The following is a 906,427-nucleotide window of genomic DNA, read 5'->3' as shown; positions in this document are numbered from 1 at the left end:
CTCCTCGTCCAGCCGCATCGCCGGGTACATGCCCTCGGAGTACCAGTCCAGGTGCCCGGAGGTCTCGAACAGGTGGCCCTTGGTGATGTGCGGGGTGTTGACGAAGGAGTAGCCGGCCTGCTCGTGCCGGCGGCGGCTGTAGTCCTCCAGCTCGCGGCGGATGACCCCGCCCTTCGGGTGGAAGACGGCCAGGCCCGAGCCGATCTCGTCGGGGAAGCTGAACAGGTCGAGCTCCGAGCCGAGCTTGCGGTGGTCGCGCCGCTCGGCCTCGGCCTGCTGCTCCTGGTACGCCTTGAGGGCGTCCTTGCTCTCCCACGCGGTGCCGTAGACCCGCTGCAGCTGCGGGTTCTTCTCGCTCCCCCGCCAGTAGGCGGCGGCGCTGCGGGTGAGCGCGAACGCCGGGATGTTCGAGGTGCGCGGCAGGTGCGGGCCGCGGCACAGGTCGGTCCAGACCCGGTCGCCGGTGCGCGCGTCGACGTTGTCGTACATGGTGAGCTGGGCGCCGCCGACCTCGACGTCCGCGCCGTCGGCGGCCTCGCCGGCACCGCCCTTGAGCCCGATCAGCTCGAGCTTGTACGGCTCGTGCGCGAGCTCGGCGCGGGCGTCGTCGTCGCTGATCTCCCGGCGGCGGAAGTGCTGCCCGGCCCGGACGATCTCGGTCATCTTCTTCTCGAGCGCCGCGAGGTCCTCGGGGGTGAAGGGCCGCTGCGGGTCGAAGTCGTAGTAGAAGCCGTTCTCGACCGGCGGGCCGATGCCCAGCCGGGTGCCGGGGAACAGCTCCTGCACGGCCTGGGCGAGCACGTGCGCGGCGGAGTGCCGGATCACCGCGCGGCCCTCGGCGCTCGCGGCGGCCACCAGCTCGACGTCGGTGTCGACGTCGGGGGTCCAGGCGAGGTCCTTGAGGTCACCGGTGGCCAGCTCGCGGACGACGACCGCGCCGTCGGGGCCCTTCAGCGGCAGCCCGGCGTCCTTGAGCGCCTGCAGGGCCGTCGTCCCGGCCGGCACCCGGACGGGGTCGGCAGCGGTGGGCGAGGGCGCGGTGGACACGAGGTCTCCTGAGGGGATCGGGTCGGGCCCCGGCCGGACGACCGGGCCCTGAGCAGACTAGTGCGCGTCCGGGGCGGGGCGGGTCAGCCGGGGACGACGCCCAGCCCGGCGGCGACCGCGCCGCGGGCGTCCAGCACGGCGCCCACCCGCCCGGCGGTGGCCGGGTCGGCGGGCAGCAGCCGGACGGCGTCGGCGCCCAGCTCGATCTGGACCGGGACCGCCTCGGCCCGGCTGACGGCGAACCGGCCGTCGGGCCCCTCGGTGAAGGTGAACCGGGCGATCACCGAGTCCTCGGTGTCGTGACCGCGGGTCGCGTGCTCGGCCAGCGCGTTGCCCAGCCCGTAGGCCACCCACTCCCCCTCGACCCGCTCGAAGGGCTGGACGACGTGCGCGTGGTGGCCGAGCACCAGGTCGACGTCGGGCGAGGCGAGCAGGGTGCGCACCGCCTCGACCTGGCCGGCGGTGGGCTCGTGGTCGTACTCGGCGCAGCAGTGCACGCTGGCCACCACCACCTCGGCGCCGGCGGCCCGGGCGGCGGCCGCGTCGGCCAGCACGCCGCTGACGTCGGGCACGGCGAAGGTGTCCACGGCGAAGGGCCGACCGGCCGGCAGCGGCACGCCGTTGAGCGAGAACGTCGTGGCCACGTGCCCGACCCGCACGCCGGCGACGTCGACCACCCGCGGGGTGTCGGCCTCGGCCTGGCTGCGGTACGTGCCGGTGTGCGCGATGCCCGCGGCGTCGAGGGTGTCCAGCGTGCGCACCAGTCCGTCGAAGCCGTCGTCGAGGGAGTGGTTGGAGGCCGTGGAGCACAGGTCGTACCCGGCGCCGGCGAGCGCGTCGACGACCTCGGGCTGGACGGCGAAGGCCGGGTACCCCGAGTACGGGCCGCCGGGCGGGGCGACCGGTGTCTCCAGGTGGCAGACGGCGAGGTCGGCGGCCTGCACCACCGGGGCGACGCCGGCGAACACGGCGGCGAAGTCGTAGGAGCCGTCGGGCTGCCGGGCCCCCTCGGTCAGCGAGCGGCCCTGGTGCACCAGGACGTCGCCGGTGGCCACCAGCGTGAACGACCGCGGCGGGAGCGCGGCCGACGTCGCCGGCCCGGCCGCGGTCGACGGGGCGGGAGCGGCGTCGGGAGGTGCCGGCTCGCTGCTGCAGCCGGCCAGGCTGAGGACGGTGAGCAGCCCCGCCACGCGGTTCCGGGCCCGCACGGGCCGGGTCAGCCCAGGAGCCGGACGGCGTCGCCGGCGGCGACCCGGCCGGGGGTGCGCACCTCGGCGTAGACGCCCAGGCAGTGCTTGGGGGTGCGGACGACCTGGAGCTCGGCCGCCCCCACCTGCAGCCGCCGGCCCACCCAGCCGCGCTCGTCCCCGGCGCCGGTGAGGTGCAGCAGCAGGTTGGCCCGCGGGTCGTCGGCCGAGCAGCCCTCGGGGACGTCACCGGCGGCCGCGCGGTCGATGGCCTCCCGGGACACCAGGTGGACGGCCGCGGCATCGACCTGCGGCCCGCCGGCGGAGGGCGCCAGCCGCACCGGACGGCCGAGGACCCCGGTGACGGTCGTCGTGTCGGCCTCGGTGTCGCCGGTGGGCACGATCGCGTGCAGCTGCGGGGTGGTCTTCAGCGTGACGCGCTCACCGGAGTCGGCGTCCACCACCGTGTACGCCCGGTCCCCGCGCAGCCCGGCGTCCTCGACCTCGACGGCGGCCACCGTGCGGCCGGCCAGGGACTTCACCGGGTAGACGGAGATCTGCTCGACGACACCCACGACGTCCCCACCCGCCTCGTGCCGGCCCGCCACGTCCGTGCCCCCGTCGTCGCTCACGGACCGCACGCTACCGGCAGGGGCACGCAGGCCATCTGCACCAAGTCGATCGGGTTTGCGACACTTGCGCCGTGACGGGAGCAGGGACCGCCGGCGGCGCGCTGACCCGCCGGCGCCACGTCGACCTGCTCCGGGTGGGCAGCGCGGCGTGTCCGCGCCCCCGCACCACGCTGCGCTGACGCCCCGCGCCCCTCCCGACCGCCCGTCGGTCACCTCTCCCCCGACCGCCCGCCTCCCCGGCGAGCGGTCCCGTCCGCCCTGGAGCCCTCATGACCGGAGCCCCTGCGCTCACCTCCCCCGTGGACCCGATCGCCGCGGACGACGCCGCCGCCCGCCCGCCGCTGGTCGCGCACTGGTTCCTGCCCACCTACGGCGACTCCCGCGGACTGGTCGGCGGTGGGCACGGCATGGCCGCCACCGCCGCGGGCGGCTCCCGCCCGGCCTCGCTGGGCTACCTGACCCAGGTCGTGCGCGCCGCCGAGACCGTGGGCTTCAAGGCCGCCCTGACCCCGGCCGGGCTGTGGTGCGAGGACGCCTGGCTGACCACGGCCATGCTCGCCGGCGCCAGCGAGCGGCTGGAGTTCCTCGTCGCCTTCCGGCCCGGGCTGCTGTCGCCCACCCTCGCCGCCCAGATGGCCGCCACCTTCCAGCGGCACTCCGGTGGCCGGCTGCTGCTCAACGTCGTCACCGGCGGCGAGCCGGCCGAGCAGCGCGCCTACGGCGACTTCCTGGGCAAGGACGACCGGTACCGCCGGTGCGGGGAGTTCCTGCAGGTGGTGCGCGGGCTGTGGCGCGGGGAGACCGTCGACCTGGTCGGCGAGCACGTGCAGGTCGAGGGCGCGAGGCTCGAGACGGTGCCCGACCCGGTGCCGCCGGTGTACTTCGGCGGCTCCTCCCCGCTGGCCGGCGAGGTCGCCGCCGAGCACTGCGACGTGTACCTGACCTGGGGCGAGCCGCCGGCCCAGGTGGCCGAGAAGATCGCGTGGATCCGCGGCCTGGCGGCCGCCCGCGGGCGCACCGTGCGCTTCGGCATCCGGCTGCACGTCATCGCCCGGGACACCTCCGACGCCGCCTGGGCCCAGGCGGAGACCCTGCTGGCCGGCATCCCGCAGGGGATGGTCGACCGCGTCCAGGCCAACCTGGCCCGCAGCGAGTCCGAGGGCCAGCGCCGCATGCGGGCGCTGCACGCCGGCGGCACCGCCCGCGCCGCCGACCTCGAGGTCTCCCCCAACCTGTGGGCCGGCGTCGGCCTGGTCCGCGGCGGCGCCGGCACGGCCCTGGTGGGCAGCCACACCGAGGTCGCCGACCGGATCGCCGAGTACCACGCGCTGGGCATCGACGAGTTCGTGCTCTCCGGCCACCCGCACCTGGAGGAGGCGTACTGGGTCGGCGAGGGCGTGCTGCCGCAGCTGCAGCGCCGCGGTCTGTGGACGCCTCCGGCCGGCTCGCCGGCCGGAGGCCCGGCACCGGCCTCGATCCCGTTCACCGGCCGGTGACCCGGCCTCAGCCGGCCCGCTGCCCCGTCGGACCACCCCGGCGGCGCAGCCGGCGCAGCTGGGCGTCGAGGTAGGGCCGGGCGCGGCGCTGGCCGCCGCGCTCGGCGATCGCCCCGTCCAGCGCGGTGAGCACCCGCAGCAGCCGCGGCTCGTCGGGGTGCCAGCCGCGGCGCTCGCACTCCTCCAGCCACTCCACCGGCGCGACGTGGCCGCGGGCGGCGTTGCACCGGCGGCAGGCGGCCACCTCGTTCTCCAGCCACGAGGGCCCGCCCTTCACCCGCGGGACGACGTGCTCGGTGCTGGGCTCGACGTGCTCGCCGAACGCGCGGGCGCACCAGATGCAGGTGGGCCCGTCGCGGTCGACGGCGACCCGCAGGCGGGCGGCGCGGTCCAGTGCCATCGCCGTCCATGGTGCGCCCGCCCGGGCTCCCCGGCACGGGAACGAGACGAGGGCCAGGTCACCCGTTCCCGGGTGGACCTGGCCCTCGCGCACGGTGGGCGATACTGGGATCGAACCAGTGACCTCTTCGGTGTGAACGAAGCGCTCTACCGCTGAGCCAATCGCCCGTGCTGCGGAAGATTGTGCCAGACGCTCAGTGCCACAGCGGCACCCACCCCGGCACCCAGTCCGGCACCCCCGTCAGGTGCAGGGTCAGCACGACCACGCCGTAGACGAAGGCCGCGGTCAGCAGGGCCACCGCGACCCGGACGGCGACCGGCTGGCGGCCCAGCCAGTCGGTCCAGCCCTGCACCTGACGGCGGGCGTAGGCGAGCAGCCGCTCGGCCCACAGGAACTCCGTGGCCAGCACGAAGAGGCCGGCGAAGACGATGAGCCAGCCCGGGCCGGGCAGCGGGATCGCCACGACGCCCACGGCCACGACCAGCCCGCCGACGATGCCGACGCCCAGCCGGTAGGGCGCCTCGACGCTCTTGCGGGCAGCGATCCGCCGGCGCCAGCCGGTCTCGGCGACGCGCTCGCGCAGGCTGCGGTCCTTCTCGTGCCCGGCGCGCACCGCGTGGCTCCGTCCCGAGGGGACGTGCTCCCCCGGTGCGGTCCGGATGTCCTGTCCGCTCAGCTGGTCACCTGCCCGGTCGCGACGATCTCCGACGGGGTCGTCGGAGCCTGCCGGCCGGGCTCGATGCTGATGGCATACGTGGAGTAGTCGTCCAGCCCGGTCGCCGCCGAGCGTACGGTCCGCAGGTCCATCTGAGGAGAGGCCACGTCGAACGTCCCGATGGCCACCGGGGAACCGTCCCGTATCCCCCAGACGACGTAGGTCCGGGCGCTCGCGTCGTTGACCGGCAGCCCCTCGGCGAGCACCTGCACCTGCCCGTCCCGGGCGACCACCGAGGCGACCTGCTGACCGTCCTCCTCGGTCAGCGGGGCGATCGCGGCCCGGCCGGGCTGCAACAGCAGGTCGATCACGCGGCTCTGCTCGGCCGCCTCGGCGCGGGCGGCGTCCCGGTCGCTGGTGACCACGACGTTCCACGCCCCCAGCGCCAGGACGGCGGCCACGGCGGCGGCGACCAGCGCGGTCGGCAGCACCCGCCGCCAGCCCGGCCGCGGGTCGACGTCCCGGATGGGCAGCGGCGCACGGACGTTGCCGTAGGCGCTCGCGCCCCCCAGCGGGACGGGTCGGGGCCGCTCGACCGGCGCGCGGGCGACCGGCGGCTCGGGGACCTCGGCCGGCCGGACCTGCTCGGTCTCCTCCACGGCGGCACGCAGCCGGTCGCGCAGCGCGTCGGAGGGCTCCGCCGGGGGCAGGTCGCCGGCGAGGGCGGCCATCACCCCGGCGGTGTCGGCGACGGTCTGCGCGCAGCGGTCGCACGTGCGCAGGTGGGCGGCGAAGAGCGTCTCGTCCTCGGGCTCGAGGGCGTGCAGCGCCCAGCCCACGGCGAGCTCGTCCCAGCTCCGGTGCTCGTCGTCGCGGCCGGGCTGCGCTCCGGGCGCGGTCATCGGGGACCTCCGTCGGCCGGGGTGGCACCGGGGACGCCGGTGCCCAGCGTGTCCTTCAGCCGGCGCATCCCGGCGAGCATGCGGGTCTTCACCGTGCCCAGCGGTGTGCCGGTCAGGGCCGCCACCTCCCGCTGGGTGTAGCCGCCGTAGTAGGCCAACGTCAGCGCCTCCCGCTGCGGTTCGGGCAGGGCACGCAGCGCCTCGCGCACCCGGCCGGCCTCCATCCGCTCCCACGCGTCGTCCTCGACGTCGCTGATCTGGACGGGCGCGGACAGGGCGAGGTCCTCCTCGGCGCGGGTCGTGCGCCGGCGGTGGGACTCCTCGCGCCGCACGGCGTCGACGGCCTTGTGGTGGACCATCGTCAGCAGCCAGGAGGCCACGCTGCCGCGGGCGCCGTCGAAGGCGCCCGGGTCGCGCCAGATGCCGACGAACACGTCCTGCAGCACGTCCTCGGCCAGGACGTCGTCGGCGAGCACGCGGCGCGCCAGGGCGAAGGCCGGACGGCGGAAGCGCTGGTAGAGGTCGTCGACGGCACCCCGGTCGCCGGCAGCGACACGGCGCAGCAGCTCGAGGTCGGCGGCGCCGTCCTCCGTGCTGCGCGCAGGTCGAGTCACGAGGCCCATGGTCACACGACGCCTTCGTCGCCTGGCCCCGTATCGGTTCACTCCCCGACGGCCGGGCGACACGTGTGACGGGTGTGACTCAGGAGGCGCCAGAGGCGCGACACGCCGAGAGCATGCGTGACCGGGCCCGGTTCTGGGTCGTTACAGGGCATGGCGCGCTACCCGAGGTCTGGCTGCACTGCACGAACCACCCTCCACCTGGTCGGTCCGCAGTCGTGGACGGCCGTGCCCGCGGCACTGGTCTACGACGCGCGGGACCCCTTCGCGGTGCGGGTCCGGTTCGGCGACGGCGGCGAGGACGAGTTCGACCGCGGCACGGACGACGTCGCCCTGCAGGGCCCGGCGTTCGGCGAGGACGTCCCCGACGAGGACGGCGGCGTGGAGTGGCTGCTGAGCCGCGACCTGCTGCGCGCCGGGCTCACCAGCCCGGCCGGCGAGGGCGACGTGCGGCTGTGGCCGGCCCGCGGCGGGCTCGACGTCCTGTTCCTGCAGCTGCGCGCCCCCTCGGGCGAGGCGCTGTTCGAGCTGTCGGCCGCCGTCGTCGGCGACTTCCTGCGCGAGAGCGAGCAGCTCGTGGCCGTCGGGCACGAGAGCGAGGCGCTCCAGGTGGACGACGAGCTGTCGGCGCTCCTGCAGGGCGGCTCGGACCCCTCGGGCCACTGACCCGGCTCCTGCAGGTCCGCGCACGCTGCTGACCTGCAGGAACAGCCTCCGGGACACCCCGGGTACCCCCCCGGTTCAACCCCCTGGAGAGGGTCCGCTAGAGTTCTCCACGCACCGCGAGAGCGGGGCACTGCGGATGTGGCTCAGTGGTAGAGCATCACCTTGCCAAGGTGAGGGTCGCGGGTTCGAATCCCGTCATCCGCTCGGAAGCCCGGGCGCTGGTCTCTGGACCGGTGCCCGGCGTGCGGTGGAGTGGCCGAGAGGCGAGGCAACGGCCTGCAAAGCCGTCTACACGGGTTCAAATCCCGTCTCCACCTCCGTCTCCGCCACGGAGCACGGGCGTGGAGGAGGGACCGGTCGCGAGACCGGCACGGGCGATTGGCGCAGCGGTAGCGCGCTTCCCTGACACGGAAGAGGTCACTGGTTCGATCCCAGTATCGCCCACCACGAGAAGGCCCCAGGTCACCGACCTGGGGCCTTTCGCTGTTCCAGGCACATCACTCGCCCCCGGTGCGGGCGGTCGGACCGCTGGCGTGATCCTCGCCACGGCTGGTCAGCCGACCGCCGGCGTCACCCACTCGGCCCAGAACCGGTCGACCTGGGCGGCGAGGGAGGCCCGGTCGCCGTCGTTGCGCAGCACCACGTCGGCCACCGCCCGGCGCTGCTCGTCGGTCGCCTGACTGGCCATCCGGGCCCGGGCGTCGTCGGCGGACAGGCCCCGGCCCACCAGCCGCTCCACCCGGGTGTCGGGGTCCGCCTCCACGACGAGCACCAGGTCGTGGCCGCCCGCCTGACCGGTCTCCACCAGCAGGGGCACGTCCTGGACCACGACGGCGTCCGCCGGGGCGGCAGCGACGAGCTCAGCGGCCCGGGCGCGCACCAGCGGGTGCACGATGCCGTCCAGCCGGGCGCGGGCAGCCGGGTCGCCGAACACGATCGCCGCCAGGGCGGCCCGGTCCAGCGCACCGTCCGGGCCGACCACGCCGTCGCCGAACTCCCCGACCACGGCGGCGAGCCCCGGCGTGCCGGGTTCGAGCACCGCGCGGGCGATCCGGTCGGCGTCGACCACCCGCGCCCCGCGCTCGGCCAGCAGCGCGGCCACCGTGCTCTTGCCCGACCCGATCCCACCGGTCAACCCGATCCTCAACACCCCGCGGACCTTAGACCGGCTCCCGCGCAGGGGCCCGCCACGAACCTGCGAGTGGTGGGGGCACGGGGGTCCTTCGTATCGAGATGGTCACGGCGCGTCGCGTCCGGCGCGTCGTCCGCGAGTCACACCCGTCACAGGACTTACCTTTCGTCCCGGTGGACCTCCCCCGCCACAGCAGAGAGGCAGCGACCATGTCCCGTTCCACGAGCACTGGCACACCGTCGGCTGTCGGCACCCTCCCCCGCGGCCGGCACCGGATCGAGAACCCCGCCGGGCTGCGGGTCGCCGACCTGCCCGGCGTGCGGGAGCTCCCGCGGGCGCGGCGCGGGACGGCGTTCTTCCGGGCGTTCGTGCCCAGCGTCTCCGCAGGCCGGCACACCTGGGCCTTCCTGGCCAACGCCGGCGGCCGCCCGCGCACCGCGTTCGCGATCATCCTCAGCCTCTGACCCGGGCGCGTCCTCGTCCGGGCCGCCAGACGCCGCTCAGCGGGCGGATCAGCCGGTCGGTGAGGCCGGGCCCAGCGTTGCCGAGGTGTCCGGCTGGGCCGGTGCGTCGGCGGTGAGCACGTCGCCCATGAGCGACTGCAGTGCGGTCTGCGTGCCGGTGGCGTCGAGGACGCCGGGCACGAGGGACAGCGAGTAGGTGCGGGACCCGAGGGTCGCGATGAGCGTCGTCTCGTCGGGGCCGCTCAGCAGGACGGCGGAGGCGCCGGGCACCACCGCCTGGTCGTAGCGGACGCCCTGGGCCTGCTGCGCGTCGACCGTCGCGTCGACCCGGTCCGCGGCGGCCTGCTCGTCGGTGTAGGTGAAGACAGACAGCTGCAGCAGCGGATCGGCGGCGGCGGCGTCCTCGGTGGCCGGGACGACCCCGAACCCACACGTGATGCGACCGGTGCGGCCGATCTCGGGCTGCGCGGTGCCGACGGTGAACGTCGTCTGGCCCGGCAGCGGCGTCCCGAGCGCGACGTCGATCTGCCGCAGCGTCAGCAGCCCTGAACAGCCGTCGGGGAGCGTGTAGACCGGCGCCGCCGTCGTGGCGGGGGCCGACGTCGTCGGCGGTGGGGTGCTGCTGGTCGGGGTGGCCACGGGCGCGGCCGCCGGGCTGCTGCAGCCCACGAGCACCACCGACCCCACCAGCCCCACGAACGACCGTGCGCCGCCCACCCGGGTGGGTGGACGGCGCACGGTCATGTGCTGCTCAGGTCAGCCGCGAGGTCACTCGCCGCCGGCGAGCTTGGCCCGCAGGGCCGCCAGCGCCTCGTCGGAGGCCAGGGTGCCGCCGGTCGAGGTGGTCTCGTCCTCGGCCTCGGCGGCGCTGGAGTAGCTGCCGCCGGCAGCTGCCTCGGCGTCGGCCGCCTTGGCCTCGGCGATCTGCTTGCGGTGCGCCTCGAAGCGGGCCTGGGCGTCGGCGTACTGCTTCTCCCAGGTCTCGCGAGCCGCCTCGTAGCCCTCGAGCCACTCGCCGGTCTCCGGGTCGAAGCCCTCCGGGTAGATGTAGTTGCCCTGCTCGTCGTAGGACGCGGACATGCCGTAGGCGGCGGGGTCGAACTGCTCCTCGTCGCCGATGACGCCCTCGTTGGCCTGCTTGAGCGACAGCGAGATGCGGCGGCGGTCCAGGTCGATGTCGATGACCTTGACCAGGATCTCGTCGCCGACCTGCACAACCTGCTCCGGGATCTCCACGTGGCGCTCGGCCAGCTCGGAGATGTGCACCAGGCCCTCGATGCCCTCGTCGACGCGCACGAACGCACCGAAGGGGACCAGCTTGGTGACCTTGCCGGGGACGACCTGCCCGATCTGGTGCGTGCGGGCGAACTGACGCCACGGGTCCTCCTGCGTCGCCTTCAGCGACAGGGAGACCCGCTCACGGTCCAGGTCGACGTCGAGGACCTCGACGGTGACCTCCTGGCCGACCTCGACGACCTCGGACGGGTGGTCGATGTGCTTCCAGGACAGCTCGGAGACGTGCACCAGGCCGTCGACGCCACCCAGGTCCACGAAGGCACCGAAGTTGACGATCGAGGAGACGACGCCCGTGCGGACCTGGCCCTTGGCGAGCTTGTTGAGGAACTCGCTGCGGACCTCGGACTGGGTCTGCTCCAGCCACTGGCGACGGGAGAGGACGACGTTGTTGCGGTTCTTGTCGAGCTCGATGATCTTGGCCTCGAGCTCGCGGCCCACGTAGGGCTGCAGGTCGCGGACGCGACGCATCTCGACCAGCGAGGCGGGGAGGAAGCCGCGCAGGCCGATGTCGAGGATGAGACCGCCCTTGACGACCTCGATGACGGTGCCGGTGACGACCTCGTCGGCCTCCTTCTTGGCCTCGATCGTGCCCCAGGCGCGCTCGTACTGCGCGCGCTTCTTGGACAGGATCAGCCGGCCCTCCTTGTCCTCCTTCTGGAGGACGAGGGCTTCCACCTCGTCGCCGACCTTGACGACCTCGGTCGGGTCGACGTCGTGCTTGATGGACAGCTCACGCGAGGGGATGACGCCCTCGGTCTTGTAGCCGATGTCCAGCAGCACCTCGTCCCGGTCGACCTTGACGATCACGCCTTCGACGATGTCGCCGTCGTTGAAGTACTTGATGGTCTGGTCGATGGCGGCGAGGAAGTCCTCGGCGGTGCCGATGTCGTTCACCGCGACCTGGGGGGTGCTGTCGGGACGGACCTGGGTGGAGGTCATGAAGTCGAGTGCTCCGGACGGGGGATGCGAAGGGACAGGACACCCGCGGCCCAGGTGGGACGCGGGGAAGTTCACGGGAGAGGGCTGTGCCGAGCACCCCGGACAGGGGTCGTCGCCACAGACCTCAGGCGTGGTCCTCCATGGTACGTACCTCCGGCGGACGGGTCCATCCGGGTCCGGACCGCGATCGACGCCGTCGGCGTGTCACGATCGCCGGGCCATGGACCCCACCCCCGGCGGCCTGCCCGCGACCTCCCTGCCCCTCGCCGAGGACGGCTACCCCGCCGCCGGCGGGGTCACCCGGCGCCCCACCGGCCCGGCCGAGTCCGCCCGCGCCAACCGCGGCTGGTGGGACGCCGCAGCACCCGCGTACCTGGCCGAGCACGGCTCGGACCTGGGCGACAGCGACTTCCTCTGGTGCCCGGAGGGCCTGCGCGAGGCCGACGCCCACCTGCTCGGGGACGTCGCCGGCCGGCGGGTGCTGGAGATCGGCTGCGGTTCGGCGCCCTGCTCGCGCTGGCTGCGGCTGGCCGGGGCCTCCCCCCTGGCGCTGGACGTCTCCGGCGGCATGCTCGCCCGGGCCGCGGAGCTCAACCGCAGCACCGGCGTCGACGTCCCGCTGCTGCAGGCCGACGCGGGCGCCCTGCCGCTGGCCGACGCCAGCGTCGACCTGGCCTGCTCGGCCTTCGGCGGGCTGCCCTTCGTCAGTGACGCCCGCGCGGTGCTCACCGAGGTGGCCCGGGTGCTCGTGCCCGGTGGCCGGCTGGTCGCCTCGGTCAACCACCCCATGCGCTGGCCGATGCCGGACTCCCCCGACCCCGACGACCTGCGCGTGGTGTCCTCCTACTTCGACCGCACGCCCTACGTCGAGACCGACGACCGCGGCCGCACCGTCTACGTCGAGCACCACCGGACGGTCGGCGACTGGGTGCGGGCGGTGGTGGGCGCGGGGTTCGTGCTCACCGACCTGGTCGAGCCGGAGTGGACGCCGGGGCGCACCGAGACCTGGGGCCAGTGGTCCCCCGAGCGGGGTGCGCTCGTGCCCGGCACGCTGGTCCTGGTCTGCGACCTGCCGGCCCGCTCCTAGGGCAGCAGCACCAACCGGGCACCCGACCCGGCCGCGGTGCGCTCCCAGGCCGTCCGGACGTCGGCCAGCGGCAGCGTCTCGTGCGCGACGGACAGCTCCCCCGCCGCGGCGACGGCGAGGACGGCGTGCAGCGCGTCGGCCCGCTGCCCGGCGGTGAGCGCGTTGTTCGTGTAGCCGAGCACCGAGGCGCCGCGGCTGCGCAGGACCGCGGAGGACAGCTCCGCGGTGTCCCCGGCCGCGCTGCCCAGGTTGACCAGCCGCCCGCCCGGGGCGAGGGCCCGGCTCGCGGCGGTGGCCACCGGGCCGAACACCGGGTCGACGACGACGTCGGCCGCGCCACCGCAGGCCTCGGTCAGCTGCGCGGCCAGCTCGTCGACGCCGGCGCCCAGCTCGACGACGACGTCGGCACCGGCCGCCCGGGACCGTTCCGCCGAGGACCCCGGCCGGGCCACGGCGACGACCCGGCCCGCGCCCAGCGCCCGCGCCGCCCCGACGGCCGCCTGACCGACCGCCCCGCCCGCGCCCAGCACGAGCACCCGCTCCCCCGGCCGCAGCTGCGCCCGCCAGGTCAGCGCCATCCACGCCGCCACCCCGGACAGCCCGATCGCGGCCACCGCGGCGTCGGTCACCCCGTCGCCGTCGGCCAGCAGGACGACGTCGCCGTCCGGGACGCTGCACCACGGCGCCTGGCTGCCGTCACCGGGAGCCATCCCCGCGGCCGTGGCGACGAACGCCCGCCCGCCCACGGGGTGCACCGTGGAGTCGGCCACCACGCCGACGCCCTGCACCCCGGGCACGTACGGGACGGCGGGCCGGCCGAAGTACGACGTCCCGGAGGCGCACAGCAGGTCGAGCGGGACGACGGGGGCGGCCGTCACCCGGACCAGGGTCCGGCCCGGCTGCGACTCCGGTGGCGGGTGCTCGGTCACCTCGGGCGGCTGCCCGGGCGAGCTCAGGACGGCGGCGCGCACCGGATCAGGTGCTGATGTCGGGGTAGGGCATGGTCACGTGCTCCATGGCCTTCCCGTAGGCCCGCTGGTACTCCAGCGGCCCGTGGTCGCGCTCGAACATCGCGATGAACAGGGTGAGGGTGAGGAACGGGTGCGCGCCCATCCCGAACAGCGTCACGTGGTCGTGCTCGGCCAGCGCGCGCCGTTCCTCGTCGGTGAAGGCCAGCCACGTCGTCCGCTCGGCCGGGGTGCAGTTGAGCAGGGTGTTGGCCATCTCGGCCTCCCACCAGCGCACCGTGCCGGCCGGGTCCTCCCGGTAGCGCTCGGTGAGCTCCGGGTCGCGGTCGACGGTGAACAGGAACTTGTCCAGCAGGTACTTGCTCACGAGTCCTCCTCGCTGGCGCTCGTCGGCCGCGTTCGCGGAGCTGCTGTGCTCATGGGCGAGCTCGCACGCTCGCTCACCTGGGGTCTCCCTGCGGGTACCAGGTGAAGTAGGCCTCCATCGTGTGGAACAGGTCCAGGGTGTCGACGTGGTCGGCCTTCTGCCCAGCGCCGGCCACGCCCATCATCAGCATGAAGTCCATGAACCCGTGGGTGGCGTTGCCCGGGTGGTGGAGGCTGTCGAGGGTCACCTCGGCCAGGCAGCCCTCGATGTCGCCGTTGGCGATCCACTCGACCGCCTTGCGGTCGAACTCCGGGTCGGGCCCGTGCTCGCCGAACTGGCGCGGGCCGCCGAGCTCGAGGCTCAGGTGGCCGGTGCCGATGACCGCCACCCGCTTGTCGCTGGGCCAGGACTCCACCATCTCCCGCAGCGCCTGCCCGAGCTGGACGAAGCGGGAGGGCCGCGGCATCGGCGGGGCGAAGATGTTGGTGTAGACCGGCACGATCGGCAGGTCGGCCTCGGGCCGCAGCGTGATGATCGGGCAGGTGATGCTGTGGTCGATCCGCAGCTCGTTGCTGAACGCCAGGTCGAAGTCCCGGTCCAGCCCGTCGCGCAGGATGTGCGCCGCCAGCTCCTCCTCGCCGCGCAGCGTCATCCGCGGCAGGCCGAACTCGCGCTCCTCGTTGTGCCAGTTGGCGTCGAAGAACGGCGCCTTGCCCACGAGGAACTGCGGCATGTTGTCCAGCCACAGCTGGTGGAAGTGGTCGCTGCCGACCATCACCAGGACGTCGGGTGCGGCGGCGGTCAGCGTCTCCCGGAACCGCTCGATCTTCGCGACCCACTCGTCGGCGAACGGCGGGCGGTCCGCGCCGGTCGCGGTGCTGGCGCGGTAGTAGAACGGGTGGTGGGTGGACGCGACGACCGCGACCAGTTCAGCCATGGGGACCTCCGGTGGTCTCGGCGGACGGCAGCGCAGCGGGGACGTAGGGGTCCGGGTCGACGGACCGGTTGTTGAGGTCGACGGAGAGGAAGACCTCGTTGGCGACCGGGTGGCGGATCTCCTCGGCCAGCTGACCGATGAGGCCGGCGGTGCGGGCCAGCAGCGCGAAGCCGCGCAGCAGCTCCAGCGGCAGGCCGAGGTCGGCCAGCGCGGCGCCGCACACGCCGGCGCCGTTGAGCGGCAGGGTCCGGCCGAGCACCTGGGGGTGGACCCGGCCGATCGCGGCGAACAGCGACAGGTGCGGGCCGACCAGCCCCTCCTCGCCGGCGATCTCGAACAGCCGCGGCGTGCGCGGGTCGCCGTCCTTGTGCACGTGGTGGCCCAGCCCCGGCACGAACCGGCGGGCCGCGCGCTGGGCGGTGACGGTCTCCAGGGCCAGGGCGTCCCAGCCGGCGTCGTCGACGGGCAGGCCGCCCTCGACGCCGGTGAGGACGTCGTGCAGGAACCGGCCGCAGTCCTCGGTGACGCCGAGGAAGCGGCTGCCCCCGCCCAGCAGGCCGGCGGCGAGCGCGCCCTGCACCGAGTCCGGCGCCGACAGGTAGGTCAGCCGCGTGACGATCGCGGTGGGCGTGAAACCGTGGTCGGCCAGGGCGGCCAGCACCGCCTCGAAGACCCGGGTCTCCCCCGGGCCCGGACGGCGCTGGGTGGCCAGCCAGAAGGCCAGCTCGCCGAACCCGACGGTGCCCATGACGTCGCGGGCGAGGTCGGCGCCGAGCAGGGTGATCGACTCCCGGCTCGAGGCACCCAGCGCGGTCGGGTAGGCGGGGGTGGTCATGCGCGCTCCTCCTCGGGGGTGGCCAGCCAGCGGCGGACCTCGGCGCCGTGCTCGTCGAGCCCGGGCGGCGGCAGCCGGTAGCCGACCGGCGTCCCGGAGAAGGTGATCGGGTTCCGGACCATCGGGACGGCGTCGTCACCCTCCCCCACCTCGACCACCGGGTCCAGGCCGATGCCCGCGGCGAAGGCGACGCCCTGGTCGACGGTGTTGATCGGCCCGCAGGGCACGCCCGCGGCGATGATGTCGGTGAACCAGTCGAGCTTGGAGCGGGTCCGCAGCCGCTCGACCAGCAGCGGGCGCAGCTGGTCGCGGTTCGCCGTCCGGTCCTCGTTGCGGGCGAAGCGCGGGTCGTCGGCGAGCTCGGGGACGCCGAGCACCTCGGCCAGCTTGCGGAACTGGCCGTTGTTGCCCGCGGTGATGATCAGGTCGCCGTCGGCGCAGGGCAGCGGCTCGTAGGGGAACAGGCTCGGGTGGCTGTTGCCCATCCGGAACGGGACGACGCCGCCGGCGACGACGGCGCTGGCGTGGTTGACCAGCCCCGAGAGCGCCGAGGACAGCAGGTTGACCTCGACGTGCTGCCCCCGCCCGGTCTCGTGCCGGGAGCTCAGCGCCGCCAGGACGCCGATCGTGGCGTGCAGGCCGGCCATCACGTCGAAGACCGAGATGCCGGCCCGGTAGGGCTGGCCCTGCGGGTCGCCGGTGAGGCTCATCAGCCCGGAGATCGCCTGCACGATCAGGTCGTACCCGGGCAGCTCGGCACCGCCGGGCTGGCTGCCGAAGCCGGTGATCGAGGCGTAGACGACCCGCGGGTTGGTCGCGGCGACCGTGTCGTAGTCGAGCCCGAAGCGGGCCAGCCCGCCGCTCTTGAAGTTCTCGACCACCACGTCGGCCCGGCGGGCCAGCTCGCGGGCGGCGGCCACGTCGTCGGCGTCCTTGAGGTCTAGGGCGACCGAGCGCTTGTTGCGGTTGACGCCCAGGTAGTAGGTGGAGACGCCCTCGCGGACCGGCGGCTGCCAGCTGCGGGTGTCGTCGCCGGCCGGGCCCTCGACCTTGACCACCTCGGCGCCCATGTCGGCCAGCAGCATGGTGGCGTACGGGCCGGCGAGGATGCGCGAGAAGTCGGCCACCAGCAGTCCGGCCAGGGGCCCGCGCGGGGGCTCGTCGCCCGGCACGGGAGGTGGCGTGCTCATGGGTGCTCCTTCGCCGAAGCCGCAGAACGGACAGACGTCCGTCGTTGGATGCCCGGCAGTCTCAGCGCCGCGCCGCCCACATGTCAAGAGCGTCCAGTGAACTGGGTCACCGCTCGATTGCGTCTTGACAGCGTGCTCCAGATCACTCCACAGTGACCGCCACGGCGATGCAGCCGCACAGCGGACGACTGTCCGCCACTCTCCCGAGGAGATGCGATGTCCCACCCCGACAACGGCGTCGAGCACCCGGCGGCCGGCCGCCCGGTCGTGCTGCGCGGCGGCACCGTGCTCACCATGGACCGGGCCCACACCGTCCTGACCGACGCCGACGTGCTCGTCGTCGGCGACCGGGTCGCGGCCGTGGGCCACCGGCTCGACGTCCCCGAGGGCGCCGTCGAGGTCGACGCGACCGGCGGCATCGTCATGCCCGGGATGATCGACACCCACCGGCACATGTGGCAGACCGCGATGCGCGGCTACGGCGCCGACTGGACCCTCACCCAGTACTTCGTCTGGTACTACCTCGAGCACGGAAAGGCCTTCCGCCCCGAGGACGTGCACGCCGGCAACCTGCTGTCGGCCTGGGACGCGCTCGAGGCCGGGGTCACCACCACCGTCGACTGGTCGCACGGGCTGCAGACCGTCGACCACGCCGAGGCCGCCGCTGACGCGCTGCTCGCCGTCCCGGGCCGGTTCGTGCTCGCCTACGGCAACATCCAGGCCGGGCCCTGGGAGTGGGCCACCGACCCGGCCGTCCAGGCGTTCCTGCGGCGCCGGCGCGACGAGGGCCGGCTCGGGCTGCAGCTGGCCTTCGACGTCACCGGCGACCCGTCGTTCCCGGAGGCGGCCGCCTTCGAGGCCGCCCGCGAGCTGGGCCTGCCGGTCACCACCCACGCCGGGGTGTGGGGCGCGACCAACGACGACGGCATCCGGCTCATGCACGAGCACGGCTTCATGACCCCCGAGACGGTCTACGTGCACGCCGCCACGCTGAGCACCGACTCCTACCACCGGATCGCCGCCACCGGCGGCTCCATCTCGGTGTCGACGGAGTCCGAGCAGAGCGCCGGGCAGGGCTACCCGCCCACCTGGCAGGTCCGCCGGCACGGCATCCCGGTCTCGCTGTCGATGGACACCAGCGTGTGGTGGAGCAGCGACCTGTTCTCGGCGATGCGGACGACGCTGGGCGCCGACCGGTCGCGGGAGCACCTGGAGGCCCACGCCCAGGGCGAGACGGTCACCTCGGTGCACCTGCGCGCCGAGCACGTCGTCGACTGGGCCACCCGCGGCGGCGCCGCGGCGCTGGGGCGCGACGACCTGGGCAGCCTCGAGGTGGGCAAGAAGGCCGACGTCGTGCTGGTCAAGAACGACCGCTCGCCGGTGTCGTTCCCGCTGCTCAACCCCTACGGGCACCTCGCGTTTCAGGCCCAGCGCGGTGACGTGCACACCGTCCTGGTCGACGGCCGGGTGGTGAAGAGCGAGCACCGGCTGGTGGGCGTCGACCTGGCCGCCGTGCGCCGCACCGTCGACGCCACCGTCGAGCACCTGCGCTCGAGCATGGGCGAGGAGGCGTGGACCGCCGGGATGAACCCGCAGCTGCCCAGCGAGCAGATGCTGGACAACCCGTACTCCTACACCGAGTACAAGTCGGCCAGCACCCACGGCGCCCGCGGCAGCGTCTTCGGCGACGAGGCCGCGGGACGCTGACCCGGCGCCGTCCCGCCCGCTCGGGACGGCGCCACCCGGGGCCGTGGGAGCCTGCGGGACGACGACCGAGGCCTGGGAGGGGACGGACATGGCGGGTCGGGGAACCGGGCCGGACTTCGTGGAGGCGCTGGCCCGCGGGCTGGACGTGCTGGCCTGCTTCGACGCCGACCGGCCGGAGATGTCGCTGTCCGACGTGGCCGCCGCCGCCGGCCTGGCCCGGCCGACCGCGCGCCGGCTGCTGCTGACCCTCGAGGAGCTCGGCTTCGTGCGCAGCTCCGGCGGGGCGTTCCAGCTGACGCCGAAGGTCCTCACCCTGGGCATGGCCTACGTCGGCGCGCTCGGGCTGTGGGACATCGCCCGGCCGCACCTGGAGGCGCTGGTCACCCGCAGCGGCGAGTCGTCCTCGATGGCCCAGCTGGACGGCTCGGACATCGTCTACGTCGCCCGGGTCGCCGTCCCGAAGCTGATCGCGCTGCGGGTCGAGATCGGCACGCGGTTCCCGGCGGTGCAGACCTCGCAGGGCAAGGTGCTGCTCGCCGCCCTGCCGGCCGAGGAGCTGACCGCGGCGCTCGCCGAGCCCAGCCGGTCGGGGCTGCCGCCCTACATCGGCCGGTCGCGGGAACAGCTGGACACCGAGCTCACCGAGGTGCGCGCCCGCGGCTGGGCGCTGGCCGACGAGGAGCTCGCCCCCGGCGTGCGGTCGGTCGCCGTCCCGGTGCGGGACGCGACCGGCGCGGTGCGGGCGGCGATGAACGTGACGGTGCACGCCGCGGAGACCTCGGTCGACCGGCTGCTCACCGAGCACCTGCCGTTGCTGCTGCGCACCGCCGGCGACGTCAGCGCCGAGTGGGCGCTGTGGCAGTCGCGACCGTACGCGGAGGTGGCCCGCCGCACCGGCGGCTCCGCCACCGCCTGACCCAGCGGGACGCTGTCCTACCGCACCGACGTCTGGCCTCCCTCACCAACGCTGCTGGGGGCGGACAGACGGTGATCAGGTGACCTGATCACCGTCTGTCCGATCAGTGCGCGGCGTCGTTCCAGGTCTTCCCGAAGCCGACCGAGACCTCCATGGGCACGGTCAGCTGGGCGGCGCCGGCCATCTCGCGGCGGACCAGGGCCTCCAGCACGTCGTGCTCACCGTCGGCGACCTCGAGCACCAGTTCGTCGTGCACCTGCAGCAGCATGCGCGAGCGCAGGCCCTCGTCCTCGATCGCCTTCTCCACCTTCAGCATGGCGACCTTGATGACGTCGGCGGCCGAGCCCTGGATCGGGGCGTTGAGCGCCATCCGCTCGGCCATCTCCCGGCGCTGCCGGTTGTCGCTGGTGAGGTCGGGCAGGTAGCGGCGGCGGCCCAGCGTCGTCTCGGTGTAGCCGGTCTGCCGGGCGTCGTCGACCACGCCGTCGAGGTAGTCGCGGATGCCGCCGAAGCGCTCGAAGTAGGCGTGCATCTGCTCCCGCGCCTCCTCGGCGGAGATGTGCAGCTGCTGCGCCAGACCGTAGGCGGACAGGCCGTAGGCCAGCCCGTAGCTCATCGCCTTGATCCGCCGGCGCATCTCGGGGTCGACGGCCTCGATCGGGATCCCGAAGGCCCGGGAGGCCACGAACGAGTGCAGGTCCTCGCCCGAGGTGAACGCCTCGATCAGCCCGGCGTCCTCGGACAGGTGGGCCATGATGCGCATCTCGATCTGGCTGTAGTCGGCGGTCATCAGCGACTCGAAGCCGGCACCGACGACGAACGCCTGCCGGATGCGGCGGCCCTCCGCGCTGCGGATCGGGATGTTCTGCAGGTTCGGGTCGGTGGAGCTCAGCCGCCCGGTGGCCGCGATCGTCTGCTGGAACGTGGTGTGGATCCGGCTGTTGTCGTCGACCATCGGGATGAGCCCGTCGATGACGGTGCGCAGCCGGGTGACGTCGCGGTGGCGCAGCAGGTGCTCGAGGAACGGGTGCCCGGTGGAGGCCAGCAGCGAGGTCAGTGCGTCGGCGTCGGTGGTGTAGCCGGTCTTGTTCTTCTTCGTCTTCGGCAGCCCCAGCTCGTCGAACAGCACCGCCTGCAGCTGCTTGGGCGAGCCGAGGTTGATCTCCTTGCCGATGACCGCGTAGGCCTCCTGCGCGGCGTCGGCGACCGCGGCGGCGAACTCCCGCTGCAGCTCGTGCAGGAACTCCAGGTCCACGGCGATGCCGCGGTGCTCCATCGCCGCGAGCACCCGGGTCAGCGGCAGCTCGATGTCGGTGAGCAGGTGGTCGCCGCCCTTCTGGCCGAGCACCTGCTCCAGGGCGTCGGAGAGGTCGTTGACCGCGACCGCCTTGAGGACGTCGGCGTGCGCGGCCTCCGCGGCGACATCGTCCTCGGTGGGGCCCAGCCCGTCCAGGGTCAGCTGGGCGGCGGGCGCCGCGTCGTCCTTGAGCTCGCGCTTGAGGTAGCGGACCGCCAGGTCGGCGAGGTCGAAGGACCGCTGGCCGGGGGCGGCCAGGTAGGCGGCCAGCGCGGTGTCGCTGACCAGGCCCTGCAGGTCCCAGCCGCGCTCCCACACCGCCAGCAGCGGGCCCTTGACGTCGTGCACGATCTTGGGCCGGGCCGGGTCGCGCAGCCAGGCGGCCAGCGCCTGCTCGTCGGCGGGGTCGAGGCCGGGACCGAGGTCGACGAAGGTGGCGTGGTCGTCGGCGGCGGCCAGGGCTACGCCGGCCAGCTCGCCCACGCCGCGGCCCCACGAGCCGCGGAAGACCACGCCGGTGTGCCCGGTGCGGGCGTGCGCGTCCAGCCACCCGCCCAGCCCGCCGGGGGCCACGACGTCGGCGGTGACGTCGAAGCCGCCGTCGACCTCCGGCTCGGGCGTGGCCAGGGTGGCGAACAGCCGGTCGCGGAGCACCCGGAACTGCAGGTTGTCGAAGAGCGTGTGCACCTCGTTGCGGTCCCACGGCTGGACGGCGAGGTCGGCCGGGCCCACCTCCAGCGGGACGTGCCGGTCGAGCTCGGTGAGCCGGCGGTTCTGCATCACCTGCGAGAGGTGCTCGCGCAGCTTCTCCCCCACCTTGCCCTTGACCGTGTCGACCTGGTCGACCAGCGCGTCGAGGGAGCCGTACTCGCGCACCCACTTGGCGGCGGTCTTCTCCCCCACGCTCGGGATGCTGGGCAGGTTGTCGCTGGGGTCGCCCCGCAGCGCGGCGAAGTCCGGGTACTGGGTGGGCGTGAGGCCGTACTTGGTCTCGACCTCCTCGGGGGTGAACCGGGTCAGGTCGGACACGCCCTTGCGCGGGTAGAGCACCGTGACGTGCTCGTTGACCAGCTGCAGCGCGTCGCGGTCACCGGTGCAGATCGCCACGTCCATGCCCTGCTCGACCGCCTGCACGGTGAGGGTGGCGATGACGTCGTCGGCCTCGTAGCCCTCGGCGGTGATCACCGGGACGTGCAGCGCCCCCAGCACCTCCTGCACCAGGCTGACCTGGCCGCGGAAGTCGGTGGGGCTCTCGGCCCGGTTGGCCTTGTAGTCGGCGTAGATCTCGCTGCGGAAGGTCTTGCGGCTGACGTCGAAGGCGACCGCCAGGTGCGTGGGCTGCTCGTCGCGCAGCACGTTGATCAGCATCGACGTGAAGCCGTAGACGGCGTTCGTGGGCTGACCGGTGGTGGTCGAGAAGTTCTCCACCGGGAGGGCGAAGAAGGCCCGGTAGGCCAGCGAGTGGCCGTCGAGCAGCAGCAGCCGCGGGCGGGCGCCGTCGGCGCTGGCGGCGGCGGTGGACTGGGGGGCGGCGACCGGAGCGGACATCGGCTCCGATCCTAGAAGGACCCCGGCGCCCCGCACCCCCCGCGAGCTCGCGGGGGGCCCTGCACCGGGGCCGGACGTGCGGCGGTGGACCCGATTACCGTGCCCCGGTGACCACACCCCGCCCGGACTGGCTGCCCCCGCTCACCGGCCCGCTGGACGCCAAGCTCGGCATCCAGATCGTGGACTGGGACCCCGACCGCCTGGTGGCCACGATGCCGGTGGCCGGCAACGAGCAGCCCTTCGGCCTGCTGCACGGCGGGGCGACCTGCGCCCTGGCCGAGTCGGTGGGCTCGGTGGCCGGCCTGCTGCACGCCGGCCCCGGCGCGGGCGTCGTGGGCATCGAGCTGTCGGCCAGCCACCTGGGCGCGGCGCGCTCGGGCACCGTCACCGCGGTGTGCACGCCGGTGCACCGCGGGCGGACGCTGGCGACCTTCCTGATCGCGGTCTCCGACGGCACCGGCCGGCCCACCGCGAGCGTCCGGCTGACCTGCCTGCTCCGCCCGGCGCGCTGACGACCGGTCGCGCACGACCGGTCGGACGGCGCACCGGCGTGTCGCAGAAAGGTCACGGTGTGTCCCTGCTGGTCGTTGCCCGTAACAGGGGTGGGTTACTGTCCCCGCTCAATCAACGGCTGGGAGGTCGAGTGACGCACGCGCCGCAGCGCGCCCGAGGGCACGGTGAGGGCAGCACGGCAGGCAGGCAACGGGGACACGTCCCCGCCCGTCGAGGCCCGTCCCGGTGGCTGCCGGGCCGCCGTCCGCTGGTCCTGACCCTGCTCCTCGCCGCCTTCTCCATGGCGCTGGCCATGTTCCTGCCGGGCATCGCCTCGGCCGCGAACGAGTCGGTCACCGGCACCCTGCAGACCAGCAGCAGCGGTCCGATCGCCGGCGTGCCGGTGACGGTCGAGACCGCCGCCGGTGCCGCGGTCGCCGAGACCGAGACCGACGCGGACGGCCGCTTCGCCGTGCCGGTCCCCGGGGCCGGTGACTACACGGTCACCATCGACCCCGAGGCGCTGCCCGACGGCGTCGAGCTGGGCGACCGGGGCGAGACCCTGACCGTCACCGTGGGCCCGAACCGCGCCCAGCCGGTGCTCTTCGGCCTGGTCGACGGCTCGTCCGGCGGCGGCGGTGGCTCCGTCGAGGCCGTCCAGCTGCTGGTCGACGGCATCCGCTTCGGCCTGCTGATCGCCGTCTGCGCGGTCGGCCTGTCGCTGATCTACGGCACCACCGGGCTCACCAACTTCGCCCACGGCGAGCTGGTCACCATCGGCGCCGTCGTCGCCTGGTACGTCAACGTCCGGGCCGGCGTCCCGCTGATCCCGGCCACGATCATCGCGATGGTCGTCGGGGCCGCGGTCGGCGCGCTGAACGAGCTGGCCATCTGGCGGCCGCTGCGCCGCCGCGGCACCGGCCTGGTCGCCGCGCTGGTGGTCTCGATCGGCCTGTCGATGCTGCTGCGCTACCTCGTGCAGATCGTCTACGGCGGGTTCTCCAGCCCCTACGCCGACTACCAGACCCAGCGGGCGGTCGACTACGGCGTCTTCACCATGACCAACCGCGCGCTGGCCTCGATCGTCATCTCGGTGGTCGTGCTGGTGCTGGTCGCGCTCATGCTGCAGCGCACCGCGATCGGCAAGGCCATGCGGGCGGTCGCGGACAACCGCGACCTCGCCGCCTCCTCCGGGATCGACGTCAACCGGGTCATCCTCGTCGTCTGGATGATGGGCGGCGCCCTGGCCACCCTCGGTGGCGTGCTCCTCGGCCTGTCCGACCAGGTGCAGTGGGACATGGGCTTCCGCCTGCTGCTCCTCATGTTCGCCGGCGTCACCCTCGGCGGTCTGGGCACCGCCTACGGCGCCCTCGTCGGCAGCCTGATCGTCGGCGTGTTCGTGCAGATGTCCACCCTCGTCATCCCCAGTGACGTGAAGTACGTCGGAGGGCTCCTTCTGTTGATCGTCATCCTCGTTCTGCGGCCCCAGGGCATCCTGGGCAGCCGGGCCCGGATCGGCTGACGCCATGTCCGAGCTCCTCGACGCGTTCGCGATCGCCGGCAAGGCGTTCTTCGGCTTCCAGGCGATCTTCTTCGCCCTGCTGGCCATCGGCATCAACGTGCACTTCGGCTACACCGGGCTGCTCAACTTCGGTCAGATCGCCTTCGCCATGCTCGGCGGCTTCGGCATCGCCATCTCGGTGAGCATGTGGGGCCTGCCCTTCTGGGTGGGCGTCATCGTCGGTGTGGCCGCCGCCGTCGTCCTGGCGCTGCTGCTGGGTCTGCCGACCCTGCGGCTGCGCGCGGACTACCTGAGCATCGTCACCATCGCCGCGGCGGAGGGCCTGCGCCTGCTCTTCCGCTCCGTCTCGGCCACGCCGGTGACCGGTGGCACCCGGGGCCTGTCGGCCTTCAACGCCGACTTCATCAACCTGGCGCCCTGGGACCCGGCGGGCCGCCACCAGATCCTGGGCACGTCCTGGAGCGGTGGCGAGCTGTGGGTCGCGCTGGTCGGCTGGCTGCTGGTGATCGTCTCCAGCCTGCTGGTGTGGCAGCTCATGCGCAGCCCCTGGGGCCGGGTGGTCAAGGCCATCCGTGAGGACGAGGACGCCGTGCGGGCGCTGGGCAAGAACGTCTACGCCTACAAGATGCAGGCCCTGGTCCTCGGCGGTGTCATCGGCGCCTTCGGCGGCATGGTCTACGCCGTGGCCACCGGGTCGGCGATCCCCGACCAGTACCAGAACGCCAACACGTTCCTGGCCTACGCGGCGCTGATCCTCGGTGGTGCGGCCCGCGTGCTCGGCCCGGTCATCGGGTCGATGCTGCTGCTGTTCATCCTGCAGTTCGCCGACACCGGCCTGCGGGCGCTGATCGACAACGGCGTGATCCCCGAGGCCCTGCTGTCCTCCACCGACGTCGCGCAGATCCGCTTCGTCCTGGTCGGCCTCGGCCTCATGCTGTTGCTGGTGTTCCGACCGCAGGGCATCTTCGGTGACCGACGAGAGGTGATGCTCGATGCCCGCTGACCCGTCCTCCCACGGCGCCCACGCCGCCCGGCCCGAGGAGCTGTCGACCGCGCAGGCCGCGGCCGTCTCGGCGGGCACCGCCGCGGGCGCCGGCCGGCCCGCTCCCCAGCGGCTGGCCCAGGCCGCGCTCAAGGACCTGCCCTGGCAGGTCGGCGTGGCCAAGCCCGACCCGGCGATCGTCGTCGACGGCGTGACCCGCGTCTTCGGCGGCCTCACCGCCGTCTCGGTCGACCACCTGGAGATCCAGCGCGGTGGCATCACCGGTCTGATCGGACCCAACGGCGCCGGCAAGACCACGCTGTTCAACCTGATGACCGGCTTCGACCAGCCCAACACCGGCACGTGGTCCTTCGACGGCAAGGACCTCGGCAAGCTGGCCCCCCACCAGGTGGCCCGGCTCGGCGTGGTGCGCACCTTCCAGCTGACCAAGGCGCTGTCCCGGCTCACCGTGCTGCAGAACATGCTGCTCGGCGCCCAGGGCCAGCGCGGCGAGGGCTTCCTGCGGGCACTGGTGCCCGGCGGGTGGCGCGCCCAGGAGAAGGAGAACACCGAGAAGGCGATGGACCTGCTCCGGCGGTTCAAGCTCGACGCCAAGAAGGACGACTTCGCCGGCATCCTCTCCGGTGGTCAGCGCAAGCTGCTCGAGATGGCCCGCGCGCTGATGAGCGACCCGAAGGTCGTCATGCTCGACGAGCCGATGGCCGGGGTGAACCCCGCGCTCACCCAGAGCCTGCTCGGGCACGTCAAGGACCTCCGCGAGGAGGGCATGACGGTCATCTTCGTCGAGCACGACATGGACGTCGTCCGGGACATCAGCGACTGGGTCGTGGTCATGGCGGCCGGCAAGGTCATCGCCGAGGGCCCGCCGGAGTCGATCTCGCAGAACCAGGCGGTCGTCGACGCCTACCTGGGCGCGCACCACGACGCCCCGCTGACCGTCGAGGAGGAGGACCGGGTCCTCGCCGAGGTGGAGGCGGAGATCGCGCGCGAGGAGCACGGCGCCCCCGCCGTCCCGCACGCCAATCGCAGTGACGAGAAGGGTGGTCTGGTGTGAGCGATCCGCTGTTCGAGGTCGACGAGACCGGCGAGGACGTCACCCGCGCCCAGACCGTCGCGACCGGTGAGCTGTCCCCGGCCGAGAAGGCCGCCACCCGCGAGGAGCACCTCAAGCTCGCCGAGGGTGCCCTGGTGCGCGCCGACGACCTGGTCGCCGGCTACGTGCCCGGGGTCAACATCCTCCGGGGCTGCGACTTCTACCTGCAGGACGGCGAGCTCGTCGGCATCATCGGCCCCAACGGTGCCGGCAAGTCGACGCTGCTCAAGACGCTGTTCGGGCTGATCCCGGTGCGCTCGGGCGGGGTGACCCTGCGCGGTGAGGACATCACCGGCGCCCCGGCGCACCGGCTGGTGTCCATGGGCGTGGGCTACGTGCCGCAGAACAACAACGTGTTCCCCTCCCTCACCATCGAGGAGAACATGCAGATGGGCGTGTACCTGCGCCCGAAGTCGTTCAAGGAGCGCTTCGACTACGTCGTCGACCTGTTCCCGCTGCTCGGCGAGCGGCGCAAGGGCAAGGCCGGGTCGCTGTCCGGCGGTGAGCGGCAGATGGTGGCGATGGGCCGCGCGCTGATGATGGACCCGTCGGTGCTGCTGCTCGACGAGCCGTCGGCCGGCCTGTCCCCCGCCTACCAGGACGAGGTGTTCATCCGCTGCCGGCGGATCAACGCCACCGGCGTCTCGATCATCATGGTCGAGCAGAACGCCCGCCGGTGCCTGCAGATCTGCGACCGCGGCTACGTGCTCGACCAGGGCCGCAACGCCTACACCGACACCGGCCAGTCGCTGATGAACGACCCGAAGGTCATCGAGCTCTACCTCGGCACGCTGGCCAAGGCCAAGTAGCCCCGACCGGCTCCACCGGACGGCGCCGTCCCCCTGTGGGGGCGGCGCCGTCCGTCGTCGGTCAGCCCAGCACGGCCCACGCGCTCGCGGCCACGTTCGCGGTGGCGGCCACGACCCGCAGCGTGTCGGCGCGCAGCAGCCCGGCGTGGGCGACGGCGTCGAAGCCCGCGGCCAGCTGCCGGTGCCGGGGCACGGCGAGCAGCGCCGTGGCCGCCAGCACGGTGGCCAGGCAGGCGGCGCTGGCCACCACCCCCGCGAGGCGGACGCCGTCGGGCCGGTCCAGCAGCAGCCAGCCGGTGGTGACCAGCTGCCCGGCGAACAGCGGTCCCACCACGAGGGAGATGCGCCGGGAGTGGCTGGCCTGGTAGGCCGCCGCGGCGGCGGCCGGCACCGCGGTGAACTGGGGGTAGACCAGCACCCGCACCGTCCACTGGAAGCCGGCGTACCCGCCCACCAGGAGCAGGTGGGCCACGGCCAGGGCGCCGGTCACCGGCCGGGCGGGGCGGCCTTGCCGCGCCAGCGGAGGCTCTGGGCGTCCAGCTCGCGCAGCAGCGGGTCACCGTCGGCCGCGATCCGCTCCGCCAGGTCGACCGCGGTCTGCAGCTGCGCGTCGTCCAGCTGGCCGAACGCCGGCGAGCGGCGCCGGTCCAGCACGTCGTACCAGCGGCCCCCGACCGCGTGGTCGAGCACGATCCGGCCGAAGCAGTGGTCGGCGGTCACCACCCACCGCTCGGCGCGGGCCCGGCGGGGCAGCTGGTCGAGCACCAGCTCGCGGTAGCGGGCCAGCAGGCGCGCACGGTCGTCCACGCCGGAGAGTCTGCCCTCCGCAACGCACTGCGGCCCGGCACCCCGAGCGGGGTACCGGGCCGCAGCCTGGTGCAGGGAGGTGCTGGGGTCAGCGCTGCGGACCCACGCCCTGGGTGTTGAGGCCCTGGATGATCCGGGACGACTCCTCGAACCCGATGACGACGATCGCGTCGGGGGCGAGGGTGGTCATCTGCTGGACCTCGGCGTCGTAGTTCGCCGCCTGCGGGTCGTAGATGACCGTCGTGACGGAGTCCTCGGACAGACCGGCGGCGACCAGGTTGTTCTTGGTGTTCTCCGCCAGGCCCGTGCCGTACGGGTCGTTGGTGGCGAGGATGCCGACGGTGTTGTTGCCGTCCTGCAGGATCAGGTCCGACAGCGCGGTGGCCTGCAGGGTGTCCGGGGGTGCGGTGCGGAAGTACAGCCCCTGGTCGGCGTACTCGGTGAACTGGTCGGAGGTGTTCGCCGGGGAGATCTGCATGACGCCGGCCTGGGTGATCGTGTCGATCACGGTCAGGCTGACACCGGAGGAGGCGGCACCGACGATCGCGTTCACACCGGACTGCAGCAGCCGGTCGACGGTCTGGGTGGCCGTGTCGGTGGAGGCGTCACCGGAGTCACCGGTGACCAGCGTGACCTGCTGGCCCAGCACGCCACCGGCGGCGTTGATGTCGTTGATCGCCAGCTGCACGCCGGCGACCTCCGGCGGGCCGAGGAAGGCCAGGTTGCCGGTCTCGGGCAGCAGGGTGCCGATGGTCAGCGGAGTCGGGCTGGTGGCGCCCGCGGGGACCGGTGCCGGCCCCTCCTCGGTGACGGCGTTGGCCTCGTCGCCGGCGATGACGAACTGGGTCTTCGAGTCGTCGAGGGCGTTGTCGGTGCCGAACTGCAGCAGACCGAAGCTGGCCTGAGCCGGCTCACCGGCCTCGGCGAAGCTCAGCGGACCGGAGATGCCGTCGAAGTCGACGTTGCCACCGGCGTTGATGATCGCGAGGCAGGCGGCGAAGTCGGAGCACTTGTCGCCACCCACGGTCAGGCCGTTGACGTACGGCCCGAAGGTGCGCGCGTCGGTGGTGCCGGCCGACTGGGCGGCCATGGCGATGAGCATCACCGCGTCGTAGGACTCACCGGCGTAGTTGAAGTCCTTGAGGTTCGGGTCGACCTCCTTGAGCCGGTCGGTGAAGTCCGGGGACAGGTCGGTGAGGGGCGTGGTGCCCTTCATCCCGGCCAGCGAACCCTCGGCCTGGAAGTCCTCGCCGAGCGCGTTGCCCATGTTGCCGTCGGTGCCGTAGACGTTGACCTGCTTCGCGCCGCCGCTGCCAGCAGCCGAGCTGCTGCCCGCGGAGCCGCTGGCGGCGTCGTCGCTGCTGCCGCCGCACGCGCTCAGCGCGAGCAGTGCCGCGCCGGACAGGGCGGTGGCGCGGGCGATCGTGCCTGTGCGCATCAAGTTGCTCCCAGAGGTGTGAGTACGTCTCCATCGCCCCGCGGCAGGCGAGGTGCGCCTGCCGGGGCCCGATCAGTGCGGAGAAACGTAGCTGCCACCCCGCGCCCTGGCGCCGATGAGTTGTGCACCGTGATGGGGTTGTGACCTGCGCGTCTCACCGGCGCCACATCGGGGCCGTCGCGACACGCCGACGCAACACGCCGGGGGCCGTGGCCCCCGGCGGCGTCGCTCAGGAGCCGGTGGTGCCCGGGGTGGACGCCGTCTCGCCGGCCGGCGTCTCGGTGGCGAGGATCGCCTCGGCCAGCGCCCGCATGGAGGTGCGCTCGTTCATCGCGGTGCGCTGGATCCAGCGGAACGCCTCGGCCTCGGTCATGCCGCGCTCGGCCATCAGCCGGCCCTTGGCCTGCTCGACCACCTTGCGGGCCTCGAGCCGCTCCTTGAGGTCGCTCACCTCGGCGTCCAGGGCGTGCATCTCCTGGAAGCGGCCGACGGCGACCTCGATCGCGGGGACCAGGTCGTTCTTGTTGAACGGCTTCACCAGGTAGGCCATGGCGCCGGCGTCGCGGGCGCGCTCGACCAGCTCACGCTGGCTGAAGGCGGTCAGCACGATGACCGGGGCGATGCGGGCGCCGGCGATCTGCTCGGCCGCGGCGATGCCGTCGAGCACCGGCATCTGGACGTCGAGGACGACGAGGTCGGGTCGCAGCTGCCGGGCCTGGTCGACGGCCGCCTGGCCGTCACCGACCTCGGCGACGACGACGTAGCCCTCCTCCTCCAGCATCTCCTTGAGGTCCAGACGGATGAGGGCCTCGTCCTCGGCGATGAGGACCCTGGTCGGTGCGTTGGTCACGCACCGATCCTATCGGCCGCAGGGACGGGCGCAGGGCCCGATAGGCTCACCGCTCACCCGGTCGAGCTGGCCCCCGTACCCCAATCGGCAGAGGGAGCGGATTCAAAACCCGCGCAGTGTGCGTTCGAGTCGCACCGGGGGCACCGAGCACGCGCAGACGGTGATCAGGTCACCTGATCACCGTCTGTCCCCCCGCAGCAGCGTTGGTGCGGGAGGACAGACGGTGGTGAGGGGGGACGCCGTCCCGCGACCCCCGGCGCCCCACCGGCAGCGTGACCGCGCCGGGCCAATACCGTGGCTGCGTGACCGGACACATGACCCCCGAGGAGTTCCGCCAGCACGGCCACGAGGTCGTCGACTGGATCGCCGACTACTGGGGCCGCCTCGGCGAGTTCCCGGTCCGGTCGCAGGTCTCCCCCGGCGACGTCCGCGCCTCGCTGCCGGCCTCGGCACCGGAGCAGGGCGAGCCGTTCTCGGCCGTCATGGCCGACCTCGACCGCGTCGTCCTGCCGGGCATCACGCACTGGCAGCACCCGGGCTTCTTCGGCTACTTCCCGGCCAACACCTCCGGGCCCTCCGTGCTCGGCGACCTGCTGTCGGCGGGCCTGGGCGTGCAGGGCATGTCCTGGGTGACCAGCCCCGCGGCCACCGAGCTCGAGCAGCAGGTCATGGACTGGCTGGCCGAGCTGCTCGACCTCCCCGAGAGCTTCCGCTCCACCGGCACCGGCGGCGGCGTCGTCCAGGACTCCAGCTCCGGGGCCAACCTGATCGCGCTGCTGGCCGCGCTGCACCGGGTCAGCGGTGGCGGGACGCTGCGGCACGGCGTGCGCCCCGAGGAGTACACGGTCTACGTCTCGGCGCAGACGCACAGCTCGATGGAGAAGGCCGCCCGCATCGCGGGCCTGGGCGCCGACGCGATCCGCGTGGTCGAGGTCGACGCCGAGCTGGCGATGAGCCCCCGCGCGCTGGCCGCCCGGATCGAGCGCGACAAGGCGCGCGGGTTCACCCCGGTGCTGGTCTGCGCCACGGTCGGGACGACGTCGACGACGGCGATCGACCCGCTGGCCGAGCTCGGCCCGATCTGCCGGGACGCCGGCGTCTGGCTGCACGTCGACGCCGCCTACGCCGGGGTCGCCGCCGTGGTGCCCGAGCTGCGCCCGCTGCAGGCCGGCGTGGAGTGGGCCGACAGCTACACCACCGACGCGCACAAGTGGCTGCTCACCGGCTTCGACGCCACCCTGTTCTGGGTCGCCGACCGCGCGGCGCTGACCGGGGCGCTGGCGATCCTGCCCGAGTACCTGCGCAACGCCGCCACCGACGCCGGCGCGGTCGTCGACTACCGCGACTGGCAGATCGAGCTGGGCCGGCGGTTCCGGGCGCTCAAGCTGTGGTTCGTCGTCCGCTGGTACGGCGCCGAGGGGCTGCGGGCGCACATCCGCGAGCACGTCGCGCTGGCCCAGGAGCTGGCCGGCTGGGCCGGGGCCGACGAGCGGTTCGACGTCGTCGCCCCGCACCCGCTGTCGCTGGTGTGCTTGCGGCCGCGCTGGGCGCGCGGGGTGGACGCCGACGTCGCCACGATGACGCTGCTCGAGCGGCTCAACGACGGCGGCGAGGTCTTCCTGACCCACACCACGGTCGACGGGGCCGCGGTGCTGCGGGTGGCCGTGGGTGCCCCGGCGACCACGCGGGCGCACGTCGAGCGGCTGTGGGCGCTGCTGTGCGAGGGCCACGACTGGCTGGCCGCCGACTTCGAGGAGCAGGCCCGCGCGCAGCGCGAGGCCGAGGCGGCCCAGCGGGCGCAGGCCGAGCGCGAGCACGCCGAGGCGGAGGCAGCCCGGCAGGCGGAGGCAGCCCGGCAGGCGGCCGAGGCGGCCGGCCCGACCGAGGCCGGCATCCCGGCCGACCCCGGGAGCCAGGCGGACCCCGTGCCCGACGCCGGGACGGCCCCGGAGACGGCGACCGAGGCGCACGCGGCACCGCAGCCGGCCGGCTCGACCGACGACCAGGCCGCCGAGCCGGCCGTCGAGTCGCCGGCCGCCTGGGACGAGACGGCCGCCCAGGCGCAGGCCCAGACGCCGTCGCTCGCCGAGGCGCAGGGCCCGGACGGCGGCCCGCAGCAGGACTGAGCCGGTCGCGGCGGCCGGGCGACCCGGCCGCCGCTCACTCGAGGGAGCGGATGAGCCCCTCCTGGACGGCGGTGGCCACGTGCGTGCCGTCCGCGGCCCAGATCTGCCCGAAGCACAGCGCCCGGCCACTGGCGGCCGCGGGGCTGTCGGTCTCGTACAGGAACCACTCGTCGGCGCGCACCGGCCGGTGGAACCACACGGCGTGGTCGAGGCTCGCGCCGACCGTCGTCCCGCTCCAGCCGCCGCCGATCCGGGCCAGCCCGGCCGACAGCAGCGTCAGGTCGGTGACGAAGGTCAGCGCCGCGGCGTGCACGGCGTCCTCGTCGGGGAGCCGCCCGGCGACCCGGAACCACACGCGCGAGGCGGTGTGCGGCAGGGTGCGCGGCTGCGGGTCGAACGGGTCGGCCAGGTAGCGCTGCTCGACCGCCCGCTCCAGCGCCCGCAGCACCGCGCCCTGCTCGGGGTGGGCGGCAGCGACCTCGGCCAGCCCGGGCAGCGACTCGGGACCGGGGACCTCGGGCATGGGCAGCGAGTGCTCGACCAGCGGGCGCTCACCGCCGGTGAAGTCGGCGGTGAGCGCGAAGATCGCGACGTCCTCGCCCTTGCGGGTCTGCCGGGCGACCACCCGCCGCGTGCTGAACGACCGGCCCTCGCGGATCCGGTCGACCTCGTAGCGGATCTCCTCGTGCGGGTCGCCCGGCCGCAGGAAGTACGAGTGCAGCGAGTGGACCGCCCGGTCGGCCGACACCGTGGCGGTGGCCGCGGTGAGCGCCTGCGCGGCGACCTGCCCGCCGAAGATGCGCTGCAGGGGCGTGCGGGGCGTGGTGCCGACGTAGAGGTCGGGACCCCGCTCCTCCAGGTCCAGCACCACCATCAGCCCGGCGGCCGGGGTCTCCCCCGGCCCGCCGCCGTCCCGCACGTCCCCTGCGGTCACGCCTCGGTACCCACCTCGTGCACGCGGACCAGGTTCGTCGTGCCGGCCGTGTTCGGCGGGCTCCCGGCGATGATGACCACCTGGTCGCCCTCGTTGAGCCGGCCGATCGACAACAGCGAGAAGTCGACCTGGCCGACCATGTCGTCGGTGTGGGTCACCTCGGGGACCAGGAAGGTCTCCACGCCCCACGACAGCGCCAGCCGGCTGCGCACCCGCGGGTCGGTGGTGAAGGCCAGGATCGGCAGCCGGGTCTTGACCGACGCCAGCCGCTGCGCGCTGCGGCCGGTGGAGGTGAAGGCGGCCAGCGCGGCGACGTCCAGGGCCTCGCCGACGTCCTTGGCCGCGCGCACCATCGCACCCGGGCGGGAGTGCGAGGCCTGCTTGAGCGGCGGGGCCAGGATCTCGTCGGCCTCGACGGCGGCGATGATCCGCTCCATCGTCTTGACCGCCACGATCGGGAACTTGCCGACCGAGGTCTCCCCGGACAGCATCACCGCGTCGGCGCCGTCGAGGACGGCGTTGGCGACGTCGGAGGCCTCGGCGCGGGTGGGCCGGGAGTTCTCGATCATCGACTCGAGCATCTGCGTGGCCACGATGACCGGCTTGTTGCGCTCACGGGCGGCCTGGACGGCGCGCTTCTGCACCATCGGGACCTGCTCCAGCGGCAGCTCCACGCCGAGGTCGCCGCGGGCGACCATGACGCCGTCGAAGGCGTCGCAGATGGCGTCGAGGTTCTCGATCGCCTCGGGCTTCTCGAGCTTGGCGATCACCGGGACCTCGACGTCCTCGGAGCGCATGACCTCGCGCACCAGCTCCACGTCGCGGGCGTGCCGGACGAAGGAGAGCGCGACGAAGTCGACGCCGAGGGAGAGGGCGAAGCGGAGGTCCTCGGTGTCCTTGTCGGACATGGCCGGGACGCTGACGGCGACGCCGGGCAGCGACAGGCCCTTGTTGTTGGAGACCGGCCCGCCCTCGAGCACCAGGCAGAACACGTCGGGGCCGGAGACCTCGACGACGGTGAGGGCGATCTTGCCGTCGTCGACGAGCAGCCGGTCACCCACCCGGGCGTCGTTGGCGAGGTCCTTGTACGTGGTGGACACGCGCTCGGCGGTGCCCTCGACGTCCTCGACGGTGATGCAGACCCGGCTGCCGGTGGCCCAGGTGACCGGGCCGTTCGCGAACGTGCCCAGCCGGATCTTGGGGCCCTGCAGGTCGGCGAGGATCGCGACCGCGCGACCGACCTTGTCGCTGGCCTGCCGGACGAGGCGGTAGGCCGTCTCGTGGTCGGCGTGCTTGCCGTGGCTGAAGTTGAGGCGGGCGACGTCCATGCCGGCCTCGACGAGGGCGGTGATCTGCTCCAGGGAACCGGTCGCCGGGCCCAGCGTGCAGACGATCTTCGCGCGACGTGACATGGGGCAGAAACTAGTCGCCCCTCGGGAGGACTCCACGGACCGGGTCCGTCGTGTCCCCCCGAGGGGGCGTAGTCGTCAGGGACGTCTCGTCCCCGTCGGGACGGGGCCGATCAGGCCAGCGGGACGGCGGTCGGGGTCACCGGCCGCGGCAGCATCGAGTTGCCGGTGAGCCAGTTGTCGACCGCGCCCGCGGCCGCCCGGCCCTCGGCGATCGCCCAGACGATGAGCGACTGGCCGCGGCCCATGTCGCCGGCCACGAACACCCCGGGGACGGTCGACATGTACTCGTCGTCCCGGGCGACCCGGCCGCGCTCGTCCACACCGCAGCCCAGCTGCTCGACCAGGCCGGTGGTCTCCGGGCCGGTGTAGCCCAGGGCCAGCAGCACCAGGTCGGCGGGGAGCTCGCGCGTGCTGCCCGGCTTGGGCTGCCGCTTGCCGTCGACGACCTCGACCTCGACGACCTCGAGGGCGCGCACGTGCCCGTCCTCGTCGCCGAGGAAGCGCTCGGTGTTGACCGCGAACAGGCGGTCGCCGCCCTCCTCGTGGGCCGGGGAGACGCGCAGGATCATCTCGTAGGTCGGCCACGGGTTGTCCTGCGGACGGGAGCCCGCCGGGGCGGGCTTGTAGTCGAGCTGGGCCACGGTCGCCGCACCCTGCCGCAGGGCGGTGCCCAGGCAGTCCGCGCCGGTGTCGCCGCCGCCGATGATGACCACGTTCTTGCCGCGGGCGTTGATCGGCGGGTCGTCGAGCTCGCCGAGGGCCTCGAGGTTGCCGCCGGGCAGGAACTCCATGGCGAAGTGGACGCCGGCCAGGTCGCGGCCGGGCAGCGGCAGGTCGCGGGCCACCGGCGTGCCGATGGCCAGGACGACGGCGTCGTGCTCGGCGCGCAGCTGCTCGGTGGTGAGCGCACCCTCGCCGGTGCCGCCGACGTGCGCGTCGGTGACGAAGCGGGTGCCCTCGGCGCGCATCTGGTCCAGCCGCCGGTCCAGGTGGCGCTTCTCCATCTTGAACTCGGGGATGCCGTAGCGGATGAGCCCGCCGATCCGGTCGTCCCGCTCGTAGACGGTGACCTCGTGCCCGGCCCGGGTCAGCTGCTGGGCCGCGGCCAGGCCGGCCGGCCCGGAGCCGACGACGGCCACCGTGCGCCCGGTGAGCTCCGCCGGCGGCTGCGGGGTGACCCAGCCGTTGACGAAGGCCTGGTCGATGATCTCCCACTCGATGTTCTTGATGGTGACCGGCGCGTTGTCCAGGTTCAGCACGCACGCGGACTCGCACGGCGCCGGGCAGAGCTTCCCGGTGAACTCCGGGAAGTTGTTCGTCGCGTGCAGCCGCTCGATCGCCTCCCGCCAGTCGTCGCGGCGGGCGAGGTCGTTCCACTCCGGGATCAGGTTGCCCAGCGGGCAGCCGTGGTGGCAGAACGGGATGCCGCAGTCCATGCAGCGGGCGGCCTGCTCACGGACGGCCTGCACCGGGAAGACGGCGTCCTCCCCGGTGTCGCGGGTGAGGTACACCTCCTTCCAGTCCAGCAGGCGCAGCTCGACCGGCCGCCGCGGCGGCATCTGCCGGTCGTACTTCAGGAACCCCGTTGCATCAACCACGTGCCGCCTCCATGACAGCTCGGTCCACGTCGTGTCCGGCGGCCTCGGCGGCCCGTCGGGCCTCCAGGGCGCGCCGGTAGTCGCGCGGCATGATCACGCTGAACCGCTCGGACCAGCGGCCCCAGTCGGCGAGCAGGCTGGACGCCACGGCGGAGCCGGTGGCCTCGCGGTAGCGCACCAGCACCTCCCGCAGCCACGGCGAGGACTCGGCGTCCAGCGCCTCGACCTCCACCATCTCCCGGTTCACCCGGTGGTGCGCCAGGTCCAGGACGTAGGCCACGCCGCCGGACATGCCGGCGGCGATGTTGCGCCCGGTCTCGCCCAGGATGACCGCGTTGCCGCCGGTCATGTACTCGAGCGCGTGGTCGCCGACGCCCTCGACGACGGCCAGGGCGCCGGAGTTACGGACGCAGAAGCGCTCCCCCACCCGGCCGCGCAGGAACAGCTCGCCGGAGGTGGCGCCGTAGCCGATGACGTTGCCGGCGATGACGTTGTCCTCGGCGGCGAAGGTCGCCTCCGGTGCCGGGCGGACGACGATGCGCCCGCCGGACAGGCCCTTGCCGACGTAGTCGTTGGCGTCCCCGACCAGCGTCATGGTGATGCCACGGGGCAGGAAGGCGCCGAAGGACTGACCGGCCGACCCGGTGAAGGTCAGGTCGATCGTGCCGTCGGGCAGCCCCTCACCGCCGAAGCGGCGGGTGACCATCGAGCCCAACATCGTGCCGACGGTGCGGTTGACGTTGCGGACCGGCAGCTCCAGGTGCACGGGGCGGGCGTCGAGCAGCGCGCCCTCGCAGAGCTGGATCAGGGTCTGGTCCAGGGCGACGTCCAGGCCGTGGTCCTGGTCGCGGACCTTGCGGCGCGGGGTGCCCGCGGGCAGGTCCGGGACGGCGACGACCGGGCTGAGGTCGATGCCCGAGGCCTTCCAGTGGTCGACCGCCGGGGCGACGTCGAGCAGCTCGGCGTGCCCGACGGCGTCGGCGATGGAGCGGAAGCCGAGCTGGGCGAGGTACTCGCGCACCTGCTGGGCGATGAACTCGAAGAAGGTGACGACGAACTCGGGCTTGCCGGTGAACCGCTTGCGCAGCTCCGGGTTCTGCGTGGCCACGCCGACCGGGCAGGTGTCGAGGTGGCAGACGCGCATCATCACGCAGCCCTCGACCACCAGCGGGGCGGTGGCGAAGCCGAACTCCTCGGCACCCAGCAGCGCGGCGACGATGACGTCGCGCCCGGTCTTCATCTGCCCGTCGACCTGGACGACGATCCGGTCGCGCAGCCCGTTGGCCAGCAGCGTCTGCTGGGTCTCGGCCAGGCCGATCTCCCACGGGGTGCCCGCGTGCTTGAGCGAGGTCAGCGGCGCCGCACCGGTGCCGCCGTCGAAGCCGGACACCAGGACGACGTCGGCCTTGGCCTTGCTGACCCCGGCCGCGACCGTGCCGATGCCGGACTCCGAGACCAGCTTGACGTGCACCCGCGCCTCGTCGTTGGCGTTCTTGAGGTCGTGGATGAGCTGCTTGAGGTCCTCGATCGAGTAGATGTCGTGGTGCGGCGGCGGGCTGATCAGGCCGACGCCGGGCGTGGAGTGCCGGGTGCGGGCGATCCACGGGTAGACCTTGCTGCCGGGCAGCTGGCCGCCCTCACCGGGCTTGGCGCCCTGCGCCATCTTGATCTGGATGTCGTCGGCGTTGACCAGGAACTCGCTGGTCACCCCGAACCGGCCGCTGGCCACCTGCTTGATGCCCGAGCGGCGCAGGTCGCCGTTCTCGTCGGGGACGAACCGGTCGGCGTCCTCGCCGCCCTCCCCGCTGTTGGACCGGCCACCGAGCCGGTTCATCGCGATCGCCAGCGTCTCGTGCGCCTCGGCGGAGATGGAGCCGTAGCTCATCGCGCCGGTCTGGAAGCGCTTGACGATCTCGCTGATCGGCTCGACCTCCTCGATCGGGAGGGCCGGCCGGTCACCGGTCTTCAGCGCGAAGAGCCCGCGCAGCGTCGCCGCCTGCGCGGAGAGGCCGTCGACGGTGTCGGTGTAGCGCTGGAAGACGTCGTACTGCCGCGACCGGGTGGCGTGCTGGAGCAGGAACACCGTCTCGGGGTTGAACAGGTGCACCTCGCCCTCGCGGCGCCACTGGTACTCGCCACCGGTCTCCAGGCGGCGGTGCGCCCGCTCGGTCGCGTTCGGCGGCCACGCCCGGCGGTGGCGCATGGCCACCTCCTCGGCGAGCACGTCGAGCCCGACGCCGTCCAGGGTGGCCGGGGTGCCGGTGAAGTACTCGTCGACGACGGCCTTGGACAGGCCGACGGTCTCGAAGATCTGCGCCATCGTGTACGAGCCGACGGTGCTGATGCCCATCTTGCTCATCACCTTCAGCACGCCCTTGCCCATGGCCTTGACCACGTTGCGGACGGCCTGGGCGGGCTGGACGCCGGTGAGCGTGCCGGTGCGGATCAGGTCCTCGACGCTCTCGAAGGCCAGGTAGGGGTTGACCGCGGCCGCGCCGTAGCCCAGCAGCAGCGCGACGTGGTGCACCTCGCGGCAGTCGCCGGTCTCCACGACCAGGCCGACCTCCATGCGGGTGCGCTCGCGCACCAGGTGGTGGTGGACCGCGGCGGTCATCAGCAGTGACGGGATCGGCGCACGCTTCTCGTCGCTGTCCCGGTCGGACAGCACGATGACCCGGGCGCCGGCGGCGATGGCCTTGCTGACCTTGGTGCGCAGCTCCTCGATGGCCTGGGCCAGGGCCGCGCCGCCACCGGTGACGTCGAAGTGGCCGGTGATCCGCACGGCGGCGAAGCCGGGGAGGTCCCCGTCGTCGTCGATGTGCAGGATCTTGGCCAGCTCGTCGTTGTCGATGACCGGGTAGGGCAGGAACACCTGCCGGCAGGACGCCGGGGTGGCGCCGAGCAGGCTCTGCTCCGGGCCGAAGGTCCGGCCCAGGCTGGTCACCAGCTCCTCGCGGATGGCGTCCAGCGGCGGGTTGGTGACCTGGGCGAAGAGCTGGCTGAAGTAGTCGTAGAGCTGCCGCGAGCGGTCCGACAGCGACGCGATCGGGGTGTCGCTGCCCATCGAGCCGATCGGCTCGGCGCCGCTGGCCGCCATCGGCTGGACCAGGAGCCGCAGCTCCTCCTCGGTGTAGCCGAAGAGCTGCTGCCGCCGGACGACGGACTCGTGGCTGGGCCGCGCGCGGCGGCGGTCGGGCAGCGTGGGCAGGTGCACCAGCCCGGCGTGCAGCCAGTCCTCGTAGGGCTCGGCGGTGGCCAGGTCGCCCTTGACCTCCTCGTCACTGACGATCCGCCCCGCGGCGGTGTCGACGAGGAACATCCGGCCCGGCTGCAGCCGGCCCTTGGCCACGACGTCGCCGGCGGGGATGTCCAGCACGCCGGCCTCGCTGGCGAGCACGACCAGGTCGTCCTTGGTGCGCCACCAGCGGCCCGGGCGCAGGCCGTTGCGGTCCAGGACCGCGCCGATGAGCGTGCCGTCGGTGAAGGCCACGCAGGCCGGCCCGTCCCAGGGCTCCATGATCGAGGAGTGGAACCGGTAGAACGCGCGCCGGGCGGCGTCCATCTCGGCGTGGTTCTCCCACGCCTCCGGGATCATCATCAGCACCGCGTGCGGCAGCGAGCGGCCGGACAGGTGCAGCAACTCGAGCACCTCGTCGAAGGTGGCCGAGTCGCTGAAGTCGCTGGCGGTGACCGGGAAGATGCGCTCCAGGCCGAGCTCGCTGGCCGGACCGGCCGGGCCGTCGAAGAGCCCGGTCTCGAGCTTGGCCTCGCGGGCGCGCATCCGGTTGCGGTTGCCCTTGATGGTGTTGATCTCGCCGTTGTGGGCGATGAACCGGAACGGGTGGGCCAGCGGCCAGCTCGGGAAGGTGTTGGTGGAGAACCGGCTGTGCACCAGGGCGATCGCCGACTCGTAGCGCTCGTCGCGCAGGTCGGGGAAGAACGCCGGCAGCTGGTCGGTGGTCAGCATGCCCTTGTAGGTGATGGTGCGGGCCGACAGTGATGCGACGTAACAGCTGCTGCCGGCCTCCCGGGCGGCCCGCTCGACCCGCTTGCGCAGGACGAAGGCGCGCCGCTCGAGTCGGGTGACCCCGTGCGGGGCGGTGGCGGCGCCACCGAACGCCGTGGCGTCGGCGCGCGCGCCGGTGGTCTCGGCGACGAACAGCTGGGCGAAGTGCGGCATGACCGCGCGCGCGGTGGGGCCGAGGTCGGCGCCGTCGGGGTCGACCGGCAGCTCGCGCCAGCCCAGCACCTCCAGGCCCTCCTCGGCGGCGAGGCCGGCCACCGTGTCGACGACCGACGCCCGCTCGGCCGGGTCGGCCGGCAGGAAGGCGATGCCGACGGCGTACTCACCGACCGGCGGGAGGTCGAAGCCGACGCTGGCGCGCAGCAGCCCGTCGGGCACCTGGGTGAGGATGCCCGCGCCGTCACCGGAGTTCGGCTCCGAGCCCGCGGCGCCGCGGTGGTCGAGGTTGTGCAGCGCCGTGAGGCCGGCGGCGACGATGGCCCGGGAGCGGCGTCCCTGGGCGTCGGCGACGAAGGCGACGCCGCAGGCGTCGTGTTCCCGGGCCGGGTCGTAGAGACCGGACGCGGCCGGCAGCGAGGAGAACGGGACCGGCGAGGGGGCAGCCGGGACCGGCTGTCCTGCGGTGGGGGCGGCGAGGTCGGACATTGTCACTCCCGTCGTCGGCTGGCCGCGGCGCCCGTGCCCGCGCCGTCCGCGAGGGACGGCCCGGGGGCGCTGGTGCGGGGGGTCACGTCGACCCCGCCGGGTGGTCAGAGCGGTGGGGTGGTGCAGGGAGGTCGAACGGTGCGGTCCGTCGGGTGGGGCAGCGGGGCCGGCGGCGGTGCTCCCGGCCTCGTGGTACCGCGCAGCCCACGGCGTGGTGGCCGTGAGGTGGTCGTGCGCGGGGCAGCGCTGGCCCGGTTCCGACGTCGCCGGCCGGCCCAGGATCACTGGTCGGCCGAAAGTCAGCGTACACAGACGCGACACCTGAGCGACATGTCGAACAGGTCTCAGCCCGGTCTCGACGGCGCGTCGCGGGCGACTGCCCGGACCGCCGGGCCCGCGACCCGACCGTCAGCCCGGCGTGGGCCCGCCCCGGTCGTCGGCGGTGCTGCCCGTGCGCTGTCCGGCCGTTCCGTCGGCCGCGCTGTCGGCCTGGTCGGGGGTGGACGCCGCGGGCGCCGGGGCGGGGACCGTCGCCGGTGCGTCCGGGCGCTCGGCGGCGTCCGCGTCACGCCCGCGAGTGACGACCTCGCGGGGCCGACCGCGCTGGGCGACGAGGTAGGCCACCGCCAGCAGCCCGACGATGACCGAGGTGAAGACGTTGAGCCGCAGCCCCAAGAACTGCTCGGCGGTGTCGATGCGCAGCGCCTCGATCCAGACCCGGCCGGCGCAGTAGGCGGCCACGTACAGGGCGAAGGCCCGCCCGTGCGAGAGCCGGAAACGACGGTCGGCCCAGATCACCAGCGCGGCGACGCCGACGTTCCACAGCAGCTCGTAGAGGAACGTGGGGTGGAAGGTGCCCAGCACCTCCGCCCGGCCGTCGGCACCGGTGATCGCCCGGCCGGCGGAGGAGTCCCAGCGGTGGATGGTCAGCGCCCAGGGCAGGTCGGTGGCCCGCCCGTAGAGCTCGTTGTTGAACCAGTTGCCCAGCCGGCCGACGGCCTGGGCCAGCACGATCCCCGGCGCGAGCGCGTCGGCGAAGGCCGGCAGGGGGATGCCGCGGCGGCGGCAGCCGATCCAGGCACCGACGGCGCCCAGCGCGATGGCGCCCCAGATCCCCAGCCCGCCCTCCCAGATGGCGAGCGCCCGGACCGGGTCGCCGTTCTCGCCGAAGTAGGGCTCGGGGGTGGTGATCACGTGGTAGATGCGGCCGCCGACGATGCCGAAGGGCACCATCCAGACGGCGATGTCGAGCACGTCGCCCTTGGCCCCGCCGCGGGCGACCCAGCGCCGCTCCCCCAGCCAGCAGGCGAGCACGATGCCGGCGATGATGGCCAGCGCATAACCGCGCAGCGGGAACGGCCCGATCTCCCAGACGCCCACGGTGGGGCTGGGGATGGCCGCGAGCTGCTCCAGGGCGACGGTCATGTCCCCACCTTGGCACGCCGGACGCCGGCCGCGAGCTCCTCGGACAGGACACGCACGCCCGCGGGCCCCCGGCCGTCGAGCAGCTGGCGCACGTACGCCGATCCGACGATCACCCCGTCGGCGAAGCCCGCCACCTCGGCGGCCTGGTCGCCGGTGGACACGCCCAGGCCGACGCAGACCGGCAGCTCGCCGGACACCTCGCGCGTGCGGACGACCAGGCGCTCGGCGGCGTCACCCACGGTGGCCCGGGTGCCGGTGACGCCCATCGTGGAGGCGGCGTAGACGAAGCCGCGGCAGGCGTCGACCGTGGCCGCCAGGCGGGTCTCGGTGGAGGACGGCGCGACCAGGAAGACCCGGTCGAGCCCGGCCCGGTCACTGGCCGACAGCCACGCGCCGGCCTCGTCGGGGATGAGGTCGGGCGTGATCGCCCCTGCTCCCCCGGCGGCGGCCAGGTCGTCGGCGAACCGGTCGACGCCGTAACGCTCGATGGGGTTCCAGTAGCTCATGACCACCGGCACCGCCCCCGCCTCGGCGACTGCGGCGACGGCCTCGAGCACGTCGGGCATGCCGACGCCGGCCCGGACGGCGACCTCGACCGCCTCCTGGATCACCGGCCCGTCCATGCCCGGGTCGGAGTAGGGCACGCCGATCTCGACGACGTCGGCCCCGCCCTCGACCGCGGCGACCATGGCCGCGATCGAGGCGTCGACGTCGGGGTAGCCGACCGGCAGGTAGGCGACCAGCGCCGCCCGCCCCTCGGCGTTGGCCGCGGCGATCCGCTGCTGCAGCGCGCTCATGCCTGCTCCCCCGCGTCCTGGCCGGCGACGGCCTCGTGGTTGGCGACCGCGCCCTCGGTGGCGTGCTGGTCCTCGTCCAGGCCCGGGCCCGGGTCGGCGCCCCGGCCGGCCTCGACGGCGCGCGCGTCCTCGTCGGTGGGCGCACCCTGGTCGCCGAGGGAGAACCAGGCGCTGGCGGTCTCGACGTCCTTGTCCCCGCGGCCGGAGAGGTTGACCAGCAGCAGGGCGTCCGGACCGAGCTCCTGGCCCACCTTCATCGCCCCGGCCAGGGCGTGCGCGGACTCGATCGCCGGGATGATGCCCTCGGTGCGGCACAGCAGCGCGAAGGCCTCCATCGCCTCGGCGTCGGTGACCGGGCGGTACTCCGCGCGGCCCATGTCGTGCAGGTAGGCGTGCTCGGGGCCGACCCCCGGGTAGTCCAGACCGGCGGAGATGGAGTGTGACTCGACGGTCTGGCCGTTGACGTCCTGCAGCAGGTAGGACCGGGCGCCGTGCAGCACGCCCGGGTCGCCGCCGGTGATCGAGGAGGCGTGCCGGCCGGTCTCCACGCCGTCGCCGCCGGCCTCCAGGCCGACGAGCCGGACGCCGGCGTCGGGCACGAACGCGGTGAAGATGCCGATCGCGTTGGACCCGCCGCCCACGCACGCCAGGACGACGTCGGGCAGCCGGCCCTCGCGCTCGAGGACCTGGGCGCGGGCCTCGTCGCCGATGACCCGCTGGAAGTCGCGGACCATCGCCGGGAAGGGGTGCGGGCCGGCGACGGTGCCGAAGACGTAGTTGGTGGTCTCGACGTTGGTGACCCAGTCGCGGAACGCCTCGTTGATGGCGTCCTTGAGGGTGCGCGAGCCGGTGGTCACCGGGATGACCTCGGCGCCCAGCAGCCGCATCCGGGCGACGTTGAGCGCCTGGCGGCGGGTGTCCTCCTCGCCCATGTAGACGGTGCAGGACAGCCCCATCAGCGCGGCGGCGGTGGCGGTGGCGACCCCGTGCTGGCCGGCGCCGGTCTCGGCGATGACCCGGGTCTTGCCGATGCGCTTGGTCAGCAGCGCCTGGCCCAGCACGTTGTTGATCTTGTGCGAGCCGGTGTGGTTGAGGTCCTCGCGCTTGAGCAGCACGCGGGCGCCGCCGCAGTGCTCGGCGAACTTGGGCACCTCGGTGACCGGGTTGGGCCGGCCGGTGTAGTCGCGCTGGAGGCGGGCGAACTCGGCGACGAAGGCCGGGTCGACGCGCATGGCCTCGTAGGCGGCGCTGAGCTCGTCGAGCGCGGCGACGAGGGCCTCGGGGACGAACCGGCCGCCGTAGGGACCGAAGTGCCCGGTGGCGTCCGGCCACTCCGGACGCGCGGGGAGGTCGCTGACGTCAGGGGCGGCGGGGTGGAGGGCGGTCACCCCTACAGCGTAGGGAATCCCCCGGCTCCGGCCGTCCTGCAGGTGCCCGCCGGATGGAGGAGCGGCCCGGCATCAGCGGGTGGTGCGCGGGGTGGCCGGGTGCGAGCCGGCGGTGACCAGGTCGGCCACGGCCTGGCGCGGGTCGCCGGCGGTGACCAGGCCCTCGCCGACCAGCACGGCGTCGGCACCGGCGCCGGCGTAGCTGATCAGGTCGTGCGGGCCGCGGACGCCGGACTCGGCGATCTTGACGACCTCGCTGGGCAGCCCGGGGGCGATCCGCTCGAAGGTGCTGCGGTCGACCGACAGGGTCGTGAGGTCGCGGGCGTTGACGCCGATCACCGAGGCGCCGGCGGACAGCGCGCGGTCGGCCTCGGCCTCGTCGTGCACCTCGACCAGCGCGGTCATGCCGAGGGACTCGATCCGCTCGAGCAGGCCGGTGAGCACCGGCTGGTCGAGTGCGGCGACGATGAGCAGCACCAGGTCGGCGCCGTGGGCACGGGCCTCGTGCACCTGGTAGCTGCTGACCACGAAGTCCTTGTTCAGCACCGGGACGTCGACGGCGGCCCGGACGGCGGCCAGGTCGGCGTGCGAGCCGCCGAAGCGGCGCCGCTCGGTGAGCACGCTGATCACCCGGGCCCCGCCGGCGGCGTACTGCGCGGCGAGCGCGGCCGGGTCGCTGATCTCGGCGAGCGCGCCCTTGCTGGGGCTGCGCCGCTTGACCTCGGCGATCACGCCGACGCCGGGGGCGCGGAGCGCGGCGAGGGCGTCCATGGCCGGGCGGGTGTCGCGGGCCACGGCCTGCACCTCGGCCAGCGGGGTGGCAGCCTGGCGTGCGGCGACGTCCTCCCGGACGCCGGCGACGATGTCGTCGAGGACGCTCATGACCCCTCCTCCGAACCCGAGTACCCGTGCCGCCGGACCAGCCTGGCCAGCAGCGATCACTGTAGAGACGCGCCGGTCCGGTTCCGTCGGGGGGCTCAGACGGTCGGGTCGTCGCCGCGGTCGAGGGCCTTCCAGGCGGCCTGGTGCCGGTCCTCGGGCGACTCCGGCCGGGCCCGGCGGGCCGGGGTGGCGGCCGGTGCCGCGCCCGCGGCCACGGGGGTGCGCTCGTACCGGCGGCTCATCCCCGGCCAGCGCCGTCCGCGGACGACGACCAGCGCCCCGGCGAGCACGCCGAGCAGGCCGGCGAGCAGGGCCAGCAGCGGCCAGGTGACCGCGGCGTCGGTGCTCACCTGCGCCCCACCGAGCCCGACCGAGGAGGTCACGTCGGCGACGTCGACGCCCAGCCGGCCGGTCAGGCCGCGCAGCCCGGACCAGGCGAGCACCCCGCCGGCGAGGGCGACCACCAGGCCGACGACGACCCGGCCGGCGCCGCGGACGGCGATGACGGCCAGCGCCGCGGCCAGCAGCAGCAGGCCGCAGGCGCCCACCAGCGGTGCGGCCTGTCCCCCGGTCAGCACCTCGGCGGTGGGCGGCAGCGGCGCCTCCCGGGTGATGGTGACGTCGGCCCAGGGCGAGGACGACGAGGTGAGCGCCAGCCCGCCGGCCGCCGCGCACGCCAGGACCGCGACGGTGAGCTCGCGGCGGGCGGAGGAGGCGGTCACGGCAGCTCCCGCAGCCCCTCGGCGGTGGCGATCGCCGAGAGCACGGCGCGGGCCTTGTGCCGGGTCTCGGCCTCCTCGCTGGCCGGGTCGCTGTCGGCGACGACGCCCGCGCCGGCCTGCACGTAGGCGCGCCCCTCGTGCAGCACGGCGGTGCGGATGGCGATCGCCATGTCCATGTCGCCGCCCGCGTCGAGGTAGCCGACGGTGCCGGCGTACAGCGCGCGACGGGTGGGCTCGATCGCCTCGATCACCTCCATCGCCCGCGGCTTGGGCGCCCCCGAGACGGTGCCGGCGGGGAACGTGGCGTCGAAGACGTCGAGGGCGTCGCGGCCCGGGCCCACCTGCCCGGAGACGGTGGAGACCATGTGCATGACGTGGCTGTACCGCTCGATGCGCATGAAGTCGGCGACCTCGACGGTGCCCGGGACGCAGACCCGGCCCAGGTCGTTGCGGGCCAGGTCGACCAGCATCACGTGCTCGGCGCGCTCCTTGGGGTCGGCGAGCAGCTCCTCGGTGAGCCGGACGTCGTCCTCGGGGGTGGCTCCGCGCGGGCGGGTGCCGGCCGGCGGGTGGACGACGGCGCGGTCGCCGGTGACCGTGACCAGCGCCTCCGGCGAGGAGCCGACGACGTCGAAGGGCGTCTGCCGCCCGGCGAAGCGCAGCAGGTACATGTACGGCGAGGGGTTGGTGGCCCGCAGCACCCGGTAGAGGTCGAGGGCCTCGACCCCGGTGGCCAGCTCGAACCGCTGGCTGAGCACGGTCTGGAACACGTCGCCGGCCCGCACGTGCTCGCGCACCCGCTCGACGCCGGCCTCGAAGACGCCCGGCGCCATGTTGCTCGACACCGGCGGGGCGTCACGGGCCTCGAGCGTGGCCACGCCCGGCGGCACCGCCTTCGTCAGGTCCGCGGCCATCGCGTCGAGCCGGGTGACCGCGTCGTCGTAGGCGACCGCGGTGCGCCCGAGCGCGTTGGCGATGAGCAGCACCGTGCCGTCGGTGTGGTCGAGCACGGCCAGGTCGGTGACCAGCATGAGCGCGACCTCGGGCATGCCCAGGTCGTCGGTGGCCGTCTGCGGCAGGCGCTCCAGCCGGCGGACGACGTCGTAGCCGAGGTACCCGACCAGCCCACCGGTGAGCGGCGGCAGGCCCGAGGCGTCGGCGAGCGCGCTGCGGGGCGAGCGCAGCCGCCGGGCCAGGGTGCGCACCGCGGCCAGCGGGTCGGTGGGCAGGTCGTCGGTGAGCCCGGGCAGCGGGTCGCCCAGCCACGCCGTCGTCCCGTCGATCTCGGTGAGCACCCCGGCGCTGCGGACGCCGACGAAGCTGTAGCGCGACCACTGCTTGCCCTGCTCGGCCGACTCCAGCAGCACCGTGCCGGGGCGGTTGCCGGCGAGCTTGCGGTAGATGCCGACGGCGGTCTCGCTGTCGGCGAGCAGCCGCCGGGTGACCGGGACGACCGGGACGTCGAGCGCGGCGAACTCCGCCGCCGTCGGGGAGGTGTGCCCCAGCCGCATGGTCACGGGGAGACCTCCAGCGGGCGGTGGAAGCAGCTGCGCTCGCCGGTGTGGCAGGCCGGCCCCTCCTGGTCGACGAGCAGCAGCAGCGCGTCGCCGTCGCAGTCGAGCCGGACGTCGCGCACCCACTGGCGGTGCCCGGAGGTCTCGCCCTTGACCCAGTACTCCCGCCGGCTGCGCGACCAGTAGGTGGCCCGGCCGCTGGTCAGCGTGCGGTGCAGCGCCTCGTCGTCCATCCAGGCGACCATGAGCACCTCACCGGTGTCGTGCTGCTGGACGACGGCGGCGACCAGGCCGGCCGGGTCGCGGCGCAGCAGTTCGGCGACGGCGGGGTCGAGCGGGGAGACGGGGGCGGACATGCCCCTGATCGTCCCACCCCGCACCGGCGCGGCTCAGGCCCAGGGCGGCCGGGTGTGCTCCGGCTGCGGCTGCGGCTGGGGCTGCGGTGCCCGCCGCCCGCTCCGTCGGCGCAGCCACTCCTGCAGCTCGGGCAGGAAGGGCAGCCCGCCGGCGAGCACGGCCAGCACGGCGTAGAGCGCCGGCAGCACGAACACCCCGTCGCCGAGCGTCGAAGGTGCGACGTCGTCGAGGACGGCGACCCAGAAGAGGCTCAGCGCGAGCTGGAGGGCGGCCGCACCGAGCAGCCACCACCGGTTGCCCGACAGCACCCGCACACCACCGGCGGCCAGCAGGCCCGCCAGCGCGAGGTGGGTGGCCGCCGTCCACCCGCCGACGCCGACCGAGGGTCCGCGGGCCAGGCTCAGCAGCGCGCTGAAGGCGAGCGCGTAGACGGTGCCGACCAGCACCAGCAGCATCGACACGAACGCCAGGACGGCGCCGGCGACGTCCAGTCCGGAACGCTGCGGACCGGGCGGCGGGCCCCACGGCTGCGGCTGCCCCCACGGCGGTTGCGCGCCGTAGGGCTGCTGGGGTGTCCACGCGGGCGAGCCCCACGGCTGGCCGTACGGCTGCTGCCCGTACGGCTGCTGCCCGTACGGCGGCTGCCCGTACCCCTGCTGCCCGTACGGCGGCGGCCAGGACGGCGCGGGCTGCGGCGGCCCGTATGCCGGCGGCCCGGCGTACGGGACCGCGTCCCAGTCCTCGGTGCTCACAGCGCGGCCGCCGCGGCCCGGCCGGCGACCCGCCCGGAGAACAGGCAGCCGCCGAGGAAGGTGCCCTCCAGCGAGCGGTAGCCGTGCATGCCGCCGCCGCCGAAGCCGGCGACCTCCCCGGCGGCGTACAGCCCCGGGAACGGCTCCCCGCCCGCGCGCAGCACGCGGGCGGACAGGTCGGTCTCCAGCCCGCCGAGGGTCTTGCGGGTGAGCAGGTTGAGCCGGACGGCGATCAGCGGGCCGGCGTCGGGGTCGAGCAGCCGGTGCGGCCTCGCCACCCGGATCAGCTTGTCGCCGAGGAAGGACCGGGCCTGGCGCAGCGCCGTCACCTGCTGGTCCTTGCTGAACCGGTGGGCGATCTCCCGGTCCCGGGCCAGCACCTCGCGCTCGACGGTGGCCAGCTCCAGGTGCGGGGTGTCGCCGGTGACCCGGTTCATGCCGGCGACCAGCTCGGGCAGGGTCGCAGCGAGCACGAAGTCCTCGCCGTCGTCCATGAACCGCTGCACGGGAGCCGCGGCGCCGGAGCGGACGCGGGTCAGCAGCAGCTTCAGGTCCTTGTTCGTCAGGTCGGGGTTCTGCTCGGAGCCCGACAGCGTGAACTCCTTCTCGATGATCTTCTGGGTCAGCACGAACCAGGTGTGCTCGTGGCCGGTCGTGCCGATGTGCGCCAGCGTGCCGAGGGTGTCGAACCCGGGGAACAGCGGGGCGGGCAGCCGCTTCCCGGTGGCGTCGAGCCAGAGCGAGGAGGGGCCGGGCAGGATCCGGATGCCGTGCCGGGCCCACACCGGCGAGTGGTTTACCACGCCCTCGGTGTAGTGCCACATCCGGTCGGGGTTGACCACCCGACCGCCGGCGTCCTCGGTGATCTGCAGCATCCGGCCGTCGACGTGCGCCGGGACGCCGGACAGCAGCCGCCTCGGCGCGGGGCCCAGCCGCGCGGGCCAGTTGCGGCGCACCAGTTCGTGGTTGCCGCCGATGCCCCCGGCGGTGACGACGACCGCCGAGGCCGAGACCTCGAACTCACCGACCTCGGTGCGCGAGCTGGCCTCCCCGCGGGCGACGTCACTGCGCTCGAGCACCGCGCCCCGGACGCCGGTGACGGCGCCGCCGGTGACGACCAGCCCGTCGACCCGGTGCCGGTGCCGCAGCTCGGCCAGCCCGGCGTCGACAGCCGCGCGGACCCGCGCCAGGAACGGGGCGAGCAGCCCCGGCCCGGTGCCCCAGACGACGTGGAAGCGGGGCACGGAGTTGCCGTGCCCGGTGGCGGTGTACCCGCCGCGCTCGGCCCAGCCGACGACCGGGAAGAACCGGACGCCCTGGGCGTGCAGCCAGGCGCGCTTCTCCCCCGCCGCGAACTGCAGGTAGGCCTCGGCCCACTGCCGCGGCCAGTGGTCCTCGGGGCGGTCGAAGCCGGCGGTGCCGGCCCAGTCCTGCCGGGCGAGCTCGAGGGAGTCGTGGACGCGCAACCGGCGCTGCTCGGGGGTGTCGACGAGGAACAGCCCGCCGAAGGACCAGAACGCCTGGCCGCCGAGGGAGGCGACGGGTTCCTGGTCCAGCAGCAGCACCCGCTTGCCGGCGTCGGCCAGCTCGGCGGTGGCGACCAGCCCGGCCAGGCCGGCTCCCACCACGATGACGTCAGCGTCCGCGTGCACTCCTGTTCCGCCCACGTCCCGACGCTAGCCCGAGCGGAGCCGACCGGGCCCGCGCCCGGCCGCGGCGGGTCCACTCCCGCACCGGGCGGCGCAGCGCCAGGACCAGCCCGCCCAGCGGGGCGACCAGCAGCACCAGCGCCAGCCACGCCGCCCCGGCGTCGGCCAGGGCGGCGAAGTAGACGGCCAGCGCGAGCAGGCCGAGCAGCGGCAGGACGCAGCTCCAGGCGAGCACCGCCGAGCCGCTGACCGGTCCGAGGCCCCGGCCTCCGAGCACGAGGACCGCACCGGCCAGCGCGCCCGTCACCAGCAGCAGCGGCACCAGCAGGTACCAGCTCCCGCTGCGGTCGGCGTCCCAGAGGAGCCAGCCGAGGTACCCGTCCACCAGGGCGACGAGGCCGCCGAAGAGCGCGGCGAACGGCGCCTCCACGGGCCGGACCGGCTCCGGCGGGGCGGTGGCGAACCCACGGCCGAGGGGACGACGGGGACGCGGCGGGGTCGTCGCCGCGCCGGGGCGGCGGGAGGTGGACGGCATGCCGGCAGGCTGGCAAGGCTGCCGTGGGCTGCGCTGGGAGCAGGCTGGGAGCCCGCTGGCAGCGGGGGTCAGGCGGCGCGCCGGCCCGCCCGGCGGGCGGCGACCCACCGGCGGACGCCGGGCAGGACGGCCGACAGCGCGGTGACCGCCGGCAGCGCCCAGACCACGACCGCCACCCCGTCGGAGTCGACGACCAGCTCCTCGGCGAGGACGAACCACCCCAGGACGACCGCCAGCCCGGCCGCGGGCAGGAACACCGCGAGCCACGAGCGCCCGAGCACCAGCAGCACCGCGCCGGCCAGCAGCCACCCGGCGAGCAGCGCGGGGACGGTGACCACCAGCCAGCCCCCGTCGTCGAACTGCCCGTTCGAGAAGGCCAGCGCGAGGAGCCCGACGAACCCGCACACCAGCGCGCTGAGCACCGCGGCCGGTACCGCGAGCAGGGCGCCCAGCGGCGGGCGTCGGCGGACCGGGGCGGGGGCGGTGGCGTGCACGGGGGCGAACGTAGGGGGCGACGGCCGGTCACGGCGCGCGCCCCGCCGTCACACCGGTTCGGCCTGGACCTCCGGTCGGCTGCCGGAGCTGCGCCGCCACGAGGCGTGCAGCCGCCCGTAGGGGCCCGGGACGTCGACCAGCTCGGCGTGGGTGCCGCGCTGCACGACCCGGCCGGCGTCGACCACCAGCACCTCGTCGGCCCGCTCCGCGGTGGACAGCCGGTGGGCGATCGTGAGCGTGGTGCGCCCGTCGGTGAGGGCGTCAAGCGCGCGGGTCAGCCGCTGCTCCGTGGCCGGGTCGACCGCGCTGGTGGCCTCGTCGAGCACCAGCAGGTCGGGGTCGGCGACGTAGGCGCGGGCGACGGCGACCAGCTGCCGCTCCCCCGCCGACAGCGACTCCCCGCGCTGGCCCACCGGGGTGGCCACCCCGTCGGACAGGCTCTCCAGCCAGTCGCCGAGCCCCAGCTCGTCGAAGGCGGCCGCGACGTGCGCGTCGGTCATCCCCGGCTTGCCGTAGCGGACGTTGTCGGCGACGGAGGCGTCGAAGAGGAACCCGTCCTGCGGCACCATCACCACCCGCTGGCGCAGCGAGGCGAAGGACACCTCGGCCAGCGGCACGCCGCCGACGAGCACCCGCCCCTCGGTGGGGTCCATCAGCCGGGTGACCAGCTTGGCGAACGTCGTCTTGCCCGAGCCGGTCTCCCCCACGATCGCCACCCGCGTGCGCGCGGGGATGGCGAGGTCGACGTCCTCGAGCGCCTTGCGGCCGCCCGCGGAGTAGGCGAAGCCGACGTGGTCGAAGGCCACGTCGAGCGGGCCGGGCGGGAGGGCGCGGCCGTTCGGCGGGTCCTGCACGTCGGGAGCGGTGTCGAGCACGTCGAGCACCCGGCGGAACCCGGCGACGGCGTTCTGCGCCTCGTTGAGCACCTCGCTGGCGGTCTGCACCGGCGCGACGAAGAGCGTGACCAGGAAGAGGAAGGCCACCAGGGTGCCGGCGGAGATCTGCCCGCCGATGCCCAGCAGGACGCCCACCACCACGACCGCGGCGTTGGCGACGGCGGCGACGAGCTCACCGCTGACGAACACCGCCGCCGTCGTCCGCTGCGCCTGCACCGAGGCCCGGTAGTGCCGGTCGATGGCGGCGTCGATGCGCGCCGCCGTCCGGCCGCGGATGCCGTAGGCGCGCACCGTCGGGGCGCCGACGACGGACTCGGCGACGGCACCCAGGACGTCGCCGACCCGCTCGCGGACGACGCCGTAGACGGCGGCGAGCTTGCGGGAGAAGTACTTGACCGCCACGGCGAGCGGGACGAAGCAGACCAGGACGAGCAGGGTCAGCTGCCAGGAGTAGACGGCCATGACGATCGTGGCGACGACGAGCTGGCCGACGCTGATCAGGCCGAGCACCCCGCCCCACTGCATGAACACCGACAGCTGGTCGACGTCGCTGGTGACCCGGGAGACCAGGGAGCCGCGGCGCTGCCCCTGCTGGTGCAGCACCGACAGGTCGTGCACGTGCCGGAAGGCGCGCACCCGCAGGCCGGCGAGCGCGGTCTCGGTGGTGCGGAAGAGCCGGACGTTCATCCGGTAGACCGCGATGCCGGTGACCACGACGATGACCGCGCTGATCGCGATGAGCTCGCGCACCAGGCCGATGTCGGGGCCGCCGGGGGCGTTGAGCCCGCGGTCGAGGGTCTGCTGGACCGCGATCGGGACGACGACCCGGCCGGCGGTGGCGATCAGCGCGAGCAGGAACGTGACCGGCAGGCCCTGCCGGAACTCGGGCATCATCCGCAGGCCGCGCCGCAGGGTCCGCAGCGCGCCCTCCTCCCGCTCGTCGGCGGGCAGCAGCGGCTCGTCGGTCACGCCGGCACCTCCACGGCCACTGCCCCCGACGTCCCGGCCGCCACCGGCTCCGGCGGCTGGTAGGCCTGCACCAGCCGGGCGTAGCCGGGGACCTGGGCGAGCAGCTCGGCGTGGGTGCCGCGGGCCACGAGCCGGCCGCGCTCCAGCCAGACGACCTCGTCGGCCAGCGCGATGGTGGCCTGGCGGTAGGCCACGACAACCACGGTGGCCGGGCGGTCGCTGGACCGCAGCGCGTCGAGGATGCGGGCCTCGACCGAGGGGTCGACGGCGCTGGTGGCGTCGTCCAGGACGAGCAGCCGGGGGCGGCGGACGACGGCGCGGGCCAGCGCGAGCCGCTGCCGCTGCCCGCCGGACAGCGAGGCGCCGCGCTCGCCGACCCGGGTCTCGAGGCCGTCGGGGAGCCGGTCGACGAAGTCGTCGGCGGCCGCGGTGCGGAGCGCCGCGCGCACCTGCTCGTCGGTGAACTCCGCGCCCAGGGTGACGTTGTCGCGGACGGTGTCGTCGAAGAGGAACGTCGTCTGCGGGACGAAGGCGACCTGGCTGCTGACCTCGCCCTCGCGCAGGGTGCGCAGGTCGACCCCGTCGAGCAGGACCGCGCCGTCGTGCGGGTCGACCAGCCGCACGAGCAGGCCGGCCAGGGTCGACTTGCCGGCGCCGGTGGGGCCGACGACGGCGACGGTGCGCCCGGCGGTGACCTCGAAGGTGACCCCGGACAGGGTGGGGCGGGCGTCCTCGTCGTGCCGGAACGCGACGTCCCGCACGCCGACCGTGGCGCCGCCGGGGCCCGCGGGGGCGGCGTCGGGGCCGTGCGGGGTCTCCCCCGTGGCCTCCAGCACCGGGGTGACCCGGTCGAAGCCGGCCATCGCCCGCGGCAGGTCGGCCAGCACCCAGCCGATCGCGCGGATGGGCAGGGTGAGCAGGGTGAACAGGTAGGCGATGGAGACCAGCGCGCCGGCCTCGGTGGCGCCGGAGGCGACCCGCTCGGCGCCGATCAGCAGCACGGCGAGCGTGCCCAGGTTGGGCAGCGCCTCCATCATCGGGTCGAACAGGCCGCGGACCCGGCCGACGGCCACCAGGCCGTCGCGCAGCTCGTCGGCCTTGACCGCGAAGCGGGTGGTCTCGTCGGTCTCCCGGCCCAGGGTCTTGACCACGAGGGCCGCGTCGAAGCTCTCGTGGGCGATCTCGCTGACCTCGGCGCGCAGCTGCTGCGCCCGCTCCATCCGCGGCGACATCGCCCGGCTGTAGACGGCGTTGAGCAGGAAGACCAGCGGGAAGACGACGACGCCGACGACCGCGAGCAGCGCGTCGGTGAGGAACAGCGCGACGACGGTGATCGCCACCATGACCAGCGCCCCGCAGGCGAAGGGCAGCGGCATGACGAAGAACCAGGCGGACTCGACGTCGGAGTTGGCGTTGGACAGCAGCTGGCCGGTGGGGTGGCGCTGGTGCCAGGACAGCGGCAGCCGCAGGTACTGGCCGGTGACGCGGCGGCGGTAGTCGGCCTGCAGGCGGTAGGCCATGATCCCGGCGAACAGGCGGCGGCCGATGATGCCGACGATCTTCAACAGGGCGACGCCGATGATCGCCAGCGCGGCCAGCGCGAGCGCGGCGGCGGTCGTGGAGCCGGAGTCGAAGGCCGGGAGCAGCACCCGGTCGGTGATGCCGCCGATGACGTAGGCGCTGGCGACGGTCATGCCGCCGTAAAGGCTGCTGCCCAGGACCGCGAGGGTGAAGATGCCGGGCTGCTCCCGGATCCCACGGACGACGTGGCGGAGGCCGCGCCGGACGACGGCGTCTCGCGGCACAGCTGTCCTCCAGGTGGTGGTGCGGTCGGTGGGCAGAGCTTACCCGCGCTCGTTACCCGCTCTAACGGATCGGCCGGACCCGGCCGGACTGGCTAGCCTCGGGGGATGCCGACCGCAGCCCCGTCCGTGTCGCAGTCGGAGCGGGCCGCACTGGCCGACCTGCTGGAGCAGCTGGGGCCCGACCAGCCGACCCGCTGCGAGGGGTGGACGACCCGCGACCTGGCCACGCACCTGGTGGTCCGCGACCGCCGCCCCGACGCGATGCCCGGCGTCGTGGTCGGCGGCCCGTTCCGGAGCTGGACGGCGCGGGTGCAGGAGCGGGCCGCGCGACGGCCGTTCGGCGAGCTGGTCGCCGCCGTCCGCTCGGGTCCGCCCGCATGGGTGCCGACCGCCTGGCCGGCGGTGGACCGGCTGCTCAACACCGTGGAGATGGTCATCCACCACGAGGACGTACGGCGGGCGCAGCCGGACTGGTCGCCGCGCGAGCTGCCCTCCCCGGTGCAGGACCAGCTGTGGGCGAGCGTCCCGCTGCTGGCCCGCGGCGGCGGCCTGCCGGAGACCACCCGCGGGCTGGTCGTGCGGCGCAGCGACGTGCCGGACGGTGCGCCCGGCAGCGAGCGCCGGCTGCGCAAGGGCACCCCGACGACGATCGTCACCGGCGCGCCGCTGGAGGTGCTGCTCTGGGTGAGCGGCCGCCCCGACGTCGCCTGCGTCGACCTGATCGTCGACTGACCCCCGCCGCTCAGCCGAGCGGGCGGTCGGCCTCCTGCCGGATCGGCACGCCGGCGGCGGCGAGCCCGGCCTTCACGTCGCCCACCCGCAGCTGGCCGAAGTGGAAGACGCTGGCGGCCAGCACCGCGTCGGCGCCGGCCTCGACCGCGGGCGGGAAGTGGTCGACCGCACCGGCTCCCCCGCTGGCGATCAGCGGCACGGTCACCTCGCGGCGCACGGCCCGGATCAGCTCGGTGTCGAACCCGGCGCGGGTGCCGTCGGCGTCCATCGAGTTGAGCAGGACCTCACCGACGCCCAGCTCTGCGGCTTGCACGACCCACTCGACGGCGTCCCGGCCGGTGCCCTGGCGGCCGCCGTGCGTGGTGATCTCGAAGCCGGAGTCGGTGTGCGCGCCGTCGCGCACGCGGCGGGCGTCCAGCGACAGCACCAGCACCTGGTTGCCGAACCGGTCGGCGATCTCGGCGATCAGCTCGGGCCGGGCGACGGCGGCGGTGTTGACCGCGACCTTGTCCGCGCCGGCCCGCAGCAGCTTGTCGACGTCGGCGACGCTGCGCACGCCGCCACCGACGGTCAGCGGGATGAACACGCTCTCCGCCGTCCGCCGGACGACGTCGTAGGTGGTCTCCCGGCTGCCGGAGCTGGCGGTGATGTCGAGGAAGGTCAGCTCGTCGGCGCCCTCGGCGTCGTAGACCCGCGCCATCTCCACCGGGTCACCGGCGTCGACCAGGTCGACGAAGTTGACGCCCTTGACCACCCGGCCGGCGTCGACGTCCAGACACGGGATCACCCGCACGGCCAGGCTCACGCCGACGCTCCCCGCACGGCGTCGGCCTCGATCTCCACCAGCATCGACGGGTCGATCAGGGCCGCCACCTGCACCATCGTCGTGGCCGGACGGATCTCGCCGAAGACCTCACCGTGCGCCCGCCCGACCTCCTCCCAGCGGCTGATGTCGGTCACGTAGATCCGCGTGCGGACGACGTCGCCGAGGGCGAACCCGGCGTCGGTCAGGGCCTGCGCGACCGTGGCCAGTGCCACCCGGGTCTGCCCGCCGGCGTCCCCGGGGTGCGCCACGGTGCCCGCGACGGTGGCGGCCGTGCAGCCGCTCACCCAGGCCTGGTCACCGATGGTGACGACCCGGCTGTAGCCGACGATGCCCTCCCAGGCCCCTCCCGAGCCCAGCCGCACGGCGCTCACGCCAGGTCCTCGGTGACGCGCAGCGCCTCGGGCAGGGTGAACTGCCCGGCGTACAGCGCCTTGCCCACGATCGCGCCCTCGACGCCGATGCCGGACAGGCCCGCCAGCGCACGGATGTCGTCGAGCGAGCTGACCCCACCGGAGGCGATCACCGGCCGCGGGGTGGCGGCGCACACCTCGCGCAGCAGCTCCAGGTTCGGGCCGCGCAGCGTGCCGTCCTTGGTGATGTCGGTGACCACGTAGCGGGCGCAGCCCTCGTCGTCCAGGCGGGCGAGGGTCTCGTACAGCTCGCCGCCCTCCTTGGTCCAGCCGCGGGCGGCGAGCCGGGTGCCGCGCACGTCGAGGCCGACGGCGATGCGGTCACCGTGCTCGGCGATCGCCCGCGCGCACCACTCCGGCGACTCCAGCGCGGCGGTGCCCAGGTTGACCCGGCGGCAGCCGGTGGCGAGGGCAGCGGCCAGCGACTCGTCGTCCCGGATGCCACCGGAGAGCTCCACGTCGACGTCGAGCTGCCCGACGACGGAGGCCAGCAGCTCGCGGTTCGAGCCGCGCCCGAAGGCGGCGTCGAGGTCGACCAGGTGCACCCACTCGGCCCCGTCGCGCTGCCACGCGAGCGCGGCCTCCAGGGGGTCGCCGTAGGAGGTCTCGCTGCCGGCCTCCCCCTGCACCAGGCGGACGGCGAGACCGTCGGCGACGTCGACGGCGGGGAGCAGCTGCAGCTTCGGCACGACGACCAGCCTAGGCACCGCCGGCAGGCGGCCCGCGTCACGTCCCGGCGGCGTACCGGTCGGCGAACTGGCGGGGCGTCGTGCCGGTCACCTGGCCGAAGTCGCGGGTCAGGTGCGGCTGGTCGGCGTAGCCCAGCCGGGCGGCCACCTCGGCCAGGTCGACCGGACCGGTCCGCAGCCGCTCGGCGGCCTCCTGCAGCCGGCGTCGCTGGATCAGCCACTTGGGCGTCAGCCCGAGCCGCCGGTGCACCAGCCGCTGCAGGGCCCGCTCGGACAGGTCGAAGCGCTCGCAGACCTGACTCACCCGGACGACGTCCCGGTCGCCCTCGACGAACGCGACCACCCGGTTGACCAGCAGGCCCTCCTCGTCGACGGGCAGCAGGGGCCGCAGCGCGTCCTCGTAGGCGGCCATGGCCGTCGCGTGCGCGGCCGGGTCGGACGGGTCGGGTGCCATCGCGGTGCGCACCCGGGTGACGAGCTCCTCACCCACGAGGCCCAGCACCTCGCGGACGTCGACGTGCCGGTCGGTGAACCGGGTCATCGAGCCGCGGGCCAGCAGCGTCCCCGCCGCCGGCGCGCACATCACGCCCACCGCCCAGCCGGTGCCGGTCAGCGTGGTCGTCGACAGCCCGGAGACGACGCCGTAGAAGCGGGCGTAGTCGTGGGCGACCACGATCAGCGACACCGGGTACTGCAGGACCCGCTGCGGCGCCTCGGTGCCCGGCGGCACCGACCACACCGGGATCCAGAACCGCTGCAGCAGGTCCTGGAACTCCGCGCTGGCCGGGTAGCGGTGCATCACGTGCGAGGCGTCGCCGGGGTCCTTGAGGTGGGCGCGCTCGATCGCGTCGCTCGAGGCTCGGCGGTCGCTGTCGGGTTTCATCAAGACCCAGCCTGCCGCAGGCTCCTAGCGTCCGGCGCATGAACCCGACCGCGATGCGCCACGCCGCCGCAGCAGACCCCCTGACCCAGCTCCTCGACGCCGTTCCGGCCACCGGCTGGGCCCGCCCGTCGCCGTGCGAGGGGTGGACCGCCGCCGACGTCGTCGCGCACCTGGTCGGCACCCAGCGCGACTTCCTCGGCACCCACGGCGCCGACCTCGGGGACGCGCCCGACGTGACCGCCGACCCCGCCGAGGCCTGGCGGGCGCACACGGCAGGGGTGGCGGCCGCGCTCGCCGACGACGGCCTGCCCACGCGGGGCTTCGAGGGCTTCTTCGGTCCCACGACGGTCGGCGCGGCGTTCGAGCAGTTCTACGTCTGGGACATGGTCGTGCACCGCTGGGACGTCGCCCGGGCGGTCGGCGTCGCGGCGGACCTCACCGACGCCGAGCTCGACCTGGTGGGGTCCGGCGCGGACGGCTTCGGCCCCGCGCTGTACAGGGAGGGGATCTGCGGCCCGGCGCTGGAGGTCCCGGCCGGCGCCGACCGGGCCATCCGGGTGCTGGCCCGGCTCGGCCGGGCCGGCTGACCTGTCGCACCCGGGTGACAGGGTGGCGGCATGGAGTTCCGGGACGTCGTCCGCCGCCGGCGGATGGTGCGCGACTACGACCCCGACCGCCCGGTGCCGGCCGAGGTGCGGGAGCGGCTGCTCGAGCACGCGATCCGCGCCCCGTCGGCCGGGTTCAGCCAGGGCTGGGCGTTCCTGGTGCTGGAGACCGCCGAGGAACGCGCCCGGTTCTGGGCGGCGACCACCGACGGCGGGACGCCGGACGGCTGGCTGACCCGCATGCGGCGCGCTCCGCTGCTGGTCGTGCCGTTGTCGCACAAGGCCGCCTACCTCGACCGCTACGCCGAGCCGGACAAGGGCTGGACCGACCGCGACGAGGCCCGCTGGCCGGTGCCCTACTGGGACGTCGACACCGGCATGGCCGCGCTGCTGGTCCTGCTCACCGCGGTCGACGAGGGGCTGGCCGCCGCGTTCTTCGGCGTCCCGCCGGAGCGGCTGGGCTCCTTCCGGGAGGCCTTCGGGGTGCCCGGCGCGTACACGCCGGTCGGCTGCATCTCGGTCGGCTACGCGGGTGCGGAGGACCGGCGGTCGCCGTCGCTCCGGCGGGGACGCCGGGGCGTCGAGGAGGTCGTGCACCGCGGGCGGTGGTGACTGGTTGACTCCCGGTGTGCCGAACGAGACGACGTCCCGAGCAGTCCTGGTGACCGGTGCCTCCCGCGGGATCGGCCGGGCCATCGCGCTGGCCTTCGCCGCGCGCGGCGACCGGGTGGCCGTGCACGCCAACAGCTCGGTCGAGCAGGCCGAGGCCGTGCGCGCCGAGCTGCCCGGCGAGGGCCACACCGTCGTCCGGGCCGACGTCGCCGACCCCGAGGCGATCGGGCGCGCCGTCGACGAGGCCGCCGCGGCGCTGGGCGGGCTGCACGTGCTGGTCAACAACGCCGCCGTGTTCACCGCGCACCCGCCGCTGGAGACCGACTACGCCGACTGGCGGGCCGCCTGGGAGCGCACGCTGGCGGTCAACCTGCTCGGGCCGGCCAACGCGACGTTCCGGGCGGTGCCGCACCTGATCGCCTCCGGCGGCGGCGCGGTGGTCAACGTGTCCAGCCGGGGCGCGTTCCGCGGTGAGCCGAACAACCCCGCGTACGGCGCCAGCAAGGCCGGCCTGAACGCCTTCGGGCAGTCGATGGCGCTGGCGCTGGCCCCGCACGGCATCGCGGTGGGCACCGTCGCGCCCGGGTTCGTGCAGACCGAGATGGCCCGCGAGGTGCTCGACGGCCCCGGCGGCGACGCCGTCCGCGCGCAGTCGCCCTACGGCCGGGTGGCCCGCCCGGAGGAGGTCGCGGCCGCGGTGCTGTGGCTCGCCTCGCCGGAGGCGGCGTTCTCCACCGGCACGATCATCGACGTCAACGGCGCCAGCTACCTGCGCAGCTGAGGGAGGTCCGCGCCGCGGCGCAGCGGTCGCTCGCGCGGCTCGACCCGGGCCACCTGACGTCCAGCCGCGCCACGGCACGGCCCCACGTCAGGTCGTGCGGCTCGACCCGCCGCACGGCCGAGTGGCCGGGCCGCGCGCACGGGGCCTCGGGATCAGTCGAGGGTGTCCAGCCAGTTGGTGAGCAGCTGCGCGCCGGCGTCGCCGCTCTTCTCCGGGTGGAACTGGGTCGCCGACAGCGGCCCGTTCTCGACCCCGGCGACGAACCGGTCGCCGTGCTCGGCCCAGGTGACCGCCGGCGGGGTGAGCCGCCCGGTCACGCCCGGCTCGGCGAGCGGGAACTGCCGCACGCCGTAGGAGTGCACGAAGTAGAAGCGCTGGTCGTCCAGGCCGGCGAACAGGGTCGACCCCGCGGGCGCCTCGACGGTGTTCCAGCCCATGTGCGGCAGCACCGGCGACTCGAGCTTCTCGACCACACCGGGCCACTCGCCGCAGCCCTCGGTGTCCTGGCCGTGCTCGACGCCGCGCTCGAACAGGACCTGCATGCCCACGCAGATGCCGAGCACCGGGCGCCCGCCGGCCAGCCGCCGGCCGATGACCTTCGGCCCGTCGACGGCGCGCAGCCCGTCCATGCACGCGGCGTACGCGCCCACACCGGGGACGACGAGGCCGTCGGCCTCCATCGCCGCCTCGGGGTCCGCGGTCACCGTGACGTCGGCACCCACCCGGGTCAGCGCACGCTCCGCCGACCGCAGGTTGCCCGATCCGTAGTCCAGCACGACGACCTTCTTCACAGCTGCCACGCTACCCATCAGCCGCGCGGGGGCCCGGAGTGTTCCCGGGGCAGGACTGTGAGCTGCGGCCACTCCCGGCGCCAGCGGGCCGCCTCGCCCTCGTGGACGTCCCGCGGCGCCGGTCCGGTGCCCGGCCGCACGACCATGCCGCCGAGGTCGGCGATCCGGGCACCGGCCGCGCGGCCCCCGTGCCGGGGCCCGTCCCGAGCCTGCGAGGGATGGGGGCGCGGGGACCTCCGTCAGTCCGACAGCCCCAGCGACGGCGCGCCTTCCAGGACGGCGGCGACCGTCGGGGCGGCCAGGACCAGGTCTCGGAACCGCTGCTCGTCGGGGACCACGACCCGCGAGCGGCCCGACGCGCCAACCCTCCTCTCACGTGAGGGTAGGGTCGCCGGCGAGCCCGCAGCGCCGCGGACGGACCACCGCGACCCGAACAGGACCATGACCACCGCCCTGCCTGCCCTCCCCCGCCCTGCGCTGCGCCGGCCCACCTGGCTGTCGCCGCGGGTGGCCCGCACCGAGGTCCTCGCCGGCCTCGTCGTCGCCCTCGCGCTGATCCCCGAGGCGATCTCCTTCTCGATCATCGCCGGGGTCGACCCGCGCGTGGGGCTGTTCGCCTCGTTCACCATGGCCGTGACGATCGCCTTCACCGGCGGCCGGCCGGCGATGATCTCGGCCGCGACCGGCGCGGTCGCCCTGGTCATCGCCCCGCTGGTCGCCAGCCACGGCCTGCAGTACCTGATCGCCGCGGTGCTGCTGGGCGGGGTCTTCCAGGTCGCGCTCGGCCTGCTCGGGGTGGCCCGGGTGATGCGGTTCGTGCCGCGCAGCGTCATGGTCGGGTTCGTCAACGCCCTGGCCATCCTGATCTTCACCGCCCAGCTGCCCCAGCTGGTCGACGTCCCGTGGGCGGTCTACCCGCTGGCCGCCGCAGGCCTGGTGATCATCTTCGGGCTCCCCCGGCTGACCACCGCCGTCCCGGCGCCGCTGGTCGCGATCGTCGTGCTGACCGTCCTCACCGTGACCGCGGGGATCACCGTGCCGACCGTCGGCGACGAGGGCGAGCTGCCCGACAGCCTGCCCGGGCTCGGCCTGCCCGACGTCCCGTTCACCACCGACACCCTGCGGGTCATCGCCCCCTACGCGCTGGCCATCGCCCTGGTCGGGCTGATGGAGTCGCTGATGACCGCCAAGCTGGTCGACGAGGTCACCGACACCTCCTCGAGCAAGACCCGCGAGTCGGTGGGGCAGGGCGTCGCCAACCTCGTCACCGGGTTCTTCGGCGGCATGGGCGGCTGCGCGATGATCGGCCAGACGATGATCAACGTGCGCTCCGGCGCCCGGACGCGGCTGTCGACCTTCCTGGCCGGCGTCTTCCTGCTGGTCCTGGTCCTCGTGCTCAGCCCGGTCGTCGCCGTCATCCCGATGGCCGCGCTGGTCGCCGTCATGGTCTTCGTCTCGATCGTCACCTTCGACTGGCACAGCCTGCGCACCCTGCGGCGGATGCCCTACAGCGAGTCCGCGGTGATGCTGGTGACCGTCGCGGTCGTGCTCGCCACGTCCAACCTGGCGATCGGCGTCGCCGTCGGCGTCCTGGTGGCCTGCGTGCTGTTCGCCCGCCGGGTCGCCCACCTGGTCACCGTCACGCCCTCCGACGAGCCGGACGGCAGCCGCCGCTACGTCGTCTCCGGTGCGCTGTTCTTCGCCTCCACCAACGACCTGGTCGGCCAGTTCGACTACGCCGGCGACCCCGGCCGCGTGGTCGTCGACCTGTCCGGCGCGCACGTCTGGGACGCCAGCTCCGTGGCCGTCCTCGACGCGATCGAGCACAAGTACGCCACCCGCGGCAAGGCCGTGGAGATCACCGGCCTCACCGAGGTCACCGGCCACTACCACCAGCGGCTGGCCGGGCAGCTGGGCGGCGGCGAGTGAGCACCGCCGGGCGGATGCAGATCGGCGAGGTCGCCGAGCGGATCGGGCTGTCGCTGCGCACGATCCGCTACTACGAGGAGGTCGGCCTGGCCGTCCCCTCGGCCCGCTCCGAGGGCGGCTTCCGGCTCTACGTCGAGGACGACGTCGAGCGGTTGCGGGTCATCATGCAGATGAAGCCGCTGGGGTTCAGCCTGGAGGAGATGCGCGAGCTGCTGGAGCTGCTGGACGCCGGACCGGACGCCGACCCGGCCCGGCTGACCGCCTTCCGCGCGCAGGCCGCCGAGCGGGTGGCGACGCTGCGCCGGCAGCTGCGCACCGCCGAGGAGTTCGCCGCCCGCCTGGCTGAGGGCCCCCGCGGCGCGGCTCAGCCGACCAGGTAGAGGATCCCGCTCGCCGTCGCCAGCAGGGCCGCCACCAGCAGGATCACGGCGAAGGCGATCTGCGGGCCGGTGCGGCCGTCGGTGTCGGAGTCGGCCTTGTAGATGCTGTAGGCGCCGCCGAGGAAGAACCCGCCGACGACCAGCAGCGCGATGCCGAAGTTCACCGGCAGCCCACGGTCACAGGGCGCCCTTGGTGGAGGGCACGTCGGTGACCCGCGGGTCGAGCGCGACGGCCGTGCGCAGCGCGCGGGCCAGCGCCTTGAACTGGCCCTCGACGATGTGGTGGGCGTCGCGGCCGGCGTAGAGCACCCGCACGTGCAGGCTGATCCTCGCGTTGAAGGCGAAGGACTCCAGCACGTGCTTGGTCAGCGACGTCGGGTAGTCCGGCCCGATCATCGGTGTCATGTTCTCGGGCTCGGCGTGCACGAAGTACGGCCGGCCGGACAGGTCGACGGCGGCCTGCACCAGCACCTCGTCCATCGGGATCGTGGCGTCGCCGTAGCGGGTGATGCCCCGCTTGTCGCCCAGCGCCTCGGCGAACGCCTGGCCCAGCGCGATCGCGACGTCCTCGACGGTGTGGTGGGCGTCGATGTGCAGGTCGCCGTCGGCGTGCACGGTCAGGTCGATGCCGCTGTGCTTGCTCAGCGCGGTGAGCATGTGGTCGTAGAACCCGACCCCGGTGGCGATGTCGGACGTCCCGGTGCCGTCGAGGTCGACCTCGACGACGAGGGTGGTCTCCTTGGTGGCCCGTTCGATGCGCGCAGTCCTGCTCATGGGCTCAGTCTCCCAGGCGGTGGCTCGGGGCCACCTCACCCAGGGCGGTGAGGAAGGCGTCGGTCTCCTCGGGCGTCCCGGCGGTCACCCGCAGCCAGCCGGGCAGGCCCACGTCGCGGACCAGGACGCCGTGGTCGAGCAGCGCCTGCCAGGCCGCGTGCGCGTCGGCGAAGTGCCCGAACAGCACGAAGTTGGCGTCGCTGGGGACGCTGGTGAGCCCCAGCGCCGGCAGCGCGGCGACGATCCGGTCGCGCTGGGCCTTGACCGCCTCGACGGTGGCCAGCAGCTCGTCGGTGTGCGCGAGCGCCGCCCGCGCGGCGGCCTGGGTGAGCGAGCTGAGGTGGTACGGCAGGCGCACCAGCTGCACCGCCTCGACCACCGCGGGGTCGGCGGCCAGGTAGCCCAGCCGGAGCCCGGCCATGCCGAAGGCCTTGCTCATCGTGCGGCTGACCACCAGCCGGGGACGCCCGGGCAGCAGCGACAGCGCCGAGACGGTGCCCGTGCGGGCGAACTCGGTGTAGGCCTCGTCGACGACGAGCACGCCGTCGGTCGCGTCGTAGAGCGCGGCGATCGTGTCCAGGTCGACGGCGGTGCCGGTCGGGTTGTTCGGGCTGGTCACGAAGACGACGTCGGGGCGCACCTCGCGCACCTGGGCCACGGCTGCCGCGACGTCGAGGGTGAAGTCGGCCCGCCGGTGCCCGTCGACCCAGGCGGTGCCCGTACCACCGGCGATGATCGGGTGCATCGAGTAGGACGGCGTGAAGCCCAGCGCCGTGCGGCCGGACCCGCCGAAGGTCTGCAGCAGCTGCTGCAGCACCTCGTTGGAGCCGTTGGCCGCCCACACCTGGTCGACGCCGACCTGCTCGCCGGTGGTGCGGGTCAGGTAGGTGGCCAGGTCGGTGCGCAGCGCCACCGCGTTGCGGTCGGGGTACCGGTTGAGCCCGCGCGAGGCCTCGGCCAGCGCGGCGCCCAGGTCGGCCAGCAGCCCCGCGGGCAGCGGGTAGGGGTTCTCGTTGGTGTTGAGCTGGTGCGCGACCGCCAGCTGGGGCGCCCCGTAGGCGGTCTTCCCCCGCAGCTCCGGGCGCAGCGGCAGCTCCTCGAGGCTGGTCACGACCGCTGCCGGACGCGCACCGCGGCCGCGTGGCCGGGCAGGTCCTCGGCGTTGGCCAGGGCGTCGATGTGCCCGGCGACCTCGGCGAGGGCCTGCTCGTCGTACTCGACCAGGTGGATGCCGCGCAGGAAGGTCTGCACGCTCAGCCCGCTGGAGTGCCGGGCGCAGCCACCGGTGGGCAGCACGTGGTTGGACCCGGCGATGTAGTCACCCAGCGACACCGGCGCCCATGGCCCGACGAAGACCGCACCTGCGTTGCGCACCCGCAGCGCCACCGCGCGGGGGTCGCGGGTCTGGATCTCCAGGTGCTCGGCGGCGTAGGCGTCGACCACGGCCAGCCCGGCGTCCAGGTCGTCGACCAGGACGATCCCGGACTGGGTGCCGTTGAGGGCGGTGGTGATCCGGTCGCTGTGCTTGGTGGCCGCGACCTGCCCGGGCACCAGCGCCAGCACGGCGTCGGCGAGCTCCTCGCTGGTGGTGACCAGCACCGCGCCGGCCAGCGGGTCGTGCTCGGCCTGGCTGATCAGGTCCGCGGCGACGTGCCCGGCGTCGGCGGTGTCGTCGGCGAGGACGGCGACCTCCGTGGGGCCGGCCTCGGAGTCGATGCCGATCAGGCCGCGCAGCAGCCGCTTGGCGGCGGTGACGTAGACGTTGCCCGGGCCGGTGACCAGGTCGACCGGGGCGCAGGCGCCCGCGCCGTAGCCGAAGACGGCGATGGCCTGCGCGCCGCCGACGGCGTAGACCTCGGTGACGCCCAGCAGCGCGCACGCCGCCAGGACGCCCGGGTCGGGCAGGCCGCCGTTGTCGCGCTGCGGGGGGCTGGCGACCGCGATGGACTCCACGCCCGCGATCTGCGCCGGGACGACGTTCATCACCACCGAGCTCAGCAGCGGGGCGAGCCCGCCGGGCACGTAGAGGCCCACCCGGCGGACCGGGACCCAGCGCTCGGTGACGGTGCCGCCGCGCACGACCTGGGTGGTGACGTCGGTGCGCCGCTGGTCGGCGTGCACGGTCCGCACCCGGCGGATCGCCTCCTCCAGCGCAGCCCGGACCGTGGGGTCGATGCCGGCCAGGGCCTCGTCGATGGCCGCCTGGGGCACGGCCATGTCGGGGACGTCGACGCGGTCCAGGCGCGCGGTGATCTCCCGGACCGCCTCGGCACCCCGCAGCCGCACGTCCTCGCAGATGGGCCGGACGGTGGCCAGCACCGCGTCGATGTCGGTACCGGCGCGCGGGAGCAGGTGGGCCAGCTCACGTGGTCCGGGCAGAGCGGACCCTCGCAGGTCGATGCGGGACAGCACGGGGCACCTCCGGGTACGAGCAGCAGAACGACCAAACGGTAGACGCCCGGTACGACGGCCCTGCTGCCCGTAGGCTCCCGGCGTGCGGGCGAGCGGGAACGACGAGGGTGCGGGCGGCCGGGAGGTCATCCCGCTCTTCCCCCTGGAGACCCCGCTGTTCCCCGGCGTCGTCCTGCCGCTGCAGATCTTCGAGCCGCGCTACCGCCAGCTCGTCGCCGACCTGGTCGCCCTCCCCGAGGGCGAGCCGCGCCGCTTCGGCGTGGTGGCGATCCGCCAGGGCTGGGAGGTCGAGCGGGTCGCGCCGGCCGAGGCCCTCTTCGACGTCGGCTGCACCGCGCTGGTGCGGGTCATCGCGCCGCAGACCGACGGCGGCTACCAACTGGTGGCCGTCGGCGGCGAGCGGTTCCGGCTGCTCGACGTCCTCGTGCCCGCAGGCAGCGGCGAGCCGCCCTACCTGCAGGCGCTGGTGGAGTGGCTGGACGAGGAGGAGGCGGCCGAGGAGGCCGCCGGGGACGCCGACGGGCTCACCGGCCCGGCCTCCGGTGCGGGGATCGTGCCCGAGGACGTGCTGAGCGAGGTCGCCCGCGGCTCGCTGGAGGTGCTGGCCGGCAACGTCCGCGACCTGTTCGCCCGGTACGTCGCCGACGTGGCCGTCCGCCAGTCCGGGGACGTCGGCGGGCTGCCGGAGGAGGTGCTGGAGGCGCTCACCTCCGACGAGCTGCTGGGCGACGACGAGGCGTCCGCGGAGCTCGGCGGCACGGCGGCGCTGCTGCGCGAGGTCGCCGACGACGCCCGCGGGCTGTCCTACCTGGTCGCCTCCGTGGCGCTGCTGACCACCGACGACCGGCAGGCGCTGCTGGCCGAGTCCGCCACCCGGCGCCGGCTGGCCCTGGAGTCCCGGCTGCTGCGCCGTGAGCTCACCCTGCTGCGCGCGCTGGGCGCCGTCCCGGTGCCGCTGCGGCAGTTCGCCACCCCGATGACCTCGAACTGACGCGCGGCGGTCAGCCGGCCGGCGGCGGGACCGGCGGGAGCGGGGGGCGGGGCGCGTCGTCGGGGCGGCCGAGGTCCTGGCGCGAGGTGTACGTGGCGGCGACCACGTAGACCAGCACCGCGAGGAACGGCCCGACCGCGAGGGCGGCCGTGGCGCGCAGCCCCAGCCCGGTGGTGACCGTGCGGCCGACCTCGGCCAGCTCGGCCTCGGTCGGTCCGCTGCCCAGCGAGGCTCCCAGCTGCCAGGCGACGATGCCGGCCGCCAGCATCCCGGTGGCCAGCGCGACCAGGACCAGCGCGCCGCGCCGGCTGCGCAGCCGCCACACCACCAGCCCGGCGAGCAGCCCGACCGCGCCCAGGACCAGCACGAAGACCCCGTCGTCGGCGGCGAACAGCTCGGAGTTCGGCAGCCCGCTGACCGGCACGACGTCGGTCTCGGTCACCCGGTAGTCCGCCCGCGGTGCCAGCCACAGCCACAGCGCACCGGCCGGCAGCCCGGACAGCGCGAGCACCAGCACGGTGACCAGCGCGGTGCGGAGGTCCTCCCGCATGCCCCGCAGCCCCGGGACGCCGTCCCGGCGGGCCTGCGCCCAGGGCGGCAGCGGGGGCCCCGGCTCGGCGGCCGCCCCGGCGCCGGGCTGCGGCAGCGGACCGGACGCCGGCGAGGGCTGCGGGCCGGCCGGGAGCCGCTCCGTGTCGGTCCCGGGCACGGGGGCCACCCCGTTCGCGGAGCCGGGTCGCGCCGGGAACGGGGGCAGCTGCCCGGCGGATCGGGGGTCGGTCACCGGCCCATTGTCGACACACCCGTCGGGCGGTCCCCTGGCAGGTCGGCCGGCCCCCGGTCCGGGCGCCCGCGCCGCGTGTGCGGAGGGCGCGCCGGACCGGGCCGCGGCGTCAGAGCAGGGCGACGCTGGTGGGGCCGAGCAGTGCCTTGATGTCGCCCATCAGCGCGGTGCTCGGGCGCACCCGCAGCCCCTGGTCGAGCCGCAGCACGGTCTCCCGCCCGCCGTTGAGCAGCTTGAGCTGCACCTCGGTGGTGCCCGGGTGGCTGCCCAGCACCTCGCGCAGCCGCTCCACCACCGGCGGCGTGCACCGGGCCGCCGGCAGGCTGACCAGGACCGGGCCGCGGGGGCCCTCGGTCAGCTCCGGGATGGTCACCTCGGCGGCGAACAGCGACGGGGTGTCGTCGCGGCGGCTGATCCGGCCCTTGACCACGATGATCTGGTCGCGGACGACCTTCTCCGACACCTCGGCCCAGGTCTTGGGGAAGAACAGCACCTCGATGCCGGCCTCGAGGTCCTCGAGCGTGGCGATCGCCCACGGCGCGCCCTGCTTGTTGGTGCGCGGCCCGACCGCGGTGAGGATGCCGGCGATGGTGACGTTGGCGCCGTCCTCCACCCCTCCGGAGATGATCTCGGCCAGCGCGGTGTCGGCGTGCGAGGTGAGCACGTGCTCGACGCCGTGCAGCGGGTGGTCGGAGACGTAGAGGCCGAGCATGTCGCGCTCGAAGACCAGCCGCTCGGACTTCGACCAGTCGGCGGTGGGGATCGGGATGTCGAGCGCGGCGCTCAGCGGGTCGCCCAGCTCGCCGCCGCCGTCCTCGCCGAAGCTGCCGAACAGGTCGAACTGCCCCTCGGCCTCCTTGCGCTTGAGGCTCATCGCGGAGTCGACGGCCTGGGCGTGGATCGCGGCGATGCCCTGGCGGGAGTGGCCCAGGGAGTCGAAGCCGCCGGCCTTGGCCAGGGACTCGATGACCTTCTTGTTGCAGGCCACCGTGTCGATCTTGCGCATGAAGTCGGCGAAGTCCTTGAACGCGCCCTTCTCCTCGCGCGCCCGGACGATCGAGTCGACGACGTTGTGCCCGACGTTGCGCACCGAGGCCAGGCCGAAGCGGATGTCGTTGCCCACGGCGGTGAAGTCCCAGGAGGACTCGTTGACGTCGGGCGGGAGGACCTTGATGCCCATCCGGCGGCACTCGGCCAGGTAGACCGGCCGGCGCTCCTTGTCATCGCCCACGCTGGTGAGCAACCCGGCCATGTACTCGGCCGGGTAGTTGGCCTTGAGGTAGGCCGTCCAGTAGGAGATCAGGCCGTAGGCCGCCGAGTGCGCCTTGTTGAAGGCGTAGTCGGCGAAGGGCACCAGGATGTCCCACAGCGTCTTGACCGCCGCGGCGGAGAAGCCGTTGGCCTTCATCCCGGCCTCGAAGCCGACGTACTCGGCGTCCAGGACCGACTTCTTCTTCTTGCCCATCGCGCGGCGCAGCAGGTCGGCCTTGCCGAGGGAGTACCCGGCGACCTTCTGCGCGATGGCCATGACCTGCTCCTGGTACACGATCAGGCCGTAGGTCTGCCCCAGGATCTCCGCCAGCGGCTCGGCCAGCTCCGGGTGGATCGGGGTGATCTCCTGCTGGCCGTTCTTGCGCAGCGCGTAGTTGGTGTGCGAGTTCGCACCCATCGGGCCGGGGCGGTACAGGGCGCCGACGGCGGAGATGTCCTCGAAGTTGTCCGGGCGCATCAGCCGCAGCAGCGACCGCATCGGGCCACCGTCGAACTGGAAGACGCCGAGGGTGTCGCCGCGGGAGAGCAGGGCGTAGGTGGCCGGGTCGGTGAGGTCCTTGCTGATCTCGTCGAGGTCGACCGGGTCCTTGCCGTTGATCACGATGTTGCGCAGCGCGTCGTCGAGGACGGTGAGGTTGCGCAGGCCCAGGAAGTCCATCTTGAGCAGGCCGAGCGTCTCGCAGGTCGGGTAGTCGAACTGCGTGATGATCGCGCCGTCGGCCTCGCGCCGCATGATCGGGATGCTGTCGATCAGCGGGTACCGGCCGATGATGACGCCGGCGGCGTGCACGCCCCACTGCCGCTTCAGGCCCTCGAGCTTGCGGGCCTGGTCGACGACCTCGGCCGCGCCCGGGTCGGACTCGTAGCGGGCCCGGAACTCCGCGGCCTCCTTGTAGCGGTCGTGCTTGGGGTCGAAGATCCCCGACAGCGGGATGTCCTTGCCCATCACGCCCGGCGGCATCAGCTTGGTCAGCTCGTCGCCGACGGAGTAGGGCCGGTCGAGCACCCGGGCGGCGTCCTTGATCGCGGCCTTGGCCTTGATCGTGCCGTAGGTGACGATCTGGCTGACCCGCTCCTCGCCGTACTTCTTCGACACGTACTGGATGACCTCGCCGCGGCGGCGGTCGTCGAAGTCGATGTCGACGTCGGGCATGGAGACGCGCTCGGGGTTGAGGAACCGCTCGAAGATCAGCCCGTGCGCCAGCGGGTCGAGGTCGGTGATGCCCATGGCGAAGGCAGCCAGGGAACCGGCGGCCGAACCACGGCCGGGCCCGACCCGGATGCCGTTGTCCTTGGCCCAGTTGATGAAGTCGGCGACCACGAGGAAGTACCCCGGGAAGCCCATCTGGGTGATGATCCCGACCTCGTAGTCGGCCTGCTTGCGCACGTGGTCCGGGATGCCGTTGGGGTAGCGCTTGTGCAGGCCGCGCTCGACCTCCTTGACGAACCACGAGGTCTCGTCCTCCCCCTCGGGCAGGGGGAAGCGGGGCATGAGGTCGGCGCCCTCGGTGAAGTGGACCTCGCACTGCTCGGCGACGACCAGGGTGTTGTCGCAGGCCTCGGGGAGGTCGCTGAACAGCGCGCGCATCTCGGCGGAGGACTTCAGGTAGTAGCCGTCGCCGTTGAACTTGAAGCGGTTGGGCTCGTTGAGCCGCGACCCGGTCTGGATGCACAGCAGCGCGTCGTGGGCCTGGGAGTCCTCACGGTGCGTGTAGTGCAGGTCGTTGGTGGCCAGCAGCGGGATGCCGAGGTCCTTGGCGATCTTCAGCAGGTCGGCCCGGGTGCGCTTCTCGATGCTCAGGCCGTGGTCCATCACCTCGGCGTAGAAGTTCTCCTTGCCGAAGATGTCCTGGAAGTCGGCGGCGGCCTGCCGGGCCTTGTCGTACTTGCCGGCGCGCAGCCACATGTTCACCTCGCCCGACGGGCAGCCGGTGGTGGCGATCAGGCCCTTGCCGTGCTTCTCCAGCAGGTCGCGGTCGAAGCGCGGCTTGCGGTACTGGCCCTCGAGGCTGGCCATCGAGGAGATGCGGAAGAGGTTGTGCATCCCCTCGGTGGTGCGCGCCAGCATCGTCATGTGCGTGTACGCGGCCTTGCCGCGGTTGGCCCCGCCGTCGCCCTCCTCGTCGATCAGCTTGTCGCCGAAGTCGAAGGGGGCGCGGTCGAAGCGCGAGCCGGGCGTGTAGTAGCCCTCCATGCCGATGATCGGCTTGACCCCGGCGGCGTTGGCCTGCTTGTAGAAGTCGTAGGCGCCGAAGACGTTGCCGTGGTCGGTCATCGCCAGCGCCGGCATGCCCTCGGCCGCCGCCGCCTTGGTGACCTCACCCAGCTTCGCCGCCCCGTCGAGCATCGAGTACTCGGTGTGCACGTGCAGGTGTGCGAACGAGTCGGACGACGGGGTGCTGCTCACGGTGCGGGGTGCTCCTCACGGTCGTGCGGCCGGCTGGCCACCGGCGGGTGGTCAGGGGCGGCAGTCGTTCTCAGGTGACCGGCGGGGAAGGCCGTTCGGTGCTGCTGCGCGGTGCCGGGCGCTGCGGGCGCGCGGTGCCCGGCGCCTGTCGATCCTCGCACCTCCGGAGGTCTACGCCGAGGGTCCGACAGAACGTGTCTCCGCGATCCGGACCACTCCGTCACACCCTGGCCGGGCGGTGCTGCGCACGGTCACCGCAGGGGCTTGCGCATCGTGACGTGGACGATGCCCGCCTCGACGTACTCCTCCCCCACGGCCGTGTACCCGGCGCGGTCGTAGAAGCCCCGGGCGCCGACCTGGGCGTGCAGCTCGACCACCTGCTGGCCCCGCGCAGCGGCCTCCTGCTCCAGGACGGCGAGCACGGCCGAGCCGTGCCCGCGGCCCCGCGCCGCCGCGTCGGCGGCCATCCGGCCCACGACCGCCGCACCCGGGCCGGCGGCGTCGGGCAGCAGCCGGCCGGTGGCGACCACCCGTCCGGCGTCGTCCCGGCTGAGGGCGTGGACGGCGGTCGCGTCGCGCTCGTCGAGCTCCAGCTCGGCGGGCACGCCCTGCTCGGCGACGAACACCCGCCGGCGCAGGGCCGAGACCTCGGCCCAGTCGGCGGGCGTGGCGAGGCGGGCGGCGGGGAGGCTCACGCCGGCCATTCTCGGACGGCGCCGACCGCACCCCGGACCGGGGTCAGCGGACCGGCACCACGGAGGCCGACGGCAGCGCCGAGGAGGGCACGAGCAGGAAGCGCAGGTCGATGGCGGCGTGCAGCAGCACCGGCAGCAGCAGCGACCCGGTGGACAGGTGGACGCCGGCCAGCAGCGATCCGAGCACGCCCGTGGTCAGCACCCCGGTGAGCCCCTGGTAGGCGTGCGCCAGCCCGAAGGCGACCCCGGCGACCAGCACGAGCGCGAGGGCGGGCAGCCCCGGGGCCAGGGCGGCGGCCACGGCGAGCAGGAACCCGCGGTACAGCCACTCCTCGCACACGCCGGCCGTGACCCCCACCAGCGCGAACAGCCGTCGCTCGCTGCGGCTGCGCGGCAACAGGGCGAGCGCGGCGTGCCCGGGGGGCTCGGCGTGCCGGGCGTCGCCGGGCCGGGTGCGGCGCAGCACCTCCGGCGGCGGACCGGCCAGCGCCCCCGAGCGCAGCGCCCGCACCGACAGCACCGACAGCACCAGCAGGGCGACGACGACCAGCAGGGCGACCGGCCCCGGCACGCTCGGCAGGCGCAGGCCCACCTCGGCGGCACCGACGCCCGGCGCGGCCAGCCAGACCACCAGCGTCACCGCCGCCAACCCCCACTCGAGCACCAGCAGCCGCTGGTAGAACGACCGCCGGGCGGCCGGGTCGGAGCGCAGCCGCCCCTCGAACCGGCGGTGCAGGACGTACCCGACGAAGGGCTCCCCGACGACCAGGTAGACGGCGATGATCGCCGCGGCCAGCTGCGCCGGACCGAAGGCGGCGAAGGAGGTGAGGTCGGGGCCGGTCACGAGGAGCGCGGCTCAGTTCTCGGCGCGCAGCACGGCCAGGGCTCCGGCCAGGTCGGCCGGGTACTCGCTGGTGAACTCCATCCAGCGCCCGTCGGCCGGGTGGGCGAAACCGAGCCGGACGGCGTGCAGCCACTGCCGGGTCATGCCCAGCCGGGCCGCCAGCGCCGGGTCGGCGCCGTAGGTCGTGTCACCGACGCAGGGGTGGCGGAGCGCGGAGAAGTGGACGCGGATCTGGTGGGTGCGCCCGGTCTCGAGGTGGATGTCGACCAGGCTGGCCGCCGGGAAGGCCTCGATGACCTCGTAGTGGGTGACCGACGGGCGGCCACCGCTGACGACGGCGAAGCGCCAGTCGTGCTTGGGGTGCCGGTCGATGGGGGCGTCGATGGTGCCCTTGGACGGGTCGGGGTGGCCCTGCACCAGCGCGTGGTAGCCCTTGTCGACGGTGCGCTCCTTGAACGCGGCCTTGAGCAGCGTGTAGGCCCGCTCGCTCTTGGCGACCACCATCAGCCCGGTGGTGGCGGCGTCCAGCCGGTGCACGATGCCCTGCCGCTCGGCCGCGCCGCTGGTGGAGATCCGGTAGCCGGCCGCGGCCAGCCCGCCGGTGACGGTGGGACCGGTCCAGCCCGGGCTGCCGTGCGCGGCCACGCCGACCGGCTTGTCGATCACGACCACGTCGTCGTCGTCGTACACGACGGTCATCCCGGCCACCGGCTGCGGCGCCACGGGCTCGCCCGGGGGCGGGGGCAGCTCGACCTCCAGCCAGCTGCCGCCGGTCAGCCGGTCGCCCTTGCCGCGCTGCTTCCCGTCGACCACCACGGCGCCGGCGTCGGCCAGGTCGGCGGCGACCCCGCGGCTGATGCCGAACATCCGGGCCAGCGCCTGGTCGACCCGCTGGCCCTCGAGGCCGTCGGGCACCGGTACCGAACGCAGCTCACCGCGCCGTCCGCCGGTGGACGGCCCGTCGGGAGGAGTCGGGCCGGGACTGCTGGTCACCGGTCCATTGTGGCCCCTCCGCAGGGACCCGCCACGAGCTCGCGAGTGGTGAGGGGCAGAGGGGTCCTCCATCAGCCGGCGGGGGTCCCGGCGTCGCCGTCGGCGTCCCGGGCGGCCTTCGCGGCCTTCGCGGCTTCCTTGTCCTTGGCGCGGCTGCCGTCGAACTCGATGCCGCGGAAGGCGAGCAGGGCACCCAGCACGCCGCCGCAGACGATCGCCGAGTCGGCGACGTTGAAGATGGGGTAGTGCTCGCCGTCGGGACCGAAGACCGAGATCCAGTCGACGACGCCGCCGCGCAGGAAGCCGGGGTCCCGGAACAGCCGGTCGACCAGGTTGCCCACCGCGCCGCCGAGGACCAGCGCCAGCGCGACCGCCCAGCCGGTGGAGAACAGCCGCCGGGCGCTGCGCACGATGACGACCGCCACGACCAGCGCGATCAGGGTGAAGACCACGGTCGCGCCCTCGGCGAAGGCGAAGGCCGCGCCGGTGTTGCGCGCCTGGGTCAGGTAGACCGCCCCGCCCAGGGTGCGGATGTTCTCGCCCCGGTCGATGGTGGCTACGACCAGCAGCTTGGTGGCCAGGTCGAGGGCGAACACGACCAGCGCCAGGCCCAGCAGCAGCCGGGCCCGCGGGCGGCGCGGCGGCGCGGGGGTCGCGCCGGCACCGTCGCCGGACGGCGGGGTCGCCTGCCCGGGGGTGGGGTGGGACTGCTCGGACACCGTGCCGTCCTCCTGTCCGCGACCCGGGCGGCCACGTCGGCGACGACGATAGCGGCGGGCCCTCGGGGAGCCGTCTGCCACGCTGGGGTCCCATCGCGCGGCCGTGCTGCGGGCGGGCCGGCCGCAGGGCACCCTCGGCAGCGCCCCCTGTGAGGCACGTCATGCCCTCAGATCGGGGAGACTGCCCGGTCGGGGGCGTGCACGCCCCGGACGCGGACGACGATGGGACGGGACCACACTCGATGCACGGAGGCAGATCGTGACCAGCGACGCTCAGAACCCCGACGTCGTCCTCGTCGGCGGCGGCATCATGAGCGCCACGCTCACCGCCCTGCTCGGCATCGTCGCCCCGGACTGGACCGTGCAGGTCTTCGAGTCCGGCGCCGAGGTGGCCGGGGAGAGCTCCGGCCCGTGGAACAACGCCGGCACCGGGCACTCGGCGCTGTGCGAGCTCAACTACACCCCGGCCCGCCCCGACGGCACCGTCGACCCGGCCAAGGCCGTGGGCATCAACGAGCAGTTCCAGGTCTCGCGGCAGTTCTGGTCGCACCTGGTGCGCAGCGGCCTCACCGACTCGCCCAAGTCGTTCATCACCTCGGTGCCGCACATCAGCTTCGTCACCGGTGAGGACGGCCACCGGTACATGCGCAACCGGTACGACGCGCTCGCCCCGCAGCCGCTGTTCGCCGGCCTGGAGTACACCGACTCCCCCGGCGAGCTGACCGACTGGGTCCCGCTGATGATGGAGCGCCGCGACCCCACCGAGGCCGTCGCCGCGACCCGCTCGCTGGCCGGTACCGACGTCAACTTCGGTGCGCTGACCGGTCTGCTCATCGACGCGGCCGTGGCCCGCGGCGTGCAGTTGCACCTGCGGCACCGGGTCGCCAAGGTGCGCCGGGAGACCGACGGCCGGTGGGCGACCACCGTCACCGACCTGGACTCCGGCGCCAAGCGGACCGTGCGCAGCCGGTTCCTGTTCGTCGGGGCCGGCGGCGGCGCGCTGCCGCTGCTGCAGGGCTCCGGCATCCCCGAGATCCGCCGGTTCGGCGGCTTCCCGGTCAGCGGCCAGTTCCTGCGCAGCCGCAACCCCGAGCTGGTCGCCCGCCACCAGGCCAAGGTCTACGGCCAGGCCAAGGTCGGTGCGCCCCCGATGTCGGTGCCGCACCTGGACCTGCGGCTGATCGACGGCGAGCAGTCGCTGCTGTTCGGGCCCTACGCCGGCTTCTCCCCCAAGTTCCTCAAGTCCGGGTCGATGTGGGACCTGCCGCGCTCGGTGCGCGGCGGCAACCTCGGCTCGATGCTGGGTGCGGGCATCGCCAACATCCCGCTGACGAAGTACCTCATCGGCCAGGTGCTGCAGTCGACCAGCTCGCGGTTCCGCGCGCTGGAGGAGTTCGTGCCCACCGCCGAGTCCGGCGACTGGGAGCTCATCACCGCCGGCCAGCGGGTCCAGGTCATCAAGCAGGACCCGAACACCGGCCGCGGCGTCCTGCAGTTCGGCACCGAGCTGATCGTCGGCGCCGACGGCACGATCGCCGGCCTGCTGGGCGCCTCCCCCGGCGCCTCGACGGCGACCGCGGCGATGCTCACGCTGCTCGAGCGGGCCTTCCCCGACCGGATCGACGGCTGGCGCCCGCTGCTGCAGGAGGCCATCCCCTCCTACGGCCACAAGCTCTCGGAGGACCCCGAGCTGCTCGCCGAGGTCCGCGCCGACACCACGAAGACCCTCGAGCTCCGGGGCTGAGCGGAGGGACGGCCACCCTGGCGACCGCCCGGCCGGGACGCGCCGCGGCTCGCCGGTCGCCCGGGTGGCTGGACCCCGGCCCTCCTGCCGCGTGCCCGCCGCGAGCCGGCGGGCACGCGGGTCCTTCGTCAGTCGGTCTCCGACGGCAGACCGTCCTCACCGCGCCAGGTGGCGAGCCGGCCGCCCCGGCTGACCGCGCGCAGCCGGCGCTCGGCCTCCAGCCGGGAGCCGCGGGCGGTGACCAGCAGCGCCTGGTCCCCGCGCATCAGCCGGGTGGAGCGGTCGGGCACGAACGGCTGCCCGCCGCGGACGACGAGCACCACCGAGGCGTTCTCCGGCAGCCGCAGCTCGGGCAGGTAGACGCCGTGCAGCCGGGAGGTCTCCGGCACCGTCAGCTGCATCAGCTCCGCGCCCAGCTCGTCCAGCGGCGCGGACTCCACGTCGATGTCGCTGGGCGTCACCGGGGTGGCGATCCGCAGCCACCGGGCGACGGTGGGCAGCGACCACCCCTGCACCAGGGTGAACACGACGACGAGCACGAACACCGTGTCGAACACCCGGGTCGCGCCGGGCACCTGGGCGGCGATCGGGAAGGTCGCCAGCACGATCGGGACGGCGCCGCGCAGGCCCGCCCACGAGACGAAGAGCTGCTGGGAGACCGGCATCCGGAACGGCGCCAGGCTCGCCGCGACGGACAGCGGCCGCGCCACCAGCAGCAGCGCCCCGCCGATGAGCAGCGCGGGCAGCAGCGCCCCGGGCAGCCGGGACGGCGAGACCAGCAGCCCGAGCAGCACGAACAGCCCGATCTGGGCGAGGCTGGCCATGCCCTCGGCGAAGCCGATCGTGCCGGCCCGGTGCGGCAGCGCCGAGTTGCCCAGCACCAGCCCGCACAGGTAGACCGCCACGAAGCCCGAGGTGTGGGCCAGGTCGGCGGAGGAGAACGCGAGCACGCACAGCGCCAGGGTGGCCAGCGGGTAGAAGCCGGCCAGCGGCAGCGCGGCCCGGCGCAGCAGCCACGCCCCGCCGAAGCCGATCCCCACCCCGAGCAGCGCCCCGCCGGTCAGCTCGCCCAGCACCTCGGCCAGCACCAGGTACCAGGGGTGGGCGTGCCCGCCGGTGAGCTGTTCCGACAGCGCCAGCACGAGCAGGATCACCGGCGCGTCGTTCAGCCCGGACTCCAGCTCCAGGGCGGCCACCATCCGCCGGGGCAGCGGCAGCCGGCGCAGCGTGGAGAACACCGCGGCCGCGTCGGTGGAGGACACCACGGCACCCAGCAGCAGCGCGACGGGCCAGCTGAGGTCCAGCAGCCAGACCGCGACGGCGGCGACGACGGCCACGCTGACCACCACGCCGACCGTCGACAGCGCGATGCCCGGGCCCACCGCCCGGCGGACGTCGGACCAGCGGGTGGTCAGCCCGCCCTCGGCCAGGATGACCACCAGGGCGGCCACGCCGAGCGTCTGGGTGAGGGCGACGTCCTCGAACTCGACGCCCGCCCCGCTCTCGCCCAGGGCCACCCCCAGGGCGAGGTAGAGCAGCAGCGAGGGCAGGCCGATCCGGTCGGCCAGGCGCAGCGCGACGGCGGCGACGAGGACGACCAGCGCCCCGACGGCGAGGGCGGCGGTGACCGTGGTGTTCATCGCCGCGCGCCCATGGGCGCAGTCTCCCGTACCCGGGTCGCCGGCAGGTCAGGGCGGCGGGCCCGGCCGGCCGGCGGCCTCCGCCGCGAGCCGGGTGACGCCCAGCAGACACACGTCGTCGTCCCGGACGCGGTCGCCGAGGCAACCGGTCACCGCCCGGTCCACCAGGTCCGCCGCCGGGAGGTCCGCCTCCCGCCGGTCCGCCGTGCGGCCCCCGGCGACGACCGCGCACAGCCGTGCCTCGCCGGCGTCCAGGGACTCGCCGCGTCGCTCGACCAGACCGTCGGTGTACAGGAGCAGCGAGTCGCGCTCACCGAGCTGGACGGTCCGGGTGCGGTACTGGACGTCGGGGCGGACCCCGAGCATCAGGCCAGCGGTCAGGTCGAGCACCTGGACCGTGCCGTCGGCCCGGCGGAGCAACGGACCGGGATGCCCGGCGACGGCGTACTCGAGCACACCCGTCCTCAGGTCGAGGAAGGCGACGACGGCGGTCGCCATCGCCGTCGACGACGGATCGACCAACAGCCGGTTCAGGCCGGCCAGCACCTGCCCGGGCGTCAAGCCCTCGCAGACGGCCGCACGCACGGCACCCCCGGCCCGGGCCATGACGCCGACGGCGGTCAGCCCGTGGCCGGCGATGTCGCCCACGGTCAGCGCCAACCGGCCGTCGGGGGCCAGTGCCGCGTCGAACCAGTCGCCGCCGAGGTGGACCTCCCGCGAGGCGGCGAGGTACCGGGCCGCCAGCTGCACCCCGGGTACCGCCGGCAGCGGCGGCAGCAGACTGGTCTGCAGCTCGTGCAGGGCCTCCTGCTGGCGGGCCAGGGTCTGGGCCAGCTGCTCCTGCAACCGCTGCACCTCGGTGACGTCCCGGGCCACCGCGGCCACACCGAGCGTCGACCCGTTCGGCAGGCGCACCGGGAAGAACGACTCGAGCCAGGTGCGCCGGACACCGGGGTCAGCGGGGGTGGTGCCGGTGATCTCCACGTCCCGCAGCGGCTCTCCTGTCTCGACGACCCGGCGCAGCAGGGGCTCGGCGCTCTGCCGGAGCCCGGGCAACAGGTCGAACACGGCCGTGCCCTCGTGCTCGGCCACGGTGAACCCGTTCATCGCCGCGAGCTCGCGGTTGACCCGCACGAACCGCAGCTGCGGGTCGATGAAGGCGAAGCCGACGGGTGCGTCCTCGAGCAGCGCCGCGACGATGGCCGCGTCGGACTCCAGCAGACGCCTCGACCGCTCCTCGTGGCCGAGGTCGACGACCACGGCGACCCACCGGTGCGCATCCCGGCCGGTCGGTGCCACCGCCACCAGGACCGGCACCCGCGTCCCGTCGGGCCGCGAGAGGTCCCCGGTCACGAGTGAGCCGCCCTCCCGGCCCGGCTGCCGGAGCCCGTCCCCCTCCCGCCCGGCGTGCTCGGCGGGTGTGACCACCGGCCAGGGGATGCCCTCGGTCACGGCGGCCCCGTCCCGACCGATGATCCGCAGCATCTCCCGGTTGGCCGACGTGATGAGGTCGTCCTCGCCCGCGGCGATGCCCACCACGTCGGCGTCACACAAGGCGCGCAGCCGAGCCGCGTCGTCCACGACCAGGTGGTCCTCCGGACGGGCGACGTGCATGCGCGCATGATGGCCGACCGGGCACCGCCCGCGGTAGGGCTCTCCTCCTCTGCCGCGACCCGGCGCGGGCAGGCGACTCCCCCCGCACCACCTGGCCGGCGCCGGGCGGCGAGGGGACCCGGTTCCCGGGTCAGGGATGATGGGGGCGTGAGCGCTGCCACCGGGCCCTTCCAGGCCCTCCCGCCCCAGGTCGACCTGCCGGCCCTCGAGCACGAGGTGCTGGAACAGTGGGCGACCGACAAGGTCTTCGCCCGCTCGCTGGAGGGCTCCGCCGACCGCCCGCAGTGGGTCTTCTACGAGGGCCCGCCCACGGCGAACGGCCGGCCGGGCACGCACCACATCGAGGCGCGGGCGTTCAAGGACGTCTTCCCCCGGTTCAAGACCATGCAGGGGTACCACGTGCCCCGCCGCGCGGGCTGGGACTGCCACGGCCTGCCGGTGGAGATCGCCGTGGAGCAGGAGCTCGGCTTCGCCGGCAAGCCCGACATCGAGGCCTACGGCATCGCCGAGTTCAACGCCCGGTGCCGCGAGTCGGTCGAGCGGCACGTCGGCGCCTTCGCCGAGCTGACCGACCGGATGGGCTACTGGGTCGACATGTCGACCGCCTACCGGACGATGGACGCCAGCTACATCGAGAGCGTCTGGTGGTCGCTCAAGCAGGTCTTCGACAAGGGCCTGCTCGTCGAGTCCCACCGCGTCGCCCCCTACTGCCCGCGCTGCGGCACCGGCCTGAGCGACCACGAGGTGGCCCAGGGCTACGAGACCCTCGTCGACCCCTCGGTCTACGTGCGGCTGCCGGTCACCACCGGCGAGTGGGCCGGCAGGGCCGACCTGCTGGTCTGGACCACCACGCCCTGGACGCTGCCGAGCAACACGGCGGTCGCCGTCCACCCCGACGTCACCTACGTGGTGGCCCGCCCGGCCGGGGACGACGAGGGCCGCCCGCTGGTCGTCGCCGAGCCGCTGGTCACCGCCGCGCTCGGCGAGGGCGCGCAGGTGCTGGCCCGCACCACGGGCCGCGACTGGGAGCGCACGCACTACCAGCGGCCGTTCGAGCTGGTCGACTTCCCGGACGACGTGGAGACCCACTACGTCGTCCTGGCCGAGTACGTGACCACCGAGGACGGCACCGGGCTGGTGCACCAGTCCCCCGCGTTCGGCGCCGACGACTTCGCCGTCGGCCGGGCCTACGGGCTGCCGGTGGTCAACCCGATCGACCCGACCGGGCACTTCACCGCCGACGTCCCGCTGGTCGGGGGGCACTTCTTCAAGGCCGCCGACCCGACGCTGGTGCAGGACCTGTCCGACCGCGGCGTGCTGTACCGGGAGATGCGCTACGAGCACAGCTACCCGCACTGCTGGCGCTGCCACACGCCGCTGATGTACTACGCGCAGCCCTCCTGGTACATCCGCACCAGCGCGATCAAGGACCAGCTGCTGGCGCAGAACCAGCGCACCCACTGGTACCCGGAGAACATCAAGGAGGGTCGCTTCGGCGACTGGCTCAACAACAACGTCGACTGGGCGCTGTCGCGTGACCGGTACTGGGGCACGCCGCTGCCGATCTGGCGCAACGACGCCGACCCGTCCCGGATGGTGGTCGTCGGCTCGCTGGCCGAGCTGTCGGAGTTGACCGGCCGCGACCTGTCCGACCTGGACCCGCACCGGCCCTTCATCGACGACGTCACCTTCACCGTGGACGGCGAGGAGGGCACCTACCGCCGGGTCCGTCAGGTCATCGACGCCTGGTACGACTCCGGCTCGATGCCCTTCGCCCAGTGGGGCGCCCCGCACCGGAACGAGGCGGAGTTCCAGGCCGCGTACCCGGCGCAGTTCATCGCCGAGGCGATCGACCAGACCCGCGGCTGGTTCTACACGCTGATGGCCGTCGGCACGCTGGTGTTCGAGCAGAGCAGCTACGAGAACGTGCTGTGCCTGGGGCACATCCTGGCCGAGGACGGCCGCAAGATGAGCAAGCACCTGGGCAACATCCTGGAGCCCATGCCGCTGATGGACCGGCACGGCGCCGACGCCGTCCGCTGGTTCATGCTCGCCGGCGGCTCGCCGTGGTCGGCCCGCCGGGTCGGGCACGAGACGCTGTCCGAGGTCGTCCGCAAGGTCCTGCTGACCTACTGGAACACCGCCAGCTTCTTCACCCTGTACGCCGAGACCAACGGCTGGGACCCGGCGACCACCCCGGCGCCCCCGCGGGCCGAGCGCCCGCTGCTGGACCGCTGGGCGCTCGCCGAGCTGGCCTCGGTCACCGACGGGGTCACCCGGGCGCTGGAGGACTTCGACACCCAGACCGCCGGCCGGCTGATCGCCGAGTTCGTCGACGACCTGTCCAACTGGTACGTCCGGCGCAGCCGCCGGCGCTTCTGGGACGGCGACCCTGCCGCGCTCGGCACGCTGCACGAGGTGCTCGACGGGCTGACCCGGCTGATGGCGCCGTTCACCCCGTTCGTCACCGAGCGGGTGTGGGGCACGGTCGTCGCCCCCGGCCTGCCCGGGGCCGTCGACTCGGTGCACCTGGCCGGCTGGCCGGCCGTCGACTCCGAGGCGCGGGACGACGCCCTGGTCGAGCAGATGACCCTGGTGCGCCGGCTGGTCGAGCTGGGCCGCTCGGCCCGCACCTCGGCCAAGTCGCGCACCCGGCAGCCGCTGGCCCGCGCGCTGGTCGCCGCGCCGGGGTGGTCACAGCTGCCCCGCGACCTGGTGGCCGAGGTGGCCGACGAGCTCAACGTCGCCGAGCTGACCGAGCTCGCCGCGGTCGGCGGCTCGCTGGTCGACGTCTCGGTCAAGGTCGACTTCCGGGCGGTGGGCCGGCGGCTGGGCAAGCAGGTGCAGGCCGTGGCCGCGGCCGTCGCCGCCACCGACGCCGCGGAGCTGGTCGCCGCCTACCGCGCGGGTACCGCGACGGTGCCGGTCGACGGCGCCGACGTCCCGCTGGCCGAGGGCGACCTGATCGTCACCGAGACCCCGCGCGAGGGCTGGACCGTGGCCTCCGCCGGCGGGCTCACCGTCGCCCTCGACCTCACCCTCACCCCCGAGCTCGAGCGGGCCGGCCTGGTGCGTGAGGTGGTCCGGCTGGTGCAGGAGGCCCGCAAGACCACCGGCCTGGCCGTCAGCGACCGGATCCAGCTGTGGTGGACCGGCGAGGACGCCGTCGCGCAGGCGCTGACCGAGCACGCCGATCAGGTGGCCGGCGAGGTGCTGGCGACATCGGTGCACGCCCGGACCGCCGGCGACGGCGAGGGCTTCGAGGGTCCGGCCGGTTCGCGGATCTGGATCGCCCGGGCCTGACCGCAGGGCGGTCCCGTCGCTCTTCCGCGAGCGGCGGGGCCGTCCGCGTCGGGTGGGTGACACGACCGGACGCCCGCGACGCACCCCGCAACGCACAGAGCCCCTCCGGACCGGGGTCCGGAGGGGCTCTGTGCGTCGGCGGCCCGTCAGGGCCGTCGCTCAGGCGCTGACGTGCTGGGCCTGCCGGTTCGAGGCGGGCTCGGCCGAGCCGCGGCTGTCGAGGTCGCGCAGGTGGGACTCGAGGTAGGAGCGCAGCCGGGTGCGGTACTCGCGCTCGAAGGTGCGCAGCTCGTCGACCTTGCGCTCGAGGCTAGCCCGCTTCTCCTCCAGCGAGCCCATGGCCTCGACGTGCTTGCGCTCGGCGTCCTGGGCGAGGGCGGTGGCCTTGGCGCGGGCCTCGCGCTCCATCGTGTCGGCGCGGGTGCGGGCGTCGCCGAGCATGGCGTCGGCGCGGTTCTTGGCCTCGCCGACCATCTGCTCGCTCTTGGCGCGGGCCTCGCTCATCATGCGGTCACTGGAGCTCTTGGCGCTGCCGACCATCTGGTCGGCCTGGGCCTTGGCCTCGTTGACGTGCCGCTCGGCGGTCTCGGTGGCCAGCGCGAGCATCCGCGAGGCCCGGATGCTGTCGTCCTCCCGCACCTGCTGCGTGGTCTGGGCCGGCGGGGGCGGCGGGGCGGCCACCGTCATCGGCGCGGACTCGGGGCGCTCCGTGCGCGAGCCGGAGCTGCGCAGGTCGTTGTTCTCCTCGATGAGGCGGGCCAGCTCGGCCTCGACCACGTCCAGGAAGGCGTCGACCTCGTCCTCGTCGTAGCCGCGCTTGCCGATCGGCGGCTTCTTGAAGACGACGTTGTGCACGTCGGCGGGAGTCAGTGGCATGCGGCTCACCTCAGGTGGGACGGAGGAACGGGGACGGACTCAGACCGGCGGCGACCCGCACGGGGTCCACACTCCGCTCCAGGATCAGAGCGAGAGCGCCAGGTTGCGCAGCAGGACCACGGCGATCAGGAGCACCATAAACCCCAGGTCGAGCCGGATCGACCCCAGGTTCAGCGGCGGGATCACCTTCCGCACCGCCTTCAGCGGCGGGTCGGTGGTGGAGTAGACGACCTCGAGCCCGGCGGCGACGAGCCCCTGCGGCCGCCAGCTGCGGGCCAGCACCATCACCCAGTCGACCACGAAGCGGGCGAACAGCAGGATCAGGAAGACGAGCAGGACCGACGCGACGATGTCCAGCAGTACGTTCACGGTCCTCGATCGTTCAGGGCACGTCGTGCGCGACGGCAGGGCGTGCGGCGGTCAGGGCTGCTGGAAGAACCCGCCCTCACGGATGCGGGCCTTGTCCTCAGCCGTCACGTCCACGTCCTGCGGGCTGAGCAGGAAGACCTTGGCCGTGACGCGCTCGATACTACCGTGCAGACCGAAGGTCAGGCCGATGGCGAAGTCCACCAGACGCTTCGCGTCGGCGTGCTCCATCTCGGTGAGGTTCATGATCACCGGCATGCCGTCCCGGAACCGCTCACCGATGGTGCGCGCCTCGTTGTAGTCCTTGGGGTGCACCGTGGTGATCCGGTAGTTCGGCGTGGGCTTGGGGGCCGGCGCCGGGGTGGGCTCCGGTGCCGCCTGCACGGTCAGCGGCTCGCTCACCGCGAGACCCGCCGCGCCGGACACGCCCCCGCCGATGCGCCGGGCCGGGCTGCCGGTGCCGCCCGCGCCGACGCCGGACCCGCCGGACAGCCGCGCGGCGGTGCTGCCGGACGGGCTGGGCACCGGGGCCAGGCCCAGCGTGCGGGGCGCGGCGGGACGGCGGCCGAGGGAGACCTCGGGCTCGGGCGCGCGCTCGGGCGCCCGGTCGTCGAAGCGGTCGCCGGCGAAGTGGTCGGCGCCGTGGTCGTCGTAGCCGGGCGCACCGTAGCCGGCGGCGCCGTAGCCGGCCTCGCCGAACTGGCCGGCGCCGTACCGGCTGTCGGCACCGGCCGGGACCGGCTCGTCGTAGGCGTCGTCGTGGTCGGCGGCGTAGCGGTCGTAGCCGCCCCGGTCGTAGCCGCGCTCGTCGCGGTCGTAGTCGCCCTGCCGCGACGCGTAGCGGTCGTAGCCGCCCCGCGTGTCGTCGTCCTCGACGAGGCCGAGGTAGACCCCCATCTTTCGCATGGCTCCGGCCATCGGACGTCTCCTCAGTTCTCGTCGGCGCCGGCGGCTCGCGCTGGCCGGGCGGATCGGTGGTGCAGGCGGATCGCGGTACGGGCGGCTCGGTGGTGCAGGTGGTGCAGGTGTGACTCAGGACCGCGCACGGGTGCCGTGCGGGTCCTCCGCATCGGAGGCTAGGGGGCGGCTGCCGAACAACGCGGTACCGACACGCACCACAGTGGCACCAGCAGTCACAGCGGCCTCCAGGTCGCCGCTCATGCCTGCCGATAGCTCCGAGGCAGCAGGATGGTCGGCCCGCACCCGGACGGCGAGGGCGGCCAGCCGCTCGAACGCCGGAGCCGGGTCGCCGCCCCGGGGGGCCACCGCCATCAGGCCGCGCAGCCGCAGGCCACCGGCCGCGGCGACGGCGTCGGCCAGCCGGGGGACCTCGTCGGGCGGCGCACCGCCCCGCTCCCCCAGCTCACCCTCAGGCCCGCCGAGGTCGACCTGGACGAGGACGTCGACGACGCGCTCCTGGGCCTCGGCGGCCCGGGCCAGCGCGGCGACCAGCGGCTCCCGGTCGACCGAGTGCACGGTGGCCCCCAGCCGGACCACCGCCGCGGCCTTGTTCCGCTGCAGCTGGCCGACCAGGTGCCACCGCAGCTGCGGGACGCCCTCGTCGGCGGCCAGCGCGGCCGCCTTGCCCGACAGCTCCTGCACGCGGTTCTCGGCGAAGTCCCGCTGGCCGAGCGCGGCCACCGCGGCCACCGCCTCGGCCGGCCAGGTCTTGCTGACCGCGAGCAGGGCGACCGAGGCGGGGTCGCGGCCGGCGGCCCGGGCGGCGTCGTCGATCCGCCGCCGGACCGCCGCCAGGTTCCCGGCCAGCCGCTCCGCCAGCCGGGGGTCCTGGACGCTCATCCCAGCCAGACGACCCCGGCCTGGCGGCCGGTGACCCCGTCGCGGCGGTGGCTGAACAGCCGCGGGTCCTCGACGGTGCAGCGCGGGTCGTGGACGACCTGGCCGACGCCCGCGCCCCGCAGCACCTGCGCGATGCCCGCGCGCAGGTCCAGGCCGGGCGTGCCCTGGCGGGTGCGGACCGCACTGGCCGGCGCCACCCGGGCGACCTCGGCCTGCATCTGCGGGGGCACCTCGTAGTCGAGCCCGCAGACCGCCGGGCCCAGCAGCGCCTCGACGTCGGCCGGGCGGGCGCCCAGCCGGGTCATCGCGGCCAGCGCCGCCGGGACGACGCCGCGGCGGACGCCCTCGCGACCGGCGTGCACCGCCGCGACCACCCCGGCGACCGGGTCGGCCAGCAGCACCGGCACGCAGTCGGCCACCAGCACGCACAGCACCAGGCCCGGGGTCGCGGTCACCAGGGCGTCGACGTCGGCGACCGGGTTCTCCGCGGCGTCCTCGACGATGGCGACCCCGGTGCCGTGCACCTGGGTCATCCAGACGACCTGCTCGCCCGGGACGCCGATCTCGCCGGCCAGCCGCGCGCGGTTGGCCGCGACGGCGGCCGGGTCGTCGCCGACGTGCCCGCCCAGGTTGAAGGAGTCGTAGGGGGCAACGGAACGGCCGCCCCGGCGGTCGGTGACGACCCGTCGGGGTCGCACCGCCGCCGAGACGGCCGGTCCGGAGCTCACGGGTGCGCCACCGTCACTGCGAGCGGAGGAACTCGGGGATGTCCAGCTCCTCCTCGAAGTCCTCGGAGCCCAGCGGACGACGGCCGCCGTTGCCGGGCCCGGCGATGGGCGGCAGCGGCGGGACGGCGACCCCGCCGTTCGGCGCCGGGGCGGGCGCGGGCTGCCCCGGACGCGGCGCGTTGGCCGCAGGCGCCGGTGCGGGCGCCGGAACGGCGGCCGCAGGCGCCTGGGCCGGCGCCTGGCCGACCAGACGCTCGCCGGTCGGCGCGGGCGCGGCGGCCCGGGCAGGGGCCGGCGTGGTGACCGGGGTGCTGGGCGCGGCCGGGGCCACGGGGGCCGCGGTCGCCAGCAGGGTCGTGCCGGCGTCCTTGCGGTTGCTCGGCCGGCCGCTGTCGAAGCCGGCGGCGATCACCGTCACGCGCACCTCGTCGCCGAGGGCGTCGTCGATGACGGCCCCGAAGATGATGTTGGCGTCGGGGTGGGCGGCGTCGCTGACCAGTGAGGCGGCCTCGTTGATCTCGAACAGACCGAGGTCCGAGCCACCGGAGATCGACAGCAGGACGCCGTGGGCGCCCTCCATCGAGGCCTCCAGCAGCGGGGAGGCGATGGCCTGCTCGGCGGCCAGCAACGCCCGGTTGTCACCGCGCGCGCTGCCGATGCCCATCAGCGCCGAGCCCGCCCCGGACATGACCGACTTGACGTCGGCGAAGTCCAGGTTGATCAGGCCGGGGGTGGTGATGAGGTCGGTGATGCCCTGGACACCGGACAGCAGCACCTGGTCGGCGGTGCGGAAGGCGTCCATCACGCTGACGTTCCGGTCGCCCAGCTGCAGCAGCCGGTCGTTCGGGATCACGATGAGCGTGTCGCACTCGTTGCGCAGCTCCTCGATGCCCGACTCGGCCTGGACGGCCCGCCGCTTCCCCTCGAAGGAGAACGGACGGGTGACCACGCCGATGGTGAGGGCACCGAGCTTGCGGGCGATGGAGGCGACGACCGGCGCACCACCGGTGCCCGTGCCACCGCCCTCGCCCGCCGTCACGAAGACCATGTCGGCGCCCTTGAGCACCTCTTCGATCTCCTCGCGGTGGTCCTCGGCGGCCTGGCGGCCGACATCGGGCTGGGCGCCGGCGCCCAGGCCACGGGTGAGCTCGCGGCCGACGTCGAGCTTGACGTCGGCGTCGCTCATCAGCAGCGCCTGCGCGTCGGTGTTGATCGCGATGAACTCGACGCCCTTGAGGCCGACCTCGATCATCCGATTGACCGCGTTCACGCCGCCGCCGCCGATGCCGACGACCTTGATGACCGCGAGGTAGTTGTGCGGAGGTGTCATGCCGCGCTCCCCAACTGGACCTTCATCCTCAGGTTAAGCCTTATAGTTATGTCAACTGGTGGGTGTGTGGTCGAAGTTAGGTGTGCCCTCGCATGCCAGCAAGCACCCTTCCGGCGTCGGCGTGTCCTGGCTGTGATGTTCCACCGGCCTCTGCCGACCCGCCTGTCACATCTGACTCACGCGGGGTGACGACCCGCGCGCAGACGTCTCATGCAGAGGTGCAGACGTCCTGCGCGGGGACGTGCAACGGAGCCGGGAGGAGAAACCGGACTCGGTGTGCCGCCCGGGCGTGTCGTTCAGCGCAGGACGACGGCGTCGGGTGTGCTCACGTCCAGCAGCGCCCCGGGCTCGATCGCCCCGGCCTCGATCTGCTGCAGCAGCGCACCGAGCACCTCGGCCTTGCGGTCGGTGAGCTCCGCGCTCCCCCACCGCACGGTGCGGCCGTCGGTCAGGGTGAGCGTGACGTCGTCGGCGGTACGCGCCGTGACGCCGGTCAGCTGGGCCCGCACCTCGCCCGGCAGGGCGGTGACCGCGCCCAGGGCGGCGCGGGTCGCGGCGTCGTCCGGGCCGGGCGCGGGGACCTCGAGCGGGACGACGCCGTCGGGCACCGGGCCGGTGACGGTCTCGAACACCACTCCCCCGGCGTCGACCAGCCGCCGGTCGCCGTCGGTGCGCACGACCGCGACCGGCACCCGCTCCTGCACCGTCACGACGACGGTCCCCGGCCAGCCGCGGGTGACCTCGACCGAGGCGACCTGCGGCAGCTGCCCGACCCGGCCCGCGGCCGCGGCCGTGTCGACCCGCACCAGCGGGGTGCCGACGGCCACGCCGGCCACGCCGGCCACCTCGTCGGCGGCCAGCCGCGCGGCGCCGTCGACCTGCACGGTGCGCACGGCCAGCAGCGGGCTGGCCAGCAGCAGCCAGGCGGCCAGCGCCACCAGCACGACGACCGCCCCCAGCCCGAGGACCAGCCGGCGGTCCCGGGCCACCCGGCGGCGGCCCCGACGGCGGCGCCGGGGACCCAGCGGGGTGACCGGCGCCGGCTGCTCCGGTGCCGCTCCGCGCCGGGACGCCCCACTCCTCCGCCGGGGCGAGCCCGCCCGGTCGTTGGTGGTCGTCCCGACCCGGCTCACCGGGACGGCTCCGTCCCGTCCGCCGCGGCGTCGTCGCCGGCCTGGGGGTCGGCCAGGGCCGAGAGCACCTCGGGCCCGACCATCGACACGTCGCCGGCGCCCATCGTGACCACGAGGTCACCGGGGCGGGCCAGGGCGGCCACCCGCGGCGCGGCCGCCGACCAGGACGGCTCGAAGGAGACCCGGCCCTGGTCCGGGACCGCCTCGGCGACCAGCCGGCCGGTCACACCGGGGACCGGGTCCTCGCGGGCGCCGTAGACGTCCATCACCACGACCAGGTCGGCCAGGCCCAGCGCCTCGCCGAACCCCTCGGCGAACTGCGCCGTCCGGCTGTAGAGGTGCGGCTGGAAGAGGACCACGAGCCGGCCGGAGCCGACCACGGCCCGGGCGGCGCGCAGCTGGGCGGCGACCTCGGTCGGGTGGTGGGCGTAGTCGTCGTAGACCCGCACGCCGGCCGCGGTGCCCTTGAGCTCGAACCGCCGGTGCACCCCGCCGAAGCGCTCCAGCCCGCTGATCAGCCCGGCCGCCGGGAGGCCCAGCTCCAGGCCGGCCAGCAGCGCGGCGGCGCTGTTGAGCGCCATGTGCGCACCCGGCAGCTGGATGTGCACCTCCCCGAGCTCACGGCCGTCGAGGACGGCGGTGTACCGGGTGCCGTCGGCGGCCACGCGCAGGTCGACCAGCCGCAGGTCGGCGTCCGGGCCCTCGCCGTAGGTGCGCACACGGGCGGCCGCGCCGAGCCCGGCGAGGCGGGCGGCCCCGGGGTCGTCGGCGCACAGCACGAGGAACCCCTCGGCCGGCACGGTGTGCACGAACGTGTCGAAGGCGGCCTCGACCGCGGCCAGGTCGCCGTAGTTGTCGAGGTGGTCGGCCTCGACGTTGGTCACGATGGCGCCGAGGGGGGCCAGCAGCAGGAACGACCGGTCGCTCTCGTCGGCCTCGGCCAGGAAGACGTCGCCCTGCCCGGCGTGGGCGTTCGAGCCGGACTCGTTGAGCGTGCCGCCGATGGCGAAGGACGGGTCGACCCCGCACGCCTGCACGGCGACGGTCAGCATCGAGGTGGTCGAGGTCTTGCCGTGGGTGCCGGCGACCGCGACGCTGCGGCGTCCGGCCATGACGGCGGCCAGCGCGACGGCCCGGGGCAGCACCCGCAGACCCCGCTCGCGGGCGGCGACCAGCTCGGGGTTCTCGTCCCGGATGGCGGTGGAGACGACCACGGTCGCGGCGTCGCCGACGTGGGCGCCCTCGTGCCCGACCTCGACCCGGGCGCCCAGGGCGGCCAGCGCGCGCAGGGTCGAGGAGTCGCGCCGGTCGCTGCCGGAGACGCGCACGCCGCGGGCCAGCATGATCCGGGCGATGCCGCTCATCCCGGCGCCGCCGATGCCGATGAAGTGCACCGCGCCCAGCTCGTCCAGCGCCGGGATGGGCCCGGTCCAGGCGGCGACGTCGTCGGCGCTCATCGGGCTCCTCCCCGGGTGGCGACGTCGAGCACCAGGTCGGCCAGCCGCTCGTCGGCGTCCGGGGTGCCCGCCGCGGCGGCGTGCGCGGCCAGCGCCGCCAGCGCGGCCGGGTCGGTGAGCAGGGGCACCAGCGTGGCTCCGATCCAGGACGGCGTCAGCTCGGCGTCGGCCACGAGCAGGCCACCTCCGGCCTCGACCACGGGCAGGGCGTTGAGCCGCTGCTCACCGTTGCCGATGGGCAGCGGCACGAAGGCCGCCGGCAGGCCGACCGCGGACAGCTCGGCGACGGTGACCGCACCGGACCGGCACAGCGCCAGGTCGGCGGCGGCGTAGGCGAGGTCCATCCGCTCGAGGTAGTCGACGACGACGTAGGGCGCGGACCCGGCCGGGCGGTCGGGCACGGTGACGTCGGTGTTCTTGGGGCCGCGGGCGTGCAGCACCTGCACCCCGGCGGCGGTGAGCGCGTCGGCGGCGCCGACCGCGGCCCGGTTGAGCGAGGCCGCGCCCTGCGAGCCGCCGAAGACCAGCAGCGTGGGCCGGTCGGCGTCCAGGCCGAAGGCCTCCCGGGCCTCGGCCCGGCGCGCGGCGCGGTCCAGCCCGGAGATCGAGGTGCGCAGCGGCATCCCCACGTGCACCCCGCCGTGCAGCGGGGTGCCGGGCACGGTGAGCGCGACCCGCGCGGCCAGGCGCGCGCCGACCCGGTTGGCCAGCCCCGGCAGCGCGTTCTGCTCGTGCACCACGACCGGGACGCCGGCCCGGCGGGCGGCGAGGTAGGCCGGCAGCGCCACGTAGCCGCCGAAGCCGACGACGACGTCGGCGCCGAGCTCGGTGAGCAGCGCGCGGGTCTCGGAGACCGCGCGCACCACCCGGCCGGGCACCCGGAGCAGGTCCGGCGTGGGCTTGCGCGGCAGCGGCACCGGCGGGATCAGCCGCAGGTCGTAGCCGCGGGCGGGCACCAGCCGGGTCTCCATGCCGCGGGCGGTGCCCAGGCAGGTGACCCGGACGGTGCCGCGGCGGGTGAGGGCGTCGGCGAGGGCGAGCATGGGCTCGATGTGCCCACCGGTGCCCCCTCCGGCGAGCACGACGTGCACGCGGTCGGGGTCGGCCGGTCGATCGGGGGTGGTCACTGCAGGCGTCCTGGCCGTTCCGTTCGCGGGGGGTGGGACCGCGGCGCCGGCCGGGGCCGGACGGCCGGGGGCTCGCCGGACCCGGTGCGCTCCCGGGGGACGTCGCGCAGGGCGGGTCCCGCGGCCGACGGGGGCCGGCGGAGCACGGACGGGCGGTCACCGGCGGGCTGCCGGCCGCGGACAGTCTGCCGGTCCGCCGGCGCCCAGCGTTCCTCCGGGGTCGGCGCCCAGCCCTCGGGGCGGCGGGTGCGGGACGGCGCGGCAGCCGCCGTCCGGCGCGCGCCGCGCAGGTCGCGGGAGCCGGCCGGGTCGACGCGGACGCCGCGCAGCGGCTCACCGCGGCGGTCCAGGCGGCCGGGCGCCTGGCTGCTGCCACGGCTGCCCGTCCGCCGCCGCGACGGCAGCGGGTCGACCGCGACCGAGGGCGCCGGGAAGAGCACCCGGGCCAGCCGGCTCCGGGGCTGGGACTGCAGGAACACGACGGCGGCGGGCTCGGCCCGGGCGAAGCGCACGAGCAGGCCGATGACGAAGAGGGTGAGCACGAGCGACGTGCCACCGGCGGAGATCAGCGGCAGGGTCACCCCGGTCACCGGCAGCAGGCCGACGACGTAGCCCATGTTGATCAGCGCCTGACCGGTCAGCCAGACGGTGATCGCGACGCTGGCCAGCTGCACGAACCGGTCGGCCGAGCGGCGGGCGATGCGGAACCCGGCCCAGGCCAGGATCGCGTAGAGGGCGACCACGACCAGACAGCCGAGGAAGCCCATCTCCTCACCGATGATGGCGAAGATGTAGTCGGACTCGGCGTGCGGCAGCAGGTTCCACTTCATGGCGCTGTTGCCCAGCCCCACCCCCCAGAACCCGCCGGTGGCCAGCGCGTACAGGCCGTGGCAGGCCTGGTAACCGCTGTCGCTGGAGTCGGCGCACGGGTTGATGAATCCGGCGATGCGCGCCATGCGGTAGTCGGCCGACGAGACGACCAGCGCCACCAGGGCACCGCCGACCGCGACCGCCAGCGCCACGTGCCGACCGGTGAGCCCGCCGGCCCACAGCAGCCCGGCGACGACCAGGCCGACGCTCACCACCGCGCCCATGTCGGGCTCGGCGATCAGCAGCGCCGACATCGCGGCGAAGACCGGCAGGACCGGCATGAGCAGCGTGCGGGTGGTCAGGTACTTCTCCCGGGTGGCGAGCACGTGCGCGCCCCACAGGGCGAAGACCAGCTTGGCCAGCTCCGAGGGCTGGAAGTTGGTAAACCCCAGGTTGAACCAGGCCCGGGCCCCGTTCAGCTCGAGGCTGAGACCGGGGATGGGGACGAGCACGAGCGCCAGCAGGCCGAAGGTCACGAGCATGGCGCGCCCGGACCACTGGCGCAGTCGCCGGACCGGCAGCCGCATGGCCACGAGCATCCCGACCAGCCCGACGAGGGCGAAGGCCACCTGCCGGACCCCGGGCAGCCACGCCGGCTGGTCGTCCAGCGCCGCCTCGATGGACGAGGCGGACAGCACCATGACCAGCCCGATCGCCAGCAGCATCCCGGCCGAGCCGAGCACCAGGTGCGAGCTGGTCATCGGGCCGTCGAGCCACTCGGGCCCGCGCAGCCGGACGCCGCCGGCGGTGCGGGTGGCGGGCGGCGTGCGCGGCTCGCGGACGACGGCTGCGCTCCGGCGTTCGCGGGTGCTCGCGGTCATCGCCGGGTCAGCCCAGCGCCCGGACGGCGTCGGCGAAGGCGCGCCCCCGGTGGGCGTAGTCGGTGAACACGTCCATCGACGCCGCGGCCGGCGCGAGCAGGACGGTGTCACCGGGGCTCGCCAGCCGGACGGCGGCGGCCACGACCTGGGCCATCACACCGTCCCCGTACGTCACATCCGCACCCATGGCCCCATCGTCGCCGCTGGGGACCACCACGCGCGGGACCGTCGGGGCGTGTCGCGCCAGCGAGCGGGCCAGCTCCTCGCGGTCGCGGCCCAGCAGGACCACCCCGGCCAGGCGCGGGCCGACCGCGGCGACCAGCGGGTCGACGTCGGCGCCCTTGAGCAGGCCACCGGCGATCCAGACCACCCGCGGGTAGGCGGCCAGCGAGGCGCCGGCCGCGTGCGGGTTGGTGGCCTTGCTGTCGTCGACGAAGTCGACCCCACCGACCCGGCCGACCAGCACGTTGCGGTGGGCGCCGCCGGAGAAGGCGGCCAGACCGCGGCGCACCCCGTCGGCGTCGACGCCGGCGACCCGGCCGAGGGCGGCCGCGGCCATCGCGTTGACCAGGTTGTGCGGCCCGCTCACCTGCAGCTCACCGGTGCCGACGAGCACCTCGCCGGCCGGGTCGGCGGCGAAGGCCCGGTCGACGAGCGCGCTCCCCCGCACGCCCAGCTGGCCCGGGCCCGGCTCGCCGAGGGTCACGGTGACCGGGTGCGGGTGGGCGGCGACCAGCGACGCGGCGACCGGGTCGCCGGCGTCGGCGACCGCCACCGGGGCCAGCCGCAGCAGCCGGGCCTTGGCGTCGCGGTAGGCAGGGAACGACCCGTGCCAGTCGACGTGGTCGTCGGCGACGTTGAGCACGCACGCCGCGGCGGGGGCGATCGAGCTCGACCAGTGCAGCTGGAAGCTCGACAGCTCCACCGCGATCGCGTCGAAGCTGGGCCGCCCGTCGGCGTCGCGGGCGGTGACCACCTCGACCAGCGGCCGGCCGACGTTGCCGGCGGCCACCGCGCGCAGGCCACCGGCCAGCAGCACCTGCTCGAGCATGGTGACCGTGGTGGTCTTGCCGTTCGTGCCGGTCACCGCGTACCAGGGGGCCGGCTCGCCGCCGGGAGCGGCGATGCGCAGCCGCCAGGCCAGCTCGGGCTCGCCGATGACCTCGATGCCGCGCGCGGCGGCGGCGACCAGCAGCGGGTTGTCCGGCCGCCAGCCCGGGGAGGTGACCACCAGGTCGACGTCCGCGGGCGGGGCGGTGAGCGGGCCGAGCCAGCGCGCGCCGGCGGCGACCAGCTCGGCGACCGCGGCGGGCTCGCGGGCGTCGGTCAGCGCGACGCCGTCGCCGCGGGCCAGCAGCACGCGCGCGGCGGCGACGCCGGAGACCCCGAGGCCGGCGACCAGGACCTGCTGCATCACAGGCCCGTGAAGGAGAGCCAGTCGGCGTAGAACAGCCCCAACCCGAAGGCCACGGCCATCCCGGTGACCAGCCAGAACCGGACGATGACGGTGTTCTCGGCCCAGCCGGCGAGCTCGAAGTGGTGGTGCAGCGGCGCCATCCGGAACACCCGCCGCCGGGTGGCCCGGAAGAAGGCCACCTGGATGACCACCGACAGGGTCACCGCGACGAAGAGCCCGCCGAGGACGACGAGCAGCAGCTCGGTGCGGGTGACGATGGCCAGCCCGGCCATCAGCCCGCCGAGGGCCAGCGAGCCGGTGTCGCCCATGAAGATCCGCGCCGGCGAGGTGTTCCACCACAGGAAGCCCAGGCAGGCGCCCATCGCCGAGGCGGCGACCAGCGTGACGTCCAGGGGGTCGCGGACGGTGTAGCAGCCCTCGATGGCCAGGGCCGAGCTGCAGTCGTGGCCGAACTGCCAGAACGAGATGATCACGTAGGAGGCGAAGACCATCGCCGAGCAGCCGGCGGCCAGCCCGTCGAGGCCGTCGGTGAGGTTCACCGCGTTGGAGAACCCGGCGATGAACAGGTAGGCCACCGCGCAGAACAGGAACGCCGGCATGGTCAGCGGGGCGATGTCGCGGACGAAGGAGACCGTGGTGGTGGCCACGGCGGTGCCGTTGCCGTCCTCGATCAGCGCCAGCACCGCGAAGGTCAGCCCGATGAGCAGCTGGCCGACCAGCTTCGCCGTCTTGTTCAGGCCCAGGCTGCGCCGGTAGCGGATCTTGAGGTAGTCGTCGAGGAACCCGACGGTGCCCAGGCCGATCAGCAGGAACAGCAGGAGCAGGCCGGTGGCGGTGACGCCGCGGCCCTCCTGGTTGATCAGGAACAGGTGGGCGACCAGGTAGCCGAGCACGGTGGCCAGCACCATGACGGTGCCGCCCATCGTGGGCGTGCCCTTCTTGGCCAGGTGGCTCTCGGGGCCGTCGTCGCGGATCTCCTGCCCGAACCCGTGGCGCCGGAAGGCCTTGATGGCCAGCGGCGTCATCAGGATCGACACGATCAGCCCGACGGCGGCGGCGACCAGGACCGACTTCACGCGGTCACCCCCGTACGGGCGGCGAGCAGCTCGCGCAGCACCGCACGGTCGTCGAAGGGCAGCACGGAACCTCCCACCTCCTGGCCGGTCTCGTGGCCCTTGCCGGCCACCAGCAGCGTGTCACCCGGCTCGGCGAGCGCGACGGCCGCGGCCAGCGCGGCCCGCCGGTCGCCGATCTCGAGCACCTGCGCCCGCTGGTCGGCGGGCACGTCCTCGGCCCCGGCCCGCATCGCGGCCCGGATGGCCTGCGGGTCCTCCGAGCGCGGGTTGTCGTCGGTGACCACCAGCACGTCGCTCCCGGCGGCCGCGGCCGCGCCCATCGCCGGCCGCTTGCCGGCGTCGCGGTCGCCCCCGCAGCCCAGCACGGTCACCAGCCGGCCCGCGGTCGACCCGCGCAGCGCGGCCAGCGCGGTCGCGACGGCGTCGGGGGTGTGCGCGTAGTCGACCACCGCCATGAACGGCTGACCGGCGTCCACCGGCTCCATCCGCCCGGGGACGACGGTCTCGGCGATGCCGGCGAGCGCGGTCTCCACCGGCACGCCGACGGCGTCCAGCAGGGCGACGGCCAGCACGGCGTTGGCCACGTTGAAGTCGCCGGGCAGCCGCAGCCTGGCCGGCCAGCTGCGCCCACCGGGGCCGCGCAGCGTGAACGTCGAGCCGCCCGCCGGGACGGTCGCGACGTCGGTGGCGCTCCAGTCGGCGGCTGGGCCGGAGGCGTCGTCCCGACCGGCGCCGGCGGTGCTGACGGTGACGGTGCCGGGGCGGACCAGCCGCCGTCCGTGCTCGTCGTCGACGTCGACGACCTCGACCGCGGCCCGGCCGTCGAACAGCAGCGCCTTGGCCCGGAAGTAGCTCTCGACGTCGCCGTGGAAGTCCAGGTGGTCGCGGGAGAGGTTGGTGAACCCGGCGGCGGCGAAGCCCACGCCACCGACCCGGCCCTGCACCAGGGCGTGGCTGGAGACCTCCATGACCACCGCCTGCACCCCGGAGTCGACCATCGTCGCCAGCAGGGCGTGCAGGTCGGGCGCCTCGGGGGTGGTGCGGACGCTGGGCAGCTCGGTGACCACCGGCTCGCCGTCGGCGCCGCGCCCGCGGGTGCGCGTCTGCACGGTGCCGATCAGGCCGCTGGGCCGGCCCGCGGCGGCGAGCCCGGCCTCGACCAGGTAGCTCGTCGTCGTCTTGCCGTTGGTGCCGGTGATGCCCAGGACGGTCAGCTGCTCGCTGGGCCGGCCGTAGACGCGGCCGGCGACGGGGCCGAGCACGGCGCGCGGGTCCTCGACCACGCAGACGGGCACGTCGGGGTCGGTGACCGCGGCGCGGCCGGCGGCGTCGGTCAGCACCGCGACCGCGCCCCGGGCCAGCGCCTCGGGGACGTACGCGGCGCCGTGCGTGCGGGCGCCGGGGAGGGCGGCGTAGAGGTCACCGGGCCGGACGTCGCCGGAGGCGAGGGTGACGCCGGAGACGGTCACCGCGGCGTCGCCCTGCACGGGGGCGCCGGTCAGGTCGGCCAGGTCGGCGAGCGGGACAGGTCGGTTCCCCGCGGGCCGGGGAGCCGACCCGGAGGCGGTCGGGGTCACGACGACCCAATCTACCGGCGCGGCACCCCGGCGCCCGACCACCGGTCGACCTCGTGTCGCCCGGGGCGGCCGGTCCGCGGTCGGGGCGGGGATCAGTCGACCAGGAGGGTGAAGTCGGGCCGCGGCGAGCCCGAGGGGACGACGCCGCCGGCGGTCAGCGCGAACCGCATGACGTCCTTGAACACCGGCGCGGCGACCTGGCCGCCCTCGGCGTCGCTGGTGGGCCGCTCGAGGTCGACGGCGACGACGTACTGGGGGTCGTCGGCCGGGGCGTAGCCGACGAAGGTGGTGAAGTAGCCGCCTCCGGTGTAGCAGCCGCACTCGGGGTTGGCCCGCTGCGCGGTGCCGGTCTTGCCGACCACCCGGAAGCCGTCGACCGCGCCCAGCGGCGCCGTGCCGCCCTTGCCGACGACGGACTCGAGCATGGAGGTGAGCTGGTCGGCGGTGTCCTCGCTGACCACCCGGGTGCCCGCGGGCTGCGGGGTCTCGGTGACCGTGCCGTCGGCGGCGGTGACCGAGGAGACGATGCGCGGCGGGATGCGCACGCCCCCGTTGGCCAGCGTCTGGTAGACCGACGCCATCTGCAGCGTGGTCACCGACACGCCCTGCCCGATCGGCACGTTGGCCGCCCGGCTCGCGGTCCAGTCGGCCGAGGGCTCCAGGATGCCGGCGCTCTCGCCGGGCAGCTCGACGCCGGTCAGCGACCCGATGCCGAAGGCCCGGAGGTACTCCTCGAGCTTGGCGTCGCCCACCTCGCGGGCGAGCATGATCGCCCCGACGTTGCTGGACTTGGCCATGATCCCGGTGAGCGTGTAGCCCCGCGGCGGGTGGCTGCCGGCGTCCCGCACCGTCACGTCACCGGCCTCGATCGAGTCGGGGACGGTGAGCACGGTGTCCTTGGTGGCCTTGCCCTGGTCGATCGCGGCGGCCAGGGTCACCGCCTTCATCACCGAGCCCGGCTCGTAGACGTCGGAGACCACCGGGTTGCCCAGCAGCTCGGGGTCGGTCTCGTTGTAGTGCGCCGGGTCGTAACCCGGGCACGAGGCCATCGCCACGATCTCGCCGGTGTGCACGTCCTGCACGACCGCCGAGCCCGAGGTGGTCGCGCCGTCCGCGCAGGCGGCGTCCAGCCGCTGCTGGACGACGTACTGCAGGTCCTCGTCGATGGTCAGCGCGACGGTGCTGCCGTCGACGGCCGGGGTGGTGTCGTCGATGCCGGAGGGGATCGGGTTGCCGCTGCCGTCGACCTCGGTGCGCTCCTCGCCGTCGGTGCCGGTCAGCTGGTCCTCGAACGTGCGCTCGACGCCGGCCAGGCCGGCGCCGTCGGTGCCCACGAAGCCCACGACCTGCCCGCCCACGGGGCCGGCCGGGTAGAGCCGCACGGGGTCGTCCTCGAAGAGGATCCCGGCGCGGTCCTCCCGGGGCAGCTCGCGGATCAGGTCGGTGACGTCGGTGGGCACCTTGGGCTTGAGGACGACGTAGCGGCTGTCGCGGGAGAGCTTCTCGGTCAGCTCCGCCGCCGGGACGTCGAGCAGCGTGGTGAGCGCCAGCGCGGTGCGGGTCGGGTCGGCGACCGCCTTCGGGTCGGCGACCACCCGCTCGGCGTCGACCGAGTAGGCCAGCACCCGCCCGGTGCGGTCGGTGATCTGCCCGCGGACGGCCTCGATCGGCGACACCGACATCCGGTCGGCCTCGGCCGCCTGGGCGTACGCGGCGCCGTCGACGCCCTGCAGCAGGACCAGCTTGCCGACGACCACCACCAGCAGGGTGATCAGCAGCGCCAGGCCCCACCGGTTGCGCCTGTCCCGCTGGTGCAGCCCCAGCGTCGGACGGCGCCGCCGGGCACCGGGCTCGCGCCGCGGCGCCGACGCGCCCGTCCGGCGGGCCGGCCCCGGCGTCCGTCCGACGTCCCGGCGCTGGGCGGCGGGTCGGTGCGGGGGCGGCGGGCCTGCAGGGGGCACGGATCAGTTCCCGGGGGTCGGTGTGGCGGGGTCGGTGGTGGTCCCGGCCTGGGCCGGGGTGGTCCCGGTCGGCGCGGGCGCGCCGGTGGCGGGCGGGGGCGCGGCTGCCGGGGGTGTGGCCGCCGGCGGTGCGGCCGCCGCGGGGGTGCCCCCGGCCGGGGCCGGGGCCGGGGCGTTCGGGTCGGGGGCGTTCGGGTCGGGCGCCGGGACCGCGGTCCCCAGGAGCACCGAGGTGCCGTCGGGCTGCAGCACCAGGTGCGCCGGGGCGCCCGGCTGGACCAGCCCGGCCGCGGTGGCGGCGCGGGCCAGCTCGGCTGCAGTGTCGGCAGCGACGACCTGCTGCTCCAGCCGAGAGACCGCCTCGGCCTGCTGGGCGTTGGCGGCGCGCTGCTGGGTGGCCTGCAGCGAGTCGACCGCGATGGCGGTGTTCAGCGCGAGCAGCCCGAGCGTGGTGGCCAGCAGCAGGCCCACGAGCAGCGCGACGAAGGGTGCCCGTCGCCGGTGCCGGGCGGCGGCGCGGCCCGGGGTGCGGGCGGGGCTGGGCACCAGCCGCAGCTGCGGCCCGGAGGGCACCGGCCCGCTGCGCCGGGTCGGGGCGCTGCGGGGCACGTGCACCCCGCCGGTGGTGGCCCGCGGGGCCGCGGCCCGGGTGGTGGAGGTGCTCCCCACCGGCGTGCGGGCCGCGGGCGTGCGGGCGGCGGGCGTGCGGCCGGCGGGCGTGCGGGCGGGCGGCGTGCGCGCCAGCGGCGGCAGCGGGGGCACCGGCGTGCGCGGGGCCGTGCCCCGGGTGGTCGGCAGCGGCGTCCGGGGCAGCGGCGGGTGCGGCGTCCCCGGCGTCGTGCGGGCCGGCTGGCTCATGAGGCCCTCCGCACCCGCTCGGCGGCGCGGACCCGGGCCGAGGCGGACCGCGGGTTGGCGGCGAGCTCGGCCTCGCCGGGCGCCTCGCCGCCTCGGGTGACCAGCCGCAGCACCGGGGCGTGCTCGGGCATGGGCACCGGCATCCCGGGCGGGGTGCGGTCGGTCGCCTCGGCGGCGAGGGTCTGCTTCACGATGCGGTCCTCGAGGGAGTGGAAGCTGATGACGGCGATCCGGCCACCGACCGCGAGGGCGTCGATGGCGGCCGGGAGTGCCCGGGTGAGCACGCCGAGCTCGTCGTTGACCTCGATGCGCAGGGCCTGGAAGGTCCGCTTGGCCGGGTGCCCGCCGGTGCGGCGGGTGGCGGCGGGGATGGCGTCGCGGACCAGCTCGGCCAGCCGCGCGGTGCCGGTGAAGGGCTCGCGCCCACGCTCGCGCTCGATGGCCGAGGCGATCCGGCCGGCGAAGCGCTCCTCGCCGTAGACCCGCAGCACCCGGGCGAGCTCGCCGTGCGAGTACGTGTTCACGACGTCGGCGGCGGTGCGCGGGCCGGTGGGGTCCATCCGCATGTCCAGCGGCGCGTCGGTGGAGTAGCTGAAGCCGCGGGTGGGCCGGTCGAGCTGGAGCGAGGAGACGCCCAGGTCGAACAGCACGCCCTGCACCTCGGGCACCCCGAGGCGCTCGAGGACGTCGGGCAGCTCGTCGAAGACGGCGGGCACGAGGGTGGCCCGGTCGGCGTGGCCGGCGGCGGCGATCCGGGCGCCGGCCTCCGCGCGGGCGTCGGGGTCGCGGTCCAGGCCGATGAGGCGCAGCTGCGGGTGGGCCGCGAGCAGGGCCAGGGAGTGGCCGGCCAGGCCCAGCGTGCAGTCGACGAACACCGCACCGGGGGCGCGCAGCGCCGGTGACAGCAGCTCGGTGACCCGGTCGAGCAGGACGGGGACGTGCAGCGCGGGCCCGGTGGGCTCGGGGCTGCTCATCGACGGGTCCTCTCCAAGCCGGTCGGGGACGGGGGCGGCGGGTGCCCGCGGTGGGGAGGAGTGGGGGCGGTGGTGCGGGGTGGCGACCCGGTGGGGCGCCGACCCTGGCCCGCCGCCCCGCAGGGCCCGCCTGGCGTCGGGGAAGTGGCGCCAGGAGGTGCCCTGCCGGGGCGGCTGGGCGGGTGGGGCTGTCCAGCGGTGGGCGTCGAGCCGGGGGGAAGTCGGCTCGCTGCCCGGGTGCCGTCGAGCCGCGGGGAAGCAGGCTCGAAGGCGGGTGTGCGTCAGGCGGTGCGGAGGTGGGGGCGGGTGGGGCTCGCGGGTCGGGCGGGCGGGCTCACGACAGGGTGGGCATCCCCTCGCTCTCCATCGCCGCGAACGCGGCCTCCTGCTCGGCCACGTAGGCGTCCCAGGTGCCGGAGTCCCAGATCTCGAAGCGGGTGTCGACCCCGACCACGACGACGTCGCGGTCCAGGCCGGCGTACTCGCGCAGGCTGGCCGGGATGGTGATGCGGCCGGTCTTGTCGGCCTCCACCTCGACCATCGAGCCGAAGCTCATGCGCGCGTGCATGCGGGCGCCGTTGGTGTCCGAGGGCGCCATCGCCTTGAGGGCGGCGCTCTGCTCGGCGACCCGGGCCATGGTGAGGCCGTAGATGCAGCGCTCCTGGCCCTTCTTGATCACCATGCCGCCGGCGACCAGCTCGCGGTAGCGGACCGGGAGGGCGAGCCGGCCCTTCTCGTCGAGGCGCAGGGGGTAGCTGCCGACGAACACCGGATCACCCCCTGCATCTGTCCTCCTGTGGTGTCGCCGGGCACCATCCGTGGCCCCGGCCTCCCCATTGCGCGACACAGTAACCCACTGCGCCCCACCGGACACCACTCCGCCACGTGTCGCCCCCCGGCCTCCACCACCCCCCACAGCCGACCCCCAGCAGGCCCCCGACCTGCCCGGCAGCCCCTGGAGCGCCGTCCGTGCCGGGGCCGGGGCCGGACCGCTCGACCAGCCCCGAGGTGGCGATCTGCACGTACCGTGTGCCGGGTGAGCGAGAGCACGGCAGGGCTGCGTCCGGACCGGGGCACGACGGAGCTGCGCTCCGCACCGCGGCACGGGGCCGACCCGGACGCCGCACCGGTCCCCGACGTCGACGTCGCAGCCGAGGGCGGCCGGCTCGCCGAGGCCATCGGCCGGGTCGTGGAGGGCAAGCCCGACGTCGTCCGGCTGGCCCTGGTCGTGATGCTCGCCGAGGGCCACCTGCTGATCGAGGACGTGCCCGGCGTCGGGAAGACCACGCTGGCCAAGGCGCTGGCCCGCACGATCGACGGCACGGTCCGCCGCATCCAGTTCACCCCGGACCTGCTGCCCAGCGACGTCACCGGCGTGGCCGTCTACGACCGCGACTCCCGGGCCTTCGAGTTCAAGCCCGGCGCGATCTTCGCCAACGTGGTGGTGGCCGACGAGATCAACCGGGCCTCGCCCAAGACGCAGTCGGCGCTGCTGGAGTGCATGGAGGAGCGGCAGGTCACCGTCGACGGCGTCAGCTACGAGCTGGCCCGCCCGTTCATGGTGGTCGCCACCCAGAACCCGCTGGAGATGGAGGGCACCTACCCCCTCCCCGAGGCCCAGCGCGACCGGTTCACCGCGCGGGTGTCGATGGGCTACCCCGACCGGGACGCCGAGCTGGCGATGCTCGACGAGCGCGCCACCGTCGACCCGCTCACCGCGCTGCACCCGGTCGTCGACGCCGCCCGGGTGCGCGCCCTGGTCGCGGCCGTCGGCCGGCTGCACGTGGCCGAGCCGCTGCGCCGCTACGTCGTCTCGCTCGTCGAGGCCACCCGCCGCTCCCCCGAGCTCCGGCTGGGCGCCTCGCCGCGGGCCGGGCTGCAGCTGCTGCGGGCCGCCCGCGCGGCCGCCGCCCTGGCCGGGCGCGACCACGTCCTGCCCGACGACGTGCAGGCGATGGCGGTGCCGGTGCTGGCCCACCGGCTGCTGCTCACCCCCGACGCCGCCCTCGCCCGGCGCGACACCCAGCACGTCGTCACCGACCTGCTCGGGTCCGTCCCCGTCCAGCGCGGGCACTGAGCAGCCGGGGACACCCAGCACCCATGGCCCGTACGCGGCTGGCCGACGCGGCCTCCTCCCTCACCCTGCGCGGTCGCTGCCTGGTCGCGGCGGGGGCGACCCTGCTGGTGCTCGGCGCCGTGCTCGGCGAGCGCGCGCTGGTGCAGCTGGCGCTGTTCGTCCTCGCCCTGCCGGTGGTCTCCGCCGTCGGCGTCGCCCGCCAGCGCTTCCGGGTCGCCACCCGGCGCACCGTCACCCCGGCCCGGCTCCCCCGCGGTGAGGACGCCGAGGTGCTGGTCGAGGTGGCCAACACCGACCGGCGCGCCGGCGGGCTGTGGCTGCTGACCGAGCAGCTGCCGGCCGAGCTGGGCCGGCGGCCGCAGTTCGTCGTCGAGCGGCTGTCCCCCGGCGCGACCGCCCCGCTGCGCTACCGGCTGCACGGCGCCCGGCGCGGCCGCTTCGCCCTGGGCCCGCTGCGGCTGCGGCTGGTCGACCCCTTCGGCCTGGTGCTGCGCACCGCCGCCGGCAGCGACACCGCCTCGCTGCTGGTGGTGCCCCGGGTGCGGCCGCTGCAGGGCACCGGCGGGCTGAGCGGCGCCGGTGGCAACGGCGGGGAGGGCGCCCGCCGCTCGATCGCCGTCCACGGCGAGGACGACGTGAGCACCCGCGAGTACCGCTACGGCGACGACCTGCGGCTGGTGCACTGGCGGGCCACCGCGCGCACCGGCGAGCTGATGGTGCGGCTGGAGGAGCGGCCGTGGCGGGCCGCGGCCACCCTGTTTCTCGACACCCGCGCCACCGCCCACCTGGCCGGCAGCCAGGGCCGGGGCACCGCGCCCTCACCGGACTCCCTGGAGTGGTCGGTCGAGGCCGCGGCCAGCATCGGCGTCCACCTGCTGCAGCGGGGCGCCGCGCTGCGGGTGGTCACCGACGCCGGGGAGCTGACCACGCCGCTGGGCCGCGGCACCCTGGGCCCCGAGCAGCTGCTGGACCGGTTCGCCGAGCTGGAGCCCTCCCGGTACCCCGGCCTGCAGGTGGGCGTCGAGACGCTGCGCCGCACCGCCGTCGACGGCCCGGTGATCTGCCTGCTCGGGCTGGTCGGTCCCGAGGACGTCACCGCCCTGGCCCGGGCCCGGTCCGGCCCCGGCAGCGACGTCGCGGTCGTGGTCGACGCCGCCTCCTGGCTCGACGCGGGAGCCACCCGCAGCCGCCGTCCGCTCTCCCCCAGCGCCCGGGTGCAGGTCGTCGAGCGCCAGGAACAGGCGGTCGCGCTGCTGCGCTCGGCCGGCTGGCAGGTCCTCGCCGTCCGCCCCGACCAGACGATCGAGCAGGTGTGGAGCCGGCTGGGCGGGCAGCCGTCGGCCGCCGGCGCCGCCACCGGCGTGGTCCACCCCTCCCCCCACCTCTCCTCAGGAGCACCCGCATGACCCGCCCGACGGACGAGCTGAGCCGCCCCCGGCAGGGCAGGGCCGGCACCGCGGTCGCCGCCGCCGTCGCCGTCCTGCTGGGGTCGTTCGCGCTGGAGCCGGTCTTCGCCACCCTGGGCTGGCTCCCGCCGATCACCCTGGCGGTGCTCGCCGTGGGGCTCGGCGGCGTCGTGCTGCGCGCCGGCGCGCAGCACCTCGGCGACCGGGTGCCGCGGCTGGCCGCCCCGGCGCGGGTCCTCGTGCCGGTCGGCCAGCTGCTGCTGGTGCTGGTCGTGCTCACCATGGTGTTCGCGTCCACGGACGCCTGGGCCGGGCTGGTGCCCACCCCCACCAGCCTCGGCGACCTCGCCGGGCTGCTGGCCGACGGCACCGACGAGATCCGGGAGCAGGGCACCCCGGCGCTGCCGCTCACCGGGCTGATCGCGCTGACCACGGTCTTCGTGGCGCTGGTCGCGCTGGCCGTCGACCTGCTCGCCGTGCCCGCCCGCCAGCCCGCGCTCGGTGGCCTGGGCCTGCTGGTGCTGTACTGCGTGCCGGTCAGCACCATCACCGGCGACGTCGCGCTGATCTCCTTCGCCGCCCCCGCGGCGGGGTTCGCCGTCCTGCTGTGGGCCGACCAGCGCGGCCGGCTGGTCGAGGGCGCCCGCGCCGGCAGCGGCTCGGCCCTGGGCACCGGCACCCTCCCGGCGCTGCGCACCGGCGTGGTCGCGCTGGTCGCCGGTCTGCTGCTCCCGGTCCTGGTGCCCACCCTGTCGGAGGGGTCGCTGGCGGCCGGGCTCGGCGGCTCGGGCACCGGCAACGGGCTCGGCACGGCGCTGGACCCGGTCGCGGAGATGGCCGGCCAGCTCAACCGGCCCGAGGCCATCGACCTGTTCCGCCTCGACGCCTCGGTGCCCGACCCCGGCTACCTGCGCTCGGTCGCCCTGGACGAGTACACCGCCGACCGCGGCTGGGGGCTGACCAACCTCAACGGCCAGGAGTCGATCGCCGACGACGCCACCCTGGCCCCGCTGACCGGCGGACAGACCGCCCGCCCGGTCCTCGCGACGGTCACCGTGCTCGAGCACGACGACGTCTTCATGCCGGTCCTGTACTCGCCGCTGTCGGTCCAGCTCGAGGACGGCGACGCCGAGGACTGGCGCTTCGACGCCGACGCCCGCACGGTCTTCGGCCGCGACACGACCACCGCCGGGCTCACCTACCGGCTCAGCGCCCAGCAGCCCGAGCCCTCGGTCGAGCAGCTGGACGCCGCCCCGGACTCCCCCGCCGACGCCGACGCGATGGAGCGGTACACCGCGCTGCCCGACCTGGACCCGACCGTCACCGCCCTGGCCGACGAGCTGACCGACCCCGGGCAGGCCCCCTACGAGCGGGCCCTGGCGATCCAGCAGTACTTCGCCGACCGGGACAACGGCTTCGTCTACAGCCTGTCGACCACCCCGGGCACCACCGGCGACCGCCTGGTCGACTTCCTGCGGCTCAAGCGCGGCTACTGCGAGCAGTACGCCGGCGCGATGGCGGTGCTGGTGCGCGCCGCCGGCGTCCCGGCCCGGGTGGTGCTCGGCTACACCCCGGGGCAGGAGCAGGAGGACGGCACGCGGCTGGTCACCACCGACGACGCGCACGCCTGGGTCGAGGCCTGGTTCAGCGGGCTGGGCTGGATCCCCTTCGACCCCACCCCGATCGCGGCCAACCGGGCGGTCGACCTGCCCTGGGCGCCGCGCACGGAGGCCACCGACGACACCGCCGTCGACCCGGTCACCCCTCAGGTCGAGGCCCCGGTGCCGGCCGCCCCGACCGCGGAGCTGGACCGGGACGACGAGCCGGTGCCGACCGCCGCTCCGCTGACGCAGCCCACCCGTGACCTGACGCCGTGGCTGACCGGGGCCGCAGGCGCCCTGCTGCTGCTGGGCGTGGCCGCGCTGCCCTGGGCCGCCCGCCGCCGGCAGCGTTCGGCGCGGCTGGCCGACGGCGGCCCCGGCGCCCTGTGGGACGAGCTGCTGGCCACCGCCAACGACCTGCACGTCGAGGTGCCCGGGACGACCACGTCCCGCCAGCTCGCCCGGCAGCTGGCCGAGCGGCTCTCCGGCGCCGAACCGGCGGCGGTGGCCGCCGTGCGGACGCTGGCCCTGGCGCAGGAGCGGGCGGTCTACGGGCCGCCTGCCACCGCCGGTGACCGGGACCCGGCGCTGGCCGCGGCGCTGCAGACGGTGCGGCGGGCGATGCTGCGGTCGGTGTCGCGGTCGCAGCGGCTGCGGGCGGTGGTGTGGCCGGCGTCCACGGTGGGCACCGCGGCCCGGTGGCTGGCGGCTCGCACACCCGGCCGGCCGCGTCCGGCCTGAGCGGGGCCGAGCCGCCGCCCGGCCTGCGGGCGGCGGCCGGGGCTGGCTACGGTGGCCCCGCCGGTGACCGTGCCGCCGCCCCGTCCCCGATCACCATCGGAGTGCCCCGTGCGTGAGATCGCCGTCTTCGCAGGCAGCTCCCACCCCCAGCTCGCCGCCGAGCTGTGCGCCCAGCTGGGCGTCCCGCTCCAGCCGGTCCGCACCACCCGCTTCGCCAACGACTGCCTCGAGGTGCAGCTGCAGGCCAACTGCCGCGAGCGCGACGTCTACCTGGTGCAGTCGCTGGCCACGCCGGTACAGGAGAACCTGGTCGAGCTGCTGCTGATGATCGACGCGGCCCGGGGTGCCTCGGCCGCCCGGATCACCGTGGTCCTGCCGCACTACGCCTACGCCCGGTCGGACAAGAAGGACGCCCCGCGGATCTCCATCGGCGGGCGGCTGGTCGCCGACCTGATGGTGGCCGCCGGGGCGAGCCGCGTGCTGGCGATGACGCTGCACTCGCCGCAGGTGCACGGGTTCTTCAGCGTGCCCGTCGACCACCTGCACGCCCTGCGCGAGCTGGCCGACCACTTCCGCACCCTCGACCTGTCGCGCACCACCGTGGTCTCCCCCGACCTGGGCAACGCCAAGGAGGCGGCGGCCTTCGCCCGCCGGCTCGGCGTGCCGGTGGCCGCCGGGGCCAAGCAGCGCTACGCCGACGACCGGGTGCAGATCAACGCGGTCATCGGCGACGTCGCCGACCGGGACGTGATCGTGCTCGACGACGAGATCGCCAAGGGCAGCACGGTGCTGGAGCTCATCGACCGGCTCCGCGACGCCGGCGCCCGGTCGATCCGGGTGGCCTGCACGCACGGGCTGTTCGCCGCCGGCGCGCTGGAGCGGATCGGCGCCCAGCCCGACGTGCTGGAACTCGTCTGCACCAACACGGTGCCCGCCCCGGCGGAGGACCCCACGGGGAAGCTGACGGTGCTCTCGGTGGCCCCGGCCCTCGCCCAGGCGGTGCGGCGGATCCACGACGGCGAGTCGGTCAGCGCGCTGTTCGACGTCCTCCCGACCGCCTGAGACGGACGCCGGGACGCCGACAGCCGCCGTCCGGGGGCCGGACGGCGGCTGTCGGGAGGTGCTGCTCGGGGCTGGCCCGTGGCGGCTACTGGTCGTAGCGGCGGCGGAAGCGCTCCTCGAGCCGGTTCTTCATCGGCTGGCGCCGGGCCTTGCCGACCCGACTGGAGCCACCCGGGCCGGGGCGGCCACCGGTGACGGGGCCGGCCTCGACCGCGCCGGTGGCGGCCTTGTAGTTGAGCAGGCCCAGCGCGGCCCCGCCGAAGGCGATCAGGAAGCCCAGGACACCGACGACCACCTGGGCCACCGCGGCCGAGGGGATCGCGACGCCGGCCACGACGAGGGCCAGGCCGACGACGACGAGCAGGACGCCCAGCTGCAGCTTGCGCCGGGCCTTCTGTCGCCGGTCTCCGGTACGGACCGTCGAGGCGAACTTGGGATCGTCGTCGACGAGGGCGCGCTCGATCTGCTCCAGCAGACGCTGCTCGTGCTCCGAGAGCGGCACGTCGACCTCCAGGTGCGCAGTGCGATCAGCCACCGGCGGCAGTCCGCCCGTGGAACTCCGAGGATACGAGGCGTTGGCGGACTGCGAAAGGTGAGTTGCCTGCGACACACCCGTGCGGGCTGTTCTCCTTCGCACAGGGCCGACACGCCCGGCCCGGGAACTCCTCACCGCGCCGCCCCGGGACGGCGTCCGGCCGCGCCCGGACCGCTCCCCGGGAGCTGCCCGCGCACCCCCGGCCCGGTGCCCGGGGTGCGCCCGCGGCCCAGCAGCGTGGCCGGCCGGACCGCACCGGCGCCGAAGCGGCGGGCGGCGGCGTCGGCGGCCAGCTCGGCGTCCCGGCGGCCGTGCTCGCGGGCGCCGAGCTCGAGCTGGCGGGCGGTGGCGTCAGCCTCGACCAGCCCCTCGGCGCGCACGCCGACCAGCCGGATCCGGGCCCGGTCCAGGCCGAGGGCGTCGAACAGCGCGCGGGCGGTGTCGTAGAGCTCCTGGCCGACGTCGGTGGGGACCTTCAGGGTGCGGGAGCGGGTGATGGTGGTGAAGTCGGCGAAGCGGACCTTGATGCTCACCGTGCGGGTCAGGTGACCGGTGGAGCGCAGCCGCCCCGCCGTGCGCTCGGCCAGGTGCAGCAGCTCGCGGTGGACCACCTGCGGGTCGTCGACGTCGGTGCCGAAGGTCTCCTCAGCCCCGGTCGAACGGTCGGGCTCGTCGGGCACCACGCGGCGCGGGTCGCGGCCCCAGGAAAGCTCGTGCAGGTGCGCCCCGGCGGCGGCGCCCACCGCGCGCTGCAGGGTGCGCGCCGGCACGTGCGCCAGGTCGCCGACGGTGCGCAGCCCCAGCCGCAGCAGCACCTCCTCGGTCTTGGGGCCCACGCCCCACAGCGCGCCGACCGGCAGCGGGTGCAGGAAGTCCATGACCTCGGCCGGGCGCACCACCAGCAGCCCGTCGGGCTTGGAGCGGGTGGAGGCGAGCTTGGCCACGAACTTGCTGCCGGCCACCCCGACCGAGCAGGTGATGCCCTGCTCGTCGAAGACCCGGGCCCGGATGTGCTCGCCGATGGCCACCGGGTCGCCCAGCCGCCGTCCGGAGCCGGAGACGTCGAGGAACGCCTCGTCCAGGCTCAGCGGCTCCACCAGCGGGGTGATGGTGCGGAACAGCGCCATCACCGACCGGGAGACCTCGGTGTAGAGCGCGAGGTCGCCCGGCAGCACGGTGGCCGTCGGGCACAGCCGCAGCGCCCGGGAGGTGGGCATCGCGCTGTGCACCCCGTACGCCCGCGCCTCGTAGGTGGCCGAGGTGACCACGCCCCGGTTGCCCACGCCGCCGACGATGACCGGTGTGCCGGCCAGCTCGGGGTGGCGGCGCACCTCGACGCTGGCGAAGAACGCGTCCATGTCGACGTGCAGCACCGTGCAGCCGGCAGCGCGATCGGACACCGGACACCCCTCTCCGCGCCGTGCCGGCTTCCCCCGGCACGGCGCCCCTCCCGACGACCGTCCCCACGGCCGTCGAACACCTGTTCGAGAGGCTAGCCGGTCACGCCCGGTCCTCCCGCACCGACAGGCGCAGCGGGTCCGTGTCGAGACCGCCTCGTGACCGGGCCGCCCGCCGCGAGGACGCCGGGCGCCGCCCCTCCCGCCCGGGACGGCGTCCGGAGCAGGGCACGGACACCCCCACCCGCGATCGGTCGTGCACGACCCGTCCCGCCCGGGTCGATGTGTGCCGGGTGGACCGCTGCGGTAGGAAGTGCCCGACGGCCGCCTCCCGGCGACCGACACCAGCGACGAGCGGAGCAGCCCATGGCACTCGACGACGACGACATGACCACCACCGAGGGCCCGGCCGACTCCGGCGCCGGCGAGGGCACCCCGGGTCAGCACGACGGCGGCGCCGACGGTGGCGCCGAGGGCCCGGCCGACTCCGGTGCCGGCGGCGGCACCCCCGGCCAGCAGGACGGCGGCGCGGACGGCGGTGCCGATGGTGGCGCCGACGGCGGTGCCGACGGCGGTGCCGACGGTGGCGCCGACGGCGGTGCCGACGGCGGTGCCGATGGTGGCGCCGACGGTGGCGCCGAGGGCCCGCTCGACTCCGGTGCCGGCGGCGGCACCCCGGGCCAGCACGACGGTGGCGCGGACGGCTCGGCCTGACCGTGCCCGACCCCGACCTGCAGGACCGGGCGCCGTCCTCCGCGGAGGACGGCGCCCGTCCGGCGCTGCGCCGCTGCATCCGCGTGGACCCGCAGGTCTTCGCCGACGAGCACTGGTCCCGCCGGCCGCTGCTGTCCACCGCGGCGGAGCTGGGCGGCACCTTCACCGACCTGCTCGACCTGGACGCCGTCGACGAGCTGCTGAGCACCCGCGGCCTGCGCACGCCGTTCCTGCGGATCGCCAAGGACGGCGCGGTCGTCGACGCCAAGCGCTTCACGAGCCCGCAGGGCGCCGGCGCCGAGATCGGCGACCAGGTGTCCTCCGACGCGGTGCTCCGGCTCTTCGCCGAGGGCAGCACCGTGGTCCTGCAGGGTCTGCACCGGCTGTGGCCGCCGCTGATCGCCTTCGCGAACCAGCTGGCCGCCGACCTCGGGCACCCCACGCAGGTCAACGCCTACATCACCCCGCCGTCCTCGCGCGGGTTCTCCCCTCACTATGACGTCCACGACGTCTTCGTGCTGCAGGTGGCCGGCGAGAAGCACTGGACGATCCACGAGCCGGTGCTCACCGACCCGCTGCGCACCCACCCGTGGACCGACCGCCCCGACGAGGTCGCCGCCGCCGCGCAGCGGCCGCCGGTGATCGACACGGTGCTGCGCCCCGGTGACGCCCTCTACCTGCCGCGCGGCTACATCCACTCCGCCGTCGCGCTCGGCGAGATCAGCGCCCACCTGACCATCGGCGTGCACCCGGTCACCCGGTGGGGCGCGGTCGAGTCGGCGCTGGACCTGGTGCGCGTGCTCGCCGCCGAGGACCCGGCGCTGCGCAGCTCGCTCCCGCTGGGCGTCGACCTGTCCGACCCGTCGGCCACCACCGAGGACGTCGCCGCGGTGCTGGCCGGTCTGCAGCGTTGGATCGCCGACGTCGACCCGGCTGCGGTCGCGGACTCCCTGCGGTCCCGCGCCTGGGCCCAGGTGCGCCCGGCCCCGGTGCAGCCGCTCGCGCAGTCCGCCGCGCTCGCCGCCCTGGACGCCGGCACCGTGCTGCGGGTGCGCCCGCTGCTGCGGGTCCAGCTGCGCGAGCCGGCCGCGGGGCGGGTGGCCCTGGTCGCCGGCCGCCGCACCCACGACCTGCCGGCCGACACGCACCCCGCGCTGGCCGCGCTGCTGGCCGCCGGTGAGCTCAAGGTCGGCGACCTGCCCGGCCTGGACGCCGCCGACCAGCTCACGCTGGCGCGCCGGCTGGTCACCCAGGCGATCGCCGTCGTGCCCGACGCGCACGCGCACCGGGACCTCGGCGCGACGGCGCATCATGGGGACAGTGACGACCGCACCGGAGCCTGAGACCACGGGCGCCGACCCCCAGTTCTGCCAGGACACCGGAGAGCCCACGCCGCCGCGCTCCACCCCGGCGGGGCGGCTGGACGAGGCGCGCTGCTCGGTGCAGGCGCTGCTGCGCGGCGACTCCCCCGTGGCCACCGCGCCGCCGGCCCGCCGCTGGCTGCTGGTCGAACAGCCCGGGCCGTGGGGGCGGGACGCACTGCTGGAGTCCCGCTTCGACCGGCAGGTGGCCTCCCGGCTGGCGACCCGGGCCCGCGAGCTGGGCATGCGGATCCAGATGGTGCGCCGCCCCGGCGAGCGGCTGTCGGACTCGGGCATGCGCTGGGCGGTGGCCGACACCACCGCGGGCGTGGAGACGGTGCACTGGTCGACCCGCGCCTCGGACGCCGAGCTGCTGGAGCTGCCCTGGGACGGGTCGGTCGGCGAGGCGAGCACGCTGCCCACCTACCTGGTCTGCACGCACGGCGCGCACGACGCCTGCTGCGCGGTGCGGGGCCGGCCGCTGGCCCGGGCGCTGCCGTTGAGCGGGGCACCGGTCGACGTCTGGGAGACCAGCCACCTCGGCGGTGACCGGTTCGCCGCCAACGTCGTCGTCCTGCCGTGGGGGTTCGTCTACGGCCAGGTGCCGCAGGACGGCGCCGGTCTGGTGGCCGCGCACGCGGCCGGGGAGGTCGCGCTGCCGTGGCTGCGCGGCAAGGCCGGGCTGTCGCCGGCGGCGCAGGCCGCGCAGCACCACGCCCGCGGCGAGCTCGGGCTGCTCGGCGTCGCCGACCTGCCGCCGCGGCAGGTGCGCACGCTGGACTCACCGGGCGCCGGCACCGAGTGCTTCGAGGTGACGCTGACCGGACCGGACGGCGACGTCGTGGTCACCGTGGAGAGCCGGCTGTCCGAGCAGGCCCAGCGACTGACCTGCGCCGCCGCCCGCCCGGGCCGCTGGCGCACCTGGCACCCGCTGTCGCTGCAGGTCGCGGCCCGCGCCTGAGTCAGCGCAGCGCGCGGCCCCGGGCGGCGAGCAGCGGGATGTCGAGCTCGGCCGGGGTGAGCGAGCCGTGGAAGGCGCGCAGCCCGCCGGCGTGCGGCTCGGCCACGGAGTCCAGCAGCGCCCAGCTGCCGCGCGCCAGGGCGAGCACGTCACCGACCCGGTCGGCCACTGCTGCGTCGACGTCGCCGAACAGCCCGGCCTCGAACGCCTCGGCCCGGCCCACCACCCACGCCCGGTCGCCGAGCACCGCACGCCAGGTGGCCAGGACGTCGTCCGCGGCGCCGGGCTCGGCGTGCACGTAGCGGGCCCGCGGCTCGCCGGTGAGCAGCCGGACGCCGTCGCCCAGCTCGGCGACCGTGCTGGTGTCCAGCCGGGTGTCGTCGGGGACGTCGACCATCCCGTGGTCGGCGGTGACCAGCAGGACGGCGTCCTCGGGCAGGCCCGCGACGAGCTGCTCGACGAGCCGGTCGACCTGCCCGAGCTGCGCCCGCCAGGCGACCGAGCCGACGCCGCGGACGTGCCCGGTGAGGTCGAGGTCGGCGGTGTAGCCGTAGACCAGGCTGCGGTCGCCCTCGGCCAGCGCGGCGAGCATGCCGGCGACCAGGTCACCGGCGCTGACGGCGGGCACGTACTCCGCACCCCGGTAGGCGGCGCGGGTGAGCCCGGAGGTCGCGAAGGCGTGCGGACCGACCACGCTGCAGGTCACGCCCGCGGCGGCGACCTGCTCGAACACGGTGGGCCGGGCCTGCCACTGCAGCGGGTCGGGGTCGTCGCGCCACTGCACGTGGTTGAGCGTGCGGCCGGCGCCGGGCACCTCGGTGACGAAGCCGAGCACGCCGTGGCTGCCCGGCGGCAGGCCGGTGCCCAGCGTGGTGAGGCTGACCGGCGTGGTGCTCGGGAACGGCGCGGACAGCACGCCGGCCGGGGCGTCGAGCGCCGTGAGCACCGGGGCCTCGGCGGGGTGACCGGCGACCAGCTGCGCGCCGAGCCCGTCGACCAGCAGGACGGCGACCCGGCGGGCCCCCGCGAGCGCGGTGGCCAGGCCCAGGGGGTCGGCCGGGAGCCCGCCGCGGGAGACCGGCACGCCCAGGACGGCGGCGGCACCGGGCAGGACGTCGGCCAGCGTGGCGACGCCGTGGGCGGGGACGGCGAGGCCGGCCGGCAGGCTCATCCGGCGGCGGGCCGGGTGGCCAGCACGTGCAGGCCGGTGGCGACGTCGCGGTAGGGCGAGACCTCGGCCAGCGCCAGCTCGAGGGTGCGCAGCGCGGCCTGGTCGGCGCCGCTGGAGGCCCCGAGCAGGTCGGCGACCACCGACACCCCGCGCCACTCCCCCGGCTCCAGCCCGGCGGCGGTGAGCAGCGAGAGCAGCTCGTCGGGGCTGAACCGGCGGCGGGCCGGGCCGGACCGGGCGGGCGCCGGGTCACGGTCGGCGAGCAGGGCGCGCGCCTCGACCGGGTGCCCGCCGACGGCCCGGGCCAGCACGGCCCCGGCCCGGTTGGCGGAGGCGATGGACAGCCGGCCGCCCGGGCGGAGCACCCCGGCGATCTGCTGCAGCGTGCTGGCGGGGTCGTCGACCACCTCGAGCACGAAGTGGCACAGCACCAGGTCGAACGGCTCGCCCTCGGGCAGGGCGGTGACCATCCGGTCGCCGTCGCCCTGGATGCCGCGCACCTGCTCGCCGGCGCCGGCGGCCGCGGCCCGGCGGTGCAGCGTGGCCAGGGCGTCGGCGCTGGGGTCGACGACGGTCAGCTGGTGGCCGAGCTGGGCCAGCGGGACGGCGAACATGCCGCTGCCGCCGCCCAGGTCGAGCACGCGCAGCGGTGGGCCGGCGGTCACCAGGGGGTCGAGGGCGGCCCAGATCGCCGCCGTCCGGGCCGGAGCCTGCGCTGCGACGGCGGGAGGGTTCGACACCCCGGGGAGCCTAGTGCCGACCCGGCCGGGCAGCAGCGTCCCGTGGCGGGACCCCGCCGTCCGCCGGGAGGCTCGTCGCCTCCGCCCGGCCGGACCCTCGACGTGGCCACGGACGCAGGTCGGCCTCTGGACGAGACCGGCCGGAGCGGCGAGGGTGGGCAGATGGTGCGGCGTGTGGCGGTCCTGTCCGACGTGCACGGGGTGCTGCCGGTGCTGGAGGCGGTGCTCGCCGAGCCGGACGTCGCCGCGGCGGACCTGGTGGTGGTCACCGGTGACCACGCGGCGGGGCCGCAGCCGGTCGAGGTGCTGGACCGGCTGTCGTCGCTGGGCGAGCAGGCGCTGCTGGTGCGTGGCAACGCCGACCGGGAGCTGGTCGCGCTGGCCGGTGGGGCCGACGTCGACGTCCCCGACCCGGTGAGCAGGTGGGCGGCGGCACAGCTGCGCCCCGACCAGGTCGAGCTGCTCGCCGGGCTGCCGCACCCGGTGACCCTGGACGTCGAGGGCTTTGGGCCCACGGTCTTCTGCCACGGCACGCCCCGGGACGACGAGGAGGTGGTGCTGGTGGACACCCGGCTGGACAGGTGGGCCGAGGTGTTCGCCGAGCTGCCGGCGGAGGTGGCGACGGTCGTCTGCGGCCACACCCACATGCCGTTCGTGCGGCTGGTCGACCGGCGGCTGGTGGTGAACCCGGGCAGCGTCGGGATGCCCTACGGCCGAGCGGGCGGGCACTGGGCGCTGCTGGCCGACGGCGCCGTCACCCTGCACCGGACGCCGGTCGACGTGGACGCCGCGGTCGCCCGGGTGGTCGCCGAGTCCGGGTACCCGGACCGCCAGGAGTGGGCCGACTACTTCCTCCGCTCGGCGGCCAGCGACGCCGAGGCGCTCACCGTCTTCGCCCCCCGCGACGGCCGCTGAACTCGGACGCGCTGTACTTCCACAGCCCAGAACGGCCGAGCCCTGGGCCGTGGAGGCACAGCGCCTCGGGCCGGACCTGCCGGCGCGTCGTCAGCGCACGCGTTCGACCCGGTCCGGCGGCCGGCGACGTCGGCGCCAGCTGCGGCGCCCCTCCCGGGTGAGCGGGAGCCCGGTGTCTGCCAGCCGCCACTGGGAGGCGGTGACCCTGCCGTCCGGGTCGGCCCAGTCCAGCCGCTCAACCGGCCGCCGGAGCTGGGCGAGCAGCCAGTCGGCGGTCCAGGCCGCGAACTCCTCCGGTGCCGCGGTCAGGCCGAACACGGTGAGGCCGTCGGCTCCGTCCAGGTGGGCGTCCAGCAGATACCGGTCTCCCCACTCGCCCTCCAAGCCGGGACCACGCGGTGGATCGAACCAGTAGCCGACCTGGAGGGCGACGTCCGCAGGGAGTCCGACCAGCTGCACCGTGAGGAGCAGCGGCGTGAGGACGGTGAGGACGGACGTCTGCTCGGGCCGCAGTCCGGCGACGTCCCAGCTGGGTGCCAGCTCTCGCACCGTGGCGAGGTAGCAGGCCTCGGCGTCGTTCCGGGGCTCGGCACCGGTGAACCAGACCGGCTCATCATCCACGGGGCGGACGGTAGTGGCCGCCCGCCCCGCGAGGGTGCGGACCCCCGCGGCCCAGGACCGGTGGGGTCCTGGGCCGTGGGGGTCCAGCGCCTCAGTGGCCGGAGCTGCCGGGGCTGGAGTGCCAGAGCTTGCGGGGTGGCGCGGACGCCGCGCGGCGGACGGCGGTCGCCGCGTCGTCGCCGGCGGGCTTGATGTCGGCGTAGGGCGACATGCGGAAGCCGGTCGGGTGCACCAGCACCGGGCGCACCACCACCGGCCGCGACCCGTGCGAGGCCGCCGCCCCGCTGATCGCCTGCTCGGTGTACTCCCCCGGCGTGGCCATCAGCTCGGCGACCGCGGCCATCCCCCCGGCCTCCCACGCCTCGTGCAGCGCCGGCAGCTCCCAGGCCCCGGTGGCCCGCATCGACACCCCGCGCGGACCGGTGCGGCGCATCACCCCGCGGACCACCAGCAGCCAGGAGTGGAAGACGGTGGCGGCGTAGGGACCCTGCACGTCCTCGAAGAAGGTCGAGTCGGCGCAGCCGGTGCCGTCGTCGAGGGTCACGAACACCACCCGCCGCCCGGACCGGATCGGCGGGGTCTGGGTGGCCACCTTCACCCCCGCCACCAGCACCTCGGCGCCGCTGCGGCACTGCAGCAGCTCCGCGGCCGGCACCGCACCGAGCGCGGCCAGGAACGGCCGGTAGAAGTCGATGACGTGCCGACTGGCGTCCAGCCCCAGCACCTCGAGCTCGGCGCGGACCCGCTCGGCGTCGGTGAACTCCGGCAGCCCGGAGCTGACGAACTCCGGCCGGCCGGTGTCCTCACCGCCCTCGCCGACGTCGAACAGCCCGGGCTCGGCACCGCTCTCGGCGCCGAACAGGTCCAGCCCGAGCTGGCCGGCGCTGCTGGCCCGCGCCCCGCTGCGGCTCCACCGGTCGAGCTCGCCGATCTGCAGCAGCAGGTCGCGCCGGGTCAGCTGCTCGCGCCGCCGGGCCGGCCGCCCGCCCTCGCTGTCGCGGACCCCGAAGCCGTAGACCGAGTCGAAGCCGCCGGCCAGCACCAGCCGCTCGACCACCGGCCGGGACACCTTCGCCCGGTTCCAGAAGTCGGTCAGCGACCGGTAGGGCTGCCCTTCGGTGATCCGGGCGACCTCCTCGTCGCTGATGCCCTTCACGTCGGCCAGCGACAACCGGATGCCGTACCGCCCGGGCTCGGGCATCGCCGCGGGCATCCACGGCGGCCGCGGGGACGGAGTGGACTCGTCGAGGTCACCGTCACCGGCCCACTCCGCCTCGACCCGTTCGACCCGGTAACTGCCGGCCGAGGCGTTGACGTCGAGCCCGAGCACGGCCACCCCGAAGTTGCGCGCGTCGTCGAGGATCAGCCGCTTGGGGTACATGCCCGGGTCGTGGGTGAGCACGCCGGCCAGGAACGCCGCGGTGTGGTGGGTCTTGAGCCAGGCCGACTGGTAGGTGGGCAGGGCGAAGGCGGCCGCGTGGGCCTTGCAGAAGCCGAACGAGCCGAAGGCGACCAGCACCTCCCACACCTGCTCGACCACCGCGACGTCGAAGCCCTCCTCCAGCGCCCGCGGGGCGAACCACGCCTTGACCTCGGCGTGGGCGTCCTTCTCCCCCAGCGCCCGGCGCACCTCGTCGGCGCTGGCCAGGTCGCAGCCGGTCATCACCGACACGATCTGCAGCACCTGCTCGTGGAAGACCACCACCCCGGCGGTCTCCTCCAGCGCCGGCTGCAGCGCCGGGTGCAGGTAGACCGGGTCGCGCCAGCCGTTCCGGGCCATGAGGAACGGGGTGACCATGTCGCTCTTCACCGGGCCGGGGCGGAACAGCGAGATGTCGACGATGAGGTCCTCGAAGGTCTGTGGGCTGAACTTGCCGACCAGCTCCCGCTGCCCCGGGGACTCGATCTGGAACATGCCCAGCGTGCGGGTGCTGCGGATCAGCTCGAACGTGGTCGGGTCGTCGCGCGGGACGGCGTCGATGTCGACCTGCTCGCCGTCGACCCGGGCCACCTCGTCCATGGCGTGGGCGATCGCCGACTGCATCCGGATGCCGAGCAAGTCGAGCTTGAGCAGCCCCAGCTCCTCGACGTCGTCCTTGTCGAACTGGCTCATCGGGTAGCCGAGGTAGCTGCTCTCGACCGGGGTGCGGTCGAGCAGGGTGGCGTCGGACAGCAGCACCCCGCACGGGTGCAGCGCGATGTGCCGGGGCAGCCCGTCGAGCCGGGCGACCAGGTCGAACATCAGGTCCAGGTCGCCGCTGCCGCCACCGCGCTTGGAGCCCAGCCGGCTGGCCCGCAGCTCGGGGAGGTCGCGGAGCGCGGCGTGCACCTGGTTGGCCCGGATGTGCGGGAACGCCTTGGCCACCGCGTCGACCTCGGCCGGCGGCAGGCCGAGCGCGGCGCCGACGTCGCGGATGGCGTGCCGCACCCGGTAGGTGTCCATCATCGAGATGCAGCTGACCCGGTGCGCCCCGAACCGGTCGATCACCGCGTCGTAGACCTCCATCCGCCGGGCGGACTCCACGTCGATGTCGATGTCGGGCAGCTGGTGCCGCAGCGGGGAGAGGAACCGCTCCATCAGCAGGCCGTAGCGGATCGGGTCGACGTCGGAGATGCCGAGCAGGTAGGTGACCAGGCTGCCCGCGCCCGAGCCGCGGGCCGCCGCCCGGACCCGCAGCTCGCGGATCAGGGACACCACGTCGGCGACGGTGAGGAAGTAGGAGGGGTAGCCCAGCTGCTCGATCACCCCCAGCTCGGCCTCCAGCCGCTCGCGCACCGCGGCCGACGGGGTCATCCCCCGCCGGCCCAGCCCTGCCTCGCAGCGGGCCCGCAGCACCTGCGCCGGGCCAAGTCCGCGCTCGGCGGCGGTGGTGACCACGTCGAGCTCGGGGTAGCGCACGGTGCCGATGCCGAGGTCGTCGCGGACGTCGACGGCGCACTGCTCGGCGACCCGGGCGGTGGTCTCGAGCAGCCGGAGGGCGACGTCCCGGTCGGGGCCGGCGATGTCCTCGGCGACCTCGGCCATCTCCTTGCCCGACTTCAGGTGCCCCTCGGCGGTGCGCCGGTCGACGTGCCGCTGCCCCAGCGGCACCAGCCGGCGAGCGGCGTCGAGGACGTCGGCGGTGGGGGCGTCGAGGGCGTCGACGTAGCGGACCGCGTTGGTGAGCACCGCCGGCACGCCGGCCTCGGTGGCCAGCGCCAGCAGCGCCTGCGCCCGGGACCGGTCGCCCTGCCCGCGGTGGTGCACGAGCTCGACCACCAGCTGTCCGGGGCCGAACACCGACCGCCAGGCGGCCAGCCAGGCCCGCGCCAGGTCGGCGCGCCCGTCGGCCAGCGCCCGGCCGACCGAGGAGCCGGGCCCGAGCACCGCCAGCAGGCCGGCGGAGTGCTCGCCGGCCAGGGTCAGCGAGCCGACCGGCTCGCCGCGGGTCCCGGCGAGGTGGGTGGCGCTGGTGAGCCGGCACAGCGACCGCCACCCGGCCCCGTCCTTGGCCAGGAAGGTGACCCGGGGCAGCCGCGGGTCGACGCTGGCCCCGCCGCGCGCCGGCGCACGACGGCCGGCCGGGTGGCGCGCCCGGTGCAGGTCGGCGGAGCGGATGCGACCGGCTTCACCGGGCTCGCCGCCGGCGACCGGGTCGACGGCCAGGTCGACGCCGAACAGCGGGCGGATGCCCGCCGACCGGCAGGCGAGGGCGAACTTGACCGCGCCGTAGAGGCCGTCGCGGTCGGTGAGCGCCAGCGCCTCCATGCCGTGGTCGGCCGCCCGGGTGACCAGGTCGGCCGGGTGGTTGGCGCCGTGCCGCATCGAGTAGCCCGAGGCGACGTGCAGGTGGACGAAGGGGTCACTCACGACGCGGAGGGACGGCGGCGGCCGCCGTCCATCGACCGCAGGCGGACCGGTGCCGGCGCCGGGGCCGGCCGGCTGATCGTCGTCTCCACGACGCCGAGGAAGGTGCGTACGTCGCGGACCAGGTCGTCGGCCTCCCGCTCGGTGACCGCGTGCGAGATCCCGGCCTCGGCCGCGGCCCGCTTGGCCGCACCGGCGGCGAAGAACGCCGCCCACTCGCCCAGCTCGGGGGCGACCTCGCTGATCAGCACCCAGGCGCTGCGCGGCCGGTGCCGGCCGGCCTCGGGCCGGGTGCGGGCGGCCAGCACGGCCGCGGCGGCACGCAGGGCGGCCAGGTGCGCGGTGGCGTACCGCCAGGCGGCGTCGGGGCTGCCGGTCGCCTCGGCCAGCCCGCGGTGGGCCTGGCCGAGCAGCTGGGCGGCGGCCGACGGCAGGGCCGGGGGCAACGGGAGCTGCCCCTGCTCGGGGTCCTGCAGGACCCGGGCGGCGCCCATCAGTCGTGCGCCCGCACGAGCAGCCACTGCCCGGCCGTCGGCTCCCAGGACAGGTCGAACACCCCGGCGAAGCTCATCCGGGACCGCCCGGCCCGCGAGGCCTCCACCCGCCAGACCTGCCGGGTGGCGACCAGGTCGGCCGAGGCGCCGCGACCGGCGGGGTCGGGCTGCCACCACGGGGCGGTCTCCACCCACGAGTCGAGCAGCTCCCCCACCACGTAGCGGGTCTCACCCCGCCAGAACTGGGCCGGCCCCGTCGGCCCCTGCTCGACCTGCACCTCTTCACCGACGCGGCCACCGGCCCCGACGAGCACTCGGCTCATGACAGACTCCCCAACTCCTCGCCCCACCGGCCGGCCCGCACCCCGGCCCGGCGGGGAAGCGCATGCGGGGAAGGCATGACGGCCCGGGCCGGTGAGCGGACCCACCGGTGTTCGAACACGTGTTCGAACACGTCGAGTAGACCGGAGACGGGCCCGGGGCGTCAAGCGGGAGCGCGCGTGTCCCCGACCGTGTCGTTACAGCCACTGCACCCACCCCGCCGGGCAACTCGTTTGCGCCCGGCCCCGCCGCCGGTGTCGACTGGGCCGGTGCCCGCCCTGCCCCGTGCGCTGACGCCCCTCCGGCGCCCGGGCTACCGCTGGCTGGCCGTCTCGCTGGTGCTGACGCTGACCTCCTCGGGCCTGTACCTGCTGGCCGTCGTCTGGCAGGTGATCGAGCTCGGCGGCGGGCCGGCGGCGCTGTCCCTGGTCAGCGCCGGCACGGCCGTGGGCATGCTCCTGACCACGCTGCTCGGCGGCGCCCTGGCCGACCGGGTGCCGCAGCGGCGCCTGCTGCTGGTCGTCGCCGTCGTCGAGCTGGGCACGACGGCGGGGGTCGCCGCGCTCTCGCTGACCGGGGTCCTCCAGCTGTGGCAGCTGGCCACGGCGTCGCTGCTGCTCGGGCTGGCCCAGGGCCTGTACTACCCGGCCTACTCGGCGCTGGTGCCCGCGCTGCTGCCCGCCGACGAGCTGCTGGCGGCCAACGGGCTGGAGGGCGTCCTCCGGCCGCTGCTCACCCAGGCCGCCGGACCCGCCGCAGCCGGGGCGCTGGTCGCGGCCGCCTCGCCCGGCGCGGCGCTGCTCGTCACCGCGGTGGCCGCGCTGGGTGCGGTCCTGGCCCTGCTGCGGCTGCCGGCCACGCCGCTGCGCCGGGACCTGGGGGCCGAGGCCGCGGCCGCCGGCGGACCGGCGCGGCACCCGGTCGCCGCGCTGCTGCTCGACGTCCGGGCGGGCTTCTCCTACATGGTGGCCACCCCCTGGCTGCTGGCGACGCTGGTGTTCGCCTCGCTGCTGGTCCTGGTGGTGCTCGGCCCGTTGGAGGTGCTCACCCCCTTCGCACTGCGCGAGCAGACCGGCGGCGGCCCCTCGGAGCACGCGCTGGTGCTGGCCTCGTTCGGCATCGCCGGGGCGGTGGGCTCCCTCGCCGTCGCCTCGCGCCCGCTGCCGCGCCGCTACCTGACGCTGATGATCATGCTGTGGGGCGCCGGGTGCGCGCCGCTGGCGCTGTTCGGGGTGGCCACCGAGCTGTGGCTGTTCGTGCTCGCCGCCGCGGTCGCCGGGGCGGCGTTCCAGGGCGCCACCGTCATCTGGGGCACCCTGCTGCAGCGCCGCGTGCCCCCGGCGATGCTCGGCCGGGTGTCCAGCCTGGACTTCTTCGTCTCCCTGGCCTTCATGCCGGTGTCGATGGCGCTGGCCGGGCCGGTGAGCGGGGCCATCGGTGTCCCGGCCACCTTCCTGCTCGCCGGGCTGGTGCCCCCGGTCCTGGCCGTGGTCGCCATCGCGGCGGCCCGGCTGCGGGCCGACGAGATCGCCCACCCCCTCGACGCCCCGGCCGGGTCGGCGGCCGAGCCGGCCCTCGGTCGCACCTGAGCACGCGGGCGGTGCGGCAGGCTCCCCCGGCCGGTGGCAGGATCGCGCGCATGACCTCAGCGGAGATCCCGCAGCACCCCCGGGTCGCCGAGGTCGTGCAGCAGTTGCGCGCCGCCGGCGTCCCCGGTGCGGTGCGCGTGCTGCCCGACAGCGCCCGGACGGCCGCCGATGCCGCCGCCGGGCTCGGTGTGCCGGTCGGCGCCATCGCCAACAGCCTCGTGTTCGACGTCGGCGGCCAGCCGCTGCTGGTCCTCACCAGCGGTGCCCACCGGGTGTCCGAGCCCCGGGTGGCCGAGCTGCTCGGCGTCCCGGCCGTCGTCCGGGCCACCCCGGAGTTCGTCCGGGAGCACACCGGGCAGGCCATCGGCGGGGTCGCACCCGTAGGGCACCCCGAGCCGATCGGCACCCTGGTCGACGTCGAGCTGGCCCGGCACGCGCAGGTGTGGGCCGCCGCCGGGCACCCGCACACCGTCTTCCCGACCAGCTACGAGGAGCTGCTGCGGCTGACCGAGGGCACCCCCGCCGAGGTCGGCCCCGGCCCGTCGACCGAGCTGCCCGCGGCGGTGGCCTCGTGACCGGCACCACCCCGGCCACCCGGGTCGTCGACCTGCCCACCCCCTGGATGCGCGAGCACCTGCACGAGGCGCTGGCCATCTACGGCGCGGCGATGGGCTACGGCGACTCCGTCGTCGCCGGCCGGTACGGCTACGCCGTCCAGCACACCGAGCGGGCCGGCTTCCGCGCGGTCGGCGCGTTCGTCGAGACGCCGCAGGGCGAGCGGCTGGTCGGCTTCGGCTACGGCTACCTCGTCGCCCCCGGGCAGTGGTGGCACGACCAGGTGCGCAACGCCCTCGACCGGCGGACGGCGAAGCAGTGGCTGCCCGGCGCCTTCGAGGTCTGCGAGCTGCACGTCCACCCCGACCACCAGAGCCGGGGGCTGGGCCGCCAGCTGCTGCACGCCCTGGTCGCCGACGCCGACTCCCCGGTGGCGCTGCTGAGCACCCCGGACACCGACACCAAGGCCTTCCGGCTCTACCACGCCGACGGCTTCGTCGACCTCGCCCGGGGCTACCACTTCCCCGGCGACTCCCGCCCCTTCGCCATCCTGGGTGCCCGGCTGCCGCTGGCCCCTCCCGCCCGGAAGGACTGATCGCCGTTCCCACCTCGCCGCAGGACACCGCCGTCCCCGCAGACACCACCGTCGACGCCGTCGTCATCGGCTCCGGCCACAACGGCATGGTCGCTGCCTGCCACCTGGCGAAGGCCGGGCTGCGGGTGGAGGTGGTGGAGTCCGACGAGGTGCTCGGCGGCGCGGTCTCCACGGTGGAGCGGTGGCCCGGGGTGCGCGTCGACCGCGGGTCCAGCGCGCACGTGATCATCCGGCACAGCGGGGTGGTCGAGGAGCTGGAGCTCGAGCGGTTCGGGCTGCGCTACATCGACTGCGACCCGTGGGCCTTCGCCCCCGCCCCCGTGCCCGGCGACCCCGGCCCCGACGGGCAGCCCCTGGTGTTCTCCGTCGACCTGGACGCCACCTGCGCCTCGATCGCGGCCGCGTGCGGCGCGGAGGACGCCGCGGCCTACCGCCGGTTCGTCGAGGTGTGGGGCCCGCGCAGCGCCGCCGTCGTCCAGGCCTTCGGCGACCGGCCGGGGGCGGTCCAGCTGGTGCGCAACCTGTGGCCGGTGGGCGCTCCCCGCCGCGGCCAGCCGCGCACGCCGGGCGGCGAGATCGCCACCGACTTCATCGGCTCCGGCGACGCCCTGCTCGACCGGTGGTTCCGCAGCGAGCGGCTCAAGGCCGCCCTGGCCTGGTTCGGCGCCCAGTCCGGCCCGCCGATGTCCGAGCCCGGCACCGCGGCGATGGTCGGCTGGGCGGCGCTGCTGCACGACGTCCCGCCCGGCCACCCGGTGGGCGGCTCCGGCGGGCTGACCCAGGCGCTGGCCGCCCGGCTGGCCGCTGACGGGGGCCGGGTCACCCTCGGCGACGGCGCCGCCCGGCTGCTGGTCGACGGCGCGGACGGCGCCCGGCGGGTGACGGGCGTGCAGACGGTGTCCGGACGGCGCATCACCGCCCCGGTGGTCGTCGCCGCCTGCCACGTGCTGGCCACCCGGGCGCTGGCCGGCGACGACGCCCCGCCGGCACTGGCCGACGCCGACCCGCCGCTGGGCAACGGCTTCGGCCTGGTGCTGCGCTGCCAGACCGACGCGCTGCCCACCTACCCCGGCATCGGCGAGGAGGCGCTGCAGGGCCTGCAACTGCTGTGCACCGACCGCGCCCAGCTGGCCCGGGCGCACGGCGACTACCTCGCCGGCGAGCTGCCGCGCGAGCCGGTGCCGCTGGCGATGTCGTTCTCCGCGAGCGACCCGACCCTCGCCCCGGAGGGCCAGCACGTGGTCACCGTCTGGGGCCAGTGGTACCCCTACGCGCTCGCCGACGGTGGCCACTGGGACGACCTGGCCGAGGACGCCGCCCAGCAGCTCATCGCGGCGGTCGACCGGTACGCCCCCGGCTTCGCCGCCTCGGTGCAGCGGCTGTACGTCCAGACGCCGTTGAAGCTGGAGCAGGAGCTGTCCCTGCTGCGCGGCAACGTCATGCACGTGGAGATGAGCCTGGCCAGCATGTTCGGCTTCCGGCCCACGCCGGCGCTGTCCGGCCACCGGGTCCCGGGCCTCTCCGGGCTGTACCTGACCGGCGCCTCCACCCACCCCGGCGGCGGGGTGTCGGGCAACTCCGGGCGCACCGCCGCGCGGATCGTCCTGGCCGACCGCCGTCCCGCGGCACGGCTGCGCGCCGGGGTCCGGGCGCAGGTCACGAGCCGGCTGGCGGCCAGGGCGGCACGGTGACGGCCACCGCCGTCGCCGGGCGCACCCGCCCGGCCCCGGGCTGGCTGCCGCTGGCGCTGACCGCGGCGCTGCTGGCCACCGCGATCGCCTACCCGCTGTCCGGCGGCTCGGCCCGCACCGCCATCAGCTGGGTCATCGTGCTGCTGGGCTCGGCGGCCGCGATCAGCCACGCCTGGGTGAGCCGGGGCGCCCGCACCGGCCTCGGCGTCCTCGTCCTGGTGGCCGTGGTCGCCGTGCTGTTCGAGGCGCTGGGCCTGTCGACCGGCTTCCCGTACGGCACCTACGCCTACAGCGACGTCCTGGGCCCGACGCTGCTCGGCGTCCCGTTCCTGGTGCCGCTGGCCTGGCTGATGATGGCCTGGCCGAGCTGGGTGGTCGCCCGTCGGCTGGCCCCGCGGTCGCGTCCGGGGCGGGTGCTGGTCGCCGCCTACGTCTTCGCTGCCTGGGACGTGGTGCTCGACCCGCAGCTGGTGCAGGCCGGCTTCTGGCGGTGGGCGCACCCCGAGCCGGGGCTGCCGGGGATCGACACGGTGCCGCTGACCAACCTGGCCGGCTGGCTGCTCGCCGGGCTGGTGCTGATGACCCTGGTGGACCTGCTCGTGGCCCGCACCGCGGCCCCGCCGCGGACCGGTGACGCCGCCCCGCTGCTCACCCTGGCGTGGATGGTGCTCGGCGGCGCGCTGGCGCACGCGGTCTGGCTGGACCTGCCGGGGTCGGCCGTGTGGGGCGTCGTCCTGTCGCTGCCCGTGGTCGTCGCGCTGGCCCGCCGCCGGTGAGCCGTGCGGTCGACCGGCTCGTGCGGGGTTGCGCCGGGCTGTCGGTGCTGGCCGCGGCGCACGCGGTGGTCAACACCGCGCTGCTGCGCCGGCCCCCCGTCGTGCCGCCGGCGGTCGACCGGCCGGTGACCGTCGTGGTGCCGGCCCGCGACGAGGCCGGCCAGATCGAGGGCTGCGTGGCCGCGCTGCTCGACCAGCGCGGCGTGCCGGGCCTGCGCGTGCTGGTCGTCGACGACGGCTCCACCGACGGCACCGCCGAGCGCGTCCCGGCCGACCCGCGGGTGCGGGTGCTCACCGCCCGGCCGCCGGCGCCGGGGTGGCTGGGCAAGCCGAACGCCTGTGCGCAGGGCGCGGCCGCCGCCGGCGACGCCGGGCTGCTGGTGTTCCTCGACGCCGACGTCCGGCTGATGCCCGACGCGGTCGCCTCCGCCGTCGCCGTCCTGGACGACGCCGGCCTCGACCTCGTCTCCCCCTGGCCGCGGCAGCTCACCGGGAGCGCGACCGAGCGGCTGGTGCAGCCGCTCCAGCAGTGGCTGTGGGCCACGCTGCTGCCGCTGCGGCTGGCCGAGCGCTCGCCGCGGCCGTCGCTGGCGGCGGCCAACGGCCAGTTCCTGGTGGTGCGGCGGGCCGCCTACGAGCGGGCCGGCGGGCACGCAGCCGTGCGGGGCGAGGTCATCGAGGACATCGCGCTGCTGCGCGCGGTCAAGGCCGCCGGTGGGCGCGGGGTCGTCGTCGACGGGTCGACGCTGGCCGTGTGCCGGATGTACGACGGCTGGCCCGCGGTGCGCGACGGCTACACCAAGTCGCTGTGGTCGGCGCTGGGCGGGCGCCCGGCCGCGTCGGCGGGGGCGGCGGCGGTGCTCGGCGCGGTCTGGGTCCTCCCCCCGCTGGCCGCGCTCACCGGGTCCCGGGCCGGGCTGGTCGGCTACGCCGCCGGGGTGGTCAACCGGGCGGTCGTGGCGGCCGGGACCGGCGGCCGGGTGTGGCCCGACGCGCTCGCCCACCCGGTGTCGGTGGCGCTGCTGGACGTGCTGGTCGCCCGCTCGCTGCGGGCCCACCGGCGCGGCGAGCTCCGCTGGCGGGGCCGCACGCTGCCCACCCCGGGCTGACGACGACGATGGACCAGTGACCGAGCCCAGCACTCCCCCGCGCACCGGCTTCGACCCCGGGCAGATGGGACCGGGCGCCTTCTACCGGGTGCTCAACTCCGTCGTCGTGCCCCGCCCGATCGCCTGGGTGGTGACCCGCTCGGCGGCCGGCGTGCACAACCTGGCGCCGCACTCGTTCTACACGGTGGCCTGCGTCGACCCGCCGGTCGTGCAGTTCACCTCGGTGGGCCGCAAGGACTCCCTGGTCAACGCCGAGGCGACCGGCGACTTCACGGTCAACCTCACGCCGGAGTCGATGTTCGAGCAGGCCAACGCCACCGGCACCGACTTCCCGCCCGACCAGAGCGAGGCCGAGCACACCGGGGTGCGGCTGGAGCCCAGCGAGACCGTCGCGGCGATGCGGGTGGCGCAGTCGCCGGTGTCGCTGGAGTGCACGCTGCACTCGACGGTGCGGCTGGGCGACAGCACCGTGGTGTTCGGGCAGGTGCGGCACATCGCCGTCCACACCGACGCCGTCCGGGACGGTCGCCCGCGGATCGAGCACCTGCGCCCGCTGGCCCGCCTGGGCGGCAACGAGTGGTCGACGATCGGCGAGGTGAAGGAGATCCGCCGCATCCCCTACGCGACCTGGACCGAGGACCCCTCGATCGGCGAGCACCTCCGCGACGGCTGAAGGGCGGAAGTGGCCACTTCCGCCCTCCAGGCGGGTCCGGCGGCTCAGGCGGGCAGGTGCGGGGCGACCTCGTCGGCGGCGCGGCGCCGAAGGCGGAGGCGAAGCGGTCGAGGAACAGCTCGCGGGGCAGCGAGTACTCCTGGGTGCCGACGACCTCGACCGCGGCGGTCGCGACGGCCGACCCGACCTGGGTGGCCCGCTCCAGGCCCAGCCCCCACTGCCGGGCGGCGACGAAGCCCGCGCGCAGCGCGTCGCCACCGCCGGTGGGCTCGACGGGCTTGGTCTCCGGGACCGCGATGACGCGGATCGGCTCCTCGCCGGCCTGCTCCACGACCACGCCGTCGGCGGCCCGGGTGGTGACCCAGGTGCCCACCCGGGCGAGCACCTCGGCGTCGTCCCAGCCGGTCTTCTGCAGCAGCAGGGCGTGCTCGTACTCGTTGGTGAACAGCAGGTCCGCGCCGTCGACCAGGTCGCGGATCATCTGCCCGTCGGCCCAGGCCAGCTGCTGGCTGGGGTCGGCGAGGAACGGGTAGCCGCGGTCCCGGCACTCGGCGGTGTGCTGCACCATCGCGGTCGGGTCGTTGGGGCCGATGACCACCAGGTCCAGGGCGCCCACGCGCCGCTCGACCGGAGCGAGCTCGATCAGCGAGGCCTCGCTCATCGCGCCGGAGTAGAACGAGGCGATCTGGTTGTTCGCGACGTCGGTGGTGCAGGTGAACCGCGCGGTGTGCTTGAGCTCGGACCAGCGCACGCTGCCGGTGTCGACGCCGTGCCGGGTCAGCCAGGCGTCGTAGTCGGCGAAGTCGTTGCCCACGGCGCCGACCAGCACCGGTGCGAGGCCGAGCAGCCCGAGCCCGTAGGCCATGTTGGCGCCCGCGCCGCCGCGGTGCTGCACGAGGTCGTCGACCAGGAAGGAGAGCGAGACGTTCTCCATCTTGCCCTCGACGAACTGGTCGGTGAACTTCCCGGGGAAGGTCATCAGGTGGTCGGTGGCGATCGAACCGGTCACGACGACGGGCATTGAGGGGACTCTCTCCGGGGGGACTGCGGCCGTCGGCGGCCGGTCGGGCCCCGGCCGGGAACGGGCGCGGGACCGGTCCAGGGTAGGAGCCGCCGTCCGTGACCGTGCGCGGCGGTCACCCGGGCGGCGTCTGCTCGCCCAGCGCGCGGCGCAGCTGGACGCCGAGCTGGGTGGTGCCGACGACGCCCAGCAGACAGCCGACCGCGGCCCCCACGGTGACCACCGCGGCCACGACGTCGTGCCCGTCGACCTCGATGCCCAGCAGCGCGACCACGCCGGCGCCACCGAGCCCGAAGCCGGCCATGGCCACCCGGGTGGGGCGCTCCCACACCGAGATGGCGCCGGTCTCGCTCACCCCGGCCTGGCCGGCCCGGGCGCGCAGGTAGTCCGGCAGCCAGCACAGCGCGCCGAACGCCGCCGCCAGCCAGCCCGGCGCCCCGGCCACCCAGAAGGCCAGCGCGTAGGCGACCTCGGTGAGCCGGTCGACGGCGGAGTCGAGCACGAACCCGCGCCGGGAGGCCCGACCGCCGGCGATGGCGAGCGCGCCGTCCAGGGAGTCCAGCAGCCCGGACAGCCCGATCAGGACCCCGGTCGCGACCAGCCAGCCGCCCCCGGCCGCGGCCGGGCCGACCGCGGCGCCGGCGACGACCAGGCCCAGCGCGGTGGCCACCAGCGGCGACAGCCGGGCCAGCGGGACGGCGAGGGTGTAGGCCAGGGTCAGCCAGCCGTGCACCAGCCGGCTGTCGGCCGGGTCGGTGCCCCCGTGCCACCGCGACCAGGCCGCCAGGTACTCGTCGCGGCTCAGCACGGGGCCAGTCCACCACGACCCGGGCACGCAGCGCCCCGGGCAGGGACAGTGGAGGGGTGTTCGCCGGCCTCTCCCCCGCCCGCCGCCGCCTGGTGCTGGCACTGCTCGCCGTCCTCGTCGTCGGCGCGGCGGGTCTGGCCGCCGCCCTCGTCGTCCCGCGGCTGACCGGTCCGGACGGGACCCGGACGGCGCCGGCCGCGCAGACCCCCGGCCCGGTGCTGCTGGTGCCCGGGTACGGCGGCTCGACCGGTGCGCTGCAGGCGCTCGCCGACCGGCTCACCGCCACCGGCCGGGACGCGACCGTCGTCCCGGTCCCCGCCCAGGGCACCGGCGACATGAACGCCTCCGCCGACGCGCTGGGTCAGGCGGTCGACGAGGCGCTGGCCCGCACCGGCGCGACCAGCGTCGACGTCGTGGGCTACTCGGCCGGCGGGGTCATCGCCCGGCTGTGGGCCGCCGACGGCGGGGCGGACCAGGCGCGGCGGGTCGTCACCCTCGGCTCCCCGCACCACGGCACCACCCTGGCCGACCTGGCCGTCGGCGTGCTGCCGGCCGAGTGCCCGGAGGCCTGCCGGCAGCTGACCACGACCAGCCCCCTGCTGGCGGAGCTGAACGCCGGCGACGAGACCCCCGAGGGCCCGGACTGGGTGTCGGTGTGGACCACCGTCGACCAGACCGTCACCCCGCCGGACTCCGCGGAGCTGGCCGGCGCGCTCGACCTGACCGTGCAGTCGGTGTGCGCGGACTCGCAGGTGACGCACGGGCAATTGCCCACCGACGCCGTCGTCCAGGGCATCGTGCTCGCCCAGCTGGCGGCCGGGCCGTCGGTGCCGCTGGGCCCGGACGACTGCGCCCGGCTGCGCCAGGGCTGACCAGTTCGGATGAGCTGACCGGTCCCGGGGCATCGCCTGGGTCGTCGCGGGGATTGCACTGTGCAACGACGTCGACTCAGAGCGTCACTTCAGGCCAGGAGGCCACCCCGTGCCCGCGCACCCCACCCCGTCCCCGCTCCGCCGGACGGGCGTCACCGCCAAGATCACCGCAGCCGTCGGGCTGGCCGCGCTCGTCGCCGTCCTCGTGGGCGTGCTGGGGCTGCGCAGCCTCGGCCAGACCGCCGAGGCGACCGACGCGATGTACCGCGACGAGCTGGTCGGCACCGCCGAGGTCGAGTCGATGCGCGCCGACTTCTTCGCCATCCGGCTCTCCGGCACCAACTACGCCGTCGCCACCGACCCCGCCGACCGCACCGCCTACCTGGCCAGCCGGAACAGCGCCTACGACGAGCTGGCCGCGGCCGCCGACCGCTACCTGGGCACCCACCCCTCCGACGCCGGCCGCGCGCTCGTGCAGCAGGTGCTCGACGGCATCGACGACTACCGGGCCGGCATGGTCACCCTCGACGCACTCGCCGACGCCGGCGACCTGACCGCCTGGTCGGAGGCGCGCGAGGCGACGATCTCGCCGATCGCCCAGGCCGTGATGGCCCAGATCGACGAGCTCGCCGCCCAGCGCCGGCAGGCCGCCGCCGACAGCGCGGCCGCCGCGACGGCCGAGTACGGGTCGACCCGGCTGCTGCTGGCCGTGGTCCTGGCCGTCGGCGTCGTCGCCGCGCTGGTCGTCGGCCGGCTGGTCGCCCGGGGCATCACCGGCGGGCTGCGCCGGGTCCAGCACACCGCCGAGGGCCTGGCCGCCGGCGACCTGACCCGCACCGCCGGGGTCACCTCGCGCGACGAGGTCGGCGCCACCGCGGCCGCACTGGACGACGCGGTGGCCGAGCTGCGCACCGTGCTGTCCTCGGTCGCCGCCACCGCCGACGCCGTCGCGTCGTCCTCGGAGGAGCTGTCCGCGTCGTCCGCGCAGATCGCCGCCGCCGCGGAGGAGACCGCCACGCAGTCCGGGGTCGTGTCCGACGCCGCCGGCCAGGTGTCCCGCAACGTCGCGACGGTCGCCGCGGGGGCCGAGGAGATGGGCGCCTCGATCCGCGAGATCAGCCAGAACGCCTCCGGCGCCGCCCGGGCCGCCGCCGACGCGGTGGCCGAGGCGCGCGCGACCGACACCACCATCGCCCGGCTGGGCGCCTCGAGCCGGGAGATCGGAGACGTGGTCAAGACCATCACCGCGATCGCCGCCCAGACCCACCTGCTCGCGCTCAACGCCACGATCGAGGCCGCCCGCGCCGGTGCGGCCGGCACGGGCTTCGCCGTGGTGGCCGGTGAGGTGAAGGAGCTGGCCGCGGAGACCGCACGGGCCACCGAGGACATCGCCCGGCGGGTGGAGACCATCCAGGCCGACACCTCCGGGGTGGTCGCGGCGATCGACCGGATCCAGTCCGTCGTCGGCCAGGTCGACGCCTTCCAGCTGACCATCGCCTCGGCCGTGGAGGAGCAGACCGCGACGACCAACGAGATGGCCCGCTCGGTGGCCGAGGCCGCGGGCGGGTCGACCGACATCGCCCGCACCATCAGCGGGGTCTCCGCGGCGGCCGGCGACACCACCCAGGCGCTCGGCCAGACCCGGGGCGCGGTCGCCGAGCTCGCCCGGATGGCCGCCGACCTCCGCACCGGCGTCGCCCGCTTCACCCTCTGACGGACCCCGCCGGAGGACGTCCTCCTGCACCAACGGCTGTCCTCCTGCACCAGCGTCGGTGCGGTAGGACAGCCGTTGATCAGGTCACCTGATCCACGTCCGGCCGGACCTGGACGACGGCGGCGGGACCGTCAGGAGGTGATGTCCTTGGTGGTGAAGTTGGCCCAGGCGGCGCCGGTGAGCACCACGACGTAGACGGCCTGCAGCGCGATGCCGCGCACGAGGTCCCGCCACAGGACCGGCTCCCGGAACAGGTCGACGAAGGCCAGCCAGTAGCGGGTGGGCAGGTAGGGCGCGAAGGACGACGCCGCGTCGAGGGTGAACAGCAGCGACGAGGCGATGAGCACCGCCAGCGCCCCCAGCGCCGCGGCCAGCGGCGAGTCGGTGAGCGTGGAGAAGAAGAGCGCGAACGCCGCCACCCCGAGCATCGAGACGGTGATGTAGCCGATCGCCAGCACCGTGCGCCAGGCGATCTGCTCGGACGTGATGGTGGTGCCCGACAGCGTCGTCCCGCCGATCGGCTGGACGTCGAAGAGCAGCTGCCCGACCACGTAGCCCACCGCGGCCACCACCACGACGGTGACCAGCACGAACGCGATCACCGACACCAGCTTGGCGACCAGCAGCCGGGTGCGGCCGGCCGGGCGGGCCAGCAGGTACCGCAGCGTGCCGGCCTGCGCCTCCCCGGCGATCGACTCCCCGGCCACCACGGAGACCGCGATCGGGAGGAACAGCGGCAGCACGATGGCCAGCGCGGCCAGCGGGTACAGCGTGCCGTTGGTGAGCACGGCGGAGAGGAACACCGGTCCTTCCCCCGGCCGCGGCGCGAGGTCGGTGACCGCCAGCAGCACGGCCACCAGCACCGGCAGGGCGTTGAGCAGCCCGATCGTCACCCAGGTGCGGGGACGGCGGAACAGCTTGCGCAGCTCGACGGCGATCACCGGCGCGACCGCTCCCCCGGCGCGTCGACCCGGTCGGCGCTGCTGCTCGCCGCGGCCAGCACCACCTGCTCCAGGGTCGGGCGCTCCAGCGCCAGCCCGGTCACCGGGACCCCGGCGGCCACCAGCGCGGCGTTGACCTCGGCCGGGTCGGCGCCCCGCACCACCGCGCGGTCACCGTCGACGCGCAGCACCCGCCCGTCGAGAGCCGCCCGCACGCGCTGCGGGTCGGGGGTCTCGACGACCGTCGCGCCGGTGGGCGCGGTGAGGGTCGCCAGCTGGTCCTGCAGCACCAGCCGGCCACGGTCGAGCACGCCGACCCGGGTGCACAGCTGCTCGACCTCGGCCAGCAGGTGGCTGGACAGGAACACCGTCGTCCCGGCCCGGTTGAGCTCCAGCAGCAGGTCGCGGATCTCGTGGATGCCCTGCGGGTCGAGGCCGTTGGTGGGCTCATCGAGCACCAGCAGCTCCGGGCGCCGCAGCAGCGCGGCACCCAGCCCCAGCCGCTGGCGCATGCCCAGGGAGAAGTCCTGCACCGGCCGCCGTCCCACCCCGGCCAGGCCCACCTGCTCGAGCACGGTGTCGATCCGGGCCGTGCGGGTGCGCCGCGAGCCGCCGGGCCCGGCGGCGTCGAACAGCGACAGGTTCGCCCGCGCCGACAGGTGCCCGTAGTGCGCCGGGCCCTCGATCAGCGCGCCCACCCGGGGCAGCACCCGGCGGGCGCGCCTGGGCATCGGCTCGCCGAGCAGCTGCACCTCTCCCTCGGTGGGCAGCACCAGGCCGAGCAGCATCCGCACGGTCGTGGTCTTGCCCGAGCCGTTCGCGCCGAGGAAGCCGTAGACGTCGCCGGACCGCACGTCGAGGTCGATGCCGTCGACCGCCCGCAGCCGCCCGTACCGCTTGACCAGCCCCGTGGTGCCGATGACGGTGCTCAGGGCGCTCCTCCGGCCAGCTCGGTGGCCGCGGCGGCCAGCGCGTCGAGGGTGACGGTGCCGGAGAGCAGCACCGTGCCGTCGGGGCCGTCGGCCAGCATCAGCCCCAGCGGGCCGGCGGCGATCCGGACGCCGAGCTCGTCGACCACCGCGTCGGGGGCGCCGGCCAGGGCGCTGCGCAGCCCGGCCGACGCGCGGCCGGGCAGGGCGCTGACGGTGAGCAGGGTGGCCCCCCGGCCGTAGACGCCGACCGTGGCGGGCGCGCCCTCGATCCGGCGACGCTCCAGCCCGGCCAGGACCGCGGGCAGCGCGAGCCCGCCGCGGGTGCCCCGGGTGGCGGCCTGCAGCAGCTGCGGGTCCTGGCCCTCCCGGATCGTCGCGGCGGGCGGGACGGCGAAGTCGACGATCTCCGCCGGCGGGGTGGTGAGCTCCACCTCCAGGAAGGACGAGTCGACCGCGGGCTCCCCGCCGGAGTGCCCGAACACCTGCACCCGCAACGGCAGCCCGCTGGCCGCGTCGACCCACACGTCGACCCGGCCGACCGACGCCGCCTCCTCGGCCGGCACGACCCGCAGGCCCAGCGCGTCACGGCCGGCGACCCGGTCGGCGCCGAACCGGCTGAGCTCGGCGTCACCGGCCTCCGACAGCAGCCGCCGGCCCAGTTCGCTGGGCAGCAGGTCCGGCGCGGTGGGCAGGGCCAGGGCGGTGTCCGGGGTGCGGGTGGCCGCGCCGGCGACGTAGTCCCAGGTCCAGGTGCCGCCGGCGTCGGCGTGCACGCCGGTCTCCCCGGTGGGCGTGACCACGTCGACCCGCCAGTCGCCCACCCCGCGGTACCAGGTGCGCATCGTCGTCCGGTCGCTGAGCAGGTCCGCGACGCCGGTCAGCTGCTCGCCCACCGGCAGCGCCAGCCCGCCGGCGGCCTGCGCGTAGCCGGTGAACGCGACGCCGGTCGAGGCGAGGGCGGCCCGGCGCAGGTCGGCCGCGGGGGTGCCGGCGTCCGAGGCGGGCAGCGCGCCGATCAGCGAGGGCAGCGCGAGCAGGACGGCGACGCCACCGCCGACGGCCGCCCAGCGGCGGGCTGCACCGGTCCGCCGTCGTCGCACCCGGCCACGGTACGACGGCGTCCTGTGCCCGGCCCGCCCGCGCGGGGGCGCCCGGTCAGCCGAGCGCGACGACCAGGCAGCAGCCGGCGAGCACCAGGCAGACCGGGGTCATCACCAGCCGTTCCGGCCGGCTGCGACTGGCCCCGGTCACGACGATGCCCAGGGCGGAGCAGCCGATCAGCACCCAGAGGGCGACCTGCAGCCAGCCCGGCACGTCCGGCGAGCGCACGGCCGCGCCGAGGACCGCCGCGGCGCACACGGCGTACAGCCCGATCGAGGCGGCGCTGGCGGTGCGCAGGCCCCGCGGCAGCACCCGGTGCTGCCCGCCCCAGGCCGGGTGCCCGTACGGCCGGCCGGCCGCCAGCAGCGCCTGCAGCACCGCCAGCCCGGCGAGCACCACGACGGCCAGGACGGCGGCCGTGATCACGGAGCGCACCGTAGCGGCACCGGCCGCCACCGGCGGCGAGGTGCGACGTCCCGCGCGGCCACCTACGGTCGGTCCCCATGGCCGCCCCGATCAGCGACGCCGTGGTCGTCGACGTCCTCCGCCGGGTCGACCGCGGGCTCACCCCGATGGCCGGGCGCCTCGGCCGCCCGCCGCAGCTGCCCCTCCCGCAGCGCGCCGCGTGGTGGGCCGAGCAGGTCGGCCGGGTCGCCGCCGGCGTCTCCGCCGCGCCCCGGTTCGCCGGCAGGCTCGCCGACCTGCTGCCGCTGCAGAACACCGTCGGCTCGGCCGTGCAGGCCCTCGTCGTCCTCGGGGTGGCCGGCGAGCACGACGTCGACGACCCCGCCGCCCGCGTCTCGCTGCTGGCCCGGGTGCTGCTGGACCGTGACCTGCCCGCCGACCGGGTCGCCCCGCTGCTGACCCGGGTCAAGGGCAGCTACGTCGACGAGGCGCTGGGCGCCGACCGGTCCGGCGTCGACGGTGTCGCGCGCAGCATCTGGCGGGCCGCCCGGCTGCTCGGCCGCATCGACGACGCCCTCGACGCCCGCCCCAAGGGCAAGCTCCGGCACCGGGCCCTGGCCCAGCTGCCCGTCGTCGGCGTGGCCGGTGGCTACGCCGCCGAGCGGGAGGGGCTGCGCCGGGCGGCGCAGGAGGCCGAGCAACTGCTCGGCGGCTGACTCAGACGCCGACGGCCGCGGCCGGCGCCCCGGTGTCGACGCCGACCCCGGCCAGGCTCGCGTAGACCTCACGCGTGGCCGTCGAGCGGTTCATGGTGATGAAGTGGATGCCGGGCACGCCCTCGGCCAGCAGCGTCTGGCACATCTGGGTGGCCACCTCGACGCCGAGGGCGCGCATCGCCCGCTTCTGCTCGGGGGTGTCGCCGTCGAGGGCGGCGAAGCGCTCGGCCAGCTCGTCGGGGAACGCCTGCCCGGACAGCTGCACGATCCGCGCGATCTGCCGGGCGTTGGTCACCGGCATCACCCCGGCGATGATCGGGACGTCGCAGCCGCGGGCGGCGACCCGGTCACGCAGCCGCAGGTAGTCCTCCACCCGGAAGAACATCTGGGTGATCGCGAAGTCGGCGCCGGCACGGCACTTGGCCACGAACATGTCGGTGTCGGACTCCAGGTCCGGCGAGCGCGGGTGCTGCTCGGGGAAGGCGGCCACGCCCACGGAGAAGTCGCCGATGCCCTTGATCAGCTCGACCAGCTCCGCGGCGTAGCGCAGCCCCTGCGGGTGGGCGGTCCACGCGGCCTGGGGGTCGGCACCCGGCGGGTCGCCGCGCAGCGCCAGCAGGTTGCGCACGCCGGCGGCGGCCAGCCGGCTGACCACGTGCCGCAGCTCGGCGACGCTGTGGTCGACGGCGGTCAGGTGGGCCAGCGGCAGCATCGTGGTCTCGGCCGCGATCCGCTCGGTGGCGGCCACGGTGCCCTCGCGGGTGGAGCCGCCGGCGCCGTAGGTGACGGAGACGAAGGAGGGCTGCAGCCGCTCGAGCTCGCGCAGCGCGGTCCACAGCTGGACCTCGCCCATCTCGTCCCGCGGGGGGAAGAACTCGAAGGACCAGGTGGGCTGTCCACCATCGAGCAGCTCGCGCACGGTGCCGGTCACAGGGTCCGAGGGTACGGGCGCGGGGGGCCCGCTGTCGGCGACCCGTGGCCCGGGGGGTGATCGCGCCACGCCGAGTTGGGCGATACTCGCCCTGTGACAGTCGGCACGCAGCAGCGCGAACCCTCCGCCGGGAGCTCCACCGGGACCGGAGGAGCACTCGCGGTCGCCGACCTCGACCGGCTGCGCGCCGCCGTCGAGTCGGCGCTCCGCACCTTCCTGACCGAGCAGCGCGAGACCCTGGCCGGCATGGCCGACGAGCTGCTGCCGGTCGCCGACGAGGTGGTCGCCGTGGCCGGGGGCGGCAAGCGGCTGCGCCCGGCGTTCGCCTACTGGGGCTGGCGCGGGTTCGCCACCTCCGGCGCCGCGGCCGAGGCCGACGACGCGGTGCTGCGGGCGGTGGCCGCCCTGGAGCTGGTGCACAGCTCCGCGCTGGTGCACGACGACGTCATGGACGCCGCCGAGACCCGCCGCGGCCGCCCGGCCACGCACGTCGGCTTCGCCGGCCGGCACGACGGCGCCGCCCTGGACGGCGACGCCGCGGCCTTCGGTGTGGGCGCGGCGATCCTGGTCGGCGACCTGGCCCTGGTCTGGTCCGACGAGCTGCTGCGCCGGTCGGGCATCTCCACCGAGGCGCTCTCCCGCGTCCGCCCGGTCTGGGACACCATGCGCACCGAGGTCACCGCCGGGCAGTACCTCGACCTGCTCCGCGCCGCCGGCGGGCTGCCCGGCCCGGCCGGTGCGCTCAAGGTCGCCCGGTTCAAGAGCGCCGGCTACACCGTGCAGCGCCCGCTCCAGCTCGGTGCCGCGCTGGCCTGCGCCGGGCCCGGGGCGATGGAGGTCTGCAGCGCGATCGGCCTGCCGCTGGGCGAGGCGTTCCAGCTGCGCGACGACGTGCTGGGCGTGTTCGGCGACCCCGCGGTGACCGGCAAGTCCGTCGACGACGACCTGCGCGAGGGCAAGCGCACGCTGCTGGTCGCGCTCACCGAGGAGGCCACCGACGACGGCGGCCGTGCGCTGCTGGCCGGCACGCTGGGCAACAGCGCCGCCGACTCCGCCGAGCTCGACGGCGTCCGGTCGCTGATGACCCGCAGCGGCGCCCTGGCCCGGGTCGAGGAACGGATCGCCGAGCAGACCGGCCAGGCCCGGGCGGCGATCGCCCGGGCCCCGCTGACCGCCGACGCCCGCCGGGCGCTGGACGCCCTCGCCGTCGCCGCCACCACCCGCGCCGCATGACCACCCACCCACGCCACCAGGACGCGCAGCCGCGCCGCCGGGATGGCCATGTCGGTGGTCTCCGATGACCCGGCTGCGCACCGTGCCGGGCCGCACCGACCGGGTCGTCGTCATCGGTGCCGGGCTGGCCGGGCTGTCGGCGGCGATGCGGCTGCGCGGCGCCGGCCGCGAGGTCACCGTCGTCGACCGCTGCCCCGGTCCCGGTGGCCGCGCCGGCCGGGTCGAGCGCGCCGGGTACGCGCTGGACACCGGGCCCTCGGTCTTCACCGCGCCCGAGGTGGTGTCCGAGGCGTTCGCCGCCGTCGGCGCGCGGATGGAGGACACCCTCACCCTCACCCCGCTGGACACCACCTACCGGGCGCAGTTCGCCGACGGCTCGCACCTGGACGTGCACGCCGACCGCACCGCCTTCGCCGCCGAGGTCGAGGCGCTGTGCGGGCCGGGTGAGGCCGCGGCCCTGCTGCGCTACCTCGACGACCTGGCCGAGCTCTACGAGCTGCAGCTGCGCACCTTCATCGACCGCAACCTCGACTCCCCGCTGGACCTGCTCGGCCCCGAGCTGCTCCGGCTGACCCGCCGGGGCGGCTTCCGCCGGCTGTCCAACCACGTCGCGGGCTTCTTCGCCGACGACCGGATGCGCCGGCTGTTCAGCTTCCAGGCGCTCTACGCCGGGGTCTCCCCGTTCAAGGCGATCGCCGCCTACGCCGTCATCGCCCAGCTCGACATCGGCGCCGGGGTGTGGCACCCGGCCGGCGGCATCGGCGCCGTCCCCCGCGCGATGGCCGCCGCGGCCGCCGCGGCCGGGGTCGCCTTCCGCTACGGCACCGAGGTCGACCGGCTGGAGGTCTCCGGTGGCCGGGTCACCGGCGTCGCGCTGGCCGGCGGCGACCTGCTGCCCGCCGATGCCGTCGTGGTCACCGCCGACGCCCCGCACCGGCTGGTGCCCGGACTGCGCGGCCCGCGCCGGCCGGTCTACTCGCCGTCCTGCGTGGCGATGCACCTGGGCGTGCGGGCCGAGCTGCCGGGACAGGCGCACCACACGATCAGCTTCGGGGAGTCCTGGCAGCAGGTCTTCGACGAGCTCACCCGCGACGGCCGCCCGATGAGCGACCCGAGCCTGCTGATCAGCATGCCCTCGGCCACCGACCGCTCGCTGGCCCCCGAGGGCGGGCAGGTGCTCAGCGTCGTGGCCCCCACGCCCAACCTCGACCGGCGCAGCGGCGGCAACCCCGACCTGGACTGGGATGCGCTCACCCCCCGCTACCGCGACGAGCTGCTGGCCACGATGGAGGCCCGGGGCTGGACCGGCATCACCGACGCGATCGAGGTCGAGGAGCTGCTGAACCCGCGCGACTGGGAGGCGCAGGGCATGGTCGCCGGCACCCCGTTCGCGCTGGCGCACACCTTCGGCCAGACCGGCCCGTTCCGGCCCTCGACGCTGCCCCGCAGCGGCCCGGAGAACGTCGTCCTGGCCGGCTCCTCGGTGCAGCCGGGCGTCGGCGTCCCGATGGTGGTGATCAGCGGCCGGCTGGCCGCGGAACGGATCACCGGCCCGGTGCAGGCGTGAGCGTCGCACCCCCGCCCACCCGCGCGGCCCAGCAGGCGCAGCTCGACGCCGCCTACGCGGTCTGCCGGTCGATCGCCGCCGAGCACGGGAAGTCCTACTTCCTGGCCACCCGGCTGCTCACCCCCGACCGCCGGTCGTCGGTGCACGCGCTGTACGCCGCGGCGCGGGTCGCCGACGACATCGTCGACGTCGGCGCCGACCAGCCCGGCCGGGACCCCGAGGGCGAGCTGCTGGCCTGGTCACGGGCCGCGCTGGCGGAGGTGGAGGCCGGCTGGTCCGACGACCCGGTGCGGCTGGCGCTGGTGCACACCTACCGCCGCCACGACATCCCGATGGAGCACCTGGTCGACTTCCTGGCCGCGATGACCAGCGACCTGGACGTCACCGGCTACGCCGACCTGGCCGCCCTCGACCGGTACATGTGGGGCTCGGCGTCGGTCATCGGGCTGCAGGTGCTGCCCGTGCTGGGCACCGCCCCCGGGGTGGCCCGCGAGGAGGCCGCCCCGCACGCCATCGCGCTCGGCGAGGCCTTCCAGCTCACCAACTTCCTGCGCGACGTCGCCGAGGACGTCGACCGCGGCCGGGTCTACCTGCCCGAGGACATGATGGCCGCGCACGGCGTGAGCCGGGAGCAGCTGTCCGCCCGGCAGCACACCCCCGGCTTCACCGCGCTGATGCGGGAGATGGTCGACGTCACCCGCCGCCGCTACGACGACGCCGCGCTGGGCACCCCGATGCTGGCCCGCGAGTCACGCGACTGCGTGCGCGCCGCGACCGACCTCTACGGCGGCATCCTCACCGAGATCGAGCGGGCGGAGTACCGGGTGCTCGACGGCCGGGTGCGGGTGTCGAGGCCGCGCCGGCTGGCCGTCTTCGCCCGCCGGCTCAGCGCCGCCCAGCTCGCCCGGGTGGGCACGCGCCGCTGACGCCGGGCGGGCGTCAGCGGCGCGGCCTCAGCAGTGCGACGTCAGCAGTGCGACGTCAGCAGTGCGACGTCAGCAGTGCAGCGTCAGGAGTGCAGCGTCAGAGCGCCAGCGCCTGGGCGCGCCGGGTGACCTCGGTGTGCCGGTCGCCGCGCAGCGCCTCGACCGGGGTGCCCGGCAGGGAGTCGTCGGCCTCGAACAGCCAGGCGAAAGCCTCCTCGTCGGTGAACCGGCCGTCGTACAGGACGGTGAGCAGGCCGGGCAGGTGCTTCAGGACGGCGCCGTCCTGGATGAAGTCGGCCGGGATCTTGCTGTTGCCGCTGCCGGGCACGGCCATCAGCTTCCGCTCGGCGATCAGCTGGCGGACCTTGTTGGTCGAGACGCCGAGCTGCGCGGCGACCTCAGCGGGGGTGAGCGTGTCCATGACCGCCGAGCCTATGGCGCCGCGGCAGCACGCCGCCGGGCGGCCCGGACGGCGTGGCGCGGCCTGCCGGCGGGCTGCCCACAGGCTCGGCGGACACCATGGGGGCGTGTGGACCGGACACCTCGTGCGCGCGGCGACCAGTCGGCGCCGCAGCACCGTCCCCGGCCCGGTCCCGGCGGTGGACACCCGCGCCGCCCACCGTCGTCCCCCGGGCGTCCCACTGGCCGCTCGCGGCGCACGGCGACCACGCAGCGTCGTCCCATCCGTCCGCCTGGTCACTCCCGTCGACCGGTGTCCATCCCGTGACCTCGGCGCCCGCGTCGTCGCCTCCCAGGGGCGTGTCGCTCTCCTAGACTCGCCGGCGTGGAGACCGTCGTGACCGACCCCGTGGTCGGCCTCGTCCTCGAGGGGCGCTACCGCCTCGAGGAGCGCCTGGCGCGCGGCGGCATGTCCACCGTCTACGCCGCCACCGACCTGCGCCTGCACCGCACGGTCGCGGTCAAGGTGATGGCCGAGCACCTGGCCCACGACCCGGCGTTCGTCGACCGGTTCACCCGCGAGGCCCGGGCCACCGCGATGCTCAGCCACGTCAACGTCGTCTCCGTCAGCGACCAGGGGTCCGACCAGGGGCTGGTCTTCCTGGTGATGGAGTTGGTCCGCGGGCGCACGCTGCGCGACCTGCTGCAAGCCCGCGGCCGGCTGACCGTCGGCGAGGCCTTCGCCGTCCTGGAGCCGGTGCTGGCCGGGCTCACCGCCGCCCACCGCGCCGGCATCGCCCACCGCGACGTCAAGCCCGAGAACGTGCTGATCGCCACCGACGGCCAGGTCAAGGTCGCCGACTTCGGGCTGGCCCGCGCCGTGGCCGGCACCGGGCAGACCAGCCACACCGGCGGCGTGCTGATCGGCACCGTCGCCTACCTCTCGCCCGAGCAGCTCGAGCGCGGCCGCAGCGACGCCCGCAGCGACGTGTACGCGGCCGGCGTGATGTTCTACGAGCTGCTCACCGGCCACCCGCCCTACGTCGGCGACAGCGCGCTGGCCGTGGCCTACCAGCACGTGCACCACGACGTCCCCGCGCCGTCCGCCGAGGCACCCGGGGTGCCGTGGCAGGTCGACGAGCTGGTCGCCCGCACCACCCGGCGCGACCCGGCCGGCCGCCCGCTGGACGCCGGGGCCTTCCTCGCCGAGCTGACCGACCTGCGCGCCGACCTGGGCCTGGCCCGGGTGCCGGTGCCCACCGGCCGCCCGGCCGGTGACCCCACCGCGACCCTGCGCCCCACCAACCGGCCCACCGCGCCCCGGCCGCGGCAGCCCAGCTCGCCCGGCGGCCGACACGGCTCCCCCGACGGCGACCCGCGCACCGAGGTCTTCGCCGGCGTCCGCCCCGACCGCAGCCGTGGCACCACCGTGCTGCCGGGCATGGGCGGCGGCCCGACCACCGCCGTCGGCCGGGCCCGCCCCTCCCCCGTGCGACCCGGCGTGCCCCAGCACATCCGCCGTCGTCGGGCCCGGTTCGCCGTCACCCTGGTGCTGCTGCTCGCCGTCACCATCGGCGCGGTGGCCTGGTGGCTGGCCACCGGCCGCTGGACCGACGTCCCCGACCTGGTCGGCAAGGACCGCGACACCGCGATCGGCCTGCTGCAGGAGGCCGGGCTGGACCCCGAGCTGGGGCAGCAGGAGTTCAGCGAGGAGTTCCCCGAGGGCGCGGTCGTCTCCGCCGACCCGGCGTCGGGCGAGGCGATCCGCGGCACCGACGTCACGCTCGTGACCTCCAAGGGCCCCGAGCGCTTCACGGTCGCCCCGGAGCTGACCGGGCAGCCCCTCGACCCGGTGCTGGCCCGGCTGGCCGCCGACCTGCCCGACGTCACGGTCGCCCAGGAGCAGGACTTCAGCGACGACGTCCCGGCCGGCAGCGTCATCGGCTTCACGCCGGCCCCGGGCACCGAGCTCAAGCGCGGTGACACGGTCACCGTGCTCGTCTCCGCCGGCCGGGCGCCGGTCGACGTCCCCGACGTCGTCGGCCAGTCGCCCGACGCCGCGCAGTCGACGCTGGAGCAGCTCGGCTTCACCGTGCAGCGCGACGTGGGCCGCAGCGCCACCGTGGCCGCGGGGTCGGTCATGGCCGTCGCGCCCGGCCCGGACGACGACCCGCAGCCCTACGGCAGCGCCGTCACCATCACCGTCTCCGAGGGGTTCCCCCTGATCGCCGTGCCCGACGTCATCGGCCAGAGCCGCGACGACGCGCAGCGCACCCTGGAGGAGGCCGGCCTGGACGTCGAGGTGCAGCAGTTCTTCGGCAACCGGGTCATCCGGCAGACCCCCGGCGCCGGCGAGACCGTCGAGCTGGGCACCACCGTGACCATCCTCGCGACGTTCGGCTGACCTGCACCTCGTGACCCTCCCGCACTCCCCGCCGCCGATCGGCGCGCACATCCAGGTCAAGGGCGGCCTGGCCAGGGGCGGCCTGGCCTACACCGACGCCGTCGGCGCCCGCGCCGTCCAGGTGTTCGTGGGCAACCCGCGCGGCTGGCGGCCCAGCGCCGGCGACCCGGCCCAGGACGCCGCCTTCACCGCCGGCTGCGCCGAGCGCGGGGTGCCCTCGTTCGTCCATGCGCCGTTCCTGGTCAACGTCGGCTCGCCGAGCGAGGCCACCGTCGACCAGTCGGTCGAGACCGTGCGGCACACGCTGGCGCGCGGCACCCAGCTCGGTGTCCGGGGCGTCGTGGTGCACGCCGGCTCCGCGGTGAGCGCCGACCGGTACGAGGCGGCACTGGCACAGCTGCACGAGCGGCTGCTACCGGTGCTCGAGGAGCTGCCCGCGGGCGCGCCCCGGCTGCTGATCGAGCCCACCGCCGGCGGCGGGCGATCGCTGGCAGCCACGGTCGAGGACCTCGGGCCCTACCTGGCCGCCCTCGAGCACCACCCCGCGGTCGGGGTCTGCCTCGACACCTGCCACGCCTGGGCCGCCGGCCACGACCTGTCCGTCCCGGGCGGCATGACGGCGACCCTGGACGCCCTGGTGGCCACCGTGGGCCCGGACCGGCTCGGGCTGGTGCACGCCAACGACTCCCTCGACGCCTGCGGCTCCACCCGCGACCGGCACACCACGATCGGCGCCGGCTCGATCGGCACCGCCCCCTTCGCCGAGCTGCTGGCCCACCCGGCGGTGCAGGGCGTGCCGGTGGTGGTCGAGACGCCCAGCGCGGACGACGGGCACGCCCGCGACATCGCCCTGCTCTGCGCCCTGCGGGACGGCGTCCCCGCAGGTCGGGTGCCCGTCGCCGGCTGACACGCCCAGCACCGGCGACGCGCCGACCGCAATCGATCCCACCGGCGCAGGGGTTCCGCCTCCGGGACCGGCGGGTTTCACTCGACGTGTCCGTGTCGCACCAGAGAGTGCGGCCTCACCGCATCGAGGAGAGCTCCTGCCCATGCGCACCCGTCTGACCGCCCTGGCCTTCAGCGCCCTGTCCGTCACCGCGCTGACCGTGACCGGGGTCGGCGCCGGCACCGCCTCCGCCGCTCCGCAGACGCTGGACACCTACATCGTCAGCCTCACCCCGGGCTCCCCCGCCGCGTCGATCGCGGCCCAGGCCGTCGCGCGCCTCGGCGGCGAGGTCGACCACGTCTACACCGCGGCGCTGACCGGGTTCGCCGTCACGCTGCCCACGACGGTGGCCGACCGGCTGTCGACGCTGCCCGGGGTGGCGTCGGTGGAGAAGGACCAGCCGGTGCAGCTGGCCGCCACCCAGACCGGCGCCCCCTGGGGCCTGGACCGGGTCGACCAGCGGGCCCTGCCGCTGAACAGCAGCTACAGCTACACCGCCACCGGCGCCGGGGTCACCGCCTACGTCATCGACACCGGCATCCGGCTCGACCACGCCGACCTGGTCGGCCGCGCGGTGTCCGGCTACGACGCCGTGGACGGCGGCAGCGCCGACGACTGCAACGGCCACGGCACGCACGTCGCCGGCACCGTGGGCGGCACGCGGTACGGGGTGGCCAAGGGCGTGCGCCTGGTGGGCGTCCGGGTGCTCGACTGCGCGGGCAGCGGCACCAACGCCGGGGTCATCGCCGGCATCGACTGGGTCACCGCGAACCACAGCGCCGGCGCCCCGGCCGTGGCCAACATGAGCCTGGGCGGCGGGGCCAGCACCGCCGTCGACGCGGCCGTGCAGCGCTCCATCGCCGACGGGGTCACCTACGCGGTGGCCGCCGGCAACGGCAACTCCCGCGGGGTGCCGCAGGACGCCTGCGCCGGCTCGCCGTCCCGGGTGCCGGCGGCGCTGACCGTGGGCGCCACCGACCGCACCGACGCCCCGGCCTCGTTCAGCAACTACGGCTCCTGCGTCGACCTGTTCGCCCCCGGCGTCGGCATCACCAGCGACTGGTACACCTCCGCCACCGCGACCAACACCATCAGCGGGACGTCGATGGCCACCCCGCACGTGGCCGGCGTCGCCGCGCTCCACCTGCAGGGCAACCCGGCGGCGAGCCCGGCGACGGTCTCCGCCGCCGTCCTGGGCGGCACCACCAGGGACCGGGTGACCACCACCCGGACGGCGAACAACGACCTGCTCTTCAGCGCCTACTGAGCCGTCCGACTCCCGGGGCCGGGTCGTCCGCGCGTGCGGGCGGCCCGGCCCCGGTGCGTCGTCAGACGACCGCGTAGAGCAGCGCGGCGATGGCGAAGCCGACGACGCCGATGAGCGTCTCCATGACCGTCCAGGTGCGCAGCGTGGTCTTGACGTCCATCTCCAGGAACCGGCCGACGAGCCAGAACCCCGAGTCGTTGACGTGCGACAGCACCGTGGCGCCGCAGGCGATGGCGATGACCACGAACGTGACGTCGAGCCGCGACAGGTCGGCGGACTCGACCGCCGGCGCGATGAGCCCGGCGGTGGTCAGCAGCGCCACCGTGGCCGAGCCCTGGGCGACGCGCAGACAGGTCGAGATCACGAAAGCCGCCACGATGACCGGCAGGCCGATCGACTCCAGGCTGTCGGCCAGGGCCGTGCCGATGCCACTGGCCCGCAGCACGCCGCCGAACATCCCGCCGGCGCCGGTGATCAGGATGATCGCGCAGACCGGCCCCAGCGAGTCGTTGAGCAGCGTCTCGGTCTCGGCGCGGGAGAACCGCTCGCGGGCCAGCACCACCATGGCCACCAGCACCGTGATCAGCAGCGCGACCGGGGTCTGCCCGAGCAGCGTCACCCACTGCACCCAGCCGGCCTCCCCGTCGACGGCCCCGGCCGTGCCCAGCGTGGTGAACCCGGTGTTGAGCAGGATGAGCACCAGGGGCAGCAGCAGCAGGAGCAGGACGGTGCTGAAGCGCGGCGGGGCCTTGCGGCCGACCGCCGTCGTGACGCCGCCTCCGGCGTCCCCGTCGGAGCCCTGCCCGGACGTCGTCCCGGCCAGGGACGTCGGCACCGGGACGGAGAAGCGCCGGCCGGCCCACAGGCCGTAGAGGTAGGCCGCGACGTACCAGGTGGGCAGGCCGATGACGAGACCGGTGAGCACCAGCAGGCCGATGTCGGCGCCGAGGATGTCGCCGGCGCCGACCGGACCCGGGTGCGGCGGCACGAAGGCGTGCATGACCGCGAAGGCGCCGGCGGCCGGCAGCGCGTAGGTGAGCACCGAGCCGCCGAAGCGCCGGGCGACGCTGAAGATGATCGGCAGGAAGACGACGAAGCCGGCGTCGAAGAAGATCGGGAACCCGAACAGCAGCGAGGCCACGCCCAGGGCCAGCGGCGCCCGGCGCTGACCGAAGCGGTTGATCAGCGTGTCGGCCAGCACCTGTGCGCCGCCGGTGACCTCCAGCAGCTTGCCGATCATGGCCCCGAGCCCGACCAGCAGGGCGACGCTGGCCAGCGTCGAGCCGAAGCCGGACAGCAGCGTGGACACCACGTCGCCGACCGGGATGCGGGTGGCCAGCGCGGTCAGCAGGCTGACCAGGACCAGGGCCACGAAGGCGTGCACCCGGAACCTCATGATCAGGACGAGCAGCACGGCGACCGCGGCCACCGCGATCAACAGCAGGGCGGTGGTGCCCAGGGCGGGTTCGGGTGGTGGCACGGGAGACCTCTTCGAGTCGGCGGTGACCGGGTCCCCACCGCGGGCGCGGAGGAGGTGACCACTGTGTCAGGGGACGCCTCCCCCGCCACCGCCGGCGGATCTCGGTTCGGCCTCGGTCCGGGCCCGCACGCTCCACGTCCTCGCGGCCCGGGGGCGGCGAGACCCCAGGACTCCTGCGGCGAGCGCACCCGGAGGTGGTGCCGTCCCGGCCGGGCGCCCGACCGGCGCGGGCTCAGAGGAGCTCGGTGAGCACCTTCGCCGCGCGCTCGACGCCGGACCGGTCGACGTCCAGGTGGGTGACCAGCCGGATCCGCCGGGCGCTGACGTGCCCGACCAGGACGCCCTGGGCGCGGGCCGCGGGCACCACGGTGTCGGCGTCGACGTCGTCGACGACCACCATGTTGGTGTGCACCCCGGCCGGGTCGACGCCCAGCAGGGACGCCAGCAGCCGCGCGTGCTCGTGGTCCTCGGCCAGCCGCTCGAGGTGGTGGTCCAGGGCGTAGGCGCCGGCCGCGGCCAGCACGCCCACCTGCCGCATGCCCCCGCCCAGCCGCTTGCGCCACAGCCGGGCCGCCGCGATCCGTTCCGCGCTGGCCACCAGCACCGAGCCGACCGGCGCACCCAGGCCCTTGGACAGGCACACCGAGGCGGTGTCGGCGAGCCGGCCGTAGGTCGACAGCGGGACACCGGAGGCGATGTGCGCGTTCCAGATGCGGGCGCCGTCGAGGTGCACGTTGACCCCGGCCCCGCGGGACCACTGGAACAGCTTCTCCAGCTCGGCCAGCGGCTGCACCAGCCCGCCGCCGCGGTTGTGGGTGTTCTCCACGGCCACCGCGGCGGTGGCGGTCAGGTGCCAGTCGTCCTTCGGGCGCACCTGGGCGATGAGCTGGTCGGCCGAGACCGTGCCGGCGTCGCCGTACCCGCCACCGCCGTCGCCGGAGACGACGGTGCGCGAGGAGAGCCCGAACAGCGCGGCCGCGGCACCCATCTCGTAGGTGAAGACGTGCGCGTCGGCGTCCCCGAGGACCTCCTGGCCGGGCTCGCAGACCAGCCGCAGCCCGATCTGGTTGCCCATCGTGCCGCTGGGCACGAACAGCGCGGCCTCGTGGCCGAACAGGTCGGCGACCCGCTCCTCGAGGGCGTTGACCGTGGGGTCCTCGACGTAGACGTCGTCGCCGACCTCGGCCTCGGCCATCGCCGCGCGCATGCCGGCGGTGGGCCTGGTGAGGGTGTCCGAGCGCAGGTCGACCGCGCCCGTGGTGTCAGGAGATGTCATTCGAGTGTGCCTCTCGGCCCCGCTGCAGGGGCCCGCCGCGAGCTCGCGAGTGGTGGGGGTCAGGCCCCGTCCAGAGGCTCGTCCCCAGCGAGCGAGGGATGAGGGGGACGGGGTCGTTGGACTGCGTCAGCTGCGCAGCATCTCGGAGACGAGGAAGGCCAGCTCCAGCGACTGACCGGTGTTCAGCCGCGGGTCGCAGGCGGTCTCGTACCGGCTGTTGAGGTCGTCGTCGCTGATCTCCATGGCCCCGCCGAGGCACTCGGTGACGTCCTCACCGGTGAGCTCGACGTGGATGCCGCCGGGCCAGGTGCCCAGGCTGCGGTGCACGGCGAAGAAGCCGAGCACCTCGTCGACGACGCGGTCGAAGTGCCGGGTCTTGTAGCCGCTGGGCGACTCCTGGGTGTTGCCGTGCATGGGGTCGCACTGCCAGACGACCTGGTGGCCGCTGGCGGTGACCTTCTCCACGATCGCCGGCAGGACGTCGCGGATCTTCCCGTTGCCCATCCGGCTGATCAGGGTGAGCCGGCCGGGCACGCCCTCGGGGTCGAGCCGCTCGACCAGCTCGGTGGCCTGCTCCGGCGTGGTCGTCGGGCCGATCTTGACCCCGATCGGGTTGGCCAGCCGGGAGACGAACTCGATGTGCGCGCCGTCCATCTGCCGGGTGCGCTCGCCCACCCAGACGAAGTGCCCGCTGAGCGCGTACGGGCGGCCCTCGTGGACGCGCAGCAGGGCGCGCTCGTAGTCCAGGATCAGCGCCTCGTGGCTGCTGTAGAGCTCGACGCCGCGCAGCGCGGCGTCGTCGATGCCGCAGGCCTTCATGAACGCCAGCGCCCGGTCGATCTCCTGGGCGATGACGTCGTAGCGGACGCCGGCCGGCGAGCTGGCGACGAAGTCCTTGTTCCAGTCGTGCACCGCGTGCAGGTCGGCCAGGCCGCCCCGGGCGTAGGCACGGATCATGTTCATCGCCGCGGCGGAGTTGGCGTAGGCGCGCACCAGCCGGTTGGGGTCGGGGATCCGCTCCTCGAGCACCGGGTTCAGCGAGTTCACCATGTCGCCGCGGTAGGACGGCAGGCCCAGCGCGTCGGTGTTCGACGAGCGCGGCTTGGCGTACTGCCCGGCCACCCGGCCCACCTTGACCACCGGCACGCTCGCGCCGTAGGTCAGGACGACGGCCATCTGCAGCAGCGTGCGGGTGGTGGCCTGCAGGTGCGGCTCGGTGTTGAGGTCGAAGGTCTCCGCGCAGTCGCCGCCCTGCAGCAGGAACGCCTTGCCCTGGGCCACGTCGGCCAGCTGACGGCGCAGGGTGTCGACCTCGGCCGGCGCCACGATCGGCGGCACGGACGTGAGGGTGGCCAGCACGGCGTCCAGCGCGGCGCGGTCGGGCCACTCGGGCTGCTGGGCGGCGGGCAGCTCCCGCCACCGGTCCAGGTCCGGCACCTGCTCGGCGGCTTCAAGGAGGCTCACGCCACGAGGGTACCGGCGGCCCGCACCCCGCCGGCACCGCGCACGTCCCCGCCGCCGGCCCCCCGGTACCGGTGATCGCCCGGGCTGCCGATGAGGGACCCGAGGCGGGATCTCCCGCCCGGGGAAGCGGGCCAGGGGGCACACGTGCGCAGGGGCATCAGGACGAAGGTCGTGGCGCTGGCAGTGGCCAGCATCGCGGTCACGGGGACGGCCATGGTGGGGGTGAGCGCCTGGCAGAGCGGACAGTTCGCCGACGACGCCCGGGCCGACGTCCAGGACCTGGTCGACCACAGCATCGCCCAGACCGCCGACGGCGTGTACGACGTCGTGGCCACGCAGGGCGAGTCGACCGCGGCCAAGGTGGACAGCGACCTGCAGGTCGCCAACTACGTCCTGCAGCAGAGCGGCGGGTTCAACCTGGGGTCCGGCACCCGCAACACCGTCCAGTGGGACGCGAAGAACCAGGTCACCAGCGAGGTCACCCCGGTCGCGCTTCCCCGCGCCCAGGTCGGCCGCGACTGGCTGGGCCAGAACGCCGACGTCGCGGCACCGACCCCCGTCGTCGACCAGGTGCAGTCGCTCGTCGGCGGCACCGCGACGGTGTTCCAGCGGATGAACGACGCCGGGGACATGCTCCGGGTGGCCACCAACGTCGTCAGCGCCACCGGCAGCCGGGCCATCGGCACCTACATCCCGGCCGTCGGCGCCAACGGCACGCCCAACGCCGTCCTGGCCGCCGTCCTGGCCGGGGAGACCTACCGCGGGACGGCGTTCGTCGTCGACTCCTGGTACGTGACGGCCTACCAGCCGCTGTTCGACGCCGACGACCAGGTGATCGGCATGATCTACGTGGGCGTCAAGCAGGAGAACCTGCCGGCGCTGCGGGAGAGCCTGCAGACCACCACCGCCGGCGAGCACGGCACCGTCTGGGCGCTGGGCGGCACCGGGGACCGGGCCGGCACGGTGCTCATCGGCCAGGACGAGTCCACCGAGGGCACGACGCTGCTCGACGCGCAGGACGCCGACGGCAAGGCCTACATCGCCGAGGTCGTCGAGACCGCGGTCGGGCTGGAGGACGGCGCGCAGGCGACCGTCCGCTACCGCGACGCCGCGACCGGCACCCACACCGTCCAGGTCGCGTACTACGCGCCGTGGGACTGGGTGGTCGTCGTCGACGCCCAGGACAGCGACTTCGCCGGCCCGGTCACCCGCCTGGACGAGGGCCGCTCGGGGATGTACACGGCGCTGGTGCTCGCCGCGCTGCTCGTCGGGGTCGTCGGGTTCCTCATCGCCTGGTCGATGGGCCGCCGGCTCACCGCACCGCTGGACGCGCTGCGCCAGCGGATGGCCGAGATCGCCGACGGCGAGGGCGACCTCACCCAGCGGGTCGACGACTCCGCCCGCGACGAGGTCGGCGAGCTGGCCGGGGCCTTCAACCGGTTCGTCGACAAGGTGGCCGGCACGATCCGCGACATCGGCTCGGCCGCGGGCTCCCTCGCGTCGTCGGCGTCGGGTGTCTCCCGCATCGCCGACGGGCTCGGTGAGCGCGCCGCCCGCAGCCGCGACCAGGCCCGGAACGCCCACGCGGCGGCCAGCGACATCAGCTCCGGTGTCTCCTCCGCCGCGGCCGGTGCCGAGCAGATGGGCTCGGCGATCCGGGAGATCGCCCGCAGCGCCAGCGACGCCAGCCACGTCGGCCAGGGCGCGGTCGACCTCGCCGCGAAGACCGAGACCGCGATCGCCGCGCTGGGCACCAGCTCCGCCGAGATCAGCGACGTCGTCAAGGTCATCTCCGCGGTCGCCGAGCAGACCAACCTCCTGGCGCTGAACGCCACGATCGAGGCGGCGCGCGCCGGCGAGGCCGGCAAGGGCTTCGCCGTCGTCGCCACCGAGGTCAAGGAGCTGGCCCAGGAGGCCTCGCGGGCCAGCGAGGAGATCCACCAGCGCGTGCAGTCGATCCAGGCCGACACCAGCGCCGCGGTCGGCTCGATCTCCCAGATCGTCGGCGTCATCCGGGAGATGAACGACCACCAGACCACCATCGCCAGCGCGGTGGAGGAGCAGACGGCGGTCACCAACGAGCTGTCCCGCAGCGTCAGCTCGGTCGCCGACGGCGCCACCTCGGTCACCGAGACGATGAACGACGTCACCACCGACGCCGACCGCACCGCGGCCGACGTCGACCAGGCACGGACCGCCGCCCGGGAGCTCGACCAGCTCTCCGGTGAGCTGACCCGCCTGATCAACGTCTTCACCGTCTAGCACCGGCACCCCGACGGGGCCGTCGGCAGCGCTCAGCTGCCGGCGGCCCCGTCGGCGTCCCCGGTCCGGGTGAGACCGGCCAGGCTCGGCTGCTCGAGCGGCCGGCGCTGTGCGTCGGCTGCCCACTGCGCCGACGGAACGGGCACCCGGCGCACAGGGACCGTCCCGGGACCGGGCTCAGCGCGCGACGTCGGTCTCCAGACGCCAGATGCGCGGTCCGGTCGGGCCCAGCCGCTCCTCGGCGCGGACCACCAGGCCGTGCGCTCGGTAGAACGGGAGGTTCGCCGGGTTGGTGGTGTCCAGCCGGAGGAGCACGCCGTCCGCGCGGGTGCGCGCGACCACCCTGTCGAGCAGCCGCCCACCCAGCCCGCGGCCCTGGGCGTCCGGCGCGACGGCCAGGAAGTGCAGGTAGGCGGCCGGGACGTCGTCCGGCAGGCGCGGTGCCGCCGCGAAGCCCGCCGCGATGTCCGCAGCCCGGTCCGCGCCGACGATCGCCTGCAGCAGGCCGCCGGCCGTCGGCAGCTGGCCCGGTGGTCCGGCGAGCACGGTGCCGGGTCGCCGCCACAGCGCCACCGCCGCGAGCTCGCCGTCCTCGCGGACGTGCTCGACCTCGCCGACCTCCAGGTGGCGCTCGACGCTGACGCCCAACCAGGCGGCCGTCGCCTCGAGCCGGTCCTCGTCGTCCTGGAAGACCCAGGTCAGCAGGGGGTCCGCGACGTAGGCGCGGGCCAACAGCGTCCGGATCTCAGCGGCCGTCGCCGTCACGACCGCGCGGCCTCGATGACCTGCCAGCGGGTGAGGTTGTAGCGGGCGTCGACCAGGGCGTCGTGCGTGCCGGCCGGCTTCGGCGGCAGGGCCGGCTGCCCGGCGTCGTCCCAGCGCTGGCGCAGCTCGCGGGTGAACCGCGGGACCGCCCGGGGCAGCGCGGGCATCGCGCCCCACAGCTGGGCGAGCGCGACGTGGTCGTAGGCGGCGAACCAGGCCCACAGCTCGATCTCCCCGCCCGGCGCGGTGAGGAAGGACAGCAGGTCCTCCCGGATGCGCTGCCGGCTGCGCCAGGCCTTGTCGGCCGGGGAGGGCAGCTGGTCGAGCACGTTCCGGCGCACCCAGGGGATGGCCCGGTCGGGGTCGAACTCGGTGCTGACGGCGTAGAACTCGCGGCCGGTCTCGTCGACCACCCCGATCGACACCAGGTCGATCGTGGTGCCGTCCTCGATGAACTCGGTGTCGTAGAAGTAGCGCCGCACGGTCACCCGGACACGGTAGGCGCTGCTGGGTCCGTGCACCCCGCCGGCGGCGGCCCACCGAGTTGCGCCCGTCCCGCATCCTGGGAGCGATGAGCCAGGACGACGCACCGCAGACCACCCCCTCCCCGGCGGGCTGACCGGCGATGGACCCCACCGGCTCGACCTACGCCCTGGCCGGCGCCGCCGCGCTGCTGGCCGCCCTGCTCCCCCGGCTGCTGCGCCGGCTGCCCGTCTCGGTGCCGATGGTCGTCGTGGGCATCGGCGTGCTGGTCTTCGCGCTCGTCCAGGGGCTGCCCACCCCCGACCCGATGGAGCACGCGACCGTCACGGTGCACCTCACCGAGGCGTGCGTGATCGTCTCGCTGCTGGGGGCCGGGCTGGCGCTGGACCGGCCCGTGGGCTGGCACCGCTGGGCCACCACCTGGCGGCTGCTGGCGGTCACCATGCCGCTGACGATCGTCGCCACCGCGCTGCTGGGCGCCTGGCTGCTCGGCCTGGGGGCCGCCGCCGCGGTCCTGCTGGCCGCCGTGCTGGCCCCCACCGACCCGGTGCTGGCCACCGAGGTCCAGGTCGGCGAGCCCACCGAGGACGTCGAGAGCGAAGACGAGGCGCGGTTCGCCCTCACCGCCGAGGCCGGGCTGAACGACGGGCTGGCCTTCCCCTTCACCTACGCCGCCATCGCCATGGCCACCGTCGGCGCGGCGCCCTCGCAGTGGCTGGTCGACTGGCTGCTGCTGGACGTGCTGTGGCGGCTGGCCGCCGGGGTGGCCGTCGGCATCGCCGTCGGCTGGGTGCTGCGGCTGCTGTTCTTCTCCGCCCGGTCCCAGGAGGCCGGGCTCGCCGAGCGGGCCGAGGGCTTCGTCGCGCTGGCCACCGTCCTGCTGGCCTACGGGGTCACCGAGCTCGCCGAGGGCTACGGCTTCGTCGCCGTCTTCGTCTGCGCCTGCACCATCCGCGCCGCGGAGCGCGCGCACGGCCAGCACCGGACGCTGCACACCTACGTCGAGCAGGTGGAGCGGCTGCTCACGATGGTGCTGCTGGTGCTGCTCGGCGGTGCGGTCGCCCGCGGTGCGCTGGCCGAGGTCACCTGGGCCGAGATTGCGCTGGCCGCGCTGGTGCTCTTCGTCGTCCGTCCGGCCACCGGCTGGCTGGGGCTCGCGCGGGGCAAGACCGGACGCCGGGAGCGCGCGGTCATCTCCTTCTTCGGCGTCCGCGGGATCGGCTCGCTGTACTACCTGGCGTACGCGCTGGAGGAGGCCGACTTCGCCGGCGCCGACCAGCTCTGGCGGGTGACGGTGCTGGTCGTGCTGGGCTCGGTGGTCGTGCACGGCATCGCCGCCACCCCGGTGATGGAGCGGCTGGACCGGCACCGGGAGAAGGCCGCCGTGGCCCTGCACGGCACGCCCGACCAGGCCACCACCACGGCGGTCTGACCGCCGCGGTCAGCCGGCGAGGGAGTCCGGGAGCCGGTCGGCGGTCTCGCGCGGCTGCGGCTGGAGCCGGCCGACGGCGTCGGCCGCGGAGGCACCGGTGGTGTCCATCGACTTCTTCACCTTGGCGCCGTACAGGTCGACGTACTCCTGGCCGGACAGCTCCATGATCTCGTACATGATCTCGTCGGTGATCGACCGCTCGACGAACCGGTCGCCGCTGAGGCCGGCGTAGCGGGAGAAGTCCAGCGGCTGCCCGAAGCGCACGGTCACCCGGGCGAACACCTCGCCCAGGACCCGGCCGGCCCTGCCCGGCAGCGGCACCCGGCGGGGCCGGTAGACCATCGCGACCGGCACCACCGGGGCGCCGGTCTCCAGGGTCATCCGGGCCACGCCGGTCTTGCCGCGGAACAGCCGGCCGTCGGGCGAGCGGGTGCCCTCGGGGTAGATGCCCAGCAGCTTGCCCTCGTGCAGGATCCGCATGCCGGTGCGGATGGCGTCCTCGGCGGCGCTGGCGTCGGTGCGGTCGATGGGCACCTGGCCGCTGCCGGCGAAGAAGGCACGCTGCGCGGCGCCCTTGAGCCCGTGGCCGGTGAAGTACTCGGCCTTGGCCAGGAAGGTGACCCGGCGGCGCAGCGACAGCGGCATGAAGACCCAGTCGGCGGCCGACAGGTGGTTGCTGGCGATGATCGCCGCACCCTTGGCGGGCACGTGCTCGGTGCCCTCGGCCGTCGGCCGGAGCACGAGCGTGACGATCGGGCCGACGGCCACGAACTTGAGGAACCAGTAGAACAACGCGCCTCCCTCAGCGACTGTCAGACTAGGGAGGCACGCAGCCGTCCGACAATCGGCGAGCCGTCCGGGCCCATCGTGCCCCAGCCGCCCCACCCCAGCCGCCCCCCGGAGGACCGATGCCGCAGGCCACACCGGTGATGCCCGGGGCCGAGCCGTTCGACCTGCCGGGCGGGCCGGTCGGGGTGCTGCTCTGCCACGGTTTCACCAGCACCCCGCAGAGCATGCGCGGCTGGGGCGAGCACCTGGCCGCGGCCGGGTTCACCGTGCGCTGCCCGCTGCTGCCCGGGCACGGCACCCGCTGGCAGGACGCCAACACCAGCACCGAGGACGACTGGTACGCCGCGCTCTCCACCGCCCTCGACGACCTGCTGGGCCGGTGCGACGCCGTGGTCGTGGCCGGCCTGTCGATGGGCGGGACGCTGGCGCTGCGGCTGGCCGAGCGCCGTCCGGACGACGTCGCGGCCCTCGTGCTGGTCAACCCCTCGCTGCTCACCGAGCGCCGGGACGCGAAGCTGCTGCCGCTGCTGGCCCGGCTCACCCCGGCCTGGGCCGCGATCGCCGGCGACGTGAAGAAGCCCGGCGTCACCGAGCTCGCCTACCCCCGGCTGCCCACCCGCGCCGCGCTGGCGCTGAGCCGGCTGTGGGCCGCGGTGCGCGCCGACCTGGGGGCGGTGCGCGCGCCGCTGCTGGTGTTCCGCAGCGTCACCGACCACGTCGTCGAACCGGCCTCGACCCGGCTGCTGCTGGAACGGGCCGCCAGCACCGACACCACCGAGGTGCTGCTGCACGACAGCTTCCACGTGGCGACCCTGGACAACGACGCCCCGCTGGTCTTCGAGCGCTCGGTGGCCTGGATCCGGGACCGCGTGCCCGCCCCCCGCGGGACGACGGCGTGACCCTCCCCCGCCGCGGTCGCGGCCGCCGCGACAACGGCCTGGACGCCGTCCTGTGGCACCCGCTGCGCGACGTCGACCCGCGGATCGGTGAGCACCTGCTCGACGTCCTGGCCGCCGCCGGGATCGCCGCCTACCTGGAGCCCTCCACCGACGTCGACCCGTACACCCGCGGCGTCTCGCTGCCCAGCCCGCCCTCGGACCGGCTGTTCGTCGACCGGGCCCGGCGCGCGGAGGCGGCCGCGGTGCTCGACCAGCACGGCGGGCCGACCGCCCCCGCCGCGTCGCCGCCGCGGCCGGCCCGGGACCCCGCCGCCGACGACGCGGCCTTCGCCCGGATCGTCGCCGCCTTCGAGGCCGAGCACGGCCCCACCGCGCCCGCCGGCGTCCCCCGCGACGACCCGCCCCCGCCGCCGGCCGAGCGCTCGGTGCTCGACCTGCCCGAGGAGCACTTCGAGCCACCGCCGCCCCCGCCGCTGCCGGTGCTGGCGCCCGCGTCGCTGTACTCGCTGCTGCTGATCCTGGTCGGCGCCGTGCTGATCATCGCGCCGGGCCGGCTCGGGCTCTCGGTCGACACCGGGCTGGTGCTGGGCGTGGCCGCGCTGATCGGCGGTGCCGGGGTGCTGGTGTCCCGGATGCGGGAGCGCTCGACCGACGACGGCGACGACGGCGCGGTGGTCTGAGCCCCGGCTCCCGGTCCGCGCGGCCCCGGACGGGCGGTCCGGTCCGGCTCCCTGAGAGGTGTCGGGCACGGTCGAGCCCTGCCCCCAGGGGGCAGGGCTCGACCCTGCTCAGGACCTCGTCCGTGCCGGGTCGCGGCGGAGGTCAGGTCAGGCGTCACCCTCGCAGACGGCGCGGCGGACGAGGTCGGCCGCGCCCACCAGGCCGGCCTGCGCGCCCAGCTCGGCGGCGACGATGCGCGGGCCGGGGCGGAAGCCGCGGCCGGGCAGCGCCCGCTCCAGGCGCTGCCGCGCCGGGCCGAGCACCGTCTCCCCCAGCACGCTCACCCCGCCGCCGATGACGACGACCTCGGGGTCCAGGACGGCGGACAGGTCCGCGATGCCCTGCCCCAGCCAGGTGCCGACCTCGGCCAGCAGCTCACCGGCCAGCGGGTCGCCGTCGGCGGCGGCGCGGGCGACGTCCTCGCCGGTGATCCGGTCGGGGTCGCCGTCCACGCGGTCGAGCAGGTGCGCGGCGGCCGCCGGGGACGAGTGGGCGACCTCGCGGGCGGTGGTGCCCAGGGCGTTGCCGCTGGCGTACTGCTCCCAGCAGCCGCGGTTGCCGCAGGCGCACAGCCGGCCGTCGGGGACGACCCGCATGTGGCCGTACTCCCCGGCGACGCCGTGCGCGCCCCGCTGCAACCGGCCGTCGATGACCATGCCGCCGCCGATGCCGGTGCCCAGGGTGATCATCAGCATCAGGCTGCTGCCGCGGGCGGCGCCGTACCGGTACTCGGCCCAGGCGGCGGCGTCGGCGTCGTTGCCCACCCACAGCGGGCGCTGCAGCCGGTCGGCCAGCTCCTTGCGCAGCGGCTGGTTGCGCCAGGCCAGGTGCGGGCTGAACAGCACGGTGTCGCCGGTGCGGTCGAACCAGCCGGCCGCGCCGACGCCCACGCCGACCAGCGGCCCGCCGTGCCGCTCGGCCAGCTCGTCGACCACCGCGGCGATCGCGTCCTCGGTGGCGGCCACCGACTTGCCGGGCGTGGGCCGGCGGGCGGTGTCGGTGACGGTGCCGTCGGGCAGCACGACGCCGCCGGCGACCTTGGTGCCGCCGATGTCGATGCCGAGCGCGGGCAGCGCCGCGGCGTCCTCGGCGCAGCCGTACGGGAGCACGCCCGGGTCGGTGTCGGTCGCGCTCACGCGACGTCGATCCGCTGGACGGGGGCAGGGTGGGGCACGGTCGTCTCCGGTGGAGCGGCCGCGTCCGGCTCGGACGCGGCGGGGGCAGGGGCACCGGCTGCGGCGTCGCTGCCGCCGGGCCGGGATGGGGTGCCCTGGGTGCTCGCCTGGGCCCGCAGCGTCGTCGCGGCGGTGGTGAGCACGTCGGCCAGGGCCTCGAGCAGGTCGGGACGGCGGCCGCGCAGCGCGGCCAGGCCGGTGCACAGCGGGCACCAGCGGCACTCCGCCGAGTGGTCGCCGGCCGGGTGGTCGCCCGCCGGGTGGTCGCCCGCCGGGGCGGCCGGGCCCAGCAGCCCGCCGAGGACGTCGGACAGCGACGCGCCGGCGGCGTGCTCCGCGGCCAGGCCCGCGGCGAACCGGCGGGCCTGCTCGACCCAGTCGGGTCCGGGGGTGGTCACGCGGGGCTCCGTTCGGTGGTGGCGGCGGACAGCAGCCCGGGCGGCCACTGCGCCGGGTCGGGAGCGAAGCGCACCTCCAGGGTGGCCTGCCCAGTACCGGGGTCGGCGAGGTGGCCGGAGACCACCGTGCAGCGCCGCAGCAGCGCGTCCAGCGGCAGCGACCGGCGCACGCCGGCGACGGTGACCACCAGGTCGTCGGCCCAGCGGGTCAGTCCCACCTCGCCGCGGCGGGCGTGCGGCAGCGGCACGTCGAGCGTCCAACCCTCGCCCGACCGCCGGGGCGCGGACGGCGCGGCCGGGGCGGGCACGGCGTCGGGGACGGCGGCGTCGAGGGCCAGCAGGTCGGCGGGCGACGCCGGCGGGACGGCGGCCTCGGCCACCTCGGCGACCGGGGTGTGCAGCGCGCCGACCCGGGCGAGCGCGTCCTGCTGCACGGCGGCGCGCGCGGCCCACCACTCCCCCGCCGCGGCCGGCAGCACCCGGGCCACGGTCGCCGAGGCGATCCGCTGGCCGAGCACGCCCAGCGCGGCGGCGGCCTGCTGCAGGTGGTCGCCGGCGGCCGGCTCCGGGCGGAGGACCAGGTGCACGGCGGTGCGGGCGGGATCGGTCAGCGGCACGGCGTCCAGCAGCTCCTCCACCACGGTGGCGGCGGCCAGCAGGCCCGCGGCGGCACCGGGCCGGCCGGGGGTCGCGGCGGCGCGCAGGGTGGCGAGCACCCGCAGCCGGGTGGGGGCCAGCTGGCCGAGCCACCAGCGCAGGGCCCCGGGCAGGGCCAGCAGTGCGGTCGCGTCCGGGAGCGGGCCGGCGTCGACCACGACGACGTCGGCGTCCCCGGAGCGGAGGTGCCCGGCGAGCGCGGTCAGCAGCGCGAACCCGGCGACCCCGGGCACGGGCACCACCGACGTCGCCGGCGGCACGGTCACCACCGGGACGGCGGCGGCCAACTGGTCGGCGTGCTGGGCCCACAGCGTCTCCAGCGCCGGCAGCGGCGTCACGACGTCCAGCGTGACGGCGTCGGCGAGGCGGGGTACCGCGGGCTGCTGGACGGTGAGGAGCACGACCCGCGCACCGCCCGCCGCCCGCTGCAGCGCGGTGGCCGCGGCGACGGTGGAGCTGCCCGCACCACCCGGGCCGGTGACGAGGAGGACCTGCACGGCGCGCATCAGCCCTCGACGCGCTTCTTGAGCTCCTTGAGCGCGGTGTCCAGGATGACCTTCTCCGCCTTGCGCTTGATCAGTCCGAGCATCGGGATCGACAGGTCGATGGTGATCGAGTAGGTGACGGTCGTGGCACCGCCGGACTCGACCAGCGTGTAGGAGCCGTCCTGCTGCTTCTGCATCTGGCCCTGCACGAGCGTCCAGTCGACGCGGTGGTCGCCGTCCCAGGTGTAGGCCAGGACGTAGTCGTCCTTGACCGCGCCGGCGTCGAGCACGAAGTGCACCCGGGAGGCGCGCCCGTCGGCGCCGGTCTCCAGGACCTCGACCTCCTTGGCCGCGGCCACCCAGCGCGGGTAGGCCGGGAAGTCGGCGATCACGGCCATCACGTCGGCCGCGGGGGCCTCGACGACGATCGACTGCGTGGACTGGTCGGCCATGCGCCGCAGGGTAGTCGCTCGGTGCACCCCCTCCCGTCCGTGACCGGGGCCTCCTGCTCGTCCGGGGGGGTCGCGGGGCTGCTGCCCGGGCGCGTCGCCGGACTAGATTGGAGGTCGACCACGTCCGGGCCGGGTGCGACGGAGCTCCCGGCAGGGCGGGACAGAGAGGACCGGCGTGCGCGAGCTGAGCGTTCCCCCCACCGCCACCGTGGGCCCCGACGAGGCGCTGACCGACATGGTCGCGCGCAACGCGGCCGAGCACCCCGACGACGTCGGCCTGCGCCGCCAGCACGAGGGGCGGTGGACCGACGTCACCTACGCGCAGTTCGCCGCCGAGGTCGCCGGGGTCGCCAAGGGCCTCGTCGCCGGTGGCGTGCAGGCCGGCGACCGGGTCGCCCTGCTCGCCCGCACCCGCTACGAGTGGACGGTCCTGGACTACGCGATCTGGACCGCCGGCGCGGTCGTCGTCCCGGTCTACGAGACCTCCAGCCCCGACCAGGTCGCCTGGGTGCTCGCCGACTCCGGGGCCCGCGCGATCGTCGTCGAGACCGCCGCGCACGCCGGCGTCGTGGAGTCCATCCGCGCCGAGGTGCCCGAGCTCGACGCCCTCTGGGTCATCGAGGAGGGAGCGCTGGACACCCTCACCACCGCCGGCGCCGACGTCCCCGACGGCGTCCTGGCCGAGCGGCGGGCGACGCTGGGCTCGGCCAGCCTGGCCACGCTGATCTACACCAGCGGCACCACCGGGCGGCCCAAGGGCTGCGAGCTCACCCACGCCAACTTCCTGTTCGAGATCCGCAACGGCATCAGCCTGCTGTCCGGCCACCTCAACGAGCGCGGCTCGCTGCTGCTGTTCATCCCGCTGGCGCACGTGCTGGCCCGGGTGCTGCAGATCGGTGGCATCGACAACCGCGTGGTGCTCGGCCACACCCCCGACGTCAAGGACCTCGTCGGCGACCTCGGCCGCTTCCAGCCCACCTTCGTGCTGGCCGTGCCGCGGGTGTTCGAGAAGGTCTACAACACCGCCAAGGCCACCGCCGAGGCCGGCGGCAAGGGCAGGGTCTTCGACCGTGCGGCGCAGGTCGCCATCGCCTGGTCGCGTGCCCAGGACACCGGCGGCCCGGGCCTGGCGCTGCGCGCCCAGCACGCGCTGTTCGAGCGGCTGGTCTACGGCAAGCTCCGCGCCGCGCTGGGTGGCCGGTGCCACGCGGCCATCTCCGGCGGCGCACCGCTGGGCGCCCGGCTCGGCCACTTCTACCGCGGCCTGGGCGTCACCGTCTTCGAGGGCTACGGCCTCACCGAGACCACCGCCGCCGCCGCGGTCAACCACGACGCCGCGCTGCGCATCGGCACGGTCGGCCGGCCGCTGCCCGGCGTGGACGCCCGGATCGCCGACGACGGCGAGGTGCTCGTACGTGGCGGCATCGTGATGCGCGGCTACTGGCGGAACGAGGAGGCCACCGCCGAGGCCATCGACGCCGACGGCTGGTTCCGCACCGGCGACATCGGTGAGCTCGACGACCAGGGCTTCCTGACCATCACCGGCCGCAAGAAGGAGATCCTGGTGACCGCGGCGGGCAAGAACGTCGCCCCCGCGGTGCTGGAGGACCGGCTGCGCGCCCACAAGCTGGTCAGCCAGTGCATCGTCGTCGGCGACCAGCGGCCCTTCATCGGCGCCCTGGTCACCCTCGACCCCGAGGCGCTGCCGGCCTGGCTCAAGGCCGTGGGCAAGGACGCCTCGCTCACCCCGGCGCAGCTGCGCCAGGACCCCGAGCTGCTGGCCGAGCTCGACCGCGCCGTCGCCGAGGCCAACAAGGCGGTCTCCCACGCCGAGGCGATCAAGAAGATCCGGGTGCTCGGCGAGGACTTCACCGAGGCCAACGGCACGCTCACCCCGAGCCTGAAGCTCAAGCGCGCCGTGGTGATGAAGCAGTTCGGCGGCGAGGTCGAGGCGCTCTACGCGCCGGACGCCGCCACCGCGCGCCGCTGACCCCGGCCCGCCGCACGGTCCTGCCCGGGGCCGTGCCGCGGGCCGCTCAGCCGTCGAGGACGGCGGCGAACGTGCCGGCGATCGTCGTCCAGGACCAGCGCTGCTCGACCCAGGCCCGGCCGGCCACGCCCATCGCGCGCGCCCGGTCCGGGTCGTCGAGCAGCCCCGCCAGCACGGCGGCCACCGCCGCGGGCGAGCGCGGGTCGACGACGTGCCCGGTGACGCCCTCCACCACCGTCTCCGGCGCCCCGCCGGACGTGCCGGCGACCACCGGCCGGCCGCAGGCGGCGGCCTCCAGGAACACCATCCCCAGACCCTCGACGTCCAGCCCGCCCCGCCGGGTGCGGCAGGGCATGGCGAACACGTCGCCGGCGGCGTAGTGGGCCGGCAGATCCTCGGCCGGCACGCCCCCGGTCAGGACGACGGAGTCCTGCAGGCCACGGTCGGCCACCGCCCGCCGCAGCGCCGGCTCCAGCGGCCCACCACCCACCAGCAGGAGCCGGGCGCGCGGGTGCCGGGCCAGGACGTCGGCCCACCCGGCGACCAGCACGTCCTGGCCCTTGCGCGGCACCAGCCGGGACACGCAGACCACGACCGGGGCGTCGCCGAGGCCGTGCCGGGCGCGCACCGCGGCGCCGTCGGCGGCCGGGGTGAACCGGTCGACGTCCACGCCGGGTGAGAGCTGCACCAGCTCGGTGCGGTCGCCCAGCGCCGGGGCGAGCCGGCTGCGGGTGAACTCGCTGATGTAGGTCACGGTGTCCAGCCCGCCGGCGATGCGGCGCATCACCTGCCGGGCACCGGGGAGGGCGACCCACCCGGTCTCGTGCCCGTGGGTGGCCCCGACCAGGCGCTCGACCCCCGCCCGGCGCAGCGCCGGGGCCAGGAGGCCCAGCGGCGCGGCGGCACCGAAGAACACCGTCCGGCAGTCGTGCTCGCGGGCCAGCCGGACGGCGGCCCGGGCGGTACGCGGGGTGGGCAGCAGCATCCCGGTGGGCATCCGCACCACCTCGTAGGGCAGCGCGGCGTCGTGCGCGGCCGAGCCGGGGTGGTCGGAGGCGAGGACCACGAGCGTCTCCGGAGGCCGGGTCTCCAGCAGCGCGGCGACGAAGGTCTGGATCCCGCCCTGCCGCGGCGGGAAGTCGTTGGTCACGACGAGGGTCCGCCTCATCCGCCGTGCACCTGCGTCCAGTCCTCGGCGAAGGCGATCCGCTGCGCCGTCGTGGGGTGGCTGCCGAAGAACCACTGCCAGGCCGCCGGCGGGTCGGGGTCGTTGAGGTTGGCCGAGCCCAGCGAGCGCTGCACGGCGACGAAGGACGCCGGGTCGCCGGTGAGGTCGAGGGCGTGCAGGTCGGCGCGGGCCTCGATGTGCCGGCTCACCAGGTTCTGCACCGGCGTGGACACCAGCGTGCCCACGGCCAGCAGCAGGAGCAGCAGGCCGACGACCTGCCCGTCGCCGGGCCCGCTCGCCCCCGCCCGGCGCAACAGCGGCGGCGAGCTGACCAGCCAGCCCAGCAGCGCCGTCCCCGCGCCCGCGCCGAGCGCGCCGATCAGCGTCCCGGTGAGGACGTCGTCGCTCGCCACGTGCCCCAGTTCGTGCGCGGCGATCGACTCGACCTGCTCGTCGGGCACCTGGTCGAGCAGGGTGTCGTAGACGACGATCCGCCGGGTCGAGCCGAAGCCGGACACGTAGGCGTTCAGGGCGGTGGTGCGCCGGCTCGCGTCGGCGACGAGCACGTCCTCGACCGGGGTCCCGCTGCGCTCGGCCAGCGCCAGCAGCTCGGTGCGCAGCGGGCCGGCCGGCATCGGCTCGAAGCGGTTGAACGCCGGCTCGATGAGCAGCGGGTAGAGGAAGGACCCGATCACCACCAGCGCCGCGGCGGCCCCACCCGCCCAGGCCCACCAGGTGCGCGGCGCCCGGCGGGCGAGCCCGACCAGCACCAGCATGCCCAGCGCGGTCAGCCCGGCGTTGATGCCGGTCGAGGTGGCGACGTCCCGGGCCCACAGCCCCCAGCCGCGCGTGGACAGCCCGTAGCGGTGCCGGACCACCTCGGCGTAGGCGGCCAGCGGCAGGGTGGCCAGTCGCCCGGCCACCAGGATCGCCACCGTGCCCAGCAGCACCCGCCAGGCCCAGCCACCGCCCAGCGGCCGGGCCACCGCGCGGGCGGTGGCCGCCCCGGCCCGGGTGAGCCCGAAGACCGTCGAGACGACCAGCCCCACCACCAGCGAGGTCAGCGACGCCGGGCGCAGGGCCGCGGCGAACGCCTCGGCACGGGCCGCCTGCTCGGGGGTGAACGCCGCGGCCGGGTCGACCGGGGTCCGGCCGCCGGGCGGCGTGGGCAGCAGGTCCCAGGGGGTCACCACCACGACGACGGCGACCAGCACCAGGCCCAGCACCGCGGCCACCGCCAGGGCCGGGCGGCGGGAGGTCGGCTGCGCCCCGACGGCGGTGCTCATCGGGAGGCGCCCGAGCGGGTCAGCGTGCACACGGCGGCGAGCTTAGGCAGCCGGTCTGTGCGCGGGTCCCCGTCCCGGGCGTGGGGGGGCTGCCCCGGGGCACCTGCGCCACGCAGCGCTCAGCCGAGCAGCCGACGGGCGCCGACGTAGCCCCGCATGTCGACCGTGGAGACGATCACCGGCTGGCCGAACGTGGAGGCGTGCACCATCTGGCCGTTGCCGATGTAGATGCCCACGTGGCTGACCGGGCTGTAGAAGAACACCAGGTCACCGGGCTGCAGGGCGGCCCGGTCGACGGGGGTGCCCATGCCGGCCTGGGCGCGGCTGGAGTGCGGCAGGGCGATGCCCGCGGCCGCGTAGGCGTACTGGGTGAGGCCGGAGCAGTCGAAGGCGTCGGGGCCGCCGGCGCCCCACACGTACGGGTCGCCGAGCTGGGCCAGGGCGGTGTCGACGACGACCTGCGCCGCGTCGCTCGGCGCGCTCACCTGCGCCGGCGGCTCGAGCACCGGGCCGGAGTGCTCGACCACGACCTCCTGCTGCTGGACGACCGACAGCGCGTCGAACTGGTGCTGGTAGTCGGCGATGCGGGCGGTGAGGTCCTGCTGGCGGGCGGTCGTGTCGGCCAGCGTCTGCTCGGCGGTCGCGGCGGCGGTCTCGGCGTCGGCGCGCGCCTGGTCGGCGGCCGCAGCGGCAGCAGTGACCTGACCGAGCACCTCGTCGGTGTGGCCGGCGATCGCGTCGAGCGTGGTGACCTGGGCCAGGAACTCGTCGGCCGAGCCACTGGTCATGAGCGCGTTGAACCGGGACAGGTTCTCGCCGGTGAAGGCGCTGCGCGCGATCCGGCGCACCTGCTCGTCCAGCGCGGCGAGCTGGGCCTGCGTCTCGGCGACCGTCCGGCCGGCGGCCTCGGCGGCGGCCCGCTGCTGGGTCAGGGTCTCCTGGGCGTCGTTGAGCTCCTCGGTGACGACCTCGAGGTCGTGGGTGGCGTCCGAGACCAGCCGGGTCGCCTCCTCGGGGGTGGCCGCCTGGGTGACCGGGTCACCCGGGGCCGCTGCCGCGCTGCCGGGCAGGAGGGCCAGCGCCAGGCTGGCCGTGACGCCCGCCAGGAGACCGGTGGCCAGTCGACCGCCCCGTCGCGCCCAGGACCGGGCAGGACGACGGCCCGCGGTGCGGTCGGCAGGTGCGGTCGGCCGGATGGGCCGGACACGGGACTGAGGGCTCGCCACGGGCGGCGGGGCTCCGTTTCTTCCGGTCGACCGCCGGTCCGGTCGGCCGCCGGGCCGGGAGTGGACCCCGTCGCGTCCTGGTCGACGCGGTGCTCGGCGCGCTGTGCGGACCCAGGAGGCTCACCCGGTGGCGCGGTGGCTCCCGGTCCACCGACCCGGTCGCGGGTCTGGTGGTCGGGCGGTGTCCGGCCGAGGTCACCCTCTGTGGTGACGACCTCTCGGACGGACACGACGAACTTAGGTCCGTGACCGGATCGAGATGAAGCCCCGTCAAACACCCAACTGGAGCAAGAACCTGACAAATCACACTGTTGCGATTTGTCAGCTGACGTGCCGGCTCCCGCGGATGGACGCATCCTGATGACGCAACGGCGGAACCAGGCCGAACTCTGCCAACGCACGGACGGCCTCCTGCTCGACCTCGTCGAGCTCGACGACCGACCAGGGGTCGGCGGCGGGCGCGTCAACGCGACCCATGTCACCGTCGGCGGCGGCCCGCCCGGGCGCGTCGCCGGCCGCGGCAGCCGCGGGTGCCGACACCACGGGCCCGGTCCCGGCCGCGGGCCGGCGACGGGTCAGCGGCACGACGGTGGGGTCGCTCCCCCGCCAGCCCGGCGGAGCACCCAGCAGGACGGTCACGACGCAGTCGTCGCAGCCGTGACCGCGGACGGTGCAGGTGTCGCAGTCGATGAGCACGGCGGCTCTCCTTCTCTGTCTCCGGGACCGGGCAGCGCGGACGTTAGGGAAGGGCACCGACAGTTCCGGTCCGCCACCCGCCCGCGCCCCGATGCCGACCGGCCACCCGGCGTGGGCTGCGCGGAACTGTCGGACACCCGACCTAGCGTCCGGTGCGTGCTGTTCCCGCCTGTCCCACCGTTCCCGCCGGACGCACCCGGGGCACCGCCGGAGCGGTCCGGCTGGCAGCGGGTGGCCCTCCCGGTGCACGGCGCCGCGTCCCCCGGGGTGAGCGCCCCGGAGCGCCCGCGCTACCAGCAGGCCACGATCGACGACCTGGGCACCGCGCTGGCCGAGGTCACCTTCGTCGTCGTCGACCTGGAGACCACCGGCGGCTCCCCGAAGGACAGCGCCATCACCGAGATCGGGGCGGTCAAGGTCCGCGGCGGTCAGGTGCTCGGGGAGTTCCAGACGCTGGTCGACCCGGGCCACGCCATCCCGCCCTACATCAGCGTGCTCACCGGGATCACCACGATGATGGTCGCCGCCGCACCGCGGATCGAGGCGGTGCTGCCCGGCTTCCTGGAGTTCGCCCGCGGCACGGTCCTGGTGGCCCACAACGCGCCCTTCGACCTCGGGTTCCTCCGCGCGGCCTGTGAGGCCAGCGGCGTGGCGTGGCCGGCGTTCGCCTCGGTCGACACCGCCGTGCTGGCCCGCCGGCTGCTCACCCGCGACGAGGTGCCCAACTGCAAGCTGGGCACCCTCGCGCCCTACTTCTCCTCCCGGACCGAGCCCACCCACCGCGCCCTGGAGGACGCCCGGGCCACCGTCGACGTGCTGCACGGGCTCTTCGAGCGGCTGGGCCCCCTGGGCGTCACCTCGCTGGAGGAGCTCACCGGCCTGACCCGCCAGGTCGACCCGCGACGCCGGCGCAAGCGCCACCTGGCCGAGGACGTCCCGCACGGCCCCGGCGTCTACGTCTTCCGCGGTCCCGGCGACGAGCCGCTGTACGTGGGCACCTCCGGTGACCTGCGCACCCGGGTGCGCAGCTACTTCTCCGCCGGCGAGCAGCGCAGTCGCATGACCGAGATGATCACCATCGCCGAGCGGATCGAGGCGCTCCCCTGCGCCCACGACCTCGAGGCCGCCGTCCGGGAGCTGCGGCTGATCGCCCAGCACAAGCCGCGCTACAACAAGCGCTCCCGCTTCCCCGAGCGCGCGCTGTGGGTGCGGCTCACCGACGAGCCGTTCCCCCGGCTGTCGGTGGTCCGCCGGGAGGTCCCTGGTGCAGGCACCTTCCTGGGCCCCTTCCCCGACCGCCGGGCGGCCGAGGCCGCCATGGCCGCAGTACACGAGTCGCTGCCGCTGCGGCAGTGCACCGGCCGGCTGTCGCTCACCGTGCTCGGCAGCGCCTGTGCGCTGGCCGGGATGGGGCGCTGCGGAGCGCCCTGCACCGGAGCGCAGAGTCGGGAGGAGTACGCATCGGTCACCGAGGTCTTCGCCGCCGCCGTCGAGCACGACCCCCGCGGCCTCGTCGCCCCGCTGCTGGACCGGGTCGAGCGCCTGGCCACCGAAGGGCGCTACGAGGACGCCGCCGAACTGCGCGACCGGGCGGCCGTGCTGGTGCGCGCCGTGCGCCGGCGGCAGCGGCTGGCCTCCCTGGCGGCGGTGCCCGAGCTCGTCCTGGCCCGGCCCGACGGCGAGGGCGGCTGGCAGCTGTCGGTGGTCCGCAACGGCCGTCTCGTGGCCGCCGGGGTGGCCGAGCGCGGCCGGTCGGTGCGCGGGTACCTCGCCGACCTGCGGGCCACTGCGGAGACCGTCACGGTCGGCGACGGCGAGCTGGCCGCCACCGTGGAGGAGACCGAACTCGTGCTGAGGTGGATGGAGAAGCCGGGCACCCGCCTGGTCGACGTCACCGGCACGCTCGCCAGCCGCACGCCCGGCACCGGCGACTACAGCGGCTTCCTGGCCCTGGTGGAGGCCGGCCGCGCCGAGCGCGACCCGTTCGCCGACAACCGGTCGCTGGGCACCCGCTCGCAGCCCGACCGGGTGGCGCCGGGGCGTCCCGCCGAGCCCGGCCGCCGGTCCCGCCCCCGGCCCGACGGCCGCACGCCGGGACGGCGCGGGCGGACCGGCATCGGGCTAGCATCCCCGACGTGATCACCGCCATCGTGATGATCGATGCCGCCACCGACTCGATCGGCGAGGTCGCCGAGGCCGTCGCCGCCCTGCCCGGCGTCAGTGAGGTGTACTCCGTGGCCGGCGGGGTGGACCTGGTCGCGCTCGTCCGGGTGCACGAGTTCGAGGAGATCGCCCAGGTGATCGCCGGCCGGATCAACAAGGTCCCCGGTGTCCTCGACACCGACACCCACATCGCCTTCCGCGCCTACTCCCGGCACGACCTCGAGGCCGCCTTCTCGATCGGCTTCGAGTCCGCCGACTGAACGACGGCCGCACCGCCGCCCGCCGTCCGGGCTCCCGGCCCCCCGGATCGACACGCTGCGCCCCCCGGCCCGACAGGCTGCGACGGGGCCGCTGGGTCCCGGGCGGGCTGTGGTCCGACCGCGCCCGGACGACGCTGGCCGGGAACGGGTCGGCCACGGTCGCCCTGTCGTGACGACCAACCAGGGGCCGGTCCGACGGTCCCGCGCTGGCCGCTCCGCGATGACCCGGCCGCTCCCCGATGACCCGGCCGCTCCCCGGTGACCCGGCAGCCCCACGGTGACCAGGCAGCCCCACGGTGACCAGGCAGCCCCACGGTGACCAGGCAGCTCAGGGATGACCGGGCTGCTCCCTGGCGACCAGGCAGCTCCAGCAGGTCCCGCCTCGTGGCGGCGCCCTCGCCGCGCACGACGGCCCCCTCGTCATCCCGGCACGGTGGGTCGGGTCATCGCCCTGGCAGCGGGAGGTAACTCCCGCCGCCCCTGCGCAGCACACCGTGACCGTCACCAGTTCGTCAGCCGGGTACGGAGCGGCGGCGTCCTGGCTAGACCGAGCCGTGTCCCTGCCCGGCGGACGGGGTCCTCTGCCGGTCGGCGCCCGACGGTCGGCTGCCCGAAGCAACCGTGGCCGCCCGGATGGTCGCATGCAGGAGGTGACCGGTCGACCGACGCGACCGACGCGACCGCACGGAACGACCGGTACACGCAGCAGGGGCCCCGGCGGACGATGCCGCCGGGGCCCCTGCTGTGGTGCTCAGTGCTGCTCGATCAGGAGCGGGGCTCCTGCTGGGGCTTGCCGCCCTCGGAGGGACGACCACCCTCGCTGGGGCGACCGCCCTCGGAGGGACGACCCGAGCCGGTGAGCTGGCGGTGCGCCTGCTCGGACTCGAGGCCGCGGGCCTGCTCCTCCGCCTCGCGCTGGACGGCCGCCGGCTCCTCGATCGGCTTGAAGAAGCCCCGGACGGCGCGGCGGGCGCCACCGACCTGGTTCATCTTCTTGGGGACCGAGGCGCCGCCGTAGGCCAGCATCCCGTGACCGTGCTCGTCGACCGGCCCCAGGGGCTGGTGGACCTCGATGAACTCACCGCTGGGCAGCCGGCGGATGACGCCGGTCTCGATGCCGTGCTCGAGCACCTCGCGGTCGTGCCGCTCGAGGCCCAGGCACAGGCGGTAGGTCGCCCAGTAGGCGATCGGGGGCAGGATCAGGAACCCGATGCGGCCGGCCCAGGTCATCGCGTTGAGGCTGATGTCGAACTTGTCGGCCACGACGTCGTTGCCACCGGAGATGAAGAGCACCAGATAGGCGGTGATCGCCATCGCGCCCAGCGAGGTGCGCACTGGGACGTCGCGCGGACGCTGGAGCAGGTGGTGACTGGCGGTGTCGCCGGTCAGCACGCGCTCGATGACCGGGTAGAAGGCCAGGAGCGTGAACATGATGCCGGGGATGCCGAGGGCGCCCCAGAGGACCGGCGGGATGTGGTAGCCCCACAGGTCGATCTCCCACGGCGGCATGATGCGCGAACCGCCGTCGACGAAGCCGATGTACCAGTCGGGCTGCGACCCGGCCGAGACCTGCGACGGGTTGTAGGGACCCATCTGCCAGATCGGGTTGATCTGGACCAGACCACCGAGCGCGGCGAGCACACCGAAGACGATGAACAGCAGGCCGGTCGCCTTGGCGGCGAACGTCGGGAAGAGCCGGTTGCCGACCACGTTGTGCTCGGTGCGCCCCGCCCCGGGGAACTGCGTGTGCTTCTGCTTCACCAGGATCAGCAGGTGCAGCGCGATGAGCGCCAGCAGGACCGCCGGGATGATCAGCACGTGCAGGATGTAGAGCCGCCCGATGATCAGCTCACCCGGGAAGTCCCCACCGAAGACGGTGAAGTAGATCCACGTCCCGATGACCGGGATGGAGAGGAACACCGCCGAGAAGATGCGGAGCCCGGTGCCGGAGAGCAGGTCGTCGGGGAGGGTGTAGCCGGCGAAGCCCTCGAGCATGGCCAGCACCAGCAGCGCCACACCGATGAACCAGTTGGTCTCACGGGGCCGGCGGTAGGCGCCGGTGAAGAAGATGCGCAGCAGGTGGACCACGATCGAGGCGACGAAGAGCAGCGCCGCCCAGTGGTGCAGCTGCCGGATGAACAGACCGCCACGGACGTCGAACGAGATGTCCAGGGTGGACTCGTAGGCCGCCGACATCTCGACACCGCGGAGCGCGGAGTACGAGCCGTTGTAGACGATCTCCTTCATCGACGCGTCGTAGAAGAAGGTCAGGTACGTACCCGACAGCAGCAGCATGATGAACGAGTAGAGAGCGATCTCGCCCAGCAGGAACGACCAGTGGTCGGGGAAGACCTTGTTCAGGGTGCGCCGGACGGGGCCGGCGACGATCAGCCGGTCATCGACCTCGAAGGCCGCCTTGCCGACGAGCGTTGCAGGCGCCCCGGGCCCGGGCACGGTGCTGGTGGCCATCAGTTGAGCCTCCCAATGTTCCAGAACGACGGCCCGATCGGCTCGGGGAAGTCTCCTCGGGCCACAAAGTACCCCTCTTCGTCGACCTCGATCGGGAGCTGCGGCAGGGAGCGGGTGGCCGGGCCGAAGACCGGCTTGGCGCCCTGGGTCACGTCGAACTGCGACTGGTGACAGGGGCACAGGATCCTGCTGGTCTCCTGCTCGTACAGCGACACCGGGCAACCGGCGTGCGTGCAGACCTTGGAGTAGGCGACGTAGTCACCGAAGCCGAAGTCCTCCCGGCCGGTGGCCGGACGGAGGGACTCGATCTGCTCCGGGCGGAGGCGGATGAGCATGACCGCGGCGTCGTACGCGCGGTCCCCGCCCTCGACCGCCGGGAAGACGGTGGCCAGCGAGCCGGGCTGCTGGTCACCGGGGCGGACCGGGGTGCCGTCGTCACGGAGCAGACGGACGCCCTGCGCCCACGGCGTGGTGCCCAGCGGGTTGCCCTTGTTCGGGTTCTTGATGAACCCGCCCAGCAGGGACACGAGCATGGCGCCGAACGCCAGGCTCATGACGCCCAGGACGCCGACCAGCAGCTTGCGGCGGGGCAGACCGGAGTTGTGCAGGCCGCCCATCAGGGTGGCACCGGTGGTGACCCGGTCGAAGTGCGACCCGTCGTGCTTGTCCTGCACCGCGGTCTCGTGCGGCAGCAGCTTCTTGACGTAGAGCACCAGCGCGACGCCCACCGCGATCAGCGCGCCGCCCATGGTGGCGCCCAGGAGCGGGGTGTACAGCGCGCTCCAGGTGCCGCTCTCGATCCGCCACTCCCAGCTGGGCAGGAACCAGCCTGAGCCGAGGAAGACGACCACGAAGGCGAGGGAGAGCAGGCCGGCCAGGGCGAACCACATCGTGACCAGGCGGGTGTTCTTCTTGTCCAACGGCGACCCGATGGGGGCCGCGGGCTCGACGTGCAGGATCTCGACGCCGTCGAGCCGGGCACCGAGGCGGTCCAGCTCGGTGCGGTCCATCGCCGCGAGCTGCTCCGGCGAGTAGTCGTCGTCCGGCCCGCCGTGCAGCTGCCCGGCCTCGTCGGCGCCGCCCGTGGAACCGGGGCGGGGTTCGGTCGTGGTCACGCCTTGGTCCCCATCCAGAAGATCCCGAAGAGCAGGGCACCGACGGCCGCGACCCAGATGACCAGACCCTCGGCCACCGGGCCGACACGACCGGCGCCGTAGCCGCCGGGGTCGGCGCTCTCCTTCATGGTCTGCACGTAGTCGATGATCGACCGCTTCTCGTCCGGGCTCAGCTGGTTGTCACCGAACACCGGCATGTTCTCCGGGCCGTGCAGCATGGCCGCGTAGATCGTGAGGTCGTTGGCCTCGGCCAGCGACGGGGCACGCTTGCCCGAGGACAGCGCACCGCCCTGGCCGGTGAAGTTGTGGCACTGGGCGCAGTTGAGGCGGAACAGCTCGCCACCCTCGGCCAGGTCGCCGTCACGCAGGTCGCCGGAGGGCAGCGTGGGCCCACCGCCGTTCTCCTGGATGTAGGCCATGAGCTGGTCGATCTCCTCCTCGGAGAAGATCGGCGGGCGCTCGGGGGCCTGGGCCTCCTGGCGGACCAGCGGCATGCGGCCGGTGTGCACCTGGAAGTAGACGGCGGCCTCGCCGGCGCCGATGAGCGAGGGACCGCGGTCCTCGACGCCCTGCAGGTTCGAACCGTGGCAGGTGATGCAGCTGCGCGTGTACAGCTCGCGGCCGGCCTCGACGGCGTTGGACGGGTTGCCGGTCGAGTCGTCGGCGGCGCTGGCGCCCGGGGCCAGCGCGGAGTAGCCCACACCGGTCAGCACCAGGGCAGCCATCAGGCCGGCCACGTTGGCCAGGCGACGACGCTGCTTGGAGCGACGACGGTCCCGCGCAGCGGCCGCCGGCGAGCCGGCTTCCGGGCGGAGGCGGCGCAGCCCTCGGCGACGGCCCTCGGCGGGGGCGACGGATGAGGCGTTGGGAGTGGACACCCGGTTCCCTACTGGATCAGGTAGATGGTGATGAACAGACCGACCCACACGACGTCGACGAAGTGCCAGTAGTAGGACACCACGATCGCCGAGGTCGCCTGGGCAGGCGTGAATCGGCCCATGGTGGACCGGATGAGCACGAAGACGAAGGCCAGCAGGCCGCCGATGACGTGCAGTGCGTGGAAGCCGGTGGTCAGGTAGAACGCTGATCCGTACGTCGACGACGAGAGCGTCGTCTCGTGGTCGACGACCAGCGTCCGGTACTCGAACGCCTGGCCGAGCACGAAGACGAGGCCCATCACGAAGGTGATGGTGAACCAGCGCCGGAGGCCGTAGACGTTGCCGATCTCCGCGGCGAACACCCCGTACTGACAGGTGACCGAGGAGGCCACCAGGATCAGGGTGAAGACCGTCGCGTAGGGCACGTTGAGCTCGGTGGGCTCCGGGGGCCAACCCTCCAGCGCTCGCGCACGCGCGGTGAAGTAGATGGCGAACAGGCCGGCGAAGAACATCAGCTCGCTGGAGAGCCAGACGATCGTGCCGACGCTGACCATGTTCGGTCGAGTCAGGGAGTGCACCCGCGAGGTGTCGAAGGTGCTGCTCGCCACGGGGGCCGTTGTCACGGGTTCATCATGGCATCGGGACAGGCTCCCCACGACGTGGGGTCGGGTCCGCGTGGCGCGTCTCGGGCAACATGCCGGTTGTGCACCACCAAAGCGTAGGCCGCCTGCCTCCCCGGTGGGGCCCCGCGCCCGCTAGGCTCCGCCGGGTGAGCGTCGACGCCGCACCGGCCACCGTGCTGGTCTTCAGCCAGCGGGCCGAGGTCCGCGCCGCCGTCCGCACCGCGCTGGGCACCGCCCCGGCCACCGACGTGGGGCCGCTCCGGTACGTCGAGTGCGCCTCCGGCGACGAGGTCGTCGCCGCGGTCGACGCCGGCGGCATCGACCTGTGCCTGCTCGACGGCGAAGCCCAGCCCACCGGCGGCATGGGGATCAGCCGCCAGCTGAAGAACGAGATCGCCGACTGCCCTCAGCTGGTCGTCCTCATCGCCCGCCAGGCCGACCGCTGGCTGGCGCACTGGTCGCTGGCCGACGCCACGCTGGCCTACCCGGTCGACCCGCTCACCGCCGCCGACGTGGTCGCCGGGCTGCTGCGGGCGCGCGCCGGGCAGCGTCCCGTCGTCCGTCGCTGACGAGGTGGCAGACGTCCGCCCGACGTGGTCGGGACTGCTCAACCGGTTGATCCGCCGCGAGGACCTCTCCGTCGAGGACGCCCGCTGGGCGATGCAGCAGGTGATGACCGGGGAGGCGACACCGGCCCAGGTCGCCGGCTTCCTCGTCGCCCTGCGGGCCAAGGGCGAGTCCCCGGAGGAGGTGGCCGGGCTGGCCACCACGATGGTCGAGCTGGCCACCCCGGTGAGCCTGCCCCTCGACTGCGTGGACATCGTCGGGACCGGTGGTGACGGGGCCCAGACGGTCAACATCTCGACCATGGCCGCGATCGTCGTGGCGGCGGCGGGGGTCCCGGTGGCCAAGCACGGCAACCGTGCGGCGTCCTCGGCGTCGGGCACCGCCGACGTCCTCGAGGCGCTCGGCGTGGTCATCGACCTGCCGGCCCCCGCGGTGGCGCAGTGCGTGCGGGAGGCAGGCATCGGGTTCTTCTTCGCCCCGGTCTTCCACCCCGGGTTCCGCCACGCCGGCGTGCCGCGCCGCGAGCTGGGCATCGGCACCGTGTTCAACTTCCTCGGGCCGCTGACCAACCCCGCCCGCCCCGTGGCGGCCGCGATCGGCTGCGCGGACACCCGGATGGCCCCCGTGCTCGCGCAGGTTCTGGCCGACCGGGGCACCCGGGCGCTGGTCTTCCGCGGAGACGACGGCCTCGACGAGCTGACCACCACGACCACCTCGGCGGTGTGGGTGGTCCGCGACGGCGAGGTCATGCCCGAGCGGCTGGACCCCACAGCGCTCGGGGTGCCGGTCGCCGAGCCGGGCGCGCTGCGCGGCGGCGGTCCGGAGGTCAACGCCGAGGTCGTCCGTCGGCTGGTCGCCGGTGACCCGGGCCCGGTCCGCGACGCGGTGCTGCTCAACGCCGCCGCGGCGCTGGCCGCCTTCGACACCCACGGTGGCCGGCTGCACGACGTCCTGGGGGCCGGCCTCGAGCGGGCCGCGGCGGCCGTCGACGACGGTCGGGCGGCGGCCAAGCTGGACCAGTGGGTCCAGGTCAGCCGGCAGGCCCGCGCCGCCGCCGTCGGCGCCTAGCACCGGGGCTGCGCCCCGCGGTCCGACGGACGACCGCCCGGTCCGCTCATCTGCCCACCGGCGGTCCCGCCGGGCGACCCACAGGGGCTGCTCGCCATCGTGCGCCGGCGGGCAGCAGCGTGCCGGCGTCCCCGGTGCGCCCGTGATCCGGCCCGTCCGCGCCCGGGTCACCCCCGGGCGCGGACGGACGATCCGGCGGGGCTCACGGCGACGGAGGCGGGCGGCGGAATCGCGTCCCCCGGCGCCGCTGGTGCCGCTCCCCCAGTGGACCGGCCGAGCCCGCACGACGCACGACGGGCCCCTTCCCGGTGCGGGGAGGGGCCCGTCGTGGACGAGGGGTGCTGAGCTCAGTGCGCGTTCTGCCCGATGTAGTACTCGAAGAGCAGGCCACCGATGGTGAGGATGAGCGCGACGCCCGCGATCAGGATCAGCCAGGGGTAGTAGAACGCCAGGGCCAGGCCCATGAGCGCGGCGGATAAGGCCAGCCCGAAGGGCCAGTAGCTCGCGGGGCTGAAGAAGCCCAGCTCGCCGGCGCCGTCGGCGATCTCGGCGTCCTTGCTGTCCTCGGGCCGGGCGTCGATGCGCCGACTGACGAACCAGAAGAAGCCACCGATGAGCGCGGTGAGCCCACCGGAGAGGGCCAGCGCCGTGGTGCCGATCGGCTCCTTGGACCAGAGCCCGTAGACGATCGCTGCCACGATGCAGAACACCGTGATCATGTTGAAGATGAGCGCTTCGACCTTCACGGCCGCTCCTCCTGGTGCTGCGGGGTGATCAGGTCAGTCATTCGAGGCTGCGGCGGACGACTGCTCGCGCTGCAGGTCGAGCGGCCGGGTCGAGGTCGCGTTGCCCGGCTGGCCGATGCTCTCGAGCGCGTCGTGCGTCGACAGGCCGTCCTCGCGGGCGGCGAGGTAGGCCTCGTAGTCGGCGGCGTTGACCGAGCGCACCTCGAAGTTCATGTACGCGTGGTAGGTGCCGCACAGCTCGGCGCAGCGACCGACGAAGGCGCCCTCCTCGCGGACGGTCACCTCGAAGACGTTGTCGCGGCCGTTCTCGTTGCCCGGGATGACGTCGAGCTTGAAGAGGAACTCCGGCACCCAGAACGAGTGGATGACGTCGGCCGAGGCCAGCTCGAACCGGATGGTCTGGTCGGTGGGGACCACGAGGATCGGGATCTCGGTGCTCGACCCGACCGTGGAGATCGGCTCGCCGCCGTTGGCGTCGGTGGTGTCCGGGTAGACGAACTGCCAGTTCCACTTGAAGGCGTTGACCGCGATGGTGACGTCGGGGTCGGCGCTGCGCTGCATCACGCGGTTCTGCGTGCTCACGGTGAAGAAGAACAGCACCGCGATGATGATGAACGGGACGATCGTGTAGATGATCTCCAGCGGGAGGTTGTACGCCGTCTGGCGCGGGACCTCGTCGCCACGCTTGCGGTAACGGATCGCCGCGTAGGCGATGAGCGCCCACACCGCGATGCCGACCACGAGGGCGGCGATGGTGGAACCGATCCAGAGAGAGTGCATCCGGGCGGCCTCGTCGGTGATGCCCTCGGGCCATCCCCAGCTGAGCCAACCGCCCTGCACGTCGCACCCGCTGAGCGTCAGAGCACCCAGGAGACCGAGCCCGGCGACCTTCGCCAGCTTGCTGCGTCGAGCCACTGCTCGCTGCCTCCTCATCTCCCGCGTGGCGGTGCCACGCGGTCTCACCGGCGGGTGCCCCTCGGTTGCCCGACAGGCCGTGCCCACCCCGACCACAGTCTTCCCGAGACTAGCCGACCGCGCTCGTCGTCCCGGGGGCGGGAGCAGGGTCCCGGCGGGTCGCGTCCCGGCGCGGGGGAACAGGCCCGAGCCGCAGGCCGCGGCCCGGTCCGGCGGGCCCGCGGATGTGCCCGGCACCTCCCCGGCGCAGCGCCTCCCCCACGGGGCCGCCGACTACAGTCAGGGGCGTGTACTCACGCCTGCTGACCGTGCGGTGGGTGCTGCTGCACCTGCTGGTGCTGGCGCTGTTCGTGGCGACGTTCTTCCTGGGCAACTGGCAGCTGGGCAAGGCCGAGGGCGGCGGTGGCGCGGTCAACTGGAGCTACGCGCTGCAGTGGCCGCTCTACGGCTTCATGGGCCTGGGCTTCTACCTGCGGATGCTGAAGGACGAGCTCAACCGCGACCCCGCCGACGACGAGCCCGGCAACGCCGTCGTCCTGTACCAGCGGCCCCGCATCGACACCACCGGCGACCCCGAGCTGGCCGCCTACAACGCCTACCTGGCCGAGCTCAACGCCAAGGCCCTCGGACAGGAGACGCCCCGTGGCCGCTGACACCACGAGCCTCCCGCCCCGGGTGGCGGGCGCCCTGGCCCGTTACCGGGTGCTGGCCTACGTCGTCGGCGTCATGCTGCTGGTGCTGGTGGCCGTGGCCATCCCGCTCAAGTACGCGGCGGACGTCCCGGAGGTCTCGGCCGTCGTCTCGCCGGTCCACGGCCTGTTCTACGTCGTCTACCTGGTGACGGCGTTCGACCTGGCGCTCAAGGCCCGCTTCACGGCGAAGGGCACGGTGCTGGTCCTGCTGGCCGGCGTCGTCCCCTTCGTGTCGTTCGTGGCCGAGCGGCGGGTGACGGCGCGGGTCCGCGCCGGCCAGCCGCTCTGACCGGCCGCACCCCGCTCCTCCCCCGCCCCCACCACCACCTGGAGACCTCCCGCATGTGCGGCCTGCTGGCCTACCTGTCCACCGACGCCGACCGCGTCGACGAGCAGACCGTCGCGGGGGTCGAGCACGCACTGCGGTGCGTGCGCCACCGCGGGCCCGACGACCGCGTGCTGTGGTCGGACAGCAAGGTGGTGTTCGGCTTCAACCGCCTGGCGCTCATCGACATCGAGGGCAGCCCGCAGCCGCTGCCCTACGCCGAGGACCGCTACCGGATCGTCTTCAACGGCGAGATCTACAACTACCTGGAGCTGCGCGCGGAGCTGAAGGCCGCGGGCGCGACCTTCGCCACCGAGGGCGACACCGAGGCCATCGTCGCCGGCTTCCACCTGTGGGGCGAGGCCGTCGTCCCGAAGCTGCGCGGCATGTTCGCCTTCGTCATCTGGGACACCCACACCGGGACGGCGTTCGGCGCCCGCGACGCGTTCGGCATCAAGCCGCTGTTCACCGCCCGCCTGGCCGACGGCGGGCTGGTCTTCAGCTCGGAGAAGAAGGCGCTCCTCGAACTGCTCGGCGGCAGCGCCGCCGCCGGCGGGGTCGACCCGGCGTCCCTGCAGCACTACCTGACGCTGCAGTACGTGCCCGAGCCCGCGACCCTGCACCGCGGCATCCGCCGGATCGAGAGCGGCACGAGCTTCACCGTCGCCGGCGGCGAGCTGACCACCAAGCGCTGGTTCCACCCGACGTTCACCCCGCGCCCGGTCCCGGCCGGCGGCGAGCAGGCCCTCTACGCCCGCATCGCCGAGGTGCTCGACGACTCGGTGGCCAAGCACATGCGCGCCGACGTCACCGTCGGGTCCTTCCTCTCCAGCGGCATCGACTCCACCGCGATCGCCGCACTGGCGCACAAGTACAACCCCGACCTGGTCACCTTCACCGTCGGCTTCCAGCGGCAGGCCCAGTCGGAGGTGGAGATCGCCGCGGAGTCCGCCGCGATCCTGGGGGTCAAGCACGTGCCGATCGAGGTGAGCGCGCAGGAGTTCGCCGACGCGATCCCCGCCGTCGTCTGGTACCTCGACGACCCGGTCGCCGACCCCGCGCTCGTGCCGCTGTACTTCGTGGCCCGCGAGGCCCGCAAGCACGTGAAGGTGGTGCTCTCCGGCGAGGGCGCCGACGAGCTGTTCGGCGGTTACACGATCTACCGCGAGCCGCTGAGCCTGGCGTGGGCGTCCAAGCTGCCGGCCGTCGGACGACGGGCGCTGGCCGGGCTGTCCCGCCTGGTGCCCGAGGGCGTGCGCGGGCAGGACCTGCTGGTGCGCGCCTCGACGCCGCTCGAGCAGCGCTACTACGGCAACGCCCGCAACATGCGCGAGGACGAGCTGGCCGCGCTCATGCCCGGCCGGAACCGCGACCTGTCGCACGTCGACGTCACCGAGGCGCTGTACCGGCAGACCCGCGAGGCCGGCTACGACGACGTGACGGCGATGCAGTACGTCGACCTGTTCACCTGGCTGCGCGGCGACATCCTGGTCAAGGCCGACAAGATCACCATGGCGAACTCGCTCGAGCTGCGGGTGCCGTTCCTGGACCCCGAGGTGTTCGCCATCGCCAGCAGCCTGCCGGTCGAGCAGCGGGTGCCGGCCCGGGGTGACGCCACCAAGTACGCCCTGCGGCAGGCGATGGCGCAGATCGTGCCGCCGCGGATCATGAACCGCCGCAAGCTGGGCTTCCCGGTGCCGACCGCCGACTTCCTGGCCGGCCCGCTGCACGAGTGGGCCCGCGGCGTCGTCACCGACAGCCAGACCGACGAGTGGCTCGACCGCGACCACGTGCTGGTGCTGCTGGAGCGGCTGCGCTCCGCCGAGGTCCCCAGCAAGCGGATCGCCCGCCAGGTGTGGGAGGTGCTGGTCTTCATGATCTGGCACGGCATCTTCGTCGAGGAGCGGATCCACCCCCAGATCCCCGAGCCGGTCTACCCGGTGCGGCTGTGACCGTGCGCGCGTCCATCCGGCTGTCCACCGCGGTGGCCGGTCCCCTCCTGGCCGCCGGTCTGCTCGGCGCGTGCTCCGGTGACGCGGGCTCCCCCCAGCTCCCCGGACCCTCGACCTCGACCTCCACCTCAGGGTCGCCGTCCGGTGAGGTCACGCCCACGCCGGCCCCGACCAGCACCTCGACCGCACCGACCACGGCCGCACCGACCACGGCGGGACCCCCGAGTGGGACGCCGACGCCGGGACGCAGCACCGTCCCGGCCCCGTCGTCCGGACTGCCCATCCCGGTCCCGACGGGTGCGTCGACGGAGAACTGATCCCGGACAGCACGGTGCCCGGCACCCCCGAGGGGGTGCCGGGCACCGTGTCGTCGCAGGCCCGCCCGTGGGGGCGGGGGCTACGTCAGTGGAACGAGTCGCCGCAGGCGCAGGAGCCGCCGGCGTTCGGGTTGTCGATCGTGAAGCCCTGCTTCTCGATGGTGTCGACGAAGTCGATCGTCGCGCCACCGAGGTAGGGGGTGCTCATGCGGTCGACGATGACCTCGACGCCGCCGTACTCGAAGGTCTGGTCGCCGTCGAGGAAACGCTCGTCGAAGAAGAGCTGGTAGCGCAGGCCGGAGCAGCCGCCGGGCTGGACGGCGATGCGCAGCCGCAGGTCGTCGCGACCCTCCTGCTCCAGCAGGGTCTTCACCTTCAGCGCAGCCGGGGCGCTGAGGACGACTGCGGTGGCGCTGGTGTCGCTGGGGGCCTGCGTGTCCTGCACGGTCATGTTGTGGTCCTCCCACACTCGAGGGTGTGCTGCTCGGCCCGCCGCGAGGACGGGCCCGTGCCGTCAATGAGCACTGACGGCCAACACCGCCGGAGCGGAGCTGCTTCCCACTGTACGGCGCCGACGTCGGGCAGCACAGCGACCGCACCCCACCCGGGGAGGGCACGACCGCCGTCGAGAGCACGGTGGCGCACCCCCGGCCACGTAGACTCCACAGCCGTGAAGCTCCGCCTCCCCGGCCGCCGCGCCGACACCACGACGCCGGACGTCCCCACCGTCACCCCGCACGGGTCGACGGCGGTCGGCCCGGGCAAGGGGCGCCCGACCCCCCGGCGCAACGAGGCACAGGGGCGGCGCACCGGTCCGGTGCCGCCGCCGCCGACCACGCGCAAGGAGGCCTACCGGCGTCAGCGGGAGCAGCAGGTCGCGACCCGGGGCAGCGCCCGCGAGGCCGCGGCCCGCGGGGACGACAGCTCGCTGACCGCCCGCGACCGGGGTCCCGAGCGCCGGCTGGTGCGCGACATCGTCGACGCCCGCCGCAACCTCGGCAGCTTCTTCCTGGTCATCGCCGCCCTGCTGCTGGTCAGCCTGGTCGTGCCCAGCCAGGCCCTGAAGGTCTACTCGTCGGTCGTGCTGTACGTGTTCTTCCTGGTGCTGGTCGTCGACTCGCTCATCCTGAGCCGCAAGATCAAGGCCAAGGTCGCCGAGCGCTTCCCGAACACCACGCAGAAGCCGAACAGCCTGGCCTGGTACGGCGTCAGCCGCGCCACGATGGTCCGGCGCTGGCGCTACCCGAAGCCGCAGGTCGCCCTCGGCGCGGAGGTCTGAGGAAGGACCCCCTCGCCCCCACCACTCGCGAGCTCGCGGCGGGCCCTGCGAGGGGGCCGGGTACTTAGCCAGGCGCAGGACTAGCGTCGAAGCGTGCAGACACGACGCCTCGGCCGTTCCGGCCTGACCATCTCCGAGATCGCCTACGGCAACTGGCTCACCCACGGCAGCCAGGTCGAGGAGGACGCCGCCCACGCCTGCGTGCGGGCCGCCCTCGACGTCGGGATCACCACCTTCGACACCGCCGACGTCTACGCCGGCACCAAGGCCGAGTCGGTGCTCGGCCGGGCCCTGGCCGGCCAGCGCCGCGAGGGCCTGGAGATCTTCACCAAGGTCTACTGGCCCACCGGCCCCGGCGCCAACGACCGCGGGCTGTCCCGCAAGCACATCGTCGAGAGCTGCAACGCCTCGCTGCAGCGGCTGCAGACCGACTACGTCGACCTCTACCAGGCCCACCGGTACGACTCCTCGGTGCCGTTGGAGGAGACGATGACCGCCTTCGCCGACCTGGTGCGCCAGGGCAAGGTGCTCTACCTCGGGGTCTCCGAGTGGCGCGCCGAGGAGATCGCGGCCGCGGCCGAGCTGGCCCGCGAGCTCAAGGTCCAGCTGATCAGCAACCAGCCGCAGTACTCGATGCTGTGGCGGGTCATCGAGGCCGAGGTCGTGCCCACCAGCGAGCAGGAGGGTCTCTCCCAGATCGTCTGGTCGCCGCTGGCCCAGGGTGTGCTCACCGGCAAGTACCTGCCCGGCCAGCAGCCGCCGGCCGACAGCCGCGGCGGGCACGCCACCGTGGGCGGGTCGATGCAGGGCTACCTGACCGACGACGTGCTGACCCGGGTCCAGCAGCTGCGCCCGATCGCCGACGAGCTGGGCCTGTCGATGGCGCAGCTGGCCGTCGCCTGGGTGCTGCAGAACCAGAACGTCGCCGCCGCGATCATCGGCGCCAGCCGCCCCGAGCAGGTGCACGACAACGTCAAGGCCGCCGGGGTCACCCTGCCGGCCGAGGTGCTGACCCGCATCGACGACGTCCTCGGCGACGTCGTCGAGCGCGACCCGGCCAAGACCAGCCGGGGCTGACGGGACGGCCCGTCCGCCCCGTCGGGCACCCGGCGGGGCGGACGGGCCCTCCGGCTACGAGGCCGCCAGGCCCATCGGGCCGTAGACCCGCTCGCCGTCGCGCTGCAGGGTGACCGTGGCGACGCCGCGCTCGAGCAGGTCGCGCCAGGCCTCCCCCAGCCAGGACTCCGCGTCGCCCTGGTTGTCGCACTCGGGCACCTCCACCCCGAGCGCGACGGGGTCCACGGGCGCGCCCGCCGGGTCTTCCAGCTGCCAGGTCCAGCTCATGCCGGGAGGCTAGCGAGGACGTCGTCCCCGCGCCGGGCCGGTGACGTCGATCTTGGTTTACCCGGTGAGCCGATCGGGGCATGGCAGACCCGCACCGCCAGCGCCCCGAGACCGCGGAGGACCCGTGAGCAAGCCGACCCCTGCGGACATCCAGGCCGAGATCGATGCCACCCGTGAGCGTCTGGGCGAGACCGTCGACCAGCTCGCCGCCCGGCTCGACGTGCCGGCCCGCACCCGCGCCCGGCTGACCGAGAGCGCCCTGCGCACCCGGGACACCGCGGTGGAGACCTATCGCGAGAGCCCGCCGACCGTGCTGGGGGCCGCCGCGGCCCTGGTCACGGTCGTCGTGGGCATCGTCGTCTGGAGGAGGAAGCGATGAGCAAGACCGCCAAGGCCGTCTACCGCCCCATCGGCCTGATCGGCAGCCTGGTGGCCAGCTCGATCGCCGCCACGGTGTTCCAGGTGGTGTGGAAGAAGGTCGCCCGGCAGGACGACGCCCCCACGGCCATGCAGAGCGAGTACCGGCTGCGCGAGATCCTGGTGGCCTCCGCCGTCCGTGGCGCCATCGTCGCCGTGGTGAAGGCCCTGGTCAGCCGGGGCGGCGCCCGTGGCTTCACCAAGCTCACCGGCGCCTGGCCCGGCGACTGACGACCGCACTCCCCCCCGCTCACCCCAGACGAAGGACTGCCCTGATGGTCGACACCGGCCGGGCGGACAGCGCCGTCGAGCGCATCCGCCAGCGCGTGCAGGAGAAGGCCGAGCGCCGGGCCGCGGCCCGGGCCGGCGCCGACCGCGCCACCGACCCGGCGCCCCACACCGGCGCCACCAGCGCCACGGCCGTGGCCACCGAGCGCCGGGAGGCCGAGCGCCCCGCCCCCGAGGTGCCCAGCGAGGCCGAGCTGCCCGGCGTGCACGCCGAGAAGCCCACCGACATCCCGGCGCGCGGCTGGCTGCAGATCGTCAAGCGGGCGTGGGCGGAGAACGGCGCGGACAACATGCCGATCATCGGCGGCGGCGTGGCGTTCTTCGGGTTCCTGGCGATCTTCCCGGCGCTGATCGCGGCCATCTCGCTGTACGGCCTCATCGCCTCACCGGAGACGGTGGCCCGGCAGATCGAGTCGCTGTCGGACCAGCTGCCCGAGAGCGCCCAGTCGCTGCTCGCCGACCAGCTCACCGCGATCACGTCCAACAGCGGTGGCGCGCTGACGGTGAGCCTGATCATCTCGATCCTCGGCGCGCTGTGGAGCGCCTCCGGCGGTGTCGGGAACCTGATCAAGGCCGTCAACATCGCCTACGACGAGGTCGAGACCCGCAACTTCGTCAAGCTGCGGCTGCTCTCCCTGGCGCTGACCCTGGGTGCGATCGTCTTCGTCCTGATCACCTTCTCCCTGGTGGCCGTCGTCCCCGTGGTGCTCGACGCCCTGCCGCTGGGCGTCTTCGGGACGATCCTGGCCCAGGTCCTCCGCTGGGTCCTGCTGCTCGGGGTGATGTCGGGGGCGCTGTCGGTGCTCTACCGGGTCGCCCCCGACCGTGACGCACCGAAGTTCCGTTGGGTGAGCCTCGGGTCGGTCGTCGTCACCGTGATCTGGGCGGTGATCAGCCTGCTGTTCAGCTTCTACGTCGACAACTTCGGGTCCTACGACAAGACCTACGGCGCGATCGCCGGCGTCATCGTGCTCATGCTCTGGCTGCAGCTGACCGTCTTCCTGGTCCTGCTGGGCGCGGAGATCAACTCCGAGACCGAGCACCAGACCGCGGTGGACACCACCAAGGGCGAGCCCCAGCCGATGGGCGAGCGCGACGCCACCATGGCCGACGAGGTCGCCGACCCGCCGGTGCCGAGCAAGAAGGACGAGGAGGAGGCCAAGGCCAAGGCCAACGCCTGACCTCCTCGGCCCTCGGCCGTCGGGGTCGGCGGGCCGACGCGCCTCAGCGCACGTGCGACTCGACGAACGGGGGCTTGCGGACGACGACCGGCTGCGGACGGCCCCGGACGTCGACGGCCACCTCGTCACCCTCGGTCAGGCCGGCGGCGGTGTCGAGCAGCGCCAGGGCGATGCCGGTGCGCAGCGTCGGGGAGAACGTCCCGCTGGTCACCTCACCGACCTGCGTCCCGTCGGCGGACAGCACCGCCATGCCCGGGCGGGGGATGCCCCGGCCCGGCGCCTGCAGGCCCCACAGCTGCCGGGCCGGGCCGGCCGCCTTCTCCGCCAGCAGCGCGTCACGGCCCCAGAAGGCCTCCTTCCCCCAGCCCACCGCCCAGCCCGAGCGCGCCTGGTTCGGGGTGATGTCCAGCGACAGCTCGTGGCCGTGCAGCGGGTACCCCATCTCGGTGCGCAGGGTGTCGCGGGCGCCGAGGCCGCACGGGCGGATCTGCTCGGGCGCGCCGGCGGCCAGCAGCGCGTCCCACAGCAGCCCGGCGCGGTCGGCGGCGACGAGCAGCTCATAGCCGTGCTCGCCGGTGTAGCCGGTGCGGCAGACGGTGACCTCGTCACCGCCGGACCCGGGGGTCTCGGCGAAGGACATGTAGGACAGCGAGCCCGGCAGGCCCACCGCGGCCAGCACCTCCGCCGAGCGCGGCCCCTGCAGCGCCAGGACGGCGACCTCGGTGTGCCGGTCGGTGACGGTGACCCCGGCCGGCGCAGCCGCGGACAGCCGGGCCAGCACGTCGGCGGCGTTGGCGGCGTTGGGCACCAGCAGGACGTCGTCCGGGCCGTGCAGGTAGACGATGAGGTCGTCGACGACCCCGCCGGCCTGCGGCCCGTCGGCCACGCAGCACAGCGTGTACTGCGCCTGCCCCGGGCCGATCCGGCCCAGGTCGTTGGTCAGGCAGGAGTTCACGAAGTCCGCCGCCCCGGACCCGCGGACCGTCGCCGTCCCGAGGTGGGAGACGTCGAAGAGGCCGACGCCCTCGCGCACCGCGGTGTGCTCGGCCAGCACCCCGCCGCCGGTGTACTCGATCGGCATCGACCAGCCGCCGAAGTCGGCGAACTTCGCGCCGGCGGCGACGTGCCGGTCGTGCAGGGGCGACAGGAGGGGGGAGGTCACGACCGAGCACGCTAGTGGTCGTCGCCACGCCGGTCGTACGCCGTCCTCACCACCTCCCTACGATCGTCCCGTGCCGCCGACGATCTCCGCCACCGACCGCCCGCTCGAGAAGCTCTCCGCCGACGCCGTCGTCGTCGGGGTGGGCAAGGGCCCGAACGGCCTGCTCAGCACCCCCGGGGCCGACGCGGTCGACCGGCTGCTCGGCGGCCGCCTGCTCACCGCGCTGGCCGACCTGGGCGCCACGGGCGCCGAGGACGAGGTCGTCAAGCTGCCGACCTTCGGCCAGGGGCCGTTCCCGGTCGTGGCGGTGGCCGGCCTCGGCGCGCCCGACGCCGGCGGCAGCTGGTCGCCGGAGGCGGTCCGACGGGCCGCCGGTGCCTCCAGCCGCGCGCTGACCGGCCGCGGTGCGGTGGTCACGCTGCTGGCCGCCGTCGGTGGCGCGCCGGAGGCCGAGCGCCTGCACGCCGTCGGCGAGGGCTCCCTGCTCGGCGCCTACGAGTTCACCGCCTACAAGTCCGCGCTGCCCGCCGACCGGCCCACGCCGCCGTCGTCGTTCGAGCTGGTCGTCCCGGACGCCGGCGCCGCGAAGGGCCCGCTGGCCCGGGTGCGCGCCGTCGCCTCGGCCGTGACGCTGGTCCGCGACCTGGTCAACACCCCGCCCAACGACCTGTACCCGGCCGAGCTGGCCGCCCGCGGGGCGGCTGCGGGCAAGAAGGCCGGCCTGTCGGTGGAGGTGCTCGACGAGAAGGCGCTCGCCGCCGGCGGTTACGGCGGCATCCTCGCCGTGGGCGGCGGCTCCTCGCGGCCGCCGCGACTGCTGCGTCTGGAGTACCGGGGCCGGAAGGCCAGGACGAGCGTCGCGCTGGTCGGCAAGGGCATCACCTTCGACAGCGGCGGCATCTCGATCAAGCCGGCCGCGCACATGGAGGACATGAAGAGCGACATGGCCGGCGCCGCGGCCGTCATCGCCACCGTGTGCCTGGTCGCCGAGCTCGGCCTGCCGGTCGACGTCACCGCCACCGTCCCGATCGCGGAGAACCTGCCCAGCGGCACCGCCTACCGGCCCGCCGACGTGGTCACCTTCCGCAACGGGAAGAAGGCCGAGATCACCAACACCGACGCCGAGGGCCGGGTCGTGCTGGCCGACGCGATCTGCCGCGCGGTCGAGGACTCCCCCGCCCACCTGCTGGAGACCTCCACGCTCACCGGTGCCCAGCTGGTGGCGCTGGGCACCCGCACCTCCGGTGTCATGGGCAGCGACGACCTGCGGGACGCCGTCGTGGCCGCCAGCCGGCGCAGCGGCGAGCCGATGTGGCCGATGCCCCTGCCGGCCGAGCTGCGCCGTGGCCTGGACTCGTCGGTGGCCGACCTGGTCAACGCCAACCCCGACCGGATGGGCGGCATGCTCGTCGGCGGGCACTTCCTCGCCGAGTTCGTGCCCTCGGGCCTGCCGTGGGCGCACATCGACGTGGCCGGCCCGGCCTACAACACCGGCGGCGCCTGGGGCTACACGACCAAGGGCGGCACCGGCGTGCCGGTGCGCACCCTGCTGGCCACCATCGAGGACCTCATCGCCCGGGCCTAGTGCCCTCGCCGGGTGCCGCCGCGCTCACCGCGTGGCGGGACCCTGCGGGTGGTCGCGGTTCCAGTCCCGCATGCGCTGCGGGTAGCCGGTCACCTGCGCGTCGTAGACCGGGACGGCGAGGTCGCGGGACAGCCTGCGAGCGGTCTCCGGACCGTCGATCCGCCGTCGCGTCCACTCCCCGTCGGCGGCGACGAGCAGGATCGTCGTCTCGGTGACGGCCGTGCGGGGCTCGACGAAGCCCTCGACGCCGCGCCGGGTGGCCACGAACTCCTCCAGGTGCCGGAGGTCGGAGGACCCGGACGCGCGGTCCAGCGTGCCGCGCCGCCCCGGCCCGGTCCCGGGTCGCGCGCGGCGTCCGCGCAGTCGGTCCATCAGCCCCATGCCCTGCTCCCGTCCCTCGCGACGCACCCTGCTCGGCGACGCACGCAGCCAGAGAACGGAGCACCCGGACGCGCCGTTCCCGGGAGTGGCAGGATGGGCAGGCGCACGATCGTTGTGCCCGGCACCACACCGGGTCACCCAGCACTGAGGAGCACTTGTGAGCGCACCCACCACCCCCGCTGACCTGGTCATCCTCGGTGGTGGCTCCGGTGGCTACGCCGCGGCGCTGCGCGCCTCCGAGCTCGGCATGTCCGTCGTGCTGATCGAGAAGGACAAGGTCGGCGGCACCTGCCTGCACCGGGGCTGCATCCCGACCAAGGCGCTGCTGCACACCGCCGAGGTCGCCGACAACGCCCGCGAGGGCGAGCAGTTCGGCGTCAAGTCGACCCTCTCGGGCATCGACATGGACGGGGTGAACGCCTACAAGGACGGCGTCATCTCCAAGAACTTCAAGGGCCTGACCGGGCTGATCAAGAGCCGCGGGATCACGATCGTCACCGGTGAGGGCCGGCTGGTCTCCCCCACCGCGGTCGAGGTCGACGGCACCCGGTACGAGGGCAAGCACGTCCTGCTGGCCACCGGGTCCTACGCCCGCTCGCTGCCCGGCATCGAGATCGACGGCACCAAGGTCATCACCAGCGATCACGCGCTGGCCCTGGACCGCGTGCCCAGCTCCGCGATCATCCTGGGCGGCGGCGTCATCGGCTGCGAGTTCGCCAGCGCCTGGAAGTCCTTCGGCGTCGACGTCACCATCGTCGAGGGCCTGCCGCACCTGGTCCCGCTGGAGGACGAGTCCTCCTCCAAGCTCCTCGAGCGCGCGTTCCGCCGCCGCAAGATCGACTTCTCCCTGGGCAGCCGGGTCGCCAAGGTCGAGACGACCGCCGACGGCGTGAAGGTCTCGCTGGAGAACGGCAAGGAGTTCGAGGCCGAGCTGGTGCTCGTCGCCGTCGGCCGCGGTCCGGTCAGCCAGGGCCTGGGCTACGAGGAGGCCGGGGTCGCCATGGACCGCGGCTACGTCCTCGTCGACGAGTACATGCAGACCAACGTGCCCACCATCTCCGCCGTCGGCGACCTGGTGCCCACCCTGCAACTGGCCCACGTCGGCTTCGGTGAGGGCATCCTGGTCGCCGAGCGGCTGGCCGGCCTGCCGGTCGTGCCGATCGACTACGCGGGCGTCCCGCGCGTCACCTACTCCGAGCCCGAGGTCGCCTCCGTCGGCCTGACCGAGGCCCAGGCCAAGGAGCGGTACGGCGAGCTCGAGATCGCCACGTACGACCTCGCCGGCAACGGGCGCGCCGCCATCCTCAAGACCGCCGGAGCGGTGAAGCTGATCCGCACCGCCGACGGCGGCCCGGTCGTCGGCGTGCACATGGTCGGCAGCCGGGTGGGCGACCTGATCGCCGAGGCCCAGCTCATCTACAACTGGGAGGCCCTCCCCGACGAGGTCGCCCAGCTGATCCACCCGCACCCCACGCTCAGCGAGGCCCTCGGCGAGGCCGCGCTCGTGCTGGCGGGCAAGCCGCTGCACGCGCACAGCTGACCCTGCTCGACCCCGATCCACCCCGCAACGCACCCCACGACCTGAGGAGACCTGCCTTCGATGCCGACGTCCGTCACCATGCCCGCCCTGGGCGAGAGCGTCACCGAGGGCACGGTCACCCGTTGGTTGAAGCAGGAGGGTGACCAGGTCGAGGTCGACGAGCCCCTCCTCGAGGTCTCCACCGACAAGGTCGACACGGAGATCCCCTCCCCCGCCGCCGGCGTGCTCACCAAGATCGTCGTCGCGGAGGACGAGACCGTGTCGGTCGGCGCGGAGCTGGCGGTGATCGGCGGCGGTGACAACGCCGCTCCCGCCGCCCCGGCCCAGGAGGAGGCTCCGGCCGCCCCCGTGCAGCAGGCCCCGGCCGCCGAGGAGCCCGCTGCCGAGGCGCCCGCCGCCCCGGCACAGGAGGCCACCGCCCCGGCGGCTGCGTCCCAGGGCGACGCCGGGTCCGGTGGCGGTGAGGGCACCACCGTGACCATGCCGGCGCTGGGCGAGAGCGTCACCGAGGGCACCGTCACCCGCTGGCTCAAGGCCGTGGGCGACGAGGTCACCGCCGACGAGCCGCTGCTGGAGGTGTCCACCGACAAGGTCGACACCGAGATCCCGTCGCCGGTGTCGGGCACCCTGCTGTCGATCACCGTGGGCGAGGACGAGACCGTCGACGTCGGCGCCGAACTGGCCGTCATCGGCACCGCCGGCAGCGCGCCCGCCGCGACGCCGGCCACCCCGGCCGCGGCACCCGCCTCGAGCCCGGCCCCGGCCGCCGAGGAGCCGCTCCCGGCGGCCCCGAGGACCGACGCCCCGGCCCCGGCGCCCCAGGAGGTCTCCCCGACCCCCGTCGAGGCCAACACGAGCACCGGCCAGCCCGGTGCGGACTACGGCTCCGGCGGCGTCATGCCGACCCAGTCCCCCACCGACAACCCCTCGCCGGCGCAGGCCGTCGCCCCCGCCTCGCGGCCGGCGGCAGCGCCCGCCCCCGAGGGTTCCGGGGCCTACGTGACCCCGCTGGTGCGCCGCCTGGCCGCCGAGCAGGGCGTCGACCTGTCCACGGTCGAGGGCACCGGCGTCGGTGGCCGCATCCGCAAGCAGGACGTGCTGGCCGCCGCGGAGAAGGCCAAGGCCGCAGCGGCCACCCCGGCCCCGGCCGCTCCCGCTGCCGCCCCGTCGTCGTCCCGCACGCCGTCGCCGGCCGCCACGCCCAGCTCCTCGCTGCGCGGGCGCACCGAGAAGCTGTCCCGGCTGCGCACGGTCATCGCCAAGCGGATGATCGAGTCGCTGCAGGTCAGCGCCCAGCTGACCACCGTGGTCGAGGTCGACGTCACCAAGATCGCGCGCCTGCGCGACCAGGTGAAGAACGACTTCGCCGGCCGCGAGGGCGTCAAGCTGTCGTTCCTGCCGTTCTTCGCCAAGGCCGCGATCGAGGCGCTCAAGCAGCACCCGGTCGTCAACTCCTCGGTCGACCTCGAGGCCGGCACGGTCACCTACCACGACAGCGAGAACCTCGGCATCGCCGTCGACACCGAGCGCGGGCTGCTGGTGCCGGTCATCCACGGCGCCGGTGACCTCAACATCCCGGGCCTGGCACGCAAGATCGCCGACCTGGCCGAGCGCACCCGGATCAACAAGATCACGCCGGACGAGCTGGGTGGCGGCACGTTCACGCTGACCAACACCGGCAGCCGGGGGGCCCTGTTCGACACCCCGATCATCAACCAGCCGCAGGTCGCCATCCTGGGCCTCGGTGCGGTGGTGAAGCGCCCGGTGGTCGTCAAGGACGCCGAGCTCGGCGAGGTCGTCGCGGTCCGCTCGATGGTCTACCTCGCGCTGAGCTACGACCACCGGATCGTCGACGGCGCCGACGCCGCCCGCTTCCTGGTCACCATGAAGGAGCGGCTCGAGGCCGGCCAGTTCTCCGGCGACCTCGGCCTGGCCTGACGAACGACCCCGTCCGCCGGCTCGGCTGAGCCGGCGGACGGGCCACCGAGGGCCCTGGCACCTGCCGGGGCCCTCGGTCTCTCTCCGGCCGCGCGGCCGGTCCGTGCGTCGCCACCCTGGGAGAGCTCGATGAAGATCGCCGTGACCGGGTCCTCGGGCCTGATCGGGTCGGCCCTGGTCCCGCGGCTGGTCGCCGACGGGCACGAGGTCCTGCGGCTGGTGCGCCGCACCCCGCGGACCGCCGACGAGCACCGCTGGGAGCCCACCCACCACCGGCTCCCCCCGGATCTGTTCGACGACGTCGACGCCGTGGTCAACCTGGCCGGCGTCGGGGTGGCCGACCACCGCTGGACGGCCGCGCACAAGCGCGCGGTCCTCAGCAGCCGTGTCGACGCCACCACCACGGTCAGCCAGGCGCTCGCCGCCGCCCCCGCCCGGGACCGGGTGCTCCTGTCCGCCTCGGCGGTGGGCTGGTACGGCGACACCGGCGACCGGGTCGTCGAGGAGGACGCGGCGCCCGGCTCGGACTTCCTCGCCGACGTCTGCGTCGCCTGGGAGGCGGCCACCGCCCCCGCCGCGGACGCCGGGGTCCGGGTGGCCACCCTGCGCACCGGGCTGGTGCTCGCCCGCGGCGGGCTGCTGGGCCGGCTCGCCCCGCTGTTCAAGCTCGGCCTGGGCGGCAAGCTCGGCAACGGCCGGCAGTACATGCCCTGGATCAGCCTGGCCGACGAGGTCGACGCGATCCGCTTCCTGCTCACCGCCTCGGTCTCCGGCCCGGTCAACCTCACCGCTCCCACGCCGGTGACCAATGCGGAGTTCACCGCCGCGCTGGCCGACGTGGTCCACCGGCCCGCGCTGCTGACGGTGCCGGGGATCGCCCTGAAGGTCGTGTTGGGCGAGTTCGCTCAGGTGGGCGCGCTGGCGGGCCAGCGCGCCGTGCCGGCCGCGCTGCAGGCGGCGGGGTACGAGTTCTCGGTCACCGACCTGCGCGCGGCCCTCGCCCAGGCGCTCGGCAGGGGCTGACCAGCTCCTCCTCCGCCACGCGGCGTCAGCCACCGCCCACCAGCCCGCCCTCGGCGATCCGCCAGCCGGCGTCGGTGCGGACGAGCACCAGCTCCACCCGGGCAGCACCCCGGCCGGGCACCTGCTGGGCGCCCTCGGAGAGGCCGTGGGCGCCCGGTGACGGGACACCGGTCCGGTAGGCCGGCAGCGCGTCGACCAGCAGCACCCGCACGCGCGCGGGCGACTCGGCGGTCACCCTCAGCACCTCTCGGAGCTGGGGGTCGAACCCGTCGACCACCTGACCGGCGGAGCGCAGCGCCGTCAGCTGCTCGGTGTCCCGCGTGAGCAACGAGCTGCCCGGGGCGTGCACGGCGGTGAGCGCGGCCGGGTCACCGGCGGCGAAGGCCGCCGCGCGGCGCTGGTACAGCTCGCCGACCAGCGCGGCCCACCCGGCGTCGTCCGCCGGAGCATCCGGCTGGTCGGCCGGGGACGCCGGTGGGCCGGCCGTCGCGGCACCAGCCGACGGGGCGTCTGTCGCCGGCTCCGGTGGGCCGCCCGAGCCCGCCGGCGCCCCGCTGGGGTCCTGCGGCGCGGCTCCGGAAGGTGTCTCCGGTGACCCGCCGGCCGGCCCACCCGTCGGCTCGACGCTGGGCTCCGCGGGCCGGGCCGGGGCGCTCGGGAGCCCGGTGGCCGCCGCCGGCGGCGGGGTCGTGAGCGGTCCGGGGTCGGGAGCGGCGTGCGGCGTCGTGGCGTCGTCGGGGGCCGGAGCGGCGACCGCGGCCGGCACCGGCTCACCGGACCTGCCCCAGCTCGACCCCAGCCAGACAGCGCCGGCCAGGGCACTGGCCACCGCCAGCAGCACGGCCGCCGCCAGCGCCGTCCGGCGGGTGGCCGCCCGCAGCCGCCCGCCGGCTCCGGGGCGATCGGCCAGCCACCGCCGCGCCCGCACGGCCGGGCTGTCCGGCGCGGCGGCTGCGTGCGCGGCGCGAGGCCGCTGCCCGGGCACCTGGTGGGTCAGCTCGGTGCGCGGTCCGCGACCGGTGACGGCGAGCTCGGCGTCGGGCACCCCCGCGACCGGCAGGCGCACCGGCTCGGGCCGGCAGGCGTGGCGCAGGTCGAGGGCGAAGGCGGCTGCGGACCCGCGCTCGTGCGGCTCGTCCGACAGGCCGCGCAGCACCACGCGGACCAGCTCCTCCGGTGCCTCGGGAGCCAGCAGCGCGAGGTCGGGCAGCCGACCGGTGGCGGCGACGGTGAGCGTGCCGCGCGGCTCCGCGGCGTTCCACGGCGCGACGCCGGTGAGAGCGTGGAACGCCGCGGCGGCCACCCCGAAGACGTCGGAGGCGGGACCGGGTGCCCCACCGCGGGCGACCACCGGGTCGACGTAGGCCGGGGTCACCTCCGCCCGCGCCGTGTCGCCGACCAGCCGGGCGGTGCCCAGGTCGGTCAGCACCGGCCGCCCCTCGGCGGTGAAGACGATGTTGCCCGGTGACAGGTCGCCGTGCACGACGCCGCGGTCGTGCGCATGCGCCAGCGCGGCGGCCACCGGTGCGACCGTGGTGACCACCTCCCCGGGGCGCAGGCGCCCACGCCGGGCGAGCAGGGTGGCCAGGCTGCCGCCCTCGAGCAGGTCGAGCACCAGCGCGACCTGCGCCGGTGCGCCACGCACCTCGCGGCGGACCACCTCGTGCAGGTGGACCAGGTGCGGGTGGTCCAGCTCGCCCAGCAGCGCCGCCTCCCGCTCCTGACGCTCCGGGTCGCCGCGGACGAGCACCTTGACCGCCACCGGTGGTCCGCCGGCGCGCGGGCGGGCCCGCCACACCTCACCGGACCCGCCCCGGCCGAGGAGCTCCTCCAGCACGTGTCCGGGCACGACGGGGGCCGCGGTCGGGCCGGGGTGCGCAGGCATGCCGGGGACCGTAGGGCCTGCGGCCGACGGGGCACCGGCGCTGTCCACAGGCGGCCGCGGCGTCCACAGGGCGGGCTGCCGCGGGACGTCGGCGGCGGCCAGCGCCTAGGTTCGGGGCATGACCCTGCCCTTCCGCGCCGAGGTGCTGGTGGTCGGCGCCGGCCTGGCCGGGCTGTCCGCCGCGACCCGGCTGGCCGCCGCCGGCCGCGACGTCCACCTGGTCGACGCCGCCGACCACGTCGGCGGGCGACTGACCACGACCCGGGTCGACGGGTTCACCGTCGACCGGGGCTTCCAGGTGCTCAACACCGGCTACCCGCGGGTCGCCGACCTCGACCTCGCCGCGCTGGACATGGGGTGGTTCTGGACCGGGGCCGTCGTGCAGGGCGACACCGGCCCGCGCCGCGTCGTCGACCCCCGCCAGCACCCCGGCACACTGCTGGACACGGTGCGGGCGCCGATCGGGGGCCTGCCCCGGAAGGCGGCACTGGCCGCCTTCTCCGCCCGGGCGGGCTACCTGCCGGTGTCCCGGCTGCTGGCGGCCCCGGAGCGGACCGCCGCGGAGGCGCTGCGTGCCGCAGGCGTCGGTGAGCAGGCGCTGGAGTCGTTCCTGCGGCCCTTCCTGTCCGGGGTGCTGCTGGAGGACCGGCTGACCACCTCCAGCCGCTACCTGGACCTGGTGTGGCGCAGCTTCGTCCGGGGCCGGGTGGGGCTGCCGGCGGCGGGGATGCAGGCGGTCGGCCAGCAGCTGGCCGACCGCCTGCCGCCCGGGCACCTGCACCTGGGGGTGCGCATCATCGCGGTCGACGGTCGCTCGGTGCGCACCGCCACCGGGACGACGACGGCCGACGCCGTCGTCGTCGCCACCGATCCCGACACCGCCGGCAGGCTGCTCCCCGGGCTCGGGGCGTCCGCGCCGCGACAGGTCACCACCCACCTGCACGTGCTGCCGGCCTCCCCCTGGCCCGCGCCGCTCATCGTGCTGGGGCGGCCCGACGGCCGACTGGTCAACACCGTCGTGGTCTCCGACGCCCAGCCCGCCTACAGCCCCGACCGGCGGGCCCTGGTGGCGAGCTCCACGCTGCAGCCCACCCGGGAGGCCGACCTCCGGGCCGAGATCGCCCGGGCGCACGGCGTGACGACCGGCGAGCTCGACCACCTGACCAGCGTGACCGTCACCGGCGCGCAGCCGGCCGCCACTCCTCCGCTGCAGCACCGCCGGCAGGTCGACCTGGGCGGGGGTCTGTTCGTCTGCGGCGACCACCGGGACACCCCGTCCATCCAGGGCGCGATGGCCAGCGGCGCCCGCACCGCCCGCGCGGTGCTGCGCCGGCTGACGGCGGGCGGCCGGGCACCGGTCCGGGGAGCGGCGGCTGACGGCCGCGACCGCCGAGCGCTGCGGTCGACCCCGGGTAGGTTCGGTCCGTGCCCGCCGCCGCGCCCACGATCCTGGCGACCAGCATGGGGCTCCACCCCCGCCGTCGTGGCCCGTACGACGCCGCACCCGGGCCGGTCTTCGACCTGGCCGTGGAGCTGGCGGGCCGACCCGACCGGCCGCGGATCACCTACCTGGGCACGGCGACCGGCGACGACCCGGCGCGCGTGGCGACCTTCTACGGCGCGTTCGCCGGCAGCGCCGTCCGGGCGTCGCACCTGAGCCTGTTCCCGATGCCGACCGTCGCCGACGTCCGGGCGCACCTGCTCGCCCAGGACGTCGTCTGGGTGGGCGGCGGCAGTGTGGCCAACCTGCTCGCCGTCTGGCGGGTGCACGGCCTGGACGAGGTGTTCCAGGAGGTGTGGCAGGCCGGCGTCGTGCTGGCCGGGGTGTCGGCGGGGTCGCTGTGCTGGCACGTCGGGGGCACCACCGACTCCTTCGGCCCCGAGCTGCTACCGGTCACCGACGGGCTGGCCCTGCTGCCGCACTCCAACGGCGTGCACCACGACTCCGAGGAGCAGCGCCGGCCGGTCTACCACCGGCTGGTCGCCGACGGCACGCTCCCGGCCGGGTACGCGACCGACGACGGGGTGGGGCTGGTCTACCGCGGGACCGAGCTGGTCGAGGCGGTGGCCGACCGGCCGGGCGCCTCCGCGTACCGGGTCGAGCGCGGGCCGGACGGCGACGCGGTGGAGCGGCCGATCCGTCCCCGCCGGCTGTCCTGACACCCGGCATAGGCTCGGGGCCATGAGCGAGCTGGTGGTGGTGCGGGCAGGGCTGGTCCCCTACGAGCAGGCATGGGCGCTGCAGCGCGAGGTGCACGAGCGACGGGTCGCGGGCACCGGCCCGGACACCCTGCTGCTGCTGGAACACCCGCCGGTCTACACCGCCGGCAAGCGCACCGAGCCGCACGAGCGCCCCTTCGACGGGACGCCGGTCATCGACGTCGACCGCGGCGGCAAGATCACCTGGCACGGTCCCGGGCAGCTGGTCGGCTACCCGATCGTGCAGCTGGCCGACCCGGTCGACGTCGTCGCGCACGTCCGCCGGCTGGAGGCGGCGCTGATGGAGGTCTGCGCCGGCTTCGGGCTGGCCACCGCGCAGGTCGAGGGGCGCAGCGGGGTCTGGGTGCTCGCCGACGAGCGCGGGCCCGACCGCAAGGTGGCCGCGATCGGCGTCCGGGTGGCCCGCGGCGTGACCATGCACGGCTTCGCGCTCAACTGCGACCCCGACATGGCCGCCTTCGGCAACATGGTCCCGTGCGGCATCCCCGACGCCGGGGCCACCTCGCTGACCGCCGAGCTCGGCCGCGACGTCACGGTGGCCGAGGCGATCGAGCCGGTCGAGGCCGCGATGCGCCGGGTGCTCACCGGCACCGCCGTCCCCGCCTGACCCCGGCCGGGGCGGCCACCTGCTCGCTCGGCGTCCTCCCGCACCGACTCGGCGTCCTCCCGCACCAGAGGCCGTCCTCCCGCACGTACGTAGGTGCAGGAGGACGGCCTTTGATCAGGTCACCTGATCGACGTCCCGGACGACGCGGCGGTCAGCCGACGACGAAGTTCACCAGGCGGCCGGGGACGGCGATGACGCGGCGCACCGTCTTCCCCTCGAGCTGGGCGACGACCTTCTCGTCGGCGCGGGCCGCCGCCTCCAGGGTCGCGGCGTCCGCGTCCGCCGGCACGGCCACCTGGGCGCGCACCTTGCCGTTGACCTGCACGGCGACCTCGACGGTGTCGTCGACCAGCCACTGCTCGTCGGCGACCGGGAACTGCGCCCAGGCCACCGACCCGGCGTGGCCCAGCCGCGACCACAGCTCCTCGGCCAGGTGCGGCGCGAGCGGGGCCACCAGCAGCACCAGCGACTCGGCGACCGAGCGGGGCACCGCCGTCCCGGGCGGGCAGGCCGCGGTCAGGTGGTTGGTCAGCTCGGTGATCCGGGCGATGGCGATGTTGAACCGCAGCGTCGTCATGCCGTCGCGCACGGCCTCGATCGCCCGGTGCAGCGCGCGCGAGGTGTCGTCGTCGGGCTCGACGTCGCCGGCCCGGACCACGCCGGTCTCCTCGTCGACCACGACCCGCCAGATCCGGGCCAGCAGCCGCGCGGACCCGACCACGGCCTTGGTCTCCCAGGGCCGGGACTGGTCCAGCGGACCGGTCGACATCTCATAGACCCGGAACGTGTCGGCGCCGTAGGCGGCGATCATCTCGTCGGGCGTGATCATGTTCTTCAGGCTCTTGCCGATCTTCCCGTACTCACGGTTGACCGGCTGACCCTCGTAGAGGAACTGCCCGTCGCGCTCGACCACGTCGGCGGCGGGCACGTAGAAGCCCCGCGCGTCGGTGTAGGCGTAGGCGGAGATGTAGCCCTGGTTGACCAGCCGGCGGAACGGCTCCTCGCTGGACACGTGCCCCAGGTCGAACAGCACCTTGTGCCAGAACCGGGCGTACAGCAGGTGCAGCACCGCGTGCTCGACACCACCGACGTACAGGTCGACGCCGCCCACGTCGCCGGGCTCGCGCGGCCCCATCCAGTACCGCTCGAGCTCGGGGTCGACGAACTGCTGGTCGTTCGTCGGGTCGGTGTAGCGCAGGTAGTACCAGCACGACCCGGCCCAGTTGGGCATCGTGTTCGTCTCCCGGCGGTACTCCTTCGGCCCCTCGCCCAGGTCGAGGGTGACCGTCGTCCACTCCGTGGCGCGCGACAGCGGCGGCTCGGGCTGGGAGTCGGCGTCGTCGTCGGCGAAGGTCTTCGGCGAGTAGTCGTCGACCTCGGGCAGCAGCACCGGCAGCATCGAGTCCGGGACGGCGACCGGCAGGTCGTTCTCGTCGTAGACGATCGGGAACGGCTCGCCCCAGTACCGCTGCCGGCTGAACAGCCAGTCACGCAGCTTGTAGGTGGTGGTCGCCTCCCCGTGGCCGCCGGCGACCAGCCACTCCGTCACCTCCGCGATGGCCGCGGCCTTGTCCAGCCCGTCCAGCGACAGCTGCTCGTTGGAGCTGTTGATCATCGGGCCGGTGCCGGTGTACGCACCGGACGCCTCGTCGAAGTCGGCCGGCGGCTGCACGGTGCGCACGACCGGCAGGCCGAAGACCTGCGCGAACTCCCAGTCGCGCTGGTCCTCCCCCGGCACCGCCATGATCGCGCCGGTGCCGTAGCCGGTCAGCACGTAGTCGGCGATGAACACCGGCAGGTCCGCACCCGTCAGCGGGTTCCGCGCGGTGACGCCCAGCCAGACGCCGGTCTTGTCGCGGCCCTCGGTCTGCCGCTCCAGCTCCGAGCGCCGGGAGGCCTGCAGCTGGTAGGCCGCGACGGCCTCGGCGGGGGTGGCCGCGCCGCCGGTCCAGCGCGGGTCGGCGCCGGCCGGCCACGCGTCCGCGGTCAGCGCCGCGACCAGCGGGTGCTCGGGCGCCAGCACCAGGTAGGTGGCGCCGAACAGGGTGTCGGGCCGGGTGGTGAACACCTCGACGGTCTCCCCGGACACGCCGAACCGGATGCGGGCGCCGGTGGAGCGACCGATCCAGTTGCGCTGCATCTGCTTGAGCGAGTCCGACCAGTCCAGCCGGTCCAGGTCGTCGATCAGCCGCTCGGCGTAGGCGGTGATCCGCATCATCCACTGGGTCAGCGGACGCCGGAAGACGGGGAAGTTGCCGCGCTCGGAGCGGCCGTCGGCGGTGACCTCCTCGTTGGAGAGCACCGTGCCCAGGCCCGGGCACCAGTTGACCGGCGCGGAGTGGCGGTAGGCCAGCCGGTGCGCGTCGACGACCCGGCGGCGGCCGACCTCGTCCAGCGCGCCCCACGTCTGCCCCTCGGGCAGCGTACCCGGCGCGGGCTGCCGGGTGCCGGCGTCCAGCTCGGCCACCAGCTCGGGGATCGGGCGGGCCCGGTCGGTCTCGGTGTCGAACCACGCCTCGAAGACCTGCCGGAAGATCCACTGGGTCCACTTGTAGTAGCCCGGGTCGATCGTGGCGAAGGTGCGGCGGGTGTCGTGGTCGACGCCCAGCCGGCGCAGCTGCGCGCTGATCGCGGCGATGTTGGCCTCGGTGGTCACCCGCGGGTGCTGCCCGGTCTGCACCGCGTACTGCTCGGCCGGCAGCCCGAAGGCGTCGTAGCCCATCGGGTGCAGCACGTTGCGCCCGTCCATCCGCAGGAAGCGGCTGGTGACGTCGGTGCCCAGGTAGCCCAGCGGGTGCCCGACGTGCAGGCCGGCACCGGAGGGGTACGGGAACATGTCCATCACGAACGCCTTGGGCCGGTCGGCCACGCGGTCGAAGCCCTCGCTCAGCGGCCCGACCGGGTTGGGCGTGTGGAAGGTGCCCTCGGCCTCCCAGCGGTCCTGCCAGGCCAGTTCGATCTGCTGCGCCAGCGCGGGGGTGTAGCGGTGCGGCGGCACCCCGTCGGCGGTGGGCTCGGTGGTCTGGGTCATCGCAGAACTCCCGGTACAGGGGGCGGACATGAAAAGACCCCTCGCACATGGAGGGGTCGCCGTGCTGGTCTACGTCGGGGAGATCAGCACGGCCGGAGAAGCAGGAGTCCGCCGGTCACGCGGCCGATCCTAGCGCGACGCCCGGCCGGTGACGGCGACGATCCGGCGGGTGGCCGCGCTCACGGCGCGTGTCCGGTTTCGGGCCGGGGCCGTCCGGGCAGTCGGACGGTGGCGTTCAGCACGGCAGCGCCGCCCCCGCCGTCCTCCCGGAGCGGCAGCACGGGGATGCGGCCGCCGGCGCAGCCACCCGCCGGCGCACCCGACGACAGGGCGCGGCCACCGTGGGCCGGCGCCCGTCGTGAGCGCGCGTCCACCGCCGTTGCACCCGGGACCGGTGACCGAGTCCCGAGGACCCTCCATGGCCCAGTACGCCTCCTCCGCCGAGCCCACCGCGACCGAGCCCACCGCGACCGAGCCCACCGCGACCGAGCCCGTCCCCCTCAACGACGGCACCCTCCCCCGCCACGCGGGACGGGTGCAGGTCCCCTCCTACGACCGCTCCGCCCTGGTGCCCTCCGTGGTGCACGTCAGCGTCGGCGGGTTCACCCGTGCCCACCAGCTCGTGTACCTCGACGAGCTCGCCGAGCGGGGCGAGACCGGCTGGGGCGTGGTCGGCGTCGGCCTGCACACGCCGCAGATGCGCGACGCCCTCGCCCCGCAGGACAACCTGTTCACCGTCGTCGAGCGCGACGCGGCCGGTGAGCACGCCCGGGTGGTGGGCTCGATGGTCGACTACGTCTTCGCCCCCGACGACCCCGCACGGGTGCTGGACCTGCTGGCCGACGAGCGCACCCGGGTGGTGACGATGACCGTCACCGGCTCGGCCTACCGGATCGACCCGCAGACCGGCGCGTTCACCCCCGACGAGGAGGCGCTCGCCGACCTCGAGCACCCCGACCGGCCCTCCTCGGTCTTCGGCCACCTGGTCGAGGGCCTGGACCGCCGCCGCCGGGCCGGCCTCCCGCCGTTCACGGTGCTGTCCTGCGACAACATGCAGTCCAACGGCGAGGCCGCCCGCACGGCCGTCGTCGGCTTCGCCCGGCTGCGGGACGAGGTGCTGGCCCGCTGGATCGCCGACCACGTCTCCTTCCCCAGCAGCATGGTCGACCGGATCACCCCCGCGACCAGCCCCGAGGAGCGCGACGAGATCGCCAGCAGGCTCGGGGTGGACGACCGCTGGCCGGTCGTCACCGAGCCGTGGTCCCAGTGGGTCGTCGAGGACGCCTTCTGCAACGGGCGTCCGCCGCTGGAGACCGTCGGGGTCCGGATGGTCACCGACGTGGCGCGCTTCGAGCTGATGAAGACCCGGCTGCTCAACGCCGGGCACGTCGTCCTCGGCTTCCTCGGCCAGGTCGCCGGCCTGCGGACGACGGACGAGGCGGTCGCCGACCCCGCGGTGCACGACTACCTGTCCGCGCTGATGGGCGCTGAGATCATCCCGCTGCTGCCCGGTCCGGACGGCGTCGACCTGGCGGAGTACCGGGCCGCACTGCTCCAGCGGTTCGCCAACCCCGCGATCAGCGACCAGCTGTCCCGGCTGAGCCGGCGGGGGTCGCAGAAGATGCCCGACTTCGTCCTCCCCTCGCTGCACCAGGCGCTGGCCGAGGGCCGGCCGCACGCGCTGCTCACCCTCGCGGTCGCCGGCTGGGCCCGGTACCTGCAGGGCGTCGACGAGACCGGGCGGCCGCTGGAGGTGCAGGACGCCCGCGCCGGGCGCCTGCAGGAGCTGGCACGCGCCGGCGGCACCGACCCGCGGCCGCTGCTGTCCGAGCGCACCCTGTTCGGCGACCTGGCCGACGACGAGGGCTTCGTCGCCCGGCTGCAGTCGGCCCTCGAGCAGCTCACCCGGGACGGCGTCCGGGCGACCCTGGCCACCCACGTCGCCACCGAGCCCACCCCGGCGGCGTGCACGGACACCGCCGAGCAGCTGCCGGCATGACCGGCCCCGTGCCCTCCGGCGTCACCGCCCTGCTGTGCGACGCCGACGACACCCTGATCCCCTCCGAGGCCCCTGCGTTCGAGGCGTCGGCCGCGGTCACCAACCGCTTCCTCGCGGCGCACGGCATCGACCGCCGGGTCACCGGCGAGGAGCTGCGGACGTCGTCCACCGGCAAGAACTTCCGGGCGACGGCGCGCGAGCTGGCGGCCGCCGCGTCGGTGCCGGTGGCGGACCTGGACCGCTGGGTAGCCGAGGAGGCGGAGGTGGTGACCGCGCACCTGCGGGCGACGCTCGTCCCGGACCCCGAGGTCGTCGGCGCCCTGACCACGCTGGGCGGGCAGCTGACCCTCGCCGCGGTCAGCTCCAGTGCCCTGGCCCGGCTCGACGGGAGCTTCACGGCAGCGGGGCTGGCCGGGCTGCTGCCCCCGGCGCGGCGGTTCAGCGCCGAGGACTCGTTGCCCACGCCGACGAGCAAACCCGACCCCGCGGTCTACCTGCACGCCTGCGCGCAGCTCGGCATCTCCCCGGCAGAGGGCCTGGCCGTCGAGGACTCGGTGTCCGGGGCGACCTCGGCGGTGCGGGCCGGGTGCCCCACGATCGGCCTGGTGACCTTCGTGCCCGAGGGCGAGCGCCGCGCCCGCAGCGCTGCGCTCGCCGACGCGGGGGCGGTCGCGGTGGTCGACTCGTGGGCGGAACTGGACCGGCTGGTGACCGGCCGGCGGGCGGTCCCGCTGGCGGTCGGGGGGCACACCGCAGGGTGAGCGGGCTGGCCGACGAGCGGTCCGGACCCGTATGGTCATGATCACCGCGGGTTTGCCCACCGCCTGTGCAGGGCATCACCCCGATCCGGCGTTGAGCAGCAGCGCCGCCTGCGCACGGTCGCGCCAGCAGCGCGCTCCCGGCGGGCACGAGGCCGACGACGCCCCCCGTCGTCCGGTCCGAGCCCCCGGTGGAGCTCGCTGACGGCAGCGGGTACGGCCACCGTCCGGCAGGCGGCCACCCGACCAGGCCGTCGCCGAACCGGAGCGAGCAGTGGGCACCACTGTGGGCGCGGACCGTTGAACGGCAGAGAGGAGGACGTCGATGGAACAGCTCGCCCAGCACCGCGCCGTCCCCGTCGGCGCCCCCGCCGCCCCCGAGGCGGTCGCGCTGTCCGAGCTGACCCTCCCCCACCACGCGGCCCGGGTCCGCGTCCCCACCTACGACCGGTCCGCCCTCGTCCCCGCCGTCGTGCACTTCAGCGTCGGCGGCTTCCACCGGGCCCACCAACTGGTCTACCTCGACGACCTGGCCGAGTCCGGCTGCACCGACTGGGGCGTCGTCGGGGTGGGCCTGCACTCCCCCCACATGCGTGACGCCCTCCGGCCGCAGGATCACCTCTACACGGTGGTCGAGCGCAGCAGCGCCGGCGAGCGGGCCCGCGTGATCGGCTCGATGGTGGACTACCTGTTCGCCCCCGACTCCCCGCAGACCGTGCTGGCCGCGCTGACCGACGAGCGCACCCGGCTGGTCACCATGACCATCACCGGGAACGCCTACCGGATCGACGCCGGCACCGGCCGCTTCGTCCCCGACGCGGCCGTCCACGCCGACCTGGCCGACCCGCACCACCCGCGGACCCTGTTCGGCTACATCGTCGAGGCCCTGGACGTCCGGCGCCGGAGCGGGCTGCCGCCGTTCACGGTGCTGTCCTGCGACAACATGCAGTCCAACGGCGAGGCCGCGCGCGCCGCGGTCGTGGGCTTCGCCCGGCTGCGCGACCCCGGACTCGCGCGCTGGATCGACGAGCAGGTCGCCTTCCCCGGCAGCATGGTCGACCGGATCACCCCCTCGACCGGCGCCGCCGACCAGGACGAGGTCACCCGCCTGTTCGGGGTCGCCGACCGCTGGCCGGTCGTCACCGAGCCGTTCTCCCAGTGGGTCCTGGAGGACTCCTTCTGCAACGGCCGCCCGCCGCTGGACCGGGTGGGCGTGCAGTTCGTCGCCGACGTCGGCCACCACGAGCTGATGAAGACCCGGCTGCTCAACGGCACCCACTCCGCCATGGGGCACCTGGGCGAGCTGGCCGGCGTCACCCGGGTCGACGAGTTCCTGGCCGACCCGGTGCTCGGCCGCTACGTGACCCGGCTGATGTCCCACGAGGTCGCGCCGCTGCTGCCCGCTCCCGACGGGATCGACCTGGCCGAGTACCAGTGCAGCCTGCTGCGCCGGTTCACCGACCCGGCCCTCGGCGATCGGCTGGACCGGCTGTGCCGCCGCGGGTCGTCGAAGATCCCGCTGTACGTGCTGCCCTCGCTGCTCACCGCCCGCGCCCAGGGCCGCCCTTCCCGGCTGCTGACCCTCGCCGTCGCGGGTTGGTGCCGCTACCTGCAGGGCACCGACCTCGCCGGCCGCCCGCTCGTCCTGGCCGACGACCGGGCCGAGGAGCTCGGGGTCCTGGCCCGGGCCGGCGGCACCGACCCGCGGCCGCTGCTCGCCGTCGACGCCGTCTTCGGCGACCTGGGACGCGACGAGTCCTTCGCCGCCGCGCTGACCACCGCGCTGGCACAGCTGGAGGAGCTCGGCGTGCGGGGCGCGGTGGCCCGCGCGCTCGCCGAGGACGACGACTCCGTCCCGGCCCGTCCCCCGCTGTCCGGCGACCTGGTGCCGGCATGACCACCCGTCCGACCGAACCCCCGGAGGAGGCGCCCCCCATGCCCCGGCTCACCGACGCGCTCATCGAGCCACTCGAGGCGCTGCTCTGCGACGCGGACGGGAACCTGTTCCCCTCCGAGGAGCCGGCCTTCGTCGCCTCCGCCGACGTCACCAACCGCTTCCTGGCCGCGCACGGCATCGACCGGCGGTTCACCGCCGAGGAGCTGCGCCTGGCCACCACCGGCAAGAACTTCCGGACGACGGCCGCCGAGCTCGCCGACGCGGCCGGCGTCCCGGTCGCCGACCTGGACCGCTGGGTCGCCGAGGAGAAGGCGGCCGCCACCGCCCACCTCGGCCAGGTCCTGCGGCCCGACCTCGAGGTCACCGCCGCGCTCACCGCACTGGGCCGACACCTCGCCCTGGCCGCGGTCAGCTCCAGTGCGCTGACCCGGCTGGCCGCGTGCTTCACCGCCACCGAGCTGGACGAGCTGATCCCCCCGGCCGACCGGTACAGCGCCGAGGACTCCCTGCCGACGCACGTCAGCAAGCCCGACCCGGCGGTCTACCTGCACGCCTGCGCCGCCATCGGCATCGAGCCCGCCCAGGGCCTGGCCGTCGAGGACTCCGTGCCCGGCGTGCTGTCCGCCGTCCGGGCCGGGTGCCCGACCGTGGGCAACCTGTGCTTCGTCGCCCCGGCCGAGCGGGCCGAGCGGGAGGCGCAGCTGTGGGAGGCCGGTGTCCTGACGGTCGTCTCCAGCTGGGCCGAGCTGACCGAGCTGGTGCTGCCCGTGCTCGAGCGCCGCCCGGCCGTCCTGGCGCAGACGGGCGGTCAGCGGTGAACATCGTCTTCAACAGCTTCCGCGGGATGTACTCCGACAGTCCCCGCACGATCTTCGAGGCGCTGGTCGAGCGCGGCGACGAGCACACCGTCACGTGGCTGGCAGCCGCCGACCGGGTCAGCGACTTCCCCGCCGGGACGACGACCGTCCAGTTCGCCGGCCCCGCCGCCGTCGCCGCCTTGGAGGCCGCCGACGTCGTGGTCTCCAACGACCACATCGGCTTCGACTGGGACAAGCGACCCGGCACCACCTACCTGCAGACCTGGCACGGCACACCGCTCAAGCGGGTCCACAACGACGTGCTGTGGGCGCCGGAGGGCCGGCTGGCCTACCTCGACACCGAGATCGCCCGCTGGGACACGCTGCTGTCGCCGAACGCGGTGAGCACCCCGCGGTTCCGCAAGGCCTTCGGCTTCACCGGTCCGGTGCACGAGACCGGCTACCCGCGCAACGACCTCCTCAACTCCCCCGACCGCGACCGGCTGCGGGCCCAGGTCCGGGCCGAGCTGGGCGTCCCCGAGGGCGCCACCGCGGTGCTCTACACCCCGACGTGGCGCGACGACCAGGTGTTCAACGCCGCGGACGGCGGCCCGCAGCACACGTTCCCGCTCGACCTCGGTGAGTTCGCCGCGGCGCTGGGCGAGGACCACGTGCTGCTGCTGCGCGTGCACCAGATGGTCGCCGACCGGCTCGCCCTCACCGACGGGTCGCCGATCCGCGACGTGTCGAGCTACCCCGACATCCGGTTCCTCTACCTGGCGGCCGACGTCCTGGTGACCGACTACTCCTCGACGATGTTCGACTTCGCCGTCACCGGCAAGCCGATCATCAACTTCACCTACGACCTGGACTACTTCCAGAACGAGCTGCGGGGCTTCTACTTCGACCTCGCCGAGGCCGCTCCCGGTCCGCTGCTGGGCACCAGCGAGGAGGTGCTGGCCGCCATCGCCGAGCTCGGCCGGGCACCCTGGGTGCCGACCGAGCGTTACACCCGGTTCCAGCAGACCTTCTGCTCGCTGGAGGACGGGCACGCCACCGACCGGGTCCTCGAGCTGTTCTTCCCCGCCGACCCTCCCGGGCCGGCGGGCGCCCCACCCACGCACGACGGAAAGAGGAGATGAGCATGCGCACTGCTGACCCGATCCTGACCGGGGGCCGCGATCAGCGGTCGCAGGCGGCGGCTGCCGGCCGTCCCTCCGACCGCGTGCAGGCCTCGCCCCAGGTGGTCATCCTGGCCGCGGGCATGGGCACCCGCCTGGGCCGCAAGCTGCCCAAGCCGCTCACCCCGCTGATGGACGGCCGCAGCATCATGTCCCAGCAGCTGGACGGCGTCCGCGCGGTCTTCGGTGCCAGCACCCCGGTGACCGCGGTCGTCGGGTACCGGGCCAAGGCCGTCATGCGGGCCCAGCCGGACCTGCTGTTCGCCTTCAACCCCGACTTCGCCACCACGAACACCTCGCAGAGCCTGTTGCGGGCGCTGCGCTCCTCGCAGGCCGGCGGCGTGCTGTGGCTCAACGGCGACGTCGTGTTCGACCCGGCGGTGCTCGACCACGCGGCCCCACTGGTCGCCGCCGACCAGAGCTTCGTCTGCGTCGACACCTCGACGGTCGCCGACGAGGAGGTCAAGTACACCCTCGACGAGGACGGCCACATCGCCGAGCTGTCCAAGACCGTCGTCGGCGGGCTCGGTGAGGCGGTGGGCATCAACTACGTCTCCGGCGCCGACAAGGCCGCGCTGATCGAGCACCTGGCCACCTGCGAGCTCACCGACTACTTCGAGCGCGGCATGGAGCTGTCGATCCGGCACGCCGGCGTCCGGTTCCGCCCGCTGGACATCTCGCGGTTCTCGGCGGTCGAGGTCGACTTCGACGACGACCTGCAGCGGGCGAACACCTGGCTGGGCTCCCGGGCGGCGCTCGAGCCGCTGGCGTCCGAGCTCGACTGACGCACCCGCGACGCCACCGCGCCCCGTCCCCCGCGCGGGGGACGGGGCGCGGTGGCGTCCGGGGTCAGCCCAGCTGGGGTGCGACCTCGGCGGCCACCAGGTCCAGGTGGTCGAGGTCGGCCAGGTCGAGCACCTGCAGGTAGACCCGGGTGGCGCCGGCCTCGGCGTAGCGGCCCAGGGTGTCGGCGGCCTCGGCCGGGCTGCCGGCGACGCCGTTGGCCCGCAGCTCGTCGACGTCCCGGCCGATGGCGGCGGCCCGGCGGGCGACCTCGGCGTCGTCCCGGCCCACGCAGAGCACCAGCGCCGAGCTGTACACCAGGGACGACGGGTCGCGGCCGGCCTCGGTGCAGGCGGCCCGGACGCCGTCGAAGAGCCGGGCGTTGTCCTGTGCCGAGGCGAAGGGCACGTTGAACTCGGCGGCGTGGCGGGCGGCCAGCCGCGGCGTGCGCTTCCTGCCGTTGCCCCCGACCAGGATCGGGATGCCGCCGGGCTGCACCGGCTTGGGCAGCGCCGGGGAGCCCGACAGCTGGTAGTGGCTGCCCGCGAAGTCGAAGGTCTCCCCCGCCGGCGTGCCCCACAGCCCGCTGATGACCGCGAGCTGCTCCTCGTAGCGGTCGAACCGCTCGCCCAGCTCGGGGAACGGGATGCCGTAGGCGCTGTGCTCCTCGGCGAACCAGCCCGACCCGATGCCCAGCTCCACCCGGCCGCCGCTCATCTGGTCGACCTGGGCCACCGCGATGGCCAGCGGCCCGGGCAGCCGGAAGGTGGCGGCGGTCATCAGCGTGCCGAGCCGGATGCGGCTGGTCTCCCGGGCCAGCCCGGCCAGGGTGACCCAGGCGTCGGTCGGGCCGGGCAGCCCGGTGCCGCCCATGGTCAGGTAGTGGTCGGAGCGGAAGAAGGCGTCGAAGCCGGTCTCCTCGGTGCGCCGGGCCACCGCGAGCAGGTCGTCGTAGGTGGCGCCCATCTGGGGTTCGGTGAAGATCCGTAGCTGCACGCGCCGACCGTAGCCAGACCGGACGACGGCTGCGCACCGTCGCGGCCACCGCCGGGCCGGGGGCATGCGGCCGCATCGCCGCGGTGGCCGCGCCGGTTCGGGGTGTGCCCGGGGACGCCAGCGGGCAGGATGATCGAGAAGCGATCAACTCGGAGGTGCTGGAGTGTTCCGCAAGAAGAGCCCGACAGAGGTCATCGGGGCCGAGTTGCAGGAGGGGCTGGCGCACCTGGGCGCGGCGGCGACCGAGGCTCGCCGGGCCGCGGCCGAGCAACTGCGCCCGCAGGTCGACGCGGCCACCAAGGCCGCGACCGCGGCCTACGTCACCGAGGTGGCCCCCCGCGTCGAGGCGGCCGTCGCCGCCCTCGCCCCGCAGCTGGACGCCGCGCGCGAGGTGCTGGTGCCCCGGCTGGACGCCGCGCAGAAGACGCTGGCGCCGCGCATCGAGGCGGCGCGGGAGACCCTCGCCCCACGCCTGGAGGCCGCACAGAAGACCTACGAGGCCGACGTCGTCCCGCGCCTGGAGGCCGCGACGAAGGTCGCCCGCGCCAACCTGGAGACGGCGATCGCCGCGGCCGCGCCGCGCATCGAGGCCGCCCGCGAGGCCAGCGGCCCGGCGTTCGAGGCCGCCGCCAACGCCGCCCGGGCCAACCTGGAGACCGCGGTCGCCGCGGCCACCCCGCGCATCGTGGCCGCCCGGGACGCCGCCGGACCGAAGCTCAGCGCCGCCACCGCCGCGGCCGCGGCCTACGCGGCGCCGAAGGTCAGCGCCGCCCGCGAGGCAGCGGTGCCGGCACTCGACAGCGCGCGGGCCACCCTCAGCGCGCAGGCCGAGTCGGCCCGCGCGCTGATCGACGCCCGCAGCAGCGAGCTCACCGCCACCGCGGCCACGCTCGGCGCCGCCACCGCGAAGCAGACCGAGAAGGTCCGCAAGGACGCCGCAGCCACCGCCGAGGCAGCCCGGGCCGAGGCTGCCGTCCGGCTGGCCGCGCTGCGCGCCGCTGCCGACGCCAACTACGCGGCGGCCGGCAAGAAGGCCGAGAAGCTGGGCAAGAAGGCGGAGAAGCTCTCCAAGAGGGCCGCCAAGCGGCGGGCCGAGCTGGAGAAGGCCGTCGGCGAGGCCCGCAAGGAGGCCGGCAAGCGCACCGCGAAGACCGTCACGACGGTCAAGCGCAGCGTCGGCATCGAGAAGCAGCCGCGTCGGTGGCCGTGGGTGGTGGCCGTGCTGGCCGCCGTCGCCGGCGTCGCCGTGGTGGTCCTGCGCAGGAAGAACGAGACCGACCTGTGGAACCCGGCGCCCTCCGGCGACGGTCCCGTGCCCAGCTACCGAGAGGACCCCGTGTCCAGTTCCCCGAGCACCCCCGCCGGCGGTACCGAGTCCCCCGAGACCCAGGGGAAGACCGTCTCCACCGCGATGACCGCGCCGTCGGACTCCGGCCCGGCCGAGGGCGGCATCGGTGCCCTCGAGGCGCAGCCGGCCTCCGAGCGCGACGAGCCCAGCAACCAGGACCGTCCCACCACCGCGACCGGGACCACCAACGACCCCGACAGCCCGATCGCGACGGCGGCCCCCGACAGCTACACCGAGTCCCCCGGCAGCGCCGGCAACTCCGCCGCCAGCCGGGGCACCCGCCCCGACGAGGACACCGCGGGCTGACCTGCCCGCAGCGCACTGCACGTCCCGAGAGGGCCCGGCCGCCGGCCGGGCCCTCTCGGCGTCTCCGGGGCCGGGCGCGGCCGGGAGTACCGTCCTCCCCATGAGCCTGGGCATGGAGGAGGCCGCTGCGACGGCCGGACCGGCCGCTGCTGCGGCGTCCCCGATCGAGCCGGCCGGGCGCAAGATGCTGCGCCTGGAGGTCCGCAACAGCCAGACGCCGATCGAGCGCAAGCCCGAGTGGATCAAGACGAAGCTCAAGACCGGGCCGGAGTACACCGAGCTCAAGTCGCTGGTGAAGCGCGAGGGCCTGCACACGGTGTGCGAGGAGGCCGGCTGCCCCAACATCTACGAGTGCTGGGAGGACCGCGAGGCCACCTTCCTCATCGGGGGCGACCAGTGCACCCGGCGCTGCGACTTCTGCCAGATCGACACCGGCAAGCCCGCCGACTTCGACGCCGACGAGCCGCGCCGGGTCGCCGAGAGCGTGGTCTCGATGGGGCTGCGCTACGCCACCATCACCGGCGTCGCCCGCGACGACCTGCCCGACGGCGGGGCCTGGCTGTACGCCGAGACGGTGCGCCAGATCCACGAGCAGATCCCCGGCTGCGGCGTCGAGCTGCTGATCCCGGACTTCAACGCCGACCCCGCCCAGCTGGCCGAGGTCTTCTCCTCCCGACCCGAGGTGCTGGCGCACAACGTCGAGACGGTGCCGCGGATCTTCAAGCGCATCCGCCCCGGCTTCCGCTTCGAGCGCTCCCTGTCGGTGATCACCGCCGCCCGTGAGGCCGGGCTGGTCACCAAGTCCAACCTGATCCTGGGCATGGGCGAGGAGCCGGAGGAGGTCGTCGAGACCATGCAGGCCCTGCACGAGGCCGGCTGCGACCTGCTCACCATCACCCAGTACCTGCGGCCCAGCGTCCGGCACCACCCGGTCGTGCGGTGGGTCAAGCCCGAGGAGTTCGTCGGCTTCAACGCCGAGGCCGAGCGGATCGGCTTCGCCGGCGTCCTCTCCGGCCCACTGGTGCGCAGCTCCTACCGCGCCGGCCGGCTCTACCAGCAGGCCGCCGAGGCCCGCGGGCTGGCCGTCACCACCCGCTGACCCCACCCGTCCCGCGCCGCTGCGCTCACCCCTCCCGACGAGGCCGGGCGCGCGCCGCGCGGGACGGGCCCGGCGGGGTCCTATCCTCGTGGGCATGGCACGCAGCAGGTCCACCGACTCCCCCGCCCCCACCGGCAAGGCCGGCCGGGGCCCGGCCGCCGGCGCGCCCGGACGCCACACCGGCGCCACCGCCGTCGGCGCCACCCCCGGGAAGCCCGGCAAGCCCGCGAAGGCGCCCAAGGCCCCCAAGCTGGGCAAGGACGGCAAGCCCAAGGCCTCCCGGCTGGCCAAGTTCAAGAACCAGGCCGGCATGATGCGCCAGGCCTACACGCTCACCTCCAAGAACGACCCCAAGCTGCCCTGGGCGATGCTCATCGCCTTCGTGGTGGTGTTCGCCGTGGTCGAGCTGATCGGCGTGCTGCTCAGCTCCCCGCTGATCTTCCTGCCCTTCGCCGTCCTGCTCGGGCTGCTGGCCGCGCTCATCGTCTTCGGCCGGCGGGCGCAGGGCTCGGCCTACAAGCAGGTCGAGGGCCAGCCCGGTGCGGCGTCCTGGGTGCTCGAGGGCATGCGCGGCGACTGGCGGGTCAGCTCCGGTGTGGCCGGCACCCGCGAGCTCGACGCCCTGCACCGCGTGCTCGGCCGCCCCGGCATCCTGCTCGTCGGCGAGGGCAACCCGCAGCGCGTGCGCGGGCTGATCGCCGCGGAGAAGCGCCGGATGGCCAAGGTCGTCGGCGACACCCCGATCTACGACATCGTCGTCGGCGACGGCGAGGGCCAGGTGCCGTTGAAGAAGCTGAGCACCCACGTGATGAAGCTGCCCCGCAACCTCAGCGGCGCCGAGGTCAACGCCCTGGGCAAGCGGATGGCCGCCCTGGGCACCCAGCGCCTGCCGATGCCCGGCGGCCCGCTCCCCGGCGGCCGGCAGATGTCGGTCAGCCAGCGGCAGGTCCGCCGCCGCGGCTGACGGAGGACTCCGACGCCCCCGGTCGCAGCAGCGACCGGGGGCGTCGTTGCGTTCAGGCCCGGTCGCGGATGACGGCGGTGTCGGTGAGCCGGTCGTGCAGGCCGCGGCCGTCGCCGTCGACCACCAGGGCCGGCACCAGCAGCATGAGCAGCGCGGTGCGGACGACGGCCCGCCACAGCGCCAGCCGCTGCCCGGTGTTCGGGTGGGCGAGCCGCAGCCCCAGCAGCCGCATGCCCGGCGTCTGCCCGGTGAGCGCCAGGAAGACCACGGTGATCACCCCGAACGCCGGCAGGCTCCACAGCCGGGGCAGCTCGGGTGCGGTGACCAGGCCGGCGACGAAGGCCGCGGCCACCGAGTCGACCAGGTAGGCGGCGATCCGGCGACCGAAGGGAGCCAGCGAGCCGGGGCCCTCCGCGGGCAGCCCCAGTGCGGCACCGCGGGCGGGTTGCTGAGAGGGTGAGGCGTCGTCCCTGGCCATGCCGCCAGCGTATGTCCCGGCTCCCGGCACGCCCGGAGGTCGGGAGATCCGTGTGCAGCGCGACACGCCGGAGGCGGTGTTACCGCCCGGAAACACGAGAGACACCGCAGGGCAACCGCCCGCTCGTAACTTGCGGCTCGGCTGTCCGCCCACTCCCGGAGGATCGATGTTCACCAGTCCCGACGAGGTCTTCGCCTACATCCGCGACAACGACGTGCGCTTCGTCGACGTCCGGTTCTGCGACCTCCCCGGCGTCATGCAGCACTTCACCATCCCCGCGGAGACCTTCGGGCCCGACACGTTCAGCGACGGCCTGGGCTTCGACGGATCGTCGATCCGCGGCTTCCAGACGATCAACGAGTCCGACATGCTGCTGCTGCCCGACGCGACCAGCGCCTACGTCGACCCGTTCCGCATCCACAAGACGCTGAACATCAACTTCTTCATCCACGACCCGATCACGCGCGAGGCCTACAGCCGCGACCCGCGCAACGTGGCGAAGAAGGCCGAGGCCTACCTGGCCGCCTCCGGCATCGCCGACACCGCGTACTTCGGCCCCGAGGCCGAGTTCTACGTGTTCGACTCGGTGCGCCACGACACCTCGATCAACGAGGGCTACTACCACATCGACGCGATCGAGGGTTCCTGGAACTCCGGCTCGCTGACCGGGGAGAACGGCGGCCCGAACCTGGGCTACAAGACCCGGCAGAAGGGTGGCTACTTCCCCGTCGAGCCCGTCGACCACCAGAGCGACCTGCGCGCCCAGATGATGGTCAACCTGGCCGGCGCCGGCCTCGAGCTCGAGCGCGGCCACCACGAGGTGGGCACCGGCGGCCAGGCCGAGATCAACTACAAGTTCGACACCCTGCTCCGGTCGGCCGACAGCCTGATGCTGTTCAAGTACATCATCAAGAACACCGCCTGGGCCGCCGGCAAGACCGCCACCTTCATGCCCAAGCCGCTGTTCGGCGACAACGGCTCGGGCATGCACTGCCACCAGAGCCTCTGGAAGGACGGGCAGCCGCTCTTCCACGCCGAGACCGGCTACGCGGGCCTGTCCGACACCGCCCGGCACTACATCGGTGGCCTGCTCAAGCACGCCCCCTCGCTGCTGGCCTTCACCAACCCGACGGTCAACAGCTACCACCGCCTGGTTCCCGGCTTCGAGGCCCCGATCAACCTGGTCTACTCCGCGCGCAACCGCTCGGCCTGCACCCGCATCCCGATCTCGGGCGACAACCCGAAGGCCAAGCGCATCGAGTTCCGGGTGCCGGACCCGTCGGCCAACCCCTACCTCGCCTTCTCGGCGATGCTGATGGCCGGTTTGGACGGCGTGAAGAACCGGATCGAGCCGCCGGCCCCGGTCGACAAGGACCTCTACGAGCTGCCGCCCGAGGAGGCCCTGGGCATCGAGAAGGTGCCGGCGTCGCTGGACGCGGTGCTCGACCGGCTCGAGGTCGACCACGACTACCTGCTCGACGGCGGGGTGTTCACCTCCGACCTCATCGAGACGTGGATCGAGTACAAGCGGGAGAACGAGATCACCCCGATCCGCCTCCGCCCGCACCCGCACGAGTTCGCGATGTACTACGACATCTGATCCGCGGGATCTGGTGCACGGCTGAGCGGTCAGGAGAGCCGGTCCCCCTGGGGGCCGGCTCTCCCCCGTTCCGGGCACGCCGTCCGCGCGTCCGGCGGTCTGCGGGTCAGGCGTACCGCGCCACGAAGTTGGCCAGCATCCGGCCGGGCTCGGTGACCACCGCCGGCGCCAGCCGGGCCACCAGCGCGTCCCGTTCGGCCGGCGGGTAGTACCCGGCGTGCTGGTAGACGTCCACCCGCGTCACCAGCGCCTCGAGGTCCAGCTCGGGGTGGAACTGGGTGGCGTAGAGGTTTCGCTTGACCCGGAACACCTGCACCGGGCAGCCGGCGGAGCCGGCCAGCAGGACGGCCGTCGGCGGCAGGACGCGGCAGGCCTCCTTGTGCCCGACGAAAGCGTCGAACTCCGCAGGCATCCCGGCCAGCACCGGGTCGGCACGCCCGGCCTCGGTCAGCCGGACCCGGACGGCGGAGATCGGTTCGGCGTACGTCCGGTCGATGACGCCGCCCTGGTGCACCCCGAGGGTCCCGACCCCGTAGCAGGCGCCGAAGAAGGGGAAGTCGCGCGCCACGACCTCGTCCAGCAACGCCGACAGCTCGCGCTCCACCCGCTGCTGGACGGCCGACTTCGCCGCCGGCGGGTCACTGGAGTTGAACGGACCCCCGCCGACGAACACCCCGGCGTACCGGTCCAGATCGATCTCCGGCAGCGGCCCGGCCTCCATGCGGACGCGGCGCAGCTGGTCGGGCGCCAGCCCGGTGGAGCGGAGGAAGGACTCGTACTCACCGTCGGCGGCCACGTCCTCCGCACGGGAGGAGAGCAGGAGGAAGGGGCGCACGAGCAGCGAGCCTAGGCGGCGGCCGGGGTCAGGCGGCGTCGTCCTCCAGAGCGTCGTCCTCGAGGTCGTCGTCCGCCAGGTCGAGGGAGACCATCGCCTCGTTCGTGTGCAGGGTCAGCAGCCACGGGCCGGCGACCTCGCCCACCGGCCTGCCCGTGGTCTCGGCGACGGCGCGCAGCTGCGCGGCGACCAGGTGCCGGGCGGCCTGGTAGACCTCGGCCGCGGTCACCGCCGTCTCAAGCTCGTCGAGCCACAGCCGGCCGTCGGGCAGCACCCGGACGTCCGGCCGCGTCCCCCAGCCCAGGTCGGCCGCCGCGCTGCCGACCAGCGAGATCGCGGACCGCAGCTCGCTCGCCTGCCGGCGCCGCCGGGCCAGGTCGGCCACCCACCCCGGCACACCCCGTCGTCCGTCACTGCTGCCGTGTGCCTCGGTCCCCATCGGTCGTCCTCCTCCACGCGGTGCCCGGGTCGGGCGTGCGGGACAGCGTGACCGCTTGCGGGCGCGAGCAGGCGGAGGTGGCGGGACCGGTGTGCTGCGGGTGCCCTCGCGGGTCGGGTGGGGCGAACCGTCTCGCGCCGGACCCGCCGGCGGTCGGTCCCCGCAACAGCCCGGACCCGTCCCCGACTCGGGTCGCAACCCTCCCCCGCCGCGTCACGATCGGGTGTCGACGCTGGTCAGCGCGGTGCGTCCTGGCCTTGCCCGGGCCTAGCGTGCCGCCATGAGGCGCTCGATCGGCACCGCCACCGTGGTCCTGTCCCTCGGCCTGCTCGCGGGCTGCACCGCGTCGTCCGACTCCAGTTCGGGCGCGTCGGCGGCCGCGGAGTCCTTCGCCGCCGCGGACGTCGGCGCCCCTGCCCTGGCACCCGGCGTCCCGGGCGAGGCTGCGCCGGACCGGCAGGTCGTGCAGACCGCCACCGCCACGGTCGCCGTGGACGACCCCTCCGCGGGCGCCCAGCGGGTCAGCGAGCTCGTGGAGGCTGCCGGCGGCCGGGTCGAGGAGCGCAGGGAGCAGGCCGCGGCCACCGAGGAGGACGGCGGCGGGGGCGCCACCGCCGACCTGGTCGTGCGCGTGCCGGCCGACGCGCTGACCGGCGTCCTGGCCGACCTGGAGGACCTCGGCGACGTGGAGGCGGTCGCGGTGTCCCGCTCCGACGTCACCGCCACGGCGATCGACCTCGACGCCCGGATCTCGGCGCTGCAGACGTCGGCCGCCCGGCTGCAGGGGCTGATGGACGGCGCCACCACCACCGAGGCGCTGCTGGCGGCGGAGAAGGCGCTCTCCGAGCGGCAGTCGCAGCTGGAGCAGCTGCAGTCGCAGCGGGCCACGCTGGTCGACCAGGTGCAGCTGTCGACGCTCAGCGTGCAGTTGCGGCCGTTCGGCGTGGCACCGGTCGGCGGGCCGGACGGCTTCCTCGAGGCGGTCGGCACCGGCTGGCGGGCCCTGCTCACGGCCCTGGCCGCGGCGTTCGTCGTCCTGGGCGTCGTCCTGCCGTGGCTGGGCGTCGCCGCGCTGCTGACCGCCGGGGTGCTCGCGCTGCTCAAGCTGGTGCGGAGGCGTACCGCCGCGGAGGCGCCGGTGCAGGGCTGAGGCCCGGCACCGGCGCGGCCGTCAGCAGCAGCGGCTGACCGGCGTGCGCTCCCGGGCGTCGGACCGGCGGCGCTCGAACTCCCGCCGGCTGAGCGGCGGGTGCCCGTGCGCGGCGCACTCGCGCAGGTGGTCGTCCCAGCGCGCCTCGCCGCTCCACTCGCGCAGGTACCAGCGCACCCCGCGGCCGGCCCGGACGACGGCCGCACGGACGGCGGCGGCGGTCACTGCTGACCGCCCCCGCTGCCGACCAGCCGCTCGTGGTCGGCCAGCGCCCGCTTCTCCTCCGCCGTCGCGAACAGCCCCGCGGGCTCCACGAGGGACGACGGGACGGCGGGCTCCTCGGTGGTGGGCAGCCCCCCGGCCCGGACGGCGCGGGCGATGACGACCACGGCGTTGACCACCACGACCAGGACCAGGACGGCGAACAGGCTCTGCAGGACGCCGTTGAGCGTGGAGTTGAAGACCACCTGGTCCATCTGCCCCTGGTCCTTCGCCGGCGCCAGCAGCTGACCGGCGTCCCGCGCGTCGCGGTAGCGCTGGGCCTGAGCGAAGTAGCCGATCGCCGGGGTGTCGGAGAAGACCTTCTGCCAGCTCGCCGTCATGGTGACGACGAGGTCCCAGGCCAGCGGGATGCCCGTCACCCAGGCGTAGCGCAGCTTCCCGTGCTTGATGAGCAGCACGGTGACCAGGGTCAGCGCGATGGCCGCGAGCAGCTGGTTGGCGATGCCGAACAGCGGGAAGAGCTGGTTGACCCCACCCAGCGGGTCGGTCACCCCGATGTAGAGCACCGACCCCCACAGCCCGACGACGACCGCGCTGGCGATGACGTTGCCCGGCCGCCACGAGAGGTCGCCGAACTTCTTCCAGACGTTGCCGATCGTGTCCTGCAGCATGAACCGGCCCACCCGGGTGCCGGCGTCGACGGCGGTGAGGATGAACAGCGCCTCGAACATGATCGCGAAGTGGTACCAGAACGCCTGGAGCCCGCCGCCGAACGCGTCACTGAAGATCTGCGAGATCCCGACCGCGAGGGTCGGGGCACCACCGGTGCGCGAGATCAGGGTCGGTTCCTGCACCGCGGCCGCCGCCGCGGCGAGGTCCTGGGCGGAGGTGTCGAAGCCGAAGCCCTGCACGAAGGTGGCGGCCGACTCGACCGCCCCGCCGGTGGCACCGGCCGGGCTGTTCATCGCGAAGTACAGGCCCTGGTCGATCACGCACGCGGCGATGAGCGCGCTGATGGCCACGAAGGACTCCATCAGCATGCCGCCGTAGCCGATGAGCCGGACCTGGCTCTCCTTGGCCACCATCTTCGGCGTCGTCCCGGAGGCGATGAGCGCGTGGAAGCCCGACAGCGCGCCGCAGGCGATGGTGATGAAGACGAACGGGAACAGCGACCCGGCGAACACCGGGCCGGTGCCCTCCCGGGCGAAGTCGGTCACCGCCTCGGCCTGCAGCACCGGCCGGGCGATGAGCAGGCTGAGGGCGAGCAGGACGATGACGCCGACCTTCATGAACGTCGACAGGTAGTCGCGCGGGGTGAGCAGCAGCCACACCGGCAGCACCGACGCGACGAACCCGTAGACGACCAGCGCCAGGACCAGCCACTCCTTGGACAGCGTCAACGCGTCGGCGAGCGCGCTCTCCTGGACCCAGCCGCCACCGATGATGGCCAGCAGCAGCAGGACGACGCCGATGCCGGTGGCCTCGAGCACCCGGCCCGGTCGCAGCCGGCGCAGGTACAGGCCCATGAAGAGCGCGATCGGGATGGTCAGCGCGATGGAGAAGACACCCCAGGGCGACTCGGCCAGCGCGTTGACCACGATCAGCGCGAGCACCGCCAGGATGATGATCATGATCGCGAAGACGGCGATCAGCGCGGCGATGCCGCCGACGAGACCGATCTCCTCGCGGACCATCTGCCCGAGGCTCTTGCCGTTGCGGCGCATGGAGAAGAACAGGACGGTCAGGTCCTGGACGGCCCCGGCGAAGATGACGCCGACGACGATCCAGATGGTGCCCGGCAGGTAGCCCATCTGGGCGGCGAGCACCGGCCCGACCAGCGGCCCGGCGCCGGCGATGGCGGCGAAGTGGTGCCCGAAGAGCACCCGCCGGTCGGTGACGTCGTAGTCGATGCCGTTGTGCAGCCGCTCGGCCGGGGTGGCCCGCCGGTCGTCGGTGCGCAGCACCCTGGTGGCGATGAAGCGGGCGTAGAAGCGGTAGGCGATGGCGTAGGAGCACAGCGCCGCGAACAGGATCCACAGCGCGGAGACCGTCTCGCCCCGCGACAGCGCCAGCACCGTCCAGGCGACCGCGCCCGCCACGGCCACCGCCGTCCAGACCAGGACCGAGCGCACCGTCAGCCGGCGGCCGGCCGGGCCGCCGGGGGGCGGTGCCGCGCCGGCGGTGCCGTCCCGGGTGAAGGTCGTGGACATGAGCGCCTCCGAACCACCGCGGCGTCGCCGTTGACGCCGTCGGCAGCGATCATAGGGTCCCGCCCGGTTCCGTTGAGAGCCCCGTCACAGGCGCGTCGGCGACCGTGGGTGCGTCCTGCGGTTCCCCTCCACATGCCCCTTCCTCCTGCCGAGAACAGAGGGAGACGGACAGTCAGCCGGCGGGACAGCCCGCGGCTCGGGGCGGCGGAAGAGGACGAGGATGAGGCGGCGCAGCAGCGGCCAGGAGAAGACGGCGGTCTCCCCGGCGCAGATGCCCCGGGACGTCGAGGCGGTCGAGCAGGTCATCGCCGCGCTCGACCGGGGGGTCACCGACGACAGGGACGCCCACCAGAAGATCACCGCGGAGCTGGTCACCCAGCTCGACCTCTCCTACGGCGCGGTCTGGCTGCCGGGCCCGGACGGCGCCTTCCGCCGGTTCGGCGAGTACGGCCCGCTGGCCGGTGCGATGGCGGCCTCGCCGTCCGCACGGGTCCAGACCATCACCTCGGCCGACGGGTACGGCGGTCAGGCCGTCCGCAAGAAGGCCGCGGTGCTCGTCGACGAGACCAGCGACCCGGCCAGCTGCCTGCGCTGGGCCGGCGCGCAGGCGGCCGGCGCCACCCACGGCTGCATCCTGCCGATGGTCGAGAACGGCACCGTCAACGCGCTCTACGAGTACTACAACCGGGGCGAGATGCCCTTCACCAGCGCCCGGCAGAGCAAGTGGGACTCCCTGGGCCGGCTGCTCGCGCACGCCCGCCGGGCCGCGCTGGCCCGGGCCGAGCTGCAGGAGACCCTCGACGACCGGGTCGCCGTCACCTCCGTGGTGACCCAGCTCGGCGCGGCCCGCGACCAGGCCGACGCGCTCCGGCTGGCGCTGGACACCGTGCGCGAGGCCTTCGGCTGGGCGTACGGCTCCTACTGGGCGCTGGACGAGTCGGCCGGCCTGCTGCGCTTCCAGCAGGAGTCCGGCTCGGCCGGTGAGGAGTTCCGCAAGGTCACCCTGGCCGCCTCCTTCGCCGAGGGCGTGGGCCTGTCCGGGCGGGCGTGGAAGTCCCGCGACCTGTTCTTCACCGCCGACATCGGGGAGATGACCGACTGCGTGCGCGCCCCCGCCGCCCAGCGCGCCGGGGTGAGGTCCGGCGTGTGCTTCCCGCTCATGGTCGGTGGGCGGGTCATCGGCACGATGGACTTCTTCGTCACCGAGACCATCGAGCTGTCGGAGTCCCGCGCCTCGGCGCTGCGCAACGTGCAGCAGCTGGTCTCCCAGCGGCTGGACGTGCTGCGCCGCACCGAGGAGTCCGCCGACAACGCCCGCGAGCTGCTGGACACCGTCTCCCGGCTGCGCGAGGCCGCCGACGACGCCGGGCGGGTCGCCGAGAGCGCGGTCAGCCAGGCCTCCACCATGACCGGGGAGGTGCTGGCCCTGGACGAGGCCTCGGCCGCGGTCGGTGAGGTCATCCGGATCATCTCCGGCATCGCCGACCAGACCAACCTGCTGGCGCTGAACGCCACCATCGAGGCCGCCCGCGCCGGTGAGCTGGGCAAGGGCTTCGCGGTCGTGGCCAGCGAGGTCAAGGACCTGGCCCGCGAGACCGCCAGCGCCACCCAGAAGGTCTCCGACCAGATCGCCGGCATCCAGGCCAGCAGCAAGGCCGTGGCCAGCGGCATCCACACCACGGCCGAGATCATCGGCCAGCTCGACGCCGTCCAGGCCCGCATCGGTGAGGTGCTGGAGGAGCAGGCCCGGATGGCCTCGGCCTTCGAGTGACCCGCGCCCCGGCCGGAGGCGCCCCCTCCGGCCGGGGGACGCACCCCGCCCGTGGGGTTCGGGACGGCGCCGGGCTGGGCATCATCGGGTGCATGCGCCTGCCCAAGCCCCGGGGCCCCCTCAGTGCCGCGTTGTGCGCGGACCTCGCCGCCGGGTCGACCCTCAGCACCCGGACCCTCGCCGTCGCCTACGCCCTCGCCGCCGGCGCGGACGCCCCGCTGACCGACGAGGACCTCCAGCTCTCCCTGGCCGTCTGCTACGAGCTGCACTACCGCGGCTTCGACGAGGTGGACGACGACTGGGAGTGGAACCCCGAGCTGCTGCGGCTGCGCGCCGTGCTCGAGCAGCGGCACCTGGCCGCGCTGCAGTCGCTGGTCAGCCCGGTCGCGGTCACCGCCGACCCGGTCGACCGGCAGCTCACCGCCGTCATTGCCGCCGACGACGGCCCGTCACTGTCGCGGTACCTGGCCCGGCACGGCACCGTCGAGCAGTGGCGCGAGTACCTCACCGTGCGCAGCGTGTACCACCTCAAGGAGGGCGACCCGCACACCTGGGCGATCCCGCGGCTGACCGGGCGGGCCAAGGCGGCCATGGTCGAGATCCAGGCCGACGAGTACGGCGGCGGCTCCCCCGAGCGCATGCACAGCCAGCTCTTCGCCGGCCTGATGGGCGACCTCGGCCTCGACGCGACCTACGGCGCGCTGTGGGACGACGCCCCGGCGGTGGCCTTCACCTCGGTCAACACGATGTCGCTGTTCGGGCTGCACCGCCGGTTGCGGGGCGCCTGCCTGGGCCACCTGGCCGCGGTCGAGATGACCTCCTCCGAGCCCAGCCGGCGCTACTCCAGCGGGCTGAAGCGGCTCGGCTTCGGGGTGGGCACCACGGTCTTCTACGACGAGCACGTGGAGGCCGACGCCGTCCACGAGCAGATCGCCTCGGTCGACATGTGCGGCTCGCTCGTCGCCGACGACCCGGCGCTGACCGCCGACGTCCTGTTCGGCGCGCAGTGCTCGCTGGCCCTCGACGGGCTCACCGCGCAGCACCTGCTCGGCGCCTGGGAGGCCGGCCGCTCGGCCCTGCGCACCCCGGAGCCGGTCGCCGTGTGACGAACGGTCCTCCCGGCCCGGCACGGCCGGGAGGACCCGTCGGTCAGCGCAGGCCGAAGACGGAGATGCTGCCGTCGTCCTCGTTGCTGGTCAGGAAGAGCTCACGGGACTCGATGGCCAGCAGGCCCTCGGGGGCGTCGCCGGTCGGCAGCACCTGGAGCAGCTGCGGCGCGGCGTCCCGGCCGTGCTCGTACACCAGGACGGCGTCACCGCGCTCGGAGCCGATGAGGGTGTAGTCGGTGCCCCGCATGCGGGTGACCTCGGCGCCCTCGAACTCCGCGCCCTTGTCGTCGCTGCGGCCGTCGGGGTAGCGGCCGGCCGCGGCCAGCGCCTTCTCGGCCGAGCCGCCGCTGGCGAACAGCACCGCGCCGGCCGGGCTGAAGACCGTCCAGCCGCGCCCCCCGCTGGGCTCCTCGGCGAGGTCGCCCTCGTCGGCGGTGACCAGGTTGCCGCGCAGCGTCCACTGCACGGCGTCGGGCTCGCGCGGGGCGACCAGCCGGTCGTCGAACGCGACCGTCTTGTCGTCGGTCGTGTCGGCGTCGCTGCGGGTGACCGTGCCGGCCGAGAACGAGGAGACGACCCGGCCGCGGGCCAGGTCGACCAGGGCGACGGCGTTGTTCTCCTGCAGGGTCACCGCGGCGACGTCGGCGCCGTTGACGTCGACGAACTCCGGCTCGGGGTCGTTGGCGTACGCCGCACCCGGCAGCCCGGTCAGGGACACCTGGCGCACGGTCCACTGGGTGACGGTGCCGCGCAGGTCGACGACGGACAGGGAGCCGGCCGGCAGCTGCGGCAGCCCACCCTCGACGTCGCCGACCTCGACGTCCTCGTCGCGCTGGTCCTCGATGGCGACGGCGGCGAACACCCCGCTGGGACCGATGTCGATCGAGTCGGGCTGGCCGCCCAGGTCGATGCTGCGGACCACCGAGCGCGCGTGCAGGTCGACCACGGCGAGGTGGCCGGCCGGGCGGGTCAGGTCGGTGGTGTCGTCGACGACCACGAGCGCGTGGCGGCCACCGGGGGTGACGGCCACCGAGGTGGGCGAGCCGCCGACGTCGATCGTGCCCAGCTGCCGGGGCGCGGTGGGCACGCTCAGGTCGACCAGGCCCACCTGGCCGAGCTCGGAGTCGGTGTAGAGGACGGTGCGGCCGTCGGGGGTGGCGGAGAGGATCTCGGCGACCTCGCCCGCGACGGCGAAGGTGGCCAGCGGGGCGAAGGTGCGCGGCTGGGGCGCGGCGCTGGCCGGGGTGGCGGCGACCACGACGGCGAGGGCGCTCAGCGCGAGCACACCGGAGACGGGACGGGACGGACGACGGAGCACGGGCACCTCACTGGACCGGGACAGGACCGGGACAGCCTCGACCGCCCCGGCGGGCCGGAGGTGACGCCCGGGCGAACAGCGGAGGGCCCGGGCGTGACGAGCTGGTCAGTCGTCGGCGCCCGAGTACAGCTCGGCGGCCGGCCGGGGCCGGGAGGGGGCGCTGCCGGCGGAGAAGCCGGACCGCTTGTGGGTGCCGTCGCAGAAGGGCTTGATGCCCGACTTCCCGCAGCGGCACAGCGCGACCGTCCTGCGGCCGGGGTCGATCTCGTTGCCGTCGGTGTCGACCAGCCGGAAGTCCCCGCGCACCAGCAGCGGACCGTCGCGGTAGGGCGTGATGGTCGCCGTCGGCTCGTCGGCGGGCGGCAGGTCGCGCGCCTGCTCGTCGGAGAGGTCGGGGACGTCGGTGGGCTCGGCGGCCGACTGCTCGGCCAGGGACTCGGGGGGCACACCCCGATGGTGCCCCTCATCGGTGGCACGCAACCGACCGACCCGGGTCAGCCCTGCCCGGGGCGCCCGTAGAACACCCGCTCGACGACCGCGTGGGCCCGGCGGGTGACCCGCCGGTAGTCGTCGAGGAACTGACCGGGGTCGGTGTCGGCGCCGTACCCGCAGGCCCGGGCCACGCCGTTGAGCTCCAGCCCCGGCCGCGGAAGCTGGTCGCCGGGGCGGCCGCGGACCAGGAAGACCGCGTTGCGCGCCCGGCTGGCCAGCTCCCAGGCCGTCTGCAGCGCCTCGGCCTGCTCGGCGTCCAGCAGCCCGGCGTCGGTCAGCGCGTGCAGCGCGGCGACCGTGGAGGTGACCCGCAGCGCCGGGTGCCGGGCGGCGTGCTCGAGCTGCAGCAGCTGCACCGTCCACTCGACGTCGGCGAGCCCGCCGCGGCCGAGCTTGGTGTGCGTGGCCGGGTCGGCGCCGCGGGGCAGCCGCTCGCTCTCCACCCGCGCCTTCATCCGGCGGATCTCCCCCACCTGCTCGGCCGACAGGCCCGCGCCCGGGTAGCGCAGCGGGTCGACCAGGGCCATGAACTCCCGGCCCAGCCGCTCGTCGCCGGCGACCGGCTCGGCGCGCAGCAGCGCCTGCACCTCCCAGGTGGCGACCCAGCGCTGGTAGTACTGCGCGAACGCCTCCAGGCTGCGCGACAGCGCCCCCGAGCGCCCCTCCGGCCGGAGGTCGGCGTCGACCTCGAACGCGGGGTCGGGCGCGGGCTCACCGAGCAGCCGGCGCAGCGCGTGCGCGATCGCGTTCGCCGTGGACGCCGCCCTCGACTCGTCGGCGCCGGCGCGCACCCGGTGCACGAACAGCACGTCGGCGTCCGAGCCGTAGCCCAGCTCCGCCCCGCCCAGCCGGCCCATGCCGATGACGGCGACGTCGACCGGGACGTCGGCGACCGCGAGCCCGTTGTCGGCGGCCCAGCTGCGCAGCGCGGCGTCCAGGCCGGCCCGCAGCGTGGCGACCGCGACGGCGTGCAGCGCCTGCCCGACCCGCAGCACGTCCAGGCGGCCCAGCAGGTCGGCACAGGCGATCCGCAGCAGCTCCTGCCGGCGCAGCGAGCGCAGCACCTGCACCCCACCGGCCGCGTCGCCGGCCCGGGCGACGGCCTGCCGCCAGGCCGAGGTGAGCGCGTCGGCGCTGCGCGGCTCGAGCTGGGCGTCGTCGGCGAGGATCCGCATCGCCTCCGGCGTACGGGTCAGCAGCCCCGCCACGTACTGGCTGGAGCCCAGCAGCACCGCCAGCCGCTCGGCGGCCTGCCCCTCGTCGCGCAGCAGCCGCAGGAACCACTGGTCGTTGCCCAGCGCCTCGCTCACCCGCCGGTAGGCCAGCAGCCCGGCGTCGGGGTCGGCGCAGGAGGCGAAGGTCTGCAGCAGCACGGGCAGCAGGTAGCGCTGCATCGACGCCGACCGGCTCAGCCCGCCGGTGAGCGCGGTCATGTGCCGCAGCGCGCCCTCGGGGTCGGCGAACCCCAGCGCACGCAGCCACTCCCCCGCCGCCTTCGGCCCCAGCGCCAGCTGCTCGCCGGGCACCCGGGCCACCGCCGACAGCAGCGGACGGTAGAACAGCTTCTCGTGCAGCCGGCGCACCACGCGGGTGTGCAGGGCCAGCTCGGCGCGCAGCACGGCCACCGAGTCGCCGCGGTCGTCGGGCTTGTAGCCCAGCGAGCGGGCCAGCCAGCGCAGCTGGTCACCGGCGACCGGCAGCAGGTGGGTGCGCCGCAGCCGCAGCAGCTGGAGGCGGTGCTCGACGGTGCGCAGGAAACGGTAGGAGGCGACCAGCGTCGCTGCGTCGTCGCGGCTGATGTAGCCACCGGCGCCGAGCACGGTCAGGGCCGGGACGGTGCCGCCGACGCGCAGGGTGACGTCGGCCCGGCCGTGCACCAGCTGCAGCAGCTGCACGCTGAACTCGACGTCGCGCAGCCCGCCGCGGCCGAGCTTGAGCTCCCGGTCGGCCTGGCCGGCGGGGATGTTCTGCTCCACCCGGCGGCGCATCGCCTGGATCTCGCCGACGAAGCCGGGCCGGTCACCGGCCTTCCAGACCAGCGGCTCCAGCGCGTCGACGTACTCGCGGCCCAGCGCGGGGTCACCGGCGACCGGGCGCATCTTCAGCAGCGCCTGGAACTCCCAGGTGCTGGCCCACTTCTCGTAGTAGGCGCGCATCCCGGCCACGGTGCGCACCAGCACCCCGGCCTTGCCCTCCGGGCGCAGCGCGGCGTCGACCTCCCAGGCGGCCTCGCGGCAGATCCGCATGAGCGCCGCGGCCACCCGGGTCGCCGACGCCAGGGCGGCCGCCTCGTCGGCACCGGCGTCGACGGCCTCGGCGACGAAGACGACGTCGACGTCGCTGACGTAGTTGAGCTCCCGCCCGCCGCACTTGCCCAGCCCGATCACGGCCAGCCGGCACGGGGCACTGCCCGGCGGCTGGTCGGCGACGGCGATGGCCAGCCCCGCGGTGAGCACGGCGGCGGCGATGTCGGCCAGCTCCGCGGCGACCTCGTCGGCGGGCAGGGCGTCGCCGAGGTCGCGGCCGGCCAGCGACAGGACCGCGCGCAGGTAGGCGTGCCGGAGGTCGCGGACCCGGGACCCGTCGGCGTCGGGGGCGCCGGTGCCCAGGCCCACCCCCCAGGGCGGGTCGGCGGGGTCGGCCCCGACGGCGAACAGCAGCTGCTCCTGCAGCTCCTGCGGGCTGGGGCGGGAGGGCCGGTCCTCGGTGTCGAGCACCACCCAGTCGGCGGGGTGCGCGGCCAGGTGGTCGGCCAGCCCCGCCGAGGCGCCGAGCACCGAGAGCAGCCGCGACCGCACCGCGGCCGAGCCGCGCAGCCGGGCGAGCAGCGCGGCGGCCAGCCCGCCGTCGGGGTCGGTGGCGTCCAGCGCCTCGACCAACCGGGCCAGCGACCGGACGGCGAGGTCGGGGTCGCCGGCGCGGGCCAGGGCGGAGACGACCGCGCCGGCCTCGGGGTCGGCGGGCTCGTTGCGCTCCAGGTCCCACAGGCCCAGCGACGGGTCGGCCAGCAGCCGGGCCGCGCGGGCGCCGTCCTCGAAGCCGAAGCGGACCAGCCGGACGACGGCCCGCCGCGGGACGTCGTCGGGCACGGGGGCTGCGGACACCGTCAGGCCCGCGCGGCGGCGTGGGCCTGCACGAGCGCGGCGAACCGGCCGGCGAACGGCGCCCAGACCTCGGCCACGTCGGGGAGCACGGCGGCCGCGGCCGCGCAGACCGTCGCGACGTCGGTGCCGCTGCTGGCCACCCCGACCGCGTCACCGGCGGCCCACTGCCGGACCAGCGGCTCGTCGACCTCGATGTGGAACTGCAGCCCGTACACGTGCGCGCCGACCCGGTAGGCCTGGTGGGGGTACCGCGGGTTGCTGGCCAGCAGGGTCGCGCCCGCCGGCAGCCGGTCGATCTCGTCGTGGTGCCACTGGACGACGTCGGGCGACAGCGGCAGCGCGGCGAACAGCGGGTCGGCGTCGGCGGCGTCCCGCTTGGCCACCAGCGTGGCGCCGACCTCGGGCCCGTCGACGCCCACCCGGCTGCTGCCGCCGCCGACCTGGGCCAGCAGCTGCGCACCCAGGCAGATCGCCAGCGTCGGGACGTCGGCGGCCACGGCCTGGGCCAGCAGGTGCCGCACGCCGACCAGCTCCGGGGAGACGGTCTCGTCGTCCAGCGAGGACTGCGGGCCGCCGAGGACGAGCAGGCCGTCGACGCCGGTCAGGTCGGCCGGCAGCGGCTGCCCGGTCGACAACCGGCGCTCGTCGAGCTCGAGCCCGGCCTCGGTCAGCCACTCGCCCAGCCGGGTGGGCGGGTCGGTGTCGGACGGGACGACGACGAGCAGGCGGGCCACCCGGTCACCCTAGCCGCGCCCGGACGTGGTCACGGCCGGCGTACCGGCGTGCGCGCGACACGACGCAGGAGGCCTCTGGAACGGTTCCGACCCGGTACGTTCCGGCCAACTCGGAGGAGGAGTCCATGGACCAGGAGCGCACGGGGGCGTCCGTGATCGGCCGGTGGGTGGGCTGGCTGGTGGTGCTCACCCTCACCGCCGCCGTGGTCGTCGGCACGGTGACCGTCGTCGGTCAGGTGGCCGAGCGCCCGCTCACCCGCGCCGCCGTCACCCCGTCGTCGGCCCCTCCGTCGTCCGCGACGGCGGTGCCGGCGGTGGCCGGTCAGCCGCTGCCGGAGGTCATCGGCCGACCGGTCGCCGAGGCGCAGCCGGCGCTGCAGCAGACCGGCGCCGTCGTCGAGCTCGTGGACGCCGGCGGCGCGTCCCGGCCGGTGCAGCCCGGCTGGGTGGTGTGCACCGCAGGTGCCTCGACCGGCACCGACGCCTCGGCCGTCACGGTGCAGGTCGCCGCGGTGCCCGCCGGCGACGCCTGCTCCTGACCGGCCCGGGCGCCCCCGCCGGGCGGGGGCGGCCGGCGCGTCACAGGCCGGGCAGGTACCGCTTGAGCTCGAAGGGCGTGACGTTCTGCCGGTAGGAGTTGAACTCCTCCCACTTGTTGCGCAGGAAGAAGTCGAACACGTGCTCGCCGAGGGTCTCGGCGACCAGCTCGCTGCCCTGCATGGCCGTGAGCGCCTCGCCCAGGGAGACCGGGAGGTCCTCGTAGCCGGCCGCGCGCCGCTCGGTGTCGGTGAGCGACCAGACGTCGTCCTCGGCCTCGGGCGGGAGCTCATAGCCCTTCTCGATGCCGCGCAGGCCGGCGGCGAGCAGGACGGCGAAGGTCAGGTACGGGTTGCACGCGGAGTCCGGCGAGCGGACCTCCACCCGGGCCGAGTTGCCCTTGTTGGGCTTGTACGAGGGCAGCCGCACCAGCGCCGAGCGGTTGGCCCGGCCCCAGGTCGCGGCGGTCGGGGCCTCCGTGCCGGCCAGCAGGCGGCGGTAGGAGTTGACCGTCTGGTTCGTGACGGCGGTCATCTCGCGGGCGTGGGTGAGCAGCCCGGCGATGAACTGCTTGCCGGTGGTCGACAGCTTCATCGGGTCGGCCGGGTCGTGGAAGGCGTTGCGGTCGCCCTCGAACAGCGACACGTGCGTGTGCATCGCCGAGCCGGCCAGCTCGGTGAACGGCTTGGGCATGAAGGTGGCGTGCACGCCCTGGGCCAGCGCGACCTCACGGACGACGTGCCGCAGCGTCATGATGTTGTCGGCCATCGACAGGGCGTCGGCGTACCGCAGGTCGATCTCCTGCTGCCCCGGGGCGACCTCGTGGTGGCTGAACTCCACCGAGATGCCCATCGCCTCGAGTGCGAAGACCGCCTCGCGGCGGAAGTCGTGCGCGACGTCGTGGGTCGAGAGGTCGAAGTAGCCGCCGGTGTCGGCCGGCTCCGGCGGGCGCCCGTCGGTCGGGAGGTCTTTGAGCAGGAAGAACTCGATCTCGGGGTGGGTGTAGAAGGTGAAGCCCATGTCGGCGGCCTTGGCCAGGGCCCGCCGCAGCACGTGCCGCGGGTCGGCCCAGGCCGGGGAGCCGTCGGGCAGCGTGATGTCGCAGAACATCCGCGCCGTCTCGCTGGCCTGGCCGCGCTGGGCCGGCATCACCTGGAACGTCGCCGGGTCGGGCTTGGCGAGCATGTCGGACTCGTAGACGCGGGCGAAGCCCTCGATCGCCGAGCCGTCGAAGCCGATGCCCTCCGCGAACGCCGCCTCGATCTCGGCCGGTGCCACCGCGACGGCCTTGAGGTAGCCCGAGACGTCGGTGAACCACAGCCGCACGAAGCGGATGTCGCGCTCCTCCAGGGTGCGCAGGACGAACTCCTGCTGGCGGTCCATGCTCGCCATCGTGGCCTCCGGGCGTGACGGGGGTGTTACGTGGCCCCCAGCCTGCCCCCTCCCGCGCCCTGGCGACAGCAGCGGCCGGCGGGTGTCGCGGTCACCGGCCGAGCGCGGACCCGGCCTGCCCGTCGGCCCAGCCGGCGTTCCAGTCGCCGTAGCCGTCCCAGACCTCCAGCGCAGGGCCGGCGTCGGTCACCTCGACGACGTCGCCGCGGCCGAGGTCCTCGTAGCACCAGCGGGCGTCGGCCACCGAGACGTCGAGGCAGCCGTGCGGGACGTCGCGGCGTCCCCGGTCACGCACCGGCCACCGCGCCGGTCGTGGGGCCCTCAGGGCGGGGGAGCGACGACATCTCCCGGATCGGCGGAGGACGCGGGGGTGCGGCACGACACAGCGCGCCCGCGGCTGCCCCACCTGGTCACCTGCGGGCATCGACGACCAGACTGTGACCTGTGACTGCACCGGTACGACTGCGCGTCGCGCTCGCCCAGGTCCCGCACCCCGCCGGCGACAGGAGCCGGGCATGACCGAGTCGGTGCTCTACGGCGGGACGTCGACCGCACGGGTGCGGGTCCACCACCTGCGCCAGGCCAAGGAGCGGGGCGAGCGGTGGGCGATGCTCACCGCCTACGACACCCACTCGGCGCAGGTGTTCGAGGAGGCCGGCATCCCGGTGCTGCTCGTGGGCGACTCCGCGGGCAACGTCGTGCTGGGCCACACCTCGACCGTCCCCGTCACGGTCGAGGACCTGCTGCTGATGACCCGCGCCGTCACCCGCTCGACCAGGCGCGCGCTGGTCGTGGCCGACCTGCCGTTCGGCAGCTACGAGGCCTCACCCGAGCAGGCCTTCGCCACCGCGGTGCGGATGATGAAGGAGGGCGGGGCGCAGGCGGTCAAGCTCGAGGGCGGGGTGCGGGTCGCCCCGCAGATCCGGCTGCTCACCCAGGCCGGCATCGCGGTCATGGGCCACGTCGGCTTCACCCCGCAGAGCGAGAACGCCCTGGGCGGCTTCCGGGTGCAGGGCCGCGGCGAGGGCGCCGAGCAGCTGCTCGCCGACGCCCGCGCCGTGCAGGAGGCCGGCGCCTTCGCCGTGGTCATGGAGATGGTCCCGGCCGCGATCGCCGCGCAGGTGACCGCGGAGCTGACCATCCCCACGATCGGCATCGGGGCCGGCCCCGACTGCGACGCGCAGGTGCTGGTCTGGCCGGACATGGCCGGGATGACCGCGGGCCGCGTGCCGCGCTTCGTCAAGCGCTACGCGGACCTGCGCAGCGAGCTGCTGCGCGCCACCCAGGAGTTCGCCACCGAGGTCCGCGAGGGCACCTTCCCCACCGCCGAGCACAGCTTCGACTGAAGGAGGACCCCCTCTCCCCCCACCCCGCGCGAGCTCGGGGCGGGCCCGTCGGCCCCGCTGCAGGGGCCCGCTGCGAGCCTGCCCGTGGTGGGGGCAGTGGGGTCCGCTCAGACGTCGGTGATGCGGACGCCGGCGTGGGCCTTGTAGCGGCGGTTGACCGACACCAGGTTGATCGTGAGCGCCTCGACCTGGCGGGCGTTGCGCAGCCGGCCGGCGTAGACCCCGCGCATGCCCGGCAGCCGCCCGGCCAGCGCCTGCACCAGGTCGGTGGCCTCGCGCACGTCGCCGACCACCATGACGTCGCCCTCGAGCGTGGGCTGGGAGAGGTCCTCCAGCGTCACCGCCGACAGGTGGTGGAAGGCGCCGACCACCGAGCTGTCGGGCAGCAGCGCCGCGGCCTGCTGGCAGACGCTGCCCTCGACGACGTCCAGGACGTAGGCGCCGAGCTCGTCCCAGCCCATCGGGACCACGCAGTCGACGACGACCTTGCCGGCCAGGGGCGTGGCCAGCTCGGCGAGGGTGTCGGCGTGCCCGGCGTACGGCACGGCGATCACCACGAGGTCCGCGGCACCGGCGACGTCGACGTTCGACCCGCCGCGCACGGAGACCTCACCGGCGCCCGCCACGGCAGCGGCGCGGGCGGCCACCTCGGCCGCGACCTCCTCGGCCCGCTCGGCGTCCCGGGACCCCAGCAGCACCCGCTGCCCGGCCGCGGCCAGCCGGACCGCCAGCCCGCGGCCCTGCGGCCCGGTGCCCCCGAGCACGCCGACGACGAGGTCCTCCACCGCGCGTCCGTCCGTCACGACCCCTCCTGACCTGCGGCGGGCGCACCCGGCCGGGTGCGCCCCTGCGCCCGATCATGCCCCGCGGGCCGGTGCCGGGCGCGGCGGGTCAGCCCTCGCGCCAGGCGCGGTCGGCCGCGTCCTCCTGCTCGTTGCGCTCGGCGACCTTCTCCAGCGCGTGCTCGGCCTCGGCGCGGGTCTCGTACGGGCCGAGACGGTGGCGCTCGGCGCACCCGTCCCGGGTCTCGACGGTGTGGTGCTTGAGGCAGAAGAACCAGGGTCCGGTGTCCATCGTCGTCCTCTCTCGCGGTGCGCTGTCCCCGGCAAGCCTCGCACCACGGCGGCGGAGCCGCCCGGTCCCAGGAGACGGCGTGCACTCGGCGGGACCGCGGCCGTCGCGGCTGGGGCATGCTGCACGCCATGGCAGGGGCGCACACGCCCGGACGGGGGCAGCGGCACGGGACGTCGGCGGCCCTGGCCGCCGCCGCGCCGCCCGCCGGCCGGGGTCACGACCGCCGGCTGGTCGCGTGGTGCCTGGCCGCCCTGCTGGTGGTCGGGGCCGGGCTGGGCTCGGTGAACCTGCTCATCCACGGCGCGCTGCAGGACGGCGCCAGCCGGCCGGTCTACCTGGGCACCCTCGGCGTCTGCCTGCTGCTGGCCCTGGTGCTGGCGGTCCGGCAGCGGGTGGGCGAGACGGCGACGGCGGCCCTGGTGCTGGTCGGCGACGTCTCCTACGTCCTGCTGGCGTGGGCCACCAGCGACCCGCTGCGCTACGCGCCGCCGCTGATGCTGCTGTCCACCTGCTTCGTCGCGGCCTGGTTCCTGGGCGGCCGGGCGCTGGCGGTGCACATGGTCGCGGTGCTGGTCGCCTGCGCGGTCGTGCTGGCCGACAGCTACTCCTCGCCGAGCGCGCTCGTCATCGCGGTGGCGGCCAGTGCCGGGATGCTCGACGTGGTCACCCTCGGGGTCTTCCTGCTGCGCCGTCGGGTGCAGCGGCTGCTGGCCGAGACCCAGGAGCTCTCCTCCACCGACCCGCTGACCGGGCTGGCCAACCGCCGCTCGCTGGTCGACCAGTCGCCGCGCGTGTGGCGCCAGGCCCGCCGCGACGGGCAGCGGGTGGCGGCGCTGGTGCTCGACCTGGACCACTTCAAGCAGCTCAACGACGCGTTCGGGCACGGCGTCGGCGACGAGGTGCTGCGCGCGGTGTCGGTCGCCCTCGCCGCCAGCGTCCGGCCTCCCGACGTGCTCGCCCGCACCGGCGGCGAGGAGCTCGTCGTCCTCGGGCTGGTCTCCGACCCCGACGAGGCCCGGCGGCTGGCCGAGCGCCTGCGCCGGGCGGTGGCCGGTTGCGGAGCCGGCCGGCCGTGGCGGGTCAGCGCCTCGATCGGGGCGGCGCTGGCGCACCCGGCCGACGGTGAGGACCCCGTCGACGCGCTCTGGCGGCTGGTCGACCGCGCCGACGCCGCCATGTACGTGGCCAAGGAGGGCGGTCGCGACCAGGTCGTGGTGGCCCGGGGCGACGTCCTGCCGCTGCCCCGGTCCCCCGAGCGGGACGGTCGCCGGGCAGACCCGGCGGCCGACGGCGCGGCCTGAGCCGGCGGCCCGCCCGGCGCCCCGGCGCCCGTTCTGCTTTCCTGCCCCCATGACCGAGACCACCGGCCACCGCAGCCCGGGCGGCGTCGGCCCCGACCCGACCCGCACGGTGCCGCTCCCGCTGCGCGAGCAGGCCGACGTCCGCGACCGCTGGCTCACCCAGCGGCTGCTGGACCTGCTGCCCGGGCTGATGGACCGCGCCGGCATCGACCTGTGGGTCGTGCTGGGCCGCGAGTACAACGAGGACCCGGTCCTGCGCACCCTGCTGCCGGCGACCTGGCTCTCGGCCCGCCGGCGCACGATCCTGCTGTTCCACCGCAGCGACGACGGCGTGACCGCGGCCGCGGTGTCGCGCTACCCGGTGGGGCAGTTCCAGCCCGCGTGGGAGGCCGACGAGCAGCCCGGGCTCTCGGCCGAGGCCTCGCAGTGGGCCGCGGTCCGCAGGTTCGTCGACCAGGCCTCCCCCGGCCGCATCGGCGTCGACGTCTCCGAGGTCTTCGCCCACGCCGACGGCCTCTCCCACACCGAGCACGGTCTGCTCATGGCCGCCCTCGGCCCGCACGCCGAGCGCGTGGTGTCCGCCGAGGCGCTGGCCGTGGGCTGGCTGGAGACCCGACTGCCGGAGGAGATCGCGGCGCTGCACGCGATGAACCGGCTCGTGCACGAGGTGATCGACGAGGCGTTCTCCCCCTCGGTGATCACCGTCGGCGAGACGACCGCGCTGGACGTCGCCTGGTGGATCCGGCAGCGGTTCGCCGACCTCGGCGTCGACCCGTGGTTCCAACCGACCGTCGACCTGCAGCGGGCCGGCAGCCCGCTGGTCGACGAGCAGGGCACGGCCCTGCCGGGGGTCGCCTACGACGCGACCATCTGCCCCGGCGACCTGGTGCACTGCGACGTCGGCCTCTCCAGCCTCGGGCTGATGACCGACACCCAGCGCAACGCCTACGTCCTGGCCCCGGGCGAGACCGCACCGCCGGCCGGACTGGTCGCCGCCCACGCCGTCGGCAACCGGATGCAGGACCTCACCACCGGCGCGCTGCGGCCCGGGCGCACCGGCGACGAGGTGCTCGCCGCGGCCCGGGCCGCCGCCGCGGAGGCCGGCATCGACGGCGACGTCTACTCCCACCCCGTCGGCGTGCACGGCCACGGCGCCGGCCCGGCGATCGGCATGTGGGACTCCCAGGACGGCGTGCCCGGAGCCGGCTCGGTCCCCGTGCACCCCGCGACCGTCTGGGCCCTGGAGCTGTGCGTGCGGGTGCCGGTGCCCGAGTGGGGCGGCCAGCTGGTGCGGATGGGCCTGGAGCAGGGCATCGCGCTGACCACCGACGGCGTCGTGTACCTCGACGGCCGGCAGACCGAGCTGATCGTCATCCCCGCTCGCTGAGCTCGACCCGCCCCTGGCCGGTGAGTTCGGCGCGCAGCCGGCGGACCTCCTCGGTGAGCGCGCGCAGCTCGGCCCGCAGCGCCTCGTCGGCCGCGGCGTCGGCGGCGTCGTCCTCGGCGCGCGCGGCATCGGCGACCCGGCGGACGAACCAGGAGGCGACGGCCGCGGTGACGGTCCCGAGCAGGGCGATCCCGGCCACCATCAGCAGCCCGGCGACCAGCCGGCCCTCACCGGTGACCGGGTAGCGGTCGCCGTAGCCGACGGTGGTGATGGTGGTGAGCGCCCACCACAGCGCGTCGCCGAAGGTGGTGATGGTCGCGTCGGGGTCGCCGCGTTCGGCGTCCAGCTCGGCCAGCGAGGCCATGAAGACCACCAGCGAGGCGGTGAGGGTGACGTAGGCGGCCACCCGGCCGTGCAGCGAGGTGGTCAGTCGCCGGTCGATCACCCGGGCGACCCGGACCAGGCTGAGGATGCGCAGCGGCCGCAGGAGCGGGAGGACGACGGCGAGCCCGTCGATCCAGTTGTGGCGTACGAACTGCCAGCGGTGGTCGGCGAGCGCCAGCCGGAGGGCGTAGTCGGCGAGGAACACCGGCCAGGCGACGACCGTGACCACGTGCAGCGTCGTCAGCAGCCAGTCGGGCAGGTCCGGTCGCAGCACGCCCCAGGCGTAGGCGGCCACGAAGAGCACCGCCAACGCGATCAGCGGCCACTGGCTGGCCTCCTCGTAGCGGCGGCGGAGGGCGTCCTTGGTCACCGCCCCAGTGTCGCGGGCCTACTTCCTGCGGGCCTCGGCGGTCGCCTCGTCGTTGGCCTGCTGCAGCGCGTCGGCCAGCTCGTCCTTGCTCATCGTCGAGCGGCCGTCGATGCCGGCGTCCTTCGCCAGGTCGTACAGGTGGGCCTTGGAGGCGTGGGCGTCGACGCCGCCCTTGCTGTCGAGCCGGGTGTCGGCGCCACCCTCGGCCGACTGCTGGTCGCTGGGGCCCTTGGCGCCGCCGGGCTTGGGCTGCCAGTGGTCGCCGACCTTCTCGTGCGTGTGCTTCACCGCGCCCCAGGCGACCCGGTTGGCCCGCTGCTCGTCGCCGTACGACTCGAGCGCGGCGTCGTGCGCCTTGGCGAAGGTGCGCTGGGCCTTCTCGTCGGAGCGCTGCAGGGTGCTCGGGAGCTCCTCGGGCTGCACGTCCCCGTTCTCGGTCATCTCGGGCACGACGGCTCCTCTCGGGTCGGCTCCCGGGCTACCCCGCAGCCGGAGGGGTCACTCCCCTCCGGCTGCCGGGTGCGTGCTCAGCCGCGCTTGGCGGGCTGGCCGAAGCGCCAGCCCTGTGCGCGCAGCTCGGGGATCATCCGGTCGACGGCCTCGACGGTGCCGAGACGGTCACCGCCGCCGTCGTGCATGAGCGCGACGGACTCCGGGGTGACCCGGGTCCGGATCCGCTCGGCCAGGACGTCGGGGTCCTGGTCGGCCCAGTCCTCGGTCACCCAGGCCCAGCCCAGCGGCTGCATGCCCAGCTCGGCGGCGACCGCGGCGCTCTGGCCCCAGGCACCGTAGGGCGCCCGGAAGTACGGGATCCGCTCCTTCGGCACGATCGAGTGGATGAGGTCGCTGGTCGCCTGCAGGTCGGCCCGCACCTGCTCCGGCGTCCAGGTCGACAGGTCGGCGTGGGTCATCGTGTGGTTGCACAGGGTGTGCCCCTCGGCGGCGATCCGGCGGACCAGGTCCGGGTACTGCCGGACGTGGTCGCCCCACAGGCAGAAGGTGGCCTTGACGTGGTGCTCGCGCAGGACGTCGAGCAGCGCCGGCGTGTTCACCGGGTCGGGGCCGTCGTCGAAGGTGAGGGCCACGACCCGGCCCTGCTGCTGGGTCGTGGTGACGACCTGGTCGTCCACCTTGCCGCCGCTGCCGTTGCCGTTCCCGGGCCCACCGGCCTGGGCGGGGCCGGCAGCGAGCACGACGGCGAGGAAGCCGACCGCGACGGGGGCGAGGCGGCGGCGGAACCGTGCGCGTGCAGTGGTCATCGTCGACCTCCAGGAGTGGGCGCCCGCGCGGGCGCCGGTGGACCGGGGCCGCTGAGCGAGCGCCCCGGGGACGTGCCGAGCTCGCCGGCCACCCGGCCGGCGCACGCACCGAGAACTTCCGGAACGTGACCCGCAACATACGAAGCGGGCACAGCCGTCGTCAAGCCGACACCCAGCGGGGTGAGGCCGGACGCCGCGGACGGACACGACCGGCGCCCCGGCCCGTAGGGTTGGGCCCCGGACCAGGAGGAACAGTGACCGAGACCCGAGCCCAGAACGTCACCATCGCGGCCATCGCCGCGGAGGCGGGCGTGTCGGTGCCCACGGTCTCGCGCGTGCTCAACGGGCGGTCCGACGTCGCCCCGCACACCCGCGAGCGGGTGGAGCAGCTGCTGCGCCACCACGGCTACCGCCGCCGGGGCGGACGCCCCACCACCGCCGCCCGGCTGATCGACCTGGTGTTCAACGACCTGGACAGCCCCTGGGCGGTCGAGATCATCCGCGGGGTCGAGGGCGCGGCGCACGCCGAGGGCGTGGGCACCGTGGTCACCGCGATCCACCGCCGCGCCAGCGACACCCGGACCTGGCTGGACAACCTCGCCGGCCGGGCCAGCGACGGCGCGATCCTGGTCAGCAGCCAGCTCGACCCGGCCCTGGGCGCGGAGCTGCAGCGGCTGCACGTGCCCGCGGTCCTGATCGACCCGGCCGGGGTGCCGGCCCTCGACGTCCCGACCATCGGTGCGACCAACTGGTCGGGCGGGCTGAGCGCGACCGAGCACCTCATCGGCCTGGGCCACCGCCGGATCGGGGTCGTGGCCGGGACCCCGACGCTGCTGTGCAGCCGTCCGCGGCTGGACGGGCACCGCGCGGCGCTGGAGTCGGCCGGGCTCAGCCTGGACCCGGAGCTGGTCGTCGTGGGCGACTTCAGCCACGAGTCCGGCTTCCAGGCCGCGAGCACGATGCTGGCCCTGGCCGAGCCGCCGACCGCGATCGTGGCGGCCAACGACCAGATGGCCTTCGGTGTCTACGAGGCCGCGCGGCGGCGGGGCCTGCGGGTGCCCGAGGAGCTGAGCGTGGTGGGCTTCGACGACCTGCCCGGCGCCGAGTGGTCGTCGCCACCGCTGACGACCGTGCACCAGCCGCTGTCGGAGATGGGGGCGCTGGGCGCCCGTACGGTGCTGCGGCTGGTGCGCGGCGAGGCGCTGGACGTGCCGCGGCTGGAGCTGGCCACCCGGCTCGTGGTCCGGGAGAGCACGGCCCCACCCGCGCGCTGAGCGCCGCCGGTCAGGGCAGGTCGGCGGTCTCCGCGGACTGCCGGTGGCCCCCGTTGGCGTCGTCGGCGTCGGGGTGGATCGTGCGCTCCTCGGACTCGGCGAGGATCAGCTCGGCCTGCTTTTCCGGGTCGACGCTGCCGCCGACCGAGCGCTCCTCGGGGTAGAGCTCGGCGCGGGTCTCGACGTTGTGCTCGGTGACGTTGGCGTGCGCCTCGGGGGACGGTTCCTTCATGTCGGGCATGCCGACTCCCTACCCGCCTCCCCCGACACGACACCGGCCGCTGCCACACGCAGCACCTCGGGCGCTGCGCGTGACACCGGCCGGTGACGTGCGGGATCGGCCCCCTCGCCCCTGCGCCGCGCGGAGCGTGGCGTGAGGGCGAGGGGGTCCTTCGTCAGAAGCGGTGCGACTCCGTGCTGATGCCGAGGGCCTGCGCGACCTCCTGCACGTTGGCGAACTGCGCGTGGGCCGGCAGGCGGTTCAGGTCGGCGAGCACGCGGTCAGGGGCGTTGGACTCCTGCGCCTTGGCGACCAGGGTGTCCTTGTCGGCCGGCCACACCTCCTTGCCCAGCGCCTCGGCGATGGCGGCGCGGTGCTCGACGTCGGCCGGGCTGGTGCCAGGGGACGTGGCGGCCTGGTGGGGGTCGGTCATGGTGGTGCTCCGTTCTCTCGTCCGGCCGCGGTGCGGCCGAGGGGTGCGTGTGCCGACCGGGGGTCAGCTGGGGGTGGACTCGTCCGTGTAGCGCAGGACGGCGGCCACCGGGATGTCACCGGGCATGGCCGAGCGCGGGACGACGACGACCGCGGCGCTGCTGCCGATGGCGGCGCGCAGCAGCCCGAGGTCGGCGGGGACCACCTGGGTGTCGGTGACCCCGAGCGCGGCGACGTCCTCGGCGCTGACGCCGAGCTCCAGCGGGCCGGGGCCGACGTGCAGCTGCTCGTCGTCGGGCCGGTCGGCCAGCACGAGCGTCTCGACCTGCGCCTTGCGCAGCGCCTCGACCACCAGGGCCGTGCCGGTGACGGCCAGGCCGTGGGCGGAGGCGGCGTCGATCTGCTCGAGAACGCGGGTGGTCTCGGCGGCCTCGTTCTCCGCGATCAGCTCGCTGGCCCGGGCGGTGATGACGTCGCGGTCGGCGCCGGCGGCGCGGCCGCCCTCGTCGATGCTGACCAGGACCTGCGAGGCCTCCTGGCCGACCTTGTCGGCGATCAGCTGGCGGGCGCGGACGTCACCGGCGAGCAGGACGAACCGGGAGCGGTCGCGGGTGACCGCCTCGTTCACGGCGGCGGCCACCTGCCCGGCGTTCTCCTCCCACTGGTTCTCCGCGGTGTGCATGTAGGTGTTGTGCGCCCAGCCGCCGACCTGGACCTTGCGCATGTGGAAGGTGTCGCCGTCGACCTTCTGGGTCTCCACCTGCTGGCCCGTGCCGCTGGCCACCTGCACGTCGGCGCCGACCCGGTCGGCGACCACGACGACGTGCGGGACGCGGCCGGCGAGCTGGCGCAGGACCGGCAGGAGCGCCGGGACGGGCGACCAGCTGGTGACCGGCTCGCGCGGGCTGTCGGCCAGCGCCTCGTCGAGCACCACCGAACCGTCGGCGGCCACGACGAGCGCCCGCCCGCGCAGGGTGGCCAGCTGCCCGCCCTCGTTGGCCTGCAGGAGCCGGGCGCGCACGGTGTCGACCACCGGCTCGGGAGCGCCCTGGGCGGTGAGCTCCTCGGCGACCGCGCGCACCTTCAGCTCGAGTTCGGTGTCGGCGGTCTCGGTGTTGTGGGTGACGTCGACGCAGACCGTGGCGTACGGGCCGGGTGCGCTGAAGACGGCGTCCAGGAAGGTCACGTCCATGGGGCGGGGAGCTCCTCGGGTCGTGGAACGGGGGCCGTCGCTGGGCCCCGACTCTGGCTCCGGACCGCCTACCCACCGCCTCCGTCCTCACACCCGGTGTGTCAGCCCCGTGGTGCCGGGTAGGCGTTGCCGACACGTCCGCCGCGACCGGAAGGAGCTGGGATGCCCGAGCACGACACGCTCCCGCTGCCCGACTACGACCACCTGCCCGTCGGGAGCCTCACCTCCCGCATCCGCACCCTGGACGCCGACGGGCTGCAGACCCTGCTGACCTACGAGAAGGCGCACGCCAACCGGGTCCAGGTCATCTCGGCGGTGAACCACCGCCTGGCCGACCTGGAGAGCGGCACGCAGCCCTCCGGGGGCGACCCGGCGGCCGCCCAGCCCGAGCACGCGCCCGCGCCCGCAGGCGGCTCGCCGGTCACCGAGGCGACCTCGGGCCCGCCGGTCAACCCGCCCTCGCACGGCGATCCGACCAACCCCGCCCAGCCGCGCTGACGGGCCGGCCGGCGGTGTGCGGGACCTGCCCGGACGCCGCCGGCCGCCTGCCCCGCAGGGGTGAGCCGGCGGCGCCGGTCTCCACCGGCGCCGCCGGCCGGCCGATCACTCCCCCATGTCCCGCCGGCTCCGACTGCTGACCGACGCCCCGCGCGGGCTGCTGGTCCTCGTCGTCCTGATCGCCGGCGTCCAGGTGGCCCTCACCGTGGGCCCGGTCCACGCCGCCGACGGCGTCCAGCTGGGCGTTGCGCTCACGCTGCACGTGACCGGCGCCCTGCTGCTGCGCTGGCGGGCCCGGCGCGCCGCGGGTGAACGCGCCCTGTGGCACCGGCTCGCCGGCGCCTCGGCCCTGCTGGCCGTGGGCTGCGCGGTGGGCATCGTGCTGGTCGGCGTCCGCGCCGACCACGCTGCGGACGCCGTCCCGCTGGCGCTGGCGCACGTCGCCGCCTTCCCGCTGCTCTACGGCGGCATGGTGCTGTGGAACCGCGACAGCACCAACGTCGCCGATCCCAGTGACACCCTGCTCGGCGCGGCCGCGGTGCTCGCGGTCGTCGCCGTCACCGACACCGTGCTGGCCCATGTCGGCAGCCGCTGGGCCGATGCGCCCTGGTGGCAGGTGCAGCCGGTGCTGCTGCAGATCGCCGCCGGCCTCGTCGTCGTCGGCACGTCGGTGGCGGTGCCCTACATCTCCGGGATGACCCGCGACCCGCGGGCCTGGCTGATCTCCGGCGGGCTGACCGCCGACCTGGTGGCCGGCATCGCCGCGGTCTACGGCCACCGCGGCGGGTGGGTGCTCGCGACCCTCGGCGTCCTGCTGCTGTGCCTGGCCGCCGTCGTGCGGCCCACGCCCGTCCCGCGCACCATGACCGACCCGGGCGCCACGACCATCGGCGCCTTCGTCGTGATCATCTCCTCGATCGCGGTGCTCGCGGTCACGGCGCTCGGTGCCGCCAGCACGACCGCGGTCTTCTGCGCCGGCGTCGCCGGGACGGCGTCGGGCATCCGCCTGCTGCTCAACGTGCGGGACCTCTCCCAGCTCGCGGTGAGCCGCCGGGAGGCGCTGACCGACGAGCTCACCGGCCTGGCCAACCGCCGCGCGGTGCTGCGCCGGGTGGAGGAGCTGTGCACCGAGCGCACCCCGTTCGTGCTCGGCGTCCTGGACCTGGACAAGTTCAAGGAGGTCAACGACGGCCTCGGTCACGCCGCCGGCGACGACCTGCTCCGGCTGGTCGCCCGGCGGCTGACCGCCGGGCTCGGCGACCACGACCTGCTGGGCAGGCTCGGCGGCGACGAGTTCGCCCTCGTCGCCCACCTCGAGCCCGGCGCCTGCCCCGAGGAGCGCGCCGCCCGGCTCGGCCGGGACGTGCAGGAGTGGCTCGCCGAGCCGTTCGCCGTGGGCGGGCTGAGCGTGCACGTCGCGGTGAGCCTGGGGTTGACCGGCCACGCCGGCGGCCCGGACGGCGACCCGGTCGAACCCGCCGCGCTGCTGCGCCAGGCCGATGCCGCCATGTACGACGGCAAGCGGGCGGGATCCGGGGTCGTGCGCTACGACGCCGACCGGCACGGCGACAGCAGCGGCCGGCTGGCGCTGGTCGAGGAGCTGCGCGCCGGGATCGCCGGCGGCGAGCTCGTCCTGCACCACCAGCCGCAGGTGGGCGTCGAGACCCGGCGGACCGTCGGCGTCGAGGCGCTGGTGCGCTGGCAGCACCCGACCCGCGGCCTGCTCGGACCCGTGGACTTCCTGCCGCTGGCCGAGGTGCACGGGCTGATGGGCGCGCTCACCGACGAGGTGCTGGCCCAGGCGGTCGCCCAGGCGGCGGTCTGGCACCGGGCCGGCCGCGACCTGCGGATCTCGGTCAACCTCTCGGCCAGCAACCTGCTCGACACCGGGCTGCCGGCGCGGGTCGCCGAGCTGCTCGCGCTGCACGCCCTCCCGCCGTCGGCGCTGGTCCTGGAGGTGACCGAGACGGTGCTGCTCAGTGACCCCGACCGCAGCCTGGCCGTGGTCGGCGCGCTGACCGAGCTGGGCGCCGGGGTCAGCATCGACGACTTCGGGACCGGCTACGCCTCGCTCACCTACCTGCACCAGCTCCCGGTCGTGGAGCTGAAGCTCGACCGGTCGTTCACCGCCGACCTGCTCACCGACTCCCGCGCGGCCGCCATCGTCGCGAGCACCGTCCGGCTGGCGCACCAGCTGGGGCTGCGGGTGGTCGCCGAGGGCGTCGAGGACCCGGCCACCCTGCTGCACCTGCGCGCGCTGGACTGCGACGAGAGCCAGGGTTACCTGCACTCACCGCCGCTGCCGGCCGCCGAGCTGGAGCAGTGGCTGGCCCGCCAGGACGAGCGCCGCGAGCGCGATCGTCAGGAGGTCCGGGCAGCTCGGGGCTGAGCGGCGCCGCACCGCCGCGGGCCACGCTCGACCGAGCTCCGGGGCGGGGGTGCCGCCTGGGGCGGGCGAGGTGGACGGCGGGCGACACGGCGGTGGCGGAGCTGCGAACCGGTGGACGATCGACCTACCGTTCGTCCATGCGCGAGAACCGACTCCCCAGCGCCACCGACTGCTCCCCCGCCCGGCTGCAGCAGCTCAAGCTGATCGCCGCGGCCCGGGTGAGCGCGTGCCGCTCGACGTCCCGCCAGCAGATCACCGACATCGTGCGGGTGACGGTCGACAACGAGGTGGACACCACCACCTTCCAGGCGATCGTCGACGACGTCGCCGGCGACGCCCTGCGCTGATCCCCGACACCCGGCCGCACCCCAGACGGGGCACCGGGAGCGGTTTACCGCGTAAAGCCACGGGCTAGACCATGATCATGTCCCCGTGTCACCGGAAGCGGTCGTCGAGCAGCCCTGCGCCGGGTCCCCGATGAGCGACCGGGACCTGCAGCGGCTCATCTGGCGACGGCTGTTCGAGCTGGGGCTGACCGCCGAGGAGGCGTCGGCCCGCACCCTGGGCGTCGTGTCCAAGGAGGCCGTCCGCGGGCTGATGGGCGGCCGCGGGTCGGTGTACGTCAACGACCGCGTCGCCCGCGCGCTGGCCCGGGCGCTCGACGTCCCCGAGCACCGCATCCGCGTCAGCGCCGGCCTGCCGGTGGAGGAGCCCGAGACGTCCCGCACCGGGCCGCACCTGCGCATCGTCCGCTGACCCGGTCGCCCTCCCGGTCGGGAGGGCGACGGACGAGTCGGCCTGTACGCCGGGAACAGTTTGCGGCGCATTGACTACCTGGGGCATGAGTTGGATTGCGGTGCTGACCTGCGCCGACGCGTTGCATCGACTGGCGTCGACATGCGTCTTCGCTGACCCTCTTGTGCCCCCGCGGTGCCCCCAGCTCGTGTCTTCGCGCCGGGCTACCGCATCCGACGAGCCTTAACCCCAACGCCTCCAGGCGCCCCGTGGTCTCGATCAACTACACCGGATCGTCAGCGCGAGTTCCGCCAACGGCACGGCGATCGGAGCCCGAGTGCATGGCGCCCATCCGGACCCGGGACAGGAGACCTTCGACCACAGACCTAGCCGGACACACGCCGAGTAGCGGAAGGGCCGGTGTGTCCACGCCGTGAGGGGCTGGTGGCCTATCGGCGCGACTGTGCACGTACAACGTGGCTCCGACCAGGCGTGGCCTAGCTGACGCGCCCACCGCGGTTGACGCCGGCCGCCCGCCCCTGACCCTTCGGATGGGGATCGATCGGCCTGGCTGCAGCGCAACCATCAAGACGGCCGCCTGACGGTGTCGTCGTCGTACGGCTAGACCTGGGCGACACCCGCACTAGCCACCACCTCGTTGAGCAGTCCGTCCAGGACGCCTGCCATGCGTGGCCGCTCGTGCGCGGCCAGGTACACGGCCAGCCCGAGCACGCCGATCAGACTGTCCCCGGGCGCCATCCCGATCGATGCGTTGCAACGACGACAGAGGAGCCCGCGAACTGCATGGTCGGTCGACCGGTGATCGTGGTCCGTCGCCAGACGCGTCCATCGAGACGTGTCGTCATCACGAGCGTCACAGGACGGGTTGGCGCAAATCCCACCCTGCCTCTCCAGGAGCGCCTCTCGCTCAGTCGCGGTCAGGACGTAACTCGATTTTGCCAGTCGGTTCAAGGCCCGCTCCTGCACGCCCGGGTAGAGGCTGAGGCACATCCGGGCGTACCGCTCCCCCGTTCCCCGTCGGTAGGAGATGAGCACTGGGGTGTTGTCGCCACACAGCGCACAGGTCGCCGTCTCCTCACCCAGATCGACGTTGGTCAGGAAATGCTTTGGCTTACCCATGGGGGTCGTCAGACCGCGGTACTCGTGGTGCACGTAGTGGCCGTGGCAGTACCCCTTTGTCACGCGCGGACGGGTGCAGCCTTCCGCCTTACAGACGGCGTCGAGCACTGGCTTGGGGTACTCGTCATCCAGGACGCCCTGTCGTCGAGCAAGCGCATAGTGCCGCCCGCACAGCCTCCGACTCTTGTAGCAGACGTCCCGCTCGCAGGTTGACTCTCGCCACTGACATCGTTCAGTCACGCATTCATTGCTACCGCACGACCGGTCGATTTCGCAAGCTAGCACTTTAGTCCACAAACGATATCCAGACCGCTCCCAGAAGCGACCCGGGGTTGTTAACTCAAGCGGCATTTGTTAGAGGTACTCCCCCGCCAGGAATGGCTAGGGAAACTGGGGTGGGCGGGGCAAGGGAACGGGCGCCACGGTTTCAAGCCCTACCGTCAAACTTCGATGCAACTAGTTCCGCAACGACCGTCGCCGACTTCAGGACCCCGAGTGGTATCAGCGGTTGGGGCGTCGACCCTCACCGACTCGGGTTAACACATGAGCAATCGTCGTTCGAACGATCATCCTCCGTTTCTGAATCAGTGATGGCGTGGTCGACGCTCCGCGCCACCCTCCCTCGGCTTACGTCGAGAAGTCGGCGCAAGCCGCATCGCGAGCATTGGGGACCGACAGTGCTCGAAACCCAGCCCAGGGAAGGCGGATCCCCGCCGGACACAGGCTGGCCAGCACCCTTCGCAGAAACCCCAGCCGGCTAGGCAAGCACGCAGACGCGTCCGCTCCAGTCAAGGTCGTACGTCCTCGCTTCGCTCCGGGCGCTCCACCTTGACCTCCACGGCCTCTTGCACCCGCTGACTTCTTCTTGCCGGGAGGGGGCGGGGGGTGGTTGTCCGCCAGGACTGCGGTGGTGCAGCTGCTGCGCGGGTCCGGCGGTGGGTCCGGCGGCCGGCGCAGGGGTCACCTGGCCGGCCGCCGCACGGTCACAGCAGCTCGAAGTCGACCTCGTTGTCGTAGGCGCTCTGCGCTTGGCGCAGCTTCTCCAGCGCCGCCAACGAGTCGTTGAGGAACTTGAGGGCGTAGGTGAGGTCCTCGTCGACGTTCGGCGGCTCGGGGTCCGTGAGGCTCTGCTGCATGAAGCTGAGGTGGTTGCCCAGCGTGTGCAGCTCGTCCTGCACGGCGTTCGTTGCCTGCCTGATGTTGGAACGCTCGGTCTCCACGGTGTCTCCCTGTCACGCTCGCCGCGGTGTGCGGCGGGTCGGGAGTCCCGGGGTGCGGGGTTGAGGGTGGGCGGTCCAGGCTCGGAGAAGCCGACCGGCGCAGCCGGCGCGCAGCGGCCTTGACCGGTCGGGCCCCCGACCCCGCATGCTGGGACGACCTGCCGCACCCCCAACCCAGCCACCACGGCGAAGCCACCGGCCGGAGGCCGGTCCGCGTGACCACGGCGGCGAAGCCACCGGCCGCCAGGCCGGTGCGGCAGGCACTCCCGGCGCGGGTCGATAGTGGGGTGGTGCCAGCACGCGAACCCGGCCCGCCGCCCCGCAGGCTGCCGGTGCCCGACCACCTCCTCGTCACCTCCAAGGACGACCTGGCGCTGGCGCTTGAGGAGGCCGATCGCCGGCTGGACCCTCCGGTCCCGGTGCGCGTCCGATGGGGCGGCGAGTGGCACACCCCGGCCCTGCTGCACGGCTGGCAGCAGAGCGATGAGCGCGGCGACGGGTGGCTGGGCTGCGTCGAGTACCACCGCGAGATCGCACCCCGCTTCGGGTTCGCGGTCGGCCGCTGGACGCCGGCCTGGAACATCGAACGCGCCGAGGACGACGGCGCCCCGTAAGGCGTGGGTCATCAGGCGGAGCGGGGTTCCCTACGGCGCCTGGGCCCGCTCGTTGGCGGAGGTGCTGGGGTCACGGTTCGTCGTAGCGGTACAGCCAGCCCCAGGTCTCGACGTCGCCCACACGACCCTCGATGCGCGGCAACCACAGGAGGAGACACAGCTCGGCCATGTCCACGGTCCAGCGCAGATGGTCCCTGGTCAGCACTCGTGTCTGTCGCTTCCCGTTACGGACGCTCCAGAGCTCGATCGCCTCATCGGTGGAGCCGTAGCTGACGCTGTGGGCAAGCAGGTTGCGGATGGCGAAGACGGCAGTCAGCGCGGCAGGGAGTGCTGGCACCGCGTCCTTGATCTGGGCCCGAGTCAGGGCGGCGTCTAGCTGTGCAATCCGATCTGCGATCGGCACGCGCCACAGGACGTCGTTGATGAGAGCAAGGACCTCATCCGGCCCCCGGCCGAGGTGCAGCGCCAGAACGAAGTTCAGCCGGTCGTCGAGCTGGGCGGCCAGTTCACCGAGCTGGATCCGTTCGGCGTCCCCGGCTGACCTCTTCATGCCGACGGACAGTAGGTGTCTGCTTGGCGTCCGGACTCGTCGCGCTCAGTCGGGGCGTCAGTGCAGCCGGCAGCACGACCTGGCGCACGAGTGGCAGAACGCCGTCCAAGGTCCTCGCGCTGGCCGGACTTCTCTTGAGCAGCGGCTCACCCGCTGCAACGGAGCAGTCCGCACGCGGCGAGGAGGCCTCGGGCCGCGGAGCAAGTGGTCAGACCGCGTCGGTCCTGGCCCAGCCGGATCGGAGGAGCCCGGCCATCGCGGTGGCCGAGGCACTGTCGGCCATGGCAGCGCCTTGCGCCCAGCTGACTGCGAGAGCCAACAGGAACAGTTCACGGCCGCGGACGTCACGACGGGCCAGCCCAGCGTCCTGGGCGCGGTGAAGGAACTCGTCGGTGACGGTGATGTACCCCTGACAGGTGGAGGCCAGCGGGGAGGCCTCCTCGTCGATGGCCGCACGCAGAGGTTCAGGGAGGCCGTCGAAGGCCCCGGCCCAGTCGATCAGCGCGTCGAGCCATTCATCGAGGGCGGCGCCGGCGTCGACCGCGCTGGAGGTGATCTCCGCGCGGCGCACTCCGATCTGCTCGTCGCGGGCGCCGAGGAGTGCGGCGAGCAGCGCGTCGCGGGAGGGGAAGTGCCGGTAGAGGGTTCCGGCACCCACCCCCGCCTGCTTGGCGATCGCGTCCAGTGACCCCGTGACCCCGCGCTCGGTGAAGTGCTGCCGGGCGACGTCGAGGATGTGCTGGCGGTTGCGCCGCGCGTCCGAGCGCGGCGCCCGGCCACCGGTGGTCGTCGTCAACTCCACGACTCCTTCCTATACGGGGACAGTCTCCGAGTAGAGTCCTGGAAGACCGGAGAGAGTCTCCTCTCCGCCACTGTCCCGCGGCACGGAGGAACGGCCATGGAGATCGGCATCATCGGAGCAGGCAACATCGGACGAATCCTCGCCGAACGCCTCGCCCGCGCCGGCCACGACGTGTCGATCGCGAACTCCCGGGCACCGGAGACGGTCGACGCCTCCGCGCTCAGCACCGGCGCCACCGCGGTCTGGGCTGCCGATGCCGCGCAGGACGCCGACGTCGTCATCGTCTCGGTCAACTTCGGCCAGATCGCGGGCATGGCCGAGCTGATCGCCAAGGCACCTGCCGACGCGGTGGTCATCGACACGTCCAACTACTTCCCCCACCGCGACGGCGTCATCGACGCCGTCGAGAACGGCCAGGTGGAGAGCGAATGGGTGCAGGAGCAGTACGGCCGCCCGATCGTGAAAGCCTGGAACAGCATCACCACCGCGTCCTTCCGGGACAAGGCGATGCCGACGGGGACGGCGGGCCGGATCGCGCTGCCCATCGTGGCCGACGACGACGCGCAACGAGCAGTGGGCATGCGCCTGGTCGAGGAGACCGGCTTCGATGCCTTCGACGCCGGCGTGATCGCCGACTCGTGGCGCCAGCAGCCCGGCACACCGGCGTACACGACCGACCTCACCACCGAGGAGCTGCCTGCGGCCCTCGACCGGGCTCAGCGGAACAGCTCCGCGCGGCGCCGCGACCTGATGATGGCGGTCTACCAGGAGCGGGTGCAGGCCGACGGCAAGGAGCCCGACCCTGACCGTCAGCTCGCCCTCACCCGCGCCATGTTCTGACCGGCCTCATGAACGGAGCACAGCAGATGAAGCGGTGGCAGGCGGCACTGTTCGGTGAGGTGGCCGACGTCCTGCGCCTCGAGGACGTCGAGCTGCCCGCACCTGGGCCGGGTGAGGCCCGGGTGCGCGTTCTCGCCGCGAGCCTCGCTCTCCCGGACCTGATGATGATCCGCGGCGACTACCCCTTCCTGCCCCGGCCGCCGGCCTCTCCCGGGCAGGAGGTGGTCGGCATCGTCGATGCCGTCGGGCCGGGCTTCCCGCACCCGGTGGGTGCGCGCATCGTCGGCAACAGCCGCGCCGACATCGGCATCGGCGGATTCGCCGAGTACACCCTCGTCCCCGGCTGGAGCGCGATGCCCGCGATCGAGGGGCTCACCGATGAGCAGGCCGCCGGGTTCCCCGGCTCCTTCCACGTCGCCCACATCGGCCTACACCACCGCGGCCGACTCCAGAGCGGGGAGACGCTGCTCGTACTGGGCGGCGCAGGTCGCACCGGGTCCGCCGCGATCCAGATCGGGAAGGCGCTGGGCGCCACCGTCATCGCGACCGCCCGCACCGAGGCCAAGGCCGACTTCTGCCGGCAGCAGGGCGCCGACCACGTCCTGGACCTCAGCGACCCCGCCTCCCGCGAAGAGATCGACCGGATCACCGCTGGCCGTGGTGTCGACGTCGTCTACGACACCGTCGGTGGAGCAGCAGCATCCGACGCGGTGCAGGTCCTCGCACCCGGTGCACGGTTCCTCATCGTCGGGTTCGCCAGCGGCAGACCCGCGTCCATCGACGCCCAGGACCTCCTGATGCGCGACTACGCCGCCATCGGCATCCTCTCCACCTTCCGCGACGAGACCGAGAAGGCCGCCACCGTCGCCACCCTGACGAAGATGCTCGCAGCGGAACAGGTCCACCCACCCGTCACCGCCGTGTATCCCTTCGACCACGTGCCCGAAGCACTCACCACCCGGGCCGAAGGTGGGATCGGACAGACCGTCATCACCCTCACGCGCAGCCTCGGCCACACCGTTAGATAAAGGACGTCCTCGGCCATCGCCGACCGCTCACAAACGCCCGTATGCGGTCCTACGAATTTCGGCCCACAACCTTGACCGGAACTAGGCGCCCAGCGCCCTACAGCGCCGGCTCGCCGAGGCCCGAGCCCGCGGTGCCCTGCAGACCCTCACCGAGGAGCAGTTGCAGCTCAGCGCCCGGGTGGTGTCCCTTGCCCCGAAGCGGAGCCCCATGTGAGCGCTGGCCTGGCTGCGGTTCGGCAAACCAGCCCTTCCACGTTGCCGAAAGTTGATGCGGTCCCAAGACTGGATGAGCCCTTAAGAGCTCGCGCTGATTCACCCAGCACGCACGGAGTGATGTCGACGCGGTGGGTGGGGTTGCCGTCGACGGTGGGGTCGACCGATGCGTCGGCAGCGGCGCGGTAGGGAAGGTCGGGCCACCACTGTCGTTGATCGGCGACGGCGGACGGTGAGGGTTCGGTGGGGACGCCGGGGACTGGGATCAGGTAGGGCTGCTGGCGGCATCTGGCTTCCTCACGGACCCGTTCCACCGGTTCGGTCCAGGTGTGGAGTGCCAAGGTGAGCAGTCCCCAGTGGACCGGGATGAGGAGTCTGCCGCCGACTAGCTCGTTGGCTTGTACAGCCAGCTCTGGTCCCCAGTGGTCGTCGGGGAACTCGGGGGTGTACTGGCCGGACTCGACCAGCGTGATGTCAAAAGGACCCAGACGTCGACCGATTTCAGCGAGGTCGGGGAAGTAGCCGGAGTCCCCGGAATACCAGACGCGGTGTTTGGGCCCGACCAGCGCCCACCCCGACCACAGCGTCTGGTTGCTGCGCAGCGGGTCGCGTCCGGAGGAGTGCCGGGCTGGGGTAGCAACCAGCTCGAGGTCCTTGATCGTGGTGGTCTGCCACCAGTCCAGCTCGCGAATCCGGTCGGGGGGTATGCCCCACCGCTCCAAGTGTGCGCCGATGCCTAGCGGCACCAGGAAGACGGTGGCGGTCCACTTGGACATCGCGGTGACGGTGGCCTGGTCGAGGTGGTCGAAGTGGTCGTGGGAGATGACCACTGCGTCGATGGGGGGCAGGTCGTCCAGCGCGGCGGGAGGAGCGTAGAAGGGTCGAGGCCCGATCAGGGTCGATGGGCCGGCGGCGGCGCCCCAGAACGGGTCGATCAGCACCCTTGCGCCGTCGATTTCCATCAACGTGGAGGAGTGCCCAAACCAGGTGACGCGCAGTCCCGAGCTCGGCGGGGTCGCCCATACGCCGGTGTCGGTCGGAGCGATGTCCAGCGGCGGATCTGGGGTGGTGAGGTCGGCGCCGTGGAGGAGAACTGCCAGACCCGTGGTGACGGGGGGATGCCAGAGCGGCTGGGGGTTGGTGAACTGGCCGTCGTGCCACTGGGGTGACTGCTCGATGCGGGCTTGACGTGGCCCAGACGGGGAGGCGCCGAAGGGCTTGGTGCGGATGAACACCAAGCCACTGGCCACCGCGGTCAGCAGCAGAGCGGCTGTGGCCAGGAGTGCGCGACGGACCCAGCGGCGCCGCGGGTGCCTTCGCCTGGTGCGACCCGGGCGGGTCAGTCGCCGGGGTGTTCTCACCGGGCCATGTCGGTGCCGCCGCTGACCACGATGGTCTGTCCGGTAACCCACCCGGCATCATCACCGAGCAGCCAGCGCACCGCCGACGTCACGTCGGCGGGGGCGCCGACCCGCCCGACCAGGGTCTGAGCAGCGACCTGGTCGACGAACGCGGCGCTGTCACCGAACCCGCCAGAGGTGAAGAACTCGGTGTCGGAGACGAATCCTGGGGCGATCGTGTTGGCTGTGATCCCCCGGGCGCCGGCACGCACGGCGAGCTCGCGGCCGTAGCCGGCCAGGGCGGCCTTGGCGGTGGCGTACGGGCCGCCGCGACCATCCAGACCAGAGGTCGACCCGATGAGCACGATGCGACCGAGCTGGTCGACCATGTGCGGCAGCAGCGCCTCGATCGGCAGCATGGCGCTGTAGAAATTCTTGCGCAGCGCCTGCTCCCACGCGTCCTCTGCATGCTCGAGGTCGCCGTTGTAGTCCTTGAAGTCGCCTTGCCCGCCGGCGTTCGCGACGAACCCGGTCACCGGCCGCCCGGCCAGCGCCTCGCGTACCTGGGCCGCGCCCTCACGGGTGCTGACATCGGCGGCCACCACGGTGCTCAATGCTGGGCTGATCGCGGCGGCGGTCTCCTGCAGCGGTTCCAGGCGGCGTCCGACGAGGACGGCGTGCCGGCCTCGTGCTGCCTGGTCCACCGCGATGTCTCGGCCCATTCCGCTGCCGGCGCCGGTGATGACGATGATCTCCGACGCTGCCTGCTGGTCCACGGTGCACTCCCATGCTCGATGAATCTGTTTGCACCGCTGGGGCCAGCGACCAGCGGTGTGGTGTCGCTAAGACACTACTTCGGGTGTGTAGACGGCGCCGTGTGACCTGGAGTCGGGTAATGGAGACCCGTTTCGATCGCTCATGAAGGCGGGGGCTGAGGCTCCTGCCGAGGGAACCGGCGGGCCTTGTCCACGAACTCCTCCAGCGCCTCGGCGAAGTGCTGGCGCCGCTCATCCGACCAGCCCTCCAGCAGCTGAACCATCATGGCGTCAGCCCCGTCGAAGAGCTTCTGCGCCTCGCGGACGCCCTCGGCTGTCAGCGAGACCCGGACACCGCGCCGGTCATGGCGGTCTGGGGTGCGGACGACGAGGCCGGCGGTTTCGAGAGCAGCCATGACCTTGCTGATGGTCGAGCGCGTGACCCCCAACATCTCGGCCAGCTCCGAGGGTCGGGTAGGCCCGTGCACGGCGATCCGGTAGATCAGCTTCCACGACGTGGGATCAAGCTCGCCGGCTTCCTGCCGGAACCACCGGACCTGGAACTCCATGGACGACCACAGCGCCACGAGGTCGGCCAGCGAGGTCAACGCCGACGACCGGTACCCGGGCATCGGGTCTGTCGTGTGAGCCACGGGAACTGGGGAGTCTGGGTCGGAGGTGGTCACGGTGCGAAGGTAGGCAAGGGGGGCTCACCCACTTGTGCGCAGCCGGATGGGCGACCATGAACCACCACGTGGGGAACCGACCGGTCAGTACTCAGCCGAGCGGAGCGGGGCATTGGCCGGATCGGCATGGTCGGGTAACGGCAGACTCTGGCGTGGGGCGGCCCAAGCGGAGCAGACAGCTGACTGCGACCACAACCGTAACGTGCCATCGGCGGATGAGCTTCCGCCGTCCAGCAGGCCCTTCATGGCGGGGAACGCCGAGTGCCAAGCGCCTGGTCGGTAGGCCTCTGGGTCGTGTGGGCCGAGGCCTGCGACCAGGACGGCGCGCACATCGCGATACGCGACGTGGTCCCCATAGTGTTCTTCATCAGAGGTCGGCGAGGGCGTGCTCTATCGGTACCTCGCCGCCGGCCTCCGGTCCCTGCAGTTGCACCGCTACCGAGACCGCGGCTGGCAGGACTAAGTCCCGCTCCTGGCGCGCATCGCGGTGTAGCGGCCGGGCCGTTAGATAAAGGACGTTCCCTCACGGTCTAACTGTCCGACCACGCGACGAGCTCGGGCGCACCCGCTCGAGTGGCAGCTCCATGGATGCGCCGGGCTGAGTCAATGGCGCTCGCGCGAAACCGGCGTAGCGAGCCTGACCCGCCCACCTCCTTCGGCGCCTCACCGGCTGAGGGGCGGCAGGTGTCGCCCTTCAGCCGGTGAGCTCCCGGCCGCTCGGATCAGGGCAGTCCGGGGTCGTCGAACACAACCTCCATCAACGGACTGCTCGCCAGCCACTCCCCCACCGAGAGGTCCGCCGCCCGATGCGGGCCGGGTCGTGCGGCTGGTTCATGTCCTCCGTGAACTCGGTGAAGGCGGCCAACCGGCGGGCCGGGTCGGTCACCGGCACCGCCCGGGCCGGCAGGTCCGCCCGCACCCCGTGCTTCAGGTGGAACGTGAACTCCGGCTGAGCCAGCAGGTTGGCGTACCAGTCGCGCCGGCCGGGCAGGCCGCTGAGGTAGACCGTGCCCTCGTGGCGGTAGAACCAGATCTCGATCCGCCGGGGACGACCGGTGCGGGCGCCGGTGGTGGTGATGTCGACCGTGCGTGCCCGGGCCGTGGAGGACCGGTCTATGGCCAGCGCGGCCCGGACGGCGTCGCCGGTGGTCAGACCGTCTTGTCCCACTCGGCGTCGATCCACTCCCGCACCTCCTGCTCCATGGCCGGCGGGTAGACGGTGCGGTAGCGGTCGGACTCCCCGGTGATGACCTTGACCATCTCCTCGACCATGGGCTGCGGGTCCTCCTGGCCGGGCGGGGTGAAGGGGCCCTCCCAGGTGGGCAGCACGGCGGTCGCGGGGTCGTACCAGTAGCTGGAGGCCTCCAGCGCGGTGTCGTTAAAGCCGGTCAGGTAGAAGCCGGGCTGGATGGCCGCGACCTTCACCCCGGTCGGCGCCAACTCGTCGCGGAGGGTGGCCGCGATGGCCTCGATCGCCCACTTGGAGGCGGTGTAGGCCCCACCGAACGGCGGGGACTGCAGGCCGGCGTCGGAGGAGTTCCAGACGATCTTGCCGCTGCCCCGGGCCACCATCGCCGGGATGAACCCCTTGGTCAGCTTCAGGGCGGCGAACACGTTGGTCTCGAACGACGCCCGCACCAGCGCCATGGGGATGTCGGTGAGCGTCCCGCTGTGGGCGACGCCGGCGTTGTTGAACAGGACGTCGATCTCGTACGTCCAGGCGTGCCGGACGTCGATCTCGTTGAGCAGGTCCAGCTTGATCGCCTCGATCGGCAGCCCCTCGGCCTCCGCCTGCTGGCGCAGGTCCCAGGCCTGCGGCCAGATCTGGGTGCCCGCGATGACCCGGTGCCCCTGCCGGGCCAGGGTCAGGGCGACGCCCCGGCCGAATCCACTGCCCGCTCCGGTGACCAGGACCGTCTTCTGCTCGTTCATGTCCGCTCCTAGATACCAACTGGTTGGTTACTTGCTAAACCTCGGTGACATGCGGACTCCCGTTCGTCAACCAACCGGTTGGTAGGCTGAAGTCATGCGCGATGCCGAGGCCACACGACGACGAGTGTTGGACGCCGCGACCGCCGAGTTCGCGGCGCGGGGCATCGCCGGCGCGCGGGTGGACCGGATCGCTGCGGCCGCTCAGTCGAACAAGGCGCAGATGTACGCCTACTTCGGCAGCAAGGAGGGCCTGTTCGACGCCGTCCTCGCCCTCCACCTGAGGCAGATCCTGGACGCGGCCCCGCTCACTGCAGACGACCTGCCCGGCTACGCCGTCCGCGTCTACGACGCCCATCTCGCCGACCCGGGGTTCGTCCGGCTGGCCGGCTGGGCCCGGCTGGAACGCACTGGCACCGGCGAGCTCTTCGAGGACGCCGAGGGGCATGCCGCCAAGACGGCGGCCATCGCCGACGCCCAGGAGCGCGGGCTGATCGACCCCTCCCTCACCCCGGAGGACGTGCTGCAGACGGTGATCGCCCTGGCAATGACCTGGTCGCCGATCAGCGCCACGGTCACCGCGAGCGGGGCGGAGCCCGCGGCCACCCACGAGCACCGGCGCCGCCTCCTGCGCCAGCTGGTCGCACGACTGGTCGCGGCACCGGACGTCAGCAGCTGACAGGCCCAGCTCACCGGCGCCCGCGGCCGGCCCACCGGACTAACGCGACGACCAGGAGCCCCGTCCTCGTGGCTGACAGGCGGAGGCGTGGGACACGACCGGGGGCCGGCGACCTGGACCAGGTCGCCGGCCCGTCAGGTACGGTCGGGGCGCGGGCAGACACCCGCTGCCGCGACCGTGGTGTGTCAGGAGGCGGTGAGACCGCCGTCGATCACGTGCTCCATGCCGCTGATGTAGGACGAGTCCTCGCAGGCCAGGAAGAGCACCAGACTGGAGACCTCGTCGGGCTCGGCCATCCGCCGGATCGGGACGGCCTCGGCGATGCCGCCACCGGTCTCGTCGGTCGCCGCCTCCATCATCGGGGTCTTGATGTAGCCGGGGTGCACCGAATTGACCCGGATCTGGTCGGGGCCGAAGGCGACCGCGACCTGCTTGGTCATGCCGCGCGAGGCGAACTTGCTGCCGACATAGCCCACGTTCGGCGCGCCGACGATCGAGACCATCCCCGCGGTCGAGCTGATGTTGACGATCGCGCCGCCGCCTGCCTTGCGCATGGAGGGGATGACCGTCTTCATGCCCCAGACCTGCGAGTGCTGGTTGACCGCGACGACCGCGAGGTACGCCTCGGGGTCGATCTCGACGATGTCGGCGATCGGGCCGAGGATGCCGGCGTTGTTGACCAGGACGTCCACCGGCCCCCACGTGTCCTCGACCCTCTGCACGAGCGCCTGCCACTCCTCCAGCGACGTGACGTCGTGCTTGACGAACAGGGCGTTCTCTCCCAGCTCGTCGGCCAGCGCCTGCCCGCCGGCCTCGTTGACGTCGGTGAGCGCGACCTTGGCGCCCTCCGCGATGAACCGGCGCACGTGCGCTGCGCCCATGCCCTGTGCTGCACCCGTGATGATGGCGACCTTGCCGTCGAGCTTGCCCATGACGCTGTCCGTTCCGTCGGAGGTCCCGACGCCGGATCTCGACAGCGCCGGGAGGTGTGGTGGTGTCCCACCGGGCGCCACGCTTTTGTGAAACCCAGTGTCACAATACGGCCGGACGAGCGCCCCCGCCACCGTCCGGGCCTCCCCCGACGACGGCCGATCCGTCAGTCGCGGTCGAGCCACCCCTGCAGCACCTCGCACAGCGGGGTCAGGGCGGTGTCCAAAGCCGTGGGCAGGTGTCCGGACCGGTCGTCGGTGGCCAGCCAGCGACGGAGGACGGCGAGGAAGGCGGACTGCACCGCGCCCCCGATGCTCTGTGGCACGACGTCACCGGGCAGGTGACCGTGCCGTTCGGCGACGAAGGCGGCCACCACCTCGGCCCAGGCGACCCAGTGCGCGTGCTCCTCGGCACGCAGCTCGGGCGCCGAGTCCAGGACGGCGAAGCGCTCGAGCCACAGCGCCGAGCCCTCCATGGAGGTGCGCAGGTTCTCCACCACGCACTGCCGGACGGCGTCCATCGTGGCCAGGTCGACCGCCACGCCGCGCAGCAGCTCACGCAGCCGCTCGGTGTGCACGTCGAACTCCGACCAGACGATGTCGGACTTCGAACCCCAGTAGCGGAAGACACTGCTCCGGCTGACCTGGCTCTCGGCGGCGATCAGCTCCACCGTCGTCGCCCCGTACCCGCGCTCGAGGAACAACCTCATCGCGACCCGCTCGATCGCCTCCCGCGAGGAGACCGCAGGCCTGCCCCTCGTCCGCTGACCTGTCATCCCCCCACCATGCCCTGCCCCGGCCCGGTCCCGATCCCTCGGACCACCACCGGTCGGCACGTCCCCGCCGCCTCCGGGCAGAGACCCGCCGAGGGACCGGGGAGCAGGGACCGGCCCGGAGCCGCGGGCGGCAGGTCGTCCCCCGGGTCCCCGGGTCGAGGCGGGTGCGACGAGACGACGGAGGCGTCCCCGAGGCGTCCGCACCGGTCCCGAGGCGCCGGTGCCGACGTGGTGCACGACTCCTGCACCACGTCGGCCTGCGGATCCCGACTGCGACGGCGCGTCAGTGCCCGCGGCGCCCGCCGGTGGACACGGTGCCCGTGGCGGCGTCCGGTCGCGCGCCGTCCTGCCGCTCGAGGGCCGGGCTGGTGACCGGGCCTGCGCCGCCACCGCCGGCGGCGCGGGCGGCCTGCTCGGCGTCCAGCCGCAGCTCCTCACCGCTCCGGGACTGCAGCGGCACCTCCTTGATGAGCACAACCATAACCAGCGAGACCACGGCCAGCACGGCGGAGATGAGGAAGATGCGCGCCGTCCCGTCGCCGTACGCGGCCCGCACGATGCCGGCGATGGCCGGCGGCAGCTGGTCCAGCTGACCGATGCCGGCCCCGCCGGCGCCTGCCCCAGCGTTGTCGACGCCGGCCTCGGACAGGCCGCGCACCGTCAGGTCGGCCACCTGGGTGGCGAGGACCGCGCCGAGCACCGAGACGCCGATCGTGCCGCCCAGGGACCGGAAGAAGGTGACCGTCGAGCTGGCCGTGCCCAGGTCGCGGGCGGCGACCGTGTTCTGCACCGCCAGCACCAGGTTCTGCATGGTCATGCCCAGGCCGAGGCCCAGGATCGCGAGGTAGGCCCCGATCAGCACCATGTTCGTCTCGTGGTCGATCGTCGCCAGGAACCCGAAGCCGACCACCATGAGGGCCGCGCCGCCGACGAGGAAGCCCTTCCACCGGCCGGTCCGACTGATCAGCTGGCCGGACACCGTCGCCGACACCATCGACCCGATGATCATGGGCAGCGAGAGCAGCCCGGCCGCGGTCGGCGAGTAGCCGCGGGCGATCTGGAAGTACTGGCCCAAGAACACCGCTCCACCGAAGAGCGCCACGCCGACGGCGATGCTGGCCACCGTGGCTAGGGACGTGGTCCGGTCCCGGAAGAGGCGCAGCGGGATGATCGGCTCGGCGACCCTAGTCTCCACGAGGACCATCAGCGCCAGCAGGACCACTCCGACGGCGACCAGCGAGATCGAGGTGCCCGAGCCCCAGGCGAAGTCGTCGCCGGCCAGGGTGACCCAGATGAGCAGGTCGGACACGCCGGCGGCCAGGAGTGCAGCGCCGAGGTAGTCGATGCGCACCTCCCGCTTGACCACCGGGATGTTCAGCGTGGCCTGGACGAGGAAGAGCGCGATGAGGGCCAGCGGTGCGCCGACGAAGAAGCACCACCGCCACCCCAGCCAGCTGGTGTCGACGATCACGCCGCCGATCAGCGGGCCGGCGACGGTGGCCAAGGACATGACCGCGGCGATGGGGCCGGTGTAGCGGCCGCGCTCACGCGGGCTGATCATCGCCGCGATCACGATGATCACCAGCGACTGCAGTCCCCCGAGGCCGATGCCCTGCACGGCCCGGAAGCCGATCAGCATGCCCACCGAGGAGGAGAGGCCGGCCGCGATCGAGCTCAGCGTGAAGATCGTCAGCGAGATCTGCACCAGCAGCTTCTTGCTGAACAGGTCGGCGAACTTGCCCCAGATGGGCGTGGTGGCCGTGCTGGTCAGCAGCGTCGCGGTGACCACCCAGGTGTACTGGGCCTGCGTGCCGTGCAGGTCGCGGATGATGGTCGGGAGTGCGTTGCTGACGATCGTCGAGGACAGCAACGCGACGAACATGCCCAGCATCAGACCGGAGAGCGCCTCCAGAGTCTGCCGATGGGTCATCCGGCCGGCCGCTCCCGCATCGGCTCCGCCGACGGCGTCGGTGTCGGGCGTGGTGCTCATGGATCTCCTCGCGGGCAGGACGCGACCCGGGCACCGGACGGCGCCACGGGTGTGGGACGCGGGCCGGCGACACTGCCGACGGGTGGATCAGGAGGCGGCGACGGCCGCCACGGAGAGGGGCAGGCGGCCCGGCGCAGCAGCTGACGCAGACGCGGCCACCAGGTCCCGGCGCAGCCGGCGCAGGGCGGTCAGCAGGTCGTCGACCTCGCCGTCCGTCCAGTCGGCCAGGGCCCCGGAGAACCAGCACAGCCGGGCAGCCCGACGCTCGACGAGCTCGGCACGGCCGGCCCCGGTCAACGACAGCTGGACGGCGCGACCGTCGACCGGGTCGGCCCGACGCTCCACCAACCCGAGGTCGATGGCCGTGGCGACGTGCCGGCTGGCCACCGACGCATCGACACCCAGCCCCCGGGCGAGGGCGCCGAGTCGCAGGCCGTCCTCGGCGTCGAGCAGACCGAGCACCGACACCACGGGAGACGGGACCCGACTGTCCACGTCGACGCCAGGGGCGATCGCCCGGGCCGAACGCACGATCACGCGCAGTTCGTCCATCAGGGCCGCACCGACGACCTCGTCCATCACCTGCTCTCCATCCGCCTGGTTGACAGTTGCAAGTGTCAACCACGACCGGAGAAGTTGCAAGTATCAACAACCGTGTCGCTCAGGTGAGCCCGGTCCGCCCCAGCCGGCTGAGCAAGGCGGTGAGCCGACGGACGTCGTCCTCCGACCAGGTGGACAGCGACGCCCGCCAGCGGGCCAGCTGCTCCTCCCGGAGCTGCCCCGCCCGGGTGCGCCCGTCCTCGGTGAGGCCGACCAGTCGGGCCCTGGCGTCGGCGGAGTCGACCGAGCGCTCGGCGAGGCCCAGCCGGACGACCGAGTCGACCTGCCGGCTCACCGTCGACTTGTCCAGCTCGAGCGCCGCACCCAGTTCGCTGGACCGGAGCGGACCACGGGTCGCCAGCAGGACGACCAACGGGTAGGCGGCCGGGTCCAGTCCGGGGCGCACCTGGCGGGCGAGCACCCGCACACGCGCCCTGCTCCGCCGCCACAGATCGGCCATCTCCGCCTCCAGCGCGGGGACCGCCGCGCCCGGCGGACCGTCGGCGGCCACCTCGCCGGCCGGCCCCGAGCCGCCCACCGGCAGCGACCTGGCCTCGCCGACCGCGTCCCCGGGGGACAGCCCCGGGGCGGGCACCTCGTCCCCGGTCGCCCCCGGCCGTCCGCTCACGGTGTCAGGCTAGGCGTACGGGCCGGCGCAGCAGCGACCGCGAAGCCGGTCCGTCCGGTGGCAGGCTCGCGTGGTGACCGCCCGCCCCGTGCGCACTGCGCTGACCACCCTGATGCACCACCGCGACGACGTGGCGGCCGACCGGGCGGAGAGCCGGGTCGCCGCCTTCGTCTACGGCAACGTCCTCGTCCTCGCCGCCGTGGTCGGCGCCTCACCGTCGGCCGTGGAGTCGGGCACGGCGGTGGTCCTGGTCGTCGGCACCGTCCTGTCGACCTTCGTCGCGCACGTGCTGGCGCACTCGATCGGCGCGCTCTTCGGCGGCGAGGACGGCCGGACGGCGGCACGCGTGGCCCTGCGCGACGCCGTCCCGATCCTCAGCTCCGGCGTCACCCCGGCGGTGCTCCTCGGAGCCACCGCCCTGGGCTGGATCTCGGCCCCGTGGGGGCAGTCGCTGTCGGCGCTGGTCCTGCTCGGCCGGGTTGCGGGCACCGGTGTCGTCTACCGCCGCCTGCGGGCCGACGTCCCGCTGCGCCGCGCCTGGACGGTCGGCATCGTCGCCGCAGCGGTCGCCGCCGTGGCCGTCGTCCTCAAGCTCGCACTCACCCACTGACACCGTGAGGTTCGCCCTCGCGCTCGGGGATCCGGCACCGCTGGGCTCAGGAGCCCACCCATGACACGTGCGCCGAGCAGTGCGTGCACCGATCACCGTCGGATGCCGGCGACGAGGCCCTCCCAGGTCCCGGCGGCGATGGCCTCGCGCTCGGCGTCACCGATCCCGGCGTCGGCGAGGAAGCGGGGGACGGAGCCGTCGCGCTCGCGGTTGAACGGGTAGTCGGAGGCGTACATCAGGCGGTCGACCCCGACCGTCTCCATGCTCCAGCGCAGGTACCTGTGGCTGGAGATGCCGCCGGGGGTGATGAAGACGTTGGTCCGGAAGTACTCCGCGACCGGTCGCTGGAGGTGGGTGATCGGGTCGAGGACGGAGATGCGGTCGAGGTAGAAGAGGACGACCTCCCCCCAGTGTCCGAGGACCACCTGCAGGTGCGGGAACCGGTCGAACAGGCCGGCGGTGATCATGCGCAGCAGGGTGAGCCGGGCGTCGTAGTGCCAGCCGATCGCTCCGGTGGCCAGCAGGCTGTCAACGGGTTCGCCGAACCCGCTGTAGTAGGTCTGGTTGACGGTCGGCAGGGGCGCGCGGGGGTGCAGGTAGATGGGGGCGCGGAGGTGCTCGGCCGCCTCGTAGACGTCCCAGAACTCCGGTGCGTCCACACTCCGCTCGCCGGAGCGCGCGTTGATCATCGCCCCGTGGAGACCGAGCTCGCTGACCGCTCGCTGCAACTCGGCGGCGGCTGACGGCGGGCTGGGTGTGGCCAGCGTCGCGAAGCCCTGGAACCGATCGGGATGGCGGTGCACCGCTGCGGCGATGGCGTCGTTCGTCGGCCCCTGCAGGGCGACCGCCTCGGCGGCGGGGAGGTTCTGCAGCCCCGGCGTGGTGAGGGACAGGACGGCGACATCGATCCCGGCGTCGTCCATCGCGGCGAGGCGGCCGTCGTCGACGTCCAGGAGCGCCGGCGTGACGTCGCCGTCGACGGCCCATCGCATCATCGGCTCGATGAGGCCGGGATCGGCCCGACGCCATGCCCGGACCACCTCGGTGGTGGCCATGTGCTCCTCGACGCCGTAGATCTTCATCCGGTGGTCTCCGTTTCCTCGCCGTCCGTCAGGCGACCTGGATGGACCGCTTGGACAGCCCGAACCGGAAGCCCTCGATCGCGGTGTGGACGGGTGTCTCGGCGTCACCGGCCGCACCGAGGGTGATGAACAGCGGGACGTAGTGGTCGACGGTGGGGTGCGCGTACCCGACCGCGGGTGCCAGGTCCCGATAGGCGGCGAGGGTGTCCACGTCGCCACGGGCGAGGGCGTCGGCGGCCCAGGCGTCGAAGTCCGAGGACCAGGACGGCACGATGCCGCCCACGAACTGGTCGCGGGTCAGGTAGGGCACCCCGTGGGTCATGAACCCGGACCCGATGACCAGCACACCCTCCTCGCGCAGCGTCCGCAGCCGGCGGCCGATGTCCATCAGCCGGGCGGGGTCGTGGGTGGGGATGGACATCTGGAGCACCGGGACGTCGCCGTATGGGTACATGGTCTTCAGTGGCACCCACGCTCCGTGGTCCAGCCCGCGGCGGGTGTGCTGGAACACCGGCTCGTCGTCGGGCATGGTGGCCGCGACCCGCGCCGCGAGGGCGCTGGCGTCCGGAGTGTCGTAGGTCATCTGGAAGTAGCGCTGCGCGAAGCCGCCGAAGTCGTAGACCAACGGGGTGTTCGGGCCGGACGCGGACAGGGTGAGCGGGGCCGCCTCCCAGTGGGCGCTCACGATGAGGATCGCGGTCGGCTTCGGCAGGGTCTGCGACCAGGAGAACAGCTCACTGATCCACCCCGCGTCCTCGAACAGCGGCGGGGCGCCGTGGCTGACGTACAGCGCCGGCATGGGGCCGTCGGCCGCCGTCCAGCGGCGCTGCGCGCGGCTGGCAGGAGCCTGCTCGAGCATGAACCGGTCGTAGGCGGCCGCCGGGGCGGGAGCAGCGTTCATCGTGGACCTCACGTGGTCGGGTCGGATCTGGGGAGGGCGTCGCGGGTGTGCCGCAGACCGGGGGTGACCCGGCGGGCACTGGTGGCCGTGGCTGATCCGCGTCCGGCGGGGCCGGACGCGGAGCAGCCAAGGCGACGGACCGTGCGGTGGCCCGGGCGGCCCCGCCGGGGCAGCGATCACCGGGCGATCGCCAGGTCGGGGCGTCAGAAGGTGATGACGATCTTGCCGCGCGCGGTGCCCGCGGCCAGGACGGCGAGGCCGTCGACGGCGTGATCGAGGTCGAGGACCTCGGCGACGCTGACCTGCATCGAACCGTCGGCGACCCGCGCCGCGATCGGGGCGGTGACCTCACGGGTGGCCCGGGCCATCACCTTGAAGCCGACCAGACCGGCGCCGGCCAGGGCCTCCTCGTCGGGACCCATGGTCGTGAAGGCCACCGGCCCGCCCTTCTTCACCGCCCCCAGCGGGATCTGGTCGGGGCTGTTCCCGGCCAGGTTGACCAGGGCGTCGACACCCTCCGGGTGGATGGCGAGGACCTGCTCCACGACCGGACCGGCGGTGTGGTCGACGACCTCTGCGGCACCGAGCTGACGCAGCCGCCCGGCGTCGGCGGCGGTACCGGTGGCCACGACGTGGACCTGCTGGTCAGCGAGCAGCTGCACGGCGTAGGACCCGACCCCACCGGAGGCCCCGTTGACCAGGACGACGCTGCCCGGGCCGACGGCGCCCGCCAGGGCGGCGACCGCAGCCGAGGCGGCGGCCGAGGCGAGCGGGAGAGCTGCGGCCGTGACGAAGTCCAGCCCCTCGGGCAGGTGGCTCACGCTGGCTGCCGGCAGGACCGCGTACTCGGCCACGGTGCCGGCCTGGACGGGCGGGGCGAGGAGCACATGTCCGAAGACGTGGTCCCCGGCCTGCACGTGGTCGACCCCGGCACCGACTGCCTCGACGACCCCAGCGGCGTCGCGGCCCACGACGAGGGGGTAGGCGTGGGGCAGCATGCCGGACATGACACCGGCGGCCAGGAGGTTGTCGATGGGGTTAAGCCCGGCCGCCTTGACGCGGATGAGGACACCTCCTTCACCGACCTCGGGGATCGGGAGGTCACCGACGGTCGGCTGATCGCCGGCAGCAGGGACGTGCAGTGCGCGCATGGCTGTCCTCCAAGGAGTGTGACGAGATGTCGACTGCCCGCCCACGCGCCAGCTCGACAACGCCGCGGGTGATAGTTCACGCATGAACCTTCAGCCGTGAGGCAACTTATCCCGATGTTGTTCACGGTGCAAGCAACTTCCTCAGGACTGCTTCAGTCGTGAACGACGGGGAGTAGCCTGGGGTCTGTGCCCGAGACGGAGCCGCAGTGGCTGGACCAGCAGGAAAAGCAGGCCTGGACTGCCCTGACGAGCATGCTGACCCGCCTGCAGCCGGCCTTGAACGCCCAGTTGCTGCACGACTCCGGCCTCACGCACTTCGAGTACATCGTGCTGGTAGGGCTCTCTAACGCCGAGGACCGCACGATGCGTATGACCGAGCTCGGGGCGGCCGTCGGCGCGGCGCTGCCGCGCCTGTCCCAGGTGGTGACCCGTCTGGAAAAGCGTGGGTGGGTGGCCCGGTCCACCGACCCCGGTGACGGCCGCTGCGTGCTCGCCACGCTGACCGGAGACGGCTGGGAGAAGATGGTGGCCAGCGCGCCCGGTCACGTCCGCGAGGTCCGCCGCCTCGTCTTCGACCGGCTCACTGAACTCCAGGTGGAGCAACTGGCGCAGATCGGGCACCAGATCATCACGCCGTCGCCCGACACCACCCTCCCGATGAAGGCGTCCACCGCCTGATCCAAAGACGGCCGCGCGTCCTCCACCTGTTGACGCGACTCCGGGACTGAGCCGTCCTCGAAGCGGGGCATGCGCAAGGCGGGCGCAAGACCGTTCACTTCCCCGTCCCTACGACCGTTCGCACGGCGTCAACCCTAAGGACGTCGAGCTTCTCCGCGTCCGGCCCGCTCTCCAGCGGTCGAGTAGATGCCGACTTTGATGTCTGCGTCAGGGACGGTGACGACGTCGCAGTCCCGGGTGATGTCGCCGACGAGGGGGTTGTGCACCGTCTTGACCATCGACCGGTGTGCGGCCGCGCGACCCTCGTCCCAGAGCGCGGCGAAGCGGGGGCTCTGCTCCCGCACCTGCGCGACGAAGGCCTGCAGGCGCACGTCACCGCCGAGGATGGCCGCGGTCCGGCACAAATCGGCGACGAGTGCGAGCTCGAATACCTTGGACCGCCGTGTGCGGTGGCGATCGTAGCGACACTGCCGTCGACGAACGTCTGCACGCCGTCGACGGAGGCTTCCTCAACTGCTGACCCATGGGAGCGGTCGGCGAGAAACCGGCCGCTCCCCCGCGTGGCCCCTCAAGGAATGACGGACACGCCAAGCTGTCTATGACGCAGCGGCCCGGAACCGCCCGTTACCGGGCCGCTCCGGTCACCACTTGACTCGTCGAACGTTCATGCAGGTCGACCGACGTCAAAGCGACCCAGCCGCTACTCACTGTTAGTTCGCCTGGATGACGTCAGAGTCGCAGCGATCGGCGGATGGCTGCCTCGGTCTCTGCGAGCCTGCTGAACTCTTCCGCGGTCATGGTCCAGCTCAGAGCGGCTGCGTTGCTCTTCACCTGTGACGGGCTCTTGGCGCCCGGGATGGGGATGACGAGCGGGTCGGTGTTGATCAACCAGTTCAGTGCGACCTGGGCGATGGTGCCGTCGTGTGCTCGTGCGATCTGGTCCATGACCTCGAAGAGGGGTTCGAGTTCTTCGCGGTGCATCTCATAGGGCTTGGAGCGCATCGCCTTGAAGAAGGACTCACCGGGTTCGAAGAGGCTCGCGCCGCGGAAGAGGGTCGGGCCCTGGCCGCCGTGCTCCTGGCCGCCGACGCGGAACTTGCCCGTCAGCACACCCTCGGCCAGGGGCAGGATCGGCAGGCTCGTCACGCCCAGCTCCCGGCAGGCGGCGAGCATGCCGTTCCTCTCCGGGTGCCGGTGGAGGAGGTTGAACCCGACCTGGTTGGACGCCAGCGTGACCCCGTGCACCGACTGCAGATACGTGTAGGAGTGACGCAGGTAGTCCGTGCTGAAGTTGCTGACCCCGATCGCCTTGGCCTTGCCGCTCTTCACCGTCGCGGCCATGGCGTCGAGATAGGTGTCGAGGCGACGCCGCGCCGGCGGGTAGTGGATCTGGTAGAGGTCCACGGCGTCGACCTGCAACCGCTGAAGGCTGCGGTCCAGCACCGTCCCCACCGCCTTGACTGAGAAGTTGGTGTTGGGGTCGTAGGGCTTGGCCTGGGTGAACTTCGTGGCGATCGTGATGGCCAGCGTCTACAAGCGAGTACGGCCGCGGATCGGCAAGGCTGACCTCGTCACCTGGGAGGCCCGCTGGCGCGACGAGCGCGGCGTTCAGCGCAAGAAGTCGTTCGCGCGGAAGGTGGACGCCGACCGACACGCCACGACGGTGGACCACCAGCTGCTGTCCGGGACCTACGTCGACCCGAAGGCGGGGAAGGTGACGTTCCGGGAGTACGCCGAGGAGTGGCGGGCCAGCCAGGTCCACCGACCCACGACCGCCGCCCACCACGAGACGATGCTCAGACTTCATGCCTACCCCCACCTGGGCCACCGGCCCCTGGCGGACGTGCGACCCAGCGAGGTACAGGCCTGGATCAAGCGGCTGACGGGCGCACTGGCGCCATCCACCGTGGGGGTGGTGCACCGCATCGTGGCCGGCATCTTCAAGTCCGCTGTCCGCGACCGGCGGGTGACGTCCAGCCCGTGCGAGGGGACGCGGTTGCCCAAACGACAGCCCAAGCGGGTGGACCCGATGGACACCGAGATGGTCGCTGGACTCCTCGCCGCGGTTCCTGACCGCTACCGGGCACTCTTCGTCCTCGCGGCAGGGACTGGCATGCGTCAGGGCGAGATTTTGGGGCTCACGGTGGACCGCGTCGACTTCCTGCGCCGGCAGGTGACCGTGGATCGGCAGCTGGTTCTCCTCCCCGGTGCGGCGCCGTACCTCTCGCCGCCCAAGACGGCGGCGTCCCACCGGGTCATCCCGCTGCCGCAACTCGTGCTGGACGCCCTGGCTGCCCACCTGGCCGCCTTCCCGGTCGGCCCAGACGGGTTCGTCTTCACCGGGGACACCGGCCAGCCGATCCGGCGGACCGCCTTCTCGGCCAGGATCTGGCAGCCGGCCATGCGCCAGGCGGGCATCACGCGCGACGAGACCTTCCACGGGCTGCGGCACCACTACGCGTCCCTGCTCATCCGACACGGGGAGTCGGTCAAGACGGTGCAGGCCCGACTGGGCCACGCGTCGGCGTCAGAGACGCTCGACACCTACTCCCACCTCTGGCCGGACAGCGACGACCGCACCCGAGAGGCCGTCGACATGGCCTGGCAGGGGGCTCTTGTGCCCCCTGTGTGCCCCCAGCGCGTGGCAGCCGAGTAGCCCACCTGCGTTTCCGCAGGTGGGCTGCCCATTGGCGAGGGGGCGACGGACGAGTCGGCCTGTACGCCGGGTTCTGTCCCCGGGCGCCTCGCGGCGTCCCGATGGGCGGCCATCCATCTACGCCTGCCGTTGCCGACAGGCTCCAGCGGTCTACCCACAGGCTCGGGCGGGCAGCCCTCGAACGCCTGCGCAGGACGGCGGCGGACCGCCGTCCCTCTCGACCTTGCTCCGGGTGGGGTTTACCGAGCCACACCGGTCACCCGGTGTGCGGTGGTCTCTTACACCGCCGTTTCACCCTTACCAGTGCGAGCACTGGCGGTCTGTTCTCTGTGGCACTGTCCCGCGGGTCACCCCGGGTCGCTGTTAACGACCACCCTGCCCTGTGGAGCCCGGACGTTCCTCGGTGACGGGGTTGCCCCCGCCAACGCGACCGCCCAGCCGACTCGTCCGTCGTGCCCGCAGCGTACCGGCCCGGTCGGCGGTGCTCAGCCCCAGTAGAGCCGGAAGCCGACCCGCCGGTCGCCGTCCTCGGTGAGGGTCGACATGTCGACCTGTCGACGCGCCTGCTCCTCGACCGGGTCGTCGGACAGCGCCTGCAGGTAGCGGCGGTGCTCGGTGAGCGAGGCGACCGCCGCCTCCACCCCGGCGCCCACGTCGACGACGTGCGGCGGCGGGTACCCGACCGCGTGGACGGCGACGTACCGGACGCCGGACCAGGGCTCCTCGGCCAGGTCGGGGAAGATCCACTCGTTGGCCGCGTCGGCGACGGCGTCGAGGACCGACCGGGTCAGCGCCCGGTGGTCGGGTGAGTTCAGCGCGCCGGGGGTGACCTCGGGCGGCGTCCAGGTGTCGCCGCCGTGCATGGTGACCACCAGGTCGGGCCGGTGCCGGCGGACGGCGGCGGCCAGGTCGCGCCGCAGCTGCAGGTCGGCGACCAGGACGCCGTCGCGGTGGTCGAGGAACTCCACCTCGGCGACGCCGACCACGGCGGCCGACCGGCGCTCCTCCTCCTCGCGCAGCGGCCCGGCCTCGGCCGGCGCCAGCCCGGCGATCCCGGCCTCACCCCGGGTGGCCAGCAGGTAGCGCACCTCCTTGCCGGCCGCGGTCCAGACGGCGACCGCGGCGGCCGGCCCGTACTCGATGTCGTCGGGGTGGGCCGCGACGACCAGGGCGCGCTGCCAGTCGTCCGGGAACGGAGCAGGGGTCATGCCCGGAGTCTGCTCCGCTCCCGGGAGGCCGGCCCGCGCCTGCCCGCGGTGGGGCGGGTGGAGCACGACGGGATCCTCCAGCGAACGGGTCGTGGTGGAGGATCGTGCTCGTGATCGACAGCATCGACCGGCAGATCGTGCACGCGATGCAAGTCGACGGGCGGGCGCCGTTCAGCCGGCTGGCCACCGTGCTCGGCGTCTCGGAGCAGACGGTGGCCCGGCGCTGGCGGCGGTTGCGCGCCGACGGCGTCGTCCGGGTGCTGGGCCTGGCCACCCCCGACGCGACCGAGCCCAGCTGGCACATCCGGGTGCGGGTCCAGCCCGCTGCCGCCGGCGCGGTCGCCGAGGCGCTCGCCCGCCGTCCCGAGGTGTCCTGGGTGAGCCTCACCGCCGGCGGTGCGGAGATCACCTGCTCGACCCGGCCGCGCACCCCGCGGCAGCGGGACGCTCTGCTGCTGGACCGGCTCCCCCGCACCGTGCAGGTCATCGACCTCAACGCCTTCTCGGTGCTGCACGCCTACGTGGGCGGCGAGTACGAGTGGACCGCCTTCGAGGACCCGCTGACCGAGGACCAGATCGCCGCCCTCGACCAGGGCCCCGCACGGACGGCGACGACCCCGCTGGCGCTCGACCCCGAGGACGAGGTGCTGCTGGCCGCGCTGGCCACCGACGGGCGGCTGAGCTACGCGGAGCTGGCCGGGGTGACCGGCTGGTCGGAGAGCCGGGTGGCCCGCCGGGTCGAGGCGCTGCGCGCGGCCGGGGCGCTGTACTTCGACCTGGAGATCGCCAACGAGCTGCTCGGGTTCCCGGTCAGCGCGCTCCTGTGGCTGGGGGTGGCGCCCGCCGACATCGCCCACGTCGGGGAGTCGCTGGCCCGCGAGCCCGAGACCGCGTCCACCGCGGTGGTCACCGGACCGGCCGACCTGATGGTCGCCGTCACCTGCCGGGACACCGCGCACCTGTACCGGTTCCTGACCGAGCGGGTCGGCGCCCTGCCGGTGCGCACGTGCGAGACCTCGACGGTGCTGCGCCGGGTGAAGCAGGCCGGCAGCCTGATGGACGGGCCGCGGCTGACCGACCCCGAGCCCCCGCCGGTCCGCGGCCGCTGACACCCGCCCAGACGGTGATCAGGTCACCTGATCACCGTCTGTCCCCCCTCAGCAGCGTTGGTGAGGGGGGGACAGACGGTGGTGAGGTCGGACGGCCCCGCTCAGCCTCCGCGGGCGACCCGGAGCGCGGTGGTGATCATCGGCACCTGGAACGGGATGCGGGCGACCGCCACCGCCAGCTTCCCCGGCCGGTGGCGGGTGGCGCGCACCGTCTGGGCGTGCGCGGGCAGGACGCCGACGAGCAGCCCGACCGCGGCCCATCCCCCGGCCCGACGGGTGGCCGGGACGGCGAGCAGCGCGGCGGTGACCAGCTCGGCGACCCCGCTGCCCACCACCCACGGCCGGGCCGCGCCCAGCTCCGGCGGGATCATCCAGTCGTAGGTCTGCGGGCGCGCCAGGTGGAACACCCCGGTCGCGGTCAGCGCCCCGGCCATGGTCAGCGCACGCACGTCGTCCCTCATGCGCAGCGACAGTAGGCTCGCCCGTTGTGTCCGCCACCGACCTGCTCATCGCCGCCGGGGTCGCCCTCCTCGCCGGCGGCATCAACTCCATCGCCGGTGGCGGGTCGCTGATCCTCTTCCCGGTGCTGGTCGGGCTGGGGCTGGGCACGGTCGCGGCCAACGTCACCAACTCCGTCGCCCAGTGGCCCGGCTACGTCGGCGGCGTCCTCGGCTTCCGCAAGGAGTACGGCGGCCAGCGCGGCCGGCTGATCCGGTTCTCCGTCACCGCGGTGCTCGGTGGCACCGCGGGCTCGGTGCTGCTGCTGACCACGCCGTCGGAGGCCTTCGACACCGTCGTCCCGGTGCTGGTGTTCCTGGCCAGCATCCTGCTGGCCTTCCAGCCGCTGATCACCAAGCGCCTCAAGCGACGGGACGGCGACGGCCGCAGCGGCGACCCGGCGTGGCTGTACGTCGCGCTGTTCCTGGCCACCGTCTACGGCGGCTACTTCGGCGGGGCGCTGGGCGTGATCCTGGTCGGGGTGCTCGGCCTGGGGCTGGGCCGGCTGAAGCTGGCCAACGCGATGAAGAGCGCCATCTCCCTGGTCACCGCCTCGGTGACGGTGGTGGTCTTCGGCATCTGGGGCCCGGTCGAGTGGGCCTACGTGGCCGTCTGCGCGCCGGCGGCCCTGGTCGGCGGCTTCCTGGGCGCCAAGGTCGCCACCCGCATCCCGAGCACCCCGCTGCGGGTGCTGATCGTCGTCTTCGGCATCTCGGTCGCGGTCTACCTGTTCCTCCGCGGCTGACCGACCCGGTGCCCGACGCCCTCGCGCTGGTCCTGGCCGGCCTGCTCCTCGCCGCCACGCTCGCCGCAGCCGCGGCCGACTCGCACCGGCTGCCGCCGGCGCTGATTGCCGTCCCCGGCGCACTCCTGCTCACCGTGCTCGGAGCCGTCGGCTGGGACGACGCCGCGGCCACCCTGCGCGAGGTCGGCCCCACGGTCGCGTTCCTGGTGGTCATCCTGCTGCTGGCCGACCTGGCCGACCGGGAGGGGCTGTTCACCTGGTCGGCGGCGGTGACGGCGCGGCGGGCCGGGCGCTCGGCGCAGGGGCTGCTGAGCCGGGTCTTCCTGCTCGCCGCCGTGGTCACCGCGGTGCTCAGCCTGGACGCCACCGTCGTCCTGCTCACCCCGGTGGTGGTCGCCCTGGCCAGGCACATGCGCGTGCCGGTCGCGCCGCACGGCTACGCGGTGGGCCACCTGGCGAACTCGGCGTCCCTGCTGCTGCCGGTGTCGAACCTGACGAACCTGCTGGCGTTCGCGGTCACCGGCCTGTCGTTCCTGCACTTCGCCGGGCTGATGGTGCTGCCGCAGCTGGGCGTGCTGACGCTGGAGTACCTGGTGCTGCGCCGGCTGTTCCGCACCCAGCTGCGGCACGCCATCGACGCGCCGGTGTCCGACGTGCCCCGGACGCCGGTGCTGGCGCTGACCGTGGTCGGCGCGACGGTCGCCGGGTTCGCGCTGGTGTCGCTGGTCGGGGTCGGGCCGGTGTGGCCGGCGACCGTGGGCGTGCTCGTGCTGGCCGGCCGGCAGCTGGCCACCCGCCGGGTCGGCGTCCCGGAGCTGGTGCGGGCGGCAAACCTGCCCTTCGGGCTGTTCGTGCTGGGCCTGGCCGTGCTGGTGCTGGTGCTGCAGCAGCACGGCCTGGAGGCGCTGCTGGCCGACCTGCTGCCGCAGGGCCACACGCTGCCCGCGCTGCTGGCCGTCGCCGGCATCGCGGCGCTGCTGGCCAATCTGGTCAACAACCTCCCGGCGACCCTCGCGCTGCTGCCGATCGCCGCGGCCGGGGGCGTCCCGACGGTGCTCGCGGTGCTGATCGGGGTCAACGTCGGCCCGAACCTGACCTACGCCGGGTCGCTGGCCAACCTGCTGTGGCGGCGGGTGCTGGGCGCCGACGCCCCCGGGGCGGCCCGGTTCAGCCTCGTCGGCCTGGCCACCGTCCCGGTGACCCTGGTCGGCGCGACCGCCGCCCTGTGGCTGGCCCTGCAGGTCTGACGGCGGCGGGCGGCGGGCTGGGCGCGATGATCATCGGCGTGTGGCTGCCCGGCACGCCGACGGCCGCGACCACTCGCCGATGATCAACGACGGCCGGCAGGGTCGGCCCTGTCGACGCGGGGCTACTCGCCGCCGCGGCCGGGGTCGCCGATGCTGATCATGGCCTCGACCGCGCGGCGGGCCCGGGCGGCGACGTCGGGGGCGACGTCGATCGCGCCGTCACCGGTGCGCAGGGTCTGCAGCAGCTTGGCCGGGGTGATCATCTTCATGTAGCGGCAGGCCGCCCGGGAGTTCATCGGGATGAAGTCGGTGGTGCCGTTGAGCGCGCGCAGCTGGTGCAGGATGCCGATCTCGGTGGCCACCAGCACCTGCGGTGCCCGGGTCGCCGACGCGGCGTCGGCCATGCCGCCGGTGGACAGCACCCGGGTGCGCTCGGCGGGCAGGTCGCCGTGGCTGACCAGGTCCAGCACCGAGGTGGTGCAGCCGCACTCGGGGTGCACGAGGATCTCCGCGTCGGGGTGTGCGGCGACCTGCGAGCGCACGTCGGCGGGGCTGATGCCGGCGTGCACGTGGCACTCCCCCGCCCAGATCGACATGTTCGCCCGGCCGGTGACCCGCTTGACGTGCGCACCGAGGAACTGGTCGGGCAGGAACAGGATCTCCCGGTCGTCCGGGATCGACCGGACGACGTCGGCGGCGTTCGAGGAGGTGCAGCAGATGTCGGTCTCGGCCTTCACCGCGGCGGTGGTGTTGACGTAGCTGACGACGACGGCGCCGGGGTGCTCGGCCTTCCACTCGCGCAGCTGCTCGGCGGTGATGCTGTCGGCCAGAGAGCAGCCGGCGGCGTGGTCGGGCAGCAGCACGGTCTTGTCCGGCGACAGGATCTTCGCCGTCTCGGCCATGAAGTGCACGCCGCAGAACACGATCTCGCGGGCGTCGGTCTCCGCGGCGATCCGGGACAGGTACAGCGAGTCGCCGGTGAAGTGGGCGACGTCCTGGATCTCGGGCACCTGGTAGTTGTGCGCCAGGACGACGGCGCCGCGCTCGTCGGCGAGCCGGCGGACCTCGGCGGCCCACACCTCGTACTCGGCGGCGCTCATGGTGCGCTCGTCGCCGACGCGGGCGGCGGTGTCGATGGTGGCGGTCATGCGGGACTCCAACTGCTGGCAGGACACCGGTCGACCCAGTGTCCCCCGGGTGGACGAGGAGGTGGCGGGCTCAGCCCAGGTGGCTGGTGTCGTTGACCAGCCGGACGCTGGTGCGCCCGTCGGAGGACCAGGTGACGGTGCTCAGCGAGGCCGCCTCCAGGAACACCCGGTGCACGACGTCGTCACCGACCCCGAGCCCGGCGGCCAGCAGCAGCTTGATCGGCATCATGTGGCTGACCACGAGCACGGTCTTCCCGGCGTGCCGCTCGAGCACGCGGGCGCGGGCGCGGGCGACCCGGGTGGAGACGTCGATGACCGACTCACCGCTGGGCGGCCGGACGTCGAGTGCCCCGGACCACCGGCGGAACGCCAGCGGGCTCTTCCGCGCGGCCTCGTCGGCGGTCAGGCCCTCCCACGCGCCGAAGTCCAGCTCGCGCAGGTCGCCGTCGACCTCGACCGGGACGCCGAGCACCTCGGCGGCGGCCTCGGCGGTCTGCCGGGTGCGCTGCAACGGGGAGCACACGATCACGTCGATGCCCCGGCCGGCCAGGTGGCGGGCGGCTGCGGCGGCGTCGGCCCGGCCGACCGCCGACAGCGGCAGGTCGCTGCTGCCGGAGAACCGGCGCTCGGGGGTGTGCTCGGTTCGCCCGTGGCGCAGCAGGTGGGTGACCGTGGTGACCACCGGGGCCGGCTCGGTCACCGGCTGCAGGTCGTCCTCGACCACGACCGGCTCGGTGGCCACGTCGCGGCGCACCGGCTTGCCGTCCATCGCCGAGTTGGCCAGCGCGTCGGCGGCACCGTTCTGCGCCCGCGGCACCCACGTGTAGCGGACCGTGCCCAGCTGCCGGGCGATGTCGCGGGCCTGCACGGCGAGCTTCTTCATGTCCGGGTGCTTGATCTGCCAGCGGCCCGACATCTGCTCGACGACGAGCTTGGAGTCCATCCGCACCTCGACGTCCGCGGTCGGGTCGAGGTCGAGCACCGCCTGCAGGCCGGCGACGAGTCCGCCGTACTCGGCGACGTTGTTGGTCGCCCGGCCCACGGACTCCGCCCGCTCGGCGAGCACCCGCCCGGTGTCGGCGTCCCGCACGAGCGCGCCGTAGCCGGCCGGCCCCGGGTTGCCCCGGGACCCGCCGTCGGCCTCGACGACCAGCCGGCGGCTCACCGCACACCCCCGGGGGCAGAAGTCGCGACTTCGGCCCTCACAGGCCGGACTCGGCCGTGCGCACCAGGATCCGGTTGCAGTTCTCGCAGCGGAGCACGGTGTGCGGGTCGGCGTTGCGGTAGGAGGCCAGCTCGGTGCCGTAGAACTCGATCCGGCAGCCCTGGCAGCGGCGCGCCTTCAGCTCGGCGGCGCCGGTGCTGCCGGTCTGGGCGGCGACCCGGTCGTAGACCTTGAGCAGGTCGGCCGGGATCGTGCCGGCGATCTGGTCGCGCTTCGCATGGTGCTGCGCGATGCCCTCGGCGATGACCGCCAGCGCCTCGTCGCGGGCCTGCTCGGCGCGCTCCTGGTCACCCTGCGCACCGGCCAGCCCGCCCTCCGCCTCGGCGAGGGTGGCGTCGGCGGCCTCGCGGCGCTCCATCAGCTCGAGCACCTGGTCCTCCAGGTCGCCCTGCCGACGGCCCAGCGACTCCAGCTCGTGCTGCAGGCCGGTGATCTCCTTCGGGGTGGCCGAGCCGGAGTCGATGCGCTGCTGGTCGCGGGCGGCGCGCTGCCGCACGGTGTCGACGTCGCCCTCGAGCCGCTTCTGCTCGCGGTCGAGGTCGCGGACCACGGTCTGGGCCCGGACGACGTCGTCGGACAGGGTCCGCTGCGCCTCCACGGCGGCCTCGACGGCGGCGAGCTCGGGAAGGGTGCGCTTGCGGTGGGCGAGCTGCGCGAGCGCGACGTCCTCCGCAGCGAGGGCCAGCAGCTTCTGCTGGTCGAAGTGGTCAGCCTGCACGCGGTCAACCTACCCGCGTGCGGGGGCTGCCCGGACCACGCCGGCCCACCGTCCCGCCCGGGTCCAGCCACCTCCCCGGCCGTGGGCCACGCCGGGCCGTGGCCTGACGGTCGCCGGAGTGGCGGGACCTCGACCGGGCCGGGCCGCGACGACGGCTCCGGACCGTCGGGTCCGGGGCCGTCGTCGGGAGGTGTCAGCGGGTCAGGCGCACCGGCCCGGCCCCGATCGGCGTCCGCAGCAGCAGGTACGGGTACGCGCGCTCGTCGACCCCGCCGGCGTACCGGGCCTGCCGGTGCAGCTGGTTGGCGGTCACGTAGAGGTGGCCGTCCGCGGCGACCGACATGGTGTCGGGCCACAGCAGCCGCTCGTCGTGGACGACGGTCTCGATCGTGCCGTCGGGCCGCCGCACCAGGACGGCGTTCTGCTCACCGGCGGTCGCGTAGATGTTGCCCGCGTCGTCGGTCTCCAGGCCGTCGCCGGCGCTGCCCTTGTCCCCCTCGTCGACCACGGTGGCCGCGACCGCGTCGTCGTCCAGGCTGCGGTCGACCAGGGCGTCGGTGGCCACGCTGTACCAGCGGCGGGAGGCCAGCGGGCAGTACCAGAGCCGGGCACCGTCGGCGGAGATGGCGATGCCGTCGGAGCCCATCGCCACCGGCTGGGTCTCGGCGTCCGGGCTCTCCTTGGTCAGGAACGGCCGGCCCTCGACCATGAGCAGCAGGTCCGGCGGGACGACGGCCTTGGTGGAGGCGTGGTCGCGCAGCCGCCGCCACGAGTCGCCGGTGGCCAGGTCGACCACGATGATCCCGTTCTCGCCGGAGTCCGCGGAGTCGGTGATGTAGGCGGTGCCGGCCTCGCCGCGGGACAGGTCGAACCGGACGTCGTTGAGGTAGGTGGTCTCCAGCGCCACCTCGCGCGGGAAGACGATGGTCTGCACGACCGTGTCGGTGGTCAGGTCGATGCAGACCAGCTTCGGGCCGCCGGGCTTGGTCGGCTGGAACAGCGGGGAGCCGGTGTCGAGCACCCACAGCCGGTCGGCGGGGTCGACGACGATGGACTGCACGCTCACGAACGCGGTCTCGTCGTCGTCCCCGCTGGGCGAGTTGGTCGCCTGGTCGGGGAAGGCGACGACCTGGCCGTCGCGGATCTCGGCGACGGTGAACGCGACGTCGTCGCCCCACTTCGGGAAGTTCACGAAGATGCGCCCGGTGTGGGACACCGACACCCCGGTCGGCATCGGGCCGGACGTGAAGGCGTGCACCACCTCCAGCTCGCCGTAGGGGCGGTCGGTCTGCAGGTCAGCTGGCTGCGTCATGACCCCGCCCGTACCCGCCCCCGCCCCGGTGACCCGTCGCGCCATCGCCACCCGCCGGCCGTGCCGGTCCAGGCCCAGCTCGCCCTCCCGCCGGCGCAGCGCCTGCAGCGCGGGCGTCGGCTCGGTGACCTCCCAGCCGTGCCGGGCGTAGAAGGGTGCGTTCCACGGGACGTCGGCGTAGGTCAGCAGCGTGACCCGGTCGGCGCCGTGCTCCCGGGCCGCCGCGACGGTCGCGGCGAGCAGGGCGGCCCCGATGCCCTGGCGGCTGTGCGCCGGGTGCACCGACAGCTGCTCCAGGTGGACGGCGCCGTCCACCAGCTCGAGGACGGCGAACCCCTGCACCGGCTCCCCGACGACCAGCACCCGCCACGACCGGCCACGCTCCCCCGCGGTGGCCGGGGCCGGCAGGTCGGTGATCCCCAGGGGCACGAACAGCTCGTCGGCGGCGGCCTCGACGTCCGCGAGCTGGGCGAGGTCGGCGGGGCGGGCATCGCGCACGTCGTGGCGACCGGTCGGCATGCCGCCACCCTGACACGACGCCCGCCGCCCAAGGGCCGTGGTGGCCGACATGGCCCCTGGGCGGTCCTGTTTGACGGGCGGATCCAGGAGCGTTGGACCCCGGCGGCCCGGAACAGGTGCAGGGCTGGGCCGCTGACGTCCGACGCCTCGCACTGCAGGGCAGGAGTGGCCACCTCCGCCCTGAGAGGGCGGGTCAGTCCATCAGCGGGTCGGCGTCCTCGTCGTCGGAGTAGGCGGCCCACAGCGCGGCGTAGGCGCCGCCGCGGGCGAGCAGCTCGGCGTGCGGGCCGACCTCGACGACCCGGCCGCCGTCCATCACCGCGACCCGGTCGGCGCGCGCGGCGGTGGTGAGCCGGTGCGCGACCACCAGCGTCGTGCGGCGGCGGGCGACCGCGTCGGCGGCCCGGGTGACCGCGGCCTCGGTGGCCAGGTCGAGCGAGGCGGTGGCCTCGTCGAACAGCAGGACGTCGGGGTCGACCAGCTCGGCCCGGGCCAGGGCGAGCAGCTGCCGCTGGCCGGCCGACAGCGAGCGGCCCCGCTCCCCCACCCGCGTCCGGTAGCCCTGCGGCAGCCCGGCGACCATCTCGTGCGCACCCACCGCGCGGGCCGCGGCCTCCACCTCGGCGTCCGAGGCGTCGGGCCGGCCGTAGGCGATCGCGTCGCGCACCGTCCCGCTGAAGAGGAACGCCTCCTGTGGGACGACGCCCAGCCGGCCGCGGTACTGCAGCAGGTCCAGCGAGCGCAGGTCGGCGCCGTCGACGCACACCGCACCCGAGGTGGGGTCGTAGAAGCGGGCGACCAGCTTCACCACGGTCGACTTGCCCGCGCCGGTCTCGCCCACCAGCGCCAGCGTCTCCCCCGGCGCGACGGTCAGCGACACGTCGCGCAGCGCCGGGGTGGGCGCCCCGCGGTAGGCGAACGTGACGTCGGAGAGCACCACCTCCCCGCGCAGCCGGCCCACCGGACGGGCGTCGACGGCGGCCGGGGTGGACGTCGGCAGCCGCAGCAGGTCGCGCAGCCGCCGCAGGCCCACCGACGCCTGCTGGTAGCTGTCGAACACCTGCGAGAGCTGCTGCACGGGCGCGAAGAACGTGTCGACGTAGAGCACGAAGGCGATCAGCACGCCGGCGGTGATGTCGCCGTCGGTGAGCCGGGCCGCGCCCACCGCGAGCACCGCGGCGGCCGCCACCTCGGACAGGAACTCCACGAACGGGAAGTAGATCGAGATGTAGCGCTGCGCCCGCAGCCGCACGTCCCGGTAGGCCTTCGCGTGGCCGCGGAACACCTCGGTGGAGTGCTCGGAGCGGTCGAACGCCTGGGTCACCCGCACCCCGGCGACGTCCTCCTGCAGCCGGGCGTTGACCGCGCTGACCCGCTCGCGGGCCTCGGTGTACGCCGGCACCGAGCGCGCCCGGAACCAGACCGTGGTGACCACCAGCACCGGCAGCGTGGCCAGCAGCACCAGCGCCAGCTCGACGTCGAAGAGGAACAGCGCGACCAGCACCCCGACCAGGGTCAGCACGCTGATCACCGCGGTGGTCAGGCCGGTCTGCAGGAACGCCGACAGCGCGTCGACGTCCGTCGTCATCCGGGTCATGATCCGGCCGCCGAGCTCGCGCTCGTAGTAGTCGAGCCCGAGCCGCTGGAGCTGGGCGAAGGTCTTGACCCGCAGCGTGTAGAGCAGCCGCTCGCCGGTGCGGCCGGTCAGCCAGGCCGCCCCGCGGGCCACCAGGAAGTCGACCACCACCACGGCGAACGCGATGCCGGCGACCGTGAGCAGCAGGGACGTCGACCGGGCGGCGATGCCGTTGTCGACGCCCTCGCGCACCAGCGCCGGGATGGCCAGCTGCGCGGCGGTGTCGACCGCGACCAGCACCAGGGCGGCGGCCAGCGCCCAGCGGAACGGGCGGATCAGCCGCCACAGGGTGAAGTCGGTGTCGGCGGCCCGGGCCCGCTCCGAGGGCACCTCGGGCTCGTCGTCGGCCGGCGGCAGCTTCGCGACCAGCGCCTTCAGCGACGCGGTCGGCGCCGCGGCCGCCATCGCCGAGCCGCGGCCGCCGATCGAGGCCGCCGCCGCGCGGGCGGGGCCGGTGTCGGCCGCGACCGGCGCCGGGTCGGGCCAGGCGCACGGCGTCACGCCGTCGACCGGGGCGGCGTCCAGCTCGGGCACGTCGCCGGTGCCCGACAGCAGCAGCCGGAACAGCGGCGAGCGCGCCTCCAGCTCGGCCACCGTCCCGACGTCGACGACCCGGCCGGCGTCCAGGACGGCGACCCGGTCGGCCAGCGCCAGCGTCGACCGGCGGTGCGCCACCAGCAGCGTCGTCCGGCCCCGGACGGCGGTGCGCAGCGCGGCGTGGATGCGGGCCTCGACGGCGGCGTCGACCGCGGAGGTCGCGTCGTCGAGCACCAGCACGCGGGGGTCGGTGAGCAGCGCCCGGGCCAGCGCGACCCGCTGCCGCTGCCCACCGGAGAGGGTGAGCCCCTGCTCGCCGACGACGGTGTCGTAGCCGTCGGGCAGGTCGGCGATGAACCCGTCGGCCTGGGCGGCCCGGGCGGCGGCGCGCACCTCGTCGTCGGAGGCGTCGGGGCGGCCGAAGGCGATGTTGGCCCGCACGGTGTCGGAGAACAGGAAGCTGTCCTCGAACACCACGCCCAGCACCGAGCGCAGCGACCCGGTCTCCAGGTCGCGGACGTCGACCCCGCCGACCCGCAGCGCCCCGGCCGAGACGTCGTAGAAGCGCGGCAGCAGCGACACGACGCTGGACTTGCCCGAGCCCGAGGCGCCGACCAGGGCGAGGGTCTCCCCCGGCTCGACGCGCAGGGAGACCTCGCTGAGCACCGGCCGGTCGGGCGTGTGGCCGAAGGTGACGTCGTCCAGCTCGACGGTCAGCGGCCCGGCGGGCAGCTGACCGGTGCCCGACACGAGGGTCGGCCGGGCGTCGATGACCTCGAGCACCCGCTCGACCCCGGCGCGGGCCTGCTGGCCGATGGTGAGCACCGCGGCCAACTGGCGCACCGGCGACACCAGCGCGGCCAGGTAGGTGGCGAAGGCCAGGAAGGTGCCCAGCGAGATCGACCCGCGCAGCGCCAGCCAGCCGCCCAGCGCCAGCACGCCGACCTGGCCGAGCGCGGGCACGGCCTGCAGCAGCGGGTTGTAGCGGGAGGTGAACCGGACGACGCGCATGCGGGCGCCGAACAGCCGGCGGGCACCGTCGTCGATCCGGTCGAGCTCGCGGTCCTCCTGGCCGAACCCCTTGACCACCCGGACGCCGGTGACCGCGGCCTCGACGTCGCCGGCCACCTCGCCGGCCTGCTGCTGGGCGGCCCAGTTGGCCGGGAACAGGTCGCGCCGCGAGCGCAGCCCCAGCCACCACAGCGCCGGGCCCACGGCCAGCGCCACGACGGTGAGCAGCGGCGACAGCCAGGCCATCACGCCGAGGGAGACGACGAACAGCAGCGCGTTCCCGGTCAGGTTGGGCAGGAACGCCAGCAGCCCCTGGACCAGGGTGATGTCGCTGATCGAGCGGCTGACCGCCTGCCCGGTCTGCAGCCGGTCCTGGCCCGGCCCGTCGAGCCGGGACAGCGCGGCGTGGACGTCGTTGCGCAGGTCGTACTGCACGTCCAGCGACAGCCGCCCGGCCAGGTACCGGCGGACGAAGCCCGAGCCGAAACGCAGCAGGCCGGCCAGCACCAGCGCGACGACGAAGGGCGTGATGTCGGCGTCGCCGGCGACCACCCGGTCGACGACCTCGCGGGTGAGCAGCGGCGCGACCGCGGCGATCACCGAGCCCAGCAGCGCCGCGGCGAACGCACCGACCAGGTCACCGCGGTGCCGCAGGCAGTAGCCGACCAGCCGCTTCAGCCAGCCGCCCGCGGGCACGGGCGCCTGGTCGCTGGTGCGGGTGCTGGGCCCGCGCTGGGCAGTGGCCGTCACGCGGCGACGGGGGTGAGCGGCACGACGTCCAGTGTGCGACTCCCCCGCCTGCTGCGCCGCCGACGGGGTGGCAGGGTGGCGGGATGGCGGAGAGGGGGCTGCACGCACCGGCCTGGCTGGAGGAGCTGGTGCGCACCAGCCGGCCGCCGGTCCCCTGGCGCGACGTCGTCCGCTTCGCCCTCGTCGTCCCCGCGCCGCTGGCCGTGGCGCTGGCGGTCGGCGGGGTCGAGGGCTCGGCGCTGGGCGCCGGCGTCTTCGCCACGATGGGGTCGCTGGCCGCGACGCTGGCCCCGCAGTCCGGGCCGCTGCGCGTGCGGCTGCGCCGGGTGGCGGCGGCCTCGCTGCTGGGCGGGATCGGGCTGGTCGTCGGGCAGGCGCTCACCGGCGGCGGCTGGGTGCCGGTGGTGCTGATGGCGGTGGTGTCCGCGGTCGCGGCGCTGCTGAGCTCGGTCAGCGCCGCGTTCTCCCTCGGCGCGCTGCAGCTGCTGGTCTACAGCGCGGTCTCCTCGGGGCTGTCCACGCCGCTGCCGGCCGTCGCCGAGGTCGGGTACTTCCTGGCCGGTGCCGCGCTGGGCACGCTGGCGGTGGTGCTGCAGGCCCGGGTCGAGCCGGTCGACCCCGACCGGGAGGCCGTCGGCACGGTGTTCCGCCGGGTCGCCGAGCTGCTGGAGTCCATCGGCACCGACCGCACCGAGGAGGCCCGCCGGGCGCTCACCCTGGCGCTGAACGACGGCTACGACCGGGTCATCCACGCCCGCAGCCGCTCGGCCGGGCGCAACCGCGAGCTGGCCGGGCTGGCCGGGGTGCTCAACGCCGCCGCCCCGCTGGTGGAGGCGGCGGTGGCCAGCGCCCGCGCCGGGGTGCCCGCGGACTCCCGCGACGTCGGCGCCGCGCACGCGCTGGCCACCGCGGTCACCGACCGCCGGCCGCTGCTGGGCGAGCGCCCGCCCCGGGTCGAGGACGCCCCGCCGCAGCAGCGTGCGGTGCGGCACGGGCTGCGGCTGGTCTGGAACGTCGTCGGCGACCCCGAGGAGCGCGCCTCGGCCGCCGTCCAGCGCCCGCCGCTGGACCGGCGGGTGCGGCTGCACGACCTGGCCGACCGCACGGTGGGCAACGCCGACTCCCGCGCCTTCGTCGTCCGGCTGACGCTGTGCATGACCGTCGCCGAGGTGGCCCGCCAGCTGCTGCCCATCGACCGCCCCTACTGGGTGCTGCTCACCGTCGCCATCGTGCTCAAGCCCGACTTCGGCTCGGTCTTCACCCGGGCGGTGCAACGCGGCGCCGGCACCCTGCTCGGGGTGCTGCTGGGTTCGCTGCTGCTCACGTTCCTGTCCCGCGACGCCTGGGTGCTGCTCCCGCTGGCGCTGGCCGCCGGCGCGCTGCCGTGGGCCCGCAACGGCAACTTCGGGCTGTTCTCGGTCTTCCAGACCCCGCTGATCATCCTGCTGATCGACCTGGCCACGCCCAGCGGCGACGGCGTGGTCGGCGCCCGGCTGGTCGACACCCTCATCGGCTGCGGCATCGTGCTGCTCTTCGGCTACCTGCTGTGGCCGCAGACCTGGCGCGCCCCGCTGGACGACGCCCTGCGCGCCGCGGCCCTGGCGCTGGACCGGTTCGTCGACGCCGCGTTCACCCAGAGCCCCGAGGACACCCGGCGTGCCCGGCGGGCCAGCTACCGGGCGCTGACCGAGCTGCAGACCCAGCTGCAGCGCCGGCTGGCCGAGCCGCCGCCGATCAGCACCCGGGCCGCGGCGTGGTGGCCGGTCATCGTGCAGCTGGAGCGCACGTCGGACGCCGTGACCGAGGCGGTGATCGCGATGCGCACCGGGGAGCCGGCGCCCGAGCCCGGCCAGGTCGCCGTGCTGCGCAAGGCGGTGCGCGAGCTGGAGGAGGACCTCCGCGACCACCGGGTGCCCGACGACGCCGAGATCGACGCGACCGGCGTGCTGGCCCCGGTGGCCCGCGAGGTCGACGCCGCCCGGCGGCTGGTGCGGGAGACCACGCCGGGACGGCGGGCCGGCGTCCGCGGCGCCGACGACTGAGCGCTCACTCCCGGACGTCGGCCGGGCCGGCGGACATCGGGAGGCCCGCGGCGGTCCACGCTTCGACCCCGCCGACCAGGTCGGTCGCCCGGACGAGCCCCACCGCCCGCAGCGAGGCGGCGGCCAGGCTGGAGCTGTAGCCGTGCCGGCAGACCACGACCACCGCCAGGTCGGGCCCGGTGGCCTCCGGGACGCGGTGGGGACCGGTCGGGTCCAGCCGCCACTCCAGCACCGTGCGGTCGATGACCAGCGCGCCCGGGAACTCGCCCTGCACCCGGCGGTGGGACTCGGTGCGGGTGTCGACCACCAGCGCTCCCCGGGCCACCGCGGCCACCAGCTCGTGCGGGGTCAGCCGGTGCACCCCGGCCCGGCTGGCGGCCAGCACGTCGTCGATGCCCATGACCGGCAGCCTGCCGCACCGGGAAAGCGCTGGCCGGGCCGGGCGGCGGGCCCGTAGCGTCCTCCCTCGCCCGGGGTCAGCAGCCGGACGGCATCGCCGTCGCAGGTCCTGCGTGTCGGCTCCGGGCACGCCAGTGGTCAAGCGTCTCCGGAACGCGCGGGTTCGACTCCCGTCGCCGTCCGGCCCGCGGTCTCCCCGGTGCCGACGGTCTGCAGCGCCCTGCGCGCTCCCCGGCGGCGCCCGACCGCGCGCCGGGCGGTCCCGCGTGTGCCGGACCGGACGGAGGGGACGTCGTGCGCATCGTCGTCGAGGAGTGGGAGCGGGTCCTGGGGTACCGGGACCCGCTTCGTCGAGGTGCTCGGCCCCGGGCGGCACCGCCGGCCGCGGTGGCGGCGGCGCACGGTGCGGGTCGTCGTCCGGCCGCGGCTGCTGATCGTCCCGGGCCAGGAGGTGCTCACCGGCGACGGGCTGACGGTCAAGGTCAGCCTGATCGCCACGTGCCGCACCACCGACCCGCGGCGCTGGCACGAGGCGGTCGAGGGCGCCGACGGCTTCGTCTACGCGGCGCTCCAGGTCGCGCTGCGCGAGGCGGTCGCCGGCCGCACGCTCGACGAGCTGCTGACCGCGCGCGAGGCGCTGCCCGAGGCGCTGCGGGCGTCGGTCGCCCCGCGTGCGGAGGCGGTCGGCGTCACGGTGGAGGACGTCGCGGTGCGGGACGTGATGGTCCCGGCCGAGCTGCGGCGGGCCGCGGCCGGTGTCGCGACCGCCCGCGCCGAGGGACTGGCGGCGCTGGAACGGGCGCGCTCGGAGGTCGCCGCGACCCGCGCCCTGGCCAACGCGGCGCGGATGGTCGCCGAACAGCCGGCGCTGCTGCAGCTGCGCACGCTGCAGGCGGTCGAGGCCGGCGGCGCGACCGTCGTCCTCACCACGTCGGGCGGCACGGACGCCGGCGTCCCCTCGGTCCCCTGAGCCCGTCGGCGGCGTCCCTCCCCGGGACGCCGCCGGCCGGGTCAGGCGACGGGGGCGTGCGCCCCGTCGCGGAAGGCGGAGACGGCGGCGGCCGGGAGCGGGCGCGAGAGCAGGTAGCCCTGCACCAGGTCGCAGGCGTCGGCGCGCAGCAGCTCGAGCTGGTCGACCTCCTCCACGCCCTCGGCGACCACGGTCAGCCCGAAGGTGTGCGCCGCCCGGATGATCAGCGCCACGAGCTCGCGGTTGCCCGCCTCGGCCGAGGCGATGAAGCTGCGGTCGATCTTGAGGGTGTCCACCGGCATCGACCGCAGCTGGCCGATCGAGGTGAAGCCGGTGCCGAAGTCGTCGATGGCGATGCTCACCCCGTGCGACCGCAGCACCGCCAGGTTGCCGATCGCCGCGGGGTCGTCGACCAGCACCGTCTCGGTCACCTCCACGATCAGCAGCTCGGCCGGGAAGCCGGAGGCGGCCAGCGCGTCCAGGACGTCGTCGACCACGCCGGCCTCGGCCAGGTGCCGGCCGGAGATGTTCACCGCGAGCGTCCGGTCGGCGGCGGCCGGGTCCTCCGCGCGCCACTGCGCCAGCTGCCGGGTGGCCTCGTGCAGCACCCACCGGTCCAGCTCGCAGATGAGCCGGGTCGCCTCGGCGGTGGGGATGAAGGAGTCCGGCGGGACCATCCCGTGGCCGGGCCGGTTCCAGCGGATCAGCGCCTCGTAGCCGGTCAGCCGGCTGGACGCGACGTCGAGCACCGGCTGGTAGTGCAGCTGCATCTCGCCGTTGCGCAGGGCGGCGGTGATGGCGGCCTCCAGCTCGGCGCGGGCGCTCAGCTCGGCGCGCAGCGCCTCGTCGAACACCTCGGCCCGGCCGCGGCCGTGCCCCTTGGCCCGGTAGGCGGCCGCGTCGGCCTCGGCGAAGAGGACGTCGGCGTCGGTGCCGGCGTCCCGGGCGACCGCGACCCCCACGCTCGCGCCGATCCACACCTGGTCGGCGCCGACGTCGATCGGCCGGGCGCTGACGGCGACGATCCGCTCGGCCAGCTCCACCAGGTCGCGCTCCCCCTCGACCTGCTCGACCAGGACGACGAACTCGTCACCGCCCAGCCGGCAGACGACGTCCCCGGAGCGCACGGTGGCCAGCAGCCGGCGGGCCACCTCCTGCAGGACGGCGTCCCCGTGGGCGTGGCCGAACCCGTCGTTGACCGCCTTGAAGCCGTCGAGGTCGACGAAGAGCAGCCCGGTCATCGCCCCGGCCCGCTGGGCGCGGTGCAGCGCCGAGTTCACCAGCACCCGGGCCTGGGCGCGGTTGGACAGCCCGGTCAGCGGGTCGTGCGTGGCCTGGTGGGTGAGCGCGAACTGCAGGCGCTCGCGCTCCCGCACCGACTCCACGATCTGCTGCACCGAGGCGTGCACGACCTCCCCGAGCGGCCCGGGCAACGGCTGCTCGAGCACGGGGCTGGACAGGTCGCCGTCGGCGACGGCGGCCGACTGGGCCTGGATGCGGCGCAGGCTGGCGACGGCAGAGCCCAGCGCGGTCGACACCGTGCGCACCTCGCGGGGGCCACCGCCCTCGACCTCGACCAGCTCGCCGCGGCTGACCTGGTCGGCCTGGCCGGCGAGCACCCCGAGCGAGCGGGAGATGCTGCGGCCGGTGAGGGCGGCGCCGAGGGTGGCGGACAGGAGCACCCCGAGCGCGGCCAGCAGGATCTTGTCGCGCCGGTCGTCGGCGGCCTCGTGGTCGGCGGCGGCCGCGGCCTGGGCGCTGCCCACCGCGGTCTGCAGCAGCCCGGTCAGCGCGGCGTCCCGGTCGGTGTTCCGGCTGACCAGCGCGGCCACCTGCAGGATCGGGATCGGGGCGGCGGTGGCGTCGTCGGCCTGCGCGGCGAGGACGTCGTCGACCGCGGTCAGCGCATCCGACGTCCGGACGTCGTCCCAGGCGGCCACGAGCGCCGGCTGCGCGAGCTCGGTCATCTGGTCGCGTGCGTCGGTGTAGCTGCGCCAGGCGGCGCGCCAGTCCAGGGCGGCTCCGTTGCCGGAGATGGTGGTCTGGGTGCTGAGGAACAGCGGGATCGCGCGGCTGGCCGTGCGGGCCAGCCGCGCGATGAGCTCGACGTCGTGGGTGGCGTGGTCGGTCGCGACCGACACGTCGTCGCCGTCGGCCGCCGCGGCGGCGTCGCGCTGGGCCGCCATGAGCAGATCGGACACGGCCAGGTACTGCGTGTACGTGACGAACAGGTCGGGCTGCGGGCCCGACGCGCCGGTGCGCACACCGGCGAGCTGCGCGGCGGCCCGCTCGGCGACCTCTGCGCCCACCGACCCGGCCGGCACCGCGACGAGCGCGGCATCGGTGACCTGCTGCGCCTGGGCCAGGGCCCGCTCCGCGTCCGCGAGCTGGGCCTGGACCAGGAACGACGGGAGCCCGGTCAGGGCCACCGCGCCCGGGTCGCGCAGGACGCCGATCGACAGCACCGGGATGATCTCGTGCTCGACGCCGCTGCGGGCGGCGTCGAGCTGGGCCACCGCGAGCACCGCGGCCTCGGCGCTCGTCGCGGTCGCCGCCTCGGTCAAGGCGCTGCGCACGAGGAAGGCCGTGAGGGCCACGACCCCGATCGTGGGGACCAGCACCAGGGCCGAGAGGTAGACCCACAGCGGGATGCCGCGGCCGGACGGGCGGGACGCCGATCGAAGTCGCATGCCCTCCCATCGGCGCACGCCGTGCCGCCGTTGAGCGCCTCGCCCCGACGGGTGAGGCACCGGTGGTGGGCGCGGAGGGGTTCGAACCCCCGACCACTCGCTTGTAAGGCGAGCGCTCTACCGCTGAGCTACGCGCCCGCGGCCCCGCTGCAGGGTCCCGCCCCCCGGCTCGCGAGGGACGGGGCAGCGGGGTCCTTCGTCATGCCGCGGCGGACAGGCCGGCGACGGCGTCCTTCCAGCCGGACTGCGCGCGGGCGTCACCGGGCTGGTTGACCTCGGCGAAGGCGATCTTCCCCTCGGCGTCGACCAGGAAGGTGCCGCGCAGCGCCATGCCGGCCTTGTCGTTGAAGACGTCGTAGGCGCGGGCGGTCTCCCCGTGCGGCCAGAAGTCCGACAGCAGCGGGAACTCGAAGCCCTCCTTCTCGCGGAAGGCCTTGAGGCTGAAGGTCGGGTCGGTGGAGACGGCGACCACCTGCACGCCGGCCTCGGTGTAGCTGCCCAGCTCGTCGCGCAGCTGGCACAGCTCGCCGGTGCAGATGCCGGAGAAGGCGAAGGGGTAGAAGACGACGAGGACCGGCCGGCCCCGCAGGTCGGCGAGGGACACGACCTGCTTGTCCTGGTCGGGGAGGCTGAACTCGGGGGCGACGTCACCGACGGAGAGGCTCATGCCCTCATCGTGCCGCACCGGCTGACTGCCTGGGACGGCCCCCTCGCGAGCGCGGGGGCCGTCCGTCAACGACGGGAGCGGGCGGCCTTCGGGGTGACCAGCCGGATGCCCGACCAGTCCTTGGCCGCGGAGATGCTGGAGGTCTGCTGCAGCCCGGCGGTGGGGGCGGCCTCGGTGACGTCACCGGGCTCCACGTGGCCGGGGCGCCCGGACTTCGGGACCAGCAGCCACACCACGCCGTCCTCGGCGAGGGAGGCGATCGCGTCGACGAGGGCGTCGATCAGGTCGCCGTCGTCCTCACGCCACCACAGCAGGACGGCGTCGGCCACCTCGTCGGAGTCCTCGTCGACCATGTCCCCGCCGGAGAGCTCGACGACGGAGTCACGCAGGTCCTCGTCGACGTCCTCGTCCCAGCCGAGCTCCTGCACGACCATGCCCGGCTTGATCCCCAGCCGGGCAGCCATGCTGGTGCTGCCCGAGTCGACGCTCATCCCTGCTGTTCCTCCATGTGCTCGATTGCCCGGTCTGCTCCGGGCGGTGTTCCTACGGTGCCCCGTCGCGGTGTGCGACGGGGCGGTGTCCTGCAGGGATGGTGCCCTGTCCCGGGCCGACGCGCCTGGCCGGGACCCCTTCTCGGCTCGGCCCGGCGGCTGCCGGGTGTCGCGGGCGGCCTCACCGGGCCACCGTTGCAGCGGAGCGTAGGGCATCGGCGGCACGACGCAAGGTGTCCGCACTGCTGTCGCGGCCCGGACGGGCCGCCGGGGGGCTCCGCGAGACGCCGTCCGAGGGTCGTCGGAGGCCTTCCTGGGGGTCCGATCGCGAGGCAACGTGACGTGCGCCGCCCCGACAGGAGACGATGGGGGCATGAGTGCACCGCAGCAGTCGGACGGAGACCCCGCCCGCATCACCGGCAGCCCCCGCGCGGTCATCACCGACGGGCGGCCGAGCCAACTCCCGGACACCGACCCGGACGAGACCCAGGAGTGGCTCGAGTCCCTCGACGCGGTCGTCGACAACGCCGGACGCAACCGTGCCCGCTACCTGATGCTGCGCATGCTCGAGCGCAGCCGCGAGCAGCAGGTCGGCGTCCCGGCGCTGCGCAGCACCGACTACATCAACACCATCGCGCCGGAGCAGGAGCCCTGGTTCCCCGGTGACGAGGACGTCGAGCGCCGGATCCGGGCCTACATCCGGTGGAACGCCGCGATCATGGTCCACCGCGCGCAGCGGCCCGGGATCTCCGTCGGCGGCCATATCTCCTCCTACGCCTCGTCGGCGTCGCTGTACGAGGTGGGCTTCAACCACTTCTTCCGCGGCAAGGACCACCCCGGCGGCGGCGACCAGATCTACTTCCAGGGGCACTCCTCCCCCGGCATCTATGCCCGCGGGTACCTCGAGGGCCGGCTCGACGAGCACCAGCTCGACGGCTTCCGCCAGGAGGTGAGCCACTCCGGGGGCGGGCTGTCGTCCTACCCGCACCCGCGGCTGATGCCCGACTTCTGGGAGTTCCCCACGGTCTCGATGGGCCTGGGCCCGATGAACGCGATCTACCAGGCGCGGTTCAACCGCTACCTGCACGACCGCGGCATCGCCGACACCTCCGACCAGCACGTCTGGGCGTTCCTGGGCGACGGCGAGACCGACGAGGTCGAGTCGATCGGCCCGATCGGGCTGGCCGCCCGTGAGGAGCTGGACAACCTCACGTTCGTCATCAACTGCAACCTGCAGCGGCTCGACGGCCCGGTGCGCGGCAACGGCAAGATCATCCAGGAGCTGGAGTCGGTCTTCCGCGGCGCGGGCTGGAACGTCATCAAGGTCGTGTGGGGCCGCGGCTGGGACAAGCTGCTGGCCGCCGACCGCGACGGCGCGCTGGTGAACCTGATGAACAGCACGCCGGACGGTGACTACCAGACCTACAAGGCCGAGGACGGCGCCTTCGTCCGCGAGCACTTCTTCGGTCGCGACCCGCGCACCCGCAAGCTGGTCGAGGGCCTGAGCGACAAGGAGGTCTGGGACCTGCAGCGCGGTGGCCACGACTACCGCAAGGTCTACGCCGCCTACAAGGCCGCGATGGAGCACAAGGGCCAGCCCACGGTCATCCTCGCCAAGACGATCAAGGGCTGGACGCTGGGCAGCCACTTCGAGGGCCGCAACTCCACGCACCAGATGAAGAAGCTGACGGCCGAGGACCTGGCCGCCTTCCGCGACCGGCTGCACCTGCCGATCCCGGACGAGGCGCTGGACAAGACCCTGCCGCCCTACTACAAGCCCGCCGCCGACTCCGAAGAGATGCAGTACATGCTCGAGCGGCGGCAGGCGCTGGGCGGGTCGATCCCCCGCCGCCGGCACACGGCCGCGCAGCTCAAGGCCCCCGACGACAAGGCCTTCGAGGTCGTCCGCCGCGGGTCGGGCAAGCAGGAGGTCGCCACCACCATGGCGTTCGTCCGGCTGCTCAAGGAACTCATCAAGGACCCCGAGCTCGGCCCGCGCTTCGTACCGGTGATCCCCGACGAGGCCCGCACCTTCGGGCTGGACTCGCTGTTCCCGACGAAGAAGATCTACAACCCGCACGGCCAGAACTACACCTCGGTCGACCGCGAGCTGATGCTGGCCTACAAGGAGTCCACGACCGGGCAGATCCTGCACGAGGGGATCAACGAGGCGGGCTCGTCGGCGTCGTTCATCGCGGCCGGCACGTCGTACGCGACGCACGGCGAGGCCATGATCCCGATCTACATCTTCTACTCGATGTTCGGGTTCCAGCGCACCGCCGACGAGTTCTGGGCGGCCGCCGACCAGATGACCCGCGGCTTCCTGCTCGGCGCCACCGCCGGCCGGACGACGCTCAACGGCGAGGGGCTGCAGCACGAGGACGGCCACTCGCTGCTGCTGGCCGAGACCAACCCCGCCGTCGTGTCCTACGACCCCGCGTTCTCCTACGAGGTCGGGCACATCGTCAAGGACGCCCTGCGCCGGATGTACGGCGAGGACCCGGGCGCGCCGCTGGGCGGCGACCGCGACCCGAACGTCATGTACTACCTGACGATCTACAACGAGCCCTACGTGCAGCCGGCCGAGCCCGCGGACCTGGACGTCACCGGCCTGCTGGCCGGGATGTACCGCTACGCCGAGGGCCCGGCTCTGGAGGGCCCGAAGGCGCAGGTCCTCGCCTCCGGCGTGGCCGTGCCGTGGGCGCTGCGGGCGCAGGAGCTGCTCGCCCAGGACTGGAACGTGTCGGCCGACGTGTGGTCGGTGACCTCCTGGAACGAGCTGCGCCGCGAGGCGCTCGCCGCCGAGGAGTGGAACCTGCTCCACCCGGCCGAGGAGCCCAAGGTCCCCTACGTCACCCAGCAGCTCACCGACGCCCCCGGCCCGGTCGTGGCGGTGTCGGACTGGATGAAGGCCGTGCCGGACCTGCTCTCGCCGTTCATGCCGCACGGGATGGTCTCGCTGGGCACCGACGGGTTCGGCCTGTCCGACACCCGCCCGGCGCTGCGGCGGCACTTCCGGGTCGACGCCGAGTCGATCGTCGTCCGCACGCTGGCCTCGCTGGCCAACCGCGGCGAGATCGAGCGCGACGTCGTCCGGCAGGCCGTGGAGAAGTACCAGATCGGTGAGGTCGAGGCCGCTCCGGCCGACACCACCACCACCCCCGAGCAGCAGCCCGAGGCCTGACCCGCCCCGGCCGGTCACCACTCGCCGTCGTCCAGATGGTGATCAGGTGACCTGATCACCATCTGTCCCCCTGCACCAGCATTGGTGCAGGGGGACAGTCGTTGGTGCGGGAGGACGCCGCCCGTGGCACGACCGCACGTACTGGTGTGCCCAGTCGTCCACACCGCGGACAGCCGTACACAGGTACGCAGCACATGGCCCCGTGACCGCTGCGACGGCGGACGGTGGCAGGGTGCACCCGCTGCTCGTCGACACGATGCGACGCCACGCCGGCGTCTTCACCACCGCCGAGGCCCTGGGGGCCGGCGTCGACCACAACGCCATCGGCCCTCTCGTGCGCTCGGGGGCCTGGTGGCGGATCAGGTACGGCGTCTACACCACTGGTGAGCTCTGGCGCCGGCACGAGGCCCAAGGGCGCACGCACCGTCTCGAGTGCGCTGCCGCGCTCCGCCGCCTGGACCGTCCTGGCGTGGTGGTGAGCCACGACTCGGCTGCTCGGCTGCACCGGCTCGTCGTGCCGCGGTCGACCGGCGCCGAGGTGCGACTGACCGATCCGATGCAGTTCCGCACCGGTCGCGGGTACCGGGTCAGCCAGGCCTCGCTGACCCACACCGACGTCGTCCTGCTCGAAGGGCTGCCCGTCACCACGGTCACCCGGACACTGGCCGACGTCGCGCGCGAGTGGTCGTTCACCGACGCCGTGGTCGCCGCGGACGACGCGCTGGCCGACGGCCGGACGACGTCGGCAGAGCTGCGCACCGCCTCACTGGCGCAGACCCACTGGGTCGGCTGCGGCAACGCTGCGCGGGCGTTCAGCGCAGCCCGGGTGGGCGCCCACTCACCGCACGAGACGAGGACCCGGCTCGCACTGGCGGCCGCCGGGCTGCCCGAGCCACTGCTGCAGCAGGCTGTCCTCGTCGACGGCCGACTGGTCGCCGTCCTGGACATGTACTGGCCCGAGCAGGGCGTCTTCCTGGAGTGCGACGGCATGGTCAAGTACGCCGACCCATGGCGGGGCCGCACGCCGGCCGAGGTGCTGTGGGAGGAGAAGCGCCGGCAGGACCAGCTGCTCGACCTGGATCTGCACGGTCTGCGGGTCGCGCCGGGCGACCTCCGCGTGGACTGGCACGTGAAGGTCGCGCGGCTGAGCGTCCTGCTGCAGCGCGGGCGACGTGCGGTCCCTGGCTACCGGACGACGTCGTGGAACGACGGGCTCCGGACGCCGCACCGGGCCGCCGCCGGCTGACGCCGTCCGTCCCCCCCGCACCAACGTCTGTCCCCCTGCACCAACGTTGCTGCGGGAGGCCAGACGGTGATCAGGTGACCTGATCACCGTCTGGCAGCCGCCACGGTCAGGACAGGGCCTGGACCGCCATGAGGGCGTACATCGCGACGCCGGCGGGGAACGCGGCCTCGTCGAACACCACCAGGTTGGAGTGGTTGCCGGGCGCGGTCGCCGGGTCGAGCTCGGGCAGCCGCGCGCCGAGGAAGGCCATCGCGCCGGGCACCTGCTCGAGCACGTAGGAGAAGTCCTCGGCGCCCATCAGCGGCTGCGGCATCACGGCGCTGGCGTCCTCGCCCAGCAGGACGGCCGCGGCCTCGGTGACCTGCGCGGCGACCGCGGCGTCGTTGACGGTCACCGGGTAGCCCTCGACCCGCACGAACTCCCCGCGCAGCTCGTGGGCGGCGGCGACGTGCTCACCGACCCGCTGCACCGAGGCCACCATGTCGGCCCGCCGCTCCGCCGACAGGGTGCGGATCGTGCCGTGGACCAGCGCCGTCTCCGGGATGATGTTGTCGGTCCGGCCGGCCTCCAGGTGCCCGACGGTGACGACGGCGGGGTCGAAGACGTCGACGCGGCGGGTGACCATCGACTGCAGCGCCAGCACGATCTCCGCGGCCACCGGCACCGGGTCGGCCGACGCGTGCGGGGTCGAGGCGTGCCCGCCGCGGCCGTGCACGGTGATCGTGAACTGGTCGGCCGAGGCCATCATCGAGCCCGGCCGCACGTTGATCGTGCCGGTCGGGAACATGGTCGAGATGTGCAGCGCGAACGCGCCGCTGACCGGGGCCTCCGGGACGACGTCGAGCAGCCCCTCCTCGAGCATGAAGCGGGCGCCGTGGTGGCCCTCCTCCCCCGGCTGGAACATGAACACGACCTGCCCGGCGAGCTGATCGCGGCGCGCGGACAGCAGCCGGGCCGCCCCGACGAGCATCGCCACGTGGGTGTCGTGGCCGCAGGCGTGCATGACGCCGGGCTCCTCGGAGGCGAAGTCCAGGCCCGTGTCCTCGGCGACGGGCAGGGCGTCCATGTCCCCGCGCAGCAGGTAGGTGGGGCCGGGGCGGGCGCCGCGCAGCACGCCGACCACCGAGCTGGTGCTGGTGCCGGTGGTGACCTCGATCGGCAGGTCGGCCAGCGCCTCCACGATCAGCGCCTGGGTGCGCGGCAGCTGCAGCCCGATCTCGGGTGTGCGGTGCAGGGCGCGGCGGAGCTCGACGGTGCGGTCGGCGTCGGCGCGGGCGGCGGCGAGCAGGTCAGCGGCTACGGATGCGTCGGCAGGCATGTCGCACAGTCTGTAGCAACGCTCACGACCGGCGCGAGCCGCTAACGTCGCGGGCATGTCCTGGGACGACAGCCGCGCATCGTTCACCGAGGCCGCCCACTGGTTCCTCTCCACGGTCGACCGGGTCGACGCCCGGTGGGCCGAGCCCGGTCTGGGCGAGTGGGACGTGCGCGCCCTCGTCGGGCACACCAGCCGGTCGTTCCTGACGGTGGAGAGCTACCTCGCCCGCCCCGCCGCCACCGTCGAGGTGGCCTCGCCCGCCGAGTACTACGCCGCCACCCGCGCGGCGGCGTCCTCCCCGGCGGTGGCCGAACGCGGGCGCGAGGCCGGGACCGCGCTGGGCGACGCACCGGCAGCGGCGGTGCACGAGATCGCCGCGCGGGTGCTGCCGGTGGTCGCCGGCTGTGACGGCAGCGAGCTGCTGACCACGATCGCCGGCGGCATGCGGCTGGCCGACTACCTGCCGACCCGGACGTTCGAGCTGGTGGTGCACACCCTCGACCTGGCCCGGGCGCTGGGTGAGCCGCTGCAGGTCCCCGCGCTGCCCGCGGCCGAGGCCCTGTCGCTGGTCGCCGAGCTCGCGGTCACCGGCGGGCACGCCGGGGCGCTCCTGCTCGCCGCGACCGGCCGGACGACGGACCTCTCAGTCCTCTGACGCCCAGGCCGGGCGGGCGGTGTCCAGCTGCCAGACCAGCACCCGGTCACCGTCCTGCGGCTCGGGCCCGACGAGCACCTCGTCGCCGCGGACGACCACCCGCAGCCCGGCCGGCACGTCGGGCCCGGCAGCACCGACCCACAGCCGGGCGTCGGGACGGCCGAGGTCGACCCACCCCGCGGGCCGCAGCAGGACGTCGTGCGCCGGCTGCGCGCCCGGGTCGGCCGCCCGCAGGTACGTCTGGACGACGTGCGCCCCGCCGGCGCCGGCCACCTCGTCGTGCTCCATCCCGCGCCCGGCCCGCAGCACCGCGACGTCGCCCGGCCCGAGCACCGCCTCCCGGCCCCAGGCGTGCCGCAGCGAACCGGTCAGCAGCACCGCGACCACGTCGACGTCGGCGTGCGCGTGCCGCCCGTAGCCGGCGTCGGCACCGAGCCGGTCGTCGGCCATCCGCAGCAGCGGCCCCAGCGACCCGTCGTCCGGCTCCAGCAGCACCCGTGAGCTCATCCCGACAGCCTGCCCGGGAGCACGCGGAACGCAAGCGCGGTCAACAGCGACCAGGCCACCCCCAACGCCCACCCACCGACGACGTCGGAGGCGAAGTGGACGCCGAGCCACAGCCGGGTGCAGCCCACGAGCAGCGCCAGCGCCACCCCGGCGACCAGCGCCCACCGCCGACCGGACGGCGCCAGCCGCGGCCAGCCGAGCACCAGCCCCACGGTGACCAGCGTGGCGACCCCGGAGGCGTGCCCACTGGGGAAGCTCAGCGAGCTCAGCTCCGCACCGCCCTCGGCGAACTGCGGGCGCGGCCGCCCGAGCAGCTCCTTGAGCCCGGTGGTCAACGGCCCCACCAGCGCGGTGGCGACCAGCACCCACCCCGCGGTCGGCCACGCCCGGCGCCGCACCAGCCAGACCAGCACGGACAGGAAGACGACCGCCCGGACCGCCGACGACCCCGGCGCGGTGGCCACCTGCAGCACCACCTCGCGCAGCCCGGACCGGTCGTCACCGGCGTACAGGGCCGCACCGACCGACCGGTCCAGCCGCAGCACCGGACCGGCACCGGCCGCGACCGCCCAGCCCAGGAGGCCGACCAACACGAGGCAGAGGACGACGACCGCCGCGGGCCGACCCCGACGGGCGGTGTGCACCGCTCCACGATCCCCGACCGACTCCGCCGTGACAGGCTCGGGGCATGGAACCAGCCGGACGGACCGGGGACAGCGCGCCCTCGGAGGCCACGCTGCGCCGGCTCGAGCGGGCCTCGGGCGCTCTGGCGACCCAGGCCGTGGCCCGGATGGACGAGGAGCTGTCCTGGTTCCGGGCGATGCCGGCGGCCCAGCGCTCCTGGGTGACGCTGGTGGCCCAGGCCGGCATCGCCTCGCTGGTCGAGTGGTGCCGCAACCCCGGCCGCCCGCCACGGCTGACCGGAGAGGTGTTCGGCGCGGCTCCCCGCGAGCTGATGCACGCCGTCCCGCTCAAGCGCTCGGTCGACCTGATCAAGGTGACCGTCGAGGTGGTCGAGGACCGGGTCGAGCAGGTCGCCGAGCCCGGGGACGCCGGCCGGCTGCGGCTGACCGTGCTGCAGTTCAGCCGGGAGATCGCCTTCGCCGCCGCGCACGTCTACGCCAGCTTCGCCGAGAACCGCGGCGCCTGGGACGCCCGGCTCGAGGCGCTGGTCGTCGACGCCCTGGTGCGCGGCGACCGGTCCGAGGAGCTGCCGGGCCGGGCCGCCGCGCTGGGCTGGGCGGAGACCGAGCCGGTGTTCGTGCTGGTCGGAGCCGCGCCACCCGACGGGCAGGACGCCCGCGCCGCCGTCCGCCGGGCCGCCCGGTCGCTGGGCTGCGAGGTGCTGGTCGGGGTGCACGCCGACGAGCTGGTCGTCGTCCTCGGCGGCGCCGCCGACCCGGCCGCGGTGACCAGCCGGGTGTGCCGGGAGTTCGGGCCCGGCCCGGTGGTGCAGGGCCCGCGGGTCGAGTCGCTGGCCCGCGCCGGGGAGTCCGCCACCGCCGCGCTGGCCGGGCTGCGCGCCGCGGCCGCCTGGCCCGACGCGCCGCGCCCGGTGGACGCCGAGGACCTGCTGCCCGAGCGCGCCCTGGACGGCGACCCGCTGGCCCGGGCCGCGCTGTCCGAGCGGGTCGCGGTGCCGCTGCAGGCCGCCGGCGGCGAGGTGCTGGAGACGGTGCGCACCGTGCTGGGCACCGGCGGCAACCTGGAGGCCAGCGCCCGCGCGCTGTTCGTGCACACCAACACCGTGCGGTACCGGCTCAAGCGGGCCACCGAGCTCACCGGGTACTCCGCGACCGACCCGCGCGGGGCCTGGACCCTGCAGCTGGCGCTGGCGCTGGCGCAACTGGAGGGTGACCGGTCGTTGTGGCACTGACACGGCCAGTTGTGGTCTCCCCCACCGACACGCGCCCTCCGCGCTGGTTGACCTCGTCCGCCTTGTAGGGATCCTCCAAAGATCCCCGGGTGTTGTTCGTGGGCGATGCCAGCCCGCGCGCGCAGCGGGAATGGCACGGTGAACAGGTGCTCGCCGTCCTCGCCCCCGGTCAGGGGGCCCAGAAGCCCGGGATGCTCACCGAGTGGCTCGACCTCCCGGGCGCCGAGTCCTTCTTCCGCTGGGCCGGAGCGATCGCCGACGCCGACCTCCTGGAACTCGGCACCACCGGGAACGCCGAGGCCATCAAGGACACCGCGGTCACCCAGCCGCTGGTCGTCGCCATGAGCCTGTTCATCGCCCGCGAGCTGGGCGGCATGCCCGGCCCGGTCGTGCACTCGCCGCAGGCCGGCCGCGACGTCGTGATCACCGGCCACAGCGTCGGCGAGCTCACCGCCGCCGCCCTGGCCGGCGTGCTGTCGGTCGAGGCCGCGATCGCGCTGACCGCCGTCCGCGGCCGGGCGATGGCCCGCGCCTGCGCGCAGACGCCCACCGGCATGTCCGCCGTCCTGGGCGGCGACGCCGACGAGGTGCTCGCCGCGATCGAGCGACACGGGCTGGTGCCGGCGAACATGAACGGCGGCGGCCAGGTCGTCGCCGCCGGCTCGCTGGACGGGCTCGCCGCGCTCAAGGCCGACCCGCCGGCCAAGGCCCGGATCGTGCCGCTGTCGGTCGCCGGCGCCTTCCACACGTCCTACATGGCGCCCGCCCGCGAGGAGCTCGAGGCGCTCGTCGGTGGCCTGCGCCCGGCCGACCCGAGCCGGCTGCTGCTGTCCAACGCCGACGGCGCCGCGGTCGGCAGCGGCGCCGAGGTCGTCTCCCGGCTGGTCAGCCAGGTCACCAGCCCGGTGCGCTTCGACGCGTGCCTGGCCACCCTGCGCGACCTCGGCGTCACGGCCGTGCTCGAGCTGCCCCCGGCCGGCGCGCTGGCCGGCCTGGCCAAGCGCGAGTGGAAGGGCGCCGGCATCGAGGTGCTGGCGCTCACCGGCCCCGCCGAGCTGGAGCGCGCCCGCGAGCTCATCGCCGCCGAGCGCGGCCGCGCCGAGGCCGAGCACGCCCCCGACTGGCGCGTGGTCGTCGCCCCCGCCCGCGGCACCGTCGTCCCGGCCGAGGTGCCCGAGGGCACCCGGGTGCCGGCCGGCACGCCGCTGGGCCGCATCCGCAGCCGCCGCGAGGAGGTCGACGTCTCCGCCGGGTACGACGGCGTGCTGGCCGAGTGGCTCGTGCAGGACGGCGACCTCGTCGACGCCGGAGATCCGCTCGCCCGTCTCTACCCGGAGGTGTCGCAATGACCGCCATCACGCTGCGCAAGGGAGCCCCCGGCGCGCAGATCCTCGGCCTGGGCTCGTACCGGCCGCGCCGCCGGGTCACCAACGACGAGCTCGCCACGATGATGGACACCAACGACGAGTGGATCCAGACCCGCGTCGGCATCGCCGAGCGCCGCTGGGCGTCGGAGGACGAGACGCTGGTCGAGATGGCCGTCGCCGCCGGCGGCAAGGCGCTGGCGGCCAGCGGCCTGGCCCCCGAGGACGTCGACCTGGTGATCGTGGCCAGCGCCAGCCTGCGCGCGCCCATCCCGGGCATCGGCCCGCAGGTCGCCCACCGGCTGGGCATCCCCCGCCCGGGCGCCTTCGACCTCAACGCCGGCTGCGCCGGGTTCTGCTACGCCCTCGGCATGGCCAGCGACGCCATCCGCACCGGCGACTCCCGCAACGTGCTCGTCGTCGGGGTCGAGCGGCTCACCGACGTCACCGACCTGACCGACCGCACCACCGCGGTGATCTTCGCCGACGGCGCCGGTGCCGCCGTGGTCGGCGCCTCCGACGAGCCCGGCATCGGCCCGGCCGTGTGGGGCAGCGACGGCGACCAGTACAACGCCATCGAGATCGCCGCGGGCCGCTCGACGATGACCATGGCCGGTCAGGCGGTGTACCGCTGGGCGACCACCAAGCTCACCGACACGCTCCTGCAGGCGATGGAGCGGGCCGGCGTCACGGCCGCCGACATCGACGTCTTCGCCCCGCACCAGGCCAACCTCCGGATCATCGAGTCGATGGCGAAGAAGCTGGGCCTGCCCGAGAGCACCGTCATCGCCCGCGACATCGTCCAGTCCGGCAACACGTCGGCCGCCTCGATCCCGCTGGCGCTCACCGCGCTGCAGGAGTCCGGCGAGGCCGAGTCGGGCGACCTGGTGCTCGTCCTCGGCTACGGCGCCGGGCTGACCTTCGCCGGCCAGGTGCTCCGCCTCCCCTGAGGCCCGGGCCGCCGCCTCCCGGGGCGCGCCCACCCCACGACTGCCGGGACACCCGTCCCGGACGACGACGCCCCCACCCGGGACGCCGTCACCCCCGCCAGAGAGAGGACCCCGCGTGCCCAGCACCGCAGACATCCAGGCCGGTCTCGCCGAGATCCTGGAGGAGGTGGCCGGCGTGACCCCCGCCGACGCCACCCCGGAGAAGTCCTTCACCGACGACCTGGACGTCGACTCGCTGTCCATGGTCGAGATCGCCACCGCGGTCGAGGACAAGTTCGGCGTCGCGATCCCGGACGACGAGCTCGCCAACATCAAGACCGTCGGCGACGCCATGTCCTACATCGAGAAGAACCAGGGCTGATCGAAGGACCCCGTCGCCCCCCAGGACGCGCTCCGCACGCCCTGGGTCCCTACGACGGGGCCATACGAGCTCTCCCCCGGCCGTCCGGCCAGACAGTCCCAGGAAGGAACGTCCTCATGAGCACGCCCACCGCCGACGTCGTCGTCACCGGGCTCGGCGCCACCACGCCCCTCGGTGGGGACGTGCCCTCCACCTGGGAGGCACTGCTGGCCGGCCGGTCCGGGGTCAGCCGGATCACCGACGACTGGGTCAAGGAGTTCCCCGCCCAGCTGGTGGCCCGGCTCGCCAGCGAGCCCGGCGACACCCTCGACCGGGTGCGCATCCGCCGGCTCGACCGTAGCCAGCAGGTCGCCGTCGTCGCCGCCGAGGAGGCCTGGCGCGACGCCGCCGGCGCCGACTCCGGCGTCGCCCCCGAGCGGATCGCCGTCGTCTTCGGCACCGGCATCGGCGGCGCGCTGACCCTGCTCGGCCAGGACGACGTCCTGGAGGAGAAGGGCCCCAAGCGGGTCTCCCCCTTCACCATCCCGATGCTCATGCCCAACGGGCCGGCCGCCGCCGTCGGTCTGGCCGTCGGCGCCAAGGCCGGCGTGCACGCCCCGGTGAGCGCCTGCGCCTCGGGCGCGGAGGCCATCCGCTGGGGCCTGGACCTGCTGCGCCTGGGCCGGGCCGACATGGTCGTCGTCGGTGGCACCGAGGCCTGCGTCCACCCCCTCCCCATGGCCGGCTTCGCCGCCATGCGCGCCATGAGCACCCGCAACGACGACCCCGAGCACGCCTCCCGGCCCTTCGACAAGGGCCGCGACGGCTTCGTGCTCGGCGAGGGCGCGGCCGCGCTCGTGCTCGAGCGCGCCGACGCCGCCGAGGCCCGCGGCGCGAAGGTCTACGCCCGCCTCGCCGGCGCCGGCGGCACCGCCGACGGCTACGACCTGGTCGCCCCGCACCCCGAGGGCGAGGGCGCGGCCCGCGCGATCGGCGCGGCCATCCGGGACGCCGGGCTCAGCGCGTCCGACATCGGCCACGTCAACGCCCACGCCACCTCCACGCCGCTCGGCGACACCGCCGAGGCCACCGCGATCCACGAGGCGATCGGCGACCACACGCTGGTCACCGCCACGAAGAGCCAGACCGGCCACCTGCTCGGTGCCGCCGGTGCGCTGGAGTCGGTGTTCGCGATCCTCGCGCTGCGCGACCAGGTCGTGCCGGCGACCGCGAACATCGAGGACCTCGACGACAACCCGGCCGTGCAGGCGCTGGACATCGTCCGCGGCGAGCCGCGCAAGGCGACCTTCGACGCCGTCCTCAACGACTCCTTCGGCTTCGGCGGCCACAACATGGCCGTGGTGTTCACCAAGGCCTGACGAAGGACCCCGCCCCACCCCTCATCCCCGCTCCGAGGAGCTGCTCGTGACCACCGTGCACGCCGACCCGCCCGCCCCGACCGTCGACCCGCGGGACCCCGAGCACCGGCTCGCGCAGTTCTTCGACCCGGGCTCGCTGCAGCTGCTGGCCGCCCGGGACACCTCCGGTGTCCTGGCCGCCCGCGGCACCGTGGCCGGTTCGCCGACCATCGCCTACTGCACCGACGCCACGATCATGGGCGGGGCGATGGGCCTCGACGGCTGCCGGCACATCGTCGACGCCATCGACGCGGCGCTGCGCGAGCGGGTGCCGGTCGTCGGCATCTGGCACTCGGGCGGTGCCCGGCTGGCCGAGGGGGTCGTGGCCCTGCACGCGGTCGGTGAGGTGTTCGCCGCGATGGTGCGCGCCTCGGGCCGCATCCCGCAGATCTCCGTCGTCCTGGGTGCGGCCGCCGGCGGCGCGGCCTACGGGCCGGCGCTGACCGACCTGGTGATCATGAGCCCGGCGGGGCGGGTCTTCGTGACCGGCCCGGACGTCGTCCGCTCGGTCACCGGCGAGAACGTCGACCAGGAGCAGCTCGGCGGCCCCGACACCCACGGCCGCCGCTCCGGCGTCGTCCACGTGGTGACCGAGAGCGAGGCCGAGGCGCTGGAGACGGCCCGGACGGCGGTCGACCTGCTCGCCGCCCAGGGCAGCTTCGCCCCCGCCGAGGGCGAGCCGGCCGTCGACCTGATGAGCCTGCTGCCCGAGCAGCGCAACCGCGCCTACGACGTCAAGCCGCTGGTCGCCCAGCTGCTGGACGGCCATGGCCTGGAGCTGCACCCGCGGTTCGCGCCGAACGTCGTCACCACGCTGGGCCGGCTCGCCGGTCGCACCGTGGGCGTCGTGGCCAACAACCCGCTGCGGCTGGGCGGCTGCCTGGACTCCGCGTCGGCGGAGAAGGCGGCCCGGTTCGTGCGCATGTGCGACGCGTTCGGGGTGCCGCTGGTCGTGCTGGTCGACGTCCCCGGCTACCTGCCCGGCGTGGGCCAGGAGTGGGACGGCGTCGTGCGCCGCGGCGCCAAGCTGCTGCACGCCTTCGCCGAGGCCGTCGTCCCGCGGGTGACGCTGGTGACCCGCAAGTCCTACGGCGGCGCCTACATCGCGATGAACGCCCGCTCGCTCGGCGCCACCGCGGTGTTCGCCTGGCCCGGCGCCGAGGTGGCCGTCATGGGCGCCAAGGCCGCGGTCGGCATCCTGCACCGCAAGAAGCTGGCCGCCGCGCTGCCGGGTGAGCGGGAGGCGCTGCACGCGCAGCTGGCCGCCGAGCACGAGAAGATCGCCGGCGGTGTCGCCAAGGCCCAGGAGATCGGCGTGGTGGACGAGGTCGTCGACCCGACCGAGACCAAGCGCCGGCTGGTGGCCGCCCTGGCCGAGGCGCCGTCCGGCCGCGGCGCGCACGGCAACATCCCGCTCTGACCCCCGCCGGGATCAGCTGACCTGATCGTGCGTGCTCCTGGCTCACCTCCGGCGGTGAGCCAGGAGCAGGCACGGTGAGCCAGGACGGCGACGAGCCCGCCTCGAACGCAACGCGGCCCGGCCCCTCTGCGGAGGGGGCCGGGCCGCAGTCCGTGGTGCCGGTCGTCCGCTGCAGCGTGCGGACGTACGGCCCCGCTGCAGGGGCCCGGGCTGAGCCTGCGAAGCCCGGGCGGCAGCGGGGTCCTTCTTCACACGACCTGGTGCAGCCAGGTGACGGGGGCGGCGTCGCCGGCGTGGCGGTAGGCCTCGAGGTCCTCGTCCCAGGCGGCGCCCAGCAGCGTGTCGACGCCGTGGCGGAACGCCTCGACCGAGCCGGCGGTGGCGGCCAGGTGGCGGAGCTGCTGCTCGCTGATGACGAGGTCGCCGTTGGCGCTCACCGGGGAGCGGTGCACACCGCGGCCGGGCACGTAGGACATGCGCTCGCCGTCGTTGCCGTGGCTGGCCTCCTCGGTGACCTCGAAGCGCAGCATCGGCCACTGCTTGAGGGCAGCGACCAGCTTCGCCCCGGTACCGGGGGCGCCCGTCCAGGCGACCTCGGCACGGTAGGCACCGTGCGCCATGGGCTGGTCAGCCCATGACAGGGACACCGGCGCGCCGACGACGCGCTCGAGCGCCCATTCGACATGCTGGCAGAGGGCCTTCGGGCACGAGTGCACGAAGACAACACCCTGGGTTGACCGTCGCTGCACGGCGCACCTCCATCGACTCGACTGACTCCGTCTTCCCCAACGGACCTGTCGCGCGGTGGACTGCTCTCGTACGTCGGCGGCTCTCAGAGCGACCGGTGCTGAGTTTGCCGGATCGTGACCCCGTCGCGCCAGCCCGAGTTGATGTGGATGAGACGTCTGGGGCTCCAGGGGTCCAGCACTGGGGTCATCTCCGCTGCTCAGCGACGATCTTGACGCGACACGTGGACGGATCCGCCCCAGATCGTCCACCTGTCGGCCCGGCCCTCGCCGGCCACTCGGGTCGCCCCACCTCCGGAGGAGGGCCAGTGAACACCGTCGGGGCTGACCTCCACCACCGGCGGGGTGCTCCCGACGGCCGGCCAGCGGCTGCGGGTCACGGCCGCGGGCAGCACGATCACCGCGTTCGCGAACGGGGCCCAGGTCGCCCAGGTGACCACCGCGACCGCCGACCAGACCGCGACGCTGGCCGGCTTCGCGATGGGCGCCTCGGGCCTGGCCACGCGCTGGGACGACCTGGCCGTCACCGCCACTGGCTGATCGGGGGCTCGGTAGGCTGCCCGGGTCCGCCGCGGCAGGTCAACGGCGTGAGGGGCGGTAGCTCAGCCGGTCAGAGCATGGGACTCATAATCCCTGGGTCGTGGGTTCGAGCCCCACCCGCCCCACATCAAGACCGCCCCCGCGGCCGGGTGCCCGGGAGCGGCTGACGTCGACCGAGGTGACACCCTGCGCGCCATGACCGACGCGATCAACCTCTGGCCGGTGAGGCCGCCGCTTCCTTCCCGGGCGGGGTCGCGTACAGCCATGCCGCTCACGACGCCCTGACCGCCCGCATCCTCGTCGTCGAGGAGGGCGGACTCGCCTTCCCCCGCGGGCACGACATCGGGGACGCAAGTAGGTGAGCCGCGCGATCGCCCTCCACCCCGACCTGGAGGTCGTCCTCGCGGTCGGACTCGTCGCACAGGAGATCGTCGCTGCGGCTCGCCCCAGCGCCAGGCTGCTGAAGACCCGCAGTCCGCTGCGGACCAGCGCCGATCAGCGGGAAGAGATCCGCAGGACCTTCGAGCGCGCCCGGCTGGATGCCCACCCGCTGGGGCTCGACCGGGAGGGATGAGGCGTTCCCGTGCGCGGTGCAGCCGGCGACTCGCTGAGCCGCCCTGCGTCCGACGCCGTCCGACCGGGGTGAGCCCGCCGGCTGTCGGGGCGCCTGCCGTCGATCTAGGGTCGTCGGCATGGCTGACAAGAACCGCGTCCCGCGCCCGCTCGGGTGGTGCAGCTCCTGCCTCGCCCGGGACGAGCGGGAGCGCCCGGCTGTCACCGCGTACCAGGGCACGTCGCTGTGCCGCGAGTGCAACGCCGCCGCCCACACCGACCAGGCGGCGTCCCTGCGGCTGGGTGACCTGGCCGCCCAGGCGCAGACGCAGGCCGAGGCCGCCGTCGAGGAGGCCCGCAAGCTCCTGGCCCGCGCGTGGCGTCTCGGCGAGCAGCGCTGACCTCTGCGCCGCACAACCGTCCGGCCGAGGATGAGCACGTGCCCATCGACTCCACCGTCAGCTACCCCGCCTCCCCCGACGCCGTCGTCGCCGTCCTCACCGACGAGCAGTTCCTCCGCGACCGCGCGGCCGCGCTGAACGCCCAGGTGCAGGAGGTGACGGTCACCGGGCAGGCCAGCACGGTCCGGCTCTCGGCGCCCACGGCCGGCATCCCGCCGGTGTTCGCCCGTTTCGTGGGCTCCTCGGTCACCGTCGTCGAGCGCTCCGCGTGGGTCCCCGACGGCGAGGGCGGCCACCGATCGGCGCTCGACGTGCAGTCGGAGGTCTTCGGCCGTGAGGTGCGGGTCACCGGCGAGCGGCGGCTGCGTCCCGAGGCCGGCGGCACCCAGGCGACCGTCACCGGCGACGTCCGGGTCGACGCCCCGATCGTGGGGAAGCAGGCGGAGAACGCCGTCCGCGAGCTCATGACCGTCGTGCTCCGCAAGGAGGACCAGCTGCTCCGCGCCCGCCTGGCCTGACCGGACTGTCGGTGGGCCGCGCGAGGATGGGCGCATGGTGGCCTTCTTCCTCCCGCGCGCCAGCGACGACGAACAGGCCGAGCGGCTCTACGACGCCCTAGCCGAGTTCGCCGGCTGCGAGCCCGCCCCGCCCGGGCAGCGGGTCGCGTCGATCACCTTCGACCAGGACGGCGCCCAGTGGGTCGCCGCCGTCGGCGAGCCGTTGACCGGACGCCGCGTGACGCAGCAGCTGCGCCGGGGCGAGCTGATCGAGCGCACCGAGGAGCTGGGCTCCCCCACCAGGGTGCTGGCGGTCTACCCGGGCACGCCGTTCGTGGTGGTCACCGACGCCCAGCCGATCACCTCCGAGCCCTCGGAGTGGGCCAACCCGTTCACCGTCACGCCGAGCACGGTGACCCTGTTCGACCGGTGAGTCAGCGGCCCTGGCGCTGCCGGTAGCGGGCGGCCCGCTTCTCCGCCGCCGCCCGCCGCCGCTCCGACTCCGCCGCGGTGCGGCCCACCGCGGCCTGGTCGCGCACGGCCTGGGCGGTGCCCGGCGGGAAGCCGGCCTTCTTCACCCGGTTCTCGGTGGTCTCCGGCATGTAGGCGAAGGAGAAGATCAACCCCAGCAGCAGCCCGCCGAGCGCGGTCATGCCGCGGATCCAGAACGGCCCGGGCACGAGGACCAGCACCAGCGCGATCGGCACCGACATCTGCACCAGCGCCCGGGCCAGGTGCCGCTGGCCCCAGGTCTTGGTCGTGGTGTCGTGCAGCACCCAGGCGCGGTGGCGTTCGGGCAGCCCGGCGCCCATGGCGTAGCCGAGCCACCTCAGCGGGCCGGGGCGGTGCAGCTGCGTGCCGTCGTCGGTGGGCGGGAGATCCTCGGCGGGCACCCGTCCTGTGTACCGCAGCGCGGAACGGGGCGGGTGGGGCGCGTGAGGCGGATGAGTACCGGAACGTGACCTCCGGCCCTCCTCAGCGGGCTCGACGGAGAGCATCATCGGGAGATGTTCCCGCTCGTCGTGGACGACGTCGTCCCCTTCGAGGACTGGACGGCCGCCGCCCGCGCCTCCCTGGGGTTCCTGCACCGCACCGTCGGCCTGGACGCCTGGATGGTGACCCAGGTCCGGCCGCCGCACCAGGTCGTGCTGCTGTCCCACCCGCTCGAGGCCATGCTCGTCGGCACCGCCGTGCCGTGGGAGCAGACCTTCTGCCGCTCGATGGTCAGCGGCGCCGGCCCGCGGGTGGCCACCGTCGCCGCCGTCGTCCCGGCCTACCGGGACCTGGTCACCCTGCACGGCGACCGGGTCGCCGCCTATCTCGGCGTCCCGCTGGTCACCCGCTCCGGCGAGCTGTTCGGCACCCTGTGCGGCGTGGCCTCCCGCGCCCAGCCGCGCTCGCTGGCCCGGCACCTCCCGCTGGTGGAGATGACCGCCCGGATGCTCAGCACGCTCCTGCCGCCCGACGCCGGCTGACCGTCAGCGGCTCGCGGCGCGCAGCTCCCGGACGTCGATCCGCCCGCGCCCGACGTAGTACAGCGTCGTCCCCTCGCCCAGCGGGGTGTCCCACGGTGCGCTCACGGTGAGCCCCTGCGCGGTCCGGACGGCGAGCACGGTGGCCCCGAACCGCCGTCCGAGGTGGGTCTGGCAGTCGCCGAAGGTGGCGAACCCGTGCCCGGCCGGCAACCGCAGCGAGTAGGTGTTGCCGTGCCCACCGGCGCTCATCAGGTCGCTGTAGACCTCGGTGATGCCCGGGTCCAGCGCCTCCTCGGTGATCAGCGAGGGCATGTGCCACTGCACGCAGGCGATGCCGGGGTTGACGTAGCGCAGGCTGTCGCGCCGGCCGAGGTCGCGCAGCGCGGCGACGGTGTGGACGCCGGGGTTGGCGTGCTCGACCGCGACGGCGATGGCCAGCGTCTCGTTGTCGTCGCGGCCGTCGATGATCACGGTGGCCGCCCGGCCGACGCAGGCCCGGGTCATCACGTCGGCGCGGGTGAGGTCGCCGCGCACGAAGGACACGACCGGGTCCTCGGGCACCGGGTTCTCGGGGACGTCGTCCCACGCGCACAGCGCGATCGGGGTGGCGTTCTCCGCGTGCAGCTCGGCGAGCATCCGCTCGGTGCGCCCGGGCAGGTACCCCAGGACGACGACGTGATCGGTGAGCTCCAGTGTCCCCACACCCCTCTGGCGCTTGCCGCGGACCGACTGCAGGTAGTCGGCGAGCCGCGTGAACAGCAGGGTCAGCGTGACGATCCCGCCGACGATGACGTACGTGCCCACCAGGCGCCCGGCGCCCGACCGGGGGAAGAAGTCGCCGTACCCGACGGTGGCGGCGGTGACGACGAAGTACCACCAGTAGTTGCCCGGCGCGGCGATGTCGCTGTCGGGCGGCTCCACCAGGGCCATCGCCAGCCAGCTGCTCAGGAACACCAGCACGATCACGGCCAGCGGCAGGCGCCAGCCGTGCAGCCGGCTGCCCAGCAGTCGGGTCAGCCGGGAGATGAGGAGGAACACGGATCTCCTGCCGGGGTCGGACGGTGCGGGCAACCTACCGTCCGCGCGCGGGGCGTTTGGCCAGGTCGCGCGCGGAGCACCCACGCGATCATGACGACCGGGCCGGCAGACGGCGAGCGGCTCGTCGGCGGGCGCTACCTGCTCGGCGCCGAGCTCGGCCGCGGCGGCATGGGCGTCGTGTGGCGGGCCACCGACCAGGTGCTCGAGCGCCAGGTGGCACTCAAGGAGGTCACCTTCCCGGTGCACCTCACCGACGCCGAGCGCGCCGTCCTCCGTGAGCGCACGCTGCGCGAGGCGCGCGCCGCCGCACGGCTGGAGCACCCGCACGTGGTCAGCGTCCACGACGTCATCGAGGAGGACGGGCGCCCCTGGCTGGTGATGGAGCACGTCCCCTCCCGCAGCCTGCAGCAGGTCCTGGAGGACGACGGCCCGCTGACCCCGTCGGCGGCCGCTCGGATCGGGCTCGACGTCCTGTCGGCCCTCGAGGTCGCCCACGCCGCGGGCATCGTGCACCGCGACGTGAAGCCGGGCAACGTGCTGCTCGACGACGGCGACGGGCGCGCCTGGCTCACCGACTTCGGCATCGCCACCGCGACCGACGAGTCGTCGCTGACCGCCCAGGGGGCGGTGCTCGGCTCCCCGTCCTACATGGCTCCCGAGCAGGCCCGGGGCGAGCAGGCCACGCCGGCGGCCGACCTGTGGTCGCTCGGCGCGACGCTGTTCACCGTCGTGGAGGGCCGGCCGCCCTTCGACCGCGGGGCCCCGATGGCGACGCTGCTGGCGGTGGTGCGCGAGGAGCCGGCCACGATGGGCGCCGCCGGTCCGCTGGCTCCCGTGCTGAGCGGGTTGCTGACCAAGGACCCCGGCGCCCGGCTGACCGCGGCGCAGGCCCGGCACGAGCTGGAGCAGGTCGCCGCCGGGGAGGACGCGACACCGGCCGCCCCCCGGGTCGCCGGTGGTGCGAGCGGCGCGGCGCTCGGCGGGCAGGTCCAGCGTTTCGAGCTGGCCGACCTGCTGGCCCTGGCCTCGTCGTCGAAGTCCGTGGTGGGCACGGCCGTGCGCGGCGCCCGCAGCGTCCGCGACGCCGCCGACCGGCGCCGGGCGGACGCCGAGGCCGCGCCCACCCGCACCCGGCACGAGCGTCGGCAGGCGGTCAAGCAGCGGCGGCTGCGGTTCAAGCGGCGCTGGGTCGTCGTCCCGATGGTGTTGCTGGCCCTGCTCGTGCTCCTCGTGCTGGGTGCGCTGGCGCTGCTGGTCACCGGCGTCCTCGAGCTGTCCTGAGCTGCCCGCGCCTGCCCCGGCAGGAGCGCGGGTAGGCGGTGGTCATGGAGAGCCGTGACCTGCTGCTGACCGCGTTCGACAACATCGAGGAGGTCGTCCGCGGCGCCGTCGAGGGGATCGACCCCGCGCTGCTCACCGTGCGCCTGGACCCCGACGCCAACACGATCGCCTGGCTGGTCTGGCACCTGAGCCGGGTGCAGGACGACCACGTCTCCGCGGTCGCCGGCACCGAGCAGGCCTACACCGCCGACGGCTGGGCGGACCGGTTCGGGCTGCCGTTCGAGCCCGGCGCCATCGGCTACGGCTTCAGCAGCGACGACGTCGCCGCCACCGTCGTCACCGACCCGCAGCTGCTGGTCGACTACCACGCCGCGGTGCACCGCCGGACCGCCGCGTTCCTGCGCACCCTGTCGGACGACGACCTCGACCGCGTCGTCGACGAGAACTGGGACCCGCCGGTGACCCTCGGCGTCCGGCTGCTCAGCGTGATCGGCGACGACCTGCAGCACGCCGGTCAGGCCGCGATCGTGCGCGGGTCCCTCGAGCGGCGCTGAGCGTCAGACGGCGTGCCGGAGCGGGGTCACGGTGCGCTCGCGGCACTCGGCGCAGGTGGAGCGGCCCGAGCGCAGCCGGTCCCAGTCCTGCGAGCCCCACACCTGCACGATGGCGCCGCAGACGGCCAGCTCCACCTCCCCGTCGAGCTCGTCGGCGGGCCGGTGCGCCTCGACCGCGTGCCAGGACATCGGCTGGTCGGCCGGCTGGGCCCAGGAACGACGGTCGGGTCGAGCGAAGCCCACGGCGTAGGTGTTCCCGCGCTGAACTGTGGTCACGGCAGACGGTGTGCCCTGCAACACGTCATCTCAATCATCTGCCGGGTGGTCCGTCGTGCACCACCGATCAGCGCTCGGCGGCGTCGACCAGCTCCGCGAGCGCCAGCCGCAGGGCGCCGACCCGGTCCTCGCCCAGCGCCCGGGCGAGCGCGGCCTCCCGCGCCTCGACCAGCGCCTCCCACCGGGCCAGCCGGGTCCGACCGGCCGCGGACAGGTGGACGACGACCCGCCGGCGGTCCTCGGGGTCGGGCAGCCGGTAGACCAGCGCCGCGTCGACCAGCCCGTCGACCACGCGCGTCGCGGTGGGCCCGGGCAGCTGCAGCCGGGTGACCAGCCCGCCCATCGCGCACCCGGGCGTGACCGCCAGCGCCCGCAGGACCCGGTAGCCCTCCAGCGTGCCGCCGTCCTCGGCCAGCACCGCGGACACCGCGCGCTCGACCTGGCGGGAGGTGGCGGTGAGCAGCTCGACGAGGTCCGGGCGGACGGTCGGAACGGCTTCGACGTCCCGCCCCGGCATGCGGCTGACCATACTCAGCGGCGTGCCCGGCACACCGTCCCCGCTGCGCGACCCGTGGGACGTCCTCGTGTCCGGTCCGGCGCCGGACGTCGTCCGGATCGGGCTCGCGGTGCCGCTGACCGGGCCGCTCGCGCTGACCGCCCCCTCGGCGCTGGACCTCGCCGCCCTGGCCGCCGACGAGTGCACCGAGGCCGGCGGCGTCGCCGGGCGGCGGGTCGAGCTGGTGCCGGTCGACTCGGGCCGGGCGCCGGAGCTCGTCGTGGCCGAGGCCGTGGCGCTCCGGGAGGCCGGCGTCTTCGAGAGCCTGGTCGGCTTCCACACCAGCGACGTGCACCGCGCGCTCGCCCGGGCGTGGGCCGGCCGGGGCAGCTACGTCTTCACGCCGCCGCACGAGGGGGGCCGCGGCGTCGGGGGCGTCCGGCGCACCGGCCCCGGGCCGGGCGACCAGCACGCCGCCGCGCTCGGCTGGCTGGTGCGCCACCGCCGGGCGACCCGCTGGGTCCTGCTGGGCACCGACTACGTCTGGCCGCGCGCGGTCCACCGGGCCGCCCGGACGACGCTGGCCGGGCTGGGCGCGCAGGTCGTCGGCGAGGCGCTGGTCCCCTTCGGCCCCGGCGACCCCGGCCCGCTGCTGGACCTCGTGGTCCGCACCCGCGCCGACGCCGTCCTGCTCAGCCTGGTCGGCCGGGACCTGGTGCTCTTCCACCGCGAGTTCGCCCGCGCCGGGCTGGACCGCCGGGTGGTGCGGCTGTCCGGCGCGCTGGAGGAGAACGGCCTCTACGCCCTGGGCGGCGACACCACCGGCGAGCTCTACGCGACGATGCCCTCGTTCGCTGCCGGGTCCGCGTCGGCCGACGAGCACCAACTGGCCCTGCAGGAGCGCCACGCCCGGCGCGCGGGCGCCGCAGCACCGGTGGTCTGCGCCTACGCCCGCGGCCTGCACGACGGGGTGCGGCTGGCGTGCGCCCTGCTCGCCGGGAGTCGGACGGCGCCCACCGGTCCCCCGCCGCCCCGACTGGCGCGGGCGGACGGGCTGACCTTCGAGGAACTGACCAGCGCGTGAGATCTTGTTTCCACACGGAAACAAATTGCTCCTACGCTCCTCCCGTCCGGCCACGGGCCGGCTGAGGAGAGGACCCGCCGTGAGCGACCCACGCACCACCCGCAGCGCCTCCACCGCACCGCCGGCGACGTCCCCCGGCAGGGACGGCGTCGAGGCGTTCGGCTACCAGCAGGAGCTCAAGCGCTCGCTGAGCTTCGCCGACCTGCTGGTCTACGGACTCGTGTTCATGGTCCCGATCGCGCCGTTCGGCATCTTCGGCAGCGTCTTCTCCGGCTCCGGCGGGATGATCGCGCTCGCCTACGCCATCGGCGGGCTGGCCATGGCCTTCACCGCCTCATCGTACGCGCAGATGTCGCGGGCCTTCCCGATGGCCGGGTCGGTCTACACCTACGCCGGGCGCGGCATCGGCCAGCCGGTCGGCTTCCTCGCCGGCTGGATGATCCTGCTCGACTACGTGCTGATCCCCGGCCTGCTCTACCTGATCGCCGCGGTCGCCATGAACGCCATCGTCACCAGCATCCCGGTGTGGACCTGGGTGGTCGGCTTCGTCGTGCTGAACACGGTCGTGAACTACCTCGGCATCGAGTTCACCGCGCGGATCAACAAGATCATGCTGATCGGCGAGCTGATCGTGCTCGCCGTGTTCGTGGTGATCGGCCTGCTCGCGCTGGCTGCCGGGAACGGCAACGGCAGCGACGTGTTCTCCCCGATCTACAACAGCGACACGTTCTCGGTCAGCCTGGTCTTCGGCGCCGTCTCGATCGCGGTGCTGAGCTTCCTGGGCTTCGACGGCATCTCCACCCTGGCCGAGGAGAACCGCGAGTCCGCGCGCTCGATCGGCAAGTCGATGATCGCCGCGCTCGCGCTGGCCGGGACGTTGTTCATCGTGCAGACCTGGATCGCCGCGCTGCTCGTGCCCGCACCGGAGACCCTGATCGCCGAGGGCGACGCCGGGGGCACCGCCTTCTACGACGCCGCCGAGGCCGCGAGCGGGCACTGGCTCTACATCGTCACCGCCGTGGCGACCGCCGTCGCCTGGGGCTTCGCCAACTCCCTGGTCGCCCAGGCCGCCACCTCGCGGCTGCTGTTCGCCATGGCCCGCGACCGGCAGCTGCCCGGCTTCCTGCGCAAGGTGCACCCGACCCGCCGCGTGCCGGTCAACGCCACGCTCCTGGTCGCAGCCGTCAGCCTGGCACTGGGCCTGTACATGACCACCCGCGACGACTACGGCATCAGCACGCTCTCCACGCTGGTCAACTTCGGCGCCCTGTCGGCCTTCCTGGTGCTGCACGTGGCGGTCGTCGTCCACTTCGTGGTGCGGCAGGGCAGCCGCGACTGGTGGCGCCACCTCGTGGTGCCGGTCGTCGGGTTCGCGATCCTGGTGGCCGTCGTCGTCAACGCCGACGTCGCAGCCCAGCGGCTGGGCTTCGTGTGGTTCGGGATCGGCGCGCTGGTGCTGGTCTTCCTGGTGACCACCGGGCGCAAGCCGGTGCTGGCGGAGGAGAAGTGACCCTCGAGGTCGTCTCCCTCGACCCGACCCCGGACCAGCTGCGCTACACCTTCGGTGGCGGCGAGCCGCTGCTGCGGGTGCAGCCGGGCACGGTCGTCGAGCTCACCACCGAGGACTGCTTCGGCGGCCGGGTGCGCACGGCCGACGACCTGCCCAGCCGGGTCTGCGCGTTCCCCTACCTCAACCCGGTCACCGGGCCGGTGCACGTCGAGGGCGCCGAGCCCGGCGACACGCTCGCCGTGCACGTCGTCGACATCGCGCCCGCCCGGGACTGGGCGGTGTCGACGACGTTCCCGCACTTCGGCGCGCTGACGGCCACCCACGAGACGGCGATGCTGCACGACCCGCTCGAGGAGGTCGTCTGGGTCTACGAGGTCGACCGGGAGAAGGGCACCTGCCTGTTCCGGCCGCGCCGGGGCGGGCCGGAGGTGGAGCTGCCGCTGGACTGCATGCACGGCACGCTCGGCGTCGCGCCGGCCGCCGGCCAGGTGTTCATGTCGATCACCCCGGCGGCGCACGGCGGCAACATGGACACCCCCGAGCTGCGCGCCGGGACGACGGTCTACCTCGGCGTCAACGTCCCGGGGGCGCAGCTGTCCCTGGGCGACGGGCACTGCCGGCAGGGCGAGGGCGAGGTGTGCGGCACCGCCGTCGAGGCGGCCATGCGCACCGTCGTGGTGGTCGACCTGGTCAAGGGCGGCGCACCGGCCTGGCCGCGACTGGAGAGCGACGAGTTCCTGATGTCGACCGGCTCGGTGCGGCCGCTGGAGGACGCCTACCGGATCAGCCAGCGGGACCTGGTCGGCTGGGCCGCCGAGCTCGCCGGCTGGGACACCCTGGACGCCTACCAGCTGGTCAGCCAGGCCGGGCTCGCGCCGGTGGGCAACGTCGTCGACACCAATTACACGATGGTGGCGAAGCTGCCCAAGCGGTTCCTGCCCGGCGCGGCCGCGTTCGACGGCGTGCACGCCCGGCTCCGCGAGACCGGCGCCGCCTACCTGTCCCAGCGCTGACCGGTCGCTGGACCTCGCCCGCGCGGCGGGGTCCAGCGGCGGCCGGTCAGTGGAGCTGGTGCACCACCGCGTGCCCCTTCCCGCGGCTGATCAGCCAGCGGTTCACCGGCACGGTGAGCACGAAGGCCACGGCCAGGGCCCCGGCGAGGGAGAGCCAGAAGAGCGCGCTGCCCAGGCCGGCGTCCATCGCACCGGGGACGGTCAGCATCACCGTGTTGTCGACCAGCTCCATCACCGCGATGGACACGGTGTCCGCGGCCAGCGCGACGCCGAACGCCGCCCGCAGCGGCAACCCGCTGCGCAACACGCCCCGCATCGTGAAGGCGTAGCCGAAGACGAACGCCAGCGCGACCGCCAGGACGACGGTGGCGGCGTCGTGCAGACCCAGCGCCGTCCCGATCGCCATCCCGAGCACCTCGCCGATGGCGCAGCCGGTGAGGCAGTGCAGGGTCGCCTGGACGGCCATCCCCCAGCCGACGGACGGGGCTGGGCCATGGGCTGTGTGGACTGCTCTGTCGTGCATGACGCCTCCTCGGGACGGATGACGTCTGTATACCCCCGGGGGGTACCCGACGCAAGGAGTCGGGCGCCGACCCCGCGTTCCCCTCCTTGGCTACATCTGCCTACCCGATCCGGGTCATTGGTGAGACCTGCAGCACACTCCACGCCGGAGGACTGCCGATGATGGCGACATGTCACGTCGGCTCGCAACGATGCGGACCTCGACCGAGCAGCAGGTCGCGTCCACCCCGTCCCTCTCGCCCTGGTGGCGGTCGGCGGTCGTCTACCAGGTCTACCTGCGGTCCTTCGCCGACAGCAACGGCGACGGCATCGGCGACCTGGCCGGCCTGCGCTCGCGGCTGCCCTACCTGTCGTGGCTGGGTGTCGACGCGCTGTGGATCAACCCGCACTACCCCTCCGGCGGTGCCGACGGCGGCTACGACATCTGCGACTACCGCGCGGTCGACCCCGACTACGGCGACGTCGCCGACCTGGAGGCGCTGGTCGCCGACGCCCGGCAGCTGGGCCTGAAGGTCGTGCTCGACGTGGTCCCCAACCACACCTCCGACCAGCACCCGTGGTTCCAGGCCGCACTCGCCGACCCCGGCTCCCCCGAGGCCGCGCGCTACCACTTCGCCCCCGCGTCGGAGGAGCCGCCGAACAACTGGCAGTCGCTGTTCGGCGGGCCGGCCTGGTCGCGCACCCCCGACGGCCGCTGGTACCTGCACCTGTTCGCCCCCGAGCAGCCCGACCTCAACTGGCGCGACCCCGCCGTCGCCGCCGACTTCGAGAAGACCCTGCGGTTCTGGCTGGACCGCGGCGTCAGCGGCTTCCGGGTCGACGTGGCCTACGGCCTGTTCAAGGACGCCCAACTGCGGGACAACCCCGGGACGTACTCCCCCACCCTGTTCGGGCACGGCCCGGAGCAGGCGATGACCTGGAACCAGCCCGAGGTGCACGACGTGTGGCGCCGGTGGCGGGCAGTCTGCGACGAGTACCCGGACACCATGGTCGTCGGCGAGGTCTGCCTGGCCGACCCGGAGCAGGTGGCCCTGTACTCCCGCCCCGACGAGATGCACCAGTCGTTCTGCTTCCGGCTGCTGAAGTCCGGCTGGGACACCGAGGCCTTCGCCGACGGCGTGCGCAGCGCCCTCGACGCGTTCGGCGCGGTCGGCGCCCCGGTCTCCTGGGTGCTGGGCAACCACGACAAGGACCGCCAGGTCACCCGCTTCGGCGGCGGCGCGCTCGGCACCGCCCGGTCCCGCGCCGCGGCGCTGCTCATGCTGTCGCTGCCCGGCTCGGCCTACCTCTATGCCGGCGACGAGCTGGGGCTGCCGCAGGCCGTCGTCCCCGACGAGGCGAAGACCGACCCGATCTTCTTCCGCAGCGGTGGCGCCCGCGCCGGCCGCGACGGCTGCCGGGTGCCGATGCCGTGGAACGACTCGGCCGGTGTCGGCTTCTCCCCCGACGGCGCCGCCGACCCGTGGCTGCCCATCCCCGCCGACTGGAGCGGCTACGCGGTCTCGAACCAGACCCGGGACGGCGGCTCGATGCTCACCCTCTACCGCCGGGCGCTGGCGCTGCGGGCCGCGACCCCGGCGCTGGGTTCGGGCGAGGCGACGGTCGAGACGGCCGGCGACGTCCTCACCGTGCACTGCACCGGGGACGGCGAGCGGGTGCGCTGCGTGGTCAACATGGGCGCGGAGACCGTGCTGGTGCGGACGACGGGCACCGTGCTGCTGGCGTCGTCGACCTCGGTGCGCCAGTCCGCGGGCAGCATCGCCCTCCCCGCGAACACCGCCGTCTGGATCAGCGAGGCCTGACGCCCTGCGCCGTCGTGCGCGCCCCCGCCGTCCTCACCGACGGCGAGGGCGCACGACGGCGCGACACCGCCACCACGAGCCCGCGCCCACCGCGACGTTCCAGACCGCGGCGGACCGGGCACCTGCTCCCCGTCGACACGAACGGTGGGGTGCCCGTAAGGTGATTTCCTATGAGATCAGTAGGGATTGTGCGGTGCGCGCTCGTCGAGCGCCGGCACATCGACCTGCTGCGGTGCGCGAGCGCGCTCTGTCTCGACTGAGCGCCCGCCCCTCCGCCCGCACCCCCCTCCCTGGAGTCCTCGCATGACCCTGCTCGCTGCCCCCACCACCACCCCCGCCGCCGCCGAGTCCGACCTCCTGGAGATCGAGCGGCTCGAGCCCACCATCGGTGCGCGGGTCCACGGCATCGACCTCGACCGCGCCACCGACGAGCAGGTCCGGGCCATCCGGGCCGCGCTCGCCGAGTACAAGGTGCTGTTCTTCGCCGGCCAGCACGACCTCGACCCCGACCGCCAGATCGCCCTGGGCCGCCGCCTCGGCGAGCTGACTGAGTCCCACCCGGTCGTCCCCGGCGTGGACGAGGACCACCCGGAGATCTACGCGCTCGACAGCGCCAACGGGGGCTTCGCCGACATCTGGCACACCGACGTCACCTTCGTGCGCCGTCCCCCGCTGGGTTCGGTGCTGCGGGCCGTCGTCCTGCCGCCGACCGGCGGGGACACCCAGTGGGCCGACCTCGAGCTGGCCTACCGCTCGCTCAGCGAGCCGGTGCAGCGCCTGGCCGACCAGCTGGTCGCGGTGCACGACGGCACCCGCGAGTTCGGGTACTACCTCGCCCAGCGCGAGGAGCGCACCAAGTGGGAGGGCGAGGAGTTCCGCGCGCTCGTCCCGATCGAGCACCCCGTCGTCCGGGTCAACCCCGACACCGGCCGCAAGGGGCTGTTCGTCAACCCGGGCTTCGTCTCGCACATCAAGGACGTGTCCGACGCCGAGAGCCGGTACCTGCTCGACCTGTTCTACGCCCACATCACCAAGCCCGAGCACATCGTCCGGCACCGCTGGTCCGTCGGCGACGTGGTCATGTGGGACAACCGCTCGACCGTGCACTACGCCAACCGCGACTACGGCAACCAGCGCCGGGTGATGCACCGCATCACCTTCCGCGGCGAGGCGCCCGTCGGGCCGTTCGACGCCTGACCCGCCGTCACGACGAGGCGCCGACCCGACGGGTCGGCGCCTCGTCGCACGTCCGGGGTCAGCGCGCCCGGTCGACCCAGTCGGCGAGCAGGCCGCCGACGACGTCCGGTCGCTCGTGCAGCAGGGCGTGGCCCGCGCCGTCGACCACGGCGAGCGTGGCGTGCGGGTGGCGGCCGAGCAGGCCGACCGTGTCGGCGTAGCCGACGACGGAGTCCTGCCGCCCGGCGGCGAGCAGGGTGGGGACGTCGACCGGGCCCGTGCCGACGTCGACCGGCCAGCGGGCGAAGACCCGCTCCAGTGCCGCCTCGTCCTGGACGGCCATGCCGGGCACCACGGCGTCGCGGTGCCGGCGGGCGTTCGCCCGGGTGCGCACCACGAAGTACGCGTCGAAGCCGGCCCGCTGGTCGGGCTCGAGCTCGTCGTACGCGTCGTCGTCCTGCCGGACGACGACCGGCGGGGGCACCTCGCCGGTGCGCTCGGCCGCCGTGCAGACGAGCGCCAGGCCGCGGACCAGGTCGGGTCGCCGCGCGGTCAGCCCGCGGGCGAGGTAGCCGCCGTAGGAGTGGCCCAGCAGCAGCACCGGGCCGCCGGCCAGCTGCTCGACGACCGCGGCGAGGACCGCGACGACGTCGTCGTTGCCGTGCAGCCCCTCGGCGGTGGTGCGGCCCATCCCGGGCAGGTCGAGGTAGACGCGCCGGAGGTCCGTGCCGCCCAGGACCGGCTCCAGGGCCGCTTCGAGGTCGCGGTGGTCGACGCCGGCGCCGTGCAGGGCGACCAGCGGCACGCCGTCGCCGTGCTCGACCGCATGGACCGTCACGCTGCCGACCCGGATCACCATGGCGGGACGCTGGCGCTCGGTCGCCTCGACCGGGTCGGTGGTCGCCTCGACAGAGCCGTCACCTCCTGAGCCGTCACCGATGAGTTCCGCCGACCGGAGCAGTCCAGGCAGGCGTACCCACTCGACCCACCGACGGGAGACCCACCGTGACCAGTCCTGCCCACCCCGGGCGCATGTTCTTCGTGACCCTGCCCGTGGCCGACGTCGCGCGCAGCCGGGCGTTCTTCGCCGCGCTCGGGTTCACCTTCGACGAGGCCTTCTCCGGCGAGGGCGCCGCCTGCATGCTGGTCGGCGAGCAGGCCAGCGTGATGCTGGGTGACCACGCGACCTTCGCGCAGCACTCGAAGCTGCCGATGGCCGACCCGAGGACGCACGCGCTGGCGCTCTACTGCTTCAGCGTGGACTCCCGGGAGGACGTCGACCGGGTCGTCGACACCGCGCTGGCGGCCGGCGCCGTCGAGGCCGACCCGCTGGAGGACCTCGGGTTCATGGTCTCGCGCAGCTTCTTCGACCTCGACGGCCACGGCTGGCAGGTCATGTGGATGGCGCCGGCGGACGCCCAGCAGGACACCGAGCCGGCCGCGCAGGGCGCGGCGGTCTGACCTGCTCCCGGCGGACCCGGGCACCCAGCCGCTGCGACCGCGCGCCGGGCTGCTGGTCGGACGGTGACCGGGGTGCTCACCGTCCGGCTGCTCAGTGCTGCTGCTCCCCCAGCGCGCGGGCGGCCTCGGTGATGTCGCTGGCGGTCAGCGTCGAGACGTCGTCCCGGTCGAGGTCGTCGACGCCCTTGCCCTCACTGCGGGTCAGCCGCAGGGCCTGCCGGTTGAGCGCCTGCTCGAACAGCGTGCGGGCGAAGCGCGCGTTGCCGGACTCCTGGTCGGAGGTGAGGCCACCGAGGGTGCGGCGCAGCGTCTGGGCCGCACCGGGCTCCAGGACGTACTCGTGCTGGAGGACGACGCCGGTGAAGATGGCTTCGAGCTCGGCGGTCGAGTAGTCGGGGAAGTGGATCTCGCGCGCGAACCGCGAGCGCAGTCCCGGGTTCGAGGCCAGGAATGCCTCCATGAGCCGCGGGTAGCCGGCCACGATGACCACGAGGCGGTGGCGGTGGTCCTCCATGCGCTTGAGCAGGACCTCGATCGCCTCGGGCCCGAAGTCGACCCGGCCGTCGGAGTCCGGGGACAGCGAGTACGCCTCGTCGATGAACAGGACGCCGTCGAGTGCCTTGCGGATGACGCGGTCGGTCTTGATGGCGGTCGACCCGACGTACTGACCGACCAGCGCGGCCCGGTCGACCTCGACCAGGTGGCCCTTCTGGAGCAGCCCGACCGCGCGGTACATCTCGGCGAGGAGCCGGGCGACCGTGGTCTTGCCGGTGCCCGGGTTGCCGAGGAAGACCAGGTGCTGGGACGTCGCCGCCTCGGGCAGCCCGTGCTCCTTGCGGCGGGCCTGCACCTGCAGGAAGGCGACGAGCGCCTGCACCTGCTCCTTGACCGCCTCCAACCCGACCAGCGCGTCCAGTTCCGCCTGGAGCACCTCGAGCGGCCGGGCGGGGCCGGGGCGGCCACCGAAGAGGTCGTTCATCAGGTCGTCGACGCCGCGGATGCCGGGGCGCGGGAGCTGGTCACCCAGGCGGCCGACGGTCTCGCGGAGGTCGTCCAGCGGCTTGCGGGAGGACGGCATCCCACGAGCGTAAGCGCCGTCCGGACACCGGGCCCGGCGACGACCTCCTGCGCTCGACGTTGCGTACCCCGGACGACAGAAAGGCCCCCGACCAGCGTCTCCGCTGGCCAGAGGCCCTGGCTTGCTCCCTCGATAGGACTTGAACCTATAACCCTGCGATTAACAGTCGCATGCTCTGCCAATTGAGCTACGAGGGATCAGCGGGCCGTGGCCCGCGGACTCGTCAAGGTTACTACACCGTGGGCAGGGTGCCGGGACAAGGGTTCTCGGCGCGTCGCCCCCGCGACCGGCCGGTAGCGTCACCCTCTCCCCGAACCCAGGAGGTCCCCCGTGGCCAAGCTGTCCTTCCTCGCCGGCTTCGGCGCCGGCTACGTCCTCGGTGCCAAGGCCGGGCGCGAGCGCTACGAGCAGATCCGCCGGCTCTACAACTCGGCCAAGGACGACCCGCGTCTGCAGGCCGCCGCCGGTGTCGCCCAGGCCCGCGCCGACGCCGCCGTCGACTCGGTCAAGACCCGCATGGGCACCGACACCGGTCGCTGACCACGGCTCAGCGGCTGGGGTCGTCGGCGTCCACGGCGGCCGCCAGCCGCTCCCGCGCGACCTGGCGGGCGGCCGGGTCGTCGCGGTCGGCGTCGTCGTCGAACACGACGCTCCACTCCCGCGCCGCCTGACCTGGCACGCGGCGGGCCACCAGCAGCACCGCGCCCCCCGTGGGCAGCGGGTGCCGCTGGCTGGTCACCACAGTCCGGTCGACCCGGGTGCGCAGCACCGCGGGCAGCTCGCCGGCCGTGCGCAGCACGAACCGCTGCGGCGCCTCCCGCGCCTGCACCCCCGGCTCGACCTCGGCCAGCGGGACCACGGTGAACGTGCCGCCGCCCCCGGCCGCCGTCCAGCGCGCGGTGCCGATCCGGTGCCAGGGCAGGACGTCACCGTCCGACCGCAGGCCGCGGCTGGTGGCCACCAGCCAGCCGCCCGCCACCAGCTCGCCCCAGGCCAGCACCCGCTCGTCGGGGTCGGCCACCAGGGCGCGCACCTGCTCGGGTGGGCGCGCGAGGCCGCCGCGCAGCCGCCCGAGCAGGTTCACAGGCCGCCGGCCGCCCGGTTGCGCAGGGCCCGGGCCAGCGCCTCCAGGTCGATCAGCTTCTGGAACATCTTCATGTAGCCGTCGGAGTCCTCGACCGGGTTGGTCCGCTGCAGCCGGCCCTTGATCGCCACCAGCTCGCGCTCGGCCGCCATCAGCTGCAGCCGGGCCATCAGCGCGTTGACGTAGGTCGGGTCGTTCTCCCCCACCGAGTGCATCGGCTCGACCGCCAGCGCGGTCAGCATCGCCGTCGCCGACTCCCGGTCGCAGTGCTGCGTCACCTCGTCCAACCACGCCGCCCCGGACGTCGTCGCCCCGGCCGCTCCCCCGGCGCCGGACACCGCCGCGGCCACCGCCGCGTAGTCGGGATCGGTGTAGGCCTCCGGCGGGACGGCGTCGAAGTCGGGCCCGGCCAGCTCGGGACACTGCAGCGCGGCCTTGACCGCCTCCCGCTCGACCTCGCGCGCGGCGTCCTCCGGGGAGCGCTGCGGCGCACGGCTGCGCGCGGGGGGCCGCTTGTCGGCGCCCTCTCCCCCGGCCAGCTGCCGCACCTTGGCGACCACCTCGGCCTCGTCGGGCAGCCCGATCAGGCCGGCCAGCCGACGGGCGTAGGCCGGGCGCAGCGCGTGGTCCTTGATCTGCGCCAGCAGCGGCGCGGTCTTGTCGAGCGCGGCGACGCGACCCTCGACGGTGTCCAGGTCGTACTCGGCCAGCGTCGTCCGGAGCACGAACTCGATCAGCGGGGTGCGCCGGGCGATCAGGTCGCGCACGGCGGCGTCGCCGTGCGCCTGGCGCAGCTCGCAGGGGTCGCGGCCCTCCTGCTCGACGGCCACGAAGGTCTGCGCGACGAAGCGCTGGTCCTCCTTGAACGACTTCATCGCCGCCGCCTGGCCGGCCGCATCGCCGTCGAAGGTGTAGATCACCTCTCCGCGGAACTCGTCCTGGTCCATGAGCAGCCGGCGCAGCACGTTGATGTGCTCGGGGCCGAACGCGGTGCCGCACGAGGCCACCGCGGTGGTCACGCCGGCCACGTGACAGGCCATCACGTCGGTGTAACCCTCGACGACGACCGCCTGGTGGCCGCGGGCGATGTCGCGCTTGGCCCGCTCGACGCCGTAGAGGACGGTGCTCTTCTTGTACAGCGGCGTCTCGGGGGTGTTGAGGTACTTCGGGCCCGGGTCGTCGTCCATCAGCTTGCGGGCGCCGAAGCCGATGACGTCGCCGGTGAGGTCGCGGATCGGCCAGATCAGCCGCCGGTGGAACCGGTCGATGAGCGTGCCGCGGGAGGACTCCTTGGCCAGCCCGCCGGTGACCAGCTCCTCCTGCGTGTAGCCCAGCCCGCGCAGGTGCCGGGTGAGGGTGTCCCAGCCGCCGGGGGCGTACCCGCAGTGGAAGTCCAGCGCGACCTGCCGGTCGAAGCCGCGGTCGGCGAGGAAGCTGCGCGCGGGCGCGGCCTCCGGCGTCATCAGCTGGGCGGCGTAGAAGTCCGCGGCCGCGGTGTTGGCGGCCACCAGCCGGGCGCGCTGGCCGGCGTGCGCGCGGTCGGGGCCGGCGGTGGCACGGCCGCCGTCGTCCTCGTACTGCAGCTGCACCCCGGTGCGGCCGGCGAGCAGCTCGACGGCCTCGGAGAACGACAGGTGGTCGATCTCCTGGACGAACCGGATGACGTCGCCGCCGACCCCACATCCAAAGCAATGGTAAAGACCTCGCGAGGGCGTGACCTGGAAGGACGGCGACTTCTCGTCGTGGAACGGGCACAGCCCCTTGAGGCTGCCGCCGCCCGCGCGCTTGAGCTGCAGGTGCTCCCCGACGATCTCGTCGATCTTCGACCGCTCGCGGACCGTGGCGATGTCGGCGGCCCGGATGCGTCCCCGGCCGGCCATCAGGCGGCCGCCGCGGCAGCGGCGCGGTTGCGGAGCACGAAGCCCATCCAGAGCAGGAAGACGGCGTGGTCGAGCCCGAGCTGGGGCTGCGGGGTCAGCGTCGGCGTCCAGGACCACCGGCCCGTGGTGCCGCTCTGCGCCAGCAGCTGCCCGCCGCTGGTGAAGCGGTGGCCGCCGGTCCAGCGGGACACGGTCTGCGCCTGCACCGGCACGCCCTCCAGGTCGAGGGTCCAGGCGTTGCTCCAGAAGGAGTCCTGACGGGCCCGCACCCGGACGGCGTCGGCCGGGTCGACCGCCCACCGGCCGACGAGCTCACGACTGCCGTTGCGCCGGAGAACCCACTCGCGGCCCGCGACGTCGGCCGTGGCCGCCTCCTTCCAGTTCGAGGCGCGCAGCGTCGCCACGACGGCGCCGTCCTCGACCACCGGCACGGTGCCCTTGGGGACGCCGTGCGATCCGGACCTGCCCAGCTCCAGCACTGTCTCTCCTCCTCAGCCGATGCCCGGCGCCCCGGCGACGCTCTCGCCGGTCGCGCGGTAGAGCAGGTACGCGGCCGTCTCCCGCACGATGTACCGCAGCTGCGTGGTGCGCGTCTGCACCGCCGGCCCCTGCCGGGTCGGCGAGCTGGTCGCGTCCATGCCGGCGTCCTGCGCCATCCGCTGCGCGCGCATCGCGTGCCACGGGTCGGTCACCAGGACGGCGCTGCGCCAGCTGCGCTCGTCGAACGCGCCGGCCACCGCCCGCATGCTCTCCAGGGTGTCCTCACCCTCCTCGACGGCCAGCAGCGCCGACTCCGGGACGCCGGCGTTGAGCAGGTACCGCCGGCCGGCCTCGGCCTCGCTGAACTGGTCGCCCTCGGCCCGGCCGCCCACGGTGACCACCGTCGGCGCGACGCCGTCGGAGTAGAGCGCCAGCGCGTGTTCCAGCCGCGCCTCGAAGATCGACGACGGGACGCCGTTGTACTGCGCCGACCCGAGCACCACGATCGCGTCGGACGCCGGCCGGTCGTCCTGCCGCGCCGTCCACCAGATGGCCAGCCCGGTGGCCCCGGCGAGCAGCAGCACCGCCGTCACCGCAGCACCCACCACCCGGACGACCAACCGCCCCGCCAACGCTGCCACGCGTCATGGGTACCACGCGGCGCGGACAGCGTGGGGAGCCGCTGGGGACGGCCCGCCGGTCAGCCCGCGAGACGGGTCCCGCACACCTTCGTGCCGCCCTCGGGGACCACGGTCAGCTCGGTCGTGGTGACCGCGCCGGCGTCGTCCCAGCGGACCGTGACCAGCTCGGCCGGGGCACCCTCGTACTCGGTCGACTCCGACCCGGTCACCTGCGGGACGCCTGGCTGCAGGTACTCCTCGGCCAGCTCCTCGGGAGGCACGGCGGCCCGCACGTCGTCACAGACCAGGGCGTAGGAGGTGGTCAGGTCGCCCTGGGACAGCGCGGACGTGAAGACGGTGGCGACCTCCCGGGACTGGTCGGCCCCGTTGCCGTTCCACAGGGTCATCAGCCCGACCATGGCCACGGAGAAGACCGCCGTGCCACCGAGCAGGCCGATGATCAGGCCGTTGCGGTTGCGCGGCGTCCCCGTGTGCAGGGGCGCCGGGTCGTCGTCGTAGAGGAAGGGGCCGGTGCTCATGTGTCGCCTCCGGTCTCGATCCGCTCCTCGGTCGCCGGCGCCCCCTGCGGTGCTCCCTCGACCGTCGTGGTCGCGACGGGCGTCATCCGCCACCCACCAGCATCTCGGCGCCGGCCGGCGGGCGCGGGTCGTCACGGTCGGCGAGCCAGCCCTCGGGCAGCGACACCGGCCGCGCCGACGTCGTCCGTCCGCGCGGCTCGCCCAGGACCGTCTGCGGGTAGGGCTGGTCCTCGACCCCGGCCAGCAGCTCGGCCAGCTCGTCGAGGCTGCTGACCAGGGCGAGCGCGCGGCGGGTGTCGGAGCCGACGGCGAAGCCCTTGAGGTACCAGGCCACGTGCTTGCGGAAGTCGGCGCAGCCGTGCTGCTCACCGTGCTCGGCGGCCAGCAGCGTCGCGTGCCGGTGCATCACCTCGGCGACCTGGCGGAAGCTCGGCAGCGTGCGCTCGGTCGAGCCGGCGAACGCGGCGGCCAGGTCGGCGAACAGCCACGGCCGGCCCAGGCAGCCGCGGCCCACGACCACGCCCGCGCACCCGGTCTCGGCGACCATCCGCAGCGCGTCGTCGGCCTCCCAGAGGTCGCCGTTGCCGAGCACCGGGATGTCGACGGTCTCGACCAGGCGGGCGATGGGCGACCAGTCGGCGGTGCCGCTGTAGAGCTGGTCGGCAGTGCGCCCGTGCAGCGTGATCGCCGCCGCGCCGGCGTCCTGGGCGATCCGGCCGGCGTCGAGGTAGGTGGTGTGCTCGGGGTCGATGCCGATCCGGGTCTTCACCGTCACCGGGACGTCGCCGGCGGCCTGCACCGCGGCCCGGACGATGTTGCCGAACAGCACGCGGCGCCACGGCAGGGCCGAGCCGCCGCCCTTGCGGGTCACCTTGGGCACCGGGCAGCCGAAGTTGAGGTCGATGTGCGCCGGGCGGGTGCCGGCCACCTGCTCGTCGACCAGCATCTGCACCGCGCGCCCGACCGTGGCCGGGTCGACGCCGTAGAGCTGGACGGAGAACGCGTCGGCCTCGTCGGTGGTGGCCCGCACCATCCGCAGCGTCTTCTCGTTGCGCTCCACCAGCGCGCGGGTGGTGATCATCTCGCAGACGTAGAGACCGGCGCCGAACTCCCGGCACAGCGTGCGGAAAGCCGGCCCGGTGATCCCGGCCATCGGCGCGAGCACCACCGCCGGGTCCACGGTCAGGCCACCCAGCTGCAACGCCGGCAGCGCCTTCGGGCGCGCGAGGGTGCTGGTCACGCCGCCCAGCGTAGGTGCCGCGGCTGTGTGCCCGGGGCCACGTCGGCCGAGTCCCCACGGGCCACCCGCTGTCGCCGGCGCGGGTCGACCCAGGTCAGCGGACGTGGAGCCGCGACGTGACACGGCTCCACGTCCGCTGGAACGGGTCAACCCGCGCGGGCGGCGGGCGGCGGGTCTAGCGCAGTTCCAGCCGACCCGCTCGGGACCGTCCACACCCGGCAGCTCTGTCCGCAACTCCGCAGGACGGAGCGCGGTGTCGATGACGACCGGACACGCTGCCGCGGTGAGCGACCTCCTCCCCGTACCGCTCGCCGTCGCCGAGCGTGGCCGCCGGCAGCTCGGCATCTTCACCACCGCGGACCTCACCGTGGCCGGGGTCGGCGAGAGCGAGGTCCGGACGGCGGTGCGCACAGGGACCTGGGTGCGCCTGCGCTGCGGCGTCTTCGTGTCGGCCCGGGACCTCGCGGAGGTCGAGCGCACCGGACGCCGTCCGGGCCTGGACGCCCTGGCCGTGACCCACGCCATGGACCGCCCTTCCGCCGTCCTGAGCGGTGCGACGGCGGCCTGGGTCTGGGGTCTGCCACGACCACGGAGGGTCGAGCCGCTCGTCGAGCTGACCGACCCCCACCGGTGGCGTCGTGGGCGCGGTTGGCTGATGACCCGGGCGCAGCTGCCGGACGATGAGGTGACCGTGCGCGGCGCCTACCGGGTGACGACGGCGGCCAGGACCGTGGTCGACACCGCCCGGTCGTGGTCCGAGGTGCACGCCGTCGCTGCTGTCGACGCCGCGTTGCTGCGCGGGCTCACCGACCCGGGCGAGCTGGCCCGGGTGCTCGCGCGTCAGGAGTTCGTGCCGGGGATCCCGCGGGCGGTCCGTGCCGTCGCCTTGGCGGACGGGCGGGCCGAGTCGTGGTTGGAGACGTGCGGCCGGCTCACCTTCGCCGCGCTCGGGCTGCCGCCCTTCGTCCCGCAGGTCGAGCTCTGGGTGGACGGGCGGCTGGTGAAGGTGGTCGACGGCTGGTACCCGGACGCAGCGGTGGCCGTCGAGTTCGACGGGCAGGTGAAGTACCAGCGGCCGGCCTTCGGGCGGAGCGCCGATGACCAGCTCTGGCGCGAGAAGCGCACGGAGGACCTGCTGCGCTCACTGGGCGTCCGCTTCACCCGGCTCACTGCCGGGGACCTGACCCACCAGCGCCGCGAGGTGGCCGGGACGGTGCAGCGGCTGCTCGCGACCCCAGGTCCCTCCGACCGCGCCTTCCGCGAGGTCCCCCGGGCCGTGGGTCGCCTCCGGGACGGACAACGGGGCGACGACGGCTGGCTCCACCGAGCCGATGACCGGGTCGGTGGGGTGCACGCCGACCTGGGTTGAGCCGGGCCACCTGACGTGGAGCCGTGCTGTGGCACGGCTCCACGTCAGGTCAGCCGGGTTGACCCGCCCGGCCGCACCGAGTCCGGGCGGCCGGCCGCCGGCGTCAGCAGCCGGGGAGGCGGGCGGCGAGGTAGCCGACGACCTGGTCCAGGCCGACGCGCTCCTGGCTCATCGAGTCGCGCTCGCGCACGGTCACCGCGTTGTCCTCGAGGGTGTCGAAGTCGACGGTGAGGCAGAACGGCGTGCCGACCTCGTCCTGGCGGCGGTAGCGGCGGCCGATGGCGCCGGCGTCGTCGAAGTCGACGTTCCAGTTCTTGCGCAGGTCGGCGGCCAGGCCGCGGGCCTTGGGCGAGAGGTCGGCGTTGCGCGACAGCGGCAGGACCGCGGCCTTCACCGGCGCCAGCCGCGGGTCCAGCCGCAGCACGGTGCGGGTGTCGACGCCGCCCTTGGCGTTGGGCGCCTCGTCCTCGGTGTACGCGTCGACCAGGAAGGCCATGAGCGAGCGGGTCAGCCCGGCCGCCGGCTCGATGACGTACGGCGTCCAGCGCTCGTTGGTGGCCTGGTCGAAGTAGGACAGGTCGTTGCCCGAGTGCTCCGAGTGCGTCTTCAGGTCGAAGTCGGTGCGGTTGGCGATGCCCTCGAGCTCGCCCCACTCGGAGCCCTGGAAACCGAAGCGGTACTCGATGTCGACGGTGCGCGTCGAGTAGTGGCTCAGCTTCTCCTTCGGGTGCTCGAAGTGCCGCAGGTTGTCCGGGTTGATGCCCAGGTCGGTGTACCAGCGGGTGCGCTCGTCGATCCAGTACTGGTGCCACTCGGCGTCCGTGCCGGGCTGGACGAAGAACTCCATCTCCATCTGCTCGAACTCACGCGTGCGGAAGATGAAGTTGCCCGGGGTGATCTCGTTGCGGAAGGACTTGCCGATCTGGCCGATGCCGAACGGCGGCTTCTTCCGCGAGGCGCCCATGACGTTGGCGAAGCTGACGAAGATGCCCTGCGCGGTCTCCGGGCGCAGGTAGTGCAGCCCCGACTCGTCCTCGACCGGGCCGAGGTGGGTCTTGAGCATCATGTTGAAGTCGCGCGGCTCGGTCCACTGGCCGGTGACGCCACAGTTCGGGCAGGTGATGTCGGCCAGGCCGTTCTCCGGGGCCCGGCCCTTCTTCTCCTCGTACGCCTCTTCGAGGTGGTCGGCGCGGAACCGCTTGTGGCAGTTCTGGCACTCGGTCAGCGGGTCGGTGAACACCCCGACGTGCCCGGAGGCCACCCACACCTGGCGGGGCAGGATCACCGAGGAGTCCAGGCCGACGACGTCGTCCCGGCCCTGGACGACGGTGCGCCACCACTGCTTCTTGATGTTGTCCTTGAGCTCGACGCCGAGGGGGCCGTAGTCCCAGGCGGAGCGGGTGCCGCCGTAGATCTCACCGGAGGGGAAGACGATCCCCCGGCGCTTGCAGAGGTTGACCACCTTCTCCAGGCGAGCGGGGTCGGCGGTACGGGCGGGAGTGGCTTCGCTGGGCACGGGGGCTCCATCCGGCTGGCGGTCGGCGAGTGACCCCTCAACGCTAGTCGGCCTCCCCCGCACGCTCCCCGGCCCACCCCACCGGCCATCGGGAGTTCACCGGTCGCCGGTGGAGGGCGCCGCGCGGGCGCACCTACCTTCCCGGGTGTGACCGCGCCCGACACGGCAGACCGCCCCGCGATCCGGCCGGCGGTCGTCGACCAGCGGCTGGCCCGGGCCACCGCCGGGCTGTGCCGTGACCACCCCGCCAGCGCCCGCGCGGTGCGCGCCGTCCTGGCGCCGCTGCGGGACCGGCTGCGCCGGGTGCACGAGCACTGCGTGCAGGCCGACGCCGACGCGTGGGCCGCCTACCGCGCCGACCTCGACCGCGGCCTCGACGAGCTCTCGGTCGAGGTCGCGCGAGCGGCCCAGCAGCCCGGCCGGGGCACCGGTGTGGACGACGTCCTGGCGGCCACGGCGGCCCGCCTGGAGTTGCGGGCCTGGCAACTGCGGCTGTCCACCGCCGGCGGCCCCGACCCGCAGGTCGCCGGGGCCCGGCAGCTCGCCGCCGCCGTGGACGCCGGGCTCGACGAGCTGGCGGCCGACCCCGGCCGGGCGGGCGTGCGGGCGCGGGTCGCGCACGACCTCGACGAGCTGCGGCGGGCCGTGCAGCGAGCCGGGCGGAACTGACGGCGCCGCCCGGTTCCGGAACCCGGGCGGACGGTGAACGTGCAGGTCAGCGCGGCACACCGGTGTCGATCGGCTCATCCGCTGCCGATGGGTGAGGTGCACGACCGCGCCTACAGCCAACTGGGCGCCGTGCCCCCCGAGAGGCCACCGACCATGACCGGCTCCCGACCGACCACCGTCCTGCGACTGCGCTCGCTGCGCGCCCTGCTGGTGCTCGTCGTCCTCAGCTGCAGCACCCTCCCCCTGGCCGGGCTCGGCGTCTTCGCCTGGCAGCGCAGCGAGGGCGACTGGGTGCGCAACGCCGGTGAGCTGCTGCAGAGCGAGGCGCGCTCGACGATCGACAAGATCGACCGCAACCTCTTCGAGCGCTACGGCGACGTGCAGGCCTTCGCGTTCAACCCCGACGCCTCCGCGGAACCGCCGACGGTCGCGGAGGCCGCGGACTTCTACAGCCGCAACTACGTCATCTACGACCTGCTGCTCGTGGTCGACGCCAGCGGCCGCGTGGTCGCCGGCAACAGCGTCACCGGCGACGGGCAGCCGATCGACCCCGCGACCTACGCGGGCGCCGACCTGTCCACCCGGCCGTGGTTCCAGCAGGCGCTGACCCTGCCGGCCGGGCAGACGTACGTGCAGGACCCCGAGGTCGACCCGCTGGTCAGCGCCGCGACCGGCCGGGACGACGCCACGCTGCTGTTCGCCGCCCCCGTGTACGGCCCCGACGGCCGGGCCGAGCGGCTGTGGGTCAACTGGGCCTCGGTGCCCCGGGTGATCGGCCAGATCATGGACGAGCAGGTGGCCGGTCTCGCCGACCGCGGTGTCGCGGTCACCGCCCAGCTGCTGCGCGAGGACGGCGTCGTGCTGGTCGGCCCGGGCGCGCAGGACTCCCTGGACCTGGCCGCGGCCGGATCCCCCGCGGCCACCGCGGTGGCCGGCGGCGCGTCCGGGCACGGCAGCGACGAGCTCGCCGACGGCACCGGCGAGGACGCCGAGCAGGTGCGCGGCTGGTCGGCGTCGCAGGGGGCGCTGGGCTTCGCCGGCTACGGCTGGGGCGTGGTGCTCAGCGAGGACCTCGGCGACGCCGTGGCGCCGGCCTCCTCGCTGCTGCGGGCGGTGCTGCTGGTCGCGGTGCTGGTCGCCGCCGTGGTCGCGGTGGTCGCCCTGCTGGTGGCCCGCGCGCTGACCCGCCCGCTCGACCACGCCGTCGCCGCGCTCGAGCAGGTCGCCGACGGTGACCTCCGGCCGCGCCTGCCGGAGTCCGGCACCGACGAGCTGCGCACGCTGGCGGTCGCGCTCAACCGGTCGCTGGAGAACATGGGCGCCGCGCTGGGCGGGCTGCGCGACCGCACCGGCGACCTGTCCACCGCCTCCGACCAGCTGCGCGGCCTGTCCGACGACGTGTCCCGCGACGCCACCCGCGGCACCCAGGTCGCCCGCGCCGCCCAGGCCGCCACCGAGCTGGTCAGCGACAACGTGCGCACCGTGGCCGCGGGTGCGGAGGAGATGGGGACCTCCATCCGGGAGATCGCCCACTCGACCTCCGAGGCGGCCCGGGTGGGCGCCTCGGCGGTGGTCGCCGCCCGCGAGACGACGGCGCAGGTGGCCCGGCTGGGCGACTCGTCCCGGCAGATCGGCGACGTCGTCGCGGTCATCACCTCGATCGCGGAGCAGACCAACCTGCTCGCGCTCAACGCCACCATCGAGGCCGCCCGGGCCGGCGAGGCGGGCAAGGGCTTCGCCGTGGTGGCCAACGAGGTGAAGGAGCTGGCCCAGGAGACGCAGAAGGCGACCGAGGACATCACCCGCCGGGTCGGGGCCATCCAGGCCGACACCGCCGGGGCGGCCGCCTCGATCGCCGGGATCGCCTCGATCGTCGAGCAGATGAACGACTTCCAGCAGACGATCGCCTCGGCGGTGGAGGAGCAGAGCGCGACGACGGCGGAGATGAGCCGCAACGTCGCCCAGGCGGCCACCGGCACCGAGGGCGTCAGCGCCGACGTGCGCACGGTGACCGCGGCGACCCGGTCCACCGCCGAGTCGACCGAGTCGACCCGGGAGACCGCCGCCGCGCTCGCCGCCATCACCGAGGAGCTGCGCGGCCTCGTCTCCCGGTTCGAGCTGCCCAGGTGACGGGATGGAACGACCTCCTGCAGGGCCCCGCCGCGAAGTCGCGAGTGGTGGGGCCCTGCAGGAGGGTCCGCCGTCAGGCGCTGCCGAACCTCCGCTGACGGCTGGCGTACTCCTCGCAGGCCTGCCACAGGTGCCGGCGGTCGAAGTCCGGCCACAGGGTGTCGAGGAAGACCAGTTCGGCGTAGGCCGCCTGCCACAGCAGGAAGTTGCTGGTGCGGTTCTCCCCCGAGCTGCGCACGAACAGGTCGACGTCGGGCATGTCGGGCTCGTCGAGGAACCGGGCGACGGTCTCCTCGTCGACCTTGTCCGGCCTGATCCGCCCGGCGGCGACCTCGCGGGCGATGGCCGCGGCGGCGTCGGCGATCTCGGCCCGCCCGCCGTAGTTGACGCACATGGTCAGGGTCAGGACGTCGTTGTCCTGGGTGAGCTCCTCGGCGACCTCGAGCTCCTTGATCACGCTGCCCCACAGCCGCGGACGGCGACCGGCCCAGCGCACCCGCACCCCGAGCTCGTGCATCTCGTCGCGCCGCCGGCGGATGACGTCGCGGTTGAAGCCCATGAGGAAGCGCACCTCGTCGGGGCTGCGCTTCCAGTTCTCGGTGGAGAAGGCGTAGGCGCTGATCGCCTTCACGCCCAGTTCGATGGCGCCCTCGACGCAGTCGAACAGGGACGCCTCGCCGGCCTCGTGCCCCGCGGTGCGCGGCAGGCCGCGCTGCTTGGCCCAGCGGCCGTTGCCGTCCATTACGATCGCCACGTGGTGCGGCACCTTGTCGGCCGGGATGGCCGGCGGGCGCACCCCCGACGGGTGCGGGCTCGGCGCCTTGACCTCGCGCCTCACGTGCGGTCCACCAGCGGCAGCGAGCGCAGTCCGCGCTCCAGGTGCCACTGCAGCAGGGCCGCGACCAGGCCGCTGCCCTCCTTGCGGTTGATGCTCAGGCTGTTCTCGGCCTGGGCCCAGTCGCCGGACAACAGCGCCTCCAGCAGTTCGATGGTGACCGGGCTCGGCATCGCCGAGCCGGTGGGCCGGCAGGACGGGCAGACCGTCCCGCCGGCCGGGACGGAGAAGTGCCGGTGCGGCCCGGCCTCGCCGCAGCGGGCGCAGTCGCCCAGCGCGGGCTCCCAGCCGGCCACCGACATGGCGCGCAGCAGGAAGGCGTCGAGCACCAGCGCCGGCGGCTTCTCCCCCTCGGCCAGCGTGCGCAGGGCGCCGACGACCAGCAGGAACATGCGCAGCGACGGCTCCTTCTCCTCCACCGTCAGCCGGTCGGCGGTCTCGAGCACCGCGGTGCCGGCGGTGTAGGCGCGGTAGTCGCGGACCACGGCCGGGCCGTAGGCGCGGATCGACTCGGCCTGGCTGACGATGTCGAGGTTGCGGCCGGTGTAGAGCTGCAGGTCGACGTGGCTGAACGGCTCCAGCCGGGCGCCGAACTTGCTCTTGGTGCGGCGCACGCCCTTGGCCACCGCGCGCACCTTGCCGGTGCGGCGGGTGAGCACGGTGACGATCCGGTCGGCCTCGCCGAGCTTCTGGGTGCGCAGCACGATGCCCTCGTCGCGGTAGAGCGCCTGAGGAGTGGTCGACAAGCTAGTAGCCCCTCTCCCCGGCGGCGGATCGCTCCGCTCCTCCGTCGCTGGCGCGCCCTGCGATGCTCACTCGCCCGCCACCTCAGTAACCGAGCCTGTTGAGCTTCTTCGGGTCGTCCTGCCACTCCCCCAGCACCGTGACGTGCAGGTCCAGGTGCACCCGGCCGCCCAGCAGCGTCTCCAGCCCGACCCGGGCCTCGCTGCCGATGGCCTTGATGATGTTCCCGCCCTTGCCCAGCAGCATCGGCTTCTGGCTGGCGCGCTCGACGTGCAGCAGGGCGTGCACCTCGGTGAACACCGCGCTCGCGTCGCGGGGGTCGGGCTTGCGGATGATCTCCTCGACGCTGACGGCCAGCGAGTGCGGCACCTCCTGGCGCACCTTCTCCAGCGCCGCCTCGCGCACCAGCTCGGCGATCTGCCGCTCGACGTCCTCGTCGGTGGTCTGCTCCTGCGGGTACAGCGGCGGGCCCTCGGGGAGCATCCCGATCAGCAGGTCGGCCAGCAGCTCGACCTGGTCGCCGGCGACGGCGCTGACCGGCACGATCTCGCGGGCCTCGACCAGCTTGCTGGCGGCGACCAGCTGCTCGGTGACCGCCTTCTTGCCCGCCGCGTCGGTCTTGGTCACGACCAGCACCACCGGGGTGGTGACGTTCTTGAGCTGGCGGGCGATGAACGCGTCGCCGGTACCCACCGGCTGGTCGGCCGGGATGCAGAAGACGATGACGTCGACGTCGGCGAGGGTGTCGCGGACGACGTCGTTGAGCCGCTGGCCCAGCAGGCTCTTGGGCTTGTGCAGCCCGGGGGTGTCGACGAGCACCAGCTGGCCGGCCGGGCGGTGGACCACGCCGCGGATGGCGTGCCGGGTGGTCTGCGGCCGGTTGCTGACGATGCCGACCTTCTCGCCCACCAGCGCGTTGGTGAGCGTGGTCTTCCCGGCGTTGGGACGCCCGACCAGGGCGGCGAAGCCGCTGCGGTGGACCGGCTGCTCGGGGAGTGTCACGCCGACCAGTCTCCCACTGCGCACCGACGGTTCTCGCCGGTCCGCAGCTGCGGCCCTGCGATCATGGTCGGCATGCCTCCCCGGTCCCGACGCAACGACGGTGAACCCCTGGCGGTCCAGGCGGCGCGGGCCCGGGAGCAGCACCGCACCCAGGTGGGCAGTTACGGCTACCTCGCCCGCCGCGGGCCCAAGCGGCACGTGACGGTGGTCCCGCGGCCGCTGCGGTACTGGCAGTACGACCTGGCGAGCCCGCTGGTCGTCGGGCTGACCGTGCTCGCCGTCGCCGCGTGGCTGGGCTTCCTCGGCTGGCGCGACGGCGGGGCCTCGGCCGCCGCGGAGGCGCCGGTCGCGGTCGGGCTCGGGCTGCTGGTGCTGGTCGCCTCGACCGGCCGGTTCACCATCGGCGACTGGGCGGTCTCCACCGACATCGCGGGGTTGCGCCAGGTGTCGTCCTTCGGTGTCGTCCCGCTCGTGCTGGTCACCGAGGTGGTGCGGGGGGCCGCGCCGGCCGGGTGGCCGACGCCGCGCCGCCGGGGCGGCTGGTGGCCGGGGCGGCAGCGGATCAGCGTCGCCCACCTGGACACCGACGGGGAGACCCCGCGGTCGTTCACCGTCTGGGTGCGCGACCCGGCCGCCGTCGCCGACGCCCTGGGCCGCCCGCTCCCCTGACCGGCCCCGTCCTCCCTCAGTCGTCGTCGAGGCCGGGCGGCAGCAGCCGCGCCCGGGTCGCCCGCCGGACGGCGTCCAGCCGCGACGTCGAGCCGAGCTTGCTGTTGATGTTGCTCAGGTGCCGCTTGACGGTGCCCTCGCTGATCCGCAGCTCGGTGGCGATCGCCAGGTTGGAGCAGGCGCGGGCGACCAGCGTGAGCACCTCGACCTCGCGGTCGGACAGCATCGGCGCGGCCGGCGAGGTGAGCCCGGCCAGCCCGCTGCGCGACACCGACAGGGTCACCAGGTCCTGCTCGTGCTCGGTGCTGGCCCGGATCGCCGCGACCAGCTCGTGGTGCCCGATGGTCTTGATCAGGTAGGCCGAGGCACCGCGCAGCAGCAGCTGCCGGGCCAGCGGGGTGTTCTCGTGCATCGTGAGCACGACGACCTTCGTCGTCGGCGACGCCGAGCGGATCTCCACCAGCGAGGTGAGCACCGACTGCCCGGGCATCTCGACGTCGAGCAGGACGACGTCCGGGCGGTGCTTGCGGGCCAGCCGCACGGCCTCCTCGCCGTTGGACCCCTCGGCGACCACGTCGATGCCCTCGTGCACCGACAGCAGCGCGCCGAGGCTCTCCCGGAACAGCCGGTGGTCGTCGACCAGGACGACGCTGAGCTCCCGCAGCGCGCCGGTCACGACAGCCGCACCGTGAGCGGGACGGTCAGGGTCATCCGGACGCCGTCGGGCCCGGCGTCCAGGGCGGCGCGGCCGCCGAGGCCCTGGGCCCGCTCGCGCATCGACGCCAGGCCCACCGTGCGGGAGGTGTCGACGGCGGCCGGGTCGAAGCCGGCGCCGTCGTCGTCGACGACCGCGGTCAGCTGGGCGCCGGAGAGGCGCAGGGTCACGTCCAGCCGGGTCGCCCCGCGGGCGTGGACGAGCGAGTTGCGGATGGCCTCGCGCACGATCAGGTAGCTCTCCTCCTTGACGTGGGCGGGCAGCACGACCGCCTCCTCGCCCTCCTCGGTCAGCGTCGCCACGAGCCCGATCGGGACGGTGAAGTCCAGGTACTCCTGCAGCGCCTGGGCCAGCGACCGGTCGCCCACCACGTCGCGCAGCCGGGTGGCCAGGCTGCGGACGTCGTTGAGGGTCTCCAGCAGCAGCTGCCGGGTGGACCGCAGCCGGTCGGGGTCGAGCGGCCGGCCGGTGTCGACCAGGTGCAGCGCGAGGTCCAGGCCCTGCATGGCCGCGCCGATGCCGTGGCTGGTGTGGTCGTGCAGGTCTCGGGCGACCCGGCGGCGCTCGTCGCGGTTGGCGTCGCTGATCTGCGACAGCAGGACGTCGACGTAGGTGATCGCAGCGGGCACGACGAGCGCGTCGATCACCTCGTGCAGGGTGACCGCGATCCGCCCGGCGCCGGAGGGCCCGGGCGCCAGCGCGGCACCCTGGGCGAGCAGCGGGGGCAGCGCGTGCCGGAACAGTAGGCTGGCCGCGCGCAAGCTCTCCGCGGGGTGCACCTGGGTCCGCGCCCGCACCGCGCCGACGTCGGCCAGAGCCGGCTCGGCCGAGGGCACGGGCCGCCCGCGCAACCGGGCGCGGGTGGTCTGCAGCACCGCTCGCGCACGGCCGGCCAACATCGCCCGGACGTCGGGGTCGGCGCCCAGCCGGGGCGAGATGGCGGTGAGCTCGGCGAGGAACGCGGCGACGACCTCGTCGTCGACCGCCGCGTCCTCCGCGGAGCTCACCGGGAGGTCCCCCTCGGCGGCGCCCCCGTGCGCGTCGCCGAGGAGGACGTCGGGGACCCCGTCGTCCGCCGGCGTCACCGGAGGCCGGTGACGAGCAGCGGGTTCGCGGGACCCGGGCGGGCGGAGGCCGCGCCGTGGCTGCGGGCTGCCACCCGAGAGGACCCGGGACGCAGCACGGCAGCGCTCACGTCCCCGGTCACCCACCCAGCCTGTCTCATCGACGACGGAAGCTCAGCCCCCGAACGGTGTAGCTGCACTACAACTTTCGACACATCGCGGGCGGCTGCCCCGAGCGCCCCGGGAGGTCAGGCCCGGGTACGCAGGACGCCGTCGGGACCGGCGAGGAGGACCGGCGCGGACGGCGTCAGGTCGTGCACCGCAGCCAGCCCGGCCGGCTCGACGGCCTCGGCGGCGGTGACCACCGCAGCCGCCTCCAGCCCCTCGACCCCGCTGGACACCGCGGCCGCCACCGCCGCCTGCAGCGCGGACAGCTGCAGCGAGGGCAGCGTCACGGTCGCGGCGAGGTAGGTGCGGCCGTCGGTGTCGCGGACCGCGGCACCCTCGGCGGCACCGGTGCGGCCACGCGCCGAACGCGCCAGGGTGATCAGCTTGGCGTCCTCGGGGTCCAGCTCAACAGCGTCGGTCACGACTGGTCAGCTTTCCACGGTCGCGTGCTCGGGCTCCCGGGCGGCCTGCTCGTCGTCGTCCTCGCCGGCCTCGGGCACCCGGGTGACGAGGATGGTGTCGATCTGGTTGCGCCGCCCGCCGGTGCTCTCGGCGACCAGCCGCAGCCCGCCGACCTCGGCCTCGGAGCCCTCGATCGGCACCACGCCGAGCTCGCGGGCGAGCAGCCCGCCGACGGTCTCGACACCGTCGTCCTCGGGCAGCTGCACCTTGAACAGGTCCGCGAGGTCCTCGACCGGCAGCCGCGCGGTGATCCGCACCGAGCCGTCGGCGAGCTCCTCGATCGGCGGCCGCTGCACCGCGTCGTGCTCGTCGGCGATCTCGCCGACGATCTCCTCGAGGATGTCCTCGATGGTGACCAGGCCGGCGAAGCCGCCGTACTCGTCGACGACGACGGCCATGTGGGTGCGGCTGGCCTGCATCTCGCGCAGCAGCTCGTCGACCGGCTTGGACTCGGGGATGAACGTCGCCGGGCGCATCAGCTCCTCGACCCGGGGCTCGCTGACCCGCGAGTCCGAAGAACCCTGGGACCGGCGCACGAGGTCCTTGAGGAAGACGACGCCGATGATGTCGTCGACGTTCTCGCCGATGACCGGCAGCCGGCTGAAGCCACTGCGCAGGCACAGCGCCAGCGCCTGGCGCAGGGTCTTGCCGCGCTCGATCCACACCACGTCGGGCCGGGGCACCATCACCTCGCGGGCGATGGTGTCGCCGAGCTCGAAGACGCCGTGGATCATGTTGCGCTCGCCGGACTCCACGACACCGCGCGCCTCGGCCATGTCGACCAGCTCGCGCAGCTCGACCTCGCTGCTGAACGGTCCGTCGCGGTAGCCCCGGCCCGGGGTGATCGCGTTGCCGATCAGGATCAGCAGGGTCGCGATGGGCCCGAGCATCCGGCCCAGCAGCCGCACCAGCGGGGCCGCGGCCAGCGCGATCGGGTAGGCGTGCTGCCGGCCGACGGTGCGCGGACCCACGCCCACGAGCACGTAGCTGACCACGGTCATCACCGCGGCGGCCGCGGCGATCCCGAGCGGCCCGGAGTCCAGCAGCCGGAAGAACACCCCGGCGACCAGCACCGCGGCGGTCATCTCGCACACGATGCGCAGCAGCAGGAGCAGCGCGACGTGCCGCGCCCGCTCCTCCACGACGGCCATGAGCGGGCCGGCGCGCTTGGCGCCGTCCCGTCGCAGCTCCTCCACGCGGGCGACCGACAGCCGCTGCAGCGCGGCGTCCAGCGCGCCGAAGACGCCGGCGACGAGCACGAGGAGGACCGCGATCACCAGCAGGACGATCGCTGTCGGGCTCATCGCTCGCCCGGCTCCACGGGCTCGCCGGTCACCGGTTCCCTCGGCACGGAGCGCCAGCCCTCGAGGAGCTTGCCCTGCAGGCCGAACATCTCCTTCTCCTCGTCGGGCTCCATGTGGTCGTAGCCCAGCAGGTGGAGCACGCCGTGGGTGGCCAGGAGGAGGAGCTCGTCGGCCATCGAGTGGCCGGCCGCGCGGGCCTGCCGAACGGCGACGGCGGGGCAGAGCACCACGTCACCGAGCAGCGCCGGACCCGGTTCGGGGTCGTCGGGCCGCTTGGTGTCCAGGTCGTCCATCGGGAAGGCCAGCACGTCGGTGGGACCCTTCTCGCCCATCCACCGCTCGTGCAGCGTGGCCATGTAGTCGACGTCGACGCACAGCACGGACAGCTCGGCCAGCGGGCTGACCTCCATGGCGTCGAGCACGTAGCGGCAGACGCCGGCCAGCGCCGCCTCGTCGACGGGGATCTCGGACTCGTTCGCGACCTCGACGGGCACGTCGATCAGCTCCCCTGCTGCCGGGCCGGGCGGGCCGGGCGGGCGGGCCGGGCGGCGCCGGGCACAGCGGCCTCGCGGGTGGCGTCCCAGCGCTCGTAGGCGTCGACGATGTCGCCGACCAGCCGGTGCCGGACGACGTCGTTGCTGTTCAGGGTGGCGAAGTGGACGTCGTCGATGCCCTCGAGGATGTCGCGCACGACCCGCAGGCCGCTCTGCGCGCCACCGGGCAGGTCGACCTGGGTGACGTCGCCGGTGACGACCATCTTCGAGCCGAAGCCGAGCCGGGTCAGGAACATCTTCATCTGCTCGGCGGTGGTGTTCTGCGCCTCGTCGAGGATCACGAACGCGTCGTTGAGCGTGCGGCCGCGCATGTAGGCCAGCGGGGCGACCTCGATGGTGCCGGCGGCCATCAGCCGCGGGATCGACTCGGGGTCGACCATGTCGTGCAGCGCGTCGTAGAGCGGCCGCAGGTACGGGTCGATCTTGTCCGACAGCGAGCCGGGCAGGAAGCCCAGCCGCTCGCCGGCCTCGACCGCGGGGCGGGTCAGGATGATCCGGTTGACCTGCTTGGTCTGCAGCGCCTGCACGGCCTTGGCCATCGCCAGGTAGGTCTTGCCGGTACCGGCCGGGCCGATGCCGAAGATCACGCTGTGGGTGTCGATGGCGTCGACGTAGTGCTTCTGGTTGAGCGTCTTGGGCCGGATGGTGCGGCCGCGGCGGCTGATGATGTCCAGGCTCAGCACCTCGGCGGGCCGCTCACCGCCCCCGGCACGCAGCATGCCGACGACGCGGCGCACGGAGTCGGGCCGCAGCGTCTGGCCGGTGGCCAGCAGCGCGATGAGCTCGTCGAAGACCCGGACGGCGAAGGCGTTGTCCGCCGGCTGCCCGGTGACCGCGATCTCGTTGCCCCGGACGTGCACGTCGGCGGCGAGCTCGCTCTCGACCAGCCGGAGGAGCTCGTCGCCGGAGCCGAGGAGCGCGACCATGGAGACGGTGGCAGGGACGGTGATGGAGGTGCGGACGGCGGCCGGGACGGCCTGATCGTCCGCGGCGCCCTCGGTCGCCGCCGCGGCGCGAGCGGAGAGCTCACGCGCAGAGGCGGTACCGGTCGGGACGCCTGGTGAGGTGTCGGGCAAGAACGCTCGACCCTGCCTTCCGTGACGGGGCTGTGACCCGGGCGAGTCTACGCGCCAGGGACCGTTCCCGGCCCCGCTCGCGGTGACCGGGCTCCCGGGCCACCCGGCCGGGTCAGCCGGGCGGCCAGCCCAGGCCGCGGCCGCCGAGGACGTGCAGGTGCACGTGGTGGACGGTCTGACCGGCGTCCGGGCCGCTGTTGACCACCAGCCGCCAGCCGGGCTCGGGGGCCGATCCGGTGGCCAGCCCCTCCTGCACGGCGACCGCCTGCGCGGCGGCCAGCAGCTCGGCGGCCAGGCCCGGGTCGGCGGCGGCCAGGGCGCCGATCGTCGCGTGATGGGTCCTGGGCACCACCAGGACGTGGGTGGGCGCCTGCGGGTTCACGTCCCGGAACGCGAGCGTGGTGGGGGTCTCGGCGACGACGTCCGGGGTGATGTCGCCGGCGACCATGCGGCAGAACAGGCAGTCGGGCGCGGCCTCGGTCATGGCGGAGACCCTAGTGGCGGGTGGGTAAACGGAACCAGGAAGTACGCGGCCGATCGCGCACAACCCGGTCGTTCGGTGCGAGACGCCGGTCTCATTGCCGAGAGAGACGGGGAAGGACGGTCGAACCGACGGCCGAGCCCACCCCGAAGGACGCCCACCGTGCGCATCACCTCACGCCGCCCCGCCGTCGACACCAGCGCCGAGCTCGCCGAGGCGCGCTCCGACGTCACCGCCGTCACCCGGGTGCTCATGGCGCTGGACGGCGCCGTGACCGAGGAGGAGGTCGCGCGCGCCGCCCTGGACACGGTGCGGCAGTGCTTCGGCTGGGCCTACGGGTCCTACTGGAAGATCGACACCGGCGACCGGGCGCTGCACTTCGCCGTCGAGTCCGGTGACGCCGGCCGCGAGTTCCGCGAGGTGACGCTGACGGCCTCCTTCGCCGAGGGCGTCGGGCTGTCCGGCCGGGCGTGGAGGTCCCGCGACCTGTTCTTCGTCGCCGACCTCGGCGAGATGACCGACTGCGTGCGCGCACCCGCCGCCCAGCGGGTGGGCGTGAAGTCCGGCGTCTGCTTCCCGATCATGCGCGGCAGCGAGGTCCTCGGGACGATGGACTTCTTCACCACCGAGACGCTGAGCCCCACCCAGGAGCGGCTGGACGCGCTGCGCGCGGTCGGCAAGCTGGTGTCCCAGGCCTTCAGCCGGGTCACCACCGCCGCGGACCAGAAGCGCGCCGCCGGCGACGTCACCGCGATCAACATCCTGCTGCGCGAGCTGAGCAAGGCCACGACGGTGGAGAACGCCGTCAGCACGGCCCTGGACACCATCCGCCGCGAGTTCGACTGGCACTACGGCTCCTACTGGACCGTCGCCGAGTCGGAGCACGCGCTGACCCTGGAGCTGGAGTCCGGGGACCTCGGCCCGCAGTTCCGCGAGGTCAGCCGGACGGCGTCCTTCGCCGAGGGCGTCGGCGTGGCCGGCCGCACCTGGAAGGCCCGCGACCTGGTGTTCGTCGAGGACCTCGGCGAGGTCAGGGACTGCGTCCGTGCCCCGGCCGCCCAGCAGGCCGGCGTGAAGTCCGGCGTCTGCCTGCCGATCATGATCGACGGCCGCGTCATCGGGACGATGGACTTCTTCGCCAAGCGCACGCTGATCATGGCCGACAGCCGGCGCGACGCCCTGCGCAACACCGCCTTCCTGATCTCCCAGACCATCCAGCGGATGCGCGCCTCCGAGCGGGTCGCCGTCGCGGCCCGGGAGATGGTGGCCTCGATCCAGGAGGTCGAGCGCAACGTCGCCGAGGCCACCGCCGTCGCCGGCGAGGGTCAGCGGGTCGCCGGGCAGGCCGCTGACTTCGTCGCCCACCTGGGCACCTCCAGCGCCGAGATCGACAAGGTCGTCCGGGTCATCACCGGCATCGCCGAGCAGACCAACCTGCTCGCCCTCAACGCCACGATCGAGGCCGCGCGGGCCGGGGAGGCCGGCAAGGGCTTCGCGGTGGTCGCCGGCGAGGTCAAGGAGCTGGCCCGGGAGACCGCGCTGGCCACCGACGAGGTCAGCAACCGGGTCACCGCCATCCAGGACGACGTCCAGCGGGTCGTCGGGGCACTGGAGTCCATCCGCGAGGTCGTCGACCGGGTCAACGAGACCCAGCACCTGATCGCCGGTGTGCTCACCGAGCAGTCCGCGGTCACCCGCAGCATCGTCGAGATGTCCTGACCTCCCGGCGGGCCGCGTGGACCGACGCAGCCCGGCGGGGCCCCACCCCCCGGCCCGACGGGGCACGCGGCGTGGGCGACGATGGGCGGCGTCCACCCCCCTCGTCCTCCGGAGGTACCGCCATGCCCGCTCTGCAGCCCCGCACGAGGACGTAGTGAGCACCCGTCGCGCCGTCCGGTCGGGTGGTCGAACAACAGCACAGCTGACCCGCCGCGGGTTCCTCTCCGCCGGTGCGGCAGCCGCGGCGGCCGCCGCGCTCGCCGCCTGCGGCCGCACCTCCCCCGTGTCGTCCCCGGGGTCGGCGCCCACCTCCGGCCGGGGCGCCCTGCGCATCGGCGCCATCCCCGACCAGGACCCCGAGGTCCTCCAGCGCCTGTACGGCACGGTCGCGGACTCGATGTCCGCCGCGCTGGACCTCGACGTCAGCTACTCCCCGGTGACCGACTACGGCGCCGCGGTCTCCCTCTTCCGCACCGGCGACCTGGACCTCGTGTGGTTCGGCGGGCTCACCGGCGTGCAGGCCCGGCTGCAGACCCCCGGCGCCCAGCCGGTCGCGCAGCGCGACATCGACCAGGACTTCCACTCGGTCTTCGTGGTCAACAGCTCGACCGGCCTCACCCCGGCCGACGACCTCACCGCGCTGGCCCCGCTGCGCTTCACCTACGGCAGCGAGACCTCCACCTCGGGCCGGCTCATGCCCGCCTACTTCCTGCAGCAGGCCGGCGTCGACCCGCAGGGCTTCCCGGGCGGCCCGGGCTTCTCCGGCTCGCACGACGCCACGCTGGCGCTGGTGGCCGCGGGCACCTTCCAGGCCGGCGTGCTCAACGAGCAGGTCTGGGAGAGCCGGACGGCGGCCGGCACGGTCGACCCCGCGGTGGTGCAGTACGCCCGCACCCCGGCCTACTCCGACTACCACTGGCTGCTCGGCCCGCGGGCGGTGGAGCGGCTGGGCGCCGACCTCGGCGACCGGGTGCGCGCGTACCTGACCGGGCTGCCCGCCGGCGACCCCGTGCTGGAGCTGTTCGGCGCCGGGGCGTTCGTGCCGGCCGCCGCCGGCGACTACGACCAGATCGAGGAGATCGGCCGCTCCCTGGGACTGGTCAGCTGACCGCCGTCCTCCGGCTGCACGGCGTCTCGGTCACCTACGGCACCACTCCCGCGCTGGACGGCGTCGACCTCACCGTCGCCGCCGGCGAGCGGGTGGCCGTGGTCGGGGCGTCGGGCGCCGGCAAGTCGACGCTGCTCGCGGTGGCCAACGGCTCGGTGCCGGCCACCGCGGGCACCGTCGAGGTGCTGGGCGCCGCCCCGGGTGCGCTGAGCGGCCGGGCGCTGCGGCAGCTGCGGGCCCGGGTCGGCACGGTGCACCAGCACCTGGAGCTGGTCGGGCAGCTGCGCGTGGTGCACAACGTCAACGCCGGGCGGCTGTCGGCGTGGCCGGCGTGGCGGGCCGCCTGGTCGCTGCTGCGCCCGCAGGGCCTGCCGGAGGTGCTGGCCGCGCTGGCGGAGGTGGAGCTGGCCGACCGGGTCTACGAGCGCACCGACCGGCTGTCGGGCGGGCAGCGGCAGCGGGTCGCCGTCGCCCGGGTGCTGGTGCAGCGCCCGGAGCTGGTGCTCGCCGACGAGCCGGCGTCCGCGCTGGACCCGGTGCTCGCCGAGCGCACGCTGCAGCTGCTGGCCGGCACCGGCAGCGCGCTGGTGGCCTCGCTGCACGACCCGGCGCTGGCGCTGCGGCACTGCACCCGGGTGGTCGGGCTGGCCGCCGGGCGGGTGCTGCTCGACTCCCCCACCGACGCGCTGTCGCCGGCCGACCTGAGCGCCTTCTACCGCCGGTGACCGTGCTGCAGCGCGACCGGGTGCGCTGGGCGTGGGGACTGGGCGCGCTCGTCCTCCTCGCCTGGTCGCTGGCCGGGGCGGGGCTGTTCTCCGGCGCGGTGGTGAACGGGGCCGGCGTCCGCCAGTTCGGCCGCTTCGCCGCCGGGGCGCTGTCCCCCGCCACCGACGGCGCGTTCCTCGGCGTGCTCGCCTCCTCGGTGCTGGTCACCGTCGCCTACGCCGCGCTCGGCGCCGCGCTGGCCGTCGGCCTGGGCGCGGTCGGTGCGCTGGCGGTCGCCCGCACCACCTGGGGACGGCGCCGGCTGGGCTGGGCACTGGCCCGCGGCGCGCTCGCCGTCCCCCGCGGGCTGCACGAGGCGGTGTGGGGGCTGCTGCTGGTCAACGTCGTGGGGTTGGACCCCTGGGTGGGCGTGCTGGCGATCGGCGTCCCGTACGGCGCGGTCACCGCCAAGGTGTTCGCCGACCTGCTCGACGAAGTGCCGCGCGGCCCGTACGACGCGCTGGTCGCCGCCGGCGCCGGGCCGGTCGTCGCAGCGCTGTACGGGCTGCTGCCGGCGGCGTCGGGCGGGCTGCTGTCGTACTCGTTCTACCGGCTGGAGTGCGCCGTCCGGTCGGCCGTGGTGCTCGGGTTGATCGGCGCCGGCGGGCTGGGCTACCAGTTGTCGCTGTCGTTCAGCTCGCTGCGCTGGCCGCAGGTGTGGTCGTGCGTCTACGCGCTGTCGGCGCTGTGCGTGCTGGCCGTGGTCGCCGGCCGGGCGGTGCGCCGCCGGGTCGCCGACCCCCGACCGGCCGGTGACCGGCTGCGCCGCGACCCGCTGCTGACCGGCGCAGTGCTCACCACGCTGGCCGCGGTCGTGTGGTCGTGGTGGTACCTGGCGGTCTCCCCCGCGACCCTGGTCTCCGACCGGACGGCTGCGCAGCTGCGCTACCTGCTCGCCGCCGCCTGGCCGCCGGACGTCGACGGGCCGCTGCTGTCGGCCGTCGCCTCGGCCGCGGTCGACACCGTGCAGATGTCGGTGATCGCCATCGCCGTCGCCACCCTCGGTGCGGTGCTGCTGGCCGGGGTGGCGGCGCACCCGGAACGGCCCTCGGTCCTGCGGCGGGTCGCGGGCGCCGTCGTCCGGGCGGGGCTGTTGCTGCTGCGCGCCGTCCCGCCGCCGGTGTGGGCGCTGGTGCTGCTGTTCGTGCTGCTGCCCGGCGTCCTGCCGGGGGCACTGGCGCTGGGCGTCTACACCCTGGGCGTGCTCGGCCGGCTGGCCGCCGAGGCCGTCGAGGAGCTCGACCCCCGGCCCCGCGCAGCGCTGGCCGCGCTGGGCGCACGGCCGGTGGCGGGCTGGCTGTACGGCGTGCTGCCGGACGCGACCGGGCCGGTGCTGGCGTACGCGCTCTACCGCTGGGAGGTGGCTCTCCGCGACTCGGTGCTCGTCGGGTTGCTGGGCGCCGGCGGGCTGGGGGCGCTGCTGGCGTCGCGGCTGGCGGTGTTCGACTGGGGCGCGGTGACCACCGTGCTCGCCGCGCTGGTGCTGCTGACCGCGGCGGTCGACCTGGTCAGCGCCCGCGCCCGGGCCGCCCTGCGCTGACCGTCCCCGTCTTGATCATCGGCGTCTCGCCCGCGGACACGCCGTCGGTCGGCATGTCGCCGGCAAGACGCCCATGATCATCGGCGGGTGGCGGCTGGCGCCGGTGTGGCGAGCGGCCACTCGCCGATGATCGACTGCTGGTGGGGCCTCAGGCCCAGCGGGTGCGGGCGCTCAGGGCGGCGAGGGCGGCCGCCCCGGCCGTCGACGTGCGCAGCACCTCGGGGCCCAGCCGCACCGAGTGCGCGCCGGCCGCGCGGAAGGCGACGACCTCGCCGTCGGTGATCCCGCCCTCGGGGCCCACGACCACCACGACCGTGCCCTCGGCCGGGACCTCGACCTGCGCGAGCGGACGACGGGCCTGCTCGTGCAGCACCAGGGTCAGGTCGACGTCACCGAGCAGCCCGATGACCTGCCGGGTGCTCATCGGCTCGGTCACCTCGGGCACCCGCGGACGGCGGGCCTGCTTGCTGGCCGCCCGGGCCGCCGCGCGCCACTTGGCCAGGCCCTTCTCGATGCGGTCGTCGCGCCACTTGGTCACGCAGCGGGCCGCCGTCCACGGCACGATCCGGTCGACGCCGAGCTCGGTGGCCAGGTCGACGGCGAGCGGTCCGTGGTCACCCTTGGGCAGGGCCTGCACGAGCACGAACGCAGGCTCCGGAGCGGGGACGTCGTGCCGGGCGAGCACCTGCACCCGCAGCGTCGACCCCTCGGCGGCGGTGACCGAGCCCTCGACGAGCAGACCGCGCCCGTCGGACACCCGCACCCGCTCGCCGGCGCCCAGCCGCAGGACGTCGACGGCGTGCCGCCCCTCGGCGCCGGCGACGGTCAGCACGTCGCCGGCGGGCACCTCGTCGAGCAGGAACAGCGGGGCGCCGTCGGCCTCAGGACCCGCCCCGGCCTCGCTCATCGGCCGTTGAACGCGTCGCGCACCCGGGTGAACAGGCCGCCGTGGTTGGCCTCGCTGCCCTTGGTCAGGTCCTCGTTGCGCAGCCCGGCGAGCTCGCGCAGCAGCTCCTGCTGGCGGCCGTCGAGCCGGGTCGGGGTCTGCACGTCCAGGTGCACGAGCAGGTTGCCCCGGCCGGTGCCGCGCAGCCGCGGAGCGCCGTGCGCGCGCAGCGTGAGCACGCTGCCGGACTGGGTGCCCGGCTTGATGTCGAGGTCCTCGGCGCCCTCGAGCGTCTCCAGCTTCAGCGAGGTGCCCAGCGCCGCGGCGGTCATCGGCAGGGTGACGCGGCAGTGCAGGTCCTCCCCGTCGCGGGTGAACACGTCGTGCGGGCGCTCGTGCACCTCGACGTAGAGGTCACCGGCCGGGCCGCCGCCCGGGCCGACCTCGCCGTAGCCGGCCAGCCGGATGCGCATGCCGTCCTCGACGCCGGCCGGGATCTTCACCGGGATGGTGCGGCGGGCGCGGACCCGGCCGTCGCCACCGCACTGGCCGCACGGGCTGGGGATGACCTGGCCGGTGCCCGCACACGTCGGGCAGGGGCGGCTGGCGATGACCTGGCCGAGGAACGAGCGCTGCACGCTCTGCACCTCGCCGCGGCCGTTGCAGGTCGAGCACGTCTCGGGGTGGGTGCCGGGGGCGGTGCCGGCACCGGTGCAGACGTCGCACAGGACGGCGGTGTCGACGGTGATCTCGGTCGTCGTGCCGAACACCGTCTCGTCGAGGTCGAGGTCGACCCGGATGAGGGCGTCCTCGCCCTCGCGGGTGCGGCTGCGCGGCCCGCGGCCACCGCCGGCGCCACCGAAGAAGGCGTCCATGATGTCGCCGAGGCCGCCGAAGCCCGCGGCGTTGCCGAACGGGTTGCCCCCGCCGCGGCCGCCACCGGTGTCGAAGGGGTCACCGCCGAGGTCGACGATGCGCCGCTTCTCCGGGTCGGTCAGCGCCTCGTACGCGCGGCTGACCTGCTGGAACTGCTCCTTGGCGCTCTCGTCGGGGTTGACGTCGGGGTGCAGGTCCCGGGCCATCTTCCGGTAGGCGCGCTTGATGTCGGAGTCGCTGGCCCCTTGCTTCAGGCCCAGGACGCCGTAGTAGTCGGTTGCCATAAGTGAGTTCTCAGTCCTCAGCTCTCGGCCAGCAGGTGGCCGACGTAGCGGGCCACGGCTCGTACCGCGGCCATGTTGCCTGCGTAGTCCATCCGGGTGGGGCCGACGACGCCGAGGCCGCCGAGGGCCTCGTCGCCCGAGCCGTACCCGACGGAGACGAACGAGGCACCGGTCAGCGCCTCGTGCTGGTTCTCCTCACCGATGCTCACGATCACCGCGCCGGGGTCCACCTCGGCCATCAACCGCAGGACCACCACCTGTTCTTCCAGCGCCTCGAGCAGCGGCCGGACGGTGCCCGGGAAGTCGAGGGCGCTGCCCTGCGCGAGGTTCGCCGTCCCGCCGATGACCAGCCGGTCCTCGGAGGGCTCGACGAGGGTCTCCAGCAGGGTGGCGCTCACCGCGGCGACCAGCGGGCGCAGGTGCGGCGGGGCGTTGTCGACCAGGCCGCCGACCTTGTCGCTGGCCTCGGCGAGCTTGGCGCCGGTGAACGCGGCGTTGAGCGTGCTGCGGAGCTCGGCGACGGTGTCGGGCTGGGTGTCGGCCGGCACCTCGACCACGCGCTGCTCGACCCGGCCGGTGTCGGTGATCAGCACCATGAGCAGCCGGGACGTCGACAGCGGCACCAGCTCCAGGTGCCGGACGGCGCTGCGCGACAACGTCGGGTACTGGACGACGGCGACCTGGCGGGTCAGCTGGGCGAGCAGCCGGACGCTGCGGCCGAGGACGTCGTGCAGGTCGACGGCGCCGTCGAGGAACTTCTCGATCGCCGCGCGCTCGGCGGCCGACAGCGGCTTGACCGCGCTGAGCCGGTCGACGAAGAAGCGGTAGCCCTTGTCGGTGGGCACCCGGCCGGCGCTGGTGTGCGGCTGGGTGATGTACCCCTCCTCCTCCAGCACCGCCATGTCGTTGCGGATGGTGGCGGGTGAGACGCCCAGGTCGTACCGGGCGGCCAGGGCCTTGCTCCCCACCGGGTCGTTGGTGGAGACGTAGTCCTGGACGATCGCCCGGAGGACGCGCAGGCGGCGGTCGTCGTGCGCCACGGCTGACACCTCCCGTACCGGTCGACGGGCCGCTCTGGCACTCCAGCGGTCCGAGTGCCAGCATACGGCGGGCCACGGCCGCCGTCCTCCGGCTCGCACGGGTCCCGGGCCCGCCGGAGGTGGGATCGGTCCCGCGGGAGGGGCCCGGCGGCCGTCGGGCGAATCACACTAGTGTGATTCGCAGTCGACGGACCTCCAGCCTCGGGGGCCCGGGGAGCGGGAGGCTCGGCCCTGATCTTCAAGGCAGTACGGGACGGACGCCCCTATCCCGACCACGGCTTCTCCACCCGCGACTGGGCGATGATCCCGCCCCGCCAGATCCGGCTGGACACCCTGGTCACCACCAAGCGCGAGCTGGCGCTGGACGCGTTGCTGGCCGACGACTCGACCTTCTACGGCGACCTGTTCCCGCACGCGGTGCAGTGGCACGGCGAGACCTACCTCGAGGACGGCGTGCACCGGGCGCTGCGCGCGGCCCTGCAGCAGCGCAACGTCATCCACGTGCGGGTGCTCGACCTCGACGCGCTCATGCCCGCCGACCAGGACTCCGCCGCCGACGCACCCTGACCCTCCGGCCCCCTCGTAGGGACCCGACCGCGAGGGGCCGGGGGGCGAGGGGGTCCTTCTCACAGCCAGCCCTTCTCGGCGGCGACCCGGGCGGCCTCCACCCGGGTGCGCGCGCCGGTCTTGCCGATCGCGGCGGACAGGTAGTTGCGCACCGTCCCCTCGGACAGGAACAGCCGCCCGGCGATGTCGGCGACCGTCGCGCCGTCGGCGGCCGCCCGCAGGACGTCGGCCTCCCGGCCCGACAGGGGCGTCGCCCCGAGCGCGAGCGCCGCGGCGGCCAGGTCGCGGTCGATCACCCGCTCGCCGGCCACGACCGCCCGGATCGCCCGGGCCAGCTCGGCCACCGGCGCGTCCTTGACCAGGAAGCCGGCCGCGCCGACCTCCATCGCCCGGCGCAGGAACCCCGGCCGGCCGAAGGTGGTCAGGACGACGGCGCGCACGCCCGGCAGCTCGGCGGCCAGCGCGCGGGCGGCCTCGATCCCGTCCTGCCCGGGCATCTCGATGTCCAGCAGCGCGACGTCGGGCCGGTGCTCCTGCGCCGCGGCCACCACCAGGTCGCCACGGCCCACCTCGGCCACCACCTCGATGTCGGGCTCGAGGTCCAGCAGTGCCCGCAGCGCACCGCGCACCAGGGCCTGGTCCTCGGCCAACAGCACCCGGATCGTCACGCGTCCACCGTGGCAGACGTCAGCGGCACCGAGGCGCGCAGCCGGTAGCCGCCGCGGTCGCCGGGCCCCGCGGCCAGCTCGCCGCCCAGGGCACCCACCCGCTCGCGCAGCCCGGCCAGCCCCGAGCCGGACGTCGTCCCGCGCATCGTCACGCCCGGCGCTCCCCCGCAGCCGTCGTCGGTGACGGTGAGCACCGCCCGCTCGCCGTCCTCGGTCAGCTCGACGGTGACCTGCCCGGCCCCGCTGTGCCGCAGCACGTTGGTCGTGGCCTCGCGCACCACCCAGCCCAGCGCGGCGTCCGGGCCCACCGGCAGCACGGGCACCCGCTCGGGCAACCGCACGGTGATGCCCGCGCCGGTCAGCGCCGCCCGCGCCTCGGCCAGCGCCTGCCCGACGGTCACCTGCCGGTAACCGCTCACCGCCTCGCGCACCTCGGCCAGCGCCCGGCGGGCGGCGTCCTCGACGTCGGCCATCTCCGCCCCGGCCCGCGCCGGGTCGACCGCGGCCAGCCGCCGGGCCAGCTCGCTCTTGAGCGCGATCAGCGACAGCGAGTGGCCGAGCAGGTCGTGCAGGTCGCGGGCGAAGCGCAGCCGTTCCTCGGCGACGGCGTGCCGGGCCAGCTCCTCACGGGCCTCCTGCAGCTCGCGGTTGACCGTCATCAGGTAGCCGGTGCCGCGGATCGCGAAGGCGGTCAGCAGGCAGATCGGCGGCAGGAACAGCAGCCCGGAGCCCTCGTCGGCCAGGATGACCGCCAGGCAGAGCAGGGCCGCGGCGACCACCGCGGGCCACACCCACCGCCACGGCAGCGCGGCGGCGGCCGCGGCGGAGACGTAGACCATCAGGCCCGACCAGTTGGCACCGAAACCGACGGCGAGCGCGGTGGCCAGCCCGGTCATCAGCACGAAGTCCGCCCGCAGCGCCCGCGGCCGGCCCAGCTGCCCGATCACCCGCAGGTAGACGAGGGTGAACGCCAGCAGCCCCACCGCCCCGACCCACCGGGCGGCCACCGGCCGGTCGGCGGTGACCAGGTCGCTGATCGGGAAGTACTGGAACAGCAGCCACGGCACGGCCCAGATCGCCTGTCCCCACCAGCTCGACCGGTCCACCCGCCGGACGCTAGCGCGCTGCGACCCCGCTGCAGGGCGCCCGCCGCGAGCGTGCGGGTGGTGGGCCGCGGCGTCCGTCATCACCCGGCGACCGCGTGCAGCGGGCGCCGCCGGGCGACGGCCACCGCGGCGGCGGAGAAGACGGCGGTGCAGGCCACCAGCACGAGGACCGCCTGCGTCGAGGGCGCACTGCCGGCGACGACGTCCCGGCCCAGCTGCGCGTACCAGTACGACGGCATGGCGTGCGCCAGGGCGACCAGCCCACTGGGCAGGATCTCGACCGGCCACCACAGGCCGCCCAGTGCTGCCAGCGCCGTCCCGAGGACGCCCATCGCCGCGCCGGCCGCCTGGGAGTCCAGCGCCGTGCCCAGCCCGATGCCGAGCGCGACGAAGACGACGGTGCCGGCCCACATGACGCCGACCAGCGCCAGCCAGGTGACCAGGCCCAGCTCGACGCCGTTGACGAACCGGCCGACCAGGGCGACGACGACCAGGCTGGGCAGCACGAGCAGGGCGCCGACGGCCACGTCGACGGCGAGCGCGGTGCCCGGCGGGACGGGGAGGACGCGCAGCTGGCGCAGCCAGCCCTGGGAGCGGTCGAAGGCCAGCCGGATGGTCGCGCCCAGGGCCGCGCCGATGGCGCCGTAGCCCATCATCGAGACCATGTAGAGCCGGCCGTGGTCGGTCCGCGCGCCGCCCGCGGTGGCCTGGGCGCCGAAGACCTGGGTGAACAGGACCGTGAACAGCGCCGGCAGCACGATGGTGAAGAAGACGTACTGCCGGTTGCGGCCCACCCGACGGAGCTGGAACAGCAGCAGGTCGGTCATCGGGGTGCTCCGTCCGGTGCGGTCGTGGTGGTGAGGTGCAGGAAGGCCTGCTCGAGGGTGGCGCCGCGGACCTCGAGCCCGGGCAGGGCGACCCGCCCGGCGAGCAGGGCCCGCAGGGTGGCCTCGGCGTCGGAGGTGGCCAGCTCGACGAGCTCGCCCACCCCGTCGACGGCGGTGACGCCGGGCAGGGCGGCGAACCCGTCCCACGGGCCGGGGCAGCGGAAGCGCACGGTGCGGCCGGCGATGCGCGACTTGACCGCCGCGGCCGAGCCGTCGGCGAGCACCCGCCCGGCACCGACGACCACGACCCGGTCGGCGACCGCGTCGGCCTCGTCGAGGTGGTGGGTGGCGAAGACGACGGTGTGCCCGCGGTCGGCCAGCCCGCGCATCGTCGTCCAGAACGCCTGGCGGCCCTCGACGTCCATGGCCGAGGTGGGCTCGTCGAGCACGAGCAGCGGCGGCGCCCCGGCCAGGGCGAGGGCCAGCAGCACCCGCTGCCGCTGCCCGCCGGACAGGGCGTCGACCTCCCGGTCGAGCAGCCCCTGGACGCCGGCGGTGGCCAGCAGGTCCTCCAGCGGCCAGGGGTCGGCGTAGCGGCCGCGGACCAGCCGGAGCACCTCGCCGACGCGGGTCTCGCCGGGCAGTCCGCCGTACTGCAGCATCGCCCCCACCCCGCCGGCGCGGACGGCGTCGGCCGGTGCCCGGCCAAGCAGCCGCACCTGCCCGGCCGCGGGGCGGAAGAGGCCGAGCGCGGCGTTGACGATCGAGGACTTGCCGGCGCCGTTGGAGCCGAGCAGGGCGACGGTCTGACCTGCCGGGATGCGCAGGTCGACGCCGTCGACGGCGAGGGTGTCGCCGTAGCGGACGGTGAGTCCCTCGACGTCGAGGGCGGGGGTGTCGGGCATGCGGCCAGCCTCCCGATCCGGGCCAGCCCGCCGGTAGTGCGGAACGTCGTCCACAGCACCTGACGGATGTCAGACGGCGGCGCGCGGCCCGCCTACCCTCGCTGTGTGGACGCGATCGAGGCCCCCGTGGACCCCGCGCTCGAGGTGCTGGAGCGGGTGTTCGGCTACGACGCCTTCCGCGGCCCGCAGCGCGAGGTGGTCGACCACGTCGTCGCCGGCGGGGACGCCCTGGTGCTGATGCCCACCGGTGGTGGCAAGTCGCTGTGCTACCAGGTGCCGGCGCTGCTGCGCGAGGGCGTGGGCGTGGTGATCTCGCCGCTGATCGCGCTGATGCAGGACCAGGTCGACGCGCTGCGGGCGCTGGGCGTGCGGGCCGGCTTCCTCAACTCCAGCCAGGAGCGGGACGAGCGCCGGACGGTCGAGGAGGCGTTCCTGGCGCAGGAGCTCGACCTGCTCTACGTCGCCCCCGAGTCGCTGGGCGGCGGCTCCTCGCCCACCGCGCGGCTGCTGGAGCGCGGCCGGATCGCGCTGTTCGCCATCGACGAGGCGCACTGCGTCGCGCAGTGGGGCCACGACTTCCGGCCCGACTACCTCGCGCTGTCGATGCTGCACGAGCGCTGGCCCGACGTGCCGCGGATCGCGCTGACCGCCACCGCCACCCGGGCCACGCACACCGAGATCAGCACCCGGCTGCAGCTCGACGACGCCCTCCACGTCGTCGCCGGCTTCGACCGGCCGAACCTCCAGTACCGCATCGCGCCGAAGGACTCCCCGCAGAAGCAGCTGCTGGACCTGCTGCGCACCGAGCACCCCGGCGACGCCGGCATCGTCTACTGCCTGTCGCGGGCCTCGGTCGAGAAGACCGCCGAGTTCCTGGTGGGCCAGGGCATCCCCGCGCTGCCGTACCACGCCGGTCTCGACCAGCAGGTGCGCGCGCGGAACCAGGCCCGGTTCCTGCGCGAGGACGGCCTGGTCATGGTGGCGACCATCGCGTTCGGCATGGGCATCGACAAGCCCGACGTCCGGTTCGTCGCCCACCTCGACCTGCCCAAGTCGGTCGAGGGCTACTACCAGGAGACCGGGCGGGCCGGCCGCGACGGCCAGCCCGCCACCGCGTGGCTGGCCTACGGCCTGGCCGACGTCGTGCAGCAGCGCAAGATGATCCAGACCTCGGACGGCGACGCCGCGCACCGCCGCGTGCTGTCGGCGCAGCTGGACGCGATGCTCGCGCTGTGCGAGACCGTCGACTGCCGGCGGGTGCGGCTGCTGGCCCACTTCGGGCAGGAGAGCGGGCCGTGCGGCAACTGCGACACCTGCCTGACCCCGCCGGAGTCCTGGGACGCGACCGTCCCGGCACAGAAGCTGCTGTCGACGGTGCTGCGCCTGCAGCGCGAGCGCGGCCAGTCCTTCGGCGCCGGGCAGTCGATCGACATCCTGCTGGGCCGGCGCACCGAGAAGGTCACCCAGCACCGGCACGACGAGCTGACCACCTTCGGCATCGGCACCGACCTCACCGAGGGCCAGTGGCGCGGTGTCGCCCGGCAGCTGCTGGCCCAGGGCCTGCTGGCGGTGCAGGGCGAGTACGCGACGCTGGCGCTCAGCGAGGCCAGCGGCCCGGTGCTGCGCCGCGAGCAGACCGTGCTCATGCGCCGCGACCCCGACCGCCCGGCCCGCTCCGGGCGCTCGGCGCGCAAGGACCGGGCGACCGCGGCACCCGAGCTCCCTGCCGCGGCCGCCGGCGCCTTCGAGCGGCTGCGGGCCTGGCGGGCGGCGGCGGCCAAGGAGCAGGGCGTGCCGGCCTACGTGGTCTTCCACGACGCGACGCTGCGGCAGATCGCCACCGAGGAGCCGACGACGCTCGCCGCGCTGGGCACCGTCAGCGGCGTCGGCGCGGCGAAGCTGGAGCGCTACGGCGAGTCCCTCCTCGCCGCCCTCCACGCCTAGGCCTTTCGGCCCCGCTGCCGGGGCCCACCGCGAGCTTGCGAGGGTGGGGGCAGCGGGGTCCTTCTTCAGTCCGTGAGGTCGCGGACGACGGCGTCGGCGAGCAGTCGGCCGCGGTCGGTGAGGACGGCGAGCCCCGCCTCGTGAGGCCCGGCCTCCAGCAGCCCCCGGACGACGGACTCGGCGGCCCGCGCCCGCCCCGCCGCCGACAGCGCGGACAGCGGCAGCCCGTCGCGCAGCCGCAGCCCGAGCATCACCCGCTCCAGCGCCTGGTCGTCGGCGTCCAGCAGCTCGGTGTCGGCGGCCGGGTGCAGGCCGGCGGCGATCCGGTCGGCGTAGGCGGCCGGGTGCTTCACGTTCCACCAGCGCAGCCCGCCGACGTGCGAGTGCGCGCCCGGGCCGATCCCCCACCAGTTGGCGTTGGCCCAGTACAGCTCGTTGTGCCGGCAGCGGGCGGCGCGGTCGCGGGCCCAGTTGGACACCTCGTACCAGCCCAGCCCCGCGCTGCCGAAGGCCCGGTCGGCCATCTCGTAGCGGTCGGCCAGCACGTCGTCGTCGGGCATGGGCAGCTCGCCGCGGGCGACCCGGCGGGCCAGCCGGGTGCCGCTCTCGACGATGAGCGCGTACGCGCTGACGTGGTCGACCGGCGCGGCCAGGACGGCGTCGAGGGAGGCCTGCCAGTCGGCGTCGGTCTCGCCCGGGGCGCCGTAGATCAGGTCGAGGTTGACGTGCTCGAAGCCCGCAGCCCGGGCCTCGTGCGCAGCCTGCACGGCCCGGCCGGGGGTGTGCCGGCGGTCCAGGACGGCGAGCACGTGCTCGGCGGCGGACTGCATGCCCAGGCTGATCCGGGTGAAGCCGCCGGCGCGCAGCGTGGCCAGCGACTCGGGCGTGACCGACTCGGGGTTGGCCTCGGTGGTCACCTCGACGTCCGGCGCGACCGGGAAGTGCTCGCGAACGGCGTCCATCACCGCGACCAGGTCGTGCGCCGGCAGCAGGGTGGGCGTGCCACCACCGACGAACACCGTCCGGACGGCGGGGAGGTCCGGGCCCAGCACCTGCGCGGCCAGCCGCAGCTCGGCGATCGCCGTCCCGGCGTACTCACTGCGGTTGGCGCCGGGGCCCAGCTCGTCGGAGGTGTAGGTGTTGAAGTCGCAGTAGCCGCAGCGCGTCGCGCAGAACGGCACGTGCACGTAGAGGCCGAAGGGCGTCGACTGCAGGCCCGCGCGCGACGACGCCGGCAGCATCGAGGGGTCGGCAGGCAGGGCAGGGGTCGCGCCGAGGAGCGGCAGGGTGGTGGTCATCGCTGCTCCCAGTGTGACCGTTCCCGGCGGCCGGCCGGCGGGCCGGGCGGGTGACCTCGGCGACGGTGTCCTGCCGACGCTCGTGCTCTGCTCACCCTGGTGAGCAGAGCACGAGCGTGCGCGGAGCCCTTGCCCGCCGTCGGCCGCGCCCCCACGCTGGGCCCATGACCGACCCGGAGGACCCGCGGGCGCGGTACCGGCAGCTCCCCGAGCGGGTGCGGCCCGAGGACGCCGTGGAGACGACGGACGCCGATCCGCCGCCGGTCGTCGAGCCCCCGCTGCAGGAGGCCTGGCGGACGGCGCTCCTCGGCCCCGTCCCCTGAGGCGGCTCAGCGCAGCCGGCGGGTGTTGTCCGGCTCGCGCACGGTGATGCCGCGCGCGTCGAGCCACTCGGCCAGCGGGACGGCGACCCGGCGGCTGGTGCCCCACGCCTGCCGGGCCTGGCTCAGGGTGAACGGCTGTGGCAGCGCGGCCAGCCGGGCGCGGGCCACCTCCGCCACCCCGGGCGCCAGGTAGATGCCCTCGCTGATCCGCACCAGCTGCTCGTCGCGCACGGCCGCGGCCAGCTCCCGCGCGCCCAGCCCCGCGGCCACCAGGTCACCGGCCTCGGGGGCGGCGAACGGCGCCTCGGCCAGCCGGGCGCGGATCCCGTCGACGGCCCGCTGCACCTCCGGCGGCAGGCCGGCGGACTCGGCGACGACACGGCCGTCGCGCAGCGAGAGCGGCGGGCGCACGAACGCCGGCACCAGCTCGACGTCGGGCAGCTCCAGCGCCGAGCGCAGCACGGCCACCGGCGGGCCGGGCTCCAGCGGCCGCAGCTGCCGGTAGCGGGCCACCACCTGCGGCACCCGTGCGGCCAGCTCGTCGGCCAGCGCGGGCGCGACCAGCCACGGCCCCACCGCGGGCACGCCGGCGGGCACCGGCCAGCCCATCGCCACGAAGTCCGCACGGCGCACGAACCGGCGCCGCGCCAGGTCGGCCAGCGCCCCGGCCTCACCGGTCGGCTGACCGGCCAGCTCGGCGGCGCGGCTGGCGGCGGCCCCGCGGCGGCGCAGCTCCGGCGGGTCGACGTCCCGCACGTCGGCGCCGAACACCCGGCGGGCGCCCGGGTCGCGCAGCAGCAGCCGGTCGCCCACCCGCAGCGGCAGCGGCTCGGTCAGCCGCAGCCGCAGCGCGCTGCCGTCGAGCGGGCGCACCCGGGCGGCCACCGTGGCCGAGCCGATGTGCACGACCAGCTCGGCCGGCAGCCTGTCCTCGACCGGCGCGACGAGCGAGACGTCGAGGTCGGCGGTGCGGCGGAAGGCGTCGGGGGTGAGCAGTGCCGCGCCGCGGGACAGCTGCTCGACCGCGACCCCGCGCAGGTTCAGCGCCACCCGCGCGGTCGCGGCGGCGGACTCGACCGGCTCGCCGAGGGACTGCAGGCCGCGCACCGTGACCGGCTCGCCGTCGAGGTCCAGCCGGTCGCCGGCGGCCACGGTGCCGGCGGCGAGCGTGCCGGTGACCACGGTACCGGCGCCCTTGATGGTGAACGCGCGGTCGACCCACAGCCGCACAGGCGCGGCCCGGTCGGGGGCGGGCAGACCGGCGAGCACCTGCTCCAGCAGCGCCGACAACTCCGGCAACCCGGCGCCGGTGCAGGCGCTGACGGCGACCGCGGGCAGCCGGCCCAGCGACGTCCCGGCCAGCCGCTCCTGCGCGTCGGCGAGGACGGGAGCGGCGTCGGCGAGGTCGGACTTGGTGACCGCGAGCAGCCCGTGCCGCACCCCGAGGGCGTCGAGCACGGCCACGTGCTCGGCGGTCTGCGCCGACCAGCCGTCGTCGGCGGCGACCACGACCAGGGCGGCGGGCACCGAGCCGACGCCGGCGAGCATGTTGCCCACGAAGCGCTCGTGCCCGGGGACGTCGACCACCGCGAGCCGGCGGCCCGAGGGCAGCGTCGTCCAAGCGAAGCCGAGGTCGATGGTCAGGCCGCGGCGGCGCTCCTCCTCCCACCGGTCGGGCTCCATGCCGGTGAGCGCGCGGACCAGCGTCGACTTGCCGTGGTCGACGTGCCCCGCGGTGGCGATCACGTCCACGCAGCTGCCACCTCCCGGACCGCGGCCACGAGCTGGCTGTCCTGGGCGGGCAGCAGACTGCGCAGGTCGAGCAGGGTGCGCCCGCCCTCGACGTAACCCACGACCGGGGTGCTGGCCGCGCGCAGCGGCTCGGCGAACCGGGCGTCCAGGGCGACGGCGGCGCTGGGCAGCTCGAACTCCGGCGCCCCTCCCCCACCGACCCGGGCGGTGGCGGCGACGGCGACCGCCTCGACCCCGGCCTCCTGCAGCGCCCCGGCGACCGCGGCGGCGCGGGCGGACAGCTGCGCCGGATCGGCGTCCAGCATCTGCCGCACCGGCGGCACCGGACCGCGCAGCGTGGCCTCCAGGGCGGCCAGGGTGGTCTTGTCGACCCGCAGCGCCCGGTACAGCGGGTGCCGGCGCAGCCGCTGCACGAGGTCCGCGCGGCCGAGCACGATGCCGGCCTGCGGGCCGCCGAGCAGCTTGTCGCCGCTGCACAGCACCAGGTCGGCGCCTGAGGCCAGCGTGGTCTGCAGGTCGGGCTCGTCGGGCAGCAACGGGTGCGGGCGCAGCAGCCCGCTGCCCACGTCGGCGACCAGCGGCACCCCGGTCCCGGCCAGCGCGGGCGCGAGCTCGGTCACCTCGACCGAGCGGGTGAACCCGCGGACGACGAAGTTCGACGGGTGCACCTTGAGCACCGCACCGGTGTCCGGGCCCAGGGCCGCGGTGTAGTCGGCGAGCGAGGCGCGGTTGGTGGTGCCGACCTCGTGCAGGCGGGCGCCGGTGGACACGAGCAGGTCGGGGATGCGGAAGCCGTCGCCGATCTCGACCAGCTCCCCGCGGGCGATGACCAGCTCCCCGCCCAGTGCGGTGGCCACCAGCGCGAGGGCGGCGGCGCAGTTGTTGACCACCAGCGCGGCCTCCGCGGCCGGGACCGCCTCCAGCAGTGCCCCGAGCGCGCCCTCCCCGCGCGGCCCGCGGCGGCCGGTGCCCAGGTCCAGCTCGACGTCGGTGGTGCCGCTGGCCGCCACGACCGCCTCGACGGCGGCGGCCGACCAGGGCGCGCGGCCGAGGTTGGTGTGCACCAGCACGCCGGTCGCGTTGAGCACCGGCGACAGGCTGCTCGCGGTACCGGGCAGGGCGGCGAGCACCGCCGGGACGACGCCGTCCGGCGCCAGCTCGCCGGCGCGCACCCGCTGCTGCGCCGACTGCACGAGCCCCTTGACCAGGTCCCGGCCCAGCCGGTCGACGGCCGCGGCCACCGGCGGCTCGGCCAGCACGGCGTCGGTGCGGGGGACGGCGCGGCGGGGGTCTCCGGTCATGACCGGACCAGCCTAGGTCGCCGGTGCGGAGCCGGCCGCGGGGCCGGCTCCGCAGCAGGCTGGCGGAGGCGGACGGGAATCGAACCCGCCTGACCGAGATGCTCGATCACGTCGGCTTTAGAGGCCGCGGGGGCCACCAGACACCCTGACGCCTCCACCGCCGAGCCTACTGGGGCGCGCGGGCGCAGGCGTGCGGGCCGGTCGTAGATTCGGGGCATGACCGCGACGGCCGTCCGCCTGACCCAGTTCGCCCACGGCGGAGGCTGCGCGTGCAAGATCCCGCCCGGCGAGCTGGAGGCGGTCGTCGCCGGCCTCACCCACACCGGCCCGCGCGACCCCTCGGCCGAGCTGGTCGTCGGCCTGGACGACGGGGACGACGCCGCGGTGGTGCGCCTCGCCGGCGGACAGGGCCTGGTGCTCACCACCGACTTCTTCACCCCGGTGGTCGACGACGCGTACGCGTTCGGCCGGATCGCGGCGGCCAACGCGCTGTCCGACGTCTACGCGATGGGCGGCACCCCGGTCGTGGCGGTGAACCTGCTCGGCTGGCCGCGCGACGTGCTCCCCGTCGAGCTCATCGCCGAGGTGCTGCGCGGCGGTCTGGAGGTCGCCCACGAGGCCGGCTGTCACGTGGGCGGTGGGCACTCCATCGACTCCCCCGAGCCCACCTACGGCATGGCCGTGACCGGCCTGGTCGACATCGACAAGATCATCCGCAACGACGCCGCGGTGGCCGGCACCCCGCTGTCGCTGACCAAGCCGCTCGGCGTGGGCGTGCTCAACAACCGGATGAAGAACACCGGCGAACCCTCGCCCGAGGCGATCGCGTCGATGGGCGCGCTGAACGCCGAGGCCTCGGTCGCCGCCGTCGCCGCCGGGATCCGCGCGGGCACCGACGTCACCGGCTTCGGCCTGCTCGGCCACCTCTACAAGATGGCCCGGGCCAGCGGCGTGACTGCGGTCGTCGACGCCGCCGCCGTGCCGTACCTGGCCGGTGCGCGGCAGGCCGTGGCCGACGGCTGGGTCTCCGGCGGCACCCGCCGCAACCTGGACTGGGTGCGCCCGCACACCGACCTGTCGCACGTGTCCGACGAGGAGGCGCTGCTGCTGGCCGACGCGCAGACCTCGGGCGGGTTGCTGCTGGGCGGCGAGGTCCCCGGCGCCCCGGTGATCGGCGAGTTCGTCGCCCAGCAGGAGTTCGCCGTCGTCGTCCGGTAGCCCCTGGGGGCCGAAGTCGCGACTTTGGCCGCCCCGGGGGCGGGAGTAGGTTCCCGGCATGCTGGCCGCGTTCGTCTCCACACCCTCCCCCGACGACCCGCTCTCGGTGCTGGAGGTCGGCGAGCGCCCGGAACCCGAGGCGCCCGAGGGCTGGACGACGGTGACGGTGGAGGCGGCGGCGCTCAACCACCACGACCTGTTCAGCCTGCGCGGCGTCGGGCTGCCGGCCGAGCGGATGCCGATGATCCTGGGCTGCGACGCCGCGGGCATCGCCGCCGACGGCACCGAGGTCGTCGTCCACTCGGTGATCACCAGCCCCGGGTGGACCGGCGACGAGACGATGGACCCCAAGCGCTCGCTGCTGTCCGAGCGGTACCAGGGCACGCTGGCCGAGCGGGTCGTCGTCCCGGCGCGCAACGTCGTCCCGAAGCCCGCCGCGCTGTCGTTCGCCGAGGCGGCCTGCCTGCCCACCGCCTGGCTGACCGCCTACCGGATGCTGTTCGTCCGTTCCGGGCTTCGGCCGGGGCAGACCGTGCTGGTGCAGGGTGCCAGCGGCGGCGTGGCCACCGCGCTCGTGCAGCTGGGGTCGGCCGCCGGCTACCGGATGTGGGTCACCGGCCGCAGCGAGCAGAAGCGGGCGGCGGCGCTGGCCCTGGGCGCGGACCAGGCGTTCGAGCCCGGCGCGCGGCTGCCCGAGCGGGTGGACGGCGTGATGGAGAGCGTCGGGAAGGCCACCTGGGGGCACAGCATCCGGTCGCTCCGGCCGGGCGGTGTCGTCGTGACCTGCGGCGCCACCACCGGTTTCGACCCCAGCGCGGAGCTCAACCGGGTCTTCTTCACCCAGCTGTCGGTGGTCGGGTCGACGATGGGCACCCGGGAGGAGCTGTCGGACCTGCTGCGGATGCTGGAGGTCACCGGGGTGCGGCCGCAGATCGACGTCGAGCTGCCGCTGCGTGAGGCCCGCGAGGGGTTCGCCCGGATGCTCGAGGGGCGCACCAACGGCAAGATCGTCTTCTCGGTCTGAGTCAGGCGCGGGCGCGCTGCTTCTCGATCTTCGCTGCGAGCACGGGCTGGTCCTTGAGCGGCATGTACGGCAGTGCGGGCTCCAGCTCGGGCAGCCGCGAGCGCTGGTTCATCACGATCCGGAAGGCGGTGGCCACGGTGATGCCGTGGTCGGGGCGGGAGACGACCTCGACGGCGTCGCCGGCACCGAGCTCGCCGGTCTCCAGCACGCGCAGGTAGGCGCCGGTGGCGCCGTGCGCGGCGAACCGCTTCACCAGGTCGGGCACGCCCCAGAAGCGGGCGAAGTTGGCGCAGGGCGTGCGCCAGGCGGTCACCTCGAGCAGCGCCGTCCCGACCTGCCAGCGCTCGCCGATGACCGCGGCGTCGAGGTCGATGCCGGACGTGCGCAGGTTCTCCCCGAACCGGCCGGGCGGCAGCTCGCGGCCGAGCTCGGCGGACCAGAAGTCGGCGTCGGCCTGGGCGTAGGCGTAGACCGCCTGGCCCTCACCGCCGTGGTGCTTCCTGTTGACCTGGACGTCGCCGTCCAGGCCCAGCGGGTGGACGGCGACCCGGCCGGCGACCGGCTTCTTGTCGATGCCGGAGCGGTTCGGGCGCCGGTCCGGCAGCGGCAGGAGGTCGGACCCCGAGACGCAGACCGCCTCCAGCCGCCCGGTCACTTCTTGGCGGCCGTGGACTCGTTGGTGGAGAGCGCGGCCACGAAGGCCTCCTGGGGGACCTCGACGCGGCCGACCATCTTCATCCGCTTCTTGCCCTCCTTCTGCTTCTCCAGCAGCTTGCGCTTGCGGGTGATGTCACCGCCGTAGCACTTGGCCAGGACGTCCTTGCGGATCGCGCGGACGGTCTCGCGGGCGATGACCCGGGCGCCGACGGCGGCCTGGATCGGCACCTCGAACTGCTGGCGGGGGATCAGCTCGCGCAGCTTGCCGGCCATCAGGACGCCGTAGCTGTACGCCTTGTCCTTGTGCACGATCGCGGAGAACGCGTCGACGGCTTCGCCCTGCAGCAGGATGTCGACCTTCACCAGGTCGGACTGCTGCTCGCCGGCCTCCTGGTAGTCCAGGCTCGCGTAGCCGCGGGTGCGGGACTTCAGCGCGTCGAAGAAGTCGAAGATGATCTCGCCGAGGGGCAGCGTGTACCGCAGCTCGACCCGGGTCTCGGACAGGTAGTCCATGCCGGTCAGCGACCCGCGGCGGCCCTGGCAGAGCTCCATGATGGCGCCGGTGTAGTCGCTGGGCGCGATGATCGTGGCGTTGACGACCGGCTCGTAGACCGCCGCCATCTTCCCGTGCGGCCAGTCGCTGGGGTTGGTGACGACCACCTCCGAGCCGTCCTCCATGACCACCCGGTAGACGACGTTGGGCGCGGTGGAGATGAGGCTGAGCCCGCCCTCGCGCTCCAGCCGCTCGCGGACGATCTCCAGGTGCAGCAGGCCGAGGAAGCCGACCCGGAACCCGAAGCCGAGCGCGGCGGAGGTCTCCGGCTCGTAGACCAGGGCGGCGTCGTTGAGCAGCAGCTTGTCCAGGGACTCGCGCAGCAGCTGGTACTCGCTGCCGTCGATCGGGTACAGGCCGGAGTAGACCATCGGCTTGGGGTCGCTGTAACCGCCGATCGGCTCGGCGGCCGGCTTGTGCTGCAGCGTGACGGTGTCACCGACGCGGGACTGGCGGACGTCCTTCACCCCGGTGATGAAGTAGCCGACCTCGCCGACGCCGAGCCCCTCGACCGGCTTGGGCTCCGGGGAGATGACGCCGATCTCGAGCAGCTCGTGGGCCGCGCCGGTGGACATCATCTTGATCCGGTCGCGGCCGGAGATGCGGCCGTCCATGACCCGGACGTAGGTGATGACGCCGCGGTAGATGTCGTAGACCGAGTCGAAGATCATCGCCCGGGCGGGGCCCTCGGCGTCGCCGACCGGGGCCGGGATCTTGGCGACGATCTCGTCGAGCAGCTCGGGGACTCCCACGCCGGTCTTGCCGCTGACCCGCAGCACGTCGGAGGGGTCGCAGCCGATGATGTTGGCGATCTCGGCGGCGAACTTCTCCGGCTGGGCCGCGGGCAGGTCGATCTTGTTGAGCACCGGGATGATCGTCAGGTTGTTCTCGATCGCCAGGTACAGGTTCGCCAGCGTCTGCGCCTCGATGCCCTGCGCGGCGTCGACCAGCAGCACGGCGCCCTCACAGGCGGCCAGCGAGCGGGACACCTCGTAGGTGAAGTCGACGTGCCCGGGGGTGTCGATCATGTCGAGGACGTACTCCTCGCCGTCGACCTCCCACGGCAGGCGCACGTTCTGGGACTTGATGGTGATGCCGCGTTCGCGCTCGATGTCCATCCGGTCGAGGTACTGGGCGCGCATCTGGCGCCCCTCGACGATGCCGGTCACCTCGAGCATCCGGTCGGCCAACGTCGACTTGCCGTGGTCGATGTGGGCGATGATGCAGAAGTTCCGGATCCGGGCGGGATCGGTGCTGGCAGGAGTCGTCACAGTGCGCCCATCGTCCCACGGACCGCGCCCCACTTCAGCGATCGCCCACGGCGAGGTCGTCCGCCGTGTGGCGGTCGACGGCCGATCGGCACGCAGGACCGGGCGCCGGACCGCGGCCTGCCCGCGGCTGTTGGGTGCGCAGCGCCGGGCTGGTATCTTGTGAGGCCGGTCCGCAGTGCGCTCCCCTGCGCCGCGGACGTGCGACTCAGCACGAGCACTGACCCAGACTCCCAGAGACATTCGAGGCTCACGCGTGGCGAACATCAAGTCCCAGATCAAGCGGATCAAGACCAACGAGATCGCGCGCAAGCGCAACGTCGCGGTCAAGTCCTCGCTGAAGACGACCGTCCGTCGTTTCCGCACGGCCGCCGAGGCCGGGGACAAGGAGACCGCCCTCACCGCGCTGCAGGTCGCCAGCAAGGCGCTGGACAAGGCCGCCAGCAAGGGCATCATCCACAAGAACCAGGCCGCGAACCGCAAGTCGGCGCTGGCCAAGAAGGCCGCCAGCCTCTGACCTCCCGAGCGCGACCGCGTGCCGGTCGCCTCGCCGACGAGCCCCTCTCCCCGCCGGGAGAGGGGCTCGTCGCCGTTGCAGGGGCCGACGCGCTGCCCGCGGGCGGCAGGTCAGCGGAAGGAACGGGCCCGCTCGCCGGCGCCGGCCGCACGGATCGCCACCAGCTGCCGGATCGCGCGCTCCAGCGCGTAGTCGGCGCTGGCCGCGGCGCCCTTGACGTCGGCGTTGAGCGAGGCCGCCACCCCGATGGCCTGCTGCAGCGCGTCGATGGTCCAGCCGCGGGCCTGTGACTGGGCCTTCTTCACCTTCCACGGCGGGAGCTTGAGCTGGCGGGCCAGCTCACCGATGTTGGTGGTGTTCAGCGAGGCGACCCGGGCCGCGGTGCGGACCCCGTCGGCCAGCGCGTCGGCGATGAGCACGTGCGCCACCCCGCGGTCGAGCGCCCAGCGCAGCATCTCGACCGAGCCGGCCGTGTCGCCCACCAGCACCCGCTCGGCGACGGTGAAGCCGGTGACCTCGGCCTGCCCGCGGTGGAAGCGGGCCACCGCGTCGGCGTCGATGGCGCCGCCGAAGTCCGACACCAGCTGGCCGGCCGCGGCCGACAGCCCGCGCAGGTCGTTGCCCACCGCGTCCAGGAGCGCGGTGACCGCGTCGGGGGTGATCCGCCCGCCGGCGTGCCGAACCTCGTTGCGCACGAAGGCGATCCGCTCCCCCGCCGAGCTGATCTTCGGGCAGTCGTCGATCGCGGCGCCGGCGGCCTTGAACGCCTTGACCAGCGCCTCGTTCCGCTTGCCGCCGTGGTGCACCAGCACCAGCGTCAGCTCCGGGTCGGGGTCCTTGGTGTAGCTGATCAGGGTGTCGGCCAGCGCCGCGGCCGCCTCGTGCACGCCGGTGACCACGACCAGCCGGTGCCCGCCGAACAGCGACGGCGCGAGGGCGTCGCTCAGCTGCCCGAGCGCGAGCCCGGCGGCGGCCAGCTCGTGCTCCTCGCTGTCGGGGTGGGCCTCGCGCACCGCGGCGCGCACGGCGCTCACCGCCCGGGCGCGCAGCAGCTCCTCCTCGCCGGCCACGACGCGCAGGCGGGACGTCGGTGCCGGGGGTGCTGCTGCCACGGCTCCATGCTGCCACGCGGTACCGACCGGACCGGGGCGTCGTCACCGACCCGGGGGCGGGAGCCGGCGCGGGCGCGGGGCCGGCGGCCGTGGCGCGCAGCACCGCGTCCGGGCCACGCACGGCCACGCCCCAGCTGCCGGCCCGGCCCACGACGGCGACGTCGCCGTCCCGGTCGGTGCGGTAGGTGCGCATGCCCGTCTGTGCCAGCCAGTCCAGCAGCCGGTCGGCGGGGTGGCCGTAGGTGTTGTCGGCCCCCACGGACACCAGGGCCACGGCGGCACCGCTGGCCGCCAGGAACGCCGGGTCGGCGTCCGCGCTGCCGTGGTGGGGCACCTTCAGCACGTCGGCGGACAGGTCGGCGCCGCCGGCCAGGACGCGCGCCTCGGCCGCGGCGCTGAGGTCACCGCTGAACAGCACCCGGAGCCCGCGCTGGGTGGCCTTGAGGACCAGGCTCAGGTCGTTGGGTTCGGCGCCGGCGGTGGCCCGTGCGGGGTCGGGCGCCAGCGCCTCGAACGCGGCGGTGCCCACGGTCCGGCGGTCGCCGGGCACGAGCACCGCCTGGCGGGCGCCGGCACGGGCGACCACCTCCGCGACGGCCGGCGCCCGGTCGTCGGTCGGGGCGAGGGCGCCGGTCACCACCTCGCCCACCTCGCGGCCGGACAGCGCCCCGGCCAGACCGCCCACGTGGTCGGCGTCCAGGTGGGACAGCACGACCAGCGGCAGCCGGCGCACCCCCAGCCGGTCCAGGCAGCCGTCGATGAGCACGCCGTGGGGCCCGGCGTCCACGAGCACCGCCTCGCCCGGCGCGGTGGGGAGCACCAGGGCATCGCCCTGACCGATGTCGCACGCGATGACCACCGTCTCCGGTGGCGGCCAGCCGCGGGTGACCTGGCGCAGCGGCCAGCCGACCAGCACCACACCCAGCAGCGCCGCCAGGGCCAGCGGCCGTGACCGTGGCCACCGCACCAGCGCCCAGGTGACGGCGGCGAGCACCGCGGCCAGCAACACCGCTCCCCCGGCACCCCGCGGCCAGCCGGTCGCCCCGTCGGGGACGGCCGCCGCCCGCTCGGCCACCAGCACCAGCCAGCGCACCGGCCAGCCGGCCAGCCAGGTCAGCCCGTCGGCGGCACCGGGCAGGACCGGCGAGACCACCGCGGCCAGCAGCCCGAGCACGGTCGCCGGGGCGACGGCCGGCGCGGCCAGCAGGTTGGCCGGCAACGACACCAGGCTGACCAGCCCGGACAGCGCCGCCACGAGCGGGGCGGTGACGATCCCGGCGGCCGCGCTGACCGCCAGCGCGTCAGCGACCGGCCGCGGGACGCCCCGGCGCCGCAGCGACCGGGACCAGCCCGGTGCCAGCAGCACGATCGCGGCGGTGGCCGCCACCGAGAGCATGAAGCCCCCGTCGGTCGCCAGCGCCGGGGAGACCAGCAGCAGCACCAGCACGGTCGCGGCCAGCGCGGGCACGGCGGCCCGGGCCCGGCCGGACGCCAGGGCGAGCACGCCGACCGCGCCCATCGCCGCGGCCCGCAGCACGCTGGCCCCCGGCCGGGCCAGGACGACGAACCCGACGATCGCCAGCGCGGCCACCAGGGCCTGGACCCGCCGGTCGCTGCCCCGGGCGCGCAGTGGCCACAGCACCAGCGCCACCACGATCGCCACGTTCGCGCCGGACACCGCGGTCAGGTGCGCCAGCCCGGCCCGCCGGAACTCGGCGGTGAGCGCCGGGTCCATCGCGGTGGTGTCGCCGACGACCAGCCCGGGCAGCAGCCCGGCCGGCCGCGCGGGCAGGGTACGCACCGCGGAGTCGGCGAGCCCCCGGCGGAGCGCACCGGCGACGTCCTGCGCCCTGCCCGGGCCGCCGACGGGCTCCGGTGGGGAACGGGCCGACAGCACCGCCCAGACGTCGTCGCCCGGCTCGGCTGCCCGGACCGCGGCGCGCAGCCGCACCGACTGCCCGGGCAGCAGACCGGTCCACTCGTCGGCGGGCCCGAACAGCAGCACCGGGTCCCCGTCCAGCGGCTGCCCGCCGGCCTCGCTGACGCTGCCCGCGACCAGCACCCGGGGCAGCCCGGCCCCGGCCAGCAGCCGCGGGTCGTCGTCCAGCTCGACCACGACGGGGACCACGGCGTCCCGCTCGGCGAGCCCGGCCAGCGGGGAGAGGTCACGGGCGTGCCCGCGCACCGCCGACGCGGCGCCGGCCAGCGTCACCGCTGCCAGACAGAGCAGCAGCACCGACGACGCCGCGCCCTGCGACGCCTCGTGCCGGGTGCGCACGAGGACCCCGGCGCCACCCAGCGCCGCCACGGCGGCGAGCGTGAGCAGCACCGGCACCGGCAGGTGGGGCGCGGCCAGCGTGAGCAGCCACACCGTGCCGGCGGCGGGGACCAGCCGCAGGTCCACCCACGTCCAGCGCTGCTCGGTGCGGGCCCGCCGGACCGGCGGCCGGGTCGACGGCACGTCAGACCCGGACCCGCCCGGCCAGCTCGGCGGAGACCGCCGGCCCGATGCCGCTGACGTCGTCGAGCTGGTCGACGGAGGTGAACGGGCCGTGCTCGGCCCGGTGGTCGACGATCCGCTGGGCCAGCACCGGACCGATCCCCGGGAGGGAGTCTAGGTCGGCGACGGTGGCGGTGTTGAGGTCCAGCAGCCCGCCGTCGGCGGCCGCGGCCGGGGCGTCGGCGGGCAGCCCGGGGACACCGACGGCGATCTGCTGGCCGTCGGTCAGCAGGGCGGCGGCGTTGACCGACGCCGGGTCGGCCTCGGGCAGCAACCCGCCGGCGGCGGCGAGCGCGTCGGCCACGCGGGAGCCGGCCGGCAGCGTGACCAGCCCCGGGGCGGCGACGAGTCCGACCACCGACACGACGACGCTCCCGGACGGCGGCGTGGGCCCCGCACCTGGTGCGGGCTCCAGGGCGTCCGACGGGGCAGCCGACGGGGCAGCCGTCGCCCCGGTGGCCGGGACCGGTTCGACCGCTGGGCGGCCCAGCCAGGTCCAGCCGATCATCGCCGCGGCAGCGACCACGGCCACCGCCCACACCGCCCAGGCGCCCCGCCGTCCCGGGTCGAGCCGGACCGCCCGGCCGGGAGCCCGGTGACGTCCCAGCCCGGCCGGCAGCGGCCCGTCCGGCGCGGCCTGCGGCTCCGGCACGTCGGAGGCGGGGTCGTCGTCCCACTCGTCGGGCTCGGGATCGTCCTCCGGCACCCAGCCCTCCCGCGCCCGGCCCTCGGCGAGCAGCACCCGCAGGCGGGCGCGGATGACGTCGGCATCGTCGCTGCGGCGGGCGGAGGAGCGCACCGCAGGGACGCTAGGAGCCCGCCGCCCGGCCCGGCGGCCCGCGGACGAGGTTGTGGACGGTCACCCGCGCTGTGGACGACGGCGCCCGCGGGACCGGTGGCGACGGGGACGGTGGGCGGCGTGCCCACCGACTGCTCAGCCCGGGGCGCCGGTCACCGGCGCCACCACGACGCCCACCGCACCGGGCCCCACGTGCGCCCCGACCGCGGCGCCCAGCTCGCTGACGAAGACCTCGGTCACCGACGGCAGCTGGGCCGCCAGCTGGTCGGCCAGCTTCTGCGCGCGCTCGGGCGCGGCCAGGTGGTGCACCGCCACCGCCACCGGGCGCTCGCCGGCCGCCTCCGTGGCCCGCTGCACGAGCCGGTTGAGCGCGCGGGCCGAGGTGCGCACCTTCTCCAGGGCGACGACCTGCCCGTCGGTCACGTGCAGCACCGGCTTCATCGCCAGCGCGCTGCCCAGCAGCGCCGCGGCCGAGCCGATGCGCCCGCCGCGGCGCAGGTGCTCGAGGGTGTCGACGACGAAGAAGGTGCGGGTGGCCGCGGCGGTGTCCCGGGCCGCCGCGGCCACCTCCTCGGCGGAGGCGCCGCGCTCGGCCGCCCGGGCGGCGGCCAGCACCGCGAAGCCGCTGCCCATGGCCGCCGAGCGCGAGTCCAGCACGGTCACCAGGTGCTCGCCCACCTGCGAGGCGGCGACCCGGGCGGCGTCCCAGGTGCCCGACAGCTCCCCGGACAGGTGCACCGACACCAAGCGGTCCGCGCCGCCGGCCAGCAGCCGCCGGTAGACCGCGACGAAGTCCCCCGGCGTGGGCCGGCTGGTGGTCACCTGCCCGCCGCGCGCGGCCAGCGACCGGGCCACCTCCGCGGACGTGACGTCGCTGCCCTCCCGGCCCGACCGCCCGGCCAGCACCACGTAGAGCGGCACCACCTCGATCCCGTGCCGGGCGACGAGGTCGGCGGGGAGGTAGGCCGTCGAGTCGGTGACCACGGCGACGGACATGGCGCGAGGCTAGCCGCGGTCCGGCACCGCGGTACCGGGACGTCGCTCAGCCGGCGGCGTCGGCGTCCGTCGCCGCGGTGTCGGCCGGGGGCTCTGCCACGTCCGGGACGTCGGAGGCCGACGGGCCCGGGAACGGCCCGCGGTCGCCGCTGGATCCGGCGCGACGGCCCTCGACGGTCGCCGGCGCGGCCAGGTTGTGCCGCATCAGCCGCCAGCCCGACGCCTGGAACGACAGCTCGCTCCAGTGACAGTTCCCCAGCGGGCCGAAGACCCGCCGCTGCTCGGCACCCAGCCCCAGGAGCGCCTCGATCAGCCGGCCGGCGGTGCCACCGTGGGTCACCAGCACGGCCACGTCCGCCGGCGGGAGGTCGGCCACGGCGGCCAGCGCCCGCGCCGCCACCTCGGCCTGCGCCTCACCGCCCCGGCCGGGCACCGGACGACCGGCGATCCAGTCGGCGTACTGACCGGGGTGACGCTCGGCCACCTCGTCGCGGGTCAGGCCCTCCCAGCTGCCCAGCCCGTGCTCACGCAGCCGACCGTCGACCTGGACGCCCACGCCCAGCAGCGGGGCCAGCGCACCGGCGGTGTCCCGGGCCCGGTGCAGGTCGCTGGAGACCAGCACGGTGTCCTCACCGCGCAGCAGGGCGGCCAGGTGCGGCGCGGTGCGGGCCGCCTGCGCCCGCCCCTCGTCGTCCAGCGGCGGGTCGAGCTGGCCCTGGAACCGCCCACCGGCGTTCCAGGCGGTGCGCCCGTGCCGCCACACCAGCAGGCGGTGCACCGGCGGGGCGGCCGGGCCTGCGGTCACCGGTCGGTCTCGTCCAGGTCCGCGTCGGCCGTGCCGTCGGTGGGCTCGTCGTCGTCCGGCTCGTCGGCCGCCGGGGCGGCTGCGGCGGCGGGCGGGGCCGCGCTGTCGGTGAAGGGGATCACCGGGCAGTCCTTCCAGAGCCGCTCGAGGGCGTAGTAGGCGCGCTCCTCGGCGTGCTGGACGTGCACCACGACGTCGACGAAGTCGAGCAGCACCCAGCGGCCCTCAGCCACGCCCTCGCGGCGGACGGGCTTGATGTCGTGCTCGCGCAGCCGTTCCTCGACCGCGTCGACGATCGCCTGCACCTGCCGCTCGTTGGGCGCCGACGTCAGGACGAACGCGTCGGTGATGGCCAGCCGGTCGCTGACGTCGACGATGGACACGTCGGTGGCGAGCTTGTCGGCGGCGGCCTGCGCTGCGATGAGCGCGGTCTCACGTGCCTCGGCTGAGGCGGTCATCGGGGGTTCTCCTGCGGTTCGGGGGACGCGTCGTCCCCGGGGGCTGGGTCGTCGGGCAGGGTGGGGCGGGCGGCGTCGGTGGCCCGGGGCCCACCTGCCGGGGGCCCGGGGAGCCGTGGCTCCGTGCCGGGCAGCACGGCACCGGTGGGCGTTCCCCGGTAGAGCCCGCGCTTCTCGATGTACTGGACCACGCCGTCGGGCACCAGGTACCAGACGGGCATCCCGCGCTGCACCCGGTCGCGGCAGTCGGTGGAGCTGATGGCCAGCGCCGGGACCTCGACCAGGCTGACCGCGCCCCGGGGCAGGTCGGCGTCGGCGAGCTGGTAGCCCGGCCGGGTCACCCCGACGAAGTGCGCCAGCCCGAAGAGCTTGTCGGTCTCGTGCCAGCCGACGATCTGGGCGAGCGCGTCGGCGCCGGTGATGAAGAAGAGCTCCGCATCGGGGTGGAGACGGTGCAGGTCGGCGAGGGTGTCGATCGTGTAGGTCGGGCCCTCGCGGTCGAGGTCGACCCGGCTCACCGAGAACCGCGGGTTGGACGCGGTGGCGATGACCGTCATGAGGTAGCGGTCCTCGGCCGGGCTGACGCCGCGCTCGGTCTTCTGCCACGGCTGGCCGGTCGGCACGAACACCACCTCGTCCAGCCCGAACAGGCCGGCGACCTCACTGGCGGCCACGAGGTGGCCGTGGTGGACAGGGTCGAACGTCCCGCCCATCACCCCGAGTCGACGTGCTGCCACCGACCGAGACTAGCCCGGTCCGGACGGAGCCGGTCGTCCGACCACCGGCTCCGGCGCCACCGGCACGCCGGGGAGGGCGGGCGGTGGTCGTCACCGACCCCCGCCCGCCGACCGGCCCCCCCGTGCAGCCGGTCGCCGACGGCTCCGCCCGCGCGCGCCCCGGAGAGCGCTCCCGCGGACCGGTGGCCGCCGTCCTGCACTGCACAACGTGACGGAACCGTCTCGGTTACGGGTGTGCGGCGACCAACTGCCGAGGACCGGCCGCTGGGCTCAGCGGACGTGGCCGCTGCCGGTGACGACATAGGTGGTGGAGGTGAGCTTGGGCAGGCCGAGCGGCCCGCGCGCGTGCAGCTTCTGCGTGGAGATGCCGATCTCGGCGCCGAACCCGAACTCGCCGCCGTCGGTGAACCGGGTGGAGGCGTTGACCAGGACGGCGGCGGCGTCGACCCCGGCGGTGAAGTCGGCGATCGCCCGCGCCGAGTCGGCCACGATCGCCTCCGAGTGGCCGCTCCCCCACCGCGCGATGTGGTCGAGTGCCTGCGGCAGGTCGTCGACCACGCGCACGGCCATGTCCAGCGACAGGTACTCGGTGGCCCAGTCCTCGTCGGTGGCCGGGACGACGGCCTCGTGCGCGGCCCGCGCCGCCTCGTCGCCGTGCAGCGTGACCCCGGCGTCGGCGAGGGCGGCCAGCAGCCGCGGCAGGAACGGGACGTCGCGGTGCACCAGCAGCGTCTCGGCGGAGTTGCAGACGCTCACCCGTGAGGTCTTGGCGTTGAGCACGATCGCCTCGGCCATCGCGGCGTCGGCGGAGGCGTCGACGTAGACGTGGCAGTTGCCCACGCCGGTCTCGATCACCGGCACCGTCGCCTCGGCCACCACGCGGGCGATGAGCGACGCCCCGCCGCGCGGGATCACCACGTCGACCAGCCCGCGGGCGTGCAGCAGCTCGCCCACCGAGGCGCGGTTGGCGGGCAGCAGCGCGATGCAGCCGGCCGGCAGCCCGGCCTTCTCGGCGGCCTCGGTGAGGACGGCGACCAGCGCGGTGTTGGTGCGGTGCGCGGAGGCCGAGCCCCGCAGCAGCGCCGCGTTGCCGCTCTTCAGGCACAGGCCGGCGGCGTCGACGGTGACGTTCGGGCGGGCCTCGTAGACGATCCCGACCACCCCGAGCGGCACCCGCACCTGCCGCAGCTGCAGCCCGTTGGCCAGCGTCGACCCACGGACGACGTCGCCGACCGGGTCGGGCAGCGAGACCAGGTGGCGGAGCGCGTCGGCGACCCCGGCCAGCCGTGCCGGGTCCAGCCGCAGCCGGTCGAGCACCGACTCCGCGGTGCCCTCGGCGGCGGCGGCCGCGACGTCGGCGGCGTTGGCGGCCAGCACCTCGTCGGCGCGCTCGCCCAGGGCCTCGGCCATCGCGGTGAGCGCGGCGTCCTTGGTCTCGGTGGGCAGCGTGCGCAGCACCCGGGCGGCCTCACGGGCACGGGCCGCAGCGGCCCCGATCAGCGGCAGGTCAGCGTCGGACACGGCCGCCAGGTTACGCGCGAGGGCACTCCCGTCCGAGCTCCGCGCGCGTCCTCACCGACTGCTGTCCGCTCAGCGCGCGTCCGGCTCACCGCCGTCCGGGCTCACCGCGCCTGCTCCTGGCTCACCGTGTGCGCTGAGCCAGGAGCACCGACGATCAGGTCACCTGATCCCGGCCGCGGACGGCGGTCAGCTGCGCAGCGCGCGGAGGACCCGCTTGCGGGCCTCGCCGGTGAGCCGGTCGACGAAGAGCCTGCCGTCGAGGTGGTCGACCTCGTGCTGCAGGCACCGCGCCAGCAGGCCGCTGCCCTCGATCCGCAGCGGCTCGCCGCGGACGTCGAAGCCCTCGGCGACGCAGTGCATGGCCCGCACGGTCGGCGCGTAGAGCCCGGGGATCGACAGGCAGCCCTCGTCGTCGTCCTGCGTCTCCTCCGACCGCTCGGTGATCACCGGGTTGACCATGTGCCCGATGACGCCGTCGACGTTGTAGGAGAACACCCGCAGGCCGACCCCGATCTGGGTGGCCGCGACCCCGGCCCGGCCGGGGTGGTCCACGGTGTCCTCGAGGTCGCGGACCAGCGCGGCGAGGTCCTTGTCGAACGCGCGGACCGGGTCGGCCGGGGTGCGCAGCACCGGGTCACCGATCTCGCGGATAAGGCGCACAGTCACCGGTGCATCCTGTCAGCTGCGAGCTGCGGTCAGCCGACCAGGACCATCTCGTCGCGGTGCACGACCTCGCGCCGGTGCTCCGGGTCCAGGTCGCCGGTCTTGCGGCCCAGCAGCGCGGGCAGCTCGCGGGCGTCGTAGGCGACCAGCCCGCGGGCGACGACCACGCCGTCCGGCCCGACCAGCTCGACCGGGTCGTCGGCGAGGAACTCGCCGGTCACCCCGGTGACGCCGGCGGCCAGCAGCGAGGCGTGCCGCTCCCGGACCGCCCGCACCGCACCGTCGTCGAGCAGCAGCCGCCCGCGGGGGCGGCTGGCGTACCGCAGCCAGAACTGCCGCGCCGAGGGACGCCGCCCGCTGGCGGCGAACAGCGTGCCCACCCGCTCCCCCGCCAGCGCGGCCGCGGCCTGCGGGGTCGAGGTCACGACGACGGGCACCCCGGCCTGGGCGGCGATGAGCGCCGCCTCGACCTTGGTGGCCATCCCGCCGGTGCCCACGCCGTTGCGGCTGGCCGAGCCCAGCGCCACCGCGGCGAGGTCGTCGGGGCCGTGCACGGTGTCGACCAGCTGGGCCGGTCCGGTGCGCGGGTCGCCGTCGTAGACGCCGTCGACGTCGGACAGCAGGACCAGCGCGTCGGCGACCGCGACGTGGGCGACCAGCGCGGCCAGCCGGTCGTTGTCGCCGAACCGGATCTCCTCGGTGGCCACCGTGTCGTTCTCGTTGACGATCGGCAGGACGCCGAGGGCCAGCAGCCGCTCGATGGTCTGCTGGGCGTTGCGGTAGTGGCTGCGCCGGGTGAGGTCGTTGGCGGTGAGCAGCACCTGCCCGACGGTCACCCCGTGGCCGGCGAAGGCGTCGGCGTAGGTCTGCACCAGCCGCAGCTGCCCGACACTGGCCGCGGCCTGCGCGGTGGCCAGGTCGCGCGGCCGCCCGGTGAGCGACAGCGGCGCCAGCCCGGCCGCGATCGCGCCGGAGGACACCAGCACGACCTGGCGGCCGGCGGCCCGCAGCGCCCCGAGGACGTCGACCAGCGCGCGCAGCCGGTCGACGTCCAGCCCCCCGGGCAGGGTGGTCAGGGACGAGGAACCGACCTTGACCACCACCCGGGAGGCGGCGGCGACGTCTGCCCGCGTGCTCACGTGGCGGCGTCGCCCTCGATGAGGTCGGCGTCGATCCACCCGTCGGCGTCGGCGAGCTCGTAGGGCAGCCGGCGGGCCTTCTTGGCCGCCAGCCGCTCGTCGGCGCTCGGCCGGGCGTTGTCCTCCAGGCGCACGTCGGTGCCGCGGCCGCCCAGGCCCGCGGTCTCCTCGATGGTGAGGGTGCCCGCGGGGAGGGTCGGCTCCCAGTCGAAGGTGACGTCGCCGACGGTGATCGCGTCGCCGGGGACGGCGCCGGCCTTGGCCAGCGCCTCCTCGACGCCGAGGCGGTTGAGCCGGTCGGCGAGGTAGCCGACGGCCTCGTCGTTGTTGAAGTCGGTCTGCTTGATCCAGCGCTCGACCCGGGTGCCCAGCACCAGCCAGCCGTCGGTGCGCGGGTCGGGCTGGACGGTGAAGCCGCCGTCGTCGACCGCACGCGGGGTGAGCGTGATGCGCACCGGCTCGACCTCGGGCAGCGCGGCGCGGTGCTCCTCGACGGCGCGCGCCAGGGCGTAGCCCAGCTCGGTGAGGCCCTCGTGGGTGGCGACGCTGACCGGGAACACCTGCAGCCCGCGCTCCTCGAGCGAGGTGCGCACCAGGTCGACCAGCTCACGGGCGTCGGGCACGTCGATCTTGTTGAGGACGGCGATCCGCAGCCGGCCCACCAGGTCGAGCTCCTCGCCGCCGTACTCGCGCAACTCGTGCTCGAGGGCGTCGATGTCGCTCTCCGGGTCGCGTCCGGGCTCCATGGTGGCCATGTCGACGACGTGCACCAGCACGGCGCAGCGCTCGACGTGGCGGAGGAACTGCAGCCCCAGGCCCTTGCCGGTCGACGCGCCGGGGATCAGCCCGGGGACGTCGGCCATCGTGTAGGTGACGTCGCCGGAGCGGACCACGCCCAGCTGCGGCACCAGCGTGGTGAACGGGTAGTCGGCGATCTTCGGCCGGGCTGCGGACATGGCGGCCACCAGCGAGGACTTGCCCGCCGACGGGTAGCCGACCAGGCCGACGTCGGCGATGCTCTTGAGCTCCAGCACGGCGTCGACGGACTCGCCGGGCTCACCGAGCAGCGCGAAGCCGGGGGCCTTGCGGCGGGCGTTGGCCAGCGCGGCGTTGCCGAGCCCGCCCTTGCCGCCGCGGGCCAGCACCAGCCGCGTGCCGGCGCCCACCAGGTCGGCGACGACCTCGCCCCCGATGGAGACCACCGTGCCCGGCGGCACCTTGAGCACGCGCTCCTCGCCGCGACCGCCGTTCTTGTAGTCACCGGCGGCCTGCCGGCCGTTGCCCGCCTTCTGGTGCGGCGAGTGGTGGTAGTCCAGCAGGGTGTGCACGTTGGGGTCGACCTCGAGGACGACGTCCCCGCCGTCGCCGCCGTTGCCCCCGTCGGGTCCGCCGAGGGGCTTGAACTTCTCGCGGTGCACGGAGCTCACGCCGTGCGCCCCGTTGCCGGCGGTCACGTGGACGGTCACCCGGTCGACGAAAGCGGCCATGGTCGCCGCCTCTCTCTGGAAGGACCCGGTCCACCCGACCCGCGGGCCGGGCCTCGGAACGGGGCTGGAATGGGAAACGGGTGGCGGCGCCGATGTCGGCACCGCCACCCGCTCAGTACTGGATGGCCTCCCTCACGGGGAGGCCCGTGCTCACGCGGAGACGGTCTCGCGGGCCTCGACGGCCGAGATCGCGATCTCGCGACGGCCACGACGGAACCCGAAGGTCACCGCGCCGGGGACGAGGGCGAACAGCGTGTCGTCCTTGCCGCGGCCGACGCCCAGACCCGGGTGGAAGTGGGTGCCGCGCTGGCGGACGATGATCTCGCCGGCCTTGACGACCTGGCCACCGAAGCGCTTGACGCCCAGGCGCTGGGCGTTGGAGTCGCGGCCGTTGCGGGACGACGATGCGCCCTTCTTGTGTGCCATGTCGTCAGCCCTTCGTGATGTCGCGGACCACGACGCTGGTCAGGGGCTGACGATGCCCCTGGCGCTTGTGGTAGCCCGTCTTGTTCTTGAACTTGTGGATGTGGATCTTCGGGCCCTTGCCGTGCTCGACGATCTCGCCGGTCACGGTGACCCCGGCGAGGGTCTGGGCGTCGGCGGTGACGGTGTCGCCGTCCACCAGGAGGATGGCCGGGAGGGTGACGGTGTCACCGGCCACCCCACTCAGGCGGTTGACGGTGAACGTGTCACCCACACCCACCTTGTGCTGCGTTCCACCGGCCTTGACGACTGCGTACACCACTGACTCCTCGATCGGTTCCTGTATCCAGCACTGTGTCCTGCGCACACCCCGGCGCGCGGCCGAGTGCTGGACGGTCGTCCGCCGACGCGACGCACCCACAGGTGGCCTGTCGTGGCGGAGCAACCCGTCCAGCGTACCCGAGCGGCGGTGTCCGGGTCGAACCCCTCCTGCCCGCCGCCCCGGCGTGCGGGGCGGCGGGCAGCAGGGTCAGCTCAGACGGCGGGCGGACCGGCCGGCCGCGAGGCCGCCCGGCGACGCCGCGGGCGGGCCACCGGCGGCGCCTCGGGGGCCACCGGCTCGGCGACCGCCAGCGGCGAGACCACCACGGCCGGCTCCGCCGGGGGCTCCTCGACCGCGGGCGCCCCGGTCGGGGCCTCCTCGGTCGGGACCTGCCCGACCGGCGCGTCGGTGGGCGTCTCCTCCAGCAGCGTCTCGCCGGTCAGCGACTCCACCGACACCGGCGGGGCACCGGGCTCGGTGCTCGCCTCCGACGCCGCCTCGGTCTCGGCGACCACCGCGGCCAGCACGGTGTCCGGCGTGGTGTGCTCGGCGGGCTGGTCGGCCGGCTGCTCGTCCGGGGCCGAGGTCACCGGGGTGTCCTCGGCCGCGCGGGCCTCGGCCGACTGACCGCGACCGCGGCGGCCGCGGCTGCGACGTCCGCTGCGCCCCTCGGTGACCGGCTCGGCGTCGGCGATCTCGGCCGGCTCGGCGGCGGGCTCCGCGGCGGGCTCGGCGACGGCCGTGCCACCGCCGAGGGCGAGGGCGTCGGCCAGCTCCCAGCCGGCGGCGGGGTCCTCACGGCGCGAGGGCTCGCGGCGCGACGCCCCACGGCGCCGCCCGCCGTCCCGGCGCTGGTCGTCCCCGTCGGTCCCGGCCGGGGCCTCGGCGACGACCGGCTCGGCCGGCACCTCGGCGACGGGTGTCTCGGCGACGGGCTGCTCGACGGCGGGCGTCCCGGCGACCGGGGCCTCGACCGACGGCGGCTCGGAGACCGGGCCGACGTCGACCGTGTCGACCGCGGCGGTCTCGGCGGCGGCGTCCTGCTGGCCGCCGTTGCGCCGGCCCTCGCCCTTGCCGCCGCGGTTGCGGCCGCCACCGCCGGCGTCACCGCCCCCGTTGCCGTTGCCGTTGCGCTTCTTGTCCTCCGGCTGGTCGAGGTGCACCAGCACCCCGCGCCCGCGGCAGTGCTCGCACGGCTCGGAGAACACCTCGAGCAGGCCCTGGCCGACCCGCTTGCGGGTCATCTGCACCAGGCCCAGCGAGGTCACCTCGGCGACCTGGTGCTTGGTGCGGTCACGCCCCAGGCACTCGGTGAGCCGCCGCAGCACGAGGTCGCGGTTGCTCTCCAGGACCATGTCGATGAAGTCGATGACGATGATCCCGCCGATGTCACGCAGCCGGAGCTGGCGGACGATCTCCTCGGCGGCCTCGATGTTGTTGCGGGTGACGGTCTGCTCGAGGTTGCCGCCCGAGCCCACGAACTTGCCGGTGTTGACGTCGACGACCGTCATCGCCTCGGTGCGGTCGATGACCAGCGAGCCACCCGAGGGCAGCCACACCTTGCGGTCGAGGGCCTTCATCAGCTGCTCGTCGATGCGCAGGTCGCGGAAGACGTCGCCGGTGCCGGTGTAGCGCTGCAGCCGCTGCGACAGCTCCGGGGAGACGTGGGCGACGTAGGCCTCCACGGTGTCCCAGGCGTCGTCGCCCTGCACGACCAGCCGCTTGAAGTCCTCGTTGAAGACGTCGCGGATGACCCGGATCGCCAGGTCGGGCTCGCCGTAGAGCAGCGTCGGGGCGGACGAGGTCGAGGCGGCCTTGGTCTGGATGACCTCCCACTGCGCCTGCAGACGGGACACGTCGCGGGTGAGCTCCTCCTCCGAGGCGCCCTCCGCGGCCGTGCGGATGATCACGCCGGCGTCGTCCGGGACGATCTTCTTGAGGATGTCCTTGAGCCGGGTGCGCTCCTTGTCCGGCAGCTTGCGGCTGATGCCGGTCATCGAGCCACCGGGCACGTAGACCAGGAAGCGGCCGGGCAGGTTGACCTGCTGGGTCAGCCGGGCGCCCTTGTGCCCGATCGGGTCCTTGGTGACCTGCACCAGGACCTTGTCGCCGGACTTCAGCGCGGTCTCGATCGACCGGGACTTGCCGGACAGGCCGGCGGCGTCCCAGTTGACCTCACCGGCGTACAGGACGGCGTTGCGGCCCTTGCCGATGTCGACGAACGCGGCCTCCATGCTCGGGAGCACGTTCTGCACCCGGCCGAGGTAGACGTTGCCGGCGAAGGACGTCGACTGCGCCTGGGTCACGTAGTGCTCGACCAGGACGTCGTCCTCGAGGACGGCGATCTGGGTGCGCTCGCCCTGCTGGCGGATGACCATGGCGCGGTCGACGGCCTCGCGGCGGGCCAGGAACTCGGACTCGGACAGGATCGGCGCGCGCTTGCGGCCCCCGTCGCGGCCCTCGCGGCGGCGCTGGCGCTTGGCCTCCAGGCGGGTGGAGCCGGCCACGCCGCGGACGTCGTCGTCGCTGGAGGTGCGGCCGTTGCGGCCGGCCCGCTCCGGACGGTCGTCGGTGTCCTCGGGGGTGTCCTCGGCGCCGGCCTCACCCGCGCTGCCCCGGCGACGGCGGCGACGGCGACGGCGGGTGCTCGAGCCGCCGGCCTCCGCGGAGTCCTCGTCGTCGGACTCCTCGGCGTCGGTGGTCTCCTCGGGCTCCTCGGCCCGCTCGGCGCCGGCGTCCTGCGGCGTCTCGACATCGTCGTCCGCGTCGGTGTCGACCGCGTCGTCGCCGGTGCGGCCACGACCGCGGCCCCGGCGGCCCCGACGGCGGCGGCGGCTGCCCGAGGCACCACCGTCCTCACCGTCGCGGTCGTCGCGGTCGTCGCGGTCGTCGTCGTCGGCGTCGGTCTCGTCGGCGTCGGTCACCGTGAGGTCGATCGGCTCGACGTCCTCGACCTCGACGGTCTCGGCCACGACCTCCTCGACGACCTCGCGGCGCCGGCTGCGCGAACGGCGCGGCGGGGCGGGCTCGTCGTCGCGGTCGTCGGCTCCGGCGGGCGACTCGACCGGGGCCTCGACCGGGGACTCGGCGGCCGCGCGGCGGCTGCGCCGGCGGGGGGTGGCGACCTCGGGCTCGGGGGCCACGAAGGTCACGAACGCCGGCACGGTCGGGGTCACCGGCTTCGGCGGCTCGACGGAGTCCGGGTCGGCGGCCAGTGCGGGGCGGGTGGCCCGGCGGCGCGGCCGGGCGGTGACGGTGGTGGGCTCGGGCGAGCTGAACTGCGCGCCGAAGCGGGGCAGCTCCGGCTCGTGCTCGGGCTCGGGCCGGCGCACCGGCGGGGCCCAGGCGTCGGGCACCGGGAGCGGCTCGGCGTCCTCCGCGGCAGCCGGCTTCTCGGCGGTGGCCGGCTCCTCGACGGTGGCCGGACCGGCGACGTCGGCCGCGTCCTGCGCGGGGGCGTCCGCGGGGTCCTCCCCCGGCTCCTTCGGCAGCGCGGCCTCGTCGGCCGCCTCCGGCTCCTCGGCCGGCTCGGCCTCCTCGACCGGCGGCGCCGGGTCGGCGGCGGGCTCGGCGGTGCCGGCCCCGGGGCTGGGCGACCCGTCCGGGGCGCCGGCGGCGGCCGCTCCCGGTCCGGTCTGTGCGGTGGTCTCGTCGTCGACGTGGTCGGCCACTGAGGGCTCGCCTCCTGTGCGTCCCCGGGCGCCGATCGTCTCCGACTGGCGGCCGCGCAGGGACGCGGGTTGGGCGGTTCGGGCGGCCGCGGTGTGCGGCGCAGCCCTCCCCGCGAAGTCTTGGTCGCGCCCCGGCCGGTGCGGCAGGGGCCCGGTGGTGCAGCGTGCGCGGAGCAGGTGGTGCGGTGGTGCAGGTCTGCGGTGGTGCAGGTCTGCGGTGGTGCGAGTCTGCGGTGGTGCGGAGCTCGGGTGGTGCTGTGTCACGGCTGGCAGACGTGACGCGGGCACGACGTCCGGCGTCCGGCTCCGCCGGTCAGACCGGCGTGCTCTCCTCCTGGGGGGAGGAACGCACCGCGCGGTCGGGCCCGAGCGGATCGGCGACGTCACCGCTGTCGTCGAGCCGGCCCTGCGCCTCACGCACGGCCCGGGGGGGCAACGGCGGGCGCAGGTCGGCGACGACAGCCAGAGCGGCCATCACGTCGTCCGGTCGGACGGTCGGCGTGAGCTGCCGTACGACCACCGTGAGTATGGCACAACCTGCCTCCTCGGTGACCGCAGCGCCGACCACGGCCGCCCGGGCGTCGATGTCCTTGAGGCCGTTCTTGGTGCGCTTGGCGACCGTCACGACGTCGCGGGAGAGCAGCTCCTGCACCGCCGCGGCCAGCTCGCCGGTGTCGACGCCGGGCAGGTCGATCCGCCAGCGGGTGGCGTCGAGCCGGTCGGCCAGCGACCCGCTGCCCTCGACCGCCTCCACGCACTCGAGGACGTCGATGCCCGGCGGGAGCGAGGCGTCGAGCGCGGCCCGCACCTGCTCGGGGTCGCGGCGGGCCGACAGGCCGATCTCGAAGTACTCGGCCTCGGAGGCCGCGCCGGTGGGTGCGGCCCCCATGTAGGAGATCTTCGGGTGCGGGCTGAAACCGGCGGAGAAGGCCATCGGCACCTGCGCCCGGCGCAGCGCGCGCTCCAGGGCACGCGCCAGGTCGCGGTGCGAGGCGAACCGCAGCGGACCGCGCTTGGTGTAGCGCAGCCGCAGCTTCTGCACGGTCGGGGGCGGCGGCGGACCGTCGGGCGTGCGGGCCATCAGTGCGTGTGCACGGGGTCGGACACGGCCGCGTCGGCGTGCACGTCCACCTGGGGACGCGCACCGACGACGGCCAGCGGGATCAGGCTGCGACCGGTGGGGCCGATCTGGATCTCGGTGCCCATGGTCGGGCAGACCCCGCAGTCGTAGCAGCCGGTCCAGCGGCAGTCGCCCACCTCGTCCTCGGAGATGGCGTCCTGCCAGTCGTCCCAGAGCCACTCCTTGTCCAGGCCGGAGTCCAGGTGGTCCCAGGGCAGCACCTCGTGCTCGGTGCGCTCACGGGTCGTGTACCAGTCCAGGTCGACGCCGAAGGGGGCGAGCTCCTCGGTGGCCGCGGTGCGCCACCGGTCGTAGGAGAAGTGCTCGCTCCACCCGTCGAAGTGGCCGCCGTCGCGCCACACCCGCTCGATGACCCGGCCCACCCGGCGATCGCCGCGGGAGAGCAGTCCCTCGATCACGCCGGGCTTGCCGTCGTGGTAGCGCAGGCCGATGGAGCGACCGATCCGGCGGTCGGCGTTGATCGCGTCGCGCAGCACCTTCAGCCGGTGGTCGATGGTCTCCGCACTCGCCTGGGCGGCCCACTGGAAGGGGGTGTGCGGCTTGGGCACGAAGCCACCGATGGACACGGTGCAGCGGATGTCCTTGGAGCCGCTGGCCTCGCGGCCGGCGCGGATGACCTCGACCGCCAGCTCGGCGATCTCCAGGACGTCCTCGTCGGTCTCGGTGGGCAGACCGCACATGAAGTACAGCTTCACCTGGCGCCAGCCGTTGGCGTAGGCCGTGGTGACCGTGCGGACCAGGTCCTCCTTGGACACGGTCTTGTTGATCACCCGGCGGATGCGCTCGCTGCCGCCCTCGGGGGCGAAGGTGAGGCCCGACCGGCGGCCGTTGCGGGACAGCTCGTTGGCCAGCGTCACGTTGAACGCGTCGACCCGGGTGCTGGGCAGGCTCAGGCCGGTGTTGGTGCCCTCGTAGCGGTCGGCGAGCTCCTTGGCCAGCTGTCCGATCTCGGAGTGGTCGGCGCTGCTCAGCGAGAGCAGGCCCACCTCCTCGTAGCCGGTGGCCCGGAGGCCGGCGTCGACCATCGAGCCGATGCCGGTGATCGTGCGCTCGCGGACCGGGCGGGTGATCATCCCGGCCTGGCAGAACCGGCAGCCACGGGTGCAGCCGCGGAAGATCTCGACGCTCATCCGCTCGTGCACGCTCTCGGCGAGCGGCACCAGCGGCTGCTTCGGGTAGGGCCACTCGTCGAGGTCCATGACGGTGCGCTTGCTGACCCGCGGCGGGACGTCGTCGCGGGTGCGCAGGACCTCGGCGATCGTGCCGTCGGCGCCGTAGGTGACGGCGTAGAAGCGGGGGACGTAGACGCCCTCGACGCGCGCCAGCCGGGCCAGCAGCTCGACCCGCCCGCCGGGACGGCCCTGCTCCTTCCAGGCGGCGACGACGTCGGTGATGTCGCCGACGACCTGCTCGCCGTCACCCAGGACGGCACAGTCGACGAAGTCGCTGACCGGCTCGGGGTTGAAGGCGGCGTGCCCGCCGGCGACGACGACCGGGTGGCTCTCGTCGCGGTCGACCGCGTGCAGCGGGACCCCGGCCAGGTCGAGGGCCTCGAGCAGGTTGGTGTAGCCCAGCTCGGTGGCGAAGCTGACGCCGAGCAGGTCGAAGTCGCGGACCGGGCGGTGGGCGTCGACGGTGAACTGGCCGACGCCGGCCTCCCGCATCAGCCCGGCGAGGTCGGGCCAGACGGCGTAGGTGCGCTCGGCCAGGGCGTCGGGGCGCTCGTTGAGCACCTCGTACAGGATCATGAGGCCCTGGTTGGGCACCCCGACCTCGTAGGCGTCCGGGTACATCAGCGCCCAGTGGACGGCGACGGACTCCCACGGCTTGACCGTGGAGTTGAGCTCACCGCCCACGTACTGGATGGGCTTCTGCACCTGGGCGAACAGCGGCTCGAGGCGGGGGTAGAGAGACTCGACAGTCATGGCCCCACCAGGGTAGCCGCTCCCCCGGGGGGCCAAAGTCGCGACTTTGGCCCCCGGGGGGTCAGGACAGGCCGGGGAAGAAGAGCGCGATCTCGCGGGCGGCGGACTCGGGCGAGTCCGAGCCGTGCACGATGTTCGACTGGACCTCGAGGGCGAAGTCGCCGCGGATGGTGCCGGGAGCGGCCTTGACCGGGTCGGTGGCGCCGGCGAGCGCGCGGAACGCCTCGATGGCGCGCGGGCCCTCGACGACCAGGGCCAGCAGCGGCGCGCTGGTGATGAACTCGACGAGCGAGCCGAAGAACGGGCGCTCGCGGTGCTCGCCGTAGTGCTCCTCGGCGACCTCGACGGTCAGGGTGCGCAGCTCGGCGGCGACCAGGCGCAGGCCCTTGGCCTCGAGGCGGGCGACGACCTGGCCGACCAGGCCGCGGGCCACGCCGTCGGGCTTGACCAGGACCAGCGAACGCTCAGCAGTGGGTGCAGACACGCGGCGCAGAGTACGGGACGCGGAACGTCAACCTTGGTTGACAAGCTGGCGACGTCAACCTACGTTGACGTCATGGCCACCACCACCGACGTCACCACCGCAGCAGCGGCCGACGACCCGGACACCGGCCTGCGCGCCGTCCGCGCCCTGCGCGAGCTCGCCGACCGGCTCGAGGTGCTGCAGGTCGGCAGCGCCCGGGCCCGCGGCTGGTCCTGGCAGCAGATCGCCGACGCCCTCGGGGTCAGCAAGCAGGCCGTCCACAAGAAGCACGCCACCTCGAGAAGGGACCGCTGACGTGTTCGAACGCTTCACCGACGAGGCCCGGTCGGCCGTCGTCCGCGCACAGGAGGAGGCGCGCGAGCTGCACGCCGACCGGGTCGAACCGGTGCACCTGCTGCTGGCGCTCACCCGGGACCCCGGGCGCGGGGGCACGGCCCTGGCGAGCGCGGGGGTCGACCACGCGACGCTCCGCGCCGCGCTCGCCCCCGGCGCCCTGGACGCCGAGGTCCTGGCCGCGGTCGGCGTGGACCTGGACGCGGTGCGGGCCACCACCGAGGCCGTCTTCGGGCCGGGCGCACTCGACCGCGGCCGCCGGGCGGTCAGCGGCCACATGCCCTTCGCCGACGGCAGCAAGCGGGCGCTGGAGGAGTCGCTCCGGGCCGCGGTGCGCCGCAAGGAGCGGCGGCTGGACAGCGGGCACCTGGTGCTCGGCGTCCTGGCGGTCGCCGATCCGACCGTCGTCCGTCTGCTCGCCGGGGTCCCCGGCGAGGGCGCAGCGGTGCGCACCGCACTCGGGGACACCTCAGCGGCCTGAGCTCGGGGAACGGCCCCGCTGCCACGACCCGCGTCGAGCGTGCGAGACGGGGGGGCAGCGGGGTCCTCGACTAGGCCCGCTGACCCTCGGTCAGGTCGAGCCGGGCCATGTGCCGCCACAGCTCCTGGTCCCGGTCGCTGAGGCCGTTCCAGCAGTCGTAGCTCGCGCGGGCGTGCAGCTCACGGGCGTGCCGCTCGACCAGGTCGCCGTGCACCTGGTGGCGGGTGCGGGCGGCGTACTCGACGATCGCCTGGCTGACCGGGCCGGCCAGGCCGATGGGGGGCTCACCGGCCTTCCGCTTCGCCGGTCCCTCCTGCTTGTGAGCGCTCGCGCAACAGCCGCTGTGGTGCTTCATGCCTGCCTCCGCTCTCCGCGTCGACCCCGTCGCTGGGGACCCCGCACGCCCACCATCGACCAGGGCCCGCGGAGACCGGAGGCCGGCCGCCCCGCCGCCCCCCGGACGGGTGACCCCGGCGGGAGTCAGTCGACGGGCGGTGACGGGGGCGCGGCGGGCACCGGCCCGAGCGCGGAGCCGAGCAGGTCCTTGCGCACCTGCAGCAGGTAGGCCCAGATGAGCGCGAACAGCCCGCCGACCAGCCACATCGCCGCGCCGAAGAAGCCGGTGAGCACCAGCGGCACCTGCAGGACCGTGCCGATCAACAGCCCGCGCGGCTTCCGCTGGATGCCGCTGGCCAGGATGAACAGCACGGCCAGCACGATGAGCACGGTGAGCCGGAAGCCGGTCAGCCCGTCGCCGCTCTGCGCGATGCCGCGCGGCACGAACAGGACGGCGATCCCCTCCAGCAGCAGGATGGCCGCCGCCGCTCCCCCGAGGGCCTTCCCGGCGCGGGCCGGGTCCGGCGCGGTCACTTCCGGCCCCCGGCCAGCAGCGTGCGGGCCTCCCCCGCGGTGACGACGCTGCCGGTGACCAGCACCCCGGAGCCGCCCAGGGCGTCGTCCGGGCCGGCCTCGGCCAGCTCGATCGCGGCCTCCAGGGCGTCGAAGAGCTGCGGGTGCACGCTCACCCGGTCGGCGCCGAAGACGTCGACGGCCAGCGCGCCCAGCTCGTCGGCCGGGATGGCGCGCGGCGAGCTGTTCTGGGTGACCACCAGCTCGGCGCACAGCCCCTCCAGCTCGGCGAGGATGCCGCCGACGTCCTTGCCCTGCACGCACCCCACCACTCCGACCACGCGGGTGAAGTCGAAGGACTCCCGCACGGCGGCGACGGTCGCGGCCATGCCGCCGGGGTTGTGCGCGGCGTCGACCAGCACCGCCGGCGAGGTGCGCACCCGCTCCAGCCGGCCGGGCGAGCGCACCGCGGCGAAGGACTCGCGGACGACGTCCTGCGCGACCGGGCCGGTGGCCGAGCCCGCACCCAGGAAGGCCTCGACGGCGGCCAGCGCCACCGCGGCGTTCTGCGCCTGGTGGGCGCCGAACAGCGGCAGGAAGACCTCGTCGTACTCCCCGCCCAGGCCCTGCAGCCGCACCTGCTGCCCACCGACGGCGACCTTGCGCTCCAGGACGCCGAACTCGGTGCCCTCGCGGGCGACGGTCGCGTCCACCTCGATCGCCCGGCGGACCAGCGCCTCCAGCGCGCCGGCCGGCTGGTGGGCGAGCACGGCGACGACGTCGATGCCGGGCAGCCCCTCCTCGGTGGGCGGCGCGGGCTTGATGATCCCGGCCTTCTCGGTGGCGATGCTGGCGACGTCCGGGCCCAGGTACTCGGCGTGGTCCATCGACACCGGGGTGACCACGGCGACCCGGGCGTCGGCGACGTTGGTCGCGTCCCAGGTGCCGCCCATGCCGACCTCGACCACCGCGACGTCCACCGGCGTCTCGGCGAAGGCCGCGTAGGCCATGGCGACGGTGACCTCGAAGAAGGACATCGGGACGTCGCTGCCGGCGTCGACCATCTGCACGTAGGGGGCGATGTCGTCGAAGACCTCGACGAAGCGCTCGGCACCGATCGGCTCGCCGTCCAGGACGATCCGCTCGCGCACGGACTCCAGGTGCGGGCTGGTGAACCGGCCCACGCGCAAGCCGAACCCGCGCAGCAGCTCGTCGACCATCCGCGCCGTCGTGGTCTTGCCGTTGGTGCCGGTGACCTGGACGACGGGGAAGGCGCGGTGCGGGGAGCCCAGCAGGTCCAGCAGCGCGGTGATGCGGGTCAGCGACGGTTCGAGACGGCTCTCCGGCCAGCGGGCGAGGAGCGCCTGCTCGACCCGGGCGAGGTCACGGGAAAGGGAGGTGCTCACCGCTCCTAGGATGCCAGTCATGGCAGCCGACACTCCCCCCCTGGACAGCACGGCCCCGGGAGCGACCGTCGGCGTACCCGACAAGCCCTCCCTGGACGGGCTGGAGTCGACCTGGACCGCCCGCTGGGCCGCCGACGACACCTACGGCTTCGACCGGGACGCCGCGCTCGCCGCCCCCCGGTCGCAGACCTACGCGATCGACACCCCGCCGCCCACCGCGAGCGGGTCACTGCACGTCGGGCACGTGTTCAGCTACACGCACACCGACATCGTCGCCCGCTACCAGCGGATGCGCGGCAAGCACGTGTTCTACCCGATGGGCTGGGACGACAACGGCCTGCCGACCGAGCGCCGGGTGCAGAACTACTACGGCGTGCGCTGCGACCCCTCGCTGCCCTACGACGCGGACTTCACCCCGCCGGAGAAGCCGGGCAAGGACCAGCTGCCCATCTCCCGGCGCAACTTCGTCGAGCTGTGCGAGCAGCTGACCGCCGTGGACGAGGAGGAGTTCGCGAAGTTGTGGCGCCGGGTCGGCCTGTCGGTCGACTGGTCCAACGTCTACCGCACGATCTCCGAGACCTCCCGGGCCACCGCGCAGCGGATGTTCCTGCACAACCTGGCCCGCGGCGAGGCCTACGCCCAGGAGGCGCCGACCCTCTGGGACGTCACCTTCCGCACCGCCGTCGCCCAGGCCGAGCTGGAGGACCGCGAGCGCCCGGGCGCCTACCACCGCGTCGGCTTCACCGGCTCCGAGGGCCCGGTGTTCATCGAGACCACCCGCCCCGAGCTGCTGCCGGCCTGCGTCGCCCTCGTCGCGCACCCGGACGACGCCCGGTACCAGCCGCTGTTCGGGAAGACCGTCCGCACGCCGCTGTTCGGCGTCGAGGTCCCGGTGCTCGCCCATCGCCTGGCCGAGCCGGACAAGGGCTCGGGCATCGCGATGATCTGCACCTTCGGCGACCTCAACGACGTCACCTGGTGGCGCGAGCTGCAGCTGCCGACCCGCGCCGTCATCGGCTGGGACGGCCGGTTCGTCGCCGACGCCCCCGCCGGCGTCCCGGCCGAGGTGTACGCCGAGCTGGCCGGCAAGACGTCCTTCAGCGCGCAGCAGCGGATCGTCGAGCTGCTCCGCGAGAGCGGCGACCTCGAGGGCGACCCGCGGCCGATCACCCACCAGGTGAAGTTCTTCGAGAAGGGCGAGCGCCCGCTGGAGATCGTCACCACCCGGCAGTGGTACATCCGCAACGGCGGCCGGGACGCCGACCTGCGCGCCGCGCTGCTGGAGCGGGGCAGGGAGATCCAGTGGGTGCCCGAGCACATGCGGCACCGCTACGAGAACTGGGTCGAGGGCCTCAACGGCGACTGGCTGGTCAGCCGGCAGCGGTTCTTCGGCGTCCCCTTCCCGATCTGGTACCGGCTGGACGCCGAGGGCGAGCCGGTCTACGACGAGCCGCTGCTGGCGCCCGAGGCGTCGCTGCCGGTCGACCCGTCCTCCGACGTGCCCGAGGGGTTCACCGAGGACCAGCGGGGCGTGCCCGGCGGGTTCATGGCCGACCCCGACGTCATGGACACCTGGGCGACGTCCTCCCTGTCGCCGCAGGTGGCGTCGGGCTGGGACACCGACGCCGAGCTGTTCGCGCACGTGTTCCCGATGGACCAGCGGCCGCAGGCGCACGACATCATCCGCACCTGGCTGTTCTCCACCGTCGTCCGCGCGCACTACGAGCACGGCACGGTGCCCTGGACGCACGCCACCATCTCCGGCTTCGTGGTCGACCCCGACCGCAAGAAGATGTCGAAGTCGAAGGGCAACGCGACCACGCCGATCGACGTGCTGGAGCGCTACGGCACCGACGCGGTGCGCTGGCGGGCCGCCGGTGCCCGGCCGGGTGCCGACAGCCCCTTCGACGAGGCGCAGATGAAGGTCGGCCGCCGGCTGGCCATGAAGATCCTCAACGTCGGCAAGTTCGTGCTGGGCCTGGGGGCGTCCCCGTCGCTGACCGCCGCGGACGTCACCGAGCCGATCGACCTGGGGCTGCTGGCGTCGCTGGCGCAGGTGGTCGAGGAGGCCACCGCCGCGATGGAGGCCTACAACTACACCCGGGCCCTCGAGGTCGCCGAGACCTTCTTCTGGTCGTTCTGCGACGACTACGTCGAGCTGGTCAAGACCCGGGCCTACCAGACCGATGCCGCGGCGGTCTCCGCGCAGGCCACGCTGGCGCTGGCGCTGTCGGTGCAGCTGCGGCTGTTCGCCCCGGTGCTGCCGTTCGTCACCGAGGAGGTCTGGTCCTGGTGGCAGAGCGGGTCGGTGCACCGCGCCCTGTGGCCGACCGCGAGCGAGCTGCCCACCGGCGGGGACACCGCGGTGCCGGTGGTCGCCGCCGACGCCCTGGCCGCGGTGCGCAAGGCGAAGTCCGAGGCGAAGCAGTCGATGCGCGCCGACGTCGCCTCGGCCACGGTGACCGCGCCGGCCGCGCAGGTGCCGCTGGTGGAGGCCGTTCGCCCCGACCTGGTGGCGGCCGGCCGGATCGCCGAGCTGACCGTCGTCGCCGGCGACGGCCCGTTGCGCGTCGACGTCGTCCTCGCCGAGGTGCCGGCCGAGGCCTGAGGTACTGAACGCCGGCGGCCCAGGACCCTCGTGGTCCTGGGCCGCTCGCGTTCACGGGTCAGCTCTGGGCGTCCGCCGCGGGCGCGAAGGTGACCGTGACGGTCGGGACGCCGAAGCTCGCGCCGAGGGCGGTCAGCATGTCGCGGGTGTTGTCCTCCGCGCGGGTGCGCAGGTCGCTCTGGGCCGCCGCCGCGGCCATCTGGTCGTTCGCGGCGGCGTAGAGCGCGGTGTCGTCGACCGGCTCGTCGGCGACCGCGTCGCCCACCCGGTCGAGCAGGCCGCGGTCGCGGTCGAGCACCCGACTGTTGGCGACGTCGACCTGCGGGGTGTCCAGGCGCGGCGCCGGCAGGGTGATCGTCGCGGACGTGCCGTCGGCGGACAGCTGCACCCCGTCGGTCCCGAGGTCGGTGAAGTCGACATAGGCGTCGACGCTGCCGGTGGCCAGCAGGCTGGTGCGCTCGCCGCTGATCGCCGAGGGCACGTACGGGGTGTCCCGCTCCTGGTCGACGACGACCTGGAAGCTGCCGGTCGCGGCGTGGTACTCGTCGAGGTCGTCGAGGGCCAGCAGCAGCGGCGGGGTGCTGCGGTCGACGACCTGCTGCTCCAGCGGGTCCCAGCCGGTCACGCGGTCGTACACGACCCCGGCCAGCGGGACGACGACCGCGGCCCCGATCCCGGCGGCCGCGAGACGGCGGCGGAGCCGGCGAGGACGGCGGGCGGCGACGGGAACGGCGGGGGCCTCGGGGCGCTGGAGCAGAGCGGGCATCGGCGGTGATCTCCTGACTCGGTGGGCGTCCCCGCACAGAGCACCCACAGTCGCCACGCTCTTCCCCCGCCCGGCGTGTCGCGCGCGGCGTCCCGGCGCCGGCGGGCATTGAACGTGCGCGGCCCAGGACCGGGACAGCTGTGGGCCGCCGGCGTCCACCGATCTGCGGTCTCGCGGCGCGGCGCGGGGCGGGTACCGCACCTGTGCACCGCTCTGACCCAGGAGCTGGGCGGTCGTGGGCCGCTGGCGTTCACCGCCTCGTGGTCGTCCACAGGCAGCCAGCGCGGGAGCTGCGCTGACCTGCACTCTCCGCTGGTGCACGCGCTGACCGACCTCCTCCCCCCACGGCGCCGGCCGACGCGACCCCTCACGCTGGCCAGCAGTTCGAGCAGCGTCAGCCGGTGGCTGCGTCGGGTCATCCACGTGCTGCGGGTCCCGGGGCTCCCGGCCCCGGTCCAGCAGCACCGGGTGGTCCTCCCCACCGGCCGGCACGTCGACCTGGACGCCGCCTACGTCCAGGCGCGGGTCGCCGTCGAGCTGGACGGGGCCGCGTTCCACGGCAGCGCCGAGGACCGCGAGCGCGACACCCGGCGGGACGCCGCCCTGGCTGCCCTCGGCTGGACGAAGGACCCTCGTGCCCCCCACCACTCGCAGGCCCGCGGCGGACCCCTGCACGAGGGCCGGGGCCGTCGTCCGGCGACGACTGGAGCGTTGAACGCCAGTGGCCCGGAACCGAGTCGGTTCCGGGCCACTGGCGTTCACTGCCCCGTCCCTGCGGACAAGGCGCCGAGGGTCAGGCGGACTTCTCGCGGGGGGCGCGGGCGGGCTTGCGCGGGACGATCGTCGGGTTCACGTGCTGCAGGACGACGTCCTGGGTGATGACGACGGTGGCGACGTCCTCGCGGCTGGGGATGTCGTACATCACCGACTGGAGGACCTCCTCCATGATCGCCCGCAGGCCACGGGCGCCGGTGCCGCGCAGGATCGCCTGGTCGGCGATGGCCTCGAGCGCGTCGTCGGTGAACTCCAGCTCCACCCCGTCGAGCTCGAACAGCCGACGGTACTGGCGCACCAGGGCGTTCTTGGGCTCGGTGAGGATGTTGATCAGCGCCTCACGGTCGAGTTTCTGCACGCTGGTGATGACCGGGAGCCGGCCGATGAACTCGGGGATCATGCCGAACTTGAGCAGGTCCTCGGGCATGACCTGCGCGAAGGCGTTGGCCTCCTCGATCTCGGCCTTGCCGCGGACCTCGGCGCCGAAACCGATGCCCTGCTTGCCGGTGCGGGCCTCGATCACCTGGTCGAGACCGGCGAAGGCGCCACCGACGATGAACAGCACGTTGGTGGTGTCGATCTGGATGAACTCCTGGTGCGGGTGCTTGCGGCCACCCTGCGGGGGCACCGAGGCGGTGGTGCCCTCGAGGATCTTGAGCAGCGCCTGCTGCACGCCCTCACCGGAGACGTCGCGGGTGATCGACGGGTTCTCGCTCTTGCGGGCGATCTTGTCGACCTCGTCGATGTAGATGATCCCGGTCTCGGCGCGCTTGACGTCGTAGTCGGCGGCCTGGATCAGCTTGAGCAGGATGTTCTCGACGTCCTCGCCCACGTAGCCGGCCTCGGTGAGCGCGGTGGCGTCGGCGATGGCGAAGGGGACGTTCAGCATCCGGGCGAGGGTCTGGGCCAGGTGCGTCTTGCCGCAGCCGGTCGGGCCCATCAGCAGGATGTTGGACTTGGCGAGCTCCACGCCCTCGTCGCGGGAGCCGCGGTCGCCGCCGGCCTGGATCCGCTTGTAGTGGTTGTAGACGGCCACGGCCAGCGTGCGCTTGGCCTGGTCCTGGCCGATCACGTACTGCTCGAGGAAGTCGTGGATCTCCTTGGGCTTCGGCAGCTCGTCGAACTTGAGGTCCGAGGACTCCGAGAGCTCCTCCTCGATGATCTCGTTGCAGAGGTCGATGCACTCGTCGCAGATGTAGACCCCGGGGCCAGCGATGAGCTTCTTGACCTGCTTCTGGCTCTTCCCGCAGAACGAGCACTTGAGCAGGTCGCCGCTCTCACCGATACGTGCCACCTGGCTGACCTCCGCCTCGAGTGGGACGGCGCTGCCGTCGTCCCGTTGGTACCTGCTGTGTGTGCCCGTCGACGCCCCGTACGAGCCGGCGTCCGTCGTCCCTGCGGTGCTGACCGGGGAGCCGGGCGTCCATCGAACCTACCCGCCGGGTACGACCTTCCCGGGCAGGAACTCACCCGGTTCGTCCGGCCCGTAACACCCGTCTCGCACCCCTCCCGTGACCCGGTCGGGTTGCGCCGACGGTGGGGGCCGGGAGCGCGACGAGCGCGCCCCCGACCCCACCGATCACGCCGGGATGGGCGGCAGTGCGTTGAGCTTGCGGCTCTGGATCACCTGGTCGACGATCCCGTACTCCATGGCCTGCTGGGCCGTGAGGATCTTGTCGCGGTCGATGTCCTTGCGGACCTGCTCCTGGCTCTGGCCGGTGTGCCGGGCCAGGATGCTCTCCATCTGGGTGCGCACGCGCTCGATCTCCGCCGCGTGGATCTCCAGGTCGGTCACCTGACCGCCGGCCTCGCCCGAGGGCTGGTGGATGAGGACCCGCGAGTACGGCAGCGCCAGGCGCTTGCCCTTGGTCCCGGCCGCGAGCAGGACGGCGGCGGCCGAGGCGGCCTGGCCCATGCAGACGGTCTGGATGTCGGGGCGGACGAACATCATCGTGTCGTAGATCGCCGTCAGCGCGGTGAACGAGCCACCGGGCGAGTTGATGTACATGGTGATGTCGCGGTCGGGGTCGTTGGACTCCAGCGTGATGAGCTGCGCCATCACGTCGTTGGCCGACGCGTCGTCCACCTGCACCCCGAGGAAGATGATGCGCTCCTCGAAGAGCTTGTTGTAGGGGTTGGACTCCTTCATGCCGTAGCTGGTGCGCTCGACGAAGGAGGGGAGGATGTACCGGCTCTGCGGCATCTGGAAGTCGCTCATGGTCACTTCTCCGGTCCGTCGGTGACCGGGTTGTCGGTCGCGGTCATGGTGTCGGCGCGGGTCACCACGTGGTCGACGAAGCCGTACTCGAGGGCTTCCTGCGCGGTGAACCAGCGGTCGCGGTCGGAGTCCTCGTTGATGCGCTCCGGCGTCTGCCCGGTGTGCAGCGCCTGCAGCCGGTTGAGCTCCTGCTTGGTGCTGCGGAACAGCTCGGCCTGGATGGCGATGTCGGAGGCGGTGCCGCCGACGCCGGCCGAGGGCTGGTGCATCAGGATCCGCGTGTGCGGCAGCGAGTAGCGCTTGCCCTTGGTGCCCGCGGTGAGCAGGAACTGCCCCATGGAGGCGGCCAGGCCCATCGCGTAGGTGGCGACGTCGCAGTCGATGAACTGCATCGTGTCGTAGATCGCCATGCCGGCGGTGACCGAGCCACCGGGCGAGTTGATGTACAGGTGGATGTCGCGCGTCGGGTCCTCGGCGGACAGCAGCAGCATCTGCGCGGCGAGCTGGTTGGCGATGACGTCGTCGACCTGGCTGCCCAGGAAGATGATCCGCTCGCGCAGCAGGCGCTCGTAGACCGAGTCGTTGAGGTTCATCATCGACCCACCGCCACGCAGCATCGGCGTGCCGGGGGTGATCAGGGCTGGGTTGCTCACGGGTGCGGTGACCTCCGTAGGACTGCGGTGCAGTCGGTCTCGTGGAACGGGTTGCCGGTGGTCGGGGGCGTTCGCCGGGACCGCGGACGACCGTCGTGGACGGCCGCCGTGGGGTGCGGTCCCGATGACCGTCTCGGTGTCACGACGACCCTAACGCGCACCCCCGACCGGTTCCTCCCGGTGCGGGCCGGTGTTCGCCGTGGGCGCAGCGGGGGCGGGACGGAGCGGCTCCCGGCCGGTAACGACAGCGCCGCCCGCACCCCGGGGAGGGTGCGGGCGGCGCGGTGTGCCCAGTGGTGTCAGGCCTTGTCGGTGCCGCCCTCGGCGTCGTCGACGGCGGCCTCGGAGTCGGTCACGACCGCCTCGGCGGGCGCGTCGCTGGCGACCTCCGGCTTCGGGGCGTCGGTCACGGCGTCCTCGGTCGCGACGTCCTCGGCCTCGTCCGCGCCGTGGTCGTGACCGGCGTGGTCGTGGTCGTGCCCGGCGTGGTCGTGGTCGTGGTCGTGACCGGCGGAGACGGTCTGCGGGCGCAGCGCCTCCAGGTCGACGACGGCGCCGGACTCGTCGGTGATCGTCGTCTGCTCCAGCAGCTGGGCCAGCGCCTTGGTGCGGCGCACGTCGGCGACGAAGTCGGCGATGTTGTTGCCCTGCTGCAGCTGCTGCGCGTACTGCTCCGGGCTGACCCGGTTGCGCTGCGCGGCGGCCATGACCTGGGCCGAGAGGTCCTCGTTGTCGACGGTGACCTCACGGGCGTCGGCGACGGAGTCCAGGATGAACTGGGTCTTGACCGCCTTCTCGACGTTCTCCCGCAGGTCGGCGTCGTAGGCCTCACGGCTCTCGATCCCGGCCATGGAGAAGTAGGAGTCCCAGTCCATGCCGGCCTGCTGGAGCTCGCGCTCCATGGCCTGGCTGCGCCAGCTGAGCTCCTGCTCGACCAGGTTCTCCGGCACCGGGACGTCGGTGACCTCGAGCAGGTGCTCGACCAGCTTGTCGCGGGCCTGGGCACCCTGCTGCAGCACCTTGGTGCGGGCCAGCCGGGTGCGGACGTCGGAGCGCAGCTCGTCGAGGGTGTCGAACTCGCTGGCGATCGAGGCGAACTCGTCGTCGAGCTCGGGCAGCTCCTTGGCCTTGACCGAACGGACGGTGACGGTCACGTCGGCGACCTCGCCGGCCTGGTCGCCGGCCAGCAGGGCGGTGGAGAACGTGGCGCTCTCGTCGGCGGACAGGCCGCGGACGGCCTCGTCCAGGCCGTTCATCAGGTTGCCGGAGCCGACCTCGTAGGACATGCCGGTGGTGCTGCCGTCCTCGAGGACCTCGCCGTCCAGCGTGGCCTCCAGGTCGATGGAGACGTAGTCGCCGTCCTGGGCGGCGCGGTCGACACCGGTGAGGGTCGCGAAGCGCTCGCGCATGACGTCGACCTGCTGGTCGATCTCCTCGTCGGTGACCGCGACGTCGTCGACGGTCACGGCGAGGGCGTCGAGCGGGGGCAGCTCGACCGTGGGCGCGACGTCGACCTCGGCGGTGAACTCCAGGACCTCGCCGTCCTCGAGGCGCGTGACCGACACCTCGGGCTGGCTGATGACGCGGACCTGCTTCTCGCGGACGGCCTCGGAGTAGACCTCCGGGACGGCGTGCTGGACGACCTGCTCCAGGACGACGGGACGCCCGATCCGCTGGTCGAGCACGCGGTTCGGGACCTTGCCGGGGCGGAAGCCGGGGACGCGCACCTGGCGGCCGAGCTCCTTGTAGACCTCACCGAAAGCGTGGTCCAGGTCGCTCCACGGCACCTCGATCGCGAGCCGGACCCGGGTCGGGCCCAGGTTCTCGATGGTGCTCTTCACAGGGCAGCGCTCCTCTTGGGGGACAGACGGGACCCGACGCCGGCGGCGTCAGGTCGACCACGAGTCTAGAGACGTCGCGGACGGCGGTTGACGTGAGTCGGGGTGGCGGGATTCGAACCCACGGCCCCCCGCTCCCAAAGCGGGTGCGCTACCAAGCTGCGCTACACCCCGTGGCCCGCCGCTGAGTCTAGGCACTGGCGGCGACCGGTACTGTGTGCAGGCACCTCTCGGGGTGCACCGCGGGTGTAGCTCAATGGTAGAGCCCCAGCCTTCCAAGCTGGCCATGCCGGTTCGATCCCGGTCACCCGCTCCACCGGCCACCTGCACGTCCCCGGGCCCGCCGGCCCGGGGACGCGGGCGCTCAGCCCGTGACGGCCAGGGCGTCGATCTCCACCAGCATGACCTCGTGCGGCAGGTCGACGAACACCGTCGTCCGGCAGGGCAGCTGCCCGCTGGGCACGTTCTCGGCGATGAACTCGCCGTAGACCTCGTTCATGGCGGCGAAGTGCTCACGGGTGGTCAGGTACACCCGGAACATCAGCACGTCCTCCACGCCCGCTCCGCCGGCGACCAGGATCGCCTTGACGTTCTCCAGCGTCCGCCGGGTCTGCACACGGACGTCGCCCTCGCCGATGTAGGTGTTCGTCGCGGGGTCCATCGGCCCCTGGCCGGAGACCTGCAGGAAGCCGCCCTTGGCGACCCCCTGGCTGAAGGTGTGCGCGGGCGCGGGGGCGTCGGTGGTGCGCAGGACGGTCTTGCCGCTCATGCGGGGGTTCCTCTCGTGGTGCGGGTGGGGGGTTCGCGCCAGCCGCAGTCCGCGGAGATGCGGGCGGTGACGTCGAGCAGCGCGGGCAGCAGCCCGAGCAGCTGGTCGTAGTCCAGGACGACCGCCGGCACCGAGACCGAGACGGCGGCGACCGTGGTGCCCGCCGCGCCGCGGACGGGGGCGGCGATGCAGTTGATCGAGGGCTCGTTCTCCTCGCGGTCGTGCGCCCAGCCCTGCCGGCGGACGACGGCCAGCTCGGCGAGCAGCCCCTCGGGGTCGGTGATCGTGTTCGGCATCGACGGGGTGAACTCGATGCCGGCCACGATGCGCTGCAGCTCCGCCGCCGGGAGGTCGGCCAGCAGCACCTTGCCCACGGCGGAGGAGTGCAGCGGCGCCCGCAGGCCGATCCGGGAGTACATCCGGATGTGGTCGTGGGACTCGAGCTTGTCGATGTAGATCGCCTCGCCGTCCTCCAGGACCGCCAGGTGCGTGGTGCGGCCGTGCACCCGGTTGAACTCGGCCAGGTGCGGCGCCGCCGTGCCGCGCACCGACCGCTGGTCCAGCGCGCGGGAGGACAGCTCGAACACCCGCGAGCCCAGGTGGTAGCGGTGGTCGGCGTCGTGGAAGACGAACTGCTGCTCGGCGAGGGTGCGCAGCAGCCGCAGCACCGTCGTCTTGTGGACGCCGATCGCCGCGGCCAGCTCGTCCAGACCGGCCGGCGCCTGGCCCAGCTCGCGCAGCAGCTGCAGCGCCCGGCTCACGCTCTGGCTCACCGCACCCCCTCGGGCAGCCGGACGCCCGTGCGGTCGACCGTCGTGGCCGCCCACTCCTGCGCCGACGCCGCCAGCAGCGCGGCCACGGTCGCCGGGGGCGGCAGCGGCGCGGAGTCCCCGGGCGCGGTGAGGACGGCGGCGGCGCTGACGTGCCCGAGCCGCAGGCACCGGGCCACGTCCTCCCCGCGGACGGTCCCGGCCAGGAAGCCGGCGGCGAACGCGTCGCCGGCGCCCACGGGCTCCACGACGTCCACCCGCAGCGCCGCCTGCTCGACCACCCCGCCGTCCCGGTCGATGGCCAGGGCCCGCCGGGCGCCGTCCTTGAGCACGACCCACGCCGGCCCGGGCAGCCGCCGGCGCAGCGCGGCGGGGTCCTGCGTGCCGAACACCCGCTCCGCCTCGTCGCCCCCCACCAGCACGATGTCGGCCATCCCGGCGAGCTCGGCGACCGGTGCGGGGTCCCCGGAGGGCCAGAGCTGCTCGCGCCAGTTGACGTCGAAGGAGACCGTCGCCGGGGAGCGGCGCGGACGGCGCAGCAGCGCGTGCACCAGCGCGGCGCAAACCGGCGACAGCGCCGGGGTGATGCCGCTGGTGTGCACCAGCCGCGACCGCGCCAGGACGGCGGCGACCGCGGGCTCGTCGAGCAGCTCCGGGCCCATCGCCGCGGCCGCCGACCCCGCCCGCCGGTAGTGCATCCGGCTGCTGGGCTCCTCGTCGCCGGCGACGACGGCCTCCTTGGCGTACCAGCCGGTGGGCCGGCCCGGGTCGCTGCCCAGGGCGCGGACGTCGACACCCCGCGCGTCCAGGGCGGCGTGCAGCAACCGGCCCGCGGGGTCGGCCCCCACCCGCGACACGTAGGCCACCGGGACGCCCATCCCGGCCAGGCCGGCGGCGACGTTCGCCTCCGCCCCGGCCAGCGTCGCGGCGGCCAGGTCCGGCGAACCCTCACCGAGCGCGCCCGACGCCGGGAACGGGACGAGCACCAGGGGCTCCCCCAGGCAGCTCACCGCCACCGCGGCGCCGTCGTCCGGGACGGCCGTCCCCGTCGCTGCCCCCACGCGCTCCCCCTCCGCTCACCGGCCGTCGGCCGCACGGCGCGGCGCCGACCGGCCGTTGACGCCTGTCCTCGGCCGATGCTAGACATCGGCACCGCAGTATTGCAACGAGCGTTGCACCATGCGCAACGCACTTGAGCAGCGACTGGTCCGCACGGTGGCGGACCCGGAGGGAAGACGATGACCCGCTCCGCCCGGCGCACCGGCCTGGACCCGCGAGCTCTCGGCGAACTGGCCACCCAGCGGCTCGGGTCCTGCGAGAAGGCCCTCCCCGACGCGGCCGCCGGGCTGACCGTCGCCGAGTTCCTCGCCACCGCGCCCCGCCTGTCGTCCTTCCTCACCCCGCTGTTGGTGCTGGACGGCGCCGCGCTCGGGGCCAACACCGCCCGGCTGGCCACCTGGTGCGCCGAGCAGGGCGTCGACCTGGCCCCGCACGGCAAGACGACGATGGCCCCGGCGCTGTGGGAGCGGCAGCTGCAGGCCGGCGCCTGGGGCATCACGGTGGCCACGCCGAGCCAGCTGCGGGTCGCCGTCGCCCACGGCACCCCGCGCGTCCTGCTGGCCAACGCCCTGGTCGACCCGGTCGCCCTGACCTGGCTGGCCCGCGCGCTGGACGGCGACCCGGAGCTCGACGTCGTCGTCTGGGCCGACTCGGTCGAGACGGTGGCCGCCATGGACGCCGTCCTGGCGCCGCTCGCCCCCCGCCGCCCGGTCGACGTCGTCGTGGAGCTGGGCGCCGCCGGTGGCCGCACCGGCGCCCGCACGCCGGAGACCGCCGACGCCGTCGCCGCCGCGGTCGCCGCGAGCCCGTGGGTCCGGCTGCGCGGCGTCGGCGGGTACGAGGGGTCGCTCGCCCACGATGCCTCCGCGGCCGGGCTGGCCGCCGTGCGCGGCTACCTGGCCGACGTCGCCGCGCTGCACCGCCGGCTGGTGGCCGCCGGCGCCTACGTCGAGGCCGGCGAGGCGCTGGTCACCGCGGGGGGCAGCGCCTACTTCGACGACGTCGTCGCCGCCCTCGGTCCGCTGGCCGACCCGGACGGCGGCTCCGGCCTGCCCACCCGCGTGCTGCTGCGCTCGGGTGCCTACCTCGTCCACGACGACGGCTTCTACCGCGGCATCTCCCCGTTCTCCCGGTCCGGCGGGTCGCCGTTCACCTCCGCCATGCACGCCTGGGCCCGGGTCGTGTCCTGCCCGGAGCCGGGGCTGGCCCTGCTCGACGCCGGCAAGCGCGACGTCCCCTTCGACGAGGGGCTGCCCGAGCCGCAGCTGGTCGCCGACGCCCTGGGTGCCCCCGCCCGGCCGCTCCCCGGCGCGCACGTCAGCGCCGTCAACGACCAGCACGCGTTCCTGCGCACCGACCCGGCCTCGGCGGAGCAGGTGCGGGTCGGCCAGGTCGTCCGGCTGGGGCTGTCCCACCCGTGCACGGCGTTCGACAAGTGGCGCTGGATCCCCGTGGTCGCCGACTGGTCGGAGCCCGACCCGGTCGTCGTCGACCTGGTCCGGACCCTCTTCTGATGACCACCCTGATCACCTCCGCCGACGTCGTCGACGGGACCGAGACACCCCGGTACCGCGCCGACGTCGTCGTCGACGGCGACCGGATCGCGGCGGTCGAGCCGGCGGGCTCGGTGCTGCGCACCGGCCACGAGCGGGTGCTCGACGCCGACGGGCTGGTCCTGGCCCCGGGCTTCATCGACATGCACGCCCACTCGGACCTGCAGCTGCTGCTCGACCCGCCGCACCTGGCCAAGGTCAGCCAGGGCGTCACCACCGAGGTGCTGGGCCAGGACGGCCTGTCCTACGCCCCCGTCGACGACGACACCCTCGCCGTGCTGCGGCGCAAGATCGCCGGCTGGAACACCGACCCTCCCGACTTCGACTTCTCCTGGCGCTCGGTCGGTGGGTACCTGGACCGGCTGGACGCCGGCATCGCCACCAACGCCGCCTACCTGGTGCCGCACGGGGTCGTGCGCGCGCTGGTGGTCGGCTGGGACGACGTGCCCGCCGACGCCGCCGCGATCGCGGCGATGCAGCGGATCGTGGCGACGGCGATGGCCGAGGGGGCGGTGGGTCTGTCCGCCGGGCTGACCTACACCCCCGGCATGTACGCCGACTCCGCCGAGCTGCTCGCGCTGTGTACGACGGTGGGCGAGCTGGGCGGCTTCTTCGCCCCGCACCACCGCTCGTACGGGAAGAACGCGCTCGAGGCCTACGCCGAGATGGTGGACGTGACCACCCGCGCCGGCTGCGCGCTGCACCTGTCGCACGCCACGATGAACTTCGCGACCAACAAGGGGCGGGCGCCGGAGCTGCTGGCCCTGCTCGACGCGGCGCTCGCCCGCGGCGCCGACGTCAGCCTCGACACCTACCCCTACCTGCCCGGGGCCACGACGCTGTCGGCGGTGCTGCCCAGCTGGTCCTCGGCCGGCGGGCCGGAGGCGACGCTGCGCCGGCTGACCGACCCCGCGGCGCTGGAGCGGATCCGGCACGACCTGGAGGTGACCGGCTCCGACGGCTGCCACGGGGTGGTCGCGGAGTGGGAGACGCTGGAGATCAGCGGCGTCGCGCACGCCGAGCTCGACGGCCTGGTCGGCCGCACCGTCGCCGACATAGCCGCCGCCGAGGGCCGCGAGCCGTTCGCGGTGTTCGTCGACGTCCTGGTCCGCGACGAGCTGGGCACCGGCATCCTGCAGCACGTCGGCCACGAGGAGAACGTCCGCGCGATCATGGCGCACCCGCGGCACACCGGCGGCAGCGACGGCCTGCTCGTGGGCGCCAAGCCGCACCCGCGGGCCTGGGGCACCTTCCCCCGCTACCTCGGCCACTACGCCCGCGACCTCGGGCTGTTCTCCCTGGAGGAGTGCGTCGGCCACCTCACCGGCCGGGCGGCCCGCCGGCTCGGGCTGCGCGACCGCGGCCTGGTCCGCGCCGGGTACGCCGCCGACCTCGTGCTCCTCGACCCCGACCGGGTGGCCGACACCGCCACGTTCGACCAGCCGCGGCAGGCCGCCGCCGGCATCCCCCACGTCCTCGTCAACGGCGTCCTCGCCCTGGACGACGGACACCGCACCGACGCACTGACCGGCCGGACGCTGCGTCGCCGAGCACCAGGAGACGTGGCATGACCGAGCTCGACCCCCTCGAGGCGCTGCACCGGGACCGCGTGCTCGCCGTGGTCCGCGCGCCGGCCATCCCCGACGCCGCCGACCTGTGCCAGGCGCTGGCCGACGGCGGCATCCACACCGTGGAGCTGACCTTCACCACCCCCGACGTCCTCACCCACGTCCGGCGGGCCGCGGAGGCGGCCGGGACGACGGGGACGCTGCTCGGCGTCGGCACCGTGCTGACCGGCGACCAGGCCCGGGCCGCGATCGACGCCGGGGCCCGCTTCCTGGTGACCCCGGGGCTGCGGCCGGAGGTGGCCGAGGTCGCCGTCCGCGCCGGGGTGCCGGTGTTCCTCGGCGCCTTCACCCCCACCGAGGTCGCGCAGGCCGTCGACCTCGGCTCGGCCGCGGTGAAGCTCTTCCCCGCCGGGCAGCTCGGCCCCGGCTACCTCAAGGACCTGCGCGGTCCCTACCCGTCGGTGCAGCTGCTGCCCTCCGGCGGCGTCAGCGCTGCCAACGCGGCCGACTGGCTGGCCGCCGGTGCACTCGCCGTGTGCGCCGGCACCAGCGTCGTCCCGCCGACCGGCGTGGCCGACGGCGTCTGGCCCGAGATCACCCGCCGGGCCGGCGAGTTCGTCACCGCCCTGCACTCCCCCGCCTGACCACCGCCCACCCACCACGACAGGAGTCGAGCATGGCCTCGATGATCGACTGGCTGCAGAACGACACAGCCGGGCTCCTCACCCTCGCCGCCGCCAGCATCGCCGTGCTGCTGCTGGCGATCATCAAGTTCAAGATCGAGCCGTTCATCGCGCTCTTCGTCGTGGCGATCCTCGTCGCCCTGGTGGCCGGGTTGCCGGTCAACGACCTGGTCGGCACCCCGACGACGGCCAGCAAGTCGCTGCTGGAGACCGGCTTCGCCGGCATCCTCGGGCACATCACGCTGATCATCGGCCTGGGCACCGTGCTCGGCGCGATCATGGAGCGGTCCGGTGGCGCCGACGTGCTGACCACCCGGCTGCTCAAGCTGTTCGGGCCCAAGGGCGCGCCGCTCGCCATGGGCCTCACCGGCCTGATCCTGGGCATCCCGGTCTTCTTCGACATCGGCATCTTCGTGCTCGCCCCGCTGGTCTACGTCGCCGCGAAGCGGGGCGGCCGGTCGCTGGTGCTCTACGCGATGCCGATGCTGGCCGGTCTGTCGGTCACCCACGCGTTCCTGCCGCCGCACCCGGGGCCGGTCGCCGCGGCCGGGCTGTTCGGGGTGGGGCTGGGCTGGATCATCATCATGGGCCTGATCTGCGGCATCCCGGCCTGGCTGGTCGCCGGTGTGTGGTGGGGCTCCTTCATCGGCAAGCGCGTGCACGTCGAGGTGCCCGACGAGTTCCTCACCGGTGAGGTCGAGGGCCCGCAGGGCGGCACCGGCGCCCGCCGGGACGGCGACCTGCCGGGCGGGCCGGGCTCCGGCGGCAGCTCCGCGGCCGGTGGGACCGGCGGCCAGACCGTGCTGACCGAGTCCCCGACGTCGCTGGCCGACCGGCCCGGACCCACGACGGCGCCGCCGTCCCTCGGGCTGGTCAGCCTGGTCATCGCCGTGCCGATGCTGCTGATCCTGGCCGCCACCATGGGCAGCGTCGCGCTGGCCGACGGTTCCGCCGTCCAGCAGGTGGCCTTCTTCCTGGGCACCCCGGCCATCGCGCTGGGCATCGCGGTGCTGCTGGCGCTGTGGCTGCTGGGCACCCGCCGCGGGATGACGACCGCGGACCTGGGCAAGGTCACCGGCGAGTCGCTCAAGCCGATCGGCATGATCCTGCTGGTCGTCGGCGCCGGCGCGTTCTACGGCGCGGTGCTGCGGGCCACCGGCATCGGCGACGCGGTCGCGGGCTCGATGCAGGCCGGTGGCCTGCCGGTCATCCTCTCGGCCTACCTGATCAGCTGCGCCCTGCGGCTGGCCCAGGGCTCGGCGACGGTGGCCATCGTGACCACGGCCGGCATCGTCCAGCCGCTGGTCACCGAGGGCGGCTTCTCCCAGCCGCAGATCGCCCTGCTGGTCATCGCGATCTCGGCGGGCTCGATCATCGCCAGCCACGTCAACGACGGCGGCTTCTGGATCGTGGCGAAGTACTTCAACATGTCGGTCAAGGACACCCTCAAGACCTGGACGGTGCTGGAGACGATCCTGTCGGTCGTCGGCTTCGCGATGGCCGGACTGGTCTGGCTGTTCCTCTAGTCGCCCCGCACGCACGCGGCCCCCTGCGGCTCCTCCGGGAGCGGCGGGGGCCGTCGTCGTCCCGGGGTCAGCAGCGGACGCGGTGGTGCAGGTGGACCACGCCGCCGGCAGACCGGCGCTCGCCGACCAGCTCGAGGTCCAGCCGCGGCCCCTCGGGCCGGGTGCCCCCGCCGACGACGACCGGGTCGAGGAACAGGTGGAGGTCGGCGACCAGGCCGGCCGCCACGGCCCGTCAGCGCTGCTCGATGACCGAGAAGACGTTGCCCGCCGGGTCGGTGAACCAAACGATCAACGGGCCACCGGTGCGCATCACCCCGGTGGGGTCGGTGGGCGGCTCGTCGTACTGCAGGAACCGGACCCCCCGCCCGCTCAGCTCGGCCACCGCCGCGTCGACGTCGGGCACCGGGAAGTTGAGCGCCGTGTACGAGGCCGGGGTGTGGGCCGTGCCCTTGGCGTAGACGAGCACGTCGCGACCGCCGCCCAGGTGCAGGTGTGCGATGCCGGGCATCGTCGGCTCGGCGCTGGTGCGCAGCCCGAGGACCTGCTCGTAGAAGGTGCACGCCGCGTCGAGGTCGTCGACGGAGAGGCCGCTGAAGGCGGGGCTGTCGCTGAGTGGTCCCGTGGTGTCGGTCATGGGGTGAGGACTCCCAGGACCGGCGGAGTTCATCGGCCCGGCTCGGGGTGCAGCGGCAGCCCGAACGCCTCGAACAGCCGGGGGCCGAGGAAGGCGGTCATCCGGGTGACCCTGCCGTCGGTGAACTCCAGCGCGTGCACCGCCCACGGCTCGAACGACCCGCCGGGGCCGCTGGGCCGCCACTGCGCGAACGCGGGGTTGCCGCCGACCCGCAGCGGGACCACGTGCGACCCGCGGCACTCGGCGCCCGGGCCGAGGAACCAGGTGGCGATGTCGGCAGAGCTGCGCAGCCACATGGCGAACGGCGGCATGTCCATCACCGCGTCCTCGTGCAGCAGCGCCACCAGGGCGTCGATGTCGTAGCGGGCGAAGGCGTCGAGGTAGCGGGCCAGCAGCTCGGCCTGGTCGTCGGCCACCTCGCGCGCCGGGGCGTCGGGGGTGCCCTGCTGCGCGGCGAGCGTGGCCCGCGCCCGCTGCAGCGCGCTGTTGGCCGCGGCGACCGACGTGCCCAGCAGCTCGGCGACCTCGTCGGCCTTCCAGCGCAGCACGTCCCGCAGCAGCAGCACGGCCCGCTGGCGGGGCGGGAGCAACTGCAGCGCGGCGATGAACGCCAGCCGCACCGAGTCCCGCTGGACGGCGATCTCGGCCGGGTCGCCTCCGCCGGAGGGCAGCACCTGCCGGTCCAGCGCCGGCTCGATCCACGCCCCGTCGGCCAGCACCCCGGCCAGGGAGGCCGGCACCGGCGCGGACGGCTCGTCGGACAGGTCGACCGGCAGCGCCCGGCGCTTGCGCCCGTCCAGGGAGTCGAGGCAGACGTTGGTGGCGATCCGGTAGAGCCAGGAGCGCAGCGCGCCGCTGCCCTCGAGCTTGTCCAGGGACCGCCAGGCCCGCAGCATCGTCTCCTGCACGGCGTCCTCGGCGTCGAAGATCGACCCGAGCATCCGGTAGCAGTAGCCGGTCAGCTCGCGCCGGTGCTCGGCCAGCCGCGGCTCCAGCTCCGCCACCTGACCCGGGGTGGGCCGATCACTGATCACACCGGTCATGGCTGGCTCCCGCGGTCGTCGACGTGGTGGCCGATGGTGCCCGAGGGCACCGACGGAACCAAGGCCCACGGCCCTGCGGTCGCTACTGGTAGGTGACCAGCTCCGGCGTCGGCAGCACCTGCTCGACGGTCTGCCCGGGGGTGAGCATCGGCAGGTCCTCGTCGATGAAGTTCTTCCAGCCCCAGGACAGCTCCTCCTGGGCGCCCTGGTGCAGCACCCGCCAGGTGTCCTGCTTGGCGGACTGCCCGCCCTGGCCGTCGACGTGGACCATGATCGCCAGCTCGTCCCGGGAGACGTCCAGCCGCTCCCGGTCCACCACCATCCGCACCTGGAACTGGTGCAGCACCAGCAGCTTCTGCGGCAGCGCCTTCTCCCGGGTCAGGTCCGCCAGCCAGGTGACGACGGTGTTGACCTCGTCGATGCCGACCTGTCCGATCTTCTGCAGGGGCAGGCCACCGGGCTCCAGCCGCCACTCGGGGTCCAGCGCCAGGCCGACGAACGGCAGCTCCAGCAGCGGCTGGTACAGCTGCGCCTGGGACAGGAAGTCGCTGCGGCCCGGCTGCAGGTCCAGCACCACGTACATCCCGGCCGCGCCGGCGGCCTCGACCCACGGGCGGAGCGTCTCGACGTCCTGCTCGGCGGAGTAGTCGCCGTCCGCGCCGGCGCTGCTGGAGGCGACGGTGGCGATGATCTCGAACGTCGGGACGACGGTGGTGTCGACCAGCGGGCGGTACTCGTCGGCCAGCTGCTGCGCCCGCCGGATCGACCCCGGCAGGTCCTGCTCGCCCAGCAGCCCCAGGGACGCGCTGCCCGGGATGCCGTAGAGGGCGACCAGCATGTGCTCGGGGAACAGCAGCTGCCCGCCGCCGGGCAGCTGGGTGCCGGCGGCCGCGGTGGCGAGCTTCCAGTCCAGCCCGGGCTCGGCGGCCAGGTCGGCCCCCAGGACGACGACCGCGGGGTCGGCGGCCAGCCGGTCGACCAGCTCGCCCGAGGCCCGCGGGTCGGTGCCGCCGATCACCTGCACGTCGGCGCCGGCCGCCCGGGCGGTCGCCACCGCGGCGAGGCCGTCCGGGCTGCCGCTGGCCACCACGACGGTGCCGCCCAGCGCCGGCGGGCGGGTGACCTCCGGCAGCGGCTCGGGCAGGGCAGCACCCGGGGCGGACGACGCGGACGAGGGGGCGGACGACGAGGTGGCCGCGGCGCCGCCGGCCGGCTCCCCGGCCGCCGGCTCCAGCGCGGCGGGGGACGCCGGGTCCAGCGCCGCGACGGCGGCGACCTGCCCGTCGGCGGCGACCGGGTCCGCCGGGGCGAGGGCGAGACCGGTCACCGTGCCGACCGCCGCGGCGTCGGCGGGCACCGCGCGCAGGTCGACCCCCTCGGCCGCGGCGCCGCCGATGCCCAGGACGGTGGCGGTGCCCAGCCGCGCCAGCTCGGGGTCCAGCGTCGCCGCCGTCCCGGCGCCGCCGTCGAGCAGCAGCGGCACGCCCAGGCCCACCGCGGCGGAGGCGCCGAGCAGCTGCGCGGCCGGGTCGCCGGCCGGGGCGAGGACGACGACCGGCGAGCTCTGGAACAGCGCCCGGCTGGTCGAGACCGCGGCGGCGACCGGGTCGGCGTCGGCGACGAGCGTCTGCCGGGCAGCGGGCTCGGTCGTGGCCGGCTGGAGGGCGGCCGGCTGCCCGGCGGGGCTCTCGCCGGAGGCCCCGGCCGCGGGCTCGGGGTCACCGGTGCAACCGGCGAGCAGGACCAGCGCGGTGAGCGCTGCGGTGGAGCAGACGACGGGCCGCATGGGCCCATCCTCGCTGCCGCCCGACCGGCCCCGACCGGTCGGGGCCCCCGCCGGCGGGATCCGGGCCCCACCCGTCGCGGGGGCAGGGGGTGACACGCGGCCGCGGATGCCGGGACGATCACCGGTGACATGGACGGTGCAGGGGTCGGGACAGCCCGACGCGGCAGTGGCCAGCCAGCAGGCTGGAGCGGGCCCGACGACGCGACGAGGCTGGCTCCCGTGAACCCCTCGGAGGACCGTCCCGGCCGGCGCGGACGGTGGCGCCAGGCCGGCGTCGACGCCGCCTACGTGGTGCTCGGCTTCCCGCTGGCGCTGATCGCCTTCGTCGTGGTGGTCGTCGGGCTGGCCCTGGGCGCCGGGCTGCTCGTCGTCTGGATCGGCCTGCCGGTGCTGGTCGGCACGCTGTTCTGCGCCCGCGGCCTGGCGACCGTGGAGCGCCGCCGGCTGCCCGCCGTCCTCGGGCGGTCGCTCCCCCGGCCGGTCTACCGGCCCGTCGACCCGGGACAGGGGTTGCCGCAGCGGCTGGTGGCGCCGGTGCGCGAGCCGCAGTACTGGCTCGACGCACTGCACGCGGTGCTGCACCTGCTCGTCTCCGTCCCGGCCTTCGTCGTCGTGGTCACCTGGTGGGCCGGGGTGCTCGGCGGGCTGGGCTACGGCGCCTGGGGCTGGGCGCTGCCCGACGGACCCGACGACCGGGACCTGCCCGAGCTGCTGGGGCTCGGCGAGGGCCTGGGGGTCCGCATCGCCGGCTACGCCGTCCTCGGGGTGGTCCTGCTGGTGACGCTGCCGCCGGTGACCCGGGCGATGGCGCTGCTGGAGGCGCAGCTGGGCCGGGCGCTGCTGACCTCCCGCGCCGGCACCCAGGCCGAGATCGGCCGGCTGGCGCAGGGCCGGGACGCCGCGGTCGCCGCGGAGGCGGTCGCGCTGCGCCAGCTGGAGCGCGACATCCACGACGGCCCGCAGCAGCGGCTGGTGCGGCTGAGCATGGACCTGCACCGGGCCCGCCGGATGATCGACACCGACCCCGAGGGCGCCCGCGCGACGCTGACCGAGGCCGCCGAGCAGACCCGGGAGACGCTGGAGGAGCTGCGGGCGCTGTCCCGCGGGATCGCCCCGCCGGTGCTCGCCGACCGCGGGCTCACCGCCGCCCTGGCCGCGATCGCCGCCCGCTCCCCCGTCACCGTCGAGCTGGCCGTCTCCCTGCCGCTGGGGCAGCGGCTGCCGCCGGTCGTGGAGAACACCGCCTACTTCCTGGTCAGCGAGGCGCTGGCCAACGTGGCCAAGCACAGCGGGGCCACCGTGGCCCGCGTCGCGGTCGACCTGGAGGACGACCGCCTGCGGGTCGAGGTCGAGGACGACGGCGCCGGCGGCGCGGTCCTCGCCCCCGGGCACGGCCTGGCCGGGCTGACCGACCGGCTGCGCGCCGTGGACGGCGTGCTCACCGTGGACAGCCCCCGCGGCGGTCCCACCCGACTGATCGGAGAGGTGCCGTGCCGCTGAACCGGCCCATGCGCGTCGTGCTCGCCGAGGACTCCGTCCTGCTGCGCGAGGGCCTGGTCCGCCTGCTCGGCGAGGCCGGCACCGAGGTCGTGGCCGCCGTGGGCGACGGTCCCCACCTGGTGCGCGCGGTCGTCGAGCACCGGCCGGACGTCGCCGTCGTCGACGTCCGGATGCCGCCCACGCACACCGACGAGGGGCTGCGGGCCGCGGTCGAGGCGCGCCGGCTGGTGCCCGCGACGGCGGTGCTGGTGCTCTCGCAGTACGTCGAGGTCGCCTACGCCGACGAGCTGCTCGCCGACGGCGCCGGCGGGGTCGGGTACTTGCTCAAGGACCGGGTCGCCCAGGTGGAGCAGTTCCTGTCGGCCCTGGACGACGTGGTCGCCGGCGGCACCGTGCTCGACCCGCAGGTGGTGTCCCAGCTGTTCGCCCGGCGACGGCGCGACGACCCGGTGCGCTCGCTGTCGCCCCGCGAGCGGGAGGTGCTCGGCCTGATCGCCGAGGGCCACTCGAACACCGCGATCGCGCGCCAGCTGGTGGTCACCCCCGGTGCGGTGGAGAAGCACACCCAGCACATCTTCGCCAAGCTGGGACTCGCCCAGGACGAGGACCAGCACCGCCGCGTGCTGGCGACCCTGGCCTACCTCCGCAGCTGACCGCGCGCGGAACTGGTTGGCGGACCGTCGTCCCGGGCCGGTAGACACGACCCGTGACCGATCTCGCCGACCAGCTCCGCCCGATCACCGCCGAGGAGTGGCCGCGGTTCGTCCGCGCCATGCACACCACCTTCGGCGTCGAGTCCACCGGCCCGTTCCTGGACGAGCCGTCCCCGCTCGCCGAGCTGGACCGGACCCTGGCCCTGGTCGACGGCGACCGGGTGGCGGCCACCTCCGGCATCTACAGCCTGGAGATGAGCGTCCCCGGCGCCGTCGTGCCCACCGCCGGGGTCACCTGGGTCACCGTCGCGCCCGACCGCCGCCGGCAGGGCGTGCTGACCGCGATCATGCGGCGGCAGCTGACCCAGGTGCAGTCGGCCGGTCGGGAGCCGGTGGCGGCGCTGTGGGCCGCGGAGTCCTCGATCTACGGCCGCTTCGGCTACGCCCCGGCCACCTGGCGGGGCGGCTGGACCGGTCGCACCGAACGGCTGCGGCTGCGCCCGGACGTCGACTGCGGCACCGGCACGCTGGCGGTGGTCGACGTCGAGGCGTTCCGCCCGGCCGCCGTCGGGCTGTACGAGCAGGTCCGGCGGTCCGTCCCCGGCAACCTCGCCCGCGACGGGAGGTGGTGGGACCGGGTGCTGTTCGAGCACCCGGCCCAGGGCGGCACCGGGCGGCAGCACGTGCTGCACACGGAGGCCGACGGCACCGTCACCGGCTACGCGACCTACCGGGTGAAGGCGGAGTGGACCGACACCGGCGAGCCCGAGGGCGTGCTCACCGTCGGCGAGGTGCGGGCCGCGACACCGGCCGCGTACGCCGCGCTGTGGCGCTTCCTGCTCGGTGTCGACCTGGTGCGCACCGTCGAGGCGCCGTACGCCTCCGTCGACGACCCGCTGCGGCACCTGCTCGCCGATCCCCGCGCCCTGCACGCCCGACCGGTCGACGCGCTGTGGGTCCGGCTGGTCGACGTCGGCCGGGCGCTCTCGGCGCGGCGCTACCCGGCCCGCATCGACCTGGTCGTCGAGGTGCGTGACCGTTTCTGTGACTGGAACGACGGGCGCTGGCACGTCTGGGGGCACCCGTCCGGCGCCTTCTGCGACCGCACCGACCGCGACCCCGACCTGGTCGTCGACATCGAGGCGCTGTCCGCGGCGTTCCTGGGCGGGGTGTCGCTGGCGTCGCTGCAGGCCGCCGGCCGGGTCACCGAGATCAGCCCGGGAGCGGTCATCGCGGCCTCGACGGCCTTCAGCTGGCCGGTCAGCCCCTGGTGCGCCGACCAGTTCTGAGGGCGGACCCCGTCGCCCTCCACCACTCGCGGGCTCGTGGCGGGCCGCTGCGCCGGGGCCGCTCCGGCACGTCACCGAGGCCGGGTGCCGTCCCACTCGGAAAGGGGGGCGCAGTGCCAGCGCCAGGAGCTGACCGGGGCGTGGCCGGGGAGCTCGCCGCGGCCGGTGGCCCACAGCAACGCGGTCCACGGGTCGGCGTCGGCCGGCGCCCAGGGGAACAGCCGCGCCCGGGTCGCGGCGGTCAGCGCCGAGGGCGGCGTCCAGTCCAGGCCCTGGTCCTCGGCGACGTCGCCGGCGTGCAGCAGCAGCTCGGCGCAGCCCATCCCGGCGAACCCCGAGGCGTCGGCGGAGCCCCACGGGTGGAAGCCGCGCTCGGCGGGTGCGGCAGCGTCGACCACCCGGGCGAGCACCTCGGTCGCGGCGCGCAGCTGGGTGAGCACCTCGGCCAGCGACGCGTCGGGCTGGCGCACCAGCTGGAACGCCGTCGCCTCCTCCGCCCCGGCCACCAGGTCGGTGGCGTACCAGGTCAGGCAGGAGGTGATGTGCGTGGCCACGCCGACGACGTCGGTGCCCAGGGTGGGCACCGACGCCGCGCCGTCGGGCACGCGGGTGAACAGCTCCTGCACGGCGGCCCCCGCCGCCCGCAGGTCGTCACCGTTCACCGGCGCATCAGGGGGTCTAGGTGGGCAGCCCGCCGGCCGGGCGGTGCCGGTCGCGCTCGTAGTCGGTGAGCAGGCCGATCCGGCGGACGTGCCGGGACTCGCCGCTGAACGGCTCGCGCAGGTAGGTCAGCACCAGCTCGGTGGCCTCCTCGACGCTGTGCTGCCGGTTGCCCACGGCCGCGACGTTGGCGTCGTTGTGCTGGCGGGCGAGCCGGGCGGTGCTGCCGTTCCAGATCAGCGCGGCGCGCACGCCGGGCACCTTGTTGGCGGCGATCTGCTCGCCGTTGCCCGAACCGCCGATGACGATGCCCAGGCTGCCGGGCTCGGTGACGACCCGCTCGCCCACCTCGAAGCAGAACGGCGGGTAGTCGTCCTGCGGGTCGTAGTCGAAGGCGCCGCAGTCGACGGGCTCGAAGCCCTCGTCGGCGAGCACCTGCATCAGGTGGGCTTTCAGTTCCAGACCGGCGTGGTCGGTGCCGAGGAAGACGCGCATGGCCCGATCCTGCCAGGAGCGGTGGCAGGCTGGCCCGGTGGCGGTGCTCGGGGTGGACGGCTGGCAGCTGGGCTGGGTCGGCGCACGTCTGGACGGCCGCGCCGTCCAGCTGCTCGACCTCCGGACCGTCGCGGCGGTGCTCGCCGTCCCCGGCGTCGACGTGGTCGCGATCGACATGCCGATCGGGCTGTCGGAGGACGGCGTCCGGCGCTGCGACGTCCTGGCCCGAGACCTGCTGAGGCCCACCGGCGCGACCGGTTCGGTGTTCCCCGCGCCGGTCCGCGCGGTGCTGGCCACCGACGACTACGCCGAGGCCCGGGCGCTGTCCCGGGCGGCCACCACTCCCCCGCGGGCGCCGTCGGCGCAGACCTTCCAGCTCGTCCGCTCGATCCGCGCCCTGGACGACGCCCTCGGCGACCCGCCGACCGACCGGGTGGTCGAGGTGCACCCCGAGCTGGCCTTCCGCTGCGGGCTGGGCGGCGTCCGCGACCGCAAGGGCACCGCCCGCGGCACGGTGCAGCGGCTGGCCGCCCTGCGCGCCGTCATGGACGTCGAGGCGGCGCTGGCCGAGGCCCCGGTCGGCGTCCCGGTGGTGGACGCGCTGGACGCCTGCGCGGCCGCCTGGTCGGCGCAGCGGCTGGCCGACGGCGTCGCCGCGTGCGTCGGCGACGGAACGAGCGACTCCCGGGGCCGGCCGATGCGGATCTGCTGGTGACCGCCGGCTGGCGCGAGATCGGTGACCGGGTGTTCGTCCGCCGGCACCGCGAGCTCGACCTCAACTGCGGCCTGGTGGTGGGCGATGGCGCCTGCCTGGTGGTCGACACCCGGTCGCACCTGCGGGAGGGGCAGGCGCTGGCCGAGTCGGTGCGCGCGGTGACCGGCCACCCGTGGACGGTGGTCAACACCCACGCCCACCACGACCACTGCTTCGGCAACGCCGCGTTCCGCCCGGCCGCGGTCTGGGCCACCCGCCGGTGCGCGGAGGCGCTGGAGGCCACCGGCGAGCTGCAGCGGGCCGACGTGGTCACCGGCCTGCGCGCCGACGGCGACCCGGCGGCCGACCTGGTCGCCACCGCGCCGATCGACGGCCCCGACCACCTCGTCGACGGCGCAGCCGTGCTCGACGTCGGCGGCCGGGCGGTGGGCCTGCGCCACCTGGGCCGCGGGCACACCGACGGCGACCTGGTGGTCACCGTCGACGACGTCGTGTTCGCCGGCGACCTGGTCGAGGAGGGCGCTCCCCCGGCGATGGAGGACGCCTTCCCGCTGGAGTGGGCCAGCACCCTCACCGCGCTGCTGGCCGACGTCCGCGGCCCGGTCGTGCCCGGCCACGGCGCCGTGGTCGACGCCGCCTACGTGGCCGCGCAGCGCGACGAGCTGGCCCGGCTGGCGCGCTGGCTCACCGAGCCGGGCGCGCCGCCGGCGTTCGACGAGCGGACCCGCGCGGTCGCCCGGACCCGGGTCCGCTAGGCGAGCCGGCGGGCCAGCGGCAGCGGGAGGACGCGCAGCAGCCCGGCGACCGGACGCCACGGCCACTCGGGCACGTAGGCCCGCACCGGCTCGCGCTCGACGGCGGCGGTCAGCGCGGCCACCCCGGTGTCGAGGTCGACGGTGAACGGGCCGCGGCGGCCGGTGTTGATGTCGGTCTCGATGAACCCGGGGTGCACGGTGGTGACCCGGATGCCGCGGGTGGCGCGGTCGCCGAGCAGGTCGGCGCGGATGCCCTCGGCCAGCACCGCGTCGGCGGCCTTGGACGTCGCGTACGCCGTCCGGGTGCCCCGCATGCCGCGCACCCCGGCGACGGACGAGATCACCACCAGGTGGCCGGCGCCCTGCGCGCGGAACAGCGCGACGGCGGCCTCGCAGCAGGCGTGGGTGCCCAGCACGTTGGTCACCAGCACCTGCCGGTTGGGGCGCGGGTCGCCGCTCCCGACGGGCGTGCCCTTGCCCAGGCCGGCGTTGGCGATGAACCGGTCCAGCCCGCCGAGCTCGGCGGCCAGCTGCGGGACGACCGTGGCGACGGCGTCCGGGTCGTCGACGTCCAGCGGGGCGACCACGACCCGGACGCCGGGGTGCCGCGCGACCAGCTCGTCGCGCAGCGCCTCCAGCCGGTCGAGCCGCCGGGCGACCAGGGCCAGGTCGCGGCCCCGGGCGGCGAACCGCCGGGCCATGCCCGCACCGAGCCCGGAGCTCGCCCCGGTGATCATGATCCGCTGCCGGACCGGGGGCCTCGCCATCGACCCAGCATGCCGCCCGCGACGTCCCCACGCTCAGTGCCCGGCCCGCCAGCCGCCGGATGTGGGGGCCGAAGTCGCGACTTCGGCCCCCATCCGGAGGGGATCAGCGGGTGCCGAGGAGCTCCAGGGCGTCGGCGGGGACCGAGGACATGTCCGGGCCGGCGGTGCGGGTGCGCTTGAGCTCCCAGAAGTCGGGCAGGTTGGCCAGCAGCACCGCGCCGTCGAAGGCCTTGCCGGCGTCCTCGCCGGTGGGCACCTTGCTGATCACCGGGCCGAAGAAGGCGACGCCGTCGATGTGCATGACCGGGGTGCCGACGTCCTCACCGACCGGGTCCATGCCGGCGTGGTGGCTGGCCTCCAGCGCCTCGTCGTACTCGGTGGACGTCGCGGCGGCGGCGAGCTCGGCGGGCAGGCCCACCCGCTCCAGCGCGGGGGCGACGACGTCGCCGATGTCGAGCTGGTCGTGGTGCCGCAGCGTGCCCATCGCGGTGTAGAGGTCGGCGAGCACGCCCTCGCCGTGCTGCTGGGCGGCGGCGATCAGCACGCGCACCGGGCCGATCGCGTCGGCCATCATCTGCTGGTACTCCTCGGGGAGGTCCCGGCCGCGGTTGAGCACCGACAGGCTCATCACGTGCCAGTGCACGTCCAGGTCGCGCACCTTGGCCGCCTCGAGCACCCAGCGGCTGGTCAGCCACGCCCACGGGCACAGCGGGTCGAACCAGAAGTCGACGCGGGCCTGGGCGGGCGAGCTCTGCACGGTCTCGGTCATGGGGTGCCTCTCGTTCGGTGGACGGGGGCCCGCGGCGCGCGCGGGCCGGTCATCGGTTGCGGCAAGTCGGGTCGCCGTCCGGGCATTCCCGCGGCCCGTCGCGACCACACCGGGGAGATCGTCGGTGCCGCATGGGAAGCTCCGGGGCGTGGCAGTTCCCAACCTGACTCGTGACGACGCCGCGGCCCGCGCCGCGCTGCTGAGCGTCTCCAGCTACGACCTCTCCCTCGACGTGACCGACGGCCACGGCCATCCCGGTGAGGAGACGTTCCGCTCGGTCACCACCGTGCGGTTCGAGGCCCGCACCCCCGGTGCGGACACCTTCATCGACCTGGTCGCCGAGCGCGTCCGGTCCGCGACGCTCAACGGCGTCGAGCTCGACCTCAGCGGCTACACCGAGGAGGGCGGTCTCGCGCTGCCCGGCCTCGCCGCGACCAACGAGCTCGTGGTCGACGCCGACTGCCGCTACTCCCGCACCGGCGAGGGCCTGCACCGCTTCGTCGACCCCGAGGACGGGCAGGTCTACCTCTACACGCACTTCGAGCCGGCCGAGGCCGCGAAGATGTTCGCCTGCTTCGACCAGCCCGACCTCAAGTCGGTCTTCACCGTGCACGTCACCGCGCCGTTCGACTGGCAGGTCGTGAGCAACACCGGCGACCGCACCATCGAGGCGGGCGAGGCCGGCTCCCAGCTGGTGCACTTCACCCCGACCAAGCGGATCTCGACCTACCTGGTCGCCCTGGTCGCCGGCCCCTACGCCCGGGTCACCGACCTGCACGACGGCATCCCGCTGGGCATCTACTGCCGCGCCTCGCTGGCCCAGCACCTGGACCCCGACGAGATCTTCGCCGTCACGAAGGCCGGCTTCGACTTCTACCACCGGGTGTTCGACTACCCGTACCCGTTCGACAAGTACGACCAGCTCTTCGTGCCCGAGTTCAACGCAGGCGCCATGGAGAACGCCGGCGCCGTGACCTTCCTGGAGGACTACGTCTTCCGGTCGAAGACCAGCCGGGCCCGCTACGAGCGGCGCGCCGAGACGATCCTGCACGAGCTGGCCCACATGTGGTTCGGCGACCTGGTGACCATGCGCTGGTGGGACGACCTGTGGCTCAACGAGTCCTTCGCCACCTACATCTCCACGCTGTGCCAGGCCGAGGCCACCGAGTACACGACCGCCTGGACGACGTTCGCCAACACCGAGAAGAGCTGGGCCTACGCCCAGGACCAGCTGCCCTCGACCCACCCGATCGCCGCCGACATGGTCGACGTCGCCGCGGTCGAGGTGAACTTCGACGGGATCACCTACGCCAAGGGCGCCTCGGTGCTCAAGCAGCTGGTCGCCTACGTGGGCCGCGACGAGTTCCTCGCCGGCGTGCGCCGCTACTTCCGCAAGCACGAGTACGGCAACACCACCCTCGCCGACCTGCTCGGCGAGCTGTCCGAGGCCTCGGGCCGCGACCTGTCCGACTGGTCGGCGCAGTGGCTGCAGACCAGCCAGGTCAACACCCTGCGCCCGGTGTACTCCCTCGACGACGACGGGCGGTACGCCACCTTCGCCATCGAGCAGACCGCGGTCGCCGAGCACCCGGTCCTGCGCCGGCACCGGCTGGCCGTGGGCCTGTACAGCTCCGGCCCCGACGGGCTGACCCGCTCGCACCGGGTCGAGCTGGACGTCGACGGCGCCCGCACCGAGGTCGAGGAGCTGATCGGCCACCCGGCCGCGGACCTGGTGCTGGTCAACGACGACGACCTCACCTACGCCAAGCTCCGCCTCGACGAGCGGTCACTGGCCACCCTGCGCAGCCAGATCGGGTCGCTCCCCGACTCGCTGCCCCGTGCGCTGTGCTGGTCGGCGGCCTGGGACATGACCCGTGACGGCGAGCTGCCCGCCCGCGAGTGGGTGCAGCTGGTGCTGGCCGGCGTCGACGCCGAGACCGAGATCAGCGTCGTGCAGTCACTGCTGGCCCGGGTGCAGTCGGCCCTGGCCTCCTACGTCGACCCGTCGTGGGCCCCCACCGGCTGGGCGCTGCTGGCCGACAAGGCGCTGGCCTCGCTGTCCACCGCGGCGCCGGGCAGCGACGCCCAGCTGCAGTGGTCGCGCACACTGGCCTCCGCCGCGCGCAGCGACGAGCACGTCGCCGCGCTCCGCGGGCTGCTCGACGGCTCGCTGGTCGTCGAGGGGCTCACCGTCGACGCCGACGCCCGCTGGTCCTTCCTGCAGGGGCTGGTGGCCATCGGTGCCGCCGGGGACGCCGAGATCGACGCCGAGGCCGCCCGCGACGCCACCGCCACCGGGATCCGCCGCACCGCCACCGCGCGGGCGCTGCGGCCCACGGCCGAGTCCAAGGCCGAGACCTGGGAGCGGGCGTTCACCGACGAGTCGATCCCGAACGCCGTGCACGAGGCGATGGTCGCCGGCTTCTGGCACCCGGCCCAGCAGGAGCTCACCACCCCCTACGTGCAGCGGTACTTCGCCGACATCAGCGGCCTGTGGGACCGCCGTCCGGGTGAGATCGCGAAGAACGCCGTCGAGTACCTCTTCCCGAAGGTGATCGCCGACGAGACCCTCGCCGCCGCCGACGAGTGGCTGACCGACGAGTCCGCGCCGCCGCCGCTGCGCCGGCTGGTCAGCGAGGGGCGCGACGGCGTGGCCCGCGCACTGTGGGCCCGCAAGCGGGACGCCTCCGCCTGAACGCCGGACGACGGGCCCCGGGACGCAGCTGCGTCCCGGGGCCCGTCGCCGTTCCGGCACCCCGCGCTGGTGTCCCGGGATCAGGTCACCTGGTCGTGCGTGCTCCGGGCTCACGGCACACGCCGAGCCAGGAGCACGCACGGGGAGCCAGGACGGCACCCGACCGGCAGCGCGGCCGAGAACGGCGCAGGCCCCACCCCCGGGGTCCGGGAGCGGGGCCTGTCGGCTGGCCCCCTTCCAGGGGCCCGCCGCGAGCGTGCGAGTGGTGGGGAGGAAGGGGGTCCTTCGTCAGTGACCGCCGCGGCGGGCCGGGTGGCCGGCGGAGTCGGACAGCTGGCGGAGGCCGTGCACGATGGCCCCGACCAGGTCGCCGGAGCCGAGCCGGTTGGTCATGGACAGCACGGCAAGAGCGCACGCGCGGTCGGGCAGCCGGCGGGCCGCGGCCGTGCCGGTGACGATCTCCAGGACCCGCTGCCCGGGCGAGATCGCGACCAGCACCGCGTTGCTGACGTCGCCGCCGGAGCGCTGGTGCAGGTCCTCGGCGGTGGCGCGGGTGTCGCGGCCCAGGTCGCCGATGTAGAGGGTGAACCGGAGGCCGGTCTCCTTCGACGACATGGTCAGCGCCTCGTCGACGCGGGCCAGGTCGCGGAAGGAGAAGATCCCGCGCTGGTTCTCGTCGACGACCGAGTTGACGGTGTCGTGCGTGGCGCCGTCTCCGGTGGTGTGGTGCTCGGACATCGGGGAGGGGTCTCCGGAGGACGACGGGGTGGAGGACAGTGCGGTGCTCATCGGGTCACCACGTCCCGCGCGCGCCGCCGGCGGCGCTGCGCCGCGGTGCGTCGGCCTCGTGGGTGGTGTGCGGGTGCTCGCCGAGCGCCAGCGCCGCGGCGGTGGCACCGATGCCGGCGGTCAGCGCGCGGGCGCCGGTGTGAGCGGCGACGGCGTGGCCGGTGCCGTGGTCGTCACCGTGGCCGGGGACGCCGGGCACGTCGGGGTGCGGCTCGTACCAGACCGCCTCGTGCTCCCACGGCTGGCCGGGCCGGTACCTGGTCTTGTCCTTCCCGCGGCCGGGGAGGAGCGTCAGGACGGCCAGGATCAGCACGGCCGCCAGCGGGACGACGCCGTAGATGAGCACGGTCTCGAGCACGGGCATGGCCGCAATCTACCGGGACCGCTGTGCACGGGCCCGGCAGGATCACCACAGGGCGGGGTGTCGATCCGCCCACGGGCGCGCGGCCTCCAACTGCGCCGACAGCGAGATCAGCGTGGCCTCGTCGGCCGGCCGGCCCACCAGCATCGTGCCGATCGGCAGGCCCTCCGGGGTCCACCACAGCGGCACGCTGACCGCGGGCTGGCCGGTGACGTTGTAGACGGCCGGGAAGGCCGCGTACTCCACCTGCCGCGCGAAGTCCGTGGCGCCGTCGTCGCCGAACCAGCCGACGGGCCGGGGCGGCATCGTGCAGACCGGCGCGAGCAGGACGTCGAACCCGCTGGTGGCCTGGACGAACCGGCGCGAGAACAGCCGCAGGGTCGCCATCGCCTCCATGACCTCCCGGGCACCCAGTGCCAGCCCCCGCTCGCGCAGGAACCGGGTCAGCGGCCGCAGCTGCCCGACCTGCCCGGGCCCGACCGGCAGGGTGGTCGCCGACAGTGCCCACACCACCTCGAAGGCCGGGAACACCTCCGGGGTCAGCGGGGTGGCCGGCAGGTCCTCCACGTCGTGGCCCAGGTCGGCCAGCAGCGCCGAGGCGTCCTCGAAGGCCGCCCGCACCTGCGGGTCCAGCTCGACCCCGCTCATCCCCGACTCCAGCTGACGACCGATCCGCAGCCGCCCCGGCGCGCGGTCGGCGGAACCGAGGAAGGTCTCCCCCGGCGGCAGCGGCGCGGCCCAGAACGGGTCGCCGCTCACCGGGCCGGCCATCGCGTCGAGCATCGCCGCGGCGTCCCGGACGGTGCGGGCCAGCGGACCCTGCACCCCGAGGCCGGTGGTCTCGCTGCCCAGCGGCGCGTTGCTGACCCGGCCCCGGCTGGGCTTGATGCCGAACAGCCCGTTGATGCCGGCCGGGATGCGGATCGACCCGCCGCCGTCGGAGCCCTGGGCGAAGGGCAGCATCCCGGCGGCCACAGCGACGGCGGCCCCGCCACTGGAGCCACCGGCCAGCAGCGTCGGGTCCCACGGGGACCGGGCGGGGCCGGCCAGCGCGTTGTCGGTGTAGCAGGGGAAACCGAACTCAGGGGTGTTCGTCTTGCCCAGGCTGATCGTCCCGGCCGCGGCCAGCTTGGCCACCACGGCGTCGTCGAACGACGGCACGAAGTCGGCCAGCACGGCCGACCCGAAGGTCGTGCGCACCCCGGCGGTGTTGTTCAGGTCCTTGATCGCGGTGGGCACGCCGTGCAGCGGCGGCAGCTCGCCGCCCTCCAGCACCGCGCGGTCGGCGACCGCGGCCGCGGCCAGCGCCCGCTCGGGCGTGACGGTCAGGAAGGCCCCCAGCGCGGCGTCCAGCGCCTCGATCCGGGCCAGGCAGTGCTGCACCAGCTCGGTCGGGCTCACCTCCCGCGCCCGGACGGCGGCGGCCTGCTCCAGCGCGGTGAGGTCGTGCAATTGCGTGCCCACGGACCGGGACGCTAGCCGTCCCCACCGACGGCGCGAGGACGGCCGGGACGTCGGACATCATGGCCGCGTGGACCTCACCCGCGCCGCCGCCGTCGCCGCCGACGCCACCGACCCGCTGGCCGGCTTCCGCGCCCGGTTCACCGGCACCGACGACGACGGGCCGGACCGGCAGCTGTACCTGGACGGCAACTCGCTGGGCCGGCTGCCGGTCGACACCCCGGCGGCGGTCGCCCGCGTGGTCGAGCAGGAGTGGGGCCGCGGGCTGGTGGGCTCCTGGGCCGGCTGGGTGGAGCAGTCCCGCCGCATCGGCGACGTCCTGGCCGCCGGGGTGCTGGGGGCCCGGCCCGGTGAGGTGCTGGTGGGCGACACGACCAGCGTCGACCTCTACAAGCTGCTGGTCGCCGCCGTCGACGCGCGCCCGGGCCGCGACGTGCTGGTCTGCTGCGCCGACGACTTCCCCACCGACCGCTACATCGTGGCCGGGGTGGCCGAGCAGCGCGGGATGACCGTGCGCTCGGTGGAGGCGCACATCGACGAGGGACTCGACCTGGGGGTGCTGGCGCAGGCGCTGGACGAGCGGGTCGCGGTCCTGGTGCTGTCGCAGGTGGCCTACCGGTCCGGCGCCCTGGTCGACATGGCGGCGGTGACCCGGCTGGCCCGCGAGCACGGCGCGCTGGTGGTCTGGGACCTCAGCCACGGCGCCGGCGCCGTGCCCGCCGAGCTGACCGCCGTCGGCGCGGACCTGGCCGTGGGCTGCACCTACAAGCACCTCAACGGCGGCCCCGGCGCCCCGGCCTTCCTCTACGTGCGCCAGGAGCTGCAGGACTCCCTGCGGCAGCCGATCTGGGGGTGGTTCGGCCAGCGCGACCAGTTCGCCATGGGCGCGGCCTACGACCCGGCCGAGGGCGTCGACCGGTTCGCCGTCGGCACTCCCCCGGTGCTGGCGATGGCCGCGGTGGAGGTCGGAGCCCGACTCACCGCGGAGGCCGGCATCGAGGCGATCGCGGACAAGGCGCGGGCGCTGACCGACCTGGTCGTGGCGCTGGCCGACGGCTGGCTGGCCGGGCACGGCGTCGCGGTCGCCAGCCCCCGGGACGCCGCCCGCCGCGGCGCGCACGTGTCACTGGCCCACCCCGCCGCCTGGCAGCTGACCCAGGCGCTGATCGACCGCGGCGTCGTCCCGGACTTCCGCACGCCGGACCGGCTGCGGCTGGGGCCCGCGCCGCTGTACACCCGGTTCGTCGACGTCTGGGACGCGATGGACCGGCTGCGCACCGTGCTCACCGACCGCTCGTACGAGGCGTACCCGGTCGAGCGCAGCCGGGTGACCTGACCGCAGGTGGGTCAGCGGGCGGTGGCGAAGACGACCAGGTCCTCCGTCGTCGCGCCGGAGCCCAGCGGGGTGAGGCAGGTGATGAGCACCAGCCGGCCCGGCACGGCCTCCCACACGTCGGTCGCCCCGGCGAGGTCGTCGGCGTCGTAGCGGGCGGTGCGGTCCACCGTGTAGTCGACCGTGCCGCCGGGGGTGCTCACCGAGACGACGTCCCCGGGGCCCAGGGCGGAGTCCCGGTGGTCCGGGGTGAGCAGCGGGTCGAAACCGGAGCTGCCCCGGCTGGTCGAGTGCGCCGCCAGGTAGATGGTGTTGTCGGCGTCCTCCGCCGCGCCGACGGGCTCGCCGTAGGGCTGCACCCAGTAGGCGGCGGTCAGCAGCGGCGGGTCGATCACCCCGTCCGGCGCCGACAGCGGCAGCACCGGCAGGTCCAGCCCGACCGCGTCGACCCGGACGTGCACCGCCGAGGACGGCGTCGTCCACGCCGTCGCGGTCGTGCGGGGCAGCGCGGTCGCCGCCGGCGGCGCACCGGAGGGCAGGGCGGTCACGCCGGCCGTCGCAGGACCGGCGGCCGCCAGCGTCCCCGCTCCGGACAGCCCGGCCCCGAGGACGACGGCCCCGGCGACCCCGAGGACGGCGCACCCGGTCAGCGCCGCCGTCCGTGGGCCCGGCCGCCGCACGTCAGTCCTGCGCGGCCGCGGCCGGACGGCGCCGCGGCCGCAGGACCACGGCCGCACCGAGCCCCGCGACCAGCAGCGCCGCTCCGCCCAGCGCGACCAGCAGCGCCGCTCCGCCCAGCGCGACCAGCGGCACCGAGGCGCCGGCGGCCGGGTCGGTCCAGCCGGTGTTGGACGCCAGGCCCGGGTTGAGCACCGGGACGGCCGCGGGCTGACCCGGCGCCGCGACGACGGGGACGACGGCGGCCGGTGCGGCCACCACGTCGAGGGCCAGGTAGACGGTCCACGAGGGCCCCGTCGGGTCGGAGCCGACGGCCAGCAGCAGCGCGTGCTCCCCGGTCGAGGAGTCCGCCGGCACGGTCAGCTCGGCCCCCGCGGCCGTGACGGTCACCGGGAGGAGCCACTCGGGGTACGGGCTGCCGCTGACGACCTCCTCGTCGGACTCCTCCGCGGAGTCGGGCGTGGGCTGCTCCGCGGGGTCGGCGGCGCCGTCGTCGACGGCCGACACGTCGTCCACGGCCCGGGCGGCCGCGGCGACGCGGGCCATCGCCGCCGCGGCGACCGACTCCGCCGGCGCGACCTCGGCGGGCGCGCGCTGACCGGCGAGCGCGCCGACGAGGACGCTCCACACCGTCGTCCCGCCGTCCTCGTCGGCGCCCGGGTCGACGTACGTCGCCTCGTACCAGCCGGAGGCGTGCCCCTCCTCGTAGCCGTCCTCGTAGCCGGAGTCCGCACCGGCCCGGGCGGCGTCGAAGGACGGCCCCTGCGCCGGGACGTGCTCCGTGTCCGGCCCGGCCTGCAGACCGGCCGCCCGGCCGTCGGTGTACCCGGCGTCGTACCCGGCCCAGAAGCCGTCGTCCGGTTCCGGTTCGCTGGGGATCAGCGTCGCGGTGACGTCGGTGAACGCGTCGAACCCGACGGTGCGCAGCAGGGACTCCGGCGGCAGGGTGAGACCGATCGTCGTCCCGGCGGTGACCGCGTAGGGCGCGCAGTCGGCGTCGTCGGCCGGGTCGCCGGCCGGCCACAGGTCGGTGCAGGGCAGCCCGGCGAAGGTGTGCGGCACGGGCGCCAGCGGGACCACCGAGCTGCCGGTGCCGGTGAACTCGAGCAGGTAGTACAGGTCCTCACCGGCGTCGACACCGGCCGCGGTGCCGGTGAGCCCCGCGACGGTGAGCAGGCCCAGCGGACCGCTGGTGGCATCGGTCGGCAGCGTGATGCGGACGCCGCCACCGGCGGGCTCGGCGACGTCCAGGTGCCCGGCCCCGGGCTCCTCCGACGACAGGCTGCGGGTCGGCTCCTCGTCGGTCTCGGCACCGGTCTGCAGCAGGTAGGTGGCCGCCGAGCCGTCCACACCCGAGGGCAGCTGCAGGTCCACCGCGCCGCCCCACGCGACCTCCACGGGGACGAGCTCGCCCCCGCCGTCCTCGGTGAAGGGTGCCCGGTTCTCCTCCGCCGACAGGTACAGCTCGACCCGGGACGGGGACAGCGGGATGGTCGGGCCGGTGGCCGCGCCCGCCGGGGTCACGCCCAGACCCAGGGCGACCAGGACGGCCAGCGCGCCGACGGCGGCGCGGGGCAGGGTGCGCATCGACACGAGGACGCCTCTCGACAGCGGCGTCCAGCACGCCGACGCGCCGAAAGGTAGGGCACGACCGGCCGCACCGGACGCCGCGACGCACCTGTGGTGCTGCTGTGACGAGGCGACCGCGCAGGTCAGGCGCTGACCGGCTCCGCCATCCCCAGCCACTCGCGCCAGCGCGGGTCGACCGTGCGGTGGCCGAGCAGCCGCCAGGCCGCGCCGCTGGGCGCGCCGGGCGGGTGCGGCAGCGACCAGCCCATCTCCGCCAGCGACCGGTCGGCCTTGACGTGGTTGCAGCGGCGGCAGGCGGCGACGACGTTGTCCCAGGTGTGCGTCCCGCCCCGGCTGCGCGGCACCACGTGGTCGATGCTCGTGGCCGACGCCCCGCAGTAGACGCAGGTCGAGGAGTCGCGGGTGAACACCGCCCGGCGCGACAGCGGCACCTGCACCGGGAACGGCACCCGCACGTAGCGGGTCAGCCGCACGACGACCGGCACCGCCAGGGTGACCCGTTCGGCGTGCACCTCGTCGTCGCCGACGTCGACGCTCTCGGCCTTGGCGGCGAGCACGAGCACGATCGCGCGCCGGCTGGAGACCACGCACAACGGCTCGTAGGTGGCGTTGAGCAGCAACGTGGCGCCGGTGGTGGCCGCCGGCTGCGCGGGTGGGGCGACCGGGTCACGCCGGGGAGCGGCGCGGACGGACGCGGACGGGAGTGCGGTGAGCGACACGGGACACCTCCGGGTGCCCGCCGCCACCGACGGCTTCGACAGCCCACGGGCACCCCCATCCTGCACCGGAATCGGCCACGGCGGGCGGCGGGCGTCACACCCCGGCACTACCGTCGCCCTCGTGCGCTACCCCGACGCTCCCCGCCTGGACCTGGTCGAGAACCTGCACGGCCACTCGGTCGCCGACCCCTACCGCTGGCTGGAGGACGCCGCCGACCCGCGCACGGTCGCCTGGGCCGCCGCCCAGGACGAGCTGGCCGCCGGCCTGCTCGGCTCGCTGCCGACCCGGCCGGTGTTCGCCGAGCGGCTCGAGCGGCTGGTGCACGCCGGCGCCGTCGGGGTGCCCGTCTGGCGCCGCGGCCGGGCCTTCTCCACCCGCCGCGACCCGGGCCAGGAGCACGCCGTCCTGCGGGTCACCGAGCCCGACGGCACCGTCCGGGTGCTGGTCGACCCCACCGCGCTCGACCCGGCCGGCACCACCACCCTCGACGCCTGGCAGCCCTCCTGGGAGGGCGACCGGCTGGCCTACCAGCTGTCGGTCGGCGGTGACGAGGAGTCGCAGCTGTTCGTCCTGGACGTCGCCACCGGCGAGGTCGTCGAGGGCCCGGTCGACCGCTGCCGCTACTCCCCCGTGGGCTGGCTGCCCGGCGGCGAGGAGCTGTTCTACGTGCGCCGGCTGGCCCCGGAGCTGGTGCCGGCCGGGGAGGAGCAGTTCCACCGCCGGGTGTGGCGCCACCGGGTGGGCACCGACCCCGACACCGACGTCCTGGTGCACGGCGAGGGCAGCGACCCCTCCACCTACTTCGGCGCCCGCACGAGCGCCGACGGCCGCTGGCTGGTGGTCTCCGCCTCGGTGGGCACCGCCCCGCGCGACGACGTGTGGCTGGCCGACCTGGCCGGCGACGGACGGCTGCGCGAGCTGCAGGTCGGCGTCGACGCGCAGACCGCCGCCTGGGTCGCCCGCGACGGCCGGCTGTGGCTGCACACCGACCGCGACGCCCCGCGCGGCCGGCTCGTCGTCGCCGACCCCGCCGACCCGGCCAGCTGGGCCCCGGACGCCTGGCGCGAGGTCGTGCCGCAGCAGCCCGACGGCGTGCTGACCGACGTCGCCCTGGTCGACGGCGTGGACGGCGCCCTGACCGTGCTCGCCGTGCACGCGGTCGACGCCACCGACCGGCTCTCCCTGTGGGCCGGTGACGGGAGCGGCGCACGCGGGCAGGTGACCGACCTGCAGCCGGGGAGCATCTCCGCCGTCAGCGCGCCGCCCGAGGGCGGGACCACCGCCTGGGTGGGCTTCACCGACTACTCGACCCCGCCCTCGGTGCTGCGCTGGGACGCCACCGAGCCGACCGCGCTGACCGAGCACGAGAAGGCGCCGACCACGGCCACGGTCCTGTCGGTGCAGGTCGTCGAGGCACACGCGACCTCCGCCGACGGGACGCCGGTGCACCTGTTCGTGCTCTCGCCCTCCGGGATGCCCGACACCCCGCGCCCGACCGTGCTCTACGGCTACGGCGGCTTCAACGTCTCCCTCACCCCGGCCTACAGCGCGCAGGCGCTGGCCTGGGTCGCCGCCGGGGGCGTGTGGGTCGTGGCCAACCTGCGCGGCGGCTCTGAGCACGGCGAGGAGTGGCATCGCGCCGGGATGCGCGAGCACAAGCAAAACGTCTTCGACGACTTCGCCGCCGCGGCGCAGCACCTGGTCGCCGCGGGCTGGACGACGCCGGCCCAGCTGGCCGTGATGGGCGGCTCCAACGGCGGTCTGCTCGTGGGGGCGATGGCCACCCAGCACCCCGACCTGGTGGCCGCGGTCGTCTGCAGCGCACCGCTGCTGGACATGGTGCGGTACGAGCTGTTCGGCCTGGGCCGCACCTGGAACGACGAGTACGGCACCGCCGCCGACCCGGTGGAGCTCGGGTGGCTGCTGGGCTACTCGCCCTACCACCGGGTGGTCGAGGGCACCGCCTACCCGGCGGTGCTGTTCACGACCTTCGAGTCCGACACCCGGGTCGACCCGCTGCACGCCCGCAAGCTGGCCGCGGCGCTGCAGCACGCCACGTCGGCGGAGGCGCCGATCGTGCTGCGCCGCGAGCTGTCGGTGGGGCACGGGGCGCGCGCGGTCAGCCGGACGGTCGGCCTGGCCGCCGACCAGCTGGCGTTCCTCGCCGCACACACCGGCCTCGCGCCGGCACCGGCCTGACCGGAGCCCAGCCCGCCGGCCCCGCCGGGGTCCGGCGGGCCGCGCCGCGCCGCGCCGCGCCCGGGCCGGACCGGCCGGTCCGGTTCCACCTGCCAGAATCCCCCGCCATGGGGGGTGCACGATCGGTCACCGACGGCGAGGACACGACGGCCGGCGCGGAACGCGGATGAGCGGCGACCGTCCGCCGGGCGACCGGCCGGCCACCTACGGGCAGGTCTTCGCCGTCCGCGAGTTCCGGCCGCTGTTCGGCTCCTACCTGCTGTCCACGATCGGCGACGAGCTCGCCCGGGTGGCGCTGACCGTGCTGGTCTACCAGCGCACCGACTCGGCGCTGCTGGCCGCGCTCACCTTCGCGATCAGCTACCTGCCGTGGCTGCTGGGCGGGCCGGTGCTCTCCGCGCTGGCCGACCGGCTGCCCCGGCACCGCGTGCTGATCGGCAGCGACGTCGCCCGGGCGGTCCTGGTGGCCGCGATGGCCGTCCCGGGCACGCCGCTGCCGGCGCTGCTGGCCCTGCTGCTGGTGGTCTCGCTGTTCGCACCACCGTTCGAGGCGGCCCGTTCCGCGCTGATGGCCGACGTCCTCGAGGGCGACCGCTACGCGGTGGCCACCTCGCTCACCGGCATCACCGGCCAGGCGGCCCAGCTGATCGGCTTCGGCCTCGGCGGCGCGCTGCTCGCCCAGTTCTCGGCCTCGGCCGCACTGCTGATGAACGCGGCCACCTTCGCCGTCTCCGCCGGCTGGCTCGCCCTCGTCCTGCAGCGCCGGCCCGCACCGGTCCAGGACGCCGCCGGCCCGCCGCGGTCGCTGCTGCAGGACACCGCCGTCGGGCTGCGCCTGGTCGCCGGGGCACCGCGGCTGCGGGCGATCGTCGGGGTGCTGTGGGTGGCGGCGCTGTTCGTCAACGCCCCCGAGGGGATCGCCGCACCCTGGACCCTGCAGCTGCAGGACGCCGTCGGAGCCACCGGTCTGCTGCTGGCCGCCAACCCGGCCGGCACGGCGGTCGGTGGGGTGATCGTGGGCCGGTTCTGCCCACCGGCCCTGCGCGACCGGCTGCTCACCCCGCTGGTGGCCCTCTCGCTCGGCGGGGTCCTGCTGGCCGGGCTGGTGCCGCTGGTGCTCGACCGCGGCACCACGTCCTTCGTCGTCGTCCTGGTCCTGCTCTTCGTCGCGGGACTGGGCGGCGCCTGCTCGATCCCGCTCAACGTCGCCTTCGTCCAGGCGGTGCCCAGCGCCTACCGCGGCCGGGCCTTCGGGGTGGCGGTGGCCGGGCTCTACGGCGTCCAGGGGCTGGGTGCGGTGCTGGCCGGGGCGGGCGCCGACGTGCTCCGGCCCAGCACCGTGGTCGCGCTGTCGGGGGCGATCGGGCTGGTCGCCGTCGTCGTCCCGCTGCTGGCGCTGCGCCGCTCGTCGCCGGTGGTGGGAGACGCTGCCCACGTGGCCTCGGGCCCGGCGGCTGGGGGACCATCGCAGGCATGACCCAGAGCGCGTCCCCGTCGGAGGCCGAGACCTTCTACGCCCAGATCGGCGGCGAACCCGCCTTCCGCGCGCTGGTGGCCCACTTCTACGCCGCCGTCCGCGAGGACCCCGTCCTGCGCCCGATGTACCCCGGCGACGACTGGGACGGCGCGGAGACCCGGCTGCGGATGTTCCTGCAGCAGTACTGGGGCGGGCCGCGGACCTACTCCGAGGAGCGCGGGCACCCCCGGCTGCGGATGCGGCACGCGCCGTTCGCCATCGACGACGCCGCACGGGAGGCCTGGCTGACCCACATGCGCGCCGCGGTCGACTCGCTGGGGCTCACCGCCGAGCAGGACGCCACGTTGTGGGGTTACCTGGAGATGGCGGCGCACAGCATGCAGAACCGGTGGCCCGAGGGGGCCGGCGGGACGCTGTCCATCTGACCCGGCGCCGTTCCCGCGCCCACACCCGCAGGAGACCCCGCTGAGCGAGCACCCGACGTCCGCGACCGCCACGACCGCCGACTGGTGGCGGGAGGCGGTGTTCTACCAGGTCTACATCCGCAGCTTCGCCGACGCCTCCGGCGACGGCGTCGGTGACCTCGCCGGCATCCGGACGCGGTTGCCGCACCTGGTCGACCTGGGCATCGACGCGCTGTGGATCACGCCGTTCTACCCCTCGCCGATGGCCGACCACGGCTACGACGTCGCCGACCCGCGCGGCGTCGAGCCGACGTTCGGCGACCTCCCCGGCTTCGACGCCCTGCTCGCCGACGCGCACGCCGCCGGCCTGAAGGTGACCGTCGACCTGGTGCCCAACCACAGCTCGTCGGCGCACGTCTGGTTCGCCGAGGCGCTGGCGTCGGCGCCCGGCTCCCCGGCGCGGGCCCGGTACTTCTTCCGCGACGGCCGCGGCGTCGACGGCAGCGAGCCGCCCAACAACTGGCCCTCGGTGTTCGGCGGCCCGGCCTGGACCCGCGTGCCCGACGGCCAGTGGTACCTGCACCTGTTCGCCCCCGAGCAGCCCGACCTGGACTTCGGCCACCCCGAGGTCGTCGCCGACCTCGAGGAGACGCTGCACTTCTGGCTGCGCCGCGGGGTCGACGGCTTCCGCATCGACGTCGCGCACGGCATGGCCAAGCCCGACGGGCTGCCGGACATGGTGCCGGCCGAGGACACCGGCCTGTTCGCCGACGACGGCCCCGGCGACCTGCGCTTCGACCAGGACGGCGTGCACGCGCTGCACCGGCGGGTGCGGGCCGTGCTCGACCAGTACGACGACCGGATGGCCGTTGGCGAGGTCTGGGTGTTCGACGACGAGCGGCTGGCCGCCTACCTGCGCCCCGACGAGCTGCACCTGGCGTTCAACTTCCGGCTGCTGACCGCCGACTGGGACGCAGCGTCGCTGCGCTCGGCCGTCGAGCACTCGCTGGCCACCGTCGAGCCCACGCCGGCGCCGGCCTGCTGGGTGCTGTCCAACCACGACCGGCCGCGGCACGTCACGCGCTACGGCGGCGGCGAGCTGGGCACCCGGCGCGCCCGGGCCGCGGCGCTGCTGCAGCTCGCGCTGCCCGGCGTCGCCTACGTCTACAACGGCGACGAGCTCGGCATGCCCGACGTCGACCTGCCCGACGAGGTGCTGCAAGACCCGATCTGGGAGCGGTCCGGGCGCACCGAGCGCGGCCGGGACGGCTGCCGGGTGCCGGTCCCGTGGGCCGGCGACGCCCCCGCCTACGACTTCTCCGCCGCCTCCGACACCTGGCTGCCGATGCCGGCCGGCTGGGGCCCGCTGACCGCACAGGCACAGGCCGGCGACCCGGCCTCGATGCTGTCGCTCTACCGGACGGCGCTGGCGCTGCGGCGCACGTCGCCGGTGTTCGCCGGCGCCGACGTGCAGTGGCTGCCCGCACCCGAGGGCTGCCTGGCCTTCCGCCGGTCCGGCGGGCTGGTGTGCCTGGTCAACCTCTCCGGCGCGCCGGTGCCGCTGCCCGAGGGTGAGGTCCTGCTGTCCAGCGAGCCCGTCACGGACGGCGCGGTGCCGGTGGACGCGGCGGTCTGGCTGCACGGCTGACCGACCCGGCGGGCGCCTCCCGGGACCAGCCGTCCCGGGAGGCGGACCCCCCGTCGGCAGGTAGCATCCGATTGATCACTCAGCGTCGCGGGACGCTGCTCCACCGTCCGCCGACCTGGCGCGGACCCGCACCCGGGAGGCCCGCCATGACGTTGTTGCAGGTCGAGGGTCTGCGGAAGTCCTTCGGCGCCCGGCACGTCCTCAAGGGCGTCTCGTTCAGCATCGGCGAGGGCGAGATCGTCGGGCTCGTCGGCACGAACGGCGCGGGCAAGTCGACGCTCGGCGACGTGCTCGCCGGCATCACCGCCGCCGACGCCGGCACCATGACGTTGCGCGGCCGGCCCTGTGCCCCGCTGTCGGCCGAGGACGCCCGCCTGCTGGGCATCGGCGTCGTCGAGCAGCTCGTGCGCATCGACCCGGCGCTGACCGTCGCCCAAGCGGTGTTCCGCGGCACCGACCAGGCCGGGCGCCCGCAGGCCGAGCTCCGCGGGCCGGCGGCCGCGCTGCTCGCCGAGGTCACCCTGGACGTCGACCCGGACACCCCTGTCGGGGAGCTGCCGCACTTCGTGCACGGGCTGGTGGAGATCGCCCGCGTGCTGGCCGAGGACACGCAGGTGGTCGTCCTCGACGAGGTGTCGGCGGCGCTGCTGCCGCTGGAGGTCACCAGCCTGCACGCCGTCGTCGGCCGGCTCCGCCGGCAGGGCCGGGGCGTGCTCTACATCAGCCACCGGCTGCCCGAGCTGCTCGCGGTGGTCGACCGCGTGCTGGTGCTGCGCGACGGGCGGATCGCGCTGGACACCCCGGCCACCGAGCTCGACCCCGTCCGGCTGGCCGCCGAGACCGTCGGTGAGCCCGTCGCCCTGCCCCCGGCCCGCGTCGCTCCCCCGGTACCGGCCCAGGCCGCCGCGCGCCCGCCGGCGCCGCGGGCCGGCGACGACGAGGTCGCCCTGCAGGTGCGCAACCTCCGGGTGCCCGGCGCCGTGGACGGCGTCGACCTCCAGCTGCGCCGGGGTGAGGTGATCGGCCTGACCGGACACCGGTCCTCCGGCGTCCGGGAGATCGCCGGCGCGCTCTCCGGCGAGCTGCCCGCCGTCACCGACGAGCTGCTCCTGCACGGCGAGCCGCGGCGGCTGGGCACGGCGGCGGGCGAGGACGCGCTGCAGCTGCCCGTCTACCGCGCCGACGACGACGCCTACGGGGTCGACCCCGGCGAGACGATCGCCCGCACCCTCACCCAGGAGGCGTGGGGCACCCTCAGCGACCTGCACAAGGAGATCGCCACGCTGCGCGGCGTGATCCGCACGGTGCACCAGATGGACGTCAAGACCCTGAGCATCCGCACCGTCTTCGGCGCGCTGTCCGGCGGCGACCAGCACAAGCTCGCGCTGGCCCGGTGGATGTCCTCGGCCCGCGACGTCGTCGTCCTGCACGAGCCCACCCGCGGGCTGGACGTGCGCGCCCGTCAGCAGGTGCGCCAGCTGCTGGACGACGCCACCGAGCACGGGACGTCGGTGGTCGTGGTGTCCGTGGACCCCGACGAGCTGGCCGAGTGCTGCGACCGCGTGGGCATCGTCTCCGGCGGCCGGGTCACGCGCTGGATCGAGGCCGGAGACCTCGCCGTCGACACCGTCCGCGACCGGATCCTCGAGGCCGCCACCGCCGCGTGAGGGCGGTCTCCGGCGGTGCCACCCGTGCAGGCGGCACCGCCGGTGGGTGTCAGACCGCCACGCCGGCGGCGACCGAGCGCAGCTTGTGCCGCGCCAGCGCGAGGTTCGCCGTCGTCCGGTTGAGCACCAGGTAGATGAACAGGCCGGCGTTGCCCTGGCCGCGGAGCACGTTGATCAGGTGGTACTGGCCCTGCAGCGTGATCAGGACGTCCTCGATCTCGTCCTTGAGCTCCAGGTCGGTGATCGTGCGCAGCTTGGCGCGGACCACGTTCGAGTTCCCGGCGGCCGCGACGTTGAGGTCGAAGCCGGGGTTGCCGCCGGTCGCGAGGGCCATGCCGCTGTCGATGTCGACGATCGCGGCGCCGGTGGCGCCGTCGATGGCGAGCAGGTCGGCGATGACGTTGTCGAGCTGGGCCACGGTGGGGGCTCCTGTCGTTGTCGGGGAGGTGCGCGGCGGACTGCTGCGCACCGGTTCGGGACGTTCGCCGGGTGGCGGGGCCGTCTCGTCGGGGGCGGGCGCGGCAGGGGCACGGCCGGGTCCGGAGCTGTCGTCGGGCGCCCGGTCCGGTGGCCGCAGGGCTCCCGGGTGGGGGTCCTGCGGTGCGGGGCGCCCCCACGAGAGGAGCGACGCCCACCACCCGGTTGCCATGCTGTGATCCACCTTCGCCGAGGGGCTCCGGACCTCAGCGAACACGTCCGCGGCGGCCCGGGCAAACCGGCGGGCGTATCTGCAGGTGAGCGGGCAGGCACGTACGGCAACCGGTCGGAGGCCCTCCCCGGCGCACCACGCGGGCCCGGGACCGCGCTCCCGACCGGCGGGCCGGGGCAGCGAGGGGTAGGGCAGACTCTCTGCCGATCGACGGCGCGCTGCGCCGTCCCGCTCCCCCAGGAGGACCCGTGGCCACTGCCTCGATGCCCGCGCTGCCGGCGCGCACGCTCGTGCTCGCCGACCTCGTCCCGGCCGTCCGCGCCCGCAACGCGGGGCTGGTCGCCCTCGGCGTGCTGTTCACCGCACTGCTGGCCCAGGTGTCCGTGCCGGTGCCGGGTTCGCCGGTCCCGATCACCGGCCAGACGCTGGCCGTGGTGCTCACCGCCGCCAGCCTCGGCCCGGTGCGCGGCGTCGCCGTGCAGGCCTCCTACATCCTGGCCGCGCTCGTCGGGCTGCCGTTCTACTCCGAGGCCACCGGCGGTGTCGACGTGGTGTTCGGTGCCACCGGTGGCTACGTGGTCGGCTTCATCCCGGCCGCCTGGCTGATCGGCCTGGCCGCCCGCCGCGGCATGGACCGCGAGCCGCTGAAGGCCGCGCCGCTGTTCGTCGCCGGTCAGGCGGTCATCTTCGCCGTCGGGGTCCCGTGGCTGGCGGTCAGCGCCGGGATGTCGGCGGGGCAGGCCCTGGACGCCGGCTTCTACCCGTTCATCCTCGGCGGGCTGGTCAAGGCCGCGATCGCGGCCGGCGTGCTCGCCGGCGCCTGGCGGCTCGCCCGGCGCAGCTGACGCACCCGCACCCCGACCGCCCCGCTGCCGTGCACCTGGCAGCGGGGCGGTCGTCGTCCCGGCCCCGGACGACGGCAGGCGCCGGGGCCGTCCACGACGTGGGACCTAGGCCTGGACCTCCGCGTCGTCGCCGTAGCGCGCGAGGAAGACCTTCTCCTCCGGGGTGAGCCGGCGCGGGCGGTTCGTGGCGAAGTCGTAGGTGACCAGCACCGTGCTGCCCGTGACCGCGAGCTGCCCGTGGTCGAACAGCTCGTAGTGGCAGGTGAAGGCGGCCGACCGGACGCCGGACACCCAGACCTGCACCTCCAGCGGCGCGGCGTCGTAGACCACCGGCCGCTTGTAGGTGACCTCGTGCGAGGCCACGACGATGCCGCGGCGCAGGCCGGTCTTCTCGTCGTGGGTGGGGTGGTCGAAGAACAGGTCGACCCGGGCGGTCTCGAAGTAGCCGAGGAAGGCCACGTTGTTGACGTGCTGGTAGGCGTCCATGTCCGACCAGCGCATCGGGACCGCGACGGTGTGCCTCACCCGCGCCAGCCTGCCAGCCGTGCCCGGTGACCCCGCACGACGGGTCCGACCCGGCCCGTCCTGCCCTCAGGCACCGGGTCCCGGACGCACCGGCGAGGCGGCGTCCCCGCGTCGGGCGAGGGACCATCGACAGGGGATCGCGGTGCACGGGCCGCAAGGACCCCGGGCCGGAGGGCGGCGAGGGAGGACGGGTGCGTGACGGGGCGGGCGTGCACGAAGCGGCGGTACCGCGACGAGGAGACGGCGCGGCTCGCCCTGGCCCGTATCCACGACGCCGGGGACGCGCGGGAGCGGACCCCGCAGCGCGCCTACCGCTGCCCCCGGTGCCGTGGCTGGCACCTCACGTCCTGGCCGGCCACCCTGCCCGGGTCACCGACGGCCCGGTGACCTGCCCGGCGCACCCGCTCGCGATCGCCGGCCGGTCCGCGTGACCGGGAGCTGGAGCGACGGCGCGCCCGGCGTGCTGCCCCTGCCGTCGGGACGCCGCGTGCGCGGCCGGGGTCTGGGCGCCCCGCTGCCGGCCGGCCCGCCGCCGGACGTCGGGCTGTACCTGCTCGGCCGCCGGCCGGAGCCGGTGCCGTGGGAGCAGCACTGGGTCCGCTGGCCGGACTTCCGGCTGCCGCGGGACCCCGCACAGCTGCGGGCCGAGCTCACGGACCTGTGGGAGCGCGCGGCCGGGGAACGGGTGGAGGTCGCCTGCTCCGGCGGGACCGGCCGCACCGGCACCGGGCTGGCCTGCCTCGCCGTCCTGGACGGGGTCCCGGCGAGCGAGGCGGTGGCGTACGTGCGGGCGCACTACCGGCCCCGCGCGGTGGAGACCCCGGCGCAGCGCCGGTTCGTCGCCCGGTTCTCCCCGTGACAAGCCACAGGCCGGCCGGAGCGGGTGCTCCGGCCGGCCTGCGGTGCACGGCCCCGTCGCAGGGGCCCGCGCCGAGGAACGAGGCGTGGGAGGCGACGGGGTCCTTCGTCAGTCGCGGGTGAGCTTGCGGTAGGTGGCGCGGGTCGGGCGGAGGGCGTCGACGCCCAGCCGCTGGACCTTGTTCTTCTCGTAGTCGTCGAAGTTGCCCTCGAACCAGAACCACTTCGAGTCGCCCTCGTAGGCCAGGATGTGCGTCGCCACCCGGTCGAGGAACCACCGGTCGTGGCTGACCACCACGGCGCAGCCGGGGAACTCCAGCAGCGCGCTCTCCAGGCTGGTGAGCGTCTCGACGTCGAGGTCGTTGGTGGGCTCGTCGAGCAGCAGCAGGTTGCCGCCCTGCTTGAGGGTCAGCGCCAGGTTCAGCCGGTTGCGCTCACCACCGGAGAGCACGCCGGCCTTCTTCTGCTGGTCCGGGCCCTTGAACCCGAAGGCGGAGACGTAGGCGCGCGAGGGCATCTCGACGTTGCCGACCTTGATGTGGTCCAGACCGTCGGAGACGACCTCCCACAGGCTCTTGTTCGGGTCGATCCCGCTGCGGTTCTGCTCGACGTAGCTGATCTTGACCGTCTCGCCGACCTTCACGTCGCCGTCGTCGGGCTTGTCCTGGTCGACCAGCATCTTGAACAGCGTGGTCTTGCCGGCGCCGTTGGGGCCGACGACGCCGACGATGCCGTTGCGCGGCAGCGTGAAGGACAGGTCGTCGATCAGCACCCGGTCACCGAAGCCCTTGGTGAGGTGCTTGGTCTCGATGACGATGCTGCCCAGCCGCGGGCCCGGCGGGATCTGGATCTCCTCGAAGTCCAGCTTGCGGAACTTGTCGGCCTCGGCCGCCATCTCCTCGTACCGGGCCAGCCGGGACTTGCTCTTGGCCTGGCGGGCCTTGGCGCCGGAGCGCACCCACTCCAGCTCGTCCTTGAGCCGCTTGGCGCGCTTGGCGTCCTTCTGCCCCTCGACCTTCAGCCGGGTGGCCTTGGTCTCCAGGTAGGTCGAGTAGTTGCCCTCGTAGGGGTAGGCGCGGCCGCGGTCGAGCTCGAGGATCCACTCGGCGACGTTGTCCAGGAAGTACCGGTCGTGGGTGACGGCGACGACGGTGCCGGCGTACTTCTCCAGGTGCTGCTCCAGCCACGCGACGCTCTCGGCGTCCAGGTGGTTGGTGGGCTCGTCGAGCAGCAGCAGGTCGGGTGCCTCGAGCAGCAGCTTGCACAGCGCCACGCGGCGGCGCTCACCACCGGAGAGGACCGTCACGTCGGCGTCGCCGGGCGGGCAGCGCAGCGCGTCCATGGCCTGCTCGATGCGGTTGTCGAGCTCCCAGCCGTCGGCGTTCTCGATGACCTCCATCAGCTCGCCCTGCTCGGCGAGGAGGGCGTCGAAGTCGGCGTCGGGCTCGCCCATCGCCTCGCTGACCTGCTCGAAGCGGGTCAGCGCGGCACGGAGGTCCTTGACGGCCTCCTCGACGTTGCCGCGGACGTCGAGCTCCTCGTTGAGCGGCGGCTCCTGCTGGAGCATGCCCACCGTGGCGCCCGGGGCGAGCACGACGTCGCCGTTGGAGGCGGTCTCCATCCCGGCCATGATCTTGAGGACCGTCGACTTGCCGGCGCCGTTGGGGCCGACGACGCCGATCTTGGCGCCCGGCAGGAACGCCAGGGTGACGTCGTCGAGGATCACCTTGTCGCCGTGCGCCTTGCGCGCACGGACCATCGAGTAGATGTACTGAGCCACTGGGGGTCGGTGCCTTCCGTCGGTGAGGGGGCAGGGCAGGGCAGCCGTCGCCGGCGTCTCCCGGCCCCGCCCCCTGCGTTCTCAGCTCCGATCCTCCCAGTCCGGGAGGCTCACGTCAGCGTCGGCACCGCGGCACGGTCGCCGGTGAGGTCGGAGTCCGCCTCGTGCAACGCCCCCTCACCCTCGATGTAGTCCGTGGGCCGGTCGGCCCACGGGTCGTCGGCCGGCGGCTCGGCGGCGGTGTCGTCCGGGACACCGGTGGGCCCGGCCTGCGCGGCCGGCCGGGCGGTGCGGCGGAACTCGGCGGTCCCCCGGGCCAGGTCCGGGGCGACGTGCGCTGCGCGGATCTGCGGCCGGCTGCGCCGCCCCTGCTCGGTGTCCCACGAGTGCGTGTAGAGCTCACCGCGCACCACCACCGGGTCGCCCTTGCTCAGGGTGTGCGAGACGTTGCCGCCCAGCTCACCCCAGCACTCGACGTCGACCCAGAGGGTGCGGTTGTCGGTCCAGGCCTGCGTCTCCCGGTCGAAGCGGCGGGAGGTCGAGGCCATGCGGAAGTTGGTGACGCCGTCGCCGCTGGGCAGCCGGCTGCGCTGCGGCGGGGTGACGATGTTGCCGACGACGGTGACGAGGCATTCGTTCACGGTGCTCCTCCGGTGTTGGGCCGCGGCGACCTGCCGCGGTGCGACCACCGTCGCGCCCGGGACCCCCGGCGGCCCAGGCCTCCGCCGGACCTGTGGACCCGCGCTCCCGCTGTGGAGGGCGGCCGGCACCGGGGACGCGGTCCGGCTACGGCACCAGGCCGCGGACGGTCCACGCCCGGGCGGTCAGCGCGATGCTGCCGTCGTCCCGCACCGGCAGACTGCGCCGCAGCTCCTCCCGGACGGCGTCCCGGACGTCCTCGGTCAGCGACGCGACGTAGACCGGCGCGTGTCCGGTGCCGCCGAGGAAGGGGGTCCACAGGTCGTCGAAGTCCGCGAACACGGTCGGGACGTCGATCGCGCCGGTGACCACGTCGGTGAGCCCGGCGCCGGTGAAGACGGCCTCCAGGGGGCCGGGCGCGCAGATCGGGAAGCGGGCGCCCTCGTCGTGCCCCGCGCCCGCCGGGTCGACCCGGGCGGCGGCGGCCCAGAACGCGCGCATCATGTCCATGCCCCCGGCGTAGTCCCACACGTAGGCGGCGACGGTGCCACCGGACACCGCCGCGCGGCGCCAGTCGGCCACCGCCGCGCCGGGGTCGGGCAGGAAGTGGAGCACCAGCCCGGCGACGACGACGTCGGCCGACCCGTCGCCGACGGGGAGCGCGGCGGCGTCCCCCGTGCCGAACGAGGCGCGCGGGTCGAGCACGTGCGCGGCGGCGTGCCGGACGAACGCCGGCGACCGGTCGATCCCCCGGACGCCGGCCGGCTCGGCCAGCTCCAGGACGGTCTCGGTGAGGGCGCCGGTACCGCAGCCGACGTCGAGCCACCGGCGTCCGGCCGGGACGCCCAGCCCGGCGACGAACTCCCGGGCCACCGGTCGGCCCCACCTGCCGATGTACGCCTCGTACCGGTCCGCGTCCGACCACGACGCGGTCACCGCCGTCCCGTCCGGCATCCCCCACCTCCCCCTCGTCCCGGTGATGGTGCCCCAACCGGTCGAGCCGATGGGATGATGCGGGCGCGAGCGCCCGTAGCTCAGTGGACAGAGCAGGTGCCTTCTAAGCACTTGGTCGCAGGTTCGATCCCTGCCGGGCGCGCTCACGGCGCCGGCGCCGGCGCACCCGGGGAGACGCGCTCGCACCGACCCGTTCGGTGGACGACGCGAACGCTGGCCGGGCCGGGACGTGCGAGGAGGGCCCTGTCACACCCCCGGCTCGGCGGGCCCCGGAGCAGGTGGGACGACCACGCAACGGGTAGGGCGCACGGCATGACCACCCCGACCCCCTCCCCTGCCGGCCACACCCCCGAGGGCGGTGTGCTGGTGGGCAGCGACAACGCCCGCCGGAAGCTCGTCGTCTTCGAGGACCCGCAGTGCCCCTACTGCCGCCAGTTCGAGGACGCCTCCGGCGACCTGCTGCGGCGTGAGGTCTCCTCCGGCTCGGTCTCCGTCGAGTACCGGATGCGCAGCTTCCTCGGCCCGGAGTCCGTGCGCGCGGCCAACGCGCTGGCGCTGGCCGCCGAGGCCGGGCACTTCGACCAGCTGCGGCGGGAACTGTTCGCTGACCAGCCGGCCGAGCAGACCGGCGGCTTCACCGCCGACGAGCTCGTCGAACTGGGCCGCAGGGCCGGCCTGACCAGCCCGGACTTCGTGTCCGGCGTGCGGGAGGGCCGGTACGCCGACTGGGTGGTCGAGCGGGAGGCGGCGTTCCTGGCGCAGGACCCGGAGGGCACGCCGCAGGCGCAGCTCGACGGTGAGTGGGTCGACGCCGAGGTGCTCTACGACCCGGAGGCCCTCGGGGCGCTCGTCCGCGGCTGACCCGCCGAGGCCGGCTGACGCGCGGTCAGCCGGCCTGGGCGGACACGGGCACACGATCCAGCGGCGTGGGCACGGGACGCCGGGCCAGGATCCCAGCCGACTGCCAGCACGTGCAGGCAACTCCCAACGGGGACACAGCGTCTCCTGGGGCACGGGCGGTCCACTCGTCCTGTGAACGACGAGACGACCCCGCTCCCCCCGGCCACCACCGACGCCCAGCCGACCCCCGCGGCCCTCCCCACCGCACTCACCACCCGGCGACGACGCGGTCTCCAGGCCGTCGCAGCCGGCGCGCTGGCGGCGACGGGCATCGCCACGGGTGTGGTGATCGGCGCCCACACCGGGAGCGCGAGCGCCGCGGTCGCCGCGCCGTCGGCGGGGACCGAGCCGGTGGTCACCTTCGGCCGCGGGCCCGGCGGCTACGGCGGCTACGCGACCCCGCCCGGCTACGGCGGCAGCAGCTCGACGGCCACCGCCGCCGGCACCGCGACCGCGGACCAGGTGGTCGGCGTCGTCGACATCGTGACCGAGCTCGGGTACTCCGGCGGCGAGGCGGCGGGCACCGGCATGGTGCTCACCGCAGACGGCGAGGTCCTGACCAACAACCACGTCGTCGAGGGCGCCACCGGCATCACGGTGACCGTGCTGTCGACCGGCGAGCAGTTCACCGCGACCGTCGTCGGCACCGCCCCCACCGCGGACGTCGCCGTCCTCCAGCTCTCCGACGCCTCCGGGCTGGACACCGTGCAGCTCGACAGCGACGGCGTCGAGCTCGGCGAGGCGGTGACCGCGGTCGGCAATGCCGGCGGCGACCCCACCTCGACCAGCGCCGCACCCGGCACCGTGACCGCCCTCGACCGGTCGATCACCGCGAGCAGCGAGTCGGGCACAGACCCCGAGCAGCTGACCGGGCTGATCGAGACGAACGCCGACGTCCAGGCCGGGGACTCCGGTGGCCCGCTGTTCGACGCCGACGGCGAGGTCGTCGGCATGGACACCGCGGCCTCCAGCGGTGGCGCCGTCCAGTCCTACGCCATCCCGATCGACACGGCGATGGACCTGGTCGGGCAGGTGCGGGACGGCGTGGACGACGCGACGGTGCACCAGGGTCTGCCGGCGTTCCTCGGCGTCTCGGTGGCCGACGGCACCGGCGGCGCGACGATCGCCGGGGTGGTCGCCGACGGCCCCGCCGACCAGGCCGGGATCGGCGCCGGCGACGTGGTCACCGCGGTCGGCGGGACGCCGGTGGGCAGCGCCGACGACCTGACCACGGCCCTGGCCGCACAGGACCCCGGCGACGAGGTCGGCGTGACCTGGACCGACGCCGCCGGGACGTCGCAGACCGCCGCCGTCACCCTGGTCGCCGGCCCCGCCGACTGACCGGCCCGCGGGTGTGCGCCGGTGGTCGTCTCCCGGACCGGGGAGCGACCACCGCGCACACCCGTGTGCTCAGCGGCGGCGCAGCGAGGCGTCGGTGAGCGAGGGCGGCTGGTAGCCGGCGTCGTCGGCGCGGATGTTCGTGCCGGGCGGGACGATCGCGTCGATCGCGTCCAGCACCTCCGCGGAGAGGACGACGTCGGCGGCAGGCAGCTGGCTGGTCAGCTGGTCCATGGTGCGCGGGCCGATGATCGCCGAGGTGACGCCCGGGTGGTTGACCACGAACGCGATCGCCAGCTCCACCAGCGACATCCCGTTGTCCTCGGCCAGGGTGGCGAGGGCGTCGGCGGCGTCGAGCTTGCGCTGGTTGACCGGGTCGGAGAGGTCGTAGCGGGCGCCCATCCGGGCCGACCGGCTGCTCTCCGGGGCGTCCTGGCCCTTGCGCCACTTCCCCGACAGCCAGCCGCCGGCCAGCGGGCTCCACGGGAGCACGCCCATGCCGTACTGCTGGCACACCGGCAGGACCTCGGCCTCGATGCCGCGCACGAGCAGCGAGTACGGCGGCTGCTCGGTGACGAAGCGGCCGGTGTGCCGCCGGTCGGCGGCCCACTGCGCCTGCACGATCTCCGACGCCGGGAACGTCGAGGAGCCGAAGTAGCGGATCTTGCCCGCCCGCTGCAGGTCGGTCAGCGCGTCGAGGGTCTCCTCGACGTCGGTGTCCGGCGAGGGGCGGTGGATCTGGTAGAGGTCGATCCAGTCGGTCTGCAGCCGGCGCAGGCTGGCCTCGACCTCGCGCACCAGCCAGCGGCGGCTGTTGCCCTGGTGGTTGGGGTCCTCGCCCATCGCGCCGTGCGCCTTGGTGGCCAGCACGACGTCGTCCCGCCGTCCGAGCAGCGCCTTGCCGATGATCTCCTCGGACTCGCCGCGGGCGTAGACGTCCGCGGTGTCGACGACGTTGATCCCGGCGTCCAGCGCGGTGTGGACGATCCGGACCGAGTCCTCGTGGTCGGGGTTGCCCCAGGCGCCGAACATCATCGCCCCGAAGCAGAGCGGGCTGACCTTGACGCCGGTGCGGCCGAGCGTGCGCATCTCCATGCGCGCCCCCTGCCCGCGGGCGCCCCCGCCGAACCGTGTCCGGCGGGGGCACGGGGTCAGCGCTTGTCGGGGTGGACCCAGCCGATGGCGGGCGCCACGTGCTCCGTCACGATCTCCAGCAGCCGGGCGTTGTAGTCGACGCCGAGCATGTTGGGGATCGTCAGCAGCAGGGTGTCGGCCTCGCGCACGGCCATGTCCTTGGACAGCTGCTCGGCCAGCTCGTCGGGCTCGCCGGCGTAGCTCTTGCCGAACCGCGACCGGACGCCGCCGAGGATGCCGACCTGGTCCTCGCTCCCCCGGTCGGCGCCGAAGTACGCGCGGTCCTCGTCGGTGGTGATCGGCATGACCGACCGGCTCACCGACACCCGCGGCTCACGCTCCCAGCCGGCCTCGGCCCAGGCGGCCCGGTACAGGGCGATCTGCTCGGCCTGCAGCTCGTCGAAGGGCACCCCGGTGTCCTCGGACAGCAGCGTGGAGCTCATCAGGTTCATGCCCTGCTGGGCGGTCCACACCGCGGTGGCGCGGGTGCCCGAGCCCCACCAGATGCGCTCGCGCAGGCCCGGCGACTGCGGCTGGACGGCGAGCCGCGCGCTCCCGCGGGTCATCCGCGGGTCGGCGTCGACCACCGTCGCGCCGCTGATCGCGGCGAGGAACAGCCCGGTCTTCTCGCGCGCGAGCTGGCCGTCGTCGGCGCCGGCCGGGGGCACGTAGCCGAACGCCTCGGAGCCGCGCAGCGCGGTCTCCGGTGACCCCCGGCTCACGCCGAGCTGCAGCCGCCCGGCGCTGATCAGGTCGGCCGCGGCCGCCTCCTCCGCCATGTACAGCGGGTTCTCGTAGCGCATGTCGATGACGCCGGTGCCGATCTCGATGCGCCGGGTGCGCGCGCCGATCGCGGTCAGCAGCGGGAACGGCGAGGACAGCTGGCGGGCGAAGTGGTGCACCCGTACGTAGGCGCCGTCGACGCCCAGCTCCTCGGCGGCCTCGGCCAGCTCGACCGTCTGCAGCAGCGCGTCAGCCCCGGTGCGCACCTGCGAACCCGGGATGGGCTGCCAGTGCCCGAAGTTGAGGAAGCCGATCCTCTTGTCCACTGCACTCACCTCTCGTCGTCTGCCCCGCTGAGCGTCCCGGACGCCCGCGGTGTTCCCGCGCCTCACCCGGCGGGATCACATCGGGGGGTCCGCGCGTTGGCCCCGACGTGTCGGGCGGCACACCCGCCGCCCGCGGACCCCAGGAGGACCCATGCGCGCCACCGTGGACGGCACCGTCATCGCCGAGGCGACCGAGGACGAGCTCGTGGAGATCGAGGGGAACTGGTACTTCCCGCCGTCGGCGGTCACCCCGGGCGCACTCACCGAGAGCGCGACGCCCTACACCTGCCCGTGGAAGGGCGCGGCGCAGTACTGGGACGTCGTCACCCCCGAGGGCACCCGCAAGGACGGCGCCTGGAGCTACCCCGACCTCAAGCCCTCCGCCGTCGAGCGCGTGGGCCGCGACTTCGCCGGCTACGTCGCCTTCTCCCCCGGCGTCACCGTCTCCTGACCTCCCGCGGCGGGCCGGCGGCGCACGTCGCCGGCCCGTCGCCGGTCACCGGTGGTGCACGACGAGAACCGCGTGACCCGAGGGACGACGTGTCACCGAACGTGACGGCACGAACACGTGATCACGGGCCAGGTTGCGCGGCTGGAGCGCCCTCATGGGCGACGCTGTCCAGGTGACCACCTCTGCTCCCGAGTCGCCGCGCGCCGTCGGGCCCGACGGCACGGCCGGGCAGCGGCTGCGCGCGGCCGACGTGCTGCTGGCCGACCGCGGCCAGCTCTTCCGGGCGCTGTTCCTCTCCGCGCCCGTCGCCCAGGCCGTCGTCGACGCCGGCGGCCGGCTGCTCGTCGTGAACCCCGCGCTGTGCGAGCTCACCGGCCGCACCTCCGGCGAGCTCGTCGGCCGGCACCTGGACGTGCTGACCCACCCCGACGACGTCCCGCTGACCGACCTCGCCGGCGAGCACCTGCCCGGCACCACCCTGCTGGACCCGCAGCTGGAGGTCGTCGGCGAGCGCCGGCTGCAGCGCGCCGACGGCGAGAGCATCTGGGTGGAGCAGAGCCGCGAGCTCATCCACCGCAGCACCGGCGAGCTGCACTTCGTCGTCCTCTCCCTGGTCGACGTGACCGACCGCCGCCGGGCCGAGGACGACCTGGTCCGCCGCACCTTCATCGACCCGCTGACCGGCCTGCCCAACCGTCGTGCGCTCACCGAGCGCCTGCAGCACGCGCTGGCGGTCTCCGGGCGCCGCGCCACCTCGGTCGGCCTGCTGCACCTGGACCTCGACCGGTTCACCGCGGTCAACGACTCCCTCGGCCACGAGGGCGGCGACCAGCTGCTGTGCCAGGTCGCCGACCGGCTGCGCTGGAGCACCCGGGTCGAGGACACCGCCGTCCGCTTCGGCGCCGACGAGTTCCTCGTGCTCGCCGAGGACGTCGAGGACGTCGAGGCGCTGCGCACCCTGGCCGACCGGCTGCTCGGCGTGCTCGACGAGCCCTTCCACGTCGCCGACCGCGAGGTCACCCTGTCGGCCAGCATCGGCATGACGCTGGGGTCGGACATCTCCCCCGAGGCGCTGCTCCGCCAGGCCCACAGCGCGCTCGCCCGGGCCAAGGCCAGCGGCGGCCGCGGCCGGATGGAGCTGCACGACGGCGCGGTCACCGAGGCCTACGTCGACCAGCTGCAGCTGGAGACCGACCTCCGCCACGCGCTGGAGGCCGGTGAGCTGCGGCTGTTCTACCAACCGATCGTCGCGCTCTCCGACGAGCACCTGCTGGGCTACGAGGCGCTCATCCGCTGGCAGCACCCCACCCGCGGGCTGCTGCCCCCGGGTGCGTTCCTGGCCGCGGCCGAGGACAACCGGCTGACCTCCCGGCTGGGCGCCTGGGTGCTGCACCAGGCCTGCTGGGACGCCGCCGGCTGGGACAGCGACCTGCGGGTGCACGTCAACATCTCCGCCCGGCACCTGGCCGAGCCGGGCTTCAGCGAGCTCGTCGCCGACGCCCTGGCCCAGTCGGGGCTCGCCCCGGAGCGGCTGGAGCTGGAGATCACCGAGTCGACGGCGCTGTTCGCCGCCGACGCCACGCTGCACGCCGTCGACACCGTGACCGAGACCGGCGTGACGCTGGCCCTGGACGACTTCGGGACCGGCTACTCCGCGATCACCGCGCTGCACCGGCTGCCGATCCACACGCTCAAGATCGACCGCTCGTTCGTCGCCGACGTCGTCGCCCAGCCGGCCACCGCCGCGCTGGTGCAGGGGCTGCTACAGCTGGGTGCGGGCATGGGCCTGCAGGTCATCGCCGAGGGCATCGAGGACGGCGAGCAGGCCCGGTGGCTGCGCGAGCACGGCTGCTCGATGGCCCAGGGGTACGCCTTCGGCCGCCCGGCGCCGCTGCCGGCCCGCGAGCACGAGGACCTCGACACCCCGCCGGACCTCAGCCGCCTGGACGGCCCGCCGTCCGGGCCGACGCCCGCCGGCCCCGGCTCGCTGGCCTTCGACACCCCGTTCGCGCTGCCGGCCGACGTCCTCAGCGACGTCGACGAGCTGGACGAGGTCGAGCTCGGCGAGCAGCGTCCCGACGACCGGGGCAGCGCCCGCTGGACGCCGGAGCCGGCGCAGGGCACCGCCGCCGTCCCCGAGCTCGACGCCTTCGCCCTGCCCGAGACCGGCGCGTTCCCCGCCCCCGAGGCCGCGCCGGCCGCCGAGGTCGACGAGCCCCCGGTCGCGGACGCCGACTTCGACCCGTCGGTGTTCCGGCCCTCCCGCGCGTTCCTGGAGCTGCGCGAGCTGCTGGCCGCCAACGGCGTCCAGGACCCGTTCGTGCCCGAGCCGCGGGAGGCCGCCGAGAGCGGCGACCTGCGCAGCCTGGGCGACCTGGGCGAGGACCCCGACCTGGCCGGGCTGCGGCCGTGGCTGGAGTCCTTCCAGCAGCGCCTCGGCCCCCGCACCGGCGACCTGCCGGAGGTCGGCCGGGCCTGACGTCCGGTCCCGGCGGGCCGGCTCAGCCCACGCGCTCCCCGGCGTGCACGGGCCGCAGCCCCGGCCGCTTCGGCGTCCGTCCGTCGCCCGAGGACCGGCCGCGCAGCCGCCGGCCGATCCACGGGACGACGAACCCGCGCACCCACGCGGCCTCCTGCGCCAGGACCTCGCGCGTGGGCAGCGGCGGCGCCGGGTCCAGCGGCGTCGACCAGTCGGTGTCGTCGCCGGCGACCGGCACGCCGAGGGCCGCGGCCGCTGCCAGGGCGGTGCGCCGGTGGCCCTCGGCGGTGAGGTGGATGCGGTCGCCCTGGTCCCACATGCGGGCGTCCTGCACCCACGCCGCACCCCACTGGTCGAGCACGACCGCGCCCTGCCGGGAGGCGATCGACCACAGGTGGGCGTTGAACACCGCGACCCGGCCGCGGGTGCGCCGGATGATCGGCGTCTGCCGTGGGTCGACGCCGGTGGCCAGCAGCACGTCGGTGCCCGCGTCCCGGAACCGCACGACCGCCTGCTCGAGGTCGGCGGCGAGACGGTCGGGGTCGGCGCCGGGGCGGAGCAGGTCGTTGCCGCCGGCGACCAGGCTCACCAGGTCCGGCTGCGCGGCCAGCGCCGCCGGCACCTGCTCGCCGAGCACCTGGGCCAGCAGCCGGCCGCGGATGGCCAGGTTCGCGTACTCGACCGTGCCCGACGGCGCCGCGGCCGCGAGGTGCCCGGCCAGCCGGTCGGCCCACCCGCGGAAGGCGTCGGGGGCGGTGGGGTCGGGGTCGCTGAGCCCCTCGGTGAAGGAGTCCCCCAGCGCGATGTAGCGCTGCCACGTCCGTCGGTCGCTGCCCGGCTGCACGCCCCTACTGCACCACGACCGGGACGGCGGCACCCGACGAGGGTCCGGTGAGCCCGTGCCGGGTCGGTGGCCGAACCCACAACGCCGCCGTCTCCTGCCCGACACATGCGACCGCCAGGATCTGCGGTCATGCACACCGACGTGGCCTGCACGCTCACCGTCTCCTCGCCCGCGCCGGCGACCGCCCTGCTGCAGGTCGCCGTGGCCGCGCCGCTCACCGAGCAGCTGACCGTGGTCGGGCGCGGTCAGCCGGTGCCGGTCGAGGAGATCGCCGTCCCCGGTGCCCGGGTGCACCGGCTGCAGCTGCCCGCCGGGGAGACGACGATCGCCTACACGGCGCAGGTCGAATCGGCGGGCAGCCCGCGGGAGGTGACGCCGGCGGAGTGGGCGGAGTTCGTCCGGCCCAGCCGCTACTGCCCCTCCGACGAGCTCGAGGGGTACGCCGGCACCGAGTTCGACCGGTCACTGCCGCGGGCCGCGCTGGTCGCCTCGGTCGCCGCCTGGGTGGCGCGCCGGCTGCTGTACGTCTCCGGGTCCAGCCGCTCGGTCGACACCGCGGTGGACACCCTGCTGCTGGGCCGGGGCGTGTGCCGCGACTACGCGCACCTGACCATCACGATGCTGCGCGCCTTGGAGGTCCCGGCCCGGCTGGTCGCCGTCTACGCCCCGGGGCTCTCGCCGATGGACTTCCACGCCGTGGTCGAGGCCGACGTCGACGGCGTCTGGCAGACCGTCGACGCCACCCGGCTGGCCCCGACGTCGGCGCTGGTGCGCATCTGCTCGGGCCGGGACGCCGCCGACACCGCGTTCCTGTCGCTGTTCGGCGGGCAGGCGGTGCTGGAGCGGATGACCGTCACCGCCACCGTGGACGGCGACCTGCCCGCCCCCGACGACGAGCCCTTCCCGCTGCCGTAGCGCGCCCGGTCCCCGCCGGACGTGGATCAGGTCCCCTGATCAGGATCTGTCCTACCGCAGCAACGTCGGTGCAGTAGGACAGTCTTCGATCAGGTGACCTGATCACCGTCCGAGGGGTCCGGGCGGCGGACGGACGGCGTGGTCGAGGAGGTGCTGCCCGGGGGCGTCACGCCTCCCGGCTGGCGGCGGCGCAGCTCGTCGGGCAGCAGCTCGGCCAGCTCCTCGGGCAGCAGCGGCAGGTCCAGCAGCGAGAGCTTCACCCGGCTGCGGTCGGCGGCCAGCCAGTCGTCGAGGCGCACCAGCAGCCCGGCGTCGGCGCGGGTGGACACGTGCAGCTCGTCGCCGGGGCCCAGACGGCCGACCACGAGCCCGTCGACCTCCACGGCCGGCCGCCCGGCGTTCTCCGGCAGCGCCAGGTGCAGCGGCTCGTGCGGCCCGAGCACCAGGGTGCGGTCGATGCCGTTCAGGGGCGCCGACGGGGTGACGAGCACGCCCTCGGCGCCCGGGGACATGACCGGCCCGCCCGCGGCGAAGTTGTAGGCCGTCGACCCCATCGGGGTGGCGATGATCAGCGCGTCGCTGCGGTAGTGCCCGTAGCGGCGGCCGGCCACCGACAGGGTCGCGTCGACCATCCCCTCCCCCGGCACGCGGGCGACCACGACGTCGTTGAAGGCCACCGTCTCCCAGCCCGGACCGCGCACCACCAGGCAGCTGCGCGACTCCAGGGTCGAGCGGCCCTCGGCCATCGCGGTGAGCGCGCCCTCGAGCTCACGGCCCTCGACCTCGGTGAGGAACCCGAGCCGGCCGAAGTTGACGCCCAGCACCGGGACCGGGTCGGCCACGACCAGGCGCATCGCGCCGAGCAGCGTGCCGTCGCCGCCCAGGGCGATGATGCCGTCGACGCTGGTCGCGAGCTCCTTCACACCGACCGGGGTCACCCCCTGCAGGTCGAGCCGGGCCACGTCCTCGGCGCTCGCGACCAGCTCCACGCCGTGCGTCGTCGTCCAGGCGGTCACCTGGTCGACGGCGCCGGCGCAGTCGCGGAACGGGTGCAGCACGAGCCCGATGCGGCTCCCACCGTGCACGGTCAGCCCCGGTAGGTCTCGAGCAGGCGCAGCCAGATCTCGCTGATCGTCGGGTAGGACGGGACGGCGTGCCACAGCCGGGCGATCGGCACCTCACCGACCACCGCGATCGTCGCCGAGTGCAGCAGCTCGGCCACGCCCGCGCCGACGAAGGTGACGCCGAGCAGCACCTCGCGCTCGGTGTCGACGACCGCGATCGCCGTCCCGGTGTAGCCGTCGGCGTGCACCGCGGCGCCGGCGACGCTGCCGATCGCGTACTCCACGACCCGGTGCGGCAGCCCGGCGTCCTCGGCCTGCGCCGCGGTCAGGCCGACCGCGGCCACCTGCGGGTCGGTGAACACCACGCTGGGGGTGGCCCGGCGGTCGGCGGTGGCCACGAACGGCGACCAGTCGGAGAGGTCGACCTGCTCGCCGCGGGCGCGGGCGACGATCGCCGCGCCGGCCTGGCGGGCCTGGTACTTGCCCATGTGGGTCAGCTGCGCACGCCCGTTGACGTCCCCGACGCCGTAGAGCCACGGCGTGCCGGGCACCTGCAGCGACTCGTCGACCTCCAGGTGGCCCGACGGCTCCAGGCCGACGGTCTCCAGCCCGACCTGGTCGGTGTTGGCGGCCCGGCCGACGGCCACGAGCACCTCGTCGCCGCGGAACTCGCCGTCGGAGCAGGTGAGCACGACCTCGCCGTCCTCGCGCCGGACGGCCTGCACCTCGGTGCCCAGGTGGACCTCGACGCCCAGGTCGCGCAGCGAGGCCTCGACCGCCTCGCCGGCGGCGGGCTCCAGGTGCGGCAGCAGCCGCTCGCCGTGCTGGAACAGCGTCACCGACGCGCCCAGCTGCTGCCACGCGGTGGCCATCTCGCAGCCCACGTACCCGCCGCCGATGACCAGCAGCCGGCCCGGCACGACCTTCGCGCTGGTCGCCTCCCGCGGGGTCCACGGGTCGACGTCGGCCAGCCCGTCGACCGGCGGGACGGCGGCGCGCGAGCCGGTGCACAGGGCCACGGCCTCCCGGGCGACCAGCACCTGCTCGGTGCCGTCGGGCGCGGTCACCACGACCCGCTTCTCGCCGTCCAGCCGCCCCTTGCCGCGCACCAGCGCGATGTTGCTGCTCTCGACCCAGTCGACCTGGCTGGCGTCGTCCCAGTTGCTGGTGAACGAGTCGCGCCGGGCCAGCGTCGCGGCGACGTCCTGCTCGCCGGTCACCGCGGCCGCCGCACCCGACACGGCGCGGGCCTCGGCCAGCACCTCGCTGCCGCGCAGCAGCGTCTTGCTGGGCATGCAGGCCCAGTACGAGCACTCCCCGCCGACCAGCTCGCTCTCCACGAGGACGGCGGTCAGCCCGCCCCGCACGACGATGTCGGCGACGTTCTCGCCCGTCGACCCCGCTCCGATGACGATGACGTCGTAGCTGTGCTCACCAGTGGTCACGACTGCATTGTGGTCGACTGACCCCCGTGCCTGTCGATGCTCGGGAGTACGCCGCCGCCCTGCGCCAGTACGCGGCCGGGGTGGTGCTGTTGACCGTGCGCGACGACATCGACGACGTCGGGACGACGGTGACGTCGCTGATGAGCGTGTCGGCCGACCCGCCGCTGGTGGCGATCGGGCTGGCCGCCGAGGGGTACCCGGCCGAGGTGCTGCAGGCGGTCGGGTCCTGCGCGGTGAACGTGCTGGCCTCCGCCGACGCGATCCTGGCCAGCCGGTTCTCCTCCGCGGGGCGGCCCAGCGCCCGGCACCTGCTGGAGTCGGTGCCGTGGCGGCGGGGCCCGGTCAGCGACGCGATCGTCCTCGACGGCGCGCTGGCCGCGCTCGACTGCACGGTGGCCTCGGTGGTCGAGGCCGGTGACCACGTCGTCGTGCTGCTGCAGGTCGAGGACGTGCCGGTGCTCGGGGACGGCGACCCGCTGCTGCGGCTGCGCGGCCGCTTCACCGACGGCGCCGGCCAGCCCCTCCGCCGTCCCTGAGGGCCCGGGCAGGGTGAGCCGCCCCGCGGTGGGGTGAGCCGCCGTCCACCGCGGCTCACCCCGCTCCTCGAGCGCGGCCAGGTAGTTGTCGATCTGCCGGATCGGGCACCGCGGCTCACCCCACCGCGAGACGGCCGCGCCGAGGGCGAGAGTGGCCACTTCCGCCCTCGGGAACGCGGGTGTCACCTGCCGGGTCTAGCGTCGTGCCTGCGATGACTGGTTCCCTCCCCGCCCCGTCCGCGTCCGCCCTCAACCGAGCGCTGGTCCGCGCCGAACGCGGCGTGACCCTCGACGCCACCGAGGCCGAGACCCTGATGCACGCCCGCGGCCTGGCCGACGGCGAGCCGCTCGACCGGCTGCTGACCACCGCCTCCCGGGTGCGCGACGCCGGCCTGGCGTCGGCCGGCCGCCCCGGGGTGGTCACCTACAGCCGCAAGGTGTTCATCCCGCTCACCCACCTGTGCCGCGACCGCTGCCACTACTGCACGTTCGTGACCACACCCGGGCAGCTGCGCGCCGAGGGCAAGGCCCCGTTCCTCTCCCCCGACGAGGTGCTCGACATCGCCCGGGCCGGCGTGGCGCTGGGCTGCAAGGAGGCGCTGTTCACCCTCGGCGACCGCCCCGAGGACCGCTGGCCGGTCGCCGCCGAGTGGCTGGAGGCGCACGGCTTCGACTCCACGCTGGGCTACCTGCGGGCGATGGCCGTCCGGGTGCTGGAGGAGACCGGGCTGCTGCCGCACCTCAACCCCGGCGTGCTGAGCTGGGAGGAGATCCAGCGGCTCAAGCCGGTCGCGGCGTCGATGGGCATGATGCTGGAGACGACGGCCACCCGGCTCTGGTCGGAGAAGGGCGGGCCGCACTTCGGCTCCCCCGACAAGGAGCCCGCCGTCCGGCTGCGGGTGCTCGAGGACGCCGGCCGCTCCGCCGTCCCGTTCACCACCGGGGTGCTGCTGGGCATCGGCGAGAACTACGCCGAGCGGGTCGACGCGCTGGCCGAGATCCGGGCGTCGGCGCGGCGGCACGGTCACGTGCAGGAGGTGATCGTGCAGAACTTCCGGGCCAAGCCGCGCACCGCGATGGCCGGTGCCGACGACCTCGCGCTGCAGGAGTACGTCGCCGCGGTGGCCGTCAGCCGGCTGGTGCTCGGCCCGGCCGCCCGGGTGCAGGCGCCCCCGAACCTCTCCGACTCCACCGAGCTCGGCCTGCTGCTGCGCGCCGGCGTCGACGACTGGGGCGGGGTCTCCCCGCTCACCCCCGACCACGTCAACCCCGAGCGCCCGTGGCCGAACATCGACAAGCTGGCCGAGCTGACCGCCGACGCCGGGTTCACCCTGCGCGAGCGGCTGGCCGCCCAGCCCGGCTACGTGCTGCAGCCCGAGCCGTGGCTGGACCCCCGCGTGCGCCCGCACGTGTCGGCGCTGGCCGGCCCCGACGGGCTCGCCGTCGAGGGGCGCGTCCCGGTCGGCCTGCCCTGGCAGGAGCCGGACGAGGCCTGGACGGCGTCGGGCCGGGTCGACCTGCACACCGAGATCGACACCGTCGGGCGCACCGGCGACCGGCGCAGCGACTTCGACGCGGTCTACGGCGACTGGGCCGAGCTGCGGTCGCGCACCCAGGGCGCCCGCGACGGCCACTCCACCGCGATCGCCGCCGGCGACCCCGCGGTGCACGCCGCGCTGCGGCACGCCGAGACCGACCCCGCGGGGCTGTCGGACGCCGAGTACCTGGCGCTGCTGGGCGCCGACGGCGCCGACCTCGACGCACTGGCCGCGCTGGCCGACGCCGTCCGCCGCGACGTCAACGGCGACTCGGTCACCTACGTGGTGAACCGGAACATCAACTTCACCAACGTCTGCTACACCGGCTGCCGGTTCTGCGCGTTCGCCCAGCGGCGCACCGACGCCGACGCCTTCACCCTGTCGATGCAGCAGGTCGGCGACCGGGTCGACGAGGCGTGGGCGGGCGGCGCGACCGAGATCTGCATGCAGGGCGGCATCCACCCCGACCTGCCCGGCACCGCGTACCTCGACCTCGCGCGGGAGGTGAAGTCCCGCCGTCCCGGCATCCACCTGCACGCGTTCTCGCCGATGGAGGTGGTCAACGGGTCGGCGCGCACCGGGCTGAGCTACCGCGACTTCCTCACCGCCGCCAAGGAGGCCGGCGTCGACTCCCTGCCCGGGACGGCGGCGGAGATCCTCGACGACGACGTCCGCTGGGTGCTGACCAAGGGCAAGCTGCCCGCGGCGGCCTGGCTGGAGATCGTCCGGACGGCGCACGAGGTGGGCCTGCCGACGACGTCGACGATGATGTACGGCCACGTCGACACCCCCGCCCACTGGGTCGCGCACCTGCGCACGCTGGCCGCCCTGCAGGACGAGACCGGTGGTTTCCGGGAGTTCGTGCTGCTGCCGTTCGTGCACCACAACTCCCCGATCTACCTGGCCGGCGTCGCCCGCCCGGGGCCCACCAACCGGGAGAACCGGGCCGTGCACGCGGTCGCCCGGCTGCTGCTGCACGGGCGGATCGACAACGTCCAGACCTCGTGGGTGAAGCTCGGCGACACCGGCACCCAGGCGATGCTCAACGGCGGCGCCAACGACCTGGGCGGCACGCTGATGGAGGAGACCATCAGCCGGATGGCGGGCTCGGGCAACGGGTCGCTCAAGACCATCGCCGAGCTGGAGGCCATGGCCGCCGGCATCGGCCGCCCGGCCCGCCAGCGCACCACGGAGTACGGGACGCCGTCCGCGGAGCGGATGGCCACCGCCCGCTCCGACGCCGGCCGGCAGGCGCTCACCCTCAAGCTCGTCTGAGCCGCCCACGGGCCGGCCGGTCCGGCAGGATGTCCTCCCGCCGGGCCTCGACCCGGCTCGGCGGGAGGAGCGGGCGTGCCACGGGTGACCAGCGCGGACGTCGCGCGGGAGAGCGGGGTCTCCCGCACCACGGTGAGCTACGTCCTCAACGACACGACCGGCACGGTGATCTCCGAGGAGACCCGGCAGCGGGTGCGCGCCGCCGCCGAGCGGCTCGGGTACGCCCCGTCGGTGGCCGCCCGCACCCTGCGCAGCGGACGCAGCGACCTCGTGCTCTGCGTCGTCCCCGACTGGCCGGTCGGCCCCGTGCTCGATGCCCTGCTGGACCACCTGACCCGCGAGCTCGCTGCCCGTGACCTGTCGGTGCTGGTCCACCACTCGCGCGGGGACCGGCCGCTGTCGGACCTGTGGCGGGCGGTGACCCCCCGGGCGGTCGTCGGTTTCACCGGCTTCTCCGACGAGGAGGAGGCGGGCATGCGCCGGGCCGGCGTCCCGGTCGTCGCCACCGTCCTGGACGAGGAGCAGCGGCGACCCGGGGCGTTCGCCGCCGGGCAGGCGCAGGTGGGGCGGCTGCAGGTCGAGCATCTGGCCGGTGCCGGACATCGGGTGCTGGGCTACACGACGACGACCGACCCGCGACTGGCCGGCTTCGCCGCACCCCGGCTGGCCGGTGTCCGCGAGGAGTGCCGGCGGCTGGGCCTGCCCGACCCGCGGGTGCAGCCCGTCGAGGTGTCCGTGGAGTCCGGCCGGACGGCGGTGCGCGCCTTCCGGGCCGGCGACGAGCCGGTCACCGCGGTGGCCGCCTACAACGACGAGGTCGCGCTCGCCGTCCTCGCCGGGGCCCGCGCCGAAGGGGTCCGGGTCCCCGGCGAGCTCGCCGTCATCGGCGTGGACGACGTCCCGGCCGCGGCGCTGGCCGCACCCCCGCTGACCACCGTCTCGCAGTCGGCGGAGCTGCAGGCCCGGTTCCTGGCGGCCTCGGTGATCGCCGCGCTGGACGGCGACCCCGCGCCCGCGCACCCCGCCGACGTCCTGCGGCTGGTGGTGCGCGACTCGGCCTGACCGGGACGGGCAGGGCGCCGTCCCGAGGTGATGTGCGCCGGCGGCGCACGGCTCGGCTCGAGAGTGGCCAGGGGTGCACGTCACCGCTGGCCCGATCGGGGCCGGACGTGCCGGTGGGCCGGAGCGCGTGCGCTCCGGCCCACCGGGTCCTGCGGTCCTGCGTCGGGTCAGCGCGCCGGGTGGTCGACGACGTACCGCGGCGTCCCGGCGGTGCTGCCGTCGGAGCGGCCGCCCACGTCGTTCACCACGTGCTCGATGACGCCGAGCCCGTCGAGGTGCACGGTCATCACGTGGTGCAGCTGCACGCCCGGGGTCGTCGGGACCTCGAAGCCCATCTGCGTGGTGATGCCGGGGCCGGCGTTGCGCTGGTAGCCGTAGACGCCACCGCCGTCCAGCCGGTGGGTCGTCACCCCCTCCCCGACCTTGTAGCCGGCCCAGCCGAGCGTGCCGTCCGGCTCCTGCCAGTCGGCCTGCGACGGCGGGTCGTACGGGATCTCGTTCTGGTACAGCACGACCCGGCCGCGCTCGCCGTTCCAGACGGTGTTGTGCTGCTGGAAGTGCTCGACGAACAGGCCGGTCGCGGTGACGTCGGCGCCGTTGACGACCACACCGGTGCGGCCGGTGTTGGTGCGCCAGCGGTCGGTGTCTCCGTTGACGCCGGCGGTGAAGCCCTCGACGCCGTGGTCGGCGCGCCACACCCAGGTGTGGTCGATCAGCACGTGGTCGCTGTTGACCACCAGTGCCGTGTCGGCCTTGCCCACGTGCGGGCCACCGACGCGGAAGAAGACGTCCGACAGGGTCGTCGGGTTGGTCGCCCCGCTCTTCCCCGGGCTGTTGTTGCCGTTCGTCTTCCCGACCTCCAGCAGCACCGGCGACTCCGTCGTGCCGGCGTCGATGGTGACGCCGGCGACGACGACCCCGGGGACGTCGGCGACGGTCATCGGCACCGCGCCGTCCACGGCGGTCAGCGTGGCCAGCCCGAGCCCCAGGACGACGGTGTCGGCGCGCTTGACGGCGATGGTCCTGGCGACGTCGTAGACGCCGGGGGTCAGCAGCAGGTGCTTGCCGCGGGCCAGCTGGTTGTTCATCTCCTGCACGCTGGTCGACGGCTTCGCGATGAAGAAGTCGGTCAGCGGGACGGTGCGGCCGGCGGTCGTGCCCTCGTCCCAGCTCACGCCGCGGGTGTTCGTCTGCGCCGCGGGGACGCGGACCTGCCAGGCGCCCTTCGCGTCGACGAACAGGTACGGCTTCTCCCGGCTGACCGGGGTGTTCTCCACCGTGGTGTACGGCGGGGTCGGGAACCCGGCCTCACCGGGCGCGCCCTCGACGCCGGAGAAGACCTGGTTCCACACGCCGTTGGACCAGCTCGTGATGGTGCTGTTGCGGGTCAGCCACTGCTGCTGCGAGCCGTTGACGACGTCACCGGCCAGCGTGTCGGCGATGAAGCCACCGCTGGCGTACTGCGGGCCGGCGGTGCAGTAGTCCATCAGCGACAGGGTGCCGCCGGTGACCTCGACCCGGCGCATCGGCGAGGCCTGGGAGACGGCGAAGAAGTTGGCCGACTGCCGGCAGCCGTCCTGGCCGGCGGCGTTGACGTTGAGGTGGAAGTTCGACACCGACCGCCAGAAGTTGTCCAGCGCGATGCAGTTGGGCGTGCCGTCGGCGTTCGGGCGGCAGCGGTTGTAGACCTCGACCTTGCCGTTGATCGTGACGTCGCGCGGGGAGGCACCCAGGCCGGCGATCTCGGTGTAGTAGCCGACCTTGAGCTGCAGCGGCTGCGTCGCCGTGCCGTAGGTGCCGGGCTTGAACAGCAGCGCGTACCGCTGCGTGCCCATCTCGTTGGCCACCTGCTCGGCGTAGATCGCATCGGCCTTCGCCTGGATCTGCGCGACCGGCGTGCTGGGGTCGAAGACGGTGACGTTCACGCCCAGGTCGGGCTGGGTGGCGTCCACCTGCTGCGGCGGAGCGGCCGTCGCAGCACCCATGGCCGTCGGGGTGACGGACAGGGCGAGGGTCAGGGCCAGCAGGCCCGGGAGGCGGCGGAGACGGCGGCGCCGGGGCACCAGGGTCTCCGTGGGGGTGGCGGGGGCGTCCATGCGCGTCCTCTTCGTCGAGTGCGGCAGCAACAGAGGTGACTCGTGTCACCCCGCGCCCAGGCTAAGCGGCCGCACAGGCTTGTCAAGGCGCGCCGGCCGACCCGCCGGTCGGCCGGGCGCCGCGCGGCTCAGGCGGTCCAGCGGGGCGCGGTCCGCCCGGACACCGCCCCGGCGGCGGTGCGCCGCCAGGCCTCACGCAGCACCCCGACGAGCTCGCCGGCGCCCTCTGCGGGCACCGACAGCGGCAGCCGCAGCCAGCGGTCGGCGGTGCCGTCGACGGTGAACCGCGGCCCCGGCGTGACGCGCAACCCCAGGTCGAGGGCGTGCCCGGCCAGCCGGGTGGAGCTGCCGCCGGGCAGTTGCACCCACAGCATCGCCCCCGCCTGCGGCCGGGTGGCGCGCCAGTCGGGCAGCTGGTCGGCCAGCGCGGCCAGCAGGGCGTCGCGGGCCGCGGTCAGCCAGGCGACCCGGTCGGCCAGCACCTCGTCGGCGACGGCGAGCAGCCGGACGGCGACCAGCTGCTCGAGCACCGGGCTGCTCAGGTCGACGGTCCCCCGCGTCTGCGCCAGCCGGGCCAGCAGCGGCGGGTCGGCGCGCACCCAGCCCACCCGCAGCCCCGACCAGAAGGCCTTGCTCATCGAGCCGAGGGTGACCACCCGCCGGTCGAGCACCGCCAGCGGCGTCGGCGGTGCGCCGTCGAGCACCAGGTCGGTGAACGTCTCGTCCGCGGCGACGACGGGGGCGTCGACCGCCGCGAGCAGCGCGCGCCGCTGCCGGTCGTCGGCGAGCAGCCCGGTCGGGTTCTGCCCGTCGGGGGTGAGCAGCGCGACGTCGGCCGCTCCGGCGGGCAGCTCCCAGCCCTCCGCGGTGACCGGCAGCGGCACCGGGCGCAGGTGGGCCGCCACCACCGCGTCCAGCGCGGACGGGTAGGTGGGCTGCTCGACCAGCGCCCGCTGACCCGGGCGGGTGACGGTGCGCAGCAGCAGGTCCCAGCCGGCCAGCGCGCCGTTGGTCACCATCACCTGCTCCGGCACCGTCGGCAGCCCCCGGCGGGTCAGGTGCGCGGCGACGCCGGTGCGCAGCGCCGGCAGCCCGTAGGGGTGCAGCCCGTGCCCGGACAGCAGCGGCCGCAGGTCCGTGGCCGCCTGTGCCACCGCGTCGAGGAGCTGGGCCGGGGCGGGCGTCGCGGCGACGGTCAGGTCCCGGACGACGGCCGGCTCCCCCGGGTCGGCGTCCGGCCGCTCCGGCGCGGACGCCGGCAGGGTGACCCGGCTGCCCGCCCCGCCGGCACTGACCAGGTAGCCCTCGGTGCGCAGCACGTCGTAGGCGGCGGTGACCGTCGTCCGGCTCAGCCGGAGGGCTGCGGCCAGGGTGCGCTCGCTGGGCACCCGGGTGCCCAGGGCGAGCCGGCCGTCGAGCGCCAGGCCGCGGATCCCGGCGGCGACGGCGGTGTAGGCCGGCCCCGCGCCCAGCCAGGGGCCGAGGAGCTCGGCGAGTCGGTCGGTGCCCACCGGGCCATCGAAGCGGACTTGGCCCTTCTCCGACAAGGCCAAGGCGGGAGAGGCTGCGGCCATGCACCTGGTCGACCCGATGCCGCCGGACCGCCGCCCCACCCGCCTGGCGCTCCTGCTCGCCGGGCTGGTGCTCTACGGGTCCAGCTGCGGGCTGATGCTCGAGGCCGGGCTCGGGCAGATGCCCTGGGCCGTGCTGCACCAGGGCCTGTCACGCACCTTCGGCCTGTCGATCGGCACGTGGACCATCGCCGTGGGCGTGCTCGTCCTGCTCGCCTGGGTGCCGCTGCACCAGCGGCCCGGCGTCGGGACGCTGGCCAACGTGCTGGTGCTGGGCCTCGCGCTGGACGCCACGCTCGCCCTGGTGCCGGCGCCGACCACCCTCGGGCTGCGCATCCCGCTACTGCTGGTGGGCATCGTGCTCAACGGGGTCGCGACCGGCGCGTACATCGGCGCGGGGCTGGGGGCCGGGCCGCGCGACGGGCTGAGCACCGGCCTGGCCGCCCGCGGCCTGTCGCCGCGGGTCGTGCGCACCTCGATCGAGCTGGGCGTGCTCGGGGTCGGCTGGCTCCTGGGCGGCAACGTGGGCGTGGGCACCGTGCTCTACGCGGCCACGATCGGCGCGCTCACCCACGCGACCATCCCGGCCCTGCGGCTGCGGGACCGGGCGCCGGCGGGCACCTGACCCCGGCGGTCGACCGGTGCGTCCGGCCACCGGTCGGGCTCCACGACGGTCGGACCCGGCGGCTAGCGTTCCCGGCGTGAGTGAGCCCGTGCGTCCGCCGTCCCAGCTCGACCTCCTCGCCGACCACGTCGTCGCCGAGTACGCCGCCTCGATCCCGGAGGTGGCCACCTACATCGGCGTCCCCGGACACGACGACCGGTGGTCCGACCTCACGCCCGAGGGGCACGGCGCCCACGCCCAGCTGCTGCGCACCGCGATCGGCATGGCCGGGCGGGTCCGGCCCGCCGACCACCGCGAGGAGGTCGCCCGCGCGGCGATGACCGAGCGGCTCGGCGCCGAGCTGGCCCGCTACGAGGCCGGCTGGGCGCAGGCCGCGCTCAACACCGTGGACAGCCCGCTGTCGGAGTTCCGCATCACCCTCGGCCTGATGCCCACCGTGACCGAGCAGGACTGGGCGATGATCGCCCGCCGGCTGGCCGCACTCCCCCGCGCGCTCGACGGCTACCTGGCCGGCCTGACCTCGGCGGCCTCGCACGGGCGCGCCCCCGCCGCCCGGCAGGTGCGGATCGCCGCCGCCACGGCCCGCCGGTGGGCCGGCACGGCCGAGCGTCCCGGCTACTTCGCCGAGCTGGCCGCCTCGGCGCCGTCCGGGCCGGCCGGCCTGACCCGCGACCTCGCCCGCGCGGGCGGGGCGAGCTCCGCCGCCCTGCTCGACTTCGCCGACCGCCTCGAGGCCGGGCTGCTGCCGCTGGCGCCCGAGCGCGACGCCGTGGGCCGCGAGCGCTACGCCGTCGAGTCCCGCTTCCACGCCGGTGTCGACCTCGACCTCGAGGAGACCTACGCCTGGGGCTGGCAGGAGCTGGCCCGGATCGTGGCGGAGAAGGAGGCGGTCGCCGAGCAGATCGCCCCCGGGCAGGGCGTGGCCGGTGCGGTCGCCGTCCTGGACGCCGACCCGGCGCGCCAGGTGCACGGTCGCGAGGCGCTGCAGGCCTGGCTGCAGGAGACCGCCGACCGGGCCGTCGCGGCCCTCGACGGCGTCCACTTCGACATCCCGGCCCCGGTACGGCGGATCGAGGGGCTGCTCACCCCGACCTCCGGCGAGGGCGTCTACTACACCGGCCCGACCGAGGACTTCAGCCGCCCGGGCCGGATGTGGTGGTCACTGCCCGAGGGCGTGACCTCGATGACCACCTGGCGCGAGACCACCACCGTCTTCCACGAGGGCGCCCCCGGCCACCACCTGCAGATCGGCCAGGCGGTGCACAACGCCGCGCTGCTCAACCGGTGGCAGCGGCTGCTCGCGAGCTGCTCCGGGCACGCCGAGGGCTGGGCGCTGTACTCCGAGCGGCTGATGGCCGAGCTCGGCTTCCTCGACGACCCGGGCGACCGGCTGGGCATGCTCGACGCGCAGGAGCTGCGCGCGGCCCGGGTCGTCCTCGACATCGGCCTGCACCTGGACCTGCCCATCCCGCCCGGGCAGGCCACCGGCGAGCGCTGGACCTACGACGTCGCCCTGGCGTTCCTGCGCGCGCACGTCGACATGGAGGACGCGATGCGGGTCGACGAGCTGCACCGCTACCTGGGCTGGCCCGGCCAGGCGCCGGTCTACAAGGTCGGCGAGCGGGTGTTCCTCGCCTGCCGCGAGGAGGCCCGCCGGCGCGCGGGGGCCGACTTCGACCTCAAGGACTGGCACCGCCGCGTCCTCGACCTCGGCCCGTTGGGCCTGGGGCCGCTGGCCGTGGAGCTCGCCCGCTCCTGACTCGGCCGTCACACCGGCCCCGGGGGCTGCCGATGACCTCCCGGGCACCGGACCGGGCCGCGCGGACGACGCGCGGCACCGCGTCGACCGCGCTGGTCGGACCACCCCGCGATCGTCCAGAGCCGGGTCCGTGGGCCGTTCTCGATCTGGACGAACTCGGCGGGCCCCGTGGGCAGAACCTGACCCCCGGTGCGGCGTGTCGGGAGCCTTCCCGCGTGCGGCAGTGGCACCTGTGCTCCGTGGTGCCCATGTGACTCGGCGTAACACGGACGACATTTGACCCCCCGGAACAGCACCCGTGTAATTCATCCCGTGCTCACAGCAAGTGAGCACACGGCAACCGTGACGAACGGACGCCGGACCGAGACGCAGGGGGACGAATCGCGATGGCCGACGTGACGTGGATGAGCGAGTACCGCACCGCAGCCGCCGAGGTGGCGCCGGTGGCCTACCAGCAGGACGTGCTCGGCATGGCCGACGTCTACGACGCCGGCTTCGGCACGCTGGACGCCGAGGACGGCGGCTGGCAGGAGCGCGCGCTGTGCGCCGAGACCGACCCCGAGGCCTTCTTCCCGGAGAAGGGCGGCTCGACCCGCGAGGCGAAGAAGATCTGCACCGGCTGCGAGGTCCGCAACGACTGCCTCGAGTACGCGCTGGCCAACGACGAGCGCTTCGGCATCTGGGGCGGCCTGTCCGAGCGCGAGCGTCGTCGCCTGCGTCGCCGCGCGGTCTGAAGCAGGGACTCCTTCACCCGCACCCTCGCAAGCTCGGGGGGCCCCTGCGAAGGGGCCGACGATCAGGGTGGGGAACTGCTGGGTAGAGGGCGCGCGTGAGAGCCATCACCTACACCCAGCCCGGCGGCACCGACGTCCTGCAGCTCGTCGACCGCGAGACCCCCGAACCCGGGCCCGGGGAGGTCCTGGTCCGGCTGGCCTTCTCGGGGGTGAACCCCACCGACTGGAAGTCCCGCAGCGGTACCCAGCCCGGCCCCGGTGGCCAGGTGCCCGACCAGGACGGCGCCGGCACCGTCGAGGCCGTCGGCCAGGGCGTCGACCCGGTCCTCGTCGGCGAGCGCGTCTGGATCTGGGAGGCCGCCTGGCAGCGCCCCCACGGGACGGCCGCGGAGTACACCGTCGTCCCGGCGCGGCAGACCGTGCTGCTCGGCCCCACCCCCTCCCTCGAGCTCGGCGCAGCCCTGGGGATCCCCTTCCTCACCGCGCACCGCTGCCTCACCGTCGCCGAGTCGCTGCCCGACCGGCTGTCCCCCGGCTCGCTGGACGGCCGCACCGTGCTCGTGCAGGGCGGTGCCGGCGCCGTCGGCAACGCCGCCATCCAGCTCGCCCGCTGGGCCGACGCCACCGTCATCGCCACGGTCAGCTCGCCGCGCAAGGCCCAGCTGGCCGCTGCCGCGGGCGCGAGCCACGTCATCGACTACCGGCAGCAGGACGTCGTCGCGGAGGTCCGGAAGATCGCGCCGGACGGCGTGGACGCGATCGTCGAGGTCGCCCCGGGACCCAACGCCGCGATCGACGCGCAGGTCATCGCCCGGCACGGGTCGATCGCCGTCTACGCCAACGACGGCGGCGACGAGGTCACCATCCCGATCCGCTCCCAGATGGGGCCCAACGCCCGCTGGCAGTTCGTGCTCGTCTACACCGAGCCGGCCCGGGCCAAGGAGATCGCCGTCGAGGACGTCAACGCCGCGGTGCTCGACGGCGCCGTCCGGGTGGGTGAGGACGCCGGGCTGCCGCTGCACGTCTTCCCGCTGGCCGAGACCGCCGCGGCCCACCAGGCCGTCGAGGACGGCGTCACCGGCAAGGTGCTCATCGACGTCACCGCCTGAGGGCGCGGAGTGGATCCGTCGAGGTCCCGTCGACGGATCCACTCCGCCCCGGGCTAGCGGCTGCTCTTGGCCAGCACGGCGTCGGCCTTGCCGACCTTCACCAGACGGCGCTTCTTGACCGTGTAGCCCGGCGGCAGCGTGCCCTCGGCCAGCGCGCGCAGGGGGCAGCGCCCGCACCTCGGCTTGTCCTCGCAGCACTTGCTCTTGGGCATCCGCGCCGACTTCGCCACGTGGTGAGGTTAGCCTGACCTTGCTGACCGGTCCACCGGTGGGGTGCGACGCCCGCTACCGTCGACCAGACCCCGTCCCCGCACCGACCAGGAGTCCCCGATGGCCGCCGATCCCTTCATCGACCTGCTCAACGCCCAGATCGGTCACGAGTTCGCCGCCCACCAGCAGTACGTGGCGATCGCCATCTACTTCGACGACCTGACGATGCCGCAGACCGCGCAGCTGTTCTTCGACCAGGCCGCCGAGGAGCGCAACCACGCGATGATGATGGTGCGCTACCTGCTCGACGCCGACGCCCGCGTGCAGATCCCCGGGATCGCCGCCCCGATCAACGAGTTCCCCGACGTGGTCGCCCCGGTCGCGCTCGCGCTGGAGCAGGAGAAGCGGGTCACCGAGCAGATCAACCAGCTCACCGCGCTCGCCCGCCAGCACAACGACTTCGCCTCGGACCAGTTCATGCAGTGGTTCATCAAGGAGCAGGTCGAGGAGGTCAGCAAGATGAGCGACCTGCTGGCCATCGTCCGCCGGTCCACCCACGACCTGGAGACGATCGAGGACTACGTGCTGCGCGAGGTCAAGGCCGAGGCCACCGACCCGACGGCTCCCTCGATCGCCGGCGCCGCCCGCTGACCCCGGCTCCCGCCCGGTGCTCCGACCGGGCGGGAGGCCCCGATCAGTTCGAGCCGGCGCCGTCCTGGCCGAGGGCGAGGGCGGAGCCGGCGAGCTCGTCCAGCGCCTCGGCCGAGCCCGGCTCACCCACGTAGGACGTCTCCACGATGGTGACCACGTCGTTCTGCTGGCTGCTGTCGTACTGCGCCGCCGACAGCCTGGTCGGGCCGTCGGTGTAGCGGACACCCTCGCGCAGCAGGTCGTTGACGTTGCCGCTGCCGTCGGTGTCGGCCAGCGCCTTGAGCGAGGCGGCCAGCGCGGCGTCGGGCATGGTCACCCGCGCCAGCGACACCACGGCCGGCCGGCCGTCGACCTCGGCCGACCACAGGGCCCGGTCCAGCGCGGTGCAGTCGGTGCCGGCGAGGAAGTCGGCGACCGCGCCGTAGGCGTGGCCGGCGCAGCTGCCCTCGCTCGTCGTCGCCTCGAGGGTCACCGTGGTGCCGTCGACGACCTCCGTGTCCCCCGGGGCCGGCCCGGACGGCGCCGTGTCGGGAGCCGCGCTGGTCGCGGGGTCGGCGAGCGGGGCGGCCTCCCCGGCGTCGCGGTCACCCAGGGCCAGGACGAGGACGGCCACCAGGGCCGCGACGACGACCAGCGCCGCGGCGGCGAGCACGGCCCGCCGGCGTCCGGGAGCGGCGCTGCCGCCGGAGGCACTGCTGCCCCCGGGGGCGACGGTGCTGGTGCTGCGGGTGGGCGGCACGGCGCCGACCGCGGTGCGCGGCCGCAGCTCCGGCGGCAGCTCGCGGCGCGGCTGCGGCGCGACCTCGACGGTCTTCGCGGACCCGAACAGCCCACCGAGGCCGCCGCTGTCCTCGAGGCCGGGGGGCTCCTCGGCCGGCGCGCGGTCCGGCGTCAGCGCCTGGGTCTGCTGCGCCCGCGCGGGCTCGACCGGCCGGGACGTGCGCACGTCCTGGGTGTGCTGCACCCGCTCCGCACTGCCGCGCTCGGCGTCCTCCTGGGCCTGCACGGCCGCGGCGGCCACGCGGGCGGCGGCGGCCGGGTCGACCAGCGGCGGCGTGCGCTGCTGCGGGGCGGCCGGCGGAGCGGCGGGCTCCGGCGCCTGCGGGGCCAGCGGGGCGAAGCGCGGCGGGGCGGCGTTGAGCGCGGCGGGGGCGAGCAGCTCCTGCCGGCGCAGCACGTAGGGCGAGTACGGGAAGCCCTCCCCGTTGAGCTCCTCGACCGACGGGGTGCGCCCGGCGACGCCGAGGGCCTCGATGCCGGCCCGGACGTCGGCCGTCGTCCAGAGCCGGGGGTTGTCGGTGCCGGCGTGCCGGGCGGCCCGGGCCACGCCGAGCAGCAGCGACTGCTGGTCCAGGGTGGCCACCTGGTCGCCCTCGCCGAGGTCGCCGTCGGTGGGGACGATCCCGGTGACCGCGCCGGTGAGCACGGTCAGCCGGGCGATCCGCCCGGGCTCCAGGCCGGCCGCGCGCAGCGTCACCGCCGCGTGCATCCCGGCCCGCATGAGGCCCTCCAGCGGCGTGGAACCGCCACCGGCCAGCTGGACGACGTCGCCGGGCCCGTCGCCGGTGCCGATGGTCCAGGCGCCCTCCGGCGTGGCCGTGACGACGCCGGACCGGCGCTCCACCTCCACCACGCGGACGACGGCCAGGCCCTCGGGCACGAAGAGCACCGCGTCGGCCTGCCGCCGGTTCATCGGCCCCTCGACGACGGGCAGCGAGGCCATCACCGCCCCGCGCACCCCGCTGCCGGTGTCCCAGCCGGCGAGCTCGGCGAAGAACGCACGCTCGGCGGCCGTCTGCAACGGCGTCGGCGTGAGGATCAGCACGGGGTCTCCAGGGGCAGGCGGCAGGTGACGGCGCGGGACGCGGCGGTTCCCGCGGCGAGACGGCGGCGGTCCGCTCCGACGTTACGTCATCGACGGGCCCGCTCCGGGCTCACCGGAGGGACGCGCCGCCCTCTCCGGCGGCCACCGGCGTGTCCGCGGCCGGGCCCACCGGGGCCTGCCAGCGGCCGGCGGTCAGCCGGTCCAGCGCCGTCCAGAGGACGGCGAGGGCGAGCGCGACGACCGGCAGGGCCGACCAGTCCCACGGCGGGATCACGGCGACCACCGACTGCGCCCAGGCGGCCAGCGCGACGCCCCCGGTGACGACGGGTCCGGCCAGCCACCCGGGCACCCGGGCGAGGACGGCGAGGTCGACCAGCACCGCGCCGGCCAGCAGCATCACCGGCAGCACCGAGGGCGGGAAGCCGGTGATGGTGAGCAGCAGCCAGCAGACGCCGCGGTAGGCCAGGTAGACCGCGGCGAGGGTGGTCGCGGTCCAGCGCAGGCCGACCGCGCGGCGGGCGACGAGGAGCGCGAGCAGCCCGGCGCACACCAGCCAGGCCGGGTGCACCCAGGGCGGCACCGGGAGCATGAACTGGGTCGGCGTCTGCCCCTGCGAGGCGGCGAAGTCCAGCAGCGAGGGCTCGGCGGTGGTGCGCCCGGCCTCGTAGGCGGCCAGGGACAGGACCCCGTACTCCTGGTGCTGATTGGGGAACAGCACGTTCTCGGCCGCGAAGAACCACAGGCCCAGGCCGATCAGGTCGCGGTGCCGGCCGGGGGCGGCGTACCGCCACCAGCCGCGGGCGGCCCCGGCGAGCATGACCGCCGTCCCGAGGTAGAGCAGCGCGTGGCTGGGGCTCCAGCTGGTGATGTCCAGGCCGTTGATGCGGTGGTTGAGCAGGTCCAGCGGGATGGCGACCAGGAACGTGCCGATGCCGGCCTGCATCAGCCGCAGCGCCGTGCGGTCGACGCCGTACCCGCTGTAGCTGGCGAAGACCACCAGCGCGACGACCATCAGGGTGCCGGCGGAGTTGAGCAGGTGCGGGGGCGCCAGGTCGTCGCGCAGCCACTTGAAGTGCCAGGAGACGTCCCAGGTCGAGCCGACCATCTTGAGGGCGAAGGCGACCAGCCAGGCGGTGTAGATCCAGCGCAGCTCGACCGGGCTGGTGGCGCGCCCGGGCAGGCCGGGGGTCATGTAGGCGTGCCACAGCCAGCGCAGCAGGGCGACCGGCCGGCGCAGCCCGGCCCGCAGCGAGGCGGGCGCCGACGGGACCGGCCGGGACGGCGGTGCGAGGGACGTGCTGGAGGACACGAGCGGCTCCGCGGGGTCGGTGCAGGAGCCCGGAGCCAACCACAGGCGGGGGCCGCCGACGGACGGTCCCGGGCCGCGACCGGCGGGTCTGGGGCGGGTGTGGCAGGTGGGCCGCCGCGGTGGTGCGTAGGGTCGCGGACGTGGCGGACAGTGCAGCGCACAACCTGGTGTGGATCGACTGCGAGATGACCGGGCTGGACCTGGTGGACGACAAGCTGATCGAGGTCGCGGTGGTGGTCACCGACTCCCAGCTCAACGTCCTCGACCCCGGCCTGGACGTGATCATCCACGCCGAGGACGCCGACCTGGACGGCATGGTCGAGGTCGTGCGGAAGATGCACGCCCACTCCGGCCTGACCGAGGAGGTGCGGGCCTCGACGGTCACGCTCGCCGAGGCCCAGGAGCAGGTGCTGGCCTACGTCAAGCGCTTCGTCCCCGAGCGCCGCACCGCCCCGCTGTGCGGCAACTCGATCGGCACCGACCGCGGCTTCCTGGCCCGCGACATGCCCGAGCTCGACGACCACCTGCACTACCGGATGATCGACGTCAGCTCGATCAAGGAGCTGTCGCGCCGCTGGTTCCCGCGGGTCTACTTCGCCCAGCCGCCCAAGGGGCTCGCGCACCGGGCGCTGGCCGACATCCTGGAGTCGATCCGGGAGCTGGCGTACTACCGGCAGACCCTGTTCGTGCCCGACCCCGGCCCGACCAGCGACCAGGCACAGGCCGCCGCGGCCGACGTCGTGGCGGCGTTCGCACCGGTGCTGGAGGCCGGCGCGGCCGGCGACGGGACGGCGTCCGCGCAGGCCTGACCGCGCGTGGTGACCCCGGCCTCGCGGAGGCGCTGAGGGTCTCCGGTATCGTGGACGCGTCCGCCGGGCCGGCTCTCGCCAGCCGCCCGGTGTACATGGTGGGTGTAGCTCAGCTGGTAGAGCGCCAGGTTGTGATCCTGGATGTCGCGGGTTCAAGTCCCGTCACTCACCCGACGAAGGGCCTCGGTCAGGACGCTGACCGGGGCCCTTCTGTCATCCCGCGGTCGTACGCATGCCGAGGAGGCCCCGGCCGGCGGACCGACCGGGGCCTCGGCGTCATGACGGGGTCACGGTCATGACGGGGGTCCGGCTCCCGCCTCAGCGGGCGGAGACGACGACGCCGGTCGGGCCGCGGGCCCCGGCGTCGTAGCGGCCGCCGCGGGTGATCAGGCGCAGCTCCGGGCCGCGGGTGCTGCCGTCGACGGCCAGCGTGGGGACCCTGTCCCCGGGCACGACGCGCACGGCGTAGACGGTGAAGCCGGCCATCGTCCCGTCGGCGCGGGTCACCTCGACCTGGTCGCCGACCTCCACCTCGGCCAGGTCGGAGAAGACCGACGGGCCGTGGGTGACGCTGGCGACGTGCCCCTCGAGCACGGCCGCGCCGCGCTCACCCGGTCGCGGGGAGCCGGTGAACCACGCGGCCTTGTCGTGGTCGGGACCGGGCGCCGGCACCGCGATCGTGCCGTCGTCGTCCGCGCCGAGCAGGAGCAGCTCGGACTGGACGCCGATCGCCGGGATCTCCACCGAGACGGGCAGCTCGACCGGCGCCGCCGTCGGCAGGTCGGCCCCGGCGGGGACGGCGCCGGACGGCGGGGCGCTGCCCGGCGCGGCGGGCAGCGCGGCGACGGCGTCCCGGCCGGGGAGGCCGACCGCCACGGCCGTGCCACCGCCGAGGAGGAGCAGCGCCGTGACGACGGCGGCCGCCCGCACGGTGCTCGCGACGGTGGCCTCCGCTGCTCGCCCTCGACGCCGGCCGCGGTGCACGCGCAGGCCGCTGCGTGCCCCGCGTCCGCGGAGCTGCCCGGGGTTCGCGGCGAGGGGGCGGTGCGGATGGGTCGGCCCGCGACCGCGCCCGTCGACGGCCGCGGGGCGCCGTGCGTCCGTCGGCACCGTGGGGCATCGTCGGTGGGTGCCCTTCGACTCCCGCACGATCACCGTGCGCCGCACCGGCGAGGAGACCTGGGAGGTGCTGGATCCGCTGGTCTACCGCGGCCGCCGCGACACCTTCGTCGTCCCGGCCGGCTTCCGCACCGACTTCGCGACCGTGCCGCGGGTGGTGGTGTGGCTGATCCCCCGCTTCGGCCGGTACACGCTCGCCGCGGTGCTGCACGACTGGCTGGTCACCGTCGGTCTGCTCGCCGGGGTGGTCAGCTCCCGGGACGCCGACGGGGTCTTCCGCCGCGTGCTCGCCGAACTGGACGTCCCGCCGGTGCGGCGCTGGCTGATGTGGTGCGGCGTGCGGTGGGGCGCGCTGGCCAACCCGCTGCGCCGGCCGGGGTGGTGGCGGGACCTGCCGCGGCTGCTCCCGCTGTCGGTGCTGGCCGCGCCGCTCGTCGTCCCGCCGGCGCTGCTGATCAGCGTCGCCCTGGCCGTCTACACCGCGGTCGAGGCCACGGTGACCCGGCTGCTGCCCGGCGCCGGGCCCCGGGTGGACCGGGGCCTGCGGCTCTGAGACGACACAGCGGCCGCGCCCCGGGAGGGGGCACGGCCGCTGGAGGTCACGGGGTCAGGACAGCGCGCTACCGGCCTGCCACTGGTCCCACGGGACGGCCCAGTCGTAGATGTCGCCGTCGGCCGGGCCGAGCGTGCCGCCGATGGAGTCGACCACCTCGACCACGTCCCCGGGCTGCGAGAACTCGTAGAACCACCGCGCCCGCTCGTCGGAGAGGTTGATGCAGCCGTGGCTGACGTTCGACGAGCCCTGCTGGCGCACCGACCACGGCGCCCCGTGCACGAACTCCCCGTTGTTCGAGATGCGGGTCGCGTACTTGACCGGGGTCCGGTAGCCACCGGGGGCGTCGGCGGCGAGGCCGAAGGTCGAGGAGTCCATGGTGATGTCGGCGAACTTCTCCAGCACCACGTGCGCGCCGTTGTGCGTCGGGTTCTCCGCGCTGCCGGCGCTCATCGGGTAGGTCTGCAGCACCTGGCCGCCGCTGGTGACGGTGAGCGTGTGGGCGGCCGCGTCGGCGACCGAGACGTGCGCCTCGCCGACGTGGAAGGACACCGTGCGGTCGACCTCGCCCCAGACCCCGTCGCCGAGGTCGACGCCGAACAGGTCGGCCTCGACGGTGACGTCGGTGTCGGCCGGCCAGTAGGTCGAGGGGCGGAAGTGCACCTCGCTGTCGGTCACCCAGCTCCAGACCCCGTCGGTCGGGGTGGAGGAGGTGACGGTCAGGTTCCGCTCGGCGGCGGCCTTGTCGGCCACCGGCTCGTCGAAGAAGACCCGCACGGGCATGCCCACCCCGACGGTGGTGCCGTCGAGCGGGCCGATGTCCGGCTTGTCCTGCGACCGCGGGGTGACCGTGGTGAACGTCGAGGTCTCGGTGGTCACCTGGTCACCGGCGCCGGCCGCGGTCGCCGTCACCGTGTAGCTCGTGCCGTAGGCCAGGTCCGCCGCCGGCGTCCAGACCGCCGTGCCGGCGTCCTCGGCCGAGGGGGCCACCTCGCCGGGGACGGGGGCGCCACTGCCGTCGGTGACCGTGACGTCGTCGAGCTCGCCGGCGGTGACGTCGATCTCCAGCGGCTGGGCCGGGGACACGTCGGCGGCGCCGTCGGCGATGCTCAGGGCCACCTGGGCGGGCGGTGCGGCGGGCGCGGAGGAGGACGGGGACGACGTCGTCCCGCCGGTCGCGGAGGCGTCGGACGACGTGCCGGTGCAGCCGGCCACGAGCGCGAGCACCGCGGCGACGAGCACCGGAGCGGGCCTTCTCCCCTGCTGGGACCTCACGACGACCTGCCTCCCCGTGCGCGCACCCGGCCCGGGACCCTCCCGGCCGCTGGTCCGCGTCCGCCCACCAGTGTCCACGCGCCGGCCGGCCGTTGGTTGGCTCCGGACAACCGGTGTGTCCGACCCACCGGACGGGGCCCGACCCCCGCCCGACGCGTGCCCGGACCGGCGTGTACAGTTCTCTCCTGTTGCCCGGTCCTGCCGAGCAGCACGCGCCATTAGCTCAATTGGCAGAGCAGCTGACTCTTAATCAGCGGGTTCGGGGTTCGAGTCCCTGATGGCGCACCACCCACGAAGGGCCCCGTCCACCAGGACGGGGCCCTTCGTCGTCCCGGCCGGGTGCCGGTGCGGGGCAGCCCGGTGGCCGTGTCCTCGACCACCGGGCCTGGAACCGTCAGCGTGCCGGCACGTGGCGGGTCCTGCGCCGTCCTGTTCCCGCTCCGCTGCGCGCGCAACCGGCGCGGGCCACGGCGGGGCGGTCAGCTGGGTCGGTCGAGCTGGAACTCGCCGGTGCGCACGAGTTGCTCGGCGACGTCGCGCAGCTTGCGGTTGGCCCGCATCGACACCGCCGCCATCGCCTGGAACGCCTGGTCGGGGGTGAGCTTGTGCCGCTCCATCAGGATGCCCTTGGCCTGGTCGATCACCGCCCGCGACTCCAGCGCCACCTGCAGGTGACCGGCCATGTCCCGCGCGGTCTCGTAGGCGTGCATGTTCGCCACGGCCACCCCGGCGTAGGGGGCGAACCGCTGCGCCGCCTGCCGGGCCTCGTCGTCGAAGGCGTGCGGCTCCCGGGCGTAGATGTTGAGCGCCCCGGACAGGCCCTCCTGGATCGGCAGCGGCACCGACAGCGAACTGCCACTGCCCCGCTCCCAGGCGCTCTTCCCGTAGTCGGGCCAGCGGGGGTCGGTGCGGGCGTCGTCGATCTCGGTCAGCTCACCCGTCGACGCGGCGTGCAGGCAGGGGCCGTAGCCGCGGCCGTACTGACTCTCGTCGAGGTCCATCGCCAACCTGCCGGTGAAGACGGTGGTGCTGGCCTTGTCGTTGGACAGCAGGGAGATCGAGACCTCGGGATCGCCCGGCAACACCTCCTTGGCCAGGTCGGCCACGGTCTGGAGGACCGTGGCCATCGACTGGTCGCGGAGGGCGATCCTGCCCAGACGCTCGAGGGCGTCCGTCGCGTGGGCGTGACGGGACTGGGGGTCCTCCGACATGGCGTTGCTCCGGTTCGGCTCACCGGGGCGTCCACCTCGGCAGGAGCCCCGCGGTGGGGCCCCGCTCTCACGCCCGCCGATGTCTGACGCGCGACGCACACGACCGGGTCGTGCTCGCGAGCCGACGGTACCCAACCGGGCAGGCCGTGGACGTGGCTGTGACGCGGGGCCACGGCCGGTCGCGTGGCGACCGGCCGGCGCTGGCTATGCTCGGCGGGCCAACGCGTCACACAGCCGGCGTGCGGCAGCAGGGTCCCGACCTCTGCATCCCGCTCGAGCCCACGGGCCCGATCTCCGCCGGCACGAGAGCTGTCCGGTGCCATCTGACGCCGGAGCACCCTTGACGCGCCCCACCCCCGACGACGACCTCGCGCAGATCGCCTTCGACGAGCTCGGCCGGATGTCCTTCGCCGAGCACTCCCTGCAGTCGGTGCTGCAGAAGGTCACCGACCTGGCCGCCCGGGTGCTCCCCGGCGAGCCGGCCACCTCGGTCACCATCGTCGACGGCGGCCGCGCGACCACCGTGGCCGCCAGCGACCTCCTGGCCCGGCAGCTCGACCACGTGCAGTACGCCCAGGGGTCCGGCCCGTGCCTGCAGGCGGCCACCACCGGCGTCGTCGTCGAGCTGCTCGACACCGCCACCGAGCAGCGGTGGGCCCCGTTCCCCGCGGTGGCCGCCCAGCGCGACTGCCGGGGCGTGATGTCGTTCCCCCTCCCGCCGCAGGAGCTCATCCGGGGTGGGCTGAACGTCTACTCGCGCACCTCGCAGCCGCTGGACGAGCGCACCCGGGAGGTCGCCGCCCGGTTCGCCGCCTACGCGGTGGTGCCGGTGTCGAACATGTACCTCTACGAGAGCGCTGTCGAGCGGGCCGAGCACCTGCGCACGGCGCTGGACTCGCGGGCGGTCATCGACCAGGCCAAGGGCATCCTCATGGAGCGCTTCAAGCTCTCCGCCGACCAGGCGTTCTCCGCGCTGGCCAAGCTGTCGATGGAGTCCAACACCCGGGTCCGCGACATCGCCGAGCGCTTCGTGGAGACCGGCGAGCTGCCCCCGGCCTGACCGGTCGGGTTCGGCGGGCACCCCCGGACGGGCACGGTGCGACCATGACCACCCCCTCCGAGAGCACGGCCGCCCTGGGCGCCCGCCGCGCGCGCCAGCACCTCGCCCTGGCCGACGCCGGTCACGGGGAGCAGGCCGACTTCCTGTTCGCCGTCCTGCGGGACCCCGGCGAGCTGGTGGCCGTGGGGGCGGGTCTGACCGCGCTGGCCCGGATGGGCGCCCGCATGCTGCCCCCGGCGGCGCGCGCCCACGCCGGCGCCCGGCAGCGGGAGCTCGGCCGCGTGCGCGATGCCGCCGGGTCCGACGTCGACGCGCTGCGGGACTGGCTGCGGCAGGCCGCCGCCGAGACCCTCGCCGTCGCCCGGCTGGCCGAGCCCGACCCGGTGGCGCGCCGCGCGCTGTTGTCCTGACCAGGCGGGGGCGCGGTGGTCCGGGCCGCGATCGGCAGGGACAGTGGAGGGGTGACCGCACCCTCCGAGTCCCCCGCCGACCTCGGCGCCCGCCGCGCCGACGAGTACCTGCAGCTGCTGGACGCCGGCCGCACCGACGACGCCGAGGCCCTCCTGGCCGGGCTGTCCGACACCCGCGAGCTGGTCTTCGTCGGGGCGGGCTTCACCGCCCTCGCCCGCCGCACCGGGCGCACCCTGCCCACCGCGATGCGCGCTCAGGCCAGCACCCGTCAGGTACTGCTCGGCCAGCTGCGCGACCGCAGCCGCGGTGACGTCGAGGGGCTGCGGCGCTGGCTGCGCGAGGCCGGCGAGGAGGTCCGCACCGTGCACCGGCTGGCCGAGGCGGCCCGTGCCCGGCTGGGCGACCAGGCCGCCGTCAGCTGAGCCGCGGCACCCGGGCCACGGCGACGGCGACCGGCAGCACCACCGCCAGGAGCGCGGCGACCAGCAGGTAGGTCGCCGGCAGGCCGAGCCCGGCCGCCACGGCGCCCACCGCCAGCGCCCCGATCGCGGTCCCGGTGTCGAAGCTGGCGTTCCAGACCGCGCTGACCGTGGCGGTGCTCCCCTCGCCCGCCCGGGCCAGCGAGACGACCAGCGTGAGGTTCTGCACCGCGCCGTAGGCCACGCCCAGGCCCAGGCTGCCCAGCAGCAGCGCCGCGGTGCCGGCCGGCCCGGCGGTGGACAGCCCCAGCGCCAGCAGCGCGAGGCCCACCACGCCGGCGCCGAGGGCTGCGGGCAGCAGCACCCGGGCACCGATCCGGTCGACCAGCACGCCGACGCGCCAGCGGCAGACCGCCGTGCTGACGCCGAACAGCAGCAGCGCGGCGGTCGCCAGCACGCCGTCCGGCCGTTCGATCGGCAGGAAGGTGACCAGCCCGCCGCCGGCCAGGGTGACCGCGAGCAGCACCAGCGACGGCGCGGCGGAGGCCCGGACCGCGGCCCGCGAGCCGCCCGGGCCGGCGTCCGCGGGCAGCGGCCCGAGGTGGCGCACCAGCCCGGGCGCGAACGGCAGGGCGAGCACGGCCGAGGCGCCGAGCACCGCGACCCACGCGAAGTGCCCGGCCAGGGTCAGCGCGGCGCCGCCGGGCACGGCGACCAGCGTGGGCAGCGCCGCGGCCAGGCCGTAGATGCCGATTGACTCGCCGCGCCGCGCCGCGGGCACCGCCTGCGCCGCGATCGTCGAGCCCAGCACGGTCAGCACGCCGAAGCCGATCCCACGGACGGCGGAGACGGCGAGGATCCACCGGACGTCGTCCCCGGCGAGGTACAGCGGCGCCGGGGCACCGAGGGCGACCAGGCCCCCGGCCAGCACCGGCCCGAGGCCCCGGCGATGCACCAGCGCGGGCACGGTGCCCTGCGCGAGGACGGTGACGACGAGGAACACGGTGGTCGCCGAACCGGCCGCGACCAGCCCGGCCCCCGTCCCGGCCGCGTACGCCGGCAGCGCGGACAGCAGCACCGCGTAGCTGGTGAGCCCCAGCAGCGTGACGGCGAACATCGCCCGCACGGCCGGCAGCCGCCAGAGCGAGACGCGTTCCGCCGTCGGCACGACCGTCCCCCGTTCCGGGCACTCGCTGGTGGTGGCACAGGGGCGTTGCCTACGGTCACCCCATGACTTCTCCCGTCAGCATCCCGGCGACCACCACGATCGTCGTCATGGGGGTGTCCGGGGCCGGCAAGACCAGCGCCGCCCAGGAGATCACCCGGCAGCTGGGCTGGGCCTACATCGAGGGCGACGACCTGCACCCCGCGGCCAACGTGGCCAAGATGGCCGCCGGCACGCCCCTGGACGACGAGGACCGCTGGCCGTGGCTGCGGGAGATCGCCGCGGTGATCGGCGAGCACGAGGCGGCCGGCACCGACCTGGTCATCACCTGCTCGGCGCTCAAGCGCAGCTACCGCGAGCTGCTGCGGGAGGGCCACCCCTCGGTCTGGTTCGCCCACGTCGACGTCGCGCGCGAGGTGCTGGCCGAGCGGCTGGCCCAGCGCACCGGCCACTTCATGCCGCCGTCCCTGCTCGACAGCCAGCTGGCCACCCTCGAGCGGCTCGGAGAGGACGAGCCCGGGGACGTCATCGACGGCAACGCCCCGCTGGCCGAGACCGTCGCCCAGGTGCTGGGCGACCTCCGCGAGGAGCGCCAGCTGCAGAGCTGACGGAGCGGTCCCGGGATCAGCTCAGCTCACCGCCCGTGCTCCTGGCTCACCGCACACCGTGAGCCAGGAGCAACGACGATCAGGCCACCTGATCCCGGCCCCGTTGCAGGGGCCCGCCGCGAGCTTGCGAGTGGTGGGGGGCAAGGGGGTCCTCACTCCATGTGCGGGTAGCGGTGGTCGGTCGCGGGGACGAACGTCTCCTTGATCGACCGCGCGCTGGTCCAGCGCAGCAGGTTCTGCGCCGCACCCGCCTTGTCGTTGGTGCCCGAGGCCCGGCCCCCACCGAAGGGCTGCTGGCCGACGACGGCGCCGGTGGGCTTGTCGTTGACGTAGAAGTTGCCGGCGGCGTGCCGCAGGAAGCGCTGCGCGTGCGCGATGGCGACCCGGTCCTGGGCGATGACCGAGCCGGTCAGCGCGTACGGCGCGACCGACTCCATCTGCCGCAGCACCGTGTCGTAGTCGGCGTCGTCGTAGACGTGCACGGCCAGCACCGGGCCGAAGTACTCGGTGCTGAACACCTCGTGCCCGGGGTCGGTGCCCTCGATGACCGTGGGCCGCACGAAGAAGCCCTCACTGTCGTCGGCGGTCCCGCCCGCCACGACGGTGAGCGCGTCGTCGGCGTGCGCGGCCTCGAGCACCTTCGACAGCTTGGTGAACGACCGCCGGTCGATGACGGCGCCCATGAAGTTGGAGAGGTCGGTGACGTCGCCCATCGGGATCGCCTCGACGGCGCCCACCAGGTCGTCCTTGATGCGGCTCCACAGGCTGCGCGGCACGTAGGCGCGGGAGGCCGCCGAGCACTTCTGGCCCTGGTACTCGAAGGCGCCGCGGATCATCGCGGTGCGCAGCACGTCGGGGTCGGCCGAGGGGTGGGCGACGATGAAGTCCTTGCCGCCGGTCTCGCCCACCACGCGCGGGTAGCCGCGGTAGGAGGCGATGTTCTCCCCCACCGTGCGCCACAGGTGCTGGAACACCGCGGTCGAGCCGGTGAAGTGGATGCCGGCCAGGTCCCGGTCGGCCAGCACGACGTCGGAGACCGGGATGCCGTCGCCGGGCAGCATGTTGATGACGCCGGCCGGCAGACCCGCGGCCTCGAGCAGCCGCATGGTCAGGTGCGCGCCCAGCTGCTGGGTGGGTGAGGGCTTCCAGACCACCGTGTTGCCCATCAGCGCCGGCGCGGTGGGCAGGTTGCCGGCGATGGCGGTGAAGTTGAACGGCGTGACCGCGTAGACGAAGCCCTCCAGCGGGCGGTGGTCGACCCGGTTCCACACGCCGGGGCCCGAGACCGGCTGCTGGGCGATGACCTCGCGGGCGAAGTGCACGTTCCACCGCCAGAAGTCGATCAGCTCGCAGGCGGCGTCGATCTCGGCCTGGTAGGCGGTCTTGCTCTGCCCCAGCATCGTGGCGGCGTTGAGCGTCTGCCGCCACGGCCCGGCCAGCAGGTCGGCGGCCTTGAGGAACACCGCGGCCCGGTCGTCGAAGGACAGCTCCGACCAGCCCGGCGCGGCCGCCTTCGCCGCTGCCACCGCGGCCTGCGCGTCGGCGGTGGTGGAGTGCGCCGACGTCCCGAGCACCTGGGCGTGCCGGTGCGGGGCGACGACGTCGAACGGCTCGCCGCCGGGCATCCGCTGGACGCCACCGATGGTGGCGGTCAGCTCGTGCGGGGTGGCGGCGAGCTCGGTGAGCCGCTGCTGCAGCTCGGCGCGCTCGGGCGAGCCGGGCGCGTAGTCCTTCACGGTCTCGTTGCGCGGCGGCGGGACCTGGGTGACGGCGTCCATGGGGTGCTCCTCGGATGAGGGGCCAAAGTCGCGATTTTGGCCCGGAAGGGGGTCAGGAACGGGTGGCGAGGGAGCGGAGGAAGAACTGGAGGTTGGCGGGGCGCTCGGCCAGCCGGCGCATGAAGTAGCCGTACCAGTCGGCGCCGTAGGGCACGTAGGCGCGCACGGTGTGCCCCGCCGCGGCCAACCGGACCTGCTCCTCGGGGCGGATGCCGTAGAGCAGCTGGAACTCGTAGCTGTCGGCGGCCCGCCCGGTCTCGGCCACCAGGGCCAGCAGCCGGTCGATCATCGCCGGGTCGTGCGTGCCGGCCATCGGGTACGCACCGCCGCGCACGAGGGTCTCCAGGCAGCGCGCGTACGCGGCGTCGACGGCCGCCTTCTCCTGGTGGGCCACGGTCGCGGGCTCCCGGTAGGCGCCCTTGACCAGCCGCACCCGTGACCCGGGGACGGCGAGGGCGCGGGCGTCGTCCTCGGTGCGGTGCAGCATCGCCTGCAGGACCGCGCCGGTGCCCGGGTGGGCGCGGCGCAGCTCGGCCACGATCGCCAGCGTGGAGTCGACGGTCGAGGAGTCCTCCATGTCGAGGGTGACCGTGGTGCCCAGTGCGGAGGCGGCCTCGACGACCGGGCGCACGAGGGCCAGCGCGACGTCGTCCCCGCCGACCGGCAGCGCCTGCCCGAAGGCCGACAGCTTGACCGACACCTCGGCGTGGCGGCCCAGCCCCAGCGGGGCCAGCCCGTCGAGCGCGGCCAGGTAGGCGTCGCGGCTGCGGGTGGCCTCGGCGCGGTCGCTGACGTCCTCGCCGAGGTGGTCGAGGGTGACCGCGATGCCGTCGGCGGCCAGCGCCCGGACGGCGGTCAGCGCGTCGGGCAGCGTCTCGCCGGCGACGAACCGGTCGACCACCCGCCGGCTGACCGGCGTGCCGGTGACCACCCGGCGCAGGCCGGGGCGGCGGGAGGCGGTGAGCAGGGCCTTCTGCAGGACGGGCACGACACAGACGCTAGGGACGGCGGCCCCCCGCGCACCACCGACAGATGTCCGGACTCGTGACCCGCGCCTCGTACGATCGTCTGAACGGCGAGGAGGACCGGCGTGCGCGACGACCTGCAGGAGCTGGTGGACGACGTCTCCCGGGTGCTCGGCGCCCCGGCGACGCTGGAGGACCGCGACTTCACCCTGCTGGCCTTCTGCGCCCACGACGACGACCGGACGACGACGATGGACGCCGTCCGCACCCGCTCGATCCTCGGCCGCAGCTCCACCCCCGAGGTGCGCGCCTGGTTCGAGAGCCACGGGATCGCCGAGGCCACCGACCCGGTGCGGGTGCCGGCCGACCCGGCCGCGGGGATCCTGACCCGGCTCTGCCTGCCGGTGCGCGCCGGCGGCGAGCTGCACGGCTACCTGTGGCTGCTCGACGAGGGCCGCACCGACCTCACCGACCCCGCCGCGCCCGGCCTCGCCGCGGCGGTGGACGTGGCCGCGGCGGCCGGCCGGCTGCTGGCCGAGGAGCGCCCCGGCACCGCCGACCTGTCCGCGGCGCTGCGGGCGGTGCTCACCGGCACCGCTCCGCGCGCCGCCCGCCAGCTGGACACCGCCCTCGGCGCCGGCGCACCCGTCACCCTCGTCGCGCTGCGCGTGGCCGCACCCGGGCTGCCGGCCCGCTGGACGCCCCCGGCCGCGGGTGCGGTCCCGGCCGTGCTCGCCGACGGCGCGGAGGTCGCCGTCCTGCTGCCGCTGCCCGCCGGCGGCGACCCGCGCCCGGCCGGGGCGCTCGCCGCCGCCGCGCTGACCGGCCTGCCGGCGGGCAGCACCGCCGGGGTGGCCGCCGCCCGCCGGGGCTGCGGCGACCTGCCGGCGCAGTGGCACGAGGCGCGGACGGCGGCCCGGGTCGCCGCCGTGGACCCGCGGCTGGCCCCGGCGGCGTCCTGGCCGGAGCTGGGCGCGTGGCGCCAGGTGGCCGCGCTGCCCGGGCCGGACCCCGCGCTCGCCGCCCTGCTGGCCGACCCGGTGCTGACCGCGACGGCGGAGGTGTGGCTGGACTGCGCGGGCAGCCCCCAGCGGGCGGCGGCCCGGCTGTGCATCCACCGGCAGACGCTGTACTACCGGCTGGGCCGGATCGAGGAGCTGACCGGCCTGGACCTCGCCGAGGGCGCCGACCGGCTGCTGCTGCACCTGGGCGTGCGTGCGGCGCGTCTCACCGGTTCGTTCGCCGGGGCAACGGTCGCGGCTACCAACAGTGACCTAAACTCGACGGGCTCATGACTGCAGCACGAGGCGCGTCCTCCTCCGGGGCGGGTGCGCGGGACGGTGAGGTGCGGGTGGTCGACGAGGACCGCGGGGCCGACGAGGTCGACGTGCTGCGCAGGCTGCGCACCGAGACCGCCGCCGAGCACCAGGCCGTCGAGGACACCCTGGACCTGCTGTCCCCCACGCTCACCCGCGACCGGCTGGTCGACGTCCTCACCCGCATGCACGGCTTCTGGCTGGCCGCCGAGGCGTCGCTGGACGCCTGGGCGCGGGACGAGCCGGCCGACGCCGCCGGGGTCGACTGGCCGCGCCGCCGCCGGGCTGCGCTGTTCGCCGCTGACCTGGCCGCCCTGGGTGCCGCCGGACCGACGCCGCAGCCGGCGCTGCCGGCGACCGTGGGCACCGACGCCGCGCTGGGGCGGATGTACGTCCTGGAGGGCTCCTCGCTGGGCGGGGTGTTCATCGACCGGCACCTGGCCACGCTCCCCCAGCTCGCCGCCGTGGGCCGGCTGTCGGCCTTCTCCCCCTACGGCGAGCAGACCGGCGCGATGTGGCACGCCTTCCGCACGGCGACCCGCGCGCGGATCGCCGACGGCGGGAATGCCGACCGGCTGGTTGCTGCTGCCCGGGAGACGTTCGGTGCCCTGGCCGGTTGGTGCGGCGCGCCGTCACCCGCGGGGGCACCCTGGTCCCCGGCCCGCCCGGGGCACCGCTTCACCCGAGGGAACGAGGTCGTCGCGTGACGGACCAGTTGCAGTCCGGCCCGTGGCTGGCCCCAGGCGAGCCGGTCGACCTGACCAACTGCGAGCGCGAGCCGATCCACGTCCCGGGCAGCATCCAGCCCCGCGGCGTCCTGCTGGCGGTCAGCGAGCCGGACATGGTCGTGCGCCAGGTGTCCCGCAACCTCGCCGACGTCACCGGCGTCGACTGGGACGACGCCCTGGGCCGCCCCCTGTCCGAGGTCGTCGGCATCGTCCCGGCCGGCGCGGTCGCCCGCTCGGCGAGCGCCTTCGGCGACCTGCGCGAGCGCAACCCGGTCGAGCTGATCCTCGACCGCGACGGCGACCCGTCCCCGGTCGACGCGATCCTGCACCGCGTGCCGCACACCGCGGCCGCGCCCGACGTCCCGAGCGCCAGCACGCTGGTCGTGGAGCTGGAGCCGGCCTACGGGCCGCGCCCGTTCAGCTTCCCGAACACCTACCAGGCGGTGCGCGGCACGATCACCGAGCTGAACCGGGCCGGCTCGCTGCAGGAGCTCTACGACATCACCGCGCAGGCGGTGCGCAGCCTCACCGGCTTCGACCGGGTGATGGTCTACCGCTACGACGCCGACTACAACGGCGAGGTCGTCGCCGAGGCCAAGCTGCCCGAGCTGAACTCCTTCCTCGGCCTGCACTACCCCGCCTCGGACATCCCGGCCCAGGCCCGGGCGCTGTACGAGAAGAACTGGGTCCGGCTCATCGACGACGTCACCTACACGCCGTCCCGGCTGGAGCCGGTCGACCTGCCCGCCACCGGGCAGCCGCTGGACCTCACCTACTCCACGCTGCGCAGCGTCTCGCCGATCCACTGCGAGTACCTGCAGAACATGGGCGTGGCGGCCTCGATGTCGATCTCGCTGCTGCGCGACGACAAGCTGTGGGGCCTGATCGCCTGCCACCACTACACGGGTCCGCACGCCCCGCCGTACGCCACCCGCGCCGCCGCGGAGTTCCTGGGCTCGACGCTGTCGCTGCGCCTGGTCGACCGCACCGAGGACGAGGAGCACCGGCGCGCGCTGCGGGTGCGCTCCACGATGGCCTGGCTGACCGCGGCCGCGATGGACGAGGAGCGCCCGCTCGCCGAGACCATGCTCGGCCGCCCCGGCCTGCTCGACGTCGTCCCGGCCGACTCGGTCGTGGTCGACCTGCAGGGCTCCACCGGTGGCGCCGGCGTCCCGCTGCCGCCGGAGGTCACCGCCGCGCTGGCCGCCTGGGTCGCCGCGCAGGGCGGCGACGTGGTGAGCACCGACCGGCTGCCGCTGGTCGCCCCGCAGCTGGGCATCCCCGGCGACCTGGTCTGCGGCGTGCTGGCGCTGCCGCTGGCCGAGGGCCAGCACGTGATCTGGACCCGCGCCGAGCAGGTGCACTCCGTCGACTGGGGCGGCGACCCGCACAACAAGGCGATCGCCGAGCGCGAGGGCGACACCGTCCGGCTCTCCCCGCGGAAGTCCTTCGACCGCTGGCGCGAGACCGTGCGCAACCGGGCCGAGCCCTGGACGCCGGCCGAGCTGGCCGAGGCCGGCGAGCTGCGCACCAACCTGCTCGAGGCGCTCTACGCGCGCTCCCGCCGGGTGGCCCGCACCGCGATCACCCTGCAGCGCAGCCTGCTGTCCGAGCCGCCGGACCCCGACCACCTGGACTTCGCGGTGCGCTACGAGCCCGCCGCGCGCGACTCCCAGGTCGGCGGCGACTGGTACGACGTCTTCCAGCAGCCCGACGGCGCCACCGTGCTGGTCATCGGCGACGTCGTCGGTCACGACACCGAGGCCGCGGCCACCATGGGCCAGCTGCGCGGGCTGCTGCGCGGCATCACCTACGACAGCGCGGACGCCCCCTCCGGGGTGCTCAGCCGGCTGGACCGGGCCATCGCCGGCCTCGAGCTCGACGCGATGGCCTCGGTGCTGGTCGCCCGGCTGGAGCAGACCCCGGCCGAGGTCGAGCAGGGCGTCACCCGGCTGCGCTGGTCCAACGCCGGCCACCTGCCGCCGGTCGTGGTGGACGCCGACGGGGAGATCCAGGTGCTGGACGGCGCCCGGGCCGACCTCCTGCTCGGCGTCGACCCGGCCGCCCGGCGGCGCGACCACGTGCTCACCCTGTCCCGCGGGGCGACGGTGCTGCTCTACACCGACGGCCTGGTCGAGCGCCGCGACCAGCTCTTCGACACCGGGGTCGACCTGCTCCGCGAGGAGATGCGCACGCTCTGGCGGGCCCCGGTCGACGAGATCGCCGACCAGCTCCTGGCCCGGCTGGTGCCCGACCGCGCCGAGGACGACGTGGCGCTGGTGGCCGTGCGCCTGAACCGGCAGCTGCCGCCCGGCGGAGGACCCGTCAGCGGTCGGTGAACCGGGCGTCCAGCCCGTCGTCGTTGCCGCCGGCCACCTGGGCGCTGGGCAGCGGGGCGTCGTCGGCCACCGCCGCGGCGACCTCCGGGGAGTCCTCGACGGCCGGCTCGGCCTCCCCCTTGGCCTTCTGCAGCTTCTTGAGCAGCTTGCGCTCGTCCTCGGCCAGCGGCCGGCTGTCGGGGTGCCCGAACTCGCCCTGGTCGTTGCCGGTGGCCATCGCGGTGTCGGGCAGTGTGCTGTCGGAGGTGTCGCTCTGCTCGCTCATGCCCCTGTCCTACCGAGGGGGGCGGCCGGCGAACCCTCGGCCAGCTCGCGCATCAGTTCCCGCACGGCGCTGCGCCCGGCGCGGTTGGCCCCGATCGTGCTCGCCGAGGGGCCGTAGCCGACCAGGTGCAGCCGCGGCTCGGCGACCACCCGGGTGCCGTCCATGACGATGCCGCCGCCGGTGGCGCGCAGGTGGAGCGGGGCCAGGTGGTCCAGCGCCGCCCGGAACCCGGTGGCCCACAGCACCACGTCGGCCGGCACCGACCGGGGCGGGGAGTCCCAGGCGACGCCGTCGGCGGTGAGCCGGTCGAACACCGGCAGCCGGTCGAGCACCCCGCGGGCCCGGGCGGCGAGCACCGCGTCGGTCTCCATCAGGCCGGTCACCCCGACCACGCTGACCGGCGGCAGCCCGGCCCGCACCCGCTCGTCGACCAGGGCGACCGCGGCGCGGCCGGCGTCCTCGTCGAAGGGGCCGGTCCGCCAGACCGGCTCGCGGCGGGTGACCCAGGTGGTGGCCGCGGCGACCTCGCTGATCTCGATGAGCTGCTGCACCGCCGAGGTGCCCCCACCGACGACGACCACCCGCTGCCCGGCGAACTCGGCGGCGCCCCGGTAGTCGGCGGCGTGCAGCTGGCGGCCGCGGAACAGCTCGCGACCGGGGTAGGCGGGCCAGAACGGGCGGGTCCACGTCCCGGTGGCGTTGACCAGGCCCCGCGCCGTCCACTCCCCCACGCTCGTGTCGAGGACGAAGCCCTCGCCGGTGGCGTGCACCGCGCGGACGGCGACCGGGCGCCGCACCGGCAGCTCGAAGTGCCGCTCGTACTCGGCGAAGTAGGCCGCGACGACCTCGCTGGCCGGTGCGGCCGGGTCGGCGTCGGGCAGCTCCATCCCGGGCAGCGGCGCGATGCGGTGCGCCCGGTCCAGCCGCAGCGAGGGCCACCGGTGCTGCCACGCCCCGCCGGGGCCCGCGTCCCCGTCGAGCACCACGAAGTCAGCGCCCCGCCGGTGCAGCTCGTAGGCCGCCGACAGCCCGGCCTGACCGGCCCCGATGACCACCACGTCGTTGCGCACGCCTCGCCAACACCGCCGCGCCCCCCGGCATGCCGCAGCGATGATCAGGTCACCTGATCGGACACTGTCCCCCTGCACCAGCGTTGGTGGCGGGGGACAGCCGTTGATCAGGGGACCTGATCCACGTCTGCCACTCAGGAGCGGACGGCGGACAGCAGGCGGGGCCGCAGGGCGCCGGAGCCCAGCAGCGCGCCCACGCGGCCGGACTGCTCCTGCGCCTCGGCCCACCGCGGATCCTCGCCGTGCCGGCGCTGCACCTCGGCCTCGACGGCGTCGGCGCGTGCCTGCCACTCCGGCGAGCTGTCGGACAGGTCGGCCTCGGCGGTCGCGGTGACGGTGAAGCCCGCGCCGGCCAGCAGCGCGTCGACCTCCGCCGACGACGGGAAGCTGTTGCCCTCGGGCAGCGGCGGCGGCAGCGGCTCGTCGGCCACGAAGACCAGCAGCCCCAGCCGGCCACCGGGCACCAGCACCCGGTGCAGCTCGGCCAGCAGCGCGGGCTTCTCCTCCGTGGTGCACAGCACGCCCAGGCACCAGGCGGCGTCGAAGGACCCGTCGGCCAGCGGCAGCGACTGCGACAGCGCCACCACCGACGGCAGACCGAACAGCGTGGCGCTGGCCCGCACCGCCTCGGCCATCGGCTCGACGCAGACCGGCCGGACGCCGCGCTCGGCGGCCAGCCAGCCCGCCGGGCCACCGACCCCCGCGCCGGAGTCGAGCACCCGGGCGCCGCCGGCCACGTCCAGGGCGTCGGCCAGCCAGCGCAGCGCGCCCTCGCTGCCGCTCCCCCGGCACCCGGCCGGGACGGCGTGCTCCGGGCCGAGGGCGCGCACGGCCTCGGCGGTCCAGCCCGCCACCGTCCCGAACTCGGTCTCCATCGCCTCGCTGGCGATCTCGCTCATGCGCCCTCCCGGACCCTCGTGGCCACCTCGGCCTTGACCGCGGCGGCGGTCTCCTCACCCCGTGACGAGGCCGGCCCGGACAAGTTCACCCCGATGACGCCGGGGACGGCGAGCAGCGCCCGCGCCTCGGTCACCGCGGCCACGATGCCCGCTGCCACCGGATCGGGCGCGGCGAGCACCTGCTCGACGGTGGCGTCGTCGAGGTGCAGGCCGGGGAACCGCTGCAGCACGCGGGCCGACCGCTCGTCGGTGTAGACCGCCACCGCGGCGATGTACGGCACGGTGGCGCCGGCGGCCCGGGCGGCGGCGGTGAAGGCGGCCAGCCGGGCCGCGGACGCCACGTGGTTGAGCACCACCAGCTGGGCGCCGGCCCGCTCCTTCTCCGCCACCCGGGCCGGTCGCAGCGCCAGCGGGGGCGCGTCCGGAGACTCGGGCACCGCCGCGGTCAGCCCCGCCTCGGCGGCCAGCGCGGCCAGCCGGGTGCCGTCGAGGTCGAACACCGAGGTGACCCCGGGCCGCACCCCGGGACCGCGGGCGTCACCGGTCACGCACAGGACGCCGTCGACGCCCACCTCGGCGAGCCCCGCCAGCTCCTGCTCCAGCACCAGCCGGTTGCGGTCGCGGCAGGCCAGCGTCGTCCAGGGGCGTCCGCCGGCAGCCAGCACGTCGGCGGCCATCAGCGTGGGCGGGAGGTCGGGGCGCCCCTGGTGCTCACCGATCAGCAGGCCGTCGCTCACCGGCCCCAGCGCACGCACCACGGCCCGCACCGACGCCCGGTCGAAGGGCCGCACGGTGAGGTCGGAGAGGACGACGGGACCGCGGCGGGCCCGGTCCAGCAGCCCGTCGGCGGCCGGCGCGGGACGGGGCGGGGCCGGCGCGGTCCAGCGCGGCAGCGGCGGGTCCAGGAACACGCACGGGTGCGGGGCCACCTCGCAGGCACCGTCGTCCCGGACGCCGCCGCAGGGGCCGAAGACCATCCGCTTCGGGCAGCCGGTACGAACACCCTCCGGGGGCAGCTCCGGCTCGGTCATCCCCCCACGCTGTCCGCGCACGGCCGGGGCGAAACGCCGGCAGTGTGACGTGCGCGGGAGATGTGTTCCCGGCGCGTTCTCCGGGCAGACACGGACAGACGTCGAACAGCCGGCGCAGGAGGTGGTGGTCCCGTGAAGCACAGCATCGAGGAGCACCAGGGATACCGGCACGTGGGGCACGTGCTCGGGGTCGATCTGGACATGACCGCGGTGGTGGGCCCGGTCCTGCGCCGCGCCGTCGCCGCCGGCGAGCCCGTCGTGGTGGCCTGCCCCGAGGCGGTGGCCGCCGCCGTGCTCGCCACGCTCGAGGGCGTCGGTGACGTCTTCGTGGCCCCCACCGACCCGCTGGACGACCGTCCCCCGGCCGCACTGGCCGCGATCGCCGACCTGGTCGACGCCCGCGCGCCCGGTGAGGGACGACGGCTGCACCTGGTCACCGGCCCCGGCGGACCGCACACCGACCCGGCCGTGTGGATGCAGACCGAGGCGCTGCTCAACCACGTGCTGGCCGAGCGCCCGGTCGACCACATCTGCCTGCTCGGCCCGGTCGGCACCACCGGCACCGAGGTCGACTCGCCCGTCGACGCCGACGCCGTCGTGCTCGCCACCCACCCGTGGCTGCTGACCGGGGCCGGCACCGTGCGCAACCCCGGGTTCCGGGACCCCGCCGAGCTGCTGCGCGAGGTGCAGCGCGCCTCGGTGCCCGACCCGCTGGAGGACACCGAGCCGACCCTGTCGATGGTCGACCTCGAGGACCTGCGCGCCCTGCGCCGCGCCCTGACCCGGGTGCTGGCCGAGAGCTCGCTGTCCGAGGACGCCGCCCAGGACTTCGTGCTCGCCATCGACGAGGTCACCTCCAACGCCTCCGAGCACGGCATCCCGCCGGTCGACGTGCGGCTGTGGTGCACCCCGGAGCGGCTGCTGTGCGCGGTCACCGACCGCGGCGCGGCCTTCGACGACCCGCTGATCGGGTACGGCCCGGCGCACGGCGACATGGCCGTGGGCGGCATGGGCCTGTGGCTGGCCCGGCGGTCGGTCGACAGCCTGACCGCCGCCCCCGCCGACGACTCCGGCGACGGCTGCACCGTCCGCCTCGTCGTCCACGCCTGACGGCCCCACCGCGAGCGGCGGGGCCGCTAGGCCGGCAGGAGCCCGTTGGCCTCGATGAGCCGGGCCTGCTCGCGGCACCACGGTGACCAGGCCTCGTACTCCTGGGTCTCCTGGCGGTCGCGGAAGGCCGCCCAGTCCAGCAGCTCCCACTCGCCGACCTCGGTCGGGTCGGGGCGGGGCGTGCCGGTGAAGCGGCCCAGGTAGACCGGGCAGATCTCGTTCTCGACCACGCCACGGAACTCCGCCCGGTAGCGGTAGGACGGCAGGGCCGGGCGCAGGTCGGCGACGCCGAGCCCGAGCTCGTACTCCGCGCGGCGGGCGATCGCGTCGGCGTCGGCCTCGTCGGGGCCGGGGTGGCCGCAGACGGTGTTGGTCCACATGCCGGGGAAGGTCGACTTCGACTCCGCCCGCCGGGTCACCAGCAACCGGCCGTCGTCGGCGAAGAGGTACGCGGAGAAGGCCCGGTGCAGCGGGGTCTCCCCGGTGTGCACCAGGGGCTTGGGCATCGTGCCGATCGCCGTCCCGTGGTCATCCACCAGCACGATCAGCTCTGTCGTCGGAAGGGCCACCACCACCCCATCCTCCCCCGGCGGTGAACGCGGCTCCGGATGGGTCCCCGGGCAGGGTGCACCTCGAACGGGTGAGCGGTCGTCGTGACGGTGCGCAACTTTCGACACACTCAGCGTCGTCACCACGGACGGGGACCACGAGAGGCAGGCACGGACCGCATGACCACGACCTCGACGTCCCCCCTCGCGCGCCCGGAGGGCGTGCTGCAGGTGGCCTTCTCCGCGGACCTGACCGGCCCGGCCTCGGAGCCGACGCTGGGTGAGCTGTCGCAGCCGGCGCACCTGCTGCCGGCGACGGCCACCATGGCCGCGGTCGACCTGCTCTTCCGCCGGGACGCCGCCCTGCGCTGGGTGGTCGTCACCGCCCCGGGCGCGCCGCAGCTGGTCAGCCGCTCCTGGTTCGAGCTGGCGATGACCGGCCGGCTCGGGTACGGCCGGCTGCTGCTGCAGCGCCGTCCGGTCCTGGACGCAGCGCCGCCGACGACGCTCGCCTTCGCCTTCGACTGCCCGATCGCCACGGTGGCCGCGGCCGTCATCGCGCGCCGGTCCGGCGGCGACGCCCTCCTGGACGCCGTGCTGGTGACCGGCCCCGACGGCGCGCTGTCGGTCGCCCCCGTCACCGCCGTGTTCGAGCAGCTGGCCCAGCGCTACGCCTACCAGGCCCTGCACGACCCCCTCACCGGCCTGCCCAACCGGCTCTTCCTGCTCGAGCGGCTCCGCCAGGCCCACGCCGCCGGGACGACGGGCGTGCTCTTCTCCATCGACCTCGACCGGTTCAAGGACACCAACGACCACCTCGGCCACGCCGCCGGGGACGACGTCCTGGTCGAGTTCGCCGCGCGGCTGCGCACCGTGGCCCGCACCGGCGACCTCGTCGTCCGGCTGGGGGGCGACGAGTTCGCGGTGCTGACCGAGGCGCCGCTGAGCGCCGCGCAGAGCACCGCGCTGGCCGAGCGGATCGTGCTCACCGCAGCCGCGCCCTACGTCGTGACCGCCCGCACCGGCCCGGGCGGGGAGCACCTGGTCAGCCTCGGGGCCAGCGTCGGCGTCGCCGGCGCGTCCGGTGCCGGCGACCTCACCCCCGACGCGCTGCTGCACCAGGCCGACCTCGCCGTCCACCAGGCGAAGTCGCTCGGCCGCGGCCGGGTCGCCCACTTCGGGGCGGAGCTGCTCGAGGACGCCGAGCCCTCCGACGCCGTCCGCGCCCAGCACGCCATGGAGCGCCGGCTGCGGCAGGCGATCGAGTCGCAGGCTCTGCAGCTGCACTACCAGCCGGTCGTCAGCCTGCCCTCGGCCCAGGTCATCGGCGTCGAGGCGCTGGCCCGGTGGGAGGACGAGGAGCTCGGCCGGGTCGCCCCGGACCGCTTCATCCCGCTCGCCGAGCGCACCGGCCTGATCGTCGACCTCGGCCGGTGGGTGCTGCAGACCGCCTGCCGGGAGGCCGCGGGCTGGGCCGCGGGGCCCTCGGGCCTGCTGCCGACCGTCGCGGTCAACGTCTCCCCCGTGCAACTGGCCCAGCGCGGCTTCATCGACGACGTCACCGCCGCCCTCACCGACAGCGGCCTGGCCCCCGACCGGCTCTGCCTGGAGATCACCGAGACCGCGGCCATCACCGACCTCGACGCCACGGCCGCCCGGCTCGCCCAGGTGCGCGACCTGGGCGTCCGGTTGGCGCTGGACGACTTCGGCACCGGGCACTCCGCGCTCAGCCTGCTGCGCGCCCTGCCGGTGCACCTGGTCAAGATCGACCGCTCGTTCATCGAGCAGGTGGCCAGCGACACCGCCGACGCCGTCCTCGCCCGGCTGGTGATCGAGGCGGCGCACAGCCTGGGCCGGCGGGTCTGCGCCGAGGGCGTGGAGACCGCCGAGCAGGCGCAGCAGCTGGTCGCCATGGGCTGCGACTCCGCGCAGGGCTGGCTGTTCGGCCGGCCCGAGCCCGCCTCGCCCCGGCTGGCCGCCCTGCTCACCTCCCGCGCGCTGTCCGAGCCGCTGGCCGCCGGCGCCGTCCTGCCGCTGGGCAACGACGAGCTGGTGCTGGTGACCACCCCCGGCCGCATCGTCACCTACGCCTCGGCCACCAGCCAGGCGGTGCTCGGGTGGCTGCCGCAGGAGATCACCGGCACCGACCTCACCAGCTCCTTCTACCTGGACGACCCCGCACCCACCGGTCCCTGGGACGACGGCACCGCGGTGCATCGCGTCCGGCACCGCGACGGCAGCGTGCGGTGGCTGGAGAGCACCACCCGGCAGCTGACCGACGACGCCGGCCGGGTGCGCGAGGTGCTGTCGGTCTCCCGCGACGTCACCGCCACCGTGCAGGCCCGGCGGGCGCTCACCGACAGCGAGTTGATGTTCCGGCACGCGTTCGACGACGCCCCGATCGGCATGCTGCTGGCCCGTACCGACGGCACGCTCCTGCGCGCCAACCGGGCCTTCTCCGCGCTGCTGGGCACCGGCACCGAGGCGCTGCAGCACCGGCGGGTGCAGGACCTCACCCCGGTGGCGGACCGGGCCGGGCAGTTCAGCGCCGTCCGCGCGCTGTTCGCCGTGGCCGACGGCCGGACCGAGCTGTCGACCAGCTTCCGGCACGCCGACGGCTCGGACGTGCCGGTGACCGTGCGGGTCTCGGTGGTCCGGGACGCCGACGGCGCTCCGACGTCGGTGTTCGCCCACGTGCTGCCCGAGCCCGCGCGGGTCGCCGTCCCGGTCTGAGCGTGGCCCGGCCCCGCAGCGGGCAGACACCGGCCATGGACACGTTCTCCCGCGATGGGCTGGTCTTCGACGTCCGCGACTCCGGGCCCGGCGACGGGGAGCCCGTCGTCCTGCTGCACGGCTTCCCGCAGGACTCCGGAGCCTTCGACCGGATGGCCCCGGCGCTGCACTCGGCCGGGCTGCGCACCCTGGCCCCCGACCAGCGCGGCTACTCCCCCGGTGCCCGGCCGGCGGGCCGTGCGGCCTACCGCCTGCGCGAGGGGGTCGACGACGTCCTGGCCCTGCTGGCGGCCGCCGGGCTGCCGAGCGCGCACGTCGTCGGGCACGACTGGGGCGGCGTCGTGGGCTGGGCGCTGGCCGCCTGGCACCCGTGGCGGGTGCGCACCCTCACCGCCCTGTCGGTGCCGCACCCGGCCGCGATGGCGCAGTCGCTCGGGCACAGCGACCAGGCGGTGCGCAGCAGCTACATCGGCTTCTTCCAGGTGCCCGCCGTCCCCGAGGCGGTGCTGCTGGCCGGCCGCGGTGCGGTGCTGCGCCGGATGCTGCGCCAGGGCGGGCTGCCGCCCGAGCTCGCCGACCGCTACGTCGAGCGGATGCGGGAGCCGGGCGCGCTGACCGCCGCGCTGAACTGGTACCGGGCGCTGCCGCTGGCCGGCGGCACCCCGGTGGGCACGGTGCGGGTCCCGACGCTGCACCTGTGGGGCGACGGCGACGCGTTCCTCGGCCGGACGGCGACCGAGGCCACGGCGCCGTTCGTCGCCGCCCCCTATGCGCTGGAGGTGCTCGAGGGCGTCGACCACTGGATTCCCGAGCTCGCCGCCGAGCGCGCCGCGGAGCTGGTCACGGCCCACGTGCGCACCGCCTGAGCCGGCCACCGCCGACCGGCCGGCCTTCGGCAGACTGTGCGGGATGGCGACGGACGGCAGCACCCCCGCGTCCACGGGCCGCCCCGACGAGCTGACCACCGTGCAGGCCGAGCTGTCCCGCGCGCTGCAGCTGACCGAGCGGGTGCTGGACAACACCGCCGACGGGATCTACGGCCTGGACACCGAGGGCCGGGTGGCCTTCGTCAACCCGGCCGCGGCCCGGATCACCGGCTGGCCGCGGCAGGAGCAGACCGGCCGCGACCAGCACGCCCTGATCCACCACTCCCGGGCCGACGGGTCGCCCTACCCGGTCGAGGAGTGCCCGGTCCGGCGCGCGCTGCGGACCGGGCAGACCGTCGTGGCCCCCGACGAGGTCTTCACCCACCGGTCCGGTGCCGCGGTGCCCGTCGAGCTCACCGCGGTCCCGGTCGTCGAGGACGGCGCCGTCACCGGGGTGGTCGTGTCCTTCCGCGACCTGACCGAGCGCCGCGCCGCCGAGGCGCAGGCCGAGGAGCTGCGCCGGCTGACCCTGCGGGCCGCCCAGGAGCGCGCCCTGTCCGACCGGCTGCAGCAGGCCCTGCTCACCCCGCCGCCGGAGCCGGACCACCTCGAGGTCGCGGTGCGCTACCAGCCGGCCGCGCACGAGGCGCACGTCGGCGGCGACTGGTACGACGCCTTCCTGCAGCCCGACGGCGCCACGGTGCTCGTCATCGGCGACGTGGTGGGCCACGACAGCCGGGCCGCGGCCGCGATGGGCCAGCTGCGCGGGCTGCTGCGCGCCCTGGTCTACGACAACGACGAGCCGCTGGCCGACACCCTGTGCCGGGTGGAGCGCGCGGCGCGGGGGCTGGCCGTGAGCGCGCTGGCCACCGCGCTGGTCGCCCGGGTGGAGCGGGAACCCGACGTCCCGGTGACCGGCCCCCGCACGCTGCGGTGGACCAACGCCGGGCACCCACCCCCGGTCCTGCTGGCGCCCGACGGGACGGCGACGGTGCTCGACACCCGGCCCGACCTGATGCTCGGCGTCGACCCGGACACCGCGCGGCAGGAGCACACCGTCCCCCTGCACGACGGCGCGACGCTCCTGCTGTTCACCGACGGCCTGGTCGAGCGGCGGGACAGCGACCTCGACGAGGGGCTGGACCGGCTGCTGACCGCGCTGTCCGGGCTGGCCGGCCGGCCGCTGACCGAGCTGTGCGACGAGCTGCTCGCCCGGTTGGCGCCGGCCCACCGCGCGGACGACGTCGCGCTGGTCGCCGTCCGCGCCCACCCGGAGGACCGCCCCCGCCCACCCGAGGCAGGACCCAACCGGCTGCCGCCGGGCATCGACTGACGTCGACCCCCTCCCGGGTGCAGGCCGGCGGCCCTACCGTGACCGCATGCCGCAGGTGACCCGCGCCGACGTGCTGGCCTTCCGCGTGCGCGCCCACCAGCTGGACCGCACGGCGGGCACCCTCGCCGACACCGCCGTCCTCGACCTGGGCGTGCAGGACACCGGCGCGGACGCCGCCCGGTGGGCGCTGGCGGTCCGCGGCGTCGACGACGTCCCGGCCGGTGCGCTGGCCCTGGTCTGGACGCTGCGCGGGGCCCCGCACGTGTACCGCCGCACCGACCTGCCCGGGGTGGCCGCGGCGACCGCGCCGTTCTCCGAGGCCGACGCCGCCAAGCGCGTGTTCGACGCCGCGAAGCCGCTGCGGGACGCCGGCATCCCGGTGCTGACCGCGCTGGACACGGTGGCCGCGGCGATGCGGGCGGTCGTCACCGCCCCGACGGTCAAGGGCGAGATGTCCCGGCAGCTGTCCGCCCGGCTGGAGGCCCCCCACCTGCGGTACTGCCGCCCCTGCGACGCCGTGCACGTGCACGAGCAGCCCTTCCGGCTGGCCGCGCTGCGGGCCGGGCTGGAGCTCCAGCCCGACACCTCGCCCCCGGTCCTCCAGCCGGTGCCCGGGCTGACGCCGGCGCCGGAGGTGCCCGCGCACCTCGACGTCGTCCGCGGGTACCTGCGCCTGCACGGCCCGGCCACCCCGCAGCAGGTGGCGGCGTACCTCGACGCCCCGGTGGCCGACGTGCGGGCGCACTGGCCCGCGGACGCGGTCGAGGTCGAGGTGGACGGCGAGCGGCGCTGGCTGCTGGCCGCCGACGTCGACCGGCTCGGCGGGGGCCCGGCCCGCGCCACCCGGCTGCTCATGCCGTTCGACCCCTGGCTGCAGACCCGCGACCGGACCCTGCTGGTGCCCGATCCCGCGCGGGCGAAGGACCTCTGGCGCGTCCTCGGCCGGCCCGGTGCGGTGCTCGTCGACGGCGAGGTCGCCGGCACCTGGCGCCCGCGCAAGGCCGGCCGGCGGCTGTCGGTGGAGGTCGACCCGTGGCGCGCGCTGCCGACCGGTGCGCTGGAGGAGCAGGCCGAGCGGCTGGCCGCCGTCCGCGGCACCGCGCTGGCCGGCATCGCCGTCGGCGGTTGAGCGGTGCGCGGATCCGGGTAGCGCCCGGGCATGGCTGAACCCACCGGCTCGTCCACCCTCCCCGGCCTGACCGTCGCCGTCACCGGCGCCAGCGGCAACGTCGGGACGGCGCTGCTGCGCGCCCTCGCCGACGCCGGCGTCACCGAGGTGCGGGGCCTGGCCCGCCGCCGTCCTCCCGAGACCGCCCCCTACGCCGGGGTGCGCTGGTCCACCGCCGACCTCGGGACACCGGAGAGCGAGCCGGTGCTGGCCGAGTTCCTCGACGGCGTCGACGCGGTCGTCCACTCGGCGTGGGCGCTGGTCCCCGACCGCGAGCCCGACCTGCTGCAGCGGATCAACGTCGACGGCACCCGCCGGGTGCTGGACGCCGCGGCCGCGGCCGGGGTCGCGCACGTGGTGCACCTGTCCTCGATCGGCACCTACGCCGCAGGCCCGCAGACCCACCCGGTCGGCGAGGACTGGCCGACCACCGGCATCCCCAGCTCGCAGTACAGCCGGATGAAGGCCGAGTGCGAGCGGATGCTGCGCGCGTTCGACGCCGCCAACCCGGCGACGACCGTCACCGCGATCCGCCCGACGCTGGTGCTGCAGCCCGACGCCGCCAGCGAGATCGGCCGCTACTTCCTCGGCCCGGTGCTCTTCCCGGCCGCCCGCGCACTGCCCGCCCCGGTGGCCGGCGTCGTGGCCAAGGTGCTGCCGCTGCCGATCCCGGACCTGTCGATCGGCCTGGTGCACGCCGACGACGTGGCCGACGTGATCGCCCGGGCCCTCGACCGGCGGGCGGGTGGCGCGTTCAACGTGACCGCCCCGCCGAACTTCGACGCCGCCGGGCTGGCCGGGGCGCTGGGCATGAAGCGGGTGGCCGTGCCGGCGGTCGTGCTGCGCACCGGCATGCAGGTGGCGTTCCTGTCCCGGCTGCTGCAGATCGAGCCGGGCTGGCTGGACCTGGGCCTGGGCGTGCCGCCGATGGACACCACCCGGGCCCGCACGCTGCTGGGCTGGCGGGCGAAGCACAGCGGGGGCGACCTGCTGCGCGAGTTCGTCGCCGCGCTCGGCAGCGGCCACGGCGGCGCCGGGCCGCTGCTGCACCCGGGCACGGGCCCGGACCACACGCCCGCCTGACGAAGGACCCCCTCGCCCCCACCGCTCGCGAGCTCGCGGTGGGGGGCGAGGGGGCCGGAGGCGGCCGGGCGCTCAGGACGCCCGGCCGCTCTCGTCGATCAGGCCAGGGCGTCCAGCTTGGCCATGTCGTCGGCGGACAGGGTCAGCTGCGCGGCGCCCATGTTCTCGGTCAGGTGCTCGATCGACTTCGTGCCCGGGATGGGCAGGATGACCGGCGACTTCTGGAGCAGCCAGGCCAGCGCCACCTGCGACGGGGTCGCGTCGAGCTCGCGGGCCACCTCGGCCACCGGGCTGTCGGGCTTGGCCAGGTCACCGGTGGCGATCGGGAACCACGGGATGAACGCGATGCCCTCGGCCTCGGCGTAGGCCAGGACGTCGGCGGACTGCCGGTTGGTCAGGTTGTAGAGGTTCTGCACCGACACGATCTCGGTGATCCCGCGCGCCGCCTCGAGCTCGTCGACGGAGACCTCGGAGACGCCGATGTGGCGGACCTTGCCCTGCTCCTTGAGCTCGGCGAAGGCGCCCAGCTGGTCGGCCAGGGGCACCTCGGAGTCGATCCGGTGCAGCTGGATCAGGTCGATGCGGTCGACCTTGAGGTTGCGCAGCGACAGCTCGACCTGCTGCTTGAGGTAGGACGGGCGGCCGACCGGCGGCCACTCGCCGGGGCCGGTGCGGGTCAGGCCGGCCTTGGTGCCGATGACCAGGCCGTCGGGGTACGGGAACGCGGCCTCGGCGATGATCTGCTCGCTCACCTGCGGGCCGTAGGAGTCGGCGGTGTCGATGAAGTCGACGCCCTGCTCGATCGCGGCCTTCACCACGGCCAGCGCGCCCGCGCGGTCGGCCGGCTCGCCCCACACGCCCGGGCCGGTGAGCTGCATCGCGCCGTAGCCGAGGCGGTGGACGGTGAGGTCACCGCCGAGGTCGAAGGTGAGCGGGGTGGTGGGGGTCGTCATGGTCCCTCCAGGGGTCCTGTGTCGAGTGCGCGGTGTCGGGAGGACCCGCGGCTGCGGCCTGCCGGGGTCTCCTCCTGCACAAGTGCCCGGGACCGCCCGGGCTTCCCCGCGCCCGCGCATGTGAGGGTCGGCACAGTCGCCGTCCTGGTGCCGGGAGTCGGCGGCGCGTGGGGGAAGGTGGTCCGGTGCAACGGACACGGCGGGCGGGGACGACGGCGCTGCCGGTCCTGTTGCTGGCCGGGGTCCTGCTGGTCGCGCTGAACCTGCGCGGGCCGCTGGTCGCGGTCGCCCCGGTCGTCGACGACCTGCGCCGCGACCTGCTCGTGGGTGCGGGCACCATCGGCCTGCTGACCAGCATCCCGGTGCTCTGCTTCGGCCTCGCCGCCCCACTGGCGTCACTGCTCATCGCCCGCAGCGGCGTGCACCGGGCAGTGCTCGTCGCGCTGGCCGGGGTGCTCGCCGGCACGGTGCTGCGCTCGCTGGGCAGCCCGGCCGCGGCCATCGCCGGCACGGTGGTCATCGGGCTGGGCATCACGGTGGGCAACGTCGTCGTCCCGGTGGTCATCGGCCGCGACTTCCCGGGCGCCACCAACATCGTCACCGCCGCCTACACCGCCGCGCTCAACGTCGGCGCGACGCTCACCTCCGCGCTCACCGCGCCGCTGGCCGACGTCGTCGGCTGGCAGGCCGCGCTGGCCGCCTGGGGGCTGCTGGTCGTCGTGGCCGCCGCCGTGTGGACGACCGCGCTGCGCCGCCAGGTGGCCCGCGCCGCGGCCGCCGAGGCCGCCGGCACCGCCCCCGCTCCCCTCCCGCCCGCCGCGCCGGGGGCCTCGGTCTGGCGCAGCCCGGTCGCCTGGGGCCTGACGCTGGCCTTCGCCGGCCAGGCGTTCAGCTACTACGGCGCGACGGCCTGGCTGCCCACGCTGCTGGCCGACGAGAACGGGCTGTCCCGGGCGACCGCCGGGGCCAGCTCCTCGCTGTTCCAGGTGCTCGCGGTGGTCGGCGCGTTCTCCGTGCCCGCCCTCGTCGCCTGGTGGAAGCGCCCCGCGCTGGTGCTGCTGGCCGTGACCGCGCTCTGGGCGACGCTGCCGGTCGGCCTGCTCGTCGCCCCCGGGCTGTGGCCGCTGTGGTGCTGCCTGGCCGGCGCGGCGCAGGGCGGCGGCATCACGGTCATCTTCATCGCGATCGTGCGGCGCTCACCCGACCTCACCCGGAGCCGGCAGCTGTCGGCCATGGTGCAGGGCGGGGGCTACGTCGTGGCGGCCACCGGGCCGCTGGTCATCGGCGCCGTGCACGACGCGACCGGTGGTTGGACCGCACCGCTGCTGGTCATCTGTGGCTCGGTGGCCGTCATGGCCGTCGCCGGCGCCGCGTCGACCGGTGGACGGACCGAGACAGCACGAGAGGCGGGGCCCGCCGTGGCGCCCGCGGAGGAGGCACGTCGTGGGTGAGATCGTCGTCGTCCGGCACGGTGCGACCGAGTGGAGCACGAGCGGGCAGCACACGGGGCTGACCGACCTGCCGCTGCTGCCCGGCGGGGAGGACGACGCCCGCAAGCTGCGGGCGGAGCTGGGCGAGCGGGAGATCACGCACGCCTTCGTCAGCCCGCTGACCCGGGCCCGGCGCACCGCGGAGCTGGCCGGGCTGTTCGACCACGGCATCACCGCCGAGCTGGAGCCGGACCTCGTCGAGGTCGACTACGGCCGCTGGGAGGGCCGGACCACGCCGGAGATCCGCGAGGAGCTCGGGCACCCGTGGTCGCTGTGGGAGGACGGCACCGAGCCCGGCGACACCCCCGGGGAGACCCTGGCCCAGGTGGCCGAGCGGGTCGACCGGGTCCTGGAGCGGGTCCGGCCGCTGCTCGACGGCGGCGACGTCGCGCTCGTCGCGCACGGGCACGTGCTGCGCGTCCTCACCGCCCGCTGGCTGGGCTTCGGCCCGGAGCGCGGAGCGCTGTTCCCGCTGGCCACCGGCCGCTACGGCGTCCTCGGCCACGAGCACGACTGGCCGGCGCTGACCGGCTGGAACACCGGCTGCCCCTGACCTCCGCCGGGATCAGCTGAGCTCACCGTGCGTGCTCCTGGCTCACCGCCCACCGTGAGCCAGGAGCACGCACGACCAGGTCACCTGATCCCGGACGCCCCCACCGCGACGGACGACGGACGGCGGAGCGCGGTCAGGCGAGGACGAGCTCGGACTCGGACTCCGGCTCCGGGCGCACCGGGCGGCCGAAGAGCCACCCCTGGCCCAGGTCGGCGCCCACGGCCCGCGCCCGGTCGGCCATCAGCTCGGACTCCACGCCCTCGGCGACGACCGTGCCGCCGTGCAGGTGGGTGAGCTCGCTCAGCGCGCGGGCGATCGCGTTCGGCCCGGGCTCGTGCAGCCGGGCGACCAGCGCCTTGCTGAGCTTGACGACGTCCGGGCGGACCACCGACACCAGCGCCAGGCTGGACCAGCCGACGCCGACGTCGTCGAGGGCGACCCGCCAGCCCAGCGAGCGGTGGTGCTCCAGCACCGACAGCAGGTGCTCCCGGTCGGTGACCGCGTGCGAGGCGACCACCTCGAACACCAGCTGGCGCGGGTCGATCCCGGCCTCGTGCACGGCCCGCTCGGTGCTGGCCAGGCAGACCGAGGGGCGGGAGATCGCCGCCGGGTCGGAGTTCACGTACAGGTCGGCGCCGCCCAGCCAGCCGGCGGCGGAGGCGATCGCGGCCTCGCGGGCCAGCCGGTCGAGCCGGCGGGTCCACCCGGCCCGCTCGGCGAGGAAGAACAGGTCGCCGCCGCCGACCTCGCGGCCGTCGACCCGGCCACGCAGCAGCGCCTCGTGGCCGACCATCCCGCCCGAGGTCAGCGACATGATCGGCTGGTAGACCGGCCACAGCTCGGCGCCGGTGAGCAGGCCCATCTCCACGGTGATGCCGCGGCGGGCGAGTTCGACGGCCAGCGTCGGCGCGGTGAGCAGCCGGGTGGCCAGGGCGACGCCGTCGGCGGGCGGGTCGGTGGTGACCCGCACGGCCTCGGTCTCGGCCGAGGTGAGCTCGCGGGCCAGCCGCTGCAGCAGCCGGTCGATCCGCCGGCCGCCCTCGTCGTCGACGACGTCGAGCAGCCCCGGCGCCGTGCCGATCCGCAGGCCCATCGCACCGGCCACCCGGGAGATGCTGGGCAGCACGTGGCCCAGCGTGCTGGCCAGCAGCAGACGGCGGGCAGACCGCGGGGTCTCCCACGAGGGACGCACGACGTCGACGGGGCCGGTCACGGCAGCAGGATGACCGTCCGCCCCGGCGGCACCCGGCAGGCGCGCGGCACCGCGGGCCGCCGTGGTGCAGATGAGGGCCGAGTCACAGCCGTGACGAAGATCAAGACGACTACAGTCCGGTTGTGTCCGAGCTGAACGTCCCTGACGGCGACCGACCGGGTCGCGGTGGTCGCCCCCGCGACCCCTCGCGGGACGGCGCGATCCGCTCGGCGATCCTCGAGGTGCTGACCGAGGCCGGCTTCGCGGGCCTGACCATGGACGCCGTGGTGGCCACCGCCGGGGTGGGCAAGGCGACGATCTACCGGCGCTGGCGCACCAAGTCCGACCTGGTCGCCGACGCCGTCGCCGAGCTGAGCGCCCTGTCGATCACCCTGCCCGACACCGGGTCGCTGGAAGGTGACCTGCGGGAGCTGCTGCACGGTCTGGTCGGGGCGGTCAACGGCCCGCTCGGGGCGGCCACCCTGTCGCTGATGTCGGCCCTGCCGCACGAGCCGGCCCTGCGCGACGCCTTCCGCAGCGGCCCGATGGGCCTGTGGTCGGACATGTACCGCCAGGTCTGGGGCCGGGCGGTCGCGCGCGGGGAGGTCGACGACCAGGTGCCCGGCAGCGCGGTGTCGTCCTCGGCGAGCGCGCCCATCCTGCAGCGATGGCTGTTCAGCAGCGAGCCGGTGACCGACGCCTACGCCGACGAGGTCCTCGCCGACGTCGTCCTGCCCCTGCTCGCCGCCCGGCGGGCCGGCTGCCCCGGCTGATCCGCCGGGGCGGCCGGCTCAGGCCGACGGGCGGAAGCGCCGCAGCCGCAGGCTGTTGGTCACCACCAGCACCGAGGACGCCGCCATGGCCAGCCCCGCCAGCAGCGGGTTGAGGAACCCGAGCGCGGCCAGCGGCACCAGCGCCACGTTGTAGGCGAACGCCCAGAACAGGTTGCCCTTGATGACCGCGAGGGTGCGCCGGGCCAGCCGGACCGCGTCGACCGCGGCGTCGAGGTCGGCGCGCACCAGGGTGAGGTCGCTGGCCTCGATCGCCACGTCGGTGCCCGAGCCCATGGCCAGCCCGAGGTCGGCCTGGGCCAGCGCCGGGGCGTCGTTGACGCCGTCGCCGACCATGGCGACCACCCGGCCGCGGGCCTGCAGGTCGCGGACGACGTCGACCTTGCCGGCCGGCAGCACCCCGGCGACCACCTCGTGGGGACCCAGCCCGACGGCCCGGGCCACCGCGGCGGCGGCGCCGGGGTTGTCCCCGGTGACCAGCACCGGCGACAGCCCCAGCGCGCGCAGCCGGACGATGGCCGCGGCGCTGGTGGGCTTGACGGTGTCGGCGACCACGACCACGCCGCGCACCTCGCCGTCCCAGGCGACCCGCACGGCGGTGCGCCCGGACGCCTCGGCGGCCGCCACCACGGCGGCCAGCTCGGCCGGCAGGTCGCCCCGGCCGTCGACGACCACGGCATGACCCTCGACGGTGCCGGTCACGCCGACGCCGGCCTGGCTGGCGAAGCCGGTGACCGGGGCGAGCGGCGCGCCGGCCGCGGCGACGACCGCGCGGGCGATCGGGTGCTCGGAGCCGGCCTCGACGGCGGCGGCCAGCCGCAGGGTGTCGGGGTGGCCGGCGACCTCGACGACGCTCATCTGCCCGGTCGTGACGGTGCCGGTCTTGTCCAGCACCACCGTGTCGACCCGGCGGGTGCTCTCCAGCACCTCGGGGCCCTTGATCAGCACCCCCAGCTGCGCGCCCCGGCCGGTGCCCACGAGCAGGGCGGTGGGCGTGGCCAGGCCGAGGGCGCACGGGCAGGCGATCACCAGCACGGCGACGGCGGCGGTGAAGGCGGCGGTGACGTCGCCGGTGGTGAGCAGCCAGACCAGGAGGGTGCCCAGCGCGATCACCAGCACGACCGGCACGAACACCGCCGAGACCCGGTCGGCCAGCCGCTGGACCTGCGCCTTGCCGCTCTGCGCCTGGGTGACCAGCCGGCCGAGCTGGGCCAGCGTGGTGTCGGCGCCGACCCGGGTGGCCTCGACCACCAGTCGGCCGCCGACGTTGACGGTGGCGCCGGTGACCCGGTCGCCCTCGGCGACCTCGACCGGCACGCTCTCCCCGGTCAGCATCGACAGGTCGACCGCGGAGCTGCCGGAGACCACCAGTCCGTCGGTGGCCACCTTCTCCCCCGGCCGGACGACGAACCGGTCGCCCACGGTCAGCTCGGCGATCGGCACGCGCACCTCGGCGCCGTCGCGCAGCACGGCCGCGTCGCGCACGCCGAGCTCGAGCAGGGCGGTCAGGGCGGCGCCGGAGCGGCGCTTGGCGCGGGCCTCGGCCCAGCGGCCGGCGAGCAGGAAGACGGTGACCGCGGAGGCCACCTCCAGGTAGATCTCGTGCGTGCCGGCGCCACGCTCGGGCAGCAGGGTGAAGCTCATCCGCATCCCCGGCATCCCGGCGTCCCCGAGGAACAGCGCCCACAGCGACCACAGGTACGCCGCGGTGATGCCGATGGAGACCAGGGTGTCCATGGTGCTGGCGCCGTGCCGGGCGTTGACGACGGCGGCGCGGTGGAACGGCCAGGCGCCCCACACGACGACCGGGCTGGCCAGGGTCAGCGCCAGCCACTGCCAGTTCGCGAACTGCCAGGCCGGCACCATCGACAGCACGAGCACCGGCAGCGTGAGCGCGGCGCTGACCAGCAGGCGCTGCCGCAGCGCGGCCTCGGGGGCGGGGGCGTCGGCGACGGGCGCGTCGTCGACGGCCGGCGGGGCGGGCAGCGCCGCGGAGTACCCGGCCGCCGACACCGTGGCCAGCAGCCGGTCGGTGTCGACCCGGGCCGGGTCGAACCGGACGGTCGCGGCCTCGGTCGCGTAGTTGACGCTGGCCTGGACGCCGTCGAGCTTGTTGAGCTTGCGCTCGATCCGGTTGGCGCAGCTGGCGCAGGTCATCCCGGTGATGTCGAGGCGGACCTCGTCCAGCGGCGCCTGCGCGTCGGACCGGGCCGCCTCCGGCCCGGCGGTCATGCCGGCTGGGCCGTGTAGTCGCCGGCCTCGGCGACCGCGGCCTGCACCTGCTCGGCGGTCACGTCGCCGACCACGTGCAGCCGGCCGGTGGCCAGGTCGACGTCGACCTCGGCGACGCCGAGCTCGCTGACCTCCTCGGTGACCGAGGCGACGCAGTGCTGGCAGGTCATGCCGGTGACGGTGAAGTCCAGGGTCTGCACGTTCTTGCTCCTGTCGTGGGGTGGGTCAGGACCGGACGAGCCGGGCGATGGCGGCGGAGGCCTCGGCGATCTTCGCGTCGGCCGCGGCGCCGTCGTCGGCGGCGCTGCTGGCCACCGCGTCGCGGACGCAGTGGGCGAGGTGGTCGTCGAGGAGGCCGAGAGCGACCGCCTGCAGCGCCTTGGTGGCCGCGGAGACCTGGGTCAGCACGTCGATGCAGTACGTGTCGTCCTCGACCATCCGCGCGATGCCGCGGACCTGGCCCTCCACGCGCTTGAGGCGCGCGAGCAGCTGGTCCTTCTCCCCCACGTAGCCCGTCATGCCTGGAAGAGTACCCCCCGGGGGTACCCGTCCGCCAGGGTCAGTCGACGGAGACGCAGATCCCGCCCGGACCGTCGAGGCAGGACGTGAGGGGCGCCCTGGCCACCTCCCACGGGGTGTCGACGCCCGAACCTCCGGCCGAGGTGTCGTGCAGGCCGGCCAGCTCCACGGTCAGCCCGGCGAAGGCGTCCTCGGGCGCGTCCGGACCCACGACCAGGTGGGCCGTCACCGTGGTCACCGTCCCGCTGGCGCCCAGGACCAGGCGGTCGGCCTCCGGTGTCCGGTCACCGTCCTGGCAGTACCGGACGTCCACGGCCGAGGACTCGACGACCAGCGCCAGCACGTCGGCGTCCACTGCGGGCCCGGACACCGAGATCCGGGTGGCGACCACCGAGGTCGCGCCGGAGCGGTTGGTGAAGGTGAGGTCCAGGTCCAGGTGGCGCGCCGTCGCGGCGTCCAGCCCGCAGTCGGCCGCGAAGCCGTTGCCCAGCTGCGGGAGCCCGGCCGACACCGGGTGCGCGCTGACCTGCAGGGCGCCGCGGTAGGGCCCGCCCGGGACCGCCGCGTCGTGCGACAGCTGCGTGGCGAGGACGACGCGAGGGGGCTGCGCCACCGGCGACGGGGACGCGCTGGCCGACGCCGGTGCGGCCGTGGCCACGGGGGCCGGCGGCGGGTCGGCCAGCTCCTCGAGGAAGCCGCACCCCGTGAGCGCCGTGAGGGCCACCAGCCCGGCCGTGACCTGTCGAACGCCCCGTCGCATGGCCGGGCAGCATGGCAGGTCACGCAGCCCCGGACCAGCACCCCGGTCACCAGCCGCGGGTGCCCGGCTCCCCCTTGAACGGCCCGACGACCTCGCCGGTGATCCAGCCGCCGTAGAAGTCCCCCGCCTGCGCGCGCACCGGCTCGCCGTCGACCGTCGCGCCGTCCACCCGGCTCGGGTAGAACGCCAGCGCGCCGCGCAGCTGCTCGTAACCGGCGGTGGGCCGCTCGTAGGACCACGCGACCGACGGGTGCCGGACGCCGTCGACGACGAGGTCCCAGTAGGTCGCCTGGCCCTTGAACTCGCACCACGACGAGCCCGCGCCCCGCTCCAGGACGCCGTCGACGACGTCCTCGCGCGGTACGTAGTAGACCGGCGGGTGGCTGGTCTCGCAGACCCGGACGGCGCGGCCGGTGCTCGCCACCACCCGACCGCCGACGGTCACCTCGACGCGGCGGTCGGTGACCTCCGCCGACGGGGGGCGGGGGTAGTCCCAGACGGACTCCTGGCCGGGACCTGCGGGATCAGGGGTGGGGTGCAGCACGGACCCGAGTGTGCCCCTGCCGGGCACCGTGCGCGGGTGGTGTCGTCCGGCGGCCACCAGCCACGGGTGGGCCGCCGGGAGGCGTTCAGCGGCGGCGGGTCGACCCGACGACGGTCTTCACCCGGCGGCGGCTGCGGACGCGGCGGACGACCTTGGTGGTCACCACGAGGGTGACGACCAGGCCGAGGGCGCTCTCGACGGCGATGCCGGTCGGGCTGGCCAGGAAGGCCTGCGCCTTCGCCTTGCCCTGCGCCTTCAGCCGGGTCGGGTTGGTGCGGAAGGCCAGCTCGTCCAACGTGGACCCGAGGGACTCACGGGCGGCGTCGATCTCCTGCTGGATCTGCTCGGGGCTGCGTGGCACGGGCGACAGCCTGCCAGATGACGGCCGTCTCGGCCGATCGACCGCCCCCGGGCTCCCCCGATCGCGGGACGCAGCCCCGATCAGGACGACGACAGGCCGATGACCCCGGTCACCAGGGCGTCCAGCACGGTGGTCGCCGCCGCGAGGTCCGGGGCCCGGGCCACCATGACGTCGGAGTACAGGAACGACTCCGCCAACCGGACGACGGCGAAGGCCAGCACCGGCAGCGGCACCTGCGGCACGAGACCCAGCTCGTCGACGTCCCGCTGGAACAGGTCGGTGTAGGCCTCGACCAGCCGCGGCTGCACCCGGCCACGCGGGTCCGTGACGATGCGCAGCGTGGTCGTCGGCTCCTCCGCGATGAGCCGCTGGAGCGCCGGGGCGATGCTCACCAGGTGCCGGAACTCCTCGGCGATCTCCAGCAAGCGCAGCCGGCGCGGCGGCTCGGCGCCCGGCGGCCGGGCGTCGTGCACCTCGGTGGCGATCAGGAGCGCGCCGCGCGCCATCACCCAGAGCGCCTCCCCCAGGATCGCGTCCCGGTTGCCCACCCGCCGGTACAGCGTCACCCGGGAGATGCCCAGCTCGGCGGCGAGCGTCGAGGTGTCCAGCCGCTCGCCGCGCAGCAGCGTGTACGCGGCGGCCTCGACGACCTCCTCCGGGGACGCGATCACGGCCGGCAGCGTAGGCGAGCGACGCGTCGGAGGGCGGCCGCCGTGTCCCCACGGCGGCCGCCTCCTCAGCGACGTGCGCTCACACCGGGCACGTGGACCGGCTGTCGGAGACCGGACCGCTCAGCGTGACGCTCGGGCCGGGGCACAGGAACTGGCTGTACCGGGTGTCGGCGTCGACCCACCGCTTCAGCCAGGCGATCGACTGGGCGGCGATCGTGGTGTTCGCGCTGTTCGGCGCGAAGTGGCTGGCGTCGTCCAGCTCCACGTACGCCCGCTCGGGGGCGTTGGTCAGCGACTCGTAGAACGGGATCGAGTGGCTGTCGACCGGGGCGACGCTGTCGTCCTCCGCGCCGATCACCAGGGTGGGCGTGCGCACCTCCGGCCAGGTTTTGTCGGTGTTCCACCCGGTCAGCGGGATGGCCGCGTCGAGGGTGGGCCGGTCCTTGGCCGCCTCGAGCGTGCCGCCGCCACCCATGGAGTGGCCGATGACCGCCAGCCGGTCGGGGTCGACCCGGCCGCGCACCGAGCTGGAGGTGGTCAGGTGGTCCAGCGCCGCCAGCAGCTGGTCGCCCCGCGCGGCGGGCTGGTCGTACCGCGAGTTGGTGTCGAACACGATGACCACGAAGCCCTGCGACGCGATCCGCGGCCCCAGCCACGCGACGGTGGACCGGGCAGCGGTGTAGCCCGGCGCGATCGCCACGCCCCCGAACGTGCCCTGGGTGGTGGAGGTCGGGTAGTAGATCGTCGCCGCACCGAAGCCGCGGGTCGAGTAGTCCGAGACCGTCGTGGACGTGGTGGCGAAGGGGCCGGTCGTGGCGCTGATGCTGGCCGCGGTCGGGGCGGGGCCCCGCCACCAGGACGGATCGGCGCTGGCGGTGCCGGGCGCGGCGAGGAGGGTCGTCGCAGCCAGGCCGAGCACGGCGAGCGCGCTCGTCAGGAGACGTGGAACGGGCATCGAGGTCCTCTCGGAGACCGTGGGGACGCGACCGCACCACGGCATGGACGAAGGAGGTGCCGGCACCGGCGCCGTCGATCGGGATGGCCTGCGTCACGTCGGTGCGTGATCGGACCGTGACCATGTGGCTGTGAGCGGGTCAACGGTCCGGCGAAACAAATGGTCGATTCGTTCCACGCTCGTCACCTGGCGGTCGCCCGCCCCGCCGGACGGCTCGATCCGGCTCCCGCCCACCCTCCTAGACTCGGGACCACGCGGGAGTGGTGTAACGGCAGCCACGCCAGGTTTAGGTCCTGGTGCCCTCGGGCGTGCGGGTTCGACTCCCGCCTCCCGCACTCAGCCCAGCTCGACCGCGAGCTCCAGCAGCGCCGAGGGGGCGGCTGGGTCGTCGGCGTCCACCACGGCCAGCAGGTGGGCCCACCCGACGCCCGACGAGCGCAGCGCCAGCCCCTCGACCTTCGGCACCCGGCCGGCCACCGCGGGCAGCGCGGCGACCGCCAGCACGCCCGCGCCGTCGACCAGCACGAGGGCCGCGGCCACCACGGGTCCGTCGTCGACCGCGTTCGGGGTGTCCTCCGCCGCGGCGCTGAGCAGCAGCCGCCCGTCGGGCAGCGCCACCGCGTCGGTGACGGCCAGACCCACGCCGGCCACCTCGCCCAGGTCGTGGACGCGGGGCGCGGTCACCGGCACCACGGCGGGGTCGGTGCCGCCCAGGACGGCGTCGACCAGCGCCGCCAGCGGGACCGCGACGCTCGCCGAGGGCACCCCGGCGGCGAGGTTGCCGCGCTGGAACCAGCGGACCGTGTCGGCCGAGAGGCTGGCGCCCTCCAGGTTCAGCTGGTCGACCGGCGTGCCCAGGAGCTCGGCGACCCGCGTGTACAGCGGTCCGAGCTCCGCGGCCGCGACGGCCGGCGCACCGTCCACCAGCCGGACCAGCACCCCGCGCATCCGCCGAGCCGTGGAGCCCGAGCCCAGCAGCAGCACGGCCGGCCCGCCGTCGACCTCGGCCGGGCAGGCGACCTCGAGGTCGGGCTTGAGGTGCTTGGTGCCGGCCACCTCGCCGAAGCGGTCGTGGCCCTCGACCGCCGGCAGCAGCCGCACCGGGACGACCCCGCCCGGGCGCATCCAGGCCGCGGCCGTGGCGTCGTCCTGCGCGACCAGCCACCCGTCGCCCAGCGGCGCGATCGCCGAGGCGGCCGTCACCGGGCCGCCGTCGTCGAACCGCAGCTCCCGGACGCCGTCCACCGTCACGCGCATGGCGCCACTGTGCCGCCCCGGCCCGCCGGGCGCCCGACCGGTCAGCGTCCCCGGCGCCCGGGACGCCGACCGGGGCGCACCCACTCGACCACCAGCGTCTCCCCCGGCGGCAGCCCGGCCCACGACCGCTGCGCCGCGCGCAGGGCCGCCGCCGCGGCGTCCAGCCGGGCCGCCGGGTGCCCGGCCCCCGTGACCTCCGTCGGCAGCACCTCGGCGCCTCGCGCCAGCCGGGCGACCACGTCGGCCAGCAGCTCCGCCTGCTGGATGCGGCTGCCCCGCTCCCGCTTCAGCGCCACCGACCGCTCCGCCGCGTGCGGCGGTTGCCGACCCGAGACGTGCCGCATGCTGTTCCACACCACGCCCTCGGCCACGCAGTCCCAGATGCCCTCGGGCACCTGCAGCTCCCGCTCCACCAGCGCGTGCACGAGGTCGTGCGGCAGGTCGGCGCCGCCGCCGGCGCCGCGCATCTCGAAGACGACGCCGTCGTCCCGCTCGACCCGGGTCTCCACGGGACGCCGGTCGGCCATCCGCCGGAAGATCAGTCGCACGAGTCGATTGTCGGGCCCCGGTCAACCGCTTTGGGGGCCCGACCACCGGTCAGCGGCCGCCCAGCACCTCGGCGACCACCGGCAGCAGCGCGGTGAACGCCTGACCGCGGTGGCTGCGCGCGTCCTTCTCCTCGGGGCTCAGCTCCGCGGCGGTGAGCTCGAGACCGTCGGGGACGAACACCGGGTCGTAACCGAAGCCGTGGGTGCCCCGCCCCTCGCCGATGACCCGGCCCCGCCACTCGGCCCGCAGCACGTGCTCGAACCCGGCGGGGGTGACCAGCGCCGCGGCGCACACGAACGCCGCACCGCGCCGCTCGGCCGGGACGTCGGCGAGCTGTCCGAGCAGCAGCGCGGTGTTCGCCGGGTCGTCACCGTGCCGGCCCGACCAGCGCGCCGACAGCACGCCGGGCATCCCGTTGAGCGCGTCGACGGCGATGCCGGAGTCGTCGGCGACCGCCGGCAGCCCGGTGTACCGGACCGCCTCGCGGGCCTTGAGCAGCGCGTTGTCCTCGAACGTCGCGCCGGTCTCCGGGGCCTCGGGGTACTCGTCGACGTCCCGCAGGCCGAGCACCTCCACCCCCGGCACGGCGGTGGACAGCAGCCGCTGCAGCTCGGCGAGCTTGCCGGCGTTGCGGGTGGCGAGCAGCAGCCGGCTCATGCCGCGAGCGCCTGCTGCTGCAGCGTGGTCAGCTCGGCGCAGCCGGCCACGGCGAGGTCGAGCAGCTGGTCGAGGGTCGGCCGGTCGAACACCGCGCCCTCGGCCGTCCCCTGGACCTCGACGAAGTTCCCGTCGGCGGTGCAGACGACGTTCATGTCGGTGCCGGCGCGCACGTCCTCCTCGTAGGCGAGGTCCAGGCGCGGCTCGCCGTCGATGACGCCGACGCTGACCGCGGCGACCGACTGGGTGATCGCGGTGGGCCGGGCCAGCTTCCCGCGTCCGCCCAGCCAGGAGACGGCGTCGGCCAGCGCGACGTAGGCGCCGGTGATCGCCGCGGTGCGGGTGCCGCCGTCGGCCTGCAGGACGTCGCAGTCCAGCGCGATGCTGTTCTCGCCGAGCGCGGACAGGTCGATGCTGGCCCGCAGCGAACGGCCGATGAGCCGGCTGATCTCGTGGGTGCGGCCGCCGACCTTGCCCTTGACCGACTCGCGGTCGTTGCGGGTGTGGGTGGCGCGCGGCAGCATCGAGTACTCGGCGGTGACCCAGCCCAGGCCCGAGCCCTTCCGCCAGCGCGGCACGCCCTCGGTGACGCTGGCCGCGCAGAGCACCCGGGTGCGGCCGAACTCCACCAGCACCGAGCCCTCGGCGTGGTCGAGCCAGTTGCGGGTGATGGTCACCGGGCGGAGCTGGTCGGCGCTGCGGCCGTCGGGGCGGGTCACGCCGTCCGAGCCTAGTGCCGCCCGTCCGGGCAGGGCTCGCGGTCCGGTGGACCACGCAGCGGCTCACCGCGAGTCGGGGACGGCAACTGGCCGCGGTGTCGCCCGGAGGGAGACGATGCAGCAATGCGATCGGAGCTGCGAGCCGTGCGGACCGGGGGCGTCCCCTCGGTGGTGGACCTGACCGACGAGTGCGCGGAGTTCGTCCGCCACGAGGGCGACGGCCTGCTGCAGGTGTTCGTCCCGCACGCCACCGCCGGCATCGCGATCATCGAGACCGGGGCGGGCAGCGACGACGACCTGCTGGCCCAGCTCGACGTGCTGCTCCCCCGCGACGACCGCTGGCGCCACCGGCACGGCGCCGCCGGCCACGGCCGCGACCACGTGCTGCCGGCCTTCGTGCCGCCGCACGCCACGGTGCCGGTGCTCGAGGGGCGGATGACGCTGGGCACCTGGCAGCGGATCTGCTTCGTCGACACCAACATCGACAACCCGACCCGGCACGTGCGGTTCACCTTCCTGGCGGGCTGACCGGCCGGTTCGGTCCCCGCCGCGGGCATGCGGGAAGATGCGGCCATGTCCGAGACGAGCGCCGCCCCCGTCCGCCTCGCGCCCGGTGACCCGGCGCCGGAGTTCACCCTGCCCGACGCCGACGGCACCCCGGTCTCGCTGGCCTCCTACCGGGGCCGGCGCGTGATCGTCTACTGCTACCCGGCGGCGCTGACCCCAGGCTGCACCACCCAGGCCGTCGACTTCACCGCCGCCGCCGGCGACCTCGCCGAGGCCGGGCTGGAGATCATCGGCGTCTCCCCCGACGCCCCCGACAAGCTGCGCACCTTCCGCGAGAAGGAGGGGCTGCACATCACCCTCGTCTCCGACCCGGACAAGGCGGTGCTCGGGGCGTACGGCGCCTACGGGCCCAAGAAGCTCTACGGCAAGGAGGTCGTCGGGGTCATCCGGTCGACCTTCGTCATCGACGCCGAGGGCCTGGTCGAGAAGGCCGCCTACAACGTCAAGGCCACCGGCCACGTCGCCAAGCTGATGCGCGACCTCGGCATCGCCTGAGGGAGGACCCTCCTGCCCCTCGCGGCGGGGCCCTGCAGGAGGGCCGGACGGCGCTGCCGGGGTGCGGCAGGGCCTGGCAGGACGGCGCCGGGTCGGGCAGGGTCGCGGCATGAGTGATCAGATCGGCGTCACCGGGCTCGCCGTCATGGGCGCCAACCTCGCCCGCAACCTCGCCCGGCACGGCCACCAGGTCGTCCTCCACAACCGCAGCCAGGCGCGCACCGACGCCCTGCTCGACGCCCACGGCAGCGAGGGCGACTTCGTCCCGACCGGCTCCGTGGCCGAGTTCGTCGGGGCCCTCCAGCGGCCGCGCAAGATCATCGTCATGGTGCAGGCCGGCGCCCCGACCGACGCGGTCATCGACGAGATCGCCCCGCTGCTCGACGAGGGCGACGTGCTGATGGACGGCGGCAACGCGCTGTTCACCGACACGATCCGGCGCACCGAGGCGCTGTCGGCGCAGGGCCTGCACTTCGTCGGCACCGGCATCAGCGGCGGCGAGGAGGGCGCGCTCAACGGCCCGAGCATCATGCCCGGCGGGTCGGCGGAGGCCTACGAGCTGGTCGGCCCGCTGCTGGAGTCGATCGCCGCCGTCGTCGACGGCGAGCCGTGCTGCACGCACGTCGGCGAGAGCGGCGCCGGGCACTTCGTGAAGATGGTGCACAACGGCATCGAGTACGCCGACATGCAGCTGATCGCCGAGGCCTACGACCTGCTCCGCCAGGGGCTCGGGATGACCCCGGCCGAGATCGGCGACGTCTTCGCCGACTGGAACACCGGCGACCTGTCCAGCTACCTCATCGAGATCACCGCCCAGGTCCTGCGGCACACCGACGCCGAGACCGGCGGGCCGTTCGTCGACGTCGTGGTGGACGAGGCCGAGCAGAAGGGCACCGGCCGCTGGACCGTGCAGTCCGCGCTGGACCTCGGCGTCCCGGTCAGCGGCATCGCCGAGGCCGTGTTCGCCCGCGCGCTGTCCGGGCACCGCGAGCAGCGGCAGGCCGCGCAGGCGGTGCTGCCCGGCCCGGACCGGGAGTGGGACGAGCAGGTCGCGGACCGGGACGCCTTCGTCGAGTCGGTCCGCCAGGCGCTGTACGCCTCCAAGGTGGTCGCCTACGCGCAGGGGTTCGACCAGATCACCCAGGGCGCCGACCAGTACGGCTGGGACATCGACCGGGCAGCGCTGGCCCGCATCTGGCGCGGTGGCTGCATCATCCGGGCCGACTTCCTCGACCGGATCGCCCAGGTCTTCACCGACGAGCCCGACGTCACCACGCTGCTCACCAACGCGTACTTCCGCGATGCGGTGAGCGTGGGCCAGGAGGGTTGGCGGCAGGTCGTCGCCGGGGCCGCACGCCACGGCGTCCCGGTGCCCGGCTTCGCCAGCGCTCTGTCCTACTACGACGGGCTGCGCGCCGAGCGGCTGCCGGCGGCGCTGATCCAGGGGCTGCGCGACCTCTTCGGCGCGCACACCTACCGGCGCACCGACAAGGAGGGCTCGTTCCACACGATGTGGGGCGAGGACGGCCGCGAGGTGCAGGTCTGACCTGATGCCTCCCTCGGCAGGGCCCGCCGCTCGCGGCGCGGCCCTGCCCGGGGGTCAGGCGCCGGCCTCGCGGGCGGCGCGGGCCCGGCGCCTGCCCTCGTGCATCGCCGCCACCCGGGCGACGGGGATGGTGTGCCCCTCGGCGACCAGGTCGGCGGGCAGGGCCTGCGGCTCCGGCTGCGCGTCGGCCCAGGGGTCGGTGCCGGCGAACCGCTCCGCCGCGTCGCGCACGGTCACGTCGCCGGGCCGGACCCCCGACGCGTCGTCCCACCTCTCGAGCTCGATCCAGCCCACCGGGGCCGACACCGGCAGACCGGGCCGGACCCGCGGGCTGTACGCGACCGCGATCGTCCCCCGCCCGGACCGCGTCGAGTCGACGAACACCCGGCCACCGCGCTCGGCCACGACGTAGGCGGTGGTGGCCAGCCCCGGGTCCAGCGCCGCGGTGCGGGCGGCCAGCGCCCGGGTGGCGGCCGCGACGTCCTCGGTGGGCGCGCCGTGCACCGGGACGACGACGTGCAGGCCGGTCGACCCGCTGGTCTTCACCGCCCCGGCCAGCCCCGCGTCGGCCAGCGCGCGGCGGGCGAGCAGCGCGGTGGCCACGACCACCCCGAAGTCCGCGCCGTCGGGTGGGTCGAGGTCCAGCACCAGCCCGGTGGGCTCGTCCTCCCCCACCCGGCTGAACGGCACGTGGAACTCCACGGCCCGCTGGTTGGCCAGCCACAGCAGCGTGCGGCGGTCCTCGCAGAGCACCTGGTGGACCTCGCGGTGCGCCCGGTCGCTCCAGGTGGGCACGGTGCGCACCCACTCCGGCGCCCCCTTGGGCACGTCGCGCTGGATGAACGGCGCGGCTCCGGGGCGCACACGCGTGACCGTCAGCGGCCGGCCGGCCAGCAACGGCACCAGCCGGTCGGCGAAGGCGTCCAGGTGGTCGACCAGGTCGCGCTTGGCCACCTCGAGCCCGTCGCCCAGCGGGGAGTCCAGGCTGCTCAGCCGGACGCCGTCCCGTTCCTCGTCAGCGGTGGCCACCCGGTCACCGTCCCGCGCCCCCGGGTGCACGGCAACCCGCGGCCCCGCCTCCGGCCTCCTCGCAGGGGCCCGCCGCGGACCTGTGAGCGGTGGGGGGCGAGGGGGTCCTCCGCCTGGTCCCGGAGGCGCGCACGTCAGATGTCGTAGACCCCGGCGTGCCGGGCGAGCTCGCTGGCCGGGAACACGGCGCGGGCGGCGGCCAGCTGGGCGTCGGCGTCGACCCAGGCCGGCACGTGCGTGACGAGCAGCCTCCCCACCCCGGCCGCGGCGGCGTGCTCGCCGGCCTGGCGACCGGTCAGGTGCAGGCCGTCGGGCAGGCCCGGGACGTCGGGGTGCGCGGCCTCGGCCAGCAGCACGTCGGCACCGCGGGCCAGCTCCACGACGTCGGCGCTCGGGCCGGTGTCACCGGTGTAGACCAGCGACCGGCCACCGGCGTCCAGCCGCACCGCGTAGCACTCGACGGGGTGCGCGGTGCGCACGGTGGTGACCTCGAAGGGGCCGATCGCCCAGCTGCCGGCGCCGATCGCGGTGACGCCGAAGACGTCGTCGATCGGGCCGCCGTCGGGGTCGTAGGCGGTCGCCAGCCGCCGGTCGGCGCCGACCGGCGCGTACAGCGGCACGGTGCGGCCGTCGGACCGCCCGGAGTAGCGGTGCCACACGACGAACGGCGCCACGTCGAGGCAGTGGTCGGCGTGCAGGTGGCTGAGGTAGACGGCGTCGACCATCGCCGGGTCGAGGACCGCCTGCAGCGCGCCGAACGCACCGTTGCCGAGGTCGAGCAGGAGCGCGAACTCCTCGTGCTCGACCAGGTAGCAGGACGCCGGGGACGCCGGCCCGGGCGCGCTGCCCGAGCACCCGACCACGGTGAGCCTCACGCCGCCGCCCCCGACCCGGCGTGCAGCACCTCGTCGACCTCGGGGCCGAGGAAGCGGCGGCCCAGCCGCGCGAAGGGCTCCGGGTCGCCGGTGGCCAGGAACCGGTGCACCGGTGGCGGCCCGTCGGGGTCGCGCAGCAGGTCGGTGCGGGTGAGGACCCGGTAGACGTCCTTGGCGGTCTCCTCGGCGCTGGAGACCAGCGTGACGCCCTCCCCCAGCACGAGCGAGAGCACGCCGGTGAGCAGCGGGTAGTGCGTGCACCCCAGGACGACGGTGTCGACGTCGGCGGCCAGCAGCGGGTCCAGGTAGGACTGCGCCAGCCCCACCAGCTGGCGCCCGCTGGTGGTCCCGCGCTCGACGAAGTCGACGAAGCTCGGGCAGGCGGCGCTGGTGACGGTGACCTGCGGGGCCGCGGCGAAGGCGTCCTCGTAGGCGCCGCTGGTGATCGTCGCCGTCGTGCCGATGACCCCGATCCGGCCGGTGCGGGTGGCCGCCGTCGCGCGGCGCACCGCCGGCAGGACGACCTCGACGACCGGCACGTCGTAGCGCTCGCGGGCATCGCCCAGACAGGCCGCGCTGGCGGAGTTGCAGGCGATGACCAGCATCTTCACCCCCGCGGCGACCAGGTCGTCCATCACGGCGAGGGAGTGCCGGCGGACCTCGGCGATCGGCAGCGGCCCGTACGGGCTGTGCGCGGTGTCGCCGACGTAGCGGATCGACTCGTGCGGCAGCTGGTCGAGCACCGCCCGGGCGACGGTCAGCCCGCCGACGCCGGAGTCGAAGATCCCGATGGGCGCGTCCGCCCCTGCCGTCGTCCCGTGGTCTCTCATCTCGCGCGCCAGGCTAGCGAGCCGGTCCGACGGTCCGCTCAGGCGCGGAGCAGCCCGGCAGCGGGGAGCAGCAGGCCCGCACCGGTCCAGCGGACCCCGGTGAGGTCCCGGACCACCGCCGTCGCCGCGGTCTGCAGCGCCAGCTCGCCGATGCCGAGCACCGCACACCCCGCGGCGAGCCCGGCGGCCACACCACTGGGGCTGTCCTCGAGCACGACCAGGTCGGCCGGCGGCAGGTCCAGCCGGGCGGCGCCGGTCAGGTACGGCTCGGGGTGCGGCTTGCCGGCCGTGACGTCCTCGGCGGTGACCAGGACGCCGGGCAGCGGCACCCCGGCCGCGGTCAGCCGCGCGCCGGCCAGCTCCCGCACCCCGGACGTCACGACCGCCCACGGCACGCCGTCCAGCTGCGGGACCAGCTCGAGCACCCCGGGGACGGCGGCGGTGCCGGCCACGTCGTCCAGCTCGAGCCGGGTGATGCGGTCGACCGCGGCGGGCACCGCGTGGGCCGCGGTGAAGAGCGCGACCGTGTCGGCGGCCCGGCGGCCGGGGACGGCGAGCATCACCTCGACCGGGTCCAGGTCGTTCTCCACCGCCCAGCGGGTCCACGCCCGCACGACCCCGGCCTCGGAGTCGACGAGCACGCCGTCGTTGTCGAACAGGAGTCCCCGCGCAGGGAGCAGGAGGTCGTTCACGCCCAGAGCTGGCCCTCGAGCGCGGCCGAGGCCTCCTCGAGGGTGCCGGCGTAGGCGCCGGTGGACAGGTACTTCCACCCACCGTCGCAGACGATGAAGACGATGTCGGCCTTGCGGCCGGCCGCGACCTCCTTGTCCGCGATCCCCAGCGCCGCGTGTAGGATCGCCCCGGTCGAGATGCCGGCGAAGATGCCCTCGCGCTCCACCAGCTGGCGGGTGCGGTGGACGGCGTCGTCCGGGCCGACCGAGAAGCGGGAGTCGAGCAGGTCGGCGTCGTAGAGCTCGGGGATGAAGCCCTCGTCGATGTTGCGCAGCCCGTAGACCAGCTCGCCGTAGCGCGGCTCGGCCGCGATCACCTGGACGTCGGGCTTGTGCTCGCGCAGGAAGCGGGAGACGCCCATCAGCGTGCCGGTGGTGCCCAGGCCCGCGACGAAGTGGGTGATCGAGGGCATGTCGGCGAGGATCTCCGGGCCGGTGCCGCTGTAGTGCGCCTCGGCGTTGGCCGGGTTCCCGTACTGGTAGAGCATCACCCAGTCGTCGTGCTCGGCGGCCAGGCCCTTGGCCACCGCGACCGCCTGGTTGCTGCCCCCGGCAGCCGGCGAGCTGATGATCTGCGCGCCGTACATCTCCAGCAGCTGGCGCCGCTCGATCGAGGTGTTCTCCGGCATCACGCAGATCAGCCGGTAGCCGCGCTGGCGGGCGACCATGGCCAGCGAGATGCCGGTGTTGCCGCTGGTCGGTTCCAGGATGGTGCTGCCCGGGTTCAGCCGCCCCTCCTTCTCCGCCGCGTCGATCATCGCGATGGCGGCCCGGTCCTTGATCGAACCGGTGGGGTTGTGGTCCTCGAGCTTGGCCCACAACCGCACGTCAGGGGTGGGCGACAGCGACGGCAGACCCACGAGCGGGGTGTTGCCGAGCGAGTCGACGAGGGAGGCGAAGCGGGCCATGAACAGGTCTCCTGGGAGTGGGTGCCGGGCGGGGAGGCCCGGTCAGCAGCCGCCGGCGACCGCGGGGAGGATCGTCACCGAGTCGCCGTCCTTGACGGCGGTGTCGAGGGCACCGGTGAAGCGCACGTCCTCGTCGTTGACGTAGACGTTGACGAAGCGGTGCAGCTTGCCCTCCTCGGTGACCAGCCGGTTCTTGATCCCGGGGTGCTGCGTGTCGATGTCGTCGACCAGGGCGCCGAGGGTGGCGCCGTTGCCCTCGACGGTCTTGTTGCCGCCGGTGTGGGTGCGCAGGATGGTCGGGATGCGGACCTGGATGGCCATGGGGGTGCTGCTCCTTCTGTGACGGGGTGACGAGCGGCGCGCGGCGCGCGCGGATGTGACGACTGTGCAGGGGAACGCCGAGCCCCGGCCGACGATTCCGGCGGCCCCGGCCCCCTCGCAGGGCCCCGCGGCGCGCGGAGCGCGTCGTGGGGGGCGAGGGGGTCCTTACTCGTAGACGACGGTGGTCGGCGTGTGGCCGAACAGGTAGGACTCGACGACGTCGACGTCCTCCTCGGTGACCTGACCGTCGACGATCCGGAAGCTGCGGAACTCGACGTCGTCACCGGCCAGGCCGGTCTGCGTGCCGTGCTCGCGGGTCGAGACCAGCACGTAGTGCGCCTCGGGCTCGGAGGCGTAGCTGATGTCGGTGCGCGAGGGACGGGCCTCGGTCGCGGTGTGCGAGTGGTAGATGACCACGGGCACCTCGTCCCGGTCGTCCATGTCGCGGTAGAGCCGGAGCAGGTCGGCGCTGTCGAACTCGTAGAACGTCGGCGAGCGCGCCGCGTTGAGCATCGGGACGTGCCGCTGGGGCCGGTCGCTGCCCTCGGGGCCGGCGACGACGCCACAGGCCTCGTCCGGGTGGTCTTCCCGGGCGTGGGCCACGATGGCGTCGTAGGTCGCGCGGTCGATGCGCAGCACGGCACCAGTCTAGGCGCCCGGGCCGGCGGCCCCGCCGCTCCCCTCCCCGGAGGGTGAGGCCATCCCGCCGAGGACGCCGGAGCCGGTGCCCGGGCGCTAGCGTCGGCGCCCGTGGTGGTCCAGGCGCTGATGGCGGCGGCGGTGGTCCTGCTGCCGTTGCCCGCGCTGGTCCTGGGGACCGCACGGGTGCGCCGCCGTACCGGCCGGTCGAGCCTCCACGAGCGCACCGACCGGGTGGAGCTGGCGCTGCTGGTCCTCGGCCGGACGCTCGCGCTGCTGCTGCTGCTCGCGATGTCCGCGGTCACCCTGCTGGCCTGCATCGGGGGGCTGGTGCGGGACCGGACGCTGCCGAGCCTGGTCTACGTGTTCTTCGTCGCCGACCTGCTGGTGGCGGTGCTCGTGCTGCTCACCTTCGGCCGCCGCGGCCCGCGACCAGCGCGTCGATCAGCGAGCCCTGCACGGCGGTGAGCCAGTAGTAGACGGCCAGCTGCGAGCCCTCGTCACCGGCGGGGTCGGCCGGCGGCTCGGTCTCGGCGGTCACGCCCAGCCGGGTGCCCAGCGCCAGCCGCAGGTCGTTGGTGGTGCGCAGCCAGGCCCGGGCCTGCTCGGCGTCCAGCCGCACCTCCCCGCCCTCCAAGGGCAGGGTCGCCCGCACGAGAGCCAGGTCGTCGGCCTTGCCGCTGCGCAGCCCGGCCTCGGTCAGGTCGCGGTAGTCCGCGGCGATCTCGGGGTCGCCGACGTGGCCGGGCGGCAGCAGGCGCTCGACCACCGGGTCGCCGCCGGTGTCGGCGGGGTCGGCGGCCAGCAGCTGCTCGAGCTGGTCGAGCAGCAGGCTCACGATGCCGACCTCGGCGGCCACGAGCTTGGCCACCAGCACGTCGCCCTTGCGACGGAAGGGCCGCACCTCAGGCGTCCTTCTGGTACGTGGCCCACAGGCCGTAGGCGTGCAGCCGGTTGGTGTCGTGCTCCATGCGCTCGCGCGGGCCGGAGCTGACCACGGCCTTCCCCTCGTTGTGGACCTGCAGCATGAGCTTCGTGGCGGTGGCCTCGTCGTAGCCGAACAGCTCCTGGAGCACGAAGGTCACGTAGGTCATCAGGTTCACCGGGTCGTCCCAGACCACGGTCACCCAGGGGCGGTCGAGGTCGGACTCCTCCCGGCTGACGGTCTCCGGCGTCCACACCGGCGCGAGCGGTCCGGCCACGTGATCACTCTAGGACGACTCCCCCGGGCGGCGCAGACGGTGGCCACCTATCGTCTGCGTCCATGTCGCCGAGCCCGCTCAGCCCCGCGCTGCTCACCGACCGCTACGAGCTCACGATGCTCGCGGCCGCGCTGGCCGACGGCACGGCCGAGCGCGACTGCGTCTTCGAGGTGTTCGCCCGCCGCCTGCCGCACGGCCGCCGCTACGGCGTGCTGGCCGGCACCGGGCGCCTGCTGGAGGCGCTGCCGCACTTCCGGTTCGGCGACGCCGAGCTGGCCGCGCTGGTCGAGCAGGGCGTCGACGACCCGCGGTTGCTGGAGCACCTGGCCGGGTTCCGCTTCACCGGCGACGTCGACGGCTACGCCGAGGGCGACCTGTACTTCCCCGGCTCCCCGGTGCTCACGGTGCGGGCACCGTTCGGCCAGGCGGTGCTGCTGGAGACCCTCGCGCTGTCGGTCCTCAACCACGACAGCGCCATCGCCGCGGCCGGTGCCCGGATGATCGGTGCCGCCGCGGGCCGACCCTGCATCGAGATGGGCTCCCGGCGCACGCACGAGGAGGCCGCCGTCGCCTCGGCCCGGGCGGCGTCCCTCGTCGGCTTCTCCGCCACCTCCAACCTGGCTGCCGGCGCCCGGTACGGCATCCCCACCACCGGCACCAGCGCGCACGCGTTCACCCTGCTGCACGACGACGAGGCCGCGGCCTTCCGCGCCCAGGTCGCGACCCTCGGCACCGGGACGACGCTGCTGGTCGACACCTACGACACCGAGCAGGGCATCCGGACGGCGGTCGAGGTCGCCGGGCCGGAGCTGGGGGCCGTGCGGCTGGACTCCGGCGACCTGGCGATCGAGGCGACGCGGGCGCGCGCGCTGCTGGACTCCCTGGGCAACACCGGCACCCGGGTCATCGTCACCAGCGATCTCGACGAGTACGCGATCGCCGCCCTGGCCGCCGCCCCCGTCGACGGGTACGGCGTGGGCACGTCGCTGGTCACCGGGTCGGGCTCCCCCACCGTCGGGATGGTCTACAAGCTGGTCGAGCGCGACGGCGTCCCGGTGGCCAAGAACTCCGAGGGCAAGCGCTCGGTCGGTGGGCGCAAGACCGCCGTCCGCCGGCACGACGCCGACGGGACGGCGACCGCCGAGGTGGTCAGCGCCGGGCCGGTGTCCGCCGCCCCGCACGACCGGGAGCTGCTCGTGCCGCTGGTGCGCGACGGCGAGGTGGTCGACCCGCGCAGCCCCGCCGACGCGCTGGCCACCGCCCGGGAGCTGCACGCGCGGGTGCGGGACACCCTGCCCACGGAGGCCTGGTCGCTGTCCCGCGGCGAGCCGGCCATCGACACCGTCCTCGCCTGAGGGTGCACCCCCGCGCGCGCGACGGTCGCGGGCGGTGTGCTGGACGGGCAGGATGGGCGGATGACGCGCGCACTGGTGATCGTCGACGTCCAGAACGACTTCTGCGAGGGCGGCAGCCTGGCCGTCGGTGGGGGTGCCGCCGTGGCACGGGCGATCAGCGCCCACGTCGCCACCGCCGGGTACGACCACGTGGTGGCCACCCGCGACCACCACGTCGACCCGGGGGCGCACTTCTCCCTCACCCCCGACTTCCTCGACACCTGGCCGGCGCACTGCGTGGTCGGCACCTCGGGGGTCGAGCTGTACTCCGACCTGGACCGCCGGCCGATCGAGGCGGTCTTCGACAAGGGCGAGTACGCCGCCGCCTACTCCGGCTTCGAGGGCTCCTACGACGGGCAGCGCCTGGCCGACTGGCTGCGGGCGCACGACGTGGACGCCGTCGACGTGGTGGGCATCGCCACCGACCACTGCGTGCGGGCCACGGCCCTGGACGCGGTCGGCGCCGGGCTGTCCACCCGGGTGCTGCTGCACCTGACCGCCGGGGTCGCCGAGGGCACCACCGCGGCGGCCCTGGACCAGCTCCGCTCTGCCGGGGTCCAGCTGGAGGGCACCGTCGCCCAGGCCGGGTGACCCTCAGCCCGCGTCGAGGACCTCGTCGCGGGTGAAGCCGAGCACCTGCAGCACGGCGTCCAGGTAGGGCTGGTTGAGCGCGGCGTTGGCCTGCTCCCGCACCACGGGCTTGGCGTTGAACGCGATGCCCAGACCGGCGGCGGCCAGCATGTCCAGGTCGTTGGCGCCGTCGCCGACCGCGACGGTCTGCTCCAACGGGATGCCGTGCGTGGCGGCGAACCGGGCCAGTGCCCGCGCCTTGCCCGCGCGGTCGACGATCTCCCCCACCAGCCCGCCGGTCAGCCGGCCGTCGGCCACCTCCAGGGTGTTGGCGGCGGCGAAGTCGAGCCCGAGTGCCGCGGCCAGCGGGTCGGTGATCTGGGTGAACCCGCCGCTGACGATCCCGCACCGGAACCCCAGCCGCTGCAGGGTGCGGATCAGCGTACGGGCGCCCGGGGTGAGCACCAGCTGCTCGCGCACCTCGTCCAGGACGCCGACCGGCAGCCCGGCCAGCAGGGCGACACGGGCGCGCAGCGACTGCTCGAAGTCCAGCTCGCCGTTCATCGCGGCCGCGGTGATCCCGGCGACCTCCTGCGCCCGCCCGGCCCGGGCGGCCAGCTCGTCGATCACCTCGCCCCGCACCAGCGTCGAGTCGACGTCGAGCACGATGAGCCGCTTGCTGCGCCGGACGAGCCCCACCTGCTCGACGGCGACGTCGGTGCCGGTGCGCGCCGCGACCGCGCCCAGGGCGGTCCGCAGCTCCGTCGACCCGGCGCCGGAGACGGTCAGCTCGAGGCTGGTGACCGGGTAGTCCGACAGCCGGCGGACCGCCTCGATGTTGCCCCCGACCCCCGCGATGGCGTGGGCGGTCCCGGCGACGGCGGCCGGCGGCACGGGACGGCCGAGCACGGTCACGTGGTGGCGCGGGCCGCGTTCGGGGCTCTCGCTGGCGGCGGCCGGCTCGACGGTGACGGTCATGCCGGTGGCGGCGGCGACCTGCTCGGCGGTACCGGCGAGCCGGTCGGCGAGCGTGCCCGCGCCGTGCGCCCCCGGGCCCCGCACGACGACGCCGAGCACCAGCTGACCGTGCACGACCACCTGCTCGACGTCGACCACCTCCAGCGCCTCGGCCCGCAGGTCCTCCAGGGCGGCGAAGAGCATCGCGGTCACCCCGGGGCGGTCGGTGCCGGTGACGGTCAGCAACGCGCCCTCGGGCGCGGGCGGCGCCGTCGGGCCCGTGGGCAGGTCGATCGGCGCGGGGGCGGCGGCACGGTCGGTCACGCGGTCATCGTGCCGGACCCACCGGGCGGGCGGTCGGGGCCCCCGCCCGGGCACACCCGGCCCCGGACGCGGGAACGCCCCGCCGGCCAGTGGCCGACGGGGCGTTCCGTGCTGTGGGACGACTTACGTCGGGTCCTTGTCGTTGGCGCCCTGACGGCTGCCACCGGTGAGCCCGGCCTCGCCGGCGTAGGGCCCGTGGCCCTTGCCCGCGTGGGCCTCCATCTCCATGCGGTCCCGCAGGTGCGGGTAGTGCAGCTCGAACGCAGGGCGCTCGGAGCGGATCCGCGGGATCTCGACGAAGTTGTGGCGCGGCGGCGGGGAGGCCGTGGCCCACTCCAGCGAGTTGCCGTGACCCCAGGGGTCGTCGCGCAGCGCCAGCCGGCCGTGCTTCCACGACTTGACGACGTTGTAGACGAAGGGGATCACCGAGGCGCCGAGGATGAACGACCCGATCGTGGAGATCGTGTGCATCGTCGTGAAGTTGCCACCGGCGTCGATGTCGAGGTAGTCGGCGTACCGACGCGGCATGCCCTCGTTGCCCAGCCAGTGCTGGATGAGGAAGGTGGCGTGGAAGCCGATGAAGGTCAGCCAGAAGTGCAGCTTGCCGACCCGCTCGTCCATCATCCGGCCGCACATCTTCGGGAACCAGAAGTACAGGCCCGAGTAGGCGGCGAACACCACGGTGCCGAAGACGACGTAGTGGAAGTGGGCCACGACGAAGTAGCTGTCGTTGACGTGCCAGTCCAGCGGCGGGCTCGCCAGGAGGACACCGGTCAGCCCACCGAGGAGGAAGGTGATCAGGAAGCCCACCGCGAAGAGCATCGGCGTCTCGAACGTCAGCTGGCCGCGCCACATGGTGCCGATCCAGTTGAAGAACTTGATGCCCGTCGGGACGGCGATCAGGTACGTCAGGAAGGCGAAGAACGGCAGCAGCACCGCGCCGGTGGCGAACATGTGGTGCGCCCACACCGCCAGCGACAGGGCGGTGATCGCGATCAGCGCGAAGACCATGCCCTTGTAGCCGAACAGCGGCTTGCGGCTGAAGACCGGGATGACCTCGCTGATGATGCCGAAGAACGGCAGCGCGATGATGTAGACCTCGGGGTGACCGAAGAACCAGAACAGGTGCTGCCACAGCATCGGCCCGCCGTTCTCGGCGGTGAAGACCTGCGCGCCCAGGTGACGATCGGCCAGCAGCGCCATCAGCGCGGCGGTCAGGATCGGGAAGGCCAGCAGGATCAGGATGCTGGTGACCAGCGACGCCCAGGTGAAGATCGACATCCGGAACATCGTCAGGCCGGGTGCACGCAGGCAGATGATCGTGGCGATGAAGTTGACGCCACCGAGGATCGTGCCCAGACCACTGACGGCCAGACCGGCGATCCACAGGTCACCACCGGCGCCCGGGCTGTGCGCCCCGGTCGACAGCGGGGTGTAGGCGTACCAGCCGAAGTCGGCGGCACCACCGGGGGTCAGGAAGCCGGAGACCGCGATCGAGGCCCCGAAGAAGAACAGCCAGAAGGAGAAGGCGTTCAGCCGGGGGAAGGCGACGTCGGGCGCACCGAGCTGCAGCGGCATGATCAGGTTCGCGAACGCGAAGAACATGGGCGTCGCGAAGAACAGCAGCATGATCGTGCCGTGCATCGTGACCAGCTGGTTGTACTGCTCGGGCGAGAGGAACTGCAGCTCCGGGCGGGCCAGCTCACCACGCATCAGCAGGGCCATGAACCCGCCGACGAAGAACCAGATGAACGCCACCGTGGTGTACATCAGGCCGATGGTCTTGTGGTCCGTCGTGCGCAGCAGGCCGAGGAGCCGCGAGCCCTTCTCGGCCTCGTGTGCCGGACTGGGCCGGCTCACGATCGGGGCAGGTGCGATCGTCACGACCGGAGCTTAGACGGTCCTGCAGGGCTTGACACGGCGGGTCGAGGGGTCGGTGCGGCGCGCCCCGCCCGGCACGCCGGGACGGCCACCGCCGCCACAAGATCGTGCACCACCGATCCGCCGTCCCGGCCCTGGTCACGCGGGTGCGGCCGGCGGCGGACCCCCCGGTTCCGAGACCGGGTCGTGACGGTCGACGCGTTTGCCCGTTGATCAGCCCGGGCACAGATGATCTTGCGCTGGACAGTCCAGCGCTCGACGGCCACGGCCGTCAGGCACAGGAGGTCTCACATGAGCCTTGGTGGAATCCTTCTGACGATCGTCATCGGCTTCATCGCCGGACTGATCGCCCGCGCCGTGGTCCCCGGCAAGCAGGACCTCGGCCTCGTCGCGACGCTGGTCCTCGGCCTCATCGGCTCGGTGGTGGGCAACGGCATCTACAACCTGATCGCCAACGGCAACCTCGAGTTCGCCCTCGGCGGCTGGTGGGCCTCGATCCTGGGCGCCATCGTGGTGCTGTTCGTCTACGTGCTCGCGACCGGCAGCCGCCGCCGCGTCACCCGCTGACGCACCGCCCGCAGCCGCGGGCACCGCTCCACCCGACGAGGGCCCAGCCGATCCGGCTGGGCCCTCGTCGCGTCAGCCGGCCCGCCGGCCGGCCTCCCAGGTGCCGACGTCGACCGCGAGGGTGACCGGGACGACGTCCGGCAGCGCGGCCACCCGGCCGGCCAGCTCGCTCTCGGCCAGGTGCCGGGCGTGCGGTCCCATCCCGACCAGGGTGCGCACGGCGGCGTGGTCCAGCGCCAGCACCTCCCGGTGCCCGGCCGAGGCGACCGGCTGCAGGTGCGGCTCCAGGGCCGCCGCCAGCCGGTCGGACTTGGCCGGGTCGACGGTGAGCAGCCCCAGCGGGCCGACCAGCTCGGCGAGGTGGTCGGCCGCCGGGGTCACCACGACCAGCCGGCCCCCCGGCGCGAGCACCCGGGCGGTCTCCGCGCCGTTGCGGGGGGCGAAGACGACGAGCACGCGGTCGAGGACGGCGTCGCGCACCGGCCAGCGCGCCCAGGAGTCGGCGACCACCGCCATCGCCCGCGGGTGCGCCCGCGCCGCCCGGCGGGCCGCGTAGCGGGAGGCGTCCAGCACCACCCCGACGGCGTCCGGCACCCGGTCGAGCACGCCGGCCAGGTGCGCGCCGGTGCCGCCACCGAGGTCCAGCAGCGTGCGCGGTGCCGGGCCGGCGAGCACGGCGTCGGCCAGCGCTGCGGTGATGCCGGCGTAGTGCCCGGCGGCCAGGAAGTCGGCCCGGTCGGCGACCATCGCCGCGGAGTCCCCGTCGTGCGGGGTCCCACCGGGCGGGAGCAACGTCACGTGACCCTGCCGGGCCCGGTCGAAGGCGTGCCCGGCCGCGCAGCGCAGGCCGGCGCCGTCGGCGGCCAGCCCCTGCCGACAGACCGGGCAGGCGAGGACGGCGACCGCGGCGGCCGGCAGCTCGGGCGGCGTCACCGCGTGCGCACCGGCAGCCGGTGCAGGGTGAGCTCCGCGATCCGGCCGGCGTCGAGGACCGCGGTCAGGTAGGTGGGGTGGGGCTGCCGGCGCCGGTCGGTGGGCGAGCCGGGGTTCAGCAGCCGCAGCCCGCCGGGCGCGGTGGTGTCCCAGGGGATGTGGCTGTGACCGAACACCAGGACGTCGGTGTCCGGGAACCGCTCGGCGCAGCGGCGCTCCCGGCCCGCGGCGCCCCCGGTCTCGTGGACGACGGCGAGGCGCAGGCCCGCCAGCTCGACCCGCGCGACCTCCGGCAGCCGCTCGCGCAGGGCGCCGTGGTCGTTGTTGCCGTACACGCCCACCAGCCGCCGGGACCGCTGCTCCAGCTCGTCGAGGAGCGCGACGTCCACCCAGTCACCGGCGTGCACGACGACGTCCGCGTCCTCGACGTGCCGCCAGAGCTCGGCGGGCAGGTCGCGCGCCCGCTTGGGCACGTGGGTGTCGGAGATGAACACCACGGAGATCGGCACGTCGGCATCGTCGCAGCCCGCTACCTTCGACCATCGGCCGACGACCCGGCCGACCGGTTCGACGATCGAGGGAACCCCGTGAGCAGCCCTGCCCCGAAGACCCCGGGCTCCGGCCCCGTCCTGGGCGACGAGCCCTATCCGAAGCGGTGGCTGGCGCTGGCCGTCATCGCGGTGACGGTGCTGATGATCGTGCTCGACGCGACCATCGTGAACATCGCGCTGCCGGCGGTCTCCACCGATCTGGAGATCACCGCGGCCAACCAGCAGTGGATCGTCACCGCCTACACGCTCACCTTCGGGGGCCTGCTGCTGCTCGGTGGCCGGATCGCCGACTTCTGGGGCCGCAAGCGCACCTACCTGGTCGGCGCGGTCGGCTTCGCCCTCGCCTCGGCCCTCGGTGGCCTGGCGGTCAACGAGGAGATGCTCTTCGCCGCCCGCGCGCTGCAGGGCGCCTTCGGTGCCCTCCTCGGGCCGGCGTCCCTGGCGCTGCTGACCGTGCTGTTCACCGACGCCGCCGAGCGGGCCAAGGCCTTCGCCGTCTACGGCGCCATCGCCGGCGGTGGCTCCGCGGTGGGCCTGCTGCTGGGCGGGGTGCTCACCGAGTACGCCGACTGGCGCTGGTGCTTCTGGGTCAACGTGCCGGTGGCCCTGTTCGCCGTGGCGGCCGCGATCCGGATCGTCCCGGAGAGCCGGGCGCCCGGGGACGCGAGCTACGACGTCCCGGGTGCGGTGCTGGTGACGCTGGGGCTGGCCTCGCTGGTCTACGGCTTCACCAAGGTCGCCCAGGCCTCGCAGGAGGACCCGCAGCAGAACGCCTGGACCGACGGCACGGCCCTGACCTTCATCGTCGTCGGCCTGGTGCTGGTCGCCGCCTTCGTCGTCGTCGAGTTCCGGGTGCGCAACCCGCTGCTGCCGATGCGGCTGGTGCTCGACCGCAACCGCGGTGGCGCCTACCTGACCTCGACGCTGGTCGGCGCCGGGCTGATCGGCTCGTTCTTCTTCCTGAGCCTGTACTTCCAGGAGGTGCTCGGCTACACCCCGGTGGCGACCGGGTTCGCCTCGCTGCCCACCACCCTGGGCGTGCTCATCGCCGCCGGTGCCGCCAGTGCGCTGGTGCCGCGGATCGGCCCGAAGCCGCTGATGGTCCTCGGCGGCGTGCTCGCCGCCGGCGGGCTCTTCCTGCTGTCCTTCCTGGACGTCGGGACGGGGTTCTGGGCCATCCCCTTCCCCGGCCAGCTGCTGCTCGGCCTCGGCCTGGGCTTCACCTTCGTGCCGCTGTCGAACCTGGCCCTGGTCGGGATCGGCGCGCACGACGCCGGCGCCGCCAGCGCGGTGCTGCAGGCGGTGCAGCAGATCGGCGCTTCGATCGGCACCGCGCTGCTGGCCACGCTGTCGGTGGGCGCGATCACCGCGGCGCTGACCGACCGTCCCGCCACGCAGGAGGACCCGGTCGCCGGGCTCGAGGCCCAGGTCGCCGGCTACACGACCGCCTTCACCTGGGCCGCCGTCCTGCTCTTGATCGGGGCCGTCGTCTCCGCGGTGCTGATCAAGGCCACCAAGGACGACCTGCCGACCGACGCCCCCGTCCACGCCGGCTGACGCTCCGCACCGAGGCCTGACCCGACGCCCGTCTCCCCCGCGGGGAGACGGGCGTCCGTCATTCGTGGACGGCCGACTCGTGGCCGCGGTGCGCGGGCGACTCGAGCTGGAACGTGCAGTGCGACAGGTCGAAGTGGCCACCCAGGCACGCCGACAGGGCGTCGAGCACGCGCCCCCCGTGACCCTCGGCGAGCACGTCGTCGTGCACCACGACGTGGGCGGACAGCACGGGCAGGCCCGAGGTGATCGTCCAGGCGTGCAGGTCGTGCACCTCCAGGACGCCGGGGACGGCGAGCACGTGCACCCGCACGTCGTCCAGGTCGACGCCGCGCGGCGCCGCCTCGAGCAGGACGTCGAGGGCCTCGCGCAGCAGCGACCAGGCCCGCGGCAGGACCAGCGCACCCACGGCCAGCGAGGCGACGACGTCCGCGCCGGTCCAGCCGGTGGCGGCGATGACGACGGCGGCGACGATGACCGCGACCGAGCCGAGCGCGTCGCCGACGACCTCCAGGTAGGCGCCGCGGGTGTTCAGCGACTCCCCCTGCTGGGCGTGCAGCAGGGCCAGCGACCCGACGTTGACGGCCAGGCCGACCAGGGCGACCCCGAGCATCCAGCCGGAGTGGATGTCCGGCGGGTCACCGATCCGCCGGATCGCCTCGACCACCACGTAGACCCCGACCCCGAGCAGCAGCAGGCCGTTGGCGACCGCGGCGAGGACCTCGAGCCGCTGGAGGCCGAACGTCCGGCGGCCGCGGGCGGGCCGCTGGGCGAGGGTGACCGCGCCCAGCGCCATGCCGATGCCGAGCGCGTCGGTGGCCATGTGGGCGGCGTCGGCGAGCAGGGCCAGCGACCCCGAGATCAGTGCGCCGACGACCTCGAGGACGAAGACGCTGCCGGTGGCGACCAGGACGACGGCCAGCCGGCGCCGGTGCCCGGCCGCCGCGGTGCCCGAGCCGTGCCCGGCACCGTGGCGGTGCCCCGCCCCGTGGTCGTGCCCCATCGCCTGCTCCCTCGCCGTCCGGACGTCTGACATGCAGGATGCCGCATGTCAGACCGGGACGCCAGGACGCCGGACCCGCCCGTCGTCCGCCTAGAGGGCGACGCCGCGCTCGCGGAGCCACGGGACGGGGTCGACCCGGGCGCCCTCGATGCCGCCGACGTGCACCTCGAAGTGCAGGTGCGGCCCGGTGGACTGGCCGCGGTTGCCCAGCAGCGCGATCGTGTCGCCGGCGCGCACGCGCTGCCCCTCGGCCACCAGGATCTCCTGCATGTGCCCGTAGACGGTGACGTCACCGTTCTCGTGCTGGACGTAGACGGCCAGCCCGAACCCGCTCGCGGCGCCGGCGCGGACGACGACGCCGTCCATCACCGCGTACTCGGGGGTGCCGATCGGCGCGGCGAAGTCGATGCCGGCGTGCAGCGTGCCCCAGCGGCTGCCGAACCCGCTGGTGAACCGGGCGCCCTGGACGGGCAGCACGGCCTTGGGCCGCGCGGCCTCGGCGGCAGCAGCGGCGGCGGCGGCCGCGGCATCGGAGGCGATCCGGTCGGCGTCGGCCTGGACCCGGGCGGCGGCGGCCTGCTCGTCCTCGCGCTCGGCCCGGCTGGCCAGCAGCTGCTGCAGGCGGGAGGCGGCGAGGTCCTCGGTCAGCGCGGGCCGCTCGGCCTGCAGCAGGCCGAGCTCGGCGGCGACGCTGACCGGCTGGGCGGCGTCCGCGGCGCGCGCGACGTCCACCGGGCTGCCGGCGGCGGTGAGCGCGAGCCCGGCCACGCCCAGGACGGCGGCGGTGACGAGCAGCCGCGGGCGGCCGAGCGGCGTGCGGGGACGGTGGTGCCGTCCGCCGGCGACCACCTGCTCCCGGGTCCGGCCCGCACGCCCGGGCGCGGCCGGGTCGGGAGCGCCGGCCGCGAGCAGGGCGTCGACGTCGAGCGCGAGCGGCCAGGCGTCGACCGCGGTGCGGCCGGCCGGGCAGGCCGTGGAGCCGCCCAGCGGGGAGGTGCCGCACAGGCGGCGGGGGCGCCGGGTCAGGCTGCGGACGGGCGCCGGCGCCGGCACCTCGGGGCTCACGGGTGACGGGGCGGCAGCGGTGCCGCCGGTCCGGACGGTGGCGTCGTGGCGCTCCGTCCCGTCGTCGTCGAGCCGGGCGAGATGTTGCGGTTCCATGCACCTGTCTTCCGTCGGCGTCGTGCTGGGGCGAGGCCCATGTAAACACGATGTGATCAGTTCGTGATCTACGAACCGGGGTATGCACATCGGGTCAAGTGGTCAGCGTCACAACAAGTACTGCCAACTGGGCACCGTCCGTCACGGCATGACTGCCGGCGGTTCATGAGTCAGACGCGCCGGTCCGGGTAGGTCCGGAGGACACGCGCCGAGACCGTCCCCGCTGACCACGTCGCGGACCTCCCGGCGCTCCCCCGAGACCGAGGAGCTCCCCCCATGCGCGCAGTGACCTGGCACGGCCGGGACGACGTCCGCGTCGACACCGTCCCCGACCCGATCATCCAGGACCCCACCGACGTGATCGTCGAGATCACCTCGACCGGCATCTGCGGCTCCGACCTCCACCTGATCGAGGTGATGGCCCCCTTCATGACCGTCGGCGACGTGATGGGCCACGAGCCGATGGGCGTCGTCCGCGAGGTGGGCGCCGGGGTGACCGAGCTCAAGGCCGGCGACCGGGTCGTCGTCCCGTTCAACATCTCCTGCGGCACCTGCTGGATGTGCGCCCAGGGCCTGCAGAGCCAGTGCGAGACCACGCAGAACCGCGAGCAGGGCTACGGGGCCTCGCTCTTCGGCTACACCAAGCTCTACGGCCAGGTGCCCGGCGGCCAGGCCCAGTACCTGCGCGTCCCGTTCGGCAACACGCTGCCGATCAAGGTGCCGCACGGCCCGGCCGACGACCGGTTCGTCTACCTCTCCGACGTCCTGCCCACCGCCTGGCAGGCGGTGCAGTACGCCGACGTCAAGCCCGGCAGCACGGTGCTCGTGCTGGGTCTCGGCCCGATCGGCGACATGGCCACCCGCATCGCCAAGCACCTCGGCGCCGCGCAGGTGCTGGCCTCCGACGTCGTCCCGGAGCGGTTGGCCCGGGCCCGCGCCAACGGCATCGACGTCCTGGACTCCACCGACCAGGCCGACGTCGTCGCCTGGGTCCGGGACAAGACCGACGGCCGCGGCCCGGACGCCGTCATCGACGCCGTCGGCATGGAGGCCCACGGCTCCCCCGGCGCGCGGATCGCCCAGAAGGCGAGCGCGATCGTGCCGGACGCGATCATGGAGCGGGTCATGCAGGTCGCCGGGATCGACCGGATGGCCGCGGTGAACACCGCCATCGAGGCCGTCCGCCGCGGCGGCACCATCTCGCTGTCCGGCGTCTACGGCGGCGCGACCGACCCGATGCCGCTGGCCCAGATGTTCGACAAGCAGGTCCAGCTGCGCATGGGCCAGGCCAACGTGTGGCGCTGGGTGCCCGACATCCTGCCGCTGCTCACCGACGCCGACCCGCTGGGCGTCGACACGTTCGCCACGCACCACGTCCCGCTGGAGCAGGCGTCGCAGGCCTACGAGACCTTCCGCCAGAAGCAGGACGGCGCGGTCAAGGTGCTGCTGCAGCCCTGACCTGCGGTCCTGCGGGCCGCGCACGGGACCCTCGTCCCGGCGCGGCCCGTGGCGCGTGGGGCGACGTGACCAGCCTCATGTGCGCCAGGGGCAGCGGAACCGGCCGCACTGCTCTTGTCTGGGAGTGGGCACCTCGTGTCCTCTCCCCCCGCGCAGCCCCTGAGGAGCCCCGCCGTGCCCCGCGCCCTGCTCGCACTCGCCATCGGCGCCTTCGGCATCGGGACGTCGGAGTTCGTGATCATGGGCATGCTGCCCCAGGTCGCCGACGAGTTCTCCGTCTCGGTCGCCGCGGTCGGGATCCTGATCAGCGCCTACGCCCTGGGTGTGGTCATCGGTGCACCGACGCTCACCGCGCTCGGGGTGCGGTTCACGCCCCGGCAGACGCTGATCGGGCTGATGGCGGTGTTCACCGTCGGCAACGCGCTGTCCGCACTCGCGCCCAGCTACGAGACGCTGATGGCCGCCCGGGTGGTCACCGCGCTGGCGCACGGCTCGTTCTTCGGGGTGGGCGCCGTGGCGGCCCGCGCGCTGGTGCCCCGGGAGAAGGGCACCCAGGCCATCTCGCTGATGTTCGTCGGGCTGACGCTGGCCAACGTCGTCGGCGTCCCGATCGGGACGTTCGTGGGCCAGGAGCTGAGCTGGCGGCTGGTGTTCGGCGGCGCCGGGGCGATCGGGCTGCTGACCATCGTCGGGCTGGTCGCGTGGATGCCGCGGGTCGCCGGCGCGCCCACCGACCTCCGGCAGGAGCTGGGCGCCTTCCGCCGCCGCCAGGTGTGGACGACCCTCGCGGTCACGACCATCGGCTTCGCGGCGCTGTTCTCCGTGTACAGCTACATCACCCCGATCCTCACCGACCTCTCCGGCGTCCCCGAGGGCGCGGTGCCCTACCTGCTCGCCCTCTTCGGCGTGGGCACGACCGTCGGCACGCTGCTCGGTGGCCGGCTGGGCGACCGGTACGGGTTCGTCTTCGTCACCGTCGGGCTGCTCGCGACCGCGGCCCTGCTGGTCGTCTTCACCTTCGTGGTGGTCGTCCCCGTCGTCGCCGTCGTCCTGCTCGTGGTCTTCGGCGCCATCACCTTCTCCGGCGGGCCGGTGGTGCAGAACCGGGCCATCGAGGCCGCGCAGGTGCAGGGCGGCAGCCTGGTCTCCGCGGCCAACCAGGGCGCGTTCAACGCCGCCAACGCGCTGGGCGCCGCGCTCGGCGCGGCCACCCTCGACGCGGGCTGGGGCTACCGGGCACCGATGTGGGTCGGCGCCGTCCTGGCGCTGCTGGGCGCCGTCCTGTCGGTGGCCGTGGTGCGCGACCAGCGGGCGGAGGCCGCGCGCGAGGCTGCCCGCGCCGAGCCGACGACCACCGCCGCGGTCCGCGCCGCCTGACCGTGTGCACGCCCGCCGCGCGCGGGTAGGCACCGGCCATGACCACTCCGACAGCCGAGAAGTCCGGCCAGTTCGCCCTCGGCGACCGCACGGTGCACCGCATCGGCTACGGCGCCATGCAGCTCTCCGGCCCGCACGTGATGGGCCCGCCCGCCGACCGGGACGCCGCGGTCGCCGTGCTGCGCCGCGCGGTGGAGCTGGGCGTCGACCACATCGACACCAGCGACTACTACGGCCCGCACGTGACCAACGAGATCATCCGCGAGGCGCTGCACCCCTACGGCGACGACCTGACGATCGTCACGAAGGTGGGCGCCCGCCGGACGCCGGACGGCGAGTGGCCCGAGGCGCTGGGCGCCGACGAGCTGCGGCAGGCCGTGCACGACAACCTCGACCACCTCGGCGTGGACGCCATGGACGTGGTCAACCTGCGGATGCCCGGGTTCGCCGAGCCGGTGCAGCGCTCGCTGGCCGAGCCGATGGAGACCCTCGCCGCGCTGCAGCAGGAGGGACTGGTCAAGCACATCGGGGTCAGCAACGTGACCCCGCAGATGTACGCCGAGGCCACGTCGATCGCCCCGGTCGTCTGCGTGCAGAACCACTACAACCTGGTCAACCGCAGCGACGACGCCCTGGTCGACGCCCTCGCCCGGGACGGCGTGGCCTACGTGCCGTTCTTCCCGCTCGGCGGCTTCAACCCGCTGCAGTCCGCGGCGTTGGAGACCGTGGCCCGCACGCTGGAGACCACGCCGATGCAGGTCGCCCTGGCCTGGCTGCTGGCCCGCTCCCCCAACATCCTGCTGATCCCCGGGACGAGGTCGGTGCAGCACCTGGAGGAGAACCTGACCGCCGCCTACCGGGTGCTCGGCCCGGTCGAGATGGCCGAGCTGGACCGCATCGGCGGCGACGGCACCCTCGACCCCGACCTCTGACGGGGTCGCTCCGGGATCAGCTCAGCTCAGCGTGCGTGCTCCTGGCTCACCGCACACCGTGCGCCAGGAGCAACGACGATCAGCTGACCTGATCCCGGGGCGCGGGCCGGACGTCCCTCAGCGGGCGCGCTGGACCCGGCCCTCGTCGAACACCGGCTCGGGCGTCTCGCGCACCTGCCCGTCGGAGCCGAACACGAGGAACCGGTCGAAGGTGCGGGCGAACCAGCGGTCGTGGGTCACCGTGATGACCGTGCCGTCGAAGGCACCGATCGCGGCCTCCAGCGACTCGGCCGACAGCACGTCGAGGTTGTCGGTGGGCTCGTCCAGCAGCAGCAGGGTCGCCCCGGACAGCTCCAGCAGCAGCACCTGGAACCGGGCCTGCTGCCCACCGGACAGCGACCGGAACAGCTGGTCGCCCGACGGCGCCAGGCCGTAGCGGCGCAGGGTGGCCATCGCCCGGCCGCGGTCGACGCCGGGGCGCTCGCCGTCGCCGCGCCACAGCAGGTCGACCAGCGTCTCGTCCAGCCACTCCGGGTGGGCGTGGGTCTGGGCGAAGAACCCCGGGACGACGCGTGACCCGAGCCGCCAGCCACCGGTGTGCGCGACGTCCTGACCGGCGAGCAGCCGCAAGAAGTGCGACTTGCCGGCGCCGTTGGAGCCGAGCACCGCGACCCGGTCGCCGTACTCGATCTCGACGTCGAAGGGCTTCATCAGGCCGGTGAGCTCGAGCTGCTCGGCCATCACCACCCGGACGCCGGTGCGCCCACCCCGCAGCCGCATCTGCACCTGCTGCTCCGGCGGCCGCTCCGGGGGCGGACCGGCGGCCTCGTACTTGGCCAGCCGGGTCTGCATGGCGTGGTACCGCGCGGCCATGTCGGGTGAGTTCTTCGCCAGCTGCTGCATCGTGCGGGTGAGGTCGATGAGCCGCTGGTGCTCCTCGTCCCACCGCCGGCGCAGGTCGGCCATCCGCTCGTGCCGGGCGGCGCGCGCCTCGGGGTAGGCCGCCCACGTGCCGGCGTGCACCCACGCCGTCCCGCCCTCGACGGTGACCACCCGGTCGGCGACCCGGTCGAGCAGCTCCCGGTCGTGGGTGACGAACAGGACGGTCTTGCGGGTCTCCAGCAGCCGCTCCTCCAGCCACCGCTTGCCCGGGACGTCGAGGTAGTTGTCCGGCTCGTCGAGCAGCAGCACCTGGTCGGGGCCGCGGAGCAGGCACTCCAGCGCCAGCCGCTTCTGCTCACCGCCGGACAGGCTGTTGAGCCCGCGGTACTTGCACCCCTCGTACGGGACGCCGAGGGCGGCGACGGTCACGGTGTCCCAGGTGACCTCGACGTCGTAGCCACCCACGTCGCCCCAGGTGGCCAGGGCGTTGGCGTAGGCCATCTGGGTGGGCTCGTCGTCGTCCTCCATCATCGCCAGCTCCGCGGCCTCGACGGCGTCCCAGGCCGCCCGGACGGCGGGCGGGGCGAGGTCGACGAGGAAGCGCTGCACCGTGGTGTCGTCGCGCACCGACCCGATGAACTGGCGCATGACGCCCAGCCCGCCGACCAGCGCGACCGAGCCCGCGTCGGGCACCAGGTCGCCGCTGATGATCCGCAGCATCGTGGTCTTGCCCGCGCCGTTCTCCCCGACCAGGGCCGCGATCGCGCCCTCACCGACCCGGAAGGCGACGTCGTCGAGCAGCACCCGCCCGTCGGGGAGGGTGAACCGGACACCGGTGACGTCGAGGTAACCCACGCCCCCATCCTCCCGGACGGGGCAAACGGCTCCGCGCTCCCGAGTCGATCATGGGCGTCCGGCCACCGACGCAGCCCGCCACCCGCGCGACCGGCCGACGAGCCGATGACCGACGGGCCGAGGGCCTGCCCGGGACCGCGGTCAGCCGCTGTAGCCGTTGCGCCCGTCGGCGGTGCTGGACACGGCGTCGCGCACGAGCTGGTCCAGCGCCACGGTGTCGACCCGGTCGAGCGAGGTGAACCGGATGCAGCTCTTGCCGCAGGAGACCCTGCCCAGCTGCGCCGCCCGGGCCTCCGCGAGGTACTGCCCGTCGACGACGGCGCACACGTAGAGCGACAGGTGCCGCTTCTGCGCGGCCAGCGCGATCAGCGGCCACGTCGTCGTCTCCCGGGCCGACCGCGGCCGGTAGGGCATCAGCCCGTACCCCAGCATCTGCCCCGACCCGACCGGCACCAGCTGGCGGTCGATGCCCGGGGCCGCCGCCTGGACGAGGGCATCGACCCGGCGCAGCTCCCCGGCGCGGTCACCGGCGGCGGCGAACCAGGCGTCGACGTCGGTCCCGTCGCCGGCCATGGTCAGAGCACCGACCCCAGGAGGACGGCGCCGGCGGCCAGCAGCATCGCGGCCACGATGATCCCGGCGACCAGCCGCTGACGACGTCGTCCGTCCGGCCCGAGGTTGCCCATCCCCATCACGCCGACCACGGTAGTGCTCAGCCCACGGCGAGCGACCCGGCCCGCTCACGCCGGTACTGCCCGGCGGTCACCGGGGCGTGCCGCGTGGGCCCGGCCGCCGCGGTGGGCAGCCGCTCGACGACCACCCGCGAGTCGGGCTCGACGCGGTGCACCAGCGACAGCAGCTCCTCGGCAGGCGCCTCCACCGGCGGCGGCAGGACCCGGTGCGGTGCCGACCGCCACCGGTCACCGGTCCACCGGGCGAGCAGGTCGCCGGCGGTGACGGTCAGGGCGCCGGGGACCGCCGGGACGTCGACCCACCCGCCGTCCAGGGTCTGCACCTGCAGGCAGCCCAGGCCCGGCTCGCGGTCGGCGAGGACGAGGGTGCCCGGTTCGGTGTGCGCGGCGACCCGCATCTGCCCGGGCGCCACCGACCCGACGGCCCGCCGCGCGGGGTGCCAGGTCAGCTCGGCGTACCAGGCGCCGTCGGCGCAGCGGGAGACGAAGAAGTCGGGGTCCAGGTCCAGCGCGAGGGCGAGCACCCGCAGCAGGTCCCCGGCCACGGCCGCGCAGCACCGCGTGAACGCGGTCGCCGACGCGCGCAGGCAGGGCGTCCCGGCCGGCCAGACGTTGGGCTCGAACCACTCCGCCTCCGGCGTCCCGCGCACCGCGGCCGGCGCCGCCTCCGCCCCGAAGCCGAAGGACTCCACCAGGTCGGCCGCCGCACCACCGCCGGGCGGCACCCAGCCGCGCCCGCCGGGGAAGGTCGCCAGCCCGGCCTTGACCACGGCCGGCTCGGCGAAGAACAGCCGGGCCTCCTCGCGCAGGCAGTGCGTGAGCGGCGGGCTGAGCGGGTGCCCGGTGACGAGCAGGACCCCGACCTCGCACAGCGCACGGTCGACGTCGGTGGCCACCTGCCGGCGCCCCTGCGGCCCGCCCGCGTACCAGGGCGCCAGGTCGACCAGCGGGACCGCGGTCATCGTCCTCCTGTCCGGAACGGCTGCGCCCCGAACGGTAGGGACGACGCGTTGCCGCCGGATGACGCCGCTGTGACACCTCGCACTGTCGGACCCGGCTGCCAGTCTGGGCCCGTGGACGAGCTCTCGATGCTGCGGATGGCCGCCCAGCGGCTGGTCGGCCCGCCGGCGGCCTCCCCCGTCGAGGCCGTGCGCCTGCTGACCGCCGTGCAGGGGCAGGAGCTGCCCGGTGCGCTGCTGTCGGTGGCGCTGCGCAGCGGCAGCACGCGAGCACAGGTCACCGCGGCGCTCGACGACGGGAGCGTCGTCCGGTCGTGGCCGATGCGCGGCACGCTGCACCTCACCGCCGCCGACGACCTGCCCTGGCTGCTCGACCTGCTGGCCGAGCGGGCGGTCCGGGGTGCGGAGAAGCGCCGCGCGGTCGTCGGGCTCACCGGGGCCGACGTCGAGCGGGCCCGCGAGGTCGCGGTCGCCGCGCTCACCGGCGGCGGCGCGATGAGCCGGGCCGAGCTGCTGGCGGTGCTGGACGCCGGCGGGGTGCCGACGGCCGGGCAGCGCGGCTACCACCTGCTGTGGTGGCTGTCCCAGACCGGCTCGCTGGTGATGGGCCCGACCCGGGACGGCGACCAGCTGTTCGTGCTGCTCGACGAGTGGGCGCCCGCACCCCGCCGGCTGGACCGGGAGGAGGCGCTGGGCGAGCTGGCGCTGCGGTACTTCTCCGGCCACGGCCCGGCCACGGTCGCCGACCTGGTCCGCTGGGCCGGCACCACCGTCGGCGACGTCCGGGCCGGTCTGGCGCTGGCGCGGCCGCACCTGGAGACGCTCACCGTCGACGGCACCGAGCACCTGATGGACCCCGGCACCCCGCAGCGGCTGGCCGCGGCCCGGGCCGAGGCGGAGGGCGTGCACCTGCTCCCCGGCTTCGACGAGCTGGTGCTGGGCTACGCCGACCGCAGCTGCACGGTGCCCGCCGAGCACGCCGCGCGCATCGTGCCCGGCGGCAACGGCGTCTTCCGGCCGACGGTCGTCTCGGCCGGCCGGGCGGTGGCCACCTGGCGCACCGGCCGCGGGAAGGGCCGGCCGGTCGAGGTCGAGCCGTTCGGTGAGCTCACGCCCGCCGAGGCCGCCGCCGTCGACGTGCGGTACGCCGCGCTCCCCTGAGGTTGCAGCGGACAACACCCGGGAAGGGAGCGGTCATGGAGTACACACGCCTCGGCACCACCGGCCTGCAGGTGTCCCGCATCTGCCTCGGGATGATGAGCTTCGGCGACGCCTCGAGGGGCGGCCACCCGTGGGTCCTCCCCGAGGACGAGAGCCGGGTCCTCATCGAGAAGGCCCTGGCCGCCGGGATCACCTTCTTCGACACCGCCAACGTCTACTCGGCCGGCTCCAGCGAGGAGATCACCGGCCGCGCGCTGAAGGACTTCGCGCACCGCGAGGACGTCGTCCTGGCCACCAAGGTGAACGGCCGGATGCGGCCGGGCCCCAACGGCGCCGGACTGTCCCGCAAGGCGATCATCGCCGAGCTCGATGCCAGCCTCACCCGGCTGGGCACCGACTACGTCGACCTGTACCAGATCCACCGCTGGGACCCGGCCACGCCGATCGAGGAGACCCTCGAAGCGCTCGACTCCGCCGTCCGCTCGGGGAAGGTGCGCTACCTGGGCGCCTCGAGCATGTGGGCCTGGCAGTTCAGCAAGGCGCTGCACCTGGCCGGCGAGCACGGGTGGCACCGCTTCGTCTCGATGCAGGACCACTACAACCTGCTCAACCGCGAGGAGGAGCGGGAGATGCTGCCGCTGTGCGCCGACGAGGGCATCGGCGTCATCCCGTGGAGCCCGCTGGCCCGTGGCCGGCTGACCCGGGACTGGGACGAGGCCACCAACCGCTCGGAGACCGACGAGTTCGGCAGCAAGCTCTACAACGACGGGGACCGGGTCATCGTCGAGCGGGTCGCCCAGGTGGCCGAGGCGCGCGGCGTCCCGCGGGCGCAGGTCGCGCTGGCCTGGGTGCTGAGCAAGCCGGTGGTGTCGGCCCCGATCGTCGGCGTCACCAAGGACCGGCACCTCGACGACGCGGTCGCCGCGGTCGACCTGCAGCTCACGCCCGAGGAGATCGCCACCCTCGAGGAGCCCTACACCCCGCACGCGGTGGTCGGCTTCCAGTGAGGCAGCTCGCGCGCCGGGCGTGATCCGCGTCCACGACGGCGGGGGCGGGTGTCGGTCACGATGGACGTCGTGGCCGGCACCCCCTCCCCCCTCCGCCGGGTCGCCCCGCACCTGCTCGGCCCGCCGGTCCCGCCGCTCGCCACGCTGTGGGCGGCCAACGGGCGGCGGGCGCTGTCGGCGGCCTGCTGCGTCGGCGTGCCGCTCGCGCTCGGGCTGGCGCTCGGCCACCCCGGTCCCGGGTCGGCCGCCGCCCTGGGCGGGTTCACCGCCGTCTACGGCCACGCCCTCCCCTACCGCCGCCGCGCCGGGGTCTCCGCGGGCGTCGCGCTGGTCGTCGTCGCCTCGGTCGCCCTCGGCGGGCTGACCGGCGCGCACCCCGTCGTCCTGGCCGGGACCCTGGGCCTGATCGCCGCGGCGGCCACCGCGGTTACCGCCGTGTGGCGGATCGGGCCGCCCGGGGCGCTGCCGCCGGTGCTGGTCGCCGGCAGCGCCAGCGCGCTGGGGTCGAGCGCCGAGGCGGTGGCCCAGCACGTGGCGGCCGCGACCGCGGCCGCCGTGCTCAGCTGGCTGGTGGTGATGCTGCCGTGGCTGTGGGACCCGGCCGGTCCCGAGCGCCGCGCGCTGCAGGCCGCCGACGCCGCGGTCACCCGCGCGGAGGCCGGCGTCGCCCCCGGCCAGCGCGGCGCCCTCGCCCGGGCGGTGCGGGTCGCGGTCACCGCGGCCGCCGGGGGCAGTCGCCGCCGTCCGTCGCTGCTGCCGGCCGCCGACGACGTCGAGGCCCGCTTCTTCCGCGCCCTGCCCCTGGTCGACCCGGCGCCCGGTCCCCGGACCGGCGCGCCGGCACCGGTGGCGCCGCCGCGGGCACCGCTGTGGACCGAGACCGCCGCCCGGATCGGCCTCGGGGTGGCCCTCGCCGGCCTGGTCGCGGCCGCGGCCGGCCTGCCCAGCCCCTACTGGGCGGCGACGTCGGCGGTCGCGGTGCTGCTGGGCACCGACGCCCGGCACACCCGGGCCCGCGCGTTCCACCGGGTGACCGGCACCCTGGCGGGCACGGCCATCGCCGCGCTCGTCTTCGCGGTGCAGCCACCGACCGCGGTCACCGTCGTGCTGGTCGCCGTCCTGCTGGTGGGCGTCGAGCTGCTCATCGCCTCCCAGTACGTCCTCGCCGTCACCTGCCTGACCCCGGTGTCGCTGCTGCTGGTGCACCTGGGCGCGCCCGGCGCCCCGGAGTCGACGCTGATCGCGGCGCGGATCGAGGAGACCGTGCTGGGCATGGCGGTCGCGCTGGCCGTCGGGCTGCTGCTCTTCCCGCGGGCCGGCAGCCGGCGGCTCCCCCGGGCGGTCACCGCCACCGCCGACCGGGCGGTCGCCGCGGTCCGCGCCCCGGCCGGGGCGGGCGCCGACCGGGAGCTGCACGACGAGCTGGTCGCGCTCACCGACGTGGCCACCGCCGCGCGGGCCGAGCTGTTCTCCGCCCGCGGCGCGGACGCCTGGCTGCAGCGCTCCCGCCAGGTCGCCGACCTCGGCTGGGCGCTGCTCGGCGCCCGGGCGCGGGCGGACGACGTCCTCGCCGAGGCGGTCGCCGTCCGGATCCGCCGCGATCTGGGCGGCCGCTGAGCTCAGGCGGGCAGGCCGACCAGCCTCGCCGACAGCTCCCACAGCTCGGCCGCCCGGACGTCGTCCCGCGCCGAGCGCGCCGTGAGGGTGCGGCTGCGGTGGGCGTGGTGGGCGCCGTTGCGCCAGCCGTCGGCGGCCGTGGCCAGCCAGACCAGGGTGTCGGCGCCCTGGGCCGGGGTGCGCAGGAACGCCACCAGCGGGCTGCGGAACAGCAAGCCGGTGGCCCCGCCCGCGGCCCGGCCGAACGAGGTCGCCACCCCGCCGGGGTCGAAGCAGGTGGCGGTCACGTCGGGCGCCCACCGGCGGGCCAGCTCGCGGGTGAACAGGACGTTGCACCACTTGGCCCGGGCGTAGGCGCGGGTGGCCAGGTAGGGCGGGCGCGACTGCACGGCCCCGGCCAGGTGACCGCGCCGGGTGACCCCGCCCCAGTGCGCGAACGACGACGTGGTCACCACCCGGGCCCGGCTCGCGCGCAGCTGCGCTTCCAGCAGCCGGGTGAGCAGGTAGGGCGCCAGGTGGTCGACCTGGAAGGTGCGCTCGTGCCCGTCGACGGTGAGCTCGCGGCGCGGGAACGAGGCGCCGGCGTTGTCGGCCAGCACGTCGATCCGTGGCAGCTCGGCCAGCTGCGCGGCGAGCCGCCGGACGTCGTCGAGCCGGGCGAAGTCCGCGGTCAGCGCCCGGGCGCCGTCGAGCTCGGCGGCGACGGCCGCGGTCTTCTCCGGCGACCGGCCGACCACCACGACCTGCGCCCCGGCCCGGTGCAGCCGGCGGGCGGCCGCCGCCCCGATGCCGTCGCTGGCCCCGGTGACGACGACGACCGGCCCGTCCGGGGTGCTCAGCTCGCGCGCTCGACGACGAAGACGGGGATCTCCCGCACGGTCTTCGCCTGGTAGTCGGCGTAGTCGGGGTAGGCCGCCACGGCCCGCTCCCACCAGACGGCCTTCTCCTCGCCGGTCACCTCGCGCGCCACGCCGTCGATCACCGTCTCGCCGTCCTGCACGGTGACCTGGTCGGGGTGCGCCTTGAGGTTGTGGTACCAGGTGGGGTGGGTCGGCGCGCCGCCCTGCGAGGCGACCATCGCGTAGACGCCGTCGTGCTCCACCCGCATCAGCGGGTTCTTGCGGACTTGTCGCTCTTGGCCCCGCGCGTGGTGAACACCACCACCGGCTCGGTGCGGCCCGGCAGGGTGTTGCCCTCGCGCCCGCCGGTGCGCTCGTAGAGCTCGACCTGGTCGCGGACCCACTGCTCCGGGCTGGGGACGTACTCACCGTCGAGAGGCATGCCCCGACCCTAGGACGCCCGTCCGGCGCCCGCGCGACACGTTGCCGACCGTTCGTTCTTGAACGACCGGTCAAGTACCGCTACGGTCGTCGCATGGGCCGGCCGCGGAGCTTCGACGAGGAGGTCGCGGTGGCGCGCGCCGGCGGGCTGTTCGCCGAGCTCGGCTACGAGGGCACCAGCATCGACGACCTGGTGCAGCGGCTGGGCGTCCACCGCGGATCGCTGTACTCGACGTTCGGCAGCAAGCGCGCCCTGTACCTGCGGGTGCTGCGCGAGCACGTCGACACCCTGGACCACCCCGCCGCTCCCGAGACCGACCTCACGCTGCTGCTGCGTGCGGCGGTCGAGCGCGCACCGGTGGACGCCGAGGCCGCCACCCTCGTGCACCGCGGGCTGGTCGCCCTGCGGTCCCAGCTGCCGTCCGGCACCGGCGAGCAGCCCGAGGCTGCACTCGCCCGGCTGCTCGGCGAGCACCTCGTCCGTCGTGCCACCCGTCCGCAGGAGGAGACATGACCGCTGTCGAGATCGTCGGGGACGAGCTCGTCGTCACGATGCAGGGCCTGGACCGCTTCTGGGCGCTGCGCCGCCGGATCACCGTCCCACTGGCCCACGTGCGGGGCGCGACCGCCGACCCGGGGGTGGGCCGCGAGTCCGCCGGCATCCGTTCCCCGGGCACGCACGTGCCCCGGGTGATCACCGCCGGCAGCTACCGCAAGGACGGCGCGCGGGTCTTCTGGAACCTCCGCGCCTCGCAACAGGCGGTCGTGGTCGAGCTGACCGGCGAGCGGTACCGGCGGCTGGTGCTCGGGGTGGACGACGCCCGCGCCGTCGCCGAGCGGGTGGAGCGTGCCCTGACCCGGCGGTGACGCCGCCGGGGTGCGGCCGGAGCGGGACGACGGCAGAGTGCTCCGGGACCCCGCCGGACGACGCACCACGAGGAGGCCCCCGTGCAGCCGGCACCCGCCGCACCCCGCGTCGTCGTCCGCGGCGAGGCCGTCGCCGAGGTGCTGCCCGACGCCGCCGACCTGACCGTCACCGTCGAGGTCCGCGACCGCCGCCGCGACACCGCGCTGACCCGGCTGGCCGAGCGGCAGCAGTCGCTCACCGACCTGCTCGAGGCAGCCCGCGGTGACCTGGCCGGGGTGGCCACCGACACCGTCGCCGTCTACCCGGAGGCCGGTGACGGCAGCCGGGTCAGCGGGCACGTCGCCGTGACCACCACCCGGGTGCGGATGGCCGACGTCGCCGCGGCCGGAGAGCTGGCGGTGGCCGTCGCGACGTTGCCGGACACCGCGCTGCACGGACCGCACTGGCGGGTCAGCCGCGGGCACCCGGTGCACCAGCAGGTGCGCGGCGAGGCGGTCGCCGACGCGGTGGCCCGGGCCCGGGCCTACGCTGCGGCGCTGGGCTGCCGGCTCACCGGACTGGTCGAGGTGCGCGACGTGGACACCCACGGCGGCGGCCCGGCCCGCTTCGCCCTGGCGGAGAGCAGCCCCCGACTGGACCTGCAGCCGGCACCGCAGGAGGTGCACGGGCAGGTCGAGGCCACGTTCACGATGTCCGTCCCCGACCAGGAGGTCTTCACCCGATGAGGTTCCGCGAGAGCGGCCGGCTGGACACCTCCGGCGTCCAGGACCGGCGGGGCGGTGGCGGCGGTGGCCTGGGTGGCGGCCGCGGCCTGGCGGTCGGCGGCGGCGGGCTCGGCGTCGTCGGGCTGATCGTCGTCGTGCTGTTCCAGGTGCTCGGTGGCGGCGGGGGCGGCGGCACACCCCCGATCGGCGGCTTCAGCGGGTTCGACGCCGGGCAGGGCGCCGGGAGCGCGTTCGACAACAGCGAGCTCGCCGCCTCCTGCGACGAGGTGGCCGACGCCAACACCTCCGCGGAGTGCGCCGTCGTCGCCAGCATCGACTCCATCCAGGACTACTGGGGCGCCACGCTGGGCGCGGACTACCAGCCGGCCGACACCGTGTTCTTCTCCGACCAGGTGCAGACCGCGTGCGGCGGGGCCACCAGCGGCACGGGCCCCTTCTACTGCCCCGGCGACTCGCTGGTCTACATCGACCTCACCTTCTTCGACGACCTGCAGACCCGGTTCGGGGCCGAGGGCGGCGCGTTCGTCAACGCGTACGTGCTCGCCCACGAGTACGGCCACCACGTGCAGAACCTGCTCGGCATCAACCGGCAGGTGCAGCCCGGCGACGCCGGCCCGACCAGCGGCAGCGTCCGCCTGGAGCTGCAGGCCGACTGCTTCGCCGGCACCTGGGCCGACCACGCCGAGACGGTCCCCGACGAGACCGGACAGCCGCTCATCGTCGACATCACCGACGACGACGTCACCCGCGCCCTGGACACCGCCGGGCGCATCGGCGACGACTTCATCCAGGAGAACCTGGGCGGGGGCACCGTCGACGAGGGGTCCTTCACGCACGGCTCGTCGGAGCAGCGGCAGCGGTGGTTCAGCACCGGCTACTCCACCGGCGACCCGAGCCAGTGCGACACCTTCGCCACCGACGACCTGGGCTGAGCACCGGACACGCGGGGGAAGCCGCCGGGCCCCCGCCGGGTTGTCGACGGGCATGACGACTCTCGGCATCATCGGCGCCGGCCACATCGGCACCGCCCTCGCCCAGGCAGCCCTCGACGCCGGTCACGACGTCGTGATCAGCAACTCCCGCGGCCCGGAGACGCTCACCGACCTGGTGGCCGCCCTCGAGCAGCGGCCCGGCCGACGGGGCGAGGTGCGCGCCGACACCTCCGCCGGCGCGGCCGCCGCCGCCGACCTCGCGGTGGTGACCATCCCGCTCACCGCCGTCCCCGACGTCCCGGTCGAGCCGCTGGCCGGCAAGGTCGTGATCGACACGAACAACTACTACCCCCAGCGCGACGGCCAGATCGCCGAGCTCGACGACGAGTCGACGACCACCGCGGAGCTGCTGCAGGCCCACCTGCCCACCTCACGGGTGGTCAAGGCGTTCAACCACATCGGCGCCGCCGACATCCCCACGGCCGGCACCCCGGCCGGGACACCGCACCGCCGCGCCCTCGCCGTCGCCGGGGACGACGAGGCAGCCAAGGCCGCCGTGGTCGCCTTCATCGACGCGATCGGCTTCGACACCGTCGACCTCGGCCCGCTCGCCGAGGGCTGGCGCATCCAGCGGGACACCCCCGGCTACGGCGTGCCGCTCGACGCCGCCGGCCTGCGGGCCGCCACCGACTCCGCGAAGCGCTACCGCGACATGTGAGCCGCCGGCGCCCGCGGCCGGTCAGCCGGCCGCGAGCGCCTGCTCGGCCGCCTCGACCTCGGCGTTCCACTCCGGCTTCTCGGCCTGCCAGCGGTCCTCGGTGCGGCCCTGGCGCCAGTAGCCGGAGATCGAGGTGAACGCCGGGTCCAGCCCCCGCTCGGCCCGCAGGTGCAGCCGCAGCTCGCGCACCAGCCCGGCCTCGCCGTGCACGAACACGTGCCCGGTGCCCTCGGGCAGCGTCGCCGCGCGGACGGCGGCGACCAGCGACCGCCCCACCGGCGCCGGTCCGCGGTGGACCCACACGACCTCCACGCCCGCGGGCAGGTCGAGGTCGGCCTGCTCCTCGGACCGGTCGGCCACCTCGACGACCACCAGCGCCGGGGCGCCGGCCGGCAGCCGGGTCAGCGCCGCGCCGATCGCCGGCAGCGCGCTCTCGTCGCCGACCAGCAGGTGCCAGTCGGCGTCCGGGCTGGGTGCGTACGCGCCGCCGGGGCCGAAGAACTGGATCCGGTCACCGGGCTGCGCGGCCGCGGCCCACGGTCCGGCCAGCCCGGTGTCGCCGTGGTGCACGAAGTCGATCGTCAGCTCGCCGGCCGCGGCGTCCCACGAGCGGACCGTGTACGTGCGGGTGACCGGCCACTGCTCCGGCGGCAGCTCGGCGCGCAGCTGCTCGACGTCGAACGGGACGCCGTAGGCCGCACCGGGGGGCGGGAAGAGCAGCTTGACGTAGTGGTCGGTGAACTCCCCGGCCGGGAAGCCGGTCAGCCCCTCCCCGCCAAGGACGACGCGGATCATGTGCGGCGTCACGCGGGAGGTGCGCAGCACCTCACCGACCCGGGCCACGCGGGCGCGGCGCGGACCGCTCCTGGTCGGACTGCTCACTGCGGACCTCCTGACCGAGGAAGGCGAGCCTTGCCTTCGCCCGCAGGCTACCCGCCGGCCGTGCGCTCCCTGGAACACGAACGTCATCGCGAAAGATCGAACTCGCGGTTTACACCGTAGCGACGGCCGGGTACCAGGACTCCAACGGAACGGCGTCCCACCGAGGCCACGGTGGAACCCCCCAGTGTCAGCGCCGCGGAGCCTCGCGGCGCACGCGCCGTCCCGCTCCAGCACCTGCACCCGGTCCCTGCGGTCCGGCGATGGGGCATGCCCTGGAGCGGCCGGTGGACCACCGGGCACGGATGCCCAGTTCTGCACAGTCCACGTACCGCCCATGCACGACGAGGAGGAACGATGACGCACTCCATCGACACCCCGACGCCCTCAGCCCAGAGCGGCGCGACGAACGTGACCGGCACCCCGTCCACGGGCAGCCCGTCCACCAAGGACGTCGCCAAGGACCAGGCCGGCAACGTCGCCTCGACCGCCGCCTCGGCCGGCAGCCAGGTCGCCTCGACCGCCGCCGACCAGGCGAAGCAGGTCACCCAGGAGACCAAGCGCCAGGCGCAGGACCTGATCAACCAGGGCCGCACCCAGGTCACCAGCCAGCTCCAGGAGCAGGCCCGCACCGGTCAGCAGAAGGCCAGCCAGGGGCTGACCGACATCGCCCAGCAGCTGCGCACCATGGTGCAGGGCGGCGAGACCCCCACCGGCCCCGCCGCCGACCTGGTCAGCCAGGCCGGTGACAAGGTCGAGGAGCTCGCCACCTGGCTGCAGTCGCGTGAGCCCGGCGACCTGCTCGTCGAGGCCCGCAACTTCGCCCGCCGCCGTCCCGGCGCCTTCATCTTCGGCGCCGCTGTCGCCGGGATCCTCGCCGGTCGCCTGACCACCGGCGTCGTGGCCGCCCACAAGGACGCCGCCCCGAGCAACGCGGGCACCACGCCGCTGCCGGCCACCCCGTCCTACGGCACCACCAACTACGCCACGGACACCACCGTCACCGGCTACGCGGACACCACGTACGCCGACGCCGGCTACGCGGGCACCACCCCGGGCTACGGCACCACGGGCACCACCGGCAGCGTCCCGCCGCCGCCGTACGGCACGGCCGGCACCACCGGCACCACCGAGGGCTTCGACGACCCGGCCCGCACCTCGGGTCAGGGGCGGCTGTGAGCCACCCGGCCGGTGGCCCGGTCGGCGGGGGCGCCACGCCCTACGGCCAGCCGAGCACCGGGTACACCCAGAGCGGGGCGACGGGCTACGCGCCCCCGCCGAACGCCGGTGAGTACGACGCCCAGCACAACCAGGCGCAGTACCTCGACGACCAGCCGATGACCGCTGACGGGCACCCCGACGTCGAGGGCACCTCGGTCGGCACGCTGATCAGCGAGGTGACCCGCGACCTGTCGACGCTCATGCGCCAGGAGGTCGAGCTCGCCAAGGCCGAGATCAAGGCCGAGGCCAACAAGGCCACCGCCGAGGTCAAGGCGCAGACCGGCAAGGCCGGCAAGGGCGTGGGCATGCTCGTCGGCGCCGGCGTCGCCGGGCTGATGGTCGCCGTCTTCCTCAGCTGCGCCATCTGGTGGGGCCTGGAGAACGTCATGGACGCGGGCCTGGCGGCCCTCATCGTGACGGTCCTGTGGGTCGTCATAGCCGCCGTCCTGGCGTCGATGGGCCGCAAGCAGCTCAAGACGATCGACTTCTCCAGGCTCAAGCAGCTCAACCCCAAGCCGGAGCAGACCGTGGAGACCCTCCAGCAGGTCCCCGGCGCTCTCAAGCCCAACTGACCCGGACAGGAGACCGACATGACCAGCAGTGACCCGGACGTCATCCGTCGCCAGATCGAGGAGACCCGCGCCAACCTCAGCTACGAGGTCGACGCGCTCAACGAGAAGGTCAACCCCTCCCGGGTGGTCGACCGTCGCGTGGGCAAGGTCAAGACCAGCGCCTCCGGCCTGAAGGACCGCGTCTTCGGCGCGGCCCACGAGACCGGCAACCACGCCGGTGGGGCGGCCCACAACGCCGCCGGCACCGTGCAGGGCGCCGCCTCCGACGCCATGGGCGCCGTGCAGCAGGCTCCCGGCCAGCTCAAGAACCAGGCGCAGGGCAACCCCCTGGCCGCCGGGCTGATCGCCTTCGGCGTCGGCTGGCTCGTCTCCTCCCTGCTGCCCACCAGCGAGAAGGAGAAGCAGCTGGCCCAGCAGGCCGAGACCGCCGTGAAGGACCACTCCCAGCCGCTGGTCGACCAGGCCAAGAACGTGGCGCAGGAGATCGGCGACAACCTCAAGCCCGCCGCCCAGGAGGCCGTGCAGTCGGTCAAGGCGACCGCGCAGGACGGTGTCCAGACGGTCAAGTCCGAGGGCCAGTCCGCCGCGCAGGACGTCCAGGGCACGGCCCAGGACGCCAAGCAGACCGTGCAGGGTCACGCGTCCGCCTGATCCACCCGCAGTCCCCGTCGGGCCCCGGTGCACACCGCACCGGGGCCCGACGTGTGTCCGGGTCCGGATCACCTGCCCGGGTGACCGCTGCCCGGGGCCTGCTCCAGCTCCGGCCGTCGCGCGCCGTTCCCCGACGGGACGGACTCCGTCCCCGACCGGGACGGCGACGCCACGACCCGGAGGAGAGCGCCCCGTGGACGCACCCGCGCGCGTGCTGGTGGCCGACGACGAGGAGGACATCCGCCTGCTCGTGACCCTGGCCGTCCGAAAGGCCGGGTGCTCGGTGGTCGCCGCGGTCGCCGACGGTGCGCAGGCGCTCGCCGCCACCCGGACCGAGCGGCCGGACCTGGTCGTGCTCGACGTCTCGATGCCCGAGGCCACCGGCCTGGAGGTCTGCGCCGCGCTGCGCGCCGACCCGGGCACCGCCGGGTGCCGGGTGCTGCTGCTGTCGGCCGGCGCCTCCCCCGACGACGTCGCCGCCGGACTGGCCGCCGGGGCCGACGCCTACCTGCCCAAGCCCTTCACGGTCGCCGGCCTGGTCGCCCAGGTGCGGCAGCTGACCGCCGGGACCCCGACGTGACCGCGCCGGCCCACCCGATGCAGGTGCAGCCGGTGCCCGCGCCGGGCCGCGCGGTGTCCACCGCACTGGCCGGCGTCGCCCTCGCCGGCGTCGTGGTGCTGCTCGGCCGGCCACCGCTGGCGCCGGCCGTCCTCGCCGCGGTGGCGGTGCTGGCCGCGACCGGCGAGCTGGCGCGGCGGCTGCACCGGCTGCTCACCGCCGCCGAGGAGCTGGAGGCCCAGCGTCGCGACCTGGTCACCCGCGGCCGGTCGACCGCCGAGGACCTCGAGGTCGCCACCCGGATGATGCGGGCCCGCGCGCAGACCATGACCAGCGTGATCGACGCCGTGACCGAGCAGTCGATCATCGGCACCGACCGCGACGGGCTCGTGCGGGTGTGGAACCCCGGCGCCGAGCGGATGCTCGGGCTCCCCCGCGCCGACGTCGTCCGGCTGCGCCCGATCACCGACTTCCACGCCCTCGAGGAGCTGGACGCCGAGGCCGGCACCGGCGAGGGGTCCGCCGCCCGGTTCGCCGCGCTCGTGCGCGGAGCGCGCGAGCGCGGCAGCGACGTCCGGGACTGGACCTACCTGACCGCCGACGGCCGCCGGCTGACCGTGTCGGTCGCGATCACCCCGCGCACCGACGACGAGGGCGAGATGGCCGGCTGGAACTTCGTCGGCACCGACATGACCGAGGTGCGGGCCACCGAGCGGCTCAAGGACCAGTTCGTCAGCCTCATCTCCCACGAGCTGCGCACGCCGCTGGCCTCGGTGCTGGGCTACCTGGAGCTGGTCATGGACGACGAGGAGCAGCCGCTGCCCGCCGACCACCGCCAGTACCTGGGCATCGTCGAGCGCAACGCCCAGCGGCTGCTGCGGCTGGTCGGCGACCTGCTGTTCACCGCCCAGGTCGACGCCGGCCGGCTCACCCTCACCCCCGAGGACGTCGACCTGGCCACGATCGTGCGCGCCGCGGAGGACACCGCCCGGGTCACCGCCGCCGCCCGCGGGGTCGACGTGGCCGTGGAGGTGCCCGCCGGGGGCCTGGTCGCCCGCGGCGACGCGCTCCGGCTCGGGCAGGCCTGCGACAACCTGGTGTCCAACGCGGTCAAGTTCACCCCGTCCGGCGGACGGGTCACCCTGCGGCTGCGCCGCGCCTGGCGGGACGCCGATGGCACGACCACCGACGTGGCCGGCCTCGGTCGCGCGCCGGTGGCGCTGCTGTCGGTCAGCGACACCGGCGTCGGCATCCCCAGCGGCGAGCAGGGCCAGCTGTTCACCAGCTTCTTCCGCGCCTCCACCGCACGGCGCAACGCCGTCCCGGGGGTCGGGCTGGGCCTGACGATCACCAAGGCCATCACCACCGCGCACGGCGGCACCCTGGACGTCGAGAGCGCCGAGGGCCGCGGCACGACGTTCACCCTCACCCTCCCGCTCTAGCCGGCCCGGCCCCGTTCTTGCGGGTTTCTTGCGGAACGCTGGCGGGTGGCCTGCGGATCGGTCTCCAGAGTCGTACCTGTCGCCGGGAGCACCCGCCGACACGGGACTCCAGAGGAGACGCAGCCATGACCGCCGCCACCACCACCCGCAGCCGCAACGCCCGCAAGGTCCTCGGCTCGCTCGGCGTCATCGGTGCCGCCGCCGCCGTCGCCGGCATGGGCACCTTCGGTTCCTTCACCGACAGCACCGCCCCGCTGGCCGCCTCGGTCTCCTCCGGCACCCTGTCGCTGGACCTCACCGGCGCCAACGGCCTGACCATGGGCGGCAAGGACCTGGTCCCCGGCGACTCCGTCTCGACCCGGGTCCAGCTGGCCAACAGCGGCGCGCTGGACATGTCGGCCATCGGCCTCGCGGTCACCGCCCCGACCTCCAGCGTGCTCGACACCGACAAGGTCAACGGCCTGAAGCTGTCGATCGACTCCTGCTCCGTCGCCTGGGCCACCGACAACACCTGCGCCGGCACCACCGCCACCGTGCTCGCCCCGATCGCCGCCCGGGACGCCGTCACGCTGACCAACCTGACCAGCACCACCGCCTACAAGACCGACAACCTGCTGGTGAAGCTCACCCTCCCGGCCGCCGCCGGCAACGAGTTCCAGGGCAAGTCCAGCGTCCTGAGCCTGGTCTTCACCGGCACGCAGAAGACCGGCACCAACCGCTGACCTCGCGGCCCCGACCACCCGCCCGACCAGCCTGACGCACGCCCGAGAGGACCCCCGATGACCACCGCACTCGCCACGGACTTCGCCCCCACGTTCCGTCCGGCGCGGCAGCTGACCCAGACGCCGCGGCTGTCCGCCGGCCTGGGCACGCGCGCGGTCGCCCTGGTCCTGCGCTGGTCGGTCCGCCTGGTGGTCACCGCCGCCGTCCTGGCCTTCGGCCTGCTGGCCGTCGGGCCGCACGTGTTCGGCTACCGCACCATGACCATGCTGACCGGGAGCATGACCGGCACGATCGACGTGGGGGACGTCCAGGTCGTGACGCCGCTGCCGGTGTCCGAGGTCACCGAGGGCATGGTCATCGCGTACCACATCCCGATCGACGACCACCACCTCGTCACCCACCGGGTCATCGCCGTCGAGACCGCCGCCGACGGCACCGTCACCGTGCAGACCAAGGGCGACGCCAACGAGTCGGCCGACCCCTGGAAGGCCCAGCTGCAGGGCGACACCGCCTGGCAGGTGCAGGCGGTCGTGCCCGAGCTCGGCCACGTGATCCAGGCGCTGCGCACCCCGGTGGTCGGCCAGGCGCTCCTGTACGGCGCCCCGGCCCTGCTGGCCGGCTGGCTGCTGCTGTCGATCTGGCGCCCCACCGCCCCGGCCGAGGGCGAGCGCACCCCGGACGGCGACGCGTGACCCGCCTGCGCCGGCGCGCACTCCTGGTCGCCGTCCCCGCCGCCGTCGTCCTGGGCCTGGGCGCTCCCGCCGCCCAGGCCGCGTTCACCGTGACGACCACGCTGCCGGTCACCGCCGCGACCACCACCGTCGCCCCGCCGGCGGACCTCTCCACCGCCGGGACGCGCTGCACCACCACCACCTCCGGCTGGTACTCGACCCGGACGATGCACGCCACGGTCAGCTGGACCCCCAGCGCCACCCGCGGGGTCACCGGCTACCGGATCTCCGCGCTGCTGGCCGACGGGACGACCTACCCGGTCGGCACCGTCCCGGCCACCACGACGAGCGTCTCGCAGAGCGAGGACGCCGCGCGCGCCCAGGGCGCCCGGGTCAGGATCACCACCCTCACCAGCTACGGCTGGACCTCCACCACCGCCCAGACAGGAGCCCTGACGTGCTGACCGCACTGGTGATCGACGAGTCGCCCGCCGCCCGCGCCCAGGTCACCGGCCTGCTCGAGCTGGCCGGCTGGGGCGTCCACGAGGCCGGCGACGCCGAGGACGCCCGCTGGCTGAGCGCCGCGCTCGCCGTCGACCTGGTCGTCACCGCCGGCACCGTGCTGGGCGCCGCCTCCGGCCCCGCGCTGCTGTCCGACCTGCGCAGCGCCGGGAGCACCGCCCGCTTCCTGGTGGTCGCCCCCGAGCCCACCGCCGAGCTGCGCGCCGCGGCCGCCGCGGCCGGTGCCCTCGCCTGCCTGACCGCGCCGCTGGACGTCCGGCTGCTGCTGGACCTCGTCGCCCGCCGCGGCACCGGGGCCCCGACCGCGCTGGTCGACGCCGACGACCTGCACGACGCCGACCAGGACGACGAGCTGACCGAGCGGCTGCAGGCGGTCTACGACGCGGCCCTGCCCGGCCGGTTCTCCGCCATCGACCGCGGTGCCCGCGCCGGTGACCCGCAGGCCCTGGCCGACGCGGCGTTCACCCTGGCCGGGACCTCCGGTCAGCTCGGCCACCCCGAGGTCGCCGACGTCTGCCAGGCCATCGCCGCCGACGCCCGCCGCGGCGTCCTGGCCCACGCCCGGGTCTCCCAGCTGGCCGGGCTGGCCGGCGTCGAGCGCCGGGTCGCCGACCGCCGCCGCGCCCCCGGCACCCGGCACGGCGACCGCGCCGAGCCCCGCGGTGCCCGCGACCGCCGCCGCGCCACGGCCGACCGGCGCGCCCGGTCGGTGGCCGCGCTGTCCGCCGGCGCGGCGACCGACCTCCTCGCGCAGGCCGCCGACGCCGCGGTCGGCCGGTTCGCCGCCCACCGCCGCCCCGCCGGGCAGTAGCCCGGCCCGGGCACGACACGACAGACGGCCCGGTCCCCTGCGGGGCCGGGCCGTCCGTCGGATGCAGCAGGTGCGTCTAGGCCACCAGCCGGTAGCCCACTCCACGCACCGTCCTGATCTCCGGGCTCTGCAGCCCGGCCGCCGTCAACTTCCGGCGGAGGTTGGACATGTGCGCCTCGACGAGGCGCAGGTTGCCCTCCCAGTCCGTCTGCCAGACCTCGCGCAGCAGGGTCTCCCGCTGCAGCACCCGGCCGGGCCGGGCGACGAGGGCGGCGAGCAGGTCGAACTCCGTGCGGGTCAGGTCGACGGCCGCGCCGTCCACCCGCACCTCACGGCTGTCGGGGTCCACCTCGAGCTCGGCCAGCCGCTGGACGCTGTCCTCGAGGGGGGCGCGCGGCTCGGGGACGGGGACCGTCCGCGGCCGGCGCAGCATGGTCTGCACCCGCGCCACGAGCTCGCGCGGGGAGAAGGGCTTGGCCATGTAGCCGTCCGCGCCGACGGCCAGCCCGATGAGCAGGTCGACCTCCTCGGCGCGGGCGGTGAGCATCAGGACGTAGCAGTCGGTCTCGGCGCGCAGCTGCCGGCAGACCTCGGTGCCGTCGGCGTCGGGCAGCCCCAGGTCCAGGACGACGACGTCCGGCGCCTCACGGCGCACCTCGGCCAGGCACCCGGCCCCCGAGACGGCCTCCCGGACGTCCATGCCGGCGCGGCGCAGCACGGTGACCACGAGCTCACGGATCTCGTCGGTGTCCTCGACCACGAGCACGGACTGACCCGGCACGACCCCTCCACACGACACCTGCGGCACGCCGCGGTGGCGTCCACCCAGGTCATCGTCACCGCGCCACCGGATCCCCACCCGGCCGCCGGGTCCGTCACCCCGAGGGGTGAGGGACCCGGCGCCCGCCCTCAGGCGAAGGCGCTGAGGCCGGTGATGGAGCGGCCGACGATGAGGGTGTTCATCTCCCGGGTGCCCTCGTAGGAGTAGAGCGCCTCGGCGTCGGCGAAGAACCGGATGACGTCGTGCTCGAGCACGATCCCGTTGCCGCCGAGCAGCTCGCGGGCCCAGGCGACGGTCTCCCGGCCGCGGCTGGTGACGTAGCTCTTGGCCAGCGCCGCCTGGTCGTCGCGCAGCAGCCCGTCCTCCTGGAGCTGGGAGACGCGGACGGTCATGCCGATGCTGGCGGTGATGTTGCCCAGCATCCGGGCCAGCAGGTCCTGGACCAGCTGGAAGCCGCCGATCGGCCGGCCGAACTGCTCCCGCTCCTTGGCGTAGCGGACCGCGACCTCGTAGGCACCGACCTGGCAGCCCACCCCGGCCCAGGCCACGCCCGCGCGGGTCTCCTTGAGCACCTTGTTGACGTCGCGGAAGCTGTTGCAGTTCTCCAGCTTCGCCGACGCCGGGATGCGGCAGTCGGTGAAGGTGAGGTCGGCGTTCTGCACGGTGCGGAGGGCGAACTTGTCCTCGATCTTGGCGGCGGAGAAGCCCGGCGTCCCCTTCTCGACCAGGAAGCCCTTCACCTGGTCGTCGGCGACGTCGCGGGCGAAGACCACCAGGACGTCGGCGAAGGTGCCGTTGCCGATCCAGCGCTTGGCACCGTCGAGCACCCACTCGTCGCCGTCGCGGCGGGCGGTGGTGCGCATGCCGCGGGCGACGTCGGAGCCGCCCAGCGGCTCGGTCAGCCCGAAGGCGCCGATCTTCTCCATGCGGCGCATGGCGGGTACCCACCGGGCCTGCTGCTCGGCGGAGCCCAGCAGCATCAGCGAGCCGAGCGCCAGGCCGTTGTGCACGCCGAAGAAGGTGGCCATCGACGGGTCGACCCGGGCCAGCTCCATGGCCTGGAAGCCCTCCAGCAGCCGGGAGATCCGCGGGCGGCCCTCGTACTCGTAGGAGCGGCCGACGAGGTCGGCGTCCACGAAGCGCGGGATGAGGTCCATCGGGAACTCGGCGGCGGCCCAGGCGGCGTTGACCCGCGGCTGCACCTCGGCGGCGAGGAACTCGCGGAGGGCCACGAGCTCCTTCTGCTCGCCCTCGGTCAGCAGCAACTGGAACGCGAAGAAGTCCGCGGGCAGCTGGTCGGCGGTCATGGCAGCGCCTTCTCTCTCGTCATCGTCGACGTCGTGCTCGATGATGACGAAGTTACCCCTCGGTAACAAGAGGCTGCCGGCACGTCCTCCCTCAGTTCAGGGAGCGCGTCCCCTCGGGCAGGGTGCCGCCGCCGACCATCGCGGTGACCGCGTCCTGCAGCGCGGTCAGCGCCACCCGCTGGGTGAACGGGCCGGTGGAGACCCGGGCGACGCCCAGCTCCTGCAGCTCGCGGGCCGGCAGGGAGGCCCCCGGCACGCTGATCACCGTCAGCCGGCGGGGCCCGAACGCCTCGGCCAGGGCGGCGATCTCGTCCCGGGCGACGACACCGGGCACGAACACGACCGGCGCCCCGGCCTCCAGGAACGCCCGGCCGCGGGTGGTCGCCTCGGCGAGCACCGCCGCCCGGTCGGCGTCCGGCCCGGCCTGGAGGAAGGCGTCGGTGCGGGCGTTGAGCACGAAGTCGATCCCGGCGTCCCGGCCGGCGCGCAGCACGGCCTCGACCGCGGCGACCGCGTCGTCCAGCGGCCTCATCCGGTCCTCGAGGTTGCCTCCGACGACGCCGACCTCGATCGCGCGGCGCGCGGTCTCCCCCGCGTCCCCGTAGCCGGCCTCGAAGTCCATGGTCACCGGCACGTCGACGGCGGCGACGATGCGGCCGACCATGTCCAGGTGCAGCCCGAGCGGGATGTCCTTCCCGTCCTCGTAGCCGAAGGTGGCCGCGATCGAGTGGCTGGCGGTGGCCAGGGCACGCACCCCGGGCGTGCCGGCGACGACGGTGGCCGACACGACGTCCCAGACGTTGGTGAGCGTCAGGATCTCCGGCGCGGTGTGCAGGTCGAGGAGGGTGCGGGCGCGCGTGGCGAGGTCGGTCACGGCCCCAGCCTGCCGGACCCCCGCAGACGCCACGAGGCCGCGCCGGGGGTGTCTCTAGCCTGGGCGCATGGTCTCCCTGGGCACCCCACTGTCTCCCTCGGCCACCCGCGTGATGCTGCTGGGCAGCGGCGAGCTGGCCAAGGAGGTGCTGATCGCACTGCAGCGCCTGGGCGTGGAGACCATCGCCGTCGACCGGTACGCCGACGCCCCCGGGCACCAGGTCGCCCACGCCGCCCGCACGATCACCATGAGCGACCCCGACCAGCTGCGCGCACTGATCGAGGCCGAGCGCCCCGACGTCGTCGTCCCCGAGATCGAGGCGATCGCCACCGGCACGCTGGTCGAGCTGGAGGCCGAGGGGGTGCGCGTCGTCCCGACCGCGCGCGCGGCGCAGCTGACCATGGACCGCGAGGGCATCCGGCGGCTCGCCGCCGAGACCCTCGGGCTGCCCACCAGCGCCTACCGCTTCTGCGACTCGCTCGAGGAGCTGCGGGCCGCGGCCGCCGAGGTCGGCTTCCCGTGCGTGGTCAAGCCGGTCATGTCGAGCTCGGGCAAGGGGCAGAGCAAGCTCGACGGCCCGGACGACGTCGAGGGCGCCTGGCAGTACGCGATGGCCGGCGGCCGGGTCGCCGGCACCCGCGTCATCGTCGAGGGGTTCGTCGACTTCGACTACGAGATCACCCTGCTCACCGTGCGCTCGGTGCGTGCCGGGGAGACCGTCACCGGCTTCTGCGCGCCGATCGGGCACCGCCAGGAGGCCGGCGACTACGTGGAGAGCTGGCAGCCCCAGCCCATGTCCCCCGTCGCGCTGGACCGCGCGCAGGCCATCGCGGCCGCCGTGACCGCCGACCTCGGCGGGCTGGGCCTGTTCGGCGTCGAGCTGTTCGTCCGCGGCGACGACGTCTGGTTCTCCGAGGTCAGCCCGCGCCCGCACGACACCGGCATGGTCACCATGACCACCCAGTGGCAGGACGAGTTCGAGCTGCACGCCCGCGCCCTGCTCGGCCTCCCGGTCGACACCGCACTGCGCAACCCCGGCGCCTCGGCCGTCGTCTACGGCGGCGTCGAGGCCGCCGGCACCACCTTCGACGGCGTGGACGACGCCCTCGCCCTGCCGGGCGTCGACCTGCGACTGTTCGGCAAGCCCGAGAGCTCCCCCCGCCGCCGGATGGGCGTGGCGCTGGCCCGGGCCGAGGACGTCGACACCGCGCGGGCCACCGCCCGGGACGCCGCCGCGCGGGTGCACCCGCGCGCCTGACGCGCTCGCCACCGTCCCCAGCCGGGGGCCGGTTCCACAGCCCTCACCTCACGGCCCCGCCGTCCGCCGGCGCCGGGGACGATCACCGCATGCCCCGCCGCACCCAGGAGGACCCGATCAGTCAGGACCCGATCCCGCTGCTGCTGGTCGCGGGCTCCCGGCTGGCCGGGCAGCCCGGCGTCCAGGCCGCCGAGCTCGACCCGCTGGTGCGCCGGCTGACCGCCCTGGACGACGGCGTCGACACCGACGGGCACGCCCAGCGCGCACTGGCGCCGCTGCTGCCCTTCCTGTGGGAGGCGGGCTGGCAGCCGGCCGACGTCGTGCACGCCGTGCGCCGGCGCACCAACCAGCGCGGCGGCCGACTGGTCGCCGCACTGGTCCGGGCCGATGCCGCGGCGGCCACCGACCGGGCACCGGCGGCGTGGACCGCCCAGCTGTCCGGCCTGGAGGGCACGGCCGGTTCGGTCGCCGAGTGGTGGCGTGGCGAGGGCGTCGACGCAGCCAGCGGCTGGCGCGACGTGCTGCGGGTGCTCGGCGTCGTCCGCGAGCTGCCGCCGCTGGAGCAGCTGCTCGCCCCGCCCTCGGCCTGGTCGGCCGACACCCGCGCCGAGGTCGACATCGACCCGGGCGTCGACCCGAAGCTCGTGGGCCGGGTGCGGGCACTGCTGGCCAAGGCGGAGTCCACCGACTTCCCCGAGGAGGCCGAGGCGCTCAGCGCCAAGGCCCAGTCGCTGATGGCGCGGCACCGGATCGACACCGCGGTGCTGGCCCGGCAGCCCGGCGGGGCGGCCTCGTCGGTGGTCGCCCGGCGGCTGCACCTGCAGGACCCGCACGTCGACGCCCGGGCCGCGGTGGTGCAGGCGGTGGGCGCGGCGAACGGCGTGCGCGTGGTGCTGCTGCCGGCGTTCGGGATGGCCACGCTCGTCGGGGCGGCCGACGACCTGGACCTGGTCGAGCTGCTGGTGGCCTCGCTGCTGCTGCAGGCCGACCGGGCGCTGACCGCGGCCGCGCAGGCCGGCGGCACGCGCGTGCGGTCGACGGCCTACCGCCGCGGGTTCCTCTACGCGTTCGCCCAGCGCATCGGCGAGCGGCTGGAGAGCGCCCGGGAGGCGGCGACCACCGCGGCGATGGCCACCTACGGGTCGGCGCTGCTGCCGGCGCTCGCCGAGCGGGAGCAGGCCGTCGACCGGCTGGTCGGCGAGCTGTTCCCCCGGCTGCGCAAGCGCACCGGCCGGGCCGTCGACGCGGCGGGCTGGCACGCCGGCCGCCAGGCGGCCGACGCCGCCGACCTGGGCACCGGCCAGCGGGCACTCCCGGGCTGACCGCCCGGCGGTTACAGGAGGACGTCGAAGGAGGAGCCGAGCTCGGCGATCAGCGTCGCCTGGTGGGCCAGGTCGACCGCGGTCGTGATCCAGCCGGCCACGAACATCAGCTGGTCGGCCGAGGACTCGTCCAGCGACGCCGTCGTCGCCGACAGACCCGCCCTCGCCACTGCAGTGCACGCCAAGGTCATCATGACCGGCCCCTTTCGTCGTGGGAGAGGAGTCGGCAGACCGGCGCGGGTGCTGGAGCACCGGCGCGCGATCGGCGCGGACCCCACCCGCAGGGGTGAGGTGCGCGGGGTCAGCGCAGCCCGTCGAGCAGCATCTGCAGCAGCGCCTCGTAGTTCGCCGCGGGGTCGGCGGTCTGCAGCACGCCGCTGAGCTCGAGGCTCACCGCGCCGTGCACCGAGCTCCAGATCAGCTGCGCGGTCTCGCGGGGGTCGCCGGGGCGCAGCGCCCCCCGGTCCATGCCGTACCGCACCCGGTCCACCAGTGCGGTGAACGCGGCGCCGGCCCGGTCGATGAGCTCCTCGGTGGGGGCGGCCATCGACAGCCCCGGCCCGAACATCGCCGCGTAGTGCTGGGGATGGGCGAGGGCGAACCGGCGGTAGTTGCGCCCGCAGGCGCGCAACCGGGCGGTGGGGTCGACGTCCTGGTCCTCGCTGGTGGCCGCGGCCAGCCCGTCGAACCCGCGGGCCAGCACGGCGGCGAGCAGCCCGTCCTTGTTGCCGAACCGGTTGTAGACGCCCATCGGGGCCACCCCGGCCTCGGTGGCGACCGCGCGCACGGTGAGGCCGGCGAGCCCGTCGCGCACCAGCACCCGTTCGGCGGCGTCGACCAGCGCCTGCTCCACCGCCCGGCTCGGCGTCCGCCCGCCCGCGCTGCTCCTCGTCACGTCCCCATCCTCCCCGTTGACCTTACCTAGAACGCTGTTCTACTGTTGTGGCACATCGTTCTACCCGCGGAGGCCACCGTGACCGTCCCCGTCGCTCCGCCCGCCACCCGTCGGTGGTGGGTCCTCCTCGCCCTGTGCCTGTCGGTGCTGCTGGTCAGCGTCGACAACACGATCGTCAACGTCGCGCTGCCGACCATCGGCCGCGAGCTGTCGGCCACCACCAGCGACCTGCAGTGGGTCGTCGACGGCTACACGCTCGCGTTCGCCGCGCTGCTCCTGCTCGGCGGCGCACTGGGCGACCGGTTCGGCCGCCGGCGGGTGCTGGAGGTCGGGCTGGTCCTGTTCGCCGCCACCTCGGTGCTGGCCGCGACCGCCGACACCACCACCCAGCTCGTCGCCGGCCGGGTCGCGATGGGCGTGAGCGCCGCGGCCGTCTACCCCGCCACGCTGGCCCTGCTGGTCTCGACCTTCACCGACCGGCGCGAGCGCGCCACCGCCATCGGCATCTGGTCGGCGGTCACCGGCCTGTCGGTCGCGATCGGGCCGGTGAGCGGCGGCCTACTGCTCGAGCACTTCGCCTGGGGGTCGGTGTTCCTGGTCAACCTGCCGCTGGCCGCGGTCGCCGTCGTCGCGGGCCGGGTCCTGCTCACCGAGTCCGCCGATCCCCGGCCGCGCCGCTTCGACCTCGTCGGGGCCGCCGCCTCCATCGCCGGCATCGGGCTGCTCGTGCTCACCACGATCGAGGCGCCGGACCGCGGCTGGTCCTCGGCGGCCACGGTGGGCGGCTACCTGGCCGCGGTCGCCGCGCTGGCGTCCTTCGTCGTCTGGGAGCTGCACCGGCCGGCCCCGATGCTCGACGTCCGGCTGTTCACCGACCGCCGGGTCTCGGTGGGCAGCGGCGCCATCGCGCTGGCCTTCTTCAGCCTGTTCGGGTTCATCTTCCTGATCACCCAGTACTTCCAGGCGGTGCGTGGCTACGGCACCCTGACCGCCGGCCTGGCCACGCTCCCCTTCGCCCTCGTCATCGCCCCGGTCAGCCCGCTGGCGATCCTGGCCCTGCGGGCGGTGGGCACCAAGCTCGTCGTCGCCGCCGGGCTGCTCACCATGGCCGCGGGCTTCGTGGTCGCCGCCGGCAGCACGCTGGAGTCGGCCTACTGGGGCCGGATCGTGGTCTCGATGGTGCTCATGGCCGCGGGCCTCGGCCTGGTCACCGGCCCCGCGACCGAGGCGGTGATGGGCGCGCTGCGCAGCGCGGAGGCCGGCGCGGGGTCCGCGGTCAACGACACCGTCCGCGAGGTGGGCGGCACGCTGGGTGTCGCCGTCGTCGGCTCGGTGCTGAGCACCGTCTACGGCCCCGCGGTGGTCGACGGGCTGACCGGCGCCGGCGCCCCCGCCGAGGCCGCCGCGACCGCCGCCGACTCGGTGTTCGCCGGCCTCGCGGTCGCCGGGTCGGTGCCGGGTGAGGCCGCGGTCGCCGTCCAGCAGTCGTTCCTCGACGGCGTGAGCGCCGGCTCGTGGGTCTGCGCCGCGACCTCGGCAGTCGGCGCGCTCGTCGTGCTCGCCCTCCTGCCCGCCCAGCACCGCACTGCCGAGGCCGCTCCCGTCCCGGTGCCCCCGGTGGCGGTCAGCTGACCGACCGGACGCCGTCCTCCCCCACCTACGACTGTCCCCCCGCACCAACGCTGGTGCGGGGGGCCAGACGATGATCAGGTCACCTGATCACCGTCGGGGGTCAGCCGCGGGGGTCGAAGGGCTCGCGTCCCGGGGGCAGGTTGGACCGGTCGGGGGCGATCACCGTGGCCTCGTTGGAGTCCGGCAGCGCGACGGTCGGCGGGGCGGCCTCCAGCAGCAGGTCGCCGGTGCCGTGCAGCATCGTCCGACCGCGGAAGAAGGCCGGCGCGGCCACGTTCCAGGCCAGCATCAGCAGCACGCCCAGCAGCAGCGCCCCGACGCCGATGACGAACACCCCACCGACGCCGTGGAAGACCGTCTCGCCGTACTCGGGGTCGGCGTACTCGATGCAGGCCAGCACGAAGACCACGAGCATGAACAGCCCGCCCAGGCCCGGCAGCACGCAGCGCATCAGCACGTCGCGCACCGAGCGCAGCGACCGGCGGAACTCCCAGGCGCAGGCGAAGCCGGTGAGCCCGTAGTAGAAGGCGATGAGCATGCCGGTGGCGGTGATCGAGTCGATCAGCACGTTCTCGCTGACCAGGGTCAGCCCGACGTAGAAGGCGATCGAGACCAGGCCCATCCAGACCGTGGAGACCGTCGGGGTGAGGTACCGCGGGTGGATGCGGGCGAAGCTCTTGGGCAGCGCGCCGTAGGCGGCCATCGACAGCGACCCGCGGGCGGTCGGCAGGATCGTGGTCTGGGTGCAGGCCGCCGCCGAGGTGAGCACCGAGACGATCAGCAGCGCCTCGAAGACCCGGCCGAGCGCGCCGTCACCGAACACCGCCGGGCCCAGCGCGTTGAACACGTCGTCGGCGTTGGCCTCGTTGCCCAGCCCCAGGCCCTCGGTGCCGACGCCGGCGAAGGCGACGGTGGCCACCGAGACGACCGTGTAGATGCCCACCAGCAGGACCGTGGAGATGATCGCGGCGCGGCCGGGCGAGCGGGTCGGGTTGGCGGTCTCCTCGTTGACCGCGACCGCGGAGTCCCAGCCCCAGTAGATGAAGATCGCCAGCAGCACGGCCTCGGTCATCGCCGTCCAGCTGATGCCCGAGGGCACCAGCCACGACAGCGAGGGCGTGAGCGAGCCCGCCGGCGCCGTCCCGCCGTAGACCCGCACCAGCGCGTAGACGGCGAAGGCGACGAGGACGACGACCTCGACGGTGAGCAGGACGTTCTGCGTGCGGGCCGTGGGCTCGATGCCCCGGTAGCAGATCCAGGTCATCAGCGCGATCCACACGACGCCGGCGACGGTGGTCCACAGCGTGCTCTCGGCCAGGGAGTCCAGGCCCACCAGCCGGTAGCTGTAGGCGCCGGCGATCTGGGCCAGGTTCGCCATGACGATGACGTCGGCGGCGATGATCCCCCAGCCGCCCATCCACCCGGTGCGCGGACCGAAGGCCCGCGCGGCCCAGGTGAACGTCGTCCCGCAGTCGGGCTCGCGCTTGTTCAACTCGGCGTAGGCGACCGCGATCAGCCACATCGGCACGAAGGCCAGCAGCATGATCGCCGGCGCCTTGACCCCGACGGCGATGACGACGAAGCCGAGCGTCGCGGCCAGGGCGTAGGCCGGGGCCGTCGAGGAGACGCCGAGGACGATCGAGGAGACGAGCCCGAGGGCGCCCCGCTTGAGGCCCTTGTCGACGGCCTCGCCCTCCACCCGGGGAGGCGCGAGCGGCGCCGGGGACGAAGCGGTCATGCCGGAGCCGTGCGCGCGTTCATGCACACGGTTATCGCACAGGTGGGTGGCCCACCGCCGGACGGGGGGCGACCGGGCCGGTCACACGTGCGGCTGGCCGGTCGAGGCGGTGGTGCCGCCGTCGACGGGCAGGACGACGCCGGTGACGTAGCGGGCGGCGTCACTGGCCAAGAAGAGCACCGCGGGGGCGACGTCCTCGGGCTCCCCCGGCCGGCCTAGCGCGATCCTGTCCACGAACGGCGCCAGCGACGCCTCGTCCCGGCCGACGCCCTCGGTGAGGTCGGTGAGGGTGAACGCCGGCGCAACGGCGTTGAGCCGTACGCCCTGCGCGCCCCAGTCCAGCGCGAGCGAGCGGACGAAGTTGCTGATCGCGGCCTTGGTGGCGTTGTAGGCCGCCTGTCCCCAGTCGCCGCGCTCGCCGGAGACCGAGGAGACCGCGACCAGCGACCCGCCGCTGGTGGCCAGGTGCGGCAGCGCGTGCTTGGCCAGGTGGAAGAACGCGTCCACGTTGGTGGCCCGCAGCCGCTCCCACGCGTCGTCGGCGAGCTCGGTGACCGGCCCGGCCTCGTAGCCGGCGGCGTTGCTGACCACGACGTCCAGTCGGCCGAAGCGCTGCACCACCTGCTCGACCAGCCCGGCCACCTGCGCCGGGTCGGAGACGTCGGCCGGGACGGCGGCGGTGCGCTCGCCGGGGGCACCGGCCAGCGCCTGCTCCAGCCGGTCGGCGCGCCGTCCGGTGACCGCGACGGTGGCGCCGGCGTCCAGGAAGGCCCGGGTGATCGCCAGCCCGATGCCGCTCCCGCCTCCCGTCACCAGGACGACGGAGCCGGAGAAGTCGAACGTCGCAGCAGAGGTCATGGACCGCTTCTCCCCCGCCGGGAACAGCCCGACACCCGAGTTGGTTGCGTGCACCGAGCAATCACCTGGGGCACGCTGAGCCCAGGCGTTCGCACGCCGGCGCGACGACGCGCCCGTCCACTCCCCGCTCGTCGATGCCGGAGACCACCGTGTCCCATCCCGCTCCCCCGCCCAGCACGGGCGCACCCACCACCGGACCCGAGCAGACCGCAGAGGCGAAGGCCGCCGCGGCCGCCCGGGCCGACCACGACCACGGACGCCGCTGGTGGACCCTGGCCACGCTGGGCCTGGCCCAGCTGATGGTCGTCCTCGACGCCACGATCGTGAACATCGCGCTGCCCAGCGCGCAGGCCGGCCTCGGGTTCTCCGACGCCGACCGCCAGTGGGTCGTCACCGCCTACTCGCTGGCCTTCGGTGGCCTGCTGCTCCTCGGCGGCCGCCTCGCCGACCTCTTCGGCCGCCGCCGCACCCTGATGATCGGCCTGGCCGGCTTCGCCGTCGCCTCGGCGCTGGGGGGCGCGGCCACCGGGTTCGGCCTGCTGGTCGCCGCCCGCGCGCTGCAGGGCGCGTTCGGCGCGCTGCTCGCCCCGGCGGCGCTCTCGCTGCTCACCACCACCTTCAGCGACCCGAGGGAGCGCGGCAAGGCCTTCGGCATCTTCGGCGCGATCGCCGGCGCCGGCGCCGCCATCGGGCTGCTGCTGGGCGGGGTGCTCACCGAGTACCTCAGCTGGCGCTGGTGCCTCTACGTGAACGTGCCGATCGCCGTCGTCGCCGGGCTCGGCGCGCTGCGGTTCATCCGCAAGGTCGCCCCGGCGTCGGGCGTCCACCTGGACGTCCCCGGTGTCGTCACCGCCGTCCTGGGTCTGTCGGGCCTGGTCTACGCCTTCGCCCGCGCCGAGCAGGAGGGCTGGTCGGACCCGGTGACGATCACCCTGATCGTGGTCCCGGTGCTGCTGCTGGTGGCCTTCGTGCTGATCCAGCAGCGGGTCGCCCACCCGCTGCTCCCGCTGCGGGTCGTGCTGGACCGGCGCCGCGGCGGCGCCTACCTGGCGATCGGGCTGGCCGCGATCGGCATGTTCGCCGTCTTCCTCTTCCTCACCTACTTCCTGCAGCAGACCAAGGGGTTCAGCCCGCTCCGCAGCGGGTTCGCCTTCCTGCCCTTCGTCGCCGGCATCATCACCAGCTCCACGGTGGTCGTGCCCCGGCTGCTGCCGAGGATCGGCCCGCGCTTCCTGATCACCGCCGGGCAGCTGCTCGGCGCGGCCGGGCTGGTCTACCTGTGGCGGCTGGAGGCCGACAGCGGCTACCTCGCCCACGTCCTGCCGGCCCTGTTCGTGATGGGCCTGGGCATGGGCCTGATCTTCGCCTCGTGCTTCAACACCGCGACCTCCGGCACCCAGCCGGCGGACGCGGGGGTGGCCTCGGCGCTGGTCAACACCGGCCAGCAGGTCGGCGGCGCCCTGGGCACCGCCCTGCTGAACACGATCGCCGCCACGGTCACCGCCTCCTACGTGCGGGCCAACGGCCAGACGCCGGCCGCGCTGGCCGAGGCCGCGGTCGCCGGTGAGACCCGGGCGTTCCTCGTCTCGGCCGGGGTCTTCCTGCTGGGCGCGGTGCTCAGCCTGCTGGTCATCCCCAGCGGACCGAACCCGGTCAGCCACCGCGGCGCGCCGGTCCCGTCCGGGCACTGCGCACCACCGTCGTCCCCGGTCACCGCCCTGTGGTGACCGGGGACGACGCGTTCCGGCTCCACCCCGCCCGTTGCGGCGCGACCACGGTCGACCACACTGGGCAACCGGCAGTGGACCCCGGCAGGACGCCGGCCCGGACGTGGAGGTCAGCCGTGGCGGAGCCGTCGGACGTCGGCGGCCTCGAGGGCACCGACCTCGAGGGCGCCCGGGTCCGGGCCCAGCTCGCGGTCGACGCGGCCGGGATCGGGACCTTCGACTGGGACCTGCGCACCGGCCGGCTGCTGTGGGACGAGCGGCTGATCGCGCTGTTCGGCTACGCGCCGGAGACCTTCGGCCGCAGCATCGACGCCTTCAACGCCCGGCTGCACCCCGACGACCTGCCCCGGGTCACCGACGCCCTGACCGGCGCCATCGACTCCGTGGGCGAGTACGAGGCCGACTACCGGATCGTGCTGCCCGACGGGGAGACGCGCTGGATCTCCGCCCGGGGCCGGGCGCTGCCCGGCCCGGACGGGACGGCCATCCGGGTGATCGGCGTCGCCTACGACGTCACCGCCGAGGTGGCCGGCGAAGCGCGGGTCACCCGCCTGCTGGAGGCGATGCCGGCCGGCTTCTACTCCCTGGACCACGACTGGCGCTTCGTCCACGTCAACGCCCACGCCGAGCGGCTGCTGGGCCACAGCCGCGAGGAGCTGCTGGGCAAGCAGGTGTGGGACGCCTTCCCCGGCACCGCCGACAGCGTGTTCGAGGAGAACTACCGGCGGGCCGTCGAGCACGGCCAGCCGATCTCCTTCGACGCGCACTACCCGGCACCGCTGGACGGCTGGTACGAGGTGCGCGCCTGGCCCACGCCCGACGGGCTGTCGGTCTACTTCATCGAGGTCACCCAGCGCCGCGCGGCGCAGGAGCGGGCCGAGCTGGCCACCCGCCGGCTCACCCTGCTGGCCCGGGTCAGCACCGAGCTGGCCGGCACGCTCGACGTCCAGGCGGCCACCGCGCGCCTGCCCCGGCTCGTCGTCCCCGCGCTGGCCGACTACTGCATCCTCACCGTCGTCGACGACGACGGGCACCCGCGTGACGTCGGCAGCTGGCACGAGGACCCCGCGGGCCGGGCCCTGCTCGAGCGGTACGCCGAGGTGCGGCTGGACGCCATGCCGCTCACCGCCCCGGTGGGCCGGGCGCTGCACGCCAACGAGGCGGTGACGTTCTCCGGCGACGAGGTGCTCGAGCTGCTCCCCCCGGGGCGGGCCAAGGAGCTGCTGAGCCTGCTGGCGCCCAAGACCGAGGTCGCGCTGCCGCTGCGCGCCCGCGGCCGGACCCTGGGCCTGCTCACGCTGTTCTTCTCCGCCGGCCACGTGCCCACCCCCGAGGACGTCTCGGTCGCCCAGGACGTCGCCGACCGGGCCGGGCTGGCGTGGGACAACGCCCGGCTGTTCGGCCAGCAGCAGCAGATGGCCGAGACGCTGCAGCGCAGCATGCTCACCGAGCCGCCGGAGCCCGACCACGCGGAGATCGTGGTGCGCTACATGCCCGCCGCCGAGGCGGCCCGGGTGGGCGGCGACTGGTACGACGCGTTCCTGCAGCCCAACGGCGCCACCATGCTGGTCATCGGGGACGTCGTCGGCCACGACACCGCCGCCGCCGCGGCGATGGGCCAGGTGCGCAGCGTCCTGCGCGGGATCGCCGCCTACAGCGACGCCGGGCCGGCGGAGGTGCTGCGCGGGCTGGACTCGGCGATGACGGTGCTGCAGCTGGACACCCTGGCCACCGCCGCCGTGGCGCGGTTCGAGCAGACCCCCGACGAACGGTCCCGCGGCGTCACCCGGATGGTGTGGGCCAACGCCGGGCACCTGCCGCCCCTGGCGCTCAACCCCGATGGCAGCACCACCGTGCTGGCCGACTGGAAGGCCGACCTGCTGCTGGGGGTCGACTCCTCGGTGACCCGCACCGAGAACGTGGTCACCCTCGACCGCGGGAGCACGGTGCTGCTGTACACCGACGGCCTGATCGAGCGCCGGGACGCCGACCTGGACACCGGGCTCCACCGGCTGCGCGCCTCGCTGACCGACCTGGCCGCCCTGCCGCTGCAGCAGCTGTGCGACGAGCTGATCGAGCGGCTGGTCGACGGCAAGCCCGAGGACGACGTCGCCCTGGTGGCGGTGCGCCTGCACCCGCAGGACCGCCCGCGCCCGCCCGAGGCCGGCCCCAACCGGGTGCCCGACGGCGTCCCGCCCGACCCGGGGACCCCGTGAGCGGGGCAGCCCGGGGAACCGGGCCCACCCCGACCAGCGACCCGAGCGCGTTCGGCCTACCGTGGGCACGCCCCGGCACAGGTCGGACCCCATCGACCGGAGGGAGATCCCCCGTGCCCGCGACGACCGAGCGGACCTCCTCCACGCACGTGCACGAGCTGCTGCTGCACGACTCGCCCGACGAGCTCGTGGCCGCCGCCGTCCCGTTCCTGCGGGCCGGGCTCGATGCCGGCGAGTCCGCGGTCATCGCCACCGGCGACGCCTCCTGCGCCCTGCTCCGGGAGGCGCTGGACGACGACGAGCGGGTGGTGGTGATCCCGCGCAGCGAGGTGTACCGGATCCGCACGCCCACCGCCCTGACCACGGTGCGGCGCCTGGTCGAGCAGCAGGTCGCCGCCGGGAGCACCCGGGTGCGCGTGGTCGGCGAGACCGACTTCGGGACGACGCCGCGCGACTGGCTGGAGTGGCAGCGCTACGAGGCCGTGGTCAACGAGGCGCTCGCGCCGCTGCCGCTGTGGGGGCTGTGCGCCTACGACACCGGCCGGCTCGCCGACGAGCTGATCACCACCGGCCTGCGCACCCACCCGTTCGTGCACACCCCCGCCGGGCGCAGCGCGAACCCGCGCTTCGTCGACCCGGCCGACTTCCTGCGGTCGCTGCCGGTGCCGGTCGAGCCGCTGGAGGACACCGCACCGCTGCTGCGCGTCGACGACGTCCGCGAGTTCAGCGGGCTGCGCCGCGCGGTGGCCGGGGTGCTCGCCGGGCTGGGCGGCGACCACGACCTGCTCGAGGACCTGCACCTGGCCATCGACGAGATGAGCTCCAACGCGGTCCGCCACGGCGGCCCGCCGGTCACCCTGCGGTTGTGGGCCGGCCCCGACCGGGTGGTGTGCCGGATCAGCGACGGCGGCACCGGCATGGACGAGCCGTTCGCCGGCTACGGCCCGGCCCACGGCGAGGACCTCTCCCGGGGCGGGATGGGCCTGTGGCTGGCCCGCCAGCTGTGCGACCACGTCGACGTCATCGACGACGGCGGCGGGCTCACCGTGCGCCTGACGACGTCCCTGCACTGACCCACCCGACCGAGAGGCGACCTGCGTGGACCTGCCCGAGAGGCTGCTGGACCTGCTCCGCCGGCCGAGCCCGTGCTTCCTGGCCACGACGATGCCCGACGGCTCGCCGCAGCTGACCCAGACCTGGGTCGACACCGACGGCACGCACGTCCTGGTCAACACCGTGGCCGGGTTCCAGAAGGTGCGGAACATGGAGCGCGACCCGCGGGTGGCGCTCAACGTCGCCGACCCCGACGACGTCTCCAGCTACTACGCGGTGCGCGGCCGGGTCGTCTCGATCAGCCCCGACGGCGCCGCCGAGCACATCGACCGGCTCGCGCAGAAGTACATCGGTGGCCCCTACCCCTGGTACGGCGGCCGCGACCAGGTGCGGCTGACGGTGCGCATCGCCGCCGACCGGATCAGCTCGCCGCAGGGCTGACTCCCGGTGCGGCCGGGACGGCTGTGCGTGCTGTGATCAGTGCGGCGCGTCACGGCGCATCTTCCGGTCCACGACCGTCCGGCACCTAGCATCGTGCCGCGTACTGCTGCCCGACCGGCCGGACCCGGCCGGTACGTGGCACGGGGGACGGTGCGCGTCCGGAGGAGGAGTCGAGTCGTGGGCTGGTCGAGCAAGGGCAACACCGCGGTGGGCGCAGTCGGCACCGCCGCCGTCCCGCAGCCCGCCGCGCCGCCGGTCCCCCGCCCGCGCCGCAAGGTCGAGCAGGACGCCAGCCTCGAGCACGCCGCCCAGCAGGCCGGCGTGCTCACCCAGGCCAGCCGGGAGGTCTCGGACACCTCGCAGCAGGCCGCGGAGTCGCTGACCGAGCTGCGGTCGGCCATCACCGACATCTCCGCCAGCACCAGCCGTGCCTCCTCGATCGCCGAGGACGCCGTGCGCGACGCCCGCGCCGTCGACGAGCGGATCGCCGCCCTCCAGCAGGCCAGCGAGTCGATCACCGAGATGGTGCGGCTGATCTCCGCCATCAGCCAGCAGAGCCGTTTCCTCGCCCTCAACGCCTACGTCGAGGCCGCCCGCGCCGGTGACGTCGGCCGGGGCTTCGCCGTCGTCGCCGACGAGGTCAAGCAACTGGCCAGCCGCACCGCCCAGGCGGCCGAGGACATCGGCGCGCAGATCGAGGCCGTCCAGTCCGAGACCCGCCAGGCGGTCAGCGCCATCCAGCGGATCAGCGGCACCCTCGGCTCGATCGCCGACGCCCAGGACGCCATCGCCGCCGCCGTCGAGCAGCAGCGCGCGGCCACCGACCGGGTCGTGGACAACGTCGACCGCGCGGCCAGCGGCTCGGCCCGGATCAGCCGGGCGGTGGCCGAGCTGGCCGACAGCCAGCGGCTGGCCTACGTGCGCCGCGCGCTCACCCTCGCCCAGGACCTGCTCGACGACGCCGGCGGCCTGTCGCTGGGCTCGAGCACCCGCTCCACCAGCGTCACCGACCAGGCGACCTCCACCAGCTCGCGCGCCGACCTGCCCGAGCTGCTCCTCGGCGGGACGCCGCTGGCCTGGGTCGACGACCCGCGCCGCCCGGCCCCGCTGGTCGACGACGTCGTCGCCCAGGTGGGCGGCACCTGCACACTGTTCCAGCGGCTGGACGACGCCGGGGCCATGGTCCGCGCGGCCACCACCGTCGTCACCGCCGCCGGTCGGCGCAACATCGGCACCTTCATCGCCCCGGTCAACGCCGACGGCACCCGCAACCCGGTGCTCACCGCTGTGCTGGCCGGGCAGCTCTACACCGGCCCGGCGACCGTGGCCGGCAAGCCGTACTTCACTGCCTACGCCGGCGTGCACGCCCCCGACGGCGCACTGGTCGGCATGCTCTACGTCGGGCTGCCGACCGAGTCCCTGGGCTGAGCCCGCCGCTCACTGGCGGACGGCGAGCACCAGCCAGCGGTCCTCGGCGTCGTCGACCAGCGTCGCGGTCCAGCCGGCCCGGCTCAGCAGCGCGCTGATCCGCGGCTGACCGCGCACGTCGTCCGGGCGCAACGCGGAGCCGTGCCGGCGGGCCAGCGCCTCCCGGCCGATCGGCGAGAACAGCGCCAGCCGGGCCCCGTGGGCGGCGACCCGGCCCAGCTCGCGCAGCCCGGCCTCGGGTTCGGCCAGGTGCGAGACCAGGCCCGCGGCGAGGACGGCGTCGAACGTGCCCGCGGCGAACGGCAGGGCGTGGACGTCGCCGCGCACCAGCCCGGCCAGCGCGGAACGGCCCCGGGCGGCGGCCTCGGCGAGCATCTCGGCGGTCAGGTCGACCGCGACCACGGTGCCGCCCGGGCCGGTCGCCGCGCGCAGCGCCGGCAGCGCCCGGCCGGTGCCGCAGGCGGCGTCCAGGACGGCGTCCCCGGGGCGCACCCCGAGCTCGGCGACCGCGCGGGCGAACCGCGGCCCGTCGTCGGGGAAGCGCTCCTCCCACCCGGCGGCCCGGGCGCCGAAGAACGCCTGGGTGTCCCGGGCACCGCCGTCCGAACCGCTCACGACCGCTGCCTCAGCAGGGCAGGCCGGTGAACGCCCGGACCGCCTCGACCAGGGCGGCGGAGTCGTCGGCGCCGAGCACCAGGGTCACGTGCGCACCGGCACCGGCCCGCAGCAGGCCGGTGGCGCCCAGCACCTCCGCCAGCCGCTCCGCCCGCTCCCGGTCGGCCTCGGCGAACTCGATGCCGGAGGTGGCGGCCTCGCCGGGGGTCACGGTGCCGACGGTCAGCCCGCCGTCCCGCAGCTGCTGCGCGACCGTCTCGGCCAGCGCCGGGTCACCGGTCCCGTCGAGGACGTCGACGGTCGTCTCCGCGGCCGGCTCGCAGGAGTCGGTCGGCGGGGCCGGGCTGGGCTCAGGCGTCGGCGTCGGCGTCGGCGTCGGCGTCGGCGTCGGCGTGGGCTCCGGCGTTGGAGTGGGCTCCGGCTCCGGCTCCGGAGTCGGCGTCGGGGTCGGCTCCGGAGTCGGCGTCGGGGTCGGCTCCGGAGTCGGCGTCGGGGTCGGCTCCGGAGTCGGCGTCGGGGTCGGCTCCGGAGTCGGCGTCGGCGTCGGGATGGGCTCCGGGGTCGGCGTCGGGGTGGGCTCCGGCTCCGGAGCGGGGGTCGTCCCCGGTCCGGGCGTCGGCGGCGGCTCCGGGCTCGGCGTCACGTCCGGGGCCGGCGGAGCAGGCGGCGGCTCCGGGCTGGGCGTTGCGTCCGGGGCCGGCGTCCGGGTGTCCGGAGCCGGCTGGGCGACCAGGTCCGGGCCGGGGGTCTCCGCCGGACGCGAGGACGGCGCGGTGGGCGCCGACGTCCCGCGAGGCGGCCGCGGCGCCTCCACCGGGCCCTGCCCGATCGCCGGGGGCCGGGCCGGGTCGGCCGGCGGCACGGTCGGCGCGGGGCCGGCGGTCGTCGGGACGCGCGGCGGCGGGGTGCCGGCGTAGGTGGCGGCCAGGCCCAGGACGCTGGCCACGTACTCGTCGGAGTGGTTGTAGGCGAACACCGCGCGGGCGCGGCCGGACTGGGTGCTCAGGTCGCCGCCGGCGGCGCAGAGGTACTTCCCGGTCGCGGCGGCCGCGTCGTTGATGTTGAACGGGTCGCGGCGGCCGTCGCCGTTGCCGTCGGCGCCGTAGACCGCCCACGTCGTCGGGATGAACTGCATCGGCCCGACGGCGCGGTCGTGCACCGTGTCGCCGTCGAAGCGCCCTCCGTCGGAGTCGAGGATGCGCGCGGTGCCGTTGCCGGTGAGCGGGATGCCCACGATCGGGGGCGTGGAGAGCCCGTCGGTCGACAGCACCGCCCCGGCGAACCGGCCGTGGTCGGACTCGACCCGGCCGATCGCCGCGATGAGCGTCCAGCTGATGCCGCAGTCGGCCAGCTCGGCCGCGCGGGTGTACGCCTCCATCGCGGTCGTGGGGATGCCGCCGGTTGCGAGCGACGACCGCGCGGCGTCCGGCGAGCCGGGCGCGGTGGTGCCGGGCGCGGCTCCCCCCGGAGCGGCCGAGGAGGCGGCCGCCTCCTGCAGCGCGGCGCCCTCGAGCACGGGCGAGGCCAGCAGGTCGGGGTCGGCGGCATGGAACGACAGCCGGTCGACCGACGGCACCGCGGTGCTCGTGGAGCCACCCTCCGACACCGGCGCGCCGGCGGCGCCGACCGTCGGGGCCGCGGAGGCGCCGGGCAGCAGCGCGACCAGCGCCGTCGTCAGGCCCGCGGTCAGCACGACGCCCTGACCAGGCCGTCCGCCCCGGCGGTGGCGCCCGGTCACGCGGCAGCCTTGCGATCGTCGTGCGGCATTGACTCAGGCACCCTGTGTTCCCCCCGGAGCGTCCACCGTGCGGTCGTCCCGGGCCGCGCGCGGTGAGCTGGCGCACACGACGACGGGACGATGTCGACCGTAAGCCGAGCGAACCGTCAGCGCCATGGCCCGGGGTGAACTCTCGGCCGCCACCGGCGGGTCCGGCCCGGCGGCCACCCGCACGGGGGCCACGGGGTTCCGGAACACGACAGCGCGGGACCATGATCGAGGGGCACGCCGGTGCGCGGCCACCGCCGCGCCACCAGGTGTGCGGTCCCGCCGGGAGGGGTGCTGGTGCTCGCGCGACAACGACAGGAACGGATCCTCGAGGCGGTCCGGGCGCACGGTGGCGCCCGCGTCTCGGAGCTGGTGGGGCTGCTCGGCGTCTCGGAGATGACCGTGCGCCGTGACATCGCCACCCTCGCCGACCGCGGGCTGGTGGCCCGGGTGCACGGCGGCGCCACCGCGCTGGACGGGCGCAGCGCCGACGAGCCCGGCTTCCAGGCCAAGTCGGCGATGGCGCTGGTGGAGAAGCGCGCCATCGCGCGGGTGGCCGCGGGCCTCGTGCAGCCCGGCGACTCGGTCGCGCTGTCGGCCGGCACCACGACCTTCGCGGTGGCCGAGGCGTTGCTGGGCGTCCCCGGGCTCACCGTCGTCACCAACTCGCTGCCCGCCGCCCGGCTGCTGCACGACAACGCCCGGGAGGACCAGACGGTCGTGCTCACCGGCGGCGAGCGCACCCCGTCGGACGCGCTCGTGGGCCCGGTCGCGGTCGCGGCGCTGCGCGTGCTGCACGTCGACTGGCTGTTCCTGGGCGTGCACGGCATGGACGAGGAGGCCGGGCTGACCACGCCCAACCTCGTCGAGGGCGAGACCAACCGGGCGCTGCTGGCCTCCGCCCGCCAGGTCGCCGTCGTCGCAGACTCCTCGAAGTGGCGGGTCGTGGGGCTGTGCAGCATGGCCGCCCTCGACGAGGTCGACGTGCTGATCACCGACTCCGGCCTGCCCGACGTCGGGCAGCGGGAGCTGTCCGCGCGCACCGGCCGGCTGGTGATCGCCCCCCTCCCAACGCCCTGAGCTGCACGGACGTCCGGGCGACCGGGGTCCGGACGGGCGCGGGGGACCCCCGGGGCATGCGACGTTGCAAGACCGTGATGTGATCTTCCTTGCGCTCAAATGTCCGATCCTGTTCGATCCGGATGAGCGGGACTGCGGGCCCGCACCCAGGCAACGACGCCTAGCAAGGGAGTTCGACATGACACCCATCACCGCCCGACGGCGCGCACCGCGCCCGTCGCGCCTCCTCGTCGCCGGTGCCGCCGCTGCGCTCGCGCTGACCGGCTGCGCCAACAGCGGCGAGACCGAGACCCCCGCAGCCGCGGGTTCGGCCGGGGACGGCGGCGCACAGACCACCCGCTCGGCCAGCGCCCCCGCCGGCGAGGGCTGCACGCTGGAGAAGTACGGCCTGGAGGCGATCGACCTCAAGGGCGCCAAGGTCGGGTTCTCGCAGTCCGAGCCCGACACGGCCGCCTTCCGCGCCGCCGAGACCCAGTCCATCAAGGACGAGGCCGCCAAGATCGGCGTCGGCGAGCTGCTGGTCACCAACGCCAACGCGCAGCTGACCAAGCAGATCTCCGACATCCAGGACCTGCTCAACCAGGGCGCCCAGGCCCTCATCGTCGCCCCGGTCAACTCCGACGGCCTGGACCCGGCGCTCGCCGCGGCCAAGGCCAAGGGCGTGCCGGTGCTGACCATCGACCGCAAGGTCACCAACACCGCGTGCTCGGACTACCTGGCCTTCATCGGCTCGGACTTCGAGGAGCAGGGCAAGCGCGCCGCCGACGCGATGGCCGAGGCCACCGGCGGACCGGCCAAGGTCGCCATCCTGCTGGGCTCCTCGGGCAACAACGTCACCGACCTGCGCACCTCCGGGTTCGTCGACCAGGTCGCGGCCGAGCACCCCGAGCTGGAGATCGTCGCCCAGCAGACCGGTGACTTCGAGCGGGCCAAGGGCCAGTCGGTCGCCGAGCAGCTGCTGCAGTCCAACCCGGACATCAACGCCATCTACGCCGAGAACGACGAGATGGGCCTGGGCGCGGTGCAGGCCGTGCTGAGCGCCGGCAAGCAGCCGGGCACCGACGTCAAGATCGTGTCCATCGACGGCACCCGCAACGCCGTGCAGGCGATCGTCGACGGCCAGTACAACGCCGTCATCGAGTCCAACCCGCGCTTCGGCCCGCTGGCGTTCTCCACCCTCCAGGACTTCATGGACGGCAAGGAGATCCCCGAGGACATCATCATCGAGGACGACGAGTACGGCCCCGACAACGCCGAGGCCGAGCTCGCCAACGCGTTCTGACCCCAGCCCTGGGTCGGCCCCGCCCCACCTGACCGGCGCCCCCGTCCCCCGCGGACGGGGGCGCCGGCTCAACACCGCTCGACGAGGAGTCCGGTGTCCCACCCCCTCTCCACCGCCCCCGGCCGTCCTCCGGGCCGGCCGCACGACGGCCCCCTGCTCAGCGTCTCGGGGGTGACCAAGTCCTTCGCCGGGGTGCACGCCCTGCGCGGGGTCGACTTCACCCTCGAGCCCGGCTCGATCCACGCCCTCGTGGGCGAGAACGGCGCCGGCAAGTCCACCTTCATCAAGGTGCTCACCGGCGTGCACGCCGCCGACGCCGGCGAGGTGCGCTTCCTCGGCGACCCGGTGTCCTTCGGCCGCCCCGCCGACGCCCAGGACGCCGGGATCTCCACGATCTACCAGGAGATCAACCTCGTCCCGCTGCTCACCGTGGCGCAGAACATCTACCTCGGCCGCGAGCCCCGCCGCTTCGGCCTGGTCGACACCCGCAGCCTCAACCGGCAGGCCGCCGAGCTGGTGCAGCGGCTGGGCATCGAGGTCGACGTCCGCGCCGAGCTCGGCTCGCTGGGCCTGGGCGTGCAGCAGATGGTCGCCCTGGCCCGCGCCGTCTCCATCGACGCCCGGGTCGTGATCATGGACGAGCCGACGTCCTCGCTGGAGGTGCGCGAGGTCGAGACGCTCTTCGGCGTCGCCCGCACCCTGGCCGCCTCCGGCGTCGGGCTGGTCTTCGTCTCCCACCGCCTCGACGAGCTGTGGGCGCTGTGCGACACGGTGACCGTCCTGCGCGACGGCCGGGCCGTGCACACCGGCCCGATGGCCGACCTCGAGCGCGTCCGCCTGGTCTCCCTCATGCTCGGCCGCGAGGTCAGCGACGTCCGCGCCGAGGGGACGACGGACTTCGGCGCCTCGCACGCCCAGGGCGACGCGCCGCTGCTGGCGGTGTCCGGGGTCGACGTCCCCAACCGGCTGCGCGGCGTCGGGCTCACCGCCCGGCCCGGTGAGGTCGTGGGCCTGGGCGGGCTGCTGGGCTCGGGCCGCAGCGAGACGCTCAAGGCCATCTACGGCGACCTGGCCACCAGCGCAGCCGACGTGACGGTCGGCGGGCAGCGGGTGAAGGCCGGCTCGGTGAGCCGGTCGCTGCGCGCCGGGATCGCCCTGCTGTCGGAGGACCGCAAGGCCGAGGGGATCATCCCGGACATGTCGGTGCGCGACAACATCGCGCTGGCCGTGCTGCCGAAGATGGCCCGCGGCGGGATGGTCTCCGACGCCCGGATCGACGCCCTCGTCGACACGTTCATGCGCCGGCTGCGGATCAAGGCCTCCAGCCCCCGCCAGAAGGTGCGCGAGCTGTCCGGCGGCAACCAGCAGAAGGTCCTCATCGCCCGGTGGCTGGCCACCGAGCCCAAGGTCTTCCTGCTCGACGAGCCCACCCGCGGCATCGACGTCGGCGCCAAGCGCGAGGTGCAGGGCCTGATCGACGAGCTCGCCGACCAGGGCCTGGCCGTGGTGCTGGTCTCCAGCGAGATGGACGAACTCGTCGAGGGCAGCGACCGCGTCGTCGTCCTGCACGACGGCGCCGTCTCCGGCGAGCTGGACGGCGACCGGCTCACCTCCGCCGAGCTCCTGCGGGTGCTCGCCGGCGGCATCCCCGACGAGGCCCACACCGAGGCCCCCACCGGCACCAGCACCGGCGCGCACGCCGCCGGCTCCCGCCCCACCGCCCCGGAGGGGGACCACCGTGGCTGAGCACACCGCGACCGCAGCGGGCACCGCGCCCGCTTCCCCACCGGCGTCCCCGCCCGGCGCGGACGCCCCGGCGTCCCGGCGCCGGCTGGACGGCGAGTGGTTCCGCCGCAACGGCGTCTACCTCGGCCTGGTCGCGCTGGTCGTGGTCAACCTGGTCATCACGCCGAACTTCGCCAGCACCGGGTCGCTGCGCCTGCAGATGGTGCAGGTGGCCCCGATCATCGTGGTCAGCCTCGGCATGGCGATGGTCATCGGCACCGGCGGCATCGACCTGTCGGTCGGTGCGGTCATGGCGATGACCGCAGCGGTCATCCCGCTCTACATCGGCTACGGCACGCTCGGCGCGATCTCGGTCGGGCTGATCGCCGGCGTGCTCTCCGGCGCACTGGCCGGCAGCGTGGTCGCCCGGATCGGCGTGCAGCCGATCATCGCGACGCTGGCGATCATGGTCGGCCTGCGCGGCCTGGCCAACATCTTCGGCGGGCAGATCAAGAGCATCCGCGACCCCGGCTTCCGCGAGCTGGGCAGCGGCGACCTGTTCGGCATCCCGTGGGTCGTGCTGGTGGCGGTCGTCGTCGCGGTGCTGGTCTGGGTGCTGATGTCCCGGACGACGTTCGGGCGCCAGCTGGTGGCCATCGGCGGCAACGCCCGGGCCTCCCAGCTCGCCGGGCTGCCGGTCAAGCGGGTGCTGACCACGGTCTACGTGATCTCCGGGCTGCTGGCCGCCCTGGCCGGCGTGCTGCTCGTGGCGCGCAACCAGGCCAGCGACCCGACCCAGCTGGGCCGGCTGGTCGAGCTGACCGCGATCACCGCGGTGGTCGTCGGCGGCACGCCGCTGACCGGCGGCCAGGTGCGGGTGCTGGGCACGGTGGCCGGTGCGCTGCTGATGCAGCTGATCACCTACACCCTCGTCGCCCACGACATCACCAACTCCGTCGCCCAGATGGTGCAGGCGGTCATCGTCGTCCTGGCCGTGTACGCCCAGGTGGGCACCCGGAAGCGGCGGAGGTCGCGCGCATGAGCACCATCGAGAGCACTCCCCAGGCCGCCGGCACCGACGTCACCGCGCGCCGGCTGAAGTTCGTCCAGCGGGTGCAGCGGCAGGGCGCGCTCGCCGTCCTGGTCGTGCTGTGCCTGGTGGCCAGCTTCCAGTTCGACGCGTTCGCGACCGGCGCCAACATCCGGTCGATCGGCCTGCAGGCCTCGTTCCTGGCCGTCATCGCCCTGGGCATGACCTTCGTGATCTTCACCGGGGGCATCGACCTGTCGGTCGGCTCGGTGTTCGCCCTCGGCGGCGTGCTCGCGGCCTGGGCGGCGCAGGAGTACAACACGCTCGCCGCGGTCGTGCTGCCGCTGGCGGTGTGCGGGGCGATCGGCCTGGTCCAGGGTCTGGTGATCGCCTACGGCAAGCTGGCGCCCTTCATCGTGACTCTCGCCGGGCTGCTCTTCGCCCGCGGTCTGCTGCTGTTCATCAGCGACGAGGGCGCCACGGTCAACAAGGTGCCCGCCGACAGCGCCTTCCGGAACCTGGCGCAGGGCAGCCTGCTGGGCATCCCGTACCCGATCTGGATCGTGGTGGTGTTCTTCGGCCTCGGCGCCCTGGTGCTGCACCGCACGTCGTTCGGCCCGACCGTGCTGGCGATCGGTGGCCAGGAGGACGCTGCGGACCTGATGGGCCTCCCCGTCGCGCGCACCAAGGTGATCACCTACACCGCCAGCGGCCTGCTGGCCGGGTTCGCCGGCGTGCTCATCGCCAGCTACACCTCCTCGGGCGTGGCGATCATCGGCGTGGGCACCGAGCTGCAGGCGATCTCCGCGGTCGTGCTGGGCGGCACCCTGCTGGCCGGTGGCGCCGGCACCGTGTTCGGCACGCTGGTCGGCGTCCTGCTGCTGCAGGTCATCGCCAACGTGATCAACCAGGTCGGCTCGCTGAACTCCAACTGGCAGGACCTGGTCAGCGGCGGCATCCTGCTCGCCGTCGTCGTCCTGCAGCGCTACCTCGCCGGGACGGTCCGCAGATGACCGGCGTGACCAGCTGGACGATCCGGTCGGGCGGGCACGAGGCGGTCATCGGCCGCACCGGCGCCGGCGTGCGCGGCTACCGCGTCGACGGCGTCCCGGTCGTCGACGCGCTCGGCGAGCGCGAGGTGGCCTCGGCCTACCACGGCCTGGTGCTCGCGCCGTGGCCCAACCGCGTCCCCGACGGGCGCTGGAGCTGGGCCGGGCAGGAGCTGGAGCTCCCGGTCAACGAGGCGTCCTCCGGCTGCGCGCTGCACGGGCTGGTCGCCTTCTCCGCCTGGCAGCTGCTCGAGCGCACCGAGGACGCCGTGGAGCTGGGGGTCTCGGTCGAGCCGCAGCCGGGCTACCCGTTCGCCCTGGACCTGGCCGTGCGCTGGTCGGTGGGCGCCGACGGTCTGCGCTGCGCGATCAGCGTGGTCAACACCGGCTGGGAGGCCGCGCCCTTCGGGGTCGCGGTGCACCCCTACGTCGTGCTGCCCGGATGCGGGGTCGACGACCTGCAGCTGATCCTGCCGGCGGCGAGCTGGCTGGAGACCGACGACCGGCTGCGGCCGGTGGCGCTGCACCCGGTCGACGGTGGTGCCCGGGACTTCCGCGCGGGGGCTGCACTGCGCGGGCGGTCGCTGGACACCGCGTTCACCGACGTCACCGGCGACCGGGCGCGGGTGAGCGGCGGCGACCGGGCGGTCGAGGTGTGGGCGGACCCGGCGTTCGGCTGGTGGCAGGTCTACACCTCCGACTACTTCCCGCCGGGGTCGGAGCGGTACCGGCACGCGCTGGCCGTGGAGGCGATGACCTGCGGGCCGGACGCCTTCAACACCGGCCGCGACCTGCTCGTCCTCGAGCCGGGCGCGCGCTGGGGCGCGGCGTGGGGCGTGCGCGCGAGCTGAGCTCAGCTGCTCTCGCGGACCACCAGGCGGTGGCCGGCGGTGTGCACCCGGGCGGGGGTGTCGTCGCCGGCCAGCCGGGCGCGCAGCACCTGCAGCGCCAGCGTGGCGATCTGGTCGCGGTCCGGGGAGACGGTGGTCAGCCGCGGGACGGAGTACCGGCCGTCCTCGATGTCGTCGAAGCCGACGACGGCGACGTCGTGCGGCACCCGCAGGCCGGCGTCCACCACCGCCCGCAGCGCACCGAGGGCCAGCTGGTCGCTGAAGCAGAAGACGGCGTCCGGCGGCTCGGTCGAGTCCAGCAGCTCGGTCATCGCCCGGTGCCCCTCGTCGCGGTGCAGCGAGCCGACGGCGGCCTCGCGGTCGGGACGCTGCTCCATCCCGGCGGCAGCCAGGGCCCGGCGGTGCCCGAGCAGGCGCTGGTGGGCCGTCGCGTTGCCCAGCGTGGGCCGGACGCCGATCGCGGCGATGGCGGTGCGGCCGCGGGCGGCCAGGTGCCCGACGGCCTCCTCGGCGGCGCGCACGTTGTCGATGACCACGTGGTCGACCGGGGGCGCGCCCTCGTGCTCGCCGAGCAGCACGATCGGGGTGGCGTCGGACCGGCTGGCCAGCTCCTGCGCCGGCACCGACCAGGGGCTGAAGACGACGCCGTCGACGAGCTGGCTGCGCTCGCCGTGGAGCAGGCTGCGCTCGCGGGCCGGGTCGCCGTCGGTCTGGTCGATGAGCACCGTCCAGCCCTCGGCCTCGGCGATCCGCACGGTGCGCGCGGCCAGGTCGGAGAAGTAGGGCGAGTCGATCTCGGGGACGACGAGGGCGAGCAGCCCCGTGCGGCCGCGGCGCAGGTTCCGGGCGGCCATGTTGGGCCGGTAGCCCAGCGCGTCGATGCTGGCCTGCACGCGGGCCCGGGTGTCCGGGGCGACGTGGCGGAAGTCGTTGACCACGTTGGAGACCGTGCGCACCGAGACGCCCGCGTGCACCGCGACGTCGCTCAGCCGCACCATCTCGTCCCCTCCCGAGGTCGTCCCGACTTTCTCGACGCTACCTCTTGCATCGTGGCATGCAACGTTGCAAACTGAGTTCACCCACTGCGAGGGAGAACACGATGACGACCACGACCCCGGCCATCACGGACACCGACGTCCAGGCCATGCGCGACCGCATCTACACCGACGGCATCGTCGGCGTCCCCGGCGCCTTCTCGACCGGATGGGCCGACCAGCTCAACCGCGACATCCAGGTCGCCTTCGAGGAGGCCCGCTCCCGCGAGAACGGCGCCATCGGCCGCGGCCCCAACCGCTGGTACGTCGAGGTGCACCCGGAGCAGATCAGCGGGTTCCTCGAGCTGGTCACCCACCCCGCCGTCACCGGCGTCTGCGAGGCCGTCCTCGGCCCCGACTACGAGATCGTCGAGATCGGCTTCGACATCCCGTTCGAGGGTGCGATGAACCAGCCCTGGCACCGCGACTTCCCCAGCCCCGAGCTCACCTACCGGGACAAGAAGCTGAACTCGCTGGCCATCAACGCCACCGCGGTCGACACCGCCGAGGACATGGGCCCGTTCGAGGTCGCCCCGGGCACCCAGTTCGACCACGACCCGTCGTTCAAGCACGACATGTTCCCGCCGAAGGACCTCTGGTCGCGGTACGAGGAGCGGGCGGTGCGCAAGTACCCCAAGCGCGGCGACATCTCGATCCGCTCCGCGCTCACCATCCACCGGGGCACGGCCAACCAGTCGGCGAAGTCCCGCCCGGTGCTGGTGCTCGGCGTCGACGCCCCCGGCGCCGGCCACGGGGCCCTGCACGACCTGGCCGTCACCAAGGGCTTCTGGGAGACGCTGCCGGAGTCGGTGCGCGCCCACCTGAAGTGCCCGGTGGTCGACGAGCTGACCCCGATCACGCAGAAGCACGACATCGAGGGCCTGGTGATGGGCGAGGCCTGACCTCCCCCGCACCCCGACGCGCGCCCGCCCCTCCCCGGGGCGGGCGCGCGTCGCGCGTTCACGGGATGACGCCGTCCTTCGCCAGCGTCGGGACGTCCACCGGGACGGTGTCGGGGTAGAGCAGCCCGGTGCCGGTGTTCAGCACGACGACGTCCTCGGTGCCGTCGAGCCAGCCGGACTCCCGCAGCTGCCCGACGGCGGCGAAGCAGGCCGCGCCCTCGGGGCACACCCAGGTGCCCTCGTCCTGGGCCAGCGCGACCTGGGCGGCGAGCAGCTGCTCGTCGGTCACCGCGATCGCCGTCCCGCCGGTGGAGCGCACCGCGTCCAGCACCAGGAAGTCGCCGAGCGCCTTGGGCACGGTGATGCCGAAGGCCACCGTGTACGGGTCGGCCGGCGGGGTGCTCTCGGTCAGCCCGGCGTCGAACGCGTCGACGATCGGCGCGCACCCGGCGGCCTGGACGGCGACCAGCCGCGGCAGGTCGCCGGTGATCCAGCCCAGCTCCTGCAGCTCCAGCAGCGCCTTGTGGATGGCGATGATCCCGACCCCGCCGCCGGTCGGGTAGAGGATGACGTCGGGGCAGCGCCAGCCCAGCTGCTCGGCGATCTCGTAGCCCATCGTCTTCTTGCCCTCGATGCGGTACGGCTCGCGCAGGGTGGCGGTGTCCTGGTAGCCGGTGCGGCGGGCGACCGCGGCCTTGACCAGCGCGCCGGCGTCGCCGATGAGCCCGTCGACCAGGTACAGCTCGGCGCCGGTGACGACGCACTCCCGGCGGGTGATCTCCGGGGCGTCGACCGGCATGGCGATCAGCGCGTCCATCCCGGCCCGCGCCGCGTAGGCCGCCCACGCCGCACCCGCGTTGCCGTTGGTGGGCATGGCGATGCCCCGCACGCCGAGCTCCTTCGCGCGGGAGACGCCGACCGCCGCGCCGCGCGCCTTGAACGCACCGGTGGGTACCAGGCCCTCGTCCTTCATCCGCAGCCGCGGCACGCCCAGCCGGGCGCCGTGGGTGGGCAGGTCCAGCAGCGGCGTCAGGCCCTCGCCCAGGGTCACCACGTGCGCGGGGTCCCGCACCGGCAGCAGCTCGTGGTACCGCCACAGCGTCGGCGGGCGGGCCGCGATCTGCGCCGGCGTCACGGTGTCGGCGACCTGCGCCAGGTCGTAGCGCGCCAGCAGCGGGGCGCCCAGCGGCGAGGTGCCCTGGACGACGTCCGCGTCGTGCCGCGACCCGTCGCGCGAGCACTCCAGGTGCGAGAGGGAGGAGAACGTCACCGGCCCAGTCTGCCCACCGGCCCCCGCTCCCCGGCCAGGACGCCGATACTCGGCGGCATGACCCTCCCCGCCGGCCGCCGTCCAGAAGGCGCGCCGGTCGGCCGGCGGGTGTTCCTCGGGCTGCTGGGCCTGGGCGCGGTCGGAGTCGTCGGCGGGGCGGCGCTGCAGGAGCGGCTGACCCCGCTGGTGGCCGAGCTGCAGATGCGCGACCCGACCGGGCTGATCGCCTCCCTGCCCGCCGGCGAGGGCTTCCGCTTCTACTCGGTCACCGGCGCCGTGCCCGAGGTGACACCCGACGCCTACCGGCTGGCGGTGTCCGGGCTGGTCGAGCGGTCCGCCGAGCACACGCTGGCGGCGTTGCAGGCGATGCCGCAGACCGAGCTGGTGCGCGACTTCCAGTGCGTCACCGGCTGGCGGGTGCGCGCGGTGCCGTGGGTCGGGGTGCCGCTGTCGCACCTGCTCGACCTGGCCGGCCCCACGGGCGGGGCGACCGCGGTGCGGCTGACCTCCTCCGACGGCGAGTACACCGAGAGCCTCACCCTCGAGCAGGCCCGCCGCCCCGACGTCCTGGTCGCGCTGCGGATGCTCGGCTCCCCGGTCACCCACGACCACGGCGGCCCGGTGCGGCTCTACGCCGCGCCCATGTACGGCTACAAGAGCATCAAGTGGCTGGACCGCATCGAGCTCACCGCCGAGGTGCGGCCCGGCTACTGGGAGGCGCGCGGCTACGACCTCGACGGCTGGGTCGGCACCACGAACGGGCGCGACGATGACCCGACCGCCTGACGCACCGCTGTTCCGCTTCGCGCCGGCGGTGCGCTGGGTGCACGGTCTGGCCGGCGTCCTGGTGCTGGTGCTGATCGCCACCGCGGCGGTGCTCTACAACAGTGAGCTGCAGGTGCTGGTCGGGCACCGGCCGGTCGTCGAGGCGGTGCACGTCTGGACCGGCTTCGCCCTCCCCGTGCCCGTGCTGGCCGGGTTGGCGTTCCGCAGCGTCCGCGCCGACGTCGCCGAGCTCGACCGCTTCACCGCCCGCGACTGGCAGTGGCTGCGGTCGCGGACCCGGCGTGACGGCACCATTGCGGTCGGCAAGTTCAACGCCGGCCAGAAGCTCAACGGCTCGCTCAGCGCCGGGGCGGGCGCCGTCCTGCTGACGACCGGCGCGGTCATGTACCTCACCGACCTCACGCCGCTGGCCTGGCGGACCGGGGCGACCCTCGTGCACGACTGGACGGCGCTGGCGTTCGGGCTGCTGGTGGTCGGCCACCTGTACCACGCGCTGCGCGACCCCACGGCGATGCGCGGCATGCGCACCGGCACCGTCCCGCTGTGGTGGGCGCGGCACGAGCACGCCGCCTGGGCCGCCGAGCTCGCCGGCCCCGCGGAGCCGCCCGCCCGCCGCTGACCGGGCTCAGACCTCGACGTCGCTGCCCATGGTCACGGTGCTGTCCGGCGGCAGGCAGAAGTAGGCCGCCGGGTTGGCCGCGCCCTTGGCGAGGGCGACGAAGAGGACCTTGCGCCAGGGGGCCATGCCCGGCGCCGCGGTGCGCCGGATCGACCCGCGGGACAGGAAGTAGGAGGCCTCGTCCAGGTCGACCGGGTCGGGCTTGAGCAGGTGCTCGCGCTGCGCCTGGCGGAGCGCGGCGGGGAGGTCGGGCTCGTCGGCGAAGCCCAGCCGCACCGACAGGTGCTGGATCCCGTCGTCGGCGTAGCCCAGGTCGTCGACGGTCAGCCGTTCCGACGGCGGCACGTGCGGCACGCTGGCCGAGGCCATCGACACGATGATCACGGTCTCGTGCAGCACGTGGTTGTGCTGGGTGTTGGCCCGCAGCGCCAGCGGGGCGGTCTCCTTGCTCGGGTGCGGGAAGACGGCGACCCCGCGGACCCGGGCCCCGTGGTGCCGGCGGGCCTCGACGACGAAGTCGACCATCGAGCCCTCCATCCGCCGGCGGTTGGCGCTGACGATCTCGCGGCCCCGGCGCCAGGTGGTCATGACGGTGAACACCACGGCGGCGATGAGCAGCGGCAGCCACCCGCCGCTGAACACCTTGGACAGGTTGCCGGCGAGGAACACCAGCTCCACGCCGCCGAACCCGACCGCGGCCAGCGCGAGCTTCCACGGCTGCCAGTGCCACAGCACCCGGGCGACGAGCAGCAGCAGCACGGTGTCGACGACGAGCGCGCCGGTGACCGAGACGCCGTAGGCGGTGGCGAGCCGCTCGGAGGAGCCGAAGCCGAGCATCAGCACGAGGACGCCGACGAAGAGCATCGCGTTGACCCCGGGCAGGTAGATCTGCCCGCTCTCCTCCTCCGAGGTCTGCCGGACCGTGAGCGGCGGGAGCAGGCCGAGCTGCATTGCCTGGCGGGACAGCGAGAAGGCCCCGGAGATGACGGCCTGGCTGGCGATGACGGTGGCCGCGGTGGCCAGCACGACCATCGGGATGCGCGCCCAGTGCGGGTAGAGCAGGAAGAACGGGCTGTCGGCCGCGCCCGGCACGTGCAGCACCAGCGCCGCCTGGCCCAGGTAGTTGAGCACCAGCGCCGGGAAGACGAAGAAGAACCAGGCCCGCAGGATCGGCCGGCGGCCGAAGTGGCCCATGTCGGCGTACAGCGCCTCCGCCCCGGTGATGACCAGGACGACGGCGCCGATGGCGACGAAGGCGATGCCCGGGTGGTCGACCACGAAGAGCACCGCCCAGGTGGGCGAGAGACCCTGCAGCACCTCGAGGTGCTGCACGACCTGGCCCAGCCCGCCGAGCGCGAGGGCGGCGAGCCAGGCGGCGGTGACCGGGCCGAAGAGCCGGCCCACCCGGCCGGTGCCGAAGCGCTGGGCGGCGAACAGCAGCGTGAGGATCACCGCGGCGATCGGCAGGACGACGTGGCTCAGCGCCGGTGCGGCGACCTCGAGGCCCTCGACCGCCGACAGCACGCTGATCGCCGGGGTGATGAGGGAGTCGCCGTAGAACAGCGCCACCCCGACCACGCCGACCAGCAGCAGCCAGGTGGTGGGCCGGCCGCGCTCGGCATGGAGCCGCCGGGCGAGGGCGGCGAGGGCCATCACGCCGCCCTCGCCCTCGTTGTCGGCCCGCATGACGACGCCGATGTACTTGACCGAGACGATCAGCGTGATGGACCAGAACATCAGCGAGATGACGCCGTAGACGTCGTCCGGGGTCGGCCGGACGGCGCCGTCGTCGATGGCGAACACGGTCTGCAGGGCGTAGAGCGGGCTGGTCCCGATGTCGCCGAAGACGATGCCGAGCGCGGCGAGCACCAGCCCCTTGCGAGCGTGCGTCCCCCTCGGTGCGCGGGACGCGGCGCCACCCTCGACGTCCGGCGTCAGCACGGACTCGTTCATCGGACACCCCTGGGCTGCACGACGAGCCAGTGTCGTCGCGTCCGCCACACCCCGCTGCGCGAGGTGGGTCACCAGGTCCGGGAGCGGGCCGGCCGCTACGCCGCGAACCGCTCGAGCCGGAACGCCGCCAGCAGCGGGCTCGGCCCCTCGCCGAGGACCTCACCGGCGAGCAGCTCCCCGGCGATGAGCCCGAGCGTCGCCCCGCTGTGGGTGAAGGCGACGTGCAGCCCGCCGACCCCGGGCACCGGCCCGAGCACCGGGTGCCCGTCGCCCGGGATCGGCTTGCGCCCCACGCCGTACGACTCCACGGTGAGCTCCGGCCGGCCGGCGAGCACCGCCGCCGCCTCCTGCAGCAACCCCGCGACGGTGGAGTCGTGGACGTCGAAGCCGCCGTCGTCCCGGCGGACGACCTCGGCCTCCGACCAGCCCGCGTCCATCACCAGCGCCCCTCCCGGTGCTGGCCGCAGCGCCACGCGCGGGGTGTTGAGCACGGCCGCGAGCGGGGTGTCGACCGGTGCAGTGCGCACCAGCAGGGCGTCGGAGGTGGCGTCGGGGAGGTGCACGCCGAGCCCGGCCAGCGCGCCCGGCACACCGGCGCCGGTGGCCAGCACCACGGCGTCGGCACCCACGACCGCGCCGTCCCCGGCGCGGACACCGGTCACCCGGCCGCCGGTCATCACCGGTGCGCAGCGGCCCACCCCCGTGCGCACCTCGCCCCCGGCGGCGACCAGGTCGCGGGCCAGCCGGTCGACCAGCGCCGGCAGGTCGACCCAGCCCTCGTCCGGGTTGAACAGCGCGCCCTCCTCCGGGACGGCGGCCGGGTCGACCCCGGGCACCCGCGCGGCGACGTCGTCCCGGGTCAGCCACCGCGCCGGGTAGCCGATCGCCGACTGGTGCTCGTACGAGGCCCGGACGCCGTCGCCCCAGCGCAGCCCGCCGCGGAAGGAGACGTGCGTGCCGAGCGCGCGGTACCGGTCCAGGCCGAGCAGGCGCAGCCGGTGGTACGCGGGCGGGAAGTCGCCGGCGGAGTTCAGCCACGACAGCGACCGCCCCGACGCCTCGCTGGCCAGGCCCGCCTCGGTCAGCAGCGTGACCCGCGCTCCCCGCTGCGCCAGGTGCGCGGCGGCCGAGACCCCGAGCACTCCCCCACCGACGACGACCACCTGGCTCATGCCCTCCAGGCTGCCACCCCCGGCGCCCCCCGCTGTGAGCAAGGTCGTTCGTTGTCCTCAGCACCGTGCGCGCGGAGCGAGGACGATGTACCCCGTGACCACGGAGACGGCGTCAGCGGGAGTCGGCTTCCGGTCCGAGCGGGGGCCGGTGCTCATCGGCGTCATGCTCTCCACCGCCCTGGTGGCGATCGACTCCACCATCATCGCGACCGCGGTCCCCTCGATCGTCGACGACGTCGGCGGTTTCGCGCAGTTCCCGTGGCTGTTCTCCATCTACCTGCTGGCCCAGGCGGTCACCGTCCCGGTCTACGGCAAGCTCGCCGACGTCTTCGGCCGCAAGCCGGTGATGCTGTTCGGCATCGGGCTGTTCCTGCTCGGCTCGGTGCTGTGCGGCTTCGCCTGGAGCATGGGCGCGCTGATCGCCTTCCGCGCCGTCCAGGGCATCGGCGCCGGCGCGGTCCAGCCGATGGCCATGACGATCGTCGGCGACCTCTACTCGCTGTCCGAGCGCGCCAAGGTGCAGGGCTACCTGGCCGGTGTGTGGGCGGTCAGCTCGGTGGTCGGGCCGACACTGGGCGGGGTGTTCAGCGAGTACGTCAGCTGGCGGTGGATCTTCTTCGTCAACGTCCCGCTGTGCGTGCTGGCCGCCGGGATGATCTGGCGGCGGTTCGACGAGACCGTGACCCGCAGCCGCCCGCAGATCGACCACCTGGGCGCCGCGGTGCTCACCGCGGGGCTGACCCTGCTGGTCCTCGGGCTGCTCGAGGGCGGGCAGGCCTGGGTCTGGACCGACCCGCGGAGCATCGGCGTCCTGGGCGCCGGTGTGCTGCTGCTGGCGGTGTTCGTGTTCGTCGAGCGGCGCGCTGCCGACCCCGTCGTCCCGCTGGCGCTGCTGGGCGACCGGCTGGTCCTCACCACCAGCCTGGTCTCCGCCTGCGTCGGCGCCGTCCTGCTCGGGCTCACCTCCTACGTGCCCACCTACGTGCAGGAGGTGCTCGGCACCGGCCCGCTGGTCGCCGGCTTCGCGCTGGCCGCGCTCACCCTCGGCTGGCCGGTCTCGGCCTCGCAGGCCGGGAAGCTGTACCTGCGGTTCGGCTTCCGGGCGACGGCGCTGCTGGGCTCGGTGGTGGTGGTCGGGGCGACGTCGCTGCTGCTGCTCCTGGACGAGACCTCGAGCGTGGCCCAGGTGGGGGCGACCTGCTTCGGCATCGGGCTCGGCATGGGCATCACCGCCGCCCCCACGCTGATCGCCGCGCAGACCGCCGTCGGCTGGCAGCGGCGCGGGGTGGTCACCGGCACCAACATGTTCTTCCGCTCGATGGGCAGCGCGCTGGGCGTGGCCGTGTTCGGCGCGGTCGTCAACGCGACGATCGGGGCGTCGTCGCTGGAGGGGGCGGGGGTGGACGCCGGGGCGCTGACCGGCGCCGTGCACCACGTCTTCCTCGCCACGGCGGGCACCGCGGTGCTGCTGCTGGTCGCCGTGCTGTTCATGCCGCGCGGTGACCGCCCCACTGCGCCCTGACCTGGGCGGCCCGGTGGCCTAGGCTCAGGGTGCTCGGCGTGTCACACAGACGGCGCGTGTACGTGGGGTTCCAGCGTGGAGCTCTCGCCGTGGTCGCCACCCCGGTGCACCCGACCGGAGCTGAGCCATGTCGCGTCCCGACACACCCCCGCACGCCGACGCCGTCCGCGCCCTCGAGGAGCTCGGCAGCATCTCGCTGCGCGAGCACTCGATGGAGTCCCTGCTGCAGGCGGTCGCCGAGCTGTGCACGTCGGTCATGCCCGGCGACGCCGAGGCCTCGATCTTCATGCAGGACCGCCGGCGTCCGGTCACGGTCGTGTCCACCGGCCAGCTCGCCCTGGACCTCGACGAGGTGCAGTACGCCGACCACCAGGGGCCCTGCCTGCACGCGGCCGCCACCCGGGAGCTGACGGAGATCACCGACACCCGGACCGAGACGCGGTGGCCCGACTACGTGCGCCGGGCGGCCGCGCACGGCAACCGCAGCTCGCTGTCGGTGCCGCTGCGCATCGACGACGACGTCTCCGGCGCCCTCAACATCTACGCCCGCGAGCCCGACGCCTTCACGGAGGAGACCCGGGCCGCCGCCGTTCGCTTCGGGCCGTACGCGGCGGTCGCGGTCGGCAACATGCGCGACTACCAGTCGGCGCAGTCGATGGCCGCGAACCTGCAGGTCGCGCTGGAGTCCCGGGCGGTCATCGACCAGGCCAAGGGGATCCTCATCGAGCGGCACAAGCTCACCGCCGACCAGGCCTTCCAGCTGCTCACCGACCTGTCCAGCCGCACCAACACCAAGCTCCGCACGATCGCCGAGCACCTGGTGCGCACCGGCGAGCTCCCCCCGCCGCCCGCGCGCTGACCCCGGGCGGCGGGGAGCTCCCGGAGCTCAGCCGTCGGTGGCCGGCGCGGTGTCCCGCTGCCGCCGCACGTCCGCGAGCCGGGCCTCCAGTGACCCGGTGATCGCCGTCCACGCGTCACTGCCCAGGACCAGCCGCAGCGGCGCGGGGCTCTGGTCGACGCTGGCGATCATCGCGGCGGCCATCCGCCCGGGGTCACCGACCACCCCGGGCGGGCCGCCGTCCCGGAAGGCCCGCACCGCGGCGGCCGGCGAGACGTCGTAGGCGGCCAGCGGCTCGGCGAACCGCAGCCCGCCGTGGCCGAAGTCGGTGCGGGCGCCACCGGGCTCGACGATGGTGACGCCGATCCCGAACGGCGCGACCTCGGCGGCGAGGGCCTCGCAGAAGCCCTCGACGCCCCACTTGGTGGCGTTGTAGAGCGACGAGCCGGGCCACGCGGCCTGCCCGGCCGAGGACGACAGCTGGAGCACCCGCCCGCCACCGGCGGCCCGCAGGTGCGGCAGCGCGGCGCGCACGAGCTGGACCGAGCCGAGCAGGTTGGTGTCGAGCTGGTGGGTCACCTGCGCGTCGGTGAGCTCCTCGGCGGCGCCGAACAGCCCGTAGCCGGCGTTGCTGACGACGACGTCGAGCCGGCCCCAGCGGGCCGCGGCCTCGTCGACCACCCCGCGGATGCGGTCGGTGTCGGTGAGGTCGAGGACGTGGACGGAGAAGGTGCCGCCGTGGACCTCGCGGAGGTCGGCGACCGCGTCGGGTCGCCGGACGGTGCCGGCGACCCGGTCGCCGCGGGCCAGCAGCTGCTCGGTGAGCCTGCGGCCGAAGCCGCTGCCCACCCCGGTGATGAGCCAGGTGCGTGTCATGGGCCGAGCCTCGGTCCGGCGCGCGCCGCCAGCCAGGTCCCTGCCGAGGGGGGTGCCGGCGGGGCCAGGTACGACGGCGCGCGCGGCCCTACGGTCGGGTCATGACGGAGAACCTGGTCGGCGAGTACCTGCGCGCCCGGCGCGAGCAGGTGCGCCCGGAGGACGTCGGGATCACCGTGACCGGCGCCCGCCGGGTGGCCGGGCTGCGCCGGGACGAGCTGGCGATGCTGGCCGGGATCAGCACCGAGTACTACACCCGGCTCGAGCAGGGCCGGGACCGCCACCCCTCGGCGCAGGTGCTGGACGCGGTCGCCCGCGCCCTCGGCCTGGACGCCGCCTCGACCAGCCACCTGCACGACCTCGCCGACCCCGCACCCCGCCGCCGGCGCACGTCCCGCCGCACCGAGCGCGTCCGGCCCAGCGTGGCGCAGCTGCTCACCGCCTGGGACCGGACGCCGGCCTTCGTGCAGGGCCGCCACCTCGACGTGCTGGCCGCCAACCCGCTGGCGGTGGCCCTGTCGCCGCTGTTCCGGCCGGGCACCAACCTGCTGCGCGCCGTCCTGCTCGAGCCCGGCCTCGTCTCACCGGGCCCCGAGCAGGAGGCGACAGCGGCCGAGCTGGTCGCCGTCCTGCGCAGCGCGGCCGGCCCGGACGTCGACGACCCGCACCTGGCCGAGCTGGTCGGTGGGCTCTCGGTGCGCAGTGAGCTGTTCCGCCGGCTCTGGGCGCGGCACGACGTGCGCCGCCACCCCGGCGGCGGGGTGTACCGGCTGGCGCACCCGCAGGTCGGCGACCTCGAGCTGCGCTACGACAAGTTCACCGTCGCCGACGCCGAGGACCAGGTGCTGGTCGTCTACCAGGCCGCCCCTGGCTCGCGCTCCGCCGAGGCGCTCCGCCTGCTGTCCGCGCTGACCCCGGGTCAGCCGGGCGCGACCTCGACCGTGCCGAGCGTGCGGACCAGGTCGAACCGGGACGCGTCCTCGGTGCCCGGCTCGGCCGTGTAGGCGACGATCCGCAGGTCGGTGCCGATCGCGGTGAAGACGTCGCAGTCCAGCGTCAGCTGCCCGACGAGCGGGTGCACGAACGTCTTGGACTGGAACCGGTGCTCGACGACGGTGCCCTCGTCCCACAGCTGCCGGAAGCGGTCGAAGGACTGGCACCGGGCGAGCACCGCCCGCACCGACGGGTCGTCGGGGTAGCGGATGAGGGCGGTCCGCAGGTCGGAGACCAGCGCCCGCTCGTGCCGCTCGCGGTCGCCGTCGGCCCACACGACCTCCGGCTCGCGGCCGGCGAAGTGCGCGACGACCAGGTTGGTGCCGGGGCTGATCTCCCCCAGCAGCGAGCGCCAGGCCGCGTTGGCGGTCAGCAGCGTCCAGTGCGCCGTCCACACGCCGACGGCGACGTCCGGGAGGCGGGCGAGCAGCCGCTGCACGCTGGCCGGGATGTGCGTCGGGACGGCGGTGGGCAGCGGGGCCGGCAGGCCGGCGGCCAGGTGCAGCTGGTCGCGCTCGAGGTCGGACAGCTGCAGCACCCGGGCCAGCGAGGCGACGACCTGCACCGAGGGCCGGTCGGCGCGGCCCTGCTCCAGCCGCACCAGGTAGTCGACCGAGACGCCGGCCAGCAGCGCGACCTCCTCGCGGCGCAGCCCGCTGGTGCGACGGTTGCCCGCCGGGAAGCCCACCGCGGCCGGTTGCAGCCGTTCCCGCCATGCGCGCAGCAGCGCCGCGAAGTCGCCTCGATCCGCCATGCCGCCCATCGTCGTCCAGCGTCGGCCGCCTGGGTGGTACCGGCAGTCATACGGTCGGACGCGCCTACCTGACCCCACCCGGACGGGCGCACCGTTCTCGCCATGACGACGACACTGATCACCGGCGGCAACAAGAGCCTGGGCTACGAGACGGCCCGGCGACTGAAGGAGCACGGGCACCGGGTGGTCATCGGCGCCCGCGACCCGCAGCGCGGGCAGCAGGCGGCCGAGGAGCTCGGCGTGGAGTGGGTGGAGGTCGACGTGACCTCCGACGCGTCGGTGGCCGCGGCCGCCGAGACGGTCCGCGAGCGCTTCGGCGGGCTGGACGTGCTGGTCAACAACGCCGGCATCTCCGGTCCGTTCGCCGGCGTCGACGAGCTCGACGGCCCGGCGGTGCTGGCGGTCCTGGACACCAACACGGTCGGCATCGTCCGGACGACGCACGCGTTCCTGCCGCTGCTGCGCGAGTCGGCGGCGCCGGTGGTCGTCAACGTGACCAGCGGGCTGGGCTCCTTCACCGTGCGCGGCGACGAGACGCGGATCGAGCACTCGCTGCCCACGTTGGGCTACTCGGCCAGCAAGGCGGCGGTGAACATGCTGACCTCGGTGTACGCCCAGTTCCTGCCCGAGCTGCGGGTCAACACGGTCGACCCCGGCTACACGGCGACCGACCTCAACGGCCACTCCGGCCCGCAGACGGTCACCGAGGGGACCGACGCGATCGTGGCGATGGCCACCATCGGCGCCGACGGCCCGACCGGCACGTTCACCGACCGGCACGGCGCCGTGGGCTGGTGACGCCGTCAGGGGCGGTCCGCGTGCTCGGCGAAGAACCCGGCGAGCACCGCACCGTCCTCGTAGCCCAGGGTCATGCCGCTGATCTCGGCGGGTGAGAACAGGCGTACGGCCTGCCCCTCGGTGAGCACGATCGTCGCCGGGTCGACGTCGAGAGCCGCCCACCAGGTGTGCTCGTAGTCGTAGGACCGCTCCCGCGACACGACGTGGTGCAGCGCGCTCGCCGGCAGCTCGAGCCCCATCTCCTCGCGGAGCTCCCGGACGGCGCACGCCACCGGCAGCTCGCCGTCCTCCAGGTGCCCGCCGGGCAGTGCCCACACGCCCGGGAAGGGGATGGCGGGGTCGTCGTCCCGCAGTTGCAGGAGCACGTGCCCGGCCGGGTCCCGCAGGATCACCTGCACCCCGGCCGGGCCCGGCGTCCGAGGGCTGCGGCGCCCGACCAGGACGAGGGCGCCACCGGCCGCGGCCAGCGCCAGCGCGGCGAGCACCCACGGGATGGTGGCGGCGCCGGCGCCCTCGGCGACCGCGCCGATGACCGGGGAGGTGACGAGCGGACCGGCCAGCCCGACCGCGAACACGAGGGTGGCGCCCCGCCCGCTGGGCACCCGGTCGGCGTGCCAGGCGATGACCGCCGGGAAGACCGGGGCGAGGCACAGCCCGGCCAGCGCGTAGGCCGCCACCGCGAGCGGGGCGGAGGAGGCCAGGGCCAGCGCCAGGCCGGCGCCGACGAGCGAGCCGACCACCAGCCGGCTGGGGTGGTGGCGCAGCGCGAGCGGTGCGGCGAGCAGCCGGCCCACCGTGAGGCCCAGCCAGAAGAGCGCGACGGCCCGGGCCGCCTGACCGTCGGTGAGGTCGGTGGTCGCCAGCAGGTGGGTGGTCTCCCACCCGGCGACGCCGCCCTCCACCGCGACGTAGCCGAGCAGCACCGCGGCCAGCAGACCGACCACCACGGCCTCCCCGGCCGGGTGCCGACGGGCTGCTCCCCCCGCCGGCGCCGGTCGCCCGGCCGTGCGCAGCCGGGCGGCGAGGACGGCGAGCGCGACGGCGCCGACCGCACAGACGCCGAACGGCGCGACGAGGTCCTCGGGCGCCGCCCCCACGAACACCGGGGTGAGGACGGCGCTGACGCCGAAGGCGGCGCTGACCGCCATCAGCACCGCGCCACTGCCGGCGCCGAACGACCGCGCCAGGGTGAGGTTGAGCAGCAGGTCGACCACGCCGAACCCGACGCCGGCCAGCAGCAGCGCCCCGGCCACCGCTCCCCCACCGGGCGCGAGCGGCACGGCCGCGCAGCCGGCGCCCAGGGTGAGCGCGCCGCCGGTGAGCAGCGGCGCCAGCGCCCACCGGCCCCGCAGGACGCCGGCCAGGCCCACGCCCAGCGCCGACCCGGCCGAGAACGCGGCCGGCAGCCAGGAGGCCGCGGCCGGGCCGAGCCCGTGCTCCGCGCGCAGCCGCGGCAGCGTCGGCCCCAGGACGCTGGCCAGCGCGCCCAGCACGAGGAAGCCCACGACGCCGGCGACGGCGAGCGTGACCGGCGAGGTGGTCCGGACGACAGATCCTGCTGGTCCTTGCATGAGCGGCAGTGAATCGGGCAGACTCCAGCACAGTCAAGCAAGACTCAGCAGACGTCAGAACGGAGCGTGCATGTTCGCGCGGGAACGCCAGGCGCGGATCCTCGACGAGCTGCACCGCAACGGCCGGGTGCAGGTCGGTGAGCTGGCCGCACTGCTCGCGGTGTCGGAGGACAGCGTCCGCCGCGACCTGCGCGTCCTGTCGAACGCCGGGCACCTGCAGAAGACCCACGGCGGCGCGGTGCTGCTGGACCCCGCCCGGATGGCCTGGGCCGACCGTGCGGACGTCTCCGCCGCCGCGAAGGACGCCATCGCCACGACCGCGGCCACCGCGGACCTGGTGCAGCCCGGCGACACGCTCGTCCTGGACGCCGGGTCGACCGTGCTCGCCTTCGCCCGGGCGCTGACCGTGCGCCCGCTGTCGGTGGTCACCACCTCGCTCGACGTCGCGCTGCTGCTGGAGGCCGACCCCGAGGTCGACCTCACCGTGGCCGGCGGGCAGTGGAGCCGGCACTCGCGCTACTTCAGCGGCTCGGCCACCGTCGCGGCCCTCGCCCGGCACCGCGCCGACTGGGCGTTCCTCGGGGCGTGCGCGCTGGACCCCGAGGCCGGCGCCACCTCGGTCAGCGCCGACGACGCTGACGTCAAGACCGCCATGGCGCGGGCGGCCCGGCGCACCGCGGTGCTGGCCGACAGCAGCAAGCACGACAGCGTCGCCCCGCACCTGGTGCTGCCGCCGTCCGGGATCGACCTCCTCGTCACCGAGGACGGGCCCGACACCGCGCGCTGGCGCGCGCAGGGCGTCGAGGTGCTGCTCGCCGCAGCCGACGAGCAGGACGCCGCGGTCTCCTGACCGGGGAGCTCAGCCGCGCCGGACGCCGAGCAGGGTGACGTCGTCGCCGGTGGTGGGCGCGAGCGCGGCGAGCACCCGGTCGACCAGCGCCCGCGGGTCGGCGTCGCCGGCGGCGGCCTCGCGCAGCGCGGCGAGCCGGTCGGGCAGGTCGGAGTCGCGCTGCTCGACGAGGCCGTCGCTGTAGAGCAGCAGGCAGTCCTGGGCGGCCAGCTGCAGCTCGGTCTGGCGGTAGTCGGAGGTGTCGAGCAGCCCGAGCGCCGGCCCGCGGGGGACCTCGGGGTGCACCGCGCCCGCCGGCGTGACGTGCAGCAGCGGCAGGTGCCCGGCGTTGGCCACGGTGACCCGCCCGGTGGCCGGGTCGACCTCGGCGATCACCGCGGTCGCCATCTCGCCGGGCAGCAGCGCGGCGACCAGCTGGTTGAGCCCGTTCAGCGCCGCCGCCGGTCCCAGGTCGCGGAGCAGGTGGGCGCGCAGCGCGTGCCGCAGCTGGGCGGTGACGGCGGCGGCGCCCAGCCCGTGGCCGGCAACGTCGCCCAGCACGACCGCCACCGCGCCACCGGGCAGCAGGACCAGGTCGTACCAGTCGCCGCCGACGACGTCCTGCTCGCTGGGCGTGTAGCTGGCGGCCAGGCCGAGCCCGGGGACCTTGGGCAGCTCCTCGAGCAGCAGCGCGCGCTGCAGCACCGCGGCCAGCCGGCTGTCGCGCTCGACGCGGTGCAGCACGGTGTCGCCCACGGTCGCGGCGAGCGTGCGGGCGGCGGCCACCTCGTGCTCGCGCCACGGCCGGGAGGTGCCGCGCACGGTCTCGCTCCACCGGGCGAACGACCGCCGCGGGCTCAGCCGCGGGCCGGCGGCGCCGTCGGTGACCTTGGCGGTGTGCGGGTCACCGCCCCAGGTCACCTCCCGCAGCGTCTCGGGGCGGAACCAGGCCAGGAAGTCGCCGGGGCTGCCGGCGACCGCGACCGCGACGGCGCCGCTGGCGGAGTCGGTGAGGTCGGCGGCGCCGGGCACCACCCGGGAGACGACGTCGGTGGCCGGCACCTGCGCGGCGAGCAGCTGCTCGACGAGCGGCACGACCCGGTCGGCCGGCGGGGTCTCGCCGAGCAGGTGCAGCCGGCCCTGCACGCGCACCGCGGCGCCGGCGGCGGGCAGCAGGTCCAGCGCGGTGACCGGCCCGCTGGTGAGCGCGGCGGCCGGGTCACGCGGCGAGCGCCCCAGCGCGGCGACCAGCTCGGCCTGCCGCTGGGCCACGCTCACCCGGCGCTCGGCGTCACCGGCGCCGACCGTGGTGGGCAGCAGCAGGGACGCCGTCCGGCCGAGGAACTCCGCGGCGGTGCGGTCGGTGTAGGAGGGGCGGTGCGGGCCGCTGTAGTGGTGGCAGGCGATGAGCCCCCACAGCCTCCCGCGGTCGAGCAGCGAGACCGACATCGAGGCGACCACGCCCATGTTGGCCAGGTACTCGAGGTGCATCGGCGAGACGCTGCGCAGCACCGACCCCGACAGGTCGAGCGGTCGCCCGGTCGTCGGGGTGGCGGCCGGCAGCAGCGGGTCGGGGCGGTACCGGGCGTCGGGGATGAGCCGCAGCCAGTTCTTCTCGTACAGGGCGCGGGCCTGGGCCGGGATGTCGCTGGCCGGGTAGTGCAGCCCGAGGAACGGCTCGAGGTCGGCGCGGCGGCTCTCGGCGAGCACCTCGCCGTTCCAGTCGGCGTCGAAGCGGTAGACCATCACCCGGTCGAAGCCGGTGAGCGCCCGGACGTCGTCGGCCAGGACCTCGGTCAGCTGCTCCAGCGTCGCGGCGGCCGACAGCCGCTGCAGCACCGCGGGCAGCCGCCGGTGCCAGGCGACCCCGGCCTCCTGCGCACCGTTGACCGGCTCCCACTCGGTGAGCAGCAGCCCGTCGGCGCGGTGCAGCACCAGGTCGACGTCCCCGCCGCCGAGGTGGACGCGCAGCGGGTTGACCTCGGCGAGGTCGCCGGCCAGGCCGGCGCGCAGGCGGGCGAGGTCGGCAGGGTCCAGCAGGTCGGCGAGCGTCCGGCCGGCGGGGTCGGTGCCGAGCAGCCCGGCGGCGCCGGCGGAGGAGACGACGACCTGCAGGTCGGGCTCGGTGACCGCGAGCAGCGCGCCGTGCGGCTGGATCGCGCCCGGCACGGCGATCGGCTCGTCGGCGCAGGCGAGCAGGGCCTGCTCGGTCAGCTCATTCGCCACCGGTGCGTCCGTCCTGCCCGTCGGTGATGGTGACGGCGCTGTCGAGGCCCAGCAGGTCGAACACCCGCCACAGCCGCCGGTTCTCGCGGGGGCAGACGACGGTCAGCGCGGTGCCCGCCGCGGTGGCGCGCCGTCCGGCGAGGGCGAGCTCGCGGGCGCCGCGGGAGTCCAGGTACGTGGTCCCGGTGAGGTCGATGACCAGCGTCGCCGGCGAGAGGGCCAGCTGCCGCTCGACGCAGTGCCCCAGCTGCGGGGCGTTCTCCGTGTCGAGCTCGCCGTGCACGCGCATCACCGGTCCGCGCCCCGGTGGGGCCAGCACCTCGATCGAGAACTCCATGTCCGGCTCCCCCTTGGTGGGTGCGCGGACCGCTGGACACCCTCGACGCTCGTCTCGCCGCGACAGCCGCAGCGGCTGTGATCACGACCCGGAGAAGGTAGCAAGGCTCAGCACCGGCAGGGAGCCTCGCGGCCTGTCGCGCGCGCACGCCGGGGCCGGGTGCGGCGGTCAGTGCAGCAGGGGGCCGAGCAGGATCTCGGTACCGTCGGGCCGGTGGGTGCGCCATCGCCCGCCGGGATCTCGTTCGACGGTGAACCCGTGGTGGACCTTCGTGTGGTGCCGTTCGCACAGCAGCGCCGAGTTCTCGAGGCTCGTCTCGCCGCCGTGCGCCCAGTGGACCAGGTGGTGGACGTCGCACCAGTGCGTCGGGGCCTCACACCCGGCGAAGACGCAGCTCCCGTCCCGGCGTTCGACCGCCTTGCGCAGCCCGGGGGTGACCACGCGGTGGTCGCGGCCCAGGTCGAGTGGGACGCCGCCAGGCCCCATCACGATGCGGGAGATGCTGCCGTCGCAAGCGAGGTAGCGGGCCCGGGCGGCGGAGACGACCGCACCGAAGCCCAGGTCGGCGGCTCCCGGGCCGTCGGCGGGGTCGACCAGGTCGTCGAGGTCGATGGTCACCACGACGTGCGGCTTCACCGTGCGGAGCAGCGGCAGGCCGCCTGCGGCAAGTTGGTTGTCGCAGAGCTGCACGAGCGCGTCGGCGTTCTGCTGCGCACGCGTCCGCTCGTCGCCCTGGGGGCGGGCGGCCTGCACGATCGACTCGATCGCGGCCTGCACCTTCTCCCCGCCGACGGCGTCGAGGTCGAAGCGGCCGGTGACGCTGCCGTCGGCGTGCTTCGCGATCGACAGCCGGCGCCCCTCAGTGGGGTCCGGCTCCGCGCCGTCCGGGTCGAGGGCGTCCTCGAACGCCCGCACCGCCACCTTGAGCACGTCGTGCGGCGCCCCCGCCGCGATCGTCGCCCAGTCGCGGTCGAAGGCCGCCAGGTCGACGCCCTGCTCGGCGGCCCGGACCAGCTCGGTCGGGCCGACCGCGCCGACCACCAGGTCGACCTGCGCGGCGTTGACCTCGCCCTCGGCGAACCCGGCGGCGACGGCCGGGACGTGCTCCAGCCGGCGCGCCGAGCGCACGATCATCGACGCGTCCTTCGGCGCCAGCCGGGCGTGCCCGATCAGCCACGAGCGCATCGTGCGCAGCCCGTCGCGCTCGGCAGCCTGGGTCAGCTCGCCGTGCCGCACCGTGCGGGTGAGCTCGGCCGCCACCCGGTTGGCCAGCTGCACCAGCGACGCCGTCCGTTCGAGGGTCTGACCGTTCGTGAACGCATGGAGGTCCTCGGCCGCGAGCGCGTCCAGAGCCGACTGCAACTCGCTCACGACACCTCCCGACGCGTTCGAACACCTGTACGGAGGATACCGCTCGACCCCGGCCCGGACCACCTGAATTCGCAGGTCAGCGGCTTGTCCACAGATGTCGAACGGGTCTTGACATCGACGGGCCGACGACGCCACCGAGCCGGATGACCGGACGTCCACAGCACCCCGTTCCGCGTCGGCCGGCCGCCCGCAACCGGTTTCACTGCGCCACCTGACGGGCAGGCAGGCCACGCCCTGAGCAGGCGGGGCCCGCACGGCAGCAGAGGCTGGTCATGGACCGCATCGCGGACATCTGGGGCACGCGCACCCCGCACGCCATCGACACCCCTTGGCCGGTGCGGATCGACACCCACCTCGACCCCGCCGTCGGCACCGACGACGTCGACCACTGGGTGCAGGCCGGCTGCGTGCTGTGCAGCAACGGCTGCGCCGTCGACATCGCCGTCAAGGACGGCGAGATGGTCGGCGTCCGTGGCCGTGGCGTCGACCTGGTCAACCACGGCCGGCTGGGCCCCAAGGGCCTCTACGGCAGCTGGAACTGGAGCCGGTCCGGCGACCGCCTGACCCGCCCCCTCGTCCGCGAGAACGGCCAGCTGGTGGAGACCGACTGGGACACCGCGATGGGCCGCATCGTGGAGACGTCGAAACGGTTGCTGCAGGAGAAGGGGCCACTGTCGCACGGCTTCTACACGACCGGTCAGCTGTTCACCGAGGAGTACTACGCCCTCGCCGTCCTCGGGAAGGCCGGCGTCGGCACCCCGCACATGGACGGCAACACCCGGCTGTGCACCGCGACGGCCGGAGCGGCCCTGAAGGAGACCTTCGGCAGCGACGGCCAGCCCGGCAGCTACGCCGACATCGAATCCACCGAGGCCATCTTCTTGTACGGCCACAACATGGCCGAGACGCAGACGGTGCTGTGGATGCGGGTGCTCGACCGCCTGCACGGCCCGGACCGACCTGCCATCGTCTGCATGGACCCGCGGCTGACCCCGGTCGCCCGCGAGGCCGACGTCCACCTGGCCGTGCGGCCGGGCACCAACCAGGCGGCGATGAACGCGCTGGTCCGCGAGGTGATCCACCGCGGCTGGGTCGACGAGGAGTACGTCGCCGCGCACACGATCATGTTCGACGAGCTGGCGCAGATCGTGGAGCCGTACACCCCGCAGCACGCCGGCGACATCTGCGACGTCTCCCCCGCCGACCTCGAGCGCGCGGCCGAGGTGTTCGGCACCACCCACCGCGTGCTGTCGACCGTGCTGCAGGGCTTCTACCAGTCCAACCAGGCCACCGCCGCCGCCTGCCAGGTCAACAACCTGCACCTGCTGCGCGGCATGCTCGGCCGCCCGGGTGCGGGCATCCTGCAGATGAACGGCCAGCCCACCGCGCAGAACACCCGCGAGACCGGCGCGGACGGCGACATGTCGGCCTTCCGCAACTGGGGTAATCCGGCGCACATCGAACAGCTCGCGCAGCTGTGGAACGTCGAGGCCGAGACGATCCCGCACTGGGCGCCGCCGACGCACGCCTCGCAGCTGTTCCGCTACGTCGAGGAGGGCTCGATCGAGTTCTTCTGGATCTCCGGTACCAACCCCGCGGTGTCCATGCCCGACTCGGCCCGCATCCGCCGCGCGCTGGCCGGTGAGCAGACGTTCGTCGTCGTCCAGGACGTGTTCCTCACCGAGACGGCCCGGCTCGCGGACGTCGTCCTGCCGGCGGCCGGGTGGGGTGAGAAGACCGGCACGATGACCAACGTCAACCGCACGGTGCACATCTGCGACAAGGCGGTCGAGCCGCCGGGCGAGGCCAAGCCTGACTTCGACATCTTCCTCGACTACGCGCGCCGGATGGGCTTCACGAACCGGGACGGCGGCCCGCTGCTCACCTGGACGCACCCGGAGGAGGCGTTCGAGGCCTGGAAGGAGTGCACCCGCGGCCGGCCGTGCGACTACACCGGGCTCAGCTACGACCGGCTGCGCGGCGGCAGCGGCATCCCGTGGCCGGTGAACGACGAGCACCCCGACGGCACGCAGCGGCTGTACGAGGACGGCGTCTTCCCGACCGAGACCGACTACGCCGAGACGTACGGGCAGGACCTCCTCACCGGTGCCTCGGTGAGCGAGCAGGAGCACCGGGCGATGAACCCGGCCGGCCGGGCGATGCTCAAGGGGGCGCCGTACGTTCCGGCGCACGAGGAGCCGGACGACGAGTACCCGCTGCGGCTGACCACCGGCCGCACGGTCTACCACTTCCACACCCGCACGAAGACCGCCCGGGCTGAGCAGCTGCGCAAGGCGGCGCCGGAGGCGTGGGTGGAGCTGTCGGTGGCCGACGCCGGCGACCTGGGCATCGCCGAGGGCGACCTGGTGCGGGTGGAGTCCCGGCGCGGCGCGATCGAGGTGCCCGCCCGGATCGGGCAGGGCCGCACCGGCGTCGTCTTCGTGCCCTTCCACTTCGGCTACTGGGACTCCGACCGCTCCGGACCCGACGGCCGGGCGCGAGCGGCGAACGAGCTGACGCTCACCTCCTGGGACCCGGTGTCCCGGCAACCGCAGGTGAAGAACGCCTCGGTGCGGGTGACCCGGGTGTCCGCGGGCACCGGCCCCTCCCCCGCCCCGACGACGACGGCGTCCGCCCCGGCCGCCGGCATCGAGGTGCCGGCGACGGTGGGCGGCCCCGAGGCCGGCGTCGACGAGCAGGTCGACGCCCACGTGCCGCCGACGCTGGGTGGGGAGTGACCGTGCAGATCGCCACCTACCTCGGCCTGCTGTCGCGCAGCGAGGAGACCCTGGGCGCCGCGTTCGACACCGTCGGCCAGGGCCACTCGCGGGATGCCGGCATCTACTTCATCTGCCGGCTGCTCAGCGGCCAGTGCGCCGAGCACGTCGCCGACCTGGCGCCGGCGTGCGACCGGTACGGCCCCGGCGGCGACGTGGAGCGGCTCGACGTCCCCGGCGTCCCGCACGTGCGGGAGGGCGAGCTCGGGCTGCTGCGCGACCTGCAGGACCTCTACACGCTGGCGTCCTTCGTCGACTCGACGTGGCTGGTGGTCAGCCAGACGGCGCAGGGCCTCCGGGACGCCGACCTGCTCGCCCTCGCGCAGCGCTGCAAGGCGCAGACCACCGGGCAGACAAAGTGGGTGCAGAGCCAGCTGAAGAGCATCGCGCCGCAGGCGCTGATCATCGGGTCCGCGCCGCAGGCCATCGGGTGACCCGGCCGGGAGGCTCGCGGACGGCGGCGCTACACGCGTTCGCCGGCTGCGCGCTGGCGATGGTGGCTGCCGGGGCGGTCGCGCTGCTGACCGGGCAGGCGTGGCTGTTCCCGAGCCTCGGGCCCACCGCGGTGCTGCAGACCGAGCAGCCGACGGCGCCGTCCTCGAGCCCGCGCAACACCGTGATCGGGCACGCGGTGGCGCTGGCCGCGGGCTACCTGTCGCTGGTCGCCTTCCGACTCACCGGCGCGGGGACGGTGCTGGCCGAGGGCGCCACCTGGCCGCGCATCGGCGCCGCGGCGCTGTCTCTCGCGCTGACCGCGGGCGTGCTGGTGCTCATCGACCGGCCGCACCCACCCGCCGGCGCGACGACCCTGATCGTCAGCCTCGGCCTGCTGACGGCGCCGTCGGCGCTCGTGGTGGCGCTGGCGTCGGTGTGCGTGGTGACCGCGGTGGTGTGGGCCTACAACCGGGCCACCGGCGCCCGGATGCCGGTGTGGTCGTCGGCCCCCCGGCCGGACGGCGCCTGACGGGACCGTCCGGGTCGGGGGCGCGGAGGCCGCTACGGGCAGGTCTCCTCGAGCTTCACGACGCCGAAGTCGATGGCTCCCTCGACGTCTCCGGTGACCCGCTGACCGGCGGGGACGTTCTGGTCGCAGACCTGCCAGTTGCCGTCCATGACCTGGTTGCGCGTGCCCAGGAGATCGTGGGAGACGGAGTAGAAGACGTTGTTCGTCTGCATCGTGTTCTGGGCGACCTGCAGGTTGGTGCCGACCATGTCCGGCATGGCGAAGTCGACGACGACCGCCGCCGAGCTGGGTGCCGCGCTGGTCACCTCGACAGCGACGGGCGCCGGCGAGGGCTGGGCCGCAGACGTCGCCGGAGCCGGAACGGCCACCGTCTGGGTCACCGTCGCCGGAGCGGCGGTGGTGTCGTCGCCGGAGCCGGAGCAGGCAGTGGTGAGCGCGGCGGTCGCCGCGATGGTCATGACGAGGGTCTTGCGCATGACGGGACCATCGGCAGCCGCCGACCACAGCGAGACCGTTCCGGCCGGAACGGCGCGCACTGCCCGGGGAGATCAGCGCAACAGCGGGCCGAGGAGGATCTCGGTGCCGTCGGGCCGGTAGGTGCGCCATCGCCCGTCCGGTGGTCTCTCGACTCGGAACCCGTGGTGCACCTTCGTGTGGTGCCGCTCGCACAGCAGCGCGGAGTTGCCGAGGTTCGTCTCGCCGCCGTGCACCCAGTGGACCAGGTGGTGGACGTCGCACCAGTGGCTCGGCGCCTCGCAACCGGCGAAGACGCAGCTCCGGTCCCGCCGCTCGACCGCCTTCCGCAGGCCAGGGGTGACCACCCGGTGGTCGCGGCCCAGGTCGAGCGGCACGCCGTCGGGGCCCATCACCATCCGGGAGATGCTGCCGTCGCAGGCCAGGTAGCGGGCCCGGGCGGCGGAGATGGTGGCCCCGAAGCCCATGTCGGCGGCGCCCGCGCCGGTGGCGGGGTCGACCAGGTCGTCGAGGTCGATGGTCACGACGACGTGCGGCTTGACCGTGCGCAGCGTCGGGAGGCCGCCTGCGGCGAGCTGGTTGTCGCACAGCTGCACGAGGGCATCGGCGTTCTGCTCGGCGCGGGTGCGCTCGTCGCCCTTCGGCCGGTCGGCCTGCACGATCGACTCGATCGCCGCCTGCACCTTCTCCCCGGCGACCGCATCGAGGTCGAAGCGGCCGGTGACGGTGCCGTCGGCGTGCTTGGCCATGGTCAGCCGCCGCCCCTCGGTGGGGTCGGGCTCAGGACCGTCCGGGTCGAGCGCGACCTCGAACAACTCGACCGCGGCCTTGAGCACGTCGTGCGAGGCGGCGGCCGCGATGGTGGCCCAGTCGCGGTCGAAGGCCCCGACGTCGACGCCCTGCTCCTCGGCCCGGGCGACGTCGGCCGGCGCGACCTTCGTGGCGACGACGTCCACCTGCGCAGCGGTCACCTCGCCGTCCGCGAACCCGGCTGCCAGTGCCGGGAAGTGCTCCAGTGCCCGACCGGCTCGCACGATCGTGGATGCGTCCCGGGGCGCCAGCCGCGCGTGCCCGATCAGCCACGACCGCATGGTGCGCATGCCGTCGTGCTCAGCAGCCTGGGTCAGCTCCCCGTGCCGCACCGTGCGCGTCAGCTCGGCCGCCACCCGGTTGGCCATCTGCACCAGCGACGCCGTCCGCTCCAGCGTCTGCGCGTTCGTGAGCGCGTGCAGGTCCTCGGCCGCGAGCGCGTCGAGAGCCGACCGGATCTCGCTCACGGACACCTCCCGACGCATTCGAACTGGTGTACGAATGCTATCGACGGCGAGACGTCCAGGCAAGGCGAAAGCCCAGCTCAGACGCCTGTCCACAGATCCTTTGGGCCCTTGACAGGAGCTCACGCGTCGGCCTCAGCGGGCCGACTGCTGACCCTCGGCCAGGAGCCGCGCCAGCCGTCCGTCGGCGTCCAGTCCGGCCAACCAGGCCACTGCGCCGGCGTGGTCGGCGAACTCGCCGTCGTCCTGGGCCGCGATGGCCGCGCGCATGACCGGGCCGAACTGGCGTCCCGGCGCGATGCCGCGGGCGATCAGGTCGCTCCCGCGCAGCAGGGGGCGCCCCGGACGCTGGTGCACCTCCGCGGACGCGGCCACCTCCAGCCAGGACGTCGTCGGGTTGGGGCCGGAACCCACGCCGCGACCGGCGTGGTCGGCGCCGCAGACGAGCGACCACTCGCTGATCGAGGCGGGCTCCAGGCGGCGGGCGAGCCGGTGGACGGCGGCGGCGCTGGGCCGGCCGCCCGTGGTGATCGCCGTCATGTGCTCGCGCACGATCGGCGTGATCCGGGCGATCAGCGCGGCCGGCGCCCCGATCGAGGTCAGCAGCTCCTCGACCGGCGCCACCCCGCCCTCGGCGTGGCCGTGCGAGGTGATCCGCCCGTCGGCCCGGTGCTGCGTGTAGCGGGCCTTGCCCAGGTCGTGCAGCAGCGCCCCGAGGACGACGACGCTGCGGTCGTCGCCGGTCAGCCCCGCGTCGTCCGCCAGCGCTGCCGCGGCGTCGCCCGCCAGGCCCGAGTGCGTCAGGACGTCGCCCTCGGGGTGCCAGCGCGGGTCCTGCGGCAGCCCGGACAGCCGGGCCAGCTGCGGCACGGTGGCCAGCCACCCCGACTCGGTCAGCACCGCCAGCGCCGCGGTGAGGTGGCGCCCCTTCTCCGCGATCTTGCGCCACTCACCCCACACGCGCTCGCGGGGCAGTCCGTCGTAGGCGGGCAGCAGGTCGCGGCACAGCTCCGCCGTCTCCGGCGCCAGCCGGAACCCGAAGCGCGCGGCGAACTGGGCGCCGCGCAGCACCCGCAGCGGGTCCTCGGCGAAGGCCGGGCTGGTGTGCCGCAGGACGCCGTCCCGCAGGTCTGACAGGCCGCCGACGACGTCGACGACCTCCTCGGTCGCCGGGTCGTACATCAGCGCGTTGACGGTGAAGTCGCGGCGGTGCGCCGCCTCGGACAGCGACGCCCCCGGATCGGCGACCGGCGCCCTCCCGGACGAGGGGACGACCCGCGGCACGGAGACGTCGAGGTCCTCGCCGTCCCGGCGCACCTTGAGGACGGCGAACGCGCGACCGACCTCGTCGACCCGCCCGACCCGGGCCAGGGCCGCGGCCACCTGGTCGAGGTCGAGCCCGAACACCTCGACGTCGACGTCCGCGGGACGGCGTCCCGGTGTCAGCAGCGCGTCCCGCACGCACCCGCCGACGAGGAACGGCCGGCCACCCGCCGACCGGATCGCGTCGAGGACGGCGGTGACGGCGCTGCCGAGCTGCGCCAGCCCGGGTGCTGCCTGCCGCGCGTCCTCGTCACTCACGGCACGAGTATCTGCTGGCGGTGGCCGGTGTCGTGCTGACAACCTGGCGCCATGACGGCCGAGGCAGTGCGCAGCCAGGTGCCGGTCGTGCGCGGCGACACCAGCCTGCCTGCCGGCTACCCGCACCCGCACGCCTCCGAGGAGGCGCGGCGGATCGCCGAGCAGGGCACGATCCTGCGGGTCCAGGTCGGCTCCGGGGTGCACGGGACGTCGGTCACCGGCCAGGACGACCGCGACGAGATGGGCATCTGCCTCGAGCCGCCGGAGTTCGTCACCGGCGTCGCCCGGGTGCCGGCCGGGACGGGCGCGGACTCGGCGATGGTCGAGTTCGAGCAGTACCAGCGGCACACCGCGTGGGACCGCCCCGGCGGCCTGGCGAACCGGTCGGGCGCCGGCGACCTGGACGTCGTCATCTACTCGGCGCGCAAGTGGGCGCGGCTGGCGCTGGCCGGCAACCCGACCGTCCTGCTGCCGCTGTTCGTCCCCGACGGCGAGGTGGTGCACCGCGACGAGGCCGGCGTGGAGCTGGTCGAGAACGCCCACCGCTTTGTCTCGCAGAAGGCCGCCGACCGGTTCCTCGGCTACCTCTCCTCCCAGCGCGCCGCGATGACCGGCGAGGTCGGGGCGCACACCAACCGGCCCGAGCTGGTGGACGTGCACGGCTACGACACCAAGTACGCCATGCACGCGCTACGGCTGGGGCTGCAGGGCGTCGAGCTGCTGACGACGGGGCGGATCACGCTGCCGGTGCCCGAGCCCGACCGCACCTACCTACGCGCCGTCCGCCGCGGCGATGTGCCGCTGGTCGAGGTGGTCGCAGCGGTCGACGACGCCGAGCAGCGGCTCACCGCCCTGCGCGGCAGCGCGTCGATCCCCGCCGCACCGGACCACGGATGGGTCGACGGCTGGCTCCACCGCTCCTACGTGCGGCAGTGGGCGCAGCTGACGACTTAGAACGAACATGAGTTGCGGTCCCGGATGCACCTATTGCCTCGTCAGCCCCAGTTACATCGCCGACTCGGCTCCAGAGCGACGAACCTACGGTGGACGTCGTCATTGGCCTTATGAGTGCGCCGCTGCATATGCATCAGCGGCGCACTGGTGACGTCGACCTAGGTGTTAGCGCGGGTGCGCTTGGGATTGGAAGCGCTGGCCTCTGGTGTCAGCAAGACTCAGCCGCAGCCACTCGAGGGCGCCTCGGCCTTGGCTAGGCAAGGATTACGGCGACTCTGCGCAGGTCCTGCAGGGCTCGCCGACGCACTTGACATGTTCGACCGCCTCCTCAACAGATCGCTCAGCTTCCTCTAACCTCTATAGGCAATGACACAAGATGCCGCAAACTGGTTCGATAAGACCGCACGCCTGTCAACTGTCAGACAAGACCCAACAGCCCCAAGCCCACTGCGTCGAGCCCAGCTGGGGGCAGCGTGGGCAATAGCAGCTGCCTTCACATCCGGACGCCCCGAGGCCGCGCTGGCGGTGCTGCCGACTGGGACTGGTAAGAGTGCAGTGCTGACGCTCATTCCTCTACTGCATCCCCCCAGGCAGAAACTGCTCGTCGCGACCCCAAACCGAATCATCCGCGATCAGCTCGCCGACGAGTTTCGGTTGATGAGGCAACTTAAGGACGCGAACGTCCTTGATGCATCGACGACAGGCCCAGCAGTAAGGACCATCGACCACCGCCCGGGGTCGGTGGACGACTGGCTGACGATGACCCAAGGAGCCGACGTCATCGTCGGGACTATGGGTGTCCTGTCACCAGCACATCGAGATGTAGTAGCAGCGCCGCGCGGGCTGTTCGACTTGATCTTGGTTGACGAGGCGCACCACGTTCCAGCACCGACCTGGACGGCCCTCATGGAGTCCCTTCCGTCGGCGGCTAAGGGGCTACTCACTGCCACTCCCGTCCGACTGGACCAAGTGGAAATACCAGCAGAGCTGGTGTTCAGCTATCGACTCGCTGATGCACTCAGGGACGGCATCATTAGTCCAATCTCCTTCATTCCAGTTGAACAACAGCCCGACCAGGATCGCGACTCGTGTCTGGCTGCAGCGGCGGTCGAGCGACTGAACAGCCCGGAACATCTCGCCGGCGACAGTCGGCTGATCGTGCGCGCAGGCGGTCGACAGGAGGCAGACGACTTAGTGGCGCTCTATTCATCCCTCGGCGCGAGCCTCGACGTAGTGACCGCCGATACAACACCACGAGCCATGCGGGAAGTTCTACGGAGGCTTGATGTACGTGAGACAGTCGGCCTAGTCAGTATCGGCGTCCTCGGAGAAGGCTTCAACGAGCCTAGGGTCAAGATTGCCGTCTATCACCGAAAGCACAAGTCGCTACCCGCGACCCTTCAGTTCGTTGGCCGCATCAGTCGAACCAACAGTAATCTTGCCAGCGCCGAGTTCTTAGCTATCCGCGACGAAGACCTAACGGAGCAGACGCGCGAGCTATACGAGGTGGATGCGGACTGGTCAAAACTTCTACCGCGGGTCGCTGACGCAGCTCTTGAAGACGAAAGGGCCCGTCGACGCTTCATGCAGGACTTGCGAGACCTGACCGGTCTCCCCGATGCCTTGTCGGCCGCGGCCATTAGAGTGCCGCGCGACGTTTTGGCCTTCCGAGTCGATCCTTCGCTGGCCTCACATCGCTTGAACGATGCATTGCCCCGAGTGGGGGGCAAGGACGTCGTATTTGATCGTGTGAATGCTACCGGTCGACTTAGGGCGGTTGTAACTTACGAACGAACGAGGCCAGACTGGCTGGCGAGTGACGCCCTCGATTCAGAGGAACACCACCTGGCCGTCGCGGTTCTAGACGAGGTCAGTCCGATATTGTATGTGCACGCCAGAAGCGACGGCGCCGCACGGTCACTGGCTGAGGCCTTGGGATTCGCTGATCCTCAGCCAGCACGCGTTACTTGGCTCACTGCCGTGCTCGCCGGTATGGACGTCGACTCCTACTTCTCTGTCGGCATGCGGTCAGCTCGGCAGCCAGGCGGACTACTAGCCACTTACCGCATGATGGCGGGGACGTCAATCGGTGGGGCCATCACGCCAGCCGAGTCGCTCTCTTACGCGGCTGGCCATCTGATACTGCGTGCCAAGAACCCGTTTGGAGACCGCTCTGTTTCCATTTCTGTCGGATTCAGCATGCGCCGAGCGAAAGTGTGGTCACCTGGGCGACTCGATCTACTGGGTTTCTACGGCTGGTGCCAACGTCTGGGTAAGCTGTCTCGTTCACCTGCGACCGTCTCCCCGACTGGCAAGCCCTTAGCCCTGCGTCTTCCGCAAGAGCTCAAACAGTTTCCGGATATTCCTATCGCCGCCATGCCTGATCCTAGAATCTTGGCAGCCGACTGGAACGTGCACGTCGGCAAGGAGACGGTTCCTATAACGGCTATCGACTTTCGATGTTTCCGTACGTCACCCACCAACATTGAATGCATCGGCGAAGCGCGCGGCCTGGTGGCGCTGCATGCTTCTATCGGAACAGATGGACGCTTGACACCTGGCTCCAGTCACGATGCGACGACTTACTCGGTTCAAGGGTCATCCCACCGAAGCGATCTTCTTGACGGATTGAACGGTTCGCCGTTCATGTTATTTTTCAGTGATGGTTCGAGCAGCACGGGGGGCGTTCTCACTCCACCCTCACCAGCACCAATGTCTTTCCCCGAGGATAGCCTCAAGGTAATTAGCTGGGCCGGCGTTGACGTTAGGTGCGAAAGCAAGACACCTAAGCCCGGGTTGATCAACGTCAACACGCATGTCGCCAACCACTTCGCCAGCCAAGTGCGGGCGGGTTACAGCACCGCGGTCATCAACGACGACGGTGCGGGCGAGATCGCTGATCTCATAGTCCTACAAGTGCCAAATAAGCCCGCGCTGCCGATTTACGTGTCTCTGGTGCACTGCAAATTTGCTGGCTCTGACTCGCCTCGCCGCGACCTTCAGGACATCGAACAGGTGATCGGGCAAGCGACACGGAGCGCCCGCTGGGTGACCAACATGGCGCACTTCTGGCGAGAGCTGGACGCGCATCTGCAAAGACGCGCCAAAGTGCTATCGGATGGAACGGGCAGCATCAAGCAGAGGGTCAGTAGTTGGGCCTCCACACCGCCGGAGACACACGTGTCGGTGGCAATCGCGCAGCCTGGACTCAGCTGCGCGAGGGTGGCTGGCTGGCAAGCAGGAGAGGCCTTGCTGACCTACTGCCTTCTCGACCTCAGCACAGTCGACGCCGCCTTCGAGGTCATTGGTGCCGCATGACGGCGTGGGCTTTGGCGAATTCACGTCCTGGCGGCCAAGGGATGACACCCACCATCCAAACAAAGAGGGCCACTCCGGTGCGGAGTGGCCCTCTTTGCAAAAGTGGAGCTGAGGGGACTCGAACCCCTGACCCCCACACTGCCAGTGTGGTGCGCTACCAGCTGCGCCACAGCCCCTTGCCGACCCGGTCTGGTGTGTCCGAGCCGTGGAGAACACTACATCAGGGTGAACGGCGCCCAGCGAGGGGGTCCCCCACTGGGCGCCGTGTCGTCAGCCCGCGGTGCCGTACCGCTCGTCGAGCGCCAGGTTGAGCTCCAACACGTTGACGTACGGCGCACCGATGAAGCCCAGGTCACGGCCGTGCGTGGCGCCGTCCACCAGCGCCGTCACGTCGCTCGGCGACGCCCCGCGGGCCTCGGCCACGCGGGCCACCTGGAGCTCCGCGTAGGCCGGCGAGATGCCCGGGTCGAGCCCGGACGCCGACGCCGTCACCGCGTCCGCGGGCACCTGGTCAGGCGTGACGTCGTTGAACGCCGCCACCTGCTCCCGCCGCTCGGTGATCGCGCCCACCAGGTCGCTCGAGTTCGGCCCCAGGTTCGACCCACCCGACGCGGCGCCGTCGTAGTCCGACGCCGACGGCCGCGACTGGAAGTACTGCGGCAGCGCGTCACCAGCTTCCGACGTGAAGGCCTGGCCGACCAATGACGACCCGACGGTTGAACCGTCCCGGGTCACCAGCGAGCCGTCGGCACGAGAGGGCGCGATGAGCTGGGCGAGGCCCACCATCACCAGCGGGTAGACCAGCCCCAGCACGACAGTGGCCAGGAGGACGGCACGGACGGCGGCCACCAGCTGGCGGCCTGAACGCAGAGTGGGCATCACGCGATCCCGGGGATGAGGGAGACGAGCAGGTCGATGAGCTTGATCCCGACGAAGGGCAGCACCACGCCACCGACGCCGTAGACCAGCAGGTTGCGGCGCAACATCGCCGACGCCGACGAGGGCCGGTACTTCACGCCGCGCAGGGCCAGCGGCACCAGCGCCACGATGATCAGCGCGTTGAAGATGACGGCCGAGAGGATCGCCGACTCCGGAGAGGCCAGCCGCATCACGTTGAGCGTGTCCAGCCCCGGGAAGACCCCGGCGAACATGGCCGGCAGGATCGCGAAGTACTTCGCCAGGTCGTTGGCGATGGAGAACGTGGTCAGCGACCCGCGGGTGATGAGCAGCTGCTTGCCGATCTCCACGATCTCGATCAGCTTCGTCGGGTCGGAGTCGAGGTCGACCATGTTGCCGGCCTCCTTCGCCGCCGACGTCCCGGTGTTCATCGCCACCCCGACGTCGGCCTGCGCGAGCGCGGGCGCGTCGTTGGTGCCGTCCCCCGTCATCGCGACCAGCCGGCCACCCTCCTGCTCCCGGGTGATCAGCGCCAGCTTGTCCTCCGGCGTCGCCTCGGCCAGGACGTCGTCGATGCCGGCCTCGGCCGCGATCGCCCGCGCCGTCCGCTCGTTGTCGCCGGTGATCATCACCGTGCGGATCCCCATGCGGCGCAGCTCCTCGAACCGCTCCCGCATGCCGGGCTTCACGACGTCCTTGAGGTGGATGACGCCGAGGACCCGGGCCCGCTCCTCCACCGACTCGGCCAGCAGCAGCGGCGTCCCGCCGGAGGCGGAGATGCCGTCGACGGCGTCGGCGACGTCCGGGGGCACCGGACCGTCCAGCGAGCGCACCCACGCCTGCACCGCACCCGCCGCGCCCTTGCGCAGCTGCCGGCCGTCGGGCAGGTCGACGCCGCTCATCCGGGTCTGCGCGGTGAACGGCACGAACACCGCGTCCACGAGGGAACGCTCCCGCAGCCCGTACCGCTCCTTGGCCAGGACGACGATGCTGCGCCCCTCCGGCGTCTCGTCGGCCAGCGACGCGAGCTGCGCGGCGTCGGCCACCTCGGCCTCGGTCGCCCCGCCGACGGCGAGGAACTCCGCCGCCTGCCGGTTCCCCAAGGTGATGGTGCCGGTCTTGTCCAGCAGCAGGGTGTTCACGTCGCCGGCGGCCTCGACCGCGCGGCCGCTCATCGCCAGCACGTTGCGCTGCACCAGCCGGTCCATGCCGGCGATGCCGATGGCCGACAGCAGCGCCCCGATCGTGGTCGGGATCAGGCAGACGATCAGCGCGATCAACACCGTCACCGACTGCTCGGCGCCGGACCAGCTCGCCAGCGGCTGCAGCGTCACCACCGCGAGCAGGAACACGATCGTGAGCGAGCTGAGCAGGATGTTCAGCGCGATCTCGTTCGGCGTCCGCTGCCGGGCGGCGCCCTCGACCAGGGCGATCATCCGGTCGACGAAGGTCTCGCCGGGCTTGCTGGTGATCTGGACGACGATCCGGTCGCTGAGCACCGTCGTCCCGCCGGTGACCGCGGACCGGTCGCCGCCGGACTCACGGATCACCGGCGCGGACTCACCGGTGATCGCCGACTCGTCGACGCTGGCGATGCCCTCGACGACGTCGCCGTCACCGGGGATCACCTGGCCGGCCATGACGACGACCCGGTCGCCGGGGCGCAGGTCGGCGGCGGCCTTCTCCGAGCCGTCGAGCATGTGCGCGACGGTGGTCTGCCGCGCCTTGCGCAGCGTGTCGGCCTGCGCCTTGCCGCGGCCCTCGGCGACGGCCTCGGCGACGTTGGCGAACAGCACGGTCAACCACAGCCAGGCCGCGATCAGCCAGCTGAACACCGACGGGTCGGTGACCGCCAGCACGGTGGAGAACACCGAGCCGACCCACACCACGAAGACGACAGGCTGGCGCACCAGGCCGCGCGGGTCGAGCTTGCGCACCGCCCCGACCAGGGCCGGGCCCCACTCGATGCCGGCACGCTGCTGCGGGCGCGACTCGACGGGGGGACGTTCCAGGGTCGCGGTCATGACAGTCCTTCTTCTGCGGGACGGACGGCGGGCCGAAGTCGCGACTTCGGCCCTGAGAGGGGGCGGGCGGTGGTCATGAGAGGGCCTCCGCCAGGGGGCCGAGGGAGAGGACCGGGAAGTAGGTGAGGCCGACGACGACCAGGACGACGGCGGACAGCAGCCCGACGAACAGCACCTGTTGGGTGGGCAGGGTCCCGGCGGTGGCCGGGGTCTTCCCCTGCTGGGCCAGCCGGCCGGCCAGGGCGAGAACCAGCACGATCGGGACGAACCGGCCGAAGGCCATCGCCAGCCCGAGGGCGGTGTTGTAGAACGGCGTGTTCGCGCTCAGCCCGGCGAACGCCGAGCCGTTGTTGTTGCCGGCCGAGGTGAACGCGTAGAGCACCTCGCTCAGGCCGTGCGGGCCGTCGTTGAGCATCGAGCCGCGGCCGGCGTCGGTGGCCATCGCGACCGCCGTGCCGATCAGCACGGTCGCCGGGGTGGTGAGCACGTACAGCGAGGCCAGGGTCATCTCGCGGCGGCCGAGCTTCTTGCCCAGGTACTCAGGCGTCCGCCCGACCATGAGGCCGGCGACGAAGACGGCGATGACGGCGAGCACGAGCATCCCGTAGAGGCCCGAGCCGACACCGCCGGGCGCGACCTCGCCCAGCATCATGTTGGCCAACGTCAGCAGCCCGCCGGTGGGCGTGAAGCTGTCGTGCATCGCGTTGACCGCGCCGGTGGAGGTGAGCGTGGTCGCCGTCCCGAACAGGGCCGACAGCGGCCCGCCGAAACGCACCTCCTGGCCCTCGGTCGCCGCCCCGGCCAGCTGCAGCGCAGCACCACCGGCGCGGGCCTGCGCCCAGTTGCTCAGCGCCAGCGACGCGGCGAACAGCGCGCCCATGACGCCGACGATCGCCAGGCCCTGCCGCTCGTCGCCGACCATCCGGCCGAACGTGCGGGGCAGCGAGAACGGGATGACCAGCATCAGGAAGACCTCGAACAGCGAGATCCAGGCGCTGGGGCCCTCGAAGGGGTGCGCGGAGTTGGCGTTGTAGAAGCCACCGCCGTTGGTGCCCAGCTGCTTGATGACCTCCTGCGAGGCCACCGGCCCACCGGGGAGGAACTGCGTCGCGCCCGACAGCGTCGTGGCGTCGGTGCCCGCGGACAGGTTCTGCACCACGCCGCCGAGCACCAGCACGATCGCGCCCAGCACCGACAGCGGCAGCAGCAGGCGGGTGAGCGCGCGGGTCAGGTCGACCCAGAAGTTGCCCAGCCGGTCGGTGCGGGTGCGGGCGAAGCCGCGCACCAGCGCGACCGCCACCGCCAGGCCCACCGCGGCCGAGACGAAGTTCTGCACCGCGAGGCCGGCCATCTGGACCAGGTGGCCCATCGTCGACTCACCGGCGTAGCCCTGCCAGTTCGTGTTGGTCACGAAGCTGACCGCGGTGTTCCAGGCGGAGCCGCCCTCGACTCCCGCCATGTCGTTGCTCCACGGCAGCACCGCCTGCACCCGCTGGAGCAGGTACAGGAAGAGCACCGACACCAGCGAGAACGCCAGCACGCTGCGCAGGTAGGTGGGCCAGCGCTGCTCGGTGTCGGCGTCCACGCCGACCGCCCGGTAGACGACCTTCTCCACCCGCCAGTGGGGCGACTGGGGCCGGGGACGCGACTTCGGCCGCCCCGAGCCGAGGGGCCGAAGTCGCGACTTCGGCCCCTCGGGGGCCGGGGACGCGTCGGTGGTGAAGACGCGGGCCATCCAGTCGCCCAGCGGCTGGTGGACGGCGACCAGCGCCACCACCAGCAGGCCCGCCTGCAGCCAGCCGGCTGCGGTGGCGCTCATCAGAACCGCTCCGGGAACAGCAGGCTCGCCAGCAGGTAGAGCACCAGGGCCGCGGCCACGGCCAGTCCGACCCAGGTCACAGCTCCTCCACCCCGCGCACAGCCAGCGCCAGCAACCCGAAGACCGCCAGCGTGAGGAGCACGTAGACCACGTCGGTCACCTCGTGAGCACCTTCATCCGTCTCTCGCGGACGACCCGTCGTCGTCCACCTCGCGAGCGGCGACGCTAGGAGTGCTCCGGCGTCCTGCACCGGGTCTTGACGGTTCCCTGACGCGGGCGGACGGCGACCTTGACGCCGTCCTGACGCCGCGGACGAGCGGTGTTCTCCGGCTCACCGGGACGCCGGACGCTGGTCCACCCCCCGCGAGCAGGGACACTGCGGTGCATGGTGAGGGCGCTGCTGGACCAGGTGGGCGACTGGCCCGCCCTGGTCGTGCTGGCGGTCGCGGCGCTCGTGCTGGCCGTGGAGAGCAGCGTGCTGATCGGGCTGCTGATGCCCGGCACCACGACGCTGGTGGTGCTCGGCCTCTGGTCCGCGAGCTCCGCATGGCACCCGGCGCTGCCGATCGCGGTGGCCGCCACGGCCAGCGTCGGCGGCGCGCTGACCGGCTGGCGCCGCGGCCACGGGCGGCGGGCACTCGACCCCGGCTCGCACCGCCGGCTGCGTGCCCGGGTCGAGCCCGTGGTGCGCACCGCCCGCAGCTGGCTGACCCGGCTGGGCCCCGTGGGCACGGTCGCCGTCCTGGCCGGGTCGCACTGGATCGCCGGCACCCGCACCCTGACGCCCCGGGTCGCCGGTGGGGCCGGGGTGCCGCTGCGGCTGGCCGGTCCGGTGCTCGTGGTCAGCGGCACGGCCTGGGCCACCACCGTGATCCTGCTGTCCCGGGCTCTCGGGGAGCGGGTGGCGACCGGGGCGGGCTGGGTGGCCGCCGTCGTCCTCGGCGTCCTGGTCGTCGCGCTCGTCGTGCGCTCCGCGCGGGCGCACCACCGGCGCTCGGCGGCCACCGGCCCCTGACGCTGCCCGGACCCCGTGCGGCCGGGCAGCGTCCCCGCGTCGTCAGGCCGACGGCGGCGGGGTCATCTGGGCGACCCGGACGGAGTTGCCGAACGGGTCGCGGAAGCCGAAGTCGATGCCGTAGGGCTGCACGACCGGCTCCTCGGGCACGTCGACGCCGCGCTCCCGCAGCTCGGCGTGCGTCGTGTGCGCGTCGTCGGTGGTGAAGAACAGGTGCCCGCCGCCGGCGCCCTTGGTGACGGAGTCGCGCACCTGCTCGGCGACCTCCGGGCTCACCGACGGCGGCGCGGGCAGCTCCAGCAGGACGGCGTGCCCGGGGTCGGTGGGCAGCGCCACGGTCAGGAAGCGCATCGGCCCGAACTGCTGGTCGGTCTGGACCTCGAAGCCGAGCTTGCCGACGTAGAAGTCGAGGGCCTCGTCCTGGTCGAGCACGTACAGAGAGGTGATCGAGATGGTGTTCAGCATGCCGACGACGCTAGGGCCGCGCGGGCGCCGCGGGCTTCTCCGGAACTGCGGTCTCCGCCGGCCGCAGCCAGCGCATCCCGAAGCAGCTGGGCACCGGCGCGAGCGGCCCGCGCCGGCGGTGCACGCTCGGTGGCTCCCCGACGATCGCGCTGAACACCCGGCTGAAGGTGCCCAGGCTGGAGAACCCGACGGTCATGCAGACGTCGGTGACGCTGGCGTCGGTGCAGCGCAGCAGCCACATCGCCCGCTCCACCCGGCGGCGCTGCAGGTAGCGGTGCGGCGTCTCGCCGAAGGTCGCCTTGAACGTGCGGATGAAGTGCGCTTCGGAGACGCAGGCGATGGCGGCCAGCGCGGGGACGTCGAGGGGCTCGGCGTAGCTGCGGTCCATGGCGTCGCGGGCCCGCAGCATCCGCCGGTTGGAGTCCTCGCTCGCCCGGCTCACGCCCGGATCCTGGCAGCCCCGCCGGCGGTCGTGCCCTGCCGCCGTCCTGGCAGCAGAGCACGAGCTCCCGCCGACGACCGCGTGGCCGCGGCGTCAAGGACGGCGGCGGGGGCGTCAGGGCGGCGTCAAGGCGGTGGACCCGCCCCGCCGGCAGCCCGAGGCTGGGCCGGTGACCACGACCGTCCCGCTCCGCGTCCTCCCGCCCGCCGCCGCCCGCCCGAGCGCGCCGCCGTGCCCGATCGTGGTCGGCGTCTGCCGCGCCACCTGGCCGGCCCGCTGGCGGCGGGACCAGCCGCACCCGCTGCGGCACGCGGTCGAGGCGCACCGCTGCACGGAGGAGCTGGAGGGCGAGCCGGAGCTGGCACTGTGCGGCGCCTTCGTCGCCGTCACCGGGCTGACCTGGACGACGAACGACCCCGACCGCTGCCCGGAGTGCGACCAGCTGGTCCGCGCGGTGCCGGGTTGCTGACCCGCCCGTCCGGGTGGTCTTGACGCGTTCCTGACGCCCGGCGGCACCTCCCCCGCCGCGGGCGGGACGATCATGGGGCCATGGCCCGCGGCACGTTGCGCATCTACCTGGGCGCCGCTCCCGGCGTGGGGAAGACCTTCGCCGTCCTGGGTGAGGCGCACCGCCGCGCCGACCGCGGCGCCGACGTCGTCGTCGGGCTGGTCGAGACCCACGGCCGGCCGCGGACGCTGGAGCAGCTGCAGGGCCTGGAGGTGCTCCCCCGCGCCCAGGTCACCCACCGCGGGGTGACGCTGACCGAGCTGGACGTCGACGGCGTGCGCGCCCGCCGCCCCGACCTGGTGGTCGTCGACGAGCTGGCGCACAGCAACGCCCCCGGCTCCCGCAACGCCAAGCGCTGGCAGGACGTCGAGGAGCTGCTGGCCGCCGGGATCAGCGTGCTGACCACGGTCAACGTGCAGCACCTGGAGAGCCTGACCGACGTCGTCGCCCAGATCACCGGCGTCGTCCAGCAGGAGACGGTGCCCGACGAGGTGGTGCGCCGCGCCGACCAGGTCGAGCTGGTGGACATGTCGCCGGAGTCGCTGCGCCGGCGGATGGCGCACGGCAACGTCTACCCGGCCGAGCGGGTGGACGCCGCGATGGGCAACTACTTCCGGGTCGGCAACCTCACCGCGCTGCGCGAGCTGGCCCTGCTGTGGCTGGCCGACCGGGTCGACGAGGGGCTGCGGCGCTACCGCACCGAGCACGACATCGACCACGTCTGGGAGGCCCGCGAGCGGGTCGTCGTCGCGCTGACCGGCGGCCCGGAGGGCGAGACGCTCATCCGCCGCGCCGCCCGGGTCGCCCGCCGCTCGGGCACCGGCGCGCTGTTCGCCGTCCACGTGCTCAGCTCCGACGGCCTGGCCGGCGCCTCCCCGGAGGCGCTGCACACCCAGCGCGCGCTGGTCGAGAGCCTCGGCGGCACCTACCACCAGGTCGTCGGCGACCAGGTGGCGGCGACGCTGCTGGAGTTCGCCCGCGGCGTCGACGCCACCCAGCTGGTGGTGGGCACCAGCCGGCGGTCCCGCTGGGCGCGGGCGCTGCGCGGCGGCATCGGCGGGGAGGTGATCGCCGCCTCCGGCGAGATCGACGTGCACATCGTCACCCACTCCGCCGCCGGCTCCCCCGGCCTGCGGCTGCCCCCGCTGACCGGCGCGCTGACGGCCCGCCGCCGGTGGTTCGGCGTCGCGCTGGCGCTGCTCGGCGTCCCGCTGGTCACCCTGGCCTGCCTGGCCGCCGACGCCGCGCTGTCGCTGGCCAGCGTGCTGCTGGTCTTCCTGCTGCTGGTCGTCGCCGTCGCCCTGGTCGGCGGGCTGCTGCCGGCCGTGCTGGCCGCGGTCACCAGCGGCCTGGCCGAGAACTGGTTCTTCACCCAGCCCACCGGCCGGCTCACCGTCGGCCGGGTCGACGACGTCGTGGCCCTGGCCGGCTACCTCGTGGTCGCCGTCGCCGTGGCCACCGTCGTCGACCGCTCGGCGCGGCGGGCGACCGCCGCGGCCCGGGCCGGCGCGGAGACGGCGATGCTCGCCTCGCTGTCCCGCTCGGTGCTGGCCGGTGACCGGGCGCTGCCGGCGCTGCTGGAGCAGGTGCGCGAGGCGTTCGGGCTGCGGTCGGTGACCATGGTCGAGCAGACCGCCGACGGCGACCGCACCGTGGGCACCTGCGGCGCCCCCGACGGCGAGCAGCCGGAGGAGATCGAGGTGACCGACTCGCTGACCCTGCAGCTGTGCGGGCGCACCCTGCCGGCCAGCGAGCGGCGGGTGCTGGTCGCCTTCGCCGAGCAGGCCGCGGTCGCGCTGCAGCAGGGCCGGCTCGCCGCGCAGGCCGCCGAGGTCGACCGACTGGCGGCCGGCAACAGCATGCGCACCGCGCTGCTCGCCGCGGTCAGCCACGACCTGCGCACCCCGCTGGCCGGCATCAAGGCCGCCTCCTCCGCGCTGCGCTCGACCGACCTGGCGCTCACCGACGACGACCGCACCGAGCTGATCGCCACCGTCGACGAGTCCGCCGACCGGCTCACCGGCCTGGTCGACAACCTGCTGGACATGAGCCGGCTGCAGTCCGGCGCCCTCACCCCGGTGAGCGCGCCGGCCGACCTCACCTCGGTGGTGCACGCCGCGCTGTCCTGGCTGGACGAGGAGCAGCGCTCCCGCGTGCGGTTCACCTCCCCCGACGACCTGCCCCCCGCGCTGGCCGACCCCGGGCTGCTGGAGCGGGTGGTCGCCAACCTCGCCGACAACGCCACCCGGCACGCGGCCACCGGCCCGGTCGACGTGCGCGCCGGTGCCGCCGCGGGCCGGGTCGAGCTGCGCGTCGTCGACCGCGGACCCGGGGTGCGCCCGGCCGACCGCGAGCGGGTGTTCGCCCCCTTCCAGCGGCTCGGCGACGCCCCGGCCGGCCAGGGCGTGGGCCTCGGGCTGGCCGTCGCCCGCGGGCTCACCGAGGCGATGGGCGGCACCCTGACCGCCGAGGACACCCCGGGCGGCGGGCTCACCATGGTGGTCTCGCTGGCGCCGGCCGACGTCCCGGTGGCGGTGGCCTCGTGAGCCGGGTGCTCGTCGTCGACGACGACGTCCAGCTGCTGCGGGCGCTGCGGATCAGCCTGCGGGCGGCCGGGCACGAGGTGGTCACCGCCCCCGACGGCACGACCGCGCTGCGGGAGGCCGCCGCGGCCCACCCCGACGTGGTCGTGCTGGACCTCGGGCTGCCCGACCTCGACGGCACCGAGGTGCTCGCCGGGCTGCGGCCGTGGTTCACCGGGCCGGTGCTGGTGCTGTCGGCCCGCGCCGACAGCCAGGACAAGGTGTCCGCCCTCGACGCCGGCGCCGACGACTACGTGACCAAGCCCTTCGACATGGCCGAGCTGCTGGCCCGGCTGCGGGCCGCCGTGCGGCGCGGCACCGCCGAGCCCGGGCAGGCCGTGGTGGTCACCGACCACTTCACCGTCGACCTCGCCGCCAAGCAGGTGCTCATGGACGGCGTCCAGGTGCGGCTGACGCCGACGGAGTGGGCGCTGCTGTCGGAGCTGGTCCGCTCACCGGGCCGGCTGGTCGGGCAGAAGCAGCTGCTGCAGTCGGTCTGGGGCCCGGCCTACGAGCGGGAGACCAACTATCTGCGCGTCTACCTGGCCCAGCTGCGCCGCAAGCTCGAACCCGACCCCGGGCACCCGCGCTACCTGCACACCGAACCCGGCATGGGCTACCGCTTCACGCCCTGAGGGCCATGTTCGCGAACATGGCCCTTAGAGGGTCCCGGCTACAGCTCGACGCCGCGGGCGGCGAGCCACTGGACGGGGTCGACGCGCTTGCCGTCCATGCCGCCGCGGTGCACCTCGAAGTGCAGGTGCGGGCCGGTCGACTGGCCACGGCTGCCCAGCAGCGCGATCTTGTCGCCGGCCTCGACCACGTCACCGGCCTTGACCAGGAGCTTCTCCATGTGGCCGTAGACGGTCACGTCGCCGCTGACGCCCAGGATGTACACCGCCTGGCCGTAGCCGCTGGCCGCGCCGGCGCGCAGCACGACGCCGTCCTCGGCCGAGTACTCCGGGGTCATCATCGGGGCGGCCAGGTCGATGCCCCAGTGCATGGTGCCCCAGCGCTGGCAGAAGCAGCTGGTGAGCCGGGCGTTCGCCACCGGGGAGACGGCCTTGGGCCGGGCCGCCTCCGCCTCGGCCTCGGCGCGCGCCTCGGCGGCGGCCTGCTCCTCCTGGGCCCGCTTGGCGCGCTCGGCCCGGTTGGCGGCCACCTCGTCGAGGCGGGCGCGGGCCTCGACCTCGGTGATGGCGTCGTGCGGGTTCATCTCGACCTCGAACATGCCCTCGGCGTCCGAGCCCAGCAGCATCGCCACCGGGATCGTCTCCTCGGCGACGGCGCTGGAGGGCGCCTGCGCGCCGATCAGTGCGGCGGCCAGGCCACCGACGACCAGCGCGGCCAGCAGGGCGGCCGGACGGCGACGGGCGACCGCGGCGTGGGCGTTCCGGCCGGGGCGGGAGGTGGTGCCGGTGGTCGGGGGCTCGACCTCGCTGCTGCGGATGGTCGTGCCGGCGATCATCGAGCCCACGCGCCTGCCCCTCGGTATGTCCGGTGGCCCCCGCTGGCACCGGCTCGGTTCGGCAGTCATCGAAACATCGAATGCCAGACTTGTAATTCGATACTCGGCGTGTTCGCCGGGACACGCCGAGTTGCCACCCGGGACTGGTCGATCCGGTCACCGATCGACCACCGTCCGCATCGACGTCCCGCGGTGTCGACACGTCGACATGACGACCCGAGGACGGCTCAGGCGCCGGCTGCGACCGCCGGTGCGGCCTCGCGGTCGGGGTCGCGGAAGCGCCGGACGGCACCCACGCCGCCCAGCACCAGCCCCAGGCCGCCGGCGACCAGCACCGCGACCGCAGCCCGGGCCAGCAGGCCGGGGCCCGCGCTCAGCGCGTGCGCGGTCCAGAGCACGTCGACGTCGGGCACGCCCTGCACCAGCAGCAGCCAGCCGGCCACCACCGCCATCAGCCCGGTCAGCACACCCCGCCCGCGCCGCGCGGCCCGCACCCCGAGCACGGCGACCAGCAGCACGAGCAGCGCCAGCAGCAGCGCGGCGACCAGCGCCCCGGCGTGCGAGGAGACGGTCGAGGCGGGTTCCGGCGTGGTGAGCGCGTGGTACAGCGAGGCCGCCGCCCCTCCGGCCAGCGCGACGGCGAGCGGACGCGGCCCGCGGGCCCGCCAGCCCGCCAACACCGGCGCGGCCAGCAGCACCAGGTACACCGGCCAGACCAGCCCGGCCGGTGGCGGCGGGCTCCAGCTCAGCCGCCCGGCCACGGCCACTTCGGTGGCGCCGACGGTCAGCGGCACCGTCCAGTCGGCCACGGTGTGCGGCCGTCCCGGGTCGGCGGCGACCACCGGCGGCAGCAGGTCGGTGCTCATCCAGTGCGTGCGGTGGTCGTGCCAGGCGTACCGCGGTTCGGTCGACACCTGCTCCCACTGCGGCGGGGCGGTGATGCTGCTGGTCTCGGGCACCCGCGTGCGCCCGTACCGGTCGAGGTTCAGCCAGGTCGCCGGGCTCAGCGCGTTGCGCCAGACGCCGTCCGGGCCGATCCGCAGGTAGGGCTCGCCCGAGTACCCGGGGACGGCGAGCTCGGCGCCGCTGTCGTTGACCACCTCGAGCTGGTCGCCGAACTCGAGCACCCGCACGGTCACCCCGGCCGGCTGCGGGGTGACCGACAGCAGCTGCGCGGAGAAGTCGCTGCCGGCCGCTCCCCCGCCGACGTGCGCCGCGGCCGGGCCGGCGACCGCCAGCACGGCCAGGACCCCGACCAGCACCACCAGCAGCCGGCCTGCGGCCGCCCGGGCGGCGCACACCCGGCGGCTCACTCCGCGGCGACGACGGCCAGGTCGTGCGCGATGTCGGTCGCGGTGTTGCCGCCGTTGAAGGCCACGTCGGCCTGCCCGTCGGTGCCGTAGAGCAGCAGCATCGCCGAGTGGGTCCTGCCCTCGTCACCGGCCAGCGGCACACCGGCGGCCAGCTGCGCCTGCTCGATCTGCGCCTGGTCACCGGTGAGCCCGACGAACGACGTCCCGAGGTCGGCGTCGAAGCGGCCCAGGTACTCCTCGAGCACCTCGGGGGTGTCCCGCGCCGGGTCGGTGGTCACGAAGACGACGGTGGTCGCGGCGACGACGGCCGGGTCGGTGGTGCGCAGCGCGATGGCCACGTCGGCCATCGTGGTCGGGCAGACGTCGGGGCAGTTGGTGTAGCCGAAGAACAGCAGTGTCGGGCCGGCCGCGGTGCGGGCGGCGAAGTCGTACGCGGCGCCGGTGCCGTCGGTGAGGGTGAACTGCGGCTTCTGGTACGGGTCGCGCAGGTGCAGCCCGGAGTAGGGCGAGTCGGTGCCGCCGTCGGCCACGGTCGCCGGGGCCTCCATGGCGCCCATGTCGTGCCCGTGCCCGGAGGCCGCCGCGGTGCCGGCGTCGGCCTCGGCGTCGCCGCCGCAGCCGGCCAGCAGCAGCGCGGCGGACAGGGCGAGGGCGGTCAGCCCGGTGCGGGTCGCGGAGCTCACGAGCCCACGGTACGTCGACGCGCGGCCAGGCCGAGGAAGAGCCCGCCCAGCCCGGCCAGCAGCCCCAGGACGCTGAGCACCAGGGCGGTCACCGCCGTCCCGTCGCCCTCGTCGACGGTGCCCGCCGCGGGCGTGCCGGCGTCGCTGGACACCGGTGCGGCGTCCGTGGACGTCAGCGCCAGCACCGGCGCCGGGTACTGCGGCTCGGCCTGCCCCGCGACGGTCGGCTCGATCCAGGCGGCCTCGCTGCCGTCGCTGTAGGTCTGGACGGCGTTGAAGGTCAGCGCGTCGGTCTCCGGGAACGGGCCGCCGGACAGCGCGAACTCCTGGAACTCCCCCGGCGCGATCCCGCCGCCGGCCTCGGCCCGGAACTCCACGACCGAGACGGCGGTGTCGACGGGCTCGCCGTGCACCTCGACCGGTGGGTCGATGGTGGTGGGGGTGAGCGTGATCGTCCAGCCCGGCACCGGCTGCGCGCGCAGCGAGGTCAGCGGGGTGTCGGTGGGCAGCTGGACCCGCAGCGCCACGGTGCTGGCGGCGTCGCTCTCGTTGGGCACGCGGAAGGTGATCTTCCCGTAGCCCCCGGGGGTGGCGTCGGCGGAGCCGACCGTGACGTGCGCGGAGGCGACGCCGGCGCCGAGGGCCAGCGAGCTCGCCACCGCCGCGACGGTGACCAGCGCGCAGCGGCGGGCGGTGCGGGACAGGGACAACGACTCTCCTCGTTCGGGGGTGGTCAGCGGACCGGGAAGACGGTGCTGGCCGTGACGGCGGTGAACTCGTCCAGGCGGACGGTGACGCCGAGGGTCCAGGTGCCGCTGGTGGGCAGCACCGGGTCGCCGACGTAGTGGCCGGGGCCGGCGGCGGCGAGCTCGACGTCCAGCGGGCCGATCTGCCGGGCCGGCTCGGTCAGGCCCACGGAGATCTGCCGCGGCTGGACGAGCGTCCCGGCGGCGTCGAAGAGGTAGACGTGCAGGACGGCCGGCCCGGGGCTCGCCGGGTCGAGGCTGATCTGCACGCTGCCGTTGCCCGCGGTGCCCGAGGCCGACTGCAGCGGCAGCGTGACCTCGACGGACTCCGCGACCGCGGCGCGGGCCGGCGGGGTGCCGACCAGGACGGCGGACAGCGCCAGGACCACGAGCGCGCCGACCAGCTCGACCAGCACCGACCGGCGCAGCACGCCCGGCGCGGCGGTCTCCGCGATCGGCGGCTCGGCCGCGGCGGGCGCCGGCTCGGCGGGCTCGTCCGCGGACGGGCCGGGCGCGGCGAACGCGTGGGCGACCACCCGGCGCGGCGGACGGCGGCGCCGACCACCGCCGGGGTGCCCGCTCCCCTGCTGGACGACGTCCCGGCTGACCAGCGCGGCGACCAGCACCACCGCCACCAGGGCGAGCTTGCCCACCAGGACCCAGCCGTAGGTGGTGGAGGTGAGCGCGGCGAAGGAGGACACCTCGCGCAGCGACTGCCAGACGCCGGTGAGCACGATCGCGCCGACGTAGCCCGTGGCCAGCCGGGACCAGCGGGGCAGCGCCGCGGCGAGCTCGCCGGCCGGGGTCGCGGGGCGCAGCGCACCGGCGAACAGCGCCACCAGCCCGCCCAGCCACGCGCTCATCGCCGCGACGTGCACGGCGGTCGCGGCCACCGCGAGCAGCGGCAGCGACCCGGCGACGGCGTGCCCGACCGCGGCGACGCTGACCATCAGCAGCGCGGCCACCACCCCGGGGACGGGCAGCAACGACCGCTCCGGCGCCCGGCCCGGGCGCCAGGTGCGCACGAGCACCACCGCCAGCGCGACGGCGAGACCGGCGCGCAGCAGCACCGTCTTGCCGTAGGCGGAGTCCAGCGTGCTGTCGACCAGCGCGCCTTCGAACAGCGACCCGAGGCCGCCGCCGGAGGCGTAGGGCCCCTGGAGCAGGGCGAGCAGCCCGGCGGTGGCCGCCACCACGGCGAGCCCGGCCAGGGTCAGCCGGCGCATCAGCCGCACGGACCAGCCGCCGGGCCACACCGTCGCCAGCGCCAGCGGCACCCCGACGCCGAGGACCAGCCCGACGTAGCCCAGCGAGCGGGTCACCGGCAGCGCGACGGCCACCACCGGGTCGGCGTCGTCACCGCTGCCCACCGAGCTCGCGGCGATCGGCTCGCCGTCCCCGACGACGAAGGAGAAGGCCCCGGAGATGGGGTGCGAGTCGGCGGAGACGACCCGCCAGGTGACCACGTAACCGGCGTCGGGCAGGCCGGGGCGCAGCGGCACGGTGAGGGTGCCGTCGCGCACCTCGGCGGCGCCGGTGTCGACCCGCTCCCCCGCTCCGTCGAGCACCCGGGCGTAGCCGGCGCCCAGCGAGACCGCCTCGTTGAAGTCCAGGCCCACCTCGGCCGGCGCGGTCGGCACCCGGGCGCCGTCGGCCGGGGTGGTCGTCGTGAGGGCCGCGTGCGCCGACGCCGGCCGGGCGGTGAGGACGTCGACGCCCACGCCGATGCCGAGCAGCGCGCACAGCAGCAGGACGGCGGCGGAGAACCGCCTCACGCGGGCACCGGGACCCGGGAGCACCGGGAGGAGAGCTGTCGCACGGGGAGAGAGTCGTCGGCGGGAGCCGTCCAGTTCCCGGCGACGGCGACCATCCCGTGAACGGGAGGTGAACGGCAGGTCCCTATGCTCCCCAGGGTCGCCGATCCAGCCCGGGCGCCGACCCCCGTCGTCACCCCGGAGCACATCGTGGCCTTCCGCCTCACCCCCAGGGACACCAGCTTCTACGACATGTTCACCGCCTCGGCGGAGAACCTCGTGCAGGCCACCGACGTCCTGAGCGTGTTCGTCCACGAGCACACCCGCCGCGCGGAGCTGGCGGTGCGGCTGCGCGACCTCGAGCACGCCGGCGACCAGCTCACCCACGCCGTCTTCCGGCAGCTGAACTCCAGCTTCGTCACGCCGTTCGACCGCGAGGACATCTACGCCCTGGCCAGCGACCTCGACGACGTCATGGACTGCATCGAGGCGGCCGCGGACCTGGTGGTGCTCACCGGGCTGGGCACGCTGCCGGCCGAGATGGGCCAGCAGGTGGCGCTGCTGCAGCGCTGCGCGACCGTCACCGCCGAGTCGCTGCCCCGGCTGCAGACGATGAAGGGACTCGACGAATACTGGATCGAGGTCAACCGGCTGGAGAACGAGGCGGACAAGCTCTACCGACGGCTGCTGTCGCGGCTGTACTCCGGGGAGTTCGAGGCGCTGGAGATCCTCAAGCTCAAGGAGGTGGCCGACCAGCTGGAGGAGGCCGCCGACGCCTTCGAGCACGTGGCCAACGTGGTCGAGACCATCTCGGTCAAGGAGTCCTGACCGCACCGTGGACGGGATGCTCCTGGCCCTGATCGGCATCATCGTCGTTGCGCTGGCCTTCGACTACACCAACGGCTTCCACGACGCGGCCAACGCCATCGCGGTGGCGGTCTCCACCAAGGCGCTCACCCCGCGGGCGGCCCTCGCCCTGGCCGCGGTGGCCAACCTGGTGGGTGCGCTGATCTCCACCGAGGTGGCCAAGACCGTCGGCGCGGGCATCATCGACGCCCCCTCGGGCAGCACGGGGCTGCAGCTGGTCTTCGCCGCCCTCGTCGGGGCGATCGCGTGGAACCTGGTCACCTGGTACTTCGGGCTGCCCTCCTCGTCCTCGCACGCCCTGATCGGCGGCCTCGTCGGCGCCGCGCTGGCCGCTGCCCACTCGGTGCAGTGGCTGGGCATCCTGGACAAGGTCGTCATCCCGATGGTCGTCTCGCCGCTGGTCGGCTTCGGCCTGGGCTACCTGTTCATGCTGGCCGTGCTGTGGTCGTTCCGGCGGGCCAACGCGCACAAGGCGCACCGCGGCTTCCGGCACGCGCAGATCGTCAGCTCGGCGGCGATGGCGCTCGGGCACGGCATGCAGGACGCGCAGAAGACGATGGGCATCATCACCCTGGCCCTGGTCACCTCCGGGCACCTCGACGGCTTCGACGTCCCGCTGTGGGTGGTGCTGGCCTCCGCGCTGGCCATCAGCGCCGGCACGTACGCCGGCGGATTCCGGATCATGCGCACGCTGGGACGGCGGATCATCCAGCTGACGCCGGCCGGTGGGTTCGCCGCGCAGACGGTCGCCTCGGGCGTGATGATCGCCACCGCCACGGTGTTCGCCGTCCCGGTGTCCACGACCCACATCACGACCACGTCGATCATGGGCGTCGGCGCCACCCGGCGGCTGTCGGCGGTGCGCTGGGGCGTGGCCGGCAACATCGTCGTCGCCTGGGTGGTCACGCTGCCCGCCGCCGGCCTGGTCGCGGCGGCGGCCTTCGTCGTCACCCACGCCCTGGTCGGATAGCGTCCGGTCGTGACGGCGACCGGACAGCCCTCCGGCCCGGTCGCCGCCGACCCCGTCCGGCTGGGCACGCCCGCCGGCCGCTGGGTGCTGCTGGCCACCGTGCTGGCCTCGGGCATGGCGATGCTCGACGCGACCGCCGTGAACGTCGCGCTGCCCGCGATCGGCGCCGAGCTCGGCTCCTCGCTGGCCGGGCTGCAGTGGACGTTGTCGGGCTACACGCTCGCGCTGGCCGCGCTGATCCTGCTCGGCGGCGCGCTCGGCGACCGGTACGGACGGCGCCGGGTGTTCCTCGTCGGCGTCGTGTGGTTCGCGGTCACCTCGCTGGGCTGCGGCCTGGCCCAGACCACCGGCCAGCTCGTGGCCGCGCGGGTGCTGCAGGGCGTGGGCGGGGCACTGCTCACCCCCGGCAGCCTGGCGATCATCCAGTCGGCCTTCCCGCACGCCGACCGGCCGCGGGCGATCGGCGCGTGGTCGGCCCTCGGCGGCATCTCCGGGCTGATCGGGCCGTTCCTGGCCGGTGCGCTCATCGACGCCGTGAGCTGGCGCTGGGTGTTCCTGCTCAACGCCCCCGTCGCGGTCGTCGTCGTGCTGGTCGCCGTCCGGCACGTGCCGGAGAGCCGGGACACCGGTCGCAGCGGCCGGTTCGACGTCCTCGGGGCGGTGACCGGTGCACTGGCGCTGGCCGGGGTCACCTACGCGCTCATCGCCGCCGGCGACGGCCCCGGCTCGGCGCAGGTGTGGGTGTCCGCGGCCGTGGGCGTGGCCGCCGGGACGGCGTTCGTGCTGCGCGAGCGCTCGGCCGCCGCCCCCATGCTGCCGCCGGGGGTCTTCGCCGACCGCGAGTTCACCGGCGCCAACCTGAGCACGCTGCTGGTCTACGGCGCGCTCGGTGGCTACTCGTTCTTCCTGGTGCTGCAGCTGCAGACGGTGCTCGGCTACAACGCGACCCAGGCCGGTGCGGCGATGCTGCCGGCGATCGTGGTGATCACGCTGCTGTCGGCCCGCGGCGGCGCGCTGGCCGCGCGGGTGGGCGCCCGGCTGCCGATGACGGTCGGCCCGGTGGTCGCCGCGGCCGGCGTGCTGTGGTTCGTGCGGGTCGGGCCGGGCAGCTCCTACTGGGTCGACGTCCTGCCCGGCTCGCTGCTCAACGGCCTGGGCATGGCGCTGGTCGTCGCGCCGCTGACGGCGACCGTGCTGGACGCCGCCCCCGACCACCTGGCCGGGGTGGCCAGCGGGGTCAACAACGCCGTCGCCCGCGCGGCGAACCTGCTGGCGGTGGCGGCGCTGCCGGTCGCCGTGGGGCTCGGCGGCGACGACTACGCCGATCCGGCCGCGCTGACCGGTGGGTTCCACGTCGCGGTCGTGGTCTGCGCGGTCGTGATGGCCCTCGGCGGGCTGGTCGCCTGGCGCACCGTGCGGCGGGACACCCTGCGCGTCCACGACTGACCGCCCGGCGTGCCGCGCGCTCGACACGCGGGTGGTGTGAGCGGGGCCACCCGACCGGTTGCCCACAATCCGCACCGGGATGGTAGGAATGTCCCCGTGTCGACGTCCGCGGTGCGCCCGCACCAGCTCCCGGGGGCCTTCCTGGTGAGCCGCATCCACGTCGACCTGCTCCGCGTCTGCACCGCCTGCTGTCCCGGCTGCTGACCGCCCGCGCCCCGCGCGCCCTCCCCGTCAGCCCTGCGGTGCCCGCGCCCTGTCGCGCGCCCGCGCCCCCAGCCCCGGAGTCCCCCACGTGAAGACCCTGATCGTGCTCGCCCTCGCCGGCCTCGGCGCCCAGCTCGTCGACGGCAGCCTGGGCATGGGCTACGGCGTCACCTCCACGACGCTGCTGCTCGCCCTGGGCACCAACCCCGCCGCCGCCTCCGCCACCGTCCACCTCGCCGAGATCGGCACCAACCTCGCCTCCGGCGTCTCGCACTGGCGCTTCGGCAACGTCGACTGGAAGGTCGTCGGCAGGATCGGCGTCCCCGGCGCCATCGGCGCCTTCGCCGGCGCGACGGTGCTGTCCAACCTCTCCACCGAGGTCGCCGCCCCGGTCATGCAGGTGATCCTGCTGGCGCTGGGCATCTACCTGCTGGTCCGCTTCACCCTGCGCGGCATCGACCGCCGCCACCTCGGCAAGCCGATGCGCAAGCGCTTCCTCGCCCCGCTCGGCCTGGCCGCCGGCTTCGTCGACGCCACCGGCGGTGGCGGCTGGGGCCCGGTCAGCACCCCGGCGATCCTGGCCAGCGGCCGGATGGAGCCCCGCAAGACCATCGGCTCGGTCGACACCTCCGAGATCCTGGTGTCGCTGTCGGCCAGCCTCGGCTTCCTCTTCGCCCTCGGCAGCCAGGGCATCGACGTCGCCTGGGTGGCCGCACTGCTCGTCGGTGGCCTCATCGCCGCCCCCGTCGCCGCCTGGCTGGTGCGCTACGTGCCGCCGCGCCTGCTGGGCGCCAGCGTCGGCGGGATCATCATCCTGACCAACGCCCGCAGCCTGCTCAAGAGCGACTGGATCGACGCCGACACCGGTACCCGGTACGCCGTCTACGCCGTCATCTACCTGCTCTGGGCCGCCGCCGTGGCGTGGTCGGTCCGCGAGTACCGCAAGGACCGTGCGCAGGAGTCGGCCGCGGCGGTGACCGCGGCGGCCGAGCGCCGGGCCGAGGCCGAGCGGCTCGCCGACCCGAACCAGGTCGCCGAGGTCGACGGCTCCGTGACCGCCGGACGCCCCAGCGCCCCGACGAACTGAACGACCGCCCCGCGCGTGCGGGGTGGGCGACGAGGGCCCCGTCCGGCTGCTGCCGGGCGGGGCCCTCGCACGTCCGCGCCGAGGGCCTTTGCCGTTGCGGCAAGGATGTTTGTGCCCTTGGCGAGACCGGGCCCATGCTCGGAGCCGCCGTCCGGACCCCCGGACGCCGGCGAGCGGAGGAGCACGAGCATGGACGAGCAGTACGACGTGGTGGTGGTCGGCGGCGGGCCGGCCGGGCTGAGCGGCGCGCTGGCCCTGAGCCGGGCCCGCCGCTCGGTGCTGGTGGTCGACGGCGGCGCCCCGCGCAACGCCCCGGCCGGGCAGGTGCACAACTACCTGGGCCGCGAGGGCACGCCGCCTGCCGAGCTGCTGGCGGTCGGGCGGGCCGAGGTGGCCTCCTACGGGGGCGCCTTCCGGCACGGGGAGGTGCGGGCGGCCGAGGTCGTCCCCGGCGGCTTCCGGCTGCGGCTGGACGACGGCGGGACGCTGCGGGCCCGGCGGCTGCTGGTGACCACCGGGCTGGTCGACGAGCTGCCCGACGTCCCGGGGGTGCGCGAGCTGTGGGGCTCCGACGTCCTGCACTGCCCGTACTGCCACGGGTACGAGGTGCGCGACCAGGCGATCGGGGTGCTGTCGACCAGCCCGTTCGGGGTGCACCAGGCGCTGATGTGGCGGCAGTGGAGCGCCGACGTGACCTTGTTCCTGCACACCGGGCCCGAGCCCACCGACGAGGAGTGGGAGCAGCTCGCCGCCCGCGGCGTCAGCGTGGTCAGCGGCGCGGTGACCGCGCTGGAGACCAGCGGCGACCGGCTCTCCGGGCTGCGCCTGGCCGGCGGCCGCGTGGTGCCCCGCAACGCCGTGGTGGTGGCGCCGCGGTTCACCGCCCGCTCCGCCGTCCTGGAGTCGCTCGGGGTGGCCGCGGCCGACCTGGAGATGAACGGGCACGTGGTCGGCCGGGCCGTCGCCGCCGACCCGAACGGCCTGACCGCCGTCCCCGGGGTCTACGTCGCCGGCAACGTGACCGACCTGCGCGCCCAGGTGATCAGCTCGGCGGCGGCCGGCCTGAGCACCGGGGCGATGATCAACGCCGACCTCATCACCGAGGACACCCGGGACGCCGTCACCGCGCGGCGCCGCGCGGCGTTCTCCCCCGCGTCGGAACGTGAGCTGTGCGAGCAGGTGCTGGGCGACCGGCGCCACGGGATCTGAGGAGACGACCATGACCGAGCACCAGCACGAGCAGCCCGGGAGCACCGGTCTGGACCGGGCGTCCTGGGAGGACCGCTACCGCGAGGCCGCGGCGCTGTGGAGCGGCCGGGTCAACCCGCCGCTGGTCGAGCAGACCGCCGGACTGACCCCCGGGCGGGCGCTGGACGTCGGCTGCGGCGAGGGCGGCGACGTCCTGTGGCTGGCCGGCCACGGCTGGCAGGCGACCGGCCTGGACTGGTCGACGGTCGCCCTGGGCCGCGCCGCGGAGCACGCGGCCGCCGCCGGGCTCACCGACCGGGTGGCGTGGGTGCAGGGCGACGTCGAGTCGTGGCAGCCGCCGGAGGGCGCCTTCGACCTGGTGACCGCGCACTACCTGCACCCGACGGCCGAGCAACTGCCGGGCGTGCTGGCCCGGCTGACGCCCGGGGTGGCCACCGGCGGCACGCTGCTGTGGGTCGGGCACGCGGTGGCCGAGGAGGCCGCGGCCCGCTGGGGCGCCGACCGCTTCGCCCGCGCCGCCGACGTGGCCGCCCACCTGGACCCGGCCGGCTGGGAGGTCGTCGTCGCCGCCCAGCGTCCGCGCCCGGACGGCGAGGGGCACCACGCCGCCGACGAGGTCGTGCGGGCCCGCCGCCGCTGATCTCCGGCCACCCGCCCGACCGTCCAGCCGCGTCACGGCCCGGCTGGACGGTCGCCGGGGCGGCTGGACCCCACCCGGCGTCAGCCGGCGCGGACCCCGGTGATCGGGACGACGACCTCGGGGCGCGACCAGGAGCCGGCCGTGGCCAGCACGCGCTCCGGGGTCCCGGACTCCTCGCGCTGCCCGGCCGCCAGGCGCAGCGCGCGCACACCGGTCAGCGCGTCGGCCTCCGGCGGCACCACGAGCAGGTCCAGCCGGCGGTCGCCGTCGACGGTCAGCGAGACGAGCGCGGGGTCCATGCTGCGGAAGGCGCCGGTGCGCACCGTGCGACCGGAGACGGTGACCTTGCGCTCGATCGGCGTCCAGGCCTGCTCGGGGTAGGTGAACCGCTCGACGCGGACGCCCAGGGTGTCGAGCGCGGCGACCAGCTCGGGCAGCTCGGCGCCCAGGTCGTGGCTGCGCGGCCACCAGGCGCCGTCGAACGCGGCGTCGGACCCGGACCCCGTCCGCCGCAGGCGCACCCGCACGTCGATGCCGTTCCGGAAACCCGCTGCTCGCTGGACCGCCATCGGTACCCCGACCACCCTCTCCTGCTCATCCCCCAGGTGGCACCCGGCCGACATCGCCGCGCTCCACCTCTCCCGACCGCACCGTAGGTCGGGGTGCCCGACGGCACGGCGCGGCACGAGGGAGCCCCGGCGAGTCACCCACCCTCCTCGGCCGGTCATCACCGAACGTGTCCGATCGACAACAGTCGCCATCCGGGCCCCACTGATCTCAGCGGATCTCGTCGGCGTGCCGGAACGACGAACGCCGCCGTCCCCAGGGGGGACGACGGCGTTCGGCCTGGCCCCACTGCAGGGGCCCGCCGCGAGCTCGCGAGCGGCGGGGGGCAGTGAGGTCCTTTCTCACGGCTTGGGCTTCCGGTTCTTCGAGCGGCCGCGGATGGTCTGGTCGAGCTCGACCTTGCGGACCCGGACGAAGCCCGGGGTCACCTCGACGCACTCGTCCTCGGCACAGAACTCCAGCGCCTGCTCCAGGTTGAGGATCTTCGGCGGGATCAGCCGCTCCAGCTCCTCGGAGGTGGACTTGCGCATGTTGGTGAGCTTCTTCTCCTTGGTGATGTTCACGTCCATGTCGTCCGGACGGGAGTTCTCACCGACGATCATGCCCTCGTAGACCTCGGTGCCCGGCTCGACCATCATCTGGCCGCGCTCCTGCAGCGAGAACATCGAGTACGTGGTCGCGACGCCGGAGCGGTCGGCCACCAGCGAGCCGGTCGGACGGGCGCGCATGTCGCCCAGCCACGGCTCGTAGCCCTCGAGGTTGTGGTTCAGCACGCCGGTGCCGCGGGTCTCGGTGAGGAACTCGGTGCGGAACCCGATCAGGCCACGCGACGGGACGATGTACTCCATCCGCGCCCAGCCGGTGTCGTGGTGCACCAGGTTCTCCAGCCGCCCGCGACGGGTGGCCAGCGCCTGGGTGAGCGTGCCGACGTACTCGCCGGGGGTGTCGATGGTGACCCGCTCGACCGGCTCGTGCAGCTTGCCGTCGATCTCCTTGGTGACCACCTGCGGGCGGCCGACGGTCAGCTCGAACTCCTCGCGGCGCAGCTGCTCGACGAGGATGGCCAGCGCCAGCTCGCCGCGGCCCTGCATCTCCCAGGTGTCGGGACGCTCGGTGGGCAGCATGCGCACCGAGACGTTGCCGACCAGCTCCTGGTCGAGACGGTTCTTGATCAGGCGGGCGGTGAGCTTCTTGCCCGACTTGCCCGAGATCGGCGAGGTGTTGATGCCGATGGTGATCGAGATCGACGGCTCGTCGACGGTGATCGCCGGCAGCGGGCGCGGGTCGTTCGGGTCGGCGAGGGTGTCGCCGATCATGATGTCCTCGATGCCGGCGATGGCGATCAGGTCGCCGGGGCCGGCGCTGTCGGCCGGGGTGCGGGTGAGGCCCTCGGTGACCAGCAGCTCGGTGATCTTGGTGCGGGTGATCGTGCCGTCGGCCTTGCACCACGCGACCTGCTGACCGCGCTTCATCTCACCGGAGTGGATGCGCAGCAGGGCCAGGCGGCCCAGGAAGGGCGAGGCGTCGAGGTTGGTGACCTGCGCGCGCAGCGGCTCCTCGGCGTCGTACTCCGGGGCCGGCACGGTGTCCAGCAGCGTCTTGACCAGCGGGCCGAGGTCGGGGCTGTCGGGGACGGTGCCGTTCTCGGGCTTGTTCAGCGACGCCTGGCCGGTGCGGCCGTTGCAGTAGACGATCGGGAACTCGAGGGTGTCGGCGGGCAGGCCGGCGTCCTCGAGCAGCTCCATGAACAGCTCGTAGGTCTCGTCGACGACCTCGTCGATGCGGGCGTCGGAGCGGTCGGTCTTGTTGACCGCGAGGATGACCGGCATCCCCTTGGCCAGCGCCTTGCGCAGCACGAAACGGGTCTGCGGCAGCGGGCCCTCGGAGGCGTCGACGAGCAGGACGACGCCGTCGACCATGGACAGCGCGCGCTCCACCTCGCCACCGAAGTCGGCGTGGCCCGGGGTGTCGACGATGTTGACCACGACGGGGTTGCCGTCGTCGTCGTGCAGGTGGATCGCGGTGTTCTTGGCGAGGATGGTGATCCCGCGCTCGCGCTCCAGGTCCATGGAGTCCATGACCCGGTCCTGGGTGGAGTCGTTGTCGGTGCCCTCACCCTTCGAGCGGCCCAGGGCACCGGCCTGGCGGAGCAGGGCGTCGACCAGGGTGGTCTTGCCGTGGTCGACGTGGGCGATGATCGCCACGTTTCGCAGGTCGTTGCGAGTGGGCATGCGGAGAGGCACCTCAGGAGTTCAGTGGGGGTCTGCGCGCTACGGCGCGCGACACGAACAACGGCGCGGAGCGCCGAGACCATCCCATGGTAGACGGACGACGAGCCCGCGAAGAACCCGTTGTGACCGGTCTGCCACTCAGGCGGCGGACGCCGGCCGGTCCACGACCACCCAGGAGAGCGCCGCGACGGCGGCGGTGACCAGGCCGACGGCCAGCCAGGACGGCCAGTCCAGGCCCAGCGCGAGCACGTGCGCGAGGGCGAAGGCGGCCAGGTAGGCGACCGCCAGACCGGCGGCGACGGCGGCCCCGCGGCGCGACCACCACAGCCACCCGGCGACCAGTCCGCCCGCGGCCAGCACGACCCCGCCCAGCGCCCGGACGCCGGTCGCCTGGGCGATTCCGAAGCCCACGGCGAGCCCGATCGCGGCGGGGACGGCGGAGGGCAGGCGGGTGCGGAAGCGCGCGAGGGTGGAGGTCGTCATGCCCTCGAGTGTCCCTCGCCGGCCGGTCAGGTGGCCGGGGCCGCCCAGGGTGCGATGTTCCACGCACCGCCGTCGGCGATGTCGAAGGGGGCGGCGCCCGACCCGGCCACCTGGGCGGACACGAGCGTGGTCGAGGCGTCCAGCGCCACGGTCACCGCCTGCGGCGTCTCCTGGTCGGCCCACCCGCCGTAGCTGCGCCAGGTCAGCACGGACACGGCCGTCCCGCCGGGGGCGATGCCGACCCGCTGCGCCTCCGGGTCGCCCCCCTCAGGCGCCTGCCCCTCCTCCACCTGGAGCGCCAGCGGCCGCCCACCCTGCAGCAGGACGACGACCGGCACGCCCTCGACCCAGCACGGCCCCGCGCCGGTGTTGGTGGCGACCAGTCCCGCTCCCCGGGCGCCCATCGCCGCGTCGAACCCCTCGACCCGGAACGTGAGGTCCTGCTGGGCGCAGGGGACGTCGGCCTCGACCGGCTCGGGTGTCGGCGTGGGCGTCGGCACCGCTGCAGGCGGCGTGGGTCGCGGGGTCGGCGTCGGCGTCGGGACGGGCAGCGGCTCCGCCTGCGGCACCGGCGACGCGGTCGGCACGGGGCGGTCCTCGGGGAGCAGCAACGCGCCCACCACCAGCAGACCCGCGGTGAGGACGGCCAGCCCGGCGGCGACCGACGACCAGACCGGCGGCCGACCCAGCCTGAGCAGGGACCGCTGGCCCAGCACGGCGACCGCCACCATGACCGCGTCGACGACCGGCAGCGGCGTCAGCGACCCGTCGGCGGACGCCTCGTAGGCGGCGATCACCGCCCCGACGCCCAGGCCGCTGACCACCAGCGCGGTGAGCCACTCGGCGCCCGGCGCCAGCGCCGTACGGCTCAGCCGGCCGGCAGCCAGCACCAGACCGGCCTGGGCGAGCCAGACGGAGGTCAGCCCGACGGCCAGCCCGTGCGCTCCGCCGAACGAGGCGAACAGGAGCGGGATGCCGGCGACGAAGGCACCGCCGAAGGCGAGGAGCCCGGCGACCAGGGCGTGCACGGGTGCGGGCAGCGGCGGCTGGGTGGACGGCGTGCTGCGCCGGGGCGGGAGGGTCCAGGCCAACAGCACGGCCGCCACCGCGAGGATCCCCAGCCCGGCGCCCACCCACCACCACGACCACTGGAGGGCCGCGTCGATCTCGGCGGGCGAGCACGCCCCCGCGAGCTCGCAGGGGGCCTCCGACTCGAGCCACACAGGCGTGTACTCGCCGGTCGACTGCACACCCCCGAAGGCGACCAGCCAGCCGAGCAGGCCGGTCGCCAGGACGGCGGTGCGCGCGCGGGTCACCGGCGCAGACTGCCGTACGGAACCGTTCCGGAGGGGGAGGTCAGCTCCCGGCGGCGGCCTGGACGGCGGCGGTGATGCCCTCGGGGGTCAGGTCGGCGTTGTCCAGCTGCGTGCCGTCGACGAACACGGTCGGGGTGCCGGTCACGCCGTCGGTGCTCGCCCGGTCGGTGGCCGCGGCGACCCAGTCGCCGTAGCGCAGGTCGCGGATGCCGGACTCGACGGCGGCACCGCTGGCCCCGGCCTGTGCGGCGTGGGCGATGAGCTGGTCGTCGGACAGCCCCGCGGTCCCCTCGGCCGGCTGGTCGGCGAAGAGGAGGTCGTGGAAGGTGCGGTACGCCTCGGTGCCCGACTCGGCGACGACCGCGGCGGCGTTGAGCGCGCGGGTCGAGTACTCCGTGGTCGAGGCCCGGTCGAGGAAGGCCATGCCGTGGTACCGCAGCTGCACGGTGCCGGCGTCGACCAGCGAGGTCAGCGTGCCCCCGCTGGTCTCCTCGAGCTGGGCGCAGACCGGGCACTGGAAGTCCTCGTAGACGTCCACGGTGACCGGGGCGTCGGCCGCACCGACCGCGAAGGCGTACCCGTCGACCGTGCCCGGCGGGGTGGCCGCGGCCGCGTCGGTCGACGTCCGGTTCGTCTGCACCAGGACGACGGCGACCAGCGCCACGACCAGGACGACCGCGGCGACGACCGCGCCGACCACGGTGCGGCGGCGACGCTCGGCGGCGGCCTGCGCAGCGGCCTCGGCGGCCCGGCGCTCGGCGATGCGTGCCCGGGCGGCGGCCTTCCGCGACTGCGGGGGCGAGGTGTCAGTGGGCACGGGCGGGCTCCGTCCGGGAGGGGGTGGGGGTCGTGGCCGAGCCCAGCGCCAGCCGGGACGCGGGCCAGCGGGCGAGGGCCAGGGCGACCAGCAGCAGCGCGGCGTCGCGGGCCACCTCCGCCGGGTAGGCGGTGTCGGCGGCGGCGACCGTCCCGCCGCCGCCGAAGCAGCCGCAGTCGATCTGCAGCCCGCGCGCCCAGGCCGCGACGATGCCGACGAGGAAGACGACCATCAGCGCGGCGGCGGCCAGCGCGGCGGTGCGCACGAAGACCCCGGCCAGCAGCGCCAGCCCGACGGCGATCTCGAGCACCGGCAGCCCGAAGGCGACCGGGCCGACCAGCCCCTCGGGCAGCAGCCGGTAGGCCCGCACCGCCCGCTCGGCGGCGGCGGGGTCGGGCAGCTTCAGCGCGCCGGCCACGACCAGGACGACGCCCAGCAGCAGCCGGGCCCCGGTCGCGGCCCACGGGCGCACTCTGCTCATGCCCCCACAGTCGCCCCGGCGACCTCGGCGGTTCCCGCGCGGCGGCTGGGAGTTCGCTGGCAACCGGCCCCGGACGCGCCGAGGGCCCCGGCGCCGAAGCGCCGGGGCCCTCCACGGCCCCCTCGCAGGGTCCCGCCGCGCGCGGAGCGTGGGGCGGGGAGCGAGGGGGTCCTTCGTCAAGCGGCCCGGAGGACGCCCTCGATCTCGAGCTCGACGGAGATCTTGTCGCCGACGACGACGCCGCCGCCGTCCATCGGCATGTCGATGTCCACACCGAACTCCTTGCGGGAGATCTCGGTCTTGCCGGAGAAGCCGGCGCGCGTGCCGCCGTAGGCGTCGGGGCCGAAGCCGTTGAGCTCCAGGGCCAGGGTGACCGGCTTGGTGATGCCCTTGATGGTCAGGTCGCCCTCGACGACCCAGTCCTCGCCCTTGTTGCGCACGCCGGTGGAGCGGAACTCCATGACCGTGTGGTTGCCGGTGTCGAAGAAGTCGGCGGACTTGATGTGCGCGTCGCGCTGCTCCTGCCGGGTGTCGATCGAGTCCATGTCGATGGTGGCGTGGACGGTCGAGGCCGACGGGTCGGCGGCGGTGACGATCTCGCCGGAGAACTCGCGGAAGTAGCCGCGGACCTTGCTGACCATCATGTGGCGCACGGAGAAGCCCACGGTGGAGTGGGAGGCGTCGATGTCCCACGTGCCGACGACGTAGCCAGGGATCTGGGTGGTGCTGGTCATGGTGACCTCCGGGTGGTTGAGCGTTGTACTGCTTGCGTCGTCCCGGAGCGTAGTTGAGCCTTTGACTATTCCGCCAGTACCCTGGAGGGGTGACTTCACAGGTGTCGCCCAGGCCGGATGACGACGTCCTCGCTCCCGCTGACGGTGCTGCTCCCGCGCAGACGCGCTGGCTGGACGCCGAGGAGCAGAAGGCCTGGCGGGCGTGGCTGTACAGCACCACCCTGCTGCAGGACCGGCTGGAGCGGGACCTCACCCACTCCGCCGGCGTCTCGAGCGCCTACTACGAGATCCTCGTGCAGCTGTCCGAGGCGCCCGACCGGCGGATGCGGATGAGCCAGCTCGCCGACCGGTGCCTGGCCTCGCGCAGCCGGTTGTCACACGCGGTCTCGCGGCTCGAGGAGCGCGGCTGGGTGGCCCGCGAGGTGTGCGTCGAGGACGGCCGCGGCCAGCTCGCCGTCCTCACCGACGAGGGCATGACCGCGCTGGAGGAGGCCGCGCCGGTGCACGTGGCGAGCGTGCGCGAGCACCTGTTCGACCAGCTGTCGCCGGCCCAGATCGCGGCGATGCGCGACATCGGCGAGACGCTGCTGCGCCACCTCGACCCCCGCTGACGGCGCCGGCTCAGCCCGCCCAGACCTGCGCGACCCGCTCCAGCACCGCCGCCGCCTGCGCCCGGCCGGCGCGGGCGGCGGGCCCGCGGGCGGCGGGGTCGAGCACGTTCCGGCCGATGGCCGCCCGGCTGGCCCGGTCCGGCGACACCACGGCGACCCGGCCGGCCAGCCCGGCCACCTGCGCGTCCACGCCGGTCATCGGCCCGGCGCCGCGCGGCAGCGGGGCGATGACGACGACCCGGTCGCACCGGGCGGCGAGGTCGGCGTTGGCCGGGGACCGCATGCCGCCGTCCATGTACCGGTGTCCGTCGATGGTGACCGGCGGGTAGACGCCGGGGACGGCGCAGCTGGCGCCGACGGCCGCGACCAGCTCGACGCCCGAGGACCGGGTGAAGGTGGTGAACTCGCCGGAGTCGGCGTCGACCGCGGTGACGACGAGCGGCCGCTCGGGCCACGCGGACGAGTGCAGCGCCGCCGCGATGGCGGCCCGGCGCTCGGCCTCCGAGGGGGTGCGCCCGCGGTCGGCCGCGGTGCGGGCCACCCGGCCGACCCGCCGCCGGAAGGCGGCGTCGTCCTGGCGGGCGAGCACCATCGCCAGGCCGTACCGGGCGAGCGTGGCGCGGCCCAGCCGGGCCACGGGCGCAGGCGCCGGCGGCTCCAGCTGGCCGGCGAACAGCGCCTCGACGGGCGTGCCGCTGCGCAGCGCCGCGCCGACGACGGAGCCGGCCGAGGTGCCGACGACGAGGTCGGCGGTGCCCAGGTCGACCCCGGCCTCGGCCAGCCCGGCCAGGACCCCGATCTCCCAGGCGATGCCGGTGATGCCGCCGCCACCGAGGACCAGGGCCGTGCGCTGCGCGCTCACCACCCCATCCTCGCCCACGCCCCGGTCAGCGCGCCGGGCGCGAGAGGCGGGCCGGCCACCACCAGTTCGCCCGCCCGAGCAGCGCGACCAGCGCCGGCGTGAGCACCCCGCGCACCACCGTGGCGTCGAGCAGGATCCCCAGCGCGAGCGTGGTGGCGAAGATCTTCACGTCGACCACCGGCACCGTCGACAGGGCGACGAACGCGAGGAACAGGATCAGCGCCGCGGAGGTGACCAGCCGGCCGGTGTAGGCGATGCCGTGCACCGTCGCCTCCGGGGTGTCCATGCCCTCCTCGTGGCCCTCCCGGATGCGGGACAGGATGAAGACCTCGTAGTCCATGGACAGCCCGAACAGGAACGAGAAGGCCGCGATCGGCACCCAGAAGGTGAGCGTGCCGGTCGCCGTGGCGCCGAACAGCGTCTCGACCAGGTGCCCCTCCTGCCAGATCCAGACGGTCATCCCGTAGGCCGCGGCGACCGACACGACGTTGAGCACGAGCGCCTTCACCGGCAGCCACACCGACCGCAGCGCGCGGGCGAGCAGCACGAAGGTGATCGCGACGATGAGCAGCAGCACCCACCAGGCGTTGCCGTAGATCGCCTCGACCGAGTCGACGTCGCCGGCGGCGGTCCCGCCGACGACGGTGCCGGGCACGCTCGCGACGGCCGCGCGGACGGCGGCCAGGGTCTCCCGGCCGGTGTCGGTGGACGGGTCGCCGGCCAGGACGACGTCGACCAGCCCGGCGCCGCCGGCCTCCCAGCCCGGCCCGGACGGCGCGAGCACCGCGGCGACGCCCGGCACCCCGGAGACCGCGTCGGCGACGGCCGGGCGGTCGGCGGTGAGCACCTCCACCGGCCGGGCCACCCCGGCGGAGAGCCCGGCGTCGTCGAGCTGGCGGAACGCGGTCGCGGCTGGGGTGGACCCGGTCGCGGTGGCGGCCACCTCGGGCGAGCCGAGCCGGATGCCCAGGACCGGCAGCGCCAGCACGACCAGCACCGCGCCGGCCAGCACCGCGGCGACCACCCGGTGCCGGACGACGACCTCCCCCACCCGCCGCCAGGTGCGGCTCTCCGCGGCCGGCGGCCTCTTCCGCGGCCACTCCAGCCGGCGGCCGACCGTGACCAGCAGGACCGGCAGCAGGGTGAGCGCGACCAGCACGCTGACCAGCGGGATGAACAGCCCGCCGAAGCCGACGGTGCGCAGGAACGGCAGCGGCAGCACCACGAGCGACAGCAGGGAGATCGCGACGGTCACGCCGCTGAACACCACCGCCCGCCCCGCGGTGGCCATGGCGGTGCGCACCGCCTCCTCGTTCCCGGCCCCCGCGGCCCGCTCCTCGCGCCAGCGCATGACCACCAGCAGCGAGTAGTCGATCGCCACGCCCAGCCCGATCAACCCGACCAGGTACTGCACGATGAAGCTGACGTCGGTGACGGTGGTCAGCCCGAGCACCAGCAGGAACGTCGTGGTGATGGCGACGGCGGCCATCAGCAGCGGCAGCAGGGCCAGCAGCGAGCCGAACACCAGGGCCAGCACGACGATCGCACCGCCGGCGCCCAGCGCGATCTCGACGATGATCGGGCGCTCCTCGCCCCCGCCCTCGGCCAGCAGCGGGGTGCCGGTCACGACCGGGGCCCCGCCGGCGACGGTCACACCCGACAGCGCGCCCTCCAGCTCGGGCAGCGCGGCGGCGTACGGCGCGGCACCCGGGACGGTCGGCGGCCAGACCAGGGCGACCGCCGTCCGGCCGTCGGCAGCGACCAGCCCCTCGCCGCCGGGGTCGAGCGGGGTGGCCACCCGCCAGCCGGGCCGGGCCAGCCGGCCGTAGGCGGCGTCGAGCTCGTCGGCGGCGTCGGTGACCGTCGTCCCCTCGGGCAGGGCGACGGTCACCAGCAACGGGTCGACGGCGCCGCCGGTGCCCAGCTGCTCGGCGATGTCGACGTTGGCCTCGTACGCCGGCTGCCCCGGGGTGCTGAAGTCGAAGCCGAGCCGGCCCACGGTGGTGCCGGCCAGCGCGCCACCGGCGACGGCGAGCACGGCCCAGACCGCGATCACGAGCCGGCGGTGCGCGAGCACCCAGTCGGTGAGCCGGACCATCTGTCACTCCTCCACCGGGTGAGCATCAGGAGACTGATGCTCCTGCCACAACCTACGGTGTGCCCGTGGTCGGCGCACAGGCAGACCCGGCGCCCGAGCCGCCGGAGTGGGTGCCGCGCGACCCCGACCACCTCCCCGCCTACGCGCTGGCCCGCGCCGGCGCCGCGATGAACGACCTGTTCGCCCGGCACCTGGCCGCGGTCGGGCTGCGGCCGCACACGTTCGTGGTGCTGGTGCACCTGGTCCGGGCCGGGGCCGAGCCGCTGACCTCCGCGGAGCTGGCCCGCCGCCTGGAGATGACGCCGCAGAGCATGAGCGCGCTGCTCCACGGGCTGGTGGCGGCCGGCTGGGTCGAGCGCGACGAGGAGGTTCGCCGCGGGCAGCGGGTCGACGTCCGGGTCACCCCGGCCGGCCGGGACGCGCTGGCCTCGGCGACACCCGTGCTGGCCCACCTCGGCCGCCCGCAGACCCTCGGGCTGTCGGCGGAGGAGGCCGGGACGCTGCACGGCCTCCTGCAGCGGGTGCTCGCGGCCATCGACGCCGACCCCGGACCCGGAGCGTGAGCGGCCACGCCGCCCCTCGGGTCACTACTGTGCGTCCGGTGACCTGCGAGCCGCCGCCGTGCTGAGCGACGACCACAGCGGCGTCGCCCTGCCGCACCGCGAGGAGTCACCGGCCCGCCAGGTGGGGCGCCGGGTGTTCATCGCCTCGCTGACCCTGATCGCGACCGTGCTCATCGTCTACCTGGACCGCGACGGCTACCGCGACAACAACGGCGGCGAGCTCAGCCTGCTGGACGCCACCTACTACGCGACGGTCAGCCTCTCCACCACCGGCTACGGCGACATCGTCCCGGTATCCCCCAGCGCCCGGCTGATCAACATCATCGTGATCACGCCGCTGCGCGTGCTGTTCCTGCTCATCCTCATCGGGACCACCCTGGAGGCGCTCACCGCGCGCTCCCGGGAGGAGTTCCGGGTCCGACGCTGGAGGTCTCGCGTGCGCCAGCACGTCGTCGTGTGCGGCTACGGCACCAAGGGGCGCAGCGCCATCCGCGCCCTGCTCAGCACGGGCACCGACGCCGACCACATCGTCGTCGTCGACCCCGACCCGCGGGCGGTGGAGGAGGCGACCTCGGCCGGCCTCACCGCCGTCCTCGGCGACGCCGGACGGCGGGAGGTGCTGCGCCGGACGTCGGTGGAGAAGGCCCGCGCCGTCGTGGTCGCGGCCGACCGCGACGACGCCTCGGTGCTGATCACCCTCACCGTGCGCCAGCTCAACCCGACCGTGCCGATCACCGCGACGGTGCGCGAGGAGGAGAACGCCAGCCTGCTGCGGCAGTCCGGGGCCGACACGGTCATCACCTCCTCGGCGACGTCGGGCCGACTGCTGGGCCTGGCGACCGACTCCCCCGCCGTCGTCTCGGTGGTCGAGGACCTGCTGACCAGCGGCCGCGGACTCGACCTGCAGCAGCGCGCGGTCACCCAGCACGAAGTGGGCCTGGGCCCGCGGCAGCTGACCGACGTCGTCCTGTCCGTGGGGCGTGGCGGGCGGACGCTGCGGTTCGACGACCCGGTGATCGGCACGCTGCAGAGCGAGGACGTGCTCGTGGTGGTCAAGGCCCACGGACGGGGCGTCCCGGGCGTCTGAAGGTGCCGCCCCACCGGGTGGGACACCACTGGAGTTGCCGCGTGCACCGGCCCGCCGAAGACTCGCCGGGTGAGCGAACAGGTCAGCGACACCACGGCAGGCAGCGAGGGCACCGCCCTCGAGCGGGCGATCAGCGGCAGGCTGCTCTACGTCTTCATCCTCGGCGACGTGCTCGGCGCGGGGATCTACGCCCTGGTCGGGGAGATCGCCGGCGAGGTGGGCGGTGCGATCTGGGTGCCGATGCTGGTCGCCCTCCTGCTGGCCCTGCTCACCGCGGCCAGCTACGCCGAGCTGGTCACCAAGTACCCCCGCGCCGGCGGCTCCGCCGTCTTCGCCGAGCGGGCCTTCCGGCGCCCGGTGGTCTCGTTCCTGGTCGGCTACTGCATGCTCGCCGCCGGCGTCGTGAGCGCGGCCGGGCTGGCGCTCGCCTTCGCCGGCGACTACCTGTCGGTGTTCCTCGACGTGCCCGCCGTGCCGGCGGCACTGGTGTTCCTGCTGGTCGTCGCGCTGCTCAACGCCCGCGGGATCAAGGAGTCCATGCGGGCCAACCTGGTGATGACCGTCATCGAGGTCTCCGGGCTGGTGCTGGTCGTGGTGCTCGGCGCCATCGTGTTCGGCCGCGGCGACGGCGACGTCGGCCGGGTCGTGGAGTTCCCCGCCGGGGTCTCCGCCGGCTCGGCGGTGCTGGCCGCGGCGATCCTGGCCTACTACTCCTTCGTCGGGTTCGAGACCTCGGCCAACGTCGCCGAGGAGGTCCGCGACGTCAGCCGGGTGTACCCGCGGGCGCTGTTCGGCGCGCTGCTCACGGCGGGCGTGGTCTACGTGGCCATCGGGCTGGTCGCCGCGATCGTGCTGCCCACCGACGAGCTCGCCGGCTCGACGGGCCCGCTGCTGGAGGTCGTGCGGGCCACCGGGCTCGGTGTCCCCGACCAGCTGTTCAGCGCGATCGCGCTGATCGCCGTCGCCAACGGCGCGCTGCTGACGATGATCATGGCCAGCCGGATGGTCTTCGGGCTCGCCGAGCAGCGCCTGCTCCCGCCGGTGCTCGGCGCCGTCCTGCCGGGCCGGCGCACCCCGTGGGTGGCGATCGCGGTCACCACCGTCGTGGCGATGGCGCTGACCCTCATCGGCGACCTCGGGGCGCTGGCCAACATCGTCGTCCTGCTGCTCCTGCTGGTCTTCCTGAGCACGAACACCGCGGTGCTGGTGCTGCGCCGCGACCCGGTGGACCACCGCCACTTCACCGCCCCGGCCGTCGTGCCGGTGCTGGCGATCGGGTCCTGCCTGCTGCTGCTCTGGAAGCAGGAGGCGACGACCTGGCTGTGGGCCGGGGTGCTGCTGGCCGCCGGGGTGCTGCTCCACCTGCTGGCGCAGGCCCCCTGGTGGGGCGGCGACCGGTCGCGGCCGGGCGGGCGCGCCGCCGCCGGACGAGACTGAGGCGTGACGGTCAACGACCGTCGCGTGAAGAACTCGTGAACTGTGCCGGGCCGGGTGCCGGTGCCCCCCCTCTGCGGGGTGAGGATGCTGACCACCGGCGAGAGGAGCCCCGCAGATGACGCTGTCCCAGCCCAGCGCAGTCGAGATCGGGCTGATGTCCGGGCGTGCGGGCTACGTGCTGCGGGCCAACGACCGGGGCGCCTTCACGGTAGCCTCGCCCACCCTCTACCCGCACATGTGGAGCTGGGACGCCGGCTTCGTCGCCCTGGGCATCGCCACCGTGTCGGTGCCGCGGGCGCTCAACGAGCTGCGCAGCCTGCTGTCGGGCCAGTGGTCGACCGGGATGATCCCGCACATCCTGTTCCACCAGCCCAGCGACTACTTCCCCGGGCCCGAGCGCTGGCGCACCCAGGTGGCCGCGGCCCGCCCGGCCGGGGTGCTCACCTCGGGCATCTGCCAGCCGCCGATCCACGTGATCGCGCTGTCGCGGATCCTGCACGACGCCCGGCGCAAGGGCGGCGCGGACCAGGAGCTGGCCGAGGAGTTCGTGCGGGAGACCTTCGACGCGTGGCTGGCCTGGCACTCCTACCTGGCCACCGCCCGCGACCCGTACTCCTACGGCCTGGTGGAGATCCACCACGGCTGGGAGTCCGGGATGGACGACTCCCCGCGCTGGGACGCCCCGTACGCGAACGTGCACCCGCAGCCGGACATGCCGCCCTTCGTCCGCGCCGACCTCGCGCACGTCGCCGACCCCTCCCAGCGGCCCAGCGACGCCGAGTACGCGAAGTACCTGTGGCTGCTGGAGCAGAAGGTCCGGGCCCGCTACGACGACGCGGTCTACCGCGCGACCGGCGACTTCGTCATGGGCGACGTCCTGGTCTCCGCGCTGCTCGCCGCGGCCAGCGACCTGCTCGCCGACATGGGCGAGGAGCTGGGCATCGGCGGCGGGGCCGCCGGCGGGGTGGAGCAGTCGCGGGCGATCGCCCGCCGGTTCCGCACCGGCGTGCTGCGCTCGGTGAACCCCGAGACGGGGCTGGCCCGCGACCTGGACCTGCGCACCGGCACCTGGCTGGACGTCGAGAGCGCGGCCGGGTTCGCCCCGCTGCTGTGCGGCGGCGACGACGCGCTCACCCGCCGCCAGCGCGACCTGTTGCTGGGCCCCCGCTGGTGCGGCAACTCGCGGCTGCGCTGGCCGGTGGTGCCCTCGGTCTCCCCCGCCTCGCCCGCCTTCCGCGAGCAGACGTACTGGCGCGGGCCGCAGTGGCCGGTGCTCAACTGGCTGATGGCCTGGGCGCTCAACCGGTCCGGCGAGCCGGAGGCGGCCAACCAGCTGCGGCTGGGCGGGCTCAGCCAGCTCGTCGACTGCGACTTCGCCGAGTACTACCAGCCGGTCACCGGCGAGACCCTGGGCAGCCGCGACCAGTCCTGGACGGCGGCGATCGCGCTGGACTTCCTGGCCGCCCGCCGCCCCGCGCAGCGCCGTCCGGTGCGGTGGCTGACCAGCGAGCTGCCGCGGATCACCCCGGCCCAGCGGGCTGCCGACCTGACCGCCCGCCCGCCGCGCACCCGCGGCCCGGCGACGACCCCGGAGATGCCCCGCACGCCCTGAGGACCGGTACCCGTCGGCGGCACCGGGGACCGCCCGGTGACCACCTCGGGCTGGTGGGGGTCGTCCTGCACGGACGACCACCACCAGCCCGGGGTGGCGAGCTCAGGGGCGCGGGTTGGGGCTCTGGGTCAGCGCCGGGTCGGTGGCCGCCACCGGGGCGAGCACCTCGTCGATGCGGGCCTTGACGTCGGCGTCGAGCTTCACGCCGGCGGCCTTGACGTTGTCGGCGACCTGCTCGGGGCGGCTGGCGCCGATGATCGCCGCGGCGACGTTCTCCTCGGTGAGCACCCAGGCGACGGCGAGCGCGGCCATCGACAGGCCGAGGTCCTCGGCGATCGGCTTGAGCTCCTGCACGCGGGTCAGCACGTCGTCGTCGTTGGCCCAGCGGGCGATGAAGTTGGCGCCGCCGCCCTTCTCGTCGGTGGCCCGGGAGCCGGCCGGCGCGGGCTGGCCCGGTAGGTACTTGCCGGTCAGGATGCCCTGGGCGATGGGCGAGAACACGATCTGGCTGATGCCCAGCTCGCGGCTGGCCGGGATGACCTCGGCCTCGATGACCCGGTGCAGCGCGGAGTACTGCGGCTGGTTGGACACCAGCGGGACCTTCAGCTCGTCGGCCAGCGCCTTGCCGGCGCGGATCTGGTCGGCGGTCCACTCCGAGACGCCGATGTAGAGGGCCTTGCCGCTGCGGACGACGTCGGCGAAGGCGAGCATCGTCTCCTCCAGCGGCGTCTCGAAGTCGTAGCGGTGCGCCTGGTAGAGGTCGAGGTAGTCGGTGCCCAGCCGCTGCAGCGAGCCGTCGATCGACTCCAGGACGTGCTTGCGGGACAGGCCGCGGTCGTTGGCGCCCGGGCCGGTGGGCCAGTAGACCTTGCTGAAGATCTCGATGCCGCCGCGGCGCTCGCCGGCCAGCGCCTGGCCCAGCACCGTCTCGGCCCGGCCCCCGGCGTAGACGTCGGCGGTGTCGAAGGTGGTGATGCCGGCGTCGAGCGCGGCCCGCACGCAGGCGGTGGCGGCGTCAGCCTCGACCTGCCCGCCGTGGGTGATCCAGTTGCCGTAGGTGATCTCGCTGATCTTGAGGCCGCTGTGGCCCAGGTGTCGGAACTCCATGGGCTCTGTCTACCGCCGCCCGCTGGTCTCCACGAACGGAGGCCCGACACCGGATCGTGACCTGGATCTCGCCGACGTGCTGAACCGTTCGGTCGTCACGCTCCGAAGACTCTGCGTGACCACCACCGAGCAGTCGACGGCCCCCGCCGGAGGGCAGCACACCGCCCCGACGGCCGGCCGCGGCGTCCGCCGCCTCCTGGCCGCGCTCGCCGGGCTGCTCGCCGCCGGGGTCGCCCTCGGCATCGCCGAGCTGTTCGCCGGCTTCATCGGCGCGGCGTCCTCGCCGGTCATCGCGGTCGGCAACGCGGCGATCACGCTGACCCCCGAGCCGGTCAAGCAGTTCGCCATCAGCACCTTCGGCGAGGACGACAAGATCGCCCTGGTCGTCGGGACGCTGCTCGTCATCGCGCTGTACGCCGTGGTCATCGGCCTGGTCGGGCTGCGCAGCCGCCGTCTCGGCGTGGCCGGCATCGCCGTCTTCGGCCTGGTCGGCGTGGTCGCCGCGGTCACCCGCCCCGCGGGCGGCCTGTTCGACGCGGTGCCCTCCCTGGTCGGCGCCGTCGCCGGCAGCGTGGCGCTGCTGGCCCTGCTGCGGCCGCTCACCCTCCCGACCTCCCCGGTCACCCGCGCCACCACCGTCGAGCCCCAGGACGACGTCGCGGCCGACGACGGCCTGCTCGGCCGGCTGCGCGAGGTGCTGGGCTCCGGTGACCGCAAGGGCGCCGGGCTCGACCGCCGCGGGTTCCTGCTCACCAGCGGTGTCGCGGTCGGCGTGACCGCGGTCGCCGGTGGCGGCGGCCGGCTGCTGCAGCGGCGCTTCGACGTCGCCGGCGCCCGGTCCGAGCTGGCCCTGCCCACCCCGGCCTCTCCCGCCCCGGCGCTCCCGGCCGGCGCCGACCTGTCGGCGGGCGTCGAGGGCCTCACCCCGCTGTTCACCGACAACCGCGAGTTCTACCGCGTCGACACCGCCATCACGGTGCCGCAGATCCGGCCGGCGGAGTACTCGCTGGAGCTGACCGGGATGTTCGACAGCCCGCGCAGCTTCTCCCTCGACGACCTGCTGGGCCGCAGCGACCTCATCGAGCGGGACATCACGCTCACCTGCGTCTCCAACGAGGTCGGCGGCGGGCTCGCCGGCACCGCCCGCTGGCTCGGCGTCCCGCTGGGCGCCTTCCTCCGGGAGAACGGCGTGCAGGACGGCAGCGACCAGCTGGTCTGCCGCTCGGTCGACGGCATGACCATCGGCGCGCCCACCCGCTCGGCCCTCGACGTCCCCGACGCCATGCTCGCCATCGGCATGAACGGCGAGCCGCTGCCGGTCGAGCACGGGTTCCCGGTCCGCATGCTAATCCCGGGCCTGTACGGCTACGTCTCGGCCTGCAAGTGGATCACCGGCATCGAGGCCAGCACCTACAGCGCCTTCGACGCCTACTGGACCGAGCGCGACTGGGCGGCCCAGGGGCCGATCAAGGTCGCCTCCCGCATCGACACCCCCGCCCCGCTGCGCCGCTTCCCCGCCGGCCGGCGCGCCATCGCCGGCGTGGCCTGGGCCCAGACCCGCGGCATCGCGATGGTCGAGGTCAAGGTCGACGACGGCGAGTGGCTGCCCGCCGAGCTCTCCCCCGAGCTCGACGCCGACCTGTGGCGCCAGTGGGTCCTGCCCTTCGACTTCACCCCCGGGTCGCACTCGGTCACCGTCCGCGCCACCAGCGCGGACGGCGAGCTGCAGACCGACGCCCGCGCCACCCCGTTCCCCAACGGCTCCAGCGGCTGGCACCAGATCGTGGTCGTCGCCAGCTGATGCATCCGGATCGGTTGCGGGCGACGAACACCTCCTGACACCCGCAGACGACCCACCCCACAGACCGCGTCCCCGACACCCGCCGAGGACGTACCCGGCCGCTCCCTGCGGTCGGTCGCACCACACCGTGACGGCCCTGTCCCCGCCGTCGCACGACTGACGAGGAGCACCACCGTGAAGAGCAACCTCCTGACCCGCGGCGCCATGATCGCTGCCGTCTCCGGCCTGGCCCTCTCCATGAGCGCATGTGGTGGCGCCGAGGACGCGGCCTCCAGCGCGACGTCCGCCGCCAGCAGCGCCGCCGGCGGCATGACCAGCGAGTCGCCGTCCTCCAGCAGCAGCGCCCCCATGACCAGCGCCGCCGCTGACGCCGAGCCCTTCGGCCCCGGCTGCGCCCTGGTCCCCGCCGACGGCGCGGGCAGCTTCGCCGGCATGACCGCCGACCCGGTCGCCACCGCCGCCAGCAACAACCCGGTGCTCTCCACCCTGGTCCAGGCCGTCACCGCCGCCGAGCTCGGCGACACGCTGAACTCGGCCCAGGACATCACCGTGCTGGCCCCGGCCAACCCGGCGTTCGAGGCCGTCCCGGCCGACGCGCTCCAGGCCCTGCTGGCCGACAAGGCCCAGCTGACCACGGTGCTCACCCACCACGTCATCGAGGGTCGCCTGACCCCGGAGGAGCTGGCCGGCACGCACACCACGCTCGCCGGTGACGAGGTCACCATCGAGGGTTCCGGCGAGGAGTTCACCATCGCCGGCGCCGACACCGTCGTGAAGGCGGCCGACGCCAACGTGATCTGCGGCAACGTGCAGACCGCCAACGCGACCGTCTACATCATCGACCAGGTGCTCGCCCCGGCCGCCTGATCCACGGCGCACGAGAGCCCGGCAGGTCACCGACCTGCCGGGCTCTCGGCCGTCCGGGGCCGGTCGGGCGGGCCCGACCGCGCAGGTGGCGCCAGGGCCACCCCGGCCGGGCACCCTGCGGGATCGATCGGCACGAGTGGTGCGGACACGCTCGAGGAGTCCGCACCAGCCCCGCCGTGAGGAGCACCCCGTGACCCCCGCCCACCGCACCTCCGCCCGCCGCACCTGGGCCGCCCTCCTGGTCGGCGCCGCCGCCGTCACCGGTCTCGGCGTCATTGGCACCACCCCGGCCGACGCCACCGACGCGGCCCGGCCGCACCAGCCCGACGCCGTCCAGACCGAGCTCGACGCCCTGGTCGGCCCAGGCGGCTTCCCCGGTGCGCTCGCCGCCGTGCAGGACGAGCGCGGCCTGCGCGACTACACCGCCGGCGTCGGGGACCTCGCCACCGGCGCGCCCGTCCCGGTCGACGGGCAGGTGCGGGTGGCCAGCAACACCAAGACCTTCACCGCGGCCGTCGTCCTGCAGCTGGTCGGCGAGGGCCGGGTCGACCTGGACGCCCCGGTCGAGACGTACCTGCCCGGCCTGGTGCGCGGCGCGGGCGGCGACGGGCGGGAGATCACCGTGCGCCAGCTGCTGCAGCACACCAGCGGCCTGCCCGACTACGACGACGTCCTGGTCGCCGACTTCCTCGCCGTCCAGCACCGCTACGTCGAGCCGCACCAGCTGCTCGACGTCGCGCTCCCCCGCCCCGCGCTGTTCGCGCCCGGCACCAGCTGGGAGTACAGCAACACCAACTACGTGCTGGCCGGGCTGCTCGTCCAGGAGGTGACCGGCCGGCCGATCGGTGAGGAGATCACCCGCCGGGTCATCGAGCCGCTCGGGCTGACCGGCACCTACTGGCCGGGTGAGGGCGAGCAGGAGCTGCGCGGCGAGCACCCGCACGGCTACCACAGGGCCGCACCCGGCGACGAGTACACCGACGTGACGGTGCAGGACCCCTCGTTCGGCTGGGCGGCCGGCCAGCTGGTCTCCACGCCCCGCGACATGCTGGCCTTCTCCACCGGCCTCCTCGACGGCCGGCTGCTGAGCCCGGAGCTGCTCGCCGAGATGCAGACCGTCGTCCCCGCGCCCAGCGCCACCCCGCGCGGCGACGAGTCCTACGGCCTGGGGCTGCAGACGTTCACGCTCAGCTGCGGAGGCACGGCCTGGACCCACGGCGGCGACATCCCCGGCGCCGAGACCCGCAGCGCGGTGACGACCGACGGCCGCGGCGCGTTCGTCGCCGTCACCGCCCTGCCGACCGACCTCCAAGGCGTCACCGACGTCGAGGACGCCGTCGACGCCGCCATCTGCAACTGAGGCGCTCCGCGCCGTGTCGGCCCCGCTGCAGGGGCCCGCGGCGAGCTTGCTCGTCGTGGGGGGCAGCGGGGTCCTTCGTCAGGCCCGGGACCGGACGTCGTCGAGGTAGCGCAGGACGGCGGTGACGCGGCGGTCGGCGCTGTCGTCGGGGGGCAGGTCGAGCTTGGCGAAGATGGCGCGGATGTGCTTGTGCACCGCCCCGTCGGTGACCACCAGCCGCTCGCCGATCGCCGTGTTGCCCAGCCCCTCGGCCATCAGCGCCAGCACCTCCCGCTCGCGGGGGCTCAGCCGGTCCAGCCGCTCGTCGTGCCGGGTGCGGGCGAACAGCTGGGCGACCACCTCGGGGTCGATCGCCGTCCCGCCGCCGGCCACCCGGTGCAGCGCGCCGAGGAACTCCTCCACCCGGCCGACCCGCTCCTTGAGCAGGTACCCCAGCCGGGCCGCTCCCCCGGCGAGCAGCTCGGTGGCGAAGGACTGCTCGACGTAGGCCGACAGCACCAGCACCGCCAGGTCGGGGCGCCGGCGGCGCGCCTCGACCGCGGCGACGATCCCCTCGTCGGTGTGCGTGGGCGGCATCCGGACGTCGACGATCGCCACGTCGGGGCGCTGCTCGTCGAGGGCGGCGAGGAACTCCGCGGGGGTCGCCGCGGTGGCCACGACGTCCAGGCCCTCGGCGCGCAGCAGCAGGGCCAGCCCCTCGCGCAGCAGGGCGTCGTCCTCGGCGATCACGATCCGCACGGCAGCTCCGCGGTCAGGGTGGTCGGACCACCGGGTGGGCTGGACACGGTCATCGTGCCGTCGTGCGCCTCGACCCGGCGGCGGATGCCGACCAGCCCGGAGCCGCCGCCCTCGGTGGCGCCGCCCCGGCCGTCGTCGGTGACGCGGACGCACAGCCGCCCGTCGCGGGCGTGCACGGCGACCGCGGCCCGGGCGGCGCCGCTGTGCCGGGAGGCGTTGGTCAGCGCCTCGGCGACCAGGAAGTACGCGGTCGCCTCGACCGACGCCGCGCAGCGCACCGGGACGTCGACGTCGACCGTGCAGGGCACCGCGGAGGTGACGGCCAGGCCGGTGAGCGCACCGGCCAGCCCGCGGTCGGCCAGCACCGGCGGCAGGATCCCGCGGGCGACGGTGCGCAGCTCGGCCAGCGCCTGCTCGGCCGCCGACTGCGCCCGCTCGAGCACCTCCCCGGCGGCGGCCGGGTCGCGCACCGCCGCCCGACGGGCCGCGCCGAGCAGCACCGTGACGGCGACGAGCCGGTTCTGCGTGCCGTCGTGCAGCGCCCGCTCGATCCGGCGCAGCTCGGCGGCGTGCGCGTCCAGCGCCGCGGCGCGGGTGGCGGTCAGCTGGGCGACCCGCAGCGAGAGGTCGGCCGTGGGCGCGCTGTCGAGCAGCCGCCGCCCCCGCTCCTGCACGAAGCGGGCGGTCCGCGGGACCAGCACCACGATCAGCGCCGTCCAGCCGAGCCCGAGCAGCACGACCGGGTACAGGTCACCCCAGTCCTCGACGAGCCAGAAGGTCAGCGAGTCGGTCGGCTGCCCCGGCGGCAGCAGCCACCACCAGGCCGGGAAGCTCAGGTCACGGACGGCGTAGACCGGCAGCAGCACCCCGATCGCGGCCAGCAGCAGGACCCCGGTCGCGTGGCCGGCGAGCCAGTGCAGCTCGCGGCGGGTGGCCGGTGCGGCGAGCGCGTCGCGCAGCCGCTCCGGCGGCGGCCCGGGGCTGAGCAGCTCCCGCCCCCAGCGGCCCAGCCGCGCCCGTTCCCGCTCGGCCACCGCGTGCACGCCGCGCAGCGCGACCGGGACGGCGAGCAGCCCGACGCCGACCACGCTGGTGACCACGGCCAGCCACAGGAACACCAGCACGCCGAGGGCCAGCAGCGCGGTGCCCAGCACCCCGGGCAGCTGCTCGAGCGCCAGCAGGGTCGCGCCGGCGGTGCGGGTCACGACGCCCCGCTGCCCGCCCGACGTCCGCACGGGTCCGAACGGTAGGCGGCGGGTGGGCGGGAGGACAGCGGATCGGCGCAGGAGTACAGCCTGCTGTACCCCGGAGCCGCCTCCAGGTGCAGGATCGGGGCCGGACCACCCTCAGGAGGACCCGCATGGCCCGCTCGCTCCCGCCGCTGCCCACCACGGTCGTCGGCAGCCTGCCCCAGCCCGACTGGCTCATCGACCGTGACCGGCTCGGCCACCAGTTCCCGCCGCGGGTGCGGGCGGCAGAGCTGTGGCGGGTGCCGCCGGAGTTCCTCCGCGAGGCCCAGGACGACGCCACGCTGGCCACCGTGCGCGCCCAGGAGGTCGCCGGGCTCGACATCGTCGGCGACGGCGAGATCCGGCGGGAGTCCTACTCCAACCACTTCGCCACCGCGCTCGAGGGGCTCGACCTCGACCACCCGGGCAGCGTGCGCAACCGTTCGGGCATCGACATCCCGGTCCCCCGCGTGGTCGGCGACATCCGGCGCCCCACCGCGGTGCAGGTCGAGGACGTGCGGTTCCTGCGGGCGGCGACCGACCGCGCGGTGAAGATGACCGTGCCGGGGCCGTTCACGATGGCCCAGCAGGCGCAGGACGACCACTACGGCGACGACCGGTTGCTGGCCCTGGCCTACGCCGAGGTGGTGCGGGCGGAGATCGCCGACCTGTTCGCCGCCGGCGCCGACGTCGTGCAGCTCGACGAGCCCTGGCTGCAGGCGAGGCCGGAGGTGGCCCGGCGGTACGGCGTCGAGGTGCTGACCGCCGCCCTGGCCGACGCCCCGGGCCCGGTGCACGTGCACGTCTGCTTCGGCTACGCGGCCATGGTCGCCGAGCGGCCGGAGGGCTACTCGGTCCTGCCCGAGCTCGCGGAGCTGCCGGCCGCCGCCGTCTCGGTCGAGACGGCGCAGTCGCACCTGGACCCGGCGACGCTGCGGCCGCTGCGGGGCAAGGGCGTCGCGCTCGGCGTCCTGGACCTGTCGACGGAGGAGGTCGAGACGCCGGAGGTGGTCGCCGACCGGGTGCGGCGGGCACTGGACCACGTCGACGTCGAGAAGCTGGTGCTCTCCAGCGACTGCGGGCTGAAGTACCTCTCCCGCGCGTCCGCGGCGGGCAAGATGCGCGCGCTGGCCGACGCCGCGGCGGTGCTGCGCAGCGAGCTCTGACGGCGGCGCCAGCAAGGGTGCACAGGGCAACGTCCCAGCGCGGAACCGCCGGGCAGGCGATGATCGACCTCTCCTGACTGCCGACCGACCGGAGGCCCTCCCGTGGCTGGTGGACTCGTGGCCCTGCTCGACGACGTGGCCGTGCTCGCGCGCGCGGCCGCGGCCTCCGTCGACGACATCGGCGTCGCGGCGGGCCGCGCGAGCGTGAAGGCCGCCGGTGTCGTCGTCGACGACGCCGCGGTCACGCCGCAGTACGTGCGCGGCCTGGCCGCCAAGCGCGAGCTGCCGATCATCCGGCGCATCGCGATCGGGTCGCTGCGCAACAAGCTGCTGATCCTGCTGCCGGCGGTGCTGCTGCTCAGCCAGTTCGCCGACTTCCTGCTCACCCCGATCCTCATGCTCGGCGGCTGCTACCTGGCCTACGAGGGCGCGGAGAAGGTGTGGGGCCGGATCAGCGGCCACTCGGCCGGGCACGGCGCCGACTCGGCGGAGCCGCCGGACGAGGACACCATCGTCTCCGGCGCCGTGCGCACCGACTTCATCCTGTCGGCCGAGATCATGGTCATCTCGCTGAACGAGGTGGTCGACCAGGCCTTCGTCGCCCGGGCGATCATCCTGGCGGTGGTCGCGGTGCTGATCACTGCCGTCGTCTACGGCTTCGTCGGCGTGATCGTGAAGATGGACGACGTCGGGCTGGCGCTGGCCCAGCGGCCCGGTGCCGCGGTGGCCCGGTTCGGCCGCAGCCTGGTCACCGCGATGCCGAAGCTGCTGACCGTGCTCACCGTGGTGGGCACCGCCGCGATGCTGTGGGTGGGTGGCCACATCCTGCTGGTCGGCACCGACGAGCTGGGCTGGCACGGCCCCTACGAGCTGGTGCACCACCTCGAGGAGGGCGCGCACGACGCCCTGGGCGCGGTCGGCGGCGTGGCGGGCTGGCTGGTCAACACGCTGGCCAGCGCGGTGATCGGCCTGGTCGTCGGCGCGTTGATCGTCGTCGTCCTGACCTTCACGCTGCACCGCCGCAAGGGCCACGCCGCCGCCCACTGAACGCACGAAGGGCCCGGTCTCCAGACCGGGCCCTTCGTGGTGGTGCGGGGTGTCCTGTCACGCCGGCCCGCTCTCACGGGTCCGAGGTGGAGGTGGCGGGAATCGAACCCGCGTCCTCCGACGCAACACCAGGGCTTCTCCGAGCGCAGTCCGCTCTGTCTCTGCTCGACCCCACCGATCCCACGAACAGGTCGGTGTGACGGGCCCAGTCGCTGTTTGGTGTCCTCCACGCACCCGCGACCGGTGCGTGCAGTGAGCCATCTAGCTGATGCCAGGAACCGGGTCGATGGCGAACCCGGGCTGACAGACTCGCCTAGCTGCTGTTAGGCAGCGAGAGCGAAGTCGCGCTGACTGGAGTCGGCGCTTGTGTGTTGTGCAACGCATGGTTAACGAGCTCATCGTTGCCTTCCTCGGCTCGCTTCCCCTGGCCTCACGACCGAAGTCGAGACCAATCACCCCCTGTGCAGTTGTGCGAGCAGAGTAACGGCTCGCACCGCCGCCGTGTTCCCGGCATCCCACCGCGGCCCACCGACGTCCGTCGGCCCCGTCGCCGAGGGGGGCGACGGGGTCCTTCCTCAGATCCAGTCGCGGCGCTTGAAGATCACGTACAGCGTCACGCTGACCATGACCATCAGCGCCAGGGCGAACGGGTAGCCGTAGTACCAGTCCAGCTCGGGCATGTGGTCGAAGTTCATCCCGTACACACCGCCCACCAGGGACGGCGCGAAGAGGATGGCGGCCCAGGCGGAGATCTTCTTGACCTCCTCGCCCTGGGCGATGCTGGTCAGGGTCAGCTCGCGGATCTCGTCGTTCTGCCGCTGGGCGACCAGGGTCGCGTTGACGGTGAGGATCTCGCGCAGCTGCAGCCGGAACCCCTCCACCCGCTCGGTGACGCCGGTGACGTGGTCGGCGACGTCGCGCAGGTAGCTGCGCAGCTCCTCGTCCACGCCGTACTTCTCGAAGCCGGCGGTGATCGCGGCGAGGATGCCGGTCAGCGGCTGCGCGGCCCGCTGGAAGTCCACGACCTCCTGCGACAGTTCGTAGATGCGCCGGGACACGTGCGGGTCGCCGCGGAAGACCTGGACCTCGATCTCGTCGATGTCGTTCTCCAGTCCGGCGACCACGGGTGCGTACCCGTCGACGACGGCGTCCAGGATCGCGTAGAGCACGGCCTCGCTGCCCAGCGCGAGCAGGTCGGGCGAGCTCTCCAGCCGGCGCCGCACCCGGGACAGGTCCGGGGACTCGCTGTGCCGGACGGTGATGGCGAAGTCCTTGCCGAGGAACAGGTGCAGCTCGCCGAACTCCACCTCCTCGGTCGCGTCCAGGTACCGGGCGGCCTTGAGGACGACGAACAGGGTGTCGCCGTAGCGCTCGAACTTCGGCCGCTGGTGGGCCTGGATCGCGTCCTCGACGGCCAGGTCGGGCAGGCCGTACTGCTCGGCCAGCTCACCGAGCTCGGCCGGCTCCGGGCGGTAGAGGCCCAGCCACACCATCCGGTCGTCGAACCCGTCGGTCAGCCACTCATGGCTCTCCGCCGCCGAGGCGGGCGTGGCGATCCGGCGGCCGCCGGCGTAGACGCCGTTGTCGACCATCCGCGACTGGAGGGTGCGCGGAGCCTCGGCCACCGGCCCCTCCGGCGGGCGCGGCACGGCGGCGACCGGGCGGGGCCGGCGGGTGAGGGTGGAGAGGGCGGCGCGGGGCGCGATGCGCGCAGGACGGCGTTCGGTCACGACGGACTCCGGGAGGACGCTGGGGTGGGACGCCGGTCAGGTCCCCACGGCGCGCCACCTGCGGGTCGGACGGCGACCGGGTGCGTCAGCGGGCGGGGACCTCGGGACTGTGACTGGGGGGCTCGGTGCGCATCTGCCCGGTCACCTCCTGCAGTCTCCACGTCGGCCGGCGGCGGTCCGCGGGCCGTCGACCATCGTGACACCCCGGGCGGCTGCCCCGCACCTCACCCGCCCGGCCGGGGGGTGAACACCCGGTGGCCCGTCAGCCGCGGACCAGGTCCACCACGGCGTCGATGACCGTCCCGGCTGCGGCCCGCCGGGGCCCGGTCACCCGCCCACGCTGCCCAGGACCAGGTCGATCATCCCCGGCAGCACGATCACGATGAGCAGCGCGCCCAGCACGTCGAACGAGGCACCGCTGCGGATCATCTTGGTGATCGGCACGATCCCCGACCCGTAGACGATCGCGTTCTGCGGCGTGGACACCGGCAGCATGAAACCGAAGGACGCGGCGAACGTCGCGGCCAGCGCCGGCACGAACGGGTCGATCCCGGCCGCCATGGCCACCGGGATGACGATCGGCACGACGACCGCCGCGGAGGCGGTGTTGCTGGTGGTCTCGGAGATGACGATCGCCAGCAGCACCGCGAAGACCGTGATCGCGAAGGTGTTCGTGAGCCCGAGCAGGTCGGCCGACCCCTCGCCGATGGTGAGCGCCAGGCCGGTGTCGGCCAGCAGCGAGCCGAAGATGATGCCGGTGCCGAACAGCAGCACCGTACCCCAGTCGATCCGCGCGGCGTCGCTCCAGGCCAGGGTGAACTCCCGCTTCCCCCAGTCGGTGGGCAGCACGAACAGCAGCGAGGCGCCGAGCACGGCGACGATGCCCTCGTTCAGCCGGCCGCTGACGGTCTCGTAGAGGCTGGACTCGGTGCCTGCGGTGAGCGCGATGATGCCGGGGAAGACCCAGCAGAAGACGGTGGCACCGAAGGCGATGAGGGTGTTCCGCTCGGCCACGGAGAACCGGCCCAGCTCGGCGCGCTCGGCGCGGACGTACTCGCTGACCCCCTCGATCCGCCGGATCTCCGGCTTGTTGAGCACCAGCAGCACGAGGGCCAGCGCCACGAACATCAGCAGGCAGATCGGTGCAGCCATCAGCATCCAGTCCAGGAAGCTGATCCGCTCTCCGGTCGCCTCCTCGATCAGCCCGCGGCCGATCAGGTTCGGCGGCGTGCCGACCGGGGTGAGCAGGCCGCCGACGCTGGCGCCATAGGCGAGCATCAGCATCAGCGCGACCCCGATGCGCAGCCGCAGCGGGTCGAAGTCCGCCGCGACCAGGCCCTTGCTCTGCAGCAGCTTGGCGATCACCGACAGGATGCCGATCGCGGTGGGCAGCAGCATGGCCACCGTCGCGGTGTTGGACACGAACGCCGAGAGCAGCGCGGTGATCGCACCGAAGGCGATCACGACCCGGTAGGTGGACGCCCCGACCCAGCGCATCGACAGCACGAACATCGCGAACCGCCGGGCCAGCCCGTGCCGGAGCATCGCCTGCGCGAGGATGAACGCCCCGATGAAGGTGAACACCGTCGTTGACCCGAACGGTGCGAGGGCGTCGTTGGCCGGCACCACCCCGAGGACGACGATCGCGCCGATCCCGATCAGCCCGCCGATCGGGATCGGCACCGGCTCGGTGATCCACAGGACGATGACCCCGAGCAGGACGGCCGCCAGCAGGTGCTGGTCGCGGGCGAGGTCCAGCGGCAGCAGCGCGAAGACCAGCGTGACCGCCGGGGCCAGGAAGAGCCCGACGGTGCGGCGTCCCCTCTCGAAGCGCTCCTCCGCCGGCGACAGGGTCTGCTCGCCGAGGCTGCGGTAGGTGGCGTTGTCCAGGAACGCGGCGTCGACGTCGGTCGGCGGACCCGCCGGTGTGCTGTTGCGCTCGGTCGCGGTCATGCGGCCTCCGAGTGGCTCGTCATGTGATCTGGACCACAGTCAGCGACCCACCCTAGGACGGTCGACCCCCGATGGGAACCTCCGCGCGCAGCGTCCCCCGGAGCCGGATCGTCGCTGACGGGCACCGAACAGGTGAACACTGAAAGTCGGACGCAGTAAGAACTTGTACTGCGTTCAGGTTTGGGTCTACCTTCTCCCCCATGGCGAGGACAGGGCACACAGCGGGCACCCCGCGCTGCTCCATCTCCGCCGTGATGGGCCTGCGCGAGCGCAAGAAGCTCGAGGCCTGGCGCACGATCCGCGCCACCGCGCTCCGCCTGATCAGCGAGCGCGGGTTCGACGCGGTGAGCGTGGAGGACATCGCCGCCGAGGCCGGTGTCTCCCGGACGACGTTCTTCAGCTACTTCCCCAGCAAGGAGGCCGTCGCCTTCGACCTGGACCCGCAGTCCCTGGCCGAGTGGCGCACCCGGGTCGCCGACGATCCCGACGACCAGCCGCTGTGGCCGGCGCTGACCGACCTGTACATCGACATGGCCACCACGATCGCCGAGTGGCTGCCCGTCCAGAAGCGGGTGCTGCAGCAGCACCCCGGGCTGACCCAGTCCGCCCGGGCCACCTGCGACAGCTTCGCGCCCGACCTGTACCGGTGGATCAGCCGGCGCACCCCGGACGGCGACCGCCTGCGGACGAGCCTGGTGCTCAACGCGTCCATGGCCGCCTACATCACCGCCCTCGAGGTCTGGGACCCCGCCGACCCCCTCGACGTGCTCCTGGACTCCATCCGCGACTGCCTGCACCGCGTCGGTGCCGGCGTCGCCGCCCCGGAGCACAGCCCTCCCACCGCCTGACACGACCCGTCAGGCCCCTCCACTCCGCTCGACCGCGCAGCGCCGCCGGTCGCGCGTCCCCGCTCGTCCACATCCCTCACCACTGCGCCCTGCGCAGGAAGGACGGCTCAGTCATGGCCGCAGAGAGTCTCACCTCGCCGTCGGGGACCCCGGTCCCCGCGGCGCCGGCGTCCGGCCACCCGGCCGACGGCGGACCCGACCCCAAGCGCTGGCTGGCCCTCGCGGTCATCGCCATCGCCCAGCTGATGGTCGTGCTCGACGCCTCCATCGTGAACATCGCACTGCCCGACGCGGGCATCGACCTGGGCATCACCCAGGCGAACATCCAGTGGGTCGTCACCGCCTACACGCTCGCCTTCGGCGGGCTGCTGCTGATCGGTGGCCGGATCGCGGACTTCATCGGCCGCAAGCGCGCCTTCCTCATCGGCCTGGCCGGCTTCGCCTTCGCGTCCGCGCTGGGTGGCATCGCCCCCAACCAGGAGCTGCTGTTCGCCGCTCGCGCCCTGCAGGGCGCCTTCGCCGCGCTGCTCGCCCCCGCCGCGCTCTCGCTGCTGGCGGTCACCTTCACCGACCCCAAGGAGCGCGCCCGCGCCTTCGGTGTCTTCGGTGCCATCTCCGGCGGTGGCGCGGCCATCGGCCTGATCCTCGGTGGCGTCCTGACCGAGTACGCCTCCTGGCGCTGGACGCTGGGCGTCAACGTGCCGATCGCGATCGCCACGATGGTCTTCGCCGTCCCGCTGGTCCGGGAGAGCCGGGCCACCGGTGACCGTCGCTATGACGTCCCCGGCGTGCTGCTGTCCGCCCTCGGCCTGGTCAGCCTGGTCTACGGCTTCTCCAAGGCCGCCGAGGAGGGCGTGGGCTGGTCCGACCCGGTCACCCTGACCCTGCTGGCCGCCGCCGCGGTGCTGCTGGTGTCCTTCGTGCTCTACGAGCGTCGCGCCTCCCACCCGCTGCTGCCGCTGCGCGTGGTCCTCGACCGCAACCGCGGTGGCTCGTACCTGATCTTCCTGCTGGTCGGCGCCGGGATCTTCGCGATCTTCCTGTTCCTGACCTTCTACTTCCAGCAGACCCTCGGGTACTCGCCGCTGAAGTCCGGCTTCGCGTTCCTGCCCTTCAGCGGCGGCATCATCATGGGTGCGGGGATCGTCTCCCAGCTGCTCCCCCGCATCGGGCCCAAGCCGCTGATGATCGTCGGTCTGGCGCTGGGCGTGGCCGGCATGATCTGGCTGACCGGCATCGGTGAGACGAGCTCCTACGTCTCCGAGGTGCTCCCCGCCGAGCTGGCGATCAGCCTCGGCATGGCCGCGGTCTTCGTGCCGGCCTCCAGCACCGCGCTGGTGGGCGTCGGTGAGCACGACGCCGGCATCGCCTCGGCAGTGCTGAACACCGCGCAGCAGGTCGGCGGCTCGCTGGGCCTGGCCCTGCTGAGCACGTTCTACGCCTCGGCCATCACCGGCTACCTCACCGACAACCCGGGGGCCACGCCGAACGCGGCCTTCGTGCACGGCTACCACGTCGCCTTCATCGGTGGCGCCGTGCTCCTGGGCATCGCCCTGATCACGGCCGTGGTCGCCATCTCGGCCAAGAAGGACGACCTCCCCACCGAGGGCGCCCTCGCGGTCTGACCGCTCCGGCACCGCACGCACCGCCCCGTCGCGACCCCGGTCGCGGCGGGGCGGTCCGCGTCTCAGGACGCCGGCAGCTCGCGGACCCAGGACGTGCGGGTGTGCACCGTGCGGAAGCCGAGCCCCTCGTAGAGCCCGAGCGCGCCGCTGCCGTTCTCACTGTCGACGTCCAGCCCGGCCAGCTGGCAGTCGCGCACCGCGGCGCGGTGCAGCGCCTCGGCGATCACCGCCTTCGACAGGCCGCGGCCGCGCTGCTCGGGCACCACGCCGATCTGGCCGTAGTGGGCCTCCCGCCGGCCGGTGGCGGCGGTGTCGGACTCCCACACGTAGGCCAGCACGTAGGCCACGACCGCGCCGTCGGCGAGGGCCAGCACCGACAGGTCCGGCCGGAAGGACGCCGCGCCGGTGAACATCGTCTGCCAGGACACCTCGTCGCGTTCGCTGGACCCGTAGTGCTCGGTGAACGCCCGGTTGTGGGCCCGGCGCACCTCGTCGTCCCGGGCCGGGTCGAAGGCGACCAGCTCCACCCCGGCGACGTCCCGCGCTGCGGGCAGGTCGGTCAGCGGCCGGTGCATGGTGTGGAACCAGCGCGTGGCGGCCATCCCGGCCCGGCGCGCCAGCGCCTCGGCGTCGGGCATGGTCGTGGGCAGTGAGGCGGTGAGCCGGGCCGGGACCCCGGGGTGCCGCTCGGCGTGGACCCGCCCGCCGCGCTCCAGCTGCCAGGCCAGCAGCGACCGGCCGACGCCGCGACCGCGCCACCCCGGGTGCACCCGGCCGTCGAGGTACACCGACAGCGCGTCCCGGAAGGTCGGCGGCGCGACGACCGTGGCCCATGCGACGACGTCGTCCCCGGCGCGCACCAGCCGGCTGTCCCGCGGCAGGTCGACGAGGTCGTTGAGCCACTCCTCGGCCAGGTCGTCGGCGCTGGTGTGCTCCCCGGTGCGGTCCACCTCCTCCGCGGCCGCGAGCAGGGTGGCCACCGCAGGCAGGTCGTCGGCGGTGATCGGGGTGCTGGTCAGGCCGTCGGGCAGCTGCGGTTCGAGCACGCTGGGCAGGTTAGGCAACCGGGCCGCGCAGGGCCAGCGAGTTCAGACGCGGACGAACAGGCAGAAGGGGTGGCCGGCCGGGTCGGCGTAGACCCGCACCACCTCACCGTCCTCCTCGTGCCCGCCCAGGAGCCGGGCCCCGGCCTCCTCGGCCAGCGCGCAGGCCGCGTCGAGGTCGTCGACCTCCAGGTCGAGGTGCTGCTGCACCTGCTGGGTGCCCGGCGCCGGCGGCCACACCGGCGGCACGTGGTCGGCCTCCCGCTGGAACGACAGCCCTGTGCCCCCGTCGGCGGGGCGCAGCGTGGCCCACTCGGCGGTGTCGTCGCGGAGCGGCCAGCCCAGCAGCCGCTGGTAGAACCGCGCCAGCCCCGGCGGGTCCGGCGTCCCGAGGACGGCGGCGGTCAGGACGGCGCGCGGCATGGTGACCTCCGGGTCAGACGAGCGTGACGACGACCTTGCCGCGCACGTGCCCCTCGGCGACCAGGCTGTGGGCGGCCGCGGTCTGCTCGAGCGGGAAGGCCTTCGCGATCGCCACCCGCAGCTGACCGGCGTCGGACATCCGGCCCAGCTCCTCGAGGTCGTGCCACTCCGGCCGGACGAACACGTACCGGCCGCCCAGGTCGCGCACCACCGGGTCGACGATGCTGGCGATCCGGGTCGGGTCGACTACCTGGTCGGGGGCGTCGCCGAGCGCCGGGCCGCCGACCAGGTCGAGCACGGCGTCGACCTTCTCGGTGAGCTGCGCGGAGATCGGGCCGGCGTTGTGGTCGAGCACCTCGGCCGCGCCGGCGTTGGTGACGAAGCCGTGGTTGCGCGGGCTGGCGGTGCCGATGACGTGCGCGCCCAGCGCGGCGGCGATCTGCACGGCGAAGAAGCCGACGCCGCCGGCGGCCCGGTGGACGAGCACCCGGTCGCCCTCGCCGACGTCGAGCGCCTCGGTCAGGGCCTGGTAGGCGGTCAGCCCGGCCAGCGGCACCGCCGCGGCCTCGGTGAAGTTCAGCGACTCGGGCTTGCGGGCCAGGCAGCGCTGCGGGGCGGCCACGAACTCGGCCGTCGTCCCGTACTGGACGTCGTCGCGGCGGACGTAGCCGAACACCTCGTCGCCGGGGGCGAAGTCGACCACCGCGGGGCCGACGCGCTCGACGGTGCCGGAGACGTCCCAGCCCGGCACGATCGGGAAGTGGTGCGGGAAGAGCCCGGCCAGGTGGCCCTCGCGGATGCCGATGTCGACCGGGTTGACCCCGACGGCGTGCACCCGCACGAGCACCGTGTCCGGGCCGACGAGCGGCTCGGGCAGGTCGTCGCGGAGCCGGAGCACGGACTCGTCGCCGAACTGGTCGTAGGCGATGCCGCGCATGAGGTCAGCGCCGTCCCTTCACGTAGCGGCCGAAGGCGCGTTCCATCTCCCGGCGGGAGTCGCGCTCGGCCAGGTCCTGACGCTTGTCGTAGCTCTTCTTGCCCTTGGCCAGCGCGAGCGTGGCCTTGGCCCGGCCGTCCTTGAAGTACAGGTCGAGCGGGACGAGCGTGAGCCCGCCCTCCTTGGTCTTGCCGATCAGCTTCTCGATCTCCGCACGGTGCATGAGCACCTTCCGCTTGCGGCGCGGGGTGTGGTTGGTCCAGGTGCCCTCGGTGTACTCCGGGATGTGCACGTGGTGCAGCCACACCTCGCCGTCCTCGACCATGGCGAAGCCGTCGACCAGCGAGGCACGACCCATCCGGAGGCTCTTGACCTCGGTGCCGGTGAGCACCAGGCCCACCTCGTAGGTGTCGAGGATCGAGTAGTCGTGCCGCGCCTTCTTGTTCTGGGCGATGAACTTGCGCCCCTGTTCCCGCGGCATCGCCCCAGTCTAGTGAGCCCCCGCCACCCCGCCGACCGGGTTCTCGCTGGTGGACCGGCCCGCGGACGGCGACGGCCCCGCGACCGGGGTGGTCGCGGGGCCGTCGGCGGGGCGGACTACAGGCGGACGTACAGGCGCAGGGTGACGTAGGCGGCCACGGCGGCCAGCCCGACACCCGCGGCGGCGATGATCGGCGAGATCGCGATGATCGCCGACCAGTCGACCGGCGGGATGATGCCCGCCTTGATCGGCCCGGCCAGGGTCTTGTCCACGAACAGCACCTTGGTCAGCACGAGCCCGCCGATGGCCAGCAGCGCACCGATGAGCCCGGCGAGCGCGGCCTCGAGGATGAACGGCAGCTGGGTGTACCAGCGTGAGGCGCCGACCAGTCTCATGATGTTCGTCTCGTTGCGTCTGTTGAAGGCCGCGAGCTGGATCGTGTTGGAGATCAGCAGCAACGCGGCCAGGGCTTGCACGAGGGCCACCGCGATGGTGCCGTTGCGCGCGCCGTTGAGCAGGCTGAAGAGGCGGTCGAGGAAGTCGCCCTCGTCGCGCACCTCGTCCACGCCGTTCTGCCCGTTCGGGAACTGCTCGGCGATCACCGGGTAGCGCTGCGGGTTGACCAGCTCCACCCGGAAGCTCTCCGGGAGCGCGTCCTCCGGGGTGTTGGCGATCAGCGCGGGCTGCTCCTGGAACTGCTGGGTGAACCGCTGGTAGGCGTCGGCCTTGGACTCGTAGACGTAGTCCTTGACCTCCGGCGAGGACTCCAGCTGGGCCGCGATCGAGTCCCGCTGCGGGTCGGTGATGCCGTCGGCGAGGTAGATCGAGACCTGGATCTTGTCGTAGTAGATCTCCCGCATGTCGCCGATCATGTTGGCGATCAGCAGACCCGTGCCCATGAGGCCGAGCGAGATCCCGGTGGTCAGGATCATCGCCACGGTCATGGTCAGGTTCCGGCGCAGCCCGGCGGCCACCTCGGAGAGGACGAAGTTGACGCGCATCAGTTCCCTGTCGTGTGGTTCAGCAGGCGGGTCATCTCAACGGCCCAGGCCGTAGACGCCGCGGCTCTGGTCGCGGCTGAGGATCCCGTCGTTCAGCTCGATCACACGGCGCCGCATCGAGTCGACGATGTGGTAGTCGTGCGTGGCCATCACCACGGTCGTGCCGGTGCGGTTGATCCGCTCCAGCAGCAGCATGATGTCCTGGCTGGTCTCGGGGTCGAGGTTGCCGGTGGGCTCGTCGGCCAGCAGCACCAGCGGCCGGTTGACGAACGCGCGGGCGATCGCGACCCGCTGCTGCTCGCCACCGGAGAGCTCGCCGGGGAGGCGGTTCTCCTTGCCGTCGAGGCCGACCATCTCCAGCACCTCGGGGACCACGCGCTTGATCGTGCGCGAGGGCTTGTTGATCACCTCGAGGGCGAAGGCGACGTTCTCGGCCACCGTCTTGTTGCGCAGCAGCCGGAAGTCCTGGAAGACGCAGCCCATGGTGCGGCGGAGCTTGGGCACCTGCCACTTGCTCATCGTGTTCAGGTTCTTGTCGTTGACCTTGATGACGCCCTTGGTGGGGCTCTCCTCCTTCAGCAGCATCCGGAGGAAGGTCGACTTGCCCGAGCCCGAGGAGCCGATGAGGAAGACGAACTCCCCCTTGTCGATCTGCATCGAGACGTCATCCAGGGCCGGCCGGGGGCTGGTCGGATAGATCTTGGTGACGTGTTGCAATTCGATCACGAGGGACGACGGTACCTGCCCCGGACCGCATCATGACCGGTTCGCCCGGCGCGCCCCGGATCTGTGTGGGACCGGCGCGCGCCGGGACGCCTCACAGGTCGTCGGACTCGTGCTCCTGCTGGCGCCGCCACCGGATGCCGGCCTCGATGAAGGAGTCGAGGTCGCCGTCCAGGACGTTGGAGGGGTTGCCGCTCTCGACCTCGGTCCGCAGGTCCTTGACCATCTGGTACGGGTGCAGCACGTAGGAGCGCATCTGGTTGCCCCAGCTGCTGCCCTCGCCCTTGAGCGCGTCCATCTCCGCCCGCTGCTCGGCCTGGCGGACGACGAGCAGGCGGGCCTGCAGCACCCGCAGCGCGGCGGCCCGGTTCTGGATCTGGGACTTCTCGTTCTGGCAGGAGACGACGATGCCGGTCGGGATGTGGGTCATCCGGACGGCGGAGTCGGTGGTGTTGACGCTCTGCCCACCGGGGCCGGAGGAGCGGAAGACGTCGACCCGGATCTCGTTCTCGGGGATGTCGACGTGGTCGGTCTGCTCGACGACGGGCAGCACCTCGACGCCGGCGAAGGAGGTCTGCCGGCGGCCCTGGTTGTCGAAGGGCGAGATGCGCACCAGGCGGTGGGTGCCCTGCTCGACCGAGAGGGTGCCGTAGGCGTAGGGCTGCTTGACCGCGAAGGTCGCCGACTTGATCCCGGCCTCCTCGGCGTAGGAGACGTCGTAGACCTCGGTCGGGTACTTGTGCCGCTCGGCCCAGCGCAGGTACATGCGCATGAGCATCTCGGCGAAGTCGGCGGCGTCGACGCCACCGGCCTCGGAGCGGATGGTCACCAGCGCCTCGCGGGAGTCGTACTCCCCCGACAGCAGGGTGCGCACCTCCAGCTCGTCGAGCACCGCGCGGATGCTGGTCAGCTCGCGCTCGGTCTCGGCGAGGGTGGCCTCGTCGCCCTCGTCGGCGGCCATCTCGTGCATGAGGCCGACGTCGTCGATGCGGCTGCGCAGCTCCTCGACCCGGCGCAAGTCGCCCTGCAGGTAGGACAGCCGGGAGGTGAGCGCCTGGGCGGCCTCGACGTTGTCCCAGAGGTCGGGCGCGGCGGCCTTCTCCTCGAGGTCGCGGACCTCGCGACGCAGGTCGTCGACCCGCATCACGGCCTCGATGGACTTCAGGGTCGTGTCGAGTTCGTCCAGGACGACGGAGAAGTCAGCAGCCACAGCAGTTCAGGGTAGTGCGCCCCGCCAAGGGGTACCGCCACGCGACATGAGCACGCCACCGCCGGACGACCGCTCCACCCCCGACGACCTCACCGAGTACGAGCGCGAGGACTTCCCGCGGGGCATCCCCGACTCCGCGCGCACCCTCCAGGAGGGCGGCGCCGCCAACGCCCGCAGCGCGCTGACCCTGCGGCTGGTGCTGGCCGCGTTCGGGCTGGTCCTGTGCACGGTGCTGGGCGTGCTGGCGCTGGGCTCCGACGTCTCGCCGGCGTTCGCGGTGGTGCTGTTCGTGCTCGCGGCGGTCGCGCTGGTCGACCTGGTCGTCGTGGCCCGCCGCAAGCTGCGCGGCGAGCCGGGCTGACCGTCGCGCACCCCGCTCAGCCGGCTGCCGGCTGCTGGAGGTCCGAGGCACCCGACCAGTGCACCGGCAGGTCCGCGGTGCCGGCCGACGAGCCGCCGTCCACGCGCAGCACCGCACCGGTGGTGAAGGCCGAGGCCGGGCCCGCCAGGAAGACGACGGCCGCGGCGACGTCCACGGGCTCGCCAGCCCCGCCCATGGGGTTGCGTGAGGCCGCCGCCCGGTACTCCGGCGTGATCGGGTTGACGTCCTGGCTGCTGCCGGCGATGAAGCCGGGCGCGACCGCGTTGACCCGGACGCCGGCGGCGGCGAGCTCCACCGCGCAGCCGCGGGTCACCGCCTCCAACGCCGCCTTGGACGAGGAGTAGGCCGTCGCGCCGGGCCGGGCCCGGATCGCCGCACCGCTGGACACGTTGACCACCGAGGCTCCCCGCCCGGCGGATCGGGCCTGCCGGCCCAGGGCGACGGTGAGCAGCAGCGGCGCCCGGGTGTTGACCGCCAGCACGTGGTCCCAGCCGGCGGCGTCGAGGTCCAGCAGCGGCGCTGCGGGCCAGATGCCGGCGGCGTTGACCAGCACGTCGACGGGTCCGCCCGTCGCCCACGCCTCGTCGACGACGGCGCCGACGGTCGGTGCGGCGAGGTCGGCCACGACGACGCGCACCAGCGGGTCACCGGCCAGCGGCTCGAGCGCATCGGCTCGGGCGTCGACGGCGGTCACCCGGTCACCGAGCGAGCTGAAGGCGCTGGTGATGGCGCGGCCGAGGCCGCCTGCGGCGCCGGTGACGATCACGTGACGGGACATCGGGCTCCTCCGGTCGGGACGGGGTTCACGCGGCGACGGCCGCGGCGAGGCGGGACAGATGGGTCGGGCCGGTCCGCTGGTCGCCGGACTCCAGCCGCGCGTAGACGGCGAGCAGCTCGTCCAGTCCCGGGCAGGGCAGCCGGTGCCGCCGGGCCGCCGCCCGGACCGGGGCCAGCAGCGCGGGGACCTCGGTGGGACGCCGGCGCACGACGAGGTCCCGCCAGATGCCGGTGCGGTCCTTGGGCTGGGCGACCAGCCAGTCGCACATCCGGGTCAGCGCAGCGGAGTTCCTGGCCGCACCGGCGTCGGGGAGCAGGCCGTCGGCGTCCCACTCGTCGAAGGCCTCCGGGCGCACCCCCTCGGCCGACGCGACCCGGTACACCTCGTGCACCAGGGCGAGGACCACGTCCGCCGAGCCTCCGAGCGCGGCGCCGATCGGCTCGTCCGTCGTCGACCCGGCCGCCGCGGCCGCGGTGTAGGCGAGCTTGGACCACAAGAAGCCGGGGACGTTCTCGCTGAGCTGCACCGGCCTGCGGGCGGACAGCTCGGCGACGGCCCGCCGGGTGCGCTCCCGGGGCGGGCCGGTCCACTCCCCCACGACGACGGTGCCGCCGCCACCGTCGGCGACCACGCCGGGCTCGACGAGGTCGGCGAACAGGTTGACGAAGCAGGCCACGGTGCGGTCCGCGCCGACGGCGGCGGCGACCTGCTGCTCGCACAGGCCGTTCTGGGCGCTGACGACGAAGCCGTCGGCGGCCAGCCGGGGAGCCACCCAGCCCATGGCCGCCCCGGTGGCCTGGGCCTTGACGGCCAGCAGGACCCGGCCGAGCTCCCGGGGGCCGTCGGTCGGCTGGTCGGCCGGGACGTCGGCGCGCAGCTCGGTGCCGTCGGGCCGCCGGATCCGCAGCCCCCCGGCGCGGACGGCGGCGACGTGCTCGGCGTCCGTGTCGACCAGGCGGACCGGGACGCCGGCCAGCGCCAGCCCGGTGGCGAGGCTGCCCCCGACCGCGCCGGCGCCGACCACCGTCCAGCCGTCGCCGCTCACCGGGCCGCGTCCAGCCGGCCCGCGCGCAGCACGGCCTCGAGCAGGTCCACCGCCGGCGACAGCGCCGCCTCGTCCAGGTCGAAGTCAGGGGCGTGGTGGGCACCGCGGCCGGTGGAGCCGACCAGCAGGTAGCCGGCGACCCCGCCGGCGGCCTGGACCGCCTGCATCATCAGGGACGCGTCGTCGCTCGCGCGCAGGGACGCGCGCGCCCGGACGTCGGTGAAGGCGGGCAGCCCGGCGGCGGCGCCCCCGACGGCCTCGGCGACCCGGTCGTCGGTGTCGGCTGAGACGGCCCGCCCGGTGACCGCGGTGGCGGTGTCCACCCCGTAGGCGACCGCGCTGCCCGCCACGACCTCGTCGGCCCGCCGGTCCAGCTCGGTCTGCGCGGCCGGGTCGGCGGCCCGGGTCTCGTAGGCCAGCTCCGCGGTCGCCGGGACGACGTTGGTCGCCGTGCCGCCGCACAGCCGGCCGACGTTGACCCGGGTGCCCGCCGGCTGGGCGGCGGGCAGGGTGTGCAGCGCCAGGGCGGTGGCCGCAGCAGCGAGCAGCGCGTGCCGGCCGCGCTCGGGGGCGTGGGCCGCGTGCGCGGCCGCCCCCGTGAAGGTCACCCGGCGCTTGGTGGTGCTGACCATGTCCGTGGTGCGCAGGGCCAGCGCGCCGGTGTCCAGACCGAAGCCCAGGTGCACGGCCAGCAGCGCGTCCAGGCCCTCGACCCCGCCGGCCGCCACCATCGGCGCCGCCCCGCGCACGCCCTCCTCCGCAGGCTGGAACAGCAGCCGCACGGTGCCCGGGAAGTCGCGGTCGGCGAGCCGGGCGGCCAGGGCCAGCCCGATCGCCACGTGCCCGTCGTGCCCGCAGGCGTGCATGACACCGGCCGTGCGCGAGGCGTACCCGCCTGAGCGCGGGGGGTGGTCGGAGGCGTCGGTCTCGGCCACCGGCAGGGCGTCCATGTCCACCCGCAGCCCGACAGCGGGCCCCGGCCGGTCGCCGGCGAGGGTGGCCACCAGCGCGGTGGCCCCACCGGCGAACCGCGCCACCAGCTCGGCCGGCACCCCCTGCGCCACGGCCCGGTCGGCGGCCGCGGTGAGCTCGGCGGCCGGCGGCAGCCCGGCCAGGCCGGCGACGTCGGCCACCGCGGCGCCGGTGCGCACCGGCACGCCGAGCCGCTCCAGCGCGTCCAGCACCCGGGCCGCGGTGCGCACCTCGGTGAACCCGACCTCGGGGTGGGCGTGCAGGTCACGGCGCACAGCGACCGGGTCGGTGACGTCCGTGGGCCAGGGCGGCGCCGGGCTCACCGGGGCACGTCCGGGCCGGTGGTGGCGAACTCCTCCCGGGCGCTGTCCAGCAGCCCGGGCTCGGTGAACAGGTCTGCGGCGGTGCACGCCAGCGCCGTCGCCATCCGCAACATGGCCTGCTCCGCCCGCGGGGTGACCACGGCCTCGGCCATCGCCTCGGAGTGCGTGGGCGTGCCGGCGTCCATGACCTGCAGGTAGGGGTGGATGGTCGGCAGCCGCAGGCTGACGTTGCCGATGTCGGAGGAGCCGGTGCCGCCGCGCAGCACCGCCTCCTCGACCGGCACCCCGCCGCGTTCCAGGTGCCCGGCGAGCCGGCCGGCCATCACCTTGTTGTTCTTCCGCTCGGCGTACCGCGGACCGCGGGTGACGGTCACCGAGGTGCCGGTCGCCGCGGCCGCCGCCTGCGCGACCGCCTCGACCCGAGCGGTCACGTCGTCGACGACCTCGCCGAGCAGGCCACGGACCATGAACTCCGCGCGCGTGTAGGCCGGCACGACGTTGGCCGCCTCGCCGCCGTGGCTGATGATCCCGTGCAGCCGGCAGGTCTCGGGCACGAACTGCCGCAGCGCGTCGGTGCCGACGAAGAACTGGATCATCGCGGCGAGCGCGCTGCGGCCCTCGGGTGCGCTGGCAGCGGCATGCGCAGCCCGGCCGGTGAACTCGACGACCAGCGGCTGGCAGGCGGTGGCGTGCCGTACGGCGAGGGTGCGGTCGCCGGGATGGAACATCAGCGCGGCGTCCACGTCGTCGAAGACGCCGGCGTCCAGCAGCAGCACCTTGCCGCCGGCGCCCTCCTCCCCCGGGGTGCCCAGGCAGGTGAGCCGGCCGGGCAGCTCCGGCAGCACGCGGTGCAGGGCCAGCGCGGCGCCGAGCCCCCCGGCGGCGATCAGGTTGTGGCCGCAGCCGTGCCCGATGCCCGGCAGCGCGTCGTACTCGCACAGCAGCGCGACGGTCGGGCCGCCGGCCGGGTCGCCCACGTCGCCCCGGAAGGCGGTCGGCACCCCGCCCACGCCGCGGTCGACGGTGAAGCCCTCCGCGTCGAGGACGTCGGCCAGCAGCGCCGCGGCCCGGTGCTCGACCAGCGCCAGTTCGGGGTGGGCGTGCAGTTCGCGGCTCACCGCCAGCAGCCGGGGGGCCAGGTCGGCCACGGCGTCGGCGATCCGCCGGTGCAGCGCACCGGCCTGGTCGCTGGCGGCCGGGGCGGTGCCGGTCGCTCCGGTCAGGGTCACAGCAGCTCCTCCAGGACGCGGAGGGCGTTGCCCCCCAGGACGGCGGTGGCGTCGGCGTCGGACCAGCCGGCGGCGACGAGCCAGGCGGCGGCCTGCGCGGGGGCCTCGCCGGGGTTCTCCATGCCGGTGACGGTGGCGGGCAGCGGCAGGTCCTCGTGGCCGGGCACCGGGGCGGGGCGCCAGCCGGCGGCGGCGTAGAGCCCGGCGTGGTCGCCGAAGAAGGTGTCCGGGCCGAGCGCGACGTGCGCCACGCCGACCAGCCCGGCGACGTGCTCGACGTGCGCCATCACCGCGTCCAGGTCGTGCCCGGGCCGGCCGGCGACCCGGGTCGAACCGGGTGCGGCCTCCACCCCGATGAGCCCGCCGGTGTCGGCGACCGCCCGGAGCACGTCGTCGGGCTTCATCCGCGGACTGGGCCACAGCGCGCGGGCGCCCGCGTGGGACACCACCACCGGCCGGGTGGCCACGGCCGCGGCGGCGATCGTCGTGCGGTCCCCGGCGTGCGCCAGGTCGACCACGACCCGTCGCTCCTCGAGCAGCCGGACGGCGTCCCGGCCCAGCGCGGACAACCCGGGGTCGACGGCCTGGCCCAGACCGCCACCGAGGGGGTTCCCGCCGTTGTAGGCCAGCCCGGCCGAGCGGAAGCCGGCCTCGGCCAGCCGGTCGATCACGCCGAGGTCCCGGCCCACGCAGTCCAGGTCCTCCAGGGCGAGCAGCACCGCGGTGCCCGGGAAGGACTGCGCCGCGGCCCAGCCGTCGACCACCGCCACCCCCTCGGCGGTGCGCGGGGCCAGCCGGGCCGACCACTCCAGCAACCGGTCGACGGAGGGGTCGGCGAGCGCACTGGCGAACACCACGTCCAGCCCCGAGCGGCGCAGCCCCTCGACCCCGAGGGTGTCCCGGTTGCCGGTGCTGTGCTCGCGCCAGCTGTCGGTGGTCAGCGGGTCGGGCAGCCGGATCGGGTGGTCGTGCAACGACACCACCGGCCCGGCCAGCAGCTCCGCGACCCGGCGTCGTCCGGCGTCGTCCAGTTCCGGGCCGGCCGACGGGACGCGACCGACGTCGGTGGCCAGCCCTCGCGGCGCCGCCGTCACGCGGTCCGCCCGGTGGCGGAGGTGTCGACGTCCCGGGTCTCCGGCATCTTCCAGATGGTGAACCCGGTGACCAGGGCGCAGATCGACACGTAGAGCGGGACGACCCACAGCACGTCGCGGTCGCCGAAGAACTGCATGACGCTGGGCGCGGTCCCGCCGAAGACGGCATTGGAGACCGCGTACGGGACGGCGATGCCGATGGTGCGCACCTGCGGCGGGAAGAGCTCGGCGAAGACCGTGGCCAGGTTCGCGTGGTTCAGCGACAGCACCGCCACACCGATCACGGAGACCACCAGGATGCTGGTGAACGACGAGCCGAGCAGCTGCATCAGGGGGAACGGCAGGACCACGAACAGCGCGGCGTAGACCAGCATCGTGGGGCGTCGGCCGAACCTGTCGGACAGCAGCGCGGCCAGCGGGATCAGCACGGCGAACACCGCGAGGGCGATCGTGTTGGCCAGCTGTCCATCGGCCCGGTCGGCGCCCGCGGTGAGGGTCGCGTACGTCGGCAGGTACGTCAGCCACATGTAGGTGATCACCGAGCCGGCGATGGAGATGCCGAACACGAGCGCGGCGCCCCGGCGGTGGCCCCTGGCCATGTCCCCCAGCGGTGAGCTGGCGGCCTGGGTGGCGCGGTCGAGGGAGCGGAACGCGTCCGGCTCGTCGATCTGCCGGCGGATGTAGAGGCCGACCAACCCGATGACCGAGCCGATCAGGAACGGGATGCGCCAACCCCAGCTCTCGAGCTGGGCGTCGTCGAGCACCCGGGTCAGCACGGTGGCGCTCAGCGACGCCAGCAGGATGCCGAGGACGACCGAGACCTGCTGGAACGACCCGGCGAACGCCTTCCGGCCCGGCTTGGCCCACTCCACGAGGAAGGACGCCGAGGTGCCGAACTCCCCGCCGGTGGAAAAGCCCTGCAGCAACCGGCCGAGGACGAGCACGGCCGGGGCGAGCCAGCCCACCTGGTCGTAGGTCGGCGCGATGCCGATCACCAGGCTGCCGCCGGCCATCAGCAGGATGGTGAGCGTCATCCCGTGCTTGCGGCCGTGCCGGTCGGCGTAGGTGCCCAGCACCGCGGCGCCCACCGGGCGCATGAAGAAGCTGATCGCGAAGACCAGCAGCGTGGAGAGCACGGCGTTGCCGCCGGGGAAGAACTGGTCGGCGAAGTAGACGGCGAAGAAGCCGTAGACCGACCAGTCGAACCACTCGACGAAGTTGCCGATCGTGCCGCCGACGAGGGCGCGGGCGGTCGAGCGGCGGCGGGGTGGCGTCCCCTGCCCCGGAGAGCTGGTGCGCGTGACGTTGGCCATCGGAGCTCCTGTTCACGGTGGTCGTCGCGGCTGGACCGGACGGGCGCACGGGCGGCGCGGTCCCGCGGACGCTGCCGCCCGGTGGCCGGTTCTCGAAGCTCAGGTGGTCGTATTGCAATGATCTGATCGATCCGACCGCCTCGATGAAGGGAACCGCCATGCTGGGCGAGGTCGACCGGCTGATCGCCGCTGCTCTCGTCGCCTCGCCGCGCGCCCCGTGGGCCGAGGTCGCCCGCGCCACCGGCGTCTCCGAGGCGACGGTCTCCCGGCGGGCTTCCCGCCTGCTCGCCTCGGGTCGGGTGCGCCCCATCGCCAGCCTCGACGTCCTCGCGGTGGACTCCGGGACGCCGGTCTTCATCGGCCTCCGCTGCGCCACCGGCACCGCGCTGGCCGTCGCCGAGGAGCTCGCCCGCTGGCCGGAGGTGCGCTTCGTGGCGCTCCTGTCGGGCACCACGGACGTACTGATCGAGGTGGTGGTCGGCGACAAGGAGGAGCTCCTCGCGCTCAGCCAGGAGAAGCTGCCCCGGGTGCCCGGGGTGACCGGCTGCCGGTCCGAGGTGATCATGCGCCGCTACGCGACCGGTGCCACCTGGGACCCGGGCGTGCTCGACCCGGCGACGGTGGACCGGCTGCACGCCCAGCGGCCCGACCGCTGGGACCGCGCCCAGCCCACCGAGTCCGCCCGGGCACCGGACGCCGTCGACCGCGCGCTGGCAGCCAGCCTGGGCCGCGACGGGCGGGCCGGCTGGCGGGAGCTGGCCGCGCGGTGCGGGCTGACCGAGACCTCGGCCCGCCGGCGCACCGAGGCCATGCTGGCCTCCGGCGCGCTGCGGCTGCGCACCCTGGTCCGCCCCGAGGACCTCGGCCTGAGCGTGTCGGCCTACCTGTGGTTCCGGGTGCACCCCGCGCGGGTCGACCCGGTCGCCCGTGAGCTGGCCGCCCGTCGCGAGGTGGTCCTGCTGTGCTCCGCCGCGGGGACGACGAACCTCTGCGCGGAGGTGGCCCTGCCGCGCTACGCGGACCTGCACCTCTTCCTCACCGACACCCTCGGCGCGATCCCCGGCGTCCGCGACGTGGAGGTCTCGGTGGTGCTGCGGGTCCTGGAGCGGGCCGGGCTGAGGGCGTCGTCCGAGGGCTACTCGTAGAGCACGTACTCCGGCTGGGGCGTGAGCGCGAGGACCTCGGCCGGGGTCATCAGCGGGCCTGACCGGACGTCCTCCTCGTAGAAGAGCTTGAAGCCGGCGTGCACGAACGGTGGCGTCCCGGCCATCACCCGCTGGTAGGTGCCGACCTTGTCGGCGGCCGCGCCGATGCCGTCGACGCTCTTGACCACCGCGACCCCGGGCCGGTCGACCAGGGCCTCCTGGCCGGTGACGATGTCGGCGTGCAGCTGGTGGTAGAGCATCACCTTCTGCGGCAGCCGGTTCGCTGCCACCAGCCCGTCGAGGTAGGCCGAGACGCCGTCGAGCTCGGCGCCGGTGGTGGAGCCGAAGACGTCGCCGGGCACCTCACCGGGGTCGACGGCCCACTCCGGGTCCAGCGCCAGGCCGACGTCGGGCTGGGTCAGCCACTCCTCGTAGTACTGGACGGCGGGCAGGAAGTCGCCGGTGCCGGGCTGGATGCCCAGCAGCAGCACCCCGCCGGCCGCGCGGGCGGCGTCCAGGTACGCCTGCACGGTCGCGTCGTCGGCGGCGGTGGCGTAGGTGCCGTTCGGCCCGGGCTCCGGGTGCGCGGTGGTGGCGATGAGCTCGAGGGTCGGCAGCACCCGCCGGTCGGCGCCGTAGGGCGCGGCCTGCTCCCGCAGCTCGCCGGTGGCCGCGGCGAGGTCGCCGGTCATCGGACCGAGCGCCGGCGAGCCCGGGGCGCCGGAGAAGCCGACCAGCCGGTTGCCGGGGAAGACCTCGGTGCCGCCCCCGGGCAGCTCGACCTGGGTCGGCGTCGGGGTGGGGGTCGGCGTGGGCGTCGGCGCGGCTGACGTCGGGGCGGACGTGGGCGCGGCGGCCTGCGGATCGCCGTCCGCGGCCCCGCCGCACCCGGCGGTCAGCAGCAGCACGGCGACCGGGACGGCGGCGACGCGGGACGGGAGGGTCGGGTGCACGGCGGTCCACCCTCGTCCGGACGCCGCCCGCGGGCAAGCCGGCCGGTCAGGCGAGCTGGTGCTGACCTGCCCGGGCCAGCTCCGCGCGGTGGGCGGTGAGCCAGCCGGGCACCGCGTCGGCGGTCATCGGCCGGGCGATGAAGTAGCCCTGCGCGTAGACGCAGCCGAGCTCGGTGACCAGGGCCAGCTGGTCGGCGGTCTCGACGCCCTCGGCCAGGCTGCGCATGCCGCACGCCGAGGCCAGCCCGACGACGGCGGCGATCGCCGCGGCGGACTCGCTGCGCCGGCCGGCGGTGCTGGCGATGAGGCTGCGGTCCATCTTGAGCACCCCGGCCGGGATGGAGACCAGCTGGCTGAGGGAGGAGAAGCCGCTGCCGAAGTCGTCGATGGAGACCTCGACCCCGGCGATCCGCAGCTGCGCGAACTGGGCGGCGGCCCGCAGCGGGTCCTCCGCGACGCTGGTCTCGGTCAGCTCGAGCAGCAGCCGCTCCGGCGCCAGCCCGGACTCCTCCAGGGCGTCGAGGACGTCGGCGACGAGCGTGCCGGTGGCGAAGTGGGCGGCGCTGATGTTGACCCCGGTGATCAGCGGCAGCCCGTCGTACTCCCACGCGACGGCCTGCCGGGTGGCCTCGGCCAGCACCCACCGGGTCAGCGGGACGACGATGCCGTACTGCTCGGCCAGCGGGACGAAGTCGCAGGGGGCGAGCAGCCCGCGGGTGGGGTGCTGCCAGCGGACCAGCGCCTCCATGCCGGTCACCTCGCCGGTGGGCAGGTGCAGCACGGGCTGGTAGTGCAGCACGAGCTGGCCGGCGTCGATGGCCTCGCGCAGCTCGGCGGCGACCAGCACCCGCTGCTCGACGGCCGAGCGCAGGTCGGGGGTGAAGACGCGCACCCGGTTGCGGCCGGCGGCCTTGGCCGCGTACATGGCCAGGTCGGCGTCCCGGACGAGGTCGGTGGAGCGCAGGCCCTCGGCGACGGCGGGTGCACCGGCCACGCCGATGCTCACGGTCAGCCGGGTCGAGCGCTCCCCGAGGTCGAAGGGCTGGTCGAAGGTGCGCTGGAACCGCTCGGCCAGCGCGAGCGCGCCCTCGATGTCGCAGTCGCGGCACAGCACGACGAACTCGTCGCCGCCCAGCCGCCCGACGGTGTCCAGGGTGCGGGTGCTGCCGCTCAGCCGGGCGGCCAGCTCGCGCAGCAGGTGGTCGCCGACCTCGTGGCCGAGGGTGTCGTTGACGTCCTTGAAGCCGTCGGCGTCCAGGAACAGCACGCTCACCGGTCCGCGGCCGGGACGGCGCAGCTCGGCGTCGATCAGCTCGTGCAGGTGGGCGCGGTTGGGCAGGTCGGTGAGGTGGTCGTGCCGGGCCCGCCGGTCCGAGGCCTGCTCGGCGGCGACCCGGGAGGTGATGTCGGTGTGGGTGACGACGACCCGGCCGGACTGGTCGGCCCGGGAGGCCTGCAGGTGGTACCAGCGCACCCCGGCGACCGTGGTCAGCGCGTAGTCGACCGCGACCAGCGAGCGCGTGCCGGCGGCCAGGTCGCGCAGCTCGTCGATGCGGGCGCGGTTGACCTCGTCGTCGGCGAGGCTGCGGATGACCTCGAAGTAGTTGCCCCCGACCCCGACCCGCAGGCGCCCGTCGGCCAGCAGATCGCCGGCGGCCCGCCAGGCGGAGTTGACCAGCAGCATCGTGCCGTCGGCGTCGATGAGCACGGTCGGTGACGGCAGCGCGTCCAGGACGCCGGCCACCAGGTCCGCGTGCGCGCGGTCGACCTCCTGGCCCTGGCCGAGGTCGTGGGGCAGCGGCAGCCGATCGGTCCCTCGTGGCACGTGCACCCCCTCTGCTGGAAGTCCTCGGGCGGCCGGGCCGGCTCGTCCGCGTCCAGGACTCATCGGCATCGCCGGCCACTGCTGCACCTCCGCGTGCTAAGAGGAACCGTAAAGGGTGAGAGGCCACGAGGCCCACGGTTCTTGCGGAGATCGTGCGGATCTCTGGAGCGCGGCTCCAGGACGGGCCCGCAGGCTCGGGGCATGGACATCGAGAGCGCCCACGCCCTGCTGGCCGAGCTGGAGCTGCGGGAGGTCGAGGACCTGGACGCCGCGTGGTTCGACGCCGAGCTGGCCGAGCTGCTGCCGCTGGCCTGAGGCTGCACCGGCGCCGGTCCCGGAGGACGCTGGCGACGAGGACCGACGACGTTCCTCGGCTCGGGAGGGCAGACCGATGAACGTGCAGTACCGCTGCGACCAGTGCGCGGAGGTGGCCGACGCCCCGGCCGCCGTCGGGTGGGTGGAGGTGCGGCCGCTGGGCGGGCACCCGCTGCTGCCGCAGGACCCCGTCCACCTGTGCCGGCTCTGCTGGGCCCGCACCAGCTCGGCCACCGCGGGTCCGTGCCCGGCCGACGGGGCGCCCCAGCTCAGCGAGCACGTGCAGAACCGCGACACCGTGCAGTGACCGGGTCCTCCGCCCCCTGACCAGCAGGTCCTCGGTCCCGCGACGAGGGATCTCGGACCCGCTGTGCGGCCCCGCCGCCGTCCCTAGCGTCGGAGGTGGCGCCGGTCCCGGCGCCGAGGTCGTCGGCCGTCGCGGCCGACGGGGTGGAGGAGTCGCCATGAGCGTGCAGACCGAACAGCGTCCCGCCGTCGCCGGCCGGTCGACCGGGACCGGGGCCACCGCCTCACGGACCACCCCGCCCGCGCAGCCGCGCGGCCGGCGGCTGCTGGAGGACCGCAGCTGGCTGCTGTGGAGCATCGCGCTCGCCAGCAGCGTCCTGGTGTTCGTGGCCCTCGTCGCGCTGACCGCGCTGGCCGGCGGGGACGGCTACCCGCACTGAGCCGGCGTGCCCGGTCCCGTGCTCCCCCGGTCGGCCGCCGGTCCCGACGGGCGGGACCGACGGCCGGTGGCGGTCAGACGGCCGGCTTCGCCGGTGTGTAGAGCCAGGTGGCGAAGAAGCCGTCGAGCTGCTTGCCGCTGACCTGCTCGGCGAGCGCGACGAAGTCGGCGGTGGTCACCGTGCCGAAGCGGTGCTCGGTGGTCCACCGGCGCAGCAGGGTCGCGAACGCCTTCTCCCCGATCTGCGTGCGCAGCGCGAACAGGGTGGCCGCGCCGCGGTCGTAGGTGGCACCGGCGAACAGGTCGGCGGCCCCCGGATCGGCGGGCAGGACGGTCCAGAACTCGTCGTCCGCCGGGACGGCCAGGACGTCGTCGAACTGCTGCTGCAGGGTGGCCCGGCCGTTGTGCTCGTTCCACAGCCACTCGCTGTAGACGGCGAAGCCCTCGTTGAGCCAGATGTCGTCCCACTGCTCGGGGGTGACGGAGTTGCCGACCCACTGGTGGGCGAGCTCGTGCAGCACCGTCGACTCGCTGGCCTGGCGCGAGTAGACCGGCTTGGTCTGCGTCTCGAGGGCGTAGCCGACGCTGTCGTCGTCGACGATCGAGCCGAACGACGTGAACGGGTAGGGCCCGTAGACGGTCTCCAGGAACGCCAGCATCGCCGGCTCCTTCGCCAGCGCCGCCGTGGTCGTCGTCCGCGCCCGGCCGGTGATGTCGCGGTCGATGAAGTCGTAGATCGGCTGGCCGTGCACGCCGAGCTGGGTGGTCAGCTCGTAGTCGCCGATCGAGGCGGTGGCGAGGTAGCTGGCCATGGGCTCGCGGTTGTGCCAGCGCCAGGTGGTCCTGCCGTTGGCGGTGGTCGGCCTGCCCACGGGGTCGCCGTTGGCGACGGCGGTCTTGCCGGCGGGCACGGTGATGACGAAGTCGTAGGTGGCCTTGTCGCTGGGGACGTCGTTGACCGGGAACCAGGTGCCGGCGCCCTCGGGCTCGTTGACCACGATCGCGCCGTCGGGGGTGCTCACCCAGCCGTACAGCTCGCCGCTGACGTCGGTGGGCCGCCCGGGGACGCCGCCGTAGGTGACCGCGACCTGGTGCGTCGTGTGCCTGATCGCCTTCACCGGGACGACGAGCTCGCCGCCGCGGCCGTCGACGCCGGGCTCCTGGCTGAACGGCACGGTGCGCCCGTCGACGACGACCTTGCTGACGGTGAGCCCGCGCAGGTCGAGGCTGAGGCTGCTGAGGTCGGAGGTGGCCTGCAGGACCAGCGCGGCGGTGCCGTCGAGCCGCCCGGTGGCCGGGTCGTACGCCAGGTCCAGCCGGTAGTTCTGGACGTCGTAGCCGCCGTTGCCCGACGCCGGGAAGTAGGGGTCACCGCCCGAGGTGCTGCCCGGGGCGTAGGCGGGGGCGGCGAACGCGGGCGTGGCCGCGACGACCGGCAGGATCCCGGCGAGGACGACGGTCGTGGCGACCAGGGAGCGCTTCATGCGGCGGACGCTAGGCACTCCCTGTGACATCCGCATGACGATCACCGGTCTGCCCTGTGCACCGCGCCTTCCGCCCAGGCCTGCTCAACTTCTGCTTTGCGTTGGTCGTAAGTGTCGCTACGGTGTGACGCACAGCACAGGGTCAACGCACGAGGTCGCACCGTGACGCAGCGGGCGACCGACCTGCGGCGATGCTGCGCGCCCATGTGACGACCGAGGGGGATCCATGAAGTCGACTGCCAGCCTGCGGGCCGTGCTCGTCGCCGTCCTGTCCGCTCTGCTGTTCATCGGCCTCGCCGGCCCGGCGAGCGCCGCTCCACCACAGGCGAAGGGCTCCGGTGGCGCCGAGTGCGCCGGCCGTGGGGTCCCGCTGAGCAAGACCTCGATCCAGCTCTACACGTTCGCCGGCTACATCGGCGGCGGCGCCGGTGAGCAGGCCCGGCACGAGGAGGTGCTGCGCCGGCTGGCCGAGACGGGCTACCGCAACGTCGAGCCGTACACGCTCAGCGGCTGGACCGCCCAGCAGTACGCCGACCTGCTCGACCGGTACGGCCTCAAGGCCTCGGCTCGGCACGTGGACGTCGGCTCGCAGGTGACCCCCGCCGACATCGACCAGATCCTGGCCGACAACCGCACCCTGGGCATCAAGTACTTCGGCTCGGGCAGCTCGGCCGGCGCCCCCTGGGTCGGTCAGCTGGAGACCGAGGCCGACTGGGTCGCCTACGCGCAGTACCTGGACGCCGTCGGTGCGCAGGCGCGCCAGGCCGGCCAGACGCTGTTCGTGCACAACCACGACTTCGAGTTCACGACCACCTTCGACGGGCAGACCGCCTTCGACATCCTGATGCAGAACACGTCGCCGAAGAACCTGGTCTCCCAGCTCGACGTCTACTGGGTCTCCTTCGCCGGCCTGGACCCGGCCGACGTGGTCGAGCAGTACGGCAAGCGGATCCAGCTGTTCCACGTCAAGGACCTCAACGAGGACCTGGACCGGCGGATCGAGATCGTCGGCCGCGGCGACATCGACTTCCCCTCGATCTTCGCCGCCGGCACGGGCATCAAGTACTACGTCGTCGAGCACGACCCGCGCTTCGGCGACCCGACCTTCGACCCGTTCCAGGCCGCACGGGAGGGCCTGGCCTACCTCCGCTGCGTCACCTTCTGACGCAGTCGGACAGCAGGGGCGGCCCCGGGGGACATCCGGGGCCGCCCCTCAGCCGTCCACGTACCGGTCGCGCTCGACGAACTGGCCGGTGGCGGGATCGTCCGCCGCCCGTCGCCTCCCACCGATCGTGCGCCGCACGACTCGTGGACTCCATCACCCCCGCGGGTCATCGGCGGCCACTCCCGTCGACGGGCCGACGACCTGCCGATAGGGACGGGAGCGGGTCGACCGGGCCGCTGCGGGGACGACCGACGGAGTGAGGGTCACCATGGGATCGACCGGTGCCGGCGAACTGCCCGCCGTCCAGCTGCAGGCTGCCATCTCGCTCCTCTCCAGCGCTGCGGCCGACCGCGGCTGGGGTGCGGAGCCGACGGTGCGGCCGTGCCGCGGCGGCCGCATCCAGGTGGAGGGGATCGGGAAGCTGGACGCCGCCGTGGTGTTCCAGGCTGCCCGCGGGCTGGTCGGCGCGCTCATCGACGATCTCGCCACCGTCACCGGCGTCGACCTGGACGCCGTCGTCACACCGTGGCTGACAGCGCTGGCGGTGCAGGAGGCCGCGGCGTCGTGGTCGGTCCCCACTGACGCCTTGCGCGCCTGACTGCTCCCTGCCGATCCGCAGCCGCCGGGTCGGCACCCGCGGCGGTCCGCCCGGCGATCCGTCCGGGCGTCGCAGGCGGAGACGTCCGGTGAGCGAGCCGGTCGTGGGACGCTCGCGGGTGTGGCTGCCCGCTCCCTGGTCTGTTCGGCCCTCATCTCGGCTCTGGCGTTGAGCGCCTCGGCCGGGTGCGGCGTCACCCCTGAGGACTCGGGACGGGCCCTGGTGTGGGAGGACGACTTCGACGGTCCCGCCGGCTCCTTCCCGGACGCAGCGTCCTGGAGCCCGGAGACCGGCGGTGGCGGCTGGGGCAACGAGGAACTGCAGACCTACACCAGCGAGCCGGCGAACGTGGGACTGGACGGTGCGGGCAACCTCGTCATCACCGCCCGCGCTCAGGGCGAGGGCGCGCAGACCCGGTGGACCTCGGCGCGCATCACGACCTTCGGCAAGCGCACCTTCCAGTTCGGCCGGGTGGAGGTGCGCGCGCACGTGCCCTCCGGCGCAGGCATCTGGCCGGCAGCCTGGACGCTCGGGCGGAACATCCAGGACGTCGGGTGGCCGCGGTCCGGGGAGATCGACGTCATCGAGTCGATCGGGGACGCGAGGACCGCCCTGCAGACGCTGCACGGCCCTCGGGGGGACGGCGGCCACTGGTACGAGACGACGAGCACGCCGGTGGACCGCCCGCTCTCCGCGGGCTTCCACACCTACAGCGCGGAGTGGACCGCCGAGGGCATCACCTTCGGCATCGACGACCGCACCACCGGAACGCTCACCCCGGCCGACGTCCCCGAGGGCGGCACGTGGCCGTTCACCGCACCGCAGTACCTGCTGCTCAACGTGGCAGTAGGGGGGCGACTTCCGGGCCCGCCCGATGCGACGACTCCCCGGCGAGCACCGATGCTCGTGGACTGGGTGCGCGTGTACGCCCCAGCATGACCCGCCGGTCGGTCAGCCGACCGACCGAGTCGCGGTGACGTCCACGCGCTCCCCCACGCGCCGGGCCCGGGGCCAGAGCCGAGAGCCCAGCGGCCTCCAGCGGGGACGGCATGACCGCGGCAGCAGGGAGGGCACGGGCGCCCGGTCGCGGCACGGCGGCCAGTGCCCTGCGGGCGTCGGCGACGAGCAACACGGCCCGCTGCGGCAGGTCCGCGGCCGGGATGGCGAGCATGGCGATGATCGTCGCGGTGCCCCAGAAGACCATCGGCCAGCCTGTGTACCCCAGCGCGGCACCGGAGACCAGGCTCGCCGCCATGACGACTGCGACCGCCAGGTGTGTGCGGAAGACGGCCATGGGCGTGAGGGCGGCCTCGTCGCCGCCGCCCTTGGGGGTGACCTTGAACACCAGCCGCTTCCCCACCAGCACGTACACCAGCGCCAGGGCGTAGATGGGCTGGACGATGGTGCCCACCAGGCGGCCGGGCAGCAGCAGGCCGCTCTCCTCGCCGGGGCGGACATGGAACCGCTGCATCCACAGGTGGTGGACCTGCCGCCAGGCCAGGTACGGCAGGTAGGCCGCGATCAGCGGGGCCAGCGGAAGGGTGGCCGGCGTGAGGCCGGTGAAGAAGTAGAGGGCGATGAGCACGGTGCCCAGCGCGAAGGCCAGACCACTGAAGTAGTTCATCTGCAGCCAGACGTAGAAGGCGCCTCGGCGCCAGCCCAGTCCGCGCAGACTCCGTGGGGTGACCTGGAACAGCAGTGCGAAGCAGCCGTAGGCCCACCGGGCCTGCTGGTTGAAGTAGGCCAGCCACGTCGTGGGCCCCTCGCCGACGGCGAGCGCCCGAGGCACGTAGTGGCTGCGCCAGCCCGCGGCGTGCAGCTTGATGCCGGTGGCCAGGTCCTCGGTGATGTGGCCCTCGTAGAAGCCGACCGACTCCAGGGCCGCGACCCGGACGACGTGGTTGGCGCCCAGCATCATGGCCATCCCGCGGGCGTCCATGGCACGCAGGATCGGTCCGTAGAACGTGAACTGCTGCTGGGCGGCGCCTCGGGCGACGACGGACGCGGCGGTGTTGCCGTAGATCTGCGGGGTGATGACCCAGGCGGTCCGCTCATCGGCGAAGTAGCCCAGGGTGGCGGCGAGGAAGTCCCGGGTGGGGATGAAGTCGGTGTCGATCTGGGCGACGAACTCGTACTCGCTGCCGTGGGCGTCGTACCACGCGTTGTGGTTGCCCCCCTTGGTCCGGGCCGCGAACCGGCCGTGCGGCTGGTTGTAGGTCGCGATGCCCTTGCGGGAGAAGTGCTTGACGCCGAGCTCGTCGCACAGGGCCCGGGCGGCGGGGTCGTCTCCCTCGTCCAGGACCCAGGTGTCGTGCGCGTAGTCCACGGCCAGGATCGCGACCAGCGTCTCGCGCAGCATCGACAGCGGCTCACTGCTGGGCACGAAGGTCGTGATGAAGGCGACCTTCAGGCCCGGGGCAGGAGGCTGCGGAGCCCGGTACCGGGGCAGCCGGCGGCTCAGCACGTGGTTGAGGCCGTCCATGAGGATCCGGTGCCAGACGACCACCGTCAGCAGGGCGAACGTGCCCAACCCGATCCAGGACACCCGCCCGGTCTCCTCGGCAGGGAGCCGTGCCTCGGAGAACCAGAAGTGGGTGAAGAGCGCCAACGACCCGGCCCCGAAGGCGACGGACACGATCCAGACGGCGCGCTCTCTGGCGCTCATGCCTGGCCACTGCTGACGTGTCGCGCGACATTTCCCCGTGCCGGACCCATGCGTGTACCCCGTGATCTGGAGAGCCGAGAATGCGGGCCGCTCTCCGTTCGGACATCGGTGCCCGACGAGAGGGAGATCCGCACTGGAATGGCTCCCCGTTGAGCCACGCGGCAGCGAGAGCCGCCCGGAGGAGGCTGACGGGGACGTCCGGGAAATGGCAGAGAAAAGTCGACGCGATCAGGTTTGACCGGTGGAGCGATCAGCGAGCCGCCACGAAGCGTGATGACTCGAACGCGTAGGTCACCCCATTGGCGCAACGAAGGGCCTGGCCGATCGGCACCACTACCTCCATCATGCTGACGACCACCTCACTGTGCGTGATTGGTTGTGAGCAATGCGTCGGTCGGCCGACCTCTCGACAGGGCTCATCCGTCGACGCCGATCCACTGCTGTGAGGAGTTCGGCACGTGCGGCAAGAACGCACTCGAGGAAACCGGTCAGCGGCATCGCCGACTCCACGGGCCGCACTGGGGGCGCCGACCGCCCTTTTCTCGTCGCCCTGCGCCGGGTCGCCGAGGTCGTCTCCTGAATGGTCTGGCATGGCGGTGTCCGTCGGCTGCGGTCGCGGGGGTGCGCCGCCGCGACCCCCACTGCGTCGACGGCTTGCCGGACGACTCCCGGTCGGTGTCAGGTCCAGCGCGCGGCGACGGACGAGCTCACCCACGTCTCGAGCAGGTCGAGGACGTCACCGGGGCACGTACGACACCACCGCCGCGCAGTCACCGGGCCCTCCCCGGCCAGGCAACCCCGACTGGGGCGAGCTCAGCCGTCGACGTACCGGTCGCGCTCGACGACGAACTGGCCGGTGGCGGTGTTGGCGTCGACGAACTCCGGCAGCAGCGGCACCCGCACGGTCACCGTCACGCACACCGAGAACTCCTCCCCCGGCGCCAGCGACGGCGTGTAGCCGCCCGCCTCCGCGCACCCCTGCCCCACCGGGGCGTACGCCAGGACGACGTCGGCGGCCTCCACCGACTGGTCCTCCACCGCCACCCGCACCGCCGCCTCGGCCCGCGCCTGACCGGTCGCCAGGTCCGGTGCGGTGGCCAGCGCGCGCCCGGCCTCCCGCGCCGCCGCGTTGGCCGCGAACACCACGCGCTGCACCGACGAGAAGCCGGCCACCACGTAGACCAGCGGCAGGAACACGACCAGCGCGATGAACACGAACTCGACGATGGCCGACCCCTGCTCGGCGTCCGGCCCGAGCCGCGCGCGCAGCCACCTCACGGCGCCTCCTCCACGGCCCGCCCGGTCGCCGACAACGGCAGCAGGTCACCGAGCGCGGCGAAGAGGCTGGGCACCTGACCGCTGCAGCGCACGACCACCAGCGACAACCCGGTCGGGTCGACCTCCAGCTCCGACTCGCAGGCCAGCCCGGCCGCGGTCGCCGGCGACGTCGCCCGGCCGACGACCTGCAGCGTCCGGTCGGCGCCCGCGGAGGCCGGCACGTCGGCGTTGGCGCCGTAGCGGGCGCCTTCCTGGGCGCTGGCGACCACGACGTTGCGCTTTTACAGCGTCCAGTCTGGTGTCAGGGCCAGCGCTCGATCGTCCCCCGACAGGGACCGGTTCCCCAGACCGCCACACATTTTGCCTGCCGTCGCCTGGTGTCAGACACGGTATGGGCTACCAGCGGGCGTCGACTCCAGCACTGCACCGACCTGACTGTTCCTCAACGAGGAAGCAGAGTGGACCCAGCTTCCCGCCGTCGTACTCCGAATGCTGGACAGCCAGGCACGATGAGCGCTGAAAGAAGATGGCCGAACCCCCGCTGGGCCGCTGGATACAGACCGTCTCGGTCGCGCCCCCAGCCCCCGCCAAGCCGGCTTCGAGGTCTGGTGAGGGCCCGAGTGCTCGACGTCCAGTTCTCACGCCCAGACGTTGCCTCGGTGAGGTCAGCGCCTACCCATCGCAGGCGGGTCCACATTCATGCGTCGATCTCGGTTCGGTCCGGACAGAGGCTCGACTGCTGCTTGAGGCTATTCAAGCGCCTTGCTTGCGGCAGCGAACAGGGCCTCGATCCCTGCCCGCTCGTCCGCGACGAGGTCACCAGGCTCGTGGGTGGCGAGCCACTTCAGAAAGGCCCTGGCCAGTCGGTACTTGGAACGCCTTGGCACTCGCCTGGGTCTTCCGACCGCGCACCCGCACCGCCCTGTGACCCGAAGCATGTACGTCTGGCTAATCGCTGCGGGGGTGGCTGCTGGCGTCACACTTCCATGTCGGCGATGCACTGCCGGTCACTGAACGATGCTGGTCAATCCTCCAGGAGCGCGCTTAGTGCGGTGCTTCGCATCGAACGATGCTCCATGGCCCCCTGGTAATAGCGCTCCCCACCCGCCCGGATAATTGCACGGGCGATTACAGCGCCAGCCGTGTCGTCGAGCCGACGAAGCCAATCGACGGTGGCGTTGAGTTGCGGCCACCTGTCCCACTGCTGTTCCGCCTCGAAGAAGGCTGCTCCAACATCCTCAGCGTCATCCAACTCGTCCTGATCGATGAGCTCGCGAAGGACTGCGAACGCCCAGCCAAGTGGAACGTTCGCGTAGTCGAAGTTTCGATTCCCCCAGTCCGCGTCCCGCAGCGTGCGACACATCGTGACTGCCACGCGAGCCGCCTCGCTGGGAGCGTCAGCGGTCCATCGAGCGACCAGGCCGCGCTCCATGGGAGCCAAGTCGTCGAGTAGCAGCCGCTCGTTCGTCAGGTTGCCCCGCACAACTTCTCGGACCTGCTCTAGGTCGACTCGATGCTGGCCGAGCAAGTCCCTCAACGTGGCTCGCGGCGACGCTGCCGGGGCCGCAATCAACCGCTCAAGTCGCTGACCTAGGGCGTCAAGAGTCGCGGGGCGAGCGGCCGCATCGTTGTCTGTGGCGCTCGCGATCAGGCCGCGTAGTCGACCACTGGGAAGGAGCGGCACGAAAGGAAGGGGGCGCCTGTCCGTGAGGAGCCAGGCAAGCAGCCGACCGGCGCTGTAGACGTCAGCACGACGATCGACCTGGTGAGCGTCATCCCAGGTCTCGGGCGCGGCATAGCCAGGAGTACCGAGGCCAGTGCCAGTCGATGTGAGGTGCTGCGTCGTCTCGCCGATCGGTCGCCGCACGAGGCCAAAGTCCGCAACTACCCACCGCCGACCCGAGGGCATAGCGGGGTCAACCAAGGCCAAGACGTTCGCGGGCGTCACGTCACGGTGAACAAGTCCATCTTCATGAGCGTCTCGAAGACCGTCCGCCAGCGCTGCTACGACCTCCACTGCAAGGGTTTCAGGATCGTTGCCTAGGTGTCCTCCGCGCCAGAGGTGGAACAGGTTACCTTCGGCCACCGGCATGGCGAACCACGGCTCGTCGATATCCGCGTCGAGAACCGGCATGACGTGTGGACCAGCAAACTCCCGCTGCACGTCGATCTCACGCCGCATTCGCTCTTCAGCCAGAAAGACGGGCAGCGGCCGCTTTAAGGCAACCTGTCCGCCACCCACCAAAGGTTGAGCCAAAGATACGACTGCGAATCCCCCTCGCCCGATCTCAGACAAGATTTGGTATCGGTTAGTGGCCGGTCCGGACATCACGCATTCCTCAGGTCGATTCGGGCACTGAAGCGGCTAAGACGTCAGCGGCAAACTTACCAACCGGACCCACGCAAGGAGGACTTGGCGAGAGTTGAATAAACACCCGGGGGCGTGGAGTTCAACCTAAGGTAGGTCGCCATCCCAAGATGCCGTCCGGCTCGGATATAAAGTGCGCCACCGTTAGCAATTGCGAGACCCGCGGACGCCAGTACCCTGGCGTGGGCTGCGACTGCGGCGTTCGTAATGACCCCGATATGCCGACACTTACGGCCTACGCGCCCCGGTCGTCGATAGGTCGACCCGCCGAGCGTTTGTGTGGTTGACCGCACTATGAGAACAGCCTCGTTGCCGTCTATCGCAGGCGCCCATTCAGGCGCTGCAAGAAGTTGTCCGAGCTATCAACGATGAGACGCGACTGCAGAGTTCGTGACGTCTGATCCCAGGCGGCCTGTCGATGCTCCGAGAAGAAAGCATCGAGCGACCTGCCGGGAAACGGATCGACCCACCACTCGTCCAAGTTGTCATTGCCGATTCCACTGAGCCACGCATTCATGTCTCGGTCACGCATACTGCACCCGATCCAGACCCATGGCACGTGACCGTCCTTAACGACCACGTTTAGCGCACTCCGCACGTCATCATGGAGACCGGCAGCAGTTGTATCGATACTGGCCACCATGGAGTCGGGTTCCTCAATCGAACCATGCAGTTTGAAGATCGGGACTGGCTGATCCAAGTCGCCAGCGACGTACGCTTCAACGCTTTCGCGTGCAGCTGCAAACTCTTCTGGCCTTCGGAGGACTTGAGTAACATTCTCGACGCCATTTTCTATGAGACGGTCGAAGTTAACCGTCATGAATACGATCGGCCTTTTCTTCGCTCTAATGAGATCGTGGATAGCTTCGTGACCCTCGCTCCTGAAGCTCAAAGCTCGTTCGCATTCATCCGAGATCGTGCGAACGATTTGCGTCTGAGCTCTGGGGCGATCCCCAAGCTCATGGAATGTTTCGCGCAACACCCGTTCTAGCGTGAGGGTCCGCAAGAAGGCACTACGGTTCTGGCGCTCGTCACCGATGAACCTGTCCATCCCGTGGAGGTACTCGAAGAATCGGTCGGCCAAGAGTTCGTCGTCGACATCTCCGCCGAGGAGCTCGCGAAGCGCAACGTCGCGATAGACGTCTCCCAAACTGATCCGCGCGCCCGCCGACGCACCAGCGCCTAGGAAGAGCACTACCGGACCCTCGTGGGCCTCAATAGTTCTAAGGGCCCCACTGGTCGGCCATTGAGTTCGCTTGAGAATCCTGTCGTCCCGAGCGATGTAGTCGATGCGCGGCTGCCTGCGCAAGTCGACAGCCGGGTCGAAGCGCCCACTGAGTAGGCCAACTATCGTGCGCTTCCCAGTGAGGGACAGGACGCTCGGATCGACTGTGAGTAAGCGCCATAGCAACTCGCTTCGCCCTGAGTCTGCGTCCTCCATCCCAGCCACAAGGATGGTTATCTCGGACCGAGCTAACGCATCGCTGGACACGACCGCCGCAGCGCGGAGGATCGTCCGCAGCGATCTCGAAGTACTGGCAGCGTCGGGCAAGCCTTTTATGCCTGCCACCACTCGTGAGCGCCGCTCTGAGATTTCGACAGTTCCTGGCAGCGCATTAGCCACACCCGTCAGTACCCCAGCAACTATCGCGGCCCGCTGAGCGTCAACGGGGCCAGGCGGATCGCTCCATTCAGCGTCCTCGGCCGATAGGTTGTATAGCTGACCACCGTATCGTTCAATCCCGGCCTTCAGCAGCGGAACGTCGGCATCGACGTTGTGATGCATGCACGCGACGCGATGTGGTTCGTCCGACCTCGCCTGGTGTTCCTCGAGGAGGTGGGTAAGCAACCTTAACGTCGGCCAGTAGTCCACTACGCTGTCTCGGTCTTCATGAGGGAGTCGACAATCCAACGAGTGTGCGAAGAGCGCTCATGCGAGCCGCCAACAGAGGCGAAAAGCCCCCTATAACGCCCATACTGATCAACCAGTTGCAGCAGAGCGCTTTGCAGGTTTGAACGCGGGTAGCGAGCAAGGCGATGCTGTATGTCCGCGAGAAGATGAATCTCTCGGCCCTCACGTACCTGCACGCGCGCGCCCTGCTGAGTTGGTAGACGATGCAGGTCTCGGGAGAGCACTCGAGTGGCTTGGGTGAATACCCAGTGGTTGCGCAATGCGCCGGAGGTCGGTCGGGTTCCACCCAGCGCCTCACTGAAGTTTCCAATCAGCTCTAGCACCGTCGCCTCATAGTCAGGTGAAACCACATCCTCATCCGGCAGATAGAAACCGTCCGCGGGTGCTATCGAGCCATTTATCAGGACCAGCAGTGCTGCTGCTATAGGAGACAGGCTCAGCGAACCAGCGAGTTGCTTAGAGGCCCACATCTCGTACCAACTGGCACGCGTCTCGACGGCAAGACCAAGTGAGCGCACACGGGTCTCCACATCGATTACGTAGTCTTCTTGACTACGCAGTCGATAAAGGACATCCAGCAGTATTCGTCCTTCTGGCGTGATCAATTCCAGTTCGTCTGAAGTCAGCACAACTTCGGACGGGAGCTCCAATGTAGCCGTGGCTTCGGTGAGCTTGCCGAAGGTTGTGCGGAGTCGGTTGCCGGCAGCTCCATGACCGAACACTGAACGGAGCATCGCGAGGTCACGATGAAGATCGCCAGGGCGAGCGCCCTCCGCGAAATCGGACCAGCGCCCCTCAAGCGCTTCTATCCACTCAGTCAAGCTCGCCGCAGTGAAGCCCAACGGCGCTCCAAAGAGGGTGCTGGCACTCATGCGTCGAACACTTCCGTGAAGTAGCCATGGCGGTCAACGCTGTCTGCCCGACGCTCGTAGGTCGTCTTGAGCGCTCCCGTGACCTCGCCAAGTTGGGCCCTGTAGTCGACCTGAAGCGGGAGCACAATCACGACCTGGTCGGACAAGTTCGACAGTTCGTCGCCCCGCAACAGTTCCGCTAACGGATGACGCCGGTCCGCCGCTAAGAAGGCACCGAACTCATCGAGGAAGACGATCCGGTCGCCTACTGCCGAGTCCGCTAGTTGACGAAGACGTGCACGGATGAATCCGAGCGCCTGCTCGCCGGACGAGAAGGTTGACAGCGGTTTCTCGCGACGCGAACCAGTGGGCGTGTCCCAGGTTATTGTGCCTCGCTGCAGGTCCACCGCTACTGGCGTACCGCCCTCGAAGAGAGCTTCCCTGATAGCCGCATCCGCAAAGTCTGCCAGCGCGTCGCGCTCCACCATCGCGTCTATGGCGTCCCTGTACGCGCTTCGGTTTTTAGATTGCGCCGCGTACTCAAGGCCCGCAACCGCGGTGACTAGGGCATCCAACCGTTGCGAAAACGCTTGCGCTCGGTGGCTCGCCATTCGCCACCAGGCCTCGGGGTTCGATTCAAGCGTCGGTGAGCCGAGGTCGGGGGCCGTGAGCCATTTGAGACTGATGTCGCTAGAAGCTCGCAACTCGAAGGACCGTCGGTTGATAGCACGGCGGGTCTGCCGCTCCTCTATCTCGGCCAGGGAGGTCTGCGCCCGTTGGAAGCGGGCACTCGCCTGCTGAACCTCCACAGATACTTCTGCGAGTCTCGACTGCAGGTCTGCCTCGCCAATCGATTCGTCACGAAGGATCGTCGCGAGATCACGGGCTGCTGCAGCAGCCCCCTCCTCTGTGACTCCCTCGGACTGGAGGCGACCGATTCGCTGCGTCAGGAGCAAGGCTTCTTGCGCAGCGGCGTCGCGTTGGTCACGAGCAGTTGAGACACCGGCTTGCAACTCATCCTGATCTGGCGTGCTAGCGCGAAGTTCAGCCAACTGCTTGCGCACGTCGGCGACTTCGCCACCGAAGGCCAGCTGCTCCTGCAACAGTTGCACTGCCTCGCTCAGCTCCGTGGCGCGCTGTTCAGCTGCCGCAACTTCTTCTGACGCGACTTGATCGGGGGAGGTCGGCGCGACGATGCCAGCGGCGAGTTGACCCACCGTAACGTCCCGATCAGGCAGGTGCAGAATCGCGAAATCTTGGAGACCACTTCGAATCGCGTCATCAAGGATCAAGAGCAACTCACTGTGCAGCTGTCGCTGCGAGTCCGTCATGCGGCTCTGTTGAAGGCGTCGTTGTGCATCTCGTTGCGCTTGCGTAGCAGCTTCGGCTGAGGAGGAGACCTCAGCAACGACTTCCGCAGTTAGGCCCTCCGCGGGATCCGATGGCAAGACATCCCATCGTTCGCGAAGGTCGTTTAAGCGGGCAAGACGAGTGTTGCGCTTTCGAAGCAGGCTGTTGAGCCTCCTTTCGGCGGCGGCAATCAGTCGCTGACCTTTGGTGCCAGCGTCCAACTTCTCGATGGCTGCCTCAACGACGACATCAAGCTGGGCCGCGCGAGCTCGTGCCTGAGCATTTGCGGAGATTGCAGCAGATAGCTCAGCCGAGCGCTGCTGGAAGTCAGCGTCCTGCAGCAACGCTTGTAGACCAGCCGCGCGTTGCACGTCTGCAAGCCGCCGGCTCAACGCACTGGTATCAGCGCGAGCTTCGTCCCGCAGTCTGGCGCTTTCGTCGCTCGCGCGACGATCCGCCTCGGCTTGGTCCGGGGCCAGAAACGCTAATTCGTCCGCTAGATCCCCGAGTTCTGCGCGAATCTCTGCCATCGCTTCCAGGCGCGCTCTGATGACGGTAAGCGCATTCGCATAGCCGCCAACTCGGCTGGTGAGGGTGTCCACTAACCGCTCGGTACCGGCCATGTGATGTATCTCGATCAAGCCAGATAGCTCCGATGCCGGCCTAATTTCGCCGTCAACATCTAAGACGCCCAGCGCATCACCGACACGAGAGCTCGGTAGCTCCGGCCACTCGGCAGGAGTCAGGCGGATCCGCGCAATTTTAGCGCGGGAGAGCCCCGTGAACTCGATTTCAGCGTCCTTCAAGTGGTCACGAAGGGAGGCCCATGCCGCTGCGTCGTCGGCATAAGGTTGACCTCCTGCGACAAGGCGCAGCAAGTTGATGGCGGCTGACTTTCCGATCCCATTTCGGCCCTCCAGGCGACAGGGACGGATGCCAGGAATGTGGTCAATCAGTCGCAATCCGCCAGTTGGGGCCGCTTGTATCCGGACCTCAATGCTCATGACGGATCCCAGCGATAGCCGACGGGACGTCGAAGTCGTGCTCCGCCAAAGCGGTCAAGAGCTCCGCCAGTCCGTCACTGCTTCCTTCTCGGCTGCTGACCTCTGCCAAGCCTGTCAGCAGTTCGACCACCTTGCGGGCGTCCTGGTCCATGTCGTGACGGTACCGACACGCAGGCCGAGTCCGCACCGCGGTGGCGGTGGGACCACCGCGGTGCGGCGTAGAGTCCCCGAGGTGACCTCAGCCCTAGAAGTACCCGCCGCAGGCGTTGGGGTGTGGAACGGTACCAGCACGAAGGCCGCCTTCGACCGCTGGTTCAGGTACCCGGCGGGTCTGTCCCAAGACGCTTTGGCTCGCCTCTTTGACCATGATCGGAATCCCCATGAGGGACCTGTCGTTGACCCTTTCTGCGGCGCTGGAACAGTGGGTACGCGCGCAGCGTGCTTCGATTGGGCGTTTGTCGGCGCAGAGGCGCATCCTGAAATCGCTGAGCTTGCTCGACTCAAGCTCGCCCCTAGTCCCGATGTAGACGCCATCGTGCAGGCTGGCGAGGAGCTTCTTGCGAGTGCTGTGCCCGTCGAGACCATCGATGCGGAGCATGAGCTTGTCCGTCGATGCTTCTCACCAGACGTTCTGGCAGCATTGACTGGTCTTCGAGACGGCATTCAAGCAGGTTCCTCCGCGGAAGTGCCGTACCTGAAGTGGGCGCTTCTTGCCACGCTGCGCGATGTCGCCAACGTCAAGGTCGGATGGCCATACCTGCGGCCGGGCCTTGCACGGAATCCTCCGCATACGGACGTCGCGGCACGCTACCGAGTCCGACTTGGCTGGATGGCCGACGACCTGCGAGCTCGGACGTCGGATCCAGTGGCGGAGATTCTTCAGGGCGACTCGGGTGATGCAAAGACGTGGCTACGCCGCGAGGGCGAGCCCAAGGGCTCAGTCGCTCTAACCAGTCCCCCGTATCTGAACAACTTCGATTATGCAGATGCAACACGTCTTGAGATGTTCTTTTGGGGACGCAACGCAAGCTGGGCGGAAATGGTCGCCGACGTCCGCTCGGACATGTTGATTGCCACAACGCAGCAAGCCACTGTGGTGGGGGCTGATGCTGCGACCTCTAGCCTTAGCGAGCTGCCAAAGGCCGCTGCCACAGTTGAGCGCTTAACTACGGCGTTGGCGGAAGAGCGGGGCAAGCGGCGGGCGGGCAAAGCTTACGATCGCGTCCTTCCCGAGTATGCACTCGGTATATCGCGGGTCTTGCGCCAGCTGCAGTGGCAATTAGAGCCAGGGTCGTGGACGGGATGGGTAGTAGGCGATAGCGCGCCATACGGCATTTACGTCGACACGCCTGGACTGATTCAGAACATCGCGCTCGAGCTTGGTTATACAAACCCGCAATCTGAAATCCTCCGCTCGCGCGGGTTGCGCTGGCGAACCAATGGAACTCGCCATCAGATGGCCCTCAACGAGCGACTGATTTGGATGCGCACGCCAGGGTCTTGATTGCCCGCCATGCGCCGGTCGCATGCTCCCACTACAACACTCACTGCATCGTCCGCCAGCGATGTCCCGAGACGGGCTTGGGCTAACACCTGCTACTGCAAGCCGCTTGCGGCTGGCTACGGCCGATCGGTCGTAGCCGTATTCGGTGGCTGGGACCTCTAGCCGTAAGGTCATACGCAGTCGGTGCTTACGCCGGGCCAACGCGCACGCGTCACGTATCCGCTCACCCACAGCGCGCTCTGGCGAACGACCGGATCCTGCCAGGGCCCCAGTGATGCGCCCGCCGTCCACCGGAGATGATCCGTGTACGGACATGTTGCCGTCACAGCTCGACAAGCGCGCAGTCATCGTCGGCAATCGAGACCTGCCGCCACGCGCCGGGTGAGAAAAATCAGCTGTTACCCGACTGCTCTTTCCCGGCGGGCGGCATGGCTGAGCGGCACGCAACACGCCTCAATGATATGGAGATCTCTACAATCTCATGTGGCCCAGCGATGAGGTCGTACCAGATTTGACCCAATGGAATGTCCATCGGACGCCTGAGAGCGTGAGCCACGTCTTCCAAAACTTCGACAGGGTCTGGAGCTATTAGCGGGGTGATGCTTTCGATATCCGAGATGAGCAAAGTGCGATCGTCACCCTCATCCATCTGAACTATCAAGCCACCCCGTCGAGTAGGGACGTCGTCGGACCACACCTGACCGTCAGGTCGCCCCTCCACGCGTTCGCCGGTCTTAGTCATCACGGCAATCCGCGGGTACATCGAAACCTGAGCAGCGGTGAGCACCTCGCCGGACGCGGTGGGCACCTGCCAACACGTGCACTCGATAGCTTGCTGCGACACAGGCCCTCCGGGCGGTACGACAGTCGGGTAGCTCGGCTCATGCGTCATCAGGACGGCCACCTGGGAAACACAGCATATATGACGTGGCGCTCAAGCGCCTCGAGTCCAACGGTTGATCCCTGTGTCCAGCCGCCCGCACGCCCCTCACGCCTCGCTCTCCCCCGACAGGAGCAGTGCGGTCGGGGAACGCGTTCGCCAGGCGCGGCATGCAGCACAACTGACCCAGGAAGGCCTTGCCCAGGCCGCCGACCTAGGGACAACACATCTTCAGCGAATTGAGCGCGGGGTGGCCAACCCAACCTTGGCCACTCTGTACGCCTTGGGCGACGCGCTTCGGGTCCACCCCCGCGACTTCCTGCCCTGATGGGCCCGAAGCCCGGCCGGCCAGGCGCCGTAACCGACTGGATGTCGAAGTGTCAGCGCTACAAGCCGACCCGCTCGGGGGCATGCCTGCTGCCAAGTGACACCACCAGGCTTGCTGGGCGCGTGCCCTCTCGACGAACGACGACCACCCCCTGCCAGCTGCCCGTCCACTAGACGGCCTCACACCGGGAGCTGAGCGTGGACCTCCTTTGGGTAGATGCCACCGCCACCGCGTACCGCGCGGTCAGGCTGGTCGAACTGCTCGAGGGCAGCCCCGCGGCCCACGCCACAACCTCGCTTGTACCTAGAGGCGCGGCGGGCGATCGGCGAGCCGCTTGCCTGCCCGTATAACACAAGGTAACTGGTCTCGTCACTTTGCGTAGGGTACGCTGCGGCGTCTATACCTACTCGGAGGAGGGGCTTCCAGTGACAAGCAAGCAGGGGCAAGGTAGGCGGTATAGCGGTCAGCCGATCAACATCGGCCGTCTCGCCAACACACTGGGCGACGGATACCTCAGCGTCTGGCTGCAGGCACTGGGGGCCTACCCGCGGCCCCCGCTGCCGTGCCCTTGAGGCGGCTGGGATGACACGGACTCGATTGGAGATCCCTGGCGGGCGCTCCTTCAGCGATCATCCATTCAGCCGCGCCCGGCGCACCGCCCGCACAAACCTCCCGGAGTCGTGCAAGGACGGCCACTCTGAAGGACGCTGCGCTCGGCTCGACTACGTCCTTGGCACGGTCAGGGCGCTGCACGAAGCGCGAAGGGACGGTGACGCCGGGGTCGTCAGGGAGATGTTGGAGCGCCTGGCTACCGAGCCGGGCACCTGCTTCATGGCCCTCTCGCTGGACACCTACCACCGCCTCGCAGCGGACGCCACGGCTGAAGTTCCGCATCACCCGGCCGTAGGACTTCCCGCCCTGGACAACATCCGTTACGTCCAGCCCTGCTTCCCCGAGCGTCTTCCCGTAGTCGCCAACGACGTGTGGTTGGGCGGGTTGGTGCAGCGGATCATCTTCCAGAAGCGGGGTCTCCGTCGCGCATACGCCGACTACCTCACCTCGCTGATAGGTCTGGTCGGCCCCGTCGGCCCCGTGCTGGCTTACCCCCGATGCCAGGACCCCAGCGACCGCGACATCGCCTTGGTGGTGCTTGCCGTCCTCATCCGGCTGTCGGGCGAGGAAGTGCTCGCCGCCCGAGACGACCACGACCTCAGGCGGGCGGTGGCCACCCTCGCCGTGCTGAAGGATCCCGCGCTGGCGCCGTGGGCTCGGCACTTGACGACGTGGATCGACCATTGACCGGCCCTGAAGAACAGGTGGCCGCTGTCCTTCGGCGCCACACCGCAACGAAGCTGTCTCCGACGTGCCTGACCTGGCACACCGGTGCGGACTGCGAACGGCAGGTAGCGCTTCAGCAGTGGGCGGAGCAATTGCGGATCGCCAGGGAGACGGCCAGCGTCTTCACGGTTGGAACCCTGCTGGGGCACCTCGCCATAGAGCAGGGCTACTGCTGTGAAGCGCTCGACACCGCCGAGAGGAAAGGGCTGCTCAAGGAGGTGGCGACCGCGATTCCGCACCATCCCGCCGCTGCGCTGGCCGTCCTCCATCAACTCACCGCCCGTAATCCCGATGCCCCGTTCTCGCAGGCGTGGCTTCGAAGTGGGGTGCGACAGGCGCTGGCGATCTATCAACTCCTCCTCTGCCACCCCTCATTGCGCAGCGAGCTGCGTGGGGTGCCGCTGGAGGTGGTGTTCCACTCGGTATCGATCGAGCCGATCATCGCCTATCCCCGGTGCGAAGCCCCTCGGAACCGGGACATCGCGCTCGTGCTGACCGCTATGCACGTCGGACTCACCGGTGAAGAGGTGCTTGCGGCGCGCACGGACCAATCCACCGACCGGACCATCGCCACCCTTGCCGTGCTCAAGGACCCAAGCCTGGCCCCGTGGGCGCGACACCTCATGGGGCCACTGTGACCGAGGCGTTGGCCAGGCCTCTCGCCACACCGGTCCGGAAGCCCGGGCCGGGCATGGCACTGCTGTGGGACCTGGACAACGTGACTGCAGGGCGGGCTCACATCCAGTCCCTCGCGAAGGCGCTGTCGTCCTTCGTGCAGCCTGGCGCCCCGCGGATCGCCGCTGCACGCCGGTCCACCTATCGCCTCACCCGCGAGCCCCTGGCATCCGCGGGCATCCGGCTCCTCTCCGGCGGCCGCCAGCGCGACGGCGCCGACCGCATCCTCATCCAGCAGGCCCAAGCCCTCAACGCAATGGGCGTGCGGACGTTCTACGTGGCCAGCAATGACCACCGCTTCCAGCGCATCGCCGACTTCGCTGCCCTACACGTCCTCACACTCGACGGAACCCCGACCAGCCAGCGCCTCCACCAGCGAGCCCGCACCGTCACCGCCCTCACCCGAGACGACGACGGACACTGGCGCCGGCGCCGGCGCTCACCGCGTCGCGATCAGCTCCGACTGTAGGAGCGGACTCGCCCAAGCACTGCTCGACTTATCAAGTTCAAGTCATCCGACCCGCCACCCTGCTCGACGTGCTCGAAGGTCATCTCCCACATAGCGAGGACAGCATCGGGCATCTCTTCGTCAAGGCGGCCTTCGGCGTGCTCAACAATGGGCCAGCCCGTCGGGTTGTTCTTCTCCCAGTTGCGGCGAGTCGCTTGGAGCGCCCACTCATAGGTGACCTCGCCGTATTCCTGCCCACGCTCATCGATCAGCACCACCACAGCGTCGGCCAGTGTCACGCAGAACTCGTGGTAGACGGCGAAGGCTTCTTCGAAGTTAAGTGCAGGCAGTCGGCGGCGAAAGATTCCCATGACGACGAAGTGTGCAGCCCGGCCCGTCGTCAGCCAATCACCCCTGGGAGCGAGTCGCCCAACTACCAGGGGGCGGCGGCTAACACGGCCGCGGCTCGGCAGCGACCTAACCACCCCAAAAGTGGTCAGTCGCGATGACCGCCGCATTCGACCTGACCGCTTCTCACCAGACTGAACCGGGTGAGGCGAGAAGGTTTCGGATACGCGAGCCCAGCCGGCCGCCGGAGCTACACCTCGTAGTAATCCTCGAAAGACTCCTCGACGCGACTCGGGACCCGCTTGGCACCGTCTGGGTAGCTGAGGCCCATGACACGGAACCATGTGATCGCAAGAAGCTCTGTGTGGTGGTAGTACGCAACAATTGCCTGCGGACTGGAAAGGTTGGATCCCGCGCGCAGGTTCTGCAGTGCCTGGTTTCCGTAGCGGCGCGCACGCAGCTGCGCCTTATCTGAGGCTGCGCCAATCCAGGTCATATCCTCAAGAGCGGCGGACACCCTGACTGTCACGCGCTCGGCGTAGTCCGCGGCGGCCTGGGTCGCGGTGGCTGGACTCGCCTCAACTCCCTCTCCGTTTCGCTCGATTGGACCCCGTCGAGCCAGACTCAACGCGAGCGGATTGGCAGCGACGACGCCGCCATCGGCGTCAACCTTGTACAGCCGGACACCGATTTCATTGGCCGCTGCCATCGCTGCGGCCGTGAATCCTGAGGTGGAGTAGAAGAGGTGGTACGGCGCCAGGGGCGCGGCGCCCCGCAACTGCTGCACAACTGGCGCGCTCACCGGCAGAGCTTGCATCTTGACCTGCGCGACGCCAAGCCCGGAAGTGACGTCCAAGCCGCCATCTCGGCCCCCACCGGAGAGTCGGGCATCGGTGAAGCCGATGCTGCGCATGTGGGCGCAAGCCACATCCTCCGCTGTCCGCCACTCAGTCACGAGAGAGGTGACCCGTTCCCGTTCTACACGTTCAGGGAACGATGCGAGATCGGGCAGAGGGAGGGCAAGATTGGAGTCGGGGAGTCGCTTGATGAGACCACCAGCGCCGTGGTCGATGATGTCTCGCTCCCCGCTCCCGGGGCGACAGAATACCTTGAAAGCCAGCTGCTCCCCGGTCGGGTCGTTCGCCCACGTGCCCCATCCGACGTCGGGCCCGGTGGCGCGTTCGTTGTCCGAAATAGATGACCCGCCCTGCACTAGCGGGGCCAACAGCTCGCCCGACTCCTGATCGATCAAAGCCCAGTAGCCGATCGTGCGGACTGCCAGAAACGCCGGCCGGGCAGTGCGCTGGAGTTTGATGACCTCGTAGCCACCGTGGTTCTCCGGCATTCGTGCATCGCCCAGAAACTCGACGTGCTCATCAGGCTCCAGCATGGCGAGCAGAGCAGAGGCGGTCTCCTCACCAACCTCGTGAGAGTCGTCGCGCTGGATGTACTGCCGATACGCCCAGGCGGTGCGCGCATCAGTCTTTAGCCGTTCCGACACAGCCGGCTCTCCCTAGGTGTCGCGGGCGAGCCTGAAGCGTAGGTTCTGACGTCTATCGACCTGGACATTGACGCCATGACGTCACTCGAAGTACGGAGCCAGACCTGTAACCGATGGATAGTCGGTCTTTCGGCGCCGCCGCCGAAAGCGCCGACTTGAGGCCAACGGCCCCGTCGAGGTGCAGATTCGCTTGGGACAGCCAGCCGCCCCGGCTAGCGGGGATGACGCTCCCGGCGCACCGTCGGTGCTCGCGAAGCCCGCTCCAGCAGGTCACGCAGCGACGAGCTGGATTCGTACTCCGACTGTGCAGCCAGCCTCTCAGCAGCAGGGTCCTCGCTGCCTGAGCTGGTGCCACGCTCCCCTGACTCAACCATGTCGATGATGGTCTCGCGTCCTGGCTGATCGTGCGGGACCGCCGTCCCGCAACGGCGATCCCCCGGCCCCTGCTAGCCATCACCACCGTGAGGCGGGGCCCTGAACATCCCGTCCCCTCCCGGAGCAAACCACGACACACCTCGACGGCTAGACGGTGCTACGAGGGACGTTGCTTGCCTCCTCGTATAAGCAAACCTGCAGGTCAGCGGCCTGTCCGGGCTTGACTCCAGCGCTCCGGCGCTGGACGATGTCCTTCACCACCACCCGGCTGAAGGCCGCGCCACGCGGCGTTTCGTAGACCAAGGAGGACCCTGCACCGCGCCGTCACCACCGCTTGCTGAGCTCCCGGGCGCACACCGAGCGATGCGGTCACTCGATGCCCTTGGGGGCCGCGGCTCCAGGCCTGTCAGGACCTGTCCGCTCGGCTGGCTGATCAGGGCGGCACAGCTCCATGTCGGACGGTCCCCGTCCGACCGTGACCCATGCCCTCACGCTCCTGCCGTCGTCGAGCATGACCATCGTTTGACCGAGGAGGATCGTGCGCGCATTCCGAGTGGCCCTTCCGTCAGGTGGTCTCTACTGGACGGTCCTGACCCTGAACCTCCGACCGGTTCCAACTGCTCACGTCTATGACTTGCTGCCGTCTAGGCGCCTGATCCTCGCCTCGACCAAGAGGCCAGGTTCCACTCGCGCAACGACGGACGAGCGATGAACCGACCAGTGGGGCCACAGCCGGCGGGGCGCTCAAACGCCTACCAGCCCTCGGTCGTTGCCCCGGTGATTCGTCGAGTGAAGACCGGGCCGACCCCGGACTTGGGCTGCATCCCGGACCGTGACGGTCTACGCGCTCGCGTCGCCACCGCCTTGTCCTCCACGCCTGTGGATCCTGCCGACGGCAAGCCCGTCTCTCACGGGTTGCGACGCATCTTCCTCGGGCCTCGCGGAATGCCCTGGGAGCCGGGGAACGCCTTTCTGCGTCGGGTAGCCGATGCCGGGAAGGCTGATGGGACAGAGGCCATGTACGCCAGCGTGCTGCGCATGTGGGTAGAAGAACGGGCGAGCAGGAATAAGAACCCGCTGGCGATGACGTTCGACGCGCTTCGGGAGTACGAACAGGTCCGGCTTGACGAAGACGGGATTTCGACGACCACTTGGAACGGCAACTTGCCCGCTCTCCGCTGGTTCGCCGACACCGCAGTCCGACTGGGACTGATGCAGCCGATGAGCGACCGAGACTGGAAGGACCTGCGGCGCAGTGGCACGAGCGTTCGCATGCCCCGAGTGGTCGATCCAGACACTTACGCTCGCTTTCGCAGAGTTGGCCTGCAGGGACTAACGCCTGACGGCCACCTGTCACACGCCTTCCATGCGCTCAAGACGCCCATCCGAGATGCCCTGTTCGCGGACTTTCTGCTTATCCACGGCACTCGGCGAGCGGAAGCCTGTTACCTGACCCTCCTCGATCTGCCGCGACGCCGCGCCGGCTACGCCTTCAATGTTGGGTACCTGCCGCCCGCCATCTGCAAGTGGGGCTCCGGCCGGGACCTCGAAGAACAGGTTCACTGGGTGCAGCGCCTGGCCGCGTACCACGACTCGGAGTGGTTGACGACGATCGCGGAGGCGCAAAAAAGTCTCCGACGTGCCCGCGACCGAGGAAGACTTCTCGTTGTCACTGATGTGCACGACCGTTTCGGTCGAAACACAAGACTGACCATCGACGGAATATCCAGCCGCCGAAGCCTCGTGAATCTGACAAAGGAGCAGCGCCGCCGACTCGTTTGCACGGGCCAGGTCGCTCGACGCATCGGCAATGAGTCCGGCATGGGCCGAGGAATGACCCAAGTACAAGATGCCTGGGTCATTCCTTTGGCGATCTTCCCAGGTACCAGGGCACCCATGCTCACGCCGGAAGCGTGGGGGCTGACGTTTCGGGAGGCGAACGATCGAGTTGACGCCCTTCTGCGATCAGGACATGCGGACGTACCTGACGCTGAGCGGGTAACCCCGCACATGCTTCGGCACACCTTTGCCACTCAGTGGCTCGCTCACGAGTTGGAGAGGATCGCAGAATCCGACCGGGATTTCGCCCAAGTCCTCGCTACTGGCGATGCTGCCCAGTTGCGCCGCAGGTACTTCAATCCCCTGCTCCGCGTGAAGGCACTCCTCGGACACAGGAGCCTGGAGACGACCCTCCTCTACATCGACCACATCATGCGAGAGCAGCAAGCGGCGAACATGTCTGGCGACTCGTGGATCGAATCCTTCTTGGAGGCGAACTGATGCCCGCGCGCCGCCCGGGTCAGCGTCGCGCGCGCGGGGACTCGTCGGCAGCCCCCTCACCCGTACATCAGAACAAGCTTTTCAGCGTTTCGACGACCAGTCCCCGACGCCCCGACCCCGTCGTCGTCAAGATCGACCCCACTTCAGCAGGGCGGGCGGCCGGTCTCGCCAGCGACCTCGCTGAGATGTGGACGCGCAAGCATGATCGTGGACGGACAGTCACCGCGAAGACAGACCGCCTCGCATTACTGAAGTTCTTCACGGTCCTGCGTGAAGCCGACGTGGTGCAGTGGAGTCAAGTGTCGATCTCGTTGCTGGAACAAGCCGAGCACGTCTTCTCGACTACCAGCACATTGTCGCTGAACTGGATCTGGTACTGCCTTGCCCACTTGCCGAACGACTCTGATCACGGCCGATTGTCCGGTGAAGTGCGAACTTTCCTCCAATCGCCTCCAGACACGCCGCAGATTCGTCGGGGATCGATCGAAGCGCTACCTCCGGCCATGCTTCGGGACGTACTGCGCGCGGCTATGAGTGACGTCGCCCAGGCCGAACACAGGATTCGCACCGCAGATTGGGATGGACTCGGGCAGCCCCCTATCGACGCCCTCATTCGCCGGCACGAAATCATTGCTTTCTACGTCCTACTCTGCATGGAATGGGGCATGTCTCCTGACGTGGTTCGGACTCTCTCGTTTGACCCCACTCAACTCACGTCGGTACAGGATTGGCACGACGGCGAGCCGAAGGTCAAGATTCGTTGGTACAAGGAGAGGTCACGACGGGGCGATATTGCCATCATGATGGCCGACAAAGAGTGGCGGGCCGGGTCGCTCCTGCGGCGACTCCGCGAGGCCACGCGACCCGTACGGCGTGCGGCTCCATTCGCCTGGAGTGCATACCCCTGGATCTGCGCGGAACCAGTCCCGACCACCGGCAAGGCAGGAGCAAAGACCTCCTGGTGGCGTGAGAACTCGACTACGGACCACCGCTTCGTCGACCACCCGGATGGCACAAGCAGCCGCATTGAACTCGCCTTTGCCGACCGCGTTGGAACCCTCAGGCAATGGTGCGAGCAGCCACGCAAGCCAGGTCTTCAGATCGCCATACCTGACCGCTATGCGGACCCATCATCCAGACTGGGATACCAGGCGATCCGTCCTGCGGCGAAATGGGCCAAGTTCATGGCCTCCGGTAAAGGCCTACTCCTGTCTGAGTTGGTCGATGACAACACGGTTGAGGTTCTGTCCGCTCACTATCTCAACAGTGACGTCGCGATGAGGGACATCGGCCAGGCATGGGCTCAGGTTCCCGGTCTGGCAGAGGAGGTCGCTCGCGGCTTGCGGCCTACCGCGCTAGACCGTCTCGGCAACGTGGTGAGTGGTCAGCCCATCGACGATGAGGTAGCGGCGACCGCGACCAGCGATAACCGAGTGGGAGCCAGCGGGTGCAGGGACCCCTACAACTCGCCTCTAGCCGGAGAACGGAGCGGCTCCCTCTGCGGCGCAGCCAATCGGTCGTGCTACTTCTGCCCCAATAGCGTGGTGACTCCGGATGACATTCCAGTCATGAGGGCTTACCTACTGCTCGCTGAGCAAGCGGTGACCAACATGTCCCCACCTGAGTGGCGACTGCACTGGGGCCGGACGGTGACATGGATTTGCAGCGTTCTACCGCGCATGGCTAGCGACTGGGAAAGTATGCCGATCTCCGACGCAGGGATCTTCGATCTGGGCTTGGAGGCTGGTCCCGCTTGACTAACGCAAGAATTGAGGTGGCGCGGGGGGACCTGACTGGCGACGCCGACCGACGCCTTCGAAGCAGCATAGTCGAGGACTTCGCTCCCGTCTTCGGAGGCGTCTGGCACAGCCCGGTGCCACGTCCACGATTCGGCGACGAGACGTGGGAGGTTGTCGGTACGGACCCGACCATAACCCGATCGAGCCGGGTAATCGACTTCTCCAGCATGAGTCCCGAATGGAGCCTGATCACTCGCGAAGTCTTGTACGTCCGAGCCAACGCGAGACGCTTTAGGGACAGGGTCACGCTCGACCTCCGTCAGCGTGAACACCTTTTCAAGGCAGGAACCATCGAGCATTGGTATGTGGTCCTCCGGGATCTCGAATCGATGGCTGCCGAACTAGAGATCGGGCTGCCGTCTCGGTGGAGCGAGCACGATGTACGGCGACTTCGCGTGATTGTCGTCGAGCGCTTCGGCGTGGCTCGCTACGGTATGATGGTTCGCACGCTTCATCGAATGGCCCCCGTACTCTCCTTGGGTGGCTTGCGCTTCGACCCAACCCGGGATGCGGGCATCGCCGTGTGGTCCGGCGACACCACCTCCAATCGAACCCTGGCGACGCAGGGCATTGATCCCGAAACGTTCCGCGAGGTGGTGGGCAACGCATTGGCCTACGTTGAGCAGTGCGCCCCGGACATCCTGAAGGCCATCGCCTGGGTCAAAGATTTTCGGCCGGACCGCGCTACCGGCGGAGCTCCCGTTCCTCGCGACCATCCAGTCCGACTCCAGCATCCCGACGTCACACATCTTCGTCACCTGCGGACGCAGAACGCGATCGACGCCATCGGTGGAATACCGACTGCCACGGTTCCGCGCATGTCGAGCAACACCGCGAACGTGGGTGATGTCTGCATCGCGACATTGCGTTATGCGGCCGGGAACGTCCGCATCTCCAACGGCAGCGACGAAGGGATGGTCGAGCGAAGGATCGCGTCCGGGACGCCCAAGGTTCCCGGAGGTCTCCCCATACCGATCTCCGAGATTACGCGGGCCGACGGCTCCGTCGGCCCGTGGCGACCAGCCTTCTGCTTCCAATCTGTGTCCATTGAGGCGCAGACTCTCCAGGACGCCTGCAAGATTGTGTTGATGGCGTTTACCGCCATGCGCGACTCGGAGTTAAGCAGCATCCCCCGACTTGGCTGGCGGACCGTGTGGCACGGCGCAGACGCAATCACGACTCCACTCATCAAGAACGCAGCCGGAGAGCCGATGAAGTGGTGGGCGACGCCTGCCGTTATTCGCGCATGCGAGGTCTTGGAGCAACTCGCCGAGCCGACGTGGGACCACCTATTGCGGACGCTGCCCGTGCTCCGCGATACGGACGGCCGACCCCCACGGGACGTTGCTCGAACAGGTTTTGCTAGCACTACACGAGCCGACCAGGCGAAGAACTGGCAGGCCGTACAGGACTTTGTGCGGCGGATTAACACGGACGATCGCCTCATGGGCTTTCTACCCATCACCGCCGGTTGGGGCGGAGGCAGGCGACGCGACGACGATGGACGGAAACAGTATCTCCGCTCCAGCGACGACCTGCCGATGCTCAATCCTCGGACTTTTCGGTTCACCCTCGCCTCCATCAGTAACTTCGTTGGTCTGGGAGACGTCGCCTTCCAGCAGCAAGCGAAACACGCCGCCGTCTCTATGAGCCACTCATACGCGGCCAACGGTGCGACAACAGCGTGGCAGCGAACAGTGTTGAACACGCTCACTAATCGAGACGCACAGGAGCGCGTCGCCAAGGCGGCGGACCTGTACATGCGGGAGTGGGAAGGGGAACAGCGACTGGCAGGACACGCTGGTCGAGGCCTGACCCGCACGATCAGGGACCTGCTCGCAGGGTTGCCAATCGAGCCGTACGACCCGGAGGCGGAAGAGTCCGAAGTCGACCAATTCACCACGCAGGTTATGCGCGTCCCGGAACTGGCTGCGGCGATCAAGTCAACGGCCGCAATACTCTACCCCGGAACGGTCAACCACTGCCTTCGGTATGCACCCCAGATGGAGTGCACCGACAAGGCTGAGCCAATGCAGGGCCTCTGTCGTCCCGAAACTTGTCGGAACGTCCTCTTGGAAGAGGACCAGCAAGAACTTGTTCAGTACCGGCTCGATCAGGTGGTTGGGTGGCTCGGCATGCCTCGCGTCCCGTCGGCGCAGAGAGCGGTCTTCGAGCAACGTAAGCGTCGCTTGGAAGCGCAACTTCGAGTAGTGGAAGAAGACGACTGATGGCACTCACCGAGAACGTTGAGGCCGTGATCGCGGCCATCGCGTCGACGTACGCCCGCTGTGGGGGGACGAGACCGAAGCAGGGGGCGATCGTGGCCGCCTCGGGCTTGAGCCGAAGCACGTACGCGCGAGTCATGCGTGAACATCCGGAGGCCACCAGGGCCTTGGCTCTCGCTGACTCGGTCCTGGACGGTCGGACCGATGAGGAGATGACGAGCCCCGACGATGAGGACGACCCAATCCGTCGGAACCCGCTCGGAGCCATCGAGGAGTTATTGGAGACGATCACACGCCTGACCCAGGTGATCGAGTCGCAGAAGCGGCGGATCGAGACTCTCGAAGACCGCCTGGCGCTGGCACCGCTCGACTTTTGAAGAAGCCTGCTGGAGAACCGACTGGCTCGGCAACCTGACACACGGAGACCCTTGTCAGTCCTGTCGCACGGCAGCAGTCGGGCTACCCGACGGCCTCAAATGAACGGCTGGTGCTGACACAGATGGGCCTGACACAACGGGGGGTCGCTCTGAACTACTCGAGGTGCACGTAGACCGCCACCTGCAGCACCGCCATCAGCAGCGCCACCACCAGCACGCTGACCAGCACGAAGTCGACGACCGCGCTGCCCCGCTCGCCGTCGTCGGCGCCGCCGCCGCCGCCGCTCAGTTCACTGGACACTCGTGACGGAGCCCAGCGCGGTGGTCACCGCGGTCACGATCGCCTCGCGGAACGGGATGAGGATGGCCAGCACCAGCGCCGCCGTCATCACGGTGATCATGACCCAGCCGGGCACGTCACCGCGCTCGGGATCGTCGTCGTGCAGCCGGGCCGCCAGGGCGGCGAGTGCAGCGGTCAGGTACGCGTGGGCGCGCATCCCTCGTCCTCTCTGTTGGTCACCGGCGTCACTGCGCCAGCGAGACGATGCTGATCAGCCCCGGGAACAGGGCGAACAGGACGGTGACCGGCAGCACCAGGAAGACGACCGGCACCATCATCTGGATCTCCTTGCGGCCGCCGGCCTCCAGCAGCCGGCGCTTGCCGGCCTCCCGGACGTCGGCGGCCTGGGCGCGCAGCACCTCCGCCAGCGGCGTGCCGCGCTCGATGGCCACGATCACGCCGTCGACGAAGCGGGCCAGCGGATCGAGCGAGGTGCGGTCGGCCAGCTGCTGCAGCGCCTCGACCAGCGGGACGCCGGCCCGGGCGCGGCCCAGCGTCGCCGCGAGCTCGCGGGCCAGCTCGCCGCCGGACAGCCGGGTCACCCGGGCGATCGCCGCGGTCGGGCTCTCCCCCGCCGTCACCGCCAGTGCGAGCAGCTCGGCGACGACCGGGAACTCCGCCAGCAGCAGCTCCTCGCGGCGCTGCACCTGCTGGGTGAGCCACCAGTCGCGGCCGAGCACGCCGCCGACCAGCCCGGCCACGCACAGCAGCACCGCCGACAGCACGTTGACCGAGCCGGCCAGCGCCGAGCCGACCGTGGTGAGCAGCGCCCCGCCCAGCAGCCCGAGCCCGCCCCACACCACCTGCTCGACCCGGAAGTCCTCCACGGAGGTCTCCGCGCCGAGGGCGTCGAGCCGGCGCCGGACGGCGACGCGGCCACCGAGCAGCCGGTCGACGTGGCGCGCGCCGTCGGCGAGCAGTGGCCCGAACACCCGCCGGGCGGCGGTGAGCATCCCGGGCTGGGTCGCCGTCCCCAGCAGCCGCGACGGCGCCGGGGTGTCGTGCACGTAGGGCGCGAGCCGGTCGACCAGCCGCACCTGCCGCATCGGCGGCGCGAAGCTGACTGCCAGCAGGACCCCGGCAGCCGCCGTAGAGCCGAGCAGCATCCCGAGCAGGCCCGCGCTCACCACGACACCCCGTCGCTCCGCGACCCGTCCGCTCCGCGCCCCGCTCGCTGGCGGTCGCGGCGGTGCTCACTCACTGGAGCACCCGCACGTCTTCCGGCAGCCGCCCGATCCGCAGCATGAGCCGGTAGGCCACCACGCACACCGCGCCACCACCGAGCAGCAGCGCCGTCCCGACCGGGCTGTCGTAGGCGCTCAGCGTCTGCTGCTGCGTGGCCAGCAGGAGCAACACCACCCAGGGCGCACCGACCGCGAGCCGGGCGGCCTGGACCACCCACCCCTGCCGGGTCTCCAGTTCGGCCCGGGCGCGGGCGTCCTCGCGCAGGAAGGTGGCCAGCGTCCGCAGCACCCGCCCCAGGTCGCTGCCACCGACCTCGCGAGCGACCCGCAGCGTCTCCACGATCCGGTCGCCCACCGGGTCGGCCAGGTCGTCCTTGAGCCGGTCGAGCGCGTCGCTGAACCGGCCGCTGGAGCGGTGGTCGGCGGCGAACCGGGCGAAGGACCCGCGCAGCACCTCCGGCCCGCGGACGGCGAGCGCCGACAGCGCCTCGGGCAGGGAGAGCCCGGCGCGCACGGCCGAGGCCAGGTTGTCGACGACCTCGGGCCACACCTCGCGCAGGTCGGCCCGGCGCTTGGCGGCCAGCCGGCGCACCAGCAGGTACGGGACGGCGGAGCCGAACACCCCGAAGGCGAGGCTGATCGTCACCGTCCGCGTGGTCAACAGCACCAGCACGGTGACCACCAGCCCGAGCACGACCTGCAGGGCGAGCAGCTGCGCGGAGTTGATCCCGGTCAGGCCGGCCGCGCCGAGCAGCTGCTGCCGGCGGCCGGGACGTGCGCTCCCGGACCGGCGCACCGGCGCGCGCGAGCCGCTGCGCCAGACCAGCAACAGCCCCACCCCGAGCAGCAGACCCAGCAGCCCACCGGAGACGGTCACCCGCGGTCACCGAGCAGGGCGGCGAGGTCGAAGCCGTGCGCGGCGTAGCGCTCGGCGTGCGGCGGGTAGCCGTCGGCACGCACCAGCCGGCCGTCGCGGGTGGTGAAGACGTCGGCGGTCTCGACCACGCTGCCCTCGGCGCGGCCGGGCAGCGCGACGACCTCCCGCAGCCGGCGCTGCCCGCTGGGCTCGGTGCCCACGTGCACCACCAGGTCGACGCTGCTGGCCACGGTCGGGACGACGAAGGCGTGGCCGATGTTCTCCCCAGCCAGCAGCGGCAAGGTGCACATCTTCACCACCGCCTCGCGGGCGCTGTTGGCGTGCAGCGTGCACATCCCGGGCAGCCCGGAGTTCAGCGCGATCAGCAGGTCGAGGCACTCCTCCTGGCGCACCTCGCCCACCACCAGCCGGGAGGGCCGCATCCGCAGCGCCTCCTTGACCAGCCGGCGCAGCGGGATCTCACCGGCGCCCTCGAGGTTGGGCTGGCGGGTCTGCATCGCGACGACGTCGGGCAGCGGGACGCGGAGCTCGAAGACCTCCTCGCAGGTGACCACGCGCTCACGGGCGGGCACGGCGGCCACCAGGCAGTTGAGCATCGTGGTCTTGCCGGCCTGGGTACAAGCGGTAGCAACCAGGCACGTTTGGTAGCGCGGTCGGCAGGCGTGAGGTAGAGGTCGAATCGCCGGGCCAAAGGGGCCCGCAAGCCACGAGGAGCCAGCCATGACCGCCGCCACGAACGCCACCGAGACTGCCACCGTCGACGAGGTTCGCGCCGAGATGCTGCCCGACGCCTCCGCCGCTGCGGACGACGCTGAGGTCGCCGACGCCATGGAGCAGGCGGGGATCACCAAGAAGGCCCCCGCCGCGAAGAAGGCCGCGACCAAGGCTGAGGAGCCGACCATCAGCGTGTGGGTCGGCAAGAAGATCGCCGAGATGGCCAAGGCGCAGAAGCGGGGCACCCTGGGTGCCAAGCTCCGGGCCTGCACCCCCAGCAAGGCGGGCGACCACACGGTCAAGCTGAACCGCGCCGAGGCCGACAAGCTCGCCGAGCTCGCCACCAAGGTGGAGGGCGAGAGCACCGGCATGATGGCCCTGTCGGCACGGACCTTGCGCGCACGCATTGACTTCGCCTGGAACGACTGAGCCACTACACAACCAGCCCCGCCGGGATCACCTGGCGGGGCTGGCTTGCGTTGTCCTACCGAGGTGGTCGGCCGTCCGGGAGCGGGAACACGTTCGACGGCTCGGGGCTGGGTTCCGGCTCCGGCTTCGGCGGCTTGGGGATCCACTCATAGGTGCCGGTCTTCTTGTGGCGAGTTCGACTCTCGGGCGAGGTGTAGTCCCACCTGCGAGCGGCCTCCACCCACGGCTCGGGAAGCTGCCCGCCGCCGGACAGGTAGGCGTCCAACTCCTGGAAGTCTCGCAGGGCTCGGAGGGCATCCCTCTGCACGTCCACGTCGCTGCTGCCCACTGCATGCTCTAGGTCGAGCGCACGCCTCATCGCATAGCGGATCTCGTTCAGCCTGCGGTCCACGTCCAAGTAGCGCTCCACGTCTGGCGTCACACTCGCGGCCTGGGCCGGTACGTCGGGTCGCCCGGGCGGCCGGGCCGCGCAGTGCCAGTGAACCAGCCCACACAGACGAGAGCGGGCCCCTGACACACAACCAGCCCCGCCGGAGTTGCCCGGCGGGGCTGGCGTGCGTTGCCTCCCACCCGACTACCACGGTGTGGGACCCGAAGACCGGGAGAGGGGCGTTCGTTGCGGGGGCACCGCCCCTGGACCGGCGTGCCCGGTCTCAAGAGGCACCGGTCCAGGGGCAGTTCTCCGTCCCACCCGAGCAAGGTGGGGGTCTCAGGTGCTCCAACCGGAGCGAGTCGAGCGCTAGCTCGTCAGGCGGTCAGCGAGACCTTGACCAGCGCGGCGGCGTGGTTGAAGCCGAACCCGACACGCATGATGGCCTTCACGGCGATCCGGTCGCTGGTGAAGGCGACCGAGCGGTCCGTCTCGACGGTGGCGTCCTCGCGGATGACGATGAACACGCGGTCCGCCGGGATGCCCCAGATGGTGCCCGCCGGGACCTCCTCGTCGACCAGCAGCGGCACGCCGTTGATGGAGCGGGCACCGCCCAGCAGGGTCTGCTGCGAGCCGGTCGCGACCTTGAGGGTCGTCAGCGCCAGGGCGTCGGCCGGGTTGGCGACGAAGTTCGTGATGGCGGCACCGACACCCTCGGCCTTCGACTGCGCCTCGGCGAAAACGTCCAGAGAGTCCCACGCCGCGACCTCCAGGCCCTGCACGTCCTCGGGAGTGGCGTTGACCGGCAGCAGGCCGATGCCACGGGGAGCCTTGGGGTTCGCGACGGTGGAGAAGAACGCCCGGTCGACCTTGCGAGCGATGTCGCGGGCCAGGCCAGCGCCGACGGCGGCAGCGGCCTCCGGGGAGGTGTCCTCGGCAGCCTCGCGGGTGATGAAGGTCAGACCGGCCACCTTCTTGGGGGCGATCTCCTCCTCGTCGAACTGCATGTCGGAGGGCGCGATCTCGTCACCCTCGGACACCCACTCGGCCTGCGGATCGGCGGTCACGAGGGGCATCCGGAACGTGGACGACTCGGTGTTGACGATCGTGCCGAGCTGGGCGGCGACCGACTCCTCGCCGACCGGCTGCACGAGCAGCTCGGCGACCTGGGTCGCGGTGAGGATGACGCCAGCGGTGGCGGTGGTCATGGTCATGGCGGAGCGCTCCTTCAGGAGGACGAATGGGGGTGGCCGCGCTGGTCAGCGCCACGGGCGCGTCCCATGCCCTCCTGGGGCGTCAGGTCCGGTCGGCCGCCACCTGGGCGAACCGACCGGAACCTGACGATAGCTCGGCTACTGCGTCTTAGTTGAGGAACGCTGGGTAGTCGTTAACGCCCAGGCCGGTCATCTCGCTCGCCGAATAGACGAGGAAGCCCACGACTAGATCGTCGGCACCAGTGAGGATGTTCGCCCTCAGGGTGCTTCCGTTCGGAAGCTCGATGTTCACGGCGTCTCGATTGGCTGTCGGTCCATCGGCCGAGCCAGCTCCGGCCACGAACTCGACGCACAGGATGTCTCTCGCCGAATCGATGAAGATGCGGATGCTGCTGGGGTCGGTGACCGTCTCCGGATGCAGATACCGCCCTGGATCGGGAAAGCCCACGGCGGCGAGCCGGGGACCGCGAACAAAGTAGAAGTCAGCTACGTGTTCATCTCCGAAGATGATGGGTTGCTTGACCATGGAGGCCGGATCCTGCGAAGGCTCGCCTGCGCCCCTGAAGACAAGCGTGAAGTCGTCAGCCATGTACGTCCTTCCCTCGTGTGCTCGACACAGCACCACCCTTGAGACGGGCGACCGTGAATGCGTGACACAGAGTGGGGCGTGGAGCGACACCCCGCCTGTTGCTCGGGCGGGGTGTCGCTGCGGCACTAGCCCTTGAGGACGGACGACCAGCTGGTGCCGCCGTCGACCTCCCCGCCGCGCCGCCCCTGGCCCATGTTGCGGGGCACGCCGGGCCGCTTGGGGGCCCAGTGCGGGTGGTCGGCCAGCACCTTGATCACCGCCGCGTCGACCTTGGCCTTGTCGGCCGTGCCGTCGTCGGCGAGCAGGTCCTTCAGCTCGACCCCAGCCACCCACAGGTCGGCGGGCGACAGCAGCCGATCACCGACAAGCGCCTCGGCGTCACGCCGCTGGTAGGTGGCGGCCGTCCCGGCCAGTGTGTCCCGCTCGGCCTCGGCGGCGCGGAGCTTGGTCCGGTAGTTCGCGGCCTCCCGGTTGGCGGCCGACTGCTGCCCCTCCTCCGGGCCCTCCGGCGGGTTGGTGCCGTCGGGTGCGGCGGTGTCGGTCTGGCTGGCGTCGGTCATCTCAGTGCTCACAGCGGGGTCCTCCAGGGGGTTGGGGTTGGTCGGGGCGGTCATCGGGCGGTCCTCAGGTCGCGTCGGCGCTGCCAGAGCTGCCGACTGGTCACGTGCGGGGCGTGCTGGGCGAGCCACGCCCGGCGGGCCTTGGCGGCGGCGGCGTCGTTGCGGACGCCGACCCACAGGGCCTCGGGGAAGCCGAAGGCGGGGTCCATGGGCGGCACCGGCGGCATGAGCTCCGGCGGAGGCATGACGTAGACGTTGACCACCCACTCGGGAAGCTCGTCCAGGGGCACGACGTCGGCCGACCGCGTCTCCTTGACCCTCACGAGACGGCTCCGCGGATGCCGTAGGAACGGCGGGCGCTCCCGCGCCGCTGCGGACGGGTGCCCTCCTCGTTGGGCAGGCGGAGCGAGGCGATGAGCTGGTTGAGGCTGGTCTTCTGCAGGCGAGCCTCCGTCACCGCCGGGTGCACCCGGGGTCCCTGCTCGCCCGGGATGACGACGCCTTCCCGGCGGACGGTCGAGTCCAGCTCGTTGAGCAGGTCCTTGGTGCGGCACGCCTCCAGGAGCAGGGCCTCCTCGTGCACGTCCAGGTCGTACTCGTCGGTGACCGACGCCCACAGCCTCTTGCCAGCGGCCTTGAGCCCCGGAGGGGTCCTATCGGGCATCTCGGGTCCTTTCGTGATCGAGCACATTCAGGGGTCGCGTCATGGAATGTTCCGACCGGCTCGCCTGGAGTCGGGGGGTGTGTGACCCATGAGCCCCCACCCCTCTTGCCGGTGCGAAGGTCTCCACCGTCACCACGGCGGTCACGCGGCCAACCACGTACGACGACGGACGCCGGGCGACAACCACTCCACGAGGCACGTCGCGTCCTCGGAGACCGTGATGCCGGCAGCCGCGAGCAGGGTCCGCTCGGTGGGAGTGGTCGGCCGCGCCCCGTAGAAGTTCTGGTCCGCCACGAGCCGTGAGTCCTCGGCGTCCTGGAGCGAGCAGCCAGCCAGGGTGCGGTGCCGGAACACCAGGCCAGCCGGGTGCGGGCTCAACTGCTCCCCGCCGCACTCGGGGCAGCTGGCTGCGAGAACGGGGTCGCTGAAGACCGGGGTCAGGGCGTCGGTCATGTGGAGCTCCTTATTGGGGTCGGCTGGGTGGGCCGGTCTGTGGGGAGGTCGCCAGCCAGGGGCGAACGTGCTTGTGCCGGAGCGTTAGGGATTAGGGATTCGTGTGCTCATTCGGCCGCTCAGAATCACTAATCCCTAATGCTCCGTACACACACACATACGAGTGGGGATTCCAGAAACACCCAGGTCGCGTGTTGTGTGGGTAGAGCGCCAGGCCACCGATACGGAAGACGGGGTAGGGATTCCTCGGGGAGAGGGAATCCCTGACACCCATCACGCCACCACCCAGTACTTGCCGCCGGACATGGGCACGCCCTCCGGGGAGCACTGGGTGGCCCCGATGTCCCGGAGGCGGTCCACCACCGTCTGCGGGCTGTACTGCTCGCCCGACAGCCAGTACAGGAACTGGTCCACCTCCGGCCGCTTCCGAGGCTGGCCCTGGAGGAACCGAGCCACCGCGTCGCCCGCCTCCAGCACCACGTCCTTGGACGTCCGCTTGCGGCCCTCGGCGTACTCCCGTGCCGCCTCGTCCGCGACGTCCTTGGCGGTGCGGTCGCCCGCGTTGCCCTCGTAGTCGACGGTGTAGACGTTGAGCTCCTGCTTCGCGCCCGGCTCGTACTCGTCCTCCAGCACCGCGACGAAGTGGGGCGTGCCCTTCATCCACCGGTTCTGCTGGACGGGGATCTTGCGCCGGGCGTGCACCGTCCACACCTGCTCGGAGCGGTCGTTGCTCATGGCGACGGACCAGTGGAACTCGGCCTTCGCCGACAGAGCGCCACCGCCGGACTGCCGGGCGAGCGCCGAGCCCGCCTTGCTGTTGTTGTTCCAGTGGTGGGTGCCGAGCACGCTCATTCCGTGCCGAGTGCAGAACTGCTCGACCAGCAGCTTCGTCCACTTCTTGACGTTCTCCGGCCGGTTCTCCTCGTAGGCGGAGTTGGCCGACGCGAGCAGGTCGAACAGCACCAGGTCGACCCCAGCCGAGCGGCAGCTAGCGGCGTACCGCGCCAGGGCCTCCGGGGTGGTCAGGTCCGGCACCTCGTCGAGCTGCACCAGCGCCATGTCGACGCCCAGCAGCTCCAGCCGGTGCCGAGCGGTGGACACCGGCTCGTCCTCGACGCAGTACCGGACCCGGTAGCCCTTCGCGGTCACCCGCTGGACGATGTGCCCGAGGATGGAGGACTTGCCGGCTCCGATCGGACCGTCGAGCACGCCGTACGACCGGGCAGGCAGCACCATGTTGATCAGCCAGTCCTCGCCGTCCGAGCGACGAGGGACCAGCACGGCCTCGAAGTCGTCGGCCGGGTCACTGCCCGGGTCGGGCCGCGCCTTGTCGCCCATGCCCCGCAGCGCGCTCTCCCAGCACCCCTCGTGCTCGGTCAGGCCGAACCCCTCGTCGGTCGGGGCCCGGTCCAGCAGGTCGGCCTCGGCCCGGTCGAGCGTGTAGCCGGACCAGGCGCTGTTCGCGAACTCGATCAGGTTGCAGGCGACCGCGTGCGTGGTCGTGTTCCAGCCGGGCCCGCTCCAGCCGAGCAGGTTGCACTCGTCCAGCCGGGCCAGCTCGGCAGCGATCGCCTTCGCGGCGTACGGGTGCAGCGGCGGGGCGAGCCAGGCATCCACGTCCAGTGGCCTGCCCGGAGTCACGTGGTGGACGTAGCCGCCCTGCGTGGACGGCCGGTACATGAACTGCACCGGGCTCGGGCAGCCCCTGTCGACCCCCCAGTGCTGCCCGAGAGCATCGCGGACCGCCTCGGCCACCCGCCGGTACTGGACACCGTCCAGGGGGTGGGAGAGGGGAACGAGGAGCCGGTATCGGTCACCGTCCCCCTCGACCTGGTGCCGCCAGGTGGTGTGGACGGCCCAGGCGACACCCGGAAGCACCCGGGCGACGTCGCCCAGGAAGGTCGGCCCGGCCTTGTCGGCGTCGAGGGTGAGGACCGACCGGGACACCAGGTGGTCGTCGTCGCGCACCTCATCACGGAAGAGCCCAGGGACGTACCCGCCGCACTCCCGGCGATCGGCAGGGTGCTCCAGGTCGAGCCAGTCGAGCAGGCCCTCCCAGATCATGGGGTCGAGCTGCTGCCACCGGCTGCTGTCCTTGCGCGGCGCGGTGGCCACGTGCAGCAACCGGGTATCCTGGAGCACGGTCTTCTCCTGCTTGGAGGCGGTCGGGGACTTAGGCGGGCTCTGCTGGGCGGCAGGGCCCGCCTTGCTGTTGTCACTCATCGAGCACTAGCTCGTGGCGCTGCGGGCCGCCGCTGGCCATGGCGGCGCGAGCCGTCTGGTGAAGCTCCACGGTGGTGGTGCCGTCGCAGCTGTGGACGGCGGCGAACCTGCCGTCCCCACGGACGTCGCTGGCCTCGGGCCACAGGGCCTTGGCCAGCTCCTGGTACTTGCTCACTGGGCGTCCCACCCCTCGTGGCCGGTGGCCGTCTGGTGCTGCGTCAGGGCACCGGCGTTGGTGACCAGGTCGCATCCCCGGCAGCTACGCCGCACAGCGCCACCCCGGCGAGCGGCCTCGACGCGGGTCAGGGGGACCGTGGGGGCCACCGCCAGCCGGGACGGCGGCAGGACGTCCTCGACCGGCTCCCGGTGGGCAGCGGCCAGGGACTCCCGGAAGGCGGGCTCTGAGGCCAGCCTCGCGGCGCAGGCGCGGCACAGCGGCTCGTGGTCGTCGGTGTTGAGGACGACCCACTGGCGAGCCGTGGACCCGCACTGGCAGTCGTGCTCGTTCGCGGGCTCCAGGTGGGCGGTCACCGTGACGTACCGAGCACCAGCGCGGCGGTGCGGCCGTCGGTGCGCTCCAGGCGGATGGACCCTTCGGGTGCGCCGCCCAGCTGGATCACGTCGACGTCGGGGATGACCGTGGTGGCCCCGGATCGGAGCAGGCAGCATCCGTCGGAGCACAGCAGCAGGGCCCCATCAGCCCGCGAGGTGCGGCCGACGATGGCGATCGTGCAGTTGTTGGCCCACGCCAGTTCCACCACCATCCGGATGGCTGCCGCCTGGACCTCGGCCGCCAGATCCCGGGCCACCACCGCGACCGGGGTGCGGCTGCACACGGCGGTCACTTCGAGCCGCCCACGAGAAGCGCGGCGAGGCTGGCCCGCTGGTCGGCGGTGAGGGGTGGGGCCTCGGCCAGAGCGAGCTTGATGTCGCGCTCAAGCAGGAGCCGCTTGAGCTCGCGCTTGGCGTCGGTGACGGCAGCCGGGTCGGCACCGCCCTTGGCGCGGTGGAGGTTGGCGAGCCGCGAGCGGGCAGCCATCAAGGGGTCAGGCATGGAGCACTCCGGAAGGTTCCGGGTGAGTCCGGCTCCCCTGGCAGCGACCCTGGAACGGATCGGCAGGCGGTTGACTCGTGCGCCCTACGCCCCTCGCTTGGGAGGGATGTGCTTAACGGGTATTTTCCGGCAGGGTGTTCCGCCCTGCTAGGTCTTAGCTAGCGCTGGGCGCTGGTTCGACTGAGGGTGAACCATAGCCCAGGCGGCCGGGGAACGCTCGTGACCAGGAACTACTCCCCCTGGTAGTCGGCCGCCTGCTGGTCCGGGTCGATTGGGCCGAGGTCCTCGGGCACCTTCCAGTCGAACGTCAGCCGGGCGAGCACCTTCGCGGGCGTGTGTCGGCCCGTGCCGCCACGCCGCACCCAGATGCGCTCCATGGCGTCGTCCAGCACCGCTCGCTGCTGCTCGACGTCCTCCCCCGCGCTCGCCCAGGCGTCCTCGAACCACCCGGCGTCGTCGTAGCGGAGGGACACCTTCGGTGCCTCCTCGCGCTTGGCGTCCCGCAGGTCCAGGAGGTCGGCCTGCTGCTCTTGCAGCTCGCGCCGTACCTCGCGGTCGGTGGCCTGACGGATGAGCTGGTCGAGCTCGTCCAGCCGGTGCTCAATCTCGGGCAGCAGGGCCGCGCCGCCCTCGTACACCTTCTCGACGCGCGTCCAGCGCACCCGCTCGCCCTTCTGCCGCAGGAACTCCGCGACCACGAGGGGCTCGAAGTTCGAGATCGACTGGGAGCACTTGGGGCAGGTGTAGCCGTGGCGGCCGTTCACCGTGCCCCGGTGCATCCGCACGCCGTCGGCCCCGTGCTCGCCGCACCACAGCAGGCCCGACAGGAGCGCGGAGGTCTTGGACCGCAGGGCACGCGGCTTGGACTGCGCGCTGTCGTTGTCGTCCAGCTTGGCGACCAGGGCGCGCCACTCCGCCACCGGCAGGATCGCCACCGACTCGTCGACAACCGGCAGGCCGTCGCTCCCGCGCCGAACTTCGGTCCCGCGCACCTTGGTCGTGTTGCCAGGGTTGAAGGGCGTCATACCGGCGAGGACCGGGTGCCGCAGGATGCGCTCCACCGTGCCGTAAGACCAGGGCTTGCGGGCCAGTGGGACGCGCCACGAAGGCGTAGGAGCGTTGACCTCCTCTAGCCACTGCACGACGCTGTAGATGGAGCTGCCACCCAGCACGCGGTCGGCCATGCTCCGCACGAAGTCGATGCGATCAGGGTCCTGGGCCAGCACCAGCCCCGCGCCCTTGGGGTTCCGGACGTTCTTCCAGCCGTAGGGCACCGTGCCGCCGACGACTCGTCCGTTGTTGAGCAGGTGGGCCCGAGCCGCCTTGACGCGGGCACTGATGGCGTCGGCCTCGTACTCGGCGAAGCTGGCGAGGACGTTGGCGACGAACCGGCCGTCGCCCGTCGTCAGGTCGAGCGAGTTCTCGACCGCGACCAGGCCCGCGCCCCGCTCGCGCAGGGCCTCGTTCGCCAGGTGGAAGTCCAGCACCCGCCGCGCCAGCCGGTCCAGCTTCCAGATGATGACGGCGTCGAACTTCTGCGGGGAGGCGAGCAGCTCGCGCCACCCGGCGCGGTCCACGGGCTTGTTGTGGCTGGCCGAGACGCCGTCGTCGGTGAACGTGCCGACCACCTGCCAGCCCCGCGCAGCGGCGTACTGGTGCGCCGCCTCTAGCTGGCGCTCGATGCTGACGGATGCCTCTTGGGCGACGCTGATGCGGGCGTAGATGACTGCGCGACGGGTGGGCATGGATCTCTAACGTACCTGTTACCTACGGCCTGGGTGCCGCCGGAGACGAGGATGTTGAGCCCCGCCGCGACCGAGGCCTCGAGGAAGCGGGCGGCCTGCGCGGTCAGGGTGCCCAGCTCGACCAGCTCGTCGAGGCTGTGCGCCTGGAGCACGAACTTGCGGATGTTGACCGCCATGTGGCGGCGGGTCACGTCCGGGATCACCACGTGCAGCCGCGAGCCGTCGGGCAGCATCGCGTCGACGAAGGGTGTCGACATGTCGATGCGTCGACCGCTGGTGCGCAGCATCCGCTCGACCAGGTCGGCCAGCTGTCCCGCACCCAGGATCGTCGTGGTCAGCTCACTGCGGCCGCGGCGGGCGATGAACACCCGCCCCGGCTCGTTGACCCAGATCTCCTCGACCTCGGGGTCGTCGAGCCAGCGCTGCAGCGGCCCGTAGCCGGCGACCCGGTCGAGCACGTCGCGGACGACGCCGTCGGGGTCACCGAGCGGGGGCAGCGCCGAGGACAGCGACCGCTCGGCGTAGTCGGTGACCACGTCGCGGACGAGCACCCGGACCGGCGCCGGGTCGGCGAACGGGTCGAGGCCGCGGCGGCGGATGAGCTCGCGCACCTCGCCGTCGACGAGGTCGACGACGTTGCTGGCGACCGGCACGACACCCCCGTTGAGCAGCCATCCGACGATTGGTCCGGCGACTGTAAGGGGATGCGCGGCCCGCTCGGGGAGCCCTTGTGGACAACGGGTGACAATCGCGGCCCGGAATCACCCGGTCCGGTGAACGGCCGCCGGAGCAGCCGGTCTCAGCCGACCAGGACGTCGTCCGAGCCGGCGCCGCGGTCGACCTCGAGGCCGGCGTCGGCGACGGCGGCGCGCACCGCGGCAGCCGTCGGGGCGGCCTCGATGGCGGTGGCCAGCGCGTCGTAGGCGGCGATCCGCTGGTCGACGTCCGCGCTGCGGACGGCGTCCATGGCCAGCACCGCCCGCTGCTTGGCCCGGGTCAGCTGCTCGACCTCGCTCGACACCGGCAGCAGGGTGGCGCCCTGCGCGGCGGCGAGCTCCTGGACGGCGTCGTTGCGGACGTCCTGGGCGGTGGCGGCCGCGGACGCGTCCCCCGAGGAGCAGCCGGTCAGCCCGAGGGACACCGCGACGGCGGCGGTGACGAGGGCGAGAGCGGCGGGGCGGGTGCGCATGAGGACTCCGGTGCAGAAGCAGTGGTGGACGACCGCTCACTGCCCGTGACCGATTGGGCACAATCCGACTGCATGCACAGCTCACCCGTCCGGGTCAGCTGGCTACAGCCGATGCAGTGACCAGCCGGGCGCGGACCTGTTCCCGCCGGCCTGCCGGCGCGGCAGGATCCCCGCCATGCCCGGGGACGACGGCACGGCCGAGTTGGTGTCCGCGGTCCGCACCGCCCTCCGCGCAGCCGGGGACCCCGACCGCGCCCGCGGCATGCAGACCTACCTGAAGACGACGGAGCCCTGCCTCGGCGTACGGCTGCCCGAGGTCCGCCGGCTCACGGCGGCATCGGCGACGGCGCACCCGCCCGCCACGGTGGCCGAGCTGGGGGGTGCAGCCGCCGAGCTGTGGCGCGGGGCGGCCCACCGCGAGGAGCGCTACGCGGCGGTCGCGCTGACCGGCCTGCCGCTGGCCCGCACGGCGCTGGCACTCCTCCCGCTGTACGAGGAGATGATCACCACCGGCGCCTGGTGGGACCTGGTCGACGGCGTCCAGCCGCGCGTCCGCGACCTGCTGCTGGCCCACCCCGACGCGCTGCGGCCGGTGCTGCGCGACTGGGCCCGCTCCCCCGACCGGTGGCTGCGCCGCAGCGCCGTCATCGCCCAGCTCGGCGCCCGTGACCGCACCGACACCGCGCTGCTGGCCGAGGTGATCGAGGTCAACGCCGGCGACGGCGAGTTCTTCGTCCGCAAGGCCATCGGCTGGGCGCTGCGCGACCTGGCCAAGACGGACGCCGACTGGGTCCGCCGCTTCGTGGCCGAGCGGGAACTCAGCCCCCTGTCCCGCCGCGAGGCGCTGAAGCACCTGGGCTGACGCGCCCGGTCCGGCATGCGGCCGGACCGGGCGCGCTGACTAGAACGTGACGACGAGACGCCCGCGGACGCCACCGGCCTCGAGCCGGCGGTGTGCCTCCGCGGTCTGCTCGGCCGGGTAGGTGTCGGCCACCCGCAGGGTGAGCACGCCCTTCTCCACGGCCTCGCGGAGCGTGTCCAGCTTCTCCTGCTCCTCGGCGTAGGTGGCGACGAACACGGGGAAGAAGCGCAGCCCGCGCTCGCCGTTGCCCTGGTAGCCGCGCACGGTCACCACGGGACCGCCGTCCTTGACCGCCGGCAGCGCGACGTCGTCCTGGACCGCGCCGTCGGCGAGACCGTCGACACCATCGGGGAACCGCGCGCGGATCGCGGCGGCGACGTCGCCCCCACGCGGGACGACCACGTCGGCGCCGAAGGAGCGCACGAGCTCCTCGTCCTCGGGCTTGGCGTCGGCGACGACGGTGAGGCCGTCGGCCTTGGCCAGCTGGATCGTGTAGCCGCCGAACGCGCCGGCGGCGCCGGTGACGGCGAGGACCTGGCCGGGCTGCAGCTGCATCGAGTCCAGCGCCAGGCGCGCGGTGAGGCCGTTCATCGGCAGGGTCGAGGCGGCCACGTCGTCGAGGCCGGCGGGCACGCGGGTGACCGACCGCGCGGGCAGCACGAGGTCCTCGCGGTAGGCGCCGTGCGCACCGCTGGGGACGACGACCGCCATCACGTGGTCGCCGACGGCCAGGTCGGTCTCGACGCCCTCCCCGATCTCGACCAGCACCCCGGCGGCGTCCATGCCGGGGACGTAGGGGGGCTGCTTGACCGGGTCACGTTCGACGTAGAAGCCGGAGCGCAGGTTCGTGTCGGTCGGGCTCACGGCGAAGGCGGTCACCCGGAGGCGCACCTGGCCGGGGCCGGCGTGCTCCTCGGGCAGGTCGATGACGTGCAGGGCCTCGGGCCCTCCGAACTCGGTGACGGCGACGGCTCTCATGTCCGGTGCCAGCACGTCGCGGCGTCCCACTGTTCCGTCGTGCCGGACACACACAGCTGCCGCGTAGCTGCGCCACGGCCCCGCGCCAGCCACGGACCCGACGGTCGTCCCATGCCACCGCTCCCCCTGCGCGCCGACGAGCCGACCGGCGGCACCGACCCGCATCCCCCCGTCGTGGACGTCGTCGTCCCCGTGCACGACGAGGAGACCGACCTCGAACCCTGCCTGCGCCGGCTGCACCGGCACCTCACCGAGCACCTGCCCTACCGGTTCCGGATCACCGTCGCCGAGAACGCCAGCACCGACGGCACGGTGGACGTCGCCCACCGGGTCGCCGCCGAGCTGCCCGGCATCGAGGTGCTGGTGCTGCCCGAGCCCGGCCGCGGGCGGGCGCTGCGCACCGCGTGGCTGGGCTCGGACGCCCCGGTCCTGGTCTACATGGACGTCGACCTGTCCACCGACCTGGCCGCACTGCTGCCGTTGGTCGCCCCGTTGATCAGCGGGCACTCCGACCTGGCGATCGGCACCCGCCTGGCGCCGTCGTCCCGGGTGGTGCGCGGCGCGAAGCGCGAGGTCATCTCCCGCAGCTACAACCTGCTGCTCCGCAGCACCCTGGCCACCCGGCTGTCGGACGCGCAGTGCGGCTTCAAGGCCATCCGCGCCGACGTCGCCGCCCGACTGCTGCCGCTGGTCGAGGACACCGGCTGGTTCTTCGACACCGAGCTGCTGGTGCTCGCCGAGCGCAGCGGCCTGCGCATCCACGAGGTGCCCGTCGACTGGGTCGACGACCCCGACAGCCGCGTCGACATCGTGCGGACGGCGAAGGCGGACGTCGCCGGGATCGTCCGGATGCTGCGCGCGCTGACCACCGGCCGGCTGCCGCTCGCCGAGCTGCGCTCCTCGCTGGGCCGCGGGCCGCTGGCCGACCCGGTGCCCGGGGTGCCGGCCGGGCTGGTCGGCCAGGCGGTGCGGTTCGCCGGGATCGGCGTGCTGTCGACGCTGGCCTACCTGGTGCTGTTCGTCGCGCTGCGGCACGTCGTGGACGCCCAGCCGGCCAACCTCGTCGCCCTGCTGGTGACCGCGGTGGCCAACACCGCGGCGAACCGGCGGATCACCTTCGGCATCCGCGGCGGCCCCGGCGCCGGCCGCGCGCAGGTGCAGGGCCTCGTCGTCTTCGTCCTCGGCCTGGTGCTGACCAGCGGCACCCTCGCCGTCCTGCACTCCCTCACCGACTCCCCGGCCCGCAGCACCGAGCTGCTGCTGCTGGTCGCGGCCAACGCGCTGGCGACGCTGCTGCGCTTCCTGCTGCTCCGCGGCTGGGTGTTCCGCACCCCCGCCCCGGCCACCGCCCCCGAGCCCGCCGTCCCGGCGATGGAGACCATCCGATGAGCACCGTCCTCGACGCCCCCACGTCCTCCGCCGCTCCCCCGCCGCAGGTCGGCACCTCCCGCGCCCGCCGGCTGGTGCACGGCCGGGACGAGGACCCGTCGTGGGTGCGGCCCGCGCTGCTCGGCCTGCTGGCCGCCACCGGCCTGCTCTACCTGTGGGACCTCGCCGCCTCCGGCTGGGCCAACGCCTTCTACGCCGCGGCCGTGCAGGCCGGGTCGCAGAGCTGGGAGGCGTTCTTCTACGGCTCCTCCGACGCGGCGAACTCGATCACCGTCGACAAGCCGCCGGCCTCGCTGTGGGTCATGGCGCTGTCGGTGCGGCTGTTCGGGCTGAACTCCTGGGCGCTACTGGTGCCGCAGGCCCTGATGGGCGTGGCCACCGTGGGCGTCGTGTACCTGGCCGTGCGCCGGGTGGTCGGCCCCGGCGCCGGGCTGCTGGCCGGGGCGGCGATGGCGCTGACCCCGGTCGCGGTGCTGATGTTCCGCTTCGACAACCCCGACGCCCTGCTCGTGCTGCTCATGACGCTGGCCGCCTACGCCGTCACCCGCGCGGTGGAGACGGCGAGCGTGCGCTGGATGGTCGGCGTCGGCGTGCTGATCGGGTTCGCCTTCCTGACCAAGACCCTGCAGGCGATGCTCGTCGTCCCCGGCTTCGCGCTGGTGTACCTCGTCGCCGCGCCGACCACGCTGGGCAGGCGGTTCCTGCACGTGCTGGCCGCAGGCGCGGCGCTGCTGGTGGCCGGTGGCTGGTGGGTCGCCGTCGTGGAGCTGGTGCCGGAGTCGTGGCGGCCCTACATCGGCGGCTCGCAGACCGACTCCGCCTGGGAGCTCATCTGGGGCTACAACGGCCTGGGCCGGCTGACCGGCGACGAGACCGGCAGCGTCGGCGGCGGCGGTGGCACCGGTGGCGGCAACTGGGGCGAGACCGGGTTGGCCCGGCTGTTCACCGCCGAGATCGGCGGCCAGATCGCCTGGCTGCTGCCTGCCGCGCTGGCCCTGCTGGTCGCGGGGCTGGTGGCCCTGCGCCGCGCGCCGCGCACCGACGTCCGCCGCGCCGCGCTGGTCACCTGGGGCAGCTGGCTGGTGGTCACCGGGCTCACCTTCAGCCTGATGGCCGGCATCTTCCACGCCTACTACACGGTGGCGCTGGCCCCGGCGGTCGCGGCGCTGGTCGGCATCGGCGGTGCGCTGCTGTGGCAGCGCCGCGGGACGGCGCTGGCGCGGATCGTGCTCGCGCTGACCCTGGCCGCGACGGCGCTGTGGTCGTTCGTGCTGCTCGGCCGCTCGGCCGAGTTCCTGCCCTGGCTGCGCTGGGTCGTGCTGGTCGCCGGCCTGCTCGCCGCGCTCGGACTGCTGGTCGCCCACCGCGCCGGCCGGCTGCTCGCGGCCACGGTGCTGGTCGCCGGCATCCTGGCCGCGCTCGGCGGCCCGGCCGCCTACGCCGTGCAGACCGCCGGGACGGCACACACGGGGTCGATCCCCTCGGCCGGGCCCACCGTCAGCGGCGGCAGCGGCTTCGGCGCCGGCGGACCGGGCGGCGGTGGTCGTGGCGGCTTCGGCGGTGGCGGCACCCCGCCGGCGGGCGGCTTCGGCGGCGGCACCGCGCCGGCCGGCGGCTTCGGCGGCCAGGCACCCCCGGGGCAGGCACCGGGCGCCGGGGGCGCCACCGGTGCCCCGACCGGCCGGGCCGGTGGCATGGGGGGTGGTGGCATGGGCGGGCTGCTCGACGCCACCGACCCCGGCGACGCCGTCGTCGCGGCGCTGACCGAGGACGCGGACGCCTACACCTGGGTCGCCGCGGCGGTCGGGTCCAACAGCGCTGCGGGCTACCAGCTGGCCACCGAGCTGCCGGTGATGCCCCTCGGCGGGTTCAACGGCAGCGACCCGTCCCCGACGCTGGCGGAGTTCCAGGCCCTGGTCGCCGACGGCCAGGTGCACTGGTTCATCGGTGGCGCGGGGATGGCCAGCGACAGCGGCAGCAGCGCCTCGGCCGACATCGCCGCCTGGGTGGCCGAGACGTACACCGCCCAGACCATCGACGGGGTCACGCTCTACGACCTCAGCGGCGAGTGACCGGCAGGTCCCCCGTGCGTGCACGGGGGACCTGCCGCGGTGCGATGCGCAGCGCGGCGCGGCGGCGCACCCGGGCGTAGAGCCGCTCGTAGTCCTGGGCCATCACGGCCGGGGCGAAGCGGCGGCGGGCCGTGGCGGCGCACGCGGCCGGGTCCAGCTCGTCGAGCCGGGACAGCGCGGCGGTGAACCCGGCCTCGGTCCCGGCGAGGAACCCGGTGACGCCGTCCTCGACCAGGTCGGGCAGGCAGCCGCGGGCCATGGCCACCACCGGCGTGCCGGCCGCGAGCGCCTCGCAGACGGCGGTGCCGCCGGGCTCGTCCCAGCGCAGCGGGAAGAGCACGGCGCGCGACCGGCGCAGCAGGGCGGCCTTCGCCGCGCCGTCGACGCTGCCGATCCAGCGGGCGTGCTCGCCGTCGAGCAGCGGGTCGACGTGCTCGAGGAACCAGCGGACGTCGGGGTACCCGCGCACCGGGGACGCCGGGTCGGCGAGGGCCGCCTCGAGCGCGGCGCGGTCCGGCAGCCCACCGACCGGGCCGGCCAGCACCAGCGGCACCCCCGCCGCGCGGCACGCCCGCAGCGCGATGTCGGTACCCTTGTCCTCGCACATCCGGGAGAGCACGAGCACCGAGCGGTCCCGCTCGTCGGGGCCGGCCGGGGCCTCGTCCGGGATCGGGACCGACAGCGGCACGGCGCCCAGCGTCTGCCGCCTCAGCCGCGCCGGTCCACGGGCCACCTGGGAGGCCGAGACGCCGACGAAGTGCACCCGTCCTCCGCCGTCGAACGAGCCGTAGAAGTCGGCGTTGCGGGTCAGGTCCCAGTGCAGGGTGTGCAGCACCGGCGGCGCCGCGTCGCCGAGGGCGGCCAGCACCGCCGGGCCGACGACCTCCAGGTGGGTGTGCACGACGTCGAAGGGGTCCTCGGCCGCGGCGTGCTCGTGCACCGCCGCGACGACCGCGTGCGCGTGGGCGTGCGCCGCCCCGACCACCTGCGGGTAGGGGGACGCCAGCCGCGCGAACCGGCCCGTCGGGAAGGCCGACACGAGGCCGTCGGCCTCCTGCCGGCTGTCGCCGGAGGCGGCCAGGACGACACGGTGCCCGCGGCGGCGCAGCTCGGTGGTGAGGGTGGCGACGACGTTCTCGAGCCCGCCGTAGCCGACCGGGGGCACCGGCAGCCACGGGCCGGCGTCCATGAGGATCTTCATGACGGTGAGCCGGTGGCTGCTCCCGGCAGGGCGCCGTGCCGGCGGACGGTTCCGGTGGTGGTCATAGGGTCGTCTCCCCTGTTCGTCGGCCTCGCCGCCGCACGCGTCGCACCCCGGCGGCGCAGCGCACCGGCGGCGACCGTCGGACGGTCGGTGCGCATGCTGGCACGGCCGGAGGCCTCGCGGCGGACGCACGGAACCGGCACCATCCCCGGCATGACGCTCCGCGTGGGACTCGTGGGCGCCGGCGGCGTCGGCGCCCGGCACGCCCGCACCCTGGCCGGCTTCGCCGACGTCGAGCTGGTCGCGGTGAGCGACCCCGTGCTCCCCGCCGCCGAGGCGCTGGCCGCCGAGGTGGGCACCCAGGCGGTCGCCGGCGTCGACGACCTGCTCGCCCGGGGCCTGGACGGCGTCTGGCTGTGCGTCCCGCCCTTCGCCCACGGCGAGCTGGAGCGCACGGTCGCCCGGGCCGGCGTGCCGTTCTTCGTCGAGAAGCCGCTCGCCGCCGACCTCACGGTGGCCGAGGACGTCGCCGACCTGGTCGCGCAGGCGGCGCTGCCCACCGCGACCGGGTACCACTGGCGGCACCTGGACACCGTCGACCGGGCCCGGTCCGCGCTCGCCGGCCACCAGCTCCGGCTGCTCAGCGCCCGCTGGTGGGGCACCACTCCCCCGCCGGCGTGGTGGGGCCGGCACGACCGGTCCGGCGGTCAGGTCGTCGAGCAGGCCACGCACGTGCTCGACCTCGTCCGCGTGCTGGCCGGCGAGGTGACCGAGGTCGTCGGTGCCGCGGCCGCCTCCACCACCGAGGGCCGCGACGTGCCGGACGCCACCGCCGCGGTGCTCCGGTTGGCCTCGGGCGCGGTCGGCACGGTGAGCACCTCCTGCGTGCTGCCGGTGCTCACCGCCGCGGGACTGGAGCTGGCCGGGGACGGGGTCGCCGTCGCGCTCACCGAGACCACGCTCCACGTGCGCACCCGGGACGGCGAGGAGCAGGCGGAGCCCACCGTCGACGCCCGCACCGCGGTCGACCGCGCCTTCCTCGACGTGCTCGCGGGGCAGCCGGCGTCCGCGGGGCTGGTCGACGTCGCCGAGGCGCTGCGCACCCACCGGCTGGCCTGGGCCGTCGCCGAGGCCACGCGCACCGGCGGCGCCGTCCGGGTGGCCGGCTCGTGAGCGGGGTGGTGCGCACGCTGGTGGTGCCGCGGGCCGGCGAGCTGGCGGTCGTCGAGACGCCCGAGCCGCCGCTGGCCGAGGGCCGCTTCCGCGCCGAGACCCTGTTCAGCGGGGTCTCCGCGGGCACCGAGCTCACCTGGTACCGCGGCACGAGCCCGTACTTCTCCGCCGGTTGGGACGCCGACCTGGGCCTGTTCGACCGCGACCGGCCCGCCCAGCAGTTCCCGGTCGAGCGGCTGGGCTACATGGAGGTCGCCCGAGTCACCGACTCCCGGACGACGGCCGTCGCGGAGGGTGCTGTGGTGGCCATGGCCTACGGGCACGCGACCGTCGTCCACGGCGACCCGCTGGCGCAGCACGTCGTCCGGCTGCCCGTCGGGCTCGACCCGCTGCTCGGGGTCTTCGCCGCCCACCTCGGGCCGATCTGCGCCAACGGTCTGCTGCACGCCGCCGCCGACGCCGGCGGGGGCGGGCTCGGCGACGGGGTGCGCGGCCGGCTGGTCCTGGTCACCGGCGGCGGCGCCATCGGGCTGCTCGTCGGGCTGCTCGCCCGGGCGCACGGCGCGGCCGAGGTGGTGGTCGCCGACCCGACCCCGGCCCGCCGCGACGCCGCGGTCGCCCTGGGCCTGGAGGCGGTCGACAGCACCCCCGAAGTCGCCCCGGAGCTGAAGACCCGCTGGCGGCACGCGGCCGGCGACCGTGGCGCCGACGTGGTGTTCCAGTGCCGCGGGACGGCGGCGGCGCTGGCCACCGCGCTGCGCTGCCTGCGCCCCCAGGGCACCGTCGTCGACCTGGCCTTCTACACCGGCGGTGCCGGCGAGGTGGCCCTCGGCGAGGAGTTCCACCACAACGGGCTGTCGCTGCGCTGCGCCCAGATCGGCCGGGTGCCGCGCGGGCTCGGGCACCTGTGGGACCGGCGGCGGCTCTCGCACGAGACGCTGGCCCTGCTCGCCGACCACGGTGACGCCGTGCGCACCGCGGTGGTCACCGACGTCGTCCCCTTCGACGCCGCACCCGGCCTGTTCGCCGACCTGAGCGCCCGCCGCCGGCACGTCATCTCCGCCGTCCTCGAGGTCGGCGCACCGGCGCGACCGCCAGGGCTACCGTCGTCGGGGTGAGGCGTCTCCTGCTCCCCCTGGCCGTCGCGACGGCGCTGACCCTCACCGGCTGCACCGGCTCGGACGGCGACTCCCCTCCCGCGGCTGGGTCGAGCGCAGGACCCACCGCTGGGCCCACCGCGGGACCCACGGCCGAGCCCAGCGCCGCTGACGCCGCGGAGGCCGCCGCCGCAGCGGCCGACCCGGCGGCGGTCCGCGACCCCGCGCAAGCCGCCGTGGCGATCGCGCTGCGCGCCACCGACCTCCCGGCCGGCTGGACGGTGCAGGCCAACCCGCTGGGCGAGGGCACCGCCATCGCCGACAACCCCAGCCTGGACGGCATCTGCGACCAGCGTTTCGGCTCGGAGGCGCACCGGACGAGCAAGCAGCCGGTGGTCGCGGTCGACCCGGCCGGCGCCGCGCAGCTGTCGTCGGAGGCGATCAGCTACGACACCGCCGACGCCGCGAGCAGCGCCGTCCGCGAGCTGGTGGCGGCCTTCAGCAGCTGCCCGCCGGACACGTACACGTTCCAGCCCGCCCCGAGCGCCGAGGGCCTGGCCGCGATGAGCGTCGTCTTCCAGTACCAGCTGGCCGACGGCACCGTGCAGGTCGTCGTGGCGCAGGCGGTCGGCCAGGTGCTGTCGGTGCTGATCGGCGACGCCCCGGACACGACCACGGCGGCCGGCCGGGCCATCGCCGCCCGCATGTCCGCGCTGCCTGCCGCGGCGATCGGCGGCTGACCGGCACACTGGCCGGGCCGACCGACGGCCAGGAGAGGACGGCATGAGCCCCGACGACACCCGTTCCCCGAGCCCGCCGTGGCAGGCCGGCCCGCCGCCGTCCTGGGGTCCGCCGCCGCCCGGCTGGGGCCCGTCGCCCGCCTCCGCGTGGCGGCGGCCCACCAACCAGCTCGCCCCGATCGCCCTGGTGCTCTGCTTCCTCGGCGTGCTCGCCCCGGTGGGGCTGGGGCTGGGGATCGTCGCCCGGAGGCAGATCCGGCGCACCGGCGAGGGCGGCGAGGGGCTCGCGCTGACCGCGGTGGTCGTCGGCGGCGTCGTCTCGACCCTGCTGCTGATCGGGGTCGTCGTCTGGGTCGTCGCGCTCACCGCGATCGCGAACGGCTCGCTGGGCTGACCTGCGGTCAGGTGACCGGCTCGGCCACCGGCGCCGGCCGGCCGGCGCGGATGACCAGCGCCACCCCGATCACGACGGCGACCATCCCGGGCAGCGCGAGCAGCGGCGGCACCTGGTCCAGCAGCACCAGCGCGACCAGCAGCGCGCCGGGCACCTCGAGCAGGATCGCCAGCCCCACCACGGTCGGCCCGACCGAGGAGAGCACCAGGTTGAGCAGCGTGTGCCCGAGCAGCTGGGCGCAGAAGGTGATCGCGGCGATCAGCCACCAGTCGCGGGCGCTGAACCCGGTGAGCGGGACGCCGGCCACCGCTGCGGCGACGGCGAGGGCGACCGCGCAGGTCGAGTAGCAGACCACCGAGTAGGCCGAGGTGCTCAGCCGCTGCCGCGCCCGGGCACCGGCCAGCATGTAGCCGCCGGCGCAGACCGCCCCGAGCAGCGCCAGCCCGTCACCGGCCAGCGCCCGCCAGGACACCGCCACGTCGACCCCGGCGATCAGCGCGGCGCCGAACACGGCCAGCCCCAGCCCCCACCAGACCTGCGGGGGCAGGTGCACGCCGGAGACGCGGGCGGCCAGCGCCGTCCAGATCGGGGTGGTGGTCACCAGCGCGGTCGAGGCCGCGACCGTCGTCATCGACAGGCTGGGCAGCCAGGCGGCGAAGTGCGCGGCGAGGAAGAGCCCGGCGACCAGCGAGCTGGTGAGCTGCCGCGGTCGCAGGCCGGTGAGCGTCGCCCGCTCGGCCAGCAGCACCGGCAGCAGCAGCACCGCGCCGGCGGCGTTGCGCCAGAAGGCGATGGCCAGGAACGAGGTCGCGACCAGCGCGGTCAGCGGCCCGGAGAACGAGACGCCGACGACCGCGACCGCCATCAGCGCTACGTCGCGCCCGCCCGGCCGGTGCACCGCCCACGCCTGCGCCGGCCCCTGCTGGAGGGTCGCGGTCCGGCCCTGCTGCAGAGCCCCGCCGCGAGCCTGCGAGTGGTGGGGGGCAGCGGGGTCCTTCATCACTGCGGGACCCGGACGCGGCCGGACGCGATGGGCCGCACGGCGCCGGCCACGCTGACCTCGGCGACCTGTCCCCCGGCGACCCGCACCCGGCCGGCCAGCACCGAGGGGCGCCCGACCGCCGCGCCCTGGGCCAGCCGGTACTCGGTGACGCCCTCGCCGGCCAGCTCCACGGCGGCCAGCCAGATGCCGGTGCCCAGCGCGGCCGACCCGGTGGCCGGGTCCTCCGCGTAGTCCAGGCCGTCGGCGAACACCCGCACCGTGCCCTCGCCGCCGGCCGCGTCCCAGGCGAGCACCGACACCCCGCCCTGGACGCCGGGCAGCAGCGCGTTCAGCGCCGCCGGGTCGGGGACCACCCGCTCCAGCGCGCCGGGGTGCACCTCGAGCTGGGCGAAGTCGATGCCGCAGCCCACCAGGTGCGCGGGGCGGCCGGTGGCGTCGGCGGCGTCCAGGCCGAGGGCCGCGGCCAGCACCTCGACGTCCGGGCCGGGGCGCAGCGACACCGACGTGCCGGCCAACCGGGCGCCCTCGTCGTCCACCGCGACCTCGACCACGCCGGCGCCGCACTCCTGGCGCAGCACGCCGGCGGGCAGCCGGCCGAGCCGGACGAGGGTGTGCGCGGTGCCGACCGAGGGGTGCCCGGCGAAGGGCAGCTCGGTGCGCGGGGTGAAGATCCGCACCCGGTAGTCGGCGCCGGCCCCGGTGGGGGCGCTGACGAAGGTGGACTCCGAGTAGCCGAACTCCGCGGCCAGCGCCTGGCACTGGTCGGTGGTCAGCCCGTCGGCGTCCAGCACCACGGCGAGCTGGTTGCCGCTGAAGGGCCGCGGCGCGAACACGTCCACGACCTCGTAGTCCAACTGGTCGGCTGCCGGAGCGCTCACGTCGGCGACGGTAGCCTTCCCGTCCGTGACCACGGTGACGAGGGCTTATGTCTCCCGGGTGGCCGGGTTGACCGTCTTCGACCCCAACGGCGACCGGGTCGGGAAGGTGCGCGACGTGCTCGTCGCGCTGCGCGTCGGCAGCGCGACGCCCCGCGTGCTCGGGCTGGTCGTCGAGGTCGTCGCCCGGCGCCGGATCTTCGTGCCCATGGGCCGGGTGACCGGGCTGGACGCGGGCTCGGTGCGGCTGTCGTCGGGCACGCTGAACGTCAAGCGCTTCGAGCAGCGGGCCGGCGAGACGCTGGTGCTCGGCGAGCTGCTGGACCGCCGGGTCACCATGGCCGAGCCCCAGCGGGCGGCCGTGGTCGTCGACGCCGCCATCGAGCAGACCCGCACCGGTGACTGGGTGCTGTCCCGGCTCGCCGTCCAGGAGCCCGGGGGCTTCCGCCGCCGCGGTCAGCTGCACCAGGTCGCGTGGGACGAGGTCAGCGGCCTGGCCCTGCCCGAGACCGGGCAGAGCGCGGAGACGTTGATCGCCACCTACCGCGAGCTCAACGCCGCCGACGTCGCGCACGCGCTGCAGGAGCTGCCGATCAAGCGGCGGCACGAGGTCGCCGAGGCGATGGACGACCAGCGGCTGGCCGACGTCCTGGGCGAGCTGCCCGAGGCCGAGCAGATCGTCATCCTCGGCACGCTGGAGGAGCAGCGGGCGGCCGACGTCCTGGAGGAGATGGACCCCGACGACGCCGCGGACCTGCTCTCGGAGCTGTCCAACGTCGACCGGGAACGCATGCTGGAGCTGATGGAGCCCGACGAGGCCGAGCCGGTCCGCCAGCTGCTGAAGTACTCCGAGGACACCGCCGGCGGCATCATGACCAGCGAGCCGGTCATCCTCACCCCGGACGCCACCATCGCCGAGGCCCTGGCCCGGGTGCGCGCGCCCGAGCTCACCCCGGCGCTGGCCAGCCAGGTCTACGTCTGCCGGCCGCCCTCGGCCACCCCCACCGGCCGCTACCTGGGCCTGGCGCACATCCAGGCGCTGCTGCGCGAACCACCCTCGACCCTGGTCAGCGGCGTGCTCGACGACCTGGAGCCGCTGCGCCCGGAGGCACCGCTGGCCGAGGTGACCCGCTACTTCGCCACCTACAACCTGGTCGCGGCCCCCGTCGTCGACCCGCAAGGCCGCCTCGTCGGCGCGGTGAGCGTGGACGACGTGCTGGACCACCTGCTGCCCGAGGACTGGCGCGAGCGGGCCCGTCGTGGCTGACGACCGCCGCGCCGACCAGCGCCTGGACCAGCCCCGGGGCAGCCGGTCCTTCGCCCAGTTCCTGAAGCTGGACCCCGACGCGGTCGGCAAGTTCGCCGAGGGCATCGCCCGGTTCCTGGGCACCGGCCGCTTCCTCGCCGTCCAGACGATCATCGTGCTGGTCTGGATCGTGCTCAACGTGGTGGCGGTGAACCTGAGGTGGGACCCCTACCCGTTCATCCTGCTCAACCTGGCCTTCTCCACCCAGGCCGCCTACGCCGCGCCGCTGATCCTGCTGGCGCAGAACCGTCAGGCCGACCGCGACCGGGTGCAGGCCGAGGAGGACCGCGAGCGGTCGTTCCAGACCCGCGCCGACACCGAGTACCTGGCCCGCGAGCTCGCCTCGCTGCGCGTCTCGGTCGGTGAGCTCGCCACCCGCGACTTCATCCGCGGCGAGCTGAACCGGCTGGTGCCCGAGGACGGCGGCGAGGACGGCGGCGAGCGCAAGAAGAACAAGAAGAAGCGCCGGGAGACCCCCGACGGGCTGATCGACCCGGTGCGCTGAGGGTCAGCCCAGCACCCAGCGCAGGACGTCGAGCAGCTGGGCGGCTCCCCAGGTCAGCGGCGCGGTGAGCGCGACCGCCCAGAGCCGGGTGCGCCCGTCCCGCGGCAGCGCGACGACCAGGGCGACGGCGACGGCGACGTCCACCACCGCCTGCACCGGGTGGGCGCCGGGGTCGGCCAGGACTCCGCCACCGAGCACGATGCCGGCCGCCATCGCCAGCATCGCGCCGGGCAACCAGCCGGTGCGGCGGGTGGCGAGGTGGCCGGCGGCGGCCGTGACCGGCACCGCGGTCGCCGACAGCACCAGCCAGGCGGCCAGCAGCCGCAGCTCCCAGCCACGGTCGAGCACCAGGGCCGCCCATCCGTAGTAGCCGACGCTCATCGCGGCGAAGAAGGCCGCCGACCGCACCGCAGCAGCCCGCAGCGACGGCGCCCGCCACCCGATCAGCGCGACGACCAGCACCCACGCCGCCGGGTAGTGGCCCAGGTCGTTCGCCCAGCGCCAGCCCGAGAAGTCGGCGGCCTTGGCCGCGCTCCCGGCCACGAGCCCGCCCGTCACCGCGAGCGACAGGGCCGACGGGCGGGTCGGCACGCGCGTCGCTGCGGTCATGCCGCGGATCGTGCCGGAGCCCCCGACCGCCGTCCCGGTGCCGCGCCGCCACCGGTGATCGGATGCATACTGGGCAAGCTTGCACATTGTGCAACCGAGTCCGATGCTCGACCGGTGACCGAACGGGGCCTGCGCGAGCGCAAGAAGGCCGACACCCGGGCCGCCCTGGCGGCTGCGACGGTGCGGCTGGCCGCTGACCGCGGCTGGGAGAACGTCACCGTCGAGGCCGTCGCCGCGGCGGCCGACGTGTCCTACCGGACGTTCTTCAACTACTTCTCCTCCAAGGAGGAGGCGCTGCTGCAGCCCGGCGGGCCCGACCAGCCGCGGCTGTCCACCCGGCTGCGCGCGGTCCCTGCGGAGCTCGGCCCGCTCGCCGCGGTCCGCGCCGCGGTGCAGGCCGAGCTGGTCGAGCTCGAGGCCGACCCGGCCGGCCTGCGCGAGCGGATGACCGTGCTGATGGGCACCCCGTCGCTGCTGCCCCGGCTGGTGGAGATGAGCGCCGCCGACGAGCGCGAGTTCGCCCTGGCCGTGGCCGAGCGCACCGGCGCCGACGCCGACACCGACCTGCTGCCGGCCCTGCTGGCCGCCGTCGTCTCCGCCGCCCTGCGGGTCAGTCTGCTGCGCTGGCAGGCCCAGGGCGGCACCACCCCGCTGACGGCGCTGGCCGACGAGGCGCTCGACGCCGTCGCCGCCGGCCTGCCCGCAGCCCGCTGACCACCACCCACCCACCGACAGGAGCACCGTGACCACCACCGCCGAACCCGGGGCGGCCAGCACGTCCGCAGCGATGAGCCGGCGGGAGGTGCTCCAGGCGCTGTCCGGCCTGATGATGGGCATCTTCGTGTCGATCCTCGCCGCGACCGTCGTCTCCAACGCCCTGCCCACGATCATCTCCGACCTGGGTGGCAGCCAGTCCATCTACACCTGGGTGGTGACGGCCGAGCTGCTGGCGATGACCGTCACCGTGCCGCTGTGGGGCAAGCTCGCCGACCTGGTCAGCCAGAAGCTGCTCGTCCAGCTCTCCCTGGGCCTGTTCGTCGCGGGCTCGCTGCTCGCCGGGTTCTCCCAGGACACGACGACGCTGATCATCGCCCGGGTGATCCAGGGCGCCGGCGCCGGTGGCCTCACCGCGCTGGTGCAGATCGTGATGGCGGCGATGATCCCGCCGCGCGAGCTGGGCCGGTACGCCGGCATCTTCGGCGCCGTCTTCGCCGTGGCCACCGTCGCCGGCCCGCTGATCGGCGGCGTCATCGTCGACACCGCGTGGCTGGGCTGGCGCTGGTGCTTCTTCATGGGCGTACCCTTCGCGCTGGCCGCGATCGTGCTGCTGCAGAAGACGCTGAAGCTGAAGTCGGTCCGCCGCCGCGAGGTGCAGGTCGACTGGCTGGGCGCCCTGCTCATCACCGCCGGGATCAGCCTGCTGCTCATCTGGGTCACCCTCGCCGGCAACGACTTCGCCTGGCTGTCGGGCACGACGGCGCTGATGGTCGGCGGCGCGCTGGTGCTGCTCGCCCTCGCCGTCCTGGTCGAGTCGAAGGTGTCCGAGCCGATCATCCCGCTGGACATCTTCCGCAACCGCACCGTCACCCTGACCGTGGTCGCCAGCGCGCTGGTGGGCATCGCGATGTTCGGCGGGACGGTCTTCCTCTCCCAGTACTTCCAGATCTCGCGCGGGTACTCCCCCACCGCGGCCGGCCTGCTCTCCCTGCCGATGATCGGCGGGCTGCTGGTCTCCTCCACGGTCGCCGGCGCGCTCATCACCAAGACCGGGCTGTGGAAGCGGTACCTGGTCGCCGGCGCCGCCCTGATGACCGTCGGCTTCGGCCTGCTGGCCACCATCGGCGCGGACACCTCGATGTGGCTGATCGGCCTCTACATGGCCGTGATGGGCGTCGGGGTCGGCATGCTCATGCAGAACCTGGTGCTCGCCGCGCAGAACGACGTCCCGGCCCGCCAGCTGGGCTCGGCCACCTCGGTGCTGTCGTTCTTCCGCAGCCTGGGCGGCACGATCGGCGTCAGCGTCCTGGGCGCGGTGCTGGCCAGCCGCGTGGCCAGCGAGCTGTCGGTGCTCGGCGGGTCGTCGTCCGGCGAGGGCGCGGCCGTCCCGGACGTCGCCACCCTGCCGCCGGAGGTGCAGACGGTCGTGCAGAACGCCTACGGCGACGCCACCGCCGAGCTGTTCCTGATCGCCACCCCGCTGGCCGCCCTGGCCCTGCTGGTGGTGCTCTTCGTCAAGGAGAAGCCGCTGCAGACCACCTCCGGCGCCGAGCGCCTGGAGTCCGAGGCCCAGCTGCCGCTGGCGCACTGAGCCCGGGACGCCGGGGCGCTGGTCAGCCCGTGAGGACGTGCACCAGCGCCCCGGCCGCCCCGGCCAGCAGGATCACCACGATGAACGGCGCCCGCAGCGCCAGCGCGAGCGCCGCGACCGCCAGCCCGACCAGCCGGCCGTCGAGCACCAGGTCCCGCCCGGACGTCGCCGCCTGCACCGCGACCAGCGCGGCCAGCAGCGCCGCGGGCACGAACTCCACGACCCGGGTGACCAGCGGGTGCTGCACCCACGCGGCCGGCACCGACAGCCCGGCCAGCTTGAGCAGGTAGCAGCCCAGCGCCCCGGCGAGGACGACGGTCCACAGCGCCCCGTCGCTCACGCCGCCACCGCCGGTCGCGGCCGACCGGCCAGCAGCACGGCGAGGACGGCGAGCACCACCTGCAGCCCCGCGGGCACGAACGGCGTCAGTGCGAGCGCGACGACCGCCCCGGCCAGCGCCACCCGCCGCTGCACACCCGCCTCCTTCGCGGTGCGCTGCAGCCGCGGCCACAGCAGCGCCAGGAAGGCGGCCGGGACGACGGCGTCCAGCGCGGCCTGCGCGGTCTCGCCCAGCCCGGCGGCGCCGAGCGCGCCGACCAGCGTCATCGCCGTCCAGCACACGTAGACCGACCCGCCGGTGACCCAGAACGCCAGCCGGCCCAGCTCGCGGTCGGGCGCGGCGACGGCCATCGCCGTCGACTCGTCGATGACCAGCTGGGCGGTGCCGGCCCGCCGCCACCAGCCCCGCGGGGCGAGCATCGGGGCCAGCCGGACGCCGTAGAGCGTGTTGCGCGACCCGAGCAGCAGCGCGCTGCCGATCGCGGCGAGGGCGCCACCGCCGGCGCCGAGCACGCCCACGAGCGCGAACTGCGAGGCGCCGGTGAACATCAGCGCCGACAGCGCGACCGCCTGCCCGGCCGACAGCCCCGCGCCCACCGCGGCCGCCCCGAACGCGACGCCGTACAGCCCCACCGCGAGGCCGAGGCCCAGCGAGTCGCGCAGGGTCGCCGACCGGGCGGGTGAGGACACGGCGGCGACCCTAGCGACCGGCGCGGGGGTTGGCCTGCGTCACACCCTCACCACCGGAACGGCCGTCCGGCCCGCCGTACAGTGAGGACGTCCGCGCGCGAGCCCCCTCGGGCCGCCTCCCGCGGACCCCCCGTCGAAGGAGACCCACCCCGCATGTCCGACACGCTCACCGGTACGCCGGCGCTGGACGCCGTGGTCGCGGCGCTGGCGACCGTCCAGGACCCGGAGATCAACCGTCCCCTGCCCGAGCTGGGCATGATCAAGGACGTGCAGATCGGCGTCGGGGGCGACCCGGGCACGGTCCGCGTCGAGGTCTACCTGACCGTCTCCGGCTGCCCGATGCGCGACACGATCACCGACCGGGTCACCGAGGCCGTCATCCGGGTCCCCGGCGTGACCGCCGTCCAGGTCGGCCTCGACGTGATGAACGACGAGCAGCGCACCGAGCTGCGCAAGACGGTGCGCGGCACCGACGCCGCCGACCCGGTCGTGCCCTTCGCCCAGCCCGGCTCGCTGACCCGCGTCTTCGCGGTCGCCTCCGGCAAGGGCGGCGTCGGCAAGTCCAGCGTCACGGTGAACCTGGCCGCCTCGCTGGCCCGCCGCGGCCTGTCCGTGGGCGTGGTCGACGCCGACATCTACGGCCACTCGGTGCCCCGCATGCTCGGCGTCGACGACAAGCCGACCCAGGTCGAGAACATGATCATGCCGCCGCAGTCCTTCGGCGTGAAGGTCATCTCGATCGGCATGTTCACCCCGGGCAACACCCCGGTCGTGTGGCGTGGCCCGATGCTGCACCGCGCGCTGCAGCAGTTCCTCGCCGACGTGTGGTGGGGCGACCTCGACGTCCTCCTGCTCGACCTGCCCCCGGGCACCGGCGACGTCGCCATCTCGATCGCCCAGCTGGTGCCCAACGCCGAGATCCTCGTGGTCACGACGCCGCAGCTGGCCGCCGCCGAGGTGGCGGAGCGGGCCGGCTCGATCGCCAGCCAGACCCACCAGCAGGTGGTCGGGGTCATCGAGAACATGTCCTGGATGGAGATGCCCGACGGCTCCCGCATGGAGGTCTTCGGCTCCGGCGGTGGCCAGGCCGTCTCCGACGCGCTGACCAAGACCCTCGGCGCCCGGGTGCCCCTGCTGGGCCAGATCCCGCTCGACACCCGGCTGCGCGAGGCCGGCGACGCCGGTGCCCCGATCGTCCTCGCCCAGCCCGACGCCCCCGCGGCGCAGGCGCTGGAGAAGATCGCCGAGGGGCTCGCCGTCCGCTCGCGCGGCCTGGTCGGCATGTCGCTGGGCCTCACCCCGGTCAACCGCTGAGCGAGGCCGGCCTCCCCACGGGGAGGCCGGCCTCGCTGCGTCAGCGGCCCGGACCGACGCTGAAGACGTCGCCGGGCTGGCAGTCCAGCGCGTCGCAGATGGCGGTCAGCGTGGAGAAGCGCACCGCCCGGGCCCGGTCGTTCTTGAGCACCGACAGGTTCACCACCGTGACCCCCACCCGCTCGGCGAGCTCGGTCAGCGTCATCCCCCGGTCGGCGAGCAGCCGGTCGAGGTGGCAGGTGACCCGGTGGGTCTCGGTGTCGACGGGGCTCACACCAGCCCCTGGACGTCGGAGTCGATCCGCTCCCCCTGCCGGAAGGCCTCGGCGAGCACGAGCAGCAGACCCCCGCCCACGAGGACCGGCAGGAACGAGAACGTCACCCCCATGACGAAGGGGCTGCCCGGCCCGACCAGGTCGAGCCGGTCGAGGACGGCGAGCGCGCCGACCTGCGGCAGCAGCGGGCCGAGGCTGCCGGCGACGGCGACGACCACGGCGAGCCAGGCCAGCCGCCGGGAGCTGCCCACGCCGAACGGCCGCCCGGCCGCGATCGAGGCCAGCACCGGCCGCAGCAGCCACGCGCCGAGGCCCACCGCCAGCCCGAGGACGGCGACGTCCCCGCGCGCCAGCAGCTGCTCGGCGACGGTCGAGTCCCCGGCGGACAGCGCGGCGCGGGCGCCCTCGGGCAGAGGCAGCAGCCGGGCGCCGTCCGGCAGCGCGACCGGGGCTCCGGCCAGCGGGCCGACGCCGCCGTCGAGCTCGACCGGCACCTCGACCGCAGCACCGGCGTGGGTGGCGCCGTTGACCGCGTGGACCGGCCCGGCGACGGCGGCCACGATGCCGGCGAGGCCGAGCAGCTGGCCGATCCCCCGGACGGTGGACGGGCTGACGTAGGTGGTGCTGCGGGCCATGACCACTCCTGACACATCGACCGTCGATGGGTGTCCGGCCAGTGTGCCCATCGACAGTCGATGTGTCCAGCAGGCCTCGGCGCGGGGGCCCGCGGCGAGCCTCAGCGAGGTGTGGGGGGCACCGGGACCCTGGCTCAGGTGGCGTCGATGTCGAACGGCGGCGGGACGGCGGTGTCGCGGCGGACCGTCTTGGTCATCCGCACCGGACCGGCGGCCGTGGCACCGGTGGCGCTCGCCTTGACCGGCGGGTCGTCGTCGTCACCGAGCAGTTGCTGCCGGATGAAGGTCTTGGGGTGGTACTGCCGCAGGTCGACGTCCTTCAGGTGGTCGAAGTCGTCGCCGAGGGTCTCGTGCAGCTGGCCACGCACACCGGTGATCGCCTCGCGGGCCTTCTTGATGCCGGTCGCGGCGTCCTTGGCCAGGGAGGGCAGCCGGTCGGGACCGAAGATGAACAGGGCAGCGAGCCCCAGGACGACGATCTCGCCCCAGCCGATCGAGTTGAACACCGCTCCTCCTCGCGCCCGGCCGCGCACCGCGGTCGTGTCCAGCGTAGGTGGGCAATCTGGCCAGCAGCCGTAGACGACCCCAACGCGAGGTGTCCGGCCCCTTCGCAGGGTCCCGCCGCGCGCCTGCGGAGGGTGGGGCGAGGGGGCCCTCAGGCAGTGCCGAGGACGACCTGCACCTCGCGGGACGCGCCATCGCGCACCAGCTCCAACGTGACGGTCTCCCCGGGGGCGCGCGCGTCGACCGCGACCACCAGCTCCTCGGAGCTCGCGACCGCCTCGCCGTCGACCGCGATCACGACGTCCTGCTCCTGGACCCCGGCCGCCTCCGCGCCGCTGCCGGGCTCGACGTTGAGCACCAGGGCGCCGTCGCGGGTGCCGTCGGTGACCGAGCGGGCGTTGACGCCGAGGGTGGCGTGCACGGCCGTCCCGGTGGCGATCAGCTCCTCGGAGATGTCGCGCACCGTGTCGATCGGGATGGCGAAGCCCAGGCCGATCGAGCCGCCGGTGGTGCCGTTGCCGCCGAGGGAGGCGATCGCGGTGTTGATCCCGATGACCGCGCCGGTGCCGTCGACGAGCGCGCCGCCGGAGTTGCCCGGGTTGATCGGCGCGTCCGTCTGCACCGCGCTGATCACCGCGTTGGTGTCGCTGCCCTCGCCGGACAGCCGCACCGGCCGGTCGAGCGCGCTCACGATGCCGGTGGTGACCGTGCCGGCCAGCCCGAGCGGCGAGCCGATGGCCACGACCGGGTCGCCGACCACGAGGGCCTCGGACTCGCCGAGCGTCGCGCCGACCAGCCCGGGCTTCTCGACCTTGAGGACGGCGAGGTCGCTGGCCGGGTCGCGGCCGACGATCGTGGCCGCCGAGCCGCTGCCGTCGCTGAACACCGCGCGGATCTGGGCCTCCTCGTCGTCGGCGGCGCCGGACACGACGTGGTTGTTGGTCACGATGTAGCCGCCGGCGGGGTCGACCACCACACCGGAACCGGTGGCGCCGGCGTTGGCCAGGCTGACCTCGATGGAGACCACGGCCGGGCTCACCCGCCCGGCGATGTCGGCGACCGAGCCCGGCTCGCGGCTGACGCCGGGTGAGACCTCCGACAGCTGGGTGCCCGGGGCGAGCAGCGGCTGCTCGTCGGCGGTGCGGCCCAGCCACCACGCGGTCGTCCCGCCGGTGACGCCCACCAGCAGCAGCGCGAGCAGCGCCAGGACGCTGAGCCGCACGGACACGTCGCGCAGCCGCAGCCTGCGTCGGCCGCGCGCGTCGACGACGACCGGGCCGGCCTGCTCCTCCTCGGCGGGGAACTCGGCCGGGGCACCGAGGCCGGCGGGCGCGTACGGGTCGCGCCACGGGTCGGCGACGGCGTCGGGCTTCCAGAAGGGCGCGGCCGCGGTGCGCCGGCGGGCACGCCGGCCGCCGGGCGGCTCGCCGAGGCCGGTCGCGCCGTCGCGCGGGGCGAAGGCACGCAGCACCGCCTCCGGGGGCGGCGCCGGGGTGGGGGGCGGCGGTGGCGTGGGCCGGTCGGCGCCGAAGGAGCCGGCGACCTCCTGCGGGCGGCCGAAGGCGGCCTGCTGCGCGGGGTGTGGCTCGGGCGCCGGCGGCGTGCTCGGCTGCAGCCGGGCCTCGGAGGGCGCGAAGGCCCCCGTCGTCCCGGTGGGCCGGCCGAACACGCGCGCCTGGTCGTGCGGGCTGCCGGAGCTCTCGGTCAGGGCGTCCCGCCCGGGGGCAGGCTGCTGGTCGAGCCGACGGTGAGGGTGCGCACCACCGGCGGCACGATGTCGGTGCGCTCGGTCGGGACGGTGCGGTCGGCCGCTCCGGCCACGGGCGCGCCTGGCTGCGGGGCGTCGGCGGGGGCATCGGAGGCGGGCAGGCCCACGGCGAGCACCGCGACACCGAGACCGATGCCGGCCAGTGCTCCGGTCATGCCGCGGCGCAGCCAGCGGTGCCCGTCGGTGCGCGGCGGGGCGGGCTCGGGCGGGGTCAGCGGGATGGCCCACGAGCCGCCGACACCGGAGGTGCTGAGCCCGTCGGCGCCGGCGCTCAGCCCGCCCAGGCCACCGGTGCCGGGCACGTCGGCGGTGAACGGGATGGCCTTGAGCCGGGACAGCAGGTCGCACGGGACGTCGGGGCCGCCGTCGTGCCGCAGGGCCTCCTTGGCCTCGCGCTGGGCGGCGACCGCCATCCGGCACTGCACACAGCCGGACAGGTGCCGCGCCGCGCGGCCCGCGGCGCCGCCGGAGAGCTCGCCGTCGACCAGGGCCGCGACGGCCTCCTGGGCCAGGTGGCTCGGCGGGATGCTCATGATGCCGCCGAGGCGGCGCTCGTCGGGGTGCTCGCGCTCGCTCACCGCAGGCCCTCCGCGGGGACCGGGGTGCGGCCGGGGGCCAGGTGCGCCAGCGCCTCGCGCAGCTGGACGCGGCCGCGGTGGATGCGGCTGCGCACGGTGCCGAGCTTGATGCCCAGCGTCGCCGAGATCTCCTCGTAGGTGAGGCCCTCGATGTCGCAGAGGACGACGGCCACGCGGAACTCCGGCGACAGCTTGTCCAGCGCCGCCTGGATCTGCGGGTCGAGGTGGGTGTCGGCGTAGACCTGCTCGGGCGACGGGGACGACCCGGGCAGGCGCTCGGTGTCCTCGGGCAGCGCGTCGAAGCGGATGCGCTGGCGGCGCCGGACCATGTCCAGGAACAGGTTCGTGGTGATGCGGTGCAGCCAGCCCTCGAAGGTGCCCGGGGAGAAGTCGGCCAGCGAACGGAACACCCGGACGAAGGTCTCCTGGGTGAGGTCCTCGGCGTCCTGCTGGTTGCCCGAGAGGCGGTAGGCCAGCCGGTAGACGCGGGCGGAGTGGTCGCGGACGACCTGCTCCCACGTGGGGGCGACCCAGCCCTCAACGCCACCGGCGTCGGGCAGCGCGGTGGCCGTGGGCTCGCTCGCGGCTGCTCCGGTCACGCCCTCAGGATCGCAGACGACCGGCGCGGACACCTCCCCAGCGGGGGTGGGCCGTGCGGTGGACTCCGGAGGGGACTGCGGACTGGTGGTACGCGAGAGACGCACGTCCGTTCCAACGGGTGGGCGTCCGGCCGGTGTTCCCGCCGGCGCGGACCCACAGGCAGTTGCCAGGGAGCCCGTCCGCCCGGTCGCCGGACCGCCCCCGGCCGGGCAGGCTGCCGGCGTGCGCCACTACCCTCGTCCGGTGACCAGCGTTGCCGGACCGCCCCCCACCGGAGGCTCCCCGACCAGCGCAGCGGCCTACGCCGACAGCTTCGCCACCGAGTCCCCCGCCATGGCCGCGGCCCGCCACCGGGCCGTCACCGCGGCCACCGAGCTGGGCACGGCGATGCCGGTCGAGCCCGCGGTCGGGGCCACCCTCGCGGTGTTCGCCGCCGCCGGCGACGCCCGGTCGGTGGTCTCGCTGGGCAGCGGCGGCGGGGTCGCCGGGCTGTGGCTGCTCGAGGGCATGCGCCGCGACGGCGTCCTGACCTCGCTGGACACCGACGCCGCCGAGCAGCGCGCCGCCCGGCGCACCTTCACCGAGGCCGGCGTGCCCAGCGGGCGCACCCGGCTGATCTTCGGCACCCCCGGCGAGGTCCTCCCCCGGCTGTCGCCGGGCGCCTACGACCTGGTGACCTGCGCCAGCCCGCCGCTGGAGTACTCCGGCCACCTCGCCGGCCTGCTCGGGCTGATCCGCCGCGGCGGGTCGCTGGTCTGCCTCGGCCTGCTCGCCGACGACCGGATCGCCGACCGCTCGGCGCGTGACGAGCAGACCGTGGCCTGGCGGGAGATCGCCCGCACGCTGCGCGAGGACGAGACGCTCACCTGCGCCGTCCTGCCGGTCGGCACCGGCCTGCTGGTCGCCACCAAGCGGACCTGACCCCGCGGTTCAGCCGAAGGCGAACTCGCCCTCGGGTGACCAGGGGCCGCCGAGGTAGGTCCAGAGCCCCAGGCCCCGCGCGGTGACCGTCTCCGGGACGAACGAGGCCGACAGCTCCTCGTACAGGGCGCGGGCGACGTCGGGCTCGACCTTGTTCTGCACCGTGACGTGCGGCCGCGACCACTGCCGGTCCTGCCGGGTCAGCCACGGGTCGAAGGCCGCGGCCAGGTCGCGCCGCAGCGCGGTGAGCTCCGGGGCGTCCAGGTCGATGGCCACCCCGCGGCCGAGGAACCGCACCCTGGTCACCGCGACGTCGAACGGCGCGCGGTCCGCGACCTCGGCGAGCTCGCGCGAGACGTCGGGCAGGTGCTCCCCGGGCAGCGCGTGGAACAGCGTGACGTGGGCCTGGAGGTGGTTGCGCTCGGCCGGGAAGTGCGCGGCCCGCAGCCGGTCGAACCGGCCCTGCGCCCCGTCGTCCAGCAGCAGCGTGACGATCAGCGGCGCAGGGCCGGTCAGGCCTCCATGCCGAGTCCCGGCCCGAGCGGAGCGAGGGTCGGGGGGCATGGGGGTCCTTCCGATCAGAGGATGGCGCGGGCGCCCTTGCCGAGCACGGTCACGCCACCGGCGCTCACGTGGTACCGCTCGCGGTCGTGGTCGAGGTCGACCCCGATGCGGGCACCCGGCGGGACGACGACGTTCTTGTCCAGGATCGCCCGGCGCACGATCGCGCCCTCGCCGATGTGGACGCCGTCCATGAGCACGCTGCCCTCGACCCGGGCACCGCGCTCCATGCGCACGTTCGGGGAGACGACCGAGCCGTGCACCGCGGCACCGTCGATGATCACCCCGGCGCTGACCATCGACTCCTCGGCCCGGCCACCGAGCACGAACTTCGCCGGCGGCAGCATGGGCGGCAGGGTGTAGATCGGCCAGCGGTCGTTGTAGAGGTTGAAGATAGGGCTGACCGACACCAGGTCCATGTGCGAGTCGTAGTAGGCGTCGAGGGTCCCGACGTCGCGCCAGTAGCCGTGGTCGCGCTCGGTCTCGCCGGGGACGACGTTGCTGGAGAAGTCGTAGACGTAGGCGTCGCCGGCCTCGGCCATCATCGGCATGATCGAGCCGCCCATGTCGTGCACCGAGTCCTCGTCCTCGGCGTCCCGGCGCAGCGCCTCGAGCAGCGCGTCGGTGGTGAAGACGTAGTTGCCCATCGACGCGAACGTCTCGTCGGGGCTGCCCGGCAGGCCGGGCGGGTCGGCCGGCTTCTCCAGGAACTGCACGACCTTGCCGTCGGCGTCGGCGTCGATGACGCCGAAGGCGGTGGCCTCCTTGCGGGGCACCCGCAGTCCGGCCACGGTCACGCCCGCGCCGGAGTCCAGGTGCTGCTGGATCATCTGCGCCGGGTCCATCCGGTACACGTGGTCGGCACCGAAGACGACGACGATGTCGGGCCGGTCGTCGTAGATGAGGTTGAGGCTCTGGTAGATGGCGTCGGCACTGCCGGTGTACCAGCGCGGGCCGAGCCGCTGCTGGGCCGGGACCGGCGTGATGTAGCTGCCCAGGAGGGTCGACATGCGCCAGACCGTGGTGATGTGCCGGTCCAGCGAGTGGCTCTTGTACTGGGTCAGCACCGCGATCCGCCGGATGTCGGCGTTCACGAGGTTCGACAGGACGAAGTCGATGAGCCGGTAGTTGCCCCCGAAGGGCACCGCGGGCTTCGCACGGTCCTGGGTGAGCGGGGCAAGCCGCTTGCCCTCACCACCTGCCAACACGATTCCGAGAACTCTGGGGCCGCCACGCATGGGCGCAACGTAACCCGAGTCACGCGGAATTGCCCGATCTTGACCGTGGCGCGGCCGCGGCTCCCACCACCTAGGGTGAGTTCCGTGCGCGTGGGAGTGGTGACGAGGGAATGGCCGCCGGACGTCTACGGGGGCGCGGGGGTGCACGTCGAGCACCTCGTGGCGGCCCTGCGTGGGCTCCAGGCCGGCCCGGAGATCGACGTGCACTGCTTCGGCGGCCCACGGGCCCCGGGCAGCCCCGGCGACGACGCCACCGGCTACGCCGTGCCCGGCGGGCTGCAGGCGGCCAACGGCGCGCTGCAGGCGGTCGGGGTGGACGTCGAGATCGCCGCGGCGCTGGCCGGCGTCGACCTGGTCCACTCGCACACCTGGTACGCCAACTCGGCGGGCATCCTCGCCCAGCTGGTGCACGGCAGCGCCCACGTCGTCACCGCGCACTCCCTGGAGCCGCGCCGGCCGTGGAAGGCCGACCAGCTCGGCGGTGGCTACCGGCTGTCCTCCTGGGTCGAGCGCACCGCCTACCTCGCCGCCGACGCGGTGATCGCCGTCAGCCGCGGCATGAAGGCCGACGTGCTCGACGTCTACCCCGAGCTCGACCCGGCGAAGGTGTTCGTGGTCGGCAACGGCGTCGACGCGCAGGCCTACCGCCCGGTCGAGGCCCCCGACGTCGTCCGCGACCTGGGGGTGGACCCCGACCGGCCCTATGCGCTGTTCGTCGGCCGGATCACCCGGCAGAAGGGCCTCGTGCACCTGCTGGCCGCGGCCGAGCAGCTGCCGCCGGAGGCCGGCCTGGTGCTGTGCGCCGGCGCCGCCGACACCCCGGCCGAGCGCCAGCAGGTGGCCGACGCCGTCGCCGAGCTGCAGTCCCGCCGCTCCGGCGTCGTCTGGATCGAGCAGATGCTGCCGCGGGAGAAGCTGGTCCCGCTGATCACCGGCGCCACCGTCTTCGTCGTCCCGTCGGTGTACGAGCCGCTGGGCATCGTCAACCTGGAGGCCGCGGCCTGCGGGACGGCGGTCGTGGCCAGCGCCGTGGGCGGCATCCCCGAGGTGGTCGACGACGGCCGCACCGGGCTGCTGGTGCCCTACACCGAGGACGACCCGGCCGCGTTCGCCGCGGGCCTGGCCGCCCGCATGGCCGAGCTGCTCGCCGACCCCGCGCGGGCCGCCGAGATGGGCCGCGCCGGCCGCGAGCGGGTGCTCGCCGAGTTCGGCTGGCCGGCGATCGCCCAGCAGACCGTGCAGGTCTACGAGCAGGTCCTCGCCGGCCGCGCCTGAGGGTCGCCCGCCCGCGGGCGGGCGACCCTCAGGGCCAGATGGAGGCGACGACGATCGCCGAGACGGCCAGCGTCGACGCGGCGCTCACCAGGCTGGCCGGGTGGAAGCCGACCTCGACCAGGTGGTGGCCGAGCTTGCCCGGGGTCAGCACGTCGAGCACGAGGAAGGCGACCACCTGCAGCGCGATGCCGACCAGGCCGAAGACGATCGTGTCGAGCAGCGCATCGCCGAAGCCGGCCGTGCCGTTGGTCCAGATGGTGGTGAAGGCGATCGCGCCCTGCCCGAGGAACACCGCACCGAGGGCGATGCCGGCGTTGACCGACCGCTCCTCGTAGATGTGCCGGGCCAGGCGGCCGGGGGTGAGCAGGTCCAGGACGAGGGCGCCCAGGACGAGGAGCACGATGCCGACGCCGGTGTAGGCGACGGCGTAGCCGATGCTGGCCAGCACGAGAGGGACCTCCAGGTGGGGACGGCGGAGCGGTGCGAGCCTAGGGGCAGCGCCACGCCGCGCGGTGGAACAGCCCCCGGCCCGGCGGCGCTGCACCTGCCGTGACCGACGCGCTGACCCTCTTCGACGACCTGGAGCCGGCCGAGGTCCCCGTGGACAGCCGGCTGCTGCAGGTGCGCACCGTCTACGCCGAGCCGGCCGCCGCCGCCTCCCCGCGCGGCCGCCAGGTGCTGGCCCGCTTCCCCGACGCCGAGGTCGTCGAGGTGCCCTCGCACTGGCAGATCCCCGACCTGCACGGCAACGAGGGCAACGTCGAGCGCTGGGTGCGGGTCAAGACCGAGACGCTGGTGCTCGGGGTGAAGAAGTCGGTCACCGTGCGCCCCAACGGCCGGTCGGCGGACTTCATCGCGCCCTCCACCGCGAACGGCTGCGCCATGGCCTGCGCCTACTGCTACGTGCCGCGGCGCAAGGGCTACGCCAACCCGATCACCGTCTTCACCAACATCGACCAGATCACCCGGGCGGTGCGCCGCCACGTCGACCGGCAGGGCGTCAAGCCCGAACCCAACGAGTGCGACCCGTTCGACTGGGTCTACGACCTGGGCGAGAACAGCGACTGCTCGGTCGACGCGCTGGTCAGCGACAACATCGCCGACCTGGTCGCCACCTTCCGCGCGCTGCCCACCGCCAAGGCCTCCTTCGCCACCAAGTTCGTCAACCGGCAGCTGCTCGACCTCGACCCGCAGGGCCGCACCCGCGTGCGGTTCTCCCTCATGCCCGACGCCGACGCACACCTGCTCGACGTCCGCACCAGCCGGGTCGACGAGCGGATCGCCGCGATCGACGACTTCGTCGAGGCCGGCTACGAGGTGCACCTCAACTTCTCCCCCGTCGTGCTGCGCGACGGCTGGGAGGCGGACTGGACGGCGCTGCTGCGGCAGTTGGACGACGCGCTGTCCGACGCCACCAAGGCGCAGGCGGCCACCGAGATCATCATGCTGACCCACAACGAGCAGCTGCACGAGGTCAACCTGGGCTGGCACCCGCAAGCCGAGGACCTGCTGTGGCGTCCGGAGCTGCAGCAGCCCAAGGTCAGCCAGAACGGCATGCTCAACGTCCGCTACCGCAACGACGTCAAGCGCGCCGGCGTCGACCGGCTGCAGCAGCTGATCGCGCAGCACGCCCCGTGGCTGCGGGTCCGGTACGCGTTCTGATGCACCTCTCGCTCCTGGACCGCTCACGCACGCGCGCGGGTGAGCCCGAGCCCGCGGCCCTGACCGGCACCGTCGACCGCGCGGTCCGCGCCGAGCGGCTGGGCTACGAGCGGTTCTGGGTCGCCGAGCACCACGGCGTCCCGGGGGTGGCCGGGTCGGCACCGGCGGTGCTGCTGGCCGCCCTCGCGGGCCGGACGACGCGCATCCGGCTCGGGTCGGCGGGCGTCATGCTGCCGCACCACCAGCCGCTGGTGGTCGCCGAGCAGTTCGCCACGCTGTCGGCCTTCGCGCCCGGCCGGGTCGACCTGGGGCTGGGCCGCTCCCCCGGCTTCACCCCGCCGGTGCGCCGCGCGCTGCGGTCGGCCGACGAGCCCGACTTCGCCGCCGACCTGGCCGAGCTGCGCGCCTTCCTCACCGGGCAGGCGGAGGTGACGCTGCACCCGCGCCCGGCCGGCGCCGTCCCGCTGCACGTGCTGGCGACCGGGCGCGGGCTGGCGGTGGCCGCGGAGCTCGGGCTGCCGGTGATCGTGGGCGGCCCGCTGCTGGGCGTCGCCGGCGACCCCGAGCCGGGGCTGGCCGCGCTGGCCGCCTACCGAGGCTCGTACCGGCCCAGTGCGCAGGCGCCGGAGCCGCGGGTGTCGGTCAGTCTCGACGTCCTGGTGGCCGACACCGCCGCCGAGGCCGCCGACCTGCTGCTGCCCGAGGCGTTCGCCATGGCGCAGGCGCGCACGGCCGGCGCCTTCCCGCCGCTCGAGCCGGTCGCGGTGGTCCGGGAGCGGACCTGGACGCCACGGCAGCGGCAGTACGCCGAGCAGACCGCCGCCGGCGCGATCGCGGGCACCGCCGCCCAGGTGGAGCGCCGGCTGGCCGAGCTCCTCGAGCGCACCGGCGCGGCCGAGCTCGTCGCCTCCAGCAGCACCTTCGACCGGCAGGCGCTGGCCGCCTCCGACGCGGCGCTGGCCGGGGCGTTCGCTCAGCCGGGCAGGGTCGCGGCGATGGCGTCGCCGTCCGGGCCGTAGACCACCGGCACCTCGCCGACGTGCTCGACCCGCGCCGGGCCGGTCGTGTCGCGCAGCAGGACGGCGCGCACCCGGTCGGGCCGGGCCCGGGCGAACTCCCCGTACAGCGCGGGGTCGTGCTCGGAGGTGTCACCCACCAGCGTCCAGCGCACGCCGGGCAGGTCGGCGGCCAGCCGCTCCAGTGAGGTCCGCTTGTGCGCCTGCCCGTCCCGGAAGAAGCGCGTCGGCGTCGGGCCCCAGTCGGTGAGCAGCAGCGCGCCGGGCGGGAAGCCGTGCGTCTCCAGGAACCGGGCCAGCGGGCCGGCCAGGTTCCACGGCCCGTTGCTCAGGTAGACCACCGGCACGTGCGGCGCGCCGGAGGTCAGCTCGCGCAGCAGCCGCACCATCCCCGGCACCGGCTCCCGCCGCTGCATCGGCAGCACGAAGGTGCGCCAGGCGGCGCGCAGGGGTGTCGCGATCCCGGTGACCAGCACCGTGTCGTCGATGTCGCAGACCACGCCCCGGGCGGCGTCGGGCGAGGCCAGGTGCACGGTCGCGGTGGCCGAGCGGTCGCCGGCGCGGAAGACGACCGGCAGCGCACCGACGTCGGGCAGGTCGAGCGACAGGGTCGCGTCGAGCAGGCCGTCGTCGTCGCTGCGGACGGCGGTGCGCAGCCCGCCGACCTCGACGGTCACCTCGGTGCGGGGGCTCTCCAGGGTCAGGAAGCGCTGCCAGCCGGGCACCGCGCGCCGCTCGGCCGGGGAGGCGCCGGGCGGGGCGAGCAGCACCCGGCCGAGCACCCGGACCCGGCCGCCGCTGCCGTAGCCGGGGTGGGCGAGGACGGCCGGCGTCCACCCGGCCCGGCGCGCGGCGCGGGAGGCCAGTCCACGGAGTGCGGCGTCGGTCCGACGGGCCAGCGCGGGGAGGGAGACCACCCGCGCAGCCTGCCAGGGTGGTCACTCCGGAACCGATCCGGCCAGGACTCGCGGACACGGGCGCGCAGCGGGCCCACCCGGGCACGAGCTGTGCCACGGTGCTCCCGACCAGCCCACCCTCGTCCAGGAGGCCTCGTGCCAGCCGTCGAGATGCACGCGGTGACCAAGACCTACGCCCGCCGCGGCAAGCCCCCGCAGAAGGCGCTGGACGACCTCGAGCTGGTGGTCGAGTCCGGCGGCGTGCACGGCTTCCTCGGCCCCAACGGGTCGGGCAAGACGACGTCCATCCGGGTCCTGCTCGGGCTCATCCGCCCCGACGCCGGCGAGGTACGGCTGCTCGGCCGGCCGGTGCCCGAGGGCCTGCCCGACGTGATCGGCAGCGTCGGCGCACTGGTGGAGACGCCACTGTTCTTCCCCGGCTTCTCCGGTCGGCGCAACCTGCGGCTGCTCGCCGAGGCCGCCGGGCTGCCGCGCACCCGGGTCGAGGAGGTGCTGGAGATCGTCGAGCTGCGCGACCGCGCCGACGACCGGTTCAAGGGCTACTCGCTCGGCATGAAGCAGCGGCTGGGCATCGCGGCCGCGCTGCTCAAGGCGCCGCGGCTGCTGATCCTGGACGAGCCGAGCAACGGCCTGGACCCCGCCGGCATCCGCGACGTCCGCGAGCTGATCCGCCGGCTGGGGGCGGACGGGTCGACCACCGTGCTGCTCAGCTCGCACCTGCTGGCCGAGATTGAGCAGGTCGCCGACCGCGTCTCGATCATGGCCCGCGGCCGCTGCATCGCCGCCGGGCCGGTGCGCGAGGTGCTCGCCGGCCGCTCGTCCGGCGACGTGCGGCTGCGGGTGCCCGACCGGGCGGCCGCCGCCGCCGTGCTCGCCGCCGCCGGCTACACGGTCGGCCCCACCGACGACGGGCTGCTCGTGTCCGCCGTCGCGGCACCGGGTGAGGTCACCCGGGTGCTCGCCGAACACGGTCACTACCTGGAGGAGCTCACACCGGTGGCAGCGGACCTCGAGAGCGCGTTCCTGGCGCTGACGGCGGAGCCGGCATGAGCGCCGTCCTGACCCCGACGGAGGCCCCCGCCACCGTGCCGGCCGGCCGCTTCGGCGGCCTGCTGCGGGCCGAGGCGCACCGCTTCCGCGCCCGCCGCTTCGTCCAGGTCCTGCTGGGCCTGGCGGTGCTCGCCTGGATCGCGGTGACCGCCCTCGGCCTGGTCAACTACCGGGAGGCGACGCCCGAGCGGCTCGCCGCGGCGCAGGAGCAGCTCCAGGAGAGCGTCGAGCAGAGCAGCATCGGCCGCGAGCAGTGCCTGACCGACCCGAACCTGCCCACCGACGTCCCGGCCGACCAACTCTGCGGGCCGGTGATGACCGCCGAGGACATGGAGCTCAGCTGGTTCCTGGACCCGGCGCCGTACTCCCTGTCCGGCGAGGGCATGACCGGTGCGGTGTCGGTCGCCGCTGCGGCGGCCGTGCTGGCGTTCCTGATCGGGGCCACGTTCGTCGGCGCCGAGTGGTCGAGCCGGTCGATGGTCGCGCTGCTGTTCTGGGAGACCCGCCGGCCGCGGGTGATGGGCGCGAAGATCGCCGTCGTCGCCGTCGCGACGCTGCTCGTCGGGGTGGCCGCCCAGCTCGCCTGGCTGGCGACCGCCGGCATCTGGCAGGCGGTGGCCGGTGACGGCGTCCCCGTGCCCGACGGCTTCTGGCCGGACATGCTCGCCACCCAGGCCCGGGGCGCGCTGCTCACGCTCCTCGCCGGACTGCTCGGCTTCGGCCTCACCAACCTGGTGCGCAACACCGGGGCGGCGCTGGGCGTCGGGTTCGTCTACTTCGCCGTGGTGGAGGGCGCGATCTCCGGGTTCCGGCCCACCTGGCAGCCGTGGCTGCTGACCACCAACGCGGCGGGGCTGGTCATGCCCGACGGGCTGGAGCTGACCATCTACACGGACGAGTTCGACACCCAGGGCAACACGAAGGTCATCGAGTACCTGGTGACCAACCTGCAGGGCGGCATCGTCATGGCCGTGGTGACGGCGGTGGTGGTCGGCGCCGGCGTCGTCCTGTTCAGCCGGCGGGACGCGCACTGACCCCGGTGCAGGCGCGGACCCCGCCGTCCGCGCCTGCACCCCTGGGAGGATCCGACCGTGGTGACCACCCTGCGCCCCGCGACCGCCGCTGACGCGGCCGGCATCGGTCCCTGCCACCTCGCCTGCTGGCGGGAGACCTACGCGGGCCTGCTCTCCCCCGAGTTCCTCGCCGCCCGCTCCGCCGAGCGGTTCACCGCCAACTGGGCACAGCTGCTCGCCGACCCGGCCACCCCGCCCGTCGTCGTCGCCGAGGTGGACGGCGAGGTGGTGGGCTTCGCCCAGACCGCGCCCAGCCGGGACACCCCTCCGGCGCGTGACGAGGAACTGGTGTCGCTGTACCTGCGGGCGGCCCGGCACGGCAGCGGACTGGGCCAGGACCTGCTCGACGCCGTCCTCGCCGACCGGCCCGCCTCGCTCTGGGTCGCCGAGGAGAACTCGCGCGCCCGCCGCTTCTACGAGCGCAACGGCTTCGCCGCCGACGGCGAGCGCGCGGTGCTCGAGGCGTCGGAGGGGCTCGCCTAGATCCGCATGGTGCGCGGACCGGACCGGACGGCGCACGGCCGGCTCCTGCCCGACGGATCAGTACCGCGCCCCACGTCCTGACGGCAGCCCGTCAGGACGTGGGGCAGCTGCCTGTTCGACCGGCCAGAACTGTCGCACCCCGAACGTATGTTCGGTCCATGACGTCGACCGCGTACCCGCCGCGCCCCGGCGGGTCCGTGGTCGACGGCTGGGACGAGCTGCCCGACCGGTCGGTGTGGCCGCAGGAGTGGCTGGCCGATGAGCTGATCGCTCTGCAGCGCCGGCGGGCGATGGACGCCGCCGAGGAGGCGGAGCTCATCCTCGGCCTGGCTGCGCAGCGGCCGGCGTCGGGTGATCCGGACGGGCCTGGCGCGCGGCGGCCGGGGTGGACGCCCGAGGGTGAGCCGGAGGTCAGCGAGTTCTTCCTGGCCGAGCTGTCACTGATCCTCAACCTGGGCCGCGGGACCGCCGCACACCGCCTGCGCCGGGCGATGACCTGGCGGCACAAGCTGCCCGCCACGCTCGCCGCCCTCAAGCGCGGCGACATCGACGAACGCCGCGCCGACGCCCTGGCCGACGTACTGGCTCACACGTCCGCCGAGATCACCGGGCAAGTCGAGGACGCACTTCTGCCCGACGCCGAGAACATGTCGGTGTACCGGCTCCGTGACCGCGCCACCGCTGTGATGCTCCAGTTGGACGAGGCTGCCGCTGAGGCCCGGCGCAAGGACGCCGAGCGCACCGCCGACGTGCACGTCTACCCCTCAGGCGTCGACGGCCGGTCCACCCTGGCCGCCGACCTGCCCACCGACGAGGCCGTGGAGTGCCACGACCTGATCGACCAGCTCGCCCGGATGCTCAAGTCCGACGGCGACGAACGGCCCATCGGAGCGCTGCGGGCTCACGTCCTGTCCACGCTGATCCGCCGCCCGGCTGACAACGGGCTGCCTCTGATCGCCGCGGACCTGCGGATCACCGCGAGCCTGGGCTCCCTCACCGGCGCCACGGGCGAGCACGGCGAGGTGAACGGGCTGCCGATCACCTCCGCGCACCTGCTTGAACTGCTCGCCCGCGTCGGTGCCCTCGGCCTCACCGCCCCCGACGGCGGCAGCCTCACCTACGCGATCACCGGCCCCGACGGACGACTGCTGGCCACCGCGACGCCGGCCGAGCTGACGCGGCTGGCCCGCCGCGTCAGCTCGGCTCACCCCGACGGAGAAGTCGCCGCGCCCCTCACGACGAACACCGGCCGCCGCGAAGGCGGCGCGCTCGCCTCGGCGGCGAAGGCGAGCTCTACTGCGACCAAGACGGCCTCACCCACCGACGCCGCCACGACCGAGGGCTACACCGCCGCGGACACCGGCGGTGGATGCAGCTGCCCGGTCCTCGGGCCGCCGCCACCGACCGACGCCTACTCCCCCACCGACAAGCAGCGCTCCTTCGTCACCACCCGCGACCAGCGCTGCCGCTTCCCCAACTGCGGCCAGCGCGTCGGCTGGGCCGACCTCGACCACGTCCACGCACACGGTGCCGGCGGCATCACCGACTGCACCAACCTCTGCTGCCTGTGCCGCAGCCACCATCGGCTCAAGACCTTCGCCCGCGGCTGGCACTTCCGCCTCACCGACGACGGCACCCTGCACGTCACCACACCGTCGGGCATCACCCGCACCACCCGACCACCCGGACTCCGACGACCACCACCGACCGACCAGGAACCCGAGCCCGGGCCGCCACCGCCGGACCACCGGGCAGACGAACTCCCGCCCTTCTGACCCCGACCCGCGCCCGGAAGTCGATGCCTGCCGTCCCCCAGGACAGCGCAGCCGCCGTGTGCACGCAGCGACGCCCGCCGGCGACGTGCCGTCGCGCGCAGGACCGCGCGGGCACGCGGCTACCGTGGGCTCCGTGGCCCGGGTCGTCGTCGTCGGTGCCGGGCTGGGCGGGCTGGCCGCAGCCGCGCGGCTGGCCGCCGGCGGGCACGCGGTCACCGTGCTGGAGCAGGCGCCGCAGGTCGGCGGGAAGCTCGGCTGGGTGTCCCGCGACGGCCACGGCTTCGACACCGGCCCCAGCCTGGTCACGCTCCCCCAGGTGTTCGAGGACCTCTTCGCCGCCACCGGCGCCCCGCTGCACGACGTCCTCCCCCTCCAGCGGCTCGACCCCGCCGTCGCCTACCGCTTCGCCGACGGTACGACGACCTCGGTGCCCGGCCGGCGCGAGGAGATCGCCGACCGGCTCGACGCCGACCTCGGTCCCGGCAGCGGCGCCCAGTGGACCGCGCTGCTCACCCGCGCCGAGGCCATGTGGCGGGCCACCGAGCAGCCGTTCCTCCGCTCCCCGCTCGCCGGCGCCGCGACCCTCGCCACGCTCGCCCGGCAGACCACCGACCTCCGCACCATCGCCCCCGGCCGCACGCTGCGCGGGATGGGCCGGCAGTACCTCACCGACCCGCGGCTGCGGATGCTGCTCGACCGCTACGCCACCTACTCCGGCTCCGACCCACGCCGCGCCCCCGCCGCCCTGCTCACCGTGCCGTGGGTCGAGCAGGCCTTCGGCTCCTGGTACGTCCCCGGCGGGCTGCGCCGGCTGCCCGAGGCGGTCGCCGACCGGGCCGTCGAGCGGGGAGCTGTCGTCCGGACCGACGCCCCGGTCGCCGAGGTCCTGACCGCGGCCGGACGGGCCGGCGGGGTGCGGCTGGCCGACGGCGAGGTGGTGCCCGCCGACGTCGTCGTCTGCAACGCCGACGCGGCAGCCCTCTACGGCCGGCTGCTCCCTCCCGATGCCCCCGTCCGCCGGGCCCGCACCTCACTGCGGCGGGTCACCCCGTCGTCGTCCGGGTTGGTCCTGCTGCTCGCCCTGCGCGGCCGCACGCCCGGCCTCGCCCACCACACGGTGCTGTTCCCGCACGACTACGACGCCGAGTTCGACGCCCTCTTCGGACGGCGCGGACCGAAGCGGCCCGTGGCCGACCCGACGGTCTACGTCAGCGCCCCCGACGACCCCGCCACCCGCCCGGACGACGACAGCGAGTCCTGGTTCGTGCTGGTCAACGCCCCGCGGCACGAGCCCGGCGGCGGCGTCGACTGGACCACCCCGGGCCTGGCCGATGCCGAGGCCGACCGTGTGCTGGCCACGATGGCCGACCGCGGGCTGGACGTGCGCGACCGGGTGCGCTGGCGCATCGTGCGCACCCCGGCCGACCTGGAGCGGGAGACCGGCAGCGTCGGCGGCTCGATCTACGGCACCTCCAGCAACGGCGCCCGCGCGGCCTTCCTGCGCCCGGCCAACGCCGCACCGCTGCCCGGGCTGTTCCTGGTCGGCGGCTCTGCGCACCCCGGCGGCGGCCTGCCGCTGGTGACCCTGTCGGCGCAGATCGTCGCGGAGCTCGTCGGACCCGCCTGAGGCCCTGCGACCCGGCGGCGGAACACCTACGGTCGGACGTACCGGGAGTTCTCGGTGCACCGACGAGCAGGGAGAACCGTGAGCACAGACGCTCAGGCCACGACGGCGTTCGAGGACGCCGTCACCGCAGTGCGCGACGGCGCCGACCCCGCGGCCGAGGCCGCCGGGCTGTTCGAGCAGCTGACCCCCGACGAGCGGCTCGGCCTGCTCGACGGCGACTGGCAGTTCTGGGACGGCTTCCTGGCCATGCTCACCGGCGGCTACAACACGGTGCCGATCCCGCACGCCGCGGTCGAGCGGCTCGGCATCCCGGGCACCCAGTTCGTCGACGGCCCGCGCGGCTGCGTCTCCGGCAACGGCACCGCCTTTCCCGTCTCGATGGCCCGCGGCGCCACCTGGGACCCCGAGCTCGAGGAGCGGATCGGCGAGGTCATCGGCCGCGAGGTGCGCGCGGTCGGCGGCAACTTCTTCGGCGGCGTCTGCATCAACCTGCTGCGTCACCCCGCCTGGGGCCGGGCACAGGAGACCTACGGCGACGACCCGCACCACCTCGGCGAGATGGGCGCCGCCCTGGTGCGCGGCACCCAGCGGTACGTGATGGCCTGCGCCAAGCACTACGCGCTCAACTCGATGGAGAACGCCCGCTTCCGAGTCGACGTCACCATCGACGACGAGACGCTGCACGACGTCTACCTGCCGCACTTCAAGCGCACCGTCGACCAGGGCGTCGCGGCGATCATGAGCGCCTACAACTCGGTCAACGGCGAGTGGGCCGGGCAGAACCGGTACCTGCTCACCGACGTCCTGCGCGACCAGTGGGGCTGGCAGGGCATCACCGTCAGCGACTTCATCTGGGGCCTGCGCGACGCCGGCGCCTCCCTGGAGGCCGGTCTGGACCTCGAGGAGCCGTTCACCCAGCAGCGCGGCCTGCACCTGCGCCAGCAGCTCGAGGACGGGACGGCGTCCTGGGACAGCGTCCAGCGCTCCGGCGTCCGCATGATCGCGGCGATGCTGCGCTCCTACGCCACCCGCACCGACGGCGAGTTCGGCCTCGAGCTGATGGCCGGCGACGAGGCGCGGGCGCTGGCCCGTGAGGCCGCCACCCGCGCCATGGTGCTGCTGCGCAACGAGCCGGTCGACGGCGCGCCCGTCCTCCCCCTCGACCCCGGCACGGTCACCTCGATCGCCGTCATCGGCCGGCTGGCGAACGCCGCCAACCAGGGCGACCACGGCTCCTCCGACGTCCGCGCCCCGAGTGGCAGCACCCCGCTCGAGGGCATCACCGCGGCCTTCCCCGGCGCCCGGGTCACCCTCGTCGAGGACGACGACCCCGCCGCGGCCGCCGCGGCGGCCGCGGACGCCGACGTGGCGATCGTGGTCGCCGGGTTCACCGCCGAGGACGAGGGCGAGTACGTCGGGCCCGACACCATGAGCGACCCGGCGCTGCTCGCCCTCTACCCGCCGCGCCCGGACGGCGTCCGCGCCACCGGCGAGGAGGTCGTGATGACCGCCGGCGAGGGCTTCGGCGGCGACCGCAGCTCGCTGCGGCTGCGGCCGGTCGACGAGGAGGTCATCGCGGCGACGGCGGCGGCCAACCCGCGCACCGTCGTGGCGATGGTGGCCGCCGGGCCGGTGCTCACCGAGGGCTGGCGCGAGCAGGTCCCGGCGATCGTGCTCATGTGGTACGCCGGGATGGAGGGCGGCGTGGCCCTGGCCGACGTCCTCACCGGTGCCGCCGAGCCCTCGGGTCGGCTGCCCTTCTCGGTGCCCACCAGCGAGGAGCACCTGCCCTTCTTCGACCGCGACGCGACCGCGATCACCTACGACCGCTGGCACGGTCAGCGGCTGCTCGACCGGCTCGGCGTGGAGGCCGCCCACCCGCACGGGTTCGGGCTGTCCTACACGTCGTTCACCATCGGCGACGTCGCGGCGAGCGGCGAGCGGGTCACCGCCACGGTCACCAACACCGGCGACCGCGACGGCCGGCACGTCGTGCAGGTCTACGGCCGCACGCTGACCGGCGGCTACCCGGGCGAGTGGGCCGTGGTCGGCTTCGCCCCGGTGGCGGTGCCCGCCGGCGGGTCGGTGACCGTCGAGGTGCCGGTCTCGCTGCTCGCCCTGGCCCGCTGGGACGGCGACCGCCGCGAGCGGGTGCTGCCCGAGCCCACCGACGTCGAGCTCGAGGTGGGCGCGCACGCCCACGACCCGCAGGGCACCACCCTCCGGCTGGGCTGAGGCGACGACGGCCCCGGTCCTGTCGGGACCGGGGCCGTCGTGCGCACCGCGCTCAGGCGTCGCGGCGGCGGAAGACGGTGAGGCCGACGAGCAGCACGACGGCGGTCTCGGCGGCGAACACCGCCAGCCCGGTCCACGGCCCGAGCGCCTCGGGGTTGAACGACACCGCGGTGGCCACCTGGCTGCCCGCGTTGCCCGGCAGCAGCTTGGCCACCCACTCCCCCCACGCACCCGGCAGCACGAAGGCCAGGTTGCCGATGACCAGCACCAGCGCCATGCCGACGGTCAGGGCGGCAGCGGTGTGCCGGATGAGCAGCCCCAGCCCCAGTGCGAACAGCCCCAGGCCGGCCAGGTAGAGCCCGCTGCCCAGCAGCGACCGCAGCACCCCGTCGTCCGAGAGCGCGACGCCCACGCCCTCGCGGTCGAGGAACCAGTTGCCGCCGAGGTAGCCCAGCACGGCGGTCACCGTGCCGGCGACGAACAGGACGCCGGTGAGCACCACGGCCTTGGCCGCCAGCACCGACCCGCGCCGCGGCACCGCGGCCAGCGTCGCCCGGATCATGCCGGTGCCGTACTCGCCGGTGATCACCAACGTGCCCACCGCCAGCGCGGTCAGCTGCGAGAAGACCAGCCCCCAGGTGATGAAGGACCCCGGGTCCTCCCCGGCCTCGCCACTGGCGATCGCGTCCGCCGCCGCCCAGCAGACCAGCGTGGTCAGCCCCGCGCCGAGTGCGAACAGCAGCGCGAGCGACCAGCGGGTGGAGCGCACGGTCCAGAACTTGATCCACTCGGCGGCCAGCGCCTCCCGGAACCCCACCCGGCGCACACCGGGGACGTTGCGCCGCGGGTCGAGGTGGACGGTGTCGATCGTGGCGGTCATCGGACGGCCTGCGCTTCCCGGACGGGCGGGACGACGACCGGCGGGACGTCGGCGTGGGTCCCGGCGGTGTACTCGACGCTGTCGGCGGTGAGGGTCATGAACGCGTCCTCCAGCGAGGAGCGCACCAGGGTCAGCTCGTGCAGGTGCACCCCGGCGCCGCCCAGCAGGTCGCCGATGCCGGCGGCGTCACGGCCCTGCACCCGCAGCTCGGTGCCGTGGACGTCGACGTCCAGGCCCTCGGCGCGCAGCAGCGTGGCGGCGTCGGCGGTGCGCGGGCTGCGGACCCGCACGTAGGAGGTCGCGTGGTCGGCGATGAACGCGGCCATCGAGCAGTCGGCGAGCATCCGCCCGCGGCCGATGACGAGCAGGTGGTCGGCGGTCAGCGCCATCTCCGACATCAGGTGGCTGGAGACCAGCACGGCGCGGCCCTGCCCGGCCAGCTCCCGGGCCAGGTTGCGCACCCAGCGGATGCCCTCGGGGTCCAGGCCGTTGACCGGCTCGTCCAGGACGACGACCGGCGGGTCGCCCAGCAGGGCCACCGCGATGCCCAGCCGCTGGCCCATGCCCAGCGAGAACCGGCCCACCCGCTGGTCGGCGACGGAGTCCAGGCCGACCAGGTCGAGCACCTCGTCGATCCGGGTGCGCGGGATGCCGTTGCTCGCCGCCAGCCAGCGCAGGTGGTCGCGGGCGGTGCGGCCCGGGTGCAGCGCACGGGCCTCGAGCAGGGCGCCGACCTCGCGCAGCGGTGCCGGCGAGTCGGCGTAGGAGCGTCCGTTGACGGTGACGCTGCCGGCGGTGGGGCGGTCCAGGCCGACCACCATGCGCATGGTGGTCGACTTGCCGGCGCCGTTCGGGCCGAGGAAGCCGGTCACCCGGCCGGGCTCGACGGTGAAGCCCAGGGAGTCGACGACGGTCTTGTCGCCGTAGGTCTTGGTGAGTCCGCGGGCGACGATCATCGCCGGTCCCGGGGACGCTGACGGGATGTGGTGTCCATGCCGTCGAGCCTGTCGAGGCGGGCCCGCGGCGACCATCAGGGAGCGCCCCCAGCCGACCCTGAACCGGCCCTGAGCGCTCCCTGAGTCGTTCCCCTGAGGAGGGTCAGCTGGGCACGAGGAGCCCGCCGCCGAGGACCAGGCTCAGCAGGAACGCCCAGCCACCGGTCAGCCGGCCGGCACCTGGGCGGGGCGCCGGGACCCCGGGGAACGGCCCGGAGAGCAGCAGGAGGGCCAGCCAGCCGAACGGGTTCCACGAGAGCCAGAACCAGGCCCAGCGGGTGGCCCGCTGCGGCACCGGCCCGCCCACCAGCAGGAACAGCATGACCAGCCACGCGGCGGACAACAGCAGCCCGACCTGCTGGGGCACCTGCCAGCCGGCCACCTCCGAGTACGCGGACCGCTCGGCGAGCGGCAGGACGCGGACGCCCTGGGCGCGCAGCTCCTCGGCCAGGTCGGTGTCGAGGACGGGCAGCGTGGTCGGTGCGTCCACCCCCGGGCTGACCTGCCAGCCCTCGGCGCGGCGGGCCAGCAGTCCGTCCCGCCAGACCACCGCCTGGGTCGCGTACCCGGTGGCGCCCGGCTCGAGGCCCTCGCCCACCCGGACCTCGGTGACCCCGCCGGCGTCGACCGCGGCGCGCAGGTCCTCGAGCTGACCCGGCCGCTGACCCACCAGCACGGTGGTCAGCGCGAGGGCCAGCCACCCGACCGCCAGCGCCACCCGCAGCGCCGTCCACGGGTCGCGCAGCGTCGGCCGGCGGCGCTCCTGGGGGAGGGCGCTCGGCGCGGGAGCCGTCATGGCGTCACCGTAGGCCCGGGCGGCCCCGGAGTGACGCAGCACACGCACCGCCGTCAGTCGAGCGTGGTCTCCGGCTGCTCGGTGGGCGCGCCGGCCTCCAGCCAGCGCAGCAGCGTGGGGGCGGCGAAGCCGGTGCCGCCCTTGACCACCTCGGCGTCGTCGCTGCCGGCGCGGGCCGGACCGGCGACGTCCAGGTGGGCCCACGGCAGGTCGCCGGCGAAGGGCTGCAGGAACAGCGCGGCCGTGGTCGAGCCGGGGTTGCCGGGTGCGTTGTTCGCGTCGGCCACCGGCGACTCCAGCTGCGCCCACAGGTGCCCGACGTGCTCCTCGCCCAGCGGCATCCGCCAGAACGACTCCCCGGCGTGCCCGGCTGCGGTGAGCAGCGCGCCGGCCAGGCCGTCGGTGGTCGCGTAGAGGCCGGCGGTGCGGGCGCCCAGTGCCGTCCGCATCGCCCCGGTGAGGGTGGCGACGTCGACGAGCACGGTGGCGCCGAGGGCCAGCCGGGCATGGGCGAGGGCGTCGGCGAGCACCAGCCGGCCCTCGGCGTCGGTGTTGCGCACCTCGGTGGTGCGCCCGCCCACGTGCCGGACGACGTCGGCGGGGCGGTAGGCCGACCCGGAGACGGCGTTCTCGGCGAGCGCGACCACCGCGGTGACCGGCGTGGGCAGCTGCAGCCGGGCGGCGGCGTCGACGGCGGCCAGCACCGCCGCGGCCCCGGCCATGTCGGTCTTCATGTCCCGCAGGCCGGCGTTGGTCTTGATCGACAGCCCGCCGGTGTCGTAGGTGATGCCCTTGCCGACCAGCACCGGGTGCCCCTGCCCGGCCGCGCCGTACGCCGCGACGACGACGCACGGCGGGGAGGCCGAGCCGCCGCCGACGGCCAGCACGCCGCCGAAACCACCGGCCGCGAGCTCGGCGGGGCCGAGCACCGTGACCGTGACGCCGGGCAGGGCGCCCAGCCGCGCGACGGCCTGGTCGGCCAGCCAGGCGGGGTCCTTGGTGCTGCTCGGGGTGTTGACCAGGTCGCGGGCCCAGGCGACGGACTCCGCGGTGACCTGCCCGGCCCGGGCGGCGGCGCGGACGGCGGGGTCGGTGTCGGCGGCCACGACCAGGACCTCGGCCAGCCGGGGCGGGTGCGGGGCCGAGGAGTCGCGGAACCGGTACCCGGCCAGCAGCGCCGTCTCGACCGCGGTGCGCACCTCGTCGGCGCCGGCGGGAGCGACGTCGGTGTCCAGCGGCAGCACGAGCCGCCGGGCGCCGGACTCGGCGAGGGTCTGGGCGCGGCGGACGGCGACCGCGACGGCCGACCGCAGCTGCGGCAGCGTGGCGTCGCCGACGCCGACGGCCAGCACGGTGCGTGGTCGGCGACCGGGCACCGGCACCGCGGTCAGCCCGCCGGGCCGCCCGCCGTTGCCGGTGTCGGCGAGGGCACCGGTGAGCAGGTCGGGGTCGACCGGTGGTGCGACGCCCAGCCAGCCGGGCAGCGCGCCCTGCGCACCGACCGGCACCACGAGGACGTCGTCCTCGGCCGGCTCGGGCAGCTCCGCCACGACCCGTACCTGCGGGAACGGCGCGGCCCCGGACGCCGGCGTGCTGCCGGCGGCCGGGGCCGTGTCGTCGTCCGCGGGGCTGCCCGGGGGCAGGCTCGCGGCGGTGTTCAGCTGGTCGCGCCCGTCAGCGCCTCGGAGAGGGCGGTCGCCTCGTCGGGGGACAGCTCGACGACCAGCCGGCCGCCACCCTCCAGCGGGACGCGCATGACCAGGCCGCGGCCCTCCTTGGTGACCTCGAGGGGACCTTCACCCGTGCGCGGCTTCATGGCCGCCATGCGTGCCTCCTTCACCGGCCACCCACGGTCCGGTTGGGCCGTGGTGTGGCGACTGTTCGTGCAGAGCTCTCCCCCATGATCCCGTATCCGGGCCGATCGACCAACCGGACCCCTCAGGACCGCTCCTCCGGGTGGGCCCGGAAGCAGTCCGCGACGTGGTCGTCGACCATCCCGGTGGCCTGCATCAGCGCGTACCCGGTGGTCGGGCCGACGAAGACGAACCCCCGCCGCTTCAGCTCCCTGGCCAGCGCGATCGACTCCGGCGAGGTGGCCGGGACCTCGGCGAGCGAGCGCGGCCGGGGCCGGGGCGCGGTCGGGGCGAAGGACCACAGCAGCGCCGACAGGCCCTCCGGGACCTCGAGTGCGGCCCGGGCGTTGCGCACCGCGGCGGCCACCTTCGCCCGGTTGCGGACGATGCCGGCGTCGGCCATCAGCCGGGCCTCGTCCTCGGCGGTGAACGCCGCGACCGCCGCGACGTCGAACCCGGCGAAGGCGGCCCGGAACGCCGGGCGCTTGCGCAGGATCGTGATCCAGGACAGCCCGGACTGGAACGCCTCCAGGGTCAGCCGCTCGAAGAGGGCGTCGTCGCCGTGCAGCGGCGTGCCCCACTCCTCGTCGTGGTACCTGACGTACTCGGGGGCGCTGGTCGCCCAGCCGCACCGGATCCGCTCCACGTGCCGACGCTAGCGCCGGGGCTCACCCCACCGGCGCCTGCACCGCCCCGCCGGCCAGGTCCTTCGAGTACAGGTCCCGGACGCCGTTGGTGTCGGTCGGCTGCAGCGCGTTCGAGGTGGTCACGAGCACCAGGTCGCCGGTGACCGGGACCGCCCGGCCGTACTCCGCGGGGGTGATCGCGCCGGTCGGCCCGGGGGCGGCCCGGCCGGCGGCGTCGGCGGTGACCAGCACCAGCGGCCCGCGCACCCCGCCGTCCAGGTCGCGGCGCAGGTGGTCGGTGTGGCCGTTGGCGTCGCCGGACACCTCGGCGGCCGCGGTGCCGAAGAAGCCGAACCGGCCGGTCGGGTCCAGGGCCACCTGGTGCTCCCAGGTGGCCGTCTGCCCGTCGCCGAGCGCCAGCGCGGTCCCGGTGGCGGCGTCGACGCGGTACGCCAGGCCGGTGGTCCAGGAGGCGGACGGCGTCGTGGTGCCCAGCTTCGCGGTGGTCACCAGGGCGACGTACCGGCCGTCGTCGCTGAGGTCGATGTCGCCGGCGTCGCGGTACGCGGGGAACTCCGTCGTCCGCCCGGCGACGGTGACCGCCGAGACGACGGTGGCCGTCCCGGCGCCGGCCCCGGACAGCGTCTTGCGGTAGAGCACCACCGGACCGCTGGCCGACGTCGCCGGGAAGAGGGCGTACCGGCCGTCGGGGGTCAGCGCGAGGGCCGGGCCCAGCGCCGTCCGCGGCAGGTCGGTGCCGGTCGCGGTCGCCGACACCCGGGTGACCGCGCCGGTCGACATCGTCTTGGCGAAGACGTCGACCACGCCGTTGGTGTCGCGGGCGACCAGGTCGGCGCGCGCCGAGTAGAAGACCACCACGTCCCCGTCGGCCGACATCGCCACGCTCGGGCTGGTCGCGTACACCGACGGCCCGGTCTGCAGGACCGTGCCGGCCACCGCGGAGACCCGGCCGCCCGCCGGGACGCTCACCGGCGTCCACCGGCCGGTGGTGGTGTCCAGCCGGTAGACGTCGGCGACGCGGTTGGTGTCCTCGGGCACGAGCGCCGCGGTGGTGGCCAGGGCGACGTAGCGGCCGTCGTCGCTGACCGCCGGGGCGCCGGCGTTGGTCGGGTCGGACGCCCCGGTCGCGCCGGCCGGCAGCGGCGCGATCCGGCGCGCGGTGCCGGCGGTGCGGTCGAGGAGGTACAGCTCGTGGGCGGTGTTCGTGTCGGCCGGCTCCAACGGGGCCCGGGTGCCGACGACGACGAAGCGCCCGTCCCCGCTGACGGCCAGCCCGCCGCTCTCCCCCGCGCCCTGCACCGGCACCCGCCGGGCGACCGGGACCACCGTGACCGCGGCCGACGGGGCGGAGGCGTTGCCCGCCGCGTCCACCGCCACGACGGTGAGGGTGGTGGGCGCGCCGTTCGTCAGCCCGCGGACGACCGCCTGGGTGGCCGGTGCGGTCACGGTCGCGAGCACCACGTCGTCGCGCAGCACGCGGTAGGCCGCCGCGTCCGGGTCCGCGGTCCACGACAGCGACGCCGTCCCGTCGCCCGGCGCCGCGGTCACGCCGGTGGGCGCGGCCGGCGGGGTCTGGTCGGTCGGGGTCGCCAGGACCTCCGGCGTCGCCGCCGAGGGGTTGCCGGCGGCGTCCACCGCCACCAGCGCGTAGCGGTAGGGCGTGCCGTTGGTCAGCCCCTCGTCGCGGTGGGCCGTCCCGGTCACCGTGGCGACCGCGACGCCGTCGCGCAGCACCCGGTACGCGGCGGCGTCCGGGTCGGCCGGCCAGGACAGCTCCACCGCGCCGTCGCGCGGCGTCGCGGTCGGCGTCGGGGGCACCGCCGGCGGGGTGGTGTCCCGGGGCGTCGCGGTCACGGCGGCCGAGCGCGGGGAGAGGTTGCCGTGGCCGTCCTCGGCGACCAGCGCGTAGCCGTACGTCCGGCCGTCGACCAGTCCGGTGTCGACGGAGGAGGTCGCGCCGCGCACGACCGCGACCTCGACGCCGTCGCGCAGCACGCGGTGGGCCACGACGTCGGTCTCGGCGGGCGGCGCCCACGACAGCTCCACCTGGCGGTCGCCGGCCAGCGCCGACAGGCCGGTGGGCGCGCCCGGTGGCGTCAGGTCGGTGGGGGTCGCCGGCACGTCCGGGGCCGACGCCGGGGACCAGTTGCCCGAGGTGTCGTGGACCTGGAGCGCGTAGCCGTACGGACGGTCGTTCTGCAGGCCGGTGTCGGTCCAGCCGGTCGTGCCCTGCCCGGCCAGCAGACCGGAGACCGGGACGCCGTCCCGGAGCACCCGGTAGCCGTCGACGTCGTACTCGGTGCCCGCCGTCCAGGACAGCGTCACCTGGCCGTCGCCGCGCACCGCCGTGGGGCGGGCCGGCCGGGCCGGGGCCACGGAGTCGGCCGGGACGCCGGTGACCGGGGCGCTCGCCGTCGTCCCCTCGGTCGCGGTGCCGGCGACGAGCGTGCCGGCCCGCACGGTGATCACGTAGCTGCGGCCGTTGACCAGGCCGGTCACCGTGGCCGAGGTCGTGGTGGTCGTCGGCCCCGGCACCCCGTCGACCCAGACCCGGTAGCCGACGACACCGGGCTCGGTCGAGGCCGTCCAGGAGACCAGCAGAGACCGGTCGGCGGGCGTGGTCGTGACGTTGCTCGGTGGGGTCGGGTTCGTGTAGCTGGTCGCCTGCAGCCCCGGGGCGCTCGGCGGCCCGCCGCTGCCGGACAGCAGCGTCCCCGCCGTCAGCACCGCCGCCACCGCGCCGACCGTCCACCTCCGCCGGTGCCCGACGCCCGCCGTCCGACCGCTGTGCTGACCCACGCCCGACCTCCTGCGGGCGCCGGTCGACCGCCGGTGCCCGCAGCGGTTCTCGGCGCCTGCGCCCCGGGGTTGAGCCGAGCGGCTCAGGCCGGGCGGGCGGCCGCGACCTCGGCGGCGGGCACCGGGGCGGGGCTGCGCCGGGTGGCGAGCACGCAGCCGAGCAGGACCAGCGGCAGCCCGACCGCCAGCCCCAGCGTGAAGGGCTCGTCGAGCAGCAGGACGCCGAGCCCGACCGCGACCGCCGGGTTGACGAAGGTGATCACCAGCGCCCGCTGCGGCCCGGCCTCGCGGATCAGGGCGAAGAACAGCGCGAGCGCCGCCGCGGTGCAGACCGTGCCCAGCAGCACGACCGCCGTCCAGGCGTCGGCCGGGACGGCGGCCGCAGCACCCAGCCGCGGGACGGCGAACGGGGCGTAGACCAGCGCGGTGACCACCAGGGCGAACGCGCTGGCGGTCACGCCCGGCACGTCGGACAGCCGCCGGCTGATCACCATCGGCGCGGTCGCGTACCCCACGACGACCAGCGCCACCGCCAGCAGCGGCCCCAGCTGCGCCCCGCCGACGTCCAGGCCGAGCAGGACGGCGATGCCGACCACCCCGACCAGCATGCCGACGACGCGCACCGGCGACAGCCGCTCCTCCTCCCCCGCCAGCCGGGCGGTCAGCGCGGCCACGAACGGCACGCCGGCCACCAGCAGGCCGGTGAGCGAGGACGACAGCTCGGTCTCCGCCCACGACAGCAGCAACCACGGCCCGGTCATCTCCAGCACCGTGAACAGCAGCAGCGCCCGCCAGTGCGCCCGCAGCGCGGGACCGAGCCGGCCGCGGGCGAGGGTCCACGGCAGCAGCAGGGCCGCCCCGATGGCGCAGCGCAGGAACACCACCGTCACCGGCGAGAAGTCGGCGACGGCCACCTTGATCAACAGGTAGGGCACGCCCCAGATCACCGCCAGCGCCACGAACAGCACCCAGCCGCGCCGGCTCACGCCCGCTCTCCCGCACCCGTCACGCGGCCATCATCGCGTCGCGTTTCCGGCGCGTGGACGGCGGGCAGGCGCCGTCGGTGACCGCACCGCCCGACCGCCCGGGACACGACCGGCGCCGCCTGCTGCTCTCCGGGCTGATGCTGGGGCTCGGCGCCGCGGGGGCGGTCGACGAGATCGTCTTCCACCAGCTGCTGCACTGGCACCACTTCTACGACCGGTCCAGCGGCACCGCGGGGCTGGTCTCCGACGGGCTGCTGCACGCGGCCACCTGGTCGGCGACCGTGGCCGGGCTGGCGCTGCTCGCCGACGTCCGGCGCCGGGCCGCCTTCGCCCCGGCCGCCTGGTGGGGCGCGGTGCTCGTCGGCGCCGGCGCGTTCCAGACCTGGGACGGCCTGGTGCACCACAAGCTGCTGCGGCTGCACCAGGTCCGCTACGGCGTCGACCTCACCGGCTACGACCTGGCCTGGACCGGCGCCGGGGTGCTCGTGCTGCTGGCCGGGGTCGCCCTGCTGCGCCGGGGGCGAGCGACGGCGTGACCGTCCTCGGCTGCGTCCTCGCGGCCGCGGTGTACCTGGGCGCCGCCCACCTCGTGCCCGCCGTCCGGGGCCGGGCGCCGTGGCCGGTGCGGCGGACGGCGGCCTGGCTGGGCGGGCTGGCGTGCGTGGTCGCCGCCCTGACCGGGCCGCCGGCCACCGCGCACGGCGACCTGCACGCGCACATGGCCGGCCACCTGCTGCTGGGCATGGTCGCGCCGCTGCTGCTGGTGCTGGCCCGGCCGGTCACCCTCGCGCTGCGGACGCTCCCGCTCGCCGGCGCCCGGCGGCTGAGCCGGGTGCTGCGCAGCGCGCCGCTGCGGGTGCTCGGCGACCCGTTCGTCGCGGTGGCGCTCAACGCGGGCGGGCTGTGGGTGCTCTACGGCACCGGGCTGCTCACCGCGATGACCCACTCCCCGGGGCTGCACCAGCTGGTCTCGGTGCACGTGCTGCTCACCGGCTGGCTGGCCACCGCCGCCGTGCTGGCGCTGGACCCGGCGCCACACCGGCGGGGCGTGGGGGCCCGGGCGGTCGCGCTGGCCGCCGGGGCGGCCGCGCACGACGTGCTGGCCAAGCACCTCTACGCGCACCCGCCGGCCGGGACCGTGCGCGCCGAGGACGGCGCCCAGCTGATGTACGACGGCGGCACGGTCGTGCACCTGCTCGTCGCGGCGGTGCTGTGGCGCCAGTGGTACGTCTCGCGCGGCGCCGTCCGGTCGGCCGAGCAGGCCGCGCTCGCCGCCGCCTGACTCACCTGCCGGGCGAGAGTGGCCACTCTCGCCCGGCAGGTCAGCGCGGGTAGCTCGCCGCGTAGGTGGCGAAGCGCTTCAGCGACAGGCGGACGCCGGCGGCGAACACCGGCCTCACCAGCGGCCAGCCGAGCCGGCCGAGCGCGCCCAGCGGCAGGTCCAGGCCCTCGGTCCACACGAAGGTCGACCCGCCCCCGGCCCGCGGCCGCACCTCGAACGTGCCGGTGCCGCGCACGACCCGCCCGGTGTGCCGCACGTCGACCCGGCGCGGGACGTCCCAGCTGGTGATCAGCATCGTGTCCAGCACGCCGATCCGGCGGCCGAGCACCGGCAGCTTCACCCCGGTGACCGCGGCCAGCTCGCCGCCCACGCCCTGCCCGCCCTGGGCGCCGGCCCGGACGTCGGTGAGCAGCATCCACTCACCCTGCCGGTCCCAGTCGACCAGCGCCGCCCAGACCTGCTCCGGCGGTGCGTCCACGTCCACGTCCAGCACCAGCTCAGGCACGGTCCCGCTCCTCGTCCTCGTCGTCCGGGGGCACGGTCCGCGCCCGCCGGTGCTCGGCCTCCAGCTCGGCGATGCGGGCGTCCCGCTCGTCGAGCACCTGGGCGAACTGGTCGAGCAGCCAGTCGACCTCGGTCATCCGGTAACCGCGGAAGGCCACCGAGATGCGCAGCGCGCGGACGTCGTCGGCCACCACCGGCCGGTCGTCGGGCAGCTCGACCGGCGAGCGCCCCGGGACCGCCGGCGGCTGGCTCTCCCCGCGCCCCAGCAGCAGCGAGGCGCCGAGGAACAGCAGCCCGCCGACGACGACGAGGCCGAGGACGAAGACCAGCCCGGCCACGTCAGTCGTCGACCGGGGCCGGGTCGGGCACCGGCTGCCCGGGCGGGGGCTCGGTGGCGTGCTGCGCCCGCGCGGCGTCGGCGGCCTGGATGATCGCGACCGCCTCGTCGATGTCGTCGGTGACGTGCAGCAGGTCCAGGTCGGACGGTCCGACGGTGCCCTGCGCGACCATCGTGTCCCGGATCCAGTCGATGAGCCCGGACCAGTAGGCGCTGCCGAAGAGGATCACCGGGAAGCGGGTGACCTTGCGGGTCTGCACCAGGGTGAGGGCCTCGAACAGCTCGTCGAGGGTGCCGAAGCCGCCGGGCAGGATCACGAAGGCCTGCGCGTACTTGACGAACATCGTCTTGCGCACGAAGAAGTAGCGGAAGAGCACGCCGACGTCGACCCACTCGTTGAGCTCCTGCTCGAACGGCAGCTCGATGCCCAGCCCGACCGACATGCCGCCGGCCTCGCAGGCGCCCTTGTTGGCCGCCTCCATGGCGCCGGGGCCACCGCCGGTGATCACCGCGTAGCCGGCGTCGGCCAGCGCGGCGCCGAGCTGCACGCCGACCTCGTAGTACTCGGAGTCGCGCGGGGTGCGGGCGCTGCCGAACACGCTCACCGCACGCGGCAGCTCGGCCAGCAGCCCGAAGCCCTCGACGAACTCGGCCTGGATGCGCAGCACGCGCCACGGGTCGGTGTGCACCCAGTCGCTGCTCCCCCGCCGGTCCAGCAGCCGCTGGTCGGTCGTCGTCCCGACCGTGCCCGGGTCGGGCTCCCCGCCGCGCAGGGCGATCGGGCCGCGGTGCCGGATCGGCCGGCGTCGGGCGTCCTCGGGCTGGCTCATGCGTTGCTCCCCGTGTTCTCGGTCAGGTAGGCGACCAGCGCGTCCTCGGCCGGCTGCAGGCGGTCGACCCGGGTGTACTCCCCGACCTGGTGCGCGAGGTTCGGGTCACCCGGTCCGTAGTTGAGCGCCGGGATGCCGAAGGCGGCGAACCGGGCGACGTCGGTCCAGCCCAGCTTGGCCCGGGCCGGCTGCCCCACCGCGGCCAGGAACGCCGCGGCCGCCGGCTCGCCCAGCCCGGGCAGCGCCCCGCCGGAGAGGTCGGTGACCTCGAACTCGACCCCGGCGGCCAGCGCGTCGGCGAACACCTCGCGCACGTGGGCCACGGCGTCGTCCTCGTCCCGGTCGGGGGCGAAGCGGAAGTTGACCGTCACCCGGCACTCGTCGGGGACGACGTTGCCGGCGACCCCGCCCTCGATCCGGACGGCGTTGAGGCCCTCGCGGTAGCGCAGCCCGTCGATCTCGACCTCGCGCGCCCGGTACGCCTGCAGCGTCGCCAGCACGTCGGCCGCGCCGTGCACGGCGTTGACCCCCAGCCACGACCGCGCGCTGTGGGCGCGCTCGCCGCGGACGGTCAGCACCACGCGCAGCGTGCCCTGGCAGCCGCCCTCGATCGCGCCGTCGGTGGGCTCCATCAGGATCGCGAGGTCGCCGTAGAGCCAGCCGCGGTGCTCGCGGGCCACCCGGCCCAGGCCGTTGCGCACCGCCTCGACCTCCTCGTTGTCGTAGAAGACGAACGTGAGGTCGCGGGCCGGCTCGGCCCCGGGGACGCCGAAGCGCCCGGCCAGCCGCAGCATCACCGCGTCGCCGGCCTTCATGTCGCTGGTGCCGCAGCCGTACAGCCGCTCCTCGCCGTCCACGGTCTCCAGCCGGCTGGGCACGTTGTCCGCGATCGGCACGGTGTCCAGGTGGCCGGCCAGCACGATCCGGGAGTCACGGTCGAGGTTCGTACGGGCCAGCACGGTGTCGCCGACCCGGAGCACCTCCAGCCCGCCGAGCGCGCGCAGCGCCGCCTCCACCGCGTCGGCCAGCGGACCTTCCGTGCCCGACACCGACGGGGCGTCGACCAGCGCGCGGGTGAGGGTGAGGACGTCGGCGGTCAGGTCGAGCGGGGGCAGCGGCTGGTCGGGGCTCACGACGTCCGAGCGTAGTGACCGGAGGCGACCACCACCGCTCACCTACGGTGTCGCGGTGCCCCGCAGCCTGCTGATCCCGTCGTCCTACGTGTTCCTCCTCCGCGACGGTGCGGACGGCGGCAGCGAGGTCCTGCTGCACCTGCGGCAGGGCACCGGCTACATGGACGGCCACTGGGCGAGCCTGGCCGGGCACGTCGAGGCGGAGGAGACGTGCGTCGCCGCTGCCGTCCGCGAGGTCCGCGAGGAGGCCGGCATCGAGCTCGACCCGGCCGACCTGGAGCCGCTGACCGCCGTCCACCGGGTCACCCCGGGCGCCGGCCAGATCGAGCAGCGGGTCGACTTCTTCTTCGCCGTCCGCCGCTGGTCCGGCGACCCGCGGGTGGCCGAGCCGGCGAAGAACGCGGGCCTGGAGTGGTTCCCGCTCACCGCGCTGCCCGACCCGGTGCAGCCGCAGGAGGCCCAGGTGCTCGCCTTCCTGGCCGCCGGGACGCCCCTGCCCGCGATCCTGCTGGCAGCCGCCTCGGTAGCGTGACGGGCGTGACGAGCAGCGAGCAGACCACCGGCGCCAACGGTGTGGGCCTGGCCACCGTGACCCCCGACGGCACCGTGCTGGACACCTGGTACCCCACCCCCGCGCTCAGCGGCGCCGACCAGGGCGAGACCGGCACCCAGCAGCTCGGCGTCGACGAGCTGACCGGCCTGCTCGGCCCCGAGTACGCCGGCCTGGTGCGCACCGACGACGCCCGCGGCGTGCAGGTCGTCGCGGTCGCCACGACCATCGCCGACCTGTCGGCCGCCCCGGTCGACGCGTACGACGTGTACCTGCGGCTGCACCTGCTCTCGCACCGGCTGGTCCGCCCGCACGGCACCAACCTGGACGGCGTCTTCGGCCTGCTGGCCAACGTGGCCTGGACCAGCGCCGGCCCGGTGCTCGGCACCGACCTCACCCCGGCCCGCCGTGCCCTGCTGCGCGCCGCCCACGGGCAGCTGACCGTCTTCGGCGTGGACAAGTTCCCCCGGATGGTCGACTACGTCCTGCCCTCCGGCGTCCGGGTCGCCGACGCCGACCGGGTGCGCCTCGGCGCGCACCTGGCCGAGGGCACCACCGTCATGCACGAGGGCTTCGTCAACTACAACGCCGGCACGCTGGGCGCCTCCATGGTCGAGGGCCGGATCAGCGCGGGCGTGGTCGTCGGCGCCGGCTCCGACGTCGGCGGCGGCGCCTCGATCATGGGCACCCTGTCCGGCGGCGGGAAGCAGGTCATCGCCATCGGCGAGGGCACCCTGCTGGGCGCCAACTCCGGCATCGGCATCTCCCTGGGCGACGGCTGCGTCGTCGAGGCCGGCTGCTACGTCACCGCCGGGTCCAAGGTCTCGCTGCCCGACGGGACGACGGTGAAGGCCGCCGAGCTGTCCGGGCGCGACGGCCTGCTGTTCCGCCGCAACTCGGTCTCCGGCGCGCTCGAGGTCGTGGCCCGCGACGGCGACTGGGGCAGCCTGAACGCCGCCCTGCACGCCAACTAGCGTCGCTCCCCGGTCTGCACAGCCGGCCGCCCTACGATCGGGCCGGTGGCGGGCAGCACGGCGGTGAGGCGACGGCCACCGGTCCGCCGGCCGCCCCGGCGCCGGTCCGCCGCGGTGCGGGCGCTGCTGCTGGTGCTGGCCGCGGTCGTCGCGCTGGTCGTGGTGTCGGTGCGCGGTGGAGGATCGGCGGCCGTGGCCACCGACTGCTCGATCGCCGGCTCCGACCTCCGGGTCAGCGCGGAGGTGGCGGCCAACGCCGCCACCATCGCCGCGGTGGCCCGTTCCCGGGGCCTGCCGCCGCGGGCCACGGTGATCGCGCTGGCCACCGCCCAGCAGGAGTCGCGGATCCGCAACCTCGACCACGGCGACCGCGACTCGCTGGGGCTCTTCCAGCAGCGGCCGTCGCAGGGCTGGGGCTCCGAGGCGCAGGTGCAGGACCCCGTGTACGCGACCGGGAAGTTCCTGGACGGGCTGGTCGAGGTGCCCGGCTGGGAGACCGGCCGGCTCACCGAGGTCGCCCAGGCGGTGCAGCGCAGCGGCTTCCCCGAGGCCTACCAGCAGTGGGAGCCGATGGCGACGGCGCTGACCGGCGCGCTGCTGTCCGACCAGCCCGGCCAGCTCACCTGCACCTACCTCCCCGACGACGCCTCCGGCGCGGTCGACCCGCGCACGGCCGCCGTCGCCGAGGCGCTCCGCCGCGAGGCCGGGCCGGCCGAGCCGCACCTGGGCGGGAGCATCACCGTCCCCGGGGAGGGCTGGCCGGCGGCGAGCTGGGCGGTGGCGCACGCCTCGCGGCTGCAGCTGGCCTCGATCCGTCACGCCGGCTGGGAGTGGACGGCCGGCGGCGGCTGGACCGAGGGCGTCGGCGACCCCGGCGTGCTCACCGTGCAGCTCACCCTCTGACCGGGTTTGCCGACCGGCTGCCGGCGGGGAGGAGCAGGTCATGGACACCCGCACACTCGGACAGCAGGGCCTCACCGTCTCGGCCGAGGGGCTGGGCTGCATGGGCATGAGCGCCTTCTACGGCGCCTTCGACGACGCCGAGTCGACCGCGACCCTGCACCGCGCCCTGGACCTGGGCGTCACCTTCCTCGACACCGCCGACGTCTACGGCCCGTGGACCAACGAGCGGCTGCTCGCCGGCGTCCTGGCCACCCGCCGCGACGAGGTCGTGCTGGCCACCAAGTTCGGTAACGAGCTCGACGACAGCGGCACGCGCACCGGCCGGGTCAACGGCCGCCCCGACTACATCAGGAAGTCCGTCGACGGCTCCCTGCAGCGCCTGGGCACCGACGTCATCGACCTCTACTACCAGCACCGGGTCGACCCGGACACCCCCGTCGAGGAGACCTTCGGGGCCCTCGGCGAGCTCGTCGCCGAGGGCAAGGTGCGGTACCTGGGCATCAGCGAGGCCGCGCCGGAGAGCATCCGCCGGGCCCACGCCACGCAGCCGCTGACCGCCGTCCAGACCGAGTGGTCGCTGTTCACCCGGGACGTCGAGGACAACGGCGTGCTGGCCACCGTCCGCGAGCTGGGCATCGGGTTCGTGCCCTACTCGCCGCTGGGCCGCGGTTTCCTGTCCGGGAAGATCCGCACGGTCGACGACTTCGCCGAGGACGACTTCCGGCGCACCTCGCCCCGCTTCCAGGGCGAGAACTTCGCCCGCAACCTCGAGGTCCTCGACCGGGTCGTGGCGATCGCGCAGGACAAGGGCGTCACCCCCAGCCAGCTCGCCCTGGCCTGGGTGCTCGCCCAGGGCCCGGACGTCGTGCCCATCCCCGGCACCCGGCACATCCCCAACCTCGAGGAGAACGTCGCCGCCGTCGACGTCACGCTGACCGCCGACGAGCTGGCCTCGATCGAGGCCGCCGCGCCCGTGGGGGTCGCCGCCGGCGAGCGGTACGCCCCGAAGGGCATGCGCTGGCTGCACAACTGACCGGGGCGAGGTGGCCGGCACACCCGACCTGCCCTGCTGACGGACGGCGACGCGCCCAGCGCCGCCGCTGAGGCGGCGTCTCCCGCCTCCGAGTGATGAGGAGGGAGCGACGAGTGACCGATCCGGGCAACTTCTGCACGCGGACGTCACAGGTGCTTAACCTCCCGGCATGGGGCCGACGACGTTGTCCCGGCGACGAGGTCGCCCGGGAGTGCCGGACGCCGTCCTCACGGCCGCGGGGTGGACCGTCGGTGGTGTCGCCACCGTGTACCTCCTGCTCGACCCGCGAGTGCCCCTCGGTCACCCGGGCCCCTCCCTGCACCTGGTCCTGGACACGGTCGACTCCTGCATCGCGCTGCTGGCAGCCGTCCTCGTGCACGGGCGGGTGGTCCGCGGCGGGAGGTCCCGGGACCTGCTGCTGGCCCAGGGTCTGCTCCTGCTGGCGCTGGCCGGGTCAGGGCTCTCGTACGTGGTCGGACTGCTCAGCGGCGAAGGCGACGAGTCCGTCGGCAGCTGGTTGCCCCTGACGGTGCGGCTGCTGGGGGCACTAGTGATCGTCGCCGCAGCACTGGCCGGGGTCCGGCCGGGCAGGCAGCGGGCGGGCCGGCCCTCGGCGGTCCTGCTCCCCTTCGCCGCCGTCGCCCTCGTGTCGGTCGCCTTCGCCGCGCTGCGGCCCCACCTGCCGCCGGCCGTCGGGGTGTCGGGCGGCGCAGGTGCCGGGCTGTCCGACCACCCCGCAGTGGTCACCGCCCTCGCCGTGTCAGCGTCGTGTTTCGCCGTCGCGTCCGTGGCCTTCACCGTCCAGAGCGCACACCAGGACGACCCGCTCCTGCGCTGGCTCGGTCCCGCGTTCGCCCTGGCCGCGTTCTCCCGGGTGCACTACCTGATCGCCCCCACCTCGGACACCGGCTGGTCGTACAGCGGCGACGTGCTGCGTACCGGTTGCTACCTGCTGCTCCTGGTCGGAGCGGTCGGCGAACTCCGGCAGTTCTGGCGCGCCCAACCTCGCCAGGCCGTACTGGGCGACCGTCGTCGCCTCGCCCGAGAGCTCCACGACGGTGTCATCCAGGAACTGGCCTACATCCGCTCGGAGGCCCATGCCATCCCTGCCGGCATGACCCGGGACCTGATCCTGAGCTCCTGTGACCGCGCACTCGACGAGGCGCGGACAGCCGTCCACGCGCTCGGGCAGCACAGCGACGAGGCGCTGGCGGCCGCGCTGCACCGGGTCGGGGCCGAGCTGGCGGCCCGCTACCGGCTGCCCGTCGACGTGCGGGCGGACGACTCGGTGCACGCCGGGACCGAGCAGCGCCACGCACTGCTGCGGATCACGCGGGAGGCCGTCTCGAACGCGGTGCGGCACGGCGCCCCGGCACGGATCCGCATCCGAGCCCACCACGACGGGGCGGTGCGGATGCTGGCCGTCGAGGACGACGGTCGCGGGTTCACGCCTCAAGCGCTGCCCGTGGCACGCGCCGGGTACGGGCTGATCAGCATGCGCGAGCGCGCCACGGCGCTGCCGGGCAGCCTGGAGGTCCGGTCCGAGCCGGGCGGAGGAGCCGTGGTGGTGGTGCGGTGGTGATCGACGAGCCGGTGCGCGTGGTGATCGCCGACGACCATGCACGCCTCCGTGCGCGGGTACGAGCGGCGCTCGAGGCCGGCGGGTGCCTGGTCTGCGGTGAGGCGGCCACGGCCGAGGAGGCGGTCGCCCTCGCCGTGGAGCTCGAACCGGACGTCGTCCTGCTCGACGTCCACATGCCCGGCAGCGGCATCCAGGCCGCGCGGCAGGTCAGCCGCCGCCTGCCGCAGACCGCCGTGGTCATGCTCACCCGCTCCGAGGACGACGACGACCTCTTCGACTCCCTCCGCGCCGGCGCGGCGGGCTACCTGCTCAAGGGCACCGACCCAGCGGAGCTGCCTGCTGCGCTGCGCTCGGTCCTCGCCGGCGAGGCGGCCATGCCCGGCGCCCTGGTCAGCCGGGTGCTCGCCGAGTTCCGCGCGCCGGCACGACGGCGTTTCTCACGCCGGTCCGCCGCCGCCGGCAAGCTCAGCGACCGGGAGTGGGAGGTGATGGAGCTGCTCGGGCAGGGGCTGCCCACCGACGAGGTGGCGAGGCGGTTGTTCGTCTCACCGACCACGGTCCGCGTGCACGTCTCGGCGGTCCTCCGCAAGCTCCGGGTGACCGACCGGGACAGCGCCTTCGCCGTCCTCCGGGACGACTGACGCCGCACCAGCGCGGTCCCGGTCGGCCGATGCCCCCGCGCGCCCCTCCGTCGACCGGCGTGAGCCCGCTGCGGCCGAGGAGGTACGGGCCGGCACGCGTGGACGGAGCCGGCCACCGGATCGACGACGGCGGCGGGGATGGCCCGGGACGCTCGCCTGGACCCTCCCCGCCGCTCGGCGTCCGACCGTCAGGCGACGCAGCCCCCCAGGGCGATGGTCGAGTCGATGGCCTTGATCTGCCCCTGGACGTCACCCAGTTCCGCCTGGAGTCCCTTCACCACCGCGGTCTGCGCGGCGATGGCCTCCTTGTTGGCCTTGCGGTCGGCCTTCAGGCCTTTCAGCGTGTCCTGCGCGCTGACGACCTGGCCGTCCAGGGTCGTGAGCTGCGCCTGCAGACTCCTGAGCTGCAGCTCCGTGCCGCTGACGGTGCCGTTGAGCTGGTCGAGCTCGGCCAGCAGCGGCGCGACCTGCTGCTGCAGGGCCAGGACCTCCGCCTCCTCGGCGGCGATCTGGCCGTTGAGGGTCTTGAGCCGGGAGACCTGCTCGTCGAGCTGGCCGTTCAGGGCGGCCAGGTCGGCCTGCGAGGTCGCCACCGCCTGGTTCGCGCGGTCCAGCGCCGCCTGGGCCGTGTTCACGTTCGCCTGCGCGGTCGCCAGGTCCACCTTCTTCGCCTCCACCGCGGCGTTCGCGGTGTTCAACGCGGCCTGAGCGCCGACGAGGGCCGTCTGGTACTTGCCGAGCAACGCCTTCTGCTCGGCCAGCTTCGTCCTGATTGCATCGAGCCCCGTCCTGGCGGTCGCCAGCTGGGCCTCGAGTCCCCCGACGACCTTCTGCTGCGCGACCACCCTGACGTTGGCCGTGTCGACCGCCGACTGCAGCGCCGGCAGCTGGTTCTTGAGGGCCGCGATCTGGCTCGTCCTGGTGGTGAGGGCGGAGTTGGCGTCCGTCACGGCCTTCTGCAACGCAGGGACCTGGCTCTGCAGAGAAGTGACCTCCCCCTGCTTGCTGGTGACCGCCGTGCCGGCCGAGTCCAGCGCGGCCTGCAGCTGAGCGGCCTGGACCTGCAGGGCGCTGCTCTGCTGCTGCTTGGTCACCAGTGCGGCGTTGAGCGCGGTCACCTGCTCCTGCAGCTTCGTGAGGTCGCTCTGCAGACTGGTGATCTGCCCGTTCTTGGTGGTGATCTGGCCGGTGAGCGCGTTGAGCTGGACGACCTTGGCGTCCCGGTCCGCGATGAGTGCCTGCCTCTTGGCGCCGTTGCCCCTCGTGTCGGCGATCTGGGCGTTCAGATCGGCGATCTGCTTGTCCAGGGCCGACTTGTCCGCCTGCAGCGTGGCGAGTTCGCCCTGGGCCTTGGTGAGCTCTGCCTGCTTGGCGGTGACGGCCGCTCGCGCGGTGGCGAGCTGCGCGCCCAGCGCAGCGATCTGGTCCTGCATCGCGGCGGTCTGCGTGGTGTTGGCGGCGACCGCGGCCGCGGCCTGGTCGGCGGCGGCCTGGAGCGCGCCGAGCTCGCGCTGGGCCGTGGTGACGGCGGCCTGCCGGTTCGCCAGGGCCGTGGCGGCCCCGGCTGCGTCGGCCTCCAGGCCGGCCAGCGCGTTCTCCGCCGAGGCGATGGCTGCCTGCTGGTCGGCCAGAGCCTGGTCAGCTGCCGCCGCCTCGGCCCGCAGCCTGGTCAGCTGGGTCGCGGCGGCGTCCACCTCGGCCTGAGCGGCGTCGATGGCGGCCTGCGCGGCGGTGCCGTCGGCCTCCAGCTGCTCCAGCGCGGTCTGTGCGGCGGTGACCGCCGTGGCCGCCGCGTCCAGCGCGTCCGCAGCGGCCGCGGCGGCCTCCTGACGACGGTCCAGCTCCTCGGCAGCCTCCGCTCGCGCCTCCTCCGCCGCGGTCCGGGCGGCATCGGCCGCCTTCGCCGTGGTCTGCAGCGCCGTGAGCTGCTCGTCGGCGGTGGCGATCAGCGCCTTGGTGGCGTCGACCTCGGACGCCGCCTTCTCGGCCTGCTCGACGAGAGCGGCACGGGCGTCCGTCGCTTCCGCCATCCGCGCCTGCAGGGGAGCCAGCTGGCCCTCGACCGCGGACTGCTGGGCCTCCAGGTCGGCGAGCGCCTTCTCGGCCGCCGCCACGGCTGCCTCCTCGACGCCCTGCCGCTCCCGGAGGTCCGCGAGCTCCTTCTCGGCCGCCGAGACGTCGCTGTCGAGCTGCGCACCGTGCGCCTGCAGGCTGGACAGCTCCTCGTCAGCGCGGGCGATCTCCGCGCCCAGTGCGTCCGCCTGGGCCTGCAGGGCCGTCCGCTCGCTCGTCAGCTGGGTGATCGTGGCGGCGTTCTTGCGGGCCGCCGCCTTGAGGAGGTTCTCCTGCACCATGCCGCGGTGGGCCAGCTGGTTGACCACGCCGTTGCAGACGCCGCTGGTGGCGGGGTCCGCGGCCAGCGCGGGGCCGGCGAAGCCCACCCCGCCCACCACGGCGGTGAGGGCCAGCCCGACAGCCATCCGCCGCGGAGCGCGACGGAAGGCGGCGAACGGTGTGCCGACAGGTGAAGGTGCGGAAGACATGTGGGCGGATCCTCGCTGACAGCCGACCCCCGTTGGGTCACGCGACAGCAGGACCGTAGGAGCCGACCGGCCGCATGGACCGCGACGCCGGCGTTCAAATGGCTAAACGCCCCGCTGAACACAGCCAAGTGGTCGGAGAGCCAAGACGCCACGCAGTCAGTTGCTCACGGCAGGTGACCCAGTGGACGATTCAGCCCGCCAGGCGGGTGGCGGCGGCGGCGATGCGCTCGTCGCTGGCGGTGAGCGCCATCCGGACGTGCCGAGCGCCGGCGGGGCCGTAGAAGCTGCCCGGGGCGGCGACGATGCCCAGCCCGGCGAGCCAGTCGATCGTCGTCCAGCAGTCCTCGTCGCGGGTCACCCACAGGTAGAGCCCGGCCTCGGAGTGGTCGATCCGGGCTCCGGCGGCGCGCACCGCCGCGGCCAGCCGGTCTCGGCGGGCGCGGTAGCGCTCGCGCTGGACGGCGACGTGCTCGTCGTCGGCCAGCGCCGCGGCCATCGCCGCCTGCACGGGGGTCGGCACCAGCAGGCCCAGGTGCCGGCGGGTCTCCCAGACACGGCGGACCAGCGCCGGGTCGCCCGACAGCAGCCCGGCCCGGTAGCCGGCCGCGGTCGACTGCTTGGACAGCGAGTGCACCGCCAGCAGACCGGCGTGGTCGGCGCCGGCGATCGCCGGGTGCAGGACCGAGCGCGGCTGGACGTCCCAGCCCAGCTCGACGTAGCACTCGTCGGCGACGACCGGGACGTCGTGCGTGCGCCCCCAGGTGACCCAGGCGCGCAGCTGGTCGTCGGTGAGCACCCGGCCGTGCGGGTTGCCCGGGGAGTTCAGCCACACCAGGACGGCGTCGCCCGGTGTCTCCGGCGGGGTGTCGGTGCGCAGCACGGACAGGCCCGCGACGACCGCCCCCACCTCGTAGGTCGGGTAGGCGACCTCGGGGATCAGCACGGTGCCGCTGCCGGACAGCCCCAGCAGCGTCGGCAGCAGGGCCACCAGCTCCTTGGACCCCACCGTCGGGATCACCGACGGGTCGGCGCCGAACGGGTCGGCGAGCTCGACCCCGAGGCGGCGGGAGAGCCACCCCGCGGCGGCCCGGCGCACGTCGGCGGTGCCGAGCGCGGTCGGGTACCCCGGGGCGTCGCCCGCCGCGGCCAGCGCCGCACCGAGCAGCGGCGGGGTCGGGTCGACCGGCGTGCCGATCGACAGGTCGACCACACCGCCGTCGTGCTCAGCAGCGCGGGCGCGGGCTGCGGCGAGCGAGTCCCAGGGGAAGTCCGGCAGCCGGACCGCGCTCAGTGCCCCTCACCCTGCGGCGGGAGGGCGGCGACCAGCGGGTGGTCCTTGTCGATCTTGCCGGTCTTGGCCGCGCCGCCGGGGCTGCCCAGGTCGGAGAAGAACTCCACGTTGGCGTTGTAGAAGTCCTTCCACTTGTCCGGGACGTCGTCCTCGTAGTAGATGGCCTCCACCGGGCAGACCGGCTCGCAGGCACCGCAGTCGACGCACTCGTCGGGGTGGATGTAGAGCATCCGGTCGCCCTCGTAGATGCAGTCCACCGGACACTCGTCGATGCACGCCTTGTCGAGGACGTCGACGCAGGCCTGGGTGATGACGTAGGTCACGGGGTTCCTCCGAGTGCGTGTTCCCTGGCCGGCCAGGGGTGCGATCGAACGCGTCAAGTATCACCCGGCACCCCTCGCGCGGGCGCGACGGGTGGGCAGGACCCGCTGCAGCGGCGTCCGGGGCGGGGACGCAGGATCTCCGCATGGGACAGGCACGGTCACCACTGGGCGTCGCGGACCTGCAGCGGGTCGCGGCGCGGGGCTGGCGGGCGCTGGAGGAGGAGCGGCTGGGCGACTGGCTGCTGCGCGCCGCGGGTGGCTTCACCGGCCGGGCCAACTCCGCGCTGGTGGTGGGGTCCCCCGGCCTGCCGCCGGCCGAGGCCGTGGCCGCCGTGGCCCGCTGGTACGCCGACCGCGGCCTGACCCCGTGGGCGATGCTGCCCGGCGTCCAGGCGCGGCCGGCCGACGCCGCGTTCGCCGCCGCCGGCTGGCAGCGCGGGGACACCGTGCTGGTGCTCACCGCGCCGCTCGGCCCGGTCCCCGTGGTCGCCGTCCCGGTGGAGCTCTCCCCCAGCCCGGACGACGCCTGGCTGGCCGCGTACGCCGACGGCCGGGTGCTGCCACCGGCGGCCCGGCAGGTGCTCACCTCCGCCGAGACCGTCGTCTTCGCCGCCGTCCGGGACGCCGGGGGTGCGCCGGTGGCGGTGGGCCGCGGGGTGCTCACCGACGGCTGGCTGGGCGTCAGCGCGGTGTCGGTCGACCCGGCGCACCGCCGGCAGGGGCTGGGCACCGCGCTGCTGGACGCGCTGCGGGCCTGGGCCGTCGCGCGCGGCGGGCACTCGGTGTACCTGCAGGTGACCGAGGACAACGCCCCGGCGCGCGAGCTCTACCGCCGGGCGGGCCTCATCGAGCAGCACCGCTACTGGTACCGGCGCCTGTCCGGCTGACCGGCGGGGCGCCCAGCGCCCGGCCGACGGCGAAGGCGGCCGCGACCACCCCGACCAGCAGGAAGCCCAGGTTCACCAGCTGGGTGACCGCGTTCCCGCCGGTGATCAGCAGGTCGCCCTCCGGACGGCGGGAGCCCGCCGCCAGCGCGATCCCGAGCCAGACCAGCGCGGGCAGGACGGCGACCAGCCGCGACCCGGACAGCCGGCGGGCGGTGTCGACCAGCAGCACGTTGCCGAACACCGCGGCGACCAGCGACACCGGCACCGGCACCCCACCGACCCGCAGCGGCAGCCAGAACACCTCGACCAGCGCCAGCCAGGCCGCGACGACGACGGCGGCCAGCGCCCAGCCGGCCAGCTGCAGCGCCCTCACCCGCCGACCCCCGCCGTCCCGGCGTCGGCGTCGAGGCCGGCGAACAGGTCGTCCTCCCAGCCGTGGGCGTCGGAGCCGGAGGGGCCGCGGGTGCCGCGGACGAGCCGGTAGTGCTCGGTGGCCAGGACCTCCTGGCCCAGGCCGTTGGTCAGGGCGAAGAACGGACCGTCGACGGTGAGCTGCGTGCGGTGGGCCTGCAGCGCCGCCACCTTGGCCGCGGCGTACCGGCGGCCGTCGACCTCGGTGGTGACCACGTCGTCGGCGACGGCGAAGGGCACGTCGTCCAGCTCGCCCATCGGGGCGAAGGGCGCGTCCTCCCCCAGCGCGGTCAGCGCCTCGATGCCGCGCTGCACCACCGAGCGGGGCATGGCGTTCCAGTAGACCTTGGGCACGGTCCACGCGGGGCCCAGGTGGGGGTGCTGGGCCGGGTCGGCGGCGGCGTCGACCGCGGCCATCGCCACCCGGTGGGCCTGCACGTGGTCGGGGTGGCCGTACCCGCCGACCTCGTCGTAGGTGACCAGGACGTGCGGCCGGACCTCGCGGACGACGGCGACCGCCGCCGCCACCGCCTCGGCCGGGTCGGCCCGCCAGAAGGCGCGCGGCCGGTCGTTCGCCGGGGTGCCGATCATCCCGGAGTCGCGGTACCGCCCTGCCCCGCCGAGGAAGCGCCAGTCGGTGACGCCGAGGGCGCGCATGGCGGCGGAGAGCTCGCTGATCCGGTACCCGCCGAGCTGGTCCGCCGCATCGGCAGCCAGCTGCGCCAGCTCCGGCGGCAGGATCTCGCCCTCCTCGCCCAGCGTGCAGGTGAGCAGCGTGACCTGGGCACCCTCGGCGACGTACCGGGCCATGGTGGCCCCGTTGTTGATCGTCTCGTCGTCAGGATGGGCGTGCACGAGCAGCAGCCGGCGGGGAGCACTCACCCCGCCATTAGACCCCGCCCACCCAGGGCGACCGCAGGCCCGCCCGATGCCCACGCGAGCGCGGCGGAGGCCGGCGACGAACGGGCGCGCTGATCCCGGGACGTGACGACGACGCCGGCACGGCTGTCGGCGCCGGGCGCGGACCCGGAGGGGCCTGCCCGGCACCGACGAAGCGGCTCAACGGCGGCCGGGGACGACTCCTGACCGCGGTGTGATCCGGAGGATCACAGAACTGCAGTGCTCTCCGCGTAGTGGCAGGCGTTGAGGTGGCCGGTGCCGCGGGTCTCCAGCTTCGGGTCGACGGTCATGCACAGCTCCCGCTCGCCGTCGCTGAGGACGTTGGCGAACTTCTGGCAGCGGGTGCGGAACCGGCAGCCCGAGGGCGGGTTGGCCGGGCTGGGGACGTCGCCGGAGATGATGATCCGCTGGCGGGCGCGCTCGCGGCGCGGGTCGGGCAGCGGGATCGCCGACAGCAGCGCCTGCGTGTAGGGGTGCGCGGGGCGGTTGAACAGCTCCTCCTGGTCGGCCACCTCGATGATCCGGCCCAGGTACATGACCGCGACCCGGTCGGAGATGTGCCGCACCACCGACAGGTCGTGGGCGATGAACAGGTAGCTCAGGCCCAGCTCGTCCTTGAGGTCCTCGAGCAGGTTGATGACGCCGGCCTGGATCGAGACGTCGAGGGCCGACACGGGCTCGTCGAGCACCAGCACCTTGGGCTGCAGGGCCAGCGCGCGGGCGATGCCGATGCGCTGGCGCTGCCCGCCGGAGAACTCCGCCGGGTACCGGTTGGTGTGCTCGGGGTTGAGCCCCACGGTCTCGACCAGCTCGCGCACGCGGGCGCGCAGCTCCTTGTCGTCCTTGGTCAGCCCGTGGATGACCAGCGGCTCGGCGACGATGTCGAAGACCGGCAGCCGCGGGTTGAGCGAGGCGTAGGGGTCCTGGAACACCAGCTGGATGTCCCGGCGCAGCGGGCGCATCGCCTTGCGGTCCAGCCCGACGAGCTCCCGGCCCTGGAACTTCACCGAGCCCGCGGTGGCCGGCTGCAGGTTCAGGATGGCGCGCCCGGTGGTGGACTTGCCGCAACCGGACTCCCCGACCAGCCCGAGCACCTCACCCGGGTACAGGTCCAGGTCGACGCCGTCGACGGCCCGGACGGCGCCGACGGTGCGCTTGATCAGCCCGCCGCCCTTGATCGGGAAGTGCTTCTCCAGCCCGCGGACGGACAGGATGGGCTCGCCGCGATCGGGGGCGCCGTCGGCGGTGCGCTCGGTGGTGGGGGCGCTCATGCCCGGTCTCCGTTCGTGGGGCTCGTCGGGGAGCTGATCAGGCTGCCGGTGCCACCGGGGGTGCCGGCGGCGGGCTCGACCTGGTCGCCGGGCGGGGTCACGGGGGCGGCGGCGTCGCGGCTGCCCTCGGCGACGGCGAGGTCGGCCGGCATGGCGTCGGCGGCCAGCACCGCGTCGTCGGCGGTCTCGCTGAAGACCTCGGCGGCGTGGCCGTGGGCCCGCTCGACCTGCTCGGTGCGGATGCAGGCCGCGGTGTGGCCCGGGCCGACCTGGAAGCGGTCGGGCTCGGCCTCGTCGCACTCGGCGATGTGCAGCGGGCAGCGCGGGGCGAAGGGGCAGCCCGGCGGCATGTTCAGCAGCGAGGGCGGCGTCCCGGTGATCGGGGTGAGCCGCTCGCGGGTGGTGGAGTCCACGCGCGGCAGCGAGCCCAGCAGCCCGAGCGTGTAGGGCATCCGGGGCTCGTAGTAGATGTCCTCGACGCTGCCGATCTCCACCGGGCGGCCGGCGTACATGACCAGCACGCGGTCGGCGATGCCGGCGACGACGCCGAGGTCGTGGGTGATCATGACCATCGCGGCGCCGGTCTCGCTGAGCGCGGTCTGCAGCACCTCGAGGATCTGCGCCTGCACGGTGACGTCCAGGGCGGTGGTCGGCTCATCGGCGATGATCACCTCGGGCTGGTTCGCCATGGCGATGGCGATGACCACGCGCTGGCGCATGCCGCCGGAGAACTCGTGCGGGTAGGAGTGCACCCGCTCGCCGGCGTTGGGGATGCCGACGAGCTCCAGCAGGTCGACCGCGCGGGCCTCGGCGGCCTTCGACGACAGCGACCGGTCGTGGACCCGCAGCGTCTCCTGGATCTGCGCCCCGACCTTGTAGACCGGGTCCAGGGACGTCATCGGGTCCTGGAAGATCATCGACACGCCCTTGCCGCGGACCCGCGACAGGCTGCGGTCGCTCTGGCCCAGCAGCTCCTGGCCGCGGTACTTGACCGAACCGGTGACCCGGGCGGAGCCGGGCAGCAGGCCCATCACCGCCAGCGAGGTCACGGACTTGCCGGAGCCGGACTCGCCGACGATGCCCAGCACCTCACCGGAGCGCAGCGTGTAGTCGACACCGCGGACGGCGTGGACCAGCCCGTCCTCGGTGGGGAAACGGACGTTGAGGTCGGTCACCTGCAGCAGCGGCGCCGCGGCGTCGAAGCCGGCCAGGCTCGTGTTGCGGCCTTGCTTGCCCGGCGCGTGGCCCAGCGTCCCCGAGGAGGAGACGGCGGTGGCGCCGGAGGACCCGGGGGTCGACATGGGGGTCTCCGTCACTGTCTGGTCAGGCCCGCACGCGGCGGCCGGAGGGGTCGAAGGCATCCCGGATCCCGTCGCCGATCAGGTTGATCGACAGGACGATGACCAGCAGGGTGATGCCCGGGAAGTAGAAGAGCCAGGGGCGGGTGCTCGCGGCCTGGACGCCCTCGGAGACCAGTCGGCCCAGGGACGTCTCGTTGGCCGCGTTGACACCGAAGCCCAGGTAGGTCAGCGACGCCTCGAGGATGATCGCGTTGGCCGCGGCCAGCGTCGTCCAGACGATCAGCGAGCCCAGGGTGTTGGGGATCAGGTGCTTGAAGATGATCCGCGAGTTGGAGGCGCCCATCGCGTGGGCGGCCTCGACGTACTCCTTCTCCCGCAGCGACAGGAACTGGCTGCGCACGATGCGGGCCAGGTCCATCCAGCCGAAGAAGCCCAGGATGATGCCGACGCCCAGCGGGGTGCGGGAGCTGGGGAAGTTGCTGGCCACGACGATCAGCACGACCAGCAGCGGCACGGTGAGGATCAGGTCGACCACGCGCATGAGCACGCTGTCGATCCACTTGCCGAAGTAGCCGGCCAGGGCGCCGATCATCAGCCCGAGCGGGAACGCGATCGCGACGAAGAGCAGCACGATGAACAGCGAGCGCTGCACACCCTGCATGAGGCCGGCGAGCAGGTCGCGGCCGATCGCGTCGCTGCCGAGCAGGTAACCGCCGTTGCCCGGGGACAGCGACTGGGCGTTCTGGTCCTGCGTGGCGTAGTCCTTGCCGTCGACCAGCGGCCCGATGAAGCCGAAGACGAGCAGCAGCAGGAAGATCGCCAGGCCGGTCATGCCGACCTTGTCGTGCAGGAACCGCCGGACGATCTGCTGGCGCTGGCTGCGCGCCTTGACGCCGAACTCGCGCTCGACGCTGCCGGTCTGGGCAGAGCCCGACTGGCCCGGCGGGGTCGCCCCGGCGGTGTCGGTGGTGGCGGCGCCGGTCGTGGGTGAGGTGGTGGCCATGGTCCGTCCTAGGTGTCTGGTCGCTGAGCGGGGGCGGGCTGCTCAGCCCAGTCGGATCCGCGGGTCGAGGACCGCGTAGAGGATGTCGGCGATCAGGTTGAAGAGGACGACGAAGACGGCGCTGACCAGCAGCCAGCCGAGGACGACGTTGATGTCCTCCTGGCCGATGCCGTTGCTGATCAGGTACTCGCCCATGCCGTGCCACACGAAGACGGTCTCGGTGATGACCGCGCCGCCGAACAGCGTGCCGATGCCCAGCGCCACGACCGTGGTCAGCGGGATGAGCGCGTTGCGCAACCCGTGCTTGAGCACGGTGCGCCGGTAGGTCAGGCCCTTGGCCCGGGCCAGCCGCATGTAGTCCGAGCCCAGGACGTCGAGCATGGCGGCCCGCTGGAAGCGGCTCCACGCCGCGAAGGTCAGCAGCGCGAGGCTGACCGTGGGCAGCACCAGGTGGCCCAGCCGGTCGACCCAGATCTCCGAGGGCGTGCCGTAGGCGCTGATGCCCGGGGTCTCCTCGCCGATCGTGTACAGCACCTGGCTGCCGAAGAGGTCGTTGATGCCGCCGGCCACGAACTCCTTGAGCAGGGCGGCGAACCAGAAGACCGGCAGCGCGATCAGCAGGTAGGCGAGGAACGTGAAGGCGTAGTCCGAGGCCTTGTACTGGCGCACGGCCCCGATGACGCCGACGACGATCGCGAGCACGATGGCGATGACGACGGCGGCGATGATCATCCGCCCCGTGACGCCCAGGCGCGGGAGCAGCTGCTCGGTCACCGGCGTGCCGTTGATGGTCTCGCCGAGGTCACCGGTGAGGGCGTTGCCCAGCCAGCGGAAGTAGCGGACCACCAGGTTGTCGTTCAGCCCGTACTGCTCGCGCAGGTTGTCGAAGAACTCGGGTGCGGGCAGCGGCTGGCGTGTGTAGAACTTCGCCAACGGGTCGAAGCTGGCCGCGCAGAGCGCGAAGACCAGGAACGAGCTGGCGAACAACACGAAGACGGAAGCGAGGATCCGTCGGATCGTGAAGAAGAACATGCGGGAACCTTACGCCGACAGCGGAAGTCGTCCGGCGGGAACGACCAAGGCCCACGAGCCCGCGCCGGCTCCGGCAGGAGCGGCGTCCGGCGGTCCCGCAGCGGGGCGGGAGACCTCCGGCGCCGGCGTGCGGCCGGGTGTCACGGGGGCGTCACGGGCGTGACACATCCGGTCCGGACGCACCACGGCCCCCAGGGAGCACCTGGGGGCCGTGGTGTGTCCGGGACCCGGCGCCGCCCGCGAGGGCGGCGCCGGACCGGGGTGGTTCGGGTGGTGCGGTGTTCAGGTGGTGCGGGTGACCTGTCCAGCCGGGGCCGGACGGGTCACTGGACCGTCCACGTGCTGGCGTTCCAGAGGGGCCCGGACTGCGTGGAGTTGTCCTCGACACCCTGGATGTTGCTCTGGTGCGCGATGAACGTGGGCTTCTGGTACAGCGGCACGGTGGCCACCTGGCCCCAGAGCAGGGCGTCGATCTGGTTGCCCAGGACGGCCTGCGCGTCGGGGTCGGGCTCGGTCTGGAACTGGGCGAAGAGGGCGTCGATCTCCGGGGTGCCCTGACGCGAGTAGTTCTGGCCGACCGAGTCCGGCGCCGCCGGGGTCTCGTAGATCGACTGCGTGGCGCCACGGAACGGCGAGCCGACCCAGGCGAAGACAGCGGCCTGGAAGCCACCGCCCACCAGGCTGTTCGGCGACTCGGGACCCTTGAAGATGTCCGGGTTGCCGTTGAAGGACGCCTCGATGCCGGCCTCCTTCAACTGCGGGATCATGACCTCGATCGTGGTCTGGCGCAGCGGGTTGTTCACCGTGGTGTCGATCCGGATGGACAGGCGACCGCGCTGCGGGTGGGTGTAGATCCCGTCAGCGCCGAGGGTGTAGCCGGCGCCCTCGAGGAGCTCCTTGGCACCCGCGACGTCCTGCGTCTTGTACTCGGCAGGGGTCGTGTCCTGGTACTGCGGCTGGTTGTTGAAGTAGATGCGGTTGCCCAGCACCTCGGCGTCGTCGGAGAACTGGCCGACGGTCTGGTCGACGATCTCCTGGCGGTCCAGCGCCCGGGTGAACGCCTGGCGCACGGCCAGGTCGGCCAGGTGCGGGTCGGTGGTGTTGAAGTCCAGGTGCTCGAACGACAGACCGAAGGTCACGTCGCTGGTCACGTTGGGCTCCAGGCCCTCGATCTGCTCGACCAGGTCCAGCTGCGGCTGCGGGTAGATGACCCCGATCTCACCGTTGGACAGACCCTGGACGGCGGTCGTCGGGTCGTTGCCGATGTTCTGGATGACCAGGGCCTGCAGGCCGGCCGGCTCGCCCCACCACGAGGGGTTGGGGGTCAGCGTGACGGTCTGCTGACCGACGTTGATGTTCTCCTTCTTCAGCTGCCAGGGGCCGCCGGAGACGTCGCTGGGGAGACCCTCGGCGATCGGCCAGCCCTTGGCGACCGTGGCGCACAGCTCCTCGGGGGTGCTGTGGGCCATCAGGTGCGCCGGGAAGACCGGGTTGCTCGCGCCGGCCCACATGCTCTGCCAGTCGGAGTACGGGGTCGTGTAGGTGACGGTGACGGTCTTGTTGCCGTCGCCGCTGCCCTCGACCGAGGCGACCTGGTCGTAACCGGTGGTGCCGAGCAGGTCGGCGCAGCCGCCGGTCGCCGGGTCGGCGTTCTTCTGCATGTTCCAGGAGAACTCGAAGTCGTCGGCGGTGATGGGGGTGCCATCGCTCCAGACGGCCTCGGGCTTGATCTCGTAGACGTTGACCTGGGTGCCGCCCTCGGTCGACAGCGTCGGCTCGGAGGCCAGCAGGTCCTGGTTGTAGGTCACCGAGAAGTCCGGCTGGACGTCGAAGGTGGACGGCAGCAGCTGCGCCGAGATGTTCGCCACCGAGGTGGCGTTGCCGGCCGAGATCAGGGGAAACAGGTTCTCCGGGAAGTCCGTGGACTCACCGAAGACGACACGACCCGAGCCGCCGGTGGCCTCGCCGCCGCCGCCCTCGCTGTCGCTGCCGCCACCACAGGCCGTCAGCGCCATCGCGCCGGTGACCCCGGTCGCGATGAGCGCTGCACTCCGCTTGCTCAACTTCACGTTCGACTGCCTCCTCGACCCGCGGGACCGCGGGGGGACGTTCAGGTGTGACCGGCCCGGGATCGCCGGGCGGACTGGGACGGGCTCGCATGAACGCCGCCTGTCGAGCAGCTGTCGGGACGCTGTCGGACAGGGGCGACGGGCGAACCCTAGGCAGACCCGAAAGAGTGAGTCCACGGCCGTCACCGTTTTGTTACCTCACGTGACGACCCCGTGTCGCGAGCGGAACACGGACGTCACACGGCGTCCCGGGCCGACCCGCCGGGCGCCCGCGGACCTGTCAGTTCGCTGTCAGCTGGTGTGCGCCACGTCGCTCCCGGGTAGTCACGACTCGCCAACCGCCCGAACCGAGGAGGACCCATGAGCGCAGCGGACAAGATCAAGAACAAGGCGCAGGAGCTGTCCGGCCAGGGCAAGGAGGCCGTGGGCAACGCGACCGACAACCGCGACCTGCAGGCCGAGGGCCAGACCGACCAGGCCGCGGGCAACGCCAAGCAGGCCGGCGAGAAGGTCAAGGACATCTTCAAGTGAGCCACCGCGGTCGCTGAGACCGCTGCGAGAGCGCCGTCCCCGGAACGTCGAGGGCGGCGCTCTCGCACGTCCGGGGCGGTTGTGCCCCGCGCCACCGGAGCGCAGGATGGTCGACGATGATGAGCATCGCTAACGAGATGGGCTCCGCCGGCACCGTCCCGGCCGCCGTGGACGGCGCCGCGTTCGACGCGGCCACCGCCGCCGTGCAGGCCGCGCTGGCCGCGGGTGCCCGCTACGCCGACGCGCGGGTGGTCGACCGGCGGCACGAGTCGATGACCGCGCGGGACGGCGACGTCCGCACCCTGGACCAGACGGCGTCGGTCGGGCTCGGCGTCCGGGCGCTGGTCGGCAGCTCGTGGGGCTTCGCCGCCCTGGGCGACCCGGCCGGGGACGCCGACGCGCGGGCCACCGGCGCGCGGGCCACCGCGATCGCGCGCGCCTCGGCCGCCGTCCCCGGCCCGCCGATGGAGCTGGTCGCCGTCCCGGCCGTGCGGGGCGGGTGGTCCAGCGCGTGCCTCGAGGACCCCTTCGCCGTCCCGCTGGCGGTCAAGGCCGACCTGCTCACCGGGGTCACCGCGACCATGCGGGCCGCCGGGGTCGCGGTCGCCGAGGCGCTGTACCAGGCCTGGGACACCCGCACGGCGTTCGTCTCCAGCGAGGGCGCGAGGATCGGCCAGCACGTCCGCGAGACCGGCGCCGGCATGCACTGCCTGACCATGGGCGACGGGGAGACCCAGCGCCGCTCCTACCCCGCCTTCCGCGGCCAGTACGGCACCCGCGGCTTCGAGCTGGTGCGCGAGATCGACCTGCCCGGGCACGCCGAGCGGATCGCCGCGGAGTGCCAGGAGCTGCTCACCGCGCCGCAGTGCCCCTCCGGCGACACCACGCTCTTGCTGGGCGGGGAGCAGATGTCGCTGCAGATCCACGAGTCGGTGGGCCACGCCATCGAGCTCGACCGGATCCTCGGCTGGGAGGCGGCCTTCGCCGGCACCTCCTGGCTGGACCTGTCGCAGCTGGGTTCGCTGCGGTTCGGGTCGGAGCTGATGAACGTCACCATCGACCCGACCATCCCCGGCGCGCTCGGCTCCTTCGGCTTCGACGACGAGGGCACCCCGGCCGCCGCGCGGGACGCCGTCCGCGAGGGCGTCTGGGTCGGCGTGCTGGCCGGCCGCGACTCCGCCGCGGTGGCCGGACTCCCCTACGCAGGCTCCGTGCGCGCCGACGGCTGGGCCCGGCTGCCCATGGTGCGGATGACCAACGTGGGCCTGGAACCCGGACCGCACACGCTCGAGGAGATGGTCGCCGCCACCGACGACGGCGTCCTGATGGAGCACAACCGGTCGTGGTCCATCGACGACCGCCGGCTGAACTTCCAGTTCGGCTGCGAGATCGGCTGGGAGATCAAGGACGGGGAACGGGGCCGTATGCTGAAGAACCCCTCCTACACCGGCATCGGCCCGCGGTTCTGGCAGTCGCTGGACATGCTCGGCGGCGCGGCGCCCGGCGAGTGGCGGGCCTGGGGCACGCCCAACTGCGGCAAGGGCCAGCCCGGCCAGACCGGGCACACCGGCCACGGCGCGGCGCCCGCCCGCTTCTCCGGCGTCCGGGTGGGGGTGCGCGGGTGAGCACCCTCGACGACCTCGCCACAGCGGTCCTCGACCAGGTCCGCGCGCAGGCCGGGCCCGAGGCCCAGGCCACCGTGCGCGTCGAGCGGGCCGCGCTCGCGCTCACCCGGTTCGCCAACTCCGCGATCCACCAGAACGTCGCCGACGACCGGGTCACGGTCCACCTGCAGCTGACCGTGGACGGCGGCCGGACGGCCACGTCCTCCACCACCCGCAGCCGCCCCGGCGCGCTCGCCGACCTCGTCGCCGCCACCCTGGCCGCAGCCCGGCTGCGGCCCCGCGACCCGGACTGGCCCGGCCTCGGGACCCCGGCTCCCCCGGCCTCGGCCGGCTCCTTCGACCCGGCCACTGCGGAGGCCTCCCCCGCCGAGCGCGCGGCCGGCGTCGCCGCCTTCGTCGCGGCCGCCGGCGGGCTGAGCACCGCCGGCTTCGTGCAGACCGCCTCGCTGACCCGGGTGCTCGCCGACACCGCCGGCCGGCACCTGCGCGGCGCGACCACCTCCGCGGTCGCCGACGGCATCGCCCGGCTCGCCGGCGCCGACGGCGTGGCCCGGGCGATGTCCGGGCGGCTGGCCGACCTCGACTGCGCCGCCCTGGGCGCGCGGGCCGGCGCCAAGGCCCGTGCCGGCGTCGACGCCGTCCCGGTCGACCCCGGCGTGTACGCCGTCGTCCTCGAGCCCGCCGCGGTGACCGACCTGGTCGCCGGGCTGGTGTCGGGGCAGTTCAACGGCAAGGCCGTCGTCGACGGGACGTCGGGGCTGCGGCTGGGCGAGCAGCAGTTCGACCCCGCGATCGGCCTGGCCGACGACCCGACGGCCGGCGTCGGCCTGCCCTTCGACACCGAGGGGACGCCGACCGGCCGCACCGAGCTGGTGCGCGACGGCGTCCCGGTGGGGCTGACCACCGACCGGCGGACGGCGGCGGCGCTGGGCCGGACGCCGTCCGGGCACGCCTCGGACGTCGGGTCGACCTGGGGCCCGGTGGCCGGCGACCCGGCGCTCGCGGCCGGCGACGGCGGCACGCTCGACGAGCTGGTGGCCGGGCTGGACCGGGGGCTGCTGGTCAGCGACCTCTGGTACACCCGCGCCGTCGACCCCAAGCGGTCGGTGTGGACCGGGCTGACCCGCAACGGCGTCTGGCTGGTCGAGGGCGGGCAGGTGGTGGCGCCGGTGAGCACGCTCCGGTTCACCCAGTCCTACCTGGAGGCCCTGGCGCCGGGCGCGGTGACGGTCGGCTCGGTGGTCGACCCGCAGCCGACCCGGCTGATGGGGCCGATGGGCTACGACCGGGTGGCGGTGCCCGCGCTGCGGCTGGCCGGCTGGAACGTCACCGGCAACGCGGCCGGCTGAGGGTCAGTCCGAGCCGGTGGCGCCGAAGGAGCGCCAGGCGCTGTCGAGCTCGATCATCTCGGCGACCTCGGGCGGCATCCGGCCGGCGACGACGTCGGCCAGGGTCACGTTCTCCAGGACCCGGCGGTAGGCCTCCCGCGCCGCGACCCAGACCGAGGACAGCGACGCCGCGGCCCCGGGGTACTCGACGTCCTCGGGGCGCTGACCGTGCACCTCGGCGAGGAAGCCCTGCTCCACCCGCATGACCCGGGCGATCGAGACCTCCGCGGGCGGCAGGGCCAGCCGGTACCCGCCCTCGCGCCCGCGCTGGCTGGTGACCAGCCGGGCGTGCTGCAGGTCGCCGAGGATGGCCTGCAGGAAACGCGCGGGGATGCCCTGCGCCTGCGCGATCCGGTCGGAGGTGAGGGAGTCGGGGGCGACGGCGGCCAGCTCGACGGCAGCACGGACCGCGTAGTCGACCCGGGCAGAGATGCGCACGGAGCCCATCCTGCCGTGTCTGGGAAGCTGGCCCGCGTGACGCAGCTGCGGTTCACCACTCTGGTGGAGGCCCCGCTCACCGTCGCCTTCGACGTGGCCCGCTCGCTGGGCCTGCCCTGGTCGTACCCGCTGACCGAGGTCGAGGCCGACCGGCCGCGGCGCCTGGTGTCCGCGGGGCCGGCCGGCGACCTGGTCGTCACCCGGGAGTTCGAGCCCACCGCCGCGGGCACGCTGGTGCACGGCGTCGTCGACTGGACACCGCGCGGGCCCGCCGACCGGCGCCGGGTCGCGCGCGCCATGACCGCCCACCTCGACGCCCACGCCGCCGCGGCCGCCCGCCGGGCGCTGGAGGTGGTCCAGGTCGTGGGGGCCGCCCTGGTCGACGACCGGCGCCGGGTGCTGGTCGCGCAGCGCGGCGCCGGCGGGCTGGCCGGGCTGTGGGAGTTCCCCGGCGGCAAGGTCGAACGCGGCGAGCCCGAGCTGGCGGCGCTGGTCCGCGAGTGCCGCGAGGAGCTGGGCATCGGCGTCACCCCGGGGGTCTTCCTCGGCGAGGTCCCGCTCGACGGCGTGGTGGCCGGTGGGGCACCGGGCGCCTCCACGCTGCGGGTCTGGTCGGGCCGGGTCACCGCCGGGGAGCTGGTCGCCCACGAGCACTCCGAGCTGCGCTGGCTGCCCGCCGAGGAGCTGGAGGCGCTGGACTGGATCCCCGCCGACCGGCCGCTGCTGCCCGCCGTCCGGGCGTTGCTCGCCGCGCTCTGACCGCCGTCGCGCCCGGGTGTGGGACGATCGGGTCGTGACGGACTGCGGCGTTCCCCTCGTGGCGCGCCTGCACGTCGACCTGGCGCGCGTCTGCAGCGCCGCCTGTCGCGCCGCGCGCTGACCCCGGCTCTGTTCTCCGCAGCCCCTCCGGCTGCACTCCCCCGGCCGCGTCGCGCACGTCCCGTGCCGATGCAGATGGAGACCTCCTGACGTGTCCACCCCCACCCGAAACAGCAACCGGCCCGTCCGCGGACAGGGTCAGTGGGCGCTGGGCTACCGCGAGCCGCTGAACCCCAACGAGCGGATGAAGAAGGACTCCGACGGGCTCGAGGTGCGCCAGCGGATCATCGACATCTACTCCAAGGCCGGCTTCGACTCGATCGACCCCAGCGACCTGCGTGGCCGGATGCGCTGGTTCGGCCTCTACACCCAGCGCGCCCAGGGCATCCCCGGCGGCAAGACCGCCGTGCTGGAGCCCGAGGAGCTCGAGGACCGCTACTTCATGCTGCGGGCCCGCATCGACGGCGGGCAGCTGTCCAGCGACCAGCTGCGCGTGCTGGCCGGGATCAGCACCGACTTCGGCCGGGACGTCGCCGACGTCACCGACCGGCAGAACATCCAGTACCACTGGATCCGCATCGAGGACGTCCCGGAGATCTGGGACCGCCTGGAGTCGGTGGGCCTGTCGACCATGGAGGCGTGCGGCGACACCCCGCGCACCATGCTCAACTGCCCGCTGGCCGGCGTGCTGGCCGACGAGGTCATCGACGCGACCGGCGTCCTGGCCGAGACCGCGGAGAAGTACGTGGGCAGCCCGGAGTTCTCCAACCTGCCGCGCAAGTTCAAGACCTCGATGTCCGGCTGTGTCGACCACTGCACCGGCCACGAGATCAACGACCTCGCCTTCGTCGGCGTCGTGAACGCCGAGGGTGAGGCCGGCTACGACGTCTGGGTCGGTGGCGGCCTGTCCACCAACCCGAAGCTCGCCGTCCGGCTGGGCGTCTTCGTCCGGCCCGACCAGGTCTCCGACGTCTGGGCCGGCGTCTGCTCGGTGTTCCGCGACTACGGCTACCGCCGCTCGCGGACCCACGCCCGGCTGAAGTTCCTCCTCGCCGACTGGGGCCCGGAGAAGTTCCGCCAGGTGCTGCAGGACGAGTACCTGCACGAGGTGCTGCCCGACGGCCCGGCCCCCGCACCGGCCGCCCACGACCAGCGCGACCACGTCGGCGTCTCGAAGCAGAAGGACGGCCGCAACGTGCTGGGCTTCGCGCTGCGCACCGGCCGGGTCAGCGGCACGCTGCTCACCCAGGTCGCCGAGCTCGCCGACCGCTACGCCGAGGGCCGCATCCGCACCACCGCGCAGCAGAAGCTGGCCATCCTCGACGTCGCCGACGACCAGGTCGAGCCGCTGATCGCCGAGCTGGCCGCCCTGGACCTGCAGGTGCGCCCCAGCGCCTTCCGCCGCGGCACCATGGCCTGCACCGGCCTGGAGTTCTGCAAGCTGGCGATCGTGGAGACCAAGGCCCACGCCCAGGAACTGTTCACCGAGCTGGAGAACCGGCTGCCGGAGTTCGACGAGCCGATCGCGATCAACGTCAACGGCTGCCCCAACGCCTGCGCCCGCTTCCAGACCGCGGACATCGGCTTCAAGGGCATGATCGTCACCAACGCCGCCGGCGAGAGCGTCGAGGGCTTCCAGGTGCACCTGGGCGGCCACCTCGGCATCGAGGCGACCTTCGGCCGCAAGCTCCGCGCCCACAAGATCACCAAGGACGAGACCGCGGACTACTGCGAGCGGGTGCTGCGCGGTTTCATGGAGCGCCGCACCGAGGGGGAGCGGTTCGCCGCCTACGTGGCCCGGGCCGAGGACGACTGGCTGCGATGAGCGAGACCGGGTCGGGAAGGCAGCGCCAGCTGCCGGTGTTCCACTGCCCGTACTGCGGCGAGGAGGACCTCGTCCCACACGGTGAGGACCCGGACGGCTGGCGCTGCGGCGCCTGCCTGCGGAGCTTCACCGTCCACCTGACCGGAACGGGGGTCCAGCGCCCATGACGACCGCGATCGCGACACCGACGCCCGAACTCGCCGCCGAGGCCGACGCCCGCTTCGAGGGCATCGCCGACCCCGTCGAGCAGGCGCTGGCCGTGCTGACCTGGGCCGGGGAGACCTTCGGCGACTCGTTCGCCATCACCTCCTCGATGGCCGACGGGCTGCTGGCGCACCTGGCGAGCCGCGCCGTCCCGGGGGTGAACGTGGTGTTCCTGGAGACCGGCTACCACTTCGCCGAGACCATCGGCACCCGCGACTGGATCAGCAGCGTGCTGCCGATCACCGTGCACAGCATCCTGCCCAGTCGCACCGTCGCCGAGCAGGACGCCGAGCACGGCCCGCGGCTGTACGAGCGCGACCCCGACCTGTGCTGCTCGCTGCGCAAGGTGCAGCCGCTGGCCGCCGCGCTGGCCGGCTACACCGCCTGGGGGTCGGGCGTGCGCCGCGACGAGTCGGCCAGCCGCACCGGCACGAAGGTCGTCGACTGGGACGCCAAGCGCGGCATGGTGAAGGTCAACCCGCTGGCGGCCTGGACCCAGGACGACGTGGACGCCTACATCGCCGAGCACCAGGTGCCGGTCAACCCGCTGGCCGAGATCGGCTACGCCTCCATCGGCTGTGCGCCGTGCACCCGCCCGGTCGCCCCCGGCGAGGACCCGCGCGCCGGCCGCTGGGCCGGCAAGAACAAGGTCGAGTGCGGCCTGCACACCTGAGGCAGGATCGGGGCATGGCCCGCCGCATCCCGCTGACCCCCGAGGACCTCGCCGACGCCCTGGCCGAGCTGCCCGACTGGGCCGGGGACGTGCACGGCATCCACCGCCGCACGAAGGGCATCGACTTCCGCACCGCGGCGGCGCACGTGCTCGCGCTGGCCGCCGTCGCCGACGACCTCGACCACCACCCCGACGTCGAGATCAGCTACGGCAACCTCACCGTGCACCTGCTGACCCACGCGGTCGACGCGGTCACCGGGCTCGACGTCGAGTTCGCCCGCCGGGCCGACGAGCTGCTGGCCGCTCAGCTCGACGAGGACGCGTAGAGGTCGACCCGGTACCCGTCCGGGTCGGCCACCGTCGCGTACCGCTGCTGCCAGGGCGCGTCCCACGGCGGCGTCACGACAGCGTGCCCGGCCGTCGCGACCCGGGCGGCCACCTCGTCGACCTGCGCCGGTGACGCGCACCGGACGGCGAACGCGGCGGTGTTGCCCGCCCGCGGTGGCTCCCCCAGCAGGCCGGTCATCAGCTCGGCGCCGTCGATCATCAACTGGGCCCCCGGTCCGGGGACCGTCTCGACGTGGACCTCCCCGTCGTCGAACGGCGGGAAGGTGAAGCCGAGCAGCTCGTAGAAGGCGACGGCCCGGCGCAGATCGGTGGCGCTCACGCCCACCGCGGAGATCTCCATGCCGACGTCCTACCGCGCGGGTCCGACAGGACGCCGGCTGTCGGTCCCGCGCGGCACACTCCCCCGCATGCGCCCCGTGCAGATCGTCTTCGACGCCCAGGACCCCGGGCGGCTGGCCACCTTCTGGGCCGCCGCACTGAGCGACCGCGGCTACCGCGTGCCCGGCCCGCCCGACGGCGCAGCCGACTGGCCCAGCTGGCTGGCGGCCCGCGGCGTCCCGGAGGACCAGTGGAACGCCGCCTCCGCCGTCGAGAGCACCGACCCGTCCCAGCCCCGGCTGTTCTTCCAGCGGGTGCCCGAGCCGAAGACGGTCAAGAACCGCGTCCACCTCGACCTGCAGGCCGGCGGTGGGCCCGCGGTCCCGCCGGCCGAGCAGCAGGAGCGGATCGCCGCCGCCGTCGCCCGGCTCACCGGCCTGGGCGCGACGTTCGTCGAGAACCGCTCGGGCCTGGGCACCTCCTGGGCCGTGCTGACCGACCCGGAGGGCAACGAGTTCTGCACCTGAGCGGCGCGCCGGGTCAGTCGGTGACCGGCAGGACGAGCAGCTGCAGCAGGCGGTCGGCCTCGGCGTCGGGGTCGGCGGTCAGGCCGGTGTGCACCGGGCCGGGCTGGACGACGGTGCTGCGGGGGGCGGTGAGCCAGCGGAACCGCGAGCCCAGCGCCTCCCGCCCCGCGGCGCCGACGGTCGCCGCGGCCGAGCAGACGTCGGCCGAGGCCTGCAGCGCGGCGGTGATGGCGACCGGGTCCGCGGTCGGGTCGAGGGCCCGCAGCCGGTCGACGTCCAGGTGCACGCGGGAGCCGAGGTAGTCGCGCTGCCGGCAGTAGACGAGCACGCCGGCATTCAGCATCTCGCCCCGCTCCACCCGCGGCACGACCCGCAGCACCGCGTACTCGAAGGTCTCCCTCACCGCTGGGTCACGCCCTCCGGCGGGGGCGGGCCCAGCCAGGACGGCCGGTTCTGCCCGCGCGGGGCGCTGCGCCGGCCGGCCCCACCGGCGGCCGCCGCGGCGACGACGCCGGGCAGCCAGGAGGGGCGGGCGGCCAGCCGGTCCAGCAACTGGGCGACGTAGCGCTCGCGCACCGCGTCAGGGGCGTCGTCCGGGCTGGGGCCCTCGAGCCACGCGTCGGGCACCTGGGCGAGCACGTCGGTGAGCAGCGGCCGGGTGACCAGCCGGCCCAGCGCGGCGTCGGCGGCCGGGACGTCGGGCGCGCACTCGACGAGGGCGTGCTGGGCGGCGTCGTAGGCGCGGGTGACCGCGGCGGGCGCACCGGGCCAGTTGTGGTGGAAGGTCAGCGCGGCACCGTGGTCGATCAGGTGCAGCCGGCCGTGCCAGAACAGCATGTTCGGGTTGCGCCACGAGCGGTCGACGTTGCCGATGAGCGCGTCGAACCACAGCACCCGCCCGGCCAGCTCCGGCTCGACCTGCGCGGCACCGGCCTCGAAGTCCAGCGCCCCGGGCAGGTAGTCCATCCCGAGGTTGACCCCGGCGGAGTTGCGCAGCAGCTCCTGCACCTCGGGGTCCGGCTCCCCCACCGCGAGCTCGGGGACGACGTCGACGGTGACCAGCGCGGGCACCGGCAGGGCCAGCCGGCGGGCCAGCTCCCCGCAGACCACCTCGGCGGCGAGCACCTTCACGCCCTGGCCGGCGGCCCGCCACTTGACCACGTACGTGCCCAGGTCGTCGGCCTCCATGAGGCCGGGCAGGGAGCCACCCTCGCGCAGCGGGGTGACGTAGCGGGTGGCGGAGACGGCGGCGAGCACAGTGCGTCGGACCCTACCGGCAGCGCTCGCGCACACTGGGCCGGTGGGACTCCTCCGCCGCGCCACCCTCGACCGGTTCACCGACGCCCCGTTCACCTACCCCGAGGTCGGGGGCACACGCAGCGGCGCACTGCCCGCCGGCTACCACCTGGTCGAGCGCAGCCACGTCGTGGGCTCCGGGCGGGAGGCGTTCGACCGGGCGGCCGCGGCGGTGTTCCGCTGGGACGCCCAGCGCGGCGCCGGGCTGCGGATCCGCGCCGACGGACCGGCCAGCACCGTGGGCACCGTCGTCCTGATGACCGCCGGGCTGCAGCGTCTGGGGCTGGACGTCCCCTGCCGGGTCGTGTGGGTGGTCGACGAGCCCGACCGGCGCGGCTTCGCCTACGGCACGCTGCCGGGCCACCCGGAGAGCGGCGAGGAGTCCTTCGTCGTCCGGCTGCTCCCCGACGGCGGGGTGGTCTACGAGCTGCGCGCCTTCTCCGGGCTGGGCACCCGGCTGTCCCGGCTGGGCGGCCCGGTCAGCCGGCGGGTGCAGACCCTGGCCCTGGACCGCTACGTCGCAGCGATCCGGGCAGCCGCGAACCGCTAGGCGCCCGCGTCGGCGCGCTCGCGCTGCAGCATGTCCTTGCTGCGCACCAGCCGGAGCAGCGTCACCACGAACAGCCCGCCGGCCATGTTGAGCAGCGTCGTGTACCAGAACCAGGCGGCCCAGTCGCCGTAGCCGAACGGCGCACCGGCGTGCAGCGCGGCGAAGACGATGAGCGAGTCCAGGATCGAGTGGTACAGCTGCAGGCCGGCCAGGACCAGGGCGCCGGCCACCGCGGCGACGATCTTCGCCACGTCCGACGTCGTCCCGTGCTGCATGCGGGTCATCAGCGTGATGGCGATGCCGGCCAGGAACGCCAGCGAGGCCGACTGCAGGTCCAGCGGGGAGTCGACGAAGTGGACGGCGCTCTCGACGGCGGTGGCGTGCAGGTCGGGGAACGCCTGCACGACCAGCCACATGAACAGCCAGCCGCCCACCAGGTTGCCCAGCAGGGTGCCCGCCCACAGCTTGCCCAGCTGCGCGGTGCTCGCCCGCCCGGCGGCGACGGCGGTGACCGGGACCAGGAAGCCCTCGGTGAACAGCTCGCTGCGGGCCAGCACCAGGGCGATGAAGCCGACCGAGAAGGCCAGCCCGGCCAGCAGGTGGCTGCCGGTCTCGGCGTAGACGGCGAACAGCACCAGCACGCCGGTGGCCACCTCGATCCCGCCGGCCAGGCCGGTGGTGAGCACCTCGCGCCAGGTGCGGTGCAGCCGCTGGGCGCCCTCGCTGACGATCGTGTCGAAGGCCTCCTGGAGCTGGTCCTCCTGCGGGCCCTCGCTGTCGCCGAGCTCGCTGCGCGCCTCGGCCTGGTCGTGGGCTGCCACGGTGCTCCTCGTGCTCGCGCACGCCGACGTCCGTTGCTCGGACCGCGCGTCGACCCGGGGCTACCCCCGCGACCGTGCCTCGCACACGCTGATGGAGTCCCAGCGCTCGGTTCCTGCAGCGCTGGGACTCCATCGGGGCGTCAGCCGAGCTGGGTGACCGCCGTGGCCGGGTCGCCGTCGGCGGCGGCGGCGAGCGCGGGCACGACCTCCTCGAGCAGGAAGGGCAGCGACAGCGGGCTGCCGAAGCCCAGCGCGGCCGACACGTCGCCCTCGTACCCGCCCAGCAGGACGGTGCGGCCGGAGGTGACGACGTCCAGCGCGGACATCAGGGTGTCGGCGTCGGCCCTGGCCTGGTCGTAGCCGTTCACGGCCAGGACGTCGGCGTCGAGCAGGTCCATCCGCTCCTGGCTGACGTCGGTGCTGACCTCGGGGACGGTGAAGCCGAGGTCGGTGAAGAACTGGGTGCGCAGGTCGTCGCTGCCGAGCAGGTAGTGGCCCGAGCCGACGCCGGTGAGGTCGACGGCGATCTGCTTGCCGGCGAAGTCGGGGTTGGCGCTGACGGCCTCGTCGAACCGGCCCTCGACGTCGTCGACCAGCTGCTGGGCCTGGTCCTCGCGGCCGAGCGCCTCGCCGGTGAGCAGCGTCTGCTCCTGCCAGGGGGTGGCGCCGTCGGCGTACTCGTCGGTCTGCGCGAGGGTCGGCGCGATCTGCGACAGCTGGTCGTAGACCGCCTGGTCGATGTAGGAGTAGACGCCGACGATCAGGTCGGGGTCCAGCGCGGCGATGGCCTCGACGTCGAGCTCCGTGCCGCCGACCGTCGGGATCTCCGCCCCGCCGAGCTGCTCCTGCGCCCACGGCCGGGACGGGGCGTCGTAGTCGCCGATGAGGTCACGCACGCCGACCGGGACGACGCCCAGGGCCAGGACGAAGTCCTCGTCGTTGAAGCCGACGGTGACCACCCGCTGCGGCTCGGCCGGGATCTCGGTGGTGCCGAACTTGTTCTCGATGCTGACCGGGAACGCCGAGGACGACGACGGGGCAGCGGGTGCGGAGGAGGCGGCCGCCTCGTCGTCGGAGCTGCCGCCGCAGGCGGAGAGCCCAGCGGTCAGCGCCAGCACGGCGAGGGGGACGGCGAGGCGGGACGGGCGGGACACGGGCAGGCTCCTCAAGATCAACGACTGACCGGCAGAGGTTAGCCTGTCCTTACCCTGCTCGGGCAGGGGGTGTCCGTCAGCGCTTCGGCAGCTCCAGCGCGGAGGGGCCGAACTGCTCCACCCGGATCGCCGTCGTGGGCACCCCGAGCTCGACCAGCAGCTGGGTGGCGGTGGTGGCGAACCCGGTCGACCCGCACACGAACGCCGTCTGCCCCGGCTCGACCAGCGGGAAGAGGTCCATGCCGGTCAGCCGGGACGCCGGCCGGATGCCGCGGGCCTCCCGGGTGAGCACGATCTGCGCGCCGGCCTCGGCCAGCTCGTCGGCGTAGGGCAGCTGGGCCAGGGTCCGCGCCGACACCGCGACCCGCAGCAGGTCCAGCCGGCCCAGCTCGCGCGCGTGCCGCACCATCGCCACCAGCGGGACGACGCCGGAGCCGCCACCGACCAGCAGCGCGGGCGTGGTGCCGTCCCAGACGAACCAGCCACCGATCGGCCCGCGCACCTCCAGTTCGTCGCCGGGCTCGACGACGTCGGCGAGGTAGGTGGACACCTCACCGTCGTCGAGCCGCTCGACGAACAGCTCGACCAGCGGGTCGCCCGGCGGCGAGGCCACCGAGTAGGACCGCTGCGCGGTGTACCCGTCCTCGGCGGTCAGCCGGACGACGTAGTGCTGGCCGGGCAGGTGGTCGACCCGGTCGTGCACGTCGAGCCGCAGCTCGACCGACCGGGCGATCGGCCGGCGGACGCCGGAGACCGTCGCCGTCGTCCAGCCGCCGGCCGGGGCGCCGCCTCCGGCGGTGAGGCCGGTCGCGCCGGAGTCCGGGCCCGCGTCCGTCATGCGTCGCCCTGGTAGCGCTGCTGCTTCCACGGGTCGCCGCGGTCGTGGTAGCCGTTCTGCTCCCAGAAACCGGGCTGGTCGCGCTCCATGACCGTGATCCGGCTGATCCACTTGGTGCTCTTCCAGAAGTACAGGTGCGGCACGAGCATCCGCACCGGGCCGCCGTGCTCGACCGGCAGCGGCTTGCCGTCGTACTCCCACACCAGCCAGGCCTTGCCGCCGGTGACGTCCTCGATCGGCAGGTTGGTCGTGTAACCGGTCTTGGCCGTCTCCATGACGAACCGGCCCTCCGGCTTCGGGCGGGCGATCTCCAGCAGCGAGTCGACGCTGACGCCGGCGAAGTGGGTGTCGAACTTCGACCAGGTCGTCACGCAGTGGATGTCGCCGCGGTACTCGGCCCCGGGGAGGGCGTGCGCCTCGTCCCAGGTCCACGTGGTCGGGTTCTCCACCGCACCGTCGACGGTGATCGACCAGGTCTCGGGGGTGATCCGCGGCGTGGGCTCGGCGGTGAGCACCGGCCAGTCGGAGCCGGCGTCGTACTGACCGGGTGGCAGCCGGGGGTCGCCGGCGCTGCGGCGGCGGCCGAGGAAACCGCGGGTGGGTCCGGGCACGGCGTCGTCCTCTCGGGGCACTGCACGGATCGGGGCGCCGACGATCTTCCTCCACCGGCCCGCCGGGCGTCCAACGCCCCGGGAGGCCGGGAACAGACCGTCGGACGGGTGGTGTTGCCCCGCTCCGGGACGTAGTACGCCCTTACATGACCGGCGTCACGGCGGGTTCACCTGGGTGTCACGTGTGCAGTGGGCCTACCGTGGCGTCGTGGCGACAGTGACGACGCAACCGGCCCAGCGCAGGGCCCCGAAGACCGGCCGATTCAGCAACTCGGTCGTGAAGAAGACCGTCATGGCGGTCACCGGGATCATCATGATCCTCTACTTGCTGGCCCACATGGTCGGCAACCTGCACGCCTTCGGCGGAGCCGAGGAGTTCAACGGGTACTCCCACTGGATCCGCACGATCGGCGAGCCCGCCGTCCCCGAGCAGACCCTGCTGTGGATCATCCGGCTGGTCCTGCTGGCCTCGGTGGTCGGCCACTTCTGGGCGGCCATCTCGCTGTGGCGCCAGGCGCGCCGGGCCCGCCCGGTGCCCTACGTGACCAAGAAGCGGGTGCAGCAGAGCTTCGCCTCGCGCACCGTCCGCTGGGGCGGCGTCATCCTGGCGCTGTTCATCATCTGGCACATCCTCGACCTCACCTTCGGGGTCGTGAACCCGGCCGGCACGGGGACCACCCCCTACGACCGGCTGATCGCCAGCTTCTCCAACATCCCGATCACGCTCTTCTACGTGGCCTCGATGCTGATCCTGGGCTGGCACATCCGGCACGGCGTCTTCGCCGCCACGCAGACCCTCGGCCAGACGAACAAGAAGCGCGAGCGCGCCGTCAACGGCATCGCCTACGTCATCGCCGGACTGCTGACCGTCGGCTTCTTGATCGTCCCGCTGTCCATCGCCTTCGGCCTGATCGACTGAGACAGGAGATCCCAGCCATGCCACTCGAGCTGTTCACCGTCGGCGAGCCGATCGCCGACACCAAGGCACCGCGCGACGTCCCCATCAACGAGCGCTGGAACGAGCGCAAGTTCCGCGCCCGGCTGGTCAACCCGGCCAACCGCCGGCGGCTGTCGGTCATCGTGGTCGGCACCGGCCTCGCCGGCGGCTCGGCCGCGGCGACGCTGGCCGAGATGGGCTACCGGGTCAAGAACTTCTGGTTCCAGGACAGCCCGCGGCGCGCCCACAGCGTCGCCGCCCAGGGCGGGATCAACGCCGCGAAGAATTACCGCAACGACGGCGACAGCGTCCACCGGCTCTTCTACGACACGGTCAAGGGCGGTGACTTCCGCTCCCGCGAGGACAACGTCCACCGCCTGGCCGAGGTCAGCACCGCGATCATCGACCAGTGCGTGGCCCAGGGCGTCCCCTTCGCCCGCGAGTACGGCGGCCTGCTCGACAACCGGTCCTTCGGTGGCGCGCAGGTGTCCCGCACCTTCTACGCCCGTGGCCAGACCGGCCAGCAGCTGCTCTACGGCGCCTACCAGGCCCTCGAGCGGCAGATCGGGCTGGGCAACGTCGAGCAGCACCCGCGCACCGAGATGCTCGACCTGATCGTGGCCGACGGGAAGGCGCGGGGCATCGTCGTCCGGCACCTGATCACCGGTGAGATCACCACGCACTTCGCCGACGCCGTCGTGCTCGCCTCCGGCGGGTACAGCAACGTCTTCTACCTCTCGACGAACGCCAAGGGCTCCAACGTCACCGCCGCCTGGCGGGCGCACAAGCGGGGCGCGCTGTTCGCCAACCCCTGCTACACGCAGATCCACCCGACCTGCATCCCGGTCAGCGGCGACTACCAGTCGAAGCTGACGCTGATGAGCGAGTCGCTGCGCAACGACGGGCGCGTGTGGGTGCCCAAGGAGCGCGGCGACACCCGTGACCCGCGGCAGATCCCCGAGGACGAGCGCGACTACTACCTCGAGCGCATCTACCCGGCGTTCGGAAACCTGGTGCCCCGCGACATCGCCTCGCGCCAGGCCAAGAACGTCACCGACGAGGGCCGCGGCGTGGGCCCGAACGGGCTGGGCGTCTACCTCGACTTCACCGACGCCATCCAGCGTCTGGGCCGCAAGGCGATCGAGGCCAAGTACGGCAACCTCTTCGACATGTACAACCGGATCACCGGTGAGGACGCCTACGAGACCGGGATGCGCATCTACCCGGCCGTGCACTACACGATGGGCGGGCTGTGGGTCGACTACGACCTGCAGTCGACCATCCCGGGCCTGTTCGTCATCGGTGAGGCCAACTTCTCCGACCACGGCGCCAACCGGCTCGGTGCCAGCGCCCTGATGCAGGGCCTGGCCGACGGGTACTTCGTCCTGCCCAACACCATCAACGACTACCTCGCCGACGGCCCGTTCCCCAAGATCGACGCCACCCACCCGGCGGCGGTCGAGGCCGAGCAGTCGGTGCGGGCCCAGACCGAGAAGCTGCTGTCGATCAACGGCACCCGCACCGTCGCCTCGTTCCACCGCGAGCTCGGCAAGCTCATGTGGGACATGTGCGGCATGGAGCGGTCGGAGGAGAGCCTGCGCAAGGCGCTGGACCGCATCCCGGAGATCCGCCGGGAGTTCTGGACCAACGTCAAGGTCTCCGGTGAGCAGGGCATCTACAACCAGAACCTCGAGCACGCCGGCCGCGTCGCCGACTTCATCGAGCTCGCCGAGCTGATGTGCGTCGACGCGCTGCACCGCAACGAGAGCTGCGGTGGCCACTTCCGGGCCGAGAGCCAGACGCCTGAGGGTGAGGCGCTGCGCGACGACGAGAACTTCGCCTACGTCGCGGCCTGGGAGTACACCCCCGAGGACGTCCCCCCGGTGCTGCACCGCGAGGCCCTCGAGTACGAGTACGTCCACCTCGCACAGCGGAGCTACAAGTGACCAGCACAGTCCCCCGGACGATGAGCCTCACCCTTCGCATCTGGCGCCAGCGCGACCGGACCAAGAAGGGCAAGATGGTGACCTACCACGTCACCGACGTCTCCCCCGACATGTCCTTCCTCGAGATGCTCGACGTGCTCAACGAGAAGCTGATCCTCGAGGACGACGACCCGATCGCCTTCGACCACGACTGCCGCGAGGGCATCTGCGGCTCGTGCGGCCTGATGATCAACGGCATCGCGCACGGCCCGGAGCAGACGGCGACCTGCCAGCTGCACATGCGGTCCTTCAAGGACGGCGACGTGCTGGACATCGAGCCGTGGCGCTCCGGCGGCTTCCCCGTGGTCAAGGACCTCGCGGTCGACCGGTCGGCCTTCGACCGGATCATCTCCGCCGGCGGGTTCATCAGCGCCCCCACCGGCACGGCCCCCGAGGCGCACGCCACCCCGGTGCCGAAGAAGGACTCCGACGCCGCGTTCGACGCCGCGACCTGCATCGGCTGCGGCGCCTGCGTCGCGGCCTGCCCGAACGGCTCGGCGATGCTGTTCACCGCCGCCAAGGTGGCCCACCTCGGGCTGCTGCCGCAGGGCCAGCCCGAGCGCGACACCCGGGTGCTGCGGATGGTCGCCCAGCAGGACGCCGAGGACTTCGGCGGCTGCAGCAACATCGGCGAGTGCTCCGCGGTCTGCCCGAAGGGCATCTCGATGGAGACCATCTCGCGGCTGAACCACGACCTGCTCGGCGCCCTGCGCGCCGGGGCGGTCCCCGCCAGCTGATCCAGCCCCGCACCACAGGACGGGCCGGCACTCCCCAGGGGGCGCCGGCCCGTCCTGCGTCAGGCGGGCACGATGCCCAGCCGGTCGACCAGGAACAGGAACGCCACGGCGAAGTCGTTGGCCTCGGTCTCGCTGCGCAGCCGCGCCCAGTCGACCTGCTCGCGCACCGCCCGCACGTGCGGCAGCAGCGAGCCGAAGTCGCAGTAGTGCTCGGTCATCGCGCGCAGCTTGCTCGACAGCAGGTCGGTGGCCTGCAGCACCGGCAGCCGGATGCCCAGCAGGTCCATCTCGTCCGAGCGCGCCAGCATGTCCGCCGTCACCGGCTCACCGACGATCCGGTGCAGCAAGTCGACCACCACGCCGTCGGTGCAGGCCTTGAACAGCCAGTCCTCCGGCGGGCGGATCACCTCGAACCCGGCGGCCTCCAGCACGTTGGCCGCCCGTTCGACGTCGTCCTCGGCGACGACGAAGTCGACGTCGTTCTCCGACTCCGGTGCCCCGTGCGCCCACAGCGCGTAGCCACCGGCCAGGGCGAACGGGACGCCGTCGTGCTTGAGGGCGGAGGCGGTGCGCTTGAGCGCTCCCCGCAGGGCGTCGCGGTCGGCAGGCAAGCGGTCTCTCCTCGGGTCGGCGGGCGGATGGGGTGTGGAGCTACCCGGGCGGGTAGTCGGTCACCCGTGCGCCTCGCGACCTTCAACATCCTGCACGGCCGCTCCCCCGCCGACGACCGGGTCGACGTCGACCGCTTCGCCGCGGCCGTCCGCCACCTGGACGCCGACGTCCTGGCGCTGCAGGAGGTGGACCGGGAGCAGGAGCGGTCGCACCACGCCGACCTGACGGCGGTCGCGGCCGAGGCGATGGGCGCGGTCGCGCACCGGTTCGTCGCCGCGATCGCCGGCACCCCGGGTGCCACCTGGATGGCCGCCACCGGGCGCGAGCAGCCCGGGACGGCGGAGTACGGCATCGCGCTGTTGTCGCGGTACCCGGTGCGCTCCTGGCAGGTCATCCGGCTCTCGCCCATCCCGTTCCGCTTCCCGATGTGGCTGCCCGGGCCGCGCAAGGTGATCGTGGTGGACGAGGAGCCGCGCGCCGCCGTCGTCGCCGTGGTCGAGACCCCGGCCGGTGACCTGACCGTGGTCAACACCCACCTGTCGTTCGTGCCCGGGTGGAACCGGCGGCAGCTGCGCCGGCTGCGACGCGACCTCACCGCGTTCCCCGGGCCGCTGGTGCTGATGGGCGACCTGAACATGACCCCGCCGACCCCGGCGCGGGTGACCGGGTGGACGCCGCTGGCCGACGGGCTCACCTTCCCGGTCGAGGTGCCCGACCGGCAGCTGGACCACGTGCTGCTGCGCGGGTCGCTGGGCTCGGTCACCGCGACCTCGGCGCCGGCGCTGCCACTGTCGGACCACCGGGCGCTGACCGTCGACATCGGCTGAACGGGGACGATGGGACCGTGCCCGCCCCCACGCTCGTCTTCGACGGCGACTGCGCCTTCTGCACCAGCGCCGTCGGCGTCGCCCGCCGGGTGCTGCCCGCCTCCGTGACCGTGGTGGCCTGGCAGTTCGCCGACCTGGCGGCCCTCGGCGTCACGGCCGAGCGAGCGCGGCAGGAGGTGCTGTGGGTCGACCCCGACGGCACCGTCTCCGGCGGGGCCGCCGCCGTCGCCCGGCTGCTGCGCGCGGCCGGGCTGCCGTGGTCGGTGCTCGGCGTGCTGATCTCGCTGCCGCCGCTGCGCTGGGTCGCACCGCCGGTCTACCGACTGGTCGCGGCCAACCGGCACCGGCTCCCGGGTGGGACGCCGGCCTGCCGGATGCCGCCGCCCGAGGACCGCCGCAGGACCTAGGCGGCGGCGTCGCGGCGGTCGGCGGCCAACTGCAGCAGGTGCGGGGCGAGCGCCTCGGCGACCCGTGCGTAGCCGGCCGAGGAGGGGTGGAAGCGGTCGGCGGAGAACAGCGACGGATCGGCGGCGAACCGCGCGGCGAGCTCCGGCCCGACCGGGGCCACGACCCCGCCGGCGGCCTCGGCGGCCAGCGTCTGGCGGGCGCGCAGCTGGTCGCAGATGCCGGCGACCACGGCGCGGAAGGCCGGCGGCACCCAGGCCACCGAGGACAGGTCCGGCGTCGGGACGACGAGCACCGCGGTACCGCGCTGCCGCAGGGTGCGCACCGCGGCGCCGAGCGCGGCGGCCGACCGGTCGGCGGGGACCTGACGGGTGATGTCGTTGGCGCCCACGACCAGCAGGGCGAGGTCGGCGTCGGCCGCTGCGGCCCGGTCGAGCTGCTCGGCCAGGCCGAGGGAGGTCGCGCCGGGGACCGCCACCACGGACAGCTCGGTCGCCCGGCCGGACTCGCGCAGGACGCGGGTCAGCCGGGAGCCGAGGGTGTCCGCAGGGCTCGCGGCACCGGTGCCGTAGGCGAGGGAGTCACCGAGGACGAGGAAGCGGAGCGTCACGCTCCGTACAACCACCCGGACGGGGCCGCTGTGCCGTGATCCGGGCCTCGCCCGCGCTCAGCCGCCCTGGGCGAACAGCGCCGCGGCCTGGGCGTCGTCCACGAAGGGGTACTCGACCTTGAACTGCGCGAGGGCCTCGGGGACCGAGAGCACGTGCGTCTCCCGCCGTCCCGCGGCGTCGACGGTCTGCACGGTGACCATGTCGCCGTTGATCGGGACCCAGTGGGTCTCGGCGTAGTCGGTGAAGACGTTCATGCCCCCATCCTCGCCTGTCCCCATGTCGACTCTCGGGCGCGGTGACCTCGTGACTCTGCGTCGTTGCTCAAGGACGTCTTGCCGGACGCCGACCTCTGTGTCAGTCGCCCGATCGGGCGACGGACACGACGGAGGGAACGGGACATGGGCACCACGGCAACGACCCAGCGACGGACCGGCGGACGTCCGGCACGCCGTCTGGCCGGAGTCGCCGTCGCGGCGGTCCTCAGCCTGGTCGCCGCCCCCGGCATCGCCGCAGCCGCCCCGACCAACCCCTCCGACGCGCAGATCGACGCGGCGCAGCAGCAGACGCAGACCGCCGCCCAGCAGGTCGAGGCGATCACCGCCGCGCTCGCCGGCGCCCAGGCCAGCGTCGACTCCGCCCGCGAGGAGTCCGCGATCGCGCTGGACGCCTTCCAGGGCAAGCAGGCCGAGCACGAGGCCGCCCAGGTGGTCGCCGACGCCGCCACCGCCGCGGCCGCCGCCGCTGCCCGCGACCTCGAGGTCGCCCGGGCCGACGTCGTGTCCTTCGCCCGGCAGAGCTACCAGCAGGGCAGCACCTCCCCCACCCTCGAGGCGCTCACCACCGCCGACGGCCCCGCGCAGATGCTCGAGCGGGCCGCACTGCTGGAGGCCGCCGGAGCCCACCAGGGCGACGTCGTCGTCCGGGTGACCACCGCCGAGGAGCAGGCCCGGGCCGCGCAGGAGCAGGCCGCCGCCGCGCTCGCCGACGCCGCCGCGCTGGAGGAGGAGGCCGCCGCCGCGCTGGCCGTGGCCGAGCAGTACGAGCGCGACGCCCGCGCCCAGGCCGCCGCGCTGGCCGACCAGCAGGCCGCCGTCCAGCAGCAGCTCGCCCAGGCCCAGCAGAGCCTGCAGGGCCTGCAGGCCGCCCGCGCCGAGGCCGAGCGGTTCGCCGCCGAGCAGGCCGCCGCCGCCGCGGCCGCGGCCGCACGGGCCGAGTCCGAGCGGGCCGCCGCCGCACAGCGCGCCGCCACCACGCCCGCCACCACCACGCCCGCCCCGCGCGCCACCACCCAGCCGGTGGTCCGGGCCCCGGCCGCCACCACCCCCGCCCGGCCGGTCCCGGCCGCCGGCGCGGCGAACGGCTCGGCCGTCGAGACCGCGATCGCCGCGGCGCGCGAGCAGCTCGGCGTCATCTACTCCTGGGGCGGCGGCTCGCTGACCGGCCCCAGCATGGGCTGGGGCATCGACGCCGGGATCGTCGGCTTCGACTGCTCCGGTCTGACCCGCTACGCCTACGCCCAGGCGGGGATCTCCATCCCGCGCAACAGCAGCGCGCAGTACAAGGCGCTGCCCAAGGTCTCCCGGGCCGACCTGCAGCGCGGCGACCTGGTCTTCTGGGCCACCAACACCAGCAACGCCTCGACCATCCACCACGTGGCCATCTACCTGGGCAACGACCGGATCCTCGAGGCCCCGCAGAGCGGCTCCCGCATCCGCGAGACCTCGATGCGGTGGGGTGGCTTCATCGGTGGGGCCCGCCCCTCCGCCTGACCGACGACGACGGCCCCCACCGCAGCTGCGGTGGGGGCCGTCGTCCGTCTGCTGCCCTGCCCCGCGCGGCGCGGGGGCAGCGGGGTCCTTGCTCAGGCCGGGACGGAGTCCAGCGCCTCGGCGGTGAGGGTGACCGAACGCAGCCGGTCCTCGGTCGTCGGGGCCTGGTGGGCGACGATCAGCTCGTCGGCGTCCGCCGTCTCCACGAACCGCTCCAGGTGGTCGGCCACCTGCGGGGGCGTGCCGACGGCGGCGTGGGTGAACATCGAGTCGATGTGGTGGCCGGCGCCCTGCTCGAGCAGCAGGTCGGCCTCGGCGTCGGTGAAGCTGCGGCCGCGGCCGAACAGCCCGATCGCCATCGTGCGGCGCATGGCCTGGAAGTTCTCCTGCGCCCGGGCCTCGGTGTCGGCGGCGATCACGTTGACCCCGGCGATGACGTACGGCTCCTCGAGCTGGGCGGAGGGCTGGAACTCGCGCCGGTAGGTGGCCACCGCGGCCTCCAGCGCCTGCGGCGCGAAGTGGCTGGCGAAGGCGTACGGCAGCCCCAGCGCGGCGGCCAGGTGGGCGCCGAACAGCGAGGAGCCCAGGATGTACAGGGGCACCCGCGAGCCCTTGCCGGGGACGGCGTCCACGCCCGGCACGCGGGTCTGGCCGGCCAGGTAGGCCTGCAGCTCGAGCACGTCCTGCGGGAACGACTCGGCCGAGTTCGGGTCGCGACGCAGCGCGTACATCGTGTTCTGGTCCGAGCCGGGCGCGCGGCCCAGGCCCAGGTCGATGCGGCCCGGGTACATCGCCTCGAGGGTGCCGAACTGCTCGGCGATCGTCAGCGGCGAGTGGTTGGGGAGCATCACACCGCCGGAACCCAGCCGGATCGTGCTGGTTCGGGCGCCGACGTGCGCGATCAGCACGCTGGTCGCCGAGGAGGCGATGGTCGGCATGTTGTGGTGCTCGGCGTACCAGACCCGCCCGTAGCCCTGCTCCTCGGCGCGCTGGGCGAGGGCGACGCTGGCGGCGATGCTGCTGCTGACGGTCTCCCCGCGGGCGATGGGGGCCAGGTCGAGGACGGACAGCGGGATGCGCATGAGGTGCCTTTCGCGTCGGTTGACGGCTGCAACGCCGCGGACGCCGTGAGACTTCCTCCGGGCTCCGCCCGGCCTGTCCGGCGCGACTCGCCGTCCCGGCACCGAGCGCGCGCGCCGACCTGGTGCGCGGTCCGGTGACCGGTGTCACAGTGGACCGCACCCTCGACAGCCCCGGGGCGTTCTCTCACGAGGAGTCGCCATGTTGTCCCAGAGCACCTGCGCACTGCACCGCATCGACCAGCGTCGCGCCGCCGTCGACGACCGGGTCGCCGCCTTCCGGCGGCTGGCCGCCGGCGACGACCCCGGCGCCGTCCACGCGTTCGAGCCCGTCTTCTTCAACGACCTGCTCGTCGTGCTGGACAGCTGGTTCCCCGCGCGCGGACCGGGGAGCACCGCCGGTGCGGCCTGCACGGAGGTGCGGCTGGTCGCCGAGTCCCTCGCGCAGGGCACCACGCTGGTGGCCGACCGGCACATCCGGTACGACGCCGGCCGCTCGGTGCTCGGGTACCGGGTGGGCGACGAGATCGCCGTCCGGGAGGCGGAGTTCACCGCCCTGGCCAAGGCGTTCTTCGCCGAACTGGAGCGCAGGTACCTGTAGTCACCGGGCCCCTGCTGCCCCTACGGTGTGCCGGTGCGCGGCGGGGGGCCAGGACGACCGGCAGCGCCGGTCACCCCGGGGCAACCCCGGGGACCCGTGAACAGGTCAGGCACAGCGTCATGAGCCACGCCGTGCGCTCCGCGCACCAGATGGCACGTCCCCCAGGGACTGGCTGGCCTCCCCGCCGCGCACCCCGGTGTCCCGGGTGACGGCCGACCGACGGGCCGCGGCCACCGCGGCCGGGATCGCCACGGCGCTGCTGGCCGGTCCGTGGCGGCGGCCGGAGATGGTGCGCCGGGTGGCGGTCGCCCTCGGCATGCGCCGCGCCCAGACCTGGGTCGGCACGATGGTCGGCGAGGTGCAGACCGCCCACCCCCGGCCGCCGGTCGACCGGCCCCGGGAGCTGGCGCGGTTCGTGCGGACGACGCAGGGCTTCGCCCGCGGGCAGGACACACTGCCGCTCCCCCGGGTGGTCCGACGCCGGCCGGTGCCGACCGCGCTGGCCCGGGAGCGGTACCCGGTCGCCGACCTGCCCGACCAGGCCGCGGTGGCCCGGTTGCTGGACCTCGACGCCGGCGAGCTCGCCTGGTTCGCCGACACCCGGGGGCTGGAGCGCACGGCGGGCGAGGCGCTGCGGCACTACCGGTGGCGCGCGGTCGAGCGGCCGTCCGGCGTCCGGCTGCTGGCCGCCCCCAAGCCGCGGCTGCGGGAGGCGCAGCGGCGGCTGCTGCGCCACGTGCTGGCACCGGTCCCGGTGCACGAGGCGGCGCACGGGTGCGTGCCCGGGCGGTCGGTGCGCACCGCGGTGGCGCCGCACGCCGGGTCGGCCGTCGTCCTGCGGATGGACCTCGAGGCGTTCTTCCCCGGCATCGCCGCCGGGCGGGTGCACGGCCTGCTGCTGGGCCCGGCCGGGCTGCCCGAGCCGGTCGCGCACGTGGTCACCGGGCTGGTCACCACCGTCGTCCCGGCCGAGGTGTGGCGCGCCCAGCCGGTACCGGAGGACCCGGAGGCGCGCGACCGGCACCACCGGCTGGGCCGCCGGCTCGCCGTCGCGCACCTGCCGCCGGGTGCGCCGACGTCCCCGGCGCTGGCGAACCTGGTCTGCTTCCGGCTGGACCGCCGGCTGGCGGGCCTGGCCGCCGCCTTCGGCGCGACGTACACCCGGTACGTCGACGACCTCACCTTCAGCGGCGGGACGTCGGTCGGTGGCGACCGGTTCGCCGGCCTGGTCGCCGAGGTCGTGGCCGACGAGGGCTTCCGGGTCAACCCGGCCAAGACGTCGGCGGTGGGCGCCGCCCGCCGGCAGGCCGTGCTCGGGGCGGTGGTCAACGTGCGCCCCGCGCTCCCCCGCCGGGAGCGGGACGCGCTGCGGGCGCTGCTGCACAACTGCGCGACCTCCGGCTGGGCCGGCCAGACGCGCGGCCGGGACCCGGCCACCTTCCGCGACCACGTCCTCGGCCGCGTGGCCTGGGCCGGCTCGCTCGACCCGGTCTCCGGCGCCCGGCTGCGCGCTCTCGCCGACCGGATCGACTGGACGGCGACGGCGGGCTAGCGGCTCTGCAGCGCGTCCAGCGCGACGGCCATGGACGCCGCGACCCGGAAGTCCAGCCGCGGGTCGGGGACGGTGACGGTGTAGCGGTCGCGGATGGCCATCCGGCGCTCGCTGGTCAGCACCGGGGCGCCGGTGCGCGTGTCGGTGAAGTCGAAGTGGAAGACGAAGGGCACCCAGATGTCGCCGATGTAGGGGATCAGGTCCCAGAACCGGCGCAGCAGGGCGATCGAGAGCTTGCGCTCCTGCCCGACGGCCTCGACGCCCGGCGCGCTCAGCTTCCAGGTCGAGCGCAGCAGGCTGGCGCCGAACTCCTTGCTGAACATGCCGATCGGGGTGCCGTACTCGTCGAAGACGTCGTGCTGCGCGGCGACGTCGAGCACCTGGCGGGCCTTGAAGGAGAACACCCGGCGGGTCTTGCTCTCGTCGGCGTAGAAGACCACCTCCTCCTTCAGCTTCATCCGCTTCTGCTCGGCCAGGGCCATCAGCGGGCCCTCGGTGCCGTCGGGGTTGGCCGCGAGCACCTCGTAGCGGTTGACCATCACGGTGATCCGCTGCCGGATGAAGAACAGCGGGACGACCATGGCGGCGGGCGGCTGGGATGCGGGTGGGACGGTCACGGCAGGGCTCCCCGTTGAGTCGGACGACGAGGCCGATCCTGCCCCATCGCGCCCCGACCGGCCGAGCACCGGACGGCGGCGGGACTTCCCCCGGACGCCGTGGACCGCCATGCTGCCCGCCGGTGCCGGCAACGGCAGGTGCCGTGCCGAGAGGGACGCGCCCGATGACGCACCCGCAGGAACCGTGGGCCCCGCCGGCCCACCCGTACCAGCCCGCTCCCCCGCGCCGGCGGTCCCGCTGGCTCACCATCGGGCTGCCGATCGGGGTGCTGGTGTTGGTCTGCCTCGGCGTCTCGATCTGGTTCGGCGTCCGCGCGTTCCTCGGCTCGATCGGCCCGGCGCGGACCGCCGCCGAGGACTGCGCCACCGCGCTGGTCGAGGGCCGGTGGGACGACGCCCAGGGCCAGCTCTGCGAGAGCGACCGGTCGGTGGTCACCGCGGACGCCCTGGCGCAGGAGTACTCGTCGCCCGACGTCACCGGGTACCGGCTGGAGGGCATCGAGGTGGTCAGCAGCAACGGCCGCATGTCGGGCGAGGCGCGCCTGGTGTTCGAGACCGTCGGCGGGCTGGACACCACCACCGTGCTGCCGCTGGAGGAGGGCGGCGACGCGTGGCGCCCCTGCCCGTGAGGCGGGGCTAGCGCTGCTGGCGGCGGGCGACCAGGACCAGGCCGCCGACGACGACCACCAGCGGCACCCAGGACGGCAGCCCGAAGGGCCCGAGGACCAGCGCGGCGACGAACATGAGCAGCTGGAAGGCGACGAAGAACCCCACCAGGAGGACGACCCAGAACAGCACGGGTCGCTCCATCTGCAGTCGGCGCATGTAGTCCATGAGGTCTCCTCGATCGCGCTGCCGGGCTGGTGACCCAGCGCCCCGACGCCTGGGCGTGCCGGGGACATCGGCCGTCACCGGCCGTTCCTCAAGGCCAACGCCCGAGCAGCCGCCGGTGATCCCGCCGGGTCAGACGTTGAAGCGGAACTCCACGACGTCGCCGTCGGCCATGACGTACTCCTTGCCCTCGATGCGCACCCAGCCCCGGGACTTGGCCTCGGCCATGGAGCCGGCCTCCATCAGCTGGTCGAAGCCGACGATCTCGGCCTTGATGAAGCCGCGCTGGAAGTCGGTGTGGATGACCCCGGCGGCCTCGGGCGCGGTGGCGCCGACCGGGATCGTCCAGGCCCGGGACTCCTGGGGGCCGGCGGTCAGGTAGGTCTGCAGGCCCAAGGTGCGGAAGCCGACCCGGGCCAGCTGGTCCAGGCCCGGCTCGTCCTGGCCGATGGAGGCCAGCAGCTCGGCGGCCTCGTCGTCAGGCAGCTCGATCAGCTCGGACTCGGTCTGCGCGTCCAGGAAGATCGCCTCGGCCGGGGCGACCAGCGCGCGCAGCTCGTCGAGGGTCTCGGCGTTGCCCAGTTCGTCGGCGTCGACGTTGAACACGTACAGGAACGGCTTGGTCGTCAGCAGCGTCAGCTCGCGCAGCGGCTCGGGGTCGACCCCGGCGGCGAACAGCGTCTTCCCGCTGTCGAGCACCTCCTGCGCGGCGACGGCCGCGTCGTGCAGGACCTTGCGCTCCTTGTCCTTGCGCGACTCCTTCTCCAGCCGCGGGATGGCCTTCTCCAGGGTCTGCATGTCGGCCAGGACGAGCTCGGTGTTGATCGTCTCGATGTCGTCGGCCGGGTCGACCTTGCCCTCGACGTGCACCACGTCGGGGTCGGTGAAGACCCGGATCACCTGGCAGATCGCGTCGCTCTCGCGGATGTTGGCCAGGAACTTGTTGCCCAGGCCCTGCCCCTCGCTGGCGCCGCGCACGATCCCGGCGATGTCGACGAACGACACCGTGGCCGGGACGGTCTTCTTCGAGTCGAAGACCTCGGCGAGCTTCGCCAGCCGCGGGTCGGGCACCCCCACCACCCCGACGTTGGGCTCGATCGTGGCGAACGGGTAGTTCGCCGCGAGCACGTCGTTCTTGGTCAGGGCGTTGAACAGCGTCGACTTGCCGACGTTGGGCAGGCCGACGATGCCGATGGTGAGACTCACGAGAGACGAGCTTACGGGCGCGGGGACGGAGAGCTCACCGCTACAGCGGTGGGCCGATCAGGATCTCGCGGCCGTCGGGCCGTCAGGTGCGCCATCGCCCGCCGGGATCACGCCCGACCCGGAACCCGTGGTGCACCTTCGTGTGGTGGCGTTCGCAGAGCAGCGCCGAGTTGGCCAGGGTGGTCTCGCCACCGTCGGCCCAGTGGAGCAGGTGGTGGACGTCGGCCCAGTGGTGCGGTGCCTCGCAGCCGGCGAACACGCACCTCCGGTCTCGCTGTACGACGGCCCGGCGCAGCGCCGGGGTGACCACGCGGTGCGTGCGCCCGAGGTCGAGCGGGACGCCGTCCGGGCCCATGACCACCCGGGAGACCGCCCCGTCGCAGGCGAGCCAGCGGGCCTGCGCCGCGGAGATGCGGGCGCCGAACCCGGTGGCGGCGGCACCGGGCGCGGTCGCGGGGTCGACCAGGTCGTCCACGTCGATGGTCACGACGACGTGCGGCTTGACCGTCCGCAGCGTCGGGAGGTGCCCTGACGCGAGCTGGTTGTCGCACAGCTGCACGAGCGCATCGGCGTTCTGCTGTGCCCGGGTGCGCTCGTCACCCCGCGGCCGGGCGGCCTGGACGATCGACTCGAGCGCCGCCTGCACCTTCTCCCCGCCCACGGCGTCGAGGTCGAAGCGGCCGGTGACGCTGCCGTCGGCGTGCTTCGCGATCGACAACCGGCGCCCCTCGGTCGGGTCCGGCTCCGCGCCATCGGGATCGAGTGCAGCCTCGAACGCCCGCACCGCCGTGACCAGCACCTGGTGCGACGACCCGGCCGCCACGGCAGTTCACGCCTCGTCGAAGGGCGCCAGGTCCACCCCCTGCTCGGCGGCCCGCGCGCGCTCGCTCGCCCCCACCGCCGTCGCCACCACGTCCACCTGCGCCGCCGTCACGGCGCCGTCGGCGAACCCAGTTGCCAGCACCGGGAAGTGCTCCAGCGCCCGCCCCGACCGGACGATCCGTGAGGCCTCGGCCGGTGCGAGCCGCGCGTGCCCGATCAACCAGGACCGCATGGCCTTGAGCCCGTCGCGCTCGGCTGCCTGAGTCAGCTCCCCGTGGCGCACGGTGCGGGTCAGCTCGGCGTCCAGCCGGTTCCGTGCGGCCACGAGGGCCGCCGTCCGGTCGAGTGTCTGCCCATCGGTGAGCCCGTGCAGGTCGTCGGCGCCGAGTGCGTCCAGGGCCGACTGCAACTCGCCCACCGGACTCCCCTCGCCGAATCGAACTGATGTTCGAAGTCTACCGGTAGCAAGGTGGGTGGACAACACGAAAGTGCAGCTCAGACGCTTGTCCACAGATCTCGGCGAGGCCTTGACGAACGCGTCAGGCAGACCCCGGACCGGACAGCAGGCCGCGTTCGACGGCGACCATCACCGCCCGCGTCCGGTCGTCGACGCCGAGCTTGGCGAACACCCGCACCAGGTGGGTCTTCACCGTCGCCTCGCCGATGAACAGCTCCCGGCCGATCTCGGCGTTGGTCAGCCCGCGAGCCACCCCGCCGAGCACCTGCAGCTCCCGGGCGGTCGGCGCCTCGACCGACGGCCCGCGCATCCGGGACAGCAGCTTGGCCGCCACCGGCGGCGCCAGCACCGTCTCCCCGCGGGCCGCGGCCCGCACGGCGTCGGCGAGCTGGGGCAGCGGCGCGTCCTTGAGCAGGTAGCCGGCCGCGCCGGCCTCCACCGCCCGCACGATGTCGGCGTCGGTGTCGTAGGTGGTCAGCACCAGCACCCGGACGCCGGGGTGCGCGGCGGTGATCCGGCCGGTCGCCGTCACGCCGTCCATCCGCGGCATCCGCAGGTCCATCAGGACGACGTCCGGCGCGTGCTCGGCCACCGCGGCCAGCGCCTCGAGGCCGTCGCCGGCCTCGCCCACGACCTCGAGGTCGGGCTGGGCGGCGAGCCAGCCGACCAGGCCACCGCGCACCACCGGGTGGTCGTCCACGACCAGGACGCGGGTCACCGGCCCGGCACCCGGACGGTCACGCGCGTCCCGCGGCCCGGGGCGGAGGCGACGTCGAGCGCCCCGCCCACCTCGGCGGCCCGGTCGCGCAGCCCGGCCAGGCCGAAGCCCGGCACACCGGCGGGGTCGAAGCCCACACCGTCGTCCTCGACGTGCACCGCCACGACCTCCCCGACCCGGCTGACCCGCAGCACCACCGCGCTCGCCCCGGCGTGCCGGCGGACGTTGGTCAGCGCCTCCTGCGCCCCGCGCAGCAGCACGACCTCCTGGCCACGGGTGAGGCCGGCCCCGGCGTCCCCGAGCGCCGCGGTGTCCAGCCGGGTGGCGAGCCCCGTCTCCCGGCCGAAACGCTCGGTCAGCCGCTCCAGGGCCTCGACCAGCGTCGCCGAGTCCAGCGCGACCGGGGCGAACGCCGCGACCATGGCGCGGGCCTCGGCGAGGTTGTCCCGGGCGACCTCCTCGATCAGCGCCACCCGCTCGGCCGCGGCACCGGGGCTCCCGGGCAGCTGGGCGGTCGCGGTCTGGGCCAGGACGACGATCGAGGTGAAGCCCTGCGCCAGGGTGTCGTGCACCTCCCGGGCCAGCCGCTCCCGCTCGGCGAGCACGCCCTGCGCGCGGTGCGCCTCGGCCAGCTCGGCGCGGGTGGCCTCCAGCGCGTGGACCAGCTCGGCCCGTTCCTCGCTGCGGGCCAGCACCGCGTGCACCCACAGGCCCATGGCCAGGCTGAACACCATCCCGACCAGCGTCTCCCCCGGCCCCCACAGCGGCTCGTCACCGCGGGCGAAGGCGACGAAGGGCCCCAGGGTGCTCGCGGCCGCCAGCACCAATGTCCACGCGACGCCGGCCAGCGTCGAGGGCACCAGGAACCAGACCATCGGGTAGGCCAGGAACATCAGGAACAGCAGCGAGGGCTCGATCCAGGCGACCACGCCGACCACGGCCACCAGCACCACCAGGTGGGCGGTCGCCCGGCGCGCGTCCCGGCTGACCAGCGCCGGACCGCCGAGCGCGACCCAGCTCAGCGCCAGGACGACGAGCGCGCCGACCAGCAGCCGGCGCGGGCCGCCGTCGGCGTCCACCACGACCGCGGCCCGCACCGGCGCCGTCCCGACCATCGCGGCGAAGGCGACGTGCCAGAGGACGACGACGGTCCGCCAGCCGCGCTCGGACACCGGAGCGCCGCCGTCCCCACGCCAGGTGGGCACGGCGGCGGTCCGGAGCCGGGAGCGCAGGCTCACCCGCGGACCCGGCGCCAGCGGAACGTGCGCACGCAGATCACGAGGCCGATGATCACCCATCCGGCCAGCACCAGGGCCGTCCTGCCGTGCTCCCACCCGCCGCCGACCTCGAACGCGCCGGCCGCCTCGGGCAAGAACGCCGACCGCAGCCCCTGCGTCATCCACTTCAGCGGCAGCAGCGCGGCCACCTGCTGCATCCAGCCGGCGAGCTCGGGGAAGGCGAAGAACACCCCGGAGAAGAACTGCAGCACGATGCCCAGCCCCAGCACCGTCGTCGACACCGACGACGCGCTCCCGCCCAGCCCGGACGCCGCGATGCCCAGCACCGTCCCGGCCAGCGCACCGAGCGCGACGACCCAGGCGGAGGTGACCCAGTGCCCGAGGTCGGCCGGCATCGGGACGTCGTAGCCGTACCGGGCCACCGGCAGCAGGACGGCGAGCTGCGCGGCCACCGTGACCAGCACCTGGCCGCCCTTGCCGGCGAAGTAGGACACCGGCGGGGTGCCCAGCAGCTGCAACCGCTCCAGCTGGCCGCTCTCCCGCTCCCCGGCGATCGAGGTCGCCACCGCGGTGAAGCTGATCAGCATGATCCCGGTCGCGGCGATGCCGGGCAGGAAGTACTGCGCGAACGGGACCCCGCCGGGTGCGGTGTCCTCGCCCAGCAGCGACGCGAAGACCACCAGCATCACCACCGGGTAGACGAAGGTGAACACCATCAGCTGCCGCTCGCGGGCGAACAGCCGCAGCTCCAGGCCGGTGCGCGCCAGCGCGATCCGGGCGGCGGACGGCGGGGTGGTCGTGAGCGTGGTGGTCACAGGTCTCCTCCGGGGGTGGCGCCGACGAGGGCCAGGTAGACGTCCTCGAGGGTCGGGCGGGTGACGGTGAGCCCGGGGACCTCGCCGTGCGGACGGGCGGCGAGCAGGTCGCGCAGGACGGCGGCCGGGGTCTCGGTGCGGACCTCCCGGCGGACGCCGGCCTCGGTCCAGCCCACGGTGGTGACCCGGCGCAGCGGCGCGCCCAGCTCGCCGGGGGCGGCCACGTCGACCAGCCGGCCGCCGGAGACGACGCCCACCCGGTCGGCCAGCTCGGCGGCCTCGTCGAGGTAGTGCGTGGTGAGCAGCACCGTGGTGCCGGCGTCGCGCAGGCCGCGGACCAGCGACCAGAACCGGCGGCGGGCCACCGGGTCCATGCCGGTGGTCGGCTCGTCGAGGAACACCAGGTCCGGGTCGCCCTGCACGCCGAGGGCCACCGCCAGCCGGCGCCGCTGCCCGCCGGACAGGCCGCTCACCCGGACGCCGGCCCGGTCGGTCAGGCCCACCGCGTCGAGCAGGTCCGCCGTCGGGCGGGCCTTCGCGTGGTAGGCCGCGAAGTGGTCGAGGGTCTCCCGGACCGTGAGCGCCTGGCCGGCCGGCTCGCCCTGGCCGACCACCCCGATCCGGGCCCGCCAGGCGCGGCCGGCGCGGGCCGGGTCCTCGCCCAGCACGCTCACCGTGCCGGCGTCGCGCCGTAGCACGCCCAGCAGCAGCTCGATCGTCGTCGTCTTGCCCGCGCCGTTGGGCCCGAGCAGCGCGAAGCACTCGCCGCGCCGGACGTCCAGGTCCAGCCCGTCCAACACCGTCGTCCCGCCGTAGCGCTTGACCAGCCCGCGGACCGTCACGGCCGGCGCGTCGCCGGTGCGCACGGGCGGCGGGGCCACCTCTGTCGTCGTCATGCCCCGAGCCTGTCGCCGGCGCGGGCCTCGCGGGACCGCCGGACCGTGGGTCCGCCGTCCACCGGTCGATGGACACCGCCCTGTCCGAAAACCGCCAGTCCCGGTGGCGCGGCGGTGCCATGCTCGTGCCGTGACCCCGACCCCGGCCCTGGACGCGGAGCGCTGCTACCGCGCCGTCGCCGGCCGCGACCCGCGCTTCGACGGCTGGTTCGTCACCGCGGTGCGCAGCACCGGCATCTACTGCCGGCCCTCGTGCCCGGCGCGCACGCCGCTGGAGCGCAACGTCACCTTCCACAGCACCGCGGCCGCCGCGCAGGCCGCCGGCTTCCGCGCCTGCCGCCGCTGCCGCCCGGACGCCGTCCCGGGCTCGCCGGAGTGGGACGTGCGCGCCGACGTCGTCGCCCGGGCCATGCGGCTGGTGGCCGACGGCGAGGTCGAGCGCACCGGGGTGGGCGGGCTCGCCGCCCGGCTCGGCTACTCGGAACGCCAGCTGCACCGGCTGCTCACCGGTGAGCTCGGCGTCGGCCCGCTCGCGCTGGCCCGGGCGCAGCGCGCCCAGACCGCCCGGCTGCTCATCGAGACCACCCGGCTGCCGATGGCCGACGTCGCCTTCGCCGCGGGCTTCGCCAGCATCCGGCAGTTCAACGACACCGTGCGGTCGGTGTTCGGGACCACGCCCTCGGCGCTGCGCCCTGCCACCCCGCGCACCGAGGGCGGCGCCCCCGGCTGGCTGACCCTGCGGCTGGCCGCCCGCGCCCCGTTCGCCGCCGACGAGGTGCTCTCGTTCCTCGGCGCGCACGCCGTCCCCGGCCTCGAGGAGTGGGACGGGACGACGTTCTCCCGGGTGCTCGACCTGCCGCACGGACCGGCCGTCGTCCGGCTCTCCCCCGGCGCCGGCGCCTCGGTGACCGCCCGGCTGCGGCTGACCGAGCTGCGTGACCTCGGCGTCGCGGTGGCCCGCTGCCGGCGGCTGCTGGACCTCGACGCCGACCCGGCCGCGGTCGACGCGGTGCTCGGTGCCGACCCGGCCCTCGCCGACCTGGTCACCGGCGCCCCCGGCCGCCGGGTGCCCACCGGCGTGGACGCCGGCGAGGTCGCGGTGCGCGCCGTGCTGGGGCAGCAGGTGTCCGTGGCCGGCGCCCGCACCCTCACCGCCCGGCTGCTGCCGCTGGCCGGCCGGCCGCTGCCGGAGCCGGTCGGCACGCTCACCCATGCCTTCCCCCGGGCCGCCGACCTCGCCGGGGCCGACCTGTCGACCGTCGGGCTCACCGGCGCCCGGCGGCGCACCGTGGGCACCCTCGCCACCGCGCTGGCCGTCGGCACCGTGACGCTCGGCCCCGGCGCCGACCGCGACGAGGCCAGCCGGTCGCTGCTCGCGCTGCCCGGCATCGGCCCCTGGACGGCGGCGCTGGTCGCGATGCGCGGCCTGGCCGACCCCGACGTCTGGCTGCCCGGCGACCTGGCCCTGCGCCGCAGTCTCGCCGCCCTGGGCAGCTCCGACGCCGACGCCGCCGCGCGCTGGCAGCCGTGGCGCTCCTACGCGGTGATGCACCTGTGGGCGCTCGCCGTGCCAGCCCTCTTCACCCGTCCCCTCGATCGGAGTCCGTCGTGAGCCGCACCGCGATGAGCACAGCCCGGTACGCCACCGTGAGCACCCCGCCCGGCCCGTTCAGCGTCCTGGTCGCCCCCGGGCCGGACGGCGGGGACGTCGTCCTGGCCAGCGGGTGGACCGACGACGTGGGCGACCTGCTGGCGGTGGTGCACCGCTCCCTGCGGCCCGACGGGCTGGAGCGCGCCGACACCCTGCCCGTGCTCGACGTGGTCGCCGCCTTCGGCGACGGGGAGCTCGCGGCGATCGACACGGTGCCGGTGCGGCAGCGGTCCGGGCCGTTCCTCACCGACGCCTGGGAGGTGCTGCGCACCGTCCCGCCCGGCGAGCCCGACACCTACGCCGCGTTCGCCGCCCGCTGCGGGCGCCCCTCGGCCGTGCGGGCCGCCGCCGGGGCCTGCGCGCGCAACGCCGCCGCGCTGTTCGTGCCGTGCCACCGGGTGCTGGCCACCGGCGGCGGGCTCGGCGGCTTCCGCTGGGGCACCCCGGTCAAGCGCTGGCTGCTCGACCACGAGGCCGCGCACGCGTCGACGTCGGTGTAGCGGCCCGCGCCTGCCGGGAACTGTCGGTGGGCTGTTGCACCCTGGTCGGCATGGACGCCGCCTCCCTGCTGCTCGGGCTCCTCGTCGGCGCGCTGCTGGGCGTGGCGATCACCCTCGGCGTGGTCGCGCTGCGCAGCCGGCAGCCCGCGGCGCCCGACGCGCTGGAGCCGGTGCACGAGTCGCTCGACCACCTGCACCGGGTGCTCGCCGGCATCGAGCGCGACCGCGCCACCGCCCACGGCGAGCTGCGCGAGCAGGTCGGCACCATCGGCCAGACGTCGGCCCTGCTGCGCCAGGAGACCGCCGCGCTGGTCACCGCGCTCCGCACCCCGCACGTGCGCGGCCGCTGGGGCGAGCTGCAGCTGCGCCGGGTGGTCGAGGTGGCCGGGCTGCTGGAGCACTGCGACTTCGTCGAGCAGCCCTCGGGCACCACCGAGGACGGCGCCCGGGTGCGGCCGGACCTGGTGGTCACCCTCGCCGACGGCCGGCAGGTGATCGTCGACGCCAAGGTGCCCTTCACCGGCTACATCGAGGCCGTGCAGGCCACCGACCAGACCGTGCGCGCCCAGAAGGTCGCCGACCACGCCCGGCAGCTGCGTGCCCACGTCGACGTCCTGGCCTCCCGCCACTACCCGAGCGCCTTCGGCTCGGCGGCGCCGTTCACGGTGCTGTTCGTCCCCTCCGACGGCTTCCTCACCACCGCGCTGGAGGCCGAGCCGGCGCTGCTGGAGCACGGCTTCGCCCGCGACGTCATCATCGCCACCCCCAGCACGCTGCTCGCGCTGCTGCGCACCGTCGCCTACTCCTGGCGCCAGGAGCGGCTGGCCCAGGACGCGGCCGCCGTGCTCGAGGTCGGCCGCACGGTGCACGCCCGGCTGAGCACGCTCTCGGGCCACCTCACCCGGCTGGGGTCGGCGCTGGGCGCCACGCTCACCCGCTACAACGAGACCCTCGGCTCCTACGAGCGGTCGGTGCTGGTGGCGACCCGCCGCTTCGACGACCTCGGCGTCGCCGGCAGCCCGGTCCCGACCCCCACCCCGGTCGAGGGGGCCGTGCGGGTGCTCCGCTCGGCCGCCGACGACGGCACCGACCGCGAGCTCGGCGACGCCGGGCCGTCCCCCGACGACCGGCGCACCGGCGAACTGCCGGTCCACGCCACCTCCGGGCCCGTCGCGCCGACCTCCGCGCCGCTGGCCGGCCGGGCCGTCCCGGTCACCGAGCTGCCCGCGGTCCCCGCACCGGCGCGGCACACCGTGAGCTGGCAGGGCAGCGACAGCTGACCCACCGCGTCGGCGGCACGGCATGTGACCGGCGCCTCTCCCGGGCCGGCCGGGCCGACCGGCTGCCGCGTGGGCGGGGCTGGTGGGACGGTTGGGGCGCGGTTCTGCACATCCCCACACCCGCACCGGCCGACACCGGCGACATCTGACCCGCCGAGTCGCCGAGGTGCGGCGTCTACTCAGGGAGGGCCGATACCGTGGCCCGACCCGGTGGTGCACTGAGGTGCTCCACCGTCGAGGAGGAGGTGCACCATCGCTCCGGTCACTGTCAGTGCCAGGCGGGAGGACGCCGTGCGTGCAGAACGCAGCGAGGCCGGTCAGGCCTCGGGGCGCGGCTACCCGTCGCCCCGCTCCGGGGGTGGGCCGTCGCGCGACCGCGCACCCCGCCCGCCGCAGGGCCGTCCCCCGGTGCCCGCCGACCCCCGCCGGGGCGGCCACCCGGGCGAGCAGCGCCGTTCCTCCGCTCCCCCCGCAGCCTCCGCCCGCGACGGGCGGCGCACCGGGTCCTCGGCGACCAGCCGGCGCATCGAGCCGGCCGCGGGCCCGCGGGTGCACGGTGCGGTCGCGGTCCTGGGCGTCTTCCTGGTCACCCTGCTCGCCGCCGGGCTGGACTCGTTCCTCGGCTCCGGCCTCGGTCTGGTCACCGTCGTCGCGCTCACCGCCAGCACCGTCGTCGCCGCGCTGGTCACCCGCCGGCGCGACCTGCTGACCGTGGTCGTCGCCCCGCCGCTGGTGTACGTGCTCGTGGCGGTCGTCAACGTCGCGCTGGCCCCCGCGGCCACGCTGAGCCTGCCCTCGCTGGCCACCCTGCTCGTGCGCGGCTTCCCCGCCATGGGCGTGGCCACCGGCGCCGCCGTCGTCGTCGCGCTGTTCCGGCTGGCCAGCCGCCGCTGACCCCACCGCACGCAGGAAGGGCCGGCACCCACCCGGGTGCCGGCCCTTCCTGCGTCCGGGCCCCCGTCGCGGGGGCCGGTGCGTCAGGCCTTCTCGTCGACCGCGAGCGCCGCGCGGCGGGTCTTCAGTTCGTGCGGCAGGGCGAACACCAGCCGCTCCTCGGCCGCCTTCACCGTCTCGACGTCCGGGTAGCCGCGGGCGGCGAGCCAGTCGAGCACCTCGCTGACCAGGACCTCCGGCACCGAGGCGCCGCTGCTCAGGCCCACGGTCTGCACGCCCTCGAGCCAGGCCTCGTCGATCTCGGAGGCGAAGTCGACCAGGTGCGCGTCGCGGGCACCGGCCTCCAGCGCCACCTCGACCAGGCGCACCGAGTTCGAGGAGTTCGTCGACCCGACCACCAGCACCAGGTCGCACTCGGCGGCCATCTGCTTCACGGCCTGCTGGCGGTTCTGCGTGGCGTAGCAGATGTCGTCACTGGGCGGGCTCTGCAGACCGGGGAACCGGGCCTTCAGCGCGTCCACCTTCGACAGCGTCTCGTCGACCGACAGCGTGGTCTGCGACAGCCAGACGACCTTCTCCGGGTCGCGCACCTGCACGTTGGCGATGTCCTCGGCGTCGTCGACGAGCTGGGTGTGGGCCGGGGCCTCGCCCATCGTGCCCTCGACCTCCTCGTGCCCGCGGTGGCCGATCAGCAGGATGTCGTAGTCGTCCTTGGCGAACCGCTTGGCCTCCATGTGCACCTTGGTGACCAGCGGGCACGTGGCGTCGATCGTGGTGAGCGAGCGCTCGCGCGCCTGCTCCTTGACCGCCGGGGAGACCCCGTGGGCGCTGAAGACGACGACCGCGCCCTCGGGCACCTCGTCGGTCTCGTCGACGAACACCGCGCCGCGGCGCTCCAGGGTGGCCACGACGTGCTTGTTGTGGACGATCTGCTTGCGGACGTAGACCGGCGCTCCGTGGATCTCCAGCGCCTTCTCCACCGCGATCACCGCCCGGTCGACGCCGGCACAGTAGCCCCGGGGGTCGGCCAGCAGGACGCGTCCGCGCGGTTCAGCCATGCCCCCATCGTAGGTGCGTCCCGGGACCTGCGACGGCACCGACGAGTGGCGGGCGTCTCGTCGTGGTGCCGGAGAAGCCCAGGTGGGGCACGCTGAGGGCATGGCTCGAGAGATCCCCGAGGCGGTCCGCGCTGCCGCCGGACTGGCCGCCACCGTCCTGGACGAGGCCCGCAAGCTGCCCGAGACCCTCCCCGGGCTGCCGGTGCGGCTCATCGGGCTGGCCCTGCAGTCGTCGCTGAAGCTGCAGCAGCAGTACTCCGGGCTGGTCGCGCGGGGTGACGAGCTGCTCGACGGGCTGGTCGGCGGCAACGACGCCGGCCTGGCCACCTTCGACGACGACGACGACGACCTCCCCGCGGCCCCGGCCGGGTCCGCGGGGCTGCGCACCTCGGCCTTCGACCTGGTCGAGGAGGACCCGGAGGAGGCCGCCGAGCTCGACGCCGAGGAGCTCGCCGACGCCGACCTGGTCGACGAGCAGCTGGTGGCCGAGGAGCTCGCCGACGAGCTGGCCGGCGCCGATCCCGCGGACGTCTCCCCCGACGACCCGCCCGCGGAGGTCTCCGCCGCGGCGCTCATCGAGGCCATCGCCGAGGACGACGCGGAGCTCTCCCCCGCCGACGTCGCCGCGCTGCCCGAGGACCCGGAGGCCGACGCGATCACCGCCGTCGTCGACGAGCTGGCCGCGGAGGTGGCCGACGAGGTCGCCGCCGAGGTGCCCGACGCCGTCCCGGACGAGGTCCTCGAGGACCTCACCGCGGACGCGGTCACCGACGCCGCCGAGGACGAGGAGGCCGTCGAGGAGGCGGTCGCCGAGGAGCTGATCGCCGACGCGGTGGTCGGCGGCACCCCGCCCGAGGACACCCCGACGCTGTTCGGCGACGCCGCGGACGGCCCGGCGGACGTCGAGGTCGACACGACCGTCGCCGGTGTGCCCGCCCTGGACCCGTCGGCCGGGGACGTCCCCGCCGTCTCCGCCGTGGACACCCCCGCCGGCGACAGCGACACCGACAGCGGCTCCGGCGACACCGGGGGCGAGGTCCTCACCACCGCGGACGGCGCCGACGAGGCCGTCGAGCAGCCGGCGGACGAGCCCGCGGCGGCGGACGCGGAACCGGCGCCGGCCAGCCCGGTCGAGGGCTATGACGCGTTCAGCATCCCGGCGCTGCGCGGGCACCTGCGGGCCTACCCGGCCGAGACGGTGGCCGACCTGCTCGACTACGAGCGCGCCACCCGGGCCCGCGCCCCGTACGTGACGCTGCTGCAGAACCGCCTGGAGAAGCTCAGCGCCGACCGCGGCTGAGCGCCCCGGCCGCCGGGCCGGCCCCACCGCCCCGTGCGGGGCCGGCCGGTGAGCTGCCAGGATCGGGCACCGCCCGGCACGACGCAGCCGGCCACCGAGCGGGAGGCACCAGTGAGCGACAGCAGGGGCAGCTCCGCCGCGCCCGGACGGCGGCGACGGACCGGGCTGCGGGTGCTGCTGGCGCTGCTGGTGCTGGCGCTCGTGGCCGGCGTCGTCCTGGTGGTGCGGGAGGTCCGCTCCCCCGCCGCCGTGCCGACGGCCACTCCGACGTCCCCTCCGGCAGCACCGACGTCGGCCACGCCCACACCCACACCCACGGCCACGGCCACACCCACGCCGTCCTCCAGCACCCCGGCCGAGCCGACCTTCGACCGTGCCCGGCTCTCCCTCGACGACCCGACCAGCAGCTGGGTGGTCGTCAACAAGGCGCGGCCGCTGTCCCCCGTCGACCACGTCCCGACCGACCTGGTGTCCCTGGGTGGCCGGTACCAGCTGCGGGCCGAGGCCGCCCAGGCGATGCAGGCCATGCTCGCCGGTGCCGCGGCCGACGGGCTGACCGTCACCGTGCAGAGCGCCTACCGCTCCTACGACTACCAGGTGGACCTCTTCCGGGCGCAGGTCGCGCGCTTCGGGGAGGAACAGGCCGAGATCCAGGTGGCCCGCCCCGGCACCAGCGAGCACCAGACCGGGCTGGCCGCCGACGTCGGCGGCGGCGGGTGCGACATCGACCGCTGCTTCGGCGCCAACGAGGAGGGCCGCTGGGTGGCCGCCCACGCGGCCGAGTACGGGTACGTCGTCCGCTACCCCGAGGGGGAGACCGACGTCACCGGCTACCGGTACGAGCCCTGGCACGTGCGCTACGTCGGGGTGGAGCTGGCCACCGAACTGCAGCGCACCGGGACGGCGACCCTGGAGGAGTTCTTCGGCCTCCCGCCCGCTCCCGACTACCCCGGCTGAGGAAGGACCCCGGAGCCGGACGTCCGACCGCAGTGGCAGGCTCGGGGCGTGACGAGTCCCTCCTCCCCGGAGCAGCCGTGGCCGGTGCGCACGGTCTCCCGCAAGGTCGCCGAGTGGATCGGCCGGCTCGGTGAGGTGTGGGTCGAGGGGCAGGTCGCCCAGCTGTCCCGGCGCGGCAACGCCGCCACCGTCTTCCTCACCCTGCGCGACCCGGCCGCCGACCTGTCCATCCCGGTCACGTGCCCCCGGGAGGTGGCCGACCGGCCCGGGCTGGAGCTGACCGAGGGCGCGCGGGTCGTCGTCCGCGCCCGCCCCGACTACTACGTGGCCCGGGGCTCGTTCTCGCTGCGCGCCACCGAGATCCGCGCCGTCGGGCTGGGTGAGCTGCTCGCCCGGATCGAGCGGATCCGCCGGCTGCTGGCCGCCGAGGGCCTGTTCGACGTCGCCCGCAAGCGCCCGCTGCCCTTCGCCCCCGCCGTCGTCGGGGTGATCACCGGCCGGGAGAGCGCCGCCGAGCGGGACGTGCTGGTCACCGCCCGCCGCCGCTGGCCCGCCGTCCGGTTCACGGTGCACAACTGCGCGACCCAGGGTCCGACCGCCGCGGAGTCGGTGATCGCCGGGCTGCGCAGGCTCGACGCCGACCCGGCCGTCGAGGTGATCGTCATCGCCCGCGGCGGCGGCTCGGTCGAGGACCTGCTGCCCTTCTCCGACGAGGGGCTGGTGCGCGCCATCGCCGCCGCCCGCACCCCGGTGGTCACCGCCGTCGGGCACGAGACCGACACGACGCTGGTCGACCACGTCGCCGACGTCCGGGCGGCCACCCCGACCGACGCCGCGCACCGGATCGTGCCCGAGATCGGTGAGCAGCGGCGGCTGGTCGAGGGCCTCCGGGCCCGCGCCCGGCACCTGCTCGGCAGCCGGCTGGACCAGCAGGAGCGCTGGCTGGAGCAGGTGCGCAGCCGGCCGGTGCTCGCCGAGCCGCAGCGCCTGCTGGCCGGCCGGGCCGACGACGTCGACGGCCTGCGCGCCCGGGCGACCCGCACGCTCACCCACCGCATCGAGGTCGCCGAGCGCGACCTGGCGCACGCGCGGGCGCAGGTGACCGCGCTGTCGCCGGCGGCGACCCTGGAGCGCGGCTACGCGGTGGTGCAGCGGGCCGACGGCGCCCTGGTCCGCGACCCCGCCGGGGTGGGCGACGACGAGCGGCTGCAGGTGCGCGTCGCCGGCGGGCGGCTGCCGGTGCGCGTCGACCGGGCGGCCACCGGGGAGGATGGGACACCGTGAGCACTCCCGAGCCCGCGTCCGCCGAGCCCACCCAGACCTACGAGCAGGCCCGCGAGGAGCTCGCCGACGTGGTGCGCCGGCTGGAGACCGGCGGGCTGACCCTCGAGGAGTCGCTGGCGCTGTGGGAACGCGGCGAGCAGCTGGCCGAGGTGTGCCAGCACTGGCTGGACCGCGCCCGCGAGCGGCTGGCCGCCGCCGCGCCCACCGAGGACTGACGCCGGACCCTCCTGCGGGGCCGGACTACGGGGCGTACGGCTCCAGCGAGCCGGCGAGGGTGCCCAGCTCGTCGTCCCCGGCCGAGCCGGTGACCAGCAGGGTCGCGCCCTCGTCGTCGCGGGTGAGGGCGGTCTCGCCACGCGCGGTGGTGCGGCGCTGCCAGGTCTGCCCGTCGATGTCGGCGGTGCCCGCGTCGGTGGCCCCGGCCAGGACGTCGTCCAGGGCGGGGTCGCGCGGGTCGTCGCTGACCACGTAGGCGGCGTACTCCTCGCCGGGGGTGAACCAGCCGATCTGCAGGGTCACCGGATCGCCGGCGGAGGCCGATCCGGCGTTGGTGCGCACGCTGGTGGGCCGCCACCCGTCGGACAGCCCGCGGGGCACCAGCAGGGGGTAGCTCGCCAGCTCCGCCGCCGTGCGCTCGGAGCTGGTCGTGTCGACCTCGCGCACCGGGTCGCTGCGGCTGGCCCGCAGGGCGGGGAACGCCACGAGCACCAGGCAGATGAGGACCAGCGGCCCCAGCGAGCGCAGCATGTTGGCGGCGGTGAAGCGCTGCATCCGCTGCACCGACGACGACGTGGGCGGTGCCGCCGCCGGCTCTCCGGCAGCGGTCGCGCCGGACGTGTCGTGCGGGACAGCACCCGAGGGGCTGCTGGGGACCTGCTCGCCGGGGTGCTGGGCGGGCCGGCCGGGATCGGTCATGCCCCTAGGATCGCAGCACCGCTCCCCCCGGCGCCGACAGCGTCGCCGGGCAGCCCCCCGGAGGTCCTGTGTCCCTGCCGCTGCCCGACGGCCCGCTCCCCGCGCCGTCCCACCGGATGCCCGGCGCCACCAAGCCCACGCCGGACCGCAACCTCGCCATGGAGCTGGTCCGGGTGACCGAGGCCGGGGCGATGGCCGCCGGCCGCTGGGTCGGCCGCGGCGACAAGAACGGCGGCGACGGCGCCGCGGTCGACGCCATGCGCGCGATGATCGGCACGGTCCGGATGGACGGCGTCGTGGTCATCGGCGAGGGCGAGAAGGACGAGGCGCCGATGCTCTACAACGGCGAGCAGGTCGGTGACGGGCAGGGCGGGTCCTTCGACGTCGCCGTCGACCCGGTCGACGGCACCACGCTGATGGCCAAGGGCATGCCCAACGCCATCTCGGTGCTGGCCGTCGCCTACCGCGGCGCCATGTACGACCCCTCGGCCGTGTTCTACATGGACAAGATCGCCACCGGCCCGGCCGCCGCCGACGTCGTCGACATCACCGTGCCGGTCGCGGAGAACGTCCGCCGGGTCGCCAAGGCCAAGGGGGTCGCCCCCCGCGACGTCACCGTCTGCATCCTCGACCGGCCGCGGCACGAGCAGCTGGTCCAGGAGGTGCGCGACGCCGGCGCCCGGATCACCTTCATCTCCGACGGCGACGTCGCCGGCGCCATCGCCGCGGCCCGCGAGGGCACCGGCATCGACCTGCTGATGGGCGTCGGCGGCACCCCGGAGGGGATCATCGCCGCCTGCGCGCTCAAGTGCCTGGGTGGAGCGCTGCAGGGCCGGCTCCGCCCGCGGGACGACGCCGAGCGGCAGAAGGCCCTCGACGCCGGCCACGACCTCGACCGGGTGCTGCACATCGACGACCTGGTCACCGGCGACGTCTACTTCGTCGCCACCGGCATCACCGACGGTGAGCTGCTGCGCGGCGTCCGGTACCGGGCCGACGGGTGCACCACGCAGTCGCTGGTCATGCGCTCGCGGTCGGGCACGATCCGCTCGATCGAGAGCCTGCACTCGCTGGAGAAGCTCGAGCAGTACGCCGCCGTCCCCTTCGGCTCGGCGGGCTGAGCGGTCCGCCGTCCCGGCGCCTCACCTGCTCACGGCAGCGGCGGCGGGCCGGGACGGCGGTCGGCGAGCCGGTCCAGCAGCGCCCGCCACCGGCTGGGCGACTCCCCCGGCGCCAGGCTGCGCAGCCGCAGGTCGCCGAAGACCGTCCGGCCGCGGACCAGCACCCGCGGGGTGCCGGCCAGCCGCTGTACCGGCGCGAGCTCGGTCCGCCGGTCACCGAAGACCGTCCAGCCCTCGATCTCCGCGGCGACGCCCTCGCCCACGATGACCTCCACGTCACCGAAGACCGTGCCCAGCTCCAGGTGCAGCGTCTCGGCCGAGGTCCGCAGCCCCCGCAGGTCGATGCGGATGTCGCCGAACACGGTGCCCACCCGCTCCGGTGCCCCGTTCGTGGGGCTGAGCCGGACGTCACCGAACACGGTGGACACCGAGCCGGGCGCCCGCTCGCCGACCACCTCGACGGCCGGCCGCTCCGCCGTCCCCGGGACGGGCAGGTCGGCGACGAGCTCTGCCAGCTCGGCCGTCGTCCCGGCCGTGTAGGCGGCGGCCGCCCGCTGCCCGAACTCGTCGAGGTCGAGGCGCCCCTCACCGACGGCGGTCTGCAGCCTGGTCACCACCGCCTCCCGCTCCTCGTCGGAGGCGCGGACGGCCCGCACCGGCCGCGCGTCGGTCCCCTGGTCGCCGGCCGGTTCGTGCGTCATGGGCCGATCCTGCCCGACCGGCAGGACCGGCGGGGCGCCTCGGGAGTCGGACCCGGAGCCGGGTCGTCGCCGCTCAGTCGAGCTCGGTGCGGGCGTAGACCGAGCCGGTCTTGACCCGGCCGCCGCAGGTGCCGCCGTACTCCTCGTACGACGACAGCGGCGGCGCCTGGAAGTAGAGGTCGTCGCAGCTCTGCAGCTCACCGCCGAAGCAATCGCGCGCGTAGGTGTCGAGCACCGGGTCGGGACCGAGCTCACCCGGCTCGACCGCGGGGAACTGCTCGGGCTCCGGCATGCCGTAGGGGGCGGACACCCCCTCGTCCTCGTAGCCGTACACGCCCCCGCCGACGGCCACCGCGATGCTGTCGCCGGCCGCCGTCCCGGCCTCGCGCACCAGCTCCCGGGCCCCGGACACCAGGACGACGGAGACCACCAGCGCGGCCACCGCAGCACCCACGGCCGCTCCGGCCAGCGCCAGCACGACGCCCCGCACGCCGGGGCCGCGCGGCGCCCCGGCCGGCGCCGTCGCCGGCGCGGCCGGGGCCCAGGCACCGGACGGCGTCCAGGCCGCCGGCTGTGGGTACGGGGAGCCGTCGGTGGGCGGCTGCACGGGTCCGGACACGGTCACTCCTGGGGCTCGGGGTCCGGCGGAGCGTAGGGCCACCGCGCCGTGCGGAGGGCGTCCCGGGCCGACGGGGCCGGGCCGCGTCCTCCCCTCGGGGGATCTAGGGTCGCTCCCGCAGCACCATCACTATCGACACCACACCGGGAGCGCAGCGTGGCCACCGAGACCGCCGGCGGGGACTACCGCATCGAGCACGACTCCATGGGCGAGGTCCGCGTGCCCAGCTGGGCGAAGTGGCGGGCCCAGACCCAGCGGGCCGTGGAGAACTTCCCCATCTCCGGCACGCCCATCGAGCGCGAGCTGATCGCCGCGCTGGCCGCCATCAAGGGCGCGGCCGCCGGGGTCAACGCCTCCCTGGGCGTCCTGCCCGGCGACGTCGCCGAGGCCGTCGCCACCGCCGCCGCCGCGGTGGCCCGGGGCGACTGGGACGACCACTTCCCCATCGACGTCTTCCAGACCGGCTCGGGCACGTCGAGCAACATGAACACCAACGAGGTCATCGCCACCCTGGCCAGCGAGGCCCTGGGCTCTCCGGTGCACCCCAACGACCACGTCAACGCCTCGCAGTCGTCCAACGACGTGTTCCCCTCGGCGATCCACGTGGCCGCCACCAGCGCGATCGTCCGCGACCTGGTGCCGGCCCTGGAGCACCTGGCGGCGTCCCTCGAGCGCAAGGCCGATGAGTTCGCCACCGTCGTCAAGAGCGGGCGCACGCACCTGATGGACGCCACCCCGGTCACCCTGGGCCAGGAGTTCGGCGGGTACGCCGCCGCCGTCCGCTACGGCATCGAGCGGCTGCACGCCTCGCTCCCCCGGATCGGTGAGCTGCCGCTGGGCGGCACCGCCGTGGGCACCGGCATCAACACCCCGCCCGGCTTCGCCGCCGCCATCATCGAGCGACTGGCCGCCGACCTGCAGTTGCCGCTGTCGGAGGCCCGCGACCACTTCGAGGCGCAGAGCTCGCGCGACTCGCTGGTCGAGGGCTCCGGGCAGCTCAAGACGATCGCCGTCGGGCTGATCAAGATCGTCAACGACCTGCGCTGGATGGGCTCGGGCCCGCGCACCGGCCTGGGTGAGATCGCCCTGCCGGACCTGCAGCCGGGCAGCTCGATCATGCCGGGCAAGGTCAACCCGGTCATCCCCGAGGCGGTCATCCAGGTGGGCGCCCAGGTGATCGGCAACGACGCCGCGATCACCTACGCCGGCACCACCGGCGTCTTCGAGCTCAACGTGACCCTGCCGCTGATGGCCCGCAACCTGCTGGAGTCGATCCGGCTGCTGGCCAACGTCAGCCGGATCCTGGCCGACCGCTGCGTGGACGGGATCACCGCCAACGTCGAGCAGTGCCGCACCTACGCGGAGTCCTCGCCCTCGATCGTCACGCCGCTGAACAAGTACATCGGTTACGAGGAGGCGGCGATCGTGGCGAAGCAGTCGCTCAAGGAGCAGAAGACGATCCGCCAGGTCGTGGTCGAGCGGGGGTACGTGGAGGCCGGCAAGCTGACCGAGGAGCAGCTGGACGCCGCGCTCGACGTGCTGTCGATGACCCACCCCTAGGGTCCCCGGACCAGCCGGATCAGGGCCCCGTCGCACCTCGTGCGGCGGGGCCCTGTCGCGTCGCGCCGAGAACTGAGTAGCGTCCGGGAGTGATGAGCGAGACAGCGAGCACCCCAGACGTCGCCCTGCGCTGGCCCGGCGGCGAACTGCCCATGCGGGTCATCCCCTCCACCGAGGGGTCCGAGGGCATCGACACCAGCAAGCTGCTGGCCACGACCGGACAGGTCGCCCTGGACATCGGCTTCGTGAACACGGCCTCCTGCACCTCGGAGATCACGTACATCGACGGTGACGCGGGCATCCTGCGCTACCGCGGGTACCCGATCGACCAGCTGGCGGGCAAGGCCAGCTTCCTCGAGGTGTCCTACCTGCTGATCTACGGCGAGCTGCCGACGGCGGACCAGCTGGCGGCCTTCGACGACCGGATCCGGCGGCACACCCTGCTGCACGAGGACCTCAAGGGGTTCTTCAACGGCTTCCCGCGGAACGCGCACCCCATGCCGGTGCTGTCCTCGGCGGTCAGCGCGCTGTCGACCTTCTACCAGGACTCCCTGGACCCCTTCGACGAGCGCCAGGTCGACCTGTCCACCGTGCGGCTGCTGGCCAAGCTGCCCACGATCGCGGCCTACGCCTACAAGAAGTCCATCGGCCAGCCCATGCTGTACCCGGACAACTCGCTGGGCCTGGTGGAGAACTTCCTGCGGATGACCTTCGGGTTCCCGGCCGAGCCGTACGAGGCCGACCCGGAGCTGGTCAAGGCCCTGGACATGCTCTTCGTGCTGCACGCCGACCACGAGCAGAACTGCTCGACCTCCACGGTCCGCCTGGTCGGCTCGGCGCAGGCCAACATGTTCGCCTCGGTCTCGGCCGGCATCCACGCGCTCTCGGGCCCGCTGCACGGCGGCGCCAACTCCTCGGTGCTGGAGATGCTCGAGGCGATCCAGCGCGACGGCGGCGACATCCCCCGCTTCGTCGACCGGGTCAAGGCCAAGGAGCCCGGCGTCAAGCTCATGGGCTTCGGGCACCGGGTCTACAAGAACTACGACCCGCGCGCGGCGATCGTGAAGCAGACCGCCGACACCGTGCTGAACAAGCTCGGCGGCAACAACGAGCTGCTCGACCTGGCCCGCCAGCTGGAGGAGATCGCGCTCAACGACGACTACTTCATCCAGCGCAAGCTCTACCCGAACGTCGACTTCTACACGGGTCTGATCTACCGGGCGATGGGCTTCCCGACCAAGATGTTCACCGTGCTGTTCGCCCTGGGCCGGCTGCCCGGGTGGATCGCCCAGTGGCGCGAGATGATCGAGGACCCGGCCACCAAGATCGGCCGCCCGCGGCAGGTCTACACCGGCCCCACCGAGCGCCAGTTCGTGGACCTCGCCCAGCGCTAGGCAGCTCCGCACGCCCCGAGGCCCCGTCGTCCACCCGGACGACGGGGCCTCGTCGCGTCTCCCCCCGATGGGGTGAGCCGCGTCCCCCGGGAGGGTGAGGGACCTACACCGCCCCCCGGCCTCCGTCGATGGGATCAGGACACCGGCCGCCACCAGGCGCCCGGACCGATCTCGGACCCGGGGGACGACGGTGACCGCTCCGCGCGCGCAGGTCACCGCGCAGCGACCCCGGACGACGACGGCGGCCGCCCGCCGCCCGGCCGCCCGCACCGGCGCACCCCGCACCGGGACCGGCCGGCCCCGCACCGGGACCGCCACCCGCACGCCGCGTCCCGGTGCCGCCGGCCGGCGGAAGCCCCCCGCCCGCCGGCCCGCCGCCAGGCGCCGCCGCACCCCCGGCGCGCTGCGGCGGTGGCGTGACCGGCTCGGCGTCCTCGTCGGTGCCACGCTCACCGTCCTGCTCGTGCTCGGTGCCCTGACCCAGCCGCCCACCGAGGCCGGCCAGGTCCCGGCGGCGCCTCGCGACGACGCCCAGGCCACCGCCACCACCCTGGCCGAGGCGACCGCCCGCTACCGCGACGCGCTGGCCGACGCCGCGTCGTCCGCCGCCCGCGCCCAGCAGTCCCGGGACGCCGGCGTCGCCGCCGACGCACAGGCGGCCACCGCCCGCGCCGCGGTCGGTGACGCGGCCACCGCCGTCTACAAGGCGAACGCCGGGCAGCGCTGGCCGGTCGGCCGGCTGTCGGTCGACGCCCCCGACGCGACGACCGACGTCCTGCACGCGCAGGGCCTGGTCGAGCACCTCACCGGCGACCGGGACGCCGAGGTGGCCCGGGCCGCCCGGGCCGCCGTGCACGCCGCGCAGTTCACCGACGACGCCGCCGCGGCCGAGGACGCCGCCGCCGCCGCCCGCGCCCGCGCCGCCGACGTCCTCACCGAGGTGCACGACCTCGTCGTCACGCTCGACCCGGGCGTCAGCGCCCGGTGGGCCGCACTGTCGACCACCCCGGCCTCGGCCGACCAGCAGGAGCGCAACGCGGTTGCGCTGGCCGGCTGGCAGTCCTACCTCGACCGGCTCGTCGCCGCCGACGTCGACCCGCCGGCCGCGGCCGAGCTGACCGACGCCGACGACCTGCCGCTGGGCCTGGCCCCGCTGCGCGACGGCTCCGGCGCCCCGGTGCCCGGGGTGGCCACCGCCTACGCCGACGGCCAGACCCTCACCGTGCTGCCGGCGGAGACGATCGCCGCGGTGAGCGCCGCCTTCGCCCAGCTCGGCCGGCCGTACCAGGCCGGACAGAGCGGCCCCGACGGCTACGACTGCGCCGGGCTGACGGTCACCACCTGGACCCAGGCCGGCCTCGCCCTGGCCGGGGACCTGACCGGCCAGTGGGCGCAGGGCACCCCGGTGCCCAGCGGCCAGCTGCAGGTCGGCGACCTGGTCTTCAGCACCCGCCCGGGCAGCGGCCTGGACGACGTCGGGCTCTACCTCGGGGGCACCAGCGTGCTGTCCGCCTCCGCCGACCGCTGGCAGGTCGCGGTGCACGAGGTGACCGACCTGAGCCGGGCCGTCCGGGTCACCGTCCCCGCGGCCACCCCCACTCCCCTGCCGGTGCCCGCCGCGGGCCCGGCGACCTGCAGCGCGCCGCCGCCGGCCCCCGGGACCGCGGCCAGCCCGGCCGAGGCCGCCTGGGGCGGCTGGTCCAACGGGCAGATCCCGGCCGACCAGCTGTGCGGCATCGCCCCCGGGCACCGGCTGCGCTGCGACGCGGCCGCGGCCTACGGCGCGATGTCGGCGGCCTACCAGGCGTCGTTCGGCACCCCGCTGTGCATCACCGACTCCTACCGCTCGCTGGCCGCGCAGGTCGACGCGCACGCCCGCAAGCCGCGGATCACCGCCGTCCCCGGGACGTCGAACCACGGCTGGGGGCTGGCGGTGGACCTGTGCGGCGGGATCAACGTCTTCGGCACCGCGCAGACCGCCTGGATGCAGCTCAACGCCGGGCACTTCGGCTGGGTGCACCCGGACTGGGCGCGGGCCCGCGGGCAGAACCCCGAGCCGTGGCACTGGGAGTACGGCAGCCTGGCCTGAGCCGGGGAACGGGTGCGGTCAGGCCCAGCCCAGGTCGGCCACGGCCCACCAGGGCAGGGTGGCGCAGGCCTCGGTCGCCTCGGCGGCCAGCCGGCGGGCCACCGGGCCCTCGGCGCAGGCGACCGGGCGGCGCGGGGTGACCACCACGTGGGCGTCCCGCAGGCGCAGGCCGCGGCCGGCCATCTCCTCCAGCAGCGCCTCGGGGCGGACGAGGACGGCGGTGTCGAGGCCGGGCGCCCCGGTTGCGGTGCAGAGCCCGACCGGGCCCTGCAGCCGCAGCGTGACGTCGACCCCGGCGGCCCGGCCCAGCGCCGCGGAGCGGACCTGGTGCACCAGCGGCAGCGAGGCGTCGCGCGAGGGCCGCCACGAGACGACGAACGCGCCGCGGGTGACCGCCACCCGCCAGCCGAGCACGGTCTGCAGGGGGTCGGACCAGTCGAGCAGGGCGATGCCGGTGCGCGCGGCGACCTCGTCGGGCACCGGGCGACGCCCCAGCCAGGCGACCAGCGCGGCGCCGACCCCCTCGGGGGTGGCCGCGACGCGGGACCGGGTCATCTGGACGGCGAGCTCGCCCAGCAGCACGCGGGTGCGGCGGCCGGCCTCCTCGAGCACCAGCATCGGGCCGGTGCCGGTGCCCTCGAACACGTCGAGCCGCAGCCCGGGGTCGAGGTCGGTCGGTCCCAGTGCGGTGATCGCGGCCCGCAGGTCCGGTGTCCGGACCTGGGTGCGGTCCAGCCGCGCGAACAGGCCCGCCGGGGCGCCGAAGAGCGTCTCGCTCACGCGCTGCGCCCACCGGTCAGCGCCGCGCGGGCGACCGGGGCCAGGCCGGGCAGCGAGAGCACGCTGGCCAGCTCCAGCGCCGACAGCCGGACGGGGACGACGTCGGCGCCCCACCCGGTCGCCAGCCGGACGCGGGCGACCGGCGCGGGCCAGACGACCTCGCGCGCGGCGGCCACGTGCAGCTCGGTGAGGACGTCGCCGAGGTGGATGGCGGCGACCGTGTGCACCGGACCGCGGCCCAGCGCCTCGGTGACGGCGCGCTCGACCTCCAGCCGGTCGGCGGCGGTCAGCCAGTGAGGCATCAGCACGACCTGGTCCGGCTCGGCGGCCGGCGGGACGCTCACGACGACACCGCCGGCCGGCGGTCCCCCGGGCGCACCGGGAGCCGCGGCGGACCGGCCGTCGTCCCGGTCCGTCCCGCGGGGCGGCGGGAGCGGTCCGGCGTGGTCACACCAGGGATATCGGCAGGTCGGAGCCCGGGTGGACCCGTGCAACGACTCTTTTCTCCCCACCCCGGACGCGACAGCGCCCCGGCCCGCCGAGGCGGTCCGGGGCGCTGGGCGTGTCCGGCAGAACCGGTCCGAGCACCACCGGGATGGCCATCTCGGCGGCCGGGGGCGGCCGGGGGGAAGGGGTGGCGGTCAGCCGCCGAGCTCGGCGAGGCGGGCCTTGAGCGCCTGCTCGGCGCGGTCGGCGTGCACGTTCATGTTGCGCACCGAGGTGTTCAGGTCGGCCGAGAGCTGGGTCTTGGTCTGCCCGCCCCAGGTCGTCAGGTACCAGGTGGCCCAGCCGAGCACGTTGGGCTGCGCGGCGCGCTGGTCGCGGCGGGCGGTCGGGTCGGGCGCGCAGGCGGCGGTCAGCGCGTGGGAGAGCAGGGTCTGCTCGGCCTCGCCCATGATCTCGTCGGGCACCTCGGCGCTGTCGGGGACGACGAACTCGACCGCGTCGGCCCCGCCGTCCAGCGACTGCAGGTTGCGCAGCCCGTTGAGGGTCGCGACGGTCTGGGAGTTGCGGCGCAGCGTGGCGACGCTCTGCCCCATGTAGGCGGCGAGCTCCTTCTCGCTGGGCCGGCGCTGGTGCTCGGCGGTGAAGGCGGCGATGGCCTTCTGCTGCTTGTTCTCGGTGTCGGCGGCGGTGCGGCCGTAGGCGTTGCGGCCCAGGTCGTGCACCCACTTCGACAGCTGGGTGGCCAGGAAGGCGCCGAAGGGGACGCCCTTGGCCTCGTCGTACTGCGACACCGCCTTCAGCACCCACTCGGCGATCTGCTGGTCGACGTCGTCGTTGTCGGGCAGGTGCAGCCGGATCGTGCTCATGTTCCGCTGCAGGCGCTTGAGGCTGACCCGGCAGTAGTGCCGGCAGAGCCCGTCGAGGAAGGCCGGCGGCAGGTCGCGCGGCGCGCGGCGGCGGACACCGCTCTCCGGGCGCAGGCCCACGGTCGCGTACCCGTGGGTCGCGCACCAGGCGCGGGTCAGGCCGGCCAGCTCGTCACCGGTGCCCGGCTTCCCGTCGACCCGGTAGAGACCGTCGCCCTCGTCGTAGGTGACGGTCACGTCGGCGGGGAAGGCGGCGCGGAACTCGGCCAGCGGCAGCTCACGGTCGGTGCGGAAGTGCACGCGGTCGCGCGGGGTGATGGGGGCCAGTGCCCAGCCGTCGGCCTCGGGGATCCCACCGAAGACCAGCGGCTCGCGGGTGCGGCGCTCCTCGGGGGCGCCCGCGGCGGCGAGCCCGGCGGGGGCGGTGGACGTGGTCGGGACGGTGGGCTGTGCGGTGACGAACTCGGACACCGGGTCCTCCTGAGGGGAAGTGCAGGCGGGCGGGGTGGTCAGGTGCAGGTGCGGCGCCGCGGGACGGCGCGCGGCGGTCAGGCGAGGACGGGCACCCGGGGCGTGGTGGCCTCGTCGACGGGGGTGCGCGGGGAGGGGATGCGCGGCGCGGCGGCCCGGGGGGCGGCGGCGCGGGCGCGCGGGGCCTCGGCGGCCTCGAGGACGCCGGCGGCGGCGGTCCGCTCGGCGGCGCTGGGCTCGGCGACGTAGACCGGCATGAAGTCGTACAGGTCGGTGAAGAGACCGTCGACGAAGGCGTAGGCGGCCTGCGCCTGGTCGGAGAACTTGGCGATCAGCTCGCGCGGGCCGAGCTCGACGCCGACGGTGACCCGCACGACGCGGTCGTCGCCGGACAGGCCGGTCAGGGAGAAGGACACCTGCTCGTGCCGCGCGGCCAGCGCCGACAGCGCGGCGAGGCAGCGGCGGGTGCCGGAGCGACGGGGGCGGAGCTGCACGTGGACGACCACGGTCTCGGCCCACTCGGACTCCGTGCAGGCCGGGCCCAGCGCGTCGACGTCGCCGCCGACGGCCTCGACCGAGCCGAAGCCGTCGGCAGCCGACTCCTCGATCCGCAGGTCGATGCCGGCGGCGGTCGGTGCAAGTGCGCTGAGTGCCATGTCGTTCTCCCCCAGTAGCGGTGGCGCTGTGGGGGAAGAGTTGCGCACTGACGAACGGTCCGACGGCGAGACTCGCCGTCCTGTGACTACTGTGGCAACTGAGGTGAACGACTATTGAGTCGGATCGACCGCGTTCATGTCATTCTTTGCTAGTCGCGGGCTCCGACGCTGGAGCGAATGCTGCCAACGCGCTCAGGGCGTCGGCTGCGACCTCGGCCGCGAGGCTGTTCGCCTCCGCGATCTGGCGGTAGACCTCCTCGCGGTGGATGGCCACCTCGCGCGGCGCCTTGAAGCCCAGGCGCACGGTGCCGCCGCGCACCTCGACGACGTAGACCTCGATGTCCTCGCCGATCCGGATGCTCTCGCCGACGCTGCGGGTGAGAGTGAGCATGGGTACCCCTCCATGGGTTCGTGTGGGCCGTCCGTGGCGTGCCCCGCCGCTGCGGCGGGACGGGAGCACCACCACCCGGGCGGTCGGCGCTCCAGCTCTGTTCTCGGCAGGGGCCGCCGCGAAACGGTGGCCCCTGCCCGGGGATCAGCGGAGGAAGTCCAGCAGCGTGGGCTGGATGGCCTTGGCCGTCGCGCCCAGCGCGGCCTCGTAGCCGGTCTGCTGCATGGTCAGGTTCATGATCGTCTTGGCCAGGTCGACGTTCTCGATGTCGGCCGACCGGCTGGTCAGCGACAGCTGCAGGTCCGCGTTCACCTGCTTGGCCGTCTCGATGCGGTTGGTCCGGCTGCCGATGTCGGCGGCGGCCTTGGTCATCCGGTCCAGCGCCAGGTCCAGGTCGCGCAGGTCACCGGCCAGTGCGTCGGGGTCCGACACGGCGTGGTCGGCGATGTCGGCGACGAGGGTGAACAGATCGCGGGTGGCCGGGACCGTCCTCCCGTCCGCGTCCGTCATGGCCGGCCGCGTCTCGCCGAAGGCCTCGGGACCGGTGATGTCGACCCGGATCGAGTCCTCCTCCGACACCTGCCTGGTGACCGGGATGACCGGGACGGTGCTCGTCCCGCCGAACCCCTGGTACACGCCGGTGGTGTCGTAGGCGGCCGAGCCGCTGGTGACGCCGCCGAACAGCGGCTGCCCCTGCACGGTCGTGTTGGCCAGGCCGATCAGGCTCTGGCGGAGACCGACGACCTCGACCTGCACGGCCGAGCGCGACGCCGGGGACTGCGCACCGGCGTTGGACGCCTGGACCGTCAGGTCCCGCACCCGCTGCACCTGGTTGATCATGCTGCGCAGCGCGGAGTCGGTGGCGTCGAGCTGCCCGAGGCCGTCGCTGATGTTGCGGGCGTACTGGACGGCGCCGGCGAGCTCCTGCCGGGTCTGCATCGCGGCGTTGGTCCCGGTCGGGTCGTCGGAGGGCTTGTTGATCGTCTTGCCCGACGTCAGCTGGGCCTGCAGCTTGGAGATCGCGTCCATGTTGCGGTTGAGGCCCTGCAGGCTGGTGACCGCCAGGGAGCGCTGGGTGATCCGCATCAGGTCACAGCCCCACTCGGCCGGTGCGGTTGATCAGCACGTCGAGGGTCTCGTCGATCGCCGTGATCATCCGCGCGGCGGCGGAGTAGGCGTGCTGGAACTGCAGCATGTTGGTCATCTCCTCGTCGATGCTGACCCCGGAGACGGACTCGCGGGAGGCGTCCACCTGGGCCGCCACCACCGTCTGGGTCTTCAGGTTGCTCGTGGCGACCGAGGCCTCGACGCCGAGCGCGACGATCAGCTTGCGGTAGGCCACCGCGGCGCCGCCCGGCGCACTCTGCAGCTTGCCGATGGCCGTCGCGGCGCCGTTGTCGGCGGACGCCCTGCCACCGATCGGGGCCACCGAGGCGGCGGCGAGCTCGGCCGTGTCGGTGATCCGCAGGGTCAGGTTGGCCGCGGTGACCTTGGTGAGGTCGACCGGCGCCGGCGGGGCGGCGTCGCCGAACACCGGCTTGCCCGGGTTGCCGGCCTTGTCGTAGCCCAGCGCGTGGGCGGTGTTGAACTGCTCGGCCAGCGTGACGGCCACTGCGTCCAGCTCGCCCTGGTAGCGCGGGATGGTCTCGGTGAGCGCCTGCAGCTTCCCGCCGGCCGTGCCACCGACGGCCACGGCGGTGCCGCCGGTGACGGTCACGAACCGGGGCGGGTCGGTCTGGGCGCCGTCGGCGCCGATGGCGCCGATCACCCGGAGGCCGACGGCCGAGTCGCCCGACACCAGCGTCGCCCCCGCGACGACCACGTTGACCTGGCCGTCGGAACCCGGCGACGACGTCGCGCCGATCGCCGTGGCCAGCTCCATGACCAGGCCGTCGCGCTTGTCGGCCAGCTCGTTGACCGACAGGCCCTGCTGCGTCGCGCGCTTGATCGCGGTGTTGAGCTCGGCGATCGAGGTGGCCGTGGCGTTGACGTCCTGGGCCAGCACGTCGAGGCTGTCGCGGGTCTGGCCCCACTGCTTGTCCAGGTTGGCGCTCGTGGTGTGCAGCTCGGCCACCAGCGTCGCCGTCTTCTGCAGCACCGCCGTCCGGGCGCCGTCCTCGAGGGGGTGGTTGGCCACGTCGCCCCAGGCGGTGAAGACGCTGGTCAGCTTCGCCTGGATGCCCGTCTCGCCGGGCTCACGGAAGGCCTGCTCGATCTGGCTGAGGGTGTCGTCGCGCACCGTCAGCGAGGCGGTGGCCGCGCTCTCGACCTGTCCGCGCCCCTCCAGGAAGGCGTCCCGGATGCGGATGACGGTGTCGGCGTCCACGCCCTGGCCGATCTGGTTGCTGACCGCGTAGATCGCCGGGACGGCGTTGCCGCCGACCGACTGCAGTTCGGCCCGCTGGCGGGAGTACCCGACGGTGTTGACGTTGGCGATGTTCTGACCGGTGACGTCCAGGCCGCGCTGCTGCGCCCAGAGCGCCGTGGTCGCGGTGTTCAGACCGGAGAACGTGCTCACTTCGACTCCTCGCTGGCGTTCGTCGCCTGCACCCGCAGGGCGGCGACGCTGGTCAGGTCACGCACCGCGGCGCTCACAGGGCACCGTCGAGGGTGACCGAGCGGTAGGCGTTGCCGGCCGCCCGTCCGGACTGGGTGTAGGTGCCGGCGGCGCTGGGCGGGCGGGTCGTGGACAGCGCGTCGTTGATGACGGCCAGGCCGCTCTCGATGAGCTCGCGGTTGGCGTCGGAGAGCCCGCGCAGCTCCCCCACCAGGACCAGCAGCGCCTCGTGGTGCTTGGCGTACAGGTCGTTCCACGGCGCGGGGGCCGAGTCGGCGAGGCTGCGCAGCGAGGGGTTGGCCTCCAGGCCCAGCCGGCCGGCGATCTGCTCGGTGGCCGCGGCGCGCTCCACCTCCAGGGTGCGCAGCTGCTCGAGGACCACCTCGATCTCGTGCGCGATCCGGGCCAGCCAGCGGCTCTTGCCGGTCAGGATGAGGTACTGCTTCTCCTCTGCCTTGAACAGCAGCAGGTCGAGCAGCTCCTGCTCCCGCCACAGCAGTGTCGACAGGTGCTGGTGGTCCATGCCGGCCCTTCCGTCGTCATGTGCAGCCCGGGGGTGCAGGCCTGTGGCCCGCCGGTCCGGCGGGCGCTGTCGACGTTCCATCGGCATCCCGCCGGGCCCGGTCAAGCCGAGATCGGGTGCGCACAGATTTGTGCCCGCCCCCGGTCCGGTGGAGCCCCCGGTCCGCCGAGTAAGGGGCCGTGACCCCAGCCCGCTCCGCCGTGCTCGATCGACCGACCGACGTCGACGCGCTGGTGACCACCCATCTGCCGCTGGCACAGTTCGCGGTCAACGCGGTGGCCTCCCGCATCTCGCTGCCCAGCCACGTCAGCCGGGACGACCTGCTCTCCTGCGCGCACATCGCGCTGGTGGAGGTCGCCCGCCGCTTCGACCCGGCCGCGGGCGCCACGTTCGCCACCTACGCCCTCCCCCGCCTCCAGGGCGCCGTCCTGGACGAGCTGCGCTCCGGCGACTGGGCCAGCCGCTCGGTGCGGGCCGCGGCCCGGCGCACCGACGCCGCCGCCGACGCGCTCACCATCAGCCTGGGCCGGCCCCCGACCAAGGAGGAGCTGGCCGCCAGCCTCGGCGTCGCCCGGTCCGAGCTGGACTCGCTGCACCTGGACGTGCACCGCGCGGTGATGGTCAGCATCGACGCCGAGGTCGGCACCGACGGCGGGACGCTGGACCTCCCGGACACCGGCGACTCCCCCGAGCGCGCCCTCCTGCGCGGTGAGCGGGCCCGGCACCTGCACGAGGCGATCCGGGCGCTGCCCGACCGGCTCGACGAGGTCGTCGAGCGCAACTTCTTCGGTGACGAATCACTGACCGACATCGCGGACTCCCTCGGCGTCACCCTCTCCCGGGTGTCCCAGATGCGCGCCCGGGCGCTGACCCTGCTGCACGCCGCGATGAGCGAGATGTGGGACGGCACCGCGGTCCCGGCCGACGGCGGCGTGCGGGCGCGCAACCAGCAGCGGGCCTACATCGACCGGGTCGCCGGCCGGCAGGCCGCCCCCCGGGTCCCCGCCGCCCGCGCCCCCGAGCCCGCCGCACCGCGCCCGGTCACCGCGCGGGTGCGCCAGCACAGCTGGCCCGGGGCCGGCTGGGAGACCTCGCCCCAACCCGCGTGAGGGAGCCGGCAGAAAAAGCTGCCGCTCGGCTCAAGGACCTCCCCCGTCCCGCCGACAACTCAACTGCACGCCCCGCAGCACGGATGCAGCGGGTTCACCTAGAAGCCCACTTCCACGGAGGAACATCATGGGTCTGAGCGTCAACAACAACATCGCGGCGATGAACTCGTACCGCAACCTGTCCGTCACCGACGGCCAGATGAACAAGTCGCTGGAGAAGCTGTCCTCCGGCTTCCGCATCAACCGCGCCGCCGACGACGCTGCGGGCCTGGCCATCTCCGAGGGCCTCCGTTCGCAGATCGGTGGCCTCAAGGTCGCCGTCCGCAACACCCAGGACGGCATCTCGGTCGTGCAGACGGCTGAAGGTGCGCTCACCGAGGTGCACTCGATCCTGCAGCGCGTCCGTGACCTCGCCGTCCAGGCCGGCAACGACTCGAACAACACCGAGGCCCGCGCCAACATCAAGACCGAGTCCGACAGCCTCGTCAAGGAGCTCGGCCGGATCTCGGCCTCGACGAACTTCAACGGCACGAAGCTGCTCGACGGTTCCGCCCCGGAGCTCAAGTTCCAGGTCGGCGCCGACGGCAACGCCGACAGCCAGATCGCCGTCAACCTGTCCGGTGCGAACGTCAAGAACATCGCCCAGACCCTCAACGGCGGTTCGCTCACCACCACGGGCACGAAGTTCGACATCGCCTCCCTGGCGGCTGCCGACCTCACCACCGCGGCGAAGAGCTTCACCGTGGAGAAGGACGGCGTCGTCACCACCGTGACGACCGGCGTCCTGGACGACACCCTGGGCAGCGACACCACCGCCGGCTTCGCCAGCGTGGAGGAGTTCGCCTCCGCCCTGCGCGCCGACAAGGCGTTCGCGGCCAACTTCTCGGTCACCGTCAACAAGGACGCCAACGGCGGCGGCACCGGCATCACCGTGTCCGCCCTCAACGGCGGCACCCTGACGACGGCTGCCAACGCCACCCCGGGTGCCGGCCTCGGCGCCGGCGCCGCGGGCTCCGCCCTCAGTGGTGGGCTGGCGTTCGACACCGCCGAGAACGCCCAGGCGTCGGTGCGGATGATCGACGGCTTCATCTCGCAGGTCTCCACCGCTCGCGCCGGTCTGGGTGCCCTCCAGAACCGCTTCGAGCACACCATCAACAACCTGAACGTCTCGGTCGAGAACCTGGCCGCGTCGGAGAGCCGCATCCGCGACACCGACATGGCCCAGGAGATGACCAACTTCACCCGCACGCAGATCCTGACCCAGGCCGGCACCTCCATGCTGGCCCAGGCCAACCAGGCTCCGCAGGGCATCCTGAAGCTGCTCGGCTGATCCACCGGCACGACCTGATCGACCAGTGAGGGGGGAGGCCTCGGCCTCCCCCCTCACTGCGCTCCGCGAGTCCCCGACCGCAGCACGACCCGTCCGGCCCAGCAGCAGGAGGCAGCGACATGGCAGGCATGAGCTTGAGCACCGGCCTGATCTCGGGCATGGACACCGGCACCCTGATCTCCCAGCTCATGCAGGTCGAGGCCAACCCGCAGACGCTGCTGAAGACCAAGCTCACCGCGACGCAGGCCGACGCCGCCGCCTACCGCGCCGTCAACACCCGCTTCGACGCCCTGAAGACCGCCGCCGAGAACCTCGCCAAGAACGCGACCTGGGGCGCGAACAAGGCGACCAGCTCCTCGACCACGGTGACCGCCACCGCCGGCACGACCGCCGCCGCAGGCTCGGTCACCTTCTCGGTCACCTCCCTGGCCACGCCGCAGGCGTACCTGAGCAGCGGCGCCACCTGGGCGAACGCCAAGGAGGCCTACGGGGCCTCCTCCATCACCATCGACCCCGCGTCCGGCGACGCCGTGTCCATCCCGCTCGCCGCCGACGCCACCCTCGCCGACGCCGTCGCCGCGATCAACGCCAGCAAGACCGGTGTCACCGCCGCCGCCGTGAACGTCGGGTCGGGCTACCGGCTCCAGCTCACCTCGACGGCCACCGGCGTCGCCGGTGGCTTCACCGTCGAGAGCCCCTTCCCGGCCGACGCCACGACGCCGGCGAACACCCGCACCTTCACCAGCACCTCGACCGCCCGGGACGCCGAGCTCGACCTCGGCGCCGGCTTCGTCGCCACGTCGTCGACCAACACCTTCGCCGACCTCGTCCCCGGCGTCTCGGTCACCGTCTCCAAGGCCGACCCCAGCACGTCGGTGACCGTCGCGGTCGGCAAGGACCAGGACAGCGTCACCGGCAACGTGTCGTCGCTGATCGCCGCCGCGAACGGCGTGCTGTCGACGATCACCTCCTACACCTCGGCCACCAGCGCCACGGCCACGCTCAAGGGCGACAGCACGCTCCGCCAGCTGTCGACCCAGATCCTCAGCGCGGTCTCCTCCGCGGTCGGCGCCGACGGCTCGGCGGCCGCCGCCGGGCTGCAGCTGAACAAGGACGGCTCGATCGCCTTCGACTCGGCCAAGTTCAGCGCCGCGATGAAGGCCGACCCGGGCCTGGTCCAGCGGCTGTTCGCCGGCACACCGGCCGGCCTCGGCGCCGACAACGCCGTCGGTGGCGGTGACGACGTCGCCGCCGTCACCGGGATCGCCGGGCGGCTGGCCGAGATCGGCAGGAACGCCAGCGACACCACCACCGGCACGCTGACCCTGCTGGCCAAGAGCGAGGACGCCCAGGCCAAGGACATCGAGGGCCGGATCGCCGACTGGGACCTGCGCCTGGCGCTGCGCAAGAACACACTGACCCGGCAGTTCACCGCCATGGAGACCGCGCTGGGCACCCTGCAGAACCAGTCGAACTGGCTCGCCTCGCAGCTCTCGACCCTGCCCAGCTGGTCGAAGTCGTCCAAGTGACCCAGCCCCCTCCCACCGTCCTGCTCGACACCCGAGGAGAGATCCACCGATGAGCGCAGCTTCCCTCCGCGCCCGCTACATGGGGGACACGGTCACCACCGCCTCCCCCCAGCGCCTTCTCGTGATGCTCTACGACCGGCTGGCCCTCGACCTCGAGCGCGCCGAGCGGGCGCTCGAGGTCGGCGACCGCTCCGCCGCCAACGAGCAGCTGCAGCACGCCCAGGAGATCGTCCTGGAGCTGCAGGCCAGCCTGCGGGTCGACATCTGGGACGGCGGACCCCGCCTGGCCGCGCTGTACACCTGGCTGCTGACCGAGCTCATGCGCGCCAACGTCAAGGGCAGCGTCCGGGTCGTCGCCGACTGCCGCAAGATCGTCGAGCCGCTGCGCGACGCATGGCGGGAGGCCGCCGCCTCCCTCGCCTCGAGCCCGGCATGACCGCGGGCTCCGCTCCCCGCAACCGGGTGGGGGACTCCCCCTCCCCGCGTGGCGAGGCGCGGAACTGGCCGGCCGTGCTCGACGCCCTCGAGGGCGACCTGGTCGAGGCCGAGGCCACCCTCGCCCGCGGCCGGGCCGAGGAGATCGCCACCTGGGGACGCCGGTCCACCGACTGGGTCCCGCCGAGCAACCTCGGCCCGCTGCCCGACGACCTGCGCGAGCGCGCCGCCCGGCTGCTGCAGCACCAGCTGGCCGTCGCCGAGGCCCTGGTCGAGCGGATCACCCAGTCGCAGAAGCAGCGCGACGTCGCCGCCCGGATGTCCTACGCGCCGACCCGCCCCGTCGCCTCCTTCATCGACCGGGCCCTGTAACCCCCACCCGCACCACCAGCACTCCCCCGTCCCCCGGGGCAGAAGTGGCCACTTCTGCCCCGGGGGACGTGTGCGTTCTGTGACTGCGTGCATCCGATCGGGTGCATGTGGTCATGTCCGGCTCACCGACTGCCGAGAACAGCGGAGCACGGAACGCACCACTCGCCACGGATCGGCGGCCCCTCGCTCCCAGGACCCCCTGGGCGCGCGTCCCGCCGTACCCGGAGGAACCCCCGTGCTCCGTCGCTCCCTGCCGAGCGCCCGGTGATCATCACCGACTCGACCATGACCGCGCTGCACGCGTCCCTGACCGGACTCCAGCAGCGCCAGCGGGTGACCGCCGACAACATCGCCAACGTCCAGACGCCCGGCTTCCTCGCCGGCCGCGTGGACTTCGAGTCGGCCCTGCAGAACGCCGTCGCCAACGGCGAGACCCCCGTGGTCGGCCGGTCCTCGGCGAGCCGTTCGCTGGACCCGACCCGCACCGACGGCAACAACGTCAACCTCGACACCGAGACGGTGATCGCCACCGAGACCGGCCTGCGGTACCAGTTGTCGCTCAACGCCCTCGACGGCAAGTACGCGCTGCTGCGCTCGGCCCTCAGGACGCAGTGACGTGGCCGCCTTCGACACCCTGGGCATCGCCGGGTCCTCGCTGTTCGTCCACCGCAAGTGGATGGACGCCGTCTCGGACAACATCGCCAACATCAACACCGTCAACCCGGCCGGGGAGGACGCCTTCCAGGAGCGGATGGTCGTCGCCCAGGCGGTCGACTACGGCTCCGGCGAGGGCGGCGTCCGCGTCGCGCGCACCGAGCTCGGCTCGGCCGAGGGCCGGATGGTCTACGAGCCGGGCAACCCGATGGCCGACGCCGAGGGCTACGTCCGCTACCCCGACATCGACCTCGGGGACCAGATGACCCAGCTGCTCATGGCCCAGCGCGGCTACCAGGCGAACCTCGCCACCATCAAGAGCGCCACCGAGGCCTACCAGCAGGCCCTGCAGCTCGGGAAGGGCTGACCATGACCTCGCCGATCGGTGCCATCTCCGCCCTCACCGGCGGGATCCCCACCCCGAACCTGGACGGCACGTCGGGCGTCTCCGGCGTCTCGATGAGCCCCTCGGCCACCTCGGCCGCGGGCGACGGCGGGTTCGCCGACATCCTCACCGGCCAGATCGACCAGCTCAACGCGGTGCAGGGCAACGTCGACAGCCTGGCGCTGCAGGCCGCCACCGGCGACCTGCAGGACGCCCACGACTACATGATCGCCAGCACTGAGGCCCGGCTGGCCACCGACACCGTGGTGACCCTGAAGAACTCCGCGGTCGCCGCCTTCACCGAGATCATGAGGATGCCGGTCTGATGCCCGCTGCCCTCGTCGGCCCGATGAACCGGGTCAAGACGCTCCTGGCGACGATCAGCATCGGGCAGAAGATCGTGATCGGCCTGCTGCTGGCCGGCCTGCTGCTCGGTGGCTTCGTCTTCACCCGCTGGATCACCGCGCCGACGCTGTCGCCGCTGTTCAGCAACCTGGCCTCGGCCGACGCCTCGGCGATCGTCGAGGAGCTCACCGCGCAGGGCGTGCCCTACCAGCTGGCCGACGGCGGCGGCACGATCATGGTCGCCCAGGACCAGGTCTACGACCTGCGCCTGGCGATGAGCGGCAAGGGGCTGCCCGAGGGCAACGAGACCGGCTACTCCCTGCTGGACAAGCAGGGCATCACCACCAGCGAGTTCCAGCAGCAGGTGTCCTACCAGCGGGCGCTGGAGGGCGAGCTCTCGAGCACCCTCAAGGCGCTGGACGGCGTCCGGTCGGCGGTCGTGCACGTCGCGATGCCCAAGGACGACGTCTTCGCCACCGACGAGGGCGAGCCGACCGCCTCGGTGCTGCTGGACCTGGCCCCGGGCACCCGGCTGGCCGGGGAGCAGATCCAGGCGGTCACCCACCTGGTCTCCTCCAGCATCCAGGGCATGACCCCGGAGTCGGTGACGGTGGCCGACTCCACCGGCGCCGTCCTGTCCGCGGCCGGCGAGACCGCCGGTGGCGCCTCCGGCGACGCCCAGGCCGAGGCCGAGCAGGCCCAGGAGGCCCGGCTGGCCGCCAACGCGCAGAAGGTGCTCGACCCGGTCCTCGGGCCCGGCAAGTCGGTCGTCTCGGTCCGCGCCGACCTGGACTTCTCCAAGCGCGACACCACCACCGAGAGCTACAGCTACAACCCGGACACCCCGGCGCTGTCGGAGACCAACACCACCGAGACGTACACCGGCACCGCCGGCGCCGTCGGTGGCGTGCTGGGCGCCGAGGACACCGCCGGCCAGGCCGGCGGCGACTCCGCCTACGACAAGACCTCGACCACGTCGAACAACGCCGTGGACAAGACCGTCGAGACCGTCACCGCCGCACCCGGCGCCACCCAGCGGCTCACCGTCTCGGTGGCCCTGGACCAGGCCGCGGCCGGGGCGCTGAACCAGCAGCAGGTGCAGGACCTGGTCAGCACCGCCGTGGGGCTCGACCCCGCCCGCGGCGACGCCATCCAGGTCGCCGTGATGGCGTTCGACACCACGGCCGCCGAGCAGGCCGCCGCCGACCTCGCCGCCGAGCGCGAGGCCGAGGCCTCCGCCCAGATGTGGTCGATGATCAAGACCGGCGGCATCGCCCTGGGCATCGCCCTGCTGGTCCTCGTCGTCTGGCTCCGCTCGCGGCGCAACCGCGAGGAGTACGAGGAGCTCGAGGACGACGAGCCGCTCTACGACGAGCGCATCCAGGTCGAGAGCATCCGCGACCCCGAGCTCGACGACCGGGCCGCCCAGCTGGCCAACGCGCAGCGCGAGAAGGTCCGCGGCGAGATCTCCGAGATGGTCAGCGACCGTCCCGACGAGGTCGCCACCATGCTGCGCGGCTGGTTCGCCGAGTCCAAGTGACCCCCGACGCCGGGGCCGGGTCCGTCAGGACCCGGCCCATCGGCGTCCCGGACTGCCGATGGAAGAGAGGGACGCCGCGGGCGTCCAGCGACAGGAGGACTGAGCAGTGAGCATCGCCAGCATCGAGCAGGCCGCCGCGGCCCCGGCCCGGACCGCCCAGATCGCGGTCCCGCGCAAGGAGCTGCCCGGGCTGCGCAAGGCGGCGGTCTTCCTCGCCCAGCTGTCCAAGGACGAGGCCGGCGCCGTGCTCGCCCAGCTCCGCCCCTCCGAGGTGGAGAAGCTCACCGGCGAGCTGATGCGCCTGCAGGGCGTGGACGCCGGCGACGTCGACGACGTCCTGTCGGAGTTCCACACGCTGATGAACGCGCGGCGCTTCGTCGGCACCGGCGGCGTCGAGTTCGCCCGCGAGGTGCTCGCCGCGGGCCTCGGCGAGGAGCGGGCCGACGGCATCCTCTCCCGGCTCAACGTCGTCTACACCGAGCTGCCCTTCGCCTCGCTGCGCAACAGCGACGTCCGGCAGCTGGTCACCTTCCTCAAGGACGAGCACCCGCAGGTGGTCGCCCTGGTGCTCGCCCACCTCCCGGCACCGCAGTCGGCCGAGGTGCTCTCGGGCTTCCCGCCGGACCAGCAGGCCGACGTGGCCTACCGGATCGCGATGATGGACCGCACCGCCCCGGAGATGGTCCGGATGGTCGAGGAGGAGCTCGGCCGCCGGATGGGGTCGCTGCTGGCCTACCAGGACATGGCCACCGTCGGCGGCGTGGAGACCCTCGTCGAGATCATCAACCGCTCCTCCCGGCCCACCGAGCGCTCGATCCTCGAGTGGCTGGAGAAGAGCGACCCCGAGCTCGCCGAGCGGATCCGCTCGCAGATGTTCGTCTTCGAGGACATCGTCACCATCGACGACCGGTCGCTGCAGCTGGTGCTGCGCGACGTCGAGGCCAACGACCTGGCCACCGCGCTCAAGGGCGTCAAGCAGGACGTCCGGGACAAGGTGGTCCGCAACCTCTCCGAGCGCGCCGGGGAGAACCTGCTCGAGGAGATCGAGCTGCTCGGCCCGGTGCGCACCCGCACGGTCGAGGAGGCCCAGGCCAAGATCGTCGCGGTCATCCGCGTGCTCGAGGAGCAGGGCGTGCTGACGATCTCGCGCGGCGGGGACGATGACTTCGTCGCGTGAGACGTTGCTCCTGCGCGGCGCCTCGGCCGCCGACGCGGTCCCGTACCAGCGGGCCGCCCAGGGGGCACCGACGTGGGGACGCCGCTCCGGCACCCGCGCCGCCACCGACGGCGCCGCACCGGCGACCGAGCCGGTGCCGGCCCCCCGCGGCGGGGCCGCTCCGGCCACCGCGCCCCGGCCCGCTCCCCCGGTGACCACGCCGGTGCGGGTCGCCCCCGTGCCGGTCCCGGACTCCGACGCCCGCGCCGACGCCGCCTCCACCACCCGGGTGGGGCTGCGGCTGGGCGAGGTCTACGCCGAGCAGCTCGCCAAGCTGCGCGAGGAGGCCCGCCGCGCCGGCTGGGCCGCCGGCCACGCCGAGGGCCTGGTCGCCGCCGAGGCCGTCGTCCGCGCCGCCGAGCAGGCCGCCGAGGAGCGGCTCGCCGCGGTCCAGGCCCGCTGGGAGCGGCGGCTGGCCTCGGCCACCGCCGCCGTCGGCGCGGCCGTCGAGCGCCTGGACGCCACCGCCGCCCCCGTCGTCGACACGATGCGCGACGACGTGCTGGACATGGTCGTGCTGCTGGTCGGCGAGCTGCTCGGTCGCGAGGTCGCCCTCGCCGACAGCCCCGGCATGGACGCGCTGCGCCGCGCCCTCACCCTCTGCCCCGCCGACGCGCCGGTGCGCGTCCGGCTGCACCCCGACGACCTCGCCGAGATCCCCGCCGAGGCGCTGGCCGGACTGCCCGCGTCGGTCACCGTGGTCGGCGACGAGACCGTCGAGCGCGCCGGGGCGCTGGCCGAGGCCGGCACCCAGCGGGTCGACGCCCAGCTGTCCGCGGCGTTCCAGCGCGTGCGCGAGGTGCTCCGGCCGTGACCGCCACCGAACTGCTGGCCCGGGCCCGCACCGCCGCCCGGCCGCAGGTCACCGGGGTGGTCACCGGCGCGATGGGCCTGACCCTCACCGTCGAGGGCGTCGCCGCCGCGGTCGGTGACCTCGTCGAGGTCGCCACCGGACCGCGGCCGCTGCAGGCCGAGGTCGTCGCCGTGCAGAAGGACCGGCTGACCTGCATGCCGCTGGGCGACCTGTCCGGCGTCCGGTCCGGCGCGCGCGTGCGTGCCACCGGCATGCCGCTGCAGGTGCCGGTCGGCACCGCCCTGCTCGGCCGGGTGCTCGACGGGCTCGGCCGCCCGATGGACGGCGGCCCGCCGCTGGGCGGCTCGACCAGCTTCGTCGACCTCACCAGCGAGACGCCGAACGCGCTCACCCGCGCCCGCGTGGACCGGCAGCTGGCCACCGGCGTCCGGGCACTGGACACCCTCGTCCCGATCGGGCGCGGACAGCGGCTGGGCATCTTCGCCGGCTCCGGCGTGGGCAAGTCCACCCTGATGAGCCAGATCACCCGCGGCACCGACGCCGACATCCGGGTCATCGGGCTGATCGGCGAGCGTGGCCGCGAGGTCCGGGAGTTCCTCGAGGAGGACCTGGGCCCCGAGGGCATGGCGCGCACCGTCGTCGTCGTCGCCACCTCCGACGAGCCGCCGCTCGTGCGGCTCAAGGCCGCCTTCGTGGCCACCCGGATCGCCGAGGGCTTCCGCGACCAGGGCCGCGACGTGCTGCTGATGATGGACTCGATCACCCGCACCGCGATGGCCCAGCGCGAGGTCGGCCTGTCCGCGGGAGAGCCCCCGGCCACCCGCGGGTACCCGCCCAGCGTCTTCGCGATGATGCCCAGGCTGCTGGAGAAGGCCGGGACGTCGACGACCGGCTCGATCACCGGGCTCTACACCGTGCTGGTGGAGGGTGACGACCACAACGAGCCGATCGCCGACACCGCGCGGTCGATCCTCGACGGGCACGTGGTGCTCACCCGCAAGCTCGCCACCCAGGGGCACTTCCCGGCCATCGACGTCCTGGAGTCGATCTCCCGCGTGGCCACCACGATCGTGCCGGGTGCGCAGATGACCGACGCCCGCGAGGTGCGCCGGATGATGGCCGCGCTGCGCGACGTGCGCGAGCTGATCGAGATCGGCGCCTACCAGACCGGCACCGACCCGCTCGTCGACCGCGCCCGCCGGCTGGTGCCGGCGATCGACGCGTTCCTGCAGCAGTCCGTGGGGGACGCCACCCCGCCGCCGGAGGCCTTCGCCCGACTGCACGCCCTCGCCACCGCCGCATGAGCCCCGGCACTCCCGGCGCCGGGGACCCCGCGCCGTGAAGCAGCCGGCCTTCCGCCTGGAACCGGTGCTGCGCCTGCGGCGCAACGAGGAGCGGGCCGCCGCCCTCGCGGCCGCCCAGGCGGCCCAGGAGGCCACCGCGGCAGCCGACCGGGCCGAGCGTGACGCCGCCGCCCTCACCGGCCGCGCCCTGCCCGCACACGCCTCCGGCGGCGCCTTCGCCGCCGCGATGGTCGCGTCGGCCGCCGCGGCTGCCGATGTGTCTGCTGCACGGGCACTCGCGCTCGCCCGGGCGGAACAGGCCGAACTGGTGCAGGCGCGGTGGACAGCCGCCGCGCAGCGCACCAAGGGCCTGGAACGCCTCCGTGAGCGGCACGTGTCCGCACTGCAGGCAGCCGCCGACGCGGCCGAGGCCCGGGCGATCGACGACCTGGTCACCGGCGCCCACAACACCAGGACGACGACGGAGGAGGAGACGACGTGGACGGACTAGCCGCGGTGCAGACCCGGATCAACCAGATCCACGCCCGCTTCCTCCCCACCGCGCCCGCGGCGCCCAGCTCGTCATGGGCCAGCGCCGCCTCGGCCGCCGGGCTCACTGCCACCGCCGCCCCCGCGAGCGCCACCACCGCCACGGGCCCCGAGGCCACCGGCACCGGCGCCGAGGTCGTGGGCGCGGCGACGAAGTACCTCGGCGTCCCCTACAAGTGGGGCGGCACCGACGCCTCCGGGCTGGACTGCTCGGGGCTGACCCAGCGGGTCTACGCCGACCTCGGCATCGACCTGCCGCGCACCGCCGCCCAGCAGGCCACCGCCGGCCGCCCGGTCGCCTCCCTCGCCGAGGCCCAGCCCGGCGACCTGGTGCTGTTCGACCACTCCTCCTCCCGCGCCGGGATCGACCACGTCGGCATCTACATCGGCGGCGGCAAGATGATCGCCGCGCCCCAGGAGGGCGAGGTCGTGCAGGTGCAGGACGTCGGCGACCCGACGCTGATCCGCCGGGTGCTGCCCGACGGCGTGCGCGGCGCGTCCGCCGCGGCGCCCGCGAGCGGCGGCAGCCTCGCCGGTGTCCCCTACGCCGACCTGTTCACCCGGGCCGGCGCCGCGCACGGGGTCTCCCCCGCGTTGCTGGCGGCGGTGGCCAGGACCGAGTCGGGCTTCGACAGCTCGGCGGTCTCCCCGGCCGGCGCGCGGGGCCTCATGCAGTTCATGCCGGCCACCGCGAAGAGCCTGGGCGTCGACGCGAGCGACCCGGCGTCGTCCATCGACGGCGCGGCCCGCTACCTCAGCAGCCTCACGAAGCAGTTCGGCACCACCGAGCTCGCGCTCGCCGCCTACAACGCCGGCCCCGGCGCCGTGCAGCGCGCCGGTGGCGTGCCGCCGTACCCCGAGACGACGTCCTACGTCCAGAAGGTCACCAACGCCGCGGAGGCCTACTCGTGACGACCCCGACCGTGCTGCCCGCCGTGCCGGCCGCGGCCCGCGCCGGCGCCCGCCCCGCGGCGTCGCCCTCGGCGGACGCACCGGCCTTCGCCGACGCGCTGGGCAGCGCCCTCCGGACCACCCGCGACACCCCGCGCGAGGCCCGGGCCGACGACGCCGTCGCCGCCCGCCCGCGCAGCGACCGCCCCGCGTCCGACCCGGCGGACCGGACCCCGTCCGCGGACGACCCGGCCGCCGCCGACACCGCGGAGTCCGGCGAGCCCGAGCCCACCGCCGTCCCGGTCCCGCTCGCCCCCGGCCTGTGGGCGCTGCTGGCCGCCGCGACGCCGGTGACGACCGGGCCGGCCGGTGACGCCCCCGCCGACCCGGCCGCCGCGATCGTCGTCCCGGCCGGTGCCGTCGCCGTCGACCTCCCGGCCGCGGGCCTACCCGCGGCCGCGCCCGCGGTCCCGGCCCCGGCCGCCGCCGAGCTTCCGGCGGGGGTCCTGCCCGCCGGGCCCGCCGTCCCGCAGCCGGTCACCGCCCCTGCCACCGCTCCGGCCGCCGTCGTGGACGCTGCGGCGACCGGCCTCACCGTCGTCCTCGACACCGCCCCGGACACCGCGCCCGCACCGGCGACCGGGCCCGCCGCGGCACCGGGAGCGCCGGCCACCGACGCGCCCGTGCTCCTGCTCCCGCCCCCGGCCTGGGCGGGCACGTCCACCGGCACAGGCGACGGCTCGCCGGGTGAGCAGGCGGCGCCCGCCGCGCTGCCGGCCGAGGTCCCCGCGGCCGGCGCCGACACCGACCCGGTGTCCGGCCTGGGCGGCGCCGCGCCGGCCCCCTCGACCACCGCGACGGCACCGGCGACCGCGGCCACCCCGGCCGCACCGGCGCCGCAGCCGCCCGTGGCCGACCAGCTGGGCCGGCACCTCGCGGTGCTGCGCAACGCCCCCGACGGCAGCCAGACCATGACCGTCGTCGTCACCCCCGACGACCTCGGCCCGGTCACCATCGCGGTGACCGTCACCGCCGGCTCCCTGGACCTGAAGCTGCACGGTGCTCACGAGGCCGGCCGGCACGCCCTGCTCGATGCCCTGCCCGACCTGCGCCGCGACCTCGAGGGCGCCGGGCTGTCGCTGAGCGCCCTCGAGGTCGACACGGCCACCGGCGACTCCGGCCCCGGCTCGCGCTCGGCCCAGCAGCAGCTGCTGGACGCCCGCGCCGGGCAGCAGGGCGCCGCCGGCCAGCCCGGCCAGCAGGCCCCCCGGGGCCGCGCGTGGGGCGCCGCCCCCGAGCAGATGACCACCGGCACCCCGACCACCGAGCAGTCCACGTCGTCCGGCGTGGACGTCCGCGTCTGACCAGGAGGCCGCTCGATGACCACCCCGATCACCGGATCCGTCGGCACCCCGACGCAGACCGCCAGCCCCAGCGCCGACCGCGCCGACCAGATGGGCAAGGACACCTTCCTCAAGCTCCTGGTCGCCCAGATGCGCTTCCAGGACCCGAGCAACCCGACCAGCAGCAGCGAGTTCATGGCGCAGACGGCGACCTTCACCCAGGTGGAGAAGCTCGAGGAGATCGCCGCGCAGAACGCCGAGCTGCTCACCCTGCAGCGCTCGCTGAGCGCCGGCGCCCTGGTCGGCAAGCACGTCGCCTACACCGACGACACCGGGACCACCGTGACCGGCGCCGTCTCCTCCGTGCTCGTCGCCACCGGCTCCGAGCCCCGCGCGATCGTCGGGGACAAGGCCGTGCCCCTGGGCCGGATCACCGAGATCACCGTCCCCGAGGTCGACACCCCCGCGACCACTCCCCCGGCGAGCACGCCGCCGACCAGCACGACGTGACCACCCGCTGACCCGGCGCCGTCCGCCCGCCCACCACACCGATCCCCGATCGCGAGGAGTCCTCCCATGCTGCGTTCCATGTTCTCGGCCATCTCCGGCCTGCGCGCCCACCAGACCAAGCTCGACGTCGCCGGCAACAACATCGCCAACGTCAACACCGTGGGCTTCAAGGGCAGCCAGACCGTCTTCGAGGACACCCTGTCCCAGGTGCTGCGCAACGGCTCGTCCCCGCAGGGCGAGACCGCCGGCACCAACCCGGCGCAGGTCGGCCTCGGCGTCAAGGTCGCCGGCATCACCACCAACTTCGGCCAGGGCTCCACCCAGAACACCGGCCGCGCCAGCGACTTCATGATCAGCGGCGACGGCTTCTTCGTCACCAAGCAGGGCAACGAGAACCTGTTCACCCGCGCCGGCTCCTTCGACCTGGACGGCGTCGGCAACCTGGTCACCCCCGACGGCGCCAAGCTGCAGGGCTGGACCGCCGGGCCCGACGGCACCGTCGACGTCAACGGCACGATCGGCGACCTGCGCATCCCCTCCGGCCAGGTGCTCGCCCCGGTGGCGACGACCGGCTTCGCGCTCGGCGGCAACCTGTCCGCCGGCGGGTCGGCCACCCCGGTCACCTCGCAGATCAACGTCTACGACGCGCTGGGCAACGCCCACGCGGTCAGCATCACGATGACCAAGCAGCCGGCGGACAACACCTGGGCGGTCGCGTTCGTCGACACCTACGGCGGCACGCAGACGCCTCTGGCCGCCACCCCCGGGACCCTCACCTTCGACGCCGACGGCACGCTGCCCGCCGGCCAGGCGCCGATCACGCTGACCGGGCCGGCCGGGCCGGTGACCGTCGACCTGGGGAACCTCACCCAGTTCGGCGGCAAGAGCGACGCCGCCGCCAAGACCACGCCGGACAGCGGCTCGGCGATGGGCGTGCTGCAGGGCTACTCGCTCAGCGGCGACGGCACGATCGTCGGCTCGTACTCCAACGGGCTCAAGCAGTCCCTCGGCCAGCTCGCGCTGGCCACCTTCACCAACCCCGGTGGGCTGGAGAAGGCCGGCAACAGCTCCTTCCGCGCGGCCGGCAACGCCGGGAACCCGCTGATCGGTGCCGCCGGCACCGGCGGGCGCGGCAGCCTCACCGCCGGCGCGCTGGAGATGTCCAACGTCGACCTGGCCGAGGAGTTCACCGGCCTGATCGTCGCCCAGCGCGGCTTCCAGGCCAACAGCCGCGTCATCACCACCTCCGACGAGATCCTCCAGGACCTGGTCCAGCTCAAGCGCTGATGACCGGCCCGGTCACCCCACCGGGGTGACCGGGCCGCTCAAGCACTCCGCACGACCTCCCGATGACACCAGTGCGACGGCGACGACGCCGCCACCGGCCGTCGTCGCCCCCGACCCCAGGAGCCCACCCCGTGATCCGTCTGACGCGCCTCAACGGCGAGCACTTCGTGCTCAACGCCGAGCTGATCCAGCGCGTGGAGGGCCACCCCGACACCGTGGTCACGCTGCGGGACGACACCAAGTACGTCGTCACCGAGACCGTCGACCAGGTCGTGCGGGAGGTCCGCGACTACCGGGCCGGCATCCAGGCCGTCGCCTTCCAGATGGACCGCGGGGACTACCGCCCGCCGACCACCACCGACCTGCAGGGCCCCGAGGACGCCTCGGTCGTGCCCTTCCCGAGCCGAGAGGAGCGCTGAGCCGTGGATCCCGCCACCCTGATCGGGTTCGCGATCTCCCTGATCGCGTTCTTCGTCTTCATGATCCTCGAAGGCGCCGACCCGACCTCGCTGATCTTCCTGCCGGCGATCGTCCTGGTCATCATCGCGACCTTCGGCGCGGCCGTGGCCAGCCAGGCGATGAGCGACCTGAAGAAGATCCCCGGCTGGTTCAAGATGGCCGTGCTGCCGGGCAAGGTGCCGCCGGCCACCGAGCAGATCCAGGTCCTGGTCACCCTCGCCGAGAAGGCCCGCAAGGAGGGCCTGCTGGCGCTGGAGGCCGAGGTCAAGAAGATCGAGGACCCGTTCCTCAAGCGCGGCCTGCAGATGAGCATCGACGGCACCGACCCCGAGGACCTGCGCGGCATCCTCGAGGGCGAGATCTCCGCGAAGAAGACCGAGGACAAGGTCGCCGCGAAGTTCTTCAACAACATGGGCGGCTACGCGCCGACCATCGGCATCCTGGGCTGCATCGTCGGCCTGATGAACGTCATGGGGAGCCTGAGCAACCCCGAGGCGCTGGGCCCGATGGTCTCCGCGGCGTTCATCGCCACCCTGTGGGGCGTCATGGCGGCCAACTTCTGGTTCCTGCCCATGGGCGCCAAGATCACCTACATCAGCGCGCTGCAGGCGGCCCAGATGGAGCTCCTCGTCGAGGGCATCGCCGAGATCCAGGCGGGCACCAGCCCGCGCACCGTGCGCGCCAAGCTGACCTCCCTGGTGCCGCCGAGTGAGCAGCAGCGCGAGGCGGCATGAGCAAGGCCGGCGGGCACGGGCACGGCGGGCACGGCGGGCGCCGCAAGAAGCACGAGGAGCACGAGGAGCACGAGAACCACGAACGGTGGCTGGTCTCCGGCTTCGACATGATGACGCTGCTGTTCGTGCTGTTCGTCGTCCTGTACGCGATGAGCTCCATCGACGCGGCGAAGTTCACCGCCTTCGCCGAGGGCGCCCGCGAGGGCGGCGGCGCGCCGGTCACCATCCTCAACGACGGTGCCGCCATCGACGCGCCGACGGAGAACGACAGCCCGCTCAAGCCCGTCCAGGTGGCCCAGGAGGCCGCCATCGACGGCACGGCGCAGACCGACGCGGAGGCCAAGGCCGCCGAGGAGGCCGCCGCCCAGCAGGCCCAGCAGACCGCCGCGGAGGCCAAGGCCGCCTACGACGAGCTCGCCGCGGCGCGCGCGGCCCTCGAGGCCGCGGTCGCCGCCGCCGGCCAGGCCGGCGCAGCCGAGTTCGTGATCGACGAGCGCGGCCTGGTGGTGCGGGTGGTCTCCGACCCGGTGCTCTTCGCCCCGGAGTCCGCCGTCCTGCTGCCCGCGGGCAAGAGCGTGCTCGACGCGCTGGCGCCGGGGCTGGGCGAGCTGCCCAACCCGCTCCGCATCGAGGGGCACGCCAACTCGCTGCCGGTCACCCGCGGCGGCCCGTGGCCCTCGAACTGGGAGCTGTCGGCGATCCGCGCGACGACGGTGCTGCGGCACCTGTCCGAGGCCGACGGGCTGGCCGAGGACCGGATGTCCGCGGCCGGCTACGGCAGCACGCGGCCGCTGGTGCCCGACACCGACCCCGACTTCGTGACCGTCAACCGGCGCGTCGACATCGTCGTGGCCTCCACCGCCTCGGCAGGGGCCAACGCCCTGCTCCCCGGCCTGGAGGCGGCCGCCGAGGGCGGCGCCGCACCCGCGGCGGACACGCAGGAGACCACCACAGACAGCACCACCGAGGACGCCGGTCACGGCGCCTCCGACTCCGAGGGAGGCCACGGATGAGCAAGGAGAAGTCCAAGAAGGACGACAAGCCCGCGGACGAGGAAGGTGCCCCGGGCGGCAAGAAGAAGCTGCTGATCATCGGGCTGGTCGCCGTCCTGGCGATCGGTGCGGCGGCGTACTTCTTCGTGTTCAGCGGGAGCGGCGAGGCCGAGGCCGAGCCGGCGCCCGAAGCTGGCACCGTCGTGCTGGCCGTCGACCCGGTGGCGATCAACCTCGCCGGGGGCAGCTACCTCAAGCTGGGGTTCACGCTGCAGATGTCGGCCGCCTACGACCTGCACGCCGGTGGCGGTGGGCACGGCGCCGCCGCCGCCCCGGACGGCTCGAAGGCCATGGACATCGCCATCTCGCAGTTCTCCGGCGCGGCCCTGGCCGACGTGCAGAACAACCGCGAGGCGATGAAGGCGCACTTCGAGGAGGCAGTCATCGAGGCCTACCACGGCGACGTCTACGAGATCTGGTACACGAGCTACGTCACCCAGTGAAAGGACCCCCTCGCCCCCGGCGAGGGGTCCGTCCCACCGGAGCTGATGCGCCGCACCTGACGCACCACAGCTGACGCTCCACCCCCAGCGCCCCCACCGGGGCGCTCCCGCCCCAGCCGGTGCCGGTTCTCCCGGCACCGGCTGGGCCCGGCGGTCAGGGTCCCCGCGCCCCCCGCCGATGAGGACATGCGTGAGCCTGTCCGACATCGCGGCCGACGCGCCCAGCGTCCCTGCCCCCCGGAGCCCGGAGGGCCAGGGGCGCTCGCGCCGTCGCGTACCGCGCACGTACGACTTCCGCCGGCCGACGAAGCTCTCCCGTGAGCACGTCCGCATCCTGCAGATCGCGCAGGAGGCCTTCGCCCGCCAGGCGACGACCACCCTGACCTCGATGCTGCGCACCGGGGCCCGGATGGAGCTCGTCGGCATCGAGCAGTTCTCCTACGACGACTACGTCCAGACCCTCCCGCCGTCCTACTTCCTGGCGGTCTTCACCCTCGAGCCGCTGGCCGGCAAGGGGGTGCTCGCCTACCCGCTGGAGACGGCGATGGCGATCGTCGACCACATGCTCGGCGGCTCCGGCGAGGGCGATCAGCCCGTCCGGCCGATGACCGGCATGGAGAGCGCCATCACCGGCCACCTCCTCGAGCGGCTGCTCGGCGAGCTGGGCGAGGCGTTCGCGCACATCACGCCGGTCCAGCCGGTCCTCGACGGCGTCGAGTACAACCCCCAGCTGGCCCAGGCGGCCGCGGGGTCGGAGACCGTGATGGTCGCCACCTACAGCCTGCGCATCGGCGAGCGCGAGCCCGAGGCCACCCTCGTGCTGCCGTTCTCCTCCTTCGCCGCGTCGCTGACCAACGCCGCGTCCCCGCAGCTGTCGGAGTCCGCGCGGCACAAGCGGCAGCGGGCGTTCGAGGCGCTGACCGAGCGGCTCAACGACGTCCCCGTCGACGTCAGCGTCCGGTTCAACCCCATCGAGGTCCCCTCGGGCGACCTCTTGTCGCTGGCCGAGGGCGACGTCCTGCTGCTGCGTCACTCGCAGGACAGCCCGCTGGAGGTCACGACCAACGACGTGATCTTCGCCCACGCCCTCCCCAGCAACCACCGGCGCCGTCTGGCCGCCGAGATCGTCCCCGACACCGGAACCGGCGCAAAGGACCACGCATGACCACCGCCTTCGGCACCTCGTCCGACTCCGACACCATCGCCGCCGCGGTCGCCGCCGCCGCGCAGGCCGCGGCGGCAGCCATGCCGGCCGAGCTGGACCTGCGCGCCGGCGACGCCGTCGCCGACCCGGAGGCCGTCCCGCTGCCCCCGGCCCCCGGTGGGGCCGTCACCGCCGCGCTCGGCGGCGAGGTCAGCGGCGACATCGTGCTCGTGCTCTCCGAGGAGATCGTCAGCGCGCTGACCAACTCCCCGGTCGGCGCGATGGACGTCGCCACGGCGCTGCGCCCCGCGCTGGAGGCCGCCGCCGCCGCCCTGGGCAAGGTCCGCGTCGCCGCCGAGCGGGTCGAGGACGTCGTCCCGGCGCTGGACGGCCTGCGCGACAAGGGCGTCTTCCTCGCCGTCCCGCTGCTGCAGGGCAGCGAGATCTGCGCGACCCTCGCGCTGCAGGTGACCCTCCCCCGCCCGCGGGAGCGGCGCGGCAGCCTGGACCTGCTGCGCAACGTGGCCATGGAGGTCACCGTCGAGATCGGCCGCACGCGGATGACGGTCTCCGAGCTGCTCTCGCTGCACCCCGGTGAGGTCATCGAGCTCGACCGCGCCGCCGGCGCACCGGCCGACCTGCTGGTCAACGGCACGCTCATCGCCCGCGGCGAGATCGTCGTGGTCGACGAGGACTTCGGGCTGCGGATCAGCGAGATCGTGACCGACTCCGGCGAGTACGGGACGCCGGGCGCATGACCTGGATGATCATCCGCCTGGTGCTGTGCCTGGGCTTCATCGCCGCGGTGCTGCTCTACGCGAGCAAGCTGGCGAAGAAGCGCGGGCTCGGCGGCGCCACCGGCGTCATCGAGGTCGTCGCCCGTCAGCGGATGGGCCGCACCAGCACCGTCTCGGTGCTGCGCGTGGCCGGCCGGGTGCTGGTCGTCGGCTCGACCGAGGAGCAGGTCACGCTGCTGGCCGAGGTCGAGGACGAGGAGCTGCAGACCGCGCTGGCCGCCCAGCTGCGGCCCCTCGAGGTCACCGAGGACGCCGACCGGGCGCCGGTCACCCGGCGGATGCCGGTGCCCACGGGCCACGGCGCGCTGGCCGGCTCGGTCCTGGACAAGAGCACCTGGACGTCGGTCGTGCAGGAGCTGCGCGAGCGGACGGTGCGGCACTGATGGCCACCGCGCTGCGCGTGCCGATCGCCGGGGCCCGGCTCCGCCGCCTCGGCTGGCTGATGCCGCTGCTCATGCTGGCCGTCAGCGGTGCCCTGTTCGCCCTCGCCGGACCGGCCCTGGCCGCACCCGTGGCGCCCACCGCGCCCACCGCGCCGGTCGCCCCCGTCGTGGACGGCGGCGGGCTGGACATCTCCATCGGCGGCGACAGCCCCAGCAGCGCGGTCACCCTGATCCTGGCGATCACCGTGCTGTCGATCGCACCGTCGGCGCTGCTGCTGGTGACCTCGTTCACCAAGATCCTCGTGGTGCTGGCGCTGACCCGCAACGCACTGGGCCTGCCCACCTCGCCGCCGAACCAGGTGCTGACCGGGATCGCGCTGTTCCTGACGATCTTCGTGATGGGCCCGGTGTTCGGCGACATCAACGAGGTCGCCGTGCAGCCCTACCTGGACGGCGGGATGAGCGCCTCGGCCGCCTACGACGCCGGCTCCGCGCCGTTGAAGACCTTCCTGCTGGACAACACCCGCGACGACGAGCTCAAGCTCATGATCGGGCTGTCGGGCGAGGAACGGCCGGCCGACGAGGCGTCGGTGAGCATGCTGACCCTGGTGCCGGCGTTCGTGCTGTCGGAGCTCAAGAGCGCCTTCATCATCGGGCTGGTCGTGTTCATCCCGTTCCTGGTGCTGGACATGCTGGTCAGCGCCGCGCTGATGGCGATGGGCATGATGATGGTGCCGCCCACGATCGTGTCGCTGCCGTTCAAGCTGCTGCTGTTCGTGGTGGTCGACGGCTGGTCGCTGATCGCCACGGCGTTGGTGGGGTCGTACGCATGAGCGACGCGGACGTCACCGAGATCGCCACCCAGACGATGATCGTCGGGGCCAAGGTGGCCGCCCCGGTCCTGCTGACCGCCCTGCTCGTGGGCTTCATGATCTCGCTGTTCCAGGCGGCGACCCAGATCCAGGAACCGACCCTGTCGTTTGTGCCGAAGATGATCGCGGTGGCCATCGCGCTGCTGGTGACCGGCAACTGGGTGCTGTCGGAGCTGGTCTCCTTCACCCATCAGCTGTTCGAGTCACTGCCGCGGTTGCTCGGCAAGAGCTGAGGCCAGGGTGGACCTGCAGGTCCCCTCGGCGACCCTGGCGGCCCTGCTGCTCGCCACCGTGCGGGCCACCGGGTTCATCGTCATGGCCCCGCCGTTCAACTCCGGCAGCATCCCGGCCCCGGCCAAGGGCGCGCTCGCGCTGGCGCTGTCGCTGGTGGCCTTCCCGCACCTGGTCGACACGATGCCCGAGATCACCGCCGGGTTCCTGGTCGTCACGGTGCTCACCGAGGCGGTCATCGGCGCGGCGCTGGGCTTCATCGTCCAGGTGTTCTTCACCGCCGTGCAGCTGGCCGGCGACATCATCGACGTGACCGGCGGCTTCTCGCTGCAGCCGGCCTACGACCCGCTGTCGCTGAGCACGCAGGGCGTGATCGGGCGGCTGCACTACCTGCTGGCGATCACGCTCATGTTCACCAGCGGCGCACACCTGCTGCTGGTCCGCGGCTTCGTGACCTCCTACGAGGGCCTGCCGCTGGGCGGCGCGCTGCCCGCCGACCAGCTCGGCCCGACGCTGCTCACCGCCTTCTCGATGATGTTCCTGGCGGCCCTGCAGATCGCCGGCCCGCTGGTCGCCGTGCTGCTGCTGGCCGACGTCGCCCTGGCGCTGCTGTCGAAGGCGGCGCCGGCGCTGAACATCTTCGCGCTCGGCTTCCCGGTCAAGATCATGATCTCGCTGACCCTGCTCGGCCTGACCTTCCCGCTGCTCCCGCCGGCGCTCGACGCCCTGATGGACACCGCGCTCCGGGCGATGACCTCGCTCGAGGGCAGCTGACGTGACCGCGCACCCGAGGGGAGGTGACTGATGGCCAAGGACGGGCCCGGCGGGGAGAAGACAGAGAAGCCGACACCCCAGAAGCTCAAGAAGGCCCGCAAGGAAGGCCAGATCCCACGCACCCAGGAGCTGGGCACCTGGCTCGGGACGGCGGCGGCGAGCGTGCTGCTGCCGATGCTGGTCGAGAAGGCCTTCCACGAGGTGCAGACCCTGTTCGTGCAGATCGGGGCGATCGCCGGCAACCCGGAGCCGGCCGCCATCTCGGCGCTGCTCGGCCAGGCGCTGAGCGTCTTCCTGATCGCCCTGCTCCCGATGGCGCTGGGCATGATGCTGATCGGCACGCTCTCCTCGGCCGCCCAGGGCGGGGTCACCTTCGCGACCAAGAGCATGAAGCCGACGCTGAAGAAGCTGAACCCGTTCCCCGGGATCAAGCGGATGTTCGGCACCCAGGGCCTGTGGGAGGCGGTCAAGGCGATCATCAAGACGATCGCGCTGACCGTCGTCATCGTCGTCACCTCGGACAAGGCGCAAGAGCTCGTCTCGGCCTCCGGCGCGCTGCCGCTGTCGGAGGTCACCCGCACGTTCTGCGACTCGGCGGTGCTGATGTTCCGGGTCGTGGGCATCACCGGCCTGAGCATCGCGATCGCCGACTACGTCGTCGTCCGCAAGAAGATGATGAAGCAGCTCAAGATGAGCCACACCGAGATCAAGCAGGAGCACAAGCAGTCCGAGGGCGACCCGCACGTGAAGGCGCAGCGCCGGGCGACCCAGATGGCGATGTCACGCAACCGGATGATGGCCGAGATCGCCGACGCCGACGTGCTGCTGGTCAACCCCACGCACGTGGCGGTGGCGCTGAAGTACGACCCGCTCAAGGGCGCTCCCCGGGTCGTCGCCAAGGGCGCCGGCGAGGTGGCGGCCAAGCTGCGCGCCCGCGCCGAGGAGTGCCGGGTGCCGATGGTCCAGGACGTCCCGCTGGCCCGTGCCCTGCACGGCTCGTGCGAGATCGGCCAGGAGGTGCCCGCGCAGCTGTTCACCGCCGTCGCCCGCGTGCTGGCCTTCGTCATGCACCTGTCGGCGAAGGGCGTGCGCGGCGGGATGCACCGCCCCGGCTTCGAGGCGCCCGTCCTGGAGGGGCTGCCCAAGGCCGGCCGCCGGCGCTGAGGAGGTGACCCGCGCCCCACGCGCACCGTCCGGCTGGGGCCGGCGGAGCGGGTGGGGCCAGAGGTGCGTGCACGGTCCGTGCGCCGGGTGCAGCGGTACGGACCGTTCCCGGGGCTGCCGAGAAGGTCGGTGAGGAGCGCACCGGCGCACCACCCGCACCGGTTCGCCATCCGCACAGGAACGAGGTCTCGTGGGCAAGCTGACCAAGGCAGCCGTCCCCGTCGGCGTCGTGTCGATCGTGCTGATGCTCGTCGTCCCGCTGCCGGCCCCCGTGCTGGACCTGCTGCTCGGCTTCAACATCGCCGCGTCGCTGCTGATCCTGCTGGTCTCGATGAACATCAAGCGGCCGCTGGACTTCGCGATCTTCCCGTCGCTGGTGCTGATCGCCACCCTGCTGCGGCTGGCGCTGAACGTCTCCTCCACCCGCCTGGTGCTCAGCGACGGCTACGCCGGCAAGGTCATCGAGGCCTTCGGGCACTTCGTGATCGGCGGCTCGCTGATCGTCGGCCTGGTCATCTTCATCATCCTGACGATCATCCAGTTCGTGGTCATCACCAACGGTGCCGGCCGCGTCGCCGAGGTCGGGGCCCGGTTCACCCTCGATGCGCTGCCCGGCAAGCAGATGGCCATCGACGCCGACCTCAACGCCGGCCTGATCAACGAGGCCCAGGCGCGCAAACGCCGCATGGAGGTCACCGCCGAGGCCGACTTCTACGGCTCGATGGACGGTGCCAGCAAGTTCGTCAAGGGCGACGCCATCGCGGCGATCATCGTCACGCTGATCAACCTCATCGGCGGGTTCGCCATCGGGGTCATGCAGCGCGGGATGAGCCCCGGCGAGGCCGTCTCCACCTACTCGCTGCTCAGCGTCGGCGACGGTCTGGTCTCGCAGATCCCCGCGCTGCTCATCTCCACCGCGACCGGCCTCATCGTCACCCGCTCGGCCGCCCAGGGCGACATGGGCAGCGACCTGCTCGCCCAGCTGGGCCGCAACAAGCAGCCGGTGCGCATCGCCGGCATCGCCTCGATCGCCCTGTGCCTGATCCCCGGCCTGCCCAAGCTGCCCTTCCTCCTGATCGGTGGGCTCTTCCTCCTCGCCGCCAGCCGGCTGACCGAGAAGCCCGAGGTCGACGAGGACGAGGCCGCCGCCAAGGAGCTCGAGCCCGCCGAGGCCCAGCCGGACTCCCCCGAGGCCATCGCCGACCGGATGCGGGTCGACCCGCTGGAGCTGGAGGTCGCCTTCGACCTGGTCGAGCTGGTCGACACCGCCCGCGGCGGCGACCTGCTGGACCGGGTCAAGGCCCTGCGCCGCAAGGTCGCCATGGAGACCGGCCTGGTCATCCCGCTGGTGCGCACCCGCGACAACCTCGACCTGCCCGCCTCGCAGTACGTCATCTGGCTCAACGGCGTCCCGGCGGCCAAGGGGTCGTCCCCGGCCGGCACCGTGCTCGCCATCGGCGACCACCTCGACGGGCTGCCCGGCAAGGCCACCCGCGAGCCGGTCTTCGGGCTGGCCGCCAAGTGGGTGCCGGCCGAGCTGCAGCGGCAGGCCGAGATGGCCGGCGCGACGGTGGTCGACCGCTCCTCGGTCATCACCACGCACCTGGCCGAGGTCGTCCGCCAGAACGCCTCCGCCCTGCTGGGCCGCGAGGACGTCAAGGTGCTGGTGGAGATGGTCCGCCGCTCGCACCCCGCCGTCGTCGACGAGCTCACCCCGGCGCTGCTCAGCCTCGGTCAGGTGCAGCAGGTCCTGCAGGCGCTGCTGGACGAGGGCGTCTCCATCCGCGACCTGGTGCGCATCTTCGAGGCGCTGTCGCTGCGGGCCAAGGTCTCCACCGACCTGGACGGCCTGGTCGAGGCCGTGCGCACCGCGCTCGGTGGCGCGATCAGCCACCCCTACGTCACCGAGGACGAGCGGCTGCACGTCATCACGCTGGACCCGTCGTTCGAGCAGCGGCTCCTGGAGTCGGTGCGGCAGACCGAGGGCGGCCAGGTGCTGGCGCTCGACGGGCACACCGTCGACGTCCTGGTCCGCGGCTGCACCGACCTCCTCGAGGACGCCGAGCGGCTGAACCTCTCCCCCGTGCTGGTCTGCTCCCCGCAGGTCCGCGCTGCACTGTCCCGCCTGGTCCGCCAGGTCCTGCCCCGGCTGTCGGTCATCTCGTACAACGAGGTGTCCCGCACAGCGCAGATCGAGTCGCTGGGAGTGGTGAGCGGTGCCTACGCAGTCCGTTGAGGCCGCCACGCGTGACGAGGCCATCGCCGCCGCGCGTGAGCAGTTCGGGCCCTCGGCCCGAGTCGTCGGGGTGCGTCGCATCCGTTCCGGCGGGATGTTCGGGTTCTTCACCAACGAGCGGTACATCGCCGAGGTGGAGGTCGCCAGGGCCGAGGCCGCAGCGCCCGCCCGTGCGCCGGAGGACGCCGCCCGCGCACCCCGGGCCGCCGCCGCGCCGTCCCTGGACGACCGGATGGCCGAGCTCGCCGAGCTGCTCGGCGCCGTGGCCCCCCAGGCGCCCGACGTCGCGCTCTACGACCGGGCCGGCAGCTCCGCGGCCACGGCCGAGTCCGCCCGCCGGCCGGTGACCGCCCGCGCCCTCGCGGCCGACCGGATCGCTGCCGATCGGATCCCCGCCCCCGCCCGGGCCGCCGCCGCCACGCGGGCCGCCGCTGCCCCGTCGCGGGCCGCTGCCCCCGAGTGGGTCGACGAGTGGATCGACGAGCCGGCGCCGAGCCGGTCCCCCCGCACCCCCGGCCGCACCGCCGGCCCGGCCGCCGGTCGGCGCGGCGCCGAGCCCAGGCCGTTCGCCCCGGCCAAGGCCACCCTGATGCTGTCGGCGGAGGAGCTCCGGGCCCAGCGCCCGGCGGCCGAGCCGGCCGTCGAGGAGCCCGCGCGGCCCTCCCCGTTCGCCGCCGCGCTGACCCGGATGGTGGCTTCCAGCCCCGTCCAGGCCGCCGCGGAGGAGGCCGCCGAGACCGCAGCCGCCGCCGAGGAGGCCGCCGCCACGAAGGCCGCCGTCGCCGCCGCGGAGGCTGCGGCCGTCGAGGCCGCCGCGGCCGAGGTGGCCCGCGCCGCCGCCGCCCGGGTCGAGGCCGCCGCCGCCGAGGCCGCGCGTCAGCAGGCCCAGGCCGCTGCCGCCGAGAGCGCCCGGGTGGAGGCCGCCCGCACCGAGGCCGCCCGGACCCGCGCCGCCGCCGAGGCGGCTGCTGCCGCCGCCGTCGCCGCCGAGGCCGAAGCCGCCCGCCTGCAGGCCGAGGCCGAGGAGGCCGCCCGCCTGGAGGCCGAGCGTCTCGAGGCCGAGCGTCTGGAGGCCGAGCGTCTCGAGGCGGCCCGCGTCGAGGCCGCCCGAGTCGAGGCGGCCCGCATCGAGGCCGAGCGCCTGGAGGCGGCCCGCCTCGAGGTCGAGCGCATCGAGGCCGCCCGGCTGGAGGCGGCGCGCCTGGAGGCTGCCCGCGTCGAGGCCGAGCGCCTGGAAGCTGCCCGCGTCGAGGCCGAGCGCCTGGAGGCTGCTCGGGTCGAGGCCGCCCGGGCCGAGGCCGCCCGGCTGCAGGCGGAGGCCGCCGAGGCCGCCCGCCGCCAGGCCGAGGCCGAGGCCGCCGAGGCCGCGCGCATCGAGGCCGCCCGACTCGCGGCCGAGGCCGCTGCCGAGGCTGCCCGGGTCGAGGAGGCCCAGCTGCAGGCCGAAGCCGCCGCCGAGGCCGCCCGGCTGCAGGCCGAGGCGGAGGCCGCCGAGGCCGCTCGCATCGAAGCCGCTCGCATCGAAGCCGCTCGCATCGAAGCCGCTCGCATCGAAGCCGTTCGTGCCGAGGCCGCCCGGGTCGAGGCTGCCCGGCTGCAGGCCGAGGCGGAGGCCGCCGAGGCCGCTCGCATCGAGGCCGCTCGCATCGAGGCCGCTCGCATCGAGGCCGCGAGCGTCGAGGTCGCCCGCCTCGAGGCAGTCCGCGCGGAGGCCGCCCGCATCGAGGCCGCGCGCGTCGAGGCCGCCCGCCTTGAGGCCGCCCGGCTCGAGGCCGCGCACGCCGAGGCCGTCCGGGTCGAGGCTGCCCGGCTGCGGGCCGAGGCGGAGGCCGCCGAGGCTGTGCGGGTCGAGGCTGCCGCCCTGGCCGCGCGGGCCGAGGCCGAGCCGACGCTGTCCATGGTCGAGTCGGTGCGCAACGCCGACGAGGAGCTCGCCGACCTGCTCGAGGAGGTGCTGGCGGCCAACGGGTCCGGTCGCGGCCGGCACCGCTTCCCCGACGCGCTCGCCGAGGACCGCGTGCGCGACGTCCCGCAGCCGTGGGCCTGCGCCACGACCGAGCCCAGCGCCTACGACACCGGCTCGTACCGGGTGGAGGCCCCGTGGGGCACGGCGTACGCCAGCGACGCCCGGGTCGCCCAGCGGGCCGCCCAGGCCGCCGCTGCCCAGAACATGGTCGTGGACGCCGTCGTCGTCGACGAGTCCCCGGCCGAGGAGGTCCGCCCCCTCCAGCCGCGGCAGGCCGAGGCGCCGGCCCAGCGCGCCGCCGTCCCGGTGACGCTGGCCCGGACCGCCAGCGACCCGGCACCGCTGCCGCTGGACGCGACCCGGATGATGCCGGCGCTGTCCCTGACGCCGCCGCGTGCCCTGGGCAGCGGCTCCCGGCCCGCGGTGCCGCCGGTGCGCCGCGGCCGACCGCCGGTGCCCGCGTCCCGGCCCGCGGTGGCTCTGCGCCCGCGCGTGTCCCCCGCGGTCTCGTCCCCGACCCTGTCCTCGATCGGTGCGCCGGCGATCGGTGCGCCGGCGTCCTCCGGGGAGGCCGGTGACCGGCTGGCCACCGTCCACCAGCTGGTGCCCGCGCCGTCCAGTGCGCTGGCCCCGTTCGCGATGACCGGCCCGGAGGAGCTGGAACTCCGGCTGCTCACCCTCGGCGTCCCCGACATCATGCTCGGCCCGGACTTCTCCGCCGACGCCGCCGCCCACGGCGTCTACGCGGCCCTGACCCGGACGCTGACCGACCACCTGCCCGCCGCGCCCTACGTGCTGGCCGAGCCCGGCGACGTGATCATGGTCGTCGGCCCGGGTGCGGAGACCTTCGCCGCGGCCCGGTCGCTGGCGCTGTCGCTGCGCCTGGAGCCCGAGGACGTGCAGTGGGCCGCCGCCGGCGCGCTGTCCGGCCTGGCCCCGGCCTCCAGCCGGATCACCTCGCTGGAGACCGCGCTCGAGCGTCGCCGCGCCGCGACGACCGAGACGGTCACGATCGTGGCCGTCGACGCCCCGCTGCGCACCTCCGGTGGGCCGTGGCTGGAGCACATGCTCTCGGTCTGGACCCCGGCCACCGTGTGGGCGGTCATGGACTCCACGCGCAAGCCCGAGGACCTCGTGCCGTGGCTGGACGCGCTCCCCCGCGTCGACGCCGTCATCGTCTCCGACACCGACGCCACCGCCGACCCGGCCGCCGTCCTCGGGCACGTCGACGTCCCGGTCGCGCTGGTCGACGGCGCCCGGGCCACCGCCCACCGCTGGGCCTCCCTGCTGTGCGAGCGCCTGGAGGAGATGGACGCATGACCAGCCCGTTCCGGTGGGACGTCGTGGTGACCGGCTTCGTGCTGGCCGTCCCGGTGTTCCTGCTGGCGCTGCGCGGGGACTTCACCGCCGACGACGTCCTCAGCCGGCTGCTGTGGTGCCTGGCCGCGGGGTGGGCGGTGGTGGCCCTGGTGCGCTGGGCGAGCACCCCGCCGGCGCCGGTCAAGCCCGCCAGGAAGCCCGCCCCGGTCCCCGCGGAAGCCGCCGAGGGCGAGCCCGCCCCGACCGCCTGACCACCGCGGCGCGCCCTGCGCCACGGCGTGCGCTCGGGCGGGGTGGTGGCGCGCGCAACCCGGCCGCAGCGCACACGGCGGGTTCCTCCTCCACAGATCGCGTCCGCCGGGACGCGTTGCTGGCCACGATCGGCTGGTGGACGCTGCGGTTCGGCCACGCCCGGATGACCACCGACCCGCTCGGGTGCCGGGACGACGTACACGTGGCCCACGCGGCCCGGCGGGCGCTGTTCGATGCGCGCTGAGGCGGGACCCCGGCCGGCAGGACCCCGCCTCAGCGCGCACGGTGGGTCAGAGGGGCAGGTCCTCGAGCATCTCGGTGACCAGGGCGGCGATCGGCGATCGCTCGGAGCGGGTGAGGGTCACGTGGGCGAACAGCGGGTGGCCCTTGAGCGCCTCGATCACCGCGGTGACGCCGTCGTGCCGGCCGACACGCAGGTTGTCGCGCTGGGCCACGTCGTGGGTGAGGACGACGCGGCTGTTGGTGCCCAGCCGCGACAGCACGGTCAGCAGCACGCCGCGCTCCAGCGACTGCGCCTCGTCGACGATCACGAACGAGTCGTGCAGCGACCGCCCGCGGATGTGGGTCAGCGGCAGCACCTCGATGAGCCCGCGGGCGATGATCTCCTCGACGACGTCGGCGGAGACCAGCGCGCCGAGGGTGTCGAAGACCGCCTGCGCCCAGGGCGCCATCTTCTCGTTCTCGCTGCCGGGCAGGTACCCCAGCTCCTGCCCGCCGACGGCGTACAGCGGCCGGAAGATCACGACCTTCTTGTGCGCCCGCCGCTCCATCACCGACTCCAGGCCGGCGCACAGCGCGAGCGCGGACTTGCCCGTGCCGGCGCGCCCGCCCATCGACACGATGCCGATCTCGGGGTCGAGCAGCAGGTCGAGGGCGATCCGCTGCTCGGCCGACCGCCCGTGCAGGCCGAAGGCGTCCCGGTCACCGCGCACCAGGCGCACCGACTTGTCCGGCGCCACCCGCCCCAGCGCCGAGCCACGGCCGCTCAGCAGCACCAGCCCGGTGTGGGTGGGCAGCTCGGCGGCGGCCGGCACGTGCGCCGTCCCGTGCTCGTAGAGGGCCTGGATCTCCTCCTCCTCCAGCCCCAGTTCGGTCATCCCGGTCCAGCCGGCGTCGACGGCGCCGAGCGCGCGGTACTCGTCGGTCTCCAGGCCCAGCGCCGCGGCCTTGACCCGCAGCGGGACGTCCTTGGTGACCAGGCAGACGTCCTTGCCCTCGCCGCGGAGGTTCAGCGCGACGACCATGATCCGGCTGTCGTTGCTGTCGTTGCGGAACCCGGCGGGCAGCACCGAGGAGTCGCTGTGGTTGAGCTCGACGTGCAGCGTGCTGCCGGCGTCACCGACCGGGACCGGGGCATCGAGCCGGCCGTGCTGGACCCGCAGGTCGTCGAGCGCGCGCAGCGTCTGCCGGGCGAACCACCCGAGTTCGGGGTGGTCGCGCTTGGCCTCCAGTTCGCTGATGACCACCAGGGGGAGCACCACGTCGTGCCCCTCGAACCGCAGCAGCGCGCCCGGGTCGGAGAGCAGGACGGAGGTGTCGAGGACGAACGTGCGGCGAGTGGTCACGAGTCGACTCCCGTTGGGGCGCTGCCTGAGGACAGAGCGCGCCCCGGCTCGAAGGCGGCCGGGTCCCGGCGCAGGGGCCGGGACGCGGCCCCTCTGGTAGACGAACTCCGTCGCACCAACCGGGCCTCCCGTGGACGACGAGGTCAGCTCGTCGTCCACCCCGGACGCTAGGCCTCAGTGCGGTCAAAAGCACCCGCCCAACACGCATGAGTGAGACGTGTGGTGCCCAGGCCACCGACTGTTCGCATGCTCGAAATACGGAGGCGAGCTCAGCCGCCCCGACCAGACGCCGTAACTACGAGACTGCAAGGTCCGCTGACGCGACCGCCCTCCCCGCACTGACGCGGGGAGGGCGGCAGCTTGCTTAGGCCGCGGAGCTGTTAGGCGGGCCGCCCCCGAGCGAACGGCCTAACAGCCAAGCAAGCGGTAGCAGTAGCGGACTTACGGCCAACCCGACGGCTTGAGGCGACTTCGTCACCACAAGAGCGACGATCGCAACCGCAACCACGAGAGTGAACGCCACAAGGGGCATCCAGCTAGATCGGGCGAATTGCGTACGTTCGGTACCGGTCTTGTCGTCCTCGTTGTCTAGTCTCAACATCGCATCACAACCTCCGAGTTCATCGCGTGGACCGGAGAAAGGGACGGGCCACCTGCTACCAACAGGTGGCCCGTCTGCTGTGCGCAGTCAGCCGTTGGCCCGCCCCGATCTGATGAGGACGCTAGGCCTTCCCACCGACAGGAGCACCCCCCTGACACGCGAAGGTGTGACGTGAGGGGATCCGTTCGTCAGCTCGACTCCTGCCGGAATCGTCGGACCCCGAACCACCACCCGGCCACGCCCATCGCCACGGTCAGCCCGGCCCCCCACCACGCGGTGCCGCTGCCGTAGTCGCCGTCGAAGAACGACCGGGTGCCCTCGACCACGTGCTTGAGCGGGTTGACGTCGCTGACCGCCTGCAGCCAGCCCGGGGCCAGCGTCATCGGCAGCAGGATCCCCGACAGCAGGAGCACCGGCAGGACGACGGCGTTGAGCAGCGGGGCGAACGCGTCCTCGCTCTTCAGTGTCAGCGCCAGCGCGTAGGACACCGAGGCGAACGCCGCGCCCAGCAGCGCGATCACCACCAGCGTGAGCACGACGCCGACCACCGGTGCCCGCAGGCCGAGCGGGATCGCCACCAGCACCAGCAGCGTGCCCTGCACCAGCAGGACGACGACGTCGCGCAGCACCCGCCCGAGCAGCAGCGCGGTGCGGCTGGCCGGGGTCACCCGCTGGCTCTCGATCACCCCGGCGCGGTACTCGGCGATCAGCCCGAACCCGACGAACAGTGCACCGAAGATGCCCAGCTGCACCAGGATCCCGGGCACGAACACCTGGTAGGCGTTGGCCGCGCCCAGCTGGCCGGACAGCGGCTCCAGCAGCGGGCCGAACAGCAGGATGTACAGGATCGGCTGCATCAGACTGATGACCAGCCAGGCCGGGTTGCGCAGCGACATCCGCATGGCCCGGGCGAAGACCGTGTAGGTGTCCCGGGCCAGGTTGCTGGTCGCCAGAGCGCTCGTGCTCGGCGCGCTCGTGGTGGTGGTCATCGTGCGGTCTCCAGCTGCTCGGCGGGGCGGGCGGGAGCGGACTCCTCCCGCAGGGACCGGCCGGTGAGGCCGAGGAAGACGTCGTCCAGGCTGGGCCGCCGGCTCTCGATGCCGGCCACCGCCACCCCGGCGGCGTCCAGCTCGCGCACCAGCGCGACCAGCGCGGCGCCGCCGTGCGGAGCCCGGCCGACCACCCGGGTGTCGGTGACCTGCGGGGCCTCCGCACCCGGCAGGGCGGCCATCAGCGCGGCGACCCGGGCCGCCTGCTCGGGGCGCTCGACGGTCACGGTCAGCACGTCACCGCCGACGTCGGACTTCAGCTCGTCGGGCGTCCCGCTGGCGACGATGGAGCCGGCGTCGATGACCAGGATGCGGTCGCACAGCGCGTCGGCCTCGTCGAGGTAGTGGGTGGTGAGGAAGACCGTCGTCCCGCGCTCCTCGCGCAGGCCGCGGATGTGCTGCCACAGGTTGGCCCGGGCCTGCGGGTCGAGGCCGGTGGTGGGCTCGTCGAGGAAGACCAGGCCGGGAACGTGCACCAGGCCCAGCGCGATGTCGAGCCGGCGGCGCTGGCCGCCGGACATGGTCTTGGGCTGGCGCTCCCACAGGCCGTCGAGGTCCAGGTCGCGGAACAGCTGCTTGCCCCGCTCGGTGGCCTCGGCGGTGCTGATGCCGTAGAGCCGGGCGTGGTCGACGACCTCCTCCCCCGCCCGCGCCTCGGGGGCGGTCGAGCCGCTCTGCGAGACGTAGCCGATCCGGCGGCGCACCCCGACCGGGTCGGCGACCAGGTCGCAGCCGGCGACGGTGGCCGTGCCCGAGGTGGGCGCCAGCAGGGTGGTGAGCATGCGCAGGGTGGTGGTCTTGCCGGCCCCGTTGGGGCCGAGGAAGCCGACGATCTCGCCGGCCTCGACGTCGAGGTCCACCCCGGCGACGGCGTGCACCTCCTGCTTCTTCTTGCGGAAGGTGCGGGCCAGGCCGCGGGCGTGGATCACGCCGGGCAGTGTGCTCCGCACCACCGACAGGAGTCGACCGGGTTCAGCGCTCCTGGCGCGGACGCAGGGCCACCAGCGCCCAGGCCACCGGCACCAGCAGCACCGGCCACTCCAGCGACAGGTCGCCGACCCACAGCAGCCCGGCGACCAGGAACAGCAGCAGCCAGCCCGCCGTCCAGAGCCCGAGCGTGCGCCGCTCCCCCGCCGTCCCGCGCGTCATCGGAGGTCAGCCGGCCGCGAGCTCGGCGCCGACCACGGCCGGGGTCAGCGGCTCGTCGAGCAGGCGCAGGAAACGGTCGCCGACCGGCTGCCCGGCCGGGCGGGCGGCGAGCCAGGCGGCGAGCAGGTCGTAGCCCTCGACGTAGGTGGAGATGTAGGCCCGCCACAGCGGGTCGGTGAGGAACCGCAGCTGCTGCACCGCCCGGTCGTGGCTGACCAGGCCCCAGCGCTGCAGGTGCGCGGTGACCACGTCGGGGTCGGCGCGCCGGTCGTGCAGCAGGATCGCGGCGTCCTGGCGGACCCGGTTCAGCGGGGCCGCGGCGGCCGCGATCCGCTCGGCCAGGTGGCCGTCGAAGCGCAGGCCCAGGTCACCGAGCACCTCGGCGGCCCACGGCCCCCAGCCCTCGCCGACCGCGGCCTCGACGCCCAGGTCGGCCAGCCCCTCGGCCATCAGGCACTCGGGGGTGTTGACCAGGAAGACGGTGTGCTCGAGGTGGTGCTCGCGCTCGACGAGGCCCATCTCCTTGCGGCAGTGCTCGGTGTGGTGCCCCGGGTAGGCCTCGTGCGCCACCAGGTGCGGCAGCTGGCTGAGCCGGTGCGGCAGGTCGGCGTTGATCGCCACCCGCGAGTGGAAGTCGCCCTCGTAGTAGTTGAAGCCCGACCACGGCTTGTCGGTGACCACCTCGTAGGTGACCGTCTCGGCCTCGGGCAGCCCGTAGGAGCTGCGGACCCGGTCGCGCAGCGCCGAGGACAGCGCGTGCACCGCCGTCTCCAGCTCCGCCGGCGGGCACTCCTCGCGCCGGCGGTGCACCGCGTAGCGCTCCGACAGGGTGCCGCTGCCGGGCAGCAGCTGGTCGAGCTCGGCGTGCGCGGCGGCGTACTCGGCCGGGTCGCCCAGGGAGACCTGCACCTGGAAGTAGGCCTCGACCTCGTCGATGAACCCGACCGGCTCGCCGCCCAGCTTGCGGGCCGAGCACTCCAGGCCGGTCAGCTGGCCACGCAGGAAGGCCGTGCGGCCGGCCGGCAGGGCCGCCGAGTCGAGCTCGGCCAGCAGCCCCCGGGCCTGGTCGCGCAGCTGCGGCGCGGTCGGCGCCGGCTCGTCGGCCACCTGGGCCCGCACCCGCGGGTCACCGGTGTAGGCGTCGACGAACCCCGGCTCCAGCCGGTCGAAGCGCAGCCCCAGCCGCACGTACTCCAGGGGGACGTCGACCGCACCGGCTGCCATGCCCGCAGTCTCCCAGCCGCGGGTCAGCTGCCGAAGCGGCGGTGCCGGGCGGCGTAGGCCCGCAGGGCGCGCAGGAAGTCGACCCGGCGGAACTCGGGCCAGTAGACGTCGGTGAAGTAGAACTCCGAGTGCGCCGTCTGCCAGGTCAGGAAGCCCGACAGCCGCTGCTCGCCGCTGGTGCGGATCACCAGGTCCGGGTCGGGCTGGCCGCGGGTGTAGAGGTGCTCGGCGATGTGCTCGACGTCGAGCACCTCGATCAGCTCCGGCAGCGTCGTCCCGCGCTCGACGTGCTCGGCCAGCAACGAGCGGACGGCGTCGGCGATCTCGCGCCGTCCGCCGTAGCCGACCGCGAGGTTGACCGTGGCACCCGGCCGGTCACGGGTGTCCCGCTCGGCCTGGGTCAGGACGGCGACGGTCTCGTCGGGCAGCAGCTCCAGCGCGCCGACGGCCCGCAGGTGCCAGCGCCGCCCCGGCCCGGCGAGGTCCTGCGCGACGCCCTCGATGATCCGCAGCAGCGGCGTGAGCTCGGGCTCGGGGCGGGTCAGGTTGTCGGTGGAGAGCAGGAAGAGGGTGACCACCTCGACGCCGGCCTCGTCGCACCAGGTGAGCAGGTCGGCGATCTTGTCCGCGCCGCGGCGGTGGCCCTCGCTGACGTCCTCGAGACCGATGGCCTTGGCCCAGCGGCGGTTGCCGTCGATGATCACGCCCACGTGCCGCGGCGTGTCGGCGCCCACCAGACCGCGGGCCAGCCGGTGCTCGTAGGCGACCGTGAGGGCGTCCCGGACCTTCGCGCGCAACCCCACGCCGCCACAGTAGGTGCCCGCCGTCCGCGGGGCTGGCGGCGGCCCGCCGGGCACCGGGAGAGTTCACAGCGCACCGGGGGTGACGGCGGCCCCCGCGCTCCCTAACCTCGGGGCATGACCGTCTCCTCAGACCACGAGGATAACGTCCGGGTCAGTGCCGACGGCGCCGAGCTGGAGGCCCCGCTGGACCAGGCGGTGGCCGCCGTCCGTGAGGAGGGCGAGCGCGTCGAGGGGGTCACCCACCAGGGCGGCCATCTCCTCTCCGACTACGGCGACGCCGACTACGACCACCCCGACACCCGGCCGCGGATGCGCGGGTGGCTGCACCTGTTCGCGTTCTTCGGCTCGATCGTCGCCGCGGCGGTGCTCATCCCGCTCGCCTTCGTGCAGGGCGCCCGGGCCGGCTGGCCGGTGACCGTCTACTGCCTGACGATCCTCGGCCTGTTCGGCGTCAGCGCGACGTACCACCGGCGGCGCTGGTCACCGCGCGGCTGGAAGCTCATGAAGCGCGCCGACCACTCGATGATCTTCCTGTTCATCGCCGGCACGTACACGCCGTTCGCCTTCCTGGCCGTGCCCGAGCCGACCGGCTGGTGGCTGCTGGGCGGGGTCTGGACCGGCGCCGCCCTGGGCATCGCGCTCAAGGTGGTCTGGCCGCACGCGCCGCGCTGGCTCGGGGTGCCCATCTACCTGGGGCTGGGCTGGGCCGCGGTGTTCGTGCTCGTCGACATCGTCACGCAGGTCGGCGTCACCGCCATGGTGCTGCTGGCCGCCGGTGGGGTGCTCTACAGCATCGGCGCGGTCGCCTACGCGATGAAGCGCCCCAACCCGTGGCCGGGCACCTTTGGCTACCACGAGGTCTTCCACGCGATGACCATCGTGGCCGCCACCTGCCACTACATCGCCGTCTACTTCACGATCTACAACTCGCCCCTGCTCTGACGGCCTCCGCGCGGGGGTCTCCGTCAGGTGAAGGGCGGGCGGTGGTCCAGGCGCAGGGACGCGCGGCCGGCCAGCCGCCAGGCGCGGGCCACGACGTCCCGGTCGGACTCGGTGACCAGGTTGCCCATCACCCGCAGCGCCACGGTCATCAGCACCTTCGACCGCATCCCCACCGGGCCGGCCGCCGGCAGCAGCCGCGGGACGGTGAGCAGCCCGGCCAGCCGGCGGGCGATGGAGAAGGCCTCGCCGTAGTGGCGGCGCAGCGTGGCCGGCCAGGCCCGTGACCAGTCGTCCTCGCCGAACAGCCCGACCACCGAGCGGCCGGTCTCCAGGCCGTAGTCGATGCCCTCGCCGTTGAGCGGGTTGACACAGCCGGCGGCGTCGCCGACCAGCGCCCAGTTGCGCCCGGCGACCCCGGACACGGCCCCGCCCATGGGCAGCAGCGCGCTGGCCGGGGCCCGCACCGCGCCCTCGATCTGCCACTCCTCGCGCCGCTGGTCGGTGTAGAGCTCCAGCAGGCTGCGCAGCCGCACCTCGGCCGGGCGCTTCTCGGTGGCCAGCGTGCCGACGCCGACGTTCACCTCGCCGGCCGCGGCGCCCAGGGGGAAGACCCAGCCGTAGCCGGACAGCAGCTCCCCCTCCGCCCCGCGCAGCTCCAGGTGGGAGGAGATCCACTCGTCGTCGCTGCGGCCGGAGGCGACGTAGCCGCGGGCGGCCACGCCGTAGGCGGTGTCCTGGTGCCACTCCCGGCCGAGCACGCGCCCCAGCGGGGAGCGGACGCCGTCGGCCACGACCAGCCGGCGGCAGCGGACGGTCGTGGTCGAGGAGTCGGGACGGCGGAACACCACCGCGGACACCCGGTCGCCGTCGCGCTCGACGTCCACGGCGCGGGCGCCCTCCAGCGGCGCGGCGCCGGAGTCGAGGGCGACCTGGCGGATGCCGGCGTCGAGCTCGGTGCGCGGCACCGCGCCGCCGTGGTCGGGCAGCGCCCCGCCGGGCCAGGGCAGCAGCAGCTCCTGCCCGAACCCGGCCGCCCGCAGGCCCCGGTTGCGGCCGTGCCCGCGGACCCAGTCGCCCAGGCCCAGCAGGTCCAGCTCGGCGATCGCGCGCGGGGTCAGCCCGTCGCCGCAGGTCTTGTCGCGCGGGAACACCGCGGCGTCGGCCAGGACGACGTCGGCGCCGTCCCGGGCGGCCCAGGCCGCGGCCGCGGAGCCGGCCGGACCGGCGCCGACCACGAGCACGTCGGTGTCGGTCGGCTCCGTGGTCTCAGGCACGGGACCCAGTGTCCCCTGCCGGCCTGCGGGGCCTCACGACCGTCAGCGGGGACCCCGGGCGCGGACCTCCTCGACGTGGGCCATCGCCTCGCGCAGCTCGGTCAGCCACGCGTCGCTGTGCTGCCCGACCAGCCGGACCGCCCAGACCAGCGCCTCGGAGCGGGACCGGGCGACCCCGGCGTCGACCAGGGTGTCGAGGACCAGCCGCTCGGGCTGGCGCAGCCGGGTCATCACCGGCACCGACAGCGTCGTGAACACCTCACGGACGTCGCCGCAGGTGGCGCCCCAGGCGACCGACCGGCCGTAGCGGGCCTGCGCCGCGTCGGCGATCTCCATGCGCTGGCCGCGGGTCTGCTCCCGGAAGCGGGCGATCCGGCCGGCGCGGGCCGCGGTCGGGTCGCCGTCGCCGGCGTCGGGCTCGGGGACGGCGCCGACGACGGTGATCTCATCCCGGTCGAGGCTCAGCTCGACCGGTCCGGTGAACCACCCGTCGGGCAGCCGGCCGGCGAACCAGCCGGCGACCTCGGCGCGCTCGACCGGCGGCGGGGCGTCGGCGGAACGGCCACGGGCCCGGCCACGGCCGGCGAAGCCCTCGGGTGGGAAACGGTGGTGTGCGTGCACGGGTTCCTCCTCGCGATGAGCGGACAACCCGAATGTAATCAAGTAATCAATCCGTGGGGCGGTCGTCGCTGCGCCCAGAGCGGACACGCGGGCGGGCTCCCGGACCGGTCGTCCGGGAGCCCGCGAGGTCACGCGCGGCCGACGGTCCCGGCCAGTGCGGCGTCGTCGCTGACCAGCACCTTGACGTGGTCGCCGGACGTCGCCAGCGCGAAGGCCCTCGCCGCGTCGTCCATCGGCACCACCGCGGTCACCATCGCGCGGGTGTCCACGGCACCGGCCTCGAGCAGCTCGATCGCCCGGGCGACGTCCTGGGGCAGGTACGTCGCCACGCCCTGGATGCGGATCCGGCGGTCCTGCACGATCGCCATCGGCAGCGTGAGGTCACCGGCCGGGACGCCCACCAGGGCCACCGTGCCGCCGCGGTCGACCATCGCGATGGCCTGGCGCATGGTGACCTCCATGCCCACGCAGTCGATGACGACGTCGGCGCTGCCGCCCAGGGCGGCACGCACCTGGGCGACGGCGTCGGGAGCCGTGGCGTCGACCGTGTGCGCCGCCCCGAGCCGGAGTGCACGCTCGCGCTTGTCCGCCAGCACGTCGGTGACGACCACCCCGTCGGCACCGGAGGCCCGGGCCGCGGCCAGCGCCAGCAGCCCGATGGGACCGGCGCCGATGACCGCGACCCGGCGGCCCCGCAACGGCCCGACCAGCCGGACGGCGTGCACCGGGGTGGCCAGCGGCTCGATGAGCATGGCCGCCACGTCGTCCAGGCCGTCGGGGAGGTGGTGCAGCCGGTTGGCGGGGATGGTGAAGAAGTCGGCCATGCCGCCCTGGGACCACCCGCAGCCGAAGAACTGCAGGTTCTCGCAGAGGTTGACGTCCCCGCGCAGGCAGGTGGCGCAGGCGAAGCAGGGCAGGTCCGGCTCGACGGTGACCCGCCGGCCGGTCCATGCCGGGTCGACGCCCTCGCCGACGGACTCGACCACGCCGATGACCTCGTGCCCGGGCAGGTAGGGCAGCGGCACGAACGGGTGGGTGCCGTGCGCCGCGTGGGTGTCGGAACCGCAGACGCCCACCGCGGTGGTGCGCACCTGCACCTCACCCGGGGCCGGGGACGGCACCTCGGCCTGCTGGACCTGCACCCCCTCGACGGTCGCGACGACCCGGCGCATGGTGGTCATGCGGTTGCCTCCTGGTGCGGCACGACGGCCGCCTTGATGCACTCGGAGGACGACGTCGCGGCTAGTGCCCCGGCGAAGTCCTCGAGCGCGAACGTGTGACTGATCAGCCCGCTGGTGTCGACCGCGCCGGAGCGCAGCGCGGCGATCGACCGGTCGAAGGAGAACTGCTGGGCGAAGGAGCCCTTGATGGTGAGCTCGCGCCGGAAGACGTCGTAGGACCGCACCGGCCAGCGGGTCTGCTCGCCGGTCATCCCGTAGACGAACACGGTCCCGCCGGTGCGGGTCAGCTCCAGGGTCTGCTCGAGCACACCCAGCGCACCGGTCGCGTCGATGACCACGTCGTAGCCGCCGGGCCGCAGCTCACCGGCCTGGCGGGTCAGCGCGGTCGGGTCCTGCCGGCCGACCACCAGGGTGGCGTCGGCGCCGCGCTCGGCCGCGATCGCCAGCTTGGCCTGAGACGGCGCGGCGACGGTGACCGACCCCGCGCCGGTGCGCGCCAGCATCTGGGTGAGCAGCAGGCCGGTCGGCCCGGCGCCCACGACCAGGACGTCGGCGCCCGGGCTGAGCGCCAGCACGTCGAGCCCGTGCACGACGCAGGCCAGCGGCTCGGCGAAGACGGCGACCTCGGGGTCCAGGTCGTCGGTGGCGAAGCACCGGTCGGCGTCGGTGAGCACGTACTCGGCGAAGCCGCCCGGGGCGTTGACCCCCTGGGCCACGATGTTCTCGCAGAACGCCGGCCGGGCGCGGCGGCACTCGGCGCAGCGCCCGCAGGAGGCCGTGTTGTCCAGGGTCACCTGCTGCCCGACCCGGGGCGTGACGACGCCCGGGCCGACGGCGACCACCTCACCGGCGATCTCGTGCCCGGGGGTGAGCGGGTAGGTGGGGCCGAACTCGCCGTGGTGCAGGTGCACGTCGGTGCCGCACACCCCGGCGACCAGCACCTTCAGCACCACCTGCCCGGGCCCGGCGACCGGGTCGGGGACGTCGGCCACGGTGAACTGGCCGGGGGCGTCGTAGACGACCGCCTTCATGGAGTTCCTCCTCGAACACCGCGGCGGTGGACCCGGCCGTTCCCGGCCGGGCCCACCGCCGCGTGGTCAGCCGACGGTCAGAAGGTGCTGTTCGGGTCGTAGTAGTCGCCGACGTTGTCGCAGCCGATGCCCGCGGCCTCGGTGTAGGAGATCGCCGGGTACTCGCTGGTCTGCTTGGCGCCGGTGGTGACCTGCTCGGCGATGTCGAACACCTGGTCGGTGGCCAGCTTCGGCGAGTTCAGCCCGGTGGAGACGTACTGGCCGGTGCACCCGCCGGTCTGAATCTCGGCCAGGGCCTCCTTCTGCCCGTCCGCCGAGGCCGCGACCAGGACGTCGTTGAGCCCGCGCTGGCGCAGCACGTCCAGCGCACCGAGGGCCATGGCGTCGTTCAGGCCGATGACCAGGTCGATGTCGGGGTTGGCGGCGAGCATGTTCTCCGTCGCGGGGACGGCCTTGTCCTTGGCGTAGACGCCGGAGGCCTCGGCCACCACGTTGACGGTCACGCCACCCTCCTCGAGCCCGTCGAGGATGCCCTTCTGCCGGTCCGGGCCGACGATCTCGTCGGTCGGCCCACCGTTGAGGATGGCGGCGTTGACCGACTTGCCCGAGCCGATGCGCTGGGCGAGCAGCTTCCCGGACTCGGTGCCGATCTTGACGTTGTCCGACTGCACGGCGGTGAACCCGACGCCCTCGATGCCGGTGTCGATGAACATCACCGGCACCTGGTTGGCCACCTGGGCCAGCTGGGCCTTCTGCGCCGCCGGGCTGACCGCGTTCACCACGAGCAGGTCGACGCCCTGGGACACCATGGTGTTGATCTGGTTGATCTGGGTGACCGGGTCGCCGTTGGCGTTCTGGACGAGGAGCTTGAAGCCCTTCTCCTTGGCGATCTCCTGGGCCTGGTTGACCATCGCCGAGTAGTACGGCGCGTCCAGCTGGCGCTGGGCGAAGCCGATGGTGACCTCGGAGAGCTCCTTGGCCTCGGCGGACGGGGCGGCAGCGGTGCCGCCACCGCCGCCGCCCGAGGTGTCGCACGCGGTGACCCCCGCCATGACGACGGCGGTGGCGGTGACGACGAGCGGCCATGTCCTGCGCATTGGTCTTCCTCCGTTGGAAAAGGGGACGCAGAGCGGACCCGCTGGTTGCGGGTCGCCTCGAGCTCCGGGGTGGACCCGGTCGATCTGGACGGGGCAGGGCCCCGGTGGGTCAGTGGCCTCGGCGGCGGGTGTTGGCGGCGAGGGCCACGGCCAGCAGGATCAGCGCTCCTCGGAACGCGTCCTGGAGGAAGGTGGAGACGTTGAGCAGGACCAGCAGGTTCGAGATCACCCCGAAGATCAGGGTGCCGACCACGGCGCCGAACACGCGTCCCTGCCCGCCGGAGAGCCGTGCCCCGCCGATGACGACGGCGGCGATGGCGTCCAGCTCGTAGTTCTGCCCTGCGGTCGGGGTGCCCGACCCGAGGCGGGCGGACAGCAGGTAGCCGCCGAGGCCGGCGAGCAGGCCGGCGAGGGCGTACACGGCCAGCAGGGTGCGCTTCACCGGGATGCCGGAGCTGAACGCGGCGTTCTTGTTCGATCCGATGGCGTACAGGCGCCGACCGAAGACCGTCCGGTACAGCAGGAACGCCACGGCGAGCACGCAGGCGATCCAGATGACGCCGAGCACCGGGAACCCGGCGATGGTGGCGATGCCAGGGATGGTGAAGTCCTCGCCCGAGGGAGCCACCGGCACGCCCTCGGTGTAGGCGTAGACCAGGCCGCGGGCCAGGGCCAGCATGCCCAGCGTGACGATGAACGGTTCCAGCCCGCGGTAGGCCACCAGCAGGCCGTTCACCGCGCCCAGCGCGGCTCCCACCACGACGCCGATGAGGATGCCCAGCAGCATCGAGCGACCGTCGAACAAGCCGGCCGACAGCACCGCCGCCAGGCCGAGGACCGAGCCGACGCTGATGTCGATGCCACCGGTGACCACGACCAGCAGCTGGGCGAGCACCACGATGCCGGTGATCGACACCTGCCGGATGACGTTGTTGAGGTTGTTCGTCGTCAGGAACGCGTCGCTGAGGACCGACGCCAGGACCAGCAGGACGATGAGGATGCCCAGGGAGTACTGCTGCATCAGCCAGGCGACGAACTTGTTGCGCTCCGGCTGCGGCGCGCTCTGGGTCCCCTCGGCGCTGGTCTGCACGGTGCTCATCGGTCGTTCTTCTCCACGGGTGGTCACGAGACGGGGCCGCCGAGGGCGGCGCGGATGAGGTCTTCGGTGGTGGCGTCCTCGGGGTCGAACTCGTCGACCACGACGCCGTCCCGCAGGACGACGATGCGGTGGCACAGCTGCAGGAGCTCCTCGGCCTCGCTGGAGACGACGAGCACCGCCCGGCCCTGCTGGGCGGACTCGTGGATGAGGCCGTAGATGTTCGCCCGGGCCCCGACGTCGACGCCCTTGGTGGGCTCGTCGAGGACGACGAAGCGCGGGTCGGCCTGCAGCCACTTGGCCACGCAGACCTTCTGCTGGTTCCCGCCGGAGAGCGTGCTGGTGAAGGTCTGCGGCCCGCCCTTGACCTGGAAGCGGTCGATCAGCGAGCGGACCATGCTCCGCTCCTTGGCCGAGCGGACCACCCCGAAGCGGGACAGCTGCTCCGGCAGCACGACGAGGCTGAGGTTCTCGCCGTTGTCGAAGTCGGGGACGAAGCCCTCCAGCCGGCGGTCCTCGGTCATGTAGGCGACGCCGGCCCGCAGTGCGGCCCCGGGGTCGCGGAAGCTCACCTCCCGGCCGTCGAGCAGGATCGTGCCGCCGGCCGGCCGGTGCTGGCCGGTGATGGAGCGGGCCACCGAGGAGCGGCCGCTGCCCACCAGGCCGTACAGGCCGACCACCTCCCCCGCCCGGACGTCGAGGGAGACGTCCTGCGCGGCCCCGCCGGAGATGTGGCGCACCGACATGACCGGCGGACGGTCGGCGTCGTCGGCGAACCGGTCGGGCCGGCTCACCGCACGCAGGGCCGACCCGACCATCAGGGTGGTGACCTCCTCCGGGGTGGTCTCGGAGGTCTTCAGGACCTGGACCAGCTTGCCGTTGCGGAGCACCGCGATCCGGTCGGCGAGGGCGAACACCTCGGGCAGCCGGTGGGAGACGAACACGATCGACGTGCCCGCCGCGCGCTCCTCCACGACCATCCGCTCGACGTCCTTGAAGTGCTCCTCGGTCGTCGAGGCGGTGGTCTCGTCCAGGATCATGATCTTGTGCTCGGTGACCGAGGCACGGGAGAGGGCGAGCATCTGCCGCTGCCCCGGGCCCAGCACGGACGCCGGGGTGTCCGGTGACAGGTCGCCCAGCCCGACGTGGCGGAGGACCGCGCGGGTCTCCTCGTCGTCGGTGCGCCGGCCGCGGTGCCAGGGCTTGACGTCCTTGCCCGACCGCAGCCGGAACAGCCACACGTTGGCACCGATGCTGAAGTCGTCGATGACCAGCGGCTCCTGGTGCATCAGCAGGATGCCGGCGCGCTCGGCCTCGGCCGGGTCGGTGACGGGGCCGTCATGGCCGGCGATGGTGATCGAACCCGAGGACGGCTTCTCCTGGCCGGCCAGCAGCCGGGCGAAGGTGGACTTGCCGGCCCCGTTGGCGCCGCAGACGGCCAGCACCTCGCCCGGGTAGCCCTCCAGGTCCAGCCCGTCGAGGGCCACGACGCCGGGGTACCGGCGGCTGACGCCCACGGCGCGGAAGACCGGCTCGGCCGGGGAGGCGGACGCGCCCCGGCCCTCGACCGCGGTTGCCCCGGTCATGAGAGGGAGTACCCCCCGTCCATGAGCAGCTCGGTGCCGACGCAGAAGCCGGACTCGCTGCCGAGCAGCCACCGGACCGCCGCCGCGACCTCCTGGGTGGTGGCGAACCGGCCGCTGGGCGTGGCACCCATCCAGGTCTGGTGCAGCTCGGACTTGCTGGCCAGCAGCGGGGTGTTGACGTAGCCCGGCGACACCGCGTTGACCCGGACCCCGCGGGGGATCCACTCGTAGGCCAGGGACTTCGTCAGCGCCACGACGCCGGCCTTGGAGGCGTTGTAGGCCGCCTGCTGCTGGGGCACGTTCACCACGTGGTTGCCCGACATCGAGGCGATCGTGACGATGCTCCCGCTGCCCTGCGCCAGCATCACCCGGCCGACGCGCTGGCAGGTGAGGAACACCCCGCGCAGGTTGACGCCGATCGTGCGGTCCCAGACCTCGACCGGCATGTCCTCGGCCGGCGTCGGCTCCTCCGACAGGCCGGCCGCGGCGACCAGCCCGTCGATCCGGCCGAACTGCTCGACCACCTCGGCCACCGCGGCGTCGACGCTGGCGGGGTCGAGGACGTCGACCGCCACGAAGTGGCCCCCGGCCTCCGCCGGTGGCCGCACGTCCATGTCCACGACCCGCGCACCCTCGGCGCGGAGCCGTTCGGAGACCGCTCGCCCGATGCCACCGGATGCCCCGGTGACCACCACGACCGCTCCATCGAGATCGCTCACAGCACCATCCCTCTCGTTGTGGTCCAGCACACACTTGTCATTACAGGATGTCAAGTGGCTGGGGTGTTCGTGACCGGAAAGCGACCCAACCAGCGGGCCGGGTTGGTCACCAGGACCGCCTGCACCAGCTCCGGCCCGCCCTCGGCCAGCAGCCGCGGGACGAACCGCTGCCCCAGGTAGGCCAGGCCCGGCATCCCGCCGTAGGCGACGTACCGGGTCGCCCGGGCGACGTCGCCGCCGAGCAGCAGCCGGTCGGCGCCACCACGGCCGGCCACGGCCAGCAGGCAGTCCAGGATCGTGGCATCGGGCCAGGAGGCGTGCCGCGCCGGCCCGTCGTAGCCCAGGTGCGCCCCGGTCGCGGCCAGCTCGGCGTGCAGCCCGGGATCGGGGTTGCGGTCCACGTGGGCCAGCGCCACCGCGTCGGCGGCCACCCCCTCGCCGGCCAGCAGCTCGAGCAGCTCGAAGGCGGCCGACCCGTGCTCCAGGTGCACCATCACCGGCGCGCCGGTCTCCCCGTGCACCTGGGCGACGGCGGCCAGCACCCGGCGCGCGAACGGCGTGATCGACCAGTAGTCGATGCCGGCCTTGAGCAGGCCGGCCCGCACCGGCCCGGAGGGACCCCGGGCAGGCTCCCCCGGTCTCGGTCCGTCGTCCGCGGGCATCCCCTCGACGACGTCCCCACGGAAGCGGGCGGCGAGACTGTCGACCGAGGCCTCCAGCAGCCAGGGCTGGCCCACGTGGTGGGCCGCCCGGTGGGCGCCGGTGGTCGCCACCACCGTCAGGCCCGTGCGGGCGCTGATCGCCGCCAGCGCCGCCGGACGCCGGCCCAGCCCGACCGGGGTGGCGTCGACCATCGCCTCGAAGCCGGAGTCGCGCAGGGCGCGCGCCTCCTCCCCGCTGGCCTGCTCGTCGGTCAGCTCGTCGCCGGGCAGCAGCGGGGAGACCTGGAACAGGTGCTCGTGGTAGTCGACCCGTCCCAGGCCGGCGGCCGGCACGTCGCCGAGGACCGTCCGGACGGCGCTCATCGCAGCGCGGCGGCCACGTCGGACAGCGCGCTGACGGTGTCGTGCGGCATCGGGACGTCGAACACGTCGGCGATCACCTGCGTCCAGCCGTGCACGAAGTAACGCCAGCCGTCCTCGACGACCAGGTCGTGCCCGGCCCGCCAGGCCGTCGCCTGGTGCAGGAACTCCAGGCTGCCCCGGTAGTTGAACTCCCAGGCCAGCCCGCGTTCGGGCCAGACGGCGGCGTCGGTGAACGGCGACCCGGGGACGTCCTTGCCCATCCCGGTGGCGTTGACCACCAGGCTGCCGGGCGGCAGCTCGGCGAGCAGCTCGTCGGCGCGGGCCGGGTCCGGGGTGACGACGTACCGGAACAGCCCGGTGGGCAGCCCGGCCCGCTCGTGCAGCTCCCGCAGGTGGTCCAGCTGCTCCTCGCGCAGGGCGGTGCAGGTGACCCGGGCGGGCCGGTCGCCGCGGACGCCGAGCTGGTGGCTGAGCGCCATGCCCGAGCCGCCGGCGCCCAGCACGAGCACCTCGGCACCGGAGCCCGCGAAGTGGCCCGGAGGCAGGAACTCCTCCAGGGCCAGCCGCACGGTCACCGGGTCCTTGGCCGCGCCGTACAGCCGCCCGTCCCGCTTGTAGATCGAGGAGATCTCGCCGAACGTCGTGGCCAGCTCGTCCAGCTCGTCGAACATGTCCGCACACGAGGCGTGGACGGCGACCTTGTGCGTGGTGACCAGTGCACCTCGGTGCTGCGGGTCGTCGCGGATCTGGGCGACCAGGTCGCGGTACACCTCCGGCGCGGAGCCGAGGGCCACGTCGTGCCCCACCAGCGTGCCGGTGGGCAGCCCGAGCTCGGCAGCCCACGCCGGGAAGACCCGCCGGATCGAGGACTGGCCGGTGGTCACCCCGACGAAGCCCATGTACGTGCCGTCGTCGGCCGGAGCCGCCGCCCCGGTCACGCCGCGGCCCGCGTGGCCGCCAGGGCGGCGCTGAACGAGCGTGCGGAGTCCTCGACGACCTCCCAGTTCCCCGCCTTCATGGCGGCGGAGCTGCACAGCTCGCTGCCGGCGCCCACGGCGAGGGCGCCCGCGCCGAACCACTGGCCGATGTTGTCGGCGTTGACGCCCCCGGTGGGCATCAGCGGCACGTCGGGGAAGGGGCCGCGCAGCGAGCGCAGGTACGCCGGGCCGCCCAGCGACGCAGGGAAGACCTTGACCACGTCGGCACCGAGGGCGACGGCGGCCATGACCTCGGAGGGGGTCAGCGCACCGAGCATCACGGTCGCGCCGGTGGCCTTCATGGCGCGGGCCAGCCCGTCCTCGGTGCCCGGGCAGACCAGGAACCGGGCGCCGGCGGCCGCGGCCGACTCGGCCTGCTCGGGCCGGGTGATGGTGCCCGCACCCAGCAGGACGGCGTCCCCGTGGCGGCGGGCGACCTCGGCGATGGCGGCCTCGGCGTCCGGGGTGGAGAAGGTGATCTCCACCCCGGTCACCCCGCCGGCGACGAGGGCGTCGACGGCGCTGACCGCGGCGTCCGGGGAGGGCGCCCGCAGCACGGCGATGACGCCGACGTCGGTGATCGATGTGAGGGCAAGGGGCATGTCGGCCTCCGGGAGGGGCGGTTCAGGAGTGGGGGGCGGGGACGCGGTTGGCCGGGGTGCGCCCGGCCAGCACGTCGAGCACGGCCCGGGTGGACCCGGTCCCCATGTTGTCGACGGCCTCGACGGTCTGGGCCGCGCTGTGCGGGGTGGCGATCACGCGATCGGCGAGGTCCGGGGCGAGCAGCGGGTGACCGCCCTCGGGCGCGGGGCCGAGGTCGTCGGTGGCGTAGCAGCCGAGCCGGCCCTCGCGCAGCGCGGCGGCGACCGCACCGGCGTCGACCAGCGCCGCGCGGGCGGTGTTGACCACGATGCAGTCCGGCCGCAGCCGCTCGAGCGCCGCGGCGTCGAGCACCGCCTCTCCCCCGGGTGCGTGCAGGGACAGCGCATCGCAGTCGGCCAGACCCGCCAGGTCGGCGGGCTCGGCGCCCGCGGCCCGGACGTCCTCGTCGGACAGCCACGGATCGCTGGCCAGCACCTGGACGCCGAGCGCCTGCAGACGGACGCACAGGGCGCGGCCGATCCGGCCGAAGCCGACGATCCCCACCCGCATGCCGGTCAGCTCGCGGGCCCGGGTCACCGAGGTGTCCCCGGCCCGCAGCTGCCGGTCGTCGCGCACCACGTGCCGCATCGCGGCCAGCAGCAGCGTCAGGGCGTGCTCGGCGACCGCGGTGCTGTTGGCACCGGGGGTGTTGGTCACCAGCACACCGCGGGCCTCGGCCGCGGCCAGGTCGACCGCGTCGACACCGACCCCGTAGCGGGCCACGATCCGCAGGTGGGGTGCCGCGGCCAGGTGCTCGGGGCCGACCGGCCCGGTGCCGGCGATCCAGGCGACCGCGCCGGAGAGCGCGCCGGCCAGCGTCGCCAGGTCGTGGTCGGCCGGTGCCCGCAGCACACGGAGCCCGGCAGCGGTCAGCTGCGACTCCACGTCGACCGAGCCGCCGGAGTACGAGCGGGCGGTCACCACGACGTCCCCGGTCAGGGCGGGCCCGGTCATGCCGCGCCACCCTCGAACCAGCCCTCGAGCCGCCGGTAGGCGTCGGTGAACCGCTCGTGCCGTGCGGTGTACACCGCGTGGCGCCCGGGGTCGGGCTCGAAGGTGGCCACGACCTCGGACAGGGCGCCGGCACCGCTGAAGTCCGGCAGCAGGCCCACGCCCACCCCCGCGGTGACGGCCGCGCCCAGGCTGTTGGCCTCCTCGACCACCGTGCGCCGGCGGACCGTGGCACCCCACACGTCGGCGAGCATCTGCAGCCAGACGTCACTGGCCGCGCCGCCGCCGATCGCGTCGACCCGGTCGACCGGGGCACCGTGGGAGCGGAAGGCCTCGACGCAGGTGCCCAGGTTGAAGGCCACGCCCTCCAGGACCGCGCGGGTCAGGTGCGCCGGCCCGTGCCGGCGGGCCAGCCCCACGAAGGCCCCCCGGGCGTGCGGGTTCCAGTGCGGCGAGCGCTCCCCCAGCAGGTAGGGCAGGAAGTACAGGTCGTCGCCGTCGGTCACCTCGCCGGCCGCGGTGACCAGCCGGTCGAAGCGGCCGACGTCCTCCGTGCCGGCGAGCAGGTCGGCGATCCACTCCAGGGACGCACCGCCGGCCTGCATGGTGGCGGTGGGCACGAACTGCCCGGGCACCACGTGGTCGAAGGTCATCGTGCGCATCTCGGGCAGGTCCAGCAGCGGCGCGTCGCTGCTCATCGACACCCACGAGGAGGAGCCGAGGTAGGCGTAGGCGCCGTCGGACGGGCCGACGACACCGGCACCGACGGCGGCCATCGGGCCGTCACCCCCGCCCATGACGACCGGCGTGCCCGCGAGCAGACCGGTGGCCGGGGCGGCCTCGGCGGTGACGGTGCCGACCACGGTCGTGGACGGGACGACGTCGGGGAACAACGACACCGGGATGCCGGCCGCCGCCAGCACCTCGTCCGACCAGCGACCGGCGCGCTGGTCGTAGGCGTTGGTGCTGGAGGCGTCGGAGGGGTCGGTGGCCAGCACGCCGGTCAGCCGGGCCACGACCAGGTCCTTGGCCAGGCACACCCGCCTGGTCGCGGCGAAGAGCTCCGGCTCGTTGTCCCGGACCCACATCAGCTTGGTCAGCGAGTAGGTCGGGTTGAGCCGGTGGCCGAGGGTCGCGTAGGCCTCCTGCGGGTCCAGCCGGGTCAGCAGGTCCGCGCACTGGCGGGTGCTGCGGGTGTCGGCCCAGATCAGCGAGGACCGCAGCGGCCGGTGCCGGTCGTCGAGCAGGACCAGGCCCATCATCTGCCCGGAGATCGCCAACCCGGCCACCTCGGAGGCGGCCACCCCGGCCTCCTCGAGCAGGCGGCGGTTCGCCGTCCCGAACGCCTGCCACCAGTCGTCCGGGTCCTGCTCGACGACCCCGCCGGGGCCGTAGTGGGTCGGGTACCGGACGGTGACCGAGGCGACCAGGCGCCCGGTGTCGTCGTGCAGCGAGGCCTTGTCCCCCGTCGTCCCCAGGTCGTGCGCCACCAACACGGCGGACTCAGCCCTGGGAAGTGGTCGGTGCGGTGTAGGCGACGAGCTCGTGCCCACCGGCGGAGCTCATCACCCGGCGGCCCATGCCGTGGTCGAGGACCCACTGGTAGTCGTGCCCGGCCGACCCGGGGTAGACGGCCAGGAAGCTGTAGTCCTCGTCGCCGACGTTGACGCTGCGGTGCGCCCAGCCCGGCGGGATGTAGCCGATGACACCCTCGGACATGTCGATCCAGCGGGTGTCCTGCCCGTCGAACATCAGCAGGCCACCGACACCGCGCAGCCCCAGGTAGATCTCCCCCTGCGGATCGGGGTGCTGGTGGCCCTTGGTCATGTGGAACTCCCCGCCGATGGTGCCCGGGCGGATCGTCGTGATCGACTGCGGCAGCTCGCGCGGCAGCTCGGGGACCGGCGAGGAGGAGACCGTGTAGACGATCGGGTCCTCCCCCGCAGCACCTGCGGCACGCAGGTCCTCCCGGGCGAACAGGCCCTCCAGGTCGGACAGCCGGCGGGTCAGGACGGGCCCCTCGGGGACCAGCCGGTCGGTGCCCTCCAGTCGGATGCTCATCGGGTCGATCGGCGGAACTGCGTACGTCGGCATCGACGTGTCCTCCATGGCGTCGGCTGGCACTGTGGCGTGGGCCACTGCTGCGGTGTCGAAATCCTGTCATCCTGTAATGACAAGCGCAAGACCCGGTGCACGAGCCCCTGGTTGCTCTACCCTCGTCGGCATGCAGGGGCCAGCGGTGATGGACCGGTCGTCGCCCGTCCCCCTGCACCACCAGCTGAAGGTGATCCTCACCGAGATGGTGCGGTCCGGGGAGCTGAAGCCCGGCGACCCCTTCCCCGGCGAGCTGCGACTGTGCGAGCAGTACGGGGTCTCCCGCACCGTCGTGCGCCAGGCGCTGGTGCAGCTGGAGTTCGAGGGCATCGTCGACCGGATGCGCGGCCGCGGCACCTTCGTCGCCTCACCCCGCACCACGCAGGGCCTGGTCCAGTCCCTCAGCGGTCAGTTCGAGGACCTCGCGGCCCGCGGGCTCCACCTGCGCAGCACCGTGCGCCGGCTGGACGTCGTCCCGGCCCCCGACCACGTCGCCCGCGCCCTCGGGCTCCCCGACGGCGCCGACGTGGTCCTGCTCGAGCGGCTGCGGTTCGTCCAGGGCGAGCCCTGGGTGCTGGCGGTGACGTACCTGCTGGCCGACACGATCACCTGGCTGCGCGAGACGGACCTGACCGAGGGATCGCTCTACGCCGCGATGGACGAGCGCGGCACCCGGCCGATCCACGGGCGCCGCACCATCCAGACCCGGGCCGCCAGCGCCACCATGGCGGCGGACCTGGGCATACGCCGGGGCACCCCGGTCATGTTGCTGACCAGCGTGGGGCTCGACCGGCACGAGCAGCCGGTCGAGTACTTCGAGGCCTGGCACCGCGGCGACCGCACGGTCTTCGAGGTCGACCTCGTCCGCAGCGACGCCGTCGTCTGACCATCCGGTCCGGCCACCCCAGCCGGGCACGGGAGGCTGGTCACCAGCATCCCGGTTCGTCGCGGTGGACAACGACGACGAGAAGTGACCAGACGGCACGCCCGGGTTCGGTGGTCGTTGCGCCTCCCGGGGTCTGGTACGTGGCGGCGTGTCGCAGGAACCTGAGCGTGGCGCGCATCACACCCTGGAGGGTCCGCCATGAACAGTCGCCGTCCCCTGTCCCGTCTCCTGCTCGTCCTCGCCGCCGCCGCGGTGCCCGTGTTCGGGCTCGTCGGCCCCGCCACGGCAGCCACCCCGTACTGCGGCATCACCTGGGGCTCCACCCCCGAGACCGATGCCGGCACGTCCGCCCGCGTCGCCGTGACCGGCGTCCGGGCCGGACAGCACGCCTGTTTCGACAGGCTCGTCATCGACCTCCGCGGCCGCCCGCTGGGCGGGTACGACGTCCGCTACGTGCCGGTGGTGCACCGGGACGGATCCGGCAGCCCGGTGCCGGTCGCCGGTGGAGCCGCGCTGCAGGTCGTCGTGCACGCACCCGCCCACGACGACGCCGGCAGGACGACCCTGCGCGTCACCGACGAGCGGGCGGTGGTGCCGGTGGCCGGCTTCCGCACGCTGCGGCAGGTCGCCTGGGCGGGGAGCTTCGAGGGCAGCACGACCCTCGCCGTCGGCACCCGCGCGAGGCTGCCCTTCCGGGCGTTCACGCTCCCCGGCCCCGACGGTGACCGACTGGTCGTCGACGTGGCACACCGCTGGTAGGCCGCGGGGCGCGGCCGGCCGTCAGCCCCGGGGCTGCGGCCGGCCGTCGTCCTCGGGGCGCGGCGGCTCGATGGCCAGCGGCGCCCGGCGCAGGGTGTCCAGCAGCGCCTGCCCGGGCTGAGCACCGGTGTCGGGGCCGTCGATCAGCTCCGCCGGGCTGTCGGGCACCGTCACCG

The 906,427-nt window shown here is 74.3% G+C and carries 871 protein-coding genes, 16 tRNA genes, 2 other RNA genes and 5 pseudogenes (1 of these 894 cut by a window edge); 395 read left to right on the top strand and 499 right to left on the bottom strand.

Features of this window, described 5'->3' with window-relative positions:
• The 3 genes from thrS to ACGBYP_RS04460 all read right to left on the bottom strand — a co-directional run.
• Window positions 1-1,047 carry the 5' portion of a threonine--tRNA ligase gene (gene thrS / locus ACGBYP_RS04470; protein WP_411582051.1) on the bottom strand. It extends 1,005 nt beyond the left edge of the window, so the window shows 1,047 of its 2,052 coding nt (coding positions 1-1,047); it begins with the start codon at window positions 1,045-1,047; its stop codon lies beyond the left edge, outside the window.
• Between the two features lie 83 nt (window positions 1,048-1,130).
• Window positions 1,131-2,255, bottom strand: a complete 1,125-nt coding sequence (locus ACGBYP_RS04465; protein ID WP_411582050.1) for a CapA family protein — start codon at window positions 2,253-2,255, stop codon at window positions 1,131-1,133.
• Between the two features lie 8 nt (window positions 2,256-2,263).
• A complete protein-coding gene (locus ACGBYP_RS04460) occupies window positions 2,264-2,866 on the bottom strand; it encodes an MOSC N-terminal beta barrel domain-containing protein (protein ID WP_411582049.1) in 603 nt (200 codons plus the stop codon).
• Window positions 2,867-2,937: 71 nt separating this feature from the next.
• Here ACGBYP_RS04460 and ACGBYP_RS04455 point away from each other — a divergent pair, with 71 nt between their 5' ends.
• On the top strand, window positions 2,938-3,045 hold the full coding sequence (locus ACGBYP_RS04455) for a putative leader peptide (protein WP_411582048.1): 108 nt from the start codon (window positions 2,938-2,940) through the stop codon (window positions 3,043-3,045).
• Between the two features lie 90 nt (window positions 3,046-3,135).
• Complete coding sequence (locus tag ACGBYP_RS04450) at window positions 3,136-4,362, top strand: LLM class flavin-dependent oxidoreductase (RefSeq protein WP_411582047.1); 1,227 nt, start codon at window positions 3,136-3,138, stop codon at window positions 4,360-4,362.
• Between the two features lie 7 nt (window positions 4,363-4,369).
• Here the strand turns inward: ACGBYP_RS04450 and ACGBYP_RS04445 are convergent, their stop codons facing one another.
• The 5 genes from ACGBYP_RS04445 to ACGBYP_RS04425 form a co-directional block, all read right to left on the bottom strand.
• Window positions 4,370-4,762: an HNH endonuclease gene (locus ACGBYP_RS04445; protein ID WP_411582046.1), complete on the bottom strand. Its 393-nt coding sequence runs from the start codon at window positions 4,760-4,762 to the stop codon at window positions 4,370-4,372.
• Window positions 4,763-4,857: 95 nt separating this feature from the next.
• A tRNA-Val gene (locus ACGBYP_RS04440) sits at window positions 4,858-4,929 on the bottom strand.
• A 26-nt stretch (window positions 4,930-4,955) separates the two neighbouring features.
• Window positions 4,956-5,375, bottom strand: a complete 420-nt coding sequence (locus ACGBYP_RS04435) for a TIGR02611 family protein (protein WP_411582045.1) — start codon at window positions 5,373-5,375, stop codon at window positions 4,956-4,958.
• Window positions 5,376-5,434: 59 nt separating this feature from the next.
• Entirely contained in the window at window positions 5,435-6,319 is an 885-nt protein-coding gene (locus ACGBYP_RS04430) for an anti-sigma factor domain-containing protein (protein ID WP_411582044.1), read from the bottom strand.
• Window positions 6,316-6,942, bottom strand: coding sequence for a sigma-70 family RNA polymerase sigma factor (locus tag ACGBYP_RS04425; protein ID WP_411582043.1), 627 nt, complete (start codon window positions 6,940-6,942; stop codon window positions 6,316-6,318). The genes ACGBYP_RS04430 and ACGBYP_RS04425 overlap by 4 nt, the downstream gene beginning before the upstream one ends.
• A 225-nt stretch (window positions 6,943-7,167) precedes the next feature.
• Between ACGBYP_RS04425 and ACGBYP_RS04420 the strand changes: the two genes are divergently transcribed.
• From ACGBYP_RS04420 to ACGBYP_RS04405, 4 genes are all read left to right on the top strand, one after another.
• On the top strand, window positions 7,168-7,605 hold the full coding sequence (locus tag ACGBYP_RS04420) for an SsgA family sporulation/cell division regulator (RefSeq protein ID WP_411582042.1): 438 nt from the start codon (window positions 7,168-7,170) through the stop codon (window positions 7,603-7,605).
• A 132-nt stretch (window positions 7,606-7,737) separates the two neighbouring features.
• Window positions 7,738-7,809, top strand: a tRNA-Gly gene (locus ACGBYP_RS04415).
• Between the two features lie 42 nt (window positions 7,810-7,851).
• Window positions 7,852-7,922 (top strand) — tRNA-Cys (locus tag ACGBYP_RS04410).
• Between the two features lie 55 nt (window positions 7,923-7,977).
• Window positions 7,978-8,052, top strand: a tRNA-Val gene (locus ACGBYP_RS04405).
• Between the two features lie 106 nt (window positions 8,053-8,158).
• Here the strand turns inward: ACGBYP_RS04405 and coaE are convergent.
• Window positions 8,159-8,755, bottom strand: coding sequence for a dephospho-CoA kinase (gene coaE, locus ACGBYP_RS04400; protein WP_411582041.1), 597 nt, complete (start codon window positions 8,753-8,755; stop codon window positions 8,159-8,161).
• A 191-nt stretch (window positions 8,756-8,946) separates the two neighbouring features.
• Between coaE and ACGBYP_RS04395 the strand changes: the two genes are divergently transcribed.
• A complete protein-coding gene (locus ACGBYP_RS04395) occupies window positions 8,947-9,201 on the top strand; it encodes a hypothetical protein (protein WP_411582040.1) in 255 nt (84 codons plus the stop codon).
• Window positions 9,202-9,249: 48 nt separating this feature from the next.
• Here the strand turns inward: ACGBYP_RS04395 and ACGBYP_RS04390 are convergent, their stop codons facing one another.
• Entirely contained in the window at window positions 9,250-9,939 is a 690-nt protein-coding gene (locus tag ACGBYP_RS04390; RefSeq protein WP_411582039.1) for a hypothetical protein, read from the bottom strand.
• Window positions 9,940-9,969: 30 nt separating this feature from the next.
• Window positions 9,970-11,436 (bottom strand): 30S ribosomal protein S1, encoded by a 1,467-nt coding sequence (gene rpsA / locus ACGBYP_RS04385; RefSeq protein WP_411582038.1) that lies wholly within the window; start codon window positions 11,434-11,436, stop codon window positions 9,970-9,972.
• A 220-nt stretch (window positions 11,437-11,656) separates the two neighbouring features.
• Between rpsA and ACGBYP_RS04380 the strand changes: the two genes are divergently transcribed.
• Window positions 11,657-12,523 (top strand): class I SAM-dependent methyltransferase, encoded by an 867-nt coding sequence (locus ACGBYP_RS04380; protein ID WP_411582037.1) that lies wholly within the window; start codon window positions 11,657-11,659, stop codon window positions 12,521-12,523.
• On the opposite strand, the gene ACGBYP_RS04375 is transcribed toward ACGBYP_RS04380, so the two are convergent.
• From ACGBYP_RS04375 to ACGBYP_RS04355, 5 genes are all read right to left on the bottom strand, one after another.
• The gene (locus tag ACGBYP_RS04375) at window positions 12,520-13,401 is read right to left on the bottom strand and encodes a zinc-binding dehydrogenase (RefSeq protein ID WP_411582036.1); all 882 of its coding nucleotides are present in this window, start codon (window positions 13,399-13,401) and stop codon (window positions 12,520-12,522) included. The two genes, ACGBYP_RS04380 and ACGBYP_RS04375, sit on opposite strands and share 4 nt — an antisense overlap.
• A gap of 97 nt (window positions 13,402-13,498) precedes the next feature.
• Window positions 13,499-13,858: a hypothetical protein gene (locus ACGBYP_RS04370; protein WP_411582035.1), complete on the bottom strand. Its 360-nt coding sequence runs from the start codon at window positions 13,856-13,858 to the stop codon at window positions 13,499-13,501.
• A gap of 73 nt (window positions 13,859-13,931) precedes the next feature.
• The gene (locus tag ACGBYP_RS04365) at window positions 13,932-14,795 is read right to left on the bottom strand and encodes an extradiol ring-cleavage dioxygenase (RefSeq protein WP_411582034.1); all 864 of its coding nucleotides are present in this window, start codon (window positions 14,793-14,795) and stop codon (window positions 13,932-13,934) included.
• On the bottom strand, window positions 14,788-15,630 hold the full coding sequence (locus ACGBYP_RS04360) for a citryl-CoA lyase (RefSeq protein WP_411582033.1): 843 nt from the start codon (window positions 15,628-15,630) through the stop codon (window positions 14,788-14,790). Before ACGBYP_RS04360 ends, ACGBYP_RS04365 begins: the two co-directional genes overlap by 8 nt.
• On the bottom strand, window positions 15,627-16,820 hold the full coding sequence (locus ACGBYP_RS04355; protein ID WP_411582032.1) for a CaiB/BaiF CoA transferase family protein: 1,194 nt from the start codon (window positions 16,818-16,820) through the stop codon (window positions 15,627-15,629). Before ACGBYP_RS04355 ends, ACGBYP_RS04360 begins: the two co-directional genes overlap by 4 nt.
• Before the next feature lie 216 nt (window positions 16,821-17,036).
• Between ACGBYP_RS04355 and ACGBYP_RS04350 the strand changes: the two genes are divergently transcribed.
• Together ACGBYP_RS04350 and ACGBYP_RS04345 are read left to right on the top strand one after the other, a co-directional pair.
• Window positions 17,037-18,527 (top strand): amidohydrolase family protein, encoded by a 1,491-nt coding sequence (locus ACGBYP_RS04350; protein ID WP_411582031.1) that lies wholly within the window; start codon window positions 17,037-17,039, stop codon window positions 18,525-18,527.
• Between the two features lie 88 nt (window positions 18,528-18,615).
• Window positions 18,616-19,443 carry an IclR family transcriptional regulator C-terminal domain-containing protein gene (locus tag ACGBYP_RS04345; protein WP_411582030.1) on the top strand — a complete coding sequence of 276 codons (828 nt, stop codon included), beginning with the start codon at window positions 18,616-18,618 and terminating at the stop codon, window positions 19,441-19,443.
• Between the two features lie 103 nt (window positions 19,444-19,546).
• Here ACGBYP_RS04345 and polA read toward each other — a convergent pair whose 3' ends face one another.
• On the bottom strand, window positions 19,547-22,288 hold the full coding sequence (gene polA, locus ACGBYP_RS04340; protein WP_411582029.1) for a DNA polymerase I: 2,742 nt from the start codon (window positions 22,286-22,288) through the stop codon (window positions 19,547-19,549).
• 107 nt (window positions 22,289-22,395) lie between these two features.
• On the opposite strand from polA, the gene ACGBYP_RS04335 reads away from it, so the two are divergent.
• The 5 genes from ACGBYP_RS04335 (at window position 22,396) to ACGBYP_RS04315 (ending at window position 27,207) form a co-directional block, all read left to right on the top strand.
• Window positions 22,396-22,800, top strand: coding sequence for a PaaI family thioesterase (locus ACGBYP_RS04335; RefSeq protein WP_411582028.1), 405 nt, complete (start codon window positions 22,396-22,398; stop codon window positions 22,798-22,800).
• A gap of 131 nt (window positions 22,801-22,931) precedes the next feature.
• Window positions 22,932-24,302, top strand: coding sequence for a branched-chain amino acid ABC transporter permease (locus ACGBYP_RS04330; protein WP_411582027.1), 1,371 nt, complete (start codon window positions 22,932-22,934; stop codon window positions 24,300-24,302).
• Between the two features lie 4 nt (window positions 24,303-24,306).
• Window positions 24,307-25,305, top strand: a complete 999-nt coding sequence (locus ACGBYP_RS04325) for a branched-chain amino acid ABC transporter permease (RefSeq protein WP_411582026.1) — start codon at window positions 24,307-24,309, stop codon at window positions 25,303-25,305.
• A complete protein-coding gene (locus ACGBYP_RS04320; RefSeq protein ID WP_411582025.1) occupies window positions 25,295-26,359 on the top strand; it encodes an ABC transporter ATP-binding protein in 1,065 nt (354 codons plus the stop codon). The genes ACGBYP_RS04325 and ACGBYP_RS04320 overlap by 11 nt, the downstream gene beginning before the upstream one ends.
• Complete coding sequence (locus tag ACGBYP_RS04315) at window positions 26,356-27,207, top strand: ABC transporter ATP-binding protein (protein ID WP_411582024.1); 852 nt, start codon at window positions 26,356-26,358, stop codon at window positions 27,205-27,207. The genes ACGBYP_RS04320 and ACGBYP_RS04315 overlap by 4 nt, the downstream gene beginning before the upstream one ends.
• Window positions 27,208-27,268: 61 nt before the next feature.
• Here the strand turns inward: ACGBYP_RS04315 and ACGBYP_RS04310 are convergent, their stop codons facing one another.
• The 4 genes from ACGBYP_RS04310 to ACGBYP_RS04295 all read right to left on the bottom strand — a co-directional run bounded on the left by ACGBYP_RS04310 (window position 27,269) and on the right by ACGBYP_RS04295 (window position 30,302).
• Window positions 27,269-27,697, bottom strand: coding sequence for a DUF1772 domain-containing protein (locus ACGBYP_RS04310; protein WP_411582023.1), 429 nt, complete (start codon window positions 27,695-27,697; stop codon window positions 27,269-27,271).
• Window positions 27,694-28,014, bottom strand: a complete 321-nt coding sequence (locus tag ACGBYP_RS04305) for a hypothetical protein (RefSeq protein ID WP_411582022.1) — start codon at window positions 28,012-28,014, stop codon at window positions 27,694-27,696. The genes ACGBYP_RS04310 and ACGBYP_RS04305 overlap by 4 nt, the downstream gene beginning before the upstream one ends.
• A gap of 88 nt (window positions 28,015-28,102) precedes the next feature.
• The gene (locus ACGBYP_RS04300) at window positions 28,103-29,452 is read right to left on the bottom strand and encodes an ABC transporter substrate-binding protein (RefSeq protein WP_411582021.1); all 1,350 of its coding nucleotides are present in this window, start codon (window positions 29,450-29,452) and stop codon (window positions 28,103-28,105) included.
• A 229-nt stretch (window positions 29,453-29,681) separates the two neighbouring features.
• Entirely contained in the window at window positions 29,682-30,302 is a 621-nt protein-coding gene (locus ACGBYP_RS04295; RefSeq protein WP_411582020.1) for an ANTAR domain-containing response regulator, read from the bottom strand.
• A gap of 69 nt (window positions 30,303-30,371) precedes the next feature.
• On the opposite strand from ACGBYP_RS04295, the gene ACGBYP_RS04290 reads away from it, so the two are divergent.
• Window positions 30,372-30,445: transfer RNA gene (locus ACGBYP_RS04290), tRNA-Leu, on the top strand.
• 159 nt (window positions 30,446-30,604) lie between these two features.
• A complete protein-coding gene (locus ACGBYP_RS04285; RefSeq protein WP_411582019.1) occupies window positions 30,605-32,428 on the top strand; it encodes a pyridoxal-dependent decarboxylase in 1,824 nt (607 codons plus the stop codon).
• Window positions 32,429-32,462: 34 nt separating this feature from the next.
• Here ACGBYP_RS04285 and ACGBYP_RS04280 read toward each other — a convergent pair whose 3' ends face one another.
• The 17 genes from ACGBYP_RS04280 to ACGBYP_RS04200 all read right to left on the bottom strand — a co-directional run bounded on the left by ACGBYP_RS04280 (window position 32,463) and on the right by ACGBYP_RS04200 (window position 55,227).
• Window positions 32,463-33,362 carry an acyl-CoA thioesterase gene (locus ACGBYP_RS04280; RefSeq protein WP_411582018.1) on the bottom strand — a complete coding sequence of 300 codons (900 nt, stop codon included), beginning with the start codon at window positions 33,360-33,362 and terminating at the stop codon, window positions 32,463-32,465.
• Entirely contained in the window at window positions 33,359-34,774 is a 1,416-nt protein-coding gene (gene pyk / locus ACGBYP_RS04275) for a pyruvate kinase (protein ID WP_411582017.1), read from the bottom strand. The genes ACGBYP_RS04280 and pyk overlap by 4 nt, the downstream gene beginning before the upstream one ends.
• A 110-nt stretch (window positions 34,775-34,884) precedes the next feature.
• On the bottom strand, window positions 34,885-36,372 hold the full coding sequence (locus ACGBYP_RS04270) for a glutamate synthase subunit beta (RefSeq protein ID WP_411582016.1): 1,488 nt from the start codon (window positions 36,370-36,372) through the stop codon (window positions 34,885-34,887).
• Window positions 36,365-41,041 (bottom strand): glutamate synthase large subunit, encoded by a 4,677-nt coding sequence (gltB, locus tag ACGBYP_RS04265; RefSeq protein ID WP_411582015.1) that lies wholly within the window; start codon window positions 41,039-41,041, stop codon window positions 36,365-36,367. Before gltB ends, ACGBYP_RS04270 begins: the two co-directional genes overlap by 8 nt.
• A gap of 408 nt (window positions 41,042-41,449) precedes the next feature.
• The gene (gene lgt, locus ACGBYP_RS04260; protein WP_411582014.1) at window positions 41,450-42,466 is read right to left on the bottom strand and encodes a prolipoprotein diacylglyceryl transferase; all 1,017 of its coding nucleotides are present in this window, start codon (window positions 42,464-42,466) and stop codon (window positions 41,450-41,452) included.
• Window positions 42,463-43,263 carry a tryptophan synthase subunit alpha gene (trpA, locus tag ACGBYP_RS04255; RefSeq protein ID WP_411582013.1) on the bottom strand — a complete coding sequence of 267 codons (801 nt, stop codon included), beginning with the start codon at window positions 43,261-43,263 and terminating at the stop codon, window positions 42,463-42,465. The genes lgt and trpA overlap by 4 nt, the downstream gene beginning before the upstream one ends.
• Complete coding sequence (gene trpB, locus ACGBYP_RS04250) at window positions 43,260-44,651, bottom strand: tryptophan synthase subunit beta (RefSeq protein WP_411582012.1); 1,392 nt, start codon at window positions 44,649-44,651, stop codon at window positions 43,260-43,262. The genes trpA and trpB overlap by 4 nt, the downstream gene beginning before the upstream one ends.
• 72 nt (window positions 44,652-44,723) lie before the next feature.
• The gene (gene trpC / locus ACGBYP_RS04245) at window positions 44,724-45,533 is read right to left on the bottom strand and encodes an indole-3-glycerol phosphate synthase TrpC (RefSeq protein ID WP_411582011.1); all 810 of its coding nucleotides are present in this window, start codon (window positions 45,531-45,533) and stop codon (window positions 44,724-44,726) included.
• A gap of 95 nt (window positions 45,534-45,628) precedes the next feature.
• Window positions 45,629-46,255 (bottom strand): Trp biosynthesis-associated membrane protein, encoded by a 627-nt coding sequence (locus ACGBYP_RS04240; RefSeq protein ID WP_411582010.1) that lies wholly within the window; start codon window positions 46,253-46,255, stop codon window positions 45,629-45,631.
• Window positions 46,252-47,766 (bottom strand): anthranilate synthase component I, encoded by a 1,515-nt coding sequence (locus tag ACGBYP_RS04235; protein ID WP_411582232.1) that lies wholly within the window; start codon window positions 47,764-47,766, stop codon window positions 46,252-46,254. The genes ACGBYP_RS04240 and ACGBYP_RS04235 overlap by 4 nt, the downstream gene beginning before the upstream one ends.
• A gap of 2 nt (window positions 47,767-47,768) precedes the next feature.
• Window positions 47,769-48,125, bottom strand: coding sequence for a phosphoribosyl-AMP cyclohydrolase (gene hisI, locus ACGBYP_RS04230; protein ID WP_411582009.1), 357 nt, complete (start codon window positions 48,123-48,125; stop codon window positions 47,769-47,771).
• 33 nt (window positions 48,126-48,158) lie between these two features.
• The gene (locus ACGBYP_RS04225) at window positions 48,159-48,878 is read right to left on the bottom strand and encodes a hypothetical protein (protein WP_411582008.1); all 720 of its coding nucleotides are present in this window, start codon (window positions 48,876-48,878) and stop codon (window positions 48,159-48,161) included.
• Window positions 48,875-50,545, bottom strand: coding sequence for an FAD-binding dehydrogenase (locus ACGBYP_RS04220; RefSeq protein ID WP_411582007.1), 1,671 nt, complete (start codon window positions 50,543-50,545; stop codon window positions 48,875-48,877). Before ACGBYP_RS04220 ends, ACGBYP_RS04225 begins: the two co-directional genes overlap by 4 nt.
• Complete coding sequence (locus ACGBYP_RS04215; RefSeq protein ID WP_411582006.1) at window positions 50,514-51,062, bottom strand: hypothetical protein; 549 nt, start codon at window positions 51,060-51,062, stop codon at window positions 50,514-50,516. The genes ACGBYP_RS04220 and ACGBYP_RS04215 overlap by 32 nt, the downstream gene beginning before the upstream one ends.
• A 68-nt stretch (window positions 51,063-51,130) precedes the next feature.
• Complete coding sequence (locus ACGBYP_RS04210) at window positions 51,131-51,556, bottom strand: hypothetical protein (RefSeq protein WP_411582005.1); 426 nt, start codon at window positions 51,554-51,556, stop codon at window positions 51,131-51,133.
• A gap of 48 nt (window positions 51,557-51,604) precedes the next feature.
• Complete coding sequence (locus ACGBYP_RS04205) at window positions 51,605-53,422, bottom strand: ABC transporter ATP-binding protein (RefSeq protein ID WP_411582004.1); 1,818 nt, start codon at window positions 53,420-53,422, stop codon at window positions 51,605-51,607.
• A complete protein-coding gene (locus tag ACGBYP_RS04200; RefSeq protein ID WP_411582003.1) occupies window positions 53,419-55,227 on the bottom strand; it encodes an ABC transporter ATP-binding protein in 1,809 nt (602 codons plus the stop codon). Before ACGBYP_RS04200 ends, ACGBYP_RS04205 begins: the two co-directional genes overlap by 4 nt.
• A gap of 105 nt (window positions 55,228-55,332) precedes the next feature.
• Here ACGBYP_RS04200 and ACGBYP_RS04195 point away from each other — a divergent pair, with 105 nt between their 5' ends.
• On the top strand, window positions 55,333-55,959 hold the full coding sequence (locus tag ACGBYP_RS04195; protein WP_411582002.1) for a TIGR03085 family metal-binding protein: 627 nt from the start codon (window positions 55,333-55,335) through the stop codon (window positions 55,957-55,959).
• 10 nt (window positions 55,960-55,969) lie between these two features.
• Here the strand turns inward: ACGBYP_RS04195 and hisF are convergent, their stop codons facing one another.
• The 4 genes from hisF to ACGBYP_RS04175 are packed head-to-tail and all read right to left on the bottom strand — an operon-like array spanning window position 55,970 to window position 58,767.
• The gene (gene hisF, locus ACGBYP_RS04190) at window positions 55,970-56,764 is read right to left on the bottom strand and encodes an imidazole glycerol phosphate synthase subunit HisF (RefSeq protein WP_411582001.1); all 795 of its coding nucleotides are present in this window, start codon (window positions 56,762-56,764) and stop codon (window positions 55,970-55,972) included.
• Window positions 56,761-57,156: a RidA family protein gene (locus ACGBYP_RS04185; RefSeq protein WP_411582000.1), complete on the bottom strand. Its 396-nt coding sequence runs from the start codon at window positions 57,154-57,156 to the stop codon at window positions 56,761-56,763. The genes hisF and ACGBYP_RS04185 overlap by 4 nt, the downstream gene beginning before the upstream one ends.
• The gene (gene priA / locus ACGBYP_RS04180) at window positions 57,153-57,884 is read right to left on the bottom strand and encodes a bifunctional 1-(5-phosphoribosyl)-5-((5-phosphoribosylamino)methylideneamino)imidazole-4-carboxamide isomerase/phosphoribosylanthranilate isomerase PriA (protein ID WP_411581999.1); all 732 of its coding nucleotides are present in this window, start codon (window positions 57,882-57,884) and stop codon (window positions 57,153-57,155) included. The genes ACGBYP_RS04185 and priA overlap by 4 nt, the downstream gene beginning before the upstream one ends.
• 37 nt (window positions 57,885-57,921) lie before the next feature.
• Window positions 57,922-58,767, bottom strand: coding sequence for a helix-turn-helix domain-containing protein (locus tag ACGBYP_RS04175; protein WP_411581998.1), 846 nt, complete (start codon window positions 58,765-58,767; stop codon window positions 57,922-57,924).
• Window positions 58,768-58,805: 38 nt separating this feature from the next.
• On the opposite strand from ACGBYP_RS04175, the gene ACGBYP_RS04170 reads away from it, so the two are divergent.
• The 3 genes from ACGBYP_RS04170 to ACGBYP_RS04160 are packed head-to-tail and all read left to right on the top strand — an operon-like array spanning window position 58,806 to window position 60,765.
• A complete protein-coding gene (locus tag ACGBYP_RS04170; protein ID WP_411581997.1) occupies window positions 58,806-59,354 on the top strand; it encodes a TIGR03086 family metal-binding protein in 549 nt (182 codons plus the stop codon).
• 30 nt (window positions 59,355-59,384) lie between these two features.
• The gene (locus ACGBYP_RS04165) at window positions 59,385-59,984 is read left to right on the top strand and encodes a nitroreductase family protein (RefSeq protein WP_411581996.1); all 600 of its coding nucleotides are present in this window, start codon (window positions 59,385-59,387) and stop codon (window positions 59,982-59,984) included.
• 49 nt (window positions 59,985-60,033) lie between these two features.
• Window positions 60,034-60,765, top strand: coding sequence for an SDR family NAD(P)-dependent oxidoreductase (locus ACGBYP_RS04160; protein WP_411581995.1), 732 nt, complete (start codon window positions 60,034-60,036; stop codon window positions 60,763-60,765).
• 152 nt (window positions 60,766-60,917) lie between these two features.
• On the opposite strand, the gene hisH is transcribed toward ACGBYP_RS04160, so the two are convergent.
• Window positions 60,918-61,556, bottom strand: a complete 639-nt coding sequence (gene hisH / locus ACGBYP_RS04155; RefSeq protein ID WP_411581994.1) for an imidazole glycerol phosphate synthase subunit HisH — start codon at window positions 61,554-61,556, stop codon at window positions 60,918-60,920.
• A 441-nt stretch (window positions 61,557-61,997) separates the two neighbouring features.
• Here hisH and ACGBYP_RS04150 point away from each other — a divergent pair, with 441 nt between their 5' ends.
• Both ACGBYP_RS04150 and ACGBYP_RS04145 read left to right on the top strand, forming a co-directional pair.
• On the top strand, window positions 61,998-63,485 hold the full coding sequence (locus ACGBYP_RS04150; protein ID WP_411581993.1) for a SulP family inorganic anion transporter: 1,488 nt from the start codon (window positions 61,998-62,000) through the stop codon (window positions 63,483-63,485).
• Window positions 63,482-63,865, top strand: a complete 384-nt coding sequence (locus ACGBYP_RS04145; protein WP_411581992.1) for a MerR family transcriptional regulator — start codon at window positions 63,482-63,484, stop codon at window positions 63,863-63,865. The genes ACGBYP_RS04150 and ACGBYP_RS04145 overlap by 4 nt, the downstream gene beginning before the upstream one ends.
• On the opposite strand, the gene ACGBYP_RS04140 is transcribed toward ACGBYP_RS04145, so the two are convergent.
• The 4 genes from ACGBYP_RS04140 to hisD are packed head-to-tail and all read right to left on the bottom strand — an operon-like array spanning window position 63,850 to window position 67,051.
• Window positions 63,850-64,029: a hypothetical protein gene (locus tag ACGBYP_RS04140; RefSeq protein ID WP_411581991.1), complete on the bottom strand. Its 180-nt coding sequence runs from the start codon at window positions 64,027-64,029 to the stop codon at window positions 63,850-63,852. The two genes, ACGBYP_RS04145 and ACGBYP_RS04140, sit on opposite strands and share 16 nt — an antisense overlap.
• A gap of 13 nt (window positions 64,030-64,042) precedes the next feature.
• Window positions 64,043-64,639 (bottom strand): imidazoleglycerol-phosphate dehydratase HisB, encoded by a 597-nt coding sequence (gene hisB / locus ACGBYP_RS04135; protein WP_411581990.1) that lies wholly within the window; start codon window positions 64,637-64,639, stop codon window positions 64,043-64,045.
• 4 nt (window positions 64,640-64,643) lie between these two features.
• Window positions 64,644-65,750, bottom strand: a complete 1,107-nt coding sequence (locus ACGBYP_RS04130; protein WP_411581989.1) for a histidinol-phosphate transaminase — start codon at window positions 65,748-65,750, stop codon at window positions 64,644-64,646.
• The gene (gene hisD, locus ACGBYP_RS04125; protein ID WP_411581988.1) at window positions 65,747-67,051 is read right to left on the bottom strand and encodes a histidinol dehydrogenase; all 1,305 of its coding nucleotides are present in this window, start codon (window positions 67,049-67,051) and stop codon (window positions 65,747-65,749) included. The genes ACGBYP_RS04130 and hisD overlap by 4 nt, the downstream gene beginning before the upstream one ends.
• 82 nt (window positions 67,052-67,133) lie before the next feature.
• On the opposite strand from hisD, the gene ACGBYP_RS04120 reads away from it, so the two are divergent.
• Window positions 67,134-68,042: an LON peptidase substrate-binding domain-containing protein gene (locus tag ACGBYP_RS04120; protein WP_411581987.1), complete on the top strand. Its 909-nt coding sequence runs from the start codon at window positions 67,134-67,136 to the stop codon at window positions 68,040-68,042.
• 10 nt (window positions 68,043-68,052) lie between these two features.
• Here the strand turns inward: ACGBYP_RS04120 and ACGBYP_RS04115 are convergent, their stop codons facing one another.
• The 6 genes from ACGBYP_RS04115 to lspA form a co-directional block, all read right to left on the bottom strand.
• Window positions 68,053-68,826, bottom strand: a complete 774-nt coding sequence (locus ACGBYP_RS04115) for a DUF2567 domain-containing protein (RefSeq protein WP_411581986.1) — start codon at window positions 68,824-68,826, stop codon at window positions 68,053-68,055.
• Between the two features lie 109 nt (window positions 68,827-68,935).
• Window positions 68,936-72,505 (bottom strand): DNA polymerase III subunit alpha, encoded by a 3,570-nt coding sequence (gene dnaE, locus ACGBYP_RS04110; protein WP_411581985.1) that lies wholly within the window; start codon window positions 72,503-72,505, stop codon window positions 68,936-68,938.
• Between the two features lie 251 nt (window positions 72,506-72,756).
• Window positions 72,757-73,200, bottom strand: a complete 444-nt coding sequence (locus tag ACGBYP_RS04105) for a GNAT family N-acetyltransferase (RefSeq protein ID WP_411581984.1) — start codon at window positions 73,198-73,200, stop codon at window positions 72,757-72,759.
• A gap of 43 nt (window positions 73,201-73,243) precedes the next feature.
• The gene (locus ACGBYP_RS04100) at window positions 73,244-74,044 is read right to left on the bottom strand and encodes a CPBP family intramembrane glutamic endopeptidase (protein WP_411581983.1); all 801 of its coding nucleotides are present in this window, start codon (window positions 74,042-74,044) and stop codon (window positions 73,244-73,246) included.
• A gap of 12 nt (window positions 74,045-74,056) precedes the next feature.
• Window positions 74,057-75,037, bottom strand: coding sequence for an RluA family pseudouridine synthase (locus ACGBYP_RS04095; RefSeq protein WP_411581982.1), 981 nt, complete (start codon window positions 75,035-75,037; stop codon window positions 74,057-74,059).
• Between the two features lie 71 nt (window positions 75,038-75,108).
• Window positions 75,109-75,756, bottom strand: coding sequence for a signal peptidase II (gene lspA / locus ACGBYP_RS04090; RefSeq protein ID WP_411581981.1), 648 nt, complete (start codon window positions 75,754-75,756; stop codon window positions 75,109-75,111).
• A gap of 259 nt (window positions 75,757-76,015) precedes the next feature.
• On the opposite strand from lspA, the gene mqo reads away from it, so the two are divergent.
• The gene (gene mqo, locus ACGBYP_RS04085) at window positions 76,016-77,500 is read left to right on the top strand and encodes a malate dehydrogenase (quinone) (RefSeq protein WP_411581980.1); all 1,485 of its coding nucleotides are present in this window, start codon (window positions 76,016-76,018) and stop codon (window positions 77,498-77,500) included.
• A gap of 128 nt (window positions 77,501-77,628) precedes the next feature.
• On the opposite strand, the gene ACGBYP_RS04080 is transcribed toward mqo, so the two are convergent.
• Window positions 77,629-79,140 carry a potassium/proton antiporter gene (locus tag ACGBYP_RS04080; RefSeq protein ID WP_411581979.1) on the bottom strand — a complete coding sequence of 504 codons (1,512 nt, stop codon included), beginning with the start codon at window positions 79,138-79,140 and terminating at the stop codon, window positions 77,629-77,631.
• A 48-nt stretch (window positions 79,141-79,188) separates the two neighbouring features.
• Window positions 79,189-80,754 (bottom strand): PP2C family protein-serine/threonine phosphatase, encoded by a 1,566-nt coding sequence (locus ACGBYP_RS04075; RefSeq protein ID WP_411581978.1) that lies wholly within the window; start codon window positions 80,752-80,754, stop codon window positions 79,189-79,191.
• Between the two features lie 147 nt (window positions 80,755-80,901).
• On the opposite strand from ACGBYP_RS04075, the gene ileS reads away from it, so the two are divergent.
• Window positions 80,902-84,057 (top strand): isoleucine--tRNA ligase, encoded by a 3,156-nt coding sequence (gene ileS / locus ACGBYP_RS04070; protein ID WP_411581977.1) that lies wholly within the window; start codon window positions 80,902-80,904, stop codon window positions 84,055-84,057.
• 159 nt (window positions 84,058-84,216) lie between these two features.
• Here ileS and ACGBYP_RS04065 read toward each other — a convergent pair whose 3' ends face one another.
• From ACGBYP_RS04065 to mraZ, 17 genes are all read right to left on the bottom strand, one after another.
• A complete protein-coding gene (locus ACGBYP_RS04065; RefSeq protein ID WP_411581976.1) occupies window positions 84,217-84,933 on the bottom strand; it encodes a DivIVA domain-containing protein in 717 nt (238 codons plus the stop codon).
• 84 nt (window positions 84,934-85,017) lie between these two features.
• Window positions 85,018-85,302: a YggT family protein gene (locus tag ACGBYP_RS04060; RefSeq protein WP_163610439.1), complete on the bottom strand. Its 285-nt coding sequence runs from the start codon at window positions 85,300-85,302 to the stop codon at window positions 85,018-85,020.
• 51 nt (window positions 85,303-85,353) lie between these two features.
• Window positions 85,354-86,217, bottom strand: coding sequence for a cell division protein SepF (locus ACGBYP_RS04055; RefSeq protein ID WP_411581975.1), 864 nt, complete (start codon window positions 86,215-86,217; stop codon window positions 85,354-85,356).
• A 114-nt stretch (window positions 86,218-86,331) separates the two neighbouring features.
• Window positions 86,332-87,099 carry a YggS family pyridoxal phosphate-dependent enzyme gene (locus tag ACGBYP_RS04050; protein WP_411581974.1) on the bottom strand — a complete coding sequence of 256 codons (768 nt, stop codon included), beginning with the start codon at window positions 87,097-87,099 and terminating at the stop codon, window positions 86,332-86,334.
• Window positions 87,096-87,827, bottom strand: a complete 732-nt coding sequence (pgeF, locus tag ACGBYP_RS04045) for a peptidoglycan editing factor PgeF (protein ID WP_411581973.1) — start codon at window positions 87,825-87,827, stop codon at window positions 87,096-87,098. Before pgeF ends, ACGBYP_RS04050 begins: the two co-directional genes overlap by 4 nt.
• A gap of 13 nt (window positions 87,828-87,840) precedes the next feature.
• Entirely contained in the window at window positions 87,841-89,157 is a 1,317-nt protein-coding gene (ftsZ, locus tag ACGBYP_RS04040; protein ID WP_411581972.1) for a cell division protein FtsZ, read from the bottom strand.
• Window positions 89,158-89,453: 296 nt separating this feature from the next.
• A complete protein-coding gene (locus tag ACGBYP_RS04035; RefSeq protein WP_411581971.1) occupies window positions 89,454-90,290 on the bottom strand; it encodes a cell division protein FtsQ/DivIB in 837 nt (278 codons plus the stop codon).
• Window positions 90,287-91,747, bottom strand: a complete 1,461-nt coding sequence (murC, locus tag ACGBYP_RS04030) for a UDP-N-acetylmuramate--L-alanine ligase (RefSeq protein ID WP_411581970.1) — start codon at window positions 91,745-91,747, stop codon at window positions 90,287-90,289. Before murC ends, ACGBYP_RS04035 begins: the two co-directional genes overlap by 4 nt.
• Window positions 91,744-92,874 carry an undecaprenyldiphospho-muramoylpentapeptide beta-N-acetylglucosaminyltransferase gene (gene murG, locus ACGBYP_RS04025; RefSeq protein WP_411581969.1) on the bottom strand — a complete coding sequence of 377 codons (1,131 nt, stop codon included), beginning with the start codon at window positions 92,872-92,874 and terminating at the stop codon, window positions 91,744-91,746. Before murG ends, murC begins: the two co-directional genes overlap by 4 nt.
• Entirely contained in the window at window positions 92,871-94,565 is a 1,695-nt protein-coding gene (gene ftsW / locus ACGBYP_RS04020; protein WP_411581968.1) for a putative lipid II flippase FtsW, read from the bottom strand. Before ftsW ends, murG begins: the two co-directional genes overlap by 4 nt.
• 7 nt (window positions 94,566-94,572) lie before the next feature.
• Complete coding sequence (murD, locus tag ACGBYP_RS04015; RefSeq protein ID WP_411581967.1) at window positions 94,573-95,979, bottom strand: UDP-N-acetylmuramoyl-L-alanine--D-glutamate ligase; 1,407 nt, start codon at window positions 95,977-95,979, stop codon at window positions 94,573-94,575.
• Window positions 95,979-97,058, bottom strand: a complete 1,080-nt coding sequence (gene mraY, locus ACGBYP_RS04010) for a phospho-N-acetylmuramoyl-pentapeptide-transferase (RefSeq protein WP_411581966.1) — start codon at window positions 97,056-97,058, stop codon at window positions 95,979-95,981. The genes murD and mraY overlap by 1 nt, the downstream gene beginning before the upstream one ends.
• On the bottom strand, window positions 97,055-98,635 hold the full coding sequence (locus ACGBYP_RS04005; protein WP_411581965.1) for a UDP-N-acetylmuramoyl-L-alanyl-D-glutamate--2,6-diaminopimelate ligase: 1,581 nt from the start codon (window positions 98,633-98,635) through the stop codon (window positions 97,055-97,057). Before ACGBYP_RS04005 ends, mraY begins: the two co-directional genes overlap by 4 nt.
• Before the next feature lie 92 nt (window positions 98,636-98,727).
• Window positions 98,728-100,596: a peptidoglycan D,D-transpeptidase FtsI family protein gene (locus ACGBYP_RS04000; protein ID WP_411581964.1), complete on the bottom strand. Its 1,869-nt coding sequence runs from the start codon at window positions 100,594-100,596 to the stop codon at window positions 98,728-98,730.
• Between the two features lie 3 nt (window positions 100,597-100,599).
• Window positions 100,600-101,454 carry a hypothetical protein gene (locus ACGBYP_RS03995; RefSeq protein ID WP_411581963.1) on the bottom strand — a complete coding sequence of 285 codons (855 nt, stop codon included), beginning with the start codon at window positions 101,452-101,454 and terminating at the stop codon, window positions 100,600-100,602.
• Complete coding sequence (gene rsmH, locus ACGBYP_RS03990; protein WP_411581962.1) at window positions 101,451-102,428, bottom strand: 16S rRNA (cytosine(1402)-N(4))-methyltransferase RsmH; 978 nt, start codon at window positions 102,426-102,428, stop codon at window positions 101,451-101,453. The genes ACGBYP_RS03995 and rsmH overlap by 4 nt, the downstream gene beginning before the upstream one ends.
• Before the next feature lie 334 nt (window positions 102,429-102,762).
• Window positions 102,763-103,197 carry a division/cell wall cluster transcriptional repressor MraZ gene (mraZ, locus tag ACGBYP_RS03985; RefSeq protein ID WP_411581961.1) on the bottom strand — a complete coding sequence of 145 codons (435 nt, stop codon included), beginning with the start codon at window positions 103,195-103,197 and terminating at the stop codon, window positions 102,763-102,765.
• 267 nt (window positions 103,198-103,464) lie between these two features.
• Here mraZ and ACGBYP_RS03980 point away from each other — a divergent pair, with 267 nt between their 5' ends.
• The 4 genes from ACGBYP_RS03980 to ACGBYP_RS03965 all read left to right on the top strand — a co-directional run bounded on the left by ACGBYP_RS03980 (window position 103,465) and on the right by ACGBYP_RS03965 (window position 109,315).
• Window positions 103,465-104,505 carry an AAA family ATPase gene (locus ACGBYP_RS03980; RefSeq protein WP_411581960.1) on the top strand — a complete coding sequence of 347 codons (1,041 nt, stop codon included), beginning with the start codon at window positions 103,465-103,467 and terminating at the stop codon, window positions 104,503-104,505.
• A gap of 23 nt (window positions 104,506-104,528) precedes the next feature.
• Window positions 104,529-105,911, top strand: a complete 1,383-nt coding sequence (locus tag ACGBYP_RS03975) for a DUF58 domain-containing protein (RefSeq protein WP_411581959.1) — start codon at window positions 104,529-104,531, stop codon at window positions 105,909-105,911.
• Window positions 105,908-108,253 carry a transglutaminaseTgpA domain-containing protein gene (locus tag ACGBYP_RS03970; protein ID WP_411581958.1) on the top strand — a complete coding sequence of 782 codons (2,346 nt, stop codon included), beginning with the start codon at window positions 105,908-105,910 and terminating at the stop codon, window positions 108,251-108,253. Before ACGBYP_RS03975 ends, ACGBYP_RS03970 begins: the two co-directional genes overlap by 4 nt.
• Window positions 108,254-108,361: 108 nt before the next feature.
• Window positions 108,362-109,315 carry a ribose-phosphate diphosphokinase gene (locus tag ACGBYP_RS03965; protein ID WP_411581957.1) on the top strand — a complete coding sequence of 318 codons (954 nt, stop codon included), beginning with the start codon at window positions 108,362-108,364 and terminating at the stop codon, window positions 109,313-109,315.
• A gap of 85 nt (window positions 109,316-109,400) precedes the next feature.
• Here the strand turns inward: ACGBYP_RS03965 and ACGBYP_RS03960 are convergent, their stop codons facing one another.
• Entirely contained in the window at window positions 109,401-109,850 is a 450-nt protein-coding gene (locus ACGBYP_RS03960; protein ID WP_411581956.1) for a DUF3040 domain-containing protein, read from the bottom strand.
• Window positions 109,851-109,981: 131 nt separating this feature from the next.
• Window positions 109,982-111,250 carry a DNA polymerase IV gene (gene dinB / locus ACGBYP_RS03955; RefSeq protein WP_411581955.1) on the bottom strand — a complete coding sequence of 423 codons (1,269 nt, stop codon included), beginning with the start codon at window positions 111,248-111,250 and terminating at the stop codon, window positions 109,982-109,984.
• Window positions 111,251-111,613: 363 nt separating this feature from the next.
• On the opposite strand from dinB, the gene ACGBYP_RS03950 reads away from it, so the two are divergent.
• Genes ACGBYP_RS03950 through ACGBYP_RS03940 form a run of 3 tightly spaced genes read left to right on the top strand, consistent with a single transcriptional unit; the run spans window position 111,614 to window position 114,283 of the window.
• Window positions 111,614-111,961: a BatC protein gene (locus tag ACGBYP_RS03950; protein WP_411581954.1), complete on the top strand. Its 348-nt coding sequence runs from the start codon at window positions 111,614-111,616 to the stop codon at window positions 111,959-111,961.
• A 2-nt stretch (window positions 111,962-111,963) separates the two neighbouring features.
• A complete protein-coding gene (locus tag ACGBYP_RS03945; RefSeq protein ID WP_411581953.1) occupies window positions 111,964-113,304 on the top strand; it encodes a cupin domain-containing protein in 1,341 nt (446 codons plus the stop codon).
• Window positions 113,273-114,283: a sucrase ferredoxin gene (locus ACGBYP_RS03940; RefSeq protein WP_411581952.1), complete on the top strand. Its 1,011-nt coding sequence runs from the start codon at window positions 113,273-113,275 to the stop codon at window positions 114,281-114,283. The genes ACGBYP_RS03945 and ACGBYP_RS03940 overlap by 32 nt, the downstream gene beginning before the upstream one ends.
• Window position 114,284: 1 nt before the next feature.
• On the opposite strand, the gene ACGBYP_RS03935 is transcribed toward ACGBYP_RS03940, so the two are convergent.
• A complete protein-coding gene (locus ACGBYP_RS03935) occupies window positions 114,285-115,454 on the bottom strand; it encodes an alkaline phosphatase family protein (RefSeq protein WP_411581951.1) in 1,170 nt (389 codons plus the stop codon).
• Window positions 115,451-116,194, bottom strand: coding sequence for a class I SAM-dependent methyltransferase (locus tag ACGBYP_RS03930; protein WP_411581950.1), 744 nt, complete (start codon window positions 116,192-116,194; stop codon window positions 115,451-115,453). Before ACGBYP_RS03930 ends, ACGBYP_RS03935 begins: the two co-directional genes overlap by 4 nt.
• A gap of 162 nt (window positions 116,195-116,356) precedes the next feature.
• Between ACGBYP_RS03930 and ACGBYP_RS03925 the strand changes: the two genes are divergently transcribed.
• A complete protein-coding gene (locus ACGBYP_RS03925) occupies window positions 116,357-117,109 on the top strand; it encodes a metallophosphoesterase family protein (protein ID WP_411581949.1) in 753 nt (250 codons plus the stop codon).
• A 90-nt stretch (window positions 117,110-117,199) separates the two neighbouring features.
• On the opposite strand, the gene ACGBYP_RS03920 is transcribed toward ACGBYP_RS03925, so the two are convergent.
• From ACGBYP_RS03920 to ACGBYP_RS03905, 4 genes are all read right to left on the bottom strand, one after another.
• Window positions 117,200-117,730 (bottom strand): hypothetical protein, encoded by a 531-nt coding sequence (locus ACGBYP_RS03920; protein ID WP_411581948.1) that lies wholly within the window; start codon window positions 117,728-117,730, stop codon window positions 117,200-117,202.
• A gap of 91 nt (window positions 117,731-117,821) precedes the next feature.
• Entirely contained in the window at window positions 117,822-121,580 is a 3,759-nt protein-coding gene (locus tag ACGBYP_RS03915) for a DNA polymerase III subunit alpha (RefSeq protein WP_411581947.1), read from the bottom strand.
• On the bottom strand, window positions 121,577-122,071 hold the full coding sequence (locus ACGBYP_RS03910; protein ID WP_411581946.1) for an SAV_6107 family HEPN domain-containing protein: 495 nt from the start codon (window positions 122,069-122,071) through the stop codon (window positions 121,577-121,579). Before ACGBYP_RS03910 ends, ACGBYP_RS03915 begins: the two co-directional genes overlap by 4 nt.
• Window positions 122,071-122,394 carry a DUF6504 family protein gene (locus ACGBYP_RS03905; RefSeq protein ID WP_411581945.1) on the bottom strand — a complete coding sequence of 108 codons (324 nt, stop codon included), beginning with the start codon at window positions 122,392-122,394 and terminating at the stop codon, window positions 122,071-122,073. The genes ACGBYP_RS03910 and ACGBYP_RS03905 overlap by 1 nt, the downstream gene beginning before the upstream one ends.
• A 267-nt stretch (window positions 122,395-122,661) precedes the next feature.
• On the opposite strand from ACGBYP_RS03905, the gene ACGBYP_RS03900 reads away from it, so the two are divergent.
• The 7 genes from ACGBYP_RS03900 to ACGBYP_RS03870 are packed head-to-tail and all read left to right on the top strand — an operon-like array spanning window position 122,662 to window position 129,380.
• Window positions 122,662-123,981, top strand: a complete 1,320-nt coding sequence (locus tag ACGBYP_RS03900; RefSeq protein ID WP_411581944.1) for an MFS transporter — start codon at window positions 122,662-122,664, stop codon at window positions 123,979-123,981.
• A 50-nt stretch (window positions 123,982-124,031) separates the two neighbouring features.
• A complete protein-coding gene (locus ACGBYP_RS03895; RefSeq protein WP_411581943.1) occupies window positions 124,032-124,556 on the top strand; it encodes a YbaK/EbsC family protein in 525 nt (174 codons plus the stop codon).
• A complete protein-coding gene (locus tag ACGBYP_RS03890; RefSeq protein ID WP_411581942.1) occupies window positions 124,553-125,131 on the top strand; it encodes a GNAT family N-acetyltransferase in 579 nt (192 codons plus the stop codon). The genes ACGBYP_RS03895 and ACGBYP_RS03890 overlap by 4 nt, the downstream gene beginning before the upstream one ends.
• Complete coding sequence (locus ACGBYP_RS03885; protein ID WP_411582231.1) at window positions 125,128-126,822, top strand: phytoene desaturase family protein; 1,695 nt, start codon at window positions 125,128-125,130, stop codon at window positions 126,820-126,822. The genes ACGBYP_RS03890 and ACGBYP_RS03885 overlap by 4 nt, the downstream gene beginning before the upstream one ends.
• Window positions 126,819-127,598, top strand: coding sequence for a carotenoid biosynthesis protein (locus ACGBYP_RS03880; RefSeq protein WP_411581941.1), 780 nt, complete (start codon window positions 126,819-126,821; stop codon window positions 127,596-127,598). The genes ACGBYP_RS03885 and ACGBYP_RS03880 overlap by 4 nt, the downstream gene beginning before the upstream one ends.
• Window positions 127,595-128,707, top strand: coding sequence for a glycosyltransferase (locus ACGBYP_RS03875; RefSeq protein ID WP_411581940.1), 1,113 nt, complete (start codon window positions 127,595-127,597; stop codon window positions 128,705-128,707). The genes ACGBYP_RS03880 and ACGBYP_RS03875 overlap by 4 nt, the downstream gene beginning before the upstream one ends.
• 16 nt (window positions 128,708-128,723) lie before the next feature.
• Window positions 128,724-129,380, top strand: coding sequence for a flavin reductase family protein (locus tag ACGBYP_RS03870; protein WP_411581939.1), 657 nt, complete (start codon window positions 128,724-128,726; stop codon window positions 129,378-129,380).
• Window positions 129,381-129,567: 187 nt separating this feature from the next.
• On the opposite strand, the pseudogene ACGBYP_RS03865 reads toward ACGBYP_RS03870, so the two are convergent.
• Window positions 129,568-130,314, bottom strand: a pseudogene (locus ACGBYP_RS03865) (carbohydrate kinase family protein); the annotation flags it as partial.
• A 202-nt stretch (window positions 130,315-130,516) separates the two neighbouring features.
• Entirely contained in the window at window positions 130,517-131,209 is a 693-nt protein-coding gene (locus ACGBYP_RS03860; protein WP_411581938.1) for a CDP-alcohol phosphatidyltransferase family protein, read from the bottom strand.
• 56 nt (window positions 131,210-131,265) lie between these two features.
• Here ACGBYP_RS03860 and ACGBYP_RS03855 point away from each other — a divergent pair, with 56 nt between their 5' ends.
• Complete coding sequence (locus ACGBYP_RS03855; protein WP_411581937.1) at window positions 131,266-132,081, top strand: lipase family alpha/beta hydrolase; 816 nt, start codon at window positions 131,266-131,268, stop codon at window positions 132,079-132,081.
• A gap of 109 nt (window positions 132,082-132,190) precedes the next feature.
• Window positions 132,191-133,795, top strand: coding sequence for a methyl-accepting chemotaxis protein (locus tag ACGBYP_RS03850; protein WP_411581936.1), 1,605 nt, complete (start codon window positions 132,191-132,193; stop codon window positions 133,793-133,795).
• Between the two features lie 131 nt (window positions 133,796-133,926).
• Here ACGBYP_RS03850 and ACGBYP_RS03845 read toward each other — a convergent pair whose 3' ends face one another.
• From ACGBYP_RS03845 to ACGBYP_RS03830, 4 genes are read right to left on the bottom strand one after another with little or no spacing between them, the layout of a single operon-like run.
• On the bottom strand, window positions 133,927-134,736 hold the full coding sequence (locus ACGBYP_RS03845; RefSeq protein WP_411581935.1) for an ABC transporter permease: 810 nt from the start codon (window positions 134,734-134,736) through the stop codon (window positions 133,927-133,929).
• Complete coding sequence (locus tag ACGBYP_RS03840; RefSeq protein ID WP_411582230.1) at window positions 134,733-135,620, bottom strand: ABC transporter ATP-binding protein; 888 nt, start codon at window positions 135,618-135,620, stop codon at window positions 134,733-134,735. Before ACGBYP_RS03840 ends, ACGBYP_RS03845 begins: the two co-directional genes overlap by 4 nt.
• A 44-nt stretch (window positions 135,621-135,664) precedes the next feature.
• The gene (locus tag ACGBYP_RS03835) at window positions 135,665-136,768 is read right to left on the bottom strand and encodes a sigma-E factor regulatory protein RseB domain-containing protein (RefSeq protein WP_411581934.1); all 1,104 of its coding nucleotides are present in this window, start codon (window positions 136,766-136,768) and stop codon (window positions 135,665-135,667) included.
• Window positions 136,769-136,823: 55 nt separating this feature from the next.
• Window positions 136,824-137,195, bottom strand: a complete 372-nt coding sequence (locus ACGBYP_RS03830) for a hypothetical protein (RefSeq protein ID WP_411581933.1) — start codon at window positions 137,193-137,195, stop codon at window positions 136,824-136,826.
• Window positions 137,196-137,272: 77 nt separating this feature from the next.
• Between ACGBYP_RS03830 and ACGBYP_RS03825 the strand changes: the two genes are divergently transcribed.
• On the top strand, window positions 137,273-137,890 hold the full coding sequence (locus ACGBYP_RS03825; protein WP_411581932.1) for a hypothetical protein: 618 nt from the start codon (window positions 137,273-137,275) through the stop codon (window positions 137,888-137,890).
• Window position 137,891: 1 nt separating this feature from the next.
• On the opposite strand, the gene metF is transcribed toward ACGBYP_RS03825, so the two are convergent.
• Window positions 137,892-138,821: a methylenetetrahydrofolate reductase [NAD(P)H] gene (gene metF / locus ACGBYP_RS03820; RefSeq protein WP_411581931.1), complete on the bottom strand. Its 930-nt coding sequence runs from the start codon at window positions 138,819-138,821 to the stop codon at window positions 137,892-137,894.
• Window positions 138,822-138,914: 93 nt separating this feature from the next.
• On the opposite strand from metF, the gene ACGBYP_RS03815 reads away from it, so the two are divergent.
• The 3 genes from ACGBYP_RS03815 to ACGBYP_RS03805 all read left to right on the top strand — a co-directional run bounded on the left by ACGBYP_RS03815 (window position 138,915) and on the right by ACGBYP_RS03805 (window position 142,547).
• Window positions 138,915-140,054 carry a polyprenyl synthetase family protein gene (locus ACGBYP_RS03815; RefSeq protein ID WP_411581930.1) on the top strand — a complete coding sequence of 380 codons (1,140 nt, stop codon included), beginning with the start codon at window positions 138,915-138,917 and terminating at the stop codon, window positions 140,052-140,054.
• A gap of 64 nt (window positions 140,055-140,118) precedes the next feature.
• The gene (gene crtI / locus ACGBYP_RS03810; protein ID WP_411581929.1) at window positions 140,119-141,621 is read left to right on the top strand and encodes a phytoene desaturase family protein; all 1,503 of its coding nucleotides are present in this window, start codon (window positions 140,119-140,121) and stop codon (window positions 141,619-141,621) included.
• Window positions 141,618-142,547, top strand: a complete 930-nt coding sequence (locus ACGBYP_RS03805; protein WP_411581928.1) for a phytoene/squalene synthase family protein — start codon at window positions 141,618-141,620, stop codon at window positions 142,545-142,547. Before crtI ends, ACGBYP_RS03805 begins: the two co-directional genes overlap by 4 nt.
• 97 nt (window positions 142,548-142,644) lie before the next feature.
• Here ACGBYP_RS03805 and ACGBYP_RS03800 read toward each other — a convergent pair whose 3' ends face one another.
• Window positions 142,645-142,968 (bottom strand): Rv2175c family DNA-binding protein, encoded by a 324-nt coding sequence (locus tag ACGBYP_RS03800; RefSeq protein ID WP_411581927.1) that lies wholly within the window; start codon window positions 142,966-142,968, stop codon window positions 142,645-142,647.
• A gap of 363 nt (window positions 142,969-143,331) precedes the next feature.
• Between ACGBYP_RS03800 and pknB the strand changes: the two genes are divergently transcribed.
• The 3 genes from pknB (at window position 143,332) to ACGBYP_RS03785 (ending at window position 147,563) form a co-directional block, all read left to right on the top strand.
• Window positions 143,332-145,350: a Stk1 family PASTA domain-containing Ser/Thr kinase gene (gene pknB, locus ACGBYP_RS03795; RefSeq protein WP_411581926.1), complete on the top strand. Its 2,019-nt coding sequence runs from the start codon at window positions 143,332-143,334 to the stop codon at window positions 145,348-145,350.
• A gap of 10 nt (window positions 145,351-145,360) precedes the next feature.
• Window positions 145,361-146,257, top strand: a complete 897-nt coding sequence (locus ACGBYP_RS03790; RefSeq protein ID WP_411581925.1) for a deoxyribonuclease IV — start codon at window positions 145,361-145,363, stop codon at window positions 146,255-146,257.
• A gap of 142 nt (window positions 146,258-146,399) precedes the next feature.
• Window positions 146,400-147,563 (top strand): S8 family peptidase, encoded by a 1,164-nt coding sequence (locus tag ACGBYP_RS03785; RefSeq protein ID WP_411581924.1) that lies wholly within the window; start codon window positions 146,400-146,402, stop codon window positions 147,561-147,563.
• Window positions 147,564-147,624: 61 nt separating this feature from the next.
• On the opposite strand, the gene ACGBYP_RS03780 is transcribed toward ACGBYP_RS03785, so the two are convergent.
• The 3 genes from ACGBYP_RS03780 to ACGBYP_RS03770 all read right to left on the bottom strand — a co-directional run bounded on the left by ACGBYP_RS03780 (window position 147,625) and on the right by ACGBYP_RS03770 (window position 151,783).
• A complete protein-coding gene (locus tag ACGBYP_RS03780) occupies window positions 147,625-149,043 on the bottom strand; it encodes a GntP family permease (protein WP_411581923.1) in 1,419 nt (472 codons plus the stop codon).
• A 232-nt stretch (window positions 149,044-149,275) separates the two neighbouring features.
• The gene (locus ACGBYP_RS03775) at window positions 149,276-150,319 is read right to left on the bottom strand and encodes a threonine aldolase family protein (RefSeq protein ID WP_411581922.1); all 1,044 of its coding nucleotides are present in this window, start codon (window positions 150,317-150,319) and stop codon (window positions 149,276-149,278) included.
• Between the two features lie 126 nt (window positions 150,320-150,445).
• The gene (locus ACGBYP_RS03770; protein WP_411581921.1) at window positions 150,446-151,783 is read right to left on the bottom strand and encodes a class II 3-deoxy-7-phosphoheptulonate synthase; all 1,338 of its coding nucleotides are present in this window, start codon (window positions 151,781-151,783) and stop codon (window positions 150,446-150,448) included.
• Between the two features lie 171 nt (window positions 151,784-151,954).
• On the opposite strand from ACGBYP_RS03770, the gene ACGBYP_RS03765 reads away from it, so the two are divergent.
• Window positions 151,955-154,045: a Cache 3/Cache 2 fusion domain-containing protein gene (locus tag ACGBYP_RS03765; RefSeq protein ID WP_411581920.1), complete on the top strand. Its 2,091-nt coding sequence runs from the start codon at window positions 151,955-151,957 to the stop codon at window positions 154,043-154,045.
• A gap of 177 nt (window positions 154,046-154,222) precedes the next feature.
• On the opposite strand, the gene ACGBYP_RS03760 is transcribed toward ACGBYP_RS03765, so the two are convergent.
• A complete protein-coding gene (locus ACGBYP_RS03760) occupies window positions 154,223-154,810 on the bottom strand; it encodes a GNAT family N-acetyltransferase (RefSeq protein ID WP_411581919.1) in 588 nt (195 codons plus the stop codon).
• A complete protein-coding gene (locus ACGBYP_RS03755; protein ID WP_411582229.1) occupies window positions 154,807-155,292 on the bottom strand; it encodes a polyadenylate-specific 3'-exoribonuclease AS in 486 nt (161 codons plus the stop codon). The genes ACGBYP_RS03760 and ACGBYP_RS03755 overlap by 4 nt, the downstream gene beginning before the upstream one ends.
• A gap of 143 nt (window positions 155,293-155,435) precedes the next feature.
• Between ACGBYP_RS03755 and ACGBYP_RS03750 the strand changes: the two genes are divergently transcribed.
• Window positions 155,436-156,725 carry a cation:proton antiporter gene (locus ACGBYP_RS03750; protein WP_411581918.1) on the top strand — a complete coding sequence of 430 codons (1,290 nt, stop codon included), beginning with the start codon at window positions 155,436-155,438 and terminating at the stop codon, window positions 156,723-156,725.
• Between the two features lie 9 nt (window positions 156,726-156,734).
• On the opposite strand, the gene ACGBYP_RS03745 is transcribed toward ACGBYP_RS03750, so the two are convergent.
• Complete coding sequence (locus ACGBYP_RS03745) at window positions 156,735-157,517, bottom strand: lysophospholipid acyltransferase family protein (protein ID WP_411581917.1); 783 nt, start codon at window positions 157,515-157,517, stop codon at window positions 156,735-156,737.
• Between the two features lie 116 nt (window positions 157,518-157,633).
• On the opposite strand from ACGBYP_RS03745, the gene ACGBYP_RS03740 reads away from it, so the two are divergent.
• Both ACGBYP_RS03740 and ACGBYP_RS03735 read left to right on the top strand, forming a co-directional pair.
• Window positions 157,634-158,413 carry an alpha/beta hydrolase gene (locus ACGBYP_RS03740; protein WP_411581916.1) on the top strand — a complete coding sequence of 260 codons (780 nt, stop codon included), beginning with the start codon at window positions 157,634-157,636 and terminating at the stop codon, window positions 158,411-158,413.
• On the top strand, window positions 158,410-159,093 hold the full coding sequence (locus tag ACGBYP_RS03735; protein WP_411581915.1) for a hypothetical protein: 684 nt from the start codon (window positions 158,410-158,412) through the stop codon (window positions 159,091-159,093). Before ACGBYP_RS03740 ends, ACGBYP_RS03735 begins: the two co-directional genes overlap by 4 nt.
• Window positions 159,094-159,240: 147 nt before the next feature.
• Here the strand turns inward: ACGBYP_RS03735 and ACGBYP_RS03730 are convergent, their stop codons facing one another.
• The 4 genes from ACGBYP_RS03730 to ACGBYP_RS03715 are packed head-to-tail and all read right to left on the bottom strand — an operon-like array spanning window position 159,241 to window position 162,300.
• The gene (locus ACGBYP_RS03730) at window positions 159,241-160,269 is read right to left on the bottom strand and encodes an ROK family glucokinase (protein WP_411581914.1); all 1,029 of its coding nucleotides are present in this window, start codon (window positions 160,267-160,269) and stop codon (window positions 159,241-159,243) included.
• Complete coding sequence (locus tag ACGBYP_RS03725; protein WP_411581913.1) at window positions 160,266-160,706, bottom strand: hypothetical protein; 441 nt, start codon at window positions 160,704-160,706, stop codon at window positions 160,266-160,268. Before ACGBYP_RS03725 ends, ACGBYP_RS03730 begins: the two co-directional genes overlap by 4 nt.
• Window positions 160,703-161,869 carry an ArsA family ATPase gene (locus tag ACGBYP_RS03720; protein ID WP_411581912.1) on the bottom strand — a complete coding sequence of 389 codons (1,167 nt, stop codon included), beginning with the start codon at window positions 161,867-161,869 and terminating at the stop codon, window positions 160,703-160,705. Before ACGBYP_RS03720 ends, ACGBYP_RS03725 begins: the two co-directional genes overlap by 4 nt.
• Window positions 161,869-162,300, bottom strand: a complete 432-nt coding sequence (locus ACGBYP_RS03715) for an SRPBCC family protein (protein ID WP_411581911.1) — start codon at window positions 162,298-162,300, stop codon at window positions 161,869-161,871. The genes ACGBYP_RS03720 and ACGBYP_RS03715 overlap by 1 nt, the downstream gene beginning before the upstream one ends.
• 175 nt (window positions 162,301-162,475) lie before the next feature.
• Here ACGBYP_RS03715 and ACGBYP_RS03710 point away from each other — a divergent pair, with 175 nt between their 5' ends.
• Window positions 162,476-164,290: an AMP-dependent synthetase/ligase gene (locus tag ACGBYP_RS03710; protein WP_411581910.1), complete on the top strand. Its 1,815-nt coding sequence runs from the start codon at window positions 162,476-162,478 to the stop codon at window positions 164,288-164,290.
• A 46-nt stretch (window positions 164,291-164,336) separates the two neighbouring features.
• Here ACGBYP_RS03710 and ACGBYP_RS03705 read toward each other — a convergent pair whose 3' ends face one another.
• From ACGBYP_RS03705 to ACGBYP_RS03690, 4 genes are all read right to left on the bottom strand, one after another.
• Window positions 164,337-165,458 carry a glycosyltransferase family 4 protein gene (locus ACGBYP_RS03705; RefSeq protein ID WP_411581909.1) on the bottom strand — a complete coding sequence of 374 codons (1,122 nt, stop codon included), beginning with the start codon at window positions 165,456-165,458 and terminating at the stop codon, window positions 164,337-164,339.
• Window positions 165,455-166,744, bottom strand: coding sequence for a M48 family metallopeptidase (locus ACGBYP_RS03700; protein WP_411581908.1), 1,290 nt, complete (start codon window positions 166,742-166,744; stop codon window positions 165,455-165,457). The genes ACGBYP_RS03705 and ACGBYP_RS03700 overlap by 4 nt, the downstream gene beginning before the upstream one ends.
• A gap of 119 nt (window positions 166,745-166,863) precedes the next feature.
• Complete coding sequence (locus tag ACGBYP_RS03695) at window positions 166,864-167,970, bottom strand: NlpC/P60 family protein (protein WP_411581907.1); 1,107 nt, start codon at window positions 167,968-167,970, stop codon at window positions 166,864-166,866.
• Between the two features lie 321 nt (window positions 167,971-168,291).
• Entirely contained in the window at window positions 168,292-168,666 is a 375-nt protein-coding gene (locus ACGBYP_RS03690) for a hypothetical protein (protein WP_411581906.1), read from the bottom strand.
• Between the two features lie 156 nt (window positions 168,667-168,822).
• On the opposite strand from ACGBYP_RS03690, the gene ACGBYP_RS03685 reads away from it, so the two are divergent.
• Together ACGBYP_RS03685 and ACGBYP_RS03680 are read left to right on the top strand one after the other, a co-directional pair.
• Window positions 168,823-170,805 carry a DEDD exonuclease domain-containing protein gene (locus ACGBYP_RS03685; RefSeq protein WP_411581905.1) on the top strand — a complete coding sequence of 661 codons (1,983 nt, stop codon included), beginning with the start codon at window positions 168,823-168,825 and terminating at the stop codon, window positions 170,803-170,805.
• A complete protein-coding gene (locus ACGBYP_RS03680; RefSeq protein WP_163610520.1) occupies window positions 170,802-171,089 on the top strand; it encodes an Lrp/AsnC family transcriptional regulator in 288 nt (95 codons plus the stop codon). The genes ACGBYP_RS03685 and ACGBYP_RS03680 overlap by 4 nt, the downstream gene beginning before the upstream one ends.
• Window positions 171,090-171,854: 765 nt before the next feature.
• On the opposite strand, the gene ACGBYP_RS03675 is transcribed toward ACGBYP_RS03680, so the two are convergent.
• The 4 genes from ACGBYP_RS03675 to ACGBYP_RS03660 form a co-directional block, all read right to left on the bottom strand.
• Complete coding sequence (locus tag ACGBYP_RS03675) at window positions 171,855-173,558, bottom strand: cytochrome b N-terminal domain-containing protein (RefSeq protein ID WP_411581904.1); 1,704 nt, start codon at window positions 173,556-173,558, stop codon at window positions 171,855-171,857.
• Window positions 173,558-174,673 carry a ubiquinol-cytochrome c reductase iron-sulfur subunit gene (locus ACGBYP_RS03670; protein ID WP_411581903.1) on the bottom strand — a complete coding sequence of 372 codons (1,116 nt, stop codon included), beginning with the start codon at window positions 174,671-174,673 and terminating at the stop codon, window positions 173,558-173,560. Before ACGBYP_RS03670 ends, ACGBYP_RS03675 begins: the two co-directional genes overlap by 1 nt.
• On the bottom strand, window positions 174,670-175,410 hold the full coding sequence (locus ACGBYP_RS03665) for a c-type cytochrome (protein WP_411581902.1): 741 nt from the start codon (window positions 175,408-175,410) through the stop codon (window positions 174,670-174,672). The genes ACGBYP_RS03670 and ACGBYP_RS03665 overlap by 4 nt, the downstream gene beginning before the upstream one ends.
• Before the next feature lie 149 nt (window positions 175,411-175,559).
• Entirely contained in the window at window positions 175,560-176,174 is a 615-nt protein-coding gene (locus ACGBYP_RS03660; RefSeq protein ID WP_411581901.1) for a heme-copper oxidase subunit III, read from the bottom strand.
• A gap of 146 nt (window positions 176,175-176,320) precedes the next feature.
• Here ACGBYP_RS03660 and ACGBYP_RS03655 point away from each other — a divergent pair, with 146 nt between their 5' ends.
• On the top strand, window positions 176,321-176,743 hold the full coding sequence (locus ACGBYP_RS03655) for a hypothetical protein (RefSeq protein ID WP_411581900.1): 423 nt from the start codon (window positions 176,321-176,323) through the stop codon (window positions 176,741-176,743).
• A 4-nt stretch (window positions 176,744-176,747) separates the two neighbouring features.
• A complete protein-coding gene (gene trpD, locus ACGBYP_RS03650; RefSeq protein ID WP_411581899.1) occupies window positions 176,748-177,809 on the top strand; it encodes an anthranilate phosphoribosyltransferase in 1,062 nt (353 codons plus the stop codon).
• Window positions 177,810-178,156: 347 nt separating this feature from the next.
• On the opposite strand, the gene ACGBYP_RS03645 is transcribed toward trpD, so the two are convergent.
• Together ACGBYP_RS03645 and coxB are read right to left on the bottom strand one after the other, a co-directional pair.
• Entirely contained in the window at window positions 178,157-178,555 is a 399-nt protein-coding gene (locus tag ACGBYP_RS03645) for a cytochrome c oxidase subunit 4 (protein WP_411581898.1), read from the bottom strand.
• A gap of 33 nt (window positions 178,556-178,588) precedes the next feature.
• On the bottom strand, window positions 178,589-179,470 hold the full coding sequence (gene coxB / locus ACGBYP_RS03640; RefSeq protein ID WP_411581897.1) for a cytochrome c oxidase subunit II: 882 nt from the start codon (window positions 179,468-179,470) through the stop codon (window positions 178,589-178,591).
• A 287-nt stretch (window positions 179,471-179,757) separates the two neighbouring features.
• On the opposite strand from coxB, the gene ACGBYP_RS03635 reads away from it, so the two are divergent.
• From ACGBYP_RS03635 to asnB, 3 genes are read left to right on the top strand one after another with little or no spacing between them, the layout of a single operon-like run.
• Window positions 179,758-180,123, top strand: coding sequence for a metalloprotease (locus tag ACGBYP_RS03635; RefSeq protein WP_411581896.1), 366 nt, complete (start codon window positions 179,758-179,760; stop codon window positions 180,121-180,123).
• Window positions 180,113-180,451 carry a DUF3817 domain-containing protein gene (locus tag ACGBYP_RS03630; RefSeq protein ID WP_411581895.1) on the top strand — a complete coding sequence of 113 codons (339 nt, stop codon included), beginning with the start codon at window positions 180,113-180,115 and terminating at the stop codon, window positions 180,449-180,451. Before ACGBYP_RS03635 ends, ACGBYP_RS03630 begins: the two co-directional genes overlap by 11 nt.
• Window positions 180,452-180,504: 53 nt before the next feature.
• A complete protein-coding gene (asnB, locus tag ACGBYP_RS03625) occupies window positions 180,505-182,439 on the top strand; it encodes an asparagine synthase (glutamine-hydrolyzing) (protein ID WP_411581894.1) in 1,935 nt (644 codons plus the stop codon).
• 402 nt (window positions 182,440-182,841) lie between these two features.
• On the opposite strand, the gene ACGBYP_RS03620 is transcribed toward asnB, so the two are convergent.
• Entirely contained in the window at window positions 182,842-183,207 is a 366-nt protein-coding gene (locus tag ACGBYP_RS03620) for a HesB/IscA family protein (protein ID WP_411581893.1), read from the bottom strand.
• 219 nt (window positions 183,208-183,426) lie between these two features.
• Between ACGBYP_RS03620 and ACGBYP_RS03615 the strand changes: the two genes are divergently transcribed.
• Entirely contained in the window at window positions 183,427-184,035 is a 609-nt protein-coding gene (locus ACGBYP_RS03615; RefSeq protein WP_411581892.1) for a DUF3043 domain-containing protein, read from the top strand.
• A gap of 93 nt (window positions 184,036-184,128) precedes the next feature.
• The gene (locus ACGBYP_RS03610) at window positions 184,129-185,112 is read left to right on the top strand and encodes an aldo/keto reductase family protein (RefSeq protein WP_411581891.1); all 984 of its coding nucleotides are present in this window, start codon (window positions 184,129-184,131) and stop codon (window positions 185,110-185,112) included.
• A gap of 54 nt (window positions 185,113-185,166) precedes the next feature.
• On the opposite strand, the gene ACGBYP_RS03605 is transcribed toward ACGBYP_RS03610, so the two are convergent.
• A complete protein-coding gene (locus tag ACGBYP_RS03605; protein ID WP_411581890.1) occupies window positions 185,167-185,379 on the bottom strand; it encodes a hypothetical protein in 213 nt (70 codons plus the stop codon).
• Between the two features lie 124 nt (window positions 185,380-185,503).
• On the opposite strand from ACGBYP_RS03605, the gene ACGBYP_RS03600 reads away from it, so the two are divergent.
• From ACGBYP_RS03600 to ACGBYP_RS03590, 3 genes are read left to right on the top strand one after another with little or no spacing between them, the layout of a single operon-like run.
• Window positions 185,504-185,758, top strand: coding sequence for a DUF3618 domain-containing protein (locus tag ACGBYP_RS03600; RefSeq protein WP_411581889.1), 255 nt, complete (start codon window positions 185,504-185,506; stop codon window positions 185,756-185,758).
• Window positions 185,755-186,027, top strand: a complete 273-nt coding sequence (locus ACGBYP_RS03595) for a DUF4235 domain-containing protein (RefSeq protein ID WP_411581888.1) — start codon at window positions 185,755-185,757, stop codon at window positions 186,025-186,027. Before ACGBYP_RS03600 ends, ACGBYP_RS03595 begins: the two co-directional genes overlap by 4 nt.
• Before the next feature lie 44 nt (window positions 186,028-186,071).
• Window positions 186,072-187,265, top strand: coding sequence for a YihY/virulence factor BrkB family protein (locus ACGBYP_RS03590; RefSeq protein ID WP_411581887.1), 1,194 nt, complete (start codon window positions 186,072-186,074; stop codon window positions 187,263-187,265).
• 43 nt (window positions 187,266-187,308) lie between these two features.
• On the opposite strand, the gene gcvT is transcribed toward ACGBYP_RS03590, so the two are convergent.
• Window positions 187,309-188,427 carry a glycine cleavage system aminomethyltransferase GcvT gene (gene gcvT / locus ACGBYP_RS03585; RefSeq protein ID WP_411581886.1) on the bottom strand — a complete coding sequence of 373 codons (1,119 nt, stop codon included), beginning with the start codon at window positions 188,425-188,427 and terminating at the stop codon, window positions 187,309-187,311.
• 70 nt (window positions 188,428-188,497) lie between these two features.
• Between gcvT and ACGBYP_RS03580 the strand changes: the two genes are divergently transcribed.
• The gene (locus tag ACGBYP_RS03580) at window positions 188,498-190,012 is read left to right on the top strand and encodes a leucyl aminopeptidase (RefSeq protein ID WP_411581885.1); all 1,515 of its coding nucleotides are present in this window, start codon (window positions 188,498-188,500) and stop codon (window positions 190,010-190,012) included.
• A 24-nt stretch (window positions 190,013-190,036) separates the two neighbouring features.
• On the opposite strand, the gene ACGBYP_RS03575 is transcribed toward ACGBYP_RS03580, so the two are convergent.
• On the bottom strand, window positions 190,037-190,393 hold the full coding sequence (locus ACGBYP_RS03575) for an oxidoreductase (RefSeq protein ID WP_411581884.1): 357 nt from the start codon (window positions 190,391-190,393) through the stop codon (window positions 190,037-190,039).
• 157 nt (window positions 190,394-190,550) lie between these two features.
• Here ACGBYP_RS03575 and lpdA point away from each other — a divergent pair, with 157 nt between their 5' ends.
• From lpdA to ACGBYP_RS03560, 3 genes are all read left to right on the top strand, one after another.
• Complete coding sequence (gene lpdA, locus ACGBYP_RS03570; protein WP_411581883.1) at window positions 190,551-191,933, top strand: dihydrolipoyl dehydrogenase; 1,383 nt, start codon at window positions 190,551-190,553, stop codon at window positions 191,931-191,933.
• 60 nt (window positions 191,934-191,993) lie between these two features.
• Window positions 191,994-193,871: a 2-oxoglutarate dehydrogenase, E2 component, dihydrolipoamide succinyltransferase gene (sucB, locus tag ACGBYP_RS03565; protein ID WP_411581882.1), complete on the top strand. Its 1,878-nt coding sequence runs from the start codon at window positions 191,994-191,996 to the stop codon at window positions 193,869-193,871.
• A 129-nt stretch (window positions 193,872-194,000) separates the two neighbouring features.
• Window positions 194,001-194,894: a TIGR01777 family oxidoreductase gene (locus ACGBYP_RS03560; protein WP_411581881.1), complete on the top strand. Its 894-nt coding sequence runs from the start codon at window positions 194,001-194,003 to the stop codon at window positions 194,892-194,894.
• A gap of 25 nt (window positions 194,895-194,919) precedes the next feature.
• Here ACGBYP_RS03560 and ACGBYP_RS03555 read toward each other — a convergent pair whose 3' ends face one another.
• On the bottom strand, window positions 194,920-196,779 hold the full coding sequence (locus ACGBYP_RS03555) for a protein kinase domain-containing protein (protein WP_411581880.1): 1,860 nt from the start codon (window positions 196,777-196,779) through the stop codon (window positions 194,920-194,922).
• Between the two features lie 118 nt (window positions 196,780-196,897).
• On the opposite strand from ACGBYP_RS03555, the gene ACGBYP_RS03550 reads away from it, so the two are divergent.
• From ACGBYP_RS03550 to lipB, 3 genes are read left to right on the top strand one after another with little or no spacing between them, the layout of a single operon-like run.
• The gene (locus ACGBYP_RS03550) at window positions 196,898-198,436 is read left to right on the top strand and encodes an FAD-dependent oxidoreductase (protein ID WP_411581879.1); all 1,539 of its coding nucleotides are present in this window, start codon (window positions 196,898-196,900) and stop codon (window positions 198,434-198,436) included.
• Entirely contained in the window at window positions 198,340-198,939 is a 600-nt protein-coding gene (locus ACGBYP_RS03545; protein ID WP_411582228.1) for a Type 1 glutamine amidotransferase-like domain-containing protein, read from the top strand. Before ACGBYP_RS03550 ends, ACGBYP_RS03545 begins: the two co-directional genes overlap by 97 nt.
• A 22-nt stretch (window positions 198,940-198,961) precedes the next feature.
• Window positions 198,962-199,606 carry a lipoyl(octanoyl) transferase LipB gene (gene lipB / locus ACGBYP_RS03540; RefSeq protein WP_411581878.1) on the top strand — a complete coding sequence of 215 codons (645 nt, stop codon included), beginning with the start codon at window positions 198,962-198,964 and terminating at the stop codon, window positions 199,604-199,606.
• Window positions 199,607-199,757: 151 nt separating this feature from the next.
• On the opposite strand, the gene leuS is transcribed toward lipB, so the two are convergent.
• Window positions 199,758-202,637: a leucine--tRNA ligase gene (gene leuS, locus ACGBYP_RS03535; RefSeq protein ID WP_411581877.1), complete on the bottom strand. Its 2,880-nt coding sequence runs from the start codon at window positions 202,635-202,637 to the stop codon at window positions 199,758-199,760.
• A 418-nt stretch (window positions 202,638-203,055) separates the two neighbouring features.
• Here leuS and ACGBYP_RS03530 point away from each other — a divergent pair, with 418 nt between their 5' ends.
• The 6 genes from ACGBYP_RS03530 (at window position 203,056) to ACGBYP_RS03505 (ending at window position 210,054) form a co-directional block, all read left to right on the top strand.
• Complete coding sequence (locus tag ACGBYP_RS03530; protein WP_411581876.1) at window positions 203,056-204,636, top strand: mannitol dehydrogenase family protein; 1,581 nt, start codon at window positions 203,056-203,058, stop codon at window positions 204,634-204,636.
• Complete coding sequence (locus ACGBYP_RS03525) at window positions 204,633-205,397, top strand: HAD family hydrolase (RefSeq protein WP_411581875.1); 765 nt, start codon at window positions 204,633-204,635, stop codon at window positions 205,395-205,397. Before ACGBYP_RS03530 ends, ACGBYP_RS03525 begins: the two co-directional genes overlap by 4 nt.
• A 322-nt stretch (window positions 205,398-205,719) precedes the next feature.
• A complete protein-coding gene (locus ACGBYP_RS03520) occupies window positions 205,720-207,291 on the top strand; it encodes a mannitol dehydrogenase family protein (RefSeq protein WP_411581874.1) in 1,572 nt (523 codons plus the stop codon).
• A complete protein-coding gene (locus tag ACGBYP_RS03515) occupies window positions 207,288-208,109 on the top strand; it encodes an HAD family hydrolase (protein ID WP_411581873.1) in 822 nt (273 codons plus the stop codon). The genes ACGBYP_RS03520 and ACGBYP_RS03515 overlap by 4 nt, the downstream gene beginning before the upstream one ends.
• The gene (locus ACGBYP_RS03510) at window positions 208,106-209,230 is read left to right on the top strand and encodes a CDP-glycerol glycerophosphotransferase family protein (protein WP_411581872.1); all 1,125 of its coding nucleotides are present in this window, start codon (window positions 208,106-208,108) and stop codon (window positions 209,228-209,230) included. Before ACGBYP_RS03515 ends, ACGBYP_RS03510 begins: the two co-directional genes overlap by 4 nt.
• 2 nt (window positions 209,231-209,232) lie before the next feature.
• Window positions 209,233-210,054 carry an NTP transferase domain-containing protein gene (locus tag ACGBYP_RS03505; RefSeq protein WP_411581871.1) on the top strand — a complete coding sequence of 274 codons (822 nt, stop codon included), beginning with the start codon at window positions 209,233-209,235 and terminating at the stop codon, window positions 210,052-210,054.
• A gap of 64 nt (window positions 210,055-210,118) precedes the next feature.
• Here the strand turns inward: ACGBYP_RS03505 and ACGBYP_RS03500 are convergent, their stop codons facing one another.
• Window positions 210,119-211,048: an LLM class F420-dependent oxidoreductase gene (locus ACGBYP_RS03500; RefSeq protein ID WP_411581870.1), complete on the bottom strand. Its 930-nt coding sequence runs from the start codon at window positions 211,046-211,048 to the stop codon at window positions 210,119-210,121.
• A 163-nt stretch (window positions 211,049-211,211) separates the two neighbouring features.
• Between ACGBYP_RS03500 and ACGBYP_RS03495 the strand changes: the two genes are divergently transcribed.
• The 3 genes from ACGBYP_RS03495 to ACGBYP_RS03485 all read left to right on the top strand — a co-directional run bounded on the left by ACGBYP_RS03495 (window position 211,212) and on the right by ACGBYP_RS03485 (window position 214,765).
• Window positions 211,212-212,702 (top strand): hypothetical protein, encoded by a 1,491-nt coding sequence (locus tag ACGBYP_RS03495; RefSeq protein WP_411581869.1) that lies wholly within the window; start codon window positions 211,212-211,214, stop codon window positions 212,700-212,702.
• A gap of 100 nt (window positions 212,703-212,802) precedes the next feature.
• Window positions 212,803-213,801, top strand: a complete 999-nt coding sequence (gene lipA, locus ACGBYP_RS03490; RefSeq protein ID WP_411581868.1) for a lipoyl synthase — start codon at window positions 212,803-212,805, stop codon at window positions 213,799-213,801.
• Window positions 213,802-213,895: 94 nt separating this feature from the next.
• The gene (locus tag ACGBYP_RS03485; RefSeq protein ID WP_411581867.1) at window positions 213,896-214,765 is read left to right on the top strand and encodes a DUF4191 domain-containing protein; all 870 of its coding nucleotides are present in this window, start codon (window positions 213,896-213,898) and stop codon (window positions 214,763-214,765) included.
• A 52-nt stretch (window positions 214,766-214,817) separates the two neighbouring features.
• Here ACGBYP_RS03485 and ACGBYP_RS03480 read toward each other — a convergent pair whose 3' ends face one another.
• The gene (locus tag ACGBYP_RS03480; RefSeq protein WP_411581866.1) at window positions 214,818-215,243 is read right to left on the bottom strand and encodes an RDD family protein; all 426 of its coding nucleotides are present in this window, start codon (window positions 215,241-215,243) and stop codon (window positions 214,818-214,820) included.
• 166 nt (window positions 215,244-215,409) lie between these two features.
• Between ACGBYP_RS03480 and glnA the strand changes: the two genes are divergently transcribed.
• The gene (gene glnA / locus ACGBYP_RS03475; RefSeq protein ID WP_411581865.1) at window positions 215,410-216,843 is read left to right on the top strand and encodes a type I glutamate--ammonia ligase; all 1,434 of its coding nucleotides are present in this window, start codon (window positions 215,410-215,412) and stop codon (window positions 216,841-216,843) included.
• Window positions 216,844-216,949: 106 nt separating this feature from the next.
• Here the strand turns inward: glnA and ACGBYP_RS03470 are convergent, their stop codons facing one another.
• Together ACGBYP_RS03470 and ACGBYP_RS03465 are read right to left on the bottom strand one after the other, a co-directional pair.
• The gene (locus ACGBYP_RS03470) at window positions 216,950-217,678 is read right to left on the bottom strand and encodes a glutamine amidotransferase (protein WP_411581864.1); all 729 of its coding nucleotides are present in this window, start codon (window positions 217,676-217,678) and stop codon (window positions 216,950-216,952) included.
• Between the two features lie 28 nt (window positions 217,679-217,706).
• A complete protein-coding gene (locus tag ACGBYP_RS03465) occupies window positions 217,707-218,117 on the bottom strand; it encodes a hypothetical protein (protein WP_411581863.1) in 411 nt (136 codons plus the stop codon).
• 280 nt (window positions 218,118-218,397) lie between these two features.
• Between ACGBYP_RS03465 and ACGBYP_RS03460 the strand changes: the two genes are divergently transcribed.
• Window positions 218,398-219,267, top strand: a complete 870-nt coding sequence (locus tag ACGBYP_RS03460; RefSeq protein ID WP_411581862.1) for a DUF4349 domain-containing protein — start codon at window positions 218,398-218,400, stop codon at window positions 219,265-219,267.
• Between the two features lie 21 nt (window positions 219,268-219,288).
• Here ACGBYP_RS03460 and ACGBYP_RS03455 read toward each other — a convergent pair whose 3' ends face one another.
• Entirely contained in the window at window positions 219,289-219,492 is a 204-nt protein-coding gene (locus ACGBYP_RS03455) for a CstA-like transporter-associated (seleno)protein (protein ID WP_411581861.1), read from the bottom strand.
• On the bottom strand, window positions 219,489-221,699 hold the full coding sequence (locus tag ACGBYP_RS03450) for a carbon starvation CstA family protein (RefSeq protein WP_411581860.1): 2,211 nt from the start codon (window positions 221,697-221,699) through the stop codon (window positions 219,489-219,491). The genes ACGBYP_RS03455 and ACGBYP_RS03450 overlap by 4 nt, the downstream gene beginning before the upstream one ends.
• 220 nt (window positions 221,700-221,919) lie before the next feature.
• Between ACGBYP_RS03450 and ACGBYP_RS03445 the strand changes: the two genes are divergently transcribed.
• Together ACGBYP_RS03445 and ACGBYP_RS03440 are read left to right on the top strand one after the other, a co-directional pair.
• Window positions 221,920-223,470 (top strand): methyl-accepting chemotaxis protein, encoded by a 1,551-nt coding sequence (locus tag ACGBYP_RS03445; protein WP_411581859.1) that lies wholly within the window; start codon window positions 221,920-221,922, stop codon window positions 223,468-223,470.
• Window positions 223,471-223,562: 92 nt separating this feature from the next.
• Window positions 223,563-224,576, top strand: coding sequence for an iron-containing redox enzyme family protein (locus ACGBYP_RS03440; protein WP_411581858.1), 1,014 nt, complete (start codon window positions 223,563-223,565; stop codon window positions 224,574-224,576).
• A 43-nt stretch (window positions 224,577-224,619) separates the two neighbouring features.
• Here ACGBYP_RS03440 and ACGBYP_RS03435 read toward each other — a convergent pair whose 3' ends face one another.
• From ACGBYP_RS03435 to ACGBYP_RS03420, 4 genes are all read right to left on the bottom strand, one after another.
• A complete protein-coding gene (locus tag ACGBYP_RS03435; protein ID WP_411581857.1) occupies window positions 224,620-225,864 on the bottom strand; it encodes a hypothetical protein in 1,245 nt (414 codons plus the stop codon).
• 138 nt (window positions 225,865-226,002) lie between these two features.
• A complete protein-coding gene (locus ACGBYP_RS03430) occupies window positions 226,003-226,344 on the bottom strand; it encodes a CDGSH iron-sulfur domain-containing protein (RefSeq protein WP_411581856.1) in 342 nt (113 codons plus the stop codon).
• 47 nt (window positions 226,345-226,391) lie between these two features.
• Complete coding sequence (locus tag ACGBYP_RS03425) at window positions 226,392-229,493, bottom strand: bifunctional [glutamine synthetase] adenylyltransferase/[glutamine synthetase]-adenylyl-L-tyrosine phosphorylase (protein WP_411581855.1); 3,102 nt, start codon at window positions 229,491-229,493, stop codon at window positions 226,392-226,394.
• A 2-nt stretch (window positions 229,494-229,495) separates the two neighbouring features.
• Entirely contained in the window at window positions 229,496-230,227 is a 732-nt protein-coding gene (locus ACGBYP_RS03420) for a type 1 glutamine amidotransferase (protein WP_411581854.1), read from the bottom strand.
• Between the two features lie 125 nt (window positions 230,228-230,352).
• Here ACGBYP_RS03420 and ACGBYP_RS03415 point away from each other — a divergent pair, with 125 nt between their 5' ends.
• Window positions 230,353-230,766: a hypothetical protein gene (locus ACGBYP_RS03415; protein ID WP_411581853.1), complete on the top strand. Its 414-nt coding sequence runs from the start codon at window positions 230,353-230,355 to the stop codon at window positions 230,764-230,766.
• 40 nt (window positions 230,767-230,806) lie between these two features.
• Here the strand turns inward: ACGBYP_RS03415 and ACGBYP_RS03410 are convergent, their stop codons facing one another.
• Together ACGBYP_RS03410 and ACGBYP_RS03405 are read right to left on the bottom strand one after the other, a co-directional pair.
• The gene (locus ACGBYP_RS03410; RefSeq protein ID WP_411581852.1) at window positions 230,807-232,147 is read right to left on the bottom strand and encodes a glutamine synthetase family protein; all 1,341 of its coding nucleotides are present in this window, start codon (window positions 232,145-232,147) and stop codon (window positions 230,807-230,809) included.
• 100 nt (window positions 232,148-232,247) lie between these two features.
• Window positions 232,248-232,451 (bottom strand): hypothetical protein, encoded by a 204-nt coding sequence (locus tag ACGBYP_RS03405; RefSeq protein WP_411581851.1) that lies wholly within the window; start codon window positions 232,449-232,451, stop codon window positions 232,248-232,250.
• A gap of 220 nt (window positions 232,452-232,671) precedes the next feature.
• Between ACGBYP_RS03405 and panB the strand changes: the two genes are divergently transcribed.
• Entirely contained in the window at window positions 232,672-233,502 is an 831-nt protein-coding gene (panB, locus tag ACGBYP_RS03400; protein WP_411581850.1) for a 3-methyl-2-oxobutanoate hydroxymethyltransferase, read from the top strand.
• Window positions 233,503-233,609: 107 nt separating this feature from the next.
• Here the strand turns inward: panB and npdG are convergent, their stop codons facing one another.
• Together npdG and ACGBYP_RS03390 are read right to left on the bottom strand one after the other, a co-directional pair.
• Complete coding sequence (gene npdG, locus ACGBYP_RS03395; protein ID WP_411581849.1) at window positions 233,610-234,305, bottom strand: NADPH-dependent F420 reductase; 696 nt, start codon at window positions 234,303-234,305, stop codon at window positions 233,610-233,612.
• An 88-nt stretch (window positions 234,306-234,393) separates the two neighbouring features.
• The gene (locus tag ACGBYP_RS03390) at window positions 234,394-234,576 is read right to left on the bottom strand and encodes a hypothetical protein (RefSeq protein ID WP_411581848.1); all 183 of its coding nucleotides are present in this window, start codon (window positions 234,574-234,576) and stop codon (window positions 234,394-234,396) included.
• A gap of 128 nt (window positions 234,577-234,704) precedes the next feature.
• Between ACGBYP_RS03390 and ACGBYP_RS03385 the strand changes: the two genes are divergently transcribed.
• Window positions 234,705-235,877: a diguanylate cyclase gene (locus ACGBYP_RS03385; RefSeq protein WP_411581847.1), complete on the top strand. Its 1,173-nt coding sequence runs from the start codon at window positions 234,705-234,707 to the stop codon at window positions 235,875-235,877.
• Between the two features lie 49 nt (window positions 235,878-235,926).
• Window positions 235,927-237,264 (top strand): M24 family metallopeptidase, encoded by a 1,338-nt coding sequence (locus tag ACGBYP_RS03380; RefSeq protein ID WP_411581846.1) that lies wholly within the window; start codon window positions 235,927-235,929, stop codon window positions 237,262-237,264.
• Here ACGBYP_RS03380 and ACGBYP_RS03375 read toward each other — a convergent pair.
• The 3 genes from ACGBYP_RS03375 to ACGBYP_RS03365 form a co-directional block, all read right to left on the bottom strand.
• Window positions 237,248-238,018 (bottom strand): potassium channel family protein, encoded by a 771-nt coding sequence (locus ACGBYP_RS03375; RefSeq protein ID WP_411581845.1) that lies wholly within the window; start codon window positions 238,016-238,018, stop codon window positions 237,248-237,250. The genes ACGBYP_RS03380 and ACGBYP_RS03375 overlap by 17 nt on opposite strands.
• An 18-nt stretch (window positions 238,019-238,036) precedes the next feature.
• On the bottom strand, window positions 238,037-238,459 hold the full coding sequence (locus ACGBYP_RS03370) for a ChaB family protein (protein WP_411582227.1): 423 nt from the start codon (window positions 238,457-238,459) through the stop codon (window positions 238,037-238,039).
• An 86-nt stretch (window positions 238,460-238,545) separates the two neighbouring features.
• Complete coding sequence (locus ACGBYP_RS03365) at window positions 238,546-239,277, bottom strand: polysaccharide deacetylase family protein (protein WP_411581844.1); 732 nt, start codon at window positions 239,275-239,277, stop codon at window positions 238,546-238,548.
• A gap of 254 nt (window positions 239,278-239,531) precedes the next feature.
• On the opposite strand from ACGBYP_RS03365, the gene ACGBYP_RS03360 reads away from it, so the two are divergent.
• Entirely contained in the window at window positions 239,532-240,551 is a 1,020-nt protein-coding gene (locus ACGBYP_RS03360) for a LacI family DNA-binding transcriptional regulator (RefSeq protein ID WP_411581843.1), read from the top strand.
• A gap of 10 nt (window positions 240,552-240,561) precedes the next feature.
• Here ACGBYP_RS03360 and ACGBYP_RS03355 read toward each other — a convergent pair whose 3' ends face one another.
• The 3 genes from ACGBYP_RS03355 to ACGBYP_RS03345 all read right to left on the bottom strand — a co-directional run bounded on the left by ACGBYP_RS03355 (window position 240,562) and on the right by ACGBYP_RS03345 (window position 242,395).
• Entirely contained in the window at window positions 240,562-240,792 is a 231-nt protein-coding gene (locus tag ACGBYP_RS03355; RefSeq protein WP_411581842.1) for a hypothetical protein, read from the bottom strand.
• A gap of 154 nt (window positions 240,793-240,946) precedes the next feature.
• Window positions 240,947-241,204 (bottom strand): DUF2795 domain-containing protein, encoded by a 258-nt coding sequence (locus tag ACGBYP_RS03350; RefSeq protein WP_411581841.1) that lies wholly within the window; start codon window positions 241,202-241,204, stop codon window positions 240,947-240,949.
• A gap of 63 nt (window positions 241,205-241,267) precedes the next feature.
• Window positions 241,268-242,395, bottom strand: a complete 1,128-nt coding sequence (locus tag ACGBYP_RS03345) for a Vms1/Ankzf1 family peptidyl-tRNA hydrolase (protein ID WP_411581840.1) — start codon at window positions 242,393-242,395, stop codon at window positions 241,268-241,270.
• A gap of 162 nt (window positions 242,396-242,557) precedes the next feature.
• On the opposite strand from ACGBYP_RS03345, the gene ACGBYP_RS03340 reads away from it, so the two are divergent.
• The 4 genes from ACGBYP_RS03340 to ACGBYP_RS03325 all read left to right on the top strand — a co-directional run bounded on the left by ACGBYP_RS03340 (window position 242,558) and on the right by ACGBYP_RS03325 (window position 246,038).
• The gene (locus ACGBYP_RS03340) at window positions 242,558-242,893 is read left to right on the top strand and encodes a hypothetical protein (RefSeq protein WP_411581839.1); all 336 of its coding nucleotides are present in this window, start codon (window positions 242,558-242,560) and stop codon (window positions 242,891-242,893) included.
• Window positions 242,894-243,008: 115 nt separating this feature from the next.
• Window positions 243,009-245,282 (top strand): putative bifunctional diguanylate cyclase/phosphodiesterase, encoded by a 2,274-nt coding sequence (locus ACGBYP_RS03335; RefSeq protein WP_411581838.1) that lies wholly within the window; start codon window positions 243,009-243,011, stop codon window positions 245,280-245,282.
• Window positions 245,283-245,419: 137 nt separating this feature from the next.
• A complete protein-coding gene (locus ACGBYP_RS03330; RefSeq protein ID WP_411581837.1) occupies window positions 245,420-245,629 on the top strand; it encodes a hypothetical protein in 210 nt (69 codons plus the stop codon).
• 85 nt (window positions 245,630-245,714) lie between these two features.
• Entirely contained in the window at window positions 245,715-246,038 is a 324-nt protein-coding gene (locus tag ACGBYP_RS03325) for a hypothetical protein (protein WP_411581836.1), read from the top strand.
• Window positions 246,039-246,638: 600 nt separating this feature from the next.
• Here the strand turns inward: ACGBYP_RS03325 and ACGBYP_RS03320 are convergent.
• Both ACGBYP_RS03320 and ACGBYP_RS03315 read right to left on the bottom strand, forming a co-directional pair.
• Window positions 246,639-247,265: an endonuclease domain-containing protein gene (locus tag ACGBYP_RS03320; RefSeq protein ID WP_411581835.1), complete on the bottom strand. Its 627-nt coding sequence runs from the start codon at window positions 247,263-247,265 to the stop codon at window positions 246,639-246,641.
• 875 nt (window positions 247,266-248,140) lie between these two features.
• The gene (locus ACGBYP_RS03315) at window positions 248,141-248,377 is read right to left on the bottom strand and encodes a hypothetical protein (RefSeq protein WP_411581834.1); all 237 of its coding nucleotides are present in this window, start codon (window positions 248,375-248,377) and stop codon (window positions 248,141-248,143) included.
• 290 nt (window positions 248,378-248,667) lie between these two features.
• Between ACGBYP_RS03315 and ACGBYP_RS03310 the strand changes: the two genes are divergently transcribed.
• Entirely contained in the window at window positions 248,668-248,991 is a 324-nt protein-coding gene (locus ACGBYP_RS03310; RefSeq protein ID WP_411581833.1) for a hypothetical protein, read from the top strand.
• A gap of 70 nt (window positions 248,992-249,061) precedes the next feature.
• On the opposite strand, the gene ACGBYP_RS03305 is transcribed toward ACGBYP_RS03310, so the two are convergent.
• Entirely contained in the window at window positions 249,062-249,541 is a 480-nt protein-coding gene (locus ACGBYP_RS03305) for a hypothetical protein (RefSeq protein ID WP_411581832.1), read from the bottom strand.
• A 208-nt stretch (window positions 249,542-249,749) separates the two neighbouring features.
• Window positions 249,750-250,343 (bottom strand): TetR/AcrR family transcriptional regulator, encoded by a 594-nt coding sequence (locus ACGBYP_RS03300; protein ID WP_411581831.1) that lies wholly within the window; start codon window positions 250,341-250,343, stop codon window positions 249,750-249,752.
• A gap of 96 nt (window positions 250,344-250,439) precedes the next feature.
• Between ACGBYP_RS03300 and ACGBYP_RS03295 the strand changes: the two genes are divergently transcribed.
• Together ACGBYP_RS03295 and ACGBYP_RS03290 are read left to right on the top strand one after the other, a co-directional pair.
• Window positions 250,440-251,183, top strand: coding sequence for an NADPH-dependent F420 reductase (locus tag ACGBYP_RS03295; RefSeq protein ID WP_411581830.1), 744 nt, complete (start codon window positions 250,440-250,442; stop codon window positions 251,181-251,183).
• 8 nt (window positions 251,184-251,191) lie between these two features.
• Window positions 251,192-252,211 carry an NADPH:quinone oxidoreductase family protein gene (locus ACGBYP_RS03290; RefSeq protein ID WP_411581829.1) on the top strand — a complete coding sequence of 340 codons (1,020 nt, stop codon included), beginning with the start codon at window positions 251,192-251,194 and terminating at the stop codon, window positions 252,209-252,211.
• Window positions 252,212-252,378: 167 nt separating this feature from the next.
• On the opposite strand, the gene ACGBYP_RS03285 is transcribed toward ACGBYP_RS03290, so the two are convergent.
• The 5 genes from ACGBYP_RS03285 to ACGBYP_RS03265 all read right to left on the bottom strand — a co-directional run bounded on the left by ACGBYP_RS03285 (window position 252,379) and on the right by ACGBYP_RS03265 (window position 257,137).
• Window positions 252,379-253,659 carry an MBL fold metallo-hydrolase gene (locus ACGBYP_RS03285; RefSeq protein ID WP_411581828.1) on the bottom strand — a complete coding sequence of 427 codons (1,281 nt, stop codon included), beginning with the start codon at window positions 253,657-253,659 and terminating at the stop codon, window positions 252,379-252,381.
• A gap of 122 nt (window positions 253,660-253,781) precedes the next feature.
• Window positions 253,782-254,540 carry an SDR family NAD(P)-dependent oxidoreductase gene (locus ACGBYP_RS03280; RefSeq protein ID WP_411581827.1) on the bottom strand — a complete coding sequence of 253 codons (759 nt, stop codon included), beginning with the start codon at window positions 254,538-254,540 and terminating at the stop codon, window positions 253,782-253,784.
• Window positions 254,541-254,680: 140 nt separating this feature from the next.
• Window positions 254,681-255,205, bottom strand: a complete 525-nt coding sequence (locus ACGBYP_RS03275) for a MarR family winged helix-turn-helix transcriptional regulator (RefSeq protein ID WP_411581826.1) — start codon at window positions 255,203-255,205, stop codon at window positions 254,681-254,683.
• A gap of 757 nt (window positions 255,206-255,962) precedes the next feature.
• Window positions 255,963-256,373 carry a nitroreductase/quinone reductase family protein gene (locus tag ACGBYP_RS03270; RefSeq protein WP_411581825.1) on the bottom strand — a complete coding sequence of 137 codons (411 nt, stop codon included), beginning with the start codon at window positions 256,371-256,373 and terminating at the stop codon, window positions 255,963-255,965.
• Window positions 256,355-257,137 (bottom strand): SDR family oxidoreductase, encoded by a 783-nt coding sequence (locus ACGBYP_RS03265; RefSeq protein WP_411581824.1) that lies wholly within the window; start codon window positions 257,135-257,137, stop codon window positions 256,355-256,357. The genes ACGBYP_RS03270 and ACGBYP_RS03265 overlap by 19 nt, the downstream gene beginning before the upstream one ends.
• 94 nt (window positions 257,138-257,231) lie before the next feature.
• On the opposite strand from ACGBYP_RS03265, the gene ACGBYP_RS03260 reads away from it, so the two are divergent.
• A complete protein-coding gene (locus ACGBYP_RS03260) occupies window positions 257,232-257,813 on the top strand; it encodes a TetR family transcriptional regulator (protein WP_411581823.1) in 582 nt (193 codons plus the stop codon).
• 185 nt (window positions 257,814-257,998) lie between these two features.
• Here ACGBYP_RS03260 and ACGBYP_RS03255 read toward each other — a convergent pair whose 3' ends face one another.
• The 5 genes from ACGBYP_RS03255 to ACGBYP_RS03235 all read right to left on the bottom strand — a co-directional run bounded on the left by ACGBYP_RS03255 (window position 257,999) and on the right by ACGBYP_RS03235 (window position 262,736).
• Window positions 257,999-258,745 carry an SDR family NAD(P)-dependent oxidoreductase gene (locus ACGBYP_RS03255; protein ID WP_411581822.1) on the bottom strand — a complete coding sequence of 249 codons (747 nt, stop codon included), beginning with the start codon at window positions 258,743-258,745 and terminating at the stop codon, window positions 257,999-258,001.
• 164 nt (window positions 258,746-258,909) lie between these two features.
• Entirely contained in the window at window positions 258,910-259,452 is a 543-nt protein-coding gene (locus ACGBYP_RS03250; protein WP_411581821.1) for a TetR family transcriptional regulator, read from the bottom strand.
• Between the two features lie 349 nt (window positions 259,453-259,801).
• On the bottom strand, window positions 259,802-261,508 hold the full coding sequence (locus ACGBYP_RS03245) for an MDR family MFS transporter (protein ID WP_411581820.1): 1,707 nt from the start codon (window positions 261,506-261,508) through the stop codon (window positions 259,802-259,804).
• 87 nt (window positions 261,509-261,595) lie between these two features.
• Entirely contained in the window at window positions 261,596-262,087 is a 492-nt protein-coding gene (locus ACGBYP_RS03240; RefSeq protein ID WP_411581819.1) for a MarR family winged helix-turn-helix transcriptional regulator, read from the bottom strand.
• Between the two features lie 82 nt (window positions 262,088-262,169).
• A complete protein-coding gene (locus ACGBYP_RS03235; RefSeq protein ID WP_411581818.1) occupies window positions 262,170-262,736 on the bottom strand; it encodes a MarR family winged helix-turn-helix transcriptional regulator in 567 nt (188 codons plus the stop codon).
• A 73-nt stretch (window positions 262,737-262,809) separates the two neighbouring features.
• Between ACGBYP_RS03235 and ACGBYP_RS03230 the strand changes: the two genes are divergently transcribed.
• Entirely contained in the window at window positions 262,810-263,346 is a 537-nt protein-coding gene (locus ACGBYP_RS03230; protein ID WP_411581817.1) for a hypothetical protein, read from the top strand.
• A gap of 92 nt (window positions 263,347-263,438) precedes the next feature.
• Here the strand turns inward: ACGBYP_RS03230 and ACGBYP_RS03225 are convergent, their stop codons facing one another.
• The 3 genes from ACGBYP_RS03225 to ACGBYP_RS03215 all read right to left on the bottom strand — a co-directional run bounded on the left by ACGBYP_RS03225 (window position 263,439) and on the right by ACGBYP_RS03215 (window position 266,480).
• Complete coding sequence (locus ACGBYP_RS03225; RefSeq protein ID WP_411581816.1) at window positions 263,439-264,428, bottom strand: amidohydrolase family protein; 990 nt, start codon at window positions 264,426-264,428, stop codon at window positions 263,439-263,441.
• 28 nt (window positions 264,429-264,456) lie between these two features.
• Window positions 264,457-265,329 (bottom strand): dioxygenase, encoded by an 873-nt coding sequence (locus ACGBYP_RS03220; protein WP_411581815.1) that lies wholly within the window; start codon window positions 265,327-265,329, stop codon window positions 264,457-264,459.
• Window positions 265,330-265,532: 203 nt separating this feature from the next.
• The gene (locus ACGBYP_RS03215) at window positions 265,533-266,480 is read right to left on the bottom strand and encodes an NADP-dependent oxidoreductase (RefSeq protein ID WP_411581814.1); all 948 of its coding nucleotides are present in this window, start codon (window positions 266,478-266,480) and stop codon (window positions 265,533-265,535) included.
• A 186-nt stretch (window positions 266,481-266,666) separates the two neighbouring features.
• Here ACGBYP_RS03215 and ACGBYP_RS03210 point away from each other — a divergent pair, with 186 nt between their 5' ends.
• Entirely contained in the window at window positions 266,667-267,158 is a 492-nt protein-coding gene (locus tag ACGBYP_RS03210; protein WP_411581813.1) for a MarR family winged helix-turn-helix transcriptional regulator, read from the top strand.
• Between the two features lie 134 nt (window positions 267,159-267,292).
• Here ACGBYP_RS03210 and ACGBYP_RS03205 read toward each other — a convergent pair.
• Both ACGBYP_RS03205 and ACGBYP_RS03200 read right to left on the bottom strand, forming a co-directional pair.
• A pseudogene (locus tag ACGBYP_RS03205) lies at window positions 267,293-267,580 on the bottom strand (hypothetical protein); the annotation flags it as partial.
• A gap of 307 nt (window positions 267,581-267,887) precedes the next feature.
• Entirely contained in the window at window positions 267,888-268,673 is a 786-nt protein-coding gene (locus tag ACGBYP_RS03200; protein ID WP_411582226.1) for an aldo/keto reductase, read from the bottom strand.
• Between ACGBYP_RS03200 and ACGBYP_RS03195 the strand changes: the two genes are divergently transcribed.
• A complete protein-coding gene (locus tag ACGBYP_RS03195; protein ID WP_411581812.1) occupies window positions 268,666-269,814 on the top strand; it encodes a tyrosine-type recombinase/integrase in 1,149 nt (382 codons plus the stop codon). The two genes, ACGBYP_RS03200 and ACGBYP_RS03195, sit on opposite strands and share 8 nt — an antisense overlap.
• Window positions 269,815-269,860: 46 nt before the next feature.
• Here the strand turns inward: ACGBYP_RS03195 and rnpB are convergent.
• Both rnpB and ACGBYP_RS03185 read right to left on the bottom strand, forming a co-directional pair.
• An RNA gene (gene rnpB / locus ACGBYP_RS03190) (RNase P RNA component class A) lies at window positions 269,861-270,260 on the bottom strand.
• Between the two features lie 39 nt (window positions 270,261-270,299).
• Window positions 270,300-271,022 carry a PIG-L deacetylase family protein gene (locus tag ACGBYP_RS03185; RefSeq protein ID WP_411581811.1) on the bottom strand — a complete coding sequence of 241 codons (723 nt, stop codon included), beginning with the start codon at window positions 271,020-271,022 and terminating at the stop codon, window positions 270,300-270,302.
• Between the two features lie 110 nt (window positions 271,023-271,132).
• Between ACGBYP_RS03185 and ACGBYP_RS03180 the strand changes: the two genes are divergently transcribed.
• Window positions 271,133-272,131, top strand: coding sequence for an Lrp/AsnC family transcriptional regulator (locus ACGBYP_RS03180; protein ID WP_411581810.1), 999 nt, complete (start codon window positions 271,133-271,135; stop codon window positions 272,129-272,131).
• A gap of 101 nt (window positions 272,132-272,232) precedes the next feature.
• On the opposite strand, the gene ACGBYP_RS03175 is transcribed toward ACGBYP_RS03180, so the two are convergent.
• The gene (locus tag ACGBYP_RS03175) at window positions 272,233-272,592 is read right to left on the bottom strand and encodes a hypothetical protein (protein ID WP_411581809.1); all 360 of its coding nucleotides are present in this window, start codon (window positions 272,590-272,592) and stop codon (window positions 272,233-272,235) included.
• 26 nt (window positions 272,593-272,618) lie between these two features.
• Here ACGBYP_RS03175 and ACGBYP_RS03170 point away from each other — a divergent pair, with 26 nt between their 5' ends.
• On the top strand, window positions 272,619-273,374 hold the full coding sequence (locus ACGBYP_RS03170; RefSeq protein ID WP_411581808.1) for a sulfite exporter TauE/SafE family protein: 756 nt from the start codon (window positions 272,619-272,621) through the stop codon (window positions 273,372-273,374).
• Between the two features lie 8 nt (window positions 273,375-273,382).
• Window positions 273,383-274,621 carry an SLC13 family permease gene (locus ACGBYP_RS03165; RefSeq protein ID WP_411581807.1) on the top strand — a complete coding sequence of 413 codons (1,239 nt, stop codon included), beginning with the start codon at window positions 273,383-273,385 and terminating at the stop codon, window positions 274,619-274,621.
• Between the two features lie 122 nt (window positions 274,622-274,743).
• Here ACGBYP_RS03165 and nadA read toward each other — a convergent pair whose 3' ends face one another.
• From nadA to ACGBYP_RS03140, 5 genes are all read right to left on the bottom strand, one after another.
• Window positions 274,744-275,769 (bottom strand): quinolinate synthase NadA, encoded by a 1,026-nt coding sequence (gene nadA, locus ACGBYP_RS03160; protein ID WP_411581806.1) that lies wholly within the window; start codon window positions 275,767-275,769, stop codon window positions 274,744-274,746.
• A 70-nt stretch (window positions 275,770-275,839) separates the two neighbouring features.
• Window positions 275,840-276,934 carry a bifunctional RNase H/acid phosphatase gene (locus tag ACGBYP_RS03155; protein ID WP_411581805.1) on the bottom strand — a complete coding sequence of 365 codons (1,095 nt, stop codon included), beginning with the start codon at window positions 276,932-276,934 and terminating at the stop codon, window positions 275,840-275,842.
• A gap of 37 nt (window positions 276,935-276,971) precedes the next feature.
• On the bottom strand, window positions 276,972-277,712 hold the full coding sequence (locus ACGBYP_RS03150; protein WP_411581804.1) for a zinc ribbon domain-containing protein: 741 nt from the start codon (window positions 277,710-277,712) through the stop codon (window positions 276,972-276,974).
• A 193-nt stretch (window positions 277,713-277,905) separates the two neighbouring features.
• Complete coding sequence (locus ACGBYP_RS03145; RefSeq protein ID WP_411581803.1) at window positions 277,906-279,543, bottom strand: L-dopachrome tautomerase-related protein; 1,638 nt, start codon at window positions 279,541-279,543, stop codon at window positions 277,906-277,908.
• Between the two features lie 193 nt (window positions 279,544-279,736).
• The gene (locus ACGBYP_RS03140) at window positions 279,737-283,477 is read right to left on the bottom strand and encodes an ABC transporter ATP-binding protein (RefSeq protein ID WP_411581802.1); all 3,741 of its coding nucleotides are present in this window, start codon (window positions 283,475-283,477) and stop codon (window positions 279,737-279,739) included.
• Between the two features lie 83 nt (window positions 283,478-283,560).
• Here ACGBYP_RS03140 and ACGBYP_RS03135 point away from each other — a divergent pair, with 83 nt between their 5' ends.
• The gene (locus ACGBYP_RS03135) at window positions 283,561-285,519 is read left to right on the top strand and encodes an FUSC family protein (protein ID WP_411581801.1); all 1,959 of its coding nucleotides are present in this window, start codon (window positions 283,561-283,563) and stop codon (window positions 285,517-285,519) included.
• A gap of 4 nt (window positions 285,520-285,523) precedes the next feature.
• On the opposite strand, the gene ACGBYP_RS03130 is transcribed toward ACGBYP_RS03135, so the two are convergent.
• The gene (locus ACGBYP_RS03130) at window positions 285,524-285,919 is read right to left on the bottom strand and encodes a rhodanese-like domain-containing protein (protein WP_411581800.1); all 396 of its coding nucleotides are present in this window, start codon (window positions 285,917-285,919) and stop codon (window positions 285,524-285,526) included.
• Window positions 285,920-286,273: 354 nt separating this feature from the next.
• On the opposite strand from ACGBYP_RS03130, the gene ACGBYP_RS03125 reads away from it, so the two are divergent.
• Window positions 286,274-286,888: an SPFH domain-containing protein gene (locus tag ACGBYP_RS03125; protein ID WP_411581799.1), complete on the top strand. Its 615-nt coding sequence runs from the start codon at window positions 286,274-286,276 to the stop codon at window positions 286,886-286,888.
• Between the two features lie 41 nt (window positions 286,889-286,929).
• On the opposite strand, the gene ACGBYP_RS03120 is transcribed toward ACGBYP_RS03125, so the two are convergent.
• The 4 genes from ACGBYP_RS03120 to ACGBYP_RS03105 all read right to left on the bottom strand — a co-directional run bounded on the left by ACGBYP_RS03120 (window position 286,930) and on the right by ACGBYP_RS03105 (window position 290,736).
• Window positions 286,930-289,578: a putative bifunctional diguanylate cyclase/phosphodiesterase gene (locus tag ACGBYP_RS03120; RefSeq protein WP_411581798.1), complete on the bottom strand. Its 2,649-nt coding sequence runs from the start codon at window positions 289,576-289,578 to the stop codon at window positions 286,930-286,932.
• Between the two features lie 63 nt (window positions 289,579-289,641).
• Window positions 289,642-289,716, bottom strand: a tRNA-Val gene (locus ACGBYP_RS03115).
• 61 nt (window positions 289,717-289,777) lie between these two features.
• Complete coding sequence (locus ACGBYP_RS03110; protein WP_411581797.1) at window positions 289,778-290,245, bottom strand: peroxiredoxin; 468 nt, start codon at window positions 290,243-290,245, stop codon at window positions 289,778-289,780.
• Window positions 290,246-290,310: 65 nt separating this feature from the next.
• Complete coding sequence (locus ACGBYP_RS03105) at window positions 290,311-290,736, bottom strand: DUF3052 domain-containing protein (RefSeq protein WP_411581796.1); 426 nt, start codon at window positions 290,734-290,736, stop codon at window positions 290,311-290,313.
• 373 nt (window positions 290,737-291,109) lie between these two features.
• Here ACGBYP_RS03105 and aceE point away from each other — a divergent pair, with 373 nt between their 5' ends.
• Both aceE and ACGBYP_RS03095 read left to right on the top strand, forming a co-directional pair.
• Entirely contained in the window at window positions 291,110-293,920 is a 2,811-nt protein-coding gene (aceE, locus tag ACGBYP_RS03100; RefSeq protein ID WP_411581795.1) for a pyruvate dehydrogenase (acetyl-transferring), homodimeric type, read from the top strand.
• Between the two features lie 232 nt (window positions 293,921-294,152).
• On the top strand, window positions 294,153-295,166 hold the full coding sequence (locus tag ACGBYP_RS03095; RefSeq protein WP_411581794.1) for a hypothetical protein: 1,014 nt from the start codon (window positions 294,153-294,155) through the stop codon (window positions 295,164-295,166).
• Between the two features lie 106 nt (window positions 295,167-295,272).
• Here ACGBYP_RS03095 and ACGBYP_RS03090 read toward each other — a convergent pair whose 3' ends face one another.
• Entirely contained in the window at window positions 295,273-296,484 is a 1,212-nt protein-coding gene (locus tag ACGBYP_RS03090) for a M20 metallopeptidase family protein (protein WP_411581793.1), read from the bottom strand.
• A gap of 55 nt (window positions 296,485-296,539) precedes the next feature.
• Here ACGBYP_RS03090 and ACGBYP_RS03085 point away from each other — a divergent pair, with 55 nt between their 5' ends.
• A complete protein-coding gene (locus ACGBYP_RS03085) occupies window positions 296,540-297,139 on the top strand; it encodes a maleylpyruvate isomerase N-terminal domain-containing protein (RefSeq protein ID WP_411581792.1) in 600 nt (199 codons plus the stop codon).
• Here the strand turns inward: ACGBYP_RS03085 and ACGBYP_RS03080 are convergent.
• Window positions 297,128-297,646 (bottom strand): pirin family protein, encoded by a 519-nt coding sequence (locus ACGBYP_RS03080; RefSeq protein WP_411581791.1) that lies wholly within the window; start codon window positions 297,644-297,646, stop codon window positions 297,128-297,130. The genes ACGBYP_RS03085 and ACGBYP_RS03080 overlap by 12 nt on opposite strands.
• Complete coding sequence (locus ACGBYP_RS03075; protein ID WP_411581790.1) at window positions 297,643-298,239, bottom strand: phosphatase PAP2 family protein; 597 nt, start codon at window positions 298,237-298,239, stop codon at window positions 297,643-297,645. The genes ACGBYP_RS03080 and ACGBYP_RS03075 overlap by 4 nt, the downstream gene beginning before the upstream one ends.
• A 95-nt stretch (window positions 298,240-298,334) precedes the next feature.
• Here ACGBYP_RS03075 and ACGBYP_RS03070 point away from each other — a divergent pair, with 95 nt between their 5' ends.
• From ACGBYP_RS03070 to ACGBYP_RS03045, 6 genes are all read left to right on the top strand, one after another.
• Window positions 298,335-299,522 (top strand): PucR family transcriptional regulator, encoded by a 1,188-nt coding sequence (locus ACGBYP_RS03070; RefSeq protein ID WP_411581789.1) that lies wholly within the window; start codon window positions 298,335-298,337, stop codon window positions 299,520-299,522.
• Between the two features lie 98 nt (window positions 299,523-299,620).
• Window positions 299,621-300,871 carry an acyltransferase domain-containing protein gene (locus tag ACGBYP_RS03065; protein ID WP_411581788.1) on the top strand — a complete coding sequence of 417 codons (1,251 nt, stop codon included), beginning with the start codon at window positions 299,621-299,623 and terminating at the stop codon, window positions 300,869-300,871.
• A complete protein-coding gene (locus ACGBYP_RS03060) occupies window positions 300,868-301,836 on the top strand; it encodes a beta-ketoacyl-ACP synthase III (protein WP_411581787.1) in 969 nt (322 codons plus the stop codon). Before ACGBYP_RS03065 ends, ACGBYP_RS03060 begins: the two co-directional genes overlap by 4 nt.
• Before the next feature lie 115 nt (window positions 301,837-301,951).
• Window positions 301,952-302,197: an acyl carrier protein gene (locus ACGBYP_RS03055; RefSeq protein WP_110551396.1), complete on the top strand. Its 246-nt coding sequence runs from the start codon at window positions 301,952-301,954 to the stop codon at window positions 302,195-302,197.
• Between the two features lie 116 nt (window positions 302,198-302,313).
• Window positions 302,314-303,555: a beta-ketoacyl-[acyl-carrier-protein] synthase family protein gene (locus tag ACGBYP_RS03050; protein WP_411581786.1), complete on the top strand. Its 1,242-nt coding sequence runs from the start codon at window positions 302,314-302,316 to the stop codon at window positions 303,553-303,555.
• A gap of 46 nt (window positions 303,556-303,601) precedes the next feature.
• Window positions 303,602-305,014, top strand: coding sequence for an acyl-CoA carboxylase subunit beta (locus ACGBYP_RS03045; protein ID WP_411581785.1), 1,413 nt, complete (start codon window positions 303,602-303,604; stop codon window positions 305,012-305,014).
• A 248-nt stretch (window positions 305,015-305,262) separates the two neighbouring features.
• Here ACGBYP_RS03045 and ACGBYP_RS03040 read toward each other — a convergent pair whose 3' ends face one another.
• Window positions 305,263-305,730, bottom strand: a complete 468-nt coding sequence (locus ACGBYP_RS03040) for a DUF3145 domain-containing protein (RefSeq protein WP_411581784.1) — start codon at window positions 305,728-305,730, stop codon at window positions 305,263-305,265.
• Between the two features lie 375 nt (window positions 305,731-306,105).
• Here ACGBYP_RS03040 and ACGBYP_RS03035 point away from each other — a divergent pair, with 375 nt between their 5' ends.
• From ACGBYP_RS03035 to ACGBYP_RS03010, 6 genes are all read left to right on the top strand, one after another.
• Window positions 306,106-306,300: a hypothetical protein gene (locus ACGBYP_RS03035; protein WP_411581783.1), complete on the top strand. Its 195-nt coding sequence runs from the start codon at window positions 306,106-306,108 to the stop codon at window positions 306,298-306,300.
• Window positions 306,301-306,351: 51 nt separating this feature from the next.
• Window positions 306,352-306,425, top strand: a tRNA-Ile gene (locus ACGBYP_RS03030).
• Window positions 306,426-306,658: 233 nt separating this feature from the next.
• On the top strand, window positions 306,659-306,874 hold the full coding sequence (locus tag ACGBYP_RS03025; RefSeq protein ID WP_411581782.1) for a hypothetical protein: 216 nt from the start codon (window positions 306,659-306,661) through the stop codon (window positions 306,872-306,874).
• A gap of 118 nt (window positions 306,875-306,992) precedes the next feature.
• The gene (locus tag ACGBYP_RS03020; RefSeq protein WP_411581781.1) at window positions 306,993-307,253 is read left to right on the top strand and encodes a hypothetical protein; all 261 of its coding nucleotides are present in this window, start codon (window positions 306,993-306,995) and stop codon (window positions 307,251-307,253) included.
• Between the two features lie 38 nt (window positions 307,254-307,291).
• Window positions 307,292-307,771 (top strand): DUF2505 domain-containing protein, encoded by a 480-nt coding sequence (locus tag ACGBYP_RS03015; protein WP_411581780.1) that lies wholly within the window; start codon window positions 307,292-307,294, stop codon window positions 307,769-307,771.
• A gap of 34 nt (window positions 307,772-307,805) precedes the next feature.
• On the top strand, window positions 307,806-308,183 hold the full coding sequence (locus tag ACGBYP_RS03010) for a hypothetical protein (RefSeq protein ID WP_411581779.1): 378 nt from the start codon (window positions 307,806-307,808) through the stop codon (window positions 308,181-308,183).
• Window position 308,184: 1 nt separating this feature from the next.
• Here the strand turns inward: ACGBYP_RS03010 and ACGBYP_RS03005 are convergent, their stop codons facing one another.
• Entirely contained in the window at window positions 308,185-308,643 is a 459-nt protein-coding gene (locus ACGBYP_RS03005; protein ID WP_411581778.1) for a DUF5313 family protein, read from the bottom strand.
• Between the two features lie 114 nt (window positions 308,644-308,757).
• On the opposite strand from ACGBYP_RS03005, the gene ACGBYP_RS03000 reads away from it, so the two are divergent.
• Complete coding sequence (locus ACGBYP_RS03000) at window positions 308,758-309,225, top strand: GAF domain-containing protein (RefSeq protein WP_411581777.1); 468 nt, start codon at window positions 308,758-308,760, stop codon at window positions 309,223-309,225.
• A 3-nt stretch (window positions 309,226-309,228) separates the two neighbouring features.
• Here ACGBYP_RS03000 and ACGBYP_RS02995 read toward each other — a convergent pair whose 3' ends face one another.
• Complete coding sequence (locus ACGBYP_RS02995) at window positions 309,229-310,263, bottom strand: ion channel (RefSeq protein ID WP_411581776.1); 1,035 nt, start codon at window positions 310,261-310,263, stop codon at window positions 309,229-309,231.
• Window positions 310,264-310,353: 90 nt separating this feature from the next.
• Between ACGBYP_RS02995 and ACGBYP_RS02990 the strand changes: the two genes are divergently transcribed.
• Together ACGBYP_RS02990 and ACGBYP_RS02985 are read left to right on the top strand one after the other, a co-directional pair.
• The gene (locus ACGBYP_RS02990; RefSeq protein ID WP_411581775.1) at window positions 310,354-311,544 is read left to right on the top strand and encodes a serine/threonine-protein kinase; all 1,191 of its coding nucleotides are present in this window, start codon (window positions 310,354-310,356) and stop codon (window positions 311,542-311,544) included.
• Between the two features lie 44 nt (window positions 311,545-311,588).
• Window positions 311,589-312,098: a mycothiol transferase gene (locus ACGBYP_RS02985; RefSeq protein ID WP_411581774.1), complete on the top strand. Its 510-nt coding sequence runs from the start codon at window positions 311,589-311,591 to the stop codon at window positions 312,096-312,098.
• Window positions 312,099-312,101: 3 nt separating this feature from the next.
• Here ACGBYP_RS02985 and ACGBYP_RS02980 read toward each other — a convergent pair whose 3' ends face one another.
• Together ACGBYP_RS02980 and ACGBYP_RS02975 are read right to left on the bottom strand one after the other, a co-directional pair.
• The gene (locus ACGBYP_RS02980) at window positions 312,102-312,374 is read right to left on the bottom strand and encodes a hypothetical protein (RefSeq protein WP_411581773.1); all 273 of its coding nucleotides are present in this window, start codon (window positions 312,372-312,374) and stop codon (window positions 312,102-312,104) included.
• A 67-nt stretch (window positions 312,375-312,441) separates the two neighbouring features.
• Window positions 312,442-312,891: a MarR family winged helix-turn-helix transcriptional regulator gene (locus ACGBYP_RS02975; RefSeq protein ID WP_411581772.1), complete on the bottom strand. Its 450-nt coding sequence runs from the start codon at window positions 312,889-312,891 to the stop codon at window positions 312,442-312,444.
• 22 nt (window positions 312,892-312,913) lie between these two features.
• Between ACGBYP_RS02975 and ACGBYP_RS02970 the strand changes: the two genes are divergently transcribed.
• The 3 genes from ACGBYP_RS02970 (at window position 312,914) to ACGBYP_RS02960 (ending at window position 316,477) form a co-directional block, all read left to right on the top strand.
• Window positions 312,914-313,954, top strand: coding sequence for an ABC transporter substrate-binding protein (locus ACGBYP_RS02970; protein WP_411581771.1), 1,041 nt, complete (start codon window positions 312,914-312,916; stop codon window positions 313,952-313,954).
• 79 nt (window positions 313,955-314,033) lie between these two features.
• On the top strand, window positions 314,034-315,464 hold the full coding sequence (locus ACGBYP_RS02965; protein ID WP_411581770.1) for an APC family permease: 1,431 nt from the start codon (window positions 314,034-314,036) through the stop codon (window positions 315,462-315,464).
• Window positions 315,461-316,477 (top strand): acetamidase/formamidase family protein, encoded by a 1,017-nt coding sequence (locus tag ACGBYP_RS02960; protein WP_411581769.1) that lies wholly within the window; start codon window positions 315,461-315,463, stop codon window positions 316,475-316,477. Before ACGBYP_RS02965 ends, ACGBYP_RS02960 begins: the two co-directional genes overlap by 4 nt.
• Before the next feature lie 46 nt (window positions 316,478-316,523).
• On the opposite strand, the gene ACGBYP_RS02955 is transcribed toward ACGBYP_RS02960, so the two are convergent.
• Window positions 316,524-316,943 (bottom strand): DUF4396 domain-containing protein, encoded by a 420-nt coding sequence (locus ACGBYP_RS02955; protein ID WP_411581768.1) that lies wholly within the window; start codon window positions 316,941-316,943, stop codon window positions 316,524-316,526.
• A 247-nt stretch (window positions 316,944-317,190) separates the two neighbouring features.
• Here ACGBYP_RS02955 and ACGBYP_RS02950 point away from each other — a divergent pair, with 247 nt between their 5' ends.
• From ACGBYP_RS02950 to ACGBYP_RS02940, 3 genes are all read left to right on the top strand, one after another.
• Window positions 317,191-318,801, top strand: a complete 1,611-nt coding sequence (locus ACGBYP_RS02950) for a glycoside hydrolase family 13 protein (protein ID WP_411581767.1) — start codon at window positions 317,191-317,193, stop codon at window positions 318,799-318,801.
• A 170-nt stretch (window positions 318,802-318,971) separates the two neighbouring features.
• Complete coding sequence (locus tag ACGBYP_RS02945) at window positions 318,972-319,061, top strand: putative leader peptide (protein WP_411581766.1); 90 nt, start codon at window positions 318,972-318,974, stop codon at window positions 319,059-319,061.
• 43 nt (window positions 319,062-319,104) lie between these two features.
• Complete coding sequence (locus ACGBYP_RS02940; RefSeq protein WP_411581765.1) at window positions 319,105-319,998, top strand: TauD/TfdA dioxygenase family protein; 894 nt, start codon at window positions 319,105-319,107, stop codon at window positions 319,996-319,998.
• A 58-nt stretch (window positions 319,999-320,056) separates the two neighbouring features.
• Here ACGBYP_RS02940 and ACGBYP_RS02935 read toward each other — a convergent pair whose 3' ends face one another.
• Window positions 320,057-320,836, bottom strand: a complete 780-nt coding sequence (locus tag ACGBYP_RS02935) for an alpha/beta hydrolase (RefSeq protein ID WP_411581764.1) — start codon at window positions 320,834-320,836, stop codon at window positions 320,057-320,059.
• A gap of 146 nt (window positions 320,837-320,982) precedes the next feature.
• Between ACGBYP_RS02935 and ACGBYP_RS02930 the strand changes: the two genes are divergently transcribed.
• Window positions 320,983-321,438: a VOC family protein gene (locus ACGBYP_RS02930; protein ID WP_411581763.1), complete on the top strand. Its 456-nt coding sequence runs from the start codon at window positions 320,983-320,985 to the stop codon at window positions 321,436-321,438.
• Window positions 321,439-321,529: 91 nt separating this feature from the next.
• Here the strand turns inward: ACGBYP_RS02930 and ACGBYP_RS02925 are convergent, their stop codons facing one another.
• Both ACGBYP_RS02925 and ACGBYP_RS02920 read right to left on the bottom strand, forming a co-directional pair.
• Window positions 321,530-322,516, bottom strand: a complete 987-nt coding sequence (locus tag ACGBYP_RS02925; RefSeq protein WP_411581762.1) for an AAA family ATPase — start codon at window positions 322,514-322,516, stop codon at window positions 321,530-321,532.
• A 124-nt stretch (window positions 322,517-322,640) separates the two neighbouring features.
• A tRNA-Asn gene (locus ACGBYP_RS02920) sits at window positions 322,641-322,713 on the bottom strand.
• Between the two features lie 133 nt (window positions 322,714-322,846).
• Between ACGBYP_RS02920 and ACGBYP_RS02915 the strand changes: the two genes are divergently transcribed.
• Window positions 322,847-323,056, top strand: coding sequence for a hypothetical protein (locus tag ACGBYP_RS02915; RefSeq protein ID WP_411581761.1), 210 nt, complete (start codon window positions 322,847-322,849; stop codon window positions 323,054-323,056).
• 7 nt (window positions 323,057-323,063) lie between these two features.
• On the opposite strand, the gene ACGBYP_RS02910 is transcribed toward ACGBYP_RS02915, so the two are convergent.
• The 6 genes from ACGBYP_RS02910 to dusB form a co-directional block, all read right to left on the bottom strand.
• Window positions 323,064-323,600 carry a hypothetical protein gene (locus ACGBYP_RS02910; protein WP_411581760.1) on the bottom strand — a complete coding sequence of 179 codons (537 nt, stop codon included), beginning with the start codon at window positions 323,598-323,600 and terminating at the stop codon, window positions 323,064-323,066.
• Window positions 323,597-325,480, bottom strand: a complete 1,884-nt coding sequence (gene dnaG / locus ACGBYP_RS02905) for a DNA primase (protein WP_411581759.1) — start codon at window positions 325,478-325,480, stop codon at window positions 323,597-323,599. Before dnaG ends, ACGBYP_RS02910 begins: the two co-directional genes overlap by 4 nt.
• Window positions 325,480-325,959, bottom strand: a complete 480-nt coding sequence (locus tag ACGBYP_RS02900; protein WP_411581758.1) for a hypothetical protein — start codon at window positions 325,957-325,959, stop codon at window positions 325,480-325,482. The genes dnaG and ACGBYP_RS02900 overlap by 1 nt, the downstream gene beginning before the upstream one ends.
• 12 nt (window positions 325,960-325,971) lie before the next feature.
• On the bottom strand, window positions 325,972-326,601 hold the full coding sequence (locus tag ACGBYP_RS02895) for a YdcF family protein (protein ID WP_411581757.1): 630 nt from the start codon (window positions 326,599-326,601) through the stop codon (window positions 325,972-325,974).
• Between the two features lie 59 nt (window positions 326,602-326,660).
• The gene (locus tag ACGBYP_RS02890; protein WP_411581756.1) at window positions 326,661-327,119 is read right to left on the bottom strand and encodes a hypothetical protein; all 459 of its coding nucleotides are present in this window, start codon (window positions 327,117-327,119) and stop codon (window positions 326,661-326,663) included.
• Window positions 327,120-327,201: 82 nt separating this feature from the next.
• Window positions 327,202-328,359 carry a tRNA dihydrouridine synthase DusB gene (gene dusB, locus ACGBYP_RS02885; RefSeq protein ID WP_411581755.1) on the bottom strand — a complete coding sequence of 386 codons (1,158 nt, stop codon included), beginning with the start codon at window positions 328,357-328,359 and terminating at the stop codon, window positions 327,202-327,204.
• A gap of 283 nt (window positions 328,360-328,642) precedes the next feature.
• Here dusB and ACGBYP_RS02880 point away from each other — a divergent pair, with 283 nt between their 5' ends.
• Window positions 328,643-329,728, top strand: coding sequence for a hypothetical protein (locus ACGBYP_RS02880; RefSeq protein WP_411581754.1), 1,086 nt, complete (start codon window positions 328,643-328,645; stop codon window positions 329,726-329,728).
• Between the two features lie 103 nt (window positions 329,729-329,831).
• Here ACGBYP_RS02880 and ACGBYP_RS02875 read toward each other — a convergent pair whose 3' ends face one another.
• The gene (locus tag ACGBYP_RS02875; RefSeq protein WP_411581753.1) at window positions 329,832-331,244 is read right to left on the bottom strand and encodes a glycine--tRNA ligase; all 1,413 of its coding nucleotides are present in this window, start codon (window positions 331,242-331,244) and stop codon (window positions 329,832-329,834) included.
• Between the two features lie 147 nt (window positions 331,245-331,391).
• Here ACGBYP_RS02875 and ACGBYP_RS02870 point away from each other — a divergent pair, with 147 nt between their 5' ends.
• Window positions 331,392-331,913 (top strand): hypothetical protein, encoded by a 522-nt coding sequence (locus tag ACGBYP_RS02870; RefSeq protein ID WP_411581752.1) that lies wholly within the window; start codon window positions 331,392-331,394, stop codon window positions 331,911-331,913.
• Window positions 331,914-332,000: 87 nt separating this feature from the next.
• Window positions 332,001-334,043 (top strand): methyl-accepting chemotaxis protein, encoded by a 2,043-nt coding sequence (locus ACGBYP_RS02865; RefSeq protein WP_411581751.1) that lies wholly within the window; start codon window positions 332,001-332,003, stop codon window positions 334,041-334,043.
• 73 nt (window positions 334,044-334,116) lie between these two features.
• Here ACGBYP_RS02865 and ACGBYP_RS02860 read toward each other — a convergent pair whose 3' ends face one another.
• The 3 genes from ACGBYP_RS02860 to era all read right to left on the bottom strand — a co-directional run bounded on the left by ACGBYP_RS02860 (window position 334,117) and on the right by era (window position 336,624).
• Window positions 334,117-334,881, bottom strand: a complete 765-nt coding sequence (locus ACGBYP_RS02860) for an isoprenyl transferase (RefSeq protein WP_411581750.1) — start codon at window positions 334,879-334,881, stop codon at window positions 334,117-334,119.
• Window positions 334,878-335,624, bottom strand: coding sequence for a DNA repair protein RecO (gene recO, locus ACGBYP_RS02855; protein ID WP_411581749.1), 747 nt, complete (start codon window positions 335,622-335,624; stop codon window positions 334,878-334,880). The genes ACGBYP_RS02860 and recO overlap by 4 nt, the downstream gene beginning before the upstream one ends.
• A gap of 82 nt (window positions 335,625-335,706) precedes the next feature.
• Window positions 335,707-336,624 carry a GTPase Era gene (gene era, locus ACGBYP_RS02850; RefSeq protein WP_411581748.1) on the bottom strand — a complete coding sequence of 306 codons (918 nt, stop codon included), beginning with the start codon at window positions 336,622-336,624 and terminating at the stop codon, window positions 335,707-335,709.
• Between the two features lie 72 nt (window positions 336,625-336,696).
• Here era and ACGBYP_RS02845 point away from each other — a divergent pair, with 72 nt between their 5' ends.
• Window positions 336,697-337,293, top strand: a complete 597-nt coding sequence (locus tag ACGBYP_RS02845; protein WP_411581747.1) for a hypothetical protein — start codon at window positions 336,697-336,699, stop codon at window positions 337,291-337,293.
• Window positions 337,294-337,309: 16 nt separating this feature from the next.
• Here the strand turns inward: ACGBYP_RS02845 and ACGBYP_RS02840 are convergent, their stop codons facing one another.
• The 7 genes from ACGBYP_RS02840 to ACGBYP_RS02810 form a co-directional block, all read right to left on the bottom strand.
• A complete protein-coding gene (locus tag ACGBYP_RS02840) occupies window positions 337,310-337,969 on the bottom strand; it encodes a response regulator transcription factor (RefSeq protein WP_411581746.1) in 660 nt (219 codons plus the stop codon).
• A complete protein-coding gene (locus ACGBYP_RS02835) occupies window positions 337,966-339,093 on the bottom strand; it encodes a sensor histidine kinase (protein ID WP_411581745.1) in 1,128 nt (375 codons plus the stop codon). Before ACGBYP_RS02835 ends, ACGBYP_RS02840 begins: the two co-directional genes overlap by 4 nt.
• 227 nt (window positions 339,094-339,320) lie before the next feature.
• Window positions 339,321-339,662: a cytidine deaminase gene (locus tag ACGBYP_RS02830; protein WP_411581744.1), complete on the bottom strand. Its 342-nt coding sequence runs from the start codon at window positions 339,660-339,662 to the stop codon at window positions 339,321-339,323.
• Between the two features lie 6 nt (window positions 339,663-339,668).
• Window positions 339,669-341,006, bottom strand: a complete 1,338-nt coding sequence (locus tag ACGBYP_RS02825; RefSeq protein WP_411581743.1) for a hemolysin family protein — start codon at window positions 341,004-341,006, stop codon at window positions 339,669-339,671.
• The gene (ybeY, locus tag ACGBYP_RS02820; protein ID WP_411581742.1) at window positions 341,003-341,500 is read right to left on the bottom strand and encodes an rRNA maturation RNase YbeY; all 498 of its coding nucleotides are present in this window, start codon (window positions 341,498-341,500) and stop codon (window positions 341,003-341,005) included. Before ybeY ends, ACGBYP_RS02825 begins: the two co-directional genes overlap by 4 nt.
• Before the next feature lie 5 nt (window positions 341,501-341,505).
• Complete coding sequence (locus ACGBYP_RS02815) at window positions 341,506-342,636, bottom strand: PhoH family protein (RefSeq protein ID WP_411581741.1); 1,131 nt, start codon at window positions 342,634-342,636, stop codon at window positions 341,506-341,508.
• 112 nt (window positions 342,637-342,748) lie between these two features.
• On the bottom strand, window positions 342,749-343,120 hold the full coding sequence (locus tag ACGBYP_RS02810) for an HIT domain-containing protein (protein ID WP_411581740.1): 372 nt from the start codon (window positions 343,118-343,120) through the stop codon (window positions 342,749-342,751).
• Window positions 343,121-343,369: 249 nt separating this feature from the next.
• On the opposite strand from ACGBYP_RS02810, the pseudogene ACGBYP_RS02805 reads away from it, so the two are divergent.
• The 5 genes and pseudogenes from ACGBYP_RS02805 to ACGBYP_RS02785 all read left to right on the top strand — a co-directional run.
• A pseudogene (locus tag ACGBYP_RS02805) lies at window positions 343,370-344,323 on the top strand (GAF domain-containing protein); the annotation flags it as partial.
• A gap of 15 nt (window positions 344,324-344,338) precedes the next feature.
• Window positions 344,339-344,836 carry a methyl-accepting chemotaxis protein gene (locus ACGBYP_RS02800; RefSeq protein WP_411582225.1) on the top strand — a complete coding sequence of 166 codons (498 nt, stop codon included), beginning with the start codon at window positions 344,339-344,341 and terminating at the stop codon, window positions 344,834-344,836.
• A 154-nt stretch (window positions 344,837-344,990) separates the two neighbouring features.
• Window positions 344,991-345,944: a putative selenate ABC transporter substrate-binding protein gene (locus tag ACGBYP_RS02795; RefSeq protein ID WP_411581739.1), complete on the top strand. Its 954-nt coding sequence runs from the start codon at window positions 344,991-344,993 to the stop codon at window positions 345,942-345,944.
• Window positions 345,941-346,669 carry a phosphonate ABC transporter ATP-binding protein gene (locus ACGBYP_RS02790; protein ID WP_411582224.1) on the top strand — a complete coding sequence of 243 codons (729 nt, stop codon included), beginning with the start codon at window positions 345,941-345,943 and terminating at the stop codon, window positions 346,667-346,669. The genes ACGBYP_RS02795 and ACGBYP_RS02790 overlap by 4 nt, the downstream gene beginning before the upstream one ends.
• Window positions 346,666-348,249, top strand: coding sequence for a PhnE/PtxC family ABC transporter permease (locus ACGBYP_RS02785; RefSeq protein WP_411581738.1), 1,584 nt, complete (start codon window positions 346,666-346,668; stop codon window positions 348,247-348,249). The genes ACGBYP_RS02790 and ACGBYP_RS02785 overlap by 4 nt, the downstream gene beginning before the upstream one ends.
• Before the next feature lie 148 nt (window positions 348,250-348,397).
• Here ACGBYP_RS02785 and ACGBYP_RS02780 read toward each other — a convergent pair whose 3' ends face one another.
• Genes ACGBYP_RS02780 through hrcA form a run of 3 tightly spaced genes read right to left on the bottom strand, consistent with a single transcriptional unit; the run spans window position 348,398 to window position 351,335 of the window.
• Window positions 348,398-349,156 (bottom strand): 16S rRNA (uracil(1498)-N(3))-methyltransferase, encoded by a 759-nt coding sequence (locus tag ACGBYP_RS02780; protein WP_411581737.1) that lies wholly within the window; start codon window positions 349,154-349,156, stop codon window positions 348,398-348,400.
• On the bottom strand, window positions 349,153-350,295 hold the full coding sequence (gene dnaJ / locus ACGBYP_RS02775; RefSeq protein WP_411581736.1) for a molecular chaperone DnaJ: 1,143 nt from the start codon (window positions 350,293-350,295) through the stop codon (window positions 349,153-349,155). The genes ACGBYP_RS02780 and dnaJ overlap by 4 nt, the downstream gene beginning before the upstream one ends.
• Before the next feature lie 17 nt (window positions 350,296-350,312).
• Window positions 350,313-351,335 carry a heat-inducible transcriptional repressor HrcA gene (gene hrcA, locus ACGBYP_RS02770; protein WP_411581735.1) on the bottom strand — a complete coding sequence of 341 codons (1,023 nt, stop codon included), beginning with the start codon at window positions 351,333-351,335 and terminating at the stop codon, window positions 350,313-350,315.
• Window positions 351,336-351,566: 231 nt separating this feature from the next.
• On the opposite strand from hrcA, the gene ACGBYP_RS02765 reads away from it, so the two are divergent.
• Complete coding sequence (locus ACGBYP_RS02765) at window positions 351,567-351,902, top strand: type II toxin-antitoxin system VapB family antitoxin (protein WP_411582223.1); 336 nt, start codon at window positions 351,567-351,569, stop codon at window positions 351,900-351,902.
• A 59-nt stretch (window positions 351,903-351,961) separates the two neighbouring features.
• Here ACGBYP_RS02765 and ACGBYP_RS02760 read toward each other — a convergent pair whose 3' ends face one another.
• The 4 genes from ACGBYP_RS02760 to ACGBYP_RS02745 all read right to left on the bottom strand — a co-directional run bounded on the left by ACGBYP_RS02760 (window position 351,962) and on the right by ACGBYP_RS02745 (window position 355,408).
• Window positions 351,962-352,570, bottom strand: coding sequence for a response regulator (locus ACGBYP_RS02760; RefSeq protein ID WP_411581734.1), 609 nt, complete (start codon window positions 352,568-352,570; stop codon window positions 351,962-351,964).
• Entirely contained in the window at window positions 352,567-353,676 is a 1,110-nt protein-coding gene (locus ACGBYP_RS02755; protein WP_411581733.1) for a sensor histidine kinase, read from the bottom strand. The genes ACGBYP_RS02760 and ACGBYP_RS02755 overlap by 4 nt, the downstream gene beginning before the upstream one ends.
• 80 nt (window positions 353,677-353,756) lie before the next feature.
• Complete coding sequence (locus tag ACGBYP_RS02750; RefSeq protein ID WP_411581732.1) at window positions 353,757-354,503, bottom strand: ABC transporter permease; 747 nt, start codon at window positions 354,501-354,503, stop codon at window positions 353,757-353,759.
• Window positions 354,500-355,408, bottom strand: a complete 909-nt coding sequence (locus ACGBYP_RS02745) for an ATP-binding cassette domain-containing protein (RefSeq protein WP_411581731.1) — start codon at window positions 355,406-355,408, stop codon at window positions 354,500-354,502. The genes ACGBYP_RS02750 and ACGBYP_RS02745 overlap by 4 nt, the downstream gene beginning before the upstream one ends.
• A gap of 105 nt (window positions 355,409-355,513) precedes the next feature.
• Between ACGBYP_RS02745 and recQ the strand changes: the two genes are divergently transcribed.
• Entirely contained in the window at window positions 355,514-357,352 is a 1,839-nt protein-coding gene (gene recQ / locus ACGBYP_RS02740; RefSeq protein ID WP_411581730.1) for a DNA helicase RecQ, read from the top strand.
• Window positions 357,353-357,417: 65 nt separating this feature from the next.
• Here the strand turns inward: recQ and hemW are convergent, their stop codons facing one another.
• Window positions 357,418-358,650, bottom strand: coding sequence for a radical SAM family heme chaperone HemW (gene hemW, locus ACGBYP_RS02735; protein ID WP_411581729.1), 1,233 nt, complete (start codon window positions 358,648-358,650; stop codon window positions 357,418-357,420).
• A gap of 164 nt (window positions 358,651-358,814) precedes the next feature.
• Here hemW and ACGBYP_RS02730 point away from each other — a divergent pair, with 164 nt between their 5' ends.
• Window positions 358,815-358,973, top strand: coding sequence for a hypothetical protein (locus ACGBYP_RS02730; protein ID WP_411581728.1), 159 nt, complete (start codon window positions 358,815-358,817; stop codon window positions 358,971-358,973).
• Window positions 358,974-358,979: 6 nt separating this feature from the next.
• Here ACGBYP_RS02730 and selB read toward each other — a convergent pair whose 3' ends face one another.
• The 3 genes from selB to ACGBYP_RS02715 form a co-directional block, all read right to left on the bottom strand.
• The gene (selB, locus tag ACGBYP_RS02725; protein ID WP_411581727.1) at window positions 358,980-360,725 is read right to left on the bottom strand and encodes a selenocysteine-specific translation elongation factor; all 1,746 of its coding nucleotides are present in this window, start codon (window positions 360,723-360,725) and stop codon (window positions 358,980-358,982) included.
• The gene (gene selA, locus ACGBYP_RS02720; protein ID WP_411581726.1) at window positions 360,716-362,026 is read right to left on the bottom strand and encodes an L-seryl-tRNA(Sec) selenium transferase; all 1,311 of its coding nucleotides are present in this window, start codon (window positions 362,024-362,026) and stop codon (window positions 360,716-360,718) included. The genes selB and selA overlap by 10 nt, the downstream gene beginning before the upstream one ends.
• Before the next feature lie 60 nt (window positions 362,027-362,086).
• Window positions 362,087-362,182, bottom strand: a tRNA-OTHER gene (locus tag ACGBYP_RS02715).
• A 60-nt stretch (window positions 362,183-362,242) separates the two neighbouring features.
• On the opposite strand from ACGBYP_RS02715, the gene selD reads away from it, so the two are divergent.
• Window positions 362,243-363,244, top strand: a complete 1,002-nt coding sequence (gene selD / locus ACGBYP_RS02710) for a selenide, water dikinase SelD (protein WP_411581725.1) — start codon at window positions 362,243-362,245, stop codon at window positions 363,242-363,244.
• A 58-nt stretch (window positions 363,245-363,302) separates the two neighbouring features.
• Window positions 363,303-364,268: a zinc-binding dehydrogenase gene (locus ACGBYP_RS02705; RefSeq protein WP_411581724.1), complete on the top strand. Its 966-nt coding sequence runs from the start codon at window positions 363,303-363,305 to the stop codon at window positions 364,266-364,268.
• A gap of 1 nt (window position 364,269) precedes the next feature.
• On the opposite strand, the gene ACGBYP_RS02700 is transcribed toward ACGBYP_RS02705, so the two are convergent.
• Together ACGBYP_RS02700 and lepA are read right to left on the bottom strand one after the other, a co-directional pair.
• On the bottom strand, window positions 364,270-364,923 hold the full coding sequence (locus ACGBYP_RS02700; RefSeq protein WP_411581723.1) for an MOSC domain-containing protein: 654 nt from the start codon (window positions 364,921-364,923) through the stop codon (window positions 364,270-364,272).
• Window positions 364,920-366,749 carry a translation elongation factor 4 gene (gene lepA, locus ACGBYP_RS02695; protein WP_411581722.1) on the bottom strand — a complete coding sequence of 610 codons (1,830 nt, stop codon included), beginning with the start codon at window positions 366,747-366,749 and terminating at the stop codon, window positions 364,920-364,922. The genes ACGBYP_RS02700 and lepA overlap by 4 nt, the downstream gene beginning before the upstream one ends.
• Before the next feature lie 253 nt (window positions 366,750-367,002).
• Here lepA and rpsT point away from each other — a divergent pair, with 253 nt between their 5' ends.
• Window positions 367,003-367,263 (top strand): 30S ribosomal protein S20, encoded by a 261-nt coding sequence (rpsT, locus tag ACGBYP_RS02690; protein ID WP_411581721.1) that lies wholly within the window; start codon window positions 367,003-367,005, stop codon window positions 367,261-367,263.
• A gap of 110 nt (window positions 367,264-367,373) precedes the next feature.
• Here rpsT and holA read toward each other — a convergent pair whose 3' ends face one another.
• The 17 genes and pseudogenes from holA to ndk all read right to left on the bottom strand — a co-directional run bounded on the left by holA (window position 367,374) and on the right by ndk (window position 387,446).
• Window positions 367,374-368,276: a DNA polymerase III subunit delta gene (gene holA / locus ACGBYP_RS02685; RefSeq protein ID WP_411582222.1), complete on the bottom strand. Its 903-nt coding sequence runs from the start codon at window positions 368,274-368,276 to the stop codon at window positions 367,374-367,376.
• A gap of 421 nt (window positions 368,277-368,697) precedes the next feature.
• Window positions 368,698-370,176 (bottom strand): annotated as a pseudogene (locus ACGBYP_RS02680) (ComEC/Rec2 family competence protein); the annotation flags it as partial.
• Between the two features lie 661 nt (window positions 370,177-370,837).
• On the bottom strand, window positions 370,838-371,674 hold the full coding sequence (locus ACGBYP_RS02675) for a ComEA family DNA-binding protein (protein WP_411581720.1): 837 nt from the start codon (window positions 371,672-371,674) through the stop codon (window positions 370,838-370,840).
• Between the two features lie 135 nt (window positions 371,675-371,809).
• Window positions 371,810-372,670 carry a DegV family protein gene (locus ACGBYP_RS02670; RefSeq protein WP_411581719.1) on the bottom strand — a complete coding sequence of 287 codons (861 nt, stop codon included), beginning with the start codon at window positions 372,668-372,670 and terminating at the stop codon, window positions 371,810-371,812.
• 46 nt (window positions 372,671-372,716) lie between these two features.
• The gene (locus ACGBYP_RS02665; RefSeq protein ID WP_411581718.1) at window positions 372,717-373,475 is read right to left on the bottom strand and encodes a histidine phosphatase family protein; all 759 of its coding nucleotides are present in this window, start codon (window positions 373,473-373,475) and stop codon (window positions 372,717-372,719) included.
• Window positions 373,472-373,933: a ribosome silencing factor gene (rsfS, locus tag ACGBYP_RS02660; RefSeq protein ID WP_411581717.1), complete on the bottom strand. Its 462-nt coding sequence runs from the start codon at window positions 373,931-373,933 to the stop codon at window positions 373,472-373,474. Before rsfS ends, ACGBYP_RS02665 begins: the two co-directional genes overlap by 4 nt.
• Window positions 373,930-374,670 (bottom strand): nicotinate-nucleotide adenylyltransferase, encoded by a 741-nt coding sequence (nadD, locus tag ACGBYP_RS02655; RefSeq protein WP_411581716.1) that lies wholly within the window; start codon window positions 374,668-374,670, stop codon window positions 373,930-373,932. The genes rsfS and nadD overlap by 4 nt, the downstream gene beginning before the upstream one ends.
• Window positions 374,671-374,940: 270 nt before the next feature.
• Complete coding sequence (locus tag ACGBYP_RS02650) at window positions 374,941-376,191, bottom strand: glutamate-5-semialdehyde dehydrogenase (protein WP_411581715.1); 1,251 nt, start codon at window positions 376,189-376,191, stop codon at window positions 374,941-374,943.
• A gap of 186 nt (window positions 376,192-376,377) precedes the next feature.
• Window positions 376,378-376,857: a peptide deformylase gene (gene def / locus ACGBYP_RS02645; protein WP_411581714.1), complete on the bottom strand. Its 480-nt coding sequence runs from the start codon at window positions 376,855-376,857 to the stop codon at window positions 376,378-376,380.
• 29 nt (window positions 376,858-376,886) lie between these two features.
• Window positions 376,887-377,993, bottom strand: coding sequence for a glutamate 5-kinase (gene proB / locus ACGBYP_RS02640; protein ID WP_411581713.1), 1,107 nt, complete (start codon window positions 377,991-377,993; stop codon window positions 376,887-376,889).
• Window positions 377,990-379,480, bottom strand: a complete 1,491-nt coding sequence (gene obgE / locus ACGBYP_RS02635; RefSeq protein WP_411581712.1) for a GTPase ObgE — start codon at window positions 379,478-379,480, stop codon at window positions 377,990-377,992. The genes proB and obgE overlap by 4 nt, the downstream gene beginning before the upstream one ends.
• Before the next feature lie 150 nt (window positions 379,481-379,630).
• A complete protein-coding gene (rpmA, locus tag ACGBYP_RS02630; RefSeq protein WP_411581711.1) occupies window positions 379,631-379,906 on the bottom strand; it encodes a 50S ribosomal protein L27 in 276 nt (91 codons plus the stop codon).
• Window positions 379,907-379,910: 4 nt separating this feature from the next.
• Window positions 379,911-380,222, bottom strand: coding sequence for a 50S ribosomal protein L21 (gene rplU, locus ACGBYP_RS02625; protein ID WP_411581710.1), 312 nt, complete (start codon window positions 380,220-380,222; stop codon window positions 379,911-379,913).
• Between the two features lie 215 nt (window positions 380,223-380,437).
• Entirely contained in the window at window positions 380,438-383,896 is a 3,459-nt protein-coding gene (locus ACGBYP_RS02620; RefSeq protein WP_411581709.1) for an Rne/Rng family ribonuclease, read from the bottom strand.
• 313 nt (window positions 383,897-384,209) lie between these two features.
• Window positions 384,210-384,977 carry a TIGR03936 family radical SAM-associated protein gene (locus ACGBYP_RS02615; RefSeq protein ID WP_411581708.1) on the bottom strand — a complete coding sequence of 256 codons (768 nt, stop codon included), beginning with the start codon at window positions 384,975-384,977 and terminating at the stop codon, window positions 384,210-384,212.
• Complete coding sequence (locus tag ACGBYP_RS02610) at window positions 384,977-386,962, bottom strand: TIGR03960 family B12-binding radical SAM protein (protein ID WP_411581707.1); 1,986 nt, start codon at window positions 386,960-386,962, stop codon at window positions 384,977-384,979. The genes ACGBYP_RS02615 and ACGBYP_RS02610 overlap by 1 nt, the downstream gene beginning before the upstream one ends.
• Before the next feature lie 61 nt (window positions 386,963-387,023).
• Window positions 387,024-387,446, bottom strand: a complete 423-nt coding sequence (gene ndk / locus ACGBYP_RS02605) for a nucleoside-diphosphate kinase (protein ID WP_411581706.1) — start codon at window positions 387,444-387,446, stop codon at window positions 387,024-387,026.
• 72 nt (window positions 387,447-387,518) lie between these two features.
• Between ndk and ACGBYP_RS02600 the strand changes: the two genes are divergently transcribed.
• Window positions 387,519-387,740 carry a helix-turn-helix domain-containing protein gene (locus ACGBYP_RS02600; RefSeq protein ID WP_411581705.1) on the top strand — a complete coding sequence of 74 codons (222 nt, stop codon included), beginning with the start codon at window positions 387,519-387,521 and terminating at the stop codon, window positions 387,738-387,740.
• 1 nt (window position 387,741) lies between these two features.
• On the top strand, window positions 387,742-388,260 hold the full coding sequence (locus tag ACGBYP_RS02595) for a Clp protease N-terminal domain-containing protein (protein ID WP_411581704.1): 519 nt from the start codon (window positions 387,742-387,744) through the stop codon (window positions 388,258-388,260).
• 70 nt (window positions 388,261-388,330) lie between these two features.
• Here the strand turns inward: ACGBYP_RS02595 and ACGBYP_RS02590 are convergent, their stop codons facing one another.
• The 3 genes from ACGBYP_RS02590 to ACGBYP_RS02580 form a co-directional block, all read right to left on the bottom strand.
• The gene (locus ACGBYP_RS02590; RefSeq protein ID WP_411581703.1) at window positions 388,331-388,615 is read right to left on the bottom strand and encodes a hypothetical protein; all 285 of its coding nucleotides are present in this window, start codon (window positions 388,613-388,615) and stop codon (window positions 388,331-388,333) included.
• Between the two features lie 125 nt (window positions 388,616-388,740).
• Window positions 388,741-389,130: a DUF4233 domain-containing protein gene (locus ACGBYP_RS02585; RefSeq protein ID WP_411581702.1), complete on the bottom strand. Its 390-nt coding sequence runs from the start codon at window positions 389,128-389,130 to the stop codon at window positions 388,741-388,743.
• On the bottom strand, window positions 389,127-390,515 hold the full coding sequence (locus ACGBYP_RS02580) for a bifunctional folylpolyglutamate synthase/dihydrofolate synthase (RefSeq protein ID WP_411581701.1): 1,389 nt from the start codon (window positions 390,513-390,515) through the stop codon (window positions 389,127-389,129). Before ACGBYP_RS02580 ends, ACGBYP_RS02585 begins: the two co-directional genes overlap by 4 nt.
• Window positions 390,516-390,534: 19 nt before the next feature.
• On the opposite strand from ACGBYP_RS02580, the gene valS reads away from it, so the two are divergent.
• Window positions 390,535-393,123, top strand: coding sequence for a valine--tRNA ligase (valS, locus tag ACGBYP_RS02575; RefSeq protein WP_411581700.1), 2,589 nt, complete (start codon window positions 390,535-390,537; stop codon window positions 393,121-393,123).
• A gap of 58 nt (window positions 393,124-393,181) precedes the next feature.
• Here the strand turns inward: valS and ACGBYP_RS02570 are convergent, their stop codons facing one another.
• The 6 genes from ACGBYP_RS02570 to ACGBYP_RS02545 all read right to left on the bottom strand — a co-directional run bounded on the left by ACGBYP_RS02570 (window position 393,182) and on the right by ACGBYP_RS02545 (window position 399,546).
• Window positions 393,182-393,889 (bottom strand): DUF4230 domain-containing protein, encoded by a 708-nt coding sequence (locus tag ACGBYP_RS02570; RefSeq protein ID WP_411581699.1) that lies wholly within the window; start codon window positions 393,887-393,889, stop codon window positions 393,182-393,184.
• Between the two features lie 793 nt (window positions 393,890-394,682).
• On the bottom strand, window positions 394,683-395,957 hold the full coding sequence (gene clpX, locus ACGBYP_RS02565) for an ATP-dependent Clp protease ATP-binding subunit ClpX (protein ID WP_411581698.1): 1,275 nt from the start codon (window positions 395,955-395,957) through the stop codon (window positions 394,683-394,685).
• A gap of 285 nt (window positions 395,958-396,242) precedes the next feature.
• Window positions 396,243-396,881 (bottom strand): ATP-dependent Clp protease proteolytic subunit, encoded by a 639-nt coding sequence (locus ACGBYP_RS02560; protein WP_411581697.1) that lies wholly within the window; start codon window positions 396,879-396,881, stop codon window positions 396,243-396,245.
• A 2-nt stretch (window positions 396,882-396,883) separates the two neighbouring features.
• Window positions 396,884-397,534, bottom strand: coding sequence for an ATP-dependent Clp protease proteolytic subunit (locus tag ACGBYP_RS02555; RefSeq protein ID WP_411581696.1), 651 nt, complete (start codon window positions 397,532-397,534; stop codon window positions 396,884-396,886).
• A gap of 299 nt (window positions 397,535-397,833) precedes the next feature.
• Complete coding sequence (gene tig / locus ACGBYP_RS02550; protein ID WP_411581695.1) at window positions 397,834-399,375, bottom strand: trigger factor; 1,542 nt, start codon at window positions 399,373-399,375, stop codon at window positions 397,834-397,836.
• A gap of 97 nt (window positions 399,376-399,472) precedes the next feature.
• Window positions 399,473-399,546, bottom strand: a tRNA-Pro gene (locus ACGBYP_RS02545).
• Window positions 399,547-399,614: 68 nt separating this feature from the next.
• Between ACGBYP_RS02545 and ACGBYP_RS02540 the strand changes: the two genes are divergently transcribed.
• Window positions 399,615-399,688 (top strand) — tRNA-Gly (locus ACGBYP_RS02540).
• Window positions 399,689-399,736: 48 nt separating this feature from the next.
• On the opposite strand, the gene ACGBYP_RS02535 is transcribed toward ACGBYP_RS02540, so the two are convergent.
• From ACGBYP_RS02535 to ACGBYP_RS02525, 3 genes are read right to left on the bottom strand one after another with little or no spacing between them, the layout of a single operon-like run.
• Complete coding sequence (locus ACGBYP_RS02535) at window positions 399,737-400,141, bottom strand: RidA family protein (protein ID WP_411581694.1); 405 nt, start codon at window positions 400,139-400,141, stop codon at window positions 399,737-399,739.
• Window positions 400,138-400,914, bottom strand: a complete 777-nt coding sequence (locus ACGBYP_RS02530) for an IclR family transcriptional regulator (protein WP_411581693.1) — start codon at window positions 400,912-400,914, stop codon at window positions 400,138-400,140. Before ACGBYP_RS02530 ends, ACGBYP_RS02535 begins: the two co-directional genes overlap by 4 nt.
• Window positions 400,911-401,972, bottom strand: a complete 1,062-nt coding sequence (locus ACGBYP_RS02525) for a sugar kinase (RefSeq protein ID WP_411581692.1) — start codon at window positions 401,970-401,972, stop codon at window positions 400,911-400,913. Before ACGBYP_RS02525 ends, ACGBYP_RS02530 begins: the two co-directional genes overlap by 4 nt.
• A gap of 177 nt (window positions 401,973-402,149) precedes the next feature.
• On the opposite strand from ACGBYP_RS02525, the gene ACGBYP_RS02520 reads away from it, so the two are divergent.
• Genes ACGBYP_RS02520 through ACGBYP_RS02505 form a run of 4 tightly spaced genes read left to right on the top strand, consistent with a single transcriptional unit; the run spans window position 402,150 to window position 407,300 of the window.
• Window positions 402,150-403,484: an alanine racemase gene (locus tag ACGBYP_RS02520; RefSeq protein WP_411581691.1), complete on the top strand. Its 1,335-nt coding sequence runs from the start codon at window positions 402,150-402,152 to the stop codon at window positions 403,482-403,484.
• On the top strand, window positions 403,484-405,094 hold the full coding sequence (locus ACGBYP_RS02515; protein WP_411581690.1) for an N-acyl-D-amino-acid deacylase family protein: 1,611 nt from the start codon (window positions 403,484-403,486) through the stop codon (window positions 405,092-405,094). The genes ACGBYP_RS02520 and ACGBYP_RS02515 overlap by 1 nt, the downstream gene beginning before the upstream one ends.
• The gene (locus ACGBYP_RS02510; protein WP_411581689.1) at window positions 405,091-405,735 is read left to right on the top strand and encodes a bifunctional 4-hydroxy-2-oxoglutarate aldolase/2-dehydro-3-deoxy-phosphogluconate aldolase; all 645 of its coding nucleotides are present in this window, start codon (window positions 405,091-405,093) and stop codon (window positions 405,733-405,735) included. Before ACGBYP_RS02515 ends, ACGBYP_RS02510 begins: the two co-directional genes overlap by 4 nt.
• 32 nt (window positions 405,736-405,767) lie before the next feature.
• Window positions 405,768-407,300, top strand: coding sequence for a GntP family permease (locus tag ACGBYP_RS02505; protein WP_411581688.1), 1,533 nt, complete (start codon window positions 405,768-405,770; stop codon window positions 407,298-407,300).
• Window positions 407,301-407,367: 67 nt separating this feature from the next.
• On the opposite strand, the gene ACGBYP_RS02500 is transcribed toward ACGBYP_RS02505, so the two are convergent.
• The 4 genes from ACGBYP_RS02500 to ACGBYP_RS02485 all read right to left on the bottom strand — a co-directional run bounded on the left by ACGBYP_RS02500 (window position 407,368) and on the right by ACGBYP_RS02485 (window position 410,763).
• Entirely contained in the window at window positions 407,368-407,526 is a 159-nt protein-coding gene (locus tag ACGBYP_RS02500; protein WP_411581687.1) for a hypothetical protein, read from the bottom strand.
• 6 nt (window positions 407,527-407,532) lie between these two features.
• Complete coding sequence (locus ACGBYP_RS02495) at window positions 407,533-407,934, bottom strand: VOC family protein (RefSeq protein ID WP_411581686.1); 402 nt, start codon at window positions 407,932-407,934, stop codon at window positions 407,533-407,535.
• 29 nt (window positions 407,935-407,963) lie between these two features.
• The gene (locus ACGBYP_RS02490; RefSeq protein ID WP_411581685.1) at window positions 407,964-408,977 is read right to left on the bottom strand and encodes a sigma-70 family RNA polymerase sigma factor; all 1,014 of its coding nucleotides are present in this window, start codon (window positions 408,975-408,977) and stop codon (window positions 407,964-407,966) included.
• 82 nt (window positions 408,978-409,059) lie between these two features.
• On the bottom strand, window positions 409,060-410,763 hold the full coding sequence (locus ACGBYP_RS02485; RefSeq protein ID WP_411581684.1) for a hypothetical protein: 1,704 nt from the start codon (window positions 410,761-410,763) through the stop codon (window positions 409,060-409,062).
• A gap of 219 nt (window positions 410,764-410,982) precedes the next feature.
• Between ACGBYP_RS02485 and ACGBYP_RS02480 the strand changes: the two genes are divergently transcribed.
• Genes ACGBYP_RS02480 through ACGBYP_RS02470 form a run of 3 tightly spaced genes read left to right on the top strand, consistent with a single transcriptional unit; the run spans window position 410,983 to window position 414,205 of the window.
• Window positions 410,983-412,263 (top strand): sensor histidine kinase, encoded by a 1,281-nt coding sequence (locus ACGBYP_RS02480; protein WP_411581683.1) that lies wholly within the window; start codon window positions 410,983-410,985, stop codon window positions 412,261-412,263.
• A gap of 8 nt (window positions 412,264-412,271) precedes the next feature.
• Window positions 412,272-412,916 (top strand): response regulator, encoded by a 645-nt coding sequence (locus ACGBYP_RS02475; protein ID WP_411581682.1) that lies wholly within the window; start codon window positions 412,272-412,274, stop codon window positions 412,914-412,916.
• A 53-nt stretch (window positions 412,917-412,969) separates the two neighbouring features.
• Window positions 412,970-414,205 (top strand): GNAT family N-acetyltransferase, encoded by a 1,236-nt coding sequence (locus ACGBYP_RS02470; protein ID WP_411581681.1) that lies wholly within the window; start codon window positions 412,970-412,972, stop codon window positions 414,203-414,205.
• A 71-nt stretch (window positions 414,206-414,276) separates the two neighbouring features.
• Here the strand turns inward: ACGBYP_RS02470 and ACGBYP_RS02465 are convergent, their stop codons facing one another.
• Both ACGBYP_RS02465 and ACGBYP_RS02460 read right to left on the bottom strand, forming a co-directional pair.
• A complete protein-coding gene (locus tag ACGBYP_RS02465) occupies window positions 414,277-414,867 on the bottom strand; it encodes a hypothetical protein (protein WP_411581680.1) in 591 nt (196 codons plus the stop codon).
• Window positions 414,868-414,883: 16 nt separating this feature from the next.
• On the bottom strand, window positions 414,884-415,360 hold the full coding sequence (locus ACGBYP_RS02460; protein WP_411581679.1) for a ribose-5-phosphate isomerase: 477 nt from the start codon (window positions 415,358-415,360) through the stop codon (window positions 414,884-414,886).
• Between the two features lie 37 nt (window positions 415,361-415,397).
• Between ACGBYP_RS02460 and ACGBYP_RS02455 the strand changes: the two genes are divergently transcribed.
• Together ACGBYP_RS02455 and ACGBYP_RS02450 are read left to right on the top strand one after the other, a co-directional pair.
• Window positions 415,398-416,075, top strand: coding sequence for a DUF429 domain-containing protein (locus tag ACGBYP_RS02455; RefSeq protein ID WP_411581678.1), 678 nt, complete (start codon window positions 415,398-415,400; stop codon window positions 416,073-416,075).
• Window positions 416,072-416,830: an MBL fold metallo-hydrolase gene (locus ACGBYP_RS02450; RefSeq protein ID WP_411581677.1), complete on the top strand. Its 759-nt coding sequence runs from the start codon at window positions 416,072-416,074 to the stop codon at window positions 416,828-416,830. Before ACGBYP_RS02455 ends, ACGBYP_RS02450 begins: the two co-directional genes overlap by 4 nt.
• Here ACGBYP_RS02450 and ACGBYP_RS02445 read toward each other — a convergent pair.
• A complete protein-coding gene (locus tag ACGBYP_RS02445; RefSeq protein ID WP_411581676.1) occupies window positions 416,827-417,597 on the bottom strand; it encodes an SDR family oxidoreductase in 771 nt (256 codons plus the stop codon). The two genes, ACGBYP_RS02450 and ACGBYP_RS02445, sit on opposite strands and share 4 nt — an antisense overlap.
• A 103-nt stretch (window positions 417,598-417,700) precedes the next feature.
• On the bottom strand, window positions 417,701-418,366 hold the full coding sequence (locus tag ACGBYP_RS02440; RefSeq protein WP_411581675.1) for a DsbA family protein: 666 nt from the start codon (window positions 418,364-418,366) through the stop codon (window positions 417,701-417,703).
• Between the two features lie 148 nt (window positions 418,367-418,514).
• On the opposite strand from ACGBYP_RS02440, the gene pepN reads away from it, so the two are divergent.
• Complete coding sequence (gene pepN / locus ACGBYP_RS02435) at window positions 418,515-421,061, top strand: aminopeptidase N (protein ID WP_411581674.1); 2,547 nt, start codon at window positions 418,515-418,517, stop codon at window positions 421,059-421,061.
• 288 nt (window positions 421,062-421,349) lie between these two features.
• Here the strand turns inward: pepN and ACGBYP_RS02430 are convergent, their stop codons facing one another.
• Genes ACGBYP_RS02430 through ACGBYP_RS02420 form a run of 3 tightly spaced genes read right to left on the bottom strand, consistent with a single transcriptional unit; the run spans window position 421,350 to window position 423,675 of the window.
• On the bottom strand, window positions 421,350-421,850 hold the full coding sequence (locus ACGBYP_RS02430; RefSeq protein WP_411581673.1) for a DUF5130 family protein: 501 nt from the start codon (window positions 421,848-421,850) through the stop codon (window positions 421,350-421,352).
• Between the two features lie 4 nt (window positions 421,851-421,854).
• Window positions 421,855-422,214, bottom strand: coding sequence for a hypothetical protein (locus ACGBYP_RS02425; RefSeq protein ID WP_411581672.1), 360 nt, complete (start codon window positions 422,212-422,214; stop codon window positions 421,855-421,857).
• A gap of 42 nt (window positions 422,215-422,256) precedes the next feature.
• Complete coding sequence (locus ACGBYP_RS02420; RefSeq protein ID WP_411581671.1) at window positions 422,257-423,675, bottom strand: amidase; 1,419 nt, start codon at window positions 423,673-423,675, stop codon at window positions 422,257-422,259.
• Window positions 423,676-423,742: 67 nt separating this feature from the next.
• On the opposite strand from ACGBYP_RS02420, the gene kynU reads away from it, so the two are divergent.
• A complete protein-coding gene (gene kynU, locus ACGBYP_RS02415) occupies window positions 423,743-425,008 on the top strand; it encodes a kynureninase (RefSeq protein WP_411581670.1) in 1,266 nt (421 codons plus the stop codon).
• A gap of 11 nt (window positions 425,009-425,019) precedes the next feature.
• On the opposite strand, the gene ACGBYP_RS02410 is transcribed toward kynU, so the two are convergent.
• The 3 genes from ACGBYP_RS02410 to ACGBYP_RS02400 all read right to left on the bottom strand — a co-directional run bounded on the left by ACGBYP_RS02410 (window position 425,020) and on the right by ACGBYP_RS02400 (window position 427,893).
• On the bottom strand, window positions 425,020-425,685 hold the full coding sequence (locus ACGBYP_RS02410; RefSeq protein ID WP_411581669.1) for a class F sortase: 666 nt from the start codon (window positions 425,683-425,685) through the stop codon (window positions 425,020-425,022).
• Window position 425,686: 1 nt separating this feature from the next.
• A complete protein-coding gene (locus ACGBYP_RS02405; RefSeq protein WP_411581668.1) occupies window positions 425,687-427,270 on the bottom strand; it encodes a hypothetical protein in 1,584 nt (527 codons plus the stop codon).
• A gap of 125 nt (window positions 427,271-427,395) precedes the next feature.
• Window positions 427,396-427,893, bottom strand: coding sequence for an HNH endonuclease (locus tag ACGBYP_RS02400; protein ID WP_411582221.1), 498 nt, complete (start codon window positions 427,891-427,893; stop codon window positions 427,396-427,398).
• Between the two features lie 220 nt (window positions 427,894-428,113).
• Here ACGBYP_RS02400 and ACGBYP_RS02395 point away from each other — a divergent pair, with 220 nt between their 5' ends.
• The 5 genes from ACGBYP_RS02395 to ACGBYP_RS02375 all read left to right on the top strand — a co-directional run bounded on the left by ACGBYP_RS02395 (window position 428,114) and on the right by ACGBYP_RS02375 (window position 435,388).
• Window positions 428,114-430,192, top strand: a complete 2,079-nt coding sequence (locus ACGBYP_RS02395; protein ID WP_411581667.1) for a prolyl oligopeptidase family serine peptidase — start codon at window positions 428,114-428,116, stop codon at window positions 430,190-430,192.
• A 166-nt stretch (window positions 430,193-430,358) separates the two neighbouring features.
• Entirely contained in the window at window positions 430,359-431,669 is a 1,311-nt protein-coding gene (locus ACGBYP_RS02390) for an MFS transporter (protein ID WP_411581666.1), read from the top strand.
• Window positions 431,666-432,094: a globin gene (locus ACGBYP_RS02385; RefSeq protein ID WP_411581665.1), complete on the top strand. Its 429-nt coding sequence runs from the start codon at window positions 431,666-431,668 to the stop codon at window positions 432,092-432,094. Before ACGBYP_RS02390 ends, ACGBYP_RS02385 begins: the two co-directional genes overlap by 4 nt.
• Window positions 432,095-432,191: 97 nt before the next feature.
• Window positions 432,192-433,721 carry a glycoside hydrolase family 13 protein gene (locus ACGBYP_RS02380; protein ID WP_411581664.1) on the top strand — a complete coding sequence of 510 codons (1,530 nt, stop codon included), beginning with the start codon at window positions 432,192-432,194 and terminating at the stop codon, window positions 433,719-433,721.
• Window positions 433,722-433,867: 146 nt separating this feature from the next.
• The gene (locus tag ACGBYP_RS02375; protein ID WP_411581663.1) at window positions 433,868-435,388 is read left to right on the top strand and encodes an ATP-binding cassette domain-containing protein; all 1,521 of its coding nucleotides are present in this window, start codon (window positions 433,868-433,870) and stop codon (window positions 435,386-435,388) included.
• A gap of 49 nt (window positions 435,389-435,437) precedes the next feature.
• Here the strand turns inward: ACGBYP_RS02375 and ACGBYP_RS02370 are convergent, their stop codons facing one another.
• Window positions 435,438-435,806 (bottom strand): hypothetical protein, encoded by a 369-nt coding sequence (locus ACGBYP_RS02370; protein ID WP_411581662.1) that lies wholly within the window; start codon window positions 435,804-435,806, stop codon window positions 435,438-435,440.
• Between the two features lie 479 nt (window positions 435,807-436,285).
• Between ACGBYP_RS02370 and ACGBYP_RS02365 the strand changes: the two genes are divergently transcribed.
• A complete protein-coding gene (locus tag ACGBYP_RS02365; protein ID WP_411581661.1) occupies window positions 436,286-436,882 on the top strand; it encodes a biotin transporter BioY in 597 nt (198 codons plus the stop codon).
• A gap of 105 nt (window positions 436,883-436,987) precedes the next feature.
• Here ACGBYP_RS02365 and ACGBYP_RS02360 read toward each other — a convergent pair whose 3' ends face one another.
• Window positions 436,988-437,407, bottom strand: coding sequence for an acyl-CoA thioesterase (locus ACGBYP_RS02360; RefSeq protein ID WP_411581660.1), 420 nt, complete (start codon window positions 437,405-437,407; stop codon window positions 436,988-436,990).
• A gap of 487 nt (window positions 437,408-437,894) precedes the next feature.
• On the opposite strand from ACGBYP_RS02360, the gene ACGBYP_RS02355 reads away from it, so the two are divergent.
• On the top strand, window positions 437,895-438,266 hold the full coding sequence (locus ACGBYP_RS02355) for a protein-tyrosine phosphatase family protein (protein ID WP_411581659.1): 372 nt from the start codon (window positions 437,895-437,897) through the stop codon (window positions 438,264-438,266).
• 108 nt (window positions 438,267-438,374) lie between these two features.
• On the opposite strand, the gene ettA is transcribed toward ACGBYP_RS02355, so the two are convergent.
• The 3 genes from ettA to ACGBYP_RS02340 all read right to left on the bottom strand — a co-directional run bounded on the left by ettA (window position 438,375) and on the right by ACGBYP_RS02340 (window position 441,638).
• A complete protein-coding gene (gene ettA / locus ACGBYP_RS02350; protein WP_411581658.1) occupies window positions 438,375-440,045 on the bottom strand; it encodes an energy-dependent translational throttle protein EttA in 1,671 nt (556 codons plus the stop codon).
• 110 nt (window positions 440,046-440,155) lie between these two features.
• Window positions 440,156-440,686 (bottom strand): single-stranded DNA-binding protein, encoded by a 531-nt coding sequence (gene ssb / locus ACGBYP_RS02345; RefSeq protein WP_411581657.1) that lies wholly within the window; start codon window positions 440,684-440,686, stop codon window positions 440,156-440,158.
• Between the two features lie 145 nt (window positions 440,687-440,831).
• Window positions 440,832-441,638 carry a class I SAM-dependent methyltransferase gene (locus tag ACGBYP_RS02340; RefSeq protein WP_411581656.1) on the bottom strand — a complete coding sequence of 269 codons (807 nt, stop codon included), beginning with the start codon at window positions 441,636-441,638 and terminating at the stop codon, window positions 440,832-440,834.
• 69 nt (window positions 441,639-441,707) lie between these two features.
• Here ACGBYP_RS02340 and ACGBYP_RS02335 point away from each other — a divergent pair.
• The 3 genes from ACGBYP_RS02335 to ACGBYP_RS02325 all read left to right on the top strand — a co-directional run bounded on the left by ACGBYP_RS02335 (window position 441,708) and on the right by ACGBYP_RS02325 (window position 443,879).
• Window positions 441,708-441,780: transfer RNA gene (locus tag ACGBYP_RS02335), tRNA-Arg, on the top strand.
• Window positions 441,781-441,950: 170 nt separating this feature from the next.
• Window positions 441,951-442,499: a DsbA family protein gene (locus ACGBYP_RS02330; protein ID WP_411581655.1), complete on the top strand. Its 549-nt coding sequence runs from the start codon at window positions 441,951-441,953 to the stop codon at window positions 442,497-442,499.
• A 171-nt stretch (window positions 442,500-442,670) separates the two neighbouring features.
• Window positions 442,671-443,879 carry a S1C family serine protease gene (locus ACGBYP_RS02325; RefSeq protein WP_411581654.1) on the top strand — a complete coding sequence of 403 codons (1,209 nt, stop codon included), beginning with the start codon at window positions 442,671-442,673 and terminating at the stop codon, window positions 443,877-443,879.
• Between the two features lie 69 nt (window positions 443,880-443,948).
• Here ACGBYP_RS02325 and ACGBYP_RS02320 read toward each other — a convergent pair whose 3' ends face one another.
• Both ACGBYP_RS02320 and ACGBYP_RS02315 read right to left on the bottom strand, forming a co-directional pair.
• Window positions 443,949-444,971 carry an aldo/keto reductase gene (locus ACGBYP_RS02320; protein WP_411581653.1) on the bottom strand — a complete coding sequence of 341 codons (1,023 nt, stop codon included), beginning with the start codon at window positions 444,969-444,971 and terminating at the stop codon, window positions 443,949-443,951.
• A gap of 56 nt (window positions 444,972-445,027) precedes the next feature.
• On the bottom strand, window positions 445,028-446,059 hold the full coding sequence (locus ACGBYP_RS02315) for an LLM class flavin-dependent oxidoreductase (protein ID WP_411581652.1): 1,032 nt from the start codon (window positions 446,057-446,059) through the stop codon (window positions 445,028-445,030).
• Window positions 446,060-446,210: 151 nt separating this feature from the next.
• Between ACGBYP_RS02315 and ACGBYP_RS02310 the strand changes: the two genes are divergently transcribed.
• Window positions 446,211-446,510: a DUF427 domain-containing protein gene (locus tag ACGBYP_RS02310; RefSeq protein WP_411581651.1), complete on the top strand. Its 300-nt coding sequence runs from the start codon at window positions 446,211-446,213 to the stop codon at window positions 446,508-446,510.
• Between the two features lie 172 nt (window positions 446,511-446,682).
• Window positions 446,683-448,989 carry a putative bifunctional diguanylate cyclase/phosphodiesterase gene (locus ACGBYP_RS02305; RefSeq protein ID WP_411581650.1) on the top strand — a complete coding sequence of 769 codons (2,307 nt, stop codon included), beginning with the start codon at window positions 446,683-446,685 and terminating at the stop codon, window positions 448,987-448,989.
• A gap of 22 nt (window positions 448,990-449,011) precedes the next feature.
• Here the strand turns inward: ACGBYP_RS02305 and ACGBYP_RS02300 are convergent, their stop codons facing one another.
• Window positions 449,012-449,833 carry an SGNH/GDSL hydrolase family protein gene (locus ACGBYP_RS02300; RefSeq protein WP_411581649.1) on the bottom strand — a complete coding sequence of 274 codons (822 nt, stop codon included), beginning with the start codon at window positions 449,831-449,833 and terminating at the stop codon, window positions 449,012-449,014.
• Between the two features lie 129 nt (window positions 449,834-449,962).
• On the opposite strand from ACGBYP_RS02300, the gene ACGBYP_RS02295 reads away from it, so the two are divergent.
• Window positions 449,963-450,748, top strand: coding sequence for a transglutaminase-like domain-containing protein (locus ACGBYP_RS02295; RefSeq protein ID WP_411581648.1), 786 nt, complete (start codon window positions 449,963-449,965; stop codon window positions 450,746-450,748).
• An 89-nt stretch (window positions 450,749-450,837) separates the two neighbouring features.
• On the opposite strand, the gene ACGBYP_RS02290 is transcribed toward ACGBYP_RS02295, so the two are convergent.
• A complete protein-coding gene (locus tag ACGBYP_RS02290) occupies window positions 450,838-451,806 on the bottom strand; it encodes an NAD(+)/NADH kinase (RefSeq protein ID WP_411581647.1) in 969 nt (322 codons plus the stop codon).
• 29 nt (window positions 451,807-451,835) lie between these two features.
• Window positions 451,836-453,257 (bottom strand): dihydrolipoyl dehydrogenase family protein, encoded by a 1,422-nt coding sequence (locus ACGBYP_RS02285; RefSeq protein WP_411581646.1) that lies wholly within the window; start codon window positions 453,255-453,257, stop codon window positions 451,836-451,838.
• Window positions 453,258-453,283: 26 nt separating this feature from the next.
• On the opposite strand from ACGBYP_RS02285, the gene ACGBYP_RS02280 reads away from it, so the two are divergent.
• The 3 genes from ACGBYP_RS02280 to ACGBYP_RS02270 all read left to right on the top strand — a co-directional run bounded on the left by ACGBYP_RS02280 (window position 453,284) and on the right by ACGBYP_RS02270 (window position 457,668).
• A complete protein-coding gene (locus ACGBYP_RS02280; RefSeq protein ID WP_411581645.1) occupies window positions 453,284-453,793 on the top strand; it encodes a flavin reductase family protein in 510 nt (169 codons plus the stop codon).
• A 212-nt stretch (window positions 453,794-454,005) separates the two neighbouring features.
• Entirely contained in the window at window positions 454,006-456,606 is a 2,601-nt protein-coding gene (locus ACGBYP_RS02275; protein WP_411581644.1) for a bifunctional FO biosynthesis protein CofGH, read from the top strand.
• Between the two features lie 75 nt (window positions 456,607-456,681).
• Complete coding sequence (locus tag ACGBYP_RS02270) at window positions 456,682-457,668, top strand: LacI family DNA-binding transcriptional regulator (RefSeq protein WP_411581643.1); 987 nt, start codon at window positions 456,682-456,684, stop codon at window positions 457,666-457,668.
• Between the two features lie 167 nt (window positions 457,669-457,835).
• Here ACGBYP_RS02270 and ACGBYP_RS02265 read toward each other — a convergent pair whose 3' ends face one another.
• Together ACGBYP_RS02265 and ACGBYP_RS02260 are read right to left on the bottom strand one after the other, a co-directional pair.
• Window positions 457,836-459,764, bottom strand: a complete 1,929-nt coding sequence (locus tag ACGBYP_RS02265) for a hypothetical protein (protein WP_411581642.1) — start codon at window positions 459,762-459,764, stop codon at window positions 457,836-457,838.
• 128 nt (window positions 459,765-459,892) lie between these two features.
• Complete coding sequence (locus ACGBYP_RS02260) at window positions 459,893-461,275, bottom strand: PLP-dependent aminotransferase family protein (protein ID WP_411581641.1); 1,383 nt, start codon at window positions 461,273-461,275, stop codon at window positions 459,893-459,895.
• Window positions 461,276-461,336: 61 nt separating this feature from the next.
• On the opposite strand from ACGBYP_RS02260, the gene ACGBYP_RS02255 reads away from it, so the two are divergent.
• The 4 genes from ACGBYP_RS02255 to ACGBYP_RS02240 all read left to right on the top strand — a co-directional run bounded on the left by ACGBYP_RS02255 (window position 461,337) and on the right by ACGBYP_RS02240 (window position 465,562).
• Window positions 461,337-461,960 carry a YczE/YyaS/YitT family protein gene (locus ACGBYP_RS02255; RefSeq protein ID WP_411581640.1) on the top strand — a complete coding sequence of 208 codons (624 nt, stop codon included), beginning with the start codon at window positions 461,337-461,339 and terminating at the stop codon, window positions 461,958-461,960.
• A 76-nt stretch (window positions 461,961-462,036) separates the two neighbouring features.
• Complete coding sequence (locus ACGBYP_RS02250) at window positions 462,037-463,719, top strand: DUF885 domain-containing protein (protein WP_411581639.1); 1,683 nt, start codon at window positions 462,037-462,039, stop codon at window positions 463,717-463,719.
• Between the two features lie 470 nt (window positions 463,720-464,189).
• Complete coding sequence (locus tag ACGBYP_RS02245; RefSeq protein WP_411582220.1) at window positions 464,190-464,453, top strand: WhiB family transcriptional regulator; 264 nt, start codon at window positions 464,190-464,192, stop codon at window positions 464,451-464,453.
• A gap of 95 nt (window positions 464,454-464,548) precedes the next feature.
• Window positions 464,549-465,562, top strand: coding sequence for an NADPH:quinone reductase (locus ACGBYP_RS02240; RefSeq protein WP_411581638.1), 1,014 nt, complete (start codon window positions 464,549-464,551; stop codon window positions 465,560-465,562).
• A gap of 53 nt (window positions 465,563-465,615) precedes the next feature.
• Here the strand turns inward: ACGBYP_RS02240 and ACGBYP_RS02235 are convergent, their stop codons facing one another.
• Complete coding sequence (locus tag ACGBYP_RS02235; protein WP_411581637.1) at window positions 465,616-465,792, bottom strand: hypothetical protein; 177 nt, start codon at window positions 465,790-465,792, stop codon at window positions 465,616-465,618.
• Window positions 465,793-465,892: 100 nt separating this feature from the next.
• On the opposite strand from ACGBYP_RS02235, the gene ACGBYP_RS02230 reads away from it, so the two are divergent.
• Entirely contained in the window at window positions 465,893-466,423 is a 531-nt protein-coding gene (locus ACGBYP_RS02230; protein ID WP_411581636.1) for a ferritin, read from the top strand.
• Between the two features lie 43 nt (window positions 466,424-466,466).
• Here ACGBYP_RS02230 and ACGBYP_RS02225 read toward each other — a convergent pair whose 3' ends face one another.
• A complete protein-coding gene (locus ACGBYP_RS02225) occupies window positions 466,467-468,248 on the bottom strand; it encodes a hypothetical protein (protein ID WP_411581635.1) in 1,782 nt (593 codons plus the stop codon).
• A gap of 109 nt (window positions 468,249-468,357) precedes the next feature.
• Window positions 468,358-469,557 carry a hypothetical protein gene (locus ACGBYP_RS02220; protein ID WP_411581634.1) on the bottom strand — a complete coding sequence of 400 codons (1,200 nt, stop codon included), beginning with the start codon at window positions 469,555-469,557 and terminating at the stop codon, window positions 468,358-468,360.
• A 140-nt stretch (window positions 469,558-469,697) separates the two neighbouring features.
• Here ACGBYP_RS02220 and orn point away from each other — a divergent pair, with 140 nt between their 5' ends.
• Both orn and ACGBYP_RS02210 read left to right on the top strand, forming a co-directional pair.
• The gene (gene orn, locus ACGBYP_RS02215) at window positions 469,698-470,366 is read left to right on the top strand and encodes an oligoribonuclease (RefSeq protein WP_411581633.1); all 669 of its coding nucleotides are present in this window, start codon (window positions 469,698-469,700) and stop codon (window positions 470,364-470,366) included.
• Between the two features lie 98 nt (window positions 470,367-470,464).
• Window positions 470,465-470,537 (top strand) — tRNA-His (locus ACGBYP_RS02210).
• Window positions 470,538-470,684: 147 nt separating this feature from the next.
• Here ACGBYP_RS02210 and ACGBYP_RS02205 read toward each other — a convergent pair.
• Window positions 470,685-471,296, bottom strand: a complete 612-nt coding sequence (locus ACGBYP_RS02205; RefSeq protein WP_411581632.1) for a sortase domain-bontaining protein — start codon at window positions 471,294-471,296, stop codon at window positions 470,685-470,687.
• 199 nt (window positions 471,297-471,495) lie between these two features.
• Between ACGBYP_RS02205 and ACGBYP_RS02200 the strand changes: the two genes are divergently transcribed.
• A complete protein-coding gene (locus ACGBYP_RS02200; RefSeq protein WP_411581631.1) occupies window positions 471,496-472,038 on the top strand; it encodes a DUF1353 domain-containing protein in 543 nt (180 codons plus the stop codon).
• 54 nt (window positions 472,039-472,092) lie between these two features.
• Here the strand turns inward: ACGBYP_RS02200 and ACGBYP_RS02195 are convergent, their stop codons facing one another.
• On the bottom strand, window positions 472,093-473,280 hold the full coding sequence (locus ACGBYP_RS02195) for an Ig-like domain-containing protein (RefSeq protein WP_411581630.1): 1,188 nt from the start codon (window positions 473,278-473,280) through the stop codon (window positions 472,093-472,095).
• Between the two features lie 245 nt (window positions 473,281-473,525).
• On the opposite strand from ACGBYP_RS02195, the gene ACGBYP_RS02190 reads away from it, so the two are divergent.
• A tRNA-Lys gene (locus ACGBYP_RS02190) sits at window positions 473,526-473,601 on the top strand.
• 191 nt (window positions 473,602-473,792) lie between these two features.
• On the opposite strand, the gene ACGBYP_RS02185 is transcribed toward ACGBYP_RS02190, so the two are convergent.
• Window positions 473,793-474,524, bottom strand: coding sequence for an ANTAR domain-containing protein (locus ACGBYP_RS02185; protein ID WP_411581629.1), 732 nt, complete (start codon window positions 474,522-474,524; stop codon window positions 473,793-473,795).
• 340 nt (window positions 474,525-474,864) lie between these two features.
• Between ACGBYP_RS02185 and ACGBYP_RS02180 the strand changes: the two genes are divergently transcribed.
• Genes ACGBYP_RS02180 through ACGBYP_RS02170 form a run of 3 tightly spaced genes read left to right on the top strand, consistent with a single transcriptional unit; the run spans window position 474,865 to window position 476,417 of the window.
• Window positions 474,865-475,584: an ANTAR domain-containing protein gene (locus ACGBYP_RS02180; RefSeq protein WP_411581628.1), complete on the top strand. Its 720-nt coding sequence runs from the start codon at window positions 474,865-474,867 to the stop codon at window positions 475,582-475,584.
• A 44-nt stretch (window positions 475,585-475,628) separates the two neighbouring features.
• Window positions 475,629-475,994: a hypothetical protein gene (locus tag ACGBYP_RS02175; RefSeq protein WP_411581627.1), complete on the top strand. Its 366-nt coding sequence runs from the start codon at window positions 475,629-475,631 to the stop codon at window positions 475,992-475,994.
• A 51-nt stretch (window positions 475,995-476,045) separates the two neighbouring features.
• Window positions 476,046-476,417 (top strand): hypothetical protein, encoded by a 372-nt coding sequence (locus ACGBYP_RS02170; RefSeq protein WP_411581626.1) that lies wholly within the window; start codon window positions 476,046-476,048, stop codon window positions 476,415-476,417.
• Here ACGBYP_RS02170 and ACGBYP_RS02165 read toward each other — a convergent pair.
• Window positions 476,410-477,582, bottom strand: coding sequence for an MFS transporter (locus ACGBYP_RS02165; RefSeq protein ID WP_411581625.1), 1,173 nt, complete (start codon window positions 477,580-477,582; stop codon window positions 476,410-476,412). The two genes, ACGBYP_RS02170 and ACGBYP_RS02165, sit on opposite strands and share 8 nt — an antisense overlap.
• A 62-nt stretch (window positions 477,583-477,644) precedes the next feature.
• On the opposite strand from ACGBYP_RS02165, the gene ACGBYP_RS02160 reads away from it, so the two are divergent.
• Window positions 477,645-478,187 carry a gluconokinase gene (locus tag ACGBYP_RS02160; RefSeq protein ID WP_411581624.1) on the top strand — a complete coding sequence of 181 codons (543 nt, stop codon included), beginning with the start codon at window positions 477,645-477,647 and terminating at the stop codon, window positions 478,185-478,187.
• 152 nt (window positions 478,188-478,339) lie between these two features.
• Here ACGBYP_RS02160 and pruA read toward each other — a convergent pair whose 3' ends face one another.
• Entirely contained in the window at window positions 478,340-479,965 is a 1,626-nt protein-coding gene (pruA, locus tag ACGBYP_RS02155; RefSeq protein ID WP_411581623.1) for an L-glutamate gamma-semialdehyde dehydrogenase, read from the bottom strand.
• A 52-nt stretch (window positions 479,966-480,017) separates the two neighbouring features.
• Window positions 480,018-480,953, bottom strand: a complete 936-nt coding sequence (locus tag ACGBYP_RS02150) for a proline dehydrogenase family protein (RefSeq protein WP_411581622.1) — start codon at window positions 480,951-480,953, stop codon at window positions 480,018-480,020.
• Window positions 480,954-481,055: 102 nt separating this feature from the next.
• On the opposite strand from ACGBYP_RS02150, the gene ACGBYP_RS02145 reads away from it, so the two are divergent.
• Genes ACGBYP_RS02145 through ACGBYP_RS02135 form a run of 3 tightly spaced genes read left to right on the top strand, consistent with a single transcriptional unit; the run spans window position 481,056 to window position 485,313 of the window.
• Window positions 481,056-482,225, top strand: coding sequence for a PucR family transcriptional regulator (locus ACGBYP_RS02145; RefSeq protein WP_411581621.1), 1,170 nt, complete (start codon window positions 481,056-481,058; stop codon window positions 482,223-482,225).
• Window positions 482,222-482,953, top strand: a complete 732-nt coding sequence (locus tag ACGBYP_RS02140; protein ID WP_411581620.1) for a biliverdin-producing heme oxygenase — start codon at window positions 482,222-482,224, stop codon at window positions 482,951-482,953. The genes ACGBYP_RS02145 and ACGBYP_RS02140 overlap by 4 nt, the downstream gene beginning before the upstream one ends.
• Entirely contained in the window at window positions 482,950-485,313 is a 2,364-nt protein-coding gene (locus ACGBYP_RS02135; protein ID WP_411581619.1) for a SpoIIE family protein phosphatase, read from the top strand. The genes ACGBYP_RS02140 and ACGBYP_RS02135 overlap by 4 nt, the downstream gene beginning before the upstream one ends.
• On the opposite strand, the gene ACGBYP_RS02130 is transcribed toward ACGBYP_RS02135, so the two are convergent.
• From ACGBYP_RS02130 to ACGBYP_RS02115, 4 genes are all read right to left on the bottom strand, one after another.
• The gene (locus ACGBYP_RS02130; protein WP_411581618.1) at window positions 485,300-485,578 is read right to left on the bottom strand and encodes a hypothetical protein; all 279 of its coding nucleotides are present in this window, start codon (window positions 485,576-485,578) and stop codon (window positions 485,300-485,302) included. The two genes, ACGBYP_RS02135 and ACGBYP_RS02130, sit on opposite strands and share 14 nt — an antisense overlap.
• Window positions 485,575-486,648 carry an FAD-dependent oxidoreductase gene (locus ACGBYP_RS02125; protein WP_411581617.1) on the bottom strand — a complete coding sequence of 358 codons (1,074 nt, stop codon included), beginning with the start codon at window positions 486,646-486,648 and terminating at the stop codon, window positions 485,575-485,577. The genes ACGBYP_RS02130 and ACGBYP_RS02125 overlap by 4 nt, the downstream gene beginning before the upstream one ends.
• A gap of 134 nt (window positions 486,649-486,782) precedes the next feature.
• Window positions 486,783-487,547, bottom strand: a complete 765-nt coding sequence (locus tag ACGBYP_RS02120; protein WP_411581616.1) for a class I SAM-dependent methyltransferase — start codon at window positions 487,545-487,547, stop codon at window positions 486,783-486,785.
• Window positions 487,544-488,578: a methylenetetrahydrofolate reductase C-terminal domain-containing protein gene (locus tag ACGBYP_RS02115; RefSeq protein WP_411581615.1), complete on the bottom strand. Its 1,035-nt coding sequence runs from the start codon at window positions 488,576-488,578 to the stop codon at window positions 487,544-487,546. The genes ACGBYP_RS02120 and ACGBYP_RS02115 overlap by 4 nt, the downstream gene beginning before the upstream one ends.
• Before the next feature lie 132 nt (window positions 488,579-488,710).
• On the opposite strand from ACGBYP_RS02115, the gene ACGBYP_RS02110 reads away from it, so the two are divergent.
• On the top strand, window positions 488,711-489,688 hold the full coding sequence (locus ACGBYP_RS02110) for an ATP-binding protein (RefSeq protein WP_411581614.1): 978 nt from the start codon (window positions 488,711-488,713) through the stop codon (window positions 489,686-489,688).
• A 26-nt stretch (window positions 489,689-489,714) separates the two neighbouring features.
• On the opposite strand, the gene idi is transcribed toward ACGBYP_RS02110, so the two are convergent.
• Window positions 489,715-490,257: an isopentenyl-diphosphate Delta-isomerase gene (idi, locus tag ACGBYP_RS02105; protein ID WP_411582219.1), complete on the bottom strand. Its 543-nt coding sequence runs from the start codon at window positions 490,255-490,257 to the stop codon at window positions 489,715-489,717.
• Window positions 490,258-490,416: 159 nt separating this feature from the next.
• Here idi and ACGBYP_RS02100 point away from each other — a divergent pair, with 159 nt between their 5' ends.
• From ACGBYP_RS02100 to ACGBYP_RS02080, 5 genes are read left to right on the top strand one after another with little or no spacing between them, the layout of a single operon-like run.
• Window positions 490,417-492,969, top strand: coding sequence for an EAL domain-containing protein (locus ACGBYP_RS02100; RefSeq protein WP_411581613.1), 2,553 nt, complete (start codon window positions 490,417-490,419; stop codon window positions 492,967-492,969).
• 35 nt (window positions 492,970-493,004) lie between these two features.
• Window positions 493,005-493,835, top strand: coding sequence for an alpha/beta fold hydrolase (locus tag ACGBYP_RS02095; protein ID WP_411581612.1), 831 nt, complete (start codon window positions 493,005-493,007; stop codon window positions 493,833-493,835).
• A 43-nt stretch (window positions 493,836-493,878) separates the two neighbouring features.
• On the top strand, window positions 493,879-495,168 hold the full coding sequence (locus ACGBYP_RS02090) for a PP2C family protein-serine/threonine phosphatase (RefSeq protein ID WP_411581611.1): 1,290 nt from the start codon (window positions 493,879-493,881) through the stop codon (window positions 495,166-495,168).
• Between the two features lie 46 nt (window positions 495,169-495,214).
• Entirely contained in the window at window positions 495,215-496,297 is a 1,083-nt protein-coding gene (locus ACGBYP_RS02085; RefSeq protein ID WP_411581610.1) for a DNA glycosylase AlkZ-like family protein, read from the top strand.
• Between the two features lie 30 nt (window positions 496,298-496,327).
• Window positions 496,328-497,419 carry an NAD-dependent epimerase/dehydratase family protein gene (locus ACGBYP_RS02080; RefSeq protein WP_411581609.1) on the top strand — a complete coding sequence of 364 codons (1,092 nt, stop codon included), beginning with the start codon at window positions 496,328-496,330 and terminating at the stop codon, window positions 497,417-497,419.
• 98 nt (window positions 497,420-497,517) lie between these two features.
• Here ACGBYP_RS02080 and ACGBYP_RS02075 read toward each other — a convergent pair whose 3' ends face one another.
• Window positions 497,518-498,372 (bottom strand): aldo/keto reductase, encoded by an 855-nt coding sequence (locus tag ACGBYP_RS02075; protein WP_411581608.1) that lies wholly within the window; start codon window positions 498,370-498,372, stop codon window positions 497,518-497,520.
• A gap of 185 nt (window positions 498,373-498,557) precedes the next feature.
• On the opposite strand from ACGBYP_RS02075, the gene ACGBYP_RS02070 reads away from it, so the two are divergent.
• Window positions 498,558-499,823 carry a CynX/NimT family MFS transporter gene (locus tag ACGBYP_RS02070; RefSeq protein WP_411581607.1) on the top strand — a complete coding sequence of 422 codons (1,266 nt, stop codon included), beginning with the start codon at window positions 498,558-498,560 and terminating at the stop codon, window positions 499,821-499,823.
• Entirely contained in the window at window positions 499,816-500,415 is a 600-nt protein-coding gene (locus tag ACGBYP_RS02065) for a histidine phosphatase family protein (protein ID WP_411581606.1), read from the top strand. Before ACGBYP_RS02070 ends, ACGBYP_RS02065 begins: the two co-directional genes overlap by 8 nt.
• Window positions 500,416-500,548: 133 nt before the next feature.
• Here the strand turns inward: ACGBYP_RS02065 and ACGBYP_RS02060 are convergent, their stop codons facing one another.
• Window positions 500,549-501,628 carry an EAL domain-containing protein gene (locus ACGBYP_RS02060; protein WP_411581605.1) on the bottom strand — a complete coding sequence of 360 codons (1,080 nt, stop codon included), beginning with the start codon at window positions 501,626-501,628 and terminating at the stop codon, window positions 500,549-500,551.
• A gap of 122 nt (window positions 501,629-501,750) precedes the next feature.
• Between ACGBYP_RS02060 and ACGBYP_RS02055 the strand changes: the two genes are divergently transcribed.
• Window positions 501,751-502,380, top strand: coding sequence for a TetR/AcrR family transcriptional regulator (locus ACGBYP_RS02055; protein WP_411581604.1), 630 nt, complete (start codon window positions 501,751-501,753; stop codon window positions 502,378-502,380).
• Between the two features lie 18 nt (window positions 502,381-502,398).
• On the opposite strand, the gene ACGBYP_RS02050 is transcribed toward ACGBYP_RS02055, so the two are convergent.
• The 8 genes from ACGBYP_RS02050 to ACGBYP_RS02015 all read right to left on the bottom strand — a co-directional run bounded on the left by ACGBYP_RS02050 (window position 502,399) and on the right by ACGBYP_RS02015 (window position 508,440).
• Window positions 502,399-504,630, bottom strand: coding sequence for a heavy metal translocating P-type ATPase (locus ACGBYP_RS02050; protein WP_411581603.1), 2,232 nt, complete (start codon window positions 504,628-504,630; stop codon window positions 502,399-502,401).
• The gene (locus ACGBYP_RS02045) at window positions 504,627-504,830 is read right to left on the bottom strand and encodes a heavy-metal-associated domain-containing protein (protein ID WP_411581602.1); all 204 of its coding nucleotides are present in this window, start codon (window positions 504,828-504,830) and stop codon (window positions 504,627-504,629) included. The genes ACGBYP_RS02050 and ACGBYP_RS02045 overlap by 4 nt, the downstream gene beginning before the upstream one ends.
• 25 nt (window positions 504,831-504,855) lie before the next feature.
• Window positions 504,856-505,149: a metal-sensitive transcriptional regulator gene (locus tag ACGBYP_RS02040; protein ID WP_411581601.1), complete on the bottom strand. Its 294-nt coding sequence runs from the start codon at window positions 505,147-505,149 to the stop codon at window positions 504,856-504,858.
• A gap of 40 nt (window positions 505,150-505,189) precedes the next feature.
• A complete protein-coding gene (locus ACGBYP_RS02035) occupies window positions 505,190-505,909 on the bottom strand; it encodes a hypothetical protein (protein WP_411581600.1) in 720 nt (239 codons plus the stop codon).
• Window positions 505,910-505,955: 46 nt separating this feature from the next.
• Complete coding sequence (locus ACGBYP_RS02030; protein WP_411581599.1) at window positions 505,956-506,453, bottom strand: DUF427 domain-containing protein; 498 nt, start codon at window positions 506,451-506,453, stop codon at window positions 505,956-505,958.
• Between the two features lie 85 nt (window positions 506,454-506,538).
• A complete protein-coding gene (locus ACGBYP_RS02025) occupies window positions 506,539-506,814 on the bottom strand; it encodes a DUF3618 domain-containing protein (RefSeq protein ID WP_411581598.1) in 276 nt (91 codons plus the stop codon).
• Window positions 506,815-506,894: 80 nt separating this feature from the next.
• Window positions 506,895-507,485 (bottom strand): QsdR family transcriptional regulator, encoded by a 591-nt coding sequence (locus ACGBYP_RS02020; protein ID WP_411581597.1) that lies wholly within the window; start codon window positions 507,483-507,485, stop codon window positions 506,895-506,897.
• 79 nt (window positions 507,486-507,564) lie between these two features.
• Complete coding sequence (locus tag ACGBYP_RS02015) at window positions 507,565-508,440, bottom strand: alpha/beta hydrolase family protein (RefSeq protein ID WP_411581596.1); 876 nt, start codon at window positions 508,438-508,440, stop codon at window positions 507,565-507,567.
• 254 nt (window positions 508,441-508,694) lie between these two features.
• Here ACGBYP_RS02015 and ACGBYP_RS02010 point away from each other — a divergent pair.
• Window positions 508,695-508,775: transfer RNA gene (locus ACGBYP_RS02010), tRNA-Leu, on the top strand.
• A gap of 1 nt (window position 508,776) precedes the next feature.
• On the opposite strand, the gene ACGBYP_RS02005 is transcribed toward ACGBYP_RS02010, so the two are convergent.
• The 4 genes from ACGBYP_RS02005 to rph are packed head-to-tail and all read right to left on the bottom strand — an operon-like array spanning window position 508,777 to window position 511,622.
• Window positions 508,777-509,697 carry a DUF6910 family protein gene (locus ACGBYP_RS02005; RefSeq protein WP_411581595.1) on the bottom strand — a complete coding sequence of 307 codons (921 nt, stop codon included), beginning with the start codon at window positions 509,695-509,697 and terminating at the stop codon, window positions 508,777-508,779.
• Window positions 509,698-509,738: 41 nt separating this feature from the next.
• Window positions 509,739-510,245: a hypothetical protein gene (locus ACGBYP_RS02000; RefSeq protein WP_411581594.1), complete on the bottom strand. Its 507-nt coding sequence runs from the start codon at window positions 510,243-510,245 to the stop codon at window positions 509,739-509,741.
• A 49-nt stretch (window positions 510,246-510,294) separates the two neighbouring features.
• Window positions 510,295-510,903, bottom strand: coding sequence for an RdgB/HAM1 family non-canonical purine NTP pyrophosphatase (gene rdgB, locus ACGBYP_RS01995; protein WP_411581593.1), 609 nt, complete (start codon window positions 510,901-510,903; stop codon window positions 510,295-510,297).
• Window positions 510,900-511,622, bottom strand: coding sequence for a ribonuclease PH (rph, locus tag ACGBYP_RS01990; protein WP_411581592.1), 723 nt, complete (start codon window positions 511,620-511,622; stop codon window positions 510,900-510,902). Before rph ends, rdgB begins: the two co-directional genes overlap by 4 nt.
• A gap of 144 nt (window positions 511,623-511,766) precedes the next feature.
• Between rph and ACGBYP_RS01985 the strand changes: the two genes are divergently transcribed.
• From ACGBYP_RS01985 to gndA, 3 genes are all read left to right on the top strand, one after another.
• Window positions 511,767-512,150 carry a YjbQ family protein gene (locus ACGBYP_RS01985; RefSeq protein ID WP_411581591.1) on the top strand — a complete coding sequence of 128 codons (384 nt, stop codon included), beginning with the start codon at window positions 511,767-511,769 and terminating at the stop codon, window positions 512,148-512,150.
• Between the two features lie 45 nt (window positions 512,151-512,195).
• The gene (gene bcp / locus ACGBYP_RS01980) at window positions 512,196-512,684 is read left to right on the top strand and encodes a thioredoxin-dependent thiol peroxidase (protein ID WP_411581590.1); all 489 of its coding nucleotides are present in this window, start codon (window positions 512,196-512,198) and stop codon (window positions 512,682-512,684) included.
• Between the two features lie 109 nt (window positions 512,685-512,793).
• Entirely contained in the window at window positions 512,794-514,230 is a 1,437-nt protein-coding gene (gene gndA, locus ACGBYP_RS01975; RefSeq protein ID WP_411581589.1) for an NADP-dependent phosphogluconate dehydrogenase, read from the top strand.
• 54 nt (window positions 514,231-514,284) lie between these two features.
• Here the strand turns inward: gndA and ACGBYP_RS01970 are convergent, their stop codons facing one another.
• The 7 genes from ACGBYP_RS01970 to ACGBYP_RS01940 form a co-directional block, all read right to left on the bottom strand.
• Window positions 514,285-515,259 (bottom strand): DNA polymerase domain-containing protein, encoded by a 975-nt coding sequence (locus ACGBYP_RS01970; protein ID WP_411581588.1) that lies wholly within the window; start codon window positions 515,257-515,259, stop codon window positions 514,285-514,287.
• 134 nt (window positions 515,260-515,393) lie between these two features.
• Entirely contained in the window at window positions 515,394-516,134 is a 741-nt protein-coding gene (locus tag ACGBYP_RS01965; RefSeq protein ID WP_411581587.1) for an MBL fold metallo-hydrolase, read from the bottom strand.
• Complete coding sequence (gene murI / locus ACGBYP_RS01960) at window positions 516,131-516,964, bottom strand: glutamate racemase (RefSeq protein ID WP_411581586.1); 834 nt, start codon at window positions 516,962-516,964, stop codon at window positions 516,131-516,133. Before murI ends, ACGBYP_RS01965 begins: the two co-directional genes overlap by 4 nt.
• A 38-nt stretch (window positions 516,965-517,002) precedes the next feature.
• A complete protein-coding gene (locus ACGBYP_RS01955) occupies window positions 517,003-517,656 on the bottom strand; it encodes an HAD-IA family hydrolase (protein WP_411581585.1) in 654 nt (217 codons plus the stop codon).
• The gene (locus tag ACGBYP_RS01950; protein WP_411581584.1) at window positions 517,653-518,603 is read right to left on the bottom strand and encodes a PLP-dependent cysteine synthase family protein; all 951 of its coding nucleotides are present in this window, start codon (window positions 518,601-518,603) and stop codon (window positions 517,653-517,655) included. Before ACGBYP_RS01950 ends, ACGBYP_RS01955 begins: the two co-directional genes overlap by 4 nt.
• Window positions 518,604-518,645: 42 nt before the next feature.
• The gene (locus ACGBYP_RS01945; protein ID WP_411581583.1) at window positions 518,646-518,924 is read right to left on the bottom strand and encodes a MoaD/ThiS family protein; all 279 of its coding nucleotides are present in this window, start codon (window positions 518,922-518,924) and stop codon (window positions 518,646-518,648) included.
• Between the two features lie 165 nt (window positions 518,925-519,089).
• Window positions 519,090-519,563, bottom strand: a complete 474-nt coding sequence (locus tag ACGBYP_RS01940) for a Mov34/MPN/PAD-1 family protein (RefSeq protein WP_411581582.1) — start codon at window positions 519,561-519,563, stop codon at window positions 519,090-519,092.
• A 111-nt stretch (window positions 519,564-519,674) separates the two neighbouring features.
• Here ACGBYP_RS01940 and ACGBYP_RS01935 point away from each other — a divergent pair, with 111 nt between their 5' ends.
• Window positions 519,675-520,031, top strand: coding sequence for a hypothetical protein (locus tag ACGBYP_RS01935; RefSeq protein ID WP_411581581.1), 357 nt, complete (start codon window positions 519,675-519,677; stop codon window positions 520,029-520,031).
• Here the strand turns inward: ACGBYP_RS01935 and ACGBYP_RS01930 are convergent.
• On the bottom strand, window positions 519,970-520,467 hold the full coding sequence (locus ACGBYP_RS01930) for a DUF2017 family protein (RefSeq protein ID WP_411581580.1): 498 nt from the start codon (window positions 520,465-520,467) through the stop codon (window positions 519,970-519,972). The two genes, ACGBYP_RS01935 and ACGBYP_RS01930, sit on opposite strands and share 62 nt — an antisense overlap.
• Window position 520,468: 1 nt before the next feature.
• On the bottom strand, window positions 520,469-520,765 hold the full coding sequence (clpS, locus tag ACGBYP_RS01925) for an ATP-dependent Clp protease adapter ClpS (RefSeq protein WP_411581579.1): 297 nt from the start codon (window positions 520,763-520,765) through the stop codon (window positions 520,469-520,471).
• Window positions 520,766-520,827: 62 nt separating this feature from the next.
• Here clpS and ACGBYP_RS01920 point away from each other — a divergent pair, with 62 nt between their 5' ends.
• Complete coding sequence (locus tag ACGBYP_RS01920; RefSeq protein ID WP_411581578.1) at window positions 520,828-522,120, top strand: nicotinate phosphoribosyltransferase; 1,293 nt, start codon at window positions 520,828-520,830, stop codon at window positions 522,118-522,120.
• 60 nt (window positions 522,121-522,180) lie between these two features.
• On the top strand, window positions 522,181-522,750 hold the full coding sequence (locus ACGBYP_RS01915) for an isochorismatase family protein (RefSeq protein WP_411581577.1): 570 nt from the start codon (window positions 522,181-522,183) through the stop codon (window positions 522,748-522,750).
• Between the two features lie 3 nt (window positions 522,751-522,753).
• Here ACGBYP_RS01915 and serB read toward each other — a convergent pair whose 3' ends face one another.
• Window positions 522,754-524,010, bottom strand: a complete 1,257-nt coding sequence (gene serB / locus ACGBYP_RS01910) for a phosphoserine phosphatase SerB (RefSeq protein ID WP_411581576.1) — start codon at window positions 524,008-524,010, stop codon at window positions 522,754-522,756.
• A gap of 123 nt (window positions 524,011-524,133) precedes the next feature.
• On the bottom strand, window positions 524,134-525,894 hold the full coding sequence (gene ctaD / locus ACGBYP_RS01905) for a cytochrome c oxidase subunit I (protein WP_411581575.1): 1,761 nt from the start codon (window positions 525,892-525,894) through the stop codon (window positions 524,134-524,136).
• A gap of 288 nt (window positions 525,895-526,182) precedes the next feature.
• Between ctaD and ACGBYP_RS01900 the strand changes: the two genes are divergently transcribed.
• The gene (locus ACGBYP_RS01900) at window positions 526,183-526,458 is read left to right on the top strand and encodes a GlsB/YeaQ/YmgE family stress response membrane protein (protein ID WP_411581574.1); all 276 of its coding nucleotides are present in this window, start codon (window positions 526,183-526,185) and stop codon (window positions 526,456-526,458) included.
• 72 nt (window positions 526,459-526,530) lie between these two features.
• Here the strand turns inward: ACGBYP_RS01900 and ACGBYP_RS01895 are convergent, their stop codons facing one another.
• Both ACGBYP_RS01895 and ACGBYP_RS01890 read right to left on the bottom strand, forming a co-directional pair.
• The gene (locus ACGBYP_RS01895) at window positions 526,531-527,376 is read right to left on the bottom strand and encodes a putative RNA methyltransferase (RefSeq protein ID WP_411582218.1); all 846 of its coding nucleotides are present in this window, start codon (window positions 527,374-527,376) and stop codon (window positions 526,531-526,533) included.
• Between the two features lie 11 nt (window positions 527,377-527,387).
• Complete coding sequence (locus tag ACGBYP_RS01890; protein ID WP_411581573.1) at window positions 527,388-527,900, bottom strand: metallophosphoesterase family protein; 513 nt, start codon at window positions 527,898-527,900, stop codon at window positions 527,388-527,390.
• A gap of 78 nt (window positions 527,901-527,978) precedes the next feature.
• On the opposite strand from ACGBYP_RS01890, the gene ACGBYP_RS01885 reads away from it, so the two are divergent.
• Window positions 527,979-529,499 (top strand): MFS transporter, encoded by a 1,521-nt coding sequence (locus ACGBYP_RS01885; protein WP_411581572.1) that lies wholly within the window; start codon window positions 527,979-527,981, stop codon window positions 529,497-529,499.
• A gap of 58 nt (window positions 529,500-529,557) precedes the next feature.
• Here ACGBYP_RS01885 and ACGBYP_RS01880 read toward each other — a convergent pair whose 3' ends face one another.
• Entirely contained in the window at window positions 529,558-530,499 is a 942-nt protein-coding gene (locus ACGBYP_RS01880; RefSeq protein ID WP_411581571.1) for a cation diffusion facilitator family transporter, read from the bottom strand.
• 90 nt (window positions 530,500-530,589) lie between these two features.
• On the bottom strand, window positions 530,590-531,660 hold the full coding sequence (locus ACGBYP_RS01875) for a M23 family metallopeptidase (RefSeq protein WP_411581570.1): 1,071 nt from the start codon (window positions 531,658-531,660) through the stop codon (window positions 530,590-530,592).
• 276 nt (window positions 531,661-531,936) lie between these two features.
• Here ACGBYP_RS01875 and ACGBYP_RS01870 point away from each other — a divergent pair, with 276 nt between their 5' ends.
• The 3 genes from ACGBYP_RS01870 (at window position 531,937) to ACGBYP_RS01860 (ending at window position 535,427) form a co-directional block, all read left to right on the top strand.
• Window positions 531,937-533,118 (top strand): zinc-dependent alcohol dehydrogenase, encoded by a 1,182-nt coding sequence (locus tag ACGBYP_RS01870; RefSeq protein WP_411581569.1) that lies wholly within the window; start codon window positions 531,937-531,939, stop codon window positions 533,116-533,118.
• A gap of 174 nt (window positions 533,119-533,292) precedes the next feature.
• Window positions 533,293-534,495, top strand: a complete 1,203-nt coding sequence (locus tag ACGBYP_RS01865; RefSeq protein WP_411581568.1) for an MFS transporter — start codon at window positions 533,293-533,295, stop codon at window positions 534,493-534,495.
• A 38-nt stretch (window positions 534,496-534,533) separates the two neighbouring features.
• The gene (locus ACGBYP_RS01860) at window positions 534,534-535,427 is read left to right on the top strand and encodes an oxidoreductase (RefSeq protein WP_411581567.1); all 894 of its coding nucleotides are present in this window, start codon (window positions 534,534-534,536) and stop codon (window positions 535,425-535,427) included.
• Window positions 535,428-535,544: 117 nt separating this feature from the next.
• Here ACGBYP_RS01860 and ACGBYP_RS01855 read toward each other — a convergent pair whose 3' ends face one another.
• The 3 genes from ACGBYP_RS01855 to ACGBYP_RS01845 all read right to left on the bottom strand — a co-directional run bounded on the left by ACGBYP_RS01855 (window position 535,545) and on the right by ACGBYP_RS01845 (window position 538,818).
• Window positions 535,545-537,164, bottom strand: a complete 1,620-nt coding sequence (locus ACGBYP_RS01855; protein ID WP_411581566.1) for an ABC-F family ATP-binding cassette domain-containing protein — start codon at window positions 537,162-537,164, stop codon at window positions 535,545-535,547.
• A gap of 141 nt (window positions 537,165-537,305) precedes the next feature.
• Window positions 537,306-537,737: a DUF1801 domain-containing protein gene (locus tag ACGBYP_RS01850; protein WP_411581565.1), complete on the bottom strand. Its 432-nt coding sequence runs from the start codon at window positions 537,735-537,737 to the stop codon at window positions 537,306-537,308.
• A 139-nt stretch (window positions 537,738-537,876) separates the two neighbouring features.
• Complete coding sequence (locus ACGBYP_RS01845) at window positions 537,877-538,818, bottom strand: isopenicillin N synthase family dioxygenase (protein WP_411581564.1); 942 nt, start codon at window positions 538,816-538,818, stop codon at window positions 537,877-537,879.
• Window positions 538,819-538,929: 111 nt separating this feature from the next.
• Between ACGBYP_RS01845 and ACGBYP_RS01840 the strand changes: the two genes are divergently transcribed.
• From ACGBYP_RS01840 to ACGBYP_RS01830, 3 genes are all read left to right on the top strand, one after another.
• Window positions 538,930-539,976, top strand: coding sequence for a winged helix DNA-binding domain-containing protein (locus ACGBYP_RS01840; protein WP_411581563.1), 1,047 nt, complete (start codon window positions 538,930-538,932; stop codon window positions 539,974-539,976).
• Window positions 539,977-540,011: 35 nt separating this feature from the next.
• Window positions 540,012-540,983, top strand: a complete 972-nt coding sequence (locus tag ACGBYP_RS01835) for an aldo/keto reductase (protein WP_411581562.1) — start codon at window positions 540,012-540,014, stop codon at window positions 540,981-540,983.
• 69 nt (window positions 540,984-541,052) lie between these two features.
• The gene (locus ACGBYP_RS01830; protein WP_411581561.1) at window positions 541,053-542,600 is read left to right on the top strand and encodes an FUSC family protein; all 1,548 of its coding nucleotides are present in this window, start codon (window positions 541,053-541,055) and stop codon (window positions 542,598-542,600) included.
• A 2-nt stretch (window positions 542,601-542,602) separates the two neighbouring features.
• Here ACGBYP_RS01830 and ACGBYP_RS01825 read toward each other — a convergent pair whose 3' ends face one another.
• Both ACGBYP_RS01825 and ACGBYP_RS01820 read right to left on the bottom strand, forming a co-directional pair.
• On the bottom strand, window positions 542,603-543,532 hold the full coding sequence (locus tag ACGBYP_RS01825) for an SDR family NAD(P)-dependent oxidoreductase (RefSeq protein ID WP_411581560.1): 930 nt from the start codon (window positions 543,530-543,532) through the stop codon (window positions 542,603-542,605).
• Window positions 543,436-543,881 (bottom strand): annotated as a pseudogene (locus ACGBYP_RS01820) (nitroreductase family deazaflavin-dependent oxidoreductase). The gene ACGBYP_RS01825 and the pseudogene ACGBYP_RS01820 overlap by 97 nt, the downstream one beginning before the upstream one ends.
• 93 nt (window positions 543,882-543,974) lie before the next feature.
• Here ACGBYP_RS01820 and ACGBYP_RS01815 point away from each other — a divergent pair.
• The 5 genes from ACGBYP_RS01815 (at window position 543,975) to ACGBYP_RS01795 (ending at window position 547,123) form a co-directional block, all read left to right on the top strand.
• Window positions 543,975-544,394 carry a TetR/AcrR family transcriptional regulator gene (locus ACGBYP_RS01815; protein WP_411581559.1) on the top strand — a complete coding sequence of 140 codons (420 nt, stop codon included), beginning with the start codon at window positions 543,975-543,977 and terminating at the stop codon, window positions 544,392-544,394.
• Window positions 544,391-544,747, top strand: a complete 357-nt coding sequence (locus tag ACGBYP_RS01810; RefSeq protein ID WP_411581558.1) for a hypothetical protein — start codon at window positions 544,391-544,393, stop codon at window positions 544,745-544,747. Before ACGBYP_RS01815 ends, ACGBYP_RS01810 begins: the two co-directional genes overlap by 4 nt.
• Before the next feature lie 81 nt (window positions 544,748-544,828).
• The gene (locus ACGBYP_RS01805) at window positions 544,829-545,473 is read left to right on the top strand and encodes an SIMPL domain-containing protein (RefSeq protein WP_411581557.1); all 645 of its coding nucleotides are present in this window, start codon (window positions 544,829-544,831) and stop codon (window positions 545,471-545,473) included.
• On the top strand, window positions 545,470-546,405 hold the full coding sequence (locus ACGBYP_RS01800) for a neutral zinc metallopeptidase (protein ID WP_411581556.1): 936 nt from the start codon (window positions 545,470-545,472) through the stop codon (window positions 546,403-546,405). Before ACGBYP_RS01805 ends, ACGBYP_RS01800 begins: the two co-directional genes overlap by 4 nt.
• 52 nt (window positions 546,406-546,457) lie before the next feature.
• Entirely contained in the window at window positions 546,458-547,123 is a 666-nt protein-coding gene (locus ACGBYP_RS01795) for an NADPH-dependent F420 reductase (RefSeq protein ID WP_411581555.1), read from the top strand.
• A 21-nt stretch (window positions 547,124-547,144) separates the two neighbouring features.
• Here the strand turns inward: ACGBYP_RS01795 and ACGBYP_RS01790 are convergent, their stop codons facing one another.
• The gene (locus ACGBYP_RS01790) at window positions 547,145-548,005 is read right to left on the bottom strand and encodes a siderophore-interacting protein (protein ID WP_411581554.1); all 861 of its coding nucleotides are present in this window, start codon (window positions 548,003-548,005) and stop codon (window positions 547,145-547,147) included.
• A 354-nt stretch (window positions 548,006-548,359) separates the two neighbouring features.
• On the opposite strand from ACGBYP_RS01790, the gene ACGBYP_RS01785 reads away from it, so the two are divergent.
• From ACGBYP_RS01785 to ACGBYP_RS01745, 9 genes are all read left to right on the top strand, one after another.
• Window positions 548,360-549,181 carry a hypothetical protein gene (locus ACGBYP_RS01785; RefSeq protein ID WP_411581553.1) on the top strand — a complete coding sequence of 274 codons (822 nt, stop codon included), beginning with the start codon at window positions 548,360-548,362 and terminating at the stop codon, window positions 549,179-549,181.
• Window positions 549,178-549,795 (top strand): phage holin family protein, encoded by a 618-nt coding sequence (locus tag ACGBYP_RS01780; RefSeq protein WP_411581552.1) that lies wholly within the window; start codon window positions 549,178-549,180, stop codon window positions 549,793-549,795. Before ACGBYP_RS01785 ends, ACGBYP_RS01780 begins: the two co-directional genes overlap by 4 nt.
• 18 nt (window positions 549,796-549,813) lie before the next feature.
• A complete protein-coding gene (locus ACGBYP_RS01775; RefSeq protein WP_411581551.1) occupies window positions 549,814-550,446 on the top strand; it encodes a DUF3618 domain-containing protein in 633 nt (210 codons plus the stop codon).
• 193 nt (window positions 550,447-550,639) lie between these two features.
• Window positions 550,640-551,026, top strand: coding sequence for a response regulator (locus tag ACGBYP_RS01770; RefSeq protein WP_411581550.1), 387 nt, complete (start codon window positions 550,640-550,642; stop codon window positions 551,024-551,026).
• Window positions 551,023-552,447: a sensor histidine kinase gene (locus ACGBYP_RS01765; protein WP_411581549.1), complete on the top strand. Its 1,425-nt coding sequence runs from the start codon at window positions 551,023-551,025 to the stop codon at window positions 552,445-552,447. The genes ACGBYP_RS01770 and ACGBYP_RS01765 overlap by 4 nt, the downstream gene beginning before the upstream one ends.
• 125 nt (window positions 552,448-552,572) lie before the next feature.
• Entirely contained in the window at window positions 552,573-553,169 is a 597-nt protein-coding gene (locus tag ACGBYP_RS01760) for a TasA family protein (RefSeq protein ID WP_411581548.1), read from the top strand.
• Between the two features lie 57 nt (window positions 553,170-553,226).
• A complete protein-coding gene (locus ACGBYP_RS01755) occupies window positions 553,227-553,862 on the top strand; it encodes a signal peptidase I (protein WP_411581547.1) in 636 nt (211 codons plus the stop codon).
• A complete protein-coding gene (locus ACGBYP_RS01750; RefSeq protein WP_411581546.1) occupies window positions 553,859-554,305 on the top strand; it encodes a hypothetical protein in 447 nt (148 codons plus the stop codon). The genes ACGBYP_RS01755 and ACGBYP_RS01750 overlap by 4 nt, the downstream gene beginning before the upstream one ends.
• Window positions 554,299-555,174, top strand: coding sequence for a response regulator (locus ACGBYP_RS01745; protein WP_411581545.1), 876 nt, complete (start codon window positions 554,299-554,301; stop codon window positions 555,172-555,174). Before ACGBYP_RS01750 ends, ACGBYP_RS01745 begins: the two co-directional genes overlap by 7 nt.
• A 76-nt stretch (window positions 555,175-555,250) precedes the next feature.
• Here the strand turns inward: ACGBYP_RS01745 and ACGBYP_RS01740 are convergent, their stop codons facing one another.
• From ACGBYP_RS01740 to ACGBYP_RS01730, 3 genes are all read right to left on the bottom strand, one after another.
• The gene (locus ACGBYP_RS01740) at window positions 555,251-555,955 is read right to left on the bottom strand and encodes a response regulator (protein WP_411581544.1); all 705 of its coding nucleotides are present in this window, start codon (window positions 555,953-555,955) and stop codon (window positions 555,251-555,253) included.
• A gap of 128 nt (window positions 555,956-556,083) precedes the next feature.
• On the bottom strand, window positions 556,084-557,262 hold the full coding sequence (locus ACGBYP_RS01735; RefSeq protein WP_411581543.1) for an acyl-CoA dehydrogenase family protein: 1,179 nt from the start codon (window positions 557,260-557,262) through the stop codon (window positions 556,084-556,086).
• 91 nt (window positions 557,263-557,353) lie between these two features.
• A complete protein-coding gene (locus tag ACGBYP_RS01730) occupies window positions 557,354-558,136 on the bottom strand; it encodes an isocitrate lyase/phosphoenolpyruvate mutase family protein (RefSeq protein WP_411581542.1) in 783 nt (260 codons plus the stop codon).
• 67 nt (window positions 558,137-558,203) lie between these two features.
• Here ACGBYP_RS01730 and purT point away from each other — a divergent pair, with 67 nt between their 5' ends.
• Together purT and ACGBYP_RS01720 are read left to right on the top strand one after the other, a co-directional pair.
• Entirely contained in the window at window positions 558,204-559,394 is a 1,191-nt protein-coding gene (gene purT / locus ACGBYP_RS01725; protein ID WP_411581541.1) for a formate-dependent phosphoribosylglycinamide formyltransferase, read from the top strand.
• A gap of 89 nt (window positions 559,395-559,483) precedes the next feature.
• On the top strand, window positions 559,484-560,716 hold the full coding sequence (locus tag ACGBYP_RS01720) for a DUF2786 domain-containing protein (protein WP_411581540.1): 1,233 nt from the start codon (window positions 559,484-559,486) through the stop codon (window positions 560,714-560,716).
• Window positions 560,717-560,727: 11 nt separating this feature from the next.
• Here the strand turns inward: ACGBYP_RS01720 and ACGBYP_RS01715 are convergent, their stop codons facing one another.
• Window positions 560,728-560,886, bottom strand: a complete 159-nt coding sequence (locus ACGBYP_RS01715) for a hypothetical protein (protein ID WP_411581539.1) — start codon at window positions 560,884-560,886, stop codon at window positions 560,728-560,730.
• A gap of 131 nt (window positions 560,887-561,017) precedes the next feature.
• A complete protein-coding gene (locus ACGBYP_RS01710; protein WP_411581538.1) occupies window positions 561,018-561,611 on the bottom strand; it encodes a TetR/AcrR family transcriptional regulator in 594 nt (197 codons plus the stop codon).
• 78 nt (window positions 561,612-561,689) lie between these two features.
• Here ACGBYP_RS01710 and ACGBYP_RS01705 point away from each other — a divergent pair, with 78 nt between their 5' ends.
• Window positions 561,690-563,243, top strand: coding sequence for an MFS transporter (locus ACGBYP_RS01705; RefSeq protein WP_411581537.1), 1,554 nt, complete (start codon window positions 561,690-561,692; stop codon window positions 563,241-563,243).
• Between the two features lie 100 nt (window positions 563,244-563,343).
• Here ACGBYP_RS01705 and ACGBYP_RS01700 read toward each other — a convergent pair whose 3' ends face one another.
• Both ACGBYP_RS01700 and ACGBYP_RS01695 read right to left on the bottom strand, forming a co-directional pair.
• On the bottom strand, window positions 563,344-564,981 hold the full coding sequence (locus ACGBYP_RS01700) for an APC family permease (protein ID WP_411581536.1): 1,638 nt from the start codon (window positions 564,979-564,981) through the stop codon (window positions 563,344-563,346).
• 81 nt (window positions 564,982-565,062) lie between these two features.
• Window positions 565,063-565,839 carry an SDR family NAD(P)-dependent oxidoreductase gene (locus ACGBYP_RS01695; protein WP_411581535.1) on the bottom strand — a complete coding sequence of 259 codons (777 nt, stop codon included), beginning with the start codon at window positions 565,837-565,839 and terminating at the stop codon, window positions 565,063-565,065.
• A gap of 149 nt (window positions 565,840-565,988) precedes the next feature.
• Between ACGBYP_RS01695 and ACGBYP_RS01690 the strand changes: the two genes are divergently transcribed.
• The 5 genes from ACGBYP_RS01690 (at window position 565,989) to ACGBYP_RS01670 (ending at window position 572,704) form a co-directional block, all read left to right on the top strand.
• Complete coding sequence (locus ACGBYP_RS01690; RefSeq protein ID WP_411581534.1) at window positions 565,989-567,566, top strand: MFS transporter; 1,578 nt, start codon at window positions 565,989-565,991, stop codon at window positions 567,564-567,566.
• Between the two features lie 116 nt (window positions 567,567-567,682).
• Window positions 567,683-569,782, top strand: a complete 2,100-nt coding sequence (locus tag ACGBYP_RS01685; protein WP_411581533.1) for a SpoIIE family protein phosphatase — start codon at window positions 567,683-567,685, stop codon at window positions 569,780-569,782.
• 113 nt (window positions 569,783-569,895) lie between these two features.
• A complete protein-coding gene (locus ACGBYP_RS01680; protein WP_411581532.1) occupies window positions 569,896-570,855 on the top strand; it encodes an anti-sigma factor RsbA family regulatory protein in 960 nt (319 codons plus the stop codon).
• 25 nt (window positions 570,856-570,880) lie between these two features.
• On the top strand, window positions 570,881-571,276 hold the full coding sequence (locus ACGBYP_RS01675; RefSeq protein ID WP_411581531.1) for a PPOX class F420-dependent oxidoreductase: 396 nt from the start codon (window positions 570,881-570,883) through the stop codon (window positions 571,274-571,276).
• A 177-nt stretch (window positions 571,277-571,453) separates the two neighbouring features.
• On the top strand, window positions 571,454-572,704 hold the full coding sequence (locus tag ACGBYP_RS01670; RefSeq protein WP_411581530.1) for a Cache 3/Cache 2 fusion domain-containing protein: 1,251 nt from the start codon (window positions 571,454-571,456) through the stop codon (window positions 572,702-572,704).
• A 9-nt stretch (window positions 572,705-572,713) separates the two neighbouring features.
• Here ACGBYP_RS01670 and ACGBYP_RS01665 read toward each other — a convergent pair whose 3' ends face one another.
• Complete coding sequence (locus tag ACGBYP_RS01665; RefSeq protein ID WP_411581529.1) at window positions 572,714-573,319, bottom strand: class I SAM-dependent methyltransferase; 606 nt, start codon at window positions 573,317-573,319, stop codon at window positions 572,714-572,716.
• 10 nt (window positions 573,320-573,329) lie between these two features.
• Window positions 573,330-575,012, bottom strand: a complete 1,683-nt coding sequence (locus ACGBYP_RS01660; protein ID WP_411581528.1) for a lytic murein transglycosylase — start codon at window positions 575,010-575,012, stop codon at window positions 573,330-573,332.
• Window positions 575,013-575,381: 369 nt separating this feature from the next.
• On the opposite strand from ACGBYP_RS01660, the gene ACGBYP_RS01655 reads away from it, so the two are divergent.
• The 6 genes from ACGBYP_RS01655 (at window position 575,382) to ACGBYP_RS01630 (ending at window position 582,101) form a co-directional block, all read left to right on the top strand.
• Window positions 575,382-576,164, top strand: coding sequence for a DeoR/GlpR family DNA-binding transcription regulator (locus ACGBYP_RS01655; RefSeq protein WP_411581527.1), 783 nt, complete (start codon window positions 575,382-575,384; stop codon window positions 576,162-576,164).
• 178 nt (window positions 576,165-576,342) lie between these two features.
• Window positions 576,343-577,446, top strand: a complete 1,104-nt coding sequence (locus ACGBYP_RS01650; RefSeq protein WP_411581526.1) for an ABC transporter substrate-binding protein — start codon at window positions 576,343-576,345, stop codon at window positions 577,444-577,446.
• Between the two features lie 93 nt (window positions 577,447-577,539).
• Entirely contained in the window at window positions 577,540-579,192 is a 1,653-nt protein-coding gene (locus ACGBYP_RS01645; RefSeq protein ID WP_411581525.1) for a sugar ABC transporter ATP-binding protein, read from the top strand.
• A complete protein-coding gene (locus ACGBYP_RS01640; protein ID WP_411581524.1) occupies window positions 579,185-580,213 on the top strand; it encodes an ABC transporter permease in 1,029 nt (342 codons plus the stop codon). Before ACGBYP_RS01645 ends, ACGBYP_RS01640 begins: the two co-directional genes overlap by 8 nt.
• Window positions 580,210-581,214 (top strand): ABC transporter permease, encoded by a 1,005-nt coding sequence (locus ACGBYP_RS01635; protein ID WP_411581523.1) that lies wholly within the window; start codon window positions 580,210-580,212, stop codon window positions 581,212-581,214. Before ACGBYP_RS01640 ends, ACGBYP_RS01635 begins: the two co-directional genes overlap by 4 nt.
• The gene (locus ACGBYP_RS01630) at window positions 581,211-582,101 is read left to right on the top strand and encodes an aldose 1-epimerase family protein (protein WP_411581522.1); all 891 of its coding nucleotides are present in this window, start codon (window positions 581,211-581,213) and stop codon (window positions 582,099-582,101) included. The genes ACGBYP_RS01635 and ACGBYP_RS01630 overlap by 4 nt, the downstream gene beginning before the upstream one ends.
• Before the next feature lie 2 nt (window positions 582,102-582,103).
• On the opposite strand, the gene ACGBYP_RS01625 is transcribed toward ACGBYP_RS01630, so the two are convergent.
• On the bottom strand, window positions 582,104-583,099 hold the full coding sequence (locus ACGBYP_RS01625; protein WP_411581521.1) for a LacI family DNA-binding transcriptional regulator: 996 nt from the start codon (window positions 583,097-583,099) through the stop codon (window positions 582,104-582,106).
• Window positions 583,100-583,200: 101 nt separating this feature from the next.
• On the opposite strand from ACGBYP_RS01625, the gene ACGBYP_RS01620 reads away from it, so the two are divergent.
• Window positions 583,201-584,037, top strand: coding sequence for a phytanoyl-CoA dioxygenase family protein (locus ACGBYP_RS01620; protein WP_411581520.1), 837 nt, complete (start codon window positions 583,201-583,203; stop codon window positions 584,035-584,037).
• A gap of 58 nt (window positions 584,038-584,095) precedes the next feature.
• Here the strand turns inward: ACGBYP_RS01620 and ACGBYP_RS01615 are convergent, their stop codons facing one another.
• Window positions 584,096-585,307: a threonine synthase gene (locus ACGBYP_RS01615; RefSeq protein WP_411581519.1), complete on the bottom strand. Its 1,212-nt coding sequence runs from the start codon at window positions 585,305-585,307 to the stop codon at window positions 584,096-584,098.
• 57 nt (window positions 585,308-585,364) lie between these two features.
• On the opposite strand from ACGBYP_RS01615, the gene ACGBYP_RS01610 reads away from it, so the two are divergent.
• Entirely contained in the window at window positions 585,365-586,093 is a 729-nt protein-coding gene (locus ACGBYP_RS01610; protein WP_411581518.1) for a molybdopterin-dependent oxidoreductase, read from the top strand.
• Entirely contained in the window at window positions 586,077-586,712 is a 636-nt protein-coding gene (locus tag ACGBYP_RS01605; RefSeq protein WP_411581517.1) for a cytochrome b/b6 domain-containing protein, read from the top strand. Before ACGBYP_RS01610 ends, ACGBYP_RS01605 begins: the two co-directional genes overlap by 17 nt.
• 6 nt (window positions 586,713-586,718) lie before the next feature.
• On the opposite strand, the gene ACGBYP_RS01600 is transcribed toward ACGBYP_RS01605, so the two are convergent.
• Together ACGBYP_RS01600 and ACGBYP_RS01595 are read right to left on the bottom strand one after the other, a co-directional pair.
• Window positions 586,719-588,665 (bottom strand): potassium transporter Kup, encoded by a 1,947-nt coding sequence (locus ACGBYP_RS01600; protein WP_411581516.1) that lies wholly within the window; start codon window positions 588,663-588,665, stop codon window positions 586,719-586,721.
• A gap of 95 nt (window positions 588,666-588,760) precedes the next feature.
• Window positions 588,761-589,837, bottom strand: coding sequence for an NAD(P)/FAD-dependent oxidoreductase (locus tag ACGBYP_RS01595; protein ID WP_411581515.1), 1,077 nt, complete (start codon window positions 589,835-589,837; stop codon window positions 588,761-588,763).
• A gap of 85 nt (window positions 589,838-589,922) precedes the next feature.
• On the opposite strand from ACGBYP_RS01595, the gene ACGBYP_RS01590 reads away from it, so the two are divergent.
• Complete coding sequence (locus ACGBYP_RS01590) at window positions 589,923-591,359, top strand: MDR family MFS transporter (RefSeq protein ID WP_411581514.1); 1,437 nt, start codon at window positions 589,923-589,925, stop codon at window positions 591,357-591,359.
• Window positions 591,360-591,486: 127 nt separating this feature from the next.
• Window positions 591,487-592,218 (top strand): ANTAR domain-containing protein, encoded by a 732-nt coding sequence (locus ACGBYP_RS01585; RefSeq protein WP_411581513.1) that lies wholly within the window; start codon window positions 591,487-591,489, stop codon window positions 592,216-592,218.
• Window positions 592,219-592,245: 27 nt separating this feature from the next.
• Here ACGBYP_RS01585 and ACGBYP_RS01580 read toward each other — a convergent pair whose 3' ends face one another.
• A complete protein-coding gene (locus tag ACGBYP_RS01580) occupies window positions 592,246-593,073 on the bottom strand; it encodes an SDR family oxidoreductase (RefSeq protein WP_411581512.1) in 828 nt (275 codons plus the stop codon).
• A gap of 101 nt (window positions 593,074-593,174) precedes the next feature.
• Between ACGBYP_RS01580 and ACGBYP_RS01575 the strand changes: the two genes are divergently transcribed.
• Window positions 593,175-594,077 carry a helix-turn-helix domain-containing protein gene (locus ACGBYP_RS01575; RefSeq protein WP_411581511.1) on the top strand — a complete coding sequence of 301 codons (903 nt, stop codon included), beginning with the start codon at window positions 593,175-593,177 and terminating at the stop codon, window positions 594,075-594,077.
• On the opposite strand, the gene ACGBYP_RS01570 is transcribed toward ACGBYP_RS01575, so the two are convergent.
• Window positions 593,993-594,820, bottom strand: coding sequence for a helix-turn-helix transcriptional regulator (locus ACGBYP_RS01570; protein WP_411581510.1), 828 nt, complete (start codon window positions 594,818-594,820; stop codon window positions 593,993-593,995). The two genes, ACGBYP_RS01575 and ACGBYP_RS01570, sit on opposite strands and share 85 nt — an antisense overlap.
• Before the next feature lie 102 nt (window positions 594,821-594,922).
• Between ACGBYP_RS01570 and ACGBYP_RS01565 the strand changes: the two genes are divergently transcribed.
• Window positions 594,923-595,618 carry an SDR family NAD(P)-dependent oxidoreductase gene (locus ACGBYP_RS01565; protein WP_411581509.1) on the top strand — a complete coding sequence of 232 codons (696 nt, stop codon included), beginning with the start codon at window positions 594,923-594,925 and terminating at the stop codon, window positions 595,616-595,618.
• 5 nt (window positions 595,619-595,623) lie between these two features.
• On the opposite strand, the gene ACGBYP_RS01560 is transcribed toward ACGBYP_RS01565, so the two are convergent.
• A complete protein-coding gene (locus tag ACGBYP_RS01560; protein ID WP_411581508.1) occupies window positions 595,624-597,189 on the bottom strand; it encodes an MFS transporter in 1,566 nt (521 codons plus the stop codon).
• 70 nt (window positions 597,190-597,259) lie between these two features.
• Between ACGBYP_RS01560 and ACGBYP_RS01555 the strand changes: the two genes are divergently transcribed.
• Window positions 597,260-598,039 carry a DeoR/GlpR family DNA-binding transcription regulator gene (locus tag ACGBYP_RS01555; RefSeq protein WP_411581507.1) on the top strand — a complete coding sequence of 260 codons (780 nt, stop codon included), beginning with the start codon at window positions 597,260-597,262 and terminating at the stop codon, window positions 598,037-598,039.
• A gap of 9 nt (window positions 598,040-598,048) precedes the next feature.
• Here ACGBYP_RS01555 and ACGBYP_RS01550 read toward each other — a convergent pair whose 3' ends face one another.
• The 3 genes from ACGBYP_RS01550 to ACGBYP_RS01540 form a co-directional block, all read right to left on the bottom strand.
• Window positions 598,049-600,244 (bottom strand): SpoIIE family protein phosphatase, encoded by a 2,196-nt coding sequence (locus ACGBYP_RS01550; protein WP_411581506.1) that lies wholly within the window; start codon window positions 600,242-600,244, stop codon window positions 598,049-598,051.
• Window positions 600,234-600,581, bottom strand: a complete 348-nt coding sequence (locus ACGBYP_RS01545; RefSeq protein ID WP_411581505.1) for an STAS domain-containing protein — start codon at window positions 600,579-600,581, stop codon at window positions 600,234-600,236. Before ACGBYP_RS01545 ends, ACGBYP_RS01550 begins: the two co-directional genes overlap by 11 nt.
• Window positions 600,582-600,749: 168 nt before the next feature.
• Window positions 600,750-601,952 carry a DUF222 domain-containing protein gene (locus tag ACGBYP_RS01540; protein WP_411581504.1) on the bottom strand — a complete coding sequence of 401 codons (1,203 nt, stop codon included), beginning with the start codon at window positions 601,950-601,952 and terminating at the stop codon, window positions 600,750-600,752.
• Between the two features lie 272 nt (window positions 601,953-602,224).
• On the opposite strand from ACGBYP_RS01540, the gene ACGBYP_RS01535 reads away from it, so the two are divergent.
• From ACGBYP_RS01535 to ACGBYP_RS01525, 3 genes are read left to right on the top strand one after another with little or no spacing between them, the layout of a single operon-like run.
• On the top strand, window positions 602,225-604,690 hold the full coding sequence (locus tag ACGBYP_RS01535; RefSeq protein WP_411581503.1) for a molybdopterin oxidoreductase family protein: 2,466 nt from the start codon (window positions 602,225-602,227) through the stop codon (window positions 604,688-604,690).
• Between the two features lie 2 nt (window positions 604,691-604,692).
• The gene (locus tag ACGBYP_RS01530; protein WP_411581502.1) at window positions 604,693-605,163 is read left to right on the top strand and encodes a hypothetical protein; all 471 of its coding nucleotides are present in this window, start codon (window positions 604,693-604,695) and stop codon (window positions 605,161-605,163) included.
• Window positions 605,160-605,693: an HPP family protein gene (locus tag ACGBYP_RS01525; protein ID WP_411581501.1), complete on the top strand. Its 534-nt coding sequence runs from the start codon at window positions 605,160-605,162 to the stop codon at window positions 605,691-605,693. Before ACGBYP_RS01530 ends, ACGBYP_RS01525 begins: the two co-directional genes overlap by 4 nt.
• Window positions 605,694-605,725: 32 nt before the next feature.
• On the opposite strand, the gene ACGBYP_RS01520 is transcribed toward ACGBYP_RS01525, so the two are convergent.
• The 3 genes from ACGBYP_RS01520 to ACGBYP_RS01510 all read right to left on the bottom strand — a co-directional run bounded on the left by ACGBYP_RS01520 (window position 605,726) and on the right by ACGBYP_RS01510 (window position 609,022).
• Complete coding sequence (locus ACGBYP_RS01520; RefSeq protein ID WP_411581500.1) at window positions 605,726-606,169, bottom strand: hypothetical protein; 444 nt, start codon at window positions 606,167-606,169, stop codon at window positions 605,726-605,728.
• 72 nt (window positions 606,170-606,241) lie between these two features.
• Window positions 606,242-607,444 (bottom strand): DUF222 domain-containing protein, encoded by a 1,203-nt coding sequence (locus ACGBYP_RS01515; protein ID WP_411581499.1) that lies wholly within the window; start codon window positions 607,442-607,444, stop codon window positions 606,242-606,244.
• Window positions 607,445-607,576: 132 nt separating this feature from the next.
• Window positions 607,577-609,022 carry a CCA tRNA nucleotidyltransferase gene (locus ACGBYP_RS01510; RefSeq protein WP_411581498.1) on the bottom strand — a complete coding sequence of 482 codons (1,446 nt, stop codon included), beginning with the start codon at window positions 609,020-609,022 and terminating at the stop codon, window positions 607,577-607,579.
• Window positions 609,023-609,073: 51 nt separating this feature from the next.
• Between ACGBYP_RS01510 and ACGBYP_RS01505 the strand changes: the two genes are divergently transcribed.
• Entirely contained in the window at window positions 609,074-609,976 is a 903-nt protein-coding gene (locus ACGBYP_RS01505) for a DNA polymerase beta superfamily protein (protein WP_411581497.1), read from the top strand.
• Window positions 609,977-610,342: 366 nt separating this feature from the next.
• Window positions 610,343-613,294, top strand: coding sequence for a DEAD/DEAH box helicase (locus tag ACGBYP_RS01500; protein WP_411581496.1), 2,952 nt, complete (start codon window positions 610,343-610,345; stop codon window positions 613,292-613,294).
• 103 nt (window positions 613,295-613,397) lie between these two features.
• Here the strand turns inward: ACGBYP_RS01500 and ACGBYP_RS01495 are convergent.
• The 5 genes from ACGBYP_RS01495 to kdpF all read right to left on the bottom strand — a co-directional run bounded on the left by ACGBYP_RS01495 (window position 613,398) and on the right by kdpF (window position 618,114).
• Window positions 613,398-613,470: transfer RNA gene (locus ACGBYP_RS01495), tRNA-Ala, on the bottom strand.
• 94 nt (window positions 613,471-613,564) lie between these two features.
• Window positions 613,565-614,173 (bottom strand): potassium-transporting ATPase subunit KdpC, encoded by a 609-nt coding sequence (gene kdpC, locus ACGBYP_RS01490; protein ID WP_411581495.1) that lies wholly within the window; start codon window positions 614,171-614,173, stop codon window positions 613,565-613,567.
• Window positions 614,173-616,215: a potassium-transporting ATPase subunit KdpB gene (gene kdpB / locus ACGBYP_RS01485; protein ID WP_411581494.1), complete on the bottom strand. Its 2,043-nt coding sequence runs from the start codon at window positions 616,213-616,215 to the stop codon at window positions 614,173-614,175. Before kdpB ends, kdpC begins: the two co-directional genes overlap by 1 nt.
• A 73-nt stretch (window positions 616,216-616,288) precedes the next feature.
• On the bottom strand, window positions 616,289-618,034 hold the full coding sequence (gene kdpA / locus ACGBYP_RS01480) for a potassium-transporting ATPase subunit KdpA (RefSeq protein WP_411581493.1): 1,746 nt from the start codon (window positions 618,032-618,034) through the stop codon (window positions 616,289-616,291).
• Window positions 618,034-618,114 (bottom strand): K(+)-transporting ATPase subunit F, encoded by an 81-nt coding sequence (gene kdpF / locus ACGBYP_RS01475; RefSeq protein WP_370629363.1) that lies wholly within the window; start codon window positions 618,112-618,114, stop codon window positions 618,034-618,036. Before kdpF ends, kdpA begins: the two co-directional genes overlap by 1 nt.
• Before the next feature lie 305 nt (window positions 618,115-618,419).
• Between kdpF and ACGBYP_RS01470 the strand changes: the two genes are divergently transcribed.
• Window positions 618,420-619,049, top strand: coding sequence for a DedA family protein (locus tag ACGBYP_RS01470; RefSeq protein ID WP_411581492.1), 630 nt, complete (start codon window positions 618,420-618,422; stop codon window positions 619,047-619,049).
• Between the two features lie 42 nt (window positions 619,050-619,091).
• On the opposite strand, the gene ACGBYP_RS01465 is transcribed toward ACGBYP_RS01470, so the two are convergent.
• Together ACGBYP_RS01465 and ACGBYP_RS01460 are read right to left on the bottom strand one after the other, a co-directional pair.
• Window positions 619,092-619,514: a VOC family protein gene (locus ACGBYP_RS01465; protein WP_411581491.1), complete on the bottom strand. Its 423-nt coding sequence runs from the start codon at window positions 619,512-619,514 to the stop codon at window positions 619,092-619,094.
• A gap of 10 nt (window positions 619,515-619,524) precedes the next feature.
• Window positions 619,525-619,956, bottom strand: a complete 432-nt coding sequence (locus ACGBYP_RS01460; RefSeq protein WP_411581490.1) for a helix-turn-helix domain-containing protein — start codon at window positions 619,954-619,956, stop codon at window positions 619,525-619,527.
• A gap of 169 nt (window positions 619,957-620,125) precedes the next feature.
• Here ACGBYP_RS01460 and ACGBYP_RS01455 point away from each other — a divergent pair, with 169 nt between their 5' ends.
• From ACGBYP_RS01455 to ACGBYP_RS01445, 3 genes are all read left to right on the top strand, one after another.
• Window positions 620,126-620,425: a hypothetical protein gene (locus tag ACGBYP_RS01455; protein WP_411581489.1), complete on the top strand. Its 300-nt coding sequence runs from the start codon at window positions 620,126-620,128 to the stop codon at window positions 620,423-620,425.
• A gap of 80 nt (window positions 620,426-620,505) precedes the next feature.
• On the top strand, window positions 620,506-623,010 hold the full coding sequence (locus ACGBYP_RS01450; protein ID WP_411581488.1) for an ATP-binding protein: 2,505 nt from the start codon (window positions 620,506-620,508) through the stop codon (window positions 623,008-623,010).
• A complete protein-coding gene (locus tag ACGBYP_RS01445) occupies window positions 623,007-623,681 on the top strand; it encodes a response regulator (RefSeq protein WP_411581487.1) in 675 nt (224 codons plus the stop codon). The genes ACGBYP_RS01450 and ACGBYP_RS01445 overlap by 4 nt, the downstream gene beginning before the upstream one ends.
• Window positions 623,682-623,719: 38 nt before the next feature.
• Here the strand turns inward: ACGBYP_RS01445 and ACGBYP_RS01440 are convergent, their stop codons facing one another.
• The 5 genes from ACGBYP_RS01440 to ACGBYP_RS01420 form a co-directional block, all read right to left on the bottom strand.
• Window positions 623,720-624,514 (bottom strand): M23 family metallopeptidase, encoded by a 795-nt coding sequence (locus tag ACGBYP_RS01440; RefSeq protein ID WP_411582217.1) that lies wholly within the window; start codon window positions 624,512-624,514, stop codon window positions 623,720-623,722.
• A gap of 227 nt (window positions 624,515-624,741) precedes the next feature.
• Window positions 624,742-625,827 carry a hypothetical protein gene (locus ACGBYP_RS01435; RefSeq protein WP_411581486.1) on the bottom strand — a complete coding sequence of 362 codons (1,086 nt, stop codon included), beginning with the start codon at window positions 625,825-625,827 and terminating at the stop codon, window positions 624,742-624,744.
• The gene (locus ACGBYP_RS01430; RefSeq protein ID WP_411581485.1) at window positions 625,824-626,510 is read right to left on the bottom strand and encodes an SCO family protein; all 687 of its coding nucleotides are present in this window, start codon (window positions 626,508-626,510) and stop codon (window positions 625,824-625,826) included. The genes ACGBYP_RS01435 and ACGBYP_RS01430 overlap by 4 nt, the downstream gene beginning before the upstream one ends.
• The gene (locus ACGBYP_RS01425; protein ID WP_411581484.1) at window positions 626,507-627,220 is read right to left on the bottom strand and encodes a YcnI family protein; all 714 of its coding nucleotides are present in this window, start codon (window positions 627,218-627,220) and stop codon (window positions 626,507-626,509) included. The genes ACGBYP_RS01430 and ACGBYP_RS01425 overlap by 4 nt, the downstream gene beginning before the upstream one ends.
• 23 nt (window positions 627,221-627,243) lie before the next feature.
• Window positions 627,244-629,031, bottom strand: coding sequence for a copper resistance protein CopC (locus tag ACGBYP_RS01420; protein WP_411581483.1), 1,788 nt, complete (start codon window positions 629,029-629,031; stop codon window positions 627,244-627,246).
• Between the two features lie 126 nt (window positions 629,032-629,157).
• On the opposite strand from ACGBYP_RS01420, the gene ACGBYP_RS01415 reads away from it, so the two are divergent.
• The 6 genes from ACGBYP_RS01415 (at window position 629,158) to ACGBYP_RS01390 (ending at window position 635,433) form a co-directional block, all read left to right on the top strand.
• Complete coding sequence (locus tag ACGBYP_RS01415; protein WP_411581482.1) at window positions 629,158-629,838, top strand: DUF47 domain-containing protein; 681 nt, start codon at window positions 629,158-629,160, stop codon at window positions 629,836-629,838.
• A 16-nt stretch (window positions 629,839-629,854) separates the two neighbouring features.
• Window positions 629,855-630,847, top strand: coding sequence for an anion permease (locus tag ACGBYP_RS01410; RefSeq protein WP_411582216.1), 993 nt, complete (start codon window positions 629,855-629,857; stop codon window positions 630,845-630,847).
• Window positions 630,848-630,856: 9 nt separating this feature from the next.
• Window positions 630,857-632,293 carry an MFS transporter gene (locus tag ACGBYP_RS01405; protein WP_411581481.1) on the top strand — a complete coding sequence of 479 codons (1,437 nt, stop codon included), beginning with the start codon at window positions 630,857-630,859 and terminating at the stop codon, window positions 632,291-632,293.
• Between the two features lie 292 nt (window positions 632,294-632,585).
• Window positions 632,586-633,584, top strand: coding sequence for a sulfite exporter TauE/SafE family protein (locus ACGBYP_RS01400; protein ID WP_411581480.1), 999 nt, complete (start codon window positions 632,586-632,588; stop codon window positions 633,582-633,584).
• A 189-nt stretch (window positions 633,585-633,773) separates the two neighbouring features.
• On the top strand, window positions 633,774-634,793 hold the full coding sequence (locus ACGBYP_RS01395) for an NAD(P)/FAD-dependent oxidoreductase (RefSeq protein WP_411581479.1): 1,020 nt from the start codon (window positions 633,774-633,776) through the stop codon (window positions 634,791-634,793).
• A gap of 10 nt (window positions 634,794-634,803) precedes the next feature.
• Complete coding sequence (locus ACGBYP_RS01390; RefSeq protein WP_411581478.1) at window positions 634,804-635,433, top strand: class I SAM-dependent methyltransferase; 630 nt, start codon at window positions 634,804-634,806, stop codon at window positions 635,431-635,433.
• A gap of 80 nt (window positions 635,434-635,513) precedes the next feature.
• On the opposite strand, the gene ACGBYP_RS01385 is transcribed toward ACGBYP_RS01390, so the two are convergent.
• The 7 genes from ACGBYP_RS01385 to ACGBYP_RS01355 form a co-directional block, all read right to left on the bottom strand.
• Window positions 635,514-636,002 carry a DUF5994 family protein gene (locus ACGBYP_RS01385; protein WP_411581477.1) on the bottom strand — a complete coding sequence of 163 codons (489 nt, stop codon included), beginning with the start codon at window positions 636,000-636,002 and terminating at the stop codon, window positions 635,514-635,516.
• Window positions 636,003-636,341: 339 nt separating this feature from the next.
• Window positions 636,342-638,231 carry a translational GTPase TypA gene (gene typA, locus ACGBYP_RS01380; protein ID WP_411581476.1) on the bottom strand — a complete coding sequence of 630 codons (1,890 nt, stop codon included), beginning with the start codon at window positions 638,229-638,231 and terminating at the stop codon, window positions 636,342-636,344.
• Window positions 638,232-638,369: 138 nt separating this feature from the next.
• Window positions 638,370-638,714, bottom strand: coding sequence for a hypothetical protein (locus tag ACGBYP_RS01375; RefSeq protein WP_411581475.1), 345 nt, complete (start codon window positions 638,712-638,714; stop codon window positions 638,370-638,372).
• Between the two features lie 26 nt (window positions 638,715-638,740).
• Window positions 638,741-640,030: a DUF4232 domain-containing protein gene (locus tag ACGBYP_RS01370; protein ID WP_411581474.1), complete on the bottom strand. Its 1,290-nt coding sequence runs from the start codon at window positions 640,028-640,030 to the stop codon at window positions 638,741-638,743.
• Between the two features lie 40 nt (window positions 640,031-640,070).
• A complete protein-coding gene (locus ACGBYP_RS01365; protein WP_411581473.1) occupies window positions 640,071-640,847 on the bottom strand; it encodes a DsbA family protein in 777 nt (258 codons plus the stop codon).
• Complete coding sequence (locus ACGBYP_RS01360; protein WP_411581472.1) at window positions 640,837-641,328, bottom strand: MauE/DoxX family redox-associated membrane protein; 492 nt, start codon at window positions 641,326-641,328, stop codon at window positions 640,837-640,839. Before ACGBYP_RS01360 ends, ACGBYP_RS01365 begins: the two co-directional genes overlap by 11 nt.
• 176 nt (window positions 641,329-641,504) lie before the next feature.
• Window positions 641,505-642,062, bottom strand: a complete 558-nt coding sequence (locus ACGBYP_RS01355) for a YceI family protein (RefSeq protein WP_411581471.1) — start codon at window positions 642,060-642,062, stop codon at window positions 641,505-641,507.
• A gap of 89 nt (window positions 642,063-642,151) precedes the next feature.
• Between ACGBYP_RS01355 and ACGBYP_RS01350 the strand changes: the two genes are divergently transcribed.
• Window positions 642,152-642,673, top strand: a complete 522-nt coding sequence (locus ACGBYP_RS01350) for a MarR family winged helix-turn-helix transcriptional regulator (protein WP_411581470.1) — start codon at window positions 642,152-642,154, stop codon at window positions 642,671-642,673.
• 10 nt (window positions 642,674-642,683) lie between these two features.
• Here the strand turns inward: ACGBYP_RS01350 and ACGBYP_RS01345 are convergent, their stop codons facing one another.
• The gene (locus ACGBYP_RS01345; RefSeq protein ID WP_411581469.1) at window positions 642,684-643,535 is read right to left on the bottom strand and encodes a patatin-like phospholipase family protein; all 852 of its coding nucleotides are present in this window, start codon (window positions 643,533-643,535) and stop codon (window positions 642,684-642,686) included.
• A 25-nt stretch (window positions 643,536-643,560) separates the two neighbouring features.
• Window positions 643,561-645,633, bottom strand: a complete 2,073-nt coding sequence (locus ACGBYP_RS01340; RefSeq protein ID WP_411581468.1) for an MMPL family transporter — start codon at window positions 645,631-645,633, stop codon at window positions 643,561-643,563.
• A 65-nt stretch (window positions 645,634-645,698) separates the two neighbouring features.
• Here ACGBYP_RS01340 and ACGBYP_RS01335 point away from each other — a divergent pair, with 65 nt between their 5' ends.
• The 4 genes from ACGBYP_RS01335 (at window position 645,699) to ggh (ending at window position 650,332) form a co-directional block, all read left to right on the top strand.
• Window positions 645,699-646,196, top strand: coding sequence for a MarR family winged helix-turn-helix transcriptional regulator (locus ACGBYP_RS01335; protein WP_411581467.1), 498 nt, complete (start codon window positions 645,699-645,701; stop codon window positions 646,194-646,196).
• A 58-nt stretch (window positions 646,197-646,254) separates the two neighbouring features.
• Entirely contained in the window at window positions 646,255-647,283 is a 1,029-nt protein-coding gene (locus ACGBYP_RS01330) for a potassium channel family protein (RefSeq protein ID WP_411581466.1), read from the top strand.
• A 69-nt stretch (window positions 647,284-647,352) separates the two neighbouring features.
• Window positions 647,353-648,720: an APC family permease gene (locus tag ACGBYP_RS01325; protein WP_411581465.1), complete on the top strand. Its 1,368-nt coding sequence runs from the start codon at window positions 647,353-647,355 to the stop codon at window positions 648,718-648,720.
• A gap of 115 nt (window positions 648,721-648,835) precedes the next feature.
• Window positions 648,836-650,332, top strand: coding sequence for a glucosylglycerate hydrolase (gene ggh / locus ACGBYP_RS01320; RefSeq protein WP_411581464.1), 1,497 nt, complete (start codon window positions 648,836-648,838; stop codon window positions 650,330-650,332).
• Window positions 650,333-650,434: 102 nt separating this feature from the next.
• On the opposite strand, the gene ACGBYP_RS01315 is transcribed toward ggh, so the two are convergent.
• Window positions 650,435-651,439, bottom strand: coding sequence for an aldo/keto reductase family protein (locus ACGBYP_RS01315; protein WP_411581463.1), 1,005 nt, complete (start codon window positions 651,437-651,439; stop codon window positions 650,435-650,437).
• Window positions 651,440-651,554: 115 nt separating this feature from the next.
• Here ACGBYP_RS01315 and ACGBYP_RS01310 point away from each other — a divergent pair, with 115 nt between their 5' ends.
• From ACGBYP_RS01310 to ACGBYP_RS01300, 3 genes are all read left to right on the top strand, one after another.
• Entirely contained in the window at window positions 651,555-653,240 is a 1,686-nt protein-coding gene (locus tag ACGBYP_RS01310) for a molybdopterin-dependent oxidoreductase (RefSeq protein ID WP_411581462.1), read from the top strand.
• Window positions 653,241-653,414: 174 nt separating this feature from the next.
• A complete protein-coding gene (locus tag ACGBYP_RS01305) occupies window positions 653,415-654,107 on the top strand; it encodes a fasciclin domain-containing protein (protein WP_411581461.1) in 693 nt (230 codons plus the stop codon).
• A gap of 190 nt (window positions 654,108-654,297) precedes the next feature.
• The gene (locus tag ACGBYP_RS01300; protein WP_411581460.1) at window positions 654,298-655,467 is read left to right on the top strand and encodes a serine hydrolase domain-containing protein; all 1,170 of its coding nucleotides are present in this window, start codon (window positions 654,298-654,300) and stop codon (window positions 655,465-655,467) included.
• 78 nt (window positions 655,468-655,545) lie between these two features.
• Here the strand turns inward: ACGBYP_RS01300 and ACGBYP_RS01295 are convergent, their stop codons facing one another.
• Both ACGBYP_RS01295 and ACGBYP_RS01290 read right to left on the bottom strand, forming a co-directional pair.
• Window positions 655,546-656,205: a response regulator gene (locus ACGBYP_RS01295; RefSeq protein ID WP_411581459.1), complete on the bottom strand. Its 660-nt coding sequence runs from the start codon at window positions 656,203-656,205 to the stop codon at window positions 655,546-655,548.
• Window positions 656,193-657,410 carry a sensor histidine kinase gene (locus tag ACGBYP_RS01290; protein WP_411581458.1) on the bottom strand — a complete coding sequence of 406 codons (1,218 nt, stop codon included), beginning with the start codon at window positions 657,408-657,410 and terminating at the stop codon, window positions 656,193-656,195. Before ACGBYP_RS01290 ends, ACGBYP_RS01295 begins: the two co-directional genes overlap by 13 nt.
• Window positions 657,411-657,565: 155 nt before the next feature.
• On the opposite strand from ACGBYP_RS01290, the gene ACGBYP_RS01285 reads away from it, so the two are divergent.
• Window positions 657,566-658,600 carry a 5-methyltetrahydropteroyltriglutamate--homocysteine methyltransferase gene (locus tag ACGBYP_RS01285; RefSeq protein WP_411581457.1) on the top strand — a complete coding sequence of 345 codons (1,035 nt, stop codon included), beginning with the start codon at window positions 657,566-657,568 and terminating at the stop codon, window positions 658,598-658,600.
• A gap of 102 nt (window positions 658,601-658,702) precedes the next feature.
• Window positions 658,703-659,647: a DUF808 domain-containing protein gene (locus ACGBYP_RS01280; protein WP_411581456.1), complete on the top strand. Its 945-nt coding sequence runs from the start codon at window positions 658,703-658,705 to the stop codon at window positions 659,645-659,647.
• Window positions 659,648-659,731: 84 nt separating this feature from the next.
• On the opposite strand, the gene ssrA is transcribed toward ACGBYP_RS01280, so the two are convergent.
• The 3 genes from ssrA to ACGBYP_RS01265 all read right to left on the bottom strand — a co-directional run bounded on the left by ssrA (window position 659,732) and on the right by ACGBYP_RS01265 (window position 663,330).
• Window positions 659,732-660,107: a transfer-messenger RNA gene (gene ssrA / locus ACGBYP_RS01275) on the bottom strand.
• A 115-nt stretch (window positions 660,108-660,222) separates the two neighbouring features.
• On the bottom strand, window positions 660,223-661,377 hold the full coding sequence (corA, locus tag ACGBYP_RS01270; protein ID WP_411581455.1) for a magnesium/cobalt transporter CorA: 1,155 nt from the start codon (window positions 661,375-661,377) through the stop codon (window positions 660,223-660,225).
• A 327-nt stretch (window positions 661,378-661,704) separates the two neighbouring features.
• Window positions 661,705-663,330 (bottom strand): SLC13 family permease, encoded by a 1,626-nt coding sequence (locus ACGBYP_RS01265; protein ID WP_411581454.1) that lies wholly within the window; start codon window positions 663,328-663,330, stop codon window positions 661,705-661,707.
• A gap of 200 nt (window positions 663,331-663,530) precedes the next feature.
• Between ACGBYP_RS01265 and ACGBYP_RS01260 the strand changes: the two genes are divergently transcribed.
• Both ACGBYP_RS01260 and ACGBYP_RS01255 read left to right on the top strand, forming a co-directional pair.
• Window positions 663,531-664,178 (top strand): TetR family transcriptional regulator, encoded by a 648-nt coding sequence (locus ACGBYP_RS01260; RefSeq protein ID WP_411581453.1) that lies wholly within the window; start codon window positions 663,531-663,533, stop codon window positions 664,176-664,178.
• Window positions 664,179-664,291: 113 nt separating this feature from the next.
• Complete coding sequence (locus tag ACGBYP_RS01255) at window positions 664,292-665,803, top strand: MFS transporter (protein WP_411581452.1); 1,512 nt, start codon at window positions 664,292-664,294, stop codon at window positions 665,801-665,803.
• Between the two features lie 62 nt (window positions 665,804-665,865).
• Here ACGBYP_RS01255 and ACGBYP_RS01250 read toward each other — a convergent pair whose 3' ends face one another.
• The 7 genes from ACGBYP_RS01250 to prfB all read right to left on the bottom strand — a co-directional run bounded on the left by ACGBYP_RS01250 (window position 665,866) and on the right by prfB (window position 671,621).
• Entirely contained in the window at window positions 665,866-666,849 is a 984-nt protein-coding gene (locus ACGBYP_RS01250; RefSeq protein ID WP_411581451.1) for a GNAT family N-acetyltransferase, read from the bottom strand.
• 42 nt (window positions 666,850-666,891) lie between these two features.
• On the bottom strand, window positions 666,892-667,269 hold the full coding sequence (locus tag ACGBYP_RS01245) for a VOC family protein (RefSeq protein ID WP_411581450.1): 378 nt from the start codon (window positions 667,267-667,269) through the stop codon (window positions 666,892-666,894).
• Between the two features lie 13 nt (window positions 667,270-667,282).
• Complete coding sequence (locus tag ACGBYP_RS01240; RefSeq protein ID WP_411581449.1) at window positions 667,283-668,206, bottom strand: NADP-dependent oxidoreductase; 924 nt, start codon at window positions 668,204-668,206, stop codon at window positions 667,283-667,285.
• A gap of 4 nt (window positions 668,207-668,210) precedes the next feature.
• On the bottom strand, window positions 668,211-668,687 hold the full coding sequence (gene smpB, locus ACGBYP_RS01235) for an SsrA-binding protein SmpB (protein ID WP_411581448.1): 477 nt from the start codon (window positions 668,685-668,687) through the stop codon (window positions 668,211-668,213).
• Window positions 668,688-668,803: 116 nt separating this feature from the next.
• Window positions 668,804-669,688, bottom strand: coding sequence for a permease-like cell division protein FtsX (ftsX, locus tag ACGBYP_RS01230; protein WP_411581447.1), 885 nt, complete (start codon window positions 669,686-669,688; stop codon window positions 668,804-668,806).
• A 36-nt stretch (window positions 669,689-669,724) separates the two neighbouring features.
• Window positions 669,725-670,414 (bottom strand): cell division ATP-binding protein FtsE, encoded by a 690-nt coding sequence (gene ftsE, locus ACGBYP_RS01225; protein WP_411581446.1) that lies wholly within the window; start codon window positions 670,412-670,414, stop codon window positions 669,725-669,727.
• A 91-nt stretch (window positions 670,415-670,505) separates the two neighbouring features.
• Entirely contained in the window at window positions 670,506-671,621 is a 1,116-nt protein-coding gene (prfB, locus tag ACGBYP_RS01220; RefSeq protein WP_411581445.1) for a peptide chain release factor 2, read from the bottom strand.
• Between the two features lie 46 nt (window positions 671,622-671,667).
• Here prfB and ACGBYP_RS01215 point away from each other — a divergent pair, with 46 nt between their 5' ends.
• Window positions 671,668-671,982: a DUF6343 family protein gene (locus ACGBYP_RS01215; RefSeq protein WP_411581444.1), complete on the top strand. Its 315-nt coding sequence runs from the start codon at window positions 671,668-671,670 to the stop codon at window positions 671,980-671,982.
• A gap of 16 nt (window positions 671,983-671,998) precedes the next feature.
• Here ACGBYP_RS01215 and ACGBYP_RS01210 read toward each other — a convergent pair whose 3' ends face one another.
• Genes ACGBYP_RS01210 through ACGBYP_RS01185 form a run of 6 tightly spaced genes read right to left on the bottom strand, consistent with a single transcriptional unit; the run spans window position 671,999 to window position 678,757 of the window.
• Entirely contained in the window at window positions 671,999-672,781 is a 783-nt protein-coding gene (locus ACGBYP_RS01210; protein WP_411581443.1) for an SDR family NAD(P)-dependent oxidoreductase, read from the bottom strand.
• Window positions 672,782-672,806: 25 nt separating this feature from the next.
• The gene (locus ACGBYP_RS01205; RefSeq protein ID WP_411581442.1) at window positions 672,807-673,826 is read right to left on the bottom strand and encodes a ketopantoate reductase family protein; all 1,020 of its coding nucleotides are present in this window, start codon (window positions 673,824-673,826) and stop codon (window positions 672,807-672,809) included.
• The gene (locus tag ACGBYP_RS01200) at window positions 673,823-675,121 is read right to left on the bottom strand and encodes an amidohydrolase (RefSeq protein ID WP_411581441.1); all 1,299 of its coding nucleotides are present in this window, start codon (window positions 675,119-675,121) and stop codon (window positions 673,823-673,825) included. The genes ACGBYP_RS01205 and ACGBYP_RS01200 overlap by 4 nt, the downstream gene beginning before the upstream one ends.
• Window positions 675,118-676,350 carry an amidohydrolase gene (locus ACGBYP_RS01195; protein WP_411581440.1) on the bottom strand — a complete coding sequence of 411 codons (1,233 nt, stop codon included), beginning with the start codon at window positions 676,348-676,350 and terminating at the stop codon, window positions 675,118-675,120. Before ACGBYP_RS01195 ends, ACGBYP_RS01200 begins: the two co-directional genes overlap by 4 nt.
• On the bottom strand, window positions 676,347-677,444 hold the full coding sequence (locus ACGBYP_RS01190; RefSeq protein WP_411581439.1) for a dipeptidase: 1,098 nt from the start codon (window positions 677,442-677,444) through the stop codon (window positions 676,347-676,349). The genes ACGBYP_RS01195 and ACGBYP_RS01190 overlap by 4 nt, the downstream gene beginning before the upstream one ends.
• Window positions 677,441-678,757 (bottom strand): MFS transporter, encoded by a 1,317-nt coding sequence (locus ACGBYP_RS01185; RefSeq protein ID WP_411581438.1) that lies wholly within the window; start codon window positions 678,755-678,757, stop codon window positions 677,441-677,443. The genes ACGBYP_RS01190 and ACGBYP_RS01185 overlap by 4 nt, the downstream gene beginning before the upstream one ends.
• Before the next feature lie 143 nt (window positions 678,758-678,900).
• On the opposite strand from ACGBYP_RS01185, the gene ACGBYP_RS01180 reads away from it, so the two are divergent.
• Window positions 678,901-679,902: an Lrp/AsnC family transcriptional regulator gene (locus ACGBYP_RS01180; protein ID WP_411581437.1), complete on the top strand. Its 1,002-nt coding sequence runs from the start codon at window positions 678,901-678,903 to the stop codon at window positions 679,900-679,902.
• Here ACGBYP_RS01180 and ACGBYP_RS01175 read toward each other — a convergent pair.
• The gene (locus tag ACGBYP_RS01175; RefSeq protein ID WP_411581436.1) at window positions 679,893-680,855 is read right to left on the bottom strand and encodes a hypothetical protein; all 963 of its coding nucleotides are present in this window, start codon (window positions 680,853-680,855) and stop codon (window positions 679,893-679,895) included. The genes ACGBYP_RS01180 and ACGBYP_RS01175 overlap by 10 nt on opposite strands.
• 46 nt (window positions 680,856-680,901) lie before the next feature.
• Complete coding sequence (locus tag ACGBYP_RS01170) at window positions 680,902-682,680, bottom strand: putative bifunctional diguanylate cyclase/phosphodiesterase (RefSeq protein WP_411581435.1); 1,779 nt, start codon at window positions 682,678-682,680, stop codon at window positions 680,902-680,904.
• Window positions 682,681-683,071: 391 nt separating this feature from the next.
• Between ACGBYP_RS01170 and ACGBYP_RS01165 the strand changes: the two genes are divergently transcribed.
• Window positions 683,072-683,302, top strand: a complete 231-nt coding sequence (locus ACGBYP_RS01165; protein WP_411581434.1) for a hypothetical protein — start codon at window positions 683,072-683,074, stop codon at window positions 683,300-683,302.
• Between the two features lie 157 nt (window positions 683,303-683,459).
• The gene (locus ACGBYP_RS01160; RefSeq protein ID WP_411581433.1) at window positions 683,460-683,681 is read left to right on the top strand and encodes a hypothetical protein; all 222 of its coding nucleotides are present in this window, start codon (window positions 683,460-683,462) and stop codon (window positions 683,679-683,681) included.
• Between the two features lie 73 nt (window positions 683,682-683,754).
• On the opposite strand, the gene ACGBYP_RS01155 is transcribed toward ACGBYP_RS01160, so the two are convergent.
• A complete protein-coding gene (locus ACGBYP_RS01155; protein ID WP_411581432.1) occupies window positions 683,755-685,164 on the bottom strand; it encodes a M1 family metallopeptidase in 1,410 nt (469 codons plus the stop codon).
• A 226-nt stretch (window positions 685,165-685,390) separates the two neighbouring features.
• On the opposite strand from ACGBYP_RS01155, the gene ACGBYP_RS01150 reads away from it, so the two are divergent.
• From ACGBYP_RS01150 to ACGBYP_RS01140, 3 genes are all read left to right on the top strand, one after another.
• Entirely contained in the window at window positions 685,391-686,329 is a 939-nt protein-coding gene (locus tag ACGBYP_RS01150; protein ID WP_411581431.1) for a sugar phosphate isomerase/epimerase family protein, read from the top strand.
• A 268-nt stretch (window positions 686,330-686,597) separates the two neighbouring features.
• Window positions 686,598-686,927 (top strand): hypothetical protein, encoded by a 330-nt coding sequence (locus ACGBYP_RS01145; protein WP_411581430.1) that lies wholly within the window; start codon window positions 686,598-686,600, stop codon window positions 686,925-686,927.
• Window positions 686,928-687,095: 168 nt separating this feature from the next.
• Complete coding sequence (locus ACGBYP_RS01140; protein ID WP_411581429.1) at window positions 687,096-687,866, top strand: glycoside hydrolase family 16 protein; 771 nt, start codon at window positions 687,096-687,098, stop codon at window positions 687,864-687,866.
• Here ACGBYP_RS01140 and ACGBYP_RS01135 read toward each other — a convergent pair.
• From ACGBYP_RS01135 to ACGBYP_RS01100, 8 genes are all read right to left on the bottom strand, one after another.
• Entirely contained in the window at window positions 687,763-689,592 is a 1,830-nt protein-coding gene (locus ACGBYP_RS01135; RefSeq protein ID WP_411581428.1) for a glycosyltransferase family 2 protein, read from the bottom strand. The two genes, ACGBYP_RS01140 and ACGBYP_RS01135, sit on opposite strands and share 104 nt — an antisense overlap.
• Before the next feature lie 813 nt (window positions 689,593-690,405).
• A complete protein-coding gene (locus tag ACGBYP_RS01130) occupies window positions 690,406-690,870 on the bottom strand; it encodes a hypothetical protein (RefSeq protein ID WP_411581427.1) in 465 nt (154 codons plus the stop codon).
• Window positions 690,867-691,139 (bottom strand): pilus assembly protein, encoded by a 273-nt coding sequence (locus ACGBYP_RS01125; protein ID WP_411581426.1) that lies wholly within the window; start codon window positions 691,137-691,139, stop codon window positions 690,867-690,869. The genes ACGBYP_RS01130 and ACGBYP_RS01125 overlap by 4 nt, the downstream gene beginning before the upstream one ends.
• 755 nt (window positions 691,140-691,894) lie before the next feature.
• Window positions 691,895-693,199, bottom strand: coding sequence for a serine/threonine-protein kinase (locus tag ACGBYP_RS01120; protein WP_411581425.1), 1,305 nt, complete (start codon window positions 693,197-693,199; stop codon window positions 691,895-691,897).
• Between the two features lie 355 nt (window positions 693,200-693,554).
• Window positions 693,555-695,024, bottom strand: coding sequence for an SIR2 family protein (locus tag ACGBYP_RS01115; protein ID WP_411581424.1), 1,470 nt, complete (start codon window positions 695,022-695,024; stop codon window positions 693,555-693,557).
• 86 nt (window positions 695,025-695,110) lie between these two features.
• Complete coding sequence (locus ACGBYP_RS01110) at window positions 695,111-696,022, bottom strand: hypothetical protein (protein WP_411581423.1); 912 nt, start codon at window positions 696,020-696,022, stop codon at window positions 695,111-695,113.
• Complete coding sequence (locus tag ACGBYP_RS01105; RefSeq protein ID WP_411581422.1) at window positions 696,019-697,953, bottom strand: hypothetical protein; 1,935 nt, start codon at window positions 697,951-697,953, stop codon at window positions 696,019-696,021. The genes ACGBYP_RS01110 and ACGBYP_RS01105 overlap by 4 nt, the downstream gene beginning before the upstream one ends.
• 391 nt (window positions 697,954-698,344) lie before the next feature.
• A complete protein-coding gene (locus ACGBYP_RS01100; protein ID WP_411581421.1) occupies window positions 698,345-698,506 on the bottom strand; it encodes a hypothetical protein in 162 nt (53 codons plus the stop codon).
• An 81-nt stretch (window positions 698,507-698,587) separates the two neighbouring features.
• Here ACGBYP_RS01100 and ACGBYP_RS01095 point away from each other — a divergent pair, with 81 nt between their 5' ends.
• From ACGBYP_RS01095 to ACGBYP_RS01075, 5 genes are all read left to right on the top strand, one after another.
• Entirely contained in the window at window positions 698,588-699,859 is a 1,272-nt protein-coding gene (locus ACGBYP_RS01095; RefSeq protein WP_411581420.1) for a hypothetical protein, read from the top strand.
• Between the two features lie 965 nt (window positions 699,860-700,824).
• Window positions 700,825-701,067, top strand: a complete 243-nt coding sequence (locus tag ACGBYP_RS01090; RefSeq protein ID WP_411581419.1) for a helix-turn-helix domain-containing protein — start codon at window positions 700,825-700,827, stop codon at window positions 701,065-701,067.
• A 792-nt stretch (window positions 701,068-701,859) separates the two neighbouring features.
• Window positions 701,860-702,366 carry a hypothetical protein gene (locus ACGBYP_RS01085; RefSeq protein ID WP_411581418.1) on the top strand — a complete coding sequence of 169 codons (507 nt, stop codon included), beginning with the start codon at window positions 701,860-701,862 and terminating at the stop codon, window positions 702,364-702,366.
• Entirely contained in the window at window positions 702,363-703,043 is a 681-nt protein-coding gene (locus ACGBYP_RS01080; RefSeq protein ID WP_411581417.1) for a hypothetical protein, read from the top strand. The genes ACGBYP_RS01085 and ACGBYP_RS01080 overlap by 4 nt, the downstream gene beginning before the upstream one ends.
• Window positions 703,044-703,096: 53 nt before the next feature.
• Window positions 703,097-703,549 carry a hypothetical protein gene (locus tag ACGBYP_RS01075; RefSeq protein ID WP_411581416.1) on the top strand — a complete coding sequence of 151 codons (453 nt, stop codon included), beginning with the start codon at window positions 703,097-703,099 and terminating at the stop codon, window positions 703,547-703,549.
• On the opposite strand, the gene ACGBYP_RS01070 is transcribed toward ACGBYP_RS01075, so the two are convergent.
• Complete coding sequence (locus ACGBYP_RS01070) at window positions 703,534-703,899, bottom strand: hypothetical protein (protein ID WP_411581415.1); 366 nt, start codon at window positions 703,897-703,899, stop codon at window positions 703,534-703,536. The genes ACGBYP_RS01075 and ACGBYP_RS01070 overlap by 16 nt on opposite strands.
• A gap of 227 nt (window positions 703,900-704,126) precedes the next feature.
• Complete coding sequence (locus ACGBYP_RS01065) at window positions 704,127-705,377, bottom strand: restriction endonuclease (RefSeq protein ID WP_411581414.1); 1,251 nt, start codon at window positions 705,375-705,377, stop codon at window positions 704,127-704,129.
• A 1,392-nt stretch (window positions 705,378-706,769) separates the two neighbouring features.
• On the opposite strand from ACGBYP_RS01065, the gene ACGBYP_RS01060 reads away from it, so the two are divergent.
• The 4 genes from ACGBYP_RS01060 to ACGBYP_RS01045 all read left to right on the top strand — a co-directional run bounded on the left by ACGBYP_RS01060 (window position 706,770) and on the right by ACGBYP_RS01045 (window position 712,433).
• Window positions 706,770-708,032, top strand: coding sequence for a hypothetical protein (locus ACGBYP_RS01060; protein ID WP_411581413.1), 1,263 nt, complete (start codon window positions 706,770-706,772; stop codon window positions 708,030-708,032).
• Window positions 708,032-709,789 carry a hypothetical protein gene (locus ACGBYP_RS01055; protein ID WP_411581412.1) on the top strand — a complete coding sequence of 586 codons (1,758 nt, stop codon included), beginning with the start codon at window positions 708,032-708,034 and terminating at the stop codon, window positions 709,787-709,789. The genes ACGBYP_RS01060 and ACGBYP_RS01055 overlap by 1 nt, the downstream gene beginning before the upstream one ends.
• 209 nt (window positions 709,790-709,998) lie before the next feature.
• Window positions 709,999-712,059, top strand: coding sequence for a hypothetical protein (locus tag ACGBYP_RS01050; RefSeq protein ID WP_411581411.1), 2,061 nt, complete (start codon window positions 709,999-710,001; stop codon window positions 712,057-712,059).
• The gene (locus tag ACGBYP_RS01045; protein WP_411581410.1) at window positions 712,059-712,433 is read left to right on the top strand and encodes a hypothetical protein; all 375 of its coding nucleotides are present in this window, start codon (window positions 712,059-712,061) and stop codon (window positions 712,431-712,433) included. Before ACGBYP_RS01050 ends, ACGBYP_RS01045 begins: the two co-directional genes overlap by 1 nt.
• Before the next feature lie 154 nt (window positions 712,434-712,587).
• Here ACGBYP_RS01045 and ACGBYP_RS01040 read toward each other — a convergent pair whose 3' ends face one another.
• From ACGBYP_RS01040 to ACGBYP_RS01020, 5 genes are all read right to left on the bottom strand, one after another.
• Complete coding sequence (locus ACGBYP_RS01040; RefSeq protein ID WP_411581409.1) at window positions 712,588-712,734, bottom strand: hypothetical protein; 147 nt, start codon at window positions 712,732-712,734, stop codon at window positions 712,588-712,590.
• The gene (locus ACGBYP_RS01035) at window positions 712,724-712,930 is read right to left on the bottom strand and encodes a hypothetical protein (protein WP_411581408.1); all 207 of its coding nucleotides are present in this window, start codon (window positions 712,928-712,930) and stop codon (window positions 712,724-712,726) included. Before ACGBYP_RS01035 ends, ACGBYP_RS01040 begins: the two co-directional genes overlap by 11 nt.
• A 28-nt stretch (window positions 712,931-712,958) precedes the next feature.
• Window positions 712,959-713,900 (bottom strand): type II secretion system F family protein, encoded by a 942-nt coding sequence (locus ACGBYP_RS01030; RefSeq protein ID WP_411581407.1) that lies wholly within the window; start codon window positions 713,898-713,900, stop codon window positions 712,959-712,961.
• Between the two features lie 70 nt (window positions 713,901-713,970).
• The gene (locus ACGBYP_RS01025; protein WP_411581406.1) at window positions 713,971-714,834 is read right to left on the bottom strand and encodes a type II secretion system F family protein; all 864 of its coding nucleotides are present in this window, start codon (window positions 714,832-714,834) and stop codon (window positions 713,971-713,973) included.
• The gene (locus ACGBYP_RS01020; RefSeq protein WP_411581405.1) at window positions 714,831-715,556 is read right to left on the bottom strand and encodes a CpaF family protein; all 726 of its coding nucleotides are present in this window, start codon (window positions 715,554-715,556) and stop codon (window positions 714,831-714,833) included. Before ACGBYP_RS01020 ends, ACGBYP_RS01025 begins: the two co-directional genes overlap by 4 nt.
• Between ACGBYP_RS01020 and ACGBYP_RS01015 the strand changes: the two genes are divergently transcribed.
• Window positions 715,555-715,977: a hypothetical protein gene (locus ACGBYP_RS01015; protein ID WP_411581404.1), complete on the top strand. Its 423-nt coding sequence runs from the start codon at window positions 715,555-715,557 to the stop codon at window positions 715,975-715,977. The two genes, ACGBYP_RS01020 and ACGBYP_RS01015, sit on opposite strands and share 2 nt — an antisense overlap.
• 55 nt (window positions 715,978-716,032) lie before the next feature.
• Here ACGBYP_RS01015 and ACGBYP_RS01010 read toward each other — a convergent pair whose 3' ends face one another.
• The 15 genes from ACGBYP_RS01010 to ACGBYP_RS00940 all read right to left on the bottom strand — a co-directional run bounded on the left by ACGBYP_RS01010 (window position 716,033) and on the right by ACGBYP_RS00940 (window position 726,038).
• Window positions 716,033-716,386, bottom strand: a complete 354-nt coding sequence (locus ACGBYP_RS01010; RefSeq protein ID WP_411581403.1) for a hypothetical protein — start codon at window positions 716,384-716,386, stop codon at window positions 716,033-716,035.
• A 338-nt stretch (window positions 716,387-716,724) separates the two neighbouring features.
• A complete protein-coding gene (locus tag ACGBYP_RS01005; RefSeq protein ID WP_411582215.1) occupies window positions 716,725-717,579 on the bottom strand; it encodes a phage major capsid protein in 855 nt (284 codons plus the stop codon).
• Between the two features lie 130 nt (window positions 717,580-717,709).
• Window positions 717,710-718,150 (bottom strand): hypothetical protein, encoded by a 441-nt coding sequence (locus ACGBYP_RS01000; RefSeq protein ID WP_411581402.1) that lies wholly within the window; start codon window positions 718,148-718,150, stop codon window positions 717,710-717,712.
• Window positions 718,151-718,275: 125 nt separating this feature from the next.
• Complete coding sequence (locus ACGBYP_RS00995; RefSeq protein ID WP_411581401.1) at window positions 718,276-718,764, bottom strand: hypothetical protein; 489 nt, start codon at window positions 718,762-718,764, stop codon at window positions 718,276-718,278.
• Window positions 718,761-719,033, bottom strand: coding sequence for a hypothetical protein (locus ACGBYP_RS00990; RefSeq protein ID WP_411581400.1), 273 nt, complete (start codon window positions 719,031-719,033; stop codon window positions 718,761-718,763). The genes ACGBYP_RS00995 and ACGBYP_RS00990 overlap by 4 nt, the downstream gene beginning before the upstream one ends.
• On the bottom strand, window positions 719,030-719,374 hold the full coding sequence (locus tag ACGBYP_RS00985; protein WP_411581399.1) for a hypothetical protein: 345 nt from the start codon (window positions 719,372-719,374) through the stop codon (window positions 719,030-719,032). Before ACGBYP_RS00985 ends, ACGBYP_RS00990 begins: the two co-directional genes overlap by 4 nt.
• Window positions 719,375-719,515: 141 nt before the next feature.
• Window positions 719,516-719,827 (bottom strand): hypothetical protein, encoded by a 312-nt coding sequence (locus ACGBYP_RS00980; protein ID WP_411581398.1) that lies wholly within the window; start codon window positions 719,825-719,827, stop codon window positions 719,516-719,518.
• A 273-nt stretch (window positions 719,828-720,100) separates the two neighbouring features.
• The gene (locus tag ACGBYP_RS00975) at window positions 720,101-722,050 is read right to left on the bottom strand and encodes an AAA family ATPase (protein ID WP_411581397.1); all 1,950 of its coding nucleotides are present in this window, start codon (window positions 722,048-722,050) and stop codon (window positions 720,101-720,103) included.
• A complete protein-coding gene (locus ACGBYP_RS00970) occupies window positions 722,043-722,225 on the bottom strand; it encodes a hypothetical protein (RefSeq protein WP_411581396.1) in 183 nt (60 codons plus the stop codon). The genes ACGBYP_RS00975 and ACGBYP_RS00970 overlap by 8 nt, the downstream gene beginning before the upstream one ends.
• Window positions 722,222-722,581, bottom strand: coding sequence for a hypothetical protein (locus ACGBYP_RS00965; protein ID WP_411581395.1), 360 nt, complete (start codon window positions 722,579-722,581; stop codon window positions 722,222-722,224). Before ACGBYP_RS00965 ends, ACGBYP_RS00970 begins: the two co-directional genes overlap by 4 nt.
• Window positions 722,578-722,886: a hypothetical protein gene (locus tag ACGBYP_RS00960; RefSeq protein WP_411581394.1), complete on the bottom strand. Its 309-nt coding sequence runs from the start codon at window positions 722,884-722,886 to the stop codon at window positions 722,578-722,580. The genes ACGBYP_RS00965 and ACGBYP_RS00960 overlap by 4 nt, the downstream gene beginning before the upstream one ends.
• Window positions 722,887-722,891: 5 nt before the next feature.
• On the bottom strand, window positions 722,892-723,104 hold the full coding sequence (locus tag ACGBYP_RS00955; RefSeq protein ID WP_411581393.1) for a hypothetical protein: 213 nt from the start codon (window positions 723,102-723,104) through the stop codon (window positions 722,892-722,894).
• A gap of 230 nt (window positions 723,105-723,334) precedes the next feature.
• Window positions 723,335-724,849 carry a recombinase family protein gene (locus tag ACGBYP_RS00950; RefSeq protein WP_411581392.1) on the bottom strand — a complete coding sequence of 505 codons (1,515 nt, stop codon included), beginning with the start codon at window positions 724,847-724,849 and terminating at the stop codon, window positions 723,335-723,337.
• Entirely contained in the window at window positions 724,771-725,502 is a 732-nt protein-coding gene (locus ACGBYP_RS00945; RefSeq protein ID WP_411581391.1) for an ATPase, T2SS/T4P/T4SS family, read from the bottom strand. The genes ACGBYP_RS00950 and ACGBYP_RS00945 overlap by 79 nt, the downstream gene beginning before the upstream one ends.
• A gap of 146 nt (window positions 725,503-725,648) precedes the next feature.
• The gene (locus ACGBYP_RS00940) at window positions 725,649-726,038 is read right to left on the bottom strand and encodes a hypothetical protein (RefSeq protein WP_411581390.1); all 390 of its coding nucleotides are present in this window, start codon (window positions 726,036-726,038) and stop codon (window positions 725,649-725,651) included.
• A 175-nt stretch (window positions 726,039-726,213) separates the two neighbouring features.
• Between ACGBYP_RS00940 and ACGBYP_RS00935 the strand changes: the two genes are divergently transcribed.
• Complete coding sequence (locus ACGBYP_RS00935) at window positions 726,214-726,900, top strand: DNA alkylation repair protein (RefSeq protein WP_411581389.1); 687 nt, start codon at window positions 726,214-726,216, stop codon at window positions 726,898-726,900.
• Window positions 726,901-726,939: 39 nt separating this feature from the next.
• On the opposite strand, the gene ACGBYP_RS00930 is transcribed toward ACGBYP_RS00935, so the two are convergent.
• Complete coding sequence (locus ACGBYP_RS00930; RefSeq protein WP_411581388.1) at window positions 726,940-727,878, bottom strand: NADP-dependent oxidoreductase; 939 nt, start codon at window positions 727,876-727,878, stop codon at window positions 726,940-726,942.
• Window positions 727,879-727,989: 111 nt separating this feature from the next.
• Here ACGBYP_RS00930 and ACGBYP_RS00925 point away from each other — a divergent pair, with 111 nt between their 5' ends.
• Both ACGBYP_RS00925 and ACGBYP_RS00920 read left to right on the top strand, forming a co-directional pair.
• Window positions 727,990-729,267: a glycosyltransferase gene (locus ACGBYP_RS00925; protein ID WP_411581387.1), complete on the top strand. Its 1,278-nt coding sequence runs from the start codon at window positions 727,990-727,992 to the stop codon at window positions 729,265-729,267.
• Complete coding sequence (locus ACGBYP_RS00920) at window positions 729,264-731,339, top strand: ArnT family glycosyltransferase (protein ID WP_411581386.1); 2,076 nt, start codon at window positions 729,264-729,266, stop codon at window positions 731,337-731,339. Before ACGBYP_RS00925 ends, ACGBYP_RS00920 begins: the two co-directional genes overlap by 4 nt.
• On the opposite strand, the gene ACGBYP_RS00915 is transcribed toward ACGBYP_RS00920, so the two are convergent.
• Window positions 731,326-732,540: a glycosyltransferase gene (locus tag ACGBYP_RS00915; RefSeq protein ID WP_411581385.1), complete on the bottom strand. Its 1,215-nt coding sequence runs from the start codon at window positions 732,538-732,540 to the stop codon at window positions 731,326-731,328. The two genes, ACGBYP_RS00920 and ACGBYP_RS00915, sit on opposite strands and share 14 nt — an antisense overlap.
• A gap of 216 nt (window positions 732,541-732,756) precedes the next feature.
• Between ACGBYP_RS00915 and ACGBYP_RS00910 the strand changes: the two genes are divergently transcribed.
• From ACGBYP_RS00910 to ACGBYP_RS00895, 4 genes are read left to right on the top strand one after another with little or no spacing between them, the layout of a single operon-like run.
• On the top strand, window positions 732,757-733,716 hold the full coding sequence (locus tag ACGBYP_RS00910; RefSeq protein ID WP_411581384.1) for a Gfo/Idh/MocA family protein: 960 nt from the start codon (window positions 732,757-732,759) through the stop codon (window positions 733,714-733,716).
• A complete protein-coding gene (locus ACGBYP_RS00905; RefSeq protein WP_411581383.1) occupies window positions 733,713-734,834 on the top strand; it encodes a zinc-dependent alcohol dehydrogenase in 1,122 nt (373 codons plus the stop codon). Before ACGBYP_RS00910 ends, ACGBYP_RS00905 begins: the two co-directional genes overlap by 4 nt.
• On the top strand, window positions 734,831-735,553 hold the full coding sequence (locus ACGBYP_RS00900; RefSeq protein WP_411581382.1) for a hypothetical protein: 723 nt from the start codon (window positions 734,831-734,833) through the stop codon (window positions 735,551-735,553). The genes ACGBYP_RS00905 and ACGBYP_RS00900 overlap by 4 nt, the downstream gene beginning before the upstream one ends.
• Before the next feature lie 43 nt (window positions 735,554-735,596).
• Complete coding sequence (locus ACGBYP_RS00895) at window positions 735,597-735,947, top strand: DUF4190 domain-containing protein (protein ID WP_411581381.1); 351 nt, start codon at window positions 735,597-735,599, stop codon at window positions 735,945-735,947.
• A gap of 7 nt (window positions 735,948-735,954) precedes the next feature.
• Here ACGBYP_RS00895 and ACGBYP_RS00890 read toward each other — a convergent pair whose 3' ends face one another.
• Together ACGBYP_RS00890 and ACGBYP_RS00885 are read right to left on the bottom strand one after the other, a co-directional pair.
• Entirely contained in the window at window positions 735,955-736,812 is an 858-nt protein-coding gene (locus tag ACGBYP_RS00890) for a DMT family transporter (RefSeq protein WP_411581380.1), read from the bottom strand.
• 134 nt (window positions 736,813-736,946) lie between these two features.
• The gene (locus ACGBYP_RS00885; RefSeq protein ID WP_411581379.1) at window positions 736,947-737,828 is read right to left on the bottom strand and encodes a PhzF family phenazine biosynthesis protein; all 882 of its coding nucleotides are present in this window, start codon (window positions 737,826-737,828) and stop codon (window positions 736,947-736,949) included.
• Window positions 737,829-737,853: 25 nt separating this feature from the next.
• On the opposite strand from ACGBYP_RS00885, the gene ACGBYP_RS00880 reads away from it, so the two are divergent.
• Together ACGBYP_RS00880 and ACGBYP_RS00875 are read left to right on the top strand one after the other, a co-directional pair.
• Window positions 737,854-739,092, top strand: coding sequence for a magnesium transporter MgtE N-terminal domain-containing protein (locus ACGBYP_RS00880; RefSeq protein WP_411581378.1), 1,239 nt, complete (start codon window positions 737,854-737,856; stop codon window positions 739,090-739,092).
• Window positions 739,085-739,636, top strand: coding sequence for a DUF1003 domain-containing protein (locus ACGBYP_RS00875; protein WP_411581377.1), 552 nt, complete (start codon window positions 739,085-739,087; stop codon window positions 739,634-739,636). The genes ACGBYP_RS00880 and ACGBYP_RS00875 overlap by 8 nt, the downstream gene beginning before the upstream one ends.
• 3 nt (window positions 739,637-739,639) lie before the next feature.
• On the opposite strand, the gene ACGBYP_RS00870 is transcribed toward ACGBYP_RS00875, so the two are convergent.
• Complete coding sequence (locus tag ACGBYP_RS00870; protein WP_411581376.1) at window positions 739,640-740,245, bottom strand: DUF6518 family protein; 606 nt, start codon at window positions 740,243-740,245, stop codon at window positions 739,640-739,642.
• Window positions 740,246-740,359: 114 nt separating this feature from the next.
• On the opposite strand from ACGBYP_RS00870, the gene ACGBYP_RS00865 reads away from it, so the two are divergent.
• Together ACGBYP_RS00865 and ACGBYP_RS00860 are read left to right on the top strand one after the other, a co-directional pair.
• Window positions 740,360-740,959: a TetR family transcriptional regulator gene (locus ACGBYP_RS00865; RefSeq protein WP_411581375.1), complete on the top strand. Its 600-nt coding sequence runs from the start codon at window positions 740,360-740,362 to the stop codon at window positions 740,957-740,959.
• Window positions 740,960-740,987: 28 nt separating this feature from the next.
• The gene (locus tag ACGBYP_RS00860; protein WP_411581374.1) at window positions 740,988-742,553 is read left to right on the top strand and encodes an MDR family MFS transporter; all 1,566 of its coding nucleotides are present in this window, start codon (window positions 740,988-740,990) and stop codon (window positions 742,551-742,553) included.
• A 22-nt stretch (window positions 742,554-742,575) separates the two neighbouring features.
• On the opposite strand, the gene ACGBYP_RS00855 is transcribed toward ACGBYP_RS00860, so the two are convergent.
• Both ACGBYP_RS00855 and ACGBYP_RS00850 read right to left on the bottom strand, forming a co-directional pair.
• The gene (locus ACGBYP_RS00855) at window positions 742,576-742,893 is read right to left on the bottom strand and encodes an AzlD domain-containing protein (RefSeq protein WP_411581373.1); all 318 of its coding nucleotides are present in this window, start codon (window positions 742,891-742,893) and stop codon (window positions 742,576-742,578) included.
• A complete protein-coding gene (locus ACGBYP_RS00850; RefSeq protein ID WP_411581372.1) occupies window positions 742,890-743,582 on the bottom strand; it encodes an AzlC family ABC transporter permease in 693 nt (230 codons plus the stop codon). The genes ACGBYP_RS00855 and ACGBYP_RS00850 overlap by 4 nt, the downstream gene beginning before the upstream one ends.
• 153 nt (window positions 743,583-743,735) lie before the next feature.
• On the opposite strand from ACGBYP_RS00850, the gene ACGBYP_RS00845 reads away from it, so the two are divergent.
• Window positions 743,736-744,896, top strand: a complete 1,161-nt coding sequence (locus ACGBYP_RS00845; protein WP_411581371.1) for an Mrp/NBP35 family ATP-binding protein — start codon at window positions 743,736-743,738, stop codon at window positions 744,894-744,896.
• A gap of 40 nt (window positions 744,897-744,936) precedes the next feature.
• On the opposite strand, the gene ACGBYP_RS00840 is transcribed toward ACGBYP_RS00845, so the two are convergent.
• From ACGBYP_RS00840 to sigE, 6 genes are all read right to left on the bottom strand, one after another.
• Window positions 744,937-745,119, bottom strand: a complete 183-nt coding sequence (locus ACGBYP_RS00840; protein ID WP_411582214.1) for a helix-turn-helix domain-containing protein — start codon at window positions 745,117-745,119, stop codon at window positions 744,937-744,939.
• Between the two features lie 47 nt (window positions 745,120-745,166).
• Complete coding sequence (locus ACGBYP_RS00835) at window positions 745,167-745,805, bottom strand: hypothetical protein (RefSeq protein ID WP_411581370.1); 639 nt, start codon at window positions 745,803-745,805, stop codon at window positions 745,167-745,169.
• Window positions 745,806-745,939: 134 nt separating this feature from the next.
• Complete coding sequence (locus ACGBYP_RS00830) at window positions 745,940-746,311, bottom strand: twin-arginine translocase TatA/TatE family subunit (protein WP_411581369.1); 372 nt, start codon at window positions 746,309-746,311, stop codon at window positions 745,940-745,942.
• Window positions 746,312-746,460: 149 nt separating this feature from the next.
• Window positions 746,461-747,978: a S1C family serine protease gene (locus tag ACGBYP_RS00825; protein WP_411581368.1), complete on the bottom strand. Its 1,518-nt coding sequence runs from the start codon at window positions 747,976-747,978 to the stop codon at window positions 746,461-746,463.
• Between the two features lie 35 nt (window positions 747,979-748,013).
• Window positions 748,014-748,655 (bottom strand): zf-HC2 domain-containing protein, encoded by a 642-nt coding sequence (locus ACGBYP_RS00820; RefSeq protein ID WP_411581367.1) that lies wholly within the window; start codon window positions 748,653-748,655, stop codon window positions 748,014-748,016.
• Complete coding sequence (gene sigE, locus ACGBYP_RS00815) at window positions 748,652-749,254, bottom strand: RNA polymerase sigma factor SigE (protein WP_411581366.1); 603 nt, start codon at window positions 749,252-749,254, stop codon at window positions 748,652-748,654. Before sigE ends, ACGBYP_RS00820 begins: the two co-directional genes overlap by 4 nt.
• A gap of 244 nt (window positions 749,255-749,498) precedes the next feature.
• Between sigE and ACGBYP_RS00810 the strand changes: the two genes are divergently transcribed.
• Window positions 749,499-750,176, top strand: a complete 678-nt coding sequence (locus ACGBYP_RS00810) for an O-methyltransferase (RefSeq protein ID WP_411581365.1) — start codon at window positions 749,499-749,501, stop codon at window positions 750,174-750,176.
• 9 nt (window positions 750,177-750,185) lie between these two features.
• Here the strand turns inward: ACGBYP_RS00810 and ACGBYP_RS00805 are convergent, their stop codons facing one another.
• Both ACGBYP_RS00805 and glgC read right to left on the bottom strand, forming a co-directional pair.
• Window positions 750,186-750,740, bottom strand: coding sequence for a 2'-5' RNA ligase family protein (locus ACGBYP_RS00805; RefSeq protein ID WP_411581364.1), 555 nt, complete (start codon window positions 750,738-750,740; stop codon window positions 750,186-750,188).
• A 14-nt stretch (window positions 750,741-750,754) separates the two neighbouring features.
• Window positions 750,755-751,945: a glucose-1-phosphate adenylyltransferase gene (glgC, locus tag ACGBYP_RS00800; protein WP_411581363.1), complete on the bottom strand. Its 1,191-nt coding sequence runs from the start codon at window positions 751,943-751,945 to the stop codon at window positions 750,755-750,757.
• 114 nt (window positions 751,946-752,059) lie between these two features.
• On the opposite strand from glgC, the gene glgA reads away from it, so the two are divergent.
• Window positions 752,060-753,250, top strand: coding sequence for a glycogen synthase (gene glgA, locus ACGBYP_RS00795; RefSeq protein WP_411581362.1), 1,191 nt, complete (start codon window positions 752,060-752,062; stop codon window positions 753,248-753,250).
• 28 nt (window positions 753,251-753,278) lie between these two features.
• Here the strand turns inward: glgA and ACGBYP_RS00790 are convergent, their stop codons facing one another.
• Window positions 753,279-753,698 (bottom strand): DUF350 domain-containing protein, encoded by a 420-nt coding sequence (locus ACGBYP_RS00790; protein ID WP_411581361.1) that lies wholly within the window; start codon window positions 753,696-753,698, stop codon window positions 753,279-753,281.
• Window positions 753,699-753,799: 101 nt separating this feature from the next.
• Between ACGBYP_RS00790 and ACGBYP_RS00785 the strand changes: the two genes are divergently transcribed.
• Window positions 753,800-754,912: a spore photoproduct lyase family protein gene (locus ACGBYP_RS00785; RefSeq protein WP_411581360.1), complete on the top strand. Its 1,113-nt coding sequence runs from the start codon at window positions 753,800-753,802 to the stop codon at window positions 754,910-754,912.
• Entirely contained in the window at window positions 754,912-755,931 is a 1,020-nt protein-coding gene (locus tag ACGBYP_RS00780; RefSeq protein ID WP_411581359.1) for an MsnO8 family LLM class oxidoreductase, read from the top strand. The genes ACGBYP_RS00785 and ACGBYP_RS00780 overlap by 1 nt, the downstream gene beginning before the upstream one ends.
• Here the strand turns inward: ACGBYP_RS00780 and ACGBYP_RS00775 are convergent.
• Window positions 755,886-756,845, bottom strand: coding sequence for an App1 family protein (locus tag ACGBYP_RS00775; RefSeq protein WP_411581358.1), 960 nt, complete (start codon window positions 756,843-756,845; stop codon window positions 755,886-755,888). The two genes, ACGBYP_RS00780 and ACGBYP_RS00775, sit on opposite strands and share 46 nt — an antisense overlap.
• A gap of 135 nt (window positions 756,846-756,980) precedes the next feature.
• Here ACGBYP_RS00775 and ACGBYP_RS00770 point away from each other — a divergent pair, with 135 nt between their 5' ends.
• From ACGBYP_RS00770 to ACGBYP_RS00745, 6 genes are all read left to right on the top strand, one after another.
• The gene (locus tag ACGBYP_RS00770) at window positions 756,981-757,895 is read left to right on the top strand and encodes an ABC transporter ATP-binding protein (protein ID WP_411581357.1); all 915 of its coding nucleotides are present in this window, start codon (window positions 756,981-756,983) and stop codon (window positions 757,893-757,895) included.
• Complete coding sequence (locus tag ACGBYP_RS00765) at window positions 757,892-758,929, top strand: ABC transporter permease subunit (RefSeq protein WP_411581356.1); 1,038 nt, start codon at window positions 757,892-757,894, stop codon at window positions 758,927-758,929. The genes ACGBYP_RS00770 and ACGBYP_RS00765 overlap by 4 nt, the downstream gene beginning before the upstream one ends.
• A gap of 57 nt (window positions 758,930-758,986) precedes the next feature.
• Window positions 758,987-759,451: an N-acetyltransferase family protein gene (locus ACGBYP_RS00760; protein ID WP_411581355.1), complete on the top strand. Its 465-nt coding sequence runs from the start codon at window positions 758,987-758,989 to the stop codon at window positions 759,449-759,451.
• A gap of 158 nt (window positions 759,452-759,609) precedes the next feature.
• Window positions 759,610-761,226 (top strand): DUF222 domain-containing protein, encoded by a 1,617-nt coding sequence (locus tag ACGBYP_RS00755; protein ID WP_411581354.1) that lies wholly within the window; start codon window positions 759,610-759,612, stop codon window positions 761,224-761,226.
• A 133-nt stretch (window positions 761,227-761,359) separates the two neighbouring features.
• Window positions 761,360-762,853: a phytoene desaturase family protein gene (locus tag ACGBYP_RS00750; RefSeq protein WP_411581353.1), complete on the top strand. Its 1,494-nt coding sequence runs from the start codon at window positions 761,360-761,362 to the stop codon at window positions 762,851-762,853.
• Window positions 762,854-762,931: 78 nt separating this feature from the next.
• On the top strand, window positions 762,932-765,088 hold the full coding sequence (locus tag ACGBYP_RS00745; protein ID WP_411581352.1) for a beta-glucosidase family protein: 2,157 nt from the start codon (window positions 762,932-762,934) through the stop codon (window positions 765,086-765,088).
• Window positions 765,089-765,140: 52 nt separating this feature from the next.
• Here the strand turns inward: ACGBYP_RS00745 and ACGBYP_RS00740 are convergent, their stop codons facing one another.
• The 8 genes from ACGBYP_RS00740 to ACGBYP_RS00705 form a co-directional block, all read right to left on the bottom strand.
• The gene (locus tag ACGBYP_RS00740; RefSeq protein WP_411581351.1) at window positions 765,141-765,968 is read right to left on the bottom strand and encodes an ABC transporter permease subunit; all 828 of its coding nucleotides are present in this window, start codon (window positions 765,966-765,968) and stop codon (window positions 765,141-765,143) included.
• Window positions 765,965-766,924 (bottom strand): ABC transporter ATP-binding protein, encoded by a 960-nt coding sequence (locus ACGBYP_RS00735; protein ID WP_411581350.1) that lies wholly within the window; start codon window positions 766,922-766,924, stop codon window positions 765,965-765,967. The genes ACGBYP_RS00740 and ACGBYP_RS00735 overlap by 4 nt, the downstream gene beginning before the upstream one ends.
• A 142-nt stretch (window positions 766,925-767,066) precedes the next feature.
• Entirely contained in the window at window positions 767,067-767,759 is a 693-nt protein-coding gene (locus ACGBYP_RS00730) for a hypothetical protein (protein ID WP_411581349.1), read from the bottom strand.
• A gap of 53 nt (window positions 767,760-767,812) precedes the next feature.
• Window positions 767,813-769,309 carry a leucyl aminopeptidase family protein gene (locus tag ACGBYP_RS00725; RefSeq protein WP_411581348.1) on the bottom strand — a complete coding sequence of 499 codons (1,497 nt, stop codon included), beginning with the start codon at window positions 769,307-769,309 and terminating at the stop codon, window positions 767,813-767,815.
• 107 nt (window positions 769,310-769,416) lie between these two features.
• A complete protein-coding gene (locus tag ACGBYP_RS00720) occupies window positions 769,417-769,584 on the bottom strand; it encodes a DUF3117 domain-containing protein (protein WP_163611568.1) in 168 nt (55 codons plus the stop codon).
• Window positions 769,585-769,697: 113 nt separating this feature from the next.
• Entirely contained in the window at window positions 769,698-770,258 is a 561-nt protein-coding gene (locus ACGBYP_RS00715) for a DNA-3-methyladenine glycosylase I (protein ID WP_411581347.1), read from the bottom strand.
• Between the two features lie 22 nt (window positions 770,259-770,280).
• Complete coding sequence (locus tag ACGBYP_RS00710; protein WP_411581346.1) at window positions 770,281-772,995, bottom strand: fibronectin type III domain-containing protein; 2,715 nt, start codon at window positions 772,993-772,995, stop codon at window positions 770,281-770,283.
• A gap of 146 nt (window positions 772,996-773,141) precedes the next feature.
• Window positions 773,142-774,044: a DMT family transporter gene (locus ACGBYP_RS00705; protein ID WP_411581345.1), complete on the bottom strand. Its 903-nt coding sequence runs from the start codon at window positions 774,042-774,044 to the stop codon at window positions 773,142-773,144.
• Window positions 774,045-774,121: 77 nt separating this feature from the next.
• Between ACGBYP_RS00705 and ACGBYP_RS00700 the strand changes: the two genes are divergently transcribed.
• Complete coding sequence (locus tag ACGBYP_RS00700; RefSeq protein ID WP_411581344.1) at window positions 774,122-774,580, top strand: DUF2243 domain-containing protein; 459 nt, start codon at window positions 774,122-774,124, stop codon at window positions 774,578-774,580.
• Window positions 774,577-775,326 carry a cytochrome c oxidase assembly protein gene (locus ACGBYP_RS00695; RefSeq protein WP_411581343.1) on the top strand — a complete coding sequence of 250 codons (750 nt, stop codon included), beginning with the start codon at window positions 774,577-774,579 and terminating at the stop codon, window positions 775,324-775,326. The genes ACGBYP_RS00700 and ACGBYP_RS00695 overlap by 4 nt, the downstream gene beginning before the upstream one ends.
• A gap of 40 nt (window positions 775,327-775,366) precedes the next feature.
• On the opposite strand, the gene ACGBYP_RS00690 is transcribed toward ACGBYP_RS00695, so the two are convergent.
• Genes ACGBYP_RS00690 through dapE form a run of 4 tightly spaced genes read right to left on the bottom strand, consistent with a single transcriptional unit; the run spans window position 775,367 to window position 778,130 of the window.
• Window positions 775,367-775,831 (bottom strand): SRPBCC family protein, encoded by a 465-nt coding sequence (locus ACGBYP_RS00690; protein ID WP_411581342.1) that lies wholly within the window; start codon window positions 775,829-775,831, stop codon window positions 775,367-775,369.
• A complete protein-coding gene (locus tag ACGBYP_RS00685; RefSeq protein WP_411581341.1) occupies window positions 775,824-776,168 on the bottom strand; it encodes a DivIVA domain-containing protein in 345 nt (114 codons plus the stop codon). The genes ACGBYP_RS00690 and ACGBYP_RS00685 overlap by 8 nt, the downstream gene beginning before the upstream one ends.
• 1 nt (window position 776,169) lies before the next feature.
• The gene (locus ACGBYP_RS00680; protein WP_411581340.1) at window positions 776,170-776,997 is read right to left on the bottom strand and encodes a TIGR00730 family Rossman fold protein; all 828 of its coding nucleotides are present in this window, start codon (window positions 776,995-776,997) and stop codon (window positions 776,170-776,172) included.
• Window positions 776,994-778,130 carry a succinyl-diaminopimelate desuccinylase gene (gene dapE / locus ACGBYP_RS00675; protein WP_411581339.1) on the bottom strand — a complete coding sequence of 379 codons (1,137 nt, stop codon included), beginning with the start codon at window positions 778,128-778,130 and terminating at the stop codon, window positions 776,994-776,996. Before dapE ends, ACGBYP_RS00680 begins: the two co-directional genes overlap by 4 nt.
• Before the next feature lie 55 nt (window positions 778,131-778,185).
• Here dapE and ACGBYP_RS00670 point away from each other — a divergent pair, with 55 nt between their 5' ends.
• The 6 genes from ACGBYP_RS00670 (at window position 778,186) to ACGBYP_RS00645 (ending at window position 783,813) form a co-directional block, all read left to right on the top strand.
• Window positions 778,186-778,662: an NUDIX hydrolase gene (locus ACGBYP_RS00670; RefSeq protein ID WP_411581338.1), complete on the top strand. Its 477-nt coding sequence runs from the start codon at window positions 778,186-778,188 to the stop codon at window positions 778,660-778,662.
• A 5-nt stretch (window positions 778,663-778,667) separates the two neighbouring features.
• Window positions 778,668-779,654, top strand: coding sequence for a 2,3,4,5-tetrahydropyridine-2,6-dicarboxylate N-succinyltransferase (gene dapD, locus ACGBYP_RS00665; RefSeq protein WP_411581337.1), 987 nt, complete (start codon window positions 778,668-778,670; stop codon window positions 779,652-779,654).
• A gap of 45 nt (window positions 779,655-779,699) precedes the next feature.
• Window positions 779,700-780,557, top strand: a complete 858-nt coding sequence (locus ACGBYP_RS00660) for a hypothetical protein (protein ID WP_411581336.1) — start codon at window positions 779,700-779,702, stop codon at window positions 780,555-780,557.
• 40 nt (window positions 780,558-780,597) lie between these two features.
• The gene (locus tag ACGBYP_RS00655; protein ID WP_411581335.1) at window positions 780,598-781,590 is read left to right on the top strand and encodes an aldo/keto reductase; all 993 of its coding nucleotides are present in this window, start codon (window positions 780,598-780,600) and stop codon (window positions 781,588-781,590) included.
• A 265-nt stretch (window positions 781,591-781,855) separates the two neighbouring features.
• Window positions 781,856-783,172, top strand: a complete 1,317-nt coding sequence (locus ACGBYP_RS00650) for a sensor histidine kinase (protein WP_411581334.1) — start codon at window positions 781,856-781,858, stop codon at window positions 783,170-783,172.
• Complete coding sequence (locus ACGBYP_RS00645; protein WP_411581333.1) at window positions 783,166-783,813, top strand: response regulator; 648 nt, start codon at window positions 783,166-783,168, stop codon at window positions 783,811-783,813. Before ACGBYP_RS00650 ends, ACGBYP_RS00645 begins: the two co-directional genes overlap by 7 nt.
• Before the next feature lie 188 nt (window positions 783,814-784,001).
• Here ACGBYP_RS00645 and ACGBYP_RS00640 read toward each other — a convergent pair whose 3' ends face one another.
• The 3 genes from ACGBYP_RS00640 to fdxA form a co-directional block, all read right to left on the bottom strand.
• Entirely contained in the window at window positions 784,002-786,293 is a 2,292-nt protein-coding gene (locus ACGBYP_RS00640) for a hypothetical protein (protein ID WP_411581332.1), read from the bottom strand.
• Window positions 786,294-786,546: 253 nt separating this feature from the next.
• Window positions 786,547-787,632 (bottom strand): succinyldiaminopimelate transaminase, encoded by a 1,086-nt coding sequence (gene dapC / locus ACGBYP_RS00635; RefSeq protein WP_411582213.1) that lies wholly within the window; start codon window positions 787,630-787,632, stop codon window positions 786,547-786,549.
• An 11-nt stretch (window positions 787,633-787,643) separates the two neighbouring features.
• Window positions 787,644-787,970, bottom strand: a complete 327-nt coding sequence (fdxA, locus tag ACGBYP_RS00630) for a ferredoxin (RefSeq protein ID WP_163611556.1) — start codon at window positions 787,968-787,970, stop codon at window positions 787,644-787,646.
• Between the two features lie 143 nt (window positions 787,971-788,113).
• Between fdxA and ACGBYP_RS00625 the strand changes: the two genes are divergently transcribed.
• On the top strand, window positions 788,114-788,857 hold the full coding sequence (locus tag ACGBYP_RS00625) for a GNAT family N-acetyltransferase (protein WP_411581331.1): 744 nt from the start codon (window positions 788,114-788,116) through the stop codon (window positions 788,855-788,857).
• On the opposite strand, the gene ACGBYP_RS00620 is transcribed toward ACGBYP_RS00625, so the two are convergent.
• The 7 genes from ACGBYP_RS00620 to ACGBYP_RS00590 all read right to left on the bottom strand — a co-directional run bounded on the left by ACGBYP_RS00620 (window position 788,814) and on the right by ACGBYP_RS00590 (window position 796,844).
• The gene (locus ACGBYP_RS00620; RefSeq protein ID WP_411581330.1) at window positions 788,814-789,230 is read right to left on the bottom strand and encodes a hypothetical protein; all 417 of its coding nucleotides are present in this window, start codon (window positions 789,228-789,230) and stop codon (window positions 788,814-788,816) included. The two genes, ACGBYP_RS00625 and ACGBYP_RS00620, sit on opposite strands and share 44 nt — an antisense overlap.
• The gene (gene mshB, locus ACGBYP_RS00615) at window positions 789,227-790,150 is read right to left on the bottom strand and encodes an N-acetyl-1-D-myo-inositol-2-amino-2-deoxy-alpha-D-glucopyranoside deacetylase (RefSeq protein ID WP_411581329.1); all 924 of its coding nucleotides are present in this window, start codon (window positions 790,148-790,150) and stop codon (window positions 789,227-789,229) included. Before mshB ends, ACGBYP_RS00620 begins: the two co-directional genes overlap by 4 nt.
• 224 nt (window positions 790,151-790,374) lie before the next feature.
• The gene (locus tag ACGBYP_RS00610; RefSeq protein ID WP_411581328.1) at window positions 790,375-791,439 is read right to left on the bottom strand and encodes an ABC transporter ATP-binding protein; all 1,065 of its coding nucleotides are present in this window, start codon (window positions 791,437-791,439) and stop codon (window positions 790,375-790,377) included.
• On the bottom strand, window positions 791,436-792,740 hold the full coding sequence (locus tag ACGBYP_RS00605; protein WP_411581327.1) for an ABC transporter ATP-binding protein: 1,305 nt from the start codon (window positions 792,738-792,740) through the stop codon (window positions 791,436-791,438). The genes ACGBYP_RS00610 and ACGBYP_RS00605 overlap by 4 nt, the downstream gene beginning before the upstream one ends.
• Window positions 792,741-792,762: 22 nt before the next feature.
• Window positions 792,763-793,743 carry an ABC transporter permease gene (locus tag ACGBYP_RS00600; protein WP_411581326.1) on the bottom strand — a complete coding sequence of 327 codons (981 nt, stop codon included), beginning with the start codon at window positions 793,741-793,743 and terminating at the stop codon, window positions 792,763-792,765.
• 42 nt (window positions 793,744-793,785) lie between these two features.
• Window positions 793,786-794,775 (bottom strand): ABC transporter permease, encoded by a 990-nt coding sequence (locus ACGBYP_RS00595; RefSeq protein WP_411581325.1) that lies wholly within the window; start codon window positions 794,773-794,775, stop codon window positions 793,786-793,788.
• A gap of 323 nt (window positions 794,776-795,098) precedes the next feature.
• Window positions 795,099-796,844, bottom strand: coding sequence for an ABC transporter family substrate-binding protein (locus ACGBYP_RS00590; protein ID WP_411581324.1), 1,746 nt, complete (start codon window positions 796,842-796,844; stop codon window positions 795,099-795,101).
• 360 nt (window positions 796,845-797,204) lie between these two features.
• Between ACGBYP_RS00590 and ACGBYP_RS00585 the strand changes: the two genes are divergently transcribed.
• The 3 genes from ACGBYP_RS00585 (at window position 797,205) to ACGBYP_RS00575 (ending at window position 800,349) form a co-directional block, all read left to right on the top strand.
• The gene (locus ACGBYP_RS00585; protein WP_411581323.1) at window positions 797,205-797,375 is read left to right on the top strand and encodes a CsbD family protein; all 171 of its coding nucleotides are present in this window, start codon (window positions 797,205-797,207) and stop codon (window positions 797,373-797,375) included.
• Between the two features lie 116 nt (window positions 797,376-797,491).
• A complete protein-coding gene (locus ACGBYP_RS00580; RefSeq protein WP_411581322.1) occupies window positions 797,492-799,000 on the top strand; it encodes a TldD/PmbA family protein in 1,509 nt (502 codons plus the stop codon).
• Complete coding sequence (locus ACGBYP_RS00575) at window positions 798,997-800,349, top strand: TldD/PmbA family protein (RefSeq protein WP_411581321.1); 1,353 nt, start codon at window positions 798,997-798,999, stop codon at window positions 800,347-800,349. Before ACGBYP_RS00580 ends, ACGBYP_RS00575 begins: the two co-directional genes overlap by 4 nt.
• Window positions 800,350-800,352: 3 nt before the next feature.
• Here ACGBYP_RS00575 and ACGBYP_RS00570 read toward each other — a convergent pair whose 3' ends face one another.
• Window positions 800,353-800,835, bottom strand: a complete 483-nt coding sequence (locus ACGBYP_RS00570; RefSeq protein WP_411581320.1) for an RrF2 family transcriptional regulator — start codon at window positions 800,833-800,835, stop codon at window positions 800,353-800,355.
• A gap of 27 nt (window positions 800,836-800,862) precedes the next feature.
• Between ACGBYP_RS00570 and ACGBYP_RS00565 the strand changes: the two genes are divergently transcribed.
• The 4 genes from ACGBYP_RS00565 (at window position 800,863) to ACGBYP_RS00550 (ending at window position 804,673) form a co-directional block, all read left to right on the top strand.
• Window positions 800,863-801,585, top strand: coding sequence for a (deoxy)nucleoside triphosphate pyrophosphohydrolase (locus tag ACGBYP_RS00565; protein WP_411581319.1), 723 nt, complete (start codon window positions 800,863-800,865; stop codon window positions 801,583-801,585).
• A gap of 211 nt (window positions 801,586-801,796) precedes the next feature.
• Window positions 801,797-803,470, top strand: coding sequence for a nitrite/sulfite reductase (locus tag ACGBYP_RS00560; RefSeq protein WP_411581318.1), 1,674 nt, complete (start codon window positions 801,797-801,799; stop codon window positions 803,468-803,470).
• Between the two features lie 163 nt (window positions 803,471-803,633).
• Window positions 803,634-804,347 carry a phosphoadenylyl-sulfate reductase gene (locus tag ACGBYP_RS00555; RefSeq protein WP_411581317.1) on the top strand — a complete coding sequence of 238 codons (714 nt, stop codon included), beginning with the start codon at window positions 803,634-803,636 and terminating at the stop codon, window positions 804,345-804,347.
• A gap of 14 nt (window positions 804,348-804,361) precedes the next feature.
• Window positions 804,362-804,673, top strand: a complete 312-nt coding sequence (locus ACGBYP_RS00550) for a 4a-hydroxytetrahydrobiopterin dehydratase (RefSeq protein ID WP_411581316.1) — start codon at window positions 804,362-804,364, stop codon at window positions 804,671-804,673.
• Here the strand turns inward: ACGBYP_RS00550 and ACGBYP_RS00545 are convergent.
• Complete coding sequence (locus ACGBYP_RS00545) at window positions 804,652-805,035, bottom strand: VOC family protein (protein ID WP_411581315.1); 384 nt, start codon at window positions 805,033-805,035, stop codon at window positions 804,652-804,654. The two genes, ACGBYP_RS00550 and ACGBYP_RS00545, sit on opposite strands and share 22 nt — an antisense overlap.
• A 67-nt stretch (window positions 805,036-805,102) precedes the next feature.
• On the opposite strand from ACGBYP_RS00545, the gene ACGBYP_RS00540 reads away from it, so the two are divergent.
• Window positions 805,103-805,540: a VOC family protein gene (locus ACGBYP_RS00540; RefSeq protein WP_411581314.1), complete on the top strand. Its 438-nt coding sequence runs from the start codon at window positions 805,103-805,105 to the stop codon at window positions 805,538-805,540.
• Between the two features lie 13 nt (window positions 805,541-805,553).
• On the opposite strand, the gene ACGBYP_RS00535 is transcribed toward ACGBYP_RS00540, so the two are convergent.
• Together ACGBYP_RS00535 and ACGBYP_RS00530 are read right to left on the bottom strand one after the other, a co-directional pair.
• Window positions 805,554-805,943, bottom strand: a complete 390-nt coding sequence (locus ACGBYP_RS00535; RefSeq protein ID WP_411581313.1) for a DUF3037 domain-containing protein — start codon at window positions 805,941-805,943, stop codon at window positions 805,554-805,556.
• Entirely contained in the window at window positions 805,940-806,797 is an 858-nt protein-coding gene (locus tag ACGBYP_RS00530) for a HipA family kinase (protein WP_411581312.1), read from the bottom strand. The genes ACGBYP_RS00535 and ACGBYP_RS00530 overlap by 4 nt, the downstream gene beginning before the upstream one ends.
• A 43-nt stretch (window positions 806,798-806,840) precedes the next feature.
• On the opposite strand from ACGBYP_RS00530, the gene ACGBYP_RS00525 reads away from it, so the two are divergent.
• Entirely contained in the window at window positions 806,841-807,386 is a 546-nt protein-coding gene (locus ACGBYP_RS00525) for a DUF1990 family protein (protein ID WP_411581311.1), read from the top strand.
• Here the strand turns inward: ACGBYP_RS00525 and ACGBYP_RS00520 are convergent.
• From ACGBYP_RS00520 to ACGBYP_RS00505, 4 genes are all read right to left on the bottom strand, one after another.
• Window positions 807,383-808,207 carry a formate/nitrite transporter family protein gene (locus tag ACGBYP_RS00520; RefSeq protein WP_411581310.1) on the bottom strand — a complete coding sequence of 275 codons (825 nt, stop codon included), beginning with the start codon at window positions 808,205-808,207 and terminating at the stop codon, window positions 807,383-807,385. The two genes, ACGBYP_RS00525 and ACGBYP_RS00520, sit on opposite strands and share 4 nt — an antisense overlap.
• 140 nt (window positions 808,208-808,347) lie before the next feature.
• Window positions 808,348-809,361: an iron-siderophore ABC transporter substrate-binding protein gene (locus ACGBYP_RS00515; RefSeq protein WP_411581309.1), complete on the bottom strand. Its 1,014-nt coding sequence runs from the start codon at window positions 809,359-809,361 to the stop codon at window positions 808,348-808,350.
• Window positions 809,362-809,437: 76 nt separating this feature from the next.
• A complete protein-coding gene (locus ACGBYP_RS00510; protein WP_411581308.1) occupies window positions 809,438-810,199 on the bottom strand; it encodes an FAD-binding oxidoreductase in 762 nt (253 codons plus the stop codon).
• Window positions 810,196-810,810 carry a sulfite oxidase-like oxidoreductase gene (locus ACGBYP_RS00505; RefSeq protein WP_411581307.1) on the bottom strand — a complete coding sequence of 205 codons (615 nt, stop codon included), beginning with the start codon at window positions 810,808-810,810 and terminating at the stop codon, window positions 810,196-810,198. Before ACGBYP_RS00505 ends, ACGBYP_RS00510 begins: the two co-directional genes overlap by 4 nt.
• 277 nt (window positions 810,811-811,087) lie before the next feature.
• Here ACGBYP_RS00505 and ACGBYP_RS00500 point away from each other — a divergent pair, with 277 nt between their 5' ends.
• From ACGBYP_RS00500 to ACGBYP_RS00490, 3 genes are read left to right on the top strand one after another with little or no spacing between them, the layout of a single operon-like run.
• Entirely contained in the window at window positions 811,088-811,729 is a 642-nt protein-coding gene (locus ACGBYP_RS00500; protein ID WP_411581306.1) for a succinate dehydrogenase cytochrome b subunit, read from the top strand.
• Between the two features lie 17 nt (window positions 811,730-811,746).
• The gene (locus tag ACGBYP_RS00495) at window positions 811,747-813,693 is read left to right on the top strand and encodes a fumarate reductase/succinate dehydrogenase flavoprotein subunit (RefSeq protein ID WP_411581305.1); all 1,947 of its coding nucleotides are present in this window, start codon (window positions 811,747-811,749) and stop codon (window positions 813,691-813,693) included.
• A 20-nt stretch (window positions 813,694-813,713) separates the two neighbouring features.
• Window positions 813,714-814,469, top strand: a complete 756-nt coding sequence (locus tag ACGBYP_RS00490; RefSeq protein WP_411581304.1) for a succinate dehydrogenase/fumarate reductase iron-sulfur subunit — start codon at window positions 813,714-813,716, stop codon at window positions 814,467-814,469.
• A 59-nt stretch (window positions 814,470-814,528) separates the two neighbouring features.
• On the opposite strand, the gene ACGBYP_RS00485 is transcribed toward ACGBYP_RS00490, so the two are convergent.
• The gene (locus tag ACGBYP_RS00485; protein WP_411581303.1) at window positions 814,529-815,080 is read right to left on the bottom strand and encodes a nucleotidyltransferase; all 552 of its coding nucleotides are present in this window, start codon (window positions 815,078-815,080) and stop codon (window positions 814,529-814,531) included.
• Between the two features lie 66 nt (window positions 815,081-815,146).
• On the opposite strand from ACGBYP_RS00485, the gene ACGBYP_RS00480 reads away from it, so the two are divergent.
• Entirely contained in the window at window positions 815,147-815,908 is a 762-nt protein-coding gene (locus ACGBYP_RS00480; RefSeq protein WP_411581302.1) for an endonuclease/exonuclease/phosphatase family protein, read from the top strand.
• Between the two features lie 17 nt (window positions 815,909-815,925).
• Window positions 815,926-816,315, top strand: a complete 390-nt coding sequence (locus tag ACGBYP_RS00475) for a thiol-disulfide oxidoreductase DCC family protein (protein WP_411581301.1) — start codon at window positions 815,926-815,928, stop codon at window positions 816,313-816,315.
• Here the strand turns inward: ACGBYP_RS00475 and ACGBYP_RS00470 are convergent.
• Together ACGBYP_RS00470 and ACGBYP_RS00465 are read right to left on the bottom strand one after the other, a co-directional pair.
• On the bottom strand, window positions 816,312-816,923 hold the full coding sequence (locus ACGBYP_RS00470; protein WP_411581300.1) for a GDSL-type esterase/lipase family protein: 612 nt from the start codon (window positions 816,921-816,923) through the stop codon (window positions 816,312-816,314). The two genes, ACGBYP_RS00475 and ACGBYP_RS00470, sit on opposite strands and share 4 nt — an antisense overlap.
• Window positions 816,924-816,980: 57 nt before the next feature.
• Window positions 816,981-817,178 (bottom strand): hypothetical protein, encoded by a 198-nt coding sequence (locus tag ACGBYP_RS00465; protein ID WP_411581299.1) that lies wholly within the window; start codon window positions 817,176-817,178, stop codon window positions 816,981-816,983.
• A 144-nt stretch (window positions 817,179-817,322) separates the two neighbouring features.
• On the opposite strand from ACGBYP_RS00465, the gene ACGBYP_RS00460 reads away from it, so the two are divergent.
• Window positions 817,323-818,693 carry an NlpC/P60 family protein gene (locus ACGBYP_RS00460; RefSeq protein WP_411581298.1) on the top strand — a complete coding sequence of 457 codons (1,371 nt, stop codon included), beginning with the start codon at window positions 817,323-817,325 and terminating at the stop codon, window positions 818,691-818,693.
• 92 nt (window positions 818,694-818,785) lie between these two features.
• Here the strand turns inward: ACGBYP_RS00460 and ACGBYP_RS00455 are convergent, their stop codons facing one another.
• Window positions 818,786-819,775 carry an LLM class flavin-dependent oxidoreductase gene (locus tag ACGBYP_RS00455; protein WP_411581297.1) on the bottom strand — a complete coding sequence of 330 codons (990 nt, stop codon included), beginning with the start codon at window positions 819,773-819,775 and terminating at the stop codon, window positions 818,786-818,788.
• Window positions 819,776-819,974: 199 nt separating this feature from the next.
• Here ACGBYP_RS00455 and ACGBYP_RS00450 point away from each other — a divergent pair, with 199 nt between their 5' ends.
• Entirely contained in the window at window positions 819,975-820,373 is a 399-nt protein-coding gene (locus tag ACGBYP_RS00450; protein ID WP_411581296.1) for a hypothetical protein, read from the top strand.
• A 205-nt stretch (window positions 820,374-820,578) separates the two neighbouring features.
• A complete protein-coding gene (locus tag ACGBYP_RS00445) occupies window positions 820,579-821,925 on the top strand; it encodes a reverse transcriptase family protein (protein ID WP_411581295.1) in 1,347 nt (448 codons plus the stop codon).
• Here the strand turns inward: ACGBYP_RS00445 and ACGBYP_RS00440 are convergent.
• Window positions 821,922-822,542 carry a hypothetical protein gene (locus tag ACGBYP_RS00440; protein ID WP_411581294.1) on the bottom strand — a complete coding sequence of 207 codons (621 nt, stop codon included), beginning with the start codon at window positions 822,540-822,542 and terminating at the stop codon, window positions 821,922-821,924. The genes ACGBYP_RS00445 and ACGBYP_RS00440 overlap by 4 nt on opposite strands.
• Before the next feature lie 164 nt (window positions 822,543-822,706).
• On the opposite strand from ACGBYP_RS00440, the gene ACGBYP_RS00435 reads away from it, so the two are divergent.
• Window positions 822,707-823,171: a hypothetical protein gene (locus tag ACGBYP_RS00435; protein ID WP_411581293.1), complete on the top strand. Its 465-nt coding sequence runs from the start codon at window positions 822,707-822,709 to the stop codon at window positions 823,169-823,171.
• Window positions 823,172-823,178: 7 nt separating this feature from the next.
• On the opposite strand, the gene ACGBYP_RS00430 is transcribed toward ACGBYP_RS00435, so the two are convergent.
• The 8 genes from ACGBYP_RS00430 to ACGBYP_RS00395 all read right to left on the bottom strand — a co-directional run bounded on the left by ACGBYP_RS00430 (window position 823,179) and on the right by ACGBYP_RS00395 (window position 829,525).
• Window positions 823,179-823,376 (bottom strand): hypothetical protein, encoded by a 198-nt coding sequence (locus tag ACGBYP_RS00430; protein WP_411581292.1) that lies wholly within the window; start codon window positions 823,374-823,376, stop codon window positions 823,179-823,181.
• A 129-nt stretch (window positions 823,377-823,505) separates the two neighbouring features.
• Window positions 823,506-824,579, bottom strand: a complete 1,074-nt coding sequence (gene ychF, locus ACGBYP_RS00425) for a redox-regulated ATPase YchF (protein ID WP_411581291.1) — start codon at window positions 824,577-824,579, stop codon at window positions 823,506-823,508.
• 82 nt (window positions 824,580-824,661) lie between these two features.
• Entirely contained in the window at window positions 824,662-825,402 is a 741-nt protein-coding gene (locus tag ACGBYP_RS00420; protein WP_411581290.1) for a DUF222 domain-containing protein, read from the bottom strand.
• Window positions 825,403-825,408: 6 nt separating this feature from the next.
• Window positions 825,409-825,819 carry a hypothetical protein gene (locus tag ACGBYP_RS00415; RefSeq protein WP_411581289.1) on the bottom strand — a complete coding sequence of 137 codons (411 nt, stop codon included), beginning with the start codon at window positions 825,817-825,819 and terminating at the stop codon, window positions 825,409-825,411.
• 121 nt (window positions 825,820-825,940) lie between these two features.
• Entirely contained in the window at window positions 825,941-826,576 is a 636-nt protein-coding gene (locus tag ACGBYP_RS00410; RefSeq protein WP_411581288.1) for a response regulator, read from the bottom strand.
• Window positions 826,573-827,814 (bottom strand): sensor histidine kinase, encoded by a 1,242-nt coding sequence (locus ACGBYP_RS00405; protein WP_411581287.1) that lies wholly within the window; start codon window positions 827,812-827,814, stop codon window positions 826,573-826,575. Before ACGBYP_RS00405 ends, ACGBYP_RS00410 begins: the two co-directional genes overlap by 4 nt.
• Window positions 827,811-828,629, bottom strand: a complete 819-nt coding sequence (locus ACGBYP_RS00400) for an ABC transporter permease (RefSeq protein WP_411581286.1) — start codon at window positions 828,627-828,629, stop codon at window positions 827,811-827,813. The genes ACGBYP_RS00405 and ACGBYP_RS00400 overlap by 4 nt, the downstream gene beginning before the upstream one ends.
• A complete protein-coding gene (locus ACGBYP_RS00395) occupies window positions 828,626-829,525 on the bottom strand; it encodes an ABC transporter ATP-binding protein (protein ID WP_411581285.1) in 900 nt (299 codons plus the stop codon). The genes ACGBYP_RS00400 and ACGBYP_RS00395 overlap by 4 nt, the downstream gene beginning before the upstream one ends.
• A gap of 130 nt (window positions 829,526-829,655) precedes the next feature.
• Between ACGBYP_RS00395 and ACGBYP_RS00390 the strand changes: the two genes are divergently transcribed.
• From ACGBYP_RS00390 to ACGBYP_RS00375, 4 genes are all read left to right on the top strand, one after another.
• The gene (locus ACGBYP_RS00390; protein ID WP_411581284.1) at window positions 829,656-831,137 is read left to right on the top strand and encodes an AlkA N-terminal domain-containing protein; all 1,482 of its coding nucleotides are present in this window, start codon (window positions 829,656-829,658) and stop codon (window positions 831,135-831,137) included.
• On the top strand, window positions 831,134-831,676 hold the full coding sequence (locus ACGBYP_RS00385) for a methylated-DNA--[protein]-cysteine S-methyltransferase (protein ID WP_411581283.1): 543 nt from the start codon (window positions 831,134-831,136) through the stop codon (window positions 831,674-831,676). The genes ACGBYP_RS00390 and ACGBYP_RS00385 overlap by 4 nt, the downstream gene beginning before the upstream one ends.
• 50 nt (window positions 831,677-831,726) lie before the next feature.
• Window positions 831,727-832,956, top strand: coding sequence for a DNA recombination protein RmuC (locus ACGBYP_RS00380; RefSeq protein WP_411581282.1), 1,230 nt, complete (start codon window positions 831,727-831,729; stop codon window positions 832,954-832,956).
• A 408-nt stretch (window positions 832,957-833,364) separates the two neighbouring features.
• Window positions 833,365-833,850 carry a DUF6542 domain-containing protein gene (locus ACGBYP_RS00375; protein WP_411581281.1) on the top strand — a complete coding sequence of 162 codons (486 nt, stop codon included), beginning with the start codon at window positions 833,365-833,367 and terminating at the stop codon, window positions 833,848-833,850.
• An 83-nt stretch (window positions 833,851-833,933) separates the two neighbouring features.
• On the opposite strand, the gene ACGBYP_RS00370 is transcribed toward ACGBYP_RS00375, so the two are convergent.
• Window positions 833,934-834,908 (bottom strand): 4-hydroxy-3-methylbut-2-enyl diphosphate reductase, encoded by a 975-nt coding sequence (locus ACGBYP_RS00370; RefSeq protein WP_411581280.1) that lies wholly within the window; start codon window positions 834,906-834,908, stop codon window positions 833,934-833,936.
• A 100-nt stretch (window positions 834,909-835,008) separates the two neighbouring features.
• Here ACGBYP_RS00370 and ACGBYP_RS00365 point away from each other — a divergent pair, with 100 nt between their 5' ends.
• The 4 genes from ACGBYP_RS00365 (at window position 835,009) to ACGBYP_RS00350 (ending at window position 838,664) form a co-directional block, all read left to right on the top strand.
• Entirely contained in the window at window positions 835,009-836,208 is a 1,200-nt protein-coding gene (locus ACGBYP_RS00365; RefSeq protein WP_411581279.1) for a hypothetical protein, read from the top strand.
• A 111-nt stretch (window positions 836,209-836,319) separates the two neighbouring features.
• Window positions 836,320-837,165: a D-alanyl-D-alanine carboxypeptidase family protein gene (locus ACGBYP_RS00360; RefSeq protein ID WP_411581278.1), complete on the top strand. Its 846-nt coding sequence runs from the start codon at window positions 836,320-836,322 to the stop codon at window positions 837,163-837,165.
• Window positions 837,166-837,213: 48 nt separating this feature from the next.
• Window positions 837,214-838,449 (top strand): exodeoxyribonuclease VII large subunit, encoded by a 1,236-nt coding sequence (xseA, locus tag ACGBYP_RS00355; protein ID WP_411581277.1) that lies wholly within the window; start codon window positions 837,214-837,216, stop codon window positions 838,447-838,449.
• A complete protein-coding gene (locus ACGBYP_RS00350; RefSeq protein WP_411581276.1) occupies window positions 838,446-838,664 on the top strand; it encodes an exodeoxyribonuclease VII small subunit in 219 nt (72 codons plus the stop codon). Before xseA ends, ACGBYP_RS00350 begins: the two co-directional genes overlap by 4 nt.
• Window positions 838,665-838,689: 25 nt before the next feature.
• On the opposite strand, the gene ACGBYP_RS00345 is transcribed toward ACGBYP_RS00350, so the two are convergent.
• On the bottom strand, window positions 838,690-839,364 hold the full coding sequence (locus ACGBYP_RS00345) for a DUF4245 domain-containing protein (RefSeq protein ID WP_411581275.1): 675 nt from the start codon (window positions 839,362-839,364) through the stop codon (window positions 838,690-838,692).
• A 116-nt stretch (window positions 839,365-839,480) separates the two neighbouring features.
• Here ACGBYP_RS00345 and glpX point away from each other — a divergent pair, with 116 nt between their 5' ends.
• A complete protein-coding gene (glpX, locus tag ACGBYP_RS00340) occupies window positions 839,481-840,485 on the top strand; it encodes a class II fructose-bisphosphatase (protein WP_411582212.1) in 1,005 nt (334 codons plus the stop codon).
• Between the two features lie 29 nt (window positions 840,486-840,514).
• On the opposite strand, the gene ACGBYP_RS00335 is transcribed toward glpX, so the two are convergent.
• Complete coding sequence (locus ACGBYP_RS00335; RefSeq protein WP_411581274.1) at window positions 840,515-841,186, bottom strand: DUF1707 domain-containing protein; 672 nt, start codon at window positions 841,184-841,186, stop codon at window positions 840,515-840,517.
• A 73-nt stretch (window positions 841,187-841,259) separates the two neighbouring features.
• Window positions 841,260-841,805, bottom strand: a complete 546-nt coding sequence (locus ACGBYP_RS00330) for a hypothetical protein (RefSeq protein WP_411581273.1) — start codon at window positions 841,803-841,805, stop codon at window positions 841,260-841,262.
• Window positions 841,806-841,961: 156 nt separating this feature from the next.
• On the opposite strand from ACGBYP_RS00330, the gene ACGBYP_RS00325 reads away from it, so the two are divergent.
• The 3 genes from ACGBYP_RS00325 to ACGBYP_RS00315 all read left to right on the top strand — a co-directional run bounded on the left by ACGBYP_RS00325 (window position 841,962) and on the right by ACGBYP_RS00315 (window position 846,848).
• Window positions 841,962-843,365 carry a class II fumarate hydratase gene (locus tag ACGBYP_RS00325; protein ID WP_411581272.1) on the top strand — a complete coding sequence of 468 codons (1,404 nt, stop codon included), beginning with the start codon at window positions 841,962-841,964 and terminating at the stop codon, window positions 843,363-843,365.
• Window positions 843,366-843,457: 92 nt separating this feature from the next.
• Window positions 843,458-844,759, top strand: a complete 1,302-nt coding sequence (locus ACGBYP_RS00320; RefSeq protein ID WP_411581271.1) for a citrate synthase — start codon at window positions 843,458-843,460, stop codon at window positions 844,757-844,759.
• A gap of 190 nt (window positions 844,760-844,949) precedes the next feature.
• Entirely contained in the window at window positions 844,950-846,848 is a 1,899-nt protein-coding gene (locus ACGBYP_RS00315; RefSeq protein ID WP_411581270.1) for an NlpC/P60 family protein, read from the top strand.
• A gap of 18 nt (window positions 846,849-846,866) precedes the next feature.
• Here ACGBYP_RS00315 and ACGBYP_RS00310 read toward each other — a convergent pair whose 3' ends face one another.
• The 8 genes from ACGBYP_RS00310 to ACGBYP_RS00275 form a co-directional block, all read right to left on the bottom strand.
• A complete protein-coding gene (locus tag ACGBYP_RS00310; RefSeq protein WP_411581269.1) occupies window positions 846,867-847,628 on the bottom strand; it encodes a hypothetical protein in 762 nt (253 codons plus the stop codon).
• Window positions 847,625-847,972, bottom strand: coding sequence for a hypothetical protein (locus ACGBYP_RS00305; protein ID WP_411581268.1), 348 nt, complete (start codon window positions 847,970-847,972; stop codon window positions 847,625-847,627). Before ACGBYP_RS00305 ends, ACGBYP_RS00310 begins: the two co-directional genes overlap by 4 nt.
• Before the next feature lie 297 nt (window positions 847,973-848,269).
• A complete protein-coding gene (locus ACGBYP_RS00300; RefSeq protein WP_411581267.1) occupies window positions 848,270-849,412 on the bottom strand; it encodes a flagellar biosynthesis protein FliA in 1,143 nt (380 codons plus the stop codon).
• Window positions 849,413-849,489: 77 nt separating this feature from the next.
• Window positions 849,490-850,068 (bottom strand): hypothetical protein, encoded by a 579-nt coding sequence (locus ACGBYP_RS00295; protein ID WP_411581266.1) that lies wholly within the window; start codon window positions 850,066-850,068, stop codon window positions 849,490-849,492.
• Window positions 850,069-850,207: 139 nt separating this feature from the next.
• A complete protein-coding gene (csrA, locus tag ACGBYP_RS00290) occupies window positions 850,208-850,459 on the bottom strand; it encodes a carbon storage regulator CsrA (RefSeq protein WP_411581265.1) in 252 nt (83 codons plus the stop codon).
• Window positions 850,460-850,603: 144 nt separating this feature from the next.
• Window positions 850,604-851,545, bottom strand: a complete 942-nt coding sequence (flgL, locus tag ACGBYP_RS00285; RefSeq protein WP_411581264.1) for a flagellar hook-associated protein FlgL — start codon at window positions 851,543-851,545, stop codon at window positions 850,604-850,606.
• A gap of 4 nt (window positions 851,546-851,549) precedes the next feature.
• Window positions 851,550-852,977, bottom strand: coding sequence for a flagellar hook-associated protein FlgK (flgK, locus tag ACGBYP_RS00280; protein WP_411581263.1), 1,428 nt, complete (start codon window positions 852,975-852,977; stop codon window positions 851,550-851,552).
• 73 nt (window positions 852,978-853,050) lie between these two features.
• Window positions 853,051-853,539, bottom strand: coding sequence for a flagellar protein FlgN (locus ACGBYP_RS00275; protein WP_411581262.1), 489 nt, complete (start codon window positions 853,537-853,539; stop codon window positions 853,051-853,053).
• 200 nt (window positions 853,540-853,739) lie between these two features.
• On the opposite strand from ACGBYP_RS00275, the gene ACGBYP_RS00270 reads away from it, so the two are divergent.
• The 31 genes from ACGBYP_RS00270 (at window position 853,740) to ACGBYP_RS00120 (ending at window position 882,957) form a co-directional block, all read left to right on the top strand.
• The gene (locus tag ACGBYP_RS00270) at window positions 853,740-854,648 is read left to right on the top strand and encodes a sigma-70 family RNA polymerase sigma factor (protein WP_411581261.1); all 909 of its coding nucleotides are present in this window, start codon (window positions 853,740-853,742) and stop codon (window positions 854,646-854,648) included.
• A gap of 127 nt (window positions 854,649-854,775) precedes the next feature.
• Complete coding sequence (locus tag ACGBYP_RS00265) at window positions 854,776-855,978, top strand: flagellin (protein WP_411581260.1); 1,203 nt, start codon at window positions 854,776-854,778, stop codon at window positions 855,976-855,978.
• Window positions 855,979-856,106: 128 nt separating this feature from the next.
• Window positions 856,107-857,507, top strand: coding sequence for a flagellar filament capping protein FliD (gene fliD / locus ACGBYP_RS00260; RefSeq protein ID WP_411581259.1), 1,401 nt, complete (start codon window positions 856,107-856,109; stop codon window positions 857,505-857,507).
• Window positions 857,508-857,556: 49 nt separating this feature from the next.
• Window positions 857,557-857,943 carry a flagellar export chaperone FliS gene (fliS, locus tag ACGBYP_RS00255; protein ID WP_411581258.1) on the top strand — a complete coding sequence of 129 codons (387 nt, stop codon included), beginning with the start codon at window positions 857,557-857,559 and terminating at the stop codon, window positions 857,941-857,943.
• Window positions 857,940-858,314 carry a hypothetical protein gene (locus tag ACGBYP_RS00250; protein ID WP_411581257.1) on the top strand — a complete coding sequence of 125 codons (375 nt, stop codon included), beginning with the start codon at window positions 857,940-857,942 and terminating at the stop codon, window positions 858,312-858,314. Before fliS ends, ACGBYP_RS00250 begins: the two co-directional genes overlap by 4 nt.
• 264 nt (window positions 858,315-858,578) lie before the next feature.
• Window positions 858,579-858,929, top strand: coding sequence for a flagellar basal body rod protein FlgB (locus ACGBYP_RS00245; protein ID WP_411581256.1), 351 nt, complete (start codon window positions 858,579-858,581; stop codon window positions 858,927-858,929).
• Between the two features lies 1 nt (window position 858,930).
• Entirely contained in the window at window positions 858,931-859,335 is a 405-nt protein-coding gene (locus ACGBYP_RS00240; protein ID WP_411581255.1) for a flagellar basal body rod protein FlgC, read from the top strand.
• Between the two features lie 2 nt (window positions 859,336-859,337).
• Window positions 859,338-859,679 carry a flagellar hook-basal body complex protein FliE gene (locus ACGBYP_RS00235; RefSeq protein ID WP_411581254.1) on the top strand — a complete coding sequence of 114 codons (342 nt, stop codon included), beginning with the start codon at window positions 859,338-859,340 and terminating at the stop codon, window positions 859,677-859,679.
• Window positions 859,679-861,238: a flagellar basal-body MS-ring/collar protein FliF gene (fliF, locus tag ACGBYP_RS00230; RefSeq protein WP_411581253.1), complete on the top strand. Its 1,560-nt coding sequence runs from the start codon at window positions 859,679-859,681 to the stop codon at window positions 861,236-861,238. Before ACGBYP_RS00235 ends, fliF begins: the two co-directional genes overlap by 1 nt.
• A 106-nt stretch (window positions 861,239-861,344) precedes the next feature.
• Window positions 861,345-862,415: a flagellar motor switch protein FliG gene (gene fliG / locus ACGBYP_RS00225; RefSeq protein WP_411581252.1), complete on the top strand. Its 1,071-nt coding sequence runs from the start codon at window positions 861,345-861,347 to the stop codon at window positions 862,413-862,415.
• Window positions 862,399-863,268 carry a FliH/SctL family protein gene (locus tag ACGBYP_RS00220; protein ID WP_411581251.1) on the top strand — a complete coding sequence of 290 codons (870 nt, stop codon included), beginning with the start codon at window positions 862,399-862,401 and terminating at the stop codon, window positions 863,266-863,268. The genes fliG and ACGBYP_RS00220 overlap by 17 nt, the downstream gene beginning before the upstream one ends.
• Window positions 863,265-864,572: a FliI/YscN family ATPase gene (locus tag ACGBYP_RS00215; RefSeq protein ID WP_411581250.1), complete on the top strand. Its 1,308-nt coding sequence runs from the start codon at window positions 863,265-863,267 to the stop codon at window positions 864,570-864,572. The genes ACGBYP_RS00220 and ACGBYP_RS00215 overlap by 4 nt, the downstream gene beginning before the upstream one ends.
• 34 nt (window positions 864,573-864,606) lie before the next feature.
• Window positions 864,607-865,062 carry a flagellar export protein FliJ gene (locus ACGBYP_RS00210; RefSeq protein WP_411581249.1) on the top strand — a complete coding sequence of 152 codons (456 nt, stop codon included), beginning with the start codon at window positions 864,607-864,609 and terminating at the stop codon, window positions 865,060-865,062.
• Window positions 865,050-866,012 (top strand): transglycosylase SLT domain-containing protein, encoded by a 963-nt coding sequence (locus ACGBYP_RS00205; RefSeq protein ID WP_411581248.1) that lies wholly within the window; start codon window positions 865,050-865,052, stop codon window positions 866,010-866,012. The genes ACGBYP_RS00210 and ACGBYP_RS00205 overlap by 13 nt, the downstream gene beginning before the upstream one ends.
• The gene (locus ACGBYP_RS00200) at window positions 866,009-867,355 is read left to right on the top strand and encodes a flagellar hook-length control protein FliK (protein WP_411581247.1); all 1,347 of its coding nucleotides are present in this window, start codon (window positions 866,009-866,011) and stop codon (window positions 867,353-867,355) included. The genes ACGBYP_RS00205 and ACGBYP_RS00200 overlap by 4 nt, the downstream gene beginning before the upstream one ends.
• Window positions 867,356-867,370: 15 nt before the next feature.
• Window positions 867,371-867,844 carry a flagellar hook assembly protein FlgD gene (locus tag ACGBYP_RS00195; RefSeq protein ID WP_411581246.1) on the top strand — a complete coding sequence of 158 codons (474 nt, stop codon included), beginning with the start codon at window positions 867,371-867,373 and terminating at the stop codon, window positions 867,842-867,844.
• 66 nt (window positions 867,845-867,910) lie between these two features.
• Window positions 867,911-869,131 (top strand): flagellar hook protein FlgE, encoded by a 1,221-nt coding sequence (locus tag ACGBYP_RS00190; protein ID WP_411581245.1) that lies wholly within the window; start codon window positions 867,911-867,913, stop codon window positions 869,129-869,131.
• A 131-nt stretch (window positions 869,132-869,262) separates the two neighbouring features.
• Entirely contained in the window at window positions 869,263-869,550 is a 288-nt protein-coding gene (locus tag ACGBYP_RS00185; protein ID WP_411581244.1) for a flagellar FlbD family protein, read from the top strand.
• 3 nt (window positions 869,551-869,553) lie between these two features.
• Entirely contained in the window at window positions 869,554-870,324 is a 771-nt protein-coding gene (locus ACGBYP_RS00180; RefSeq protein WP_411581243.1) for a motility protein A, read from the top strand.
• Window positions 870,321-871,337: a flagellar motor protein MotB gene (locus ACGBYP_RS00175; RefSeq protein ID WP_411581242.1), complete on the top strand. Its 1,017-nt coding sequence runs from the start codon at window positions 870,321-870,323 to the stop codon at window positions 871,335-871,337. Before ACGBYP_RS00180 ends, ACGBYP_RS00175 begins: the two co-directional genes overlap by 4 nt.
• Complete coding sequence (fliL, locus tag ACGBYP_RS00170) at window positions 871,334-871,819, top strand: flagellar basal body-associated protein FliL (protein WP_411581241.1); 486 nt, start codon at window positions 871,334-871,336, stop codon at window positions 871,817-871,819. Before ACGBYP_RS00175 ends, fliL begins: the two co-directional genes overlap by 4 nt.
• 190 nt (window positions 871,820-872,009) lie before the next feature.
• Entirely contained in the window at window positions 872,010-872,984 is a 975-nt protein-coding gene (locus ACGBYP_RS00165; protein ID WP_411581240.1) for a flagellar motor switch protein FliM, read from the top strand.
• Window positions 872,981-873,721, top strand: a complete 741-nt coding sequence (fliN, locus tag ACGBYP_RS00160) for a flagellar motor switch protein FliN (protein WP_411581239.1) — start codon at window positions 872,981-872,983, stop codon at window positions 873,719-873,721. The genes ACGBYP_RS00165 and fliN overlap by 4 nt, the downstream gene beginning before the upstream one ends.
• The gene (locus tag ACGBYP_RS00155) at window positions 873,718-874,143 is read left to right on the top strand and encodes a FliO/MopB family protein (protein WP_411581238.1); all 426 of its coding nucleotides are present in this window, start codon (window positions 873,718-873,720) and stop codon (window positions 874,141-874,143) included. The genes fliN and ACGBYP_RS00155 overlap by 4 nt, the downstream gene beginning before the upstream one ends.
• A complete protein-coding gene (gene fliP, locus ACGBYP_RS00150) occupies window positions 874,143-874,976 on the top strand; it encodes a flagellar type III secretion system pore protein FliP (RefSeq protein WP_411581237.1) in 834 nt (277 codons plus the stop codon). Before ACGBYP_RS00155 ends, fliP begins: the two co-directional genes overlap by 1 nt.
• Entirely contained in the window at window positions 874,973-875,248 is a 276-nt protein-coding gene (gene fliQ, locus ACGBYP_RS00145; protein WP_411581236.1) for a flagellar biosynthesis protein FliQ, read from the top strand. Before fliP ends, fliQ begins: the two co-directional genes overlap by 4 nt.
• A gap of 7 nt (window positions 875,249-875,255) precedes the next feature.
• Window positions 875,256-876,020, top strand: coding sequence for a flagellar biosynthetic protein FliR (gene fliR / locus ACGBYP_RS00140; protein ID WP_411581235.1), 765 nt, complete (start codon window positions 875,256-875,258; stop codon window positions 876,018-876,020).
• 30 nt (window positions 876,021-876,050) lie between these two features.
• Window positions 876,051-877,184, top strand: coding sequence for a flagellar biosynthesis protein FlhB (locus ACGBYP_RS00135; protein ID WP_411581234.1), 1,134 nt, complete (start codon window positions 876,051-876,053; stop codon window positions 877,182-877,184).
• Between the two features lie 190 nt (window positions 877,185-877,374).
• Window positions 877,375-879,420 (top strand): flagellar biosynthesis protein FlhA, encoded by a 2,046-nt coding sequence (gene flhA, locus ACGBYP_RS00130; protein WP_411581233.1) that lies wholly within the window; start codon window positions 877,375-877,377, stop codon window positions 879,418-879,420.
• Window positions 879,401-882,706, top strand: a complete 3,306-nt coding sequence (locus ACGBYP_RS00125) for a hypothetical protein (protein ID WP_411581232.1) — start codon at window positions 879,401-879,403, stop codon at window positions 882,704-882,706. The genes flhA and ACGBYP_RS00125 overlap by 20 nt, the downstream gene beginning before the upstream one ends.
• The gene (locus tag ACGBYP_RS00120) at window positions 882,703-882,957 is read left to right on the top strand and encodes a hypothetical protein (RefSeq protein WP_411581231.1); all 255 of its coding nucleotides are present in this window, start codon (window positions 882,703-882,705) and stop codon (window positions 882,955-882,957) included. Before ACGBYP_RS00125 ends, ACGBYP_RS00120 begins: the two co-directional genes overlap by 4 nt.
• A gap of 291 nt (window positions 882,958-883,248) precedes the next feature.
• Here the strand turns inward: ACGBYP_RS00120 and ACGBYP_RS00115 are convergent, their stop codons facing one another.
• From ACGBYP_RS00115 to ACGBYP_RS00090, 6 genes are all read right to left on the bottom strand, one after another.
• Complete coding sequence (locus ACGBYP_RS00115) at window positions 883,249-884,544, bottom strand: PhoH family protein (RefSeq protein WP_411581230.1); 1,296 nt, start codon at window positions 884,542-884,544, stop codon at window positions 883,249-883,251.
• A gap of 789 nt (window positions 884,545-885,333) precedes the next feature.
• The gene (locus tag ACGBYP_RS00110; RefSeq protein ID WP_411581229.1) at window positions 885,334-886,134 is read right to left on the bottom strand and encodes an ABC transporter permease; all 801 of its coding nucleotides are present in this window, start codon (window positions 886,132-886,134) and stop codon (window positions 885,334-885,336) included.
• Entirely contained in the window at window positions 886,131-887,123 is a 993-nt protein-coding gene (locus ACGBYP_RS00105; protein ID WP_411581228.1) for an ATP-binding cassette domain-containing protein, read from the bottom strand. The genes ACGBYP_RS00110 and ACGBYP_RS00105 overlap by 4 nt, the downstream gene beginning before the upstream one ends.
• A 43-nt stretch (window positions 887,124-887,166) precedes the next feature.
• Window positions 887,167-887,343 (bottom strand): hypothetical protein, encoded by a 177-nt coding sequence (locus ACGBYP_RS00100; RefSeq protein WP_411581227.1) that lies wholly within the window; start codon window positions 887,341-887,343, stop codon window positions 887,167-887,169.
• Between the two features lie 6 nt (window positions 887,344-887,349).
• Window positions 887,350-888,567 (bottom strand): DUF885 domain-containing protein, encoded by a 1,218-nt coding sequence (locus ACGBYP_RS00095; RefSeq protein WP_411581226.1) that lies wholly within the window; start codon window positions 888,565-888,567, stop codon window positions 887,350-887,352.
• Between the two features lie 23 nt (window positions 888,568-888,590).
• Window positions 888,591-889,370, bottom strand: coding sequence for an isoprenyl transferase (locus tag ACGBYP_RS00090; protein ID WP_411581225.1), 780 nt, complete (start codon window positions 889,368-889,370; stop codon window positions 888,591-888,593).
• Between the two features lie 114 nt (window positions 889,371-889,484).
• Between ACGBYP_RS00090 and trhA the strand changes: the two genes are divergently transcribed.
• Window positions 889,485-890,312: a PAQR family membrane homeostasis protein TrhA gene (gene trhA / locus ACGBYP_RS00085; protein ID WP_411581224.1), complete on the top strand. Its 828-nt coding sequence runs from the start codon at window positions 889,485-889,487 to the stop codon at window positions 890,310-890,312.
• Between the two features lie 23 nt (window positions 890,313-890,335).
• Here trhA and ACGBYP_RS00080 read toward each other — a convergent pair whose 3' ends face one another.
• The 14 genes from ACGBYP_RS00080 to ACGBYP_RS00015 all read right to left on the bottom strand — a co-directional run bounded on the left by ACGBYP_RS00080 (window position 890,336) and on the right by ACGBYP_RS00015 (window position 904,606).
• Window positions 890,336-891,586, bottom strand: coding sequence for a geranylgeranyl reductase family protein (locus tag ACGBYP_RS00080; RefSeq protein WP_411581223.1), 1,251 nt, complete (start codon window positions 891,584-891,586; stop codon window positions 890,336-890,338).
• A 42-nt stretch (window positions 891,587-891,628) separates the two neighbouring features.
• The gene (locus ACGBYP_RS00075) at window positions 891,629-892,207 is read right to left on the bottom strand and encodes a hypothetical protein (RefSeq protein ID WP_411581222.1); all 579 of its coding nucleotides are present in this window, start codon (window positions 892,205-892,207) and stop codon (window positions 891,629-891,631) included.
• Between the two features lie 128 nt (window positions 892,208-892,335).
• Window positions 892,336-893,388: a zinc-dependent alcohol dehydrogenase gene (locus ACGBYP_RS00070; protein ID WP_411581221.1), complete on the bottom strand. Its 1,053-nt coding sequence runs from the start codon at window positions 893,386-893,388 to the stop codon at window positions 892,336-892,338.
• On the bottom strand, window positions 893,385-894,419 hold the full coding sequence (locus ACGBYP_RS00065) for a zinc-dependent alcohol dehydrogenase family protein (protein ID WP_411581220.1): 1,035 nt from the start codon (window positions 894,417-894,419) through the stop codon (window positions 893,385-893,387). Before ACGBYP_RS00065 ends, ACGBYP_RS00070 begins: the two co-directional genes overlap by 4 nt.
• A gap of 77 nt (window positions 894,420-894,496) precedes the next feature.
• Window positions 894,497-895,516, bottom strand: coding sequence for a substrate-binding domain-containing protein (locus ACGBYP_RS00060; protein ID WP_411581219.1), 1,020 nt, complete (start codon window positions 895,514-895,516; stop codon window positions 894,497-894,499).
• A gap of 109 nt (window positions 895,517-895,625) precedes the next feature.
• A complete protein-coding gene (locus ACGBYP_RS00055) occupies window positions 895,626-896,615 on the bottom strand; it encodes an ABC transporter permease (protein WP_411581218.1) in 990 nt (329 codons plus the stop codon).
• A 23-nt stretch (window positions 896,616-896,638) separates the two neighbouring features.
• Window positions 896,639-898,198 carry a sugar ABC transporter ATP-binding protein gene (locus ACGBYP_RS00050; RefSeq protein ID WP_411581217.1) on the bottom strand — a complete coding sequence of 520 codons (1,560 nt, stop codon included), beginning with the start codon at window positions 898,196-898,198 and terminating at the stop codon, window positions 896,639-896,641.
• The gene (locus ACGBYP_RS00045) at window positions 898,195-898,917 is read right to left on the bottom strand and encodes an SDR family NAD(P)-dependent oxidoreductase (protein WP_411581216.1); all 723 of its coding nucleotides are present in this window, start codon (window positions 898,915-898,917) and stop codon (window positions 898,195-898,197) included. Before ACGBYP_RS00045 ends, ACGBYP_RS00050 begins: the two co-directional genes overlap by 4 nt.
• 50 nt (window positions 898,918-898,967) lie before the next feature.
• Window positions 898,968-899,942, bottom strand: a complete 975-nt coding sequence (locus tag ACGBYP_RS00040; protein WP_411581215.1) for a phosphotriesterase — start codon at window positions 899,940-899,942, stop codon at window positions 898,968-898,970.
• Window positions 899,939-900,880 carry a shikimate dehydrogenase family protein gene (locus tag ACGBYP_RS00035; RefSeq protein WP_411581214.1) on the bottom strand — a complete coding sequence of 314 codons (942 nt, stop codon included), beginning with the start codon at window positions 900,878-900,880 and terminating at the stop codon, window positions 899,939-899,941. The genes ACGBYP_RS00040 and ACGBYP_RS00035 overlap by 4 nt, the downstream gene beginning before the upstream one ends.
• Window positions 900,877-901,521 (bottom strand): bifunctional 4-hydroxy-2-oxoglutarate aldolase/2-dehydro-3-deoxy-phosphogluconate aldolase, encoded by a 645-nt coding sequence (locus ACGBYP_RS00030; RefSeq protein WP_411581213.1) that lies wholly within the window; start codon window positions 901,519-901,521, stop codon window positions 900,877-900,879. The genes ACGBYP_RS00035 and ACGBYP_RS00030 overlap by 4 nt, the downstream gene beginning before the upstream one ends.
• A gap of 22 nt (window positions 901,522-901,543) precedes the next feature.
• Entirely contained in the window at window positions 901,544-902,515 is a 972-nt protein-coding gene (locus ACGBYP_RS00025) for an NAD(P)-dependent oxidoreductase (RefSeq protein ID WP_411581212.1), read from the bottom strand.
• Window positions 902,512-904,008, bottom strand: a complete 1,497-nt coding sequence (xylB, locus tag ACGBYP_RS00020) for a xylulokinase (protein WP_411581211.1) — start codon at window positions 904,006-904,008, stop codon at window positions 902,512-902,514. Before xylB ends, ACGBYP_RS00025 begins: the two co-directional genes overlap by 4 nt.
• Before the next feature lie 7 nt (window positions 904,009-904,015).
• Window positions 904,016-904,606, bottom strand: coding sequence for a glucose-6-phosphate isomerase family protein (locus ACGBYP_RS00015; protein WP_411581210.1), 591 nt, complete (start codon window positions 904,604-904,606; stop codon window positions 904,016-904,018).
• Window positions 904,607-904,736: 130 nt separating this feature from the next.
• Between ACGBYP_RS00015 and ACGBYP_RS00010 the strand changes: the two genes are divergently transcribed.
• Together ACGBYP_RS00010 and ACGBYP_RS00005 are read left to right on the top strand one after the other, a co-directional pair.
• A complete protein-coding gene (locus ACGBYP_RS00010; RefSeq protein ID WP_411581209.1) occupies window positions 904,737-905,492 on the top strand; it encodes a GntR family transcriptional regulator in 756 nt (251 codons plus the stop codon).
• A gap of 198 nt (window positions 905,493-905,690) precedes the next feature.
• Window positions 905,691-906,251, top strand: coding sequence for a hypothetical protein (locus tag ACGBYP_RS00005; RefSeq protein WP_411581208.1), 561 nt, complete (start codon window positions 905,691-905,693; stop codon window positions 906,249-906,251).
• Window positions 906,252-906,427: the final 176 nt, after the last annotated feature.

Source organism: Modestobacter sp. SSW1-42, from assembly GCF_046635825.1.
GTDB lineage: Bacteria > Actinomycetota > Actinomycetes > Mycobacteriales > Geodermatophilaceae > Modestobacter.
The sequence above is the reverse complement of the archived record's forward strand: the minus strand, read 5'-3'. Positions and strand labels throughout refer to the sequence as shown.

Coding starts and splice junctions, on each gene's coding strand:
- ACGBYP_RS04450 (WP_411582047.1), top strand. CDS start 3,136: ATGACCGGAGCCCCTGCGCTCACCTCCCCCGTGGACCCGATCGCCGCG.
- ACGBYP_RS04445 (WP_411582046.1), bottom strand. CDS start 4,762: ATGGCACTGGACCGCGCCGCCCGCCTGCGGGTCGCCGTCGACCGCGAC.
- ACGBYP_RS04430 (WP_411582044.1), bottom strand. CDS start 6,319: ATGACCGCGCCCGGAGCGCAGCCCGGCCGCGACGACGAGCACCGGAGC.
- ACGBYP_RS04425 (WP_411582043.1), bottom strand. CDS start 6,942: ATGGGCCTCGTGACTCGACCTGCGCGCAGCACGGAGGACGGCGCCGCC.
- ACGBYP_RS04395 (WP_411582040.1), top strand. CDS start 8,947: ATGTCCCGTTCCACGAGCACTGGCACACCGTCGGCTGTCGGCACCCTC.
- rpsA (WP_411582038.1), bottom strand. CDS start 11,436: ATGACCTCCACCCAGGTCCGTCCCGACAGCACCCCCCAGGTCGCGGTG.
- ACGBYP_RS04380 (WP_411582037.1), top strand. CDS start 11,657: ATGGACCCCACCCCCGGCGGCCTGCCCGCGACCTCCCTGCCCCTCGCC.
- ACGBYP_RS04365 (WP_411582034.1), bottom strand. CDS start 14,795: ATGGCTGAACTGGTCGCGGTCGTCGCGTCCACCCACCACCCGTTCTAC.
- ACGBYP_RS04360 (WP_411582033.1), bottom strand. CDS start 15,630: ATGACCACCCCCGCCTACCCGACCGCGCTGGGTGCCTCGAGCCGGGAG.
- ACGBYP_RS04355 (WP_411582032.1), bottom strand. CDS start 16,820: ATGAGCACGCCACCTCCCGTGCCGGGCGACGAGCCCCCGCGCGGGCCC.
- ACGBYP_RS04350 (WP_411582031.1), top strand. CDS start 17,037: ATGTCCCACCCCGACAACGGCGTCGAGCACCCGGCGGCCGGCCGCCCG.
- ACGBYP_RS04345 (WP_411582030.1), top strand. CDS start 18,616: ATGGCGGGTCGGGGAACCGGGCCGGACTTCGTGGAGGCGCTGGCCCGC.
- polA (WP_411582029.1), bottom strand. CDS start 22,288: ATGTCCGCTCCGGTCGCCGCCCCCCAGTCCACCGCCGCCGCCAGCGCC.
- ACGBYP_RS04325 (WP_411582026.1), top strand. CDS start 24,307: ATGTCCGAGCTCCTCGACGCGTTCGCGATCGCCGGCAAGGCGTTCTTC.
- ACGBYP_RS04320 (WP_411582025.1), top strand. CDS start 25,295: ATGCCCGCTGACCCGTCCTCCCACGGCGCCCACGCCGCCCGGCCCGAG.
- ACGBYP_RS04300 (WP_411582021.1), bottom strand. CDS start 29,452: ATGCGCACAGGCACGATCGCCCGCGCCACCGCCCTGTCCGGCGCGGCA.
- pyk (WP_411582017.1), bottom strand. CDS start 34,774: ATGTCACGTCGCGCGAAGATCGTCTGCACGCTGGGCCCGGCGACCGGT.
- gltB (WP_411582015.1), bottom strand. CDS start 41,041: ATGTCCGACCTCGCCGCCCCCACCGCAGGACAGCCGGTCCCGGCTGCC.
- lgt (WP_411582014.1), bottom strand. CDS start 42,466: ATGACCGTCGCCCTGGAGCAGCTCGCGGCCATCCCCAGCCCCACCGTG.
- trpA (WP_411582013.1), bottom strand. CDS start 43,263: ATGAGCGCGCTGCAGCAGCGGATCGCCGCGGCCAACGCCGAGGGGCGG.
- trpC (WP_411582011.1), bottom strand. CDS start 45,533: ATGAGCGTCCTCGACGACATCGTCGCCGGCGTCCGGGAGGACGTCGCC.
- ACGBYP_RS04235 (WP_411582232.1), bottom strand. CDS start 47,766: ATGCGGCTGGGGCACACCTCCCCGACGGCGGCGGAGTTCGCCGCGCTC.
- hisI (WP_411582009.1), bottom strand. CDS start 48,125: ATGTCCGCCCCCGTCTCCCCGCTCGACCCCGCCGTCGCCGAACTGCTG.
- ACGBYP_RS04215 (WP_411582006.1), bottom strand. CDS start 51,062: ATGCCGTCCACCTCCCGCCGCCCCGGCGCGGCGACGACCCCGCCGCGT.
- ACGBYP_RS04195 (WP_411582002.1), top strand. CDS start 55,333: ATGCCGACCGCAGCCCCGTCCGTGTCGCAGTCGGAGCGGGCCGCACTG.
- ACGBYP_RS04175 (WP_411581998.1), bottom strand. CDS start 58,767: ATGAAACCCGACAGCGACCGCCGAGCCTCGAGCGACGCGATCGAGCGC.
- ACGBYP_RS04170 (WP_411581997.1), top strand. CDS start 58,806: ATGAACCCGACCGCGATGCGCCACGCCGCCGCAGCAGACCCCCTGACC.
- ACGBYP_RS04165 (WP_411581996.1), top strand. CDS start 59,385: ATGGAGTTCCGGGACGTCGTCCGCCGCCGGCGGATGGTGCGCGACTAC.
- ACGBYP_RS04150 (WP_411581993.1), top strand. CDS start 61,998: ATGACCACCGCCCTGCCTGCCCTCCCCCGCCCTGCGCTGCGCCGGCCC.
- hisB (WP_411581990.1), bottom strand. CDS start 64,639: ATGAGCAGGACTGCGCGCATCGAACGGGCCACCAAGGAGACCACCCTC.
- ACGBYP_RS04080 (WP_411581979.1), bottom strand. CDS start 79,140: ATGAACACCACGGTCACCGCCGCCCTCGCCGTCGGGGCGCTGGTCGTC.
- ACGBYP_RS04075 (WP_411581978.1), bottom strand. CDS start 80,754: ATGCACGTCGCCCGTCCGGAGGACCACCTGGTCGTGGACGACGCGGCT.
- ACGBYP_RS04065 (WP_411581976.1), bottom strand. CDS start 84,933: ATGCCACTGACTCCCGCCGACGTGCACAACGTCGTCTTCAAGAAGCCG.
- ACGBYP_RS04055 (WP_411581975.1), bottom strand. CDS start 86,217: ATGGCCGGAGCCATGCGAAAGATGGGGGTCTACCTCGGCCTCGTCGAG.
- ACGBYP_RS04050 (WP_411581974.1), bottom strand. CDS start 87,099: ATGAGCGTCCAGGACCCCCGGCTGGCGGAGCGGCTGGCCGGGAACCTG.
- ftsZ (WP_411581972.1), bottom strand. CDS start 89,157: ATGACACCTCCGCACAACTACCTCGCGGTCATCAAGGTCGTCGGCATC.
- murC (WP_411581970.1), bottom strand. CDS start 91,747: ATGAGCGCCGACGACGTCGCCGCCTGGACCGGGCCCATCCCGGCGCTG.
- ftsW (WP_411581968.1), bottom strand. CDS start 94,565: ATGACCGCGAGCACCCGCGAACGCCGGAGCGCAGCCGTCGTCCGCGAG.
- murD (WP_411581967.1), bottom strand. CDS start 95,979: ATGCAGCAGGTCCTGGTCGCCGGCCTCGGGGTCTCCGGCGTCGCCGCC.
- ACGBYP_RS03995 (WP_411581963.1), bottom strand. CDS start 101,454: ATGAGCCAGCCGGCCCGCACGACGCCGGGGACGCCGCACCCGCCGCTG.
- rsmH (WP_411581962.1), bottom strand. CDS start 102,428: ATGAGCAGCCCCGAGCCCACCGGGCCCGCGCTGCACGTCCCCGTCCTG.
- ACGBYP_RS03975 (WP_411581959.1), top strand. CDS start 104,529: ATGGCCCGTACGCGGCTGGCCGACGCGGCCTCCTCCCTCACCCTGCGC.
- ACGBYP_RS03970 (WP_411581958.1), top strand. CDS start 105,908: ATGACCCGCCCGACGGACGAGCTGAGCCGCCCCCGGCAGGGCAGGGCC.
- ACGBYP_RS03950 (WP_411581954.1), top strand. CDS start 111,614: ATGGCACTCGACGACGACGACATGACCACCACCGAGGGCCCGGCCGAC.
- ACGBYP_RS03940 (WP_411581952.1), top strand. CDS start 113,273: ATGGGGACAGTGACGACCGCACCGGAGCCTGAGACCACGGGCGCCGAC.
- ACGBYP_RS03935 (WP_411581951.1), bottom strand. CDS start 115,454: ATGAGCCTGCCGGCCGGCCTCGCCGTCCCCGCCCACGGCGTCGCCACG.
- ACGBYP_RS03925 (WP_411581949.1), top strand. CDS start 116,357: ATGGTGCGGCGTGTGGCGGTCCTGTCCGACGTGCACGGGGTGCTGCCG.
- ACGBYP_RS03910 (WP_411581946.1), bottom strand. CDS start 122,071: ATGGGCGCCGCCCGGGTCCTGCAGGACCCCGAGCAGGGGCAGCTCCCG.
- ACGBYP_RS03905 (WP_411581945.1), bottom strand. CDS start 122,394: ATGAGCCGAGTGCTCGTCGGGGCCGGTGGCCGCGTCGGTGAAGAGGTG.
- ACGBYP_RS03895 (WP_411581943.1), top strand. CDS start 124,032: ATGACCTCAGCGGAGATCCCGCAGCACCCCCGGGTCGCCGAGGTCGTG.
- ACGBYP_RS03825 (WP_411581932.1), top strand. CDS start 137,273: ATGGCCGCCCCGATCAGCGACGCCGTGGTCGTCGACGTCCTCCGCCGG.
- crtI (WP_411581929.1), top strand. CDS start 140,119: ATGACCCGGCTGCGCACCGTGCCGGGCCGCACCGACCGGGTCGTCGTC.
- ACGBYP_RS03800 (WP_411581927.1), bottom strand. CDS start 142,968: ATGGACACGCTCACCCCCGCTGAGGTCGCCGCGCAGCTCGGCGTCTCG.
- ACGBYP_RS03785 (WP_411581924.1), top strand. CDS start 146,400: ATGCGCACCCGTCTGACCGCCCTGGCCTTCAGCGCCCTGTCCGTCACC.
- ACGBYP_RS03775 (WP_411581922.1), bottom strand. CDS start 150,319: ATGACATCTCCTGACACCACGGGCGCGGTCGACCTGCGCTCGGACACC.
- ACGBYP_RS03750 (WP_411581918.1), top strand. CDS start 155,436: ATGGACCCCACCGGCTCGACCTACGCCCTGGCCGGCGCCGCCGCGCTG.
- ACGBYP_RS03740 (WP_411581916.1), top strand. CDS start 157,634: ATGCCGCAGGCCACACCGGTGATGCCCGGGGCCGAGCCGTTCGACCTG.
- ACGBYP_RS03720 (WP_411581912.1), bottom strand. CDS start 161,869: ATGCGCGCCGTGCAGGTCCTCCTCGTCACCGGCCCGGGTGGTGCGGGC.
- ACGBYP_RS03715 (WP_411581911.1), bottom strand. CDS start 162,300: ATGGCCGACCAGTCCACGCAGTCGATCGTCGTCGAGGCCCCCGCGGCC.
- ACGBYP_RS03705 (WP_411581909.1), bottom strand. CDS start 165,458: ATGAGGCGGACCCTCGTCGTGACCAACGACTTCCCGCCGCGGCAGGGC.
- ACGBYP_RS03700 (WP_411581908.1), bottom strand. CDS start 166,744: ATGAGCACCGCCGTCGGGGCGCAGCCGACCTCCCGCCGCCCGGCCCTG.
- ACGBYP_RS03675 (WP_411581904.1), bottom strand. CDS start 173,558: ATGGCCACCAGCACCGTGCCCGGGCCCGGGGCGCCTGCAACGCTCGTC.
- asnB (WP_411581894.1), top strand. CDS start 180,505: ATGTGCGGCCTGCTGGCCTACCTGTCCACCGACGCCGACCGCGTCGAC.
- ACGBYP_RS03620 (WP_411581893.1), bottom strand. CDS start 183,207: ATGACCGTGCAGGACACGCAGGCCCCCAGCGACACCAGCGCCACCGCA.
- ACGBYP_RS03605 (WP_411581890.1), bottom strand. CDS start 185,379: ATGAGCTGGACCTGGCAGCTGGAAGACCCGGCGGGCGCGCCCGTGGAC.
- ACGBYP_RS03595 (WP_411581888.1), top strand. CDS start 185,755: ATGAGCAAGACCGCCAAGGCCGTCTACCGCCCCATCGGCCTGATCGGC.
- ACGBYP_RS03590 (WP_411581887.1), top strand. CDS start 186,072: ATGGTCGACACCGGCCGGGCGGACAGCGCCGTCGAGCGCATCCGCCAG.
- ACGBYP_RS03575 (WP_411581884.1), bottom strand. CDS start 190,393: ATGGGGCTGATGGACCGACTGCGCGGACGCCGCGCGCGACCCGGGACC.
- sucB (WP_411581882.1), top strand. CDS start 191,994: ATGCCGACGTCCGTCACCATGCCCGCCCTGGGCGAGAGCGTCACCGAG.
- ACGBYP_RS03560 (WP_411581881.1), top strand. CDS start 194,001: ATGAAGATCGCCGTGACCGGGTCCTCGGGCCTGATCGGGTCGGCCCTG.
- ACGBYP_RS03555 (WP_411581880.1), bottom strand. CDS start 196,779: ATGCCTGCGCACCCCGGCCCGACCGCGGCCCCCGTCGTGCCCGGACAC.
- ACGBYP_RS03550 (WP_411581879.1), top strand. CDS start 196,898: ATGACCCTGCCCTTCCGCGCCGAGGTGCTGGTGGTCGGCGCCGGCCTG.
- lipB (WP_411581878.1), top strand. CDS start 198,962: ATGAGCGAGCTGGTGGTGGTGCGGGCAGGGCTGGTCCCCTACGAGCAG.
- leuS (WP_411581877.1), bottom strand. CDS start 202,637: ATGACCCAGACCACCGAGCCCACCGCCGACGGGGTGCCGCCGCACCGC.
- ACGBYP_RS03530 (WP_411581876.1), top strand. CDS start 203,056: ATGGCCCAGTACGCCTCCTCCGCCGAGCCCACCGCGACCGAGCCCACC.
- ACGBYP_RS03525 (WP_411581875.1), top strand. CDS start 204,633: ATGACCGGCCCCGTGCCCTCCGGCGTCACCGCCCTGCTGTGCGACGCC.
- ACGBYP_RS03520 (WP_411581874.1), top strand. CDS start 205,720: ATGGAACAGCTCGCCCAGCACCGCGCCGTCCCCGTCGGCGCCCCCGCC.
- ACGBYP_RS03515 (WP_411581873.1), top strand. CDS start 207,288: ATGACCACCCGTCCGACCGAACCCCCGGAGGAGGCGCCCCCCATGCCC.
- ACGBYP_RS03505 (WP_411581871.1), top strand. CDS start 209,233: ATGCGCACTGCTGACCCGATCCTGACCGGGGGCCGCGATCAGCGGTCG.
- lipA (WP_411581868.1), top strand. CDS start 212,803: ATGAGCCTGGGCATGGAGGAGGCCGCTGCGACGGCCGGACCGGCCGCT.
- ACGBYP_RS03485 (WP_411581867.1), top strand. CDS start 213,896: ATGGCACGCAGCAGGTCCACCGACTCCCCCGCCCCCACCGGCAAGGCC.
- ACGBYP_RS03480 (WP_411581866.1), bottom strand. CDS start 215,243: ATGGCCAGGGACGACGCCTCACCCTCTCAGCAACCCGCCCGCGGTGCC.
- glnA (WP_411581865.1), top strand. CDS start 215,410: ATGTTCACCAGTCCCGACGAGGTCTTCGCCTACATCCGCGACAACGAC.
- ACGBYP_RS03465 (WP_411581863.1), bottom strand. CDS start 218,117: ATGGGGACCGAGGCACACGGCAGCAGTGACGGACGACGGGGTGTGCCG.
- ACGBYP_RS03460 (WP_411581862.1), top strand. CDS start 218,398: ATGAGGCGCTCGATCGGCACCGCCACCGTGGTCCTGTCCCTCGGCCTG.
- ACGBYP_RS03450 (WP_411581860.1), bottom strand. CDS start 221,699: ATGTCCACGACCTTCACCCGGGACGGCACCGCCGGCGCGGCACCGCCC.
- ACGBYP_RS03445 (WP_411581859.1), top strand. CDS start 221,920: ATGAGGCGGCGCAGCAGCGGCCAGGAGAAGACGGCGGTCTCCCCGGCG.
- ACGBYP_RS03440 (WP_411581858.1), top strand. CDS start 223,563: ATGCGCCTGCCCAAGCCCCGGGGCCCCCTCAGTGCCGCGTTGTGCGCG.
- ACGBYP_RS03415 (WP_411581853.1), top strand. CDS start 230,353: ATGGACCAGGAGCGCACGGGGGCGTCCGTGATCGGCCGGTGGGTGGGC.
- ACGBYP_RS03410 (WP_411581852.1), bottom strand. CDS start 232,147: ATGGACCGCCAGCAGGAGTTCGTCCTGCGCACCCTGGAGGAGCGCGAC.
- panB (WP_411581850.1), top strand. CDS start 232,672: ATGACCGAGTCGGTGCTCTACGGCGGGACGTCGACCGCACGGGTGCGG.
- ACGBYP_RS03390 (WP_411581848.1), bottom strand. CDS start 234,576: ATGGACACCGGACCCTGGTTCTTCTGCCTCAAGCACCACACCGTCGAG.
- ACGBYP_RS03385 (WP_411581847.1), top strand. CDS start 234,705: ATGGCAGGGGCGCACACGCCCGGACGGGGGCAGCGGCACGGGACGTCG.
- ACGBYP_RS03380 (WP_411581846.1), top strand. CDS start 235,927: ATGACCGAGACCACCGGCCACCGCAGCCCGGGCGGCGTCGGCCCCGAC.
- ACGBYP_RS03370 (WP_411582227.1), bottom strand. CDS start 238,459: ATGACCGAGAACGGGGACGTGCAGCCCGAGGAGCTCCCGAGCACCCTG.
- ACGBYP_RS03365 (WP_411581844.1), bottom strand. CDS start 239,277: ATGACCACTGCACGCGCACGGTTCCGCCGCCGCCTCGCCCCCGTCGCG.
- ACGBYP_RS03355 (WP_411581842.1), bottom strand. CDS start 240,792: ATGCCCGACATGAAGGAACCGTCCCCCGAGGCGCACGCCAACGTCACC.
- ACGBYP_RS03350 (WP_411581841.1), bottom strand. CDS start 241,204: ATGACCGACCCCCACCAGGCCGCCACGTCCCCTGGCACCAGCCCGGCC.
- ACGBYP_RS03345 (WP_411581840.1), bottom strand. CDS start 242,395: ATGGACGTGACCTTCCTGGACGCCGTCTTCAGCGCACCCGGCCCGTAC.
- ACGBYP_RS03340 (WP_411581839.1), top strand. CDS start 242,558: ATGCCCGAGCACGACACGCTCCCGCTGCCCGACTACGACCACCTGCCC.
- ACGBYP_RS03335 (WP_411581838.1), top strand. CDS start 243,009: ATGTCCCGCCGGCTCCGACTGCTGACCGACGCCCCGCGCGGGCTGCTG.
- ACGBYP_RS03330 (WP_411581837.1), top strand. CDS start 245,420: ATGCGCGAGAACCGACTCCCCAGCGCCACCGACTGCTCCCCCGCCCGG.
- ACGBYP_RS03305 (WP_411581832.1), bottom strand. CDS start 249,541: ATGAAGAGGTCAGCCGGGGACGCCGAACGGATCCAGCTCGGTGAACTG.
- ACGBYP_RS03295 (WP_411581830.1), top strand. CDS start 250,440: ATGGAGATCGGCATCATCGGAGCAGGCAACATCGGACGAATCCTCGCC.
- ACGBYP_RS03290 (WP_411581829.1), top strand. CDS start 251,192: ATGAACGGAGCACAGCAGATGAAGCGGTGGCAGGCGGCACTGTTCGGT.
- ACGBYP_RS03265 (WP_411581824.1), bottom strand. CDS start 257,137: ATGAACGAGCAGAAGACGGTCCTGGTCACCGGAGCGGGCAGTGGATTC.
- ACGBYP_RS03260 (WP_411581823.1), top strand. CDS start 257,232: ATGCGCGATGCCGAGGCCACACGACGACGAGTGTTGGACGCCGCGACC.
- ACGBYP_RS03255 (WP_411581822.1), bottom strand. CDS start 258,745: ATGGGCAAGCTCGACGGCAAGGTCGCCATCATCACGGGTGCAGCACAG.
- ACGBYP_RS03250 (WP_411581821.1), bottom strand. CDS start 259,452: ATGAGGTTGTTCCTCGAGCGCGGGTACGGGGCGACGACGGTGGAGCTG.
- ACGBYP_RS03245 (WP_411581820.1), bottom strand. CDS start 261,508: ATGAGCACCACGCCCGACACCGACGCCGTCGGCGGAGCCGATGCGGGA.
- ACGBYP_RS03240 (WP_411581819.1), bottom strand. CDS start 262,087: ATGGACGAGGTCGTCGGTGCGGCCCTGATGGACGAACTGCGCGTGATC.
- ACGBYP_RS03225 (WP_411581816.1), bottom strand. CDS start 264,428: ATGAAGATCTACGGCGTCGAGGAGCACATGGCCACCACCGAGGTGGTC.
- ACGBYP_RS03220 (WP_411581815.1), bottom strand. CDS start 265,329: ATGAACGCTGCTCCCGCCCCGGCGGCCGCCTACGACCGGTTCATGCTC.
- ACGBYP_RS03215 (WP_411581814.1), bottom strand. CDS start 266,480: ATGCGCGCACTGCACGTCCCTGCTGCCGGCGATCAGCCGACCGTCGGT.
- ACGBYP_RS03185 (WP_411581811.1), bottom strand. CDS start 271,022: ATGACCCCTGCTCCGTTCCCGGACGACTGGCAGCGCGCCCTGGTCGTC.
- ACGBYP_RS03175 (WP_411581809.1), bottom strand. CDS start 272,592: ATGAGGGACGACGTGCGTGCGCTGACCATGGCCGGGGCGCTGACCGCG.
- nadA (WP_411581806.1), bottom strand. CDS start 275,769: ATGACCGCCACCATCGACACCGCCGCCCGCGTCGGCGACGAGCGCACC.
- ACGBYP_RS03145 (WP_411581803.1), bottom strand. CDS start 279,543: ATGCCGACCGGTCGCCACGACGTGCGCGATGCCCGCCCCGCCGACCTC.
- ACGBYP_RS03135 (WP_411581801.1), top strand. CDS start 283,561: ATGGCGGAGAGGGGGCTGCACGCACCGGCCTGGCTGGAGGAGCTGGTG.
- ACGBYP_RS03130 (WP_411581800.1), bottom strand. CDS start 285,919: ATGGGCATCGACGACGTGCTGGCCGCCAGCCGGGCCGGGGTGCACCGG.
- ACGBYP_RS03120 (WP_411581798.1), bottom strand. CDS start 289,578: ATGCGACTTCGATCGGCGTCCCGCCCGTCCGGCCGCGGCATCCCGCTG.
- ACGBYP_RS03110 (WP_411581797.1), bottom strand. CDS start 290,245: ATGAGCCTCTCCGTCGGTGACGTCGCCCCCGAGTTCAGCCTCCCCGAC.
- ACGBYP_RS03105 (WP_411581796.1), bottom strand. CDS start 290,736: ATGAGCGTCGACTCGGGCAGCACCAGCATGGCTGCCCGGCTGGGGATC.
- aceE (WP_411581795.1), top strand. CDS start 291,110: ATGAGTGCACCGCAGCAGTCGGACGGAGACCCCGCCCGCATCACCGGC.
- ACGBYP_RS03090 (WP_411581793.1), bottom strand. CDS start 296,484: ATGCCTGCCGACGCATCCGTAGCCGCTGACCTGCTCGCCGCCGCCCGC.
- ACGBYP_RS03085 (WP_411581792.1), top strand. CDS start 296,540: ATGTCCTGGGACGACAGCCGCGCATCGTTCACCGAGGCCGCCCACTGG.
- ACGBYP_RS03080 (WP_411581791.1), bottom strand. CDS start 297,646: ATGAGCTCACGGGTGCTGCTGGAGCCGGACGACGGGTCGCTGGGGCCG.
- ACGBYP_RS03070 (WP_411581789.1), top strand. CDS start 298,335: ATGGAACCAGCCGGACGGACCGGGGACAGCGCGCCCTCGGAGGCCACG.
- ACGBYP_RS03060 (WP_411581787.1), top strand. CDS start 300,868: ATGACCGCCATCACGCTGCGCAAGGGAGCCCCCGGCGCGCAGATCCTC.
- ACGBYP_RS03050 (WP_411581786.1), top strand. CDS start 302,314: ATGAGCACGCCCACCGCCGACGTCGTCGTCACCGGGCTCGGCGCCACC.
- ACGBYP_RS03020 (WP_411581781.1), top strand. CDS start 306,993: ATGGCTGACAAGAACCGCGTCCCGCGCCCGCTCGGGTGGTGCAGCTCC.
- ACGBYP_RS03010 (WP_411581779.1), top strand. CDS start 307,806: ATGGTGGCCTTCTTCCTCCCGCGCGCCAGCGACGACGAACAGGCCGAG.
- ACGBYP_RS03000 (WP_411581777.1), top strand. CDS start 308,758: ATGTTCCCGCTCGTCGTGGACGACGTCGTCCCCTTCGAGGACTGGACG.
- ACGBYP_RS02990 (WP_411581775.1), top strand. CDS start 310,354: ATGACGACCGGGCCGGCAGACGGCGAGCGGCTCGTCGGCGGGCGCTAC.
- ACGBYP_RS02985 (WP_411581774.1), top strand. CDS start 311,589: ATGGAGAGCCGTGACCTGCTGCTGACCGCGTTCGACAACATCGAGGAG.
- ACGBYP_RS02975 (WP_411581772.1), bottom strand. CDS start 312,891: ATGCCGGGGCGGGACGTCGAAGCCGTTCCGACCGTCCGCCCGGACCTC.
- ACGBYP_RS02955 (WP_411581768.1), bottom strand. CDS start 316,943: ATGGCCGTCCAGGCGACCCTGCACTGCCTCACCGGCTGCGCCATCGGC.
- ACGBYP_RS02950 (WP_411581767.1), top strand. CDS start 317,191: ATGCGGACCTCGACCGAGCAGCAGGTCGCGTCCACCCCGTCCCTCTCG.
- ACGBYP_RS02945 (WP_411581766.1), top strand. CDS start 318,972: ATGAGATCAGTAGGGATTGTGCGGTGCGCGCTCGTCGAGCGCCGGCAC.
- ACGBYP_RS02940 (WP_411581765.1), top strand. CDS start 319,105: ATGACCCTGCTCGCTGCCCCCACCACCACCCCCGCCGCCGCCGAGTCC.
- ACGBYP_RS02935 (WP_411581764.1), bottom strand. CDS start 320,836: ATGGTGATCCGGGTCGGCAGCGTGACGGTCCATGCGGTCGAGCACGGC.
- ACGBYP_RS02925 (WP_411581762.1), bottom strand. CDS start 322,516: ATGCCGTCCTCCCGCAAGCCGCTGGACGACCTCCGCGAGACCGTCGGC.
- dnaG (WP_411581759.1), bottom strand. CDS start 325,480: ATGGCCGGCCGGGGACGCATCCGGGCCGCCGACATCGCCACGGTCCGC.
- ACGBYP_RS02890 (WP_411581756.1), bottom strand. CDS start 327,119: ATGAGCACCGGCCCCTTCCTCTACGACGACGACCCGGCGCCCCTGCAC.
- ACGBYP_RS02865 (WP_411581751.1), top strand. CDS start 332,001: ATGGGTGAGGTGCACGACCGCGCCTACAGCCAACTGGGCGCCGTGCCC.
- ACGBYP_RS02845 (WP_411581747.1), top strand. CDS start 336,697: ATGCCTCCCCGGTCCCGACGCAACGACGGTGAACCCCTGGCGGTCCAG.
- ACGBYP_RS02825 (WP_411581743.1), bottom strand. CDS start 341,006: ATGAGCCCGACAGCGATCGTCCTGCTGGTGATCGCGGTCCTCCTCGTG.
- ACGBYP_RS02810 (WP_411581740.1), bottom strand. CDS start 343,120: ATGACCGAGGCCGCGCCCGACTGCCTGTTCTGCCGCATGGTCGCCGGC.
- ACGBYP_RS02800 (WP_411582225.1), top strand. CDS start 344,339: ATGCGCGCCTCCGAGCGGGTCGCCGTCGCGGCCCGGGAGATGGTGGCC.
- ACGBYP_RS02780 (WP_411581737.1), bottom strand. CDS start 349,156: ATGAGCGAGGCCGGGGCGGGTCCTGAGGCCGACGGCGCCCCGCTGTTC.
- dnaJ (WP_411581736.1), bottom strand. CDS start 350,295: ATGGCAACCGACTACTACGGCGTCCTGGGCCTGAAGCAAGGGGCCAGC.
- ACGBYP_RS02750 (WP_411581732.1), bottom strand. CDS start 354,503: ATGACCGACCTGCTGCTGTTCCAGCTCCGTCGGGTGGGCCGCAACCGG.
- ACGBYP_RS02745 (WP_411581731.1), bottom strand. CDS start 355,408: ATGCCCGACACCCCCGCCCTCGACGTCGAGGGACTCACCGTCCGCTAC.
- hemW (WP_411581729.1), bottom strand. CDS start 358,650: ATGACCACCACCCTGCCGCTCCTCGGCGCGACCCCTGCCCTGCCTGCC.
- ACGBYP_RS02730 (WP_411581728.1), top strand. CDS start 358,815: ATGACCGACCCGGAGGACCCGCGGGCGCGGTACCGGCAGCTCCCCGAG.
- selA (WP_411581726.1), bottom strand. CDS start 362,026: ATGACCGGAGACCCCCGCCGCGCCGTCCCCCGCACCGACGCCGTGCTG.
- selD (WP_411581725.1), top strand. CDS start 362,243: ATGACCGCGACGGCCGTCCGCCTGACCCAGTTCGCCCACGGCGGAGGC.
- ACGBYP_RS02705 (WP_411581724.1), top strand. CDS start 363,303: ATGCTGGCCGCGTTCGTCTCCACACCCTCCCCCGACGACCCGCTCTCG.
- ACGBYP_RS02670 (WP_411581719.1), bottom strand. CDS start 372,670: ATGTCCGTCGCCGTGGTCACCGACTCGACGGCCTACCTCCCCGCCGAC.
- rsfS (WP_411581717.1), bottom strand. CDS start 373,933: ATGACCGCCTCAGCCGAGGCACGTGAGACCGCGCTCATCGCAGCGCAG.
- obgE (WP_411581712.1), bottom strand. CDS start 379,480: ATGGCCGCTTTCGTCGACCGGGTGACCGTCCACGTGACCGCCGGCAAC.
- rpmA (WP_411581711.1), bottom strand. CDS start 379,906: ATGGCACACAAGAAGGGCGCATCGTCGTCCCGCAACGGCCGCGACTCC.
- ACGBYP_RS02615 (WP_411581708.1), bottom strand. CDS start 384,977: ATGGCCCGCACGCCCGACGGTCCGCCGCCGCCCCCGACCGTGCAGAAG.
- ACGBYP_RS02610 (WP_411581707.1), bottom strand. CDS start 386,962: ATGACTGTCGAGTCTCTCTACCCCCGCCTCGAGCCGCTGTTCGCCCAG.
- ACGBYP_RS02600 (WP_411581705.1), top strand. CDS start 387,519: ATGGCCACCACCACCGACGTCACCACCGCAGCAGCGGCCGACGACCCG.
- ACGBYP_RS02590 (WP_411581703.1), bottom strand. CDS start 388,615: ATGAAGCACCACAGCGGCTGTTGCGCGAGCGCTCACAAGCAGGAGGGA.
- valS (WP_411581700.1), top strand. CDS start 390,535: ATGGCAGCCGACACTCCCCCCCTGGACAGCACGGCCCCGGGAGCGACC.
- ACGBYP_RS02570 (WP_411581699.1), bottom strand. CDS start 393,889: ATGCCCGCTCTGCTCCAGCGCCCCGAGGCCCCCGCCGTTCCCGTCGCC.
- ACGBYP_RS02560 (WP_411581697.1), bottom strand. CDS start 396,881: ATGAGCGACTTCCAGATGCCGCAGAGCCGGTACATCCTCCCCTCCTTC.
- ACGBYP_RS02535 (WP_411581694.1), bottom strand. CDS start 400,141: ATGAGCGGCAAGACCGTCCTGCGCACCACCGACGCCCCCGCGCCCGCG.
- ACGBYP_RS02520 (WP_411581691.1), top strand. CDS start 402,150: ATGACCCGCTCCGCCCGGCGCACCGGCCTGGACCCGCGAGCTCTCGGC.
- ACGBYP_RS02515 (WP_411581690.1), top strand. CDS start 403,484: ATGACCACCCTGATCACCTCCGCCGACGTCGTCGACGGGACCGAGACA.
- ACGBYP_RS02510 (WP_411581689.1), top strand. CDS start 405,091: ATGACCGAGCTCGACCCCCTCGAGGCGCTGCACCGGGACCGCGTGCTC.
- ACGBYP_RS02505 (WP_411581688.1), top strand. CDS start 405,768: ATGGCCTCGATGATCGACTGGCTGCAGAACGACACAGCCGGGCTCCTC.
- ACGBYP_RS02495 (WP_411581686.1), bottom strand. CDS start 407,934: ATGACCGACACCACGGGACCACTCAGCGACAGCCCCGCCTTCAGCGGC.
- ACGBYP_RS02490 (WP_411581685.1), bottom strand. CDS start 408,977: ATGACCGGTGTGATCAGTGATCGGCCCACCCCGGGTCAGGTGGCGGAG.
- ACGBYP_RS02485 (WP_411581684.1), bottom strand. CDS start 410,763: ATGCGGCCCGTCGTCTGCTCCACCGCAGCGCTCACCGCGCTGGTCCTG.
- ACGBYP_RS02475 (WP_411581682.1), top strand. CDS start 412,272: ATGCGCGTCGTGCTCGCCGAGGACTCCGTCCTGCTGCGCGAGGGCCTG.
- ACGBYP_RS02460 (WP_411581679.1), bottom strand. CDS start 415,360: ATGCGCGTCTTCCTCGGCACCGACCACGCCGGTCTGGAACTGAAAGCC.
- ACGBYP_RS02445 (WP_411581676.1), bottom strand. CDS start 417,597: ATGGCGAGGCCCCCGGTCCGGCAGCGGATCATGATCACCGGGGCGAGC.
- ACGBYP_RS02440 (WP_411581675.1), bottom strand. CDS start 418,366: ATGACCGAGACCGTGCAGAGCTCGCCCGCCCAGGCCCGCGTCGACTTC.
- ACGBYP_RS02430 (WP_411581673.1), bottom strand. CDS start 421,850: ATGAGCACCGCACTGTCCTCCACCCCGTCGTCCTCCGGAGACCCCTCC.
- ACGBYP_RS02425 (WP_411581672.1), bottom strand. CDS start 422,214: ATGCCCGTGCTCGAGACCGTGCTCATCTACGGCGTCGTCCCGCTGGCG.
- ACGBYP_RS02405 (WP_411581668.1), bottom strand. CDS start 427,270: ATGCGCACCCTGCCCCGCGCCGCCGTCGGCGCGCTGGCCGTCCTGGTC.
- ACGBYP_RS02390 (WP_411581666.1), top strand. CDS start 430,359: ATGAGCGGCGACCGTCCGCCGGGCGACCGGCCGGCCACCTACGGGCAG.
- ACGBYP_RS02385 (WP_411581665.1), top strand. CDS start 431,666: ATGACCCAGAGCGCGTCCCCGTCGGAGGCCGAGACCTTCTACGCCCAG.
- ACGBYP_RS02375 (WP_411581663.1), top strand. CDS start 433,868: ATGACGTTGTTGCAGGTCGAGGGTCTGCGGAAGTCCTTCGGCGCCCGG.
- ACGBYP_RS02340 (WP_411581656.1), bottom strand. CDS start 441,638: ATGCCGGACGGGACGGCGGTGACCGCGTCGTGGTCGGACGCGGACCGG.
- ACGBYP_RS02330 (WP_411581655.1), top strand. CDS start 441,951: ATGACCACCCCGACCCCCTCCCCTGCCGGCCACACCCCCGAGGGCGGT.
- ACGBYP_RS02320 (WP_411581653.1), bottom strand. CDS start 444,971: ATGGAGATGCGCACGCTCGGCCGCACCGGCGTCAAGGTCAGCCCGCTC.
- ACGBYP_RS02310 (WP_411581651.1), top strand. CDS start 446,211: ATGCGCGCCACCGTGGACGGCACCGTCATCGCCGAGGCGACCGAGGAC.
- ACGBYP_RS02295 (WP_411581648.1), top strand. CDS start 449,963: ATGCACACCGACGTGGCCTGCACGCTCACCGTCTCCTCGCCCGCGCCG.
- ACGBYP_RS02275 (WP_411581644.1), top strand. CDS start 454,006: ATGACTGGTTCCCTCCCCGCCCCGTCCGCGTCCGCCCTCAACCGAGCG.
- ACGBYP_RS02265 (WP_411581642.1), bottom strand. CDS start 459,764: ATGGACGCCCCCGCCACCCCCACGGAGACCCTGGTGCCCCGGCGCCGC.
- ACGBYP_RS02255 (WP_411581640.1), top strand. CDS start 461,337: ATGCACCTGGTCGACCCGATGCCGCCGGACCGCCGCCCCACCCGCCTG.
- ACGBYP_RS02245 (WP_411582220.1), top strand. CDS start 464,190: ATGGCCGACGTCTACGACGCCGGCTTCGGCACGCTGGACGCCGAGGAC.
- ACGBYP_RS02230 (WP_411581636.1), top strand. CDS start 465,893: ATGGCCGCCGATCCCTTCATCGACCTGCTCAACGCCCAGATCGGTCAC.
- ACGBYP_RS02185 (WP_411581629.1), bottom strand. CDS start 474,524: ATGTCGGAGGACCCCCAGTCCCGTCACGCCCACGCGACGGACGCCCTC.
- ACGBYP_RS02175 (WP_411581627.1), top strand. CDS start 475,629: ATGACCACCCCCTCCGAGAGCACGGCCGCCCTGGGCGCCCGCCGCGCG.
- ACGBYP_RS02160 (WP_411581624.1), top strand. CDS start 477,645: ATGACTTCTCCCGTCAGCATCCCGGCGACCACCACGATCGTCGTCATG.
- pruA (WP_411581623.1), bottom strand. CDS start 479,965: ATGGACGCCGTCACCCAGGTCCCGCCGCCGCGCAACGAGACCGTGAAG.
- ACGBYP_RS02140 (WP_411581620.1), top strand. CDS start 482,222: ATGACTGCAGCACGAGGCGCGTCCTCCTCCGGGGCGGGTGCGCGGGAC.
- ACGBYP_RS02130 (WP_411581618.1), bottom strand. CDS start 485,578: ATGAGCGAGCAGAGCGACACCTCCGACAGCACACTGCCCGACACCGCG.
- ACGBYP_RS02120 (WP_411581616.1), bottom strand. CDS start 487,547: ATGAGCGAGATCGCCAGCGAGGCGATGGAGACCGAGTTCGGGACGGTG.
- ACGBYP_RS02115 (WP_411581615.1), bottom strand. CDS start 488,578: ATGACCGAGCCGGAGCTGCCCCCGGAGGGTGTTCGTACCGGCTGCCCG.
- ACGBYP_RS02100 (WP_411581613.1), top strand. CDS start 490,417: ATGACCACGACCTCGACGTCCCCCCTCGCGCGCCCGGAGGGCGTGCTG.
- ACGBYP_RS02095 (WP_411581612.1), top strand. CDS start 493,005: ATGGACACGTTCTCCCGCGATGGGCTGGTCTTCGACGTCCGCGACTCC.
- ACGBYP_RS02090 (WP_411581611.1), top strand. CDS start 493,879: ATGGCGACGGACGGCAGCACCCCCGCGTCCACGGGCCGCCCCGACGAG.
- ACGBYP_RS02085 (WP_411581610.1), top strand. CDS start 495,215: ATGCCGCAGGTGACCCGCGCCGACGTGCTGGCCTTCCGCGTGCGCGCC.
- ACGBYP_RS02080 (WP_411581609.1), top strand. CDS start 496,328: ATGGCTGAACCCACCGGCTCGTCCACCCTCCCCGGCCTGACCGTCGCC.
- ACGBYP_RS02075 (WP_411581608.1), bottom strand. CDS start 498,372: ATGACGACCCCCACCACCCCGCTCACCTTCGACCTCGGCGGTGACCTC.
- ACGBYP_RS02050 (WP_411581603.1), bottom strand. CDS start 504,630: ATGACCGCCGGGCCGGAGGCGGCCCGGTCCGACGCGCAGGCGCCGCTG.
- ACGBYP_RS02040 (WP_411581601.1), bottom strand. CDS start 505,149: ATGACGGGCTACGTGGGGGAGAAGGACCAGCTGCTCGCGCGCCTCAAG.
- ACGBYP_RS02035 (WP_411581600.1), bottom strand. CDS start 505,909: ATGCGACGGGGCGTTCGACAGGTCACGGCCGGGCTGGTGGCCCTCACG.
- ACGBYP_RS02015 (WP_411581596.1), bottom strand. CDS start 508,440: ATGCCCGTTCCACGTCTCCTGACGAGCGCGCTCGCCGTGCTCGGCCTG.
- ACGBYP_RS02005 (WP_411581595.1), bottom strand. CDS start 509,697: ATGCGCGTGACGGTGGACGGCGTCCGGGAGCTGCGGTTCGACGACGGC.
- rdgB (WP_411581593.1), bottom strand. CDS start 510,903: ATGAGCCGGCTGCTGCTCGCCACCCGCAACGCCGGCAAGCTCGCCGAG.
- bcp (WP_411581590.1), top strand. CDS start 512,196: ATGTCCGAGACGAGCGCCGCCCCCGTCCGCCTCGCGCCCGGTGACCCG.
- gndA (WP_411581589.1), top strand. CDS start 512,794: ATGAGTGATCAGATCGGCGTCACCGGGCTCGCCGTCATGGGCGCCAAC.
- murI (WP_411581586.1), bottom strand. CDS start 516,964: ATGAGAGACCACGGGACGACGGCAGGGGCGGACGCGCCCATCGGGATC.
- ACGBYP_RS01950 (WP_411581584.1), bottom strand. CDS start 518,603: ATGGCCCGCTTCGCCTCCCTCGTCGACTCGCTCGGCAACACCCCGCTC.
- ACGBYP_RS01945 (WP_411581583.1), bottom strand. CDS start 518,924: ATGGCCATCCAGGTCCGCATCCCGACCATCCTGCGCACCCACACCGGC.
- ACGBYP_RS01920 (WP_411581578.1), top strand. CDS start 520,828: ATGTCGCCGAGCCCGCTCAGCCCCGCGCTGCTCACCGACCGCTACGAG.
- ACGBYP_RS01915 (WP_411581577.1), top strand. CDS start 522,181: ATGACGCGCGCACTGGTGATCGTCGACGTCCAGAACGACTTCTGCGAG.
- ACGBYP_RS01900 (WP_411581574.1), top strand. CDS start 526,183: ATGAGCCTTGGTGGAATCCTTCTGACGATCGTCATCGGCTTCATCGCC.
- ACGBYP_RS01880 (WP_411581571.1), bottom strand. CDS start 530,499: ATGGGGCACGACCACGGGGCGGGGCACCGCCACGGTGCCGGGCACGGC.
- ACGBYP_RS01875 (WP_411581570.1), bottom strand. CDS start 531,660: ATGGAACCGCAACATCTCGCCCGGCTCGACGACGACGGGACGGAGCGC.
- ACGBYP_RS01870 (WP_411581569.1), top strand. CDS start 531,937: ATGCGCGCAGTGACCTGGCACGGCCGGGACGACGTCCGCGTCGACACC.
- ACGBYP_RS01860 (WP_411581567.1), top strand. CDS start 534,534: ATGACCACTCCGACAGCCGAGAAGTCCGGCCAGTTCGCCCTCGGCGAC.
- ACGBYP_RS01850 (WP_411581565.1), bottom strand. CDS start 537,737: ATGGCCGGCGACGGGACCGACGTCGACGCCTGGTTCGCCGCCGCCGGT.
- ACGBYP_RS01845 (WP_411581564.1), bottom strand. CDS start 538,818: ATGACCGCGGTCCCGCTGGTCGACCTGGCGCCCTGGTACGCGGGCGGG.
- ACGBYP_RS01835 (WP_411581562.1), top strand. CDS start 540,012: ATGGAGTACACACGCCTCGGCACCACCGGCCTGCAGGTGTCCCGCATC.
- ACGBYP_RS01815 (WP_411581559.1), top strand. CDS start 543,975: ATGGGCCGGCCGCGGAGCTTCGACGAGGAGGTCGCGGTGGCGCGCGCC.
- ACGBYP_RS01810 (WP_411581558.1), top strand. CDS start 544,391: ATGACCGCTGTCGAGATCGTCGGGGACGAGCTCGTCGTCACGATGCAG.
- ACGBYP_RS01800 (WP_411581556.1), top strand. CDS start 545,470: ATGAGGTTCCGCGAGAGCGGCCGGCTGGACACCTCCGGCGTCCAGGAC.
- ACGBYP_RS01795 (WP_411581555.1), top strand. CDS start 546,458: ATGACGACTCTCGGCATCATCGGCGCCGGCCACATCGGCACCGCCCTC.
- ACGBYP_RS01785 (WP_411581553.1), top strand. CDS start 548,360: ATGACGCACTCCATCGACACCCCGACGCCCTCAGCCCAGAGCGGCGCG.
- ACGBYP_RS01775 (WP_411581551.1), top strand. CDS start 549,814: ATGACCAGCAGTGACCCGGACGTCATCCGTCGCCAGATCGAGGAGACC.
- ACGBYP_RS01760 (WP_411581548.1), top strand. CDS start 552,573: ATGACCGCCGCCACCACCACCCGCAGCCGCAACGCCCGCAAGGTCCTC.
- ACGBYP_RS01755 (WP_411581547.1), top strand. CDS start 553,227: ATGACCACCGCACTCGCCACGGACTTCGCCCCCACGTTCCGTCCGGCG.
- ACGBYP_RS01735 (WP_411581543.1), bottom strand. CDS start 557,262: ATGACCGCCGACCAGCTGCCCGCGGACTTCTTCGCGTTCCAGTTGCTG.
- purT (WP_411581541.1), top strand. CDS start 558,204: ATGGTCTCCCTGGGCACCCCACTGTCTCCCTCGGCCACCCGCGTGATG.
- ACGBYP_RS01720 (WP_411581540.1), top strand. CDS start 559,484: ATGCCCCGCCGCACCCAGGAGGACCCGATCAGTCAGGACCCGATCCCG.
- ACGBYP_RS01700 (WP_411581536.1), bottom strand. CDS start 564,981: ATGACCGCTTCGTCCCCGGCGCCGCTCGCGCCTCCCCGGGTGGAGGGC.
- ACGBYP_RS01695 (WP_411581535.1), bottom strand. CDS start 565,839: ATGACCTCTGCTGCGACGTTCGACTTCTCCGGCTCCGTCGTCCTGGTG.
- ACGBYP_RS01650 (WP_411581526.1), top strand. CDS start 576,343: ATGACACCCATCACCGCCCGACGGCGCGCACCGCGCCCGTCGCGCCTC.
- ACGBYP_RS01635 (WP_411581523.1), top strand. CDS start 580,210: ATGAGCACCATCGAGAGCACTCCCCAGGCCGCCGGCACCGACGTCACC.
- ACGBYP_RS01630 (WP_411581522.1), top strand. CDS start 581,211: ATGACCGGCGTGACCAGCTGGACGATCCGGTCGGGCGGGCACGAGGCG.
- ACGBYP_RS01625 (WP_411581521.1), bottom strand. CDS start 583,099: ATGGTGCGGCTGAGCGACGTCGCGGTGCACGCGGGCGTCTCGGTGCGC.
- ACGBYP_RS01620 (WP_411581520.1), top strand. CDS start 583,201: ATGACGACCACGACCCCGGCCATCACGGACACCGACGTCCAGGCCATG.
- ACGBYP_RS01610 (WP_411581518.1), top strand. CDS start 585,365: ATGACCCTCCCCGCCGGCCGCCGTCCAGAAGGCGCGCCGGTCGGCCGG.
- ACGBYP_RS01605 (WP_411581517.1), top strand. CDS start 586,077: ATGACCCGACCGCCTGACGCACCGCTGTTCCGCTTCGCGCCGGCGGTG.
- ACGBYP_RS01600 (WP_411581516.1), bottom strand. CDS start 588,665: ATGAACGAGTCCGTGCTGACGCCGGACGTCGAGGGTGGCGCCGCGTCC.
- ACGBYP_RS01595 (WP_411581515.1), bottom strand. CDS start 589,837: ATGAGCCAGGTGGTCGTCGTCGGTGGGGGAGTGCTCGGGGTCTCGGCC.
- ACGBYP_RS01590 (WP_411581514.1), top strand. CDS start 589,923: ATGTACCCCGTGACCACGGAGACGGCGTCAGCGGGAGTCGGCTTCCGG.
- ACGBYP_RS01585 (WP_411581513.1), top strand. CDS start 591,487: ATGTCGCGTCCCGACACACCCCCGCACGCCGACGCCGTCCGCGCCCTC.
- ACGBYP_RS01580 (WP_411581512.1), bottom strand. CDS start 593,073: ATGACACGCACCTGGCTCATCACCGGGGTGGGCAGCGGCTTCGGCCGC.
- ACGBYP_RS01575 (WP_411581511.1), top strand. CDS start 593,175: ATGACGGAGAACCTGGTCGGCGAGTACCTGCGCGCCCGGCGCGAGCAG.
- ACGBYP_RS01570 (WP_411581510.1), bottom strand. CDS start 594,820: ATGGCGGATCGAGGCGACTTCGCGGCGCTGCTGCGCGCATGGCGGGAA.
- ACGBYP_RS01565 (WP_411581509.1), top strand. CDS start 594,923: ATGACGACGACACTGATCACCGGCGGCAACAAGAGCCTGGGCTACGAG.
- ACGBYP_RS01560 (WP_411581508.1), bottom strand. CDS start 597,189: ATGCAAGGACCAGCAGGATCTGTCGTCCGGACCACCTCGCCGGTCACG.
- ACGBYP_RS01555 (WP_411581507.1), top strand. CDS start 597,260: ATGTTCGCGCGGGAACGCCAGGCGCGGATCCTCGACGAGCTGCACCGC.
- ACGBYP_RS01545 (WP_411581505.1), bottom strand. CDS start 600,581: ATGGAGTTCTCGATCGAGGTGCTGGCCCCACCGGGGCGCGGACCGGTG.
- ACGBYP_RS01535 (WP_411581503.1), top strand. CDS start 602,225: ATGGACCGCATCGCGGACATCTGGGGCACGCGCACCCCGCACGCCATC.
- ACGBYP_RS01520 (WP_411581500.1), bottom strand. CDS start 606,169: ATGCGCAAGACCCTCGTCATGACCATCGCGGCGACCGCCGCGCTCACC.
- ACGBYP_RS01505 (WP_411581497.1), top strand. CDS start 609,074: ATGACGGCCGAGGCAGTGCGCAGCCAGGTGCCGGTCGTGCGCGGCGAC.
- ACGBYP_RS01500 (WP_411581496.1), top strand. CDS start 610,343: ATGACACAAGATGCCGCAAACTGGTTCGATAAGACCGCACGCCTGTCA.
- kdpC (WP_411581495.1), bottom strand. CDS start 614,173: ATGCCCACTCTGCGTTCAGGCCGCCAGCTGGTGGCCGCCGTCCGTGCC.
- kdpB (WP_411581494.1), bottom strand. CDS start 616,215: ATGACCGCGACCCTGGAACGTCCCCCCGTCGAGTCGCGCCCGCAGCAG.
- kdpA (WP_411581493.1), bottom strand. CDS start 618,034: ATGAGCGCCACCGCAGCCGGCTGGCTGCAGGCGGGCCTGCTGGTGGTG.
- ACGBYP_RS01470 (WP_411581492.1), top strand. CDS start 618,420: ATGGTGAGGGCGCTGCTGGACCAGGTGGGCGACTGGCCCGCCCTGGTC.
- ACGBYP_RS01465 (WP_411581491.1), bottom strand. CDS start 619,514: ATGCTGAACACCATCTCGATCACCTCTCTGTACGTGCTCGACCAGGAC.
- ACGBYP_RS01450 (WP_411581488.1), top strand. CDS start 620,506: ATGGCCCGCGGCACGTTGCGCATCTACCTGGGCGCCGCTCCCGGCGTG.
- ACGBYP_RS01440 (WP_411582217.1), bottom strand. CDS start 624,514: ATGATCGCCGGCACGACCATCCGCAGCAGCGAGGTCGAGCCCCCGACC.
- ACGBYP_RS01415 (WP_411581482.1), top strand. CDS start 629,158: ATGCTCCCCAGGGTCGCCGATCCAGCCCGGGCGCCGACCCCCGTCGTC.
- ACGBYP_RS01410 (WP_411582216.1), top strand. CDS start 629,855: ATGCTCCTGGCCCTGATCGGCATCATCGTCGTTGCGCTGGCCTTCGAC.
- ACGBYP_RS01395 (WP_411581479.1), top strand. CDS start 633,774: ATGGACGAGCAGTACGACGTGGTGGTGGTCGGCGGCGGGCCGGCCGGG.
- ACGBYP_RS01390 (WP_411581478.1), top strand. CDS start 634,804: ATGACCGAGCACCAGCACGAGCAGCCCGGGAGCACCGGTCTGGACCGG.
- ACGBYP_RS01385 (WP_411581477.1), bottom strand. CDS start 636,002: ATGGCGGTCCAGCGAGCAGCGGGTTTCCGGAACGGCATCGACGTGCGG.
- typA (WP_411581476.1), bottom strand. CDS start 638,231: ATGCCCACTCGCAACGACCTGCGAAACGTGGCGATCATCGCCCACGTC.
- ACGBYP_RS01375 (WP_411581475.1), bottom strand. CDS start 638,714: ATGACGACCTCCACCCTCGCGCGCTTCCGCACCCGCCTGCCCTCCGCC.
- ACGBYP_RS01360 (WP_411581472.1), bottom strand. CDS start 641,328: ATGAGCAGAGTGCGCCCGTGGGCCGCGACCGGGGCCCGGCTGCTGCTG.
- ACGBYP_RS01355 (WP_411581471.1), bottom strand. CDS start 642,062: ATGACCAGCACCACCCAGATCCCTGGCTACGTCGTCGGCACGTGGGAC.
- ACGBYP_RS01340 (WP_411581468.1), bottom strand. CDS start 645,633: ATGGTCCGGCTCACCGACTGGGTGCTCGCGCACCGCCGGCTCGTGATC.
- ggh (WP_411581464.1), top strand. CDS start 648,836: ATGACGCTGTCCCAGCCCAGCGCAGTCGAGATCGGGCTGATGTCCGGG.
- ACGBYP_RS01315 (WP_411581463.1), bottom strand. CDS start 651,439: ATGGAGTTCCGACACCTGGGCCACAGCGGCCTCAAGATCAGCGAGATC.
- ACGBYP_RS01285 (WP_411581457.1), top strand. CDS start 657,566: ATGGCCCGCTCGCTCCCGCCGCTGCCCACCACGGTCGTCGGCAGCCTG.
- ACGBYP_RS01265 (WP_411581454.1), bottom strand. CDS start 663,330: ATGACCGCGACCGAGCGCAACAGCACACCGGCGGGTCCGCCGACCGAC.
- ACGBYP_RS01260 (WP_411581453.1), top strand. CDS start 663,531: ATGGCGAGGACAGGGCACACAGCGGGCACCCCGCGCTGCTCCATCTCC.
- ACGBYP_RS01255 (WP_411581452.1), top strand. CDS start 664,292: ATGGCCGCAGAGAGTCTCACCTCGCCGTCGGGGACCCCGGTCCCCGCG.
- ACGBYP_RS01245 (WP_411581450.1), bottom strand. CDS start 667,269: ATGCCGCGCGCCGTCCTGACCGCCGCCGTCCTCGGGACGCCGGACCCG.
- ACGBYP_RS01240 (WP_411581449.1), bottom strand. CDS start 668,206: ATGCGCGGCATCGCCTACGACCAGTTCGGCGACGAGTCCGTGCTCCGG.
- smpB (WP_411581448.1), bottom strand. CDS start 668,687: ATGCCGCGGGAACAGGGGCGCAAGTTCATCGCCCAGAACAAGAAGGCG.
- ftsX (WP_411581447.1), bottom strand. CDS start 669,688: ATGCGCGTCAACTTCGTCCTCTCCGAGGTGGCCGCCGGGCTGCGCCGG.
- ACGBYP_RS01215 (WP_411581444.1), top strand. CDS start 671,668: ATGAGCACGCCACCGCCGGACGACCGCTCCACCCCCGACGACCTCACC.
- ACGBYP_RS01210 (WP_411581443.1), bottom strand. CDS start 672,781: ATGTCCCGTCACGTGATCGTCACCGGCGCCGCAGGCGGCCTCGGCCGC.
- ACGBYP_RS01185 (WP_411581438.1), bottom strand. CDS start 678,757: ATGGCCAACGTCACGCGCACCAGCTCTCCGGGGCAGGGGACGCCACCC.
- ACGBYP_RS01180 (WP_411581437.1), top strand. CDS start 678,901: ATGAAGGGAACCGCCATGCTGGGCGAGGTCGACCGGCTGATCGCCGCT.
- ACGBYP_RS01165 (WP_411581434.1), top strand. CDS start 683,072: ATGAACGTGCAGTACCGCTGCGACCAGTGCGCGGAGGTGGCCGACGCC.
- ACGBYP_RS01160 (WP_411581433.1), top strand. CDS start 683,460: ATGAGCGTGCAGACCGAACAGCGTCCCGCCGTCGCCGGCCGGTCGACC.
- ACGBYP_RS01155 (WP_411581432.1), bottom strand. CDS start 685,164: ATGAAGCGCTCCCTGGTCGCCACGACCGTCGTCCTCGCCGGGATCCTG.
- ACGBYP_RS01150 (WP_411581431.1), top strand. CDS start 685,391: ATGAAGTCGACTGCCAGCCTGCGGGCCGTGCTCGTCGCCGTCCTGTCC.
- ACGBYP_RS01145 (WP_411581430.1), top strand. CDS start 686,598: ATGGGATCGACCGGTGCCGGCGAACTGCCCGCCGTCCAGCTGCAGGCT.
- ACGBYP_RS01135 (WP_411581428.1), bottom strand. CDS start 689,592: ATGAGCGCCAGAGAGCGCGCCGTCTGGATCGTGTCCGTCGCCTTCGGG.
- ACGBYP_RS01120 (WP_411581425.1), bottom strand. CDS start 693,199: ATGTCCGGACCGGCCACTAACCGATACCAAATCTTGTCTGAGATCGGG.
- ACGBYP_RS01115 (WP_411581424.1), bottom strand. CDS start 695,024: ATGCATCACAACGTCGATGCCGACGTTCCGCTGCTGAAGGCCGGGATT.
- ACGBYP_RS01110 (WP_411581423.1), bottom strand. CDS start 696,022: ATGAGTGCCAGCACCCTCTTTGGAGCGCCGTTGGGCTTCACTGCGGCG.
- ACGBYP_RS01100 (WP_411581421.1), bottom strand. CDS start 698,506: ATGGACCAGGACGCCCGCAAGGTGGTCGAACTGCTGACAGGCTTGGCA.
- ACGBYP_RS01085 (WP_411581418.1), top strand. CDS start 701,860: ATGTTGGAGCGCCTGGCTACCGAGCCGGGCACCTGCTTCATGGCCCTC.
- ACGBYP_RS01075 (WP_411581416.1), top strand. CDS start 703,097: ATGGCACTGCTGTGGGACCTGGACAACGTGACTGCAGGGCGGGCTCAC.
- ACGBYP_RS01070 (WP_411581415.1), bottom strand. CDS start 703,899: ATGGGAATCTTTCGCCGCCGACTGCCTGCACTTAACTTCGAAGAAGCC.
- ACGBYP_RS01060 (WP_411581413.1), top strand. CDS start 706,770: ATGTACGCCAGCGTGCTGCGCATGTGGGTAGAAGAACGGGCGAGCAGG.
- ACGBYP_RS01055 (WP_411581412.1), top strand. CDS start 708,032: ATGCCCGCGCGCCGCCCGGGTCAGCGTCGCGCGCGCGGGGACTCGTCG.
- ACGBYP_RS01050 (WP_411581411.1), top strand. CDS start 709,999: ATGAGTCCCGAATGGAGCCTGATCACTCGCGAAGTCTTGTACGTCCGA.
- ACGBYP_RS01045 (WP_411581410.1), top strand. CDS start 712,059: ATGGCACTCACCGAGAACGTTGAGGCCGTGATCGCGGCCATCGCGTCG.
- ACGBYP_RS01035 (WP_411581408.1), bottom strand. CDS start 712,930: ATGCGCGCCCACGCGTACCTGACCGCTGCACTCGCCGCCCTGGCGGCC.
- ACGBYP_RS01015 (WP_411581404.1), top strand. CDS start 715,555: ATGACCGCCGCCACGAACGCCACCGAGACTGCCACCGTCGACGAGGTT.
- ACGBYP_RS01020 (WP_411581405.1), bottom strand. CDS start 715,556: ATGGCTGGCTCCTCGTGGCTTGCGGGCCCCTTTGGCCCGGCGATTCGA.
- ACGBYP_RS01000 (WP_411581402.1), bottom strand. CDS start 718,150: ATGGCTGACGACTTCACGCTTGTCTTCAGGGGCGCAGGCGAGCCTTCG.
- ACGBYP_RS00995 (WP_411581401.1), bottom strand. CDS start 718,764: ATGACCGCCCCGACCAACCCCAACCCCCTGGAGGACCCCGCTGTGAGC.
- ACGBYP_RS00985 (WP_411581399.1), bottom strand. CDS start 719,374: ATGCCCGATAGGACCCCTCCGGGGCTCAAGGCCGCTGGCAAGAGGCTG.
- ACGBYP_RS00980 (WP_411581398.1), bottom strand. CDS start 719,827: ATGACCGACGCCCTGACCCCGGTCTTCAGCGACCCCGTTCTCGCAGCC.
- ACGBYP_RS00975 (WP_411581397.1), bottom strand. CDS start 722,050: ATGAGTGACAACAGCAAGGCGGGCCCTGCCGCCCAGCAGAGCCCGCCT.
- ACGBYP_RS00955 (WP_411581393.1), bottom strand. CDS start 723,104: ATGCCTGACCCCTTGATGGCTGCCCGCTCGCGGCTCGCCAACCTCCAC.
- ACGBYP_RS00950 (WP_411581392.1), bottom strand. CDS start 724,849: ATGCCCACCCGTCGCGCAGTCATCTACGCCCGCATCAGCGTCGCCCAA.
- ACGBYP_RS00940 (WP_411581390.1), bottom strand. CDS start 726,038: ATGCGCACCCGCCCCGCCGCTCTCGCCCTCGTCACCGCCGCCGTCGCG.
- ACGBYP_RS00935 (WP_411581389.1), top strand. CDS start 726,214: ATGCCCGGGGACGACGGCACGGCCGAGTTGGTGTCCGCGGTCCGCACC.
- ACGBYP_RS00930 (WP_411581388.1), bottom strand. CDS start 727,878: ATGAGAGCCGTCGCCGTCACCGAGTTCGGAGGGCCCGAGGCCCTGCAC.
- ACGBYP_RS00925 (WP_411581387.1), top strand. CDS start 727,990: ATGCCACCGCTCCCCCTGCGCGCCGACGAGCCGACCGGCGGCACCGAC.
- ACGBYP_RS00920 (WP_411581386.1), top strand. CDS start 729,264: ATGAGCACCGTCCTCGACGCCCCCACGTCCTCCGCCGCTCCCCCGCCG.
- ACGBYP_RS00915 (WP_411581385.1), bottom strand. CDS start 732,540: ATGAAGATCCTCATGGACGCCGGCCCGTGGCTGCCGGTGCCCCCGGTC.
- ACGBYP_RS00910 (WP_411581384.1), top strand. CDS start 732,757: ATGACGCTCCGCGTGGGACTCGTGGGCGCCGGCGGCGTCGGCGCCCGG.
- ACGBYP_RS00895 (WP_411581381.1), top strand. CDS start 735,597: ATGAGCCCCGACGACACCCGTTCCCCGAGCCCGCCGTGGCAGGCCGGC.
- ACGBYP_RS00890 (WP_411581380.1), bottom strand. CDS start 736,812: ATGGCGGTCGCGGTCGTCGGCGTCTCGTTCTCCGGGCCGCTGACCGCG.
- ACGBYP_RS00870 (WP_411581376.1), bottom strand. CDS start 740,245: ATGACCGCAGCGACGCGCGTGCCGACCCGCCCGTCGGCCCTGTCGCTC.
- ACGBYP_RS00845 (WP_411581371.1), top strand. CDS start 743,736: ATGTCCGACACGCTCACCGGTACGCCGGCGCTGGACGCCGTGGTCGCG.
- ACGBYP_RS00835 (WP_411581370.1), bottom strand. CDS start 745,805: ATGGCCCGCAGCACCACCTACGTCAGCCCGTCCACCGTCCGGGGGATC.
- ACGBYP_RS00805 (WP_411581364.1), bottom strand. CDS start 750,740: ATGCCCCCCGACCCTCGCTCCGCTCGGGCCGGGACTCGGCATGGAGGC.
- ACGBYP_RS00780 (WP_411581359.1), top strand. CDS start 754,912: ATGCACCTCTCGCTCCTGGACCGCTCACGCACGCGCGCGGGTGAGCCC.
- ACGBYP_RS00765 (WP_411581356.1), top strand. CDS start 757,892: ATGAGCGCCGTCCTGACCCCGACGGAGGCCCCCGCCACCGTGCCGGCC.
- ACGBYP_RS00755 (WP_411581354.1), top strand. CDS start 759,610: ATGACGTCGACCGCGTACCCGCCGCGCCCCGGCGGGTCCGTGGTCGAC.
- ACGBYP_RS00740 (WP_411581351.1), bottom strand. CDS start 765,968: ATGACCGCCACGATCGACACCGTCCACCTCGACCCGCGGCGCAACGTC.
- ACGBYP_RS00735 (WP_411581350.1), bottom strand. CDS start 766,924: ATGATCGTCGCCCGCGGACTCACCAAGACCTACGGCGACAAGACCGTC.
- ACGBYP_RS00730 (WP_411581349.1), bottom strand. CDS start 767,759: ATGACGGCTCCCGCGCCGAGCGCCCTCCCCCAGGAGCGCCGCCGGCCG.
- ACGBYP_RS00720 (WP_163611568.1), bottom strand. CDS start 769,584: ATGGCGGCCATGAAGCCGCGCACGGGTGAAGGTCCCCTCGAGGTCACC.
- ACGBYP_RS00680 (WP_411581340.1), bottom strand. CDS start 776,997: ATGAGCCAGCCCGAGGACGCCCGACGCCGGCCGATCCGGCACCGCGGC.
- ACGBYP_RS00655 (WP_411581335.1), top strand. CDS start 780,598: ATGGACACCCGCACACTCGGACAGCAGGGCCTCACCGTCTCGGCCGAG.
- ACGBYP_RS00640 (WP_411581332.1), bottom strand. CDS start 786,293: ATGGCTGTCGGGCTGGCCCTCACCGCCGTGGTGGGCGGGGTGGGCTTC.
- ACGBYP_RS00625 (WP_411581331.1), top strand. CDS start 788,114: ATGGGACAGGCACGGTCACCACTGGGCGTCGCGGACCTGCAGCGGGTC.
- ACGBYP_RS00610 (WP_411581328.1), bottom strand. CDS start 791,439: ATGAGCGCCCCCACCACCGAGCGCACCGCCGACGGCGCCCCCGATCGC.
- ACGBYP_RS00605 (WP_411581327.1), bottom strand. CDS start 792,740: ATGTCGACCCCCGGGTCCTCCGGCGCCACCGCCGTCTCCTCCTCGGGG.
- ACGBYP_RS00600 (WP_411581326.1), bottom strand. CDS start 793,743: ATGGCCACCACCTCACCCACGACCGGCGCCGCCACCACCGACACCGCC.
- ACGBYP_RS00595 (WP_411581325.1), bottom strand. CDS start 794,775: ATGTTCTTCTTCACGATCCGACGGATCCTCGCTTCCGTCTTCGTGTTG.
- ACGBYP_RS00585 (WP_411581323.1), top strand. CDS start 797,205: ATGAGCGCAGCGGACAAGATCAAGAACAAGGCGCAGGAGCTGTCCGGC.
- ACGBYP_RS00580 (WP_411581322.1), top strand. CDS start 797,492: ATGATGAGCATCGCTAACGAGATGGGCTCCGCCGGCACCGTCCCGGCC.
- ACGBYP_RS00570 (WP_411581320.1), bottom strand. CDS start 800,835: ATGGGCTCCGTGCGCATCTCTGCCCGGGTCGACTACGCGGTCCGTGCT.
- ACGBYP_RS00555 (WP_411581317.1), top strand. CDS start 803,634: ATGACGACCGCGATCGCGACACCGACGCCCGAACTCGCCGCCGAGGCC.
- ACGBYP_RS00550 (WP_411581316.1), top strand. CDS start 804,362: ATGGCCCGCCGCATCCCGCTGACCCCCGAGGACCTCGCCGACGCCCTG.
- ACGBYP_RS00545 (WP_411581315.1), bottom strand. CDS start 805,035: ATGGAGATCTCCGCGGTGGGCGTGAGCGCCACCGATCTGCGCCGGGCC.
- ACGBYP_RS00540 (WP_411581314.1), top strand. CDS start 805,103: ATGCGCCCCGTGCAGATCGTCTTCGACGCCCAGGACCCCGGGCGGCTG.
- ACGBYP_RS00510 (WP_411581308.1), bottom strand. CDS start 810,199: ATGACGGACGCGGGCCCGGACTCCGGCGCGACCGGCCTCACCGCCGGA.
- ACGBYP_RS00495 (WP_411581305.1), top strand. CDS start 811,747: ATGCCACTCGAGCTGTTCACCGTCGGCGAGCCGATCGCCGACACCAAG.
- ACGBYP_RS00490 (WP_411581304.1), top strand. CDS start 813,714: ATGAGCCTCACCCTTCGCATCTGGCGCCAGCGCGACCGGACCAAGAAG.
- ACGBYP_RS00465 (WP_411581299.1), bottom strand. CDS start 817,178: ATGAACGTCTTCACCGACTACGCCGAGACCCACTGGGTCCCGATCAAC.
- ACGBYP_RS00460 (WP_411581298.1), top strand. CDS start 817,323: ATGGGCACCACGGCAACGACCCAGCGACGGACCGGCGGACGTCCGGCA.
- ACGBYP_RS00455 (WP_411581297.1), bottom strand. CDS start 819,775: ATGCGCATCCCGCTGTCCGTCCTCGACCTGGCCCCCATCGCCCGCGGG.
- ACGBYP_RS00450 (WP_411581296.1), top strand. CDS start 819,975: ATGTTGTCCCAGAGCACCTGCGCACTGCACCGCATCGACCAGCGTCGC.
- ACGBYP_RS00435 (WP_411581293.1), top strand. CDS start 822,707: ATGACGCACCCGCAGGAACCGTGGGCCCCGCCGGCCCACCCGTACCAG.
- ACGBYP_RS00430 (WP_411581292.1), bottom strand. CDS start 823,376: ATGGACTACATGCGCCGACTGCAGATGGAGCGACCCGTGCTGTTCTGG.
- ACGBYP_RS00395 (WP_411581285.1), bottom strand. CDS start 829,525: ATGACGACGACAGAGGTGGCCCCGCCGCCCGTGCGCACCGGCGACGCG.
- ACGBYP_RS00380 (WP_411581282.1), top strand. CDS start 831,727: ATGGACGCCGCCTCCCTGCTGCTCGGGCTCCTCGTCGGCGCGCTGCTG.
- ACGBYP_RS00370 (WP_411581280.1), bottom strand. CDS start 834,908: ATGGCTGAACCGCGCGGACGCGTCCTGCTGGCCGACCCCCGGGGCTAC.
- ACGBYP_RS00365 (WP_411581279.1), top strand. CDS start 835,009: ATGGCTCGAGAGATCCCCGAGGCGGTCCGCGCTGCCGCCGGACTGGCC.
- ACGBYP_RS00345 (WP_411581275.1), bottom strand. CDS start 839,364: ATGACCGATCCCGGCCGGCCCGCCCAGCACCCCGGCGAGCAGGTCCCC.
- glpX (WP_411582212.1), top strand. CDS start 839,481: ATGCCCGGCGCCACCAAGCCCACGCCGGACCGCAACCTCGCCATGGAG.
- ACGBYP_RS00335 (WP_411581274.1), bottom strand. CDS start 841,186: ATGACGCACGAACCGGCCGGCGACCAGGGGACCGACGCGCGGCCGGTG.
- ACGBYP_RS00320 (WP_411581271.1), top strand. CDS start 843,458: ATGAGCGAGACAGCGAGCACCCCAGACGTCGCCCTGCGCTGGCCCGGC.
- ACGBYP_RS00295 (WP_411581266.1), bottom strand. CDS start 850,068: ATGGCACTCAGCGCACTTGCACCGACCGCCGCCGGCATCGACCTGCGG.
- csrA (WP_411581265.1), bottom strand. CDS start 850,459: ATGCTCACTCTCACCCGCAGCGTCGGCGAGAGCATCCGGATCGGCGAG.
- flgL (WP_411581264.1), bottom strand. CDS start 851,545: ATGCGGATCACCCAGCGCTCCCTGGCGGTCACCAGCCTGCAGGGCCTC.
- ACGBYP_RS00275 (WP_411581262.1), bottom strand. CDS start 853,539: ATGGACCACCAGCACCTGTCGACACTGCTGTGGCGGGAGCAGGAGCTG.
- ACGBYP_RS00265 (WP_411581260.1), top strand. CDS start 854,776: ATGGGTCTGAGCGTCAACAACAACATCGCGGCGATGAACTCGTACCGC.
- fliD (WP_411581259.1), top strand. CDS start 856,107: ATGAGCTTGAGCACCGGCCTGATCTCGGGCATGGACACCGGCACCCTG.
- fliS (WP_411581258.1), top strand. CDS start 857,557: ATGAGCGCAGCTTCCCTCCGCGCCCGCTACATGGGGGACACGGTCACC.
- ACGBYP_RS00250 (WP_411581257.1), top strand. CDS start 857,940: ATGACCGCGGGCTCCGCTCCCCGCAACCGGGTGGGGGACTCCCCCTCC.
- ACGBYP_RS00235 (WP_411581254.1), top strand. CDS start 859,338: ATGACCTCGCCGATCGGTGCCATCTCCGCCCTCACCGGCGGGATCCCC.
- fliF (WP_411581253.1), top strand. CDS start 859,679: ATGCCCGCTGCCCTCGTCGGCCCGATGAACCGGGTCAAGACGCTCCTG.
- ACGBYP_RS00220 (WP_411581251.1), top strand. CDS start 862,399: ATGACTTCGTCGCGTGAGACGTTGCTCCTGCGCGGCGCCTCGGCCGCC.
- ACGBYP_RS00195 (WP_411581246.1), top strand. CDS start 867,371: ATGACCACCCCGATCACCGGATCCGTCGGCACCCCGACGCAGACCGCC.
- ACGBYP_RS00190 (WP_411581245.1), top strand. CDS start 867,911: ATGCTGCGTTCCATGTTCTCGGCCATCTCCGGCCTGCGCGCCCACCAG.
- ACGBYP_RS00175 (WP_411581242.1), top strand. CDS start 870,321: ATGAGCAAGGCCGGCGGGCACGGGCACGGCGGGCACGGCGGGCGCCGC.
- fliL (WP_411581241.1), top strand. CDS start 871,334: ATGAGCAAGGAGAAGTCCAAGAAGGACGACAAGCCCGCGGACGAGGAA.
- fliN (WP_411581239.1), top strand. CDS start 872,981: ATGACCACCGCCTTCGGCACCTCGTCCGACTCCGACACCATCGCCGCC.
- ACGBYP_RS00155 (WP_411581238.1), top strand. CDS start 873,718: ATGACCTGGATGATCATCCGCCTGGTGCTGTGCCTGGGCTTCATCGCC.
- fliP (WP_411581237.1), top strand. CDS start 874,143: ATGGCCACCGCGCTGCGCGTGCCGATCGCCGGGGCCCGGCTCCGCCGC.
- fliQ (WP_411581236.1), top strand. CDS start 874,973: ATGAGCGACGCGGACGTCACCGAGATCGCCACCCAGACGATGATCGTC.
- ACGBYP_RS00135 (WP_411581234.1), top strand. CDS start 876,051: ATGGCCAAGGACGGGCCCGGCGGGGAGAAGACAGAGAAGCCGACACCC.
- ACGBYP_RS00120 (WP_411581231.1), top strand. CDS start 882,703: ATGACCAGCCCGTTCCGGTGGGACGTCGTGGTGACCGGCTTCGTGCTG.
- ACGBYP_RS00110 (WP_411581229.1), bottom strand. CDS start 886,134: ATGACCACCACCACGAGCGCGCCGAGCACGAGCGCTCTGGCGACCAGC.
- ACGBYP_RS00100 (WP_411581227.1), bottom strand. CDS start 887,343: ATGACGCGCGGGACGGCGGGGGAGCGGCGCACGCTCGGGCTCTGGACG.
- ACGBYP_RS00095 (WP_411581226.1), bottom strand. CDS start 888,567: ATGGCAGCCGGTGCGGTCGACGTCCCCCTGGAGTACGTGCGGCTGGGG.
- trhA (WP_411581224.1), top strand. CDS start 889,485: ATGACCGTCTCCTCAGACCACGAGGATAACGTCCGGGTCAGTGCCGAC.
- ACGBYP_RS00070 (WP_411581221.1), bottom strand. CDS start 893,388: ATGACCACCATGCGCCGGGTCGTCGCGACCGTCGAGGGGGTGCAGGTC.
- ACGBYP_RS00065 (WP_411581220.1), bottom strand. CDS start 894,419: ATGAAGGCGGTCGTCTACGACGCCCCCGGCCAGTTCACCGTGGCCGAC.
- ACGBYP_RS00060 (WP_411581219.1), bottom strand. CDS start 895,516: ATGCGCAGGACATGGCCGCTCGTCGTCACCGCCACCGCCGTCGTCATG.
- ACGBYP_RS00055 (WP_411581218.1), bottom strand. CDS start 896,615: ATGAGCACCGTGCAGACCAGCGCCGAGGGGACCCAGAGCGCGCCGCAG.
- ACGBYP_RS00050 (WP_411581217.1), bottom strand. CDS start 898,198: ATGACCGGGGCAACCGCGGTCGAGGGCCGGGGCGCGTCCGCCTCCCCG.
- ACGBYP_RS00040 (WP_411581215.1), bottom strand. CDS start 899,942: ATGAGCGCCGTCCGGACGGTCCTCGGCGACGTGCCGGCCGCCGGCCTG.
- ACGBYP_RS00030 (WP_411581213.1), bottom strand. CDS start 901,521: ATGCCCCTTGCCCTCACATCGATCACCGACGTCGGCGTCATCGCCGTG.
- ACGBYP_RS00025 (WP_411581212.1), bottom strand. CDS start 902,515: ATGACCGGGCCCGCCCTGACCGGGGACGTCGTGGTGACCGCCCGCTCG.
- ACGBYP_RS00015 (WP_411581210.1), bottom strand. CDS start 904,606: ATGCCGACGTACGCAGTTCCGCCGATCGACCCGATGAGCATCCGACTG.
- ACGBYP_RS00010 (WP_411581209.1), top strand. CDS start 904,737: ATGCAGGGGCCAGCGGTGATGGACCGGTCGTCGCCCGTCCCCCTGCAC.
- ACGBYP_RS00005 (WP_411581208.1), top strand. CDS start 905,691: ATGAACAGTCGCCGTCCCCTGTCCCGTCTCCTGCTCGTCCTCGCCGCC.